The organism is Pseudoalteromonas sp. RWi3 (genome assembly GCF_054960735.1).
The window spans coordinates 1-834,150 of sequence record NZ_JBHNYL010000001.1 but is presented as its reverse complement, the minus strand read 5'-3'; the positions used below and the strand labels follow the sequence as shown (position 1 = coordinate 834,150).

General features: G+C 39.5%; 696 protein-coding genes, 16 tRNA genes, 1 other RNA gene and 13 pseudogenes. 444 read left to right on the top strand and 282 right to left on the bottom strand.

Features of this window, described 5'->3' with window-relative positions:
* Window positions 1–204: 204 nt before the first annotated feature.
* The gene (locus ACFI4Z_RS03630; protein WP_462669347.1) at window positions 205–549 is read left to right on the top strand and encodes a cupin domain-containing protein; all 345 of its coding nucleotides are present in this window, start codon (window positions 205–207) and stop codon (window positions 547–549) included.
* A gap of 89 nt (window positions 550–638) precedes the next feature.
* Here ACFI4Z_RS03630 and ACFI4Z_RS03625 read toward each other — a convergent pair whose 3' ends face one another.
* Window positions 639–2,087, bottom strand: coding sequence for a dihydrolipoyl dehydrogenase (locus ACFI4Z_RS03625; RefSeq protein ID WP_462669364.1), 1,449 nt, complete (start codon window positions 2,085–2,087; stop codon window positions 639–641).
* Window positions 2,088–2,213: 126 nt separating this feature from the next.
* Window positions 2,214–2,942 carry a glutathione peroxidase gene (locus ACFI4Z_RS03620; protein ID WP_462669346.1) on the bottom strand — a complete coding sequence of 243 codons (729 nt, stop codon included), beginning with the start codon at window positions 2,940–2,942 and terminating at the stop codon, window positions 2,214–2,216.
* A gap of 111 nt (window positions 2,943–3,053) precedes the next feature.
* Between ACFI4Z_RS03620 and ACFI4Z_RS03615 the strand changes: the two genes are divergently transcribed.
* Window positions 3,054–3,956, top strand: coding sequence for a LysR substrate-binding domain-containing protein (locus ACFI4Z_RS03615; protein WP_462669345.1), 903 nt, complete (start codon window positions 3,054–3,056; stop codon window positions 3,954–3,956).
* Here ACFI4Z_RS03615 and ACFI4Z_RS03610 read toward each other — a convergent pair.
* A complete protein-coding gene (locus tag ACFI4Z_RS03610; protein WP_099296792.1) occupies window positions 3,940–5,130 on the bottom strand; it encodes a flagellar assembly protein T N-terminal domain-containing protein in 1,191 nt (396 codons plus the stop codon). The two genes, ACFI4Z_RS03615 and ACFI4Z_RS03610, sit on opposite strands and share 17 nt — an antisense overlap.
* A gap of 139 nt (window positions 5,131–5,269) precedes the next feature.
* Between ACFI4Z_RS03610 and ACFI4Z_RS03605 the strand changes: the two genes are divergently transcribed.
* Window positions 5,270–5,722 (top strand): LPP20 family lipoprotein, encoded by a 453-nt coding sequence (locus ACFI4Z_RS03605; RefSeq protein WP_462669344.1) that lies wholly within the window; start codon window positions 5,270–5,272, stop codon window positions 5,720–5,722.
* Window positions 5,723–5,794: 72 nt separating this feature from the next.
* Here ACFI4Z_RS03605 and flgN read toward each other — a convergent pair whose 3' ends face one another.
* The 3 genes from flgN to flgA form a co-directional block, all read right to left on the bottom strand.
* The gene (flgN, locus tag ACFI4Z_RS03600) at window positions 5,795–6,226 is read right to left on the bottom strand and encodes a flagellar export chaperone FlgN (RefSeq protein WP_462669343.1); all 432 of its coding nucleotides are present in this window, start codon (window positions 6,224–6,226) and stop codon (window positions 5,795–5,797) included.
* A complete protein-coding gene (gene flgM, locus ACFI4Z_RS03595) occupies window positions 6,219–6,533 on the bottom strand; it encodes a flagellar biosynthesis anti-sigma factor FlgM (RefSeq protein WP_099296789.1) in 315 nt (104 codons plus the stop codon). Before flgM ends, flgN begins: the two co-directional genes overlap by 8 nt.
* A gap of 78 nt (window positions 6,534–6,611) precedes the next feature.
* Entirely contained in the window at window positions 6,612–7,319 is a 708-nt protein-coding gene (gene flgA, locus ACFI4Z_RS03590) for a flagellar basal body P-ring formation chaperone FlgA (RefSeq protein ID WP_462669342.1), read from the bottom strand.
* Between the two features lie 142 nt (window positions 7,320–7,461).
* On the opposite strand from flgA, the gene ACFI4Z_RS03585 reads away from it, so the two are divergent.
* The 21 genes from ACFI4Z_RS03585 to ACFI4Z_RS03485 all read left to right on the top strand — a co-directional run bounded on the left by ACFI4Z_RS03585 (window position 7,462) and on the right by ACFI4Z_RS03485 (window position 28,873).
* Window positions 7,462–8,394: a chemotaxis protein CheV gene (locus tag ACFI4Z_RS03585; RefSeq protein ID WP_462669341.1), complete on the top strand. Its 933-nt coding sequence runs from the start codon at window positions 7,462–7,464 to the stop codon at window positions 8,392–8,394.
* 20 nt (window positions 8,395–8,414) lie between these two features.
* On the top strand, window positions 8,415–9,245 hold the full coding sequence (locus ACFI4Z_RS03580; protein WP_099296786.1) for a CheR family methyltransferase: 831 nt from the start codon (window positions 8,415–8,417) through the stop codon (window positions 9,243–9,245).
* 155 nt (window positions 9,246–9,400) lie between these two features.
* Window positions 9,401–9,811: a flagellar basal body rod protein FlgB gene (gene flgB / locus ACFI4Z_RS03575; RefSeq protein WP_058559715.1), complete on the top strand. Its 411-nt coding sequence runs from the start codon at window positions 9,401–9,403 to the stop codon at window positions 9,809–9,811.
* A 2-nt stretch (window positions 9,812–9,813) separates the two neighbouring features.
* On the top strand, window positions 9,814–10,245 hold the full coding sequence (gene flgC / locus ACFI4Z_RS03570) for a flagellar basal body rod protein FlgC (protein ID WP_462669340.1): 432 nt from the start codon (window positions 9,814–9,816) through the stop codon (window positions 10,243–10,245).
* Between the two features lie 13 nt (window positions 10,246–10,258).
* A complete protein-coding gene (locus ACFI4Z_RS03565) occupies window positions 10,259–10,939 on the top strand; it encodes a flagellar hook assembly protein FlgD (protein ID WP_462669339.1) in 681 nt (226 codons plus the stop codon).
* 57 nt (window positions 10,940–10,996) lie between these two features.
* On the top strand, window positions 10,997–12,364 hold the full coding sequence (flgE, locus tag ACFI4Z_RS03560; protein WP_099296784.1) for a flagellar hook protein FlgE: 1,368 nt from the start codon (window positions 10,997–10,999) through the stop codon (window positions 12,362–12,364).
* Between the two features lie 157 nt (window positions 12,365–12,521).
* Window positions 12,522–13,286: a flagellar basal body rod protein FlgF gene (locus tag ACFI4Z_RS03555; protein WP_099296783.1), complete on the top strand. Its 765-nt coding sequence runs from the start codon at window positions 12,522–12,524 to the stop codon at window positions 13,284–13,286.
* Between the two features lie 21 nt (window positions 13,287–13,307).
* Window positions 13,308–14,096, top strand: coding sequence for a flagellar basal-body rod protein FlgG (gene flgG, locus ACFI4Z_RS03550; protein ID WP_099296782.1), 789 nt, complete (start codon window positions 13,308–13,310; stop codon window positions 14,094–14,096).
* An 18-nt stretch (window positions 14,097–14,114) separates the two neighbouring features.
* A complete protein-coding gene (gene flgH / locus ACFI4Z_RS03545) occupies window positions 14,115–14,798 on the top strand; it encodes a flagellar basal body L-ring protein FlgH (RefSeq protein WP_099296781.1) in 684 nt (227 codons plus the stop codon).
* 12 nt (window positions 14,799–14,810) lie between these two features.
* Window positions 14,811–15,905 carry a flagellar basal body P-ring protein FlgI gene (locus ACFI4Z_RS03540; protein ID WP_135474804.1) on the top strand — a complete coding sequence of 365 codons (1,095 nt, stop codon included), beginning with the start codon at window positions 14,811–14,813 and terminating at the stop codon, window positions 15,903–15,905.
* A gap of 149 nt (window positions 15,906–16,054) precedes the next feature.
* Window positions 16,055–17,023 carry a flagellar assembly peptidoglycan hydrolase FlgJ gene (flgJ, locus tag ACFI4Z_RS03535; RefSeq protein WP_099296779.1) on the top strand — a complete coding sequence of 323 codons (969 nt, stop codon included), beginning with the start codon at window positions 16,055–16,057 and terminating at the stop codon, window positions 17,021–17,023.
* 1 nt (window position 17,024) lies between these two features.
* Entirely contained in the window at window positions 17,025–19,031 is a 2,007-nt protein-coding gene (gene flgK / locus ACFI4Z_RS03530; protein ID WP_462669338.1) for a flagellar hook-associated protein FlgK, read from the top strand.
* A gap of 2 nt (window positions 19,032–19,033) precedes the next feature.
* Entirely contained in the window at window positions 19,034–20,266 is a 1,233-nt protein-coding gene (gene flgL, locus ACFI4Z_RS03525) for a flagellar hook-associated protein FlgL (protein WP_462669337.1), read from the top strand.
* Between the two features lie 347 nt (window positions 20,267–20,613).
* Window positions 20,614–21,576, top strand: a complete 963-nt coding sequence (locus tag ACFI4Z_RS03520; protein ID WP_462669336.1) for a flagellin N-terminal helical domain-containing protein — start codon at window positions 20,614–20,616, stop codon at window positions 21,574–21,576.
* A 421-nt stretch (window positions 21,577–21,997) separates the two neighbouring features.
* Complete coding sequence (locus tag ACFI4Z_RS03515; RefSeq protein ID WP_462669335.1) at window positions 21,998–22,966, top strand: flagellin N-terminal helical domain-containing protein; 969 nt, start codon at window positions 21,998–22,000, stop codon at window positions 22,964–22,966.
* 163 nt (window positions 22,967–23,129) lie between these two features.
* Complete coding sequence (locus ACFI4Z_RS03510; protein WP_462669334.1) at window positions 23,130–24,092, top strand: flagellin N-terminal helical domain-containing protein; 963 nt, start codon at window positions 23,130–23,132, stop codon at window positions 24,090–24,092.
* Window positions 24,093–24,169: 77 nt separating this feature from the next.
* The gene (locus ACFI4Z_RS03505; protein ID WP_462669333.1) at window positions 24,170–24,604 is read left to right on the top strand and encodes a flagellar protein FlaG; all 435 of its coding nucleotides are present in this window, start codon (window positions 24,170–24,172) and stop codon (window positions 24,602–24,604) included.
* 31 nt (window positions 24,605–24,635) lie between these two features.
* Window positions 24,636–26,042, top strand: coding sequence for a flagellar filament capping protein FliD (gene fliD, locus ACFI4Z_RS03500; RefSeq protein ID WP_462669332.1), 1,407 nt, complete (start codon window positions 24,636–24,638; stop codon window positions 26,040–26,042).
* Between the two features lie 27 nt (window positions 26,043–26,069).
* Window positions 26,070–26,498 carry a flagellar export chaperone FliS gene (fliS, locus tag ACFI4Z_RS03495; RefSeq protein ID WP_462669331.1) on the top strand — a complete coding sequence of 143 codons (429 nt, stop codon included), beginning with the start codon at window positions 26,070–26,072 and terminating at the stop codon, window positions 26,496–26,498.
* Window positions 26,488–26,802 (top strand): hypothetical protein, encoded by a 315-nt coding sequence (locus ACFI4Z_RS03490; RefSeq protein WP_462669330.1) that lies wholly within the window; start codon window positions 26,488–26,490, stop codon window positions 26,800–26,802. The genes fliS and ACFI4Z_RS03490 overlap by 11 nt, the downstream gene beginning before the upstream one ends.
* Window positions 26,795–28,873, top strand: a complete 2,079-nt coding sequence (locus ACFI4Z_RS03485) for a motility associated factor glycosyltransferase family protein (RefSeq protein ID WP_462669329.1) — start codon at window positions 26,795–26,797, stop codon at window positions 28,871–28,873. Before ACFI4Z_RS03490 ends, ACFI4Z_RS03485 begins: the two co-directional genes overlap by 8 nt.
* Window positions 28,874–28,892: 19 nt before the next feature.
* Here ACFI4Z_RS03485 and ACFI4Z_RS03480 read toward each other — a convergent pair whose 3' ends face one another.
* From ACFI4Z_RS03480 to ACFI4Z_RS03445, 8 genes are read right to left on the bottom strand one after another with little or no spacing between them, the layout of a single operon-like run.
* Window positions 28,893–29,969: a DegT/DnrJ/EryC1/StrS family aminotransferase gene (locus ACFI4Z_RS03480; protein ID WP_462669328.1), complete on the bottom strand. Its 1,077-nt coding sequence runs from the start codon at window positions 29,967–29,969 to the stop codon at window positions 28,893–28,895.
* Window positions 29,970–29,978: 9 nt separating this feature from the next.
* A complete protein-coding gene (gene rfbA / locus ACFI4Z_RS03475) occupies window positions 29,979–30,842 on the bottom strand; it encodes a glucose-1-phosphate thymidylyltransferase RfbA (protein ID WP_462669327.1) in 864 nt (287 codons plus the stop codon).
* Between the two features lie 4 nt (window positions 30,843–30,846).
* A complete protein-coding gene (gene rfbB / locus ACFI4Z_RS03470) occupies window positions 30,847–31,923 on the bottom strand; it encodes a dTDP-glucose 4,6-dehydratase (RefSeq protein WP_462669326.1) in 1,077 nt (358 codons plus the stop codon).
* Window positions 31,924–31,977: 54 nt separating this feature from the next.
* On the bottom strand, window positions 31,978–32,940 hold the full coding sequence (locus tag ACFI4Z_RS03465; protein ID WP_462669325.1) for a glycosyltransferase: 963 nt from the start codon (window positions 32,938–32,940) through the stop codon (window positions 31,978–31,980).
* The gene (locus ACFI4Z_RS03460; RefSeq protein WP_462669324.1) at window positions 32,940–33,683 is read right to left on the bottom strand and encodes a phosphocholine cytidylyltransferase family protein; all 744 of its coding nucleotides are present in this window, start codon (window positions 33,681–33,683) and stop codon (window positions 32,940–32,942) included. The genes ACFI4Z_RS03465 and ACFI4Z_RS03460 overlap by 1 nt, the downstream gene beginning before the upstream one ends.
* Entirely contained in the window at window positions 33,683–34,279 is a 597-nt protein-coding gene (locus ACFI4Z_RS03455) for a gamma-glutamyl-gamma-aminobutyrate hydrolase family protein (RefSeq protein ID WP_462669323.1), read from the bottom strand. Before ACFI4Z_RS03455 ends, ACFI4Z_RS03460 begins: the two co-directional genes overlap by 1 nt.
* Entirely contained in the window at window positions 34,276–36,597 is a 2,322-nt protein-coding gene (locus ACFI4Z_RS03450) for a PEP-utilizing enzyme (RefSeq protein WP_462669322.1), read from the bottom strand. Before ACFI4Z_RS03450 ends, ACFI4Z_RS03455 begins: the two co-directional genes overlap by 4 nt.
* On the bottom strand, window positions 36,578–37,102 hold the full coding sequence (locus ACFI4Z_RS03445; protein WP_462669321.1) for an adenylyl-sulfate kinase: 525 nt from the start codon (window positions 37,100–37,102) through the stop codon (window positions 36,578–36,580). The genes ACFI4Z_RS03450 and ACFI4Z_RS03445 overlap by 20 nt, the downstream gene beginning before the upstream one ends.
* Before the next feature lie 241 nt (window positions 37,103–37,343).
* Between ACFI4Z_RS03445 and ACFI4Z_RS03440 the strand changes: the two genes are divergently transcribed.
* Window positions 37,344–38,795 carry a nucleoside-diphosphate sugar epimerase/dehydratase gene (locus ACFI4Z_RS03440; RefSeq protein WP_462669320.1) on the top strand — a complete coding sequence of 484 codons (1,452 nt, stop codon included), beginning with the start codon at window positions 37,344–37,346 and terminating at the stop codon, window positions 38,793–38,795.
* A gap of 102 nt (window positions 38,796–38,897) precedes the next feature.
* Here the strand turns inward: ACFI4Z_RS03440 and ACFI4Z_RS03435 are convergent, their stop codons facing one another.
* Genes ACFI4Z_RS03435 through ACFI4Z_RS03420 form a run of 4 tightly spaced genes read right to left on the bottom strand, consistent with a single transcriptional unit; the run spans window position 38,898 to window position 44,200 of the window.
* Window positions 38,898–39,668, bottom strand: a complete 771-nt coding sequence (locus ACFI4Z_RS03435) for a class I SAM-dependent methyltransferase (protein WP_462669319.1) — start codon at window positions 39,666–39,668, stop codon at window positions 38,898–38,900.
* Window positions 39,655–41,175 carry a hypothetical protein gene (locus ACFI4Z_RS03430; protein WP_462669318.1) on the bottom strand — a complete coding sequence of 507 codons (1,521 nt, stop codon included), beginning with the start codon at window positions 41,173–41,175 and terminating at the stop codon, window positions 39,655–39,657. Before ACFI4Z_RS03430 ends, ACFI4Z_RS03435 begins: the two co-directional genes overlap by 14 nt.
* Window positions 41,172–42,269 (bottom strand): PglD-related sugar-binding protein, encoded by a 1,098-nt coding sequence (locus ACFI4Z_RS03425; RefSeq protein WP_462669317.1) that lies wholly within the window; start codon window positions 42,267–42,269, stop codon window positions 41,172–41,174. The genes ACFI4Z_RS03430 and ACFI4Z_RS03425 overlap by 4 nt, the downstream gene beginning before the upstream one ends.
* Before the next feature lie 2 nt (window positions 42,270–42,271).
* The gene (locus tag ACFI4Z_RS03420) at window positions 42,272–44,200 is read right to left on the bottom strand and encodes a dehydrogenase E1 component subunit alpha/beta (protein WP_462669316.1); all 1,929 of its coding nucleotides are present in this window, start codon (window positions 44,198–44,200) and stop codon (window positions 42,272–42,274) included.
* A 102-nt stretch (window positions 44,201–44,302) separates the two neighbouring features.
* On the opposite strand from ACFI4Z_RS03420, the gene ACFI4Z_RS03415 reads away from it, so the two are divergent.
* From ACFI4Z_RS03415 to ACFI4Z_RS03375, 9 genes are read left to right on the top strand one after another with little or no spacing between them, the layout of a single operon-like run.
* Window positions 44,303–45,298 (top strand): hypothetical protein, encoded by a 996-nt coding sequence (locus ACFI4Z_RS03415; protein WP_462669315.1) that lies wholly within the window; start codon window positions 44,303–44,305, stop codon window positions 45,296–45,298.
* Window positions 45,299–45,357: 59 nt separating this feature from the next.
* Window positions 45,358–46,428: a pseudaminic acid synthase gene (pseI, locus tag ACFI4Z_RS03410; RefSeq protein ID WP_462669314.1), complete on the top strand. Its 1,071-nt coding sequence runs from the start codon at window positions 45,358–45,360 to the stop codon at window positions 46,426–46,428.
* Window positions 46,425–47,165, top strand: a complete 741-nt coding sequence (locus ACFI4Z_RS03405; protein ID WP_462669313.1) for a cytidylyltransferase domain-containing protein — start codon at window positions 46,425–46,427, stop codon at window positions 47,163–47,165. Before pseI ends, ACFI4Z_RS03405 begins: the two co-directional genes overlap by 4 nt.
* A gap of 1 nt (window position 47,166) precedes the next feature.
* Complete coding sequence (locus tag ACFI4Z_RS03400; protein ID WP_462669312.1) at window positions 47,167–47,715, top strand: GNAT family N-acetyltransferase; 549 nt, start codon at window positions 47,167–47,169, stop codon at window positions 47,713–47,715.
* A 1-nt stretch (window position 47,716) separates the two neighbouring features.
* Window positions 47,717–47,956, top strand: a complete 240-nt coding sequence (locus ACFI4Z_RS03395) for an acyl carrier protein (protein ID WP_087530897.1) — start codon at window positions 47,717–47,719, stop codon at window positions 47,954–47,956.
* The gene (locus tag ACFI4Z_RS03390; RefSeq protein ID WP_462669311.1) at window positions 47,949–48,695 is read left to right on the top strand and encodes an SDR family NAD(P)-dependent oxidoreductase; all 747 of its coding nucleotides are present in this window, start codon (window positions 47,949–47,951) and stop codon (window positions 48,693–48,695) included. The genes ACFI4Z_RS03395 and ACFI4Z_RS03390 overlap by 8 nt, the downstream gene beginning before the upstream one ends.
* 1 nt (window position 48,696) lies before the next feature.
* Complete coding sequence (locus tag ACFI4Z_RS03385) at window positions 48,697–50,040, top strand: AMP-binding protein (RefSeq protein ID WP_462669310.1); 1,344 nt, start codon at window positions 48,697–48,699, stop codon at window positions 50,038–50,040.
* Window positions 50,027–51,070, top strand: a complete 1,044-nt coding sequence (locus ACFI4Z_RS03380) for a LuxE/PaaK family acyltransferase (RefSeq protein WP_462669309.1) — start codon at window positions 50,027–50,029, stop codon at window positions 51,068–51,070. Before ACFI4Z_RS03385 ends, ACFI4Z_RS03380 begins: the two co-directional genes overlap by 14 nt.
* Window positions 51,054–52,187: an acyl-CoA reductase gene (locus ACFI4Z_RS03375; protein ID WP_462669308.1), complete on the top strand. Its 1,134-nt coding sequence runs from the start codon at window positions 51,054–51,056 to the stop codon at window positions 52,185–52,187. Before ACFI4Z_RS03380 ends, ACFI4Z_RS03375 begins: the two co-directional genes overlap by 17 nt.
* Here the strand turns inward: ACFI4Z_RS03375 and pseC are convergent.
* Together pseC and pseB are read right to left on the bottom strand one after the other, a co-directional pair.
* A complete protein-coding gene (pseC, locus tag ACFI4Z_RS03370) occupies window positions 52,145–53,335 on the bottom strand; it encodes a UDP-4-amino-4,6-dideoxy-N-acetyl-beta-L-altrosamine transaminase (RefSeq protein WP_462669363.1) in 1,191 nt (396 codons plus the stop codon). The genes ACFI4Z_RS03375 and pseC overlap by 43 nt on opposite strands.
* A gap of 20 nt (window positions 53,336–53,355) precedes the next feature.
* Window positions 53,356–54,357 (bottom strand): UDP-N-acetylglucosamine 4,6-dehydratase (inverting), encoded by a 1,002-nt coding sequence (pseB, locus tag ACFI4Z_RS03365; RefSeq protein WP_462669307.1) that lies wholly within the window; start codon window positions 54,355–54,357, stop codon window positions 53,356–53,358.
* A 196-nt stretch (window positions 54,358–54,553) separates the two neighbouring features.
* Here pseB and ACFI4Z_RS03360 point away from each other — a divergent pair, with 196 nt between their 5' ends.
* Together ACFI4Z_RS03360 and ACFI4Z_RS03355 are read left to right on the top strand one after the other, a co-directional pair.
* On the top strand, window positions 54,554–55,339 hold the full coding sequence (locus ACFI4Z_RS03360) for a flagellin N-terminal helical domain-containing protein (protein ID WP_462669306.1): 786 nt from the start codon (window positions 54,554–54,556) through the stop codon (window positions 55,337–55,339).
* Window positions 55,340–55,502: 163 nt separating this feature from the next.
* Window positions 55,503–56,939, top strand: a complete 1,437-nt coding sequence (locus tag ACFI4Z_RS03355; RefSeq protein ID WP_462669305.1) for a sigma-54 dependent transcriptional regulator — start codon at window positions 55,503–55,505, stop codon at window positions 56,937–56,939.
* A gap of 492 nt (window positions 56,940–57,431) precedes the next feature.
* Here the strand turns inward: ACFI4Z_RS03355 and ACFI4Z_RS03350 are convergent, their stop codons facing one another.
* Window positions 57,432–58,019, bottom strand: coding sequence for a DNA-3-methyladenine glycosylase I (locus ACFI4Z_RS03350; RefSeq protein ID WP_462669304.1), 588 nt, complete (start codon window positions 58,017–58,019; stop codon window positions 57,432–57,434).
* Window positions 58,020–58,145: 126 nt separating this feature from the next.
* Between ACFI4Z_RS03350 and ACFI4Z_RS03345 the strand changes: the two genes are divergently transcribed.
* The 31 genes from ACFI4Z_RS03345 to ACFI4Z_RS03195 all read left to right on the top strand — a co-directional run bounded on the left by ACFI4Z_RS03345 (window position 58,146) and on the right by ACFI4Z_RS03195 (window position 89,040).
* On the top strand, window positions 58,146–59,258 hold the full coding sequence (locus ACFI4Z_RS03345; RefSeq protein WP_462669303.1) for a sensor histidine kinase: 1,113 nt from the start codon (window positions 58,146–58,148) through the stop codon (window positions 59,256–59,258).
* The gene (locus ACFI4Z_RS03340) at window positions 59,255–60,676 is read left to right on the top strand and encodes a sigma-54-dependent transcriptional regulator (protein WP_462669302.1); all 1,422 of its coding nucleotides are present in this window, start codon (window positions 59,255–59,257) and stop codon (window positions 60,674–60,676) included. The genes ACFI4Z_RS03345 and ACFI4Z_RS03340 overlap by 4 nt, the downstream gene beginning before the upstream one ends.
* 168 nt (window positions 60,677–60,844) lie before the next feature.
* Entirely contained in the window at window positions 60,845–61,177 is a 333-nt protein-coding gene (gene fliE, locus ACFI4Z_RS03335) for a flagellar hook-basal body complex protein FliE (RefSeq protein ID WP_462669301.1), read from the top strand.
* 21 nt (window positions 61,178–61,198) lie between these two features.
* The gene (gene fliF / locus ACFI4Z_RS03330; RefSeq protein WP_462669300.1) at window positions 61,199–62,917 is read left to right on the top strand and encodes a flagellar basal-body MS-ring/collar protein FliF; all 1,719 of its coding nucleotides are present in this window, start codon (window positions 61,199–61,201) and stop codon (window positions 62,915–62,917) included.
* Window positions 62,910–63,956 carry a flagellar motor switch protein FliG gene (gene fliG, locus ACFI4Z_RS03325; protein WP_099296732.1) on the top strand — a complete coding sequence of 349 codons (1,047 nt, stop codon included), beginning with the start codon at window positions 62,910–62,912 and terminating at the stop codon, window positions 63,954–63,956. Before fliF ends, fliG begins: the two co-directional genes overlap by 8 nt.
* A gap of 3 nt (window positions 63,957–63,959) precedes the next feature.
* Window positions 63,960–64,772 carry a flagellar assembly protein FliH gene (gene fliH, locus ACFI4Z_RS03320; RefSeq protein ID WP_462669299.1) on the top strand — a complete coding sequence of 271 codons (813 nt, stop codon included), beginning with the start codon at window positions 63,960–63,962 and terminating at the stop codon, window positions 64,770–64,772.
* A gap of 18 nt (window positions 64,773–64,790) precedes the next feature.
* Window positions 64,791–66,125, top strand: a complete 1,335-nt coding sequence (gene fliI / locus ACFI4Z_RS03315; RefSeq protein ID WP_099296730.1) for a flagellar protein export ATPase FliI — start codon at window positions 64,791–64,793, stop codon at window positions 66,123–66,125.
* The gene (fliJ, locus tag ACFI4Z_RS03310; protein WP_462669298.1) at window positions 66,125–66,571 is read left to right on the top strand and encodes a flagellar export protein FliJ; all 447 of its coding nucleotides are present in this window, start codon (window positions 66,125–66,127) and stop codon (window positions 66,569–66,571) included. Before fliI ends, fliJ begins: the two co-directional genes overlap by 1 nt.
* Before the next feature lie 105 nt (window positions 66,572–66,676).
* Complete coding sequence (locus ACFI4Z_RS03305; RefSeq protein ID WP_462669297.1) at window positions 66,677–69,199, top strand: flagellar hook-length control protein FliK; 2,523 nt, start codon at window positions 66,677–66,679, stop codon at window positions 69,197–69,199.
* 276 nt (window positions 69,200–69,475) lie between these two features.
* Complete coding sequence (fliL, locus tag ACFI4Z_RS03300; RefSeq protein ID WP_099296727.1) at window positions 69,476–69,997, top strand: flagellar basal body-associated protein FliL; 522 nt, start codon at window positions 69,476–69,478, stop codon at window positions 69,995–69,997.
* Window positions 69,998–70,006: 9 nt separating this feature from the next.
* On the top strand, window positions 70,007–71,101 hold the full coding sequence (gene fliM, locus ACFI4Z_RS03295; RefSeq protein ID WP_462669296.1) for a flagellar motor switch protein FliM: 1,095 nt from the start codon (window positions 70,007–70,009) through the stop codon (window positions 71,099–71,101).
* 17 nt (window positions 71,102–71,118) lie between these two features.
* Window positions 71,119–71,517 carry a flagellar motor switch protein FliN gene (fliN, locus tag ACFI4Z_RS03290; RefSeq protein ID WP_462669295.1) on the top strand — a complete coding sequence of 133 codons (399 nt, stop codon included), beginning with the start codon at window positions 71,119–71,121 and terminating at the stop codon, window positions 71,515–71,517.
* On the top strand, window positions 71,514–71,894 hold the full coding sequence (gene fliO, locus ACFI4Z_RS03285; protein WP_462669294.1) for a flagellar biosynthetic protein FliO: 381 nt from the start codon (window positions 71,514–71,516) through the stop codon (window positions 71,892–71,894). Before fliN ends, fliO begins: the two co-directional genes overlap by 4 nt.
* A 1-nt stretch (window position 71,895) precedes the next feature.
* On the top strand, window positions 71,896–72,636 hold the full coding sequence (gene fliP, locus ACFI4Z_RS03280; RefSeq protein ID WP_099296723.1) for a flagellar type III secretion system pore protein FliP: 741 nt from the start codon (window positions 71,896–71,898) through the stop codon (window positions 72,634–72,636).
* 44 nt (window positions 72,637–72,680) lie between these two features.
* Window positions 72,681–72,950: a flagellar biosynthesis protein FliQ gene (fliQ, locus tag ACFI4Z_RS03275; protein ID WP_135474877.1), complete on the top strand. Its 270-nt coding sequence runs from the start codon at window positions 72,681–72,683 to the stop codon at window positions 72,948–72,950.
* A gap of 1 nt (window position 72,951) precedes the next feature.
* Entirely contained in the window at window positions 72,952–73,731 is a 780-nt protein-coding gene (fliR, locus tag ACFI4Z_RS03270) for a flagellar biosynthetic protein FliR (protein WP_135474879.1), read from the top strand.
* A gap of 9 nt (window positions 73,732–73,740) precedes the next feature.
* Window positions 73,741–74,871: a flagellar biosynthesis protein FlhB gene (gene flhB / locus ACFI4Z_RS03265; protein ID WP_462669293.1), complete on the top strand. Its 1,131-nt coding sequence runs from the start codon at window positions 73,741–73,743 to the stop codon at window positions 74,869–74,871.
* Window positions 74,872–74,954: 83 nt separating this feature from the next.
* Window positions 74,955–77,063 (top strand): flagellar biosynthesis protein FlhA, encoded by a 2,109-nt coding sequence (gene flhA, locus ACFI4Z_RS03260; RefSeq protein WP_099296720.1) that lies wholly within the window; start codon window positions 74,955–74,957, stop codon window positions 77,061–77,063.
* A 23-nt stretch (window positions 77,064–77,086) separates the two neighbouring features.
* Window positions 77,087–78,592, top strand: coding sequence for a flagellar biosynthesis protein FlhF (gene flhF / locus ACFI4Z_RS03255; protein ID WP_462669292.1), 1,506 nt, complete (start codon window positions 77,087–77,089; stop codon window positions 78,590–78,592).
* On the top strand, window positions 78,585–79,445 hold the full coding sequence (locus ACFI4Z_RS03250) for a MinD/ParA family ATP-binding protein (RefSeq protein WP_099296718.1): 861 nt from the start codon (window positions 78,585–78,587) through the stop codon (window positions 79,443–79,445). Before flhF ends, ACFI4Z_RS03250 begins: the two co-directional genes overlap by 8 nt.
* Before the next feature lie 26 nt (window positions 79,446–79,471).
* Window positions 79,472–80,182, top strand: coding sequence for an RNA polymerase sigma factor FliA (locus tag ACFI4Z_RS03245; RefSeq protein ID WP_099296797.1), 711 nt, complete (start codon window positions 79,472–79,474; stop codon window positions 80,180–80,182).
* Between the two features lie 40 nt (window positions 80,183–80,222).
* Window positions 80,223–80,606 (top strand): chemotaxis response regulator CheY, encoded by a 384-nt coding sequence (gene cheY, locus ACFI4Z_RS03240; RefSeq protein ID WP_099296717.1) that lies wholly within the window; start codon window positions 80,223–80,225, stop codon window positions 80,604–80,606.
* Window positions 80,607–80,623: 17 nt separating this feature from the next.
* The gene (locus tag ACFI4Z_RS03235; RefSeq protein ID WP_099296716.1) at window positions 80,624–81,391 is read left to right on the top strand and encodes a protein phosphatase CheZ; all 768 of its coding nucleotides are present in this window, start codon (window positions 80,624–80,626) and stop codon (window positions 81,389–81,391) included.
* Between the two features lie 14 nt (window positions 81,392–81,405).
* Window positions 81,406–83,613 (top strand): chemotaxis protein CheA, encoded by a 2,208-nt coding sequence (locus tag ACFI4Z_RS03230; protein WP_462669291.1) that lies wholly within the window; start codon window positions 81,406–81,408, stop codon window positions 83,611–83,613.
* Window positions 83,614–83,677: 64 nt separating this feature from the next.
* Window positions 83,678–84,811 carry a protein-glutamate methylesterase/protein-glutamine glutaminase gene (locus ACFI4Z_RS03225; protein WP_462669290.1) on the top strand — a complete coding sequence of 378 codons (1,134 nt, stop codon included), beginning with the start codon at window positions 83,678–83,680 and terminating at the stop codon, window positions 84,809–84,811.
* Window positions 84,804–85,568: a flagellar motor protein gene (locus tag ACFI4Z_RS03220; protein ID WP_462669289.1), complete on the top strand. Its 765-nt coding sequence runs from the start codon at window positions 84,804–84,806 to the stop codon at window positions 85,566–85,568. The genes ACFI4Z_RS03225 and ACFI4Z_RS03220 overlap by 8 nt, the downstream gene beginning before the upstream one ends.
* A 9-nt stretch (window positions 85,569–85,577) precedes the next feature.
* Window positions 85,578–86,543: a flagellar motor protein MotB gene (locus ACFI4Z_RS03215; protein ID WP_462669288.1), complete on the top strand. Its 966-nt coding sequence runs from the start codon at window positions 85,578–85,580 to the stop codon at window positions 86,541–86,543.
* An 8-nt stretch (window positions 86,544–86,551) separates the two neighbouring features.
* Complete coding sequence (locus ACFI4Z_RS03210; protein ID WP_099296711.1) at window positions 86,552–87,322, top strand: ParA family protein; 771 nt, start codon at window positions 86,552–86,554, stop codon at window positions 87,320–87,322.
* Between the two features lie 3 nt (window positions 87,323–87,325).
* Complete coding sequence (locus ACFI4Z_RS03205; protein WP_462669287.1) at window positions 87,326–88,102, top strand: chemotaxis protein CheW; 777 nt, start codon at window positions 87,326–87,328, stop codon at window positions 88,100–88,102.
* 19 nt (window positions 88,103–88,121) lie between these two features.
* The gene (locus tag ACFI4Z_RS03200; RefSeq protein WP_058559788.1) at window positions 88,122–88,619 is read left to right on the top strand and encodes a chemotaxis protein CheW; all 498 of its coding nucleotides are present in this window, start codon (window positions 88,122–88,124) and stop codon (window positions 88,617–88,619) included.
* Window positions 88,620–88,635: 16 nt separating this feature from the next.
* A complete protein-coding gene (locus tag ACFI4Z_RS03195; RefSeq protein ID WP_462669286.1) occupies window positions 88,636–89,040 on the top strand; it encodes a DUF2802 domain-containing protein in 405 nt (134 codons plus the stop codon).
* Between the two features lie 28 nt (window positions 89,041–89,068).
* On the opposite strand, the gene ACFI4Z_RS03190 is transcribed toward ACFI4Z_RS03195, so the two are convergent.
* On the bottom strand, window positions 89,069–89,374 hold the full coding sequence (locus ACFI4Z_RS03190) for an EscU/YscU/HrcU family type III secretion system export apparatus switch protein (RefSeq protein WP_099294380.1): 306 nt from the start codon (window positions 89,372–89,374) through the stop codon (window positions 89,069–89,071).
* 2 nt (window positions 89,375–89,376) lie between these two features.
* Window positions 89,377–92,163 carry a flagellar hook-length control protein FliK gene (gene fliK / locus ACFI4Z_RS03185; RefSeq protein WP_462669285.1) on the bottom strand — a complete coding sequence of 929 codons (2,787 nt, stop codon included), beginning with the start codon at window positions 92,161–92,163 and terminating at the stop codon, window positions 89,377–89,379.
* 103 nt (window positions 92,164–92,266) lie between these two features.
* Here fliK and ccmA point away from each other — a divergent pair, with 103 nt between their 5' ends.
* The 10 genes from ccmA to ACFI4Z_RS03135 are packed head-to-tail and all read left to right on the top strand — an operon-like array spanning window position 92,267 to window position 100,016.
* On the top strand, window positions 92,267–92,887 hold the full coding sequence (gene ccmA, locus ACFI4Z_RS03180; protein ID WP_099294382.1) for a cytochrome c biogenesis heme-transporting ATPase CcmA: 621 nt from the start codon (window positions 92,267–92,269) through the stop codon (window positions 92,885–92,887).
* A complete protein-coding gene (ccmB, locus tag ACFI4Z_RS03175; protein ID WP_099294384.1) occupies window positions 92,887–93,573 on the top strand; it encodes a heme exporter protein CcmB in 687 nt (228 codons plus the stop codon). The genes ccmA and ccmB overlap by 1 nt, the downstream gene beginning before the upstream one ends.
* A gap of 1 nt (window position 93,574) precedes the next feature.
* Complete coding sequence (locus ACFI4Z_RS03170) at window positions 93,575–94,312, top strand: heme ABC transporter permease (protein WP_462669284.1); 738 nt, start codon at window positions 93,575–93,577, stop codon at window positions 94,310–94,312.
* A 2-nt stretch (window positions 94,313–94,314) separates the two neighbouring features.
* Window positions 94,315–94,518 (top strand): heme exporter protein CcmD, encoded by a 204-nt coding sequence (gene ccmD, locus ACFI4Z_RS03165; RefSeq protein WP_099294388.1) that lies wholly within the window; start codon window positions 94,315–94,317, stop codon window positions 94,516–94,518.
* Window positions 94,515–94,994, top strand: coding sequence for a cytochrome c maturation protein CcmE (ccmE, locus tag ACFI4Z_RS03160; protein ID WP_462669283.1), 480 nt, complete (start codon window positions 94,515–94,517; stop codon window positions 94,992–94,994). Before ccmD ends, ccmE begins: the two co-directional genes overlap by 4 nt.
* Window position 94,995: 1 nt before the next feature.
* The gene (locus tag ACFI4Z_RS03155) at window positions 94,996–96,963 is read left to right on the top strand and encodes a heme lyase CcmF/NrfE family subunit (RefSeq protein ID WP_462669282.1); all 1,968 of its coding nucleotides are present in this window, start codon (window positions 94,996–94,998) and stop codon (window positions 96,961–96,963) included.
* On the top strand, window positions 96,960–97,532 hold the full coding sequence (locus ACFI4Z_RS03150) for a redoxin family protein (RefSeq protein WP_462669281.1): 573 nt from the start codon (window positions 96,960–96,962) through the stop codon (window positions 97,530–97,532). The genes ACFI4Z_RS03155 and ACFI4Z_RS03150 overlap by 4 nt, the downstream gene beginning before the upstream one ends.
* Entirely contained in the window at window positions 97,529–97,990 is a 462-nt protein-coding gene (locus ACFI4Z_RS03145) for a cytochrome c-type biogenesis protein (RefSeq protein WP_394192040.1), read from the top strand. Before ACFI4Z_RS03150 ends, ACFI4Z_RS03145 begins: the two co-directional genes overlap by 4 nt.
* Window positions 97,991–99,274, top strand: coding sequence for a c-type cytochrome biogenesis protein CcmI (ccmI, locus tag ACFI4Z_RS03140; protein WP_462669280.1), 1,284 nt, complete (start codon window positions 97,991–97,993; stop codon window positions 99,272–99,274).
* Between the two features lie 10 nt (window positions 99,275–99,284).
* On the top strand, window positions 99,285–100,016 hold the full coding sequence (locus tag ACFI4Z_RS03135; RefSeq protein ID WP_462669279.1) for an MlaA family lipoprotein: 732 nt from the start codon (window positions 99,285–99,287) through the stop codon (window positions 100,014–100,016).
* 50 nt (window positions 100,017–100,066) lie between these two features.
* On the opposite strand, the gene ACFI4Z_RS03130 is transcribed toward ACFI4Z_RS03135, so the two are convergent.
* Window positions 100,067–101,293 (bottom strand): EAL and HDOD domain-containing protein, encoded by a 1,227-nt coding sequence (locus ACFI4Z_RS03130; protein WP_462669278.1) that lies wholly within the window; start codon window positions 101,291–101,293, stop codon window positions 100,067–100,069.
* 365 nt (window positions 101,294–101,658) lie between these two features.
* Between ACFI4Z_RS03130 and putP the strand changes: the two genes are divergently transcribed.
* On the top strand, window positions 101,659–103,137 hold the full coding sequence (putP, locus tag ACFI4Z_RS03125) for a sodium/proline symporter PutP (protein WP_462669277.1): 1,479 nt from the start codon (window positions 101,659–101,661) through the stop codon (window positions 103,135–103,137).
* Between the two features lie 68 nt (window positions 103,138–103,205).
* On the opposite strand, the gene ACFI4Z_RS03120 is transcribed toward putP, so the two are convergent.
* A complete protein-coding gene (locus ACFI4Z_RS03120; RefSeq protein ID WP_462669276.1) occupies window positions 103,206–103,526 on the bottom strand; it encodes a YebG family protein in 321 nt (106 codons plus the stop codon).
* Between the two features lie 264 nt (window positions 103,527–103,790).
* On the opposite strand from ACFI4Z_RS03120, the gene ACFI4Z_RS03115 reads away from it, so the two are divergent.
* Window positions 103,791–104,087 (top strand): ComEA family DNA-binding protein, encoded by a 297-nt coding sequence (locus tag ACFI4Z_RS03115; protein ID WP_462669275.1) that lies wholly within the window; start codon window positions 103,791–103,793, stop codon window positions 104,085–104,087.
* A 55-nt stretch (window positions 104,088–104,142) separates the two neighbouring features.
* Here the strand turns inward: ACFI4Z_RS03115 and ACFI4Z_RS03110 are convergent, their stop codons facing one another.
* From ACFI4Z_RS03110 to ACFI4Z_RS03100, 3 genes are all read right to left on the bottom strand, one after another.
* Complete coding sequence (locus tag ACFI4Z_RS03110) at window positions 104,143–104,454, bottom strand: DUF6170 family protein (protein ID WP_462669274.1); 312 nt, start codon at window positions 104,452–104,454, stop codon at window positions 104,143–104,145.
* On the bottom strand, window positions 104,454–104,966 hold the full coding sequence (dsbB, locus tag ACFI4Z_RS03105; protein WP_462669273.1) for a disulfide bond formation protein DsbB: 513 nt from the start codon (window positions 104,964–104,966) through the stop codon (window positions 104,454–104,456). Before dsbB ends, ACFI4Z_RS03110 begins: the two co-directional genes overlap by 1 nt.
* Window positions 104,967–105,291: 325 nt before the next feature.
* A complete protein-coding gene (locus tag ACFI4Z_RS03100; protein WP_462669272.1) occupies window positions 105,292–107,238 on the bottom strand; it encodes a hypothetical protein in 1,947 nt (648 codons plus the stop codon).
* A gap of 191 nt (window positions 107,239–107,429) precedes the next feature.
* Here ACFI4Z_RS03100 and fadR point away from each other — a divergent pair, with 191 nt between their 5' ends.
* Both fadR and ACFI4Z_RS03090 read left to right on the top strand, forming a co-directional pair.
* Window positions 107,430–108,143, top strand: a complete 714-nt coding sequence (fadR, locus tag ACFI4Z_RS03095) for a fatty acid metabolism transcriptional regulator FadR (RefSeq protein WP_099294414.1) — start codon at window positions 107,430–107,432, stop codon at window positions 108,141–108,143.
* Window positions 108,144–108,384: 241 nt separating this feature from the next.
* Window positions 108,385–108,990 (top strand): peroxiredoxin, encoded by a 606-nt coding sequence (locus ACFI4Z_RS03090; RefSeq protein ID WP_058559809.1) that lies wholly within the window; start codon window positions 108,385–108,387, stop codon window positions 108,988–108,990.
* Between the two features lie 62 nt (window positions 108,991–109,052).
* Here the strand turns inward: ACFI4Z_RS03090 and ACFI4Z_RS03085 are convergent, their stop codons facing one another.
* On the bottom strand, window positions 109,053–111,647 hold the full coding sequence (locus ACFI4Z_RS03085) for a TonB-dependent receptor (RefSeq protein WP_462669271.1): 2,595 nt from the start codon (window positions 111,645–111,647) through the stop codon (window positions 109,053–109,055).
* A gap of 170 nt (window positions 111,648–111,817) precedes the next feature.
* Entirely contained in the window at window positions 111,818–112,297 is a 480-nt protein-coding gene (gene smpB, locus ACFI4Z_RS03080) for an SsrA-binding protein SmpB (protein ID WP_099294418.1), read from the bottom strand.
* A gap of 144 nt (window positions 112,298–112,441) precedes the next feature.
* Between smpB and ACFI4Z_RS03075 the strand changes: the two genes are divergently transcribed.
* On the top strand, window positions 112,442–112,882 hold the full coding sequence (locus tag ACFI4Z_RS03075; RefSeq protein WP_099294420.1) for a type II toxin-antitoxin system RatA family toxin: 441 nt from the start codon (window positions 112,442–112,444) through the stop codon (window positions 112,880–112,882).
* Entirely contained in the window at window positions 112,879–113,205 is a 327-nt protein-coding gene (locus ACFI4Z_RS03070; protein WP_462669270.1) for an RnfH family protein, read from the top strand. The genes ACFI4Z_RS03075 and ACFI4Z_RS03070 overlap by 4 nt, the downstream gene beginning before the upstream one ends.
* A 41-nt stretch (window positions 113,206–113,246) precedes the next feature.
* Here ACFI4Z_RS03070 and ACFI4Z_RS03065 read toward each other — a convergent pair whose 3' ends face one another.
* Window positions 113,247–113,606: an outer membrane protein assembly factor BamE gene (locus ACFI4Z_RS03065; protein WP_462669269.1), complete on the bottom strand. Its 360-nt coding sequence runs from the start codon at window positions 113,604–113,606 to the stop codon at window positions 113,247–113,249.
* Between the two features lie 119 nt (window positions 113,607–113,725).
* Between ACFI4Z_RS03065 and ACFI4Z_RS03060 the strand changes: the two genes are divergently transcribed.
* Entirely contained in the window at window positions 113,726–114,058 is a 333-nt protein-coding gene (locus ACFI4Z_RS03060) for a GIY-YIG nuclease family protein (RefSeq protein ID WP_462669268.1), read from the top strand.
* On the opposite strand, the gene ACFI4Z_RS03055 is transcribed toward ACFI4Z_RS03060, so the two are convergent.
* The 4 genes from ACFI4Z_RS03055 to ilvC all read right to left on the bottom strand — a co-directional run bounded on the left by ACFI4Z_RS03055 (window position 114,038) and on the right by ilvC (window position 119,855).
* Window positions 114,038–114,937, bottom strand: a complete 900-nt coding sequence (locus tag ACFI4Z_RS03055) for a M28 family peptidase (protein ID WP_462669267.1) — start codon at window positions 114,935–114,937, stop codon at window positions 114,038–114,040. The two genes, ACFI4Z_RS03060 and ACFI4Z_RS03055, sit on opposite strands and share 21 nt — an antisense overlap.
* Window positions 114,930–116,123: a tetratricopeptide repeat protein gene (locus ACFI4Z_RS03050; protein WP_462669266.1), complete on the bottom strand. Its 1,194-nt coding sequence runs from the start codon at window positions 116,121–116,123 to the stop codon at window positions 114,930–114,932. The genes ACFI4Z_RS03055 and ACFI4Z_RS03050 overlap by 8 nt, the downstream gene beginning before the upstream one ends.
* A 147-nt stretch (window positions 116,124–116,270) precedes the next feature.
* Complete coding sequence (locus tag ACFI4Z_RS03045) at window positions 116,271–118,184, bottom strand: methyl-accepting chemotaxis protein (RefSeq protein ID WP_462669265.1); 1,914 nt, start codon at window positions 118,182–118,184, stop codon at window positions 116,271–116,273.
* 198 nt (window positions 118,185–118,382) lie between these two features.
* Window positions 118,383–119,855 carry a ketol-acid reductoisomerase gene (ilvC, locus tag ACFI4Z_RS03040; RefSeq protein WP_462669264.1) on the bottom strand — a complete coding sequence of 491 codons (1,473 nt, stop codon included), beginning with the start codon at window positions 119,853–119,855 and terminating at the stop codon, window positions 118,383–118,385.
* 138 nt (window positions 119,856–119,993) lie between these two features.
* Between ilvC and ilvY the strand changes: the two genes are divergently transcribed.
* The 5 genes from ilvY (at window position 119,994) to ACFI4Z_RS03015 (ending at window position 124,235) form a co-directional block, all read left to right on the top strand.
* Entirely contained in the window at window positions 119,994–120,908 is a 915-nt protein-coding gene (gene ilvY / locus ACFI4Z_RS03035; RefSeq protein WP_462669263.1) for an HTH-type transcriptional activator IlvY, read from the top strand.
* A 117-nt stretch (window positions 120,909–121,025) separates the two neighbouring features.
* Window positions 121,026–121,886 (top strand): MipA/OmpV family protein, encoded by an 861-nt coding sequence (locus tag ACFI4Z_RS03030; protein ID WP_462669262.1) that lies wholly within the window; start codon window positions 121,026–121,028, stop codon window positions 121,884–121,886.
* 76 nt (window positions 121,887–121,962) lie between these two features.
* A complete protein-coding gene (locus ACFI4Z_RS03025) occupies window positions 121,963–122,274 on the top strand; it encodes a DUF3019 domain-containing protein (RefSeq protein WP_462669261.1) in 312 nt (103 codons plus the stop codon).
* A gap of 14 nt (window positions 122,275–122,288) precedes the next feature.
* On the top strand, window positions 122,289–122,981 hold the full coding sequence (locus ACFI4Z_RS03020) for a response regulator (RefSeq protein ID WP_462669260.1): 693 nt from the start codon (window positions 122,289–122,291) through the stop codon (window positions 122,979–122,981).
* A gap of 6 nt (window positions 122,982–122,987) precedes the next feature.
* Window positions 122,988–124,235, top strand: a complete 1,248-nt coding sequence (locus ACFI4Z_RS03015) for an ATP-binding protein (protein WP_462669259.1) — start codon at window positions 122,988–122,990, stop codon at window positions 124,233–124,235.
* 188 nt (window positions 124,236–124,423) lie between these two features.
* Here ACFI4Z_RS03015 and ACFI4Z_RS03010 read toward each other — a convergent pair whose 3' ends face one another.
* From ACFI4Z_RS03010 to ACFI4Z_RS03000, 3 genes are all read right to left on the bottom strand, one after another.
* On the bottom strand, window positions 124,424–124,642 hold the full coding sequence (locus ACFI4Z_RS03010) for a DUF3820 family protein (RefSeq protein WP_462669258.1): 219 nt from the start codon (window positions 124,640–124,642) through the stop codon (window positions 124,424–124,426).
* 130 nt (window positions 124,643–124,772) lie between these two features.
* A complete protein-coding gene (locus ACFI4Z_RS03005; protein WP_462669257.1) occupies window positions 124,773–125,054 on the bottom strand; it encodes a hypothetical protein in 282 nt (93 codons plus the stop codon).
* 297 nt (window positions 125,055–125,351) lie between these two features.
* Entirely contained in the window at window positions 125,352–126,923 is a 1,572-nt protein-coding gene (locus tag ACFI4Z_RS03000; RefSeq protein WP_462669256.1) for a cation:proton antiporter domain-containing protein, read from the bottom strand.
* Between the two features lie 257 nt (window positions 126,924–127,180).
* Between ACFI4Z_RS03000 and ACFI4Z_RS02995 the strand changes: the two genes are divergently transcribed.
* The gene (locus tag ACFI4Z_RS02995; protein ID WP_462669255.1) at window positions 127,181–127,924 is read left to right on the top strand and encodes a sporulation protein; all 744 of its coding nucleotides are present in this window, start codon (window positions 127,181–127,183) and stop codon (window positions 127,922–127,924) included.
* Window positions 127,925–127,983: 59 nt separating this feature from the next.
* Window positions 127,984–128,436 (top strand): GNAT family N-acetyltransferase, encoded by a 453-nt coding sequence (locus ACFI4Z_RS02990; protein WP_462669254.1) that lies wholly within the window; start codon window positions 127,984–127,986, stop codon window positions 128,434–128,436.
* A 24-nt stretch (window positions 128,437–128,460) separates the two neighbouring features.
* Here the strand turns inward: ACFI4Z_RS02990 and ACFI4Z_RS02985 are convergent, their stop codons facing one another.
* The 6 genes from ACFI4Z_RS02985 to ACFI4Z_RS02960 all read right to left on the bottom strand — a co-directional run bounded on the left by ACFI4Z_RS02985 (window position 128,461) and on the right by ACFI4Z_RS02960 (window position 134,198).
* On the bottom strand, window positions 128,461–129,813 hold the full coding sequence (locus ACFI4Z_RS02985) for a sodium-dependent transporter (RefSeq protein ID WP_462669253.1): 1,353 nt from the start codon (window positions 129,811–129,813) through the stop codon (window positions 128,461–128,463).
* Window positions 129,814–130,018: 205 nt separating this feature from the next.
* The gene (locus tag ACFI4Z_RS02980) at window positions 130,019–131,311 is read right to left on the bottom strand and encodes a sensor histidine kinase (RefSeq protein WP_462669252.1); all 1,293 of its coding nucleotides are present in this window, start codon (window positions 131,309–131,311) and stop codon (window positions 130,019–130,021) included.
* A gap of 31 nt (window positions 131,312–131,342) precedes the next feature.
* A complete protein-coding gene (locus ACFI4Z_RS02975) occupies window positions 131,343–132,047 on the bottom strand; it encodes a response regulator (protein ID WP_462669251.1) in 705 nt (234 codons plus the stop codon).
* A 12-nt stretch (window positions 132,048–132,059) separates the two neighbouring features.
* Window positions 132,060–132,452: a DUF3019 domain-containing protein gene (locus ACFI4Z_RS02970; RefSeq protein WP_462669250.1), complete on the bottom strand. Its 393-nt coding sequence runs from the start codon at window positions 132,450–132,452 to the stop codon at window positions 132,060–132,062.
* On the bottom strand, window positions 132,442–133,248 hold the full coding sequence (locus tag ACFI4Z_RS02965) for a MipA/OmpV family protein (RefSeq protein ID WP_462669362.1): 807 nt from the start codon (window positions 133,246–133,248) through the stop codon (window positions 132,442–132,444). Before ACFI4Z_RS02965 ends, ACFI4Z_RS02970 begins: the two co-directional genes overlap by 11 nt.
* 143 nt (window positions 133,249–133,391) lie before the next feature.
* Window positions 133,392–134,198, bottom strand: coding sequence for a hypothetical protein (locus tag ACFI4Z_RS02960; protein WP_462669361.1), 807 nt, complete (start codon window positions 134,196–134,198; stop codon window positions 133,392–133,394).
* Between the two features lie 112 nt (window positions 134,199–134,310).
* Here ACFI4Z_RS02960 and ACFI4Z_RS02955 point away from each other — a divergent pair, with 112 nt between their 5' ends.
* A complete protein-coding gene (locus tag ACFI4Z_RS02955) occupies window positions 134,311–135,468 on the top strand; it encodes a serine hydrolase domain-containing protein (protein WP_462669249.1) in 1,158 nt (385 codons plus the stop codon).
* The gene (locus ACFI4Z_RS02950) at window positions 135,465–135,944 is read left to right on the top strand and encodes a histidine phosphatase family protein (protein WP_462669248.1); all 480 of its coding nucleotides are present in this window, start codon (window positions 135,465–135,467) and stop codon (window positions 135,942–135,944) included. Before ACFI4Z_RS02955 ends, ACFI4Z_RS02950 begins: the two co-directional genes overlap by 4 nt.
* 90 nt (window positions 135,945–136,034) lie before the next feature.
* On the opposite strand, the gene yhbY is transcribed toward ACFI4Z_RS02950, so the two are convergent.
* Entirely contained in the window at window positions 136,035–136,331 is a 297-nt protein-coding gene (yhbY, locus tag ACFI4Z_RS02945) for a ribosome assembly RNA-binding protein YhbY (protein WP_058559834.1), read from the bottom strand.
* 88 nt (window positions 136,332–136,419) lie between these two features.
* Between yhbY and rlmE the strand changes: the two genes are divergently transcribed.
* The 8 genes from rlmE to ACFI4Z_RS02905 all read left to right on the top strand — a co-directional run bounded on the left by rlmE (window position 136,420) and on the right by ACFI4Z_RS02905 (window position 144,804).
* Window positions 136,420–137,049, top strand: a complete 630-nt coding sequence (gene rlmE, locus ACFI4Z_RS02940) for a 23S rRNA (uridine(2552)-2'-O)-methyltransferase RlmE (protein ID WP_087530813.1) — start codon at window positions 136,420–136,422, stop codon at window positions 137,047–137,049.
* A gap of 66 nt (window positions 137,050–137,115) precedes the next feature.
* Window positions 137,116–139,056 carry an ATP-dependent zinc metalloprotease FtsH gene (gene ftsH / locus ACFI4Z_RS02935; protein ID WP_462669247.1) on the top strand — a complete coding sequence of 647 codons (1,941 nt, stop codon included), beginning with the start codon at window positions 137,116–137,118 and terminating at the stop codon, window positions 139,054–139,056.
* Window positions 139,057–139,148: 92 nt separating this feature from the next.
* Complete coding sequence (gene folP / locus ACFI4Z_RS02930) at window positions 139,149–140,012, top strand: dihydropteroate synthase (protein WP_462669246.1); 864 nt, start codon at window positions 139,149–139,151, stop codon at window positions 140,010–140,012.
* Window positions 140,005–141,354: a phosphoglucosamine mutase gene (glmM, locus tag ACFI4Z_RS02925; protein ID WP_462669245.1), complete on the top strand. Its 1,350-nt coding sequence runs from the start codon at window positions 140,005–140,007 to the stop codon at window positions 141,352–141,354. The genes folP and glmM overlap by 8 nt, the downstream gene beginning before the upstream one ends.
* 72 nt (window positions 141,355–141,426) lie before the next feature.
* The gene (tpiA, locus tag ACFI4Z_RS02920) at window positions 141,427–142,176 is read left to right on the top strand and encodes a triose-phosphate isomerase (RefSeq protein WP_462669244.1); all 750 of its coding nucleotides are present in this window, start codon (window positions 141,427–141,429) and stop codon (window positions 142,174–142,176) included.
* 1 nt (window position 142,177) lies between these two features.
* Window positions 142,178–142,528 (top strand): preprotein translocase subunit SecG, encoded by a 351-nt coding sequence (gene secG, locus ACFI4Z_RS02915; RefSeq protein ID WP_099294472.1) that lies wholly within the window; start codon window positions 142,178–142,180, stop codon window positions 142,526–142,528.
* An 81-nt stretch (window positions 142,529–142,609) separates the two neighbouring features.
* Window positions 142,610–142,694 (top strand) — tRNA-Leu (locus ACFI4Z_RS02910).
* Window positions 142,695–143,178: 484 nt separating this feature from the next.
* On the top strand, window positions 143,179–144,804 hold the full coding sequence (locus tag ACFI4Z_RS02905) for a methyl-accepting chemotaxis protein (protein WP_462669243.1): 1,626 nt from the start codon (window positions 143,179–143,181) through the stop codon (window positions 144,802–144,804).
* 82 nt (window positions 144,805–144,886) lie between these two features.
* Here the strand turns inward: ACFI4Z_RS02905 and ACFI4Z_RS02900 are convergent, their stop codons facing one another.
* On the bottom strand, window positions 144,887–145,294 hold the full coding sequence (locus ACFI4Z_RS02900; protein ID WP_099294476.1) for a type 2 periplasmic-binding domain-containing protein: 408 nt from the start codon (window positions 145,292–145,294) through the stop codon (window positions 144,887–144,889).
* 12 nt (window positions 145,295–145,306) lie between these two features.
* Window positions 145,307–146,452, bottom strand: a complete 1,146-nt coding sequence (locus ACFI4Z_RS02895; protein ID WP_462669242.1) for a porin — start codon at window positions 146,450–146,452, stop codon at window positions 145,307–145,309.
* Between the two features lie 299 nt (window positions 146,453–146,751).
* On the opposite strand from ACFI4Z_RS02895, the gene ACFI4Z_RS02890 reads away from it, so the two are divergent.
* Window positions 146,752–148,974 carry a TonB-dependent receptor gene (locus tag ACFI4Z_RS02890; RefSeq protein WP_462669241.1) on the top strand — a complete coding sequence of 741 codons (2,223 nt, stop codon included), beginning with the start codon at window positions 146,752–146,754 and terminating at the stop codon, window positions 148,972–148,974.
* An 88-nt stretch (window positions 148,975–149,062) separates the two neighbouring features.
* Here the strand turns inward: ACFI4Z_RS02890 and ACFI4Z_RS02885 are convergent, their stop codons facing one another.
* Window positions 149,063–149,431, bottom strand: a complete 369-nt coding sequence (locus tag ACFI4Z_RS02885; RefSeq protein ID WP_462669240.1) for a hypothetical protein — start codon at window positions 149,429–149,431, stop codon at window positions 149,063–149,065.
* Between the two features lie 108 nt (window positions 149,432–149,539).
* On the opposite strand from ACFI4Z_RS02885, the gene ACFI4Z_RS02880 reads away from it, so the two are divergent.
* Window positions 149,540–150,076, top strand: a complete 537-nt coding sequence (locus tag ACFI4Z_RS02880; RefSeq protein ID WP_462669239.1) for a GNAT family N-acetyltransferase — start codon at window positions 149,540–149,542, stop codon at window positions 150,074–150,076.
* 81 nt (window positions 150,077–150,157) lie between these two features.
* Window positions 150,158–151,825: a gamma-glutamyltransferase gene (ggt, locus tag ACFI4Z_RS02875; RefSeq protein ID WP_462669238.1), complete on the top strand. Its 1,668-nt coding sequence runs from the start codon at window positions 150,158–150,160 to the stop codon at window positions 151,823–151,825.
* A gap of 153 nt (window positions 151,826–151,978) precedes the next feature.
* Here the strand turns inward: ggt and ACFI4Z_RS02870 are convergent, their stop codons facing one another.
* The gene (locus ACFI4Z_RS02870; protein WP_462669237.1) at window positions 151,979–152,575 is read right to left on the bottom strand and encodes a rhomboid family intramembrane serine protease; all 597 of its coding nucleotides are present in this window, start codon (window positions 152,573–152,575) and stop codon (window positions 151,979–151,981) included.
* A 95-nt stretch (window positions 152,576–152,670) separates the two neighbouring features.
* The gene (locus ACFI4Z_RS02865; protein WP_462669236.1) at window positions 152,671–153,354 is read right to left on the bottom strand and encodes a type 1 glutamine amidotransferase domain-containing protein; all 684 of its coding nucleotides are present in this window, start codon (window positions 153,352–153,354) and stop codon (window positions 152,671–152,673) included.
* Window positions 153,355–153,754: 400 nt separating this feature from the next.
* On the opposite strand from ACFI4Z_RS02865, the gene ACFI4Z_RS02860 reads away from it, so the two are divergent.
* The gene (locus ACFI4Z_RS02860) at window positions 153,755–154,678 is read left to right on the top strand and encodes a LysR family transcriptional regulator (RefSeq protein ID WP_462669235.1); all 924 of its coding nucleotides are present in this window, start codon (window positions 153,755–153,757) and stop codon (window positions 154,676–154,678) included.
* 31 nt (window positions 154,679–154,709) lie between these two features.
* Here the strand turns inward: ACFI4Z_RS02860 and ACFI4Z_RS02855 are convergent, their stop codons facing one another.
* The 4 genes from ACFI4Z_RS02855 to ACFI4Z_RS02840 form a co-directional block, all read right to left on the bottom strand.
* The gene (locus ACFI4Z_RS02855) at window positions 154,710–155,444 is read right to left on the bottom strand and encodes a dienelactone hydrolase family protein (protein WP_462669234.1); all 735 of its coding nucleotides are present in this window, start codon (window positions 155,442–155,444) and stop codon (window positions 154,710–154,712) included.
* Between the two features lie 49 nt (window positions 155,445–155,493).
* Complete coding sequence (locus tag ACFI4Z_RS02850) at window positions 155,494–156,720, bottom strand: glycerophosphodiester phosphodiesterase family protein (protein WP_462669233.1); 1,227 nt, start codon at window positions 156,718–156,720, stop codon at window positions 155,494–155,496.
* A gap of 28 nt (window positions 156,721–156,748) precedes the next feature.
* Complete coding sequence (locus ACFI4Z_RS02845; protein ID WP_462669232.1) at window positions 156,749–157,609, bottom strand: carboxylate/amino acid/amine transporter; 861 nt, start codon at window positions 157,607–157,609, stop codon at window positions 156,749–156,751.
* 84 nt (window positions 157,610–157,693) lie between these two features.
* On the bottom strand, window positions 157,694–159,826 hold the full coding sequence (locus ACFI4Z_RS02840) for a M3 family metallopeptidase (RefSeq protein ID WP_462669231.1): 2,133 nt from the start codon (window positions 159,824–159,826) through the stop codon (window positions 157,694–157,696).
* A 631-nt stretch (window positions 159,827–160,457) separates the two neighbouring features.
* On the opposite strand from ACFI4Z_RS02840, the gene ACFI4Z_RS02835 reads away from it, so the two are divergent.
* Complete coding sequence (locus ACFI4Z_RS02835; RefSeq protein ID WP_462669230.1) at window positions 160,458–161,327, top strand: mechanosensitive ion channel family protein; 870 nt, start codon at window positions 160,458–160,460, stop codon at window positions 161,325–161,327.
* Window positions 161,328–161,534: 207 nt separating this feature from the next.
* Complete coding sequence (locus tag ACFI4Z_RS02830; protein ID WP_462669229.1) at window positions 161,535–163,169, top strand: methyl-accepting chemotaxis protein; 1,635 nt, start codon at window positions 161,535–161,537, stop codon at window positions 163,167–163,169.
* 162 nt (window positions 163,170–163,331) lie between these two features.
* Here ACFI4Z_RS02830 and ACFI4Z_RS02825 read toward each other — a convergent pair whose 3' ends face one another.
* Window positions 163,332–163,883 carry an HdeD family acid-resistance protein gene (locus ACFI4Z_RS02825; protein ID WP_462669228.1) on the bottom strand — a complete coding sequence of 184 codons (552 nt, stop codon included), beginning with the start codon at window positions 163,881–163,883 and terminating at the stop codon, window positions 163,332–163,334.
* Between the two features lie 346 nt (window positions 163,884–164,229).
* On the opposite strand from ACFI4Z_RS02825, the gene ACFI4Z_RS02820 reads away from it, so the two are divergent.
* The 6 genes from ACFI4Z_RS02820 to yegD all read left to right on the top strand — a co-directional run bounded on the left by ACFI4Z_RS02820 (window position 164,230) and on the right by yegD (window position 172,010).
* Window positions 164,230–165,918 carry a mechanosensitive ion channel family protein gene (locus tag ACFI4Z_RS02820; RefSeq protein WP_462669227.1) on the top strand — a complete coding sequence of 563 codons (1,689 nt, stop codon included), beginning with the start codon at window positions 164,230–164,232 and terminating at the stop codon, window positions 165,916–165,918.
* Window positions 165,919–166,276: 358 nt separating this feature from the next.
* A complete protein-coding gene (locus ACFI4Z_RS02815) occupies window positions 166,277–168,556 on the top strand; it encodes a TonB-dependent receptor (protein ID WP_462669226.1) in 2,280 nt (759 codons plus the stop codon).
* Between the two features lie 110 nt (window positions 168,557–168,666).
* A complete protein-coding gene (locus ACFI4Z_RS02810; protein ID WP_462669225.1) occupies window positions 168,667–168,966 on the top strand; it encodes a hypothetical protein in 300 nt (99 codons plus the stop codon).
* A gap of 58 nt (window positions 168,967–169,024) precedes the next feature.
* Window positions 169,025–169,681, top strand: a complete 657-nt coding sequence (locus ACFI4Z_RS02805; RefSeq protein WP_462669224.1) for an HAD family hydrolase — start codon at window positions 169,025–169,027, stop codon at window positions 169,679–169,681.
* 30 nt (window positions 169,682–169,711) lie between these two features.
* Window positions 169,712–170,578 (top strand): DNA ligase, encoded by an 867-nt coding sequence (locus tag ACFI4Z_RS02800; RefSeq protein WP_462669223.1) that lies wholly within the window; start codon window positions 169,712–169,714, stop codon window positions 170,576–170,578.
* A gap of 64 nt (window positions 170,579–170,642) precedes the next feature.
* Window positions 170,643–172,010, top strand: a complete 1,368-nt coding sequence (gene yegD / locus ACFI4Z_RS02795) for a molecular chaperone (RefSeq protein WP_462669222.1) — start codon at window positions 170,643–170,645, stop codon at window positions 172,008–172,010.
* 11 nt (window positions 172,011–172,021) lie between these two features.
* Here the strand turns inward: yegD and ACFI4Z_RS02790 are convergent, their stop codons facing one another.
* The 4 genes from ACFI4Z_RS02790 to ACFI4Z_RS02775 form a co-directional block, all read right to left on the bottom strand.
* A complete protein-coding gene (locus tag ACFI4Z_RS02790) occupies window positions 172,022–172,486 on the bottom strand; it encodes a methylglyoxal synthase (RefSeq protein ID WP_394192120.1) in 465 nt (154 codons plus the stop codon).
* Between the two features lie 17 nt (window positions 172,487–172,503).
* Window positions 172,504–173,139, bottom strand: coding sequence for a LysE family translocator (locus tag ACFI4Z_RS02785; protein WP_462669221.1), 636 nt, complete (start codon window positions 173,137–173,139; stop codon window positions 172,504–172,506).
* Window positions 173,140–173,235: 96 nt separating this feature from the next.
* Window positions 173,236–175,065 carry a S8 family serine peptidase gene (locus ACFI4Z_RS02780; RefSeq protein ID WP_462669220.1) on the bottom strand — a complete coding sequence of 610 codons (1,830 nt, stop codon included), beginning with the start codon at window positions 175,063–175,065 and terminating at the stop codon, window positions 173,236–173,238.
* A 215-nt stretch (window positions 175,066–175,280) separates the two neighbouring features.
* Window positions 175,281–176,462, bottom strand: coding sequence for a multidrug effflux MFS transporter (locus ACFI4Z_RS02775; protein WP_462669219.1), 1,182 nt, complete (start codon window positions 176,460–176,462; stop codon window positions 175,281–175,283).
* Window positions 176,463–176,657: 195 nt separating this feature from the next.
* On the opposite strand from ACFI4Z_RS02775, the gene ACFI4Z_RS02770 reads away from it, so the two are divergent.
* On the top strand, window positions 176,658–177,131 hold the full coding sequence (locus ACFI4Z_RS02770; protein ID WP_462669218.1) for a hotdog fold domain-containing protein: 474 nt from the start codon (window positions 176,658–176,660) through the stop codon (window positions 177,129–177,131).
* On the opposite strand, the gene ACFI4Z_RS02765 is transcribed toward ACFI4Z_RS02770, so the two are convergent.
* The 12 genes from ACFI4Z_RS02765 to bcsR all read right to left on the bottom strand — a co-directional run bounded on the left by ACFI4Z_RS02765 (window position 177,132) and on the right by bcsR (window position 197,178).
* Window positions 177,132–177,623, bottom strand: coding sequence for a bactofilin family protein (locus tag ACFI4Z_RS02765; RefSeq protein ID WP_462669217.1), 492 nt, complete (start codon window positions 177,621–177,623; stop codon window positions 177,132–177,134).
* Complete coding sequence (locus ACFI4Z_RS02760; protein ID WP_462669216.1) at window positions 177,613–178,761, bottom strand: M23 family metallopeptidase; 1,149 nt, start codon at window positions 178,759–178,761, stop codon at window positions 177,613–177,615. The genes ACFI4Z_RS02765 and ACFI4Z_RS02760 overlap by 11 nt, the downstream gene beginning before the upstream one ends.
* Before the next feature lie 153 nt (window positions 178,762–178,914).
* Window positions 178,915–180,228, bottom strand: coding sequence for a fumarylacetoacetase (gene fahA, locus ACFI4Z_RS02755; protein WP_462669215.1), 1,314 nt, complete (start codon window positions 180,226–180,228; stop codon window positions 178,915–178,917).
* Between the two features lie 119 nt (window positions 180,229–180,347).
* On the bottom strand, window positions 180,348–181,394 hold the full coding sequence (hppD, locus tag ACFI4Z_RS02750) for a 4-hydroxyphenylpyruvate dioxygenase (RefSeq protein WP_099294524.1): 1,047 nt from the start codon (window positions 181,392–181,394) through the stop codon (window positions 180,348–180,350).
* Between the two features lie 299 nt (window positions 181,395–181,693).
* Complete coding sequence (locus tag ACFI4Z_RS02745; RefSeq protein ID WP_462669214.1) at window positions 181,694–184,426, bottom strand: metallophosphoesterase; 2,733 nt, start codon at window positions 184,424–184,426, stop codon at window positions 181,694–181,696.
* Between the two features lie 207 nt (window positions 184,427–184,633).
* The gene (locus ACFI4Z_RS02740; protein WP_135474017.1) at window positions 184,634–186,127 is read right to left on the bottom strand and encodes a peptide MFS transporter; all 1,494 of its coding nucleotides are present in this window, start codon (window positions 186,125–186,127) and stop codon (window positions 184,634–184,636) included.
* A 256-nt stretch (window positions 186,128–186,383) separates the two neighbouring features.
* Window positions 186,384–190,220 (bottom strand): cellulose synthase subunit BcsC-related outer membrane protein, encoded by a 3,837-nt coding sequence (locus ACFI4Z_RS02735; protein ID WP_462669213.1) that lies wholly within the window; start codon window positions 190,218–190,220, stop codon window positions 186,384–186,386.
* Window positions 190,211–191,344, bottom strand: a complete 1,134-nt coding sequence (bcsZ, locus tag ACFI4Z_RS02730) for a cellulose synthase complex periplasmic endoglucanase BcsZ (protein ID WP_462669212.1) — start codon at window positions 191,342–191,344, stop codon at window positions 190,211–190,213. Before bcsZ ends, ACFI4Z_RS02735 begins: the two co-directional genes overlap by 10 nt.
* A complete protein-coding gene (bcsB, locus tag ACFI4Z_RS02725; RefSeq protein WP_462669211.1) occupies window positions 191,344–193,590 on the bottom strand; it encodes a cellulose biosynthesis cyclic di-GMP-binding regulatory protein BcsB in 2,247 nt (748 codons plus the stop codon). Before bcsB ends, bcsZ begins: the two co-directional genes overlap by 1 nt.
* Window positions 193,583–196,249, bottom strand: coding sequence for a UDP-forming cellulose synthase catalytic subunit (bcsA, locus tag ACFI4Z_RS02720; protein WP_462669360.1), 2,667 nt, complete (start codon window positions 196,247–196,249; stop codon window positions 193,583–193,585). Before bcsA ends, bcsB begins: the two co-directional genes overlap by 8 nt.
* Window positions 196,242–196,961, bottom strand: coding sequence for a cellulose biosynthesis protein BcsQ (bcsQ, locus tag ACFI4Z_RS02715; protein WP_462669210.1), 720 nt, complete (start codon window positions 196,959–196,961; stop codon window positions 196,242–196,244). The genes bcsA and bcsQ overlap by 8 nt, the downstream gene beginning before the upstream one ends.
* Before the next feature lie 13 nt (window positions 196,962–196,974).
* On the bottom strand, window positions 196,975–197,178 hold the full coding sequence (gene bcsR, locus ACFI4Z_RS02710; protein WP_462669209.1) for a BcsR/BcsP family cellulose biosynthesis protein: 204 nt from the start codon (window positions 197,176–197,178) through the stop codon (window positions 196,975–196,977).
* A gap of 116 nt (window positions 197,179–197,294) precedes the next feature.
* Between bcsR and bcsE the strand changes: the two genes are divergently transcribed.
* The 3 genes from bcsE to tyrR all read left to right on the top strand — a co-directional run bounded on the left by bcsE (window position 197,295) and on the right by tyrR (window position 202,438).
* The gene (gene bcsE, locus ACFI4Z_RS02705; protein ID WP_462669208.1) at window positions 197,295–198,914 is read left to right on the top strand and encodes a cellulose biosynthesis protein BcsE; all 1,620 of its coding nucleotides are present in this window, start codon (window positions 197,295–197,297) and stop codon (window positions 198,912–198,914) included.
* A gap of 169 nt (window positions 198,915–199,083) precedes the next feature.
* The gene (gene bcsG, locus ACFI4Z_RS02700; protein WP_462669207.1) at window positions 199,084–200,658 is read left to right on the top strand and encodes a cellulose biosynthesis protein BcsG; all 1,575 of its coding nucleotides are present in this window, start codon (window positions 199,084–199,086) and stop codon (window positions 200,656–200,658) included.
* A 223-nt stretch (window positions 200,659–200,881) separates the two neighbouring features.
* On the top strand, window positions 200,882–202,438 hold the full coding sequence (tyrR, locus tag ACFI4Z_RS02695; protein WP_394192138.1) for a transcriptional regulator TyrR: 1,557 nt from the start codon (window positions 200,882–200,884) through the stop codon (window positions 202,436–202,438).
* Between the two features lie 13 nt (window positions 202,439–202,451).
* Here the strand turns inward: tyrR and ACFI4Z_RS02690 are convergent, their stop codons facing one another.
* Window positions 202,452–202,940 (bottom strand): hypothetical protein, encoded by a 489-nt coding sequence (locus ACFI4Z_RS02690; protein WP_462669206.1) that lies wholly within the window; start codon window positions 202,938–202,940, stop codon window positions 202,452–202,454.
* 108 nt (window positions 202,941–203,048) lie between these two features.
* On the opposite strand from ACFI4Z_RS02690, the gene ACFI4Z_RS02685 reads away from it, so the two are divergent.
* Window positions 203,049–203,585 carry a thioesterase family protein gene (locus ACFI4Z_RS02685; RefSeq protein WP_135473987.1) on the top strand — a complete coding sequence of 179 codons (537 nt, stop codon included), beginning with the start codon at window positions 203,049–203,051 and terminating at the stop codon, window positions 203,583–203,585.
* 58 nt (window positions 203,586–203,643) lie between these two features.
* Here ACFI4Z_RS02685 and ACFI4Z_RS02680 read toward each other — a convergent pair whose 3' ends face one another.
* Entirely contained in the window at window positions 203,644–204,297 is a 654-nt protein-coding gene (locus ACFI4Z_RS02680; RefSeq protein ID WP_099294560.1) for an OmpW/AlkL family protein, read from the bottom strand.
* Between the two features lie 234 nt (window positions 204,298–204,531).
* Here ACFI4Z_RS02680 and ACFI4Z_RS02675 point away from each other — a divergent pair, with 234 nt between their 5' ends.
* From ACFI4Z_RS02675 to ACFI4Z_RS02665, 3 genes are all read left to right on the top strand, one after another.
* Window positions 204,532–205,950: an MATE family efflux transporter gene (locus tag ACFI4Z_RS02675; RefSeq protein WP_462669205.1), complete on the top strand. Its 1,419-nt coding sequence runs from the start codon at window positions 204,532–204,534 to the stop codon at window positions 205,948–205,950.
* A 55-nt stretch (window positions 205,951–206,005) separates the two neighbouring features.
* Window positions 206,006–207,193: a succinyl-diaminopimelate desuccinylase gene (gene dapE, locus ACFI4Z_RS02670; RefSeq protein WP_462669204.1), complete on the top strand. Its 1,188-nt coding sequence runs from the start codon at window positions 206,006–206,008 to the stop codon at window positions 207,191–207,193.
* Between the two features lie 154 nt (window positions 207,194–207,347).
* On the top strand, window positions 207,348–207,788 hold the full coding sequence (locus ACFI4Z_RS02665) for a GNAT family N-acetyltransferase (RefSeq protein ID WP_462669203.1): 441 nt from the start codon (window positions 207,348–207,350) through the stop codon (window positions 207,786–207,788).
* 36 nt (window positions 207,789–207,824) lie between these two features.
* Here the strand turns inward: ACFI4Z_RS02665 and olsF are convergent, their stop codons facing one another.
* Window positions 207,825–209,543 (bottom strand): bifunctional ornithine lipid synthase OlsF, encoded by a 1,719-nt coding sequence (gene olsF / locus ACFI4Z_RS02660; RefSeq protein WP_462669202.1) that lies wholly within the window; start codon window positions 209,541–209,543, stop codon window positions 207,825–207,827.
* Between the two features lie 153 nt (window positions 209,544–209,696).
* Between olsF and ACFI4Z_RS02655 the strand changes: the two genes are divergently transcribed.
* The gene (locus tag ACFI4Z_RS02655) at window positions 209,697–210,617 is read left to right on the top strand and encodes a 2-hydroxyacid dehydrogenase (RefSeq protein ID WP_462669201.1); all 921 of its coding nucleotides are present in this window, start codon (window positions 209,697–209,699) and stop codon (window positions 210,615–210,617) included.
* Between the two features lie 98 nt (window positions 210,618–210,715).
* The gene (locus ACFI4Z_RS02650) at window positions 210,716–210,847 is read left to right on the top strand and encodes a hypothetical protein (RefSeq protein ID WP_256827023.1); all 132 of its coding nucleotides are present in this window, start codon (window positions 210,716–210,718) and stop codon (window positions 210,845–210,847) included.
* Between the two features lie 19 nt (window positions 210,848–210,866).
* Here ACFI4Z_RS02650 and smrA read toward each other — a convergent pair whose 3' ends face one another.
* The 3 genes from smrA to ACFI4Z_RS02635 form a co-directional block, all read right to left on the bottom strand.
* Window positions 210,867–211,445, bottom strand: coding sequence for a DNA endonuclease SmrA (gene smrA, locus ACFI4Z_RS02645; protein WP_462669200.1), 579 nt, complete (start codon window positions 211,443–211,445; stop codon window positions 210,867–210,869).
* 127 nt (window positions 211,446–211,572) lie between these two features.
* Window positions 211,573–211,818, bottom strand: coding sequence for a hypothetical protein (locus tag ACFI4Z_RS02640; protein WP_058559944.1), 246 nt, complete (start codon window positions 211,816–211,818; stop codon window positions 211,573–211,575).
* 99 nt (window positions 211,819–211,917) lie between these two features.
* Window positions 211,918–212,355, bottom strand: a complete 438-nt coding sequence (locus ACFI4Z_RS02635; RefSeq protein ID WP_462669199.1) for a hypothetical protein — start codon at window positions 212,353–212,355, stop codon at window positions 211,918–211,920.
* A 109-nt stretch (window positions 212,356–212,464) separates the two neighbouring features.
* Here ACFI4Z_RS02635 and ACFI4Z_RS02630 point away from each other — a divergent pair, with 109 nt between their 5' ends.
* The gene (locus ACFI4Z_RS02630) at window positions 212,465–212,848 is read left to right on the top strand and encodes a response regulator (protein ID WP_099294576.1); all 384 of its coding nucleotides are present in this window, start codon (window positions 212,465–212,467) and stop codon (window positions 212,846–212,848) included.
* Window positions 212,849–212,902: 54 nt separating this feature from the next.
* Here the strand turns inward: ACFI4Z_RS02630 and rpsT are convergent, their stop codons facing one another.
* Entirely contained in the window at window positions 212,903–213,163 is a 261-nt protein-coding gene (rpsT, locus tag ACFI4Z_RS02625; RefSeq protein ID WP_016708897.1) for a 30S ribosomal protein S20, read from the bottom strand.
* Window positions 213,164–213,416: 253 nt separating this feature from the next.
* Here rpsT and murJ point away from each other — a divergent pair, with 253 nt between their 5' ends.
* The 13 genes from murJ to ACFI4Z_RS02560 all read left to right on the top strand — a co-directional run bounded on the left by murJ (window position 213,417) and on the right by ACFI4Z_RS02560 (window position 228,284).
* A complete protein-coding gene (murJ, locus tag ACFI4Z_RS02620) occupies window positions 213,417–214,997 on the top strand; it encodes a murein biosynthesis integral membrane protein MurJ (RefSeq protein ID WP_462669198.1) in 1,581 nt (526 codons plus the stop codon).
* Between the two features lie 73 nt (window positions 214,998–215,070).
* Window positions 215,071–215,997, top strand: a complete 927-nt coding sequence (gene ribF / locus ACFI4Z_RS02615) for a bifunctional riboflavin kinase/FAD synthetase (protein ID WP_462669197.1) — start codon at window positions 215,071–215,073, stop codon at window positions 215,995–215,997.
* Between the two features lie 25 nt (window positions 215,998–216,022).
* Window positions 216,023–218,851, top strand: a complete 2,829-nt coding sequence (gene ileS, locus ACFI4Z_RS02610) for an isoleucine--tRNA ligase (RefSeq protein WP_462669196.1) — start codon at window positions 216,023–216,025, stop codon at window positions 218,849–218,851.
* Between the two features lie 9 nt (window positions 218,852–218,860).
* Entirely contained in the window at window positions 218,861–219,361 is a 501-nt protein-coding gene (gene lspA, locus ACFI4Z_RS02605; protein WP_462669195.1) for a signal peptidase II, read from the top strand.
* The gene (gene fkpB / locus ACFI4Z_RS02600; protein WP_394192152.1) at window positions 219,358–219,816 is read left to right on the top strand and encodes an FKBP-type peptidyl-prolyl cis-trans isomerase; all 459 of its coding nucleotides are present in this window, start codon (window positions 219,358–219,360) and stop codon (window positions 219,814–219,816) included. The genes lspA and fkpB overlap by 4 nt, the downstream gene beginning before the upstream one ends.
* Entirely contained in the window at window positions 219,816–220,745 is a 930-nt protein-coding gene (gene ispH, locus ACFI4Z_RS02595; protein WP_462669194.1) for a 4-hydroxy-3-methylbut-2-enyl diphosphate reductase, read from the top strand. The genes fkpB and ispH overlap by 1 nt, the downstream gene beginning before the upstream one ends.
* 29 nt (window positions 220,746–220,774) lie before the next feature.
* Window positions 220,775–221,806, top strand: a complete 1,032-nt coding sequence (locus ACFI4Z_RS02590) for a sensor histidine kinase (protein ID WP_462669193.1) — start codon at window positions 220,775–220,777, stop codon at window positions 221,804–221,806.
* A complete protein-coding gene (locus ACFI4Z_RS02585) occupies window positions 221,803–222,525 on the top strand; it encodes a LytR/AlgR family response regulator transcription factor (protein ID WP_462669192.1) in 723 nt (240 codons plus the stop codon). The genes ACFI4Z_RS02590 and ACFI4Z_RS02585 overlap by 4 nt, the downstream gene beginning before the upstream one ends.
* An 80-nt stretch (window positions 222,526–222,605) precedes the next feature.
* Entirely contained in the window at window positions 222,606–223,169 is a 564-nt protein-coding gene (pilV, locus tag ACFI4Z_RS02580; RefSeq protein WP_099297882.1) for a type IV pilus modification protein PilV, read from the top strand.
* Entirely contained in the window at window positions 223,170–224,168 is a 999-nt protein-coding gene (locus tag ACFI4Z_RS02575) for a PilW family protein (RefSeq protein WP_462669191.1), read from the top strand. It begins immediately after the preceding gene.
* Entirely contained in the window at window positions 224,156–224,638 is a 483-nt protein-coding gene (locus tag ACFI4Z_RS02570; protein WP_099297878.1) for a pilus assembly protein PilX, read from the top strand. The genes ACFI4Z_RS02575 and ACFI4Z_RS02570 overlap by 13 nt, the downstream gene beginning before the upstream one ends.
* 12 nt (window positions 224,639–224,650) lie before the next feature.
* Window positions 224,651–227,881, top strand: a complete 3,231-nt coding sequence (locus ACFI4Z_RS02565; RefSeq protein ID WP_462669190.1) for a pilus assembly protein — start codon at window positions 224,651–224,653, stop codon at window positions 227,879–227,881.
* Window positions 227,862–228,284, top strand: a complete 423-nt coding sequence (locus ACFI4Z_RS02560) for a type IV pilin protein (protein ID WP_462669189.1) — start codon at window positions 227,862–227,864, stop codon at window positions 228,282–228,284. Before ACFI4Z_RS02565 ends, ACFI4Z_RS02560 begins: the two co-directional genes overlap by 20 nt.
* 14 nt (window positions 228,285–228,298) lie before the next feature.
* Here ACFI4Z_RS02560 and ACFI4Z_RS02555 read toward each other — a convergent pair whose 3' ends face one another.
* Entirely contained in the window at window positions 228,299–228,829 is a 531-nt protein-coding gene (locus ACFI4Z_RS02555) for a GspH/FimT family pseudopilin (protein WP_462669188.1), read from the bottom strand.
* A 73-nt stretch (window positions 228,830–228,902) separates the two neighbouring features.
* Window positions 228,903–229,448, bottom strand: a complete 546-nt coding sequence (locus tag ACFI4Z_RS02550; RefSeq protein ID WP_462669187.1) for a GspH/FimT family pseudopilin — start codon at window positions 229,446–229,448, stop codon at window positions 228,903–228,905.
* Window positions 229,449–229,642: 194 nt separating this feature from the next.
* Here ACFI4Z_RS02550 and glnB point away from each other — a divergent pair, with 194 nt between their 5' ends.
* Together glnB and ACFI4Z_RS02540 are read left to right on the top strand one after the other, a co-directional pair.
* Window positions 229,643–229,981: a nitrogen regulatory protein P-II gene (glnB, locus tag ACFI4Z_RS02545; protein WP_394192163.1), complete on the top strand. Its 339-nt coding sequence runs from the start codon at window positions 229,643–229,645 to the stop codon at window positions 229,979–229,981.
* A gap of 424 nt (window positions 229,982–230,405) precedes the next feature.
* Complete coding sequence (locus tag ACFI4Z_RS02540; protein ID WP_462669186.1) at window positions 230,406–231,290, top strand: DMT family transporter; 885 nt, start codon at window positions 230,406–230,408, stop codon at window positions 231,288–231,290.
* A 62-nt stretch (window positions 231,291–231,352) separates the two neighbouring features.
* Here the strand turns inward: ACFI4Z_RS02540 and folD are convergent, their stop codons facing one another.
* Window positions 231,353–232,207: a bifunctional methylenetetrahydrofolate dehydrogenase/methenyltetrahydrofolate cyclohydrolase FolD gene (gene folD, locus ACFI4Z_RS02535; RefSeq protein ID WP_462669185.1), complete on the bottom strand. Its 855-nt coding sequence runs from the start codon at window positions 232,205–232,207 to the stop codon at window positions 231,353–231,355.
* A gap of 345 nt (window positions 232,208–232,552) precedes the next feature.
* Between folD and ACFI4Z_RS02530 the strand changes: the two genes are divergently transcribed.
* From ACFI4Z_RS02530 to ppiD, 11 genes are all read left to right on the top strand, one after another.
* Window positions 232,553–232,629 (top strand) — tRNA-Pro (locus ACFI4Z_RS02530).
* 127 nt (window positions 232,630–232,756) lie between these two features.
* Window positions 232,757–232,833: transfer RNA gene (locus tag ACFI4Z_RS02525), tRNA-Arg, on the top strand.
* 24 nt (window positions 232,834–232,857) lie between these two features.
* Window positions 232,858–232,933: transfer RNA gene (locus tag ACFI4Z_RS02520), tRNA-His, on the top strand.
* A 17-nt stretch (window positions 232,934–232,950) separates the two neighbouring features.
* A tRNA-Pro gene (locus ACFI4Z_RS02515) sits at window positions 232,951–233,027 on the top strand.
* 70 nt (window positions 233,028–233,097) lie between these two features.
* A tRNA-Pro gene (locus ACFI4Z_RS02510) sits at window positions 233,098–233,174 on the top strand.
* Window positions 233,175–233,507: 333 nt separating this feature from the next.
* Entirely contained in the window at window positions 233,508–234,812 is a 1,305-nt protein-coding gene (gene tig / locus ACFI4Z_RS02505; protein ID WP_462669184.1) for a trigger factor, read from the top strand.
* Window positions 234,813–234,978: 166 nt separating this feature from the next.
* Window positions 234,979–235,599 (top strand): ATP-dependent Clp endopeptidase proteolytic subunit ClpP, encoded by a 621-nt coding sequence (gene clpP, locus ACFI4Z_RS02500; RefSeq protein WP_087530793.1) that lies wholly within the window; start codon window positions 234,979–234,981, stop codon window positions 235,597–235,599.
* Between the two features lie 134 nt (window positions 235,600–235,733).
* Window positions 235,734–237,017 (top strand): ATP-dependent protease ATP-binding subunit ClpX, encoded by a 1,284-nt coding sequence (clpX, locus tag ACFI4Z_RS02495; protein WP_087530792.1) that lies wholly within the window; start codon window positions 235,734–235,736, stop codon window positions 237,015–237,017.
* 148 nt (window positions 237,018–237,165) lie between these two features.
* A complete protein-coding gene (gene lon / locus ACFI4Z_RS02490) occupies window positions 237,166–239,526 on the top strand; it encodes an endopeptidase La (protein ID WP_462669183.1) in 2,361 nt (786 codons plus the stop codon).
* 184 nt (window positions 239,527–239,710) lie between these two features.
* Entirely contained in the window at window positions 239,711–240,013 is a 303-nt protein-coding gene (locus tag ACFI4Z_RS02485) for an HU family DNA-binding protein (protein ID WP_290209683.1), read from the top strand.
* A 170-nt stretch (window positions 240,014–240,183) separates the two neighbouring features.
* Window positions 240,184–242,088, top strand: a complete 1,905-nt coding sequence (gene ppiD / locus ACFI4Z_RS02480) for a peptidylprolyl isomerase (protein WP_462669182.1) — start codon at window positions 240,184–240,186, stop codon at window positions 242,086–242,088.
* Between the two features lie 588 nt (window positions 242,089–242,676).
* On the opposite strand, the gene ACFI4Z_RS02475 is transcribed toward ppiD, so the two are convergent.
* The 3 genes from ACFI4Z_RS02475 to ACFI4Z_RS02465 form a co-directional block, all read right to left on the bottom strand.
* The gene (locus ACFI4Z_RS02475; RefSeq protein WP_394193052.1) at window positions 242,677–244,506 is read right to left on the bottom strand and encodes a DEAD/DEAH box helicase; all 1,830 of its coding nucleotides are present in this window, start codon (window positions 244,504–244,506) and stop codon (window positions 242,677–242,679) included.
* Window positions 244,507–244,667: 161 nt separating this feature from the next.
* A complete protein-coding gene (locus tag ACFI4Z_RS02470) occupies window positions 244,668–244,931 on the bottom strand; it encodes a GrxA family glutaredoxin (RefSeq protein WP_099296530.1) in 264 nt (87 codons plus the stop codon).
* A gap of 96 nt (window positions 244,932–245,027) precedes the next feature.
* Complete coding sequence (locus ACFI4Z_RS02465; protein ID WP_462669181.1) at window positions 245,028–245,522, bottom strand: TlpA family protein disulfide reductase; 495 nt, start codon at window positions 245,520–245,522, stop codon at window positions 245,028–245,030.
* Between the two features lie 123 nt (window positions 245,523–245,645).
* Here ACFI4Z_RS02465 and ACFI4Z_RS02460 point away from each other — a divergent pair, with 123 nt between their 5' ends.
* Both ACFI4Z_RS02460 and ACFI4Z_RS02455 read left to right on the top strand, forming a co-directional pair.
* Window positions 245,646–246,179: a peroxiredoxin-like family protein gene (locus ACFI4Z_RS02460; RefSeq protein ID WP_462669180.1), complete on the top strand. Its 534-nt coding sequence runs from the start codon at window positions 245,646–245,648 to the stop codon at window positions 246,177–246,179.
* 225 nt (window positions 246,180–246,404) lie between these two features.
* A complete protein-coding gene (locus ACFI4Z_RS02455; protein WP_087530724.1) occupies window positions 246,405–246,851 on the top strand; it encodes an Hsp20 family protein in 447 nt (148 codons plus the stop codon).
* A gap of 99 nt (window positions 246,852–246,950) precedes the next feature.
* Here ACFI4Z_RS02455 and ACFI4Z_RS02450 read toward each other — a convergent pair whose 3' ends face one another.
* Window positions 246,951–248,504, bottom strand: coding sequence for a cryptochrome/photolyase family protein (locus tag ACFI4Z_RS02450; protein WP_462669179.1), 1,554 nt, complete (start codon window positions 248,502–248,504; stop codon window positions 246,951–246,953).
* Window positions 248,505–248,604: 100 nt separating this feature from the next.
* Window positions 248,605–249,078, bottom strand: a complete 474-nt coding sequence (locus tag ACFI4Z_RS02445; protein ID WP_462669178.1) for a globin family protein — start codon at window positions 249,076–249,078, stop codon at window positions 248,605–248,607.
* Between the two features lie 408 nt (window positions 249,079–249,486).
* Here ACFI4Z_RS02445 and ACFI4Z_RS02440 point away from each other — a divergent pair.
* The 18 genes from ACFI4Z_RS02440 (at window position 249,487) to ACFI4Z_RS02355 (ending at window position 269,941) form a co-directional block, all read left to right on the top strand.
* Window positions 249,487–249,563, top strand: a tRNA-Met gene (locus ACFI4Z_RS02440).
* Between the two features lie 328 nt (window positions 249,564–249,891).
* The gene (rimP, locus tag ACFI4Z_RS02435) at window positions 249,892–250,347 is read left to right on the top strand and encodes a ribosome maturation factor RimP (protein ID WP_099296523.1); all 456 of its coding nucleotides are present in this window, start codon (window positions 249,892–249,894) and stop codon (window positions 250,345–250,347) included.
* A 38-nt stretch (window positions 250,348–250,385) separates the two neighbouring features.
* Window positions 250,386–251,885, top strand: coding sequence for a transcription termination factor NusA (gene nusA / locus ACFI4Z_RS02430; protein WP_462669177.1), 1,500 nt, complete (start codon window positions 250,386–250,388; stop codon window positions 251,883–251,885).
* A 25-nt stretch (window positions 251,886–251,910) separates the two neighbouring features.
* Window positions 251,911–254,568: a translation initiation factor IF-2 gene (gene infB, locus ACFI4Z_RS02425; protein WP_099296521.1), complete on the top strand. Its 2,658-nt coding sequence runs from the start codon at window positions 251,911–251,913 to the stop codon at window positions 254,566–254,568.
* A 110-nt stretch (window positions 254,569–254,678) separates the two neighbouring features.
* Window positions 254,679–255,086: a 30S ribosome-binding factor RbfA gene (rbfA, locus tag ACFI4Z_RS02420; protein ID WP_087530718.1), complete on the top strand. Its 408-nt coding sequence runs from the start codon at window positions 254,679–254,681 to the stop codon at window positions 255,084–255,086.
* The gene (gene truB, locus ACFI4Z_RS02415; protein ID WP_462669176.1) at window positions 255,086–256,036 is read left to right on the top strand and encodes a tRNA pseudouridine(55) synthase TruB; all 951 of its coding nucleotides are present in this window, start codon (window positions 255,086–255,088) and stop codon (window positions 256,034–256,036) included. The genes rbfA and truB overlap by 1 nt, the downstream gene beginning before the upstream one ends.
* Before the next feature lie 107 nt (window positions 256,037–256,143).
* Window positions 256,144–256,413 (top strand): 30S ribosomal protein S15, encoded by a 270-nt coding sequence (rpsO, locus tag ACFI4Z_RS02410; RefSeq protein WP_016707659.1) that lies wholly within the window; start codon window positions 256,144–256,146, stop codon window positions 256,411–256,413.
* Between the two features lie 341 nt (window positions 256,414–256,754).
* Entirely contained in the window at window positions 256,755–258,881 is a 2,127-nt protein-coding gene (gene pnp, locus ACFI4Z_RS02405) for a polyribonucleotide nucleotidyltransferase (protein ID WP_462669175.1), read from the top strand.
* A gap of 134 nt (window positions 258,882–259,015) precedes the next feature.
* Window positions 259,016–259,894, top strand: coding sequence for a lipoprotein NlpI (nlpI, locus tag ACFI4Z_RS02400; protein WP_462669174.1), 879 nt, complete (start codon window positions 259,016–259,018; stop codon window positions 259,892–259,894).
* An 88-nt stretch (window positions 259,895–259,982) separates the two neighbouring features.
* On the top strand, window positions 259,983–261,077 hold the full coding sequence (locus ACFI4Z_RS02395) for a hypothetical protein (protein WP_462669173.1): 1,095 nt from the start codon (window positions 259,983–259,985) through the stop codon (window positions 261,075–261,077).
* Between the two features lie 212 nt (window positions 261,078–261,289).
* Window positions 261,290–264,082, top strand: a complete 2,793-nt coding sequence (locus ACFI4Z_RS02390; RefSeq protein ID WP_462669172.1) for a monovalent cation/H+ antiporter subunit A — start codon at window positions 261,290–261,292, stop codon at window positions 264,080–264,082.
* Window positions 264,082–264,429 (top strand): Na+/H+ antiporter subunit C, encoded by a 348-nt coding sequence (locus tag ACFI4Z_RS02385; RefSeq protein ID WP_099296515.1) that lies wholly within the window; start codon window positions 264,082–264,084, stop codon window positions 264,427–264,429. Before ACFI4Z_RS02390 ends, ACFI4Z_RS02385 begins: the two co-directional genes overlap by 1 nt.
* Window positions 264,426–265,943 carry a monovalent cation/H+ antiporter subunit D gene (locus ACFI4Z_RS02380; protein WP_462669171.1) on the top strand — a complete coding sequence of 506 codons (1,518 nt, stop codon included), beginning with the start codon at window positions 264,426–264,428 and terminating at the stop codon, window positions 265,941–265,943. Before ACFI4Z_RS02385 ends, ACFI4Z_RS02380 begins: the two co-directional genes overlap by 4 nt.
* Window positions 265,943–266,479 carry a Na+/H+ antiporter subunit E gene (locus tag ACFI4Z_RS02375; RefSeq protein ID WP_462669170.1) on the top strand — a complete coding sequence of 179 codons (537 nt, stop codon included), beginning with the start codon at window positions 265,943–265,945 and terminating at the stop codon, window positions 266,477–266,479. Before ACFI4Z_RS02380 ends, ACFI4Z_RS02375 begins: the two co-directional genes overlap by 1 nt.
* Complete coding sequence (locus ACFI4Z_RS02370) at window positions 266,473–266,742, top strand: K+/H+ antiporter subunit F (protein WP_099296512.1); 270 nt, start codon at window positions 266,473–266,475, stop codon at window positions 266,740–266,742. The genes ACFI4Z_RS02375 and ACFI4Z_RS02370 overlap by 7 nt, the downstream gene beginning before the upstream one ends.
* Before the next feature lie 9 nt (window positions 266,743–266,751).
* Window positions 266,752–267,084, top strand: a complete 333-nt coding sequence (locus ACFI4Z_RS02365; RefSeq protein ID WP_099296511.1) for a Na+/H+ antiporter subunit G — start codon at window positions 266,752–266,754, stop codon at window positions 267,082–267,084.
* Window positions 267,085–267,327: 243 nt separating this feature from the next.
* Entirely contained in the window at window positions 267,328–267,774 is a 447-nt protein-coding gene (locus tag ACFI4Z_RS02360) for a hypothetical protein (protein WP_462669169.1), read from the top strand.
* 211 nt (window positions 267,775–267,985) lie between these two features.
* Entirely contained in the window at window positions 267,986–269,941 is a 1,956-nt protein-coding gene (locus ACFI4Z_RS02355; RefSeq protein ID WP_462669168.1) for a methyl-accepting chemotaxis protein, read from the top strand.
* 74 nt (window positions 269,942–270,015) lie between these two features.
* On the opposite strand, the gene ACFI4Z_RS02350 is transcribed toward ACFI4Z_RS02355, so the two are convergent.
* From ACFI4Z_RS02350 to ACFI4Z_RS02340, 3 genes and pseudogenes are all read right to left on the bottom strand, one after another.
* Entirely contained in the window at window positions 270,016–271,101 is a 1,086-nt protein-coding gene (locus ACFI4Z_RS02350) for an efflux RND transporter periplasmic adaptor subunit (RefSeq protein ID WP_462669167.1), read from the bottom strand.
* Window positions 271,098–274,208, bottom strand: coding sequence for an efflux RND transporter permease subunit (locus tag ACFI4Z_RS02345; protein WP_462669166.1), 3,111 nt, complete (start codon window positions 274,206–274,208; stop codon window positions 271,098–271,100). Before ACFI4Z_RS02345 ends, ACFI4Z_RS02350 begins: the two co-directional genes overlap by 4 nt.
* 191 nt (window positions 274,209–274,399) lie before the next feature.
* Window positions 274,400–276,431, bottom strand: a pseudogene (locus ACFI4Z_RS02340) (BCCT family transporter).
* Window positions 276,432–276,571: 140 nt separating this feature from the next.
* Here ACFI4Z_RS02340 and ACFI4Z_RS02335 point away from each other — a divergent pair.
* Window positions 276,572–277,594: a DUF2804 domain-containing protein gene (locus ACFI4Z_RS02335; protein ID WP_462669165.1), complete on the top strand. Its 1,023-nt coding sequence runs from the start codon at window positions 276,572–276,574 to the stop codon at window positions 277,592–277,594.
* Window positions 277,595–277,820: 226 nt separating this feature from the next.
* Here ACFI4Z_RS02335 and dapD read toward each other — a convergent pair whose 3' ends face one another.
* The 3 genes from dapD to map are packed head-to-tail and all read right to left on the bottom strand — an operon-like array spanning window position 277,821 to window position 282,098.
* Window positions 277,821–278,648 (bottom strand): 2,3,4,5-tetrahydropyridine-2,6-dicarboxylate N-succinyltransferase, encoded by an 828-nt coding sequence (gene dapD / locus ACFI4Z_RS02330; RefSeq protein WP_462669164.1) that lies wholly within the window; start codon window positions 278,646–278,648, stop codon window positions 277,821–277,823.
* Between the two features lie 9 nt (window positions 278,649–278,657).
* Window positions 278,658–281,273: a [protein-PII] uridylyltransferase gene (glnD, locus tag ACFI4Z_RS02325; protein ID WP_462669163.1), complete on the bottom strand. Its 2,616-nt coding sequence runs from the start codon at window positions 281,271–281,273 to the stop codon at window positions 278,658–278,660.
* A 12-nt stretch (window positions 281,274–281,285) separates the two neighbouring features.
* The gene (map, locus tag ACFI4Z_RS02320) at window positions 281,286–282,098 is read right to left on the bottom strand and encodes a type I methionyl aminopeptidase (protein ID WP_272897226.1); all 813 of its coding nucleotides are present in this window, start codon (window positions 282,096–282,098) and stop codon (window positions 281,286–281,288) included.
* A 245-nt stretch (window positions 282,099–282,343) separates the two neighbouring features.
* Between map and rpsB the strand changes: the two genes are divergently transcribed.
* The 13 genes from rpsB (at window position 282,344) to lpxA (ending at window position 295,190) form a co-directional block, all read left to right on the top strand.
* On the top strand, window positions 282,344–283,072 hold the full coding sequence (gene rpsB / locus ACFI4Z_RS02315; protein WP_058561295.1) for a 30S ribosomal protein S2: 729 nt from the start codon (window positions 282,344–282,346) through the stop codon (window positions 283,070–283,072).
* A gap of 103 nt (window positions 283,073–283,175) precedes the next feature.
* A complete protein-coding gene (gene tsf, locus ACFI4Z_RS02310) occupies window positions 283,176–284,027 on the top strand; it encodes a translation elongation factor Ts (RefSeq protein ID WP_462669162.1) in 852 nt (283 codons plus the stop codon).
* A 158-nt stretch (window positions 284,028–284,185) separates the two neighbouring features.
* Window positions 284,186–284,935, top strand: coding sequence for a UMP kinase (gene pyrH, locus ACFI4Z_RS02305; protein WP_462669161.1), 750 nt, complete (start codon window positions 284,186–284,188; stop codon window positions 284,933–284,935).
* Between the two features lie 50 nt (window positions 284,936–284,985).
* Complete coding sequence (gene frr / locus ACFI4Z_RS02300) at window positions 284,986–285,507, top strand: ribosome recycling factor (RefSeq protein WP_370693511.1); 522 nt, start codon at window positions 284,986–284,988, stop codon at window positions 285,505–285,507.
* A gap of 82 nt (window positions 285,508–285,589) precedes the next feature.
* Window positions 285,590–286,369, top strand: a complete 780-nt coding sequence (locus tag ACFI4Z_RS02295) for an isoprenyl transferase (RefSeq protein ID WP_462669160.1) — start codon at window positions 285,590–285,592, stop codon at window positions 286,367–286,369.
* A gap of 16 nt (window positions 286,370–286,385) precedes the next feature.
* Window positions 286,386–287,252, top strand: coding sequence for a phosphatidate cytidylyltransferase (locus ACFI4Z_RS02290; RefSeq protein ID WP_462669159.1), 867 nt, complete (start codon window positions 286,386–286,388; stop codon window positions 287,250–287,252).
* On the top strand, window positions 287,249–288,454 hold the full coding sequence (gene ispC / locus ACFI4Z_RS02285) for a 1-deoxy-D-xylulose-5-phosphate reductoisomerase (protein WP_462669158.1): 1,206 nt from the start codon (window positions 287,249–287,251) through the stop codon (window positions 288,452–288,454). The genes ACFI4Z_RS02290 and ispC overlap by 4 nt, the downstream gene beginning before the upstream one ends.
* Window position 288,455: 1 nt before the next feature.
* Window positions 288,456–289,808: a sigma E protease regulator RseP gene (rseP, locus tag ACFI4Z_RS02280; RefSeq protein ID WP_462669157.1), complete on the top strand. Its 1,353-nt coding sequence runs from the start codon at window positions 288,456–288,458 to the stop codon at window positions 289,806–289,808.
* A 96-nt stretch (window positions 289,809–289,904) separates the two neighbouring features.
* Window positions 289,905–292,376, top strand: coding sequence for an outer membrane protein assembly factor BamA (gene bamA, locus ACFI4Z_RS02275; RefSeq protein ID WP_462669156.1), 2,472 nt, complete (start codon window positions 289,905–289,907; stop codon window positions 292,374–292,376).
* Window positions 292,377–292,387: 11 nt separating this feature from the next.
* Window positions 292,388–292,906 (top strand): OmpH/Skp family outer membrane protein, encoded by a 519-nt coding sequence (locus tag ACFI4Z_RS02270; RefSeq protein ID WP_058561304.1) that lies wholly within the window; start codon window positions 292,388–292,390, stop codon window positions 292,904–292,906.
* A gap of 7 nt (window positions 292,907–292,913) precedes the next feature.
* Window positions 292,914–293,954 carry a UDP-3-O-(3-hydroxymyristoyl)glucosamine N-acyltransferase gene (gene lpxD, locus ACFI4Z_RS02265; protein WP_462669155.1) on the top strand — a complete coding sequence of 347 codons (1,041 nt, stop codon included), beginning with the start codon at window positions 292,914–292,916 and terminating at the stop codon, window positions 293,952–293,954.
* 10 nt (window positions 293,955–293,964) lie between these two features.
* The gene (gene fabZ / locus ACFI4Z_RS02260) at window positions 293,965–294,417 is read left to right on the top strand and encodes a 3-hydroxyacyl-ACP dehydratase FabZ (protein WP_058561338.1); all 453 of its coding nucleotides are present in this window, start codon (window positions 293,965–293,967) and stop codon (window positions 294,415–294,417) included.
* A gap of 2 nt (window positions 294,418–294,419) precedes the next feature.
* The gene (gene lpxA, locus ACFI4Z_RS02255; protein ID WP_462669154.1) at window positions 294,420–295,190 is read left to right on the top strand and encodes an acyl-ACP--UDP-N-acetylglucosamine O-acyltransferase; all 771 of its coding nucleotides are present in this window, start codon (window positions 294,420–294,422) and stop codon (window positions 295,188–295,190) included.
* A gap of 54 nt (window positions 295,191–295,244) precedes the next feature.
* On the opposite strand, the gene cydC is transcribed toward lpxA, so the two are convergent.
* From cydC to ACFI4Z_RS02230, 5 genes are read right to left on the bottom strand one after another with little or no spacing between them, the layout of a single operon-like run.
* Complete coding sequence (gene cydC / locus ACFI4Z_RS02250; RefSeq protein ID WP_462669153.1) at window positions 295,245–296,978, bottom strand: thiol reductant ABC exporter subunit CydC; 1,734 nt, start codon at window positions 296,976–296,978, stop codon at window positions 295,245–295,247.
* Window positions 296,971–298,731 (bottom strand): thiol reductant ABC exporter subunit CydD, encoded by a 1,761-nt coding sequence (gene cydD, locus ACFI4Z_RS02245; protein WP_462669152.1) that lies wholly within the window; start codon window positions 298,729–298,731, stop codon window positions 296,971–296,973. Before cydD ends, cydC begins: the two co-directional genes overlap by 8 nt.
* The gene (gene cydX, locus ACFI4Z_RS02240; RefSeq protein ID WP_462669151.1) at window positions 298,721–298,873 is read right to left on the bottom strand and encodes a cytochrome bd-I oxidase subunit CydX; all 153 of its coding nucleotides are present in this window, start codon (window positions 298,871–298,873) and stop codon (window positions 298,721–298,723) included. The genes cydD and cydX overlap by 11 nt, the downstream gene beginning before the upstream one ends.
* Window positions 298,874–298,884: 11 nt before the next feature.
* Window positions 298,885–300,024 (bottom strand): cytochrome d ubiquinol oxidase subunit II, encoded by a 1,140-nt coding sequence (gene cydB / locus ACFI4Z_RS02235; protein WP_462669150.1) that lies wholly within the window; start codon window positions 300,022–300,024, stop codon window positions 298,885–298,887.
* Window positions 300,021–301,607 (bottom strand): cytochrome ubiquinol oxidase subunit I, encoded by a 1,587-nt coding sequence (locus ACFI4Z_RS02230; RefSeq protein WP_462669149.1) that lies wholly within the window; start codon window positions 301,605–301,607, stop codon window positions 300,021–300,023. Before ACFI4Z_RS02230 ends, cydB begins: the two co-directional genes overlap by 4 nt.
* Before the next feature lie 369 nt (window positions 301,608–301,976).
* On the opposite strand from ACFI4Z_RS02230, the gene lpxB reads away from it, so the two are divergent.
* The 6 genes from lpxB (at window position 301,977) to ACFI4Z_RS02200 (ending at window position 309,968) form a co-directional block, all read left to right on the top strand.
* The gene (gene lpxB, locus ACFI4Z_RS02225; protein WP_462669148.1) at window positions 301,977–303,134 is read left to right on the top strand and encodes a lipid-A-disaccharide synthase; all 1,158 of its coding nucleotides are present in this window, start codon (window positions 301,977–301,979) and stop codon (window positions 303,132–303,134) included.
* Window positions 303,124–303,720, top strand: a complete 597-nt coding sequence (gene rnhB, locus ACFI4Z_RS02220) for a ribonuclease HII (RefSeq protein WP_462669147.1) — start codon at window positions 303,124–303,126, stop codon at window positions 303,718–303,720. The genes lpxB and rnhB overlap by 11 nt, the downstream gene beginning before the upstream one ends.
* Window positions 303,720–307,211: a DNA polymerase III subunit alpha gene (gene dnaE, locus ACFI4Z_RS02215; RefSeq protein WP_462669146.1), complete on the top strand. Its 3,492-nt coding sequence runs from the start codon at window positions 303,720–303,722 to the stop codon at window positions 307,209–307,211. The genes rnhB and dnaE overlap by 1 nt, the downstream gene beginning before the upstream one ends.
* A gap of 16 nt (window positions 307,212–307,227) precedes the next feature.
* Window positions 307,228–308,184, top strand: coding sequence for an acetyl-CoA carboxylase carboxyl transferase subunit alpha (gene accA / locus ACFI4Z_RS02210; RefSeq protein WP_462669145.1), 957 nt, complete (start codon window positions 307,228–307,230; stop codon window positions 308,182–308,184).
* 120 nt (window positions 308,185–308,304) lie between these two features.
* Window positions 308,305–309,618, top strand: a complete 1,314-nt coding sequence (gene tilS, locus ACFI4Z_RS02205) for a tRNA lysidine(34) synthetase TilS (protein WP_462669144.1) — start codon at window positions 308,305–308,307, stop codon at window positions 309,616–309,618.
* Window positions 309,615–309,968 (top strand): hypothetical protein, encoded by a 354-nt coding sequence (locus ACFI4Z_RS02200; RefSeq protein ID WP_462669143.1) that lies wholly within the window; start codon window positions 309,615–309,617, stop codon window positions 309,966–309,968. The genes tilS and ACFI4Z_RS02200 overlap by 4 nt, the downstream gene beginning before the upstream one ends.
* A gap of 20 nt (window positions 309,969–309,988) precedes the next feature.
* Here the strand turns inward: ACFI4Z_RS02200 and ACFI4Z_RS02195 are convergent, their stop codons facing one another.
* Window positions 309,989–310,885: a GGDEF domain-containing protein gene (locus ACFI4Z_RS02195; protein WP_462669142.1), complete on the bottom strand. Its 897-nt coding sequence runs from the start codon at window positions 310,883–310,885 to the stop codon at window positions 309,989–309,991.
* Window positions 310,886–311,043: 158 nt separating this feature from the next.
* Between ACFI4Z_RS02195 and ACFI4Z_RS02190 the strand changes: the two genes are divergently transcribed.
* Window positions 311,044–313,020, top strand: coding sequence for a monovalent cation:proton antiporter-2 (CPA2) family protein (locus tag ACFI4Z_RS02190; protein WP_462669141.1), 1,977 nt, complete (start codon window positions 311,044–311,046; stop codon window positions 313,018–313,020).
* A 1-nt stretch (window position 313,021) separates the two neighbouring features.
* Here ACFI4Z_RS02190 and ACFI4Z_RS02185 read toward each other — a convergent pair whose 3' ends face one another.
* Window positions 313,022–314,167, bottom strand: coding sequence for a patatin-like phospholipase family protein (locus ACFI4Z_RS02185; RefSeq protein ID WP_099296481.1), 1,146 nt, complete (start codon window positions 314,165–314,167; stop codon window positions 313,022–313,024).
* A gap of 175 nt (window positions 314,168–314,342) precedes the next feature.
* On the opposite strand from ACFI4Z_RS02185, the gene ACFI4Z_RS02180 reads away from it, so the two are divergent.
* From ACFI4Z_RS02180 to ACFI4Z_RS02145, 8 genes are all read left to right on the top strand, one after another.
* Window positions 314,343–315,209, top strand: coding sequence for a DUF3014 domain-containing protein (locus ACFI4Z_RS02180; RefSeq protein ID WP_462669140.1), 867 nt, complete (start codon window positions 314,343–314,345; stop codon window positions 315,207–315,209).
* 131 nt (window positions 315,210–315,340) lie between these two features.
* Window positions 315,341–315,437: signal recognition particle sRNA small type (gene ffs, locus ACFI4Z_RS02175), an RNA gene on the top strand.
* 656 nt (window positions 315,438–316,093) lie between these two features.
* A complete protein-coding gene (locus tag ACFI4Z_RS02170) occupies window positions 316,094–318,199 on the top strand; it encodes a GGDEF/EAL domain-containing response regulator (protein ID WP_462669139.1) in 2,106 nt (701 codons plus the stop codon).
* A complete protein-coding gene (locus ACFI4Z_RS02165; protein WP_462669138.1) occupies window positions 318,199–319,131 on the top strand; it encodes a GGDEF domain-containing response regulator in 933 nt (310 codons plus the stop codon). Before ACFI4Z_RS02170 ends, ACFI4Z_RS02165 begins: the two co-directional genes overlap by 1 nt.
* A 70-nt stretch (window positions 319,132–319,201) precedes the next feature.
* Complete coding sequence (locus ACFI4Z_RS02160; protein ID WP_462669137.1) at window positions 319,202–320,470, top strand: ABC transporter substrate-binding protein; 1,269 nt, start codon at window positions 319,202–319,204, stop codon at window positions 320,468–320,470.
* Window positions 320,471–320,482: 12 nt separating this feature from the next.
* Window positions 320,483–322,750 carry a hybrid sensor histidine kinase/response regulator gene (locus ACFI4Z_RS02155; protein ID WP_462669136.1) on the top strand — a complete coding sequence of 756 codons (2,268 nt, stop codon included), beginning with the start codon at window positions 320,483–320,485 and terminating at the stop codon, window positions 322,748–322,750.
* A gap of 13 nt (window positions 322,751–322,763) precedes the next feature.
* Window positions 322,764–326,219, top strand: coding sequence for a response regulator (locus ACFI4Z_RS02150; protein ID WP_462669135.1), 3,456 nt, complete (start codon window positions 322,764–322,766; stop codon window positions 326,217–326,219).
* Between the two features lie 47 nt (window positions 326,220–326,266).
* A complete protein-coding gene (locus ACFI4Z_RS02145; protein ID WP_462669134.1) occupies window positions 326,267–326,485 on the top strand; it encodes a DUF6500 family protein in 219 nt (72 codons plus the stop codon).
* Between the two features lie 71 nt (window positions 326,486–326,556).
* Here ACFI4Z_RS02145 and ACFI4Z_RS02140 read toward each other — a convergent pair whose 3' ends face one another.
* The 3 genes from ACFI4Z_RS02140 to ACFI4Z_RS02130 form a co-directional block, all read right to left on the bottom strand.
* Window positions 326,557–327,039, bottom strand: coding sequence for a YchJ family protein (locus ACFI4Z_RS02140; RefSeq protein WP_462669133.1), 483 nt, complete (start codon window positions 327,037–327,039; stop codon window positions 326,557–326,559).
* 36 nt (window positions 327,040–327,075) lie between these two features.
* A complete protein-coding gene (locus tag ACFI4Z_RS02135; protein ID WP_462669132.1) occupies window positions 327,076–327,510 on the bottom strand; it encodes a SulA-like leucine-rich domain-containing protein in 435 nt (144 codons plus the stop codon).
* Between the two features lie 192 nt (window positions 327,511–327,702).
* Window positions 327,703–328,158: a tetratricopeptide repeat protein gene (locus tag ACFI4Z_RS02130; RefSeq protein ID WP_462669131.1), complete on the bottom strand. Its 456-nt coding sequence runs from the start codon at window positions 328,156–328,158 to the stop codon at window positions 327,703–327,705.
* A 128-nt stretch (window positions 328,159–328,286) separates the two neighbouring features.
* On the opposite strand from ACFI4Z_RS02130, the gene ACFI4Z_RS02125 reads away from it, so the two are divergent.
* Window positions 328,287–329,579 carry an NCS2 family permease gene (locus tag ACFI4Z_RS02125; RefSeq protein WP_462669130.1) on the top strand — a complete coding sequence of 431 codons (1,293 nt, stop codon included), beginning with the start codon at window positions 328,287–328,289 and terminating at the stop codon, window positions 329,577–329,579.
* 23 nt (window positions 329,580–329,602) lie between these two features.
* Here ACFI4Z_RS02125 and ACFI4Z_RS02120 read toward each other — a convergent pair whose 3' ends face one another.
* Window positions 329,603–330,361 carry a hypothetical protein gene (locus ACFI4Z_RS02120; RefSeq protein ID WP_462669129.1) on the bottom strand — a complete coding sequence of 253 codons (759 nt, stop codon included), beginning with the start codon at window positions 330,359–330,361 and terminating at the stop codon, window positions 329,603–329,605.
* A gap of 311 nt (window positions 330,362–330,672) precedes the next feature.
* On the opposite strand from ACFI4Z_RS02120, the gene cysB reads away from it, so the two are divergent.
* Complete coding sequence (gene cysB, locus ACFI4Z_RS02115) at window positions 330,673–331,650, top strand: HTH-type transcriptional regulator CysB (RefSeq protein WP_099295918.1); 978 nt, start codon at window positions 330,673–330,675, stop codon at window positions 331,648–331,650.
* Window positions 331,651–331,705: 55 nt separating this feature from the next.
* Here the strand turns inward: cysB and ACFI4Z_RS02110 are convergent, their stop codons facing one another.
* From ACFI4Z_RS02110 to pabB, 3 genes are all read right to left on the bottom strand, one after another.
* On the bottom strand, window positions 331,706–333,082 hold the full coding sequence (locus ACFI4Z_RS02110) for an L-serine ammonia-lyase (protein WP_462669128.1): 1,377 nt from the start codon (window positions 333,080–333,082) through the stop codon (window positions 331,706–331,708).
* A gap of 97 nt (window positions 333,083–333,179) precedes the next feature.
* Window positions 333,180–333,761, bottom strand: a complete 582-nt coding sequence (locus ACFI4Z_RS02105) for an NUDIX hydrolase (protein ID WP_462669127.1) — start codon at window positions 333,759–333,761, stop codon at window positions 333,180–333,182.
* Between the two features lie 6 nt (window positions 333,762–333,767).
* Window positions 333,768–335,114 carry an aminodeoxychorismate synthase component I gene (gene pabB, locus ACFI4Z_RS02100; RefSeq protein WP_462669126.1) on the bottom strand — a complete coding sequence of 449 codons (1,347 nt, stop codon included), beginning with the start codon at window positions 335,112–335,114 and terminating at the stop codon, window positions 333,768–333,770.
* Window positions 335,115–335,274: 160 nt separating this feature from the next.
* On the opposite strand from pabB, the gene ACFI4Z_RS02095 reads away from it, so the two are divergent.
* The 6 genes from ACFI4Z_RS02095 to ACFI4Z_RS02070 all read left to right on the top strand — a co-directional run bounded on the left by ACFI4Z_RS02095 (window position 335,275) and on the right by ACFI4Z_RS02070 (window position 346,230).
* Window positions 335,275–336,801 carry a fumarate hydratase gene (locus tag ACFI4Z_RS02095; protein WP_394191617.1) on the top strand — a complete coding sequence of 509 codons (1,527 nt, stop codon included), beginning with the start codon at window positions 335,275–335,277 and terminating at the stop codon, window positions 336,799–336,801.
* A 399-nt stretch (window positions 336,802–337,200) separates the two neighbouring features.
* Window positions 337,201–338,241: a Leu/Phe/Val dehydrogenase gene (locus ACFI4Z_RS02090; protein WP_462669125.1), complete on the top strand. Its 1,041-nt coding sequence runs from the start codon at window positions 337,201–337,203 to the stop codon at window positions 338,239–338,241.
* 92 nt (window positions 338,242–338,333) lie between these two features.
* On the top strand, window positions 338,334–338,984 hold the full coding sequence (locus tag ACFI4Z_RS02085) for a CatA-like O-acetyltransferase (RefSeq protein ID WP_462669124.1): 651 nt from the start codon (window positions 338,334–338,336) through the stop codon (window positions 338,982–338,984).
* A 156-nt stretch (window positions 338,985–339,140) separates the two neighbouring features.
* Window positions 339,141–342,023: a diguanylate cyclase gene (locus tag ACFI4Z_RS02080; protein ID WP_462669123.1), complete on the top strand. Its 2,883-nt coding sequence runs from the start codon at window positions 339,141–339,143 to the stop codon at window positions 342,021–342,023.
* Between the two features lie 100 nt (window positions 342,024–342,123).
* Window positions 342,124–342,948, top strand: a complete 825-nt coding sequence (locus tag ACFI4Z_RS02075) for a M90 family metallopeptidase (protein ID WP_462669359.1) — start codon at window positions 342,124–342,126, stop codon at window positions 342,946–342,948.
* Between the two features lie 96 nt (window positions 342,949–343,044).
* A complete protein-coding gene (locus tag ACFI4Z_RS02070) occupies window positions 343,045–346,230 on the top strand; it encodes an amidohydrolase family protein (RefSeq protein ID WP_462669122.1) in 3,186 nt (1,061 codons plus the stop codon).
* Between the two features lie 130 nt (window positions 346,231–346,360).
* Here ACFI4Z_RS02070 and ACFI4Z_RS02065 read toward each other — a convergent pair whose 3' ends face one another.
* Complete coding sequence (locus ACFI4Z_RS02065; protein ID WP_462669121.1) at window positions 346,361–346,732, bottom strand: hypothetical protein; 372 nt, start codon at window positions 346,730–346,732, stop codon at window positions 346,361–346,363.
* A gap of 150 nt (window positions 346,733–346,882) precedes the next feature.
* Between ACFI4Z_RS02065 and ACFI4Z_RS02060 the strand changes: the two genes are divergently transcribed.
* Complete coding sequence (locus ACFI4Z_RS02060; protein WP_462669120.1) at window positions 346,883–347,635, top strand: Nif3-like dinuclear metal center hexameric protein; 753 nt, start codon at window positions 346,883–346,885, stop codon at window positions 347,633–347,635.
* A gap of 40 nt (window positions 347,636–347,675) precedes the next feature.
* Here ACFI4Z_RS02060 and ACFI4Z_RS02055 read toward each other — a convergent pair whose 3' ends face one another.
* From ACFI4Z_RS02055 to ACFI4Z_RS02040, 4 genes are all read right to left on the bottom strand, one after another.
* On the bottom strand, window positions 347,676–348,440 hold the full coding sequence (locus tag ACFI4Z_RS02055; RefSeq protein ID WP_462669119.1) for a YdcF family protein: 765 nt from the start codon (window positions 348,438–348,440) through the stop codon (window positions 347,676–347,678).
* Between the two features lie 52 nt (window positions 348,441–348,492).
* Entirely contained in the window at window positions 348,493–349,380 is an 888-nt protein-coding gene (locus ACFI4Z_RS02050) for a LysR substrate-binding domain-containing protein (protein WP_058558405.1), read from the bottom strand.
* Window positions 349,381–349,895: 515 nt separating this feature from the next.
* Window positions 349,896–350,045 (bottom strand): DUF2897 family protein, encoded by a 150-nt coding sequence (locus ACFI4Z_RS02045; RefSeq protein WP_462669118.1) that lies wholly within the window; start codon window positions 350,043–350,045, stop codon window positions 349,896–349,898.
* A 54-nt stretch (window positions 350,046–350,099) separates the two neighbouring features.
* Window positions 350,100–350,630, bottom strand: a complete 531-nt coding sequence (locus tag ACFI4Z_RS02040; RefSeq protein ID WP_462669117.1) for an acyloxyacyl hydrolase — start codon at window positions 350,628–350,630, stop codon at window positions 350,100–350,102.
* 237 nt (window positions 350,631–350,867) lie between these two features.
* Here ACFI4Z_RS02040 and ACFI4Z_RS02035 point away from each other — a divergent pair, with 237 nt between their 5' ends.
* A complete protein-coding gene (locus tag ACFI4Z_RS02035; protein ID WP_462669358.1) occupies window positions 350,868–351,461 on the top strand; it encodes an MlaC/ttg2D family ABC transporter substrate-binding protein in 594 nt (197 codons plus the stop codon).
* A gap of 512 nt (window positions 351,462–351,973) precedes the next feature.
* Window positions 351,974–353,311: an ankyrin repeat domain-containing protein gene (locus tag ACFI4Z_RS02030; protein WP_462669116.1), complete on the top strand. Its 1,338-nt coding sequence runs from the start codon at window positions 351,974–351,976 to the stop codon at window positions 353,309–353,311.
* A 56-nt stretch (window positions 353,312–353,367) separates the two neighbouring features.
* On the opposite strand, the gene ACFI4Z_RS02025 is transcribed toward ACFI4Z_RS02030, so the two are convergent.
* The 5 genes from ACFI4Z_RS02025 to ACFI4Z_RS02005 are packed head-to-tail and all read right to left on the bottom strand — an operon-like array spanning window position 353,368 to window position 356,903.
* Window positions 353,368–353,823: a DUF2069 domain-containing protein gene (locus ACFI4Z_RS02025; RefSeq protein WP_135474095.1), complete on the bottom strand. Its 456-nt coding sequence runs from the start codon at window positions 353,821–353,823 to the stop codon at window positions 353,368–353,370.
* Complete coding sequence (gene wrbA / locus ACFI4Z_RS02020; RefSeq protein WP_099295896.1) at window positions 353,820–354,374, bottom strand: NAD(P)H:quinone oxidoreductase; 555 nt, start codon at window positions 354,372–354,374, stop codon at window positions 353,820–353,822. The genes ACFI4Z_RS02025 and wrbA overlap by 4 nt, the downstream gene beginning before the upstream one ends.
* Complete coding sequence (gene arsC / locus ACFI4Z_RS02015; RefSeq protein WP_462669115.1) at window positions 354,374–354,721, bottom strand: arsenate reductase (glutaredoxin); 348 nt, start codon at window positions 354,719–354,721, stop codon at window positions 354,374–354,376. Before arsC ends, wrbA begins: the two co-directional genes overlap by 1 nt.
* 54 nt (window positions 354,722–354,775) lie before the next feature.
* Window positions 354,776–356,236 (bottom strand): beta-barrel assembly-enhancing protease, encoded by a 1,461-nt coding sequence (bepA, locus tag ACFI4Z_RS02010; RefSeq protein WP_462669114.1) that lies wholly within the window; start codon window positions 356,234–356,236, stop codon window positions 354,776–354,778.
* A gap of 1 nt (window position 356,237) precedes the next feature.
* Window positions 356,238–356,903 (bottom strand): hypothetical protein, encoded by a 666-nt coding sequence (locus tag ACFI4Z_RS02005; RefSeq protein WP_462669113.1) that lies wholly within the window; start codon window positions 356,901–356,903, stop codon window positions 356,238–356,240.
* Window positions 356,904–357,046: 143 nt separating this feature from the next.
* On the opposite strand from ACFI4Z_RS02005, the gene ACFI4Z_RS02000 reads away from it, so the two are divergent.
* From ACFI4Z_RS02000 to ACFI4Z_RS01990, 3 genes are all read left to right on the top strand, one after another.
* Entirely contained in the window at window positions 357,047–357,265 is a 219-nt protein-coding gene (locus tag ACFI4Z_RS02000) for a sulfurtransferase TusA family protein (protein WP_462669112.1), read from the top strand.
* The gene (locus tag ACFI4Z_RS01995; protein WP_462669111.1) at window positions 357,258–358,334 is read left to right on the top strand and encodes an AI-2E family transporter; all 1,077 of its coding nucleotides are present in this window, start codon (window positions 357,258–357,260) and stop codon (window positions 358,332–358,334) included. The genes ACFI4Z_RS02000 and ACFI4Z_RS01995 overlap by 8 nt, the downstream gene beginning before the upstream one ends.
* 124 nt (window positions 358,335–358,458) lie before the next feature.
* Window positions 358,459–360,714 carry an aminotransferase class V-fold PLP-dependent enzyme gene (locus ACFI4Z_RS01990; protein WP_462669110.1) on the top strand — a complete coding sequence of 752 codons (2,256 nt, stop codon included), beginning with the start codon at window positions 358,459–358,461 and terminating at the stop codon, window positions 360,712–360,714.
* A 69-nt stretch (window positions 360,715–360,783) separates the two neighbouring features.
* Here ACFI4Z_RS01990 and ACFI4Z_RS01985 read toward each other — a convergent pair whose 3' ends face one another.
* A complete protein-coding gene (locus ACFI4Z_RS01985; RefSeq protein ID WP_462669109.1) occupies window positions 360,784–361,812 on the bottom strand; it encodes a LacI family DNA-binding transcriptional regulator in 1,029 nt (342 codons plus the stop codon).
* A gap of 352 nt (window positions 361,813–362,164) precedes the next feature.
* Here ACFI4Z_RS01985 and pgi point away from each other — a divergent pair, with 352 nt between their 5' ends.
* The 5 genes from pgi (at window position 362,165) to ACFI4Z_RS01960 (ending at window position 371,358) form a co-directional block, all read left to right on the top strand.
* Window positions 362,165–363,808: a glucose-6-phosphate isomerase gene (gene pgi, locus ACFI4Z_RS01980; protein ID WP_462669108.1), complete on the top strand. Its 1,644-nt coding sequence runs from the start codon at window positions 362,165–362,167 to the stop codon at window positions 363,806–363,808.
* Window positions 363,809–364,067: 259 nt separating this feature from the next.
* Complete coding sequence (gene zwf, locus ACFI4Z_RS01975) at window positions 364,068–365,540, top strand: glucose-6-phosphate dehydrogenase (RefSeq protein ID WP_462669107.1); 1,473 nt, start codon at window positions 364,068–364,070, stop codon at window positions 365,538–365,540.
* Window positions 365,541–365,542: 2 nt separating this feature from the next.
* Window positions 365,543–366,253, top strand: a complete 711-nt coding sequence (pgl, locus tag ACFI4Z_RS01970) for a 6-phosphogluconolactonase (protein WP_462669106.1) — start codon at window positions 365,543–365,545, stop codon at window positions 366,251–366,253.
* 911 nt (window positions 366,254–367,164) lie between these two features.
* Window positions 367,165–369,762 (top strand): TonB-dependent receptor, encoded by a 2,598-nt coding sequence (locus tag ACFI4Z_RS01965; protein ID WP_152996154.1) that lies wholly within the window; start codon window positions 367,165–367,167, stop codon window positions 369,760–369,762.
* Between the two features lie 75 nt (window positions 369,763–369,837).
* Window positions 369,838–371,358 (top strand): tryptophan halogenase family protein, encoded by a 1,521-nt coding sequence (locus ACFI4Z_RS01960; RefSeq protein WP_462669105.1) that lies wholly within the window; start codon window positions 369,838–369,840, stop codon window positions 371,356–371,358.
* A gap of 55 nt (window positions 371,359–371,413) precedes the next feature.
* Here ACFI4Z_RS01960 and ACFI4Z_RS01955 read toward each other — a convergent pair whose 3' ends face one another.
* A complete protein-coding gene (locus tag ACFI4Z_RS01955) occupies window positions 371,414–372,124 on the bottom strand; it encodes a DUF6445 family protein (RefSeq protein WP_462669104.1) in 711 nt (236 codons plus the stop codon).
* A gap of 249 nt (window positions 372,125–372,373) precedes the next feature.
* On the opposite strand from ACFI4Z_RS01955, the gene ACFI4Z_RS01950 reads away from it, so the two are divergent.
* Window positions 372,374–373,078: a SapC family protein gene (locus tag ACFI4Z_RS01950; protein WP_135476175.1), complete on the top strand. Its 705-nt coding sequence runs from the start codon at window positions 372,374–372,376 to the stop codon at window positions 373,076–373,078.
* A 124-nt stretch (window positions 373,079–373,202) separates the two neighbouring features.
* Window positions 373,203–374,237 carry an isoaspartyl peptidase/L-asparaginase family protein gene (locus ACFI4Z_RS01945; protein ID WP_462669103.1) on the top strand — a complete coding sequence of 345 codons (1,035 nt, stop codon included), beginning with the start codon at window positions 373,203–373,205 and terminating at the stop codon, window positions 374,235–374,237.
* Between the two features lie 28 nt (window positions 374,238–374,265).
* On the opposite strand, the gene ACFI4Z_RS01940 is transcribed toward ACFI4Z_RS01945, so the two are convergent.
* The 5 genes from ACFI4Z_RS01940 to dinG form a co-directional block, all read right to left on the bottom strand.
* Window positions 374,266–374,424, bottom strand: a complete 159-nt coding sequence (locus tag ACFI4Z_RS01940; protein ID WP_394191557.1) for a DUF2496 domain-containing protein — start codon at window positions 374,422–374,424, stop codon at window positions 374,266–374,268.
* Window positions 374,421–374,687: a late competence development ComFB family protein gene (locus ACFI4Z_RS01935; RefSeq protein WP_099295879.1), complete on the bottom strand. Its 267-nt coding sequence runs from the start codon at window positions 374,685–374,687 to the stop codon at window positions 374,421–374,423. Before ACFI4Z_RS01935 ends, ACFI4Z_RS01940 begins: the two co-directional genes overlap by 4 nt.
* Before the next feature lie 126 nt (window positions 374,688–374,813).
* Entirely contained in the window at window positions 374,814–375,422 is a 609-nt protein-coding gene (locus ACFI4Z_RS01930) for a primosomal replication protein (protein WP_462669102.1), read from the bottom strand.
* 1 nt (window position 375,423) lies between these two features.
* Window positions 375,424–376,200: a sulfite exporter TauE/SafE family protein gene (locus ACFI4Z_RS01925; protein ID WP_462669101.1), complete on the bottom strand. Its 777-nt coding sequence runs from the start codon at window positions 376,198–376,200 to the stop codon at window positions 375,424–375,426.
* Window positions 376,200–378,275 carry an ATP-dependent DNA helicase DinG gene (gene dinG / locus ACFI4Z_RS01920; RefSeq protein WP_462669100.1) on the bottom strand — a complete coding sequence of 692 codons (2,076 nt, stop codon included), beginning with the start codon at window positions 378,273–378,275 and terminating at the stop codon, window positions 376,200–376,202. Before dinG ends, ACFI4Z_RS01925 begins: the two co-directional genes overlap by 1 nt.
* A gap of 60 nt (window positions 378,276–378,335) precedes the next feature.
* Between dinG and ACFI4Z_RS01915 the strand changes: the two genes are divergently transcribed.
* The 9 genes from ACFI4Z_RS01915 to ACFI4Z_RS01875 all read left to right on the top strand — a co-directional run bounded on the left by ACFI4Z_RS01915 (window position 378,336) and on the right by ACFI4Z_RS01875 (window position 396,720).
* Entirely contained in the window at window positions 378,336–380,693 is a 2,358-nt protein-coding gene (locus ACFI4Z_RS01915) for a DNA polymerase II (protein WP_462669099.1), read from the top strand.
* Window positions 380,694–380,969: 276 nt separating this feature from the next.
* Complete coding sequence (locus ACFI4Z_RS01910; protein WP_462669098.1) at window positions 380,970–383,585, top strand: TonB-dependent receptor domain-containing protein; 2,616 nt, start codon at window positions 380,970–380,972, stop codon at window positions 383,583–383,585.
* 69 nt (window positions 383,586–383,654) lie between these two features.
* Entirely contained in the window at window positions 383,655–384,527 is an 873-nt protein-coding gene (locus ACFI4Z_RS01905; RefSeq protein ID WP_462669097.1) for a class I SAM-dependent methyltransferase, read from the top strand.
* A gap of 389 nt (window positions 384,528–384,916) precedes the next feature.
* Window positions 384,917–387,763 (top strand): TonB-dependent receptor domain-containing protein, encoded by a 2,847-nt coding sequence (locus ACFI4Z_RS01900; RefSeq protein ID WP_462669096.1) that lies wholly within the window; start codon window positions 384,917–384,919, stop codon window positions 387,761–387,763.
* An 85-nt stretch (window positions 387,764–387,848) separates the two neighbouring features.
* Window positions 387,849–388,526: a 2OG-Fe(II) oxygenase gene (locus ACFI4Z_RS01895; RefSeq protein ID WP_462669095.1), complete on the top strand. Its 678-nt coding sequence runs from the start codon at window positions 387,849–387,851 to the stop codon at window positions 388,524–388,526.
* 524 nt (window positions 388,527–389,050) lie between these two features.
* On the top strand, window positions 389,051–391,939 hold the full coding sequence (locus tag ACFI4Z_RS01890; RefSeq protein WP_462669094.1) for a TonB-dependent receptor domain-containing protein: 2,889 nt from the start codon (window positions 389,051–389,053) through the stop codon (window positions 391,937–391,939).
* 615 nt (window positions 391,940–392,554) lie between these two features.
* Window positions 392,555–394,510: a response regulator gene (locus tag ACFI4Z_RS01885; protein ID WP_462669093.1), complete on the top strand. Its 1,956-nt coding sequence runs from the start codon at window positions 392,555–392,557 to the stop codon at window positions 394,508–394,510.
* Between the two features lie 88 nt (window positions 394,511–394,598).
* Complete coding sequence (locus ACFI4Z_RS01880; protein ID WP_099295866.1) at window positions 394,599–394,901, top strand: H-NS family nucleoid-associated regulatory protein; 303 nt, start codon at window positions 394,599–394,601, stop codon at window positions 394,899–394,901.
* Between the two features lie 64 nt (window positions 394,902–394,965).
* Window positions 394,966–396,720 carry a DEAD/DEAH box helicase family protein gene (locus tag ACFI4Z_RS01875; protein ID WP_462669092.1) on the top strand — a complete coding sequence of 585 codons (1,755 nt, stop codon included), beginning with the start codon at window positions 394,966–394,968 and terminating at the stop codon, window positions 396,718–396,720.
* Window positions 396,721–396,744: 24 nt separating this feature from the next.
* Here the strand turns inward: ACFI4Z_RS01875 and ACFI4Z_RS01870 are convergent, their stop codons facing one another.
* Window positions 396,745–397,071: a ribonuclease E inhibitor RraB gene (locus ACFI4Z_RS01870; protein WP_462669091.1), complete on the bottom strand. Its 327-nt coding sequence runs from the start codon at window positions 397,069–397,071 to the stop codon at window positions 396,745–396,747.
* Between the two features lie 161 nt (window positions 397,072–397,232).
* Here ACFI4Z_RS01870 and ACFI4Z_RS01865 point away from each other — a divergent pair, with 161 nt between their 5' ends.
* The 4 genes from ACFI4Z_RS01865 to ACFI4Z_RS01850 are packed head-to-tail and all read left to right on the top strand — an operon-like array spanning window position 397,233 to window position 404,390.
* Entirely contained in the window at window positions 397,233–398,957 is a 1,725-nt protein-coding gene (locus tag ACFI4Z_RS01865) for an autotransporter assembly complex protein TamA (RefSeq protein WP_462669090.1), read from the top strand.
* Window positions 398,957–402,655 (top strand): autotransporter assembly complex protein TamB, encoded by a 3,699-nt coding sequence (gene tamB / locus ACFI4Z_RS01860; RefSeq protein ID WP_462669089.1) that lies wholly within the window; start codon window positions 398,957–398,959, stop codon window positions 402,653–402,655. The genes ACFI4Z_RS01865 and tamB overlap by 1 nt, the downstream gene beginning before the upstream one ends.
* Window positions 402,656–402,696: 41 nt before the next feature.
* On the top strand, window positions 402,697–403,491 hold the full coding sequence (locus ACFI4Z_RS01855; protein ID WP_135474980.1) for a type 2 periplasmic-binding domain-containing protein: 795 nt from the start codon (window positions 402,697–402,699) through the stop codon (window positions 403,489–403,491).
* A gap of 29 nt (window positions 403,492–403,520) precedes the next feature.
* A complete protein-coding gene (locus ACFI4Z_RS01850; RefSeq protein ID WP_462669088.1) occupies window positions 403,521–404,390 on the top strand; it encodes a peptidylprolyl isomerase in 870 nt (289 codons plus the stop codon).
* Between the two features lie 33 nt (window positions 404,391–404,423).
* Here the strand turns inward: ACFI4Z_RS01850 and queF are convergent, their stop codons facing one another.
* The gene (gene queF, locus ACFI4Z_RS01845) at window positions 404,424–405,269 is read right to left on the bottom strand and encodes an NADPH-dependent 7-cyano-7-deazaguanine reductase QueF (protein ID WP_099295859.1); all 846 of its coding nucleotides are present in this window, start codon (window positions 405,267–405,269) and stop codon (window positions 404,424–404,426) included.
* A 59-nt stretch (window positions 405,270–405,328) separates the two neighbouring features.
* Here queF and syd point away from each other — a divergent pair, with 59 nt between their 5' ends.
* Window positions 405,329–405,868: a SecY-interacting protein gene (gene syd, locus ACFI4Z_RS01840; RefSeq protein ID WP_462669087.1), complete on the top strand. Its 540-nt coding sequence runs from the start codon at window positions 405,329–405,331 to the stop codon at window positions 405,866–405,868.
* Window positions 405,869–405,906: 38 nt separating this feature from the next.
* On the opposite strand, the pseudogene ACFI4Z_RS01835 reads toward syd, so the two are convergent.
* The 5 genes and pseudogenes from ACFI4Z_RS01835 to ACFI4Z_RS01815 all read right to left on the bottom strand — a co-directional run.
* Window positions 405,907–406,206: pseudogene (locus ACFI4Z_RS01835) on the bottom strand (DUF2310 family Zn-ribbon-containing protein); the annotation flags it as partial.
* Between the two features lie 209 nt (window positions 406,207–406,415).
* On the bottom strand, window positions 406,416–407,288 hold the full coding sequence (locus ACFI4Z_RS01830) for a hypothetical protein (protein WP_462669086.1): 873 nt from the start codon (window positions 407,286–407,288) through the stop codon (window positions 406,416–406,418).
* A gap of 428 nt (window positions 407,289–407,716) precedes the next feature.
* Window positions 407,717–407,845: a hypothetical protein gene (locus ACFI4Z_RS01825; RefSeq protein WP_462669085.1), complete on the bottom strand. Its 129-nt coding sequence runs from the start codon at window positions 407,843–407,845 to the stop codon at window positions 407,717–407,719.
* Window positions 407,846–407,920: 75 nt separating this feature from the next.
* Window positions 407,921–409,345, bottom strand: coding sequence for a DEAD/DEAH box helicase (locus tag ACFI4Z_RS01820; RefSeq protein WP_462669084.1), 1,425 nt, complete (start codon window positions 409,343–409,345; stop codon window positions 407,921–407,923).
* The gene (locus tag ACFI4Z_RS01815; protein ID WP_462669083.1) at window positions 409,345–409,869 is read right to left on the bottom strand and encodes a hypothetical protein; all 525 of its coding nucleotides are present in this window, start codon (window positions 409,867–409,869) and stop codon (window positions 409,345–409,347) included. The genes ACFI4Z_RS01820 and ACFI4Z_RS01815 overlap by 1 nt, the downstream gene beginning before the upstream one ends.
* Before the next feature lie 114 nt (window positions 409,870–409,983).
* Here ACFI4Z_RS01815 and ACFI4Z_RS01810 point away from each other — a divergent pair, with 114 nt between their 5' ends.
* From ACFI4Z_RS01810 to ACFI4Z_RS01780, 7 genes are all read left to right on the top strand, one after another.
* The gene (locus tag ACFI4Z_RS01810) at window positions 409,984–410,223 is read left to right on the top strand and encodes a helix-turn-helix domain-containing protein (protein ID WP_462669082.1); all 240 of its coding nucleotides are present in this window, start codon (window positions 409,984–409,986) and stop codon (window positions 410,221–410,223) included.
* A gap of 221 nt (window positions 410,224–410,444) precedes the next feature.
* Window positions 410,445–411,458 carry an SIR2 family protein gene (locus tag ACFI4Z_RS01805; RefSeq protein ID WP_462669081.1) on the top strand — a complete coding sequence of 338 codons (1,014 nt, stop codon included), beginning with the start codon at window positions 410,445–410,447 and terminating at the stop codon, window positions 411,456–411,458.
* Between the two features lie 10 nt (window positions 411,459–411,468).
* Window positions 411,469–413,199, top strand: a complete 1,731-nt coding sequence (locus tag ACFI4Z_RS01800; protein ID WP_462669080.1) for an ATP-binding protein — start codon at window positions 411,469–411,471, stop codon at window positions 413,197–413,199.
* Between the two features lie 172 nt (window positions 413,200–413,371).
* Window positions 413,372–414,145, top strand: coding sequence for a Zn-ribbon-containing protein (locus tag ACFI4Z_RS01795; RefSeq protein WP_462669079.1), 774 nt, complete (start codon window positions 413,372–413,374; stop codon window positions 414,143–414,145).
* A gap of 797 nt (window positions 414,146–414,942) precedes the next feature.
* Window positions 414,943–415,065, top strand: a complete 123-nt coding sequence (locus ACFI4Z_RS01790; RefSeq protein WP_462669357.1) for an HNH endonuclease — start codon at window positions 414,943–414,945, stop codon at window positions 415,063–415,065.
* 178 nt (window positions 415,066–415,243) lie between these two features.
* A complete protein-coding gene (locus ACFI4Z_RS01785) occupies window positions 415,244–417,994 on the top strand; it encodes a hypothetical protein (protein WP_462669078.1) in 2,751 nt (916 codons plus the stop codon).
* 173 nt (window positions 417,995–418,167) lie between these two features.
* A complete protein-coding gene (locus ACFI4Z_RS01780) occupies window positions 418,168–419,241 on the top strand; it encodes a hypothetical protein (protein WP_462669077.1) in 1,074 nt (357 codons plus the stop codon).
* A 110-nt stretch (window positions 419,242–419,351) separates the two neighbouring features.
* Here the strand turns inward: ACFI4Z_RS01780 and ACFI4Z_RS01775 are convergent, their stop codons facing one another.
* From ACFI4Z_RS01775 to ACFI4Z_RS01755, 5 genes are read right to left on the bottom strand one after another with little or no spacing between them, the layout of a single operon-like run.
* Window positions 419,352–419,870, bottom strand: coding sequence for a hypothetical protein (locus ACFI4Z_RS01775; protein WP_462669076.1), 519 nt, complete (start codon window positions 419,868–419,870; stop codon window positions 419,352–419,354).
* Window positions 419,870–422,095: an integrase gene (locus ACFI4Z_RS01770; protein WP_462669075.1), complete on the bottom strand. Its 2,226-nt coding sequence runs from the start codon at window positions 422,093–422,095 to the stop codon at window positions 419,870–419,872. Before ACFI4Z_RS01770 ends, ACFI4Z_RS01775 begins: the two co-directional genes overlap by 1 nt.
* Window positions 422,085–424,580 carry a hypothetical protein gene (locus tag ACFI4Z_RS01765; protein ID WP_462669074.1) on the bottom strand — a complete coding sequence of 832 codons (2,496 nt, stop codon included), beginning with the start codon at window positions 424,578–424,580 and terminating at the stop codon, window positions 422,085–422,087. Before ACFI4Z_RS01765 ends, ACFI4Z_RS01770 begins: the two co-directional genes overlap by 11 nt.
* Window positions 424,581–424,583: 3 nt before the next feature.
* The gene (locus tag ACFI4Z_RS01760) at window positions 424,584–425,999 is read right to left on the bottom strand and encodes a site-specific integrase (RefSeq protein ID WP_462669073.1); all 1,416 of its coding nucleotides are present in this window, start codon (window positions 425,997–425,999) and stop codon (window positions 424,584–424,586) included.
* 37 nt (window positions 426,000–426,036) lie between these two features.
* Complete coding sequence (locus ACFI4Z_RS01755) at window positions 426,037–426,474, bottom strand: hypothetical protein (protein WP_462669072.1); 438 nt, start codon at window positions 426,472–426,474, stop codon at window positions 426,037–426,039.
* Window positions 426,475–427,485: 1,011 nt separating this feature from the next.
* Here ACFI4Z_RS01755 and ACFI4Z_RS01750 point away from each other — a divergent pair.
* Genes ACFI4Z_RS01750 through ACFI4Z_RS01730 form a run of 5 tightly spaced genes read left to right on the top strand, consistent with a single transcriptional unit; the run spans window position 427,486 to window position 435,973 of the window.
* Window positions 427,486–429,156: a class I SAM-dependent DNA methyltransferase gene (locus ACFI4Z_RS01750; RefSeq protein ID WP_462669071.1), complete on the top strand. Its 1,671-nt coding sequence runs from the start codon at window positions 427,486–427,488 to the stop codon at window positions 429,154–429,156.
* On the top strand, window positions 429,146–430,552 hold the full coding sequence (locus ACFI4Z_RS01745; protein ID WP_462669070.1) for a restriction endonuclease subunit S: 1,407 nt from the start codon (window positions 429,146–429,148) through the stop codon (window positions 430,550–430,552). Before ACFI4Z_RS01750 ends, ACFI4Z_RS01745 begins: the two co-directional genes overlap by 11 nt.
* The gene (locus ACFI4Z_RS01740; RefSeq protein ID WP_462669069.1) at window positions 430,545–431,612 is read left to right on the top strand and encodes a DUF4917 family protein; all 1,068 of its coding nucleotides are present in this window, start codon (window positions 430,545–430,547) and stop codon (window positions 431,610–431,612) included. Before ACFI4Z_RS01745 ends, ACFI4Z_RS01740 begins: the two co-directional genes overlap by 8 nt.
* Before the next feature lie 24 nt (window positions 431,613–431,636).
* The gene (locus ACFI4Z_RS01735; RefSeq protein ID WP_462669068.1) at window positions 431,637–432,779 is read left to right on the top strand and encodes a hypothetical protein; all 1,143 of its coding nucleotides are present in this window, start codon (window positions 431,637–431,639) and stop codon (window positions 432,777–432,779) included.
* Complete coding sequence (locus ACFI4Z_RS01730) at window positions 432,776–435,973, top strand: type I restriction endonuclease subunit R (RefSeq protein ID WP_462669067.1); 3,198 nt, start codon at window positions 432,776–432,778, stop codon at window positions 435,971–435,973. The genes ACFI4Z_RS01735 and ACFI4Z_RS01730 overlap by 4 nt, the downstream gene beginning before the upstream one ends.
* Window positions 435,974–436,447: 474 nt before the next feature.
* Here ACFI4Z_RS01730 and ACFI4Z_RS01725 read toward each other — a convergent pair.
* Together ACFI4Z_RS01725 and ACFI4Z_RS01720 are read right to left on the bottom strand one after the other, a co-directional pair.
* A pseudogene (locus tag ACFI4Z_RS01725) lies at window positions 436,448–436,921 on the bottom strand (DUF2310 family Zn-ribbon-containing protein); the annotation flags it as partial.
* A gap of 12 nt (window positions 436,922–436,933) precedes the next feature.
* A complete protein-coding gene (locus tag ACFI4Z_RS01720; protein ID WP_099295856.1) occupies window positions 436,934–437,200 on the bottom strand; it encodes a hypothetical protein in 267 nt (88 codons plus the stop codon).
* A 367-nt stretch (window positions 437,201–437,567) separates the two neighbouring features.
* Between ACFI4Z_RS01720 and ACFI4Z_RS01715 the strand changes: the two genes are divergently transcribed.
* Both ACFI4Z_RS01715 and ACFI4Z_RS01710 read left to right on the top strand, forming a co-directional pair.
* Window positions 437,568–438,200 carry a GNAT family N-acetyltransferase gene (locus ACFI4Z_RS01715; protein ID WP_462669066.1) on the top strand — a complete coding sequence of 211 codons (633 nt, stop codon included), beginning with the start codon at window positions 437,568–437,570 and terminating at the stop codon, window positions 438,198–438,200.
* 317 nt (window positions 438,201–438,517) lie between these two features.
* A complete protein-coding gene (locus ACFI4Z_RS01710; protein WP_099295854.1) occupies window positions 438,518–438,784 on the top strand; it encodes a DksA/TraR family C4-type zinc finger protein in 267 nt (88 codons plus the stop codon).
* Between the two features lie 89 nt (window positions 438,785–438,873).
* Here ACFI4Z_RS01710 and gloA read toward each other — a convergent pair whose 3' ends face one another.
* The 5 genes from gloA to ACFI4Z_RS01685 all read right to left on the bottom strand — a co-directional run bounded on the left by gloA (window position 438,874) and on the right by ACFI4Z_RS01685 (window position 444,306).
* Window positions 438,874–439,275, bottom strand: coding sequence for a lactoylglutathione lyase (gene gloA, locus ACFI4Z_RS01705; protein WP_462669065.1), 402 nt, complete (start codon window positions 439,273–439,275; stop codon window positions 438,874–438,876).
* 54 nt (window positions 439,276–439,329) lie between these two features.
* Window positions 439,330–440,361 carry a serine hydrolase domain-containing protein gene (locus tag ACFI4Z_RS01700; protein WP_462669064.1) on the bottom strand — a complete coding sequence of 344 codons (1,032 nt, stop codon included), beginning with the start codon at window positions 440,359–440,361 and terminating at the stop codon, window positions 439,330–439,332.
* Between the two features lie 194 nt (window positions 440,362–440,555).
* On the bottom strand, window positions 440,556–441,269 hold the full coding sequence (locus tag ACFI4Z_RS01695; protein WP_462669063.1) for a substrate-binding periplasmic protein: 714 nt from the start codon (window positions 441,267–441,269) through the stop codon (window positions 440,556–440,558).
* Window positions 441,270–441,482: 213 nt separating this feature from the next.
* Window positions 441,483–442,256, bottom strand: coding sequence for a MipA/OmpV family protein (locus tag ACFI4Z_RS01690; RefSeq protein ID WP_099295915.1), 774 nt, complete (start codon window positions 442,254–442,256; stop codon window positions 441,483–441,485).
* A gap of 139 nt (window positions 442,257–442,395) precedes the next feature.
* The gene (locus ACFI4Z_RS01685; protein ID WP_462669062.1) at window positions 442,396–444,306 is read right to left on the bottom strand and encodes an aminotransferase class V-fold PLP-dependent enzyme; all 1,911 of its coding nucleotides are present in this window, start codon (window positions 444,304–444,306) and stop codon (window positions 442,396–442,398) included.
* 580 nt (window positions 444,307–444,886) lie between these two features.
* Here ACFI4Z_RS01685 and ACFI4Z_RS01680 point away from each other — a divergent pair.
* Entirely contained in the window at window positions 444,887–445,423 is a 537-nt protein-coding gene (locus tag ACFI4Z_RS01680) for a MarR family winged helix-turn-helix transcriptional regulator (RefSeq protein ID WP_135474970.1), read from the top strand.
* 1 nt (window position 445,424) lies between these two features.
* Complete coding sequence (locus ACFI4Z_RS01675) at window positions 445,425–446,279, top strand: CPBP family intramembrane glutamic endopeptidase (protein ID WP_135474969.1); 855 nt, start codon at window positions 445,425–445,427, stop codon at window positions 446,277–446,279.
* Between the two features lie 420 nt (window positions 446,280–446,699).
* On the opposite strand, the gene ACFI4Z_RS01670 is transcribed toward ACFI4Z_RS01675, so the two are convergent.
* Genes ACFI4Z_RS01670 through ACFI4Z_RS01660 form a run of 3 tightly spaced genes read right to left on the bottom strand, consistent with a single transcriptional unit; the run spans window position 446,700 to window position 449,381 of the window.
* Window positions 446,700–447,626, bottom strand: coding sequence for an MBL fold metallo-hydrolase (locus ACFI4Z_RS01670; RefSeq protein WP_462669061.1), 927 nt, complete (start codon window positions 447,624–447,626; stop codon window positions 446,700–446,702).
* Entirely contained in the window at window positions 447,623–448,372 is a 750-nt protein-coding gene (locus ACFI4Z_RS01665) for a hypothetical protein (protein WP_462669060.1), read from the bottom strand. Before ACFI4Z_RS01665 ends, ACFI4Z_RS01670 begins: the two co-directional genes overlap by 4 nt.
* Window positions 448,362–449,381, bottom strand: coding sequence for an NADP-dependent oxidoreductase (locus ACFI4Z_RS01660; RefSeq protein ID WP_462669059.1), 1,020 nt, complete (start codon window positions 449,379–449,381; stop codon window positions 448,362–448,364). Before ACFI4Z_RS01660 ends, ACFI4Z_RS01665 begins: the two co-directional genes overlap by 11 nt.
* Before the next feature lie 108 nt (window positions 449,382–449,489).
* On the opposite strand from ACFI4Z_RS01660, the gene ACFI4Z_RS01655 reads away from it, so the two are divergent.
* Window positions 449,490–450,386, top strand: a complete 897-nt coding sequence (locus ACFI4Z_RS01655; protein WP_462669058.1) for a LysR family transcriptional regulator — start codon at window positions 449,490–449,492, stop codon at window positions 450,384–450,386.
* Between the two features lie 270 nt (window positions 450,387–450,656).
* Here ACFI4Z_RS01655 and ACFI4Z_RS01650 read toward each other — a convergent pair whose 3' ends face one another.
* A complete protein-coding gene (locus tag ACFI4Z_RS01650) occupies window positions 450,657–451,706 on the bottom strand; it encodes a helix-turn-helix domain-containing protein (protein WP_462669057.1) in 1,050 nt (349 codons plus the stop codon).
* Between the two features lie 164 nt (window positions 451,707–451,870).
* Here ACFI4Z_RS01650 and ACFI4Z_RS01645 point away from each other — a divergent pair, with 164 nt between their 5' ends.
* The gene (locus tag ACFI4Z_RS01645) at window positions 451,871–452,389 is read left to right on the top strand and encodes a hypothetical protein (protein WP_462669056.1); all 519 of its coding nucleotides are present in this window, start codon (window positions 451,871–451,873) and stop codon (window positions 452,387–452,389) included.
* A gap of 424 nt (window positions 452,390–452,813) precedes the next feature.
* Here the strand turns inward: ACFI4Z_RS01645 and ACFI4Z_RS01640 are convergent.
* A pseudogene (locus ACFI4Z_RS01640) lies at window positions 452,814–453,055 on the bottom strand (endonuclease III); the annotation flags it as partial.
* 236 nt (window positions 453,056–453,291) lie between these two features.
* Here ACFI4Z_RS01640 and ACFI4Z_RS01635 point away from each other — a divergent pair.
* Both ACFI4Z_RS01635 and ACFI4Z_RS01630 read left to right on the top strand, forming a co-directional pair.
* A complete protein-coding gene (locus tag ACFI4Z_RS01635; protein ID WP_462669055.1) occupies window positions 453,292–454,011 on the top strand; it encodes a helix-turn-helix transcriptional regulator in 720 nt (239 codons plus the stop codon).
* Complete coding sequence (locus tag ACFI4Z_RS01630; RefSeq protein ID WP_462669054.1) at window positions 454,008–455,024, top strand: serine hydrolase domain-containing protein; 1,017 nt, start codon at window positions 454,008–454,010, stop codon at window positions 455,022–455,024. The genes ACFI4Z_RS01635 and ACFI4Z_RS01630 overlap by 4 nt, the downstream gene beginning before the upstream one ends.
* Before the next feature lie 183 nt (window positions 455,025–455,207).
* Here the strand turns inward: ACFI4Z_RS01630 and ACFI4Z_RS01625 are convergent.
* Window positions 455,208–455,413: pseudogene (locus ACFI4Z_RS01625) on the bottom strand (endonuclease III); the annotation flags it as partial.
* Window positions 455,414–455,607: 194 nt separating this feature from the next.
* On the opposite strand from ACFI4Z_RS01625, the gene ACFI4Z_RS01620 reads away from it, so the two are divergent.
* The 3 genes from ACFI4Z_RS01620 to ACFI4Z_RS01610 all read left to right on the top strand — a co-directional run bounded on the left by ACFI4Z_RS01620 (window position 455,608) and on the right by ACFI4Z_RS01610 (window position 458,211).
* A complete protein-coding gene (locus ACFI4Z_RS01620; RefSeq protein ID WP_099295841.1) occupies window positions 455,608–456,084 on the top strand; it encodes an RNA polymerase sigma factor in 477 nt (158 codons plus the stop codon).
* A gap of 1 nt (window position 456,085) precedes the next feature.
* Window positions 456,086–456,682, top strand: a complete 597-nt coding sequence (locus ACFI4Z_RS01615; protein WP_462669053.1) for a hypothetical protein — start codon at window positions 456,086–456,088, stop codon at window positions 456,680–456,682.
* A 125-nt stretch (window positions 456,683–456,807) separates the two neighbouring features.
* Window positions 456,808–458,211: a serine hydrolase gene (locus ACFI4Z_RS01610; RefSeq protein WP_462669052.1), complete on the top strand. Its 1,404-nt coding sequence runs from the start codon at window positions 456,808–456,810 to the stop codon at window positions 458,209–458,211.
* A 62-nt stretch (window positions 458,212–458,273) separates the two neighbouring features.
* On the opposite strand, the pseudogene ACFI4Z_RS01605 reads toward ACFI4Z_RS01610, so the two are convergent.
* The 4 genes and pseudogenes from ACFI4Z_RS01605 to ACFI4Z_RS01590 form a co-directional block, all read right to left on the bottom strand.
* Window positions 458,274–458,521 (bottom strand): annotated as a pseudogene (locus ACFI4Z_RS01605) (endonuclease III); the annotation flags it as partial.
* A gap of 79 nt (window positions 458,522–458,600) precedes the next feature.
* Entirely contained in the window at window positions 458,601–459,329 is a 729-nt protein-coding gene (locus tag ACFI4Z_RS01600; protein ID WP_462669051.1) for a hypothetical protein, read from the bottom strand.
* Between the two features lie 212 nt (window positions 459,330–459,541).
* Window positions 459,542–459,734, bottom strand: a pseudogene (locus ACFI4Z_RS01595) (endonuclease III); the annotation flags it as partial.
* Window positions 459,735–459,842: 108 nt separating this feature from the next.
* Window positions 459,843–460,544, bottom strand: coding sequence for a CPBP family intramembrane glutamic endopeptidase (locus ACFI4Z_RS01590; RefSeq protein WP_462669050.1), 702 nt, complete (start codon window positions 460,542–460,544; stop codon window positions 459,843–459,845).
* Between the two features lie 138 nt (window positions 460,545–460,682).
* Here ACFI4Z_RS01590 and ACFI4Z_RS01585 point away from each other — a divergent pair, with 138 nt between their 5' ends.
* Window positions 460,683–461,612 carry a LysR family transcriptional regulator gene (locus tag ACFI4Z_RS01585; RefSeq protein WP_394191477.1) on the top strand — a complete coding sequence of 310 codons (930 nt, stop codon included), beginning with the start codon at window positions 460,683–460,685 and terminating at the stop codon, window positions 461,610–461,612.
* 162 nt (window positions 461,613–461,774) lie between these two features.
* Here ACFI4Z_RS01585 and ACFI4Z_RS01580 read toward each other — a convergent pair.
* A pseudogene (locus ACFI4Z_RS01580) lies at window positions 461,775–462,022 on the bottom strand (endonuclease III); the annotation flags it as partial.
* 254 nt (window positions 462,023–462,276) lie between these two features.
* Entirely contained in the window at window positions 462,277–464,346 is a 2,070-nt protein-coding gene (locus ACFI4Z_RS01575; protein ID WP_180270418.1) for a winged helix-turn-helix domain-containing protein, read from the bottom strand.
* 160 nt (window positions 464,347–464,506) lie between these two features.
* Between ACFI4Z_RS01575 and ACFI4Z_RS01570 the strand changes: the two genes are divergently transcribed.
* The 4 genes from ACFI4Z_RS01570 (at window position 464,507) to ACFI4Z_RS01555 (ending at window position 468,374) form a co-directional block, all read left to right on the top strand.
* Window positions 464,507–466,021, top strand: a complete 1,515-nt coding sequence (locus ACFI4Z_RS01570; RefSeq protein WP_394191473.1) for a serine hydrolase domain-containing protein — start codon at window positions 464,507–464,509, stop codon at window positions 466,019–466,021.
* A 68-nt stretch (window positions 466,022–466,089) separates the two neighbouring features.
* On the top strand, window positions 466,090–466,842 hold the full coding sequence (locus ACFI4Z_RS01565; protein ID WP_462669049.1) for a type 1 glutamine amidotransferase domain-containing protein: 753 nt from the start codon (window positions 466,090–466,092) through the stop codon (window positions 466,840–466,842).
* Between the two features lie 940 nt (window positions 466,843–467,782).
* Window positions 467,783–468,190 carry a hypothetical protein gene (locus ACFI4Z_RS01560; RefSeq protein WP_462669048.1) on the top strand — a complete coding sequence of 136 codons (408 nt, stop codon included), beginning with the start codon at window positions 467,783–467,785 and terminating at the stop codon, window positions 468,188–468,190.
* Window positions 468,180–468,374: a helix-turn-helix transcriptional regulator gene (locus ACFI4Z_RS01555; RefSeq protein WP_099295831.1), complete on the top strand. Its 195-nt coding sequence runs from the start codon at window positions 468,180–468,182 to the stop codon at window positions 468,372–468,374. Before ACFI4Z_RS01560 ends, ACFI4Z_RS01555 begins: the two co-directional genes overlap by 11 nt.
* 134 nt (window positions 468,375–468,508) lie before the next feature.
* On the opposite strand, the gene nth is transcribed toward ACFI4Z_RS01555, so the two are convergent.
* From nth to ACFI4Z_RS01495, 12 genes are all read right to left on the bottom strand, one after another.
* Window positions 468,509–469,141, bottom strand: coding sequence for an endonuclease III (gene nth / locus ACFI4Z_RS01550; RefSeq protein ID WP_099295830.1), 633 nt, complete (start codon window positions 469,139–469,141; stop codon window positions 468,509–468,511).
* A gap of 46 nt (window positions 469,142–469,187) precedes the next feature.
* Entirely contained in the window at window positions 469,188–469,886 is a 699-nt protein-coding gene (locus ACFI4Z_RS01545) for an electron transport complex subunit E (RefSeq protein ID WP_099295829.1), read from the bottom strand.
* Window positions 469,883–470,518 (bottom strand): electron transport complex subunit RsxG, encoded by a 636-nt coding sequence (gene rsxG, locus ACFI4Z_RS01540; RefSeq protein ID WP_462669047.1) that lies wholly within the window; start codon window positions 470,516–470,518, stop codon window positions 469,883–469,885. The genes ACFI4Z_RS01545 and rsxG overlap by 4 nt, the downstream gene beginning before the upstream one ends.
* A complete protein-coding gene (gene rsxD / locus ACFI4Z_RS01535; protein ID WP_462669046.1) occupies window positions 470,518–471,576 on the bottom strand; it encodes an electron transport complex subunit RsxD in 1,059 nt (352 codons plus the stop codon). The genes rsxG and rsxD overlap by 1 nt, the downstream gene beginning before the upstream one ends.
* Window positions 471,573–473,939 carry an electron transport complex subunit RsxC gene (gene rsxC / locus ACFI4Z_RS01530; RefSeq protein ID WP_462669045.1) on the bottom strand — a complete coding sequence of 789 codons (2,367 nt, stop codon included), beginning with the start codon at window positions 473,937–473,939 and terminating at the stop codon, window positions 471,573–471,575. Before rsxC ends, rsxD begins: the two co-directional genes overlap by 4 nt.
* An 8-nt stretch (window positions 473,940–473,947) precedes the next feature.
* Complete coding sequence (rsxB, locus tag ACFI4Z_RS01525; protein WP_087531694.1) at window positions 473,948–474,502, bottom strand: electron transport complex subunit RsxB; 555 nt, start codon at window positions 474,500–474,502, stop codon at window positions 473,948–473,950.
* A 1-nt stretch (window position 474,503) separates the two neighbouring features.
* The gene (gene rsxA / locus ACFI4Z_RS01520) at window positions 474,504–475,085 is read right to left on the bottom strand and encodes an electron transport complex subunit RsxA (protein WP_099295824.1); all 582 of its coding nucleotides are present in this window, start codon (window positions 475,083–475,085) and stop codon (window positions 474,504–474,506) included.
* Between the two features lie 197 nt (window positions 475,086–475,282).
* The gene (locus tag ACFI4Z_RS01515; protein ID WP_462669044.1) at window positions 475,283–477,226 is read right to left on the bottom strand and encodes an EAL domain-containing protein; all 1,944 of its coding nucleotides are present in this window, start codon (window positions 477,224–477,226) and stop codon (window positions 475,283–475,285) included.
* Between the two features lie 150 nt (window positions 477,227–477,376).
* Window positions 477,377–477,453: transfer RNA gene (locus ACFI4Z_RS01510), tRNA-Asn, on the bottom strand.
* 24 nt (window positions 477,454–477,477) lie between these two features.
* Window positions 477,478–477,554 (bottom strand) — tRNA-Asn (locus ACFI4Z_RS01505).
* 24 nt (window positions 477,555–477,578) lie between these two features.
* Window positions 477,579–477,655: transfer RNA gene (locus ACFI4Z_RS01500), tRNA-Asn, on the bottom strand.
* A gap of 21 nt (window positions 477,656–477,676) precedes the next feature.
* Window positions 477,677–477,753 (bottom strand) — tRNA-Asn (locus ACFI4Z_RS01495).
* A gap of 1,094 nt (window positions 477,754–478,847) precedes the next feature.
* On the opposite strand from ACFI4Z_RS01495, the gene ACFI4Z_RS01490 reads away from it, so the two are divergent.
* The 5 genes from ACFI4Z_RS01490 to ACFI4Z_RS01470 all read left to right on the top strand — a co-directional run bounded on the left by ACFI4Z_RS01490 (window position 478,848) and on the right by ACFI4Z_RS01470 (window position 484,933).
* Entirely contained in the window at window positions 478,848–480,227 is a 1,380-nt protein-coding gene (locus tag ACFI4Z_RS01490) for an MATE family efflux transporter (protein ID WP_462669043.1), read from the top strand.
* Window positions 480,224–482,224 carry an excinuclease ABC subunit UvrB gene (gene uvrB / locus ACFI4Z_RS01485; RefSeq protein WP_462669042.1) on the top strand — a complete coding sequence of 667 codons (2,001 nt, stop codon included), beginning with the start codon at window positions 480,224–480,226 and terminating at the stop codon, window positions 482,222–482,224. Before ACFI4Z_RS01490 ends, uvrB begins: the two co-directional genes overlap by 4 nt.
* Window positions 482,217–483,152 carry a class I SAM-dependent methyltransferase gene (locus ACFI4Z_RS01480; protein WP_462669041.1) on the top strand — a complete coding sequence of 312 codons (936 nt, stop codon included), beginning with the start codon at window positions 482,217–482,219 and terminating at the stop codon, window positions 483,150–483,152. Before uvrB ends, ACFI4Z_RS01480 begins: the two co-directional genes overlap by 8 nt.
* Window position 483,153: 1 nt before the next feature.
* Window positions 483,154–483,840 carry a tRNA (adenine(22)-N(1))-methyltransferase gene (locus ACFI4Z_RS01475; protein WP_462669040.1) on the top strand — a complete coding sequence of 229 codons (687 nt, stop codon included), beginning with the start codon at window positions 483,154–483,156 and terminating at the stop codon, window positions 483,838–483,840.
* 64 nt (window positions 483,841–483,904) lie between these two features.
* Window positions 483,905–484,933: a hypothetical protein gene (locus ACFI4Z_RS01470; RefSeq protein ID WP_462669039.1), complete on the top strand. Its 1,029-nt coding sequence runs from the start codon at window positions 483,905–483,907 to the stop codon at window positions 484,931–484,933.
* Between the two features lie 6 nt (window positions 484,934–484,939).
* On the opposite strand, the gene ACFI4Z_RS01465 is transcribed toward ACFI4Z_RS01470, so the two are convergent.
* The gene (locus ACFI4Z_RS01465; protein ID WP_462669038.1) at window positions 484,940–485,182 is read right to left on the bottom strand and encodes a hypothetical protein; all 243 of its coding nucleotides are present in this window, start codon (window positions 485,180–485,182) and stop codon (window positions 484,940–484,942) included.
* 171 nt (window positions 485,183–485,353) lie between these two features.
* On the opposite strand from ACFI4Z_RS01465, the gene ACFI4Z_RS01460 reads away from it, so the two are divergent.
* Window positions 485,354–485,803: a methyltransferase family protein gene (locus ACFI4Z_RS01460; protein WP_462669037.1), complete on the top strand. Its 450-nt coding sequence runs from the start codon at window positions 485,354–485,356 to the stop codon at window positions 485,801–485,803.
* A gap of 40 nt (window positions 485,804–485,843) precedes the next feature.
* On the opposite strand, the gene queC is transcribed toward ACFI4Z_RS01460, so the two are convergent.
* On the bottom strand, window positions 485,844–486,530 hold the full coding sequence (gene queC, locus ACFI4Z_RS01455; protein WP_394191677.1) for a 7-cyano-7-deazaguanine synthase QueC: 687 nt from the start codon (window positions 486,528–486,530) through the stop codon (window positions 485,844–485,846).
* A gap of 130 nt (window positions 486,531–486,660) precedes the next feature.
* Here queC and queE point away from each other — a divergent pair, with 130 nt between their 5' ends.
* Window positions 486,661–487,326: a 7-carboxy-7-deazaguanine synthase QueE gene (gene queE / locus ACFI4Z_RS01450; RefSeq protein WP_462669036.1), complete on the top strand. Its 666-nt coding sequence runs from the start codon at window positions 486,661–486,663 to the stop codon at window positions 487,324–487,326.
* Window positions 487,327–487,714: 388 nt separating this feature from the next.
* Window positions 487,715–489,964 carry a sensor domain-containing phosphodiesterase gene (locus ACFI4Z_RS01445; protein WP_462669035.1) on the top strand — a complete coding sequence of 750 codons (2,250 nt, stop codon included), beginning with the start codon at window positions 487,715–487,717 and terminating at the stop codon, window positions 489,962–489,964.
* Window positions 489,965–490,069: 105 nt separating this feature from the next.
* On the opposite strand, the gene ACFI4Z_RS01440 is transcribed toward ACFI4Z_RS01445, so the two are convergent.
* A complete protein-coding gene (locus ACFI4Z_RS01440; protein ID WP_462669034.1) occupies window positions 490,070–492,037 on the bottom strand; it encodes a TonB-dependent receptor plug domain-containing protein in 1,968 nt (655 codons plus the stop codon).
* Window positions 492,038–492,108: 71 nt separating this feature from the next.
* A complete protein-coding gene (locus ACFI4Z_RS01435; RefSeq protein ID WP_462669033.1) occupies window positions 492,109–492,471 on the bottom strand; it encodes a hypothetical protein in 363 nt (120 codons plus the stop codon).
* 179 nt (window positions 492,472–492,650) lie between these two features.
* On the opposite strand from ACFI4Z_RS01435, the gene ACFI4Z_RS01430 reads away from it, so the two are divergent.
* Entirely contained in the window at window positions 492,651–493,664 is a 1,014-nt protein-coding gene (locus ACFI4Z_RS01430) for a DUF5924 family protein (protein ID WP_462669032.1), read from the top strand.
* Window positions 493,665–493,694: 30 nt separating this feature from the next.
* Here the strand turns inward: ACFI4Z_RS01430 and ACFI4Z_RS01425 are convergent, their stop codons facing one another.
* A complete protein-coding gene (locus ACFI4Z_RS01425; protein WP_462669031.1) occupies window positions 493,695–494,195 on the bottom strand; it encodes a M48 metallopeptidase family protein in 501 nt (166 codons plus the stop codon).
* 4 nt (window positions 494,196–494,199) lie between these two features.
* Entirely contained in the window at window positions 494,200–495,048 is an 849-nt protein-coding gene (locus tag ACFI4Z_RS01420; RefSeq protein ID WP_462669030.1) for a DUF72 domain-containing protein, read from the bottom strand.
* A 202-nt stretch (window positions 495,049–495,250) separates the two neighbouring features.
* On the opposite strand from ACFI4Z_RS01420, the gene aspS reads away from it, so the two are divergent.
* Both aspS and ACFI4Z_RS01410 read left to right on the top strand, forming a co-directional pair.
* Entirely contained in the window at window positions 495,251–497,029 is a 1,779-nt protein-coding gene (gene aspS, locus ACFI4Z_RS01415) for an aspartate--tRNA ligase (RefSeq protein WP_462669029.1), read from the top strand.
* 79 nt (window positions 497,030–497,108) lie between these two features.
* Complete coding sequence (locus tag ACFI4Z_RS01410) at window positions 497,109–497,714, top strand: pentapeptide repeat-containing protein (RefSeq protein WP_462669028.1); 606 nt, start codon at window positions 497,109–497,111, stop codon at window positions 497,712–497,714.
* Between the two features lie 38 nt (window positions 497,715–497,752).
* Here ACFI4Z_RS01410 and ACFI4Z_RS01405 read toward each other — a convergent pair whose 3' ends face one another.
* A complete protein-coding gene (locus ACFI4Z_RS01405) occupies window positions 497,753–498,076 on the bottom strand; it encodes a hypothetical protein (RefSeq protein WP_462669027.1) in 324 nt (107 codons plus the stop codon).
* A gap of 158 nt (window positions 498,077–498,234) precedes the next feature.
* Here ACFI4Z_RS01405 and ACFI4Z_RS01400 point away from each other — a divergent pair, with 158 nt between their 5' ends.
* On the top strand, window positions 498,235–498,960 hold the full coding sequence (locus tag ACFI4Z_RS01400) for an alpha/beta fold hydrolase (protein WP_462669026.1): 726 nt from the start codon (window positions 498,235–498,237) through the stop codon (window positions 498,958–498,960).
* A gap of 49 nt (window positions 498,961–499,009) precedes the next feature.
* Entirely contained in the window at window positions 499,010–500,995 is a 1,986-nt protein-coding gene (locus ACFI4Z_RS01395; RefSeq protein WP_462669025.1) for a DUF2207 domain-containing protein, read from the top strand.
* A gap of 52 nt (window positions 500,996–501,047) precedes the next feature.
* On the opposite strand, the pseudogene ACFI4Z_RS01390 reads toward ACFI4Z_RS01395, so the two are convergent.
* Window positions 501,048–501,794 (bottom strand): annotated as a pseudogene (locus tag ACFI4Z_RS01390) (alpha/beta hydrolase family protein); the annotation flags it as partial.
* A gap of 238 nt (window positions 501,795–502,032) precedes the next feature.
* Here ACFI4Z_RS01390 and ACFI4Z_RS01385 point away from each other — a divergent pair.
* Complete coding sequence (locus ACFI4Z_RS01385) at window positions 502,033–502,872, top strand: isopenicillin N synthase family dioxygenase (protein WP_462669024.1); 840 nt, start codon at window positions 502,033–502,035, stop codon at window positions 502,870–502,872.
* A 90-nt stretch (window positions 502,873–502,962) separates the two neighbouring features.
* On the opposite strand, the gene ACFI4Z_RS01380 is transcribed toward ACFI4Z_RS01385, so the two are convergent.
* Entirely contained in the window at window positions 502,963–503,763 is an 801-nt protein-coding gene (locus tag ACFI4Z_RS01380) for a DUF2989 domain-containing protein (protein ID WP_462669023.1), read from the bottom strand.
* A 177-nt stretch (window positions 503,764–503,940) separates the two neighbouring features.
* Between ACFI4Z_RS01380 and ACFI4Z_RS01375 the strand changes: the two genes are divergently transcribed.
* The 7 genes from ACFI4Z_RS01375 to ACFI4Z_RS01345 all read left to right on the top strand — a co-directional run bounded on the left by ACFI4Z_RS01375 (window position 503,941) and on the right by ACFI4Z_RS01345 (window position 512,530).
* Window positions 503,941–505,383, top strand: coding sequence for a glyceraldehyde-3-phosphate dehydrogenase (locus ACFI4Z_RS01375; protein ID WP_099295797.1), 1,443 nt, complete (start codon window positions 503,941–503,943; stop codon window positions 505,381–505,383).
* Between the two features lie 201 nt (window positions 505,384–505,584).
* Window positions 505,585–506,715 carry a M14 family metallopeptidase gene (locus tag ACFI4Z_RS01370; protein WP_462669022.1) on the top strand — a complete coding sequence of 377 codons (1,131 nt, stop codon included), beginning with the start codon at window positions 505,585–505,587 and terminating at the stop codon, window positions 506,713–506,715.
* Window positions 506,716–506,957: 242 nt separating this feature from the next.
* Window positions 506,958–508,472 carry an alanine/glycine:cation symporter family protein gene (locus tag ACFI4Z_RS01365; RefSeq protein ID WP_462669021.1) on the top strand — a complete coding sequence of 505 codons (1,515 nt, stop codon included), beginning with the start codon at window positions 506,958–506,960 and terminating at the stop codon, window positions 508,470–508,472.
* A gap of 151 nt (window positions 508,473–508,623) precedes the next feature.
* On the top strand, window positions 508,624–508,950 hold the full coding sequence (locus ACFI4Z_RS01360; protein ID WP_394191402.1) for a hypothetical protein: 327 nt from the start codon (window positions 508,624–508,626) through the stop codon (window positions 508,948–508,950).
* A 1-nt stretch (window position 508,951) separates the two neighbouring features.
* Window positions 508,952–509,233, top strand: a complete 282-nt coding sequence (locus ACFI4Z_RS01355) for a YeaC family protein (protein ID WP_099295793.1) — start codon at window positions 508,952–508,954, stop codon at window positions 509,231–509,233.
* Window positions 509,223–511,904 carry a DUF349 domain-containing protein gene (locus ACFI4Z_RS01350; RefSeq protein WP_462669020.1) on the top strand — a complete coding sequence of 894 codons (2,682 nt, stop codon included), beginning with the start codon at window positions 509,223–509,225 and terminating at the stop codon, window positions 511,902–511,904. The genes ACFI4Z_RS01355 and ACFI4Z_RS01350 overlap by 11 nt, the downstream gene beginning before the upstream one ends.
* A gap of 71 nt (window positions 511,905–511,975) precedes the next feature.
* Window positions 511,976–512,530 carry a DUF1439 domain-containing protein gene (locus tag ACFI4Z_RS01345; RefSeq protein ID WP_462669019.1) on the top strand — a complete coding sequence of 185 codons (555 nt, stop codon included), beginning with the start codon at window positions 511,976–511,978 and terminating at the stop codon, window positions 512,528–512,530.
* A gap of 88 nt (window positions 512,531–512,618) precedes the next feature.
* Here ACFI4Z_RS01345 and ACFI4Z_RS01340 read toward each other — a convergent pair whose 3' ends face one another.
* Window positions 512,619–514,247 carry an alpha-glucosidase family protein gene (locus ACFI4Z_RS01340; protein WP_462669018.1) on the bottom strand — a complete coding sequence of 543 codons (1,629 nt, stop codon included), beginning with the start codon at window positions 514,245–514,247 and terminating at the stop codon, window positions 512,619–512,621.
* A 698-nt stretch (window positions 514,248–514,945) separates the two neighbouring features.
* Between ACFI4Z_RS01340 and ACFI4Z_RS01335 the strand changes: the two genes are divergently transcribed.
* From ACFI4Z_RS01335 to ACFI4Z_RS01310, 6 genes are all read left to right on the top strand, one after another.
* Window positions 514,946–517,741: a TonB-dependent receptor gene (locus tag ACFI4Z_RS01335; protein ID WP_462669017.1), complete on the top strand. Its 2,796-nt coding sequence runs from the start codon at window positions 514,946–514,948 to the stop codon at window positions 517,739–517,741.
* A 92-nt stretch (window positions 517,742–517,833) separates the two neighbouring features.
* Window positions 517,834–519,333 carry a tryptophan halogenase family protein gene (locus tag ACFI4Z_RS01330; RefSeq protein ID WP_462669016.1) on the top strand — a complete coding sequence of 500 codons (1,500 nt, stop codon included), beginning with the start codon at window positions 517,834–517,836 and terminating at the stop codon, window positions 519,331–519,333.
* A gap of 297 nt (window positions 519,334–519,630) precedes the next feature.
* Window positions 519,631–521,517, top strand: coding sequence for an alpha-amylase family protein (locus ACFI4Z_RS01325; RefSeq protein WP_462669015.1), 1,887 nt, complete (start codon window positions 519,631–519,633; stop codon window positions 521,515–521,517).
* Complete coding sequence (locus tag ACFI4Z_RS01320; protein ID WP_462669014.1) at window positions 521,507–522,997, top strand: MFS transporter; 1,491 nt, start codon at window positions 521,507–521,509, stop codon at window positions 522,995–522,997. Before ACFI4Z_RS01325 ends, ACFI4Z_RS01320 begins: the two co-directional genes overlap by 11 nt.
* A 44-nt stretch (window positions 522,998–523,041) precedes the next feature.
* Window positions 523,042–525,444, top strand: a complete 2,403-nt coding sequence (locus ACFI4Z_RS01315; protein ID WP_462669013.1) for a glycoside hydrolase family 15 protein — start codon at window positions 523,042–523,044, stop codon at window positions 525,442–525,444.
* A 69-nt stretch (window positions 525,445–525,513) separates the two neighbouring features.
* Window positions 525,514–527,220: an alpha-amylase family glycosyl hydrolase gene (locus ACFI4Z_RS01310; protein WP_462669012.1), complete on the top strand. Its 1,707-nt coding sequence runs from the start codon at window positions 525,514–525,516 to the stop codon at window positions 527,218–527,220.
* A 68-nt stretch (window positions 527,221–527,288) separates the two neighbouring features.
* Here ACFI4Z_RS01310 and ACFI4Z_RS01305 read toward each other — a convergent pair whose 3' ends face one another.
* Window positions 527,289–528,254, bottom strand: a complete 966-nt coding sequence (locus tag ACFI4Z_RS01305; protein ID WP_462669011.1) for an integron integrase — start codon at window positions 528,252–528,254, stop codon at window positions 527,289–527,291.
* 239 nt (window positions 528,255–528,493) lie between these two features.
* Between ACFI4Z_RS01305 and ACFI4Z_RS01300 the strand changes: the two genes are divergently transcribed.
* The 5 genes from ACFI4Z_RS01300 to ACFI4Z_RS01280 all read left to right on the top strand — a co-directional run bounded on the left by ACFI4Z_RS01300 (window position 528,494) and on the right by ACFI4Z_RS01280 (window position 532,196).
* On the top strand, window positions 528,494–528,910 hold the full coding sequence (locus tag ACFI4Z_RS01300) for a hypothetical protein (RefSeq protein ID WP_462669010.1): 417 nt from the start codon (window positions 528,494–528,496) through the stop codon (window positions 528,908–528,910).
* Window positions 528,911–529,026: 116 nt separating this feature from the next.
* Window positions 529,027–529,407 (top strand): RidA family protein, encoded by a 381-nt coding sequence (locus ACFI4Z_RS01295; protein ID WP_462669009.1) that lies wholly within the window; start codon window positions 529,027–529,029, stop codon window positions 529,405–529,407.
* 179 nt (window positions 529,408–529,586) lie between these two features.
* The gene (locus ACFI4Z_RS01290) at window positions 529,587–530,933 is read left to right on the top strand and encodes an amidohydrolase family protein (RefSeq protein ID WP_462669008.1); all 1,347 of its coding nucleotides are present in this window, start codon (window positions 529,587–529,589) and stop codon (window positions 530,931–530,933) included.
* A gap of 169 nt (window positions 530,934–531,102) precedes the next feature.
* Window positions 531,103–531,456 carry a hypothetical protein gene (locus ACFI4Z_RS01285; RefSeq protein ID WP_462669007.1) on the top strand — a complete coding sequence of 118 codons (354 nt, stop codon included), beginning with the start codon at window positions 531,103–531,105 and terminating at the stop codon, window positions 531,454–531,456.
* 122 nt (window positions 531,457–531,578) lie between these two features.
* Window positions 531,579–532,196: a LysE family translocator gene (locus ACFI4Z_RS01280; RefSeq protein ID WP_462669006.1), complete on the top strand. Its 618-nt coding sequence runs from the start codon at window positions 531,579–531,581 to the stop codon at window positions 532,194–532,196.
* An 835-nt stretch (window positions 532,197–533,031) separates the two neighbouring features.
* On the opposite strand, the pseudogene ACFI4Z_RS01275 reads toward ACFI4Z_RS01280, so the two are convergent.
* A pseudogene (locus ACFI4Z_RS01275) lies at window positions 533,032–533,985 on the bottom strand (IS110 family RNA-guided transposase).
* Window positions 533,986–534,423: 438 nt separating this feature from the next.
* Between ACFI4Z_RS01275 and ACFI4Z_RS01270 the strand changes: the two are divergent.
* The 3 genes and pseudogenes from ACFI4Z_RS01270 (at window position 534,424) to ACFI4Z_RS01260 (ending at window position 537,995) form a co-directional block, all read left to right on the top strand.
* Window positions 534,424–535,978, top strand: a pseudogene (locus ACFI4Z_RS01270) (transposase).
* 540 nt (window positions 535,979–536,518) lie between these two features.
* A complete protein-coding gene (locus tag ACFI4Z_RS01265; protein WP_462669005.1) occupies window positions 536,519–537,427 on the top strand; it encodes a hypothetical protein in 909 nt (302 codons plus the stop codon).
* 103 nt (window positions 537,428–537,530) lie between these two features.
* Window positions 537,531–537,995: a hypothetical protein gene (locus ACFI4Z_RS01260; RefSeq protein ID WP_462669004.1), complete on the top strand. Its 465-nt coding sequence runs from the start codon at window positions 537,531–537,533 to the stop codon at window positions 537,993–537,995.
* Window positions 537,996–538,562: 567 nt separating this feature from the next.
* Here the strand turns inward: ACFI4Z_RS01260 and ACFI4Z_RS01255 are convergent.
* On the bottom strand, window positions 538,563–539,606 hold the full coding sequence (locus ACFI4Z_RS01255) for an IS110 family RNA-guided transposase (protein ID WP_462669003.1): 1,044 nt from the start codon (window positions 539,604–539,606) through the stop codon (window positions 538,563–538,565).
* A 159-nt stretch (window positions 539,607–539,765) separates the two neighbouring features.
* On the opposite strand from ACFI4Z_RS01255, the gene ACFI4Z_RS01250 reads away from it, so the two are divergent.
* The 9 genes from ACFI4Z_RS01250 (at window position 539,766) to ACFI4Z_RS01210 (ending at window position 550,663) form a co-directional block, all read left to right on the top strand.
* The gene (locus ACFI4Z_RS01250) at window positions 539,766–540,731 is read left to right on the top strand and encodes an acyl-CoA desaturase (protein ID WP_462669002.1); all 966 of its coding nucleotides are present in this window, start codon (window positions 539,766–539,768) and stop codon (window positions 540,729–540,731) included.
* Window positions 540,732–541,330: 599 nt separating this feature from the next.
* A complete protein-coding gene (locus ACFI4Z_RS01245) occupies window positions 541,331–541,969 on the top strand; it encodes a LysE family translocator (protein WP_462669001.1) in 639 nt (212 codons plus the stop codon).
* A 404-nt stretch (window positions 541,970–542,373) separates the two neighbouring features.
* Window positions 542,374–543,279: a helix-turn-helix domain-containing protein gene (locus ACFI4Z_RS01240; RefSeq protein WP_462669000.1), complete on the top strand. Its 906-nt coding sequence runs from the start codon at window positions 542,374–542,376 to the stop codon at window positions 543,277–543,279.
* Between the two features lie 64 nt (window positions 543,280–543,343).
* Window positions 543,344–545,500 (top strand): TonB-dependent receptor, encoded by a 2,157-nt coding sequence (locus tag ACFI4Z_RS01235; RefSeq protein WP_462668999.1) that lies wholly within the window; start codon window positions 543,344–543,346, stop codon window positions 545,498–545,500.
* Between the two features lie 426 nt (window positions 545,501–545,926).
* Window positions 545,927–546,601, top strand: a complete 675-nt coding sequence (locus ACFI4Z_RS01230; RefSeq protein WP_462668998.1) for a TonB-dependent receptor plug domain-containing protein — start codon at window positions 545,927–545,929, stop codon at window positions 546,599–546,601.
* Window positions 546,602–546,667: 66 nt separating this feature from the next.
* Window positions 546,668–548,224 (top strand): TonB-dependent receptor domain-containing protein, encoded by a 1,557-nt coding sequence (locus tag ACFI4Z_RS01225; RefSeq protein WP_462668997.1) that lies wholly within the window; start codon window positions 546,668–546,670, stop codon window positions 548,222–548,224.
* A gap of 482 nt (window positions 548,225–548,706) precedes the next feature.
* Entirely contained in the window at window positions 548,707–549,000 is a 294-nt protein-coding gene (locus tag ACFI4Z_RS01220) for a hypothetical protein (protein ID WP_462668996.1), read from the top strand.
* 402 nt (window positions 549,001–549,402) lie between these two features.
* Window positions 549,403–549,945: a DUF5655 domain-containing protein gene (locus ACFI4Z_RS01215; RefSeq protein WP_462668995.1), complete on the top strand. Its 543-nt coding sequence runs from the start codon at window positions 549,403–549,405 to the stop codon at window positions 549,943–549,945.
* A gap of 109 nt (window positions 549,946–550,054) precedes the next feature.
* Window positions 550,055–550,663, top strand: a complete 609-nt coding sequence (locus ACFI4Z_RS01210; RefSeq protein WP_462668994.1) for a DUF998 domain-containing protein — start codon at window positions 550,055–550,057, stop codon at window positions 550,661–550,663.
* Window positions 550,664–550,755: 92 nt separating this feature from the next.
* Here ACFI4Z_RS01210 and nhaR read toward each other — a convergent pair whose 3' ends face one another.
* Window positions 550,756–551,655 carry a transcriptional activator NhaR gene (gene nhaR / locus ACFI4Z_RS01205; RefSeq protein WP_462668993.1) on the bottom strand — a complete coding sequence of 300 codons (900 nt, stop codon included), beginning with the start codon at window positions 551,653–551,655 and terminating at the stop codon, window positions 550,756–550,758.
* A 110-nt stretch (window positions 551,656–551,765) separates the two neighbouring features.
* Here nhaR and ACFI4Z_RS01200 point away from each other — a divergent pair, with 110 nt between their 5' ends.
* A complete protein-coding gene (locus ACFI4Z_RS01200; protein WP_058559019.1) occupies window positions 551,766–552,068 on the top strand; it encodes a hypothetical protein in 303 nt (100 codons plus the stop codon).
* Window positions 552,069–552,399: 331 nt separating this feature from the next.
* Window positions 552,400–552,807 carry a VanZ family protein gene (locus ACFI4Z_RS01195; protein ID WP_462668992.1) on the top strand — a complete coding sequence of 136 codons (408 nt, stop codon included), beginning with the start codon at window positions 552,400–552,402 and terminating at the stop codon, window positions 552,805–552,807.
* A 44-nt stretch (window positions 552,808–552,851) separates the two neighbouring features.
* On the opposite strand, the gene ACFI4Z_RS01190 is transcribed toward ACFI4Z_RS01195, so the two are convergent.
* Window positions 552,852–553,871 carry a LacI family DNA-binding transcriptional regulator gene (locus ACFI4Z_RS01190; protein ID WP_462668991.1) on the bottom strand — a complete coding sequence of 340 codons (1,020 nt, stop codon included), beginning with the start codon at window positions 553,869–553,871 and terminating at the stop codon, window positions 552,852–552,854.
* Between the two features lie 333 nt (window positions 553,872–554,204).
* Between ACFI4Z_RS01190 and glk the strand changes: the two genes are divergently transcribed.
* The 6 genes from glk (at window position 554,205) to ACFI4Z_RS01160 (ending at window position 562,533) form a co-directional block, all read left to right on the top strand.
* Window positions 554,205–555,203, top strand: coding sequence for a glucokinase (glk, locus tag ACFI4Z_RS01185; protein ID WP_462668990.1), 999 nt, complete (start codon window positions 554,205–554,207; stop codon window positions 555,201–555,203).
* Window positions 555,204–555,238: 35 nt separating this feature from the next.
* On the top strand, window positions 555,239–556,252 hold the full coding sequence (locus ACFI4Z_RS01180; protein WP_462668989.1) for a LacI family DNA-binding transcriptional regulator: 1,014 nt from the start codon (window positions 555,239–555,241) through the stop codon (window positions 556,250–556,252).
* 540 nt (window positions 556,253–556,792) lie between these two features.
* Window positions 556,793–558,646 carry a phosphogluconate dehydratase gene (edd, locus tag ACFI4Z_RS01175; RefSeq protein WP_462669356.1) on the top strand — a complete coding sequence of 618 codons (1,854 nt, stop codon included), beginning with the start codon at window positions 556,793–556,795 and terminating at the stop codon, window positions 558,644–558,646.
* Between the two features lie 31 nt (window positions 558,647–558,677).
* Window positions 558,678–559,298 carry a bifunctional 4-hydroxy-2-oxoglutarate aldolase/2-dehydro-3-deoxy-phosphogluconate aldolase gene (eda, locus tag ACFI4Z_RS01170; protein ID WP_394191335.1) on the top strand — a complete coding sequence of 207 codons (621 nt, stop codon included), beginning with the start codon at window positions 558,678–558,680 and terminating at the stop codon, window positions 559,296–559,298.
* Window positions 559,299–559,316: 18 nt separating this feature from the next.
* Complete coding sequence (gap, locus tag ACFI4Z_RS01165; RefSeq protein ID WP_462668988.1) at window positions 559,317–560,321, top strand: type I glyceraldehyde-3-phosphate dehydrogenase; 1,005 nt, start codon at window positions 559,317–559,319, stop codon at window positions 560,319–560,321.
* Between the two features lie 457 nt (window positions 560,322–560,778).
* The gene (locus ACFI4Z_RS01160; protein WP_462668987.1) at window positions 560,779–562,533 is read left to right on the top strand and encodes a hypothetical protein; all 1,755 of its coding nucleotides are present in this window, start codon (window positions 560,779–560,781) and stop codon (window positions 562,531–562,533) included.
* Between the two features lie 242 nt (window positions 562,534–562,775).
* On the opposite strand, the gene ACFI4Z_RS01155 is transcribed toward ACFI4Z_RS01160, so the two are convergent.
* The 4 genes from ACFI4Z_RS01155 to ACFI4Z_RS01140 form a co-directional block, all read right to left on the bottom strand.
* Window positions 562,776–564,047: a leucine-rich repeat-containing protein kinase family protein gene (locus tag ACFI4Z_RS01155; protein WP_462668986.1), complete on the bottom strand. Its 1,272-nt coding sequence runs from the start codon at window positions 564,045–564,047 to the stop codon at window positions 562,776–562,778.
* A gap of 88 nt (window positions 564,048–564,135) precedes the next feature.
* Window positions 564,136–564,849 carry a YebC/PmpR family DNA-binding transcriptional regulator gene (locus ACFI4Z_RS01150; protein WP_462668985.1) on the bottom strand — a complete coding sequence of 238 codons (714 nt, stop codon included), beginning with the start codon at window positions 564,847–564,849 and terminating at the stop codon, window positions 564,136–564,138.
* Window positions 564,850–565,024: 175 nt separating this feature from the next.
* Window positions 565,025–567,097, bottom strand: coding sequence for a M13 family metallopeptidase (locus ACFI4Z_RS01145; protein WP_462668984.1), 2,073 nt, complete (start codon window positions 567,095–567,097; stop codon window positions 565,025–565,027).
* A gap of 131 nt (window positions 567,098–567,228) precedes the next feature.
* Window positions 567,229–568,974, bottom strand: coding sequence for an ABCB family ABC transporter ATP-binding protein/permease (locus tag ACFI4Z_RS01140; protein WP_462669355.1), 1,746 nt, complete (start codon window positions 568,972–568,974; stop codon window positions 567,229–567,231).
* Window positions 568,975–569,216: 242 nt separating this feature from the next.
* Between ACFI4Z_RS01140 and ACFI4Z_RS01135 the strand changes: the two genes are divergently transcribed.
* The 4 genes from ACFI4Z_RS01135 to secF all read left to right on the top strand — a co-directional run bounded on the left by ACFI4Z_RS01135 (window position 569,217) and on the right by secF (window position 573,755).
* Window positions 569,217–570,266, top strand: a complete 1,050-nt coding sequence (locus ACFI4Z_RS01135) for an NAD(P)-dependent alcohol dehydrogenase (protein ID WP_462668983.1) — start codon at window positions 569,217–569,219, stop codon at window positions 570,264–570,266.
* Between the two features lie 160 nt (window positions 570,267–570,426).
* The gene (locus tag ACFI4Z_RS01130) at window positions 570,427–570,912 is read left to right on the top strand and encodes a hypothetical protein (RefSeq protein WP_462668982.1); all 486 of its coding nucleotides are present in this window, start codon (window positions 570,427–570,429) and stop codon (window positions 570,910–570,912) included.
* A 93-nt stretch (window positions 570,913–571,005) separates the two neighbouring features.
* Window positions 571,006–572,841, top strand: a complete 1,836-nt coding sequence (gene secD, locus ACFI4Z_RS01125; RefSeq protein WP_462668981.1) for a protein translocase subunit SecD — start codon at window positions 571,006–571,008, stop codon at window positions 572,839–572,841.
* Entirely contained in the window at window positions 572,838–573,755 is a 918-nt protein-coding gene (gene secF / locus ACFI4Z_RS01120; RefSeq protein ID WP_462668980.1) for a protein translocase subunit SecF, read from the top strand. Before secD ends, secF begins: the two co-directional genes overlap by 4 nt.
* A gap of 68 nt (window positions 573,756–573,823) precedes the next feature.
* Here the strand turns inward: secF and ttcA are convergent, their stop codons facing one another.
* The 11 genes from ttcA to ccoN form a co-directional block, all read right to left on the bottom strand.
* On the bottom strand, window positions 573,824–574,732 hold the full coding sequence (gene ttcA, locus ACFI4Z_RS01115; RefSeq protein WP_462668979.1) for a tRNA 2-thiocytidine(32) synthetase TtcA: 909 nt from the start codon (window positions 574,730–574,732) through the stop codon (window positions 573,824–573,826).
* Window positions 574,733–574,827: 95 nt separating this feature from the next.
* Entirely contained in the window at window positions 574,828–575,754 is a 927-nt protein-coding gene (gene uspE, locus ACFI4Z_RS01110) for a universal stress protein UspE (RefSeq protein WP_099294276.1), read from the bottom strand.
* 91 nt (window positions 575,755–575,845) lie between these two features.
* Window positions 575,846–576,577, bottom strand: a complete 732-nt coding sequence (locus ACFI4Z_RS01105) for an FNR family transcription factor (RefSeq protein ID WP_462668978.1) — start codon at window positions 576,575–576,577, stop codon at window positions 575,846–575,848.
* Between the two features lie 34 nt (window positions 576,578–576,611).
* Entirely contained in the window at window positions 576,612–577,283 is a 672-nt protein-coding gene (locus ACFI4Z_RS01100) for a sulfite exporter TauE/SafE family protein (protein ID WP_462668977.1), read from the bottom strand.
* Complete coding sequence (gene ccoS, locus ACFI4Z_RS01095; RefSeq protein WP_058559001.1) at window positions 577,276–577,443, bottom strand: cbb3-type cytochrome oxidase assembly protein CcoS; 168 nt, start codon at window positions 577,441–577,443, stop codon at window positions 577,276–577,278. The genes ACFI4Z_RS01100 and ccoS overlap by 8 nt, the downstream gene beginning before the upstream one ends.
* Entirely contained in the window at window positions 577,440–579,815 is a 2,376-nt protein-coding gene (locus ACFI4Z_RS01090; RefSeq protein WP_462668976.1) for a heavy metal translocating P-type ATPase, read from the bottom strand. The genes ccoS and ACFI4Z_RS01090 overlap by 4 nt, the downstream gene beginning before the upstream one ends.
* A gap of 10 nt (window positions 579,816–579,825) precedes the next feature.
* Complete coding sequence (locus tag ACFI4Z_RS01085) at window positions 579,826–580,317, bottom strand: FixH family protein (protein ID WP_099294268.1); 492 nt, start codon at window positions 580,315–580,317, stop codon at window positions 579,826–579,828.
* Between the two features lie 148 nt (window positions 580,318–580,465).
* Window positions 580,466–581,431: a cytochrome-c oxidase, cbb3-type subunit III gene (gene ccoP, locus ACFI4Z_RS01080; RefSeq protein ID WP_462668975.1), complete on the bottom strand. Its 966-nt coding sequence runs from the start codon at window positions 581,429–581,431 to the stop codon at window positions 580,466–580,468.
* Window positions 581,428–581,613 (bottom strand): cbb3-type cytochrome oxidase subunit 3, encoded by a 186-nt coding sequence (locus ACFI4Z_RS01075; protein ID WP_087534511.1) that lies wholly within the window; start codon window positions 581,611–581,613, stop codon window positions 581,428–581,430. The genes ccoP and ACFI4Z_RS01075 overlap by 4 nt, the downstream gene beginning before the upstream one ends.
* Before the next feature lie 6 nt (window positions 581,614–581,619).
* Entirely contained in the window at window positions 581,620–582,294 is a 675-nt protein-coding gene (gene ccoO, locus ACFI4Z_RS01070) for a cytochrome-c oxidase, cbb3-type subunit II (protein WP_099294264.1), read from the bottom strand.
* 12 nt (window positions 582,295–582,306) lie between these two features.
* Window positions 582,307–583,740 (bottom strand): cytochrome-c oxidase, cbb3-type subunit I, encoded by a 1,434-nt coding sequence (gene ccoN / locus ACFI4Z_RS01065; protein WP_462668974.1) that lies wholly within the window; start codon window positions 583,738–583,740, stop codon window positions 582,307–582,309.
* A 341-nt stretch (window positions 583,741–584,081) separates the two neighbouring features.
* Between ccoN and ACFI4Z_RS01060 the strand changes: the two genes are divergently transcribed.
* The 3 genes from ACFI4Z_RS01060 to ACFI4Z_RS01050 all read left to right on the top strand — a co-directional run bounded on the left by ACFI4Z_RS01060 (window position 584,082) and on the right by ACFI4Z_RS01050 (window position 588,917).
* Window positions 584,082–584,504 carry a hypothetical protein gene (locus tag ACFI4Z_RS01060; RefSeq protein ID WP_462668973.1) on the top strand — a complete coding sequence of 141 codons (423 nt, stop codon included), beginning with the start codon at window positions 584,082–584,084 and terminating at the stop codon, window positions 584,502–584,504.
* 499 nt (window positions 584,505–585,003) lie between these two features.
* A complete protein-coding gene (locus tag ACFI4Z_RS01055; RefSeq protein WP_462668972.1) occupies window positions 585,004–587,445 on the top strand; it encodes a TonB-dependent receptor plug domain-containing protein in 2,442 nt (813 codons plus the stop codon).
* Window positions 587,446–587,561: 116 nt separating this feature from the next.
* Window positions 587,562–588,917 carry a hypothetical protein gene (locus tag ACFI4Z_RS01050; RefSeq protein WP_462668971.1) on the top strand — a complete coding sequence of 452 codons (1,356 nt, stop codon included), beginning with the start codon at window positions 587,562–587,564 and terminating at the stop codon, window positions 588,915–588,917.
* A 74-nt stretch (window positions 588,918–588,991) separates the two neighbouring features.
* On the opposite strand, the gene ACFI4Z_RS01045 is transcribed toward ACFI4Z_RS01050, so the two are convergent.
* From ACFI4Z_RS01045 to ACFI4Z_RS01010, 8 genes are all read right to left on the bottom strand, one after another.
* Entirely contained in the window at window positions 588,992–589,243 is a 252-nt protein-coding gene (locus tag ACFI4Z_RS01045; RefSeq protein WP_462668970.1) for a DUF3862 domain-containing protein, read from the bottom strand.
* A 13-nt stretch (window positions 589,244–589,256) separates the two neighbouring features.
* Window positions 589,257–590,093 (bottom strand): peptidoglycan binding protein CsiV, encoded by an 837-nt coding sequence (locus ACFI4Z_RS01040; RefSeq protein ID WP_462668969.1) that lies wholly within the window; start codon window positions 590,091–590,093, stop codon window positions 589,257–589,259.
* Window positions 590,093–593,566: a transcription-repair coupling factor gene (mfd, locus tag ACFI4Z_RS01035; protein WP_462668968.1), complete on the bottom strand. Its 3,474-nt coding sequence runs from the start codon at window positions 593,564–593,566 to the stop codon at window positions 590,093–590,095. Before mfd ends, ACFI4Z_RS01040 begins: the two co-directional genes overlap by 1 nt.
* Before the next feature lie 37 nt (window positions 593,567–593,603).
* A complete protein-coding gene (locus ACFI4Z_RS01030) occupies window positions 593,604–594,497 on the bottom strand; it encodes a carbon-nitrogen hydrolase (protein ID WP_462668967.1) in 894 nt (297 codons plus the stop codon).
* A complete protein-coding gene (locus ACFI4Z_RS01025; protein WP_462668966.1) occupies window positions 594,494–595,549 on the bottom strand; it encodes an agmatine deiminase family protein in 1,056 nt (351 codons plus the stop codon). The genes ACFI4Z_RS01030 and ACFI4Z_RS01025 overlap by 4 nt, the downstream gene beginning before the upstream one ends.
* 70 nt (window positions 595,550–595,619) lie before the next feature.
* On the bottom strand, window positions 595,620–596,237 hold the full coding sequence (locus tag ACFI4Z_RS01020) for a PilZ domain-containing protein (RefSeq protein WP_462669354.1): 618 nt from the start codon (window positions 596,235–596,237) through the stop codon (window positions 595,620–595,622).
* A gap of 121 nt (window positions 596,238–596,358) precedes the next feature.
* Window positions 596,359–599,532, bottom strand: a complete 3,174-nt coding sequence (locus ACFI4Z_RS01015; protein ID WP_462668965.1) for an efflux RND transporter permease subunit — start codon at window positions 599,530–599,532, stop codon at window positions 596,359–596,361.
* A gap of 14 nt (window positions 599,533–599,546) precedes the next feature.
* The gene (locus tag ACFI4Z_RS01010) at window positions 599,547–600,746 is read right to left on the bottom strand and encodes an efflux RND transporter periplasmic adaptor subunit (protein ID WP_462668964.1); all 1,200 of its coding nucleotides are present in this window, start codon (window positions 600,744–600,746) and stop codon (window positions 599,547–599,549) included.
* A 225-nt stretch (window positions 600,747–600,971) separates the two neighbouring features.
* Here ACFI4Z_RS01010 and ACFI4Z_RS01005 point away from each other — a divergent pair, with 225 nt between their 5' ends.
* Complete coding sequence (locus tag ACFI4Z_RS01005) at window positions 600,972–601,565, top strand: TetR/AcrR family transcriptional regulator (protein ID WP_462668963.1); 594 nt, start codon at window positions 600,972–600,974, stop codon at window positions 601,563–601,565.
* Between the two features lie 45 nt (window positions 601,566–601,610).
* Here ACFI4Z_RS01005 and ACFI4Z_RS01000 read toward each other — a convergent pair whose 3' ends face one another.
* Window positions 601,611–602,300, bottom strand: coding sequence for a haloacid dehalogenase type II (locus ACFI4Z_RS01000; protein WP_462668962.1), 690 nt, complete (start codon window positions 602,298–602,300; stop codon window positions 601,611–601,613).
* A 238-nt stretch (window positions 602,301–602,538) separates the two neighbouring features.
* On the opposite strand from ACFI4Z_RS01000, the gene ACFI4Z_RS00995 reads away from it, so the two are divergent.
* The 4 genes from ACFI4Z_RS00995 (at window position 602,539) to ACFI4Z_RS00980 (ending at window position 608,214) form a co-directional block, all read left to right on the top strand.
* Window positions 602,539–603,429, top strand: a complete 891-nt coding sequence (locus ACFI4Z_RS00995; RefSeq protein WP_462668961.1) for a LysR family transcriptional regulator — start codon at window positions 602,539–602,541, stop codon at window positions 603,427–603,429.
* A 116-nt stretch (window positions 603,430–603,545) separates the two neighbouring features.
* Window positions 603,546–604,100 carry an RNA polymerase sigma factor gene (locus ACFI4Z_RS00990; protein ID WP_394191272.1) on the top strand — a complete coding sequence of 185 codons (555 nt, stop codon included), beginning with the start codon at window positions 603,546–603,548 and terminating at the stop codon, window positions 604,098–604,100.
* Entirely contained in the window at window positions 604,097–605,164 is a 1,068-nt protein-coding gene (locus ACFI4Z_RS00985; protein ID WP_462668960.1) for a FecR family protein, read from the top strand. Before ACFI4Z_RS00990 ends, ACFI4Z_RS00985 begins: the two co-directional genes overlap by 4 nt.
* A gap of 50 nt (window positions 605,165–605,214) precedes the next feature.
* The gene (locus tag ACFI4Z_RS00980) at window positions 605,215–608,214 is read left to right on the top strand and encodes a TonB-dependent receptor plug domain-containing protein (protein WP_462668959.1); all 3,000 of its coding nucleotides are present in this window, start codon (window positions 605,215–605,217) and stop codon (window positions 608,212–608,214) included.
* A 58-nt stretch (window positions 608,215–608,272) separates the two neighbouring features.
* On the opposite strand, the gene ACFI4Z_RS00975 is transcribed toward ACFI4Z_RS00980, so the two are convergent.
* From ACFI4Z_RS00975 to ACFI4Z_RS00945, 7 genes are all read right to left on the bottom strand, one after another.
* The gene (locus ACFI4Z_RS00975; protein WP_462668958.1) at window positions 608,273–608,668 is read right to left on the bottom strand and encodes an ExbD/TolR family protein; all 396 of its coding nucleotides are present in this window, start codon (window positions 608,666–608,668) and stop codon (window positions 608,273–608,275) included.
* A 210-nt stretch (window positions 608,669–608,878) separates the two neighbouring features.
* Window positions 608,879–609,322: a ferritin-like domain-containing protein gene (locus ACFI4Z_RS00970; protein WP_394191669.1), complete on the bottom strand. Its 444-nt coding sequence runs from the start codon at window positions 609,320–609,322 to the stop codon at window positions 608,879–608,881.
* A 171-nt stretch (window positions 609,323–609,493) separates the two neighbouring features.
* Entirely contained in the window at window positions 609,494–610,432 is a 939-nt protein-coding gene (locus tag ACFI4Z_RS00965; protein ID WP_462668957.1) for a LysR family transcriptional regulator, read from the bottom strand.
* A 15-nt stretch (window positions 610,433–610,447) separates the two neighbouring features.
* A complete protein-coding gene (gene aceK, locus ACFI4Z_RS00960; RefSeq protein WP_462668956.1) occupies window positions 610,448–612,172 on the bottom strand; it encodes a bifunctional isocitrate dehydrogenase kinase/phosphatase in 1,725 nt (574 codons plus the stop codon).
* Between the two features lie 85 nt (window positions 612,173–612,257).
* Window positions 612,258–612,746, bottom strand: a complete 489-nt coding sequence (locus ACFI4Z_RS00955) for a DUF4124 domain-containing protein (protein ID WP_462668955.1) — start codon at window positions 612,744–612,746, stop codon at window positions 612,258–612,260.
* Window positions 612,747–612,844: 98 nt separating this feature from the next.
* Entirely contained in the window at window positions 612,845–614,350 is a 1,506-nt protein-coding gene (locus tag ACFI4Z_RS00950; protein ID WP_462668954.1) for a DUF3413 domain-containing protein, read from the bottom strand.
* Between the two features lie 5 nt (window positions 614,351–614,355).
* A complete protein-coding gene (locus ACFI4Z_RS00945; protein WP_099294204.1) occupies window positions 614,356–614,568 on the bottom strand; it encodes a YejL family protein in 213 nt (70 codons plus the stop codon).
* A 62-nt stretch (window positions 614,569–614,630) separates the two neighbouring features.
* On the opposite strand from ACFI4Z_RS00945, the gene yejK reads away from it, so the two are divergent.
* Window positions 614,631–615,644, top strand: a complete 1,014-nt coding sequence (yejK, locus tag ACFI4Z_RS00940; RefSeq protein WP_462668953.1) for a nucleoid-associated protein YejK — start codon at window positions 614,631–614,633, stop codon at window positions 615,642–615,644.
* A 104-nt stretch (window positions 615,645–615,748) separates the two neighbouring features.
* Here yejK and rne read toward each other — a convergent pair whose 3' ends face one another.
* A complete protein-coding gene (gene rne, locus ACFI4Z_RS00935) occupies window positions 615,749–618,943 on the bottom strand; it encodes a ribonuclease E (protein WP_462668952.1) in 3,195 nt (1,064 codons plus the stop codon).
* A 614-nt stretch (window positions 618,944–619,557) separates the two neighbouring features.
* Here rne and rluC point away from each other — a divergent pair.
* Window positions 619,558–620,523, top strand: coding sequence for a 23S rRNA pseudouridine(955/2504/2580) synthase RluC (rluC, locus tag ACFI4Z_RS00930; protein ID WP_462668951.1), 966 nt, complete (start codon window positions 619,558–619,560; stop codon window positions 620,521–620,523).
* Window positions 620,520–621,167, top strand: a complete 648-nt coding sequence (locus ACFI4Z_RS00925) for an HAD-IA family hydrolase (RefSeq protein ID WP_462668950.1) — start codon at window positions 620,520–620,522, stop codon at window positions 621,165–621,167. The genes rluC and ACFI4Z_RS00925 overlap by 4 nt, the downstream gene beginning before the upstream one ends.
* On the opposite strand, the gene ACFI4Z_RS00920 is transcribed toward ACFI4Z_RS00925, so the two are convergent.
* A complete protein-coding gene (locus ACFI4Z_RS00920) occupies window positions 621,164–621,760 on the bottom strand; it encodes a Maf family protein (protein ID WP_462668949.1) in 597 nt (198 codons plus the stop codon). The genes ACFI4Z_RS00925 and ACFI4Z_RS00920 overlap by 4 nt on opposite strands.
* Window positions 621,761–621,902: 142 nt before the next feature.
* Here ACFI4Z_RS00920 and yceD point away from each other — a divergent pair, with 142 nt between their 5' ends.
* From yceD to ACFI4Z_RS00850, 14 genes are all read left to right on the top strand, one after another.
* Complete coding sequence (gene yceD, locus ACFI4Z_RS00915) at window positions 621,903–622,427, top strand: 23S rRNA accumulation protein YceD (protein ID WP_462668948.1); 525 nt, start codon at window positions 621,903–621,905, stop codon at window positions 622,425–622,427.
* Between the two features lie 9 nt (window positions 622,428–622,436).
* Window positions 622,437–622,607 carry a 50S ribosomal protein L32 gene (rpmF, locus tag ACFI4Z_RS00910; protein WP_008109865.1) on the top strand — a complete coding sequence of 57 codons (171 nt, stop codon included), beginning with the start codon at window positions 622,437–622,439 and terminating at the stop codon, window positions 622,605–622,607.
* 12 nt (window positions 622,608–622,619) lie between these two features.
* Window positions 622,620–623,663 (top strand): phosphate acyltransferase PlsX, encoded by a 1,044-nt coding sequence (plsX, locus tag ACFI4Z_RS00905; RefSeq protein WP_462668947.1) that lies wholly within the window; start codon window positions 622,620–622,622, stop codon window positions 623,661–623,663.
* 59 nt (window positions 623,664–623,722) lie between these two features.
* On the top strand, window positions 623,723–624,649 hold the full coding sequence (gene fabD, locus ACFI4Z_RS00900; RefSeq protein ID WP_462668946.1) for an ACP S-malonyltransferase: 927 nt from the start codon (window positions 623,723–623,725) through the stop codon (window positions 624,647–624,649).
* 13 nt (window positions 624,650–624,662) lie between these two features.
* Window positions 624,663–625,409 carry a 3-oxoacyl-ACP reductase FabG gene (gene fabG / locus ACFI4Z_RS00895; protein ID WP_135473712.1) on the top strand — a complete coding sequence of 249 codons (747 nt, stop codon included), beginning with the start codon at window positions 624,663–624,665 and terminating at the stop codon, window positions 625,407–625,409.
* 240 nt (window positions 625,410–625,649) lie between these two features.
* Window positions 625,650–625,886 (top strand): acyl carrier protein, encoded by a 237-nt coding sequence (gene acpP, locus ACFI4Z_RS00890; RefSeq protein ID WP_016707440.1) that lies wholly within the window; start codon window positions 625,650–625,652, stop codon window positions 625,884–625,886.
* Between the two features lie 113 nt (window positions 625,887–625,999).
* Window positions 626,000–627,241: a beta-ketoacyl-ACP synthase II gene (gene fabF, locus ACFI4Z_RS00885; RefSeq protein WP_462668945.1), complete on the top strand. Its 1,242-nt coding sequence runs from the start codon at window positions 626,000–626,002 to the stop codon at window positions 627,239–627,241.
* Window positions 627,242–627,295: 54 nt separating this feature from the next.
* Window positions 627,296–628,123, top strand: a complete 828-nt coding sequence (gene pabC, locus ACFI4Z_RS00880) for an aminodeoxychorismate lyase (protein WP_462668944.1) — start codon at window positions 627,296–627,298, stop codon at window positions 628,121–628,123.
* The gene (gene mltG / locus ACFI4Z_RS00875; protein WP_462668943.1) at window positions 628,111–629,106 is read left to right on the top strand and encodes an endolytic transglycosylase MltG; all 996 of its coding nucleotides are present in this window, start codon (window positions 628,111–628,113) and stop codon (window positions 629,104–629,106) included. Before pabC ends, mltG begins: the two co-directional genes overlap by 13 nt.
* A gap of 33 nt (window positions 629,107–629,139) precedes the next feature.
* The gene (gene tmk / locus ACFI4Z_RS00870; protein WP_462668942.1) at window positions 629,140–629,766 is read left to right on the top strand and encodes a dTMP kinase; all 627 of its coding nucleotides are present in this window, start codon (window positions 629,140–629,142) and stop codon (window positions 629,764–629,766) included.
* Between the two features lies 1 nt (window position 629,767).
* The gene (gene holB / locus ACFI4Z_RS00865; RefSeq protein WP_462668941.1) at window positions 629,768–630,655 is read left to right on the top strand and encodes a DNA polymerase III subunit delta'; all 888 of its coding nucleotides are present in this window, start codon (window positions 629,768–629,770) and stop codon (window positions 630,653–630,655) included.
* Between the two features lie 18 nt (window positions 630,656–630,673).
* Entirely contained in the window at window positions 630,674–631,000 is a 327-nt protein-coding gene (locus ACFI4Z_RS00860) for a PilZ domain-containing protein (protein ID WP_394191228.1), read from the top strand.
* 12 nt (window positions 631,001–631,012) lie between these two features.
* Window positions 631,013–631,792 carry a TatD family hydrolase gene (locus ACFI4Z_RS00855; RefSeq protein ID WP_462668940.1) on the top strand — a complete coding sequence of 260 codons (780 nt, stop codon included), beginning with the start codon at window positions 631,013–631,015 and terminating at the stop codon, window positions 631,790–631,792.
* A 6-nt stretch (window positions 631,793–631,798) separates the two neighbouring features.
* Window positions 631,799–633,649, top strand: coding sequence for an alkaline phosphatase D family protein (locus ACFI4Z_RS00850; RefSeq protein ID WP_462668939.1), 1,851 nt, complete (start codon window positions 631,799–631,801; stop codon window positions 633,647–633,649).
* On the opposite strand, the gene ACFI4Z_RS00845 is transcribed toward ACFI4Z_RS00850, so the two are convergent.
* Together ACFI4Z_RS00845 and rsmF are read right to left on the bottom strand one after the other, a co-directional pair.
* Complete coding sequence (locus tag ACFI4Z_RS00845) at window positions 633,646–634,458, bottom strand: polysaccharide deacetylase family protein (RefSeq protein ID WP_462668938.1); 813 nt, start codon at window positions 634,456–634,458, stop codon at window positions 633,646–633,648. The two genes, ACFI4Z_RS00850 and ACFI4Z_RS00845, sit on opposite strands and share 4 nt — an antisense overlap.
* Before the next feature lie 327 nt (window positions 634,459–634,785).
* Window positions 634,786–636,222 (bottom strand): 16S rRNA (cytosine(1407)-C(5))-methyltransferase RsmF, encoded by a 1,437-nt coding sequence (rsmF, locus tag ACFI4Z_RS00840; protein ID WP_462669353.1) that lies wholly within the window; start codon window positions 636,220–636,222, stop codon window positions 634,786–634,788.
* A gap of 255 nt (window positions 636,223–636,477) precedes the next feature.
* On the opposite strand from rsmF, the gene ACFI4Z_RS00835 reads away from it, so the two are divergent.
* From ACFI4Z_RS00835 to ACFI4Z_RS00800, 8 genes are all read left to right on the top strand, one after another.
* Window positions 636,478–637,164 carry a GntR family transcriptional regulator gene (locus ACFI4Z_RS00835; protein WP_462668937.1) on the top strand — a complete coding sequence of 229 codons (687 nt, stop codon included), beginning with the start codon at window positions 636,478–636,480 and terminating at the stop codon, window positions 637,162–637,164.
* Between the two features lie 115 nt (window positions 637,165–637,279).
* Window positions 637,280–638,158, top strand: a complete 879-nt coding sequence (gene prpB / locus ACFI4Z_RS00830) for a methylisocitrate lyase (protein WP_462668936.1) — start codon at window positions 637,280–637,282, stop codon at window positions 638,156–638,158.
* A 25-nt stretch (window positions 638,159–638,183) separates the two neighbouring features.
* On the top strand, window positions 638,184–639,308 hold the full coding sequence (gene prpC, locus ACFI4Z_RS00825; RefSeq protein ID WP_462668935.1) for a bifunctional 2-methylcitrate synthase/citrate synthase: 1,125 nt from the start codon (window positions 638,184–638,186) through the stop codon (window positions 639,306–639,308).
* 127 nt (window positions 639,309–639,435) lie between these two features.
* Entirely contained in the window at window positions 639,436–642,045 is a 2,610-nt protein-coding gene (gene acnD, locus ACFI4Z_RS00820) for a Fe/S-dependent 2-methylisocitrate dehydratase AcnD (protein ID WP_462668934.1), read from the top strand.
* Window positions 642,046–642,058: 13 nt separating this feature from the next.
* Window positions 642,059–643,228, top strand: coding sequence for a 2-methylaconitate cis-trans isomerase PrpF (gene prpF, locus ACFI4Z_RS00815; protein WP_462668933.1), 1,170 nt, complete (start codon window positions 642,059–642,061; stop codon window positions 643,226–643,228).
* A 398-nt stretch (window positions 643,229–643,626) separates the two neighbouring features.
* Entirely contained in the window at window positions 643,627–646,698 is a 3,072-nt protein-coding gene (locus ACFI4Z_RS00810; protein ID WP_462668932.1) for a hypothetical protein, read from the top strand.
* A 62-nt stretch (window positions 646,699–646,760) separates the two neighbouring features.
* Window positions 646,761–647,852 (top strand): hypothetical protein, encoded by a 1,092-nt coding sequence (locus tag ACFI4Z_RS00805; RefSeq protein WP_462668931.1) that lies wholly within the window; start codon window positions 646,761–646,763, stop codon window positions 647,850–647,852.
* 9 nt (window positions 647,853–647,861) lie between these two features.
* On the top strand, window positions 647,862–649,733 hold the full coding sequence (locus tag ACFI4Z_RS00800) for a hypothetical protein (protein ID WP_462668930.1): 1,872 nt from the start codon (window positions 647,862–647,864) through the stop codon (window positions 649,731–649,733).
* 34 nt (window positions 649,734–649,767) lie between these two features.
* Here the strand turns inward: ACFI4Z_RS00800 and ACFI4Z_RS00795 are convergent, their stop codons facing one another.
* From ACFI4Z_RS00795 to ACFI4Z_RS00770, 6 genes are all read right to left on the bottom strand, one after another.
* Window positions 649,768–650,658 (bottom strand): substrate-binding periplasmic protein, encoded by an 891-nt coding sequence (locus ACFI4Z_RS00795; protein WP_462668929.1) that lies wholly within the window; start codon window positions 650,656–650,658, stop codon window positions 649,768–649,770.
* A 179-nt stretch (window positions 650,659–650,837) separates the two neighbouring features.
* A tRNA-Ser gene (locus ACFI4Z_RS00790) sits at window positions 650,838–650,922 on the bottom strand.
* A gap of 441 nt (window positions 650,923–651,363) precedes the next feature.
* Window positions 651,364–651,440: transfer RNA gene (locus ACFI4Z_RS00785), tRNA-Val, on the bottom strand.
* Between the two features lie 46 nt (window positions 651,441–651,486).
* Window positions 651,487–651,563 (bottom strand) — tRNA-Val (locus tag ACFI4Z_RS00780).
* A 118-nt stretch (window positions 651,564–651,681) separates the two neighbouring features.
* Window positions 651,682–652,656 (bottom strand): DUF3080 family protein, encoded by a 975-nt coding sequence (locus ACFI4Z_RS00775; RefSeq protein WP_462668928.1) that lies wholly within the window; start codon window positions 652,654–652,656, stop codon window positions 651,682–651,684.
* Window positions 652,657–652,726: 70 nt separating this feature from the next.
* Complete coding sequence (locus tag ACFI4Z_RS00770) at window positions 652,727–654,079, bottom strand: MATE family efflux transporter (protein WP_462668927.1); 1,353 nt, start codon at window positions 654,077–654,079, stop codon at window positions 652,727–652,729.
* Between the two features lie 144 nt (window positions 654,080–654,223).
* Between ACFI4Z_RS00770 and ACFI4Z_RS00765 the strand changes: the two genes are divergently transcribed.
* Entirely contained in the window at window positions 654,224–654,850 is a 627-nt protein-coding gene (locus tag ACFI4Z_RS00765) for a riboflavin synthase subunit alpha (protein ID WP_462668926.1), read from the top strand.
* Here ACFI4Z_RS00765 and ACFI4Z_RS00760 read toward each other — a convergent pair.
* Together ACFI4Z_RS00760 and ACFI4Z_RS00755 are read right to left on the bottom strand one after the other, a co-directional pair.
* Complete coding sequence (locus tag ACFI4Z_RS00760; protein ID WP_099294145.1) at window positions 654,847–655,050, bottom strand: CPXCG motif-containing cysteine-rich protein; 204 nt, start codon at window positions 655,048–655,050, stop codon at window positions 654,847–654,849. The genes ACFI4Z_RS00765 and ACFI4Z_RS00760 overlap by 4 nt on opposite strands.
* A 149-nt stretch (window positions 655,051–655,199) precedes the next feature.
* Window positions 655,200–656,060 (bottom strand): fructosamine kinase family protein, encoded by an 861-nt coding sequence (locus tag ACFI4Z_RS00755; protein ID WP_462668925.1) that lies wholly within the window; start codon window positions 656,058–656,060, stop codon window positions 655,200–655,202.
* 123 nt (window positions 656,061–656,183) lie between these two features.
* Between ACFI4Z_RS00755 and ACFI4Z_RS00750 the strand changes: the two genes are divergently transcribed.
* Window positions 656,184–656,879 carry a DUF445 domain-containing protein gene (locus ACFI4Z_RS00750; protein WP_462668924.1) on the top strand — a complete coding sequence of 232 codons (696 nt, stop codon included), beginning with the start codon at window positions 656,184–656,186 and terminating at the stop codon, window positions 656,877–656,879.
* A 62-nt stretch (window positions 656,880–656,941) separates the two neighbouring features.
* Here ACFI4Z_RS00750 and ACFI4Z_RS00745 read toward each other — a convergent pair whose 3' ends face one another.
* Complete coding sequence (locus tag ACFI4Z_RS00745; RefSeq protein WP_462668923.1) at window positions 656,942–657,307, bottom strand: DUF3718 domain-containing protein; 366 nt, start codon at window positions 657,305–657,307, stop codon at window positions 656,942–656,944.
* A gap of 340 nt (window positions 657,308–657,647) precedes the next feature.
* Between ACFI4Z_RS00745 and ACFI4Z_RS00740 the strand changes: the two genes are divergently transcribed.
* The 3 genes from ACFI4Z_RS00740 to ACFI4Z_RS00730 all read left to right on the top strand — a co-directional run bounded on the left by ACFI4Z_RS00740 (window position 657,648) and on the right by ACFI4Z_RS00730 (window position 661,220).
* Window positions 657,648–658,433, top strand: a complete 786-nt coding sequence (locus tag ACFI4Z_RS00740; RefSeq protein WP_462668922.1) for a hypothetical protein — start codon at window positions 657,648–657,650, stop codon at window positions 658,431–658,433.
* A gap of 150 nt (window positions 658,434–658,583) precedes the next feature.
* Window positions 658,584–659,966 carry an amidohydrolase gene (locus ACFI4Z_RS00735; RefSeq protein WP_462669352.1) on the top strand — a complete coding sequence of 461 codons (1,383 nt, stop codon included), beginning with the start codon at window positions 658,584–658,586 and terminating at the stop codon, window positions 659,964–659,966.
* Between the two features lie 12 nt (window positions 659,967–659,978).
* Window positions 659,979–661,220: an amidohydrolase family protein gene (locus ACFI4Z_RS00730; RefSeq protein WP_462668921.1), complete on the top strand. Its 1,242-nt coding sequence runs from the start codon at window positions 659,979–659,981 to the stop codon at window positions 661,218–661,220.
* Between the two features lie 116 nt (window positions 661,221–661,336).
* Here ACFI4Z_RS00730 and ACFI4Z_RS00725 read toward each other — a convergent pair whose 3' ends face one another.
* The gene (locus ACFI4Z_RS00725; protein ID WP_462668920.1) at window positions 661,337–663,559 is read right to left on the bottom strand and encodes an NADP-dependent isocitrate dehydrogenase; all 2,223 of its coding nucleotides are present in this window, start codon (window positions 663,557–663,559) and stop codon (window positions 661,337–661,339) included.
* 501 nt (window positions 663,560–664,060) lie between these two features.
* Complete coding sequence (gene cspD, locus ACFI4Z_RS00720) at window positions 664,061–664,276, bottom strand: cold shock domain-containing protein CspD (protein ID WP_099294119.1); 216 nt, start codon at window positions 664,274–664,276, stop codon at window positions 664,061–664,063.
* Window positions 664,277–664,485: 209 nt separating this feature from the next.
* Between cspD and clpS the strand changes: the two genes are divergently transcribed.
* Window positions 664,486–664,794 (top strand): ATP-dependent Clp protease adapter ClpS, encoded by a 309-nt coding sequence (gene clpS, locus ACFI4Z_RS00715; RefSeq protein ID WP_180270382.1) that lies wholly within the window; start codon window positions 664,486–664,488, stop codon window positions 664,792–664,794.
* A 69-nt stretch (window positions 664,795–664,863) separates the two neighbouring features.
* Window positions 664,864–667,128, top strand: a complete 2,265-nt coding sequence (gene clpA / locus ACFI4Z_RS00710) for an ATP-dependent Clp protease ATP-binding subunit ClpA (protein WP_462668919.1) — start codon at window positions 664,864–664,866, stop codon at window positions 667,126–667,128.
* A gap of 179 nt (window positions 667,129–667,307) precedes the next feature.
* Here clpA and infA read toward each other — a convergent pair whose 3' ends face one another.
* The 5 genes from infA to trxB form a co-directional block, all read right to left on the bottom strand.
* On the bottom strand, window positions 667,308–667,526 hold the full coding sequence (gene infA / locus ACFI4Z_RS00705; protein WP_002962494.1) for a translation initiation factor IF-1: 219 nt from the start codon (window positions 667,524–667,526) through the stop codon (window positions 667,308–667,310).
* Between the two features lie 90 nt (window positions 667,527–667,616).
* Complete coding sequence (locus tag ACFI4Z_RS00700) at window positions 667,617–668,321, bottom strand: arginyltransferase (protein WP_462668918.1); 705 nt, start codon at window positions 668,319–668,321, stop codon at window positions 667,617–667,619.
* Window positions 668,314–669,030, bottom strand: coding sequence for a leucyl/phenylalanyl-tRNA--protein transferase (aat, locus tag ACFI4Z_RS00695; protein ID WP_462668917.1), 717 nt, complete (start codon window positions 669,028–669,030; stop codon window positions 668,314–668,316). Before aat ends, ACFI4Z_RS00700 begins: the two co-directional genes overlap by 8 nt.
* Before the next feature lie 130 nt (window positions 669,031–669,160).
* Window positions 669,161–671,974 (bottom strand): bifunctional aconitate hydratase 2/2-methylisocitrate dehydratase, encoded by a 2,814-nt coding sequence (locus ACFI4Z_RS00690; RefSeq protein WP_462668916.1) that lies wholly within the window; start codon window positions 671,972–671,974, stop codon window positions 669,161–669,163.
* Between the two features lie 354 nt (window positions 671,975–672,328).
* Window positions 672,329–673,279, bottom strand: a complete 951-nt coding sequence (gene trxB / locus ACFI4Z_RS00685; protein WP_087533738.1) for a thioredoxin-disulfide reductase — start codon at window positions 673,277–673,279, stop codon at window positions 672,329–672,331.
* Between the two features lie 288 nt (window positions 673,280–673,567).
* On the opposite strand from trxB, the gene pssA reads away from it, so the two are divergent.
* Window positions 673,568–674,893, top strand: a complete 1,326-nt coding sequence (pssA, locus tag ACFI4Z_RS00680; RefSeq protein WP_462668915.1) for a CDP-diacylglycerol--serine O-phosphatidyltransferase — start codon at window positions 673,568–673,570, stop codon at window positions 674,891–674,893.
* A 99-nt stretch (window positions 674,894–674,992) separates the two neighbouring features.
* On the opposite strand, the gene ald is transcribed toward pssA, so the two are convergent.
* Entirely contained in the window at window positions 674,993–676,114 is a 1,122-nt protein-coding gene (gene ald, locus ACFI4Z_RS00675) for an alanine dehydrogenase (RefSeq protein ID WP_462668914.1), read from the bottom strand.
* 141 nt (window positions 676,115–676,255) lie between these two features.
* Here ald and lrp point away from each other — a divergent pair, with 141 nt between their 5' ends.
* From lrp to serS, 6 genes are all read left to right on the top strand, one after another.
* A complete protein-coding gene (lrp, locus tag ACFI4Z_RS00670; RefSeq protein ID WP_058558927.1) occupies window positions 676,256–676,735 on the top strand; it encodes a leucine-responsive transcriptional regulator Lrp in 480 nt (159 codons plus the stop codon).
* 135 nt (window positions 676,736–676,870) lie between these two features.
* Window positions 676,871–679,351: a DNA translocase FtsK gene (locus tag ACFI4Z_RS00665; RefSeq protein WP_462668913.1), complete on the top strand. Its 2,481-nt coding sequence runs from the start codon at window positions 676,871–676,873 to the stop codon at window positions 679,349–679,351.
* The gene (lolA, locus tag ACFI4Z_RS00660) at window positions 679,352–679,978 is read left to right on the top strand and encodes an outer membrane lipoprotein periplasmic chaperone LolA (RefSeq protein ID WP_462668912.1); all 627 of its coding nucleotides are present in this window, start codon (window positions 679,352–679,354) and stop codon (window positions 679,976–679,978) included.
* A 5-nt stretch (window positions 679,979–679,983) separates the two neighbouring features.
* Complete coding sequence (locus tag ACFI4Z_RS00655) at window positions 679,984–681,327, top strand: replication-associated recombination protein A (RefSeq protein WP_462668911.1); 1,344 nt, start codon at window positions 679,984–679,986, stop codon at window positions 681,325–681,327.
* Entirely contained in the window at window positions 681,314–681,700 is a 387-nt protein-coding gene (gene crcB, locus ACFI4Z_RS00650; RefSeq protein WP_421961532.1) for a fluoride efflux transporter CrcB, read from the top strand. The genes ACFI4Z_RS00655 and crcB overlap by 14 nt, the downstream gene beginning before the upstream one ends.
* Window positions 681,701–681,709: 9 nt before the next feature.
* Entirely contained in the window at window positions 681,710–683,008 is a 1,299-nt protein-coding gene (gene serS, locus ACFI4Z_RS00645) for a serine--tRNA ligase (protein ID WP_462668910.1), read from the top strand.
* A 244-nt stretch (window positions 683,009–683,252) separates the two neighbouring features.
* On the opposite strand, the gene ACFI4Z_RS00640 is transcribed toward serS, so the two are convergent.
* Window positions 683,253–683,501: a site-specific integrase gene (locus tag ACFI4Z_RS00640; RefSeq protein ID WP_462669351.1), complete on the bottom strand. Its 249-nt coding sequence runs from the start codon at window positions 683,499–683,501 to the stop codon at window positions 683,253–683,255.
* 621 nt (window positions 683,502–684,122) lie between these two features.
* On the opposite strand from ACFI4Z_RS00640, the gene kwaA reads away from it, so the two are divergent.
* The 5 genes and pseudogenes from kwaA to ACFI4Z_RS00615 all read left to right on the top strand — a co-directional run.
* Window positions 684,123–684,710 (top strand): anti-phage protein KwaA, encoded by a 588-nt coding sequence (gene kwaA, locus ACFI4Z_RS00635; RefSeq protein WP_462668909.1) that lies wholly within the window; start codon window positions 684,123–684,125, stop codon window positions 684,708–684,710.
* On the top strand, window positions 684,707–685,684 hold the full coding sequence (kwaB, locus tag ACFI4Z_RS00630; protein WP_462668908.1) for an anti-phage protein KwaB: 978 nt from the start codon (window positions 684,707–684,709) through the stop codon (window positions 685,682–685,684). The genes kwaA and kwaB overlap by 4 nt, the downstream gene beginning before the upstream one ends.
* A gap of 126 nt (window positions 685,685–685,810) precedes the next feature.
* On the top strand, window positions 685,811–687,331 hold the full coding sequence (locus ACFI4Z_RS00625; protein ID WP_462668907.1) for an SIR2 family protein: 1,521 nt from the start codon (window positions 685,811–685,813) through the stop codon (window positions 687,329–687,331).
* A gap of 207 nt (window positions 687,332–687,538) precedes the next feature.
* Window positions 687,539–687,817 (top strand): hypothetical protein, encoded by a 279-nt coding sequence (locus tag ACFI4Z_RS00620; protein WP_169328583.1) that lies wholly within the window; start codon window positions 687,539–687,541, stop codon window positions 687,815–687,817.
* Between the two features lie 630 nt (window positions 687,818–688,447).
* Window positions 688,448–689,415, top strand: a pseudogene (locus ACFI4Z_RS00615) (transposase); the annotation flags it as partial.
* A 223-nt stretch (window positions 689,416–689,638) separates the two neighbouring features.
* On the opposite strand, the gene ACFI4Z_RS00610 reads toward ACFI4Z_RS00615, so the two are convergent.
* The 3 genes from ACFI4Z_RS00610 to ACFI4Z_RS00600 are packed head-to-tail and all read right to left on the bottom strand — an operon-like array spanning window position 689,639 to window position 691,766.
* Window positions 689,639–691,213 carry a PepSY-associated TM helix domain-containing protein gene (locus ACFI4Z_RS00610; protein WP_462668906.1) on the bottom strand — a complete coding sequence of 525 codons (1,575 nt, stop codon included), beginning with the start codon at window positions 691,211–691,213 and terminating at the stop codon, window positions 689,639–689,641.
* On the bottom strand, window positions 691,210–691,506 hold the full coding sequence (locus tag ACFI4Z_RS00605; RefSeq protein ID WP_462668905.1) for a hypothetical protein: 297 nt from the start codon (window positions 691,504–691,506) through the stop codon (window positions 691,210–691,212). Before ACFI4Z_RS00605 ends, ACFI4Z_RS00610 begins: the two co-directional genes overlap by 4 nt.
* Entirely contained in the window at window positions 691,503–691,766 is a 264-nt protein-coding gene (locus ACFI4Z_RS00600; protein ID WP_462668904.1) for a hypothetical protein, read from the bottom strand. The genes ACFI4Z_RS00605 and ACFI4Z_RS00600 overlap by 4 nt, the downstream gene beginning before the upstream one ends.
* Window positions 691,767–691,889: 123 nt before the next feature.
* Between ACFI4Z_RS00600 and ACFI4Z_RS00595 the strand changes: the two genes are divergently transcribed.
* Together ACFI4Z_RS00595 and ACFI4Z_RS00590 are read left to right on the top strand one after the other, a co-directional pair.
* Window positions 691,890–693,944, top strand: a complete 2,055-nt coding sequence (locus tag ACFI4Z_RS00595; RefSeq protein WP_462668903.1) for a TonB-dependent receptor — start codon at window positions 691,890–691,892, stop codon at window positions 693,942–693,944.
* A 1,128-nt stretch (window positions 693,945–695,072) separates the two neighbouring features.
* Window positions 695,073–695,465 (top strand): nuclear transport factor 2 family protein, encoded by a 393-nt coding sequence (locus tag ACFI4Z_RS00590; RefSeq protein ID WP_462668902.1) that lies wholly within the window; start codon window positions 695,073–695,075, stop codon window positions 695,463–695,465.
* A 413-nt stretch (window positions 695,466–695,878) separates the two neighbouring features.
* On the opposite strand, the gene ACFI4Z_RS00585 is transcribed toward ACFI4Z_RS00590, so the two are convergent.
* A complete protein-coding gene (locus ACFI4Z_RS00585) occupies window positions 695,879–699,241 on the bottom strand; it encodes a methyl-accepting chemotaxis protein (protein WP_462668901.1) in 3,363 nt (1,120 codons plus the stop codon).
* Window positions 699,242–699,781: 540 nt separating this feature from the next.
* On the opposite strand from ACFI4Z_RS00585, the gene ACFI4Z_RS00580 reads away from it, so the two are divergent.
* The 7 genes and pseudogenes from ACFI4Z_RS00580 (at window position 699,782) to ACFI4Z_RS00550 (ending at window position 707,114) form a co-directional block, all read left to right on the top strand.
* Complete coding sequence (locus ACFI4Z_RS00580; RefSeq protein ID WP_462668900.1) at window positions 699,782–700,309, top strand: outer membrane beta-barrel protein; 528 nt, start codon at window positions 699,782–699,784, stop codon at window positions 700,307–700,309.
* A 340-nt stretch (window positions 700,310–700,649) separates the two neighbouring features.
* Window positions 700,650–701,531: a hypothetical protein gene (locus ACFI4Z_RS00575; protein WP_462668899.1), complete on the top strand. Its 882-nt coding sequence runs from the start codon at window positions 700,650–700,652 to the stop codon at window positions 701,529–701,531.
* 38 nt (window positions 701,532–701,569) lie between these two features.
* Window positions 701,570–703,387, top strand: coding sequence for a GGDEF domain-containing protein (locus ACFI4Z_RS00570; RefSeq protein ID WP_462668898.1), 1,818 nt, complete (start codon window positions 701,570–701,572; stop codon window positions 703,385–703,387).
* A gap of 341 nt (window positions 703,388–703,728) precedes the next feature.
* A pseudogene (locus ACFI4Z_RS00565) lies at window positions 703,729–704,078 on the top strand (VOC family protein).
* A gap of 266 nt (window positions 704,079–704,344) precedes the next feature.
* Window positions 704,345–705,166: a LytTR family DNA-binding domain-containing protein gene (locus ACFI4Z_RS00560; RefSeq protein ID WP_462668897.1), complete on the top strand. Its 822-nt coding sequence runs from the start codon at window positions 704,345–704,347 to the stop codon at window positions 705,164–705,166.
* A 143-nt stretch (window positions 705,167–705,309) separates the two neighbouring features.
* Window positions 705,310–705,852 (top strand): cytochrome b, encoded by a 543-nt coding sequence (locus ACFI4Z_RS00555; RefSeq protein ID WP_462668896.1) that lies wholly within the window; start codon window positions 705,310–705,312, stop codon window positions 705,850–705,852.
* 17 nt (window positions 705,853–705,869) lie between these two features.
* Complete coding sequence (locus ACFI4Z_RS00550) at window positions 705,870–707,114, top strand: erythromycin esterase family protein (RefSeq protein WP_462668895.1); 1,245 nt, start codon at window positions 705,870–705,872, stop codon at window positions 707,112–707,114.
* Between the two features lie 76 nt (window positions 707,115–707,190).
* On the opposite strand, the gene ACFI4Z_RS00545 is transcribed toward ACFI4Z_RS00550, so the two are convergent.
* Together ACFI4Z_RS00545 and ACFI4Z_RS00540 are read right to left on the bottom strand one after the other, a co-directional pair.
* Window positions 707,191–708,219: a methionine synthase gene (locus ACFI4Z_RS00545; protein WP_462668894.1), complete on the bottom strand. Its 1,029-nt coding sequence runs from the start codon at window positions 708,217–708,219 to the stop codon at window positions 707,191–707,193.
* Window positions 708,220–708,261: 42 nt separating this feature from the next.
* Window positions 708,262–709,242 carry a DUF1852 domain-containing protein gene (locus tag ACFI4Z_RS00540; protein ID WP_462668893.1) on the bottom strand — a complete coding sequence of 327 codons (981 nt, stop codon included), beginning with the start codon at window positions 709,240–709,242 and terminating at the stop codon, window positions 708,262–708,264.
* A gap of 430 nt (window positions 709,243–709,672) precedes the next feature.
* On the opposite strand from ACFI4Z_RS00540, the gene ACFI4Z_RS00535 reads away from it, so the two are divergent.
* Window positions 709,673–710,482, top strand: coding sequence for a sulfite exporter TauE/SafE family protein (locus tag ACFI4Z_RS00535; RefSeq protein WP_462668892.1), 810 nt, complete (start codon window positions 709,673–709,675; stop codon window positions 710,480–710,482).
* 96 nt (window positions 710,483–710,578) lie between these two features.
* Here ACFI4Z_RS00535 and ACFI4Z_RS00530 read toward each other — a convergent pair whose 3' ends face one another.
* The gene (locus tag ACFI4Z_RS00530; RefSeq protein ID WP_462668891.1) at window positions 710,579–711,241 is read right to left on the bottom strand and encodes a cupin domain-containing protein; all 663 of its coding nucleotides are present in this window, start codon (window positions 711,239–711,241) and stop codon (window positions 710,579–710,581) included.
* Window positions 711,242–711,434: 193 nt separating this feature from the next.
* Here ACFI4Z_RS00530 and ACFI4Z_RS00525 point away from each other — a divergent pair, with 193 nt between their 5' ends.
* The 5 genes from ACFI4Z_RS00525 (at window position 711,435) to ACFI4Z_RS00505 (ending at window position 714,596) form a co-directional block, all read left to right on the top strand.
* The gene (locus ACFI4Z_RS00525) at window positions 711,435–712,115 is read left to right on the top strand and encodes a Crp/Fnr family transcriptional regulator (protein ID WP_462668890.1); all 681 of its coding nucleotides are present in this window, start codon (window positions 711,435–711,437) and stop codon (window positions 712,113–712,115) included.
* A gap of 64 nt (window positions 712,116–712,179) precedes the next feature.
* Complete coding sequence (locus tag ACFI4Z_RS00520) at window positions 712,180–712,593, top strand: hypothetical protein (RefSeq protein ID WP_462668889.1); 414 nt, start codon at window positions 712,180–712,182, stop codon at window positions 712,591–712,593.
* Between the two features lie 80 nt (window positions 712,594–712,673).
* Window positions 712,674–713,177: an Mpo1 family 2-hydroxy fatty acid dioxygenase gene (locus ACFI4Z_RS00515; RefSeq protein ID WP_462668888.1), complete on the top strand. Its 504-nt coding sequence runs from the start codon at window positions 712,674–712,676 to the stop codon at window positions 713,175–713,177.
* A 25-nt stretch (window positions 713,178–713,202) separates the two neighbouring features.
* A complete protein-coding gene (locus ACFI4Z_RS00510; protein ID WP_462668887.1) occupies window positions 713,203–713,994 on the top strand; it encodes an SDR family oxidoreductase in 792 nt (263 codons plus the stop codon).
* A gap of 140 nt (window positions 713,995–714,134) precedes the next feature.
* Window positions 714,135–714,596, top strand: coding sequence for a DUF4826 family protein (locus ACFI4Z_RS00505; RefSeq protein ID WP_462668886.1), 462 nt, complete (start codon window positions 714,135–714,137; stop codon window positions 714,594–714,596).
* Window positions 714,597–714,644: 48 nt separating this feature from the next.
* Here ACFI4Z_RS00505 and ACFI4Z_RS00500 read toward each other — a convergent pair whose 3' ends face one another.
* The 11 genes from ACFI4Z_RS00500 to ACFI4Z_RS00450 all read right to left on the bottom strand — a co-directional run bounded on the left by ACFI4Z_RS00500 (window position 714,645) and on the right by ACFI4Z_RS00450 (window position 722,395).
* Window positions 714,645–715,103, bottom strand: coding sequence for a GNAT family N-acetyltransferase (locus tag ACFI4Z_RS00500; RefSeq protein WP_462668885.1), 459 nt, complete (start codon window positions 715,101–715,103; stop codon window positions 714,645–714,647).
* 12 nt (window positions 715,104–715,115) lie between these two features.
* Window positions 715,116–716,261 carry a ribosomal protein uL16 3-hydroxylase gene (locus ACFI4Z_RS00495; protein ID WP_462668884.1) on the bottom strand — a complete coding sequence of 382 codons (1,146 nt, stop codon included), beginning with the start codon at window positions 716,259–716,261 and terminating at the stop codon, window positions 715,116–715,118.
* A gap of 81 nt (window positions 716,262–716,342) precedes the next feature.
* Window positions 716,343–717,713, bottom strand: coding sequence for an adenylosuccinate lyase (gene purB, locus ACFI4Z_RS00490; protein WP_462668883.1), 1,371 nt, complete (start codon window positions 717,711–717,713; stop codon window positions 716,343–716,345).
* 32 nt (window positions 717,714–717,745) lie between these two features.
* A complete protein-coding gene (hflD, locus tag ACFI4Z_RS00485; RefSeq protein WP_462668882.1) occupies window positions 717,746–718,348 on the bottom strand; it encodes a high frequency lysogenization protein HflD in 603 nt (200 codons plus the stop codon).
* Window positions 718,348–719,448 carry a tRNA 2-thiouridine(34) synthase MnmA gene (mnmA, locus tag ACFI4Z_RS00480; RefSeq protein WP_462668881.1) on the bottom strand — a complete coding sequence of 367 codons (1,101 nt, stop codon included), beginning with the start codon at window positions 719,446–719,448 and terminating at the stop codon, window positions 718,348–718,350. Before mnmA ends, hflD begins: the two co-directional genes overlap by 1 nt.
* 249 nt (window positions 719,449–719,697) lie before the next feature.
* Window positions 719,698–720,369, bottom strand: a complete 672-nt coding sequence (locus tag ACFI4Z_RS00475; RefSeq protein WP_462668880.1) for a pseudouridine synthase — start codon at window positions 720,367–720,369, stop codon at window positions 719,698–719,700.
* A gap of 2 nt (window positions 720,370–720,371) precedes the next feature.
* On the bottom strand, window positions 720,372–720,701 hold the full coding sequence (locus tag ACFI4Z_RS00470) for a TusE/DsrC/DsvC family sulfur relay protein (protein WP_462668879.1): 330 nt from the start codon (window positions 720,699–720,701) through the stop codon (window positions 720,372–720,374).
* 3 nt (window positions 720,702–720,704) lie between these two features.
* The gene (locus ACFI4Z_RS00465) at window positions 720,705–720,971 is read right to left on the bottom strand and encodes a DsrH/TusB family sulfur metabolism protein (protein ID WP_462668878.1); all 267 of its coding nucleotides are present in this window, start codon (window positions 720,969–720,971) and stop codon (window positions 720,705–720,707) included.
* Entirely contained in the window at window positions 720,968–721,324 is a 357-nt protein-coding gene (tusC, locus tag ACFI4Z_RS00460) for a sulfurtransferase complex subunit TusC (protein WP_462668877.1), read from the bottom strand. The genes ACFI4Z_RS00465 and tusC overlap by 4 nt, the downstream gene beginning before the upstream one ends.
* Window positions 721,321–721,674: a sulfurtransferase complex subunit TusD gene (tusD, locus tag ACFI4Z_RS00455; RefSeq protein ID WP_462668876.1), complete on the bottom strand. Its 354-nt coding sequence runs from the start codon at window positions 721,672–721,674 to the stop codon at window positions 721,321–721,323. Before tusD ends, tusC begins: the two co-directional genes overlap by 4 nt.
* Window positions 721,675–721,729: 55 nt before the next feature.
* Complete coding sequence (locus ACFI4Z_RS00450; protein ID WP_394191101.1) at window positions 721,730–722,395, bottom strand: Bax inhibitor-1/YccA family protein; 666 nt, start codon at window positions 722,393–722,395, stop codon at window positions 721,730–721,732.
* A gap of 252 nt (window positions 722,396–722,647) precedes the next feature.
* Here ACFI4Z_RS00450 and ACFI4Z_RS00445 point away from each other — a divergent pair.
* The 21 genes from ACFI4Z_RS00445 (at window position 722,648) to ACFI4Z_RS00345 (ending at window position 751,614) form a co-directional block, all read left to right on the top strand.
* Window positions 722,648–722,738, top strand: a tRNA-Ser gene (locus tag ACFI4Z_RS00445).
* A 53-nt stretch (window positions 722,739–722,791) separates the two neighbouring features.
* Window positions 722,792–722,882: transfer RNA gene (locus tag ACFI4Z_RS00440), tRNA-Ser, on the top strand.
* A gap of 130 nt (window positions 722,883–723,012) precedes the next feature.
* A complete protein-coding gene (locus ACFI4Z_RS00435) occupies window positions 723,013–723,402 on the top strand; it encodes a hypothetical protein (RefSeq protein WP_462668875.1) in 390 nt (129 codons plus the stop codon).
* Window positions 723,403–723,533: 131 nt separating this feature from the next.
* Entirely contained in the window at window positions 723,534–723,995 is a 462-nt protein-coding gene (locus ACFI4Z_RS00430; RefSeq protein WP_099294014.1) for a GAF domain-containing protein, read from the top strand.
* A complete protein-coding gene (locus ACFI4Z_RS00425) occupies window positions 723,992–724,270 on the top strand; it encodes a hypothetical protein (RefSeq protein ID WP_099294012.1) in 279 nt (92 codons plus the stop codon). The genes ACFI4Z_RS00430 and ACFI4Z_RS00425 overlap by 4 nt, the downstream gene beginning before the upstream one ends.
* 14 nt (window positions 724,271–724,284) lie before the next feature.
* Window positions 724,285–724,935, top strand: coding sequence for an RNA chaperone ProQ (proQ, locus tag ACFI4Z_RS00420; RefSeq protein ID WP_462668874.1), 651 nt, complete (start codon window positions 724,285–724,287; stop codon window positions 724,933–724,935).
* Between the two features lie 26 nt (window positions 724,936–724,961).
* Window positions 724,962–726,995 (top strand): carboxy terminal-processing peptidase, encoded by a 2,034-nt coding sequence (prc, locus tag ACFI4Z_RS00415; protein ID WP_462668873.1) that lies wholly within the window; start codon window positions 724,962–724,964, stop codon window positions 726,993–726,995.
* A 173-nt stretch (window positions 726,996–727,168) separates the two neighbouring features.
* Window positions 727,169–728,632, top strand: a complete 1,464-nt coding sequence (gene nhaC, locus ACFI4Z_RS00410; protein WP_462668872.1) for a Na+/H+ antiporter NhaC — start codon at window positions 727,169–727,171, stop codon at window positions 728,630–728,632.
* Window positions 728,633–728,677: 45 nt separating this feature from the next.
* On the top strand, window positions 728,678–731,272 hold the full coding sequence (pepN, locus tag ACFI4Z_RS00405; RefSeq protein ID WP_462668871.1) for an aminopeptidase N: 2,595 nt from the start codon (window positions 728,678–728,680) through the stop codon (window positions 731,270–731,272).
* 3 nt (window positions 731,273–731,275) lie between these two features.
* Window positions 731,276–731,497: a DUF2835 family protein gene (locus ACFI4Z_RS00400; protein ID WP_462668870.1), complete on the top strand. Its 222-nt coding sequence runs from the start codon at window positions 731,276–731,278 to the stop codon at window positions 731,495–731,497.
* A gap of 243 nt (window positions 731,498–731,740) precedes the next feature.
* Complete coding sequence (locus ACFI4Z_RS00395) at window positions 731,741–733,843, top strand: DUF1302 domain-containing protein (RefSeq protein ID WP_462668869.1); 2,103 nt, start codon at window positions 731,741–731,743, stop codon at window positions 733,841–733,843.
* 10 nt (window positions 733,844–733,853) lie between these two features.
* Window positions 733,854–735,218 (top strand): DUF1329 domain-containing protein, encoded by a 1,365-nt coding sequence (locus ACFI4Z_RS00390; RefSeq protein WP_099293997.1) that lies wholly within the window; start codon window positions 733,854–733,856, stop codon window positions 735,216–735,218.
* 131 nt (window positions 735,219–735,349) lie between these two features.
* The gene (locus ACFI4Z_RS00385) at window positions 735,350–736,351 is read left to right on the top strand and encodes a WD40/YVTN/BNR-like repeat-containing protein (protein ID WP_462668868.1); all 1,002 of its coding nucleotides are present in this window, start codon (window positions 735,350–735,352) and stop codon (window positions 736,349–736,351) included.
* Window positions 736,351–738,672 (top strand): efflux RND transporter permease subunit, encoded by a 2,322-nt coding sequence (locus ACFI4Z_RS00380; RefSeq protein WP_462668867.1) that lies wholly within the window; start codon window positions 736,351–736,353, stop codon window positions 738,670–738,672. Before ACFI4Z_RS00385 ends, ACFI4Z_RS00380 begins: the two co-directional genes overlap by 1 nt.
* Window positions 738,673–738,884: 212 nt before the next feature.
* Complete coding sequence (locus tag ACFI4Z_RS00375; protein WP_462668866.1) at window positions 738,885–743,726, top strand: NAD-glutamate dehydrogenase; 4,842 nt, start codon at window positions 738,885–738,887, stop codon at window positions 743,724–743,726.
* A gap of 103 nt (window positions 743,727–743,829) precedes the next feature.
* Window positions 743,830–744,840, top strand: a complete 1,011-nt coding sequence (gene pyrD / locus ACFI4Z_RS00370) for a quinone-dependent dihydroorotate dehydrogenase (protein WP_462668865.1) — start codon at window positions 743,830–743,832, stop codon at window positions 744,838–744,840.
* A gap of 115 nt (window positions 744,841–744,955) precedes the next feature.
* Window positions 744,956–745,486, top strand: coding sequence for a cell division protein ZapC domain-containing protein (locus ACFI4Z_RS00365; RefSeq protein ID WP_462668864.1), 531 nt, complete (start codon window positions 744,956–744,958; stop codon window positions 745,484–745,486).
* An 89-nt stretch (window positions 745,487–745,575) separates the two neighbouring features.
* Entirely contained in the window at window positions 745,576–747,693 is a 2,118-nt protein-coding gene (gene rlmKL / locus ACFI4Z_RS00360) for a bifunctional 23S rRNA (guanine(2069)-N(7))-methyltransferase RlmK/23S rRNA (guanine(2445)-N(2))-methyltransferase RlmL (RefSeq protein ID WP_462668863.1), read from the top strand.
* Window positions 747,686–747,931 carry a glutaredoxin family protein gene (locus ACFI4Z_RS00355; RefSeq protein ID WP_462668862.1) on the top strand — a complete coding sequence of 82 codons (246 nt, stop codon included), beginning with the start codon at window positions 747,686–747,688 and terminating at the stop codon, window positions 747,929–747,931. The genes rlmKL and ACFI4Z_RS00355 overlap by 8 nt, the downstream gene beginning before the upstream one ends.
* A 9-nt stretch (window positions 747,932–747,940) precedes the next feature.
* On the top strand, window positions 747,941–749,857 hold the full coding sequence (gene uup / locus ACFI4Z_RS00350; protein WP_462668861.1) for an ATP-binding cassette ATPase Uup: 1,917 nt from the start codon (window positions 747,941–747,943) through the stop codon (window positions 749,855–749,857).
* Window positions 749,858–749,868: 11 nt separating this feature from the next.
* A complete protein-coding gene (locus ACFI4Z_RS00345; protein ID WP_462668860.1) occupies window positions 749,869–751,614 on the top strand; it encodes a DUF3466 family protein in 1,746 nt (581 codons plus the stop codon).
* A 72-nt stretch (window positions 751,615–751,686) separates the two neighbouring features.
* Here ACFI4Z_RS00345 and ansA read toward each other — a convergent pair whose 3' ends face one another.
* Together ansA and sppA are read right to left on the bottom strand one after the other, a co-directional pair.
* Complete coding sequence (ansA, locus tag ACFI4Z_RS00340; protein WP_462668859.1) at window positions 751,687–752,697, bottom strand: asparaginase; 1,011 nt, start codon at window positions 752,695–752,697, stop codon at window positions 751,687–751,689.
* 72 nt (window positions 752,698–752,769) lie between these two features.
* Window positions 752,770–754,629 (bottom strand): signal peptide peptidase SppA, encoded by a 1,860-nt coding sequence (gene sppA / locus ACFI4Z_RS00335; protein WP_462668858.1) that lies wholly within the window; start codon window positions 754,627–754,629, stop codon window positions 752,770–752,772.
* 218 nt (window positions 754,630–754,847) lie between these two features.
* On the opposite strand from sppA, the gene ACFI4Z_RS00330 reads away from it, so the two are divergent.
* Window positions 754,848–756,809, top strand: coding sequence for an FAD-dependent oxidoreductase (locus tag ACFI4Z_RS00330; protein WP_462668857.1), 1,962 nt, complete (start codon window positions 754,848–754,850; stop codon window positions 756,807–756,809).
* 62 nt (window positions 756,810–756,871) lie between these two features.
* On the top strand, window positions 756,872–757,555 hold the full coding sequence (locus ACFI4Z_RS00325) for an HvfX family Cu-binding RiPP maturation protein (RefSeq protein ID WP_462668856.1): 684 nt from the start codon (window positions 756,872–756,874) through the stop codon (window positions 757,553–757,555).
* Between the two features lie 75 nt (window positions 757,556–757,630).
* On the opposite strand, the gene ACFI4Z_RS00320 is transcribed toward ACFI4Z_RS00325, so the two are convergent.
* Window positions 757,631–759,478: an ABC transporter ATP-binding protein gene (locus ACFI4Z_RS00320; RefSeq protein WP_462668855.1), complete on the bottom strand. Its 1,848-nt coding sequence runs from the start codon at window positions 759,476–759,478 to the stop codon at window positions 757,631–757,633.
* 65 nt (window positions 759,479–759,543) lie between these two features.
* The gene (locus ACFI4Z_RS00315) at window positions 759,544–759,864 is read right to left on the bottom strand and encodes an Mpo1-like protein (protein ID WP_462668854.1); all 321 of its coding nucleotides are present in this window, start codon (window positions 759,862–759,864) and stop codon (window positions 759,544–759,546) included.
* A gap of 158 nt (window positions 759,865–760,022) precedes the next feature.
* Between ACFI4Z_RS00315 and ACFI4Z_RS00310 the strand changes: the two genes are divergently transcribed.
* Window positions 760,023–762,179 (top strand): prolyl oligopeptidase family serine peptidase, encoded by a 2,157-nt coding sequence (locus ACFI4Z_RS00310; protein ID WP_462668853.1) that lies wholly within the window; start codon window positions 760,023–760,025, stop codon window positions 762,177–762,179.
* Between the two features lie 103 nt (window positions 762,180–762,282).
* Here the strand turns inward: ACFI4Z_RS00310 and ACFI4Z_RS00305 are convergent, their stop codons facing one another.
* Window positions 762,283–763,572 carry an anti-phage deoxyguanosine triphosphatase gene (locus ACFI4Z_RS00305; RefSeq protein WP_462668852.1) on the bottom strand — a complete coding sequence of 430 codons (1,290 nt, stop codon included), beginning with the start codon at window positions 763,570–763,572 and terminating at the stop codon, window positions 762,283–762,285.
* 205 nt (window positions 763,573–763,777) lie between these two features.
* Between ACFI4Z_RS00305 and ACFI4Z_RS00300 the strand changes: the two genes are divergently transcribed.
* The 6 genes from ACFI4Z_RS00300 to ACFI4Z_RS00275 all read left to right on the top strand — a co-directional run bounded on the left by ACFI4Z_RS00300 (window position 763,778) and on the right by ACFI4Z_RS00275 (window position 769,041).
* Complete coding sequence (locus ACFI4Z_RS00300; RefSeq protein WP_462668851.1) at window positions 763,778–764,587, top strand: glucosaminidase domain-containing protein; 810 nt, start codon at window positions 763,778–763,780, stop codon at window positions 764,585–764,587.
* Window positions 764,580–765,242, top strand: a complete 663-nt coding sequence (locus tag ACFI4Z_RS00295) for a DUF2987 domain-containing protein (protein WP_462668850.1) — start codon at window positions 764,580–764,582, stop codon at window positions 765,240–765,242. The genes ACFI4Z_RS00300 and ACFI4Z_RS00295 overlap by 8 nt, the downstream gene beginning before the upstream one ends.
* 114 nt (window positions 765,243–765,356) lie before the next feature.
* The gene (locus ACFI4Z_RS00290) at window positions 765,357–765,833 is read left to right on the top strand and encodes a transcription elongation factor GreAB (RefSeq protein WP_462668849.1); all 477 of its coding nucleotides are present in this window, start codon (window positions 765,357–765,359) and stop codon (window positions 765,831–765,833) included.
* Between the two features lie 193 nt (window positions 765,834–766,026).
* Complete coding sequence (locus tag ACFI4Z_RS00285) at window positions 766,027–767,421, top strand: RimK family protein (RefSeq protein WP_462668848.1); 1,395 nt, start codon at window positions 766,027–766,029, stop codon at window positions 767,419–767,421.
* A complete protein-coding gene (locus ACFI4Z_RS00280) occupies window positions 767,421–768,539 on the top strand; it encodes a GNAT family N-acetyltransferase/peptidase C39 family protein (RefSeq protein ID WP_462668847.1) in 1,119 nt (372 codons plus the stop codon). The genes ACFI4Z_RS00285 and ACFI4Z_RS00280 overlap by 1 nt, the downstream gene beginning before the upstream one ends.
* Window positions 768,526–769,041 (top strand): MgtC/SapB family protein, encoded by a 516-nt coding sequence (locus tag ACFI4Z_RS00275; RefSeq protein WP_462668846.1) that lies wholly within the window; start codon window positions 768,526–768,528, stop codon window positions 769,039–769,041. The genes ACFI4Z_RS00280 and ACFI4Z_RS00275 overlap by 14 nt, the downstream gene beginning before the upstream one ends.
* A 7-nt stretch (window positions 769,042–769,048) precedes the next feature.
* On the opposite strand, the gene ACFI4Z_RS00270 is transcribed toward ACFI4Z_RS00275, so the two are convergent.
* The 3 genes from ACFI4Z_RS00270 to ACFI4Z_RS00260 all read right to left on the bottom strand — a co-directional run bounded on the left by ACFI4Z_RS00270 (window position 769,049) and on the right by ACFI4Z_RS00260 (window position 770,845).
* Entirely contained in the window at window positions 769,049–769,231 is a 183-nt protein-coding gene (locus ACFI4Z_RS00270; protein ID WP_462668845.1) for an alpha/beta fold hydrolase, read from the bottom strand.
* Window positions 769,232–769,292: 61 nt separating this feature from the next.
* Window positions 769,293–769,817 carry an alpha/beta fold hydrolase gene (locus ACFI4Z_RS00265; protein ID WP_462668844.1) on the bottom strand — a complete coding sequence of 175 codons (525 nt, stop codon included), beginning with the start codon at window positions 769,815–769,817 and terminating at the stop codon, window positions 769,293–769,295.
* A 17-nt stretch (window positions 769,818–769,834) separates the two neighbouring features.
* Complete coding sequence (locus ACFI4Z_RS00260) at window positions 769,835–770,845, bottom strand: GlxA family transcriptional regulator (protein WP_462668843.1); 1,011 nt, start codon at window positions 770,843–770,845, stop codon at window positions 769,835–769,837.
* Between the two features lie 127 nt (window positions 770,846–770,972).
* Here ACFI4Z_RS00260 and ACFI4Z_RS00255 point away from each other — a divergent pair, with 127 nt between their 5' ends.
* From ACFI4Z_RS00255 to ACFI4Z_RS00230, 6 genes are all read left to right on the top strand, one after another.
* Window positions 770,973–772,871 carry a beta-ketoacyl synthase gene (locus ACFI4Z_RS00255; RefSeq protein ID WP_462668842.1) on the top strand — a complete coding sequence of 633 codons (1,899 nt, stop codon included), beginning with the start codon at window positions 770,973–770,975 and terminating at the stop codon, window positions 772,869–772,871.
* Between the two features lie 170 nt (window positions 772,872–773,041).
* The gene (locus ACFI4Z_RS00250) at window positions 773,042–774,847 is read left to right on the top strand and encodes a M14 family metallopeptidase (RefSeq protein ID WP_462668841.1); all 1,806 of its coding nucleotides are present in this window, start codon (window positions 773,042–773,044) and stop codon (window positions 774,845–774,847) included.
* Complete coding sequence (locus tag ACFI4Z_RS00245) at window positions 774,847–775,488, top strand: MBL fold metallo-hydrolase (RefSeq protein ID WP_462668840.1); 642 nt, start codon at window positions 774,847–774,849, stop codon at window positions 775,486–775,488. Before ACFI4Z_RS00250 ends, ACFI4Z_RS00245 begins: the two co-directional genes overlap by 1 nt.
* 89 nt (window positions 775,489–775,577) lie before the next feature.
* Window positions 775,578–776,036 (top strand): Lrp/AsnC family transcriptional regulator, encoded by a 459-nt coding sequence (locus ACFI4Z_RS00240; protein ID WP_058558840.1) that lies wholly within the window; start codon window positions 775,578–775,580, stop codon window positions 776,034–776,036.
* Window positions 776,037–776,189: 153 nt separating this feature from the next.
* A complete protein-coding gene (locus tag ACFI4Z_RS00235; RefSeq protein ID WP_462668839.1) occupies window positions 776,190–777,746 on the top strand; it encodes a SulP family inorganic anion transporter in 1,557 nt (518 codons plus the stop codon).
* 284 nt (window positions 777,747–778,030) lie between these two features.
* Complete coding sequence (locus ACFI4Z_RS00230) at window positions 778,031–779,629, top strand: ABC-F family ATPase (protein ID WP_462668838.1); 1,599 nt, start codon at window positions 778,031–778,033, stop codon at window positions 779,627–779,629.
* Between the two features lie 35 nt (window positions 779,630–779,664).
* On the opposite strand, the gene ACFI4Z_RS00225 is transcribed toward ACFI4Z_RS00230, so the two are convergent.
* Window positions 779,665–780,093 carry an MgtC/SapB family protein gene (locus ACFI4Z_RS00225; RefSeq protein ID WP_462669350.1) on the bottom strand — a complete coding sequence of 143 codons (429 nt, stop codon included), beginning with the start codon at window positions 780,091–780,093 and terminating at the stop codon, window positions 779,665–779,667.
* A 249-nt stretch (window positions 780,094–780,342) separates the two neighbouring features.
* Here ACFI4Z_RS00225 and ACFI4Z_RS00220 point away from each other — a divergent pair, with 249 nt between their 5' ends.
* Window positions 780,343–780,723, top strand: a complete 381-nt coding sequence (locus ACFI4Z_RS00220; protein WP_462668837.1) for a hypothetical protein — start codon at window positions 780,343–780,345, stop codon at window positions 780,721–780,723.
* On the opposite strand, the gene fghA is transcribed toward ACFI4Z_RS00220, so the two are convergent.
* Window positions 780,677–781,519 carry an S-formylglutathione hydrolase gene (gene fghA, locus ACFI4Z_RS00215; RefSeq protein ID WP_462668836.1) on the bottom strand — a complete coding sequence of 281 codons (843 nt, stop codon included), beginning with the start codon at window positions 781,517–781,519 and terminating at the stop codon, window positions 780,677–780,679. The genes ACFI4Z_RS00220 and fghA overlap by 47 nt on opposite strands.
* A gap of 55 nt (window positions 781,520–781,574) precedes the next feature.
* Window positions 781,575–782,696, bottom strand: a complete 1,122-nt coding sequence (locus ACFI4Z_RS00210) for an S-(hydroxymethyl)glutathione dehydrogenase/class III alcohol dehydrogenase (RefSeq protein WP_462668835.1) — start codon at window positions 782,694–782,696, stop codon at window positions 781,575–781,577.
* A gap of 117 nt (window positions 782,697–782,813) precedes the next feature.
* Here ACFI4Z_RS00210 and ACFI4Z_RS00205 point away from each other — a divergent pair, with 117 nt between their 5' ends.
* On the top strand, window positions 782,814–783,683 hold the full coding sequence (locus ACFI4Z_RS00205) for a LysR substrate-binding domain-containing protein (protein WP_462668834.1): 870 nt from the start codon (window positions 782,814–782,816) through the stop codon (window positions 783,681–783,683).
* Here the strand turns inward: ACFI4Z_RS00205 and ACFI4Z_RS00200 are convergent.
* Window positions 783,680–785,347 (bottom strand): SulP family inorganic anion transporter, encoded by a 1,668-nt coding sequence (locus ACFI4Z_RS00200; RefSeq protein WP_462669349.1) that lies wholly within the window; start codon window positions 785,345–785,347, stop codon window positions 783,680–783,682. The genes ACFI4Z_RS00205 and ACFI4Z_RS00200 overlap by 4 nt on opposite strands.
* A 155-nt stretch (window positions 785,348–785,502) precedes the next feature.
* Between ACFI4Z_RS00200 and ACFI4Z_RS00195 the strand changes: the two genes are divergently transcribed.
* Genes ACFI4Z_RS00195 through ACFI4Z_RS00185 form a run of 3 tightly spaced genes read left to right on the top strand, consistent with a single transcriptional unit; the run spans window position 785,503 to window position 788,642 of the window.
* The gene (locus ACFI4Z_RS00195; RefSeq protein WP_462668833.1) at window positions 785,503–786,717 is read left to right on the top strand and encodes a lipoprotein-releasing ABC transporter permease subunit; all 1,215 of its coding nucleotides are present in this window, start codon (window positions 785,503–785,505) and stop codon (window positions 786,715–786,717) included.
* A complete protein-coding gene (gene lolD / locus ACFI4Z_RS00190; protein WP_462668832.1) occupies window positions 786,710–787,408 on the top strand; it encodes a lipoprotein-releasing ABC transporter ATP-binding protein LolD in 699 nt (232 codons plus the stop codon). Before ACFI4Z_RS00195 ends, lolD begins: the two co-directional genes overlap by 8 nt.
* Window positions 787,398–788,642 carry a lipoprotein-releasing ABC transporter permease subunit gene (locus ACFI4Z_RS00185; RefSeq protein ID WP_462668831.1) on the top strand — a complete coding sequence of 415 codons (1,245 nt, stop codon included), beginning with the start codon at window positions 787,398–787,400 and terminating at the stop codon, window positions 788,640–788,642. The genes lolD and ACFI4Z_RS00185 overlap by 11 nt, the downstream gene beginning before the upstream one ends.
* A 39-nt stretch (window positions 788,643–788,681) precedes the next feature.
* Here the strand turns inward: ACFI4Z_RS00185 and ACFI4Z_RS00180 are convergent, their stop codons facing one another.
* Both ACFI4Z_RS00180 and ACFI4Z_RS00175 read right to left on the bottom strand, forming a co-directional pair.
* Window positions 788,682–789,854 (bottom strand): putative manganese transporter, encoded by a 1,173-nt coding sequence (locus tag ACFI4Z_RS00180; RefSeq protein WP_462668830.1) that lies wholly within the window; start codon window positions 789,852–789,854, stop codon window positions 788,682–788,684.
* 60 nt (window positions 789,855–789,914) lie between these two features.
* Window positions 789,915–791,543, bottom strand: a complete 1,629-nt coding sequence (locus tag ACFI4Z_RS00175; RefSeq protein ID WP_462668829.1) for a M28 family peptidase — start codon at window positions 791,541–791,543, stop codon at window positions 789,915–789,917.
* Window positions 791,544–791,650: 107 nt separating this feature from the next.
* On the opposite strand from ACFI4Z_RS00175, the gene ACFI4Z_RS00170 reads away from it, so the two are divergent.
* The 3 genes from ACFI4Z_RS00170 to ACFI4Z_RS00160 are packed head-to-tail and all read left to right on the top strand — an operon-like array spanning window position 791,651 to window position 794,449.
* The gene (locus tag ACFI4Z_RS00170; RefSeq protein WP_462668828.1) at window positions 791,651–792,460 is read left to right on the top strand and encodes a DUF3025 domain-containing protein; all 810 of its coding nucleotides are present in this window, start codon (window positions 791,651–791,653) and stop codon (window positions 792,458–792,460) included.
* The gene (locus ACFI4Z_RS00165; protein WP_462668827.1) at window positions 792,460–793,248 is read left to right on the top strand and encodes an ABC transporter ATP-binding protein; all 789 of its coding nucleotides are present in this window, start codon (window positions 792,460–792,462) and stop codon (window positions 793,246–793,248) included. The genes ACFI4Z_RS00170 and ACFI4Z_RS00165 overlap by 1 nt, the downstream gene beginning before the upstream one ends.
* A complete protein-coding gene (locus ACFI4Z_RS00160) occupies window positions 793,241–794,449 on the top strand; it encodes an ABC transporter permease (protein ID WP_462668826.1) in 1,209 nt (402 codons plus the stop codon). Before ACFI4Z_RS00165 ends, ACFI4Z_RS00160 begins: the two co-directional genes overlap by 8 nt.
* 374 nt (window positions 794,450–794,823) lie before the next feature.
* Here the strand turns inward: ACFI4Z_RS00160 and ACFI4Z_RS00155 are convergent, their stop codons facing one another.
* Window positions 794,824–795,639, bottom strand: a complete 816-nt coding sequence (locus tag ACFI4Z_RS00155) for a UDP-2,3-diacylglucosamine diphosphatase (protein WP_462668825.1) — start codon at window positions 795,637–795,639, stop codon at window positions 794,824–794,826.
* 219 nt (window positions 795,640–795,858) lie between these two features.
* On the opposite strand from ACFI4Z_RS00155, the gene ACFI4Z_RS00150 reads away from it, so the two are divergent.
* The 4 genes from ACFI4Z_RS00150 (at window position 795,859) to ACFI4Z_RS00135 (ending at window position 802,901) form a co-directional block, all read left to right on the top strand.
* Entirely contained in the window at window positions 795,859–796,875 is a 1,017-nt protein-coding gene (locus tag ACFI4Z_RS00150) for an efflux RND transporter periplasmic adaptor subunit (RefSeq protein ID WP_462668824.1), read from the top strand.
* Window positions 796,876–796,877: 2 nt separating this feature from the next.
* On the top strand, window positions 796,878–799,955 hold the full coding sequence (locus ACFI4Z_RS00145; RefSeq protein WP_462668823.1) for an efflux RND transporter permease subunit: 3,078 nt from the start codon (window positions 796,878–796,880) through the stop codon (window positions 799,953–799,955).
* 344 nt (window positions 799,956–800,299) lie between these two features.
* Window positions 800,300–802,198, top strand: coding sequence for a DUF294 nucleotidyltransferase-like domain-containing protein (locus ACFI4Z_RS00140; protein ID WP_462668822.1), 1,899 nt, complete (start codon window positions 800,300–800,302; stop codon window positions 802,196–802,198).
* A gap of 13 nt (window positions 802,199–802,211) precedes the next feature.
* Entirely contained in the window at window positions 802,212–802,901 is a 690-nt protein-coding gene (locus ACFI4Z_RS00135) for a 3'-5' exonuclease (protein ID WP_462668821.1), read from the top strand.
* Between the two features lie 43 nt (window positions 802,902–802,944).
* Here the strand turns inward: ACFI4Z_RS00135 and ACFI4Z_RS00130 are convergent, their stop codons facing one another.
* From ACFI4Z_RS00130 to ACFI4Z_RS00110, 5 genes are all read right to left on the bottom strand, one after another.
* Window positions 802,945–804,519, bottom strand: coding sequence for a BCCT family transporter (locus ACFI4Z_RS00130; protein WP_462668820.1), 1,575 nt, complete (start codon window positions 804,517–804,519; stop codon window positions 802,945–802,947).
* A gap of 418 nt (window positions 804,520–804,937) precedes the next feature.
* The gene (gene asnB / locus ACFI4Z_RS00125; RefSeq protein ID WP_462668819.1) at window positions 804,938–806,605 is read right to left on the bottom strand and encodes an asparagine synthase B; all 1,668 of its coding nucleotides are present in this window, start codon (window positions 806,603–806,605) and stop codon (window positions 804,938–804,940) included.
* A gap of 276 nt (window positions 806,606–806,881) precedes the next feature.
* A complete protein-coding gene (locus ACFI4Z_RS00120; protein WP_462668818.1) occupies window positions 806,882–807,811 on the bottom strand; it encodes a 5-oxoprolinase subunit C family protein in 930 nt (309 codons plus the stop codon).
* The gene (gene pxpB, locus ACFI4Z_RS00115) at window positions 807,808–808,497 is read right to left on the bottom strand and encodes a 5-oxoprolinase subunit PxpB (protein WP_462668817.1); all 690 of its coding nucleotides are present in this window, start codon (window positions 808,495–808,497) and stop codon (window positions 807,808–807,810) included. The genes ACFI4Z_RS00120 and pxpB overlap by 4 nt, the downstream gene beginning before the upstream one ends.
* A 140-nt stretch (window positions 808,498–808,637) precedes the next feature.
* On the bottom strand, window positions 808,638–810,155 hold the full coding sequence (locus ACFI4Z_RS00110; RefSeq protein WP_462668816.1) for a leucyl aminopeptidase: 1,518 nt from the start codon (window positions 810,153–810,155) through the stop codon (window positions 808,638–808,640).
* 190 nt (window positions 810,156–810,345) lie between these two features.
* Between ACFI4Z_RS00110 and msrA the strand changes: the two genes are divergently transcribed.
* On the top strand, window positions 810,346–811,620 hold the full coding sequence (gene msrA, locus ACFI4Z_RS00105; protein ID WP_462668815.1) for a peptide-methionine (S)-S-oxide reductase MsrA: 1,275 nt from the start codon (window positions 810,346–810,348) through the stop codon (window positions 811,618–811,620).
* Between the two features lie 20 nt (window positions 811,621–811,640).
* Here msrA and ACFI4Z_RS00100 read toward each other — a convergent pair whose 3' ends face one another.
* The 10 genes from ACFI4Z_RS00100 to ACFI4Z_RS00055 all read right to left on the bottom strand — a co-directional run bounded on the left by ACFI4Z_RS00100 (window position 811,641) and on the right by ACFI4Z_RS00055 (window position 822,508).
* Complete coding sequence (locus ACFI4Z_RS00100) at window positions 811,641–812,711, bottom strand: GGDEF domain-containing protein (RefSeq protein ID WP_462668814.1); 1,071 nt, start codon at window positions 812,709–812,711, stop codon at window positions 811,641–811,643.
* Between the two features lie 186 nt (window positions 812,712–812,897).
* Complete coding sequence (locus ACFI4Z_RS00095; RefSeq protein WP_462668813.1) at window positions 812,898–813,776, bottom strand: LysR family transcriptional regulator; 879 nt, start codon at window positions 813,774–813,776, stop codon at window positions 812,898–812,900.
* Between the two features lie 369 nt (window positions 813,777–814,145).
* Window positions 814,146–814,802 carry a 3-oxoacid CoA-transferase subunit B gene (locus ACFI4Z_RS00090; RefSeq protein WP_099293843.1) on the bottom strand — a complete coding sequence of 219 codons (657 nt, stop codon included), beginning with the start codon at window positions 814,800–814,802 and terminating at the stop codon, window positions 814,146–814,148.
* 11 nt (window positions 814,803–814,813) lie between these two features.
* Window positions 814,814–815,512 carry a CoA transferase subunit A gene (locus ACFI4Z_RS00085; protein WP_462668812.1) on the bottom strand — a complete coding sequence of 233 codons (699 nt, stop codon included), beginning with the start codon at window positions 815,510–815,512 and terminating at the stop codon, window positions 814,814–814,816.
* A 44-nt stretch (window positions 815,513–815,556) separates the two neighbouring features.
* Window positions 815,557–816,468 (bottom strand): hydroxymethylglutaryl-CoA lyase, encoded by a 912-nt coding sequence (locus ACFI4Z_RS00080; protein WP_462668811.1) that lies wholly within the window; start codon window positions 816,466–816,468, stop codon window positions 815,557–815,559.
* Window positions 816,461–818,434, bottom strand: coding sequence for an acetyl/propionyl/methylcrotonyl-CoA carboxylase subunit alpha (locus ACFI4Z_RS00075; RefSeq protein ID WP_462668810.1), 1,974 nt, complete (start codon window positions 818,432–818,434; stop codon window positions 816,461–816,463). The genes ACFI4Z_RS00080 and ACFI4Z_RS00075 overlap by 8 nt, the downstream gene beginning before the upstream one ends.
* Before the next feature lie 8 nt (window positions 818,435–818,442).
* On the bottom strand, window positions 818,443–819,213 hold the full coding sequence (locus tag ACFI4Z_RS00070) for an enoyl-CoA hydratase/isomerase family protein (RefSeq protein WP_462668809.1): 771 nt from the start codon (window positions 819,211–819,213) through the stop codon (window positions 818,443–818,445).
* Between the two features lie 10 nt (window positions 819,214–819,223).
* Window positions 819,224–820,831 (bottom strand): carboxyl transferase domain-containing protein, encoded by a 1,608-nt coding sequence (locus ACFI4Z_RS00065; RefSeq protein WP_462668808.1) that lies wholly within the window; start codon window positions 820,829–820,831, stop codon window positions 819,224–819,226.
* A gap of 11 nt (window positions 820,832–820,842) precedes the next feature.
* Complete coding sequence (locus ACFI4Z_RS00060) at window positions 820,843–822,018, bottom strand: isovaleryl-CoA dehydrogenase (RefSeq protein ID WP_462668807.1); 1,176 nt, start codon at window positions 822,016–822,018, stop codon at window positions 820,843–820,845.
* A gap of 55 nt (window positions 822,019–822,073) precedes the next feature.
* Window positions 822,074–822,508 carry a MerR family transcriptional regulator gene (locus tag ACFI4Z_RS00055; protein ID WP_099293817.1) on the bottom strand — a complete coding sequence of 145 codons (435 nt, stop codon included), beginning with the start codon at window positions 822,506–822,508 and terminating at the stop codon, window positions 822,074–822,076.
* Window positions 822,509–822,837: 329 nt separating this feature from the next.
* Between ACFI4Z_RS00055 and ACFI4Z_RS00050 the strand changes: the two genes are divergently transcribed.
* From ACFI4Z_RS00050 to ACFI4Z_RS00005, 10 genes are all read left to right on the top strand, one after another.
* Window positions 822,838–824,019, top strand: a complete 1,182-nt coding sequence (locus ACFI4Z_RS00050; protein ID WP_462668806.1) for an acetyl-CoA C-acyltransferase — start codon at window positions 822,838–822,840, stop codon at window positions 824,017–824,019.
* An 88-nt stretch (window positions 824,020–824,107) separates the two neighbouring features.
* Window positions 824,108–825,598, top strand: coding sequence for a CoA-acylating methylmalonate-semialdehyde dehydrogenase (locus tag ACFI4Z_RS00045; protein WP_462668805.1), 1,491 nt, complete (start codon window positions 824,108–824,110; stop codon window positions 825,596–825,598).
* A gap of 95 nt (window positions 825,599–825,693) precedes the next feature.
* Window positions 825,694–826,851, top strand: a complete 1,158-nt coding sequence (locus ACFI4Z_RS00040) for an acyl-CoA dehydrogenase family protein (protein ID WP_462668804.1) — start codon at window positions 825,694–825,696, stop codon at window positions 826,849–826,851.
* A 10-nt stretch (window positions 826,852–826,861) separates the two neighbouring features.
* Entirely contained in the window at window positions 826,862–827,641 is a 780-nt protein-coding gene (locus ACFI4Z_RS00035; RefSeq protein WP_462668803.1) for an enoyl-CoA hydratase, read from the top strand.
* Complete coding sequence (locus tag ACFI4Z_RS00030) at window positions 827,641–828,786, top strand: enoyl-CoA hydratase/isomerase family protein (RefSeq protein WP_462668802.1); 1,146 nt, start codon at window positions 827,641–827,643, stop codon at window positions 828,784–828,786. The genes ACFI4Z_RS00035 and ACFI4Z_RS00030 overlap by 1 nt, the downstream gene beginning before the upstream one ends.
* Window positions 828,787–828,790: 4 nt before the next feature.
* Window positions 828,791–829,681: a 3-hydroxyisobutyrate dehydrogenase gene (mmsB, locus tag ACFI4Z_RS00025; protein ID WP_462668801.1), complete on the top strand. Its 891-nt coding sequence runs from the start codon at window positions 828,791–828,793 to the stop codon at window positions 829,679–829,681.
* 3 nt (window positions 829,682–829,684) lie between these two features.
* Window positions 829,685–830,446 (top strand): SDR family oxidoreductase, encoded by a 762-nt coding sequence (locus tag ACFI4Z_RS00020; protein WP_462668800.1) that lies wholly within the window; start codon window positions 829,685–829,687, stop codon window positions 830,444–830,446.
* Window positions 830,447–830,622: 176 nt separating this feature from the next.
* Window positions 830,623–831,477, top strand: a complete 855-nt coding sequence (locus ACFI4Z_RS00015) for an HDOD domain-containing protein (RefSeq protein ID WP_462668799.1) — start codon at window positions 830,623–830,625, stop codon at window positions 831,475–831,477.
* Window positions 831,478–831,626: 149 nt separating this feature from the next.
* A complete protein-coding gene (locus ACFI4Z_RS00010; protein ID WP_462669348.1) occupies window positions 831,627–833,462 on the top strand; it encodes a protein kinase domain-containing protein in 1,836 nt (611 codons plus the stop codon).
* 51 nt (window positions 833,463–833,513) lie between these two features.
* Window positions 833,514–833,945 (top strand): DUF3859 domain-containing protein, encoded by a 432-nt coding sequence (locus ACFI4Z_RS00005; protein ID WP_462668798.1) that lies wholly within the window; start codon window positions 833,514–833,516, stop codon window positions 833,943–833,945.
* Window positions 833,946–834,150 lie beyond the last annotated feature (205 nt).

Genomic DNA, 834,150 nt, shown 5'->3' with positions numbered 1-834,150 from the left:
CATCATAACTTTAGTTGACCTATAATCATTGATTAAACGAAGCTAATTCGTTCAATTTTAGTTTTGTTCTTTATCTTCAATTTCACTGTTTTAGATTTCTATGCGCAATATCTGCGGTTCTGTTGTATGAACTAAATTTACTACCATTTTTAACGGTGATGTTTTACCTTGTTGCGCAGTAGCTTTTTAAGGGATAGCGAAAAAATGACAAGGCCTATTTCAATAGATAACGCGGAGCATTACAAATGGAATAATAACTGCGATGGTTGGCATTTGGTTAAAAGTGAAAAGTTGAGTGTGATTCAGGAGCGTGTACCAAGCGGTGCGTGTGAGCAGTCGCATAAACATGAGTTTGCTGAGCAGTTCTTTTTTGTATTAAGTGGGCAGGCGACTTTAGTAGTCGACTCAGTGACTCATGTATTAAACGCTCAGCAAGGTTTGCATGTGCCCGCGGGAATTGTTCATCAGCTATGTAATTATGGCGATGTTGATCTTGAGTTTATTGTTACCTCAACACCGCCAAGTCATGGTGATAAGGTGCTTGTTTAACATTTTATGGGAAGTCCTGTACTGTTAAATAAAAAAGGAAGCTGAGGCTTCCTTTTTGGTGTGCGTATTCTATTTTAACTATTTAAATCCTAAGCGCCTGGGCCACATTCCATACAGTGGTTGATGATTTCTGGGCCAAATTTAAGTTTGGCGTTTAAATCACGAAGGGCAGTGCGCAGGCCTTCTTCAATCACTGGGTGATAAAATGGCATATCAAGCATTTGCGGTACGGTCATTTTGTTTTGTACTGCCCATGCTAATAGGTGGGCGATGTGCTCTGCTTGTGGGCCTATGAACTCTGCGCCGATAAATAAACCGGTGCCTTGCTCTGCATATACACGCATATGACCTTTGTTTTTTAGCATTACACGGCTGCGGCCTTGGTTTTCAAAGCTAACTTCGCCGACTTCAAAACACCCACAATCACCTAATCGTTGTGTTATTTGTTTATAACTTTCACCTACCATGGCAATTTGTGGGTCGCTAAATACGGCGGAGATAGGCGCGCGGCGCAGGCCCGTTTGAACATGAGGAAAACGCCCCGCATTTTGCCCTGCGATAGTACCTTGGTCGCTTGCCTCGTGTAAAAGTGGGATCATGTTACTGGCGTCCCCGGCAATAAATATGTTTGAATCGCCACATTGCATGGTGTACTTGTGAGCAACAGGCACGCCGCGTTCATCAAGCTCAATCCCAGTGTTTTCAAGTCCGAGCTTGTCAGTGTTTGGTATGCGGCCTGTGGCGGCTAGTACATAATCAAATTGTTCCGTGTGCTTTTGACCGTTTTTATCTTCAAAGGTAAGCTGTGCTTTATCGCCCACTTTTTTCATGTCAGATACGTTTGAGTCGGTATCAACAAAGAACTCTTCAGCAAATACAGTATTAGCATAATCTTTGATAACAGGGTCGGTAATGGGGCCTATAGCGCCGCCTACACCAAATAGTTTTACCTTAACGCCTAAGCGATGTAATGCTTGGCCTATTTCAAGGCCAATAACACCAGGGCCGAACACGGCAACGGATTCTGGTAAGTCTTGCCAATCAAATACGTCGTCGTTGATGATGAGCCTGTCGCCAAAGTTATTAAAGACGCCTGGGTATGCAGGGCGCGAACCTGTAGCAATAACAAAACGCTTAGCGGTGATTATTGTGTGGTCGTCAATTTGAACGCGGTTGGTATCCAAAAACTTTGCGTAGCCACGAATTTTATCTTCACTGGGGATGTCATCGACGGCCTCAACAACAAAGCCAACAAAACGGTCACGTTCATTACGTACGCGTGCCATGACCTCAACGCCGTTGATTGTAGGTTTTGAGCTGTGTACACCAAAAGCGGGTGCGGTTTCGATTGAGTGAGCAGCCTCAGCTGCAGCAATTAATAGTTTACTAGGCATACAACCTACACGGGCACACGTTGTGCCATATTGGCCTGCTTCAATCATTAGTACGTTAGGCGTGTGTTGTTTTGCGTTACGGTATGCGCTTAAGCCTGCTGTACCAGCACCAATTACAACAACATCTGTATTTAGTTCTTTCATGGTGATGTCCTCAATACCAATTTTATTAAAAAACTGGCTTTCAAAATAAGTTAATAAAATAGGTACGTCAAAGGGTGAAAGTAGGGGCATGAATGCCCCTAATTATGTGCTTAAAGGATTACTTAATTAAGCAAAGTATTTTTCTAAATCGTCAGAGCCACCAATGTGTTTTCCGCCGATAAATACTTGTGGTACGGTCTCGCGGCCTGAAATAGCTTTAAGGCTTGTTAGTGATGCACCTGCACCCATAGTGATTTCTTCAAATACTAGGCCTTTTTCTTCAAGTAATGCCTTTGCTTTTGTGCAGAACGGGCAACCTGGTTTAGTAAATATGCTTACCGCTTCTGGTTTTACTTGCTCAGGATTGATGTAATCAAGCATGGTGTCAGCGTCTGATACTTCAAACGGGTCGCCTGGTAAGTCTGGCTCGATGAACATTTTGTCAATCACGCCGTCTTTAACCAGCATCGAATAGCGCCAGCTACGTTTGCCAAAACCTAGGTCATTTTTGTCTACTAACATGCCCATGCCGTCAGTAAATTCACCGTTACCATCTGGTAGTAAGGTAATGTTTTGTGCTTCTTGGTTTTGAGCCCATGCGTTCATTACAAAGGTGTCGTTTACTGATACACATACTATGTCATCAACGCCGTTTTGCTTTAGTACACCCGCAAGCTCGTTATAGCGTGGTAAGTGAGTTGATGAACACGTTGGTGTGAATGCACCTGGTAGTGAAAACACAACGACAGTTTTACCTTTAAAAACGTCGTCTGATGTAACTGATTTCCATTCATCGTTTACGCGAGTTGCGAATGTAACTTGTGGAATTGTTTGACCTTCAATATTGTTTAACATGTTTTTAGTTCCTCTTGATTTGTTGATAGCCATTATGTCGTGAAAGTTACAATAGCTCCAATCGTTTGTTTGTATTAATATGATAGGTATTAACTATCATTAAGGCGTGTTATGAATTTAAAAGATCTTGAATATGTTAAAGCGGTTGCTCACTTTAAACATTTTCGTAAAGCGGCTGATGCATGTTTTGTTAGCCAGCCTACGTTAAGCGGGCAAATCAAAAAACTAGAACAAGAGCTTGGCGTAACCTTATTTGACCGTTCTACCAAGCAAGTTACCCTAACTACTCACGGTGAACGTTTGTTGCCACAAGTTGAGTTAGTGCTAGAGCAGGCTAAAATTTTAAAAGAGCAGGCGGCAACATCTGATACGCCATTACAAGGTAGGGTAAAAATAGGGATAATCCCAACTATTGCCCCTTATTTATTACCCACGTTACTTACCTCAATGAAAGAAGCATTTACCCAGAGCCAGTTTACTTTTGTTGAAATGCAAACTCACACTATCTTAGCCGCGCTTGATAGTGGTGAAGTTGATATTGCGATATTAGCAGATGTGCCTGAACTTAAGCTTTATCATACGGTTAATTTATATAAAGAAGATTTTTTAGTGGCTTTGTCATTGCAAAACAAGTTGGCTAATCGCGGTAAAATAGCATTGGATGAGTTAAAAGCATGTAACTTATTAATGCTTAGTGATGGGCACTGCTTTAAAGATCAGGCGCAACAATTTTGCTTTGCAGCTGGGGTTGATGTTTCTAGTGAGTATCAAGGCAATAGTTTAGAAACATTGCTGGCATTAGTGGCGATGGATGACGGTGTAACGTTTGTGCCAAAGCTTGCATGTGTTGAGCGCACAGGCATTATTTACTTACCCATATTTCCGACTCAACAACGTTCGGTTGTTATGGCATCACGTAAGCACTACCCGCACTTGGCTGGTGTTGAACTATTAGCTAAATGGCTAAGCGAACACCCTGGTTTGTGCCAGCAACTAACTAAAGCGCTAGATTAGCCAATTCTACTACGTCATTTATTTGAATATTAGGCAGTGGTTGTTTATCAATACTTTGTGCAATAGCGCTTTGTTGGTAAACCTGCTGAATTTGAACCTGATTGAGTGTGGTGATCATGTTTGGCATTTTATTACCCGCGGCATCCGTTAAGTAATTGTGGTGCGCAACGTTTAGTATTTGGCCCTTTTCTATTCCGTGTGCTTTGCCTAAATTAATAACCAATTTATCGTTTTCAATATGTAGAATTTTGCCTTGGGTCTCAAGGCAGGCCATGGCAGCTTGTAAATCGTAGCTGAGTGTTTGGTTTATGTCCGTTATGGTTTGTCCGTAGTCAGATCCCCAAAAGTTTTCGCTGTATACATCGATACGGTCTGTTTTTTCAAATGGCCAAATACCTTTTCCGCGATAGCTTTTTTGCCATAGGCGTTCGTATGTGGTGCCATCAAATAATACAAAGTCGATATTGTAAGCGCGTTGGTAACTTTCATCTTGCCAGAAGGCATAATCGTTATTGAGTTTTTCACTATTCGATATATCTACAAGCTGGCTTAGTAATACGTATTGCGAGTTGCTGCGTGTGGCAATCTCTTCAAGTAAAGCATTGCTGTAATCGTATTGTTGTGTAAAAAACTCACCAACGCGAATTGGAAAGTTAAAATACGCAGTTGGGCGTGTACTAATAGGGGAGTTACTCAGTGTTTTATATAAGTTTTCGCTGCTTGCTTTGCTAATGTCAAAAATTTGACCAAGTTTGGCTTGTTCACGATGCTTAAGTTGCGTTTGGGTGATGGCTACAAACTTATTAAAACTGCTTGCTGGGCACTGTTCTTGTTGTGGGAATATGTCTAAGCGAAGGGTGACTGCAAATTGGTCGCCGCGGCGGTCTTCACTGATCATTTCAATTTTTTGAATTTCACCATGGCTGTTTATTTTTAACTGGTCTTGGGTGAGAACGCCATCGACTAAGGTTTGCATAGAGGTTACGCGTGCTCCCGAAAAAACCAACGCTTGGGTTATCGCATCTTTTATTGCAACTGACTTAGCTCGTGAAATGTCATCATTTTGAATGTTTGCATGGCCTGTAGACTCAAACCATTGTGCATAGGACGCTGAGCTTACACATAAGGTAAGCCATGTAGCCGCACTAAGGGCACAGTTTAAAAGTTTGTTCATCGCTAGATTCCACGCTAATGTATTTTTTAATTAACTTACATACGCAAGGAATATACCAATAGTTACAAGGTGTGAATATATCATGGCACTAATCATGCATTGAAAGAAGTCATTATTTTTGTAGTTTAATGTGGGTCTTATGCGTACAACACTCTTTTTTATAGCAACAGTGAGCTTAGCTGGTTGTAGTAGCGTTTTTGATAAACATATTCAGTATAAATACGTTGAGCCTGATAGCTACCCTGTATTAAAGGCTATTGGTTATGCGCCTATAAGTGCTCAACCTGGAGACAATGATACACAGCGCTCATTAATGGCATTAAAAGCATCTAAACTCGAAGCATACCGTGAGCTTGCTGAGCAAGTGTATGGGCAAAAGATTACCGCAGGAACGACTGTAAAGGGTAGCATCGCGCAAAACGATCAATTACAAAGCCAAGTCCAAGGCATTATCAAAGGTGCGCAAGTTATTAAAAGTTACCCAGTTGGCGACAGTTATGCTACTGAGCTGAGACTGGATATGAAACGCGTACACGATTTATATATTGGTGAGATCAAACCACGAGAAGTAAAAAAAGTGACTTACTATTAAGCAAATTAAAAATCCGGTAAATAACTAAAGTGCTAACAGGGGGGTTAACGTGCTCAATGTGAGCGCTGAGGTTTAAGCTTTTAGGTTGTGAACTAACGTACTACTGCCATGAACAACACTACCACCTTGGTCATAAGTCATCGATGTTGGAGCACCAATTAATATATCCTTGAGTTGCTTAACGCTTAGTTGCGCTTGATGAGCTGCATGGGCATTAATGTCATTCTTCTTTTTACAGGTTTCTAGGTGCGAGCGAACAGAACTGATTAGTTCTTCTACCTCATCTGACTTAGTATCATTTGAATTAAGTAGCGTACTGAGTTCTTTATCAAGAGTCTGGATTGTATTTAAAAAGGATAACTTTTGCTTTGCAATGTCTTTAAGGCCATTACCACGACGTGATGCAATTGCCGTAAGTTCATCGTCAAGCACTTCAATGAGTGACACTAAGCAATTTAACTGCATGGTGAGTTTTGATGCAATTAGACTGTTGTGATCAGCCATATACATCAAACTCGAACGCTGCAATATTCTTAGCTAACTTTTCAGCATCAATTTGGTATTTACCTTCACTGATCGCTTTTTTAAGCTCTGCAACTTTATTGCTATCAAAACCAGAAGATTGCTGTGCTTTGTCTTGGAGTGATTTCAATTGTTGAGCTTGTGGCGTTAAGCTAACCGAGTCTGCGGTTGCCTTAGGCGCAGTTGTTTGAGCTGTATTTGCATTATTGTTTTGCAAATCAACCTTTTGCTGTTTAGTGTTAGCCAGCACATTAGCCTGTTGCTGACCTTTATTTACTTGGCTTACCATGATTATAACCTATACAGAATCCAACACATGCCTATTTATCGGCATCTATGTTTAATACTTTAGCATAAATTTGAAAATTTAAATATTAACCTGCACAGACTCAACACCGTCGACACGGGCATTTAAAACTTTCCCTGATTTCGCATTTTTAACTCTTACCTGCTCACCTAATGTACCATCTTCGAGCGCTAAACCGGAAGTTTTTATTTTTAAACCGCGTATTGTCGCAACAATACTGACGTTATCGCCTTTACACACCATGCATAATTGGCTTAAAACAATCGGTAAACCACTGCGAATATTTCTTTTGCTGCGGCTGCCAATAAGGTGCTGTGTGTCTTGTACATGCTGTACTCTGACAAAATGTTTTGGCTTCATCTCTATACTGAGGTGGTGCGCCTGAATGACCTCACCTCGTGATAAGTGCTCTGATGCAACAACCATGGGGGCCAATTCAACTATTCTAACATGTACGTATTGGCTCCAACCTTGTACATCTTCACAGCTAAGCTGCACAGTAACTTGTCTATTAAATGGGGGCTCTGATGGAGTATTTAATTGCAATGCGTTTTCGCAGTACCTATCAGCAATACGGCTGTCTAACTCAAGTGTAGTTATTTGAGTATACTCATCACTTTTTGCAGGAAGCTGCTGCTTAATGTATGAAGCTGCTAACGTTTGTAGTTTTTCTTTGCTATACATTTGCCCATACGCAGGTGAAACCACGCATAAGCTGGCAAGAAAATAAAAAACATTGTATCTTCGGCTTTTATTTAACAAACTCATAATGTTTCGACTATGCTTATTGTTGAAAACAGGGTATAAATATTTAGCGTCAAATTTTAGACGCTCCCGCAATGTTATGTAGCTTTATTAGAAGAAAGCAATTATTGTTCCGCTTATTAAAAGCTTTCTTTAGGAGATTGAAATGGCAGGCATTTTAGACTCAGTAAACCAGCGAACTCAGCTGGTTGGGCAAAACCGTCTTGAATTATTATTATTCAAATTAAAAGGGCGGCAGCGCTTTGGTATTAACGTGTTTAAAGTGAGAGAAGTACTGCAATGCCCTCCTTTAACAAATATGCCTAAATCAAATTCGTATATTCGAGGCGTTGCGCATATTCGTGGACAAACTATTTCGGTAATTGACTTATCAATGGCAGTGGGCGGCCCTGCAATTGAAAATATTAAAGACAGTTTTATTATCATCGCTGAATATAACCGCTCCGTGCAGGGCTTTTTAGTCGGTGGCGTTGAGCGTATTGTGAATATGAATTGGGAAAAAATTATGCCACCGCCATCTGGTGCTGGTCGGTATTCATATTTAACAGCGGTTACTGAAATTGAAAACGAACTTGTTGAAATTCTTGATGTAGAAAAAATCTTAAACGAAATTTGCCCGGTTAACACAGAAGTTAGTGCAGACATTGCTAACGATGGCGAAATTCAAAAAGACTTAGGTGAACGTATTGTGTTTATCGCAGATGATTCTGCGGTGGCGCGTAATCAAGTTAAGCGTGCACTTGAGCCGTTAGGTGTTCAAACAGAGCTAGCTAAAAATGGTAAAGAAGCGCTTATTCGATTAAAAGAAATTGCTAAACTTGATTGCAAAAATGATATTACTGAACGTGTTGGTTTGTTGATTTCTGATGTTGAGATGCCTGAAATGGATGGTTACACCTTAACCGCAGAGATTAAGGCTGATCCAAAGCTTGCGCCTTTACATGTTATTCTTCATACATCTTTGAGTGGTGTTTTTAATCAGGCGATGATTGAAAAAGTAGGTGCCGATGACTTTATTGCTAAGTTCAATCCAGATGAATTAGCAACTGCGGTGAAAAAGTGGGTTCATTGTGACTAATTCGAACAGGTGGTGTTACTTTGGAAAATAAGCATTTACAGCAGGGCGAATATGATCAGTTTCGCACGTTTTTAGAACAGCAGTGCGGTATTGTTTTAGGTGATAATAAGCTTTATTTAGTTAAAAGCAGGCTGGCACCTTTAATGGTGCGCTTTAAGGTTGAGTCTCTTTCTGAGCTTGTGAGTAAAACACTTAGTCCTCATGAGCGTCAGCTTAGAGCTGCCGTGGTTGATGCGATGACCACAAATGAAACGCTGTGGTTTAGAGATCAGTATCCATTTGATTTATTACAAAGCAAATTGTTTCCAGAGCACAAAGAGCTTAGGCGTCCGCTTAAAATATGGTCTGCTGCGAGTTCTTCTGGTCAAGAACCCTATTCTATAGCAATGTCTGTTGCTGAGTTTCAAGCAAAGCAGCCTGGTGTATTGAAAATGGGCGCGCAAATCATTGGTACAGATATATCTAACACTATGCTTGATATGTGCAAGCATGGTGAGTATGACTCGCTTGCGTTGGCACGAGGGCTTTCTGCTGAAAGACGTAAAAAGTTTTTTAAAGACACTGGCAATGGCATGGCTCAAGTTACTGATCCTATAAAAAAGCTAACGAGTTTTAGGCACCTTAACTTGCTTGATTCTTATGCTTTGATGGGCAAGTTCGATATTATATTTTGCCGCAATGTGTTGATTTATTTTTCGCCTGAAGTCAAAGCGAAAATTATTGCGCAATTTGCTCAAGCTCTGAACCCGAAGGGGTACCTTTTCTTAGGTGCCTCAGAATCTATGTCTGGCTTAAGTACTGAGTTTGATATGGTGCGTTGTAACCCCGGTATTATTTATCAAAAAAAGTAAACTGACCTTTTTGACAATGGTTACATTCTAAACAATGGCGCTTTCAGCGCCGTTTTCTTTTTATAAATTAGTAGTTTACTCCTTCCTTTATGTTGTCAATTAAACTGGCTCATCTTTTGCATTAATCAACTCAAGTCAAATTTTTGGAGATGGTTATGGCTATCAGTTTTGATAAAGCATTTGGGGTGCATCCCCATGCAATGTTGATCCGTTCTCAACGTGCCGAATTATTAGCAACCAATATTGCCAATGCTGATACGCCTGGCTACAAAGCAAAAGATGTCGATTTTGCCTCCGCCTTAAAAGCGGCAAAAAGCAACCAGCAGGGCGGCAATAACATGGTAACGACCAATGCAAAGCACATCGCTGGTGGAAGCCGCTATGTAGGTAACGCAGAAATGTTTCGCTCGCCAAATCAAGCAGATACGGGTGATGGTAACTCAGTAGATATACAGGTGGAACGAAACTTGTATACACAGAACTCATTAGAGTATCAGGCAAGCCTACAATTTATGAGTGGTAAAATTAAAGGCCTTAAAAAAGCCCTCGGTAGTCAAGGAGCTTAAGCATGAGTTTATATAACGTTTTTGATATTTCAGGTACCGGTATGAGTGCACAGAATGTGCGCTTAAATACAACAGCCAGTAACATCTCGAATGCTAATACTATTAGCTCAAGCCAAGACAAAACCTACCGGGCACGCCACCCAGTGTTTGCTGCAGAGCTTACAAAAGCTTCAGCATCGCAAATTAATATGCAGGGTTCGTCTGTTGGCGTTAAAGTGTTGGGTGTCGTAGAGAGCGATAAACCATTACAGATTGAATATAACCCTAATCATCCTAGTGCGGATGAGAATGGTTATATCTACAAACCTAACGTAAACGTAGTAGAAGAAATGGCTAATATGATTTCTGCCTCACGCTCTTATCAAACAAATGTGCAAGTTGCAGATGCAGCAAAGCAAATGTTAAGTAAAACACTGTTGCTTGGGCAGCGGTAATTGAGGAAAAGTTATGAGTAACGATATCAGTGCAACGTCGTCGACTTATCTAGATTCGTTAAAGTGGCAAGATAAACAAGTTTCGACTGAAGAAAAGAGTGATGAGTTAACACAAGAAGATTTCTTTTCCTTGTTAACACAGCAGCTGTCATTTCAAGATCCAAGCAAGCCAGCTGACAACGATCAAATGATTGCGCAAATGACTAATTTTACTATGGCAGAAGGTATTTCAAACCTTAATAGTAACTTCCAATCACTTGCAGCATCGATGACATCTAATTCGGCGTTACAGGCTTCAACTTTAGTAGGCAAGCAAGCATTACTTGAATCTGATTCGCTAGATTTAGCAGCTGGTAGAGATGCTAAAGGCACTATCGTTGCCCAAGAGCCGGTAGACAATTTAACGTTACGGATTGAAGATTCCTCAGGTCAATTAGTTCGTACAATTGAATTTGGTTCACAACCTCCTGGTGCCGTGCGCTTTGAATGGGATGGTAAAAACTCTGAGGGTGAAGAATTACCCGATGGTGAATATACCGTAAAAGCAGAGGGCCAAATGGGAGGGGATTTCACGAGTTTACCCATTGCAACTTTCAAAAATATTGAAAGCGTAAATGTTAATGGTGCCAACGGGATCATTATTAATACTAAAGAAGGTGCGGTTAGGCTAACTGACGTAGCAGAAATCGCGTAAAAATTAATTATTAGTTAGCCTTCTTCCGGCTACACATTCATAAATTAGAGGTGAATTATGAGCTTCAATATTGCACTTACAGGCATTGCAGCCGCTCAAAAAGATTTGGACGTAACAGCAAATAATATTGCTAACGTTAACACAACTGGTTTTAAAGAGTCGCGCGCTGAATTTGCAGATGTGTATGCATCATCTGTATTTAGTTCGGGTAAAACAAAAAATGGTGATGGTGTTCAAACCACTATGGTTGCGCAACAATTTCACCAAGGGTCACTTAAGTTTACTCAAAACTCGCTTGATTTAGCGATTACAGGTGAAGGTTACTTTGCCATGAGTGAAGACTTAGGCGCACAGGATTTTACTTACACTCGTGCGGGTGCATTTAAGTTAAACCAAGATAACTTTATCGTTGATGCTAAAGGTAACTTTTTGCAGGGTTTTCCTGTTAATGAATCAACGGGTGACACGACGTCGGTAAGTTTAAGTACGTCTTCTGCACTACAGATCCCAGATTCGTCAGGTTCACCTCGTGCAACAACAAACGTTTACAGCTCATTCAATCTAGATTCGCGTTCAACTGCGCCATCAATTACGACTTTTGACCCTACGGTGAGTGCATCATACAACAGCTCAACATCAACAACAGTATTTGATTCACTAGGTGAGCCGCATGTATTGCAGTTTTTCTTCGTGAAAACCGATGCTGCAGTGACGGGTAACGAGAATGAGTGGCAAGTTCATGCAACACTCGATGAGAAAGTGTTTAACCCAGCGGGTGCTGAAGAAACAGCCCCTCCATATACACCAATTTCTACCTTCCAATTTGATGCCAGCGGTTTACCATTAAACACAGATGGTACACCAAATACAGATACAACTTTCAATCCGATAGCGATCCCTGGCGGCGGTGGCGGTGTAGCGGGTTTATCAGATTTATTGACGAACGGTGCTAGTTTCCCTGATGACGTTGAAGTAAATTGGCGTGATGAAGCGGGTACTGCGAATAAAATCCCTACCCAGTATGCGAGTAACTTTGAAGTGAAAGCGCTTGACCAAGATGGTGCGACAGTTGGCCGCTTGGCAGGTATTGATATTGGTACAGATGGTAAGGTTGTTGCGTCATACAGTAATGGTGACACTTCTTTCTTAGGCCAAGTGGCAATGGTTCGTTTTTCTAACTCACAAGGTTTAGCACAAGTGGGTGACACGGCATGGAAGAAAAGCTTAACGTCAGGTGAGCCAATTGCTGGTGAGCCAGGTTCAGGTACGTTAGGTTCAATTAATTCATCAGCGCTAGAGCAATCAAATGTTAATTTGACTAATGAACTAGTAGACCTAATTAGTGCTCAGCGTAACTTCCAGGCAAACTCACGTGCACTAGAAGTTAATTCTACACTACAACAAAATATCCTGCAGATTCGTTAATAGCTTAGCGCTTTACTGCATTGCAATAATCCGACACCGAGGCTGCCCTTTATGGCAGCCTTTTTTGTATCTTAGATTTAATAAAGGGGGTGTCAAATTATTGTGGCACTTATTTTGCATTTATACTTAATATAGATTTTTATCGCGAGTCGATGTTATGGATAAGATGGTTTACATTGCAGCGTCAGGGGCTAAGCAGAGTATGCGGGGCCTTGCGCTCAAAGCAAATAACTTAGCAAATGCCAACACCACAGGCTTCAAGGCCGACTTTGCACAAGCAAGGTCAATGCAAGCATTTGGTGAAGGCCTCCCTACACGTGTGTTTTCTATGCAAGAACGACCAGGTTCAAACATGACTTCGGGCGGCGTTGTTGAAACTGGCCGAGACCTTGATATTGCGTTTAGTGATAAAGGTTGGTTAACCGTTCAAGATGCTTCAGGCAATGAAGCCTACACTAAAGTGGGGACGTTAAATATCACGCCAGATGGTGCGTTAGTAACGAGCCACGGACGCCAAGTAGTTGGCGCCGGTGGTCCCATTATTTTGCCATTGCCAGTGGAAAAGGTGGAGTTTAGTGATGATGGCTCAATTCAAGTAAGGCCCCAAGGGGCGCCGGCAAACTTTTTAGAGGTGGTTGATCGTCTAAAAGTTATTGAAGCTAATAATAGCCAGCTTGAAAAAGGTAATGACGGTCTATTTAGACCAAAGCAAGATAAATTAGTTGATGACCTATGTGGATTTTGTGAAATATCGCAAAACGTCAAAGTTATGAGTGGCACGTTAGAAATGTCTAATGTGAATCCAGTGCATGAAATGGTCGATATGATAAGCCATCAACGCCAATTTGAATTACAACTTAAGTTAATGAAAACAGCAGAAGAAATTGACGAACGTCATACCCAGTTGCTGCGCATTGTTTAACCTAATTGAGAGGACATTAGTATGAATCCTGCATTGTGGATCAGTAAAACGGGCTTAGATGCCCAACAAACCGATATATCGGTGATCTCAAATAACTTAGCTAATGCCAGTACCATAGGGTACAAAAAAAGCCGCGCAGTATTTGAAGATTTACTTTATCAAAATATAAACCAACCTGGTGGGCGTTCATCGCAAGATACTGAAATGCCATCTGGCTTAATGTTGGGTGCTGGTGCAAAAGTTGTCGCAAACCAAAAGAACTTTTCTCAAGGTAACATGCTTACTACTGAAAACTCATTGGATTGGATGATCTCAGGCCCTGGGTTTTTCGAAGTGCTTCAGCCTGACGGAAATATTGCTTATTCTCGTAATGGCCAATTTACCACCGATGAAGATGGTCGAATTGTTACAGCGGGCGCTGGTTTTCCTGTGCAACCAGAAATGAACGTACCTGACGATGCACAATCAATTACGGTGTCACAAGATGGTGAAGTTTCAGTTAGTATCGCAGGCCAGCCAGATAACGTGGTTATTGGACAATTGACAATCAGTGACTTTATTAATCCATCAGGCCTTGAGCCAGTTGGGCAAAACCTTTACACCGAAACGGCTGTTAGTGGCGCACCAGTTCAAGGTAACCCTGGCATTGATGGCTTAGGTGCGATTGTGCAAGGTTCACTCGAAACATCTAATGTAAACGTGACGGAAGAGCTGGTGAACTTAATTGAAACACAGCGTATTTATGAAATGAATTCAAAAGTGATTTCGGCGGTTGATGAAATGCTTAGCTATGTTAACCAACAGCTTTAAAGTGTAAGGGGTTATGTGATGCGTACTTTTATTATTGCCTTAAGTGGTGCATGTTTATTGAGTGGTTGTGTGACGACACAAAATACCCATGTGGTTCAAGACGATCCTTACTATGCGCCAATGTACCCAGAGCCAGTTACGGAACAAATTGTGCCTACAGGGTCATTATTTGACACCTATTCAGCCAATGATCTCTACTCAGATAAAAAAGCTTTAAGAACAGGCGATATAATCACTGTTAAGCTTCAAGAGTCGACGCAAGCATCAAAAGCGGCGAAAACAGAAACTGATAAAGAAAGTAATGCCAGCTTAGACCCCGTTATTGGTCTTGGTGGCTTACCAGTCAATATTGGCAATGAAAGTATTCAATTTGGTGTTGGTTCGGACTCCTCATTTACAGGGGATTCAAAGTCGAATCAATCTAATAGCTTATTTGGTGATATTTCTGTCAATGTGATGCGTGTCTTACCTAACGGTAATCTAGTTATCCGTGGTGAAAAGTGGCTTACATTAAACACTGGTGAAGAATTTATCCGTTTAGAAGGGCTTGTAAGGCCTCAAGATGTAACTGCCGATAACACGGTGACATCAAATCGAATTGCCAACGCACGTATCCAATACTCTGGTAAAGGGCAAATGCAAGAGACACAAAGCGCCGGCTGGCTAACTCAGTTCTTCAGTAGTGCGTTATTCCCTTTTTAAAGGAAAGTGGTTATGAACGGTTTTAAAGTTTTTTTAAGTATTTGCCTACTCTGTTGGCATTTTGGTGCCGCTGCAGAGCGCATTAAAGACGTTTCAATGGTTGAAGGTGTAAGAGCAAATCAGTTAATAGGCTATGGCTTGGTTGTTGGTTTACCGGGCACAGGCGAGCAAAGCCGCTTTACTGAACAAAGCTTTAAAGCCATGTTAAATAGCTTTGGTATTACTATGGCTAGTAATTTAAAACCAAAGATAAAAAATGTTGCTGCGGTGGCTGTACATGCAGAGCTTCCTCCTTTTAGAAAGCCGGGCCAAATGATTGATATAACTGTGTCGTCAATTGGTAGTGCAGGTAGTTTACGCGGAGGTACATTACTGCAAACATTCCTAAAAGGGGTTGACGGTAATACGTATGCAATTGCACAAGGTAGCTTGATTGTAGGCGGTTTGGGAGCGGAAGGTGCTGATGGTAGCCGAGTTGTAATCAACACGCCAACTGTAGGTCGTATTCCAAATGGCGCAATTATTGAACGGGCAATTAAAAGTCCTTTCATGCAAGGTGATTACATTACGTTTAATTTAAATCGCCCTGATTTTACTACCGCAAAGCGTTTAGAACAGACAATTAATGATTTAGTTGGCCCTGACAGTGCTCAAGCAATTGATGCTGCTTCTATTCGTGTTTTAGCACCTCGTGACGCATCTCAACGTGTGGCGTATTTATCAACACTTGAAAATTTAGAATTCAAGCCTGCTGATACGTCGGCTAAAATTATTGTTAACTCACGAACGGGCACCATTGTTATTGGTAAAAATGTGAAGTTACAACCTGCGGCTATTACCCATGGTGGGCTTACGGTTACGATAGCAGAGCAACAAAATGTATCGCAACCTAATCCATTAAGCGAGGGTGAAACGGTTGTAACCAATCAAACAATTATTGATGTTAATGAAGATGACTCACGTGCATTTGTATTTAACCCAGGTGTAAGCCTTGATGATTTAGTGAGAGCAATTAATGAGGTTGGCGCCGCTCCTGGTGATTTGATGGCAATTCTTGAAGCACTCAAAGAAGCAGGTGCTATTAATGGCCAACTCGTTGTTATTTAGTTTTAAGCACTCCCTTAGTTTTGAAAACTAAGGGAGTGCCGTGCTCTATCAGTCTGAGTTTTTAGACTCCTCAACTTCCCACACTTTCTTAGCTTTGGCGCAAATATTGCATTGTTAATATCATTATTAATTATTGTGTCAAAAAGCTGATGGATACTAATCACCTCGATAAGCAAAACTTTTTTGATTTAGGGAACTTAGACTCATTACGTCAAAGTGCCTTAAAAAGTGATGCCTCTAGTGACACTTCCAAAGATGCGCTAAAACAAGCCGCTGCACAGTTTGAATCTATTTTTACGCAGATGCTGCTTAAAAGTATGCGTAAAGCCAATGATGCGTTCGAGGATAAAAACAGCCCGTTTAATTCAAGTGGCGTAAAGTTTTTTGAAGAAATGCATGATCAACAACTCTCTGTTGAGTTGTCTTCAAATGGTTCTTTAGGTCTTGCTGATTTAATAGTTCAGCAGCTTTCTCCTGATGGGAAAAAGTTCACCCCAGGCTCGGTACTTCGCTCGGTTGATAATTTTACTAGCGATAAACGTGCATCAGGTGTTTCGAATGATTCACTGACAAACAAAAATGATATCGCAACGAATGCATCTGATAAAAACGAAGGGGCGTTTGATGATGCAGAGTCATTTATTAGCACCGTGTGGGAGCATGCAAAATCAGCAGCTGAAAAAATAGGATTAAATCCTGCCGTAATGGTTGCGCAGGCTGCACTTGAGACTGGTTGGGGTAAGCATATTATTAACAAAGCGGATGGCAGTAGCAGTAACAATCTGTTCAATATTAAGTCAGATCGCAGCTGGGATGGTGCCAAAGCTAGCAAAGTCACGCTTGAATTTGAACAAGGTATGCCAGTAAAAAAACAAGCAAGCTTTAGGGCTTACGACTCAATTAAAGACAGTGTGAATGATTTTGTCGATTTTTTAAATGAAAATCCACGCTATCAAGAAGCACTCGACAATACAGCAAAACCTGCTGCCTTTTTAGATTCCTTACAAAAAGCAGGCTATGCAACTGATCCCAATTACGCTGATAAAATTAAGCAGGTTCTCAACAGATCTGATCTTAAATCACTGGCAGCTACATTGGTTCGCCAAGGAGTAAACTAACATGTCGTTTAATTTATTAAACATTGCTAATTCAGGTGTTCGAGCAAATTCTGAATTGCTACAAACGACCAGTAAAAACATTGCTAATGTAAATACCAAAGGCTATGTAAGAGAAAGTACAGAGCATATGACCATGGTCGACAATCAAGTTGGCCGTGGTGAAACATTTAGACTTTTAAATGAGTTTGCCCAAAAACAACTTAACCGTGATACATCAAACAAAGCGTTCTTCGACCAATTTGTCACTGAAGCAAGTCGTGTAGATACGTTATTTTCTGAAGAGTCTAACAGCCTCTCTACAAGTATTAACTCGCTTTTTAATAATGTACAAGAAAGCCTTAATCAGCCTTCCTCTAGCGTTGCCCGGTCATTGGTGATGACGGATGCTGAAAACCTTATCGAGCAGATGGACCGCTTGTCAGGTATTGTTTTTGACCAAAAAAATGTTGTTAATGAACAGCTTGAAATATTCTCAGATGAAGCGAATACATTGATCCAAAATGTAAGTGCATTGAATAAGCAAATTGCAGCAGTACACGGTACACGCAGTGAAAGTAGTTCTAGCACACTTTACAACCAACGCGACTTAGCTATTCGAGAACTATCAGAGCTTGTAGATATTGAAACGCTTGATGGCCAAAATGGTGAAAAGCTTTTATTTATGGGCACAGGCGAATCACTTGTTATGCAAGAGGGTACATTTAACCTGTTTTCTATGACGGGAGACCCTGATCCTGACTTTAAAGAGCTGCGGCTTGATGTGAATGGTGGCAAAGCTGTGCCGCTTGAAATTGATGCGGACGCGATTAAAGGAAAAATTGGTGGTTTATTGGCCTTTCGTGATGACATACTCGTGCCAGCGCAAAACCAACTTGGCCAAATGGGGCTGGCGATTGCTGATGCATTTAATGAGCAAAATAAGTTAGGTATGGATGGAGATGGCGAACTTGGCGGAGACATTTTTACCGTACCTAAAGTTGATGCCTTTGCGTACCAAGCTAATACATCTACATCAACCATGACCGGTACTGTTGAACCTGGCAAAGGGAGTGAATTACCAGCAAGTGACTTCATTATTACTTACACTGCCGCTAACACGGTTGAAATACAAGCTATAGATAATAAAGGTGAGGCTTTAGGCAGTCCATCAACAGCGAATATTGTTGGTGGTGTGGTTGATTCCACAACCAATCCCGGTATTGAATTATATGGTTTACAAATAGAGGTGGCAGGTGGAGCGGCTAATGTGGGGGATCAATTTCAACTGAAGCTTAACTCACAAGCTGCGTCAACATTAGAGCTCGCCACAGATAGACCAAATGCACTGGCACTTGCCTCACCAGTCAGAACTGCAGATGATATCAACAACACAGGCAGTGCCAACATATCACCAGGTACAGTCACCAGTGTTACATCAGGTGGCTTTACGGCAACACCGCCGGCACTTGCAAATGGTGATATTAGCTTGGTGAAAACTGCAAATGCGAATGAATATACTGTAACGGATGGCAATGGTTCTACTACGTTTACAATTACGCCGCCGGCAGAAAATATGCTGGCGCAAGCCGGTGCGCCCTATGATTCATATGGTTTCGATTTTAATATTGACGGTGTGCCTGCGGTAGGGGATACCTTTACACTAGAATTTAACGAAGGTGGCTTTGATGATAACCGTAACGGACTGAAGCTCGCTGGATTACAGGGGGACGAATTAGTTCGTCAAAATGTTGTCACTTCAGCAACCGCTGATAACTTAAAAACGTTTAATGAAGCGTATGCAGGCTTAGTAACAGATATTGGAGTGGTGACTAATCAAGCCATAACAAATGGCGCTGCGTTTGATGCGTTAGCTCAGCAGTCAGAAGCGTGGTACGAATCGTTATCGGGTGTAAACCTAGATGAAGAAGCCGCGAACCTATTACGTTTTCAACAATCTTACGCAGCTTCAGCGCAAGTATTATCAACGGCCCGAACAATTTTTGACACACTACTTAGTGCTGCGAGGTAATTATGCGTTTATCCAATAATTTAATGTTCCAAAATAGTATAAACAATATTTTGGACAACCAACAAAATGTAAACAAAGCACAGCAGCAAGTAAATACACAAAAACGTGTGCTGTCAGCTTCTGATGACCCTGCTGCTACAGCAAGAGCATTACTCTACACTGACCGTATTCAAGCGAATGAGCAATATGGTAAAAATATTACTATGTTAACCAGCCGACTTACTACGCAAGAAAGTGTACTTGATAACATAAAAGGCTCTTTGGAAAAGGCTCACACGCTAACAATTCAAGCGGGTAATGGTGCGTATTCGGATATTGACCGTGAAGGTATTGCAGAGGAGATAAAGGCAATACAAAGTGGCGTGTTGGATTTGATGAATGCAAAAACGGAAGACGGAAAATATATTTTTTCCGGTTATCAAGACAATACACAAACATATTCATTTAATACATCAAACGGAAAGTATGAATATGGTGGTGACCAAGGTCAGCATAAAATTAAGGTTGCCGCAGGGGTTGATATTAAATCCAGCGATAACGGTTTTGATGTGTTTGAAAATGTTGACGCACGATTAAATGTTGCATCAAATGATGGTGTAGTTTCAGGTGGTATAACAAGTGCGAAGGTATATGTGAGTGAACAGGGAGTATTTGATTCATTTCACAAAGCTAATTACAACGCAGACCCAAGTGCGGCAGCAGGTGCTAATACTTTTAATGTTATAACGACTGCTGGTACACCAAATACCTATCAAGTCGAGCAAGGAGGCACTGTAATTGAAACCGGTAATTTTGAAGGTTCTCAAATTAAGTTTGCAGGGATGGAAATTGATATTAGTCCTACCGCTACAGGTCAAGTCGATTTTACCCTTGAAGCACCGCAAAAAGAGAATATATTAAATACCCTAACAGACCTCATTGCAGGTTTAACTGATCCTACACTCAGTCAGCAAGACTATGAACAAGTATTAGCTGATGCCATGACGCAGTTAGACAATGGTAAGAATAAGGTCTCTTTGACACAAGCCGGTTTAGGTGGGCGATTAAATACAGCTGAGAAAATAACACAATCAAATAGTGACCTTGATGTTAATAATAAAGCATCTCGTGCTGATTTAGTTGAGCTGGATATGGCTGAAGCGATAACTGAACTGACAAAACAAGAAACATCTTTGCAAGCATCACAGGCAACCTTTGGCCGACTTGCTAACCTTTCTTTATTTGATTATCTATAATTACCTCAGAGTAAGGCAAAAGCTTGCCTTACTCCGTTTTTTCCTACCATTTAAATTCTTACCCTATTGATTAATAATATTTTAATGCTAAGGCAGATTAAGTTTCTACCTGACAATTTTACTAGGTTAAGATTTTATAGTTCAGGAAAATGACTAAATTAAAAAATAATAAAGTGCACTATATTCAGTTGGTTACATGTTTTAGCAAAAAAAATTAAAAAAAAGCTAAAGGATCTTTCGAGTAGACCGATAACTTAATTAACCAAGCAAAGCGTTGTAAACAACAACCACTGCTTAATTTGAGTAAGTTTGAGAGTAAATGATAAGTTTACTTCGGGAGAGACATCATGGCTTTATATGTAAACACAAATGTTAGCGCGTTAAACGCACAAAGACAATTAAATAACTCTGGCAACGCACTAGATACTTCATTCCAACGTTTATCGTCAGGTTTTCGTATTAACAGTGCTGCTGATGATGCCGCTGGTCTACAAATCTCAGACCGTTTAACATCACAAATTAACGGTTTAAACCAAGGTAACCGTAATGCGAATGACGGTATCTCTTTAGCTCAAACAGCTGAAGGTGCGCTTGATGAAGTAACCTCAATGTTTCAACGTATTCGTACTTTGTCACAACAAGCATCTAACGGTTCAAATACTGATGAAGATCGCTTAGCAATTCAAGAAGAGATTCGTTCTTTATCGTCAGAAGTTAACCGTGTTGCAGAAGATACCACTTTCGGTGGGCAAAATTTATTAGATGGTACTTACTCTGCTAACTTCCAAGTAGGTGCTGATGCAGTTCAGAATATTAGCTTTAGTATGCAAGATGTGGGTGGCACTGCTAACTCTATCGCAGCAAATGGCGGCTTTACCATGTCAGGAATTGCAGGTGTTGCAAGTGCTGTTACAGGTGCAAGTTTAAGTGCAACATCAGGTACAATTAGTACGCAGGTTGGTGCTTCAGCTGACAATACATCTTTCGCAGATGTATTTACAGCTGGTGGTATTAGCGTATCTTCACAAGCGAACGCCCAAGCAGTTATGGCTGGTATGGACTCATTAATCGCTGTTGTAGATAAAAAACGTGCTGAACTAGGTGCTGTACAAAACCGCTTCCAGTCTACAATTCGTAACCAATCGAATATATCTGAAAACTTAAGCGCTGCGAAATCACGTATTAAAGATACTGACTTTGCCCAAGAAACGGCTAACTTAACTAAGATGCAGATTCTACAACAGGCAAGCCAAACAATCCTTAGTCAGGCTAATCAGCGTCCACAGGCTGCATTAAGTCTTCTAGGTTAATAATTAGTTTTAATGAGTAAAGATGAGTCAATTTATTGACTTAAAATAAAAAGCGCCTTTGTCTAATGGGGTATTAACAAAGGCGCTATAGAAGGATTGTAAAGCGGAGGCGCTAAAAATCCATTCGAATCGTTCTAACATTTGTAGAACATGAAATACAAAGCATGAATTATGCCATATTTCTTGCTTTGTTAACCCACTCTCAAACTTATCTTCCAAAGGCCCCTTTCAGGGGCCTTTTCTCTTTTCAGAAAATATTGGCCTGAACTTTGCTGTTACCTTAGTAAGTTTATTAACTAACCTGCAAAGTGGCAGTTTTTTGCCTCGGCAACATTAAGGTTTGCCTCTGTGACGAGTCACTTTGTCAAAAATCACCTAAACCAAGGTGACTTAACTTTGAAAGATAAGAAGAGAGTTTATTATGGCTTTATTTGTAAATACTAATGTAAGTGCTTTAAATGCACAGAGACAGTTAGAAAGAACGGGTAATGATCTTGATACTTCATTTAAAAGGTTGTCATCAGGTCTTCGAATTAATAGTGCTGCTGATGATGCTGCTGGTCTACAAATTTCCGATCGCTTACAGTCACAAATATTAGGTTTGAACCAGGGCAATCGTAACGCTAATGATGGTATTTCATTAGCGCAAACGGCTGAAGGGGCTATGGATGAAATAACCTCGACATTTCAGCGTATTAGAACCCTTGCACAGCAGGCCGCCAATGGTTCAAACACTGATGAAGATAGGTTAGCAATTCAAGAAGAGATTCGTCAGTTATCTGATGAAGTTAATCGTATAGCAACAGATACTACATTTGGTGGCCAGAACTTACTTGACGGTAGTTACTCAGCCAGTTTTCAGGTTGGTGCTGATGCAGTTCAAACGATTGGCTTTAGCATGCAGGATGTAGGTGGAACTGCTAATTCACTGATTGCGAATGGTGGATTTACAATCTCTGGCGTTGCAGGGGTTGCATCTGCTGTAGGCGGCAGCTCAATGTCTACTCTTGCTGCTGGCGTAAGTGCAATAGACGGTACTACAGCTGCGGCGACTCTTGATTTCTCTTCTGTTTTCACTGCGGCGGGAATTAGCGTATCTTCGCAGGTAAATGCACAGGCAGTGTTTGCTGGCATGGACTCGTTAATTGCAGTGGTAGATAAAAAGCGTGCTGAGCTAGGTGCGGTCCAAAACCGTTTTCAGTCAACAATACGAAATCAGGCGAACATTTCTGAAAACTTAGCTTCTGCAAAATCACGAATTAAAGATGCTGATTTTGCGGCTGAAACTGCTAATTTAACAAAAAACCAAATTTTACAACAAGCGAGCCAAACTATATTAGGTCAAGCAAATCAAAGGCCTCAAGCTGCTCTAAGTTTGCTACAAGGTTAAAGTTAAGTAATATTTAAAAACTTTTTACAAATAAAGCTAAAGCTTTCTTTTTATTGGACGATAACAGAATTAGAGAACTATAAATAAGGGCTCTAATTTGGAATAGTAACAGGGTAGGGGTATCCCGTTATTATTTTACTCAAATGATAAAGCGGAGGCTATTATGGCTTTATATGTAAATACTAATGTGAGTTCATTGAACGCACAACGCCAGTTAATGAAATCTGGCAACCAGCTCGATACATCTTTTCAACGCCTATCATCAGGCTTTCGCATTAACAGTGCAAAAGATGATGCTGCAGGTATGCAAATCTCTAACCGTTTAACTAGCCAAATAAATGGTTTGAACCAAGGTAACCGAAATGCTAACGACGGTATTTCACTAGCACAAACTGCGGAAGGCGCATTAGATGAAACAACATCAATGTTTCAACGTGTGCGTACACTTGCGCAACAAGCATCTAATGGCTCAAATACTGATGAAGACCGTTTAGCAATCCAAGAAGAGATTCGCTCGTTATCTGAAGAAGTTAATCGTGTTGCTGCGGATACCACTTTTGGTGGTCAAAACTTACTTGATGGTAGCTTCTCGGCGAACTTTCAAGTTGGTGCTGATGCAGTACAGAATATTAGCTTCAGTATGCAGGATGTTGGTGGCACTGCGAATTCAATTACTGCTGCAGGTGGTTTCACAATGTCTGGTATCGCCAGCGTTGCAAGCGCTGTAACAGGCGCTAGTTTAAGCGCTACTGCGGGAACAATTAGTTCTCAAGTAGGTGCTTCTGCCGATAATACTTCATTTGCTGATGTTTTCACTGCGACAGGTATTAGTGTATCTTCACAAGCAAATGCACAAGCTGTTATGGCTGGTATGGATGCTATGATTGCTGTGGTTGATAAAAAACGAGCGGAATTAGGTGCGGTACAAAATCGTTTTCAATCAACTATACGTAATCAGTCAAATATCTCTGAGAACTTAAGCGCTGCTAAATCGCGAATCAAAGATACTGATTTCGCTTCTGAAACAGCTAATTTGACAAAATCGCAAATATTACAGCAAGCGAGCCAATCTATTCTAAGTCAAGCAAATCAGCGTCCTCAGGTAGCTTTATCGCTACTAGGCTAGTTGGTCATATAAGTCATTATTGAGCATTAAGTTCGATAATGACTTATACTTTGTTTGTAATTTGAAGGAGAGCGGCTATGGCTGATGTAAGTGCAATTATTAAATCTAGTGAGAGTAAACCGTCAAACTCAACTCTGTTAAATCAAAATGCGGAGAACGAAGCTACTAGTAAAGCTAATGCTAGTGAAGCTGGCCCTAAACTTGCTAATAGAGAGCCTGTATTTATTGATGATAGTCAAAAGCTTGATTCTGAAGGTGAAAGAAAAGCACTCATTGATGAAGTAAAAGAAAATTTAGAGAAGTTAAATAAATATATTCCTGTTGCTTCTACAAATTTAAAGTTTGAATTCGATGAAGATGGTGATCCACCAATTATCAAAGTTTTTGATAAAAAAAGTGAAGAGGTCATACGCGAGATTCCAACAGAAGAGTTTCGTGAAGTGGCTAAAGCTTTAGAAGAGTTTGCCGATAAACTAACTAACAAGGGTTTGATACTAAATCAAACTGCTTAACATTTTTGGTACATCGAAGTAGGAGACAATTATGCCACTAATAACATCCGCAGGTATTGGATCCGGATTAGACCTCGAAAGCATCATCCAGGCATCAGTGGATGCTGAAAACGTGCCAAAAATGAATGCCTTTGTAAAAAAAGAAGAGTCTCTAAAAGTTGAGCTTTCAGCTGTTGGAGAAATTAAAGGCGCTCTTTCTAAATTACAAGACACGATTGAAGATCTTGCGGATCCTGATAACTTTAATAAAAGAATCGCTAACATAACCCAACCAACAAGCGATGATGGTGATTTGATTTCCGTATCTCCGACATCAGATATCACTCCAGGTGACTTTAATATAGAAGTTGTCGAGCTTGCACAAGGCAGTCGCGCTGTATCAAATGATGGCTTATTTATTTCGACGGATGATGTTGTTACCGCATCCGGGGGCACTCTTTCGTTTGCTGCCGGTGCAGATAAAAGTTTTGACCTTACCGTTGACGCTGGCGCAACGTTAGCAGAGCTTCGCGATGCTATTAATGACTCAGATGATAACTTTGGCGTCACAGCTAATATAATAAATACGGGTACTGAAGCAAAATTAGTTCTTACATCTTCTGTTAGTGGTACTGGGAATGATCTCGTAATTACTAATGATAATGCCGAACTTGATAATGTATCAACTGTTGCCAATGCTGGTGGTGCTGGAGGTATAGGAATTTCAGCTGAGAACCAAGCGCAAGATGCTGTTATCAAAGTAGATGGTATAGCGATTACTAACGATACGAATACTTTCAAAGATGCAGTTCAAGATATGACTATAACTGCTAAACGTCAAAGCGTTGACGGTGAAACTGCTAAATTAGCGGTAGAATATGACCGAGAAAGTGCAACTAAGCTAATTGATGATTTCATTGCTAATTATAACAATGTGATTGGGCAATTAGGATTTCAGTCTCGGGTTGGTAAGCCTTTAAATAGTGACGCCACAATTCGCTCGCTAAGTGCACAACTTGTAAACACATTGTCTACAAACTTAACTGATGCGGGACCTTTTGAAAGTATATTCGATATAGGTATTGGTGTTAAAAAAGACGGGTATCTTGAAAAATCATCTCTAGTGCGAAGTCTTAATACTGCGATGGATGAGAATTTTGACGATATAGGTAAAGCTTTTGCTGGTGAGGGTGGTTTAGCGAAACAGTTTGAGGCACTTCTAGGCAACTACGTTGACTCTGACGGTATAATGAAGCAGCGTGAGAGTAACCTTAATACTCAAATAAAAGATTTAGAGGATGACGTAATAAATCATGAATTTAGAATGGGCGAACTAGAAGGGCGTCTAAGAAAGCAATATTCTGGATTGGATGTTCTTTTAGCACAAATGCAATCTACTCAAACTTATTTGAGCGCTCAGTTGTCAAGCTTGCCAGGATTTACACGAAACAAGTCATAAATATATTTTGATTTACAAGGGTTTAATATGTATAACGCCAAAGTTAAAAATTATCAAAAAGAAGCACTCAAAACTCGCGTTGCTGGTGCTGATCGTTATGAAATAATTCAGATGTTAATGGCTGGTGCGATTGAAAAAATGGTGATGTCGAAAGTTGCGATCGAAAAAAAACATATGGAAGCAAAAGCCGAGCACTTATCTAAAGCCACTTCGATTATTGAAGCTTTGAGAGGGTGTTTAGATTTTGAGGTGGGTGGTGAAGTCACTGAAAATTTATATGCATTGTATTCCTATATGATTGACCGCTTAGTTGACGCAACCATTAAAAATGATCCGGCAATTGTTGATGAAGTATCCAATCTACTTAAAGAGATAAAGTCTGCGTGGGATGCCATACCACATGATATTCGTGAAAAGACACTTAACGAAAACGGTATAGATGCTAATGTCGGCTAGTAATATTGACAAATTAAACTTAACTTTGTCCAGTATTGAAAAAGAAATTGAACGTGATGAATTAGACGACGCTCAGCATGAGTTGGAATTATTAAACAATCAATTGCAAACACTGTTTAATTCAGGCTTTGAATTTACCTCAATTGAAACTCAATCACTATCAGATTTCAACTCAACTTTCAATGAGTTACTAAAAAAAGTTAATAAGAAAAAATTAGAAGCTGGTAAAAAAATTGGTGTACATTTAAATACCCAGAAGAAGATTAATATATACAAAACATCAAATAGGCTTGTTGATGAATAAAGATGTAGAAATAGTTGAGCAGCTCGATGATTTATCTAAAAAGCTGGATGATTCGGTGCAACAAAATGACCGTGAACAAGTATTTGCTGAAAGTGCCAATCTTCGTTTTGAACTAAACCTCAAGTGCTTTGAAAAGTATTACCCAGAGATCGGTAAAGAAATTAAGAACTACCAAACCAGAGATGACTTTTGTATCCATGTAACAAAGTCAGGCCATGGTAACTTTGTTACCAAAAGTAACAATTCCCCGCTTTACTCAGACGACCCCATAGAACAAGTTACAAAACAAGTAGCTTCGGCAATATCTAAACCAATATTTACACTTACAGAATACGAAAATTATCCTAAAAAAAGTAATGATACCCGTCTTCACATAGAGTATATGATGAAGTTAGGTGAAAAGTTGACTGATATAAAGGAATCTTTAAAACTAGAGCCTATGGGGTCCCTACCTGAGAGGTTCTCTAGTGCAGTAATTTTTGGTATTGGGTTAGGCTACCATCTTCCTTTATTATTCAATAGAACCCAATTTGATTATACCTTCATAATTGAGCCTGATTTTGAACAGTTTTTTGCAAGTTTATTCTGTACTGATTGGTATAAGATTATTGAAAAAATAGATGAACAAGGTGGATGTCTATTTTTGTTTCTGGGGGTGGCGGAGCAAGAATTAGTAACAGATTTAAAAAATATAACTGAAGACATTGGTGCCTTCTCAATTGTTAGAAGTTTCTGTTTTCAGCACTCTCCTATGCCAGAAATAAACTCTTTGATTAATAATTTTTTTACAGAGTATTTTCAGTTTCAATTTGGGCATGGCTTTTACAATGATGCAGTAACGGGACTATCGCATTCATATCATCATTTAAGGAATAATATACCTTTTTATACAGCGAGTAAAAAGCCTGTTAAAGAGCTGAGAGACTTACCTGTATTTGTTATAGGGAATGGTCCTTCACTTGATGAAGCAAAAGAGTTTTTAAAAGAAAACCAAGATAATGCTATTATTTTTGCGTGCGGTACAGCCCTAACATCATTGCTCAAGATGGGAATAACTCCAGATTTTCATATTCTTGTTGAAAGGCCTTACCGAAATTACCAAGCTGTTTTAGATATGGCGAGCAAAGAAGTATATGCAAAACTCAACTTGCTTGCTGTTAATACTGTATACCCAGATACTACAGAACTGTATGCATGGTCAGGGTTAGCAATGAAAGGAAGTGAGGCTGGTACTGATTTTATTAATATTCAACGCTATTTACATCAAAAGCCGAACCTGAAAGCAACCTCTTATTCAAATCCATTAGTAGCAAATACAGGACTCTCATTTGCTTTACACTTAGGCTTTAATGATGTTTATTTGTTTGGGGTTGATAACGGTGCAACTTTAGATGGGAAGCATCATTCGCAGTTTAGTATTTATAATGAAGGCCATAAAAGTAAATACAAATATAAGTCTCGCCGTACTAATGATGGCTATTTAAAAGGCAACCTTGGGAGTAAGGTCGAGACGAATCAACTGTATAGAGTGTCACATCAACAGCTTAAAGATTTAGTGAAATTATTTTCGGCTACGATTTATAATGTAGGGAGTGGTGCTTTTATTGAAGGTTGTATTCCTGTGGAGCCGTCAACGTTATTGTCATTGCCAAGCGTCAAAAAACACTATTTTGTTAACATTATAAAAAGTGAGTTTGATGAAGCCGGACTAGATAGATTGAATGAAAGTGCGCTTAGTATTGATAAGGTAATGTCAGCGTTTGAGCATTTAATTAGTCTTGCGAGTGGACCAGTAGATAATGTTCAAGATGCTGCTGATATATTAAAGCGACAACAACGTTATTTATATGCCTATAGAGGGTCAATATATAGCCATATATTTCATATAATTAAGGGGTCGTTACTTTATTATCATTGTCCGATGATAACTAATTTATTTAAGTACAACAGTACAGAAGACTCTTTGAATGTTTATAGAAGTCTTAATAGTCTATGGGTGTCGTACTTAAAGGATATGAAAAGCCACTGTGAGGCGAATTTATTTGATAAATGTGACTGGGAGTTCTATTAAACATCAAAAAATCTAGGTCTTATTTAGCATTATAAGCGTTAATAGTAAGTTTAATAATTTCGATTATTTTACTTACGTGATTAATGCTTAATGATGGGTATATAGGTAGGCATAATATGCGCTCTGAAATATTATTGGCTATAGGCGTTGTATTGTCATTGTCATTCAAGCAAGGGTGGAAGTATCTGCGAGGGAAAATGCTTTGCTCTTCAAGTGCATTTTTTACTCGCAGTAATAACTTTTCGCTTTTTAATAAAATTGGAGCGTATGAGTAATTATTAGTTGTACATTCTTCTTTTACTTGAAACCTTACAAGCTCTTTTAAGTTGTGATAATACAGCTCCCATATCTTTTTTCTTTTTGAAATTATAGTATTAATATCATCAATAATTGCTAACCCCATGGCAGCTTCAAACTCATTCATTTTAGCATTGGTGCCTGGCCCTTGGATTGTACCGTCAGTCTGAATACCAAAATTAGTTATTTTTCTTATTTTAACTGCTAAGTCATCGTCACTAGTAAAAATTGCCCCGCCTTCAATTGTATGAAATAGTTTAGTTGCATGTAAGCTCGTTACGGAGATGCTACCAAAATTAAATATAGACTGTTCATTTACTTCTATACCAAAGCAGTGTGCGGCATCGTATATAACAGGAATGTTATAACGTTTAGAAAGTTCAGCAAATTCATGTAGATTACATGGATTGCCGTAAACGTGGACAGGTAAGATAGCTGCCGTGTTTGGGGTTATTTTTTCCTCAACTAATGCTGCATTTAAATTCAATGTGCGAGGGCAGATATCTGAAAATACAGGTTGCCTTCCAGTGAATTCAATTGCTTGGGTTGTTGCTGCAAATGAGAAAGGCGAAGTAATTATTTCACCTGTGCCTGCAACAGCGTGAATTGCAACTTCTAGAGCAGAAGTACCACTAGAGACTAATATGACATTTTTGCAGCCTAACAGTGTAGAAATTTTTTGCTCCAACTCTTGTACTAATGGACCATTATTAGTTAACCAATTGGATTCATAAATACGGTCAATATACTTATCTAGAATAGCTCTATCTGGCAAGACAGGTTTTTGGACATGAATCATATTGATACCTTATTTCTTAAAAAGCTCAGAGAGATAATATTTATAACTTTCAGGTAGGTGTAAACTATTTTTGAGTATATCATGCGGTTTTAACCAGTTATTTCGCCAAGAAATCTCCTCTAAACAAGCAACTTTAAAACCTTGCATTTTTTCTACAGTTGCAACAAATTGAGAGGCTTGCAATAAACTGTCATGAGTGCCTGTATCTAGCCATGTAAAACCACGGCCTAAAATTTCAACTGTAAGTTTACCTTTTTCTAGGTAAGCTTGGTTGATTGATGTTATTTCTAACTCTCCACGAGATGAAGGTGTTACACTTTTTGCAATTTCTACAACTGAATTTGGGTAAAAATATAAGCCTGTTACAGCATAGTTTGATAGCGTATTTTTAGGTTTTTCTATAATAGAAATAGCTTTATAGTCCTTATCAAATTCAACTACACCAAATCGAGATGGATCATTAACTTGGTATGCAAACACTGTAGCTTGTTGCTTATTCTCAAGGGCTCTTGCAAGCTTAGGGCTTAATCCTTGCCCCCAAAAAACATTGTCTCCTAAAATAAGGGCTACATTATCATTTCCTATAAAATCAGCTCCTATTATAAAAGCTTCAGCAACACCTGCTGGTTTATTTTGTATTTCGTATTGAATAGAAATACCATACTGGTTGCCATCACCTAATAGTCGCTGAAATAAAGGAAGATCATTCACCGTTGTTATGATGAGAATATCCCTAATCTTTGCAAGCATTAATACTGAAAGGGGGTAATAAATCATAGGCTTATCATATATAGGGATTAGTTGCTTAGATACTGCAAGTGTGCTTGGAAACAACCGCGAACCTGTACCTCCAGCAAGGATTATTCCTTTCATAATATTAATCTTCTTTTTTTAAATGATGATTAAGTAGTTGAGAGTTGTTAGATAGTGAACTTTCAATCCACTTTTGATTCTCTAAATACCATATAACTGTTTTACGCAACCCTGTTTCAAATGTTTCTTTAGGCTGCCATTCTAACTCGTTTTGTAACTTACTAGCATCTACAGCATAGCGCATATCATGTCCTTTACGGTCTTCCACAAAACAAATTTGTTCTTTATATGGTTTTTCTTTTGGCCTTAATTCATCTAGAATGTTGCATATGTTTTTTACCACTTCAATATTTTTCATTTCGTTATGGCCGCTAATATTATATGTACTTCCAACCTTGCCCTTAGTAACTATTAGCATTAGGGCCTCTGCATGATCTTCTACATAGAGCCAATCTCGAATTTGATTACCTTTACCGTATACGGGGATGCTTTTTTCGCTGATTGCATTCAGAATAGTGAGCGGTATTAATTTTTCTGGAAAGTGGAATGGACCATAATTATTTGAGCAATTGGTTACTATGGTTGGTAAACCATATGTCTTCGCCCATGCTCTTACTAAATGGTCTGCACTTGCTTTACTTGCTGAGTAGGGACTGCTTGGTTTGTAAGAAGTTTGTTCTGTGAATAACGGTAATTCTCCTGTGTTTTCATCTGGATGAGGTAAATCCCCATAGACTTCGTCAGTAGAAATATGATGAAACTTGAAAAGTGCTTGTTTTTTTTGTGGAAGCTTTGACCAATATGTTAAGGATTGATCTAACAAGATATATGTCCCAACAATATTAGTATTAATAAAGTTTGCGGGTTCTGATATTGATCTATCTACATGGCTTTCTGCTGCAAGGTGCATAATTATATCAGGCTGATGTTTTTCGAATACAGTCTCAATATCTTGAGCATTGCAAATGTCTACGTGTTCAAATGTATAGCGTTTATTATTCTCGACACTTCTCAATGACGCCAAGTTACCAGCATAAGTTAACTTATCAATATTTACTACAGAGTGGCAGGTGCTATTTATTATAAATCGAATTACGGCAGAGCCAATAAAACCAGCACCACCAGTTACTAAAATTTTCATATAAAATGCCTAAGGTACTTCAACAGTTTAAAAGAGAGTTATAAAGTGCATCTATCATTTAAAGTTAGCTGAGTTAATATATTCAATAGCTTCACTTACAGACTGTTTTGCTAGTAGATATATGCTTTCATGGCGTTCATCAAAAAAGCTATAGCCGCTAGATGATTTATTGATTAAATTTGAGAATAGTTTCTTTTCATTTTTCTTGGCAAAGTAAATTGATGCTGCAAAGTAAAAATGCATTTTTCCTTTTTGAATAACTAACTCAGAACATCCTAAACTTTTCGCGAAATCGCACGCGGATAATATGTCATTTAAACTATCCAAACGTTTTTGATTTGATTTAGCTATTTGCCCTGTGTAACTTTGTTCATGTTGTCTATAAGCGCCTAATGTTTGGTTTACCCTACCGAAGCTTCCTTTAGATGCGGTATGTATGTGGTAATAAAAATCTTGGATGTAGTTTAAGTTTTTTGGTAGCAAGTTTTCTTTGAATGCAGAGGTAATAAACATCTGACTTGAGGCTACTAAGAACGTACCATATTGAACTAGATGTTCCATTCCGGCTTTATCAGGAATATATTGTTGATTGTAAAACCTCTCAAAGTAGCTTTCGCCTAAATTTTTTGAGTCTTTATCAATCATTGCCATATCATGATAGCAACAGCTGCAATCTGGATTGTTTTCAAGATAATCATATTGAATTTGTAATTTATTGGCATATGCAACATCATCGCCATCTAAAAAGGCTATATATTTTCCTTTTGCTAATTTACAAGCCAACTGCTTTGTCGCATCAGATCCTTTGTTTGTCTGTTGTTGTATAAATTTAACCTTCGGGTTGTTGCTTATAAGTGAATGTATGATATTGGCTGAATTATCAGTTGATGCATCATCAACAATGATCACTTCGAAAGTGAAATCAGTGCGCTGAGATAATATACTTGTAATACACTCACGGATATAGTTTTCAAAGTTATAGCAACTTATTGCAACAGAAACAGCAACATCGTCCATTATGATTGCTCCCAATCAAACAATTCAGTTTGTTGGTTTGCAACTTCCAAGTCAGTTAGAGAGTCAATTTCAAACCAATTATGACGGACTTTGTGTGCTATAACAGGAATACCTGTTTCAATTAAAGCTTGAAGTAGACTTGTCATATCAAATTTGGCTATTTCTGATTCATCAAATTTAGCTAAGTATGATGATATGCTTTCCCAACCCTTTGGTGTAATTTTAATTAAACCTAAAAACTGGCCTTCAATATCTAATAATGAGAGTGGTTTTTTTCCAATTTCAGTAATGTGATTCTTCTCAGATAGCTTAAATGTTTCGGCGTCTGTTAGAGGGTTTTCAAAACGTTGCGACCATTGAGACAACCAGTTGCTATCATATGCTACAACAATATCGCCTGATACTTGAGCTAAACTTAGTAGATCGCTTGGGTGATAAACGATATCAGAGTATGAAAGGATAACAGGTTCACTTTGAAAGTAATCATTAGCTTGTAATAATGAGCTGACCATATTTGTACTTTGCCAATTCTTATTGATAAATATCTGCTGAAAAAAATCTGCTATTTTATCGGCATTGTAACCAAGGACTGCTGCTTGAATCGATACACCTGCTAGCTCTTGTGCGTGTTGTTGCCAAAATAGGATTGGCTTATTCTGTACGACAGTCATACATTTGGGCTTTGATTCCGTTTGGTGCTCTAAGCGAGAGCCTCTTCCTGCTGCTAAAGTAAGAATTTTCATTATAGAACCTTAAAAAATAAATTTTTCATTAGGTTTAGATTAAATGTGTGGTCTTTATTAGCTCTTTCGGGGTGCCACATTATCCCAAGCCATTGATGCTGCTTATGTTGCATTGCTTTTACAATACCATCCTTAGCCGAGCTAAGTGTAATATAGTCATTCGCACAATTGTCAAAACCTAAGTTATGGTAACTATTTTGATAGGTCACTTTATTTGCAAACACAATAGGATAATGTTTCGCTACATGGCCATTTATTTGTTTAAGCTTTCCGCCTGCTAACAAGTGCATTGCTTGCATTCCTCTACATACGGCTAATATAGGTAAATGTGTATATTTGGCTAAAATGAATGCTTCTAATTGACTGCGAGGATCAGTGTCAAAATCAAAGGAAAATTCTCCTCCTCCAGATAATATAAATGCATCAGGCTTAACTGTTTCGAGTAATTTTTGTGCACTGGATAAGTGATTTGGCAGAATGTGGATAGAGCAGTCAAGTTCAGCTAATAACTCGAACCACGCATTATCCAAGCTTGTATGTACTTCATCATATTTAGTCTGATTTAGTTGACCAACAACTGCGATTTTTAAACTCATTGTATCGTTCTTAATTGTTCAGTTGAGCAGGATATTTCAATCTTACTGGCCTTGCAAAGCTCCTTAAACCTCTCTTCGCCTATACCAATAACTGCTGGAATGCCCATCTCATTTGCTCTGATAGCCATATGGGAGTTACACCCCCCATATGCAGTGATGAACCCTGCAACACTATGAGAAAAAATCCAGTCATATCCGGGGTCCGCACTTTTTATCATAACTATTTTTCCAGTCAAATCATGCTCAGTCAAATCACCACTGACAACATCTGATAAAATAGTCTTTTGAGTAATATAGTTAGGTTTAAGTTCAGGAGATTTGAAAAAATCAAAGTCACTTAAACTTGTGATTAATGGAGGTAGATGAATTTGCTGAGCAAGTTGGTACTTATTTTTTCCTTCTTTTATTGAGTTGTGTAATAAAGTTGCAAAATCATCAGCGCTAGAATAAGCATTGTAAATAATATTTATATTAGCAAAAGATAATTCTTCTCTAGAATAACCGTATTGGGCACCTAAGCTCGCAAAAATTTCTAAAGCATCACTTAATGATTTTGAAAAGATAAATTTGGCATACTCTCTACCTTCGATCGCTGATCGAATAAAGTGAAATAGAGAATCTACGTTGTGTGATAAGTTATGCTCTTTAATGGCCTCATTTAATAGAACATAGCTTTCTTTATCAATATTAAACTCTTCATGTAGATTTTTGAAGCTACCCGTTGTTGCTGAATTAGAAAAGTACTGCGCATCTTGGCTGTCATAGCGAGGTGATGTAATTTCGTAAGTTCCAGGCCTTAAATGCCCATAATGACTTAAAAAGCTATCTAAAGGCATCCGATTGAAATCATCACTCATCTGGCCGCTTACGGTTGTTAATGAGTTCAAGAATGTATCAACTTGTTTTTGGCTTAAAAGAGACTTATTCACCATAGAATTAAGTAACTGCACAGCAATAAACCCAGCCCTTGCAAGACCTGCAAAAGGTAAGGTACCGTATCGTTTGCAGTCCTCTAAAAGCCAGTATATTTGAGCTTCTTTAGAGCTTATACCGTTTAATATTTTTTTCTGTCTTTCTTTAAGTTTTTCAATTCTGTGTAAATCTTGTATCCAAAGGCCTGATCTTGGATTGATAATTTGATTAGTCAGCGCCAGTAAGTGTTCTTTTAAAGTAGATAATTCTTCATCAGTAAACCCTTTACTCTTCATGTTACTAAGCCTCTCGTGAATATCAAAGGTATAGCAACTTTGGACTATTTCAAACTCGACTTTATCATGGTTATTTGGCTGAGTCTCAAGTTGTTCAATGTAGTGTTCAACTAGTTTATCGCATAAACTAGTTGGCAAGTTTTTAGGTAGAAATGAATTAAAGCTTACTCTAATATCGATGTATGGCAGACCAAAAAAATCAATAAGTAACGGAAAGCTTCGCAGGTTTTTATAACCATAGTTATCTCGTTGATAAGCCCACGTTGAATCTGTAACCAGCTCTTTATAAAGGCTCAGTGAAAGAGGCTTTGGTTTTACGCCAATTATTTCAGCAGGATTCCAATCAGGCATAATACCAAAAATAGATTTTTTCCCATGAATAATTGGAGAGGGGAGTGAAAGGTTAAGAAAATGTTTTTTCGCTTTGTTTAAAACTTCAGAAAACTCATATTTTGGTTCGTAAATAACAGGTGTTAACAACGGCCTCACTTGGAAAAGCCAAACTTGGCCTGTTTTGTCTATAGCATACTCAATATCTAAACTTTCACAGCTGTATTGTTCTTCTAGTTCGCGAGCTAATTTAATAAGGGGATCATAAAAGCACTGCTTATCAAATTTAGAGTTATCTCGCCTGATATAATAAGTGTCTACAGGTTTAGTCCCCGAAGTAACAGCATCGGAATCACCACTTGTATCATCTTCAATTACATAATATGGGGCTCCAGTATCGGCAACTTTTGTAAAAAGGACACCACAGTGTTTAATCTTTGTTAAAGCCGGCTGAATTAACACGACTTCATCATCCATATGCTCAGTAGAGTAGCTAGAGAATACTTGCTTAATTGCTTCAATTAAGTTTTGTTCCTTTTTGACAAATAAGCTTAAAAAGGCACCCGCATTAGATTGATGGTGATTATCTTCTTGAGAACATGAGCTTCTTATTATTAGCTCGTTACCTAAGTGCTCTAGTTTTTTTCGTAGAGCATGTTCTGAAACTCCGTTCAGTTCTTTTGCACTGATGATTTCTAAAGGTAATATTTTTGCATTTAATAGTTTACCTTTTAACTCTTTCAGAGTGTTTGCTTTATTACTAAGTTTTAACTGAGGCATCATCTAATCTAATAAAAATTTCGTGAAGTAATGTTTGAATATTACAATGCAAATCTTGTTCCGTATTGTTATTAATTGCAAGATCAGGCGATTGAGGATATTCAGGGAGCACTTGTTTACCAACGCGCGCTCCTAACGAATCACATTTGTTAGAATATAAACCTTTTTGATCACGATTATGCAATGTATCAAGGCAAGGTTTAATAAATACTTCCAAATAATTAGTGTTGTTGGCTCTATTCCACTGGTGTACTGAATGAAATAATGAAACAGTTGCAACGATTACAGTATGTCCTTGATTATTAAGTAAGCTTGATATTTTAGCATAAGTCATCGCTAATTTTTTTCTCGAAAAAGTATCATATGCTTGATTCCCAAGTGCTTCCCTCAATTCGTCACCATCTAATATGATTGGGTTGATGCCTTGCCTTTGAAGTTGCTGTTGCAATTTGGTGGCAATCGTTGTTTTTCCTGAGCCCGGTAAGCCAGTAATCCAAATCACCATAACGTTTCTTGTCCTAGTAAACATACTTTCATTAAGTCTATTATGAAGTTACCATGTTTGCTGCATTTTAAAAACTATGATTATGTTCTTACTCATGAAATAGAGTATTACTTGAGTAATAAACAAAGTTTTAAGTATTTGTAGTTAAGTGATTTAATTGTACCTTTATTGAGTTGAAGTTATTAATTAATCTAGGTAGATTTAGGCTATTAAATCTAAAACCCTTTAGCTGGGATAAATTATGAAAAAACACACCCTGTACATTCATGCTGGTCGTCAAAAGACTGGTACTACAGAGCTTCAGCGATTTTTTAACGATAATGTTTCTATTCTTCATGATAATGACATTTTGTATCCTCGCATGGGTTTACATAGTACAGAACAATTGAGACTTTCTTGGGAAACAAATAAGTTTATTGAAAGGTACACAAATGAACTCACTGTTAACCATAGTACTGAAAGGTATTGGGAGCTTTTGTCTGAAGATTCTTCTTTGCAAGAAAGTGACTTTTTAGTTAGCTCCGAAGGGTTTTACTGGGACTTTCACCCTAAATTTAAGAATAAGAAAATTAACTTTATAGCTTCTCTTTTCCCAGAACATCAAGTAAAAGTTATTGTTTATGTAAGAGAGCAATATGCTTTTTTAAATTCACTAAGAAATGAATACATTAAAACGGGCTATATTGATCATGATATCTGTAAAATTAGTAAAGTTATGTACTTTGAAAATGCGATTGAGGATGGACTGTGTGATTATACTTCTTGGATAGTAAACATGATCGATGTTCTAGGTAAAGACAACTTAGTTTTTAAAGAGTATGATCGCCAGAAGTTAAAAAACGGCGATATAGTTGAAGATTTCTTATCTGAAATTAATATTGATTATACTGTAGATGAAACAATTCGGCATATCAGAGACGCAAATCCAAAAATCAATGGCGATATGTTTGAATCTTTACTCACTTACATAGGTCGTTACTTTCCCAAGATCCCGCATCGTTCTCGCAACCGTCTGTGCAAAACATTACTTTCAACTTCTTTTAAAGAAATAAGCGGCCCTGTTTCTGAATTAAGTGGTAATGAAATGGTTTCATTCAGTGCCGAAAATAAAGAGCTAGCTAATAAATACTTTGCTGGAGAGGAAATCTTTCCCCATCAGTTTGATGACTTTGAGTCATTACCTGAAGATGATAACTTGAGCAAAGCGGCTCAATTAATTGGCGGTATTTGGCAAAGCAAAGAAGATAGTGAAGTTAAGCTCCTAAAGGAAAATGAAAAGCTTTGGAAATTACTTATAGGCCAACAAAGCATAAATATAGAATGTCAGATCAAAGAGTTTGAGGAATTGAAATTAAGAACCCGAATTGCGCGGATTTTGTATTATCTTCAAACTTATGCGAGTGAGAGAGTCGCAGTATTTGGCTATAATGACATTGGTGTTGGCATTGCTAAAACTTTATTAGATAGTGATATAAAAAGCTTTGAAGTTAAATGTTTCATCGATAGGTTAGGTCAAAGTTCTAGTATTTCTGGAGTTAGTGGGGTATGTGTTTATCCTATTGAAAAGTTGACGGAGCTAGATATTGATACCGTTATTTTAGCGACAGAGTCATCAGTACAAAGTATGAAAAGTGCTTTGGAGAACATAGGGTATAAAGGAAACATAATAGAGTTCGATCAATATGAGAATTGATTCCTTTACGAGTTCTTATCCATCGCTTTTTTCGAATAGTGATTTTTAAAAGAAAGCTGACAGTCATTAAATAATAAATAATAGGTGTCAGCTTAAAAATAGCTATAAAATTTTTTTCCTTGCAACCCATGCTCTTGTTTTATATTCAGCTTCAATAGAATCTATACCAGATAGCCTCTCTTTTAAAAATTCAATAAATTGAGAAAATTTATTTTCACCAAGTTGGACCCTTACATCATTTACAGATTCCCAGACTTCAATATACTCAATCACTGAAAATGTTTTTTTATTTTTACCCTCAATGTATAGAACATCTTCAAAAAGAGGTGAATCATCTAACTTTTCGAATAAGGTTTCAGTTATACCAGAAGAGCCTGAAGACACACGCTTCATTGCCGGTCTTAATGTATTAAGGTAATGTTCTATTTCGACCAATAAAGGAGAGTTATCAATAAAACGAGGATTCCAAAGTGCAACAAATAGTCCATCTGGTTTTAAAATTCGATGAAATTCCGTAGTTCCTTTTTCAAAATTAACCCAATGAAAAGAGGAAGCCATAGTGACTAAATCAACTGATTCTGATTCTAGAGTTGTATCTTCCCCATTCCCTTTTAACCATGTAATATTTTCAGTTTTATGAGCTTCAGCTTGCTGCCTCATTGCATCATTTGGTTCAACACCAAAAATTTTATTAGGCGACTTACTATTAAGCATGCGAGTCCAAATGCCAGTACCCGCTCCAACATCGGCAATGCTAGCTTCAGAGGGAGCTACTTTTAAGAGTCCATACAGAGCATCTAAGACTGAAGTTGCGTATTCAGGTCGTGTTTTATTGTATTTCTCAGCGAGCAGTGTGAAGTCACCGTGTTTCATATGAGTCTCCTAAAATAGGCTCCCAACTATCTTGGGTAGTACTATTCGTTATATTATTGATAAGTTCGATTACTTTATTTTCAGATGTATAGATATTATAAATATTTGACTTTCTTAGAGCTTTAGTACAGGAGCGCTTATTAAAAATTCTACTACTAATTTTTTCAATTACCGTAGTAAATTGCGCGTTATCTGAACAAATATAGCCAACTTGCTCTCGGTCTTTAATGTAAGATAAATGAGACCAGTTTTCGATAATTGCGTGTTCAGACGGTGATAAGAATATGACAGGCTTTAAAGTTGTAAATGCGTAAGTGTAAGCAGTTGATGATGTGTCTGATATTAAAAATTGACTTTGTGCAAAGATTTCTAGTTGCGATAGGTTTGAATCAGCAAGAGAAACCCGTTGATGAGTTTCCACTAGATTTAGCAGTTCTTTTAAAGCGCAACTTGCTTTTGATTCGCCACCTTCTTTAAGTAGCACTAAATCTTCAGGATGGGGTTGCAAAATAATATGATGATTTGGGAGTTTATCTAATAAAATTAGAAGGTATTCATGTGCATGGAATAGGCTAAACCCTTCAGGAGCTTCTGGGTTTGGTGTTAGTGATTGAGTTGGCGCGTAGATAACTCGTTTTTCTTCAGCTGACGTATTTTTAAGTTTTTCGTAGACTGAAATGTTTTGGTCTAATTTAGGATATCCAAACGGGATGAGTGTGACTTTATTACGAAGCTTTCTATTTGCTAATTTGTCTTTGAAAAAACGCATACAAGCTTTAGAAGGGATAGCAATATAATGATGTTCTGCAGCATCAATTTCATCAAAAATAGACTCACGAAACATCATCGAGTCATAAATTGCGTGTAAGAAGGTAAGCTTTTTTGACGTTGCAGGCGCCACATTAAAAAATTGTGTTGTGATAACCAGTTTACTGTCTGTTGCTAGCATTCTTTCTTGACTTGCAAGCTTATGTTGTCCAAGTAATGAGTTAGTTCTGTCTGATACTAGTTCGTAATTTTCATCTTCTTCTAGTGCTTTTAAAACAGGCTGTAAATGAGATAAAAATAGTGAGCCACGGCTCAGTATGCGAACACTAATTGTTTGACTATCCAAAGCAATAGGGCAGGTTAGAGTTTCATACTGCGCGAAATTCCCGTTACAGCTTTTGAGCTTGGCTATATTTTCTGCAAAGTTATTTTGTAATGTCGCTTCTAAGTAAACACTACAAGAATCATAGTAAAGAGGAATAATTTTAGAGCGCGTTACGCCTTTATTGATTAACCGTTCAATGGCATTTTGTGTATATTGAAAATGGGAAATAGCAGTGAAAAAGAGTGCGCTGTGATCAAATATTAACTCGTTTGCTTTAGTTAAAGGGAGTCCCATTAGTGTTTCAGTGCGAAACTCATCAACAAACCCTATTAGGTCTAATGGAAATTTCTTTAGGGTGATTGCAAGTTTTTGGGCAAAACTGCCTGCTCCAACGATATAAACTTTAGTTTTCATGAGAGAGTATAATTCGTTTTCATTTTTAGTTGGCTATTTGCTTTTATCGATTGAGTAATGACACAGCCTGATGCGATAGAACTATTTTGACCGATTTGTACATAAGGCTCAATCACTATACTTGAACCTAAAATACAACCTGATTCAACTTTAACACTGCCTGAGAGTGATACTGAGGGGCCTGTGCTTATACAGTTTTCTATTTCACAATCATGTTCAATAACAGTGTTAGAGCTAATAAAACTGCCAAACCCAATAGTTGTATTCGTGCCAATAAAGCAATTTGGGCCAATATAATTGCCAGTACCAAGATTAACGTTTTCGTCAAAAACTACACTTGGGTGTATGGCGTTAGCAAGTGGAATAGCTAAGTTGCATGCAATTTCAACCACTTTTTTTCGTGCTGCAAGGTTGCCTATGCTGCAAATCATTGAATTTGCACTATTTTTTTTAATTATATCTCCAATGTCTGCTATCTTACCGAGAACAGGGTAACCTAGGTGGAAACTATTTTGTTTCTCATCAGTGTCATCTACAAAGCCAATTATGCTGCAATTGACTTTATTGTGGAACACACTTAATAATTGGCCCGCAGCTTTTCCTGCGCCAACGATAAGTATTTTTTGTTCTTTATTTTTCTTGGTCAAAATGTCTTTTTGACTCGTAATAAGTTCATTTAACATTCTGATCTGAAACGACTGTATTATTTCTGTGGTTACAAGTTCATAATCAGAAAAATCATTGCTGTTTAAATTCAATGACTTTAATAACTCAAACGCTGGTGATGTGAAGTGCTTAGGTTTATCAAATGATTTTGTTGTAGTTGGAGTGTTTTTTGTAAGTTTATAGTTTTCTATATCTTCAGAGACTTCGGCAAAAGTCGTTCCAACTTCTACATAGTCATTTTCAGAAAATAATAAATTAATATACCCATTCCCAGATGAAGTAAGTTCGAATATAGCTTTTGAACCTTCAATTAATGCGATGGGTTGTTGTAAAGAGACAAATTCATCTTGTTTTACAAGTAGCTCTACAACTTTGACGCGTTCATCATTCGCTGCGCTACGCTCTACTTTAATTTCTGAACTTGTCATTATTAATGGTTCCAATTTAGTATAGTAGATATTATTTTATTTGTATCAGGCAACTGAGTTAATTCTATATGCAATGCGCTGGAAATCACACTGTCATCAGCTGAAATAGCTTTGCTTTTAAACTCAACTCCTTTACTGTGCAGCTGCGCAATACACTGTGAAGAAAAGTTAGCAAAATCTGTGCCTTCTTCTACGCAAAGTAGTTTTGATGTTTGGTTTAGTGATTGAATTAATAATACATCATCAAAAGGGTATAATTGACTAGGGCAAATGATTTCAGCAGCAATCTCATGATCAAATAATAACTGGCTTGCAGCTGTTTCAGCATGAGAAAGCATTCCGCCATAACAGAGTAAAGTTATATTTGCTGTACATTTAGGCTTAATTACGATGGTTTTTGAATGCTTGCAGTATAGTCTTTCAAAGCCTAATAAAGGTTCAACAGGCTTTGCATAATCAGATTTATTTTCTAGTATTAACGTAGGTTGGTGTACTGTGTAAATTGCCTTTAGTGCATCTTCATTCAATAGATAATTTATAGCAAATACATTCAGGTTGGGGATACCTAAAAAGTGTTTCTCAGGACTTTGACTATGAGTTGCCCCATAACCTCTTCGACCACCAGTTGGAGTTCTAATTATAAAAGGCAGAGAGTGGTTTAATTTAAAAAGTTTACTGAACTTGCTTGCACTATTTAGTAGTTGATCAAATGTGAGTGTCAAAAAGTCGGCGAACATAATTTCAACTATTGGTGTGAAACCTGACATAGCCATACCTATAGCTTTGCCTGTGATTGCTGATTCACTTATTGGTGTATTCCAAACCTGACCAGGATAACGAGTTGATAAACCCTCTGTTATCTTAAAAGCTCCGCCGTAAGGCGATTCAATATCCTCACCAAAGATTACGTGTTTTTTGTTATTTTTTAAAAGGTTATCTAATGTTCTGTTGATACGGTTTTTGAGTAAAAGTCTGGAAGGTTCAATAGGCTTAATGGATGGCTTTTGAAAAGCAATGTTGTTAGTAAAGTAGTCTATCGATGCAGTAGGCAATTGATTTGCGTGTTCAAAAGCTTTTTTTATTTGATTAGTAACTTTTTCTTCTATCCGTTGTTTAGTATCTGGGTCTATAGAGTTTAACCAGTTATTTAAAGGGTCTTTACGCCAAAGAATAGCTAATTCCTCTTTGCTACGAGTATCGTCACCTTTAGAATGAGAGTGAAGCCTTTGAGTATGAATTAGATGGAAAACAGGGATGTTTTCTCTTACTAAACTTGTTGCTTCTTTGGTTGTTTCTATATGTTTTTCTGGATCATTTGTTGAACTCTCAAATGTTACTAAACCAAAGCCCTCAGCTCTGCGAGTTAGGCTGCCAGTTTGTACTTTAGAAGTAATTGTTGATTGTGAGATCTTGTTTGATTCACATATGATATATATAGGTAACTTGTAAACTTGGGCAAGGTTCATTGCTTCATAAATGACCCCTTCACCGAAAGCCCCGTCACCTAAAAAGAGCGTAACAATATTATTTTGTTTCTTTTGCTTTTTAGCGTAGGCGATCCCGCAAGCTATTGGAGCTGTACTGCCTAATATTCCATTACTAAAAAAACCATCTATATACAGATGTTGACTACCACCGTGACCACCACAAATTGCAGACTGTTTGCTTGTTAATTCAGCAAAAAAGTCACCTAATAGGGTTGGGAAGCAACTTAAAAAATGACCATGACCTCGATGATTTGAAACAAGAAAGTCACCTTTCAAATAAGCATATTCGGCAATAGTAGCACCTACTAACTCTTGTCCAATACATGTATGTATGGTGCCATTTATTTTACCTTGCTCGAATAATTTGAGAAGACGCTGCTCAGAACGTCTGACTAATAAAGCTGTCGACCACAATGTCTCAGGAATTGAAAGTGTGTTTTTCATAATAAAACTTAAGATTATGGTATGCTTATATCATAGTAAAACATTTATGAGTTAGTGCCAAGTTATTGAATATTCTGTGGCGAACTCCCAAGGTTGCTAAATTTGATTTTCTATATTTATGCAAATTCAAGCTCAAAAATAGGTTTAGGACATGTTGTTCGGCAAGGTGTATTAGCCCATGAACTAATAAAAAGAGGGTATATAGTTAATTTTGTCTATTTAGTTAGAGCTGGTGATGGCAATTATTCATTTAAAATACCTAAAGTAAATTATCAAAAAATTGATAGTATTTCATCGCTTCAAAACATGCCTCTGAATAGTGTATTAATAATAGATGACTATGAACTTACCGAGTCGCAATGGCTGCACTGTCATAAAATAGCTCCTTCATTAGTGTTTTTTGATGATGGTGTCGGTCGACCCATTCAACCAGTAGACTTAGTTGTCAATATGAGTGATGGAACTAATATGCGGCCCATTGGTAAAGTTAATCTCAATGGCGCTAAGTTTCGTCTGATAAGGGATGAAATTAAGCAGTACAGTAGCTTACCTTTTTGTCATGATGAGGGTTTGAGTGAGTTAACAGTAACAGTTATGCTTGGAGCAAATGATGTGATGGGTCTTTTACCTTCTGTTTGTAAGCTATTGAACGAGTGTGGTCAAATTAAGAATATTAGAATTCTAACAGTGCTAAGTAAATCAGTAGTACATGAGAGCATTTTACAAAGCAAAGTTAACTTGGATAAAATTCAAGTACTATCAAATTCAAAGTCTTTAGGTAAAGAAATGAAATCATGTCACTTTGCTATTTGTGCAGCGGGCGGCGCTTTATACGAGTATTTATGTTTGGGAGTGCCAACCATCGCGCTAATAGTTGCAGATAATCAAGCTAGTGCTCTAAGTAATAAAAATATAAATGAAAGTTGTATCACGCTTGATGAACGGGGAATACTCGACAAATCAACATTAAAAGCCGCTATTAATAGGTTGGTAAAGAATAAGAGTGAACGTAGAACCTTTTCAAAATCATCACAACGATTGTTTGATGGCTTAGGCGCGAAGCGTATAGTTGATTATATAGAATTAAATATCTCCTAAACAGAATGGTGTTTTGGACGATAACAATAAGTAACAAGCAAACAAAGTGAAGGTGTTAAGTGGCAATAAGTCATAAATTTAAACAAGCAATTGAAATTGATGGTCGCGTAATCGATGCTGACAGTTCTCCTTATATTATTGCTGAGCTTTCAGGAAATCATGGCGGTAGTTTAGCGCATGCACTTAAATTAATCGACGTTGCGGCAAAGACAGGGGTTGATGCACTTAAAATCCAGACTTACAAACCGGATACGATCACTTTAGATCATGATGGCCCTGAGTTCATCGTAAAAGAAAAACTTTGGCGAGGTCGAAAGTTATATGATTTATACCAAGAAGCACACACGCCTTGGGAATGGCATGAAGCTTTATTTAATCGTGCAAAAGAAAACAATATAACGCTATTTTCATCGCCATTTGATAAGACAGCTATCGATTTGTTGGAAGACCTAAATTGTCCAGCATATAAGATAGCATCTTTTGAATTGACAGATATTGGTTTGATACAATATGCAGTGAGTACAGGTAAGCCTATTATAATGTCTACTGGCATGGCGACACTTGAGGAAATTAAAGAGGCTGTTACTGCAGTTGCTGATGCAGGTGGAAAGCAGTTGGTTGTATTACACTGCATAAGTGGTTATCCAACGCCAATCAGTGATTGTAACTTAATGACATTACTAGACTTAAAAACACAGCTTGGTGTGCCTGTGGGGTTGAGCGATCATAGTTTGGCTGATACTGCAGCAATAACCGCAACAGCTTTGGGTGCATGTGTTATTGAAAAGCATTTTAAATTAAAAGGTGATACGACTAGTGTAGATGCTGCCTTTTCTTTGGATGAAGAAGAGTTCTCACAGTTAGTTAATCGTGTTAGAGATACACATGTTTGCTTGGGAAGTCCTAGTTATCGTTTAGCTAAAAGTGAACAAGATAATGTGTCGTTTCGGCGCTCGCTTTATGTTGCAAAAAATATCAAAGCCGGCGAGCTATTTACAGAGCAAAATATTCGCTCTGTGCGGCCTGGACTTGGCCTACATCCGCGTTACTTAGATGAGCTTGTCGGTAAACCTGCTAAGCAGGAGCTATCTAAAGGTACAGCGATGAAGCTGGAGTATTTTCAGAAATGAAAGTGATTGCTTGCTCACAAGCTCGGTATGATTCCAAAAGGCTACCAGGAAAAGTGCTACAAACTGTTAGTAACCAATCGTTGTTGCAATACCATATAACACGTCTTAAATCGGCAAAAAATATTACCGAACATGTAATTGCAACGAGTGATCATAATAATGACGATGATGTTGCTGTGCATTGTTTAAAACTAGGAGTCAGGGTTTTTCGCGGGAGTAAGCTTAATGTGTTGCAACGCTTTACTGATGTTGTGCGGGTGCTTGGTTTGGATGATGATGATCGTATTGTACGTTTGACTGCTGATTGCCCGTTAGTAGATGCTCAACTTGTTGATCAATTAATCGCTTATCATCTTGAGCGAGGCGACGATTATTCGAGCCTGTACATCGGCGAGCATATCCGTGGTTTTGATGCAGAGATAATGTCAGTTAAGGCGTTAAAAATGGCAGCAAAAAATGCTGTGGAAGATTATCAAAAAGAGCATGTAACGCCTTATTTGTATCAGCATCCAAAGCAATTTAAAGTTAGTCAATATAAAGCACCATGTGATCACCAAAGTAATGCGCGATTATGTATTGATGAGCCAAGAGATTTGCAGATGTTTACACAATTAGTGACGGCTTATCCCAGAGATATTAGCGTAGCTAAGTACATTGATATTTTAGATTTTTTAAAACACCACCCTGAAATAGCTTTGCTCAATCAAGATGTTAAACAAAAAAAGTTAGGTGAATAACGTGCGTCTTTCTCGATTAGCAAATTATGCAGTACAGCTAAAGGAAGTTAAAGAAAGTGATTGTGAGCGCGTTTGGCAATGGCGAAACCTTGAGCATGTTCGAACCCAAATGAAGAATAGGGGTGCTATAGAGTGGCAGCATCATCAACAATGGTTTAATTCGATGCTTGTAGATGATAAGCAGCAGCACTTTATTATTCATTATAAAGCCACAGCAATTGGTGTAATTAATATTCACGCAGAGCACAACCTTGAAATTGCCGAGTCGGCGAGTATTGGTATTTATATTTCTGATACACAATACCTAAATAATATACTGGCCTTTGCGCCGTCTTTAGTTATGCTGGATTATGCGTTTAATGATTTGAATATGTTATATTTACACTCAGAAGTAAGGCGGGAAAACCAGGCTGCAATTCGCTATAATCAACAACTTGGCTATCAGCTCAAAGAACACCCAAGTGATAATCATATGCTCAGCATTTCACTCAATCAATCAGAGTTTGAGCAAGCAACAACTAAAATAAAGCACTTTTTAAATCGAGGTTAATGTGTCATTAGAAAAGCTCACCACTGCATTTGTTAACGTATTAGAGATCACACCAGAAGAGGTGTGTAATGAACTTAGTTATTCTGAGCATCCTAAATGGGATTCAATGAGCCATATGATGTTGATTGCAGAGCTCGAAGGCGAATTTGATATTATGCTTGATACGGATGATATTATAGATATGAGCTCATTTTTAAAAGCCCAGCAAATTTTAGCTAAGTACGGAGTGTCATTTGAATAAGAGCGCTACTTATACGTTGATCACAGGTGCTAACAGCGGCATAGGGTTTGCCATTGCAAACAATCTTGTAGCGCAACATAAAGCTGTAATTCTGGTTGCTCGAAATGCTGAAAAGCTAAACATTGCGCGCGAGCAATTACTATTAAGTCATCCCATGGCAAATATACTCACAGAGATTACTGATTTAGGTGATAGTGCAGATATAAAACAACTGTTTAGTTCTATTTCTCAGCAGAAGATTAATCTTGAAGGGGTTGTGCATTGTGCTGGTGATATGCTTGAAGCTCCTTTGCTGATGAGCCGTGATGCGCAGATTGATCAACAATATCAAATACATTTAAAAGCAGCACTATTACTTTGCCAAGGCGCTAGCAAACTGATGCTTCGTAAAAAATGCGGTAGTATCGTGTTAGTTAGTTCTGTTGTTGCAGAGCAAGGTAGTAGCGGTCAAGTTGTCTATGCAAGTATGAAAGCCGCTATTAAAGGGTTGGTGACAAGTTTAGCGCAGGAACTAGGAAGTTATAATATTCGTGTTAATGCTCTTGCCCCTGGAGTGATTGAAACACCGTTAGTCGCTCATTTTGATGATGTAAAGAAACAGCAACTCAGTCAACGAACCGCACTTAAACGTTTAGGGAAAGGTGAAGATATCGCTAATGTAGCGGCATTTTTGTTAAGCAGTCAAGCGGCTTATATTACGGGGCAAACAATTGCGGTTGATGGCGGATTAAGGTTGTAATATGGCTGGAATGTTCTGGCAACTAACAGCAATAAATCCTCAAGGACGACTGTTTTATGGTACTCAGGCAATTGATTATATAGAACTTGAACAGCAAGTAAGCGATGCTCAAAGTGTATTACCAATCGAGCGCGAATTGATTGCACTGGTTGCAAATTCTTCACTTAATTTTATTGTTTATTATCTAGCATTACTACGAACGCATCATGTTGTCCTTTTAATTGATCCGTCATTAAGTGACACAGAAAAACACGCTTTATACGATCATTATCAAGTTAACTTTATAATTATAGATCAAACTATTCAGCCATTTAGCAAGATAAAACATAAGCTTGCAGCTGAACTCAGTGTGCTTTTATCTACCAGCGGTTCAACTGGTTCGCCAAAGCTGGTTAAGTTAAGTAAAGCAAATATTGCGGCCAATTGTGCCTCAATCTGTGAGTTTTTACCGATAAAAAGTAGCGATGTAACAATGACATTTTTGCCGCTTTCATATTCATTCGGGTTGTCTATTTTGCACAGTCACTTGGCGTGTGGCGCCTCGATAGTCATACAAAAGGAGAGCCCAATGTCAGCAGGTTTTTGGCAGCAGTTCCAAAAATTTAAAGTAAATAGCTTTTACGGTGTGCCATTTAGTTTTCAGTTGTTGGTGCGACTGGGTTTAGAAAAACTACCCTTACAGCAAATTCGCTACATGGCGCAAGCTGGTGGAAAGCTGCTTGAGAAACAGTGGCAGGCCCTTGCTAATTTCACAGAGGCTACTGATGTCGAGTTTTATACTATGTATGGACAAACAGAAGCTACTGCACGAATTGCTTATTTGCCCGCTGAGTTTTTTTCTACAAATACAGGGGTAATAGGTCAAGCTATTCCCAATACAAAGTTGTCTCTCATTGATGGAGTCGAGCAAGAAATTACTGCCTGTAATACGCCTGGAGAGTTGTGTGTGGTTGGCGAGAACGTATTTGGTGGTTATGCGAAGTCTGTGGCAGAACTGAATACATTCACGCAAAATTTACCGTTAAAAACAGGCGATATTGCACAACGTCTAGAGAACGGCTTTTATCAAATAGTGGGTCGTTCTAAACGTATTTGTAAACTTGCGGGTAAGCGTATTAATCTTGATGAAGTACAAGCCTGGATCAGCACAGAGCTTGCATCAGAAGTTATTTGTACAGGAAGTGAAGATGCGTTTAATGTATATGTCACTGAACGCACGGATGTTGATGTAAAAAAAATGCTCGCCGACAAGCTCAAATGTCACAGTCGTTTAATTAGTGTCATTTACTTGCAAACTATCCCTAGGCTTAGCAACGGCAAGGTAGACTATCATGCACTTAACTGATGAACAGTTACTAGAATTACCCGTATATGGTTTAGCGAATAATGAAAAGCAAGCTTTTTTACATAGCCAACTTACCTTTTTAGATAGTCACCATAAGAAACATTGTGCGCCTTATCAGCGTTTGCAGCAATCATTTGCAGACACAATGCCATTAGCTGTACCATTATTTAAGCAATTTTTATTATCCAGCATATCAGAAAAGCACCAGCATCGATTATTAACCTCCTCAGGCACCAGTGGGGCTGCATCTAAAATATCTTTAGATGCGCAGACAGCTCAGTTACAAAGTAAAATTTTGACAAAAACTTTACAGCATTGGCTAGGTAAACAACGTTTGCCAATGCTTGTTATTGATGCAAAAGAGACGATACGAAAAAAAACAACAATGTCTGCTCGTGCAGCTGGTATTCAAGGCATGTTATTTTTTGGTCGTGATCCGCATTTTGCTTTAAACGATGACATGACTTTAAACATGCCTGTGATTGATGCTTTTTTTGAAAAGTACAGGGCAACGCCAGTGTTTATGTTTGGTTTTACTTTTATTGTTTGGCAGCAATTTATTCAGGCATTGACTAAATGCGATAAAAACATGAAATTTGAAAATGGGGTCTTATTGCATGGTGGTGGCTGGAAAAAAATGCAACAACACGCAGTGAGCAATAAGGCATTTAAACAAGCCGTAGCTGAGCAACTAGGTGCTATTGATGTGCATGATTACTATGGCATGGTAGAACAGACGGGCACAATTTACATTGAATGTGAGCATGGTTTTTTACATACACCAGCTTGGTCTGATATTAGTATTGTTGATGCTGCCACACAGCAGCCTTTACCTACTAATACGCAAGGGGTGATCCAAGTTGAGTCAGTGCTTGCTAAAAGCTACCCAGGACACCGTTTATTAACCGAGGATTTAGGCACTTTGCATGGTGAAGATAATTGCCAATGCGGCCGACTGGGTAAATACTTTACGGTACAAGGGCGGTTAGCTAAATCACAAGTTAGGGGCTGTAGTGACACCTTTATTTAAACATACCTCATTACAGCAATTGCAGGGGAATTTTACGCAGTTATCACCGCAGGCAGTGCCGTTTCAAGATGATACTGTTGCTGATATTGCTGCTTTCTCACAGTTCTTGTTGAAAAAGCAGCAATCGAATGCAATATCAGCACTGGGGTTTTGGTGTCGAAAGGCAAATATACTTGCTATGAAAAAACACTACGTGGCGCTAAATCATAGTCAGCCAAGAGGATTGGTGTTTCATATTACTCCGGCTAATGTAGATACAGTGTATTTTTATAGTTTACTACTGAGTATGCTCTGTGGTAACTGTAATATTGTGAGGATCAGTGATCGCAGTGGCGAGCAAACTTATCAGTTGATAGCTTTACTGAATGAATTTTTATCCTTGCATCCATACTCGGTATTAAACTCATTGTGTGCCATTGTATCTTATCCAAGTAATGCGCAGGATATCACTGAGCATTTTAGTGAGCATTGCGATATGCGGATCATCTGGGGTGGCGATGATGCAATAGGAAAAATCAATCAACAAGCCAATGTTCAACACCAAGTATGCTTCCCTGATCGATACTCGTTAGCTGTCATTCGTCTTTCGACAAATCTCGATGTTGATCTTGCTGTGACACGTTTTATTCGTGACTTTAACGCTTTCTCTCAACAAGCTTGTTCTTCACCTAAAGCTATCTTGTGGTATCAGACATCCTTAGAGTTACAGCAGTTATTTTGGCAGGCACTTCGCTTAGCTCTTAGTAAAGATGAATCACAGTTTAGCCTAACGGCAAAAGCCAATCGTTTATATCATTTACAGCAGTTAATTTTACTTGCGAATATTAATATACAAGCGATTGATAAATATTCTGAATTTATGCGTTGTGAATTACTGACATTTTTACCAGATATGCTATTACATCACCAAGGTGATGGTTTGATTTTGTCTTATCAACTGCAGCGTTTAGAATTAAATAAAACGGATAAATTACAAACTATTAGTTGTTTTGGATTAAACCCTAGTGAACAAAATCAACTTGCTACAGCTGCAGTCAGAACGATTGCTTTAGGACAAGCGCTCACATTTGATCATTATTGGGATGGTGTGGATTTACTCGAAGAACTAAGTTGTTGATAAAGACTCTTAACTGTACTTTTAACCGTGCTAATTTCTTGCTCTGTAAGTGCAGGGTGTAAAGGTATAGTAATAGCTTGAGAATAGTATTTCATCGCATTTGGGAAGGTTGATTTAGCAAAGCCCAGCTGTTGATAGAAAGGCTGCAAAAAGATTGGAATATAGTGCAAATGAGCTTGTATGCCCTGAGCTCTAAGTTGTTTAATCATCGTAGCCTGCTGCGTTTGATTGCTAAATTCTAAGCGTAAAATATATAAATGGTAACTGCTGTAACACTCTTCAGTGACTAAAAGCGAATGCATGTTTTGCTCAGAAAAAAAACTATCGAATCGTTTGGCAATCAGGTTTCGTTTATTCACAAAGTTGTCGAGTTGCTTTAACTGGCTTAACCCAAGCGCAGCTTGTAAATCAGTCATTCGATAGTTAAAACCAAGCTCAATTTGCTGGTAGTACCAAGGGCCATGACTTGGCTCGGTCATTTCAGTTGGATCAGATATAATGCCGTGACTTCTTAGTCGTTTTAAACTTTTTGCTAAATGATCATCATTGGTAACAGCCATGCCGCCTTCAGCAGATGTAATAATTTTAACGGGGTGAAAGCTAAAAACAGTAATGTCTGAGTAATCGCAACTGCCAACGGGTTTATTTTTATATTTGGCACCAATAGCATGAGATGCATCTTCAATAACCTTAAAACCATACTCTTTGGCAAGTTCATTGATTGCTACCATATCGCATGATTGGCCTGCTAAATGAACAGGGATGATAACCTTTGGTAAGCAATTATTTTTTTTGGCTAGAAGTAATTTTTTTTCTAGTTCCAAAACTGACATATTGCCTGTATTTAAATCAATATCGACAAAATCGACTTGGGCTCCACAATAAAGGGCGCAATTAGCGGATGCAACAAAAGAAATCGGAGAGGTCCAAACAATATCTCCCTTGCCAACGCCTAACGCTAAGCAAGCAATATGTAATGCTGATGTAGCACTATTAACTGCAACACTGTGTTTTGCTTTGCAATAACTGGCAACAGCACCTTCAAATGCCGGTACTTTTGGGCCTTGAGTGAGCCAGTCTGACTTTAATACATCAATAACAGCATCAATATCAGCTTGTGAAATACTTTGCTTACCGTAGGGAATAATTTTATTTCTCATTGTATTATCTACAACAAAGCTTGTACGTTAAAGTTTTTAATCTCTTTTATACTCATGTACTTAGAGTTATCGAGTGAGTTATATTCAAAACCTTGCGCCACTTTTTCACCTTTTTCGCCCAGTGCGTTCACGGTAAAGTCATTACTTCGGCTACTGAACTTGATCCCAGGGGCAATTACAAAGTGATCATTGTATTCATAGGTTTCAAAACATAAATCGGCAGGGCACATTACTTCATGTAATTTTTCACCAGGTCGAATGCCTACTATTTTAATCGGTAGATCAGGTGCCATTGCTTCGGCTAAATCTGTAATTCGGATTGAGGGAATCTTAGGCACAAAAATTTCACCGCCGAGCATACGTTCAAAATTAGTTAATACAAAATCCACGCCTTGTTGCAGGCTTATCCAAAACCGAGTCATTTCATTGTGAGTTATAGGAATATGATCACGGCCCTGGTCAATAAACTTTTGAAAGATAGGTACAACAGATCCGCGTGAACAAACAACATTGCCATAACGCACAACTGAGAAGGTAGTTTGATTTCCACCTGCAATATTATTTGCAGCAACAAAGAGTTTGTCAGAGGCAAGCTTTGTTGCACCGTATAAGTTGATTGGATTAGCGGCTTTATCAGTTGAGAGCGCTATTACTTTTTCCACATCATTATCAAGGGCGGCATCAATAACGTTTTCAGCCCCATTTATATTGGTTTTGATGCATTCCATAGGGTTGTATTCGGCGGCCGGCACTTGTTTAAGGGCTGCGGCATGTATAACGTAATTAACACCCCGCATAGCTCTTCTTAAGCGGTCTTTATCGCGGACATCACCGATAAAATAACGCATGCATGGTTGATCAAACTCTTGTTGCATTTCGAACTGTTTAAGTTCATCACGCGAGAAGATAATGATCTTTTTCGGGTTGTATCGCTCAAGTAGAGTTTTTACGTATTTTTTACCGAATGATCCGGTACCACCGGTAATTAGAATTGTTTTGTTATCGAACATAATGTTATCCAAGTTATTTATCATTGGCGTTTTTATACGCATTGTGAAATTTTGGCACTTTTCTCAGTACTTTACATATTAACTTAGTTTGATAGCAAGCACGATGCCAAGTTAATTTAATTAAACCATGGTACATAGTGCAAAAATTGGCAAATTAAGCTATAATTTAACCAATTCAGTGTGTCGGAGCCCTGTTATGAAAATTCAATCACCCTCAACAAATATTTTAAACCAAACCCAGCAAACGGGTAATAAGCTTTTAGAACAACTTGCTACAGGTAAAAAAGTAAATTCAGCGGCAGATGATGCAGCCGCTTTACAAATTATCGACCGTTTAACATCTCAACAAAACGGTTATAGTCAGGCTGTGAATAATGCATACGATGGCATTTCATATTCACAAGCGACAGAATCAAATTTATCTAATGTTAATGACGCTGTATCTCGAATCAAAGAGTTATCTATTCAGGCAGGTAATGGGGCGCTTAGTGATAGTGACCGCAGTGCTTTGCAAGAAGAAGTTGTGCAGCTACAAAGTCAAATATCTGAAACGTTCGAGAATGCGAGTTTTGCAGGAAAGCCTTTGTTTGATGGTCAAGCGGTCTCGTTTCAAGTTGGCGCTGATGCAAATACCAATCAAACGGTTAATTCAACAGACGGTAGTTTTGCATCTGCGCTATCAACTATTGATATTTCAACCCAAGCAGGGGCTCAAGCTGCACTCGATATAAGCGAGCAAGCGAGTGAAGACATAAATGCCCAGCGCGCAGAGCTAGGGGCTTTTCAGAATACACTGGCCAGCACAATTAAAGGGTTAGGTACTCAACAGGAAAATATTGCTGCAAGTCAAAGTCGTATTCAAGATACTAACTATGCTCAGGCTGTGTCGCAGCAGATATCTAATGATGTTTTATCTCAAGCGTCTATGGCATTACGTGGTCAAGCAAATCAATCCGCTGAGTCTATTTTAGGCTTACTATAGAGTTGATTTTAAAACAGTAATTATTAAGTATTACTTATCGCCATATCAACGGCAGTTTTTTGGCAATGATGTCAAAAAACTGCCGCTCAATGCTTGCATCCCTGTCAAACTCGCTTACAATTTAGATTATTAATAGCTTGTTGTGACTGTGGTTCGCTGACTAATGATCTTAATCTTAGATAATAATAATAATCGTGCGATTGGTTTACATGCTTCACTGACTTTTATCGGTGAAACAGTATTAAACCTTGCTGAAGATAATTTTGAGCAAGAGTGTAGCAGCTACCAAAAACAAGAATGCATGGTTATTTTAGGCGCGTTAAGTAGCTTCAACCATGAAAGTTTGATTAAGCGTTATCCTACTGTCCCATTCCTACTTATAGGTGAAACCTTAAAGCCATTGCTCAGTATCGCAAACGTAGTGGGCTTAATTTCTGAGCCATTTAACCACGACGTAACAACACAGTTACTGCATGACTGTCAGCAATATCAACGAATGCTCCCTAATGATCATAAGTACCACAAACCACACAAATCGTTTGATGGTTTAGTTGGGGAAACTGATGCAGTAAAAGATGTACGATTTTTAATTGAGCAAGTTGCTAAAACAGATGCGAATGTTTTAATTCTTGGAGAGTCCGGTACAGGTAAAGAAGTGGTTGCCCGAAATGTTCACTTACTGTCTAAGCGCAATTCAGGTCCCTTCGTACCAGTAAACTGTGGAGCTATCCCGGGTGAGCTGCTAGAAAGTGAGCTGTTCGGCCACGAAAAAGGCGCATTCACGGGGGCTATATCTGCACGTAAAGGGCGTTTTGAATTGGCTCAAGGTGGTACGTTATTTCTTGATGAAATCGGCGATATGCCACTGCAAATGCAAGTTAAACTATTACGTGTGTTGCAAGAAAGAAGCTATGAACGAGTCGGTGGAACAAAAGCTATTCAGGCCGATGTGCGAGTGATTGCTGCAACGCACCGAAATTTAGAAGAGATGATAGAGCAAGGCTCTTTTCGAGAAGATCTTTATTACCGTTTAAACGTATTTCCCATCGAGAATCCTTCACTTGCCCAACGTGCTGACGACATACCGCTTTTGCTAAAAGAATTAATGCGTCGTGTAAATGAGCAAAGTGGTACGACAGCTAAGTTCACAGAACGTGCTATTGAAAGCCTTAAAGAGCATGCTTGGCCTGGCAATATCCGTGAACTAGCTAACCTCGTAGAACGTATGGTCATAATGTTTCCTGAGAAGGTTGTAGACGTTCCTGACTTACCAGCTAAATATCGTTATATTGAAGTTGATGCCTATGAGCCTCAATACCCTGAGGAGCTAATGGAGCGCGACGCGTTTAATGATATTTTCAGTACAGGGTTTAGTGATTACGACGATGAGCCAGAGATTGAAATAGCTTCGTCTGATTCTGGGTTATTACCCGATGAAGGCATTGAATTAAAAGAGTACTTAGCTGAGCTTGAGGTTAGCTTAATAACTCAAGCCCTTGAGCGCTATGACTATGTCGTTGCCCGTGCTGCTGAAATTCTCGGAGTAAGGCGTACAACCCTTGTTGAAAAAATGAAAAAATATAACCTATCGCGCGATTAACAGCTAAGAGCAGGTTTTAGGTGTCAGGTAGTAGGTTTTAGGCAAAAATTAACTAAGCACGAGGGTGATTGAATGGGTTTCGTCATTACCCGTAGGCGTTAAGCTTGCTGACGCGCACACCGTCTTTTAATTCGGGGTGCTTTGGTGAATATCACTTAAAACCCTTTTGCACAAAGAGAAAACAATGAGTGTAAATGAGAAGAAAAAATGCCACGGGCTTCGAGCGACGAGCTTTGAATTCCTCAAAATTTAATACCTTTATTTTTACCTCATAAGCGCAGCTTACTCTTAGCCTCTTTGAACACGAGGTTTTCTTGGTGGGTCAATCATTTAAAGATCATTTGCACAAAGAAAAGTGAATGTGAGAAAATAAGCAGATAAAAATATATAAATCTTTTGCGGCTGAAGCCATGCATTCTCAGGCGCTAGTTTTAGCACCCTAGCGCCTAGTCTCATTCCTAAAACCTATCACCTAGTCCTAACACCTAGCCTTTAATATTTTTCTATTATCTCAGCTTTTCTAAAACAATTATTACTATGGTCGTTAACCATGCCACATGCCTGCATGTGAGCATACACTGTGGTAGGGCCTAAAAATTTAAAACCGCGCTTTTTTAAATCTTTAGCGAAAGCTGTTGATATTTTAGTGATCGCGGGGTAATCACTCAATTCATTTAAGTTACTGATCAGTGTCTTGTTGTCTACAAATTGCCATTGATAATTACTAAAGCTGCCAAATTCTTGCTGTATTTCAATAAAGCGCTTTGCGTTGTTGATTGTTGCTGCAATCTTCAAGCGGTTTCTCACAATCCCATCAAAAAGCATCAGGCGCTCAACATCGTCATCTGTAAATAACGCTACTTTTTTAACGTCAAAATTTTCAAAGGCATGTCTGTAGCCGCTTCGTTTCTTTAATATGGTGTACCAGCTGAGTCCGGCTTGGGCAGATTCAAGTGTTATAAACTCAAATAATTTTTGGTCGTCATACAGCGGCACTCCCCATTCTTGATCGTGGTAGGCTACATAATCTTGCTTTGAAGTATCAAGCCATGGGCAACGACACTGAGCATTTTTATCCATTATGTGTTTTCCTTGTGTCAGTTTATTGTCACGTAAAATAAGCTCTAAGCTTATGAATTATAGTTAATATATTTTTGGTACGAATTGTGCATTTATCACCGTAGAGAACCTTTATGAGAGTTTACTATGGCACTTGCAAACGTGTTAAAACCACAATTTATCACAGCTAATCAATATAACCCATGCCTTCAACAAGAAGAGTACGTGGGGGAGCTTAGTGAGCTTCGTCAACAAGCGAGTTGGTTGAGCCATTTGGTTGATACCATGCCGGCAGGCGTTATTGTGCTTGACGGTCGTGGCATGATTGCTAAGGCTAATCAAATTGCAATTGATATGCTAGGTGAACCACTTGAAGGTGAGAAATGGTTTAGTATTATCCAACGTTCTTTTCGTCCTCAACAAGACGATGGTCATGAAGTTTCATTAAAAGATGGCCGACTAATAAAGTTAGATATTACGGCATTGGCACCGGAGCCTGGCCAGTTAATACTCATGACTGATTTAACCGAAACGCGACGCTTACAAACGCGTGTGGCACACATGCAGCGCTTAAGTGCGCTGGGTAAAATGGTGGCATCATTAGCTCATCAAGTTCGTACTCCTTTATCGGCAGCTATGTTATATGCAGCTAACTTAGGCTCTAAACGTTTACCAGAGGCTTCCCGTGGTAATTTTCATACAAAATTAATGTCGCGTCTGAAAGATCTTGAAACGCAAGTGAACGACATGCTGTTGTTTGCAAAAAGTGGCGATCAACAAGTTGTAGAGCAGGTTTCTATGCAGCAATTACTTACCGAAGTTAAAGCTGGCTCAGATGCAATGGTTGCTCTTAATAGCAGTGAACTTGATGTAAATTTACCAGAACCCGATATTACTATTACGGGCAATAAAACAGCGTTAGCCAGTGCGATACAAAACTTAATTCATAATAGTATTCAAGTTATTGGCTCTGGCGCTTTAGTTCGTGTAAATGCGATAAGAGATACTCATTCAGATGATCTTGTGCGTATTAGCGTGTGCGATAACGGCCCTGGAATAGATATGGCGCAGGCTGAGAAACTGTTTGAACCATTTTTTACCACGAAAAGCCAAGGCACAGGCCTTGGTTTAGCAGTGGTTAGCTCTGTTGCTAGCGCTCATCAGGGCAGGGTTGAGGTTACCAATAATACACAGGGCGGGGCATGTTTTAGCATATTACTGCCTATTTGTACTGAATCTAAAGCGGTGGAGGCATTATGAGTAATAACACTATTTTAGTTGTTGAAGATGACGCAGGTCTTCGTGAAGCATTAATCGATACTTTAGAAATGTCAGGTATTGCCTGTGTTGCGGCCAATAGTGCAGAGCAGGCCATGCTGCTGTTAAAGAAAGATAGTTTTTCTTTGGTGGTGAGTGATGTACAAATGGGGGCGATGAGTGGGCTTGATTTATTACGTAGCATTAATTTAAATCACCCAGATTTACCAGTGCTTATGATGACAGCATACGCCACTATTGATGATGCCGTTGAGGCAATGCGCCTAGGGGCAATCGATTATATGGCAAAACCATTTGCACCAGAAGTCTTATTAAATATGGTGAGTCGTTACTTACCAGAGCCAGAAAAAGAAACAGATGGCCCTATTGTCGCTGATCCATCTAGTATTCAATTACTTGAACTTGCAGCAAAAGTCGCGAAATCTGATGCTAGCGTGATGGTACTGGGCCCAAGTGGTTCAGGTAAAGAGGTATTGGCTCGTTATATTCATGATAAATCAGAGCGTTCAAACCAGCCATTTGTTGCAATTAATTGTGCTGCTATACCTGAAAACATGCTCGAAGCCACTCTCTTTGGCTATGAAAAGGGTGCCTTTACGGGAGCGATTCAAGCCTGCCCAGGTAAGTTCGAGCAAGCACAGGGTGGTACCATCTTGCTTGATGAAATCACCGAGATGGATTTAAGTTTACAAGCCAAATTACTACGTGTATTGCAAGAACGTGAAGTAGAGCGATTAGGTGGCCGTAAAACAATTAAGCTTAACGTTCGCGTGCTTGCAACCAGCAACCGAGACTTAAAAGATGCCGTTAGTGAGCATAAGTTTAGAGAAGATTTATATTACAGGCTCAATGTGTTTCCACTGATGTGGCGCCCGTTGTGTGAACGCCCGGGTGATATAGTGGTATTAGCTAAGCACTTAATTGAGCGCCACTTGGCGAAAAGTAAAGAATCCATTGCTCAGCTTAGCGATAGCGCACAGCAAAAGCTGCTGTCGCATCAATGGCCAGGGAATGTTCGTGAGCTTGATAATGTTATTCAACGCGCATTAATCTTGAGAAACGGTGACATTATTGATGAGAGTGCTATATTCATCGAGAATTTAGCGCCTAGTGCGTGTGTAAGTGCGAGCTCGGTTGCCCCGCAAGCACCTAATGATATAGCGAATCCAACAATTGCAGCTAAGGTACAGCATAATGAGATGATGGATGAGCTTCCTAGTTTAGATTCAGGTACTTACAAAGATGAACTAAAGGATAAAGAGCATCGCATTATTCTAGAAACGTTAACGCGGTGTCGAGGAAAACGAAAAGATGTGGCTGAAACGTTAGGTATCAGCCCAAGAACATTGCGTTATAAGTTGGCGCAAATGCGAGATTTAGGTATTGCTCTACCAGCTTAAAAGTCTATTCTGACCAATTTCAAAAGACACTCAGCCATGCTGAGTGTCTTCATGTCAAAACTCTGACATTCAAAAAAACCTCTTAAGCCATTGAATTACAAGTGTTATTTTATTGGCATAGTTTGTGCTTTATCTAGTTATTAGTAAAGTGCATCGTCAGAGATAATTATGAAAATTCAAAATAGTGCGTTATTCCAAGAAATGCAGTCTATGGCTCTTGAAGCTGGCCGTAGTAATTCAAGTAATGCTATTCCAACGCAAACACAACCTACTTCGTCTGCACAATTTGGTGATTTGTTAACAAATGCATTAGACACAGTTAGCAATCATCAACGAGAAGCGAAAGAAAAAGTTACAGCCTTAGAGATGGGCGACCGAAGTGTCTCGCTTGCTGAGGTGATGATTGCTTCTCAAAAATCATCCGTCGCGTTTGAGGCTACTGTTCAAGTTCGTAATAAACTTGTTGAGTCTTATAAAGAAATCATGAACATGCCTGTTTAAATTGGGTAGTGGAGAATTATTGTGGCGCAATCTAATCAATCAACCGACCTTGCATTAGCAGGCGGTGGTGCTATCAACCAAACTGATAACGACGATCAGCAAGAGCAAAAGTCTGGCTATTTGAGTGCATTAAATGGTGTTGACGTATTGCGCCAGGTTACATTAATTATCGCATTAGCTATTTGCTTAGCCATTGCCATTTTTGTCATTATCTGGGCACGTCAGCCAGATATGCGTCCGCTGGGTAAGATGCCGACTGAAGAGCTTATTCAAACACTGGACTTTTTAGACGCGCAAAAAATTGAATATGAGCTTGATGGCAACCTAGTTTCAGTCGCAGAGGATGAGTATCAAAATATAAAATTACTCATGACACGTGAAGGATTAGATCAAGCGCCCACATCAGGTACTGATATCATCATGCAAGATATGGGTTTTGGCGTAAGCCAACGTCTAGAGCGTGAGCGTTTAAAGCATGGCCGTGAGCAGCAGTTAGCGCGTACCATTGAAGAGTTAAAGAATGTCACTCGGGCTAAAGTGTTATTAGCCATTCCAAAAGAAAATGTATTTGCTCGTCGTGAAAAAGAGCCCTCGGCAACGGTTGTGTTAACCCTAAAGCGTGGGCGTATGCTTGATAGTGAAGAAGTTGACTCAATTGTTGATATTATTGCTTCAGCTGTTCAAGGGCTATCACCATCTCGTGTTACGGTTACAGACCAAAATGGTCGTTTGTTGAATTCTGGTTCTCAAAGCTCTTTAGCTGCTCGTTCAAGAAAAGAGTACGATATTGAACGCAAGCGTGAACAAGAATACCTACAAAAAATTGACAGTATTTTAATGCCTGTTATCGGTATGGGTAATTACACCGCGCAAGTCGATTTAAGCATGGACTTTAGCGCCGTTGAGGAAACGCAAAAACGTTTCAATCCAGATTTACCAGCTGTAAGAAGTGAAACCACATTTGAAGAGAACAACATTGGGGGTTTAGCTGTTGGCATACCAGGGGCTTTAACAAATCAACCGCCAACCAATTCAAACATCCCAGAAGTTGCAGGTCAGGGTGGTGCAGGCTCTGGTACTACACCAAGCAGTAGCCATAAAGAAGCAACACGTAACTATGAGCTAGACACCACTATTTCACATAAACGTCAGCAAACAGGGGTTATTCGTAGAATTAGTGTATCAGTTGCTGTCGATTACTTACCCACAGTAGGTGAGAACGGCGAAACAACGATGGTGCCGCGCTCTGTTGAAGCATTGTCAAATATTCGTCGTCTATTGCAAGGCGGTGTGGGTTTTGATTTGCAACGTGGTGATGCTCTCGAAGTTGTTACCGTACCATTTGTTCGCGAAGAGTTAGCTGTTGCAGAAGAAATACCGCTTTGGGAGCAAAGCTGGTTTATGAAAGTGGTACGTTTAGCTTTAGGTGCACTGGTTATTATTGTACTGATAATGGCGGTTGTTAAACCTATGCTTAAACGCCTTATTTACCCTGATGATACGCTAGAAGAGTATGATGATGACGCGTTAAGTTCAGGTGTAGACATTGGCGACAATACACTCGATATGCTAAATAAAGACTTTGATTCTGCTTCGGTTGGCTTTGCAAGTGATGGTACACTACAGTTACCAGACCTTCATGGCGATGAAGATTTACTCAAAGCAGTACGAGCTTTAGTTGCCAATGAACCAGAATTATCATCACAAGTAGTGAAAGCGTGGTTAACAGAAGATGACTGATCAAGAGCCGGAACAAAAACAATTACCAGCAGCCTTTGACGTTGATAAACTAGATGGCGTTGATAAAGCCGCCATCTTGCTACTTAGCTTATCAGAGGAAGATGCAGCCCAAATACTTAAGCACTTAGAGCCAAAGCAAGTGCAAAAAGTGGGTATGGCCATGGCTGCAATTGATGATTTATCACAAGCAAAGATAAGTGCAGTTCATAATCTATTTATTGAACAAATTCAAAGCTTCAGTACGATAGGCTTCCAGTCTGAAGACTTTATCAAAAAAGCGCTAACAGCTGCGCTAGGTGAAGACAAAGCGGCTAGTTTGATAGACCAAATTGTTATGGGGTCAGGTGCAAAAGGCCTAGACTCATTGAAATGGATGGACTCTAAACAGGTTGCTAACATTATTCGAAATGAGCACCCTCAGATACAAACGATTGTTTTGTCTTATTTAGAGCCAGAGCAATCAGCGGAAATACTTGCCCAGTTCCCTGAGAAAGTTAGGCTAGACTTGACCATGCGTATAGCCAACCTTGAGGAAGTTCAACCTGCTGCATTACAAGAGTTGAATGAAATCATGGAGAAGCAGTTTGCTGGTCAAGCCGGAGCACAAGCAGCCAAAATGGGTGGCTTAAAAGCGGCTGCAGACATATTGAACTACTTAGATACGAATGTTGAAGGCCAACTTATGGACTCAATTCGTGAGCATGATGAAGAGATGTCACAACAGATTCAAGATTTAATGTTTGTATTTGAAAACTTAATGGATGTAGAAGACAGAGGCATCCAAGCTATTTTACGCGAAGTGCAACAAGATGTATTAATGAAAGCTATTAAAGGGACTGATGAAGGCCTTAAGGATAAAATTCTTGGTAATATGTCTAAACGTGCAGCCGACATGCTAGCAGATGATTTAGAAGCAATGGCACCGGTACGTATTAGTGAAGTTGAAGCTGCGCAAAAAGAAATTTTATCTACGGCACGTCGCTTAGCTGATTCTGGCGAGATCATGCTCGGTGGTGGTGGTGGTGAGGAGTTCTTGTAAACCATGAATAAGCCTCGCTCTACTCAAGGTCAGCCATTAACTGAGAATGAAGCTGATGAGTTATTACAAAACTGGCCTATCCCCGATGTAACGCAAGACACTCGTAAATTCGACGGTCGCTCTACAGCGTTTGGTACACCATTGGCTGAGTTGTACAAAAAAGAAGTTAAAGAACCAATTGAAGAGCCAGAACCTGAAGAAGCTCTGCCGAACCTGACAATGGCTGAGCTTGAACGTATTCGCCAAGATGCTTATGAAGAAGGCTTAAAGCAAGGTCATGAACAAGGTTATATTGATGGTTTTGAAAAAGGGGTTTCTGAAGGCAAAGAAGCAGGTTACAAAGAAGGCGTTGAGCTTGGTAAAACACAAGGTCAAGAGGAAGTAAAACCGCTTATAGAAGAGCAATTAACAGCTTTAAAATCACTTATTGATAGCTTAACCGCACCGCTAAACAAGGTAGACGAAGAGGCTGAAAAGCAATTAATACAACTTGCTGTTATGCTAGCCGAAGCATTGATATATCAAGAAGTAAAATCGTCACCTGAAGTGTTATTACATAGCTTAAAGCATTGCATTGATGCACTTGGTGAACAGCAACAAGCTGTGCGTATACACCTCAATCCAGATGATATTGAATTAGTTAAAAATAGTTATGGTGAGCAGGCTATTGCTGAGAGTCAGTGGCAGCTTATCCCTGAGCCAACGCTTGAGCGCGGAGGTTGCCAAGTTAAAACACCGCAATCCTCGGTAGATATGACGCTTAAAACCCGTGTCAAAGAAACGTTGGATAGCTTTTTGCATAGTAGTGGTATCTAAGCTAATAATTGGTTTGTAATGAACACACAACCTCTCCCATTGAGCGAGCGCTTACAGGGGTATCAAAAGCATATTCATAGCCCAACGCCAGCCGTTGCGGGTATTCTTACCCGAGTAGTCGGTTTAACATTAGAAGCAAAAGGGCTCCGAGCGCCTGTTGGCAGTCAATGCAAAATTGAAACCATGCGTGGTTTTGTAGACGCTGAAATTGTTGGCTTTAATGACCAAACACTTTATCTGATGCCTAACGATCATATTTCAGGCGTGCTGCCAGGTGCGCGTGTGATACCCCAAATCAATGAAACGGGTTTACCTGTTGGTATGTCATTATTAGGCCGTGTTGTCGATGGTCTAGGCCGTCCGCTTGATGGTTTAGGGCCTATCAATGCCGAGCACTATTTAAAATTCGCACAGAACACCATCAATCCACTTTCCCGAAGACCCATTAGTCAACCAATGGATGTGGGGGTTCGTGCTATTAATTCAGTCATTACTGTTGGGCAAGGGCAACGTATGGGACTGTTTGCAGGCTCAGGTGTGGGTAAATCAGTGTTATTAGGTATGATGACTCGAGGCTCTGAGGCGGATGTTATCGTGGTCGGCTTAGTAGGGGAGCGTGGACGAGAAGTTAAGGAGTTTATTGAAGAAATTCTCGGCGTTGAAGGGCGCAAGCGCTCTGTTGTAGTTGCAGCCCCCGCTGATGCATCACCTTTAATGCGTTTAAAAGGCTGTGAAAGTGCAGTAACGATAGCAGAGTATTTTCGCGATCAAGGCCTCAATGTTTTATTGCTCCTAGACTCGGTGACGCGATATGCCATGGCGCAACGTGAAATAGCCTTGGCTGTAGGTGAGCCACCTGCGACAAAAGGTTATCCACCTTCCGTTTTTGCCAAGCTTCCTGCGCTGGTGGAACGAGCAGGTAATGGCGGTGAAGGGCAAGGTTCAATTACTGCATTTTTTACAGTACTCAGTGAAGGGGATGATATGCAAGACCCTATTGCCGATGCAGCTCGTGCAATATTGGATGGTCATATCGTATTGTCACGTGATTTAGCAGATAGTGGGCATTATCCGGCAATAGACATTGAAAAATCGATCTCTCGCGTTATGCCACAAGTTGTTTCAGAGCCGCATATGCAACAAGCAAGAGTGCTAAAACAAGTTTATTCCATGTATCAGCAAAACAAAGATATGATCACTCTGGGCGCTTATCAAAAAGGCACTGATCAAATGCTTGATCAGGCAATTAATATGATGCCACGTGTCAATGCTTTCTTACAGCAAGGAATGAAAGACGTGATCAGTTATGATGAAGGATTGCAAGGGCTTGCACAGTTACTAGGGCAATCATAATGGCAAATAATAAACTTAATTTACTGCTAAAGATGGAAAAAGACAAAGAAGAATCTTTACGCATGCATTACCTTCAAGCGCAACAGCACTTTCAATCTAATCAACAAAAGCTGCAAGGACTCAATAACTTTAGAATGGAGTATACACAACAGCTTCATATTAAAGGTCAATCCGGATTAAGCAGTGCCGGTTTTAGTCAATATCATGCCTTTATTGCGAAGATTGAAGAAGCTATTCGCCAGCAAGCTAGTACGGTGAATACAGCAAGGCAGGTTGTGAGCCAGCGACAAAGTTTGTGGTTAAAGCAACAGGTAAAAGCGAAGGCGATTGAAAAACTAATTGAAAAACAACAGCAAAAAGCAACTGCGATTGAATTAAAAAATGAACAACGAATGCTTGATGAATTTTCATTGAACCAATTCTTTCAAAAGCGTAATGCGCTTTAGTTGTTAAATATTAATAGTAGGCACATATATTGCTTTATTTACATATGACGTCTTTATTTTGGCAAGCTGCGGCGGCAAATTGCCACATTTTAATGTAGGTGAATTATGGCGATTAATGATCTATCAGCACTCATTTCAACAGAGCAAGATATTAAATTTGCTAAAAAGGAGCAATCGCAACACACTGCTCTTGATGAAAAGCCAGGCTCAGAGAGTGATTTTTTCTCTCAATTACAAAGCGCTAATAATGCTGTTGAAGAGCCTAATAAAAAAAATAAAGGCCCAGAGTCATCAGTTTCAAGCGACAGTGATACTAAAGACGCTAAGCAACCAAAGCAGAAAACAGGGCAGGCAGCTGTTATTTCTGGTGATGATATGCTCGCTCAAATTAACGCCGCAAACAATCTTGACACTCGTGTGAGTACATCTGAGTCAGATAAGCCTTTAACTTCAGTAAGTGACTTAATTGATAAGTATGCTCAGGAAAGTCTTGATCCAAAAAGTATTAAACCTAAAGCTCCGCGTCCCATTGACGATGTTACTCCAATCATAAACCAGCCCTTAGAAGACGATAGCAGTGAAGGTTTAACTAATAAGTCAGGTATACCTGGCGATAAATCAGCAGTTGCTGAAGCAATTGATAAAAATCTAAAACAAACAGGGTTTCCCGAAGATGCCGTTACTCCAATTGTTGATGATGTTAAAACTATAAAAGCTCCTGAAACACAGAATGGGGCTAACAAATCAACAAGTAGCGTGGATATGTCTAGTATTAACGCCTCTACAGAAAACACTAAAAATGCCCAGCCACTTGCTTCACTTTTGACGCAAGAGTTAGTAGGTAACACTGCAAAGGGTGAAGCAGCGGTATTAAAGGCACAAACAAATAATAATAAAATAGATGAAGCTAATAAGGCAGTATTAACGAATTCAGATGCAGCAATAAAAGATCCAACAAAACTAATGAGTGAAAAGGGAGAAGTAACTTCCGAAGCGCTGACATCTTCATCAATTACTGCTGTTAAACAAAGCGCAGCTGTAATAGATGAGACGTTAGTAAATAACTCAGCTGCAAATGATAAAACCGATTTTAAGTCAGGCGTTTCGGCTCAGGTGGGTGATGCTAAAAGCAGTGTGGAAATACCTGCACAGCAAATAACAGACTCGCAAGAGGTTGCTAAGTCAGCAGTTAAAAAAGGTGTTGAAGCCGTTATAGCACAAATGCAAGATGCAGCTAAAATAGCAAAAACAGAAGGTGCTGAACCTGTTTTGTCTAAGGATGCTCAAGCATTAAAAGACGCATTTATTGCAGCTCAATCACCTACAACATCGGCTGCAGTTAAAGCTGCTCAGTCTACTCCAGCAATCGCAAACAGCCCTGAAGTAAATCAAACGGTTACCAAGCTCCTCAATGCAGAAACAGACGTTTTAACAGATAGCGATCCAGTTCTTTCTCGTTTGACAACAGAGCAACGCGCCACATTGCAAACGCAAGTAAATGCAGTGCTAAGTCAAGGAGTTGATAAACAAGGCTTGGCGAATCTAAAGCACACTGTTTCACAATTTATTGCGAATAATAATTCAGCTAACACAGCACAAAATGTCGATGCTGCTTCGAGTTTTAATGCGGTAGAGTTTAGTGACGACATTGCTAATTTAACAACAGGGCAGAAGCAAGCTTTATCTGAACAGCTTCAGCAGTTTATTGCGACTGAGAAACCTCAAGGGGCTGTTTTAAATCAAGTGAAAGCGGCTTTAGCTGTGCTTGATGAAGATAAAATGACCACGACTAAAGAGCCAACAACTACCTTAAAAGAGCCATTACAGATTGCACAGCCTATAGCGACTAATCAAGTTGAGACAGCGAAGTCACAATCGGGACAAGCCACATTTGTTAAGATGACTGCGCAAGAGCAAGCTATTAAATCTGATATTCAACAAGATGTAGCAAAAGAAGCATTGGTAGCAGATGATGAAAAAATTGAGCAGATAGCATCTAAAGAGAGTAATGCAGTGCGTGTAAATCAACTATTTACACAAGTGACCAATATAGCAAGCACCTCAATGACCCAATCTATAAATGAAGCGATTGATCAGCGTTACTCTGAAGAGCTTAGCAATATTCAGGTGCTTAATGCGCAACAAACCAGCGCGACGTCACAAACAAAACAAGTAAATGTAGATCCTACTTTATTGCAAGCACTGAACATTGTTAAAAGTGATGCTGCAAAATTATTGCAAGAACGGGTAAGTGCTTTACTTAGTATTAATAATAAAGAAGCTGAAATACGTTTAGATCCACCAGAAATGGGCAGCATGCAAATTCGTATTCGCAGCGATGCAGAGCAAGCACAAATAAACTTTGTTGTACAAAACCAACAAGCCAAAGAAGCACTAGAGCAGTCGATGCCTAAATTACGCGAAATGCTTGCTGAGCAAGGTATTGAGCTTGGAGAGAGCAGCATCCAACAAGGTGATAGCCAAGGTAATGCTGACGAACAAGAGCAGCAACAGGGACGCGGACAGCTTGCATCGAATGGTCAAAGCGATGATGGAGCTGCGGATTCTGAACCAAGTGCGCAAAGTTCAGGCCAACAATCTTCATCTTCAATAGATTACTATGCCTAACACCTGCTATTATGAAGGTATAAAAATAACTAATTAGTTTTTAGTTTAAGATGTTTCTAAAGCACTAAACTATATGAGTAACAAAATAAAGCCTGATTCATTGACTAAACCGCTTTAGATTAAGGTTTTTATTAGACTTGGTATGTATGTTATTTATAACAAAATGTTTAAAAAGAGTTGCTTGAGATATCTTCTTTAATCTAAGCTCTGATGAAATAGCTTGATGGGTTAACGCAGTTGTTTTATTACCCACTTTTAAGGCAGTAAGGAATCATAATGGCTGAAGAAGCAAATTTAGAAATAGAAGAAGGCGGTAAAAGTAAGAAGAAGCTGATTATAATCATTGCTGTCGTTGTTTTATTAATTGCAGGTGGTGTTGGGTTTTTCTTAATGTCAGGTTCAGATGAACCTGCTGAAACATTAGCCGATGAAACAGTTGCTACAGAAGAAGTTGAATCGTCTAATAACGCCAAAATTGGCAGCGCCCTTTATGTGGCAATGCCCAGACCTTTCGTATTTAATGTGCCAGGTGCAAGTAGAGACCGCGTTGTACAAATTAAAGTCCAACTTTTAGTTCGTGGTGATGTGAATGAAGAAGTAGCAAAAAGACATATCCCATTAATTGAAGGTACATTGTTAAGTGTTTTTTCTACCACAACAGCTGACGAGCTAGGCACCAGTGAAGGTAAAGAGACGTTGCGAGTTGCAGCACTTGAAAAAGTACAAACTGCATTAAATGATGTTGAAGGCAGTAAAGTAATTGAGCGGGTTTTATTTACCGGCTTTGTAATGCAATAAGGGGCCTGCGTGAGCGATTTATTATCCCAAGACGAAATTGATGCGCTATTACACGGTGTTGATGAAGTCGAAGAGGAAGATATAGAAGATGGTGAAGAAGGGGGTGGTGGTAACACACTGCAATACGACTTTTCTTCCCAAGACCGTATCGTTCGTGGACGTATGCCAACGCTCGAAATCGTTAACGAGCGTTTTGCCCGACATATGCGAATAAGCTTATTCAATATGATGCGCCGCACGGCTGAAGTGTCGATCAACGGCGTACAAATGATAAAGTTTGGTGAATATATCCATACCTTATTTGTACCTACCAGCCTTAATATGGTTCGCTTTCGGCCTCTAAAAGGGACAGGCTTAATAACCATGGAAGCGCGGTTAGTATTCATCTTAGTGGATAACTTTTTCGGTGGCGATGGCCGTTACCACGCTAAGATTGAAGGCCGTGAGTTCACTCCAACTGAACGTCGTATTGTGCAAATGCTACTAAAAATAATTTTTGAAGATTATAAAGAAGCATGGGCACCTGTTATGGATGTATCCTTTGAGTACCTCGATTCTGAAGTAAACCCAGCAATGGCAAACATTGTTAGCCCAACGGAAGTTGTCGTAATAAGTTCTTTCCATATAGAGCTCGATGGCGGCGGTGGGGATTTCCATATTGCACTGCCATATTCAATGCTTGAACCAATTCGTGAATTACTTGACGCTGGTGTACAGTCTGACACTGAAGATACTGATCTTCGTTGGAGTAAAGCTTTACGTGATGAAATTATGGATGTTGAAGTTGAGCTTTCTACACAACTGCTTGAAGTGGAGCTGAATTTAGAGCAAATAATGGAATTTAAAGCGGGTGATATTATCCCTGTAGAAATGCCAGAACATATCACTGTGTTTGTTGAGGATTTACCAACATTTAGAGCGAAAATGGGCCGCTCTCGTGACAATGTGGCACTACAAATTAGTGAAAAAATTAAACGACCTGAGTCAGTTAAATCAGAATTACACGTCTTTACAAAAGGTGGTAAAAAACTTGATTCAGATGCAGAGTTAGCAGAACTAGAAGACGATTTACACCTATCTGAGGGTGTGGATTTAGACTGGTAAAGAAAAGGTTTAAAAGTATGAGTGATGACCAAGATACTATGGATGAATGGGCAGCAGCCCTAGCAGAAGCAGAAGGTACTGATGACGGTGCGTCTGCACAAGTTGCAGAGCTTGATGAGCTTAGTGACTCTAAGCACGAAATGAGTACGGATGAAAAACGTAAGCTTGATACTATTTTAGACATTCCAGTGACTATTTCTATGGAAGTGGGTCGTTCTAAAATTAATATCCGTAACTTATTGCAATTAAATCAAGGGTCAGTGGTCGAGCTTGATCGTGTTGCGGGTGAACCGCTTGATGTGTTGGTAAATGGCACATTAATAGCACATGGTGAAGTTGTTGTGGTTAATGACAAGTTTGGTATTCGCCTTACTGACGTTATTAGTCAAGTTGAACGGATCAAAAAATTACGATGAGTGGTTGGATTATACTCTCTTCCACAGTGAGTACTGTTACTCCATCGGCAACCCCGATGGGGGACATTGTATCAATGGCTATGTCACTGATCACGGTGTTAGTGTTGATTATTGTATTCGCAATCATGGTAAAAAAGGTAAACCCTAATTTAACCAACAGCGATGAATTTAAAGTTGTTCGCAGTTTGCCACTCAGTACACGAGAACGTTTGATGGTGGTTGAGATTGATAACGCTCAGCATTTATTAGGCGTCACACCTCACAGTATTAATTACCTATTGAAGCTGGAAACACCCTTAACAGAAAAAGAATTACCTGCTTTGGTCAAACGATTTGGTAATTTACTAAACTCTAATCAGAATAAAAAGAACGCATAATATGATGAAGTGGCTGCTAATACTCATTAGTCTCGTATTTATACCAACTGTTAACGCTGAGGGTATTGAAGCCCTAAATATCACCACAAACCCAGATGGCTCGCAAGACTACTCTGTGACACTGCAAGTGCTTGCTATCATGACTGCGCTGAGCTTTATCCCAGCAGCAGTAATAATGATGACGTCATTTACACGTATCATCGTGGTATTAGCAATTTTGCGTCAAGCAATTGGTTTACAGCAAACACCTTCGAATCAAATCCTACTTGGTATGTCCTTATTTTTAAGTATATTCATAATGGCACCTGTATATCAAAAGGTGAATGAGCAAGCCATTGAACCTTATATGAATGAGCAAGTTACATCAATACAAGCATTGGAGCTTGCTAAAGAGCCAATGAAGGCGTTTATGCTGTCGCAAGTTCGTATTAAGGACATCGAAACGTTTGCTAAAATAGCGGGGTATGACAAACTGGACTCTCCAGAAGCTACGCCAATGATTGTGCTAATCCCAGCTTTTGTGACCAGTGAGTTACAAACTGCTTTTATTATTGGTTTTATGTTTTTTATTCCTTTTTTAATTGTGGATTTAGTGGTTGCATCAGTTTTGATGGCCATGGGTATGATGATGCTTTCACCCATGATCGTATCATTACCCTTTAAAATTATGCTGTTTGTTTTAGTTGATGGCTGGAGTCTTGTGATGGGGACGTTAGCAAAAAGTTTCGGCCTTGGGGTCTAACGATGGTTTTTACATTTGCAATAACACAGCGCATGGAGTAACCCATGGAACCGGAAGTTTTTGTTGATATTCTCAGTGACGCACTATTTTTAGTTATTAAACTGGTTTCAGCTATCGTTGTACCAGGGTTGTTAGTGGGTTTAGTTGTTGCGGTATTTCAGGCGGCAACATCAATTAATGAGCAAACATTGAGTTTTTTACCGCGCTTATTAATTACTATAAGTGCCCTCATTGTAGGTGGTCACTGGTTAACTCAAGAGCTCATGGACTTTTTTACCCGTTTAATAATGATTATTCCAGAAATCGCAGGCTGATATGGATTTCCCATTTTCAGTAATAATTCAGTGGCTAAGTGACTTCTTATTACCATTGGTGCGAATTAGTTCGATGATCATGGTAATGGCAGGTATCGGCGCTAAAAATGTACCTACCCGTATAAAAATGGGGCTTGCTGTTGTTATTACTTTTTTAGTTGTGCCTGTTCTACCTCCCGCTAGTTTTAATGATTTGTTTTCATTTCAAATGCTGCTTGTCGTTATTCAACAAATGTTAATCGGTATCGCAATTGGTTTTGCTTCATTATTGATGTTAAATACCTTTGTGCTTGCAGGTCAAATATTGGCAATGCAAACTGGTCTAGGCTTCGCCTCTGTTGTGGACCCTTCTAATGGTATGAGTGTACCTGCGGTCGGCCAATTCTATTTAATCCTAGCTACTTTGTTATTCTTTGTCTTTAACGGTCATTTAATGATGATTCAAATGGTCGTTCATAGCTTTAATGTCCTCCCGATTGATGGCAGTTGGTGGGCGGTTGACCATTATTGGGATATTGTCACTTGGGGCGGATGGATGTTCACGACTGCTTTGGTACTTTCGTTAGCACCATTGACCGCTATGTTAGTTATTAACATGTCTTTTGGCGTAATGACCCGTGCTGCACCCCAATTAAACATTTTTTCTATCGGTTTTCCATTCACCCTTGTTGCTGGTCTTGTGATTATATGGGCAACATTAGGAAACTTTATTACTCAATACGAATTCCAGTGGTTAAAAATGGTTGAGTTAATGTGTACTTTAGTTGGTTGTTCACCCTAGGAGCGCATTATGGCTGAAGATTCAGGTCAAGAAAAAACAGAAGAACCCACGAGTAAGAAAATTTCAGAGTCCAAGAAAAAGGGCCAAATAGCCCGTTCGAAAGAACTCGGGACTATGTTTGTATTGATTTTTTCTGCAATTTCTTTGTTGATGTATGGCCCTGAAATTGGCAAGGGGCTTTATAATATTATGGGCCGTATGCTCAGCTTGAACCGAAATGAAACCTACGATACAACAAAGATGTTTTCCGTATGGGGCTCAGTTGCTGATGCGCTTGTTTTTCCTATGGCCATGTTTGTATTTATTATTGTCCTTGCGGGTATTATCGGAAACACTCTATTGGGCGGCTTTAATTTTAGTTGGCAAGCAGCGGCACCAAAGGCAAGTAAAATGTCACCAGCAAAAGGGATCAAACGGATGTTTGGCCCTCAAGCGGGTGTTGAATTGGTTAAATCAATTTTAAAGTTTGCTGTTGTAGCTGGTTTTGCAGTATTTCTGATCAATACCTTTTTTGATGAGATTTTGCATTTAAGTATCGAAAGTGCACCAGGTAACATTATCCATGCACTTGAGATTTTGGCGTGGATGTTTTTGGGTTTGACATGTACTTTAACTATTATTGCAGCAATTGACGCACCTTATCAAAGCCACACCCACCATAAACAACTCAAAATGACCCTTCAAGAAGTAAAAGATGAATATAAAAATTCAGAGGGTGATCCGCAAATAAAAGCTCGTATAAGGCAAACACAGAGACAAATGTCACAGCGTAGGATGATGCAGGACGTGCCAGATGCCGATGTTGTAGTAACCAACCCAACTCATTATTCTGTTGCATTAAAATACGATACAGAGCGTGCAGGGGCGCCTATCGTCGTTGCCAAGGGAGTAGATGAGCTTGCGATGCAAATACGTAAAATTGCAAAAGGCAATGAAGTACCCGTTGTTGAGTCGCCGATGCTTACTCGCGCTCTATATCATACAGCGGAGGTTGGCGAGCAAATCCCTGATCAATTATTCACAGCTGTCGCACAAGTATTAGCTTACGTATTTCAGTTGAAACGCTTTCGAAAAGGGCGTGGGAAGCGACCTACAGAACTCAATAAAACACTACCTATCCCAGATGCTTATAAATACTAAGGGTGCTTTATTTTAATAATGCAGTAACTTGGAATAGTTATTGCAAAATCCGTACAGTGTCAATTTTTTGAAATTGTAGAGTTATGGAATTTAAAGCTGTATTACAACAACTTAACAAAGATAAGAAAGAGTATGCTAAAGGCGTTGGTACGCCTTTGCTGGTGCTCGCTGCGCTGGGTATGGTTATTTTACCACTCCCTCCATTCTTACTTGATATTCTTTTTTCGTTTAATATAGCCCTCGCTTTAGTGGTTTTATTGGTTACTGTTTACACCATGAAGCCGGTCGACTTTGGTATGTTCCCAGCGGTATTACTTATCGCAACCATTATGCGTTTGGCACTTAACGTTGCCAGTACTCGGGTGGTATTACTTGAAGGTCACAATGGCGGCGATGCTGCTGGTAAAGTAATTGAAGCCTTTGGCTCTGTGGTTATCGGTGGTAACTATGCCGTTGGTCTTGTCGTATTCTTAATTCTCATTATTATAAACTTTGTTGTAATCACCAAAGGTGCTGGACGTATCTCAGAGGTATCAGCGCGATTCACGCTTGACGCTATGCCTGGTAAACAAATGGCAATCGATGCAGACCTAAATGCTGGTTTTATTAGTGCAGAGCAAGCAAGGGATCGCCGTGAGGAAGTAACTCGAGAGGCGGATTTCTACGGCTCAATGGATGGTGCGAGTAAGTTCGTAAAAGGCGATGCAATCGCTGGTATTGTTATTTTAATCATTAACATTATTGGTGGCTTATTTGTTGGCATGATCCAACATGACCTTTCATTTGGTCGCGCAATGGAAGTGTATACATTATTGACTATAGGTGATGGCTTAGTTGCTCAGTTACCTTCATTACTTTTATCAATCGGTACCGCGATAGTTGTTACGCGTCAAAATGAATCGTTGAATATGGGCGATCAGTTCAAAAGTCAGCTTGGCAACGAGAAATCTTTGTTTATTGCATCTGGTATTTTAATCGTAATGGGCTTAGTACCTGGTATGCCACATTTTGCCTTTTTAAGTTTGGGTGCACTACTAGGCTACCTTGCTTATTACACGCAGCAAAACAAGCTTAAAGAAGCGGCTGCAAAAGAGGAAGAAGCTGCAAACGGTGGTCCTGCAGGAACAGGCGTTGCGAATAAACAAGAACAAAAAGAGCTTGGTTGGGATGATGTACAACAAGTAGATGTAATTGGTTTAGAAGTAGGGTATCGCCTTATTCCATTGGTTGATCAATCACAAGGCGGTGAATTGTTAAATCGCATCAAAGGCGTCCGTAAGAAGCTTTCACAAGAACTTGGCTTTTTAGTACCGCCGGTGCATATTCGCGATAATCTTGAGTTAGACCCTAATGCATACAGAATAACAATGATGGGCGTATCAAGTGGAGAAGGTGAACTTAAGCATGGTGATGAGCTTGCTATCAACCCAGGTCAAGTATTTGGTCCAATCAAGGGAATAGAAACAAAAGATCCCGCTTTCGGCTTGGATGCTGTATGGATCAAAGCGAATCAAAAAGATGAAGCGCAGTCATTAGGTTACACGGTTGTTGATGCAGCCACAGTTGTTGCAACACATATTAGCCAGTTATTAACTAACAGTGCTGCACTTTTGCTTGGTCATGAGGAAGTACAAAATTTATTAGATATGCTTGCTAAGAGTCATCCGCGCTTAGTGGAAGGCCTGGTGCCAGATGTGTTACCACTAACTACAGTGGTTAAAGTATTACAAAACTTACTTAACGAAGGCGTTGCAATACGTGATATGCGTTCTATTGTTCAGACACTTGTTGAGTATGGTCCGCGAAGCCAAGACCCAGATGTACTAACGGCTGCAGTGCGTATTTCACTGCGTCGATTAATCGTGCAAGATGCGGTTGGTATGTCTTCAGAAATCCCAGTCATAACTTTGGCGCCTGAGTTGGAACAGATGTTGCATCAGTCACTTCAAAATGCAGGCGACGAAGGTGCCGGAATAGAGCCAGGACTTGCAGAGCGACTTCAACAGTCATTGACTGAAGCGCATCAGAATCAAGAAATGGCCGGTGAACCTTCGATATTGCTAACGTCAGGAATGTTACGCACTGTGTTATCTCGATTTGTTAAGTACACCATCCCAGGTTTACGGGTAATGTCTTATCAAGAGGTACCAGACGAAAGACAGATCAAGATTGTCAGCTCAGTAGGCCAATAATTGATTTAGAAGGGTTGTGAACCATGAAAATAAAACGTTTTTTTGCTAAAGATATGCGTACCGCACTAAAAGAAGTTAAAGATGAACTAGGTGTTGATGCGGTTATTATGTCAAATAAAAAGCTAGCTAATGGCGTTGAGATTGTTGCTGCTGTTGATTACGACAAAGCTGCACCACAAGAGTCAACTCCTCAGCCAGCGGCTCAAGCACAAAGCAACCCTAATAATTTTATAAAGCCAGCGCCTAAACGTGCTCCACAAGAACCACAGGCTGCAGTTGCTGACAGTTTACAAGCATTGCTTGAGCGTCAATCACCTCGCCCTCGTTCTCCAGAGCTTGCGTCAATGTTTAACCAATCGGGTATTGATACCTCGACGCAGTTTCAACCTCAGGAAACGCAACAGCAACCTAGGTACTCAGAGCAACCTAGAAGAGTTAATGAGCCGCAGGCTCACCCAGATTTTGCCCGTAGAGAGCCAGCTCCTCAGGTTCGAACTCAGGCTCATAGCTTAGGTTTTGATGATGAATTAGAAAGTGACTTTGATGATCTAGGCGCTCCTTTGCAATCGCAAGCAAGCGCAGCAAATCCGCAAAGCGATGAAATGACTTCCATGCGTGATGAAATGAATGCAATCCGTCAACTTCTTGAACACCAAGTATCAGGTTTAATGCAACAAGATATGGCGCGTCGTGACCCTACGCGAGCTTGTATGATTGACCGTTTGGTTGGCATGGGAATAGAGCATGATGTTGCAGAGCAAATGGCGTGTTTTATTCCTGATGATGTATCTCGTCAAGAGGCATGGAAAGCGTTATTGCAAATGGTTGAAAACCAAATGCACACGACCAATAATGAAATCTTACGTCAAGGCGGTGTTTATGCTTTAGTTGGGCCTACAGGTGTGGGCAAAACCACAACAGTGGCCAAATTGGCTGCACTAGGCGCACAAAAGTATGGCGCAGATAAAGTAGCGTTAATTACCACAGACACATACCGTATTGGTGCTTATGAACAACTTGCTACTTATGGGCGAATTATTGGTTGTGGCGTAAAACAAGTAAAAGATGCTAATGAATTAGCAGAAGTTTTATACCATTTACGAAATAAGCGACTAGTATTAATAGACACAGCAGGAATGAGCCAAAGAGACTTACGGTTAACTGAGCAGCTAAACACGCTAATGCGTAATCAGCGCGTTGATATTCGTAGTTATTTAGTGTTAAGCGCCACAGCACAAATTAACGTACTGCAAGAAACTGTAAGGCACTTTAAAAAAGTTCAGCTAAATGGCTGTATTTTCACAAAACTGGATGAATCGCTTAGTTTAGGCGAGATTATTAGCATAGCGATTCAAAATCGCCTCCCAATAGGGTATCTTACTAATGGTCAACGAGTTCCTGAGGATATTCGTGTAGCAAATGCTGAAAAATTGGTTAAAAAAGCAGAGCAGCTATACCTAAAAAGAACAAAAGTACAACATTCAAGGCGTCAAGCAGTAGCGTCAAGCACAGTAGGGATGTATGATTAACACAGTATTAGATCAAGCAAGTGGCCTGCGAAAGATGAGTCAAAACAATAATAACAGCGTAAAGGTTATCGCTGTTACTGGTGGTAAGGGTGGTGTAGGTAAAACTAATGTATCACTTAATACTGCAATAGCTTTAGGCCAATTAGGTAATAGGGTTTTAGTACTGGATGCCGATTTAGGCTTAGCTAATTGCGATGTGATGCTTGGTTTACGCGTAGAGCGAAATTTATCTCATGTTCTTTCTGGGGAATGTGAACTTGACGAAATCTTAGTTGAAGGGCCTGCAGGTATAAAAATAGTCCCTGCAACCTCTGGTTCTCAAAGCATGGTCGAGTTGTCACCTTCAGAGCATGCCGGATTAATTCGTGCATTTAGTGAGTTGAGCACTGAGTTTGATATTTTAATTGTTGATACTGCCGCAGGTATTTCTGACATGGTGCTGAGCTTTTCACGCGCAGCGCAAGACGTCATGGTTGTTGTTTGCGATGAACCGACTTCAATAACAGATGCTTACGCACTAATCAAAGTGCTCAGTCGTGAGCATGGTGTGTACAAATTTAAAATAGTTGCCAATATGGTGCGCAGCATGCGCGAAGGCCATGAGCTATTTGCCAAACTTTCCAAAGTAACAGATCGCTTTTTAGATGTTTCAATGGAGCTGGTTGCAACCGTGCCCTATGATGAGAATATGCGTAAATCTACTCGTCGACAAAAGGTCATTGTGGAGTTGTTTCCTAATTCCCCAGCAGCAGTTGCATTTAAAACATTAGCGACAAAAGCAGTAAAATGGCCTATACCTAATCAACCATCTGGCCATTTAGAGTTCTTCATAGAAAAATTAGTAAACGGCTAACTATGACTGCATCGGTGAATAAAGCGATGGGATATCAATCTACAGTAAACTTAAATGCAATTATTGAGAAACATGCTTCATTAGTTAAAAAAGTAGCGTGTCACCTCATTGCGCGTTTACCTCCAAGCGTGCAACTAGATGATTTAATACAAGCTGGTATGATTGGGTTAATTGAAGCGTCAAAAAATTTCGATACCTCAAAAGGTGCCAGCTTTGAAACCTTTGCTGGCATAAGAATTCGTGGTGCGATGCTTGATGAAATGCGCCGTGGTGACTGGGCTCCACGCTCGGTTCATCGCAACAGTCGAATGGTAGCAGAAGCAATTTCAGGGTTAGAAAGCGAATTAAACCGTGAACCTAAAGACTTTGAAGTTGCTGAAAAACTTGATATTACGCTTGATGAGTACCATCATATCCTTAGTGATGTAAATTCGAGTAAAGTACTAGGCATTGAGGATTTAGGAGTTGATGAAGATGTTATAACTCCTGTTGGTCAAGATTTTGCACTGGACAAGCCCTTTAATAACGTTAAGAATGAACGTTTTAATGAATCCTTGTTAGCTGCGATAAAGTCTTTGCCAGAGCGGGATGGGCTTGTGCTCTCGCTATATTACAATGATGAAATGAATTTAAAAGAAATTGGGCACATACTCGATGTTAGTGAATCGCGTGTGAGCCAGATACATGGTCAGGCGATGATTAAGCTAAAAGCAAAAATCAATGACTGGATAAACTAGAAGTAAGTAAATATAGGTTCAGACCTCACCGGAGGATGTTTTGGATAAAAACATGAAAATTCTTGTTGTTGATGATTTTTCGACGATGAGACGTATCATCAAAAATCTTTTAAGAGATTTAGGCTTTACAAATGTACAAGAAGCTGACGATGGTTCAACAGCTTTACCCATGTTACAAAATCAAGAATTTGATTTTGTTGTAACCGATTGGAATATGCCGGGTATGCAAGGTATTGATTTATTACGTGCTATCAGAGCTGATGGAACGCTTAAACATATCCCTGTATTAATGGTGACAGCAGAAGCTAAAAAAGAACAAATTGTTGCTGCTGCTCAAGCCGGCGTTAACGGCTACATTGTAAAACCATTTACTGCCGCAACACTGAAAACCAAATTGGAAAAAGTGTTCGAGCGCCTAGGCTAAATAAATAGGAGAGGCTTATGTCAGCACTTGCTGCGCCTCAGATCAGTTTAGAACAAGCCCGTCAGCTTGTTGTTTACCTTGAAAATGGCGAACAAGAAAAAGCTGACCAGCTAATTATTGATGCGGCTTCTCAAGAGCAATCTGAGTTGTTTGCTGAAGTAGGTAAGTTAACGCGTCAACTGCATGATGCGTTAAAAAACTTCGAACTTGATACGCGCTTATCGGATTTGACGACAGATGCACTTCCAGATGCAAAACAGCGTTTAAACTATGTTATGGAAATGACTGAAAATGCTGCCAACAAAACGATGGACGCGGTTGAAGCAAGTTTACCAATAGCGCAAGAATTAGCAGATGAGATTGCTCATATCAAGCCAACTTGGGATCGTTTGATGAGTCGTGAAATTGAGCTTGGTGAGTTTAAAACACTTTGTCATAGTTTAGATAAATTTATGAGCCATTCTCATACTAAAACAGATGAGTTACAGGGCTTAATGACAAACGTGTTAATGGCACAAGATTTTCAAGATTTAACAGGTCAAGTTATACGAAGGGTCATTGAATTAGTTAGAGAAGTTGAAGATAGCTTAATTCATTTACTTACCGCTTTTGGTAGCCACGAGCTTGGTGGTGAAAAAATAAAAACACCTGCCGAAGCCGTAACACCGCCTGCACAAGATACACTTGCCGGTCCTGAAGGACCAATTATTGACAAAGAATCGCGAGATGACGTAGTCAATGGGCAAGATGATGTTGACGATTTATTGTCAAGTTTGGGCTTCTAAGAGGAGAGCACTGCATGAGCTTTGAAGTCGATGAAGACATTTTACAGGATTTTCTAGTTGAGGCTGGAGAAATCCTTGAGCTTTTATCAGAACAGCTAGTAGAGCTTGAAAATAATCCGGATGATACCGATTTACTGAATGCGATATTCCGCGGCTTTCACACAGTTAAAGGTGGTGCCGGCTTTTTAAGCATGACCGAGTTGGTTGATGCTTGCCATGGCGCTGAAAACGTATTCGATTTGCTGCGCCAAGGTGTACGGACAGTCAACTCAGAGCTCATGGATGTTATACTGCAGGCGCTTGATACTATTAATGAAATGTTCGCGACTATTCAAAATCGTGAACAGCCTGCGCCAGCAGACCCTGAACTGCTAGCGGTTCTACACAAGTTAAGTCAGCCCCCTAGTGATGATGAAAAAGACCCTGTTTTAGGTCCAGATGCAGTTGCAGCCGCACCCGCAGAAGAACCTGCAACGGAAGAGCCCAGTGTTAATGATGAAGATCCGTTTGCCTTTGATGAGCTATTTAATGGTGAAGTAGACAATAGTTCAACAGAAGACAACATTGATGAAATCACTGAAGATGAATTCGAAAGCTTACTTGACGAATTACATGGTAAAGGCCAAAGCCCAATAACTGAAAGTGCCCCAGCACAACCTAGCTCATCTGGTAATGACATAACAGATGATGAATTTGATAATTTATTAGATGAATTACATGGTGTAGGGAGCTTCGGTGAAGTTGCTGTAGATAAGGCCCCGCCAGCTGAACAACAAGTGAAACCAGCTGAGACAAAAAGTTCTGTTAGTGATGAGTCTGGTGACGACATAAGCGATGATGAATTTGAGGCTTTGCTTGATGAACTTCATGGCAAAGGTTCAGCACCTAAAGCAGTTGCAGAGAATGCAGTTGAACAGCCTGTAGCAAAAAAACCAGAACCCCCTAAAGCTGTTCAAAAGCCTGCACCAGTTAGTAAACCTGCCACACCAGCTGCTGAGAAACCAGCTACACCATCAGCTCCGGCAGCAAGTGCTGCTAAAAAGCCACCACCACCACAAGCTGAAACAACCGTTAGGGTGGATACAAAACGCCTAGACGAAATAATGAATATGGTCGGTGAACTTGTATTAGTCAGAAATCGTTTGGTTAGCTTAGCAACAAATACTAATAACGAAGTGATGGGTAAGGCAATTTCTAATTTAGATGTTGTCACTGCTGACTTGCAAGGCGCGGTAATGAAAACCCGCATGCAGCCAATCAAAAAGGTTTTCGGTCGATTTCCTCGAGTTGTTCGTGACTTAGCAAGGAGCTTGAAAAAAGACATTAATCTATTGCTAGTTGGTGAAGACACAGATTTAGATAAAAATTTAGTGGAAGCATTGGCTGATCCATTAGTTCACTTGGTGAGAAACTCAGTTGACCACGGCATCGAGATGCCTGATGTTCGTGAAGCAGCAGGTAAATCAAGAACAGGTAGCGTGACATTATCAGCATCTCAAGAAGGTGATCATATACTGCTTACTATTCGTGATGATGGTGCAGGTATGGATGCTGAAAAACTGAAAAAAATAGCAATTAGTAAAGGCGTGCTTGATCATGAGCAAGCGAGTCGCTTATCGGATACCGAAGCATATAACTTAATTTTTGCACCAGGGTTCTCAACTAAAGAAGAGATTTCTGATATTTCAGGCCGCGGTGTCGGTATGGATGTTGTTAAGACTAAAATTAATCAGCTTAATGGCTCTGTTAATATTCAGTCTGAACTTGGTGTGGGTACTATACTTGAGATAAAAGTACCGCTCACGTTAGCAATTTTACCGACCTTAATGGTTGTTGTTGGTGAGCAAACATTTGCCCTACCGCTTGCAGGTGTAAGTGAAATATTTCATTTAGACTTAACACAAACTAATGTCGTTGATGGGCAGTTAACAATCATAGTCCGTAAGAAGGCAATTCCATTGTTCTACTTAGAGCACTGGTTGATTAAAGGTGCAGATAGATCACAACGAAAAGCGCAAGGGCATGTTGTTATTGTTCAAATAGGTACTCAAAAAGTGGGTTTTGTTGTTGATTCATTAATCGGCCAAGAAGAAGTAGTAATAAAACCATTAGATGCTCTATTACAAGGCACGCCAGGTATGGCGGGGGCTACAATCACCTCTGATGGTGGAATTGCATTGATATTAGATGTGCCAAGTCTACTAAAGTTTTATGCTGGCTAGCCCATACTTATCCTTTTATGAGAGCCTTTGGCTCTCATAGGTAAAATTTAACAAGAGTGTACCAATGGCAGTTAAAGTATTAGTTGTTGATGATTCAAGCTTTTTTCGCCGTAGAGTCAGTGAAATTCTTGAACAAGATAAGGATATCGAAGTAATTGGTTTTGCTGTTAATGGCCGAGAAGCCGTTGATAAAACCAGTCAATTACGTCCAGATGTTATTACCATGGATGTAGAGATGCCCGTTCTTGATGGAATTAGCGCTGTAAAAGAAATAATGGCTGCTAATCCAACACCTATCTTAATGTTTTCGTCATTGACGCGCGATGGTGCAACGGCAACCTTAGATGCACTGGATGCGGGTGCGTTGGATTTCTTACCAAAGAAATTTGAAGACATAGCACGAAATAACGAAGATGCGATAAAGCTATTACAAAATAAAGTCAAAGAAATTGGCCGTAGACGAATATCCAGATTTAACCGCCCAAGTCCTTCTATTACTTCGCGTGCAGTACCAAGCAAAGAGTCGTCTACCCGCAGTTCAGTTATTCAGCCAGATCGTTCTTTTAGCCGTTCAACGCCTTCGCCTAGCCCAAAATCGGAAGTGCGTGCATCGGGTAAAAAATATCAAATAGTCGCAATAGGAACATCTACAGGGGGACCTGTAGCCTTACAAACCATATTAACAAAATTACCCGCTAATTTTCCGCATCCTATTTTGTTAATTCAGCACATGCCAGCTGCATTTACTCCTGCATTTGCAGCAAGGTTAAATGGGTTGTGTAAAATAAAAGTGAAAGAGGCTCAACAAGGCGATAAATTGATGCCTGGTACAGCTTATTTAGCACCCGGCGGTCAACAAATGCTTGTAGAAGGGCGTGGTGGAAATAAGACATTACGCGTATTCGAAGATGACAGTGCGAGAATAACTTATAAACCTAGTGTTGATGTAACATTTGCCAGTACGGCAAAAGCCTACCAAGGTGATGTATTAGCAGTTGTTTTGACAGGTATGGGTGCTGATGGTCGGGATGGTTCTAGAATGCTTAAACAGGCTGGTGCAACTATTTGGGCACAAGATGAAAAAAGTTGCGTGGTTTATGGCATGCCTCAGGCCGTTGCAAATGCAGGCTTAGCAAGTGCAGATATTGCATTAGATGAAGTTGCGAGCCGAATTATCCGTGAGATTGGGTGTGGATAAACTCTCATTTTTAGGTGTAATTGTTGCACTAGGTGCGATTACATTTGGATATGCTTTAGAAGGCGGTATTGTATCTGCCTTATTTAGTGGGCCAGCACTCCTTATTGTTTTAGGTGGAACAATAGGGGCTGTGATGTTGCAGTCTCCTTCAAGTACATTTCTAAAAGCTTTGAAAATTAGCTATTGGGTTTTTTTTCCGCCGCGTCATGATATTGACGGAGCAATTGAGCAAGTAAAACAGTGGTCAATAAAGGCTCGCCAAGAAGGATATCTCGCGCTTGAAGACACAGCACTGAACCATCCAGATCCTTATGCGGCAAAAGGGCTTAGTTTATTAGTTGATGGAGTCAGTGATAAGGCGTTACGTGACACGTTAGAAATAGATCTGTTACTTGAACGTGAACGTTTGCTTGAAGCAAGCCGAGTATACGAAGCTTTTGGAGGTTATAGCCCAACTATTGGTATCTTGGGGGCTGTTTTAGGATTGATTCAAGCAATGTCGTTTATTACCGAGCCAGAAAAATTAGGAGCGGGTGTTGCAACTGCATTTATTGCAACCATTTATGGTGTTGGTTTAGCTAATTTGTTGTTTTTGCCAATGGCTAATAAGTTAAAACAACAAGTGGAACAAAAGATGCTTTATCATGAGTTATTAGCAGAGGGTATCATGGCAATTAGCCAAGGTGATAGCCCAGTCAATATAGAGCTAAGACTAGAAGCATATCGTATTGAAAGACCAACCTTACTACCTGAGTAAAAATTTCTGATGATGCGTCGTAAACTACGTAACAATAATGCCAGTAATCAACATACTGAGAGATGGTTAGTATCTTATGCTGATTACATGACAATTATGTTTGCGTTTTTTGTTGTTATGTATGCGATGGCCATTAATAAAGAAGAAAAATTCCAAGTATTATCTGACTCATTAGAACAAGTATTTGTTAAATCTGCTCGTCAACACAGCCAAGAGGGAACGGGAGTTACTGGCACGGGTTTACTCACAGATAGAGTAAGTCCAGAAAAAGAGCTTTTATTTGGCGAAAGTATTCAAAAGCAAGAAGTAGGGCCAGAGTTACTCGATGGACAAAGTGATACAAGCAATATAAAACAAAAGCACCTAGGTAAACCTCTTGATAGCTTATTGACAAAATTACAATCTGCTTTAATTGATGAAATACGTGATGGTGAAGCAAGTTTAGAGTTACATCAGGATTGGCTAATCATTGAGTTAAGTTCTGGAATGTTATTTTCAAGTGGCAGTGCAGTTGCGCACTCCAGAGCAAAGTCTGTTATTAGCATGGTAAAAGATATCATTTCACCGGTGGATAATTATATTCGAGTGCGCGGTTATACTGATAATGAAACTATTCGCAATGAAATTTTCCGTTCGAATTGGGAGTTATCAGTCGCCAGAGCTACCTCTATTTTGATAGAGTTGGAGAGAATGGGTATAAACCCTGCTAGAATGGCTATAGAGGGATATGGGGAGTATTCTCCTTTTGCCGATAATACGACAGCACAAGGGCGAGCACAAAACCGTAAAGTAGTTGTAGCTTTATCGAAATACGGGTTGCCTGAACAAAAGGCTGTTGACAGTGATGATGCATCGGAAGAAGTTGAAGCTTCGATGCCCGAAGAGGTTGAACTGCCCTCAAATGATAATTCCATTAAAGTAATCCAATTACCCCATGGTGGGATTCGTATTACAACGCGAAATGAAGAACAATAAGGTGTAATGTGAAAGTTTGGACAGTAGCAAATCAAAAGGGCGGTGTTGGCAAGACAACAACAGCAGTTAGCCTTGCAGGTATTTTGGCGTTGCAAGGGAAGCGGGTATTGCTGATTGATACTGACCCTCATGCTTCTTTAACCTATTATTTTGGCATCGATTCTGAAGATCTAGAAGTTAGCGTTTATGATATCTTTGCACGTGGTAATACAATGCAAAGCGAAGAGATCTTACAAGCTTTATGTCCTTCAAATATCGCTAACCTTGATATCTTACCTGCAACTATGGCTATCGCAACACTCGACCGTAGCATGGGTAATAAAACGGGCATGGGGCTTATTCTAAAAAAAGCATTACTTAAAATTAGCGATCATTACGATTACGCTATTTTAGATTGTCCACCAGTGTTAGGCGTGCTAATGGTTAATGCACTGGCTGCCAGTGAGCGAATATTAGTGCCAGTACAAACTGAGTTTCTCGCTCTAAAGGGTTTAGATAGAATGATGCGCACGATGGAATTAATGCAAAGCTCGCAATCAAAGCAGTATCAATATACCATTATCCCTACTATGTATGATAAGCGCACGAATGCATCTTTGGAGGCATATAAAACCCTTCAACAAACATACAAAGATAAAGTATGGCCGGGGGTAATTCCCGTCGATACAAAGTTTCGAGATGCTAGCCTTGCGCAACAAGTGCCTATTCAATTTTGTCCTCGTTCACGGGGTGTTTTTGCTTATCGTGCGTTATTAGATTATTTGATTGAACAAGGTTAATTGATGAGTAAGCAGTTGTTTGCTAATGAAAAAGTAATGACCCAATATTTGGATGCTTTGCTGTGCGATGAAGACTCTTCAGCACTTGAACCAGTGGCTAAATTACTTGAGCAAGTTAAACCATCAGCAACTGAAAAAGAGTTAACACCAAAAAACACTACACAAGCAATAATGCAGCCTGATGCTTTAGAAGAGCCTATTTTGCAGGCTGAGCAAACATCAAAGCTTGAGAAACCAGAAATTCAAGCTAATATCAAAGATATAGCTGAAACAGAACTAACGATAAATGAATCGGTTGAAAAAACGCCTGTTCAACGCCAAGAAGACTATTTTGATGGAGAGTTTCAGGCACTATTTTTTGAGGTGGCAGGACTCACGTTAGCGGTGCCATTAAAAGCACTCGGTGGTATTCATCAGTTAGGTGAAGTTACTCAACTTTTTGGAAAACCTAAGTGGTTTAAAGGTGTAATGCTTAATCGTGATGAAAACTTAAATGTGGTTGATACAGCACGATGGGTAATGCCAGAAAAATATACCCAAGAGCTTGAAGAGAAACTAGACTATCAGTACTTAATTACCTTAGGTGATAGTCAATGGGGATTACTAGCTGAAAAATTAGTAAATAATATTACCTTGCGCTCTGAAGACGTAAAATGGCGGACTAATAGCGGTAAACGTCCATGGTTAGCAGGCGTGATTAAAGAAAAAATGTGTGCCCTAATTGATGTAGAGTATTTAAATCAATTGCTGGAGCAGGGCTTAGATAGCCGTGAGCAGTAACGATAATCGGAGTAATAGCATGAGCGAAGAAAGATTAGTGTCAAGTAGTAAAAATGCCGATAGCAATGACGAGGTATTGCAATGGGTAACGTTTAAACTTGAATCAGAGACCTACGGTGTGAATGTAATGCAAGTACAAGAGATATTGCGTTATACCGAAATAGCCCCAGTTCCAGGTGCACCTAGCTATGTACTTGGTATAATTAACTTACGTGGTAATGTTGTAACAGTTATTGATACGCGTGCTCGTTTTGGCTTAATGTCTGCTGAAGCAACTGATAACTCTCGTGTTCTTATAATTGAGGCTGAAGAGCAAGTAATCGGTATTTTAGCTGATAGTGTGGCTGAAGTTGTATATTTACGTAGCTCAGAAATTGACAGCGCACCAAATATTGGAACAGAAGAGAGTGCTAAGTTTATTCAAGGCGTCAGTAATCGCGATGGCGAGTTATTAATTTTGGTTGATTTGAATAAATTACTAAATGATGAAGAGTGGGATGAGTTAAGCAATATTTAATGCTTACGGACAAACTATGCTGTTACTCTCTTTAGTGTGTAGCGCACTTTTTTTAATACTAGTGTGCTTACTATTTTTATATATTTTAAATAAACGATTAATAGCTTCTGAGCAAGCAAACCAGAAGCAGTTGGCTAACGCATTACAACAAAATAGCATTTTACGTAGTGAAGTAGCTGAAATGCGTGCTGGAATGCTTAGTATTGGTAAGCGTTTGGTCGATGCAGAGCAAAAGAGTCAAGAATTAGCACAACAGCAAGATGCGCAAAAATATGACGACCCAGATGCTAAAATCTACTCACGAGCTGTAAAAATGGTAGAGCTGGGGGCTGATATAGAAGAGATTATCCGTGAGTGTGAACTACCGCGTGCGGAAGCTGAGCTACTTATATCACTGCATCAACAAAAAGGCGCTAGTTAGCGCCTTTTGTTTAAAGTCTCTAATCTGTTCACGCCTTTATATCCAACTTCCCTTGGAAGTCTTGCCAACCAGGTGGAAACTTGCCTCTTAGAACGTATGAAAAAGCAATCAGTTCTGCAATAACATAATAAAGCTCTTTCGGGATCTCCTCACCCAGCTCTAAATGAGAAAGGGTTTTAGCGAGCGATTTGTCCTGATGTATCAAAATCCCTTTTTTTTCAGCGGCGGCAATTATTTCTTCAGCTAGTTCGCCAAACCCTTTACTACTAACGGTCGGCGCTTTACCGGCTTCATATAATAATCCAATTGCTGATTTTTGCTCGATATCACTCATATTCAGACCTTAATATTAATAATGGCATGAGATTGGTAAAATGCTTGGTGTTTTGCAGCACCCTGACTTAAATTAAGTTCTCCTACCTGTAACCCATGTGCAGATAGTTTGTGGCGTAAGCTTTCAAGATGAGGGTGCGCTATCGCTGTTACCTCTTGACTGGATGCAAGCAATTTACAATCCAGTGCTTTATCCATTAACTCGGCAGTTATTTGCAACTGACCAAGCTCTGCATAATCAAAATTTAATCGTACAAACCATACATCTTTACCTTCAGGCTTTTCATTGCTCGGTTTTTTATATTTTCCGAGTGATATTTCAGTTTGTGAGGCCTCAGGTGGCAACCTCATCGGTAAGAAAAATTGTACAAAAGCATTACTATCTGTTTGTTGATTAACGGGCGTGCTGGTTACTTGACTCACTGTTGTTTTTATTTGACTCAATTCACTGGCCAATGCTTGGCTGCTTGCTTGGAGCAGTTGCTCCTGAAGCTTTTCACTATTAACGGCTTTAAAACTAGGTACTAATACTTGCAAAAGAGCATCAAGTGAAGTTTGGCCATTAAAATTACCAATACTTGATGTGTTAAGAATAGGGCCGGCCAAGATAGCAACACTCAAATTTTCAACAGCTTGACTGAAACTATTTTGATAAGCAGGCGCAGAAAGGCTGTTAGGCGATATAATGCTTAATACTTCACGCTGAACGGTCTGAGGTTGAATAGTTTGACTGCTAATCATTCGGTTAAAAGCTTGATTAACTAACCGATTAAGGTCTGCATTTTCAGAAATTTTAGGCTGTGCAAGTTGTTCTATTTTTTGGGTTAAAGATGTCCTGTCTAAAGGTAGTTTACTCTCATTTATTAAAGCATTTTCCGGTTTGTAAACATCTTTTGGAATGTTTAGTAAGGGCGCAAGTAGTTTTGCCTCAATAGGTTGGCTTACTTGACTGCTAACAATCGGTGCACTCAAGGGGGCTTTTATGCTAGCAAAATTAATTGGTTTAGTATCTAACCCCGGTGGATTGGTATTATTAAGCTGTTGAGCTTTGTTATGGCTAGCATCTAATATCGCTTTGGCAGTATCAAAGTTTGCAGGCACTGTAAATGACGCAGCTTTAGATGAAGCGGTGTTCGGGGTAGATTGTTGCTGCATTTTTGTAGCCAGTTGAATGACATCAGGCTTTATTTCTTTTGCACTTTTACTTAAATCAGATGCTAAGTTTTTAGCTTCGGCTGGCAATACAGGAGGTGTTAGATTTTTATTCTTTTCAACTTTCACAGTGGGACTTTTATCTACAAAAGATTGGGAAGAAGCGACTGTGTCGGTATTTTTGCTTATTATTTTTGCTTCTTTTGTTAAACCAGTATCTACCGCTATTTCAGTCTGCTTAGCAATTTTCGCTGGCTGGCCAATTTGCGTTGAAGTGGCCTGTGTTGATGTTGTTTTATTCTGTGTATTCGTTTGATTTTGTTGTTGATTGAGTAAAAGGCCATGCTCTGCTGCGTGGCGGTTCAATGGCAATGTAGTCAGCGCGCTTAAACCTGCTTTTATTTGTTGAAAAAGCTGTACTAAAGGTGGCGAGGTATGAAAATGCTTTGGTAGTGCAGTACCACTACTGATATCAGCTTTAAATGGCGAAGGATGTGAGTTTGCAAGTGCCGCTAAGTTTATACGCGTAAGTGATTGTGGAATTAGACTCTGTATTGGTTGCGTAGCTTGAACAGTATTTACAGTTTTACTTATTGATTTTGTGTTTTGAACTGCGCTATTTATAAGGGGGTCTGATTTGCTAAAAGGTTTTTGTTCAAAATAACGTACAGCATCATATATACGTGTTTTAAAGTCCGAAAAACTACTTTGAATCCAAGATTTTATTGGGCTACTAGCATTAAGTAGAGGACTAACAATTGACAGTTGGGGTGTGTGTGGTTGCGCGCTTAGTTTTGCCGACTGTGCCTTAAGTAAGCTATTAAATGTATTAGTTAATGAGTTTTTTAGAGTTACTATAACTTGTGGGTTATTAGTTTTTAGCTGCAGCTTATCATTTACCGCTGTTATTTTTACAGCCTGTAAAGTTGAATTCAATTGTTGTACTTGTTCAGTTTTAACAGGCACGTTAAATGCGCTTTTTTGCTGCGGTATAATCAATTCCACAGCATTATTAATGGCTTTTATTTGTCCGTTAGGCGTTAACTTTGCAAGCCAAGTCGCTAATTTGTTTTGGCTAATAGATTGTTGATGTAAGTTGTCAGCAAATCTATTTAAAACTGTGAGCTTAGTACCTTTATGGTCGCTATTGATGATTGCTTGAATCGGTTGTTCACTCTGTAAAACGCTTGCTACTTCTTTATTTATTGGCAAACTTGCGTTTAATTGTGGGAGCTGTAATTTTGCAGTTGGATGTGTAACAACGGTAGTGGTTAATGGTTTATTGACTAATTGACTGCCGGAACTAATAAAATTCAGTAAATTCTGTAGTTGCTTAACTTGATTAAGCGCCAAGGATATTTGTGTTGGTAAAATAGTGAGTTGCTTACCATCAGCACTTAATTGAACCTCAGCAGAAGGTATTTTTTGTGCATTTGCTGGAGATTGCGTTGTTACTAGCCGCAAGGTTTGCCAGTGATCATTTACCATTATATCCATTTGCAACGAACCTTTAGCGAACACGATGTTTTTAGCGTTTAATGTTTGCCCATTTAAGTCAATGTTTTGCTGAGCAGCATCGGTTGGTGACTGTTTTACAGTCAATGAGTTAGCTAAAGATATTTGCGTTGGTTCATTCATTATTTTAAATCAATTTTTCACTAATCGGTTTCATTGCGTTATTCGTATTACCCTATCATTATGGTAGACTAACGCCTAATTTTGGGTATAGAGAATCGTCATCTTGCTACACATTAAGTCCGTTACTTGCATCAAACAAGACCGCTGTTTGTTTGAGGATCTTAATTTCAGTTTGAAATCGGGACAAATTATGCAGCTAGCTGGCCCAAATGGGGCTGGTAAAACATCATTATTGCGCATTATTGCGGGTTTTGCTTCCCCAGATGAAGGTGATATTTTTTGGCGAGAAAACTCTATAACAAAAAGCTATGATGAGTTTGCCCGTGAGTTATTATTTATAGGCCACAAAACAGGTGTAAACGCTCAGCTCACGGCTTTAGAAAATGTACGCTTTTGGTTACAGATACAAGGCTATAACAATGAGCAAGACTTGTATCCGTTACTGGCAAATATTGGCTTAGTTGGGCTAGAAGATGTGCCTGTGCGAACATTGTCTGCTGGCCAGCAACGTCGTGTCGCACTGCTTAGACTTTGGCTAAACGATGCGAAATTGTGGATTCTTGATGAACCCTTTACTGCGTTGGATAAATCTGGAGTTGCGTTTTTACAAGATAGGTTTACCAGTCATTTGGAAAATGGCGGGGCTATTTTATTAACCACCCACCAAGATTTAACTACTCACTTTAATGATTTACAAACGGTTACTTTGGAGTACCGTCACTGATGTTACGTAAACATTCTTACTTACAATTATTTACAGCTGTTTGTAAAAAAGATCTACAACTGGCATTCCGTCAGCGTGCAGAAATAGTGAATCCGTTATTATTCTTTTTAATTGTGATCACATTATTTCCATTAGCAATAGGTCCAGAACCAGGACTACTAGCTCGAATGGCGCCGGGTATAATTTGGGTTGCCGCATTATTATCAACCATGCTTGGGTTAGATAAAATTTTCCGTGATGACTTTCATGATGGGAGTTTAGAGCAGTTAATAGCGTCGTCATATCCTTTGCCTTTAACAGTTTTGGCTAAGGTATGCGCGCACTGGGTTATCACTGGCTTACCCTTAGTATTAATGACCCCTTTATTTGCGTTGTTGTTAAATTTAGACAGCCAATCATTGGTTGCAACCGTATTTACTCTTTTATTGGGTACGCCCTTATTAAGTTTTATTGGTGCTATTGGCGCCGGTCTTACTGTGGGCTTACAAAAAGGCGGCATCTTAATGAGCTTACTTGTTTTGCCTTTGTATATCCCAGTTTTAATTTTTGCAACGTCCGCTATTGATACCAGTTCAATGTCACTGGATTATAGCGGGCAGCTTGCCATCCTTGGTGCGATGCTCGTCGTCGCTGTTATGAGCGCACCAATCGCCATATCGTCAGCATTAAAAGTGAGTGTAAGTTAATATGTGGAAGTGGTTACATCCCTACGCTAAAGCAGATCGTGCATATCAATTATGCAATACGTTACTGCCCTATTTTGCCGTTATTACGGTTGTGTGCATGGTTGTTGGTTGGGTTTGGGGGTTGGCATATGCGCCAGCAGACTACCAGCAAAAAGACAGCTATCGCATTATTTTTATTCATGTGCCCTCAGCTATTTTATCTATGGGCGCCTATTCATCAATGGCCATAGCGGCAATTGTTGCTTTGGTTTGGCAGTTAAGAAATGCTGAACTTGCTGTTATTGCGATTGCACCTGTGGGTGCATGTGCCACTGCAATTGCGTTGATCACAGGTGCAGCATGGGGTAAACCTATGTGGGGTGCTTGGTGGGTATGGGACGCTCGTTTAACTTCTGAATTGATTTTACTATTTTTATACCTAGGTGTGTTGTCTTTATATCATGCCTTTGAAGATAAGAAAGCCGCGGGTCGAGCGGCCTCTATTCTTGCTATTGTTGGAGTGATTAATCTACCAATCATTCATTTCTCTGTTGAGTGGTGGAACACCTTGCATCAAGGCGCATCTATCACAAAGTTTAATACCGAAGCGATTGACCCAAGTATGTTTTGGCCATTAATGGTCAATATCGTTGCTTTCGCAGCATTTGTTGGCACAGTGACATTAATTCGCCTTAAAAATGAAATTTTACAACGTGAAAAGCATCGTCCTTGGGTTCGTCAGTTGATTACAAGGGGTTAGTTATGCAGTTTGATTCTTTTTCTGATTTTATAGCCATGGGTGGGTATGGCTTTTACGTTTGGTTATCTTTTGGAACATGCGCACTTATTCTACTCGGTATTTTATTGAGTTCATTAAATGATACCAAACGTATTTTGGCATCTGTTAAGCAACAAGCTGACCGCGAACAGCGAATTAAGCAAGCCAAACAGGAGCAAAAATCATGAACCCAAGACGTAAAAAACGCCTGCTTGCTGTTACCTCCGTCATATTTGGACTAGGTGCAGTAGTGGGCTTAGTTTTGTATGCTCTGCAAGAAAATATCAATTTATTCTACACCCCAAGCGAGCTTATTGAAGGTAAAGGGCCAAACCTTGAAAAGCCTTATATTGGGCAAAAATTGAGAATTGGAGGCATGGTTGTGCCAGGATCTGTTGTGCGTGACGAAAGCAGTTTAGAAGTAAGCTTTAAGCTGACGGACACAGGGCCAATAGTGACTATTCGATACCAAGGTATCTTGCCTGATTTATTTCGTGAGGGGCAGGGTATTGTTGCACAAGGCGTGTTGATAGAGCCTAATGTAATTGAAGCGTTTGAAGTTTTGGCTAAGCATGATGAAGAGTATATGCCAGCAGAAGTTGCTGAGGCTGTAAAAGGAATTAAGCACGAAAAACCTAAATATAACTTAGATAGTGGCAATTAATATGATTCCTGAAATTGGTTATTTTTCTTTAACACTGGCCATGGTGCTGAGTGTTTTATTGTGTATTTTTCCTTTGTGGGGCGCGCATACAGGTAACTTGCGTTTAATGCGCGCTGCACCTTCTTTGGCCGTTGGGCAATTTGCTTTTGTTTTAATTTCGTTTGCTGCACTAATTTATGCCAGTTTAACAGATGACTTTACTGTAGCGTACGTAGCTTATCATTCAAGCAGTACGTTACCTTGGTATTATAAAATTACCTCAACATGGGGTGGGCACGAAGGCGCTATTTTATTATGGCTTGTAATGCAAGCAGGTTGGACTGCCGTTGTAGCAATGCGCTCGCAGTCTTTACCTTGGATATTAAGAGCTCGCGTATTGGGTGTGCTCGGCTTTTTAGGTGTTGGCTTTATGCTCTACACACTGTTGATGTCGAGCCCGTTTGAACTCTTACTACCTTACTACCCTGTTGAAGGGCGGGATTTAAATCCCTTATTGCAAGACCCTGGAATGATTATTCATCCACCACTACTGTACATGGGGTATGTTGGTTTATCTGTTTCTTTTTCATTTGCTATTGCAGCTCTACTTACCGGTAAACTTGATAACACGTGGGCAAAATGGTCACGTCCGTGGACAATGACCGCATGGGGGTTTTTAACCCTTGGTATCACTATTGGTAGTTGGTGGGCATACGCTGAACTAGGTTGGGGCGGTTGGTGGTTTTGGGATCCTGTTGAAAATGCATCCCTTATGCCATGGTTAGTTGCGACTGCTTTATTACATTCATTATCAGTTACAGAAAAACGCGGTGTATTTAAATCATGGACCGTATTATTGGCAATAGCTGCTTTCTCATTTAGTTTGCTTGGAACCTTTATTGTACGTTCTGGCATTATTGTTTCTGTGCATGCATTTGCTACAGACCCTGATCGTGGTTTGTTTATTCTTGCATTCTTAGCGATTGTAGTTGGCGGAGGTTTAGCCCTCTATGCATTACGAGTCTCAGAAGTGAAAAGTGAGGGGCGATATAAACTTGTCTCTCGAGAAGTGGCATTGTGGTTAAACAATATATTTTTAGTTGTTGCAACGCTCATTGTATTACTAGGTACGTTATTACCTATGGTCCACAAAGAAATGGGGCTAGGCAGTATTTCAATAGGCGAGCCGTTCTTCAATAAAATGTTTGCGATTTTACTCGTTCCTTTCGCGATTTTAATGGGGATAGGTCCTTTACTTCGTTGGAAACAAAATAAGTGGGCATTTTTACAAAATAAACTACTACTTTGCGCGCTTGCAAGTATCGCTGTCACGTCTGTTTGGCTGTTTTTAGGGTACGATGTTGTAGCACCCTTAACCTTACTTGCTACTACTTTAGCTGTGTGGATTGTTTTTACAACTGTGCTCGATATTGTTGATAAAACGCGAGTTCATGGCAGCCTACAAAATGGTTTAAAACGTTTAAGTGTAAGTTACTGGGCAATGGTACTGGGCCATATCGGTATTGCTTTTGTAATTGCTGGCGTGACTTTAACCTCGGCGTATTCGGTAGAGCGTGATGTGTCAATGAAGCCTTTAGAGGTTGTATCGCTTAACCAATATGACTATCGCTTTGAGGGTGTTAAGGATATCCGAGGACCTAATTACAGCGGCCATGCAGGTGTTGTAACGGTGCTTAAAGAGGGTGATAAAGTGGCAAGGCTATATGCTGAAAAACGTCAATATGACATTGGTATGCAATTTATGACTGAGGCGGCGATTGATGCTGGCTTTACTCGTGATTTATACCTTGCTTTAGGTGAGCAGTTAAGTAACGGTGGTTGGTCATTACGTATCTATCATAAACCTTATGTTCGATGGATGTGGTTAGGTGGCATACTTATTTCATTAGCAGGCTTTATGATATTAGGTGACAAACGCTATCGTAGCAGCAAAAAACGTGATTCAAAAAGCCAGCCGGAGGCCTTATGAACCGTAAATTTTTAGCATTGTTACCGTTATTAGCTTTTGTACTGATCTGTGTTTTTTTGTATCAAGGGCTCTTTGCAAACCCTCGAGAATTACAAACAGGACGAATTGGCCAGGCAATGCCCAGCTTTAACTTACCTGATCTAATGCAAGACGAGAAGCGTTGGCAGCAAACAGATCTTGAGGGTGAAGTCTACTTACTCAATGTGTGGGGTACCTGGTGCCCAACATGTTTAGCTGAGTTGGGTTATTTAACTCAGCTACGTGAGCAAGGAGTAAAGATCGTTGGTCTTTATTATGTGCAAAGCTACGATTCCGATTTTGATGGTCCATTTGACATGGACTCATTGCGTGATGAAGTGAGTACAATGCTTAGCAGAGCTGGTGACCCTTATCAGTTCAATATACTTGATTTAGAAAGAACATTAGCACTTGATTTAGGAGTGTCAGGGGCACCTGAAACGTTTTTAGTCGATAGTAATGGGACAATTTTGTTACACCATACTGGCGATATTAATCCACGAGTTTGGCGTGCGAAGTTTGCACCTATTATGCAGGAGTTAACGCCATGAAGTATTTATTTATTGGTTTAGTATTACTTTTTAGCTTTGCAGTTTCAGCAGAGCAAGATAGATATGTCTTTGCAAATGACGAACAAGCAAAACGGTTTGGCGAGCTTACTAAAGAGTTGCGTTGCCCAAAGTGCCAGAACCAAAACATAGCAGACTCAGATGCTGTAGTTGCGAAAGATTTACGTGACAAGGTCATTGTGTTGGTAAAAGAAGGCAAGAGCAAAGATGAAGTCATCGAGTATATGATTGATCGATATGGCTACTTTGTGCATTACGAGCCACCTGTTACTCCAGCGACATTAATATTGTGGGTATTACCCATCTTAATCGTCATCATTGGTTTTGGGTTCATTGTTATTCGACAGCGAAAAGCTGCAATAAAACAGAACTGGAACGATCAAGATGAAGAGTTACTGGCAAAACTAATTGCGCAAAACCAACGTCAGGAGCAAAAGTAAATGATTTTAATGTGGGCTTCTTTTGTGTTACTAACTTTAGTAGCTGTTGTATTTGTAGCTTTGCCTTTTTTGACAAAAGAACGTGTAAAAAGTGTCACTCATAATGCAAATTCTGAATTAATTGGCATATACCACCAACGATTAGAAGAGTTAGCGCTTGATTTAAAAGAACAACGTATTGAGCAGCAAGGCTACGATGAGTCAGTGGTTGAGTTGAAACGTCGTTTACTTAATGAGATCTCTCCTGAGAAGTCGTTATTTAGCCGAGGGAATAATGCGATATTGGCATTAACAGGCAGTACATTTTTAATTGTATTGACGGTAATTTTTTATACGGCAACAGGTTCGCAAAAACAGTTACAAGACTGGTATACCGCGATGGATAATTTACCTGAATATGGTGAGCGTGCAGTGATGCAAAAAGGCGAGCCGTTGACGCAAAATGAACTACAGGCTTTTGCTTTAGGTTTGCGAACCAAGCTTGCTCAAAATGGTGACGATCAAGTTGCATGGATGCTACTTGGAAGGGTTGCAATGTCACTGAATGAGTATGATATGGCACAGCAGTCGTTTGATAAAGTGTTACGTCTTAATCCTGATAATTTAGGTGTGATGGTCAGCTATAGCCAGTTGCTTTTAATGCAAGGTAGCGACACTAATATGACTCGTGCAGCAAGCATGCTATCACGTGTTTTAAAAGATGAACCGACTAATGTAGATGCTATATCACTGCTTGCCTTGATTGCGTACGAACGTCAAGATTGGGCACAAGCTAAATCTGCGTTTGAGGTGCTCCTCAGTACAATGGATACTCAAGATAGCCGCTATGCCATGATAGCTCAGCGCATTAGCGATATAGAGCAAAAAATGGCTGAGCAAAATAACCAAATTTACCCAGCGACCTCTTCAGAGAATATTACTAATTCAACCACAAGTGATGAAGGGATTACGGTTGATGTAAACTTAGATTCTGCATTAGTTAATAATCTTCCTGAAAACGGCACTTTATTTGTATTTGCCAAAGCGGCTAAGGGGTCACCGATGCCGCTGGCTGTAGTTAAGCTAACCGATTATAGTTTTCCACTTAAAGTGCAACTTAGTGATCTGAATTCGATGATAGAGGGTCTAACTCTTTCGAGTTCTGAAGAAATTATAATTACAGCGCGTATCTCAAAAGATGCCTCAGTGATGCCTTCAAGTGGTGAGCTTGAAGGAAGTTCCCCCGTATTAGAACGAGCCAAGGTAACGCAACATACATTACTAATAAATGAGTTAATTCCTTAAAGGATAAAAGATGTTAAGACAGAGTTTACTATTGATTGGGTTACTAGTTGTTGCAGGATGTGCGCAAGTACCTAACGAAAAAGTTGATGAACGTGATCCGCTTCAATCTTTTAACCGCCCTGTTTATGATTTTAACATGGATGTGTTAGATGCCTATATTTTGCGCCCAACAGCAGTTGGGTATGTTGCTATTACACCTACTCCGGTAAGGCGCAGTGTAGTTAATTTTACTGACAACATAACTGCGCCAACGGATGCTATAAATGCGACACTACAGGGGAAGCCGGGTAATGCTGGGGTCAGTATTGCACGCTTTTTAGTTAATTCTACTGTGGGTATCTTTGGCCTATTTGATGTAGCGAGTTCATTAGGGCTCAATATCATTGATGAAGATTTTGGTCAAACGCTCGGTGTTTGGGGGATAGGTGATGGTGCATACTTAATGTTGCCAGGTATGGGGCCTTCAACAACACGTAACCTAGCTGGTGATGTTGTTGATAACTTTGTTCTACCTGAGATCACATTAACGACGCCACAAACGGTGTTAGTTTTTGCACTTAAAGCGGTTGAGGCAAGGGCCTCGCTCATGGCTCAAGAGAGTCTACTTAATGAGTCACTAGACCCTTATATTTTTATGAAAGATATTTATTTTCAACGTCAATTGTATGAACTACATGACGGTGATCCGCCAATTGAAAAAGAACCAGAAGACTTTGATGAGGATTTTTTAGAAAGTCTTTAATTATAAAAGTGCTAGCCTAAACAACTAGCACTTTTCAATCTACAGGCTTTTTATTCATCACCCAATACTTTCATTTGCGTGTTTGCCCAAGTAAGAGCTTCATGATATGAGTCTGGTATTTTATCAGATGATAAATCCAATTTATCTATAATAGTGTTTGCGCTTTGCCAATCTGCTTGTTCGTATAACTTTACCAATTCCAAGTATTGTGCGAGCAGACCTTTATTTTCAACAAGTGCGTCCTTAATGTCATTCGACAGGGGCAGCTTTTTCATAACGCTTTGCATACTTTCATCTAGAATAGCATCCATAAGTGACATCATCCCTGTTAGAAAAGCCATTCCAGTATCTTTAACTTTATTGTGCTCAATTGCCAATAACTCCGTGAAACGAGCTCGAGTGAGTGATAATCGTATGAGTTCGGCTGGCTTATTTGCAGCTACTTGAGCTGCAAATAATAACGACAGAAACTTTTTAATTTCCTGCACACCAAGCACGATAAGAGCCTGCTTAATGGTGCTAATTTCAGCACGTCGCTTAAATGCTGCTGAATTACTATAACGTAATAGCTTGTAAGAAAGTGTGACATCCCGCTCAAATACATCGGTTATTTTCTTCAGGTTTATGTCCATTGACGACGTTTCATAAAGCAGTTCAGCTAACGCGATTTGTGAAGGCGGGAGTGACTTACTTTGCACCATTTCTGGTTTTGAAAAAAAGAAGCCTTGAAAATAGCTAAATCCAAGGTCTAAGGCTAGTTGGTATTTTTCATGGGTTTCTACTTTTTCTGCAAGCAGTTTAATTTGTGGGAAAGGTTTAATCTCTTCAATTATTTGCTTTATTTGATCAAGTTTGCAGCTTAAAAAATCAATTTTAATAATATCAATGTATGGGTAAAAGTGGCGCCATACTGGCTGATGGATATAGTCATCTAAAGCAAGTGTGTAGCCTTTCTCTTTTAAATCTTTAACGATTGCTAGTAAGCGTTTACCGGGTTGTATTGTTTCAAGTATTTCTACAACTATTTGATCTTTTCCTAATAAAGTCGGGTAACCTTTTTGCAAGGTATCTAATGTGAAATTAATATAGGCAGGTTTATCGTCTGTTAAATCTTCTAAACCGAAGTTAAATTGACTGCCCTCAATGAGCCTTGAAGTTGCTTCATCGCCATCGATGTTTGGAAAAACATTATCAACGCCATCACGAAAAAGAAGCTCATAACCAATGAGTTCTTTATCGCGATCTAAAATTGGTTGGCGCGCAGCATAAAAGTACATAAACAACTAATCCGATTAATTTAAACAATTACATAGGCAATATAAGATAAATAATGAAAAATAGCATTAATAATATTTTAAATTGTAATCCTAAAGCATTAATTTATTGAAAATATATTTATTTAAGCCTAAGGCATATAATAATTTATTGCCATCTATCTAAACAAAAATTGTTTGTTATATGAAAACAGGTTTTACCTCAGTTACTTATTCGACAAAAGCTGGAGGTAGAGTTATTTACCCTAGCCGTGATATAGTCATCATCTAAATTGGCTTTTAGACCAATAATGTCTTTTTTATACATCTACGCTAGAGTCATTATTAGGATTAAAAACCAGATAAAAACTTCACAAACGGAGGCAAATTTGGAAACAGGAATGATTATTTCTTTAGCTGCATACTTTATTGTTATGCTCGGGATTGGCCTATATGCATATAAACAGTCTACTAGTGATGTGTCAGGGTATATGCTAGGAGGGCGCAGTTTGTCACCTTCTGTTGCTGCATTATCAGCAGGTGCATCCGATATGAGCGGCTGGATTTTAATGGGACTACCTGGTGCTATGTTTGTAACTGGCTTTAGCAGCACGTGGATTGCAATAGGTTTGGTGTTAGGGGCATGGTTAAACTACTTACTAGTTGCACCAAGGTTGCGAGTCTATACAGAAAAAGCAAACGACTCTATAACTATACCTGATTACTTTTCTAACCGCTTTACTGATAAATCTAACTTATTACGCGTCGTATCTGCTGTGGTAATTATTGTGTTTTTCACACTATATACATCGTCAGGTGTTGTTGCAGGGGGTAAGTTATTTGAAAGCTCGTTTGGCTTATCCTATGAAATGGGTTTATATATCACCACAGGTGTAGTGGTACTATATACTTTGTTTGGCGGTTTTTTAGCGGTGAGTCTCACAGATTTCGTGCAAGGCTGTATCATGTTTGTTGCGTTAATACTCGTGCCAACAGTTGCATACTCTTTGCTAGAACAGCCGCTAGAGTCAACGCTTAATAGCGTAAACCCAGAGATGCTTAACTGGATTGGTGCCGGTTCGGCGCTAGGCATTATATCTGCTATGGCGTGGGGTTTAGGTTATTTTGGTCAGCCACATATTATTGTTCGCTTTATGTCTGTTCGCAGTGTTAAAGATATGCCTACTGCACGCCGTATAGGCATGACTTGGATGATTACAGCAGCAATTGGCGCGGTAGGTACTGGTTTGTTTGGGGCTGCTTATACGTATGAAAATAATATAGTTGTTGAAGACCCTGAAACTATATTCTTAATACTCTCAGAGCTTTTATTTCACCCATTAATTGCAGGCTTTTTATTAGCAGCTATTTTGGCGGCCATAATGAGTACTATTTCCTCGCAATTGCTAGTTAGTTCAAGTTCGTTAACAGAAGACTTCTACAAAACGTTTTTAAGAAAAGAAGCGAGTGATACTGAGTTAGTTACCGTTGGGCGTATCAGCGTTGCTGCGGTTGCAATGTGTGCTATATACTTAGCCTATGACCGTGATAGCTCAATTCTAGATCTGGTGAGTAACGCATGGGCTGGTTTCGGTGCTGCTTTTGGTCCTTTGGTTTTATTCAGTCTTTATTGGAAGCGAATGAACTTTGCTGGTGCATTAGCCGGCATGGTTGTTGGTGCGGTAACAGTACTTATTTGGATTTATGCCCCAATAACAATTGAGGGTGAAAAGTTAAGTAGTATTGTTTACGAAATCATCCCGGGCTTTATATTATCAAGTATTGCCATTGTTGCTGTTAGTTTAACAACACGAGCACCAAACAATGAAATTACTGATTTGTTTGATGAGGTTGAACAGTCACTGTAACGAGATGAAATTCAATCAATAAAAAAGGAGCTTATAAGCTCCTTTTTTATTGAATTAATATATCTGCTTTAACTGGCTGCTTTTTCAGATGTACTCTTTAAGTCAGTAACTTTATCTGTGTCTTTCTTTGTTTTAGCCTGAGTAGGCTTACTGACTACATCTTTTGCGCCCTTAAGCACATTAATGAAACCATCTTTGCTTTTGGCCATTTCTAAAGCAAGAGATTCAATTTGTTGTTCACTCAAAGGAACGTCTACCTTTTCTAGCATAACCTCTAATGACTCTGCTATGTCGAGCATTTTGTCATATGCATCAGCTTCTTTTTTAGTAGTAAACGTCATACGCTCAACTCCGCTTCTTTCTACAACATATTTAACAACAACAGCCATGATCTCTCCTGCTAACGTACTTTTGTGTAATATTACACATTGAATTAGGTTACTGTTTTTATGTACAGTAATTGTTTGCGTGCATTTTTGCAAGTTAACATTTTAATTTTTTTATTATCGGTACATTTGACAAATTCATGACAGTTTACTTTATTTAATAGGTCCTACCTTTATCTTACTTAAAGAACTGAGATTAGTTAAAAGGGAGGCCAATTTTGTTCACTATTAATTTAGTCCAAGTATGGACGGCATGGAGGAAAAAACATGAAGTTTTTAAGTTTAATAGTTATTTTACTTGGCTTAGCAATAGCCAACCCAAGTTATGCAGTTGATAATACATCAACAACTGCAAATGAGTTAAGCAAAGCTGCAATGATCAATATAAATAAAGCAAATATTGAACAATTGATTACCTTACCCGGTATTGGTAAATCTAAGGCGCAGGCAATAGTTGAGTATAGAGAGAAACAAGGAGCGTTTAAATCGGTTACTGAATTGACTCAGGTTAAAGGGATTGGAAATAAATTATTGGCAAAATTAGAAGGAAAGATTGTGTTATAGCAGCGAGTTTCATAACAATATATCACCTTGAGTGAAACTCTTGTTAAAAGGCGAGTTAATTCTCGCCTTTTGAACTTTTATGGTGTTTTAAAGCTTCAGGTAAATAAGTTTTTGCAAAAGCAATCTCAACAGGGGTCGTTAGTAAGGGATAGCTAAGCCCTGCTAAAAGCAACCCTAGTAGCATTAGCCAGCCTTCAATATACACAAGAGATGCAAAAACAGGTGTTAAAAGCAGTAGTTTTACAATACGTAAATTGATTTTTTGCATCGGTGAGAGCATAGATAACGCGATTGCTATTACCTCTTGTCGCTCACGTACTTTAAGATGATTAAGCTGCTTAATTTGACTAGAAAAAAATGCAATCATTATAAACTCTTTTTGATCAACAATCGGCTAAATATAACAGCGAAAAACACCACAGTAAATGCAGCGAAAATCACTTCCATCCATGCCGGCATACTTAACCCTAAAAATTGCCAATCAATATTGCCACAATCACCCGTTGCTGCAAAAAAGTGTGGTATCCAGTCATGCAATGGGAGTGGGAAATTAGGTTCAAACTCACAGCTAAATGCAAACGGATCAGTGGTTGTTTGCATATCAATATGTTCACGGGCTAATAAAAATCCCCATATACTCGCAACAGCCCAGGTAGAAAGAGCTGTAACACGTACAATCATATTATTAGGTTTAATAGCCCCAATGACCCCTGCGATTAATAGTCCGAGCATAGCTGTTCGTTGATATATACACATAATGCATGGCTCTAAGCCCATTTGATATTGAAAAAATAAAGCGATAACTTCAAATGAGAATGCTATTAATGCTAATAAAACCCAAGGGGTGCGTTTATGCGCTAAGTTTGCTAACCAATTCATTGTGTTTCCAATTTAAATCTTTGTCGCAGATTATGACCCAGTATTCAATCAAGGTGCAAGTGTAAACCTGAAGGGAGTAATTAAATAACCGAATTTTGGTAAAGGGATGTGCTAAAGAATTTATGTTTTCATAAATTTTATCCATAAAATTAAAGTTAGAGGGAATGGGCTTTATTAAACTGCTTTAGATTAAACAGACAGTTTTCTTAGTGATTACAAAAACTCTAAAGATAAAGAGCATTATTTTAAATTTGATAGGGCAGGGCTTGTTGTATTGGTGGGTAAATAGATTGCGGGCATGACGTCATACCCGCAAAAAGCAAGGTTATAAAACTGGCAAGGTTATTTTTCCAGTTATAACTTCTTCACTGCCTTTGACTTTATATTCATAGCCAAGGGTTACTTGATTGTTGCTCGATGCAGTATTGTCATCTAAGCGCTGAGTCTGATAATCAAAACCAGAAGTGTACCAAGAGCCATCGTCAAGTGAAGTATGTAAATGAATATTATATGATTCGCCTAAAACATTTTCATTTAAAGCTGTGGCAACAGTTTTTCGCTGTTGGGTATTAGTATTACCCTCTAAAACGATAGTTCTCTGTTGATAGTCATTAGTTTTAGTTCCTTCTCTGGTATAGCTAATTAATGCTAATTTAAGACTTTCAAGAGACTCGATTGAACTAGGTAAATATACAGCCCCGTTATTAGGTGCATATGCATTTTCAGGTGCGATCCCTGCAGTATTTGATGCAAAAATAAGCTCACCGTTAGTGAAACCGTTATTATTATCAAATTTGATGTCATCGATATTAAATTCACCTGCTTGGCCAACAGTAAAGCTGCTATCGGCTGAAATATCTTTTTTCGTGTTTGTACTTTTTTCGATAACTTTATCTATTTCATAACGGTAATTGCCCATATCTAGTGTATTGGAAGGTAATACTGTTATAAAGTTATCGCTTAATGATAAAGAAGCGGTTAATGGCATGGCAACATCTTCAAGACTAATACTAGTGACGCCAGGCTCAACAAAATCAGTGTCACTGTCATTACCACGGATCACTTTTAGATGATTTACTTTTGTTAGTGAAATTTCACTTTCAATTAGCTCAACAGGTGTATCTAAAAATACGTAAAATCCTTGTGTTGTTAAATCTATATCTTGGCTCACAACATCAATTTGAGGACTTTGATAGCCTTTTTGAGGTTGAGTTACAATTGATATAGCTCCATTTTTAATCTGATGAAAACCATTAACCGAACTATTGTAACTACCTTGAATATTTGCACCACCGTCTGAAGCCTTTACAGTAATCTTGCTACTTTGAAACAAGGTTCCTTGTGAATCATAGTAGCTAGGCAGCATCAAATTAAGTGTTGAAGTGCCTTTATATTCAAATACGTACTCATTCGTTGTGCTATCAAAATCTGCTGCAGATGTTTTTGAAAGTTGTGTGTATGCGACAATATCTAAATCATTGATTGTGTTACCAAGAGTATCAATCACAGAAAGGCGAACAGAAAACTCTGCGCTTTGGGCTGTTTTTGACACATAAACACTGCTGTTATTATCTAAATCTAGGGTATAAATTGTATTATTTTGATTAGGTTGACGAGTCAGTACATAGTCATCAATAGCATCGTTATCAATATCTAAGTCTACTAAAAGCTGTCTGTTTAAGCCTACCGCGCGCGCAATTGAATAGGTGCCTGTTTGCTCATTAAATGTAGAACTAACATAATGTTCATTACGCTGTTGCCAATTTGATATGTCTTCAAGTCCTTTGGAAGTTGAATACGTAAAATCTAAGTCTGTAACGGGGGCGTTGGTGCCATTTTGTAGCACTTCAAATTCAATAATTTCTTGGTTTGTTACCTCTAAAGCACCTAACTGGCTAATGCCCGTACCTGTATTGCCGTAAAAAGCGCGTTCTTGAAAAGAGTCATCAATGCTTGATACTAATAGAGCGAAATCTGACTCAAGCGCTAAATTGCTTAATTCAAAAATGCCATCGGTAGCAGCTTTAGGTTCACTCCAAGTATTACCTATTTTGATAGAGACTAAGGCGTTATTAACTTTATCATTGCTGATTAAGTGTTCAATTGTTCCTGTTAATGTAGCTGTTTGGGTTGCTTCTACTTCTACTGTTGGTGTGTTTTTTTTTTCTATAGCAGAAATAAGGTCGTCATTATTATTGTCTTCTACTTCAAGGCAGCCAGAGACTAGAAAACTAGCAGAAATTGCAAGTGCGATCGATGTGTGTTTAAACATATAAACTCCGTTTATTATTTTATTTTTCCCAATTCGGGGCGTTGAGTTTACATTCCTCTTAGCACTATTACATCCATAATTTAAAAAAACAGCGCGGGGGAATTACTTTGCTTGTTAGTTTTTAATCATCTGGTACAATCAGTCAGTTAATCTTGAAAGTGAAGTAATGTGATAACTCGAGTGGGAATTGAATGAGAATTTTTAAAGCAAAAAGCCCAGCTGGCTTTGCAGAAGAGTACATTGTTGAATCAATTTGGAATGGCGATTTTCCGCCTGGTTCTATTCTTCCTGCTGAACGCGAATTATCAGAATTAATCGGTGTGACGCGTACGACCTTACGTGAAGTTCTTCAACGCCTAGCCCGTGACGGATGGCTGACAATACAGCACGGTAAACCTACTCGTGTAAATAACTTTTGGGAAACCTCTGGTTTAAATATTCTCGAAACACTTGCGCGTCTAGATGAAGATAAGATGCCAGAGCTTACAGATCAACTGCTTTCGGCACGCACTAATATTAGCGCAATTTATACGCGTGCTGCTATTAAGTTAGCCCCAGAGCGTGTTATAGAGATTCTTTCACAAAGCGATGAACTTGAAGACAGTGCACAAGCGTTTGCTGATTACGATTATAAAGTCCATCACGAACTAGCTGTTGCGGGCAATAATCGTATATACGTACTTATTCTAAATGGGTTTAGGGGTTTTTACTCTAAGATAGGCTGTCATTATTTTTCAGATCCTGGTACCCGCCAATTAGCTCGCCAATTCTATAAAGATCTCACTAAGTTAGCACAAGAAGGTGAGCATGATGGTGCAATCTTTATGATGCGTAAATATGGTCATCAAACGGGTGAAATTTGGCAAAAAATCCGTGGTGATATGCCTGAAGATATCATGGACTAGAGACTTTCTCCTTATTAAAAACCTGCTTTGCAGGTTTTTTTATGCCAATAAATATAAAATTATTGCCTTCTATAAATTCGATTGCATAAATCGAAAAATACGATTATCTATTTGAACTCATTATCTCTAAACTATTTTGATAATTATGCATCCTAGCCCTTGGTATTTATCTTTTAGATCCCATATCAAAGCAAGCGTTGCGTAAGCAATTAGAAATAAACTCAAATATTTGGAGAATAAAATGGGTGTATTAGTAGGCCGCCAGGCACCAGACTTTACCGCTGCAGCAGTACTAGGTAACGGCGAGATCGTAGATAGCTACAATCTTCACGAAACAATCAAAGGTAAAAAAGCAGTTATCTTCTTTTACCCACTAGATTTCACTTTCGTATGTCCTTCTGAACTAATTGCTTTTGACAAGCGTTATGAAGAGTTCCAAAAGCGTGGCGTAGAAGTAATTGGTGTTTCAATCGATTCACAATTCTCGCACAACGCATGGCGTAAAACTGCTGTTGCAGACGGCGGCATCGGTGAAGTTAAATATGCACTAGTTGCAGACGTTAAGCATGAGATCTGTAAAGCATATGACGTTGAGCATCCAGAAGCTGGCGTTGCATTTCGTGGTTCATTCCTAATTGACGAAGAAGGTAACGTACGTCACCAAGTAGTTAACGATTTACCGCTTGGCCGTAACATCGATGAAATGTTACGTATGGTTGATGCATTAGCATTCCACAGCGAGCATGGTGAAGTATGTCCTGCTGGTTGGACTGAAGGTAAAAAAGGTATGGATGCGAGCCCTGCAGGCGTTGCAAAATTCCTTTCTGAAAACGAAGGCGACCTATAATTTAGGCCTTTGTTGTAAGAATTAAAAAACCCGCCAGATGGCGGGTTTTTTGTTTGTTAATGCTAGAAAGAGAATGACACTTTCGTGTAAATATAGCGTCCACGCGGGTTATGAACCCCAGATGCGTAGCCATACAAATCGCTGTCACCATCACCAATTGCAAAAGGTGGCTCTTCATCAAATAAATTATTGATACCAAAAGAGACCTTTGTTGATTCTGTTATACGATAGGCTGTTTGTAAATCGACTAAGACTTGAGAGTCAACCATTCTTGATGTGTTGCTATCAAAATCTAACGTACCATCAAAATCAATATCAGGCGTGTCTTCAAACTCGCCAACATAGCTGATGTTAACATTGGTATTGAATTCACCCATTTCCCAGTTTGTAGAAAAGATCCAGCGATGCTCAGGGTAACCATATTCCCCTGTGTAATCTCGACCGTCTTTTTCAAATTTATCTTGATACGCCCACTCTAAGTTGAATTTAAGTAAACCTAAATCATCTAAAGAGTGGTTATAGTTTGCTGAGAAGTCGATACCAGATACTTCTTGCGATGATACATTCTCAAAAGTACTGTGGATCTTTTGAATAACACCTAGTCGTTGCCCAGCTTGTGGTGATAGGCGAACACAGATAGAACTGTTTTGATTATCACACTCTGCGTCGTAGATAGGACCAAAGGCCTGCTCATCAATTTTGTTGTCTTGCGTGATGCTCCATACATCAATACTTAATCCAATTTCGGCTGTCGGTGCCCAAATAAAACCGACATTCCATGATTCAGACTCCTCAGCTTGTAAATCAGGGTTACCAGCAAACTGAATATTATAATCTAGGACGCCACAGTCTTCTCCAGAATCCGCGCATCGGTACGTATCAACAAAGAACTGGCTTTCTTCTGATGGCCCCAACCCAATTTGGGCTAGTGATGGAGCTCTAAATCCTTGGGCCCATGAACCACGTACTGTGATTTCGTCAGTAGGTGCCCAGCGTAATGCCACTTTAGGATTAGTGGTGGTGCCAAAGTCACTGTAATCATCAAAACGACCAGCAAGTTGAAGTTCTAAGCTATCTGCAAGCGGAATAGAAAATTCAACATAGGCGGCATATTGTTCACGATCAGCCGCTGCTGAGACTGACTCTGTGCCAAAAATAAGCCCGCGTTGGAATTGGTCATCCGGGATATCGCTGACATCTTCCTCTCGGTATTCAATACCGGCAGCCATCATTACAACGCTGTCGCCAAAATCAAAAGCTTCGCCAGTAATGTTCGCATCAAATGAAGTCATGTGAGACTCGCCACGACGAACTAAGCTTGTCGTAATACGGTCTACAACAGCTGGGTCATTATAGGTGCCACCAAATGGATTATAATTACCAGCGTCAATTTCTTGTTGTAAGAAGTCGGTTCTTACCCAACCTTGTGAGCGGTTGCCTGTTTGAAGTGATTTACTACGTCCTTTTTGAACCGCAGCTTCCCAACCCCAGTCGTTTATGTCGCCTTTAAGGCCAGCTACAAAGCGAAGAGTATCAGACTCAATACCCCATTGTCTTGGCCCTGCATCTACTGTTCTGTAACGCCCTATTTTAATATCTTGTCCAAATGGGTTATTAGGGTGACTGCCAGGGACAGTCAGCCCTGCATCTTCATCAAGTGGTGTTGGGGCGCCAGCAGCAATTGAGCTATTATGTTGAACGGCCATTTCCATGAAAGCTGTGATGCCATTGTCAAAATTGTATTCAAATTGAGAAATTGCTCCAACACGTTCCGATGCAGGGGCGATATAGCCAAATGGACCATAGTCAAAAAGACAGCTTCCAGATGATGTTGCGTTTTCAGCGGGGCAGTCAGGGTCAATGGTTTTTACATCGTCGACATAAAAATACCCGGGAAAGCCACGTGATGAACGAAAGTCTTGTCCGCCGTAGGCACTTTGATTTGCAGTGCCTAAGCGACCCATTTCATTTGATGACAATGATGTGTTTTTAAAATAGTCAACAATCACCGAGGCGCTACTTTTGTCATTAGAGGTACCCCACACTAAGCTGGCAGAGGTTTCTTCATAATTAGGGCCATCAGTGCCACCGTAGCCTAAATTAACTTCCAGGCCATCAATGTCTTTTTTGAGAATAACATTTACAACACCTGCAACAGCGTCTGAGCCATAAATAGCAGAGGCGCCATCTTTTAATATGTCGATTCGTTCAATAGCTGAAACAGGTATACTGTTAATATCAACGAATGAGTTTGTAATACTTTCAGCAAATGCACTGATCGCGACTCGGCGGCCATTAATCAGAACGAGTGTTGCATCTGCACCCAATCCTCTTAAGCTAACTGCTGCTGCACCATTGGCGGTTGAGTCTTGGTTGTTTCCGCGGGTTGAAAATGTGCCGTTGCCTGCAACGGGCATTCTTTCAAGCAGTTGTTGCAGGTTATCGTAACCCATATTATCTATATCAGCGCGACTAATTGATTGCACTGGAGAGGGGCCTTCAATATCGGTGCGTTTTATTCGAGAACCCGTTACTTCTATACGTTCTACTTTTTTTGCTTCTTCAGCGGCTGAGGTATTAGCTGTATAGCCACTTGCGGCAAGTGCTAGCGTCATGCTTGCTAAAACTGAGGGTGTAAATGGGAGTGATTGCTTCATCCTTAAGTCCTTGTTGTCATAATAATATTTTAGGCTTTGAGCCTGTAATAGGAATATCATGTAACAAGGGTGTTATAAAATAAGACTAAAGTTTAATAAGGTGTTAGCTTTACATAACAAGGGAAATAATATAAGCAAAAAAACGCCTAATAGAGTTAGGCGTTTATTGGTTAGACTTTGTGCTTCATTAGCCGTTCTTTTTCACGGGACCAGTCTTTATTTTTGCCGTCCTCGCGTTTGTCATGCATTTTTTTACCTTTGCCTAACTGAAATTCAAGTTTCACCCAGCATTTTTTCCAATACATAGCTGTGGCAATTAATGAATATCCATCGCGCTCGGTTGCACCGACTAAACGGTCTAACTCACGCCTGCTTAAAAGCAGTTTCCGATAACGTAGAGGATCACAAATAACATGGGTAGAAGCACTGTTAAGGGGCTGTATTTGACTGCCCAGCAAAAAAGCTTCGCCATTTTTAAGATGAATATAAGTTTCAGAAATATTTACTTTACCTGCTCGGATACTTTTAACTTCCCAGCCTTGTAGTTCAATACCTGCTTCAAACTTGTCGTGTAAAAAATACTCATGGCGCGCTTTTTTATTTAACGCGATGGTATTGTTTGTCGATTTAGATGATTTTTTCTTAGCCATAGTGGCCCATATTATACGTAAAGCTCTGCTTTTTACATCGATTTTTTATATTTACTTATAAAAGCTGATGTAAATAAAGCGCTAGTAATGTTTGGGGAAAAACGCAAAGCTTGCTAAAATTCGCCAACACAGTTGGGAGTGAGTATGCCACAAATAGAAAAAAGTGCGCTAGTTATGTATAGCAGTAAAGAGATGTTTAATTTAGTGAATGATGTAGATGCATACCCTAAATTTTTACCGCATTGTTCTGATGCAAAAATAATAACTCAGCAATCAAATACGATGACGGCAAGTTTAGAAATCTCTAAAGCAGGCATCAAGAAATGGTTTACAACAGAGAATACATTTGTTGATGAGCATACGGTGATGCTGCGTTTAGTGGATGGTCCTTTTAAAGCGTTAAAAGGTCAATGGCACTTTAGGACACTTGATGAAAGTGCATGTAAGGTAGAGTTACGCCTTGAGTTTGAATTTGCGAGTAAACTTATTGAACTGGCTTTTGGGAAAATTTTTAATGATGTTGCAAAAAATATGGTTAACGCATTTACCCAAAGAGCGAAAGATGTGTATGGCCCGCGATTATGATTAGTGTTGAAGTTGTGTTTGCTTTGCCTACGACGGCAACATCTTTAACTGTAGAAGTTCCACAAGGGACTACCGCAGAAGAGGCTGTCATTAAATCAGGTATCTTAGAAAAGTGCCCTGAGATAGATGCTACTTCTTTAACTTTGGGAGTTTGGAATCGAACATGCAAATTAACGCAAATGCTTGCGCAAGGTGATAGAGTTGAAATTTATCGTCCCTTGATTGCAGATCCAAAAGATGCAAGACGCAAGCGAGCTGAAAAAGCAAAAGAAGAAGGCCGCGCGAATAAAGTTACTGGTGGACGAGCATTAGACAAGTCATAAATGAAAAAAGGTTAGCAAGTGCTAACCTTTTGTAATTGTGATTACTGCTCAAGTGGCGTATTAAATTCTTCCGGCTGCTCGTAATCACCAGTTAATGAAACCAATTTTTCATTCTCAAAGTTAATAGTAAGCGATTTACGTTGCTCGTTTTTACGACCTAAGTTAAAAGAATATACGTAGTGCCACGTATTTTTATCGAATGCATCTTCTGCGACGGGTTTACCCAAAACATAAAGAACCTGCTCTCGTGTCATATTAATACGTAATTTATCAACATCTGATTGTTCTAAAAAGTTACCTTGTGGAATATTTATACGGTAAACCCAGCTAGAACATCCAGCAATACTAGTAAGCGTAACTGCAACTATAAACCAAAGAGAAAAAGTTTTTAACGACTGCATTGTTTGTTTGGATCCTTATTTTTTATAAACTGCATGATACCGATTAGTCACTTAAGGTAAAACCTTTTTGCACAATTGTTTGGCACTTAATTTACACTATCGATGTTTGGAGTGATGATTTGACCATAAAGAGCGATAAAAGTTTAGCCTCAGATAAAAATACATCCAAAGAGCCAGAAGCAATTTGGTCTTTGTATATAGTTCAAACCAGGCTTGGACACTGGTATACAGGAATTTCAACTGATGTCGCTAAACGTTTTGCTACGCATCAGGCTGGTAGAGGGGCTAAAAACTTGAAGGGGAAAGGGCCTTTAACGCTTGTTTTTCAGGTTGCTGTTGGTAATAGAAGTGAAGCAACAAAGCTTGAGTACAAAGTAAAGCAATTAACAAAACCCCAAAAGCGAGAGTTTATAAAAACGCAGGAGCTGCCTTTAAAAGTTAGCAGAGTCTAACTTGCGAATAAACTTTTCAATATAGAGAACCGTTTCTAGGTACAGTGTTTGGTCAATACTTGCAAAGTCATCAGACAATTTATGGTGGTGTCTGTCATCACCCATCCCGAAATAGATATAGCCTATACCTGCTTTTGCAAAAGAATAATGATCACTGGCTTTGCGCCAGTCAATGCGATTATTTTTTATTAACCGATTCATATGATAGGTGGAGCTTGTCACTTTTATATTGATACTATTTGTAGCTATTAAGCTTGTTAGGTTTTTTACTACTTGCTTTTGCTGACGGGAAGTAAAAGCGTATAAAGTAGGCTGACGCTTTTTGACGCCCAACATATCAAGGTTAATATTTAATAATGGCAAAGAGGTGTCAAGCGTAGAGACATAAAATTGACTCCCATGTAAGCCATTTTCTTCTGCATCCACTGCGACAAAAACAACATTAAAGTTAGGCGGACGGACTTTTAGTTGCTGTGCAAGATAAAGTAGTGCACTGACACCCGTTGCATTATCGTTTGCACCGGGGAAATACTTTCCACCTTTGCTTCCGAGATGATCGTAATGTGCGGTTACGATCAGTTGCGGTGCGAGCGCATTAGATGTCGTCAATTTGGCAATAACATTATTGCCCATGGATCTTGAGAAAAAACCACTACGGTACTCAAAGGGTTGTAACTGGCTCTTATAGCCAAAGGATTGAAAACGTTTATTTATATATTGTGCTGTATTAAACGCGCCTTGGGAATTTGTTTTTCTTCCATTAAAGGCATCAGAGCTTAGGTGCAATAAATCATCAAACAACTGTTGCTGTGTTATTTGTGTATATGCTGGTGTGCAATAGCATACCGTATAGAGTAACAGTAATGCTTTTTTAATCATTAATTTTGGCCGTCATATTTCTCAATACAGCTAACTTGGACTGATATCGTTGTTTATCGTGTTTAAAATCAGCATGCTTACTTGCTAAGCGAAGCTGCTTATAAGCATGCTTAAAATCACCTAATTGATAGTAAGTTTTCGCTAAGCCAAAATAGCTATCATGGAGTTTTTTATCGAGCTTTTTAGCTTTATGATAATGTTTTATTGCATCGCGATAAGCTTTATTTTTGTAGGCCGTGTTACCTAGAGAAACATGATAGTAAGGGTTACTTTGGCGCTTTTTATCCAGTGAGACCAATATTGCACTCGCTTGTTCATTACGACCTGTTAGCTGATAAAGCAAAGCCAAGTTTCCAAGTGCTGTATGGTTATCTTTGTCGGCCTCTAAGGCATAATTATAGGCAAGCTCTGCGTCTTTAAATTGATCAGTTATTCTAAATAGCACAGCTAAATTACCCCAAGCACTAGAATAGTGGTTATCAGTTTTAGTTGCTGCACCAAAATAACTGTAAGCAAGATCGTATTGCTTATTTAGCATCGCAATTACACCTTTATTGTTATAAAACATGGCGGTAATACGGGCTTTTGAAATATTACTTGTTTGAAACTTTTCGCCTCGAGAGTTGGGGTCAAAATCTATAACTACAGAGTCTAAGCTATTGTAAACATGCTTAATATTACTGCCTTTATTTAAAGGTTGAGATATACGTAAGTTTATGTGGCTTGTTAAAAGGTTATACCCTTTATTTAGTGCCCAGTATTCGGGAATATGTACTTGTTGAAATTGAGTGTCCATTCCTAAATGCTCAGCCATGCTGTATGCCAATATAGATAATGAAAGGCAGTTGGCATTTAGATCTCGATAGGCTTGGCTAGCAACCAGTGTAGCGCCTGATTGATAAGATAATGATGCATCCCCATTTTCAAGTAAAAACCTAAGTAGCTTTCGGGTAGACTGCAAGTTTCGTTTTGTGGGTGGAAATGCACTGTCTAACTGCTGCTTTATATCTTCACTTAATACAAATATTTCAGAGGGGGTCTCGACGGGTAAGGTTTTAAAACTATACATTAAAGCAAATTTTGGCGGAGGAGATAGTTGCGTACTATTTGATGTGGCGTTACAACCGCTTAATAAAATTAGAAATAAAACGATGCCTAAACATGTGTTTGCGTTTGATGTTGTCATTTGACTGCCCCAACTAATCAATTTACACGTTAATTATAGCCTATATTTTAAGCAGGGCATCTCTGATAAAGCTGAAAGTGAAGTAGCGCTGTTAATTCTGAGTCTATTAGAGTTAAAAGCGCACAAGTCATAATTTAGCGATAAGGGTTAATGATTTTCGAAGGTAGCTACTAATTTATCCAAAGCTTGAGCACTGCTGGCAAGATCACTAATTGCTTGCTCAGTGCTCATTTGCTCTTGCATTGCTTTATCGCTTATCTCGCTAATTGATTCAATTGTACGTCCAACGTCTGTAACAACTGTACTTTGTTCTTCAGTTGCTGTTGCAATAAGCGTTGCCATATCATTTATTTCGTTTGCCGTATTGGTAATTGCACTTAATAATTGAACAGAGTTTTGCATGGCTAATACACTCTCTTGAGCCTTATTTTTTGATTGTGTAATATTAGTAACAACTAAGGATGAGGTACCCGTTAACTCTTCAATCATCGTTTGAATTTCAGTGGTTGATTGTGATGTGCGGCTTGCTAGCGCTCTTACTTCATCCGCAACGACAGCGAATCCTCGACCATGCTCGCCTGCACGAGCAGACTCAATTGCAGCATTTAAAGCAAGTAAGTTCGTTTGCTCCGAAATTCCTCGAATAGAATCAACAATAGTCGCAATAGCCGCTGTCTTTTGTGAAAGCTGCTCAACTTGGGTGGTTATATGATCAATATCTCCAGCTAAGGCCGAGATCGTTTCTTGACTCAGACTCACTTGTTGATGGCTCTTGTCGGTATTTGCCTTGCTATCATGTGTTAGCTTTGCAGCCGTTGCTGCGCTGCTTGCGATTTCTTGAACTGTAGCGCCCATTTGATTAATAGCCGCAGCGACAGTAATAGTCTGTTCTTTCTGACTATCAATAGCTTGTGAGTTACGCTGTGCTTGATCAAATACATGCTGAGAGCTTTGGCGTATTTCGTGGCTTTCACTGGCAACTTTTGCAATTGCTGTTTCAATTTTTGTCAGGAATAAGTTAAAGCCGTTGCTTAATTTAGCCAGTTCAGGTTGAGCAGACTCAGGTAAGCGGTAGGCTAAATTAGCATCGCCAGAACCTAAACGAGTGAATAATTCAGCCATTTTTGATAAGGGAGATGACAATGAGCGTGCAAGTAGAAAACTTACTGCGGATGCAATCAATCCAATTAAAACAGCAAAGCTGATTATCTGCCACTGTAAATCACTTATTCCTGAAAAGACCTCATCCTTAGCAACTTGCGCAACAACATATAAATGTGTGCCTTTAATCGGGCTTGCGGCAAGGAAATACGCTTTATCGTCAATGGTGGTTTCTAATAAATTAAAATCATTTGCTTGTAATAACTGGCTTGCGATACCCCGTCCATACAGTGAGTCTAGCTGTGTTTTTGCAACTTTATTCGCGTCTCTATGGAGTTTAACTAAACCAGTATCGTCGGCGATAAATACAAAACCAGACTGCTCGATTTTAAACCTGTTTAATAAAGCCTGCATTGCAGAAATGCTTTTTGCAAGGCCAGCAAGGCCTACACCATTAGTTTGCTGGTGGTTTACAAACATTTTTACGTCGTTGTCACTTTCTTGAAAAATGCTAATTGAAAAAGGCTGCTCACTTTGTTTGAAACCGAAAAACCAAGCATCTTGCTGAGTATTTAACACTCTTAAAAAACCATCTTGATTCCAGTATTGAGCACTTTCTCTGTTAGCCCAAGATGCCGTAGCAAGATTATATTGGCGTTTAACGCGGTTTAACTCGTTGATTAAAATCGTGTCATTTTTATTGTTTTTAGCTGCCCAATCTAAAATAAACGCATTACTAGATAATTGTTGTGCAGCACTTTTGAGTTGGTTTATCTCTAAACTAATGTAGTTATTTATAGCTTGGATTTTACTGGGTAGCTCAGACTCAATCATACGCTGTTCTATAATCTTTTTTGCACTGAATAAAGATGTGATGCCTATTAATGCAGATACCATTAATGCGATACAGATACCTAACAGTGTTATTTTTTGCGTGATTGGAGTGCGTTGTAGGAACATAATTTGTTTGTTAATTTACTGCGTTGACGTTCAGTTTAGCACAATAATAAGCCACTGCGATATGACATGTGTAGAAATTGGGGAAGTTACATCGTTGCTTTTAGAGGATGCTATTTGCGGTTTTAGTTATGAAAAAGCCCACAGCGAATGCTAGTGGGCTTGGTTTCTAACAAGCGAAACTTCTTTTATTGTCCAGGGTTAAACAATTTTTTTCATTGCTGACATATAGCCACGCAATTTGGCGCCTACAATTTCAACAGGGTGCTCACGTAGTGTTTTATTTATTTCGATTAATGTTTTGTTATCAACGTAGTTATTTTGTTCAGCTAAACCTTTACCTATTACATCTGTTGAGATGTCTTTCATAAAGTCTTTTAATAGTGGTAAACAAGCGTGATTATATAAATAACACCCGTATTCTGCAGTGTCAGAGATTGTTCTATTCATTTCATAAAGTTTTTTACGAGCAATCGTATTAGCAATAAGTGGTGTTTCATGTAGTGACTCATAATACGCCGACTCTTCAATGATACCTGCAGCTGTCATCGTTTCAAAAGCAAGCTCTACGCCTGCTTTAACCATAGCAACCATTAAAATGCCATTATCAAAAAACGCTTGCTCTGAAATTTCGACATCACTCGCAGGTGTTTTTTCAAAGTTAGTCTCAGCTGTTTCTGCACGCCACTTTAATAGGTTAGCATCATCATTTGCCCAATCTTCCATCATAACGCGAGAGAACGTACCATCGATGATGTCATCTTGGTGCTTATTATAAAGCGGGCGCATAATCACTTTAAGTTGCTCGCTTAATTCAAACGCTTTTACTTTTGCTGGGTTTGATAAGCGGTCCAGCATATTAGTAACACCACCGTACTTAAGTGCTTCAGTGATTACTTCCCAACCGTATTGAATTAACTTAGAGGCGTAGCCTGGTTCAATATCGTTTTCGACCATTTTGTCGAAACATAAAATTGAACCTGTTTGTAACATACCGCAAAGGATAGTTTGCTCGCCCATCAGGTCAGATTTTACTTCAGCAATGAATGATGACTTCAGCACACCAGCTCTGTGACCACCGGTACCTGCTGCATAGGCTTTTGCTTGTGCTAAACCCTTGCCTTGAGGGTCGTTTTCTGGGTGAACGGCGATAAGTGTCGGAACACCAAATCCACGTTTGTACTCTTCACGAACTTCAGAGCCAGGGCACTTCGGGGCAACCATGATGACGGTGATGTCGTCACGCACTTGCATACCTTCTTCAACAATGTTGAAACCATGCGAGTATGCAAGCGTAGAGCCTTGTTTCATCATTGGCATAATTGTACTGACAACTGCCGTGTGCTGCTTATCTGGTGTTAAATTAAGTACTACATCAGCGCTAGGAATTAATTCCTCATAAGTACCTACTGTAAAGCCATTTTCAGATGCGTTTAAAAATGACTGGCGGCGCTCACTGATTGCTGAGTCTCGTAATGTATAAGAAACATCCAGCCCTGAGTCACGTAGATTAAGACCTTGATTCAAGCCTTGTGCGCCACAACCAACAATAACGAGCTTTTTACCTTTTAGCGCTTCGACTCCATCAGCAAATTCAGCTGGGTCCATAAATTCGCATTGTGCTAATTGAGCTAACTGCTCACGTAAAGGAAGTGTATTAAAATAATTCGCCATTGTTAGTATCCTATTCATATAAATGCTGTTAGATGCAAGTTACTTACTTGCTTAGTGTTACCCTATGCGAATAATGTACTTGCGTAAAATGATATATTTGAATTAAAGTGTTTCATAAAATGAAATGTAGGAGTGGGCGTGGATCATAAGCGATTAAGTTACTTTTTGGTGTTAGCAAAAACGTTGCATTTTGCCCGTGCGAGCGAGCTGTGTCACATAAGTGCACCAACTTTGAGCCGAAATATAATGCAATTGGAAGATGAAGTTGGCGTTGCATTATTTAGCCGAGATAACCGAAGTGTAAAATTAACACGTGAAGGTGAGTCGTTTATTGATTATGCAAATGCTACGCTTACTAATTGGCATCGTTTTCGTGCAAATGTTCAAGACCCTGAGCAGACGATATACGGGAAGGTCGGGATATATTGCTCAGTCACCGCTTCATACAGTTTTTTACATCAAATGTTGGAACAATTAAGATTAGAGCATCAATATATTGAGTTAAAGTTAAATACTGGTGACCCTGCGCTGGCGATCAATAGGGTGCTTGACTCTCATGAAGATATGGCAATAGCCGCTAAGCCTGACAAACTACCGAATCAGATTGCATTTGCAAGTATTGGGTATTCATCTTTGGTGTTCATTGCACCTCGAAATCCTACGTTAATTAGAGAAAAGCTAGCAACTAAAGCAGAATCCATCGATTGGTCTGAATTAGAGTTTATCGTACCTGAACAAGGGTTAACTCGGCAAAGGCTTGAACAGTGGTGGCGTAAGCATAATATTAACGCAAAAATATATGCGCAGGTTGCTGGTCATGAAGCTATGGTATCAATGGTTAGCTTAGGGTTAGGTATTGCAATGGTGCCTAAAATCGTGCTGGATAATAGTCCTCTTAAAGATCGCGTTCATATCATAAGTGACCAACACGATGCTCCCGCCGGTTTTGAAATAGGGTTAGCTGTGCTCAAGAAAAACCTTTGCGATCCTGCTTTGAATGCGCTTTGGAAAATTGCGCAATCTTTAAAAGAAATTAATAGCCTGGCTAATTAGTAAAATGTTAGAGGTGAATGTATCAAAAGTGTGAATGATTGTAATCAACTGGGGATAAGTTTTTAATAGCTTGCTATTATACTCGCACAAACAGCATAAAAACGTATAAAAATAACGATGAAGTTGATAGCGAAAATCTTGATTTTGGTAGGCACAGTGCTTGGCTCTGTGAATATCTCATTTGCTCAACCGTCAGAAGGTGAATCAAATCAGGAAATCGCCATTGAACAATGGCATGTAAGCTTGAATACTGGATTTGGTGTTATGACAAATCCTTTAAAAGGAGGATCAAATTTACCTTTAGTGGTAATACCTGAGATTGCTTATTACGCTGAACATCTTTTTTTTGATAATGGTCGACTAGGTTACACCCTAAACCCTGACTCTTCCCACGTCATTAATTTTGTATCTGAGCTTAATCCTGAAACTCGTTTTTTTGTCGATTGGCATCCAGCTAATATATTTGCTTTATCCTCATCTAACTCATTTATTGCCTCCTCATCCGTTGAATTCAAAGAGCAACAGCCAAAACTAGAGGTTAATGATCTGGATAAGCGTAAATGGGCACTTGATGCAGGTCTAAGTTACCATTACATTTATGAAAAACATGTCTTCTCTGCTCAAGCTCTGTCTGATGTATCTGGTGTTCATAAGGGATGGCGAAGTGCACTACAGTGGCAAATGTCTAATAGAATTGGTGAGGTATATATCAAACCAAGCCTTGGCATTTGGTACAAGTCATCACAATTAAATGATTATTTCTATGGGGTGAGTAAAAAAGAAAACCCAATTGAAGCAATTGCAGTTGGTAGTAGCTTGCAGCCTTATGCTAAAATAGATGCCCGTTGGCCTCTGAGTGAGGTGAATTCTGTGCGTTTTCATCTGGCTTACTATGATTATTCTGTCTCAGCTGACAGCCCGTTGTTCGAAAAATCGTATTCTATGACTGCTTTTTTAGGATTTAATCATATTTTTTAATATGAAGTATCTACAATGTACTCTTTGCGTCTTTGCTTTTGTCGTTTGGCCGTTACAGGCTAAGGTTACAAAAGATATGCTCAATGTATCACCAAAAGTCTGTGTGGTTTCCGAACAACAAGATATCTGTGATCTTAATTTAAAGTTTACATTGTCGTTGCCAAAAAAAATGGATGTTTGTTTATATGAACAAAATCAGCAGTTGCAATGTTGGCAGCAAGTTAAAGTTGCAAGTTTTAATTATAAAGCGCATGTTCATATTAAGACCCTATACTCCCTGCACGACCCTCATACGGATGAACAGATAGCAACGGCAAGTATTGACGTACAAAGTACGCGCGGCAAAACAACACGACGTAGGCTTCGTTCTCCGTGGAGCTTTTTTTAATTCTGGAGCTGCCAATGGCAAAAATATTACTTGTTGAAGATGATTTAGGACTACAGCAATTAACAAGAGATTACTTAGAAAGTAATGGCCTTGAAGTTGCGGTACTTGAGCGCGGCGATGAAGTGTTTGAATATCTTGAGGCAAACCAAGTCGACTTAATGATATTAGATGTAATGCTACCAGGTAAAGATGGTTTTAGTGTTTGCCGTCAAGTTAGAGATAAATTCAGTTTACCCATTTTAATGCTAACCGCCAAAGGTGAAGACTTTGATCAAGTTATCGGGTTAGAGTTAGGTGCCGATGATTATGTCATTAAACCCGCTGAGCCAAGAGTACTTTTAGCAAGAATCAATGCTTTGTTAAGACGCGGACAAGCCACCACCAAGCCTTTGGAAGAACTTCAGTTTGGTGATTTAAGTATTGATAAAACAAGCCGTATTGTGCGATTAAATAATAGCGAAATAACCCTCACGTCACATGAGTTTGAATTACTGTGGTTACTGGCCTCAAATGCAGGTGAGGTTTTGAGTCGAGAACATGTACATCAACATATGATAGGCCGCCAGTACGATGGTCTAGACCGAACAGTTGATGTTCGTGTATCACGCATTCGTAAAAAATTAGGTGACAGTAGTGATAAACCATATCGTATAAAAACGGTTTGGGGTCAAGGTTACTTATTTGTTTCTGATGCATGGGGAATGTAATCGATAATGGGGAAGCTGTTTGCAAGTTTATATTTGTACATAATAGTTTCCCTTTTTTTGGTTAGTGGCGTAATAGAACAACTTTGGCCTTACGAAGAGAGTCAGCAACACCTTTCTCTTGATGATGAGTTTGGGCGTTCTCTTTGGTTGTTAGCACAAACACCAAAAGGTATTGAACAGGTATCACATCATTTTGGGGCGTCTGTGGTGCTATCCAAAGATGTGGCATTACCTATTACGTATCAAAATGAATTGTCGGAAAAACACTTTATTTATCTTTTTGATCAACAGCAACGATTAGTCTGGTATGTCACAATTGATAGTGAGCGCCTACTTCAGATTGGCCCTATTGATGTATCAGAGCCCATATTTCCCTCTGTTTGGCCATACTTCTTATTATTGAGTGTGGTAGGTGTTCCTGTTGGATTATGGAGCTTTTTGTTGTGGCGAGATTTTTCAAAATTGAGACAGGCTTGTGAGGCCGTTGATGGCTCTCAAGATTTCCAATTAACAGAGTCGTCGAAGTCTTTCTTTTTACCTATTACTGACACTTTAAGTGCGATGCAGCTTCGAATTCAGCATTTATTAACTGCTCAGCAAGAACTAACATCATCTGTATCTCATGAATTCAGAACACCGCTAGCACGTTTAAAGTTTGCGTTAGTTATGCTGGAAGATAAAGTTACTGACGAAAAAGCATTTAATTACATTGATACAATGCAAGCAGATATTTCTGAGCTGGAATCACTTGTGAAAGAGATGCTCGATTACGCTCGTCTTGATAGCCAAAGGCCGAATATAAAAGTTGAGCAATGTGATTTAGTCGAGTTGATAAACAACGTGATTAAAAAGCTTGATTATGCGACTGATATAACGCTTACAACGTCCTTACCTGCATATTATACCTACACATGCGATGCTCACCTTATTGCACGTAGTATGCAAAACTTAATAGGTAATGCGCTAAAACATGCAAAAAATCATGTGCATGTGAGCCTCGTAGAAGAGCCAGATACAATATCAATTCATGTTGAAGATGATGGAATAGGTATTGAGTTTGCTCAAAGAGAAGCAGTGTTTAAACCGTTTACCCGACTGGATAAGAGTCGGGATAAAAAAACAGGGGGCTTTGGCTTAGGTCTGGCTATAGTTGCAAAAATAATCTCTTGGCACCAAGGAGATTATTTGGTGTCTGACTCCACTATAGGTGGTGCGAGGGTGACAATTTATTTACCTAATCTGAACTCTGGTTAAGAGATGTACTAATGTATTGATATTAAATCACAAATATATTTATTAGTCTCCAGAGTTCAGGTTATCTAGACTTTAAAATGAGATAAATAAAAAAAGCGCCTTATGGCGCTTTTTACGGTTTAAACCAAAATCAACAAGTAGCAATTTAATAGACCGTCTTTAAATAAATAAGTTCACAATGTTGAGTGTTATTTTTTGCTATTTAAAAGTGGCATTAGCATTTCTTCTAGCCCATTGAGTTTCACTTCATAAATCATAGCAAGTTGAGCACCCAACTGACCTTGGGGAAAGCCTTTTTGTTTGAACCAAACAAGATAGGGTTCGGGTAGTAATAGCAAGGGGCGGCCAGCGTATTTCCCAAAAGGCATTGTTGTATTGATGGCGGTCTTAAGTATTTTAGAGTCCATTTAGGGAGGCCGTAGGATGTAAACAGGTATGTGCTTTAGTTTACTACAAACACAAGAAGAGAGGAAAGAATAGGCTGTGACGGGCAAGAAACAGCCTATAAGGCACGAGGGAGTAGGCCTCGTAGTTTACTTAATGAATCTGGTACGATGATTTCTTTGTAAAACCAAGCTGTTTTAGTTGAATAATGATTGCAGGGTCGTCGATTCGCATTGGAGTTTCACTTTCGCGCAAAAAATGATCGCTAGGAACTTGGTACACATCAAGCATCTTATGGAATAACACATCGCGCATTGTCATCGCTGTCATTCCTTGATTTAAAATTTCGTCTAGACGATTTTGAAGCTCAACTAGTTTTGGGCTTTGTAAATCATCAGCCACAGCTTGATGCTGTATAGTAAACTTATCTTTCATCTAAAACCTTTTATAATCACAAATAAATAGAAGCCTTCCAGCTTGTGCCAAAACACGTACGGGCGAAAATTGTGTGTTAAAAATAGATACTTACAAATATTCAACGAATGCAGTTTACTCTGTTTTAGTTGGCAAATGCCAATTTCGATGTAAAGCTTTGTAAATGTCGTTGACGGTGTTTGAGTTAGAGGAAATTTAATAAATAGGTGTTTATTTATAAGTTTATGAATTAATGATGAAAATGATTATCAGTACCTTTTATGGCACTGATAATCTAATAAGATAAAATATTTTACATTAAGAAAATAATTTTTGTTTTACATGCTCAGCAAAACCACTACCTGCTTCTAGATAGAAGTTATAAGTAGAGTCAACGCCCATATCTTCTAATTCTTTCTGCTGATCAGGATAGTTAGCAATCGCTGTTACTTGCCCTTGATAACCAGATGCTTTTAATTGCTCCAATGCAAAAATATTTTGCATATGTTTGGGCATTGCTAGCATGATCATCTCAACACTTGAATGATTTACTCTTTGCCAAAAGTCAGGATCAGTTGCATCAGCTAGCAATGCTTTTCGGCCTCTTTTTATATGCTTGTCAACAACCTCCGGCTTTATGTCAACACCAGCAACAACGCCTGGGTGCGTCATATTGATGGTTTCGTATGCACCTGTTCCGATACGGCCCATACCAAAAATAACGATTTTAGTATCATTAAGGTTTACGGGCAGTTCTTCCGCTAAGCGTGTTTGGCTTTCGAACTTTAACAACCAAGCCTCAATTTTAACGTAGATTTCGTTAGAACGCTTATTTAGTGGTGATGCAATAATAAAGGTAATTGAAACCGCGATTGCCATAACAGCTAACCATTCAGCGGTGATCAAGCCGCTTGTAGCTGCCACCATACATACGATTAAACCAAATTCGCTATAATTTGAAAGGGTAAAAGCACTGAGCAGTGAGGTGCGAGCACGAAGCTTAAATACATTGGTAAGAACATAGTACAAAGAAACTTTTATTGGCAACACTAAAATAATTAATAGGGCTATAAAGAGGGAGTTTATTGTTAATTCTGCACCCAAGCCTATTGTTAAAAAGAAGCCAACGAGTAAGATTTCTTTTAAATTAAGTAAAGATTTTGCAAGCTCGCCTGCTTTTTTATGTGGCGCGAATATCATACCAATGATTAGCGCACCTAAATCTCCTTTTAATCCCGCAAATTCAAACGCGTGATAGCCAACAACAAGGGCAAAGAAAAAGCCAAACAAAGGTAAAAGCTCGCCATGTTTTGAGCGGTTTAATATCCAAAACATCACAGGGCGCATTAAAGGTAATAACGCAAATAATGCGATAGCCCACGCATTGGGCGATTTACCGGTGCTAATTGCTAGAAATATTACGGCAAATATATCCTGCATAACAAGTATGCCTATCGCAATCTTACCATGGAGACTGGACATTTCGCCTCGCTCCTCAAGCACCTTTACAGCAAAAACAGTACTTGAAAAACTAAAAGCAAAACCAACTAATAAAGCACTTTGCCAACTAAGTTCTTTAAATAAAGGCAGCGCTAGATAACCTAAAAGCAGCATAAAGCCTGCAAAGAGTAAGCTACTTAAAATAATGTGTATAGAAGCGGGTGCCCAAACTTGGGGTTTAATTAAGTTAGCGACACGTAACTTTAATCCAATACTGAATAGCAGTAGAGTTACACCTAAGTTTGCGATTGAATTGAGAAGTTCGGTGGTTTTAAACCCTGAAAGATTAAGGGCAAAACCTGCAATTAGAAAGCCGATCAATGGCGGAAGTTTAAGTTGGTAAACAACAAAACCGCAGACAAACGCTGCTGCAAAATAAATTAGTTCCATAATACTTAATATGACCTCATTTGTTTCTACAGTGTAGCGAAATCTCAGGGTTTTTGAAATAAATAGTATGACTGATGAAGATACACTTGAATTATCCAAAAATCGTTTGAAAAACATGCAATAGTGAATTGTTTAATGTAAAAACTGATTAAATAGCTATTTTTTCGCTGACATCAGCTTTTAAATATGGTTAAGATGCAGTAACAAAGGATTTTAGGTGTGGTTGTATTAAGGCGGCTATGCTTAAGGAGAAACAGATGTTTAAAAAAATTCTTGCATCAGTCGGTATTGGTGCAGCAAAAGTTGATACTATTTTAGAAACCGAACACCTTCAGCCAGGGCAAAAGTTTAATGCTCAAATTGTGATCACAGCGGGTGACGTAAGCCAAGAAATATCTGGGCTCGATTTAGCTTTAATGACGCGGGTAAAAGTAGAAGGCGAAGAGGGCAGTTATTTCACAAATCATGTAATAGATAAATGGCGAATTACTGAAATTGGTACAATAGAGCCAGGCCAAGAAAAACATATTCCTTTTGAAGCTCGCCTACATTCAGAAACGCCAATAACTGAGATTAATGCTGGGTATAACCAATCACACGTTTGGCTCGAAACAGGGTTAGACATTGATTTGGCACTGGATCCAAGTGATAAAGATCACCTGCATATTTACCCTAATGATGCTGTTAATACTTTTATGCAGGCAATGGATAAACTCGGTTTTAGCTTAGTTAAAGCTGATGTAGAAAAAGGCTACTTGCGTGCTACAACATTTAGCTCAGTATCTGGGTGTTATCAAGAGCTTGAATATAAACCAAATAGCCGCAGTTTATTTGGTTTGCAAGAAATTGAGTTATCATTTGTGCCAGAAGCGCATAAAACTCATGTATTGATTGAACTTGATAGAGCGTTTCGTGGTGATGGTTACGTAGATTTAACCATTGAACATGACCATGTTAATTTATCCCAGTTGTGTGATCAGCTTGAACGATTATTTGCATAGACTTACATTTATCTCGTTTAATAGCCCAGCATTGTCTGGGCTTTTTTATTAGGATTTTTATGAATTTAATAACCAAGTCATTTTCAGAATTGACAACAAAAGAATTATTTCTGATTGCAAAGGGGCGTGTCGATGTTTTTGTTGTAGAACAAGCTTGTGCATATCCAGAGCTAGATAACGTAGATTCCAATAACACCACAGAGCATCTTTATTGGCTTACTGACGAACACCTTGGCGCATATGCTCGATGTTACTTAAAAGATGATAAGTACAGTGCAATAGGGCGCGTGCTGATTAGTAAAGAGCATCGTGGCAACGGATTTGCACAAGAGTTGGTAACACAAGCAATCGAAAGGTGCTTTAAATTATGGCCCAGCAGAGAGATATATATTGGTGCCCAAACCTACTTGTTAGATTTTTATCAAGCCCTTGGCTTTACAGCAATAAAACAGCCGTACTTAGAAGATGGTATAGAGCATCAAGATATGATTTTAAAGCGCCCAGTAAGTTAATGGGCGCTTATTAATAGGTGTAAATTAACCAAAAATTGAATTGATGAACACTAATGAAATAGCAAGTGGGCAAATGAACTTAATGTACCAAGGCCATATCTTCCAAAATACACTGTTAGCCACATCGGGACACCCTTGCTTTATCTCCTCAAGTAATGAGTTTCTATACCAAATCCAGCCGACAAATAAGCAACACATAAGTCCTAACAAAGGCTGCCCAAACTTAGTGGTGATGGTGATGACGAAGCCAAATAACGTATCAAAGTAAATGACGATAGTGGAGCTCACCAAAGTTATGATAGCGCCAATCAACCAAGTTGCCTTGATTCTGTCGAGTGAGAACCGCTCTACTGCATATGAAACAGGGGCTTCTAACATAGAAATTGACGATGTTAATGCAGCGATACTCATTAGAGCAAAGAATGCAAAGCCAACAAATAAACCGATAGTACCCATACCATCAAAGAGGGCTGGAAGAACTTGAAAAACTAAAGTGTCTTCGGAGAGCAGCTCGCCTTGTGCACTAAAAATTTCAACACCTTGGGCTTGCGCTACATACATAGCAGGTATGATTAAAAGGCCCGCTACAAAGGCAATAAATACATCAATTAAAGTGACATAAGCACCGAGTGAAACAAGGTTTTCTTTTTTGCTAATGTAAGAGCCATAAATAATCATGACACTGGTGCCCAGCGACAAGGAGAAAAAAGCTTGGCCAAGTGCGTTTACAAGTAATTCGGGGTTTAAAATTGAACTAAAGTCAGGCACTAAATATGCTTTAAGGCCTGTCATTGCGCCTTCTTGCATCATTACGTAAATGATGAGGGCAAATAGAATTGACAGAAGAGCTGGCATTAAACGTTTTGACCATTTCTCAATACCGTTTTCCACACCTCGGCTGATAATCGCCACAGTTAAAATAATAAATCCTGCTGTAAATAATAAGTTTCTTGATAAAGATTGTTCACTTAGCCAATTAGTAATAGGTTGATTCCCGGTTAATGTGGCAATCGGTTCTAAGGTCGCGCTTATCATCCAACCTGCAACTATTGCGTAGAAGCTTAAAATTAAACCGGCACAAATAATGCCACCAAAGCCCACTATAAACGCAAATCGATTTTGTGATTTTGTATTAGATATTTTGCGTAGTGATGTTACCGCATTTGCTTGACCATGACGGCCAATTGTCAATTCAGCCATTAAAGCTGGATAGGCTAGGCAAAAAGCAAGAATCAAGTAGGCAACTAAAAATGCTGCGCCGCCATTGCTGGCTGTTTGAGTGGGAAAGCCCCAAATATTACCTAATCCGACCGCTGAGCCTGCGGCGGCCATAATGAATCCAAAACGGGAGCTGAACTCCCCTCTAACTGCGCTCATAATTATTATTACTTCTCTATTTTTTAACGGCGATGACAATCTACTTTATATGCATATAAATAAAAAGCACTTATTGTTCTATATCAATATAGTGGGATGTTGATTGCCTGTTTTTAATACTAATAAAGTGGCGTTTTATGTTTTTAACCCATTGAATACTAGTATAAAACTAGCTCGCAAGTACATGTGAATCGTAACAAAATAGTTACATTTTATTTGTGTTATGGATTTTCAATGTAAAACAAGCCCCTTTTAGCAGTTTACTGCGACTCACCGTAACAGAACCGTGGTGCCAATCAGCTACTTTTGCAACAATCGCTAAGCCTAAGCCATAACTTTGCGCTTCTCTATTTCGGTGATTTTGTTCCTGAAAAAAAGGAGTGAACACTTTGTGCCAGTTATGCTCTTCTATTCCTGGACCGTCATCTTCAACAGTAATAACCACTGCGTGCGTCTGTTTTTGAGCGCTAATGATTATATGGTCTGTTGCAAAATCACATGCGTTACTCAATAAGTTAGAAATTGCACGGGCGAGCCAATGTAGATCTGCATAAACGCTAATATCATCACAATTTAATTCAACATCAATGTTATGTTTGGCTATTTTAGGCTCTAGCTGAGCAATAACTGTTTTTAAGTAATCGTTTAACTCTGTATGAGCGTAATTAAGTTGCGTGGCTTTTTGTTCTAATGTCGCAAATGCCAAGTAGCTTTTAAGCATAGATTCCATCTGGTCTAAATCAGATTCCATTCGTGTTAGATAGTGCAGCCTTTTTTGTTCGTCATCACAGTCTAACGTAGCATCTAAGCCAAATCGTAAACAGGCAATCGGTGTGCGAATGTCATGAGATAAACTTGATGCCATTAATTTATTCTCATCGAGTAACTTTTCTATTTGACTGGCCATTCTGTTAAAAGTGAGCTCAACATCTTTAATATAAGTAAAATATGAAACCTTGATACGTGCTTGTAAATTGCCACTTGCAAACTGTTTTGCAGCCTCATTTACAACTCCTAAACGTTTGGCAAGTGGGGCAATAATAAAGCCCATAAACACACATAAGCCCGCATAAAATAATAAGGTAAGTAACATATCATTTTGCTGTATTTGCTCGATTGTTTTTTCTAACCGGAGTTTTAAATGAAACGGTGCTAACTGATTGTTGCTATACAACAAGTAAAACCCTTGTTGATCTTCGAGTATTAATCCACCTGTTTTATTCATCTGCTGAAGTAATGAATTCGGTAATGCTAATGTCTCTGTTGCTCGATAAGTAAGGGGTAATTCGAATTGCACAGCTAGTTGCTGCGTATATTGACTGCGTTTAACTGGGGGGATCTGCAATAGTTGTTGACTGAAACCCATTAAGAGTTTGCTTTGCAGAGAAAATTCATCTTGTGGAGAGTGGGTTTGTTGACTAAAAGCATCTATTAACCAACCAAGCACAACGATTGATAAAAGAGCACTACCTAGCAGTGAAATATAAAATTTCTTCATTGGTATCTACTACTATGAAGGTATGACTTGACTACCATGCGCTTGCAACGAGTAAATAACCTTTACCCCAAATCGTTTTAATTTTTTCAGGGTGTTGCGGGTCATCATTAAACTTTTTACGTAATGCTGATATAAGTACATCTACGCTTCGATCAAGGCCATCATATTCTCGCCCTTTAGTGGCTTTAAATACGGCGTCGCGCGACACGACTTGTCCCGCGTTTGATGCTAAATAGCTCAGTAGAAGATATTCAGCACTGGAAATTGATTGCTCTTCACCATTAATAAATACATTGCGAGATTGAGTGTCAATTTTTAATGCGCCAACTTCGATAAGGGTTGAATCATTTTTTTGTTCTATACTGTCATGATTCATGCGCAAAGCAGCTTTAATTCGTGCTAATAGTGCTCTGGGCCTCACGGGTTTTGTTATGTAATCACTGGCACCGACTTCAAGTCCAATCACTTCATCCATTTCCTCATCACGAGCAGTAAGCATAATAATTGGCTTGTTATAAAACTGCCTGAGTTCACGACACACGCTAATGCCGTCTTGTCCTGGCAGCATAATATCAAGCAGAATTAAATCAGGTGAGAATTGTTTAACTTGTTCGACAACAAGATTGCCTCGGGGGCAAATTTGCGTCGTGTAACCTTGTTCAATTAAATACTCTGCGACCCATTGAGCAAGTGAGGTGTCATCTTCAACCAGTAAAATTGTGCCGTAATTATCCATAGTCTTCTCTTTTTAAAACAATCGCCAGCGACGTTTCTTCTGGCGGTTTTGATAAACCCATTGTAATTGAACGTGTGTTTTAGCAATGATTTTTCCGCTATCACTGTTGATTAGCTCAAATGCAATTGTTTCAACTGAATCAAAAGCATAATTAAATTGCCCTGATTTTTGTCTGAGCCAGCATTGCATAATGTGCTTTGAAGTAGCGTCCCTAAGGCAATAATTACCAATCTCAGGGCGTTGCCAATTGATCTTGATATCAGCATAGCAATTTCGCCCTTCACGCAATGCTACACAGGTGTCAGGTATTGCAACAAAATCACTCTGATCGATTTGTTCAGCACTTACCGTTAAAGGTTTGGTGCTTAGTAAACATAAGGCAAGAGTTAATGTTTTAGAATACATATCGCACGCCTACCATGGCTTTGTGTTGATAGCCTTGTGAAACGATAGGACTATCAGATATTTCATTTGTGAACCAAGTTGACAATACGCCTGTTAAAAACACCCAGTGTCTATTTAAGGGGTACTCTGCGTGAAATTCAAAAATTACGCTGCCGGAAGCGCCAGCTTCATAAATAGGTCTTGTTGGTTTTGATTCTTCTGGCGAAATACCAAAATAATAGTTTGTAAAATCATCAGAATACGCACTAAAACCAACACCAGAACGCAACTCCCAATTTTTCCATGGAAGTATATGGCTAAAAAAGGTGTTAATAACCCAGCTATTATGTGAACCGGAAATATCATGAAGATACTCAACAGAGATTTGAGAGTTTTGAAAACGTCGTGTTAAACGCAATCCGGTATTAAAGTCATATCTGCGGCTTAGAATTCCTTCCAACTCGTCAATTGTACCTGTATTGTAAAAGTCTAAACCTGTCTCATCAAATCCAGCTTGAACATTTGTACCAAGAATATCCAGTTCCCAGTCATATCGTTCAATTAAACTATAACCAATGATGACGCCGCCACTGAGTTGGCTGTGGTCAATATCGAGATAGAAGCGATCGTAAGATATGGCTAAGTTAAGATCGAGCTCTAACCCATCATTATAAGAGTCCATTCCAACAAGGTATGAATCTTCAATATAATAACCGGCTCCAGCACTCCAGTCCCAAGCAAACCCGTTCGTGGGTTTTAAGGTGTTATCGGCGTAATATCGATTACTTGCAATGCTTGCATTACTCCAAAAACACATCACTAATAATATGCAAATTAAAGTTTGTGTTTTATTTAAAATTTGCAGCATTGCTTTCCCTGGAACTAAGGTTGAGTAAGTAAGTGTATTATATTGTCAAAGGATGCCTTTTTTCTGTAAAAAAATGTAGCAAAAAATTTTACCTACTGAACTTTAATTTTGTCGATTAAAATACTACTCAAATAAAATTGCATCATTGGGGTTAGCGCGCTTATCTCTGTGCGGTTACATGGGCCTTGCAATTTAGTCAAGCTACTCATTTTGCTCATTACTTTGTAAGGTGGGATACTCACCTCTTGAGTTGCACGCGCACGGCGAGCTTGTTCGGTATTTTGTTGATGAATAAACGATGCGATTTCAAGCTCGTTACTAATGATTTGTTCTTGTTGGTAAGAATACAGAAGAGCTTCACGATGAAAACTTGCACTGTCGATCGCTGATTTACCAAACCAGACTACATCGCCTGATGACCTGTGTGTGAGACGCATGCTTACATCTGCATTTATAGTTGCACATTGTTGTGTTGGGTAAAGTAGTGAAATTTTTTCAAAGGTTGAAAGCGGTGTTTTAGGCGTATCTATCTGATATGTAGTATCTTCAACAAAGTTTAGCTCAAGTTGATGCACTGACAGGGTATAATCGCTTTCGCCATGTGTAACAACATTGAGATTTATTTCCTTGAGCGCATCAGCAATTTGTGAGAACAAGGTATCTGTAACACTCGTTTTATCTGCGACAATCTTAACTGTTTGATTGCGTTTTACTTTGTGTGCAGGTAACTGAACTGATTTTACTTTCGGTGAGTTATGAACAGTTGAATAACTTACTTGATGATGCTGGGTTTTCAACAAAGGTTTTTGTGGCATTTGCAAAGAGTCCGCAACAGGCGGCGGTGCTGTAGTACATGCAGTCGTTGTCAGTAATAAGCAAGCGATAAAAATAAAACGAATAAGCACAATAAACCCTTAAGAACATATTAATGCGAATATTGTACGTTAGTCTTGGTAAAAGTTCATGTTATTATGTGCTAAGAAATTTCTTAATATAGTTAAAATAATAAAAATGAAGTCTTCAACACTATTATTATTTTGTTTTTTTTTATTACTTATTTCATACACTTGTTCAAGTCAGGATGCTCAATGGGATAAGTTGATTGATGATTACAACACACTCTTATCAATCAAGTTAAAAAGCAAAGGCATACCAGGTGCTGCATTATCTATTGTATATGGTCAAGACAGTGAGTTCGTGAAAGGTTACGGCGTTACCAAACTACATAAGGGCCAGCGAGTTGATACAAATACACGTTTTCGCTTAGCATCTGTCTCTAAAACATTTGCAGGGTCTTTAACTGCAAAGCTTGCTCATGAGAAGCGCTTTTCACTAGAAGATCCCGTCAGTAAATATATTCCAGAACTAAGTAATACAAGCTATAAAAACAACTTAAAAGTGTACCACTTACTGAGTCACTCTGGCGGCCTAGTGCCAAATGCGTATGATAATTTAATTGAGTCAAGAATGCGTTATCCTGATATTGTTGAAAAACTATTAAGTGTTAAGCCTATATGTCAGCCAGGTCAATGTTATGGCTATCAAAATGTGATGTTTAGTTTGGTTGATGAAGTGATTAAATCCAGTACTAAGATGGATTATTCTCATTGGTTGAATGAGTTTATATTTGCGCCACTGCAAATGAATAATGCTAGTCTAGGGTATGACAATATGGTGATTGATGGTAATTATGCTCATCCCCATGTAAGAGGACGTAAACGTTGGCATACTGCAAGGCTGAAAAAAAATTACTATAAAGTGCTTCCCGCTGCAGGTGTTAATGCCAGTGCTAGCGATATGGCTATCTGGTTAAAAGCGCAACTTGGTGTTTATCCGACTATTCTTTCTTCTGAAGTATTGGCTAGTCAGGCAAGACCTTATACACAAACAAAAAAAGAATTACGACGCAGGGTGTGGAGAAAGCATCTAAAAGCTGCTTATTATGGTCTCGGCTGGCGTGTTTATAATTATGATAATGAAACACTTTATTATCATAGTGGCTGGGTACAAGGGTATCGCAGCGATCTTGTGGTAATGCCGCATCTTAACGTAGGGTTTAGCCTAGTATTAAACGCAGAGACAGGGCTTATTAATGAGTTAACAACTGAGTTTATCAACCGGGTGTTGGAATATAAAAGACAAAACATGCAACAGGTGGAGCAAGGATGAGATACTTAGTTGGCTTTTTAATGTTATTTTTCATGGGCTTTGCTTATGCAGCCCCTGATAGTATTTATTTATTTCGCCACAGCGAAAAAGAAAAAGGAAACAACCCTCATTTAACAGAGGCTGGTAAACACAGAGCTGATCAACTATCTAGCCTTATTGAAAATAAAAAGCCAGTCACTTTGTTTAGTACCAATTATAAACGCACAATTGAAACGGCCAACGCATTAGCTAAAGATTTACAGGTTAAGGTAAAGTTATATAGTCCCCGTGATTTAGCACAATTTAGTGAGCAAGTATTAACGATGAATGGAACAATCATCATTGTTGGCCACAGTAATACAAGTGTGGAATTAGCAGCGTTATTTTCTGAATTAACAGTCGATAAAATGAATGAATCTGAGTTTTCCCGTTATTTTTTACTGCAGCGAACGGGACAAAATTTTTATTTAAGTGATTTAAAAATGAATTTTGAGTAATGAATGCACATTCATTTACAAATTTTATTTTGAATAAATTATAAGCATAAAAAAACCAGCACAAGCTGGTTTTTTTTCAAAAAGGAAAAATTAATTACGTGGTAATTGAATTTTCTTCTCTTCGCTTTGACGGTATAACACAATAGTATGGCCGATAGTTTGCAGTTTCTCTGCACCGGTTTCACGTACAATTGCTTCAAAAATCAGTGCTTTAGTTTCACGATCATCAGTTGGTACTTTAACTTTGATTAGCTCGTGGATTTCTAAAGCGCTTTGAATTTCAACGACAACACCTTCAGTTAAACCGTTTGAACCAAGAAGTACAACGGGCTTAAGGGAATGTGCTTGACCTTTTAAAAACTGCTTTTGTTTGTTCGATAATTTCATGTTATTACAAATTTTGCTGAATATGGCTTGAATTAAGGGTATTCTAACGCCATCTAGAGAATATTACTAATTAGTTGCGTGTTAATTTATGACAAATAAAAAACATTCAGCCAGTTCACAGCGATGGTTGAAGGAACATTTTGATGATCCTTACGTTCACGAAGCCCAAAAGAAAGGTTGGCGCTCTCGTGCGATTTTCAAACTTGATGAAATTCAAAATAAAGATAAATTACTACGCCCAGCAATGACCGTAGTCGATTTAGGTGCCGCACCAGGTAGTTGGTCACAATATCTAGCAGAAAAAGTTGGTGCCAAAGGCCAAGTCGTTGCTTGTGATATATTACCTATGGATTCTCTTGCTGGCGTCGATTTTTTACAAGGAGATTTTCGAGAGGAAGCAGTCCTTGATGCGTTATTAAACCGTATCGGTGGCAAAAATGTAGATGTAGTACTTTCAGATATGGCACCGAACATGAGCGGTAATAGTTCAGTTGACCAGGCCGGAAGCATGTACCTAGTCGAACTTGCACTGGATATGTGTCATCAAGTACTTAAGAAAAACGGTGCGTTTATTGTTAAAGTTTTCCAAGGTGAAGGGTTTGATCAATATTTGCAAGATGTACGTAATAGTTTTAAAACAGTGAAGATACGCAAACCCGACGCCTCACGTGCTCGATCTCGCGAAGTATATATAGTAGCGACAGGTTACAAACTGTAGTACAGTTGTCTGGCGTTAAGTTGAATTTAAATTAATTGGATACAAGAGGTTAACACCTTGAGCGATATGGCGAAAAATCTAATACTCTGGCTGGTTATAGCGGTTGTGCTAATGTCAGTCTTTCAGAGCTTTAATGGTGGCGATCAAGTTGACCGTCAAACTAGTTACACTCAATTTGTTAAAGATGCTAGAAATGGCTCTTTACAAGAAGTGGCAATCGAAAGTACCAGTGGCACAATCACCGGCACTAAAACTAATGGTGAGCGTTTTCAAACCATTATGCCTATTTACGACAAAGACATTTTAAATGACTTATTAAAAAGTGATGTGAATGTTAAAGGTGTTAAGCCGGAAGAGCAGTCTTTCTTAGCAAGCATCTTAATTTCTTGGTTCCCGATGTTACTGCTAATTGGTGTGTGGATATTCTTCATGCGTCAAATGCAAGGCGGTGGCGGTAAAGGCGCAATGTCGTTTGGCAAGAGCAAAGCACGCTTGATGAGCGAAGATCAAGTTAAAACAACATTTGCTGATGTTGCCGGTTGTGACGAAGCGAAAGATGATGTGACCGAATTGGTGGATTTCTTACGTGATCCGTCTAAATTCCAAAAGTTAGGCGGCAGTATTCCTAAAGGGGTACTTATGGTCGGTCCTCCTGGTACGGGTAAAACATTATTGGCAAAAGCTGTTGCCGGTGAGGCAAAAGTTCCCTTCTTTACAATTTCAGGTTCTGACTTTGTGGAAATGTTTGTGGGTGTTGGTGCATCACGTGTTCGTGATATGTTCGAACAAGCTAAAAAAGCGGCGCCTTGTATCATTTTCATAGACGAGATTGATGCTGTTGGTCGTAAGCGCGGTGCAGGAATGGGCGGCGGTCACGATGAGCGTGAGCAAACTCTAAACCAAATGCTAGTTGAAATGGATGGCTTTGAAGGTAATGAAGGTATTATCGTTATCGCAGCAACTAACCGTCCAGACGTACTTGATCCAGCATTACTTCGTCCTGGTCGTTTTGACCGTCAAGTTGTTGTTGGTTTACCTGATATTCGTGGGCGTGAGCAAATATTAAAAGTTCATATGCGTAAAGTGCCTTTAGGTGACAACGTAGAAGCGGCTGTTATTGCTCGCGGTACGCCAGGTTTCTCTGGTGCTGATTTAGCAAACTTAGTTAATGAAGCTGCTTTATATGCTGCCCGTGGTAACAAACGTGTAGTTAGCATGGCTGAGTTTGATGCTGCTAAAGATAAAATCATGATGGGTGCAGAGCGCAAGACCATGGTGATGAGCGAGCAGGAAAAAGAGATGACAGCTTATCATGAAGCGGGTCACGCGATTGTTGGTCGTTTAGTGCCAGAGCACGATCCTGTTTATAAAGTATCTATTATTCCTCGTGGCCGTGCACTTGGTGTAACTATGTACTTACCAGAGCAAGACCGTGTTAGTCATTCTAAAGAATTGCTCGAGTCAATGATTTCAAGTCTGTATGGCGGACGTATTGCTGAAGCACTTATTTACGGTGAAGATAAAGTAACCACTGGTGCGAGTAACGATATTGAACGGGCAACTGATATTGCGCGTAAAATGGTCACGCAGTGGGGTTTAAGTGAAAAGCTTGGGCCGTTACTTTATTCTGAAGATCAGAATGAAATGTACATGGGTGGCGGCGGCGGCCGTGCTATGAGCATGTCTGATGAAACAGCAAAAGTAATTGATACTGAAGTTCGTTTGTTCTCTGATAGAAACTACCAACGTGCTGAGGATATTCTTAAAGAGAATATCGATATCTTACATTCAATGAAAGATGCATTAATGAAGTATGAAACAATTGATGCAAAACAAATTGATGATCTAATGGCACGCCAACCAGTACGCGAGCCGCGTGATGCGCATGATAGACGTGACACAGACGCTAAAAAGCCAGAGCCAGCTCAAGTAAAAGCTGAACCTGAGAATAAAGATCAAGAATCATCGCAAAAAGATGAAACAAACCTTGATGACAAAGCTGAATAATAGTTAAAATAGCTTAGTTAAAAACCCCGGGCCACCGGGGTTTTTTGTATCAAAAAGAATAATCAATGCAATGGATGTATTGAAGGTGAAAAATGACCACAGTTAATTTACCTCGAGGTCGTAAGTTACACCTCGACACCCCAATAATTATGGGGATATTAAATGTTACACCTGACTCCTTTTCAGATGGCGGTTCATACTACCAAACAGACAGCGCTGTCATTCAGGCTCAAACACTCCTTAATGATGGTGCTACCATAATAGACATTGGTGGTGAGTCGACCCGTCCGGGTGCACCTGATGTCTCGCTTGAAGAAGAGTTAAACCGTGTAATCCCCGCAATAAATGCAATTAGAGACCATTCAGAACCAACGGTTAGTGACTGTATAATTTCAATTGATACCAGTAAAAGTGAAGTTATGCGCCAAGCATTATGTGCTGGGGCTGATATTATAAATGATGTGCGTGCTTTACAAGAGCCTGATGCGCTTAGCATAGCTGCCGAGTTTGCAGATGTAGCGATTTGCTTGATGCATATGCAAGGGCAGCCTCGCACTATGCAAAGTAACCCGCAATACAATGATTTATTTGCAGATATCAATCATTTTTTTAAGCAGCGCATTGATGCATGTAAAACAGCGGGCATCAAGCCACAGCAACTTATCCTAGATCCAGGTTTTGGCTTTGGCAAAAGCCTGGCTCACAACTACGAACTATTAAAACGGTTTGATGAATTTAATCATTTGGGTTTACCTGTATTAGCTGGCCTATCTCGTAAATCAATGATTGGTAATTTGTTGAATAGAAATACTGATGAACGGCTTGCTGGAAGTTTGGCAGGCGCACTGATCGCGGCGCAAAATGGCGCAAAAATTATCCGTGTACATGATGTAAAAGAAACTGCAGATGTGCTTGCTGTATGGCAAGCTTGCGAACAAGGACTATCTAATGAGTAATAGAAAATATTTTGGCACAGACGGTGTAAGAGGAATGGTTGGAGAATATCCGATCACTCCTGAATTCGCATTAAAACTAGGCTGGGCTGCAGGACGTGTACTGTCAGCAAAAGGCACAAAAAAAGTCATTATCGGTAAAGATACGCGGATTTCGGGCTATATGCTTGAGACATCGCTTGAAGCAGGTTTGATTGCCGCTGGTATCGATGTGGTTTTACTAGGACCAATGCCAACACCGGCTGTTGCCTATCTGGCGCAAACATTTCGCGCTGAAGCGGGTATTGTAATTAGTGCTTCTCACAATCCATACCACGATAACGGTATCAAGTTTTTCTGTGGTCGAGGCTTAAAATTAGGCGACGATGTTGAACTTCAAATAGAAGCAATGCTTGATGAGCCTATGACATGTGTTGCATCAGACAAGCTAGGTAAAGCCAAGCGTTTAGAAAGTGCTGATGGACGTTACATTGAGTTTTGCAAAAGTCAGTTCCCACAAGGTTTATCTCTTGAAGGGTTAAAAATTGTTCTAGATTGTGCCAATGGCGCAACATACCATATCGCCCCTTCTGTTATGCGTGAGTTAGGTGCTGATATTATTTGTCATGCGTGTGAACCAAATGGTGTAAATATCAATTTAGAGTGTGGTGCAACACATGTTGATGCGCTTAAACGTAAAGTCCTAGAGCATAATGCGGATGTTGGTATTGCCTACGATGGAGATGGCGACCGTGTCATGATGGTTGACCATAACGGACGCGTTTTTGATGGCGATGACATCGTTTATATTATAGCGTGCCAGGCTGCCCAAGATGATATTTTAGGTGGCGGTGTGGTTGGTACGGTTATGTCAAACATGGGCCTTGAAAATGCATTAAAAGCCAAAGGCATTGATTTTGAAAGAAGTAAAGTGGGCGACCGCTATGTAATGGAATTACTACAGAAAAAGGGTTGGAAAATTGGTGGTGAAAGTTCTGGGCATGTACTTAACCTAGACCTTATTAGTACCGGAGATGGTATTATTTCAAGCCTGCAAGTACTTGCTGCCATGGTTGCGCAAAACCGTACGTTAAAAGATTTAGGTGCAGGTTTTACTAAGTACCCTATGAAAATGATCAATGTACGCTACAAAGCAGGCACTGATCCAACGCAAGCACCAGAAGTTATCGCTGCAGTTACTGAAGTTGAGGGTAAGTTAGCAGACAAAGGTCGTGTATTATTGCGTAAATCAGGTACTGAACCTGTGGTTCGCGTTATGGTTGAAGCCGAAGAAGAGAAAATGGTGCTTGATAGTGCTCGTAAAATAGCGGATGTTGTCGAATCTATGAGCAAACAAACTGATTAAGAACAATAACCTCTTGTAACTTTGGGCGAGTCGAGTTACTATCTCGCCCGCTTTCTAATCTGGAGTGGAAAAATGGCATTACGCAAGCCGATGGTAGCTGGAAACTGGAAAATGAACGGTTCTTTAGAACTTGTTGAACAGTTATCTAGTGCAATCAAAAACGTAGAATCAACCGATTTAGATGTTGTAATATTTCCACCGCACCCGTTGATATCACAGCTAGTAGCAAGTGGTATAGCAACAGGTTCGCAAACAGTTTCTGAGAATCAACCAGGTGCATTTACCGGTGAAGTTGATGCTCAGTTAGTCAAAGATTTAGGTGCTAGTCACACATTGGTTGGTCACTCTGAGCGCCGAAGTATATTTGGTGAAAGCAATAACACTGTTGCTAAAAAGTTTGCTCGTGCACAGCAGGTTGGGTTAACACCTATTCTTTGTGTAGGTGAAAGTGAACAGCAGCGTGAGCAAGGACAAACTGAACAAGTAGTTGCTGCACAAATTGATGCGGTAATTAATGAATTAGGTCTAGCAGCACTGAAAGATTCTGTGGTAGCATACGAGCCCGTTTGGGCCATTGGCACAGGTAAGACTGCATCGCCTGAACAAGCACAGCATGTGCACAAATTTATCCGTGATAAAATTGCTGATTTAAATAGCGATTTAGCACAAGGGCTGACCATCCTTTATGGTGGCAGTGTAAATGAAAAAAATAGCGAATTATTATTTGCACAATCAGATATAGACGGCGGCTTAATAGGCGGTGCTAGTTTAAAAGCAGATTCATTTACTGCGATCTGTGAGAGTGCAAAAAGGACCGTATAAGATGTACGAAATTTTATTAGTAGTGTATTTAGTTATAGCGATAGCGCTTGTTGGTATGGTTTTAATTCAACAAGGCAAAGGCGCAGATATGGGCTCGTCATTTGGTTCAGGCGCATCAGGAACTGTTTTCGGTTCTTCAGGTGCAGGTAACTTTATGACTAAAACAACGACTGCTTTAGCAACAATATTCTTTGTTTTAAGTATTGTCCTAGGTAATCTGACTGCGAATCAAATCAAGAAAAGTGATGAGTGGGAAAACCTAGAAGCAGCTCCTGCAGTTGAGACTGTTACTCCTGCAGAAGATGACGTTCCAGTAACTTCTACTAATGAAAAATCTGACGTACCTAATTAAGTAATATAATTTGAGTTAAACGATTTACAAGCCTCAAGTAAATCAAAGAGTTTAACAAATAAAGTGAAAGCTTTAATAAATGCGGTTGTGGTGGAATTGGTAGACACGCTACCTTGAGGGGGTAGTGCTTTAGGGCGTGGGGGTTCAAGTCCCCCCAACCGCACCATATTATAAAACCAGTAACAGCGATGTTACTGGTTTTTTTGTTTTAAGATTAAGTGTTTAGACATCCGCTTCAATACAGTGTTTTATCTCCTATATATTTATAGCTAAGCTCAACCTCTTGAAAAGTATATTCGACGTGTGCCTCTATTAAACCAAGTTAGTTCATTGACTCGATTTCTACTCAGTAAGTGTTTTAGTCGAAATCGACTTGTTCCATATTTGCCTAAAATGATTAGCAATGAACTCGTAGCAAACAAGTCAATTTTTGCTTAATGTCTAACTATAAGCTAATGTGTTTATTAATAATAAAAACTCTATTCATACTAAATTTAAGCACTCTTACCCTATGTTGGATAGCTTATTATGGATAAGTACTATTTAAAGCAGAAAATACAATTAAAAAGCTATATAAATTAAAAATATAGCTAATGAATTAGGCTCTATAGCCGATATTACTTTTAGTTAAAATAATTAAGGTACTACGAATGGCGTCAAGCATGTCTTTTCAAAATATCAGTATCACAAAAAAAATCCATGCTATCACCAGCATTGCGGTTATAGCATTTATTGTGATTGTATTGATAAATTACGTTGCCATGGATGACAACCGCGGGTCATTAGATGAGTTGGAGAAAACATCTTACCAAGTTGTAAAACTAACCTCTTCAAATGTTGTGCTACTAGAAAAGCTTGATGAGTTATACACACAGGCAGTTACTTTTGGTGAACAAGAATTAGTTGATAAAGCCAGCGACACCTATGAAAAATTAATGAGCAATATCGATAAAATTACGGCGATAAGTAATAACTATATCGATAGTAAGGTGCGTGATCAGTTAGGTAACTATTCAAAAATTTCATCGCAAATAGCCAATGGTATGATCGATGGAACTGCTGACTTTAGTAAAATTCAGCAACAGGCTCAGACTAAAACCCAGATCTACACTTCAGTACTTAAGAGCTTCAAAAACGCCCAAGAGCGTGCAGATGACCGTTTTTTCGAATTAGTGAAAAATACCAAAGCGCGTTCTGATAAAGCTCTCACCTTAATGCTGGTTGTATCGTTAGTATCTTTATCACTGTTATTACTCATGGCAGTTTGGATTGCACGTGGCATTGGCGCAGCTGCCAGTGACGCAGCAGATAACTTAAGACTATTAGGTGAAGGTAAAGGCTCTTTAAGTACACAGTTAACTGTGCGCTCAGAGGATGAGATAGGGCAAGTTGCAATTAATTTCAATTCCTTTATTACCCTTTTAAGAGGTTCAGTGTTAGATGTAATGTCTGTGTGTGAGCCGCTAATGGAAAACTCTACTCGTTTAGTGCAAGGGATGGAGCAAGCCGAAAGAGCTACAAGCAAGCAGGCCTCTGATGCTGAAGTCGTTAAACAATCAATGGAAGAAATGAAACAGAGCGTGGGTGATATTTCTCAATCTGCGGCTAGTGCATCTCGTGCTGCGCAAACAGCAGAGCAAGAAGTCGATCAAAGCCGTAGCCAAATTCAAACGGCGGTTTCAGAATCTCAAACACTTAGTAATGAAATCAATCACGCGGCGACTACCATCAATAAGTTAGCTGATGATACAAAAAATGTGACTCAAATTTTAAATGTTATAACGGCCATTGCAGAGCAAACTAATTTACTCGCTCTAAATGCGGCTATTGAGGCAGCTCGAGCTGGAGAACAAGGTCGTGGTTTTGCGGTTGTAGCAGATGAAGTACGAGAGCTTGCATCACGAACTGCTAAATCTACCAACGAAATACGTGAGCTACTTAATACCTTAACTAGCGCTGCAAACGAGTCGGTCAATGCCATGACCTCAGCGAGAGATATGGCAACAAATAATGCTACCGCAGCTAAAAATACGGGTATATCTATTGAAAAAATAGCAGAACAAATACTTGAAATTAATGGTATGAACTCGCAAATTGCAGCTGCAACAGAGGAGCAAACTTCAGTAGCGGCAATGGTAGTTGATAATGTGTCGAATATGCATATGTCTTTCGAAGACACAATGCAGTCATTAGCAGCAGTGAGAGATGTTGCCAAGAACCTTCATTATTTGTCAGATAACTTACTCGATGCTACAGCGAAGTTTAAGGTGGAATAAACTAAACCTGGCATAAAAATTTATCAGTGTAAAAACAAAAAACCACCTAAGCCTAGGTGGTTTTTTGATAGGGTAACGTTATTTAAAATTTACCGACAACTTTTACGTTATCAGTGATTTTTGCGCTATCAATATAGCCTATGGCATCGGTGTTGCTACTGACAAAATCAATAACAGCTTGATCGTTGCTTAGCTTTTCTGGCGGTGTGCCTTTGCCTGTAAAGACCAACTTTGACCAATACGCATTTAATTGGCTACCGGACTTACCGACCACTTTATCGTTAAATTCATCTGCAACGCTATTGCCATCCTGATTAACTGGGTTCACTTTTACCCCGTCATCGAAAGATTTACTTTTACCTAGGTAGATCTTTTTAATGGCATTTGCATCCAGTTGATTTGAATTTGCAGGGTTTACGATCACTGCAACTTCCGCAAACGTGTTTAATGAGCAAACAGTTAATGCTGTGGCTAAAAATAATTTTCTCATCATAAACTCCAATTAAAATATCAAATCGACAGCAACGGCAACAACATCGGTCTCTGTATCAGTGATATCGTCTTTAAAGCGGCTGAAATCTACTTTAAATGCAGCTGATGGATGGAAGTTATAACGCGTACCAATTGTGTATACGTTACTTTTCGCTTTTGATCCTTCTAGTACTTGGTTAATACCTTGATTCAAAGGAGGAACAGCAGTGAGGGCATTGTAGCGGCTGCTATCATGTTCATCATCGTTATTTTCATAAGTGAAGTGAACAGTCCACTCATCCATGCGATAACCTAAAGAGGTGTAGTATTGAGTTTGTTTAGCTAATGCGCTGTTATCTACTTCAAACTCAGTGTATTCGGCATCAAATAAAATATCGTTATAATCAACAGAGAAACCAATCGCTAAGAATGACCCATTGTCTTCATCAATAGCAATATCATTTGCTTGCTCAGCGAAGCCAGCACCACGCAAGGTTTGCTCTAAATTATTAAGGGCTATGCCAGTATCAGTATCATTTTCAATAGCAATAGATGTATCTGCAACAAAGTATGCTGCGCGTGCACTGAACCAGTCATTGCTTAGGGTCCAGTTGATACCAGCAATGTCGTTAAGTTCAGTATCACCATTAACAGATACAACTGCAATGGTGCCATCATAGCCTCCATAAATAGCTTGTACGGTTGAATCCCAATCACCCAGAGTTGAGGTATGTAACAGACTTAAGCCTTCGTATGTTGAAAAAGGAATGTTATAAACAGACTGCGGTGGCCTTATCCAACGATAGGCGTAACCTACATCTAAGAAATCCGAATAACGATAAAAGGGCACGCGCATTTTACCTGCACTGAGTTGCAGCTCATCGGTAAATTCGTATGTTAAATAAGCCCATTCGAACTCAGCATCAAAGTCATTTTCGCCACGGGCGACAATTTGCGCTGTTGCGCTTAGTTTATCTTGTAAGTCAGCGGATAACTGAAGTGCAAATACGCTCTCATTTTTAAAGGAGATGTCATTATCATACCCATATAGGGTCGTATCATCATCCATTGTTTTACCACCAACAATTGAGGCAAAACCGTTGATGCGCACCTCCGCAAAAGAAGCTGCTGATGTAAGAGCACCACATAGTGCAATAGCAATAGGAAGTTTTTTCATTGTGTATCCTAAGTATTTAAAGATAGGTTGATTTCAAAGACATTTTAGTAGTAAAAGAGCAAGTTAGCGATGAAAAACCAAAAAGAAAGTTAAATGCCTTAAATAGGTAAGATATTTTGCTTATAAGAATTTTTTGATTTAGGTTTTTAAATTAATTCAGCTTAGCTGCGTTAATTATACCATTTTTCACAAAAGTGAAATATAATACCCCTCCAGAGGTAAGATACTTAATTAAGTGTCTTTTTTTATGCCTGAAATTTACTAGGCACTTCCACACACGGTACCCTTTGGAGAATACATTGAAAATACGCCACCTATCTCAGTTAAGTATTGCCATGCTTACGGCTTTTGCTGCACCTAGTTACGCACAAGATGAAAAAACCACTGCAAAGCAGGATGCTTTTGAAAAAATAGAAGTCACAGCTCGTAAGCGCACAGAAAGCATTTTTGAGTCTCCAACAGCCGTTACATCAATCGGTGAAAATTTGATTGATAAAGCTAATATGAGCAACTTAGAAGATATTGGTAAATACGTACCCAATTTAAATATTACGCGCTATGGGGTTGGTAATGCTGCTCATGCATCGGTATTTATTCGCGGTATTGGTTTGCAAGATCACATCATCACTACTGATCCTGGTGTAGGTGTATACCTTGATGGCGTTTACTTAGGCCGTCAAATGGGCTCTAACTTGTCATTGCCAAATATTGAGCGTGTAGAAGTGTTACGTGGACCACAAGGGACATTGTATGGCCGTAATACACTTGGTGGGGCTGTTAACATTATAACTAAACAACCAGGCGATGAAGGCATTGCAACGACGACTGCTAAAGTAGGTTCTCGTGGACGTATAGCTGGCGATGTATATTTTAATAACTCGTTGACAGATGAGCTTAGTATGTCAGCTAGTGCATCTTACAAACAACGTGATGGTGTAGGTAAGGCGATTAACTTAGCCAATCCAGAAAAAGAAATTGGCGAAGAACAGGAAACCAGTGGTCGTGTTGCGATTAAATGGCAACCAAGTACAGATTTTTCAATGGTAGTCTCATTAGATGCCGTTGATAATGAGTCAGGACAATCACCTTATACAATTGAGCTTACAACGCCGTTAGATGCTTCTAACCCTGGTAACGGTGATTTCCCACTTCTTACAGCTGATATGCTGCCAAAAGACCCTGATGACTTAGCTACGACTGTAGCAGGCATTGAATCTACTTCTTATTCTGGTTGGGGAACATCAGTCTCTGCGCAATGGGATATTAATAACGAGTACACAGCTAAATTTATTTCAAGCTACCGCACATCAGAATACGAAGGTGGGCTAGATGATGATGCTGTTGCACTTAATTTATCTGAATTCCCTGAAGAAGGTGGTGCAGATCAATATTCATTTGAAATCCAACTAAATGGCACATTTGCTGATATGGACTTCGTATCGGGTCTTTATTACTTTAATGAGGACGGGTTCACAAGCTCAGGCCCATTTGTATTTAGTCCATGGAACACACCTAATGGTTTGTTAAATGATGGTGTAACCCCTTCATTTGGTGACTATGGTTATTTTGATGTAAACCAAGAAACTAATTCATACGCAGCGTATATTAACGCCAGCTATGACCTTTCTGACGTGCTGAGTGTTGGTGGTGGTTTGCGCTACTCAAAAGATGAAAAAGAAGCCAATGCTTTATTCCCAAGTTTCCCTGAGCGTAAATTTGTCTCAGCTGACTTTGATGCCATAACATGGGATGTAAACGCATCTTACCGTTTATATAATGGTTTGAATGTGTATGGTCAAGTTCAAAAAGGGTATCAAACGGGTGGTTTTCCACCACGCCCATTTGGTGGTCCTGATCAGTTTGTATCGTTTGATGAGACAAAAGCCATTAACTATGAGTTGGGCTTAAAAGGCCAAGTTCATGAAGATGTATCTATGATGCTAGCAGTATTTGTTACTGACTATACTGACTTGGCGTTACCGTTTTCTGACCCTACTGCCGGTGGTGGTTTTGTAACTATTGTTGAGAATGCAGGTCAATCTAAAGCTCAAGGTATAGAGTTAGAGACTACTGTTGCAGTAACAGATGATTTTACAATTCGCAGTGCTGTGGGTTATTTAGACTCTGAAATCACTAAAGTAGATGAAGGTGTACAAGGTATTGGCAAAGGCGATTCGCCTGCACTTACACCGCGTTGGACTGTGATGGTTGCGCCTTCTTACTTTATTGACCTAGACAATGGCGCTACGGTTGCGTTAAACGCCAACTACTCTTATCGCAGTGATATGCAAGGCCAGTCAGTTTATAATCAAAGCGAGCAAATTGACTCGCGTGAACTGGTTGGGTTTAATATTTCATATTTGAATGCCTATGGCGATATGGAAGTAACCTTATACGGCGAAAATGTACTTAATGAAGTTTATGATGTAGGCCGTTTACAGCAATCTGGTTTCGTGGGTGTTATGCGTAGTAACGACCGCAGTGAGTTTGGTATTAAGTTTAAAAAAGATTTTGAGCTTTAATTAAGCGCCTTTAAATAAGAAGGGTAAGGTCTAAAGCCTTACCCTTCTTATTATCAAACAGTGCTTACAAAAAGTTGCTGGCTGGCAGCTAGTCGTTTTTTTCTTGCTCGCGTTTTTCACGCGCTTCTTTTAGTTCATCGGCAAGTTCTTGTGCCTTTTGTTTAGTCTTTTCAGTTAACTCGCCTGCGGCTTCTTTACTTTCTAGCCATGCGTCGAGGGCAATTTCTTTGCCGTCATCAAACATATCTAGGCCAAGCTTTTTACTTTCATCAAGTAACTCATTCAACGAATCCCCTTTAAACTCATTGGTCGACTCTTTAACTTCGTTCCAGGCATCATCAAGTGCTTTTTTCATTTCAGCTTTCGCTTCGGCAGCGTCTTCTTTTACTTCCTTAGCATCTTCACAACCAAACAGTAAAACTGAACTTACTAAAACTAAACTGGCTAATTTTTTCATATTTGTTCTCTATTAAATTATTTTGTTTCTATTAACTACATTGTTAAGTAAAGTCATTATAGTCAAAATAGGTAGTGTTAAAGTCAGTAATAATATACAGGGGATAATATGAATGTACCTCGAACAACAAGGCTAGATTTTAAATTAATGGATGAACATGATGCACCACTATTATTTGAACTAGACAGCGACCCTCATGTGATGAAGTATTTATCGCGTGGTAAAGTCACCTCCATGCAAACGATAAAAGACGTATTTATTCCCCGTATGCAAGCGTATCGTAATGTTGAGATGGGGTGGGGGTTATGGCAGGTTAATATTAAACAACAAAACGAATTCATTGGCTGGGTGCTTGTTAGGCCGATGGATTTTTTTACTGAATCGCCTAATTATAATGACATTGAAATTGGTTGGCGTTTTAAACGCTCGAGCTGGGGTAAGGGATATGCTAGTGAAGCGGCTATTGCAATTGCTGACTTCATTGCCCTACAACCCCAAGTGCATGCTATTAGTGCTACAGCGTTAAAAGACAATCTGGCTTCAATTAAAGTTATGGAAAAACTAGCAATGACATTTATTAAAGATTATACCCATATTGATGAACAAGGTGAGTTACCGGCTGTGCTATATCAAAAAAGGGTTTAATTGTGGTTTGTCTAAAATTAGTGCAGCATGGATAAATGATATAAATTGTCGTTTTAAAAGAGAACAATAAAGGAGTGATCTATGTTTCTAACTGCCAAGTACCTAGTGCTTTTTAGTTTTATCGTTATACAATTTAATTTGACACTTTTCGCAGTAGAAAAAACGAATCAAGCTGCAGTTGCTATGCCTGATAGCTATAGCAGCGATGCTGCTCGAGCAATACTAGAGCAAGGTGGCAATGCCGTTGATGCTGCAATCGCCGCGCAGTTTGTGCTTGCGGTGACCTTACCCGAAGCCGGAAACATAGGTGGGGGTGGTTTTATGCTGATACATAAAGAGGGCTCAAGTGACTTTATAGATTATCGTGAAACAGCTCCAAGCGCAGCATATCGGGATATGTATCTAGATGAGCAAGGCAATGTTATTAAGAATCGTTCTGTGTATGGTATTCATGCCAGCGGTGTGCCTGGAAGTGTTGCAGGTATGTGGCTTGCGCATCAAAAGCACGGCACCCTTGATTGGAAAACCTTAGTTGAACCTGCTGTAAAACTAGCTGAGCATGGCTTTATTGTCCATCCAAAGCTTGCCAGTAGTATTGAGCGCTACATTGATCGTATGACTAATAAAGATGTCTCAATCAATTTTTCTGATTACTTTGCCAGCGCTAAAGCGAACAAAAACTTTAAACAACCAAAGCTCGCGGCTACCTTAAAGCGCATTCGCGATAAGGGGAAAGCCGGGTTTTATGAAGGTGAAACCGCTAAAATCATCGCCGACTTTATGGCGCAACATGGCGGTATAATCACCCAAGCAGATTTAAAAGGCTATCAAGCAAAATCACGTACTCCAATTAAAGCCAGCTGGAATGGCTATGAAGTATTAACGTCTCCGCCGCCAAGCTCTGGTGGTATTGCAATTTTACAGTGGTTAAAAATGTATGAATTAACTAAACCCAGCGTTGGTTTTGAGCATAATTCAACTGCCTATATTCATTTGCTAGCTGAAATAGGTAAACGTGTTTTTGCCGATAGGGCAGAGTACTTAGGTGACCCAGACTTTTTTGATGTGCCAAAAAACGAGCTGATTGCCAGTAAGTACCTTAAAAAACGCAGCAGCACAATTACCCTCGATAAAATATCAACCACTGAGAGCATTAAACCAGGCTTGTATGAAAGCGAACAAACGACCCATTTTTCAATTGTCGATAAATGGGGGAATGCAGTGTCAAACACCACAACGATTAACTTAAGTTTTGGCAGTGGAGTAGTTGTTGCTGGTGCAGGCTTTTTACTTAACGATGAAATGGATGACTTTAGCGCTAAGCCTGGGGTGATGAATGTGTTTGGCGCGCTTGGAGGTAAAGCAAATGAAATCCAGCCCCATAAACGTATGCTTAGCTCGATGACGCCAACAATCTTACTTAAAAACAATAAAGTCAAAATGGTTACAGGCTCACCTGGCGGAACGACGATTATTAGCTCAGTATATGAATCGATTTTAAATATGGTTGAATTTAATATGAGTGCTGAAGAAGTGGTAAACAGCCCTCGATTTCATCATCAGTTATGGCCCAAAAATGTGATCCGCCATCATAGTGGTTTAGCTGAAGATGTTATAAAAGCGCTTGAAAAAATAGGTTACACATTAAATGAGCGCCGCTTTGGTGATATGCATGTTGTGATCGAGAAAGAGGGTAAATTGCAGGCTGCTTCAGAGGCATCAGGGCGTGGCAAAGCCATGGTATTTTAAATCACTAGGGCGTGTGCAATAGTCATTTTTGGTAGCAGTATTGGCTGCTACCATTTTAGTTACTTAACCTGAACTCTGGTTAAGAGATGTACTAATGTATTGATATTAAATCACAAATATATTTATTATCCAGAGTTCAGGTTACTTAGAGCGTTAGCGTTTAAAGGTTGAAGACACTTTATCTTTTTTCGCTAAGTAGTAGCCGATTAACACTCCTGATATGGCACCAAAAAGGTGACTCTCGAACGAAACATGAGGGCGTTGAGGTAAGACGCCCCAAATAAAACCACTATATAAAAACACCACAACAACGCTAATAACAATTGCTTTGAAGGAGCGAAGCATAAGACCATAGCAAATTAAAAAGCCCCACAAGCCATACAATACGCCACTTAGCCCAACATGAATATTGCCACGGCCAAATAACCAAACCAGCAAACCACCGCCTAAGGCTGTAAAAATAAACACCAACCAAAATCGCTTAATACTGTATTGGCAAACTAACCACCCAAGTACTGCAAAAGGAATTAAATTACTTATTAAGTGTGCCCAACCGCCATGTAAAAAGGGGGCGAAAAAGACTCCAGTCAAACCACTAAGGCTGCGTGGGTATATACCTAAACCATTTAGGTTTATACCAGGCAAGCTATTAACAACTTGTAATACAGTACACAGTAAAATGATGCCGATGAGGGTAAAACGCTTACTGTTCAGAGGTGGAATGCGAGATGAGTTGCTATTGCTTGGCATAGATAAACTTAATTAAAATAACATTTACCTGAGTATACCTAGCTTAAGGTTGTATTGAAAAGCCTTGCATTAGGGCAAGGCTTTAAAATCAATAGTTAACCTAATTTGGTTAATAGCTTTTTAGCGGCCAGCTCAGAACTTGCTGGGTTTTGACCTGTGATCACAAGGCCGTCTTCTAGTGCAAGTACACCCCAATCATCGGTTTTTTGATAATCGCCACCTTTTTTAATTAGCTCGTCTTCGACTAGAAATGGCACAATGTCAGTAAGTTGTACTGCGGCTTCTTCTGTATTACTAAAGCCTGTTACTTTTTTACCTGCAACTAATGCATTTCCGTCTACATCTTTGATATTTAAAAATGCAGCGCTCGCATGGCAAACTGCGGCAACGGGTTTTCGCTGCTGAATAAAGTTTTCAATTAAGTTTATTGAGTCAGCATTATCAACTAAATCCCATAGTGGGCCATGGCCGCCTGGGTAAAATACGGCATCAAAATCGCTGGCGTTTACTTCGCTTAAAATTTTGGTATTAGCCATCAATGTTTTTGCTGCACTGTCGTTGTCATAACGTTTAGTGGTATCCGTTTCAAAGTCGGCTAGTGTACTTGTCGGATCAATAGGTGGCTGACCACCTTCAGGTGATGCCAAGGTTACTTCTGCACCCGCATCGATGAAAGCATAATAAGGGGCTGCGAATTCTTCTACCCAAAAACCTGTTTTTTCACCTGTGTTGCCTAAATCAGCATGTGAAGTAAGAACCATAAGTATTTTTTTAGCCATAACGATATTCCTTCTGATGAAATGAATCTTAACCTGTTAATTACTATATGCGCCAAGGTGAGCTTAAACAACGATGATAAATTTAACTTTATTGATTTAAAAATTGATACAGTATACCCAAACCACCTCAAGATGCAGAATTCAGCGTTTCACAGGGGCTTAATATCAAGGCGTTACTTTGCAAGAATGGCAGTCCCTTTTAAGAAGTAACAACGATGAGAGTAAGTCTCTGTGAAACGCCCAAAGGGTTGGTTTAAAAGCGATTTATACTGCGTTATTGATTTTAACAATAGAACCACTATTACTTGCAATCAATGTCTTGCCTAAATCGCTTTTAATTCCAACGACGCTCGCACCTTGAGGTAGTTTGGGTATAAATGAGTTTAAAGTTGGAGTGACCATGAAAGTTTCATTTGAACAATTAAAAAGTATGGTGGTGTTTGCACAAATTGTTGAGCAAGGCAGCTTAACAGCAGCTGCAAAACAGCTTGGTTTAACCCGTGCTGTGGCGAGCTATCACTTAAAAAAACTAGAAACTCAGCTCGAAGTGAGTTTGCTAAATCGCTCTACACGAACCATGGCATTAACTGAAGCGGGTATTGCCTATTATGAGCGTTGCCGGATTATTACTGAGCAAGCAAATGCTGCAAACTTACAGATAGAAAACATTAAAAATGAGCCTCAGGGGTTATTAAAAATAAGCTGCCCCGTAAATGTTGGTATGCAATTGATAGTACCGGCCATTAACGACTTTAAACGCCAATACCCGAAAATCGATATCGACTTACAGTTAAGCGATGAAGTCATTGATATCATAAAAGGTGGGTTTGATTTTGCTATACGAGGCGTGGCTCTTGATGATTCAAACTTACAGGCAACTAAGCTGACTGTAATGAGCACGTGTATTTGTGGCTCGCCAGACTACTTTGCTCACTTTGGTAAGCCTAAAACGCCAGAACAACTTAAAGCGCATAAGTGGGTGGTGTATCAGCTCGGGAGCAAAACACTGATATTACAAAAAGACGGCAAAAAATACAGTGTAATTATGCAAGGCGGATTAAGCACCAATAATGCCGCAGCACGAACCGCGTTTGTTGAAGCTGGGCACGGTATTGGGCGTATTCCTCTTTATGATGCTTGGCCTAAAGTACAAGCTGGTTTATTAGAGATAGTGTTAGATAATTTTAAAAGTAAAGACATTGAGCTTTATGGCGTATTTCCTCCTGGCGGTGCAGGGTCTAAGAAGTTACGCCTCTTTATTGATTATCTTAAAAATTACTTTGTAAAAAAGCACACCGCTTTGGGTATGCTTAAAAGTAACTAACGCAGTAGCCAGCCGATTGCTTAAAATAAGTTTATAAAGTACGACTAAATAATGCCACCGCTTGCTGATACATCGCAATTGCAAGAGCCGGGTCGTAACGATCCCCTTCGTCGCGCATAAAAGCGTGCTGTGCATTCACTTCTTGCCATTGATAGTTGATACCTGTAGCCACTGCTTGTTGGTAGATTTTATTACGACCTTCCTGTGGCACATGCGGGTCTTGCTTGCCCCAAATAAAGTGAATTTCACCTTTGATATCTGCCATACGTTCGAACGAATTATTGCCAGTTCCTGCTGGTAAAGTATCACTGTGAATATCTGTAGCGTAGAGGCAAAATGCCGCTTTAATTGCTGAATTTAGTGCAGCTCTATAAGCTAAATGCCCACCAATACAGACACCCATCGCACCCACTGAGCCAGTACAATAGTGTTGTGTTTGTGCAAAATCGATTAATGCTTGGGTGTCACTATCATGGGATTCAAGTGGCTTTGCCCATTTATCAGCGTTGCCTTTGTCTTTACCTTCATCGTCGTATGCAAGCACAGTTCCTAAAGGGTTTAACTCATGAAACACTTCTGGCACTAATACCACAAAGCCGTGACCTGCTAAAAGTGCAGCGCTGCGTGCAATCGGTGCAGTTTGTTGGAAAATCTCAGAGTAAAAAATGATTGCCGGAAACTTACCATCGGCTTGAGGGCGATAAACGCTGGTACGCATAGTACCCGTTGCTGTTTCGATATCATGGCTTTGGTGCTGAATAATCATAATGCGCCTTTAGAGGGAAAATTAGCTTATCATAGCAAAGCATTACGCATTACTCACTGTTTGCCATATTCATACAACTGGCATAATAACTCACCGTTGCAGGCCAGTCTGAGAATATCGCCAATACACCTACATCTTGAGCTAATACATCAACCACCTTCATCATATCGCCATCGTTATCAACTGCCTGTTTTATTGATTGGTAGTAATAGCCACCACCGTTATCAAGTGGGCCAGAGCGTTCAAGGCTCCATGCTATAAGTTTAAGTCCTGCGGCTTTAGCGGAAGTAGCGTAAAGAGATGGCGCAATCTGCTTGTTGTTATCAACAGTTAATAGCATCCAAATCGGTGGAGCAAGAATACGTATGCCGTCATTATAGAGCTCAGCCATACTTGGTTGCCAAGTAGCAGGGTTGTTTGGGTCAAAATTAGCTGTTTCGTCGCGACCATCCAAGTACACGCTGTTATTTGCAAATTCAGGATTATTGTTTATCCAATACTTTACGTCATCAAGATTAAATGACTGGGGAAAAACATGTTCACTCGGCACATTTTGTTCAGTGTATTCATCCAGCACTTTTTGCGCATACTGGGCCTGCGTAAAGCCATTAAACGGCATTGGTACTTGCGGTGATTTAAGCTCTGGGGTCATTTTTACGCCCAGCTGCTTGAATAGGGTAATGCTTTGCTTGTGGCTCATTAATGTGCCATTACTTGCGTATAAATCAGTGCGCCAACTAGGTGTACCATTTAAATATTCAGTGACTGTGGTGGCTTTGGGGTTCGCGCCGTCCATTTTTCCTTTCAGCGTTAAAAACTCAGCGAGGGTAATATCACTGGTACAGCATTTTGCATTTGCGGGCTGGCCGTCTTTAGCGGGCGTAAAAGGGATACTGCATTTTGCGGCAAGCACCGGCACAGCTAAAATATTGGTGGTGGTATGTAAATCACATTGAGAGTGGCGACACACCAGTTCTTTATCTTTGGTAAAAGCTACATCGCACTCTAAAACACCTGCGCCCATTCGCGCTGCTGCGATGAAAGATTCTTTAGTATGTTCAGGGTATTGCATCGGCGCACCACGGTGACCAATGGAGAAGTCTGTTTTGTAAAAAGGACCTTCGCTGCATGCTTGCAGTTGTGTTTTTAGCTCACTGGTTGGCATCTTGTTAATAAGATAATAGGGCCTAGAGCCCACTTGAACATTTGAGCCTTGCGGTGTTTGACTACAGGCACTCAATAATAGTATCAAAGATGTACAAATCAGTAATTTCATAAAACCCTCACAATTAACTAATGACAGTCTAGGCTTTATTTATGGCATTTCTATTAAGGTACTGATTTAACAACAGTGCTAACACAATAATGGCGCCGCCAATACTGAGCTTTATAAGGTCGGCTTCGCGATTCCAAATAACCACATTAACCAAAATACCGGCGGGAATGAGTAAATTATTCATCACTGCTAGGCCGCCAACGTTAACCTGAGTTGCCCCTTTATTCCATGCAAAGTAACCAAAGCCAGAGGCAATTGTGCCCAAGTAAATAAGAATTCCCCATTGAGTGCTGGTGGTAGGAAGCTTATTGGTATCACCAAATAAAGCAAAACATACGCATGCAACAATTAGTGCGCCCACAAAAAACCAACCAAACACAGTACGTTGTGGTAGCTCACTGCCAGCCATTAAGCGTTTGTAGGTGACTTGCCCGGTGGCAAAGCAAATATTTGCAGCTTGAACCAGTAATAGCCCTGTAACAAAATGCTCATCAATACCTTGATAGCGAATAGCCACCGCTCCGGCAATTGCCAACAGTGCGACAAACAAATATTGGGGGTTAAAGCGCCGTTCAAGTACATCGTTTAACAGTGCGATATATAAAGGTGTCATTACAGTAAAGAGTAATACTTCGGGCACGCTGAGGTATAAAAAAGAGTGGTAATAAAAGCCATACATGGCACCTAGTTGTACTGCGCCAATTAGCATGAGCTTTGTAATGACTACCTTGGGTATGGTTGTAAACTTTAAAAACGGTAAAAATACTAATGTTGCTAAGGCTACACGCATTAACACGCTAAACCATGCATCAACCTGGCCTGCCAAATACACGCCGATTAAACTAAACGAAAAAGCCCAAAGTAGGGTAGTTGTGAAAAGGTAGGTCATGATTTTACATCAGTAATTTTAAAGCCTTACTATAACAAAAAGCCCGCAACAGTGTGCGGGCTTTATTACTAAATTAAGTAGTTATTATTCTACTAAACCACGGCGCTTAAGTAATGCGTCTGTAGTTGGCTTTTGACCACGGAACTCAATGTAGCTTTGCATTAAGTCACGGCTGTTACCTTTTGATAGAATTTCTTTACGGAAGTTATCACCGTTTTCACGAGTCAGGCCGCCTTGCTCTGTCATGTGAGCAAATGCATCGGCTGCAAATACTTCAGTCCAAAGGTAAGCGTAGTAACCGGCTGAGTAACCACCAGCAAAAGTATGGCTAAAGTAGCAAGACTTATAGCGTGGTGGTACTGGGTAATAGGCAATACCGTGTTTTTCTAGCGCTTCGTGTTCAAACTTTTGAACATCAGTGATTTCAGTGTCAGAACCAAATGAGTGCCATTCCATATCAAGTAATGCAGCGGCTAAATACTCAGTTGTACCAAACCCTTGGTTAAAGTTTTGTGACTCTAAAACTTTATCAAGTAGCTCTTTTGGAATTGGCTCACCCGTTTTATAGTGCTTAGCGTAGTTAGCAAGGACTGTTGGTTCAATATTCCAATCTTCATGTGCTTGAGAAGGAAACTCAACAAAGTCACGTGCTGTTGCTGTACCTGCAAGGCTTGGGTATTTAACGTCTGAGAATAAACCGTGCGCTGCATGGCCAAATTCATGGAACATGGTGGTTACTTCAGAGAAGGTCATTAAGGTTGGTTGACCCTCTGCAGGCTTAGGAATATTTTGCGCGTTGTAGATAACAGGTTTTGTGCCTTTTAAGCCACTTTGGCCAACGTATGCACTCATCCATGCACCGCCACGTTTACCTTCACGTGCATATGGGTCCATATAGAACAAGCCAATTGCGCTGCCATCAGCGTCAAATACTTCAAATGCCATTACGTCTTCGTGATAAAGCGGTAAATCTTTACGCTCTTTAAACGTAATACCGTACAGCTTTTCCATTGCAAAGAACATGCCGTCGTGGATAACAGATTGCATTTCAAAGTATGGCTTAACTAACGCTGGATCTAAGTCATATTTAGCTTGGCGAACTTTTTCTGAATAAAATGCCCAGTCCCAAGGTTGTAAAGCAAAAGTTTCACCTGATGCATCAATTACTTTTTGTATTTCAGCCGCTTCAGCTTTCGCTTTGTTAACAGCTTTTGGCGCTAAGTCATCAAGTATGCCGTATACATTCTCGGTCGTTTTAGCCATTCTGGTAGTCATTACATAGGATGCCCAGTCTTTATAACCTAACAACTCCGCTTTTTGTGCACGTAAGTTGGTTTCTTTGATGATGATAGGGCCATTTGTATCTTGTGCACGTGTTGCAGATGCTTTGAAAATGCGCTCACGTAGTTTACGGTTTTCTAGGCTGCTTAAAATTGGCTGCTGAGTGGTGTTCACAAGCGTGATCATGTAACCATCTTTGCCTGCTTTTTTAGCGGCGGCGGCTAAGCTCTCTATATGTCCTTCAGATAGGCCAGCAAGTTCGCTTTTATCTGTTACTAGAATCACATCTTCTTTAAATGACTTTAAAACATTTTGTGAGAAAGCCGTTGATAACTTTGCAAGTTCCGCGTTAATTTCACGCATCTTTGATTTTTGAGTTTCATCAAGTTTTGCGCCAGCATTGACAAACTTAGTGTAATAAAAATCGACAAGTCTTTGATCTTCTTCACTTAATTTAGCTTTGTTGTTGTAAATGCTTTCAACACGTTGAAACAACGCTTTATTAAGGTAAATATCGTCTGAGTGAGCAGAAAGCACAGGAGCCATCTTCGCAGCAATACGTTGGTACTCACTATCAGAGATTAAGCCAGATAAGTTGTAAAATGCTGTCGATACTCTATCGAGTAGCTCACCTGAGAGTTCAAGTTCGACTAAAGTGTTCTTAAAAGTAGCCGGCTTAGGATTATTTGCGATGGCTGCAATTTCAGCTTTTTGCTGTGCAATACCTGCATCGAATACAGGTTCATAGTCTTTAGTGCCAAACTTATCAAATTCTGGCGCCATATACTGTAATGGGCTTGGCTTCATCAAAACGTTATCAACACTAACTGTTTGTACTTGCGTTGCTTGTTCAGTTGAGTCTTCAACTTGTTGTGAACTACAAGCTGATAATAGTAAAGCGCTAGCAATAGTGCTAGCGATGAGAGATTTGCGCATAAAAGCTCCAATATAAGAATAAGCCTTAAAGTGTGATAAAGGCATTAACCAACTAACTTAGCAAATTTTAGATTATATACAATTAAGTTTATCGAATTAATGAGTCAGTTGGGCGCAAAATAGAAGTTTTAGGGATAAAAATAGCGGTCTTGTGTTAAAAACCGCTTAAATTTGATTGTTTGCACGACGTCATTTTTTATCGTAGACCCTAGGGCGTGTTGACCTTTGTGGATTGAAATTTGTTCAATCTAGGGGCGATTTAATCGCGGCGCGAGGTTTGTAACCTAGCGGGCTAAGTAAAAACCGAGCAAAGCTACCGCGTCCTGCTAGCGCCCCTTACCTACATCCATGTAGGTAACAAAGAGTCAATCGCCCCTAGGAAGAACCCTTTGGGCAGCGCATGTTTGGCATTTATACTGCGTTATCGCCTATTTATGGGGAACAACCACACTGCATAGGCGCTGCCTTGCCTAAATACCAAGCACACTGCTGCAAAATTAATCACGAAAGGTCAACACGCCCTAGTGCTTTTACAATAAATAGCATAATGGCCTTAGCAATAACGTATTTTAGACGTACTATGGCTTTATTGAAGTTTTTCTACGCTGACATACGCTCATTTTGGACCACTATGAACTTAGATCAAATCCTTTACTATTTAAATTATGTATTGTTCACTTACGGTGAAGTCAGTATTACCGTGTCTAAAATAATTCAAGTTCCCCTAATATTGTTTGCGATGTGGTTTGTGGTCACGCGAACAGGGCGCCTAATTAAGAAGGCATTACTGGCCCAAAAAATGAGTCCTGATGCGGTACTACTATTTACGCGTATTTATTTAGTACTTTGCATTGCGATACTTGTTTTTACAACTTTAGAAGTACTGAGTATTCCTTTAACTGCATTTGCTTTTGTTTCAGGGGCTATTGCTATTGGTGTTGGTTTTGGCGCACAGAATATTATTAATAACTTTATAAGTGGTTGGATTCTGATGTGGGAACGTCCGATTAGAATTGGAGACTTCTTGGAAGTTGGAACTGCTAAAGGCGTTGTTGAAACAATAAAAACGCGATCAACACGGATCCGTCGAAACGACGGTGTTCATATGCTAGTACCAAACAGCCAGTTATTAGAAAATACAGTAACAAATTGGACTTTGATAGATCGCAATGCACGCTCTTCCGTCAGTGTTGGTGTTGCTTATGGTTCAGACGTGGTACTGGTGGAAAAGTTAATTATGCAGGTGCTTAATGAAAACACATCAATATTACCAGCTCCTGCTGCATCTGTGTTTTTTGATGACTTTGGTGAAAGCTCACTGGTTTTTAATGCTGTTTTTTGGGTGTGCGCTGAATCTGAGACCATGCTCAGAAAAGTTCGTAGTGATATTCGATTTAGTATTTATAAAATATTTGAAGAGCATAATGTGGTCATTTCTTACCCACAACGCGATATTCACATCGATGGTGAAATTGCATTGACGCGCAAAAAGCATCATTAAAGCTCAAATTACATTATGGTACTAACCTCGGTTACAGTTGTTTACATTTATGGTTTGTGTAAAAGGTAATAATTATCAATACATTAAAGCGTAGTAGGTTTTTTTAGGCAGTTGAAAGTCTATACGGCTATTTAAATTGTTGAATATAAAGGTACAATTCAAGTATTAATGAGAGTTCGCTCTATGTTGTCATTACTTGGAAAAACCATGAAATTGTTAACCAACTGTTTGAATAACTTAAAAGTATCAGCAAAATTACGTCTGATAATTGTATTTGCAAGTATTATCATCTTTATCTTACAAATACACAGTGCATATGACCTTAAAGATCGTATGCTTTTAGAGCGAAAAGCCAGCGCAAAACTATTGATTAGTAATTTACAAAGCCAGATTGCTGCACTACAAAATACATATGGCAATTCGCCTAAAAAACTAGAGAGTGAAATTAAACGCATTGTAGAGAGTGCCCGCTATGGTGAAAACGGGTATTTTTTTGTATTTGATCTCAATGGAGACATGGTACTTCACCCCATTAAACCTCAACTTAACTCCCTATCAATGACGCAACATGAAGAGCCATTTATTGCGACTGCGTTTACAGAATTTGTTAATACAGCTAAAGCGTATAACCATGGGTTTGTCTATTACCAATGGCCTAAACCTAGTTCAACAGATCTCGAACAAAAGTCTTCATTTGTACAGCGCTTAAACTATGGGCAATGGGTGGTTGGCACTGGGATATATTTAGATGATATAGAGTCAGAATTTACAGAAATGCTTATAGTTAGCGTAATAAGCACATTGGGTTATGTTTTACTATTGATCATTTTGGCTTCTTTGGTGGCGCGTAATATTACTAAACCTCTGGCAAAGCTAACATTATCCATGAATGACATAGCAGCGACAAAAGATTTAACTATTGTTTTAAAAAGCCATGGTAAAGATGAGCTATCCAGTATGGCGCGTGCTTTTAATGCGATGAATCACGACTTCAAAGGGGTCTTAAATATTATTAGTAATAACACCAGCACGCTCGCATCTCAAGCTGAAGAGTTGGCTTGTGTAACAAGTCAGATACAAGTAGGAATTATCGAACAAAAGCAGCAAACAATGCAGGTTGCAAACAATATTGAAGAGCTTAGCTCACAAGCTCTCTCTGTTACTAACCAGACAGAGCAAAGCTTAAACACCACACAAAAAGTTGAAATGCTCAGCAAGCAAGGTTTAGAGCATGTTGCAGATAACCTCAGTTCAATTACTCAAGTTGCGCACAATGTAGAGCAAGCGCAATCTGTAGTACTAGAATTACAGGCCGCATCAGAACATATTGGTGATATTTTAAATGTGATTAAGCAAGTCGCGGAACAAACCAATCTACTTGCGTTAAATGCGGCAATAGAAGCGGCTAGGGCTGGTGAACAAGGGCGGGGTTTTGCTGTGGTTGCTGATGAAGTACGCACACTGGCTAAACGCACTCAAGACTCAACAGGAAGTATTGAAGCTATGATTGAGCAATTACAGACCCGTGTACAGGTTACTGTTGAACAAATGCTACAAGCACAAAATGCAACGCAGGAAGGTCTAAAAATAAGCCAAAAGTGTACACATACTTTGCAAAGTATCGATGAGGCCGTGCTTGTGCTATTTACTATTAATGAAGAAATAGCACAAGCGACCAGCGAACAGCAAGCCGCTGTAACAAACATCAGTCACAATGTGTCTGAGATCGCAGCCATTGCTGAACAAACACAGTTGGGGGCTAAGCATACTCATCAATCAAGTGAGCAACTGAGTGAAATGTCTCAGCAGTTAAATGGATTAGTTGCTGAATTTAAGTTATAAATAATTGGCTTGGGTATATACCTTAACTACTTCAATCGTTGAGCTTTTCACAGGCGCTTACTCTCATGCTTATTACTTCCTTTAATAGGTGTTAATACAGCTGAAGTTTAAGCCCCTGTGACATACACAATTGAGCACCTTTAGGTGTGTGGATATATAGGATCAATTAACGTGTATTGCTAGCTTTTTTAATTTGAGCGAAAAGCCTATTATCAAAGTACCAAAAACAACAGCATACGTTGCAACTAGCCAAAGCAAAGTATGAATACCTGCGCTGGGGTTAAAAATCAAGTACAAACCAAAAACAACCGAAATGACACCAGTGATAATTAAAAACCACTCCCCAGTCATCTCAGCTCTAAGCTTAATGGCAATGAGTATTTCAACTGCGCCTATTGCAATTGCCCACGCTGCAACATAATAAAGCAACAATACGGCTGTGATATTTGGAGCAAATAAAGTAACTAACCCTGCAATGAAAGATAAAACCCCTGCGATTAATAACCAGCGCCAATATGGATTATGCTGTTTTGAACTCCATGCAACCCACGTTCTTAGTAGGCCATCAAATAAAAAGTAGCCAGCAAAAAATAGCAACAAAATATTAAGTGATGCTTCAGGAGCAAACCAAGTAATAACACCCAGAATAGTCGCAATAAGGCCCCGAATAAAAAGTGTTGACCAGTTTTTTGAAAGTGTATTTGTTAAATTCATTATATACCTCAAAGGTAGGTGGGCGATGTATTCCTTATATTTGAAAAGCTACGTTAGCGTGTACCATCATTTTGGTCAATTAACTTGCGTAAATAAGGATAGTCAATTTGATTAAAACAATGATGAACTTTTAAATAATCGTATTGCCTCTTATAGTTAACCTGAACTTTGGATAATAAATCTATCTCCAGCGGCTACTTTCAACGCTACCTGCGTTGAATTTACTTGCAATAGGCCAGTTATTGATAGGTAAATTCGCCTTGTTAGCGTTAAAAGCCTCAGGCTGGAGACGGATAAATACATTTATTATTTAAAGGCTACTTTTTAAAATACCAAGGATAAATCAATGGCTGAGAACGTGAGATGTGGTTGCTTAAATTGGGTAATGATGATCGTGCTTGCTAGTTTAAGCATTGGTGTTTTTGCAGAGCCTGCAATTACCGTAAAATCAATTATGGATAATGAGGACAAAGAGAAGACGCAAACAACGTCCCCCCCTCAGCCTAAAGACCTATCCGCAACTCATAAAATAAGCACTGAACAAGCCATGGAATCAAGCTCGTTATTCTATGATGAGTTTCATCGATTAACACCACGCTCTGCAATGCAAGCTTACTTTAAAGCAGCACGGGTACGAAACTTTGAATTAGCGGCTAAATATTTAGATGTACGTAATTTGCCCCTAAACGTGCAAAGTATTTCACCTGCACTTTTAGCTGAAGACTTATTATTGGTTTTAGACCGAACTGTATGGGTTGATATAGACACATTAAGCCAAAGCCCAGAAGGAAAACAAAATGAAGGTGTACCCGATTACCGAGATTTGGTCGCACAAATCCCGACTTCAATTGGCCCTATCCAAATTCTTTTACAACGTGTTCCAGGAAATAATGGGAGTCCTCGCATTTGGAAAATCTCAAATGCGACAGTAAGTAAAATCCCATTTTTGATTGAAGAGTTTGGATACAACGCTGTGGGAGAGTGGTTATATAGACACTTGCCTCAAGCTGAATTATTAGGAGTGATGTTGTGGCAGTGGGTATATTTTACAGCAACTTTTTTAGGATTCGTGTTTTTTGCAGTGCTTATAACACGCATTTTTGCTGCAATTATACACCGATTAAGAGTTAATACATCTGCGGATATACTCGCCTTTATCAAAGGACCCATTTGCTTATTAATGGCTGTTATTTTGGCACGTACATTTAATGATAAAGCTAATGTAACACTCGCAGTTGTTGCTATCTCCCAGGGGGCAACCGTTTTAATAATTGCATGGGTTTGGGTGTTTATACGTGTTGTTGACATACTAAAACATCGTTTAGCTGATCGATTTATAATGCAGGACAAGCCTCAGGCAGTCTATTTGTTGCGCCCAATGAGTAATGTTTTCAAAGTTATCATCATGATTATGGCGATTTTAATCTGGTTTGAAAATCTAGGCTTTAATGCAACCACATTGATTGCAGGTCTAGGGATTGGTGGTTTGGCTATTGCGCTGGCCGCACAAAAAACAGTTGAAAACATTATTGGTGCAATTACGCTTTATATTTCAGCCCCAGTAAAAATTGGTAGTTTGTGCAAGTTTGATAATCATATTGGCACTATTGAAGAAATTGGTTTGAGGGCAACGCGGATCCGAACACTCGAACGCTCAGTTGTTTATGTCGCAAACGCTAAATTTGTCGATATGCAACTGGAAAATATTTCTGAGCGAGAGCGTATTTCTTATCGACCAAAATTAATGCTGAGTGCCAAAACGCAGAAGGACGATCTGCATGCCTTCATAACAGCATTCAAACAGTTATTGACTGAACATGAAGAGATATGTAGTGATCCCTGTCGAGTTAAATTTAAGGGATTTACGCCATGGGCATTACAAGTCGATGTATTGAGTTATGTAAATACTACCGATTTTAATAAGTATCTAGACGTCATAGAAGAACTAAACCTAGCCATTATTTGTTTACTTAATAAACATAATTGCGAACTTGCGAGTCCAGAGTTGGTAAACACAAGTGGTGACCTAAAATAAACACTGAAATAATAACCATTACCAACCCGGTGCTTTTGCTACAATTTTTGCAATTATTTAATACAGGACATATGTCCGCTAAAGTGTGAAATATTTGCATAAATGAGTCTAAAAGTCGCCATGTTGTTGCTAAAAGTTGTAAAAAACTTGTTTTTTTATACGTATTAATGCAGTAAAAGTGTCATGAAGTGCTATAATATCGTCCGTTCGATCAGCCTCTTTACTTCGTTTTGCACTCTCGACTAAGAGGTCCGCGCAGATTATTCAAGGCGCGAAAAATTGATTGAGCCCGCCGAGTGAATTTGGCGCAACACCTTAACCGTTGAACAAGAGTGCATTAAAAAGGCTAAACCCCAACATGAAAGCAATGAAAAGATCTACGTTAGCAACCCTTATTAATGCAACGTTGTTCTCTGCAGTAGCAGGTACTTCATTTTCAAGCGCAGCAGAAGACGCCCCCGCTGCAGAAAAAAACAACCAATTAGAAGTTATTCAAATTACCGCACGTAAACGTGTAGAGAATGCGCAAGAAGTTCCAGTTGCAGCATCTGCATTACAGGGTGATGGGTTAGAAGCAGCAAGCTCTGCTGGTATGGATATTCGCTTTTTAAATGCGAAGATCCCAAGTTTAACCGTTGAATCTTCGTTTGGTCGTTCATTCCCACGCTTTTATGTTCGTGGTCTTGGTAACTCAGATTTCGATTTGAACTCATCACAACCAGTCTCTTTAGTGGTAGATGAAATTGTTCAAGAGAGTCCTATTTTAAAAGGTTTCCCTGTATTTGATACGGGGCGAGTTGAAGTTCTTCGTGGACCTCAAGGAACGCTGTTTGGTCGTAATACACCGGCTGGCTTAGTTAAAATTGACTCTGCACGCCCAACACAAGATTTTGAAGGCTATGCTGCTTTATCTTATGGCTCGTTTAATTCAATTGATTTTGAAGGTGCTGTAAGTGGTGGGTTAACTGATAACTTATCTGCCCGTGTTTCTTTATTACGCCAAGAACGTGATGATTATATTGATAACCGTTTAGCTGGTAATGAAATTGATGATGCAACGGGTGGTTATCAAGAAACAGCCGCACGTGTGCAATTCTTATATGAAAAAGATGATTTAAGTGCGTTATTCAATTATCACACGCGTGATTTAAATGGTAAGCCAATTGTATTCCATGCAAACGCGATTGAAACGGGTACGAACAAACCTCGTGCTGGCTTTAACCCCGAAGTTATTTATCAAGATTCAGTACAGTTTGCGACGCAAAATGTTGAATCACAAGGTGCAAGCTTAAAAGTTGAATATGATTTTAATGCTCATACATTAACCTCAATCACCGGCTGGGAAAGTGCTGACATATACTCTCGTGCGGATGTAGATGGTGGCTTTGGCTGTGGTAACACGTTTGTTCCTGGATGCCCAACACCTGAAATGGGACCTGGTTTCATATTCTTAGCATCAGAAACGGCAGATGCATTACCTGAACATAACCAATACACACAAGAGTTACGTTTATCGAGTGACTTTGCAGGTGACTTTAACTATCAAGTTGGTGCTTTTTATTATAATGAAGAGCAAGTTATCGAAACATATGGTTATGATGGTTTAGGTGCCAATTTCTTAACGGGTTACGTACGTCAAGATCAAGAAACGACTGCATGGGCAGTATTTGCCTCAAGTGAATATCAGTTATCTGATAAGCTAGAGATCACTGCTGGTTTACGTTATTCAGATGATAAGCGTGACTTTACTGCATCACGTTATGCATCACCTGAGTCAACTACCGCTAACCTAACTAAGTCTGTTGCACCAGAAGATAGCCATGTATCATGGGATTTAGCAGCTGCTTATAAATACTCAGATGACATAAATTTATTTGTTCGTGCTGCGAATGGTTTCCGTGCACCAAGTGTTCAAGGTCGTATTCTGTTTAGCGATGATGTAACGGTTGCTGACTCTGAAACAATTAACTCTATTGAAGCAGGTATCAAGTCAGATGTACTTGATGGTAGTGGTCGTATTAATGCGACTGTTTTTTACTATCAAATGGATGATCAGCAGTTAACAGCTGTTGGTGGTGATGCCGGTAATACTGCACGCTTATTAAATGCTGACAAAACAGTGGGTTATGGTTTTGAGGTTGATACTCAATGGGTATTATCTGATAACTTCGATGCAACATTCAACTTTAGTTACAATAATACTGAGTTGCAGGATGACGCATTATTTTCGCAAGGTTGTTTTGCATGTACTATAACAGATCCTTCGACTGATCAAGGTTTTAGCCTTGATGGTAACAGCTTACCTCACGCACCAGAGTGGATTGCTAACTTTACTTTACGTTACACACAAGAGCTAGGTGACGGTGAGTTTTATGCTTACACTGATTGGTCTTACCGTAGTGAAATTGACTTTTTCTTATATGAATCTGTTGAATTTACTGGTGAAGCCCTACTTGAAGGTGGCGTGCGCACTGGCTATAAATGGTTCTCGGGCGATTATGAGTATGAAGTGGCAGCCTTTGCTCGTAACATAACTGATGAGCAAGTATTCATTGGTGGTGTTGATTTTAGTAATAACTCAGCAATCGTAAACGAACCGCGCTTTATTGGCGCAGAGTTTAAAGTTAACTTCTTTTAATGTTAATTAATTACAATAAAACCCGCTTTTAAAGCGGGTTTTTTCATTTCTATTGCTAGTTTATACTGCTAAAGTAGCCCTCATTAACTGATAAAGAAAAGAGACAAATAATGGCTGGATTTTGGAACTACCGTGTAATTTTTTGTGAAGCGACCAAAGATGAAGCAGCGCAATATCAAATTCATGAAGTTGAATATAACCTAAATGGTAAAGTAACAAACTGGTCTGAAACCGGTGCGGCACCATTTGGTAATACTGTTGAAGAATTGCAAGCAGACAGTGATCGCCTTAAAACAGCTTTTGAAAAGCCGGTATTAAAAGTGGTTCGTAAAGAACGTGGTTATGAACTTGTTGACGTTGAAACCGGTGAAGAGGCCTTTGCCGAGCCACCTGCAGGCTTAACGCAATAATGTAAAATGAAAAGGTGCCATGTGCGCCTTTTTTTAGCGCTTTAAATAAGGAGTGACGATGACTTTACAGGCAATACTATTTGATATGGACGGCACCTTGGTTGACTCTGAAAGTGTGCACTTTAATTGCTGGAATGACATTTTAGCCGAGTATGGTATTCGTTATGAAGAAGAGGAGTTTTGTCAGCGTTTTTCAGGTAAAGCGACTGTAGAAGCTGCTAAAGAAGTCGTTGCTCTTCATAACTTGGCGATTACACCGCAAGCACTTGCGCAAAGAAAGTATGATTACTTTAGTGAATTTGTCACAACTCACTTGCCACCACTCATGCCATTTGCAAAAGAAACCTTACTCGCCGTGAAACAAAGTGGCCTAAAGATGGCGTTAGTGACAGGCAGTGCAAGAGATGAAGCCTTACCTATCCTTAAAGGGTATGGCTTTTATGAATTATTTGACTGTGTAGTAACAAAAGATGATGTGCTTAAGCCAAAGCCTGCTGGCGATCCGTATTTATTAGCACTGCAAACACTCGCTATTAACCCTATAAATGCCGTCGCGGTTGAAGATACCAATACCGGTGTAACAGCTGCTTTTAATGCAGAACTTACTGTGATAGCAGTACCTAATAAACATACACTAAATCACGATCTAAGCAAAGCAACGGCACAGCTTGCTAATTTGCAGGAGTTTTGGCAATGGGTACAAAATAAACTATAGTTTGAGTATCTATTTTGTAAGGATACGACAATGAACAAAGGACTCTATACTTTATTGTATATTTGGCTAATTTCACTAATCTTACCTTGTTTAGCTCAAAGTACAGATAAGGCAGGCACCACACCTCACGTACAACTTGCAAAAGTGTATGATAAAAGCAACAGTGTTGATGTGTCTGAATACTTAGTGAGTGAAAAGTTTGATGGCGTGAGAGCTATTTGGACTGGTGCTGAGTTTATCACACGAAATGGCAACTCCATTAATCCTCCTCGCTGGTTTAGCAGTGTTTTGCCTAAAGTGTGGCTCGATGGAGAGCTTTGGACAAAACATAATGACTTTGCGGCTTTAAGTGGCATTGTGCGCACAGCTAAGCCGGTAGACAGTGATTGGCAGAAGGTAACTTTTCGTATATTTGATATGCCCGATCAAAAAAATCCATTTAGTATTCGCTATAAGAATTATCAACAGCTGGTTCAAGTCATTAATAAACCACATATCATTGGGGTAGAACAACACCAGTTTTTATCGAACCAAGCGCTCACCGCTTTTTTTGAACGTATAACAAAACGCGGTGGTGAAGGGGTTATACTGCATCTTGCAAGTGCCAAGCATCAAAATGGCCGCTCATCAGCACTGCTAAAACTTAAACCTTACTTTGATGATGAAGCTATTATACTTGGCTATTTACCCGGTAAAGGTAAGTACTCAGGGTTGCTTGGTGCAATCCGAGTTAAAAATGAAGCTGGCATTGAGTTTACTATTGGCACTGGGTTTAGTGACCTCCAAAGACAAAGCCCACCGGCTATTGGTACAAAGATAACGTACCGTTATCATGGCTATACAAAAAATGGATTGCCTCGTTTTGCCAGCTTTTTACGTGAGCGCCCGCAGGAATAACGTTTTAAAGCTGTGTTAAATGTGCTAAATTGCGCGGCCTTTTTGTCGTCAGTGTGGTGAAGTAATGGTAGTTGGTTTTGATTATGGTAGTTCTAACTGTGCAATGGGTGTGATGGGTGAAAACAACCTCGTTGAACTTGTGCCATTAGAGCAAGGTAAACATTACTTACCATCGACACTTTACACTCACCATAGCGCATTGGTCGTTGATTTTGTTGCTAAAAACCTAACTGGCACCCCCTTCGAACACGATTATAAAAGCCAACGCCAAGCCCTGTTAAATACCTTGCCGCGTATAAAGTCAGATCTTGATTTAGCCGTTAATGAGCAAAGTTTATTTATTGGTCGTGAAGCTATTAACGAGTATGTGCAATTTCCTGAAGAAGGTTACTTTGTTAAATCACCGAAATCATTTTTTGGTGCAACTGGCTTAAAGCAAGGACAAATCAATTTTTTTGAAGATATTGCAACAGCAATGATTTTAAAAATAAAACAACGAGCAGAGTTGTCACTTAAGCAGTCATTAACACACACTGTGATAGGCCGCCCAGTTAATTTTCAGGCTGTAGGCGGTGAAGAGTCAAATCAGCAAGCCATTGGTATCTTGGAGCGTGCTGCAAAACGTGCAGGCTTTAAAGACGTTGCATTTTTATATGAGCCTTTAGCCGCAGGGATTGATTACGAAAGTAATTTAACGCAAAACCAAAAAGTACTCGTAGTTGATATTGGGGGGGGGACGAGTGATTGCTCATTTGTGCAAATGGGCCCTGATTTTCGCGGGAACAGCGAGCGCGATAATGACTTTTTAGCCCACAGCGGTAAACGTATTGGTGGAAACGACCTTGATATTGCGCTGAGCTATCACGGTTTAATGCCATTGTTAGGGCTTGGGAGTTCGTTTAAATCGGGCTTACCATTACCCAATCAACCTTTTTGGCAGGCTTGCAAAATTAACGATGTAAATTTACAAAGCCAATTTTACGCACAAGCACATACTCGTGAGCTTATTACTTCGCTTCGTGATGTAAATGAACCTGCTCTTTTCCAGCGCTTAATTAATTTACAGCAAAATAAACAGGGGCATCAGTTAGTGCAACAAGGCGAAGCCGCTAAAATAGCTTTATCGTCTGAGCCAAGCTTTAACTGCAATTTAGACTTTCTAGCGACGGGTTTATCTAAAACATTGAATGTAAGTGACCTAGCTTTAGCCGTAGACGACTCTATAAATCAAATAGTAACACTAGCTAAAGAGGCGATTAAAGAGGCTGGCGTTATACCAGACGTAATTTATTTAACCGGGGGTAGTGCACAGTCACCGTTAATAAAAGCGGCACTCAAACAACACTTAGGTGATATTAACTTAGTGAATGGCGACCACTTTGGTAGTGTTACCGCCGGTCTAACCAAATGGGCAAATATGCTTTATAAGTAGTAGGTACTTACTTATAAATCTACTTGCCGAGTTGCGAGGTATTTTTCGTAATCCGGTAAGGTACGCTCAAGCTCGCTATTCATTAACGTTGAGCTTAATAGCATATCCGCACTGACTTCATTACAAGCAACGGGAATATTCCATACCGCAGCCAGTCTTAGTAACGCTTTAACATCTGGGTCATGTGGCTGTGATGCAAGTGGATCCCAAAAGAATATAAGCATATGCACTTCGTGCTCAGCAATCTTTGCTCCGAGTTGTTGATCGCCACCCATAGGACCACTCAATAGTTTTACAACGTTTAATCCTGTGGTGCGTTCGATTAAATGTCCTGTGGTGCCTGTGCCATACAATGTATGTTGACTAAGGCTATCGTGGTGTTTTTTACACCAAGCTTGAAGGGCCGCTTTTTTACCATCATGGGCAACCAAAGCGATATTTTTATGTGCCGGAAGTGACTGTAATTTTTGTTCCATATTGACTCTTATTGTTACTACATCAGTAGATTGATTGCCAGTGCTATAAATACTACGCCAGTTATACGATCAATCCAAATTTGGCTCTGAGGGTGCGCTCTAAAATAGTCGGCTATTTTATCACCAAAGTAAATATACGTGCAGTCGATAGGAAAAGCAAAAAGAGGGTAGAGCAAACCAAAAAATGCCAGCTGAAATGTGGTTGAACTCGATAACGTCGGATCAACAAATTGCGGTATAAAAGCAATAAAGAACAGCGCCACTTTAGGGTTAAGCACTTCTGTCATCATAGCTTGAAACATGACGTTGGATTTCTTCTTGGTAGTAATATGAGGCTTATCATCACTATTGCATTGTGGCTGCGTAAATGTACTTTTAAGCATGCTGGCACCTAAATAGCAAAGATAGGCAGCGCCTGCATACTGCACCGTCGCATAAGCTGTCTCAGAAGCTTTTAAGATAGCCGTTAAACCAATTACAGCAAATAAAGTGTGTACTACGCCGCCAAGGGCAAAACCAAACGCACTTTGTAAACCCGCCGCGCGACCATTAGCAAATGTTTGTGCCATAAGAAATGCATTAGAAGGGCCTGGAGCAACAGCAATTAAAAAGCTTGCTGCTAGAAAAGACAATAAAAATTCAACGTTTATCATTGTGGAATCGATTGATTTTAATGGGCATCATATTAACAAAATTTCTAAAAAAGAAAAGCGAGCCTTGGCTCGCTTTATGTGCTTGGATTAACCGTATTAGAAATTAACCGTTGTGTTGCTAGAGCATACGCTAGTGCTTTGCGCTTCACAGACTTGATAAGTGTAGCTGCCGCCGCCTTTGCTTGAAATAACATCTGTGTAACTATTTGTGTTGGCAACAGTCGACACTTTTACACCATTTCTGTATACATCAACTTGGCTTGTGGCTGCACCACTCCAGCTAAGGTCAACGTATTTAGTACCTTTAGATTTATACCCTGAAGCTGATAAGCTAATGTCATCATTATCAGGAGGTGTTACACCCCCTCCGTCACCACCCGCACAGCCATTTGCAGTTAAATAAGCATCGGCATCAGCGGCTTTAACAATACCGTGACCAAAGTATACATCGTGACCAGTCGCGCCTTGATCTTCAGCTGTTGCTTTAAGTGCATCACGAATTTCAGTCCCTGTACATTCAGGATGCAAAGACCAAACGAGCGCAGCAATACCTGAAACAGCAGGAGTGGCCATTGATGTACCGCTCATAAATCCATAATCACTCGCACCAATTGTAATGTTAATACTGGCACTGTTAAGTAGAGCATTGCGATCCTCTAATGCAGCACCTACAGCCGGGATCGATGTGTTATTGGTGTCACCCAGCGTGGCATATAACATGCCTGCTTCGTTGTTAATAATAACCGCGCCAGTACCACCTGAGTTTTCACAGTTTGCTACTTTGTCGTAAAAAGAGATATTACCACGGTCAATTAAACATACTTTACCGGCTGCGCCAGTATCAATGCTTTCGCCAGTACCCATGAAATGGGCAGCAGCAGTGACTTGACCTGAGTTTTCCATTGCCGATGAATCAAATGCAACATTATCAGCAGATAAGTTAGCTGCAGTTGCCATCCCTGAAGGGTAGGTTGATAACGTATCTACACCACCTGCAGTGACTTCTACACAGATTGTTTCGTCATTTGTAGCACGTTTCCCTCGGCCAGATGAACAGCTAGGAAACTGAGAGAAGTCAGCAATTTGATTATTGGCGTCATTTGCGCCAATCATCATTACCGAAGGGTATCCAGCTGGGTAGGAGCGTACATTGTTACCGTCATTGCCTGCAGCCGCAACAACTAATCCGCCTGCATTTGTGAAAGCGTCGAATGCATTTGATTCTGTGCTATTTGAACCGCCACCGCCTAAACTCATACTGATGATGTTTGCGCCAGCTTGCGAGCATAAGTTTGCTGCTTGAGCTAAATCAGACGAGTACCCCCATCCTTCAGCATTAAATACTTTGATTATATGCATAGCAACACCAGGTGCCATACCCACAACACCCAAATTGTTATCAGCAGCACCAATTGTACCGGCTACATGAGTACCTCCATTATCAAACCAATTACCAGTACCTGTATCATTATCCCCAGTGATATTACCCCAAATAAAATCAGGGTTTGAGCTATCTAGACCAGAGTCAATAACACATACTTTCATACCTGCATTCGCGTCAAATGTCAGTTGGTCAGCTTGTGATTGATAAACAGCATAAGGTGTTAGCTGTTGTTGCATTGCATTTCCAGCATCGTCGCTGTAAAACGCTGTTGGGAATCGTTTTTGATCTTCTTCGATTAATTTAATATGAGGGTTATTGAGTAATCCTTTAACGCTGGCTAAGTCATGGCCAGAAAATTGCGCTGCGATGAAACCATTGCCATCAACTTTAATATCTCCCCCCAGTTTTTTTGCGAGTGCTTTTACCACTCCTTTTTTATTATTATCAACTTGAATGATATATCGCTCGTTTGCTGCAGATGCATTACCTGCAGCAAAAAGACCACTGATGATTGCGGCTAAGGCTAGTTTATTATTTTTCATATATTGTATCCCAAACGTGTATAATGGTTAATGTAGTGTTAATACTATTTAACCTTAAGTTAATATTAGCGTGGGTACCTGGGTTATTGTGCACAAAAAAGAAATAAAAAAGTCTGTTTTTTTATTTTTTATAATTAATAATCATATCGAGATGTTTAAATGGATAAATAAAACTTAATGATTCTTATTTACAATTTGGATGTTAAAAGTAAGTCTTATGATGAGCGCTGTATAAGCTGTCTAAAAAGAAGATAGTAAAAAGGAATGAGTAATAAAAAATGAACACTAATCAATTGCGGAGTCGATAAATTAAGGTGTTGCGTCAAAAATACCAGTAAACTTGCGCCACTCATTTGCATAAGCCCAATTAAAGCAGACGCAGTTCCCGCTTGCTTTGGAAATATACTGAGTGCTCCTCCGGCTGCTGACCCCAGCGTTAAAGCAAAGCCAAATGCAGCAATAAACATAGGCGCCATTAGTCCTAAAGGCGTTTTTAAATTACTTAACAGTATCATTAAACAGCCAGAACCAATGAGTATCAATAAACCACACTTTAACGCTTTAGTTGCATTTTTCTTTATGAATACAGGCATGGTAAAGCTTGCTAAAATACTCAGTACGGCATTTATTGTGAACCAGAAAGTAAAATCACTAACGCTTCCGCCAAGCTCTGTGATAAGCCAGCCTGGTGCAAGTGTTACAAATACCAAAATTGCAGACATGGCTACCATGCAAATTAGACTATTAAAAAGAAAAATAGGGGTTGTTATTATTGGAATAAAACGTCTCAAGTCGAGAATATGACCATTGTAAACACTATCAGCAGGGCGGGTTTCTTTAAATAGTAGCAAGGTAACAATAAGACCCAGAAGCGCAAAGCCAGCTAAAAATAGAAAATTCATACGCCAGCCAAATTGAATTGTAAGCCAAGCTCCTAAAATAGGGGCTAGTGCAGGAATAAAACACACGATACCATTTAAATAGGTGATCATTTGGCCGCTTCGCTCACTGCCAAACCTATCTCTTACAATTGCAAAGGCTACAACAAAAGTTGCACACGCTCCAAATCCTTGTATGGCACGTGCCACTAACATGGTATTGAAGTTTGGAGCAAAGTAAGCGCCTAAAGAAGCTAAGCCATAAAGGCATACCCCCACGAGTGCAACAGGTTTACGGCCAAATTTATCTGCCAGCGGACCTGCTATTAACTGCCCAAGCCCTACAGTTAGCATGAAAATAGCCACCGTTTGCTGAACTTGTTTTTCACCTACTTGAAACTGCTGTGCAATTATAGGAAATGCAGGTAGATAAATATCAATTGCTAGAGGGCAAAAAATCACAAGAAGCGCGAGGATCAATAGCAAGTTAATAGTATGTTTGGACTGGGGTGGGTACATTCGAACTCCTTTAAAACAACATTTTAAGTTCCTTGTAAGTAAATTGAAAGCACTCAATTTTATTAAAAGAAGAAAACATCTAAATTCATCATAGTGTTAACAGTTTGCTTAATAGAATATGATGTTTTTTAGCTTTTTATAACTGGTCTGATGTGTTAACTTTGTGATTATTAAACCATTCACATGAGAGAAATAATGAGTGAACAATCCTCTGTTTTAAAAACATGGTTAAGATTAAAGAATATGCCATTTGGTAATTGGTTATTTACTAAGGCTGTATGTTTTAAAGCGCCATATTTTGGCTCGATGAAACCCTATATTCTGGACTTGAAAGAAGGCTATTGTAGCGCAGTAGTGAAAAATAGGCGCAGCGTACATAATCATATTGGTACTATTCATGCTATTGCACAGTGTAATTTGGCTGAGCTTTGTGCCGGTGTTATGGTTGACGCAACCGTCCCATATAAAACCCACCGGTGGATCCCCAAAGGAATGACTGTGAGTTACCTAGCTAAAGTAGATACTGACGTTACGGCAATTGCAGAAATACAAATGCCAAGAAAATGGTTAGATAAAGAAGACTTAGTGGTGCCGGTAAGGCTTTATAATACTCGCAACGAGCTAGTTTTCAGCGCAGATATAACAATGTACATTACAAAAAAGAAATAATTATTTTGTTTTTTCTGCGGGTTGTTTATTGAAAAATGACAAGTCACTGTCGCCCGAGTCTAATACGCAAGTGAGTTCAGGTTTGTCATTTTCAGCACTCTTCAGCTCGACAGTTTCTGCTTCATGGCGTTGCTTTAAGTTTCCTTCAATCGTAGCGCCAGCTTCGATACTAAGAGTATCTTGAAATATATCGCCATGTAATTCTGCGGTTTGTTCAATAATAACTTTACCCGCATTGAGTGAACCGATGATCTTTCCTTTGACAACAACACTGTCAGCAATGACGCTACCTTCAACAACGCCAGTAATGCCAATCACTAATAGGCTAACACGTACATCACCATCTACTCGACCATCGAGCTGAACTTCTCCTTGGCTGGTTAAACTGCCAGTGAGACGCATATCTTCAGAAATAATAGAAGGTGTGTGATTAGTTCTTTTTAATTGGTTACCAGTTAAACCAGTATTAGTTTGCTTTTTTTTACCGAACACGAGCGAGCGCCTTAGTAATTTTAACAGGGTTAACATGCTTATCATTGAGTAGCACTTCGTAATGCAAGTGAGTACTTGTGCTTCGGCCAGTACTGCCCATCAAGCCAATTACGTCATTTTTAGTGACTGTTTGTCCCTTCTTAACCTTAATTTTATTAAGATGGCCAAACCGCGTTACAAATCCATTCTTATGTTGTAACTCTATAAAGTTACCATAACCGCCATTACGACCAGCGCGTAAGACTGTACCATCAGCAGGTGCGAAAATTTCGGTTTTATGCCAACCAGCTAAATCAACACCTTTATGAAATGCTCTGCGACCATTTATTGGGTCTTTACGTAAACCGTAGTTGCTTGAAATATAATAATCTGCGGCAGGGAGAGATTGCGGTAACTCATTAAGTAAGCTTTCAAGGCTATTAAGCAGTAATAATTTATCAGCGATGGCTAAAAATTCACTCGGAATTTTTGATTCATCAAATACATTAAGTGGGCCACCTTGTGCTGAGTCATTCGTATTAATGGATAGTCGACTTGCAATGGCATCATCAATACCCGCCACTTTTAGTGTTGCTAAGATACGTTGTTGTCGGTTTTCTATGTGTGCTTCAAGTGCATTAAAATTGTTTTGATACTGCTCACTTAAAAGAGCAAATCGTTGCTCTGCTGAGTAGTTGTTTAGCTGTGCCGTATTTTTACCACTAAGGGGATCATCAACAAGAGGCTCATGAAAATCACCTTGTTGTTTCTCTTCAATTTGCACAGCTTCACTCTCACCTGCTTTGCTAAGAGATTCAGGTAACGATTCAATCATGCTTTGGAGTAAAGCATGCTTTTGCTCAAGAGCTGCTAATTGCTCTAATTGTTTTTCGTGTAATGCTTGTTGAGTTTGCTGTTGTTGTTGCCATTGTTGTTGTTTTGTTATTTGGCTTTTTTCAATGTCAGATATTTTATTCGTTTGAGAGTAAACGTGAGCGGTTGTTGTTACCAGCCACACTGTGGCAGCCAAAATAGTTAAAACAATTGATATTTGTAACCAAGGCGCTAAAACCACATGTTTAACCTCGCCATTTTGACGGATCAATAGCTGTCGGGTAGGAAATAATTTGTGGTAAAAAGACTTAATAAATACTGACATGGCTCATAAATACTGACTATTAACCGGTCCAAGATAGCAATTTGAGATAAAAAAGCCAGAAAAAAATTGTAATTCTTACTCATTTAAATGTAAAAAGCGCCCAGTTGGGCGCTTTGATTTGTTAACTATTTATTAAAAAGATTGGTTAATTAATCACTTAGCTGGCAGGATTGTGCCTTCAACTGAGCCAAAGCCAATTCGTGCAAAACCTTCTTTTTCACACCAACCACGCATGATTACATTATCACCATCTTCTAAGAAGCTTCGTTGCTCACCATTGCTCAGGGTAATCTTTTCTTTACCACCACGTGATAACTCAAGTAATGAACCAGCTTCTTCATGTGTTGGGCCTGATTGTGTACCAGAACCAAGCATATCACCAGGCATGAAGTTACAACCATTTACAGTGTGGTGAGTAACCATTTGCGCTACTGTCCAGTATGAATGCTTGAAGCTAGACTTAGATACTTGCTCAGGTGTGTGCTTTTCATCACGCATTTTTTGCGTTTCGATTTGTACATCCATTTGAATATCAAATGCGCCTAGCTCACGGTTTTGTGAAGACTCAAGGTAATCCATTGGTTGTGGATCATTCTCATCGCGTGTCCATGATGTTCTGTAAGGAGCAAGCGCTTCAGTAGTGACAATCCAAGGCGAGACGGTTGATGCAAAGTTTTTCGCAAGGAAAGGCCCAAGAGGTTGATATTCCCACGCTTGTAAGTCACGTGCAGACCAATCATTGAAGACGCAGAAACCAAATACATGGTTTTCAGCATTTTCGATAGCAATCGCATCGCCAAGTTCATTACCTTTACCTAGGTAGATACCTAGCTCTAGTTCATAATCCAAGCGTTTACACGGACCAAATGATGGCACTTCTGCATCTGGCGCTTTAGTTTGGCCATTAGGGCGATGGAAAGCTTGTCCAGATACATCGATTGATGATGAGCGACCATGGTAACCAATTGGCACCCATTTGTAGTTTGGAAGCAATGGGTTATCTGGGCGGAATAAGCTACCTACGGCTGTAGCATGGTAAATTGATGTATAAAAGTCAGTGTAATCGCCAATACGACAAGGTAATGCGAATTCAATATCTGCTTGGGCAATTAGAGCTTCAGACAATAAAGCTTGCTCCGAAGCACCTTCGCGAAGTGCCTTTGAAAGTGCTAAGCGCAGTGCTGACCAATATTGTTGGCCCAGACCCATAAACTCATTCAGTGTAGGTTGGCTTGCCGCTGCAACAGCAGTCTGCGCATCGCCTGAAAAAATAGCTAATTCGTTTACTTTAGCAAGGTCTATAACTTGATCGCCAATGGCAACAGCACCACGGAAAGCTTCGTTGCTATTTTTGCGGCGAACTTCTGCAAATGGTAAGTTTTGAATCGGGAAGTCACTATTTGCAACGTTGGCTGATGCAACCCAGCTGGTTAAATTAATATCGTGAGTTTCGTTAATGAGGCTCATACTCTTTCCTTATGGTTCGCGCTGATTTGGTGGATACAGTAGTATATGGAGACAATCAGCACAAATTTAAACGACAAAAAGCAGCGAATTCGCTGCTTTTTAATTTTATATTGAACGACTTATAAAACGCCGCGACGTTCTTGATCGCGTTCAATTGATTCAAATAGTGCTTGGAAGTTACCTTCACCAAAGCCACCATCATCAACACGTTGGATCATTTCAATAAAGATTGGACCAAATAGGTTTTTAGAGAAGATCTGTAATAAGTAACAGTCTTCACTTTGGCTATCTACCAAAATTTGATGCTCACGGATTTTTTCTTTGTCTTCTTTAACCCACGGTACACGATCAAAAATTGTTTCGTAGTACTCAGGGATAATATCAAGTGTTGCAATCGTTGATTTATCTAACTTATCAAGCGAGCTTACAAGATCATCAGTCAAAAATGCTAAATGTTGTACACCTGGTCCATTGTATTCACCTAGGTATTCATCAATTTGGTTGTTATCGTTGCCTTTACCTTCATTGATTGGAATTGAGAAGGTGCCACATGGCGATTTAAGAGCATAAGATAACAATGCTGTTTTTTGGCCTTTAATGTCAAAATAACGTACTTCAGTGAAACCAAATACGTCTTTATAAAAGTTAGCCCATGTTTCCATTGTGCCTTTATAAACGTTATTAGTTAAATGGTCGATACGTAAGAAACCTTTATCAGCAACCACATTTTGCTCAGCTAAATCTTCAAAGTCGTTATCGTAGATAGAACCGTCTTTACCAAATTGTTCGATGAAGTAAATTAGGCTATCACCAATACCGTAGATTGCTGGGTATGGTAAGTCTTTATGTGTTGAGTCTGTTGCTGGTTTTGCACCGCGCGCTACAGCAGTTTCGAATGCGTGTTGAGCATTCTCAACGCGCCAGCCCATTGAACAAATTGCTGGGCCGTGACTTTTTGCAAATTCTGCTGAAAAACCACCACGTTCGTTATTTAGTAAAAAGTGAATATCGTTTTGGTTGTAGTAAACGATGTCTTTACCTTTAAATGTTTTTAACTTAGAAAAACCAAAATCGGTAAATACTTTATCCATATAGTCAGCATCTGGTGTTGCGTACTCAGTAAACTCGATACCAACTAAACCTAGAGGGTTCTTTTCATCACTCATTTCAATTCTCCCGCAATTAAGCACTGCGTTTAGTGTTGTTTAATGAGTGGGATGATTAACCATAAATGTGATTAGGGGAAGAGGCTGCATTTATTTAGCTCAGAGCCAAATTGTAAATTAAATGGGACGGAATTTTTAATACCTAACAGCTTTCTACTCACCTACCTCATGTTATGAGCGTGCGTTTCATGGCAATATGTTCTTTTTATGTGTAAGCTTTTAATTTTTAATGCTTTATAAGTGCTGTTAGTTAGGTTAATATGGAAAGTTATTTCCTTATTTACCCAACTTAACTGTAATTAATTGTTTACACTGACTCGGTTTTTGTTAAAAAATTGACTGCGTTGTTGAAGCCATAAGTTAGGTTTAATTTCAGGTGCACTTTGATAATGGCGTTTTACAGCTTCATTTAACTGTCGAGTTGACTGAGTAAATGAAAGCGAGGGTGTTGCTTCGCCAAGGGATGCGATTTCATTGTCAGTCATAGTACGCCCAGCGAACAGCATAGCATTTAAAAAACCGGCTTCAGTCTCATAATCGTTCTCTGTGAATAATAGTGCGGTTTGGTTGATAGCCCAGCGAGCGTCAATTTCACCTTCATCTTTTACCCCAACAAGCTTGCCGTTAATGTATATTTTTAATACGCCATTGGCCGGCGCGGAGTAAAATACAAACGCAATACGGTTCCATTCATTACTGTTTAGCTCACCAAAGTAACCGCTGTCAGTGGTTGTTATGCCGATGCCATTACTTGTATTGTAGTAAAGCTCAGCATCAGTGAGGTTTGTTAAATCTGTTTGTAATAAAGAACGCCAGCTTTTGTCGCTGTCTTCAGGCCATAAAACATCCATTACTAATGTATAATCGGAAATGAGGTTTTGTTCCTTAAAGTCGCCATTAGCAGGTGAATTAGCAGTTAATGTAAAGCCTTCAGTTGGGCTATGACGTGCAAATGCCATCACACCTGAAGGGCCTCCATTTAGATCTGAAATGTTCAATTCGGTGGTTGTTTTAAACTGTGTTTTCTCATCACCCCAATTATCAGATTCAGGGTCGTAATAATTCAGTACAGCTGGGCCGGTGTCTGCTATCAATGGTGTTTCAGGATTATCAAAATTCCAAATGGTAATACTGTCATCGACTTTACATGCACTGAGTAATTCATCAACGTCAATATACATGCACTGACTGGTCCGAAAGCGAGCATAATTATCCAGTATGGCCCAAGCTTCAGCTAATAGGAGCGGATCGGCTAAGTTTACGTTAGTAAAAAATAACTCGCTATTAAGTGCAGGCCCTTTTTGCAAGGCGACAGTATACCTAGTGGTATTTTCAATACTTTCTGGGGCTAGATAAACCCAGTCAGGTTGACTTGTTGCCATTGCTTTGAGCTCTTCACCGGTTACCGATACTTGGTAAATAGCATTAAAGCCTGAGGTATTTGAAGGTTGCCTTTCCACTTGAAAAACATTGTGAAAATCTTCTTGTGTTAAAGTGCCTGGGAACCATCGGTCTTGTACTTGTATTGGATCAAATAATACCGCATCGACGGTAGCGAATTGATGTTGGGTTGCCAACGCCGTTATCGTGCTTACTTGCTTGATAGTTGGATAGTTTTGCGACAGAGCTATCTCTGTTTGGGCATCAGGTGCATATTTACCCATGATCATATCAACTTCACGCTGAGTATTCGCATCAATTGTTGAAATCGATGTTGTAGTAACCGTATTGTAGTCTATATTTTCTACTGTTTTTGTTTGGGAATCAAATGTTAATGTTAAGTCTGTTAACCCTTGCGCAAAAAAGTTGGGCTGTATTACGATAGTTCCATTATCTAGTTGTTGATAACTTTCACCACCGTGAGTATGTCCGCCTAGAACTAAATCAATACCCTGCACATTCTGTGCAAGACGGACATCTGAACCCTCACCTAAATGACTTACCATAACCATATAGTCTACATCTTGGCGGTATTTATTAACCAACTCTTGTGCGATATCCTGCCATAGCCAGTTCATTTTAAAGTTAGCGATAAAATCTGGGATTGGATCGGTTTCAAGAGGTTCATCCAGCTCATTCCAAGGCACTGATGTCATGCCAAAAAAGCCTACTTTTAAACATCCAACTTGGACAACAGAGAAGTCAACTGCGTCAAACGTTGTATCAGGGGCACCTTCGTAAGTCGTGTTACTTGCCAAAACTATTGCGTTTTCGTCACTTGCATAATCAAGCAGCTGTTCTGGTCCCCATGCATAGTCATGATTACCAACAACCCTGACATCAAAAGCCATCGCTTTAATGGCCTCAACAGTTGCTTGTCCCATTGATATTTGCTCTGCAACGGTACCTTTTTCGTAATCATCACCGCCATTGGTAAATAAAGTGAAAGGTTGTTCTGCGATGGCAGCATTGTAATAGCCTTTGATGCGGCTAAAATATTGTTCTTTAAAACCAAAGCGAGCGTGCAAATCTGCAACATGGATGAATCGCAACATTTGCTCGTTTTGATTATCAACACATTGCGGTCCTATTGTTTTTGCAATTTGTGGCAAAGTTCGAGATTGTACGGCAAAAGTCCCAAATGCTGATATTTGTGCACTGATCTGGTTTAAATTAGTCGTTGTGCTCGCCAATGGCTGCCAAGATTCATCTACGAGCTGAACAATAGTATAAGCTTGTTGCTCAGTGGCATCAGGTACCGTAATAGTGACTGTTAGTGGGCTAGTAAATACGATGTCGCTGGGTGTAAAAGTATAAAGGGGTGAGACAATATTAAGTGCCTTATTAGCCTCATCTACATCCATTTTACTAAAGATAAAGCTGGTATCAGATGATACCGCATTGGCTGGTGCACTTAGCTCTATCAGATCATTATCAAAGCTTTTAGAGAGGCCTGAATCAACTGAAATGATTAAGTTTGATTCACCAACTTCAAAGTTAGTCTCTTTTTTAGAACTATCTCCGCCGCACCCACTTACTAACATGAGTAATATGCTTACACTGAGCAACTTACTATTAGAAAAAAAACTCATAATATCCATTTTACCACTAAGTCTAATAACCTCATGATAGCAGTAATAAATGCGTGGTTATAGGTACTTTATACAGAATATATTAACGCGGAAATAACATTGGCTTAAAAGGAGGAGGGAATAAAATAGGCAAGATATTACTATCTTGCCTATTTGGGAAATAAAGTTGATACGGGGTATCAGCTTTTAATAACTAGCGCTTTATTTTCAAACGTTGTTTTCAGTTAGGCCTTGTTTTTCCCAGATTTTAGCTTTGAAGCTCATTAGCACTAAAATAATACCTACGCCTATGCTAAAGAGTGCAATTTGCAAGTAAAGGTAAGGAATTTCTTCCATGTTGTTCGGATCAAAACCACCAGCTAATAAGCCTGCGATGATATTACCGATAGAATAAGTTAAAACGAATACACCCATCATCTGGCCAGAGAAGCGCTTTGGTGACAAACGGCTTACTGCGCTTAATGCAACCGGGCTTAAACATAGTTCACCAACAGTGTGTAAGAAATAGGTAGTAACTAGCCAGTATGGCGCTACTTTTAAACCTTCTGCAGCGTAATGAGCAGCCATAAACATCACTAAGAAACCAGAAGCCATGATGATTAAGCCAATCGCGCATTTTACGCTGTATGAAGGGGAGATCATTTTTTTAGATAAATTAATCCATAGCGCCGCAAAAAACGGTGACAGAACAATAATAAAAATAGCGTTTAGTGATTGGAACCACGCGGTTGGGATTTCAAAAGAACCAATTAAACGGTCGGTGTAATCACGTGCAAATAAGTTTAGCGATGAGCCTGCTTGTTCAAAACCAGACCAAAAACACGCTGAAGCTACACACACTAAAAATAGTGCCCACATACGGCGTTTTTCAGCTTCAGTTAGCTTACCTTTGAAATAAATAATGCCAAAGTAAGCGAAGAAAATAAGTGTGAATGCGATTGCAACGTAGCCAGCTATAACAACAGGATCAATAATTAGGTGGCCAGTCATTGCAGCTGCAACGATTGATGCAACAACGATTATAAAAGTAGCGATACCAAACCAAGCACGTGTAATACCTCTTGCACTTAGCGGGTTAGCTGGCTGAGCACTATTACTCGGCAGGTGTTTGGTTGTTAAATGATATTGAATAAGACCAATACCCATACCCACAGCAGCAGCACCAAAAGCCCAGTGCCAGCCTACATTTTCCATGAAGTAACCACACACATAATAACCGATGATTGAGCCTAAGTTGATGCCCATGTAGTAAATTGCATAACCACTGTCACGGCGCTCATCTTCACTGCTGTATAGCAATCCGACCATAGCACTTATATTTGGCTTTAATAGACCCGTACCCGTGGCAACAAAAACGAGGCCAATGAAAAATGAATACTCATGCGGGATAGCCAAAATAATATGGCCGATCATGATTATGATACCGCCATACCAAACAGCTTTCTGGCCACCAAATAAGCGGTCAGCAAGCCAACCACCAGGTAAACCTAAAAAGTATACTGCACCTGTGTACAAACCATAAATTGCTGCTGCAGAGGCGACTGTAAATCCTAGTCCTTCTTCTTGCAAACTCGCGGTCATGAAAAGTACTAATAAGGCACGCATGCCGTAGTAGCTCATTCGCTCCCACATTTCAGTGAAGAACAGTGTTGAAAGTCCTTTTGGGTGGCCAAAAAAGCCCCCAGTTGAAGATGAACTCATATTTACTTCCTAACTTATATTATTATTGCGGCCTTATATTTATTGCTTTATTCGTTCGTGCTTTGACGCACTTTTTGAACGGGCGGCCATGAATGTTTTCTAATGCAGCTAAGGTAATGGTTTGCTAACTAAGCGATACTTAGTGGTAAGAGTCACACCCTTATCCTAGCTACAATTGCGGGTAAGTATACATAGACCTTATGGTCAGGGGAAGTGATTGCGATAGTTAGTACTGGTTGTACCTCAGCGCTACGTGTTAATAGTTAGCGTAAGGTACAACTGGAGTGCCTGGGAAAACCATTTCAGTGTAAACTGGTTTAAAGTAATACCTGAAATAAAGCTGGCCAAAATTGGGTTCATAAAAGTCAGCACGATCTAGGTTAAAAAAGCCACCAAAGAACCAATGAGGCGTAAATCGATATTCAAAACTTCCCCCTAAGCTATATGAAATACCGGCACTTTTATCTCCTTCAAAGAAAGGATTAACGCCCGTGATTGATTCTCTTTGCATTGCCTGAGCTTGTAAAAGCGGGTCATTGGGAAAGAACTCACTGTCATCGTTTGTTGTGCTTGACCAAGAAACACCAGCACGTAATCTATAGATAAAATCATTACTTAAGCGATGGTCAAAGGTAACTGGAATAGACGCGCCTATATAACTTTGCGGGCTATAATAGCCACCATGGCCATATGTTTCTTCACTTAAATTATGTTTGAATGACCAATGAAGTAGGCTTGCGCCAAGGGTTAATTCTAGATTCTTTTTTTGTATATAACGGTTATATGCACCGCCCATGATACTGTACTGCTGATTATCCCTTACATTTTTGCCTTGTAGTAACTGAAAGTCAGTAGAGCCCCAAAATCCCCATTCAAGGCCGAGGTCGTGCGATACATTGAAGCGTAAGCTTGTTGCTCTTACTCCACCCCAAACTTGGTTGGTAAATACGTCTTCAAGCCCGCCATAGGATAAAACGGAGCTTGTAACAGGGCGTTTATTCAATGTCACACTGTAACCAAAGTCACCAAAGCTGTCGCTATAATCGATACCCCAAACGATATCATCAACTAAAAAGCCAATAGGGGTAGTACCGATGTCAAATCGCCAAGTGTCATTTTTCCAGGCTACACCAATATCGATGCCTTCCTGTTTAGGCTCAGTACTGGTTAATGGGCAGTCCAGAATACACAATGCACCTTGTCCATAACGACTGCCAGAAAATGTTTCGTTAAAACGTGTTTCTTGGCCAGCTATTGTCACAGGATCGAGCTTTATTATTGCTAAGCCATCCCATAAAGGAAAGCCAGCTTCGATTGGAATTGAACCTGCACCAAGAGTCGATTGATTCTGAGTACTTGTTTGACTGCTAAAGTTAATACCTGCTGTAATATAAGCTTGATTTTTCTCTACCATAGAGGCTAATTCACGTTTAGCATTGTTGATATACCATGGTGCCTCGTCGTCTAATCTGTACAGCTTATAATTAAGAGTTGGGTCATTGCTCGCCTTTATGCTGCTGTGTGGCTCAATGGCTTCTTTGTACCAAGTTTCAGCATAAAAAGGCTGATCTTTACTTTGCGCAACTTGGGCTGCTTGATAATACATTTCTTGATTATAATCAGATTTCACTAATAAGCTTTTTGCTAAATCAATTGCATTGGCATCATCATTAAAATCCACTAATGCAGTCATTAAAAGCTGCTGTTGATATAACTGATCTGTTTGAACATTTTCGATTAGTGAGGCAATGATATTATCAGATAATGCATTATCGCCTTGTTCTCGGCTAATTTGCGCCACAGCCAGCTGAGTGTCAGATGATAAAGCGTTTCCACTTTGTTGCTGTTGTAGATATAAATCTATGGCTGTTTTAGGTCGATTTAGTTCTATATTTGTTGCAATAATTGCTTCAATAACTTCAGGGCTATTTGACGAACTCTTGGCAAGTATATTCAGTTTATCAAGACGCTGTTGCGGTTGGTTAAGCTTATTTATATGTGCAACTTGCAATGATAACCAGCGCGCCTGCTCATCGGTTGTAGCTTGTTGAGGTAATTGATAAGTGGCAAACCAGTGTTTTATTTGTTGCTCGTTGCCACTATCTAAAAGCCACTGCCCATAGGTCATATGCCAATAAGGACTTAACGTACTATCACGCTCTAATGCGATTTTTAGCTGCCTAGTGGCATACTGTAACTCGTTAATTTGCTGCCACTGAACGGCAAGTTCAGCTTGCATTAGTGGGGTTAAAGACTGGGCACCTAACTCTGTGAGGTTGTAAATTATTGTGGTTCTATCCACAGGGTTATTATTTTCCAGTTTATCGAGTTTTGCATTCACCGATAGCTGTTGAGCAAATTGTTCAATATCATTTGTACGAGCATTGTTGGGAATATATTGAAGCGTATCTAATGCACCTTGATAATCATTAAGGGAGCTAAGAAATATAGCATGGCTGTATCGTAATTCTGCATTAAGGGGAAATTGCCACAATGTTCTATTATAAAGCGCTTTTGCGTGGGTATTTAAACCTTGTTGTTGATATACGTTCGCTAAATCATAGTACAGCCAGCTTTCCTGAGGGGTTTGCTTAATTGCCACCAAAAGTAATTCAACCGCATCGTCTAGTTGGCCTTGTTCGACTAACGTAGTCGCTCTTTGACGCAACTGTTGGCTTTGTAAAACGGTATAATCTTCAATTATAGCTTGTTGTTGAGCCCGTGAAAGCTGGTAATAAAACTGATTAATCCTATCAAAATTATTATCTACACTTAATATTTCTAACATACCACGTAGTGATGAGCTATTTATTGGGTCATTAGCTAACACTTTGTTGTAATAATTCATCGCTTGCTGGTAGTTGCCTTGTGCTTTAAATACTTCAGCTCTGTAATAATTAACGGTATCAGGACTCTCAGCTAAGGTATCTGCCAAGTTTAGTTTTAGCTGGGCACGTTTAAATTGTTGTGCAGCTATAGCTAGTTGAGTTTGTTCAATGTACTGCCAAAACTTGGCCGTTTTAGCTAAGTTTCGGTATACGGAGACAAGGTCAACCTCAAGCGTACTTCGTTGCGCTTCTTTGAAATATTTATAAGCTTTTTCATTTCTGCCTTGGCGCAAGTTAAGTAGGCCTAGGCTATTTAATACTTCGTGATCATTAGGCCTACCTTCGTATGCGCGAAGCAATAAGTTTTCAGCTTTCACATACTGCTTCCTTTCAAGCGCATTTGCACCTCTCACCCAAAGCTTATAAGCCGGATCCGCTTGCTTTATTAATTCGTTTTTTAAATCAGTTTTAAAGTCAGAAAACTGTAATTTACCTTTGCTACTCGTCGGGTAGTGGCTCAGATAATCACGATAGGCCAGTTCAGTAGCTTTATTTATTGGCAGGTTTCGTAATGCATCAAGCCAAGCAAACTCTGCTGCAACACTGTATTGATTACTGTGTGCATAGTGAGTATATATCTCAAACGCCTTTTTACTTTGTGGCTCACGCTTTAATAGGTGTCTTGCATAAGCAATATCATACCGCCCTATATTAGGGTAGCGTTTACGAAGAGATTGATACCCTTTAAGGGCCTCTTGCCAATTATTTGTATCTACTGCAATCCAGCTAATATGTTCAAATTCATATTCAGAATTAGGATAAACGGGGGAAAACAATACATCATATATTTTTACAGCTTGCTGGTATTGCCCCGCTTTAGCTAATAAACGGGCCTCTTGAACTTGTTGCTTCTCTTTAGTGCTTACTTTAGCAAATACTTTCAACTGTTTAACGCAATGCTGTGAGTTATCCAGTTTACTAAACTGATCTATAACTATTTGTGCTTTAGTTGGGTTGTTTAACGCTAAATATACGCGCGCTTGAGCGCATCTTGCCAGCACGTTATTGGGCGCAATGCTCATTAATTTATCTAAGCTGTCAGTCATGAGTAAGGTGTTTTTTTGAATTTCACCTAACTCAATTTGGCTCACAAGCCAATTAATTGATTGCGTATCTAAATCTTTCGCTGACTGTGCAAGTAACGAGCCTGATGTAAAATAAAAGGTACTTAACAGTGAAACACCTATCAATCCTTTTAGCGACATTCAGTGCTCCAATGAGGTGTCAATCTCCCCATTTCATCGATAGCGAATTGCTTGTTTACTGTACTCGTACCAAATAAATATAAAACACTGTCGTAGTAACGACTTTTTGTAAACGAAGTATCGATCATCAATTTTTGCTGCAATGCAGTCATTGCCTCGTCTTCATTAAATACAGCGAGCAGAGGCAGTAATGCTGCATCAAATCCTCGCGGGCCATATTTTTGTACTTTCCCTGTTTTTGCATAAGTATTTAGAGGGGATCCAGACAATCTAACAACATGGTCTGACATTGGTTTAAATTGTTTTACTAACTTCTCTCTGTAAGGAGCATTTTCTGCCATCATACTGGCCCATAAATAAACACGTATAGCGTTATAGCTCCCAAGATCAGAGGTTGTTTTATCGTAATAAAATCCTTTACTTGGTTGATACAGTACCCAATCAGGGCTAACACCTTCTTTACTCGTTTCGAGTATCATTTGAGCTGAGTTATCATGCAGTTTTTGCCAAGGAGAGTGAGGGTATAATTGACTTAGTTGACGAAGAATAAAAAGAGGAGCATAGCTTGGGTTGAGTTTGTATTGATCATTTTTATATTCAAAGCCACTCGGTGCAGGTAGCAAAGATAACCCTAAGTTTGGAATATATGCGGTTTCTTCACGCATGATTCGTTTGGCCATCACAGCAGCTAGTACACTGTAACGTCTATCTTGCCAAAGTATTCCCGCTTGAGAGAGAGCGTATGCGATCCATAAATCAGAATCCGATGCTGGGTTTGAGTCCAATATTGACTCTTGGCCATCGTCATTAATACCCCATTGCCACGCTGGAAGACGCGTGCTCAAATCACCTTCAGCGAGATTAACCTCTGTCCAATCTAGCACTTTATCAAACGTTACGCGGTCATTTGCTATTAACGCAAAAAATAACGCGTAGGACTGTCCTTCGGATGTGGTGATCGATTGTTTGCTGCCTAAATCGATTACGCGACCTTGCGAGGTGATAAAATGATTTTTGAAGGTTTCCCATTGTGTCCAAGGTTCACACATTGTTTGCGCGAAGCTTGTTGTTGTGAACAATAGAAAAGCCAATAATGAATAAATCTTAATGTACGTTTTTTTCATTATTCGTCCCCTTCAGATAAACGTTTTTGGGTTAATATACCGAGTAATCGCCAAAGTAAAAATGAGATAAGCAATAGTATTAAAATAGATAAAAAGGCCAAAACAAATGGATGATCAGAGAAATGAAACCAAATCAAAGTATGGATAGGGAGCTGACCAACATAATACAGGTCGTCAGTGTTAATTGTTTTAATTCCTTTGTTGCTTATGACTGTTGCATTGCCTTTAATTTGTGCCGTTATACTGTCGTTAATTAACGAGTCACTTAACAGTGTATATGCACTATCTGAAGTCGCGATCATTGATACGACAGAACGATCTGAATTGAACGGCGATTGATACCCCGCAATTATCCCAAGCTTGCCTCTACTATTAATGCTTACATTAATTTTATCAGGCTCATTATCATGATAGGCACCGTTATATATGGCCTGGTTGACGATACGCTGATTGTTTTTTAATAGCGCGCTGATAGCCGTGTCTTTTGGTAATTCAGAATTTAGTGCATCGGGTTTACCAATAATAAGAATATCGTTCTGTGATAAATCTAGATCACTAGTAGGAAATGCGATGCTTAAGCGGTGTGCAGGGTAGCCTGTAATTTGGCCTAAGTGGCCAGTAAAATTAAGCAATAATTCAACTGCTTGCGCTGAACTATCTGGTTCAATAATAAGGGTTGTTTGGTGTAAATCAGCGTACTTTGTAAATGGAAAACCACTGTTTGCAAACATGTTTAGATTGGGTAAGGCAATGTAATGGTGAAAGTCACTCACGTCTATAGTTGAGCTTCCATCGATAACTCCGTATTCACCACCAGCAGGCACTGCGCTACATTTCCCAGCTTTTACAACACCAAATTTAAAGTCATATGTTAGCTGGTTTTTCTTACTAAGATCTAACCCTGTTAGCTCAAAATCACGCTGCGTATGGGCCATATTTTTATTGCTTAGCAACGGCATAAAGCTGTTTGATTCGACAATTTGCGAGCTGTCGGTTGCTAATACAAAACCGTTAATGAACTTTCCGTTGATAAGCATATTTAATCGTGAAAGTAATGCTTCATCGGCAGGTGCATTACGGTAATGTAAGTCAATAGGTATGCCTTCTTTTCGCCAAGTAAATAGATCTGGTGCAAAACGAACATCTAAATTTACTGGCCGTCCTTGAACGCCTTGAGATTGCAACTGATTTGGATACTCGACAAACTCCTCAAAGGCAACTGGTCTATCTGAGCGGACCCAGCGAGGTGCGTCGTAAGCTTTTCTAAAAGGTAAATGGTTAATGCTATTTACGCTTGCAGTACGACCGGTCATAACTTTATGGCCGAATGCTAAACCAAGCGCGGCTTCTTTTAACTGATTAGTATCCTTGCCTAGAATAAGTAACACTTTTGCGTATCGATTAATTGGGCTTGAAATAATCTCAATGGTTGGCTTAGTGACATCTGGGTAATCAAGTAAGAAATCTGGTTTATTGTCATTTGTAGCAAATACAACGCTATGCTGAGTCGGCGTTTTATTAAATGAGACTGGAAAACTTGCTTTGCGCCAATCCGCTTTCGCTCCAAACCAGCTTGATAAAGTTGCCGCAGCTTCGAGCGTGTTCTTATCTGTTTGAGATGTAAAAATGAATGGCAGCGTGAGTTGTGTGTAATCTCGCTCATCAAAAAATGGCGCTGGAAGATATTCAAGTAAGCTCTCTAGAGCAAGTGCTTTTTGGTCTATAGTGATTGAGCTATTTTGGCTGAGCTCTGTCCAAATTGTCTTACTGAAATCATCTTGGCAAATCAAGTCATAATAGCCAACCAACTCAAAGCGAACTTGGTTGAAGTCTTTGATGAATTTAGGGTTTAACTCAAGGCTATGAGTGGCCAATGATTCTATTTTTTTATTATGGTCATTAATTGGCATAACCGTGATTAGGTTGTCATTAAAGTATATTTTTAGATGCGATACTCTGCTAATTAATGCAGGAGAATGGCTATAAGAAAAGTTAAGCGTTAGCTTTTTTCCAATTTTGTCTAATCGGTTTGTAAAATCAACAGCTGTTGTGTTGTTTATACCGTCTAGTTTGTATTTATTAACCCCCAAACGTTTAAAGCTGAGCGTCAAGCTTTGCGTTGGTGCTTGTTCTGGGTATCCCGCATCAAAAATACTTTTATCTGCAAGAGGCTCTGATGCGGCTGCAAACAAAGAACTGCAAAATACTAATATTAGAAAAACAGGTTTAAATATATATTTAGTCATATTGGTTATAATACTTTATTGGTTTTTTCGGTAATAACGACACTACAAAGTTAATTATGTTTGCCATTAAAATTATAAATGGTTTAAATTGACTTGGCGCATGATAAATCAAATTGGTAAAACCTCGTAAGCTGGTAATAAAAACATGTTTAAAGCTGTAAGAGGGTCTATCGTGTTTAAAGTTTTCTTGCCAATCTATCCATGCATCCGCTCTTGAGAAAGTACATTGGATAAACGCTTTTTGTTTAGCTAAATCAAGGTCTCGTAAGGTTAAGCCAATTTGGGTTTTTCGGGTGTTGCAAATATAAGTCGGAAATGAAAATTGTTTTTTGCCGCGACTCATTAACAACTCAACTTTATCATTTTCACGGCAAGGGTGCTCACTGATGGTTTCAATGCCTACGCCACTGTCAGAGTAATCTGTAATTTTAACCTTAATTGTACGACCGTTTTCTAATCTGATAGCAGCAGGAAAATTAGCTTTTATTCGATGAGAACTACGTACTTGTTTTGCTTCAGCAGCAACGGCAACTGCCGCCCCTAAAATGATGATGTTGTAGCTAACCCAAATCATGCTAATAATTAATACGCCTATTTGTGATACATCACCAAAAAGTAAGCGAAAAACAGCGTAACACATACCAACAACATTAATTAATAATAGCACGATATAGGGCTTGGATATCAGCCAGTCATAACGGGCGGTATCGTTTAAGCCGCCTTTTTCAGTCACATTAAACTTTCCTTTATTAGGGTTTATTAACGCCACGGTGGTCGGTTTTAATATATACCATGCTAAAACAGACTCATAAACTTCTCCCCAGAATGAATATCTGTATTTTCCTTGAACTCTGGAGTTGGTTATTTTGACTTGCATTAAAGTGGGTACTATGTATAAAAATATAGCAATAAAAGGCGCATAAATAATATAAGCATTGAAGTATATTAATGCCAGAGGGGCTGTTAAAAATACAATGCGAGGGATACCTGATAAAAAGTGAAGCATCGCATTTATGTAGCATAAACGTTGAACTAAACTGAGCCCTTTTCCGAGTAGTGGGTTATCAAGCCTAAAGATTTGCGCCATGCCTCTGGCCCATCTTATTCGTTGGCCTACATGCGCTGACAAGCTGTCAGTTGCAAGTCCTGCTGCTTGTGGAATGTTAATATAGGCCGTTTTGTAACCTTCACGCTGCATACGCAATGCTGTATGGGCATCCTCGGTGACAGTCTCCACAGCGAAACCACCAATATCGTCAAGCGCTTTACGCTTTAAAACGGCACACGAGCCACAAAAGAAGGTCGCATCCCACATGTCATTGCCGTCTTGAATTAACCCATAAAACAACATGTTTTCATTCGGAATCTTACGGTGGTTATCAAGATTTCTTTCAAATGGGTCTGCGGAAAAAAAGTGATGGGGCGTTTGTACTAAACACACTTTTTCATCATTCATAAATTGACCCATGGTCATTTGTAAAAATGAACGGGCGGGAATATGGTCACAGTCAAAAATAGCAATGTACTCACCATCGGTGTATTTCATTGCGTGATTCATATTGCCTGCTTTGGCGTGGCTGTTATCTGGTCTGTCTAAGTAACCAACGCCTATTTCTTTTGCTAACTCTGCAAATTCAGGGCGTTTACCATCATCTAAAATATAAATGTTTAACTTATCTGCTGGCCAATCAATGCTTTGTGCTGCAATTGCGGTGGGTTTTACCACGCTTAAAGGCTCGTTATAAGTTGGGATATAAACATCCACAGTAGGCCACTTAGACGTGTCACTGTCCATTGGGATTGGCTTGCGGTGTAGTGGGTTTATTGTTTGGAAAAAACCTAAAATGAGTACGAGCCACGCATACGTTTCAGCCAGTAATAGTCCCATACCTAAAGCAAGCGCTACGGGGTCTCCCCAATTAAGTGTATCAGTGAAACGCCACCATAAATAACGCGTTGAGGTAGTAATAGAGAGCGTGATCATAGTGATCGTAGCAATTTGCCCTTCAACGCGCCTTAGAGAATAGGCAACAATTAATATCAAACTAATGTAGATGGCTTGTGCTTCTAGGCTAAAGGGCACCGTAATAAATACAAATACTGCAAAGGCAATCACAAAATACAAGGCGATTTTTAAAAATTTACTATTCCAAATAGTCGCTTTTCTTACGCGTTGATATGATTTGCTCTTACTTCCGACTCTAAGGTGCAGCCATAATCTCTTGCATTTACGTGTGAGCTTTCTATCTGTAAAGCGCAGCAGTGTAACTATTTTACTAATTAGTCTGGTGCTGTTTTTTATCGCTGTTTCAGTAGGTTTATGTTTGGTGGATACTCTAAATATTGCTAAATACAGGCTTTGTAGTAACACTCTAATTATATTTGCTGGCGTTGAAATTGGCTCAGACACATGCGGATATAAATGTCTTAATTTGGTTATTATGCGTTTTTTATTGTTATTGTCTAATTTGATGAATAACGAAATAAACAATAAGCCCAAAGGCATCAAAATAGCACCAAGGGCGCTGACTTTGTGGTTATTAAAATAACTATGAAATTTAAATAAAATAAAGCGGACTATTTTTTTTGTAAAAAATACACTTAAAAACACTATAAATAGTCGTTCGGCCATGCTTGTTTTGCCACTATGCTTAATCATCATCTGTCGCTCTAGTAACTAACCAACTGGCAAGCGTCTCAAAATCATCATAGGCAACACTATAAGGGGCACAATTGACAGCTACATTTCTAAAAGCGGTGGACTCTTTAATTACTTCATCTTTATTAATGTGAACAGGTGCTAGCAAGGGGGTTTCAGATTGCCATATTTGAAGCAAGTCAGATTCGAGCTCACTGGCTGAATTATAGTTATTTATCAAGAAATAATGTTGCCACTTTTTTGCTGATTGGTTTAATTGGAGTAAGCGTCTGTAAATAAGGCTGTGGCAAATTGCATCACAATTAATAACTTCTAAAACAATATCATGGGGTGATAAGTCATAATCTTGTAAATCTTGGTGTGCAGGACAGTCGAACAAAAGCCAAGCGTTGTCATTTACTTGCAGTTGCTGAGCTGATTCAATTGTTTTTTGAGTACGCTGTGTGCTGGCAGATAATGTGCCAAAGGGTAAGAATATAACGCCGTCATCATCTATGTGAAATTCATCCAATGCACTTTCAAACGAAAGGTAGTTACTCCAGCCAGAAGTATGTTCCCAAGATAAACCAAAATGAAGGCCTAAATCACTTTTAGGGTCTAGATCGATTGCAATGACGTCTTCATCAGACTTTCTTAGCGCACAGGCGAGGTTGGCAACAATAGAAGTTGTACCCGTACCGCCTTTGATTCCTTTGAGAAACACTTTTTTCATATTTAGTAAGCGACTATTTCGTATTCGTGTTCATATCAAACATTTCGCAAGAACGAGAAACATCGCCCAGTAATGGATACTTTTCAATTATTTGGTTATTCTTTTGCACATCAACAATTTCAATATAAGATGAAGTCTTACCGCCAAATCGGTTTAATAAATTATCAATATCATATTGTGTGAGGATATTTGACTTTTTTACTGCAAACTCATTCATTAAGACTATCTCTTGTAAATAAAACGCTATTAATTATGTTTCAATGTGGACTTAGTTAACATTATATATAGAATGTTGGACAAAACTAGCTAAAAATATTAATTACAGGATATGACGTGCCTAATTTCGATATAGAGGGGTTGCCGAACTCATTTAGGGAGCTTAAAAACAGTGCAACGTATATATTTATATCACCTCTTGATAATCAAGTAATTGAGTTTGCTTTACAGGCCATTTCAAGTAGTTCATCGGCGCACTTATTTATTTTATCATCGCAAATCGAGTTGTTTTATGAGTCACGTTATGCCGTTAATTTAAACTCTTTACATGAAAAGGGCCAAGTACATTCTTTTTCTTTTGACTATGCTTTGGCACAAAAAAAGAAGCTTAGCTTTACTAACAACCTGCTTAATGAACTTAAAGTTTACGATGAGCTTGCGGGCTCCACCGTTGTGCTCCATATTCATTCCGACCTATTTACGCGTCATTCGCAGACGCAATTAGCTGAACGGCTAAAGCATTACGAAAAGTTTGCAAAAAAATACCAATTGACATTTGTTTTCATTATTACTGGAATTGAAGTTGCCCAAGTGCGCAGAGATGTGCAAGTACTTAATAAGCACTTTGATGGTATTGTTTACATCTCAAATGACGCTGCTGTTCGAACCGTAGAGTATGATTATTGGAGTTACAGTGAAGGGGTCAAGGCGGGTGAGTCTGTTCGACTAGAAACACATGGTAATCGATTTAAAGCGGTCAATCAAAGTGAATTGAGCGAACAAAATCCTCATCAAAACTTTGATGAAGATGATGTATGGTTAGTTAAAACAGCAGTACCAGAAGGCACCAAATTACCGGTGTTTTATAAAACAGTTGCAGATAACGAAACACTTTTTAAGCACGGAAAAAAGGTAAAAGCGGCTACATTAGTATTTGCTGTAACCCGTTACACAGATTTAGCAACCTTAGCAAGCCAATGTTTTTCGTTAAGAAATCACTGTGGTAAGAAGTTGAAATTGGTGGTGCAGAATGTGGATGGTATTATTCGACACCAAGATGAATGTTTATTTTTAACCTTGGGCGTGAACCTTATTCTATATAGTTTCTCAGAGCCTTCACGTTTGCTTTCTCAGATTCAGTCAATACAGGGTTTTCAGTTTTCAAGGCCTTTGCCTAGCAACATTGAAGAGGTTTTAAAATATTCAGAAAGCTCGCTCTCAAAAGGATTTTTACCGCTAAAAGAGTTTGCAAAACAGGTATTAAATTATAGTGACTCCGCTTCAAATATGGGTGTAAGTGGTGTGTTAGTAGTAATGCGATTGTTACCGCGTATTGAAGCGATACACCCTTTGCAGCTGTTTCATGTAAAGCGAGAAGGGGATGTGTTTAGTACTGTTGATGACCAAGTTTACTTATACTTGCATGCTTGTCGTGAACACGATGTTGAGAATGCGATTAAACATTTGTTTAGGTTAAAAGTAGCTGATTTCTTTGATTCAAAAATTGTGATCGCCGACCACTTTTTTATTCAGCAAGAATGTAGGCGTTTGAAAAATAAGTATGAGGGTGTTCAAGTGCCTGATTATACAATGCAATTGCAAGATAATACCCGTCATATATTTGATAAACGACCCGCCGATAATACAAAAGCCAAGGTAGATTCACCTGAATTTAGTAAAGTAACTAGGCCTTTTGCAACGCGTTGTTTAATGAGTTTGAAGGAGTCGATGAAATGAACCTAAATCAGTTTTTTATTACTTTTGTTGTTGCGCTAATCTTTGGGGTCGTTTTAAGTAATATCGCAAAAACATTTTTTGTTTACTTTATGAAATTTTATCGAAAGCTGACATTCAGACATGTATTACTTAAGCCGTATGAGCCGAGTATTAAAAAGAAGGATAAAATGTGAAAATAACAGGTTTAGGTATTTGGAATGTCTATTTCTTAATTAAAATTGCTTTATATGCACGTGGCGAAATTTCATTTCATTTTATAGAGAATTTAGCTTTCTTTGCTTTTTTGGCATTGTCATTTAATCACCCTTTATTGAAACGTGGTAAGCACGTTTTGGCAGGGTTACTTGCGATTATTTTATTTTATTATGATTCATGGTTGCCGCCTATATCACGTTTACTAAAGCAGGTTGGCAATGTACAAGATTTTAGCCTAGATTATTTTATTGAAATAAGCGCGCGCGTGGTTAGCTTAGAATTGTTTTTAAGCCTCTTCATAGTGTGTGTGTTTTACCGATACACTCATCAATGGCTTCGCTATACTACGCTTTCATTGGTTGGGTTTGGGTATGCTTATTGGCTGGCTTCAGCGAGCGTTGATGTTGAGATCGTCCCACCTCAAGTATCACAAAAGCAATCTCGGGTTCCTGCAAAGCAATTAGTCGATGTGGGAGTATCACTTTCTCCACAACAACAGCTTACGCGCTTTTATCAAGAGCAAAGCCAATTAACCAGCGTGTTTCCTGAACAATTACCAGAAAACCCTTTTGATGTATTAATTCTCAATGTGTGTTCTTTATCAACAGCAGATCTAAATGCAATTGATGTAGATCCGCGTGAGCTATTTAGTAATTTTGATGTCTTGTTTAGTGATTTTAATTCAGCCACGTCCTACAGTGGCCCTGCTGCTATTAGGTTATTGCGAGCAAGCTGTGGGCAAACCAGTCAACCACAACTTTTTGAACCAGTGCCAAAACAGTGTTACTTATTTGAAAATTTAGCCGAGCTAGGTTTTGATACCTCTGTTGCCATGAACCACGATGGTCACTTTGATGATTTTAAAGGGTTAATTAACTCATATGGTGGCATAAATATTCCTAAATTAAATTTTACGAATTATTCACCCTTTCAATTCGGGTTTGATGGAAAACCTATTTACTCAGATCAAGAAGTATTAACCAACTGGCTTTCATCACAGCAAAAGAGCAATAAACCACGTGCGCTTTATTACAATACGATCAGCTTACATGATGGTAATCAAATTGCAGGTTATGACCGCATGAGCAGCCCACAAAGTTACCCAATTAGACAAAAACAGCTTTTTAGTGATATTAATCAGTTTATTGATAAGCTTGAGAGTGCAAAGCGTAATACGTTATTAGTGCTCGTGCCTGAACATGGTGCAGCCCTTGAGGGTGATAAGGTTCAATTTTCAGGGTTACGAGAAATACCAAGCCCTAAGATAGTTTCGGTTCCTAGTGCGATTAAGTTTATTGGACCCAACATAACCCACTCGGGGTTAATAGAAGTCAGTGAGTCAACGAGCTATTTTGCCTTATCTGAAATCATCAGCCGCGCACTGAAAACCAATGTTTTTTCAGGTAATACATCAATAGGCTCACTACTTGACGATCTACCACGAGCACCTAAAGTAGCTGAGAATGAAGACACTATAATGATGTATATCAATGAGCGACCGCATATTCAGCTCGATGGTGGAGAGTGGACTGAATATCCTCAAGGTTAACAGCTATACGCTGCTTTGGTGTTCGTTTTATAAAAAGCATTAGCTCATGAGGTGGTCGCTACACTCAGTAGTGGCCACAGATTTTATTTGATTGAGCGATAAAAAGGGTGTTAACGTACGAATACGCAATAAATCGTCCAAAAATCTTTACGATATACTATCCTCATTCGCTTTGTTCGCGTATTATTCGCGGAATATTGGTTTTCTCTTTTTTGAGGGTGAAATGCGTTTAGATATACACTGTGCAGACCGGATTGGTATTGCTCAAGAAATACTTAATATTTTAGTGAACTACCAAGTTGACTTAAAAGGTATTGAGGTTGATTCAGTTAACTGCCGTATGTATGTAAGTTTCCCGCCTATTGAATTTGAACAATTTCAAAAAATCATGCCCTCTATTCGTTTGATTGACGGCGTTATGGATGTTCGAACAACTGCATTCTTACCTTCTGAGCGTGAACATAACGAGCTGAATACGCTTTTAAGAGCCTTACCTGACGGTATAATTTCAATTGACGCCAAAGGTTGGGTTAGACTTTGCAATGACGCTGCATGTAAAGATTTACAATTAACAGAGAAAGAAGTTATTGGCTCAAATATTAATAACTTACTTAAAGGGTTTAATTTTACCCGTTGGCTAGAAAGTAAAGAAGTGCTTGGCCAAACAACGCGCGTTGAAGTTGCAGGTGAAGACTTTATTGCGGATATCTTACCAATTTCAGTTCCGCAAGGTGCTGAAGGCGATGTGCTTGCAGGTGCTGTAATAAACATAAAATCTCAAAGTCGTTTAGGCCAGCAAGTCAGTGCGTTTAGACGTTATGGTCAAGAGAGTTTTGCAACTATCCATAACTTTAGTACTGCAATGCGCAGAGTTGTGCGAGAAGCCCGTAAAATGGCGCAGCTTGAAGCGCCCATATTAATCACAGGTGAAACGGGCACAGGTAAAGAGTTGTTAGCCCGTGCATGTCATTACGCTTCAAACCGTTCAGTAAAACCGTTTATTGCATTGTCGTGTGCGTCTTTGCCTGATGATGTTGCAGAGTCGGAGCTCTTTGGTTATGCAGGCTATGAAGAAAATGCCGCGCCTAAACGTGGAGTATTAGAGCAGGCAGACGGCGGCACTGTGTTTTTAGATGAAGTTGGGGAAATGTCGACTCAGTTGCAGACTAAGCTGTTACGATTTTTACAAGACGGTACGTTTAGAAAAGTAGGTGATGAAAACGAAGTAAAAGTAAATGTGCGCATCATTGCTGCAACGCAAAAAGATTTGCCTGCAATGGTACAAGAAGGTGCCTTTAGGGAAGACTTATATTACCGGATAAACGTATTAACTCTTGAAATAGCCCCACTGCGCGATAGAAAAGCCGATGTTGGCCCACTAGCTGAACATTTTATACAAAAGTATGCGCAGCAAAATGGCCACGCAATACCTGAGTTATCGGCAGAATGTTTAACGTTTTTACAAGATTACCCGTGGCCTGGAAATGTACGTCAACTTGAAAATGCTATTTATAGAGCCGTATCACTTCTAGATGATAATGAACTCAGAGTTGAGCATTTGCAATTACCTACATTTACTCACGATTTAGGGTATTTGGAATCGGATTTCGAAGGGTCGCTTGATCAAGCTGTTAAACGATTTGAGGCTACGTTGCTTCGTAAACTTTACCCGGCTTACCCAAGCTCACGGCAACTCGCAAAACGCTTAGGCTTGAGCCATACCGCCGTTGCAAACAAACTGCGCGACTACGGAATTAACCGTAAAACAGTAAAAGTTTAACTCCTTGTGGGCGCTATTGTTTAGTGCCCATGTCTTTTGTTACACCATCAATAGCAATGCTATCAATGCCATCATTGTTAAACTTAATAGTTATACTGATATTATTACGTGCAAAAAAGTAATCTTTTTTATCAAGGCTAATTACATAATCACCTTTTACAGGATCCTTAAATTTACTTTTTTTAAGTTGTAGTGAGTGCTCACCTATTTGCCAGTTAAATGTTTCTATAAAGCCATTGTTAAACTCTTGAACCCAAATTTGCTCTTCGTCTTTAGATAGGGTTATCGCAATAGAATATGATTCAGGTAACTGCATCGCATAGCTTTTACTACCAATCTTAAATTTACCCTCGGCTTCATTCCAACCAAAGCCAAATGAAAATGGCTTTTCTACACCCGTTGGGTAGCGAACTTGACCTTCACCAGTGTAATCAAAGTCAGCCCAAACAGAACTGCTAAACATTACACAAGCTATCGCGGTCGTGAAAGTTAATTTAGTCATTTTTATGTATACTCTTTCTCATCATATAGTTGAGATTAGAGTAGATTATTCTCCAATGCAACTTACTGTGTTACACTCGAGCTATTCTTGACTGGTAAGACCTTTATTGTGAACCTTTATTTTCGCCTTTTATTGCTGTTTTTTAAGATTAAACGTAACCGACACTACCAATCGTTATTGGATACTGTTGATATCGAGTATAAAGCGCTCCCTACCGACTGTGATATAAACTTACACCTCACTAATTCTCGCTACTTAGCCATGATGGACTTAGCGCGTACATGGATGACAGAGCGAGTCGGTTTATTAGGGCCTATATTGAAAAAGCGCTGGTTTCCAATAGTTAATGCAACTGCCATTACATATATACGTGATATTAAGCCGATGCAGCGTTATACCATTAGCACGCGCTTAGTTGGTTGGGACCACAAATACTTTTATATTGAACAGAAGTTTCATTCTAAAAGTGGGTTACACGCAATTGCTTATGTTCGTGGTGTGTTTAAGCGTAAAAAAGGAGTCGTGAGTGTTGAGGAAATGCTCGAAGTGGCTGGGTTTAATGATGTTGCTCCAATTTTACCTGCTGAGGTAATGCATTGGAAAGAAATGCTAGAACAAAAGAAGGTAACAAATTTGCCTTCTTAATTGCACTAAAAATTGCATAAAAAAAGGCCTTGCGGCCTTTTTTTGTTAGTGCGTAATCTTAAAAGCTGTACTTTACACCTAGCATAGCTACCACAGGGTCAATCTTAACTGTTGAGGTAAGTGCCTTTGCGCCATTTGCATACACAGTAGCATCAGTCTCAATATCCATTACAGATACCATCGCGTGTAGGCCCCAATTTTTATCAAACATGTAATTAAAGCCAGCTTGTGCTGCTAAACCAAATGAGTTATCAAGTTTTACTTCAACATCATCTGTGGCAAGTACTGATTTGAGTGCTGCTGACGGCTCTTCATCAAAAAACACTGTGTAGTTCACACCAACACCTACAAATGGGCGAAATGCTGATTGACTGTCTAAAAAATGATATTGAGCAAACAATGAAGGTGGTAGATGCTTGATTGTTGCAATTTTATTGCCTGCTAAACCGCCTGCGCCATTTACGTCATGAGAGAAAGGTGTTGCAGCAACTAACTCTAACACCCAGTTATCATTTAATGCGTAATCAACAGTAATACCTAACTGGGTATCTGAGTCTGCTTTTAAGCCTAATGCTGTATTTTCATTAATCGCTGAGTTGGTATTGTCAGGGTTTACATTAATAGCACCGACATTAACACTCAGATTTGCACTTGCAAAAGGAGACGCGATTAATAGTGATGTAAATAACGCTGCGCTAAGTTGTTTTTTCATGCTGTTCTCCGAGAACGACTATTTTTGAATTGCGACCATTATCAATCAACTTAAAAATAAAAAGCTGTTCTAGATCAAGGTTTATTAAGCACAATTGCGACGCCATAAGTTTGTTTGATTTAGATTAAGTTTTGGTCCACTTGTTATAGAAATATATTGACGCCGATGGATTTCGTTCTGTTCACCTTGTAGACATCATTTTACGTTATAATAAGCGCCTAAATAAGGCATGCTATGAATCAAACCACTTCACTTTTTCTCAATGGGTCTATCGCCAAAGCACTTTTTAAGCTCGCGATACCGATTATTCTTATCAATATCTTGCAGTCAGCTTATCAATTGACAGATGCGTTTTGGGTTGGCCGATTGGGCGCCGCTCAAGTGGCTGCTGTATCGGTGAGTATGCCAGTTACATTTTTAGTTATTGCGATTGGTTCCGGACTTGCTATGGCGGGTGCTATTTTATCTGCTCAATATATGGGAGCGGGGCAACAAGAAAAAGTAAATCATGTTGCTGCTCAAACTATGCTAATGGTGACAATCACCGCCAGTGTATTGGGTCTGATTGGGTACACTTTATCGCCATATTTTTTAACGTTGTTAGGAGTCGACGAAGTTGTTTACAACGATGCGTTGAAGTTTATGCATGTATCCTTTATTGGTGTAGTTTTTGTTTTTATTTATGCCATGTTCCAAGCGTTAATGCGGGGAATTGGCCAAACGAAGGTGCCATTAATCATTGTTAGTTGTACAGTTTTACTAAACTTTGTGCTTGACCCTTTATTTATTTTTGGTTTTGGTGATTTTAAGGGATATGGCGTAATGGGCGCTGCGTTAGCAACGCTCGTTACGCAAAGCCTTGCTGCATTGACTGGTGTTATTATATTTATGCGTGGTCGCCATGGTATTCAATTAAGCTTATCAAGCTTTATTCCTGATTTAGCCTATATAAAGCAGGCTTTTATTTTAGGTGCGCCAGGCTCTGTTGAGTTATCTACCCGTGCATTTGGTTTAATTATTATGTCATTTTTGGTAGCGAGTTTTGGTACTCAAACCATCGCGGCGTATGGCGTGGGTTCGAATGTGCTACAAATGGTGATGATCCCTGCAATGGGACTGTCGATGGCTGTATCGACCTTGGTTGGACAAAATATGGGCGCTGGCAATGTGAAACGTGCAGCGCAAATAACCAAACTTGCCGTCTTATGGGGGTTAATTGGATTATCAATCATTGGTGGGCTTGCTTACTTTTTTGCTTCAGCGCTGGTGGCATTTTTTATCCCAGATGATCCCGATGTGATAAACAAAGGTGCGCATTTTATAAGAGTAATGAGCTTAACATGGGGTGGGATTGGGGTGCAGTTATGTGTAGTCGCGGCATTTAGAGCATCGGGTAATATGTTAAACGCGATGTTACTGGCCTTATTCTCTCAGTGTGTGGTTCAGTTTCCTGTTGCATATATTTTATCAAAGCACACACTATTAAGTGATCACGGGATTTGGTACTCGTTTGCTGTGACCAATATTGCTGTAGCTTTATTATCTTACCTGTGGTTTTGCAATGGGCGGTGGCAACGAACACGCCTAACCAAAGAAGATAAAAATATTGCTAAAGTTACGCAAGAAGCCTTTATAGAAGAGGGGAGTCATTAAGCGGTCATAAAATCACGGTGTAATAAACACTTCTATGTTACTAGGTGTGATTCTGATGACGTTATCTATTCAACCTACATTATCTGCTAAAGAGAATGAAGCCCAAGCAGTTGTTGATTACTTACAGACGCTGATTAAATTTAATTCTGTGACTCCGTACCAAGCGGGTGCTATTGATTGGTTAGAAAGCCAACTAGATAGACTTGGTTTTGAGTGTGAGCAATTTACGTTTAATAATGTGACTAATTTAATCGCTAAAATACATTTTGGTGACGGGCCTATTTATGCTTTTTCGGGACATATTGATGTTGTTCCAGCCACAGCTGAACATTGGTGTGTGGCCCCTTTCTCTGGCGCTATTTTAAATGATGCTGTTTATGGACGCGGTGCTGCAGACATGAAAGGAGGTGTGGCTGCTATGCTGCGTGCGACTGAGCAGTTAGTTGTTAATAAAGAAGCTAAAAAAGGCACCCTTTATTGGCTAATTACCTCAGATGAAGAGGGGGAGGCCGAATATGGCTCTTTATTAATTGCGGAGCGTCTAGCTCAACAAGGAGTTAAGCTAAATGGTTGTATTGTGGGTGAACCAACGAGCCATTTACATGTTGGTGATACAATAAAAAATGGACGACGTGGTGCGCTGTCAGCACGCTTAAATATAAAAGGGAAGGCAGGTCATGTTGCCTATCCTGAAAACACGATTAATGCAGCTCACTTAAGTGCAGACGTCGTTAAACGTCTAACTAACATTGATTGGTCTTGCGATGAGCCTGGTTCCAATACTAGCCTGCAAATTACCGGGATCAACATAGACGATGTGGTTGATAATATGGTGCCAGCTCAGTGTGAGGTAACGTTTAATGTGCGATACAGCCACGGTTATAAAAGCGCTGATATAAAAACTGAAATTCAATTTGCGCTTGGCGATTTAGTGCAAAACCTCAATATAGAATGGGAGCGTCCGTGTGAATCATTTTATACCAGCCACCAGTCTCAAAATTGTTTATTAGCGCATGTAGAGCAAGCAGTATTGAGTGTGACAGGAAGTTACCCTCTATTAAGCACCAGTGGAGGCACATCTGATGGGCGCTTTTTTGCTAATAATTATACGCAGGTAATTGAATGTGGGGTGCGTAATAATACAATTCACCAAGTGAATGAGCATGTACCAATTAATGATTTATTGAGAATTGAGCAGATCTATATGTGCCTATTAGAAAAACTATTTATTATAAATCCATGAGTGAATTAATTTCGTTTGGTCTACTCTTATATTATTTAGCAAAAATATACTACCTGTGGTATTTTTAAATATTAAAGTATTATTTAAGGTACTAGGTCTTTGTAGAGATTGTGTTATAAATATATCTCTGGGCTAGATAAGGAATCATAAGCTAATGATAAGAGTGGCTGAAAAAGGTGATCTAACGGCAGTGCTAAAATTATATAAAGAGTTGCGCCCAACAGATCCAGAGCTAGAAATAAGCCTAGCAACTAATATATGGACTTCAATGATTGAAGATCCGCACACTTTCGTGATAGTTGCAGATATAGCAGGAGAACTTGCTTCGACATGTGCGTTAACACTCAATAAAAGTATCGCGAATGGTGCAAGACCATTTGCAATAATAGAGCATGTGATCACTGCGAAAAAGTTTCGCAGGCAAGGGCTAAGTCGCCAAGTATTAGATTTCGCAATTAGGACAGCATGGCAACAAAACTGCTATAAAGTTATGTTGTTATCGGGCGAAAACCTCACAGCAGCGCACGCTCTTTACGAATCAGTTGGGTTTCAACCGGGTATTGAAAAAGGTTTCGTCATAAAATCACCAACCTAGCCTGTAATCTAAATGCAATTAACATTGTCTCAATAGCTAATTAGGCTCTTTACCTAAATAGCGCTTTGCTTTACCAGCTTTTACTTTTTCAAGATCAACCAGTACTAGTCCATCAATACAGTTATTGAACTCTGGGTCTACGCTAAAACTTAAAAACTGCACGCCACCAGGCTCACACAATTCTGTGTATTGTTTAAACAAGGTAGGAACTCGTGCCCCCATGTTGGCAAGAATATGTTTAAGCTCAACAAAGTCCTCTTTAATATCATCACCGCAAAAAATGCTTTGGCATTGTTTAAGCTGCTGCTCTGTCGGCTTAAATTCATTGTTTGGCGTGGCAATTATGTCTTTTGTACCATAATAATGCTGGTAGTAATGAACCAACATGGCTTTTGCCTGATCAGGTAGTGCATTAGATACACTGACAGCACCATAGAGATAACGATACTGGGGGTAGTTTTGTACAAATGCCCCGATACCGTACCATAAATAATCTAAGCTTTTGCGTCCCCAATATTTAGGTTGCACGAAACTACGACCAAGCTCAATGCCTGCTGCAAAATAAGGGGTCATCTCATCACTGTAAGAAAATAAGCTATCCGTGTATAACCCTTTTCGTCCTTGTTTATCAATAACTTCCTGTGCACAAGCTAGACGGTATGCTCCTACTAACTCGAGTTGGTTTGGATCCCATAAGACGAGATGCTGATAGTCCATATCATATTTATCGATATCACGGCGCTTTCCACTGCCTTCACCCACTGTGCGAAACGATATTTCGCGCAAACGACCTAACTCTCTAAAAATGGCGGAGCTTCCTTGGTATTGGTACAAATATATTTTCATACCGTCGCTCGTTGTTCCGAGTAACTGACAAGCCTCAATGGCCTTTTTAAGTTCTTTTTTACACTCAGATGATGCTATTGGGGTTTGTGTTTTTAGAGGAAGTGTTTTTTTACTGACTAATCGGTATAGCTGCTTTCTAATAAGGTTAACGACTTCTTTATCTTTAAGGTTTTCAATTAAATACGATTCAGGAGGAATTGATGCGCCTATTTCAAACTCAAGAGATTTTTGTCGTTGTTTAAACATTTCCTTCACTAATAATAAGCTAGCCAATGGCTTGTAAATCATGGATGTGCCATAAAATAATGGACTATTTTTTGCTTTGATAAAAATGGGTAAAATGGCGCAGTTTGCTTTTTTGGCTATGCGAAGAAAGCCGCTATTCCACTTGCAATCTTTGATGCCCGTAGGGCTTAGGCGAGACACTTCTCCCGCGGGGAAAATTAATATAGCGCCCTCATCTTTAAGATGCTTATGAATATTGCTTAGTTCTTTCTTTTTACTGGTGCCAGAGAGGTTATCGACAGGTAATAGTAAAGAATGCATAGGCGTTACTGACATCAACATTCGATTAGCGACTACTTTTAAATCTTTCCGAGCACTGAATAAAACTTTGATCAACGCTAAAGCATCTAATGATCCTATCGGGTGGTTAGCAACAATCACTAGCTTGCCCTCACTGGGAATATTCTCGATTTGCTTAGGCTTATAGCGAGTATCAAAGTCAAGCTCATCTAATACTTGTTCTACAAACTCGATACCTTCTAAATGTGGGTAAGCATCGCCAAATGCAACAAACTCTTGCTCATGGAGTAAGTAACCCAGTCCTTTTTTAACTAACCCTTTTACCTTCGGAGAGTTTTCTAATTGTGGAAGGTTGGCCGCAATGACTTTATCAACACTGATCATAATTACCTCATTGTCTTTGGTGATCAATATACGAACAGATTAAAAGTTTGCTATGACAGTTAGGTTGCAGTTGTATGACTTTTTAAAGAGGGTATTTAACATTGGTGTTTATTGAAGTGTTTAATATAATGAAAAAAAACGGTAGAGAAAAACATGCACTTACTCATCGCGATTAGTAACCGAGACTGCACAAAGTTAGTTAACACACTGCAAACATACTTACCAGATGTGGAAATCTCGCTCTGGCCACATTGTCGTAATTTACATACTGTAGAATTTGTCGTTGCATGGCTTGCGCCTGAGCAAATGTGGCAACAATTACCCAATCTTAAAGCTGTCTCATCATTCGGCGCAGGGGTTGATAGTATAAACCTAGACTTGTTAGCTGATGATGTTGTGGTTACACGAATCGTTGACGACGCATTAGCCGATGATATGGCTGAATATGTGTTAACTCATATTCTAGCGCAAAAACTGAAATTAAAAGAGTATTTTGCTAAGCAACAAGATCAGCTTTGGCAACCAAAACGAGCACATAAATTCAACCATGTAGTATTTTTGGGCTTTGGCCAATTAGGACAGCACTGCGCTAAACGTTTACTTGCCAATAAATTAGTTGTCAGTGCTTTTTCACAAAGTCCGAAACAATTTACTGATGTAACATGCGTTCATAGCCAAGAAGGACTGACAAATATTTTGTCGAAAGCAGATTACCTCGTATGCTTATTACCTTTAACGGCCCAAACTGAAAATATTATTGATAAAGCGCTATTAACTCAGCTTCCTGAGCATGGCGTTGTGATCAATGTGGCTCGTGGTCAGCATGTTGTTGAAGAGGACTTGATTTGGGCACTTGACAATAAAGTAATACGCGCCGCGACCTTAGATGTTTTTAGGCAAGAACCATTGCCGAAAGAGCACCCATTTTGGTCTCATGATGCAATTACAGTTACTCCGCACTGCGCTGCTTTATCGAGTATTGCCAGTGTGGCAAAGCAAATAGCAGACAATGTTAAACTCCTCGATAAAGGGTTAGAACTAAATCATCAGGTTGATAGAACAAAAGGTTATTAAAATTTGAACAATTCATGGTGTGTACATGTTGTTAACATGTGTGATTTTAGTTATTGTAGATGTGTTGCGTAAAAATAATAATAAAAACAAGGTTAACTATGAAACACCAACAAGGCGGCGTTAAATTTAGTCTCATTGTTCTATCAGTCATCCTTATGGGTGTATCAGCATGGTTTAATCAGGCTAATGCCGATGAGCCAAATCAAGCTGAAATCACCCAACAGGATTAATCATACCCGTTGCGAGAGCTCAGCGCTTAGCATGGCGCTCTCGATTCTCATGTTTTTTCTCATCACTCTTTTTCAGTAAAACATAGGTAGCACCTATACCGCCGTGCTGCTTCAATGCTGTGTGAAATGCTAAAATGTAATCTAGCTCTTGTAACCATTTGTTGGTGTAGCTTTTTAATATACCGGGTGTTTTCTTATTTTTAATACCGATACCGTGGCGTATTAGAACTACGCGGATATTTCTTGCTTGGCAGTCAGTAATAAAATCGAATAATGATTCTCTAGCGGACTTTAACGGCTGTCCGTGCAAATCAAGCGTTGCATCAACTTGGTACTTCGCTAAGCGTAAGTTTTTGAACACACCGTCTTGTACGCCTGCATTTTTGTAACTCAGTAACGAATCAGGGGGTAAAAGCTCTACAAGTTCACTACGAAGGTAATTTTCATCAACCGATAAATCTGCTTCAGCTGCTTTTCTCTTTTCTTGCTGTGATAATGAAGGGGCAGTCTTTGACTGTTGTAATTTGACCGTGTCATGATTTAACGGCTTTACATCTTCCATGGATGATAAAAATAAATCAAAATCAGATACTGACATAGGTCACCTTAAATTACCCTTATACGTAGTGGATTTTAGCCTAGTTCACCTTTTTAGTCATTGAGCAGATAAAAAAATACCTCGATGAGTAATCTCAGCGAGGTATAAAATTATCTTGGGAGAGATATTAATTCGTCGTAACATTTAGTTGCCCAAAAGTATAAACTTTGAACAGGTAGAATGTATTGATCAACACTAAGCTCATATTTGAAATAACACTCGAAGACATTAAGTCTAAACTAAACGATAAAAACAGTAATACGCAGGCGCTAACAGCGGCTATACGTAGTAAAGTTAGTTGATTGATAAATAGCGCCCCTAATCCAAGGGCTAGCAGTATAAAATTTAAAAGCCAATCTAGCTCGTTTAACATGGTCGTTTCAGTGTACTTGTGGTTAAAAAGGAGCGCCATTATGGTGATCTTTTACACACCTTTCAACCAAGTAATTTTATAATTTTAAGATTAGTTTTTCTAATCCAAAATTAACTTTTTCATTGCGGCAAAAAAACCGCTTTTTTCAGTGATTCGGTATTTTTGGCATGTAGCTGGTTGCTTTAGATCTTGGCAAAGATAAATCGTATTGCGCTCTAGATCAGCTCTAGGCTGTAAGCTAGAATCAAATAGGTTTGCACCATAGCCAAATAGGCCTGGCCAATATACGCTTTGCGTAACCAATCCTAATTTCTGATAAGTTATCAGCTGTGGTTTTGGCGTAATTAAAAAGCCTAATACTAAAACAATTATACTTATAATTAGTTTACGGCTTTTTGGTTTGTGCTCATCCGTACTCACATTATTCGCTGTGTTTTGCGATGCGGCAGCGGTTGTTTTTTTCGCTGAAGACTTTTGCGTTTTATTTCGCTGTGGGGTTTTCCCTAGCAGAGATTGTTTTTTTATTTTATTTGACATAAAGCAAATCTGGCCTTTTAAGCAGGTGTCTCTATAATGAGATCAGTGTATTAAAAAATTTCTTAAGTATAATAACTTAAACCTAGCGGATAGCCTATGGGGATCAAGTATGAATGCGCAGCTTTCAATTTTAATAGTCGATGATGTAGGTACGGTTCGTAGCTTTTTGCATCAAACACTTATGCATTTAGGGATAGAGAAGGTAAGAGAAGCGTCTACAGCAGCCCAGTGTATCAGTGCTTGCCAGGAGGCCGATTACAATATTATCTTTTTAGATATTGAGTTGCCTGATGGTGATGGCAAAGAAATAATTGCGAAGATAAACGAAATCAACCCCGCTTCGAATGTTGTGATGGTCTCAGCACACTCAACAGTTGAGAACGTTAAAGACGCTATTGATAAGGGAGCAAAAGGGTTTGTAGTCAAGCCTTTTACACCAAAGAAAATAGCAGCCATGCTGAAAAAGTTTTATCCAGACCTTGAAATAGCCTGATTAAGATACAAAAAAACCGGCCAAGGCCGGTTTTTTATATTCTACAAAAACAAATTATAGTGCTTTTATCTTAGCAGCTAAACGGCTCTTATGACGAGCAGCTTTGTTTTTGTGAATTAGACCTTTAGTTGCGTAACGGTCTAAAATTGGTGTAGCAACTGCGAAAGCTTGCTGTGCAGCTTCCTTGTCGCCCGCTTCAATAGCAACAACTACTTTTTTGAAGTATGTACGCATCATTGAACGACGGCTTGCGTTATGCTGACGGTTTTTTTCGCTAGTGATAGCGCGTTTTTTTGCAGACTTGATGTTAGCCAAGGTTTGCTCCTAACAATCTTAAAATAAGCTTAATTTAAAGGCCGTGGAATATGCCTTTTTTAATCATGATTGTCAATAAAAAATTGACAAAACAAGAAAAACTGCTCCTTTGTAACGAACATCAATTTGCCGCTCTAGCAGTTAATATCCCTATTGTAACAAAGCCCATGCACTGAGCCTAGTGCTTTAGAGCGATTTATAAAAAAGACTGTGGCATAATTAACTTTCCTATTGGTTTTAAAGCAGGTTTAGTGTGGCAAAAGGATTATTTCGTTCAGGTATGATTGTAAGTGCAATGACCATGATTTCGCGTGTTTTAGGTCTTGTGCGTGATGCCGTTGTGGCAAATTTACTGGGCGCTAATGCTTCAGCAGATGTATTTTTATTTGCCAATCGGATACCTAACTTTTTACGTCGCTTGTTTGCTGAAGGTGCCTTTGCTCAAGCATTTGTGCCCGTATTATCTGAAATTAAAGAGCAGCAGGGTGACGATAAGGTCAGGCTTTTTGTTGCTCAAGCCGCAGGCACACTCGGAACCATTTTATTAATTGTCACAGTTTTTGGTGTTATCGCTTCACCTGTGATTGCAGGTCTGTTTGGCACAGGTTGGTTTATTGATTGGTATCAAGGTAACCCCGACGGTGAAAAATTTATTCTTGCCAGTGAATTGTTAAAATGGACCTTCCCTTACTTATTTTTTGTAAGTTTAGTGGCATTAAGTGGCGCAGTAATGAATGTATACAACCGTTTTGCCGTGGCTGCTTTTACCCCCGTGTTACTTAATATATCTATCATTAGTTGTGCGATTTTATTGCATGACCAATTTTCAGTAGGGGCATACTCGCTTGCCATAGGCGTGTTTGTGGGAGGTGTTGTGCAACTATTGTTTCAACTGCCGTTTTTGTATCGAGCAAAAATGCTTAGTAAGCCCCGCTGGGCTTGGCAAGATGATAACGTTAAGAAAGTTCGTAAATTGATGATTCCAGCATTGTTTGGTGTTTCTATTAGCCAAATTAATTTACTACTCGATACCTTGATTGCCTCGCTATTGATGACCGGTTCTATCGCATGGTTGTATTACTCTGACAGATTGATTGAGTTCCCGCTGGGGCTGTTTGGCATTGGTATAGCCACAGTCATTTTACCTGCGTTATCTAAGTTACATAGCACCAAAAGTAGTGGGGATTTTCAGCACACGCTGGATTGGGGGGTGCGATTTGTGATTTTTTTAGGCCTACCTGCAATGGTTGGCTTAATGCTTATTAGCCCGTTAATTATTTCTGTGTTGTTCGATCATGGCGCTTTTAAAAATGGTGAGGTTGACCATGTGCACGCGGTAAGTTTAGGCGTTATAGCTTATTCGGTTGGCCTGGTGAGCTTTATGTTGATTAAAGTTCTAGCGCCAGGTTTTTATGCTCGCCAAGATACCAAAACACCCGTACGCATCGGCATTATTACGCTGGTACTTAATATGGTTTTTAATATAATGCTTGCCCCATTTATTGGTTATTTGGGACTAGCTTTGGCCACCTCAATGTCCGCTAGTTGCAATGCTTACTTGCTATATAGACAATTAAAGAAAGAAAACGTATACAGTTTTTCAAGTTTTAGTGGTTGGTTTACTGTTAAGTGCATTATTTCTAGTGCGGTTATGGGGTTGAGTGTTTGGTATATTTCAAACCAGTTTTTATGGCGTGAGTGGCACTTTAGTGAACAAGTTGTTTTACTTTGTAGTCTATTAGCGCTAGCAGGGATTGCATACTTCTTGTCGATGTTTTTGCTAGGTGTAAGACTAAATACGATAAAAAACGTAGCAACTACTGAATCAAATTAAAAAAAAGATTATAATCGGCGATTCTACGGCTGAAATAAATTTTCGGGCGGGTTAGCAAAGGCAATTAGGTGGTATGGAGTTAATTAGAGGTATTCACAACATTCGTACGCAGCACAACGGCTGTGTATTGACCATTGGTAATTTTGATGGTGTTCATTTAGGTCATGCCGAAGTTTTAAAAGGCTTGCTGAAAGACGCTAAAAAGCATAATTTGCCAAGCACAGTGATGTTATTCGAACCCCAGCCGCAAGAATTTTTTGCAAAAAATAACGCACCTGCTCGACTTACACGCTTACGTGATAAACTGAAGCTGCTAGATAATCTGGGTATTGAACGCGTTATTTGTATTAGTTTTAATCAACAATTTGCGAATATGCAAGCAGAGCAGTTTGTTAGTGAAATTTTGATTAATAAGTTAGGTGTAAAAGCGTTAACTGTGGGTGACGACTTTAGGTTTGGTAAACAGCGCAGAGGTAACTTTAAGTTACTTACCCAAATGGGTGAAGCTGCACAAATGGATGTGAAAAGCACTGCGAGTTTTCGTCAATTAAATGCTAGAGTAAGCAGCACATTAATACGTGAAGCATTGGCTAACGGTGAACTTGGGCAAGCAAAGTTGATGCTTGGCCATAACTACGCTATTTCAGGGCGAGTTATTCATGGTTGGAAACGTGGTCGAGAGCTTGGCTTTAGAACAGCCAACATTGCTTTAAAACGCCAAGTGTGCCCAGTAAATGGGGTGTTTGCAGTGCAAATAACACTTGGAGAAAGAACATTGTATGGGGTTGCAAACATTGGTAACAAGCCCACATTTAATGGAACACGTGCATTATTAGAAGTACATTTATTTAATTTTGCGCAAGATATATACGGACAGTTTATGCATGTGGAGTTAATAAAAAAACTTCGCGATGAGCAAAAATTCGAGACATTAACACAATTGACGGCACAAATAGCAACTGACGTTGCTGCCGCTAAACAGTGTTTTGGTTTAAATTAGGTAGCCGATACGGAAAGTAGGATTAATGAGCGACTACAAACATACTTTGAATTTACCGGAAACGATGTTTCCAATGCGCGGCAATTTGGCACAACGTGAACCAAAAATGCTTAAAACATGGTATGAAGACGACCTATACGGTCAAATTCGCAACGCTAAAAAAGGTAAAAAAACTTTTATTTTGCATGACGGTCCTCCGTATGCGAACGGCGATATCCATTTAGGCCATTCAGTTAATAAAATCTTAAAAGACATTATTGTTAAGTCAAAAACATTGTCTGACTTTGATGCCCCTTATGTACCAGGTTGGGATTGTCATGGTCTTCCAATCGAATTAATGGTTGAGAAAAAAGTCGGTAAGCCAGGCGTTAAAGTAACCGCAGCTGAATTTCGTGAAAAATGTCGTGCTTATGCTAAAAAGCAAGTTGAAGGCCAAAAGGTTGACTTTAAACGCTTAGGTGTTTTTGCCGATTGGGATAAACCTTACTTAACAATGAATTTTGATTTTGAGGCTAACGCTATTCGTGTGCTTGGTCGTATTATCGAAAAAGGTCATTTACATAAAGGTGCAAAGCCGGTTCATTGGTGTACAGATTGTGGTTCAGCATTAGCTGAAGCAGAAGTAGAATACCAAGATAAACAATCACCAGCCATTGACGTACGGTTTGAATTTACCGATCAAGCTGCGGTTGTTAACGCATTTGATTTAAAAGCAGGTCATGAAGGCACTGGCACAGTAAGCACAGCTATTTGGACAACAACACCGTGGACGCTACCAGCTAACCGCGCAGTTGCCGTTCATGCTGATTTAGAATATGCCCTTGTTCAAGTTGACGATGAAGGCGCACAGCAGCGTTTGATCTTAGGCTCAGAGCTGGTAAAAGATGCCATGGACCGTTATGGCTTTAACCATTACCATGTTTTAGGTTATGTAAAAGGTGCTGCAATTGAGAATCTACAAGTTGCGCATCCATTTTATGACTTTGATGTGCCTGTTATTGTTGCTGAACACGTAACCACAGATTCTGGTACAGGTATTGTTCATACTGCACCAGGACATGGTCAAGAGGATTTCGTGGCTGGTTTACAGTATGGCCTAGAAGTTGCCAATCCAGTGGGTGCTAATGGCGTATACTTACCTGACACAGAGTTATTTGCAGGTCAGCATGTATTCAAAGCGAATGCGAGCGTAATTGATGTGCTGACCGAGCGAAATGCGCTAATGCATCATCATGCACTAACGCATAGTTACCCGCATTGCTGGCGTCATAAAACGCCAATTATTTTCCGTGCTACGCCACAATGGTTTGTTAGCATGGATCAAGCTAATTTGCGTCAAGACTCGTTATCTGAAATTAAAAACACACAGTGGTTACCTGAGTGGGGCGAAAGCCGCATTGCAAACATGGTAGAAGGGCGTCCTGATTGGTGTATTTCACGCCAACGTACTTGGGGTGTTCCTATCGCGTTATTTGTAGACAAAGACACTGGTGCATTACACCCGAACACGCAATCACTGATTGAAGAAGCGGCTAAGCTGGTAGAAAAATCAGGTATTCAAGCTTGGTATGACTTAGACCCTGCAACACTATTAGGTGAAGCTGATGCTCAGCAATACATGAAAGTGCAAGATACACTTGATGTATGGTTTGACTCAGGCGTGACACATGCTTGTGTTGTTGATGCGCGTGAAGAGTTAACTGGCCCAGCTGATTTATACCTAGAGGGATCGGATCAGCATCGAGGTTGGTTTATGTCATCAATGATGACCTCTGTTGCAATTAATGGTCATGCACCTTATCGCCAAGTACTTACGCACGGTTTCACCGTGGATGAGAATGGTCGTAAGATGTCAAAATCATTAGGCAATGTTATTTCTCCGCAAAATGTGATGAATAAACTAGGCGCTGATATTTTACGCTTGTGGGTTGCTTCAACGGATTACACTGCTGAAATGACCGTATCTGATGAAATTTTCAAACGTTCAGCAGATCGCTACCGTCGCATTCGTAACACCAGCCGTTACTTACTGGCTAACCTAAGTGGTTTTGATCCAAAAACAGATCAAGTTGCTATTGAAGATATGGTTGAGCTTGACCGTTGGATTGTTAGTCGTGCGGCACAGTTACAAGATGAAATTGTAACAGCTTATGATAGCTACCAAATGCTGCAAGTGACGCAAAAGCTGATGAACTTCTGTACAGGCGAACTTGGTTCGTTCTACTTAGACGTAATCAAAGACCGTCAATATACAGCTAAAAGTGACAGCCATGCTCGTCGCTCTTGTCAAACTGCGCTTTATCATATTGCTGAAGCGATGACGCGCTGGATGGCACCAATAATGAGCTTTACCGCTCAAGAAATTTGGGAAGCTTTACCAGGTGAGCGTGGTCAATATGTATTTACGTCGGTTTGGTATGATGGCTTAGAGGCTGTGAGTGAAGGTCAGTTTAGTAATGATGATTGGCTAACTATCCTAACTGTTCGTGATGAAGTAAACCGCGTTCTTGAAGGTGCACGTAAAGAAGAAATCATAGGTGCAACTTTACAAGCTGATGTAAGCATTTATACGACAGCAGAACTTTCACAAAAGCTAGCTGCTTTAGGTGATGAGTTACGCTTCGTATTATTAACATCAAAGGTAACGGTTACAGTAGTCGATGCACAACCTGATGAGACTCATGCAACTGAAATCGAAGGGCTATACATTAGCGTTGCGGCAACGAATGCACAAAAATGTGAACGTTGTTGGCATTACTGCGATGATGTAGGAAGTAACTCTGCTCATCCTGAAATCTGTGGTCGTTGTGTGAGCAACGTAGATGGCGAAGGCGAAACTCGTCAATTCGCATAGGAGTAGTAAGTGAGCAAGCTAGCCAAAAAAAGTGGTTTAGTGTGGCTTTGGTTGAGTCTGCTATTTTTAGTAGCAGACTTCGCCAGTAAAACACTGGTCGTGAATACTATGAATCTTCGTGATTCAATTGATATATTACCGTTTTTTAATCTAACTTATGTACATAACTACGGTGCGGCATTTAGTTTTTTGAGTGACGAAAGCGGTTGGCAACGCTGGTTTTTAAGTGCAATTGCAATCACGATTAGCGCACTATTAATCTGGTGGTTAAAACGCTTGCCTGCATCAAATAAAGTCTTGTGTAGTGCCTATTCTCTAGTATTAGCTGGAGCGATAGGTAATCTTTACGATCGTATGTACTACGGCTACGTTATCGACTTTTTACATTTCTATTATGAAAACTGGCACTTCCCTGCGTTTAATATTGCTGATAGCGCAATTTGTGTCGGTGCTGCGTTGTTATTATTTGATGCCTTTACCGGCGAAAGTCCAAAGGAGCATAAAGCATGAGCCAAACAGTTATTACTGAAAACTCAGAAGTTATTTTTCATTTTTCGATAAAGCTATCTGATGGCTCTGCGGCTGACTCTACTAAGGTTCATAATAAGCCAGCAAAGCTTGTCATGGGTGATGGTAGCTTAACAGCCAATTTTGAAAAGTGTTTGTTCGGTTTAGCACCTGGTGATAGTAAATCATTTGAATTGGAGCCAGAAGACGCGTTTGGTCAGCCAAACCCGGATAACATTTATTATGTTGACCGCAGCAAATTTGGCTCTGAGACTCCCGCGACTGTTGGTTCTATTATTGCGTTTACACAACCTGATGGTACAGAGTTACCTGGACTTGTTCGTGAAGTACAAGGCGAGTCAGTTACTATTGACTTTAATCATCCACTTGCAGGTCAGAAACTGACTTTTGAAGTGGAAATTATAGAAGTTGACAATACGGCTAAGGTAAATGATTAATGGATATTTTATTAGCTAACCCTCGCGGTTTTTGTGCCGGTGTTGACCGTGCTATTAGTATTGTAGAGCGCGCGTTAGATATTTTTGAAAAACCAATTTATGTGCGCCATGAAGTGGTACATAACCGTTATGTTGTTGATGGTTTAAAGCGACGCGGTGCGGTATTTGTTGAAGAGCTTGATCAAGTGCCCGATGACAGTATTGTTATTTTTAGTGCTCACGGTGTATCGCAAGCGGTTCGCAGCGAGGCGAAGCGCCGAGAATTAAAAGTATTTGACGCAACATGCCCACTAGTTACTAAAGTGCATATGGAAGTAACCCGTGCAAGTCGAAAAGGCACAGAATGTGTACTTATTGGTCATCATGGTCACCCAGAAGTTGAAGGCACAATGGGTCAATATAACAACAGTGAGGGCGGTATCTATCTTGTCGAAACTGTTGAGGATGTCGCTAACCTAACAGTTAAAAACCCCGATAATTTATTTTACTGTAGCCAAACAACACTCTCGGTTGATGACACTGCAGATGTTATTGACGCACTGCGTGTTAAGTACCCTGTCATTGATGGTCCACGAAAAGATGACATATGTTATGCCACACAAAATCGTCAAGATGCTGTGCGTGATTTAGCAGATAAAGTAGATGTGCTTTTAGTTGTGGGTGCCAAAAATAGCTCAAACTCTAATCGCTTACGTGAACTTGCTGATAAAATGGGCACAGTGGCTTATTTAATTGACGATGCAAGCAGTGTTGAAGATGCATGGTTTGACGGTACAAATAGCGTTGGTGTTACAGCTGGCGCATCAGCTCCTGAGGTGCTTGTACAACAAGTTATTAGTCGTTTAAAAGAACTCGGTGGCAAACAGGTAATAGAAAATCCAGGCGAAGAGGAAAATATCGTATTCGCTGTACCTGTGGAGTTACGTTAATTACGTAAATATGCAAAGGAGAAGGTCCAATGAGCAAGTCAATGCAACCCAATGCGTTGCTTTTTGGACCTCTTTTTACTGAAAGAGGTGTACTTGCTACGTTAGTGGTTGGCCAAGTTATTGCAACGATACTTGCCTTTGCCCCCACAGCATCACATGGTACATGGGTTCGTCTTGGAATTATCAGCCTTTTTATACAGCTTACCTTTCTACTTAGCCTGAGTGCGCTTTATCTAACACGTAACCTACTGAGTAGGCATTCTCAACTTGTACAAAGCATAAGCTTATTTTTGTCATTAATTATGACTACCATACTAATGAGTATATTAGCTATTACCATGATTGACGGTATCGTCGATATTGCAAAGCCATGGATATTTGTATCTCATAATTTGTTGATTGTATTTTTAGTTGCCTGTTTATTTGTTCAATTTCTGACAATATATTTTGAAAAACACAAGCAAACACAATCACTTGCAAGAGCCGAGCTAGATGCATTACAAGCCCGTATTCGTCCACATTTTTTATATAATAGCCTCAATACCGCTGCAGAGCTAACACAGTGTGATCCAGACGCAGCAGAGAATGCTATTTTAGCATTAGCTGCATTATCACAAGCAGCTCTCAAAGCAGGGGAGGGAGTAACACTACAAGATGAAATAGCCCTGACGAAGCAATATATTAGTCTTGAAAGTTGGCGTTTTGGTGAACGATTAAAAGTGAATTGGGAATTGCCAGGTTCACTTCCTGATATCAGTATTCCTTATTTAACGTTGCAGCCGATAATCGAAAATGCAATTTGTTACGGGGTAGAGCCATTTTCAAAAGGTTCGCAAATAAATGTTCTATCAAATGTGAGTAAGCAGTCCATCACGTTTATAGTTGAAAACCAGATACCAACAACAGAGAATGAGCGTACAGGAAATGGCATGGCACTTGATAATATTCGTCAGCGTTTAAACTTGTATTATAGAGGTAGAGCTACATTGAATATAAGTGCTCGCAATTCGACCTTTAGAGTTAAGCTGGTACTTCCGTTGTTCAGTGAGAGGAATGTATGAAGGCACTGATTGTAGATGACGAACCGTTAGCGAGAATAAGAGTTCAGCGCTTGCTAAGTAATATGAGTGAATATTCAGCTTTTGAACAAGCCTGTAATGGTCAAGAAGCGCTGGAGTTGGCCAACTCTTTTAGTCCTGACATTGTGTTTTTAGATATTGATATGCCCCAAATGAGTGGTTTAGAAGTGGCTGAAAAACTGAATGAGTTTACTCTTCCGCCAGCAGTTGTATTTATTACTGCACACCCTGAACATGCACTAGATGCTCTGCAATTATCAGCAGTTGGGTATTTAGTTAAGCCTGTTACTAAAGAGTCAGTTGAAAAACTAACTGCGCAGTTAGGCCGGTTAAATCGGGCGCATCTTCAAGCCCAAAGATCTAAATCAATCAGCTATCAAAGTGGCGGCACTATTAAAACAGTCCAAATTCAAGATGTATATTTTCTGTCTGCTGAGGATAAATATACCCGTATAGTATTTAGTGGAGGAGAGGCATTAATCGATCAAAGTTTAAAGCAAATAGAACAAGACTATCCCTCCTCCTTCTTGAGGACTCATCGTAAAGTACTGGCGAATAAAGAACGAATTTCGGCATTAAAAACACATAGCGATGGAACACATACAGTACAAATTAATGGTTGTGCACACGAATTGGTAGTGAGTAGGCGTGAATATAAAGTTGTTAAATCTTTTCTATCGAAAGTACCGTTTATCAGGTAATTTTACCGCTCATCTACCTACCACTTGTATTTCAAATAAGGTCAATTAATCTTACTGTAAGTAGTTTTTTTGGCGCTATTATGTCTAATTTATCACCTAAATCGATACGCGGTTTCACTTTAGTGGAAGTGTTAATTGCGTTTATAATTTTAAGCTTTGGACTATTGGGTGCAGTGGCATTGCAGGCAAAAGCAAAGCAAGCAAGCTTTGATGCTATGCAGCGCTCAGCAGCAATAGCACTTGGCAATGATATTATTCAGCGGATGCGTGCAAATGACGATGCAGGATTAACAGCGCGCTATAATGGTAACTTTACAAGTGATGATAAATTAAACAAACAGTTACGCTGCTATTCAAATGTGTGTACGGCCGCTGAAATTGCAGCACTTGATAAGCAACAATGGATTCGCGCAATTCAAGCTCGTGAGAACACAGGTGCGCTTGATGATGCAACAGTGTGTATTAACAACCAAGCTGATGCTGCAAGGGGCAGTAACGCATTCAACCTTGAAGTAATCATTAGTTGGCAAGGGCGTCAAGAATATACTGCTACTGGTGACACCGCAGCGATTAAATGTGGTGCCAACAATAAAAAGCGCAGAGTCGTTGTGCTAACAAGTTTTATGTATTTGAGGGCATCTTAAATGAAGCAAAAAGGGTTTACTCTAGTTGAGATGATGGTTGCTTTATTTGTAGGTGGCTTAGTATTAGGCGGCGTCATGTTTACTTACGTGAGTATGAAAGTAACCACCCGAGACACCATGACCATCGGTGAATTACAGGAAACTGGCCGCTTGGCTTTGAGTATAATGCAGCGCGATATAGAACAAATTGGTTTTTGGGGCACGTTTTATGAAGATTCATTTTCAGCAGACAATACAATTGTTGCAGGCAGTGCCAGTAACCCGGCCGGGGATTGCACTGAAGGGCTGAATAATAAAAGTTTCCCAGATAATAGTGTTAATTCTAATTTTCGACTTATTTATGCTATTGAATCAAGCGGTGGTGCCCAGCTAAATTGTATTTCAAACGCACAAGATAATACTGATGTTCTGCAGCTTAAGTTTTTAGAAGGGTTACAAATAGATACGGCAGATGCTGCACAGAATAACAACGGCAACTATTATTTTATTGCTCAGCAAGAGTGGGGAGAGTTTACTCGCGGCCCTGCTAATCCAGCCAACCCAAATTCAACCGTGTGGCGGTATCGCCATCACGTATATTACATTGATGAACAGACTTATAAGGTAAATAAGCAAGATCTAACAATCCCCGTATTGATGCGTAAAAGGCTAACCCCTAAAGGTGGCATGATCACCGAGACTATTATGGAAGGGATTGAAAATATGCGCTTTTTATTTGGTTTAGATACTAACTTTGACAGCCGAATCGATACATATCGTAGTGTTGAAAATATGACTGCATCAGACTGGGAAAATCGCCGTGGCATTTTAACTGTTCAGGTGTTTCTGTTAGTAAGATCACTCCAGCCAGATGCTGACCTTAATCAAGTGAATCAAACATACACCTTAGGTGAAGATGCAAATCAACGCGTTTTGAAGTTCAATGATCGTTTTCGTCGGGCTTTGTTTACCACCACGATACGCTTAAACAATGTAGGAGCTAGTCAATGGCGAATTTAACCTTAGCAAACAACCAACGCGGTGTTGTTTTAATTGCTGCGCTTATTATGGTCGTTGCTGTGACAGGCATTGCAGTTACGCTGATGAGCAGTGCAAGTGTTGATATAAAAATTACCAACGCCGCATTAGAGCGAGAAGAAGCTGAGAATATTTTAATGGGTAATGTACAAAAGGTAATTGCGACAGAGGCGCAAAAAGGTGGAACAAGTAAGTTATTATTTACACAAGCGCAAATTCCAGACGGTTCAATCCCACTCACACAAATTGACGACACAGCGAGTGAATTAAGTAACCTTAATAATGGCGCGCTTGATCTGCCTTGTCCGCGAGATTATGACTTCACAGCGGGCATTGCATGTAACATGATTCAAATAAATTCAACGATTACTTATGGTTCAAAGAGTAAGCACACCATAACGGTAACCACTGGAATAGCACAGCAAATGGCTAGCCTAAATACTGGCGGTTAAGTGAGATTAAAAATGAAGATAAAACAGTTAATTATTAAGTCGGTATATATTGTTTTTGCGTGCTTTAGTTTTTTTAGTGTAGCTGAAGATATCGAGTTATATGTAAATCATGAGGTTGAGCTCGATGAAAAACCACGGGTGTTACTTGTGTTTGATACATCGGGGAGTATGGCGTGGAGTGTGGTTGATGGCAAAAGCCAAACTTGCTATAGAAGAGTGAAAAAAAATAAGTTTGAACGTGGAGATTGTTTTAAAAGCTTAGATACTTACACTTGGAAGGAGCAGTGTTATATCGTTAGAAGTGGATACTATCGAGCTGAGTGTGATGATACTCGATTAGGTGTTGCGAAAAAAGCGATCACGCGGTTAATTAGTGATAACGATGATATTGAATTTGGTCTTATGCGCTTTAATGGCAGTGCTGGTGGTTATGTCTTAGCAAAGTTAGGGGCAACAAAATCTTTTCTACTTGATAAAGTAGATAATTTGCCTGCAAGCGGAAGTACACCGCTTACCGAGACTTTGTGGGAAGCCTACCTTTATATCACAGGTCAAGGCGTCTATTATGGTGGAAATACTACTGACAGGGATTATACAGCAGAGTCTTCTGGTATTTATAAGTCTCCATTTAAGCCAATTACTGGTGAGCCACTGCGCTGTGATAACAGTATTAACATTATTTTGATGACTGATGGCGACCCAACCAGCGATTCAAACAGAAATAGCGATATTAAGAATTTACACAATTATTATTTTACTGCCAACCCACCTGTAGTGAGTAACAGCTATTTAACTGCACTGTCTAAGGTGATCAATGGAACAAAAGACGTAGAGATTGACTTATATTCACCCACAACGAAAACGCGTGAATTCGGTCGAATTTACCCAATTGGTTTTGGTACCGGGATGAGTAACGCAGGTAAAAACTTATTATCTGAAGCAGCAAAGTATGGTGGTGGGCAATATTTGCACGCAGACACAGCAGAGCAATTATCAGAAGCACTTAAAAATACCATTACGCGTATTCGCGAAGTAAACGACACATTTACCTCACCTTCAATTGCCAGTAATAATGTTGACCAAACACGTAGTCGTGATTCTATTTACTACGCAATGTTTTACCCTGACAGTGGCGCTCGTTGGCGTGGTAATTTAAAAAAGCTTAAAGTTTCAGGCACTCAAATTATTGACTCTGAAAACCTGCAAGCTCTTAACTCGGAAGGTTTAATTGATAAAGGTGCACGCACATTTTGGTTACCTAGTACTGCTGCTGCAGATGGTAATTCAGTTGAAAATGGCGGGGTTAATTTGATGCTTTCAACTACCGCAAATAGTGGTCGCAATTTATACACAGATGCAGGAACCGCAGGGCTTATCGCATTTAATAAGAATGCAGTATCATCAGCTTATGGTGGTGATGCTAAAGCGGCTAAAGCATTTGGTGTTGATCAGGGTGAACTTAAAAACACGATTGATTGGGCCCGAGGCATAGATGTAGATAACGAAGATGGAGACGCTTCAAATAGCGATCAGCGGCAAGATATCTTTGGGGATCCTTTACATTCTAAACCTGTTACAGTTGACTATGGTAATGACGATGTAAGAATTCTTATTGGCACTAACGCTGGGTTTTTACATATGTTCAAAGACAGTGGTAACACAGTCAGTGAAAGTTGGGCGTTCATACCCAGTAGCCTGTATGGCATTATTGACCCCATTCGTAAAAATGCTGCCGATACTAAAAAATATGGTGTTGATGGCCCAATTACGATCTACTTTGATGACTCAAACCGTGATGGAATTGTAAACGGTAGCGATAAAGTATGGGCCTTTTTTGGCATGCGCCGTGGAGGTAGTAACTATTATGGTTTAAATATTACCGATCCAGATAACCCAAGCTTAATGTGGGGTGGGCCAATCCAGGGAGGGACAGGGAGCTTTACTGAGTTAGCGCAAACATGGTCTGCACCGACGGTTTCGTTCATAAAAGCATTTGGCGATGAACCAGTACTGATATTTGGAGCAGGTTACGACATAAATAAAGATACCGTTATACTTGGAGATGATAGCAAAGGTCGCGGTATTTATATCGTAAAAGCCTCTGATGGTAGTTTGTTATGGGAATTGACCCCTCAAAAAGGTTTTAAAGGCAAAAATAGCATTGCAGCGTCAGTAACACCATTGGATTCAGATTATGATGGTTATATTGATCGTATTTATGCAGCAGATACCAGCGGCAGTATTTGGCGAGTTGATATTCCGAGCAATAAAACAAGTGAGTGGAGTCATTTTGAGTTTGCGAAATTAAATGGCTCAACAAATGCGCTGGATAGACGCTTTTTTTACAAACCCATGATTGCTCGTACTATGTATAGCAAGGTGACGAATACAACCTATAATGGAAAAACCATTGTTACTCGAAAAGACACGCCATTTGACGCAGTTTTGGTAGGCAGTGGTAATCGCTCAAACCCAATTGGCACAATAACCAAAGATCAACTTTATATGATTAGAGATGTAAATACGCTAACTAAGTCATTTAAGGGTTTAGATGTCCCAGATACCATCACTGTTTCAGACTTAATGAATGTAAATGACGACCCTTTTGGTAACTCTTTGGACGATATCGACACGTTTGTTAAAAATGAAATAAAGTTAAGTAAGCAATCCGGTTGGTACTATGATTTGCCTGCCAGTGGTGAAAAGTCCCTCGCGGCTGCTACTGTTGTTGGAGGTGTTGCTTATTACACGAGCTACACGCCTGCTTCAGCCACAGAAACCATTAATCAATGTTCATTAACTGGCGGTTCGGGATCACTGTATGCATTTCATTTGCACTACGGCACTAAAGTGTATGATCAGTTGAGCTTCACAACAAGTAATGACGTGCCAGATACGCCCCAACTTTATTTTGGTAGTGCTGATAGTTGTGTAGATAGTAACTCCAATGGATATTGTGACGGCATGGGCGATGACGGAGAAGATGGAGGAAATGATGAGAATAAAAAGGTAGAAACAACAAGCCAATTTTTAATGATTGGGCCAGGTATAAAAGCGAATGACAGCTCTGATTTTAGTGCACAAAATCCATTTATTCCGAAAAAAATAAAAGGACCTGGCATTTCATTCGATGAAGATGGCAATATTGATTTGGTTGACAGTGCCGTTCCTATCGGTTTTGGTTTTAATACCCAGCAGACTTTCATATATAAGCGAGAAGTGAATGATAATAAAGACAAGTAAACAGCAAGGGTTCACGCTCATTGAGCTCATGATAGCGGTTGCGATTGTAGGCATTATTGCTTCTGTTGCCATACCGAGTTATTTTGAACATGTTAAGCGTACGGCACGCACAGAGGCTATAACGACCTTGCTTGATGCAGCAAATAGGCAAGAGCAATTCTTTGTTGATAACCGTGAATATACCAATGATTTAGATAATTTAGGTGTTGTATCGCCTACTGAGCACGGCTTTTATACTATTACTGTTGAAGTAGATAACGATGCAGGTACATTTAGCTTTGAGGCGACACCCGCTGACGGGCCACCTTTAAAAGATGATGAATGCAAAACCTTCGTTATTAATGACGCTGGCCTTAAAACAGCAACTCCCAGTGCAAATAGTGCTAAGTGTTGGGGAAATTAAGAGTGAGATTAGTTTTACTTTAAGCATTTTTCTGTATTTCTTATTTTTGTTCTGCCTGTGTAACTTATCGATATAGCAAGCCCTGCGTGGTTTGCTTTTTCGTATTCGGGGCAGTAAACAAATGTACCATTGTGAAAACCAATAGGTGTTCCATCGTTACGAAATGTTAAATATGTTCTAGGGTAAGTTAATTTATCTTTTAGGTGTATGGCATCAACATGTAAAAGAGCTACATCGTCGTTGTCAAATACGCCTAACTTATTTGAATCTGTGAATACGGTTAGCTCTTGATGCCACTGATTTGCTACGCATTTATTGTGTTTAAGTGCACATAGTGTCACGTTTGAACCGTGCGAAACTGCATTTAATCGTGAAAGTCCAACGGCTCTATTAATTTTTGCTATGTGGTTGTCTAGTCTGTTTTCGATGATTAGTGGATGATAGTTAAACAGCGCTATATGGCACATTATCGCAATGATACTCAATACCACCATGCTCTCGAGTAAAGAGGTACCCTGACTTTGCTTGTTGCGAATGACCTTCATCCATGAAGACCTCAATTGTTACAGTTATATTAAACTTAGCTGACCCTATTTCAGTTGCAAGGTAATCTAGCAATTAATTGCAATTACTGTCGGTATCGCCATTATAAAGCGTGGTGCCAGACTGGGTGATGGTAAGCGCTTTATTGTTTTCATTGTCATTATTAGGGCAGTAAACAAAGGTACCCGCTGCTGTTGTAATGCGGCCACTGGCATCAAATATAATCGATTTATCACCTGAAAAGCTAAGACGACTATTATCAGGGATTTCGTCAAGGACTCTTAATATCACATCTCCTTGTTTTGGGTTTTGTACGCCATTGGTATTACTGTCATAGAACACAAATACAGTCCCAGATGTCCAACTGTTTGTGCAGGGAACGCGCTTATTCTGTGTAATAAGGTTTGTATCGCCACTACATACTACAACGAGGGCGTCAGTACTTGTAGCTTTCGCTCGGGCAAAAGTAAGAGTGCGTTTTAAGTCCAATAAATAATTTTCAGCTTGGTTTTCTTCTAGCATATTGCTGCTGTTCCAAAATGCAATAGCAGCGATGATGCCGACTATTGAAATAGTGACCATTAGCTCTAAAAGTGTAAAGCCGCGTTGTATATTTTTCATTCTACGCCTCTAAGTACAGATCAAATTGTGGTTACCTAACGCCGATAGCGGATGTAATATTTTTGTGATTATTATATTTTAGTTAATGATACCACTGTTGGTGATTAAATCCTCATTATTCAATTGCTTTGTTTGCTATGAACAGCAGTATTGTCTAAAATCGACTCAATAAGAATTTAAAGTAGCAATAAAAAATGAAGAAAATAGAAGCAATTATTAAGCCATTCAAATTGGATGATGTGCGTGAAGCTTTGTCAGAAGTCGGAATTACTGGTATGACAGTAAGCGAAGTAAAAGGCTTTGGTCGTCAAAAAGGACATACTGAGCTGTATCGCGGTGCCGAATACATGGTTGATTTTTTACCGAAGGTAAAATTAGACATCGTACTTGGTGATGAAGATGTTGACCGTGCAATTGACGTTATAGTAAAAACTGCGCAAACCGGTAAGATAGGTGATGGTAAGATTTTTGTAACTGATGTTGAACGCGTTGTGCGTATTCGTACTGCGGAAGAAGATGAAGACGCAATTTAATACCAATCCGCAATAATACTAAACCACTTTTAGGTATTAAACCTGGCGCTAACGGTGTTGAAAATTTCTTATTTAGAACAGCTAAATGACGGACTTTTTGCCTTGTTATCGACAAGGTTTTCTTACCTCAAAATAGATCTCTTAATTAAGTGAATTGATATAATTTCAAGCAACTAATTAAATAATAAAAAAGGCGCTATTTAAAAATAGTGCCTTTTTTATTTTCAGCCCCTATACCACCTACTTGAGTAGCTGGTTATCATTAAATATGCTTTGCCTGTAAAAACTACTCATGGTAATTCCACAGTTGATTTTTAGCCAGACCACAACATGAAAAAACATGAGCAGATACGAGAAAGCACCGGATGTGTGTTCGCTATGCCAATATCATATAGTTTAGATACCTAAATTAAAAAGGAATGAAATGAATATCCTACTCGCCATGATCCCTGCTTTTTTATGGGGCACTACGTATGCGGTAACTAAGTATGCAACGCCCGACTGGCCAGCTATTTTACTTGGCGCTATACGGTCACTGCCTGCCGGTTTACTATTATTGATCATCAAGCCTACTTGGCCGAAATTAAGGCAGTGGCGTGGTTTAATCATATTATCAACGGTCAATATTGCGTTATTTTTTAGTTTTATTTTTGTAATGGCGGTTAATTTACCTGCTGCAATTGCTGGGGTAGGGATGGTCTCTGTGCCTGTTGTAGCTTTGTTGTATGCATGGCTTTTTAAAGGGCAGCGACCTGCGCTATTGCAGTCAGTGTGTGCATTAACTTTAGTTTATTTAGCATGGCTGTTGTTCGACCCACAACACGTTTCGCTTAATCTGTTAGGTATTACAGCACTAATAGGAGCACTATTGACAATCGTTATCGGCAGTACATTAGTGCAGAAGATCACTACGCACATCCATTGGTGGACAGTGCTGACTTGGCAATTGATTTTAGGTGGTTTATCACTGACTGTTGCAGCAATAGTGCAAGCATTTTATATTAAACCAGAGGCTTATCAAATACTGGCTCAGGGGGTTACTCCAAATCAATGGTTTGTACTATTTTGGTTAGTTGTGCCCAATACTGCGCTTGCCTATACACTATATGTTTGGCTTCTTGGGCGGATGAGCGTAGTTGAGTTTACCTTTGGCACGATTGCTAACCCAATTGCAGGTATTATTTGTGCCATCGTATTATTAAATGAGCAATACCAAGCATGGCAATATTTGATTATGGTTTTAATGATATGTTTTTCAGTATTACCGCAAGTCATTAAGTTAATTAAAAACAGAGTAAAAAAGGCTTAAGGTGTTAGTTTATACTTAAAAGGGTTGCTTAAATAGCAACCCTTTTAAAAGATGTTAGCAATTTAACTGTGGTATTTCTCACAGGCCTCTAACGTGTTTTCAATCAGGCTTGCAACCGTCATTGGCCCAACACCACCAGGTACAGGCGTAATGAAGTGCGCTTTTTGTTCAGCTATATCATACTGTACATCACCCACTAGTTTGCCCGTATCTAAGCGGTTAATACCGACATCGATAACCATCGCACCTTCTTTAACCCAATCACCCGGTATAAACTCAGGTTTACCTACCGCAACTACCAGTAAATCAGCACGACGCACATGAGTCTCTAAATCTTGAGTAAATTTATGACACACCGTTGTAGTACAACCTGCAAGTAGTAACTCTAATGCCATCGGGCGGCCAACGATATTTGATGCACCAACAACTACAGCATGCATTCCTTTATATTTAACGCCTGTAGAATCAAGTAGTGTGATAATTCCTTTAGGTGTACAAGGGCGCAATGCAGGCATACGCTGTGCTAAACGGCCGATATTGTAAGGGTGAAAACCATCCACATCTTTTAACGGTGTAATACGCTCAAGAATTTTTTCTGCGTCAAGGCTTTCTGGTAAAGGTAATTGAACTAAAATACCGTCTACTGTTTTATCATTATTTAGTTCATCGACTAGATCTAATAGTGCTTGCTCTGATGTGTCAGCAGGTAAATCAAATGATTTTGATACAAAACCAACTTCTTCACAGGCTTTGCGCTTTGAACCAACATAGACTTGACTCGCAGGGTCTTGTCCTACAAGTACAACCGCAAGTCCCGGAGCACGTAATCCATTTGCTACTCGTTCACTTACTTTCTCTGCTACTGCACTACGTACTTGTTTAGCTATTGCCTTACCATCGATGATGTTTGCCGTCATGGGTGACCTTTAATTAGGGTTAGTTAACTTGAAAGCGATACATAGCAAGAAACAATCGTTTTTTAAGGGGTAAACGAGACTGGCTTTAGCCAGCGCTGTTTGTCTTGCTATTTAGTCTGTCTATTTTCGCAGAAAAGCACCAAAGCGCCAAGTTGCTTTTTTTAGATATGCAGTACAATTAAATAAAACAGTTGAAATTTTAGCTTATTTTTACAATATTTAGGCATTGTGAACTAAAAATGACCGATTGATTTATTTTCTTAAAAAAAGGTTTGACCTAATCCAGTCAAATCACTATTATGCACCCCGTTGTCAACGAGGTCACTCGCAGGCAATATTAAGCATCGGCGATTAGCGCAGTTTGGTAGCGCACTTGGTTTGGGTCCAAGGGGTCGCAGGTTCAAATCCTGCATCGCCGACCACTTTTTTAAATTTTAAAGTGTCGCAAGATTGGCTTAGATACATCTAATTCAGTCGCAGGATAAAATTCTGTATTGCTGATCACTGTTTAAATAAGGTAGCTTATTGGTTTGCTATGAAGTTTTCGATGCGCCCATAGCTCAGCTGGATAGAGCAACGCCCTTCTAAGGCGTCGGTCGAAGGTTCGAATCCTTCTGGGTGCGCCATTTCGAAAACAAGTAAATGCCGTGGTGATTGTAGCTCAGTTGGTAGAGCCCCGGATTGTGATTCCGGTTGTCGTGGGTTCGAGCCCCATCAGTCACCCCAATTTACAAAAAGAATATCGGCGATTAGCGCAGTTTGGTAGCGCACTTGGTTTGGGTCCAAGGGGTCGCAGGTTCAAATCCTGCATCGCCGACCACTTTCTTAAAGTGGTCTTAAACTCACCGTTTAAGTGTTCAATAGGAAATAGAAGTTTCATACTTCAATATCGGCGATTAGCGCAGTTTGGTAGCGCACTTGGTTTGGGTCCAAGGGGTCGCAGGTTCAAATCCTGCATCGCCGACCACTTTCTTTTCCCATTAGTTTTCTCTTCTTGTTTAATTAAATATATTTTTTTATTGTTATCACCCTATGAAAGCGCACTTTTTATCCATTTAGCTTCTATAATTCGCGTTCTAACCAAATAATTGCCCCCATCACTCGACTATCATAAATATTAGGTTATAATGCCGCGTCTATTGTTTAACATAGTGCCCGAAGGGCAGAGCAGCATTGGTATCTTATAGTGAAGATGGAGTTTAAACGTCCTTTTAGTGGCTTTTAACGTATCAAACGCATAGTGATAACCGTGTTTGTAAGGAAGGCGAACAGTCGCCAAAATTGAAGATTGAGGTAAATCATGCAAGTTTCTGTTGAGACGACTCAAGGCCTTGAGCGCCGTCTGACCATCACCGTTCCTGCAGAGAACGTTGAGACCGAAGTAAAAAAACGCTTACAACAACTGTCTAAAACCCAGCGTATTGATGGTTTCCGTCCTGGTAAAGTACCAACGTCTGTAATCAACAAACGTTACGGTGGCGCAGTGCGTCAAGAAGTTGCTGGTGAACTAATGCAGCGTAACTTCTACGAAGCAATCGTAGCTGAAAAAATCAACCCAGCAGGTACACCTACTTTCGCTCCTAAAGCGTTAGAAGCTGGCAAAGATTTAGAATTCTCTGCAACATTTGAAGTTTACCCTGAAGTTGAAGTTCAAGGTTTAAACAAGATTGCTGTAGAAAAACCAGCTGTTACTGTCACTGACGAAGATTTAGCTAACATGCTAGAAACACTTCGTAAGCAACATGCTGAGTGGGCTGATGTTGATGCTGCTGCTGGCGAAAATGACCGTGTAACGGTTGACTTCGAAGGCAAAATCGATGGTGAAGTATTTGAAGGCGGTAAAGCTGAAGACTTCCCACTAGAACTTGGCCAAGGTCGTATGATCCCAGGTTTTGAAGATAACATCGTTGGTAAGAAAGCAGGCGAAGAAGTTGTTGCTGATGTAACATTCCCTGAAGATTACCACGCTGAAAATCTTAAAGGTAAAGCTGCTCAATTCACAATCACTGTAAAAAAAGTAGAAGCTCAAGAGCTTCCTGAACTTAGCGAAGAATTCGCAACTAAGTTCGGTGTGACTGAAGGTGGCGTTGACGCACTTAAAGAAGAAGTTAAAAAGAACATGACACGTGAGCTTGACCAAGCGGTTAAAGCTAACGTTAAAGATCAAGCTATCAAAGGTCTTTTAGCTAACAACGAAATCGACGTGCCAAAAGCGCTAGTAGATCAAGAAATTGATGCACTACGTCAACAAGCAGCACAACGTTTTGGTGGCGACGCTAAAAACATGCCTGAGCTTCCAGCTGAATTGTTCCATGAGCAAGCAGTAACGCGCGTAAAAACTGGCCTTTTATTAGGTGAAGTTATTAAAGCGAACGAGATCAAAGTTGATGACGCTAAAGTTGAAGCGTTAATCGCTAATGTTGCATCAGCATACGAAGATCCAACTGAAGTAGTAGAATACTACAAAGCAAATGATCAACTTATGCAGCAAATGCGTAATGTTGCAATGGAAGAGCAAGCTGTAGAAGCTATTTTAGCTAAAGCAGACGTTTCTGATGTTGAAAAAGCATTTGATGACATCATGAATCCACAGCAAGGTGCTTAATAAGTCATTGACTTAAGCCCTCGCTAACGATTAAATGGCTCGTGTTACTCTGTATTTTGCAGTGTGCCCGAGCCATTTTAGTTTGTGGCCTTCAATTTTGCCTAAAAGATAACTATGCTTTTCTTATATTCAGGATAAGTATAAGCGCATAAGGAATAAAATAAGTATGAACAACACTGGTATGACAGATCCTCTAAATGCATTAGTCCCAATGGTTGTTGAACAAACAGCGAAAGGCGAGCGCTCGTATGATATATATTCGAGACTATTAAAAGAGAGAATCATTTTTTTAACTGGTCAAGTTGAAGACAACATGGCGAACCTAATTTTAGCGCAAATGCTATTTTTAGAATCAGAGAACCCTGAAAAAGATATCTTTTTATATATCAATTCACCGGGTGGTTCTGTGACAGCGGGTATGGCAATTTACGATACCATGAACTTTATTAAACCAGATGTAAGTACTATTTGTGTTGGCCAAGCGGCGAGCATGGGTGCATTCTTACTAACAGCTGGTGCTAAAGGTAAGCGTTACTGTTTGCCTAATTCTCGCGTGATGATTCACCAACCTTTAGGTGGTTTCCAAGGTCAAGCATCTGACTTTGAAATTCATGCTAAAGAAATCCTGTCTATTAAAGACAAGCTTAATCGTTTAATGGCAGAGCATACTGGCCAACCATTAGATGTGATTTCACGCGATACAGACCGCGACAACTTTATGAGCGCAAGCCAAGCCGTTGATTACGGCCTAGTTGACTCGGTATTTACTAATCGCGACAGTAAGTAAAAAGGCTAAGTGAGTACTAACGGTACTCACTTGAATTGTTTACACTGTGAAAGCCAATTATTTTTGGTATAGTTAAGCGTATTGAAATAGCTGCTAAGAAGTTTGGCAGCCAACGTATAAGATGAGGTAGCTGAATGTCTGACACTCCTACAGACGGCGACAAAAGTAATAAATTGTTATACTGCTCTTTTTGTGGCAAAAGCCAGCATGAAGTTCGCAAACTCATTGCAGGGCCTTCAGTATACATTTGTGATGAATGTGTTGAGCTGTGTAACGACATTATCAGGGAAGAGATCAAAGACATTGCGCCAAAGCACAATACGTCTGATAAACTGCCTGCCCCTAAAGAAATTCGTAACCATTTAGATGATTATGTAATTGGCCAAGATCATGCCAAAAAAGTATTGTCGGTAGCGGTTTATAACCACTACAAGCGCCTACGTAATCAAAGCACTAAAGTTGATATTGAACTTGGTAAAAGTAATATCTTGTTAATTGGTCCAACGGGTAGTGGTAAAACATTACTTGCAGAGACGCTTGCACGTTTACTTGATGTACCATTTACAATGGCTGATGCAACCACACTAACCGAAGCCGGTTATGTAGGTGAAGATGTTGAAAACATCATTCAAAAGCTGCTTCAAAAGTGTGACTACGACGTAGAAAAAGCGCAACGTGGTATTGTTTATATTGATGAAATTGATAAAATTTCACGCAAATCTGATAATCCATCAATTACCCGTGACGTATCAGGCGAAGGCGTACAGCAAGCCCTATTGAAACTGATTGAAGGCACCGTTGCATCAGTACCACCACAAGGTGGTCGTAAACACCCACAACAAGAGTTTTTGCAGGTTGATACCTCTAAAATCTTATTTATCTGTGGTGGTGCATTCGCAGGGCTTGATAAAGTGATTGAGCAACGCAGCCATAAAAATACCGGTATTGGTTTTGGTGTTAGCGTTAAAGAATCTGCATCAAGTCGCTCTTTAAGTGAAACATTTAAAGATGTAGAGCCAGAAGATTTAGTAAAATACGGCCTGATCCCTGAGTTTATTGGTCGTTTACCCGTTGTTGCTACGTTAACTGAGCTAGACGAAGCTGCGTTAGTGCAAATCTTAGATGAGCCTAAAAACGCACTGACTAAGCAGTACAGCGCATTATTTGGTATGGAAGACGTTGAGCTTGAATTCCGTGAAGATGCATTACGTGCAATTGCCCACAAAGCAATGGAGCGTAAAACAGGTGCACGTGGCTTACGTTCAATTGTTGAAGCTGTATTACTTGATACCATGTATGAACTTCCATCAATGGAAGAAGTCAGCAAAGTGGTTATCGATGAAACAGTGATCAAAGGTGAATCAGACCCAATTTTGATTTATCAAAGTGCCAGCCAAGATAAAGCTGCATCAGAGTGAAATTTAATCACTGAGAATTGAAAAAGGAGCCTAAGGCTCCTTTTTTTATAATTTTTTCTTACAAATCACATAAATTGTTGAACTTTACTTAGGTTATCCCCATATACTTGAGTAATCATTAAAATAAATGAAGAGCGAAGAGAATATAATGACGCTTGAGAGAACAGATCGAGTCGAAATCCCGGTGCTGGCACTGCGCGATGTTGTGGTTTACCCGCACATGGTGATCCCGCTTTTTGTAGGCCGCGAAAAATCCATTAAATGCCTAGAAGCGGCAATGGATAAAGACAAACAAATTTTCCTTGTTGCGCAAAAAGACGCAACAGTAGATGAGCCTGAGCAAGACGACATATATCGTGTTGGTACAATTGCGACTGTTTTACAGCTGCTTAAACTGCCTGACGGTACTGTAAAAGTACTTGTTGAAGGTATTCAGCGCGCAAAATTAGAAGATTTCGTTGATAACGATGATTTCTTTGTAGCGAATGCTCAGTTTATCAGCTCTGAAGAAATAGAAGAGCAAGAACAAGATATTTTCATTAGCAGCGCAATCAGTCAATTTGAAGGCTATGTAAAGCTCAATAAAAAAATTCCACCAGAAGTATTAACCTCTGTGAGTGGTATTGATGAAGCGCCACGCCTTGCTGATACTATGGCTGCACATATGCCATTAAAAGTACCTGAAAAACAAAAAGTGCTTGAAATCGCCGATGTTACTGAACGCCTAGAGTACCTAATGGCGTTGATGGAAGGCGAAATAGACTTATTGCAAGTTGAGAAAAAAATTCGTACTCGCGTTAAAAAGCAGATGGAAAAATCTCAACGTGAGTATTACCTCAATGAGCAAATGAAGGCTATTCAAAAAGAGTTAGGTGAACTTGATGATGTACCCGATGAATTCGAAGCGTTGAAAAAGCGTATTGAAGACTCAGGTATGAGCAGTGATGCACAAGAAAAAGCCAATTCAGAGTTAGCTAAATTAAAAATGATGTCGCCAATGTCAGCCGAAGCTACTGTTGTGCGTTCATATATTGACACGCTAATTAATGTTCCATGGAAAAAGCGCTCTAAAGTGAAAAAAGATCTTGCCGGCGCTCAAAAGATTTTAGATAGCGATCACCATGGTCTTGATAAAGTAAAAGAACGTATTATTGAGTACCTCGCGGTTCAACAACGTACTAATAAGCTTAAAGGTCCAATTTTGTGTTTAGTGGGTCCCCCTGGTGTTGGTAAAACCTCACTAGGCCAGTCGATTGCTCGCTCAACAGGTCGTAAGTATATTCGTATGGCGCTTGGTGGCGTTCGTGATGAAGCTGAAATCCGTGGCCATCGTCGTACTTACATTGGCTCGATGCCAGGTAAACTGATTCAAAATATGAGTAAAGTGGGCGTTAAAAACCCATTATTCTTGTTAGATGAAATCGACAAAATGTCATCGGATATGCGTGGCGACCCAGCATCAGCATTATTAGAAGTACTTGATCCAGAGCAAAATAGCCATTTTGCGGATCACTACTTAGAAGTTGATTACGACTTATCAGATGTTATGTTTGTTGCCACATCCAACAGCTTTAACATTCCAGGCCCATTACTAGACAGAATGGAAGTAATTCGTTTATCGGGTTACACCGAAGATGAAAAACTTAATATTGCCAAAGAGCATTTAATTCCAAAGCAAATCAAACGCAATGGTCTTAAAAACAACGAAGTTGTAATAGAAGACAGTGCTATCGTGGGTATTATTCGCTATTACACTCGTGAAGCTGGTGTCCGTAACTTGGAACGTGAAGTGTCTAAGTTGTGTCGTAAAGCTGTAAAGAACATCTTGCTTGAGAAAGAAACAAAAGTAGTCACGATTAATGAGCAAAACCTAGAAGAGTTCTTAGGTGTGCAGCGTTTTGATTACGGTAAAGCAGAAGATGGTGACCGTATTGGCCAAGTTACTGGTTTAGCGTGGACAGAAGTAGGCGGCGATTTATTAACAATCGAATGCGCGGCTGTGCCAGGTAAAGGCAAGTTAAGCTACACAGGCTCATTGGGCGATGTGATGCAAGAGTCGATTCAAGCAGCGATGACTGTAGTACGTAATCGTGCTGATACTTTCCGTATTAATGATGATTTTTACGAGAAGCGTGACATCCATGTGCATGTACCAGAGGGCGCTACGCCAAAAGATGGCCCAAGTGCGGGTGCTGCTATGGTAACGGGTTTAGTATCAAGCTTAACCGGTAACCCAGTAAAAGCTGACGTAGCGATGACAGGTGAAATTACACTTCGAGGTGAAGTATTGCCTATTGGTGGCCTTAAAGAAAAATTATTGGCGGCGCATCGTGGTGGAATTAAAACCGTTATTATTCCAAAAATTAACGAACGTGACTTAAAAGAGATCCCTGACAATGTGTTGGCTGGCCTTGATATTCACCCTGTTACATGGATTGATGAGGTTTTAAAATTAGCACTTGTGCACCCAGTTGAAAGTTTTTCAGTCGAAACGGCTAAAAACCAGTAAAAAACCTAAAAAAAGTGCTTTAAAGGGCTTTTCAAATCTAGATGGTATGATAAGTTAAGCACTGGTTTTCAAGCCTAGGCCTTATGTAGCCTAGGCTTAAGAAAAAATACAATCGTATGAGCATGAAATAGTTTGCTCCAAATTTTCAAAACAGTGATGTTAGTTTAAAAAACAATCGCTCTTGATAATAACAATGAAAGAGGATGATATTGTGAATAAATCTCAATTAATCGATCAAATCGCAGCTGACGCTGACATTTCTAAAGCGGCTGCAGGTCGTGCACTAGATTCATTCATCGAGTCTGTATCTGGCGCTCTTAAAGATGGCGATTCAGTAGCACTAGTAGGTTTCGGTACTTTTTCTGTACGTGAACGTGCAGCGCGTTCAGGCCGTAACCCACAAACTGGCGAGACAATTCAAATTGCCGCAGCGACTATCCCAGCTTTCAAAGCGGGTAAAGCGCTAAAAGATGCATGTAACAGCTAATTATTGTTTTCAATGAGTTAGTTTTGGTAGTTAAAGAAGCTAGTCGCTTTTTAGCACAAACAGCTGTCTTTATCGCCAACAGCTTCAAGAAAAAAAGCGTATCTGGTAAGATACGCTTTTTTTACATGAGCTAGGCGATTTCTGCCTCAGAATAGAATAGAGATAAATAAATGCTTGAGAAAATCAGAGAAGGTTCGCAAGGACCGGTAGCCAAAGTTATTTTAGGTGCAGTGATTTTATCTTTTGCTTTAGCAGGGATCGGTGGTTACTTAGGTCAAACCACAGAGCAGCCAGTTGCTGAAGTAAATGGTATTAAAATTAGCCAAACAGAATTTAACCGTGCTTACCAAAATGAGCGTAACCGTTTAGAACAGCAATTTGGTGAGTACTTCGCACAAATTTCTGCTGATCCAAATTACATGGCGCAAATTCGCCAAGGTGTTGTTGATCGCCTAGTACAGCAAGAATTGCAAACACAACTAGCTTACGAGCTAGGCCTTCGTGTTAGCGATGACAGTGTTAAAAAAGCAATTTTAGAATTGCCATACTTTCAAATTGGCGGCCAGTTTAATAACGATCGTTACTTGCAAGTTATTCGTCAAATGAACTTCCAACCGGATGCATTTCGTGAATTCCTTCGTGAAGACATGACACGTAGCCAGCTTATTTCTGCTGTAGCGGGAACGGACTTTGCGCTTGATAACGAGTTAGCGAGTGCTGTAGCACTTCAGCAGCAAACACGTGCGATTGATTACGTTGTAATTAGTAAAGAGTCACTTCAAGAAGGTGTAGATGTTAGCGAGCAAGAAATAGCTGATTACTACGACCTTAACACTTCACAGTTTATGGCTCCAGAACAAGTAGCAGTTAGCTATATTGACTTAAATGCGGCTGAATTAAATTTACAAAGTAATGTCACTGAAGAACAAGTAAAAGCTTACTATGAACAAAATAGTGCACAATACTTAGAGCCTGAAAAACGTCGTGTATCTCATATCTTAATAGATAACAGTGAAGACGATGATGCAGCAAAAAGTAAAGCTGAAGACTTGTTAACACAATTACAGCAAGGCGCAGATTTTTCAGCACTCGCTGAGTCGTCATCAGATGATATCGTCAGCGCTGAAATGGGTGGTGATTTAGACTGGATTGAACGCGACATGATGGATCCTGCATTTGAAGAGGCGGCTTTTGCACTCAATGCAAAAGGTGACTTTTCTGATGTTGTCGAATCTGAATTTGGCTACCATATTATTCAGCTAACAGATATTCAGCGCCAACAAACTAAGGCGTACGATGATGTGAAAGCTGATTTACGTGCAGAGCTTGAGCGCACTGAAAAAGTGAATGCTTTCTATGAAAAGCAAACACAAATGAGTGAAGTTGCATTTGAAATGTCTGATAACTTAGTTGATGCAGCACAAGTTGTTAATGTTGAAGTTACGACAACGCCTCTTTTAGCACGCAACGCTTTACCTGAGCCTCTAAATACACCTGCGGTGATGAGTGCTATTTTCTCACCAGATGTGCTTGAAGACGGTATGAACTCAGAAGTAATAGAAATTGCTGATGAGCGTGTTGTTATTGTTCGTGTTAGCGAGTATGTGCCAGCTTCGACTAAGCCATTGAATGATGTTTCTGAGCAAATAAAAGCTCGTTTAGTCAGTCAAAAAGCATCTGAACTTGCAAAAGAAAAGGCTTCTGAACTATTTGCAGAAATCTCATCAGGCAAGAGCTTAACTGCACTTGCATCTGAACAAGGTTTAGAGGTTCGTAATGAAGCTGCACTTACTCGTCAAGCATTCACAGTGTCACCTGCAATTGTTCAGCAAGTATTTAAAATGGCACGCCCTGAAGGGAACCCTGTTGTTGAGAAAGTAGAGCTTAACAATGGTGATGCTGCAATTGTTGCACTTAAGTCAGTGACGAATGGTACTGTTCAAGGTGAAATTGAAGCACAACAAAAGCAAAATATTACAATGAGCCAAGTAAATAAAAACTACATGGTTTTCATTGATGCCTTAAAAGCCAAAGCAGAATTAAACTTACCACAGGCACAAGTTGCCGCAGAGTAAGATTTAGTTAGTTACTAAAAAGCGCCGCAAGGCGCTTTTTTTATATTTAAAATTCAATATGTTCACCTGATATGAATTTAAGCATGTTCTTATACCAATTCGCTTAATTAAGTGAGCTATTTTGAGGGTTGAAAAACGTGTTGATAGTAAGGCAAAAAGTTCGCTATTTAGTTGTTCTAAATGAGAATTTTTTAACGCAGTTAGCGACACGTTTAGCCCCGCAAAATGATTAAGTATTATTGCGGATTAATATTACGTTTAGGCAAACACATAGTGATGGATTATTACGACTCTGTAAGCTTTTCTAAAGGCATTTTACAATTACTATGAAACTCAATAGCTTCTAGTATCACTGTATGCGAGGGCGCTTTTGAGCGTATTTAATCAATGGCAATAATTGAAGTGTTGATTTTATATTTTAGCGGTGTGTTCTGCTTAGTTAGAAGTACTAAGGGGAGGGTAAGTAATAGCACAATCTGCATAAATACTTGCACAGTTTAACGAATTAAATAAAGTAGGTTGGTATAAACAAAAAAGCCTCATCAAATTAATGAAGAGGCTTTTAGTCGATTCTCTGAACTAAGTAACTTAGTTAGATGTAAAGCTCACTGGACGACGCTCTTTACGAGGACCGCCACGCTTATCACCGCGTTGATTGTCTTTGTTAAAGCTACGCTTCTTGTCACCAGCAGGGCGTTCAGAACGCTCGCCGCGTGGCTCAGCAGGGCCTTGATCTTGTGTTAATGTCATACCCATTGGGCGTTTACAAATAAACACTTTTTGGAAGTGATCAAGTACATCTTTAGGCATGTTTTGCGGTAATTGTACCGTACTGTGACTGTCGTGAAGACGAATGTCACCAATAAACTTGCTTGAAATGTCTGCTTCGTTAGCAATTGCGCCAACAATGTTCTTAACCTGAACACCATGCTCACGACCTACTTCGATACGGTATGTATCCATAGGGCCTGCATCACGGCTATTACGCTCGCGAGGTTTACGCTCAGCGCGCTCACCGCCACGTTCGTTACGACGACCACGGTCACCACGATCATTACGGTCGTTGCGAGGGTTACGTTCGTTACGCTCACGCGGTTGAATCTTAACTTCTTCAACTTTAATTGGCGATTGTTGCTGTGCTAAACACAGTAATGCACCCGCTAAGTCTTCAGGAGCAAGCTCAAGTTTTTGTGCCATGTTGGCAGCCACTTCGTTAAAGAAAGTAATATCTTTATTTTCAAGAGCAAGGGTAAGCTTCTCTTGTAATGCATTGATACGTTTCTCTTCAACAACTTTAGCTGTTGGTAACTCAACTTGTGCAATTTCAGATTTAGTATGACGAATGATATTTTTAAGTAAATAACGTTCGTTATGCTTAACGAATAATATTGCTTTACCAGTACGACCAGCACGACCTGTACGGCCGATACGGTGAACGTAGGCTTCAGAGTCTTGTGGAATATCGTAGTTGATAACTAAGCTTAAGCGGTCAACATCTAGACCACGGGCTGCTACGTCTGTTGCAATAACAATATTTAGCATGCCGCTTTTTAAGCGATCAACAGTACGTTCACGGGCTTGCTGGTTCATATCACCGTTCAGTGGAGCAGCAGAGAAACCTTCGCGCTCTAATAACTCAGCAAGTTGAACTGTGTCGTTACGTGTACGTACGAAAACAATAGCACCTTCGTATTGTTCAGCTTCTAAGAAGCGAACAATGGCTTTGTTCTTATGTACGTGAGCATTCCAAAATACTTGCTCAACTGAAGATACAGTCGAGTTACGCGCAGAAATATGAACCTGTTCAGGGTTATTCATATATTTGCTGCTAATATTTTGAATTTGCTTAGGCATAGTCGCAGAGAAAAGACATGTTTGCTTTTCGCGCGGCGTTTTTTCCATGATGTTTTCAACATCATCGATAAAGCCCATACGTAACATTTCATCGGCTTCATCAAGTACAAGTGCTTGTAAAGCATCAAACTTGATTGTACCGCGGTTAATGTGATCGATTAAGCGACCCGGTGTAGCGACAATAATTTGCGCGCCACGACGAAGTGCACTTAATTGGATGCTGTAGCTCTGGCCACCATAAAGTGCCAATACTTCTACACCACGAGTGTGTTTTGCATATTGTTCAAATGCCTCAGCAACTTGGATCGCAAGCTCACGGGTTGGTGTGAGTACAAGGATCTGTGGCTGTTTCACAGACGGGTCAATATTGTTTAGTAATGGCAGTGCAAATGCTGCTGTTTTACCTGTACCCGTTTGTGCTAGTCCCAGTACGTCCTTTCTTTCTAGCAATAACGGTATACATTGAGCTTGGATTTCAGATGGTGTCTTGTAACCCAACTCTTCAACTGCCTTTAAAATTGCAGGAGAAAGATTTAGAGATTCAAACGTGACTGGTTCTGACATTAATACGCCTCAACGAATTTAAAGAGGCGCGCATTGTATAGGAAATGCGAGGCAATTGCTTGTATAAATTACAACTAATTTGTATGTGCTTGATGTTGATTGAAATTTAACCAGTTCAATATTTACTCAAATTGAACTGGTTAATCATGATGGCGCAATACTTATTTGTATAAGCCAAGATTTTCTTTAGCGTAAGCTTCAAATTCAGTGAATCCACCGATGTGTGCTTGGTCAACAAAAATTTGTGGAACAGTCGGGCATGGCTTACCTGCGGACTGCTCCAGATCTTCTTTGCTGATGCCTTCTTTAATAATATCAATATAACGAAATTTAAAGTCATCACGTTCATCAGCTAGTTTTTGTGCAACGTCTTTTGCACGGACACAAAATGGGCAGCCTTCACGGCCAAAAATTACAGTTAACATATCGCTCTCCTCGATTTGGTTTCGTTTATCTTATCTAACTGGAACAAAATAAACAGTGTAAAAAAACGATTAGTTAATTCTATTTAAATGATTAGATTACAAAGTTCTTAACTTAATCCCTAATTGGCTTGAATAACCCATAGAACGCGCACTGATCTGAAGTTGCCCATTGATAACATAATAGGTAGGAAAAGCGGATACTTTATAGTTAGCTTGAGTTTGGTTATTGCCCAGCAGTATCGGCATTGTCAGCGCTAAATTACTTACAAACTCTTCTACTTGCGCTGCGTTTTTATAATCCAGTGCAATACCAATAGCATTAATCTCACTGCCTTTTATGGCGGCTTCTAAATTTGGCATGCTGTATTTACAAACTGTGCACCAAGGGGCGAAAAAGTAAATAACAGTCGTTTTTCCTTTAAGCTCTGCGATACTCAAACGTTTATCGATATTATTGAGCAATGCCAAGCTAAAGTAGGGAGCTGGGCTATTATCTGTTTTTAGTAGATTACGCTCTTGAAACGCGCTAACCAGAAAAAAGATTATTGCTGCCAAAACTATGTTTATCAGTGTACTGCGAATGAGTTTCAAGCATATCTCCAAACTGAGTGACATTTTCGTGGTTGAATTATGAAGTCTAACCCTAAGTTATTTTAATGGAAACCCAAATAGCAACCATGAAGATGTTTAGGTATATACTTTACAAAGGAGATCATGATTATGAACAAGACTACAGCACCCGCATACATAATGCCTACATTGACGGCAAATGATATTGATGGCAAATCTTTTGACTTAACCGAGCGACAAACGGAGCTACCTTGGAAGATGATAGTTATTTACCGCGGTAAGCATTGCCCGCTATGTACTAAGCAGTTAAACGCGTTGGCGAAGATAAAAGATGACTACACTGAGGCAGGTATCGAAATTGCCGCTGTCAGTGCTGATAGCCAAGAACAGCTGAACGGGCATTTGAAGGATTTAGAGGTTAATTTCCCGCTTTATTCTGGCTTAACACTTGAGCAAATGACAGATTTAGGCGTTTATATTAGTGAGCCGCGCAATGAAAATGAGACCGATCATCCGTTTTCAGAACCCGCAATATTTGTACTTAATGAAAAAAATCAAATCCAGATTTTAGATAAGTCGAATACGCCATTCTCACGTCCTGATTTGAGTGCACTGCTTTCTGGTATTAAATTCATCCGCGAAAACGACTATCCAATTCGTGGCACATTTGCGTCATAACTAGTGCATGAGGCATGTTTAAACATGCCTCATGATTATTTTTTAAATTTTTTAATTTATTTACTTGAAAACATTTTTACCGTCCATATATAGTTTAGTGAGGACGCCTGATGGGTCCCAAATTAAACAGAAGTAATTGAAATTTATATTATTAATTTAACTTTGCCTGCGCTTGTTCAAAAGGAAAGCACTTGCAAAATATCGCTTAAATATGAGGATATTATTATGCGTACAGTAGACTTATCACCACTTTATCGTTCATTCATTGGTTTCGATCATTTAGCATCTTTAATGGATGCTGCGGCTCGCACAGACAAGCAGCCAAGTTTTCCTCCATACAATATCGAAGCGCTCGATAAAGACAAATACCGTATCACTATGGCTGTAGCCGGTTTTAGTGACAATGAGCTGACCATCGAGTCAGAAAATAACACTTTAAAAGTTGCTGGTATAAAAGCCGATAAAGGTGAATCTGATGAGCGTAAATTTATTCATCAAGGTATTGCCGAACGTAACTTTGAGCGGAAATTTCAGCTAGGCGACCATGTTAAAGTACTTGGCGCAGATTTAGCTAACGGCTTACTGAGTATCGACCTTGAACGCGAAATACCAGAAGCATTAAAGCCACGTAAAATTGAAATTGGCAGTGGTAACTTGCTAGAAGGGAAATAACCAACCCTTAAACATTATTTCCCCTAATTGACTTGTTATTTTTAGTAGCCGCCTCATTTGAGGCGGCTTTTTTATTGCGGGTTCAGTAATAAATATTGTCTATAAGCTTTCAATATTATCTAAGCACCACTGTGCTCTGTCTAAGGTGGCTTGACGTTGTTTTGCGTCTTTTTTTTGCCAATTTTTATAAACCATACCAATACGTGGATTGCCAGATAACCGTTCTTCATGCTTATTCATAAAGTGCCAATACAAGCTGTTGAATGGACATGCAGAATCTTCAGTTTTTTCCTTTACGTTATAATGACAGTCCTTGCAGTAATCGCTCATTTTATTTATATAATTTCCACTTGCCGCATACGGCTTAGTTGCAATAAGCCCTCCATCGGCAAACTGACTCATACCTCGTGTGTTAGGCATTTCTACCCATTCAATGGCATCGATATATATACCCAGATACCAGCTATCTACTTGGGCAGGGTCCATCTCAGTTAATAAACAAAAATTACCGGTTATCATTAAGCGTTGAATATGATGCGCGTATGCCGTGTCTAAACTCTGGCTAATTGCATGTTTCATACAATTCATATTGGTTTTTCCATGCCAAAAATACTCAGGCAAAGAACGGCTAGCGTTTAATTCGTTTTTAGCTGCATAGTCGGGCATATTTTGCCAATAAACGCCACGTACATACTCACGCCACCCCAGGATTTGCCGAATAAACCCTTCAACTTGTGCTAGGTTGATATCGTCAGGCCGAGATTCAAACTCTTTAAGCACTTGGTTTATGACTTGCATCGGGTGAATCATTTTAGTGTTCAGCGCAAAAGAAATGCGGCTATGGTATAGGCTCCATTGTTCAGGGCTATTACAGGTCATTGAATCTTGGAATTGGCCAAATAGAGGGAGTAAGTAAGCGCAAAAATAATCTAGTAATTGTTTTGCCTGATTACGACTGGTAGGCCAAAGTAACGTATCAGAGCAGTGGCCAAATTTACTCACATCATGTTTTTCTATGCGCGTCACAATATTCTGGATAGAGTTTTGAAATACCTTCGCTTGGGGGATTTTTTCCAAATCAGCCTTTTTAAGCTTGTTACGATTTGCTTGGTCGTAATTCCATTGACCACCTTTAGGCGAGTCACCCTCCATTAAGATATCAAAACGCTTTCGCATCATCCGGTAAAAGAATTCCATTTTGACATGTTTATCTTTTTTAAAATGATTAGCTATGTCTTTAAATGGTAATAAAAAGTGTTCGGTGTCAGTGCCTTTTACTTTTATTGCACTTGACTGTTTAAGCTCATCCATTTGCTTTTGCAAACGGTACTCATCAGGGTACTGGTATTCGATTTTACTACAATGATAATGCTGTGCTAATCGTTCTAAAAGATTGCAAAGCGATTTGTCATTTTGTGTATCATCTAAGGTTAGGTGAAGTACGTTTAATTTTGCGCTTTTCAACGCATTTGCAAAATTTTCCATGGCACTAAAAAAAGCAACGACTTTCTGAATATGATGTTTAACATAGCCAGTTTCTTGCTTTAATTCGGCAATAACATAAAGGATGTCATCCTGTTGCTGCTCTTTATACCAGCTATGGTTGGGGTTAAGTTGATCGCCAAAAATAAATCGAAGAGTTTTGTATTTCATAAAATATGCCAGACGAGTTTATTGTTCATGCATTTATAATTAATAGCTCTTTTACGAAGACACAGAGTAATGCGATCGTATTTTTATGACGATATATAGACTATGACTCAATATTGACCTGCTGTTTATTAACGAAGTCACTGAGTTTTAATACGTTGCTAGTATTAAATAAATAGCCTGTGACAATACTTTTGAATATATTAATAGCGTGCTGCCAAACGCTTTCCAACTTAGGTGGATAACTGCCTTTTAGATGAATTTTTAAAGTCGCTAAGAATGAGTTGCATAGGATTTGTGTGTCTTGGTAACTCATTCCCATGTTACTTAAATCTTTAGCATAGTGCTCTATAAAAGGGGTTACTGTTCTTAAATTATCCAAATGCATAACGATACGTTCAAGAACACAATAAAGAATATAGGTTTTTTCATTTATTTTACTGTTTGATAAACAAAGCATATCAAGAGGTTCTCTTTTTACATGCATTTGAAACGTATAAGAAAAGCAGTGGAAGTTTGGTTTAACAACGTGAAGACTATCTAGTAATAGTTGTTTTTCGAACGTACTAATTCCCATAAATTCACTCCCGAATTACGCCCAGTTTATTTTTAAGTATAGGCAGTAGAAGTTATTATAGATAAGTAAATGGTAACTTATATTTGCTCATACATAGCGTATCTCAGTCAAATTGAGCTCTAAAGGTGTTTATATCTACTCACCAAAACGCAATAAATTATATAAATTTATTGATTCTAGCAGCCTTTGCTATTAGTCACGTCATAGGTGGTGGTAGGCCACCACTGAAATTTGCTATTAACAACTCAGTGTTTGTTACTAACGCCTACCTTTAAATATTACATATTTACGGTGTAATTCTTTATCTGTTTTTTGGTTGCTAATTATGCCAAGAGCCTTTATAATAGCCGCATTGTTTAGCTTAGAGTGATAAAGTTAAACAGTTGCTTAGTAATAAGTAACAGTTGGCGCGGGATGGAGCAGCCTGGTAGCTCGTCGGGCTCATAACCCGAAGGTCGTCGGTTCAAATCCGGCTCCCGCAACCAATTTATGTTGGATTGAGAAAAGAAGCGACTTGCATTAGCGATTGTTTTATATTCTAAAGCCAATATATAGATGACCGTTAAGTCTATCATCTATATGAAGTCGCGCATTCTATGTAATGCGCGTTTTGCGTTTAAGCTATTGAGTTTATTTAGGTGGCATTGCTACCCGCAGCCAAGCTTGGCCTATGGCCACACAGTTTTATGCTTTAGGTGTGACGCCCCGCTTGGTTCGGGGCGTTGTTGTATCTGCACCACTTGGTTTGTACCAAGGAATAAGCGATGTATTTTAGGGCTATAAGCCCTTTTTTTGTTTGTATGGAGGATTTTCGTGACAAAACTTGAGCAAGATTTACTAACCATGCTTTCACCGTCTGTTGAAATGTTAGGCTTTGAACTACATGGTCTTGAGTTTGTACAAGCAGGTCGCCATTCTACGCTTAGGGTTTATATTGACCATGAAGCGGGGATTTCGGTTGATAACTGTGCTGATGCTAGTCGTCAAATAAGCGCAATCTTAGATGTCGAAGACCCGATTACAAATGAATATGATTTGGAAGTATCGTCTCCTGGTGTTGATCGTCCATTATTCAAACAAGATCACTACGAGAAGGCGCAAGGAGAGGAAGTACGCGTGCGTACTAAGCTTCCACAAGATGGTCGTCGTAACTTTAAAGGCGACTTAGTATCAGTTAGCAGTGATATGATCACACTATCTATTGATGGTGCTGAAAATATGATCATGCTTAGCAACATTGAACGTGCGAACATAATCGCAAAGTTTTAGTTCGAGTGCGAAGGAATAGGGCAAGCGAGGCATTACCCATGGCAAAAGAGATATTATTGGTTGCTGAAGCCGTTTCCAATGAGAAAGCGGTACCAAAAGAAAAGATTTTCGAAGCGCTAGAGTTCGCATTAGCGACTGCGACCAAGAAAAAACACACAGGCGAAATTGAGGTTCGAGTAGCAATTGACCGTAAAACGGGTGATTACGACACATTCCGTCGCTGGCAGATTGCAGAAGTGCTTGAAGATGGTTCATTAGAGAACCCGTACAGCGAGATTACACTTGAAGCTGCGCAAGTTGAAGACGAAAATCTACAACTTGGTGATTTTGTTGAAGAGCAAATCGAGTCAATCAAGTTTGACCGTATTACAACACAAATGGCTAAGCAAGTTATCGTACAAAAAGTGCGTGAAGCTGAGCGTGCTTTAGTTGTAGATGCATACAAAGATCAGCAAGGCGAGCTTGTAACAGGCGTGGTTAAAAAGGCAACGCGTGATGCAATCGTGCTTGACTTAGGTAACAATGCTGAAGCGGTTATTTACCGTGACGACATGTTACCGCGTGAAAACTTCCGTCCAGGTGATCGTATCCGCGGTCTACTTTACGAAGTGAAACCTGAAGCACGTGGCGCGCAGTTATTTGTAACGCGTTCTAAGCCAGAAATGTTAATGGAGTTATTCCGTATTGAGGTGCCAGAGATTGGCGAAGAGATGATTGAATTACGCGCAGCAGCTCGTGATCCAGGTTCTCGTGCTAAAATTGCGGTTAAGTCTAACGACAAACGTATTGATCCAGTAGGTGCATGTGTAGGTATGCGTGGTGCACGTGTACAAGCAGTATCTACCGAATTAGGCGGTGAGCGAGTTGATATCGTACTTTACGATGACAACCCTGCACAATTTGTTATCAATGCAATGTCACCTGCAGAAGTAGCGTCTATCGTAATGGATGAAGACACTCATTCAATGGATATCGCTGTAGAAGCCGATAACCTAGCGCAAGCGATTGGTCGTAATGGTCAAAATGTACGTCTTGCTAGCCAGTTAACTGGTTGGGAATTAAACGTAATGACTGTCGAAGATATGCGTCAAAAGAACGAAGCTGAATCAGATAAGTTAATTAACTTATTCACTGAAAACTTAGATATTGATGATGACTTTGCAACGCTGCTTATCAACGAAGGTTTCTCAACGCTTGAAGAAGTGGCTTATGTGCCAGCGTCAGAGTTTTTAGAAATTGATGGCCTAGATGAAGATACGGTTGACGTGTTACGTTCACGTGCAAAAGATGCACTAACAACAAAAGCATTAAAAACTGAAGAAAGCCTAGAAGGTGCTGAGCCTGCTGAAGACTTATTAGCATTAGAAGGGTTAGAGCGTCACCTTGCATTTGTAATGGCAAGTAAAGGTGTAGTAACGCTTGAAGATTTAGCTGAACAGGGTATCGACGAGTTAGTTGATATTACTGAGCTGTCACCTGAACAAGCAGGTGAGCTAATAATGGCTGCGCGTAACATTTGTTGGTTCGCAGACGAGTAATTTATTAACGGAGGTATTAGAAACTATGGCAGAAGTAAATGTTGAAAAACTAGCCGGGGATATTGGTACAACTGTTGATAAATTGCTACAGCAGTTTTCACAAGCCGGTATAGACAAAAAAGCGGGTGAAAATGTAACTGAAGCAGAAAAAGCAAAGTTACTTGACCACTTGAGTAAGTCACATGGTGGCACGGGTTCTGAAGGCCCGGCTCGCATGACACTGCAACGTAAGAGTAAAAGCACATTAAGTGTTACTGGCTCTACGGGTCAAGCAAAGTCAGTGCAAGTAGAAGTGCGCAAAACACGCACTTATGTTAAGAAAAGCGCTATTGAGCAAGAGCAAGAGCAAGCACGTATAGCCGCTGAAGAAGCTGCACGTCGTGAAGCTGAGCAAAAAGCTGCTCAAGAGGCTGCTGAACTTAAAGCGAAACAAGATGCAGAACGTAAAGCCAAAGAAGAGGCTGATCGTAAAGCAAAAGAGGAAGCTAAACGTAAAGCAGATGCTGAACGTGTAGCAAAACAGAAGCAGATGACCCCTGAGCAAAGTGCTAAGTCTGAGAAAGATCGCATCGAAGCTGAGCGTCTGCAAAAAGAAGCAGAAGAGGCCGCATTGAAGAAAGCTGAAGAAGAAGCGAAACGTCAAGCAGAAGAAGCAAGAAAGCTAGCTGAAGAGAACTCAGCTCGTTGGAAGAAAGAAGAAGAAGAACGTAAGAAACGCGAAGAAACCGCTGATCACCACCTTACGACTTCTACCTACGCACGAGAAGCAGAAGATGTTGCTGATGCGCGTGATGAGCAAGGTTCACGCCGTGCGAAGAAAAAGAAAAAAGCCCCAGCAAAAGATAAGTTTGCAGGCAAAGGCCGAAACAAAGGCAAGCTAAAAGCACCAACGTCATTACAGCATGGTTTCCAAAAACCAACAGCTGACGTTAAAAATGAAGTGCGTATTAGCGAAACAATTACAGTAGCTGAGCTTGCATCACGCATGGCAGTTAAAGGCGCTGAAGTTGTAAAAACAATGATGAAAATGGGTGACATGGTTACTATTAACCAAGTTATTGACCAAGAAACTGCGCAGCTTGTAGCAGAAGAAATGGGCCATAAAGTTATCATCGTTAAAGAAAACGAATTAGAGCAAACAGTATTAAATGACCGTCATGAAGATGGCAAGTCAGAGCCGCGTGCGCCAGTTGTTACTGTAATGGGTCACGTTGACCATGGTAAAACATCAACACTTGATTACATTCGTTCTGCGAAGGTTGCATCAGGCGAAGCCGGTGGTATTACGCAGCATATCGGTGCTTACCATGTTGAAACTAACGGCAACATGATCACTTTCCTAGATACTCCAGGACACGCCGCGTTTACATCAATGCGTGCACGTGGTGCTAAAGCGACTGATATCGTAATTCTAGTGGTTGCAGCAGATGATGGTGTAATGCCACAAACTAAAGAAGCGGTACAGCATGCTCGTGCAGCTGGCGTTCCTTTAATTATCGCTGTAAACAAAATGGATAAAGAAGGCGCGGATCCAGATCGTGTTAAGAACGAGCTAGCACAGCTAGACGTTATCCCAGAAGATTGGGGCGGTGACACGCAGTACGTTCATATCTCAGCTAAAACTGGTTTAGGTATCGATGACTTGTTAGAAGCGGTTCTTATGCAATCTGAACTTCTAGAGTTATCTGCACCAAGCGAAGGCATGGCAGCAGGTGTTGTAATCGAATCACGTCTAGATAAAGGCCGTGGTCCAGTTGCATCTATTCTTGTTCAGTCAGGTACGCTTAACCAAGGTGATATCGTACTATGTGGCCTTGAATACGGCCGTGTTCGTGCAATGAAAGACGAAAATGGTAAAGATATTCGCTCTGCGGGTCCATCAATTCCAGTAGAGATTTTAGGTCTTTCTGGTATCCCAGCGGCAGGTGATGAAGCAACTGTTGTTAAAGATGAGCGTAAAGCGCGTGAAGTAGCTCTTTATCGTCAAGGTAAATTCCGTGATGTTAAATTGGCTCGTCAGCAAAAAGCGAAGCTTGAAAACATGTTTACTAACATGGCTGAAGGCGATGTATCAGAAGTTAACGTGGTACTTAAAGCAGACGTTCAAGGTTCGATTGAAGCAATTTCAGATTCACTAACTAAGCTTTCTACTGATGAAGTAAAAGTGAAGATTGTAGGTTCTGGCGTAGGTGGTATCACTGAAACTGATGCAACGCTTGCTGCTGCATCAAACGCAATCGTAGTTGGCTTTAACGTTCGTGCTGATGCATCAGCGCGTAAAGTAATTGATACTGAAAACTTAGACCTTCGTTATTACAGCGTAATCTATGCCTTAATCGAAGAAGTTAAGCAAGCCATGTCTGGTATGCTTGCGCCTGAGTTTAAGCAAGAGATCATTGGTCTTGCTGAAGTGCGTGATGTATTTAAGTCTCCTAAAATTGGCGCAATCGCTGGTTGTATGGTTACTGAAGGTACTATTAAGCGCAGTGCACCAATCCGTGTATTACGTGAAAACGTGGTTATTTACGAAGGTGAACTTGAGTCACTTCGTCGCTTTAAAGACGACGTTCAAGATGTTCGTAATGGCATGGAATGTGGTATCGGCGTTAAGAACTATAATGACGTTCGCGTTGGTGACCAAATCGAAGTATTCGAAACAGTTGAAGTACAACGTTCACTTTAATTGTTAGCATATTAAGATAATAAATGGGGGCTCAGCCCCCATTTGTGTATCCATTATTAAATTAACTTATTTATATTTCTCAATAAGTTATAAAATTAGAGTAAAGAACAATGAGAGAATTTTCTCGCACTGATCGTGTTGCTCAGCAAATTCAAAAAGAAATTGCTGTTATATTACAACGCGAAATTAAAGATCCACGTTTAGGTATGGTGACTGTATCAGCCGTTGAAGTATCACGTGACTTATCTTACGCCAAAGTATTTATCACGGTATTTAACACTGAAGATGAGAACGCCGCTAAGCAAAGTGCCAAAGTACTTAACGAAGCAACGGGTTATATCCGTTCGCTATTGGGTAAGCGTATACGTGCTCGTATTATGCCTGAGCTTAAATTTGTGGTTGATAACTCGCTAATGGAAGGGATGCGTATCTCTAACTTAGTTGACTCTGTGATCCGTGAAGATAATGCTAAACACGTAGATGATGAAAACGACAGCGAAGAAGGCACTAAAGACTAATGGCAAGACGCAGTAAGGGCCGTCCGATTGATGGCATTTTGTTGTTAAACAAACCACAAGGTATTTCATCGAACAGAGCCTTACAGCAAGCAAAAGGTATTTATTTTGCGCAAAAAGCTGGGCATACCGGGGCACTTGACCCTTTAGCCACAGGTATGTTGCCGATTTGCTTTGGTGAAGCAACTAAGTTTACCCAGTTTTTACTCGATACAGATAAAACCTATGTGGTTCGAGCAAAACTAGGTGAGCGTACCACAACGTCAGACTCTGATGGTGAAGTGGTAGAAACACGTGATGTTAACGTGACAAAAGAAATGCTCGAGCAAGAAATTGCCAAATTCTTAGGTGAGTCAGATCAATACCCATCAATGTACTCAGCGTTAAAATATGAAGGTAAACCTTTATACAAATACGCACGCGAGGGTATTGAAGTACCGCGCAAGTGCAGAAAAATCAATGTATTTAGTTTAACGCTTGATGAGTTTGATGAAGCGAACAACGAAGTACAAATGACTGCTCATGTATCAAAAGGTACCTACATCCGCACAATTGTTGATGACTTAGGTGAAAATCTGGGCTGTGGCGCGCATGTGATTATGTTACATCGCTCAGCAGTTGGGCATTACCCCGCGGATAAGATGGTCTCGCTTGAACAGCTTGAAGTATTACTAGCAAAAGCCAAAGCTGAAGAGCTTGCACCTTCGCAATACCTTGATGAGCTGCTATTACCTATGGATACAGCATTGGTTGATTTACCAGTTGTTGAGATAACTAAAGAGCAAGGCGTGTCATTTAGTCATGGTCAGGCTGTTGTGTTGGGTAAAATCTTACCTGAAGGGCCAATAAAAGTGCTGGCAGATGGCGTGTTTATTGGCACCGGAGAGCGTAACCCCGATGGGCATCTAAAGTCTAAACGCGGTTTATCTAATCAACAAGAGTCGACAGACTAAGTTTATCTTGTAGTTATAACCAAAACTGGTAGAATACGCCCGCTTAATCGTTTTGGCTGAATTAGTGATCGGCTAAAGCACCTTTTACATTTATTTTTGGAGTTACTATGTCACTAAGCAATCAAGAAAAAATCGATATCATCGCAAAATTCGCACGTGCAGAAGGCGACACTGGTTCACCTGAAGTACAAGTTGCACTTTTAACTTTTGATATCAACAAGCTTCAAGGTCACTTTGCTGATCACAAGCATGACTTCCACTCACGTCGTGGTCTGCTTCGTAAAGTAAGCACTCGTCGTAAACTGCTTGATTACCTTAAAGGTAAAGACATTGCACGTTATACTGCGTTAATCCAAGAGCTTGGCCTACGTCGCTAAGATCTAGATTACCTAAAAAGGAGCTTTTTGGCTCCTTTTTTTGTGCCTAAAATTTGTATATACCCACTATCCACATCGATTAATCCCCTTGAAATATCAGCTAAAAACTCCACCATAACTTACAGCGATGTACTCGAGTAACACGCGTACTATAATTTGGTTGCTAGACTCGCATTTTTACGTGGCTTTGGTATATACTATGCGCGTAGATAAAAAGGTTTATCTACGGTTATTTACATCATTGCCAATTGTAGTACTTAATTGATTTCCAACTGAATACAATTATGTACTGTAATTGGTACTTTGATGGAACACTTATTTAGATTTAAAGGATATTTTAAGTGCAAGCAATTATTAAAGAATTTCAACTAGGTCAACACACAGTTACCCTAGAAACAGGTGCAATCGCACGTCAAGCAGACGGCGCAGTATTAGCAAGTATTGGCGACACGTCGGTACTCGTGACTGTTGTTGGTAAGCGTGAAGCACAACCAGGTCAAGACTTTTTTCCACTAACAGTTAACTACCAAGAGCGTATGTACGCTGCAGGTCGTATCCCAGGTGGTTTCTTAAAGCGTGAAGGTCGTCCTAACGATGGCGAAACTCTTATCGCACGTCTTATTGACCGTCCAATTCGTCCACTTTTCCCTAATGGTTTCGTAAACGAAGTACAAGTTATTGCTACAGTTGTTTCTGTTAACCCTGAAATCCAACCTGATATGGTTGCGATGATTGGTACTTCAGCAGCGCTTGCTATCTCTGGTATTCCGTTCAGCGGCCCAATTGGTGCAGCGCGTGTTGGTTATATCAATAACGAATACGTACTTAACCCAACACTAAAAGAGCTTGAAGAAAGCCAACTAGATTTAGTTGTTGCAGGTACTGATAATGCAGTACTTATGGTTGAATCAGAGGCAGATGTTCTTGCAGAAGACGTAATGCTTGGTGCGGTTGTGTATGGTCATGAGCAATCTCAAGCTATTATCAACGCAATCAACGAATTCAAAGCAGAAGCAGGCAAGCCTACATGGGATTGGACTGCACCTGAGAAAAATGTATCGCTTGAAGAGAAAGTAGCCTCTTTAGCTGCAGATAAAGTAGGCGAAGCTTACCGCATCACTGATAAAGTAGCGCGTAAAGAAGCATTAACTGCAGCAAAAGACGCTGTTGTTGAAGCACTTACGAGCGAACTTGCTGAAGATGAAACGCTTGATAAGCAAGAAGTAGGTAAAGTATTCGGTTCTCTTGAGAAGAAAATCGTACGTGGCCGCATCACAGCGGGTGAAAAACGTATCGATGGTCGTGAACCAGATATGATCCGCGCACTTGACGTAATGACTGGCGTATTACCGCGTACTCACGGTTCTGCAATCTTTACCCGTGGTGAAACTCAAGCACTTGTAACTGCTACTCTTGGTACAGAACGTGATTCACAGTTAATTGACGATTTAACTGGCACGCATAAAAACCACTTTATGCTTAACTACAACTTCCCTCCGTTCTGTGTTGGTGAAACTGGTTTTGTAGGTTCTCCTAAGCGTCGTGAAATCGGTCACGGTAACTTAGCTAAGCGTGGTATCCAAGCTGTAATGCCAACACTGACTGAGTTCCCTTACTCAATCCGTGTTGTATCTGAAATCACTGAATCAAATGGTTCATCTTCAATGGCATCAGTATGTGGTACGTCACTAGCACTTATGAATGCAGGTGTACCAATTAAAGCATCTGTTGCTGGTATCGCGATGGGTCTAGTTAAAGAAGACGAGAAATTCGTTGTTCTTTCTGACATCCTAGGTGATGAAGATCACTTAGGTGACATGGACTTTAAAGTAGCCGGTACATCAAACGGTATTACTGCATTGCAAATGGATATCAAGATCGAAGGTATCACGCAAGAGATCATGCAAATTGCACTTAAGCAAGCAAAAGCGGCACGTTTACACATCCTAGGTGTGATGGATGAAGCAATTGCAGCACCATCTGAAGAGCTTTCTCAGTTCGCTCCACGTATCTATACGATGAAAATCCCTGCGAAGAAAATCGCTGAAGTTATCGGTAAAGGTGGCGCTACAATTCGTCAACTTACAGAAGAGACGGGTACAACGATTGAAATCGAAGATGACGGTACAATCAAAATTGCCGCTACAGATGGTGAAAGTGCAGCGAATGCAATTAGCCGTATTGAGCAATTAACAGCAGAACTAGAAGTAGGCACTATCTACCAAGGTAAAGTTGTACGTATCGTAGACTTTGGTGCATTTGTAAATATCTTACCAGGTAAAGATGGTCTTGTGCATATTTCGCAAATTAGCACTGAGCGCGTAAATAACGTTTCAGACCATCTTAGCGAAGGCCAAGAAGTAAAAGTAAAAGTACTAGAAGTAGACCGTCAAGGTCGCGTACGTTTAAGCATCAAAGAAGCAATGGAATCAGCAGCACCTGCAGCTGATGCACCAGCGGGCGCTTAATTGTTGATATTTAGTCCAGTTAATTACTGGATTGCATAAAAAGGGGCTGTTTAGCCCCTTTTTTTATGCTTTAATGAAACCTCTTCTGATGCATCGTGTCTATATTGTTTACTTTTAAGGTATTAAGGATTTTAATGATTTTTAAACATTTAGCGTTTGCTACCGTGGCCATTATGTCTCTAAGCGCGTGCCAAACAACCACGCAACCTAAATTAGATCCCGTTATCAATGTGCCTTTTGCTTCGCCACTAGCTTCCGACTTTAGAAGTGAAATTGCTATTGCACGTTACTCTAAGCTACTTAATCGTGCAGATTTAACAGTTGAACAGCAAGCGATGCTTTATTATGACCGTGGCGTACTATTTGATAGTTTAGGTATGTCGACATTGGCACGAATCGATTTTAATAACGCAGTACAGATGAAGCCTGATCTAGCTGAAGTGTATAATTTTTTAGGTATACACCACACTTTAATGCAGCAATATGAAAAAGCATATGAATTTTTTGACTCAGCTTTGGAGCTTAACGAACAACACCAGTATGCCTACTTAAATCGCGGTATAGCTCTTTATTATGGTGAGCGACCTTATTTAGCTACTCAAGACTTTAAGACATTTGTTGCCAGCTCAACAAAAGAACCTTTTCCAATATTATGGCAGTACTTAGCGCAATCTAATATTGATAAAACACAGGCGCTTGTTGATTTAAAAGCCAATGGGCAAGGGGTAGATGAGGGTGTATGGGGTTACCAAATAATAGCTTTGTTTTTGGGTGAAATTGACGAAACTGAATTTTTAGCGGGTATTGCCCAAGGCGTGCAATCAGAGCCAGAATACACTCGACGTTTATGTGAAGCCTACTTTTACTTGGCTAAGATGTATCAAGCTAAAGGCGAGCTAAATCATGCGGCGGAATATTTTCGTCTTGCTTTAGCAACTAACGTGCATGAGTATATTGAGTATAAGTATGCCCGTTTAGAATTAGAGCTCATGGCTGGTGAAAACGCGAGCTAATCTGAGAGTTTATGGTTTAATAATACTGAGCTTAGTTGTTCTTACAAGCTCAGTAAACCGCCATGCGCGTCTAGGGCATTGGCTCGCTTTGCAAGATAGCGCTTCTACACTTGCTGGTTACTATCAGTTTCCCGATATTTTCGAACAAAACTTAAATACACTGCCTAAATCCAGTATAGAAGACCTTGCATTGAATGGCGCTGAGCATGCAAAATTTAGTCGGGCGATTATATTACTCAAAGAAGGTAATGCGGATAAAGCAAGGCTTTTTTGGCAAAACACGGTCGTGAAACAAAATGCTCAACAAAGACTAGATTTGGCAACGTTACTGGTTGAGCTCAATCGTTGGGAGGAGCTTAACGCTCTAGCAGAGCAAGGTCTAGTACCAAAGTCTGCAATTTTAGAGCAAATAAAACTTCATTTTAGTTATCCACCAGAGTCTATATCTAGTGAATATGCTCATCAAGCTGGTTTTTTACTTTCTCTTCATGGGTTAAGCGCTGATAATCGTTGCGAGTATAATGTACTCATGATGAGTGATCATCGTGCTGGGATTAGCAAACTCAATCGTTTTTCAAACAAACATGCTTTATCACCAGAGCCGAATGATAAGAGTTTTTGTTTTTCTGAACCAGTTTACATTGGTGACAACATAGCATGTCAAACAGACCCATTAAAAGCAGCCTCGTGTAATTGGCGAGCGTTGATTAAAAAATATGTATGGCCGAAAAACTATGATTTTATAGTGATGATGCCACGAGAAGGGCGTGGTAATGTTCGCGCAGGAATAATGCAATTAAACTCGCAAAGCAGTTATCAATTATTCTTACATGAATTGATGCATTTTAGTGGTTTTGAAGATGAATACCCAGTACCCAAAAATAAACAGGTCTGGTTGTGCAAGCAAAAAGGCTATGTTGCACCAAATCTATTTGTTGCAAATAATATAAAACCTCCCACAGGGTGGCAGCCCAGTGAAACGTGTGAAGGCACTGTAAAGTCGTACAAGCCCGATAAAAAATGGTCAATAATGCGTTATCAGGAGCTCCCGTTATCCGCAGAATATAGAGAGTTATGGGTAGAACAAATAGAAAATAATCATTATAAACCCGTGCGCTATCATGACTACTTTACTATGCTAAGCCAGTCGTTAGTTATGCGTGATATGGGGGGGGCTGATTAAACAATGGTTATTATTAGTATCCTTGTTAATTCAGCTTAAAATTCCAGCAGATAGGCGTGCTTCCTATAGACAAAATGTAACTCAGTCAGTATAACTATACCTTTGTATAATATTCATTTAAGCTGAATTAAAAACCATTTCAATGAACAGTACACAACTAAAATTAACTAGCAGCGTATTGATATTCTTATGACTTTAAAAGGTTCCTCATTATGACTTTGCTCTGGATACCCTTGTTATCCTTAATTGGCAGTGTTATTTCTTCATGCACCGGCAAATTATCTCGTAACCAAACAACGGGTTTAACTTTACTTGCACCGTTGAGTGCTCTGGCAATTGCAATTTACCATGCTCCTGCCGTACTCAGTGGTGAAACAATTCGTTATTCCTTGGCTTGGATACCCGCGTTGGGCATGGAAATTTCTCTGCGCTTGGACGGTTTAAGTCTGTTATTTATCTTTATGATTCTAGGGATAGGGTCTCTTGTTATTTTCTATACGCGTTATTACTTGAGCAGTAATGACTCTATGCCCAAATTATACAGCTATTTGATGTTATTTATGACTGCAATGCTCGGCATTGTGATGTCTAATAATGTGATTCAGTTATGGCTTTTCTGGGAACTAACCAGTATTAGTTCATTCTTATTGATTAGCTATTGGTGGCATAAGTCAGAAGCTCGCAAAGGTGCACGAATGGCGCTGGCTGTAACCGGCGCAGGTGGTTTGGCGTTATTAGGTGGTTTGCTGCTGATAGGTGACATAGTCGGTAGTTACAACCTAGATACTATTTTAGCTAGCCGAGCACTTATTCAATCACATGAGTTATTTGAACTCGCGCTAGTACTCGTATTACTTGGGGCGTTTACAAAGTCTGCCCAGTTCCCATTCCACTTTTGGTTGCCTCATGCGATGGCTGCACCGACTCCTGTAAGTGCATACTTACATTCAGCAACGATGGTTAAAGCGGGTATTTTCTTACTTGCGCGTTTTCATCCAGCCTTAGCAGGAAACGACACTTGGTTTATTTTAGTGGCGATGACAGGCTTAGCAACATTGCTAGTAGGCGCTTATATTGCCTTGTTTAAGCACGACCTTAAGGGATTGCTCGCTTATTCTACAATTAGCCACTTAGGTTTAATCACTTTACTTTTAGGTCTAGATACTGAACTTGCGACGGTTGCTGCAATATTTCATATCATTAACCATGCGACTTTTAAAGCGTCGCTATTTATGGCGACAGGTATTATTGACCATGAAACGGGCACGCGTGATATGCGCAAGCTTAATGGGATGTGGCGATTTATGCCATACACGGCCACGCTTGCCATGGTCGCTGCTGCGGCAATGGCTGGTGTGCCACTATTAAATGGTTTCTTATCCAAAGAAATGTTTTTTGCTGAAACTTTGCACCAACAAGTACTTGGTTCTATGTCTTGGTTAATACCGGTTTTGGCAACTTTAGCTGCAGCGTTTTCAGTGGCTTACTCGGCGCGCTTTATTCATGATGTTTTCTTCAATGGCGATCCTATTGATTTACCAAAAACTCCTCATGAGCCACCGCGCTATATGCGAGTACCAATCGAAATATTGGTGGTGTTGTGTTTATTAGTGGGTATGTTTCCGAATTTTGTAGTAGACGGTATTTTATCAGCGGCTTCACTTGCGGTACTAGGTGATGCAACTCCTGAATTTAAACTGTCTATTTGGCATGGGTTTAATTTACCTTTATTAATGAGTTTCATAGCAACTGCATGCGGTGTTTTTATTTACATCCAGCGAAAGCATTTATTTCAATTCCAAGCATCCCTGCCAACGTTAAATGCTAAAAAGACGTTCGAACGAGTGATGTACAGCGTAATAAAATGGAGTCAAAGCAAGATCCAAAGTACAGAGAATGGTTCATTACAACGCTACATAGTTGTAATGCTTGGCGTTGTACTTTTATGTGCTGGCTGGCCATTATTTGAGATGGGGGCTTTAGCAGGCACTGCGCCAAGTACACCCATTGATTTTCATAATGGCATTGGCGCAGGTTTATTAATCATAGGCGCCATTAGCACTGTATTGTGGCATCGCTCACGCATGGTATCGCTGTTAATGATATCAATAGTAGGCTTGATGGTATCTGTAGCCTTCACTCGCTTCTCAGCACCTGATTTGGCATTGACCCAGCTTACAGTGGAAGTAGTCACTGTTATATTGCTTATGTTGGCGTTATTTTTCTTACCGCAAAGAACACCTAAAGAGTCGAGCTCATTACGAATCCTACGTGATTTAGGTATTGCATCAGCTGTGGGTGTTGTAGTGGCTAGTGTGTGTTATGCATTATTAACTCGCCCACTCGAATCTATCTCTGATTTCTTTGTAGCAAACGCGAAAACTGGTGGTGGCGGTACAAATGTAGTCAATGTCATTTTGGTCGACTTTAGGGGCTTTGATACGCTTGGTGAAATTATTGTGCTTGGTATCGCTGCGTTGGGTATTTACAAGTTACTTGCTAACTTACCGCTATTTATGCCAGCTAGTGATAGTGAGGGGCGTCCTTGGGCGCGTGAACGCTACCCTATTTTACTTTCAAGTATCTCACAAAGCTTGTTACCGCTTGCTTTATTAGTTTCGGCATATATTTTCTTGCGTGGGCACAACTTGCCCGGCGGTGGTTTTATTGCAGGGCTTGTAACGTCTATCGCCTTTATATTGCAATATATGGCAAGAGGCTCTGTATGGATAACATCACGCTTTGACGTTAACTACCGAAAAATTATCGCCTCGGGCATTGCAATCGCCATGTTCACCGGCCTTGGTAGTTGGGTATTTGGTCGACCATTTTTAACCACTTGGTTTGATTATTTTGATATTCCATTCGTTGGTAAAACTGAATTGGCAAGCGCTATTATATTTGACTTAGGTGTGTATTTAACCGTCGTTGGGGCAACACTTATGATATTGGCAAGCCTTGGTAAACTGACTGCAGATGCAGCTAAAGAAGAGGTGAATATTTAATGGAACTATTATACGCATCGTGCGTTGGTGTATTAGTGACTTGTGGTATTTATTTACTTCTAAGAGCACGTACTTTTCCAGTTGTATTGGGACTCACTATGCTCTCTTACGCTGTAAACTTATTTTTGTTCTCTGCGGGTCGTCTAACAATTAATAAAGCGGTTGTACTTGGAACTGGTGCTGATTACGCTGATCCATTGCCTCAAGCGCTAGTACTCACAGCAATCGTAATTGGATTTGCAATGACTGCTTTTGTGGTTATTTTGGCAATCAGAGGTCGTGCTGATTTAGGCAATGATCACGTCGATGGTCATCTTGTAAAAAGCAATAACAAGGAGCAAAAATGATTCAGCATATCGCATCATGGCCAGTGCTCATTCCTATGCTCAGTGCAATATTGTTATTGATGCCGCCTTGTGGGAAGAGCATCCCAATACGTCGTGTAGTATCGATGACAATGTCACTTTTGACTTCGATAATCAGCCTTGTATTGCTGGTGTATGTCTATCAAAATGGGCCAATTGTCTATGCAATTGGTGGTTGGCAAGCACCTTTTGGTATTGTATTAGTTGCAGATTTACTTTCAGTATTATTAGTCGCACTGACTTCGTTTTTGGCGCTCAGCGTAGCTTTATACAGCAGCGTTGGCGACGATGAAAAAGGTAGCTTTTTTCACCCGTTATTGCACTTCTTGGTGTTAGGTGTAAACGGCGCTTTTCTAACTGGGGACTTATTTAATCTGTTTGTATTCTTTGAAGTGCTGCTTATCGCCTCTTATTCATTGCTAATGCACGCAGGTGATAAACATAAAACACGAGCAGCATTGCAATACGTTATTCTTAACCTTATAGGGTCAAGCGTGTTCTTGATTGCTTTAGGTATTTTATATGGTGTGCTTGGTACGCTTAATATTGCTGATATGTCGCAAAAAGTATCAATGCTTCAAGGTGATGATGTATTTTTGGCTAAAATCGGTGGTTTGTTGTTACTCGTTGTTTTTGCCTTAAAAGGGGCGTTACTACCGCTTCATTTGTGGTTACCTAATACCTACGCCAGCGCTATGCCAGTGGTTGCTGCGTTGTTTGCTATAATGACCAAGGTAGGTGTTTATGCCATGCTTCGTGTTTACACAGTCATATTTGGCGAAAATGCAGGCTTACTAAACCATATGGCCCAGCCATTTCTATGGGGGTTAGCAATTGCAACTATTGCTATTGGTGCTATTGGCGTATTAGCTGCTCAGGACTTACGTAAGCTTACAGCAAATCTGGTTGTTGTTTCAGTTGGTACACTCGTGGCGCTGGTTGCTATCCAGCATGTTAGTGCAACCGCAGCATTGCTATATTACCTTGTCCATTCAACTTTTATTTGCGCAGCGTTATTTTTAATTGCTGATCTTATTTCACATCAACGCGGTAAAGTTGCAGACCGGCTTGCACCAGGACGTGGTGTTGGACAGCCAATTTTACTTGGTACATGTTTTATTATTGCCGCGCTTGCAGTTGTTGGAATGCCACCATTGTCAGGTTTTATTGGCAAGATATGGATCTTAAAAACAACCCTAGATAGTGAACGAGCGCTGGTTTTTTGGCCTGTCTATTTAATAGCTAGCTTTGCATTACTTGTCGCGTTATCACGGGCAGGAACCAGTTTGTTTTGGGAACGAAAGCACCAAGACCGCGACCACCTCGAAGTAGACAATGCCAAGCCTTTGCAGGTAATTGCAGTTATAGGGCTACTTGCTTGCTCGCCACTGATGGTCATTTTTGCCGGACCAATTACTGAATATATGGTTGCAGCAGCGACTCAATTACATGATATAACCAGTGGTATAAATACTGTACTTAAGGGAGACTTATAATGCGTTTAGAGTCCCGTTACCGTTGGCTACCAACACCGTTTCGTAGCCTGTTGCTCTTTGTTGTTTGGTTATTATTGAACAACAGTGTATCGGCAGGTCATATAGTGTTGGCGAGTATTTTTTCGATATTAATACCTATCGCTACCTTTCCATTTCGTGATCCTCAGCCTCTAATTTTAAAACCAGGGCTGGCAATTAAACAGTTGTTTATTGTGTTGTATGACATTGTCACCGCAAACTTACAAGTGGCATTATTAATTTTGGGGCCAGTTAAAAAACTGCGCCCCGCGTTTGTTAAAGTTCCATTAGATTTAAGTCATGAAATGCCAATAACTATTTTGGCAAGTACCGTGTCATTAACCCCCGGAACAGTAAGCGCAGAAGTGTATCCAATCCCTGAATCTCTTCCTGAAGGAGAGCAGTCAACGCAGCGCTTTTTACTTATCCATGTGCTAGATTTGGCAGATGAAGAGGCGTTAATTAATACAATTAAAACACGCTATGAAGCACCGCTTAAGGAGATATTTCAATGCTAGAAACGGTTTTTTTAATCGTCTTCGCGATGATTGGTTTATCGCTTTTACTTAATTTGTGGCGACTTGTAGTAGGTCCATCGATACCTGACAGGATTTTGGCGCTTGATACTATGTATATCAATACTATTGCGCTTATTATTCTTTACGGTATGAGTATGGGGACAGGTCTTTATTTTGAAGCGGCATTGTTAATTGCGATGCTTGGCTTTGTCAGTACAGTAGCCGTGTGTAAATATTTACTGCGTGGCGATATCATCGAATAAGGTAATAATATGTACAGTGAATGGATAGTTTCTATCTTATTGCTCATTGGTGGCGCATTTATTTTAATTGGCTCGATTGGCTTAATTAAAATGCCAGATTTTTTTATGCGATTACACGGGCCAACTAAAGCAACGACCCTGGGTATGGCGGGTGTGTTAATTGCTGCTATGGTCTTTTTTAGTAGCACGCAAAATGGAATCAGTGTAAAAGAGCTATTGATCACCATTTTCTTATTAATAACAGCGCCTATTAGTGGGTATATGTTAATAAAATCAGCAATACACCATAAGCTAAAAGCTAAAAAAGGCACTAAAGGGCTTGATAATGTTGAAGATGATTAATTACTAATAAGCCTTATTTAGAATACAAGCCCGTTGAGTTTTTAACGGGCTTTTTATTGGTTGTTATTATTTGTATACTAAATACACCGCTAATATTGTTACTTTTATATGCAAAAAAATATTAAACTTATCCTCGCCAGTTTATTTATACTAATACCTTTAATTGATAGTCTTTTTGTAGCTCCTGCTTTTGGCGTTCAGTGGAAAAGCGAGCAAACGATGTACCTTGTAAATGTATATTTAATGCCAATTAAGCTTTTAATGGTCCTAATAGGTGGCTTTTTATTAGTGAGGCAAGCACGTTCTTCGTATCAAATACCGCGAGTACTTTATAAAAAAATAGCTGAGATGACCCTCTTTGTTCTCGCGGGACTACAGTCAATTGTTCTCATCGCTGTATGCGTTCTTTATGCTGTCGTTGGGACAAATGTAGAAAAGTATCAACTAAAAAATAGCATCAGTGTATACACTGCTGATGCAGATACATTAGGCGAAGCGACGCATTACTTTTCGTTTCAGTGCACTGACAAGTCAGGTTTTTATACACTTATGCCAATAGCTACTTTTTACAGGCTTGGGGATTTCTCATTCACTACTAAAAATAATGTATTGCTTATAGAGCACAATGATTACTCATTAAAGGGCAAACAACTTAAGAAAATTGATATCAGTATGTTTAGCTGCGACTGATGAAATATGATTTAAAATCATATTATTAGCTGATCATGTTATAGCTATATCATTCATTAGTGTAGGAATGTTGTAGGAAATTTCATAAATTCACCATGATTTACCTTTAAATCTAGCCATTAACTCATATTTTTCTATACTTACCAGATATCTAAACTAAGGATTTTGTATGCAATGGATGCGCTCATAAACTCAACAGAGATCCTTGCATATGCTGGCTAAATTAAGATTAAATACCCAACTAAACCTTGCATTCGGTGCAATGATATTATTACTTGGTATAGTAAGTATCGTCGCATTATTTGCACTTAATTCTGGGTATAAAAACTTCGTAGAATACAGGACTAACGCCCGTGATAGTAATTTATCGGCACTGATTCAATCAAATGTGCTTATTTTACGGCTCGAAGCCCTCAAGTATCTTAAAGATAAAAATATAAGTAATATTAACGAGTTCAATAATCGTCATTCAGTGTTAACTGATCTAGTTGATACAGGCAAAAATCAATTTACGGATTCTGCAAAGTTAACTGCTATTAATACAATATCAGATGAGATCGATTTATATAAATCGGGTTTTGATAAGATTATTAATTTGGTGAACAAGCGAAATGCCATTGTTTCATCTGTGCTTGACGAAAATGGCGTAGAGATGCGAAAAGCAGTGACACAACTCATTCAAATTAGTAATAAAGATGGTAATTTTGAAGCCCTAGCTCAGGCTGCTGCACTGCAAGAGTCATTACTATTAGGTCGCCTCTATGTCAGCAAGTATTTAATTAATAATACGCAAGCTGAGTTTGAACGTTCCATTGAAGAGTTTGATGTAGTTAATAAGCGCGTTAATGAATTATCGTTATATACGGTCAGCCCCCAAGCAACAGCATTGATAAATGATTTTATAAATCGCACAGCTAAGTATGTTGATGGTATTGACCAAATCCATAAAACAATTGATGAGCGCAATGCGATTATATCAGGTACGCTTGATAAAGTTGGACCTAAGGTGGCATCTGAAATTGAAGAAATAAAGTTAAGCTCTCAACAGCGCCAAGATCAAATAGGGCCTTCTATTCAATCCAGTAACCAAAATGCAATAAATACCATCATCGTTTTTTCAATCATTGTGATTATTTTAGGTATTGTATTGAGCATTTTCATTACTCGTTTAATTAAAAAGCCGATTGGTGGAGAGCCGTTAGAGATTGCAAAAATAGTACAGGCAATTTCAGAAGGTGATTTACGTCACCAATTTGATAATACTGGCAAAGAGTCGGGTATTTACTTGGCAATGAAAGAAATGACCTTAAAGCTGAATCAAATGTTATCTCAAATCCGTGAGTCCACTACACAGGTATCTGAAACCTCGCTTAGCCTTACTTCGATCACCAAAGAGTCGAAAACCGGCGCTGAACAGCAATCTGTACAGTTAACACAAACCGCAACAGCAATGCACGAAATGTCTGCGACGGTTAACGAAATCACTCAAAGTGCACAAATGGCAGCTGACGCTGCATCAACAGCTGATAATGAAGTGCTTAATGGGTCACAGGTTGTTGCACAAACGCATGCTGCTATGGGTGAGCTTGTAGAAACTATGATGGATGTTAGCCACACAATTGCGAATTTAGAAGCAGAGACTGAGTCTGTGGGTTCAATACTCGATGTGATCAGGGGAATTGCAGATCAAACCAATTTACTCGCTTTAAATGCTGCAATTGAAGCTGCTAGAGCGGGCGAGCAAGGGCGTGGTTTTGCGGTTGTTGCAGACGAAGTACGATCTTTAGCGAGTCGAACTCAACAAAGTACAGAAGAGATTCAAGTAATGATTTCGAAGCTTCAAAATGAAGCGAAAAAGTCTGTTGAGTCCATGAAGTCAAGCATGACGAGTGTAGAGCAAACCGCCGAAAAAACAGAGCAAACAGGTGAGGCACTAGACCAAATATCTCAATCAGTGGGTACAATTAAAGACATGAATGTACAAATTGCTAGTGCGTCTGAAGAGCAAAATGTTGTGAGTCAGCAAATTAGTGAAAGTGTGCAGCATGTTAATGAAAAAGCGCATGAGACAATGTCTGGGGCAGAGCAGGCCGCGAGTATTGCGAGTTCTTTATCAGAAACAGCGAATGAGCTAGATCATATAGTTAAACAATTTAAAGTGGCGTAACACATAACAATTTAACAAGCCGGATTTTTTGACATACATGCCACGCTATCCGGCTTTTTTACTGACTAAACAGTTTATTGTACGTCGACTTCTTGGCCCGTTTGGAGCCGTTCTGCACCGCGAATAGCGATTCTATCTCCTGTTACCAAACTCCCAGCTTCAAGTGGTGTCACAGCAATCAGTTGACCTTTTCCTGCACCTACGGTAACAGGAACTTGAATCGCTTTACTTTGTGTATCAATTTTAACGATATGCGTACCTTGCTTACGAATAATCAATGCATCACGGTTAACCAACAGCATCGCATTTTTACTTTTTAAAGGGACGGCGACGTCGACAAGCTGCCCAATCGCCCATGCATGCTTGTTTTTAGGGTTGAGTATTGCGCGAACCTCGATTGTTTGTGAACGTGGGTCAGTTGATGGTATCACGGCAGTAACAATGGCTGCAGCGCGTTGAAGTTGCGATAAATCACCCGCATTTATTGGCAGCTCGATTCCGAGCTCAAGATACTTTAGGTATTTGACAGGCACGTAAAGCCTGACCTCTAAATGATTTATATCTAATAATGTGAGTAACTCTTCTGCACGGTTTATCTCACGGCCAGCGCGTTTAAATCGTTCGCTGATGACGCCTGCGAAAGGGGCCCGGATAGTGGCTCGTTTGAGTTTATCTTCAATAACTTTCAGTTCAAGCTCGGCAAGTGCAATGTCAGAGTGAGCTAGATCGTGCTTATTTTGTACTAGGTCAACTTGGCTAATTGCCGCGCTACTTGATTTTGCTAACTCTTTGAGGCGCGTTAGTTCTTGTTGATATAGGCGTAGATTAATTTTGGCTCGGTTAAGCATCTCTTGCTGGCGTGCTTTGTCTAATTCCAGAGGAAGTGTATCCATACGCACTAAAATATCATCTTGCTTGATACGAGTTCCAGGTTCAGCAACATATAAAAGACGGCCACTAATCCCTGCGGTAAGGGTCACATCGTCTTTACCATAAAGGGTACCATTGACCTCAATTTCACTAGTAAGGGGCGCTTTAGTAACACTATCTACAGTAACCGGAACAACAGCCTTGGCATTGGTCACAAAAAAACTACAACACAGGCTAAAAGTGAGGATTGCTGATTTTATATTATGCATTGATTTACTCTCGAGATTCATTGGTTTGCCTTTAAACTTTGTGGAGCATTTGTTATTGAGCCTTCCACTTTTGAAGGAGGCAGTTTACGGCCAAGCTGTAACAAGCTAGGCATTAAAATGAGGGTGAATAGGGCACTAATTGCCATTCCGCCAACAATAACGGTCGCAAGTCCTCTATAAATTTCTGAGCCAACACCAGGCATAAGCATCAGTGGCAGCATACCAAACAGACTCGTTAGGGTGCTCAAGTAAACGGGGCGCGACCTGAGCAACACGGCTTGTTTTACTGCAGCTTCACGGTTGTGGCCATCCGCCATTGCTACACGCGTCTGATCAACTAATAAAATCGCGTTATTGACTACCAAACCAAGTAAAATAATAAAGCCTATCATGGTCAGCAAATCAAGGGATTGAAAGGTAAAAAAGTTAAGAATAAACAGTGCGAGCACGCCGCCTGCGATAGCGAGTGGCATGACAAGCAGCACTAAAAGGCTGTCTTTTGCTGACTTAAATAGCGCCGTCATCAGTAAAAATAATATGAATAGCGCAAGCATAAAATTGAGTGACATTTCAGTCATCGCAGAATTCATTTTTTGTGCATTACCTGCCAATATAGCTCCAGCATTACTTGGTAAATTAGCTCTAACTTTCGGCATAACTTGTTCAGTTAAAATTGTTTGTGCTTGTTGCAAGCTCATATTTGCTGGTGGCGTTACCACCACACTTACAGTACGACGACCATTAACACGGCGTAATTGGGTTGGTCCGACAGTGCGCTCTATATTCGCCAGCTCCCCCAATGTTTGAATACCCGAATTTGGGGTTACTATAGGCAAGGCTTTGAGTTGTTCTGGTGTTTGCCATGGTACACCACGCAAGATTACATTCATCCGCTCATTACCATCAAAGTACTCATTTACAAATAACCCACCCGTGTAGGCCTGCACAGCCTGCGAAACATCGCGGCGTGTTAGTCCTGCTTGTGTAATACGGCGGTCATTGGGTGTTAGTCTCAGCTCAGGCTCAGCCATGTCGAGGCGAGGCTGTGGTTGAGCAGTTGCATTAGGCAGCACTTCTTTAACGGCTTGCAGAGCAACGTTTGCACCCACTACTAAATCGTCCATGTTGGGCCCCGTTAAATCAATATTAATAGCACGGCCATCGCCGCCATTAGCAACTTGGATCATTGACCCTCTGAAAAAGAATACCTGAGTGTCTGGCAAGTCAATAAATATCTCTTCTCTGGCAACTTGCATCAATTCTTCGACGCGTTGTGGATCAGCAGAATAAATAAAGCCCCCTGCGTTTGAACCAAATGCATAAAAGTTAAAGTCTTTGATCCCGGGCTCTTTCTCACCCGTGTAGTAAGGCATTAAGCGTTTTTTGACCCGCATTAATAACTCTTCTTCCATAAATTGCACGTTGCCGCCTGGTGGAGTTGCTAAGTTAAAGAAAAAGCCATCTGTCGGCGCACGTGGCATAAAGTCAGTTTTAGGTAGCATAGTCAGCGTAGTCACTACTGACCCTCCAAGCAGTATTCCAATCCAGGTTAGTTGTTTAACGCGGTTGTTGGTGAGCTTCATAATGAATGAACTAAGCTTCTGCCAATAAAGGTGATAAGGGTCCGGTTTAAGTTTTGTATCAGGCCATAGATGGTTTGCTAAAGGGATAAGCGTAATTGCGCATATCATTGAAGTGATTACAGCAATGGACAGGGTTAATGCTAAGTCTGAAAACAGCTGCCCCTCAATACCGGCCATAAACAATATAGGTAAAAATATTGCAACGCTTGTCGTGGTTGAGGCAAACAATGCTCCCGTAACTTGAGCTGCGCCTTTTAAAGCGGCTTTTTTATTATCCAGCCCCTCTGAACGCAGTCTGGCTATATTTTCTTGCACTATGATTGCGGCATCTAACACTAACCCCACGGCAAAAGCTAAACCAGCTAGTGAGATAACGTTTAAACTGCGGCCAAAGATATTTAGTGCTAAAAATGCGACCATTAAGGAAATAGGGATTGTCGCCGCAATAATAAAGGTAGCCTTTAGTCCTCTAAAGAACAGCCATAAAATTAGGCATGATAAAACAACACCCAGCCCTAAGTTACCCTTCACTAATGAGAGCGCATTACGAATATGTACAGAAGCATCAAAGCTCAATTCTATAGATAAGCCATTATCAGCAAGAGGGCCTTGGTTTAGCTCTTTGATTGCTAAATTAATATCATCTAATAATGCCACTGTGTTGGCGCTATTGGAGCGCGAAATACGTATGTAATAAGCGGGTTTGCCATTGCGGCCACTCATGCCTAATCTATCTGAATAGGTGCGTTCTACGCTGGCAATATCGCCTAGATAGATTGGGCGATTATTTGAGTAACCCACACGCATTTGTGCCATGCTCGCTAAGTCGTATTGGCCGGTAAACCTAACTGTATATTGGCGTCTTCCTACGTTAGCTAGGCCACCTGATGTATCGCGGGAGCTAGCAAGTACATTACTAATTTGATTTAAGCTAATGCCTAATGCTGCTGCTTTATGAGGATCGAATGTAATTCTTAACTCTTTTGGCCGCTCACTGGCTAAATCTACTCGGGCAACCCCGGGTATACGTGCTAAGCGAGGCTCAATAAACTCATCAATTTGTTTTTGAAATTGCGCCATATCGAAATCTAAATTATCCGATTGATAATCTTTTGGCGTAACCAGAAGTGTCGCAGCTGCCTCGCCATTGTTTCCGCCAGCAAAAACCACAGGGTCAAATGCATCCAGTGGTAGAGGGGGAGCTTGATTTAAACTCGTAAGTACATCGAGCATCGCTTGCTGCATATTTTGCCCTACGGCAAAAGTGAGAGTAATAGAGCCATTTCCGCGGTTAATATTCGTATTCACCTCGAGTGCGCCGGGAGTGTTTTTAACGGCGTTCTCTATTGGTTCTATAATTACAGATTCTATTTCTTCAGGGGCTGCTTGGCGCCAACCAGAAAAAATAGTGATTTGGGGTTGTTCGATGTCTGGGGTTAATTGAATTGGCAATTTAAAAATACTTAAAATGCCAAATAAAATAATTAACACCAAGATGACTATAACGCTCGCGGGATTTTTTAACGAGCTACGCGTCAGATTCATAGTGGTTTTTCCAATATTGCGTTTGCTGCATTGTAGTGGCAGGTAAAAAAATTACCAGTGGTGTAAATGGTGTATGTGTCAGTGGTAGCGCTAGACGGCAAAATAACAGCGATAAAGTGTGTTTATGTAATACTCTGTAACAATTTAATTAAAAGTAAGCCCCTTAATATATAAGAGGCTTGGTGGTTAAGTTAGCTTTTTTCGGAACCTAACATCTCGTCGTGTTTTGTCATGTCCCACGGCAGTTCTCCAGGGCTGTTGTCTAAAAAGTGTAAGTAGTTTTCAAACTGATCGAGTATATCTTTAACAATATCACCTTCATTAAAGCCATAAATATCGTAAGATAAACCGCCTCGGCGTAAAAACACTTCGGCACGATAATAAAGCTGAGGGTCATCCTCAGTCGGTTTTAACTCAGCGTATGCAAAGCTTGGGGTTACGTGTTCTGTTAGCCTAATATCATACACAAAATCTACATGATCATGTCTTAACACGGTTAGAAAAGCACGACCCATTACGTCGTCAAATTCAACTACGGCTTGCCATTGACGAGTTTTTAGTTCGGCTTGTACAGATTCCATCGCGTTAATAACAGTTTGGCTGATAAAAGCATGTACGTCCTTCTTTTTAGGATAGCTGACCATCGCAGCTAAGCGTCGCTTCCAATGTGAAAGTTCTGGACTTTTGTTGGTCAATGTATGTGCTTGTAAGCTGGAGTCTCGGTGTCCTTCGATTCGCAAAGCCCGCCATAATCCAGCAGTTGCAAGTAACATGATCACAGCAAATGGCAATGCACTGGCTATCGTCATTGTTTGTAGCGCACTCAAACCACCGGCAAGCAATAGTACTGATGCAACTGTGCCCTCTAATACAGCCCAAAAAACGCGCTGCCAAGCAGGGGTATCTATGCTGCCGCCCGAGGCAAGTGAATCAATAACCAATGAGCCTGAATCGGACGATGTGACAAAAAATGTAATAATAAGAATTACGGTTACTAACGAGATAAAAAATGACCAAGGTAGCGCTTCAAATAGCTGAAATAATGCAACGGCATGATTAGCTTGAACATCGACAATTAGCGTATTAAAGCCCTCGTTCATTATTAAGTTAAGTGCAGTATCACCAAACACAGAAAACCATAAAAAGGTGAATATCGTTGGCACTAGCATCACGCCTACAACAAACTGCCTAATTGTTCGACCGCGGCTAATTTTGGCGATAAACATGCCAACAAACGGTGCCCAGGCAATTGTCCAGCCAAATATAAACAAGGTCCAATTGCCTATCCAGTCACTGCGGCTATAGGCTTGTAAGTTAAATGTACGTTCAACAATACCGCTTAAGTAACTTCCGGTGTTTTGCAAAAATGATTCTAAAATATGGATACTTGAACCGACAAAAAAGACAAAAGTCATTAACGTGATTGCCAGCACCATATTTAACATAGACAGGCGCTTAACTCCTTTATCCATGCCAGCTACAACTGAGATGGTCGCCGCTCCTGTTATTAAAGCTATGGCTATAATTTGTACCGTGGTATTGACAGGAATATTAGGCCATAAGTAATGTAATCCCGCGTTAATTTGCGTTACTGATAAGCCTAATGTGGTGGCAATACTAAATAGAGTACCTAAAATGGCAAACACATCCACTGTATGACCAATAGGGCCGTGAATTTTATCACCAATCAGAGGGTATAAAGCAGAGCGTATCGATAATGGTAGGCCATGGCGAAAAGCAAAGTAAGCAAGTACTAATCCTACAATGCCGTATATAGCCCAGATATGAAAGCCCCAATGAAAAAAGGCAATCTGCATTGCTTGTTTAGCTGCATCCACAGTTTCTGCTGCGCCACTTGGCGGCGATGCATAATGTAAAACGGGTTCAGCAACACCAAAATAAAGTAAAGCAACACCGTAGCCAGCAGAGAAAAGCATGGCAAACCATTCAGGAAAACTGTACTGAGGTTTTGCATGGTCAGGTCCAAGCTTAATATTGCCCCAACTAGAGGCAGCAACTGAGACAATAAAAAACCAAGAAAATAGCGACAGACAACATGTAAAACCAACCAAAGGTTTCTGTTATCCATGATAAGGTCGCACTGAATGCTTCACCGGCTAGTTCAGGGTTACTGATAGTGCCAAGTACTAAACATAAGATGATGAAAACTGCAGGTAAAAATACAGGCAGCAAAAGAGTTGAGCGGAATGTCTTTTTCGTCATATATTAATCCCTAATATTAAGTGCTAACTTTAAAGCATGCTTGCATACCTTATGACATATATTGGGTACTGGCTAATTTCACCACTTGCTTTCTTTGTAAAAATTAGCCGAATGCTAATAATTAACGGGATCTACTAATCATGAAAAATCTAATCGATCACCGTGGCAACGCGCAGTTTGGCGTGTTTGAGCAAGGAGTTGAACAAATTAACTATATGGATTTTGACTTGCGCAATAGCATGGGCAAGGTAACAAGCTCGTTTGCAAAAAAGCTAAAATTTAATCAGTTTCAGTTTATAAGTTTTACTTGTGAAACACTTATTATTGGCTTGGCGATTGTTGACTTGAAAATTGCCAGTAATTGCTTTGTTTATCTTTACGACCCTAAAAGTAATCACTTTGAAGAATTTAGTTTTACTAATTTACTTGCTTTAAAAACGCAAATAGACCAAAGCCCTAAAAACGGTAATGCATATTTTGCGAAAGGTGGAAATAGTATTGAAATCAGTGTCATTGCTAGCACACAAAAGCGAGTAGTACGCGTTAACTTAAAAAGCGGCCTTCAAATACGTGCAGAAATAAATGAGTCAGTAAATTACCAACCATTAGCTGTTTGCACTCGTGCTGGATTTACGGGGTTCCACTTTACCCAGAAAAGTGCTGCATTATTATGCTCAGGGAGTGTTGAATGGCAGGGCAAACGCATTTTACTTGAAGAAATTAATGCACTGGCAAGTGTTGATTGGAGCGCAGGTTACATGCGCCGAGAAACAAGTTGGAACTGGGGCAGTTTAGCCTGTATTTTGGCAGACGGTCGCAGGTTAGGGTTTAATTTAGCAGCGGGCGTAGTTGAAACGAGTTTTACAGAAAATGCTTTGTGGCTTGATGGAGCCCTACATAAAATCGATATGGTAGACTTTCAATTTCAACGTTATTCAAATGACAAATCAGATAATAAATGGCAATTACGTTCAAACGACGGCAAGATAAATTTAACGTTTGAGCCTGTAGGTAAACGCCAAGATAAAACTAACTTACTTATAATCGCCAGCAACTTCACTCAACACTTCGGTCGTTTTTATGGCCAAATCACCCTCGAAAATGAAGTGATTACACTCAATGGCGAGTGGGGCTTTACCGAAGATCATTATGCGAAATGGTAAAACAGAGCCCTAAGTTTTAAGTAGTAAGTTTTAAGTGGAGTAGATTTTGAAAACGGTGAATAGTAGTGAACATAAATAAAGCCCTAAACAACAATGCTTAGGGCTTCTTATAAATTAAAGTTCAGTTGATATTCTTAACACAGGATAAGCTGTGAGCTCGTGTTATCACACCTACTTACGTTTAACTCAAATCAGCTGATCGCTGACGGCTGAAAGCTTACAGCTCTTATTCGTTTATTGAACGAAGTAGGGCGTTAATACCGACTTTTTCGCGGGTTTGTTGATCGACTTTTTTCACGATAATAGCTGCATATAAACTATGGCTGCCATCTTTTGATGGTAATGCACCTGGCACTACAACTGCACCTGCTGGTACACGGCCGTAATGGATTTCGCCAGTTTCACGGTCGTAAATACGCGTGCTTTGGCTGATGTAAACGCCCATTGAGATCACAGCGCCTTCTTCAACTACTACACCTTCTACAATTTCAGAACGTGCGCCAATAAAGCAGTTATCTTCAATAATTGTAGGATTCGCTTGTAACGGCTCTAAAACACCGCCTATGCCCACACCGCCTGATAGATGAACGTTCTTACCTATTTGTGCGCATGAGCCTACAGTGGCCCATGTATCAACCATGGTGCCTTCGTCAACATAGGCGCCAATGTTTACGTACGATGGCATCAGTACTACGTTTTTACCAACAAAGCTGCCTTTGCGTGCCACAGCGTTTGGCACTACGCGCATACCACCTTGTTGAAATTGCTCTGGTGTGTAGTCACTGAATTTAAGTGGCACTTTATCGTAAAACTGGTTTACACCATCGTTCATTGGTTCGTTATCGCGGATACGAAACGACAGTAACACGGCCTTTTTCAACCACTGATGTACAACCCATTCACCGCTAATTTTTTCAGCAACACGTGCTGCACCACTATCAAGTAACTCTAGCGCATCAATAATGGCTTGCTTTACATCGCTTGATACTGAACTTGGGCTGATGCTATCGCGGTTATCCCAGGCGTTTTCAATCATGGTTTTTAAATCTGACATAATGTCCTCTTATTCGATTTCTGCGTGGAGTTTTTTACGCAGTGCTTGATGAATTTTTGTTTGTTCTTCGTCGGTCAGTGCTTGGTATTCGTTATTTGATACCACGAAGAAATCTTCCGCGCGTTGACCTACGGTGGTTATACGCGCAGCGTGTATATGTAATAAGTGTGCTTGAAAAACTTCAGCTATTTTGGTTAATAAACCAGGAATATCTACCGCTTGAATTTCAATTAAACTGCGGTCTTTACGCGGGTGAGGGCGCAGTATAATTTTTGGTTTTATATTAAAGTCTTTGAAACGTTGTGAGCGATTCTTTTTAAAGCGTATTTTTTTACGTGGATCTGCTAACGCTTGGTCAAGTCCGCGTTTTATAGATTGTGCTCGACCACTGGCAATCGGTTCACCACTGACCTCTAGGACAACAAAGCTAAAAACGACATATCCGTCTCGCGTTGTCAGGACTTGAGCGTGTTGAACTTGAGCTTTTTTCGAGCCAATCACATTTACTAAGCGCGCAAAAATGGCACCAGAATAGGGGCTATACACAAATACTTGTGTTCCACCATGCATCGCTTTATTGGATACGATAACACTTGGCTGTGACAAGTCAGCATTAATTAAGTGCTCGCTATGCCATGAAATTTGCTGTTCGCTAAAGGCAGTGAAGTAGTTAGCTTTAAACCGACTCCAAATTAAATCAATTTTCTCTTCGTCATACCCCAAATTAATCAAGCGTTGCTTAGCTTGACGTTTTTTATCACGAATTTGGTCTCGCTGATCCATTGGGTTTTCAAGTCCCAAGCGAAGAGCGCGTTGCGCGTGTAAATACAATTCACGAAGAAGCGTGTTTTTCCAATCATTCCATAAGTTGTCATTAGTTGCGCGTATATCCGCAACAGTCAAACAATATAAATAATCTAATTGGCGCTCTGTTTTTACTTTTGAGGCAAATTCTTTAATCACATCGGGGTCATTAATGTCTTTACGCTGGGCTGTAACCGACATAAGTAAGTGATTAGCCACTAACCACGAAATAAGCTTACCATCTGAGTTTGTAAACCGATGAAGTTTGGCAAATGCAATAGCATCTACAGAGCCAAGCTCGGAGTGATCCCCGCCACGGCCTTTGGCAATATCATGGAAAATACCCGCTAAGTACAGTAATTCTGGTTTATCCATTCGAGTGACTATTTCACAACATAATGGAAACTGATTGCTGCTTGACTTATCAAAATATTGATAAATATTATTTATTAATTTATGGGTATGCTCATCGACCGTATATGCATGAAATAAGTCAAATTGCATTTGCCCGAATATATTGCGCCATTGTGGTAAATAGGCTGCGAGCATGCCGTGTTTATGCATCAATGTAAAAGCACGTCCCATGCCATTTGGGTGCTTAATGATACGCAAAAATGCTTCCCGACACGCTGCGTAATCTTGCAAATCACCAAGCAAACGTCTGCGTACTTGGCGTATAGTGCGAATTGTACTTGGATAGATATGCGTGATAGCAGGGTTATCAGCAATATGTTCAAACAATACAAAAAGCTGATCACGGCGGAAAAATACGGATGGGTTTTTAACTTTTATTTGGTGACCAACACGTTCGAAGCTGTTGTCGAGTTCTACAATTGGTTGCTCACTGGATTCAGGTAAAATACTTTGCTCAAAATAAGACAATAGCATCTGGTTGAGTTCGCGTACGCGGCTCATAATCCGAAATAACCGTTTCATCATGCGCTCAACAGACGCTTTACCATCACTACCAAAGCCAAGGATTTCAGCAGCAAGGGGCTGGTGGTCAAACAATAAACGGTTTTCAGAGCGCTCAGCAGCGAGGTGCAAGGCAAAGCGAATATTCCAAAGGTTTTCTAAACACTCAGAAAGCTCTTGGTATTCTTCGTGTGTTAAGTAACCATGGCTAATCAGTTCTTGTAAAGTTTCGGCCCTAAAATGCTTTTTTGCAACCCAAATGATGGTTTGTAAATCACGCAAACCACCTGGGTTTTCTTTGATATTGGGTTCTAAGTTGTAGGCAGTGCCATGGCACTTTTTATGTCGTAGGTGTTGCTCTTTTAATTTAGCTAAAAAGAACTCATCAGAGCGCCACACAGGGGTGTCAAGAATATGCTTTTTAAGCTTTTCATACTCGATGTGATTGCCAAACAATAAGCGACTTTCTAGTAAGCTGGTGGCAAACGTCACGTCTTCACGCTTTTGATCTATGGCTTGGTCAATAGTACGTACACTGTGGCCTATCTCTAAACCTAAGTCCCATAACATAGTGACGAATTGACCAATTTTCTCACAAATAGCGTCACTCGGCTGTTCGGTCACTAATAATAGAAAGTCAATATCAGAGTAGGGGTGTAATTCACCTCGTCCATAGCCGCCAACGGCAATAAGCGCTAAATCAGGCTCGTGTGCTAAGTCATAAACATGAAATAGCTTGATCAGCAGGCGGTCTATAAATTCAGCGCGGGCATTAATCAAATTACCAACGGGTTGTTTTGAAAACTCGTTATGCAGCCATTTATAAAAATAAGCGGAGCAATCACGGTAATCGTTTAGTTGCTCGGCATCGCCAAGCAACTTTTTTACTTTATTGGGTAATGCCACGTGGGCTGGCTCCTAATGTTCGATGATCCTGTCTATGGTATCATCTGATCGGAGCGTTAAAATTTCAACACCATTTTCAGTTACTAACAGTGTGTGTTCCCATTGCGCTGACAAAGAGCGGTCTTTTGTAACCACTGTCCAGTCATCTTTTAGCAGTTTACATTGGCGTTTACCGGCATTGACCATAGGTTCAATTGTTAGGCACATGCCCGCTTTTAACGCTTCACCAGTGCCTGCACGGCCATAATGCATGATTTGTGGTTCTTCGTGAAATTCAGCGCCAATACCGTGACCACAATATTCACGCACGATAGAATAGTTAAATCCTTCAGCGTATTTTTGAATCGCTTCGCCAATATCACCAAGGCGCACACCCGGCTTGACCATTTTAATAGCAAGGTACAAGCTTTCTTGGGTAATTTGAGCAAGACGTTTCCCTTGTATATTGGGTGTTCCAACATGAAACATTTTTGATGTGTCGCCGTGGTAGCCATCTTTGATGACAGTGACGTCAATATTTACACTGTCGCCGTCTTTTAATGCTTTGTCATTTGGAATTCCGTGACAAATAACGTGGTTTACTGAAGTGCAAATTGATTTTGGAAAGCCGTGATAATTTAACGGCGCAGGAATGGCTTTTTGTACATCGACAATATAATTATGACAAATTGTGTTTAATTCATCAGTGGTCACACCAGGCACTACATGTGGCTCTATCATTTCTAGCACTTCTGCCGCTAAGCGCCCAGCTACACGCATTTTCTCTATTTCTTCAGGGGTCTTGATAACAGCACTCATAGAGGCTCCATAGTCGAGTTTTAACACATTTACCGTCGCACAATTTTTGCGCGCGACGTTGAATATTTATTTTTAATATGGTATAAAGCGCGCCGTCTTTTTACAAATAAATTCTTAAATGATTTTTTGTATTTAAGGCAAACACAATTTTATTTTAACACACACACGTATCGTCACATACACTTGGGTGCATTTGAAGTTAATTAAACTTCGGTGTTGGTGCTATGGGATATGTGGAGGCCTAACCCTAAACAACATAGAGGATTTACAAAATGGCAAACGTTTCAATGCGCGATATGCTTCAAGCTGGTGTTCACTTCGGTCACCAAGCACGTTACTGGAACCCTAAGATGAAGCCTTTCATCTTCGGCGCTCGTAACCGTGTTCATATCATCAACCTTGAGCAAACTGTACCAATGTTTAACGACGCACTTAAGTTTTTATCTGGTGCTGCAGCAAACAAAGGTAAAGTACTTTTCGTTGGTACAAAACGCGCAGCAAGCGAAGCAGTTAAAGACGCAGCAATCGCAAGCGATCAGTTTTACGTTAACCACCGTTGGTTAGGTGGTATGTTGACTAACTGGAAAACAGTTCGTCAATCAATCAAGCGTCTTAAAGACCTTGAAATCCAAAGCCAAGACGGTACTTTCGAGAAATTAACTAAGAAAGAAACGTTAATGCTTAACCGTGAAATGGAAAAGCTTGAAAAAAGCCTTGGTGGTATCAAAAACATGGGCGGTCTTCCAGACGCACTTTTCGTTATCGATGCTGACCACGAGCACATTGCAATCCGTGAAGCTAACAACCTAGGTATTCCAGTTGTTGCAATCGTTGATACTAATTCTAACCCAGACGGTGTTGATTTCATCGTTCCTGGTAACGATGATGCTATCCGTGCAATCAACCTTTACACTACCTCTGTTGCTGCTGCAATCACTGAAGGTCGTGAAAACAACATCGTTGCTCAAGCTGAGAAAGACGATTTCGTTGAAGCTGAGTAATTAGCTGTCATCAAGTCTTCATCTAAATTAGATGAAGACTTGCTATTCTTGTAGAGCGGTTAACCCGCTTATCTAACCTGAATTCAGATTTGAGGATTTACTAATGGCTGTAACTACTGCCCTAGTTAAAGAATTACGCGAGCGTACTGGCGCTGGCATGATGGATTGTAAAAAAGCGTTAACTGAAACTGATGGTGACATCGAGTTAGCGATTGAAAATATGCGTAAAAGTGGCGCTGCTAAAGCTGCTAAAAAAGCAGGTAACATTGCTGCTGAAGGTACTATCATCATCAAGCAGAATGCCGGTGTTGCAGTACTTGTAGAAGTTAACTGTCAAACTGACTTCGTAGCTAAAGATGTAAGCTTCTTAGCATTTGCTAACAAAGTTGCTGATGCTGCTATTGCTGACACAATTTCTATCGAAGACTTACAAGCTAAGTTCGAAGAAGACCGTGTTGAGCTTGTGACTAAGATTGGTGAAAACATCAATGTGCGTCGTCTTCAGTACATCACTGGTGAACAACTAGTTGAGTACCGTCACGGTGAGCGTATCGGTGTTGTTGTTGCGGGTGTTGCTGATGAAGAAACACTTAAGCACGTTGCAATGCACGTTGCTGCTTCAAACCCAGATTACTTAACGCCTGCAGATGTTCCTGCTGACGTTGTAGAAAAAGAAAAGCAAGTTCAAATCGATATCGCGATGAATGAAGGCAAGCCTGCTGAAATCGCTGAAAAGATGGTTGTAGGCCGTATGAAGAAGTTCACTGGTGAGGTTTCACTTACTGGTCAAGCTTTCATCATGGAACCTAAAAAGTCTGTTGGCGAAATTCTTAAAGAGAAAAACGCGACGGTTACTAGCTTCGTACGTATGGAAGTTGGTGCAGGTATCGAGAAGAAAGAAGAAGATTTTGCTGCTGAAGTTGCTGCACAAATTGCTGCTGCTAAAGGTAAGTAAGATTAACTATTCATGATGTAAAAGGAAAATACATGCAATTAAAGTACTATTTGCTTTTGCGTCATGCTTAGAAATTCTTTAAAATAACCGCGCTTTTATGTTTATCATAAGCGCGGTTATTTTTTATCCATAATTTAATAAAAGTTGGCCCCAATACTATGACTATCAATCGTAAACCTATTTTTAGACGTGTTCTTCTCAAATTAAGTGGTGAAGCTTTAATGGGAGATGAAGGCTTTGGCATCGATCCAAAAGTGCTTGATCGTATGGCGCAAGAAATTAAAGAGCTTGTAGAACTCGACGTAGAAGTGGGTTTAGTTATCGGTGGTGGTAACTTCTTACGTGGTGGTTCTCTTGCAGAAGCAGGTATGAACCGTGTTGTAGGCGATCACATGGGTATGCTAGCAACGGTAATGAATGGACTTGCAATGCGTGATGCTTTGCACCGCGCATTTGTAAACTGTCGTTTGATGTCAGCCATTCCATTAAATGGTGTGTGTGATGCATACAATTGGGCTGAAGCAATTAGTTTATTAAAAACGGGCCGTGTAGTTATTTTTGCAGCAGGTACAGGTAACCCATTCTTCACTACTGATTCAGCGGCGTGTTTACGCGGTATCGAAATTGAAGCAGACACAGTTATCAAAGCGACTAAAGTAGACGGTGTATTTAGTGATGATCCGGTGAAAAACCCAGACGCAACACTTTACCGCCACTTAAGCTACAATGAAATCATTGATAAAGAACTAAAAGTGATGGATCTCGCTGCATTCACATTAGCACGTGATCATAATATGCCATTGAGCGTATTTAATATGAACAAATTAGGCGCGTTAAAGCGTGTTATTATGGGCGAAGAAGAAGGAACACTTATCTCTTCACAAGCCTCAGATGAAGTAACTAACTAGATTAGGATTGAACCGTGATTAACGATATTCAAAAAGATGCTGCAGAACGCATGCAGAAAAGTGTAACGGCACTTGGCAGTCAATTATCTAAAATTCGTACAGGCCGTGCTCACCCAGCACTTTTAGATGGCATTATGGTGTCATACTACGGTGCGCCAACACCGTTGAACCAAGTAGCGAATGTAACAATTGAAGATTCACGTACACTAGCACTGAGTGTATTTGATAAATCACTTGCACAAGCGGTAGAAAAAGCAATTATGGCTTCTGATTTGGGCTTAAACCCAATGTCAGCAGGTGCAGTTATTCGTGTACCACTTCCTCCACTTACTGAAGAACGTCGTAAAGATTTAATTAAAATCGTACGTGGTGAAGTTGAAAGTGGTCGTGTAGCAGTGCGTAATATTCGTCGTGATGCAAACGGTGATGTTAAAAGCTTATTAAAAGATAAAGACATCTCAGAAGATGAAGCGCACCAAGCTGAAGATGCAATCCAAAAGCTAACTGATAAATTCATCAAAGAGATGGATACTCAACTAACAGCGAAAGAAGCTGAGTTGATGGAAATCTAAGCAGCTAAATAAGCTGAACTAGGGTTTAGGAAATATATTAGTTTTGAAACGCCGTCTGGGGTATACTAGGCGGCGTTTTTTTATGGAATACTCGATATTTATGGTTCTTAACGCTGATAAAATTTCCCAGCAATGTTTACCCAAGCATGTCGCTATAATCATGGATGGCAATGGTCGTTGGGCACAGGCTAAAAATAGGCCACGTGTTTACGGGCATAAAAAAGGGGTGGACGCTGTTCGTCAATCGGTACAGTTTTGTACTAAATTGGGGGTAGAGTCATTGACTTTGTTCGCTTTTAGTAGTGAAAACTGGCAACGCCCTGAAGATGAAGTGAGCACGTTAATGGAGCTATTCTTATTCGTGCTAAGCAAGGAAGTAAAAAAACTTCACAAAAACAATGTAAAATTAACTATTATTGGTGACTTATCACGCTTTTCTGACACTTTGCGTAGTAAAGTGGATGCAGCACATGCGTTAACTGCTGATAATACAGGACTGAAATTAAACGTCGCCGCTAATTATGGTGGCCGTTGGGACATTACAAATGCAGCTAAACAACTTGGTAAACGAATAGCTGCTGGGGAATTAGATCCCAATGATATCACTGAGCAAGATATTGCCTCACAAATGAGTATGCAGGATCAGGCAGAACCTGATTTGCTGATTCGAACGGGAGGAGACTTGCGCATTAGTAACTTTTTATTATGGCAAGCAGCTTATGCTGAGCTTTATTTTACCGATACGCTTTGGCCAGACTTCAATGAAGCTGCTTTTGCTGACGCTATCGCCTGCTACGTTGCCAGAGAGCGACGATTTGGTTGTACCGGCGAACAAATAAAACAATTACTCGCCGAAACCTAATTAAAAGGGTAACACTTTGCTAAAACAACGAATTTTAACCTCTTTAGTGTTAGCGCCTTTGGCGCTGTTATTAGTTTTTTATACACCACTAACATTATTTAGTTATATTGCCGGTGCCATTGTTTTAATGGGTGCTTGGGAATGGTCTGCCTTTATGGGCTTATGCGATAAATTGAAGCGTTTTGCGTTTGTTATCTTTATTGCGATTTTACTGGCGCTGTTAAATTGGCATTGGCCGATTGAGTCGCTGTGGCTTGATGGGAAATTGGTAGGGGATGCAAACTATATTTTCACCTTATCATTCTCGTGGTGGATTGTTGCAACTTACCTAGTTTGGCGTTACCCATCAATGGCAAAAGCGTGGAATGAAGGGCTGGTGATGCGTGCCATTGCAGGTATTTTAACGTTAGTGCCGCTATGGCTTGCGCTTAATACTCTGCGCAGTGCTAATTATTTAGAGTCCACCCATTTTGGTTCAATGTTGATCCTTGTAGTCCTTGGTATAGTTTGGAGTGCCGACATTGGTGCTTACTTTACTGGTAAAAACTTTGGTAAACACAAATTAATGCCCAAGGTAAGCCCAAATAAAACCATTGAAGGTTTGGCCGGTGGTGTTGTTGCAGCTGTGATCTTTGTTTTAGCGTTTTGCCACTTTAGTGATGTTGATACGGCTGTTTGGCCAATCTATGGTGTAATGACTATTTTTATTGCTTTGTTTTCTGCCATTGGTGATCTGTTAGAAAGTATGTTTAAACGTGAAGCGGGCCTAAAAGACAGCGGTTCATGTTTACCGGGCCACGGTGGCATATTGGACAGACTAGATAGCTTGACAGCAGCAGCGCCTATTTTTGTTTTATGTTATGCGTGGACACTAAGTCTATGAGTTGTAAACAACAACTAGTTATTCTTGGTGCGACAGGTTCAATTGGTACTAGCACGTTAGATGTTATTGCTAGAAACCCTAGTCAGTTTGAGGTGTTTGCTCTAACTGCAGGTGAGAACGCTAAATCTATGGCCCAGCTGTGCCTTACTCATAATCCAGTTTACGCTGTTATGGCTTCCAAGAGCGCCGCTGAGCAATTAAAACAGCATCTGTCAGGTACTGCGTGTAAAACAATCGTTAGAAGTGGTGTTGATGCAATGAGTGAGCTTGCTGCTCATTCTAGTGTTGATGTTGTGATGTCAGCTATTGTGGGCGCCGCAGGACTTATCCCCACGTTAAGCGCTGTAGAGGCAGGTAAAAAAATATTACTGGCAAATAAAGAATCGCTAGTGATGTCAGGACAGTTGTTTATCGATAAGGTAAAACAGCACAAGGCGACACTTTTACCAATAGATAGTGAGCATAATGCTATTTTTCAGTGCTTACCTGGTGCATTGCAAGGTTCAAAAAATAATGCAAAACTTGCAGAGCATGGCGTCAGTAAAATTTTATTGACAGGTTCTGGTGGCCCTTTTTTAACGCGTGATATCAATACACTATCTACGGTAACAGTTGCTGAGGCAGTCGCACATCCAAACTGGTCAATGGGACAAAAAATATCAGTAGATTCAGCCACCATGATGAATAAAGGCTTAGAGTTTATTGAAGCAAAATGGTTATTTAACTGCGTCGCTAATGATATTGAAGTGGTTATTCATCCACAAAGTATTATTCATTCAATGGTGCAGTATCAAGATGGATCTGTGCTTGCGCAAATGGGAAATCCTGATATGCGCACGCCTATTGCTCACGCACTTGCTTACCCACAACGCATAGATGCAGGTGTAAAGCCGCTCGATTTTTCAGACATAGCTGATTTTACGTTTACTAAACCTGATTTTGCTCGCTATCCAAACTTAAAACTAGCCATCACTGCGTGTGAGGCTGGGCAAGGTGCTACCACAACAGTTAATGCTGCAAATGAAGTGGCTGTGGCTGCTTTTTTAAAAGGTAAAATTAAGTTCACGGATATTTATCGAGTAAATGCGCAAACATTAGATGCCACTGCGGATGTAAACGTTCATACCCTAGATGAAATTTTAGCGTGTGATAAATTAGCCCGAGAGCAAGCAGTACAACAAATACGCAAGGTACAATGTTGATATGTTCGATTTCTTTTGGAATTTAGGTTCATTTATTCTAGCACTGGGTATTTTAGTTACCGTTCATGAATACGGCCACTTTTGGGTTGCACGTAAAGCGGGGGTTAAAGTCCTGCGCTTTTCAATCGGTTTTGGTAAACCGTTGTTAAAGTGGCACGATAAACTAGGTACAGAGTATGTAATAGCAGCAATCCCACTTGGCGGCTATGTGAAAATGCTTGATGAGCGTGTTGATAATGTGCCTGAATCTGAACGTCATCTTTCATTTAATGCAAAGTCTGTACAAGCTCGTATTGCGATTGTTGCAGCAGGGCCAATGGCAAATTTTATTTTCGCCATTTTTGCTTTAGCAGTCATGTATCTAGTCGGTGTGCAATCAATAAAGCCGGTTGTTGGTACAGTACAAGAGGGCAGCAGAGCCGAACTTGCTGGTATTGCGCCGAACCAACAAATTATTAAAATTGGTAATGATGATATAGCCACGTGGCAAGATGCTACATTTGCGTTAATGGCAAGTCTTGGTGATGAACGTGTTGATGTGACTGTTCGCTCTAATGATTACCAAGAGCAAGTTAAAACGATTAACATTGATGGTTGGAAGTTAGACCAACAAGATGTGCCTCCATTAGCTTCGCTGGGGATCGTTCCGTTTAGGCCAGATGCAACGTTAGAAGTTGCAGCAATCACCAAAAATTCAGCTGCATTTATGGCTGATTTAAGAGTTGGTGATGAAATTGTGATGGTAGATGGCGAAACAATAACCAGTTGGCAGCAATTAGTTAATCTTATTCAGCAATCAGCTAACAAATCATTACAATTTAGTGTAAAAAGACAAGATAGTATGGTGTTGCTAGCGGTTACTCCACAAAGCAGAACGGTTGGTAATGGCTTACAACAAGGGTTTTTAGGTGTTGCGCCAGTTGTAGAACAGTGGCCAGAAGGTTACATCGAGACTAGACATTATGGCCCACTGGATAGTATTGTGCTCGGCGTAAAGGAAACGTGGCGTTTAATAAGTTTAAGTTTTGATATGATCGGTAATTTAATTACAGGTCAAGTATCCGTTAAAAATTTAAGTGGTCCTGTGGGGATAGCTGTAGGTGCAGGAACCAGTGTAAGTTATGGTTTTGTAGCCTTTTTAAGCTTTTTAGCATTAATAAGTGTTAACTTGGGTGTATTTAATTTATTACCCTTACCAGTACTTGATGGTGGGCACTTAATGTATTACATAATTGAACTTTTCCGTAAAAAGCCAGTCTCTGAAAAGACACAAGAATTTGGTTTTAAAGTGGGAGCCTTGCTCCTAATTTTTCTAACATGTTTCGCTTTGTTCAATGATGTATCGCGATTATAGAATGGCGACAGTCTCGAATTAAAAAACACGATTGTAAAACATTGCTTTAATGTGGTGTTGAGCGGTAATACAGTTGTAAAGGATAAAGATAATAAAATGGCTATAAAAAAACATTTGGCAGTAACAAGTTTATTAGGGGCAAGCTTTGCAGCCCTTGGCCAAAACTCCTTTATTGTTGACGATTTAAAAGTTGAAGGTTTACAGCGTGTAGCACTCGGTGCTGCCCTAACGCATATTCCAATCAATGTCGGTGACAGTGTAGATGACTATACAATTTCAAAAACAATTAAGTCATTGTATAGCTCAGGTCACTTTGACAACATAAAAGCATTACGTGATGGCAACAATGTTATTTTTAAAGTAACAGAGCGCCCAACGATCAGTTTTATAGAATTTGATGGCAATAAAGATATTAAGGATGAGCAGTTAACTCAGTCTCTTGAGCAGCAAGATATTCGTCAAGGTGAACCGCTAGATAAAACAGTGGTTGATAATATTGAAAAAGGATTAATTGAGTTTTTTCATAGTATTGGTAAGTACAATGCAAAAATCGATATTAGTATCACAAAGTTGCCACGAAACCGCGTTAAATTGAAATTAGAATTTGACGAAGGTGATGCTGCCTCAATCCGTCAAATTAACCTTGTGGGTAATGAGCTTTTCCCTGACGAAGAGCTATTAGCACTCGCTGAGTCACAGCAAGATTTACCTTGGTGGCAGTTTATGGGCAGCGATCGCTACCAAAAGCAAACCATCGAAGGCGACCTTGAGAATATTCGCAGTTATTACTTAGACCGCGGTTATCTTCGTTTTAATATCGATTCAACTCAAGTATCTGTTGGTCCAGAACGTGAATCTGTTTATGTTACGGCTAACATTACAGAAGGCGTGAAATACAAAGTTAAAGGCTTTGATTTCATCGGTGACTTGCTTGGGCGTGAAGAATTAATTAAGAGCGTTATTCCACTGCGTGCCGGTGAGCTTTACAATGGTTCAGTGGTAACATCATCTGAAGAGTTTATTAAAAGCTACTTAGCGCGCTTTGGTTATGCGAATGCTGAAGTACGCACCATTCCTGAAATTGACGATGAGAACAAAGAAGTACAATTAACATTATCGGTCAAACCAGGTAAGCGTGTTTATGTGCGTCGTATCATTGTTGGTGGTAACCAAAACACCTCAGATGAAGTGCTTCGCCGTGAAATGACGCAGTTAGAAGGTGCGTGGCTTTCAAACCAAAACTTAGAGCGTTCAAAATTACAAATTCAACGTTTGCCGTATATGGAAACGGTCGATTTTAACGTAGTGCCAGTGCCAGGTGTTGATGACCAAGTCGATGTTGACTTTAATGTTAAAGAGCAATCAGCAGGTAGTTTTAATGCTGGCCTCGCGTATGGTTCATACCTTGGTCTACAGTTTAACATTGGTGTAACTGAATCCAACTTCTTAGGAACGGGTAACCAAATTGGTTTTAATATCAATACTTCACGTGGTTCTGAGCGCGTAAGCCTCTCATACACAGACCCTTATTTTACGCCTGACGGTGTATCACAAGGTAGCAGCATATTTTACAGTAACTATGATGCAAGTAAGTTTAGCCTTATCGATTATAAATCGAAGAGTTACGGTATCGGAACGAATATTGGTTTTCCAATTGATGCGGTTAACCGTGTAAACTTTGGTATTAAATGGATTCAAGAAGAACTTTCTGAAATTGCTGAGTATGAGCAAACTCGTGTAATGCGCGAGACTTTCTTAGACCCAGAGAACCCAGATGCCGGCTTTGACTTTACCAAATATGAGTTGAGTGTTGGTTGGTCTCGTATAACAGTAAACCGCGGTTTATTTCCAACCGCTGGTTCACGTCAAACACTTAACCTAACAGGTACAACGCCTAACTCTGATTTAACCTACTTTAAGCTAAATTATGATTCGCGTTTTTATTGGCCTATCAGTGATGATCATCGTTGGGTATTTTCAACCCGTGCGGCACTTGGTTACGGAAATGGTTATGGTGAAACCAATGGGTACGATCAAACTTTACCATTCCAAGAGTACTTCCGTATTACAGAGATGGAACTTCGTGGTTTTGACCGAAATACAATTTTACCTCGTGCAGTATCTAGAACGCCAAAATTAATTCCGGGCACACCATTGCCAGATGGTACACCGACTGGCAGTATAGGCGGCGCATCAGAGTTTGATGTTCTAAATACGCAAGGTCGAATTGGCGGTAACGCGAAAGCGGTTGCGGGTATGGAATTAATTGTACCGACGCCATTCTTAGATGAAGAGAACACCAGTTCTGTGCGTACAAGTTTCTTTGTTGATGCTGCGAACGTGTGGGATACAGAGTTTAGCGTTGATCGCTATCAAAACTTAGGGGTAGATCAACGTGCCAAACTTGAGGATTACTCTGATCCATCACGCTTTAGGGTTTCAACAGGTTTATCATTACAATGGGTTTCACCTATGGGCCCAATGCTGATTAGTTTTGCGTATCCATTGCAACAAGAAGAAGATGACGATACGAAGACCATCAGTTTTAATATTAGTAATACATTCTAAAGGAGTTTTTTGTGAAGAAATCATTTAAATCATCGGCAATTGCCTTATTAGCCACACTTATGATGGGTACTTCAGCGAGCGCATTTGCTCATAAAGTAGGTATTGTAGATATGCAAGAAATCTACAAGCAAATTCCTCAAATGGCTAAAGTGGAGCAAACTTTACAAGCTGAATTTGCTGAACGTCGCCAAGAAATTGAGAAGCTTCAAGGTGATATCCGTTTTGAAGCTGAAAAATTTAAACGTGAAAGCACAACAATGAGCCAAGCTCAAAAAGATGCGCTACGCGAAAAAGTTGAAGGTATGCAAAAAAATCTTGCAGAAAAAGGTCGTCCTTTAGAGCAAGAAATTAAAATGCGCCAAAATCAAGAATTAGCTAAAGTACAGAAGCTAATTATCGATGCAATCCAAACAGTTGCTAAAGATGGTAAGTATGATGAAGTTAAAGTAAAAGACACTACTGTTTACTTTAACCCAAAGACAGTTTCTGATTTATCAGAAAAAGTTGTTGAAAAAGTAAGTAAACAATAGAAGAAATATGCAAAATTATACGCTTTCGCAGATTGCGGAACTTCTTGGTGCTGAACTCGATGGGGACGGCGCTATAGAAATCTCAAAAATAGCGACACTTGCAAATGCCCAGTCTGGGCATATTGCATTTTTAGCGAATAAGAAATATCGCCCACAATTGGACAATACACGTGCTAGTGCAGTGATATTATCTGCAGCAGATGCTCCTTATTATCAGGGCAATAAGCTTATTGCTGCTAATCCTTATAACAGCTATGCACAGCTTGCTCAGATAATGGATACAACGCCTACATCAGCAGTCAAAGGCATTCACTCCAGTGCAGTTGTTCATCCGGATGCACAGGTTGCTAGTTCGGCTTCTATTGGCGCCAATGTTGTGATTGAAGCAGGAGCACAGATTGCTGACAATGTGCAAATAGGTGCTAATTGTTTTATCGGTGCGATGGCTAAAATAGGCAGTAACACCAAACTGTGGTCGAATGTATCTATTTATCACGATGTTGAAATTGGCGAAAACTGTCTATTTCAAGCAAACTCAATCATAGGGAGCGATGGTTTTGGTTACGCTAATGATAAAGGCCAGTGGATAAAAATACCGCAAATCGGTGCTGTCATTATTGGTGATAACGTTGAAATTGGTGCCGGAGTTACGATTGACCGTGGTGCGCTTGATAACACCATAATTCATAGTAATGTGATTATCGACAACCAAGTACATTTAGCCCACAACGTAGAGATTGGGTCGGGTACTGCTATTGCAGGTTGCACAGTAATCGCTGGTAGTACTACAGTAGGTAAAAATTGCCAATTTGCTGGGCTTGTAGGTATAAATGGTCACATTGATATATGTGATGGTGTTATACTTACCGGCATGAGTATGGTAACTAAGTCAATTAAAGAGCCTGGTATCTACTCTTCTGGTATGCCGCACTCTACAAATAAAGAGTGGCGTCGTAATATCGCTCATTTGCGTAATTTACCAGAGATGAAAGACCGTCTTAAAGCACTAGAGACTTTGACTCAGTCATTAAATGTTGATAATCAATAAGGATGCTATTTTGGCAAACGAATTAAATAGCTTGGATATACAAGAAATATTGAGCTTACTGCCGCACCGTTACCCTATGTTATTAGTGGACAGAGTGCTTGACCACACGCCAGGCGAGTCACTTCACGCCATTAAAAACGTTAGCGTGAATGAACCTATTTTTACTGGTCATTTTCCAAATCAGCCAATTTTTCCAGGTGTTCTTATTTTAGAGGCTATGGCACAAGCCACAGGCCTACTTGGGTTTAAAACGGTTGAAAATCGCAGTGAAAATGAGCTTTACTTATTTGCTGCAATCGATAATGCGCGATTTAAACAACCGGTTGTTCCTGGCGATACTATGCATTTGCATGTACAGTTTTTAAAAGAGCGCCGCAATATATGGAAATTTGCAGCAGAAGCGAAAGTTGATGGTAAGGTAGTGTGTACTGCTGAAATCATGTGTGCGAGAAGAGAGCTTTAATTGTGATCCATCCTACAGCGATAATCGAATCAGGTGCGAAATTAGGTAATAATGTATCAGTTGGTCCTTATAGCTACATTGGTAACGATGTGGTGATAGGTGATAATTGTATTATTGAATCTCATGTTGTTGTTAAAGGGCCTTCTACTATTGGCTCCGGCAATCATATTTTTCAATTTGCTTCAGTAGGCGAAGCCTGCCAAGACAAAAAATACAACAACGAGCCAACAACACTTATTATCGGTGATAATAATGTTATTCGTGAATGTGCGACAATTCACCGTGGTACTATTCAAGATCAAGGCGTGACTAAAATTGGTAGTAACAACTTATTTATGGCCTATACCCATGTTGCACATGATGCTGTAATTGGGGATAACGTTATCTTTGCAAATAATGCTTCGGTTGCTGGTCATGTTCATGTTGGTGACTGGGTTATCCTTGCTGGTAATTCGGGTGTTCACCAATTCTGTAAAATCGGTGCGCATGCTTTTGTGGGGATGTACTCTGGTATAAATAAAGATGTTCCTCCATTTGTAACCACAATTGGCACGCCTGCTGGTCCTGTGGCTATTAATACTGAAGGTATGAAACGACGTGGATTTGACAGTGATGAAGTGATGGCGACACGCCGTGCTTATAAAACACTGTACCGCAAAGGCTTAGGTGTTGATGAGGCAATTACAGCATTGAGTGAAGATGCTGCTAAGTACCCAGCAGTTCAGCTAATGGTTGAGTTTGTAAAAAATTCTGAGCGTGGAATTATTCGTTAATTACATCGCTTATTAAAAACCACCGCTTAGTAATAACCGGTGGTTTTTTTATGCTTAAAATCGCGTTACCAAAGACATGTAATCCACTTCATTGGCAAGTAAAGTGCAGTGAGTATCAACAGCTCTTATGGCTCCTTCTTCTAACCATATCACTTTATCCATTGAATCTAACAACGCAGGGTCATGTGTAATGGTGATAATTGTTTTATCTGCCATGACATTCATTATTGTATTGATCACTTGGTGTTTAGTATGGTTATCTAAGCTTTCAGTTGGTTCATCTAAAATCATTATAGGACTATTACGAAGTAAGGCTTGTGCAATAGCAATGCGCCTAGCTTGGCCTTGTGATACGGCTCGTCCTGCTGTCCCTAAGCGTGTATTTAAACCAGAAGGTAGCTGTGATAGCCATGGACTTAATAGTGCTTGTTCACAGGCCTTCAAAAGCATTTCATCAGTTGCATTTGGTTGTGCGTAGCGTAAGTTTTCAGCTAAAGAGCCATCAAAGATATAGTGATGTTGTGCAAGGATAGTCAGTAAATCAAAGCGGTTATTTATTGATAAAGTGTCAATATCAATATGGCCTTCACGCGTATGCAGTTTTACCTGCCCATTTTGTGTTGGCCACAGCCCTGTTAACAAATTGATTAATGTAGTCTTTCCACTGCCACTCGGCCCAACTATGGCAACTTTTTGCTTCGCTGAAATAGTTAAATTAACTTTTTTCAGTGCATGAGTTTGGTCATTATAGCAATAATCAATATTAGAAAAAGAAAGACCTAGGGGTTGTTTATTAACAGTTACCGCTGCGGTTAAAGGAGATGATGTCAATTTGTCTTCTAATTCAAAAATACGTGCTGCAGCGCTTAAAGTGTTGGGAAGTTGAATAAACGCATTGGGAAGATTGAGCACGGTTTCAAAACTTGCTAAAACAAATAAGCTCATCATTGCCAATTCTACATTCGCGACTTGATTGCTGCTAATAAGTGGGATCAATATCACAACACTACCTAACATAGTCAATTGTGTGATCAATAAAGTAAGGCCATTACTATTAGCAAGTGCGCAGTGACGTTTATGCAGCTGCTGATTATATAACTCACTTGAGTCATCACATTTTGCCAACAATTTAGCAGAGGCTTGATAGACCATTAATTCTCGCGAGCCTTGCAAGGTCTCAGATAACTGCGCCCTTAAAAGTGCAGACTGTTCTCGCTCGTGTGCGGCTGTTTTGCTAAATTTCGCACCTAAATATGTAGGCACAATAACGCCGACGATCATAAGTGCGCTAAAGCATACCAAGGCTACATTAGGGTTGTATGCACTCATAAATAGCATAATGATAGGTATACCAAACACAGCAACGATAAGGGGCAATAAAACATTCAAGTAAAAAGTGTCTAGTGCGTCAACATCATTTTGCATTCGATTAACTAAATCAGCACTGCGACTCATGGCTAAGTCTACATTGTTTAATCGGCTTAGTGTGTTAAATACCCGCACTCGAATTTCACTCAGTAGCAAAAACGTTGCATTATGCGTGATGAGCCGTTCGCCGTAGCGAGAAGCTGTTCTTACAATCGCTAAAAATCGAATGACACCGGCTGGGGTAAAGTAATTCATATGTACAGATGCAATACCTGCTGCGGCCATCGCTGCCAAAAACCAGCCAGATATCGCAAGCAAACTAATGTTAGCTAAAACGGTTAGGGTTGATAATAGGGTACCAAGTAGCAGCATCGTTGCGTGGGGTCTACAGAGTTTTAATAAACGGATAAAGTTAGTCATGCTGAGCACCTGCATTAACAAGCTGCCAGAATGGACCTTTTTTTTCATTTAGCTGCAGGTAGCTGCCTTGCTCGATAATTTGGCCTTGTTGCATCACATAAATTTTGTCTGCTTTACTAACGGTATTTAACCTATGGGCAATCACAAGAACGAGGTGGTTTTTTGCATAGTCAGTAATTGCCTTATTTATTAACTGCTCAGTTTGGCTATCAAGGTGAGCACTGGGTTCATCTAGTATCAAGATAGGTGCATATTTTAAAAATGCACGTGCCAGTGCAATGCGTTGTTTTTGACCACCAGAGAGGCCTTCCCCTTGTTCACCGAGAAGTGTATCGAACCCCTGGGGCAATGCGAGAATAAACTCAAGGGCGCCTGCTTTGGCAGCTGCTTCTTCTAGTTGTGCTTGTGTTGCTTGAGCATTGGCTATGCGTAAGTTATCAGCAACACTCATGTAAAATAAGGTCGGATTTTGAGGTATCCACGCTATATTTTGTAGCCAGGTTTGGTTTTCATAGTTAGAAAGTGCAGTGCCATTGATGAAAATGTGTGAATTTGCTTGATGATGAAAGCCAAGTAAACAATCAAACAAGGTACTTTTACCTGCGCCACTGTCGCCCACAAATGCAAACAACCCCTGTGCAGGAAGGCTGATATTTATATCGGATATTCCTTCTTTACTATCAGGGTATAAAAAGCTTAACTGCTTAGCACTAATATTATTTATGGGTAATGGTACAGTTTTAGAGTGTTGTGACGGAAGCTGTTCTTCCGCATTGATGATATCAATCATATCTGCTGCGGCGCTAATGCCTTCTAATCGAGCATGATAATGGGTGCCCATTTGACGCAAGGGTAAATAAAATTCTGGGGCTAGAAGTAAAACAACAAAGCCGGTGGCAAAATCTAGTGTGCCAAAAAATAATCTAAAGCCGATGATTACAGCGACTAAGGCGACGCTAATAGTGGCAAAAAACTCTAACGTAAATGCAGATAAAAATGCGACTTTAAGTACACTCATCGTTGAGGATCTAAAGTCATCGGAAATTTTTGCAATGTGAGCCAGCTCAGAGCGAGTTGCATTGAACAATTTTAATTGTGTCAATCCTTGGATCCGATCTAAAAAATAATTCCCTAAAATTGAGAGTTGCTGCCAACGTTGTTGATTTATCTCTTCTGCCTTATGACCTACTAAAATCATAAAAAAGGGGATTAACGGAGCAGTAAATAAAAAGATTAACCCTGCTTTGTAATCTGTTGGAAAAATCACCACGAGAATCGCCAAGGGAATGAGTGCGCTATATGCAATACTGGGCAAATAATTAGCGTAATATTGGTGCAGTGCTTCAACACCGTCATGTAGTGTATTTAACGTTGCACCTTGGCCTTTGCTTTCAATGTATGTAGGCCCTAAGCGGTTTAACTTTGCGAGTAATGTTTTGCGCATGGATGATTTAATCTTTTGCGCAGCATAATGGCTCAGTCTCTCGCTGAGCGCTAAAAATAAAGCTCGTAGTAGTATGAGTCCTGCTAAAGGCCAAAGTAGAAAACTCACTTGGTTGATATTTTTACTTTCAAACATAACAAGGTGTGCTGCATTAGCCAGTAGGTAACAGGACGCTATCATTAGCAACGCGTTGAATGTACCAAGTAAAATGCTCATTTTTAATAAGCGTGCACCACTTTGACTGTGGTGTTTTAAGAATGCGCGCAGTTTGGTCTGCTGCGCGCGATCGGGCCGTGTTTTAGTTGTCATTTTGGCGTTTAAGCCTTTCGTGTAGTTCTAATTCATCTTCAGCAATACTGTCTTTATTTTGCTGAAATTCGTACCACATGACATTAATCACGCCTAAAGTACAAGCTAATAAAACACCGAGTATCCATGCGAAATACCACATAATAAGTCTCCTTAATAGCTGCCGTGAGTGTTGTTCGTAATTTCAGTTTGTGTGACTTTACGCCACATTTTTACGTAGCACCAAGTCGTGTAACATAAAATTAAGGGAACAAAAATGATAGCAGCAATAAACATCACATTTAATGTCATATGACTGGAAACAGCGTCCCACATTGTTAAACTTATATTTGGATTATTACTTGAAGGCATAACAAATGGGAACATCGCACTGCCTGCAGTCATAATAACCCCTATTAACATGGTGCTGGTTGTAGCTAATGCTAATGCAGGTTTGTTCAGCATAGATAATATAATGGCAAAGATTGCTGATACGAAAGCCAGTACAGGAAACAGCATAGTGAGTGGCATCTTACTGTAATTATCGAGCCACGCACCGGGCGCTGTTGTAACTACTTTGCCAAGTGGATTCGCATAACTTTGAGTGTCTGGCATTGAGATAATTTGATAGCCGTCCATTTTTGCCACCCAGAACCCTGCAACAGCAAAAAGAGCGATAAACAGCATTAAAGCATAGCGACCGTATTGGGCTGAGCGAACTGATACTTCAGCGTCAGTTCTCAATTGTAACCACATGCCAGCATGACCAACCAGCATAGTGACGCTTAGCAAACCAGCGATTAATGCAAACGGGTTAAGCAAAGCAAAAAAAGAGCCTTGATAGGTAGTGCGTAATAAATTATCAATATCAAAAGGCACCCCTTGAAGTACATTTCCAAACGCGACACCAAATACCAAAGCGGGCACAAAACTGCCTACAAGCAGCGCCCAGTCCCAGTTATTGCGCCATTTTGCCGATTCGAGTTTTGAGCGATAATCAAAGGCGAGTGGGCGTAAAAACAGAGCAAACAATACCAGCATCATAGCAAAGTAAAAGCCAGAGAATGCAGCGGCGTATACCATTGGCCAAGCAGCAAATAATGCTCCGCCAGCGGTTATAAACCACACTTGGTTGCCATCCCAGTGAGCACCAATGGTATTGATCACAGTACGGCGTTCTATATCTGTTTTACCAACTAGGCGTAATAATATTGCTACCCCCATGTCCATGCCATCAGTAATGGCAAAGCCTATGAGCAGTACGCCAATTAACAGCCACCAAAGGAACTTTAAGGTTTCGTAATCAAAAATCATGATTGTGCTCCTTGGCTTAGTTGCTTATCAGCTTTTTCAAGTTCAAAGTAATATTTACCCGTGTGTAATGAGCTTGGCCCTAATTTAACAAATTTAAGCATCAGCCAACCTTCGATAACCGCCAGAATAATATAAAAAATAACAAATGCAGTAATGGTAAAAATTAAATCGTTTACTGTTAACGACGAGGTAGCTAAAAATGTTGGTAATACTTCCGAAATAGCCCATGGTTGACGGCCATACTCAGCAACAATCCAGCCAAACTCAATAGCAATCCAAGGTAGGGGGATACTCCAAACAGCTGCTTTTAAAAGCCAGCGTTTTTGTTCAATAACACGATGCGCGTTGTAGTAGAACGACAGAGCAAAAACGACGAGCATGATCATGCCACAGCCAACCATAATCCTAAACGACCAAAACATAGGGCCAACCCGTGGGAAAGAGTCTTTCACTGCTTTTTGTATCTGCTCCTCTGTTGCATCAACTACATTTGGGGTGTAGCGTTTTAGTAACAAGCCATAGCCTAAATCATCTTTTAATGTATCAAATTTAGCAATATTGGCTGGAGTGTCTTCGCCATTTCTGAGTTTTTCAAGATACTCATACGCTATCATGCCGTTTCTAATACGCACTTCGTGTTTTTTCTCTAAATCACTGATGCCAGTTACTTGCTCATCCAGTGAACGGGTTGCTATTAAGCCTAATGCGTAAGGAATTTTAACTGCAGCATGCGTAACTTGTTCATCTGAATCAGGAATACCAATTGCTGTGAATGCAGCTGGCGCTTCTTCGGTATGCCACTCTGCTTCAATAGTCGCTAATTTTACTTTTTGCACTTCGCCAACTTCGTAGCCTGATTCATCGCCAAGTAGAATGACACACAGGATAGACGCTAAACCAAAACCGGAGGCAACTGAAAATGAGCGTTTAGCAAAGGCTAAATCACGACCTTTTAAAATGTACCAGCTACTAATACCAAGGACGAACATGGATGCGGCTACATAACCTGCCGACACTGTGTGAATAAACTTAACTTGTGCAACGGGGTTAAATACTAATTCAGCAAAACTGGTCATTTCCATGCGCATTGTCTGGTAATTAAACTCAGCACCCACCGGGTTTTGCATCCAGCCGTTGGCGACTAGGATCCAAAGGGCAGACAAGTTAGTACCAATAGCCATCAAAAAGGTAACACCTAAATGCTGTCGCTTAGTGAGTCGTTGCCAACCGAGGAAGAACATACCGACAAAGGTGGACTCTAAAAAGAATGCCATTAAACCTTCAATAGCCAGTGGAGCACCAAACACATCGCCTACATAGTGTGAATAGTACGACCAATTTGTTCCAAACTCGAACTCCATGGTTAAGCCTGTAGCCACACCAACCGCAAAGTTAATCCCAAATAATTTCCCCCAAAATTTAGTCATGTCACGGTAGATTTCTCTGCCTGTCATAACATAAACAGATTCCATAATAACCAAGATCCATGTCATACCTAATGTTAGCGGGACAAAGAGGAAGTGAAACAGTGCAGTGATAGCAAATTGCAATCGCGATAGATCGACAAACGCTTCATCTATCATAGTGTGCTCCTTTTTAGTTGACGGCGCGGGTGTATTATCTTTCAGAAATTACTGAAACTTCGCTAATGTTATGCCTTTCTTGATTTTAGTCAACCCAAAAGTGTAAAAAATAGCTTATGTACAGAGCATTAATCAATGTGGCAGAAATATAAAATATTGGATAAAGCTAGGCTTATTTTAATCAAGACCCAGTGCAATCAATGATTTTCAGTAGTTGTGGGCCTTAATTTACCTTATTTACAGGGTTGAGTTTATTGTTTATGCGCCAAGGAATAAATTTAAATTAATATTACCTCTCAACATTTATACTGCATTGAAAACACGTTAAACTGCTGCTATTAAATGCAGAGTTAATTGCGAAAAGAATCAATGAATAATCAGAGCAAACCATTACGCATAGCAATTGTAGTGGGTGAACTATCCGGTGATATATTAGGCGAAGGTCTTATAAAAGCACTAATAAAACGTTACCCTAATGCCATTTTTGAAGGCATTGCAGGCCCTAAAATGCAGGCGCAAGGATGTAAAAGTCTATTTGATATGGAAGACCTTGCCGTTATGGGCTTGGTTGAAGTGTTAGGACGTTTACCTCGGTTATTAAAAATTCGTAAGCAACTCATTCAGCACTTTGTTGATAACCCTCCTGACATTTATATTGGTATAGATGCACCGGATTTTAACCTGCGTATTGAAAAACCATTAAAAGATGCGGGTATTAAGACGGTGCAGTATGTTAGCCCGTCTGTGTGGGCATGGCGTGAAAAGCGTATTCATAAAATTAGTTCCGCAACCAATATGGTGCTTGCTCTTTTGCCATTTGAAAAAGCGTTCTATGATAAGCACAACGTACCTTGCACATTTGTAGGTCATACACTTGCTGATGATATTGGCTTGGAACATGATAGCAATGCAGCTCGTCTAAAACTGGGCTTGAATGACAATGACAAAGTATTGGCATTGTTACCCGGCAGCCGTGGTTCAGAAGTCGGTTTATTAAGTGAGACCTATATTCAAACAGCGGCTGAGTTACAAGCTAAAAACCCAGATTTAAAAATTGTAGTCCCCTTAGTTAATGACAAGCGAAAAGCTCAGTTCAGTGAAATTTTAGCCACCACAGCACCGTCATTAAAAATACAATTGCTGAATGGGCAATCTGATATTGCAATGCAAGCAGCAGATGCCATTTTAATCGCCTCTGGTACGGCGACATTAGAAGGCATGTTATATAAAAAACCTATGGTGGTGGGTTATAAAATTAAACCGATGAGTTACTGGATATTTAAAACGTTGTTTACCTTTAATATTAAATATTTCTCATTACCTAATTTATTGGCTGATGAAGAGTTAGTCCCAGAGTTTTTGCAAAAAGACTGTAACGTGGATAACCTTACGAACGCACTTGAACCAATGTTAAATAGCGATAACAGCGAGTTAAAAGCTCGATTTTTAGCAATCCATCAGCAAATACGTTTAAATGCCAGCGAGCAAGCCGCGGCGGCAGTAGCGGAGTTACTAAATGCAAATTGAACGACCAAATCTAACCTTTATCGCCGGTGTTGATGAAGTTGGCCGTGGCCCACTTGTTGGTGACGTAGTTACTGCAGCGGTAATACTTGACCCAACCAACCCGATTACAGGCCTTGCAGATTCAAAAAAATTGACTGATAAAAAACGTCAAGCCTTGGCTATTGAAATTAAAGAAAAAGCACTTTGTTGGTCAATAGGCCGTTGTAGCCCAACAGAAATTGACGAGCTCAATATATTACATGCAACCATGCTGGCGATGAGCCGTGCTGTTGAAGGATTAACGACCACACCTGAGTTTGTATTTGTTGATGGTAATCGTATCCCAAAACTAAACATGCCAGCACAAGCAGTAGTAAAGGGCGATAGCCTAGTGGCTGAAATTTCAGCAGCCTCTATATTAGCCAAAGTAGCGCGTGATGATGAAATGATTGAGCTGGATAAACGTTATCCGCAATATGGTTTTGCCGGGCATAAGGGCTATCCCACCAAAGCGCATTTTGCGGCGCTTGAACAATACGGCGCAATTGATGAACACCGAAAAAGTTTTAAACCAGTACAACGTGTACTGGCTATGCAGGAGCAATAATGGCAGCGCCTGATTTTGTACATTTACGAGTTCACTCTGATTTTTCGATGGTTGATGGTTTGGCTAAAACCAAGCCGATTGTTGCTAAAGCACAAGAGCTACAATTACCTGCCTTAGCAATTACCGATCAAATGAACTTTTGTGGCTTAGTACGGTTTTATGATACGGCCCACAATGCAGGTATAAAGCCAATCGTAGGGGCTGATTTTTGGCTCCACAGCCCTGAATTTCCAGAAGGACCATGTAGACTTGTTATTTTAGCTAAAGATAACATCGGCTATAAAAATATTACTTTATTGATCTCAAAAGCGTATCAGCGCGGGCACTTGTTTCATCGTCCAGTCATTGATAGAGAATGGCTGGTTGAGCACAAAGAAGGGCTGATTTTACTCTCTGGCGCTAAAGACGGTGATTTAGGGAAAGCACTGCTAAAAGGCAATCCAGCAACGGTTGAGTCGGTTGTCAGTTTTTATAAACAGCATTTTAGCGATCATTATTATATCGAGCTTATTCGTACTCTGCGAACTCAAGAAGAAGAATACTTGCACTTAGCGGTAGAGCTTGCCGAAGTTGAGCAGTTACCTGTTGTCGCAACTAATGAAGTGGTTTTTCTAAAACCTGAGAACTTTGAAGCGCATGAAATTCGCGTCGCCATCTTTGATGGTTACACACTGGATGACAAACGTCGGCCCAAACGATTTTCTGAGGAGCAATACCTAAAAACGCCAGAGCAGATGGCTGAGCTGTTTAGTGATATTCCAGAAGCACTACAAAACAGTGTCGAAATAGCTAAGCGCTGTAATGTAACGGTGCAACTGGGTACTTACTTTCTACCTGATTACCCAACTGGCTCATTAAATATTGAAGACTTCTTAGTTAAAGTTTCAGAAGATGGCCTTGAAGAACGCTTACAGTTTTTATTCCCAGATGAAAATGATCGTAAAGAAAAACGAGTCGAATATGACGAGCGACTAAAAATAGAACTCGACGTAATCAATCAGATGGGTTTCCCAGGTTACTTCTTGATCGTAATGGAGTTCATCCAGTGGAGTAAAGATAACAACATTCCAGTTGGGCCGGGACGTGGTTCTGGTGCAGGCTCGTTGGTGGCTTATGCACTTAAGATCACCGATCTTGATCCACTTGAATTTGATTTACTTTTCGAACGTTTCTTAAACCCTGAGCGTATTTCCATGCCGGATTTCGACGTCGATTTCTGTATGGATAGACGTGATGAAGTAATCGACCACGTATCAGCGCTGTATGGACGAGACGCGGTATCGCAGATCATCACTTTTGGTACCATGGCAGCAAAAGCGGTTATTCGTGACGTTGGTCGTGTGCTTGGGCACCCTTATGGTTTTGTTGACCGTATTTCAAAACTAATACCGGGCGATCCCGGTATGACCTTAGCAAAAGCCTTTGACGTTGAGCCGCGCTTGCAAGAGGCTTACGATGGCGACTCTGAGGTTAAAGACTTAATTGATATGTGCCGCATCCTTGAAGGGTGTACACGTAATGCCGGTAAGCATGCAGGTGGTGTGGTTATATCACCCACCACTATTACCGATTTTGCTGCGCTTTATTGTGATGATGAAGGGAAGTTTCCGGTTACTCAGTTTGATAAAAATGATGTAGAAACTGCCGGCTTAGTTAAGTTTGACTTCTTGGGTCTTAGAACGCTGACAATCTTGCAGTGGGCAATTGATATGACCAACGAGCGCCTTGAGCGTGAAGGCAAAAAGCCTGTTGATATCAACGCAATCCCACTGGATGATAAAAAGAGTATAGATCTATTATTACGCGCCGAAACGACCGCGGTATTCCAGCTCGAATCCCGGGGTATGAAAGATCTGATCAGGCGTCTTAAACCTGACTGCTTTGAAGATATGATAGCCTTGGTGGCCTTGTTTAGACCAGGCCCACTGCAATCAGGCATGGTAGATAACTTTATCGACCGTAAATTGGGCCGAGAAGAAATCTCTTACCCCGACGCTCAATATCAGCACGAAAGTTTGCAGCCTATTCTTGAGCCTACTTACGGTATCATCTTGTATCAAGAACAAGTAATGCAAATTGCACAGGTTTTAGCGGGCTATACGCTGGGCGGCGCAGATATGCTTCGTCGTGCAATGGGTAAGAAAAAGCCTGAAGAAATGGCAAAGCAACGTTCGACATTTGAAGATGGTGCTAGAAATAACGGTATTGACGGCGAGCTAGCAATTAAAATCTTCGACTTGGTAGAGAAGTTTGCGGGTTATGGTTTTAACAAATCTCACTCAGCAGCTTACGCGTTAGTCTCTTACCAGACGTTGTGGATGAAAACGCACTATCCAGCCGAGTTCATGGCTGCGGTAATGTCGGCAGATATGGATAATACCGATAAAATCGTAATTTTGGTGGATGAATGTGAAAACATGAAACTCACCTTATTACCGCCGGATGTAAACGCGGGTGAGTTTAAGTTTACTGTAAATCAGCAAGGCGAAATTGTATACGGTATCGGTGCCATCAAAGGAGTGGGTGAAGCACCTGTTGAAGCTATTTTAGAAGCGCGTAGTGAAGGGGGCCCATTTAAAGACTTATTTGATTTTTGCGCTCGAGTTGACTTAAAGCGTTTAAATAAACGTGTTACAGAAAAACTCATTTACGCCGGAGCACTTGATCAACTTGGCCCAGATAAAACTCAACCAGGGCGAGCAACGTTATTAGCGAGCCTTAAAGATGCGATGCGCGCCGCTGATCAGCACAACAAAGCTGAGTCTCTTGGTCAAACGGATTTGTTTGGGCTACTTGCCACAGAGCCAGATGAAGTCGAACAGGCATTTATAAAAGCCACTGCGTTGACTGATAATCAATGGTTAGACGGTGAAAAAGATACTTTAGGCCTTTATTTAACTGGCCACCCGATTAACCAGTACCGCAGAGAGCTTAAGCACTACACCACAGGCCGTTTAGTGGACTTGCAGCCAACTAATCGTGATGTGCAATCAACCGCTGCAGGCCTTGTTATTGCAGCGCGTACACTGATTAATAAAAAGGGAAATCGATGGGGGCTTATAACTTTAGATGACAAGAGTGCCCGTATTGATGTACGCTTATTCCCAGAACAGTTTGAAATGTACCAAGATATGCTGCAAATCAACAATATCTTGGTAATATCTGGACAGGTCAGCTTTGATAACTTCTCCGGTGGCATTACAATGACCGCCAGAGACATATGCACCATAGCTCAAGCGCGCGAAAAACGTATAAAAGCGATTAAAATGACGCTGAACATGGTGCAGATCGAGGCGAACTTCTTCGATAATTTACAAAAAGTACTTGAACCTTATAAGTTTGGTACTTGTCCTATTAGGGTTTTCTATCAACGTCCAGATGCGTTGGCCGAGTTAACCTTAGGTACAGAATGGTGTGTTACGCCTAGTGATGACTTAATTCATAAGCTTTCACTGATGGCGGCGCAAGATGTAGAACTAGAATTTAACTAATTAGGTAGTTTAGAGCATGAGCCTCAATTATCTTGATTTTGAGCTTCCAATCGCAGAATTAGAAGCAAAAATTGAAGAGTTACAAAATATAAGCCGCGCTGGCGAATTAGACCTTGAGTTAGAAGAGGAAGTCAGCCGATTAAAAGAGAAAAGTGCCCAACAAAAAGAGGAGATATTCTCAAAATTAGGTGCTTGGCAGGTTTCTCAGTTAGCCCGTCATCCGTTGCGTCCTTATACTCGAGATTATATCGAGCGCATTTTTACGGAGTTTGACGAGTTAGCGGGTGATCGTACTTTTGCAAATGATCCGGCTATTTTAGGTGGTGTAGCGCGTTTTGAAGGTCAACCAGTAATGGTGATCGGTCAACAAAAAGGACGTGATACAGCTGAAAAAATTAAACGCAACTTTGGTATGCCAAAGCCAGAAGGTTACCGTAAAGCACTTCGCTTAATGGAAATGGCTGAGCGCTTTAAAATGCCAATCATGACCTTTATCGACACACCGGGTGCATACCCAGGCGTTGGTGCTGAAGAGCGTGGTCAATCTGAAGCTATCGCCCGTAACTTAAAAGTAATGGCAGCACTTAAAGTGCCAACTATTTGTACGGTTATTGGTGAAGGTGGTTCGGGTGGTGCATTAGCGATTGGTGTTGGCGACCGCGTTAACATGTTGCAATACAGTACTTACTCTGTGATTTCACCTGAAGGGTGTGCGTCAATTCTTTGGAAAAGTGCTGATAAAGCACCGCTTGCCGCTGAAGCCATGGGCGTAACCGCGGAGCGTGTTAAAGAACTTGATTTGATTAACAGCTTAGTTGAAGAGCCTTTAGGGGGCGCACATCGTAACTACGATGCAATGGCTAGAAACCTTAAAAATCAGCTTAAGCGTGACCTTGCAGACTTACAAGCGTTATCGCTTGATGAAATGCTTGATCAACGTTACAAACGATTAATGTCATTTGGTTATTGCTAAAAAATAACTTGAATGCAGAAAAAAGCCGCTTTAGCGGCTTTTTTGTTTTAAAATGTTTGTAAGCTAGGAGCTAGGAGCTAGGAGCTAGGAGCTAATCATTTATTATTTTCGGTTAAATTCATGCATTCAACACCATTGTATCAACAAGTAAAAAACGCCATTGCACCGTTTGTCGATGTTAATCAAACGTCATTTACAATCGCGCTCTCAGGAGGTGTTGACTCTGTAGTGTTATTGCATGTGATGAATAAAATTAAATGTGAAATACCTACGCTGCAACTCAGTGCGGTTTACGTGAATCATGGCTTGAGTAATTATGCCGAGGACTGGCAACAGTTTTGCGCTGATTTATGCGCGCAATTAAATGTGCCATTTACTGCTGCGCAGGTAATTATTGAGCAGCGTACGCGCACCAGTTTAGAAGAACAAGCTCGTGATGCGCGGTATTTAGCGCTTGATAAATACAGCGCAAAAGGCAGTGTTATTTTATTGGGCCAGCATTTGAACGATCAACTTGAAACTTTTTTACTGCGCCTCAAGCGCGGCTCAGGGTTGAAAGGTTTAGCGTCTATGCGCCAAACTCGCATACTCAAAAGTGGTCGTACTTGCTTTAGGCCGCTTTTAAATATTACACGCTCAGCCATCGAGTCATTCGCAAAAACGTTTTCGCTTGAACATATTACTGATGATTCGAATACTGATGAACGTTTTGATCGTAACTTTATCCGGCAAAAAGTGGTGCCTGTTTTATCGGATAAATTTATAGGTTTTGAAAAAAGCGCTTCACGCAGCATTACGCTACTACAGCAGCAGCAAGATTTACTTAATGAGTATACCCAGCAAGATTTAGCTAAATGCCAAAACGAAACCCAAGGCTTAAGCTGCGCCGAACTTGCGATGTTCAGCGCTGCACGCCAAGCAAATGTACTGCGCTGTTGGCTTGAGCAGTTTACCGCCTTAATGCCATCGCAAAAGCAAACTGAGCAAATTTTAGAGCAAGGTATTAATGCACAAGTTGATGCGCAATTAAAAATACAATTAAAAGAGGGTCAGATCCGCCGCCACCAAGGTTATTTGTATTTTGTAATTAATCAAACACAAGAGCCACTGGTTGTAACTGCGCAATCTGGAAACACGTTTATACTTAATAATGGTACCCGTATTAGCCCAATACACGCAAAGGGGATAAGGCCCCCTCGAGTAGACGAGCACGTAACAATAAGATTTGATTATCTTCAGGCAAAAATAAAACCATTAAATAAACCTGGCCGTAATACATTGAAGCACTGGTTTAAAGATGCAAAAGTAGCCCCTTGGTTACGAGCCAGTGCGCCACTTATTTTTTACAACGACGAGTTAGTCCAAGTTGTCGGTTACTTCATTAGTGCGAATCATGTGAGCGATGAAGGAATTATTTGGGAGTACCATGCATGAACAATCAGCCCCACGTTGGCTTATCACTTGTTAATAAAGCACCACTTGGCCTTTTAATTACGATATTAATAGCAGTGGTTGCGCACTTAGTATTTGAACTAGATGTAATGACTTTACTCTATTCACTTGTGGGTGGTTTGGTCTGCGCAATTGTTTTGATTGCTTACTGGTTAGGAAAGGGCGGAGCCTTTTTTATTGTTGGTGTGAGTATTCCGCTGGTTTTAATTGTGGTCACCCCACTGGCTACCATGGCCGCTTTACTTTATTTGGTTAGTGGCTTTTTCTTTGGTTTTTTTTTATCGCTACTGATTTATAAGTTGCTCAGTAAGCAAAAGCAAGTTGCGCCGTAAGGGGAGGCGCAACACTTGTTTTAGTAGGCTCTAGCGCAGTTACGTCCTGACGCTTTTGCTTTATAAAGCCCTTTATCTGCACGAGAGAAAACTTCATCTTCACAATCATGGCTATTTACTAACGTGTAACCAATACTCGTGGTTACTTGGTATTTAGACATAATATTAGACTCATCTACTAAACGCATAATACGCTGTGCGATGACTTTGTTGGTAATAAATTCAGGGTCATCAATAAGAATTGCAAATTCATCACCACCAAACCTAAAAACACAATCAGTACCACGAATGCTTGATTGTAAAACAGCTGAAAATTCTTTTAATACATCATCACCTACTTTGTGGCCGAAGTTATCATTTACCTGCTTAAAGTTATCTAAATCCAGCAGCATTAAACTGAATGAACGATGTTGGCGGCGGCAGCGTTCGAGTTTTTCAAATAATATATCGTTAAACTGACTGCGATTGTTTAACCCTGTAAGGGTGTCTTTAGTTGCTAATTTCAGTACTCGGCTGTACATAATTGCATTTCTAAGCGGGTATACTAGTGCATTGTGCAACCCAGTGAGCTTAGTACTAATGTTCCCTGTAAGTGGGTACTGGCTAAAGTAAACCAACTGTCCCAAGTGCTCGTTATTGATATCTAAATCAAACGAGTAGGGTGGGGTTGAATTATCACTTTGTGCAACCTGTGTCACCCCTTGAGTGGAATGAAACTGTATGCCGGAAAAGTTAATAATCTGCTTAGCGTAATCAGCATAAATATTGAGTATTTCATCGATATTTAAAGTTGTTTGCAGCTTAGCGACTAAGCTATGAATTGCTGCAGGCTCATTATTACGGTAATGCTCTGCCGAAAACGGCAGAAACTCGCCACGCGCAGAAACCCTTTGTGTCAAAATATGGACGTTTTCCACTAAATCTCCCCCCTCGGAGTGTGTTGTTGGTTGGTTAAAGCGATTTCTATGCCACAATTTCAAAGTGGCTGAAAAACAGATAGTTGCTATAGTTAAAATTATTAGGTGGTAAAACTTTGACGCGGTATTTTCTGGTTACAGAATATCGGGAGGTCTATTTGCAAAGTGTTCTAGCTCAAATATTTGGTTTGCTATTTGCTGCCGTCATTCTAGTGTGGCTCTTTAAACGTGTTGGGTTGCCACCCATATTGGCTTACTTAGCAACCGGTGTGCTTGCAGGTGGGCACGGTGTTGGTTGGATAGCACAAAGCAGCGAGATGCACTTTGTTGCTGAGCTTGGTATTGTTTTTTTGCTATTTAGTTTGGGGTTAGAGTTTTCAATTGGTCGCTTAATGGCAATGCGCAGCATTGTTTTTGGCTTGGGCACGTTGCAAGTAGTGGTGACTAGTCTTGTAATTATGCTAATTCTACAGTTACTGGAATTTACGTTGTTGACCAGCTTTACTATTGCGACCCTAATGGCACTATCGTCGACGGCCGTTGTGGTTAAATTACTTAAAGAGTCTGGAGATTTAAAGCATCGGCGTGGACAGCTTGGTATAGGTATTTTGCTATTCCAAGATATAGCCGTCGTACCATTACTCATTATTTTACCTTTATTGGCGCAAAGCAGTGGATCGGAAGGGATAGCATGGGCTTTGGCATTAGCGTTAACAAAAGGCGCTTTTGTTTGTGTGCTTTTATGGGCAATAGGAAAGTGGGTATTGCCGCCGGTGTTTAGCGAAGTGGCACTGATGCGTACAGAAGAGCTGTTTGTGTTAACCACCTTGCTTGTAGCATTATTTGCTGCAGGACTCACGTATTTATTTGGTTTATCAATGGCCTTAGGGGCCTTTTTAGCTGGCATGATGCTTGGTGAAAGTCAGTACCGTCATCAGTTAGAGGCCGATATACGGCCATTTCGTGACATATTGATGGGCTTGTTTTTTGTTACTGTCGGGATGCAGCTAGATATTCTTTTTGTTGTGGATGTATGGTTTTGGATTTTAGCCGCGCTGACGCTGATGTTTGTGCTCAAAATTGGCGTTATTGCTGTTTTAGCACAGTTCATGGGAGAGCGAAAACAGGATTCTATTGCTGCCGCTATTATGCTTTGGCAAATGGGCGAATTTGGTTTTGTACTCATTGCGTTGGCTACTAAACACCAGTTATTGCTTACTGAGCAAGCATCCTTTTTAATTGCATTAGCTGTGATGTCGATGGCATTAACACCTTATTTAATAGAGCGAACTCCTTGGATGCTGGCCAAGCTCGGCTACTTAAAAAATGCTCAAAGTTACGCATCAAATCAACCTACTAGCAGTACTTTATACACTAATCATGTAGTTATTTGTGGATTCTCTCGTGTAGGGCAGACCATTGCGCGGTTTTTAAAACCAGAAGCCATTGAGTATGTTGCGGTTGAATGTAATCCTGTATTGGTTCAAGAAACTAAAGCGGTAGGCGAGCCAGTTATTTTTGGCCATGTTAAGCAAAAAGACATTTTACGTTCAGCGGGAGTCGAGCGCGCACGACTCGTTATAATCACCTTTACTGATTTTGAGCAAACGCAAATTGTAGTAGATGCAATTAAGCAAATAGCCCCAGAGGTTAAAATCTTGGTGCGCATGCGCGATGACTCAGAACTCGAGCTATTACAAGACTTAGGTGTGACAGAAGTTGTGCCAGAAACACTTGAGGCCAGTTTGATGTTGGTTTCGCATGTTTTGTATATGTCAGGCGTTCCAATGACCCGTATTGTGCGCCGTGTGAGTAAAGAAAGGCGGAACAGATATAAGTTTTTACATGGTTTTTTTGCAGGCGATAAATTTACTAATGATGACACGAATGCAGAGCGATTGGAGTATTTGCATGTAATTGCATTACCACAAGAGGCGTATGCCGTGGCTAAAAGTATCGGGGAGTTAAACCTCGAAAAACGACGCGTATCAGTAAGAGCGTTGCGTCGTCAAGATCGAGAAATTGAAATGCCTTCACAACAAACCACCTTGCTCAGCGGTGATATTCTTGTATTACAAGGCAAACCAAGGCGAGTAGAGCGCGTTGAACGTTACTTAATTGATGGCAGTGAATAATTTAATCTAACTCCAAAAACTCGCGAATTTGAGGTAGCTTTTCAAGGCCATCTTTATAGCCAATACCGATTAAATGTTGGGTATAGCGTTTTTCAAATAATAAGTAGCTGGTTAAGCTTGATTGAGATCGCTTTTTAACACCAATCATACGTAACAGTATTTTAATTGGTAACGGCATATCGTCATAATATTGTGCAGCAATCGCGTTAAAATTTTCAGATGGGTTTATTACACAGGTATCAATTTGCTTGAGTTCTTGGTGTTTTTCTCTCCCAGGCATTAACCCTAGTGTTCTGTTAATCCGCTCAAGGCGTTCTAAATCTGACTGCAAAGTATCCGTGAATACGCTATCAAGTAAATGCCCTGCTATAGATGATAAACCAGGGAAGTGAGGCAAGTATCCAGGTGGATGCGACTCTTTTGGTTGATCCACACCGATTATAAAGATCTTCTTTGCACCAAGATGTACACATGGGCTCAACGGGGATAGTTGGTGAATAGAGCCATCGCCAAAATAATGGTTATGCACGTTCACACTTGGAAAAACCATTGGGATCGCACTTGATGCCATCAAATGATCCACGTTTATGCGCGTAGCTTGTCCAACTCGCTTAGCACGTTGCCATGGTGATTGAGTTTTAGATTGAAAAAATGCGACAGAATCACCTGTGGTATAACTGGATGCTGTAATTGATAGCGCATCTAAATAGTTACGGTGTAAATTACGTTCAATACTTGATAGGTCTAGTACCTCACTTAATAAGTCACGTAAAGGTCGATTATTTAGTAGGCTAGCTGGTGGGTGGTTAATATGCTCAGATTGAAAGCTTGTAAGCATATTACGTGTTATATGGCCAAATACACTTAAAAAGTCACTCTTATAGACTGTTGAAGTTGAAAAGTTTTTCCAGACATACTCTAATTTGCGTACTGCAAGGTGCGCACACGAGGCGTAACATGCTAAAGCAGCTGAATTTATAGCGCCTGCGGAGGTACCATTAATAATAGTAAAAGGCAGGGGAGCTGTTCGAGGCATACTATGAGCAAGTGCTTTTAATACACCAACTTGGTAAGCTGCGCGTGCTCCGCCACCTGTTAAAAGTAAGGCTATTTTGGGTTTATTTTTATCGACTTGTTTTATTCTCATAGTTGCAATTAAACTGTTGACCGTCTTTACTTTATTTATTAACTGTAAGTCTTTAAGCTAGAACAATCAAAGGATACCTGAGTAAGATAACTTTTTTATCGCTTGGTTTGGAATTTCACCCACTTAGCACACACTAAGTGTTTGAATTATGCATTTTAAATTTTATGGAGTTCGTATGTCAGATCAATCATCGCAACCAGATGTCGAAAAACGTCCACCCAATAACAATTTGCTGTTTGCAATTGTAATACTTATTGTTATTGCATGTGCGGCAGCATTTGTATTACTTAGCTCAGAAGAGCAGCCACAGCCTGTGGTTGAGCAAGCTCCTGTAGAGCAACCAATCCAAGAATATAAAGCCCCAGAGCCAGAAGTAATCGAGCCTGAGCCTGAAGTTTTACCACAGCCAGAGGTTGTTAATCGCCCACCAAGCAGAGATTCAGAGCCAGCACCTGAGGTAAAACCCTTACCGAATCTTAATGACAGTGATGAAGTTGTGGTTGCAAATATTGACGAATACCTTAGCGATCAAGTGATGGGTTTAATGATCACTGATGATGTGATTCGCCGAGGTGTTGTATTTATTGATAACTTAGCAAAAGGCAAAGTAGCTGTAAAACATGCTCCTGTTGAACGCCCGCAAGAAAGTTTTAGCGTTATTGAAGGGGATATTCTTATGATTGACCCTAATAGCTATGAACGCTACACCCCTTATGTAAAAATATTCACGAGTATGAGTGCCGCACAAATTGTACGTTTATATGATGAATATAAACCACTGATAAGTGATGCTTATAGTGAAATTGGCTATCAAGGTGAGGAGTTCACACAAACGCTTGATGAAGCGATTGAACTATTACTCGATACACCTGAACCAAAAGGGGACATGCCCTTACTTAGAGATTCAGTTACTTATCAATATGCATATTCAGAATGGGAGCGCCTTCCTGCTGCGCAAAAACAACTGCTGCGTATGGGCCCAGAAAATATGAAAAAGGTAAAAGCTGTATTACGCAACGTTCAGAAAGAGCTAGCTAAGTAATTTTGTATAAAAAACAGTGCGATTGTTTGATTATCATGCAATCGCACCTTCTTTTTTGATTTCCTCTTGAATAAGAGTGCAAAAGTAGAGATAATCTTTTCCGCGCCAACCAAGGCCCTCAATGGTAGTCTTATTGGTCCTCTCGCAACACTAGCAGGCGAACCTGGTCAGGCCCGGAAGGGAGCAGCCACAGTTTGTGACGTGTGTGCCGAGATGTGGCTGGTAAGACTGCCACCCAATATCTACATTGGGTGTTGTTTGAAGTATAAGTTGACATATTTGTACTAAAAGATGGCATAAATTGGAAGTATAAGGTGGCATAGTCTAGTATTTAACCAAATGGTTAGATGGTTGGCTCACATGTTCAGAAGAAAACTCAAACACTCCCGTGTTAAAAACCTCCATAAATTTGCTAGTCAAAAAAATAAATCTACTTGTTTAGTCGAATCCTCTTTAGAGTTTGATGCTTGCTTTCATTTTGAATTTTCACCATCAATAGCTGTATTTGCTGTTATTGACCTAGTTTAATATCAACCCGCAATAATACTTAATCATTTGCGGGGCTAAATGTGTTGCTACTTGTGTTTAAAAAATCTGATTAGAACAAATGAATAGCGATTTTTTTGCCCTGCTACCAACACGCTTTTCCACCCTTAAAATAGAGCACTTAATTAAGCGAATTGGTATAAATCAAGTTTCCGTTCACTTTACTTATTATTACGAATTTATTTGCTATTCATGTTTAAAAGTCGTGTACAAATTTATTGACCTTCTTCAAATATGACCTAAATTTAAAGGGTAATGTGTTTATTAAATAGGTTCGTTTATTCGATTTACTTTGCACAGTAACCTATTGTTTTTGATGATAGTAGATGGAGCTATAAATGGAGCAGCAGTGTAAAATATTAATAGTAGATGATGAACCTATCAACACTGTATTGTTAGAAGAAGCATTAGCTTTAGCGGGTGTAATACACTCCTGCAATAACAGCGAAAAGGCACTCGATCTAATTAGAGATATTGAGCCGGATATTCTTTTACTTGATTTAGAAATGCCTAACGTAAGCGGTTTCGATATATTGCGATTGATTAGAGGGCTCCCTAAATTTTGCGATATCCGTACTATTGTTATTACATCGCATAGCGACCCTGCAATTGAAGAAGAAGCATTGTCACTAGGTGCAATAGACTTTATTTCTAAACCTTTAAATTTGACATTATGTAGAATGAGGGTTGAAAACCACATCAATCTATTAATTCAAAATAAAGCTATTCGGGCGACTAAAGCTGCATTAGCAGCAGAAAAAGAACAACTAAGGATTACAATTGACTCGATTGCTGATGGCGTTATTTCTACTGATGAAAAAGCGTGTATTACTTATTTAAACCCTGTTGCTCAACGTTTGACGGGCTGGTCTCAAATATCAGCAAAAGGTCGCCATATTGAAGATGTGATGATATTACAAGATGCAACCACTCATAATAAATCAATCAATCCTTTAACAGTTGCATTAAAAGAAAATAGAGCCGTGGCGATGGCAATAAATACAAAGCTTATCAGTAAGCAGGGTATAGAACATCGCGTTGAAGACAGTGCAGCCCCAATACTTGATAAAAACAATAAACAGTGTGGTGCAGTAATGGTGTTTCAGGATGTCAGTGAAACTTTAGCAATGTCTGTACAAATGACATATTTATCACATCATGATCAGTTAACTGCACTACCTAATCGAGTATTATTACATGACCGCCTAACGCAAAGCTTGGCAAGAGCGAGCTTTAATAAAAGCAAGGTTAGTTTATTATTATTGGATCTCGATAAATTTAAATACATTAATGATGCGATGGGTCACCATGTAGGTGATGAAATTATTGCTCATATTGGGCACAGCTTAGATAAATTTACCTGTAACGATATCACAGTGGCAAGAGTTGGGGGAGATGAGTTTGCATTGGTCGTACCCCACGGTATGCACATTACCAGCATAGAGACATTGATAAGCCAAGTATTAGAAGTAATAGGTAAACCCTTTAGAGTGGCAGGAGAAGATCACGTTCTTACAGCAAGTTTAGGAATTAGTGTTTTTCCTGATGATGCCCAAAGTGTAGAAGAGATTCTTCGTCACGCTGATTCAGCTATGTATAAAGCTAAGCAAATGGCAGCAAATAGTTACTGCTACTTTAGCCAAGACCTACAAGAAGATATGGATAAACGCTTAGAAGTGGGTAATTATCTACGAAAGGCGCTTGAAACAAATGATTTGCAAGTTCACTACCAACCTAAATATGATTTACAGAGCGGTGATATTATTGGTGCTGAAGCGTTAGTAAGGCTAAAAGGACAAAATGGTGAGTTTATATCTCCAATTCACTTTATTGAGTATGCTGAAGAGTCAGGGCTTATATATTTATTAGGGGAGCAAGTGCTTGAAAAAAGCTGTATTACTGCCAAAAAATGGCTAGACAGCGGTTATCCAAAAAAAATCGCAGTTAATGTTTCTGCTAAACAATTTATAAGTTCTACCTTGGTTGAGACTGTTGCATCTGTGCTAGAGAAAACTCAATTACCCAGCAGATATTTAGAGCTTGAAGTAACAGAGTCAGCTTTGATTGACAGTTACGACCAAACTATTACTCAATTAAAATTAATTGCTGATATGGGCGTGTCATTAGCTTTAGACGATTTTGGAACGGGTTATTCGAGCCTCTCGTATTTACGATTATTTCCGCTTGATGTGCTCAAAATAGACCAATCTTTTGTGCGCGATATGCTCAGTGATTCTCAGTCATTGGATATAGTCACCGCGATTGTGGATTTAGCGAATTCACTCAAGCTTGATATTGTGGCTGAGGGTATAGAGACACCAGAACAAAGAAGTAAACTGAAAGAGCTCGGATGTGCGATAGGGCAAGGTTTTTTAATGGGGAAACCAATGCCCTTTGATAAAATCACTCAACAACTATCGTCTATACATAGCAGCAAAAATTAATGCCTTTAAATTTAAAGCCACTTTCTCAATGTAGGGTACTAATCGTCGATGATGATGAAATTATTCGTGTTACGCTTGAGGCTGTTTTAGAGGAACACTTTAAAGTAGATACATTAACTAATGGGCTAGAAATAGATGACTTTTGTCGATTAAGTAAACCTGATCTTATTATTCTTGATGTAAATTTGCCGCAAATAAATGGCTTAGAAATATGTAAAAAATTAAGACAAAGTGCAGATTATGCGAATATCCCAATTATATTCATAACATCCAGCAGTGATGTTGATTCGCAAAATGCATGCTGGGAAGCGGGGGGGACTGACTTTATTAGCAAACCTGTCATAGCATCAACCCTTATTCATCGTACTAGAAACCATATAGAAAATAAGCTGCGCTTAGAAAAACTGACCGAGCTGACATACAAAGACTCTCTTACCGGGCTCTACAATCGGCATTACCTAGAACAAGAAGTAGCGAATTCACTAAGGTTGTCTGATCGCGACAAAACGCCTTTTAGCCTACTGATGATAGATATTGACTTTTTCAAGCTCTACAACGATAAGTATGGGCACCCTCAAGGTGACAAATGTATTAAGGAAATTGCAACAGTATTATTGAACGTAATAAAACGGCCGCAAGATATGGCCGTGCGCTTTGGTGGAGAAGAGTTTCTTGTGGTTTTGCCCGACACTGATTACGCAGGAATGAAACATATTAGCGATCACATAAGGTCACAACTTTGTAAATTAAATATAGCGCACAGTGAATCAGTGTATGAGCATGTTACATTAAGTATAGGAGGAATAACTCGTTATCCACCATCAGCAATGAACTTAAGGGCATTGATATCAGCAGCAGATGAGTATTTGTATGAGGCAAAGAGGTCCGGTCGTAATCGGTCTATACTTTATAAAAAAGTGTCAGATATGTAGTTATATTTACTAGATTTTTGTTTATTTAGACTACACTTAGTCTCATAAGAAAATTTATGGACGAACGACTATGAGCCACTCTTTTAACCGAAGACAGTTTCTTCGTACTGTAAGTACGGGTGCTGCGGTATCAACTCTTGCTTTTAAAGCGCCATTCGTATTTGCAAAAAAAATGATCACACTGCGCGTTATGGGTACCCACGTTACGTTACAAGAAGAGCTTCGCCAACGAGCAATGCAAGAGCTTGGTATTAATATCGAGTTTATTCCTATGGGCAGTGCGGCTGTTTTACAAAAAGCGGCAGCTGATCCTGATTCGTTTGACCTTTATGAGCAATGGTCTGATTCAATTAATATCCTATGGCAAGCGGGGTCTATTCAACCAATAGAAACTGAGCGGCTTGTTTATTGGGATGAGGTGAATGATTTAACAAAAACAGGAAAAATTAACCCTACGGCTAAGTTAGGTGCAGGAGATGCCCCCAATAAAATTCTTTATGTGCAAAGTGATGGCTCTTTGGGAAGCACGCCTTCAAAACAAATAAGTTTTATGCCGTATGTGCATAATGTGGATTCGTTTGGCTACAACACACGCTTTATTGAGCAGGGAACGCCATACGGTTCAGAGTCATGGGCATGGTTATTAGATGATGAAAACAAAGGCAAAGTTGGATTGATCAATGCACCAACAATCGGCATATTTGATGCTGCACTGGCTGTGCAAGCAAAAGGACTAATGACGTTTAAAGACATTGGTAATATGACCATTGCTGAATTAGATAAGCTGTTTGCAATTTTGTTGTCTAAAAAAAGACAAGGCCATTTTTCAGGCTTTTGGACATCTGTACCCCAATCAGTCGATTTTATGAAAACAGGCCGAGTTAACATTCAAAGTATGTTTTCGCCAGGCGTAAGTGCTTGCAGAGGCCAAGGGATCCCTGTTGTTTTTGCTTCGCCTAAAGAAGGGTATAGAGCTTGGCATGGTGTTATGTGTTTATCGTCTAATGTATCAGAGGAAGTGAAAGAAGCGGCATATAAATATATGAACTGGTGGTTGTCAGGTTACCCAGGCGCATTTATTGCACGCCAAGGCTATTACATATCAAACCCTGAACGGAGTCAGCCCTTGATGTCGAAACCAGAGTGGGATTTTTGGTATGAAGGAAAAGAAGCCACCAGAGATCTTAAAGGAACCGATGGTAAGGTCTCTGTTTTAGCAGGGCAATTTCGTGATGGGGGCAGTTATCAAAAGCGATTTTCAAACGTTGCAGTGTGGAATACTGTGATGCAAAACTACGATTACAGTTTAGACAAATGGTATGAGCTGTTAAATGCTTAGGGAGAACTCGTATTGCATTTAGTTTCACGGTCTATTGCTGCCAAAATGGCGTTTGCATTTGCACTGGTTTTTATTGTGTTGAGTATAAGCTATGTTGTAATGGATAGGCGCTTAAATACAATTCAAAGCTCAATGGATGAGGTTACTAATATAAGTAATCATGCCATAAGTATATTACGACTTAATAAAGATATTGTTGAAATGCAGCGAGATATTTCTGTATATGGTTCATCTGGCAGTAGCACTGTATTTGCTAAAATAGAAGAAAGTTTTCAAAGCATTCAACAACGCTTAAAAATTATAGAAAAAAATGACTATGGGCCGAGCGAGCAACAGTATATTGATAGCTTGTCTGAGCTGGTGGTGAGATACGGCAATAATTTAAATGTTTTAGTAAAACGTTATAACCAAAGAACGTCGTTAATGTCTGTGCAGTTACCACGTATTTACCTTGATGCGATTGCTGATTTAAAAAAACTAGCGGTAAAGACTACAAGCACAAAAGCTAAGATCGTCATATTAAACAGGATAAACACTTGGCATGCTTTACACTATAACGCACAACTTTTTTTAACAAAAAAGGATTACTCAAAACGTCAAAGTGTAATGCGCTCTCTTAAGCAACTCGCTGCTTTTAAAATTTCTTCTATGCCAGCTCAAACTACACTGCTGGAATCAAATATACAATTAGCAAAAAGTTATCAAAAGACATTTAATAAAAGTGTGCAGGCTAATCGCAACTACTTAAGTTTAGTAAATGTGGTAATGGCCGGGGATGCGGTAGAGTTTAGTACGTTAGCAGATACACTTAGAGAACAATTGTTGCAACGCCTAAGTCAAATAAAAGAACTGGGTGAAACAACTATTTCTAGAACTGAGCGTGTTTTGCAGCTGCTTGGTATAGGCATTATTTTTTATGTGATTATTTTGACCATGTTCTTTCATTTCCATATCGGTCATGCCATCAAGCGACTTACAAAAAGCTTCCAATGTTTTCTTAATGGCGATTTATCTGAACCGATTAATGATCTATCCCGTCGTGATGAGCTAGGAGTATTAGCCCAAGCGGCTAATCGTTTCAGAGTACTAAGCAAAGACTTAGCAAGTGCAAAACAAGCTGCAGAGCATACTTCTAAAGTTAAATCAGAATTTTTGGCAAATATGAGCCATGAAATTAGAACCCCGATGAACGGTATTTTGGGGATGGCTAGGCAATTAAGTAATACAACTTTGACGGATAAACAAACCAGAATGCTTGAAATTATTCAATCATCTGGTAGCAGTTTACTGGTTATTATTAATGATATTTTAGACTTGAGTAAAATTGATGCAGAAAAAATTATTTTAGAAAGTAAGCCAATCAATTTAAATAAATTGCTAGATGAGATGGAGCATTTATTTAGTGCTCAAGTGATGACCAAAAATATAAGTCTATTTGTGTCATCTAACACCGAAAAAGAAAATACAATTTTCTTAGGGGATGAAACCCGCATCAAGCAAGTGCTGATTAATTTATTAGGTAACGCGGTTAAGTTTACTGAAAGAGGAAGTGTGGCTCTAAACGTGGCCGTTCAGTTAAGTGATGAAGACAGAGTTAAATTGCTTTTTGATGTGTCAGATACCGGCATTGGGATAGATAAAGAAAATATAGACACCTTGTTTGAGGCATTTTCCCAAGCAGATACATCGATTACACGCAGGTTTGGTGGTACAGGTTTAGGCCTAGCCATTACCAGTAAATTGCTAGGGATCATGCAAGCACCTTTACAAGTGGAAAGTGAGCTTGGTGAAGGCTCTCGGTTTTATTTTGAATTAAATACGTATTCGGGTGTGGAGCAAGTTGAACCTTTAAATACACCCAAGGATGAGGTTATTGGGCAAGATATAGATTTGTCTCATTTACATGTGTTAGTTGTTGAAGATAACGAAATCAATCAAATTGTAATCGAGGCATTGTTGAATGAGTTTGCTATCACTGCCATCACTCTCGCAGGAGACGGCAAGCAGGCAATTGAGCAATGTGAGTTATGTACCTATGACCTTATTTTAATGGACATGCAAATGCCTGTTCTGGATGGGCCTCAGGCTACCAAAGAAATAAGAAAAATACCAAATTATTATGACACACCCATTATAGCTTTGACGGCGAATGTTTTAGCAAAAGACAAACAACAGTGTTTTGATGCTGGAATGAATGACTTTTTAGCTAAGCCAATCGACTACGAATGCTTAAAAGCCATGTTATTGAGATGGTGTACTCATTTTAACAACGAAACGTAAAAAAGGAACAAAGATGGTTTTTCTAGCAAACAGAGAAAGGAGTTCAATAAAGTCAAAGCGTTTTTTTCGTTGGGGAACCGGTTTTGTTGTGGCTTTACTTTTAGTTGCAGTGCTGTTGTTTGAGTCACAAATTGAGAAAGACGTGATTTCTCAGGTGGATTATGAATTTACTGAAACGGGTCAACGTTTAGAGCAAATCGTTAACTCAACAATTTCGAGTGCAAAATCGGATATTCGTTTTCTGCATGCAACTCCTCCCATATCCGGCCTGCCTCGGGCTTTTTATAATGAAGGCATTGATCCATATGATGGAACAACATATAAACAATGGAAAGAGCGCATAGAAACAATTTTTATCGGTTTTATGGAAAACAATCTGGCAATAGAGCAGCTCAGAATTATTGAGGTAACAGCTCAAGGGAATGAATTAGTTCGTGTTCAGCGCAGAGGGGCCGCAGTTGAAGCGGTACCTGACTTTTCTTTGCAACCAAAAGGCGATGCTGCTTACTTTTTGCCAAGCTCACAGCTTGCTGATGGTCAAATATATCTAGCTCCATTGTCGTTAAACAGAGAGTTTGGTGGTGAGCTGACATTTCCATACAGGCCGCAATTACGTTTTGTAGTGCCAATTTATAGTGAGCAAGGCAAGCGTTTTAGCTTTTTAATTATGAATTTAAATGCCAATGCGCTTATTGAAAGTTTGAGGGCAACGCTGTTTAATAACTCACAGTTAATCATTAGTGACTCAAAAGGGAGCTTTATATATCACCCTATTGAAAGCTATCGTTTTTCGAGAGATTTGGCGCCAGATATAACCTGGCAGAATGTCTACTCTCAACCGCCAGAGTATTTGAACTTATATCTATTAAATGAAAAAAATAACGAGAATGAGCAATACTATGTAAAGTCAAAAAAAGTGCAAACTAGAACAAGTACAAAATATAATTATATCGACCTCAGCTTACTTGCTTCGAAGAAACATGTTGATAGCTTAATAAATCAAAAACGACTTTCAACATACAGCTTCCTGCTGATTATTGTTCTTTTCATGTCAATTTTACTTTATATCTTTTACCGCAATGCGATAAGAAGCCAGATGTTAGCAGATGCGAGAAAAGAGTCATCTGCAATTGTGGATGGTTCAATTGATGCCATTATTGGTTTGAACTTATCAGGACAGTTAACCAGTCTGAATTTTACCGCTGAGCGGTTGTTATCTATTTCTAGAAGTGCATCAATAGGCCGAAACAGCTCTGAGGTAGCATTATTAGATAAGCTACCGATTGATAACTACATTGAAGATTTAGAAAATAATAAGCCGCAAATTAAAGATGAGCGAGCGGTCGAAATTTTTGGTAAAGCTTACCATTTCGCTATTGCTGTAAGCCCTGTTTTTGCTGAAGATAACCAGTTAAGTGGCCTTGCTTTAATAGTTAGAGATATCAGCAACGAGAAAGAAGCCGAAATTAAAGTTAAGCGGTTAAACTCTGAATTAGAGGAAAAAGTAAGAAAAAGAACACATGCACTGGCTCACGCTAAAGATCAAGCTGTTAAAAATAGTGATGTTAAAAGCGCTTTTATATCTAATATAAGTAATGAATTAAAAACATCACTACACGATGTCACTAAAACCTTGAATATGTTGCAGCGCGAAGAACTATCAGAAAAATCGCAAAATTTGTTAAGGACTACGGATCAGAGTATTGCAAACTTAAATCTTTTAATTCAGGATATTTTAGATTTATCAAATATTGAATCAGGGCAGCTAGAATTTAATTTGATTGCATTTAACCCACAAACATTGATAGAGCGACTTATTGAAACCTCCGCTGTTAATGCCTTTGACAAAGGCCTGGAAGTTTATTTAGATACCATAAACTTAAGGTGTAAAAGTGCAATTGCCGATACATTAAGGCTAGCGCAAATCATAAATAATTTAATAAGTAATGCAATAAAATTTACAGACCAAGGTTTTGTAAAAGTTAGTGCTAGTTCAGAAGATGTCAATGGTGGGCAAGTAAAGTTAACTGTGTCCATAGAAGATTCAGGGATTGGCCTTGACAGACACAGTCTCAATAGCCTTATAAAGCTTTTTAATCAAGCTGATAGCTCAATTGTATCAGGGAACACAGGTGCTGGGATTGGGTTGTCTATTTGTAAACAACTTTGCCAAATGATGGGGGGAACCATAGAGGTTAGCTCAACCTTGAATAAAGGCAGTGTATTTAGTTTTCATGTGTACATGGAGGGGGAAAGTCAACAATCATCTGAACACAAAAAGGCCTACGAGTCGACAAATACGCTGGTGGTAAATAATTTTAAGCATTCAAGAGAGTTTATTGCTGAACTGATTGAAAGTGAAGGTGGCCATGCAGAGCTTTTACAATGTAACGAACTGGATCAGGTGAAACGTAATGACTACGACCTTGTGTTTTTAGATATGCGAGATGATAGCACGAACCAATTAAGCTCGATTATAGAACAATTAACGCTGAAGATCCCTGACATAAAAATTGCACTATTGTATAAACCAAGTGAACCAATACCTAAAGCGATTAAATCCAAAGTTATCGCAATAAGTAAACCTTTAACTTACAGAAATTTACTCAAAGCGATTGGTTATTCGCAACCGATTGACAAAGAGCCTCACGATGTAGTCATTGCGCCTAGCAAGCTATCACAGAATGTGATTCAACAAATAGACGGTTGTAGCATTTTAATCGTCGACGATAATACTATAAATATAGATGTTGCTTGTGGAGCACTTGAAGGATTACCCCTAATAATACAAACGGCTCATAATGGTGCTGAGGCTCTTGAAGCGCTTAAAGTAAGCGAATCAACAGAACATCCAATCAGTTGTATTTTGATAGATTGCGAAATGCCAATACTTAATGGCTATCAAACATGTCACAAAATTCGTTCTGGTCAAGCAGGCATTTTTTTTAAAGATATACCTATTATAGCAATGACGGCTAATGCAACGATTGATGAAAAGGGAAAGTGCTTATCTGCGGGTATGAATGATTATGTAAGTAAGCCTTTTAATATAGAAGTATTACAAGATACACTTATAAAATGGATTCTATCTAATTATGAAAACGATGCAAAATTAAGTGTTCAAACAAAGCCTGAGGCTAGTGAGTTATGGGATAGAGAAGCGACCCTTGCAAGGCTTCTGAATAAAGAAGTATTGCTAAATAAAATTTGCAATATGTTTATAGTGACAGCGCCTGTAAAGTTCTTAGACCTCAAGAAGTTTATCAGTGATAAAAACTATGAAGAGGTCCGCCAGTGCGCCCATTCTCTTAAAGGGTTATCAGGTGAAGTAGGAGCGAATAGCTTAAGACAACATTTTGCAGAAATAGAAGTACAGGCTAAAAGCCAGCAATTGAATGTTGAGAAACAGTTGGAACTTATTGAAGATCAATTACCAAAACTGATAGCTCAGATGGGTAAATATTTATAAATATTTTAACAGTAATAGTTTAACGTTTGTAAAAGGAGCTTTTAAATATGGATGATGAAATTAGGGAACGTATAATCCGCGTTTGTGACAAAAAAATAGGTGCAAAAGGGCAAGATGTTGGCTTGTCTTTTTATGCTTTTTTTGCCAATAAAAACAATGAACCAGAGTTATTAATGCAAGTTGCTACTTGGTGGATTCAAACGCATCAGTTAGATCACTTTGTTAAAGCGCAGAAAATAAAAGATATGATGATTCAGAGACTATAATCAGTATACATAGATATTTGAGGGGCAGGTGATTGCTCACAGCCCCTTGTAGTACTGCTCAAACCGTTAAGTTAAGTATTCATATGGCATTTTTTATATTTTTTACCGCTACCACATGGGCAAAGGTCGTTCCTGCCAATATTCATTTCAGTAGTTGGAAATATTTCCCCATCTAAATATTTCCAGACATTTTCTTCTTTTATAAATCGCGACTTTTCGTGTAGTTTGCAAAATAAATTTTTATAAAAATAGCTCGCACAAAACTCCACCACGCCGTTATTTTCGTCGTATTCAGACATCAGGATCTCAAGGTTAATAAACCGAGAACTACTTGCAAATTCAGCAATTTCATTTAGTGGATTTTCTACCTGCTTTTCATTCGCATAGGTTTGGTATATATACTCAGTATTTTTAATCGCATAAGCAGTATAGCGAGAGCGCATAAGCTGTTCAGGCGTTGTTGCGTAAGCTGTACCCAAGTGCAATTTTTCACAGCATTGGGCATATTTCTTTTTACTATTACATAAACACGGAAGGTCTGAGAGTGAGGCCATGTTATTTACCCAGTCTAAAACGGGTAGCATAACAGTTTATTGCGCCAATGCTAACTCTTCTGAAGACTCATTGTTTGTAAAGCAATATAGCTTGGCTGAAGCGTGTTCTAAGTTAAGCGATAAATCAGCTAACTGGTTGTTTTTTAAAATATCTGTCCATGTTATCACAGCTGCAAAGTTACCGTTATGAAGAGCAGAATTAAGCACATACTCTAAATTCACCAAGTGCTTTTGTCTGATCACAAGAAGTTTAGATGTGTCAATTGAGCATGAATCTAATAATGCTTTACTAGGCACGTGGTCGGGTGCAATTAATAGTGTCCATGCATTTTGGCTATTGTAATGATGAAGCACTTTCAATAATTCGAAGGTCGCTGAAATTTCGTCTTCAATCTGGATTACATTGACAGATGAACTGAGGTTATCTTGTTGGTAGCTTTTAACAGTTCTTAAGGTAATTGGCTGTAACATAACGGTCACTCACTGGTTGTTTATACAGTATGTGTATACAGTAGTTTATACAGTTGTTGTGTGCAAGCATTATTTGTTATTTTTTGAACGATTGTTGATTTTAAATTACCTACTCTATAAATTTAATATTTTAAATTTTTTTAAAACAGTGGCTTATGTTTTTATTGAAATTACCCCGTTCACTGGAGCAGATTATGAAGTTGAGGGGATCAAATGATTGAACTGTTGTTGATGTATTTGCTCATACAGTGTTGCTGCATAACATTTAGCATCTTGAAAGCGTTTAGTTGATAAATGCTTTCTTAAATCAGCTAATGCGGTTGTAGCGGGTTCATAACCTTGGCTACTTGCAAGACTGAGCCATACAGCGCCATGAAATACGCTTTGAGGAACACCTTGGCCTTTTATGAAGAACAAGCCTAAATAAAACTGCGCACGTTGGTTACCTGCCATAGCGGCCAGTCTCATCCATTTTGATGCAAGCGGAGGTTGATCGTTTTTTAAATAATACAGTGCTTTTGTAACTACATTGTCAGGCGTTTCGGCGTTGCCTTCATTGTGCTCTGTTTTACTCGGTTGAGTAATAAACGCCAATACATTATCTAATTGCTGCTCAAGGTCAAGTCCACTCGGAGATGTATCTGTCATAATACCACGCATATTATTGTTTTCATTCACTGCTTAAGTTTAGTCTAATCAAAGGTAATTTGTCCTGTTATTCCATAAATCTATGGTAAAATTACGCAATTATTCACTCGTTTTATGAAAAAATACTTATGCTTGAGTCCATTTTTAAAATTAGAGCGCAAAATTCGTCCGTTCGTCGCGAATGTATTGCCGGTCTAACCACCTTTATCACTATGGTTTACATTGTTTTTGTGAATCCCGCTATGCTTGCTGAAGCAGGAATGGATCAAGGCGCGGCGTTTGTTGCTACTTGTATCGCCGCAGCGATAGGTTGTTTTATTATGGGTTTTTGGGCAAATTACCCATTAGCATTAGCACCAGGAATGGGATTAAATGCATTTTTTACCTATGGAGTCGTTTTAGGTATGGGGTATACATGGCAAGCTGCGCTTGGTGCGGTGTTTATGTCGGGGTGTATCTTTTTATTATTAAGTTTGTTCAAGGTCAGAGAGTGGATTATTAATGCGATTCCGTTGGTGCTTAAACAAGCTATTGCGACTGGAATTGGTGCATTTTTAGCGCTCATTGCACTTAAAAACGCAGGTATTATTGTTGCAAGCCCGGCGACATTTGTTCAATTAGGTGATATTACCGAAGCAGGACCTTTACTCGCGATTTTTAGTTTTTTCATTATAGCTGCGCTGCTTTATAGAGACTTCAAAAGTGGTGTGCTGATCAGCATCTTAGCAGTTACTTTAATTGCGCTTGGTTTTGGTTTAGTTGAGTATCAAGGTGTTGTATCAATGCCACCTTCAATTGTTCCTACCTTTATGCAATTAGACTTCGCAGCTGCGCTTGAACTGTCGATGTTGAGCGTGATATTTGCATTTTTGTTTGTTGATTTATTTGATACCTCGGGTACGTTAGTTGCAGTCACTCAAAAAGCAGGACTTGCAGATGAGAAAGGAAATATGCCCCGCCTTGGTCGTGCATTAAGTGCTGATAGTACGGCAACGATAGCTGGTTCTATGTTAGGCACCTCAACAACAACGTCTTATATTGAATCTGTGGCAGGTGTATCTGTAGGTGGGCGCACAGGTCTTACAGCAGTTGTAGTTGGTATCTGTTTTTTATTGATGATGTTTTTTGCACCACTTGCGCAAATGGTCCCCGCATATGCTACTGCAGGCGCTATTTTATATGTAGCAGTGTTGATGTTACAAAACCTTAAGCTTGTGAACTGGGATGATATGACAGATGCTATACCTGTCAGTGTGGTTTTATTGATGACGCCGCTTACCTTTTCAATTGCTCATGGTATTGCACTGGGTTTTATTTCTTATACTGCGGTGAAAGTACTATGCGGCAAACGTGATGAAGTAAGTGTAAGCGTTTGGATTTTAACGGGAATGTTTGTAATTAAGTTTGCGTTTTTATCGTAACCTGTAAGCAAAGAAAAAGTGGATTACCACTTTTTCTTTGGTGCAAATAAAACATCTAAATCGTCTTGCTCTTCCTCTGTTTTCTTTTTCAGGGCTGTTGCATTAGAAGCTTTAAGTTCAGTACTTATGGCTTCTAAATATCCCTCAAGTTCTTGCCTTTTACTATTAACATAATCATCGCTGTAAGGAACCGCTGAGATAGTCGCATACGCTTTTTCAAAGTATTGCCTAGCTGAGCCAACCATATTAGCTGAACGGGCAGATAAGCCACGTTTAATTTGACTCTCTATGTTTATTTTTAATTGTAGCTTCTCCATTCGTTTATCTTCAGCAACAAATGTTTGGCTATCCACTTTACCTTTGCCGTGTTCAGAGCGTAAAAGGGCTCTTAACTTTTTTATACCTTGGATAAGTGCAATGAGTTGCTTGTCGTTATCAGGCAATACCAGGTTTTCAGATTCATTTGAGTCAACTTGATTGGACATTCGCGTTTTTGACTCATTCAAACGATTTTTAAGTTCTTTTGAAGAGGGAGATAATTGCACCATTTCTGTAAGCGCATCATAAATACGACGTTGAATTACGCGCAGTACCCCTTCAGACATAGGAATGTTGGCACTATTAAGAAGTACATCTTCAGATTCTTCTATGATCTTTTTTTGTTTTGTGAGCTCTTTGCGACGCTCTGTTTCTTGTTTCTCTTTATGTTGTTGTACAGCACTCACCCATAAGGCAATGACGATCAGTGCAACTATCAACACAATAATAATAGAAACGATCATGGTTCAGGTCTCTGGTTTTATAAGCTAATACTTTTTATCTTACATTAAATATAAGCTAACTGGGTAGTTTTGCGCAGCTTATAATAAAGAAAAAATGGCTTTGCCATCATTTTTAACTAGAAAACAAGGTTTAGGATTTTGATGTTAAAAGATGGCTACCTCATAGCGGGCGTTTGTGCTAGCCTAGTGTGATAAACGTTATAAATAATCTGCAGTTTAGCCTGTTAATTTCAACTTTTAAGAAAAAACACTTGGCTTGGCATGCATCTACATTTATAAATAAGCAGTATAACTACACTAAAAATGCAGCCATGAAACTACAACAACTCAGATACATCGTCGAAGTCCAAAACCATAAACTGAATGTGTCAGCGACAGCTGAAAGCTTATTCACTTCTCAACCTGGTATTTCTAAGCAAGTTCGCATGCTAGAAGATGAGCTGGGCGTACAAATTTTTGGCCGAAGCGGTAAGCATTTAACGCATGTTACCAGTGCAGGTAATGAAATCATTAATATTTCCCGCGAAATCCTTTCTAAAGTAGAAGGTATTAAAGCGGTTGCGAATGAACATACGCTTCCTGACCAAGGTAAATTGAATATTGCAACAACACACACTCAGGCTCGTTATGCGTTGCCCAGTGTTATTCAAGGTTTTATGAAAAAGTACCCTGCGGTTTCATTACATATGCACCAAGGTACGCCGCAACAGATTTCAGATGCTGCAGCCCGTGGCGATGCTGATTTTGCTATCGCAACAGAAGCGCTTCACTTATATTCTGATTTAGTGATGTTACCTTGTTATCACTGGAATCGCAGTATTGTGGTTGCTAAAGATCATCCGCTTGCACAAAAAGCAAATTCGTTGACTGTTGCTGATATTGCACAATTTCCGTTGATTACTTATGTTTTTGGTTTTACAGGCCGTTCAGAACTAGATAAAGCGTTTAACGCTCAAGGGTTAGAGCCGCATATTGTATTTACCGCAACAGATGCTGATGTAATTAAGACGTATGTTCGTTTAGGGCTTGGTGTTGGGGTTGTTGCCTCAATGGCCATAGATGAAATCACTGATACAGATTTAGTTTGTATTGATGCTAGTCATTTGTTTGAAGCAAGCACCACTAAAATAGGCTTTAGAAAAGGCAGTTTCTTACGTAGTTATATGTATGACTTTATTGAGCGTTTTGCCCCGCATTTAACAAAAGAGCGAGTAGAGCGAGCGAGTTTGTTACGCAATCAAGAAGATGTAGATAAACTATTTGCAGATATTGAGTTACCAGTTAAGTAACGTCTTTATTGCCATAAAAAAAGCCGCATTTAGCGGCTTTTTTATGGTTAAAAATTTAACACTCGATTATATTTACTGCTAAACCACCGCGGGCTGTTTCTTTGTATTTGGTTTTCATGTCATTACCGGTATCAAGCATGGTTTTAATGACTTTATCCAAAGACACTTTCTGTTCGCCACTACCACGTATTGCGAGGCGTGAAGCATTAATAGCTTTAATCGCGCCCATAGCATTACGCTCAATACACGGCACTTGCACTAAGCCGCCTACCGGATCACAGGTTAAACCTAGGTTATGCTCCATGCCAATTTCAGCCGCATTTTCAACATGAACTACATTACCGCCAACAATTTCAGTTAATGCACCAGCGGCCATCGAGCAGGCAACGCCTACTTCACCTTGGCAACCCACTTCAGCACCTGAAATTGAGGCGTTCTTTTTATATAAAATACCAATAGCCGCTGCAGTTAGCAGGTAGCGGGTTGCAATATCACGGTCAACTTCTTTAATGAACGTGTGATAATACATTAATACTGCTGGTAATATTCCTGCTGCGCCGTTTGTTGGGGCCGTTACAACGCGCCCGCCAGCTGCGTTTTCTTCGTTCACTGCTAGGGCAAATAAATCAACCCAATCCATGGCTCTTAATGGATCGTTACTTACCTCTACATTCAGTTTTAGGTGAAGACTCGGGGCGCGGCGCTTTACTTTTAAGCCACCGGGTAAAATACCTTCAGTGCGCATACCACGTTCTATGCAGGCTTTCATTACTTGCCAAATATTGAATAACTCGTCTTTTATATCGTCTTCATTGCGAAGCGTCTTTTCATTTTTCATCATTAAAGTTGAAACGCTATAACCCGACTCTTTACACATTTCGAGTAGATCTTTGGCTGTTTCAAACGGATAAGGTGCTGGGTTTTGTTCGCGAATATCTAATGCTGCTTGTTTTTCGTTATCAAACTCTTCGTCAGTGACAATAAAGCCGCCACCAATAGAGTAATAGACTTTGCTCGCTACTTTCTCGTTGCCATTGAATGCGATAATTTCCATTGCATTAGAATGCTTAGGTAGCGTTTTACGGCGGTGAAAGACAATGGCACCTTGTTTAGGAAATGCGGCTTTATGAACTTGGTTTAAGTATATGACTTGCTCATTCTCAATTTTAGCAAGAATGTCGTCGACTTGGTCGGCATCGATAGTCTCAGGATCATAGCCTGCTAACCCTAAAATAACCGCTTTACCAGAGCCATGCCCAATCCCTGTTTGACCCAGTGAGCCGTATAACTCTACTTTGACACTTGTAATATCTGTTAATAGGTTTTGTTCTTGTAATTCATTAACAAATAAACGTGACGCACGCATAGGTCCGACGGTGTGAGACGACGACGGGCCGATGCCAATACTAAACATATCAAATGCACTGATCATATATTTTCTCTACTTTTTACTCAGCACGACTGCTGCCTTTGAACGGGCGGACATAATAACGTGTAATTGTGTGCTTGTAACCATTTGCAGTGCGGTTTTAAACTGGTATGGCTAGTTGTGTGGTAAAGTTTTTAATTATGCTTGCTGTGGCTCCCCATAACAATCCATGCGGTGTTCTAAACCCTTCAAGGGTGAGCGTTTGGCCAAAACGTTGAAAAGGTATAGGTTGCCAGTTGTCAGTGTTAATTAATGCGCTAATTGGAATTAAAAAGCTTGCTGCGACCTCATTAGGATCTTCAAGCCATTGCGTATGTGGGTTTAATATTCCAACAAATGGCGTAATAGTGAACCCGGTTAACGTTGCATACTCAGGAAGTTGCCCAATTACATTAACGTGAGTGCTGTTAATATTAAGCTCTTCATATAATTCACGTAGTGCGGTACCGCGTAAATCTTTGTCGTTCAATTCTCGCTTGCCACCAGGTAAACAGATCTCCCCAGGGTGGTGTTTTAAATAATGAGGGCGTTTACACAGTAAAATATGTGCGCTGTTATTTACGTCGATTAAAGATAACATAACAGCACTGGCACGGCGTGTTTTTTGTGGGTGCGTAATTAAAGGCTGTGAATTGGCAGCAACACTCAGCTGAAAACGGGCCAGTATTTGTTGGCTGTTCACGGTATTTTACTTCAGTAATGGGAGTATTTTATTTACTTTATCGTATGTTTCTTGGTATTCCAAGTCAGCTTGTGAATCGGCTACGATGCCGCCGCCTGCCCAACAGTAAATATGTTGCTTATGGCAGACCAAGGTACGAATAGTAATACTGGTATCCATGTTGCCACAGGCGCTCAAATAGCCAATCGAGCCACAGTAAATACTGCGGCGATGGGGTTCGAGTTCTTCAATTATTTCCATTGCGCGAATTTTAGGTGCGCCGGTAATTGAGCCGCCAGGAAATGCCGCATGAATTTGATCAACGGCGGTTTTACCCTCTGCTAATTGTGCAGTCACAGTGCTGACTAAATGATGCACAGCAGGAAAGCTTTCAATGGCAAACAGCGAGGGGACGCTTACAGTGCCAGGCTTTGCGACTTTACCTAAATCATTACGTAATAAATCAACGATCATTACATTTTCGGCACGGTCTTTATTTGAGCGTTGTAACCGAATTGCTTGTTGTTGATCAGCTGACTCATCGGCGCATCGGGGCAAAGTGCCCTTGATTGGTTTTGTTTGAATTTGTCTGTCATTAATGGCAATAAAGCGCTCTGGCGAGATTGATAAAATAGCGCCATCGGGGTGATTGATAAAACTTGAAAATGGGGCTTTATTCGCTTCTCGTAAAGTACAATATGCTTGCCAAGCGCTCCCTTTATATTGTGCGCTAAAACGCTGAGCGAGGTTTATTTGGTAGCAGTCACCGCTTTTTAAATAGGCTTGGATTTGCGCAAATTTATCGGTGTATTGCGCTTTGCTCATGTTAGATGACCACCCTTGTGTTATTTCAAAAGGGGGGCGCTGTTTAGCTGTATCGTCTAAGGCCGACAAATAAAGCGCTAGTCTATCTGTATTTGGTTGAGCGATATAAAACCATGTGCTTTGTTGTTTGTCGTAGATGAGTGCATCAGGGTATAGACCGACTGCCAGTTGTGGCATATCAATATCATTAATTGCATTTTCAGGCAGTTTTTCAATTACACGGCCAAAATCATAACCAAAATAGCCAAGCCAACCTCCGTTAAATGGCAGCTCAGGGTGGGCTTTAGTGCTGTCTAGCTTATCCAGTTGAGTTTGTAACACGCTAAAGCAATCTTGTTCTGTTAATTCGTTATCAATGAACACCTGATTGTTTTTCACTTCTAAGCGCTGCAAAGGCGCAATGGCGATGATATCAAAGCGGCTATTTTCATGTTCACTATTGGCTGAATCAAGCAAGATGGCATAAGGTAAATCACAGAAATAGCTAAAAACCTCGACACAGTTGAGCGAAATGTCTAATTGAATACAAGTTTTATGTTGTTTTATCATCTATTTTTTACCCTGAAAAACTGGCTCGAAACGGGCTGGGAGGGTATCATAAGTTAAATTTTTTTGGCAGCGTTTAGTTGCCTATTGCGTTACAAACCACCGTCACCGGTTTGATTTATGTTACGTGTATTAATACGTAAAAGTAACTTAAGGAATCCCTATGAGTACTATCCGTCAGCAAGACTTCATTGATAGCATTGAAGATGCTTTACAATATATCTCGTTTTATCACCCACTTGATTTTGTTCAAGCACTCGAAAAAGCGTATAACAAAGAGCAAAGTAAAGCTGCTAAAGATGCCATTGCACAAATTCTAATTAACTCTCGCATGTCAGCTGAAGGTAAGCGCCCGCTTTGCCAAGACACAGGTATCATCACGTGTTTTGTTAAAGTAGGTATGGATGTTAAATGGGATAAAACTGATTTAACTGTGCAGCAAATGGTTGACGAAGGTACTCGTCGTGCTTACTTAAATCCAGATAACCCGTTACGCGCATCAATTGTTGCCGATCCTGCTGGCACACGTAAAAACACCAAAGACAATACCCCGTCTGTTGTACACATTGATTTAGTACCGGGTGGCGAAGTGGAAGTAATGGTTGCTGCAAAAGGCGGTGGCTCTGAAAATAAAACTAAAATGGTTATGCTTAATCCTTCTGATGATGTAGCTGCATGGGTTGAAAAAACCTTACCAACAATGGGTGCTGGCTGGTGTCCGCCGGGCATGTTGGGTATAGGTATTGGTGGTACTGCAGAAAAAGCAGCGGTACTTGCAAAAGAATCACTTATGGACCCTGTTGACATTCATGAGTTGATGGAACGTGGTGCAGAAACGACCGAAGAGAAAATGCGTTTAGACATTTTTGAACGTGCGAATAAATTAGGTATTGGTGCACAAGGCTTAGGCGGTTTAACGACGGTTGTTGACGTAAAAATTAAAACGGCGCCTACTCATGCAGCATCAAAACCTGTGGTTATGATCCCAAACTGTGCTGCTACTCGCCACGTTCATTTTACCCTTGATGGGACAGGTCCTGCGAATTTAAAAGCGCCTAAGCTTGAAGATTGGCCTGAAGTGACATTTGAAGTGGGAGAAGGAACTCGTCGTGTTGATCTCAATACTTTGACTAAAGAAGACACCCAAGAATGGAAAATGGGTGAAACTGTATTGTTATCAGGCACCATCTTAACAGGTCGAGATGCCGCCCATAAGCGCTTGCAAGATATGATTAATTCGGGTGAAGGCTTGCCTGAAGGTGTTGATTTTGATAACAAGTTTATTTACTACGTAGGTCCAGTTGATGCAGTTCGTGATGAAGCCGTAGGCCCTGCAGGCCCAACAACAGCAACGCGCATGGATAAGTTTACCGACATGATGTTAGAGAAAACCGGCATTATCGGCATGATAGGTAAAGCTGAGCGTGGTCCTGCGACAGTAGAGTCTATTAAAAACAATAAATCAGTTTATTTAATGGCTGTTGGTGGCGCTGCTTACCTTGTATCTAAAGCAATCAAAAAAGCCCGTGTGGTAGCATTTGAAGACTTAGGTATGGAAGCTATTTACGAATTTGAAGTAGAAGATATGCCAGTCACAGTTGCTGTCGATAGCGAAGGCGCGAATGCGCATACGCAAGGCCCAGCAATTTGGAAAGCTAAAATTGAAGAACTTGACGGTAAATTAAAATAATTTGCCACTGTGATAGCGGTATTTGTGGGTTACCATAGACTGCTATCACATCTGACCAGTTCACCTACTCGTTTTATAAACTCTCCAACCTCTTATTATTAAAGAAGTATTACACATTACCAAGTTGTAATAATTACTTTACAGTGATTCTGGCTTTTACGTTAACGTAAAGCGAAAAGACTTATATAATATATATTCCGCATAATATATTTTAAAAATTCATTAAGCTTGCATTAACTAGCCTTTTATTATGTTTTGCGAAGCGAGTTTATGATGCTTAGTGATTTTGATTGGTTTTATCATCTCATATAGTGGTCAGGGTCATTGCTAAGTGATAAAGTCTCGACAATTTCAGCGCGCATACCCTCTCACGGGTTATAAATTTCGGAGTAAAATAAAGTGGCTGTGTTTAATCAAGTTGACTTTGATAACCACGAACAAGTGGTTTTTTGTTCAGATAAAGAATCAGGCCTACGTGCCATTATTGCCGTTCACAACACTAATTTAGGTCCTGCTGTTGGTGGCTGTAGGATGTGGGATTATGCCAATGATGACGATGCAGTAATTGATGCGCTTCGTTTATCAAAAGGCATGACATACAAAAATGCAGTAGCTCGCCTGCCATTTGGTGGTGGTAAGTCAGTCATAATTGGTAATGCAAAAGAAATTAAATCAGAGCAACTCTTTCGTGCATTTGGTCGTCAATTAGAGCGTTTAAACGGAAGTTATTACTCTGCAGAAGATGTGAATATTACTTGTGCTGACGTGGCTATCATGAACAAAGAAACAAACTATGTTCTTGGCCTAGAAGGTAAAAGCGGTAATCCATCACCATTTACAGCATACGGTACATTCTTAGGTATTAAAGCAGCTTTACAGCACCAACGCGGGCATCAAGATTTAAGTGGCGTTAAAGTAGCTGTGCAAGGTTTAGGTGCTGTTGCTTACGGTTTGTGTAAACATTTACATGAAGCGGGCGCAAAGCTATTCGTGACTGATATAAATCAAGCTGCAATCGATAGAGTTGTTAATGACTTTGCAGCTACTGCCGTGGGTATTGATGACATCTATGATTTAGATGTTGATGTATATGCGCCGTGTGCATTAGGTGCAACCGTTAATGATATTACTATCCCGCGCCTAAAAGCGACAATAATTGCTGGGTGTGCCAATAATCAACTAGCTGAGTCACGTCACGGGGAGATCATTCGTGCAAAGGGGATTTTATATGCTCCAGATTACGTGATAAATGCAGGTGGTATTATTAATGTGTATTATGAAACTGCGCCAGAAGGCTACTCAGTTGAAGCATCGAATAAGCATGTTGAAGGTATTTTTACTACCTTGACTGAAATTTTTGCTCGCAGTGAAAAAGAACAAAAATCAACGCATATAATTGCAGATGAATTAGCGCAAGAGATCATTACAAACGGTCTTTAATTTATTATTAAAGCAAAGGTGTGCATTTACACCTTTGCTTTGTCTTTTAACTTAGTTACGCTATTGATAATTATCACTATGTGTAACCTATCATGACAGCCATTAATTTAGATACGTGGCCTCGTAGCCAACATTTCTCGCTTTTTAAAGACTTTAGCCAACCTTATTTTAATGTATGCGTGCATATTGACGCAAAGCAGTTATTTAATTTTTGTAAATCTAGCCAACAGTCATTTTTTCAAAGTTATATTTTTTTAGCATTACGTGCCTGCCACCAATACCCACCTATGTTACAGCGAATAATAAATGACGCCCCTTGGCAACTTGACAGTGCACGAGCAAGTGTTGTTGAACTGGCATCTGATGAGACTTTTCGGTTCAGCTATTTTTCACTCAAGCAGAAGTTTGATGATTTTAGTGAGCATATACAAAAAGTTAGTAGTCAGACCAAAGCAGCTCCCTTATTTTCAGATGCATTTGCCCATACTGAAGGCCAAGCTGATTTAATTCATGTTTCAGTATTACCATGGCTCGATTTTACTAGTTTTTCACATGCATATTCTCATGGTAAAAGCATGGGTATACCTAAGTTAGTGTTTGGTAAATACAACAAAGAAACAGGTAAAATGCCGCTATCGATTGATGTTCATCATGCATTGATGGATGGTTTACATGTGGCACGTTTTATTGCGCATTTTCAAAATTGTATTGATCAACACTGCCAAACAATGCATAAAAAATAAACGATACTATTTAGGTAATGAAAATAAAATTATTACTATGCTAGTATGAATGCTAAGTAGACAATAATAATGACAATTTAGTCATGATAAAGAATGAATTGCTGTTCTTGTTACGACTAAATACTTGGCTTGGTGTGCTCAAAAGGCGTTTATAAGATGAAGCGGATCAGTTTATTTTTTTTCTGTATAGTTCAATTTACCTGTATTGCAGCCGAAAATACGCGACTCCCACTCAATGATTATTTTTCAGAGACATGGAATACGCGCACAGGTCTACCTCATAATAGTATTAATAGCGTTGCACAAACATCAGACGGTTATATTTGGATTGCAACATGGGAAGGGCTCGCGCGTTTTAACGGCCGAGATTTTAAGTTGTTTACACGCTCCGAAATTGAAGGGTTACCCGACTCAGGATTACGTAGCCTTTCAGCTGAATCAGATGGTAGTTTGTACATTGTAGGGGCTCGTGGTGGTATAAGCCATTTAAAGGATGGACAATGGCAAACATCACCCAATGCACAGGCGATGGTTAACCATATTTTAACCCCGACTCCTTCAGAAGTATGGCTTGGGCTTGAAGGTAAAGGGTTAGTACTTCGCGACAAAACGACCAATCATGAATCCCACCTATTAATAAATTTAAGTGTTTATCGTTTAATACAAGATAGTAACTCAGTAATTTGGGCTGCTACCAGTGAAGGTTTATACCGAATTAAAGATAAAGAGCCGCAACTTATTACCCCAGATCAAGGTTTACCCATAAGCTCGATTTATACGCTGTTATTAACTCGCGAAGGTCAGCTTATTGTAGGTGGAGAAAAAGGAGCATGGCGTTTAGCAGACAACAAATTTGAGGCAGTTCATGCAGACCTTGATGGCGAGTCAGTTTCAAGCTTGTTAGAAGATAGTAATAATGATCTGTGGTTAGGGACTATTAATAAAGGCTTATTTAGATTGAGCTTTTTAGGACTGGAGCAGCTAGACTCTGAGGCTGGATTACCCGCTAATAGAATTTTGTCTTTGTTGCAAGATAGGGAGGGAAGTATTTGGGTTGGAACAAATGGAGGATTATTCCGTTTACGCGAAGCCCCCTTCTCAGTGTGGACAAAAAAGCGTGGACTAAGTGGTAATTATATTCGGGCGGTGCTTTCACATTCAGATGGCAGTATGTGGGTGGGTAGTAGCTCAGGCTTGAACCGTATAAAAGATGATAAAGTTCAAAGTTATTCAGTCACTAATCAAACTAGGCCATTATCGGTTTTAAGTTTGGTGGAAGATGACTCCGCTGGCGTGTGGATAGGCACTTATACCTCAGGAATATTGCGTGTTGTGGACGACAAGATCCATCCTGTTCTAAACCGAGATGGTGGGCTTGCAAGTAATGAAGTCAGAGCATTACTGTTTGATCATAAACAGCGTTTATGGGCAGGTACTGCTTCGGGATTAACGCGAATAGAAACGGATGGCTCCATCACTCAATTTACTACCGACGAAGGACTCCCAGGCGACTTTATTATGGCATTAGCGCAAGACGCTAATGGCAATATTTGGGTTGGTACAGGAGTAGGGGTTGCTATGTTTAATGACTCTCTTGGTAAATTTAAAGGGCAGCAATTTCCGCGAAAATTTAATGCAGAATACGCTTTCGGTTTTCATAGTCAAAACAATAATATGTGGATGACGACAGATCGCGGGCTGATCCGCTTTAATATTGAAACAGGTCAAATTGATATGCTCGGTAGGGAGCAGGGGCTGCCCGTGGACAAGTTATTTCAACTTGTTGCACAAGGGGACTTATTTTGGCTTTCTAGTAACCGTGGCATCATCCAAATTAAACAACAGCAAGTCAATGACTTTTTAGATAATAAAAATTCGAACCTATTACAATATCAACTCTATGATGAAGGCGATGGGATGCTCAGTGCCCAAGCGAATGGTGGCTCGAGCCCTGCTGCCACATTACATAATGATGGCAGTGTTTGGTTTGCTACTGCAAATGGTGCAGCGAGTGTTATGCCAGAGCGTTTAAAACGTGCTTCTCAGCTTGCATTACCAACAATTATTGAGTTGCTTGTCGTTGATGGCAAAACGATGAATATTAGTAACCAAGATGACTTAATTGAGTTGCCGCCAGGTTCTGATAGGGTCTCATTTCACTATGCGGGTTTGAGCTTTATTATGTCGCAAAGGCTTAAGTTTCAAACTAAACTGCTAGGCTATAACGATAAATGGGTTGATCGTCATAAACTCAATATCACCGAATATACAAACCTTGCGCCGGGTAAGTATACTTTTATGGTGCGCTCAAGTTACCCCAATTCGCCTTGGCAAGATAATCCAAAGGCAATTACTTTTGAGATAAAGCCTTATTTTTGGCAAAAAATGAGCTTTAAATTAGCGGTATTTATAACAGTATTACTAATTTGTTTTGGCCTTTATAAATATAGATTGTACCACTACAAAAAGATTGAAAAACGACTCACCGAAAGGGTTAATGAGCAAACGTTTGCGCTGCAAGCTCAAAATGAGGCGTTCGCTCACCAAGCTACTCATGATCAATTAACAGGTATACCTAATCGACGAGCTTTTGATGATTGGCTTGCAGATAACTTTAATGACTTCAAACACACTGATAAACCTTTAGCGTTAGTGATTGTTGATATTGATTATTTTAAGCGTATAAACGACAACTGGTCTCATATTGTAGGTGATAGAGTGATTTGCGTGGTGGCTAATATTCTTCAGCAGTGCTGTGACGATAATGAATACCAAGTGTCGCGGTGGGGCGGGGAAGAGTTTACGCTACTTATGCCAAACAAATCCATAGAGCAAGCACGAAAGGATTGCGAGCAATTACGAGAAAAGATCGCTACTTATGACTTTTCAAGTATCGCTAAAAATTTAAAAATAACAGCAAGCTTTGGTGTGGCTGATTCACGTTCTGTTGATGAATACGATCGACTTCTTGCAAAGGCTGATAAAGCGTTATACCAAGCAAAAGAAAACGGTAGGAACCGAATTGAAACACTGAATTAAACAGATGAGGTACTAGTTGTTACTTTTTAATTGCAAATAGATTGAATTATGAACCGTGCGGGCATATTAATACGGTAAGAATTCATTTTTGAGCTTTAAAATGGTTAATGCTTTATTACTTTTCGCACTTGTTATGTTTGTTTCTGTTTACTGGTATTGGCCCAAATTGCAACAGCGATTTTGGCTTAATAAATACCATGACAGTTCTTTAAACGAGCAGCAAAAAGCACTATTAATAAAATACATGCCAATTTATCGAAATATGACTGATGCAGACCGCGAAAAGCTTGAGCGTCATATTATTTGGTTTTTAAATGAAAAACGGTTTATTGGTTGTGATGGTTTAAAACTAAATGATGCAATGAAAATGATTGTTGCCGCAGATGCGTGTTTGCTCGTATTAAATAAACCATGGCCGCTTTATAAAAACGTAAAAGAGATATTACTTTACCCCAGTGCATATTATGCGCCTCAAACCTCAACAGATAATGCAGGCCTTGTTAGTTATCATAATACTGTGCGCCAAGGTGAATCTTGGCCAGGCGGCACATTAGTTTTAAGTTGGCACGATGTATTAGAAGGCAACCGATTACCCAGCGACGGCCATAACTTAGTGTTTCATGAGTTTGCACATCAACTTGACCAAGAAACTGGTAAAACAACGGGCACGCCTGTTTTAACAAAAGCCGCTGATTACAAAAACTGGGCAAGGGTATTTAGCCGTGCTTATAATCAACTTAAAACGCATGTTGCTTATGGCATGCCACATGTTATCCATAGTTATGGTGCGACTAACGAAGCCGAATTCTTTGCAGTGATCACTGAAACCTTTTTAGAAAAGCCCGCAGAGCTGCGCCACTACGACCCGGAAATTTACACTATGCTGGTGGATTATTATCAGTTTGATCCAATTAAATGGCATTAACCGCTAAATAAACACGCTTTATCAGATATCGCTGGTAACTTGCTGCGCTTTTTGTTGCAATCGTATTAATAAACAACAAGAACAAGCGAGAATTCGATGAAAAAACTGCTTCAAACAGCACTGGCTGTATCAGTGTCACTAGCACTTAATGCCAATGTACAAGCTGCTGATAAAGCCGATGAGCAAAAATGGCAAGTTGACGCCCCACAAGGCCAATTTATTGATGCTGCGATAAGCGTTGATCAAGGCACTTGGATGAACGTTGATGTGAGCCCAGATGGCGAAACCATTGTATTTGATTTACTGGGCGACATTTATACTATGCCCATCAGCGGTGGAAAAGCGACTCAGCTTACCTCTGATATTGCTTGGCAAATGCAACCTCGCTTTAGCCCTGATGGTAAACACATTGCGTTTACCTCAGATCAAGGCGGCGGCGACAATATCTGGCTGATGGATGTTAATGGTGAAAACCAAACGGCTGTAACCGACGAAACCTTTAGATTGCTCAATAGCCCTGCTTGGAGCCCTGATGGCGATTATATCGTGGCACGCAAGCACTTTACTGCAACACGCTCGTTAGGTGCTGGTGAAGTATGGCTTTACCATAAAGCCGGCGGTAAAGGTGTTCAGCTAACGAAACGTGCTGATGACCAAAAAGATTTAGGTGAACCGATGTTTTCACCTGATGGCCGTTATGTCTACTTTTCCCATGACGCAACGCCGGGTAAGACCTTTCATTACTCAAAAGATTCTGTTGCTGGTATTTATAAAATTAAGCGTTTTGACCGTCAAACGGGTGAAATTGAGACCATTATCAGCGGTATGGGTGGCGCTATTAGGCCAACACCGTCACCAGATGGTAAAAAGCTTGCGTATATCAAGCGTGATGATTTCCAAACCAGCCTATACGTTTATGACTTAACCTCAGGCAAGCACACAAAACTCTACGACAAGCTTGAACGTGATATGCAAGAAACCTGGGCGATACATGGTGTTTACCCAACGATTGCATGGACACCAGATAATGACGAGCTGGTATTTTGGGCCGGTGGCAAAATTAATAAACTCGATGTTGAAGACAAATCAGTCGAGAACATCGCTTTTAATGTAGACACAAATAAAAAAATTCAAACTGCAGTGCGTTTTACACAAGATATTGATAGTGAAGATTTTGATATAAAAATGCTGCGCAATGTGCAAGTGTCTCCCGATGGTGAAACCGCTATTTTTGAAGCGCTTGGGCATATTTATAAGCGCGATTTAGAGTCAGGAAAAATAAAACGCTTAACACGCCAAGATGATCACTTTGAATTATTCCCACAGTATTCTCGTGACGGTAAAAAAATTGTTTATGTTACTTGGGACGATAATGAGCAGGGAAGTGTTCGTGTGGTATCAGCACGAAGCGGTCGCGGTGATAGAATAACAGAACAGCCGGGTAAATATGTTGAACCAACATTTAGCCCTGACGGTAAAACCGTTGTTTATCGTAAAGCATCGGGCGGCGGTATTTTAAACCCAGACTGGTCATTACACCCTGGTATTTACGCGGTGAGTAGCAAAGGCGGTGAGGCCGAATTAATTACTAAAAGTGGTTATCAGCCGCAATTTGGCGCGACCAGTGATCGCATTTTTGTTATGAGTCCGTGGCCAAAACCAAGTTTAAGTGTGGTTGAGCTGGATTCTAAAAAAGCACAAAAGTTATATGAATCAAAACATGCGACAGAATTTAGAGTATCACCAAATGGTAAATACTTAGCGTTTGCAGAGCGCTTTAAAGTGTTTGTAACGCCACTTGTAGAAAATGGTAAGAGTATTAATATTGGCCCGAAAGACAGCCAATTTCCGATTGAGCAATTGTCTGTTCGCGCTGGTGAAAGCATTAGCTGGAGCGCAAACAGTGATAAACTTTATTGGACTTTAGGCCCAGAGCTTTATCATGCAAGTTTGGCGGGTATTTTTGATATAAACCAAGCCGATGATATCGATTTTAAAGTAAAAAGCGGTGATAACATCAGCTTTAGCAAAAAAATGGCTGAGCCAAAAGGCAAGTTTGCACTAACAGGTGCGCGTATCATTACTATGCAAGGTGACAAAGTAATAGAAAACGGCGTACTGATCACTGATGGCAAGCACATCAAAGCACTTGGTAGTGCAGATAGCGTAACGATTCCTAAAGGCGCACAAGTTATTAACGTGGCAGGTAAAACCATTATGCCAGGTATTGTGGATGCCCATGCGCATGGCTCGCAAGGCAGCAATGAAATCATTCCTGAGCAAAATTGGAAAAACCTAGCGGGTTTGTCATTGGGTGTGACCACTATTCATGATCCATCAAACGACACTACCGAAATATTTGCTGCCAGTGAAATGCAAAAAGCAGGCACCATTGTTGGACCACGTATTTTCTCAACGGGGACCATTTTATATGGGGCAAATATGCCAGGTTACACCTCACACATTGACTCGTTAGAGGACGCTAAATTCCATTTAGAGCGCTTAAAGAAAGTGGGTGCGTTTAGTGTTAAATCATACAATCAACCGCGACGTGAGCAACGTCAACAAGTGATTGAAGCTGGCCGTGAACTTGAAATGATGGTGGTGCCAGAAGGTGGCTCATTATTACAGCATAACTTAACTATGGTTGTGGATGGTCACACAGGGATTGAGCATTCAATTCCAGTGGCGAATATTTATGATGACATTAAACAGCTTTGGTCGCAAAGTGACGTTGGTTATACACCGACTCTAGGTGTGGCTTACGGTGGTATTTGGGGTGAAAACTATTGGTATGATAAAACCGATGTGTGGAATCACCCGCGCTTGAGTAAGTTTGTGCCGAAAAACCAATTGTTACCGCGCTCTATGCGCCGCGTTAAAGCGCCCGATCATCACTATAACCACTTTAACAATGCGCGCGTAGCGAAAGAGTTACAAGATTTAGGCGTATTGGTGAATTTAGGTGCCCATGGACAACGTGAAGGTTTGGCGGCTCATTGGGAAATTTGGATGTTTGCACAAGGCGGCATGACGCCACTTGAAGCGCTACGCGCCGCGACACTTGACCCTGCTAAATACATTGGCCTAGATAAAAACATAGGTTCACTTGAGGTAGGAAAACTTGCCGACTTAGTCGTGATTGACGGTAATCCGCTGGAGAACATTCGTGACACCGATAAAATCGACTACACCATGATCAATGGCCGTTTATTCAACGCCGCAACAATGAATGAAGTAGGCCAAAAACAACGTGATAAACTGTACTTTGAACAGAAGTAGTCTCGCTACTGGTCATTATTGGTAATAAGCGACGAGAGTCGCTTTTGCTTACCCGTATGATTGCCATTGTGCCAGATACAAAAAAACCGCTTAACAGCGGTTTTTTTTATTTAAAGTGCAATACTTTAAATTACACAACACCGCGTGGTAGGCGACAGTCATGATCTTTTTCAGCTAGGTAAACAATCCATAACTCTTCGGCTGTGTAGCCGTCTTCGTTAGCTGTTACTACAGCAAATGGTGCTTTTTTATCAGCTGACTTTGCTGGCGCGGCAGTTTTAGTTTTCGTTTTTTTAGCTGGCGCTTTTGCAGCAGGTTGCTCAGCCGTTTTACCAGAAGTAAGCTGCTCAGTTAACTCAGCTACATCAGTAAGGCGTAAATTTTTACCGCCGTCGATGCTGTACCAACCAGGTTTAGTGGTAATTTCAGGTTTCTTGCCATTGGCTGCTTCATATGCTGCTTCAAAGGCATTTAACACTTCTGTTTTGTCTAGTTTGCTCATCAGAGACCCTATACGTTGTAAACACAGATAAAGAATACTCATTTATACCGAGTTTTGGCGAACTTTTCAATTTTTTGCGATTTTCCTTCCATTTTGGCGTTATAAACGCCAAAATTTGCACAAAATATAATGCAGAGGTAGCAAAGTATTATGCAGCGTAGAGAATTCAACCAATTATTAAATGAGATCTTACAACCGGATTCAATTAAAGACTTTTGCCCAAATGGGCTTCAAGTCGAAGGGAAAGAAGAGATTAAAAAGATTGTGACGGGTGTCACTGCAAGCCAAGCACTTATTGATGCGGCGATTGCTCATGGCGCTGATACGATTTTAGTGCATCATGGTTATTTTTGGAAAGGTGAATCACAACCCATCACAGGCATGAAAAAGCGTCGTATCGGTGCGTTATTAGCACATGATATTAACTTGTTTGCTTATCACCTACCACTTGATGTGCATCCCGTGATTGGCAATAACGCGCAGTTAGCAGAGCTTCTCGATATGCAGTGGGAAACAGGCCTTGAGCCGGTTAATAATAGCGTGGCCGTTAAAGGGCGTTTAAAAACACCGATGACGGGTGAGCAATTTGGCCAAAAAATTGCCCAGGTTCTTAATCGTGAGCCGTTAACAAGCCTAGTACGTGATGAACCAATAGAAACGATAGCTTGGTGTACAGGCGGCGGACAAGGCTATATAGATTTAGCCGCAAGCCAAGGTGTTGACGCTTATTTAACGGGCGAAGCATCAGAGCAAACAATTCATAGCTCTCGAGAGCAAGGCATAGACTTTTTTGCAGCAGGGCATCACGCGACAGAGCGTTATGGAGTTAAGGCCCTTGGTGAGTTGTTATCAGACGACCACGGCTTTGACGTGACCTTCATTGATATTGATAACCCAGTATAAATACAGCCAAGGCTACACTTCACTCAGTGTAGCCTCTTAGCTAAAGTGCTTCAGGGTCTATCCACCGACGTAGCTTAATCCAAGTCCGACCTATTATTTCATGCCAAGTAGAAGTTACCGCTTTTAATACTTCAACATTTGGAATGAATAATTTTCGCTTTGGCCAAGCCGAAAAGTCATAAAAATCTGTTGCTGCTGGTATAACGTCTATACCTTGTGCATAAAAAAGGTCTGATGCACGGTTCATATGACTTGCTGACGTAACTAGGGCCACTTTATAGTCAACCAGTGCTGATGCTAGGAATTTAGCTTCGTCAGCAGTATCCATAGCGGCCGGGTTTTGTTGTATACGTTTTGGATTAACACCTAAACTAATTGCAGTTTGTGCCATTAAGGCGCTATTTGTGACATTCCCAACACCACCGCCAGACACAATGAGGCGCGCATTAGGGTAATAATTTGCCAGCCGAAGCCCTTCGACTAATCGACTTTTTGCACAGTTACCTAATTGGCTATTAGCTGTAAGCTTTGGATTTGGGTTTACATCACATCCAAGTACAACAATTTTGTCGAGTTGTTGGTGTTTTTTTACGTTAAAGACATATTTTAGTTGTGAGCTGGGATCAATCAATTTTTGTGCGATAAAAGGAGTGCTTATTAAAAGAAGCGCCGCTACAAAAATAATCCCTACGATAGATGCCAACTTATGGTTTCGCAATGTAAATATAAAGCAAAGTAAGCAAAGAAAACCGAGTAATGGGAGGGGCATCATTATAGAGCCAATGATTTTTTTAAGTTCAAACATCACAGTAACATCATCAAAATAAGAGTCTCTATGCTACTGTGATTAAATGATTTTATCGACCATTATTTAGTTTGCAGGTATTTAAAAAATGTCGATAAACTGGGTTATCTTTCATATTTTTCTTCATTGCTAAGTACATTGGACGTGTTAAACCCAATGCACCAAGCGGAATAGATTTAATTAATCCTTGGCTTTCATAAGGTGTAACAAGCCAATCAGGTAAAGCTGCCACCCCCATTCCTGCACTAACTAGTTGAAAGATAAGTAATCCTTGATCTACATTTTTTAGTGTGCCATCAAAGCGTGCATTTTGGATAAAATGTTTGAAAATATCTTGGCGTTCTCGAGGGATAGGATACGAAATAATCGTTTCATTTTTAAGATCAAGCGCTGTCACATAGGCTTTTTTTGCCAGCTCATGATCTGGAGCCACAATTAATTTTAACTTAAAATCAAACAGGTGCGCGTATTCTAGTTTATCAGGCTCGCGAATATCTGAAGTAAGCACTAAGTCTAACTCTTCATTGAGTAGGTCAGGTATCGCGTCGTAACTAAAGCCACGTTCGTAATCAACTTTTATATCCGGCCAAAAGTTATTGAATTCTTTTATAGTGGGTAATAACCAATGAAAGCAAGCATGGCACTCAACACTCAGGCGTAATTGCGAAATAGGTTGATTCAGGCTTTCTTTTAAACGGCATTTCGTTGCTTCAACACGAGGGAGTACTTCATTTGCAAGCTCTAGTAGTAGCATTCCTTGGGGTGTAAAGCGCACTGGTTGTGTTTTTCTTTCAAACAGTTGGCAATCGAGTTTGTTTTCAAGATCTTTGATCTGATGCGATAAAGCAGATTGAGTTAAAAAGAGTTCACGGGCCGTATTTACCAAAGAGCCAGTCTCTTTTAAGGTTGCAATGGTCTTAAGGTGTTTTACATCAATCATCTTTAAAAATTCTCATGCTAAAAGTGTGGTTTACACAGATATTAGACATATTACGCCTTTAATTGAGATGCTTCAACGTCTAGATGGCTAAAATTAGATGGAAGTTCAATCTATATCTGTATTAATGACTATAGCACTAAAATTGACAGCGCTGTCAAGTTTATTATTAATACAGTGCTTTTCGTAATGATGAATTTACCTCAAGTTTGATTTGAGAGTGATCAGGGGAGGGCTGTGAGAGCCATATTTGAATTTGCAGCAATAAATCATGAGATCTACCTTAAATAATAGCTACTTTTCTATGTGTAGAAGACAAGCTTCTGTTTTAATTGGTATTATTATGTTTAAAAGTAAAAGTGTAATGAAAGCTACTTGGTCATGCACAAGTAGATATCTTGGTTAAATTAAGCGAACGCCGTTGAAACATGCGCTAATTTCAGCTTAATCAATTTTATAAATACCCAATAGTGAATTGCAATGTGAGAAAAGTATTGCATGGGGCAAAATAAGGGGGATTAAAAATCATTATTCGTCTTTTTGTGCTCGTTAATAGTCCTTTTTTTCGGCATTTTAAAGCCTATTTTAGCTGAGTGCTTTAGTAACATTAAGTTGCCGATAATTACAGCTAACACCATCAATATGATAAGGATTTTCCAAAGTTCCATTGCATTAAATTATCTTATCTAACAATGGTGTTAGTCTAACAAAAATTTTAAAAGTTAAAAGCGTTTAGCAAAAGATAGGGATATAAAATCAAGACCAGGGTTAGGACGTTTAAAACCCGCATTAGAGTAATGTAAATAACGCAAACCAATACTGAAATCATTGGCTTTAGCAACTATACCTAGCCTGTCTTCAAACTGATAGTGTGTACTCACGTTTTTACCTGCAAATGAAGTGTCATTGATTAAAGAAAAACCAATTCCAGCCTCTATAAGCAGCGGTACATTTTTAATATACCCGACAGGGTATTGAAGCACAGGCGATAGCGCAAACACAAAGTTTGTCTGATGGTTTTTTTTCGCACCGTATTGCCAAATATTTATGCTCGACTCAAGATAGATGTGCGTGTTTGCAAAAGGAGATTCTGCTGATGGAAGATGAAATTGGTATGCCACTTTTAGCCCCTTTACATCTCCTTCTCCTTGAATATAGTCAACAGCGTATCCATGAGCAGATGATGCGTAACTGGTTGGACTAAACATAATAGATAAAATAAAAAGTTGAACTAGCATAAGTCGATAAAACATGAACAGTATCTCTTTTTGTAAAGGTATTTACAAAGTAGGGGCATGGCTTGATTGAATTCAACCTGCTCAAGGCACGCATATTTTGCGGCTTATCAAAGAGCTATTATAACTAGTTGATTATGAATAATTAATATAATTGGTGCTAAAACGCCATTAATAATGTGCTGTTTTGTTTCTTTTTTAAGGCATGCAAAGAGAGTAAATTACACTCAGTTAATCTTGAGGGTACATACAATGATTTCATTTGGTCGATATTTATTATTAATACTAATCTTATTTAGTGGTTCGCTTTTAGCTAAATCAATGCATTCTCCTGTCCAGTTATTGACTGAGGTAGGTGATCAATTATTTAGTGAAATAAGTAAAGTCAATAACCAAGGCACAGCAAGCCAAGCTGAGATGAAAGCAGTTGTGAATAAGCACTTAATGCCGCACATGGATGTAAAGTTTGTTTCTTATAAATTGTTAGGCAAGCACATAAAAAATATTGACCGCACCCAAGCGATAGCGTTTATAGATTCTGTTGAACATTATTTGAGCACCACATATGCAGGTGCCTTGATGAAGTATACAGGGCAAGAAATTAAATTCGAAGATGACAGTAAATCAACATATGGCGACTTTGCTACCGTAAAAACGCAAATAATTGACCCAAATGCGCCAACAATTGACCTTCATTTTAAATTACGCCATGCCAAAGATGGTAGCTGGAAGGTTTATGACATAGTTGCAGAGGGAATATCGTTGTTAAGTGCTAAGCAAAAAGAAGTTATTCAGCGTATTTCTGAAGTGGGACTTGCACAAGTAACAACAGAGTTAAGTGATAAGTAAATACAACCAGTCTCCAACCTAAAACGACAAGCGACGAAAGTGGCTTGTCGTTATTATACCCAAGCCACCTCAAGGTGCAGAATTCAGCGTTTCACAGGTGCTTAATATCAAGGCGTTGCTTTGCAACAATGGCAGTCCCTTTTAAGAAGGAACAACGATGAGAGTAAGTGCCTGTGAAACGCCCAAAGGGTTGGTTTAAAAACGATTTATACTGCGTTTTTGATTTTAACAATAGAACCACTATTACTTGCAATCAATGCCTTGCCTAAATCGTTTTTAATTCCAACTGAAACTAGCACCTTGAGGTGGTTTGGGTATATTCTTTTAAATTCACACTCTTTAGTCTAGCGCGGTGATCAAGGTATGATAGAATAAGCCTTCGTATTTAAGCTGACTTTTAATAAATGCTTAAGTATAAAATTGATATTAAGCGCAGTGTCAGTTTTCGCTTGTTATAACTATGCACTCGCTTTTTTACCCTGCATTTTAAACACTGGAGTTGTGTTGATTTAATGGAAAATGTACTCATTTGGCCTAAAGAATACCCGTTGTTAGTCAAAGGACTTATTGAGCAAAACGGGGCATTTATTTTGGACGCTCTAGAAGCGTGGCCTACATGTCGCTCAACAGAAGAAAATGATGGCGTTTGCACCACAGTATTACCTCCTATTTATTACCTTACTTGGTTTTCACCACTTGAACCGTTTGAAGAGTGCTTTTTTCAACACATTAGCGAGTACGATGAGCAGGCTCAGGATTACATCACAGCAGCAAAAAACTATTACCTAGAAAATGAATACACCACTGAGAGCCTTGTTTTGCTTATGTGTCAACGCTTAGAGCAATATGCCAGTGTTGCAGTACAAGCACAAGTTGATACGCCTCTGACTTTACTGAGTCATTTATTTTCAAAGCGTTATTTTACGGTTATTGAGCATGTGCTTAATGCGGGTAGCAAAGTTAGTGCAGAGGATGCGTTAGCAATTTGGAAAGAGGTCGACTTTAGAGAACGTTTTAGTCAATTTATTCCAGCTTCAGTCAGTGATAGTGAGTTATTAAGTAAGTTAGCGGCGGAAAAAGTGGCCAGCGGTAAGGATTACTTTACTTTATTAACGCAAGTATCGCCTGATGTTGATTCTGCTTACTTACTCGAGCAAGCATTACTTGCTCATTTGAGTTCTAGCAGCGCAAAACAAACAATGGCGATGCGCTTTATTGAGCAAGGGGCAACGGGAACTTTGAGCGATCAAAGTCAGAAAACGGCTTTCATGTGGGCTGTAGAGAAAGGGTATGTAAATTTAGTTCAACTGTTAATCGATAAACAAGATAAAAAACAGTGTGACGAATTAGGTAACACCGCATTACATTATGCAGTTTTAGCAAAGAATGAACCGTTAATGGTGCTTTTACTAAAATCGGGTTTTGATTTTCGTGTACGTAATAAAGATGGGTTAAGTTGCTACCGTTTGGCCGTAAGCATCAAAGCTACCTCACTGGTTAAATGCCTAGAGCGAGATTTTGGAATTAAAGAACTTTCGCCCGAAGGGCAGTTTGATCGCATTAAAAAAGTACATGGTTTGCATGCGCTCGTGACAATTTTATTGCCACTGCAATTATTTTTCTTTTTTGATGAATCTCTTGCTATTAAAAGTGAACTTACACTGGGCTTAACCATGTTATCTGTGGTGTGCTTTTTCTTTGCGCTGAGCCTTAAGCGATGTGCATTGTACCCAGCAGTCAAGCACCCTTGGGGATTATTTATATTACGGTTTTTCTCATTTATAAGCTTAATAGCACAATTGGGTTTGGCAAGTATTGTCGCCTTAACAACCCTTAGTGACTTAGTTTAACTAACTCATCAAAAAACCCGCTGAATAGCGGGTTTTTATTTAACTCATAAAACACTTTAGCGATTTTGCTCGTGAGATGCTTTCTCGTCAGCTAAATCATCTTTGAGTTTACGTATTTTAAGTCCCAATTCTTGTCCACGATAGCGGGCGTAATAGGTACAACCGACAAACATGGCACTTGCGAATAATAGCTCTAGCAGCACCCATATCATTTGTTCTTGAGCAACCCATATTAAAGTAAAACCATGGATAAAGTAGAACATGACAATAAAGTTGGCCCACGCATAGGTATAAGGCTTATCTTGTAATATACCTTTTAATGGCAATAACAATGGCACTATGTACACAACAAAAATAAACCCATTGCTGTGGCCTTCTCGCGGTGCGATTAGGTAAAGCCAGATAGGCATAAGTATCAAAAGTCCAAAGTAGCCAAATAAAGCGATCCGCTGAAAGCGCAGTGTTATCGCTTTCTTTTCTGGGCTGACAGGGTGTTCGGTTTCTGTTGTCATTTTAGTTTACTCGTAATTTTAACTAATCTATGGCCAACACTTTGGCATATTTTGATTTCGTCTTTACTTAATTGGTTACTATTACTAGCTCCAGCAACATGGGAGGCTCCATAAGGAGTCCCCCCCGATTGTGTTGCTAAAAGCTCAGGCACCTCATATGGAACACCTAAAAGCATCATACCGTGATGCAGCAATGGCAGTGATAAATTTAACAAAGTTGCTTCGTTGCCCCCATGCATACTACTGGATGATGAAAACACACACGCTGGCTTATCTATTAATTGACCCTTTAGCCATATATCACTGGTGGTTTCCCAGAACGCTTTTGCTTGAGAAGCCATCATGCCAAAACGAGTTGGAGTACCAAAAGCTAAACCGTCGCACTGAATCAGTTCATCTTTATCAATGACAATATCTTCAGGGTTTTTAGCTACAAATGTTCTTAATAGGGCTTCACCACCTTGTGATTCTATAGCATCAGCAATTTCATGAGCCATGGCTGCAACAGAGCCATGGCTGGAGTGATAAAGTACAACGATGTTTGGCTGCATTACAGTACACTTAATACGTTTTCAGGTGGGCGACCGATCGCTGCTTTATTTCCATTAATAACTATGGGACGCTCAATAAGCTTAGGGTTATCAGCCATTGCTTTTATTAATTCTTCTTCATTGGTCTGCGCTTTGAGTGCTAAGGTTTTGTAGAGATCTTCTTTAGTACGCATCATGTCGCGTGCAGAATCAAGCTCAAGTAACTTGACTAGTGTGGAAATTTGCTCAGTGTTGAGTGGGTTTTTTAGATATTCAATTATTTCGGGTTCAATAGAATTTTTTTCTAGCAAAGCAAGGGTTTCACGAGATTTAGAGCAGCGTGGGTTATGATAAATAGTAACAGCCATAGTAAAAATCCAAATATTTAAAGTGGTGGTATTTTAAGGTAAGAGGCGCGAGACTTAAAGTCTCGCGAGTTCTTTTTGCATTTGCCTATATTGCGTTAACAAAGCCTTAAGACGTTGTTGTTTTATTACTTCTTGAGGTTCAACAAAGTTTAGTGCCTTTTGTACTTCATCTGCCGCTTTTAGGTAAGCGCCATATTGTGCAAGCACGTCAGCGTTTGCTTCATGGTAGGCAGCAAGGTTTTCTTGCTTTTTATAAACGTCGGTAATTAATTGCTTTGCTAAATTATGCTCTGGTTTTTCAAGTAAAAATGATTTTAGCAAACGCTCAGCTAAAGCATATTGCTTAGCCTCCAGTGCTGCATTAGCATAATTTAAGGTAATAACTTGATTATTAGGTCGGTTGTCATGCAGGCTTTCTAAAAAGTTAACGGCATCTTTAGCTTTCCCCTGACCTATTAATAAGTCAGTGTGGGTATCTATATAAAATAAGTTTTTAGGATCAGCTGCCATTAGTTCATCAAGTATGGTGGCCGCTTCTGCATACTTTTTTTGGTCTAACAAACTAATACCTAAGCCGTATTTAAGTGCGGTGCTATTATAGAAGGTATTTTCTTTAATCAGTTTTCTAAATAGGTTTTCTGCATCAACAGGTTTATGGTGATAGCGTGCTATAACACGGCTTTTAGCGAGGTTAAATTCGAGGCTCTGTGGGTATTGGCGCTTTTCGAATTGTTGCGCACGCAGACGCACATCAGATACTCTTGACTCCGGTAATGGGTGAGTAAGTAAAAATGCCGGTGGTTTATATTTATAACGAATTTGTGCTGCAAGCTTAGTTAAAAACTCACTTGATGCATAAGGGTCAAACCCCGCGTTATTGAGGGTTTGCATACCAATTCTGTCTGCTTCTTGTTCCGCCGAGCGGCTATGGGTTAATTGACTAAATGCAGCTTGAGTTTGGCTAGCCGACAAGATAGCAATACCAGCATCAGGTGCAACAATCGTTGCTAAAATACCTGCAACCATGCCAGCAATAGTCATGGCACTGTTATCTTGTTGCTGCTGAATACGCCGTGCTAAGTGACGCTGCGTGACGTGAGCAATCTCATGGCCTAATACTGAAGCAAATTGGCTTTCGTTATCCGACTGCGCCATTAGGCCTGTATGCACACCGACATGACCGCCATAAAAAGCAAATGCATTTATTTCTGGATTGTTAATCCAAAAAAATGAAAACGGAAATCTAACATCGCTTGCGTTTGCTACTAACTTCCTTCCTAACGTTGATAAATATTCATCAAGCACCGGATCACTAACAACAGGAGATGAACCACGGATTTGCATCATCATTACTTCACCAATTGCTTGCTCTTTTTCAAGTGGTAAAGCTTGTAATGCTGAAGTGCCTAAATCAGGGAGTTTAAAGTTAGTTTGTGCCTTTAATGGCCCACTGTGCAACACACTAAAAGTTATAAGTGCGCTGAATACAGTGATAAAGGCTAATTTTATTCGCATTTTATTCCTTGCTGGTTGTATCGCCGAGCATTATTCTTGCTATGTCAATTTCATCGCTGCAGGCGCGGCTATCTTTTTCACATAATTGGTAGAAATCTTTTATTGTGACTCCATCAAGCTTTACAACGTTCAATTCTCTTTGTAAAAAATTGACAATTTTATGCACCGTCTTGTGTGCATGAAGAATTAAGGCTTTGTCGGCAGTATCTCCGCGCTCAAAGTAGAAGCCAATGAATTTATGTAACTGGTTTATGCGAATTAAGTTACGCATAGTAACAGGGTCCCATACTTTAAATTCCATGAAACGATTATCTTTAATATATTGGTCAATCGTGACATCTTTGGCATAAGGTAACGCCCATAACTCAAACCCTCTGTCTGTAAAGATTTGGTGCAGTGCTATACGGGGTTTATTTTCGCAATGAATTTCACCCAGTGAGTCTTCATGACCGCCGAGTAAATCGAGGTTCCAGTTACGCTTATCAATTAAACGCTTAACGGCGTTATCAAAACCATGTTCTAATATGCCCTCAGACTCACTCACTGAAGAGGCTACTAAATGATAAAAAGGCGGCAGCTCTCCCCAATTTATTTGTTTTTTATACCAATTGATATCTTTTAATGTTGGATTACTTGGTAGTAGCGCTTTATTATTCGTGCCTGACATTGGGCTTTCCTTACTACAATATATTTATTAAGGATAAACCATTGTGCAGAGGGTTTTAAGAAAAAAATGCAGTTGATTTAAAATGTAATTATGTAAGTGAGAGATATTCGCGTTCTGAGCTTATTTTTGTACAGTGAGAAGTTATGTTAGAACAAGATTTGCGCGCATATAAATGCCCACAACAGTTTATTCGTTTCAAGTTGGGTTTAAAACAGGCAAACTTTAATCAACAGCCAATTAAGTTTACGTTAACGCTAGAGCAATCAACATCTGATATTGAACGTTTTTTGCAAAAGCATAAATATCATTACCAATTACAAAAACAGCTCGGGCTGTTAATGGTGGAGCCACATCGTGTTTGAATATGTAAAAGCATGGTACGAAAGAAAGTTTTCAGACCCTCACTCGGTTACCTTGTTATTTTTATTAGTCGCATTAATGGCGCTATTTTATTTCTTTGGTTCATTGATTGTTCCTGTTTTGGTTGCTTTAGTCATTGCTTATCTCCTTGATTGGCCAGTTGCACATTTAGAGCGGCTTGGATTAAGGCGATTCACGGCAACTATTTTTGTTATGTTAGCCTTTACAGGGTTATTGCTTACTTTAATTGTGGGAATGGGCCCAGTGCTTTGGCAGCAAGCCAGTAACTTGCTTCAAGAATCACCTCATATGATTGAAAAAGGAAAGTATTTTTTATTACATTTACCGGATCAATACCCTAGTTTGATAACTGCTGAGCAAGTTCAGTCGGTGGTAATGAGTGTAGAAAGTAAAGTCATTGAATTTGGTCAAATTGCTTTATCTGCATCTTTGACGTCGCTTAAAGATGTCGCAGCGTGGTTGATCTACTTGATCCTTGTGCCTTTATTAGTTTTTTTTATGCTAAAAGACAAGCTTGAACTAACGCAAAGTGTTGCAAAGCTAGTACCCAAACAGCGCCGTTTAATTTTACAAGTTTGGCATGAAATGAATCAGCAAATCATGAACTACATTCGTGGTAAAGTGTTTGAGATTTTGATAGTGGGTTCAGTATCCTTCATTGCTTTTACTATTTTAGACTTACGTTATGCTGCTTTATTAGGGGTATTAGTTGGCTTTTCTGTACTAATTCCATTTGTTGGTGCTGCGTTGGTGACTATTCCGGTTGCTGCCGTTGCACTGTTTCAGTTTGGTGTAGAAACGCAATTTTGGACGATACTAATCGTTTACGGCATTATTCAAGCGCTTGATGGTAATGTTTTAGTACCTTTATTGTTTTCAGAAGCGGTAGATTTAAACCCCGTTTTCATCATTGTTGCTGTGTTGTTTTTTGGTGGGCTTTGGGGGTTTTGGGGAGTGTTTTTCGCCATTCCGCTAGCTTCTTTGGTCAAAGCGCTTATCAATGCGTGGTCCACGAAGCAAGAAGAGCAACTAGTCGAGCCGCAGGGGTGAGCAGCCTTTAGTCTTAAATAGAATAGATAACGCACCATAGAGATGAATTGATTATTACACCAGCCATAAAATTTATGTAGAATGTGTTATAAGATATATCTTTTAGTAATATGGTGCGTTTTTAATGTCCGAACATGTCCCTTGTGCAGATCTAACCGCGCAAATTTATCTCGATGCAAATGCAACTACTCCCGTTTTACCTTGTATTGCTGACGTTGTTTTACACACCATGCAAACTTGCTTTGGTAATCCGTCTTCTTCACATATAACCGGAATTCAGGCAAAACACTTATTAGAGCAAACACGGGCACAAGCAAGAACAGTAATAGGGGCACAATGTGGTGATATATTATTTACATCAGGTGCCACAGAAGGTATTCAAACTGCTGTTGTGTCAACACTAATTGCAGCTAAAGACCACTCAATTAAAAAGCCTGTACTGTTATATGGTGCAACCGAGCACAAAGCAGTGCCCAATACATTAATTCATTGGAACGAAGTTCTGGGGATTCATGCAGATGTGTTAGCGATCCCAGTGTTAAATGACGGAACCCTTGATTTAGACTTTATTACACAGCATGCCAAAAATGCTTTAATGATTTGTACTATGGCGGTTAATAATGAAACCGGTGTTTATCAAGATTTAGCTGCTATTGAAAAGGCTATTCGAGCGCATAATACTGATGTCGCGTGGATGGTTGATTGCGTTCAAGCGCTTGGAAAGACAAATCTTGCTTTGAGCGACACAACGATTGATTATGCGCCATTTTCAGGTCATAAATTGTATGCACCAAAGGGGATTGGCCTACTCTATATTCGTCAAGGACGTGAATACACTCCATTTATTGCTGGAGGTGGACAAGAAAGTGGTATGCGCTCAGGGACAGAAAACTTACCCGGAATAGCGGGATTAAATAAACTGTTTAGTTTATTGCTCGATGAAACGGACACTACATTTAAGCCTATAAGCGTACTGAACGAGTACCGTGATAAATTATATGCTGCTTTGACACATACATTTGGAAAAATTACGTTTAATCATCGGTTTGACAACAGTGTGCCGACAACACTGAACTTTTCTGTGGATGAGTTAAGTAGCAAAGAGGTGATGGATTTATTTGATGCGGCAGGTATACGTATAAGTGGAGGCTCAGCATGTAGTTCTGGCGCGAATAGAAGCTTTGTACTTGATGCTATGGGAGCATCAGATTGGCAAAGCGAAAATGCTTTACGTTTATCATTTGGTCCTGCCATGTCAGCTTTAGAAGTTGATTTGGCATGTGAGCGAATTCGCGCATTAAAGCCTATTTTACAAGCCAACTGTTTAGTTGTATCTGATGCATTGTCGCCTCAACAAGAAACATGTGCTTTAGGGTTAACTCAGTATAGGCATCAAGGTGCCTGTAGTTGGCTTTATGTAAGTGACAGTAAAGAGGCCATTCTTATCGATCCGATTGCTGAAATGCTTCCTCGACTTGAAAAAATAGTTAACACGCAATCATTAAACATAGTGGCTATATTGGATACGCATGATCACCAAGATCGTATTTCAGCAAGATCACTTTATGAAAGTGCTTTCTCCACTGCTTTAAGTGATATTAAAACGGATAAATTGGGTTGGCCTGATGATAAAGAGGTACTTGACTTAACCCATATTAATTTGGAACGCATTAAAACCCCTGGCCATAGTAAAGATAGTATGAGTTATTTAATACGAAGCAAAAAATCAGGCCAAATTTTATATTGTTTCTGTGGCGATTTACTACTGCCAGCCGGGCTTGGTAGTACGTTATTAGCAGGGGGGGATGCAGATGAAATGGCTAACTCGTTGCGTCAGCTAAATCAGATCGTGCAAAATGAAACCGTGATCTGCTCCGGCCATGACTACCAGCAGTGTTTTGCTATTAACTGGCATGCACAAATTCAACAAACTCCATTGTTAAGTGCCTTATTGTCGGGTGCAATGTCTGATGCTGAATTTGTTAAAACCAAACAAGAGAATGACGCTAGCATAATCACTCATTCGGCAAGTTTGTGTGGATTTGCTGCAACGCTTGATGAGCCTGCTTTAATGCAAGTTGATGTAACGAAAGCCAAAGCAATGTTGAGCGAAGAGAATACATTTCTGATAGACACCAGAGAGCCTTACGAGCACGGTGCTAATGATCTACACAATACATTCAATTTGAATAAAGGACAGATTATTAATATACCACTGAGTCGAATGGCGCATGCTTTAGTGGCTGGACAGTTAGAAAAGGCACATCGTTATATTTTATTGTGCCGCAGTGGTAATCGCTCAAAACAAGCTGCGAATAATTTGGCACATATTGGTTTTAAAAATGTGTACAATCTTAAAGGCGGCTTAGCGTTACTTTAGCCGTATATTAACCGAACTATGGAATTGCCCAATAAAAAAGGCGCTAACATGTGCGCCTTCTTGCTTACCTTACAGTTTTGGTCCTGAACTATCTCTTACGACAATTGAGGGAGTGAATGAAGTGATAATATCTTTATCTTGATTTCTAGCCCCTCTTGTTTTGGTAAATAACAAACGTGCAGCATGTTGAGAGATTACATCGTTTTCTTGATGTGCAGTTGTCAGTTTAGGCCATGTTTGGCGTGAGAAAGGAGAATTCTCGAAACCAGTGATTGAGAGCTGTTCGGGTATTTTTATTCCCATTAAACGCGAGGCGAAAAGCGCACCCGCGGCCATTTCATCGTTACCGCCTAAAATAGCTGTGATAGCTAATTTATTGTCATCAGCTAGTAACGCTTGTGCACCTTCAACACCTGATTCGAATGAATATTTACCATCATAAATAAACGCATCGTTCGTTTGAGTATTATGATCTGCCAGCGCGGCTTTATAACCTTCTAATCGTTCACTTGTCGATTTATGTTCTTTATCACCGCAGATAAATCCAATGTTTTTGTGGCCATGCTTTAGCAGGTGCGTTGTTATCTCATAGGCGGCTTTAAAATCGTTAACATAAATACAGGTATCTTGGTCCTCTTCACTTGGGCGACCAGATAAAACACGAACATAATGGATGTTTAATTCATCTAATAAATTAGTAATGCTGCTTTGCTCGGATAGAGGAGGGGTTAACACTAAACCTGCAAGCCTAGAGCGCTTGATCATTGTTTTAAAATCATGCTCCATATTCGCTTCAGAATAACTGCATGGATGAATAACAAGTTCATAGCCTTCATCTTTGCAACGCGAGAGCACACCGTTTTGCATATCGATTACATAATAAGCATTGGGATTATCATAGACTAATCCAATAGTGAATGAAGACGTTCCAGCTAGATTACGAGCAGCAAGGTTCGGTTGATAATTTAATTCGTTTACTGCTTCCATAACCACATCAAAGGTTTTTTTACGTACGGAAGGCTCTTTATTTATCACTCGCGAAACCGTTTTCATTGAAACGCCAGCAAGCTTAGCTACATCATTTATGGTTACTTTCATACAGTTACTTATTAGGTTGTTATTATCGAGTTGTTTATACGTTTATCAAGCGTCGACATTTGTTATAAATCGAACCGATGAATTTTTAAAATCTTCATCAAGCCGACTAGTGTAGCTAATGTAAAGTAAAATTAGCAGTAAAATAATTGATAAAATTTTTATGATACCGGTGTCAAACGAGTAAAATTAAGCTATTATCCCGAATGTAAAATATAAAATTAGAACATTGACAGCGTTGTCATTTTAACTTATCGTTAACTTTGTTTGTATGTTATTAGACTATCGCTTAACTATATTTCTATAAAGATAGTTATAAATCAGTTTGTTGCAAGTTTATTAGGGGATTTTAAAAATGAGTTGTCGTTCACAACTGGCTAGCTGGCAAGCACTGAATATTAGTGCTGATAAGATGAAAGAAGTTCACCTTAAAGATCTATTTGCCAATAATAGCAGTCGATTCGAGCTTTTCTCGACTCAAACCCCTGGCATATTATTTGATTACTCTAAGCAACTTATTGATGAAAAAATACTAAACCAATTACTAAAGCTTGCCGACGATTGTGATGTTGCTGCATGGCGCGATAAAATGTTTTCAGGTGAAAAAATTAATTTCACAGAAAATAGAGCTGTGCTTCATACCGCGCTTCGAAATAGACACGCCAGTGACCTAGTTGTTGATGGTGAAAATGTTAGTAATGTTGTGAACGCCGAGCTTGAAAAGATTAAAGGATTTGTAGCGAAAGTACGTTCAGGTGAATGGCTAGGCTACACAGGTAAACCTGTAAAGTCTGTAGTAAGTATTGGGGTGGGTGGTTCAAACCTAGGGCCACAAATGGCTACGGAAGCGCTTAAAAGTTATGCCGACGATACCCTGAGCGTTCACTATGTATCTAATGCAGACGGTGTACAAATAGCATCGGTTTTAGAACAAATTGATCCTGAAACAACATTGTTTGTTATTTCTTCCAAAACATTTACCACATCAGAAACAATGACGAATGCTAAAACCGCTGTTGATTGGTTTTTAAGTTCAGCTAATGACAAAAAATTTATTGCAAAGCACTTTGTCGCTGTGAGCACAAATTTAGAAAAAACGGCTGCTTTTGGTATTGCAAATGAAAACGTATTCACAATGTGGGATTGGGTAGGCGGTCGTTTTTCATTATGGAGTGCGATAGGATTACCTATAGCGCTTTACCTAGGATTTGAAGCATTTGAAGATATACTTGCAGGTGCGTTTGAAGTAGATGAGCACTTTAAATCAGCGCCCAATGAAAAAAATATTCCGCTATTGATGGCATTGTTGAGCGTGTGGAATACGAGTTTTCTTGGTTATGATGCGCAAGCTATATTGCCATATGATCAAGCATTGCACATGTTACCGGCTTATTTGCAGCAAGGTGAAATGGAAAGTAATGGTAAACACGTCAATTTTGCTGGTGAAACTGTTAATTATACGACGGTTCCTATTATTTGGGGAATGACGGGCATTAACGGCCAACATGCTTTTTACCAATGTTTGCATCAAGGTAACGTGATTGTGCCTGCCGATTTTATAGCCTCAGTTAAGCCGCAGGTAAGTGTTGGACAACACCACGATATATTACTATCCAACTTTTTTGCTCAAACAGAAGCAATGATGATGGGTGTTGATGAAAACCAAGTACGTGCAGATTTAACGGCTAAAGGAAAATCTGAGAGTGAAATTGAAACGCTGTTAAATCATAAAATACACAAAGGTAACAGACCGACTACTTCTATTCTTTTGGATGTAGTTGATGCAAAAGCAGTCGGGCGTTTAATTGCACTGTATGAGCATAAAATATTTTGCCAAGGTATTATTTTAGAAATATGCTCTTTTGACCAATGGGGAGTTGAGTTAGGTAAAGGGTTAGCGTCTAAAATAGAAGCTGAATTACTTGATGAAACAGTTAAACATACCCACGATAGTTCAACTCAAGGCTTAATGAACTACTACAAAGCGCACCGCGCTTAACAAATTTAGCGATTGGCATTAGTTAAATGCTTATTGCGAACCAAATACCTTTGAACGGGTAGCGCTGGAGTTCTTAGGGCCTGTATATTTGTGAGAGGATATGCAGAGCCCCTAAGGCTCATTTAATCAGCCGTATAAATCGAATTCAACAGGCTTTTTCTCGATGCGAAAAGCTGATATCACTTTAAACAACAAACGTATGCCTGAACTGCAATAAAAGCAGTCGACAACTGGGCAATGCTAACGTAGAGAGTTAATTATGCTAAATCCTTTTGATATTGTTATTTTTGGGGGCGGTGGTGATCTTGCTTTACGCAAATTACTTCCAGCAATGTATCGCGCATATCAAGAAGGGAATCTACCAGAAGGTTCGCGTATATTGCCGACCGTTCGCGAAGAAAGTAAACGTGCAGAATACACCGAAACCGCGCATGAAGCGTTAAAACAGTTTCTTAGTAAAGGTGAGTTTAACAGCAAAGATTGGAAAGCATTTTCTGCTTTTTTAGTTCCGGTTGTTACCAATGTAACTGAAGCGGATAGCGACTGGGATAAATTAAAAGATATTCTCGATCGAGATTCTTCAGAAAAATCACGTGTTTTCTACTTGTCATTACCACCTGCTGTTTACGGAAGTTGCTGTGAAATATTGTCTGTCAAAGGTCTTATCACCCCGACATCTCGTGTAGTGGTTGAAAAACCCATTGGCTACTGTGGCCAGTCAGCAGAAGAAATCAATGCAAAAATTGCTGAGTACTTTACAGAAGATCAAATATTCCGTATTGACCATTATTTAGGTAAAGAAACAGTTCAAAACTTAATGGCACTGCGTTTTTCAAACTCATTGTTTGAAAATATGTGGGATGCTAAATCAATTGATAACATTCAAATTAGCTTATCAGAAACGGTTGGTCTTGAGAGCCGTGCAGGGTTTTACGACAAAGCCGGTGCATTACGTGACATGGTACAAAACCATCTATTGCAACTACTTTGCCTTGTTGCAATGGAGTCTCCTAATAAGCTAAATGCCAATAGTATTCGTACTGAGAAGTTAAAAGTATTGGAGTCTTTACGCCCATTGGTCGATGGCGATGTTGATAACAATATTATTCGTGGTCAATATGTACCAGGTGATTTAGACGGTAAAATTGTACCTGGTTACTTAGAAGAGTTGAATGAAGGCGCCAGCAAAACAGAAACATTTGTGGCTATTCGTGCTCATATTGATAATTGGCGCTGGGCGGGTGTTCCATTTTATTTACGTACAGGTAAGCGCATGGCTAAACGATGTGCTGAGATTGTTGTTGAGTACAAAAAAGTATCGCACAATGTTTACGGTGATAATGTAGGTAAAATAGAGCCAAATCGCCTTGTAATAAGGCTTCAACCAGAAGAGACAATACAACTTACTTTAATGTCTAAACGTCTTGATAACTTAGAGATGCAGCTTGAACCTGTCACAATGAATATTGAGTTATCAGAGGCCTATAGTAATGGATTCCATTCTGATGCTTACAAGCGCTTAATGCTTGATGCAGCGGCAAATAATCCATCACTATTTATACATCGTGATGAAGTTCGCCAAGCGTGGAAGTGGATTGATCCAATTATCGAACGCTGGCAAGAGAAAGGTAAGCCTGCATTATACCGCGCTGGCAGTTGGGGCCCGGAAGATGCGGATGATCTTCTTGCTGAAAAAAATCATGTATGGTTTAACACCGGCGAAAAGGGATAAGTATGGCACATATTACTGAGAAATTTTTTGATTCAAAAGAAGCACTAACTGCTGAACTCTCTGCTAGTCTAGAGAAAAATTTAGTTTCTGGCATTGAGCAAGACGGTCGCGCTGTACTGATGGTTTCAGGTGGTTCATCACCGGCACCAGCTTACAAGCACCTTTCAAACCTAGAGCTAGATTGGAAAAATATCGATGTAGCTATGGTTGATGAGCGTTGGGTCGATGCAAGTCACGACAAAAGTAATGAAGCATTTATAAAAAGTACTTTATTGCAACATCACGGCGCAGCCGCTAACTTTATTACCATGAAAAATGACGCAGAAACGGCAGAGCAGGGTAGTGAAGAATGTGAAAAAGCGTATCAACAACTCAAGCAAACTTTTGATGTAACAATTTTAGGTATGGGTCCTGATGGCCACACAGCTTCGCTGTTTCCACATGCCAACGGTCTAGAGTTCGGTTTAACCACATCGCAATTGGTTTGCGCGATTAATGCTATTGAAAGTGATGTAACAGGAAGCATTACGGAACGAATGACTTTAACCTTGTCTGCTATTGCGCAGTCTAAAGTTGTTAAGTTACTTATTAGTGGTGAAGAAAAATTAGCTGTTTACAAATCTGCAAAAGCAGGCGGAGAGGTTAACGATATGCCACTTCGAGCCGTTCTCAATCACCCAACGATAAACATAGAAGTTTATTGGGCTCCTTAACATAACAGTACCTAGTATTAGAAATGCAGACATTTAGTCTGCATTTTAATTTCTACACTGGTTTACTTAATTTATCTGGTTAATAGATCAACTAATTCTTAATATTAAATATAAAAACCATCTTCTCTAAAACGTCAGGCAATTTCTTTACTTTTCATAACCTCCTCTCAATAGCATGTTGAATATTGATGCTGACAGATTTGCATATACCCAAATCATCTCAAGATGTGAGTGTTGTTGGGCGTTTAACTGTTACTTACTATAATGATTGTTACCCGTAAAAAGGGATTGCCACTGTTGCAAAGTAACGTCTTGATATTAAAATCCTTTTAAAATGGTGAACTCTGTATTTTGGGTGGCTGAGGTATATAGTTTTGTTTAGATATTAGGCTTTTAATTAAAGGGTTACTATGAGCATTAAATAAAGGTAGACATGTGGTGATGAGGCCTTTATAATTTTAAATGACAACGCTGTCATTGATATTGATAATTATTTACTACCCCCTTGATTGTTTTATTTGCCCAATAACAAATCATTATCTGTTTTACAGCCAATGTTATTTTATAGAGCTTTTGCTCTTTAAAATGCTTAAGTGGAACGATAAGTTTACAAGTTGTTGTGGTTTTACTGCCTTTTTTACCTTTATTAGGTATGCCTTCTTTCTCTTTTGATATTAAATCATGGTATATTTGCGCCGTTAAAATGTAACAAACTATTCATTTACACTTTTAATTTCACCTTAAATCAATAAGTTGCTTTTTTATGAGTTTTTTTCGTACAGAAATTAGCTAAAAAATGTAGCACAAATGTAATTTAGGGTGTATGGTTTGTTACTAGATGACAACGCTGTCATCATCACTGGGCAGAAGTGATAAATAAAAAACCAACAAAATGATTCAAGGGGAATCCTGTGTTAGCTAAAAATTTTAAAAAAAGCTTATTAGCAGTAAATATCGGTCTTGTAATGAGTGCCGGATTCACTGGTGCTGCATTCGCAGCGCAAGAAACTCAAGTTCAAGAAGATGTTGAAGTAATTGAAGTACGCGGTATCCGCCGTTCTTTAGAAGCGTCTTTGAATACTAAACGTTTTGCAAATTCAGTGGTTGATGCTTTATCTTCGGAAGATGTAGGTAAATTTCCAGACAGTGATGTAGGTGAAGCGTTAGGTCGTATTTCAGGTGTTGCAGTTAATAGAGCGTTTGGCCAAGGCCAACAGGTATCTATCCGTGGTGCATCAGCACAACTAACTCGCACATTACTTAATGGTCACTCAGTTGCTTCAACTGGTTGGTACGACCAACAAAATATCGACCGCAGCTTTAACTATACATTGCTTCCGCCTGAAATGGTTGGCGGTATCGAAGTATACAAATCTTCACAAGCGGATATTGTTGAAGGCGGTATCGGTGGTACAGTAATTGTTAATACTCGTAAAGCATTAGATTTAGATGCAAACACTTTTTTTGGAAGCGTTAAAGCAGATTACGGTTCGATTTCAGAGCAAGCTGACCCAGAAATTTCTGGTTTATACAGCTGGAAGAACGAAGACGAAACGTTCGGTGCGCTAGTTTCTGCAGCCTTCTCAGAAACTAATTACCAACGTAACGGTATTGAATCTTTGGTTGGCTGGGGTGACATTGTTCCTTCAACATTCCAACAACAGCGTGAACGCACAGCAATTAATGCATCATTCCAATATGCACCAACTGATGATTTAGTTCTTGGTCTTAACATCATGAGCTTAGATTTATCAGCTGATAATGCAAACACATCATTATTTGTAATGTTCCCAGATGACAAAGAAGCATCATGTGAGCAAGTAAATGTAGATGGTACATGTACTTTCTACCGCCGCTCGGGTAATGGAGCTAATCCAGGTTGGGCACAAACTTGGGCTCGTGCTGGTTCAATGACATCAGAAACTGTTGATTTTGACTTTAAATATGCTGGTGAAAATTTTGAAGTTGAAGGTCGCTTCGGTAATACACAGTCAGACGGTGGTACGGATTTAACAGCTAACTATGGTTTCTGGCTTGGCACACCAAGTGATTATGCAGGCACATATGACGCAACTGGCGATGTGATCAATATCGACGTTGCAAATAAATCATTCGGTCCTGATGATTTCCAAGGTCAGCTTTCTTCAGCAGGTTGGGCTCTTAAGAAGCAACCAAATACAGATGAAGAATCATACGCACAGGTTGATTTCACTTTCCCTGTCGATTTTGGTGCAATCACCTCAATTAAAACAGGTTTCCGTTGGGCGGATCATGAAGTAACGCAAGAAACATACACAGCTAATGTTGTAGATTCGATTGCTGCTTATGATGCATCTCATTACTATTCAGGTACAGTGTCTTCAGGTGCAGGATATACGTTACCAGAACCTAAACTTGACCAAATGGTAAGTGATGGTTATGCCGCAATTACAAGCTTTGATAATACATCAATTGGTTATAAGTCAGGCTATGGTACAATCCAAGAAGAAAATATCGCTCTATATGCAATGGCAGATTTTTCAGCTGATGGCATCCGTGGTAACTTTGGTATTCGTTATGTATCAACAGATGCAGAGTCTGAATACTATGCTTTAGACGCAAGTGGTAACTACGGTAACAACTTAAGCACTGAAAAAGCAGATTATAGTGAAGTACTTCCTAGCTTAAACGTTGCTTTTGATTTGGCTGAAGATGTAATTTTACGTTTCTCAGCAGCACAAGTTATATCTCGTGCTAACTACAGTGATATGTTCGCAGCTTCTTCACTTTCAGGGTATCAAGACGGTACTATTGGTAACGAAGTCATATCAACAGGTAACATTGGTCTTGAGCCATTTAAAGCAACGCAATCAGATCTAGGTGTGGAATACTACTTTGATGGCGACGGTATGGTTAGTGCTACATATTTCATCAAAGATATTTCATCGTTTACTAAAGTTGACCAAATCTTAAATCAAAGCATTGGTATCGTTGACCCTGATTCGGGTGTTGATAACTGGACTGTAGCAACTAAAGGCACAGGTTCTGGTGGTGAAATCCAAGGTATCGAACTTCAAATCCAAGATGGTTTTGACAGCGGTTTCGGTTACCAAGCCAACTATACTTGGGTTGACTCAGAGGCGCCTGCGGAAAACTTCCCAGACCGTATTGAATTATTCTCAGATTCTTCAGAGCATACTGTAAACCTTGTAGGTTACTATGAAGCAGAAGATTATAGTCTACGTCTAGCATACAACTGGCGTTCAGAGTACATGGTTAGAGAAGCACCTTTCTTCTACGGTAACCGTGAGCACCAAGACTATGGTACGCTTGATTTAACTGCTAACTATTCTGTTACAGACTACTTAGATCTAACATTTGAAGCTGTTAACATCACAGAAGAAGATAGCATCCAAGTTGGTACAGCTACTGGTGATGCAGAAGTTAAGCCTGAGTTACGTAATGGCTACCCTGCATGGAGCTTTGAAGGTGAAGCGCGCTACCGAGTTGGTATTGCTTTACGCTTCTAATTTAGATTAGAAAGTTAACTAAAAGCCCAGTTTAATCTGGGCTTTTTTATGAGTTAGAGAATTAAGGATTTTAATATGATAAAAAAGATAGCGATAGTAGGAGGAGGAACTGCGGGATGGCTTACGGCCAATCATTTAGGCCAATCCTTACTCGGTACTGATATTGAAATTACGCTAGTTGAATCACCAAGTATACCCTCGATAGGTGTTGGTGAGGGAACAGTTCCTTCGATTCGTAATTCATTACAAAAGTTTGGAATTAGTGAAACAGACTTTATACGTGAATGTGATGTTACCTTTAAACAGTCAATTAAATTTGTTAATTGGCTAGACAAACACAAGCACGGTGAAAACTTTTATCACCACTTATTTGATCACCCACATATATTTGGGGAAGAGTTAACAGATCAATGGTTAAGCAGTGATAAGCATCAACAGTATGCCGATAATGTCTCTAAGCAAGCAATATGCTGTGAAAAAATGCGTGCGCCGAAGTCAATTTCAACGCCAGAATTTGTAGGTATTAACGGTTATGCTTATCATTTTGATGCAAAAAAGTTTGCTAGTTTCTTAATGAATCATGCCCAAAAAACGTTTGCTATTCAGCATCTGTATGCAGAAATTATAGATGTTAATTGTGATCAAGATGGTTTTGTCACACACTTGATTGATAATGAAAAAAATGAATTAAGTTTCGATTTTATTATTGACTGTTCAGGCTTTAGTGCTGCTATTTTAGGCGAAAAGCTAAATATTGACTTTATAGATCGTTCAAATGAATTGTTAACAGACACAGCGATAACGTTGCAAGTACCTACATCTGTAGATGATGAGATTCCGCCATATACAATAGCAACGGCCCATCAAGCAGGCTGGATTTGGGATATTGCATTAACAGAGCGCCGAGGTGTTGGTTTTGTTTATTCTTCAAAGCACATGAGTGAAGAGCAAGCGAAAAAGAAATTGCATCATTACCTAGGTAATAAGTTTACGCATTTAAAGCCTCGAAAAATACCAATAAAAGTAGGTCGCAGAGAAAAGTTTTGGCATAAAAACTGTGTCGCTATTGGTTTATCACAAGGGTTTGTGGAGCCATTAGAAGCAACCGCTATTCTAATAACCGATTTCTCAGGGAATCTGTTATCTAAGCGTTTTCCTCGAAATAAAGAGGATATTGATATAATTGCAACCGATTTTAATAAACAAGTAGAGTATGTGTGGGATAGTACATTCGACTTTATTAAGTTGCACTACTTTATATCTGATCGAGATGATTCATTATTCTGGGTGGATAACAAGCAACCTTCAACCTTGTCTGAGAAGTTAAAAAACAACGTGTTAAAATGGCAAAGCTTTTCACCTATAAGAGAGGATTTTGATAGTAAGTTTGATTTGTTTGACTTAGAAAATTACCTTTATGTGCTTTTTGGTATGAATTATTTGCCAAAGAAAGAACAATTATCTGAACAAGCCAGTTTATTGGCTGAGCAGCAAGTTGATTTAAAAAAGCGTCGCGTCGAACAGTTACTAATCGAATTACCTTCTCATCGAGGGCTTATAAACAAAATAGCTAAGTTTGGCTTACAAAAGCTCTGATATAGCGTTGCTTGCTCCTCGTATACTATAGCGATAGATTATGTGGTTTGGTCGTTTACTCAATTAGCCGAAAGAAGCTTGAAATAGATAGGCGACCATGTTTTATATCTGCTGTGTAATCGACATTATTATCTAAACTCGCACAGTGTAATAAATTACTTTTATATAAAACGATTCGATTCTCTTTTGCTTCAATACTAACAACCTGCTCAAATAATGATGTATCACTATTTAAATACCCAGAGTGTTGCGATTCATGCTTTTTCGTCTCTTCAATTAACTCTAGAAAGGCATGCTGATTTTCATCTGTTATTTTAACTAAGTTCTTTGGCTTATAACGATATATAGCAGTGCCGTTAGATTCCTTTCCTTTTATATAATGAACTGCTGCGTAGGTATTATCATCAGTTGAGTCAATGTGGGGGATGCGTTGAAGAATATTTAAATCCCCCGATTTTTGAGTAACCAGTGATAACTTACACCTATGTAAATAGAGATTTTGTTTACCTTTGAACACGCCTTTGTCATTCAACGTGGCAAATAGCTGCTCAAAAACGCGATAATAAGGTTTCGGCATTGTATCTCTTTTACCAGGAAATAAAGTACCGTCGCTTCCGATGGGTTCTAAATAAGCAAAGTGATTAGCAAAATGAATTACAGGGTCAATACTTTTCAAGAAATTATCAATGATAATAATGTCTTCGCCAATGCTTTCAATATGAATGACATCAATTTTATAGTGTGGGTTTAACGCGTAATTTTCCATATTTTCCAAGCTTATTTAATCCTAAAACTACTGAATATATTAACAAAATTTTACTATTATGTAATGGTAAAGGTTTACGCGTAGATTAATTTTTGAACCATCATTTATTTGCATAAAAGACCTTTGCTATTCTTTGATTTAAATTGTACAAATTGCCACAAAATTTTCACTTCCTTTTTGCAACCAAAACCTTTAGCCTTAGGGTACTAACAGCAAAAATCATAACTTATAAATTAATGGAGCAGTAACATGGCGGAGCAACAAGTACAGCCTTTACACAACGAAAAACATGCCAACACTAAAATTCAAAATGGCATCAACGTAGAATTTTTAAAATCACAACATTTAGTGCCTGTTGTTGCACATGAGTTTGCACGTGTAGCAAACGAATTTCCAATGTCTTTCGTAAAAAATAACGAAACGGGTCAGTTTCAAGCCGTTGCTATGTTTGGTTTAGAGCCAGGTGAAAATTTATTTGTTCAAGACGGTAAATGGACAGCAGCTTATGCACCAATGGCTACAACGCGTTACCCACTTGGTTTGGTTAAACACCCGCAAGAAGATCAATACGGTATCGTGATTGATGAAGCAAGCCCGCTAGTTGGTGAAGAGCAAGGTAGTGCTTTATTCGAAAACGGTGAAGAAACTGACTATCTTAAGCGTCGTAAAGAAGCATTAGTATCTTTTATTGAATTTTCTCAAGTAACAGAAGCGTTCACTAAGTTTTTAGCTGATAAAGAACTGTTAGTTGCACAGACACTAACAGTTGATATTAAAGGCGAGAAAAAAGACATCAATGGGATTTACCTTATTGATGAGAAAAAACTTAATGAACTAAGCGATGAAGACTTTTTAGATCTTCGTAAACGTGGTTATTTAGCACCAATGTATTCGTTCTTAACGTCTACTCATCAAGTAGCACGTTTAGCACGCTTAAAAGCTCAACAAGCTTAATTAAGCATGTATGACGAAAAAGCGCCACTAGGCGCTTTTTTTATGCGCTTTATCTGGTAAAGGTTGTAATAGGAGGTGATTTTAAACACAGTAGTATCACATTGAATAAACTAAATAGAAAAACATGAATAAATTAGTTTTAGCTAGTTTAATAAGCGTTACCTCGCTTATTGTTACTCCACAATTGTTTGCCAATACAAAACCATTCGCAATCGCTATCCATGGCGGTGCAGGCACTATCGAAAAGAGCAGGTTTACACCAGAGCAAGAAAAAGCATACAGAGCTAAACTCAAAGAGGCAGTAGAGAAAGGTTATAAAGTGCTTGAACGAGGTGGAGAAAGTCTAGATGCCATTACAGCTGCTATAAATGTTTTAGAAAATTCCCCTTATTTCAATGCTGGTCGTGGCGCTGTTTACACATATGATGGCAACCATGAGTTAGATGCGTCAATTATGGATGGACGTAACCGCCAAGCAGGTGCTATTTCAGGTGTTAAGCACATTGAGAACCCTATTAACTTGGCCCGCTTAGTGATGGAACAATCAGTCCACGTAATGCTTAGCGGTGAAGGTGCTGAGGAATTTGCAAAAAAAAACGGTGTCCCGTTAGTTGAAAACACTCTATTCGATACAGAAAATCGGTATAAATCTTTATTAAAAGCCAAAGAAAAGCTCGATAAAGCAAAGCAAACAAGTAAGGATTACCAAGCAGCTCACTCAGCACTGCCCGTGAATTTTAAAATGGGCACCGTAGGGGCTGTTGCACTTGATAAAAATGGCAATTTAGCGGCGGGTACTTCAACGGGTGGCATGACAGCAAAACGCTTTGGTCGTATTGGTGATGCGCCTATTATTGGTGCCGGTACATTTGCTGAAAACGAGTCTTGTGCGGTGTCAGCAACGGGCCATGGCGAATACTTCATTCGTTATACAGTGGCCGCAGATGTTTGTGCTCGTGTAAAATACCAAGGTAGAACAATTTCACAAGCAGGCGATGAGGTTATCAACGGCGTGCTTAAACCAATAGGTGGTACGGGTGGTGTGATTATTGTTGATAGGGAAGGGAATATGAGTATGCCGTTTAATACCTCAGGTATGTATAGAGCAAGCAAATCAAACACGCAAGCTACTTACGTTGGTATATTTAAAGGGGAGTAATCATTTTAAAAAAATGAAAGCGCCTAATTTATGTGGGTGATGCAGTCAGTTTATTTGTGTAATCACCCTTAATAATCTCTAATGCTTTTAACACATCTTCTGGTTTAACATTGTTTTCTTCTAATAATTGAATGAGATCAACGGCTAGTTTGATATGGGTAGGTGCTTGTTCAAGTGTTTGGCTCATACTTTTCCTTTTTTTGCGATTTGGCTGATGGCAACATCTATTGCAATGTTAACTTGGTTTTCCATGTGAATTCGCTCGTCTTGTGGCAAATAAAAAGCCATATCAACGTCAAAACGAATATATCGCGGTGTTAACTGATTTAACACAGTACAACAGAAATCCGCCATTGTATCATCGTCATATTGCTTATCTAACTTTCGCTTAATTATTTCTTCAACCACTATTTTTTCAAAGTAGTTATGTATATCATCATGGAGTCTCACGGCTTTACTCGCTTAGTTTATATCATTGATTTTAGTTTATACTAAGGTGTTAAATAAATCGAATATCTGCTGCAAAATCGAGCATGAAATTATGGGTTATTCAAATATTAAGTGTTAGAAGGGTAATTAGCGTAGTTGTTTTTTTTCAACAAGTTGGATTTTTTCTTCAGTGGCCGATATTGCCTTTCTACACCGGCCCAAGCGGCCGTGTAAGGTTAATATTTCTAAATTCAATTCAGAAGCTTTTGCGGGTCCGACATTTTGCATTTTTAGCTTACGTTCTTCTATCATTAATAATAGCCTTCGCTCGAACTCATGATTTTGTTTTAATTCATCGTAAAGCTCATGAATTGGTTGCATGATTTTTTTTGCCGTTTGCTGAAAAACTTTTGCTTTATTGCGGGGTTTAAATGTATTTTTATTTTCTTTAGCCCAGATAGGTGTTGATTTAATAACATTAAATACAGCCTCTACTTGGTTGCCAATACGTTCAAGGGCATAATTGTAGGCGTGGCGATGTTCTGCTGGAGGTAGCTTTGCTATTTCATCTTCTATTTCAATCACGTAATCAACCAAATTTAAGCTTTTAGTTGAAAAAACACGACGGTCAAATAAACTTGGTTGAGCTTGCATATAACGGTTTTTAGTAAGTAACTTAGCATTATCAAACTTGATAGCTTGTTGCTTGAGTGTATTTACTTGCTGACAAAGTTTTTCAAACGCGATTGATTGCATATTACAAATATGCCTCATAAATTAATTTAAGCGCTAAAATAATCACAACTGTATTAAAAACGGGCTTGATAAACTTACTACCAAAGCGAATTGCAGAGTGAGCTCCTAACCATGCACCTAACATCAGAAACAGCCCCATTGTGACACCTAATATAAAGTTAACATGACCCAGTGCAACAAAGGTGATTAATGACACAAAGTTTGAAACAAAATTCATGGAACGCGCTAAACCACAGTTTAACAGTAAGCTCATTCTATAAAGTAAGCTGTTTGATGCAGTCCAAAAAGTACCTGCACCTGGTCCTGCTAGTCCGTCAAAAAAACCTAAACTTAAGCCTTGCAGCCATTGCTTAACCTTTGTTGAGCGATTAAGTGGAGGTAATGCATGCTCTTCAGTCGTGCTGAGGTTACCGAACAAGCTGTAACAAGCTACAACAATAATAACAACGGGTAAGAGTTTATTTAAAAATTCGATACTTAGGTAGTCAACAACAAGTGTGCCAATTAATGCACCCAAACCCGTAGCTATGATTGAAGCGGCCCAAAAACGTGGATTAAATAGTTGTTTACGAAAATACGTTACGCTTGCGGTAAGTGAGCCAAAGCTTGCGGCTAATTTATTTGTGCCTAGAGTCAAATGGGGTGGCAATCCGGCTGTTAATAATGCGGGTACGGTTAACATACCGCCGCCGCCAGCTATGGCATCAATGAAACCTGCGGCCAGTGCCACAGCGCAAAGGAGTGCCCATGTTGTTGGGTCTAGTGCAAGTTCAAACATTAATAGTCTATTTGTCTTTTAAAAGGTGGAAGCGTATCAAGCATAGCTTTTCCATATCGCTTGGTAACTAATCGGCGATCAAGAATTGTGATTCGTCCCTGATCGTTTTCTTTTCGTAGCAGTCTACCACAGCTTTGTACTAATTTCTTTGCTGCATCAGGCACAGTGATTGATAAAAATGGGTTTCCACCCTTACTTTGCACAAACTCAGCTTGAGCTTCTTCTATCGGTGAGGTTGGCACGGCGAAGGGAATTTTAGTTATCACGAGGTTTTCAAGATATTTACCGGGTAGATCGAGCCCTTCGGATAAACTTTGTGTGCCAAATAATATGCTACCTTTCCCTTGCTCTATGTTTTTATTATGTTTTTTCAAAAGCGCTTCTCGAGACATTTCCCCTTGTACTAAAATATCTATGTTCTTTAAGCGCAATGCTTTGACTACATGATCCATCTGCCAATACGATGCAAATAGCACTAAATTAGCTTGTTGTTTATTTAAGTGTTTGGGCAGCACAGAGGCTAAATGATCACTAAAATCTTTATCGGTAGGTTCAATAGTCGATTTTGGAATATGTAATGTAGCTTGATTCGGATAATCAAAAGGTGAGGGCACTTTGAGGTATTTAACGCCTTCTTCTTTGGCTAATCCGCTTTCGTATGCAAAATGATCAAATGACCCCAGTGCGGTTAATGTTGCAGAGCATAAAACCGCACCCGCACATTGTCGCCAAAGTTTATCTTTTAAGTAATAACCCACTTCGATGGGACAGTCACTTAATAGATGATCATGATGGTTTTTATACTCTAGCCGTTTTATCCAACGTGCATGGGGAATTGCTTCACCTTTATTAGCATAACTAAACCAAAGCTTATTAAGTTGTTCTAACCGATTTATGTAATGACCACTTTCACCCAGTATAGGATCGGCTACATAGGGTTTTATATCACCATCGCTTACATCTTGCACTAATGTGTCGTGCATTTTATTTAAACAACGAAGAGCATCTAGAGTCGCTTCGCTGATGTCTTTGGCTTTGTTGTATAAAGAATCGGGGATCTCACCATGTTCAAAACGATACGTGTCATCTTTAGAGTAGTTAAAATCGGCTTTGTCTAATATGTCACGAACTATTTTTAAGTCTTTAGTAGCATCGTTCACGCTGTCACATAATTTAAAGTTTTGCCCTATGGCTTTTTGACCTACTAAAACTTTTGCCATTTTCCCACTGAATTTTGTGAGTTTGTCTAACCAGTCAATGGTGCCTTTGATAGTGGCTGCCGCAGAAGAAAAATCTCGTGTTATATGCGCTAAATGATGAGCTTCGTCAATAACATAAATGGTGTTATCCGGCTCGGGTAAAATTTTACCGCCGCCTAAATCAAGATCTGCTAGTAATAAGGAGTGATTAATAACCAAAACATCCATTTGCATTAATCGTTGACGAGCTAGTTGAAATGGACAAGTTTGATGTGCTTTCATTTGTCTTTGACAGGCATGCTTATCACAGGCAATTAGCCCCCATACACGATCAGGAATAGTATCAGCCCAGCTATCTCTATCGCCTTGCCACTTTTTATTAGTATAAGCATCATAAAGTTGTTTTAGGCACTTTGTTTCCATCGGACTCAAAGGAGAGCTCAGTGTAGGCATAAACTCCATTTGTGTTTGGCTATCACCATTTATAGCATTGTGTAGCTTATGTACGCATATATAGCGTTGGCGCCCTTTAACTAAATCAAACTTAAAATCAAGCCCTGAATGGGTTTTAAAAAACGGCAGCTCTTTACTTATAAGCTGCTCTTGCAATGCAACTGTTGCGGTTGAAATAACAAGTTTCTTTTTTTGTGCAAGTGCCAAAGGCAAAGCGCCTAGGCAATAAGCGAGTGATTTACCCGTACCAGTACCTGCTTCAATGACACAAATACGTTGTTGTTTATGGTATTCGCCTGCAAGTGTTTTCGCAATTTCAGCGACTAAGTAGTTTTGGCTGCTACGAGGACGGTAATCACTCAGGTTATCGGCCACATGCTTATGAATTTTTCGTATGGTGGCTTTTAATGGATCAGAAAGCATGGGTGAATAACCTAAAGTATGTATATAATTACAGTGCTATATATTAATTGGGATCGGACATTGACACAAGCAATCTATCAAGGCTTTATACTTTCAAGGCAACAATACTCTTCTAACAAGTATAACCCCCAAGAAGGCATTACTCTGTGTTATTGGCTGTCTAGCGATGTTGGCCCGATAAAAGTGTTAATACCTAATCAATCGGCTTTGTTTTTTATACGCGCCTCAGATTTTGAAAAAGCAAACGCTTTATTAAAATCAGCTGCAATCCCATTCGACATAAAAGAGGTATCAATACACCACTTTGACTCAGAAGAATGCCTCGCCTGTTATTTTTCTTCAACTCAAACATTATATCAAGCACGTACTCTACTTGAGCAGTCAATCTCAATATATGAAGCAGATATTCGTCACTCTGACCGTTTTTTGATGGAGCGCTTTATTCGTGGCAGTGTTTATGTCACTGGAGAGGTCACACAAAAGCAAGGTTACATTCAAATTAATTATGCGCAAATAAAGGCAGGGGATAACTATATACCCTCATTTAAGCGTTTATCGTTAGATATAGAGTGCAGTGGGGAAGGAGTGCTTTTTTCAATCGGCCTGGTGGGTGATGACATAGATTGTGTACTGATGATTGGCGAGCCTATGGCATCGAATCAGCCAATTGTGTGGTGTCATGATGAGCTCGATTTACTTAACCAGCTTCAAGCGATTATCTTAAAAGTGGATCCCGATATCCTGATTGGCTGGAATGTCATCGAATTTGATTTTACTTTACTTTATAAGCGCGCTGAAGAACTTGGAATAAAGCTATTAATAGGAAGAGATCATTCACCTCTTTTTGTAAAGGAAGGTCATTTTACGCGATTAACATTACCGGGTCGTTGCGTCATTGATGGAATCGATACGTTAAAAAATGCAACGTACCACTATGATAGTTTTTCGCTTGCAAACGTGAGTCACAAAGTATTAGGTGAAGAAAAACTGATAAAAAGCAATAACCGTTTAAGTGAAATTATTCGTCAATATAATGAAGATAAGTTAGCACTTGCAGCCTATAACCGACAAGACTGCGTTTTAGTCAATCGAATATTCGATAAGCTTAAACTTATAGAGTTTGCCGTTGTTCGTACTGAATTAACAGGCTTAGAGCTTGAGCGGATGGGTGGCTCCGTGGCTGCGTTTACAAACTTGTACTTACCTTTACTTCACCGGAGTGGATATGTTGCACCTAATTTAGGTGAGCATGGTTTAACGTTTGAAAGCCCTGGTGGTTATGTTATGGAATCAACACCGGGGCTTTACAAAAACGTATTGGTTTTAGATTTTAAAAGTCTATACCCTTCTATTATGCGTACCTTTTGTATTGATCCACTGGGCTTAATTAAAGGGCTTGGTAATGTGAGTGATGCTATCCCTGGGTTTTATGAAGCTTACTTTTCAAAAGAGCAACATCATTTACCAAACTTAATCAAAGAGCTTGCTGCGTCTCGCCAACATGCTAAAGAGACCGACCAACCTATGCTATCTCAGGCGATTAAAATTATAATGAACAGTCTTTATGGTGTGCTCGGTTCAAAAGGCTGTCGATTTTATGATCCGCGTTTATCGAGTTCAATTACCCTTCGCGGCCATGAGATCATGCAAACGACACGTAAATGGCTCGAAGAACTGGGTCACACAGTTATTTATGGCGACACAGACTCGACCTTTGTCTGTCTAGATGAAGCAATGACTGCACAGCAATGTAAGCAGGAAGGGAACCGTCTAGCGCATATCATAAATAAAAAATGGCAAGAAGAAATAAAAAATCGATTTGATTTAGAAAGTTATTTAGAAATAGAATTTGAAACTCACTATAGCCCCTTTTTTATGCCTACTATACGCGGCAAAACAACGGGTTCAAAAAAGCGCTATGTGGGCCAAGTTGATAATGATGGGGATAAAAAGCTGGTATTCAAAGGTATGGAAACCGTACGTAGTGACTGGACACAGCTTGCACAAGAATTTCAGGTAGCGCTTTTTGAATTGTTATTTAAAGATAACTTTGACGCCACAAATTTAACAACGGTTATCGAAAGTTATATCGAACGGTTACATGCTGGCGAGTTCGATAGTAAGTTAATCTACCGTAAACGCCTAGGGCAACATTTATCAGAGTACCAAAAAAACATCCCACCTCACGTACAAGCTTTAAAAAAATATCAAGCTAACAACCCTGAATTTGAAATAGCAATGGGACAGGTTGTTGAATATGTATATACAAATAACGGGGCGCAGTTACACCAAATTGGCAACAAGTTTGATTATGCAGTGTATGTCGAAAAACAAATAAAACCTATCGCTCAAATGATACTTCAACCATTAAAGTTAGACTTTCAAAGTACAAAAAAGAGCCAGTTAGACCTATTCTGATTGTTGCTGAAAAAGAAACTAAGTTCCCGCAAATAAAACAAAGCATAACAATTTAAATAAATTACCAGTTACAATTGTCCCTTAAATAAGTGTATTTGTACCTGTTTGATGCATTTTTTGGATTAATTGCTTAAATTAGTTTAATTATTCGTGAACAGATGTTGGCAGTCGTGTTTTTTTTGTTTAGTATCTTTGTGTGATTGCAACGTTATGTTCGCAATCGTTTACAAAAGCTAAATAAAAATAACCGCAATATAGTGGTCCAGGGAGAATCAAATGTTAAATAATAAAGTTTCAAAAGCTGTTCGCTTAGCGATTGCTTTTGGTGCAGTTTCAACTGCTGCCTTTTCAGCGAATACAATGGCTGCTGAAGAGGGTGCAGAAAAAGTTGAACGTATCCAGGTAACGGGTTCACGTATCAAACGTACCGACCTTGAAGGCGCTTCACCAGTAATTTCAATCACAGCGCAAGACATAAAGATGGAAGGTGACTTCACAGTTGCTGATGCTTTACGTTCTAGTTCATTAAACTCTTTCGGTTCATTCTCTGAGCGTTCTGGTAGCTCAGCGCAGTCACAAGCAACTATCAACCTTCGTGGTGCTGGTTCTCGTCGTACTCTTGTACTTCTTAATGGCCGTCGTTTCCCAGGTTCACCAACTCTTGGTGGTGCATCTGCTAACCTTAATGCTATCCCAATGGCAGCTGTTGAACGTATCGATATCATGACTGAAGGTGCTTCTTCAATCTATGGTTCAGATGCAATGGCAGGTGTTGTTAACGTAATCCTTAAAGACAACTTTGAAGGTTTAACTTTCAACGTTGGCGCTGGTCACCGTGACCAAGATGAAGGCACAACTTCATCTGAGTTCTCAGTAGTGGGTGGTGTTTCTAGCGACAAAGGTAATATTACCTTTTCATTCGATCACCAAAAACGTAAAGGTATTAGTGACGGCGCGCGTGATTATACTAAAGCGCAAATCGGCGATTTAGACGGTGACGGCGATATTGAAGCGTATTCAGGTGATACTGTAGGTTGGTCAATCTATGGTGCTACTATTGCTTCACCTGATTTTGCTACAGCTTCAGCTTCACTAAAATGTGATGACTTAATTGCAGAATATGGTGAAGATACGTTCCGCCGTGTTGATGCAAATGAAGATTGGGGCCCAGGCTCTGAGTACTGTATGTATGCGTTCGGTAACGTATCATACAACACCGCTTCAATCGACCGTAACACATTATATGTTAGCTCTAACTATGAGTTATCTGAAAATGTAGAGTTCTTTGGTCAAGCAATGTTTGTACAAAACTCTTCATTCGGTCGTTATGCACCACCTGCTGCACCTTGGCGTGGAATGGCTGCTGATAATGAGCACAACCCATATGGTGAGGAAACAACTGGTTACTTCCGTTGGGTAGATATCGGTACGCGTGATGGTAACGTTGATGACTACAACCTAGATTTAACAGCAGGTCTTCGTGGTTTCCTTGATTGGAATAATGCTTCTTGGGAAGTATATTATCACCGCAACAAGGCTGATAATAAGTCTGTAGGTCAATACTACCTTTCTTATTCAGGTCTTGCTTACAACCAACAAAATGGTATTGATTTAGGTTCTGAAGAAGGTGTTGCGAACATGAAAGCAACGACTCTTCAAGAGTCTTCTTCTACATTCGACCAAGTATTTGCTGGTATCGGTTTCGATTTAGGTGAATTATCTGGCGGTACAGTATCTCACTATGTGGGTGCAGAGTACTTTGAGCAAACTTATGCTGATATCTATGATGGTCAGTCTGAAGCAGGCCGTATCGGTGGTTCAGCAGGTAACTCTTCTGAAGGTTTACGTGATGTAACAGCTGTATTCTTTGAAACAGTATTACCTGTAACTGAGACTGTAGAGCTTAACGTTAAAGCACGTTACGATGATTATTCAGATTTTGGTGATAACATTGCACCTGCTCTTTCAGCTCGTTGGGAAGCTATGGAAGGTGTAGTGGTTCGTGGTTCTTACTCAGAATCATTCCGTGCGCCAGGTCTTGACTTGCTAAATGCTGCACGTACTTTCTCTGCTGAATCAGCAATCGATTACGCTAATGGTGCAACAACATCACGTCAGTATGATACTTATTACACACAAAACTCTGGTCTAGATGCAGAAACGTCTGATTACACTAACTTAGGTGTAGCATGGGATGTGAATGACAATGTGAGCTTTAAGCTTGATTACTTCCAACTTTCTGTTGAAAACGTAATTCAGTCTAAGTCTTTACAAGGTCTTCTTTCAGACGAAGCTGCTGGTCTAATTTCAGCGGTTTCACCTGATACAGATACTTCAAACGAAACTTTCTACTTGAAGCGTGCTGCATCTGGTACGCTAATTGAAGCGGGTACTTCATACTTTAACGGTGCTGGTTTCGAAATTGAAGGTATCGATTTCACAATCAATGCTAACCTTGAAACAGCATTCGGTGATTTACGTTTCAGCAATGTTAACAGCTTTGTACTTGCGTATGATTCTGAAGTAGGTGGTACGGTTCAAAATACTACAGGTTGGTCAGGTCAACCAGAGCTTAAGTCTGTAGCGACTGTTTCTTGGTCTTATGAAGATCACTCAGTATCTTGGAACTCTACTTACACAGATAGCACAACTGAGACAGAGATCGATAGAGACGGTGATGGTTACTACGAGCAAGAAGGTAAGCTTGACAGCTGGTTGATTCACAACTTAACTTACAGCTATTTTGCAGGTGAATACGGTTCAGTTACTTTCACAATCAATAACTTAACTGATGAAGATCCAGTTCTTTCTTCAGCAGGTACATGGGATAACCAAGACTTGTACAACAACTTTGGTCGTGACTACCGTGTGAACTACACTATTAGTTTCTAAGTTTAAATAAACTTAAAAATACATAAGGGCTGATTATTCAGCCCTTTTTCATGTCAGTAAGAAGGGTTTATGAAAGATTATTGGAGCGAGTATTGGGCACAGGGTTATATAACTTCTTTTGGTGAAGATATAAAAACAAATTACTCAGGCAAACTTAAAGAGTGTTGGGGAAATTTTTCTAATACATTAAATGAAGATGCTAAAATTTTAGACATAGGTACAGGTAATGGAGCATTAATTGATTTAATAAATAATTCTCGTGGGCATAATTTTACATTTTTTGCAGTCGATCAAGCGCAATTAAAAGAAGACATTATAAAAAACTTACCAGGTACATTTATTTCTAACACGAGCGCAGAAAACCTTTCATTCAAAAATGAATTTTTTGATGCAGTAGTATCACAGTTTGCAATTGAATATAGTGAGCTTCATGCCAGTATTAAAGAGTGTGGCAGAGTTTTGAAAAAAGGGGGGAGTTATCAGTTCATTTGTCACGAAAAAGACTCTGATATCGTTGCTCCAAATATAGATATATTAGCTTCAGCAAAACGAGTTCGAAGCACGTTTTTAAATGAGCTTTATCAGCTAATAACATGCATCAAAAAAAATGATGAAATATTAGGTGAAAAAAATGATTCGATAGAACTTTTGATAAAAGAAGAAAACAAAATAAACCCCTACGCATTCAATGCAACATTATTTCCAAGTTTTTACGAGTTTGTTTTAACTAATAGAAAAATCGACTTAGATAAAGCCTACTCTTTATTCAATAAAGAACTTGAAGGGTTAATATATAGACTGACTGATTTAGAACATGCAGCAAAAAATAGTAGTGAAATTTTAGGTTACTTAAATGAATATAATTTATCATCATCTTCTGTAAAGTTAATCGATAAAAACAAACAGTATATTGGAACACTTTATCAAGGTTATAAGCTTTAAAATTACTTTTATATTGCTAGGCTAAAAAATTTAAAGCACGTTGAATAAAGTTGTTAATTGTTTTGATTGTTTGGTTTTAAAATTCCTGGGCTTTTACCCAAATGCTAATAATAACTGTTTCACATGAAATCTGGTTGATTTTTGGTTGCTTTCGCTCTCCCTATGGCTTTCACAAAATTTATATTTATTACGTTTGTTTAACACTGCGCAAGGTTTTTTTTGTAAATGAGTTATCGCTAAAGTTAAAAAAATGTTGACCAAGTGGTGTTCCTGATATTAGTATATTTTCTCGCAATGGGGTACTTAGTTGTTATTATGTTAACTAAGTAGCTCTTTTGGGGTCTAAAACTAATAAAATCATATTTCAAATATGACCAGGGAATAATCAAATGTTAAATAATAAAGTTTCAAAAGCAGTTCGCTTAGCGATTGCTTTCGGTGCAGCATCAACAGCTGCATTTTCAGCGAGCTCAATCGCTGCTGAAGAAGGCGCTGAAAAAGTTGAGAGAATCGAAGTTACAGGCTCACGAATCAAAAGAGCTGATATGGAAGGCGCTTCACCTGTAACGTCAATCGGCAGAGTACAGATTGAATCTTCAGGTGTGCAAAGTGTTGGTGAACTTTTACAAACTGTTGCACAAGCTGATTTATCTGGTTTAACTCAGTTAACAAACAATACAAATGCGAATGATGGATCTCAAACTATTTCGCTACGTAACTTAGGCGATAACCGTACATTAGTTCTGGTTGATGGCCGTCGTTTTCTTGCTCTTGGTGGTGGTCAGGTTGATATTTCACAAATACCTATTGCTATTGTTGAAAGAGTAGACATCCTTGCAGATGGTGCTTCAGCGGTATACGGTTCTGATGCCATTGCTGGTGTTGTAAATATTATTACTAAATCAGGCTTTGAAGGCTTGAGCCTAGATGCAAGCATAGGCGCTAATTTCGAAGGTGATGGAGAATACCAACAAGCAGGTATCTCAATTGGTACTGTTAAAGATAAAACTTCATTATTCTTAAATATTTCAAAGTCTGAAGAAAAAGAAATTGGCGCCGGTGATCGAGAACTTTCAAAATATCCAGTAGCATATATCCCACAGGCTCGCGGTAGTGCTTTCGGTCTTAATGGTATATTTAATACATCTGATGGGTTTAAGTCTTTAGACCCCGAAAAAGAAGGTGCGGGTATGCGCACGGCTGACGACTTTGAGTCGTTTGGTACCAAGCACAGGTACAATTATGCTCCAACAAACTACCTTAAAACACCTTCGGATAGATTGAATATTTTTGCAAAGGCAAACCATGAATTTACTGACGAGTTACGTGCTTTCATTGACTTCACATACAATCAACGCAAATCTGTAACTCAGATTGCTGCGGTACCAATTACAGCTGGTTTCTCTGGACCACAATGGGAAATTCCATATAGCGCTGATAACCACTACAATCCATTTGGCGAAGAGTTATCTGCATTTGGTTTTAGAACTTTACCAATAGGGCCACGTACTAGCAACCAAGATTATGATACTTACTTCATCACAGGGGGATTCGAAGGTGAATTTGAAGCGGCTGACCGTACATTCTTCTGGGATGTTGCTATGTCTCGCGGCGACTCAAGCAGAACAACCCACGGTGAAAACTATGTTAACCTACAAAATCTAAGAAATGCTGTTGGTCCTTCTTTTGTTGAAAGCGGAATTGCTCAGTGTGGCACACCTGATGCTGTAATTGCTGGCTGTGTTCCTCTTAATTTATTCAATGGTGTTACGGGCTTCACTGAAGAGATGGCTAACTACATCGGCTATGAATTAAATGAGCAGGTTAAAACTGGTGTAACTAGTTTCTCTGCAAATATCAGCGGTGAGATATTTGAACTTCCAGCTGGTTGGTTAGGTTTTGCTGCTGGTTATGAAACGAGAACAAATTCTTATGTTGATAATCCTGATGCGCTTATTTCAAGTGGCTTAAGCTCAAGTAACTTTAGAGAGCCAACTAACGGTAGCCAAACAGCAGAAGAGTCGTATTTTGAACTTGCGATTCCACTTCTTGCGGATCTTCCGGGCGTACAAAACCTTGATGTTAGCATTGCTGGCCGCTTTTCAGATTTTACCAATGATGGTTTTGTAGGAATAGATCCAGTAACTTCAAAGTTTGACAATGAGAGCTTTAAGGTAGGATTTACATGGCGTGTATATGATGACTTGATGTTGCGTGGTAATTACTCTGATACTTTCCGAGCGCCATCAGTAAACAACCTGTTCTCAGGTGGTGGTGAAGGTTTCCCTTCAACACAAGATCCATGTAATACAACACAATTTCCACTTCAGTCTGAAGCCACTCAAGCGCGTTGTGTTGCAGATGGTGTACCTGCAGGTGGTTCTGTCCAGCCTACTTCTCAATTAAGAAGCTTAAATGGTGGTAACCCTGGTCTAGTACCTGAAGAAGGTAATACAACTACGTTTGGTATTGTATACAACCCTAGTTGGTTAGATGGTTTTGATATTACAATCGACATGTATAAGATTGAGCTTCAAGATGCATTATCCTCTATCTCTGCTGGTGGCATGTTAAACCGTTGTTATGTTCAAGGTGAAAGCGAGTTCTGTGGTTTTGTCAACCGTCGTGATGATGGTAGAATTGCAACTGTACGTACTTCTCAGTTTAACTTGGCTCAGTTAGAGGTAGAAGGTTATGATTTCAACGCTAACTACAGATTTGATACTCAAGAACTTGGTAGCTTTGCTTTCCGATTAAACGGTTCATATACAGATAAGTATCGCTCAGCTGGTAACGATGAGAATATTAATGATGCAGATAATCAGGTTGCTGCTATTGATAGTGACATTCTTCGCTGGAGAGGAACATTCAATACAACTTGGACATACGATGATTTATCTGTCACTTGGGGTATGCGTTACAGTAGTGACATTACTGAGTCATGTTCAATCCCAGAATCCTTCCTAGAGGATGGTATTGCTACACGCGAACTTTGTAATCAGCGTGATGTTACAAGCGAAGATAATCCTAGTGGCTTAAATCGTGTTGGTAGCGTAACTTACCACGATTTATCAGCAAGTTACTCATTACCTTGGGATGGAAGCATCCGCGTTGGTATGAGAAATGTATTTAGAAAAGAGCCACCAGTTGCTTTAAATCCTTTTGCTAATTCGTTCTATTCTGTACATGATATTCCAGGCGGTACTTGGTTTATGAACTACAAGCAAGACTTTTAACTTTTGATAGTTAAGTTTTAATCGTCTATCAGCCAGTCTATTTTTATAGACTGGCTTTTTACATTAAGTAGAGCTGTATACGACTATGATTTCTTCAAACTCTTTAAGTCAAAAGTATAAAAACAAGTTGATAACTAACGGTATAGTGAGAATTCCAGATTTTCTAACTGCTACCTTTGCTAGTGAATTGAAAACAAATGTACAAGGGTTGAGCTTTAATAAAGCGGTTGTTTTAAATGGTAAGCCTATCGAGTTGACAAAAGATATATTGAAAGGGTTTACTAAAGATGACTATCAATCAATGAATAATCAGATTGCGTTATCTGCTAGTCAGGGGGTTGGGTTCATCTATGGTAGGTGTCATATAAACGATGACAGTCCAAGTGTTTTCGTAAAATTATTGGAATGTTTAAACTCCCAGAGCTTCATTAATTTTTTAGAATCAACTAGCAATGAAAAAATTAAATCTTTAGATTGTCAAGCAACCGAATATAGACACGGAGATTTTTTAACTCGACATAATGACATATCAGTTATTGAAAAACGAATCTATGCTTATGTCATCAGCTTATCAGAATATTGGCATTCTGATTGGGGCGGAGCCCTGCATTTTTTGGATAAAAATGGAAGTATTACCAATTCTCTCTTACCTGAATATAATAGTATTACAATCTTTAACGTAGAAAAAATTCACTCAGTTAGTTACATAACACCTTTTGCTCAGAGGCCAAGATATTCGTTAACGGGTTGGTTTAAAGGTTAGGCTAAATTATTGGAGAACAATTGAATTAAAAATGAGCATCTAACTTAAACTCTGGATAATAACTTTATCTCTAGCGGCTACTTTCAAAGCTAGCTGCGTAGAGCTTTTCACTTGCAATAGACCCGCTAATGGCGCGTAAATACGCTTTGTTATCTCTCAATGTATTAGACAGAAGGTTTATAAAATTCGTACCTAAATTAGTGGTAAATTTAAATAGAACCAGCATGTGAATGGTTATAAACCTTTTATTCTGCTTTGGTTGTTTGCTCCTAATAATTCAAAATATTTTATAAAATAGTTTGTTCATGATTTACATATGGTTACATTCAATGTTAGCTTGGAAATCAATCTATTTTTGTAAACGAAACACCTCGCAAGTTAAAAAACTGTTGACCAAATGATGTCCCTGATATTAATATATTTTATCTCAATGGGGTACTTAGTTTCTAATATGTTAACTAAGCAACACCGTTGGGTCCAAAACTAATAAAATCATATTTCAAATATGACCAGGGAATAATCATATGTTAAATAATAAAGTTTCAAAAGCAGTTCGCTTAGCGATCGCTTTTGGTGCAGCGTCAACAGCTGCATTTTCAGCTAGCTCAATCGCCGCTGAAGAGGGCGTAGATAAAGTTGAGAGAATCGAAGTTACAGGTTCTCGTATTAAGCGTTTTTCTGAAGTTTCTCCAACACCTGTTACAACTATAACAGGCGTTGAATTAACTAACGCAGGTATTACTAACGTAGCGGATTTATTACAAAAACTACCTTCTTCAGGCGTTGGCTCTGCTCCAACAACAACTACGAACACAATCTTTGGTGCAGGTATTAATACAACTGATTTACGTCAGTTAGGTCAAGGTCGTACACTTGTGCTTGTTAATGGACGCCGCTATGTAGGCGCATCTGTTGATAATCCAGCGGTTGATTTAAACGGTATTCCGACAGAAATGATAGAGCGCATGGATATCGTTCACGGTGGTGCATCAGCGGTTTATGGTTCTGATGCTGTAGCTGGTGTTGTAAATATTATCTTGAAAAAGTCTCAAGATACTATGGATTTCAACTACAAAAAATCAATGCCAGAGCAAGACGGTGGGGGTTCTGAATTTTTCTCATTCACTTTTGGTGGTGAAGGCGAACAAACTAGTTTCATCACAAGTTTATCTTATTCAGAGGTAGAGCAGCTGGAGTCAGAGGATCGAGATTTCCTTAGAAATCCAATCAATACGATGCTAAATCCAGATAATGTCGATGATAAGGATGGTATTCCAGCAAGAACCTATGCAACTCATCAAGGGCTACAAACATTAGGTGCATATGATCGTGCAGGCGATGCATATTTACCTGGCGGTCAATATGTTTTTGGTGATAATGGGGAACTAATTCCTTTTGCGATCGGAGGCAAGACTCAACCAGCTCCAAACTCTCAAAGTCGTTACTTTGGCGATGGATTTTCAAATGGTTATAAATTTATAGAACACGGAGATTTGGCAACACCACTTAACCGTTTCAATGTATTCACAAACGTTGTAAATCAGTACCATGACGACCATGCAATGAATTTTGAGGTTTCATTCTCTAAAGCAAGTGCATACGCAGAGAGTAGCCCAATTTTCTTGGCTGAAAGACTACGTGTTGACAATGCTTATTGGCATCCAGATGCAAAAGCGCAGTTCGCCGATGCTGGACTTGCCCCTGACGATACAATAAGAGTTAATAAGTTGGCATCAGGATTTGGTAACCGTACTTATGAAGATGACCGCACTTCATTCAATACAACTCTTTCTTTCCAAGGGTTATTGTTAGAAGAATACGATTATGAAGTTTACTTTAGTTACGGCCGCAACAAAAATGACACAACATGGAATGGTGAGTTTTTTGAAGACAACTTCAATAAAGCCATAGATGCTGTAATGGTTGATGGTGAAATTCGTTGTGCTGACCGTGATGCAGATGGGTCACTTCTGGGCGCATTAAATGGTTGTCAACCACTTAGCTTATTTGGTTTGAATGGTGCATCACAAGAGGCATTAGACTATGTAACAACTTCAGCTTCAATTTCGAAGGTTAAACAGCAGCAAGTAATTGGTGGTGTTATTTCAGGTTATGCTTTTGAAATGCCTGCTGGTGGTGTTTCTTTTGCACTAAGTGCTGAGCACCGTAAAGAAACTGGTTCTAATGAGCCAGGTGCAGCTATGCAAAATAATCTTGTTTTCGGTAACTTTGTTAAATCTTGGGATGGCGAATTTACGGTCGATGAAATCGGTATCGAAACTTCTATTCCTTTATTAGTAGATGCGCCGCTAGTTGAATCTCTAAGCTTAGAGCTTGCTGCACGTTACATGGATTATTCTTCAGTTGGTGACAATGTTGCTTGGAAAGTTGGTTTCAACTATGCAATGAACGATCAACTTCGTTTCCGTGGTACAAAATCTAAATCAGTTCGTGCTCCATCATTATCACAGTTATACGCTGCAGGTACTCAGTCATTCGCTTCTTATGGCGATCCATGTGACCAAACACGCATTGCAACTGCAACTGACTCTAAAAAAGCGAACATAATTGCTAACTGTAAAGCTGCGGGAATTCCTAACCCAGGTATTATAGACGGTGATTGGAGACCTTCAGAGGATTGGCGTCAGGTTACACCACCAAGTGTTAACTCGGGTAACCCTGATTTACAAGAAGAAACATCAGATGATACTTTATTTGGTGTAATTTACACGCCAACAGAAAATATCACTTTAATAGCTGATTATTGGAGTTTTGATGTTCAAGACGCAATTAATTCACTTGGTGCGCAGCGTGTAGTTAATGACTGTTATGAAGCTTCAAGCCTTGATAATAGTGCATGTGCTTTAGTTGACCGAGATCCTACAACTCTAGATATTGCACTTGTGCGTAATGGGCCTTATAACTTAGCATCTTATGCGTTAAAGGGTGTTGATTTAGAAGGTAATTATAAGTACGAAACAGAGTTTGGTTTATTCGATGTTCGCTTACTTGCAAGTTACTTAGAGCACAGAGAGTTCAATACCGACGTTTCAAGTGATAGTTATGAAATGACACCAACTGTTGGTGAAGTTGCATATCCACGCTGGCAAGGTAATTTAACAATTGGCTACACTTATGAAGACTTATATGTTGGTATGGTTGGTAAATACCGCCATGCGACAGTTCTTGATAGAGAGTGGACAATAGAAAATAATGATTATAACGATATACCATCTTATACAGAGTGGAACTTGAATGCTCGTTATAACGTTAACGATATGATTGAGTTACGTGCAGGTGTTGCTAACTTGTTTGACATTACACCTCCAAGAAGACCAGGTACTTATGACGAAGGTGAATACTATGATGTTTACGGTCGTAGAATTAACGTAGGTTTTAATATCCGGTTTTAAATCACAGTAGTTAATAATAGAGCTCACATAGTGAGCTCTATTTGTATTATTTAAGTTCAGTAGCTTAGACCTTAGACATGATTAGAACGTAGCCTATTTATTACGGTGATGTAAGACTCAAAGATAAATCTAATTTCCCCCACAAACAGTTTATCATTCGTTAATGTTTCTAGTACTGTTTCATATATATATTCTCTCCATGTATAGCTCGTTAATTATTACAATAAACTATTTATTTCCCTTACTTTTTGAAACAACCTAACTGTTTGAAATTTAAGTTTTATATAGGTTTTGTTTGATAAAAGCCATTCAGTACCTTTCTAGAGAATATCCACCGAATACTTATGGTTAAGCATAGGTGCCTAATTTTATTAAAGTTACTAAAGCCTCAGTTATACCACTTACATGTAAATGGCTATATATTAAGTTTGAAAAATCCAACCTCTCTGAAATAACCAAGAAGCTTTAGAAGTTTAGATTTTGCAAGTTTTATTATGTGCTTTGTAAGCTTTAGGCTTTTTTCTTGAACTGAAATTTGATTAATCTGAATGTGGACTCTGTTTAAGGTCATGTTATATTGATGTAAGTATCTGATAGTTAATTTGGTTTACCTTTATGTTACGCAGGTTTTTTCCGGTTAAAAAAGTTGATTGTAAATTAAGTGGAAGCTTTAGTATTAACATGGAGCAGTTCGTTAACTCAATCCAATTAGCCATTTTTATTGAAACTCTTGATGGCCGGCTGTTTTTCTCAAATGCAATGTGCAAGAACGAGTTTTCTAATTTGTGGGAACAATCTACTGGGCGGTTAAAACAGGGCATAACTAAACATAGCCATGTAATTAACAATAATAACGAGGTTATTAAAACTCGAAAAACGATAAGTTTCATATTAGATGTCCCCAGTAACGAAGGTATGCTCAAAAAGGTAGAATGTGTTAAGCAGCCTTACTTTAATGAATGTGGTGAGATTATTGGGGTAATAACTTTTTTTCATGATATGAAGCTTGGTAGTAGGTATTTAACAAGTGATAAAAATAAACTTGATGAGAGCAGAGCGTTATTAAATGCTTTTTCAGACGGTAATTGTCAGTTTGAATATTTTCCAAATGGAGAAGGGCGTTTTTTAGAGTTATCAACAGGTGCATTGATAATGCTAGGTTTAACAGAGAGTGCGGTTAATAAAAAAGGAATAGCAGGGTGTATATCACCTGCTATTTGTGATGAAGATAGAGTAAATATAGCCCGTGCTTTTAAAAGTATTGATAGCGATACTAATAAACTGACGTGTTCATTTCGTTACAACTCGAAGGGCAAAATACGCCAATGTAAGTTTGTTGCGATTAGAGATGTTGCATTTAGCGAACCATCACAAAGCAGTTTATGGCATGGGATTTTTATAGACTTAGGCCTTGTAAATACTGTTGCTGAATCGAATGAAAATTTGGCTCCATCGATAGATCGAGATATCAAGACTCAAGAGTCATGGTTGCTATTCAGATATCATCAAGCTTTAGTTGATGGCCTTACTCTTAACTTAATTAACTTTAAAATATGCCAACAATCCTCTATAAATGACGTATTGAACGATGGGGCTAATATCGTGTTTATGTTGGACGATTTAGTTCAGCAATATGGTCAAAAGTGGCTTGACTACATAGCTAATTTTAAAGGAAAAGCAATTGTTGTAGCAGGAAATGGCGAACAGTTTCATTATTATACAGAATCAATAGTTCAAATACCGTTAACGCAATTTAGTAAAGTTAAATTCGCAACCTTGTTCTGTCACTCAGATTCACCTTTGCCAAATAAGGCTCTTTTTCAGCCTTGTAACTTTAAAGTGTTAGTTGCAGAAGATAATCAGGTCAATCAATTTCTAATTAAAAACCAGCTTGAACAATTAGGGTGTGATGCAACGATAGTTTGTAACGGTAAGATTGCACTTGAAAAATTAAATGAACAGAGATTTGATATCCTCATTACTGACTGTCAAATGCCTGTGATTGACGGCTTTGAGCTTACTAAGCAAATTCGTCAGAACGCGCTAACAACGATTAGAGACTTACCCATAATCGGCCTTACAGCAGATAACTCAAAAGATATATCAGTTTTATCTAATAATGTTGGTATTAATCATGTGCTGTTTAAACCGTATGACATTGCTGATTTGTATGAGGTATTAACTGATTTGGTTGAATCATCGGCCCTAGGCTCTCGTGATAGTGAATCGTTAGTTCATGATGAAATAATTGTCCCAGACTTATCTCAATGGGTAGGGGTGTTCGGCTCTGAAGCCGATGCCGTTACGATGGCGCGTATTTTTAATGAGACATTAGAAGCAGATATATTAGCGCTGGAAAAGGCGATTGAAGAAAATAACATTCCAATATGCCAGAAAATATTGCATCGAATTAAAGGGTCAATAGTCATGGTTAAAATGAATGCAATTACACAGCAAATAGAAGAGTGCGAGGCGTTAATTTCATTTGAAAATCGTATAGATGATCGGTTATACCAATTAGTAAATAACCTTGTGCAAATAAATAAGGTTGTTCTGACTTGGTTAGTTTAAAATAGTTTCTGCTTAGATTATTATAAATAATATGCTTATAATGGACTGTAGTTGATACCCTAAACCCTTATTTATTTTTGAGAGTCAAATGAAAGAAATACGTTCATTTATTAAAAATGCTAGTTTATCTGAGTTAGAAAAAGCGCAGTCATTAATTAATAATGCAATTGTTAAGTTCACTGAGCAACAACAGGCTAAGCAAGAAGTGCTCGACTTACTAAAAGAAAAAGGATTAACACTGGAAGATCTTCAAGAAGTTGCTGGTGATAAGCGCACTAAAGTGTTACCTAAATACAGAATTGAACACGAAGGTAAAATCGTTGAGTGGACCGGCCGTGGTAAACGCCCTAAAGCGTTTCAAGGTGTAGAGTTAACAGATCATTTAGCATAAAATTAAATATGCCTATAAATACGCCAATGATTAATTCATTGGCTTTTTTGTTTAAGTAGTATCGATGAGTTATATATTAAGGCCTTATCAACAAGAGGCTGTAGAGCGTACTGTTGCTCACTTTAGAAAAACAGATAATGCAGCAGTCATTGTATTACCAACGGGGGCTGGTAAAAGCCTAGTTATTGCGGAGCTGGCTAGTATTGCCAAACAAAAAATTCTTGTATTAGCACATGTTAAAGAGTTAGTTGAACAAAATGCAGAAAAGTATTCCAGTTATGGACTTCAAGCGAGTATATTTTCAGCAGGGTTAAAGCAAAAGTCACTTTCACATCAAGTCACATTTGCTAGTGTGCAATCATTATCACGTAACCTATCACAATTAAATGAACATTATTCTTTGCTCATTATTGATGAGTGCCACCGTGTGAGTGATGATGAAAGCAGTCAGTATTTAAAAATAATAAAAACACTTAAAGAAAATAATCCAAAGCTTAAAGTATTAGGCCTAACAGCGACGCCTTACAGGTTAGGAATAGGATGGATATACCATAAGCATTATCATGGATTTGTACGTGGCAGTGAGGCAAGTCCGTTTAAACAATGTATATTTGAATTGCCACTGCGTTATATGATCAAAAACCAGTTTTTAACACCACCAAAGGAAGTTGATGCTGCATTAAGTCATTATGATTTTTCATCCCTAAAAAGTGATAGTTTTGGCCGATTTAATCAAGATGACTTAAATACATTATTAAAAGAAAATACACGGGCCACCCAGTCTATTTGTAGCAATGTATTAACGCTCAGTGAAACGCGTAAAGGGGTGATGGTATTTGCCGCAACTGTACGCCATGCGCAGGAGGTATTAAGTTATTTTCCTCAGCAACATAGTGCGTTAATAACAGGTGATACCCCCGCACAAAAACGCGATGAGATAATCCACTCTTTTAAATCCAAACGGATAAAGTATTTAATAAATGTGTCTGTTTTAACAACTGGGTTTGACGCACCTCATGTAGATTTTATAGCGATTCTACGTCCAACAGAGTCAGTGAGTTTGTATCAACAAATCGTAGGTCGTGGGTTAAGGTTAAGTGAAGGAAAGAAAGATTGCCTTGTGGTAGATTATGCCGGAAATGGGTTTGACTTATTTTACCCTGAGGTGGGGAATAAAAAAGTCGACAGTGATAATGAACCCGTGCAAGTACTTTGCCCTGGCTGTGGGTTTGCTAATATCTTTTGGGGTAAAACAGACTCACAAGGAAAAGTCTCCGAGCATTTTGGTAGGCGTTGTCAAGGCTTGCTAGAAGACGAAACAGATTCATCACAATGTGATTATCGCTTTAGATTTAAAGAGTGTGAACAGTGCGGTGCTCAAAATGATATTGCAGCGAGAGTGTGTCAATCGTGCGATGCAACAATTGCTGATCCGGATGATAAATTACGCGCAGCGTTAAATTTAAAAGATGCATTAGTATTGCGATGTAGCGGCTTGAGTGTGCAAGTGCTGAACTCAAATAGCAGTGTTATTAAATTAACCTACTTTGATGAAGATGGTGCAAGCTGCGATGAAATATTTGATTTCTCTAATTCGAAAGCCCGCTATATATTTAATAAACAGTTCGGTGTTCGCTCTTCCCAAGGGCGTTTACCAATTGAGTATAAAACGGCCAGTGAAGTAATTACTGATGAGCTTAACTTAACTGCGCCTGATTTTGTAATCGCCAGGAAAAGTAAAAAGTATGGCTGGAAAGTCGCTGATAAATTATTCGACTATAAAGGTAACTACAGAAAAGCAAACCAGTTAAGTCGTTAACTACTTAACTGGTTCCAACAGGGATTATTCGCTTTCTAGTCCCCAGCCATCGCCATAGCCTTTGTGACCATTAGCGATACTTTCTAAGTACTGTTCTGTTTGGCCGAGTAACGTGTGCTCAGGGACCATTTGAACTTGGGTGATAACTTCCCAGATACCTGTGTCTTTACATTGCACAAGTTGTGTTGTTGGCGCTAATTCATCTTCACTAATCGCTTTTGCAAATTGTTCAGCTTCAGGTTTTTGCTCAAACAAAATATAAAAATCAATTTTGTGCATTTGTGCTAAATCAATACCAGCATCAGCTATCTCAGTAAGTAATTGGCCATTGTCGTCATCAGGAAATTGCATTTAGAAGCTCTATATATTATCTCAAATTCGTTATTGCTATTGTAACCAAAATAAAGCAATTAAGCGTACTAATTTTCACATTTGAGTTGATGTGTCGCGGTACTGGCTTGTGGTATTATTAATCCTCTTAAAGGTTCACTTGTTTTTAGTAAGGAAATTACTTGCCTAGTCGTTTATTTGCGCTCATCGCAGCAGTATTCTTTTTTATATCGTGCAATTTAGTTGCCGCTTCCGAAGTTGTAAAAAGTTACGATATTAATGGTATTAGTGGTGAACTTGAAAAAAATGTAGAGCTGTATTTAAAGCAACTAGAGGGAGAAAAAGCCACCAGTACATTATTGAGCCATGCTAAAAAGCAAGTAGCGAATAGTTTGAAGGCGCTGGGCTACTACAAACCTAACATTAAGCTTAACTATCTTGCGCAGTCTCAAGAGATTGTCGCAACGATTGAACGTGGCCCTGCAACACGAATAGCTGATATTCTTATTACTGTAAACGGTGACGGTAAATCTGATCCGCAACTAATGGATGTAGTAGAATCAATTAAGCTAAAACAAGGTGATATTTTAAACCACAGCCATTACGACTCTGCTCGCAAAAGAATTGAAAGCCAATTGCTCGAATTGGGTTATTTCGATGTTAAGTGGCAAACACATCAACTAGCGATTTCTCTAAAATCGAATAGCGCTGAAGTCATTTTAACTTTCGATACTGGGGTAAGGTATCAGTTTGGTGCGTTAATTTTAGGTAAACAAACCCCTGCGGAAAAGTATATTCGCACACTAGCTGATTTTAATCAGGGGGAGCAATATCAAGCGTCAATTGTTTCAGAGTATAACCTCTCTCTTTCTACAACCCCCTATTTTAATAGTGTTCTAGTCTATGCTGATATAGCAAACCGTTCAAATCAACAAGTACCCATAAATGTAGATGTATTGCATAAGCCTGCAAACAGCTTCGAAGTAGGCGGTGGTTTTGACACTGACTTAGGACCTAAATTAAGGTTTAAATGGTCAAAGCCATGGATCACAGAAAATGGCCATTATCTTGAAAGTAATTTAAACGTAGCTGAAAAACAACAAGATATATCATTCGGTTATACTGTACCTGTTGATGATCCGAATGATGATTTATGGCGTTATTCGGTTGGTTACAAACTGGAGGACGAAATAACGGATGATATTTATAGCGAAATATTTACCGCACAATTACAACGCCAATGGTTGACTGAGAGCGACTGGGTACGCACTGCGTTCATTCGCCGTGATTATGAAACTTATCGATTTGGAGATGATGAACAAAGCTCCAAAATGTTGATGCCAGGTATTAGTTATGCCAAAAAAGAAACTAAAGGTGGAACAACCCCATACTGGGGGGAGCAATGGCTTATTTCAGCAGAGTTTGGTTTAGAAGATGCATTTTCAACAACCAATATTATGCGAGTACAATTTAAAAATGCATGGTTACGCACATATTTGGACAAGCATTTACTGTTTTTAAAAGCAAATTTAGGGGCTATGTATGTTGATGACATTAATAATGTGCCTTTATCTCTTCGCTTTTACGCAGGTGGTGATCAAAGCGTACGAGGTTTTGCTTACGAGTCAATATCGCCAGAGGATGAAGAAGGGCGCTTAATTGGTGGTAAATACTTATTGTCAGGTACTATTGAGTACAATTATCAATTTGCAAAAAGTTGGCGATTAGCGCTATTTATTGATAGTGGTACGGCAACCAATGATTTTTCAGACCGAGTTGAAGTGGGCGCAGGATTTGGCTTTCGCTACCTCACGCCCGTTGGGCCTGTCAGGGTTGATCATGCTTGGGGACTAACAAAAGAAAGTAAAAGCACACGTTTAAGCATTACAATAGGGCCTGAAATTTAATGTCAAAAATGAAAAAAATTACAGCCGCACTGACCATCGTAGTTAGTACACTGATAGTTGTACTATTTTGCTTGCTATTTACAGCATCAGGAAACCAATTAATTGCTTATACAGCAAATAAATTAATTGATGGACTGTCTATAAATATCAAAGATGGTCGCTTTTTATATAATAACGCATTTGACGTTGACTATACGTCACCGAGTTTAAACCTTACAGCAAAGCAATTAAAACTCGATTTATATTGGTGGCACTGCGATGGAATTTGTATTGAAAACTTAAGTGCTCAGGCAATTAATTTAAACCTCGGTAATCCTCAAACTGAGGATGAAAGTGTTGAACCTGTTGACGAAGAATTATCAAATGAAACGCTCGGTGAGCAAGCTGCTGAGATGAGTTTGCCTTTTGCTCTGTCAATCAAACGTGTTGCAATAGCGAATTTTAACTTGTCACATTCTAGTGCTGATGTAACGGTTCATAAATTTCAACTAAGTGCTAAAGCAAAAGACTCTTTAGTAACGCTAAAATCTTTGAATATTCAACAAATTGATGTGTTATTAAAACAAAGCGAACAGTCTCCAGTGGAGCCTTTAACCGCATTGGAGCCACTACCTGATATTGAATTTAGTTCACCTATAGCTGCAAATATTGAACAAGTAGCAGTAAACTTGGTAAACATAACCAAAGGTGAACAACAGCACAAAATTAAACAAATAAATACAGCCCTTTCGCTGCAAAAAGACCAGTTGGTAATGCACACGCTGAGCGCGGATTACTTACAATGGCATCTATCAAGTGAGCTAAAAGCAGAGCTAAAAGGGCGCACGCCTTTAAGCGCTAAAATTGAAGTTGCAAGCACAGAAAATCAATTAACTTTACTCGCCAGTGGTGATCTAACTGACCTTCAACTTGATGCAATTAGCAAAGGGCTTTACCCATTGTCAGCTAAAATAAAAGCTGATTTAAAAACAGTAAACTATCCTTTTACACTAAAAGCGAATATTGCGAAGTGGCAGCTAAACACTCAAAGCAACACGTTAAAGATTGAAAATGTTGATTTAAATGGCAAAGGTAACGCAGATGACTATGTGTTAACACTTACTGGAAAGAGTCAACTAGGTGCCTACCCTGAAGTAAATTTAAATGCGATGCTAAACGGAGGTTTAACACAAGTAAATGTGGAACAACTTGCTTTAGCAGCCAATGAAAGCAGCGCCACGATAAAGGCATCAGCAAGCTGGGATAATGGTTTAACAAGTCAATTTTCTGGGCAATTGGACCAACTTAAAGCGCAATACTTAACTGATGTGGTCACCAGTGATATTTCTGGTCAATTTGCAGGGTCTTTCAAGTTTGCCAATGATAATTGGCAACTAATCATGCAAGATAGTCAATTAACGGGGCTTATTGATGACGTTAACTTTAAGTTTATGTCAGACTTTGATCTAAACAGTAATTTACATGCAAGTATTAAAGTATTTGAGCTTACAAGTGGTGAAAACACATTATCTTTAACAGGCAATATAGATCAGCAATGGAATATAGATGCAAAGCTGCATTTAGATAAACCAGAGCAAAAAAAGCTGCCTTTCACGGGGATAGGAAATGGGAAACTTGCTATACGAGGCGGGCGTTTAGAACCAATAGCTAACTTAGACTTAGCCGTGCAGGATTTAACATACGCTGACATATCGGTTGCAGCGTTATTTATTAAATCTGACTTTAATTATGCTGCTGACTGGCAAACTAATGCCAATATCAAGATAACGGATGCTCAGCTTGGCGGGCAGCATATTAATAGCCTAAGTTTAAATGCGACAGGAGACAAAAAAGACCATAGAGTTCAGTTTGAATTCGACGCGCTTGAGGGCAAAGCTGAATTTGAAGTAGCGGGTGCTGTTGTTAATAAGGTCTGGCAAGGACAGCTAAGCAATGTGTTATTGACTGATAATACAATACAGTTAACAGCAATGCCTGAGGTAGCTGTCACTTTTGATACAAATACGGGCGATTTTTCAGTTGATAAGCATTGTTGGCAAACTAAAAATAGTAAGCTATGCATTGATAAACTTAAGCAGGTTGATAACTCGGGGCATTTAGCCGCTAAATTGGATAATTTAGATTTATCTGAGTTAAAACACTTATTTCCTCATAACATAACAACACAAGGGGGCTTTAGTGGGCTAGTAGAGGCAAAGTGGCAAGCCGCCAGTTTAAGTAAGCTCACAGCTTCATTGCAATCTCATCAGCTCTCAGCAACCTACATTGATGCTGAAAAACGTTATCAGTTACCTATTGAAACTTTAACACTTGAGGCGAGCTCTGACGCCGTGAATGGTCAGCTTCAAGCAAATCTTAGCTCTAGTTTATTAGGTGATATAAGTGCGGATATTTCAGTGCAAGATTTACCTTCAAGTCGGGTATTATCTGGCAACATAGACATAGATCAAATTTTACTGACTGATTTGCAACCTTTCATTGGTACCCTAGAACAACTTAAAGGTGATATTAGCGGTCAAATTGCACTCAGTGGTTCTATCACCGCTCCTTTGTTAAATGGTAACGTCAATATCGCGCAAGTAAATATACAAGGTGAACAGCTCCCAGTCTCAGTGGTTGATTCAAATATTGATATCGGCTTTGATAATACAACCGCTTCATTAGATGGCAAGCTTAACGATAGTGAAGGTGGCAATATAACCCTTACGGGCGATATTGATTGGGGAGAAGAAAAACCAGCGGTAAATTTAGCAGTAGACGGTGAGCAATTTTATGTTAGAGCACAACAAGGTGTGCTTTTTAAAGTATCCCCAGATTTAAAATTAAGCCTTGCAGATAGTGCATTCAAATTAGCAGGGCAAGTTGTAGTCCCTTATGGGCGAATTACTATTGAAGAATTACCTGAAGGGGCTGTGCAAGTAAGTGATGATGAGATTATTATTGATCAGCAAAATGAACAGTCCAAAGCAATGCCATTTGATTATGATATTGATCTAAAATTGATTGTAGAAAATGATGTCCGTATAGATTCGTTTGGGCTCGAATCTAAAGTTGCCGGTGACTTAAGCATAAAAATGGATCAACAAACTCCCATGATTGCTACCGGTGAGCTAAACTTACGTGAGGGTACTTATCGTGCTTTTGGCCAAGATCTAATTATTACTAAAGGTCAAGTTGGTTTTAGCGGACCAATTGATAAACCTTACTTGAATATAAAAGCAATACGTAACCCAGAGAACACCGCTAATGATGTCGTAGCGGGGGTTACACTAACAGGGAATGTTGAACAACCTTCTTTAAAAGTATTTTCAGAGCCAGCCATGGATCAAGGGCAATCATTAGCTTATCTTTTAAATGGCCAGCCGCTTGATGAAGGTGATAGTTCAACAGATGCCATGTTAACTCAACTATTATTAGCACAAGGGGTGAGTCGCAGTGAAGGATTGGTGTCAAAAGTAGGTGAAACCTTTGGTTTATCGGATGTTAGCCTTAGTTCAAAAGGCAGTGGTGATGACACTAAAGTTGAAATTTCAGGTTATGTCGCACCCGGTATCCAAGTTAAATACAGCGTAGGGGTGTTTGAGTCGTTAAGCGAAGTGGCCATTCGCTATCAGCTCCTCTCTCAATTGTATGTCGAGGCGACCAATGGCTTAACTCGAAGTATTGACATATTATATAAATTTGATTGGGATGAATAATTATTAAAGTGAATAGACTCTTAATTATTGGGTGCATATTAATGCCATTTATGACTGCAGCCGAGGCGTTAACAGTTCGCTATACTGCGGGAGGACACCCATATATTACAGAGTTGCTTAAATTAGTACTAAGTAAATCAGACATCACCATCAAACCAATTGAAATTGATAAAATCCCGTCGCAGACTCGTGCGATACGCCTTTTAGGTGAACAAGATGGCATTGATGTTTTTTGGACGGTCACCAGCCCTTCGTCTGAGAAAAGAGCAAAAGCGATATTAATTCCTCTTGTAAAGGGGTTGATGGGGTATCGCATTGCATTAATACAAAATACAAGACAAGATCTTTTTTCAAATGTTACACACTCAGGGCAGCTGAGCCCATTTACATTTGGCTTACGCCAAGATTGGCCTGATACTGCTATTTTTCAAAGTAACGATTTAAAGACTATTACGTATGGGCAAGGAGCAGACCCACTTAATATGCTTACCAGTGGCCGTTTTGACGCTTTACCCTTTGAAATATTCGACCTTGCAAGTTTACACAATGAGCAAGTTGTTGGTGATCAATACATTGCTATTCGATACCCAAGTGCTGTGTACTTTTTTGTTGCTAAAAATGATTTGAAGCTGCATAAGTTAATAGAGTCAGGTTTATTAAAAGCGATTGATGATGGTTCATTTGAAGCGCTATTTAATCAACATTTTTCACAGGTTATTAAGCAAGCAAAATTAGGTAGTCGCCGTATCATTGAGCTTAAAAACCCATTATTGCCCCCCAGTGCGCCTATCCACAAAGCACATTATTGGCTTGATAAAAATAAATTAAAGCAATAACCTATATAAAAACCTAATAAGCTTTTGTCATGCGTAAACACTTTTTTGTTACTATTTTCACCTCTTTATTATTTCATTCGCCTTTAATTAATGCTCAGCAGCCCAGTGCAGCTGCCATTATTGAGCAAGCACAACAATCACAGTGGCGACAAGTTGATCCGAGTAATGTGCTAAAAGTATCGTTACCAATGGGTGACGCTTATATTGAGTTAAACCCGCTTTTAGCACCAAATCACACTCAGAACATTAAACTCTTAGCTAAGGAGGGCTTTTATAAAGGCTTAAACATATACCGTTTTGTTGAAGGCTTTGTGGCGCAAGGTGGTGATGCAAGCGGTAAAAAACTCATAAAAACAGCCAATAAAAAGATACCTGCAGAGTTTTATTTGAAAACCCCAAAACCACTGATGATTACCGAGCTTGATAAAAGTGACGGCTATGCCCCGATTACTGGTTTTTTAAATGGGTTTGCGGTGGCTCAAAATGAGACAAAGACCCAAACGTGGCAAGTTCATTGCCACGGCATTTTTGCGATGGCCAGAGGGAATGAAACTGATAGTGGGGGGACTGAGTTTTACACCACAATAGGCAATAGCCAACGTTATTTGGATCGGAATATTACAGTTTTCGGTCGTGTTTTAGAGGGGATAGAGTACTTTAACCGATTGGACAGGCTGCCAACTAACGGGAAAACATTTAATCCTATTACTGATGTGCAGGTATTAAATGATATCGCCAAAGATGACGACAGTCAGTTTGAAGTAATGCGTACTGAATCCGCTGCGTTTAAAGCACTGATCGAGGCCCGCAAAAATCGCAGTGAAGCGTGGTTTGTTGAATCACCAGGTTACATTGATGTATGTTCAATGCCTATCCCGACACGACGTGTTTCCCGCTAACCCCAAATGCATGGGGTTAGTTTAAGTTAACAGCTATTGGCGGTTTATTTTTACATTAAATGGCACTGTGTTATTACTTGTAGAGCGGTACGGATTAATGTCTAAGCCACCTCTGCGAGTATAACGAGCATAGACTTCTAAATTTGATAGCTTTAGCTGAGTATTTAAGTCGCAGAAAATACGTTCTACGCATTGCTCATGAAATTCATTATGAGTACGAAACGAAATTAAATACCGCAATAACGACTCTTTACAAATTTTTTCACCCGAATAGCGAATAATGATACTTGCCCAATCAGGCTGTGAAGTGATTAAACAATTCGATTTTAGTAGGTGGCTGTGAAGTGTTTCGGTCACACACTCATCAGATGCGCTTTTGAGACTTTGAGCATCTAAGTCATAACTATCGATCTCAATGTCTAAATCGTCAATGCACACACCAGGTAAAGGTGTGCAAGGTAAGCAGTTGTATTCATCTGGGCTATACAAAGTAACCTTTACAGGCATTGCAACAGCTACAGATAAATCATTACTTAATGTGCTTTTAACCTTATCAACTGAATCAAATCGGGTTTGGTTAAAACTATTTAAATACAGTTTAAATGACTTTGATTCGATGATATGGCTAGTTTGACAAGGAAACTCAAATAACGCGACGCCAACCATCGGTTTTCCTTTATTATTTAGCCAAGATACTTCGTAGCCAGTCCATATATCTTGTCCTTTAAAAGGTAACTGTGCTTCGTCGATATTTAAATCATCACGGTTAAGCTTTCGAGCGATAGGAAAAAGTAAGCTAGGTGTATAGGTATCTACATACTCGGTTGATTGGCCAAGTACGCTGCCTTTTAGTTCGGGTGAGTTGCTGTAATCTGTCATGTTGCGTCTTTTGTAGTTACAATGGCTTCATTATACCTAAAGCTAATGAGTTTCGCAGTATGTCTATTGTTACCCAGTTAGAGCAACTTCATCAAGAATTTGCACAACACACCCTAGAGAAAACCAACAAATTACCACTCATAGAGCAGGATGATAGCTGGCCTAGTCCATGTGAAGTGGGTGAAACCAATGAGCATGGGCAGATCCAGTGGCAAGCTGTTCGTCGTAGTGAATCAGGCTCATTGACTGATTTAGCTAGCGCGCTTGATTTTACGTTTCCTGAGGAACTTTCAGACTATTATGGGTCTTTTTTTGGTGGCGGCATTGTTGCGATAATTGAAGACCATAAAGTAGAGTTACTACAAGCTTGGAGTGACGATGACTTTGACTTACTTCAGCAAAATATCACCGGTCATGTATTAATGAAACGCAAGCTAAAGCAACAACCCAGCGTGTTCATAGGCTTAACAGAGCAAGAGGACTTGCTTGTTACAGTATTAGTTGAAAGTGGTGAAGTGTGTTTGGAATACGTGGGTAAAAAACCTCACCACGTACTAGCTCCAAATCTAGAAGCGTTTATAAAAGCACTTAAAGTTTAAAAAATATTAGCGGAGTATCATTCACTCCGCGAAATTTATTATTGAAAGTCCCATGAAATGTTAGATACTAAGCCGCATGGTTCACACCTAAAATCGAATAAACCAAACCACGGCTCAGGTAGCTTCCAATCACTGTCGCAGCTGGGGCACCTTCGCGCTAACTCAGAGGCTTTATCTTTCCCACCTACTCGGTATAAGTAGTAGTAAACTGGTTTTTTAGTTAAAAATTTAATACGTTTAGCGATGTCTTTTCCACGCCGAGATAAATCGCTTTCTATGTTTGATATTTCATCCAGCGCCGGGAACTCGCACCGCGTAGCGCCATTAATTTGAATTTGGATCTCTTAATGTTGGATACTAGTTTCTCAATATAGCTTCAATATTAATTGCAAGCCTATAATTTTTTACAATAAAAGAGGCTAATTTTTTAGCTTTTGTTTGTATTTCGGTGTCAGTCTAAAAAAACTGAAGCTTAAGTTGCCTTTTAATTTCAGTCTAAAAAAACAAACTATTATTTCAAACAAGAATTAATATGCGGAGTCTTCGTTTAATAGTATTTCTCTATTTCGCTCTTCACTTCATCATATATATTGACTTCATTATTGATTATATAAAATACTTTACCGTGTGAGTTTCCATAATCAGTTTTCATCGAGTTAAAGTTATTCTTCCAAATACCCTCAGTTTCACCATAAACATTTGAGCAGTATGTTATTAATTGATCAAAATACACAGCGTTATCTGTTGATTTTAACTCTAAAAAACCTTTTATTAATTGATAGTTCTTTTGCCAAGGCTTTTGAGACCATATCTTTATTCTGTTTAGTTTGTTAAAGCTTTTAGAGCGAGTTACAGTATGATTCTCGATGTCCGAACTCTCATTTCTTGGGGTGATACAAGCCTCACTATTATCTTTTTCAGAATGATCTATACAAAAAAGTATATTGAATAATTCTCTAACGGAATTAATAGACTGGAATAGTCCTTTATTGATTATTTTAATATTTGGTCGTTCATTCTTAATACCATCCTTATTGCCCTTTGTATGACGTGCAGTCTTGAAGTTTTCAATACCAGGTAAAGGTTCACCTGCAACGTCACCATAAAATAAAAAATTCTTAAATTCTAAAGTGTTTTCGTCAAAAATAATCCAAATAACACAGCCTGAAGGTTTATCGGCTAGTTTCATGTGTATGTTTTGCTTTGAAGTAGAAGATGTGATGAAGGAGGCTTTTAACTGAATATGTCTAATCACACCATAACACTCACCAATAACATCATACCCTGAGTTATCTACTTCTGGTTTTGCGATCTCAAGGCTACACTCGTGTTCAAGCCAAGACAGCTTAAGTAATTCGCTTATAAACAAATGTTCAATTAGCTTTTCTCTGTAAGATGAATGTTCGTTATGTTGGTTCATTTACTTATTCTTTAATGTTGTTGCTTACATGTAGTTATATCAATAGAGTAAATGTGAGCTATGGATTTAGCCGTCCTGTTTTTTGGTATAGGACAAACCGTTTTTGAGCTAGAGCCTTATAAAACTTATATTTTTTAAATAGATTTACAACTTCCTCTATGAGAATTGACTCTTTTAATAATTTAGTTTGAATGTACAATTAAGAAATAGGGGACTAGAGCTATATCCCGAACTGTATATTTATAAGATGTTCTTAGTATAGCTAAATCAGCCATGAAATCATTGAAAGAAAATAACCCTCCTTTTCGCCACCTTTCGAACTGAACTGCCCAAGTTTTACTAGACCAGCTTTTAATTCAGAATAATATGCTTTTAAGTTTTTCATCTGGTGATTGAACGGATTTAGATTTATCTATTAACTGGCTCCGTCAGTGATATAACGTTTTGGTACAAATACCTAATCGTTCAGCGACTTCTTCAATTAAAGATCCACGCTCAGTAATTTGTTTAAAAGTACCCAATTTAAGTTTGAGGGTATGACGCTTGCCTTTATCCATAAAACAACTCTTAGTAGAAGTTATAATGTAATTCATTTGGCGTAGTAAACTTTGGGAAGTCCATTACTCAAAATACTAGAAGTCTCTGATTTCTAGTATTTCTTGCTTAAACCGCCCATATATACCTAATTCTTTTTCGTAATTGTCGCTTAGATCACACTGTATTAATTGTTTGTCTGATACTTGTGTTATTTCTGAAGGCTGTAAAAAGGCTTTTGAACAATCAAGATCGATATCAGATGTGAGCAAACTATCCTTAATATCATTTTCTGCTTCAGATATAGGATTATCATCACCTTCTAAGTCAACAGAATTGGTCGTGGTTTCTACTTTTACAATTGGAACTGTACCAGGGATATCTTGAGCTAAATTCTTTGCAAACTCCATCAACATAGCTTCCGCAGGCATAAACATGATTGCCTCTTGGTTTGCTTTATCCGTAATTCTCAATATACGACCTAAGATTTGTCGAAAATATAATTCTGTAGTCACATTTGTCAGCAGGCAACATACTTGCAAGCGAGGGATATTGGTGCCTTCAGAAATCATTCCTACACTGATCACCCATTTATCATTACCTTTTCTGAATTGTCTGATAGTTTCGCTTGGGTTGTCTTCATCACTTGTGACTACAAGCGCATCTTCATCTAATGCTTTTCGTAAAATATCATGGATTTTCCAAGCATGGCTAATGCTTGAAGCAACAATTAAACCTGCTGACTCACCATTAACTACTCTTAATTGGTCTAGTTGAAAGTTAGCTTTTGTAAGCATCTGCTCGATAACAATCTTATTTTGAACAACTTTAGAATAAGGAAGACCAGACTCCATTAATAGACTTGCAAACGACTTAAAATGCTGTGTTTCATCTTTTTCTGTAAGCGTAATATTATCGTTATCAATAGCGATGAGTTGTGGAACTCGGCAAACTTTGTCATGTATAGCTTCTTTTAAACCGTAAACATAATCACATTTAATCTTTCGGGTTGCACCACAGTATTGAGAAAGTGCAACAGGAGAAGCATCAGAGCGCCAAGGTGTGCCAGTAAGAGCAATGGTATATTCAGCGCCATATTTTATTTTTTCAATTATTGGTCTTCCCCATGAGTTAGCGTTATCGATATTTGTTCCGGCACAATGGTGTATCTCATCAAAGATAACAAAAACCCTATGCGACTTAAAAAGATCCCAAAATGACTCATCTAAATATTGCATTCCTTGATATGTTTTTGAGTTACCTTTTGCTCCGATAAGGCCATCGAAGCGAGCTTTAATAGTTTGTTCCAAACTTTGACTAAAATCGTATGCGACAATTCTCGAAGGTGCAAAACAAAAGACTAAATCAATCATGTCTAGCTCAAATAGTTGTTTAGCCAGCTCTGATCCCATTATGGTTTTACCTGCACCAGGTGTTGCAAGTGCTAAAAAATGCTTTATTCCTTCAGAGTAATGTTTAAGTGCTTTTTCAACACATTCACTCTGCCACTTTCTTAATTTCATTAAGGTTTACTCATTGGGTTTAATAGGTTTTCAATTGCTTTGATTTTGCCAAGTAAAGCTGAATTTTGTTCACGGGCTTGATTGTACTTACCTTGAAGTTGTTCATTTAATTCTGGGTGAGCTTTTGAGAGTTGTTCATACTCTTCTAGTTCTCCAAAATTAATTAACAGTTCTTTTTTGTAACGGTTTAACCTGCGTAACAAGGGAGCTTCCACTTTTTCTGAACGATGAATAAGATCCGACTTTTCAGTCATTGAACTTTTCGGCTCAGATAGAATTTTATCTGCATTAAATAACGCTGTTTTCTTGTAGCTTACAGCACCAGTTTTATTGGATTTAATTTTCTTTAACCAATTTCTTCTTACTAGTTTTATCAATTCCGCATAACAGAACCTTCTGGCTTCAATAGGGCATAAACTCTTATCTTCTTGCAATACGAGAAATGCGGCTCTTAGCTCCAATGCTGAAAAGTTATCAAAATTTTTAGCCAAGATAATTTGAGTGATAAGAAAGTTTAACTTCATATGAACCCTCTTAGGATAGTTGCATAGAGTGTGACTATAATCCGTGGGATTATACTCCGTGATAATATAATCCGCAATATGGGAAGATCGGTCTTTTCGTTTGGAGTAAACCGGATGAATGATCGAAACCAAATTTTCAGTAAAAAATTACGTGAAATAAGAACAAGTAAGAAGATTTCTCAAGATAAGTTAGCCGTCGTAACAAAAATTGATAGAAGTTATGTTGGCCGCATCGACAGGGGCGAGGTAAATATCACATTAGACATCCTCTATAAGCTTTCTATTGCACTAGAGTGTGAGCCATCTGATTTTCTACCGACATTAAATCAATTAAAAGATACAGAGGAGAGTTGAATGTGAGGGTATATTACTCAGCAGTATGGTGAAGTTATTATAATTAATCTAAATTTTGATTTACAGCAAACAATGTTGAATTTCAGATAGTTATAAAAGCTAAAAGGTATCATTGAAAAAAGGAGTTTGTTACATTTATATAAAGCTAGAATGATTGAGTTCTGATTTTTTCGATATATCAGAAATTAAATATTGTATTTAAATACACTAAAAGGATTTACATGCCGACATTTGATTTTTACAAACAAGCACAAAGCTATTACGCTCAATCTCCCACTATTATATTAGGTAGTGGAGCCTCAGCAGCGTTTGGAATGTCAGGGATGTGGGGTTTAGCTGAGTATCTCAAACAAAGTATTAATAGAGATGTTTTCGAGGGAGATGATAATACTAAATGGGAGCAGTTTGTTACTTTATTAGACAATCATGTTGATCTGGAAACAGCTTTACACCAAGTTGATATGTCTGGTGGTTTAACAAATCAGATTGTTTCCAATACATGGTTACTGATTAATAATGAAGATTTAGTTGTTTTTAATGCTTCATTACCTGAGCGTAATTATTTCCATTTAGGACGCCTTTTAAGTCATTACTTTAAGAGTACCGCAAGAGCCATTGATATTGTCACTACAAACTATGATCGATTGTGTGAGTATGCATGTGAGCAGGAGGGAGTTCACCATTACACTGGTTTTTCTCACGGGTTTAGGCGTTTGTTAAAAGAGCCTGATTATTTACGATGTGATCGTGTTGTTAATATCTGGAAAGTGCATGGTTCATTAGATTGGTTTAAATCAGAATCAGGTGAGGTGGTGGGTTTTAGTAACTCGGAATCAATCCCAACAAATTTCCAGCCGCAAATTGTAACACCTGGTTCAGAAAAGTACCGAATTACCCACTTAGAACCATTTAGAACTATAATCGCTGAAGCTGATGGCGCGATAGCAAATGCCAATAGTTATTTGGCAGTTGGATTTGGTTTTAATGATCAACATATTCAAGAAAAACTTATCCAAAAGTGTGTGAGAGATAAAGCATCGATCGCTATCATCACTTATCAATTAAGTGATGCCACGAGGATGTTCTTATTTGAAAACGGAGTTGAAAACTATTTAGCAATTGAACGTGGCGACAATGATGATGAATCTATCATCTATTCATCTCAAGTTGATGATCCGATTAAAGTCAGTGCGAATCACTGGTCATTAGAAGGGTATTTAAATTTAATTCTTTAAGGAGCGAAGTATGACTATTTTTAATTATGGTGATGATGACGCACTTGGTAAGGTTGTTTCTGTTGATACAACAACTGTAATTGTTGAAGTAGCAAATGCAGATTTATTAAAACGTCTACAAGTTAATCGATTAGCAGTTCTTCAGAGTAGTAAGCAGGGACAGCATTTGATTGGTTTGATCAGTCAAGTTACGAGAAAAAAAATAGCTGAGCTGTTAGAAGGCAACGACAATAATGAAGTTCATGAGTTGAACCTTTGTAAAGTTGCATTGATAGGGACATTCTTAGATAGAGATGGAGCAGCTGAAAATGTTTTTAGAAGAACTTTAGATAGTGTTCCTGAAATTGATGCTAATTGCTTTGCGTTAGAGGGTATCAAACTTACGGCTTTTATGCGCATATTGTCACGCACTGGTGATGAAGCATCGTCATTAACTTTAGGTAAATACACTCTTGATGAACAAGCTACTGCATATCTGAATGGTAACAAGTTTTTCCAGCGTCATGCATTTATTGGCGGCAGCACAGGTTCCGGTAAATCTTGGACGACAGCTAAGATTATTGAGCAAATGGCAAATTTAGAAACTTCCAATGCTATTGTTTTTGATTTGCATGGAGAGTATGAGCCATTAAACCAATTAGGAATTAAGCATTTCAAGGTAGCTGGCCCTGCTGATATCGATGCTGAAAGGACATTAAACGATGGAGCAATTTACTTACCGTATTGGCTCCTGTCTTATGAAGCCCTAGTTTCTATGTTCGTTGAACGTAGTGACCAAAACGCTCCTAATCAGTCTATGATTATGTCAAGAGAGGTGAATGCTGCAAAGAGGAAGTACCTCACAGGTGGTGAGTTTAATGATGTTTTAGATAACTTTACTGTCGATAGTCCGGTTCCCTTTGACATTCAAGATTTACTTGTAGAATTGAATAATATAAACACTGAACAAGTTCCAGGAGCAAGAGCTGGTTCTACTAAAGCTGGCGAGTTCAATGGGAAATTGAGCAGAATGATCGCTCGTCTTGAAAATAAATTATCGGATAGAAGGCTAGGTTTTTTATTTCAAGGAGGGGCCGATACGCTAAGGTTTGATTGGCTGCAAGAACTAGCTACTGCTCTTTTAGGGAGCACAGAAGAAAATGGTTTAGGAGGTATAAAGATCATAAATTTTTCTGAGGTGCCTTCGGATATACTGCCCCTTATTGTTTCTCTTGTTGCAAGAATGGCTTTCTCTTTGCAACAGTGGACACCTTCACAATTAAGACACCCAATTGCATTAATGTGCGACGAAGCTCACTTGTATATGCCACAAAGAAACGCTTCTGGTGCTTCAGATGATATCTCACTGGACATTTTTGAGAGAATAGCTAAAGAGGGACGAAAGTACGGTGTTAGTTTAGTGGTTATTAGCCAACGTCCTTCGGAAGTTAATAAAACCATGCTTAGCCAGTGCAGTAATTTTGTTTCAATGAGGTTGACCAATTCAGAAGATCAATTAGTGGTCAAGAGACTATTACCTGATAGCTTGGGGGGGTTTAGTGATATATTGCCAACTTTAGATACAGGTGAAGCATTAGTTGTTGGTGATGCGTGTTTGTTACCAAGTCGAATTAGAGTGGATGAACCTCTTAACAAGCCAAATAGTGGTACGGTTGATTTTTGGGATAAGTGGCAGGACGATACTCCAGATAATAGACTTAATACTGCAATCGACAATTGGAGAAAGCAGAACATTCAGTAGTGGTACTGTTATAATTGTTTTAAGAATGATAACTGAATGAAAATTATTATGTTTAACTTGAACTTGCGATAGGATACACATCACACTCCCATCGCAAGTGTTAAGCATCATTTTTTAATTCTGGTACACTTAGTCGTTTTAAATCTTTCTTTAAACTGTGGGTTATTAATATATGTTCGTTGTTGATTTGATTTTTGACTGCTACCAAGATACTTCTTTAGCAGATGCAGAACATGCGATTATTCAACTAGTTAATGCATTTCGATTTAATGGTCAGATTATTGGAGATGAGTTTCCAACAGTTCTGAATGAAGGGTATTTTGTGACTCGTGTTATGTGTCCAGAAAAAGACTCTCTTCATCCTTTGAATCATAGCCCATTTGTTAAGCACAGCCTTAATAAGCTTACAGAAGTTGGACTCCTGCATCCAAAAGTAAAAGTAATTGGGCAAGATATTCACTCTAATGGTTCAGATGAATGTAAAGAGCCAAGCAGCTATATCATTTATACGACTTATGTGCACACATGTAGCCCTATCTATTGCGGTGATGATTTTCTTCCAGTTCCGTTATACAAGTTACCTGCAATCTCAAATGGTGACTATAAGGCATTGATAAAATGGAAAGAGGATTGGCAATCTTGCGATCAAATCCAGATCAACGCAGCTACTAGGTGTGAGTTTGCAGCTATTAAAGAGCTTTCTGATGTTGATAGTGATTTATATAGAAGAGGGCAGTCTTTAAGGAAGCGAATAGCCTATTTAACTAACAAGCCAGTGTATTATTATTTATATCGCGTTGGCGGACAGAATAAAGAATCAGAGCTTGAGCGCAAATGTCCAAGTTGTAATGGTGACTGGCTACAGGATGAAGCGTGGTTTGGACTTTTTGATTTTAAATGTAATACTTGTGGAATAATTTCAAATATTTCGTGGGATCATCAGTAAACGTTTCAGAAATTTATTCTAAGTTTTTTCGTTTGAAAGATATCAACTTTAAAAGAAATTCGTATGAGTTAGCTAACATTGAGACATACTCTACAACATGGAGAAGGTTAGTGTTCGAAAGTATTGCTCATAGTGCATCATCTATTGCAGTTAAAGAAGTTGCAAAAAAGCAGTTGGCTCGTTTTTTGATTCTTAACGTCAAAAATATGAGCTAATTGAGCTAAAAAGTTCAAGAAAAGTTATATAGATTACTGTAATAAAGTTTTGCACATTAAAACAATTGCATCGAAAGATAAGTCTATCTTTGTTGATGATGTATTTGTTCCGATATGTGTCCTAAAAGTGGGTCACAGTGTTTCTTTTGAAATCCCGGATAAGACTACATTATATGAGACTAAAGCTCTTTTGATAAAATGGCTTGCAGGTCAGGGGAAATCTACAATATTGAGAAAACGGCTCTCAAATTATTCAAAGTCACAATCGTTTCCCAATCTTCTATGAGCTAAAAGATAATAAAGGCAGGAGCATAGAAAGCGCAATTGCAAATAATTTAAGCTCAACGGACATTGAACTAAGCGGCAATTCAACTGAAAAATTATTAAATGATAGTATCGTAAAAATATATCTTGATGCTTTTGAAGAAACTATCACTGAGTTTCGATTAGAATTATTGGATGAAATATGGAAACTAATAAACATAGATCAGTTTCATGTTGTGAAATGCGTGAGTTGTCAGCACCTTTTATACGAGCAAAAAATAAAACTCCTTATCTAGAAGTACATCATGTTAAGCCCCCCTGAGTGAAGGTGGGTTAGATACACTAGAGAATATCATAGCATTGTGTCCTAACTGTCATAGAAAGGCACATTTTGGGGTAACAATCGATAAATTCTGTACACTGTTAAAATTTCATAATTAGAGCCTCTTCTTTGACATTAGTCTATGTGTAAATCAATTTTATTAGGGCTAGCAATTAGTTAGAAGCTTTGGTAAAAGTTACTTTTATCAAACTTGGCAAACGCAAACTTAATAAAGATCCATTTGCTCTGTTTAAATAATGTGTGTTATTGGTTGCCCTTTATAGGAATGGAATAATAATGAAACAAGAAGTACGAGACACTTATATTGCTTTATTGAGCAAAGAAATATCTAAGGTCCTTAATGGGAATAATTTTGAACGCTTTGGTTATATTGTTTCGAATCATTATTTTTCAGAATATGAAATGATAAATAAAGGTACTAATGCTGATGGGGCACCCGTTGGATATATAGTAGATAGCGTTTCAGTAATGGCATCTGTTGTAACAGAATACAGTTCTAGCAAAAAATATTTCACCAACTTAGAAAAAATTAAAAACGATACTCGACATGCATTTAGTCATTACAAGAATTCCTTAAATAAATTACTGCTGTTAGGCGGCAGCAATTGTTCACCTAAAATGCAGACTCTTTTGAACAGGAGAGCTGCACGAATTAAGAAGTACCTAAATTTTGAAGTATTAGTGTGGGATTCAAGAATGATAGCTGAATATATTATTGATGAAATGCTATTCGATGAATCTGAAATTGAGCGACTTAGCTACTTTTTACCATATTTAAAGCAAATTCGTAATGAGTCTATATTAAACCTTTCTTTACCTCAAAAATTTGAAAACTATGTATCTAGAGACGGGATTGAAGCTTCATTAATTGAACAGCTATCGAAGAGAGAATCAATAGTAATCTCAGGTCTGGGTGGAATAGGAAAGTCTAGTTTGGCTAACTCGATTGCTCATAAAATTAAAGATGATTATGAAATTGTAATATGGTTGGATGCATCAAATGTCAAGAGATTAGAGGACTTAGGGGCTTGGGATTTATACCGCAATAGTCATACTTTCAACTTACTTGGAATAATTAAAAGCCGTAGATGTTTGTTGATATTGGATAACCTATCAATAAGTTCATCAAATGAAGAGCTTAAAGAGTTATGCGGTAATAATTCTGTGATTATAGCTACACGAAGAGAGGTTTATTTTCCATCTGATTATAACCTCCCATTATTAGATGAAATTTCTACAAAGCAACTACTTGAAAACAATGTTGGCACTTCTTGTCCTGATGATATTTTCACTTACCTTTACAAGTTAATTGGCGGTTATCCGCTTGTGTACTCTCTTATGAATGCAAATTTAATAAGTGGCGAATATGAATGGGAAGATGTCCGACTTGATTGTGATTATATCCATCAATATTCTGATGACAAAAACAAGCTATTAGCTGAACGTCTTCTAGGGCATCTTGGTGAGGCATTTAAAAATGAATTGAGTTTTATTCGGAGTTGTCGGACAAAACATATTGACTCATCTTTTGCAAAGTCTGCAATTAAACCAATTGGAATATCTAAGTTAAAAAGGTCGGCTGCTCTAACTCAAGCCTCTCGTGATGTATTAAAAATACACGATATTGTTTATGAAATTTTAGACCATGTAAGTTTGATTGACTTTGATATTAGAAGTGAGGTCTCAAATTATTTGACAGATGCGAGAGAGAAAGATTGGTCTTGCTTTCTAAAAGTATCATGTAGACATGAGGAATTAATTAGTAATTTATTAAAAGATAATAAAACCGAGATTCTTCAATACTCTCACATTATTTCAAGAAACCCTGTCGATGTAGATAAAAGCTGTCTCCAAAATTTGGATGAACAGTTAGACTCGATAGGTAATGCAGATAAATATCAAAGTGTGAGAGTTTCACTAATTCTTGAAACAATCGAAGTATTATATAGAGTCAAAAGAGATGAAGAAGCAAAAGACTCTTGGGACAAAGCTCAAGCATTTCTGAGAAGGAATCTTTACATTTATGATAATTTGATTGGCCTGAAATTAGTTGATGAAAACCTTAAGATAGTTATTAAGCATCATAAAGCAAAAGCATTACTTTGGATTAAAGATGATGAAAGTAAAAATCAAGCAAAGGAGATCTTCTTTGAACTAAGTGAACAAGAGCCACCTCTTCGAGAAGCGCAACTTCAACTGGCGAGAATACTTATAAAGGAAAAGGATTCAGTTGGCGCAAAAGCATTAATAGAATCGATTTTAGAGTCATCTAAATCGAAAAGTAACAAAGCTTCTATATCCGTTTATTTGGCCGCTTTTGAGCTTACCGCTCGTAAGGAGTTAGTTAAATTTAGGTCTGAATTTAATAACAAATTTCTAGATACTGTTTCTGATTTAATAAAAGAGTCTATGTCATATGGCTATGACCAAGCTTACCGTGCCTTTTCTGTCTTTTCACAGAACTTAGCTTTCCAAAAGCCAAAGGAATTTTTAGATTTATTTAATGCATTATCACTACCCTCAGCAAGAGTTGTGAAAGATAATTATGCGAAAAAATCTATTGCAAATTTATATTTGCAGGCGGGAAAAGTGCATGAGCCTCTTTGTATCGAAAAGGCTAAATCAATGTTTTTCTTGGCGCTCGAATATTACGATGATATCAATAATAAGAACGCTTTTGATAAACGCAGAATTGCAGAAATATATTGTAGAGCTTGTCAGTATGAAAAATCTGAACAAGAAAGTAAGGCTTTACTTAAAGATAATAATAATGAGCCATTTGTTCATTATTGGCTTTCAAAAGCTCAATTTAACTTAGGTAATAATTTAGATTCTAAAACACATATAGAGACTGCAATTAATTTATTAAAACCTAATGAATGCCAATATCTTTCTTCATTTTTAGAACTAAAGAGTGATATTTTAAAAAGAATTGGCGATCCAGGCTACATTGAAATACTAAAGGAAGCTATAGCAGTTTGTGATGATGATAAATATAAAGGTATGCTAAATGCCAAGCTTCCATAACTTGTTTTGATGAATGGGTTGGGTATGTTAAGTAACTCTCATGTGAGAACCTTTTTATCAAACCTCAGAATGTTAGATGAACTGGTTTAGATTGATCTGGCGGGCAGCTAAAGGCTATACGATCAAAAGATGGTCATTTTCTTAGTAAAAAACCATTACATTGAAGGAACAAAATGAGATTAGAACTTACTAAAAAGTGGTATTTTAAGCTTGGACTTAGATACCCTGATATGATGTCATATAGGCAATTAGCGGTAGATTATCTAGTAGGCGTATTAGATGACTACATAAAGTTAGGTTTAGCTGACAGCCATTTTGAAAAATCAATTTTGCTGCAAAGTGGTTATAGCTATGAGCAGCGGCTGTCTGAATTACTTGTTTTTGATTACTTAAGAAACAACGGTTTTACTAGTTTATCAAGCTCGAATAAAGGCCCTGATTTTCGGGCAGAAAAAGATGGACAAGTATATTGGTTTGAAGTAATTACACCTTCACCGTCACCACCAAAGCCCCCAATGCTAGATATGTGGGAACATTTAAATAATAAATCAAGAATGCTTAATCCAAACTCTGATGATAAAAATGCCGAGAGTCAAAGGGCGCTATTAAAAATAACTGGGGCAGTAAAAGAGAAAAACGATAAGTTTAATGGTTACCTAGAAGATGGTTTAGTTAGTGAGACTGATGTATGTGTAATAATTATTAATGACACATTGTTAGCAATGGACGAAGTTCCAATGTATGGCATTACTGCTCAATTAGTCACTGGTCAAAGCGGTTTACCTCTTGTTGTTGAAGCATTACTAGGTCTTGGTCATTGTATATGGAACCCAAAAGAGGAGGGGGCATATGAGTTACTTACAACTAGAAAAAAATCTGTAAATACCGTCACTAGTAGCTCAGTCCAAATAGATTCTTTTGTTTCGGGGGGGTACGAGAAGATTTCCGCTGTTCTAGGGCTTACTTTGAGAGAAGACTATGGGTTTTGTGCTGCTATAAATACTCTAAAAGCGAAAAGAGGTATTCTAGTTAAGAATAGTCGTTCTAAGGTTAGTTTCGACGAAACCAAAATTAATGCGGATGTCATGACTGTTGAAGACGTAGATTATATGTCTACTAAAGGAAATGGGTTGTCACACAGAGTAGTTAATACTGTGCAAGGTCAAAAACTGGGTTTTCTTCGATTGATGCACAATTATTATCCTATGTACAAAGAAAGCAAGTGCTCTTGGTATGATTTCATATAACAAACGGTTCAAAAGTGATTCGCAACACATGACATTTTACTATGGGTTGTGTTTCGTGTTTAAGGTGCTATGCGGCAGCTCTGGCACTATGAATAAAGGCTGGTCTAAAATTATTCTGTTTTATTGTTTTTTGAAATATGAACAACATCGGCTAATTGGTGTGCCGCTCTCATTCTAGCTTGCCTTTCACTTGTCGGAATAGCTTCCCAAAGTGCAGCTAGCATGTTGTTAACTTCAGTAAGGTCTTTTTCAATTACAGTGTCTTTATTGCTAACTTCAGCTAAAAGGCATTTATTTTGTTTTGTCAGAGTTTTGTTTTTCTCTTTGAGAGAATGATTTTTTTCGACTAGTTTAATGTATTCTGGGTGTGAACTTATATCACCGAGGGGGTTTGCCGTAGCAGTAACTATCGCATCGATCTCTCTTTCAATATGCTTATAATATTTTCGAATTAATCCATTTCCTTTTCCGGCTTCAATTTCAACATTTTGTTTATTAAGCTTAACCGTTTTACCTGCTTTTGTTTTTTCAATAAGATCTGGGCTAGTAAGTTTACCATCACGAATATTTTGTATAGCAACACGTAATTTTTGTTCAGTTTGTTTATAGCTTTTATCTCTAGAGTTCATTAGCTTATGCTCCTTGTTACTATTACCATATCCAGAATTTTCTTATTGAATTGGTAAGGTTCATAATCAAAATTTAGGTCTGACATAATTTTTTCTGAAGCTTTAATTTGTGTAAAAAGCCTTGCAGCAGTTCGTGGACTGAGATCATCCAACTCCTCCAATAAAGAAAGGTGTCGCATGGCCTCAAATCTGGTAGATTCAGCAAAAACAACGTCTTCTATATAGTCATATTCACAATCAACACATTCAGTGAGATCAATATTGACTCTCATAGAGCACTGTTTATTTGTGCAATACATGCCAGGAGCGATAGCATGTATATGCTCTTTTTCAGCGCTTAACTGTTTGTACCAAAAGTCAGGGTTCAATAGTGACTTATTTCCACCTTCTTCAAAATAGTTTTTTCCTAACTTTGCAATTTCAAGAGTTTTTTGCTTCCCCTTACCGCCAGCGATACGCTCACGGTTAGCTATTTTATTGAATATACGAGCAAAAATTTTAGCTTTTGATTGTAAGCGCTGATCTTGAATTTCTGAGTAAAACTTTAGAAATGAACTCGCATTCCTTGCATACCACCGAGTCATGTGAAGCGATACATGGCTAAATTGTTGTTTTAAAGCTGGGAATGAACACAACTCAAAGCCGACCAAGTAGTAAGCAAGGCTTCTTCGACACATGTGTGTTGTAATTTGAAATCTCTCTTTAATTTTAAACTGATGTTTTTTTTCTGATTTGTCTAGGTACTCGACGTCTGTTTTATCTAGTTTTAGATTTATTCTTCCAGTGGCATTTAGTGCATTAAAGTTATTGTTTAATAGATAGTCTAATGTTTTTAAATTAAGTGTTTCAGGTACTAATCTGTCTAATGAATAAAATAGCTTTGTACTAGACTTTGCTCTCTTTCTTTGTGGATTCATTAATGCACTTAATACTTTGAAAGATTTGTAACCAACTTCAGTTGTGACATAAACATCATCTTTGGTCTGACTGTTACCAGTGATTTTACTCTGTCTTGTTGTTAGCAAATAAATTTCTTCTTGCTGAAAGGAGTTATAAGCTTTGTATCTTAGTTTTTTTGAAGATTTAGTTAGTGGTTCGTCCTTTGGAGCTTTAGTTTTTTGTGCGCCATGCATATGGTGCATTGAGTGTAGTTCGTTAACTCTCATCCCAGACAAAAATAGACACAGCCAACTAGCTGATATAATTAATTCTTTTCTAAATTCTTTGAATTGAGTAAAGTTAACTGTTTCACCGTTAAGGGTTTGAAATAAAGTTTTCTTCACTCTTTTTGTCGGCATAGTTAATGACACTTGGTTCTTTTTAAATAACTCAATCCACAGTTTATTCTTTTCAAAATCTACTAGCTCGATACCATTTTCTTTCAAATCATGTAAAAAACCCTTTGCTGATTTAGTGGCTTTTTCTCTTTTTGACAGTTTTACAAGCCCATGCCGCAATTTATAGATCCTGTCAGCTTGCTGTTCATCTATAAATTTCTGAAATTTTTCTGCTTGAGTCTTTAAAGTGTGTAATTCAAAGTAGGCTTGTTTAATTAGAGTCGAGTATTGATTTAATATCTCGGTATAAATACGTAGGGGGATAACTGGATATTGTTTTGCTTCTTCAATTGCAACCTTTAAGTCTTTTTGTGAAATAGTGTTATAAAAAGACATATCAAAGTGTAGATGTTGAGCGCTTTTGATCAGGGCATTCAATCCTGACAAGCTATCCTTCTTACTAAATTTGTATCCTAAACTGTTGACTTCAAAAAGAGAGTCTTCTGTAAGTTGCGAAAAACTACTCATATTGTTACTCATAAGAAATGGAATCAGTTTTCTTAGAGAACGAATATGACTCCCGATATTATTGAACGTTACTTTGTCTTTACAGAAGTAGACTTGGGCTAAAGCAAAGCACTTTATCTCATTAATTAAGTTTTCATGTACTTCAGAGTGTATGTGTGTGACATTTCCCGTGTCATTATTAAAAACTAAATTGCTAACTGACTTTGCTTGGAGTTTAGAATCAAGAAACTTCCATGTGTTTTCTTTGAAAAAAATTGTTATGTTTTGATCTTGATAAACAATTAGCTCCTTTAATTTTTTCCAGTTTCCTTCAGCCAGTGCTGGTAAAATTGTCTTGTAAATATATGTAGTATCAAAAGTAGTAATATGCTCATAATTTCTGACATTTTTGGGGCTATTAGAAGTGATATTATCGATCATACTTTGTAGCTCCTATCGCAAAGTTCAGAATCAAGTGCTCGTCAGAAAATAATGGGTAAATTCCATTTTTTAGTCTCTTGTCTAAAGCTTTGTTAAATGTGTTTGACGGTATTTGCTCTAAGAGAAGCTCAAAGCGTTCTATTTTCATTAAAACGCGACTGTTAACGGTTGGTAGAAGCGATAAGCTGCTTCTTAAAGCTTCGATAAAGCTGATTAGCTTATAAATAGAGTGTGGATCATCAACAAGCTTTGCTGAACTACAGAAGATGCACAAGTCTAGCTGGTAGCAAGTGATGTCTTCATTCTCATGTATAATTGAGTTATTTAACGCAAATTTTCTCGCAGCGTAATGATAGTCTTTTTCCCCTTCAATTTCTGGTTTGCCATTACAATGAATCCCATTCGGGTTTGTTGGTGTTTTTAATTCTTTATATTCATCGTAAGCTAACACTTCAATTTTATTTGTGACTTTTACTCTTTGTTTAGACTCTTCTAATGAGTTACCTTTTGCAATATTTTCAATTGTTTGTATGCCTTGGGAGACCATTTTCTTATTTTGAATGGGGTGCCCGTTGATATAGCTTTTTTCAAGCGTTGCTTTTTCATTTTGAAGTATTGATCGAGCTGAACGACCTCGATCTGCCTCACTATACTCTTGATCGCTTGTTGTTAACCTGAGCTTTGATGATGATAAAACTAAGAAGAAGTTGCCTGAGCTGACCCCAAGTCTAGTGACAAGGTTTGGACTGATTATCGACTCGATACTTTGCCATTGATAAGTTTTATCACGCTTGCCGAGAGGAAGTAAAAAAGCAGGCTTATTTTTTCTTTTTGGGTTAGTTTGCTGATACTGAGACGGCAGCCTATTATAGGTTTGCGCGTAGCTTTCTAAGCTTAATAAAAACTTCTTAAACTTTCTTTCAGTTATGAAAGAGCCTGCTTTACCATCTAAATAACTGAAAGAAACATTAATTTTATCAGGGTTATCTTCATTTGCCAGGATTGTCAGAGGCATAATAATGTTGCGAAGCGGTAAATTAGTCATACAAGACAAAGCTGCAAAAGCAAGTTCGATGCTTCTACGTTTAATGCTATTAGCGTGAAGTTCTCTTTGTATTTTGCTGATAATCAGTGAGTTTTTCCCACTTGTTTTAGTAACGATTTCAGTGCATACAGAGTGGTTCTGCACTTGTTTAAACCTGTGAATAAAGTGTTCCGCAAGATAACTTCTTTGATCAGAAAGCAAGCATAAGTTTTGAGAAATTACATTGCTAGCGTATGAGATGTGAAGGGGGACCTCTTCTCCATTAGAGTTAATACTAAAAAACACTTTTCCGTATTCGGAACTTGAATAGAGCTTAGAAACTTCTTCTAATTTATTTATAAAATCCATCCCACTCTCAATAGCGAATTTGTCACTTTTATGAATCGGTGTTTTAATGAATCCAGCTTCATTATCTGGCTCTTCGCCTAAAGTGCCTTTTAACTCAGGGTGAGTTGTAGCAGATGGATCTTCTCTAAAGAGCGCTTCTATAGATTTATACGATCTTCCTTTGTATGCTTTGATCCAGCAGTTACTTGAAGTCTTATCTCTGTAGTTTTCAACGAAAACGGGGTGGTGCAATTCTAATACTGGCGTCTTGTTAAACGCTGTGAAATAGCAAAAGAGTAGATATCCCGCTGTCATGCATTGATGCAATGGGGAACATGGCCCAAATCTCCCTTTGTTTTGTCCAACAGTCACATAAACCTTTTGATTATTTTGTTTATCGACAACAACTTTTAATTGTTCAGGTGGAAGTTCATTACCTGACTTGTGGTAGTGAATTAATTGGGTCGCTAGCGAACCGAAGTAAAAGCTTAAACGGCGTATCATCACTGATAACTCATTATGAGTATATGCTGTTGTGCCAGACTGATTTTTTAATTTAAACACTGTTAATGAGCTTTGAAGCGGTAATATATTAAAATTCAAAGCAACTAAGATTTGATCAATTACGCTCTTGTAACTCGCAGCAGTACGTTCTTTTAAGCCGATTTCCTCATCGTTTTTATACTCAAAGTAATCCTTTTTTCTTGACTCATATAGTGCTACAAGTCTCCATAACTCTCCTCCACTGCCAAGGTATGATAGGTAACCAACTTCAGAAAACGGTGAAATATTTAAATTATCGCAATAACAAATGTACGGACGAAAAACTACATAAAACTGGTAAATTGAATCATCAGAGTATTCATCTTTTCTTTTTCTTTGTAAAAATTTATAAAATAACTTTACTTCAGCTTGTCTATTGTAGGTAGGATATCCAAGCTTTTGATTACATTTATAGTAATTTAACTCTCTGATATTTAATTTTTTTTCACTTTGGCTTTTTAACGTTAAAGAGAATGGCAAATCTCTTTTTGTTCCTAAACTCTCTATTTTATTTTTTGTATCATCGTGAACTGTTTCAAGTTCAATATCACAAATTGGACTTTTAGCCATAGCTCACCTCTGCACATTTCTTATAAAGGAGTTTTTGTTAGCTGAGAAGTCTTTCCAATTCTGCTCATCTTGCATATAGTCCACATATTTTTGAGTGTCAGTCGTGCTTTGATGACCCATAATTTCAGCCAGTTCATCAATTAATATTTCAAATAAAGTTCCTGTTTTGGTGTGTTGCTCGAATAGCCAGTTTGTTGCAAAGGTTGCTCGCATATCATGAGTTGTGTAGTACCAGTCTATGTTTTCTATACGTATTTTATTTCTGATCGTTTCGAAATGTTTTTGAAGTGTGTTCGTAGAGTAGGGTAGGCCATCTAGTGGTTTTACAAATAAACAATTGTGTCTGAACTGTGCTTTTTTAATAGCATCAGCACGCTCTACTGAAAACAGATACGCACGCAATTTACACATTAAATCTTCACTGATAACGATGGTGCGCTCTTTATCATTTTTAGTTAGGCAGCCGTTCAAGTTTTCACTAATTGTGACTTTATAGTTGTCGCTGTGCTTGTGATTTTTGACGACTCCAGAAGCCGGAAAAGTCACAAACTCTTCAAGTCTCAAGCCTGTCTCTGTTGCAAGTTCAAGCATTAAATTTTTAATATTTTCTTCGTCAAAATAGCCGCTTATAGCTGTTTGAATATATTTGTAAAAAATCTGTTTATATTCTTCAAGCATTGGTTTGAGTGTGTGAGAAGAAGACGGAGATTGAACTTTACCGAACGGTGCTGTTAGCCCTGTTGTTTTAATAACAATGGTTCTTTTCTTTGTATTAAGGGTAGCGAGTATATCTGCTCGACTGCTTTGTTCAGTTTTTATAAATTTTATTTCAAACTCGAAAGGCTTAAATGATTCAGAAAGTTCTAAAACTTTTAGATGATTCAACTTAACATAAAACTTAACTATCTTAAGTAGGTAGGTAGCGCATGTACTTGCACTAAGGCTACCTTGGGTTTCATTGACCTTCAGTTCAGGGTTGTAGCTCTCTTTTTTAACATTTTTTAGTAGAAAATCTCTGAACTGATAAACAACTCCTTTTTCTATTTCTGCATTGCAATCGTAAATTGTTTTTCGAGATTTGTATAACCATCTGTAAAACATTAATAATGCCTGGATATGTGTCATTAGGGTGCTTTTATCTTTGTGAAGAGTGACTAATGAACGCATATACAAAAGAACAGGGAATACTAAATTACCTCTTGGGCAGCATAGGTAAGGGGCGCGGATCAAAGAGGGTTTTTGTCGTTGCTTAATTTTACACTCAAATATTTCACCTGTTGTTTGATCTATTGTTTGAAAGTCAATGTGCTGGCTACCCTGGATGAATTCGATTTTCGGATTTATCTCAGTAGTGAGCCAAACGTAACAATAGTCACCGTTTGCATAGCTTGGCGATATAAGTCGTTTATTTCTAGACATGTCTCAATCCCTCTTTATGAATGTTGTCCATCAAGCTTCACTTTTTGATATATAACCTTGTGTGTGATGCATTAGAGTGCCCCATGCAGTGACCCAGGTGTGTTCGCAAATATTCATGCTTAGACTCGAAATATTGTCTTGTAGTATTTTGGCGTGAGCGATATGTATCATCTTTACAATTTTTGACGTCTAGCATGTCAAAATGCGTTTGAAACAACTTGATGGCTTGATAGAGCTTGCGGGAAATAGGAATGTAAAGCTGATTGTTATCAGAACTAAATTTAGACTTACAAGCTAGCACTTGAATAGTTTTATTATCATATCTCATGCGTTTGATTTGCACGCTACCCAAGTTCTGGCAGTTATGCCCTGTCTCGAAAATAATCGCCATTGTTAGACGCGCTGATGCTTCTTTGAGAGACATATCTGTAGAGATAATATGTCGATGAAATATTTCTTTAATTAGTTTATCCATTTTTTTAACCTTATATTTTTGCGGCTATAAAAATAGATAGAGGTTAATGAGTTGGTTGTCAATAAATTCTTTTTTATCAGTTGCTTAGGTGTTTTTCTTTGATGTGGGGTGTAATTTTCTTAGTTTAATTTATAGCTGCTTTTTGCTATTTATCAAATTTGAATGTGTAGAACACACTTTTAAAATGTTTTAGGCATTTTAAAAAGCTTTTAAAGAAGTCTTTTAACACACTGAAAGTTATAACATTAAAATGGTTAATCAGATTTAGTTTTATATTTTAAAAATTCATTGCATTCACTACTCTGAAGAGGAGGACTCCTTCAATAAATAGGTAAAATCTCAGTAGAAGCTAACAATGAAAAAACTTAAAAAGAAAACCATATTACAATTCACTAATTATGTTATGTTCTCGGATGTTGAAGAGTAAGTACCTAATTTTATTTAATATCTTACTGACTGTTTCATATATATTGTGAGTGCTAACAGGTCAAAGTTTCTCTAGATCCATTACGTACATAATTTGAAGAAAAATATTTTTATCAAAGTAGCTTTTGGGTTGGAAAGGTTAATTATTTAGACCCTTAGCTTCTTTTAACTCGCCAACGAATTCAACTTTCAATTGCAACAAACGCGTTATTTCAAGAGCACTTTAATTAGTCTTTTATTTAGCTGTATACGTAATTCAGTATCTAAGCATCAAAATAACATTACGTGTTAATCATATTTTGAAACCGCTTTAAGATTTGTTTACTACTTTTATGCAACTAATCGCATAATTGATGATAATCATATGAAAATTGAATAAGTTAAGGCACAATCAATGTATACAAAAGTAAGTCGGCAGGGAGCAGGGCGTCTTTTATCTTAAACCATGCTCTATTTGCTAAAAAAATTGTAATTTATCGTTTTATAACGGCATGTAAATTATCATTTTTTAGCCATTATCTTATTCTCCTGCCAACACTCGCATTAATACTCTGTGCTCACCAGCACTGGTAAATAGGGTTTGTTATGAAAAATGAAGAACAAAACTTCTTAAACGAATTAGAGAAAAAGCTTTGGACGGCAGCTGATAAGCTTCGTTCTACACTCGATGCAGCACAATACAAACATACTGTATTGGGTTTAGTTTTCCTTAAATATGTGTCTGATGCGTTTGACATTCGCCGTGAAGAATTAAAAAAGCAATTTGCCGATGGGGATAATGAATACTTCATTGACCCGACTGACTTTGACGCTGGTACTGAAGACCCAGAGTATATTGAAGAATTAAACGCAGAGCTTGAAGTCCGTGACTTCTACACTGAGAAAAATGTGTTCTGGGTGCCTAAAGAAGCGCGTTGGTCATATTTACAAGACAATAATAAGGTTGTGATCGGCGGTGAGCTTGAAACCGAAACGGGTAAAAAACTGCGTAGTGTTGGTCAGCTGATTGATAACGCCCTTGAAGCGATTGAAAAAGACAATAGCAAACTAAAAGGTGTGCTAAACAAACAATACACCACACTAAAAATTGACCAAAGCAAACTCGCAGAGCTTATCGACCTTATAGCCACAGTCCCGTTTAACCATGCCACCATGAACTCTAAAGATATTCTTGGGCATGTATACGAATATTTCTTGGGGCAATTTGCGTTAGCAGAGGGTAAAAAAGGCGGTCAATATTACACGCCTAAATCTATTGTAAGTTTGATTGTTGAAATGCTAGAGCCGTTCAAAGGTCGTGTTTACGACCCAGCAATGGGTAGTGGTGGTTTCTTTGTACAATCAGAAAAGTTCATCAGCGAGCATGGTGGTAAAATTGGTGACGTATCTATATACGGTCAAGAATACAACCACACTACTTGGCAGTTAGCCGCTATGAACATGGTCATCCGTGGTATCGACTTTGACTTTGGTAAAGAGCCTGCCAGTACCTATACCCATAACCAGCACCCAGATTTACGTGCCGATTACATCATGGCTAACCCGCCTTTTAACATGAAGGAATGGGATGCAGGGGTAAACGATGATGATCCACGTTGGCAATATGGCACACCACCGAGTGGTAATGCCAACTTTGCATGGCTTCAACATATGCTGTATCACCTAGCACCAAACGGCTCATTAGGCTTATTACTTGCTAATGGCTCTATGTCATCAAATACCAACAATGAAGGCGCAATTCGTAAAGCCCTTATCGAAAACGATTTAGTCGAATGTATGGTGGCGTTACCAGGGCAGCTATTCACCAATACCCAAATCCCTGCCTGTATTTGGTTTTTAACCAAGAATAAAGGCCAGCGTACCACCGACTATGGCCGTAAGCTTCGTAACCGCAAAGGTGAAGTGCTGTTTATCGACGCGCGTAACTTAGGTTATATGAAAGACCGTGTACTTCGAGATTTTAAACCAGAAGACATCAAACAAATAACAGATGCCTTCCATAATTGGCAAACAGGCGAAAACTATGACGATGAGGCTGGTTACTGTAAATCTGTAGAGCTGGCTGAAATCGAAAAGCATGATTTTGTACTCACACCAGGTCGTTATGTGGGTGCAGCAGAACAAGAAGACGATGGTGAACCCTTTGCTGACAAAATGGCTCGACTGACATCTCAACTTAAAACCCAATTTGAGCAAAGCGCAGAGCTAGAAAAGCAGATTAAGGAGAATTTGAAGGGGTTAGGTTATGAGTGCTGATTGGAAAGAGTATAAGTTAACTGACTTGTATGAAATCAGTTCTGGCCTTTCAAAGCCTGCTTCAGCTTTTGGTTCAGGTTTCCCATTTTTGAGTTTCAAAGAAGTTTTTAATAACTACTTTTTGCCAGATGAACTAGATCAACTAGTTGAATCTTCTGAAAAAGAAAGACAGAAAGGAACTATTAAACGTGGTGATGTATTTCTAACTCGCACAAGTGAAACCATGCATGAATTAGGCATGAGCAGTGTTGCACTTAAAGACTATAAGGAAGCTACTTTTAATGGTTTTAGCAAAAAATTGAGACCAAAGCCTGAAACTGCAAGTCTTCTCCATCCAGAGTTCATTGGCTACAGCCTAAGAAGTCCGTCATTCAGAACTTCAATGCTCGCATTTTCTACGATGTCAACGAGAGCTAGTCTAAATAATGAAATGATTGGGCGATTAACTATAACGTTACCTGATATCAATGATCAAATCAGAATAGCTAGAATACTAAAGTCATTAGATGATAAAGCCGCAATTAATAAAGAAATCAACCAAACCCTAGAACAAATTGCACAAGCGATTTTCAAAAGCTGGTTTGTTGATTTTGAACCTGTTAAAGCCAAAATTGCAGCTCGCGAAGCTATAATTGCAGAGTATCAAGAACAATCAGGCAAAGCCCCATCTCCACAGGAAGTAGCAGAAGTGGAAACGCAAGCTGCCATTGTCGCCATCGCAGGTGCTGGCGATATTATCCCAACCGAACAACTCCATACCCTAGCAGACCTATTCCCTAACCAATTTGTTGAAAGTGAGTTGGGTGAAATTCCTGAGGGGTGGGAAGCTTCAAATATCGGTTCGCATTTTGACGTAACTATGGGTCAATCACCAAAGGGTGATACATATAATGAAAATGGAGAAGGCATAGTTTTCTTCCAAGGAAGGCGTGATTTTGGTTTTAGATTTCCTTCACCTAGAATCTATACAACTGACCCTAAAAGGTTTGCTGATGCTGGAGACACTTTAATCAGCGTCAGGGCACCTGTAGGCGATAAAAATATGGCTTCAGTGCGCTGCTGTTTAGGGCGTGGTGTTGCAGCTATTAGTCATAAACTAAAAAAAGTAAGCTTTACTTATGCCTTTATTAGTAACATTGAAGACAAACTCGGCGATTCAGGCTCAGATGGCACAGTTTTTAGTTCTATTAATAAAACTGAATTAAATAATGTTCCCTTTATAGTCCCATCACATGAGCTAATTGATCAATTTGAAAGGCTTGTATCCCCTATGGATAATCAGGTTGAAGTGAACTCTAACCAAATTACAGGGTTAGAGAACTTGCGCGATACCTTATTACCAAAACTTCTCTCTGGTGAAGTCAATTTGAAAGATAAGGAAGTAATTAATGCCTGATATAGTTCAATGGAATGATATTCAAGAAAATTACAATCAAGGTAGCTTGTTATTAGGTAATGGAGCAAGCATTGCGGTTGATGGTTGCTTTAATTATAATTCCTTGTATGAGGAAGCTGTTAGTAGGGGATATGTCACACCACGTGTTCAAGCAGTATTTGAAAAATTTGCAGTGACAGATTTTGAGCTTGTTCTCAGGCGTTTATGGCAAGCTAAGCTTGTTAACGAAGCACTTGAACTTCCTCGCGGTGAGGTGGAAATTGCCTATGAATGTGTTCGGAATGCTCTAATACAAACAGTTCGTGCTACCCATGTCACATATGATAATGCGAGAAATCATTTAGAACCCATCTATCAATTTCTGAAACCATTTGAAACAGTAATATCACTAAATTATGATTTAATAGTTTACTGGGCATCACAATATGGCAATAGGTCTTTAGGTCGTTGGTTTAAAGACTGTTTTCAACCTAATACTTTTCGAAATGATTGGGAAACATTGAGAGAGCCATATGGCGCAGACGGAACCACATTATATTTTTATCCTCATGGCAACTTGGTCTTGCATCGTTATGGTTTTTCTGGTGAACGTAAAATATCAACTGGCGGACAAGATGACAGTTTATTAGAAGCAATTCTTAGAAAATGGCAGGAAGAAAATTTAGCTCCTGCATTTGTATGTGAAGGTACTTTGGAAAATAAACTAGAAGCCATCTCTAGTTGCAGTTATTTTGAGCGTGTATTTTATGAAGTTCTTCCATCTCTTTCTGAAACCTTAGTCATATATGGGTGGGGTTTTGGTGATCAAGACGAGCATATTATCAAGCAACTCAAGAAGTCTAATGTACGTAAAGTGGCCGTTTCCATTTATGGTAATGACCAAGTGTTAATCGGCCAAGTTGAACGGAAACTTGCTGCATTAGGGCTTGAAGAGCTAAGGTTTTTTAATTCATCGAGTTCTGGTTGTTGGAATAACCTTCCGCAAGAAGATGAGTTGCCAGGTGAAAAGTTTTTATTGAACGGCGAGCGTGTAGCTGCCATCCATCGAGTGGAAGGCTAACGTTTTTCAGAGGGATAAATGATTATGGACAGCTTATTAGTTAACCTTCGTAAATACCGACCTCGTGATAATACAGATCCGCTTGAGAACTTTGTCACAGAAGCCTTTGCTTGGTTGCTTAGAAGCAGCGAAGAAGTAAGGAAAGTGATATTTACTAGAATTAATCAGGCTCTGCAATCACCTTGTGATTTAACTCAAGACGAATGTGTTGTTTCAACCCAAGAGAACTTTAACGGTAAATTTCCTGATTTGGTGGTGAGTTGGCCTAGTTGTACTTGGGTGTTTGAGCACAAGGTGTGGTCACATTTACATAGTAATCAACTAAAGAGTTATCGAGATTATATAGAGACACATAGTAATGACTATCGCTTAATTTTAATTACGACTAAAACTTATCAGCACGCTCAGAACCCCGACGCCGCATTATGTTGGGAAGACATTTATCACTGTTTACACAAGCTTGAACAAAATACCAACGACGAACAGTTAAGCTGGGCACTCAATGATTTTTTAACCTTACTAAAAACTGAAGGGTTAGGGCCGAACACACCAATCAATCGTTTTGCAATGAGTCATTACCTTGAAGCGATTAAGTTTGATAGCCAAGTAGATTCGGTTTTTAAACAAGCTGAACAGTTACAATGGCCGCTTTTAAACCTTGATATTAAACCTTTATTCAAACGGCAAAAAACAGAAAGTCGTGTCGGGTTGGAGTTTAGCCCAGAGTTTGGTGAGCACGGCAGGCGTTGGTTACCGAGTATTTTTTGTGGTGTTTTGCTCGATGGTGGTGATCACGGCGTAACTGAGTTTATCAATGACGAACTTAACTTATGTTTTGTTTTCGACTTTAACAAGTTAGGGCAGACTTATATTAGTGGTTCAGATACCTATCAAGATTTTAAATTAGACTTGTCAGAACTGGTTAAAGAGAAGTTTTGCCAATGGCTGTTTATTGATACCGCTTTAGAGCCAAAGGCCAAATATAATCGCTGGCATCCCATTGTTCTTCTTACGCCTATGTTACCTATTTTTAAGGATACGCATACGCATCAAGAGCAAGTTGATGTAGTACATACGCTATTTTCTGAAATACAGACACAGCTACTTTCGCTTAACTCGTTTAGAAATCTTGTAATCGAGTTAGCTTTGCTTAAGGAAAAGATATGATAACGGAAGACCAATTAGAACAAATCACTATAGATTGGTTTAAAGAAACAGGTTATCACTATGCCAATGGCTACGATATTGCACCTGACTCTGATATACCAGAGCGTGAAGACTTTCGACAAGTCATTTTAAAAGCGAGGCTTTTAAGTCAGCTTGAAGTGATTAACCCGCACATTCCGCTCGATGCGTTAGAGCAAGCAATAGCTGTAGTCGCTCACCCCGAAACGCCAATTTTAATAAAGAATAACAAACAGTTTCATCAATATCTGTTAGAGGGTATTAAGGTTGAATACAAAGAAAATGGGGAAGACAAAGCAGATTATGTACGCCTAATCGATTTTAATGATGTTTCTAAGAATCAGTTCTTGGTGGTGAATCAATTTACAATTACAGGTACAAAAGGCAGCCGCCGCCCAGATATTGTTGTTTTCATAAATGGGTTACCCCTTGCTGTTTTAGAGCTTAAAAACCCCGCGGATAATAGTGCTGATATTTGGCACGCATTCAATCAATTAGAAACGTATAAAAACGAAGTTTCTGATTTATTTATATTCAATGAAGCGCTAGTTATCAGCGATGGCGTTGAAGCACGAGTTGGTTCACTGACAGCGAGTAAAGAGCGTTTTTTACCTTGGCGTACCGTTGACAATGAAAACGATAAACCAATTTTAGAATTTCGATTGGAGACATTAGTACGTGGATTTTTCAAACCTGAGTTGTTTTTAGATTACATTCGTCATTTTATTCTCTTTGAGGAATCAGGTGGTGCTTTGATCAAAAAGATTGCGGGCTATCATCAATTTCATGCAGTGAGAGCTGCGGTAGAAGCTACCGTTATGGCAACAATGCAGCCAAGCGAATTGGCAATGGTTGCAGAAGCTAATGCTGACTATGCCTCTAAAGTGACGCCAGGATCTGGTAAAGCTGGGGTGGTTTGGCACACGCAAGGGTCGGGCAAGTCTATCTCAATGGTTTGTTATGCGGGTAAGTTAATGGCGCAGCCACAAATGAATAACCCCACCATAGTTGTTGTAACTGACCGAAATGATTTAGATGGTCAGCTCTATAATACCTTCGGTATGGCCGCAGGCACGTTAAAGCAAACTCCAGTGCAAGCTGAAGACAGAGACTCACTGCGTGAGATTTTAAGTGCAAAGCAATCTGGCGGTATGATTTTTACAACTGTTCAGAAGTTTGCCTTATTAAAAGATGAAACAGCGCACCCTGTACTCAGTGAACGTAGCAATATTGTTGTAGTGAGTGATGAAGCTCATCGCAGTCAATACGGTGATAAGGCTCGCCTTGTTGATATAAAAGATGAAAATGGCTTGGTAATTGGCAATAAATATGTGTACGGCTATTCAAAATATATGCGAGATGCTATGCCAAATGCCTCTTTTATTGGTTTTACGGGTACGCCAATTTCAGCAGAAGACAAAGACACACGCTCTGTGTTTGGTGACTATGTATCGATTTATGATATTCAGGATGCCGTTGAAGATGGGGCAACTGTGCCTATTTACTACGAGTCACGCCTTGCCAAGCTTGATATTCGTCAAGATGAAATAGAGCTTCTAAATGAAGAAGTCGATGAAGTCATAGAAGATGAAGAAGATGTAGCTGCTCGTGAAAGCACAAAGTCAAAGTGGGCTGCACTTGAAAAGCTGGTCGGTGCCGAGCCGAGAATAGCAAAAGTCACTACTGACTTAATACAACATTTTGAAACTCGTACATCTAACTTTCCTGGTAAGGCTATGATTGTGTGTATGAGCCGAGACATTTGTGTTCATATATACAATGCTTTAGTTGCTTTAAAACCAGAGTGGCATGACGATGATCCTGCTAAAGGCGCCATTAAAGTTGTTATGACAGGATCTGCGTCTGATAAAGCATTATTACAACCTCATATTCATAATAAAGAAACAAAGAAACTTTTCGAGAAACGCTATAAGGATGTAACCGATCCGCTTGAAATAGTAATAGTGCGCGATATGTGGTTAACCGGATTTGATGCGCCAAACTGCCACACCATGTATGTTGATAAGCCAATGAAAGGGCATAATTTAATGCAGGCTATCGCCCGTGTTAACCGTGTGTTCAAAGATAAGCCAGGTGGTTTAGTTGTAGATTATATTGGTATTGCTAACGAACTGAAAAGTGCACTTAAAACTTATACAGAATCCAAAGGCAGAGGTCAGCCTACTCATGACAACCATGAAGCATTTTCTATTCTTGTAGAAAAAGTAGAAGTTATTCGTGCACTATTTGATGGTTTTGATTACTCAAGCTTTGAAGATAACGCATTAAAATTGCTACCTGGTGCGATGAATCATATTTTGAGCTTACCAAACCCAGGAAGTGGCAAGCTTGACGGTAAAAAGCGGTTCTTTGATGTGATGGCTGCTTTAACAAAAGCTTATACGCTGTGTAGTACATTGGATGAAACATCTGAGTATAAGAAGGAAATAGCGTTTTATAGTGCGGTTAAGGCGAGTCTTAGTAAGTATACAGGAACAGACAAGCGAAGAACTGACGAAGAAAAACATTCAGCAATGAAGCAGATTATTGATAATGCGATAGTTGCAGACGGGGTTGTTGATGTTTTTGAGCAAGCTGGTTTAGATAAGCCAAATGTTGGCTTACTTTCTGATGAGTTCTTAGACGACGTTCGCAATATGAAAGAACGTAACCTTGCCGTTGAGTTGCTTGAAAAGCTGCTTAAGGATGAAGTTAAAGCACGCATGAAAAATGATGTTGTGTCTGAAAAAGCTTACTCAGATCGCATATTAGAAACACTCAGGAAATACCATAACCGTGCCATTGAAACAGCTCAAGTAATCGAAGAGCTAATAAAAATGGCTAAGGATATGGAAGAAGATCTTGCTGAAGCTGAAAAGCTAGGCATGAATGCTGATGAGATTGCGTTTTATCGTGCACTAATCCAAAATGAAGCCGCAGTAAGGGAATTGGGAGACAATAATCTTAGAGAACTCGCCAAAGAGATAACCACGAAGCTTCGTAAATCGACCACAGTTGATTGGCAAAAACGAGATAGTGTTCGAGCCAGACTTAGAAACTTGGTAAGAAGGGCACTTAGACGTTTCAAGTACCCACCTGATCGTTCAGATGAAGCAATCGAGTTATGTTTGAAGCAAGCTGAAGTTTTAAGCGAAAGTTGGACTACCGCAGCATGATTCAACATAATTATGTTAAGCAACTTTTACTTAAGTAGGTAGAATCCTGCTTAATATTAAAGGGTTTTTATCTTACCCATATAAAAACCATTTAATTTACAGCTAGTTGCAAACCCTGATTTAGAAAAGTTATAAATCGGTATAACGATGCAGATAACATAAGCTTGATAATTTGTAGAGAGAACCCCAAGTGAGAGTATTGAGCACTTAGAAGGTTTCATAATAGTGTTTATTTTCACTATTAGTGACAAATTCCTTACACAATAGTGAAAAAAAGCACTATTAAAGATTACCTAAACTTAGCATTTTCTGTTTCTAGCTGATCGGCATACTTTTCAAAATACTGAAGTATATAACGATAAAAATTAAAGTTGACTGAGGTAAATCTAGAAGGGTAAATTTACAAGTAACTATGGGTCTAAAATTCTGAAAAATAGTTTTCTACATTCAATGTCTAAGTAATGATCCAGCATTATCGCATGCTTGCCAATCTTCTTGCCATTTAATAAGGGTTTTATAATCCCCGTTTGCAATGGCTGGAATATTAAATAACGGAATAGGTAAAAAGTCATCACCACAATAAAGCGGGCTACATGTGTGAACATACGTGGTATATAATATATATGACGAAGGTTCATGACATGCATCAGCGCCGTTAGAGTGAATATCTTGCCCTATTACTTTTACTTTTGGTGCCAATAAGCCAGCATCATGTAACTTATCAATACTGTGTTTGACAAATGGACTGTGATTTAACGGATGCATTGCGTCATCAGTTGGGCACATTACCCGAGTAATAAAATAACCATCTTTTAAAACGGTAGGGAATTCTTCCCCCATTATTTGACCATTAAAGCGCAAAGCATTTACTAAACGAATTATAGCTTGCTCAGCATTTTCAAGGGTCGTATCTTGGTAGCAGTCAAATGTTAAATCAACAACAAACATGGCATAGTCCAATTAATTTTTGTTAAGTAAGGCTAACAATGTATCTAGTTTAGCTTCAATGCGATCAAGTTGTTTTTGGTCTGCACAAGGGTTGTTTTGTTCAGTAGGTTGTTTTGTCAGGCTATGAATTGAATCAGGGTTATTCTTGTATTGACTAACAGCAGCAATTATAACCGGCATCGGAACAGGTTGAGTTAACCTATTTTTAGTCAATGCAACAGTGGGAGTTTTGCCTTCTTCAAGAAGGGCTTTTATAGCATCAAGAACAACTGAATTCATGTAATTAAAAGACTCTTAGGTTTGTATGAGGCGCAGTAGTGCGTGCATGTGCATAGTATCAATTTACTTATGTGTGCTCAATGTTGACAGCATGGCAACACAAGCGTAAACATGGTGCACTTTTGCAGTTTAACTCCCGCTGAATTTGCGTTTTGTTACAGATCGGAATATACCTATAAGTAACAACATAAAAATAATCAATAATGCCAATACCAATTATAGTGAAAGAGTGATCGCGTCCTACGGCAAAAAAGTAACTATTATAAAGCCACTTTATTCGGTGACTTTAAATATATAAATAGCTGTTTGGACATCTCACTCATAAATCGAGTTCGCTTTAACGAAATTGGTACAGTAAGGATAACTTATGACAACTATCACGCCAGACGATGTATATAACGTACAGTATATTGCTGCTGAAGACATTAGCATTGCAGCAAGTTTAATTTATCAAGCGTACCATGATGATCCAATACTGCAGAAAATGCTTAACTACTCAGAAGATGAGTTGGCAGCCTATGAGAAAAAATTACGAGCGTTAATACGTGAAGAGCTAAGTACATTTTGGCAGGAAAAACAACCGCTCATTGGTTTGTACAAGAATAACAGGCTTAAAGCTGTCGCGTGTGTATTTGAATCAAGCAGCCAACTGCAGGCACAGCGGTATTGGCACTGGCGTTTAAAATTGATGTTAAGCGCGGGTTATTTACAGACAAACCAATTGATTGAAAAAGAACAAACCATTCGTGATGCACTCAAACAGCAAGGGAATTACTATTTTTTAGCCTTTATTGCCGTTGACCCTCATTTTCAAGGAGAGGGGCTTGGTCGCTATTTATTACGTGGCCTTGATGATTTAGTAAAAAGTAATGCTCAGGCAACAGGCATGGCTGTATTTGTGACCCAAGAACAGCACATTAATTTTTTCCAAACGGAAGGGTTTGAAATACTAAAAAAACTAACATTTAATAACGTTGAGGGAGAGTTACTGTTTAAGTAACAATTGTTTTTTAGAAAAGCTTATCTGCCACAATTACAGATTTGTTATAAAAGCTAGTAGGCTTTGATTTGTATGATGAGAAAGTTATAACACGATTTCATATTTACCTTGTGATAAGTGAAAATCAAAAAATGAGTAACGTATGGCTTTAAAGGTATAATTCTTTAGCGACTTTCTCATTGCAAGTTGTTTTAATTGTCATACCTTTCTACAAGTCACATTGTTAAGTTTGTTATTTCGGACAATTTATATTCAGTAATTATAAACATTCCATTTGTTAGCCTTAACCCGAATATCCAACTTTATTAGGAGGATTTATGGCAAGTGGATGGGCACGCGATGGTGCAATTCAAGAACAAATTGACGCAAGTGTTAATGACGCTGTGCAGTATGCTAGAAGTAATTTAGTTTCTGGAGCCAGTGCCGAGCTATGTGAAGAATGTGATGAACCAATACCACAGGCGCGAAGAATTGCGTTACCAGGGGTTAAGTATTGTGTAAGCTGCCAAGCTGGTTTAGAGGGTAAAGGCGCGCTTTCTAAAGGGCTTAATCGGCGTGGCAGTAAAGACAGTCAGTTACGATAAAAAGGTGCATACAGCACCTTTTTTAATATCGTATTAGAGTTGAGCTTAGATAATTAAAAAGGGGTTAGTAAACCTATTAAATAAATTTACTAAAATTTATTCATATTCTCTTTTTTCTGAATAAGTTCAATTGAGTAGCCATCTGGATCTTTTACAAACGCAATTTCTGTTGTGCCACCTTTTACTGGGCCTGGTTCACGGCTAACGTTACCACCAGCGCCCTTAATATCTTCACAGGCTTTATAAATATCATCAAACTCAATGGCGATATGACCATAGGCATTACCTAAATCGTAGCTGTCGGTATCCCAGTTATAGGTCAGTTCAAGTACTGTCGTGTCAGTTTCATCACCGTAGCCTAAAAAAGCGAGGGTGTAGCGGTACTCTTCGTTATCAGCACGGCGTAACTCTTTCATACCGAGCACTTGAGTATAAAACGCAATTGATTTATCTAGATCAGCAACCCGTAACATGGTGTGTAGTAAACGCATTTAAACCCTCTTAAAATTCACATAAATTTTGATAACGCAGCTACTTTGTAACGACTACTGCTGCGCTGTTAAAATATCAATAATCCGATTATAAATTATTTCTGTGAGCATCACAGTATCATCGCCATTAGTATTTATAAACTGTACAACGACTGTATCGATATCCTTATAATAACGAGCAATGCTTGAATACCCTAATACCCAACCCGTGTGTTCATACTTATAAAGCGATGTATACAAAGCTTGCTCTTGTTCGTCGAAAAAAGTGCCTTTGTTTAAAGCAATAAGAAAGTCGCCCACATCTTGTGCGGTTGCCACATAGCCTTGATCGAGTGCTTTAAAATCATTCTCATAACCTACGTAGTAACCACTCATTAAATCTACTAAATTAATTTCATGCACTGATGAAAACGTGTTCGTTAGGCCCAGTGGCGTTAAAATCTCATCTTTAATATATTGGTTGTGATCATAACCCAGTACGTTAGACATAATTTTTCGCAGCAACAAATAATTAGTATTAGAATAGCCATAATCAGCATCAGGGCTAAAGTCCGCGGGTTTATCGAGCACTAATGCAAGTGGATCAGGGTAGGTGATTGACCAATCAAAATTATCGGTGTCTGTGTAATTGGGTATGCCACTTCTGTGCTTTACCATCATTCGCAATGTAATTTTATCTGCGTTTTCAATGCGACCAATTAATGATGGAAGATAGTCAGCCAGTGTTTTATCTACATCAATACGTCCAATGGCTGCAAGCTTAGTTAAAGCCGCTGCGTCATAAAGCTTTCGGATACTGCCTATTTTAAATAGTGCAGATGGATAAGCTGGGATGGCAAGTTGCCTATTATGCCAACCTTGGGCATAAAGTTGAGGCTTTTCACCTTGCTTATGAACGTAAACAATGATGCCATCCAAACCTTGCTCTACAGCCTGCGCTGCCTGCTGTTCAATTGAAGTAGGCAATGGGTAGAAGTAATACACAGCAAACTTCCATGGCGCGAAAAAGTAAATACTCATAATAGTAACAACGGCAGCAGCTATACGCATAAGTGTAATTGCTTTTTTACTTTTTAATTTATTCATGGCGATTTTTCACTGAGTTTGGTTAGATTTACATACTTAAAAAAGTGTATGTTGTCTGATTTAAAGCACGTATCTAGGTTGAGTTACCCATTCAACTGCAAATATTAACTTTGAATATATGTATGAAGGTACTCGAACATAAATGAATATTTATAAAATATCAACTCATAGTGAGTACTTTATATATAACGCTTTTAAAGCAACGCTGGTGGGGTTATTTGACGGTCTATATGCTGGTTAATTGTATCCATAATATGTGGAGCATTCTTTACCTGTTTATTTAAATATAAATAGACGGGAAACTCATCAATTTTATAAAATGTCAGCTTTAAATCAGCATGTTTTGCTTGTTCAACGCGAGTAGGTGATTCATAACCCAAAACACAATCAGCTCTTTTGTATTTAAGTGCCTTTACTGCACTATCATGATTTTGCGCGTGAAGCTCTATATTATAGCCGCTTTGCTCATTAATTTGTTTTTGTGTGCCATAGGTATACCCAGACAATAAAATTAACCTGAGTTGCTTTAGATCATTTAATTCTTTTATGTTTAGTGAATCATCTAAACATACAGCTCCTAATACAATCCGGTAGATTGGCAAGTTACTTTTCAAAAAATTATTAGGCGTAGAAATAAAGCTTTCGATTACTGTAGAAAAATCGACTCTACCTTGTGTGATGTATAACTTAGCTCTTTTATTGGGCAGTTCTACGGCGGAATATGTTAACTTTGCATCATTAAATATGTACTTAACTTGTTGCGCAATAACACCTGCTACATTTTCGTTTTCACTGTAATGGTAGGGTGCAAAATTTACATATCCCCACGTTAAAGAGCGTGAATCATTAGTTGCAAAAGCCGCCGGATTAAAGAAGAACAACATTGCAATCAAGTATAAGCGATTCATGATAATTATGAGCACCTTTAAGAGTAATGGAACCGTTGTTCAATAATTACATAAATTCCCAATAACGCAAACATGATGAATAATATAATTAACGGTTAACTTAGTTTGACATTGCCAAAGCTAACACTCTGTTTTAATTACTGCTTAGTGCAAAATCAGGTGAAACCTTAGGGTAACAAGGTTACTCCTAAAGTGAGTTTTTAGCACTCACGCTTAAAAAAAGCGCGAGAACAATAAGCGTAGTGACAAACTATTGTCAGTATCAACCAGTGGGCTGTCAGTTATACTTGAATCACTTAATGTATAATCAACACTTAAACGAGTGAATCCGTCAAAGAATATTGGTGTCGCAACTGAAAAACCGATCGTCGTGTTTAAAGCGCTGTCAGCTTTATAAGCCGGTCTTAACGTTGTTGCCTCATAATCTCTCACGCCATAGTAATAATTCACATGATTAGCATCAAGATAACTAACTGAAATTGTAGGCTCATAAAAAATAGGACCGCTTTTAAATGCACGCCCAAGTGATGCTTTTAGCTCGTAGCCATTGGATTTATTAAGTACGTCAAACATAGACGATAAACCTACATTCCAATCATTACGCTCATACTTAACTCCCAAACCAGCATCAAATGAAAAGTCTCTTTCGTCCATTCCAATAAAAACATCGCTGTCTGAGCTATCAAAACCTTGAAATCGAGGTGACGCCTGAGCTGATAACTTAATCCCATCTTGGTTCAATACATCATAGCTAACAAAAGGGCCCAATACAGAGAGCCTATCACCTCTATACCCTAATATTGGTAAAGGAATAACCCGTCGGTCATATCCTTTATAAAGTTCTTGCTTAACACCTAAGCCAAAGCCATATAAAAAACCTTTTGGTTCTAGACGTTTTCGTACTTCTCCTCGATCATCAGCGAGAACGGGTGTAGTAAGGCACAGGGCTAGAGTCCCAAAAGTAAATAAACTAATATTTTTGTACATTGTAAATTTCATAAAAAATTTTTTATTGTTATACCTACGTACCAAACGATTTTTTAGCTTACTTTTTACTCTAAAAATTAAACTGCTATAGACGCAGCAGCAATGAAACAGACATTGCTGCTGGAATAATTGAGGTGATTTATTTGTTTGACTTGGCCTTTAAAACATAAATCTCGCCGTCGAAACTGCCTTGAATCGTCAACCCTTGCCCAGCTAACTCTTTTAGATATTCTATATGCTCCTCAGTGATATGCTGACCAGGAACTAAAAGCGGAATACCTGGCGGGTAGGGGGTGACTAGCCCTGCACAAATGCGATTGTTGCTTTTGCTAATGGGTACTGACTCACGCTCGCCATAAAAAGCGTCACTTGGAATACACGCCAGATCTATTGCGGGTAAACTCTCTGGTAAGCGAGAGCGCCTGGTCGATGTTGCCAACTTCACTTTACCACTGTCGAGCTTTTTCAATGCATTATATAAACGAATAATCTTCGAACGTGTGCCGCCTAGTGTCAGCAATACCAAAATAGTACTGTGCGTGTACTTTTCTATTTCGAGGCCTATTTCATCCAGCAAAAATTTATGAATATCTTTTAATGAATAAGGCAACTGACTAATATCGATGAGAATTTTCAACGGATCATGACCCATGTTGTCACCACTAAAGTGTGGGAATATGTTCATAAAGTCTTGCTTACCTAACACTTTAATATGCTTGAGTGACGCCATCTGTTGTTTAAATTCTTCTACGTGGTTTAACAAAGCATTAAGTAACTTATAGCCTTCCATCTCCAACTGCTTTTGGCATACATCAAGCGATGCGATTAACTGATACTTAGGCGATGTGCTGGCGTAAATACTGTAAATCTCTCTAAAGAAATCAGCATCAAAATCGGGATCGTTTACATGAATATAAGACGCCTGAGAAAACGCCGACACTACTTTATGTGCAGAGTGAGTGACATAATCTGCACCGGCATGAATAGCGGAGTAATAGCGCAAACTAGGGTGGAATAATGAATAGGCAAACCACGCTTCGTCGATAAACACTTTAATGCCATGCTGGTGGGCAAACTCCACGACTTGTTTTAGATCACTCAATAAACCATCGTATGTGCAGCCCGTGAGTACCAATAGTTTTGCGTCGGTATTTTGTTCAATCGCTTGTTTAATATCGGCCAATGACGGTGGTGCAAAAATGCCATATTTAGGGTTTAACACACTCGATAAATAAATAGGGAAGCTGGCCGATTGCAAAATGCCATAATGCACAGATTTATGACAGTTGCGGTCGATGATCACTTTGTCACCCTTGCGTAGTAATGTCTGCAAGATGATTTTATTTGAAGTTGATGACCCATTGGTAACAAAGTAAGTATGCTTTACTTCAAATGTAGCCGCAGCGGACTCTTGGGCACGGCCAATTGTGTTGGTGCTGTCGGATAATGAACCTAATGAATCAACGGATACAGACAGGTCTCCAACGAAAACATTGCGACCATAAAATTGGTAAAAATCTTTGATGTAAGGTGAGTTTCTAAAGCTAGAACCACCACTGTGACCCGGTGTATGCCACGAGTCGTTTGATTCACCCACATAACGACGATACGCTGTCCAAAATGGCGTTTCCGACCGGTCATCAAAGTCATTGATCATATACCCTAAAATAGCTTCAGGGTCTGAAATCACTTCATCTTTAAAAAAGAAAGACTCGATTTCTTCTGATTCGTTTACAATTTCCAGCCCATTAGTATCGTCGCCGATAACGTATACCGGCAATTCTAAGCGAACAGCCTTCAATTGTTCAATAAATCGACTACAAGTGCGTTCACCGACCTTGTTGTGTACATCCCAACTAAGTACGACAGCCTGAATATCACCATCTTCTTCAACACAACCTAACGCGTGTTTTAGTTCAAGGCTTTCAATGATATCGATTTGAATATCATCTCGCTCAAAATTAGCAATTGTTTTGGAAAGATTCGCAGAAAGCTCTTGCAAAGTGGTTGGCTCTTGCTCTATCAGTAATATTCGAAGTAAAGGTAACATGGGGTGTCGCAATTAAATTTTATAATACTCAGTAGCATAACCAAAGCATTGACACTTGTGAAATTAATAGCTTGAAAATGTTTTAATAATTGCTCTTAAAAAACCTATCAGTATAAAGAACATGTATTTAAATTGATTTTCCAGAGATTGAAAGATGAGTTTACTCTGTTCTATCCTTGAACTCATACAAGTCTTCATTAATACAGCTGCCACATATAGGTATACGGGCGTTATACACACGTAGCGCTTGTTTACTTTTAACCTGTGGTGCGCATCAACGTTAAACTCTTTAGGAAAACTTTTCGAGTTTTAGCACACCCACATTTTTACCAAGGCAAACTTGGTACGGTTTGATACACGGTTAATAAGGTCGTCTTAGGGAATGGTCGATTAGACATAAGATTTTAAAACTAGAAAGTGAAGTTTACCTCAAGTTTGCATATTTGAGGCGCATGGAACTGTGTGAATTTAAATAATGTTACAAATAGTTCCTTGCATGACATGTAATACCTACCTATATTAGCAATAACTTTCGCAAGTGCTTGCGGATATTTATGATTTGAATAAGAGAATTAAATTCATGACTAAAGAATCACATTTTAGTAATCAAATAAGATCGAATTATGCTTTTATGGCAAAGTCTGTTTTTGATTTACATTGCCTTATACAAAGCCAGTCTGAAGAGTTATATACTGAAAAAGAAATGGGTTTTCCTGTTTTTGCTTCATCTACATTGTTGTTTTTATCTAATGTAGAGAGCGCATCTATTATGCAAATCTCCCAAGGACTAAATTTGTCTCATCAGTTGGTTTCTCAGCGGTTAAAAATAATGCTCAAGCTAGAATTAGTTGAAGGCATCAAAGATGGTAATGACAAGCGAAGAACCTTGTATCACTTGACGCCTAAAGGGCAAGAAAAATCTGAGATACTAAATTTGTATTGTTTGGACGCTGAGCAAGCATTTAAAGACTTGTCTAACGAAGTAGGAGTAGATATTCAAAGTGTGCTTAATTCAGCAATAACAGCACTTCAAAACCAATCTTTTGGCAAGCGTTTTCCTGAACACTTACAATCATATAAGCAACGAGTTGCTTTAAAAAAAGATGAGAACGCCTAATATGAACGCGACTAAAAACACCTATATTACACTCGCCACATTTTTGGCCTTCGTTATTGCTTTTTACTTCCTAGGATTTTGGCTGATATTTAGAATGGGGCAAGCAACGCCCCTTATGTTGTCAGTAGGAGCTGCTACGATTTTAACTTGTTTAGTGAGAAAGAAGAGCTTATCTGAGCTGGGTTGGAAATGGGGGAGTTGGAAAGTTCAATGGAAAAGCTACCTAATACCCTTTGCTATTGCGTCAGTGGCTTATTTACTTATTTGGTCTTTGGGGGGCGGTGAATTATACAACAGTGAATTCTTAGCGGACAAAAAGCAAAGCTATAACTTAAGCGAATGGAATGATTTAAGTATATTTCTTTTTCATTTGATTTTAGTCGCATGTATCAGCTTCATAATGTCAATTCCGTCTATTTTAGGTGAAGAAATTGGATGGAGAGGGCTATTAGTTCCTGAGCTTTCTAAAATCACATCATTTACAGGGGTCGCGTTAGTAAGTGGCATACTTTGGTCTGCGTTTCATTGGCCGTTGATTTTTTTAGGGTTGTATGGAAATAGCGATACATCGATTTACTATCAACTATTTTTCTTTACGTTATTCATTATTTCTAGCGGAACTATCATGGCTTATATCCGGTTAAAAACAGACAGTGTCTGGACTGCTGTTATGTATCATGGTGCTTCTAATATATTTATTCAGAAAATTTTTACGCCGATTACCATTACAAACGAGAACTCAAGTTATTACATTGATGAATTTGGGGCTGTATTAGCGTTGGTTGCCTCCGTTGTTGCGTTTGTCTATTGGAGAAAAGGGGTAAAGGAGTTTTCTTCATTAGCTCAAAAAACATAATGCCCTGTTGAGGGATATACTAATCAAAGCATCAATTGAGTAAACATAAAACATTATTCAGTTTTGCCTTTAAACTCACATCACTATTTAACAATACATGAGTCGCTTTTAGGTTTGCGAGCAGTCTTTACAAAGCGGCCATGTATGATTTAAAGGTATTGTACGTCTACTTTAAACTTTGCTGGCACAACGTTAAGAGGCTTTTTTCAACCTGTTAAACATTTTTACCCATTGTAATAGCCCGATTGCTCACACGGAATATACGTGTATCTTCAGCTATTGTCGGGCAGCCAAAAGATAACAACAGTAGATTGTGGAATGCTCGTGCTTGGCGGTTTGAAACGAATTCCAGTTACTCAAATTCACCCAGTCGAATGATTTTAGCAATAGGGCTTGAGCAATCAATAACTTAGCTTGGCATCAATCGATTGGATAAACAATAAAGTGGTCTGTAACCACCCGTGATGGTGAATTTCTGCTCTGCATTATTTCATTTAGCAGGCTAAGATCTTTAACGGACATAGGTAGCGCTGCTTCTTCTGGCTGATAGGTCGTTCCCATTTCATAATCTTGTCCTGGGGTATTCTTCATTTCAATATGCGTACCCATTAATGCCGATATGACATTATTTTGCGAAAAATCAGTTAGCCGGGCTATGCTATTACGAAATGCTTCCCAGTCTTTCACATACAAGCGACCCGGATAAAGACTATCGCCTGTAAGTAGCCACTTGGTTTCACTGTCATATACCGCTATTGCATCTGACTTGTGTCCTGGTAGTGCAATAATAGTGAGGTGACGATTCCCTAATTCAACATTAGCATGAACGTTCGGCCAATTGTTGCCGTGCAATCTGAATGCTTGCTTGACCGACTCCAAGTTCGGCTTGATCAGGGATACATTAGGTTGATTTAGAAACTGACTATCACCTGCAATGTGATCTCCGTGCCCATGTGAATGAGCAACTAACCAAGATAAATTGTCGTAACTCGGCCTTCTTTGTTCAGCTAACTTGTTGATGATGGATTCAATGGTTCGAAACAATGGAAATGTAACTTGATCTGATGTCGCTCCAGTATCGAGTACAAAAACTTTGTTCTTACCGAATAATAAGTAAATAAAGGGGGCTTCGTAGTGGCTACATTTGCTTTGCCTGAGTATATAGGTTGTATCTGAAAACTGATAAACTTCTATGGACGGATCACTATTACCCTCACACATTGGTGAACCGTGAATCCATGTGTGTTTTACAAGTTTAGCCATTCGTTTATCAAAATCGTTTTCTCTTGCTAATGAATTGTTCGCAGAAAATAAAGCAATTGAAAGCAGTACAAATATTAGCTTCATTTGGCAAAATCCCTTATTTCAAAGTACAACACTTCCATCGACTGACATTGCTTTATTTTAGAATACAACGTACCAATATCAGGCATTGATTCGGACTGATTCACTAAGCTATTAGCAAGGCATTGATGACCAAACACGATTGCGTCAAACGATGGCGCAGCTTGAATAGGATGGATAAGCAGTTGCTTGTTATCTGGTCCTGTATCCAAAACATGCCACTCTATTTGACTTGGTTTTCCAGCGGTACGCAAAGTTGTTAGTGGCCGCTTGTATATTTGACGGACAAATGTGAAGTTTTTGTCCTTCAGCCATTTCTCACCACCTCGCTCAAAGTGACCAAGGTAAAACTGAGTGTCTATCTCAAAAGATTGACCGTCGATAAGTGTATTTAAGTCAAACGTTGCTGGCAGCAGCGTTATCATGTTTTCCACATAGTGCGCGTGTGTCGTTTTATTTGTTTGCGTTAAGCGTGCGATCAATTGCTGGCGATGTGTACTTTCTACTTCATAAATAAGTTGGTAATCGTGAGGCGCTTGATATAAAGGTAAGTGACTGGCAAAGAGACGCTTGCCATTAGTAAACAACACCATGCCATGAGAACCTACTCGTGTATGTTTTTCATGTAGGTCATGTTTATTAAGGGAAGTTTGTGCATCTAAAGTCATGCTTGTTAATATTAACAATGTGAAAAGGATGTGCGTTATGTTTTTCATGGCTGGTACACTTAATACGTTATTATACAACATGAACTATTGCCTTTCCGGTGTTTTGCCCTTCAAATAACCCAGCCAATGTATCCGGCAGATATTCAAAACCGCAGACCTCTGTGGACTTGAACTCTATTTCACCCGTTTTGATCCAAGGGGCAACATGCTCGATCATTTCTGCCATACGGTGAGTAAAATCACGTGCCAATATTCCTTGCACAGAAGCTCGTTTATACAAAAGCTGATGTAAAAAACGAGGCCCCACTTCAGGGGTATCCAGACCGCCGTTGTATTGTGAAATTTGGCCGCAAACAACAACACGGGCCCTCAGATTCAGACTGGTCAACGCTGCATCTGTTATCATGCCCCCAACATTATCAAAGTACACGTCAACACCACCCAGCTCCAAAAGTTTAGTTTGCAATTGTTGCGCCGAAGAATACGACTTGTAGTTCAGTGCTTCATCGACCCCCATTGTTTTTAACCATTCACATTTTTCTTCAGAACCCGCAATACCGATCACACGGCATCCAGCTTTAATAGCAAACTGAGTTACGAGCGAGCCAACGGCGCCTGCAGCACCAGATACGAGTACAGTTTCACCGGGTTTGGGTTTGCCAGCTTCCATTAGTCCAAACCACGCAGTTCTGCCTGGCATACCTAAGATCCCCAATGCAGTTTTTACATCGGCTTGTTCAGGATCGATAGTCTGTATTTCATTGCCGTGCACAACAGCATGAGTTTGCCAGCCGATATATCCGCTCACCCAGTCTCCGGGTTGGAAGTTGTCATTGTTTGATTCAAGTACTTTAGCTACAACCGCAGCACCCTGCACAGTGTTTAAAGGGTGAGGTGGTTCCCATGAGTGTGTTGCTGCTTGCTGGATCCGCATGTAAGGGTCAACAGAAATGTATTCAGACTTTATCAGCACCTCATTTTTGGACAATTGGGGGCTAAAATCAGACTCTCTGAGTTCATAGTGCTCTGTGCCTACAAATTCATTAGGTCGTTTTACGTAAAACCATTGCTTCAACTGATAACTGCTCATTTCTATCGCACCTCTTGTATATAATGCGCGAAATTGTTGCATGTAATTTATGTCTCGGTAAGCTATAATTATTTAGTTAATGATTCCAATTTGGAAATGATGAGTTAAATGGATACCGAAGATTTAAACAAATTTCTAATTGTTGCTGAGACATCAAATTTACAAACAGCATCTGAACAGCTCAACATTACAGCAGGAGCGCTTTCAAAAACAATTAAGCGCATTGAAACTAAGCTCAATATACGACTTTTTGACAGGGTTGGCCGAAACATTCGGCTCAATCAACACGGTGAGAAATTTCGTCACTATGCATCACATTTGGTGCATGAAGCAGAGCAAGCAATTAGTGAGTTTAGTGGCGATAGAAATAAAACATTGGTGAAGATGGTCGGGCCTTCATTGTTACTTCAGCACTATATTCCCAAACTTACCTTAGGGTTAAACAAAGAACATTATGATTACAGTGTAGAGTCGGTTTGGGAAGGCCGTGCCATTGCGCAGGTAAATACGGGGCAGGCACATTTAGCTTTGGTAACTCGGTTTGCACTAGAAGAAAGTTCCTACAGAGAGGACCTTGCAAGCATTTACCTTGGTACTTCTGAGTTTAAAGTCGTAGCAGCAGTTCAGCACCCTTTGCTCAAACGCTTTCCAGATGGAGAGGTCACTGTTGAACAGTTGCGTGAATTCGGTTTTGCTTGTCCGAGTGTATCGCCCTTTTGTGGTATCAAAAGAGGCATTGGTTCTGACGGCTGGCGCGACGATAAAGTGCCTCGTACTATCACCTATCGGTGTTCCGAGTTTAGTGTGCTGATGTCCTTGGTTAACAATGGGATTGCACTTGCGTATGTGCCAGACTTTGTTGCCCGTAATGCAGGGTTAGTGATTATCGATGTGGTGGGATGTGAGCACAGTTGCCTAGAGCATATAGAACTTATCTATAAACCGAGCCTAGCGGCTGGTTGGTTACACCGATTTACGGGTTCTATTGCGATTGAAGAGCAATAAGTAGGATTATCCGGTCTTATACTCATAAAAGTATTCAAAAATACAACTGCCGCACTTAGGTTTACGGGGGGGCACTTATAGCGACTGTGCAGAATAAACCAATGGTGCATATCTACTTTAAACTCTTTAGATATCACTTTTCGAACTTTTTTTTACTCCAATATTGTTCTTACCTATGGTAAATCGAGAGCGGTTTGATACGCGGTAAAGTATGGTGATGTTTAAGCGAGATATAAATGTTGAAGAGCGTTTTATTCTAGCAAAAATGACTTATTTGTTTTCTAACTGCTGCTTACGATACTGACCAGGTGTAAAACCAGTAAACTCCTTAAATGCTCGTGTAAATGGAGCGGCGGAAGCAAAACCACTTTCAATTCCAACGACAAGTACAGGCCAGTCACTTTTATCCGGTGCAATCAAAATGGTTTTAGCATATTCAATACGCATTTGATTTACGTAATGGTTAAAGTTTTTAGCATTAAAATGGTTGAGCATTACAGAACGGATACGATATTCGGGCACGTTCAATTCGCGAGCGATGTCAGCAACTCGTAAACTCGATTCCAAATAACGTTTTTCATCAACCAAAATCGCCTGGATTTGTTGGGCTAGTGCGGGTTCCTCCTGAGCAGAGGGCGCTGTGTTCTGTTCTTTTTGATCAAGTTGCTGTTGGCGGAAGAGTATTAATCCATGAGTGCTGATCAGTATGACTAAAAACGCGAAAGTCGAGAGCCAGTCTCGTCCAGTGCCAGCCAATAAATCATTTGGAAGAGTTGCACCTATTAACATGACACTGACAACGCAAAAAATGAATGACGATAGGTAAATAGTTGCCATTTTGCGCTGTAATGCAGTTGAACTACTTAACACCCGATATCCTTCCCAGAAAATAAGAATGAGCATACCCGGGTACAAAATCGAAATTATTTCAGTTAAAACGTTTGTTAATAAGGAAAGCCAAACTGAATGGGCTAGCCACAACTTTTTAGAAAGAAGTAAAAGGTGTTGCAATATTAGACATGCTGAAAGTAACCCAACAAAAATTAGATGGTGACGACTAATAGAGTTATTTTTTCGGAAAAAAGCGCGAGCAAATAGCCAATATGCACTAGAGACGCCAACTCCCAGCATACCGATTAAATGGTGATAAGGTTCCCAAAAGACATTGGTTAACTTGTGTGCGACATACATAGAAGTTGATGCACAGAAAATCGCAAAAACAAAGTGTAAGAGATGCCTTTCTTTTAGGCGAAAATGAAAGATGGCTAATATAAGACTTAGCAAAATTATAATTAATTGGGCTAGATTTAACAGTTCCAACTTTTACTCCCTTTGTTTCTTACGCTATTTTACAGTAACTCAGTTCTTTTTCTATAATCTTCTTGTTTTTGTTCATTTTCGTATATCGATTTTCAAATTTGATGCTCCTCAGGCCTTACGACATGCGAGTATTGAAGCGAAATTTGAACAATAAGGTTATTGCTATGAACAGTAAATCGATCACAAATAACGACAGTGTTATTGCAAGTAGAAGTATTAAAAACGAAGACAATTTAACGCAAAATAACGCGCCATTAGTACCACTATGGCAAACTTGGGGACTTCGAGTATTTTTTGCGGGATTAGTGTTTGTCATTGGTAAATGGCAGTTGATGTCAATTTTACAGGGACCTTTTGAGTGGACATCATGGCGAGGTGTGGGGCATTCGCTTTTATTTACACTTGCTTTATTGGCTATCGGCGGCATGTTTCGCCCAATAGCATTTCTACCGATTATGCTATTTGAAATCGTTTGGAAAGTAGTTTGGTTGGCTGCTGTCGCACTGCCACTATGGATGGCAGGTGAGCCAATTCCGGGCGTTGTAAGTGTAAAAGGATCGCTAATTGGGGTTGGTTTAATCATTATTTGTGTCCCTTGGAAATACGTTTGGTGGAGATATTTTTCACAACCTATTGAGCCATGGAGACGCAAAAAACAGGTGAGTAATAAAAGTAGCAACTAAACAGTGATTAAGGCAGGGGAGGAGATCTATACCCAAGCCTCCTCAAGATGCGAGTTTCAGTTGGAGTTAAAAGCGATTTAGGCAAGGCATTGATTGCAAGTAATAGTGGTTCTATTGTTAAAATCAATAACGCAGTATAAATCGCTTTTAAACCAACCCTCTTGGCGCTTCACAGGAACTTACTTTCATCGTTGTAACTTATTAAAAGGGACTGCCATTCTTGCAAAGTAACGCCTTGATATTAAGCCCCTGTGAAACGCTGAATTCTGCATCTTGAGGTGGTTTGGGTATAATTGTGCTTAAATGAATTACATACTGTGCTCGAACCTACTTATAATTAAGCTCGCTCATCGCTTAAAACAGCATCACGAAAATACAATGCCTTAAATCCGTTTATTGGTTGTTTTAACAACCCTAAGTGGAATTAAGGCTGATCTGTTTTATCCTTGAATTTACACGAATCTTCAATAATACAGTTACCACATTCAGGTTTACGGGTCGAACACATGTAGCAGCGGCCGTGCAAAATCATCTATTCATGTACGCCTACCTTAAATTCAGCGGGCAGGCCTTTTAGTAACTTTTCTTAAAATTTTAAAGCGTTTTGCCCATAGCTAATTTAGTGCGGTTGGAAACGCGGTAAATATCTCTGTCTACGATGGTGGGTCAGTTAGATGGTAAAGAAAGTAGATAAGCACTCTATGTTTAATAAAATCATACCGACTTGTTTAGCGACAAGTCAACGTAATTAGACTCAAGGGAATTTATTTAAAAATAATAAAAGTGTCGTTTAAGCTCACTGTTTCTCTAGTTGGCAGGAAACTGGCGGCTATCTGGCGTGTTGAATATCAATCGAGTTAGTCATACTATCTGCAACTGAAAGACAGGAGTTATAAACAAAGATGAAAGTATGTAAAAATAAAATTGTCACGCTTAGAAAAGAGCATGGATGGTCTCAAAGTACACTTGCAGAAATATCTGGCTTGGGTGAAAGAACCATACAACGAATCGAAAAAGAAGGGGTTTGTTCACTTGAATCTGCTATGGCATTAGCATCTGTATTCGAATTAAGCCCTAAAGAACTACACGTTGACGTTGAGGTAAACCAAATTGATGATGAGGTTGTTCATACTAGAGAAGTAAATTGGGGCGGAGTGATTGGCATGATTGTTTTGTTTCTGTCTGCTTTTTTTATAATTGATTTAACGAGTAAATACCCAAACTGGGAAATGGTAAGCGCTTGCTTAATATTAGGTCTTTCCTTTACTCTTTCTTGTGTCGCACATGGTATTAGAGAAACCTTATCAAGTTTAGCTGCGACGGCGTGGATTATTCGTTTGCCAACGGCCGTACAGGGGGTCAGTAAGAAGATTGCGATAATAAAATCGTTGCGTGATTATGCATACATTGTTGGTATAGTTAGCTCGCTAGTATGTGGATTAACAATAGTTAACCACTCTCAAATTGACCTATTGCACCTTACAAATTACTTCACCTATGCTATTCGACCACTTGTATACGGGATATTGATATCTGAGCTTTGGTTTAGGCCCTTAAAGCACAGACTAGAGCATATACTTAAAGTAAATGCTGTACCTCATAAGGGGGAGAGCAAGTCATGAAAAGAATTTACGTTTTTTGGTTGGTCTTGTTAACTATCACACCTATCACAATAGAGGCAAACACGTTAGAGTCTGAGTTGAATGATAAAGTAGTAAATATTATTGAACAATTTCAAACCCAACATGGGTTTAATGGTTCGATTGCCATAAAACTAAAAGCAAATCCCATTTTTACTTACTCTGTGGGCTACCAAAAGCAAAACACTAAGTTAAACGCAGAGCACTTATTTAGCAGTGGTTCAGTTGGCAAAGAGTTTACAACAGTTGCGCTTTTGAAGTTAATAGATGAAAGCCGTTTGACACTCGATGATCTCATTGGCAAGTATATTCCGACACTTCCACCTTGGGGGCAACAAATCAAAGTTAAGCATTTACTTTCCCATACATCAGGTCTGCCTAAAATTAGCTGGAAAAATAACATCACAACCCAAGATGTCATGGACCAAGTAATGTCTTTGCAAGTTTTAGAATTCCCACCCGGTACTGATTATTTGTATGGCAACATTAATGTGATGTTGCGAGCTAAAATTGTTGAAAACATAACAGGGCAGGAATTCGATAAATATTTAAAAGATCATTTCTTAGACCCGTTAGGAATGACGAATACAATTCAATCAGTAACAATTAATCAATCAAAACAACAGGTTGCTGGTGATTATCCTACGGCCATAAACGGTGTAACAATCTATACTACCGCATCTGATTTATTACTTTGGGAAATGGCACTGCTAGACGGAAAAGCTCTAAATGGGAAGTCGGTTTTGAGGTATATATCCAAACACAAACTGTCGGGAAAACCGAACCACATTGAATATGACTTTGGCCAGTTTTATATGGAAAATGAAAAAATTTCTGCGATTAAACATGATGGCAGTAATCCTTCCCACCATGTGCTGAAGTATACAAATTTGACCTCTCAACTCTCCTTAGTCGTTATGTCCAGTGATGGAAACAAAAACTTACTGTATTTAATAAAAGACGATATAGAGGCACTGTTCCAATCGATTAATTAAGTTTTTAGGTCACTTAACCTGCTTTTGAGCACTTAAATGTTAGCAAGCATTATTAACCTAATTCGGTTTTGATAGCTCTAAATATATAACGTTTATTTCAGATAACAGTGAAACACCTTGCTCAATATAAACGAGATTTAGCTGGTTTGGGTTAGATAGACTGAGTAAATTAGAGTTCCAACTTTACTCAGTCTTATCTTTAAACTCACACAAGTCCTCGATAATACAGCGGCCGTGTACTATCAATCAGTGGTGCACACAACTTTAAACTTTTTAGGTACTCATTTTTCAAGCTTTTTTTCTGCTTCAACAACGTTCTTCCCTATTGCAAACTTTGTACGGTTTAATAAACAAACGATATGAGTGTCGACATCTGCTGTAGGCCAACCAGAAGATAATTAAGGTAGATGAAGTGCTTGGTTTATTTCCTGTATGGTTTTCGACTTAACGTACTTTTGGTGATAACAAGGGACTTTAATAGTGGAGAACGAGTTAATTATAAAAATTTTTATTCACTGTGACACAATCGTGTTTTATCACCGACTAATTAAATATCTAACCAATTGGTAATATGCAAATACAGATGCGAAAACAATTCGAACAAATGATTATCAACAACCAAGGTCGCATACGTTACATTGCTTCCCGATATAGTCATGACGGCGAATTTGACGACATGTATCAGGAAATATTACTGCAGCTTTGGAGAAGTTTCGAGTCGTTTAGCGGCGAGTCGAAACAAGAAACGTGGGTTTTTAAAGTTGCATTGAATACGGCTTGCACATTTGTAAGGGCAGCAGTGAAGCAAAAAGAGATTAAACAGTCTCCATTACACCAATCAATGCAAGCGCTTCAGCCTACGCAGGACAGCTGCCAAGCAGACATCCTTAATCGATTTATGGATGGGCTGAGTGACATAGATGCGAGCTTGCTGATGATGTACTTAGATGGGCTATCTTCGGACGACAGCGCTAAAGTGCTTGGTATTAGTTCCAATGCCGTTAGGTCGCGTATTAAGCGCATTAAAAATGAATTTGAAACCAATTACATAGGAGATTGATATGAAGCTAGATGATTTAAAGCAAGACTGGCAACAAGCCATTGAAACCGAATCAACTCCTGATAATTTAACTGAGGTGATAGACATGATTGAGCAACAAACCACTAAGATTGATAAGGAGATAAAACGTCGCGATTTCCTCGAAATTGGAATTGCAGTATTTCTTATCCCGGTTTGGATATGGGGTCTATTAAATTCGGCAAGTACGATGCAAAGCATTGGTTTAATCATCGCGATTGTCGCTTGCATATACATACCATATCGACTGATATCTGCAAAAAAAGTAAACGCTAAGAAAAGTGACAGCGTTAAGGACTTTTTAGTCCAAGAAAAACAAAAAATTCAGCAACAAAAACAGATGTTGGAGTCGGTTGTATGGTGGTACATAGCACCGCTGACGGTTGCAATTTTACTCATCACATTAGGTGCAAAAGTGAACGAACAAGGTATTCCTCAAATAGCGTCGGGCATGGTTTGGTATTACGCTTGTGTTGGTTTACTGGTTGTGGGTGTGTACTTCTTAAATAAACGCGCAGCCAAAAATAAGTTTGCCCCATTGTTAAAGAACATCGAGCAACGATTGGCAGAAATGAGCTAGCTAACCAAAGCCAGCTCATTCTTTTCTAACTATCTAATTCATAAACCTTTAATGGCGCTTTGAGCGACTTGTTGAGCAAGTCGCTTCGGGCAAATGCGGCCAAAATTGACTAAGGAATTTCGACCATGAACAACAAAGAAACAAACAGCAAACAACAAAGTAATAAGAAAGCTTCTTCTTCGACGATTATTGTCGTCTTGATCACATTAATAATTGCGATAGCCTCTGGTAGCTCATCGGCTGAAAATGCCGAACTAGAAAAGGTGCTTAAACACAAAGTAGAAACTGAAAAACTGAGTGTTGGGATCGCCGTTGCCATCATCGAAAACGGTCAAGTGAGCTTTATTAACGTTGGTGTTGCAAACAAGGAAACGGCTCAAGAAATCGACCAGAACACCTTGTTTGAAATTGGCTCTGTTAGCAAAGTAATGACATCTACGGCACTTGCGACCTTTGTCGACGAAGGGACGTTAAAACTATCCGATCCCGTTCAAAACTATTTGCCTAAGTCAGTCAAGTTACCAATGAAAAATGACAAAGCCATCACGTTTGAGTCTTTGGCAAGTCACCGTTCGGGTTTACCTAGACTTCCAAGCAATATGCAGTTTAGTAACCCGTTAAACCCTTATGTAGATTACACGACAGAAATGATGTACGAGTTTCTTAATCAATACACCTTGCCTCGTGAGGTAGGTGAGTCACCAGAATACTCAAACCTTGCAGTTGGTTTATTAGGACACACGCTTGCTAAAATTGATGATATGAATTACGAGCAAATGTTGATGCAACGTGTTCTAAAGCCATTAAAAATGAAGGATACCTTTGTTGACGTGCCTAAATCTGCGTTGACAAGAAGAAGCAAAGGGCACAACGGAAATCTTGAGACTACCGACTATTGGCAACTACCAGCAATGGCTGGCGCAGGTGCTGTTGTTTCAGATGCTACTGACATGGCACTTTATTTAAAAGCCAATATGCAACAAAACAAGTTAGCATCGGCAATCAAATTGACCCACCAGCCTACGGCCGAATTTGGAAACTCACTTACTAAAGTGGGACTAGGGTGGATCATCCAAGGCACAGCAGACGGTGATGTTTATATGCACAATGGTCAAACTGGCGGATTCGCTTCGTTTATTGGCTTTAATCCTACTTCGCATAAAGGTATCGTCATTTTATCGAACACTTCTATATTAATGGATGAGGTAGGGTACAGATATTTGACAAATTCTTTGGCGTCTTTAAAGCTAACGACGCCTGTAAAAGTGGCTGAAGTAGAGTTAGCAAAACTGATTGGGAGGTATGAACTGGTACCTGGCTTTATATTGTCGATAACTCACGATGGGGATAAGTTATTTGTTCAAGGTACAGGGCAACCAAGACTGCCTCTAACTGCCAACTCAATCAACGAGTTTGTAAATAATGCAGTAAAAGCGAGGATACAATTTGAGCTTGATGCTAATGGCATAGCAACGTCACTTACTATGTATCAAGGTGGTCAAACACTTCCTGGCAAAAAACTAAAATAGAAAGATAGTTAATTGCAGCTCAGAGCTTTTCATTTTGCGCCTTTTTACAAGGCGTCTCTTTCTTACTTGGTTTTATCCTTAAACTCACACAAATCCACAATAATACAAGCGCCACATTTAGGCTTACGAGCAACACAAGTGAAGCGACCGTACAAAATGAGGCAGTGAAGCACATCGACTTTCAATTCTTTCTGTACAACTTTTAGATGTTTCTGTTCAGCCTCTACTACGTTTTACCCATCGCAAATTTAGTGCGATTGGATACGCGGTCGATATGGGTGTCGACAGCTATTGTCGGCCAGCCAAAAGATAATGAAGTAGATAAAATAAGAAAATTAGACTTCACTGATTGAGCCCCTTCATAAAGGAATGTGCTCTGTAGCGTTTAATTAATCTATTATGTTGGAGAGGGAGTATTTGTATTTTTCTTTAAATTTAGGAAGTAAATTCGTTAATTGATTACTTATGTCACTTTCTAAATGGCCAATACTTTTGTGGATTGTATGGTGGATAGTTACCTTACCAAGTTGAACTAAATTAAATTTTTCTTTAAATAGGGGGAGTGTATCTTCATGCTCTAAATAAATTAAATAATCAATTCTGTCTATTTTTAACATTTGTAGCAATGTGGCTGCATTTTCTATCGTAGCGAAATTGAACTTTAGATCTAAGCTTTCAGTCAGATGCTTTGTGCCTTTCGCTGCAAATACGCGATTCTGTTCACTCATTGCCGTGTCGATATCACAAGTTACTTTTTTATTGCAAAGTAAATATAAAATAGCATTACCTAATGGAGGAGTTAATTTTATCAAACTTTCTCTAGTATCTATTGCGTATGATAACCGTGCAACATCAGCTTGAAACATTCCTTTTTCTAATTCCTTCAAACCGCGCCCCGATGGCATAGACACAATCTCTATATCAAAGCCAAGGCTGTTATAAACTTGACTAATTAAAGGCCAATAAAAGTAAGCTTTGGGGTGATTGGGTGATGAAACAGAAAGTTTTTCTTTTTGAGCGGTTACAGTCGGAGTAACTAGAACAGCTATGGGTATTAGCAAATGCGAAAATGATCTAGTTAATTTGCTTGTTAGACTCAACTTTGTGTCACCCCCCATTTTTTTGCCTTTAGAACAATAATCCAACTATTTAAATAATAGGAGACATTCGCTTTTATTGCCAAATTATTTTGTGGCGAGTGTACAAGATTCAAAGCTAGAAAGGGGAGTTAAGTCTTTAGAGTGGAGGCACTTATACAAAACGCTTGAACCAACCATTACTAAATTAAATTAGTCTAATATATCGGTGACGCATTAGACCGATAAAAGCTTTACTCCGTTTTATCCTTAAACTCACATAAGTTTTCGATAATACAGCTGCCACATTTAGGTTTGCGGGCGGTACACATAGCGGCCGTGTAGAATCAACCCGTGGTACACTTCTACTTTAAATTCTTTCTGCACGACTTTTAAAAGTTTCTGTTCAACCTCTACTACGTTTTTACCCATAGCAAACTTGGTCCGGGTGTAACAGATGCAGAAATTGAAAAGATAACCACGGAGATTAAATACTCCATAAAAGCTCCTGTACGGCCTATATTATCAATTAATTATATTTGACGTTAGAAAGGGTTAGGTTATTTTTCCATCACTAAAATAATAAGCGATGAGGCCTAAGGAGTTGATCAACCCATGCGCAATGATCAGTGGGAATAATTTTCGACCGTTATATAAATATACCAAAGCGAAAATGACAGCTACAACACCCGTGCTAATAATTCCTGGTATACCTTGAGATATATGAAGCATACCAAAAATAGTCGCGTGCAAGACAACGGCTGAAAGAATGCCTGCTTTCCTTTCTCCAAATAACGACATTAGGCTGTTCAATAAAAAACCACGCATTAATAGCTCTTCACCTATCGCTGCACCAACCCAAATTACAACTAGTAAATATATAGCTAAATACAAAGGATTACCTAATAAGAATTCAAACCTATCGGTAGAACTTTTGGGTATGGTGACATCAAGGGCACTTGAAATAATTGGAACTACTGCTGCCATAAATGCGAGCACTATCACCACTATTAGAATGGCAATGCCTATAGACTTGAGCAAACTTCTCCCATCAGTAGGTAAGTTAAATCCGCGACTTTTCCATGTGATGTCTTGTTTCTTCATAAAGTATGTTGCGACAAATATTCCACACCACATTGCGATTGAACCCGCACCAATAACACTTAACCTGTCTGCGATGTCTTTAACGAGTAACATTACGCCTAGGACTACAACAACTTCAAAAATTGTTTGTTGTTTCGAAGTTAACTTTATCATTATCAAATTTTTCCTACTATTGCCGAGTTTTAACTTTTCGGTGGTATTGTATTGGCCTATTAAAATAATGGTTTAGTCCTTATTATTTAAATGATAATATTTAATTTATTTATTAGTAAAAGAGATAACTGGTTTCCAATGGCATTACATCCGGCAACGTTAACTTGTCTTCAAGTATTTAGCGCAATAGTTGAAGAGGGTGGTTTTAGTAGGGCATCCGAACGGTTGGGGTTGACGCAAAGCGCGGTAAGCCACCGAATAAAACAATTGGAAGAAATCACAGGTGTAACACTTATTAATAGAACAACGAGATATATGAAGGTGACTGATGTTGGCCAACGTTTATATAATCAGTCTCGACTGAATCTTGTTGAACTAGAACGTACATTATCCAGTTTGAAAAGCATGTCTGAAGCTCCTTTAAGTTTAACCACTATATCGTCATTAGCGACCAAGTGGTTGCTACCTAAACTCAATGAGTACAACCAAGAACACCCTAATCAGCCATTATCGGTGCTAACTGATGATAAAATTATCGACTTAAATTATGAAGGCATCGATGCCGCAATACGCCTAACCGATATTAACGATCCTGCTCTGCATATGACCTTTATTTGTGATGAATGGGTTTTTCCCGTAGCAAGTGGTGCTATAGCTAAAGATGAAAATATTATTGCTCAACCAAACCTGTTATTAGATTTTCCTTGGCTTATAGATGTTATTGCTGAAAAAGGAAGTGATGAAAGCTCTTGGAAAGGTTGGCTCAGCAACCAAGCACTAGGTTTTCCTGACAATCATAAGAAGCAAAGCTTTAACCGAACTGACATTGCACTTCAGGCAGCGGCGGCGGGGCAAGGGGTTGCCATCGCTAGGGCAAGTTTAGTTGAAACAGATATGCTGGAAATGAAACTTTTTAAACAAGTAGGACGTGCAGTAAAGATGAAATATTCATATTATTTTGTATGTCCTCATGAAAAGGCAGATCACCCTGTGATAGCCAACCTTAGAGATTGGATATCCAAAGAACTAAAGGCATCAGTGAGCAGAGTTAAGCAGCATATTTGTTAAATACAATACACGTGAAATAAAGTGTCTAATTAACTAGGGATAGATAATTGGCACGTCTGTAGATGCGTTAGCATTTAATAGTCCAATAAGTCGGTTGCATTAAGCTTTAAGCATAATTCCAGAATACTCATCTTTCAGCTTGTGTAATTAAAGTGAACCTAGTTATTCACTCAGGTCTTTAAATTCACACAAATTTTCAATAATACAAGCGCCGCATTTGGGTTTACGGGCTACGCAAGTATATCGACCTTGAAGAATAAGCCAGTGATGCACATCGACTTTAAATTCTTTCGGTACAACTTTTAGACGTTTCTGTTCAACCTCTACTACGTTTTACCCATCGCAAATTTAGTGCGATTGGATACGCGGCCGATGTGGGTGTGTAAAGCGATAGTAGGCCAGCCAAAAGATAATTAAAGTAGGCATTGTGACTGACTCAATTTTTAGATCTGCTTTTAGCCAAAAGCTGAGCTTAACTCTTGAGTTACTAAAATCAGTTCAGCAGAGCCTAAAATCGACAAAATGCCTTTATGAAATAAACCGCAACCTAATCTAAGACCTGGCCTCTGCTAGTTTATGAGGCTAAACCAATCTGTTAGCTGACTATCAGTTTCAAATACACGAGAAAGTTATATTTAACGAAAAGTAGCAAAACGCGTTTTATTTAATTACTAGAGAATACATCGAAATTTCGATTCTTCGTATAAGCATATACAAGAGACATTTTTGAAATATCAAATCTGGATGGTAATTGGTCTGCCAAAATATCAATTTTCTTCGTTTTTTCTGAATACCTTTTTATTGCGTTTTTTTGTCCTAATGCTAACCAGAACCATTGTTCACCATACTTCTTAATATTTAAAGAACGATGAGTAATTAAGGAAATATCATCAGTCGGAATATTTGTATCTATCGTTCCATTTGGTCCTGATTTCACAATATTGTTTTGGTCTACCCAAATAGTGTTTCCAGAATTACTTGCATGCTGGACATATTTCCAATTAGGGGATTCAATTGATGAAATTTCACTCATTAAGTCATAAATGTGAACTTGCCATTTACCTTGCTTCTTCATACTAAAACTAATTTGTTGATCTGTTTTGAACGATACAGCGCGCAGTTCCTGCTCTGGTAAAGGTAATTTGGTGACTTTAAAATCAGATAAATTAACATAAAATATACTATTGATACCCAGCGCTATTAGCGCTTGGCCATTTGGAGAAAACTTCAAATCGAAGTAGTGATTTTGGTTATCAAAGTTAGTTAGCTTTAAGCGCTTTTCTGTCACAACATCATAAAGCCATATTTGTTCACTGCCTGTAGCTTCACTTATATAAGCTACTGCTTTACCGTTTGGAGAAAATGCTGGTAGCCTGTCACTAACACTAGCATTTGCAATAGTTTTGCTGTTCCCATTAATTAGATCTACAAGTTTAATATCTTTGTTATGCCTACCTGCAACATACAAATAGTCCGTGCCGTTACTATGTCTGTAGGGTCTTACGATTTGTTCACTGGCAGAAAAAATAATTTCTTTTTCCTTACCTGATAAATCATAGCTAGCCAATTGATATGATGGGAAACCATCCATAAGGACAATTTTGTCTCCTTGGTGAGACCATATTCCGCAGCAAATATAAGCATTTTGCTTGAAGAGTAAATTAAGTTTTTCACTATCTAAGTCAAGAGAGTAAAACCCTACCCACTGCTTTTCATCAGGCGATGAAATGAGAAGCTTGTTTTTTGTTGGGTGGAGATCAAATTGACTATTTCCTGCCAGATGAACACTCGGCTGATTTAATCGTGTTTTTATTTTGGTTTTAAGATTTAACTCAAATAATTCATAGGGTGTACCAGCCCCTTTATTTTCTGAAAATACAACTGTATTCTTATCGTGGGTGTACGACATCCCCCCATAACTTCCTTTATTACAAGTATAAATCAATTCTGGCTCTTCTAATTGCAGACCATTGACGGCTCTAGTGTAGTATTGGCAAGTATTGACACTAGTTACCAAGTAAACTATTTCTTTACCGTCTGGACTCCAACTCGCAGGACCAACATCTGCATCATTACTATGTTGCACATATACTTTCTCATGACTTTTTAAACTTTTGATGACAAGGTTAATTTGGTTGTCTGATGTAATCGACATATAGCTAATTCTAGTGCCATCAGGAGAAATCGAAGGTTGAACTTCATTACCGGCATCAGTGGTAAGAACAATTGAACCTGAAATTTTAATGTCTTTATCTATTGTTAGTTCAGAACTAGGTTTATCTTGAACAAGTAGGAACCAAGAACAAAATGCAGCAATTAACAGAAAAGTTGCTAGTAACAAAAGTTTTTGATTACTTTTTCTAATTATTTCGCTGCTTCGATCAGCATGTATTTCGATCAAAGGTTGTTTTTCTTTATAATCAGCTAAAGGTTGAACATTAGCGATAAACTTGTAACCTTTTTTTGGAAAAGTAGCGATAAAGTTAGGCTTTCTTGCATCATCTAGAAATACTTTCCTGAGCTTTGTGATAATCCTAGTCACAGCATTATCGGAAACAATGCGCCCTTGCCATACATATTCAATTAGTCGGTCTTTACTAATGATTTCATTCGGATGCTGACAAAAGTAAACCAAAAGCTCTACCATCATAGGTTCTAACTGGCTCGAACCATCCTCAGATAGCAAAGTCTGCTTTTCGTCACAAAAAATATAATTATTAATTTGCCAACGCATATAAAATATTTTAACAAAGGTAAGTATTTGAAAATTAACATACATCCTCCATTTAGTCACATAAAATCATAACAAATCACAAGATTATCACGACTTATTTTCACCATTCCCTTAACTTCTTTTCGCAATCTAAATTTATTGAACTAAAAAGCAGGTAACTATGAATAAAGCGTCTTATCTATTGGCCATTGCAGCTTCTATTTCTCTAACGTCATGTTCTGTGAGCAGTACAAAAAGTGAAGCGACATTAAGGGCTGCGAGTGTTTGTTTTTCAACTAACTCAAGTGCAGATATTAAAGCCCAATTTGAAAACGGTATCGTGTCGAAAACGATATTCACTAACAAAGAGGAATCTTTATCTAGCATTGAAGAACGGTTAGAAGATCTTAATATTCCTTCCCTTTCATTAGCTGTAATGAACGGTGGTATTATCGAGTGGTCTGCTATTTATAATTCACCATCAAACAAAGCGCTAATAGATTGTAATACACGTTATCAAGTGGCTTCATTATCAAAGCCTGTCACTGTCATGGCTGCGATCCGTATGCAATCAAATGGGTATATCGATCTAAATGAAAATATCGAAAACTATTTAAAGAGCTATAAACTGCCAAAAGGCAAGCAAACGAAGAGTGCGCCTATTACGATTAAAAATACCCTAGATCACTCTTCGGGGATTAATTCTGGAGGTTTTTTAGGGTATCAACAAGGTTCGCCTATACCATCTGATATTGAAATATTAAAAGGTAATAAGCATTCAAATTCAGCACCTTTATCTGTTGTTAGTAAACCAGGAGTGCAACTTGCTTATTCAGGAACAGCATATACGTTAGCTCAAGTTGCATTAAAGGATATATTCAAAAAAGATTTTTCCAGCATTATGGATAAATGGATCTTGTCGCCGTTGGGGATGGAAAACTCCAGTTATCGTTCTCCTGATATATCTTCTATAAATCAACCAAACTCAAAAATACAGGCAATTTCAATTGCTAAAGGCCATGACTCTGATGGTAAAGAAATAGAAGGTGGTTGGAGAGTTCATCCTGAACTAGCCGCCGCTGGAATGTGGAGTAACGCCAATGATATGGCTACTTTTATGCTTGAAATATACAAAGGCTACCAAGGCAAGAGTACTTTGTTTTCTCAATCAGAGATAGAGCAAATGCTTGAAAATGAAAAAGATGGCCACGTTTATGGGTTTATTTTAAACCATGAAGGAGATGACATTACTCTCACCCATTTTGGCGGTAATGTGGGTTACCGAGCTGGCATGACTATTAGCTTAAAAACGGGAGATGGCTTAGTTTATTTACTTAATTCTGACAATGGTGCAGCGTTAGGAAACCAATTAATGATGACCGCATCAAAACTGTACGATTGGTCCAGCTTTAAACAAATCATCAAAACCAAACGTGAAGCCAAGATAGAGATATTGAAGTCTCTAGTAGGTAATTACTTGTGGAACGAGCAACTAGCGTTATCCATTAGTTATGAAGATGAACATCAACAGATTTCACTGCATTTCCCCAATGGTGATCAATACAAACTCACTCCTATAAAAGGAGTTGGTAAATCCTTTATACATCAGGACACTGCCACACTTGTCTCTTTTAACTCATGGGATAAAGAGACTGAATTTACTGTATATGGACAACGAGCTGTAAGAATGAAATAACGCCAACACGCCTCGTTAACAATGAGCGTGAATGACACCCGAAAGCAATTTACTAAAAGGAAAAAAAGATGAAAACACTAACGGCGATAATACTAACATTACTGTTACTCACGACAAATGCGACAGCAGAGCCTAGAAAAAAAATATTAATAGTTGTCTCTAATATGATTGATATGGGCGATCCTGAAAAACACGACGCAAGAAATAATTTATGGGAATTCGCTCCGCCGTATCATATTTTTGTTAGTCATGGATTTGATGTCGACTTTGTATCACCTCAAGGTGGAAAAGTGGATTTTATGATGGATCCATTAGGTATTAGTAGTTACACCATCAAGTATGAAGGTTTTCTAGAAAAAACGAACAGTTCATTATCGCCTGCTCAAACTGATCCAAATGACTACTGGGGAGTATTCATCGGTGGTGGTTACGGGGTTATGTTTGACGTTGCAGAGAATAAGGAAATACATTCGATTATAAGCCGGGTATATGAATCAGGTGGTATTGTTGGTGTCGGCGGTCATGGCTCAGCAGGTATCGTAAACGTAAAATTATCGAACGGTGAGTTTTTGGTGAAAGAAAAAAAAGTGGCCGGTTTTCCTAACTCTACCGAAAAATCTAAATCATGGGCAAAGCAAGGGACACTTTTGCCTTTTCTTATTGAAAGTCAGTTAAATAAAAATGGCGCTATCGCTCAGAATAAGAAAACACTAAAAGATAAACATGCAGTGGTAGTAGACCAACGAATAGTCTCAACAATGTTCTTGCCTCCAGCAGCACTTGTCGCAAAAGAAATGATTTTATTGAAAGAAGCTAAATAAAGCGCGATGACGAAAGTAGCCGATGCTAATTAGCAATGCGCTCGATTTTAGCTTCTTCTAATTAAATACAATAAGGAAAATGTATGGTTAACCTATTAAAAATATTAAACTTTTACAGTATCGTAATTACCAGTTTGATGTTAAACATCGATGCACACGGGTAGGTTGGTGGTAGTGCGGGCTACGACAGTTCTTTACGAGCAATTGAACCTAAAAATATTACCTTTAATGCCGGACTTGCTGGTTCCTCTTCGCCTCAAATAGGTAGACTAATAGTCGCGAAAAGTCACAGGCACGTAATTTACAGTCTAACACCAAATTAAACATCGTTAATTCTTGCAGGTTATTTGCCAGCTCTAACCTTATTCTAATTGACCATATATCTTTGAGTTTTAGAGAAAATTTTAACCAACTAGTTTGCCTTTATTCCAGCAAGATTTTCGTGAAGTTGATTTGCTGTCGACCATGATAGTGCTCTTTTCATGAAGGGACTATAAGTATGACTGGAAGCACTGAATTTATTAATAGCAGGCATTGTGCGTATGTAAGTGAGAAATGCTTCACTTAGCCAATTTCGGACATTAGTTTTTGAGTTAATAACGGCAGCTCAGAGCCTGAAGCGGACATCGATCCTTTGTGATGCCATAATCATACTAAGGGTAATATTAAACCAAAATTCAACTTATTTGTGACGCGGGTTCAAGCTCATTGCAGCCGTAAAAATTTGCGTTTTTAAAACAAAAACAACTATTTTAGTAATTTCGCTTTCCTTGATTCTAATTTTTAAATATTAGGGGCTATGTAAGTAATACCTGTCTTTATGTCAGTGATACTTGACACCTATCAACTTTGATGTAATGCTTACCTTACATTATGTCATGAGCTGGTGACATGATTAGATAGTTGATTAACGATAGCAAGGTAAAGACCGGAGGTTAAAATGAGTAATGAATTAGATAAAAAGGAAAAGAAGTTTCTAGTCAAATTTATGTTGCATATAGCGATGTTTTTAGCGGTTTTAGCGATATCAGTAGTAATGAATGAGACCAATAATTTGTCTATATACAGCACTGGATTCCTCGCAATGTCTCCTGTAATTCCTGTGATATTTTTATTGCGGCTGGTGGTAAATCATTATAGGTCATTAGATGAATACATTCAGAGAGTAATGGGTGAAAGTTTGCTTTGGGCTGTAGGTGTTGTTGGTTGTGCGGCAATGGCTTATGGCTTGCTCTCAGAAATGGTTGTGGTGCCGACTATTAGCCCATCCTTTATGTTGCCAGCAATAGCAGTCATCTTTGGTGTAGCGCAGTTTATTAAACTATCGAGCGATACCCATGAAGAATAGGTTACGGGTACTTCGTGCAGAAAAAGGCTGGTCTCAAGCAGATCTTGCTGAAAAGTTAGGAGTGTCACGTCAAGCCGTGAACGCTATAGAAACAGGGAAACATGATCCTTCTTTAACTCTTGCTTTTGCTCTTGCGGATGCTTTTGGACAACGCATTGAAGATTTGTTTTTGCACAAAGAGTAAATCTTAAACAATATACCTTCTTTAGGCGAACTGTCGTCGTTATTCTGTGCGAATAATGCAGTCTGCTTTGTCGGAGAACTTGTCGTTAGATAAGCCAAGGCTAATGTCAGCAGTTGTATCAAAGTAGACAAAAGTTATTCTGTCTTATCTTTAAACTCACACAAGTCTTCGATAATGCAGCTGCCACATTTAGGTTTGCGGGCGGTACACACATAGCGGCCGTGTAGAATCAACCAGTGGTGCACATCAACTTTAAACTCTTTAGGTACTACTTTTTCGAGCTTTTTCTCAACCTCAACTACATTTTTACCCATCGCAAATTTTGTGCGGTTTGAAACGCGGTCGATATGGGTATCTACGGCGATTGTCGGCCAGCCAAAAGCGGTGTTCAGTACGACATTAGCTGTTTTACGGCCCACGCCAGGCAGGGCTTCTAAGGCTTCTCTGTTCTCTGGTACTTCGCTGTTATGTTGATCCACTAATATTTGGCACATTTTATATACGTTAGCGGCTTTTGAATTAAATAAACCAATGGTTTTAATATAATCACGCAGTGCGTCGTGGCCTATATCTAAAATAGCTTGTGGTGTATTAGCAACTGGAAATAGTTTGCGTGTCGCTTTATTCACACCAACATCAGTGGCTTGTGCTGACAGTGTAACGGCAACGAGTAACTCGAATGGGCTTGAATACTCAAGCTCTGTTTCTGGGTTTGGATTATTATCGCGTAAGCGAGTAAGTATTTGATAACGTTTTTCTTTATTCATGCAACTTAAAACGCATTAGCTTTTATTAAGTTAATGCGCTTTCCCCTTAAGTTAAGCTAGTAACACGCGCCCGAGGGCCTTTTTCAGCTTCTGGCGATGTTATTTGTTTTGATTTTATTTGTGCGTCGATAACGTTTTTAGCTGCAATGAGTAAACCTAAACCCAAAAATGCACCGGGTGGTAAAATAGCGAGTAAAAATTGATTATCAAAACTAAACACTTCTATGCGTAAAACGCTAGCCCAAGGGCCTAGCAATAAATCAGCGCCATCGAATAATGTACCTTGTCCTATGAGTTCGCGCATTGCACCTAAAACCACGAGTACAACCATAAAACCGGCCCCCATCATTAACCCATCAAATGCAGATAAGTGCACGGGGTTTTTAGATGCATATGCTTCAGCACGGCCAATAATGGCGCAGTTAGTAACAATTAGGGGAATAAAAATTCCCAGAGATTGATACAGACCAAAGGTGTATGCATTCATTAATAATTGAATAATCGTTACAAATGCGGCAATAATCATTACAAAAACAGGAATACGGATATCTTTTGGTACCCAATTACGTACTGCAGAAATAGTGACATTTGATCCAATGAGTACCATCATGGTTGCAAGTCCAAGGCCTAGCGCATTAGTGATGGTAGATGTAACAGCTAACAGTGGGCACAACCCGAGTAACTGCACTAATGCAGGGTTGTTTTTCCACATGCCTTCGTTGATTAACTCTTTATACTGACTCATGCGTCACCTGTATTACATGCATTGGGGGCATCAAATATCATATTAAATTGAGATTGCGAAAATAACACCGCGTCTTTTACAGAGCCTACCACTGCACGTGGTGTAATTGTGGCACCTGTAAACTGATCAAAATTACCGCCATCTTTTTTTACAGCCCAGCGATCATCATTTTCACCTAATACGGTTTTTCCTTCAAAGAGCGTGATCCAAGGCGACTTTTTAAGTTCAATTTTATCGCCAAGACCTGGCGTTTCTTCATGCTTGGTTACACGTACGCCACCAATAGTGCCGTCTGCGAATACAGAGGTAATCAAATCAATATCACCACTATAACCTCTTGGTGTTACGTGTCGTATTATTAACGCAACAGGTTTGCCTTTCATGCGGGCTCGGTAAACTATTCGTGGGGACTTACCAAGTTGTGGGTCATCAATAAGCACACAGTCTTGATATAATGAATTATCATAAAACTGTGGTTTGAGAACCTCTTGTAGTTGGGTTGATAATTGATTGCGTTCTTGCAGTGCGATGTTATCAGCAGTTAAGGTATAGACCACAGCAACAGCCCCCGTTGTTGCTAACGCAAAGGCTGTCAAAATGGCACCGTTTTTAGTCATTGAGGGTAAAATCATTATTTTTTCACCCCATGCCCGTAGGTCCTAGGTTGTGTGTAGTAGTCTATTAACGGAACAGCCATATTTAATAATATTACAGCAAAAGCCACTGCATCCGGAAAGCCACCAAAGGTACGAATTAAATAAATTAATAAACCGATAATTGCGCCATATATTAATCGACCTTTATTGGTGGTTGCAGCAGATACGGGATCAGTCGCGATAAAAAATGCAGCAAACATAGTCGCGCCACTAAATAAATGAAAAATAATTCCTGCTTCTGTCCCTGGCGATGCAATGTAACCAATACCACTGCATACAGCAAGTGTTACAATTAAGCTCACAGGAATATGCCAGTTAATGACTTTACTTTTAATAAGGTAAAGACCACCGATTAAAAAACCTAAATTAACCCAACCCCAGCCTTTACCAACCCACTCGTTGAACAAGGGGGATTCCATACTTTCTGACGCGGTTAGACCATGGGCAATATCTGTTTTTACGGTATCAAGCGGGGTAGCCATTGTCATCCCATCGATCCCTACACGCAATTGATCAACACTAAAACCAGTTGCAGTGAAATCAGTGAATATCACCCCCAGTTGCTGACTAAAATCAATTGAATTACCGAGTAAGTCGCTGACCGGTAACCAAGCTGTCATTTGAACAGGAAAGGAAATAAGTAATAATACATAGGCGGCCATTGCGGGATTGAACAAATTAAACCCTAAGCCTCCGTATAGTTGCTTTACTATCACAATCGAAAATAGGCAGCCAATTACAATAATCCACCAAGGCGCAAGTGGTGGAATACTCAATGCAAGTAGGACACCCGTTAACCAAGCACTGCCATCTTTTAAAGTCTGGAAAGTAGGACGCTTTCGCATTTTCATGATTGTAGCTTCTGCCACACTCACTGTAATAAGCGCAAGTACAAGTTGAATGACTACCCCAGTGCCAAAAAATATAACCTGTGCGATAAAGCCGGGAATACAGGCTGCAATCACCGTGAGCATAAGCTTGTTTAAAGACTTATGGCTATGGTTGTGGGGCGAGCTGGCCATGGTTAATTTCATGACTTATCACTTCCTTCTTGTTGGTTCTTTTTAGCTTTTGCTCGTGCAATAGCTTTTGCTACAGCGGCTTTCTTTTTATCTTCAGCACTGAGCGGCGCACTTTCTTTGGCTTGTTCAAGTTCAGAACTGACAGTCACCTCATCTGAGCTTTGGGTTACATCTGCCTTAGCTGCTTTTTTAGCTTTTGCACGGGCAATAGCTGCGGCAACAGCTGCCTTCTTTTTATCTTCATCGCTGTGCAAAGCACTCTCTTGCGGTTGCTCAGGTTCAGAAACCACAGATACCTCATTTAGTTCTTCAACTTTATCTGCCTTAGCGGCTTTTTTAGCTTTAGCCCGCGCAATGGCTGCGGCAACGGCCGCTTTTTTATCATCAACAGGGGGTTGCTCTGTTGGCGATTCTTCGTCAGCTTTAGCGGCTTTTTTGGCTTTAGCACGCGCAATGGCAGCCGCAACGGCCGCTTTTTTATCATCAGCAGGGGATTGCTCTGTTGGCGATTCTTCGTCAGCTTTAGCGGCTTTTTTGGCTTTAGCCCGCGCAATGGCAGCCGCAACGGCCGCTTTTTTATCATCAACAGGGGGTTGCTCTGTTACCGGTTCTTCGTCAGCTTTAGCGGCTTTTTTGGCTTTAGCACGCGCAATAGCAGCCGCGACGGCTGACTTTTTATCGTCAGCGGTTTCATCTGTGCTCGAACCGGCTTCTTTTTGTGCTTTGTAAGCACGCGCTTGTTCTTTTCGCGCAGCACGCTCTTTTGCTACTTCACTGTTATCTGGTTCAAGTTCACCTGAGTTCTTTTTCGCTTTAGCACGAGCTATAGCTGCAGCTACTGCTGATTTATTATCAGATTTTTCATCTGAGCTTTTAACTCGCGCCAGCGCATCGGCTACTTTTTGTTTTTCGTCGGCAGATTTGGCTGCAGGCTTGCGTTTATGACGATTTTGCCTTGCTTCTTGTTCGCGTTCTAAACGCTCTTTTCTTAGCTCAAAGCGCTCTTTAGCTCTTTCGGCTTTAATTTTTTCGGCTTGCTGTTCTTTTATTTCAACTTTCGCGACACGATAATATTGAACCAAAGGTATTTCACTTGGGCACACATAGGCACATGCGCCACATTCAATACAATCGAATAGATTGTATTCTTTTAATTTGTCATATTCTTTAGATTTGGCAAACCATTGTAACTGTTGAGGTAGTAACGAAGCTGGGCATGCATCAGCACACGCACTACAGCGAATACACGCTTGCTCAGGGCCCGGCTCTGCAAGTTCGTCATGATCGGGTGCTAAAATACAGTTGGTTGTCTTAATAACCCCAATGCGCACAGTGGGTAAGGTAAAGCCCATCATGGGGCCGCCCATTACAACGCGCTGTTGTGGTACTGGTGAAAAGCCTTGGCAGTCGAGCAAATGTTTAATCTCTGTGCCAAGTAATGCCCAAACATTACCAGCATTGTGGATAGTATTGCCTGTTACAGTTACCACACGTTCGATTAAAGGTTTACCTTCTAAAACAGCTTGCTCGATTGCGTATAAGGTACCCACATTATGAACAAGCACGCCAATATCAGCAGGGATCCCAGCACTGGGCACTTCTTTATCGGTCAATAATTGGATTAACTGTTTTTCACCGCCTGAGGGATACACAGTCGGCACCGTTTGCACAATAATAGTGTCATCATGCTTGGCGGCTTGTTGCATTGCCTCAATTGCTTCAGGTTTATTATCTTCTATACCGATAATGGTTAAAGTAGGTGATAGCAGTTGTTGCATTATTTTAATGCCGGTTACTATTTTGTCGGCATGTTCACGCATCAGAACATCGTCGGCTGTGATGTAGGGTTCGCATTCAACGGCGTTAACAATCAAAAACTCAATGGGCTTTCGACTATCCGCCTTTATGTAGGTTGGAAAGCCTGCGCCACCCATGCCCGAAATACCACTGTTGTGAATAATATCAATTAATTCGTCATGCGCTAGGTCAGCAAAAGCGATGTGAGGAGTAAGTTCACACCATTTATCTTGTCCATCAGGGGCAATAATAATGCTTAATTCCGGCAGCGCAGAAGGGTGTGCAGATGGCATTTGGCAGATATCGGTGATAACACCGGATGTAGGCGCATGAACCGGTACCGACCAGTTTGCTACAGGCTTGGTAAGTGCTTGCCCTTTTAGTACGGTTTGGCCTTTTTCAACAATAAGTTGGCCATTAGCGCCAATATGTTGTTTAAGTGGAACAACAAGTTTATCTGGCAGTGGTAATCGAGTGATTGGGCTTGCATTAGATAGCCCTTTTTGACCAGGTGGATGAATCCCCCCGGGAAATGGCCACACTTTACCTTGTTTGATCTGTTGAATTAACTTTTCCATGTGCGACCTCAATCTATTTGCGTAACAGGGATTGCATCTAACTGCCATTTCCACGTTTGTTTTGTGGTCTCAACAGGCAGCATATCAATACAATCAACTGGACAAGGTTCAACACATAAGTCACAGCCAGTACATTCATCTATCAGTACGGTGTGCATTTGTCTTGTTGCGCCTACTATGGCGTCAACAGGGCAGGCTTGAATGCACTTGGTACAGCCAATACATTCATCTTCTCGGATATAAGCGACGGTTTTGACAGGATCAGCTTGCTCTCCGCCTGCAAGTGGTTTGGCTTCAACGCCCATTAAATCAGCTAACTTCTTAACGGTGGCTTCACCTCCAGGAGGGCATTTATTTATTTCGTCACCATTAGCGATAGCTTCAGCGTAGGGGCGACAGCCTGGGTAGCCACATTGACCACACTGAGTTTGCGGTAAAATAGTATCGATTTGTTCAACGATAGGGCTACCTTGTACGCGAAAACGCACAGCGGCAAATCCTAAAATTAAACCAAAAATAAGTGCTAGCGAGCCAAGTGCTAGTAATGCATAAAACAAGGTCATGTTAAAACTTCACTAATCCAGTAAAACCCATAAAGGCCATCGACATAAGGCCTGCGGTGATCATCGCTATTGATGCACCTTTGAAAGGAGCGGGGACATCTGCGGCGGCTAGGCGCTCCCTAAGGGCTGCGAATAAAACAAGAACTAAAGAAAAGCCCACGGCAGCACCAAATCCATACACTGCTGATTGAAGAAATGAGTGATCTTCTTTTATATTTAATAGGGCAACGCCAAGCACTGCGCAATTGGTGGTTATTAATGGTAAAAATATACCTAATAATCTATATAAAGTAGGGCTTGTTTTTTTGACAACCATTTCGGTAAATTGCACCACAACAGCAATGACTAAGATAAAGCTCATAGTGCGCAAAAAAGTTATGTCTAGAGGGATCAAAATATATTGATTGACTAAATAACTTGTTACAGAGGCGAGTGTAAGTACAAAGGTTGTAGCCAGCGACATGCCAATAGCAGTATCTAATTTACTAGATACTCCCATAAAAGGGCATAAACCTAAAAACTGTACTAAAACAAAGTTGTTAACCAGCACGGTGCCAATCAACAGCAAGACATATTCTGTCATATTCGCCTCAAGCTATAATAATCGCGGACATTATCCTTTTTTCTCACTGGTTTAACAACACATCACAGGGAAAAAAGCTGCTTTTGTAATACTCAGAGTGATACGTAATGATTAAAATAAATGATTAATTTCGGAAGAGTCTTAGGTGCTGAAAATTAAAAGGCGCTGTGTGCGCCTTTTAATTGATAGTAAGGTGTTTAAATATCTTTGGGCTTTTCGATGTAATAGCCTTGCACACCATCTAAACAAAGTGTTTCGACGATGTGTTTTTCTTCTTGGCTTTCAATGCCTTCAGCAAACACGCTAACGCCAATTCTGTGAGCTAAATCGACCATCAAGCGCATGAAGTATTGGTTATTTTTATCTTCTTCAAGACCGCGAGTATAACTTGCGTCCATTTTAATAAAATCCGGTTTTAAATCACGGAAGAACTTAAATGAGGTTAAGCCTACACCAAAGCGTTCTACGGTGATTCTAGCACCTACGCGGTGTACCATATCAATGAAGCGTTTACTGGCTTTAATATTTTGTTGTAAACCAAATTCACTGACTTCAAAAACCAGCTTAGAAGCGATGTTGCTTTCTTTTAATAATCGTCGCTCAAGCCAAATTACAAATTGGTCATTGTGCGCGCTTGATGCTGTAACATTGATACCAAAATACTTCTCTGAAAAGTTTCGACTTTTAATTTTGTCTAAAGAGGTGTCTATAATTAAACGATCAATTTCTATTGCCATATCAAGCTTTTCGGCCATGGCTAAAAATGAAGCGGTCGGAAGCACTTGGCCTTCTTGCGTTTTAAAGCGCACTTGTATTTCTGCATAGGCTTTTGCACTTTTTCCTATCGGCATAATGTTTTGCATGACTAAGTGTAAGCGTTTTTCTTCTATTACTTCGTTAATAACTTTGCGCCAGTTCTGATTACCAAATCCTGCGCTTACATTATTAATTAAGTCAGTTTCACGTTGAACGTGCCACGCATTGGCTTGTTTTGACTGTGCCATGCTCATTGCGTTATCAACGACTGAGAGCAGCTCACCCAGCGGCTTACCTTTTTCATAACCAACAATACCGGTATTCGCTACTGAACTGAGTTCTTGATTTTGTTGATACTGTGTAAATCGCGACTGCAGATTATCACCGAATCGTTCAGATTCTTTTAACGGTATATTAGGTAATACTACGGCGAAGTCAGAGCTATTAAGGCGAAATACCTTACTGGCTGTGTAAGTGCCGCTAATATGTTTAATAATATCAGCAACCGCCTTTACGTACTCATCACCCTTTTGGTAGCCACGAGTCTGGTTGATAATTTGTAATTCACTACAGCGAACCATTGCTAAAGAGCCAAATGTGCTTTTATCACTACTTTCTATATTTTTTTCGTAATATTCAACGAACATGTTCCTGTTGCCAAGATCAGTTACAGTATCTTTGTACGCTTCTTGTTTTATTGAATGCGCCGCATTTTGAATATCATCATGTTTGCTTTGTAAAAAGTGAGATAATCGATTAAAGCTTGGTACCAGGTCTGAGGCTAACTTTTTAATTTTGCTGCTATCAATGGCGGTATCCAGACCATCGTTTACTTGATTTTGATTTATATATACGTCAACGACATCAGCCACAGTCATGCTTATATTTCTATTAAGCCTTTTTAGCATCGCTTTCATGAAGATGACCGGGATAATTGCCATTACACCTGATATCAAAATCACAATAAAAAAAGCGTGTTGAAGTAAATGCGCTAAATTGCTTGCATTGACAGTAAACTCGACTTTTATGTCAGACGCATTGTTAACTGCAAACTGTGGTCTTACTGAGTTGAACGTAGAATTCACCATAGATGCAAAAGCTGGCAATGGAGTAGGGGACTGAATATTGACTATTTCTTTCCCATCATAGTCACGCAATATAAACGTTGAAAAGACTTCTCCGTCTATTAACGCTTTTTGGATTTTTGATGATGACAAATCATCCATAGTTTGTGCATTTATATAAGTGCTGATTACATTTTGCGCTGCTTTTTGCTTTTCGCTTACTGCATTGTCAAAAGCAGATGCAACTAAGTAACCGCCAATGCTGGCAAATAGTAACCAAGAAATGAGTTGTATAAATATAAGTTTTTTAAAACCAGCCATGATTTAGTCTTTCATTCGTTCAAAAGGGAAGGAATCAAATCCTTGATTTATCAGCGTACTTTTTAAATTACTGCTGTAGTTTAAAATAATTACATTTGATTGGCTTAGAGTAGAGGAAATACTTAGAAAAGTCTAATTGATTCGTTAAGTTGGCTCCCCCTCCCCGACTCGAACGGGGGACCTGCGGATTAACAGTCCGTCGCTCTAACCAACTGAGCTAAGGGGGAACTACAATAACTTATTATATGACTTGGCTCCCCCTCCCCGACTCGAACGGGGGACCTGCGGATTAACAGTCCGTCGCTCTAACCAACTGAGCTAAGGGGGAACTACATATCATATTACATAAACTTGGCTCCCCCTCCCCGACTCGAACGGGGGACCTGCGGATTAACAGTCCGTCGCTCTAACCAACTGAGCTAAGGGGGAATCGTTTATGGCTGAAAAACTTGGCTCCCCCTCCCCGACTCGAACGGGGGACCTGCGGATTAACAGTCCGTCGCTCTAACCAACTGAGCTAAGGGGGAAGCGTCATGCCTTTCAACGGGGCGAAATATTAATGATGGAGCCGCAAAGTGTCAACATAAAAACTTCATAAATTCAAAAAAGTAGTTTATTCGATGTTTTTATGTTCGATCTGCGCGTTTTCTAACTCTAATCGTGCAATTAATAACATCTCAAAAAAGAAAAATATCAGTAGGAGGGTGATTATGTAGCTAGGTTTAAGCGATGCGACACCAACTGAAAATATGAAAAACCATAATTTGGTATCAATTTTATTCTCTAAAATACAAAAAAACAGTTTTTGTACGCCGTTAGATGAGTAAATACTTTAAAAGGGTATATTTTATTAAGCGCTGAAAAGTGGCTTTTGTAATAAATTGCGCAGTATTTTAATGCTAAGAATTTTGTCAGGGCAAATTTTAGAAAATACTATCAGAGCGAATCTCCATAAATTTTTTACTTTAAATTCAGACTAATAAATAAGACTTTCTTAAGTTGAAGGCTTACTTTCAACTGTAGATATGCTCATACATTGCATGTTTAGATGATTTTTTCATCTGAAATGCCAAAATGAATTAAGTTAGTATTTGCCAACATAAGTGGAATTTAGTTTCTATAGATAAGTTAAACCCCTTGATTGGTGCGGGTTTGCATGAGTTATCCACGGAATCTGTGGATAACTCTGTTTATTAAAGTTTAAGAACATCATCTACGCTATATTTTTCGGGCGCTCTAAGGATATCAAGCATTAAAAACATTTTTTTTATCTATATATAAAACAATGCCTTAAAAAAAATGCTTGAATTAGCGGCCTATGATGAGGAAAATTATTCGTGACGATAAGATATAAGCAAGTTTTGTGTAAAAAATCAGCGCCAGCAGAGAGGGTTTTGTTATAAACGTTACATAAGTGTATTTTTATTGTTTTTAACGGGTGTTTTTGAGCTATTGCAATGAAACAGCTTAAAACGTGTACTTTTCTATCAGGTTTTTGACCACTATGTACAATAAATACTTTATCTATTCACATGTAAATGGATTCATTTGATAAATGCGTGGCTTGCAGCGCGTTGATGCTTTAAAATGACAGCTTAATAAAAGAGGCTTATTTATTCACATGCGCGCAAACTTGCAAACAAACACATCCCCTGATTTATTAAATTCCCCAATAGTTCCAACGCTAAAACGCATGACGATCCCAATGATCTTCGGCATGATCACGTTGATGATGTTCAATATTGTTGATACGTTTTTTATTAGTTTGTTAGGTACCGAGCCTTTAGCTGCGGTTAGTTTTACTTTTCCGGTTACTTTTACTGTGATCAGTTTAGCAATAGGTTTGGGTATAGGCACATCAGCAGTAATAGCAAAAGCGTTAGGCAGTAATAATATTGAAGAAGCACGATTCGACGCCAGTATGGCATTGGTGGTTGGTGTTGTAATGGTGCTTATTTTATCTTTATTTGGCTATTTATTTATTGAGCCAATATTTAAGTTACTAGGGGCAGGGCAAAATACGCTGCCATTAATTGATGATTACATGAGTATTTGGTTTGTGGGAAGCGTGTTTTTAATTACGCCAATGATCGGAAACTCAGTATTGCGTGCAAGTGGCGATACAAAAACCCCAAGCATCGTAATGGGAGGAGCCGGGCTAATCAATGCGGTACTTGATCCCATCTTAATTTTTGGCTTTGGCCCAGTCCCAGCGATGGGCATTAAAGGTGCTGCAATTGCCAGTGTTATCGCTTGGTCTGTAGCTGTGGTGATCATTTTATATATCTTAGCCGTAAAAAAGGGCCTGTTGAGTTTACATGCAAAAAACCAAACAGCTTTGGTATCGGTTAAGAAAATTTTAAAAATCGGGTTTCCCGCAGCCGGCGCTAATATGCTGACACCCATTGCTATGGCTGTGATGACAGCACTCGTTGCAAGTTATGGACCTGAGGCGGTTGCAGCGTTTGGTGTGGGTAGCCGAATTGAATCCATAGCAAGCCTTGTTGTGCTAGCACTGTCGATGACATTACCACCATTTATAAGCCAAAATTTTGGTGCTGGTAAATTAAGTCGAGTGAAAGAGGCTTATTGTTCAACGCTTAAATTTGTAATGATCTGGCAATTTATAATTTACTTATTACTCATTGTATTTTCTGGTGTGATCAGTCAATTGTTTGGTAAAGAGCAAATGGTTATCGATGTAATTACCTTGTTCATTTACACGTTACCGCTTAGTTATGGTTTTCAAGGCGTAATAATTTTATCTAACTCATCTTTCAATGCGTTGCACAAGCCTATCAATGCGCTAGTTCTTAGCGTTATTAGGTTATTTGTGTTTTATGTGCCGTTTGCTTATATCGGAAGTTTAATTGCAGATTTACCCGGTTTATTGATAGGTGCGGCAATAGGTAATGTGTTCACTGGCTTAGTTGCCTATAAATGGTTCATAAAAGAACTCAATGCTATTAATAATTCACCCGTCAAGGAGTGCCAAGTATGAGTGATCATTTCCAACTGGTTTCGCAGTTTACCCCAAGTGGCGATCAACCTACCGCAATAGCCCAGTTATGCGAAGGCTTAGAGTCAGGGTTAGCACATCAAACCTTATTAGGTGCCACGGGAACAGGTAAAACATTTACCATGGCAAATATTATTAATGATTTAAACCGCCCGACAATCATTATGGCGCATAATAAAACTCTTGCAGCTCAGCTTTATGGGGAGATGAAAGAGTTTTTCCCTCATAACGCCGTTGAGTATTTTGTGTCTTATTATGATTATTATCAGCCAGAGGCCTATGTTGTAGCCAGCGACACATTTATCGAAAAAGATGCCTCTATTAACGAACATATTGAACAAATGCGCTTAAGTGCAACTAAAGCTTTGTTAGAGCGTCGTGACACGATAATAGTGGCGTCAGTATCAGCTATATATGGTTTGGGCGACCCTGATTCATACATGAAAATGATGTTGTTATTAAAAGTCGGGGAAACAGTCGATCAACGTGATATGCTTCGCCGCCTTGCTGAATTGCAATACACGCGAAACGATATTGACTTTAGCCGAGGTACGTATCGAGTACGTGGCGAAGTTATTGATATCTTTCCTGCTGAGTCAGAGACTTATGCCGTGCGTGTAGAAATGTTCGATGATGAAATTGAACGTCTGAGTATATTTGATCCCCTAACAGGGGCGGTTGAAAAACACATAGTACGCGCCACCATCTATCCTAAAACGCACTATGTGACACCACGGGAGAAGATCCTCGATGCCATAGAGCATATTAAGGCTGAACTGAAAGAACGTCGTGCTCAGTTATTAAGCGCTAATAAGCTTGTTGAAGAGCAACGTGTAGCTCAACGAACTCAGTATGATATTGAAATGATGACCGAGCTTGGTTATTGTTCGGGCATCGAAAACTACAGCCGTTATTTATCAGGTCGCACACCGGGTGATCCACCACCAACATTATTAGATTATTTGCCTGACGACGCGTTGATGATTATTGATGAGTCACACGTTACAGTATCGCAAATAGGCGCTATGTATAAAGGCGATCGCAGCCGCAAAGAGAATCTTGTTGAATATGGTTTCAGAATGCCATCTGCAATGGACAATAGGCCGTTACGATTTGAAGAGTTTGAAGCCATCGCACCGCAAACTATTTATGTCTCTGCAACACCTGGGGACTTTGAACTTGAACGTTGTGGTGAAGATATTGCAGAGCAAGTTATTCGTCCTACAGGCTTACTTGATCCTGTAATAGAAGTGCGTCCTGTTGGCACCCAGGTTGATGATTTACTGTCTGAAATTTATAAACGCGTTGATATTGACGAACGTGTACTCGTGACCACACTCACAAAACGAATGGCCGAAGATTTAACGGATTATTTGAACGAGCATAATGTTAAAGTTAGGTACTTGCATTCAGATATTGATACAGTTGAACGCGTTGAAATAATAAGAGATTTCCGTGCGGGCGTATTTGATGTGTTAGTGGGGATTAATCTTTTACGAGAAGGCTTAGATATGCCAGAAGTGTCTTTAGTGGCGATACTTGATGCCGATAAAGAAGGCTTTTTACGTTCGGCACGTTCGCTTATTCAAACCATAGGGCGGGCAGCTCGTCATCTAAACGGGCGTGCGATTTTATATGCTGACCGTATGACAAAATCTATGACAAAAGCGATAGATGAAACTCAACGTCGTCGTGATATACAGCATGCATATAATATTAAGCACGGTATTGAGCCAAAAGCGCTATTGAAGAAAATTACCGACATCATGGATGTGGGTGAGCAGGCAGGCCCGCAGGATAATTTAAAACTTATTCGTAAAGAAACTAGTAAAGTGCTCAGTGCTAAAGAGATTGCAGTTCAAATGAAAGAACTTGAAACTAAAATGCATGCCTATGCAAGCGATCTTGAATTTGAAAAAGCCGCCTCAGTGCGCGATGAAATACATGAATTACAACAACAGTTGATTAAAAATGCATAATTTTTCTCCTCTAATCACTGCACTTGATAGTGCACCGATTGCAGCTAATGAGCTGTGCCGTATTTTCCATGGTCGTGGTCACAGTGTTGAACATTTAAGCCATTTAAATTTAGACTTTTATCCACCGAGCTTATTTTTAGTATCTTATGATGAAGTAGATCCTGAAACTCTTGAACAGCTGACCGAGCAGGTTTGGAACTGGGTAAAAACAAATGCACCTGAACATATTACGGCACTGGTTTACCAGCAACGTGCAGGGCTAAAAACTCAAAATACATTGTTATACGGTGAGTTACCTGAATCTCACATAGTTAAAGAAGGCGCTGCCAAGTTTAATGTTGATTTAATGAGTCGCCAAAACACCGGTATCTTCCCTGATATGCGAAATGGCCGGGAGTTTGTGAGTAATAACAGTAAAGGCGCCAAGGTCCTTAACTTATTCTCTTATACATGCGGGTTTTCAGTCAGTGCCATGCAAGGTGGTGCTGACTGCGTAATCAACATGGATATGAATAAAGGCGTATTACGCACAGGGAAACAGAACCATCAATTAAATGGGTTTGATCGCGGTGTAAGTTTTTTACCTCATGATATTTTAAAATCATTCGGTAAACTTAAAAAAGCAGCACCTTTTGATTTAATCATTGTTGATCCACCGAGCTTTCAAAAAGGCAGTTTTATACTGACCAAGGATTATCAAAAAGTATTACGTCGCTTACCAGAACTATTAACCTGCGATACTCAGTTATTATTATGCGCAAACAGCCCTGAATTGTCAGAACATGCGTTTAAAGCATTAATCGAAGAACATACGCAAGGTGCTATCACTTTTGTTGAGCGTTTAGCACCTACTTCAGGATTTGTTGAAGTAGATAGTGATCGTAGCTTAAAAGCACTTATTTATAAAACCACTATAACATCTGCATAATATGAAACTCAGCCATCGTTTGAGTGCGATTAATTCATTGGTAGATCAATCCTATGATGTAATTTGGGATTGCTGCTGCGATCATGGTTTATTGGGAATGACACTCCTTAAACGAGAGGTTGCAAATAAAGTAGTTTTTGTAGATATCGTACCTGAGCTGATGGATGCATTAAGTAATACACTCGCGCGCTTTGCAGATTCAAACGCTAACAGTCAGTGGCAGGTTCAATGTAAAGATGTATCAAGTATTGAACTTATCCCTGATGCGAAACAATTGATTATTATCGCAGGTGTAGGGGGGGAGCTACTATTAAGGCTAATGCAAAAAATCATTGAAAATCATGATCAGCAAACGCTTAATCAGCTCAGCTTTATAATATGCCCTGTGCACCATACTTACGCGTTAAGGAAAGGGCTTGCACAATTGGGCCTGGGGTTAAAATCAGAGCAGATAATCATCGAAAATAAACGGTTTTATGAGCTTTTACATGTAAGCTTTAAATCAAACATACCCATTGAGCCTACCGGCTGTTCTATGTGGGACTTTACTGATAAACACCATCAGCAGTATGTTAAAACCTTAATAGCGCATTACACTCGGATGACAAAAAAAGAACCCACATATTATGAGCAGGTCATTGCTGATTATAAGCAATTAAATTTAGTTAAAACTAACAGGGCAGTGTGATCTACTTACTCCATTAAATTCGTACCACTTTTACGCCACTTGTATGAATTAATGTAATTTAAGTATGAATAGTAAAATAAAAGACTTAAAGCCTTCCACTGCGAATAATGCGAAGTGGCCACACAGCTTTGAACAACCAATTTCTTATGCGCCTTTGGTACAACTTTCTAACGGTAACTGGGTAGTCCCGCAACATTTTTTACGTTACAAGCATACTCTGCAATCTGTTAATGACGTACTCAGTCAAATTAGCTTTTCGACTCACTTTCGCGTTATTGCGGCTGAAAAAGACCAGCAAGTTTATTTGCAAGTTGCTATTTTGAATCCCGATAATTACCAATCTAGTGAGCTTAATCAAAATGCGAAAAAATTACTATTTGGCCGGCGTTGGTACGTAGAGGAAAACTTACCTACATCAGAGCTTATTCAAACCGCTTTTTTAGCGCTAAAAGTAGCACGCGAACATGAAGTAAGAGAGCTTATTAAGTTTAAACACCAAAACGGATCAAGTACGCCATTTAATAATCACCATGATTTACCTCTAATGGCACAAAATGCTGAGCTTGTGATGTCAGATGGTAAAGATATAAGTGATGTAAACGAGGTTATAGATAATTGTATTTTTGCAGGAGCGCCAATCAAACTGATTAACGTTAATAAAATTGATAATTCAACGGTTTTATATCAAGTACAGTTAACCTGCCATGATTGCCAGCTTTACGAATTCAATAATGCTCGAGTTTCATTTTTGGTAAATAACACAAGTACCAATCAATTTTTACATGGTTTGATTGATGCATTAATTAAAATCAGTAATGAATTTGTCAGTGAAAACTTTAAATACAATGACCTTGCTCGTTTTAGTAAGCACATATCCGTTGAGAAGATTGGGGAGTTAAGTATCAAACTTCGTTCTCATAATGCATTAAATTTATGCTCATTGGGTAAGCAGCATGCTAATCAGCTCAATTTTGAAATTGATAGTGGGCGTGCGCCGCAAGGGTGTAACAGTGAAATATCCGGTTTTCTAGCCGCTCATGGTGTTGAGCGGCCGCAGAATGCTCACCTGTATACTAACCAATTTATAGATTAATAGGTTTTATAGTTTATTAATTTCTTGGTTAACATTAAAGCTTGAATCAGTAACAATAGCTTCGAGTGTTTGTACGCGGTCTTTTAAAGCGCGCACCTCGGCATTCACTGCATCTAATTGTTTGTTTGCATCATGGTTGTTATTTTGCATTTTGTGCTTAAATTCGAGGTGCTTTTTATACATATCGTAAATGACCCCTGAACCCACAGAGATAAATACAATTAACACGATCATAGTAGTGCCTGACATAGTTTTTATTTCCCTAATACGTCTTATTTAGTATAAAGTATAACCTGCTTTGTTTAGGTATAAAGCTGACAATTGTAACTTTATTTGTATTTTATGCTTATCCTTAAGTGGCCGCAGAGAATGTCATATTAATCAAGGGTATAAAGTGAAGCAATGTTAAGAGAGGGACTTATGTTAAATACTAAAATACCACCCGTTATTGTGGTGTTATTTTTTGCGGGACTCATGGCATTAATTGCACATTACAGTGCGATCGATTTTAATTTATTGGTTACCTATATTGCCGCTATTTTAGTTTGTTTAGGCGTTATATTTTGTATTGCAGGTGTGGTGAGTTTTCGACTAGCAAAAACGACGGTTAATCCAACGAATCCGGAGCAAGCTTCAGAGCTCGTTACAGCAGGCGTGTACAAAATTTCTCGTAATCCAATGTATGTTGGTTTCGCTTTTATTTTACTTGGATGGGGTGTTTGGCTTGCCTCTATTTGGGCTATTTTAAGTATTATAGGCTTTGTGGCTTACTTAACATGGTTTCAAATAATGCCCGAAGAGCGGGCATTAACCGAGATTTTTGGCCAATCATATATCGATTATAAAGCGAAAGTTAGGCGTTGGTTATAAATGGAAAAGGCTATCACTGATAGCCTTTGAACTCGATTATCTAAATTGACTCGTACTCAAGCGGGTCTGTAACATCGTTAAGTTTAAATGCTTCAAGGCGCTCTTGGCACGCACCGCATTTACCACAGGCCTTTTCTCGGCCGTTATAACAGGTCCAGGTTTGGCTGTAGTCTAACCCCATCTTTATGCCATCAGTTAAAATGTCAATTTTGGTGTTGTTTAAATACGGGCTAAAAATCTCGACGGCATCATAATTTGCGATGCGGCACAAATCGTCCATTTTTTTCACAAACTCAGGGCGGCAGTCTGGGTAAATTGCATGATCGCCTGAGTGAGCACCATAATAAACTTGGCTTGCTTTAAGTGATACAGCATACCCTACAGCTAATGAGAGCAAAATCATGTTACGGTTAGGCACAATCGTACTTTTCATGCTTTCTTCTTCGTAATGCCCTTCTGGTACGTCAATGTCATCAGTCAACGATGATCCGCCAATAAGTTGGTTGATAGCAGAAATATCAACAATTTTATGTGGAACGTTAAGCTTTTCACATACCTGTGCGGCTACTTTAAGCTCTTTAACATGACGCTGACCATAATCAAATGATAAGGCGTAAACATCGTGGCCTTCTTGCAGGGCTTTATTTAATACGGTAAATGAATCCATACCGCCGGAATAAATCACAACTACTTTTTGCGTCATATCTGTTTTGCTCTTAGTTTTAATAGAGGTTTATATCAGGGCGCGATATACTACACGGCTGGGGCATAAATAACAATTTTTGCCCCAGCTTTTTGATTTTTGATGTGTCGCTCTAATCGGTCTGACGAGTGCTAAGTAGTAAGTGAGATAACGTTTGTACAAAATTAATGAAATATTTGAAACCATCCAAGGTGAAGCAAGCTTTACTGGTACGCCTTCCGTATTTTTACGTTTGCAAGGGTGCCCTGTAGGCTGTGCTTGGTGTGATACAAAACAAACGTGGGAAGTGGACAATGTATATAAAGTCTCGCTTGATGACACAGTGGAAAAAAAAGCTGATTCAGACCATTGGGCTGATGCATCAGCTGAGCAAATTTTAGCGCTTTTTAAATCGCGAGGATATCGTGCAAAACATGTAGTAATTACCGGTGGTGAGCCGTGCATGTATGACTTAAACCCAGTCTGTGAATTACTCCATGCAAATGGGTTCAGTACTCAAATTGAAACTAGTGGTACATTCGAGATTTTAGCTCCAGCACAAACATGGGTTACTGTTTCGCCAAAAATTAATATGCGTGGTGGCTATGAAGTACTAACTTCAGCTATGAAGCGCGCAGATGAAATAAAACACCCCATAGCTATGCAAAAACACGTAGAAGAGCTTGAAGCGTTGTTCACTAAAACGGGCGTTACCCCCAAATTGGTTTACTTGCAACCTATCAGCCAAAAAGTGTCTGCGACTAAATTGGCTATTGAAACGTGTATAGATAAAAATTGGCGTTTATCAGTTCAAGTCCATAAATATTTGGGAATAAGCTAACCTTAAAAATATCTCAAAGGGTGCTTATATATGTCTTATAAGCACTCTTTCATAAGGCTCTATAATATTTGCCGTTAATTTGTATTGAATACCCGCCTAAATTTTTATTACCACATCCCAAAATATAGAAATAATAACTACCTTGCGATATTGTTACGTTTCTAAAAGCAGACTAAGTGATTTGATAACTCATAAAAATTAATGCTACGGCTGATTAGTTATTGGTTATACTTTACTTTACTTTACTTTACTTTACTTTGTCTTTGTTGTTTCACTCTCAGGTAACATTGCAATAAGTATCAATGAAATCTGAGTGCGGTATAGCTACTTAAACGTCACATCTCTTTTTCGTATTTTACGAGAAAGCAAAAGTCAGGATTTTGTGAAAATGCAGGATAAGCAACTTTTAAAGTTATTAAAGCAACAACAAAAAATACTCTCTAAAATAGCGTTGGGTCAGCCTTTAAAGGAAATTAGTGAAGAGATCTGTTTAGCCATTGAGGAAATGCTAGAAGATGAGTCCGCTAAATGCTCAATTCTATCACTTAAAAGGAAACAACTTTTTCATTGTGCCGCCCCGAGCATCGATCCAACGTATTGCGACATAATTAATGGAATTGAAATAGGCCCTAATGTTGGCTCATGTGGAACGGCTGCATTTTCAGAAACAAGAATTATAGTTGACGATATTTGTTCATCGCCTTTATGGGCTGACTTTAAAGAAACTGCATTGAATGCTGGTTTAGCCTCATGTTGGTCAACACCAATCATTTCTACCAAAGCCGAAGTGTTAGGTACTTTTGCTGTGTATCATACCACTGCTAGAAGCCCAACAAAGCAAGACTTGGAGCTGATTGATCATTTTGTAAACTTTACCAGTATTGCGCTTGAAAATGACGCCAATGCAGCTAAGTTGAATGATGTTATTAGCCAACTTAAGCACAGTAATGACAAATTTGAAGCGTTCACCCAAGTAATGCCTGATTTAGTACTAATTTTAGGAGAACAAGGAGAGTATGTTGATGTGTATGGCTCTGCTGATGATTGTTTACATACGTCTGTATTGCAAAGTAAGGGGAAAAATGTCAATGATGTTTTAGCTCCTAAAGATGCGCTACCAATTATGGCGGTATTAGAGAAAACACTCGCGACAAATAAAGTTCAAGTGTTCGAATATGAGCTAGAAGGACCAAAAGGAAAGGTGGTCTTTGAAGGGCGAGCGGTACCTGTGGAGCATTATCAATCGAAGAGTAGTCAGTCTAGGCATGTTTTATGGGTTGCAAGAGATATCACACAAAGAAAAGAAGCAGAAAAAGCCGTAGAAAAGCTTGCCTATTATGACCCTTTAACAAAACTCCCAAATAGAAGAATGTTAAATGAGCGCCTAAACATAGCGGTTGAAAAAATAAAGCGCTCAGGCGAAACAGGAGCTTTACTATTTCTAGATATAGACGACTTTAAACGCCTTAATGATTCATTAGGACATTCCTCAGGAGATGAACTACTCGTTGAAGTTGCCCAAAGATTAGGTGCGGTTATAAGGAAGTCTGACACGTTAGCGCGGTTGGGAGGCGACGAGTTTGTTGTTTTATTAGAATATCTTGGTGACGATAATGGACAAGCCAATGTAGAGTCAGCCGTTGTGGCGCAAAAGATCCACGAAGTTTTTGAGCAAGAGTTTAAAGTTGGCGCCTTAAAATTTCAGGTTAGTTGTAGTATTGGCATTTGTTTAATTGAAGGCACAGATATAACTGCGAGCAATATTTTAAAGTTTGCTGACACCGCTATGTATCGCTCAAAGGCGAAAGGCGGGAATAGCTATAGTTTTTATGATCCACAACTGCAGACATTATTAGATAGAAAGATAAAGCTCGAAACTGAGATTTTAAAATCGATTGAGAATGATGAGTTTTGTGCTTACTTTCAGCCACAAATTAACAATGAAGGCAAGGTTGTTGGAGCCGAGGCGCTGATTCGATGGATCCACCCCGTTAATGGAATTATTGCGCCAAGTGAATTTATACCTGTTGCTGAGCAGTTTGGTTTAATACAACGTTTGCAAAATATAGTCCTTAGGGATATATGTAAACTACTTAACCGCTTAAACCCATTTGTTATAGATGATGACTTTAAGGTGTCGATTAATATAAGTGCCTCGCAATTCAAGTCTTCATTATTGAAGTCAGAGTTACTTCAAGTGATTAATAATCATAAACTTTCCCCATCAAAAATAACCCTAGAAATTACTGAAAGTATGCTAACTCATGATGTTGAACATACAATACAGCAAATGAAAGAACTCCAGTCAGAGGGGTTTACTTTCTCAATAGATGATTTTGGCACAGGATATTCTTGTTTGGCTTATTTGCACGCTTACCCGGTAAAACAGTTAAAAATAGATAAAAGCTTTATTGATAGAATATCCGATGAAGAGTCAGGATTTAGCATTGTAAAAACAATTATAGATTTAGCAAATAATTTAGGTATTGGCGTGGTTGCAGAAGGCGTTGAAACCAAAGAGCAGCTTACTATCCTAAAAGGCTGTAATATTGACTCCACACAAGGTTTTTACTACGCCAAACCCATGCCAATGAGCGACTATATAAATAGCCATAGTAAGAACTTTAAGCGTGACTGAGCATAAAGTTAACTATGGTTTTAAAATATTCACTTGCTAGGTTTTAGATACTAAAGCATTGTTGTGTATGCTGGTTAGAGCTTAACCAGCATACGAGTTTATGACTTAATCATTAAACTTGATGCGAATGCCAGCATTGACAGTAAAACCATCGTTTCGAGCCCAAATATCTGTCGTCCAACGGCCACTCGGCGCTTGTTGTGGCAACACTAACGAATCTTCTTTCGTTTGTCTTACATTGAGCAGGTTCTCTGCATTAACAAAATAGTTAATTCGCCCAACGGTAATTTGCCCAAGCAAACCTAAGTGCCAGTAAGCATCACTTTTATCTCTGTACGGGTTATTCTCAAGCTGTTGTGTGCCGGTGTAGTAGGCTTCAAAACCCACTAAGTGACTACCATGTTCTTCCCACATGATGACTGCACCCGCTGAGTGTTCTGGGGTGAGAGTAAGCGGTACGCGACCTATTCCTGAGCTGCTTTGTTTACTTGCATCTGTATATAAATAACTCCCCGTTAGCTTGATATTATTCCAGCGGTAACGTAATAGAAATTCGGCACCGCGTATTTCACTTTGGCCAGGTGCGTTGACAATGCGAACATTTTTATCTGATGGTGTGAGCTGTTGATTAATGACCTCCAGCTCTGTCACGTTTTCAACATCGGAGGAGAAAAAGGTAACACTTGTTTCGACGCTATCAAATGTATAGCTGATATCGACAGAGGCGGTGTTTGCATGCTCTTCTTCAATATTTTCGAGCGGTTCTAAATGGGATAAACCAGCATCTTCAATGTCTTCAATAAATGGAGTCGGGGCGAAAAATCCTTTACCGTAAGAGCCTCGTACAGTCCAATTTTCTGGGTTGTATAACATTGAAATACGTGGGCTAAATTGCGTACCGTATTCATTGTGCCAATCGGCACGTGCACTTAATGACAGCGACACATTTTCGCTTGCTTCATAATCAAGTTGTGAAAAAACACCCGGCACTTCGTAGCTGTAGTCAAACGCGGAAAAGTCTTCAGAATGGTATTTTTCAGATTGGTAAGCGGCACCGACTAGCCATGCTATGTTGTCGGTATAACCAGAAATACTTGACTCAAATAAATAACTTTCATGATTGTCATCTTCGTTTACTGTGCCATATACGTGATCATGATCTTGCTGCATTGCAGAACCACGGACATTTAAGGCCAGTACTTCATTTAATGGTTTATCAAATATAAACCCAGTATCGAGCCTTAAGCTGTCTTGTGTTTGTGCAAATGGGTTGCCATCTGGCATGGTTGCGTTTTCAGCGGTGCCGCCATCTCGTTGCTCGGTCATTGCACCTACAGTGACGTATAAATTGGCGCCATTATCACCTTCCCAATAGATACGGGGGCGTACACTTGCTCTGTTATAGCTTGCCATATCAAGCCAGCCATCATCATCTAAGTCTTGCTCCTGTTGATGATGAAGTCCTGCGGTAACAGAGGCGCTGATTGAGTCAGTTAACGGGGCCGAAAAGTAAGAGGTAACATCTTGGCCATTTTTTGAGGTCGCATTAAGGAGAACTTCGCCTTCAAATTCATCGCTCGGCGTACGTGAAATCAAATTGATCACACCACCTAACGCAGAGCCTCCATATAATGAAGAAGCAGAGCCTTTTATGATCTCAACATTGGCAAGATCAGTCGGCGGGATTTGTAATAAGCCTATTGATTGACCGCCATATAACGGCAGTCCGTCGCTAAGTAGCTGGGTATAGCGACCATATAGGCTTTGCAAACGGATATTTGCACTGCCTAAAGCGGGTGAAGTGTTTTGCACGCGTACACCGCCAGTTTCTGCCACTAGCATTGAAATGTTGCCAGGACGCATTAACGCTTTTTCATGAATTTCTTCAGCATTGATAATTTCAGTACGAGTTGCTGACTCGGTAACAATGCGACCAAGACGAGAGGCGGTGACTTGTATTTTCTCTATCGGTTTTTTTTCATGTTCGTCATGGTCATGATGCTGTTCGTGGGCGAACGAATAAGCAGGGAGTAACGCAGCAACAACAGCTAGTTTAGATGTCTTTGTAAACATATTTGTCTCATAATTGTATTAAAGTAGAGCGAATTAGCCCTTAACGTGGCTAAAAAACATGGGAACTGTATTTATGAGATAGCGATAGGAGGGCGGTAAATATAAGTGGCAACGGAGATTATTTTTGCAATATTTTGTTTTATAGCGTGATGATTTTGCATATCAATTAGAGTTGTGGTGATTTCTGACGGCAGGTAAAAGGCTGATACACAAGTATTTGCAGGGCAAAAACAGGTGCTATCACAACACTCTATTTCGCAACAGTCATCGTCACTCTTTGTGGTGTTTTCAATCCCCAGAGGACTGTCAATATTTAACGTTTGATTGTAAAGGTGAGTACTGTTCGAAGGAGATATACTATACGCCATACTTTGTTCAGCAAAGGTGAGCAAAATAAACAAAACAGCCAACATGTTTGAAAATGGCTTAGGCATAGTAATCTCAAAAGCAAAAAGTGTGAACATTATATTGAATTTACAATGTGATGTGAATACTTGTGACTCATAACTAAATAATTTTAGAGCAAAAGTGTAAATCCGTTGTTCATGTATTTAAGGTATATTGTTTAGGTGACTAACTACGATGTTAAGTTGTAAAAGGATCTTATTTTTGCATGGGCTATTTTAAAAATCTAATAACAAAATTTATTTTAATGATGCAGCAGCATCCAGGCTTGCTGGCCGTATTTGCTTTTTGCAGTGGTGTGGCAAGTTATGTGTTAGTTGAGCGAAAGGAGTCGTTTTCGCAAATTATAGCTATACTTTTACTCATCAGTTGGGTGTGGTTGATAGTGGATAATTGGCTGCGCGATAAAGTTGAGCAGCGCTTCGGTGTTGCTGTTTCACCTAATTTTATGCGCTTTGCATTACAAATGGTACAACAAGAAAGCTTGTTTTTTGCATTGCCATTTTTTCTCGCGGTGACTTCGTGGAATCATCCACAGGCTGTTTTTACATCATTGATTATACTTTGCGCATTTATATCGGTTGTCGATCCGCTGTATTATAATAAATTGGCTAAGCACAGTATATTATTTACAGTGTTTCACAACTTCGCACTGTTCGTTGTTATTCTCGTTACTTTGCCTATTTTACTTAATCTCACCACCAGTGAAAGCTTAACAATAGCATTGATCACCTCAGTTATTTGTACACTGCCAAGCTTGGGTAATTTAATGCCAAATGCGCGCTGGTGGCGTTTTCCTTTACTCGTTTTATTATTGAGTGCGCTTAGCGCGGGTTTATGGCAACTTCGCAGCTGGGTACCGCCGGCAGCGCTGCGCTTAACCGATATCACACTATCCCATGAAGTCGATATTGAACAACGCAAGCCCATTGGTAATGTTAAGCAGTTAGATGTAAAAACATTACAGAGCGAAGGTTTGTATAGTTGGACAGCGGTAAAGGCACCAAGAGGGTTAAACGAAAAGATTTTCCATGTTTGGATCCTTAATAACCAAGTCGTGGAACGAATTGCATTAGATATTACAGGTGGGCGTGAGCAAGGTTATAGAGCGTGGACCCATAAAATGAACTTTCCCGCAGACCCGGTTGGGAAATGGCAAGTACACGTTGTTACTGAATCAGGACAATTGATAGGACTAGCTAAATTTAATGTTAGTCTATAATCAGTTGCCCTTATTATGAAGAGGTGCCCATTAGGTTATATATGGGTTGTTATTTTGTTCGACCAAGACACAAAATATTCGTAAATCTAACTCCAGCTGGTGGTACTCTGGCTCCATGTGACAACACAGGGCGTAAAAGCTTTTGTTGTGATCTTTTTCTTTAAAATGGGCGAGTTCATGTACCACTAATGCTTTTAATAATGGCTCTGGTGCGCGTAGTAAATCGTTGTTTATTGCTAAATCATGTTTGCGAGTTTTACCTTGCATACGGTAAGTATGTGTACCCAGTGCATTAGTCACCATATCACCTTGCTTTTTAAATGCGGCGCGGCCAAATGGTGGTGCATTTTTTAAGTAGCGCTTTTTAAGCTCAGTGGCGTAAGCATATAACGACTTATCACTGGTGATGTTATGGGCATTGGGGTATTTTTTAGTTAAGTATGCGCCGTGTTTGTTGTTATTAATGAGCTGCATCACTTGTGTGACAATTTGTTCAGGGTAGCCTGTAAAATAACGAGAGTAGTCTTTCATAAATTTAAAATAAGCTCGATTGAGTAGCTTCTTTTTCACCTACAAAAGGTGATAAAACGCGGTGGTTATAATTTAAGTCTTGGCAAAATTGACGCGCTAACAATGGAGCTTGGCGATTATCGGCGGTATGAAAAAACACATAAGGGGTTTTACCTTCATCGAGCCATTGTTGTACTTTTTTCAGCCAGGGCTGGTAATAATTTTTATAGTTATGCTCTAAACTGGCAATCACAAACCTTGCCATTGGCTGTTCACCGGTTGCGATAGCATGGACAGGTAGATGAGGCTTTTTTTGTTGGGCATCTATCGAGGCTTCGGTATTAGCTTTTACTGCAAATAGGGCACGTGTATCCATGGCAATCCGGTTAATGTTGTTGGCCATTAATAACTGGTTAAACGCAACTTCTGCATCGCCTTTTTTAAAAAATTCAGGGTGGCGTACTTCAACCCCGTAATTTATATCGTGTGGCAGCTTACTAATAAACTGAGCGAGAAGGGGCAATTGTGCTGGGCTAAAGCTATTTGGTAGTTGCAACATGATTTGGCCGATATAGGGTAATAGCGGTTCGAACAAATTAAACCAAGCTGTAAGCTCGTCATCAATATTGGTCAATTGCAATTCGTGACTAAAGCGACGATTAAATTTAAAGGTAAATTTAAAATCGTTATTAACGGCATCACGCCAGCGCTTGAGTGACTCAATACTAGGGTCGGCATAAAAGCTGGTATTACCTTCAACAGAATTAAACACCTGCGCGTATTCATGCAGCATGTCAGCATTTTTACAATGGCTGGATAATAAATTGCCTTTCCACGCAGCGTTTGACCACTGCGGACACCCTAAATACAACATAAAATGGTTAACTGATTGCGTGTTTTGGCTAGTATATCAAATCTATAAATTGAAAGCACAGAGCCCGCTGCCGCGCTCGCATTTTTAAGTAACTTGGGTATAATGCACCCCCTAAAATGATTAATAAATAGTGGCTTTAACTCCCCAAAAACAGCAAATTCTTAGGGAAAGCGGCTATGAGTCTTTAACTGACAGGAATACTATGCGCTCTATATACTGCGGACAGCTAAATAAAACTCACGTAGATCAAGAAGTTGAACTATGTGGTTGGATAAATAAACGACGTGACCTGGGTGGTCTTATTTTTGTTGATTTACGCGACAGAGAAGGCTTAGTGCAAGTTGTATTCGATCCTGAAGTTGAAGGCTTAATGGATACAGCCAATAAACTTCGTCAAGAATTTTGTGTGCAGCTTAAAGGTGTTGTACGTGCACGCCCAGAGAGCCAAGTAAACAAAGATATGGCAACAGGTGAAGTTGAAATTCTAGGCACTAGCTTAACTATTATCAATCGCTCAGAGCCGTTACCGCTTGATTTTAACCAAGTGAACTCAGAAGAGCGCCGCTTAAAGTACCGTTATTTAGATTTACGTCGTTTAGAGATGAGCGACCGTATTAAATTACGTGCTAAAGCAAGCAGCTTTGTGCGTCGCTTTTTAGATGAAAATGCATTTCTAGATATTGAAACGCCTGTATTAACGAAAGCAACACCTGAAGGTGCGCGTGACTATTTAGTACCGAGTCGTGTTCACAAAGGCAGCTTTTACGCATTACCGCAATCACCACAGTTGTTTAAGCAATTATTGATGATGTCTGGTTTTGATCGTTACTACCAAATCGTTAAATGTTTCCGTGATGAAGATTTACGTGCTGACCGTCAACCTGAATTTACTCAAATAGATTTAGAAACGTCGTTCATGAGCTCTGATCAAGTACGCGGTATGACTGAAAAGATGATCCGTGAAATGTGGCAGTCATTGCTTAATGTTGATTTAGGCGAGTTCCCAATCATGCCTTATTCAGAGGCGATGAGCTTGTACGGCTCTGATAAGCCTGACCTACGTAACCCAATGAAGTTGATTGACGTTGCTGATTTGGTAAAAGACGTTGAGTTTAAAGTATTCTCAGGCCCTGCAAATGATGAAAAAGGCCGTGTTGCAGTATTAACAGTACCAGGTGGCGCGAAGCTTTCACGTAAGCAGTTAGATGACTACACCAAGTTTATTGGTATTTACGGTGCGAAAGGCCTAGCTTGGATGAAAGTTAACGACCGTGATGCAGGCGCTGAAGGTGTGCAATCGCCAATCGCTAAGTTCTTAAACGAAGAAGTGATTAACGAACTCCTTGCTCGTACTGATGCACAAACAGGCGACATCATTTTATTCGGTGCAGATAAGCGCAACACAGTAAATGAAGCCATGGGTGCATTACGCTTGAAGATTGGTGTTGATTTAGAAATCACCAACCTTGATAGCTGGGCACCACTTTGGGTTGTTGACTTCCCAATGTTTGAAGAAGATGACGAAGGCACTCTTCATGCTGTACACCACCCATTTACAGCGCCAAAAGACATCAGTGCTGAAGAACTTGAAGCAAATCCAGCAGCGGCTATCTCAGATGCCTACGATATGGTATTAAACGGCTACGAAGTAGGCGGCGGCTCTGTTCGTATTCACAATGCAGATATGCAAGAAGCGGCATTTAGAATCCTAGGTATTGAAGCACAAGAGCAACAAGATAAATTTGGCTTCTTACTTGACGCGCTTAAATACGGCACGCCACCGCATGCAGGTCTTGCGTTTGGTTTAGACCGTTTAGTAATGCTACTGTGTGGTACTGATAACATTCGTGACGTTATTGCTTTCCCTAAGACAACACAAGCTTCATGTTTACTAACTGATGCACCAAGCAAAGCTAATGCAGATTCATTGACTGAGCTTGCTATCAACGTTGTTGAAAAAGCTGAAAAACCAGCTGAATAAGTGACGAAAAAACTAGTTTAATGTTAAAAACCCTAAGCTTACTCTTAGGGTTTTTTTATTGCTGTTTTATGAGGGAGTTATGGCAGAAGGTATGTTATTTACACAAAACGATTACTATGAGCACGAATTCTTAAAGGTTAAAGCAACAGCACAGCGCTTTAGTGACATTGAATTTGAGCAATGCCAGTTTATTGAGTGTGACTTTAGCCGCAGTCAATTTAGTAGCTGTCGTTTTATCGATTGTGAGTTTATCAATTGCAACTTGAGTGATTTAAGTTGGAATTACAGCTCTTTAGAAGAGGTGGATTTTAAAGGCTGTAAGCTCAATAGCATTGTATGGGGGCAAGTAAACTGGCCGCAATTGGCATTGACTGCACCGGTTAGTTTTAAAGACTGCGAGCTTAGCCATAGCTCATTTTTTGAGTCGCAATTAAAAGCATTAACAATGACGGACTGCTTTGCAAAGGATGTCGATTTTAGGCATGCCAATTTAGCGAAAAGCCAGTTTATAGGCACAGATTTTAGAGACAGTGTGTTTCATCAAACCAATTTAAGTAACGCAAATTTTGTCGGTGCTACACAATTTAATATTGATATAAAAAATAACGATCTTAGTGGTGCTAAGTTTGAGCGACTTGAGGCGTTAAATTTATTAGCTGGGCTTGATATCGAGCTAGTGGATTAGCCGTTATTACACGGCTAATTTCATAATAAAGCGTTGTTCTAACAGCTTGGGCCGTTTTTATTGCGAGCGCTGGCAAGAGTGCGAGCAATCTCAAGTAGCGCAGGGTTAATATCATCAGCGCCATCTTTAATTAACTTAGTCACATCGCCAGATGAGTATAAGCTATCACGGGGTGATTTAATGCCAAGCTCTCTGACGAAGTCTTTGGTTTTACCTGTACTACCGGTTTCAATAAACTTAAAAATAATACGTTCGTTATTATTTTTCGGCTCGGCTTGTAGTACTGCGATTTCTTCTTGGTAAGCTTCGATGCGACTTTGTAAAATGTCGATACGTTGTTCGATGCTGCTGTATGATTTCATAGGGCACTTTTAAATAAACATAAATATTAGCGCTATTATCGCATATATTTGCAATAAATAATCGTTTAGCTGCGAGTAACTTGTCTGAGCATATACATAACACAGTAAAAACCTTAAACTTATTGTAATTAAAATAAAAACTATAAGATTCACAACAGATGAACGCTTTAAAGTCTCTCATTATATTAAGCAGCTTTTCTTTCTGCGCGGTTAGTTTTGCCAAAAATGAAGTGATTGTTGATAAAGCCCGCGATCGTGCGATTCCCGTTACTATCTCAGAGCCGAGTAATTCATCCACCTGCAGCGAACATAATAAATGCCCGGTAGCATTTATTAATGCAGGGTATGGTATTGCGCACACTGATTACAAATTTGCGGCTGATATTTTCACGGCCAAAGGGTATTTAACAATCGCCGTTGCCCACGAATTACAGGGCGACCCAGCACTTAACAGGAAGCCACCTTATTTAGCTACTCGTCTAGAGAATTGGTATCGAGGCGTGGTGACCTTAAAGTTTTTAGTCAATGAATTAAGCTCTCGTTATCCATCTTATGATTTTAGCCATTTAACTTTATTTGGTCATTCCAATGGCGGGGATATCTCGGCGCTTTACGCGGCACTTTACCCTAATGAAGTGGAGCGTATTATTACACTTGATCACCGCCGTATGTTATTACCTCGTAATAAAAATATCAGTGTACTTACATTGCGTGGCAGTGATTATCCAGCTGATGAAAATGTGTTACTGAATGACACAGAGCTAAATGAGTTTCCTGTTAGGCAAATCCTGATAGAAAAATCACGTCATAACGATATGTACGATGGTGGCCCTGCTGATTTAATAAAAGAAATGAAAAAAAATATAAAAGAGTTTTTGCCGTAGCAAGCACTCAATGTATATATACGTGTTATTTAAAAGGGACTAATTAATAATGAAATTTATTTTGCAGGGATGTATCGTTTTTTTACTCATCGCTATATTATTGCCCTATGTAGAGGCAAGGGAGCCTGATTCAACAGCGGGATTACACGTTACAATTGATGTGAAACCTAATGGTAATCTTATCATCACTGAGCAGTTCGAAATAACGGCTGGTGGTTATATATTCAAACATGGTATTTTTAGACGGATCCCCCTATTACTTGAGGGCCGTTATGGCGGCGAATACTTAGCGGGCTTCAAGATGCTAAGTGCTCAGTTAAATAATACACCAACACCTTATGAAGCAACCATTTCAAATGGGAGGGCACTCATAAAAGTAGGCGATGCTGAAAAAGAGTTAGAGCATGGGCCTGCTACATTTGTTATTTCTTATCAATTATCAGATGAAATTCGATTTTTTCAAAATTATGATGAGTTATATTTTAATGCCATACCTCATCAATGGGCAACTTCGATAGAAGAGTCAACAGTTGTAGTTAACTTGCCAGAGCAAGCCAATGTACTGAAGTACAAAGCTTATACCGGTCATTATTCGGAAAAAGAAGAAAATTACATTGTTGATAACCAAAAAAAGCATCAATTTAGATTCACGGCTACACAAGAGTTAGGTTTAGGTGAGGGGATGACAATTGTTCTCGCACTCTCTAAAGGTGTAATCGAGCAACCTTCGGTATTTTACTTTATATTTTTACTGGACTTTTTAGAGTGGATTTTATTAATCACGTCTGTGGCTACAGTGGCTGGTTTTGTTTATTGGTCTTGGTGTAAGGTTGGCATTTATCCAGATGAAAATATTGATACTCCGGATAATATGGATGTTCCCAATGTGATTAGTCCTGCAATAATTAATTACATATTAAATCACGCAGTACTTACCAGCAGTACAATGAGAGACTTAACTTCTGCCAGCACCAACTTGGCAATTAAAGGCTACTTAGACTTAAAATATGAACACCTTCCCTCTGAGAATAGTGTTAAAGAGGGCTTGTTTTACACCCATACATTAACACTCTCACTTAAAGCGAACCACCCAAAAACGCCTTTACCACCAAGTGAACAATGTATTCTTGATTGGGTTATTAAGCAGGGGGGGAGCTACCAAGTTAGCCGCAAAAATAGAAAGCAAAATCGAGAGCTCTTTAAACTGTTTTCTCGCGCTATTAGCAAAGAACTAAAGGCGGCAAGTATTTTCACGTGGAATTATAAATACACACTTTTTACTGTTGCCCTGTCATTTTTATTTGTAGGCTTACAGTTGCTACTAGGCGTTTCCGATTGGACAGATATTCTATACGGGCCGGTTATTATTGTTATGACTTTACCCGTGGGTATTATCTGGCTGGCCATATACGAAACTATTTTTGAGGACTCTGATGAAAATGTTGAACCTCAGTGGGAAAAAAAGGGCTTACTTATATGCTTTACATGGCTCCCTTGGATATGGCTGCTTTGTAGTTTTTTACCCTTGTTGTCGATTTCAGTGGCGTTCTTACTGTTAAGTTGTATAACAGCATGGTCTCTAAATCGCGGGCCTACTCAATACGGTAAGCCATTACTGTTCAGTTCAATGCAAATCAAAAAGTATATATCGGCTAAAAAACTGCCTGAAGACGATCATTTACTTACTGATACTGAGTACGAGAAGTTTTTACCCTATGCAATTTCGCTTGATTTACATGACCAATGGTCTGATCGGTTTGATGATGCTTTGAGGTTTAAAAGAGGGCAGTTTAGAAAACAAAAAAGGCGTAAAAAGAAGAAGATTGCTGAATCTCTCAATCCTTATAGATATAAACCGATGTGGTTTTCAGGTGATTTCTCTGACCAAACAGAATTTCTTAATTGTATAGATGGAATGAGCTATTCAGCCCTGGGAAACTCAAGTGTTTCATCCTCTATGTCGAGCTCAGGTTTTTCTGGTGGAGGTGGTTTTTCAGGTGGCGGCGGCGGAGGCGGTGGTGGAGGCGGCTGGTAACGTTATTGCTTAGGTACTTTAAAATACCTAAGCCAGTATTTTAATTTATTTATTCCACGTATCTATTGGCCCATGTAGCAATTATGCTCGCCGCATAATCAGCATCTTGTTTTGTTGTTAGCAAGTGATCGGCTTTATCCAAACTAATAAAGCTTTTAGGGTGTTTTGCTGCTGCGTAAATTTTTTCAGCCTCATTGATACTAACCGTTGCATCAATGGGAGAGTGCATAACCAGTAAAGCGCGTTTTAGTTTACTTATATGGCTGCGATCGTATTTAGCTATATCGTCAACAAACTGCTTTTTAATGGTGAATTCACGCCCAGCTAAACTTACCTTTGCTTCGCCTGCGCTGTTTATTTCATCAAGGTGGGCACTAAAATTATGTGCTACATGTTGTGCATCTGATGGAGCAGCAATGGTAGTTATCGCTTGAACTTCTTTAATATGCTCAGCAGCTGCAAGGACCGCTGCACCACCTAAGCTATGTCCGATTAATAATTGCGGGGCCTTGAAATACTCTCTTAAATGATCAGCGGCGGCTATTAAGTCCTGAATATTGGATGAAAAATTACTATTGGCAAAGTCGCCATCGCTGTTACCTAAACCAGTAAAATCAAACCGTAAAACGGCAATACCTTGTTGTGTTAAGGCACGGCTAATACGAGTGGCTGCTGCAATGTCTTTACCACACGTAAAGCAGTGGGCAAATAAGGCGTAAAATTTGATATCGCCAGCGGGAGACTCTAATTGGCCAGCAAGTTGTAACTTGCCACTTTTAAAGATTATTTTTTGTCGCATTGAATGCACCTTCACTTTGTATATAAAGAGTAGACCAATATAATAACGGTATGATTTCAATTTAATTGTGGTAATTTATAGCGCTTGATCTACATCAACTATGAGTTGAACTAGGGTAGGGGGCGGACATAAGTCCTTATGTTTTTAGGGTTAGTTTATTATCCTCGCGAAGCGCTACAATGGAGCAACTGCTATGATTAGCAAAGGCTTTTGACAACTTAATTCATTGGATACGAACATGCAACTACCTACCGTCGATTATCAAGCGAGCGATGCAGCCGCTCAATTTGTTGAATCTCTTAGAAACACTGGTTTTGGTGTACTGAAAAACCACCCAATCCCGCAATCTTTAGTTGAATCAATTTATGAGAACTGGCAGGCGTTTTTTAATTCTGAGCAAAAGCATGACTTCTTATTTTCAAAAGAAACCCAAGATGGGTATTTCCCACCGTCAGTATCTGAGGTTGCTAAAGGTTTTACAGTAAAAGATATTAAAGAATATTTTCATGTTTATCCAAAAGGCCGTGTGCCTGAACAGCTTGAAGCTGACGTACGTGAATACTACCGTCTAGCCAATGAGTTTGCGGCAACCTTGTTAAGCTGGGTGCAAGCTGAAGCACCGGCTGATGTTCGTGCTAAATTTTCAATTGACTTAAAAGATATGATTGCTGATTCAGAGCAAACATTATTGCGTATATTGCATTATCCACCGATGACAGGTGATGAAGAGCCAGGTGCCATTCGCGCCGCAGCACACGGCGACATCAATCTATTAACTGTTTTACCTGCCTCTAATGAGCCAGGCTTACAGGTGCAAAAAACTGACGGTGGTTGGTTAGACGTGCCGTGTGATTTTGGCAGTTTGATCATTAACATTGGTGACATGCTACAAGAAGCGTCAGGTGGGTATTTTCCATCAACAATTCACCGTGTAATTAATCCAACAGGTAAGGCGTCGACTAAGTCACGTATTTCACTGCCGTTATTCTTGCACCCACGTCCAGATGTTGTGTTGTCTGAGCGTTATACAGCTGATAGCTACTTACAAGAGCGTTTACGTGAATTAGGCGTAAAGTAATTGTAGTAATATCCCAGTGTCGTTTGCTGGGGAGTTTTAAAAGCGGCTTTTTTAGCCGCTTTTTTGTGGAGGCTACTTTATAGTTAAAGATTAAAATCCTCGAGGGGATACAAACTGACCACTTTGAATTTTGTCGTAAGTTTGTTGTGCTAGTGTCTCTAAACTATCTAAGCTTCGCCCTGTTGCTGTGAGTTGGTGCTCAATCGGTAGAATTTCTATATTTGTTACGCCAGATAACTGCGCAACACGAGCAAATGTATAAGCGTGTTTGTATTTTTCGTGTTTATTGAACAAGCTTACCAGAGTCATATAAATTTCTGGATTAGGTTCTTCACCTGCTTTATTTAACTCTAGCGTTTTATAAAGTAAATCTATCGTTTTCTCTTCATCTGATTTTATATAGTACGTCGCTAAAAAAAACTGCATTTGTGCATCATTCGTTACACTGGGGTCATTTTCTAACGCTAATAGTTTGGTTAACGCAGACTGGTCATTATTGCGTGACCAATGATAGTAAAGCAGACCTGGGTGATTAGTGCCTTTAGTATCTTGATATAAACGTGTCATCTCCTTAAGGCTCACTAAATGACCTTCTACCCGAGAGGTGGTTTTTTCTTTTAGCTTGATATGCTCTATCTTTGCTGCAAGAGAGACGCATTGGTTATAGCTTTCAAAGCCTTGTAACAAAGTATATTTGTTTTCTTCAGTGGGTTGCTTATATTCATGATACCGAGCAACAATAACTTCTGCGCGCTCTTTTTTACAATGACTGTCTTTATTCAAATCATTACATAGCCCTGGTGTTTCTTTACAAATTTTTGCCTGTGTCAGTGGCTCTTCACACCCAGTAAGTACCAAAATACTCAATAATACAGTTGTTCTGAGTAACATCCCTAAACCCTACTTTTATAATATATGTTTTATTCTAGCCCAATGAATTGATCTGTAACAGTGGAGAATCGCGCGAGTTTAAATTAGAATACCCCTGACCATAGTGACGAGTTGCTCTCACATGCTAAATTTGCGCTATGGATATCCGTTCAAAAATTGTTTAATTAGGTAAAAAACATGACCTCATCTCACGAGTTAGAATACACTAATAGCTGGCAAGAACGCCAAGATTATGCTGAAAGCATGCAACCGATAATCGGTAAATTATACCGTAGTCGTGGTATTGAAATTGCTGTTTATGGTCGTCCACTTGTTAACGCAAGCCCTATTGATATCATCAAATCTCACAAAACTGTGGCACAATTTGAAGGTACAAAATTACGTTTACGCGAAAGCTTTCCATTTCTAGAAGCAATCAGCAAAATGGATTTAAACTCAGCGCGTATTGATATTGGTAAGCTTGCATATGGTTACCTGTTTAATGATGCAGCTAAAGGTCGTTCAGTTGAAGAATACTTAAATGATGAACTAGCTGAAATCATTAACTCAAAGGCTAAAGAGCCTCGTGATGTTGTTTTATATGGATTTGGACGTATAGGTCGTTTACTTGCGCGCTTATTAATTGAAAAGTCAGGTCCATATGCTGACTTACGTTTACGTGCAATTGTTGTGCGTGGTGGTAAAGATGGTGATCTTGAAAAACGTGCAAGCCTATTACGCCGCGACTCTATCCACGGTCCATTCAATGGTTCTATTACCATCGATAAAGAGCGTAACGCAATAAAAGCAAACGGTAGCTACATTCAAGTTATCTACGCTAATTCGCCAAGTGAAATTGATTACACAGCATACGGCATTGAAGATGCACTTATTGTTGATAATACAGGTATCTGGAAAGACGAAGCAGGCCTAGGCCAACACCTTGAATCAAAAGGCGCTGCAAAAGTATTATTAACAGCACCTGCTAAAGGTAATATTAAAAACATCGTATACGGTGTAAATAACCAAGATATCTTACCTGAAGATAAAATTGTGTGTGCTGCAAGCTGTACTACAAATGCTATTACGCCAACGCTTAAAGCATTAAATGATAAGTTTGGTATTAATAATGGTCACGTAGAAACAGTTCATTCATATACAAATGACCAAAACCTAATTGATAACTACCACAAAGCTGAGCGCCGTGGTCGTGCTGCAGCATTAAATATGGTTATCACAGAAACGGGTGCTGCTAAAGCTGTATCTAAAGCTTTACCTGAACTTGAAGGTAAACTAACAGGTAACGCAATCCGTGTACCAACACCGAATGTTTCATTAGCAATTTTAAACCTAAACCTTGCGACAGATACGTCAGTAGAAGAGCTTAACTCTTTCTTACGTAACGCCGCTTTGCATTCAGATTTACGCGACCAAATCGATTACACCGCGTCAACTGAAATTGTATCTACCGATTTAGTAGGTAGTCGCTACGCCGGCGTTGTAGACTCACAAGCAACGATTGTTGATGGTAACCGTGTTGTGCTTTATGTTTGGTATGATAATGAATTTGGTTACAGCTGTCAGGTAGTTCGCTGTATGCGCGACATGGCTGAAGTTGCATTTCCAAGCTTGCCACGTTAAGCAATAATTTTTAGTTAAATACGAAAGCCAGCAACAGCTGGCTTTTTTAGTCGTGAATTTTTTCAAAATTCCAGGTGTGTGGTAGGCTGTTTCTAGTTTACTACATTTTACTAACAAAACGCTCCATCAAAAGAGTGTTACATAATCTCTGACTAATATTGATTGGTTAGACTTTATTATTCACCTATAGGTTTATTTTACATGAAGATCACCAGTAATTTTGACAGTGGTAATATCAATGTTATTGCAGCCACGGACCCATTAGATATTCAATTAGAGATCAATAAAGATCATCAATCGGATTTTTTTCAATGGTTTCATTTTCGCTTAGAGACAATGCCGTTTCAAAACCATAAATTACACATCAACAATCTTGAAAACTCCGCTTATCCTGACGGCTGGGTAGGGTATCACGCTGTTGCATCGTATGATCGTCAAACATGGTTCCGTGTCCCGTCAAGTTATGCTGATGGTACGCTAAGTTTTGAAATTGAACCTGAGTGCGGCACAATTTACTTTGCTTATTTTGCCCCGTATAGCTACGAGCGTCACTTAGACTTAATCACATGGGCGCAAAGCCAAGAAGCATGTCAGCTAGAAACGCTTGGTGAAACACTCGATGGCAGAGATATGAGCGTATTACGTGTTGGCGGTGAAAGTGATGAGAATAAAAAAATAATCTGGATCACAGCACGTCAACACCCCGGTGAAACAATGGCCGAATGGTATGTGGAAGGTGTATTACATAAGTTACTGGATGATGAAGACCCGCACGCAGCTGCACTTTTATCAAAAGCAGTATTCTATATTGTGCCAAACATGAACCCAGATGGCAGTGCCCGTGGTCACTTACGCACTAACGCTAAAGGTGTAAACTTAAACCGTGAGTGGCAAACACCTAGCATGGAAAATAGCCCTGAAGTGTATTTAGTACTTAATAAAATGCGTGAAACAGGCCTTGATATGCACTTAGATATTCATGGTGATGAAGCCATTCCATATAACTTTGTTGCAGGCAGTGAAGGCATTCCAAGCTACGATGCTCGTATGAAAGAGCTAGAAGATAACTTTAAAGCAGCTTTGCTTGTTGTGACTCCTGAATTCCAAGATGAGCACGGCTATCCGAAAGATGCACCAGGCGAGGCAAACTTAACTGTAGGCTCATCAGCGGTAGCTGAAGAGTTTAAAGCACTTGCTTACACTGTAGAAATGCCATTTAAAGATAACGATGATTTACCTGATCCAGACTACGGCTGGTCAGACCGTCGTTCTTATCAGTTTGGACAAGATACATTAGCGGCCATCGTTAATGTTGTTGATAAGCTAAGATAACTTCATATCATATGGGCGCCTTTGAGCGCCCATTATCCCCACAAAAAATCCCCAGTTGTTATTTCAAATTGATTTTTGGAAATTAAGTGTTAACAAACTTGATGGGTTTAAGTTAACATGAGAGCGTTACCCTTATTAAAGTGTTATTTATTGATTTAATTGGTAAGGGTTGTCACATATTCTGAGTTACTAAAGCAAAGTATCGTAACTAAAAATAAAAAATATAATTGTAGAGGATATCTATGGAAGCTTTTGTAAGCGCTGTTAATGATGTTGTGTGGAGTAGTGCACTCGTTTTCTTATGTCTAGGCGCCGGTCTATTTTATTCTGTTCTAACTCGTTTTGCACAAGTTAGACATTTCAAAGAAATGTGTAAACTGCTACTCACTTCTAACCGTTCAACAACAGGTATTTCGTCTTTTCAAGCACTTGCCGTTTCATTATCAGGGCGTGTAGGTGTTGGTAACATTGCAGGTGTTGCTGCTGCAATTGGTTTTGGTGGCCCTGGAGCCATTTTTTGGATGTGGATTGTTGCTTTTTTAGGCGCAAGCACGGCTTACGCAGAGTCAACATTAGGCCAAATTTATAAAATTGAAGAAGACGGCCAATATCGTGGTGGTCCAGCGTATTATTTTGACCGTTGCTTAGAGCAAAAATGGCTAGGTATTTTATTTGCTGTTTCTGCAATCATTGCTTGTGGTGTATTTTTACCTGGCGTTCAAGCTAATGCCGTTGGTAACGCGTTTACTCAAGTGTTTGGTAATGGTGAAATGGTATCAACGAGTTTTGGTGAAGTTGGTACATTTAAACTAGTGGCACTGGCTATTATTTTAATTGTGTTAGCATTTATCATTTTTGGCGGCATTAAGCGTATTGCAAACTTTACCCAAATAGTCGTGCCGTTTATGGCGCTAGGTTACATTGTACTAGCACTCATTGTGGTATTTTTAAATGTAGATAAAGTACCGGGTATCTTCTCATTAATTATTTCGGATGCATTCACAGCGCAAGCTGGATTGGGTGCAGCGATATTTTGGGGTGTAAAACGCGGTATTTATTCTAACGAAGCGGGTCAAGGCTCAGGCCCTCATGCCGCTGCTGCTGCTGAGGTGGATCACCCAGCACAACAAGGTTTAGTACAAGCTTTTTCAGTGTATGTTGATACAATTTTTGTTTGTACAGCAACGGCATTGATGATTCTAATAACACAGCAATACAACGTTGTTGGTGAGCTGCCAGCAGGTCAATTTATTGTACAAAATGTTGATGCTGCAACTGAGGTAGGTTCTGCTGCGTTCACTCAAATGGCACTATTTAGTGTATTTGGTGGTTTTGGTGAGGCGTTTGTAGGTGTCGCTTTATTCTTCTTCGCGTTTACAACGATACTAGCGTACTACTACATAGCAGAAACCAATGTTGCTTACCTTAACCGCTATTTTAAAGGCAGCATCCCACTATTAATCGTTAAATTAGTGATTATGTTTATGGTGGCATACGGCATGGTTAATAACTCTGGCTATATTTGGAGTATTGGTGATATTGGTGTGGGCTTAATGGCGTGGATTAATATTGTTGGAATATTAGCCATTTTCTTTGTTGCAAAGCCTGCGTTAAATTGTTTGCGTGACTACGAAGAGCAAAAGAAAGCGGGCGGCGAAATTACGTTTGATCCGATTAAGTTAGGTATAAAAAATGCCACTTTTTGGGAAAAACGTTTAGCTGATAAAGCCAAAGAAAAAGGCAAACAGCCAGAATAATGAATGATTGCGATGGTGATTGTGATTTATTCATCGCCTTTGGCAATGTCTTAGCAATTGAGTGAAATTCAAAACAGACATTGCGGCATAAAACAAGTACAATGAAAGGCGCCTACAGGCGCCTTTTTTTATGTGGAGTATGGAGAGTTATATGGCGATTGTCAGTTGTCCTAGTTGTAATAAATCGATATCAGATAAACATAAACAATGCCCTCATTGTGAGAATAACGTGGCAGAGCTTAATGATGAGCAACGCCAGCAACTATTGCGTGAAAAGCGCATCAATAAACAGCAAATGTTTATGAACCACTCCTTTTTTGCACTATTCATTTTCTTAGGTGGCTTTTTTTGTTTGTATTTTTTACAGCCAGAACCTGAAACAGCAAAATGGTATTTATGCTCTGCTGCCATTGGCATCGGGTGTATTTGGTATTTAGTTAATCGCGTAATTTTAGTAGTACTTAAAAAGAAAAATTGATATGAACATCGACAACCTTGTAAATAATATTACCCCAGAATTATTTGAACGTTTACAGTATGGTGCTGCAACAGGCAAGTGGCCTGATGGCACGGCACTCAGTGACGAGCAAAAAGAGCAAACAGTGCAAATTGTTATGCTTTATCAAGCTAAAGTAGCCCAATCAAACGAACAATTTACCATTGGATCTAATGGTGAAATGGTACAAAAGACCAAAGCGCAGTTACAAAAAGAATTTAACTCAGATAATGAAATAGCAAGGTTCAGTGAACATGATCTTTAAACATCTTTTTACCCCGAAGTGGAAACACCCAAAACAGCACGTTCGTTTAGAAGCGATTGAAAGTTTAGATGTAGAACGAGATGCAACTATTCTGAGTACGCTTGCACTTGATGACAATTCAGCAGAAATTAGAAAAAAGGCGCTCAATAAAGTAAACGATTTAGTGCTGTGGTGGAAAGCCTACAAACAAGATAAAAATCTAAAAGACTTAGCTGAGCAGCATATTTCAAATGCGGTATTAAATAACGAGCAAGCGCTTAACAACGATATTAAAAATGAATACATCGAACGTTTTGCACCGATTAAAACGCTTGAAAAGCTGGCTTTCGCTGAAAAAGAACTGCAAGTGCGCGTTAAGCTACTAAAACGTTTATCGAATCCTAAATTAACAGAAAAGGCCTTTAAAGAAGGCTCTGCAGAATTACAGCAACAATTAACTGAGCTTGTAATCAATCAACAATTAGCAAAAGCTTTAGTCAAACATGCGCAAGGTGAAGCCAAAAGTAGTTTGCAAACGCATTTAGATAACGAGCAACGCGCAATTGAAATGCCTATTCAAGTGCAAAATGAAACGCGTATTATTTTAGCTAAACTCAATGCATTGCGTGAAAAGCACGACTATGAGCTTGTTAATGAGCAAAGCCAAGCACTTATTGCACAATGGCAAACACAAGAGCTTAACTGGTTGAGCACAGAACAAGTCGCAAACCTAGAAGAAAAATATAACTCAATCACAACTAAACTGAACACGCATGTGTCTCAGTTAAAAGCACAATTTGACCAACAACAAGCAGAGCTTGCGCAAAAGCAACGTGAAGTGTTGGCAATTGCTAATCTTGAAGCACTGAGTGAAGAGATTGAAAATGCATTGCAATTGGGCTTAGAAACACCAGAGCAAATTCAACAAGATTGGTTAGATGCAAAAGTAACACAAGCACAAGAGGCAATGAACACCAGCGAGTTGGCAGACAGTGCGCAAAAAACCAAAGTCTTTACTAAGTTATCTCAACTTGCAAAGCAGGTTGCTCAGTTACCGCAATTAAGCGCAGCCATTACGCAGTTTAAGCAAGCACTTAATACCCTTACTGAAGTGACAACGGATGTTGATAAAAGTACATTTGATGAAGTAAGTGGCGAGTTTAATGCAGCATATAAAGCAGCAAATGCACCATTAAAACAACTGCCAATAGCCCTGCAGGCTCCTTTTAAATCACAATTAAAAGCGCAAAAGCAATTATGGTCTAATGCTGTTGAGCCATTAACTAAGCAACTAACAAAAAACCAACAGCAAGCAAGTCGTAAAGGCCGCGATGTAAAGCGCTTAATTGAACAAGGTCGTTTTAATGTGGCATTTGGTGTGTTTAAAGGCTTTGTTGAACTTTATGATTCATTAACACCTGCTTTTGCACAGCAACTTGATAAACTTAAAGTTGAATTAGAGACGCAGCTTGAAAACGCACGCGATTGGCAAAAGTATGCGTCAGCACCTAAGCGTGAAGAGCTCTTAGCTGAAGTTACAACGCTATTAGAGCAGCCTTGTACTGATCCAAAAGCACGCGTTGCACAAGTAAAAACGTTACGTCGTCGTTGGAATGAGTTAGGGCGCCTAGACACAGAGCAAGAGCAACAACAAGGTAAAGAGTTCGATGAAAAAATTGAGCTACTATTTGCACCTTGCCGCGATTACTTTGCGCAATTAGAGCAACAACGTGAGCAAATCAAACAATCTAGAGAAGCGGTTATCGCTCAAATGCAGGCTCTGGCACAAACAGATACAACTATTGAAGCATTTGATTGGAAAGAATATGAAAGCCAATACAATCGGATTAATAAAGCATGGCGTAATGCAGGTAATGTTGAGCCTAAAATATACCGCGAACTACAAACGCTTTATAAACCACAGCAACAAAGTGTATTGCAAACGTTAACTGCATTCCATAAAGCTAATAGTGCTGCTAAAAATAGTTTAGTTGAGCTTGCTGAACAATCAGCGCAGTCAGATGATTTAGCTGATGCATGTCAGCAACTCAAAGAGCTGCAACAGCAATGGCAAAAAATTGGCTTTGCTGGCGCAAAAGCAGAAAATGCGTTATGGCAAAAGTTTCGTCAGTTTAATGACTTAACATTTGCAAAGCGCAGTGAAGAGTTTGCTCAGCACAAAGAACAGCAGGTAACGGATAATGCTATTATCGAACAGCAATTATCAGAATTAGAAGAGGCGCTTCCGGCGGTTAATCAAAAAGCGCAATTACTTGATTTACGTACAAAGGTATCAGCTTTAACGCAAGTTAAGTCACTTTCAAAGCGGATTAATGCCCTACACGCTGCGATTGATACAAAGCTAGCAGAGTTGACACAACAGGCAGCTAAAGCTGACTTTAATGCACTCTTTAGCGTACTAGAAAATCAAGATGCTATTCCTGCACAATGGAAAGCTAATACAACAAGCCACCTTTCAGTTGCCCAGTTATTAATACGTATGGAAATTCTTGCGAACGTAAATAGCCCTGCAGGCAGTGAACGTATGGCTGAGCAGGTTGCTATGCTTGATGATAAACATCGTGGTGAGCAAGCTGATTTACAGTTTTACCTTAAACAGCTGCTTGCGCTCAGCGAGGGTTCAGTTGATAGTGACACACTAGCGCGATTAAAAACGGTTTTTAACGCATAATACGACTTTGCGTTCTACGAAACTAAATAAAGCCGCAATCTAGCGGCTTTATTTTTGAATAGGAAAAACATATGAAACTCATTTTATTAATTGGTTGTTTATTTTTATCAGCGTGTAATACCACACAAGGGGTATCAGTTTACTCATTTACTGACACAGAAATCGAAGCGGTATTAAAGCAGCAATTACCCAAACTAAGTGATCAAATTAAACTCGTTGGTTTACCTGTGCAATTTGATGTTAATGATATTAGTGTTAACGTTGGTCCAAACAACCGTGATGTAATCGTTCTTGGTGCAGATTCAAGCGCTGTTATTAACGCATTTGCACTAAAATATCCTGTGCGCCTGAAGTTACAAATTGAAGGAGCGCCTTATTATGACAGTGAAAAAAAAGCGGTATTTCTGCAACGTGTAAAACTTTTAAACTCAACAATTGATGCGGGTAGTTTTAAAGGCAATTTAGGCGTTTTAGATGATGAAGCAATGAAAATCATTAATGGATTCTTAGCTGTCAATCCTGTTTATACTCTTAACATGAATGACCCAAAGTTGGCGCTATTAAGTAAATTGCCATTAGATATGAAAGTAGCGCAAGGTGCGATCAAACTCGTGCCAAGTATGTAATATTTGCAACTTAGCTAACAACGCATATTTACAAAAAAGCCCTGAAGTATCAGGGCTTTTTGATCTAGGGATTCAGCAAAAGGCTAAACTAATTCATATCTGCATAAAAACAACCAAAACCGGGCAGGGTTAATGTGTTATTTGTATCCAAAGTGCCAGTTTGATGAGGGAGCTCATCATGTGTTTTTAAAACAGTTCCTTCTAATGCGAGGCTTGCACTATTAGCTGCTAAGTTAAATACGCAAAGCATCGATTTACCTTCGAAACGTCGGTAAAATGCAAGTAAAGGCTCATCGGTGTCAATAAACTCGATGTCACCTTCAATTAACACGGGTTGTGTTTTACGCCATTGCATAAACTCGCGAAACGCATTTAAAATTGAATCATCTGCTGCATCTTGTACTTTAACAGATTGATACTTATGAGCAGAATCCACTGGTAACCATGGTTTTTCTGGTGAAAAGCCAGCATGTTCGCCACTTTCAGCATCCCATGGCATTGGCGTGCGACAGCCGTCACGACCTTTAAAGTTTGGCCAGAAGGTTATGCCGTAAGGGTCTTGTAAATCTTCAAATGCAACACTTGCTTCACCTAGGCCAAGCTCTTCACCTTGGTACATACACACGCTACCGCGCAATGATGCGAGCAGGGCACTGAGCATTTTACACTGTGCAGGGTTGATGCTGTTGTCACTGCTCCAACGACTTGCTACACGCTCTACATCATGGTTGCTAAATGCCCAGCATGGCCAGCCTTCAGTCATGCGTTCTTCAAGCGTTTGAACTGTGGTGCGAATGTACTCGCTGCTGTAGTCGTTAGTCAGTAGTTCAAAACTGTAACCCATGTGCAGCTTATCGCCGCCGGCTGTATATTGAGCCATAGTAGCGAGTGAATCTTCCGATGATATTTCACCGAGGGATACGGTACCCGGGTATTGGTTCAGTAAGGCACGAATATCTTGCATAAAGCTAATATTCTCAGGCTGGGTATTGTTGTAGTCATGATACTGAAATGCATACGGGTTATCTTCACTAAAGCCACGGCCTTGGCGCTTCTCAGGAGGCTTTGCTGGGTTATCACGAAGCTGTGCATCGTGATAACAAAAGTTAATAGCATCTAAGCGGAAACCATCTACACCTTTTTTAAGCCAAAATTCTACGTTATCCAGTACAGCTTTACGCACATCAGGATTGTGGAAGTTTAAGTCAGGTTGCTCTGTTAAAAAGTTATGTAAATAGTATTGCCCGCGACGTGGTTCCCATTGCCAAGCGGGTCCACCAAAAATGCTTAACCAATTGTTTGGTTGAGTACCGTCTGGCTTTGAATCGGCCCATACGTACCAGTCAGATTTGTCATTGGTTTTATCTTCACGGCTGTCTAAAAACCATTGATGTTGATCTGACGTGTGGCTTAATACTTGGTCAATAATGATTTTGATATCACGCTGGTGGGCTTGAGCAATTAACTCATCAAAGTCATTTAAATCACCAAAAAGAGGGTCAATGTCACGATAATCACTAATATCATAGCCAAAATCTTTCATTGGGGACTTAAAAAATGGTGAGATCCAAATAGCATCAACACCTAAACTTTTAATGTAGTCAATGCGAGAGATGATCCCTTTTAAATCACCAATTCCATCGCCATTGGTATCTTGAAAACTGCGCGGGTAGACTTGATAAATAACCGCACCTTTATACCATTGCTGCTGAGCCATGCTTTTCTCCATCGTGACAATGCTGCTTCACCACATTTGTCGTAGTGATTACGTCAATCTTATATGTGGCTACTACTTCACCACGTTATTTTTAAAAAGCATACGTGAAGGTCACAAGACTGTAAAAAGCCTGCATACGTATGCATGGTAAATAGATTCAAAGTGCGCAAGCAAGCGCACTATAATTTCATCATTAAGAGAGACATATTAATGTTTTGTGAAAACTTACCAATTTGTTAAATGAAACTGTTAACAATATAAGATTTCCAATTTGGTGCGATTTTAAAGGGGTTTGCTAGTTGTTGGTGCATGAATTAATGGTCTTACCAATTAGCTTTGCTCAAAATGTTTGACTTATGTACTTCATCTAATAAGCGACTTTGTTAAAAATGAATACCTTAAGTGTTTTTCTTGTAGGCACAAAGGGTTTAGAACGTGGAAATTAGTTTTTATTTAGGCTGCACCATTATATTTATTTTTTATTCTTATAAAAACAATGTGTTGGCTCAACTTTTGTGAAGTTTTTGTTAAAGTTAATGATTTTGCACTAATCTGAATACGTATGCATAAAGTTGTTAATAAAATAAGGCGGGCGTTAATATTCATCCTGACAACAAAATCAGCCAATGAGTTGCTCGCTTCTATCACAAGCAGTGAATTATGTTGGCAATACAAAATATGGGTAACGGGAAAACATCATGTCTATGTTCAAACCAAGTATATTAACAATTGCACTTGCAACAGCAGGTATTAGCAGTTTCACTTCATACGCACAAGAAGAACAGCCAACAGCTAAGAGCGACGTTGAAGTCATCGAAGTTAAAGGTTTTCGTGGCAGTGTAGTAGAGTCAATCAATACAAAGCGTTTTTCATCAGAAGTGGTTGAATCTATCTCTGCAGAAGATATTGGTAAATTACCAGATTCTTCAATAGCCGAATCAATCGCTCGCTTACCAGGTCTGACTGCACAGCGCCTAGACGGACGAGCGAGTCGTGTAAGTGTTCGTGGTTTTAGCGAAAACGAAAGTGCAACAACCTTTAATGGTCGTGAGCAAGTATCAATTGGTGATAACCGTGGTGTTGAGTTCGACCTTTACCCATCAGAAATAATGAGCGGTGTAACCGTATATAAAACACCAAGTGCTAGCTTAGACGCTGAAGGCATTGCCGGTGTAATCGACATGCAAACCGTAAAACCTTTAAGTAAAGGTGAGCGCGTTATCATGTTTAATGGTCAGCTAGAGCAAACAGGGTTTGATAAACTTAACCCTGATGGCGATGATCAAGGTTTCCGTGGTACGGTTTCATACATCGACCAGTTTGCAGATGACACGATTGGCGTTGCATTTGCTTACAACACCATGAGCTCACCTAACCAAGAAAAACGTTGGAACTCATGGGGCTACCCAGACAAAGATGAAGATGGTCAAAACTATTCAATTTTAGGTGGTGCAAAACCGTTCGTGCGTTCATCAACCCTTGAACGCGATTCAGCCATGTTAGTACTTGAAGCAGCACCAACAGATCGCTTAAACATGACATTTGATGCGTTATATGTTGATTTTAGCGATGAAAAAATTCTCCGTGGTATCGAAGTACCTTTCGCATGGGGCCAAGGATCAATTGAAGCGACATCGATTGACTCTGAAACAGGTTTTATTACCAGTGCAATGACAGAAGGTCAGCGCGTTGTAGTGCGAAATGACTATGAAGAGCGAGATGCAGATTTAACGCAATTTGGTTTTAATACTAAATATGACATTAATGATGACTGGTCTGTAGAGTTTGATGTAAGTCGCTCTGAAGTAGAGCGCAGAATCTGGAGTATCGAAAGCTACTCTGGTACTGGTCGTGGCGATAATCGAGGCGTAGCTGATAATATTGGCTATACCTTTGACGATGGTAATACTGGCGCGCAATTTTCACATGAGCTAGATTACAGTGACTTTGGCTTGATTCAATTAGGTGGTCCATTATCTTGGGGAGCCAGCAAACCTCTGAATCTAAAATATGGTTTAGTTGATGCAGATGGTGAAGATATTTCTGGTTATAAAAACCAGGCACAAGATGGCTTTATTAATGCGCCAGAGATCAATGATGAATTAAGCACATTAAAGCTAGCAGCTAGTAAAGTACTTGATAACGCTTATATTAGCCGTGTTTTATTTGGTATGTCATACCGAGATCGTGAAAAGTCAAAAATGTCTGAAGGTTACTTTATGACACTAAAAGATTTTTCATTGTCAAACCCTGGCATGGTGTCAGTACCTGAGCAGTACCGTTTGGGCTCAGCAAGCCTTGATTTTATCGGTATGGGCGACATGATTGCTTATGATACTAACGCGCTTGTAAATGATGGTTTTTATAGTTTATTTCAAGAAAGCTTAAATGATTCAAAGCATCTAACTCGCTCTTGGACAGTACAAGAAGAAGTAACAGCGTTATTTGCTCAAGCTGATATAAATACCGAGTTTGGCTCAACGCTTGTAACGGGTAATATCGGTGTACGTTACGTTGAGACTAAGCAATCATCTCAAGGTAATGCAGCAAACACCGTAGATGGTAAAGTAGTAGTGTCTCCTACAGATATTAGCCATGACTATAATCACTTTTTACCAAGTATCAACTTATCATTCGCTATTGATGAAGAACAAACAGTGCGTTTTGGCGCAGCTAAAACTATCTCTCGTGCGCGCTTAGATGAGATGAATGCATCTGTCAGTGCTGTATATAATCAGCAAGTAGACGAGAATGGTAATAACTGGGCAATATCTGGCGGTAACCCAAACCTAGAGCCAAAAGAAGCGACAGGCTTAGACTTAAGCTATGAAAATTATTTTCATGAAGAAGGCTACTTCGCAGCTGCATTATTTTATAAAGATATTTCAAAATGGATTTTTGACGGTACTTACGAAACTGATTTAACAGGGGTTCCTGATCCATCTACGGGTGAAGTTCCTGAAAATCCAATTGCGACAGGTTCAGGTAAAGTGAATGGTGGCGGTGGTGACCTGTGGGGTTACGAGCTTTCATTAACCTTACCGTTTACCATGTTTAGCGACTCACTTGATGGCTTTGGTTTAATTGCTAGTCACACAGGTGTAGAGCAAGACTTAAAAGATCAAAGAGGTAACGAATTTGAGCTACCAGGTTTATCAGACCAAATTGATAGCTTAACGGTTTACTTTGAGCGTAATGGATTCCAAGCGCGTACCAGCATGCGTAAACGCAGCGACTTTAAAGGTGATATCTACGGCCCAGGTTTTGAAACAGCACAGGTTGATATTAAAGGCGAAACTATTTGGGATGCGCAAATTGGTTATGACTTTAGTGAAGGCGCTGTAGAAAGCCTTGATGGTTTAAGTGTGACATTCCAAGTGCAAAATATTACTGAAGAACCATTTGTTTCTTTACAAGGTGACAGTGCACTGCAAGTACGTGATTACCAAGACTACGGTCGTACGTTCTTGTTAGGCTTTAGTTACAAGCTATAACAATCTTTAGCGTAGAAAAGCCCTTGTAAATTGTTTTACAAGGGCTTTTTTATATCGACTACACTTAAGCAAAAGCAAGTGGAGCAGGGGCTATGCAAAATAAACAAATTAAAGAAGTGGTAATAGCGGGTGGCGGTACTGCTGGGTGGATAACCGCTGCATTACTTAATAAAGTACTGGGCAAGGTCGTTAATATTACGCTTATTGAATCAGACGAAATTGGCACTGTGGGTGTTGGTGAAGCCAGCATACCACCCATTCTTCATTTAAATGCCGCATTAGGTATTCGAGAAAACGAGTTTATTAAAGCAACTCAAGCAACCATTAAATTGGGGATCGAGTTTGAAAACTGGCGAGCACAAGACCACACATACATGCACGCCTTTGGTGATATTGGTAAAGACTTTCCGTTTTGTGAATTTTATCATTTTTGGTTAAGAGCCAAGCAACAAGGAACTACTGCTGATTTTTGGGATTTTTCGCTTAACTACCAAGCTGCAAAACAGCATAAGTTTACCCACCTTCAACACATACCTAATACACAGCTTACCGGGTTAAATTACGCCTATCACTTTGATGCTACGCTATATGGCGAATATTTAAAGTCGCTTGCAATATCAAGGGGCGTCAACCGAATCGAAGGTAAAATAGCCAACGTAAAACAATGTGAAGAGACTGGGTTTATTACAGCGCTAGCACTTGAAGATGGCCAAACAATATCAGGTGATTTATTTATTGATTGTACTGGGCTGAGCGCTTTGTTGATTGAACAAACCCTCAATACAGGCTTTGAAGATTGGTCGCATTGGTTACCTTGCGATAGTGCTATCGCTGTGCAGACTAAAAGCGAAGCTGAGCCCGTGCCTTATACTCGCTCTATTGCGCATGATGCAGGTTGGCAGTGGCAAATACCACTTCAGCACCGAGTTGGTAATGGCTTAGTTTTCTCGAGCCGTCACATTACAGATGAACAGGCTAAACAACAGTTATTAGCTAATTTACCAGGCGAGCCTATCACTGAGCCAAGAGTTATTCGTTTTAAAACAGGACGTCGTCGTAAACAATGGCATAAAAATGTAGTGTCTGTGGGCTTATCAAGCGGGTTTTTAGAGCCGTTAGAATCAACCAGTATTCATTTAATCCAAACCGCGGCTATTCGTTTAATTAAGCATTTCCCGCATAACGGAATTGATGACAGCCTAGTCGAGACGTTTAATCAACAAAGCCAAACTGAAATTGAACGTATCCGTGATTTCATCATTTTGCATTACAAAATAACTGAGCGCACCGACAGTGCATTTTGGCGTCAATGCAAACAAATGAATATTCCTGACTCATTACAAAAGAAAATCGATTTATTCAAAGCCACAGGCAAAATTATACGCCAAGATGATGAACTGTTTGCCGAAATTGCTTGGCAACAAGTCATGATTGGGCAAGGGCTGAAAGCAGAAGATTTTCATCCTTTAGCCAATGCGCTCAACGACGAGCAATTAGCAGATCTATTCACAAACTTAAAAACGTTAATTGACGGTACAGTAAATCAATTGCCCACTCACAGTGAGTTTTTAGCACGCATGAAAAATAATTAAACTGAAAAAATGTGTTCGTATTTTTAAACAAAAATACGCAAGCCAAAGAGTGGTCACTAAATTAATGAGCGAGGTACTTTCAGGGATTAAAAAGCGCAGACTCTTTTTACAAGCAAGCAGTCACGTTAAATAAACCCATTTTATTACCCGCAATGAGCGCCTTGGTATTAGTTATTGAATAATGTGAATACGTATGCAAATGCTGTCAGTCAGCCGCTGTTCACATTAGTATCATAGGTAAAATAAAATGACGGCTTAATGAGCACTTGTTAAGCCTTCTGACTAAATAAGAAAATTATGACAACACACACAACAAGCACAATTAAGTATGGTTCATGGTTACTTGCCAGTAGTTTGTTTTTAACAGGTTGCTCTGAACAGCCCGACACAAAACAAAATGAAGAAAAGCCAAAGCCACAGGTAAGTGAGCACTCAAAGCCAGTTGTTTACCAAGTATTTACTCGCTTATTTGGTAACACTCAAACAGCCAATGTGCCATGGGGTACAAAAGAGCAAAACGGCGTTGGTACATTCAGTGACTTTAATGATGCCGCCTTAACAGGCATTAAAGAGCTTGGTACTACTCACATTTGGTATACAGGCGTGCTGCACCATGCACTTGTTGGTGATTATAGTCAGTATGGTATTAGTCAGGATGACCCAGATGTAGTTAAAGGTCGTGCTGGTTCGCCGTATGCGATTAAAGATTATTACGATGTAAATCCAGATTTAGCAATTAATCCAGAGCGTCGTTTAGAAGAGTTTTCAGCGTTGATTGAACGCACCCATCAACATGGCATGAAAGTGATTATTGATATCGTGCCAAACCATGTTGCGCGAGATTATCACTCAACAGCAAAGCCTGTTGGTGTAAAAGACTTTGGTGAACACGATAATACAAGTGTCGAATATGCCCGTGATAATAACTTTTATTATGTGACAGGTCAGTCATTTCAAGTCCCTACGAGTGAAGGTTATCAAGTGCTAGGAGGCAAACCACACCCTCTTGCTGATAACTTATTTAATGAGACTCCTGCAAAATGGACAGGCAACGGCGCACGCGCTGCCAAGCCAGATATTAATGACTGGTACGAAACGGTAAAAGTTAACTATGGTGTTAAGCCTGACGGCAGCTACGACTTTCCAACGCTTCCTGCAGATTACAAAAACAAAGATTTACGCGCTCACTTTGAATTTTGGCAAGATAAAGACTTACCAAATAGCTGGTATAAATTCCGCGATATTACCTTGTATTGGCTTGATAAAGGGGTGGATGGTTTTCGCTATGATATGGCTGAAATGGTTCCAGTGGAGTTTTGGAGCTTTTTAAACTCATCAATAAAAATGCATAAACCTGACGCGTTTTTATTAGCTGAAGTATACAACCCAACTCTGTATCGCCCTTATATTCAACAAGGAAAAATGGATTACTTATACGATAAAGTGGGATTTTACGACACCTTAAAAGGCGTTATGCAAGGTAAACAACCAGCAAGTAGCATTTTTGCACCTCAGCAAGAAGTGACTGATATTGAAAAACACATGCTGCATTTTTTAGAAAATCATGACGAACAACGTATTGCCAGCCCTGACTTTGCAGGCAGTGCAGTCAAAGGCAAACCGGCACTGGTGGTATCGCATTTGATCAGTCGTGCACCTACATTGTTGTATTTTGGCCAAGATGTGGGTGAGGATGGTTCTGAAGATGCAGGCTTTGGCAAACCAACACGTACGAGTATTTTTGATTACATTGGCGTACCCGCCCACCAAGCGTGGATGAATAACGGAAAATTTGATGGTGGCTCGTTATCTGAGGAACAGCAAAAGCTGCGTGATTACTACAAATCAGTGATGGCACTAAGTAAACACCCCGCAGTTGTTGCTGGTGATATGCAACCGTTAATCGTCGAGGGCAGCGACCAAGTTGCAGCATTTAGCCGTAGTATTGGTCAGCAGACAATTTGGGTTGTCAGCAACTTTGCTGATACACAAACAACCATCACGATTGAGGTACCATCAAATGCACTCATTAGTGATAAACAAAGCTCATTGAAGCTACTCGATTTACTTGAAGCCAATCAAACCGCAATGATCACGATTACCCCTGAAAAAGCACACATTAGTCTAACGTTAAATGCGCTTAGCAGTGCAGTACTTACCACTGGAGCACATAATGAGAGATAACAAACCCGATTTAAGTTTTTGGCAAATATGGAATATGTGCTTTGGCTTTCTAGGCATTCAATTTGGCTTTGCATTACAAAACGGTAATGTGAGTCGCATATTTCAAACTTTAGGTGCCAATGTTGATGATATTCCTATTTTATGGGTAGCAGCACCACTAACGGGTTTAATTGTGCAGCCAATTATTGGCTACTGGAGTGATAAAACCTGGGGCAAACTAGGCCGCCGTCGTCCGTTCTTTTTATATGGCGCAATACTGACCACGCTTTCTTTATTTATTATGCCAAACTCACCAACGCTTTGGATTGCAGCAGGTATGTTATGGATAATGGATGCCTCCATCAATGTTACGATGGAACCATTTCGTGCTTTAGTAGGTGATAATCTACCGAAAAAACAACGCGCGACTGGCTATGCCATGCAAAGCTTTTTTATTGGAGTGGGTGCCGTAGTGGCATCAGCACTTCCATGGATGATGACTAACTGGTTTGATATAGCCAATACTGCACCTGCAGGACAAATACCTGACTCTGTAAAGTATTCATTTTATTTTGGTGGTGTAATTTTATTTATTGCTGTTGGTTGGACCATCTTAACAACAAAAGAGTATTCACCTGAGCAATTAGCGAAGTTTAATGAGCAAGACAATACTAATGACCCGGCGGCGGTTACCCACAATACGGTTAATTTTAACAAAGGTGGGATTATTTTTACCGTTCTTGGTTTAGCGGTACTGGGCCTAGTGACGGGGCTTAATTTAGAAAAAGAGCTTTATCTTCTTGCTGGTGGGTTAGTGAGCTTTGGTGTTATTCAGTTTATTGCAGGCCTGCTTAGAGCGAAGCAAGCCACATCTGGCGGTTTTTACCAAGTGGTAAATGATGTATTTACAATGCCAGATGCAATGAAACAGCTGGCATGGGTGCAATTTTTTAGTTGGTTTGCGCTGTTTGCTATGTGGATTTATACCACCTCAGCCGTAACAAGCTTTCATTATGGCAGTACAGATACAAGCTCGGCGGCGTTTAATAATGGCGCTGATTGGGTAGGTATTTTGTTTGCAGCATACAATGGTTTTGCCGCAATTGCTGCTTTATGTATTCCGATCATCGTAAAGCGTGTGGGTTTAAAGCTAGCGCACGCAATTAACTTGATATTAGGTGCGTTAGGGTTAGTAAGCTTTATTGTCATTAAAGATCCAACGTTACTCATTTGGCCAATGATAGGTATTGGTTTTGCATGGGCGTCTATTTTATCACTGCCTTACGCCATGCTGAGTACATCTGTGCCAAGCCACAAAATGGGCGTGTATATGGGGATTTTTAACTTCTTTATAGTGATCCCACAATTACTTGCAGCCAGCGTACTAGGCCTCATTTTACGCCACTTCTTTGAGAATCAACCTATCTATGCATTAGTGCTAGGCGCTATGTCATTTGTATTGGCAGCTGTTGCTGTGCTGCGTGTTAAGCACACACAGTAACGTTTGCATGCTCAATCATTAAGAGAAAGAATTAAGGGTTAAAAATGAAAAAATATAACATCATCACCACAAGTTTACTAATGTTGGGTTTAACGGCCTGTAGCACGGAGCAAGCAAACACATCAGCTGTAACACAGCAAGTTTCAGCCCCAGGAGCACCAGGTGCTGAACCATTTTGGGCATACTCTGGCAAAACTGGTATTGGTACGTCCTTTGAGCAATACCAAAATGGTGCTTACAGCGATAATGCGACAACTGGCACAGTTTCAAAAGTATGGTTCTCAATTGCAAAAGGCATGATCACCGAAACCATGTTTGGACTTATTCACCAAGCGCAAATTAAGGACATGCAATTTGTTGTAGTGGGTAAAGACTTTACCGTAACTGAAGCCGACGACCTTGATGTAACCATTGATTATTTATACAAAGACTCACAAGGTCGCCCATTGTCACTGGCTTACAAAGTAACAAGCAGTGACAAGCAAGGTCGCTTTAGCCTAGAAAAACACATATTTACCGACCCAGACGGGCAAACGTTGTTTGTTCGCAGTATTTTTAATACAAAGCTTGAAGGCGTAAAAGCGTATGTAAGTGTTAACCCATATATTGATAACAACGGCCTAGATGACTTTGCCAAAGCCACTGAGCAAGGTTTAGTGGCTTGGCAGGGCGATAATTACTTATCACTGCAAGGCGCAAAGCCGTTTAAACAAACCAGTGTTGGTTTTACCGGCAAGAGCGGTGGCCTAAATGAGCTTAAAACCGCACAGCAACTAAATAATGTATATACCAACACCGGTGAGCAATCAGGTAATGTGAGCTTACTTGCCGAGCTAGGTGAGATTGGCAAAAACAGCCAATTTGATTTAACCCTAAGCTTTGGTAGCAACGAGCAAACAAGCTTTAAAGAAGGTAAAGCCAGCTTAAATCGTGGCTATCAACAAGTACTTGATAACTACAACGGCAAAGGCGAGGTATTGGGCTGGCAAGATTACTTACAAAGCCTTGCACCGCTTAATACCATGACTGCACAAACAGCCGATAACGGAAAGTTACTTTACACCAGTGCACTGGTATTAAAAGCGCAAGAAGATAAAACCCATGCAGGCGCGCTTATTGCGTCGTTATCAAACCCATGGGGCGAAACAGTATCTGCCAAAACAGGGTCAACCGGTTACAAAGCAGTATGGGTGCGTGACTTCTACCAAGTAGCCATGGCCTTTATGGCAATGGGCGACAGTGCCACGGCTAAAACTGCATTCGAATATCTTGAAAAAGTACAAGTAAACGCTAAAACACCGGGTAACAATGGCGACACTGGCTGGTTTTTACAAAAAACCCATGTTGACGGTGAGCTTGAATGGGTAGGCGTGCAGCTTGACCAAACCGCCATGCCTATTATGCTTGCATGGAAACTGCACCAAGTTGATGTATTAACAGATGCAGAGCTAACTGATTGGTACGGGCGCATGTTAAAACCTGCTGCTGATTTTTTAGTTGATGGTGGCCGCGCCAAAATTTTGTGGAACGATATGCAAATTACGCCGCCAGCCACACAACAAGAGCGCTGGGAAGAGCAAGAAGGTTACTCACCTTCGACCACCGCAGCGGTTGTTGCAGGCCTTATCACTGCGGCTGATATTGCAACACTCGCTGGCGATGACCAAAACGCCAAACGTTATCTTGAAACCGCTAAAAGCTACAACAGCGATATTGAAAACATTATGTTTACTACTGCTGGTAATTTAGAATCAAGCAATTCAGACGGTGAGTATTTTATTCGTATCGGCCAAGACAAAGACGCCAATTCAAACACTAAAATTAATGCCAATAATGGCCGCGAAGGCTTTAATAAAAAGCAAATTCTAGACGGTGGTTTTTTAGAGCTAGTACGTTATGGTGTACGTGATGCACTTGCGCCAAGCATTGTAAAAACATTGCCAGAGTATGATGACGAAACGTTAGCAGATAACTTACAAGTTAAGTACAGCTACCAGTTTAGCGACGGCAGCGGCTCATTCCCGGGCTTCCGCCGTTATGGTAACGATGGTTACGGTGAAGACGAAGTAACTGGCACAAACTACGCCGAAGGCGGGCAAAATACCCCAGGGCAACGTGGTCGTGTTTGGCCATTCTTTACTGGCGAGCGTGGTCATTACGAAATCGCTGCTGCCAATGCCACGCAATCGTTAAACGCAGACAAACAACAAGCCATTAAGAACACCTATGTCAAAGGGTTAGAGCAGTTTGCCAACGAGGGCATGATGTTACCTGAGCAAGTATGGGACGGCGTGGGTAACAACAAGGCAGGCTACCAACTTGGCGAGGGCACTAACTCTGCCACACCACTGGCTTGGACACATGCAGAGTACGTTAAGCTAGTTCGCTCATTAAGCGACAAACACGTATGGGATCACTACCCAGTGGTTACCAAAGCACTAAAATAATCGTAAACTAATAAAATAGCCGTAGTGAAATACGGCTATGTTATTTATAAAAATAACAACGAGGCTATAATGAAAACCTTTACATTGAGCGCGTTGGCACTGGCAATGATGCTAACTGGCTGCCAGAGCGCACCATCATCTAATCCAAATAAAACCGCCACATCGCCACTTAATATTGAGCAACAAACAAGCCCGTGGTGGGAAACTGCCATTTTTTATCAAATTTGGCCACGAAGCTTTTACGACAGCGATGCTGACGGCCATGGCGATTTTAACGGGATGACCGAAAAATTACCGTACTTACAAAATCTCGGCGTTAACGCACTGTGGTTAACCCCCATGTTTGAAGCACCGTCCTATCATGGCTATGACTTTACTGAATTTTATAACGTAGAAAACGATTACGGCAGCATGGCAGAATTTGAAGCCTTTATAAAAGCTGCTGACGATAAAGGCATGAAAGTGATACTTGATTTAGTTATAAATCATATATCAAGTAACCATGAATGGTTCCAGCGTTCAGCAAAACAAGAAGCCCCTTATGCAGATTACTTTATTTGGCGCGACGATATGCCAAAAGCCGGAAGCGGCTGGGGACATGCTTGGAGTAATAACGACCAACCCGACGCAGTATGGCATTGGAATGAAACTCGCCAACAGTATTACTATGGTGCGTTTGGAGCAAGCCAACCTGACTTGAATTTACGCCACCCTGATGTTATTGCTGAAATGGAAAAAATGGCTAAGTTTTGGCTTGATAAAGGTGTAGACGGTTTTAGATTGGATGCCGTGCGTTTTGCAATGGAAGGAGGTGCCAATGCTCAAGCCGATACAGACGAAACCATTGCATACTGGCAACGCTTTAACCAATACGTAAAAAGTGTTAACCCACAAGCGTATTTAGTGGGTGAAGCATGGGCTGATATTCCTGTTGCGGCTAAGTATTATGGAGATGGAAAGGGGCTCGACCAAGGTTTTGACTTTGAAGTGGGCTATAAAATACTGGGATTACTAAAGCCTGATGCGAGTGGCGAAGCACAATTTGGCACCATGCAATCGAATAAACAACTCAAGGCAGTTGATGCCAAGGTGCTTAAACAAAATTTACAGCAGCGTATTGATTCAACAGCGCCGCTGGACTTTTTTGCGCCATTTTTAACTAATCATGACCAAGAACGTGTAGCGTATCAGTTAGCAGCGCACGACGATAAAGCAAAACTAGCTGCTGCCATGTTATTTAGCTCCCCAGGGACACCCTATATTTATTACGGTGAGGAAATAGGACTAACCCAAGGACAAACCGGTCATGATGTGTATAAACGCGCGCCAATGCAGTGGGATAACAGCAATCAAGCTGGCTTTACCCAAGCCCAAACTAGCTGGGTTGAACAGGCTGAACTTTTTCACGATAACTATACGCAGTGGTGGCCTGAGTTTTTAGTACAGCAAATTAACGAAGGTGATCGTAATGTTAAAGTGCAGCAAACGCAGCCTAATTCATTGTGGCGTTTATATCAGCACTTAATAGCACAGAAAAAACAGCGGCCAGAACTCGGTATCAAAGGCAGTTATGAATTAACACAACACAACAACGGCCTTGTTGAAATAACCCGCGAGTTAAACGGCAGTAAAAGTATGTTTGTGCTCAACTTAACCGCTAACCCGCAAAGCATTAGCAGCATCAAACGCGAGGGGTTAACCACAAGCTGGCAACATGACCTCAATGACGAGCAACTCGACGCCTATGGTTTAGTATTACTGCATAACGCACTGTAATTAGTATACCTATTAAAGGGGCTAACATACGTTAGCCCCAATTGGCAAAAATGAACTAATTTCATACTTTATAATATTTTACTAAGTGGGCTAATTACCCCGTTCGCGCCTTGTTGCAAAACATGCGTATATATTTGCGTTGTTCTCACGTCAGAATGGCCAAGTTGAGCTTGAACGGTGCGAATATCAGCACCACTTTGCAGTAAATGTGTTGCAAATGAGTGGCGTAGGGTATGCGGTGTAACATGTTTATTAATTTTCGCATCATTTGCAGCCTGCTTTACAGCGCGTTGTAATTGCTTTTCATCAATATGATGACGTCTTAGCAGCTTACTCTCGGGATCGATACTTAATTTATGTGATGAAAACAAATACTGCCAGCCTAGCTGTTTGTTATGCTGTGGGTATTTTTTACGTAATAAATGCGGCATATAAACGCCACTATATAAAGGATTGCTAAGATCCAGTTGTAGGTAACTTTCAACTAATTGTATTTGCGTTCGCAACTGTGGAACAAGCTCTATTGCCAGTGTAACAACACGATTTTTGCCTCCTTTGCCATCCCAAATACGAATACAGTTATATTCAAAATCAATATCTTGCACACGCAAGCGCAATACTTCCATTAGCCGCATTCCACTACCATAAAGTAGTGCGCACGCTAAATAATGTTTTGCCATACAGTATTTAAGTAGCATTGAAACTTCTGTTTGCGTAAGCACAACGGGTAATTTTCTTGGGCGTTCACTTTTTACAAAGTTTAATGATAATGAGAGGGGGCACTTTATTATTTCTTTATATAAGAAACTTAGCGCATTCAATGCCTGTGCTTGTGTGCCTTGCGCTACATTTTGCGAGTTTACTAAATGGTTTAAATATAATTCCACTTGAGTGTCTCCCATAGAGCTTGGGTGCTGCATATTATTAAAACGGATATAGGCAGCTATCCAAAACAGATAAGCTTCAATAGTGCTCTTAGCATACCGCTTGCTATACATATGCTCTTTAATCATGCTTAGAAAAAGAGATTTCATAAATAATATTCAACTTTCAAGTGGTACTGTATGTATAGACAGTTGTTTGTGTTTTGTCCAATAACATTATTAAAAGTTGTTTTGGTGTATTTTAACAAGGGGTGTTTTACAGCCTACGTAATTAGTTGTTTACATTGAAGTTGTTTAGTGGAATTATTAAGCAATGTAATATACGCCGTTTTGGGGTGTTATAAACCCCCAAAGTGGTGTTCAATAAGCTGTTAGGTAACAAGAAAATTATGCGTTTAGACTCAAGTTTGCTCTTATTATCTCTTTTTTCATTTAGTGCTATTTCACAGGAAGTTGCATATACAAAAGATGGTCGCATGGGGACAAAATGTTTCCCTGAGTATCAAGGCTCAAAAATTGGTATTTGTACCGTTAGTATTATCCAATTAGCACTTACTCCAGAAAAATATCATGGGAAAATTGTTAGAGTTAAAGGCACACTTTTAATGCGGCATGAAGTTACCGGGATAAAATCCGGAGAACATAAAATTTGGATTCAGACTGATAATTTAGAAAAGTATTCCAAACTAGATAGTAAACGGGTACAAGTTCAAGGTGTTTTTAACGCTTTAAGTTTTGGTCATGGCGGCATGTGGGATGGTTCAATAGAAAACCCAACAGAAGTAAGGTTCATTGCTTCGTTGTAATTGTTACCTAACAAGCCAATTAAGCGGGACTAAAAACAGTTTGCTGTTTCGTTCCTCAACATTTTAGCAAACAATTTTCAGCCCCTTATTGGGGCGTTATAACTACTTGGAGAAGTATGAGACAACTTGTAACCTCTGGCTCTCATCTCGAAGAGCCCATTGGATTTTCTCGTGCCTGCCGAATTGGAAATATGATTTCTGTATCAGGAACGGCTCCAATCGATAATGGAAAAACAGTATATATCGGCGATGTATATAGCCAAACAAAGTATTGTCTTGAGCTTTCAATTAAAGCAATTGAAGAAGCGGGTGGAAGTATTCAAGATGTTATTAGAACTAGAATCATGCTTACAGATATAACACGCTGGGAAGAAGCTGCGAAAGCTCATGGTGAAATGTTTTTTAAAATAAAACCAGCATGTACTTTTGTAGAGGTAAGTCGATTTATCGATGAGAACTGGCTAGTCGAAACAGAAGTAAATTGCGTTGTAATGTAGTTATAACAAGGCATTTAAACGGAACTAAAACAGTGGGTTATGTTTCGCTTCGCTACTCATTTTAACCCACAATTTTAGTCCGCTTAATGCGGCGTTAAACGGCACGGCGCGTAATTTCTAGCCTTGGTATAAAAAATAATTACAAAAAATTGTGTTTACATGATCATGGAGTTTTAGACATGTTTTTACTAGTTAACTTAAAATATTTCACTGTTATCGTTTTATCATTCCTTTTGTTTAGCTGCTCATCTGGTCAGATTGAAACCAACCAAAATGTTTATTCTGTACATGATACCGCTTTTGTAAATGGAAACTTTTTTGATCCAAAGTATGGTTTTGAAAACAAGGCTATTGTTGTCAGAGATGGGACTGTTTTCACCAAAACAGAGACTTTACCTGACGACTTTCCAGGAAAAAAAATCGATCTGCAGGGAAAGTGGGGCATTCCTGGTCTTATTGACATGCACACTCATTCGTTTGGAAACAATATACCTAATTCTAAGAACGATGCACCAGGCACACAGGCTGTTTCAGAAAGAGTATTGAAAGCTGGAGTCACTGGCTTTGTTGACTTATTCGGCGATGAACAAAATCTTATTGATGTTAGAACTAAGCAACGAAACGGAGAATTTCTGGGGGCAGATATATATGCTAGCCTGACTTGTTTTACAGCACCCAAAGGTCATTGTTCCGAATATGGTATTGCTACAAGAACGGTGGCATCTGTTGCGGATGCAGTAAGAGAGATGACCGAGTTAGCCGCACAGGATCCTGATGTGATAAAAATGGTTTATCAACCTTCTGATGATCAACCTTCAATTTCAAAAGAAGTATTTGCGCAATTAGTTAAAACATCTAAGCAGTTTGGCATCAAATCTATTGTGCATATTAAATCCTGGCAAGATATTAGGGATGCGATAGAAGTTGGTGCTTCAGCTGTCACCCATGTACCACGAGGTGAAATTCCAAAGGACATACCAGCCCTTATGGCGAAAGCAGGAATTGTGATGATACCAACATTAACAGTTCATACAGATTTCGTTAATTTCTTATTTGATCCAACGGTGTTAGATGCACCTTTAACTAAAGAACTTGCTCCAGAAGCCTTAATTTCAGCCTATCGCCACGTTGATCTAATTACTCAATATAAGGATAAGCAAGCTAAATTCAGAGAGCGAAATGCTGTCACTTTTTCTTCAGTTAACGCAATGATTAATGCAGGTGTTAAGATTCTTGTAGGCACTGACTCAGGAAATTGGAACACTATTCAAGGCTATTCTGTTCATAGAGAAATGAAGCTTTTAACGGAAGCGGGTATGACACCAAATCAAGCGATTGCTTCTGCAACAACTTACTCTGCCAACTTTCTGGGTATTAAAAGTGGTTTCAATGAAGGCGATAAGGCCAATTTTGTTATCTTAAATGCCTCTCCGAGCAAGGATATTATGAATACACAACGCATTTCTCTTGTGGTCAAAAATGGAAACATCGTGGTACAAAATAGTTTTAACGATGACAAGTCGTAGTTTTTTTCAGAAACCACGGGTAAGTTAATATTCTCGTGTGCATAGAAATGTGCCGTTTAACAAAGCAATTATAACGGACATATTTTACCGTGCCGCTTTTTGCTTATCCGCTGCGCGGGTAAAAAGCAGCCCAGCAAAATCTTCCGTATATTGCGGCGTTAGAGTACTAATGGAATCAAGTAGAAAACATTTATTCTTCTCATGGTTACCTATCATTGCTTTAATGCTTGTTTTCTTATTAAACATGGCATTTAGGCTATATGATATTAGCTCTGTGTGTGAAATTATAAATCCACCAAATGGAAAAGAGTATGTTTGTGGTAATGGATATGCGTCAAATTATATTGCGTCAGTTTGGTGGTTTAGTCTTTTTGTTTTTGCATATTCGATGATTAAAAGTTTCATTCTAAAGCTTAAATTATCTAAATCTGTAATGGTTGGTTATACACTTTCATCGGTTTTATGTATTTTAAGTTTTTTAGGTGGTTTGTATTTTTGGCTACAAAATTTTGATTATCCGTAGCGTACTCTAACAAACGCATAAATAATGGACGTCTAAAGCTTGGCTGGCGCTCATTCTTCGCTAATTTTAGCCAAGCTTAATCCGCATATTATGCGGGCGTTAGTTTTCATGGAGGAAATATTGTGGAAATCTGGAAGTTATTGTTCTTTATACCAGCGTGCTTTGCGCTCAATATGACCCCTGGTCCAAACAACTTACTGTCTATGAATAATGCTCGTTGTTACGGCTTCAAGTCTGCTTTCATTGCTGGTTTGGGTCGAATAGCTGCATTCTCTGTAATGATTGCTTTGGCAGCTTCAGGCTTAGCTGTCGTTCTCTATGCATCTGAGACTCTATTTCTAAACATTAAAATTGTGGGTGCGGCGTACTTGTTGTGGATTGCCTTTAATCTTTGGCGTTCGGAGTCAAGCCCAGTCGCTGAATTAGAAAGCACTCATAACCGGCTAGGTTTAGCTAGGCAAGAGTTTTTGTTAGCTGCTGGTAATCCAAAGGCAATCTTAATATTTACAGCCTTTCTCCCACAGTTCGTTGATGTTTCGGCTAGTGTAAATGAACAGTTCTTCGTTTTAGGCGCTACGTTCCTAATATTAGAAATGGGTGCAATATCGATTTATTCCATATTCGGAATATATTTAAGGCAGTGGTTCGCGAAACCGAAAATGGCAAAGCGATTCAATAGAGGCTGTGCAACTTTTTTAGCTATGTCTGGAGCAAGCTTATTACTAAGCCGCCAGCAATGAAACTAACAAGCAATTTAAGCAGACTGTCAACGCTTGGCATTTTTAGCTCGGTTTAGCTTCCGTGATTAAGGTGGTAAGTTTGAGTGTATTGGTAGCGTTGTCAGCTACTTAATTGGGCGTTATGTAGTCGCCACAAAGCAATTTCTAATTGTTAAGAAAATTTCCATTTCAATGTGGTTTACCAGCCAATTGAAAAACAACGTTTTCGCTCAAAAAGGTTTAGCAAGGTCGTAAATAGGCATTTCAAGTTCAGTAGGTTTGCTGTTTAATAATGCAAACGCCATTTTCTTGTTTTGTCATTGTGCTGTTTTGGCTCAAGTTCGAAATCTGTGTTTTTGTGGCGGAGTCATTAATTTAGTTGTTGAGGGAATGGTTAAACGTAAGTTAAATCATCTTCAACATAACAAACGCATTAAGTCAGACGGCCTCAACTTCGGCCTCATTTAATGCAAAAAGAAACGACGCATAAATGCGTCCTAAATTGGTCCGCTGCTTATGCGGGCGTTATGTTGCAAAAGGAGTTTTGAGTAAATGGCTGCGTTCGCGTTTCTATATCTAATTTTAATCATTTACTCTGTTGTACTCAGGTTAAGTGTTCGAAGCCACATTAAAGAAAACGGAAGTGTCGGCTTACTTTATAAAATTCAAACTGCTACCGTAATTGTAATCTCACTAGCTTCAGGTACGGCTCTAAATTATCTTTTTGCTCAAACTACTGTAGAGTGGTTATTTCAATATATACCAACAATTATTTGTGTTGCTATTTTGGTTGTATGGCAAAGAACTAAGGTTCACAATGCAACATAACAAGTGACTATGGTGTCAAATCCTAATTTTAAACCATTTTAGGATCCCACATGGCACCATCTCTCACCATAGAATTTATGATCACTACAAGCTTTCGTATACAGGCATTGATGGCTACTTTTTTAGGCTTTCCTGCTGCAATCATTCGTTGATAAATGTCTTTGAATTTTTGGTTGCATTGAATCGCTGACATCATTGCCATATACATTGCGGTTCTAATTTTTGGCCGCCCACCGCGTATCATTCGCTTGCCTTGGTAAGCGCCACTTTCTCGATTGAATGGCGCTACGCCAACTAAAGATGCAGCTTCTTTGTTATTTACATAACCAAGCTCAGGCATGTCGCTAAGCAAGTTAAATGCGACCACATTTCCAACACCTGGTACGCTTTGAATAATGTTATTTTTTGCTTCCTATTCGTCACATTCTTTAATGAGTTTTTGTAGTTTTAAATCTACTTTTACTATCTGATTTTTCAGTGCAGTTAAGATAGGTTTTATGAGTGACGATAGTGTTTTTGGCATTATTTGAGAGCGATTTTTCTCCATTGTTTGCATATCCATTAACTGGCGTCTTCTAGATAGTAAATCACTCATCAAGCGCATTTGCTCTGGCTTTAAAGACGATAGAGGAGGTTTAATTGCTTCACCAAAATAAGCGATGAGTTGCGCGTCAAGTTTATCAGTTTTTGCTTTTTGGCCGATAGCGCCTGCGAAGCGTTTTATGTTCACGGGATTAGCAACCACGAAGGGAATATTCGCCTCAGCGCAAGCTATAATAAAAGGCTGTTCAAGGCGTCCAGTCGCCTCAATAGTGACACGCGTCACTGGATGTTTTTTTAAGATTTGAATGGCGTGTTTAATACCACTTTGATTGTTTTCTACAGTAAAGTAAATGTCTAAAGGCCTGATATGAATATCGAGTTGTGTTTTACCTGTATCGACACCGACGTTAATTTCATTTTGATTAATTTTTGTATTCATAATAAGCTGACTCTGCCTTGCTATTCGGGCTCGAGGCCCCGTTGACTATCCGAGTTTAATGCTTGGAGTTTATACAGCGTTCTTACTTGTTATCGGTCTCTCAATAGAGGAGCCTTCAATCAATCGAACTACTGTATAAAAGGCTTTGGTTGCAGCCAAAGCTTGGGCCTCACATTACCCGAACTAGGTTGGAATAATAATTAATTTATGGGTTTATTATCCATACAAGGGTTTTCAAGTCGGACAAATTACAGTTGGCTCTTTGTTCGTACCTCACTTATTTTAGCCAACAGTAATTTGCCGCTTAAAACGGCGTTGAGGCTGTAGAATTACTCTTTTTAGGAACTTAACTTCCTAATTTTAATTGTTCGTTTTTCAACCTTGAATCCACTGGGTGACTGTGATCTAATAGATATTATTCACCCACGGTAAATTGTTATGGCCAACTACAAGCCTGACTTATCCTGCCAAAACAAATTCATTCCTATCAATTTCGCTGAGCAAATTTTGCCGGGAACATTTGAATATGCCCTTTGTTATATTGTCGAAAATAAACTCGACTTGTCGGGCTTTGACGAGTGGTATAACAACGACAAAACAGGCGCTGCGGCGTATCCACCTACGGTGATGTTAAAAATTATTTTACTTGGTTATGCACATGGTTTGATCAGCAGTCGTCGAATTGCGAAGGCGTGTGAGAATAATATTTTGTTTATGAGTGTGTCGGGGGATATTCAGCCGCATTACACATCAATAGCAGGTTTCGTGGCCAAAATGCATGAACAGATTGAACCACTATTTACGCAAGTATTGATGATATGCGATGAAGAAGATTTGATAGGCCGTAATATGTTTGCCATTGACTGAAAGGTCAGCCCTGGGTTGCAAATTAAAGTCGAATGCGAGCAAAGAATGGAGCGGGACATTCGATGAGCTTGGTCGTAAAAAAGCAAAACTAGAGCGCGCGAGTAAACGTATTATTGAACGCCACCAATCACACGATAGCCTGAGCGAAGAGTTGATAACTCAGGACTTAAAACAAAAAGAAAAGCTCGATAAAAGTGCAGATAAAATCACCGCATTCTTAGCAACCCACGAAGAGAGAACAGGCAGTAAAGGCAAGCCAGTTAAAAGTAATATCACCGACCCAGACAGCGCGAAAATGACCACCTCAAAAGGCACAATCCAAGGCTACAATGGCATTGCAATAAATGACGACAAGCACCAAATTATACTGCAAGCACACGCGTGGGGGTCGGTGGGTGAGCAACAAACACTCCAGCCAGCCGTTGAGCAATTAAAACGACAACTTGATAAATTAAACACCGATAAAATTACAGACGAAAACACAATTAAGTTCACTGCAGACAGTGGGTTTAACAGCGAAGCAAACCTTGAATACATGGCGCAAAGTGGCTTTGATACTTACATTGCGGATAACCAATTTAGAAAACGCAACCCACTGTTTAAAGACAGCGAAACCTACGAAACAGAGCAAGAAAAACGCCGATTAAAACGCAGTAAAGGCAAGCCTCGGTTATTTACCTCAGACGACTTCCATTATGATGAGGCGACACAAACCTGCCGCTGCCCCGCAGGCAATAATATGTGGCGAAGCGGGGTTAATGTAAACAGTCATAACCAAAAATACACGCGATTCTGTGGTTATTTAAAAGACTGTAAGGTATGCCCACTGCAACAGCAATGCATGCGAAAGCCACCGATAAAAACAGGGCGACAAGTACAGTTTAAAAATGATGAATCACGTAAAAAGCTAAGCTACATCGACAAAATGAAGGTCAAAATAGACAGCCCAATGGGGCGACGACAATACAGTAAGCGATTAGGCTGTATAGAGCCCGTGTTCGGGAACATTACAGTAAACAAAGGCATGAATAAATTAACCTTACGGGGACAAACGAAAGTGAATTCCCAATGGCAACTGTATTGCCTAGTTCATAACATAGAAAAGCTGCAAAACAGGCTGCATTAAGAAAGTTAAGTCCTTATCACCTTAAATAAGCCACTCAAACACCTGTGATACCTTCCAAAACGCCAATTAAAGCAAACAGTAAACCCTCTTTTTATATTTATGTAAAATCGAAGTAACCGATTGAATCAAAATAGGAACTCGGCTATGGTTGATTCATCAATTAAAATAAATTTAAAACGAGTTAATCTACAGGCTCGTTAGGCTGCCACATCATCAATCACGCAGTCGCCAACCTACCCAAAAAATCATACTCAGTTTATTTTGCGTTCACGCGCCCTTCAACGAGGCGTGAATGGAAATTAAAAATGAATATGAATAACGGTTCGTGACAGCAAGTTGTCGAGCAGGACACTATATTGACTAAGTTATTGTGAGATCTTGTGTGGAAAACTACAAAACGATGACCTATTATGAAAAATACATCTTCATCACAGAGTTGATGTAAAAATTTGAGAAGGAAGTAGTGTAGGTTTATCAAACATATTGAATCATTTAATGCTAATATTTTTTCTTGAATCATAACTACCAAAGGATTACAAAATGAAATTGAAATTTTTTACTATAGTTATTGCTGCACTATTTTTAACTGCGTGTGATGTAGATGACGGTAAAGTAGGTGCAACTGGTGCAACTGGAGGACAAGGTCCACAAGGTCCACAAGGTCCACAAGGTCCACAAGGTCCACAAGGTCCACAAGGTCCACAAGGTTCAGCTGGTGCAACTGGAGGACAAGGTCCACAAGGTCCACAAGGTCCACAAGGTTCAGCTGGTGCAGTAGGAGAGACTGGTGCAGCAGGGATCAACTGTTGGGATTCGAATATGAATAATATTAATGATATAAGTGAAGATATTAATGGCGATGGCGTATTTAGTACGTTGGACTGTAGAACTACCATTACCGACACCCAAAGTCATGAAGTAGTATTTAATCATCAGCACATGTGCGAAGCATTTGCTAACTTAATGCAATATCCCGAAGGTTGCCCGTCTGCAAGTCATTCGGTTCCAACAGGTACGATTACTCAAATATTTCCAGCACAATTATTTGACGATGGTACGGGGACGGGGGGCTACACCAGCTGTACAGCTACTCCAGGTGATGGTTTACTTACCATTAAAATCAGAGATGTAGTTAATTCAGAAGGCAATCAAAAACATGCATACTATGAACTTGAAGGAGCTTACATAGCTGCCGATATCATAATGTCTAAAAACGCTGTTATTTTAGATGGCGCTTGTAAAGCTCGCTGTGAAAATGATAGTAAGTGTATTGGTTCAAATGCAATACAAAAGACCTCAGAGGCAATGTCTTGCAGAATATTTTATCACTCAGATTCTGTTAGTAAATACGAACGATTTTGTGCTTTAGCACCCACTGCAGCACTCGCCGGTGAAATTTGCCAGTTAGGCTTAGGTAATGCAAATCGCTGGACTGCTAAATGTCCATAGTAATCCAAGGTAAAGAAAGGGTCAGGGACACTCACTTTAAACGTTCCGAAGATTTGGTTTAGTAAGCAGAAATTGTCATTACTTCTGAATGAGCTAAATCTAAGTGCCTAACAAAGCAAGTCAATCTGACAGCTTACACTCCGCTTGTTTTGGTGCGAAAAAAATTCGCACCAAAACAAGCTCCATTACAGCTGCAGTTGCTTGCGGCGTTATAAGCACTATGAATCCTGAGCAATATAAAAGTATTTGCGAACAATCAAACGTATTTCGCTTACAAGATTTAATTGAAACCTTAGGCGTATTACGTAAAGAAAATACGCCTGAAGTTGCTTTGATATCTAAAGCAATATTGAGTCAAAAAGTTGAGAAACCGCCTTTACATAAAGGTAATCATCAAACTGACTTTGTTGCTTTAGAATTGTCGTTTGATAATGTTGATGCTGTAGTCGATACAGTATTTGACGCTGAAGCTAGCTCAATTCAAGGTAATGGGGAGCCAACTTCAAAAACAGAAGTTTATGTTCACTTGGTAAACCTGTGGTCAAATTACCGAGATAGTTTAGAGTAAAGTGCTTATAACACATATGAGCCTTAACTCTGTCAATAGGCATTAGTATTCTTTTTGACCGTTTTTATACAGTGACGGTCAATTCTAAATCAATAAACAAATTCGTTTACTTCGTCTGTCGATGCGGCTATTAAGCAAGTTGCTTACGGCAAACACATTTAGGGTGCGTTACGCAGTAATCTCTTATTGCGATCTCATCGCAGCCAGTTTTTTCCCATATCCTTTTGGGGTTGCTGGGGCACTACGACTAAATGGATTTAGAAGGTAGAGCGAAGCAGGATGCCAGAGCCGAGACATTCATCGGTTAACCTCATCATGGCACTATTCAAGGCGGCTGGCTTCATCATTGTGATCCAGTTAGATTTAGGTGCGTAACGCAGTTATCAAGTCAGGTGTAAGCGACTTTGTTTATTGTATTAATGCACGCGTACTGAGCGTCTAATCAAGGCAAGTGGCTTAGGTCTGTAGGCATATAATCAGGTTAAACCTTGTTGGTTATTAACTCACCCAATTGATTGATGCTCAGCCTTATATCCAGTTAGATGTTCAGCTCACTCAGTACCGTGACTAACTCTTTAAGAATTTTGCTTCATCGAATACCGTCTCTTTTTTAAGCATGTAATAAACACAGCGACCCAGCTTATGTGCAAGCGCTGACAGTGCTTTGGCTTTGCTCATTCGCTTTTGTAATTTTTCAAGGTATTTATTGGCGTTGTGATTGTGGCGCAGCAGTAATACAGCAGCTTCGGAGAAAGCCCATTTGAGATGTGCATTGCCAATTTTATTACCTTGGGTGCCGTAAGTTTTGCCAGCAGACTCCGCTTTGCATTTGACTAACCGACTGTATGAAGCGAATTTTTGTACGCTTGAAAAGCGATTGATGTCACCAATTTCATAAATAATGGTAAGTGCGAGAATGCGGCCTATACCATTAATTGTTTGCAAGATATTAAGGTGGACAGGGTTGTGTTGCTTGGCCATTTGTTCAATATAATGCTCTAAAGGCTTAAGCTCATTGTGATAGCAATCGAGTATGACCATATTTGAATTAATAGAGCGTTGCACAACGGGATCAGGGAAGTAGTAGCGCATCTTTTCTCTGTCGCAAACGTTCTTTAAATTCACGTTGTGGGCAGGTAAATTATACTGACTGGCAGTATTGGCAACATGGGCTTTTAAATCAGCGCCGTGGCGGACGATTTTAGTTCTGCGGCGGAGTAAATCTCGCGTAGCACGCATATATTTGTCATACACATAAGCAAGTGGGAAGTTCCCCCCACGGATGAGTTTGGCAATTTTATATGAATCTATTTTATCGTTTTTGGCTTTACCGCCATGAATCGCTTTCATATACAAAGCATGACCGAGAATAAAGTCGATAGTGTGTTCTTTACAAAAGTCAGCGACCCAATACCAGCAATGCATGCACTCTACGCCAACCACAATGTCACCGATATACGGTTTAAGTAGCTTTAGTAGTGCTTCTGGGTCGTCTTTAATTTTCTTGTGAACAAGGATAAGTCCTGTATTATAAATGATACAGACGTAAAGTAATCGCGCGTGTAAATCGATTCCACAATAATATGGATGCATGTTATTGTAAAAGTTCATCGAGCTTTCTCCTGTAAGGTTGGTTGCCTTTTCAGCGTAGCGAATAATCGCGATGCAGGGGAGGAGGCTCAATGAGTATCAAACGCATGTTGCCGGACTGGTTTTCCGCTGCGCTCCAAACCAGCCGCAAATGCGAACGTTAGCAGCCTCAGGATAGTCATGCTTAATACGGAAAGAGTAAGTTCAAATGATGAAATGAGTGCTTTTAACGGCACAGTAAAATGGAATCCAATTAAATCTATTTGGTTTTTAACCCACCTTTTTTCGGCGATTTTAATCGCTCCGTTTGTAATATCTTTTTCCGCTATTTTTGTATTCCTAATTCTTACAGGGATCACATTGTGTTTTGGGCACTCCCTTGGTATGCATCGTTTACTTATTCATCGTTCATATGAATGTCCAAAATGGATGGAATACTTATTTGTATATCTAGGAGTATTAGTTGGGATGGCTGGCCCAATCGGTATGATGATTCAACATGATCTTCGTGATTGGGCGCAAAGACAAGCTAAATGTCATGACTACTTGTTACATGGTTCTAAAATACTAAAAGACGGTTGGTGGCAATTAAACTGTGATCTCCAACTAATAAATCCACCTGAATTCAATATAGAAAAATCAGTCTCAATAAATAAGTTTTATCTATTCATAGAAAAAACGTGGATGCTACAGCAACTAGTTTTGGCGATTCCTTTATACTTTATTGGTGGAGTCTCTTGGTTAGTTTGGGGAGTTTCTGTCCGAATTGTTATATCTGTAGGTGGCCATTGGATAATTGGTTATTTCGCCCATAATAAAGGTGATAAAACTTGGGAGGTGGAGGGAGCTGCCGTGCAAGGTCACAATATTAGAATTGCTGGTTTCTTATCAATGGGTGAAGCATGGCATAACAATCACCATGCCTATCCTGGTTCTGCCATGTTAGGTTTGTACAATGACGAACCTGATCCTGGTTGGTGGGTATTAAATGCTTTACACAATCTCAGAATAGTAAAAAATATTAAACTACCAAAGCAGCTTCCTGTTAGCTCTGAATTAGTCTCTGTTTCTGATAATATTGATAAACGCGTTGAACGAGTGCCAGAAGACTGCGAAATCGCAAAGTTTATACGAAAAGGCAGCTAACAATCGTTTAAACAAGGACGCAAAACAGCAGGCTTGCGCTCCTTCGTCGCTAATTTTTAGCCTGCTATTTTGCGCTGGTTAGGCAAGCGTTATGTGCCAATGAGATAATTGATGAACTTGCTTATTAAAATAACTTTAGCTATCTTGTTTTTTGTAAATGCTTCTTATTATCTGTATTTCTATATTAGTCCTAGTGTTACTGTAATAAATAAATCAGAGCACTTAATAACAAAGGCGAGTGTTAGTTTACCTAAGAGCAATTTAAATTTTGGTTCCCTTGAGCACAAGCAGGAAAATACACTTTACTATTCACTTGCTCAAGATGATGGCAACTATAATTATTCATTTAAAATCGGTGGTAAAGTCATAACAGGCTCATGTGGCTATTTAACAAATAATGAAATTAATAAACGGTTCGTAATAACAGTTAGTAAAAGTAATCTGGTAGATTGTAGCTAAAGGCACATAACAAGCTGTTAAAGCGGGAAAAATTTCAGTTGGCTGGTTCCGCTTCGCTTCACATTTTAGCCAACTACAATTTTTCCCTTAACAGCGCGTTATAAATACATGCAAAGTTTCGATTAACTGGAGAGTTTAAGTTGGAAATTTATACTGTTTTTACATTTTTTTTGATGGTTTCTTTGATGGTAATGTCTCCAGGACCTAATGGCGCTTTAATTTTGAAAACCGTTCCAATGCTAGGTAAAAAGCATGGATATGTAAATGTGATCGGGATTGTAATAGCATTCTATCTTCATGGTACGTTATCTGTTTTCGGCCTTTCTGCATTAATTGTTTCATCAGCTAGTTTATTCTTTATTGTAAAAGTAATAGGTGCAATGTATTTAGCGTACCTAGGAATAAAGGCGTTAATATCGGTATTTAAACAAACTGCTCCATCTGTAAATATTGAAGAAGATAAATCTAGCGTTTCTCCAACGAAATTATCTACTTGTTTTTGGGAAGGTTTATTAACTAATTTACTAAATCCTAAAGTATCTATCTTTTATTTAGCTGCATTCCCGCAATTTATAAACTTTCAATCAAACGCTGTGATTGCTTCCTACACATTAGTTACTGTACACGCATTGTTTGCTGGAGTTTGGTTCTCATTAATGGTCGTTCTTATTGGTAAATCAACTAAATTCATTAGGTCAAACAAGATACATGCGTTATTGCAATCCGCTACAGGTACGGTTTTACTTTGGTTTAGTTACCGTGTAGCAACCGCAAAATAATGTACTTATAACACATATGAGTCTTAACTCTGTCAATAGGCGCTTGTATTCTTTTTGACCGTTTTTATAGATGGGCGGCCAATTCTAAATCAATAAACAAATTCGTTTACTTCGTCTGTCGATGCGACTGCTAAGCAAGTAGCTTACGGCAAACACATATAGGGCGCGTTTCGCAGTAATCTCTTATTGCGATCTCATCGCAGCCAGGTTTTCCCCATATCCTTTTGGGGTTGCTGGGGCACTAGGACTCAATGGATTTAGATTGTAGAGCGAAGCTGGATACCAGAGCCGAGACATTCATCGGTTAACCTCATCACATCGTTATGTTTTAATCGAAAATAGTTTTTATTCGTATTTGATTTGTTTTAGAATTAATTATGACTTTATTGAGACGCTAATACACCATGGAATCGATTAAAGAAATCAGCGATAAGCTAGCTTGCGACTCCAGTTACTTTAATTTATCACCTACGAAACTAGGCGATTTTTGGGTATCCAAACATACACTAAATCAGAAGACTAATTACACCTCAGTACCGCCTACAGGCGTTCACTTAGGTGCTGGAATCACTGCAATGAGTACTCACTGTGAAACACTCGTTGAATGCAGTTATCAAGGACCAGTTGTTACTTTATTGGTAATACCTGAAGGTCAAAAAAAAGTATTTAACACCACAGTTGAAGCAGGACAGCACTTGTCTTGCGGTTTGCATATTCCGTTTAGCACACTTGCTAAAGAACCCAAGCTCGCCCGCGAGATTTTTGCTAACACAAAGCTGAATGAGGCTTCATTCAATTTGCTGCCTAGTTCTACTCAGTTAGTAAATCAGTTATGTCAAAATGATTCATATCTTCATGGCAGCACTAGTATAAATTATGCTATGGAAGCAAAAGCGCTTAATCTTATCGCTCTTATTTTAAGAGAAGTGAATCACCCTCATTTTAATTACACCCCAAACCATATTGAAATTAAGCTAAATCAAGCAAAGCAATTAATTATTGAGCAATACAATAAGCCGCTTACAACCTCTTATATTGCAACAAAAATAGGAATGAGCCCAAGAGCACTCACCGGTCACTACAAAGCTTACTTTGGAACTACAATTAGCCACTCGCTATGTCAAGTAAGACTTAATCAGGCATCGCGGTTATTACAAAAAGGCTACAGCGTTTCTGAAACCGCCTACATGGTTGGCTATAGCGCAAATCATTTAAGTACTAAGTTTTCTAAAACTTATGGCTACCCTGCTATTGAGCATAGAAACCGCTGTTTACCTAAATTCGTAGCTACTTTGCCGAATAACCAATAACTCTGGAATTGTTGGCTTAACATGAATAGCTGATAATAATTACCATTCAAAAAAAGAGGTAATTATGATTAACTATACTGGATTATTATCCTTTGCTATTTTCAGCTGCGCTGTTCACCCAGAAGTCTCAAGTGATATAGAAAAAATCATTGTACAAGGCTCCAAACAAAACCAAACTCTTATTTCAGTCCCTGCATCAATTTCGGTTATAGATCGTCAAACAATTGAGCAAAGCGGTATATATGCACTTAGAGATCTAGACGATATGCTACCTAATGTTTCTATTTCGCAAATAGGACAAATAGGTGGCAGCTATATTTCTATCCGTGGCGTCGAATCCAATCCATTTATAGTAAATCGTGCTGCCGTTTATGTAGATGGCATCCCATATCGAGAACCTGATAACATCAATATTCGTCAAGCACAACAGGTCGAGGTTTTCAAAGGCCCACAAAGTGCTCTATATGGCGCAAATGCAGATGCTGGGATCATAGTAATCAATACTAAAACTCCTTCGAGCGAAACTAAGCTTAACGTGTTTACAGAGTTAGAGGCTTTTCATAATGGCGAAACAATTAATGCGGGAGTAAATGCATCTGGTGAGCTATTTGACGATTTTTTCACTTCTATCGAAATAGAAAAGCAACTAGGTGATAGCTACATAAAAAATACTGGAACAACAACAAATGAACAAGGATCAATAGATAACCTGAAAATATACAGTAATAGTCGCTATTACTTGCCAGCAGATTACGGTTTATTAAACCTAAACATTAGTGTGCTACAACAAGACTCACCTGGACTATATGAGCAAGAATTTGCCCCATTAGATACTCAATTATATAACGATACTCTTTCTTCAGCATTTAATAATGGAACAGCAATTGATGACTTTGAGCTACTCCATGATGCTCCTAAAGACACAAAGGATGATGAGTGGAGCGTGGGGGTATCTTATCAAAGATTTTTTTCTGATTTAAAACTTGACGCTGCACTTGCGTACCGCGAAAGCGATGAGATTGGATATGGAAATGATCTTGATCTTACTGTGACGCCATTTGTTGCAGGCGGTAATAAAGTTGAAAGAGACTTTACTAACTTTGAAGTTAGAGTTTCAAATGAGCAAGACTTAGGACTAAGTTGGTTTTCCGGCCTTGCTCTTTATGAACAAAATAAAGCGCAGAATCTATTTACACTTGCAGGTCCGGGCTCACTTGATGATTATCAACCTGCACCTACCCAGCGTAACTCTTTAAAAAACTCCGCTATTTTTGGCTCAGTAAAATATAAAACACAAACAAATATCAACCTGCAAGCCGGATTGCGTTATGAAAAGTCGGTAGCTAATGTGTCACAACAAGCCGGAACACTTAATCTGGGTAACTTACAACTAGATTATGTTGAAGCAGAAGCAGAAAAAAAAGGGAATATCTGGTTACCTCAAGTTGCTATTTCATGGCAACCAACAGATCAGCAAAACTTATTCGCTTCAGCAGCTAAAGGTTATTTACCAGGAGGCTATAACTTAGTTGCAGCCGATAAAGGCGACGAAATAGCCCAGCAATATGGCCCTTATAATGAAGAAGAACTCTGGTCATACGAGATCGGATATAAGCTAATAAACAATGAGCAAAACTTATTTTTGACTACCGCATTGTTTTATATCGATGCACCATCATGGCAAGAAATAAGCCTACTTACAGCGCCCGATGGTACGGTACTCTCAACGGTGTTAATCACTTCTAATGCAGCAATAACAAATCAGGGAGCTGAAATGGAGCTGCAATATAACCCCAGTGAACAATTAACTCTTCGCTACAGCTTAGGGTATGTTGATGCAAAGTATGATAACAATGAATATTCAGACTCAATTAACTATCGAGGTAACAAAGTCAAAATGATCCCTGAATGGGACAGCTCACTTACTTCAACGTATGAGTGGGATAATGGTTGGTATATAAAAGGGCAATGGCGATTAATTGGTAAAACGGCTTTAACCTCCGACAATAAAGCATTTAGACCAACCACGACCCTATATAACCTGGCGGCAGGTTATAAGAACGATCATTGGCGAGCCCGCCTTTTCGCCGATAATATAACTAATGAACGCTATGCTGCAGGTCAAGCCTATGAAAACTTTATTATGGGCTCAGATACTAATTACTACGTCCCTATTGCATCACCAAGAGTAATAGGTTTAGAACTAAGTTACACACTTTAAACGAATTTGGAAGTTCTTACCCTGCAACAGATAGTAGGGTAAGAACTGTATGAAAAATGATGACAATTAAAACTAAATTGAATGGTATTCCTAAGACAATGTTATGGACACTTCATAATAGAGCCACCCATCATAAAGTTCTGTTCAATGTAGGTAGAATAGAAGTTATAAATTCAAGGATAAATAATGTTTGAGTCATATCAAGTAGCACAAGTTCAGCATGCTCCACTTTCACATAAAATAAAGTGGTAATTATTAAAGCTCACTTACGTTTTAGTGGGGAGTACATAAATCATACAACTGATTAAGTCTCTAACTTTTTTACCCTTTAAATTATTATTTATTGAAAATATACACTAAACGGACTTGAAACCAAATTGGGTACAAATTATAATTGATACACTATAACATAACCAAAGTATTGTAATGAAATTTCAGCTAGCCCTTATCCCTTTATGTGTATCACTTAATATTCACGCCCAAGAAATTGAACATATCGAAGTTAATAGCTACATAAAAAATTATTCACCTGTAAACACCATCAAAGCTAGTACTTCTGAACTTGCAGGCGACTTATTAGATGAACAAAAAGCCACGACGCTTGGGGATACCCTCTCGCAAATCCCTAGTGTCAGTAGTAGCTTTTTTGGCAGTGCAGCCGGTCGTCCTCAAATACGAGGCCAAGGTGGTCACCGTGTTTTAATCTCTAGCAATGGCATGCCAATTAGAGATATGTCGGCGGTTAGTGACGATCAGTTAGTACCTATTGAACCATTTTTTGCCAACACTATAACGGTTTTAAAGGGAGCTCGCGCTACGATCCCTTATGGTGGGGAAGCAATGGCGGGCTTAGTTGATGTAGATGACGGTCGAATCCCACTACAAAATAACGAACTCTACCAAGATAAAATAGAGCTGCAATCGGGTTATAATGCAGCTTCAAGCATTATGGGACGCTTTCAACATGAGCAAAAAGGTTTTGCTTATAATTTAAATATACTGCATCGCGAACAAGCTGATTATAAAATCCCCAATAGTTCAAAAGCTATGCATTGCAGTGATTGGTCAGAACTAGTGCTAAACAGCTCACTAACCAGTTAGTGCCAAGTAAAATTAGCACAACCAAGCTGGGAGCATAATGGGACTATATGGGTCGATGCGACACCTTTGGAAGACCAAGTAATAACTCATAAATCTGTTAACTCACAAGGGTCAGTACCTAATTCAAGTAATTACCAAACAAATTTTACATTTGGTGGTAGCCAGCGCTTCGATAATGAGCAACTATTTGGTATGTCATTGAACTTTAATCGTGCAAATCGCGGAATTCCAGGGTTTATTCATTTAGAAAGGGGCAACCATGGTCACAGTCACAGTCACAGTCATGGTCATGGTCATGGTACCAACATAAACAATAAGCCTAATAATATTCGTATTTATTCGTCTCAATATAGATTAGATGCACTTTATAAAAAAGAGTTTGATAATAACGAGTATTTAAATCAGTTTGATCTTAAAGCGGTATATTCTAATCAGGTCGATGACGAGAATCTTGCAGGAAAAACAGTTAATGAATTTACTTTAAATAATTGGCAATTAAATAGTAGTCTTTACTATCAATTTGGCAATCAGTTTTCAGGCAGTATTGGCACCCATTTTGAAGAGTCAGAAAGGCATGGTGCTGGAAATAATAACTATTTGCCAAAGGTAAAAAGTAAACGAGAAGCATTATATGTATTACAAGATGCTAATTTAGATCCTCTTTCTTTTCAGTTTGGTGTGCGCTATGAACATGTAGAACATAAACCTAAAGTCGGAAGTGGCTATCAACCAGGTAGAGGGCTTGGCGCAAATGTGCAAAATAACGAATTTGAATTATTTAATTACTCAACGTCTTTAACTTGGGATGTAACATCTTTTTGGTACATCGATGCCAGTTATACTCATGCAGAACGTGCTCCTGGCGTTAACGAGCTCTACGCCAGCAATCCTCATTATGCGTTATTAATTGAAGAGCAAGGTAATTCAAGACTTAAAAAAGAAATTAACAAGGCCAACGAGTTTGGTACTGGCTTTAATTTTGATAAATTTAGCTTAACAGCTAATTGGTATGAGAATAACTACGACAACTATATTTACCTTGGCAGCACAGGTATGCATCGCGGTGGAGTGTATGTTAAAGAATGGCGACAAGCTGATACGATAAATAAAGGGTATGAAATACAATTAAGTTATTCATTGTTAACCAACAAACTCGGAGACTACACTTTTACTGCATATACAGAGCATAAAGAGAATACTCCTGTATATCAATTCGATGGCAGTTACGACCCTTTTACCCCTGAAGCGTTTTTTAATCCAGACGAAGCACGTAGAGCAGAGTATTTCCGCCGTCGACTTGAAGGGGATAGCATGCCTAAAACCCCTGCAAATACTTATGGTGCCGCAGTACACTGGCAGCGAGATACTCTAAAAGCTAGCTTTGATTACAAGCATAGTAAAAAGCAAGACATGCTAGCTAAATACGAAATGACATCACCAAGTTACTATCTACTAGGTGCCAATCTAAGTGTCCAACAGTCACTACTTGGTTTTGAAAGTGAATTCTTTATAAATGTCGATAATTTAACAGACCAAGATGCACGACCTCACCAAAGCTATCTGCGTTATTTAACGCCGTTACCTGGTCGCAGCATTACAATAGGTATTCGGGCTAAGATTTAATAAGTGCCCTAAGGTATATAAATTTCTTAGGTATCTAAACTCAAAAATTATTTGAGTGTATGAAAGGCTTTATATCAGATTATCTAAAATGCAGAGTAGCATTGTATAGAGGCTTAATCTAAAGGCATTGCTTTGAAAATAGCAATGCCTTTTACTAGGATTTTAATAATCTTTGATTATATTTTAAGGGTGATTAAAACCTTATCCAACCACTTTTAACTATGAGTGCGTCAGCCAGTAAAGAAAATAACAAAGACACCCATCATAAAGCTTCTTCAATATAGGCGACTTCATTGAATTCTTTATGTGTATCAAGACCGATAAAAAGTATGCTATGTTTATTCATGTTAGCCTCTGCTGTTTAGTTATTTGACAAACTAATTATGGCTCTGGCTTTGAATTAAGCTAACCCACGAAAAGCGGAGGCTAACACCGTGTGGGAGTCATTATGTCTATAAGTAATCAAAGCATGGGAGTCATGGATGAATTTTAAAGCTTTCTCAATTAAACGTTTTCTGGCTATATCTTTAATATTTAACTTACCTCCAATATTGGCTATAACAAAAATTGGATTACTATTTCTGCCTTTATTATTCTGGATAAATATCCCAGTTTTGTGGACGGGTGTTGCAAAAGCTATGGGTGAGACTCACTTCAAAATTGAAGAGTTTGGCGCGTTACCCCAATCGGTAACGGCGTATGCGGTTGTAGTATTATTTTGGCTTTTGTTGGCAGGCTTGATTACCGTAGTAACAAGTAAAATAAAGTCAGAGTAAATTACTTATAACACATATGAGCCTTAACTCTGTCAATAGGCGCTTATATTCTTTTTGACCGTTTTTTATAAATAGGCGGCCAATTCTAAATCACTAAACAAATTCGTTTACTTCGTCTGTCGATGCAGCTGTTAAGCAAGTTGCTTAGGGCAAACACATATAGGGTGCATTACCAGTAATCTCTTAATACGGTCTTATCGCAGCCTACTTTTTCCCATATCTCTGTGGGGGTGCAAGGGGCAAGAAATTTTGAACTTCCCAACATTTCATTTTTATATTTATGTGTAATTAATGTAACCGATTGAACCAGCGTTGGAACTCAGCTATGGTCTAACTAATAAAAATAAATTAAAACTAATTACTCTACTGGTTCGTTATATTTTGAACCATAAGGCGGGATATATGGATAAAGCACTGCAAACTATGATTGAAAATATACCTGAAAAAACAGGTAAAAAACTAGAACAGTGGTTTGAAATATTAAAACAAGAGAATTTTGAAAAACATTCAGTTGCTGTGAAGTTTTTAAAAACTGAGTATGCGGTAACTCATGGGTTTGCAAATACTATAGTTACTTTATCAAAAGAAAAAGAACAATCCGCTGAAGATTTAGTTTCAAGCCAATATAGTGGCAAAGAGTCACTTATACCAATTTATGAAGTGCTGTTATCAAGCGTTGAAAAGTTCGGTGAAGATATTCTAATTACCCCTAAAAAAGGAAGCGTTAGTCTAATTAGAAAAAATCAATTTGCTTTAATCAAACCAGCCACCAAGAAAAGAATCGATTTAGGTTTGAAACTTAAAGGGATAGACAAGCAAGGGCGCCTTGAGGAATCAGGGCCATTTGGTGCTATGTGTACGCATAGAATACAGTTACACAATGTATCAGATATTGACAGTGAAGTTATTGAATGGTTGTTAAAAGCGTACGAGAAGTCGGTATAAACAAGTGTAAGAGACTATAAACATTTATGGGACTGTTTATAGTTTGTTCGGTTTTTCGATTTATTTTATTTAAAATTATTTGAATGTTAGTTTCAAAAGGATTTTGCTAGTGTTTGAAAGTATAGCTGTTTATTCGGGGCTAATAGCTACAATTTGGCTCTTTATTGGTGTTTATGTAGCAAGCCGATTTTATGATGGCTACAGCCACTCTAAACAATTTTGTAGTGAATTAGGTGCAACGGGTAGCCCAACTGAAAAATTATCTCCTTTAATTAATAACTATCCTCTTGGATTTCTGTTTTGCTTTTTTGGATGGTATGTAACACAACTCTCGGTTGTTTCGAGCTTAGTGAATGTTGTCGGTTGGCTGATAATTGCTCATGGTGTTGGGACTTGGGTCGCTGGTTACTTTCCTATGGATGCGGATCCATTTACTAAGAACCCAACTGTAAATTGTAAGGTACATTCTTGGGCTGGTTTTGTTATGTTGCTTTCATTAGTTGTAGCGCCAGTATTAATTGCTATTAGTCCAACAACTGAAATTATCCCATTGTATTTTCGTGTTTTTTCAGTGTTTACCGTTGTTGCTACTGTATATTTTCTTTTAGCTATGGCTAAAGCGGTAAAGTCTCAAAGTAAACCTGGTATTTATCAACGTACTTCATACGGCTTTCAGTTAATTTGGCTAAGTGTCTTTTCATTAGTATTGGCGTACTAGACTTGTTTGAATGATTGAATTTCGGTTCACCATTTTTCACTAAGGCTATTTCAAAAACCACTGGCAAGAAAATGGTTTTGGTCATTTAAGAATTAAAACGCACTTTGTTGTGCATGCTTAATAAACTCAGAGTAAATCGTATCTTTTATTATTCGCTCTGGGCTAAATGCATAATAATGTTGGAATGCGTTTTCGATTGCCCCTATGTAATGAACATCGAAATGGCGTTCAATTTCGTCTTTAACGAGCATTGGCGCGGGAAATATGCCAAACCCTTGCTCTCCTAATGCTTTCATTAATGCGCTGTCGTCAACGTGACCGACGACGGTGGTTTCTAGCCCTAATTCTTGTAGCCAAAAGTAAATGGCTCGGCTGACGGGGCTCCCTTTTGCCGGTAATACAACAGGTTGGTTATGCAGTGATTGGGGAAAACCGGCTGATAACTTTTTATGCCAGTGTGTATTGCCAAAGAAGGCTAATTGGCTTTTTCCTATTTCATGGCAAAATGCTTTGAGTGGTAATGCGTTGTCTAGCGGTTGATCGGCTAAGACAAGATCAAGTTTATGTGTTGCCATTTGTGCAAGTAAATCATTTTGTTGACCATCTATACATTGCAAATTCGTGATCCGTTCATTATCAATCAGTGGTGCTAACCATTTAGACACTAATGATTTGGGTAATACATCAGAGATACCCACTTTTAATGTTTTTGATAAATGGGTGAGCTCCCCTTGTGTTGTTTCAAGCCATTCTTGGGCTATGGCAAACATGTCGTTGGCATACTGCTGCGTAATTTGGCCAAATTCAGTCAAACTAAGCCCGCGTCCTTTTCTTATAAAGAGTGCTTTACCTAGCCTATGTTCTAGATCACTAATTTGTGAACTGATCGTTTGTGGTGTTAGGTGCAATATTTTACTGGCCGCAGAGATACTGCCGCAGCGGCTAACTTGCCAAAAATAATATAAATGGTTGTAGTTAATGGTGGTAATCATTCGAAAATACCTGTCAATTGGTCAGAAATAATCAGCTTTTATCTTATTTGATACATTAGTAGATTAGAGTCAGCCCTGCAATAAAGGTGCGACTAATAGGAAGTAATACTATGAAGCTTAAACTGACAATCAAAAATAAACTGATTCAATCGGGTATGAAAGTCTCACTTTCAAAATTGGTTAAAAGTAATTTAGGCAAATACGCTTTGCATATTCGGAAAGTTGATATTCGTGTTGATGATATTTCAACACGTCAACATGGTATTTTAAAGGAATGCAGCATCAATATGATGCTACCGGGTTTGCCAAGTGTGATGGTAAAACGCAAAGGAAAAAATATTTTACACGCTATTCAGCGCGCACTCGCTAGTTTACAAGATGTGTTAATACACAAATATAAAGTACAAGGTTAATCGTTTTCAAAGAGTCATTACGCTGGAGGTGAGCACATAAAAACTTTTGCAACACACTTTAAACACAATACGTTCGATAAACTTTAATTGGCTGTATGTTGATCTAATCGCACTTGCATTGATAGTCAGCCAATTATCAAGCCCATTAAAATAGCCCTTTCACAGTGGGCTATTTTTATTTTCCTTCGATTAAACTTGGCCATGTTATTTTTAATTTTGGTGATATAACGTTTGCTAATGTACATTTATGAAGAGTTAACCTACTACTTTTAATGGTATTACATGCTTCTTGTGTTAACTTAGAGCCATAAATAAACACCATTGATAAATTATGTATAAGTTAATTTTAGCTTTAGCTGCGGTCTTTTTTGCCTTTATATTGTGGGTAATATATTTGGCAAATACTGGCGGTCACAGCGTATTTTTTGATTTAGTCAGAGCCATTCCTTATGGTGATAAAGTGGGGCATTTTTGCTTGTTTGGTGCGCTTACCTTTATTGCGACGGTAGGTTTAAAATTTAAAACGTTTCGCTTTCTTAAACTGAATATATATTATGGGGCAGCGTTTGTTTTACTGTTTGTTATTGTGGAAGAGCTAAGCCAGGGGGTTATTCCCTCGCGTACATTAGATGTGATAGATTTACTGGCTGATTTTATTGGTATTGGCTGTGCCGTGCTACTTGCATATACTATTAATCACTTCAGAATAAAGCAACTGTGTGCCTTAGAAAATCTGTAGTGGTTGTGGGGCTTTAGAGAACCCCTTTAATTGATAGGCGATGGCTAAATGCTTGAGCCGCGAATAATTAACTTAGGAGGAAGTAGGGTGTTTTCAACTTCTTCAGAGCGTATCAGTTTTAATAGGTTAAAGACCAACATCTGCCCCGCAAGAGTGGTATCTTGCTGTACGGTGGTCAATGGGGGATTGGTAAAGCTTGCCACCGCAATATTATCAAACCCCACCACATGAACATCTTCAGGTACTTTAATTCCCGCTTCTTTTAATGCTCTGATTGCGCCAATTGCAATTAAATCGCTGGCTGCGAATAGTGAGTTAAAAACAATGTTATTGGCGATTAATGAGCGAGTTGCATGATAGCCTGACTCTTCTGTCGAAATAGCGTTAGCCATTTTTCGTTCACTTAAAGTAACACCATGGCGAGTAAATTCGTTTTTAAACCCTTGGTAACGGGCAAAAAATTCAGGGCTATGCTCTGATGCATCACCAATAAATGCACAATCTTTGCGGTTAACTGTGAGTAAATGCTCTGCGGCTAGTTTACCACCGCCGTAGTTATCGCAACTAACAGTGAGGTCGGGTCTGTTATCGACGCTGGCTCCCCAGCAAACAAATTTTGTATTTTGTTCCAACAGACTTCTAAATTTAGCTTGGTAGTCTACATAATCCCCATAGCCTAGCAGGATTATTCCGTCGGCACGGTGGCTATCTTCATAATCGGCTTGCCAGTCGGCACTGGTTGATTGAAATGAAATAAGTAAATCGTAACCTTCGCTGGCGCACGCGCGGGTGATACTGCCTAGCATGGCTAGGAAAAAGGGGTTGATCTGAGATTCGTCTGCGGTTGGATCTTCAAAAAGTAAAAGCGCTAGCGTACTACTTTGTTGTGCCCGTAAATTACTGGCGTTTTTATCAACTTTGTAATTTAGTTGTTTTGCAACCTCATATACACGACGTCGTGTTTCTTCGTTGACAAGGGGACTGTTTCGTAACGCGCGCGATACGGTAGATTGTGAAACTCCCGCATAATGGGCAATATCAAATGATGTAGCTTTACCTTTCATATACACAACCTAGTTAAAGACAAATGAAGCAGAGCGTTATAAACGCATGTTATTTTCGTTTATTTGTTATTTTTTTCAAGCTATTTATCAAGATTTGAATATTTATATTGATCCCAAGCTGACACCGGTGTCATAATGTCACCGTTTTATCATTTTGTTGTCAAAACGTTTTAACTGCTCAATTTTATTGAGCAGTCTTTTTTATTCAACAGATAATAACTTTAAGGTGATAGCTTAAAGTTTATCTTATCGCGATGGCAAAGCCGTTGAAACTATAATAATAAGCTTGGTTTTAGCTACTAGGCAAACCGCTTAGACAAAAGAGAAAACATTATGAGTTGCAACCCAAATACACAATTTGAACCGATCTTAGTCGCTGATATTGGCGGAACTAATGCGCGCTTTGCTTTAATCACTGATTTTATGCCAGCGCAAAACCAATTTGTTATTGAGCATAATATCACATTTCCTAGTGCTGATTTTGGTTCATTAGAAGCTGCTTTAGCAAACTACCTCTCCCAGATCAAGCCCATTGAGCCTAAACGTGCATGTCTTGCAGTTGCTGGCCCAATTAAAGCAGGGCAAGTACACCTAACAAATTTGGGCTGGCATTTTAGTGTTGATCAGCTCAAAACAGAGTTTGCTTTAACTAAACTTGAAGTAATCAATGATTTTGCAGCGTTTGCTTATGCAGCACCTTATTTAGATCCTCAACAAAACGTCACCATTAAAAGTGGCCAAGCGGATAGCGATGCTAATATTGCTGTATTGGGCCCTGGTACTGGTTTTGGGGCGGCGAGTTTAGTACGTACAAATCAAGGCAGTGCGGTTTTAAGCTGTGAAGCGGGTCATATCACTTTATCATCGGTTAATGAATTAGATACCCAGTTAATTACAGAATTACGTAAACAGTTGCCACATGTTTCGGTTGAAACGGTTTTTTCAGGCCCTGGTATCAGTCATCTGTACCAAGCTATGGCCGCAGTTAAAGGTGTTGAGCCAAAAAATTTAACTGCAGCACAAATTAGTGAACTTGCAAACAGTGGTGAATGTGCTGTTTGCGATGCAACGCTTAATCAGTTTTGTGATTGGATTGGCAGTGTAGCCGGGGATTTAGCGCTAACATTTGGCGGTTTAGGCGGTGTATTTATTGGCGGTGGTATATTACCTCGCATGCAATCTCGTTTATTGGCAAGTCGGTTCGTTGAGCGCTTTACTGCAAAGGGCATAATGTCTCAGTTTGTCAGTCAAATACCTGTCACGTTAGTAGTACAAGACAACATACCGCTTATTGGTGCAGCAGCCTGTTTGCATGCAAATAAGCAGGTATAAAACATCGCTATTAGGGATGTCATTGGGAAGTTTGGATGAAGAAAGTTACTATAAATAGTGTTGCAAGTTATGCGGGGGTGTCTAAAAAGACAGTGTCGCGAGTGCTTAATAACGAGCCTAATGTTAGCGATGCGACCCGTGAAAAAGTACTCAAAGTATTTAAAGAGCTTGATTATACGCCCAATCCAATTGCACGAGGCTTGGCACAAAACCGCAGTTTTATAATCGGTTGTATTTATGATAATCCAAGTAAAAGCTATATCACGCGTGTGCAAACGGGTGCGCTTGCCGCCTGCCAAGAAAATCACTATAACTTATTGATTCACCCGTGTGATATGCGTGGTGACGCGTTGATTAGTAATATTGAGCAGCTACTGCAAAGCTCCCGCTTAGATGGTTTAGTACTTACGCCACCGTTTTCTGATTTTAAAGAGCTTGTTGATTTTCTTAAAACGAAAAAAATTCCTTATGCACGCGTTGCATCCGCCGTACTTGACGATGAGTCAATTTCTGTTCGAAGTAACGATGAACAAGGCGCATTTGAGATCACAGAACACTTAATTAGCTTAGGCCACAAGTCGATCGCATTTATTAAAGGTCACCCAGATCATAGTGCCACAGAGCAACGGTTTAATGGCTATTTAAGAGCCCTTGAAACACATGGTGTCGAATTTAATGAGGGCTTGGTTGAAGAGGGTAACTTTAGTTATCATTCTGGTGTTGATAGTGCGCGAAGTATACTCGATTTAACACCTAGGCCGACGGCTGTATTTGCATCGAATGATTACATGGCTGCGGCTGTGTTAAAGCTTGCCACGCAAAGGCAATTAAAAGTGCCTGATGATATTTCAATTGCAGGGTTTGATAACGCGCCTATTGCTCGGCATATATGGCCTGGGTTAACAACCATTGCACAGCCTGTTGAAGATATGACAAAGCAAGCCGTGACTAAACTGATAGAAAGCATTGCTCAACCAGAAGAAAAACCTTACCAAGTTACCCTTGAAGCACGTTTAATTACCCGCGAATCAACGGCACAAGTTAAATAAGTTTCACAGTTGCCTGAGTTTGAGTGACGCTTGCTCAGGCACTTTTTATTCGTAAATTATCCCTTTATACCAATCCGCAATAATGCTTAATCATTTTGCGAGGCTAGACGTGTCGCTACCGGCGTTAAAAAATTTTCATTTAGAACAATTAAATAGCGATTTTTTTGCCTTGTTATCAACACATTTTTCTATCCTCAAAATAGATCACTTAATGAAGCGAATTGGTATTAGCCTCTTTTAAATTAACCTGCTGCTCCCAATCTGTATGTTATTTCAGCAAAGGGTAGTTTTTTATGTATTTTTACTGTTCATTAATTGGTCATTTAAATAAATTAGACTAAATTTAAATGATAAGGTTGACACCGGTGTCACAGTCGTGCGTTAATACAGTGACACCGGTGTCAGGTTGGTTGTGAGAGACGGCCTGATAACGTATACCTTTGAACGGGTAAATCAAAGATGCTCAGTGCAATTACATTCGTGGAGTGTGTGGTTGCCACTGAGCCTTTATCCTCTAACCATAGAGATGAGTCGAATTTTATGTTGCATCCTCGTATTCAAGAAGTTACCGAACGCGTCATTGAACGCAGTAAACAAACTCGCCAAGCTTATTTAGCACGTATTAATCACGCAAAAAAACAAACAAGAACGCGTGCAGGTTTGGGTTGTGGCAATATTGCTCACGTGATGGCTGCATGCAGCAGCGATGACAAAGCGCGCTTAAAAGCTGATGAACAACCAAATTTAGCGATTATTAATTCATATAACGACATGCTGTCTGCGCATGTGCCTTACAAAGATTTTCCTGATTTAATTAAAGAGCTTGCCACTAAGTATGACGCAACAGCACAAGTTGCTGGTGGTGTACCTGCAATGTGTGATGGTGTAACGCAGGGTCGTGACGGCATGGAATTATCACTGTTTTCGCGTGATGTTATTGCCATGTCTACGGCAGTTTCTCTTTCGCATGACGTATTTGACGGTGTTTTCTGCTTAGGTGTGTGTGACAAGATTGTCCCAGGATTGTTGATTGGTGCGTTGTCATTTGGCCACCTTCCTGTTGCATTTTTACCAGCAGGCCCGATGCAATCAGGTATTCCGAATAAAGAAAAAGCACGTATTCGTCAAAAGTTTGCTCAAGGCTTAGTGAGCCGCGATGAGTTATTAGAAGCTGAAAGCGCGTCTTACCATAGTGCTGGTACATGTACGTTCTATGGGACTGCTAACTCAAATCAAATGTTGATGGAGATAATGGGCTTACATTTACCAGGTAGCTCGTTCATTAACCCGTATACAGAATTACGTGATGGCCTTACTGGTAATGCAGTAGAGACCATGCTTAAGCAGTTAATTGAATCTAAAGATGCGAACTGTCTAGCTGATGTGGTGACTGAGAAAACCATTATCAATGGCCTTGTCGGTCTATTATCGACAGGGGGTTCAACCAACCATGCTATTCACCTAGTGGCAATAGCTAAAGCGGCTGGCGTTCAATTAACGTGGAAAGACATGTCAGATTTATCTGAAGTTGTTCCACTGTTAACACGTATCTACCCGAACGGTTCTGCTGATGTCAATCATTTCCAAGCCGCCGGTGGCATGGGCTTTTTGATGAAGCAACTTGTTGGTGCAGGGTTCTTGCATAATGATGTGAAAACCATTGTTGGTGAAGGCCTTGAAGCTTATACCTGTGAGCCTCGTTTAGACACCGATAATAACGTAATCATGACAAATAGCTCAGGCCCGAGCAAAGTGAAATGGGTTCCATGCCCAGAAAAGTCTCTTGATGAAGAGGTTTTACGTCCAATTGACAATCCGTTTAGTAAACAAGGCGGCTTACAGCTTTTAACCGGCAACCTTGGTAAAGCCGTTATTAAAGTATCGGCTGTTGCCATTGAGCATCAAGTAGTTACTGCTCCGGCAAAAGTTTTCAGCTCTCAAAGTGCACTGCAAGAAGCGTATTCTCGTGGTGAGTTAAACCAAGATTTTATTGCCGTACTGAAAGAGCAGGGCCCTAAAGCCAAAGGGATGCCAGAGCTTCACAAGCTAACGCCAGTCATGGCTACGCTTCAAGACCAAGGTTACAAGGTTGCAATCGTAACGGATGGCCGTATGTCTGGTGCGTCAGGTAAAGTGCCTGCAGCCATTCATTTAGCTCCAGAAGCTGTTGAAGGCGGTATTATCGCTAAAATTCATGAAGGTGATTTAGTTACTCTTGATGCGCCAGCAGGTATTTTGAAGTTACATGTTGAAGACGATGAGTTAGAAAAACGTGAGCTTCAACTTAGCCCTGCAAGCCCAACATTTGGCACAGGTCGAGAGTTGTTTGAAGGATTCAGAAACATTGTAAGCAGCGCTGACCTAGGTGCTAGTGCGTTTGGAATAGAAGAATAATTAGCCATACACAGGGTAATGAGGACATTCAATGAGCATAGAAAAAATATTAGCATCGGCACCGGTTGTGCCAGTGGTTGTAATTGAAAAGCTAGAAGATGCAGCCCCGCTTGCAAGAGCACTTTATAACGGTGGCTTAAAAGCGTTAGAAATTACATTGCGTACACCAATCGCGGCAGAAGCCGTAAAGCTTATGAAAGCAGAAGTGCCAGAAGCCTATGTAGGCACAGGCACAGTGGTTGATAAAGCAAGCTTTGATGCGTCCGTTGCCGCAGGCGCTGACTTTATGGTGAGTCCAGGCGTAAACGATGAGCTTTTAGCGCTTGCTAAAGAAACTGATATTCCATTTTTGCCAGGTGCCGCGACACCGAGCGAAGTGATGAAATTAGCAAGCCACGGGTTTAAGTTCTTAAAGTTCTTTCCAGCTGAAGCAGCGGGTGGTACGGCTATGCTTAAATCAATTGGTGGGCCATTACCACAGGTTACCTTTTGCCCAACTGGCGGTATTAGTTTAGCAACGGCTCCAAATTATTTAGCATTAAGCAATGTGATTTGTGTGGGTGGAACCTGGATGCTCGACAAAAAATTGATTGAAAATAAAGACTGGCAAGCCATTGAAACGCTTGCTCGCCAAGCAAGTGAAGTTAAATAAATTTAGGGGAGTTTGGAAATGATTAATGTAGCAATTAATGGCTATGGCCGAATAGGTCGCAACGTATTACGCGCACTTTATGAATCTGCACAAAATAATGAGATTAAGATTGTTGCGATTAACGATTTAGCACCTGCTAACGTTAATGCACATTTAACTCAATTTGACTCAGTACATGGTCAATTTTCTCAAAAAGTAACACTTGCCGATAATACAATGCTAATCGGTGATGATGTTATTACGCTTACACAAGAGCGCGACCCTGCTAACTTACCTTGGAAAGAGCTGGACGTAGATATTGTTTTAGAATGTACGGGTTTTTTCACTAAGCGTGATGATGCCGCTAAGCACATTACTGCCGGTGCGAAAAAAGTAATCGTTTCTGCGCCAGGCACTGATTTGGATGCAACGGTTGTTCATGGTGTAAACAGTGAAGTACTTAATGCTGACAGTAACATCATTTCAAATGCGTCGTGTACTACAAACTGTTTAGCGCCAATTGCAAAAGCAATTAATGACACTGTTGGTATTGAGCAAGGCAGTATGACCACGATTCATGCCTATACCAATGACCAAAATTTATCAGACGTATATCACCCTGATTTATATCGTGCCCGCAGTGCAACACAGTCTATGATCCCAACAAAAACGGGTGCAGCAAAAGCAGTAGGCTTAGTGTTACCAGAGCTGGCAGGTAAGCTTGATGGTATGTCAGTACGTGTACCGACAATTAACGTATCTTTAGTTGATTTTACGTTTATTACGAAACGTGAAACAACGGCTGCTGAAATCAACGACGTGATGAAAGCCGCTGCGCAAGGGTCAATGAAAGGTATTTTAGAGTACAACGAGCTACCGCTTGTTTCTATTGACTTTAATCATAACCCTGCGTCATCAATTTTTGACTCTACGCAAACTAAAGCTGAAGGTAAATTAGTAAAAGTAATGGCTTGGTATGATAACGAGTGGGGTTTCTCAAACCGCATGTTAGACCAAGTAAAAGCATTGGGTCAGTATTTATAACATTACCAGTAAAAGTTTAGCTTTATCCAACAAAACCGCGATTATCGCGGTTTTTTTCGTTTCATTGATTGGCCACAGAACCCTCAATACTGTGCATCTCACGATTGTCCCAATCCGCAATAATACTCAATCATTTTTAGGTATTAAACCTGACGCTAACGGCGTTAAAAATATTTTATTTAGAACAACTAAATGACGATATTTTTGCCTTGTTTTCGACAAGGTTTTCTTACCTCAAATAGATCTCTTAATTAAGCGAATTGGTATTAGATATTTTGGCTCAATGGGTTGATTGTTAATTCATCATTTTAACAATATTTTGTTTGCGTTTTGGGTTCAAATGATACATCTTAATGGTGCGAGTGATAATACGAATCGATTTAGATAAAACCTTAAAATAGCTGGGTTAAGTAAATCTATCACTTACATTAATAAATCAAATGAAAAGGATTTTATTGTGCAAATAAAGTTATTATTGGCAAGCTTATCTGCTTTCGCTATCAGTGGCTGTGGTGGCTCTTCGAGCGAGAGTAATGAACCTGCAGCGCCCATAAGTGCAGAACAAACATACACACTTAAGGTAATGCCTAGTGACTCTGTTGCCGGGCTTGAATTGTCATGGATGAATAATACGGCAACCCTAGTGGCAGGTAATGAACTTGATTTTACCGCCAAAGGAACATCATTTGTGCAGCCTGTGGTATCGAATATTCCTGATACGATGAATTGTGATTCAACATTAAGTAATACCACGTCTCTTGATTATACGTTATCAATTGAATGCGCTGCAGCAGCGGTGACTTTTGAATTAACAACACCGTACTTATACCCCATTATTATTCGTTATGCACAGAGCGAACTCATCGTCGATAAGCGTACTGTTTCAACGGATGCCAGTATGGCAGGTGAAGTTGAAATAATGCAACTGGGAGGGCCTCAAATATGCGATGTTGAAAAGTTGTCAAATGTTAAATATGAGATTGCTTGCCACCCTTACATTACGGTTTCTGAAAATGAAAAAGTTTATTTACATTTTGGTGGGCAAGATAAACAGCTTTTGTTTGATAACCCAAATAAAGAACGGCTTTTAGCGTCTGAAAACATGTGGTTTGAAGAAAAAGTATGGTTTATTACTCAAAGTGATGCATCGGGCTTTAGCCTGCAGTCAGTTTCATTTGATAATGGTCAGCTTGGCGATAGAGTAGTTTATGATATTACGCCTTCAAGTATCGCGCGCTCGGGTGATACTTTATTCGCTTTATCATCTTCCCCTATTGGTTTATATCGTTGGAAAAGTGGGGCATGGCAAATGGTGTCTAACCTGCTTGAAGAAACCAGCCTACAAAGTGGGTTTGTTACTAATAATAGCAACCTTTATCTTGCGGCTGAGGATAACGATGATCCAGCCTCTAAATCTTATGTACAAATTATAAATGGCCAGGTGCGTGGCAAAAAAGCGATTAGTAATCAGATTAGCCAATTCAGCCATGCCCCATTATTTGATTATGATGATGTAACATTTAGTATCGGCTTTGGCCGTGATGATCAATTGATCATAAATGTGATGGACTCACTCTCAAGTGCGCGTGATGATGCAATATTCTCATTGGTGAACGTGAAAAATGCGACGATCTGGCAAAATAAAAACAACCAATTTTTATTTACTAATAATGACAGTGGCGTTGAGCAGTTTGAGTTTTCTCGTAATGACGTTCAAAGCACGATTGCCTTTGATATAAATCCACTCACTCAACTTTTACCTGATTGGATAGGGGGAGATCTAGATACACTGCTCGCAGGAGATTTTGTTGATACCGAGTCTGCTGAACATGGAGTGCTTAAATATTTAAGACATGGTGACAGTGAATTTTTTGAAGCTCAATTACAAACACGTTTAAATACGACTTACCCTATACGTGTTTATAATGAAACATGGCGAGAAGTGTCACGCTTTGCAAACAGTAACACAACAAAAATCACCCCCATTGTAAGTGAACAAGGGTTTATATTGGTTTACGTCGGTGCGACAGCGTCACCACAATCGCAAGGTCAATTGTGGGCTTTATCCGCTGGGCACGCGCTGTTAATAAAAGAGCAGGTGCTATGGGGGCAATACCTTAGCAAAAACTATCATTTTGAAGCTATATCACAGAGCCACCTGGTCGTTTTTAGTAAAGAAGAAAACGAAGCGTTCACGGTTGCCATTGATTAGCTTAAGGCGCATATCGTAAATTTCACGATAAATTTGAATAGCATTAAACACGGTTTATATACTGTAAACCGTGTTTAAACTTATACCAATCCGCAATAATACTTAATCATTTTGCGGGGCTAAACGTGTCGCTATCTGCGTTATAAAATTCTCATTTAGAACAACTAAATAACAAATTTTTTCCTAGCTATCAACACGTTTCTCTATCCTCAAAGTAGATCACTTAATTAAGCGAATTGGTATTAAAGGGATTCAATAAGGGTCTGGAGCGATGGTCTTAAAGAGAGGTTCTCTGTCATACACTGTTGAGCTAATATATTTAAATGTTCGGTCTCTTCATTTTTGTTACATACACTGAGTAAATCATTAATTAAGCAGCCAATTGCACGAACTTCGATTAACTGCATTTGCTGACGTTGATAAGGCGTTAGGTTTGTTAAATTTGTTGCCGCGCCAAAATCACCAAATAAAATATTTGCCTCTTTATCTACCATAATATTGTGGGCATAAATGTCACCATGTCCTACATTATTAGCATGTAAATGCGCGACGGTGCTGATCATGTGTTTAGCGATATGTCTAATTTTCGCAATGCTGAATTGTGTATGTTGTGCAAAGGTATCGCGTGTGCAAGTATCCAGTGTTGGAGGTAAGCCTAAGTTTTTATATTCTGGGCCAATAAGCTCCATTACAAGCCCTAACTGTTCAGGGTTATCAATATACGCGATCACTTTTATAAGATTGCTATGTTGGCCTGTTTGCAGGCAACAATTAACTTCATCAAGTGGGTAACCATCACTGGTAATGGCGCCTTTAAATAATTTTACCGCTACGTTTTTTTGCTGCCATTTTGCAAGATGAATGATGCCAGAAGCACCTTCTCCAATTTGGCTAATAAGCTCAAATTCATCAATGTTGGCTTTTTGTATTGGCGCATTTTGTAAGCATTGTGATTTATTGAAATCGTTTCCTGCAAATGCTAACCAAGTAAGTTTGGGCAATTCAAAAAGCCAGTCATCAATATGAGTAAGATTATTGGCAGACAAACGAACTAACTCAAGTGCTTGGCAGTTTTGCATGCTAACTGGCAGGTGTTTTAGTTTATTGCCAGCAAGCGCAAGCTTTCGCAGCTGTGTTAGCTCACCAAATGACTCTGGTAATTGGGTTATTTCATTATCAGTTAAAATTAGCCATTGAGTTGTAACCGGTAAACTATTCTCAGCAAATTCGCTAATTTGGTTGCCTTTAAATGCGACCATAATAAGGGCAGGGCACTGTGCTAATATTGGCGGAATATGCTTAAACTGGTTAAACGACAAAAAGACGCGTTTGAGCTTTGTTAGTTGTGCAAACTCATCGGGTAAATCGTTCAAATTGTTATTGGATAAGTCGAGCACTTCAAGGGTGTCTGCAAGCGCGAAGATCTCTTCAGGGAATGAGCTTAACTGCTCTACTAACTGCAAGCGTTTAGCCCCAATTAATTGGCCACTACGAAGCTGTTCAAGGGTATTCAAAATGAAATTCCATTTTAGTATGTTGATGTGGTAATAAAAATAAAAAGGCCAAACTAAGTTGGCCTCTTTGAAGTCTTAATAAATGTAATTAAAACTGTGCGTTATGGTATACGTTTTGTACATCATCACAATCTTCAAGCATTGCTAAAAAGCGCTCCATGACTTCTACATCTTCACCTTCAATAGGGGCTTCAACTTGTGGTACAAACGCAATTAAGTCTTCGTCGAATTCACTAATACCCATTTCTTCAAGGGCAGTACGTGTATTGTTATATTCAGTGTGAGGGGCAAACACAGTTACTTTGCCGTCTTCTACTTCGACGTCTGTTACATCTACGTCAGCCATCATAAGCGCTTCAAGTACTGCTTCGTCATCATCGCCATCAAATACGAAAATCGCAAGATGGTCGAATAAATGAGATACTGAGTTTTGTGCGCCAATTTTAGCGTTTGCTTTGGTAAAACATACACGTACATCGGCAAAGGTACGCTTGTTGTTGTCAGTTAAGCAATCAACAATGATCATACAGTTGCCTGGGCCATAACCTTCATAGCGCGTTGCAGCGTAATCTTCTCCGCCGCCACCTTTTGCTTTGTCGATAGCACGTTCAATAACGTGGGCAGGTACTTGGTCTTTTTTGGCGCGTTCTATTAATCGGCGCAGTGCAAGGTTGCCGTCTGGATCAACGCCGCCATTTTTAGCGCAGATATAAATCTCTTTACCGTACTTTGAGTAAACTTTTGTTTTAGCACCCGCAGTTTTAGCCATTGAATCTTTTTTGTTTTGGTAAGCTCTTCCCATCTGCGTTTCGCCTTAGATATCTTGTTAAAAGTATAAATTTAATAGTGCCGTATTCTATACCCAAGTCGCGTGGAAATACAGAATTCAGTAGGAATTAAAGTTAGGTTGAATAGGGTGTACAAAAAATATAACCCGCAAATGCGGGCTATATTTTCAATCAAAATGTATCTGATTATTACCAAATACGAACACGTTCTTCTTCAGGTAAATAAAGCTCATCACCTGGTTTTACATCAAATGCTTTGTACCATGCATCGTGGTTACGAGGTGCTTGTGCTCTAAAGCGACCTGGAGCATGTGTACCGCCGCGGAGCTGGTTAAGCATGCTTTGTTCTGTACGTTTTTCTTTCCAGACTTGTGCCCATGCTAAGAAGAAGCGTTGATCGCCCGTTACACCATCAATAACAGGGGCTTCTTTACCATTTAAGCTTAACTTATATGCGTGATAAGCCATAGCCAGTCCACCTACGTCACCAATGTTTTCACCTAGACTATTACGGCCATTAACGAAGTTACCTGGAATAGGTTCGTATTTACTATATTGCGCTGCAAGTTGGTCAGCTTTTGCATCAAATGCTGCACGGTCGGCATCGGTCCACCAATTACGTTGCACACCGTTTGCGTCTGACTTTGAACCTTGGTCATCAAAGCCATGGCCCATTTCGTGCCCAATTACCGCGCCAATACCGCCATAGTTAACCGCAGGATCTGCATTTGGATCAAAAAATGGTGGTTGTAGAATTGCTGCTGGGAATACAATTTCGTTAAATGAGCTGTTGTAGTATGCGTTAACACGCTGTGGCGTCATACCCCAGCGGTTACGATCAGTTTTTTCAAGTTCTTTTGCTACACTGTCAGCTCTGAAAAATTCACGGGTATTTTTAATATTACCCATTAAGTCAGTTTTACTGATTGTTAAACCATCAAATGATTGCCAAACATCAGGGTAACCAATTTTTGGTACAAATGCCGCTAGTTTCGCGTGTGCATTTACTTTAGTTTCTTCGCCCATCCAATCTAAATTATCAATACGCTCGCCAAGTGCTGTACGCAGGTTTTCTACTAATTCAGACATTTGCTGTTTAGATGACTCTGGGAAGTAGCGTGCAACGTATACTTTACCTATTGCAAACCCTAACGAGTTAGTGCTCGACATTTGGCTAATAGCACGCTTCCAACGTGGACGAGGCTCTTGTTGGCCATTAAGTTCTTTACCGTAAAAGGCAAAGTTAGTATTGAATACTTCCTCGGACAATAATGACGCGTTACCACTTAGAGCGTGATACGTTAAATAGTCTTTCCATACCGCTAGGTCTTCTTGATTGATTAACTCAATCATGGCTTTAATAGGCTCAGGTTGTGACACATTAAGTTGCGGTACTTTGTAACCTGTTTGGGCAAAATACAGGTCCCAGTTAAAACCTGGATACGCAGCATTTAATTCTTCGCGTTTAATTTGATTTAATGTAAGGTCGCGATTACGACGCTTTTCACGTGGCCAATGACCTTGTGCTATTTTTGTTTCAAGCGCGAGGATTGATTTTGCTCGTTCAGCGCTGTTATCAACACCAGCTAATGTTAGCATTTCGCTAATATGTGCGACATACGCAGCGCGTGTTTTTTCAAAGCGCTCTGAATCTTCAAGATAATAAGAACGATCTGGTAAACCTAGGCCGCCAGCGCCTAAAGACATTTCATATTTATTAGGGTCAAGACGGTTAAACCACATGCCACCGCCAATCGGCGAATTAACACCAGATAACCACGACTGACCAAATAGCTTAGTTAAATCGTCAGTTGATGAAACTGCGCTAATATCATTAAGTAACGGCTTAATAGGGGCTAGGCCTAGTTTATTAAGCGTTTCGGTATCCATGTAGGCGTTGTAAAAATCAGCAATTAGTTGCTCTTCAGCGTTCAAATCGTCACGTGCAGCAATTTCTTCAATAATAGATTTAACACGCTCTTCACTGCGCTCAGCCAATCCTGAAAAAGCGCCATAGCGAGTTTTATCTGCTGGCATTTCATAGTTGTCATACCATGTACCACTGGCATACATGAAGAAGTCATCGCCTGGTTTAACGGCTTCATTACGTGCGGATAAATCAACACCAAATGAACCTAACTCTGCTTTTTGCGTACTTGCTACTGATTCAGCTGTTGTGCTTTGTGTTTCGGTTTGCTCAGGCTTTGAACAACCAGTTAAAAATGTGGCAGCGAGTGTTGCTGCGATAAGCGTTTTTTTCATTTTATTGCCTTGAATATTATTTTTATCGTAATTTACTTGTTCTATCTTTGATTGTTATAGAGAACGTTAAGCTAAACAAACATTTTGAGGTGAATAACCTAATCGCTCGATAGAATAAGCTTAACATACTATCATGTGGGCTCTGTTTGTTGTAATTGCCACATACGTGAATATTCGCCTCCCAAATTTAGTAATGTTTGATGAGTACCTTGTTCTACTAATTGGCCATCTTTAAGCACAATAATATTGTCAGCATCTGTAATGGTCGACAATCTGTGGGCAATCACTAAGCTGGTGTGGTTACTTGCCACTTCTCGCATAGCGTTAAGTATTGCTTGCTCTGAATGAGAGTCGAGAGCTGAAGTAGCTTCGTCAAAAATTAAAATTGGCGATTGCTTCAATATTGCCCGTGCAATTGCGATACGTTGTTTTTCACCACCTGAGACTTTCAAGCCTCGCTCACCAACCAGTGTTTGGTCACCTTTATCAAGGCTTTTGATAAAACCATCTAGGTGAGCAAGCCTAATCGCGGTATCAATTTCGTCATCGCTCGCGGTTGGGCGTCCATACGCTATATTTTCACGAATACTCGAATTAAAAAGAACAGTGTCTTGCGGTACGATGGCTATAGCTTGGCGTAAACTTTCTAAGGTAACGCTGTCAGTGGCTTGATCATCAATTTTAATACTGCCGCTTTGTATATCATAAAAACGATAAAGTAAGCGTGCGAGGGTGCTTTTACCGGCACCGCTAGAGCCAACAACCGCGACTTTACTATTGGCTGCAATGTTAAAGCTCAAGTTATTAATGATGCCGCGATTTTTTTCGTAGCCAAAAGAAACATTTTCAAATGAAATATCACCCTTGACTAAATTTAATGGCTTAGCGTCAGCTGCGTCTTTTATTTTTGCTTTGCGTGTGAGTAATCCGAGCATATTTTCAAGATCGGTTAAAGCGCGGCGAATTTCGCGATACACAAAGCCCAAAAAGTTAAGCGGTAAAAATAGCTGAATCATGTATGCATTAATCATAACCAGCTCACCAATAGTAAGCTCGCCTGTTACAACATCTGCGGCGCCAAGCCACATAAGGGCTGTAATGGCGGCTGCAATGATCAATGCTTGACCTGAGTTTAAAGCAAGCAGAGATAATCGATTTTTCAGCCTCGCTTGCTCCCAGCTCGCTAAAAACGTATCGTAACTTTTAGCTTCATATTCTTCATTGTTAAAATATTTAACGGTTTCATAATTTAATAAACTATCAATTGCACGGCTGTTACTGTTGTTGTCTGCTTGATTCGCTTCACGAATAAAACGATTGCGCCACTGAGTAACAATGACGGTAAATGCAATGTAGGTTATAACGGCAATAAGGGTGACAAGTGCAAACCAAGGTGAAAAAACGGTGGCGAATATGACTGCAACAATCACTATTTCAAATAACGTTGGCACAATATTAAACATCAAAAACCGCATCAAAAAGCTGAGTCCGCGGGTGCCGCGTTCAATATCACGACTTATACCACCGGTTTGTCTATCTAAATGAAAGCTTAGCTCCAGCGCGTGTAGGTGTTTAAATACTTTTAAGCCAATATGGCGCATTGCATGCTCGGTTACTCGGCCAAATAGTGCATCACGAACCTCGCCAAAAAAGACCCCCGCAAAACGCAGTCCACCATACAGTAATAATAATGCCACAGGGACTATAAGTAGGGTTTGTAAGTTTCCATCAACCGCATCAATGATTTCTTTAAGTGCCCAAGGCATTAGCAAAGTAGCGCCTTTGGCTGCGATAAGGGCTAAAAGTGCCAATACAACACGGCCTTTGAATGCCATAAGGTAGGGCCACAAGGTCTTAATACTTTGACTTAAATTCATGGCGTCGTGATGTTTTATTGTTTCTTGTCTACTGGCACCGCGCATACTGTTCCTGTTTTGACTTTAAATAAGATATTAAGGGTGTATTAAACTTTTTATTGTAGGCTAGAGTATATACTTTAATGGTTTTGACCATAATGACTCATTCACAGCCAAGGCAAATTCGATTACGCATAGTACAGTTTAATGTACTGCTTTGGTGTATTAAATCAAACTTAGTTTAAATAAAGAAAGGACAGCACATGAAAACTATTGGATATGCGGCCCATGAGGCCAACACACCACTTGAACCTTATCACTTTGAAATACGTGACTTACGTGATGAAGATGTAGCAATTGAGATAATTTATTGTGGTGTTTGTCACTCAGATCTTCATACAGTGAATAACGATTGGGGTGGCACGCGCTATCCAATATTACCCGGCCATGAAATAGTTGGGCGTGTCACTGAAATTGGTGGCACCGTAAGCCAATATAAAGTTGGCGATACTGTAGCTGTTGGTTGTATGGTCGATAGTTGCTTAGAGTGCGATCAATGTCATAAGGGTGAAGAACAATTCTGTCGTGAAGGCATGGTTGGTACCTATTCAGGAAAAGATCGTGTTACAGGTGAGGCCACTAAAGGCGGCTATGCAAAGCATATCGTGGTGCGTGAAGAGTTTGTTTTAAGTGTGCCCGAGTCATTAGATAAAGCGGCTTGTGCGCCAATCTTATGTGCAGGCATCACAACCTATTCTCCACTGCGTACGTTTAACGTAGGCCCAGGTAGCAGAGTCGGAGTTATTGGGCTGGGTGGTTTAGGCCATATGGCGATTAAAATTGCAGTTGCAATGGGTGCACAGGTTACGGCCATTAGCCGAACAGCTGATAAAAAAGACCAAGCACTTGAATACGGCGCTAAAGACCTGCTTGTTTCTAAAGATGACAAAGCGATGCAAGCGTATAACAACCAATTTGATGTAATTATCAATACGATTCCAGTAAAACATGATTTTACACCTTATCTTCCTTTATTAGACATTGATGGAACTCAGGTGTTGGTAGGTCAGGTTGGTGAGATGGCTGAGTCTAATTCTGTGCCGTTATTATTAGGTCGTCGTCGCGTTGCAGGTTCATTAATCGGGGGGATTGCCCAAACGCAGGAAATCCTTGATTTTTGTGCTCTACACAATATTTTACCAAAAGTTGAAATGATAAAAATGGATGAGATTAATAATGCCTTTGAACGTTTGAAGGAAGGCGATTTATCTCATCGCTTTGTTATTGATATGTCATCTCTTGAAGTGGCTTAACGTTATAGCCAAATCACTAAATAAGCACCGCAGCAGTAAGTGATTTACTATGATTTATAGCCGCAGTTAATACTGCGGTTATAATCTAATATTCAACAAGGTATTGAAAATATCAAATTAACCTCCATATATGCTTATACCTTTATAGATAGAAAGCAATATGACTCACTTACGCTTTGTTTTAAATACATTACTGCTTGTTGTTGCACTGTTAAGTGCACAGGTTGCAAGTGGCGTGAGCGTAAACAAAACGGATTCAATTGTCTCTCTCTCCAGTATTAAATTAGAGCACAGCCAACTTATAGATAAAGCGCGAAGTGTTAGTTTATCTGCTTTAACAACTGCCCCTGTAAAATACGATAAGCATATTGATGAACAACCGAAACAATCGGATTTTGAGTCTGTACAATTTCGTTTAGCTTTAAGTAACTCATCTTTATTTTTACATCAGGTACAAGTTGAGCCTAATTACACCCCTATATTTGAGTTTTTTACGCCAAGCTTGGCTCGTGAACTCTATTTAAAGCCTTTAGCGCCACCCATTACCCGCCCGTGGTATACCGCTTATGACGGTAAGAAAAATCGTTTAAGTGGTTGGAAAGACGCAAACCTCCTCTACCGAGCAGTCACTACCTACCATAGTTAATTTTTCCATTAATTTATTCCGTTACGAAAACTAAAAATTAATGTGCCTATTTGGCATGAAGCCAGTGTACTTCGCTGGCTAAAGGAAACAATTATGTTAAAAAAACCAGTAAAAAAATCGCTTTTGCAGCGTTTTAAACTCAGTTATATGGCAATGTGTATCGCTTTGCTCTTACTTGCAGTGAGTGCTGCGCCTAATTTATACCCTACAACCTCTTGGTTGCACATGCAGGTGAAAAATGATCAAACGATAGCGCATTCAATTACAACAAAGAGCCTCATTGAATACCTCAACCAACATGAGTTTGCAGTTGCTCAAGCAATTGAGCAAACAACAAGTGATGGCTTTGAGCTTGAGTTATTACTTGATAGCCCCGCTAAAAGTGCCAATGCACAGCAATTACTTAAACATCATTTTAGTCATTTAAGCAGTAAAATTGTTAGCCACCAAACCAGCCCTCAGTGGTTACAAAGCCTAGGACTCGCGCCTATAAAATTAGGGTTAGATCTTAATGGTGGCGTACTGTTTGTATTAGATGTTGACCTTACCAAAGCAGAGCAAGAGCAGATTGATAATGCATTTGAACAAACGAAAAAGCTGATCCGTGAGAATAAAGCGCGAGGTATGCGAGTACAAAAGAGCAGTGTAGGTTTTGAGCTTCACTCTCAAGATAAAGCGAATGCGCTAGTAATAGAAAAAGAAGTACTCAGCCATTTTGAGTATTTACAAGCGGTTAGTCACAATCAAGGTCGTTTTATATCGGTATCGTTTAGCTTTAGTGAGCAAGGCTCCAATGAATTTGCAAAGGGTGTAATGAGTCAAACATTGACCACGCTACGAGGCAGAATTGAGGAGTTGGGTATCACTGAGGCAGTTACGCAGCGCCAAGGAAAGCAACGGATCCGCATTGAGTTGCCTGGAGTGCAAGATCCTAGCGAGGCAAAACGGATTATTGGCGCCACAGCGTCACTAGAGTTTTACCAGATCAAAGAAGTGGGAGGTAAAACATTTAATTTGCAAGATGGTGGCAAAATTAACTTAGATCCAGTGGCTATATTTTCAGGTGAGCATATCAATAATGCTCAATCTGGACGTGATGAGTGGGGTAAACCCCTTGTTCAATTAAGCCTAGATAGCCAAGGTGGCGAAGCAATGTCTGCGTTTTCTAAACGTAACATTGGGAAGCCTATGGCAACGGTATATTCTGAATACTATATAAATGAACAAGGTGATACGGTTAAAAAAAGTGAAGTAATAAACGTAGCAAATATTCTTGGGCATTTGAGTAGTCGCTTTAGTATTACCAATATGCAAAGCGCTCAAGCGGCGCAAGATTTAGCGCTATTACTACGTGCTGGCTCGTTGACTGCACCAGTCACTATTGTTCAAGAGCAAACGATAGGCCCAAGTTTAGGGGCTGATAACATAAATAATGGCTTAGCTGCTTTAATGCTAGGTATGGGCGTAACACTGCTGTTTATGGCGTTGTGGTACCGACAATTAGGCATCATTGCCAATATTGCTTTATTACTAAACTTAACAGCACTGGTGGGTTTAATGTCGTTATTACCCGGTGTTGTATTAACGCTTCCAGGTATTGCTGGGCTTGTATTAACCATAGGTATGGCTGTTGATACAAATGTAATTATTTTTGAGCGAATAAAAGAGGAGCGCTTGAAAGGGCGGGCACCTTATCAGGCAATCGAGCAGGGTTATAATCAAGCATTTAGCACTATTTTTGATGCCAACATAACAACCATGATAACAGCCATTATTTTGTACAGCATAGGGTATGGGCCTATTAAAGGTTTTGCGATCACATTGGCGTTAGGTCTTATTACCAGTGTGTTTACCGGTGTATTTGTAGCAAAAGCTTTAAGCCAAACGATCTATTTGAAAATGGCTAACAAACAAGGAGTCAATGTATGACTTTTCGTGATTATTTGTTAAAAAATGGGACACATATCCGTTATGCTGGGCTAATAATTTCAGTTTTATTTGTTTTATTATCAGGTTTTAGTGTGGTGAATAAGGGTCTTAATATTGGCTTTGATTTTACCGGTGGGTATTTGACTGAGTTTACGACCGTAGTTGCAGTGAGTGATTCGCAGATGCAGCAAAGAATTGCAGCAACAGGGACTGAAAACTATGTATTAACTGCGCAGTCTGCGCAACACTTTCAAATAAAAGAAAGTGACGAGCAATCAATATGGTTACAAGTACTTAAGCAAGATCCCACGTTAGGGCTTGAGGTTATTTCGTCATCTTACTTAGGTAGTCAAGTAGGTGATGAGTTACTCGAACAGGGCGTTTTAGCCTTATTTACAGCGATGGTGGCGGTAATGCTTTATCTGGCTGTTCGTTTTGAGTGGCGCTTGGCAATTGGCGCGGTAGCGGCTCTGTTTCACGATATAATAATTGTGCTGGGGTTATTCTCATGGCTGCAGCTGGAATTTAATCTAACAGTATTGGCAAGCTTGCTCGCTATTATTGGCTATTCTCTTAATGACTCGATAATTGTTGGTGATAGAGTACGTGAACTATTACGGCACGAGAACGCGGCGCAGCTAACAGTAAATAATGTTATTAATAATGCCATTAGCAGCACGTTAACGCGTACTTTAATTACCTCAGGCACGACTTTGGCCACCGTAGGCAGTGTTTGGCTTTTTGCCGGTGCGCCTTTGCAAGGGTTTTCAATCGCATTATTTGCAGGAATTGTTTTCGGTACTTTATCGTCAATCTGTATAGCGGTTACATTACCGCAATTGTTGGGGCTAAGTGCAGAAAACTACAAATTAAAGTTAGATGAAAAAAGCCAAGCACTAATGGATATGCCATAAAAGCATCACGTTTAAGCTAAATAAAAATGCCGCTATAAAAGCGGCATTTTTTAAACTTTTAACTTAAACTAGCTTAAGTTAATGGTAACAACCTCAGCAGATTCTTGCTCGGGAGCTGCGGCAGGTTGCTTTGGTATATCGGGTTTATCAAGTGCGATATCACCGCCATCAATCACTTCCCCCGTTTTTAACTGCTTAAAATCAAACAACTCATTATCAGCCAAGTGAGAAGGCACCACGTTTTGCATCGCTGTAAAGATACTTTCAATGCGCCCTGGGTGTTCTTCATTCCACTTTGCAAGCATTGCTTTAGTGTGCTTACGTTGAAGGTTCTCTTGCGAGCCACACAAATTACATGGAATGATAGGGTAAGCCTGATGAATAGCGTATTGTTCAATATCTGCTTCTTTACAGTATGCCAATGGACGAATAACCATGTGTTCGCCATTATCACTCATAAGCTTAGCTGGCATGCTTTTGAGCTTACCACCGTAAAACATGTTTAAGAACAAGGTTTCAATCATATCATCGCGGTGGTGACCAAGCGCAATTTTAGTTGCGCCAAGCTCGTTTGCTGTGCGATATAAAATGCCCCGACGCAGGCGTGAACAAAGAGAGCAGGTTGTTTTACCTTCTGGAATGATATCAGTAACGATACTGTAGGTATCTTCTTCAACAATCTTGTATTCTACGTCTTGTGTATCTAGATACTCAGGCAATACATGTTCTGGGAATCCGGGTTGTTTTTGATCTAGGTTGACGACAAAAAGATCAAACTTGATAGGCGCAACACGCTGTAGATGTTTTAGCATTTCTAGAAGGGTATAGCTGTCTTTGCCCCCTGATAAACAGACCATGATGCGATCGCCTTCTTCAATCATATTGAAGTCCATCACGGCTTGACCAGTTTGGCGACGTAAGCGCTTTTGTAACTTATTGAAGTTAAATTGAGCTTTGGCTTGAACAGAATGCGACATTACGGCCCCTTGAGATACTATGCGTAAAAATAAGGGGCGTATTATATGTTATATGCTCAAGGGGAGCTATAGCAAAATTTACAAAGCAACACTAATTAATTTTTTACTAATGGGCTGACATAACCATCGGGTTTGAGTGCGAGCACATCACAGTTTAGGCTATCAATAACATGTTCAGCGGTGTTTCCTACTAACGCTGCGCTTAAACCAGTTCGACCCACTGTACCAATGACTACTAGCTCACTGTTTAACCGCGCCGCAACATCAGGGATGACGTCTTCGGGTAAGCCTTCTTCAATTGCACAATCTTGATGTGCTATTTGGTGTTTGCTTGCAAGTTCATGGGTGGATTCAACATGGTGTTTTTTCACCGATTCGTTGTAAACACTTGGATTAAACTCTGGTATTTCAATTGCTATATTCACTGGTGTTGCTGGATAGGCATTTACTAAACTTAGTTTTGCATTGGCAAGCTCACATAAAAATTGAGCGTCTTTGATTATACGATTATTAAGTGCAAGGTGTTGCTCGTTTTCACTGACTGAGTTTACAGCAGCAAGAATGTTTCCACGCTCTGGCCATGCGTGCTCTTTAACTAGCAATACGGGCGCTGGGCATTTACGAATTAAATGCCAGTCAGTGGGTGTGAAAATAACGGATTTCAGCGTATCGTGCTGATGGGTGCCTTTTACAACCAAGTCAAAATTTTGCTCAATGACGGCATCTATAATTGCTTCGTAGGTACGATTGTGCCAGACGACTTGGCTTTTTATGTCAACCTCAGGATACTGCGCGAGGATATCATCGAGCCAAGCTTGGCGATCTTTTACAACTGCATTTCTCATTGCTTCACGTTCATCACTTGAAAGCATTGTGGTCATTTCATATGAAAAATCATAAATGCTCATAAAAGCAGTGATGCTTGCCCCCGATTTTTTTGCTAAATCGATTGAACGCGAGAGGCTATGTTGAGAATCAACAGTGGGGTCAATAACGGCAAGAATTTGTTGTATAGTATTCATGAGCTGCTCCTTTAACTACTTTTTATACAGTGTAACGTATAATTTGTGGAGTTAAAGGAGCAGCTGAGTAAGTTTTGTTTTAGATCAAGATTTATTTTGCGGAAATAGCAGCGGTATCGCGTAAACCATCATTATCAAGGATAGTTATAAACTTACCTTCAACTTTTATAACATCTGCTTTTTGGAATCGGCTTAATAAACGACTAATCGTTTCTACTGTTAGTCCTAAATAATTGCCTATTTCGCCTCGTGTCATGGTAAATCTAAACTCTTTACGAGAAAAACCACGCTCACCAAAGCGTTCAGATAAATTGTAGATAAAACTTGCTAAGCGTTCTTCTGCTGATTTTTTATTTAACAGTAACAGCATTTCCTGATCATAATTAATTTCATTACTCATCAAACGCATTATTTGCTGGCGCAGTTTAGGTAACTTACCAGAGAGTTCATCTAAAGTATCAAAAGGAATTTCACATACCATAGATGTTTCAAGCGCTTGAGAAAAACTTTGATGTTGCATTTTATTGATTGCATCAAAACCTACTAGGTCTCCGGCAAGGTGAAAGCCTGTTATTTGCTCATCTCCTTGCTCTGACAAGGTGTAAGATTTAAACGATCCTGAGCGAACAGCAAAAATAGCATTTAAAGGCGCACCTGACTCAAATAAAAAATCACCTTTATGTAAAGGTTTTTTGCGCTCAATGATTTCGTCAAGCTTATCCATTTCTTGGCCGTTGAGGGTAAAAGGCAAGCATAACTGGCTGATACTGCAGTCGTTACAGCTAATTGTACAATTGCTTTTTGCTTTGTTAGAAAAATCCATCAGTTAAATCCATTACAGTGCTTTTTTAGTTAGACTAATGCACTAATTTATCAGTTGCAATAATAAGTAAGTATATACCGTACCAAATAAGAATGCTGCCCATAGCGATTCTGGCCCATGGGTGGTTAAGTATTTTATGTATAAACTGGGCACTCATTCCCATGCTCAACATGGCAGGAAATGTCCCAAATGCAAAAAATAACATAACAAAGGCGCCTTCTAAAGCAGTTTGGCTTGTCATTGCCCATGTTAATGCTGAATAGACTAAACCACAAGGTAGCCATCCCCATAAAGCGCCATAGGCGAGTGCTTTTGGCAGCGAATTAACGGGCATAAGGTAGCGATTTAGTTTAACTAAATGTTGCCATACCAATGTTTTTCCAAGCGATTCAAGCCACTGTAAACTGGCTCCCAAACGCATAATATAGAGGCCAACCAGTAGCATAAATACGCCACTTAAAATGGCTAAAGTGAGCGAAAAAAGATGGTTTTGGCTGGCAAAATGACTACTTATGCCTGCGACCAATGCACCTGCGAGCATATAACTGCTAGCACGCCCCAAATTGTAAGCAACAGTATAAAAAATAGGGCGGCGCTTATCTGTTGCCAATTGTAATGAACTGGCTATGCCTCCACACATTGCAATACAGTGGCCACTGCCGATGAGCCCCATAATAAACGCGCTAATGTAAAGAGGGTCAATCATTGCTTTTATTATGTTGCTCTTTATCGTCTTCAAATAAAATGCTGTGGCCTTGCTTGTTTAGATCTGAAAATTGCTCTCCACGTACAGCCCAAAAGAAAACGCCAATGGCGATAATAACAAACAAAATTGCAATCGGGATCAAAATATAAATTATGCTCATAGCTTTAATAACCTCAATGAATTACTGATCACAATAATTGAACTTGCAGACATTCCTATTACAGCCATCCAAGGAGCAACTAGCCCCAATGCTGCAAGTGGAAGAATAGAGCCGTTATAGATTAACGAAATCGCTAAATTCTGTTTAATTATTCGACGTGTTTTTTTAGAAACAGTCATCAAATGTGAAATTGCAGACAAGTCGCTATTTAGTAATACCACATCAGCTGTGTTTTTAGAAATATCAGCACCTGTTTCCATAGCAATAGATAAATGAGCGCTGTTGAACACTGGGCTATCGTTTATACCATCGCCCACCATCGCGACAACATCACCTTGGGCTGACCATTTTTCTACTTCACTTTGTTTGTCTTGTGGTAAACAGCCAGACTTGTAACTATCAAGATTAAGTTTCTCAGCAATTTTCTTTCCTGCACTCGATGCATCACCCGTTAACATATGACAGGTTAAGTTTTGCTGATGCAAAGAAGCGATTAAACCTTTTGCGTTAGACTTAATTTCGTCAATTAAGTAAAAATGGGCCACTGGTTGATGGTCGACATAAAAGGTGGCTTGAGCATTGCTTTTTTGTGTGTTGAACCAACCACTTTTACCGATGGCATAATGGTGTTGCTCATCCTCACCTGTGATGCCTTCACCGGGAACAATCGTAATATTAGTTAAATGGCGTAAGGTCGGAGTAAATTCATTGAAAGCTGATGCAATAGGGTGTTCAGAGTAGCTCTCTAATTGCGCCGCAAGCGATAAAATGTTCTCTTTTTGATATTGGCTATCAATAATGTCGATTTTTTCGAAGCTAAAACGCCCTTGTGTTAGCGTGCCTGTTTTATCAAACGCAATACGCGTTAGTTGTGGTAATGTTTCAAGCACATGGGATTGTTTGATGAGTACACCTTTACGTGTGAGTGTGGCAACAGCACACGTTAAAGCGGTTGGGATCGCTAGACTTAATGCACACGGACAGGTAGCAACAAGTACAGCAATGGTGATCCAAAAAGCATGTTCAGGGTCGATTTGATACCACCCTATAGCAGTTAAAGAGGCAAAAACTAACAAGCAGGCAACGAACCATTGCGCTACTTTGTCGGTTACTTCAACTAGTTTAGGCCTTGTAGCCAGGGCACTATGCTGTAGTTTTATTATTTGGTTTAAAAGTGTATTTTGGCCTAATTTATTAATGCGTATTTCAATCACGCCATCGTGATTAACGGTGCCTGCGAATACTTGGTGTTCAATATATTTATTAACAGGTAAGTGTTCACCTGTCATCATTGATTCGTCTACCGTTGTAGTACCTGCAGACACAATTCCATCAGCAGGAATTGTTTCACCGGCTTTAACCAAGACACGGTCATCTAATTTTAGTTTTTTCGCTGCAATGATATGTTCTTGCCCGTTCGCATCAAGGGTACGAGCAGTTAGTGGCAGTAACTTTTGCAGATTGGCAGTGAACTCACTCGCTTTAAGGCGCGCCCTAAACTCTAAGTATTTTCCTAACAGCAGTAAAAATGTAAACATACAAATGGATTCAAAGTACACCTCGCCAACATCCATTACTGTGGCATAACTGCTTGCGGCATACGCGCCAAAAATGGCTAAAGAAACAGGTAGATCCATGTTTAATTGCTTGGCTTTTAGCCCATTAATAGCATTTGTTAAAAATGGCAATGCACTGTATAAAATCACGGGAGAAGCTAATATAAGGCTTATCCATCGGAAGTACTGTTCAAAATCATCTTCCATCCCAGAAAACATGCCGAAATACATGGCAAATGCAAACATCATTACTTGCATCGTCATTAAACCAGCAACACCAAGACGGCGAATATATGCTTTTGCGACAAGTTGTTTTTGACTTGCTTCGATATCCGCTTGAAATGGGTAGGCTTTATAGCCTATTTCAAGCAGGGACTTGATGATTTCGCTAAGAGGTAAGGCGTCTTTGTGCCATTGGATCATAGCACGATTGGTCGATGTATTTACATCAACTCGCTTCACGGCTGGCATATTGAGTAGTTGTTTTTCAATTAGCCATGCACAGGCCGCACATGTAATACCTTCAACCGTTAAAAGAACTTCGCTTACGTCGTTGGTTTGCGAAATAAATTCTTCTTGAATATCTGGATTATCATAACTAGTAATAAATGCGAGTTGTTCAGGTACCAGTTGCTCAACTTTTCCTGCACGCACTGTCCGAAATTTATAATAATCAGTCATACCTTGCGCAACAATTGTTTCAGCAACTGTTTGACATCCAATACAACACATAGGCTCAGCGATACCGTCAATCTCGACGGTCGCACTAAATCCAGAGGGAACACTTTCAAGACAGTGAAAGCAATTATTAGCCATGATGATACAACTACTTATATTCAGGATTAATCGCGATACTTTGCTGGTTAGGCAAGGTAATGTTTTCTTTTAGCTTCCAACTTGCATCTGTTGGTTCAATAAATACGGTATAAGTCCCTTCACTATAAGGCTCAACTATCGCAGTAAACTCACCATTAGCATTAGGTGTTAAATGAACATTAAAATCATGCTCTCCAATAGTACGGTGGTAAAAAGAGACTTTTAAAGAGTGAATATTACTGGTGTCGCCTTTAGTGAACTTAAAGCTGATTTTGTCATGTTCAGCAGTTAGGTTACCGTGTAAGTAAAGCGCTTTAGCTTTGTCAAACTTGCTTAGCTCTAAATTAATTGCTTTTCCTTTTTTATAGTAATCGTCAACAACCATGTCAGGTCCATTTCCGATAGCAGTGATAAACAACGATATACAACCAATAATGGCAACAAGAGGGAAAAAAATTAAAAACCAAGGCCAGAAATTTTTATACCAAGGAGTAGGGCTCATAAATACACTTCATTAGTTTGTGATGGGGACATTTTATAGGATTTGTTTTAAAAAGACTAAAAAAAAGCCTCCGAATGGAGGCTTTTTTGATCTCAATTAATGTATTGAAATAAAAGATGAAAGTTACAACATTTTATTAACGTTGTGATTATTTATCTTGCGATAAACTATAAACATACGCTGTTAATAAGTGTACTTTTTCTTCACCTAAAATATCTTTCCATGCTGGCATAACACCTGCGCGGCCATTAAGCAGTGTTTCTTCAACAGCACGTTGAGAACCACCGTACAACCAAATATTGTCGGTTAAGTTAGGTGCACCAAACGGTAGGTTATGAGCAACAGACCCTTTACCATCAGCACCGTGACACGCCGCACACATTGCAAACTTGGCAGCACCCGCTTCAGCATCTTTTTGATTAACTGTACGACCAGATAAACTTAGAACGTGAGCGGTCATTTCTTTAACGCCTTGTTCACCCAAAGCTGCACCCCATGGTGGCATTGCTGCAACGCGACCATACAGAAGTGTTTCTTTGATTTTGTCAGGCGTGCCGCCGTATAACCAATCGTTATCAGTTAGGTTAGGGAAGCCCATACCACCACGTGCATCAGAGCCGTGACATTGTGAACAGTTTTGTGCGTATAAACGCTGACCAATTTCGAGGGCTTTTTCGTCTGTTACAAGTGTTTCAATATCTTGTTTTGCAAAGCCTTCAAATATAGGACCAAAACGCTCATCAGCAGCTTTGTACTCTTGGTCAAGTTTTACATATTCACCATTAGCATGCGCTTCTTCAATTGCTTTTTTAGATTCAGCTAAAGAAGTAACACCTTGGTTTGAACTCGTCCACTTAGCTAAGCCTTCCCAGTTACCTAAACCTGGGTATGCTGCTAAATAATAGACTGACCATCCAAATGTTGCGAAGAACATGTAAGTCCACCATTTAGGTAGTGGATTGTTTAGCTCTTCAATGCCATCAAATTCATGCCCACAACTTTCACCTTCTTTAACACCAGCGTAGTTTGTTAAATTCCACACTAGTAAGCCAAAGATGATAAGTAAGCATGCAAGGGTTAATACAATAACCCAAATACTCCAAAAGCTAGTCATTTCTCAGACCCCTTTTCCTCGTTAGAGAGTGTTTTGTTGTGTTTGCTCTCGTCTTCAAAAATAGCATTAGCGGCGTCTTTAAAACGCGTTTTGCTACGTTTGCTATATGCCCACACAACAATCACAATAAACAATACTAAAATTACCAGAGTTAATATGCCTCTGTATGTTCCGTAATCCATAATCAATTACTTCAAATGCGTGCCAAGCTGTTGCAGGTAGGCGATAAGGGCTTGCATTTCTGTCGCACCTTTACCGTCATTCATTGCATCAACTTTAGCAATATCAGCGATTAGTTCTTCATCACTACCGTAACCTAAACCAGGGTGAGCTGGGTTTTGTGGGTTGATAGCGAATGTATCACGGAAAATCTTTAGCTTTTTCAGAGTCAGGCTAGTATCAACGTGATTCTCAGCTAACCAAGGGTATCCTGGCATATTCGATTCAGGTACTACATCACGAGGATTAACTAAGTGAGCATAGTGCCAATCATCTGAATAACGTTTACCTACACGAGCTAGGTCTGGACCAGTACGCTTAGAACCCCATTGGAATGGGTGATCCCATACTGATTCACCTGCAACAGAGTAGTGACCATAACGCTCAACTTCGTCACGGAATGGGCGAATCATTTGCGAGTGACAGTTGTAACAACCTTCACGAACGTAAATATCACGGCCTTCCATTTCAAGTGCGTTTAGTGGACGTAATCCATCAACAGGCTTCGTTGTATCGTCTTGGAACATTAGCGGAGTGATCTCAACCAATGCACCAAAACTAATAGCAAAAACAGTCAAGATAGCCATCAGGCCGATATTCTTTTCAACTATTTCATGTTTGTTTTGTGAATTATTATTGCTCATCATCTCGCTCCGTTATGCTAACTGTGCTTGCGCGTCTAATTTCAACGAATCGTTTTTCGCTGCAATAGTACGGTAAACGTTATAAGCCATAACCAACATACCCGCTACGATGAATACACCGCCAAGGAAGCGCATAACATAGAAAGGATAAGATGCTTGTAGTGACTGAACAAAGCTGTACATCAATGTACCGTCAGAATTAACTGCACGCCACATTAGACCCTGCATTACACCTGAGATCCACATCGCAACGATGTAAAGTACAACACCAACGGTATGTAACCAGAAGTGTGTATTTACAAGTTTCACACTGTACATACGACCTTGTGAGAACAATGCAGGAATAAGGTGGTAAATAGCACCGATTGAAATCATAGCAACCCAACCTAACGCACCAGAGTGAACGTGACCAACAGTCCAGTCAGTGTAGTGAGATAATGCATTTACAGATTTAATTGCCATCATCGGTCCTTCAAAGGTAGACATACCATAGAAAGAAAGTGAAACAACTAAGAAACGAAGTACTGGATCAGTACGTAGCTTGTGCCATGCACCAGACAGGGTCATGATACCGTTGATCATACCACCCCAAGAAGGGACGAATAAGATAATAGACATCACCATACCTAAGCTTTGCGTCCAATCTGGAAGCGCAGTGTAGTGTAGGTGGTGAGGACCAGCCCAAATATATAAAGAAACAAGTGCCCAAAAGTGAACAACTGATAAACGGTAAGAATAAACCGGACGACCCGCTTGTTTTGGTACAAAGTAATACATCATACCAAGGAAACCAGCAGTCAATAAGAAGCCTACAGCGTTGTGACCATACCACCATTGAACCATTGCATCTACAGCGCCTGCATAGATTGAATATGATTTAGTGAGTGATACTGGTACAGCCATACTATTAACAATGTGCAATACTGCAACAGTAATAATGAAGCCTGCATAGAACCAGTTTGCAACATAGATATGTGATACCTTACGCTTAGCGATAGTACCCATAAATACGATAGCGTAGGTTACCCATACAACCGCAATTAAAATATCGATTGGCCATTCAAGCTCTGCATATTCTTTAGATGAAGTAATACCTAAAGGCAATGTTATAGCTGCAAGGACAATAACTAATTGCCAGCCCCAAAAGGTAAAGGCGGCTAATTTGTCTGAAAGAAGGCGCGTTTGACATGTACGTTGCACAACATAGTAAGATGTTGCGAAAAGTGCACTGGTACCAAATGCGAAAATAACTGCGTTCGTATGTAACGGACGAAGTCGAGAGTATGTTAACCATGGTGTATCAAAGTTAAGTGCTGGCCAAGCTAATTGGGCAGCAATCAGAACCCCAATACCCATGCCAACGATGCCCCAAATCACTGTCATAATAGCGAATTGGCGTACAACTTTATAGTTGTACTCAGTTTGTGATGCTACTGTTTGGCTCATTTTCTGGCTTCCGCTGCAATATATGCGTTTAGAAATGAATTACCCACTTTAAAAAAGTGGGGCCTACTATTACTCCACAAGTGTGTTACCTAAAACCTTCAAAGCGTTGACTGCTTCAGAAAACAAACTCGAGAAACCCTTATTTTTGCGGGGGAAATGATAAAATTTTTGGCCTAAAAAAGATAGGTCAATTGCATAAAATTATGACATCAATCAATTTTTATCATGTTGTTGATTATTTTTTGACATACTTTTTAATCTTATGCGAGTAATTATTCTTCAGTTGTTGTCTTTTATCGCTGTGCTTATTAGTATCTCTTGCCTATACACTAGGAGTTACGATGCAATTTAAAAAAAGATCACTGCTTTTACTTTCAGTTATTAGCCTGACTGCATGCAAGCCTCAAAAGACAAGTATAGAAGAGCAGACAACAGTCGCAAGTTGTCTTTTAAATGAACCATGTGCCTATGACCAACAAGTAAAAGTGTGGTTATCAGAGTTGACAGTCACGCCAGAAACTCCTTTTACTATAAACTTATCAGTACCTGAAGGCTTGCAAGTTAAAGGTTCCAAGCTTGAAGGTGTAACTATGTATATGGGATACATCCCTGTTTTTTTTGAATCAGTAGCAGGTAAACTGCGTGCGACTACTATGGTGGGAGTTTGTTCTGAAAAAAATATGGAATGGAAACTAACCATAGAGTTAAAAGATCAGCAAGGTGATAACTCCCAAATTTCCTATAATTTTATTGTCAAACAGTAGTCATTTATTGTTCCTCCTCTTTATCTTCTGCTTACGTTAACTTATCTAGTTATAAATTTAGTCTATTTTTAACTACTTACTACACTACGGTGCTTATTTACTCACTAATTTTGCATAATTATGGTTAGTAATTAACAGTGAGTTTTACGGTTTCTATAAAACTGTGTGATCAAGATGTGAATTTTCTATATTAGGTATTTATAACGAGTGGTTACATTCGATTACAAACTCCGCTTATTTGATTTCATTCGTTTTTTTACTGTGGTTTGCATCCTATATCCAATTGAATTCAAACTGTTTTATCGTGTTAACAATGAAACATCAATTAACTTATGTACCCCTTAAAGGTCTGTAGAAATTAAGGTGTATAAATGATGCTTTAGCATTCAGTTTTCGTTCAGTTAAATCAGCCTAAGTTGCCCCCCGCTGACTCGTCATTCTAACAATATCGAGCGGCTTTACCTGATAAAGGTACCTTTTCCAACAAGTAGGGTTTAACATGAAAAAATCAATTCTTGGTTTAGCTGTTGTTTCAGCAATTCCTATGTTCTCAACAAGTGTTATTGCTGCAGACGAAGCAGCTCAGTCTATTGAAAAAATCCAAGTAACGGGTTCTCGCATTAATAGAACAGATATGGAAACCTCAAGTCCAGTTACTGTAATTAGTGATGACTTCATAGTACAAAGTGGTTATACATCTGTAGAAGATATTTTATCAAACCAGCCTTCAGCAGCAGGTATGAATATTGGTGGAACGACAAATAACGGTTCTGGTGGTTCTGCTACAGTAAACTTGCGTGGCATGGGCTCTCAGCGTACGTTAGTGCTTTTAAACGGTCGCCGTATGGTCTCTTCAGGAACTGGTGCTGATTCATCAGTTGATTTAAATACTATCCCAGTTGCGATGATTAAATCGATCGAGATCCTTAAAGATGGCGCTTCAGCCGTTTATGGTTCTGATGCGATTGCCGGCGTAGTTAATATTATTACTAAGAAAGACTATGAAGGTTCAGAAGTAAGCTTAGAAGCAAGCCAAACAGGTCATGGCGATGGAAGTAGCTATGGTTTTAGTGCTTTACATGGCATGCAGTTGGGTGATGGCAACTTAGTTGTTGGCGCACAATACACTGACCGTGGTGACATTATTCAGTCTGACCGTGATTTCGTTGAACCAGGTTGTTCTTCATTTGTACCATCAGGTACACTTGGTGGCCAGTTACCTGATGGAAATGGTGGTTTTGAGTCGGGTGAGAAATGCTATGATTATACAACTAGCAGCTATGCTTTAACACCTAATAAACTTTATAGTGTTTTTTCAAGCTTCAATACTGAACTAGACTCAGATACATACTTTAATGTAGATTTGATGTACACACGTCGTGATTCTGAGCAACAGTTAGCACCACAGCCTGCAGATATTGATTTGGATTCATCTAAGCTTGATAGCAGCTACACAGCTGGTTTTGCTGAAGATGGCGTTGTACCAAGCGAATTAAACTACCGTCGTCGCATGGTTGATGCTGGTCCGCGTATGTATGCTCAAAAGACTGATACTTATCGTGCGTCTATTGCATTAGAAGGTACTTTAGACAATGGTTCTGGTTGGGATGTAAGTGCAACTTATGGTCGCAATGATTCAAAAGATAGCGTTGGCAACTCTATCCATGCAGGTAACATGGAGCAAAGTATTTATACTAATCAAGCTACATGGTTCAGTGGTAATGTACTAGATAGAAGCTTCTTAGAATCAAGTGACACTATCTACACAGAGCAAAATGAAGGCGGTAATGAACAATTCATTCTTGCTGCTGGCTATAACGGCTTAACAGATAATGATATTGGCTACGCTGTAGGTATCGAAAATCGTTACGAAAGTGGTTATTACACACCTGACTTGATCACTCAATTAGGTCAAAGTACAGCGGCCCAGCAAGATCCAACAGAGGGTAACTACTCTGTACAGTCTGCTTATTTTGAAGCTTCAATGCCTGTACTTGAATCTGTTACTCTTGAAGGTGCTGTACGCTACGATGATTACTCTACTTTCGGCGGCGCTACAACGTGGAAACTAGGTGCTACATGGCGTGTAACAGACGAGTTCATGGTACGTTCTGTATTAGCAACTGGCTTTAGAGCACCAAACGTTTCAGAATTATATGGTGGTAACACTGGCTCATTTGATTATCTTGCTGATCCGTGGGGTAATGAATTAGATGACCAAATTAAAGTAAATTATACAAGTGACCCAGATTTACAAGCTGAAGAAAGTGACTCATTTACCTTTGGTGTTGTATGGGAAGTAATGGATAACTTATCAACAACAGTTGATTATTGGCAGTTTGATATCTCTAATGCAATTAGTCGTCTAAATGTTCAAAACGAAATGAATAACTGTTTTGCAGGTGATGCTAACTCATGTGCTGCTGTTAATATTACATCAGACGGTGATTTATCTAATCTCAGCTCTGCTCTAACAAATGTTGGTACTCAAGAAACTTCAGGTATTGATTGGAATATCGCATACACTGCAGATAGTTTCCGCGTTAACTTAGATACTACTTTCTTACTTGATTTTACTGAAGATGATATTGAGTATGAAGGTACAATTGATGGAAATATTGGTGGTTACTCTGAAATCAAGTCAAACCTTTCAGTTAACTATACAATCAATGATGATATCAGCCTTCTTTATAATGCCCGCTACCTTAAAGGTATGGGCGGTGAATATTATGGTGATACATTCGAAACTGATGATGTAATTTACCACGATATCTCAATGAACTACCAGATTAATGATGACTTAAGTCTAACTGGTGGTGTTAATAATATCTTTGATAAAGAACCTGAGCCAGTGCTAGGCGGAAATGACATGGGCACAGTGCCAGCTGTCTATGATGTTATTGGTACTCGCTTCTTTGCAAATATGAGCATCAAATTTTAATTATTGATTATAACTAATCTATTCTAAGGCCTAGTTTTTACTAGGCCTTTTTTTATTGAACAATTTTAAATGTGACAGTAAACTAATGTATATAAATAATTCATTAGGAGAATTGATTGTTAAAACAGGATGAAAATTTATCCTTTATTATAGAACCCGAGCTAAGCCCGCGCTCAGAACAACGTATTGACCTGTATTTTTCTATTCCCAACGAAATGGGTATCAACCCGCAAACCCTCAGTGAAGAAGCGTATTTCAATAATCATTTTAAGTCTCATTTAGCTTATAACGCTAAAAATATTCACCTGCCTTTAGTACGAAGCCGTTTTGTGAGTAAAAATAAAGGTGAGCAACAAGATTACCGACAAAATCTCAACTTGTATTGTTATCAGGTTAGGCTCGCCATTGATACCGATGTTAAAGATGCACTTAAAATAACAGACAAAGATGCTTTTTATATCCGCGCGACTGAGTTAGCTGAGCAGAGTAAAGGGTTATTAAAAAAACTGCGCCGTTATACACCTGATAATGAAAAACTGGTGTCATTTTACACCAATGCAGATAATTATTTGAGCTGGCAAATTGAACAATCATTTTTAAAATTACTCGACGAAGGCCCTAGAAGTAGTGATCATGCTAAAGAGCGCAGTGACTTATTGAACTTTTGTAAAGCAGAGCAAGCATACAGGCAAGAACATCAATATAACTCTGAGTCCACTTTACAAGACGCAAACAGAATCACAAACAAGATGCGCTTATTACAGCGACTTATTGAACACGGGGTTGTACTTAATCGTCATACACGACATTTAAATAGCTATTTAAAACGACTCGTAAAAGGCTCTGTTACTGCTGTGATTATGGCGTTTGTAATGGTTGTTGTTCTAAATGCACGAAGTAATTTTACTGAAATAACAGCGACCTTAGTGGTAATTCTTGGTGCGATTTACGGTATGCGTGAAATATTTAAAGAAGACATTACACGTGTTATTTGGCGAACCATTGTCAAAGGGCGGCCAAAGTGGCGCTTTCAGTTTAGAAATAGTGTCACAAAGGATAAAATTGCGACCCAATTTATTTGGCTTGAATATACTCGGTTTAAACGAATTCCAGAAAGTGTGCGTAATATATTTTCAAAGCGTAGGCAACAAAACCGATTGGCTGCTCAGTGGTTTCATTTTGCTAGTGAGACACGTGTTGGAGCAAAAGAATTTTTGCCAGGCTACGATACGTTGCAACAAACACTTCGCTTTAGCCTCGCACCATTTACGCGTTATTTGAAAAAAGGCGAAGGTAAGCTTTATCATTTAGATAGCAGTAAAATTTCAAAGCAAAGTGTTGAACGCCGTTATCAGTTAAATGTAGTTGTGGTGTATCAAAGCCAAGATAAAACGACACACCAACGCTATAAAATAACCTTGAATCGCAGTAAAATCGTAAATATAGAACTTATTTCCAGTAAAAAAGAATAACGTCCAATTTTTAAAATATATGGTAGGGGTTAAACTACCATATATTTAAAATCATCATTAAGTGTTGATTCGTCTTATTTTTCTAAGCCTTTTTTGCTATACAAAGATACTTTATCAGAGACTAACGTAATTTCGATATTTTTTGTTTCATCTCCCCAAACACAATTCGTGTGAAGTGTTTTTTCTACGCAATTATCTGCACTTCCTAAAATAGCTTCCACTTGTGTTTTGTCCATGCCGATAGAGATCTTTTCGTAGTTCTCAAGGCTCACTTTTGAGCAAGCTGCTAGCGATAAAGTTGCAGCAATAATTAGTATTTTTTTCATGGAAACCTTCCTTTTAATGTTTAAATTTTCTTATTTGAACAATCATACCCATTTTCGGGTGGTCAAAATAATGAACTTCACCACTGATCACGCGTTTAAACTGTGCAAAGCGTGCGCTTTGAAGCTCGCCATTTTCTAGCTTTTCAGTAAAATCAAATTCAGTATTAATGTAAAGATAGTGGCGTAAGTAAATATTAAATAAGCCTTCTAATTGCCACTTGTCAGATGTGTCTTGAGCTACGGGCATAAGTTGCTGTGACGAAGGGTTAATAACGCTGATAAAACTATCATTAAAGCGAGTGTCAGCAGCTATAGGCTTTGTTTGAAGGTGTTTGCCACCATACAGTTTGATACTTTGTGAACGAGACTTTCTTACACCTTTAAATCGCCACCCAGTGTGTAAAATGGGTTTAAGCCCCTTACGAACTAGTTCACGCTGTTGATCTAAAAACTGTAATTGCTCAGGGCTGAGCAGGTAGGTCTCGAGCATATCATCTCTTACATCGGCATTAGGAGTTAAAGGCAAAGTATCGTAACTGCTAACGTAATCAATCGTATCATCACATAAATTAGAGCGTCTGGCACCAATAACAGAGTCAGTTAATGATGTTGAGTTAAAGCGCGTGTCGCCATTAATACACTCTGTTTTTGCTTGCGCAACGTACCAAGGCGTCAGTAAGTCAACGGTATTTTTTGCCTTGATGGGCTGTTTTTTTAAGCTAAAGTCCTCTTGTAGAAATGGGGCAGGGCGCTGCTCAAAAATCAGTACCTCTACTTCAAACCATCGCTGTGCGAATGCTGTGCTGCTAAATATACAACATAAAATTAATAATGATTTTTTAAACAACATTAATGGCTAACCTTTTTAGAGAAATCTGCAATCATTGCAGTGACCATCTTTAAGCGCTCACGGGCATTTGCCTCTCTGATCGCAAAGCGCAGTTTATTTGCGCCATCCATTTTGTACACATGGGGTGCACTTTGTATCAAACCAATTATGAAGCTTGGGTTAACCTTTGTATCTTGAGTAAATTCAAAGTAACCACCTTTCGGATTTGCTTCAATCTTTTTAATACCTAATTCACTGGCTTTAAGTTTTAGCTGCTGCAAGCTAAATAGGTTTTTAGTAGCGTCAGGCAGTAAACCAAAGCGGTCAATTAACTCGACTTGAAGTTCGTCCATATCATCTACAGTAGCACAGCTTGCAATACGTTTGTAAATACCCAAACGGGCGTTTACATCATGAATATAGTCATCAGGTAATAATGCGGCGAGTTTTAAATCGACCTCACTTTGCTGTTGTAATAAGTTATCAAGTGTTGGCTCTTTACCTTCGCGCAATGATTGTACGGCTTGTTCAAGCATTTCCATGTATAAATTAAAGCCAATGGTTTGCATTTGTCCTGATTGATCATCACCGAGTAATTCACCCGCACCACGAATTTCTAAATCGTGTGTCGCTAGTGCAAAGCCCGCGCCTAAATCCTCAAGCGATTCGATGGCTTCTAAGCGTTTTACCGCATCTTTAGATAATGACTTAGGGTGACCTGTTAATAAATAAGCGTACGCTTGATGATGGCTACGACCCACACGACCACGCAGCTGATGCAGTTGCGCAAGGCCTAACTTATCTGCTCGGTCCATGATGATGGTATTGGCGGTTGGAATATCTATACCGGTTTCTATAATGGTGGTACACACTAAAACATTATATTTTTGATGATAAAACTCACTCATCAACTGTTCGAGTTCACGCTCGCGCATTTGTCCGTGGGCTGACGCGACACTTGCTTCAGGCACCCATTCGCTGATCTCTTGAGCCACGCGATCAATGGTTTCTACATTGTTATGCAAAAAGTACACTTGGCCGCCGCGTTTGATTTCACGTAATACAGCTTCACGAATAAGCTCTGCATCGCGCTGACGAACAAATGTTTTTACTGCAAGGCGTTTAGCTGGTGGAGTGGCGATAATTGATAAATCACGCATGCCACTCATCGCCATATTCAATGTACGTGGAATTGGTGTTGCGGTAAGCGTTAAAATATCAACATCGGCGCGTAATGATTTTATCTTTTCTTTTTGACGCACTCCAAAGCGGTGTTCTTCATCAACAATAAGTAGGCCTAAATCTCTAAAATTAATATCTTGTTGGATTAACTTGTGCGTACCGATGACAATATCGAGTTTACCTTCGGCCATCTTTTCAAGGGTGTCTTTTTGCTCTTTAGGTGAGTTAAAGCGTGAAAGCACACCGACTTCAATAGGGAAATCAGCAAAACGATCTTTAAAATTTTCAAAGTGTTGTTGGGCAAGTAATGTAGTGGGGACTAACACGGCTACTTGTTTATTGTCGTTTACGGCAATGAAAGCGGCGCGCATAGCGACTTCGGTTTTACCAAAGCCAACATCACCACACACCAATCTATCCATGGCATGTTTGCTTTGCATATCACCAAGCACAGCTTCAATGGCATTGCGTTGGTCGTCGGTTTCTTCAAATGGGAAACCATCACTAAACGCGCGGTATGCACTGCCATCGAGGGCAAACGCGTTGCCTGGTTTTGCTTGGCGCTGGGCATAAATATCAAGCAGTTCTGCTGCGACGTCACGTACTTTTTCAGCGGCACGTTTTTTTGCTTTTTCCCAAGCGTCAGAGCCTAGTTTATGCAGCGGCGCAGTGGCTTCTTCACCACCAGAATAACGGCTTAACATGTGTAAGGCAGATACGGGGACGTAAAGCTTAGCTTCACCGGCATAGGTGATGGTTACGAACTCAGTGACGAGTCCTGCAGCATCAATAGTTTGTAGCCCTTGGTAACGCCCAACACCATGGTCTAAATGCACGATGGGTTGGCCTACTTTAAGCTCAGCTAAGTTACGGATCAGTGCATCTTGGCTTGCTTCGTATTTATGCTTTCGACGACGGCGCTGAGATACTTTAATACCCAGTAATTCTTGTTCGGTAATAATACTAAGCGCAGGCTTTGCACTTAATAATACACTTTGCTCAAGCGGGCTTACGATTAAACCTACATCGCTATTGCTAGCAGTAAAATCATCAAACGAGTCAAACTCTTTGAGTTTTAAGCCAATGGGTTTGAGTAATGTAAGTAAAGACTCACGACGTCCGTCAGATTCTACCGAGATCAGCACGCGGCCTTTTTGTTTCTTTTGCGCCGCTATATATTCAATAAAAGCTTGATACGGTTCATGTTGCTTATGATCAATTCGTACAGCTGGCAGTTCGCCTATTGCTAAATTTTTATTCCCTGCTTTGGTGGGTAATTTAGCTTGGCTTAAGCGTATACGGGCAAAATTGCCTAAGTTTGAAAACAGTTCATTGAGTGGCTGATAAAGCTCGGTTGGTTCGAGTAGGGGCCTAAGCGGATCTACACGGCGGTTTTCATAGCGAACATTTACATCATGCCAAAATTGATCGGCAGCATGCTCTAAATCACCATATTGCATAACCGTTGTGGTATCTGGTAGGTATTCAAATATGGTTGCAAGCTGCTCAAAAAATAGCGGCATATAATACTCAATACCTGCAGGCCAGTTTCCTTTAGTGACTTGCATGTATACGGAGTCTTGCTCTGAGCTGGCGCCAAACTTTTCGCGGTAGTTTATTCTAAAACGCTCAATGTCACTTTCATTAGTCGGAAACTCATGGGCAGGGAGTAACTCTATTTTGTCTACTTTTTCGTCAGAGCGTTGAGTTTCAACATCGAATAGGCGAATTGAGTCGAGCTCGTCGTCAAAAAAATCTAACCTAAATGGGTGCGGGCTCCCCATAGGGTATAAATCTACAATTGAGCCACGAATTGCGTATTCACCGTGCTCCATAACCTGCTGAACATGCAAATAACCTGCTTGCTCAAGATTACTTCGTAAGCTGTGTGTGTCGAGGTTATCGCCAACTTTAAAGTTAAGCGTAGAGCCATAAATAAATGAGGCCGGGGCTGTACGCAGCATTAGCGTAGATACAGGCACAATTAATACACTTTGCTGTTCTTTTTTTAGTGTATTGAGGGTCGCCAAACGTGACGAAATTATATCTTGGTGCGGTGAGAAGTGATCATACGGCAGTGTTTCCCAATCAGGAAACACCATTACCGGGTGATCAGGTAATAAATAATCAAGTTCCGTCTCTAAGCGCAGCGCACTGGGTGTATCTGGGGTAACAATCAGCACTAAGCTGTCTTGTTGTTTTACCCCTTGTGCAATAGCGATACTTAAACCACTACCGCTGAGTTGCCCCCATTGAATTTTATCTTTTTGAGATTTTACCCAAGGCAAGGCTGCCCATTGCGCAAACGCCATTTATTACTCCTTTAGTCAGTCTTTAACTGATTTATTATTAGTCACGGTAAATTTTAGTGAGGTCTTGATAGTGATCAATTCGGCGATCACGTAAGTAAGGCCATATACGTCTTACGTTCTCTGAACGTTTTTGATCAAGTTCTACCACTAAAATTTGCTCGTCAGTATTATTTGCTTCGCTGAGCATTTCACCTTGAGGGCCTGCAATAAATGAATTGCCCCAAAATTGAATACCGTCACTTTGCTCGCTTGGGTCACTTTCATGGCCTACGCGGTTAGCACTGATAACCGGCACGCCATTAGCAACAGCGTGGGCGCGTTGCGAAATAACCCACGCATCTTTTTGTCGTGTTTTTTCGCCGTCATCGTCACGTGGGTCCCAACCAATCGCGGTTGGGTAAATTAATAACTCAGCACCCGCCATCGCCATCAAGCGTGCAGCTTCAGGGAACCATTGATCCCAACACACCAACACGCCTAATTTACCAACTGAGGTTTGAATGGGCTCAAAGCCCAAATCACCTGGGGTAAAGTAAAACTTTTCATAAAATCCAGGATCATCAGGAATGTGCATTTTACGATATTTACCCGCAATCGTGCCGTCTTTTTCCAGCACTACAGCAGTATTGTGATAAAGACCGGTGGCACGTTTTTCAAACAATGAGGCCACGATGACAATATTTAACTCTTTTGCTAATTTGCCTAATGTGTCACTACTTGGCCCCGGGATAGTTTCTGCTAAATCAAAAACATCAACGTCTTCAGTTTGGCAAAAGTACAGGCTGCGGTGTAGCTCTTGCAGCACCACAAGTTGAGCGCCTTGGCTTGCAGCTTCACGTATCCCGGCAATTGATTTGGCCATGTTTTGCTCAGCGTTATCATTATTGCTTTGTTGCACTAAGGCAACGGTTAATTTATTTGACGAAGTCATTGTGTTGCTCCAGCTAAGAATCCGCGAGGTAACTGCATGGTAATGCAATGTAAGCTGCCAAATTGATGAATAATAGGCAAACAATTTACCCCAATGATTGAGTGATCAGGGTAGGCACGCTGAATTTGTTCAAGTGCTTTAGCATCGTTTTCATCATTGTAAGTGGGTACCAATACGGCATCATTGATAATTAAATAATTTGCGTAGGTTGCTGGCAGTCTATCGCCATCAGCGTTAAACACCGCTTTTGGCCAAGGCAAATCAATCAAGGTATAAGGGTGACCTGATGGCGTTTGAAAACCTTTCAATTGTGTTTGCATTTTATCGAGCGCGTCAAAATGCTCATCCGTTGTATCATCACACTTAACATAAACAAGCGTGTTGTTCGGTGCAAAGCGCACAAGGGTATCAATATGGCTGTCTGTATCGTCACCAGCTAAATAACCATGATCAACCCATAAAAATGAACTGACACCTAATTGCTGTTGTAACTGTGCTTCAATTTGTTCAGCGCTAAGTGTTGGGTTACGATTTGGGTTGAGTAAACATTCGCTGGTGGTAAGTAGTACACCATGCTCGTTTATTTCAACTGCGCCACCTTCTAATACTAAATCAATTTTTTGGTATTGATTTGCAGGTGCAGCAAGCTGGTTAACAAGTACTTGGTTAATTTGATTATCAAGCGTGCTCTCAAACTTATTACCCCAGCCGTTGAAGGTGTAATCAAGAATACCTAATTGGCTGGTATCCTGTGTGTTTACACAGGTCAATGGGCCATGATCACGTGCCCAAGTATCATTACAAGGGGTGATCACAAAGTGCACCCGAGTAAGGTCAATCCCATTACTAATTAAAAGTTGGCTTATATGTGTTTTTAAAGCATTGTTCTGTGCAACAATAACAACGTGTTGTCGTTTGCATATATGTTTGCAAAGGGCACTATAAACAGGCTCTACAGCGCTTAGATTGTCACGCCAATCAGTATCTTGGTGTGGCCAAGTAAGCATCACAGCATCTTGCTCAGCCCATTCAGGTAAAAGTCTAAAGTTCATGAAGTTAATAAACAAATAAAGGTGCGCCTAGTTTAGCATTTCAAGCACAGATGTCAGCTTTTTAAAGCGATTAGTCAGGCTTGTTTTCGTGTTCATCACTGGGTTTGTCTGATTGCTGTTGTTGTCGTTTTTTGAGCTGCCTAGTTTGAGCGTGTAAACTGGCTCTTACTACAAGTTCTTGGTCTGAGTCACGAATTGCTATAAAAAGCAGCGTATACTGGTAATGTTCATCATCTAGCTTATCAATAGCAACTACTTCAGTGTAACAATAAACCGCAGATGCTTCGTGTTGCAAAAATAGTTTAGTACGAAATTTTTGGCCTAATGAATAGACTTGGCTTGATGTCAGCTTTACACCACCTCCACCATAGCTATCACAGTATAGGGCATTATCTTCAGGTTGCTCTGAAGCTAAAATATGACTCATGATCAAGTCTATTTTACGCGATTGAGCTTGCAAAAATACGGCGAGTTCTTGTGCTATGTCGCCTAAGTTACGTAAAGGTCTTAAGGAGCTTTGATCAAGTTCACTCACTTCATTAGCAAGTTTGAATAGTGGAGGAATATCAGCTTCCAGCTGAGCAGGGCTTTGTGGCACATTATGTTTATCAACGGCAAAAAGATTGACTCTATTACTCTCAGCAATCTGAAAGTACTGTTCAAACTCAGTTAACTTTTCATTATTCATCATTAGACTCCACAGCGCGCATCTACTTATAGTAGCGCTGCCAAGCGTAAATTACTAGTGATGAAATTTTAATAAAAAAGGGCAAACCTATGTTTGCCCTTAATTTTTTATATTAATAAGGTTACAAATTACCCTCTATCGTATCTACATTTTCGCGTTTGTGGTGCTCAGATATTTCATTCGCCAATTCACTACGAGAGCGTTTTTCGCTGAGCTTTCGCTCTGTGAGCCAATAGAAAAATAAGGGCACAAAGAATACGGCTAAGAATGTGGCAGCCATCATCCCGCCCATAACACCTGTGCCAACGCTGTGTCGCGCACCTGCACCCGCCCCTGAGCTTAGCACTAACGGCACAACGCCTAATATGAACGCCAGCGATGTCATAATGATAGGTCTAAACCTAAGGCGGGCAGCCTCAAGTGCAGCAGCGCTTGCGCTCCAGCCTTGTTGGTGCTTCATTAAGGCATATTCAACGATTAATATGGCATTTTTACTGGCAAGGCCAAGTAAAGTAACCAGACCAATTTGGAAATAGACATCGTTTGTCATACCTACTAACCAAATAGACACAAGCGCGCCAAAGGTACCAAATGGTAGCGCCAGCATCACAGACAGAGGCAATGACCAACGTTCATAAAGTGCTGCAAGAATCAAAAATACCATAATCACGGCAAGCCCAAGTGCGAGTCCGGTTGTGCCTGAGCTGCGCTTTTCTTGATAGGCAGAGCCAGTCCAATCGTATGTCATATCAGGTGGCAACACAGTTTTTGCAATACGTTCAACTTCGGCAATAGCTTGCCCAGAGCTGTAGCCTGGAGCTGCATTGCCCAATAACTTAACCGCAGAAAGGTTGTTATAACGGTTTAAGCTTTCAGGGCCGCGGCTAAACTCTATATTAGTAAACGCAGACATGGGAACCATAGTACCTTGGCTGTTTTTTACATAAATTCGGCCGATGTCGTCGGGTTTCATTCTAAATTCAGCTTCAGCAGACATAAGTACTTGCCATGCTCGTCCAAATTTATTGAAGTCATTAACATAGTAGGTGCCCAATGTACCGGCAAGGGCTGTGAAAGCATCGTCAACTTCAATGCCCATGGCACGGGCTTGTTCGCGATCAACATCTACTTTTAACTGTGGCGCATTAGGGCGCCAAAGTGTCTGTAAGCCACTTAAAATAGGGCTCTTCTGTGCTTCAGCCATCATTAATCCCATGGCTTGTTGCAGTTTTTCGGGACCACCAGCGCCTTTGTTTTGAATGTAAAACTCAAAACCACCGGTGTTGCCTAAGCCAAAAATTGCAGGTGGATTAAATGCCAGTACCAGTGCTTCATTAATATGAGCGGTTTTCATAAATAACTCATTAACCAAGCTTTTAGTATCTATTTCACGCTCATCCCAGTGCTTTTGCGTGACAAACAAGGTTGCGGCGCTATTTTTATAACCACCACCAATAAAATCAAAACCAGTAAAAGCCACTACATTTTCGTTTGCAGGGTTAGACTGCACAGCTGCAACAACTTGCTCTACCACTTTTTCTGTTCGTTCTAGAGAAGAACCATCAGGTAAGAAAATAGCCGAAATATAATAACCTTGGTCCTCATCTGGGACGAGTGAACTTGGTGTGTTTTTCCAAAGACCAATGGTGATAGATACCATACCTATCATAAGCACAAGCCCGAGCGCGCCGCGACGAACCATAAAGCCAACAGTGCCAACATACTTACTGGTTATTTGAGTAAAGACTCGGTTAAACCATAAAAAGAAGCGAGCTGTTTGTTTGTGTTCTTGTTTTAAAATAAGCACACAAAGAGCAGGGGTCATTGTTAGTGCTACGACACCCGATAAACTCACCGCAATTGAAATAGTGATTGCAAATTGCCGGAACAGTTCACCTGTTAGACCACCTAAAAATGCAATGGGCACAAATACGGAGCAAAGCACCAATACAATGGCAACAACAGGGCCTGATACTTCCTTCATCGCTTTAATGGCTGCTTCATGAGCACTGACATGCTCTTCGTGCATTATTCGCTCAACGTTTTCGAGCACAACTATCGCATCATCGACAACAATACCAATAGATAAAACCATGCCAAATAGTGTTAACGAGTTAATTGAGTACCCCAACATGTACATACCAGCAAAGGTACCCAGTAATGACACTGGAACGGCCAAGGTGGGAATAAGCGTTGCTCGCCAATTTTGTAAAAATAAATACACCACTAAAAATACGAGTATCATGGCCTCAATGAGTGTAATGACAACCTCTCGTATAGAAACTTCAACAAAGCGAGTGGTATCGTATGAATTTACGTGTGCAAGTCCAGTTGGAAATTGTTGCTTAATTTCAGCTAGTACACCGTTTACTTCATCAGCTACATCTAATGCATTTGCACCTGGTTGTAAAAATATGCCCAGTAGAACAGCTTCTTTACCGTTGATTGTGCCACTAAAATTATAATCTTTAGAGCCAAGTTCGATGCGAGCTATGTCTTTTAAACGCAAACTACTGCCATCTATGTTTGAGCGAATAATAATTTCTTCAAATTGTTCAGGCTCTGATAAACGACCTTGCGCTGTCACGCTGTAAACAAGTTCTTGTGCAGACTGTGATGTTGGTGTGGCGCCAATTTTACCTGCTGCATACTGGGAGTTTTGGCTACGAATTGCACCTGCGACTTCTTCAACTGTTACACCTAACTGACTCATCACATCTGGACGCAGCCAGATACGCATGGCGTAATCCTTGGCACCAAATATTTGTACGCTGGTGGTGCCAGGAATACGTTTGATTCGATCAAGTATATTTAATGTAACGTAATTCGACGTCCATAAGCTATCACGGCTGCCGTCAGGTGAATAAAAAGCATGAACCTGTAAAAAGCTCGACGAGCCTTTTTGCACAACAACACCTTGGCGGCGGGTTTCTTCAGGTAAGCGTGCTTCAACCTGTTTCACTCGGTTATTCACATTGACTGCGGCTTGATCGATATCAGTGCCTATTTCAAATGTGATCTCAATAGTTGTGGCACCAGAGCTGGTTGAAGTAGATGCCATATACATCATGCCTTCAACTCCAGTAATTGCATTTTCAATTGGTGCAGCCACAGTTTGTTCAAGTACCTCAGCGGAAGCGCCAGGGTAAGCAGCTGTAACTTGTACAACTGGAGGCGCTATTTCTGGGTATTGGGCAATAGGTAAACTGCGCATTGCCGCAAGGCCCGCTAAAACGATAACGATAGATATAACAAACGCAAATATGGGTCTGTCTATAAAATAACGAGAAAACATAAGACTCCCTGTGCTTATTCAGCGTTATCGCTGTGAGGTTTGTTATTAACTGCGACAGGCATTCCTGGGAAGAAAATTTTCGCCATGCCGTCAATGATTACTTCATCACCTTCATTAAGTCCTGACTTTATGAGCCAAAAGTTTTTATCACCTTCGTTTTCTGGCTTTTGGATCCATTCACCGACTTTAACGGGAGCAGGGCGAGCAATTGTGCCGCCTTGTTCATTTTTAGCGACAAGGTAAACAAATTTGCCTGTGCCATTATCAAGTACGGCTCGTTGTGGAATAACAAAAGCACTTTTACGCACAGCGCCTTGTAATGTAACCCGAACAAATTGGCCCGGACGTAATTTAAAATCAGGGTTGGGTATGATGGCTTGCAATTCGCTCGTGCCAGTATTTGGGTTTATGCGTACATCAGAGAAGTTCACTGCGCCGGTTTGCTCATAACGCGAGCCATCTTGTAATGTAATGCTGGTTTGCCAGTGACCATCTTTAGGCAATGTAAGGGAACCTTTTTCAACATCTTGGCGCATTTTTAATTGTTCGCGTTCAGAAATACCAAAACGTAACCGAATGGGATCAAGTTGAGTAATTTGAGTTAACAGCAAATCAGGTCCTGCAACATACGTACCCTCTGAGACAAATTCTCGTCCCATAATGCCTGCAACGGGGGCTTTTACTTGAGCGTATTCAAGGTTTAATTTCGCTTCTTTTAAAGCTACCTTTGCTGCAGCTAGGTTAGTTTTAGCAATATCTTGTGCAGAGCCCGCATTATCAAAGTCACGTTGTGATACTGATTTATCAGCACGAAGTTTACCTAAGCGTTTTACATCTCGCTGCGCTTGGATAAGCGAGGCATTAGCGCCATCAAACGCAGCTTGAGCACTCTCAACGGCTAGTTGATAAGGTTCTAGGTTAATAGTAAACAAAGATTGCTCTTTTTTTACTGTTTGCCCTTCGTCAAAATTGCGTGACTCTAAGATCCCCGTTACACGGGCTCTTACTTCAACTTCTTTAGACCCAGAAAGTGTAGCAGGTAATTCTATTGTAAAAGGGGCATTTTCAGTTGTTGCCTTAATTGTTGAAACAGCAGCCGGAGGCATTGCTTCTTGTTGCTGTGGATTAGGGGCTTCACTGCACCCTTGAATTAAGAATGAAGCGGTAGTGATAAAAAATAATGACAACTTCGATGGTACGAAAGACTGACGCATGGTTACTCCACAGATCCGATTGTAAAAGTATAAAGTTAAAGCAAGTCTGAGTTAATTGAGTATGGCTTAAAGTGAGATATTACCCAATAATAATGATTGATATTTAAACTCAGTAAACGCAAGTGTATACCCAAATTCAAAATAGGTATACACTTGCGTTTACTTTTTTCACTATTCAGTGTGAAATGGTCCAAGAAAATTAAATTGATCAATATTGGGGGCGATATGGAATCAGGTAATAGTAAACAAAATGATGTACTCTGCGCAGCAATTCAAGAGTTTGCACATTACGGCTTGTTAGGTACTACAATGGAAGCGATTGCTAAGCGTGCGAACGTTTCTAAACGCACATTATATAAACATTACCCTAATAAAAATGCTTTGTTTGATGATGTTGTGGCACTCTTATTAGAGCGATTTTCACAATTACACAAGTATCCATATCAACCAAATGTAAGTGTTGATAAGCAATTAAAAGAATTAGCGCGCGTATGCCTGTCGCTCGGGAGTGACGAGAATTATTTAACACTCTCACGAATTGTTATTATCGAATCAATGCGTGATAAAGATCAAGCAGCGCGATTAGAAGAACAATTTTTAGACTGTGAAAAAGGTTTGCTGACTTGGTTTGAGCAAGCTCATCAAGCGGGGATATTGAATGATGTACCAGCAGATATAGCGGCTTCAATTTTCTATGGCGGTTTAAAGGATTTAGGCTATTGGGAGCAGGTAATTATGTGGCGTCCAGCACTTGATGAAGCTCGGTTAGAACAATTAATTGATGTTATGTCGAGATTTTTTATCAGAGGTATTAAATAAGGGGAACCTGTAATAAAGTTCAACCCTTGGTTTGTCACTATATAGTTACTTGAGCAGACCTACTAGCTGCGTTAAATCTTCCACATTGTAATCAGGTTCTTGTGCGAGCGGGTAAAGTGCTTTACCTGGTCGAGCTATAAATGCTGTTTGTAAACCGGCTTCTTTTGCCCCTGCAACATCCCAGCCATGTGCTGCAACCATTAAAGCATCCTCAGCTTTTATATTTAGCTGCTTGAGTGCCCACTCATAAGCACGTAGATCTGGTTTATATATTTTTATATCTTCAATGCTGTATCTGGCTTCAAAGTAATCCGTGAGTCCTGAACTTTCAAATTGGGCTTTTACGCCTTCGTTTGATGAGTTAGTCAGGCTGACCAATTTATAGCCTTTATCTTTTAGTGCTTGCAAACTCGCTTTAACATCAGCATGAGCAGGTAAGCTCAATAGTGGGGTAACAATAGCGGTTTTAGCTTGCTCCGCATTAATTTTAATATCATTGTTTTGAGCAACCATCAGTAATGAAGCAACACCAATCTTACCAAAATCTTGGTAATCACCAATCGCAGTACTGACTAATGAGTGATGCAACATTGTTGAAAACCAAAGTGGCAGTAAATCATCTCGCCCGCCAAGAGCTTTACCAATTGAGTGGCGCATAGAGTCTAAGTCAAGTAATGTTTCATTTACATCAAAAATGATGACTTTTGGTTTGTTCTTTTTTGATTCAGTTGCCATAACATTCCCTACAAATAATTGATTAAATAGCACTACAAATAAGCTTAGTTTTGTAAGCGTTCTAAAGATAGTCATAAAGCTTAATGCCTTTTATTAGTGTAAATGATAAATAGAGAAAAAATTGATTTAACCCTCTATTAAAGTACGTCTGAGCCAGTATAGTGTTTGAATTAGCTAAATAAAGACCGTATTAGTGAAAGCTAAATTCGAAAATATTAAACATAATTGATGGATGTTTATGTATAGCGTAAGTGATCTCGAAACGTTTATAGCGATCGTTGAAAATAAGGGCGTATTAGCAGCTGCCAGTGCGCAAGGGCTCTCAGCTGCCACTGTCAGTCATAGACTGGCAAAACTTGAACGAGAACTAGCAACAGTATTAGTTTTTAGGGATAGTCGGCGTATTAGATTATCGCCCGCAGGTGACATATTCTATCGTAAAGTAGGCAGTATACTTGAGGCTTTGCATGATGCTGAATACAGCATTGGCGCACGAGGTTCATCGGTAAGTGGTCTATTAAGAGTAACAATGCCACCTTGGGTGTTCTCAAAGTTTGTAATGCCTAAGCTGATTGCATTTGAGCAGCAATACCCAGAGTTGCAGTTAGATTTTTCTATTTCTGATAACTTTGTCAATGTGGTAGATGAAGCACAAGATATTGCAATTAGAGTCGGTAAGTTAACAGATTCAGCTTTACTATCGCGTAAAATAGTGAATAACCAACGGATATTATGTGTCGCTCCGAGCTATATTGAAAAATACGGGATGCCAATCTCTTTTGAGCAACTACAAACACATTTTTGGGTATGTTTACCTTGGCAAAGACAACTTAAATTAATAGACGACAATGGAAAGCCTGTTAATTTTAATGCAAAAACGCGTTTTACGATATCTAACTCCGATAATATGACTCAAGCAGCCATTGCGGGACACGGCATTGCTATTAAATCTAAACTTGCTATCGAAGATGAATTGCAAAGGGGTTCACTACTTGAGGTGTTACCGGGAATCTTAGCAGATAATGACTCACCCGTTTGGTTTTTAAGGCCACAAAATAGTTTGACCACTCGTAAAACAGAGGTTTTTTATGACTTTATGAGAGGATTATTTGATGCCTCAGAGACATAAACAGATTTGATGAAGAAAACGTAAGCAAAAATAACGATAATTTAACAATTTGCCTTGTAATTAGCGCTAAAACTCGTAGTCTTAGCGTAACTATAATTATAAAAGGTCTGTTAAGGATGACACAGAGCAAAGTAACCAATACATTTGTGGAACTTTCAGCACAAATAAGACGGTTCGTTTCACGCATTGTATTACCTGATGATGTCGAAGATATTGTTCAAGAAACCTTTGTAAAAAGTTATGAAGCCGATTTAAAGCAAGATATTAAATATACGCATAGTTATATGCTAAAAACAGCGAAAAATTTGGCCCTAAATCACGTTGCAAAGTGGGACAATAAACACAGCGATTCGCTTGATACATCAGATGATTATCAACAAAATTTAAAATCAATGCAGCTTGAAGATGAAGTAACATCGAAAGAGCGATTTTTACTTTTTTGCCGTGCAACAGAACAACTAAGTCAGCCAGTCAGAAAATGTTTTATACTAAAAAAAGTATACGGTATGAGTCAGAAAGAAATAGCTGAACAAATGTGCTTAAGTGAAAGCACCGTTGAAAAGCATATTGCTAAAGGTTTATTAAAATCTATGCAGTATATGCAACAGCAAGAGCACGATTCGAACTCTGTTGAGCCAGACGTGACCGCTACCAGGAGGGTGGGGAAATGAGTAATGTACATCAATTTTCATCTAAAGAGTTGATACAATCACAAGCAAGTCGTTGGATCAGTGCGATGGATCGTGGCTTGACTGATCACGAAAAAGAGCAATTTAATGCGTGGGTAAAACAAAGCAAAGCGCATCAAGACGCTGTTTTTGACCTGGCAAAGTTATGGGATGAGTTAAGTGTCTTAAATGAATTAAGCGCATTGTTTCCAAACAAACAGGTTCCCTCTAAATCTACTTTTGGATCTGCACATTATGCAATGGCAGCAAGTGTTATAGCTGTTTTACTGATAGCTACATTTATGTTTGCTGGTATTAATTACTACCCTGAAGCATCTCAAGATCAAGCAAAATATAGTAAAATTTATCGTACAAAGGTTGGCGAACAAGCAACCTATGTTTTACCTGATAGCACCATAGTCCAGCTCAATACCAATAGTTTGTTAGAGGTTGCGTACACTCAGGGACGCAGACAATTAATTTTAAGCCGAGGTGAAGGGCGCTTTAATGTTGCAAAAGATGCATCAAGGCCGTTTTCTGTAATGGCAGGAGATAAATCGTTTACTGCGCTTGGCACCATTTTTAACGTACAACGTAATGCAGCGTCAGATATAGAACTGGTTGTCACTGAAGGCAAAGTGATGATCACGGATCCCACAGTTGAAGTAAATGCAAAAGACTTTATTGAGTTACAAACTGCAAGTAATGAAACACAACAGGTTAAAAATATTAAGGCGAGTATTGTTATTTCTGGCGAAAAAGCACTTATAAAAGAAAGCATTACTAAACCAATTAAACAATTATCCATAGATGATGTGCAGCGAGATTTAGCATGGCAACAAGGTATGCTTATCTTTAATGGTGAGCCACTAAGTGAAGCATTACAAGAGGTTAGTCGTTACACTGCCACGCGGTTTGAATTAAAAGATCCTGCTTTAGCGTCGCTCAAAGTAGCCGGTGTATTTAAAGCTGGAGATATATTAGGCTTATTAGATAGCCTTCAAGCAAATCTAGCGATAGAACATGAGCGATTAGGTGAGCATATTGTTAGCCTAACACAAGGCTAATATCGTTCTGCAAGCTGCTGAAACTCTGACTTAAAGCATGAAAAGTAACAATGCTGATAAATAAAAGTAAAAAAATAATAAAGAAAAAATCAAATTTTTGTAGGGGATTATTCGTTCTCAACTGTTTGTATAAGTTGCGTAGTAACCAAACGTATCCATTTTGTGGGTTTATAGCATTAGCACCTTTAGTATGTAGCCTGAATGTGCATGCCAATGCTGTTGAATCACAAATGGTGCAATTTGATATTAAAGCGCAACGAGCAGACCTAGCACTGATTGAATTTGCTAAGCAAACTGAACAAACCGTGGTTTTTTCATTTGAATTAGCAAAGCAATATCAAGCTCAATCAGTGTTTGGTTATTACACCCAGTTGGATGCACTTAATACGATGTTGCAAAATACTGAACTCGATGCGGTTGTTGATCAAAATGGTTTACTGAGCGTAAAACTCAATCAAATCAATAGGAATGATAACAACATGAAAAAGCTTTCAGGGGTCAGTGCTGCCGTATTACCACTTTTAATGGCGACCAATAGCCAAGGTGTTAATGCACAAGAACAAGCCGCACAAGAAAAAATTGAAAAAATTGCTATTGTAGGTAGCCGTGTCGCGGGTCGTTCAGTTGAAGATTTACCTGTTCCTGTTGATATTTTAAGTGCAGAAGCACTTGAAAATACAGGTCAAACAGAAGTTGGTAGGATGCTGCAAGCTATTGCACCTTCATTTAACTTTTCTAGTTCATCAATCAGTGACGGTACAGATGCACTGCGCCCAGCAACGCTTCGTGGTTTAGGGCCAGACCAAACGCTGGTGCTTATCAATGGTAAGCGCCGTCATCAAGCAAGTATAATTCATATTAATACATCTGTAGGACGCGGGACTGCCGGAACAGACATGAATGCCATTCCTGCTGCATCAATTAAACGCATTGAAGTATTACGTGACGGCGCAGCAGCACAGTATGGCTCTGATGCCATTGCAGGTGTAATCAATATTGTGCTTAAAGATGCCGAAGAGGGCGGAAAAGCAGCAATTAATTACGGTCAGTACTCAGAAGGCGATGGCGAAACCGTTAATATCGATTTTAATAAAGGCTTTGCGTTAGGTGATGAAGGTTATTTAAACACCACGTTTAATTACCGCGACCGTGCACCAACGAATCGTGCGGGCCTCCATGGCTCTTGTCAGTTTTATGGTTGTACTGAGCTTGATGATGGTACTTTACTCGCTTCAGATCCACGTGAGCTAACAGCACCTCGTGATACCTTTCGAATTGGTGACGCTGACTCACAACAGTTTGCCTTAACTGTAAACTCAGGTTATGAGTTAGCTGGTGGTGAACTTTATGGTTTTGTAACTTATTCAACACGCGATAATGAGTCTGCTGCGTTCTTCCGCCATAATGCCAACGCTGGTGGCAACCCGGTCCTGCAAGATGGCGATGCGGTAATTCCAATGGGTTTTTTACCCAAAATAAACACCACTATAGATGACATTTCATATAACTTTGGTTTTAAGAAAGAGTTTGATAATGACTCAAGTCTTGATTTCTCATATACGTATGGTGAAAACAGTATTGATTACACCACCAGTGATACCATTAATGGCTCATACGCTAATTTACTTCGTTATGAGCAAGGCTTGAGCGCTGATGATATTCGCGCGACTATCCCACGTGAAGCTTACGCTTATGGCATGGAGCTTTCCTTACAAACGTTAAACTTGGATTACACGAAAGATTTTGATGATTATTCATTAGCTATGGGGGCAGAGCTGCGTACTGACGAATACAGGATACTTGAAGGCAGTGAATACGCATACCGTGATTATGACACTAATAACGGCGTTAATATTTACGATGGCATGAGCGCGGGTGTTGGTAGCGAAAATGCATCGGGTGGAACGCAAGGCTTTGGTGGTTCTTCTCCTGATTCGTCTGTGGATGAATCTCGCGATGTTATTTCGTTCTATGTAGATGCAGAAACTTATCTAATTGATGATGTGATTATTTCTGGTGCGCTGCGTTACGATAACTATAAAGGATTTGGTGACACAGTAAACTTTAAACTTGCTGGAAATTGGTCCGTTACGGACGATGTCTCACTTCGTGGTGCTGTTAGCACAGGCTTTAGAGCACCTTCTATGCAGCAGCTGTACTTCAATAATATCAGCACGCAATTTGTTGTGGGCCCTAATGGTGACTTAATTGCAGAGGAAGTAGGTACATTTAGAAATGACAGTACGCTTGCTCAAAGCATCGGAATTCCAAAACTTAAAGAAGAAAAGTCAGAAAACCTTAGCCTAGGTATTGTTTATAACGCAACAGATAATGTTAATGTCACCATCGATTACTACTCGATTGATATCGATAATCGTATTGTGATCAGTAATCGGTTAGGTAAAGGCTTATCATCAACGCTTGATGCTGCTTTAGTTAGCTCAGGAGCGGGAGCAGGTCAGTTTTTCTTAAATGGTGCTGATACTGAAACACAGGGCGTAGACTTTGTTGCAACTTGGAATACAGAAGGCCTTGGTGGCACGCTTGATTTTACGTTAGCAGCTAACTTTACCGAAACAGATGTGGTTGATTTATTCACGCCAGCTGGAAGTGGTCTTGAAACTATACCAGTAGAAGACGTATTTTCAGCGCAAGAAACATCTATTATTGAAGAGTGGCAACCGCAAGACAGGGTTAATTTAAGCGCACTTTACCGCATTGAAGATTGGACAGTGAACTTATCTCTGAACCGCTATGGTGAATACACAGTGCAAGATGGTGGCCGTCAAACTTATGGGGCAGAAGTTCTGACAGATGTAAAAATAAACTATTATGTAACTGATAATCTGTCGTTAAACATTGGTGCAAACAATTTGTTTGATGTCTACCCAGACAAAAATACTATTGGTAACTCACGATCTGGCACAATTGTAGACGCATCAGGTAATACAATTGTTAGTTCTACAGGTGTGTTTGAATACTCAAGACGTTCTGCACCATTTGGCTTTAACGGTGCTTATTACTATTTAGGCGCCGAATACCGTTTCTAAATAACTTCTCCTACGTTATTTAACTTTTGAAGGGCCGTGAGGCCCTTTTTTTGATAGTTTAATTAGAAACCAAACTAATTGGATAGTTATCGTATTCTTTAATATTGTTCATTACAGAGACTAGAGTTTGGTGCTGACTATTTTCGTTAGCAGATATTTGCACTGACTTAATTGAGTATTTAGCTGCAAACATAGCTAAATTAGTTGCAACACTTTCAAGATCAATTTGCCTATTAGAAAAATAAATAGCATTGTTTTGATCAATGCTGAAATATGCATTTTTAGTGGGTTTATTAATGCTTGGTTTATCTAAAGGCCTTAGTAACTCAATTCCTACAGGTTTAATAAATGATGTAGTTACAATAAAAAAGATTAAGAGTATGAATACAATGTCGAGCATTGGTGTCATATCTACATCTGCATTATTTTGTTGTATTTCTTGTTTCTTTTTCATATTAGAACCTCATAAAAATTAAAAAGCTGCGGCGCCACAGCGGTTTATTAGGTACCTAATTACAAGACTAGCAGAGGAAGAAAATTGCATGGTTAAATAAATATATTATTTTCATTAATTTTTTGGTTTTATTTGTTATGAAAATCATAGGCATAAATTTTGTAAACAAAAAAGCCCAGCACGTGGCTGGGCTATGGATTTAAGCTGTGTTTAGTGCTTTTTCATTCTGCTCATTTCAGTATGGCAACTTTGCATTGTGAGTAAAACTTTTGATAGTGCAGCTTCACAATCGTGTGGTTGTGGCTTTTTCATGGCTGCTTTAATTTCTTCCAAGGTTTTATCTTCAACTTCTTCAAGCTCTTTTACATACGTTTCATCGTTGTCAGAACTAAATTTAGTGATTAATGATGTGTACGCACGGCGTGCTTCTACAGCGAATGATGAGCCGTCTTCACGTTCACCTTGTTGGTTAATAGCATAAGGCTGTAAGCTTTCAACACTTACTTTACGGGCATCTATCATGCGTTGAAAAAGTGCACCAACTGCAGGGTTTTGGACTTTATCTTGTGCTTTTTCATAAAAGTCTATCCCGCTGTTCATTACTTGGATAATGTCAGTGATATGATTCGCTTCTTGTCCTTGATGGGTATTCATAATAATGACCTCTTTAAGTTTAATGAATTCACTTATGGTAAAGCAATGCGTATACCAGATTTTTAATTCTATAACGTCATGAATTTAAATGCATTTAACTTTAATTAAGTTCTTTAAAGAAAGCTGTTACCAACATACCCAGAAAATTTTACAAGTTATTATGTAATTGTTTTACTTCAACTCCTGCGCTACTTCAGCCACTTTTTGTCTTAGCCATATATGGCTAGCATCCCGATGAAGTAATGGGCTCCATATCATATCTAGTTCAAAAGGAGGTATTGGAAAAGGGGTTTCAAGGATTGTTAAACCTGGGTCATCTATATATATGTTTGCGGCCTTTGAAGGTAATGTGGCAACTAAGTTTTGCTCTTTGGCTAAGTGGATAGCTACGTGATAGTTACGGGTAAATGTAGCTATATTTCTGTGTTTGCCAAAATGTGCAAGAGCCTCATCAACCCACCCCAGTTTTTGCACATCTTTTGGATCCATACCAACACCCACACCAAACCCGGTTTTACTAACCCAAATGTGGCGTGCTTTTAGATAGCTATCTAGGCTAAAGTTTTCAATTATTGGGTTATCTGCTTTTACTAAACAGCAAAAACTGTCTTTCCATATTCTTTTATGATGAAAAGACTGCGGTAAGTTTTCAAAGCGATTAATAGCCATATCAACTTTACCATTTTCTACATCATGAAAGGTCACATCACTAGGAGTAAGTATATCCAAAGTGGTATCGGGGGCTTCTTCATGTAACTTACTAAGTAGTCTAGGAGCGAGCGTGCTTGCAGCATAGTCACTAGCCATTATTCTAAATACACGGTTACTTTGACTTGCTTCAAACTCTCTATTGGGGGCGAGGGTTTCCTCTAGAGTCATTAAAACTCCGCGAATAACGGGTTGTAGCTCAATAGCTCGCTCTGTAGGTACCATACCATCACTGGTACGCACTAAAATAGGATCGTTGAATAAGTTACGTAAACGTTTAAGGCCGTTACTCATTGCAGGTTGAGTAATACTTAGCTGATTGGCTGCGCGCGTAACGTTACATTCACGTAAAAGAGTGTCTAAATACACGAGTAAATTTAAATCTATCTTGCTGATGTTCATTGTGTGTCCTTGCGTTTACCAATGCTTGATAAAACGTTGAGTGCTCGGATAAGGGTAAATATGACTAACCACACCGTTCTTAATATTCTTCTGTGCTTGTTGCCAATAATTTACGTCTAATAACTCCGGATGTGCCTGGGTAAAAATAGCTTTATAACGAGGGTTTGGCATCACAAAGGTACAAAGCTGTTCAGGAAATACATCTTGTGGTGCAACAGAGTAACTTTGCTCATCTGTTAAATAATCGTCATAACTTTTAGCTTTAGGTAAGGCTCTAAAATTCATATCACTTAAATATTGTACTTCATCATAATCGTAAAAAATAATTCGTTTATGGTTACTGACACCGAAGTTTTTCAGCAGCATATCACCGGGAAAAATGTTAACAGCAATCATTTCTTTGAGCGCTTGGCCATATTCAGTGATAGCCGTTAAGGCCTCATCTTCAGTGGCTGATTCTAAAAATAAGTTTAGCGGCGTCATACGACGTTCTATATATAAGTGCTTAATAACAACCAAATCACCATCAATGACCATTGAACCACCGATGGTTTTCTTAAGCTGTGCGAGTAAGTTATCGTCAAAACGTGATAAAGGAAATACGACGTTCGAATACTCTATGGTATCAGCCATGCGGCCAACCCGATCATGACTTTTAACTAATTGGTAGCGTTTTAAAACAGTGTCTCTACCAAATGGCTTACTTTCACCAAACTTGTCTTTAATTACTTTAAACACATAGCCAAATGAAGGGAGGGTAAATACCATCATTACCATGCCAGGCGTACCAGGGGCGATAATAAAGTTATCATCAGAGCGTTCTAAGTGAGTTAGAAACTCTCGGTAGAACTCTGTTTTACCTTGCTTGTGAAAACCTATCGCGTTGTATAATTCAGCCAGTGTTTTATTTGGCATTAACTGATTTAAAAAGCGTACAAGTGCTGAAGGCGCATGGGTTTCCACCATAAAATAAGCCCGAGCAAAGCCAAAGATAACTCGCATCTGTGAAGAGTTCGTAAGTAGTGCGTCTAAATAGAGGCCGTGCTGTTTATGATGTAAAACTGGAATGATAAAGGGTTGAATGCCACTGCTTGATACAACGCGACCGACAATATAGGCCGCTTTGTTTCGATAAAATGGCGTTTGTAATATATCAAAGCGCATTTGCCATGCGCTGTGATGAGTATCGGGAGCTTGTTTATAAAATGCTTTTACAAGTAGTCGTATATCGCGCTCTAAATTTTCAAAATCCGCTCTAAAATCGAATTGGCTAATAATTTTTTTAATCGTGGGTTTTAGGCCATCAATTACCGGGAAGAAACTTCGGTATTCTGCTTCAATTGGCAAAGCTGGTGCATCAGCTAAAGACGTTTCTACAAATATGAAGTTATTATTGAAATAACGTCGATGAAACAATCGGCAAAAGACTGAGTTATAAAACGTCTCGGCGAGCTCTGCTTGAGGATGGAATTGTAAGAATTGCTGGTAATGTTGTTTGCTAGCAAGCCATAAAGTTTCATCGAGTTGATCACTAAAAGCTAAGCAGGCTTTCTTAAGTTTTATTATGGTTTCATTTACACGGTCATCATAATGACTAATTCTTAAATGACTAATTTTGTGCATTTTCGGCCAATCTTGCTCAGCAAACGCTACAGGTGCTTGCGCTGTAATTTCTTGAAATAACCGATAGTGCTTTTTAAAGCCTTTTAGAATAAATTCAGCAATTGTGTGTGCGTGCATGTGGGAGATACTCCTAAAATACGGCCTTAGAGTTATTGCTCTATACTTGTTAAGAGTATGCTAAATATAAGTAAAACCCAATAGATTATTTATATCGTTTTAGCTTTTTTTCAAGTTTTTCAATCTGCTTCTCTACTTTTTTAACATCTCTTAAGTAACGCTTATTAATTGCCTTAAGTTGTTTTTTTATATCTTTGGTAATTCTTTTTGTTTCACTATCACTTAAAATACGCTTTAAACGCTGTTGCTGATTAAATTCAGCACGATCTCTGTCCCGAGAAAGTATATCAAGTGAATGTTGTTTACTACGTATGGTTGAATTAAGGTTACGAACTATTTGTTGTCGTTCGAGCTCATTAAGTGTTTTTACATGATTGGAATTTGGATCAGAAAAGGCAACGTTAGTTTGCTTAATTTTGTGCTCAGTAGCGTTTGTTCCACAAGGAAACTGACTGAATACCGTACCTCTATCAGTAATACATTTATAATAGTCAGTTTTAGCAGCAACGCTTTGTGAAGAAGTAAAAGCGAACGAGAGTGAACAAAGTAGGTAAAAAGTAATATTTATTTTCATAAGGGCTTCCTTGCACTATGACAGTATAATGAAATATAACTTATTGTAGCCAAATCACAAGTGAATCGGCTTATCATATTAAATTAACTTTAATTAAGCTAATCAGTGAATGCCTTTAATTTTTTGATGCTTTGCACTAAAAACGGTATGTCCAAGCCTTGTTCTATCGAAAATCCTTGGGCTGCAGAGACGTTTTTATAATTCCCGTCAGAATCAATTAAGGTAATACGATCTTTTTTGTAAGCTATCAGTACACCTTGTGAATAGGTGACGCCAATATCATCTTTTTTATCATATAAATTTACACCCAACATGCTCTGCTGTGCGACTTTCGCACAATTTAAGTACTCTCCCACACTAGTTGCAATAATATCACTAGGTTGAATTAACCCTTCTACCTGAGTGATTTTTTTATCCGTACTGTAAAGCCTAGAAGTCGTGACGATGTCATTATTGTGTTTAGCAAGGCTAAACGCATAAATGCGAGTATTTTCAGCTAAGCTTAGCGTACTAGGGTCGGTGACTGTTGTGTCGATAATACGTATAGCATGTGTTGAATTATTTTCTTCATTGATATAATCAAATTCAGCAAACCCACTTACGTTTAAGCTACGCTGTTTGTTTGTCCAAGCTGGCATAATTTTATCTTCAAATAATGCTGGCTTGTAATAGGCAGGTAAGCCATACACTAAGCTAAATAGAGTATCTTGGTGATTAACTGGTTGAAGAAATTGCTCAGTTTGAAAAAGGTCGCCATGTTGCTTAGCAAAAGACTCTAATAAGTCATTTTCACTAAATACTAAAATAGCGATGTTTGCTTGTGTATTTGATTCGCAACGAGGGAGTGGATTTGATAATGCGAATTTAATATTTTGGTTAGTCAGCTTTACATTATGAGCTTGCTTATAGCTTTCTATATCAAGCAGATCATTTTTAGCGAGTAAGCTTTTTGCTGTTGTTGGGTACGACAACGGTAAAACGTTATCTTGCTTTGTAATATCAAATTTTAAGTTTGCGTCAGCCCATATATGAATGCTGTGGCTTAATGCAAAGCAAGTAACCAATACAGATGTTGCATAACGGCCAAATTTATATTGCTTTAATCGTGCTAAATGGTGCCAAGTATAATTACTAGCCAACAATTGAAAAGCAAGAATTAGCATTACGATGCCACCTGCAAGTAGTGTAGTTAGTGCCGGAGAGCTGGTTAACGTGTGCCACAACAGTGAAACAATTTCAGGTAATGCTGAGCTACTTAAATGATAACCTAAATTAAAATATACATAGGCATCTAATGTAAGTAACGATGCTCCAAAAGTGGCCAGTATTGCTGCCATACCGCGTATATGTCGCGGGTAAGGAAAAACTAAACTAAGTGGAAAAATCGTCAGCACAAACGCAATGAAGGTGATAAAGCTAGTATGGCTTAGCCATGTTACCAACATATATACATAGCCCATTGTGGTTGTTGGCGCAGAGTCAGCAAATAAGTAACTTAAGCTAATAAGTAATACTAACCCAATATTAGCAAAGGTAAACCAATGGCCCCAGCTTAATAATTGGCTTGCTTTAGACGAAAACTGATTGTGCTGCGATAAATTCATATATGTTATTTAACCGATTGCGCTAATGCTTTTGCAAAGTTATCCGCAACGGCTTGTCTTTTCCCTTTTGGCACATGCTCTTTTAATATATGCGTGATAGAATTTCCTAAACACATAAGACTTAAATCAACCGGCGCATTGTGCTCAGTTAACACATCAATGAGCTGATCGACGATTTGTTCTACTTCATCATTAGAATATTTTGATAAGATTGGCATCAGTTGGTTCAATAAAAGAGTTATATTCTCGTATTTTAACACCAGAGGCGTGAAAAACAAAGATGACAATAGATGTTAAAAAGTTAGTCGTTCATTATGTAGACAAAAAAGACGACGATACGCAAATCCATTTACGCAACGATGAAATGGCCGTTAATGAAAAAGTAGCTGTATTCATTGAACAATTACACCACGCATACAACGGTAAACCAGGCAAAGGGTTTTGTGCTTTCAGTGGCGATAAAAATAGTGTTGTTGCATCAGCAATGCAAAGCTATCGCAATGACGAGCTTGGCTTTTGGCATATGACTGAGCAAGCAACAACGGTATTAAAAGAAGAGTTAAATAAGTATGCGTTTAACGAAACGGGCTATTTAATCTTTTGTCATTATCAATATGTTGCCACTGACTATATGTTGATCGCTATGATCAACATTAAAGAACATTATTCAATTACCTCTGAGCTTGATTTAGCCTCATCACGCCATTTAGATATTTCTCGCATGCAGTTAGCAGCGCGAATTGATCTAACAGGTTGGGATACTCAAGCCGACGACAACCGTTATATCTCTTTTATAAAAGGGCGTGCTGGGCGGAAAGTTGCAGACTTTTTCTTAGACTTTTTAGGCTGTGAAGAAGGCATTGATCCAAAACAGCAAAGCCAAGTTATGCTAAACGCTGTTGAAGATTACCTATCAGAGCAGCAATTTGAAAAATCAGAGAAGGACGACCTACGCAAACAAGTCTTTGATTACTGTAATGACTGTGTAACCACAGGCGAAGATGCCAATGTCAGTGAACTATCACAAGCGCTCACAAAAGGTGACGACAACCCATTTGACAGTTTTTGCAAAGAGCAAAGCTACGATTTAGAAGAGTCATTTCCGGTAGATAAAAAAACCGTCACTAGCATGGTTAAATTTTCCGGCCTTGGTGGCGGCGTGAGTATCAGCTTTGAGCGTAAGCATTTAGGTGAGCGTGTAACCTACAATGAAGCCACTGATACGCTGGTTATTAAAGGTATACCACCGAATCTTAAAGACCAGTTGCAACGGTTTATGGAAAGCGAAGTGTAGGCACTTCGCTTTTTTATCACTAGTAAATAAAATGAGTATTAAAAAGCCGCGTTAATTTTCATTAACGCGGCTTTTTAGTGTGCTTTTAAGCTAAACCAAAGGTGTTAGTCAACACTCATGGTTTTAGTCATTGCAGCGCTTGCGCGACCAGCAGGCTTGATAGAGCCGGCACGTAAACCGCTATCAGGGATAGCTTCACGTTGGTCGTGTGCCATCGCTTTTGGTGTGTGAGCAACATCACTATCAGCAACTGGAGTAGGCTGCGCCATTGGTGCGCTTGCATGTCCTGCAGTAATCACTGTTTTAGTGTTTACGCTAGCAGAAGCTACTTTCGCTGTATCTTCAACTATAGCCGCTTCTTTAGCTTCTACAGGCGTCTCTACAGTACTAATCGGTGCTGCTTCAGCTTCAACTGGTGCTTCTTCAGTTACAGCAGGTGCTTCTTCAGTTACAGCAGGTGCTTCTTCAGTTGCAGCAGGTGCTTCTTCAGTTGCAGCAGGTGCCTCTTCAGTTGCAGCAGGTGCTTCTTCAGTTACAGCAGGTGCTTCTTCAGTTGCAGTAGGTGCTTCTTCAGTTGCAGTAGGTGCTTCGTCAGTTACAACAGGTGCTTCTTCAGTTACAGCAGGTGCTTCGTCAGTTACAGCAGGTGCTTCGTCAGTTACAGCAGGTGCTTCTTCAGTTGCAGCAGGAGCTTGTTCAGCTGTCTCAACCTTTGCTAAATCTTCAGTTGCAACTGCTTGCTCTACTTTCTCAGATGCATCAGTCGCTGTTTCTTCAGATTTCGCTTTTAGTTCTGCTTCATATTCTGCAGCGGCTTGATCAGCTACCGGGATAAATGCAGGTGGCTGCGTACTTTGTGTTTCGCTGCCTTCTTCACCTTGTTCAGGACGACGACGGCGTTGGCCTGCAGCACGAAGGTGACGAGGTGAACGGCGTGAACGAGTTCGAGTTTGACCTTGCTCTTCATCAGCTGATGCATCTTGCTCAGGGGCAGCGTCTTGCACTGGCTCTGATTTTGCTGCTTCTGGTGCTGTCTCAGTGCTCGTATTAGCTTGTGTTTCAACTTGCTCAGCTTCTACAGCAGGTTTAGCCTCTGGTTTTTCTTCAGCGGCTTTAACAGGCTGTTGTACTGCTGGCTGTTCAGTTGCTGTTGACTCTACAGCTGTATTTTCGTCATTTTGCACACGAACTTTCTTGCGAATGTTACGACGTTGACGACGCGCTTTTGGCTTTTGCTCAGTTTTTTCTACGTTAGTGTCTTTATTCTCTACAGACTCATTAACGTCAGTTGCTGGCTTTTTGTCATCAGTACGGTTTTCATTACGCTTACGAGAATTAGGGTTACGACGGCGCTTGTTGCGGTTTTCGTTTCTATTCTCTTTTTGCTCGGTAGTTTTATTATCAACGCTAGCTGTTTCCTCAGAATTGCGCTCATTTTGAGGTTTGTTGCGAGAGTTGTTATTACGGCGACGCTGGTTATTACGACGACGATTATCACCATCGTTATTACGATCACGGCTATTACGCGTGTTCGGTTTATTAGTTTGCGCTTTTTTCTCTGGCTCTTGCTTTTCACTTGAGTCAGCAAATAAAGATTTAAACCAATTACCAATGCTTGCTAACAGGCCTACTTGCTCAGTGGCATTAGGTACAGCTGTTTGTTGCGTTGGAGCTGGTTTTTCAGCCGCTTGAGGAGCAGGGGTTGAAGGCATAACAACACCTTTCAATCTTGGCTCTTCACGTACTGCAACAGCGGGTGTTTTAGAAGTTTCAAACACTTCTGGCTCAGGCGCTACAACTTGGTCGTAACTTACTGTTTCAAGTGTTTCATCTTTACGCAAGCGCATAACTTCGTAGTGTGGTGTTTCCATGTGTTGGTTTGGAATGATAACTACATCACAGCTATGACGTTTTTCGATACGGTGAACGCTACGGCGTTGTTCGTTTAGTAAGTAAGCAGCAACGGCAACAGGCACTTGTGCGTTTACTTGTGCTGTATTGTCTTTAATGGCTTCTTCTTCGATTAAACGTAGGATTGATAACGCAATTGACTCGTTTGAACGAATAGTACCTTGACCACTACAACGAGGACATGGTCCTTGGCTTGCTTCACCTAATGAAGGACGTAAGCGCTGACGCGACATTTCAAGTAAGCCAAAGCGTGAAATTTTACCAATTTGTACACGGGCACGATCTGGGCGAACAGCGTCTTTTAAACGATTTTCTACTTCACGCTGATGACGCGGTGGTGTCATATCGATAAAGTCGATAACAATCAAGCCACCTAAATCACGTAAGCGTAATTGACGGGCAATTTCGTCTGCAGCTTCTAAGTTTGTGTTAAGTGCTGTTTCTTCAATATCACCGCCTTTAGTGGCTTTTGATGAGTTGATATCGATAGAAGTAAGCGCTTCAGTTGGGTCAATTACAATTGAGCCACCAGAAGGCAGACGTACTTCACGTTGGAACGCAGATTCGATTTGGCTTTCGATTTGATAATGTGTAAACAATGGCACTTCGCCAGAGTAAAGTTTTACACGGCTCATAAAATCAGGGCGAAAACGCTCGATATGTGCTTTTGCTTCTTCAAATACGCGTGGTTTATCAATTAAGATTTCACCAATGTCGCGGCGTAAATAATCACGAATAGCACGGAAAATCACGTTACTTTCTTGGTGGATTAAAAACGGTGCTTTGCCGCTGTTAGATGCTTGTTGAATCGCATCCCAGTGCACAAGGAGTGCTTTTAAATCGTAGTTTAGTTCTTCAAACGATTTACCAACACCCGCAGTACGCACGATTAACCCCATGCCTTTAGGCAATTCTAAACGGCTCAATGCTTCTTTAAGTTCAGTACGCTCATCACCTTCAATACGACGTGAAATACCGCCAGCACGAGGGTTATTAGGCATAAGAACTAAATAGCTACCTGCTACGCTGATAAAGGTAGTCAGTGCTGCGCCTTTTTGGCCGCGTTCTTCTTTATCAACTTGTACGATGACTTCTTGACCTTCTTTGATGACGTCACGAATGTTCGGACGACCTTGGAAGGTGTAACCTTGCGGGAAGTAAGTACGAGCGATTTCTTTTAAAGGAAGGAAACCGTGACGTTCAGCGCCGTAATCAACAAAGGCTGCTTCTAATGACGGTTCAATGCGTGTGATTTTGCCTTTATATATATTGGCTTTTTTTTGTTCGTGACCCGGGCTTTCGATATCTAAATCATACAGGCGCTGGCCATCAACCAGTGCTACGCGCATTTCTTCTTGCTGCGTTGCATTGATTAGCATACGTTTCATATTGTTACTCTACTGTGTTATGTCGCTGACATGACGAAACTTTTCGCCTGTTCAGTTGCTCCTGTCGCTTCTTTTTATGCAGTCTCACGACTGGGTCTGTGGCGGAGCTTGGTGCTATATTGTTTTACAAGTATCTTTATGGTGCTGGCTGACAATAACGTGTTGTCACGTTATTAGATTCGTAATGGCGACAAAACTAGCGGCTGTTTTACAGCATCGTATTCGAGTTCTGTGCAGAGTCGACCATTTATTAAATTAACTTGTATATTTACAGCACATCTGCTGAACGGCGTTTTTACGCCGTCACGGTCAGACAAATTATCTGTTCAAATTGCTTTTATTTCTGCAATTAAGACTGTTCATGTTCAAACTTAACTTACGATATATTACGCGCACCGTAGTTAATTGAACGCACGTGTAAACTAGGTCTGTATAAAAGCTTTGGAAAACTTATCTCGGATCTGTATGATCAATTACCTAGAATGTGCATCACGAATGTCTTAATGTGTTAAAAAGCACCGTTGTTATTGCAAATTAAATTTGCGACGGTGATTATCCCACTATTATAACCGTGTTAGCAACTAAATTATTTTACTTAAATCAGTGATTAGGCAATGTCAGAAAAAACCGGCTTACAAGTATCTTTCGTCACGATTACCGAAGACCACCTAGGTCAACGGATTGATAACTTTCTTATTACCCATTTAAAAGGGGTGCCTAAAAGCGCTGTTTATAAAATTCTCCGTAAAGGTGAGGTGCGCGTAAACAAAAAGCGTATCAAACCCGTGTATAAACTTCAGCTTGATGATGTAGTACGCATTCCGCCAATTAAAATTGCAGAGCGCCAAGACGACTTTGTGCCAAGCAAACTTGATAAAGTTAAACAGCTTGAAGACGCCATTTTATTTGAAGACAAATACCTTATTGTGATAAACAAACCCTCGGGTATGGCTGTGCACGGGGGCAGTGGCTTAAGTTACGGTTTAATTGAGGCGTTACGTTCATTACGCCCTGATGAGCGTAGCCTTGAACTTGTTCACCGACTTGACCGTGACACTTCTGGTTGTTTATTAATTGCGAAACGTCGCTCAGTGTTAACTAGTTTGCACGAGCAACTGCGTGAAAAAACTATGGAAAAAAACTACTGGGCACTTGTAGATGGCCAGTGGGAGTCTAAAACCAAGAATGTGAAAGAGGGCTTACGAAAAAATACCTTACAGTCAGGTGAACGCATTGTTCGCGTAGATAATAGTGATGAAGGAAAGCCATCACATACACGTTTTAAAGTGTTAGAGCGTTTTGATGAATGTTCATTAGTGCAAGCTTCACCTGTTACAGGTCGCACGCATCAAATTCGTGTTCATACCCAGTGCCAAGGTCACCCAATTGCTTGTGATGACAAGTATGGCGATCAGGCATTTGATGCGGGTATGCGTAAAATCGGTTTAAACAGATTATTTTTACATGCCCATGATTTGAGTTTTTATCACCCTAAAAACGAAACAACCATGCGTGTTGAAGCGCCACTTGATAAAACCTTAACTAATTGCATAAAAACATTACGCGCTGCTAAATCGTGAAAAATTATAAGTTAGTGATATTTGATTGGGATGGCACAATCATGGATTCGGTGACTAAAATCGTCAATTGTATGCGCGAATCTGCATTAGAGTGTGGCTTAGTTGCGCCAAGTAATGAGGCAATAAAAAATATTATAGGTTTATCGCTTGAGCAGGCGGTTGCAACTTTATTTCCCAATAACGCCAATTTATACGCTGATTTGATTGCAAAATATAAGCATCAGTATAAAAAGGTTGATGCAACACCCACGCCTTTATTTGCTGATGTAGCAGATACATTGGCAAGATTGAGAGACAAAGGCGTTAATTTAGCGGTAGCAACTGGTAAAAGCCGCGTAGGGCTTGAGCGCTTATTGAATGAAACAAAACTTGGTCATTATTTTGCGGCCACACGCACAAGTGACGATGCACAATCCAAACCTTCACCTGAGATGTTGCTGCAGCTATTGAGTGAGCTGGGTGTAAGTGCCAGTGAAGCGCTGATGATTGGTGACACTAAAATTGATATGGCGATGGCTCAAGCTGCGCATATTGATCGTATAGGCGTCACCATGGGTGTGCATAATGAAGTGCAGCTAAACGAATTTGAGCCAGTAGCTACGGTTGGCTCATATCAGCAATTATCTGCGCTGTTACTCGACTAGCTGGCTTGGTTATCTAGTACATCTAAACCGAACTCAGCCAACATTTGGCTGAGTTTAATTAGTGGTAGTCCAATTAAGCTATTTGGGTCATCGCCACTGAGTTTTTCAAATAAACAAATACCAAGTCCTTCGCTTTTAAAGCTCCCTGCGCAGTTGTACGGTTGTTCGGCATCACAGTAAGCACTTATTTGTGCCAATGTGAGTGTTCTGAATGTGACCTCAAAAGGTTCTACGATGGTTTTCGATGTGTCGGTATTTAAATCGTACACAGTTAAACCGGTTAAAAAAATGACGGTATTTGCACTAAATAAGCTCAGTTGTTTGATAGCGTTTTCTTTATTATGCGGCTTTCCTAATATTTGATCATTAAAAACCGCCACTTGATCTGAGCCAATGACCAGTCCGTTATCAAATTTACTTTTTGCGGCTTGGGCTTTTAATGCACTTAAACGCATAACTAGCTGGCTAGGTGATTCGTTTGCGATAGGTGTTTCGTCAACATCGGGGGAAAAACTGGCAAACGGAAGATTAAATTTTTGCAATAAAGACTGACGAAAGGGTGAACTTGAAGCTAAAATAAGCGAGTGGTGCATGGATTATTTTCCTAATGAAAATCAGATTGAGTTAGGATAAATCAGATCCGTTGGCAAAACAAAGAAATGAATCAGGAAAAACCAGTGTAAAATGGTTTTTTACTTTGACTAACCAAGTAACTATCTATATGATGCAGCCCCTATGCAAAAGGTGAAAATTCCCATCACTCTTCATCCAGGTAAAGCAGCTCAGCACCGTTTAAGTTATGACGGTCTTGTCCAGCTTGAAAAACTGACTCGTTTACGAGAAGTTATCCAGGAAGAAGTAGGTGAAATAGCGGTAAAAATTCATTGCAAGAACGATGAGCAAGGTTTGGTTGTTATCCGCGGCAATTTGTCGACACACGTAACTGTAACTTGTCAACGTTGTAATGGTGATTTAGGGTTGGATTTGGATCAAGACTTTGTGTATTCGCCAGTCGGTTTGGATGCAGAGTCAGATGATCTTCCAGAAGACTACGATGAAGTAGCACTTGATGAAAATGGTGAAATAGACGTTTTTGATTTAATCGAAGACGAACTACTTTTAGCAGTGCCATTAGTGCCTACACACAACGAAGCTTCATGCAGTTATTCAGCAAAGCCTGCCAGCTTTGGTGTATTAAAGGCGGAAGATGATAAACCAAATCCATTTGATATTTTGAAACAACTTAAGAAAGATTCTTAGGAGAAGACTATGGCTGTACAAAAAAGCAAAAAGTCTCGTGCAAGACGCGGCATGCGCCGTTCACACGATGCGATCAGTGGTCCAACTTTAACTGTAGACCAAACATCTGGTGAGACTCATCGTCGTCACCACGTGACTGCAGATGGTTACTACAAAGGCGTTCAAGTAATTTCTAACTAAGAGATTGCTTATATGCTGACCAATCTAACCATTGCGTTAGATATGATGGGGGGCGATTATGGCCCCCGTTCATCTATCCCCGCAGCCGTTAACGCGGTAAATGCCAATGCCAACTTAAGACTCATCTTATGTGGTAACGAGCAAGTAATATCTAATGAACTCGATTCTCTCGATTCTTTATCTCATCCAAGATTAATTATTCGTCACTGTAGTGAAGTGGTCACTAATAGCTGTGAGCCTGCATTAGCAGTACGTTCAAAAAAAGATTCATCAATGCGCGTAGCCCTAGATTTAGTTAAATCTGGTGAGGCTCAAGCGTGCGTAAGCGCTGGTAATACCGGTGCCTTACTTTTTATGGCGCATTACGTGTTAAAAATGCTGCCTGGAGTAAAACGCCCAGCATTGATTTCAGCGGTTCCAACCGAACAGAAACACCCTGTATATTTACTTGATTTAGGGGCAAACGTGCATTGCGATGCGCAAACCTTATACCAGTTTGGCATTATGGGCTCTGTGGTTGCAGGTCAAGCGCTCGGTTGTGATAACCCCAAAGTAAGCTTATTAAATATCGGCTCAGAAGATATTAAAGGGCATGAAGATATTAAACAAGCCGCACAGCTTATGCAGCAATGTGATTACTTAAATTACACCGGTTATAGTGAAGGCAGTGATATATTTACTGGTAAATCTGATGTTATCGTGTGTGAAGGTTTTGTCGGTAATGTTGCCCTTAAAACCTGTGAAGGCATTGCTAAGCTTATTATGTTTAAGCTTACAAAAGCACTTAGAAAGCATTTTTTCTATAAATGCATGGCTTTTATGTTACGCCCTGTCATAAAAAAACTCTATAAAAGGGTGAACCCCGACCAGTATAACGGCGCTTCTCTGGTAGGATTGCGCGGTATTGTTGTAAAAAGCCATGGAAATGCATCAGCTAAAGCATTTCATGCTGCTATCGATGAAGCCGCTAGAGAAGTAGAACGTCAACTTCCAGAAAAAATAGCCGCTATCTTCGAGCAAACACATTCAACTAAAAAAGTAACCGCTGACGAGTAATTTACGATGTCAGGCGTTTACTTAAACATTTTTTATTTGTTTAATTAAAAGAGCAAAGTATGGCACAAAAAATCGCACTTGTTTTTCCAGGTCAAGGCTCACAATCTGTGGGTATGTTAAGTGAATTACTTGCAGAGTCTGACATTGTAAAAGCAACATTTGCTGAGGCATCAGATGCACTTGGCTATGACTTAGCAGCACTCGTACTGAATGGTCCAGAACAAGAATTAAACCAAACCCACCGTACCCAACCTGCTTTATTAACCGCTTCGGTTGCCATTTATCGTCAATGGTTAGCTGCTAACCCAGACGCAGAGGTTACTATGGCTGGTCACAGTTTAGGTGAATACTCTGCACTAGTGTGTGCAGACGTACTTAGCCTTGCTCAGGCTGTTAAGCTTGTAGAAAATCGTGGTTTATACATGCAAGAAGCTGTACCTGCGGGTGTGGGTTCAATGGCTGCGATCATCGGCCTGGGTGATGATGAAATAAAAGCAGCTTGTAGCGCATCAGCGCAAGATGAAGTTGTAGCACCGGTAAATTATAACTCTCCAGGGCAAGTGGTTATTGCAGGCCACAAAGCGGCCGTAGATAGAGCTTCACAAGCGTGTAAAGAAGCGGGTGCTAAACGTGCATTGCCATTATCTGTTAGTGTACCTTCACATTGCGAGCTTATGAAGCCGGCAGCTGATAAGTTAGCAGCTGATCTAGCCGCTTTAACATTTAATACACCTAAGTGTGATGTAATCAATAATGTTGATGTAAGTGCAGAAAATGCAGCTGATGCAATAAAAGATGCATTAGTACGTCAACTTTATAGCCCAGTTCGCTGGACCGAAACAGTTCAAGCATTAGTAGCACGGGGTATTACCCAAAGCTATGAGTTTGGCCCAGGTAAGGTATTAACGGGTCTAGCAAAACGTATTGATAAAGCAATGGTATGTGGCTCGGTTAACAGCCAAGCCGCCATTGATGAAGCTAAATAAGAGTAGGATAGTAATGGCAAATTTATTTTCACTAGAGGGCAAGGTAGTCCTAATTACTGGTGCAAGTCGTGGTATTGGTAAAGCGATTGCAACAACGTTGGTTGCACAAGGTGCGAAGGTAGCAGGAACTGCTACGAGCGAATCGGGTGCTGCTAAAATCAGTGAATATTTAGGTGATAATGGTAAAGGTTATGCGTTAAACGTAACCGATCCTGCATCGATTGAGGCAACACTTGCTGCTATAAAAGCAGATTTAGGCGATATTGATGTTTTAGTTAATAATGCGGGTATAACCCGTGATAACTTATTAATGCGTATGAAAGAGGGTGAGTGGGACGATATCATCGACACCAACTTAAGCTCTATATTCCGCCTATCAAAAGCGGTATTACGTCCAATGATGAAGAAAAAGAATGGCCGCATCATTAACATTGGCTCGGTAGTGGGCACAATGGGTAATGCAGGACAAGCTAACTACGCTGCAGCTAAAGCGGGCGTAATTGGTTTTTCTAAATCATTAGCGCGTGAAGTTGCATCACGTGGTATAACGGTAAATGTTGTTGCGCCTGGGTTTATTCAAACTGACATGACTGACGAGTTGACAGAAGAGCAAAAAGCAGCAACGCTTGCTAATGTACCTGCAGGTCGTTTAGGTCAACCAGACGAAATTGCGGCTGCTGTTTGCTATTTAGCGTCAGACGCTGCTGCATATGTTTCGGGTGAAACGCTGCACGTTAACGGCGCAATGTACATGGTTTAAGGAACTTTGTTCCTAGTATGATTTGAGCAAGTTTAACGAAAAATGTTGAATTTTTTGTGATCTTGCTTTAAACATACTTGAATTCGTTGTTAAAATAAGCGATAAAAGACACAAATAACCCTCAAGAGGTTTGACCAGATAAATAATTATCAGCAAATCCTTGAATCACAGAATTATGCGCCGTAAACTACGCCGCAATCTGAAAATAACGCATTGGCGTTTTTAATAAAGGAAAGAAGAATGAGCGACATCCAAGAACGCGTAAAGAAAATCATCATTGAGCAACTAGGTGTTAAAGAAGAAGAAGTAAAGCACGAAGCTTCTTTCGTAGATGACTTAGGCGCAGATTCACTTGATACTGTTGAATTAGTAATGGCTCTTGAAGAAGAGTTTGACACTGAGATCCCAGACGAAGAAGCTGAAAAGATCACTACAGTACAAGCTGCAATCGATTACGTTACAGCTCACGCTGAGTAATCAATCGCAAATTAAGGGCAGCATTCGCTGCCCTTAATCTATCCGTAATATGATACTAATTAATTTAGTACACACCCCACCTAAAATAATAATTCCCTTATTGGAGGCAACCCGTGGCTAAACGTCGAGTAGTCGTAACTGGCTTAGGAATGTTGACACCGCTAGGTAACGATGTTGAATCAACCTGGCAAGGCTTGTTAAACGGCAAAAGTGGTATTCAAACTATCACGCATTTCGATACTTCAAGTTTTGGTACCAAGTTCGCAGGCTTGCTGAATGATTTTAATGCGTCTGACTTTAATATGTCGCCTAAAGATGCTAAAAAAATGGATTTGTTTATCCAATATGGCATCGCGGCGGGTGTACAAGCACTACAAGATTCTGGCCTTGAAATCACAGAGCAAAACGCACCGCGCGTTGGTGTTGCTGTTGGTTCAGGCATTGGTGGTTTAACGTTAATCGAAGAAAACCACATAAAACTATTAAACAGTGGCCCACGTAAGCTTTCTCCTTTTTATGTGCCGTCGACTATTATCAATATGATCTCGGGTCATTTATCGATAATGCACGGTCTACGTGGTCCAAATATTTCGATTGTCACAGCCTGTACTACAGGTTTACACAACATCGGCCATGCAGCTCGTATGATTGCATACGGTGATGCTGATGCCATGGTAGCAGGGGGCGCTGAAAAAGCCTCGACACCAATTGGTATGGGTGGCTTTAATGCAGCTCGCGCACTTTCAACGCGTAACGATGACCCACAAGCAGCGTCACGCCCTTGGGATAAAGACCGTGACGGTTTTGTGCTTTCAGATGGTGCAGGTGTAATTGTACTTGAAGAATACGAACACGCTAAAGCACGTGGCGCTAAAATTTACTCAGAACTCGTTGGCTTTGGTATGAGCGGTGACGCATATCACATGACATCGCCACCTGAAGATGGGGCAGGTGCAGCCCTTGCGATGGAAAATGCGTTAAATGACGCAGGCGTAAACGCTGATCAGGTAGGTTACATTAACGCTCACGGTACCTCGACTAATGCAGGTGATAAGGCTGAAACCTCCGCGGTTAAATCTATCTTTGGTAATGCTGCAAAAGATGTGATGGTGAGTTCATCTAAATCAATGATGGGTCACTTACTTGGTGCTGCAGGTTCGGTTGAATCAATTATTACTATTTTGTCGTTACAAGATCAAAAAGTAAGCCCAACAATTAACCTTGATAACCCTGACGAAGGCTGTGATTTGGATTATGTTCCTCACACTGCACGTGATGCTAAATTAGACTACGCATTATGTAACTCGTTTGGTTTTGGTGGTACTAATGGCTCGTTGCTATTTAAAAAGGTATAATCTTTTTAAACAACGAGACAGAATAATAGCCCAGTTGTGACTGGGCTTTTTTATATGCAGAATAAACAGCGAATACAACAAAACATAATCACTGAACAGCCTAGCGTTGTTAGCAGTCGTGATCGCGGTATAAACTATGGCGATGGCTTTTTTACTACAGCAAAGATTATTGACGGCAATGTAGAGCATTGGTCATTGCATCGTGCGAGATTAATTGAGTGTGCAAGCCGCTTAGCATTTCCTGAAATAGAGTTTATTGAACTCGAAGCCGTAATCAACCAACTTATTGCAACACAAGAATGTGCTGTTCTTAAAGTGCTCGTTACGCGGGGCGAAGGTGGTCGAGGATACGGTTTACCAGAACAGCCGATATTAAACATTGTGCTCAGTGTTGTTGATTTTCCATCTCATTACGAAGCATTGGGTTCAAAAGGCCTTAGCTTAGCTGTTAGCCCCATTAAATTAGCATCTCAACCACTACTTGCAGGGCTAAAAACATTAAACAGGTTAGAGCAAGTAATGATCAAACAAGCCATGCAAACACAAGATTGTGATGATGTATTGGTTCTTGATTATCAAAACAATGTTATAGAAACCTCAGCAGCCAATGTATTTGCAGTTAAAAGTGGGCGGGTCTTTACCCCTTTACTTAATGAGTGTGGAATTAAAGGAGTTTACCTGCAATCGTTATGTGCTAAATTGCCCCTTGAGTTTGTGGACTTAACATTAGAGCAATTAGCACAAATGGATGCAGTGTTTGTCTGTAATAGTTTAATGGGCGTCATACCAGTAAAAGCGATTAATAATGTTCACTTCGATATTAATAATAGTTTAAGCGTATTAAATGGTTTAATCGCCAAGGAGTTTACGTGTCAAAAGTGATAATAGGTATTATAGCTTTAGCCTTGTTAACAACAGGGATAGGCTATCAACAATTACAAGCAACCATTAATAGTACGCTAGCTGTTCCCGCCAATATCCAATTTGAAGTAAAAAATGGCACTGGGTTTAATAAGCTATGCCAGCAGTGGCAGGCAAAAAAATGGTTAGATAGCTGCTTTAAGTATCAAATAGTGGCAAAATTAGACCCTAGCCTTACTGATTTGAAAGCGGGCCTTTATGAGCTAAACCAAGGTAGCGTAATTGATAATATCAGGCGTATAAATGAGGGTGAACAAGTTAGCTTTAGTTTTACAATTATCGAAGGGCAAACATTACGGGATGTGCTCGCTACAATTGAAAATGCAGCTAATTTAAACCAAGATTTAACTCAGGATAACTTAAGTCAACAAATCTTAGGCTCAGATCAGCATTTAGAAGGCTGGTTATACCCAGATACATACCACTACCATGCTGGCGATAGTGCAAGCTTATTGCTCAAGCGTGCGCACACTTTAATGAAACAGATTTTAGCTGATGCTTGGCAGCAACGTGCCGATAATTTGCCAATTAATTCTGCGTACGAGGCGTTGATCATGGCATCAATTATCGAAAAAGAAACCGGCCTTGCCAGCGAGCGACCTATGATAGCGTCTGTGTTTACTAACCGACTTAATTCAAAAATGCGTCTACAAACCGATCCTACCGTCATTTATGGTCTAGGGACTGATTATGATGGCGATATTAAACGCAAAGACTTAACCAGTTACACACCGTATAATACCTATAAAATAAATGGTTTACCGCCAACGCCAATTGCAATGCCCTCGAAGGCGGCGATTTTAGCAGCGGTCAACCCACCAAAATCTGATTATGTATATTTTGTTGCGAAAGGAGATGGTAGCCATCAATTTTCAAAAACACTTAAAGCACATAACAAAGCTGTGCAAGATTACTTACGTTATCAAAAACAATTAAGTAACTAGCCAGTCGCAATCTGAATTACTAAAAGAGATACCATGACAGCAAAATTTATTGTGATCGAAGGGCTAGAAGGAGCGGGTAAGTCAACTGCTATTTCAATTTGTCAGCAGTTTTTAACCCAGCATAATGTTGATTTTGTCAATGTACGAGAGCCCGGTGGTACACCGCTTGCTGAGCAACTTCGCAGTTTGGTAAAAGCAAACCACCAAGAGACCATAGCCAGCGAAACTGAATTGTTGATCATGTATGCCGCGCGTTCTCAATTAGTCAATAATGTTATTCGCCCTGCGCTTGATAATGACCAGTGGGTACTTGGCGATCGTCATGACTTATCGTCACAAGCGTATCAAGGTGGTGGGCGCGAGATAGCGCATTCAACTTTATCGGCACTTTCAGATATCGTTTTAAAAGGGCTAAAGCCTGATTTAACTATTTACTTAGACATTGAGCCGTCAATTGGTTTGGCGCGAGCGAAAGGTCGTGGCGAATTGGATAGAATTGAGCAAGAAGCGCTGAGTTTTTTTGAGCGCACTCGTGCACGCTATCTAGCGCTTGCTAATAACGATGATTCCATTAAAACGGTCAATGCAAATCAAACGATGGCGCAAGTTCATAACGATATTATTGCGGTATTAGAGCAATTTATGCAAAGTAATAACTAATATGACTTACCCGTGGCTCAACGAAATTGAACAACAACTCAGTACCAGCTTTGCTGCTGGGCGGTTTCATCATGGTCAATTATTTAATGGTCAACAAGGTGTTGGTAAAACAGCTTTAGTTGACCAGCTTGCTAATGCATTATTGTGCCAACAACCAAAAGGTGTTCAGCCGTGTGGACAATGTAAGAGTTGCCAGTTGAATCAGGCAGGCACACACCCCGATAAATTTAATGTAGTAATTGAAGGGCAAAGTATCGGCGTTGATGATATTCGTAATGTGAGCCACTTTATGAGTCACTCAGCTGCGCAAAATGGCAATAAAGTAGTGATAATAAAAGATTGCCACAAAATGACCACAGCGGCTTCAAATGCACTATTAAAAACGCTTGAAGAGCCTAGTTCACAGCGTTTTTTATTATTAACGACTAATGCAGCATCACAATTGCCCGCTACAATATTAAGTCGCTGCACTAAAACAGATGTTGAGGTTGGCGATGTTCAAGAGGCTCAACATTGGCTTGCGTCTTTACAAATTATTGACTATCCATGGCTGCAATTATTTTATCAACAACCTTTGTTAGTGCAAGCGTGGCAGCAAAAGGAGCAATTAGAAACAATTGACCGACTCTATAAATTTGCAACTGAGCTAAAACAAGGTCATAATTTCAGTGCTTTAGTGGATATTCTTAATAAAGATAACGATCTAGTTCGGGTTTTTTGTTTATTTTTGACTGAGCAACTTAAGCAGCAATTAATCGCTGGCATGGAATTTGATGCGTATCAACAAGCGCAAAATGCTTTAAACGATTTTTATCAAAACTGTACTCAAGTGTTAGGACTTAATTTGTCTTTAGCTGTTTCGAAGTTGGCGTATTCACTTCGTAAATAACAATAATTAGGATGTTTTATGCAAGAGTTACTTGTTGACTTAGAAAATTTAGATGAGCTATACCGTTGCTATATGCCTTACCTTAAAACAGGTGGTTTATTTGTACGCACAAATATGCGTTACGAAATGGGACACTCATTGGCATTAAAAGTAACATTACCTGATGCCCTTGAAGACGATGTAGTAACAGGCAAAGTAACATGGATCACGCCTCAAGGGGCACAAAGTTCAAACCCACCGGGTATAGGTATCAGCTTTTTAGATGATAAAACTAACCTTAATGCGAAGATCGAAAAACTACTAGGGACTATGTTAAACTCTGGTAATCCAACTTATACCATGTAGTAAGCATTAACTGTGATTGTAGATTCTCATTGCCATTTAGACCGACTCGATTTTGATAAACTCGATTTAAACCTAGACCAAGTACTTGATAGCGCACGCGCTAAACAAGTAGAGCACTTTTTATGTGTCAGCGTCACGCTAGATCAATTCCCGAGCATGCTTGATAAAATCAAAAATTATAATGATGTATCGGCTTCATGCGGTGTACACCCACTTGATCAAAAAGATGCCCTTGATAAACAACGCTTAATTGATTTAGCAAGTCATAACAAAGTAGTGGCGATTGGCGAAACGGGGCTTGATTATTATTACGCAAAAGACACGCATATTATTCAGCAAGAAAGTTTTGTTGGCCATATTGAAGTGGCAAACCAATTACAAAAACCATTAATTATTCATACTCGCGATGCCCGCGAAGACACCATTAATTTAATGCGCGAGCACAACGCTGAAAAATGCGGTGGTGTTTTACATTGCTTTACTGAAGACTGGGACATGGCCAAAAAAGCCATCGATTTAGGTTTTTATATTTCAATTTCAGGCATTGTCACATTCAAAAATGCTGTTGAACTAAAAAACGTCGTAAAACAAATACCACTCGATAGACTTCTTATCGAAACCGACTCACCTTATTTAGCACCAGTGCCTTATCGTGGTAAAACTAATCAGCCAGCGTATGTGCAAGATGTGGCTTATTATATTAGTGAACTTAAAGGGATTAGTTACAAAGAGCTCGCAACTGCGACCACGGCTAATTTTTATTCTTTATTTAATCTAGCAAAACAGGGCTAACATCATATGAGCCAAGCACCACTTCCTCTACTTTTAATGGGGCCAATGGTGCGCCGCGCTGATATAAACGAGGTTTGCATTCAATTTGCAACCTCAAGCCCAATTAACTGCCGTATCGAACTTGCTCATTATGATACTTATTGTGAACATGAGCCTGTTCGTTTAGGGGAGCAGTTATTCTTACATTTCGTTATTATAAAACCTATTGGTATTGAATTTCCTTTTGATGAGTTAATTAGTTACCGATTGTTTGATAACGACAAAGAAATTGATCTCAGCGCTTTTTGCTACCCCAATAAAGCGACCCCAGAATTTGCAATCCCCAACACGCTAAGCCAAATTTTACACGGCTCGTGTCGAAACCCACATCACCCTGCTAAAGACAGCCTTGTTGCAGCTAATGACTTCGTACAAGCAAAGCGTAGTGATAATGGAATTGGGGTCGATATTTTACTGCTATCGGGGGATCAAGTTTATGCCGATGATGTAGCCGGAGCTATGCTAATAGCGATTTCGCGCTTAATCGATGTACTGGGTATTTATAAAGAGCAACCGCTCGACATAGACTTACCTGAAGGTTTACAACAACAGCTGTATCAGCGCCATTTGTATTTACCCAAAGTACCTTGGCAAAAGCGAAACAAAATTGGGGTAGGGTATTGGCTTAAAAAAGATGTCCCGCATTTTTCAAGTTTAAAAGCTGATAACCATTTAGTATTTTTTGAAGAGTTTATAGCACTTTATTTATTAAACTTGAGTCCAGCAGTTTGGCAGTTAATCGATTTTGAGGGCATTCATTACCAAGCGAGTACTGAGAAATACCAGCAAATATTTGATAATGAAAAAGCGGCCTTATCAGGTTTTAAAGACGGCTTGAAAGACGCACAAGTTTTATTTGCTAACGTACCCAGCTTTATGATGTTTGACGATCACGATGTAACCGATGACTGGAACTTAACCGCAGGGTGGGAGCAAGTTATCTATCAGCATCCTGTGAGTCGGCGTATTGTTAATAATGGTTTAATTAGTTATTGGTTATTTCAAGGGTTTGGCAACGATGCAGGAAGTAAAACCAAGAGCCTTCTAAAACCATTTCAACAAAGTTTTACTAATGACCAGCAATGGCAATTTAAGCCATTTGATAAAACTATTTTAGAGTTTAATCATTGGCATTATGAGCTCAATACCGTACCCAAAGTTGTGGTGCTTGATACGCGTACCCATCGTTGGCGCAACGAGCAAAACTTTAATGAACCATCAGGTTTATTAGATTGGGAGCGCCTAACAGAGCTTGAAGACAGTTTATTAACTCATGAGCAAGTTATTATCGTGTCGCCTGCGCCAGTTTTTGGGGTTAAATCAATAGAAGCCATTCAAGCAATGTTTAATATTTGCGGCCAACCTTTATTGGTTGATGTTGAGAACTGGATGGCGCATGAAGGCTCTGCAAAAAAATTACTCGATACCTTTCGCCGTGAAGACACTCCCAAAGAAACGCTTATTTTATCTGGCGATGTACATTACTCATTTTGTTTTTCCGTGCAAAAACGGTTTGGCAAACACCCTAATCGTATATGGCAACTCACCGCCAGCGGGATTAAAAATGAATTCCCACGTAAGTTAATTAATATTCTCGACAAGCTCGATTCAATTTTATATGCCCCCAAAAGCCCTCTCAACTTTTTTACCAAACGTTGGCAAATGGAAGTTGATAAACACCAAACAGTAGGCGAAGGTCAAAAATACTTAGTAAGCGACTCCGCAATAAGCTTAATTAGCTTAGAACAAGGCAACCTTGATAAATATGAGCTAATTCATGGTGATGGCCATATCACCGAGTTCGATTTAGAGCATTAAATCTCATTTCTGTGCTGTTTAATATAATCCGCAACTTCGCTCACAGTGCCTAACCAGTATCCATTTTTTGGGTCTTTAATATAGCTGATTAGTTGCTCAAGCACTTTTTTATCAGTGGTGTATTGGTCGCCTTCACCTATCTCATGTCCTGCTAAAATCAACCAGCTGTTATTACCTCGAAGTTGCTCTAGCATTGCTATGATTTCATCAAAACGCAGGCCATCAATTTTTAGACTCGTTAATTGAGCAAAGTCGGTGAAATTTGGGTTGTTTGCTGTTTCATCTAGCCAAGTACGGCCGGTATCAAAGTGCTTAGCAATCAACGGCACATAGCTTTGCGTGTTTTTACCACGCCCAACAAAGGTATTACCACACGGGTAGGCAAACGCGCGAGGAGTAACCCCTAAATTCGCTTTTAAGTACACTTGCGCATCTAAAATATCTTTTTCTAGCCATTTTAGTGTGGCTTGTTCAAGGGAAAGATTTTGTTGTCGAAGCCATTCAAAATTACCTGTGCATAAATGTGAACTTGTATGGTTGGCAATTTCGTGACCAGATACCACTGCTTTTTTCCATTTTGTTAGTCGCTCTTTAACATTAAAAGGTGAGACATAAAATGTGGCTTTAACATTATGCTTATCTAAAATTGCTAAACCTGTATCAACTTGACTGTGGCGGGCGTCATCAAAGGTAATGCTGATAGCATTTTGGGCTTGAGCAGGGTAATCAAAGCCAACATAGTTATTTGCAGCGGCTACATTATTAACAAAAAAAAGTGCAGAAGACATTAAGAGTAATTTTTTAAACATATTTGTTTCCTTTTTTCTTTTATGGAAACAAATTTATCAGCTTAAAGAAATACTACTTAAGGATATTTAAGTTAAAAAAATGCCCAGAACGAATCCGCATTGTTCTGGGCTTAGGGGTGGCTCTTAGTGAGCCTGCGCTAACTTTAAAAAACACCTTCTATTCGTTAAGGGAGAAGTAGAAAGTATTAGTAAGTGTAGTTAACAAATGTAAAAACCCCCAATAATTGATGTATTTTTATACTATTTGAAAAACAATAGCTTGGTTGAAAAAACAGTTAATTTAAATTTTAATGCATAATTTATAATCAACTTACTCACAGCTTATGCCTACCAAACGATTAGTTGACTATTTTGTACCAAATCTCGTGGTAGTGAGTTTTTAATTTTGTTTTTTTGCCATTTACCTAAACCAATGGGGCAACCACACAAAGTTAATACCACCTCATCAGTTGCGTTTGTTACCTCAGCTAAGCGAATGTCTTTACCCTGAAAGTAGTCGTTTGCTTGCTGATCTGATAAGGCATAGGTGTTTTTAATACAATGCCCACCGAACACGGTGGCAAATTCGTGTGTCAGCCTTACACCGTTTTTATGAATCATACCTAACTGAATTCCTAAGCGTGAATATTTGATTTTATTTTCAATTTCGTTAAACCCGTCAGGGAATAGCCAAAGCTCTTTATCACGCTGCATTAAGGTCCCAGGTAGTGAAGTTATACCAAACTGCTTTTTTATAGTCGTGGTAAAATTCTGGCTGGCTTTTTTATCAAATGACTGAAAAGGGAAAGCCCCTTTTTTTATTTTTTGATTCGAATTATCAACACTTGCAACCTTTTTAAACTTAGCGATAAAAAAACCTTCGCTGTCGAAAGTTTGCGGCCAAACGTGTAAATAACCTTCTTCAGTGGTTGCTTGCTCTGCGTTTGGAAATAAGTTTGCTAGGCTTTGGACTTCAATAGAGTCAGGAAATTGTTCAAGTAGGTAATCACACACTTGTTGGTTTTCAAGCGGTGTTAAAGTACAGGTTGAATAAACTAATGTGCCGCCAGGTTTAAGGGCGTAAAAAGCACTTTTTATCAACGCTTTTTGCACTTTAGCAATATCAATATTCGACTCGATTGACCAATTCTTTAAGGCATCAGCGTCTTTACGTACCGTGCCTTCACCCGAGCAAGGAGCATCGAGTAATATGCTATCAAAGCACTCGAACATGTAATCACCAAATACAACGCCATCAAAATGTGAGAGGGCACAATTACCTACGCCCATGCGCTTTAACGTAGCACTAAGCACTTTTAAACGAGATGACGATAGCTCATTCGCAACAAGCACACCCTGATTATTCATCAGTGCTGATAATTGCGATGTTTTTGAACCTGGTGCTGAGGCCATGTCGAGTACATGGGTGGCATCAAGGAGTGACTCTTTAAGTGCCATAGGTGGTAGCATTGAACTGGCTTCTTGTACATACATTGCGCCACTTAAATGTAAGTCAGTATTACCAAGTGCAAGGGCATTCTCTTCATCTGCTGGGCGCTCTAGCCAAAAGCCATCTTCACACCAAGGAATTTGAGTTAACTGCCAACCTTTTTGTTTTGCCGCGAGTTTAAACTCTTCAACCGACATTTTTAATGTATTAACACGCACAGACTTACGAAGTGGCTTACGACACGCATTAATAAAGTCGTTTAGTGTTAAGTGCGCAGGTAAGTAACTAGCTACGTCATCTATAAAGTGTTGAGGAATAAACGTGTTGGCGTTCAAGGCTATGCTCGCGAAGAAAAATAATGGCATATTCTATCATTTTCACTGCACACCTATAAACATAAATTTAGCCTCAAGACTTGTCGACACTTAATGGTTAAAATCCAGCCTTTAGATGTTTTAAGTAGTATTTACTTTATTTATGTCGACAATAATTAATTTTTAGCCCTATTTTTGTTAATTTAAGGTTGACACAATTTTATATAAGGACCATAGTGTATCCATAAATTGTCGACAATCTTGAAGAAGTACCCAATGACCCTAGACGCTTTTAGCAACACACTTATTACTACCGCATCTGATCAGGTGTTTGTTGATATGCGCCGAGAGATTGTTGAAGGCAGTATTGAGCAAGGCAGTAAAATTTCAGAGCCAGAGCTTGCCAAGCGTTACGGGGTAAGCCGTGCAACATTGCGTGAAGCTTTAAATCGATTAGAGAGTTGTTACCTTGTTGAGCGTAAAGCCAATGTAGGGTGTCGCGTTGTGGCTTTAACAGCAGAGCGATTAATCGAAGTCTATCAAGTTCGCAGTGCTCTTGAGGGCTTAGCGTGCCGGCTTGCTGCCGACAATATGGCCGCTGATGAAGTGCAAAGCTTAAAACAATTACTCAACCAGCATTTACAAACACAGCGAGTAAAAGAAGGCGAGTCTTATTACCAAGAAGCGGGCGATTTAGATTTTCACTACCGCATTATCAAAGCCAGTAAGAACGAGCACCTTATTCATTTATTAAGTAACGGTTTATACCAACTAATTCGCATGTATCGTGTGCAAATGGGCATGGTTGGGCCACGGGTGTCTAAAGCGTTTGATGAACATTTAGCCATTATTAATGCCATTGAAAACCATGATGGTGAATTGGCTGAGTTATTAATGAAGCGCCATATCAGTGCCTCACAATCCAATATTCAAGCAAAGTTTGATAGATACCAATCAATGTAGGTATTAATAGCAGCACAAAAGAAGGCTGCGCAGTAATTTAAGACAGTCAAACTGTCATAGAAAGTATTTAAAAATAAACGCTGCCTCGAGCAGTTACCGTTCAAAGGAGACAGCAATGTCAGCAGGATCAAAGTTTAAACAGGCGATAGCAAACAACCAGCCACTACAAGTAGTAGGGACTATCAATGCTTATACAGCCATGATGGCTGAAAAAATGGGTCACCAAGCAATTTATTTATCGGGCGCCGGAGTCGCGAATGCCTCTTACGGCATGCCTGATTTAGGCATGACTAGCCTTGATAACGTGCTTGAAGATATTCGCCGTATTACCGGTGCTAGTGATTTACCTTTGTTAGTGGATGCCGATACAGGTTGGGGCGGCGCATTTAATATTGCCCGTACCGTGAAAGAAATGACCAAAGCGGGTGCTGCGGGATTTCATATTGAAGACCAAGTAGCACAAAAGCGTTGTGGTCATCGCCCAAATAAAGAGATCGTAAGCCAAAGCGAAATGGTTGACCGCATAAAAGCAGCGGTTGATGCTAAAACCGATAGCGATTTTTACATTATGGCGCGCACTGATGCGTTTCAAAAAGAAGGCTTAAACGCTGCTATTGACCGTGCTGCGGCCTGTGTTGAAGCGGGCGCTGATGCCATTTTTGCTGAAGCCGTGCATGACCTTGCTGATTACCAAGCATTTAGTAAAGCGATTAATGTGCCGATTTTAGCCAACATTACCGAGTTTGGCCAAACCCCAATTTACACCAAAGAGCAGTTAAGTGATGTTGGCGTGCAAATGGTGCTTTACCCGTTAAGTGCGTTTAGAGCGATGAATAAAGCGGCGTTAAACGTGTATTCAGCTATTTTGAATGAAGGCTCCCAACAAAGCCAAATTGAGAACATGCAAACGCGTGCTGAGCTTTATGACTTTTTAGATTATCACACGTATGAAAACACCCTTGATAACCTTTTTTCAGCAAAATCTGACAAATAATAAAAAATTCAACAGGAGACAAATCATGGTAGATAAAGCATTAGGTGGCGCAGGCTTACGCGGACAAGTAGCAGGACAAACGGCATTATGTACAGTAGGGCAAACAGGCTCAGGTTTAACTTACTGTGGATACGACATTAGCGAACTGGCTGAAAAAGCGCAGTTTGAAGAAGTGTCATTTTTACTTTCACGCGGCGAGCTGCCAACCACAACAGAGCTGGCTGATTATAAAGCTAAACTTAAAAGTTTACGCGGTTTACCTGAAGCACTTAAAACAGTGCTTGAGAACATCCCTAAAGACGCACATCCAATGGATGTAATGCGCACAGGTTGCTCTATGTTAGGTAACCTTGAAATGGAAAACGATTTTAGCGAAGCAAACGATGCAATCGACCGTATGGTCGCTATTTTTCCAAGTGTTATTTGTTATTGGTACCGCTTTACTCATGATGGTGTTCGCATTGAAACACAAACTGATGATGACTCAGTAGGCGCGCATTTCTTAACAATGTTACACGACAAAGCACCATCAGAGCTGTTTGAACAAGTTATGAATGTGTCACTTATTTTATACGCAGAGCATGAATTTAATGCATCAACCTTTACTGGACGTGTATGTGCTTCAACGTTATCTGATATTCATTCGTGTGTTACCGGCGCAATTGGTACTTTACGTGGGCCATTACACGGTGGTGCAAATGAAGCTGCTATGGATTTGATTGAGAGCTTTACTAGTGCTGATCAAGCTGAAGACGCACTGATGGGGATGCTTGAACGTAAAGATAAAATTATGGGGTTTGGTCATGCGATTTACCGCGAGTCAGATCCGCGTAATGTTATTATTAAAAAATGGTCTGAAAAATTAGCGACAGAAGTGGGTGACGATGTACTTTACCCAGTATCAGTTCGCTGTGAAGAAGTAATGTGGCGTGAGAAGAAGTTATTCTGTAATGCTGACTTTTTCCATGCATCGGCGTACCACTTTATGGGTATTCCTACTAAGTTGTTCACGCCTATCTTTGTAATGAGCCGAGTAACCGGTTGGACTGCTCACGTAAAAGAGCAACGTGCGAATAACCGTATTATTCGCCCAAGTGCTGATTACACAGGACCAGATGCGCGCAGCTACACGCCAATTGAATCAAGATAAACATATAGTCCATACAAAGGTGAGTTACCAACTCACCTTTTACGGCTTTAGCAAATTATGCAAACAATACACCTTCAAATCTAAAGCCTGTCTTGATTAACCCCGTCACCAAATTAGCGAATTTATTATGACCATTATTAATAACACCCAATACCGTAAGCCATTACCAGGCTCAAATGTAGATTACTACGATACCCAAGCAGCGGTAGATGCCATTAAGCCAGGCGCATACGCCACACTGCCTTACAGTTCGCGTGTATTTGCCGAAAACTTAGTGCGCCGCTGTGAACCCGATATGCTAACCGATGCGCTTAGCCAAATAATTGAGCGCAAGCAAGATTTAGACTTTCCGTGGTATCCAGCACGCGTTGTATGTCACGACATTCTAGGGCAAACAGCTCTAGTTGATTTAGCGGGTCTGCGCGACGCTATTGCTGCGAAAGGCGGCGATCCTGCAAAAGTAAACCCGGTTGTACCTACTCAACTGATTGTTGACCATTCATTAGCTGTTGAGCACGCAGGCTTTGATCCTGAAGCGTTTGAGAAAAACCGCGCCATTGAAGACAGACGCAACGATGACCGTTTTCATTTTATAAACTGGACTAAAACTGCTTTTAAAAATATTGATGTGATCCCGCCGGGCAATGGCATCATGCATCAAATTAACCTTGAAAAAATGTCGCCGGTTATTCAAAACCGTGATGGTATTGCATTCCCTGACACTTTAGTAGGTACCGACAGCCATACACCGCATGTTGATGCATTAGGTGTTATTGCTGTTGGCGTGGGCGGCCTTGAAGCCGAAAGTGTAATGCTAGGGCGCGCATCATACATTCGTTTACCCGATATTGTGGGTGTAGAACTTACCGGTAAACGCCAACCGGGTATTACTGCAACAGATATTGTATTGGCGATCACCGAGTTTTTGCGTGAGCAACGTGTGGTATCGACTTACCTCGAATTTTACGGTGAAGGGGCTGATGCACTAACCCTAGGTGACAGAGCGACCATTTCTAACATGACCCCTGAATTTGGCGCAACGGCGGCTATGTTCTACATCGACGATAAAACTATTGATTACCTACGTTTAACAGGCCGTGATGAAGAGCAAATTGCACTAGTAGAAAACTACGCTAAAACAGCAGGGCTATGGAGCGACAGCTTAAAAACAGCGCATTACGATCGTGTACTTAAATTTGATTTATCGAACGTAGGGCGCAACATTGCAGGGCCTTCAAATCCGCACCGTCGTGTATCAACCAGCGATTTAGCAGCGCAAGGTATTTCGGGCGTTGTTGAAAATGAAGAAGGCTTAATGCCCGATGGCGCGTGTATTATTGCCGCAATTACTAGTTGTACTAATACCAGTAACCCGCGCAATGTAATTGCTGCAGGTTTATTAGCGCGAAATGCAAACGCCAAAGGTTTAATGCGTAAACCATGGGTTAAAACATCCCTGGCTCCGGGTTCTAAAGCAGTACAATCGTACCTTGAAGACGCAAACTTATTACCAGAGCTCGAACAACTTGGTTTTGGTATTGTTGGTTTTGCTTGTACTACCTGTAATGGCATGAGCGGTGCACTTGATCCTAAAATTCAACAAGAAGTAATTGATCGCGATTTATACGCAACAGCAGTGCTTTCGGGCAATCGTAACTTTGATGGTCGTATTCATCCGTATGCTAAGCAAGCATTTTTAGCGTCTCCACCGCTAGTGGTTGCTTATGCAATTGCCGGAACCATTCGTTTTGATATAGAAAAAGACATCCTTGGTAAAGATCAGCAAGGTAACGATGTAACCTTAAAAGATTTATGGCCATCTGATGAAGAAATAGATGCGGTGATCAAGCAAAGCGTTAAGCCTGAGCAGTTTAGAAAAGTATACGAGCCAATGTTTAACTTAACCGTTGATTACGGCGAAGATAACGACCCACTATACGATTGGCGCCCAGAAAGTACTTACATTCGCCGCCCTCCTTATTGGGAAGGTGCATTAGCAGGTGAGCGCAGTATGAGTGGTATGCGCGCGCTAGCAGTACTTGGCGATAACATTACAACCGATCATTTATCTCCTTCTAATGCGATTATGGCAAGCAGTGCTGCAGGTGAATACTTAACTAAAATGAATGTGCCAGAAGAAGACTTTAACTCATATGCCACTCACCGAGGCGATCACTTAACCGCGCAACGAGCGACGTTTGCAAACCCTAAACTGTTGAACGAAATGGTATTGGATGAAAACGGAGAAGTGAAGCAAGGTTCGTACGCGCGTATTGAGCCAGAAGGTGAAAACACACGTATGTGGGAAGCCATAGAAACTTATATGCAACGTAAGCAACCGCTTATTATTGTAGCTGGGGCTGACTATGGTCAAGGTTCGTCGCGCGATTGGGCAGCAAAAGGCGTAAGGCTTGCTGGTGTTCAGGTTATTGCAGCTGAAGGGTTTGAGCGTATTCACCGTACTAACTTAATTGGTATGGGTGTATTGCCGCTTGAATTTAAACCAGGCACAACGCGTACAACACTTAATCTTGATGGCAGCGAAAGTTATGACGTTAAGGGCGAACCAACACCAGGGGCAACCTTGGAATTAGTAATCACCCGTAAAAATGGTGAAGTGCTAACTGTGCCAATGAAGTGCCGATTAGATACGCAAGAAGAGCTTTCTATTTATGCCGCAGGCGGTGTATTACAACGCTTTGCGCAAGACTTTTTAGAAGCAACACAAGCATCATAAGGACATAAAACAGATGTTTAAACCACAAATTAAAGTGCCAGCGACTTATATGCGCGGCGGCACCAGTAAAGGCGTGTTTTTTAATTTAACTGATTTACCCGAGCCTGCCCAAGTGGCAGGTGAGGCGCGCGATAGCTTGTTATTCCGCGTTATTGGTAGCCCCGATCCTTATGGTAAACAAACTGATGGTATGGGTGGCGCAACATCAAGCACCAGTAAAACCGTTATTTTGAGTAAAAGCACGCAACCCGATCACGACGTTGATTACTTATTTGGCCAAGTCGCGATTGATAAACCTTTTGTTGATTGGAGCGGTAATTGCGGCAATCTCACCTCAGCTGTCGGTGCTTTTGCAATTAGTAACGGGCTAGTTGATGGTGCGCGTATCCCAAAAAATGGGATAGCGATAGTGCGAGTGTGGCAAGCTAATATTAAAAAATCTATTTTAGTGCATGTGCCAATTACTGATGGTGAAGTGCAAGAAACAGGTGATTTTGAGCTCGATGGTGTGACATTTCCAGCAGCCGAAGTAAAGCTTGAGTTTATGGACCCGGCTGACGCTGACGGGGCATTATTCCCAACGGGTAATCTAGTTGATGAGCTTGAAGTGCCCGAGTTTGGAACGCTTAAAGCGACGATGATCAATGCGGGTATTCCGACTGTGTTTGTTAACGCACAAGATATTGGTTACACCGGCACAGAGCTACAAGACGATATAAACAACGATGAGCAAGCATTGGCAAAGCTTGAGTCTATTCGTGCTCATGCTTCCGTTAAAATGGGATTGATCAGCAATTTAAATGAAGCGGTAGGGCGCCAACATACACCAAAAGTGGCCTTTGTTAATAAGCCAATCTCTTATATTGCATCAAGCGCAAAAGAAATATCGGCTTCTAATATTGATCTAGTGGTACGCGCTATGTCGATGGGTAAACTGCATCATGCAATGATGGGTACGGCGGCGGTTGCAATAGGCACTGCTGCTGCTATTGACGGTACTTTAGTTAATTTAGCGGCTGGTGGCGGAGCATTAAACGAAGTTACTTTTGGTCATCCATCGGGTACTTTAAAAGTCGGCGCACAGGCTAAGTTAGTCAATAATAATTGGCAAGTTACCAAAGCTAGTATGAGTCGAAGTGCAAGAATTATCATGCAAGGGGTCGTTCACGTTCCTCACAAATAATCACTAAATGTGCCTAAGAGTCCCTTGGGCACTTGTTACAACTGTTAATGAATGTAAACGAAAAGAGTTAATCTTGACTTACAAGTCTATTATAAGTGACCTCTGTAGAGGTTAGTGACGATTATCTCATCCTCTCAATTTTATATCCCACTGATTAATATGAATTTAATATTTATAAATATGTATTTGAATTTACTTAACCCAAGAGTGTAATAAAAATTACAATTTACAGTAAATTGTCATATATTAATGTTAAGTTTATGAAACTAAAATTTTAAACAGCTCATTACATTAATATGTACAGTTTGATACAAAATATTAACTTAAACGTTGGACTGTATTAATGTATTCTTAGCTTAAGTAATGCTAATTGCTAACAAGCGCTCAAGGAGATTTACATGGCGAATAGAATAATAAAATACACCCCAATTGCGGCTTCTGTTGCATTCACACTTAGCTTGGCAGGTTGTGGTTCGGATAATGATAATAAATACACAAAGCCGGATCCTGTAACTGTATACAATGCTGAAGTGACAACAAGCTTTAATACCCAAGTTTCGGGTAAAGCAGTAAAGGGGTCTCTAAAAAATGCACAGCTAACCGTTACTACGCTTAACGAGGCGGGTGAAACTGTACCCGTTGCTTATCGTTTAGCGGCTGCCGATGAAAGCTTTTCAGCTGAGTCTACAACGTCTCAAGCAGATGCTGATGCGAGTGCATTAGGAAAAATAGTTGCTTCTAACCCAGAACAAGTCATGACCTCTGCAAATGGTGGTTACACACTGTTTATCGAAGATACTTTTACTGGACCTCTGAATATCACCGTAACAACGGCAAAAGAAGGTGATGATAGCTTTATTAAGTGTGATTCATTTACTGGTTGTGGTTCTTATGATACTGCGCCAGATGCTTCTGAAGAAGCTACAATGATGAATAATGGTGATACCGCAATCGATTTTGGTGAGTGGTATAAAGATGACCTAGCTCTTCAAGTAGTTAAGTTTATCAAAGCACCTGAGGCTTCAGCAGAAAGTAAAGCATCAGGCCCTCGTTTTGCTGAAGGTGATGATGCATCTAATGGCACATACTTAGCGAACCTTACTTTGTATACAAGTATTGCAGCGAAGCTACTAGTTGATGATGCTAAAAGCGGTAATGCTGTTTCAGATGAATCGATTGCTGCGGCGAGTTTAAAAACTCTTATTCAAGTAATTGGACCTGATGCAGCAGTTAAAGCAGCAGGGTTACTGGGCGATATTTCATTAGGTGGTGCAGTTGACTTTACTGATATCGGTGAGGGTGATTCGTTAGATGCAGGAACACTTGCATTAATTCAAACAGCGGTTTCACTTCAGTCTGTTGCTGGAGCGGGTGCTAATGGTTCATTAAGTGATATGATTTCAAACCTTTCTTCAGCTGTGCAGGAAGGTAAAGTCGGAAACAGTGATAACGATGCCGTTAAACAAATTGCAGCTGAATTACAAAAAGCAGTCGAAAATACAAGTCTTATTTTTGCAGCCGTTGTGACAGGTGAAGGCGTTGATGAAGCATTTGCGAAAGTTGCAGAGAATTTGGGTATCACAGACCCTGAAGCCATTGCAAAATTAAAAGAAAATGCGACAAAAGCGGTTGAAGAAGTTAAAGCTAAAGCAAAAGAAGCTGGCCTTGATGAAGATTTAGAAGAAACAGCTAAAGAAGTTAAAGATTCTCTTGAAAAAATTGGTTGTGAAGAAAACTGTGATGTGGGTGATGATTTAATTGCTAAAGTTGCTGCGGAATTAGAAGCCTCGCTTACAGAGCAAACAACCTTATTAGAAACTGCTACTTTGGCTGTTGAAGCTGGAGTATCAGAAGTTGCAAAAGTGAAAGAGCTTGGTGATGCAGGGCTTGAAACGACTGATCAAGTGATTACATACAGTGAAAGTGTATTTGCACTTTCTGGTAAAAAAGAGGGTTATATTACACTTCAGACTGAGCTTAACGCGTTAGTGAATACTGCAGTTGGTATTGAGTCTTCAGCTTCAGATCTAGGTGATGAGTACCAGCAGTTAATTGATAATTCAGCTACCCTTGTTGCTTCAGCACGAACTCAATTAGATGTCATTAACGCAGTTATAGTTGGCGTTGAAGCGGAAGTAACACGTTCTAATGAAGCAGTTGAAGCATTAGGTATTGCTATTGAAGTCGCTAAAAATAATGTAACAGCAGCAGATACTGCTTTAAGCCAAGCTAGAACTTCTGTTTTATCATCACAGTCTGCACTACAAACATCACTAATCGCAGTGGAAGCTGCGATGCTAGATACAAAAGAAAATGCTGAGATTGCTATGCAGTCGGCTGAAAGTGCAATTACTGCTGCAAGTGCAGCTACCTTAGCTTCTCAAGGTCTATCTTTAGCATCTACTCAAGCAAATAGTGCTGCAAATGCACTTATAGAAATTGCTACAGAACAGTCTGATAAAGATTTAGCGCAAGCATTAATTGAAGCTGCGAGCGATAGCTCTGATTTAGCGACTTTGGTGTCAAATGAAGCAAGCTCTGGTTTAGCAGCAGCTTCAGAACTTAAAGCAAATGCGCAAATGACAGTTGATAAGTTCAATCTACTTGTTGAAGTTAAACTAGGAACAGACCAAGCTCGTAGTGCAACAATAGTTACTAAAACAGGTGGTCAGGCATTATTCGATATTTCAGAAGTCATCTACGACGTGCTAACAGAAGCATGGGATTACGGCGATGAAGGAACTGACGTTGTTTCTACTCGTTACCCTGATTGGACTTATAGTTTCGATAAAGACGATTTAGAGCTTAATTTAGAAAACACTGTAACAGGTGAGTCAGTAAGTGTTAATGGCTCTATTAATAACAAAGCACTCATTTTTGCTTTTGGCGGTATGATAAAAAGTGAAGATGGTGCGGTTATTGAAATCGAAACCCTACCAAACATGAGTGATGCTTTAGAAGATTGTGTTGATGCTTATTATGGTGCCATTTCTAAAGAGCAATCTGACTCATGTTTAGCAATTGACTTTGAAGAAGAAGTTAACTCGGATACGGCGATTGATGGGACTGTATTGGCTGTAAACGGTTGGAGCCGAGTCGAAATTATTGATGGTGATTCTGGTTTTGTGGGTACACTTTCGTTAGTAGGAGTTGACTCATATAACTTAGCAGCAATCACGGCTTCTGGAATAACTTCAGACCTTGATTTTACCGCAACTATTTCAATTGACGGTAACTATGAAGAAGATTTTTACGGATTAGAAATTCAACTACATACAGGGTTTGGTTACCAGATGTTCATCGGTGCTCCAGATGGTGAAGATTTCTCAGGGTTCGTGAATGCTGATTTTAACGGTATGGCAATGGAATTCGGACAGGTTACAGAAATAACAAATGGTATATCTGTTAAATATTTTGATGGTGAAGTCATCGACTATACAGATATCACTTTCTTAGATTCATCTAAGTAAAAGCAACAATAAGAGGGAGTGATTCGCTCCCTCTGACTAAAATAATAACAAGTGGTAAAAGTATGAAAAAAAAAATTCTCGCGTTAGGATTTTCAACATTATTAACCTCCCCATTTATCCACGCAAATAATGATTTCCAATTTTTCTCAACATTAGATTCAGAAGTTTACACTGAAGCACAACCGGTTAAAGCATTTATTGATGATTTTGATGCGCCACTCACATCTGGCGATAGTGCCTTTACTTACAACGTTTTTGAGTTAGGTGTAGGCTATGGCAATTTTAAAGTAGGTTATCAAAGCCGTTTCGATTATGTATTAAGTTTTGATCCGGATACTGCTCGCTATTTACACACAGAAAAAAATGATTTGCCTTTTGAAGAAAGAGATTACATTTATGATTTGGATGGCAAACAGTCAACAACCAATGGTTTATTTGTGTCTTATGATTTTAAGTTTTTAGAGTCTGATGCACTTAGCATCACTCCTAAGTTAACTGTATTTGCTAGCACGCACTTTCAGGACGCACAAGTACAAGGTACTGTCTACAGTGATGAAATCCAAGGTGCTTTAGAAGTGGATTACTTCTTTTCCAAAGATATTTTATTCAAACGTTTTACGCCAGACGAAAATCCATCAGGCGTAGGTTACAGTTTAGACTTAGCCGCAAGTTGGGACATCAACCAAGATTTATCAGTTAGTTTACTTATCCAAGATTTACTCTATGAAACGGAATATGAAGAAAGTGGATTTGTGAATGGCTATACCACCGAAGTGCCATTTAGTGAAACTGCAGATGGTGGAATCGTATCTCAACCAACTATTCGTTTATCTACTTCTGAGCTTGGACACGAAAAAACACACACTTTTGAAATGGCGACGCGTTTCAAAGCGTATATCGATTACAGACTGAGTGATAAATACTCTACCCAAGTTAGACTTAAACGCTACGACAAAGATACATTTGTTCAATTAAAGGCTGCGGTTCATTTTTGGGATCATTGGTCAGCATACACCGGATATGAAACAAACAGCGAAGCTGTATTGGTCGGAATCGAAAACGACTACTTAGGTTTTACTGTACAAACAGATCAATTAGATATCGACAAAGCATACTATGCGAATGTAAGTTGGTATGTGAAATTTGCATTTTAAGAGGCTAGTATGATAAAAAAAATAATTCCTATGTGCTTGCTTTCAGTGCTTGTAGGGTGTGGTGGTTCATCTAATGATGAAGCTTCAACAGATGCTATTTCATTACCTCAAACAACGTCTAAGGTTAGTTTTTATATTGCTCCTTGGCAGAGTCCTGCTGGTACATTAAAAATAACAAACGAGCAAACAGCACAAGTAACAACGATGCAAGTGGATGATATAAACTCAGTCACCCTAGATTTAACGAGCCTAGAGTTTCATCAGGTGGAGTTTATTTCAGACTCTACATCAATTCCGTGCCCGAGTTTTGATGGGTGTGGCAGAACGCTTCGTGACAATCCAAATGATGAAAATGGTAACCGACGACTTGATTATCAAGAAATGATGGATATACCTTTGGATTATGCCGCTAAATTTTTAGCTGCTCCGGGAAATAACAATGTATACCTTTCACCGGTAAGTGCACTAAGCAAAGCTGAAAACTTAAATCTTACCCTAGCCAGCTTGAGTGCAACTGAGTTCTTTCATCTTACTCATAGCCAATTAAATGATAATTTAGAAGCCGAAATACTGACAAATGCCTTAACATTTGGTGCGGTTCTTCAAAAGGCTAAGCAAGTTGAAGCACAACTTAATTCAGAAACCCCCCAAGTTGAGCAAGTAGCTGGATTCAAAGATAGCATTGAAGCTTACGAGCGTTACGGGCAACAATATCTAGCTGAAAATTTACTGAACGTAAAAGGCAATCAGCTTGTACAAACGGTTGCGGGTCAAGTAAAACAACGTATTTTTTCGCTGGCAAACGCAGATAGCCTAAAAGATACAGAGCAAACAGCACCAGCGCTGGACTCTCGCCAGTTATTAGATGATGTAAGAGATGCGCTTGCTGTAATTAGACTTCAAGAGAAAACGTATAGTGATGAACTAACTCAAAAATTAACGCAGGCTGAGACATTATTAAATGATGATTCGCAGCAAACTGTGTTGGCCTTTACGAATACCATGTTTGATGTTTTATCAAATTTCTCACCCGCCTCTAATACAGAACCTGGCATATACAAAATTGGTAACTTGGATGTTATTTATGCAGAGTCTCCCTTCACATGGCAGATATCGGGAGAATATGATGATCACCAAGTACAAATAGATATCAATGTTCCTAAGTGGCAAATAAGCAGCGTATTAGGCAACCAAATCAATGGCGAAATAAGTGCAAAAGTGACACGGGGCATGACCAAGCTTACCGTTGACGTTTCCGAATTAACTTTAGATTTCGATGGAACTGACGATCCTTTTAATTTTAATCAAGATGAAGTAACTGGCATTGCAAAAGTGACAACTACAATGATGCTTGGGAAAGAGGGGAGTCAAGTACAAGGTAAGATTACAGCTGATATTGATAGGTTTGTCAGTCCATTTGAGGAATTGTTGACTGTCATATCAGGTTTTGATTTTGAAGGTGTAATTTCTTCCGATATTCAAACGACAGGAATTACTTTTCAAGCAATTGAAAAAACACCTTTTATAAACGAAGAGACGGCAAATATAGCATTTTCTTTACTGTTAGATATGCCTTTAAATGGTGCACCTGGATTTAAGATGGCCTATGCTGGAGATATGAATAAGTTGGATGAGCTTAACAATGCAAACATATTTATTACGCTAGACCAACAGCCATTAGATATTGCTATTCGTCAGGTAGGTGAAAATACGAATGCAGTAATAAAGGGGCAATACGGCCGGTGGCTTGATATTAAGCAAAAAGGGCGTAATTTTAGTGGCGGTCTTTACTTTGGTGACACGCAAATTGCTGATGTTACCGCAGTAAGAGGGGCTCCTGGTATTTTATTCCCTGATGGTACTTTTGAATCTTTATTTTAATATAACAAGTAGATCACTTAAGCTATTATGTGATCTACTTACATCGTTCACTTGATTCTTTTATTTGTTTCTCAAATGTTCTGTTTTGCTTCATTGTTTCAATTTTTTTGTTTATAGCTTGTAATACTGATCTCCAGTTTGCTTTTTTCTTACTAACGGAGTAATGCAAATATTTATATTCTAAGCTGGGCATCAAGGCTACTAGCGAGCTGTTAATAATTTGTTTTTGATTGGCGGAGATAGGTGATTTTTCAACACTGGCTAGAAGTGAGTCAAGATCAGCTACAATCAAAGTAACTCGTTTACTTAATAATAATCTAGCGAGTTGAAATTCATTATTTACGACAATCGTTGCAATTTGATTATTATCAATGAATTTATCTAGTTCAATATTGTTTTTATAGGCTCTAACAACGCCTATGACTTCGTTTTTAATCGAATTGAGTGAGCCATCATACTGGATGTTGTTATCTTTTAGCGTAATAAGAGATAGATCCCCACCGGGAATTGGTGCAGATAAAGCCAGTACCTCATTACGTGTTTTATTTGGTACGTTATCAGAAGCAGCTGAGTCATCAATAAAATATTCTGGAAATAAAATATCAGCTTTACCTAACTCTGCTTCTCTTACTGCACGTGCCCAAGGGTAAAACTCAACATCTACGCCATATCCTTGTGATATAAGCATTTCGACAGTAACTTGAAAAACCCAGCCAAAATCACACAGAGATTCGTCAATATAGGGTGGCCAGTTTAAGGTTACTAACCTAAGCACCTCATCGGCATCTAAATTGTATCCATATCCATAATCGGTTTGTTGTCCCTTTACAGTTATGAGCTCATTATCTTGTATGAAACTAATCGCTGGGGGGGATGCATAAGTAAAGCTGGAAAATAAAAGTAAACACCATAAGCTTTTTATCACTTTAACCCTTAATTTTAACTATCAACTCACTATTTAAATTTTAGACTGAAATCGGCTTATAACAAGTTCTCGCGTAAGTTTGCTTTTTTTGTACCAATAAAGTAACGCTCCGACTATTTGAGCTAATATCGTATAATTTAAGGTTCTTAAACTAAATTCTACACAAAGAGTAGTAAATTTGGTACGACCGAGTGGATTCTAACCACCGATGTCGGCGTGGGGCATAGGGAGTAGTAGCGCTCTGACCAACTGAGCTACTGTCGTACAATATGAATACTTAAATAAGATTCATTACAGGGAGCGATAAATTTGGTACGACCGAGTGGATTCGAACCATCGATGTTGGCGCGGGGCACAGGGAGTAGGTAGCGCTCTAACCAACTGAGCTACTGTCGTACAATATGAATACTTAAATTAGACTCATTACAGGGAGCGATACATTTGGTACGACCGAGTGGATTCGAACCACCGATGTTGGCGCGGGGCATAAAGAGTAGGTAGCGCTCTAAGAAACTGGATTACGAGCTTACAATAAGTATATTTAAACTAGAACTATCAATGGGAGTAATTAGTTGGTACGACCGAGTGGATTCGAACCATCGATGTCGGCGTGGGGCATAGGGAGTAGGTAGCGCTCTAACCAACTGAGCTACTGTCGTACAATATGAATACTTAAATTAGACTCATTACAGGGAGCGATACATTTGGTACGACCGAGTGGATTCGAACCACCGACCTCTACCATGTCAAGGTAGCGCTCTAACCAACTGAGCTACGGTCGTACAATATAAATACTTAAATTAGATTCATTACCGGGAGTAATAAATTTGGTACGACCGAGTGGATTCGAACCACCGACCTCTACCATGTCAAGGTAGCGCTCTAACCAACTGAGCTACGGTCGTATTATAAATTTAAGCGTTGTTAAGTACTTAATACTTAACAACGGGAGCTAATATATAGCGTGTTTACAGGTGAATCAAGCTTGATTATTCATTTTTGGTTCGTTTGCCGTTTTTTTATTCATATTGGGCTGATTTCACACTGTTTATAAAAACCTTGCCACCAAACAACATGGTCTTTAGCTGACTTTTTTAATCGATTGAGCAAATTATCGGTACTTGTATCTAAAAGCAAGTTGCTTAAAGTATCCTGATTATCAATGCTATCGCCCCATAAAGTTCGATAGTAAGGCATTAATCGCTCAAGCGCACCTGTAAGTTGAGACTGATAAGGCTGAAGCTGCTCAAGGTAATACTTTTTAAATACATTACTAATTATCTTTGCTTGTTTTTTGTTTTTCAGTGGGTCGCAAAGTGCGTTTAACTTGATGTTTATCTTCAAAAACTCAGTTGCTAATTCGTTTAAATAGGTTTGGTTTCTACTCGCTGTAATTAAAGCCTGATTAAAATTAAAACGGTTTAATTGTTCTAAACTTTTATAAATGTGCTGGGTATTTATGCCCTGATAGTTACTGGCATCTATTTGTTCTTTAATCGTTGCTATACGCTTAAGTGCAACCTCTGTTTCAACTAGACCATTAAAATTGGTGCCTAATTCATAATGAGTAAGCTGCCATGTTTTTTTAAGTTCCACGTCGTTATACAGGAAGTGTTTAAAATGATTAGCTAACAATGCTTTTTTATCAATGAACGACGCATTGATTTGTTGATATGTATTTGAGGTTTCATCAAGTGTTTTTAAACATGCTGGTGCAGCTTTGATAAACTCTATCTGATAAATCAGTTTACTTGCAGGCGTTGCGAGTTTACCAAGTTGAGAATTGTGTTCAGCGATTAGCGTGCTTAAAGCGCACTTGTTAATTTGTGCTAATTGCAAAACACCCACACTGATCTTACTTTCATTCAATAGCGAAAACATAGGCTGGGGAATATTGCTTAGGTTGTCAGCTTTTACTAGCGGCTTTTCTACTGTATTAGACAAGCGCTCTTGATACTCTAGATGAATGTCGCGGGGTTGCTCGCTGCAACCCGCCATTAGAATTAGTAGAATAAATATAAACAGATTATTAGCGCAGAAGGTGTACTTAAATTGTTTATACTTTCTTTTATGAAGTAAATGGTTCACGTTTAAATCGTCTTGTCACTGTTAACATTAAAAGTATAGCGGCTACCGTTAAGCCTACAATAATTCCGATCCAAAAACCATGCGGCCCCATTGCTGGCACTATTAAATCTGTGCGCGCCAAAACATACCCTAAAGCAAACCCAATAAGCCAATAAGAAATAAATGTAATGTACGAAATAGGAGCAGTATGTTTTAAACCTCGTAAAATGCCGTTAGCAGATACTTGTAAAGCGTCTGGAAGCTGATAGATGCATGCTAAAACCATAATCGAGGTTGCTAATGCTATTACCTGTGCATCGTCAGTATAAAGCTGGCTAATAAGGTTACGACCAAAAAATGTGACTGTTGCAAGTAATATAGCAATCATGATAGCCAGTATGTAGCTGGTTGAAACGGCTTCTTTGAGTTGCTTAAGGTGATGTTGACCATATAAATTACCTATGCGAATACTAATGGCAATAGATAAGCTCAGTGGCATCATAAATAGTAGTGTGGTTACACTAGCTGCTATTTGGTGCCCTGCGACAGCCACAGCGCCAAGATGCGCAATAAACAGCGGGATACAAGCAAATAAAGTAACTTCAAAAAAGGTGGCTAGTGAGATAGGAATACCCACTTTAGTGATAACCCACATTGTTGAGAGCTTTGGTGCTTTAAAATTAGCGAGTAAACCTTTAGCATCTATCTTTTTACTTAATTGGCAGTATATAACTTGCACAATTGCCATAGCAGTAAAGACAAGGGCAGTGGCAATTCCGCAACCGGCTCCGCCTAAAGCAGGCATACCTAATTTTCCGTATATAAAAATATAATTAGCAGGTACATTCACCGCAAGGCCGATAAGACTGATGTAAAAAGCAGGCTTAGTCATTCCCATACCTTCAGTGATATTTCTATAAACACTGAAAACTAAAAAGCCGACAATACCCCACTTTACAAAGTGAATATAATCGAAGGCCATTACAGCAATTTCCTGGCTTGTATTGAGTCTAAGAATTATCATATCGGCAAAATAAGCGATTGAAAAACCAACAACACTTAATAAAACAGCGAGATAAAGGCCTTGCTGGAAATAATGGCTGATATTTTTTTTATCATTTGCACCAGAGAATTGCGCTATGATCCCCGTCAAAGCTAATAAAATACCTTGCAGAGCAAGCATTGCAGGGTTCCAAACACCTGTTGCAATTGATAAGGCTGCTAAATCTGTAGGGCTTACTTGACCAGCCATAATGGTGTCAACCACAGACATCAGAACTAAGGTTACTTGTGCTAAAAATACTGGGATCGCAAGAGAAATAAGGCTTTTAGCTTCCCAATTACAAAAAGTCATAGTGCTTGCTAAATAAAAATAATTGGCTGCTAGTGTAATTGATTTATAGCAGAATAAAAGTTAACAGCGATGATTCACTGATCCTAAAGTGATAAACTATTCTATAAACTATAGAAATGTAGGCTCATAAGGTTATTTAAACATATGTTCACGGGAATAGTACAAAGCAAAGCAAGCGTTTTATCTACAGAGCAGCGTGAAGGTGTATTGCGCTTAACGCTCTCGGTAGGCTTACAGTATATTGAAAAGCTAGAAATTGGCGCAAGCATTGCTATAAACGGCTGTTGTTTAACTGTGGTAAAATTTAGTCCGGCTGAAAACCAATTAGCGCATGTTTATTTTGATGTAATTGATGAAACATTAAAGCTAACAAATTTAGGAAGTTTAAAAAACGGTGATGATGTTAATTTTGAACGTTCTATGACTTTTGGTGCAGAACTAGGCGGGCATATTATTTCTGGTCACATACACTGCTGTGCCGTGATTGAGCAAATAATACATACCAAAGACAATTGTAAAATGAAGCTTACATTGCCATCTGAATGGCAAAAGTACGTTCTATATAAAGGGTTCGTAGCAATTAATGGAGCTAGTTTAACTGTTGGAGAAACAGACAACACTGGCTTTTGGCTTCATTTAATTCCAGAAACCCTCGCAATAACTAATCTTGGTAACGTTCAAGCTGAAGATCGCCTAAATATTGAAGTAGACCAACAAACGTACACGATTATTAATACTGTTGAAAATTACTTAGCTAAACAAGCTGTTTAAAATACTTGCTCGTTATCGCTATCAATGTGTAACTCTATTTTGTTGTATGCATGATCTATATGCATATTGAAATGAATAGGGTTACAACAGGCGCTGCAGTCTTCAAAGTAATCTTGGTCCCCTTCACTGGCATCAAGGGTTACGTGGATATGGTGCCCACAATGCGGGCAACAAATCCGTTGTGATAGATGATTTTTCATAAATACTCCAACCTTCAAATCAACAAAAGCAGCTCTTGTCTTTGTAACACGTCTGGAGTGCTTTTGTGGTGGTGTCTTGTTTAAAAACCCTACCTTAAATATAGTCTCAATTAGTCGTTTATGACATTCCCTTTACAAGAAAATGGCTGTTATTTTACAAGCTGTTCTATTTGTTGTTTTGCTTCAGTTAGATAGTGGCCTGCAAAAATATTTGCATTATTAAGTATTGGATACAGTTGATAGATACGTTTACGTTTTTCATAGCCTGTGGCAATGGGATAAAGGTGATTATAAGCTTGATAAAAGTCCTCAGGAAGTGGGGCGAACAATTCACTCATCGCTATATCTACCTCCCGATCACCATAATAACTTGCTGGGTCAAAAATACTGGGTATCGTATTTATGAAACCCATATTGCCGCGCCAAAAGTTACCATGTAATAGTGATGGCTGGACTGTATGGCTATGCAGTAAATCTTTAACTAACCCAATTAAGTTTTCTTTATCAGTTAGGTTGATGCCTTTTTCTTCGAGCAATTGCAGTTGCCAACCAATGCGCTCTTCTGCAAAAAATACATCCCATTTTTTATGCCATCGATTAGGTTGAACAGTAGAGCCTAAAAAATTATCGTGATCAAAGCCAAACATTGCTTGTTGATGCTTGTGATGAAGACTGGCTAAGTGACTGCCCATTGTTTGCCAATCGGTATGTGGTAGTTGATCAAATGTAAGCCATTCAAGTACTAAAAATGAAAACTCTATATTCGCGCCTAACGTGATACAGTCTGGCACCATAAATAGGCTTTCTTGAGTTAGCAATTTTAAGCTATGTGCTTCGCATTCAAAATGTTCTAAATATGAATGATGGCCAACTTTGACTAAATATCGGTGGGTCCCATCGCTAATTTCATACAATTTAATGTCATTCGTATTTTGCAGTTGGCGTTTGTAGGTGTGTTTAAAATCAAAGTGCATTGCTTGGCTGATCTGCTCATTAACGGTATTCCACATAATTTTGCTCAACTTTTATACAGATAAATAAACTATGGCAAAAAGTATTTAAATAAACAAACTCTTGTATGTAAAATTCACAAACCAGTTTTAGGTGATAACTCAATAGCGTCTGGAGAAAATATGAACAAAAGTATGCTTACAAATTTAGCGGCAATGATTTTGGTGTTGACAGGCTATTTTTTAGACCAAGCTATTGTGCTGTCAATTGGCTTATTTGCGCTCTCTGGTGCTTTTACAAATTTGCTTGCTGTGCATATGTTGTTTGAAAAAGTCCCTTTTCTGTATGGCTCAGGGGTTATTCAAGTGAAGTTTGGTCGCTTTAAAGAGGCTATTAAAGATCTTGTTGTAACAGAGTTTTTCTCTAAGGAAAAAATAGCCAAATTATTGCAAAGTAAGCAACCAGAAATAGATTTAAAACCGGTTATTGAAGATATAAATCTAGACCCTGCTTTTGACAGTTTACTTGAAGTAATTGAGCAGTCTCAGTTTGGCAGTATGCTTGCTATGTTGGGTGGCACGCAAGCTGTTGAACCTATGCGCGAATCATTTATAGTTAAAATGAAAGCGTCTTTGATAACTATGAGCGAAACTGCAGAGTTTAAGCAACTTGTTAATGAAAAGCTCACTCAAAAAACGATGTCTTCAGATGCTTTGTACAACACAGTGTTAGGGTTGGTGGATGATAGATTAAATGAATTAACACCTGCTATGGTCAAAGATATTATTCAAACCATGATACGCGAACATTTAGGTTGGCTTGTTGTATGGGGTGGAGTTTTTGGTGGTTTATTTGGTTTGCTTGCAGCTATTATTTAACTGTAAAAATTTTAAGCAGGCCAACGACTCGCCTGCTTAAATATTAATAGCACTATTCATAACTATTTAGAGCCCGAAACAACCAAAATAGTGTCATCATTAACTTTAGCTAGATCTTGAATGCTCGTTTTAGTACTTGAGTCTAAATTTAAAAATTTTGCTGATTTATTAAAACCATATTTACCAGCAAACTGAGACAGTTGCATATCATTACAACGTAATTTATTGACTGCTGTATTTTTACTCATACGTAAGTCACGCATCGTTGTTGAAAGTGTAATCGGTCTATTTGCTACCACAGCCATACAAACTTGAGTACCAGGTGTGTTATCTGCTGCAATAAATTCTGCCGCCTGAGTTGTAGTAGATACAAGTGTTGCCGCGCCGATTAAAAGAGTCGTAGTAAGTGTAGTTGTTAAAGTGTTCATCATCATTCTCCAGGTATTGATGTTAGTTGACGATTTAATTATTGGCTTATTTTTAAAAGAATGCTGTAAATGAAAATCGACAAGATGTAAGTAACTATTTCATACCTAAAAAAATTTAGTAACTCATTGTAATTTATTAGCTTTAAGTGTGTTTTTTGACACATTTTCTAAGTATTTATTTTCAATTTTTATTTGAATTTGTTTGTTTTTCATACTGTTTTCATTGGCTTTACACTTCGTTTACTTTAGAGTAATTACACTTTATTAATTATCATGGCTGACATATATTTTCAGGCTGCTATTATTCGCATTAAATATATAACTCCCCGATGGAGATGATGTGAGTAGTAAGGTTTCTCAATATTACCAGCAAGCTTATGCATGTAATCAAAGCAACTTTAACCAATGTTTTTACTGTGGTTGTGAGGCAACAGAACGCGATCATTGCCCACCACTACATATGCTACAAAGTATTATAGATTTAGGCGAGGATGCTGACTTTATAAGTATTGCAGCGTGTTATGAATGTCATGCGCTATTACATAATGAGCGGTTACTCACTATTGATGAACGTTTTATTAAATTGAAAAAGAAATTATCGAGCAAATACGCAAAACCGCTTCGTGTTTATAACATGTGGCATGAAAATGAGCTTAGCGATATGAGCGATGAATTTGCACACAGTATAAAAGCGGGGATGGCATTGGGCAAAGAAGCCTCTGAACGCATGGCATTTGCGGGTTTTAGTTATGCCACAGAAGAAGCAAAAGTGACTGTGCGAGAAAAAACCCCAGAGTTTGATGTAGAGGGGACAGTATTTAACGATTTCAAACAGGCCTTGAATTATTGTATTGATACTCTAAAAGTACAGCGAAGTGAGTTTTATAAAATTTTAGTTGAAGATTACCAAGGTGATTTTAATAAAGCACTGAGTCAATACCGACACCGTCACGACAAAGTCACAGCGGCAAAAGATGGTAATTGCCTGATTAAAGAGTTTTCAAAACAACACAAACAAAATTCAGATTTTGTTACACGCACAGTAAAGCATTTTATAAATAAAGACCCGAGCCTCTCAACGCAAGCTGCGTTGGATAAGCTCTATACTAACTACGTAAAAAAATAATTTGCGTGTCATTTTAATAAGCAAAGCAATGAATTTATTATGAGTTCATTAGAATGACATTCATCTTAAATAAATGCAGATCCAGCTTATTTCTTAGCTTTATGCTGTTTATTTATATACATTAACAAAAAAACAACAGAGACTAACATGATGCAAAAATTTGCTCCTTCATTGCTGGTCGTTGCACTTGGTGTTGCCTTAGCGGGTTGTCAAGATAACGGTCCTCAAGACGAAAAAGTTACTATAAATAAAAATCCTTACCCGAGTACTTACACAGCTCTCAAATCAACCAGCACTTTAATTACCAATGCGACAGTTCTAACAGGAACTGGTGAGCGTTTAGATGAAGCTGACGTGCTATTGATCGATGGTAAAGTACAACAAGTAGGTAAAGATTTATCTGCTAGCGCTGACGTGACAATTGATGCGCAGGGCAAGTGGGTAACTCCTGGTTTAATCGATGTACATTCTCATTTGGGCGCATATCCAAACCCGTCGGTTGAGTCCCATCAAGATGGTAACGAAATGACCAGCCCTAATACAGCTGAAGTATGGGTTGAGCATTCGGTATGGCCACAAGACCCTGGTTTTAACCGTGCTCGTGAAGGCGGTATCACTTCGTTACAAATTCTACCTGGCTCTGCTAATTTATTTGGTGGTCGTGGGGTTACGTTAAAAAACGTACCAGCGCATACAATGCAAGGAATGAAATTTCCTGATGCGCCTTATGGCTTAAAGATGGCATGTGGTGAAAACCCTAAACGCGTTTATGGTCGTAAAGGTGTATTACCATCAACCCGTATGGGTAATATGGCGGGATATCGTACTGCATGGATTGGCGCAGCAGAGTATAAGCGTGAGTGGGATAAATACGATTCAGACTACGCCGCAGGAAAGAATCCTGAAGTACCGCATCGTGATATAAAATACGACACATTGCGCGGCGTACTAGAAGGCGAAGTGATGATCCATAACCACTGCTATAAAGCAGAAGAAATGGCCATGATGATCGACCTATCAAAAGAGTTTGGTTATCATGCAGGTACATTCCATCATGGTATTGAAGCATATAAAATTGCTGATTTATTAGCCGAAAATGGTTCTTGTGCTGCACTGTGGCCAGACTGGTGGGGTTTTAAAATGGAAGCCTACGATATGGTTCAAGAAAACGTTGCGATTGTAGATGCAGTTAAAAATTCATGTGCGGTTGTTCACTCTGATTCAGATACAACAATTCAACGCTTAAACCAAGAAGCGGGCAAAGTAATGTTTCGCGCAAATGATAATGGTTTTGATATCTCAGAAGCGCATGCAATTAAGTGGATCACTGTAAATGCCGCAAAATCGCTAGGCATTGATGATAAAACAGGCTCGCTTGAAGCAGGTAAACAAGGTGACGTGGTCATCTGGAACCAAAACCCTTTCAGTGTTTACGCAAAGGCTGAACAAGTATTTGTGGATGGTGCTAAAGTATATGACCGTGATGATGCGGCGTTCCAAGCACAAAGTGATTTCATGTTAGGTCAAAAATAAGGAGTAACTAGAATGACAAAATTAACACACTCATTTTCGCTCTCGCTAGTTGCTGCAGGTCTGTTAGCGAGTGCTACTGCGAATGCTGAATCGTTCGCAATTATTAATGCCACGGTGCATACGTCAACAGAGCAGGGCATCCTAACGGGTGCAAGCATTGTATTTGACGAAGGTAAAATTACAGCAATCAACCCAGCTAAGGTTGAAGCGGATAACATTGTTGATGCAAAAGGACAAATCATCACAGCCGGTTTTATTGGCAGCATGAATCAACTAGGTTTGGTTGAAGTTGGCGCTGTTGCGGGCTCTCGTGATGCAGGCGATGATAAAGCAGGCATCGACTTTGATCCAAGCCTTGCGTTTAACCCTCGTTCAAGCTTGATCCCATATGCGCGTAAAGGCGGTATAACGCGTGATGTAGTTACACCTCACGGTGGTGACAGCATTTTTGCAGGTCTTGCTACTGTAGTTGATTTAAGCGGTGAGTTTGACAGCGTTAAACAAACACAGGCTGCTTTAGTTGTTCATTTAGGAGAGCAGCGTAAAGGCTCACGTGCAATGTCACTGAAGTCGTTAATTGATAAGCTGAGTGGACATAAGCAAAAGTCTGAGAAAAAGGACAAAAAAGATGATGCGAAGCCAAGTACAGAAGATAAAGTTTTAACTAAAGTACTTGCTGGTGAAATGCCACTATTAGTGAGTGCATCACGTGCATCAGACATCATCGAGCTTATAAAAGTAAAGGAGCAGTTTTCGCTTAACTTAGTGATTGCAGGAGCCCAAGATGCCGTTGTAGTTAAAGAGCAGCTAGCTAAAGCGCAAGTCCCTGTGATAATGAGTTCAATGGACAACTTACCAGGTAGTTTTGATTCATTAAATGCCCATTTAGCGAATGCAGGTTTACTTGAAAAAGCAGGCGTTAAAGTACTACTTTCGATTGCGGGAGATGGCAGTCACAATGTGTATCAGTTACGCTATGATGCTGGTAATGCCGTATCGTATGGCATGACTCAAGAAGGTGCATTAAAAGCAATTACCGCTAATGTAGCAGACGTATTTGGTATTAATGCAGGTAGCATTGCTGTAGGCAAAGCCGCTGATTTAGTTATGTGGAATGATGACCCGTTTGAGCTTAACAGCCACGTGACTAAAATGTTTATCAATGGCGAAGAAGTATCAACTGAATCACGTCAAGATAAACTACGTGACCGTTATACGACTGACTCAGAAATGCCACGAGCATACACTAAATAGTGTTCGGTTCGTTTAAAAAGCCGCTTTAGCGGCTTTTTTATGCGCACTGCATAGTTCCGGATTTATCCCAGACACAAAAAAGGCGCTCAATGAGCGCCTTCTATACTATTTAACGGTTAAACTAGTTTAGATAGAATATCGTTAAATGTGGCACTTGGACGCATTGCATCAAATGCCGATGAATCGTTAGGTTGGAAATAACCACCTACGTTCATAGATACACCTTGTGCGTCATTAAGTTCAGATACGATTTGCTCTTTTTGTGCTTCTAGGTCACTAGCAATTTGAGTGAACTGAGCTTTAAGCTCTGAATCATCATCTTGTTTAGCAAGCTCTTGAGCCCAGAATAAAGATAAGAAAAAGTGAGAACCACGGTTATCAATTTCTTTTACTTTACGTGAAGGCGATTTGTTTTCAGCAAGGAAAGTACCTGTTGCTTTATCTAACGTATCAGCAAGTACTTGTGCTTTCTTGTTGCCAGCATTCACGGCTAAATGTTCTAGTGAAGCAGACAAGGCTAAGAATTCACCTAAAGAATCCCAACGTAAGTGATTTTCTTTTTCGAACTGTTGAACGTGCTTAGGTGCAGAACCACCAGCGCCTGTTTCAAATAAGCCACCGCCATTCATAAGTGGAACGATTGAAAGCATTTTTGCACTTGTACCAAGCTCAAGAATTGGGAATAAATCAGTAAGGTAGTCACGTAAAACGTTACCCGTTACTGAGATAGTGTCTTTACCTTCTTTAATACGCGCTAGTGAGAACAATGTCGCTTCAAGCGGCGCTAAAATTTGAATATCAAGACCATCAGTGTCGTGGTTTGGTAAATATGCATTTACTTTTTTGATGATTTGCGCATCGTGTGCACGGTTTTCATCAAGCCAGAAAATAGCAGGGTTACCTGTAGCACGAGCACGGTTAACAGCAAGTTTAACCCAATCTTGAATTGGTGCATCTTTAACCTGACACATGCGCCAGATATCACCTTGCTCTACATTGTGCTCAAGTAACGTATTACCGTTAGCATCAACAACACGAATTACACCGTCAGCTTTTGCTTCAAACGTTTTGTCGTGTGAGCCATACTCTTCTGCTTTTTGCGCCATAAGGCCAACATTTGGCACGCTACCCATAGTCGTTGGATCAAATGCGCCGTGCTCTTTACAGAAATCTATAGTTGCTTGGTAAACACTTGAATAACAACGATCAGGAATTACAAAGCTGGTATCTTGTAATTTACCATCGCTATTCCACATTTGACCGCTTGAACGGATTGCCGCTGGCATTGATGCATCAATGATCACATCACTTGGAACGTGTAAGTTAGTAATACCACGGTCTGAATCAACCATTGCGATAGCAGGGCGGTTTGAGTATACAGCTTGAATATCAGCTTCAATTTCAGTGCGCTTTGCTTCATCTAGAGATTGAATTTTAGAGTAAACATCACCTAGGCCATTGTTTACATCAACACCTAGCTCTTCAAATAACTCGCCGTGTTTAGCAAATACGTCTTTATAAAATACTTTAACTGCGTGGCCAAAGATGATTGGGTCAGACACTTTCATCATGGTTGCTTTCATGTGTAATGAAAACAGAACGCCCTTTTCTTTTGCGGCTTGAATTTCTGCTTCTAAGAAAGCATGTAATTTAGTCGCATTGATAGAAGAAGCATCAATGACTTCGCCAGCAAGTAGTGGTGTGCTTGCCTTAAGTACAGACACATCGCCATTTTTTGCAACATGCTCAATACGAACATCTGTCGCTTCATCAACAGTTACTGATTGTTCAGAACCAAAGAAATCGCCTTCGCTCATGCTCGCAACATAAGAAGCAGACTCTTTGCTCCATGCACCCATTGAATGTGGGTTGTTACGTGCATACTCTTTAACAGAGCCAGGTGCACGACGGTCAGAGTTACCTTCACGTAATACAGGATTTACAGCACTGCCTTTGATTTTATCGTAGGTCGCTTGAATTGCTTTTTCTTCGTCAGTTTTAGGCTCTGAAGGATAATCTGGAAGTGCATACCCTTTTTCTTGTAATTCTTTGATCACAGCACGTAATTGTGGAACAGATGCACTGATGTTAGGTAATTTGATGATGTTAGCTTCAGGTGTTTTAGCAAGCTCGCCTAGTTCAGCTAGTGCATCGCCAATGCGCTGCTCTTCAGTTAAGTACTCAGGGAAGTTAGCAATTACGCGACCAGCAAGCGAGATATCACGTGTTTCAACTTCAACACCAGCGGCATTAGTGTATGCTTGAATAATTGGTAGCAAAGAGTATGTTGCGAGTGCCGGAGCTTCGTCTGTTTTAGTATAGATAATTTTTGATGTCATCATCATTCCTAGATAGTAGGCATAAAGCCATATTCAACAATGCAAGAATATCATCACCTATTGGCAATGATCAGTCTGTTAGGTGTTAATACTGTAAATCAATAACCACACCTGACGGACTGTGGATGCGTATTTATATGCAATTATTGGCGATAAAAAAATTAGCCATTAGCATAATGTTATGAGCTTTAATTGCATATAAATGCAAATTTTGAGCAGTGGGATTGTACCAAGATTGGCTTAAAAGGGCTAGGGCACTAGTCTTTAAGGGCGAACCAACACTGCTTAAATTACCATAACAAATACACTATTGGGTCGATTAAGCAATATTTCAAGGTTTTGGGAGAGTTTTAGCTGTTTCGTTGGTTAAAAAGTTAATGATCGAATTAATTAATATTAATTAAAAGTAGTTAATAGCATAATTGAATATCGAAAAAAGAGGGGGGGTTAAGCGAGGAACTTTTCAGAACGCTCGCTTGTAGTGTCGAACTTCTGTAACAACTACGCTAACTCTTCGTTAGGAGCAATATTAGTCGCGTGCAGGCCCTTAGGACCTTGCTGTAATTCGAATGTTACATCTTGACCAGCTTTAAGTGTTTTATATCCGTCCATTACAATCGTTGAGTAATGAGCGAAAATATCGTTCTCGCAGCCGTCTTCTACGATGAAACCAAAACCTTTGGCGTTATTGAACCATTTGACTTTACCACAAGCCATACTTCTACATCCTTCTATAAGTTGACTAATTTAGTTATTCTAAACCGTATTATTTGATAGACTGACTAAGGTTTAATCAATCTATAACTGACTGTAGTTTATTTATACTATCAGTCAAGTGATTTAAACTATTTTTTAACATTTTATTTATTTTTTTATTCAAGTTTGCTTGAGTTCCAAAGACAAGACTATATTTAATTATGAGTGGCATGAAAGATTCAGGTGTTTTAGACACAGTTCGCGATAGTGAAAAGCAAAAGCTACAACCACCGCGAAAATATAAAGTCATTTTAAATAATGATGATTACACGCCAATGGACTTCGTAATCGAAGTACTAGTGACGTTTTTTAATATGGATAGCGATAGAGCAACAGATGTGATGCTTCAAGTTCATCAAAACGGGCGTGCAATTTGTGGTGTTTACACTGCAGATGTAGCACAAACAAAAGTTGAACAAGTAAACCGTTATGCACGTGATAACGAGCATCCACTGCTTTGTAGTTGTGAGCAGGAATAATACCAAGGTAGGGTGAACAAAATACCCATCACAACGGTATATAATTAATATCTCATTAAGGGGTTGCCAATGCTAAACAAAGATTTAGAACTAACTTTAAATGCGGCATTTCGTGAAGCACGCACTCGCCGTCATGAATTTATGACCGTAGAGCACCTTTTACTTGCGCTACTAGATAATCCGTCTGCAAGTGAGGCGCTAAACGCGTGTTCAATTGATATGGCAGCGCTTAAAACAGAGCTATCAGAATTTATTGACGAAACAACACCCGTAATACCCGATTTAGAAGAGGAGCGTGAAACGCAGCCTACTCTTGGTTTTCAGCGAGTGTTACAACGTGCAGTATTCCATGTACAGTCGTCTGGTAAAAACGAAGTCACTGGGGTGAATGTGCTCGTTGCTATTTTTTCTGAGCAAGAAAGTCAGGCTGTGTATTTACTGAAAAAATCAGATGTTTCTCGTTTAGATATTGTGAACTTTATTTCACATGGTATCGGTAAGTCAGACGATGACATTGGTGGCGAAGAGTCGGATGATATTCACGAGGAAGTGCAAGAAGTGCAAGGGGAAGAACCTTCAAAGCTTGATAACTTTACCACCAATTTAAACGCTCAAGCAATTGAAGGTAACATTGACCCCCTTGTTGGACGTGATAACGAAGTCGAGCGTACGGTTCAGGTTTTATGCCGTCGTAAAAAGAATAACCCATTACTGGTGGGTGAAGCAGGGGTGGGTAAAACAGCGATAGCTGAAGGCCTCGCATATCGCATTGTAAATGAACAAGTACCCGATGTAATCGCTGATGCAGTCGTTTATTCGTTAGACATGGGCGCGCTACTTGCTGGTACAAAATACCGTGGTGACTTTGAAAAACGTTTTAAAGCTTTGCTTAAAGAGCTTCAGGCACAACCAGGCGCGATTTTATTTATCGATGAGATTCATACCATAATTGGCGCTGGAGCGGCTTCTGGTGGCGTTATGGACGCCTCTAACCTGCTTAAGCCGCTATTATCAAGTGGTAAACTGCGTTGTATGGGTTCTACAACTTATAATGAGTACAAAAACATCTTTGAAAAAGACCGCGCACTAGTACGTCGCTTTCAAAAAATTGATGTACTTGAGCCAAGTGTCGCTGACACCACAAAAATTCTTAATGGCTTAAAAGAGCGTTACGAAGAACACCACGGCATTCGTTATACGCAAAAAGCATTGAAAGCAGCGGCTGAACTTAGTGCTAAATATATTAATGAGCGTCACTTACCTGATAAAGCCATTGATGTGATAGACGAGGCCGGTGCGAATCAGCGCTTACAGCCTAGCTCTAAACGTAAAAAAACCATTGGTGTAGCGGATATAGAATCCATTGTCGCTAAAATGGCGCGTATTCCGCAGCAAAGTGTGTCATCAAGCGATAAAGAAACGCTTAAAAATCTTGATCGTAACCTCAAAATGTTGGTGTTTGGTCAAGATCAATCAATTGATGCGCTTACTTCTGCTATTCGCTTATCCCGCTCAGGTTTATCAAACGAAGATAAACCAGTTGGTTCGTTCTTGTTTGCAGGGCCAACGGGTGTAGGTAAAACAGAAGTAACGAAGCAGCTTGCTAAATGTATGGGTGTTGAGTTCATACGTTTTGACATGTCTGAATATGTAGAACGTCATGCTGTGAGTCGTTTAATTGGCGCGCCTCCTGGCTATGTTGGTTTTGAGCAGGGGGGATTATTAACTGAGGCGGTCATTAAAAATCCGCATTCTGTTGTACTGCTTGATGAAATAGAGAAAGCCCACTCTGATATCTACAACATTTTATTACAGGTAATGGATCACGGCACTTTAACTGATAATAATGGCCGTAAAGCGGACTTTAGAAACGTGGTGGTGGTCATGACAACGAATGCCGGTGTGCAAGAGACGGTTCGTAAATCAATAGGGTTCACTGAGCAAGATCATTCTCATGATGCAATGAGCGAGATTAACAAAGTGTTCTCACCTGAGTTTAGAAACCGTTTAGATAACATTATTTGGTTTAACCACCTAGAACGCGATGTGATCTTATTGGTAGTCGATAAGTTTATTGTTGAGCTGCAAGCTCAGCTTGATAAAAAATCGGTTAACCTCGAACTGACATCTAAAGCGCGAGAATGGCTGGCGGATCAAGGTTATGATAAAGCAATGGGTGCACGACCAATGGGGCGTGTTATTCAAGAGCAGCTTAAAAAACCACTGGCTAATGAGATTTTGTTTGGTGAGTTAATTGAAGGCGGCACGGTTAAAGTGTCACTGAAAGATAAAAAATTGCGTTTTGATTTTGAAACTGATTTAACACCAGCATAATCACTGCAATTATGCAGACAACAAAAAGCCCAGCATATGCTGGGCTTTTTGTTTATTAAATGTAATAGTCAGCGAGTTGCTTTCTATTACATTTAATAAACGCTTAAAGCTAATGTAGCAAGTAACTAAGTTACTTAATCAACTTAGCTAAAAACTTGATATTTCGTTAACGCACTAACTTAGCGAGCACGGAATACGATGCGACCTTTCGATAAATCGTATGGGGTCATTTCTACGGTAACTTTATCGCCGGTTAAAATACGAATATAATTTTTACGCATTTTACCTGAAATGTGAGCCACTACTACGTGACCATTTTCAAGCTCAACTCGGAACATTGTATTTGGTAAAGTATCAAGGACCGTTCCTTGCATTTCGATTACGTCTTCTTTCGCCATGTTTAGCGTAACACCTCTTTAATAGTTAAACGATGCAGATTTTGCCCAAAATACACCAATAAGTAAAGCTACAGCGGCTATTTTTGTAAATTAAATGGCCAGCCAGATGTCTCCAACTCTATTTTCGGCAGGTAAAAACTGTGTTTTGTATCGCATTTTAGCGCATTCGTCTATTTGATAACCTAAATAGACATATTCTTTATTAAACGTTTGTGCGAACTTTATTTGTTCTAAGATCATTAAAGTGCCTACACTGAAGTGCTCATAGTCTGGATCAAAAAAAGTATAAATTGCAGATATAGCGTTGTTCATACAATCAGTTACAGCAACCGCAACCAGTGTCTTATCATCCCAAAGCTCAATAAAGGTAATTGGCAGCCAATGACAAAATAAAAAGCTTTGATACTGTGATTGTTCAGGTGGAAACATCGAACCATCCTGATGGCGCTCGGTTATGTATTTGCTATAGAGAGGGTAATATTCAGGGCGCTCATGCTCTGAATATTTTATTGTAAAGCGTATTTTTGCTTTATTAAGTTTACGTTTTTGCGATTTTGATGGCGAAAAGTCCTGAGCTAAAACACGCACAGATTTGCAAGCACTACATGCAGGGCAGTGAGGGCGGTATATTTGATCACCACTGCGACGAAAGCCTAAACCAAGTAACGATTCAAACTTACTACTGCTGTAACAACTTGGGTCTAAAATAACCAGTAATTGCTCTTGGCGGTCGCCTAAATAGCTGCAACCAAATTGTTGGCTCAAGCCTAAACGTGCTGGAAGATGTTCAGTCATAAATTGCCGTAAGCTCCTGAGCTTGCCACATAGTGGCTGGGATTTTGTAACTTGCTGCTTGTTCAAGTCTAGTTAAAAAATCAGCTCTAGGTACAACTTTTTCACCTAAAGTAACTAAATAAGGGTTTTCTAGTTGGCAATCAATAAAATGAGCATTGTGGCGTTTAAGCCAATTAACCAACGCCCACATCGCAAGCTTTGAGCAGTTGGCCTGATGATGAAACATAGACTCACCACAAAACACCCCAGCTTGCATTATGCCGTACAAACCGCCTACCAGCATACCGTTATCCCACACTTCGACACTGTGAGCCAGAGAGTCTAAATGAGCTTGTTTATAGGCATTGAGCATTTCTTCTGTGATCCAAGTACCTTCTGCGTCAATACGTTGTTGTTGACATGCTTCAATCACTTCATCAAAAGCGGTATTAATCGTAACCGTCACGGGGTTTTTACGTAAATGCTTACGCAAACTTTTACTGACATGAAAATCAGCAAAATCAATAATGCCACGCTCACTCGGCGACCACCACATAATCGGCTCGTATTCACTAAACCAAGGAAAAATTCCCTGACTGTAAGCGTTTCTTAACCGCGCAACAGATAAACAGCCACCTACAGCAAGCAGCCCATCAGGATCATCGAGAGCATGCTGCGGATCAGGAAAATTAAAATGGTCTTGGGATAATTGATAAAGTTGTTTTGTCATCACACCGTTTCTTGTTACTACGCGAGCAGATAAATTGTAACTTGTTGCTTTAAAATCACAAACAACAAATTCTAGGCAAAAAAAAGCGCGTTATAAAAACGCGCTTATTTGAACCATTAACTCAATCTAGTTAGCTAACAACTTTCACTGGTACTGCTTGCGCAGCATCATATTTAGTTGTCATTGCTTCTTCTACTGGTGTGAATGATGTCAGATCAATGCCTTCAACTGAAGACTTATACTCTTCCATAGTCGGGAAGCGACCAAGTACAGTAGAAAGTACTACCAGTGGTGTAGAACCTAGTAGTGATTCACCTTTTTTCTCAGATGTATCGGCTACTACACGGCCTTGGAAAAGACGTGTTGAAGTAGCAATAACAGTATCGCCTGGTTCAGCTTTCTCTTGGTTACCCATACATAAGTTACAGCCAGGGCGTTCTAGGTATAAGATGTTCTCATACTTAGTACGTGCCGCTGTTTTAGGTTTTGCATCGTCAAACTCAAAACCAGCGTACTTAGCTAGGATATCCCAATCGCCTTCAGCTTTAAGCTCATCAACAATGTTATATGTTGGTGGCGCAACAACCAATGGTGCTTTAAATTCAATTGAACCGTTTTTCTTTTCTAGGTTACGTAGCATGTGAGCAATAATTTTCATATCGCCTTTGTGCACCATACAAGAACCAACAAAGCCTAAATCAACAGGCTTGTCATTGTAGAATGAAACAGGGCGGATCACATCGTGCGTATAACGCTTAGATACATCATCGTTATTTACGTCTGGATCGGCAATCATTGGTTCAACGATTTGGTCTAAATCAACCACAACTTCAGCGTGGTATTTAGCGTTGTCATCTGGAGATAGAGCAGGCTCTTCACCAGATTGGATTCCCGCGATACGCTTGTCAGCTAAGTCAATAAGACCTTGCAGTGTTTGTGCTTCGTTATCCATGCCTTTGTTGATCATGATTTGAATGCGTGTTTTAGCAAGTTCAATTGACTTGATCAGTGTTTCGTCATTTGAAATACAGATTGACGCTTTCGCTTTCATTTCTGCAGTCCAGTCAGTGAAGGTAAACGCTTGGTCAGCCATCAAGGTACCTATGTGTACTTCGATGATACGGCCTTGGAACACGTTCTCGCCACCAAATTGCTTAAGCATTTGCGCTTGCGTTGCATGTACAACGTCGCGAAAATCCATGTGCTTAGCCATTTTGCCTTTAAAGGTTACTTTAACTGAATCAGGAATTGGCATCGCTGATTCACCCGTTGCTAGTGCAACAGCCACAGTTCCAGAGTCGGCACCAAATGCAACACCTTTTGACATACGAGTATGTGAGTCACCACCAATGATGATTGCGCGGTCGTCAATTGTAATGTCGTTCAATACTTTATGGATAACGTCAGTCATTGCATGGTAAACGCCTTTCGGGTCACGTGCTGTAATAAGACCAAACTTATTCATAAACGCCATTAGTTTTGGAATATTTGCTTGCGCTTTGCTATCCCATACTGATGCAGTATGACAACCAGACTGATATGCACCATCAACAAGTGGCGAAATCGTTGAAGCAGCCATCGCCTCAAGCTCTTGAGATGTCATTGGGCCCGTTGTATCTTGCGAACCAACGATGTTTACTTTAACGCGAACATTTGAACCTGCGTGAAGTGGTGTATCAGATAGTACACCTACCGCATTACGGTTAAAGATTTTTTCAACCGCTGTTAAGCCTTGACCTTCATGTGAAATCTCTTTTGAAGGTGCATACACAAGCGGTGTATCAATGCCAAGTGTTTCAGCTGCAAATGTTTGGATTTTCTTACCGAATACAACCGCGTAAGAACCACCCGCTCGCATAAACTCAACTTTTTGTGGTGTAAATGCAGATGACACATCAACAAGTTCTTTATCACCGTTATAAAGCTTTTTCTCTTTAGTATCGATTGTTAAAACAGTACCAGTTGCAACAGAGTATGCTTCTTCAAGAACTGCATCACCATTTGCATCAGTCACTGTATTACCGTCAGCATCGACTTTCTTAACCCAGTTTTTAAGGTCAAGACCAATACCACCTGTAACATCAACCGTGGTTAAAAAGATTGGTGCAATACCATTAGTACCCGCAACAACAGGTGCAATGTTGATGAAAGGAACATAAGGACTTGCTTGTTTACCAGCCCATAATGCTACGTTATTAACACCTGACATACGCGATGAACCAACACCCATTGTGCCTTTTTCAGCAATCAGCATTACTTTAGCATTTGGGTGTTTCTTTTGAAGCTCAACAATTTCTTGTTGTGCTTCAGGTGTAATCATGCATTTACCATGTAATTCACGGTCAGCACGAGAGTGCGCTTGGTTACCAGGAGACAGTAAATCTGTTGAGATGTCACCTTCACCAGCGATGTACGTAACAATTTCAATTTTTTCTTCGATATCAGGTAGTTTTGTAAAGAACTCAGCCTTTGCAAAGCTTTCTAATAACTCTTTAGCAATTGCATTGCCTGCTTCGTATGCCGCTTTAATGCGCGCCATATCTGCATCGTATAAAAATACTTGTGTTTTAAGAACTTCAGCAGCTTGAGCTGCGATTTTAGCGTCATCACCAAATGCTAAATCAAGTAGCATTTCAATTGAAGGGCCGCCTTTCATGTGCGAAAGAAGTTCAAAAGCAAAGTCTGGAGTGATTTCTTTTACTTGCTCTTCACCAAGAATGATTTCTTTTAAAAACTGTGCTTTAACGCCCGCTGCACTTGTTGTTCCTGGTAATGTATTGAAAATAAAGAAATGCAAAGAATCTTTACGGTGCTCATTATTGGTATCTTTTATTTGAGCAATTAATTCAGATACTAAATCTGCGCTGTCGATTGGTTTTGGGTTTAATCCAAGTTCCGTTTTACGGGTTTGGATTTCTTCCATATATTGTGTATACAAACTCATAGAAAACTCTCGGTATATTTACTTGATATGAAGCTGAGCATTTTAACTGATTTTCAGTTACGAGTAATGCTCAAATGAACAAAGCTTTTATGCCCAACTATAATTATAGTTCGTTTTACTTGCATTACTTTGACGGTAATCATTGCACGGCTTTAGATCCTACCGTACTTCCACCATTAATTATATTATATAAAATGAATCTTCACTATAAATCTCGTGAATGCCAAAAGGTTACAATATGTATATTGAACTATATACATAGTGATCAATCGTGAAATTAACGTGGCAATTAAAATTTTTATTTAGAAATAAAAAAGGCTGAAAAATCAGCCTTTAGTAAATTTAGAGTCTAAATTATAGATTATCTAAAAAGCGTTCTGCGTCTAATGCTGCCATGCAGCCGGTACCAGCAGAGGTAATTGCTTGGCGATAAATATGATCAGACACATCACCAGCGGCAAAAACACCCGGTACGCTTGTTTGAGTTGCGTTGCCGTTTAAGCCTGATTCGACAACTAAATAGCCGTCTTTCATTTCCAGTTGGTCAACAAACATGTCAGTATTTGGTTTATGACCGATTGCAATGAATACACCTGCTAAATCAAGTTCTTCAGTGGCATCTGAATTGGCATCTTTAATACGAATACCCGTCACACCCATTTGATCCCCAAGTACTTCGTCTAATGTGCGGTTATAATGCAGAACCACGTTACCGTTTGCTGCTTTTTCTGCTAAACGGTCAGCCAAGATTTTTTCACTACGAAAGCTATCGCGACGGTGGATAACATGTACTTCATCCGCAATGTTTGATAAATAAAGCGCTTCTTCAACGGCTGTATTACCACCGCCAACGACCGCTACTTTTTGGCCTTTATAGAAAAAGCCGTCACAAGTAGCGCAGGCTGAAACACCACGACCTTGGAAGTTTGTTTCAGATTCTAACCCTAGATATTTTGCTGAGGCACCAGTAGCGATGATTAGTGCATCACACGTATACGTACCTTGATCACCTGTTAAGGTAAATGGACGCTTTGACACATCTACTTTATTAATGTGGTCAAAAACAATTTCTGTTTCAAAACGTTCAGCATGCTCTTTCATACGATCCATAAGTGCAGGACCTGTTAAACCATGAGCATCGCCAGGCCAGTTTTCAACTTCAGTTGTTGTTGTAAGTTGTCCACCTTGCTGCATACCGGTAATAAGTACAGGGTTTAAATTAGCACGGGCTGCGTATACCGCTGCAGTGTACCCAGCAGGGCCAGAGCCTAAAATTAATAACTTACAATGTTTTGCTTCACTCATGTTTTATATCCTAAACGTTTTTATAGCGTATTAATGTGCCCGATTTTAAGAGAAACAAGGGGGAAGTAAATAAAAGCGCTGATTATTTTTTTGAGCAAATCACACAGCTGTCAAATATTGTGTACTAGGTGTGTACAAAATGACGGTTTTGTATGAAATGCATACTATTAAACCACTATTAATCTAACTATCATCGTTAATTCATGACCAAATTGATTTTTTTTGGTATGTTTTAGCTAATTTTGATTTGTGGCCCTTAAGTAGGGTGACCTAAATGAATAGGCAACTATGTTATTTTGGCAGGAAAAACCCGCATTTGGGTTGACTTCAAAAGACGTTAACGTCTTAACCAATGCACAGCAGTATCGCACACAATTACTTGCTTTAATCGCGAGCGCACAAACTCGTATTTATATTACTGCGCTTTACTTACAAGACGACGAAGCAGGACGCGAAGTCCTTGAGGCATTGCACCAAGCATCACTAGCAAAACCAGAACTTGAAATAAAAGTATTGGTTGATTTTCATCGTGCCCAACGAGGATTAATTGGTGCTGCGAAATCTGACGGTAATGCGAGTTTATATTGTGATTACCAACAAAAGTATCAATCGAACGTACAAGTCTATGGCGTACCAGTAAAGGCCAAAGAATTATTCGGAGTATTGCACTTAAAAGGCTTTGTTATTGACGACACACTGCTTTACAGCGGCGCAAGCTTAAATAATGTGTACTTACAACATAGCGAGCGATATAGGTTAGACCGTTATTTTTTGGTGAATCAAGCTTCATTGTGTAATGCAGTTGTCGATTTTATTGAACAGGAATTGCTTAGCTCTGAAGCAGTGCCGCGAATTGATACACGGCCACTGACTAAATTTAATGATATTAAACTCGCGCAAAAGCAACTTATGCGCGCCTTAAAGCAAACACATTATGACCATGCTGAAAAAGAAAATGATCAACCACTTGGTGTAAGATTATTTTTGGGGTTAGGGCGTCGTAACAATGAACTTAATAGAGTAATCAAATCAATATTTGATACAGCTGAGCGAGAGCTTGTGCTTTATACGCCATATTTTAACTTTCCGGCACCATTAATGCGCTCCCTAAGGCGTTTACTGAAACAAGGCAAACAAGTCACTATAGTGGTAGGCGATAAAACTGCGAACGATTTTTATCTGCCGCCTAGTGAGCCTTTTAGTAAGATTGGGGCATTACCTTATTTGTATGAGACTATATTACTTAAGTTTTTAAAATCTCAGAAGCGTCATATTACAAATGGTAATTTAAACGTCTATTTGTGGAAGCATGAAAGTAACTCATTTCATTTGAAAGGCATTTGTGCTGATCGTCAATATCATTTGCTAAGTGGGCATAACCTAAACCCGCGTGCTTGGGGCTTAGATATCGAAAATGGGATTTTCTTAGATGATCCACAGCAATCTTTGATGCCGGCGATTGATAATGAAAAAGCAGAAATACTTAAACATTGTAGGCGCCTTAACGGGCCTGAAGATTTAGAGACAATGGATGACTACCCCCAACCAGTTAGAAAGCTGTTAGGGCAAGCTAAGCGGGTAAAAGTTGACTTTATAATTAAGCGCTTTATCTAACCTAGCTTTTCGAGGCATAAATAAAAAAGCAGCTAAATTAGCTGCTTTTTTAATGTTTATACCCAAGCTATTACTCAGGTATAAGCTTTAACATTAAATTTATGCGTTTTCTACTGCAGTACGTGGGTCCACGTATTCCATGTTGAACGCTTCAGCTACTTCTTTATAAGTAACTTGGCCTTTGATTACGTTAAGACCTTCAAGGAAGTTTGCGTCATCTAATAATGCTTTCTTATAACCTTTGTTAGCAAGGTTAATGATGAAAGGTAATGTTGCATTGTTAAGTGCAAATGTAGATGTACGAGGAACAGCACCCGGCATGTTAGCAACACAGTAGTGAACAACTTCATCAACGATGTAAGTAGGATCAGCATGAGTTGTTGCCTTAGATGTTGCGATACAACCACCTTGGTCGATTGCAACGTCAACAATTGCAGCGCCAGGCTTCATTGCTTTGATGTGCTCTGCTGTTACAAGCTTAGGCGCAGCAGCACCTGGGATAAGCACGCCACCGATTACTAAGTCAGCTTCTAACACGTGCTTTTCAAGTGCATCAGCTGTTGAGTAAATAGCTTTAACTTTATTACCAAACTGTGCGTCTAGTGCACGAAGTACATCAATATTACGATCAAGTACTACAACATCAGCACCAAGGCCTACAGCCATTTGTGCTGCGCTACGACCAACCATGCCGCCGCCAATTACAACAACTTTAGCTGGCTCAACACCCGGTACGCCACCTAATAACATGCCACGGCCGTGGTTTGATTTTTCAAGTGCTTGTGCGCCAGCTTGAATAGACATACGACCCGCTACTTCACTCATAGGAGCTAATAGTGGTAAACCGCCGCGTGAATCAGTGACTGTTTCATAAGCGATACAGATTGATTTGCTCTTAACAAGGTCTTCAGTTTGTGGAAGATCCGGTGCAAGGTGAAGGTAAGTGAAAAGAATTTGGTCTTCACGAAGCATCGCACGTTCAACAGCTTGTGGCTCTTTTACTTTTACGATCATTTCTGCTTTTGCGAAAACATCAGCAGCTGTAGGTAAAATTTCAGCACCTGCAAGGGTGTAGTCTTCATTAGTAAAACCAATGCCCATACCTGCATTAGTTTCAACAATCACTTGGTGGCCGTGATTTACTAATTCACGAACACTCGCAGGAACCATACCTACACGGTATTCATGGTTTTTAATTTCTTTAGGTACACCAATAATCATAAAATTCGCCTTTATAGAACGGGATAAAATTTTTCACTATTATATTCATCAAAAGCCAGTGTGTCTCACCTTTTTTAAGCTATAATCTAGTGATATAATCTAAATATAAACTTTAAATAGTGTAAAAAACTAGTTGGCCTTATGCATGAGTTATTAGACCGAATTGACCGTAAAATTTTGATGGAATTACAACACGATGGACGTATTTCAAATGTTGAACTGGCCCGACGAGTTGGCCTCAGTGCCACGCCCTGCCTAGAACGTGTAAAAAAACTTGAACGCGAAGGTTATATTGTAGGTTATAAAGCAGTAGTTGACCCAGCCAAGTTAGGGCAAGGCTTATCGGTGTATGTTGAAGTGACTATTACTAAAACATCGCCAGATGTATTTGATGAGTTTAGCGCGGCGGTTAAAAAGCACGATGAAATTATTGAATGTCATTTGGTGTCAGGTAATTTCGACTTTTTGCTCAAAACACGAGTGAACGATATGTCAGAATACCGTGGAGTGCTTGGTGATATACTTTTGAAGTTACCTAATGTCAGTGAAAGTCGTACATATGTTGTGATGGAAGAAGTAAAAGGTGAGCAAGGCGTAATCATTCGCCCTTATATTGCATAAACTGTAAAATTTTGTTCATAATCGGCTAAGCAGTTAGTGTATATGATAAAGTGCAACAAAAAGTTTTTCCTGCTAAGGTATTCTATTGCTGGGCAATGAAGACACTGAAATAAGAAAAATGAGGAATAGGGAATTATGCGCCTAAACGGTGTGCAAAGGCTATTAGAAACAGGGCTAATTATAAGCAGTTTTGCTGCCATATTCATATTATGTGCGTTAATTAGTTTTGATCCTGCTGATCCTTCGTGGTCTCAAACAGGTGAATTTCATCAAGTAAATAATGTAACAGGCGCCGCAGGTGCTTGGATAGCTGATATTTTATTACTCACCTTTGGTTGGTTGGCTTATTTAGTGCCTGCTGCAATTCAAGTATTTGGTTATTTATTATTTAAACAACCCCACAAAATTTTTCAGCTTGATTACACCACGCTTGCCTTAAGAGTGATTGGTTTTGCACTATTTATTACCTCTGCGACTGCTATTAGCAGCATAAATTTTGACGATATCTATAACTTTTCATCCGGTGGGGTAGTAGGGGATGTGATTGCAGGTGCAATGATGCCAGCGTTTAACTTTACCGGTACATCTATATTGTTACTGTGCTTCTTTTTTGCAGGTTTAACATTGCTTACGGGCGTATCTTGGGTGCAGTTCGTCGACTTTTTAGGCGACTGGGTCGTTCGTTTATATAAGTATATCGTTGCTAAAATCAGTGGTTGGCTAAATCGTGAGCGTGAAGCCATAGAAACAGGCGGCGAAGTAATTACTGATGAATCTCAAGCGCAAACCAACGCAATTACATTCAATGATGCTCCCAAAACAGAACAACCACCAAAGCGTTTTACCGCAGATCAAATGCAGAGCCAACCACAGCATAATGCGTTTGATGAACTTGATGACATTCTTGATCAAGAAATCAACTTTAGTGCCATTGATGATGAGCCAATGGACACCGCTGCTGCATTAAATGCACTGGATCAAAGCCATGTGGCTGAGCCTGAAAAACCAGTAACAACGGTTGTCTCACCAGCGAGACCTATGCCAAAGCCAAAAAGTACCTATCAGCCGCCACCTACAGCGAAAGAAAAGTTTGAGCAGTTACTTGATGAAAAGCCACCAAGTGCACCATTGCCAACCCTTGATTTACTCGACAGGCCAGACAAAGCGAAAAACCCAATTTCGCCTGAAGAGCTTGAAGCTGTATCACGGCTAGTTGAAACCAAATTACTTGATTTTAACGTACAAGCAGCGGTTGTCGGCGTATACCCAGGCCCTGTAGTGACTCGTTTTGAGCTTGATTTAGCGCCAGGCATAAAGGTCTCTAAAATTACCGGTCTTGCTAAAGATTTAGCCCGTTCATTATCAGCTGTGAGCGTGCGTGTTGTTGAAGTTATTCCAGGTAAAACCTACGTGGGGATTGAGCTGCCAAATAAACACCGTGAAATAGTGCGTTTATCTGAAGTGATTGACGCACCAAAGTTTGAGCAAAACCCATCACCGCTAACTATGGTACTTGGTAAAGACATCGCGGGTGAGCCAATGTGTGCCGACTTAGGCAAAATGCCGCATTTACTTGTAGCTGGTACAACGGGGTCAGGAAAGTCAGTGGGCGTTAATGTAATGATATTAAGCTTACTGTATAAATCAGGCCCTGATGATGTACGTATGATCATGATTGACCCAAAGATGTTGGAACTTTCAGTGTACGAAGGTATCCCACATTTATTGTGTGAAGTTGTCACCGACATGAAAGAAGCCGCCAATGCGTTACGTTGGTGTGTAGGCGAGATGGAGCGTCGCTACAAATTAATGTCAGCGTTAGGTGTACGTAATTTAAAAGGTTATAACCAAAAGGTAATGGAAGCCAAAGAAGCGGGTTACCCAATTCTAGACCCATTATTTAAAGACACCGACGGCATGAAAGAAGGCCCAGATGAGCTTGATAAACTGCCAAGCATTGTTGTAGTGATTGATGAATTTGCCGACATGATGATGATTGTTGGTAAAAAAGTGGAAGAGCTGATTGCACGTATTGCACAAAAAGCCCGTGCTGCGGGTATTCACTTAGTACTGGCAACGCAGCGTCCATCAGTTGATGTAATTACCGGTTTAATAAAAGCTAATATACCAACGCGTATGGCGTTTCAGGTATCAAGTAAAATTGACTCGCGTACCATATTAGACCAACAAGGCGCAGAGAACCTACTCGGTATGGGTGACATGCTGTACTTACCGCCAGGGACCAGCGTACCTGTGCGTGTACACGGTGCATTTGTAGATGACCACGAAGTACATGCGGTGGTTGATGATTGGAAGAAACGTGGTAAACCAAACTACGTAGACGAAATACTTAACGGCGATGCCACAGAAGAAATATTACTGCCGGGCGAAGCCAGCGAAAACGCGGATGAAGAATCAGATCCGCTTTATGATGAAGCCGTATCATTTGTGATTGAAACCGGCAAAGTGTCGGTTTCAAGTGTACAACGTAAGTTGCGTGTAGGGTATAACCGCGCAGCGCGTTTAGTCGAGCAAATGGAAACGTCGGGTATTGTGAGCGCACCAGGACATAACGGCGCTCGCGATGTTTTAGTGCCCAATAGTGGAGCAAATTAAATGAAGAAATTTAAATATTTAGTACTGGCAATGAGTTGTGTTTTATCGACAACTGCGATTGCCAGTGACAGCCAAGCACTACAAGACAAACTTGCCGAATTAAAAAGCTTTCAAGCGCAGTTTGTACAGCAGGTAAACGACGAGCAAGGTGAGTCAATCATGCAAGGGAAGGGCAATATTGCCTTACAACAACCTATGATGATCCGCTGGCAACAAGCCAGCCCAGACGATACTTTATTTATATCGAATGGTGATAAAACCTATTACTTCGACAGCTTTGCTGAGCAAGTGACTATCATGAACACAAACAGCTTGATTGATTCAACTCCGTTCGTGTTGTTAACCTCTAAAGACCCAGCACAATGGCAAAAGTACCAAGTCAAAGCAACTGAAGCTGGCTTTAGCGTTACACCAAACAAAGGTGTTGAAAGCCAAGTTGAACAGCTCGATATTGTATTTGCACAAGACCAAACAGGACTTGAAAAACTACTGGTTAAAGACAGCTCAGGGCAATCATCTACCTTTACCTTTAGTGACACCAAAGTAAATGAGAAATTAGCCAACGCAACGTTTGAATTTACCATTCCCGAAAACGTTGAAATAGACGACCAAAGCCAAGGCGAATAATTACAGTGAGTAATTTAGGCTTTAATTTTGCTCCGGATGTGCGCCCGCTTGCGGCGCGTATGCGCCCAACAAATCTTGAGCAATACATAGGGCAGCAGCATCTATTAAGCCAAGACAAACCGCTATATCAAGCTATTTTAGCAGGGCGTTGTCACAGCCTTATTTTATGGGGCCCACCGGGTGTGGGTAAAACCACCCTTGCGCAAATTATAGCGAACCACGCAGATGCCGCCTTGATACAAATGTCGGCTGTAACGGCTGGTATTAAAGATATTCGCGATGCAGTTAGTGAGGCGCGTAATAACCTTGAAGGTCGCGGCCAACGTACTTTATTGTTTGTTGATGAAGTACACCGTTTTAACAAATCTCAGCAAGATGCTTTTTTACCGCATATTGAAGATGGCACCTTTATATTTGTTGGCGCAACCACAGAGAACCCGTCGTTTGCGTTAAATAACGCGATTCTATCTCGTGCCCGAGTGTATGTGCTTAAATCATTACAAGAGGCTGATTTACATTTAGTTATTGAGCGCGCCCTTGAAAGCGATGATGAACTCAGCACAAAAACCATTACCCTTGCCGATAATGCAAAAAAAGCACTGTGCCAAGCAAGCGACGGTGACGCCCGTAAAGTGCTTAATTTACTCGAACAAGCCATTGATTTAACCACAGAGCAACATGGCCAATATTTAGTAGATGAACATGTATTGAGCCAAGTACTGCCCACACATTTAGCCAAATATGATAAAGGTGGCGACGAGTTTTACGATTTGATCTCAGCCTTTCATAAGTCAGTGCGCGGTAGTTCTCCAGATGGTGCCTTGTATTGGTATTGCAGAATATTGGCCGGTGGTGGCGATCCGCTTTATGTGGCAAGGCGCTTATTAGCGATAGCAACAGAAGATATTGGTAACGCCGATCCACGCGCTATGGAAGTGGCCCTTAATGCGTGGGATATTTTTCAGCGTGTAGGGCCAAGTGAAGGCGAACGAGCGATTGCCCAAGCGACGTTATATTTAGCCAGTGCACCAAAAAGTAATGCTGTTTACATGGCGTTTAATAAAGCCAAAGCAGATGCGCAAAATGCCCCGAGTTACCCTGTGCCGGAACATTTACGTAATGCGCCCACTAATTTGATGAAAGACTTAGGTTATGGCGCAGAATATCGTTATGCGCATAATGAAGACGGCGCGTTTGCAGCCGGAGAAAATTACTTTCCTGAGCAAATTGCCGACACCCAATATTATTTTCCAACAGAGCGCGGGCTTGAGCAAAAAATTAAGCAAAAGCTTGATTACCTCAAAGAGCGTGATCAGCAAAGTGATATAAAGCGCTATGACAACACTTAAACTCTATCTCATGATTGCAGCGGGTGGGGCATCTGGAGCTTGTTTACGCTTTTTTATTAGCGAAACCATGCTAAAACTGCTGGGTAGGGGATTCCCTTTTGGCACGTTGACGGTTAATATTCTGGGTTCATTGTTGATGGGTGTATTATACGGTTTGATAGAGCGCGAAATTATCACCGTCAGCCCCGCTAAATCCCTTATCGGAATTGGCTTTTTAGGTGCTTTGACCACCTTTTCGACATTCTCAATGGATTCGTTGTTGCTATTGCAACAAGGCCACTTTTTAAAAATGGCCCTCAATATCGTCTTAAATGTGACGGTGTGTATTTTTATGGCTTGGCTGGGCCTTCAGCTGGTAATGCAAAAAGGTTAAAAAACTAACATGTTAGATTCTAAATTATTACGTCAAGATATCGAACAAACAGCAGCGCGCTTAGCAGCACGTGGCTACGAGCTTGATACAGCGACTGTCAGCGCACTTGAAGAAAAACGCAAAACACTGCAAGTAAAAACACAAGAACTACAAAGTGAGCGTAACAGCCGCTCCAAAGCGATTGGCCAAGCAAAAGCAAAAGGCGAAGACGCACAACCATTACTTGATGCAGTAAGCAGCCTAGGTGCCCAGCTCGATAGCGTTAAAGCTGAGCAAGATGAAATATTAGAGCAGCTTAAGCAAATCTCATTAGCTATCCCTAATTTGCCTGATGAATCAGTACCAGCGGGAAGCGATGAGTCTGAAAATGTTGAAATTTCAACATGGGGCGAACCTAAAAAGTACGATTTTGCAGTTAAAGATCACGTTGATTTAGGCCAAGACCTAAACGGCCTAGATTTTGAAATGGGTGTTAAGATCACCGGTTCTCGCTTTACGGTTATGCGCGGCGCAACTGCTCGCATGCACCGTGCGTTAGTACAATTTATGCTAGACACCCACACGGATAAAAACGGCTACACAGAAATGTACGTGCCGTACTTAGTTAACCGCGACAGCCTTTACGGCACAGGCCAATTACCTAAATTCGCTGCAGACTTATTCCACACTAAAGGTCTTGTAAACGATGATGGCGAAGAGCAAGAAGGCTTTAGCTTAATTCCAACTGCAGAAGTACCGCTGACGAACAGTGCTCGTGATGAAATTTACGACGAAAAAGACTTACCAATTCGTTTAACCGCGCACACGCCATGTTTTAGAAGTGAAGCGGGCAGTTACGGCCGTGATACCCGTGGTCTTATCCGTCAGCATCAGTTTGATAAAGTAGAGCTTGTACAACTAGTAAAACCTGAAGATTCAATGCAAGCACTCGAAGAGTTAACAGGTCACGCTGAGCAAATCTTACAAGCATTAGAATTGCCATACCGTAAAGTGATTTTATGCATGGGCGATATGGGCTTTGGCTCTGCAAAAACCTACGATTTAGAAGTATGGTTACCGGCACAAGATACGTACCGTGAAATCTCATCTTGTTCTAACATGCATGATTTCCAAGCGCGCCGTATGCAGGCACGTTTTCGCCGCGAAGGTGAGAAAAAGCCAGAATTACTGCACACATTAAACGGCTCAGGTTTAGCGGTTGGTCGTACGCTAGTAGCAATACTTGAAAACTACCAACAAGCCGACGGTTCAGTTGTAGTTCCAGAAGTACTTCGCCCTTACATGGGTGGACTTGAAGTGATTAAATAAGTTCATTTAAGCTATAGAGCTGTAAGTTTTAAGCTTTAAGAAGAAAAGCCGCTGTTTGTTACATACAGCGGCTTTTTTTATTTAGGGTTTTTTAGTTAGCAAGTTAGCAAGTTAGCAAGTTAGCGAGAGTAAAGTTAGCGAGCAGTGAGATTAACTCGGTGTGAAGCTCACTGCGTAGGAATAGGCTTTAGCCATGATTTGCCGACGCTGATATGGAGATAATGTTTGCCATGATGGATCAAGCTCATCTGTAGGCGTGCTTTAGTGCGTAAAATTTATATAAGAAACTTAGCGCATTCAATGCCTGTGCTTGTGTGCCTTGCGCTACATTTTGCGAGTTTACTAAATGGTTTAAATATAATTCCACTTGAGTGTCTCCCATAGTGCTTGGATGTTGCATATTATTAAAACGGGTATAGGCAGCTATCCAAAACAGATAAGCTTCAATAGTGCTCTTTGCATACCGCTTGCTATACATATGATCTTTAATCATGCTTAAAAAAAGAGATTTCATAAATAATATTTAATTTTTCAAATTACACTGTGTGTATAGACAGTTGTTTGTGTTTTGTCCAATAACATTATTAAAAGTCGTTTTGGTGTATTTTAGCAGCGGTAATTTTATAACATGCGTAATTGTCTGTTTACATTGGATTAGTTTAGTGGAATTATGGAGCAATGTAATATACGCCGTTTTGGGGTGTTATAAACCACCAAAATGGTGTTCAATAAGTTGTTAGCAGCACAATCAAACGTATAGGATATTTAAATCTACATGGAAAAAAAGCCATCAAAGGGTCGTCATTCTTATGGAGTTATTGACTTATTCACACCACATACCGAATTAGCATTATTAAACTCAATGCGTAAATCTAAAACTTTAACAATAATGGTAACGATTTTTCTCTCAGCGTTTGTAGGTTTTGTATTTTTCTTATATAAAATGGTTAGTTAAGTTACTGCTAGTAATGTACTTGGCATTAATTTGCTGCTAACAAGGCGTTCAAACGGACAAAAAACAGTTGGCTGTTTCACTCCGTTCACAATTTTAGCCAACAACTTTTTGCCGCTTAACGTGTCGTTAGAGCACCAGTAATCAAGCATGGATGAACATATGAAGTTTGGCGAGATTTGGGACAAATTCGAATTATACATAATGTCACTTTGGTTCCTGTTTTTCTTAATCATTGTGATCACTGTAGATATTCCTATGTGCTTTGGTGATAACTGCCAATTCATTGGGTTTTGGGACGTTATTAAAAAGAACATAGTTCCTGCTATTTCTTTGCTGTTGGTTTTATTCGGGGTTATTTTTTATTATCGCTTTGATTACAGAGTTTCAGGTAGTAAGAAATTACCCGTTGAAATTACAGATATTGAAGACCTGAATTACGAGCATCTTACATTCCTAACTACTTATATAATCCCTTTAATTTGTTTTAACCTAACAAGTACAAGGTATTTGATAGCTCTAGCCTTTTTATTAATTGTCATCGGTATTATTTATGTAAAAACAGATAAATTTTATGCCAACCCGACTCTTGCCGTTTTAGGTTTTAGATTATACAAAGTGACAGTTAAGACAAGAACCGGCATAAAAGAAAATATTGTTGTAATTACAAAAGATAGGTTAAGTGAACTTGATCAATTAAAAACATTAGAATTAGATAATAAAGTATATTTTGCGAGGAAAGTCGAATGACTATTGAAAACTTAAAGGAAGAAATTTCATCGGTTATAACAGCGAAAGGATGTTCTGCTGAATTTTTCTTTCTGTTAGATGGCGATGAAGGCATGTGTGTTAAGTCTGTTGATATTAATGAAGAAGATCAGACTAAATTGGCAGAAATGTTTACGGAGTCATTGAGTAATAATATTCTCCTTAATGATGATCTTTCACTGATTCCAATATCAAGTGCAGATGACAGAAAAAATGCTTTATACGAGTATGATTTAGATGATATTCCTGATGAACTGTCGAATTTAAAAAAAATAATTGAAAGTGAGAAATTTGATCCTTTTTCATTTAGTGATGACTCATTAAAACAACTTGAAGGTGTGCTTATTTTAATTGGTAATCAAGACGTTCAACTTGCCATTTATAAACACCACTACCCTATAACATTATTACAAAAAGATAGCGGCTTTAGCCTTACTAAGATGCGAGGTTCAAATAGATTTCAGAAACTAGATCAAGATATTCTTAAAATTGATCCCAAGTTTCAGTTTATCAAATTGAATGGTATATATTACATCCTCGACATTAAGGCATTAGAGAGATTTTTCGGTTTCCATGATGCCATTAAAAACATTGCTACACAGGGTGTAGAGAATATTAAATCATCTGATTTAGTAATGGATTGCGGTGTATTTGAATCTCGTCTTGATGATATAACTTTTTCGCGAAAGCTGGTTAAATCGGCTAGTCAATCACCTGTTTTATCAGTAATACCTAATCGTGAAATATTATCTTTTACCAATACTCACCCTGCGTTAAAAGGTAAGTTTAAATATAGTACCGACGGCTCCCAGTTTGATTTGAAAACTAAAAAATCTCAAAATTTATTTCTTAAACTATTAAACGACGATTTCTTACAATCTGAATTAACTAAGAAATATTATGAGAGTGTAGCAAAGGACAATATTGAAGAAGAAGCGGCTGAAAATGCGGCGTAATGGTGCTCTAACAAGTTGCTTAAACGGACAAAAAACAGCTGGCTTTTGCTCGTTCCTCGCTAATTTTAGCCAGCTATTTTATTGCCGCTTAGCAAAGCGTTAGTTTTCCTAAGGATCTGAGTGAAAATGATAATCGATGACATAATTGCAGGGATAGATGAAGGCGGACCAAAGAGTTATTACTCTTTCGAGACCTTTGTGCAGCATCTATTAAAATACCACATCGAAAATCAAGGTAAGCAATTTCTATTATCGACTGAATTAGCACGATTTGGCGATGCGTTTGCACCTGAGGGCTTTGATCAGTTTGATGGTGCAACATTAATTGAAATAAAATTTAATCTATCAAGGCTTCCAATTCGGCAGTTTGTTGAGAGGTCGTTGTATAGATTTATAAATGAATATACTGAAAATAAATTCGAGTATGTTCTGATAATTTCTGCTAAGCCAATTCCCGATAAATTTTTACATAGATTCTATGAAGAAATAGAACGAAATCAATTTCCTTTTAAAGTTTTAATTTGGGGGCCGTCAGACTTAAATCGGATTGCCTCAAAACATAGAAAATTAGTAAATAAAATAGCGAACAATCTATTCGCCTTAAGGCTTTCTTCAGCAATATCCAAACCAGTAAGAGACTGGAGGCAAGATCGAGAAGAAATAATTGATAACTTAAAATCTTGTTATAAAAAGGGACAATTCTCTTTATTTCTTGGTGCAGGCGTATCAAGTAGTGCAGGAATGCCTGATTGGAATACCCTCCTAAATTCTTTATTCGTCACTTATCTAACACAGGAGTTCGATGGTGATGGTGCAATGGGCGATAAAGATATAAGTGATTTAGTTGCTAGACTTAACAGCATAGATGAGCCTTCGGCCTTAATGGCTGCTAGATATCTTCGGAAAGGGCTGTCAAAAAGTGACGGTGAAGCTAGGGACTTTATAGATGCTGTTACCAAAAACCTATATAAGCTACGTAATACTAAGTTTCCTATAGACTCAGAGCTTATTAAGTCAATTGCGTCAATGTGTTTGCCTCGACGGACAGGGGCCAAAGTAAAATCGGTAGTAACTTATAACTTTGATGATTTACTAGAGAGACAGCTGAGTAATAACTCAATCATGTATAGATGTATATACACCGATAATGAGAGTTATGATCCAGATGAGCTTCCTGTTTATCACGTCCACGGATTCTTACCAGAAGATCGAAAGTCCTATGATGGTTTAGATAATTCAACATTAGTATTTTCCGAAGAGGGTTATCACCAGATTTATTCCGATTCATATCACTGGTCAAATCTTGTGCAGTTGAATTCCTTCAGAGAAAGTAACTGTTTAATGGTAGGCTTGTCGATGACTGACCCTAACCTTAGACGATTGCTAGATATTTCTTCAAAGAATATTGAGCGAAGCAAACACTTCGCTTTTATGAAAAGGCTTTCTTCAAGCGAGTTCTGTTATGAAACTGTGGCAGGTAAAAAGTCTAAAGTTATAGATAACATTGATTCTGCTGAAAAGTTTTTAGAGCGCCACCATACCCTAAACGAAGAGCTAATGAAGGAGTTGGGCGTTACAATTATTTGGTATGAAAATTATGATGACATTCCTGAAATAATTAAAACAGTTGCCAGACATGAAAACTAACAAAGCATTTCAGCGGACAAGCCGCTGAATGCGGCGTTGAGGCTGTAGAATTGCTCTTTTTAAAGAAAATCAGCCTGTTTTATGGGTTCCAAATGCATTACCTAATGCTTTAAAAGCGCTTAGAGTTAATTACAGGAGCTCGTTTTTTAATTGAATTTGGCTGTTGGAGTTATTCTACAGCCTCGTTATAAACCCAAAGGGAATTCGGTGAAACTTAACCATACGTATCAAAATGTCATTGTAAATGAAGTACACGTAAAAAGAGTTGGAAGCGAATTCGAGATTACGTTTTCATTCAATGATGAAGCTGAGAATCTAAATGTTGTACTCAAGGGCATACGTGATACTGATAACATCAGTGACTTGTTAGAAGCGGATAGATTGTGGGTCGAAGAAAATGATACTAATCAAACTGAATTCGGTAACTTCACATTAGGTATTTCAAGTGAGTGCTACTCTGAAATATTCTTTGATTCAATGTGTTAAGGGCTTATAACACATATGAGCCTTAACTCTGTCAATAGGCACTAGTATTCTTTTTGACCGTTTTTATACATTGACGGTCAATTCTAAATCAATAAACAAATTCGTTTACTTCGTTTGTCGATGCGGCTGTTAAGCAAGTAGCTTACGGCAAACACATTTAGGGTGCGTTACGCAGTAATCTCTTATTGCGATCTCATCGCAGCCAGTTTTTTCCCATATCCTTTTGGGGTTGCTGGGCGCTACGACTAAATGGATTTAGAAGGTAGAGCGAAGCAGGATGCCAGAGCCGAGACATTCATCGGTTAACCTAATCATGGCACTATTCAAGGCGGCTGGCTTCATCATTGTGCTCCAGTTAGATTTAGGTGCGTAACGCAGTTATCAAGTCAGGTGTAAGTGACTTTGTTTATTGTATTAATGCACGCGTACTGAGCGTCTAATCAAGGCAAGTGGCTTAGGTCTGTAGGCATATAATCAGGTTAAACCTTGTTGGCTATTAACTCACCCTATTGATTAATGTTCAGCCTTATATCCAGTTAGAGAGAAATAAAGAAGACACTCATCATAAAGTTTGAACTTCCTCAATTTTTTACTAACGTTTTATTAGTATCAACATTAAACAGGTGGAATATGGCTACTGCAAGAAAACGTCAAGTAAGTTTGGCAGATACAAAATACTTTATAAAAACCCTCCTTGGTTTTTAGCCTTCGGCCCAGCATTAGCTGTTCCAAATTTATCCCTAAAATTTGGTCACTGTATTTCACGTTGCGTTCGGCGCGCATTTTTATGTGGCGAAGACCACTATATAGGCCAATCCTACGAGTACTGTAGATCTTGGGTTGAAGATAAAGTGTTAGAGTTAGCCAAGGTATTTTGTATTGAAGTGTGTGCTTATGCTGTAATGAGTAACCAGCAAAATGTTAGGAACATTTAACAACAGCGCAGCTGGCCAGAAGGGCGAAAGGCAGGACGCCTGAAGTACACCCATTTAGTCCTGTATGTAGATGATAAAAAAGCGATTCGGCTAAATGACAAAGCGATGTTATTCGCTGGCATAAACTGTGTAAAGGCACCTTGCTAACGCAAAAATACGTACAAGGTGAAAAGCTAAGTAAATCAGAACTTATCTTTTTTAATCTAACGGTCAAACAGTATCGCGAACGCTTATCAAGTATTAGCTGGTTTATGCGGTTGCTAAATGAAGATATTGCCCGTAAAGCGAATAAAGAAGATAACTGCACAGGCAGGTTTTATTCGCTGCCATCCATGGCGCTCACCCTTCGGGCCGCCTAAGGCGTTCAAAGTTGTTACTTACAATTTTGTGGGAAGGGCGCTTTAAATCACAGGCCTTGCTAGACGAATCCTCACTAGCTGCTTGCATGGCGTATGTAGATTTACATCCGATTAGAGCTAAGGTAGCCAGCACCCTAAAAGTTTATTACGTTTTGCAGGCTTACCACGCCAAATCATGCTAAAAGGGCTGCCGTTTGAGCTCAAGTCCTACCTTGAACTAGTTGAATTAACAGGGCGTTGTTTACGAGAAGGCAAACGCGGGTATAGTGAAAGCACACATTTACCTTTATTAAAATGGCTGTCTTGTTTATTTAGTAATGAAATTTATTTATTTTTAAACATAAGTTAGTTTTACAAAGGGATGAGCGTAAAGATTTAGTTTATAAACTTAATTTTGTAGCGCCATTTATTTAAATTGAAGTGGGTGTCTTGCTAAAATTCTTTTTTATTAGTGTTTGGTAAGACTTAGTTTTAAATTTAGACTACCCAAAGTAGAGTATTTTTATTGAGGTAGTCTAAGTATAAGGCTAATTGATTAATTCTAAATTATTTTTATCAACAATCACTTTGTTTTTTGTGGGCTTATGCTTAAAGTGTTTAGACATTAAAGAAAATACAATCGCAAACACAGCTGCTGTAATATCAACAATATAACCTTCATAGTAAGGTAGTAGCTCTAATTTATTAATACCTTGAATGATACTTGATACAGGTAAACATGCTGTAATAAAGGCCAAGCAAGTCAGAATGCTGTAACTCGCTTTGTTTGTGCCTTGTTTAAAGGTATAAGCAAGCGTGATAAAAAATACCAAGTAATAGCAAAGCATATAATGGTTATTAATATTACCAGTCAATAAGTGTGACCATTTCGCTAATAATAACACCGCAGTAACCGCAAGTATTGAACCTAAACAAACACCGATGGTTAATTTTGCCATAACCAGAGTACTGGTTTTATTTGCATCTTTTTTCATCCGTTTGTCTAGCCATAGTAGGTTACCTGAATAAAAAAGGAATGCACCAAACAAACCCATGATAAAATAGCCCCAACGCCCCCATTCACCGCCATAAGTACCAAAGTGTAGCGAGAAAATACTTGATACAAGGTTGCCATAAAAGCTGTCTTCACCTTGAGGGTAAGTCGAGCCATCAATCTCTAACGTGTATGGATTCATAAATAAATAGTCAGTATCTGGCCCACGAACTACAGCAGAATCGTTACTCATTTTAAAGACCGCTGAAGGTGTTGCTGTGTTTAGTCGGCTGTAGCTAATATGAATTGGTTGATAGCCAGACGCATAATTTTTAGCAGCAATAATTTGTGTATCAATAGTTTTAAGATCACTAATATTATAAGCCTGTGCAGCGGGTGGCGTACGTTCAAACAAGGGTTTATCACCATAAAACTGCGCTAATCCATCGTAAATAAAATCATGAAAAGCAAATACCACAACAGTGAATGCTATAATCAAATGGAACGGCAAACTAGCTATACCAACTAAATTATGGCTGTCTAGCCAAAAGCGGCTGGGCCCTTTTTCTTTACGTAGTGCAAAAAATGTTTTGACCAAGGTAGGCAGTAAAATAATAACGCCTGAAACAAGGGCTAAAAAATAGAGCCCTGCAGCAATACCTAAAATATAGACTCCAGACTGATCATGGCCAATCTCACCTACAAACCCTGCCGTGCGGTGCAAGTAATCAATTAAGTCGGCAAGCTTATGTTCTGTTTGCTCGGTAATTATTAATTTGTTTTGTTCATCTAAATGAACATTTTGTATTTGATTATCTAAATGCATGCCCCTTGCTTGGCCTTGTGTATACCAAGATAAAGGCGAATCATGAGTGAGCAAATCTAGCTCAAATCCAGCACTCATCTGTTCAGGGTATTGTTCAACCGCTTTGTTTACTAGGCTTTGGTAGTTAGCTACAGAGGGGATAGTAACAGGCATCTTTGTTGGTTCAGCCCATTGTTGAATCTCATACTTAAACATTGTTAAGCTACCAGCATAAAAGCCGATGAATAAAACTAAACCAGCGATAATACCGGTCCATGTGTGTACCCCTTGATAGGTGCGTAAAATATCCGATCTTACTTTCATAACCCGCCCCGCAAAAAATAGAATAAGGTGTATAAAACAATATTTAAGCTGCCTAATACAGCCCAAGCTTGTTTACTTGAATTAAATAAGTAGGTAAAACTGAATATTGTTAACCACAGAAGTGGGATCATCCACATGTTAAATTGCACTTTATCTCTAGCATCTATACCGTCAGGCCCATACCAGGCAAATAGCGCCATTAAAATAAATGCGAGTAATAACCCTAGTATTGCGCCAGCTAAACTTTTACCTAACCACGTGGGTTGTTGTTTATTTCTCAAGCTATCAGTCATTTATTATTCTCCTTGGTATTTAATAAACTAATAAATGGAATAATCATTAGCGTGAGCATCAAAATGAAAATACTAAAGAAAATCGCTGCAGTGGTGTCTAAAGCATAAAAAGCAATGATCAATGAAATTAGAATAAGCAGCCAAGCAAAGTGTCTTACTGATGTAGGCGCTTTTTTATTTAATAAACGCTGATGCTTATTACTGCCATAAAGTAAGACTACAGCAATAAGTAAAATAATTATGACGGTAAGTTGAAGCATATCAAATAACTAAAAGGAAATGGTTGTGATATTCTAAATGATAATCAAATGCAATTGCAATAAGTTATTTGCTGTGCTACTTTTTCGCGCAATTTATAACTGTTCAAAAAAAAGGAAATACCTTTGGCGGCATCACTTAGACTCAACAAACTTTCTTTATTTATTGCAACATCGCTTATGTTAACTCACTCGCAAGTATTTGCTGATGATGACGAAAGTAATCGAAAATCCATGGAAACCATTGTTGTTACAGGCGAGAAAGTAGACAAATCACTTAAAGATACACTTACTTCTGTGGCAGTGGTTGACCAGTCCTTATTGGAAAATGGGCAACTTTCTTCTATTTCAGATGCAATAGCAGATATGGCGAATGTAGTCGTATTAACAGGCTCTGTACCTGACATGCGCGGAGTTTCGGGGAACGGTGGTGCGACGGGGTTTAACTCATTCACAGGAGGGGCAAAAGCGCGAGTTTCAACCTTAATTGATGGTGTTAGCCAGCCTTTTGTTGCTGATTTAACTGGCGACTCAGGTTTATGGGATATGGAGCAAATCGCGGTATATCGAGGCCCTCAATCAACAAGTAATGGCCGTAATAGTATAGCCGGTGCAGTATACATGACAACCAAGGCTCCGACCCAAGACTTTGAAGGAGCAGTTCGTGTCGGTTATCGCAACCAGGATAGCTACCTAGATACAGCCGCTGCTGTTTCCGGTGCACTTGTTGAGGACGTGCTGGCATTTCGTTTATCTACCCAGTACATTGATGGTGAGTCGTTCAGTAACCCGAAAGTGCATAACACAAACCCCACAGAAGATGAGTTGAATCAACTAAACACATCGAGTACCAGAGCAAAACTACTTTATACCCCTTTTGAGGACTTGTCAGTAGAGTTAAGTTATTCAAATTATAGTGAGAAAGGTAACTCAGGACGAAAGTATTTTGAAGCTGATGAACCAACAGAATACACCCCAGTATTTCAGCGAATTATGAATACACGCTCTGATACGACGCAAGTAGATTTAGAATATAAAATTAACCCTAATTTCTCGGTTGATTTACTTGTCGCGTATATGGACTATGAGTGGAGTGTTGACGCATACGAACCACTCAAAGCAGATGAATCTGATGTTGATATGAAAGAAAAAAATATCACAATAGACGGGAAATTAAACTTTGGTTTAACGAGTGATTTCTATTCTGGCTTTGTTGGTTTGGCTTATTTTGACCGTGATCAAGATTTTATGAGTGTTGGATCAACAAACTATTTTGGAGATGACAGCAGTGATTCTTCAGCAATATATAGCGAAGTAAACTTTAATTTAACTGACAAATTAACACTAACAGGCGGTCTACGTATTGAGCGCGAGGAACAGATTCGAAACTTTAGCATGGCGTTTCGCGGTGATACGCTCGTTGAGCAATTAGATAACTCAAATACTCTAAGGTTACCCACCTTAGCAGTGCAATATAGAGCAAGTGAACAAACAACATTATCTGCTAGTGTTCGCCGAGGTTATAACGCTGGTGGTGGCGCGCTTGATTTCACTGGACAAGCATATTATTACTATGACGAAGAAACAGTTAATACATATGAAGTTGGCGCGCGAAGTGTATTAGATAATGGTGATATTAATATTAGTGCTAACGTGTTCTATAATAATTTTGATGGCTATCAAGCATTAAGTTCACAGCGTAAAATTACAAATATTGATGATGCACATAGCTATGGTTTAGAGGTTGAAGCTTACAGCATGTTGACAGATCAATGGCAGCTGCATGGTGCTTTGGGTCTTTTGAAAACAAAAATAGATACATCGCAAAATTATGCTGAAGCCGTGGGAAATGAGCTTAACTCTGCGCCTGCATTTACAGCAAGCTTAGGGGTGTCTCATTGGTTCACCGATAACTTTAAAGTGAATATTAGTGCAAACTACGTAGATGAATATTATGGAGACTTAAGCAACACTGAAGAGCGTATTGCTGGCGATTACACCATCACTCGTGCAACTATAAGTTATGACACTGAAAACTGGTTAATCAGTGCATATATTAACAATGCTTTTGACGAAAACGGCTATACAACTGTTGAACCCGCAAGTAATTGGTATCCTACAGGTTATGTAGCCGTTGTAAATCCACAAACGTTTGGTGCTTCAGTCACATATCGTTTCTAGTAAATATACCCAGTTACCTCAAAATGCGAGCGTATTTTAAACCAACCCAGGGCGCTTCACAGGCACTTACACTTGTGAAATGCAGAATTAATGCTCTTGAGGTGGCATGGGTATAATAAATAGGCAAGAAATTTCTTGTCTGCTTGTTATGTTTATCGGTTTATTATCCTTTATTTGACTCACTATTTAATTGCTAATACTTAATAATCGGTCCACTAATATTGCGTCTTTTTAATATATGGTTTCACTTCATTTGTTGGACATACGTTGCTAAGGTCATCAACTTTTTTTAATATTGAATGTTGTGCAATTGCAGTGGGATTTGCTAAATAAAGTTTGAATGCAATATTCATTTAAGAATCGACAAACCAATACTAACAAGGGGTAATTCAACAACAATCTCTTTTAACTTCCCCCTATAAAAGGGTTATTAAAGATAAAATGACAAGTCATTATTTAAATGCTTTGCTACAAGCGTTGAGGCTTATTTATTAATGTTAGCGTAAACACTATTATTTGAATCTAAGTCAATTCCACCCTATAGTTTCATACTAAGCTCCTTATGATACTGTTTATGTTTTGGTCAACACAACTGTATCGAAAAACTCGAGAAGCTTTCTATATAATTACCAGGTCTTGGTATTCAATACTGTGGCTATGGAAAATTTATGAAATTAGGTTTTTTCAGTAAGTTTGTCTGTGAAAAACCCAAAAGCCTTTTACAAAAAATAGGATTTAAAGCATTTTCTGGTAGTTAATTTCATGTTTTTTGATAATTAAATGTGGGGGATACAAATGTTAGTTTGTTCCACGGTATGTTTGAAAAGAACATACTAACATTTAATCCTGGATGTGAGCAGAATGCTGAAGATGTTGCTTCGTATGATGATGTACGCCAGCTAATTGAGTAGTGGGAGCCGCAAGGTATTGAAATAAATAACATATCGCTGGGTAAAAAGGCCTATCTAGCTTTTCGATTACTTACCTAGATGGTAATCCTATTTTATCGGTCGCATATATAGCAATACTAACAAAGCAGGAGTCCCCATGAATACGCTGGCAGGACTTGGAATCGCTCGCATTAGCCGAGACCAATAGCTAGCAGAGGCGATATAGAAAAAGGCGTTGATGCCCATGAAAACACAAACTAAAAAGCTGGCCATAGGTTGGCTCGAAGCGTGGATCAGAATGGATATTCAGTGGCTGAGGGTTAACCTTGCCACTGACTTTGTGCACACGAGCCCCTTTGGCCGTCTTGTGGGACGTGACCATTACCTTGAAATTGTGGAACCTATGGCCCGAAAAAGCGTGCAAAAACTTAAGATTAAAGAGGTTGTTGCAGGTGATACTCAAGCGGCAATCTGGTTTGAAAATCTAACGCCTAAAGGAGTAATCGCTTCCTGTGACTGGATTAGTGTCGAGGATGACAAAATCAAGGAGATTCAGTCTTTCTATGATAGCACAAAAGTACGCGATATTTTGTCATCAGATGAGCAGAGTAATCTTGATGACACTAACTAGTAACGCACGGCTTGTTAAGAGTTTATACAATGATATACCTTTCTTGGCGCGACTTTAGTCAAGCTTTTGCATAAACACGCAAAACGAGGTGCTAGCAAATCTCACTGGTTAGTTAGGCGATGAGACCGTCGAGTTATTCTTTTTAGGTATTGACGTTACACTTTATCTCGCTTTTAACCTATAGTAACTTTTTACTGTTATCAAATTGGCAAGATATCATTTTCAAAAGACGGTTTTGCTGTACCGCCAAGACCTAGATGGCTGGTATAAGGTTGTACGCTAAATATACAGCTAGCCATAAATATGTATGCTTTTACACCTTAGTCTCAAAGAAATAGGCTGCAAATGCAGCCTATTGACTGGGTTAGTATCAAGTCAAGCTGAGCATCCGTTACTAAGCGAGTAGGGTGATGTTATTGATTATGATCAATAGAGGCTGATGATGAGAAAAAATCGACTGTCTGGTTCATCATTTGTGCTTGCTCAGCCATAGCTTCGCCTGCGGCGGCTGCTTCTTCAACCAATGCCGCATTTTGCTGTGTCATCTGATCCATTTGTGTTATTGCAGTGTTAATTTGCATGATGCTTTCTGATTGGTCTCTTGCTGATTGCGCAATTTCAGCCATCATAAGTCGTACTTTACTAGTGGCTTCTATTATTTCACTAAGCGTGTTACCCGAGCGATTCACTAAGTTTGTACCTTCTTCTACTTTAGTTTGACTATCTCTTATAAGGTCTTTAATTTGACGTGCAGCATTGGAGGAGCGCTGGGCTAAATTTCTGACCTCTCCGGCTACAACTGCAAAACCACGGCCTTGCTCACCGGCTCTGGCGGCCTCTACTGCAGCGTTTAATGCTAATAAGTTAGTTTGAAAAGCAATCTCGTCAATCACACTGATGATCTCGGTGACTTGCTTACTAGACTCATTTATTTCACGCATTGCTTCAACAGCCAGCTCGACAACTTCACCACCATGACTTGCTTTATCTTCAGCGGTCATTGATAGTGCATTTGCCTGTTCTGCTTTTGTTGAACTTTGCTTAACAATTTCGGTTACCTCATCCATGCTGGCAGAGGTTTCTTCTAGGCTACTGGCTTGTTCTTCTGTTCGTTGACTCAAATCGGCATTGCCCTGAGCAATTTCATTTGCGCCTTGAGAAATACTTCCAGAAGCATGAGTAATGTTTTTAATTACTTCGGTCAATTTATCGGCGGTGCTGTTGGTGTCTTGCTTGAGCTGACCGAATGAGCCCGCATAATCATTTGTAATACGCTTACTTAAGTCACCTTTAGCTAATGCACTTAAAACTTTAGTTACATCATCAAGGGCAACTTCAACAGTAGAGACTAAGCCATTCAATCCGTGACTTAGTTTTTCAAAGAATCCTGACTTTCCTTGTAGTGATAGCTTTTGGCTCAAGTCGCCTTGTGCTGCTGACTGCACAAGGTTATCGATTTCTTTTTCGATAGTTACTTCAGCAGTCCTATCTACCCATTCTAATACCGTTCCAATTCTTACATCATCAACGAAGATAGGGTTTGAGGTGACCAAGAAGACTCGTTTACCCATAAACTCGGTGCTATTGTCAGCATGAGTTAGGTTATTAAATAAATCTTGTTGTTGCTTTGGTTCAAGGTAAAATTCAACGACAGGAAAACCGATGAGGCTATCAGCAGTAAATTGTTTGGTACGCTCTTGTATATCTTGTTCAGCACTTCGCATGGTATTTTCTAAAGCTTGGTTTGCATAAATGACCTCAAGATTTTTATTTGCAATCATAACGTTGCCAGACACACTATCTAATGCATATCGGACACGGGCATTCTCAGCCGCGATACGTGCTTTATCTCTTTCTTGGGCAAGCCATTGAGTTTTATCTTGCCATTCTAAAACAGTGCCTACACGTTCATTGTCCACACTGACTGGGCTTACGATCACTGCAAAAGTTCTACCTGCAAGTTCAAATTCTGTTTCAACACTGGCGGTTAGAGATTTAAACTTATTTAATTGATTTGTGAAATGTGCAAAAAAAGTATCCACTTTATTATTCACAATTGCATTTGGATTAAATTGAGGGTTTGCCCGTTTGATGTCTTCACTCGCAATTGAAAACATATTGATGAGAGAGTCGTTAAGGTAGATAACATTTAATTGAGTATCAGCAATCATAACCTGACCAGAAGAGCCATCTAATGCATATTTTACTCGCGCATTTTCTGATGCGACGCGTGCTTTTTCTGCCGCTTCAGCGAGCTCTTCTGTCTTATCTTGCCATTCAAACACTGTGCCTACTCGCTGTTGATCAACAATTACAGCACTGGCTACTAAATAGAAGGTTCTATCAGCTACAATAAATTGTTCTTCAATGGTATCTGTTAAGTTTTCAATTTGATTTAATTTTTGCTCAAAGTAGGGCATTAAGGAGGCGATATTTGTGTCAATTATATGCGCGGCACTAAAATTGGGTAGTTCGCTTTGAAGTTGAGACTCAATTTGCATAAACATAGTTTGAATAGCACCATTCAAGTAAATGATTTTATGGCTTTTGTCTGTGATCATGACATTGGAGTTGGCGTTATCAAGAGCGCTTTTTATACGTGCATTAACACGTGCAACACGTCTATCTTGCTGTTCTTTCTCTCTAATTAGTTTAAGATTTTCTCGCATTTCAAGCATAGATTTGAATACACCTTGAGGTGCATGTTCATCATATTCTTGATCCAGATTTCCCTCAGAGATGGCTGTAGCAATATTATCTAATTCGCTGGGGTCTTTACCCAATTGTTTCATCACGATTCTAAGTAAGAAAAAGACAATGGCGAAGCTGATGAGAAGTGCTGTTATAAACATCATAAATATGTTCGAAACAGCTTTCTCATTGGTAGCTTTTAGTTGTGGTCCTAGAATATCTTGGTCAGTTTTTACTGAATTACTTAAATCTCTTACAATGGATGCAAAACGAGGCCCAATGACATCTAACACATTTGTTACTTTATTGTTCCTATCAACGATTATATCTTGCACTTTATTAAAAGTTTGTACGTAATCAGCTTGCAAACTTTTTATATTATCTAGTTGAACTTGATTGGTTTTGCTAATATTGGAGGTGTTTATCGCGACAAGTTTGTCATCAAATAACGAAAACTCTTGAATAACTCTATCAAAGGCAGAAAGATCATTACTTTCTAAATATTTAGTTACATAAAGACGGCCTAATAACAGATTACGCATTGCCTCGCCCGCAAAATAAGCGAGTTGGATATTGTTTGACTTTTCAGCATTTTGCATGATCTGTGTTAACTTTTGTTCCATTTTAGGGCCTGTAATGTTTAGCCTATTTAAGACCAATTCATTACGTTGTACTCGGTATGCTTTTATTGCCTCAAAGGCAGTATTATATTGATCAATCTCTTGAATTAGCAGAGCTATCATTTGCGCGCGTTCAGGTTTGTTTATTTCGCTTTTAGCTTTACTCAGTAATATGTCTACTTTATTGAAATACTGATTATATTCATTAATATCTTTATCACTGCCAGTAAGTAGAAAGTCTTTTACGTTCATACGGACCATCAGCATGTTGGACTGTAACGTGCTTGCAAGGTTAGAATCTCTAGCTAACTCTCGATAGCCTTTAAAACCTTCATCCGCGGATGTTAACGCAAGATAAGCCGTCAATCCTATTCCAGCTAGAATGAGTAAGATAATTGTGAAGGCTGAGGTGAGTTTAGCCTTAAGTGATTTGAAAATATTCATTGAATGAATGTCAGTATCCATGCTGAGCTTCCTGATTGTACCGATAAAGATGCAGTATTAAGAGATAGCCTAGTATTTCGATAAAATCAAAGTGCTTGATTGTTCTTTTATATTCGCAATTGAGTTTTGTATAAAAATATAACTGCACTTTAAGTGAGGCTTGCTCCAGTTTTGTATAACTATTATTAGTGGATGTGTTGCACGATACATTAAGCACACTAATTACCTGACCCAGTTGGAATCTGGCAAAGGGCATTTGTACGTTTAGTTAATAGCTAAGCTGAGTTCGCTATTTCCTTAACAAATAGTGTCGCTAAGAGGTAGTCTCCGGTTTTAAAGGCCTGGATTGTTTTGTTTTTAAATTTATTAGGTGGATGAATGGTGGTCAGTATTTGAACAAAGCTAGTATTAGTTTTAAATATATATAAATTAATAGCTTACAGAGCTAATACAACTATTACTTAGACTGTATTTCATGGTTATAATTATGCGTTTATTTCATTAATTTGTGTAACAGACTTTTTAATGTTTTTTAATTGATTTCAAAAATCAGGGATACGAATGATTGTTCGAACGGGTATAGTTTTAACGAGTGCTTTGCTCATTTCTTGTAATGTTAATGCAACTGATGATAAAACGATTTATGTAGGTGCTTCAAAAAGTATTGTTGGGTATGACGATGCAAACAGCAACACGTATAAAGTTAATTCAGGCTATATAATAAATAGACACTTTTCTTTTGAGCTTAATTACCTTAATTTAGGTGAAAGTTCTCCATTTGATGGCTCTGGCGTGTTACAAGCTGACGCTTTTTCAGCGGAAGTGCTAGCCAAATATCCTGTGAATGATTTTTCAATTTATGCAAAATTAGGCAATATGTGGTGGACTGAAAAAGGAGAGAGAACACACTGGTGGAAAGAAGCAGCGCCTACAGTACAAATCAAAAACACAGTAAGTGATTTAATCTATGGTGTTGGTATGAGTTACAACATTACCCAAAGCTTTAGTATTAAGGTTGAATACCTTGAAAGTAAGGTAAATAGTCAGGCTGCAAACCCTTTATCACTGGGTTTAGATTTTGCTTTTTAATACATCATTTTTAAACTAAGTTACTTGTAGGCTCAAGTTTATGCTTTAGCAACCAGCAATAAAATTAAAGCTTTGTACTCTTATTAGCTTTTACTATATTTTGCAAATGACATAGCACGCTAAAAAGCGAATGAATTTTTAGCGTGCCGTAATTAAGTAAAACCTTTCCAACAAGCCCCCTCAGAGAGTTCAAAATAAGTGTTTAGCCTTATAAAAATTAACAGTATCAATACTTTTTAATTGCAAATTTTAAGCTTCGTTAACATTGCTTGGTTGTTACCGTATAATAAAACTATATTGGGTATTCATCTCTTATAGTTTTTAACTAAGGATTTTGTTAATGAAGCGTTTTCTACTCTTATTTTTGCTTATTAGTAGTGATATGGAGGCACATCAAACACTAATTATTGATATTATCAGCAGTGAAAATTTTAGTGAACGCTATTCAGCTTTTGTTAATGGCCGCGATATTATGGACATCACTGATTTTAGTCCTAGTACTGATGGGTCACACCTTGAAATTATTGAGATGATACTTCTTCAGCAAGCGCTATATTTAGGGGGGGAAACCAAAAAAGTGGAGTTTCGCCCACGGAATTGGATAAATACAACTGAATTTGATTCTTTAATCGACGGGAGCAGCTTAATGCTTGCACGTACTATGTGGCATGAAGACTTGCTGGACTATAGAGGATCTCTTTACGTCAGTGATGCGGTTATAGAGTTTGGCCAGTATGAAGCTGGCTTATATGTGTCAGTTGATAATCAAAAAGCTCAGGTGTTGAAACATTCACAGTTAAATCAATTGACAGTTGTGGTTAACCCTCGTTGGCATGTTGATTGGCGTGCATTGGTTAACACGCCTGTAAGCGTCATTAGCTACATCGGACCTTGGGAAGATATGTTGGCCATGGTTGAGGCCCAAGTTGTTGATGCTATGATGATTAACTTTAGTGTAAGCGATAATTTAGATCTTAATTTTGAAGGTAAACTATTCACACCTCTAAAAAACTTGAAAGTGATCCTACCTGACACACGTCATTTTGCTGTCAGTAAAGCGCACCCTCAAGGTAAGCAAGTTGCTCAAGCATTACAGCGCGGTTTAGCGGTGTTATCTGAGCGAGGGCTAATCAAAAAGGCAATGCAACAATCTGGTTTTATCAACCATAAAACGAGTGATTGGCAGGTAATTAACCAACAAATGGTAGTGTCTGAGCGATGATAAAAACAGTGTATTTTTTTAGTTTTGGCTTGTTTTTTATGTTGCACACAAGCGTGTTGATTGCTGCGGTTGGCTCGGATGAAAAAAAAGAATTAGATTTGTATTTTGCGAAGCTTAAAACGGATGTAAATCTTGGTAATACGCTTCAAACTATGAGTTATTTAACAGAGCTACGAGCACTCGCTAAAAGTCAAAATGCCAAAGAGGTTGAAATAGAAAGCTACTTTATAGAAGCTATGATCAAGCGCCGGTATGGTGCTTACGCAGACGGTGTAAAACTAAACCATTATGCACTTGAATTGGCTAAATCAGTTGGTAATGAGGAATATATTGCAAGGGCATACTACCATTTAGCGCATTTAGAGCTTGAGTTAGAACGTTATACACTGGCACTCGATTATATCCAGCACCCAATTAATTTTTATGTAAATAAAAATGCGGAACGTGCTGCTCTAATGTACCTTTGGCAAAGCAAAATATATTTAACAATGGGGAGTTATTATCAAGCTCTCAAAGCAAATAAAGACGCTCTGCAGATTACAACACCTTCTATGGGTATTCATTTAGATTTAGCTGTAAATCTAGCTCAAATTGAACTTAAGCTTGGTAATACAAAGGCTGCAAAAGCAGCATTAGGTTTGGTTAACTTAAATAAACTAAATGGTTCAAAAGAGCGCCTCAAACTGCAATATTATTTAGCTTTGGCAAATAGTTATTTACAAACAGGTGAATTTAACCAAGCAATAGAAATTGCACTAATACAATTGGAAAAACCAACTAGTCTTCGCTTTTTAGATGAACAAGCGCAATTACAATATTTAATCGCTGTAGGATATAGCCAGCTGGGAGAGCACAAATTAGCCTATAAATATTTAAAACGTTATTCATTAAGTAATGACGCGCTTAGTTTGCAGCGCCGAAACAATAAGGTACTTCAACTTGAATCGCATTATAAGTTTGATTTACAAAACCAGAAGCTTGAACTGCTCGGTAAAGATAATACGTTAAAAGAGCAACGTTTAGTACAACAAGAACAAGCCTTTACTAATCATCGATTGCAACAACAGCGTTGGGTCTTAGGTGCCATATTATTGTTGAGTATAGTTGGTTTCGTATATTGGCGGTGGCAAAACCAGCGTTATTTAGTGGTATTAAAACAGCGTGTTAACGAGCGAACACAGGAATTAGCAAAAAGTAATGAGCGATTAAAGGCAATGAGTTTTACTGATAGTTTAACTGAGTTACACAATCGTCATTACTTTTTTAGTGTTATAGATAAATTGCTAATCGATTTTAATTCTTCACCAATTAACACTAAGCGTCAGCGTTTAGTATTTACCTTAATTGATATTGATAAATTTAAAAACATAAATGATACCTTTGGTCATAATGTTGGTGATCAAGTATTGGAGCAGTTTTCTAATATTTTAAGGCAACAAATTCGCAGCGAAGATCTACTCATTCGCTGGGGAGGAGAAGAGTTTCTACTTGTCATTAAAAATGTCAGTTATAGTGAAGCCGAACAAATAGCAGAAACGCTGCGCTGTGAAGTTGCCAGTCACGTATTTAAGTTAAATAACGACGAAAGCCTAAACGTAACGTGCTCAACAGGGTTTGCTTGTTACCCATTGTTAGCGACACAACCACACTTATACAATTGGGAGCAAATTATCGAATTGGCAGATGGTGGTTTATATTTAGCAAAAGAAAATCAAAGAAATGCCTGGGTGGGTATTAAAGCTGGTAATTCAATTTTGCAACATCAAAGTAAAGATGTAGTAAAAAATTATCGTGCTCACTTAGCGCAACACACACTTCACACGTCAAGTAATATTGAAAAAACATTAAATTATTAATCCTAATGGTTTGACATAATGATACTTTAGCTGTGCTATTGAATTATCGACGTGACCTGGGCTTGTTATATGTTAGAGAGTCCATTATTTAATCGAAATGTATGTAATAAGTTTGCTAACAGTTGTTAGACTACTAATTTATATTGATTTAATGGATAGGTTCAGATGGTATTTATCAAAGGTATTGTTTTTACTGGAGTGCTTGGTTCAATTGGTGTGTTTTTAGAAATATTGATTTTGCTTTTTTTGGTTGTGGATTTTTAAGTGTATATCAAAATCTCAGCGGCTAAATAACCTCTAACAGCTAAGAATTTTTAAACGACAATAACTAGGGAAATGTTATGAATGTAGATGATATACGCGTGTTTATACCCAGTAAGGATTATGGAACTTCGCAGTCTTTTTATCAGGCACTCGGCTTTAAAATGGATTATGTGACAGATGATTTATCGTTGTTTGAAAACGGCGGATGTGCTTTTTTCCTACAGCGATTTTACAATGAACAATTTGCAAAAAACTTAATGCTGCAATTATCAGTTACTGACATCAACGTGGTTTTTGAAGAGATTAAAAAACTACATAAGCTTAATATTAAATTAAATTCGAGCCAATTAAAACAGAGCCCTGGGGAAAAGTAATTTATTTGTGGGGGCCTGCTGGTGAGCTTTGGCACATTACAGAGTTCAGCTAGTGATGGCACTTATTTTCACAAGGATGTAAACCTCGTGCCGCGATTACCCCCCCTAGTTTGAAAGAATATTAAGCCGGAAAGGGCAACAGAGTCCTAGTCAAACAAGTGTTTTTTATAACTAAACTGACTAAGTTCATCCATAATAATTGGTTATAAATTTAGAGTCGGGTTGTGGTTCATTTGTCTTGTCGATATTATTTCAAGGTCATTATACGAAAATAATAAGCGTGGTTTTATTTAAACAGCGCGAAGATAAAGAGTTACACATGGATAGAACTGCACCCATCTTCAATTTTTCAGCTCAGCCAAAGCTCACTAATGGATTAAAATACCTCTGTTTATTTGGTGTTATTTATTTAGCCTTCATTTTTATATATAGCGTATTTTACTGGCAGTTTGTATCTAAACTCAGCACTGATTTTGTAGATCATGTTTTGTGGTGGTTAAAAAGCACCGGAGTATGGTACGTTTTTGCGCCAATATGCTTAGTCTATTTTTCTTATTACTCTGGGCGTCAATCCCTCATCAATTGCTTTTTGACTATAGGTTTTCCTATGGTTTTGATTGCTGTTATTTTGCAAATTAGCTTTGATTATAGCTATTTAAAAGCGGATCTTTTTGGTCATTTTGTGCTGTATTTGCCCAAGCAAATAGGGATTTTTATAATCACCTGTTCGTATTGGTATTTATTTGTAATGGACGATAAAAATGTCGCAATTAATGCCTATGATGAAACTACTACTAAAAGCGACTATATTGACCTAGAGCATAAAGGCCGCCCTTATAAACTAGATATGGAGTCTATCTGGTTTATAAAATCTGCAGGTAATTATATTGAAATAGAAAGTATACATGGGCAGTTTTTAAAAAGAAGCAGCTTGAAAAAAATACAGCTCTATACACCTTCGTACTTTTGCCAATGCCACCGAAGTACCCTTGTAAACTTAAAACATATTACTGCTCTGAGTAATCAAGCCTCTGGACACGCGATAGCTACGTTAAGTAATGGTGCTGAGATTAATATAAGTAAACGCTATAAAAATAGCATTAAAGAGCAGTTAACAGACTACCCAATAAAAGCGAGCTAACCCATCAGCAAGTGGGCATTTATCACTTTGTCTAATAACTCAGTTCATTGGCCCCTTAAAATGTTCATTCGTACCAAAGTCACTGTTTTTGTGGGCTGTAGCGCATACACTGCACTTCGAATTAAAACTTATAGGTACAAATTATGGCATATCAAACTCAGCAGGTTACACGTGTTTTGCATTGGTTAAGTGCATTTTTTATTATTGGTTTACTCGGATCAGGTGTATATATGGCTGATGGTCATGATTATGTATTGTATGACTGGCATAAAGCATTTGGTGTTATTGCATTATTGCTAGTGATCATTCGCCTTTATCACCGTAAAAATCACCCTTGGCAATCCTCAGCAAAGGGGACTCAAAACGAAAAATATGTTCAGCTTATGCATCAGTATCTGTTAACTGCATGTGTTTTAATGCCGGTATCTGGGCTTATTTACTCTGGATTAGGTGGCTTTGGCGTTGATGTTTTTGGTATTGAAGTTATTCCACATCGCTATAACGAAAATGGGCAAGTGCTCGCGTTCAATCAAGCTGGCAGCGATATAGGCAAAACAGTACATTATTACGTAGGGTATCTAATGACAGCGCTAGTCATTATTCATGTGTTAGCTGCTCTTAAGCATCATTTTATTGATAAAGACAATACGCTTAGCGCTATGATAAAAGCAAAAAGCACTCACTAAAATAACAAGGAATTTTTATGATGTACGATAACAGTAAAGTTAGTTGGATTTTTAGAGTATTGCTGTGGTGTGGATTACTTTTCACTTGCACAGTCAATGGGCAAGCGCATGTTAAAATCGATTTAACTGACACTGATGATTTTAGTGATTTGGCACATTTTGGCGATGCAATAGCAGATAAACGCATTGTTTATTTAGATGAACTGACTCATGGCGAACATGAGGTGTTTGCACTGAAGTCTCGCTTAGTAAAGTATTTGCATCAGCACCATGATTTTGATGCATTAATTTTAGAAAGTGGTTTGTTCGATGTAAATGAAATAAACAAGACAGCTCGTCACTCAAAGGATAAACGAACTGCTGATATGGCTGCTGGAAATATATTTTTTTCATACGCAAAGGATCCTGCTTTCTTAGGTTTATTGGGCTACATTGATGCGCAGCGTAAAACGCTAAATCCGTTAGCGTTGTCAGGATTTGATGGGAGGTTGAGCGGTGAATTTTCGCTAACACGTTTTGTAAGACAGCTTGAGAAACAAGTAAAATCGATACCCGTCTCAGCCTCTCTTTTGGCTGAGTGGCCTAAATTTTCAATGCAATTACAGGCAACACTCTCACGTCATTTTGTCGCACTTGATAAAGTTGAAATTAACCAACATATCCAAACTGGGTATCAATACATGGATGCGCTAAATAGGGCAGATAATAATCCCGCATTAGACTCGCCAAGTTATTATGCAAGGTTATTAGAAGGCGTGATCCGTTTGTTTGAAGTTAACTATGATGTACGTCGGTTTGATGAACATGATTTAGTAATGGCAAATAACATACATTGGTTGTTACAAAACATTTATGAAGATAAAAAAGTAATTATATGGGGTCATTATGTGCATGTTAATCGTCAAGGCTATTTAGACTCTCGATCAAATAATGTGACCACTGCTTTGGATAAAGCCTATGGTCAGGAAAGTTATATTGTGAATTTTGCCGCCATGTCAGGGGAGTATCGTGAATTTAGAGATGGCACAATAAAGAAAATACCGCCACTCAATGATCAACATCTGGCTTATACATTTAACGATACATTTTCAGACGCGCCTCAGGCTATTTTTATACAACCCAAACAGTTTACTACCGCAAAGCAACATGGGCTTCTTTTGTCAGGGCACGAATATTTATCGGCGATGTCAATTCCTGTCAATAGGTGGCGTAATCATTTTGATAGTGTATTCCTAATCAACAGAGTGACAGCCAGTAATTAATTTTTACTTGAGACGTTAATTCCCTGAAATTATTTAGCCCTTTACCTTGGGGAGATAAGGTAAAGGGCTATTTAGGCTAGGCTAAAAGCTCTTTTCTTACAATTGCGGCACCTGCGCTGAGCGCATTGAGTTTCGCGTTAGCAATCTGCTGGGGCAGGGGAGTCATGCCACAGTTGGTACAAGGGTAGAGTTTATCTGCATCAACATATTGCAATGCTTTACGAAGGGTATCAGCCACTTCTTCAGGTGTTTCAATGTGGTGCGTTGCAACATCAATGGCACCGACCATTACTTTTTTGCCCCGAATGAGTTCGAGTAACTCCATCGGCACGTGTGAGTTGTGGCACTCAAGCGAAATGATATCAATACTTGACTGTTGTAATTTAGGGAAGGCTTCTTCGTATTGTCGCCATTCAGAGCCCAGTGTTTTTTTCCAATCGGTATTGGCTTTAATGCCATAGCCATAACAAATATGCACTGCGGTTTCGCATTTTAGTCCTTCAATAGCTCTTTCCAAACAAGCAATGCCCCACGCATTTACCTCATCAAAAAATACATTAAATGCGGGTTCATCAAATTGGATGATATCGACACCTGCAGCCTCAAGCTCTTTGGCTTCTTGGTTTAGAATTTTGGCAAATTCCCATGCAAGTTTTTCACGACTTTTATAATGCGCGTCATAGAGAGTATCAATCATGGTCATTGGGCCTGGTAGCGCCCATTTTATTGGTTGATTTGTGTGTTTACGCAAAAATTTGGCGTCTTCAACAAACACCGGTTTTTGCCGGCTAACGGGACCTACAACCGTTGGTACATTGGCATCATAGCGATCACGAATTTTAACGATTTGGCGTTTTTCAAAGTCAACACCATTGAGATGCTCAATAAATGTGGTAACAAAATGCTGTCGTGTTTGTTCCCCATCACTGACAATATCAATGCCAGCTTGCTGCTGATCTAGAAGCGATAAGCGCAATGCATCGAGTTTTCCTTGTGCTAATTCGTCATCATGTAACTTCCATGGTGACCACAGAGTCTCAGGCTCCCCTAGCCACAATGGTTTTGGTAAGCTACCAGCAGTTGAAGTAGGTAATAGTGTATTCATACTTGTTTCTCAAAAATAGATTAACCCGAAGGTATTCGCCAACTATGGCTGTGAAAAATTAGCGGACCACTGCTCAAGCACATTTTGATAGGGCTTAATAAAGTGCTCATGAGCAAACTTACCTTGCTCTGTTGCTAATTGACTGCGCTCTTGTCGGTCATACACTATTTGTGTTAGCGAATGATCTTGGTTTTTTAAACTTGGCCGATACGCTTTACCTGCAGCTGCATTGGCGTTATATATCTCTGGACGATAAATCTTTTGAAATGTCTCCATAGTACTAATCGTGCTTATAAGCTCAAGGCTGGTGTAGTCATTAAGTAAGTCACCAACAAAATAAAATGCCAGCGGTGCGACGGTATTTGGGGGCATGAAATAACGTACATTTAAGCCCATTTTTTTAAAGTATTGTTCAGTTAATGAGGTGTCGTTAGGTTGATACTCAACGCCCAATACAGGGTGCTGATTTTCAGAGCGATGATAGGTTTTATTATCAGACACGCTTAAGCAAATAACTGGCGGCTTAGAGAAGTTTTGCTTATAAACTGATGAATTAACAAATGATTGAAACAGCTTGCCATGCAGTTCACCAAAATTATCCGGGATGCTAAAAGTTGGCTGATTTTTATTATAATCTTGCAATAAAATACTAAAATCATAATCACGTACATAAGACGAAAAGTTATTGCCTACAATGCCTTCGATTCGTTTATTGGTTGTATGATCAATAATATTGGTCTTTAAAACTTCAATTGATGGAAACGTATGACCGCTGCCTGCCACATCAATATTGACCGATATAATTTCAAGCTCAACTGAATAGCGCTCTCCTGTGCTGTTATCCCAATTAGCTAACGCATTAAAACGATTATTTATCATTTTTAAGGCATTGCGTAAATTTGCTTGACGATGGTGTCCTCGGGCTAAGTTAGCAAAGTTGGTGGTAATACGTGTATTGTCTGAGGGTTCATAATGCTCATCGAGATTGATACGCTTTAATGTAAATGAAAAATCTGTACTCATAATGTGTGTATCCAATATTGTGTTTTCTACGAATGTAATGGTTCAATCGTCACTGTGTGGCGTTGAAAGTTGCATTATTTATACGTGGATCGGTACATGAATAAAAACGGTATAATTTCACATCAAACATGAGTCATATTCATAATTTTTTGTTCTGGACTGTGATGTGGTAGGTATTTATCGTTTTTTATAAGGATTATACTTAAGTAAATCACATAGACGGCTAGACGTTTATGTTGGGGATTTTTGATATGCAATAATTTCATTTAAAACATGAGGATTATTCGTCTGTTATCGTCACTATTAATGCCAGTTAAGGCTAGCTGTATTGGTATACTCTTACTTGAGATCATGGGCAGTTACCCAATGATAATTAACTTTATGCTTTGGGTGGTGTGATAGTATCCAATAATAGAAAGAGACGAATGGAATGCATGAATTAGTATCGATAGTAGTTGCTTGTGCTTTATTAGGCAGTTTTGTTGGGTTTTTAGCAGGGTTATTGGGGATTGGCGGGGGGTTAGTTATTGTGCCTATCCTGAGTAGTATTTTGCTTTACTGGCAAGTACTACCTACTGAACAAGTCGTGTTGGTTGCGATTGCGACGTCTCTTGCGTCTATTTTATTTACGTCAACATCTTCAGCTATTGCACATCACAAGAATGGGAATGTGCCATGGGACATAGCACCCTGGATCATGTCAGGAGTTGCGCTTGGTGCACTACTTAGTGGCTTTATGGCTGCACTGTTGCCTGAACAGCTTGTACGCTGGGTATTTGCTGTCAGTGTGGTTTTAATTGGACTGAAAATGTTGTTTGGCGGTAATGCAGATTCATCGAGTTCGCACAGAATACCCAATAAATGGCTTCTTAGCGTTTATACAATGCTTACAGGTGGACTGTCGGCGATGATTGGGATAGGTGGAGGAGCTGTACTTGTTCCCTTACTGACTTTTTTCTCAATCGATATGAAAAAAGCGATCGGTTGCGCTTCTGCATGCGGGATTGTCATCGCCTTATTTGGCTCGGTTGGGTATATCAGTTCAGGGAGTGCGTATTTGTCTTTAAATGATGGCTTTGCAGGCTTTGTATATATACCGGCTTTAATAGGCATTATTAGTACTTCATGGTTTACGGCACCCTTTGGCGCCCGGGTAACACATTATCTTCCAGTCAAAACAATCAAGAAGGTATTTTCACTGCTGTTGTTTGTTATGGCAGCTAATATGCTGATTAATTAGGAGCAGATGCAGCGTACACACGAGCAATGCCTCGTTATATTCGCTGCGAAAAGCTCATCTAATGGGTATTAGCAATGGTTTTCCAAATTATGCGCATCAACTAGCGGTGCCTAAATGACCTACTTTTACTAGAATAACCGTTTCTTGCTCAACAAAAGGGTTGTGCTCGCTCATATGTGGACTTCGTATCCATGTGCCTTTTGGATACTGTCCATGTTCATCGTAAAATATACCAGATAAGACTAAAATCTCTTCACCACCAAAGTGCCTATGGGGGACAAAAACTTCACCTGCGGGCCACTTAACTAACGCCGTGTGCTCAACATCATGTTGATGTAATGGCATAACTTGCAACCCGCCTTGACCTTGTTGCCAAGGTGTCTCAAGAGTATTAATTCTCACAGTAACGCCATCATCAGGTAGAAACTGGTTCAGCTTAACAAATAAGGTACATCCTGATTCACTAAAAGGTTGATGGGCGCTACCAGGGGGGTTACGAATATAGGTTCCTGCAGGGTAGTCACCATGCTCATCGCTAAAAATACCTTCAAGGACGAAAATTTCTTCACCAAGGGGGTGATTGTGGCTTTTAAAGTGAGAACCAGGCTCATATTTTACAATGCTGGTGGCATGGCCGCTTTCAGCTTCCTCACGGGCAAGGATTTTACGTGTGACACCTTGAAGCGGGCTAGGTTGCCATGTTTGGTTTTCGCTGTTTATTACAACCTGTTGGCTGAAATCTAAATTAATATGTTGCATGCATGCCCTTGTTAACAGATTTTAGAGTACCTAAAGAAACATCAGTGTAATACGCATCAAGTATTCATTGTGATTACTCTATTAATAACTAGGTGCTTTTTGTGAAGCAAAAAAATACACTGACATAAATTACTTTGTGTGACATGTGATTCCCTTTTATTATTGATTTATTAAATTCAATGTAGAGTAACTTATGCTGAATGAACAGGATAAGGCGATAATAAACCAAGGAGAATGGTTTAATAACTGCGCTTTAGATTTACAAGCTGGACTCCTAGAAAACGCAAAAATTGTTAATAAAAATGCGGGAGAGGCATTATTTTTACGCGGTGATGCTAACTGCGGTTTATATTGCGTTATACAGGGGGTCGCTCGTGTAAGTGGTATTAATGGTGAAGGAAAAGAGGCTGTATTGAGTTTTATTCCCCAAGGTGTTTGGTTTGGAGAAGTGGCACTTTTTGATGGCGGCACGCGCACGCATGATGTGCATGCACAAACACCGCTTCGACTCGTGCATATTACTGTGCGCTGTGTATCACGGCTTGTAGATCAATCCCCCATTTTTTGGCGAGACTTTGGGGTGCTTTTATCACAAAAAATGCGGTTAGTCTTTTCATCGTTGGAGGATCATGTATTGTTAACTGCGAAACAAAAAATATGTAAACGTTTGTTGTTAGCCGCCTCTTACGATAAATCATCTTATTCCATAGTGATGTCGCAGCAACAACTTGCAGATATGACTTATCTTACGAGGCAAACGGTTAATCAAATATTACAACATTTACGCCAGCGAAAGGTGATTGAGTTACATTATCAACGAATCGACATTATTGATAAATCAGGGTTAGTAGCAATATCAAACCTGAACCAATAAATGACACTTGGTGTAAAATTTGCTTTGTATTTTGTTTTAAAAAATACCACAGGGAAGTTTTGCTATGGTGGGTCATATATTTAATAATCAATACCGAGTAAAGCCTTACACAGCGCCAAATGCTATGGATATTCAAGTACCTCCAAAACCGGTTGCATCTATCAATGAAGCGGCCAAAAATAGCCAACCTGATATTGCCGCACAGTTAAAGTCTCCCGATTATGATAAAAGGTTTTTGGAAGAAGCTAAAGAAGCTTTGGTTTATCAACGTTTAGGCGTTGATAAAGAGAAAATTGATGAGTTAAAAGCGGCAATAGAAGATCTTGCCAAAAAAATGCAATCCAATGATGACAAAGACTTGAGCGCGCAGATGGATGCTTTACAAAACATGTTAGAGCAAGAGTTTCAAAAGGGCAGAGAGCGCATGGATTCATTACCTGAGCATGAAAAGGGGAAAATCATCAGTGCGCTGGTTTAAAGAAGAATGTCATTTACCCGACATTCTTTCGTTATTTAATTTGTTAGAGTGGATTGACGCATAATAAAAAAAGAAAAATCATGAAAACACTTGAACAACAGTTAGGTAATTATGGGCTATATCATAGATCAAAAAGAAATGTGCTAACTCATTTTTTTGGTATTCCACTGATTGTGTTTGCAGTGCTTTGTTTACTTGGGCGAATTGAAATCCCGCTTGCAAGTTATGTAATAACTGGCGCGCACATTGCTGTTCTAGCGAGTGTAATTTATTACCTGATGTTAAGTTTTTCACTTGGAACGTTAATGGCTGTTATTTTAGTCTTGATGGCTTTGCCGGCTTCACTGGTCTCACAATTGAGTGTGTTTGAGTGGCTGTCGATGAGTATTGGAATATTTGTACTCGGGTGGATAATGCAATTCATTGGTCATTATTTTGAGGGGAAAAAACCTGCGTTTGTGGATGATATTGTTGGTTTAATTATTGGTCCTTTGTATGTTCTTGCGGAAGCGTTATTTATGCTTGGTTTATATCGTGATTTAGAACAAAAAATTGAAGTTATCGCGGGCCCAACTAAACCTTAATAACTAAACATTAATAAGAGTTATGATGAATTTTAAAAATAAAACAGTGTGGATCACCGGTGCATCATCAGGTATCGGGCAAGAGTTAGCAGTTCAGTTGGCACATTTAGGTGCAACTATTATTTTATCAGCGAGGAGCACCGGTAAATTAGAACAAATTAAAGCGACTTTAGACGGCGATAATCACTCAGTGATTCCGTTGGATTTAGCAAAGCCTGAGCATGTTTTTGATCACGTTAAATCAAGAATGGATGAAATAGGGCGCGTTGATATTTTAATTAATAATGGCGGTGTATCGCAAAGAAGTTTGTTTTTAGAAAATGACTTTTCGGTTTATCGACAGTTAATGGAAGTAAACTATTTTGGATTAATTGCACTGACTAAAGCGGTCTTACCCTCAATGGTTGAACGCGGTGGTGGCTCTATTGTATCTATAAGTAGTGTTGCAGGGAAAGTTGGATCTAAATTTCGCACCGGGTACTCAGGAAGTAAGTATGCTGTGGTTGGTTTTATGGATTGCCTAAGGGCGGAAGTAGCTGATAAAAATATACATTGTTTAACAATATGTCCGGGCTCCATAAAAACAGCTATTGCGCATAATTCACTTGATGAGCATGGCGTTGCGCAAAATAAGCCAGAGCACTCAATTGAAAATGGCATGGATGTGTCGGTTGCAGTTAAAAAAATGATAAATGCGATCGCTAAACAAAAAGACGAAGTTATCGTAGGAAAAGGTTTAAGCGGGCTTGCACCAACAATTAAACGGTTTTTTCCTGGTCTATTTAATCGCTTAACAGCAAAAACAAATTACAGGTGAGGCTTTTAGATTCTGATCGCTTGTCGTGCGTTTTGTATTGCTGTGTTTACAGTAATGGCGGCCAATAATACTGTATTTGTGCTTGCACGCTGGGGTTATAGCACTTAAAGTGTCTACAAGTTGTAAAAGAGTAATTAAAAATGACACAAGAACAAATTCAACCTGAACAATCTAAAGAATTAACACCTGAAGAGCATGCTCAAGCACAGCAACAAAGTGCAATATGGCAGCGTGAGTGTTTTCAAAGTGCGCAAAAGCATTTAGCTGAGAAAGGTATTCTCCCTAAAACATTAATTGAAAAAGAGAGCCGTTTTATTGCCCCTTTATGCGCACTGTGGAAATTTAAAGCACAAACGGGTAAAAATTACTGGGTGGTAACAGGGCGTTTACCGACAGATCATGCCGATGAAAGTGCAGCTGAAAACCCGCGTGATGCATTGAGATACTTTTCTCTGCAATGGCAATTAAAAGCAGACCAAATCATGCAGTCTGGAAATTTGGATAAAACACAGGTTGATTTTGCAAACTTACTTGTCAATCGTGCTCATGGTCTTTATGAAATGTACGAAAGAGACCACCTATGGGTTAACGAAGCCAGCTAACTCAGTTCACAGTTGTAGAAAAATCAAGCGAGCTCAGTAGCTCGCTTTTTAATGCACTAATGTAAATGGTTTAGTATCAAACTGGCTAATGGGGCACTGCATACGTTGGCGCGCAATACCAGCCTCCATAAATACTATACCTTGTTGAGTAAAACCATTACGTCTAAAACGTTCAACCTCGTTTAAAATGCAATTTATACTTATATTATTAATGCCCTGTTGTTGAGCCAATTTAACCAAATAGTTTAACAATGACTTATAAACCGAGCGATTACGGTGCTCAGGTAAAACCGCAATTCTGCCAATTAAACCGTCATTGCATAATCTAGCTGTGGCAACTGGCGATTGAGTATCATCGGTAACGAGTACATGTAGTGCTTTATCATCTAAATTGTCGAATTCTACATGCTTTGGTATATGTAATTCACATACAAATACACGCTCTCTGATATGTTGTAATAAGTCCTTTCGTGTATTCCACTCTACCTTGTCGATATGATAACTCATTGCATCCTACCTCTAACAAAACCAAATACCTTCATTTAGTAGTGTAGTAAAGGATTGAGTAAATTTTAAACTATTTTTTGAACTTTTAATTTGTTCAGCGGTCACGCTAATGTCATCAGTTAATAACCTAACCACTGCTAGGTCCGTTTTTGGCAGTAAGAAATTTTGCCCGTTTACGCTTAAAATAAGCTCATTATCAGTGTGTTGATATATTGCTCTCGTGCCACCTAAACGTTCAAAAACCTCGTCAGACTCATCTATTAACTGGGCTACTTGATCAGGTGTATACAGATCTTCTGGCGGCATTAAATCCATTTCATGCTTAGGTTCACTAGTTGTTTGGCCCAACCATGATTTAAATAAGCTATCGTCTTGTAATAATGAGCTGAGTAATTGCTTAACCTTATCAGCTTCTGCATTGTTCAGAAGGCCCTTTGAATCCCTGATTTCAAGCAGTGGGTCGGCATAACGGGTGTTACCAACTTCTTTGTCAATCACGTAATCGGCAAAATTCGATAGTAAATCTTGCTGATTTGGGGCTCTAAATCCAACAGAATAGTTAATCGCGTTTTCAACCGCATAGCCTTCATGAGGGCAACCTGGTGGGATATATAAAATATCACCTGGCTCTAAAATGCAATCAATAACGGCTGAGAACTGTTCTACCTGTAATAGCGATTTATTTTGTGCAAACTGTTTTAAATTGCTGTCAGGCATACCTACACGCCAATGTCTTTTGCCTTCACCTTGAATAATGAAAACATCATACTGATCTAAATGTGGACCCACACCACCACCTGGTGTTGAATAGCTGATCATTAAGTCATCAATACGCCAATTAGGAATAAATCTAAAAGGCTCAAGTAGTTGTGCAGCATCAGGATGCCAATGGTCTACTGCTTGAACGAGCAAGGTAGAGTGTTGCTCTGTTAATAACTCGAAATCTTCAAACGGGCCATGGTAAGCTCGCCAGTCGTTATTTTGGTTAGTGATAATACGTGATTCAATACTTTCTTCCATCGCAAGGCCTGCAAGCTCATTGGCATCAAGAGGGTCTTGAAAATCGCGAAAGCCGTGTTTAATTAACAAAGGTTTTTTTTGCCAATATTGATTTAAAAATTCTTGCTCTGATAGAGAGTTAATCGTTAGTTGATACATATTTTTCACCATTTACAAACGAATAGAGATAAAAAAAGCGAAAGGGATGCCTTTCGCTTTTTAAATTTTTTAGCTTTATGCTTACGCTAAATTGTCGATGAACTCTACTGCACGGCCGATATAGTTAGCTGGCGTCAGTTTTTTCATTTCTACTTTAGCTTCTTCTGGTAAATCTAAACCATCTATAAATTCAGCCATAATTTCTTGATTAACACGCTTACCACGAGTTAAATCTTTAAGCTTTTCATAAGGTTTTTCAATGCCGTATTTACGCATAACAGTTTGAATTGGCTCAGCTAGAAGCTCCCAGTTTTGGTCAAGCTCTTCAAGTAAACGCTGCTCGTTCACTTCTAACTTGCTAACACCTTTAAGTGTTGATTGGTATGCGATTAAGGCATAGCCCATGCCCACACCTAAGTTACGAAGTACTGTTGAGTCAGTAAGGTCACGCTGCCAACGTGAAACAGGTAATTTTTGCGCTAAATGGCCAAAAATTGCATTAGCAAGACCTAGGTTACCTTCTGAGTTTTCAAAATCAATAGGATTAACTTTATGTGGCATTGTAGATGAACCAATTTCACCTGCAATGGTTTTTTGTTTAAAGTGATTAAGCGCAATATAGCCCCATGCATCACGGTCAAAATCAAGTAATACAGTATTAAAACGTGCAATCGCATCAAATAGCTCAGCAATGTAATCATGTGGCTCAATCTGAGTCGTGAATGGATTGAATGTTAAGCCAAGACTTGTTACGAATTGCTCTGCATGATTATGCCAATCATAATCAGGGTATGCACTAAGGTGTGCGTTGTAGTTACCAACAGCACCATTAATTTTACCTAGCATTTCAACCTGTGCTATTTGATCACGTTGACGCTTAAGGCGCATATAAACGTTAGCAAATTCTTTACCCATCGTTGAAGGTGTTGCAGGTTGACCATGGGTACGGGTCATCATTGGTACTGCTTTGTACTCAATTGCTTTTTCTTTAATCGCATTAAGTAATTGATCACAGTAGGGAAGTAATACACTGTCACGTGCTTCAGTTAACATTAAACCATGCGACAGGTTGTTAATGTCTTCTGAGGTACATGCAAAGTGAATGAATTCATTGATTGCATGAAGCTCTGCGTTATCAGCTACTTTTTCTTTTAATAAGTACTCAACCGCTTTAACATCATGGTTAGTGGTGCGTTCAATGTCTTTTACACGTTGTGCATCAGCTTCACTGAAGTTATCTACAATCGCGTTTAATAAAGCATTCGCTTCATCACTAAATGCCGGTACTTCTTTGATGGCATCAGCAGCAGCAAGTGCTTGCAACCAACGTACTTCAACGGTAACACGGTATTTGATTAAGCCAAATTCGCTGAAAATACTGCGTAGTTCAGTGGTTTTGCTGCCGTAGCGACCATCCACCGGAGAGATAGCGGTTAACGCTGAAAGCTCCATAATAACTCCTAAATTTTAGTTTTGAACGATAATTAAATATGGTTTTTCGCAATGGCGATAATTTTTCTTTTTGCAAAGAAAAAATGACGGCGTTTACCGCCCATTTGTCGCCAAAGTACCGCACTTCGAATACCTGCTAATAATAATGCGCGTATCTTGTGTTGTACTAACTGCTGTTTTAATAAAACAGGTTTGCCATAAACCTGAATACGGTGCCCTAGGGGGCTAAGCACCTTTGAATATATATCTGCAAGAGCAGCAATTAATGTTGCATCAGTAATCGTAAAATGATCTAAACGTCGTTTTATGTCATCAATGCCTTTTCCAAGTTCGGCTAAGCTACTTGATTTTGCACTAAGCGCGCGCTCAAGTTGCATTAGACCGCCTACATATTTGACGATTTCAACATCTTTCTTTTCGCCAGCACTGAGCTGTTCAAGTAAGCATTGATAGCCTGCTCTAAGATTTTCAGTTCCTTGATACACGTCTTCTGGTGAATCGGGATTGGTGACAACAATACTTGAAAGTAACTTTTCAAGGTCATAATCATTGCTACTGCCATACTGAGCAATTTTTTGGACTTGCTTGGCTATTTGACACATTGCGGCCAACGCCATTACTTGATTTTCTGTCATTATTTGATCACCGAGTCGATGATTCCGCCACCGAGGCATACTTCTTTTGCATAAAATACAGCCGATTGACCTGGTGTGACTGCTTTTTGTGGGTCATCAAATAACACGCGGGCCAAGCCATCATCACCTACAAGTAGTGTACAGCTAATATCTTCTTGTCTGTAACGCGTTTTAACTGTGCAACGTGTTGTGCCTTTAGGCCCAACTCTATCAACCCAGTGTAATTGGTTTGCATTTAAGCCATTGCTATAAAGGCGAGGGTGGTCCTTACCTTGTCCAACCACAAGCACATTGCGTTCAATATCTTTGTCAACAACGTACCAAGGCTCGCCAGAGCCTTCTTTCATGCCACCAATCAGCAAACCTTTGCGTTGACCAAGCGTATGGTACATTAGCCCTTCATGCTCGCCGACATTATTACCCTCGGTGTCTTCAATTACACCCGGCTGTGCTGGTAAGAATTTTTGTAAAAAGTCTTTAAATTTACGTTCACCGATAAAACAGATACCTGTACTGTCTTTTTTATCGTGTGTAATTAGGTCTTGCTCTTCGGCAATACGGCGAACTTCAGGTTTAGCAATATCACCAACAGGGAACAGAGTTTGGCCAATGTGCTCATGGCTTAGGGTATATAGGAAGTAGCTTTGATCTTTATTGTCATCAAGACCACGGCACATCACATATTTATCATCACGTAATTCTCGGCGTACATAGTGACCTGTGGCGATGTAATCAGCACCAAGTGCGCCGGCTGCAAATTCAAGAAATGCTTTGAATTTGATTTCTTTATTACACATGATGTCAGGGTTTGGCGTACGCCCGGCTTTGTATTCGGCTAGAAAATACTCAAAAACATTATCCCAATACTCAGCGGCAAAATTCACTGTGTGCAGTTCTATACCGAGCTTATCGCAGACAGCCTGTGCGTCTTTTAAATCCTCAGCAGCAGCGCAATATTCATCATTATCGTCTTCTTCCCAGTTTTTCATAAACAAGCCTTCAACTTGATAGCCTTGTTGTTTTAATAAATAAGCTGATACAGAAGAATCAACACCGCCGGACATGCCAACAATGACTTTAATGTGACTATTTTCGCTCATGGATATTTTCGCTTATACAGGTTGCTGTCATTTTATACTACTAACCATAAGAGAGAAGAAGAGTGTGAAATTTTAAACACCCACATAGCTTATGGCGTATGAAAGGCCGCGATTATAGCATGTAAAATAGAAGGCAAGCCACCCAAAATATCAGTTTTGTCTTGCCTAAAAAACACTAATTAGTGATAGGCGGAGGGCTTAAAAATGGCGCGGGATTTACCAGAGCGCTTGCGTTCTGCCTAAGGGGAATTACTCACCTTGAAGTAATTTATACTCGCCATTTTTAATATTATCTAAGGTGTATTGGCCAATTTGATAACGAATTAACCTTAATGTTGGGTGTCCAATATGGGCTGTCATGCGTCTAACTTGGCGGTTTCTGCCTTCAGTTAAACTGATACTCAACCAGCTGGTAGGAATATTTTTGCGATCTCTCACGGGGGGATTGCGCGGCCATAAATGCGGTGGCTGGAGACGTTCAACATCTGCAGGGAGTGTCATACCATCTTTTAAATGTACGCCTTTGCGTAGCGCTTCAATTGCCTCGTCTGACGGCTCACCTTCAACTTGTACCCAGTATGTTTTACTGGTTTTTTTATTTGGTGCAGTAAGTGTGTTTTGCAATTTACCGCAATTAGTCAAAAGTAATAACCCTTCGCTGTCTCTATCTAAGCGTCCTGCAGCATAAACGTTTTTAATATCAATAAAGTTAGCGAGTGTTTGACGATTACTGTCATCAGTAAATTGACATAACACATCAAATGGTTTGTTAAACAAAACAATTTTTCGCTCACTTAAAGGAATTTGTTCTTTGACTTCTCTTTTATTGCTTGTGTGTCGCGGCTTTTTATTACGAGACGTTAAATCTCGACTAAAACTTCGCCCGCTGCTGCGCCTGTTTTTGGGTGTATTTGTTGTCATAGTTATATGCACCGTGCTGGTTTTGGCAGTCCTGCAATTTTAGTGGCTTGCTTAGCCGGGCCTTTCGGGAAAAGCTTATAAAGGTAAATGCTGTTGCCTTTGTCTTCACCAAGCGCTTTAGCCATGGCTTTAACTAACATTCTGATGGCTGGGCTGGTATTGTATTCAAGATAAAAATCGCGGACAAAGTTTATAACCTCCCAATGCTGCTTAGTAAGATCAATACTTTCTTGTTCGGCTAATATTGGTGCAAGCTCAGGTGTCCAGAGTTGATGATCAAGGAGGTAGCCTTGTTTATCTGTTTCGATTTGTTGGTTATTAAATTCTAGCATGAGTTACCAAGTTATAGACTGAGAGGAAGATAGGGTTTTTGCTACAAACATTTCATAATCGATCGCGGTATTTTGTAGCATAATTTCAATGTTACGGGCTTTAGCATCATCCGATAAAAGTAAAAGTTTGTCACAGAGCTGGCCATAAAGCTTTTGTGAGTAGCAAGCATCCCCGACCAATAAAACAGTGTCGTTTTGTTGTATTAAGTTAACGAGTCGTTCGTTGTCGTAATAACTAATAGGTTTAGAAAAAATGTGTAATGTGCTCATAAATTAACAACCTGTTGTTGCGCACTAATTAATTGACTTTGAGCTTTAAAGTTTAAAGGTTTTACATTGATTATCAGATCATTTTTACTCAAATTATAGTCAAGTAAAGACTTCTCACATACATAGATGTTTTCAACGTCATAAATTTCTAAAGTCTTTATACTTTTAAAATAATTTTTCAGCCCTAGTGATTCAGGATTTTGATTTTCTTTTAATGCCAGTACAGCTGGGCCAGTAAACAACCAGCTTATATTTTGCTCGATAGCTGCAAATATGAGTGTCATGTCGAGAGCATCTCTAATATGCATATCATCAAAAGGACTATGTTGACTTAAGACAAGGACGTTGATCATTTAAATTGCACCCATTTATCAGCTTCACTGGCGAGCATCGCAAATTCGGCAAGGCCTGCAACGGTAAATAAATTCGTGGCATCAATATTAAGACCACGCTTTTCAGCGGCAGTAATACACAGCATCAGTTTAATACCGCGCTTGTGTAGCGTTTGCCAAAGCGATGCAATAGCAAGCTCATCTGTTGCTAAATTAATGTCTTTGCTGGCATGGTACACGCCTTGTTGATATAAAAAAATAGTATCAACGCTATGCCCTTGTTCTAGACAAGTGGTTGCGAATTTGAATAGTCGTTGAGTGGTGTCGTGATCTGACGGTGCGCAGTGTAATGAAAGTACAAATCGTGCCAAAACATATCCAATAAAAAAGCCCCTAAAGAGGGGCTATTTTAACAGAACTTTTTAATTAGTCATTATTTGCGCCAAGTAGAGCAAGCAATGAAGTAAATAAGTTATATACGCTTAAGTATAAAGAAACAGTTGCGCGGATGTAATTTGTTTCGCCGCCGTTAATAATACGGCTAGTATCAAACAAAATAAGTCCAGACATAATTAATACTACAGCTGCATTAAGCACCATAAACATTAAAGAGCTGCCGATAAAAATATTAACAATACTTGCAACTATAACAACGAGTAAGCCAACAGTTAAAAACCCACCCATAAAAGAAAAATCTTTTTTGGTATTCAGAGCATAAGCTGAAAGGCCAAGGAAAATTAGAGCTGTAGAACCTAGCGCTTGCATAATTAGCATAGGGCCATTAGGCATTGCCGCATAGTGGTTTAAAAGTGGCCCTAAACCGGCACCCATTAAACCCGTAAAAGCAAATACCCAAGCTACACCTGATGCGCTATCCGCTTTTTTGTTGACTACAAATAGTAAGCCAAACGAAATAAGTGTGAATACTAACCCCATAAAATAAGGTAGTTGTAATGCCATTGAGATACCAGCCGTCACTGCACTAAATGCTAATGTCATGGCCAGTAAGAAATAGGTATTTTTAAGTACCTTGTTTGTTTCAATGGTCGACATAACCGGTTTAGCGGTATTGTACGAATGATTAAATGCCATTGTAGAGCTCCTTTAAGTGAAACTTATTGTAGTTCCGATAATTAACTAGAGTTAGATTATCAAGAGTTATATATTTGGGCAAATGATTGTAGTTCAATAGACCATAAAATAAATATAAAAGTTCCCATTTGTTTGATTATTAGACCGGTTTGTGTGAAGAGTGCGCAAATTAATTGTTTTTTAAGCACTTGAAAAGTTTTTTGCAAAAAAAGCTTCACAAAGAGCACGGGTTTATCTATTATGCACGCCGTCGGAGAGATGGCAGAGTGGTCGAATGCACCGGTCTTGAAAACCGGCAGGGGTTTGTAGCCCCTCTAGGGTTCAAATCCCTATCTCTCCACCACCTAATTTAAAATAGTTATGAGTACACTCTTACTTGTAACTTATAGCAGTTTCGGAGAGATGGCAGAGTGGCCGAATGCACCGGTCTTGAAAACCGGCAGGGGTTTGTAGCCCCTCTAGGGTTCAAATCCCTATCTCTCCACCATATAAAAAAACCCGCTTTCAGCGGGTTTTTTTGTGTCTGGTGAATAATAATTACGACCATAGTCTCTGTTTCGAAGTAGCAAAACATCATGCATGATTAAGCTAAATACTTTTTATATCTAGGACGCTTAATGAAACACAGGCTTGCAAAGAGCGTTGCGTTGTCGCTACTTTCTCCCATTATCATTGGTAGTTTGTTAGGTGCTTATTACGCACTAACCTTAAATGGTGATTCGATCACAATCTTTTTTAATTTGCTTATGAGTGCAATTGCCAATGCCCATATCGTCGGCTTAACGATGGCAGCATTTGTTGTACCTGGATATTTATTGATGTTTAAATACGCCAAAGTGAATTATTCGGGTGTGCTAACGCTTGGTTTGCTAGGTGGTGCTATTTTTAGCTATTTGCTTAGTGCAACACAAGGAATGGTGTTTTTAGTTAATACCTCAATGTCTGCTGTTGCCGCTGGTTTATTTTTATATGGATTAAGAAAAGCAAGTTTAAAAAAGACTGAGTAACAATAGTGGAAATAATAACCAAGCCTGCTGAAAATTAGCGTAAATTGTCTTTTTTTGACTTGAAAAGGTTTCAATTATTGGCCACAAAGAGTACCTTTAACTACTGTATGTTTGATAAGAAGTAGTTTGGTATGCAAAAGCAAGAATTTTACCAGTCATTAGTTAAACAAACTGAGTCGCTAATTACTGGTGAGACAAACATTATAGCTAATATGGCTAACATAAGTGCGTTACTTTTTACATCATTAGACGATGTAAATTGGGCGGGCTTTTATCTAATGGATTCTCCATCAGAATTAGTACTCGGTCCGTTCCAAGGCAATCCAGCGTGTATACGTATTCCTGTAGGAAAAGGGGTCTGTGGAACAGCTGCTGCGACTGCAAAAACTCAACTTGTTGAAGATGTGCATGCATTTGCAGGTCATATAGCCTGTGATGCTGCTTCAAACTCTGAAATAGTAATACCGATCCTTAAAAACGGTAAAGTGTTTGCTGTTTTAGATATTGACAGCCCGAGTATTGCTCGCTTCAGTAGCGACGATCAAAAAGGTCTTGAAGCATTAGCTGCCTGTTTTGAGGCAACGCTTGCATGAAAGATTTATTAAATGTACAGGATTATCTGTTTGCCATTGCTGATGTTGGTGATTGGGAAGGGGATGAAGAACACGTAGCGGAAACGCTAAACGATTTGATTCATATTGCTTGGGAACGTCTTCCAGATGACCTTGAGTGTGAATTAATCGATGAAATTATTAATGGTATTTGGGAACACCTTCGTGGCGATATGGCGCTGGTTGAGGCTGAGTTCGAAGAGTTGACCGACTGGGTAACACACTATGTCGATTCGTCAATTGACGAAAAGATGTAACAAAAGGTTCTAAAATGGAAACCACAAACAAGCTAAAAGATATCAATGAAGTACTGGATTTTTTATATCAAGAATTTCCAGAATGTTTTAAACAAAAAGACGGCATCAAACCGCTTAAAGTAGGTATCTTTAAAGATATTGCTGAGCGTATTGAAGGATCTGAGAAAGTAAGTAAAACTCAGGTACGTCAAGCTTTAAGAAAATACACATCGAACTGGCGTTATTTAGAAGCCGTTACTAAGTCTGAATTTCGTATTGATTTAGATGGGAATCAGGGTGAAAAAGTAGAGCAAGAGCATATTGATCATGCTCAAAAAGCGCTTGAAGAAAGCCGTGCAAAAATGGCAAAACGCAAAAAAGCACAGCGTCCTCGTAATGATTCAGACACAAAATCTTACAAAAAGAAACCGGGTCAGTTCGTTAAAAATGGTGATAAAAACGCTAAGGTTAACAATACTAATGCTAAAGCAGCACCTGCTAAGCGTTCAGGTAAAATTGAACCTTTACCATCAAGTGAGGTCAAGGTTAATAACAAGGTTAAAGTTAAACTTGGCCAAGCACTTGTAAATGCGACTATCACTGAAGTGAACAAAGATGATGTTCATGTTGAGTTAGTAACGGGCATGCAAGTTAAAACAAAAGCAGACAGCCTTTACGTAGTTTAAGCTGTATATAAATTAAGGAGTTGTGTATGAGTCAGAAGTTTACGCTCATTCCGTTAGTCGCGGCCCTCTATACTGGGTCTTTATTTGCATCTACAGACGTTACTGATGTTTTGACAGTAAAAGACTTGCCTGTTTTGGAGCAAGAAAGTCAGCATAGTACGGCTAGCAAACGGGTGGCGAACTTATTTACTCGTGCACACTACAAACCAATTCGTTTTAATGACGTGCTTTCTAGTAAAGTATTTGACCGTTATATCGAATCCCTTGATTTTAATAAAAGCGTCTTTTTGGCTGCGGATGTTGCGTCTTTTGAGCAATACCGCAACCAACTTGATAATGCATTAACGACTGGCAAACTTGATTTTACGTTTGATATATTCAATTTGAGTATGAAAAGACGGTTCGAGCGATATGATTACTCATTACAATTGCTTGAAACTGAAATGACATTTGATAAAGACGATGAATATTATTTTGATCGTGAAGATGCACAATGGGCATCATCTCAAGCTGAGCTTGATGAGCTGTGGCGAGAGCGTGTTAAATATGATGCGTTACGATTAAAAATGACCGGTAAAGATTGGCCTGGTATTAAAAAAGTACTTACCAAGCGTTACCAAAACGCACAAAAACGTTTAGTACAAACTAAAAGTGAAGATGCGTTCCAAATTGTAATGAATTCATTCGCTAGAAGTATCGAGGCTCACACTTCTTACCTTTCACCACGCCGAGCCGAACAGTTTAAAATGGACATGGATCTCGAATTAGAAGGGATTGGTGCTGTTTTAGGCTACGATGAAGATTACACTGTAATACGTAGTTTAGTACCTGGTGGTCCAGCGGATAAATCTGAACAAATTAAGTCGGATGATCGTATTATTGGTGTAGCGCAAGATGGTGAAGAGTTTGTTGATATTATTGGTTGGCGTTTAGATGATGTAGTTGACCTAATCAAAGGCCCTAAAGGCACCAAAGTTCGCTTACAATATCTTAAAGGCGCTGATACCCACGGTACTCCTAAGGTCGTTGAGATCGTTCGTGATAAAATTAGGTTAGAAGATCGCGCAGCCAAATCTGAAGTATTCGAGGCTAAATACTCTGATCTAACCAGTAAAATTGGTGTAATTGAAATTCCTGGTTTTTATAATAATCTATCGAAAGATGTCAAAGTTGAGCTTGCGAAATTAAAAGAAGCTAAAGTTGACGGCATTATTATAGACCTTAGACAAAATGGCGGTGGTTCGTTATACGAAGCAACGCAACTTTCAGGGCTATTTTTTGATCAAGGTCCAGTGGTACAAATTCACACACTTAACAACCGAATTGAAGAACAAAAAGACAGAGACGGCATAACGTTTTACGATGGCCCATTAACTGTTTTAGTTGACCGTTACAGTGCGTCAGCCTCTGAAATCTTTGCTGCTGCTATGCAAGATTATGGCCGAGCAATTGTGATAGGAGAGCAAACCTTTGGTAAAGGGACTGTTCAGCAACATAAAGGCCTTGGCCGTGCTTATGATCTTTATGATAATCCTTTAGGTAGCGTACAATATACTATTGCAAAATTTTACCGCATCAATGGAGGAAGCACTCAGCATAAAGGTGTGATCCCGGATATTTCATTCCCGTCAGCGATTGACCCGGCAGAGTGGGGTGAAAGCCAAGAAGATAATGCATTACCATGGGATAGCATTATTAGAGCTAAATATAATTCTGTTGACAATTTAAAATCTGCTATTAACCATATATCGCAACAACACATTGATAGAATTAAGAAAGAGCCTGAATTTGGTTATGTGTTTGAAGATATCGCTAGGTATAACGAAGAAAAAGATCGTAAAACAATTTCTTTAGTTGAAGCTAATCGTATTAAAGAAAAAGAAGAGAATGATGCTCTAGCCCTCAAGCGTACAAATGAGCGCTTAGTTCGTCTTGGTGAACAGCCAGTGAAAGACTTAGAAGATGTTCCTGACGTTCTTGATGATTTAGACCCATTTTTAGAAGAGGCGGCATTAATCACGCAAGATTACATAAAGTTTGGACGTATTGCTAAGAAATAGTAGCGATTTAAAACTACGAAAAAGGCGCTTAAGCGCCTTTTTTGCTGCCTAAAGCATATGAAATTGATATAATCGACGATTAAACCCAGAACGAGATGATGTATTATTGTATCGTTTCTGTGCTAAAAAATAATAATTAAGCGTGTAGACAACAACACGTGGGAGTTTCAATTTTGAATCCAGTAGAAGAAAAACCAATCAACAAAGCGAGTTTCTTTGACGCGCTAATACCTATTTCTGTGCTCATCTGTTTATTAGGTGCTGCTGTATATTTATTCGGTGATAGTTCATCATCAGGCCCAAACCAAATTGCACTATTATTTGCAACGTTTACAGCGGCATTGATCGGGCTAAAAAATGGCTACACATGGAAAAAGTTAGAAGATGCCATGATTGAAGGGATTACTTTGTCGCTAGGTGCGATTTTAATATTACTTATGGTTGGTGCTTTAATTGGTACTTGGTTGCTTTCAGGCACAGTGCCCACCTTGATTTATTACGGATTGCAGGTTATTGATCCTAGTTGGTTTTATGCCGCAAGTTGCTTAATTTGCGGTATTGTAGCTATGAGCATTGGCAGCTCGTGGACAACCGCTGCGACTATTGGTACTGCATTGCTCGGGGTTGCTACTGGTTTAGGCTTAGATCCGGTGGTTACCGCAGGCGCTGTTATTTCAGGTGCTTATTTTGGTGATAAATTAAGTCCACTTTCAGAAACCACTAATCTGGCACCTGCGGTTGTTGGTGCAGATTTATTTGAACATATACACCACATGCTTTGGACAACCGTACCTAGCTTTATCATTGCGTTGATTATTTTTATTGTAATGGGATTTAATGCTAGTGCAGCCAATGAAGCTGGGCGTATTGATGAAATCACACTTATTCTTGAACAAAATTTTAATATTGGTTTAGAAATGTTGGTTCCTTTGATTGTGCTACTTGTTTTAGCTATTAGGAAAATGCCGGCATTCCCTGCAATTTCAATAGGTGCAGTTATTGGTGCTGTTTGGGCAATGTTGTTTCAATCGGATTTAATAGCGAGCCAAATTGACGTTTCTCAAGGACAGTTAGTTGGTTATTTTAAACTTATCTGGGCCACTTTTTTCGACGGGTTTAATATAATCACTGGTGATGAAAAAATGGATTCATTACTAAGCGGTGGTGGCATGGCTGGTATGTTAACTACAACTTGGTTGATCATGACTGCGCTGATGTTTGGCGCAATTATGGAAAAAACGGGTTTATTAGATATATTTGTAAAGAGCATCTTAAAAATAGCAAAGAGCACTGGTTCATTAATTACAGCCACTATTGCAACTTGTATAGGTACCAACGTAATTGCAGCTGATCAGTATATTGCTATTGTTGTGCCTGGTCGCATGTACAAAGACGAATATGAAAAGCGTGGTTTGAAGCCTGTTAACTTATCAAGAACATTGGAAGATGGCGGTACTATTACCAGCCCATTAATCCCTTGGAATACGTGTGGCGCATATATGCAAAGTGTTTTACATGTAAACCCATTAGATTATCTATTCTATGCTTTCTTCAATTTAATAAATCCATTTTTGGCCGTTGTTTATGCTTATTTAGGCATTAAAATTCTACGTATCAAGCCAAAGCAACACGCATAAAATAAATGCTCCTCCTTGAAGGAGGAGCTAATTTGGAGTTACCTTATGACTGCAATTAATAAGCCCAAAGCGCAATATCTTAAAGACTACAAAGCCCCAGAATTCACAATTGAACATGTTGATTTAACTTTTGAGCTAAAACCATTAAATACGCGTGTTAGTGCTGTTTTACAATTAGAAAGAGTAGATAAATCTAATACAGATTTAATTTTGGACGGGGTTGATTTAACACTTATCTCAGTAGAGTTAAACGGCTCAAAGCATGCTGACTACCAAGTAGAAAAAGAACAATTAATTGTAAAGAATTTACCCGATAGCTGCCAGCTAACTATTGTTACTGAGACGTCTCCTGATACCAACTCTTCATTAGAGGGCTTATACCTTTCAGGAGGAGCCTATTGTACGCAGTGCGAAGCACAGGGATTTAGAAAGATTACCTACTTTTTAGATAGACCTGATGTGTTGGCCAGCTTTGATGTGACGATAATAGCTGAACAAAAATTTGAACACTTACTATCAAATGGTAATAAGACTGCAGAAGGTCAATTAGATAATGGGCTTCATTATGCTAAATGGCAGGATCCATTTAAAAAGCCGAGTTATTTATTTGCACTAGTAGCAGGCTCTTTTGATGTACTAACAGATAAGTACATTACTAAAAGTGGTCGCAGTGTGGATCTGGCATTATTTGTTGATAAAGGAAATTTATCTAAAACACCGCATGCTATAGCCTCTTTAAAGAAATCAATGCAATGGGATGAAGAACGCTTCAATCTTGAATATGATCTTGATATATATATGATCGTTGCAGTTGATTTTTTCAATATGGGTGCAATGGAAAATAAAGGGTTAAATATTTTTAACTCTAAATGTGTTTTAGCAAACCAAGAAACTGCAACAGATAAAGACTACCACACGATTGAATCGATTGTAGGACATGAATACTTCCATAATTGGACTGGTAATCGTGTTACTTGCCGTGACTGGTTTCAGCTCTCATTAAAAGAGGGGCTGACTGTGTTTCGTGATCAGGAGTTTAGTAGTGATTTAGGGTCGCGAGCGCTCAACCGTATTGATGCGGTAAAAGTGATGCGTACACATCAATTTAGTGAAGATGCAGGCCCAATGTCACATGCAATTAGGCCAGAAAAAGTCATTGAAATGAATAACTTTTATACTGTGACTGTGTATGACAAAGGTGCAGAAGTTATTCGTATGATGCATACCCTTTTGGGTGAGCAGAAATTTCAACAAGGCATGGCGCTGTATTTTGAACGTCATGATGGTCAAGCCGTTACATGTGATGACTTTGTTTGCGCAATGAGTGATGCATCAGGAATTGATCTTACTCAGTTTAAGTATTGGTATAGCCAACCAGGCACACCAAGGTTAACTGTTAAGCAATCGTTTGATAAAAATACCGGAACATTAAAAATAGCGATTGAGCAGCACCCTCCTAGTAATTACCCCGGGCATAAACCGCTGCATATTCCGTTTGCAATTGAATTGCTTGATGAAAAAGGTGGAAGTCTCGATTTAAAATATCAGAATGTCTGCATTGATTCAGTATTGAATGTGACAGAAACATATCAGGAATTTACCTTTGATGGCTTTACAACTCAGCCCGTTGCTGTGCTACTAGAGGACTTCTCAGCACCATGCATTCTTGATCATGAGATTAACGAAAGCCAACTTTTGCATATTATACGCTACGCACGTAGTGATTTTTCTCGTTGGGATGCTCAGCAAACCTTGTTCATTAATGCTGTGAAAAACGCCATTATTGAATCTGAAAATGCTGTACTAAGTGACGCTGTAATAGATACTCTGTCCGAGCTTGTGACAGATAGAGCTGGCGATTTAGCACTCACTGCTGAATTATTGAAACTTCCAACGTTTGATACACTTGCAGCTGAGTTTGAAATAGTACCTGTTGATGAGATCGTTGATGTTATCGCATGTTTTGAACAACAAATTGCGCAACAACTCTACCAGCCAATTTTGTCATGCTATAACAGCCTTATAGATGATGGCTCGCTTAATGCTAGTGCTGTAGCAATACGTGCTTTAAAAGGACAGTGTTTACATTATTTAGCTAAGTCTGACACTAATGATGCAGCAGATTGCCTAGCCCTTAGTGCAAAATCAACTAACATGACGAATGCTTTGGCGAGTCTTAGCGCCGTTGTAAAAGCTCAACACCCGCTGTGCGATGAGTTACTTGCTCGATTTGACAGCCAATGGCGACATGATGTGCTCGTAATGGATAAATGGTTTGCTTTACAAGCTATGCAATCCAAAGAAGGGGCAATTGAGCATGTAAAACGCTTATATGATCACCCATGTTTTGACTTTTCTAATCCAAATCGAGTTCGTGCACTTGTTGGTAGCTTTAGCCACTTTAATACTGCACAGTTCCACCGTCAAGATGGCGCAGGTTATGCGCTTTTGGGGGATTTACTTATTAAGCTCAATTCAATCAATCCCCAAAATGCATCTCGTATGTTAACACCATTTATGTCGTGGAGGCGCTATGACACTAAACGGGCGCAAGGAATGAAAGCTCAATTAATGCGATTAGCTTCATTAGAAAATTTAAGTGATGACTTATTTGAAAAAGTTGAAAAAGCGTTAAAATGACCTATGCGTGAGTATTACTTTTTTTTAAACCTGACTTACAACCAGTGCTTAGATTACTACGATGGTAAATATAGATCAGTCCAGGTTATTGAAGATGGGGGCAAAAAAGTTCGCTTTGATGCCCACCATTTACGTCCTTTTATTTCTTCTTTAGGAGTAAGAGGGCGCTTTCGTTTATTGTTAACATTAGATAATAAGTTTGTTCGCTTAGAGCGTGTTAGCTAAGTATTTTCTAAAAAATTTCATATTTATATTGTATTTTTGTTAATTCAATTTGTCCTATTGTTAATTTACGTGTATAAATTATCTGGTAGGACGTCTTACCATTACGTAAACGCCAATTAAATTGTAAATTTATAGTCGTTTGAACGCGTTCTGTTTGTAATTTTTATGTTTCGGTTCTATCGTTACTACTACACTAAAAACAACAACTTGATCACAAAATGCCCGCGACAAGGGGAACACACAATGATAAGAAGATCGCTTTTTGTTAAAAACAAAATAGTTTTAGGCCTAGCTGCTGCAACGCTTGGTTTATCTGCCAGTTCAGTTAATGCTGCTAATTTTGACGTTGGTGGCTTTGACGTAACGTTTGATTCAAATTTTTCATATGGGCAAAGTATACGTGTCGAAGACCGTGACTTTTCTCATATAGGTAAAAGTAATAATCCTGCATTTAATTGGACAGGTTATAACTCTGCACTTAATCCAATTTACTCATCAGCAGATGTTTGGGCGCAAGACGGCGCTTATTCGAATAACGGCGATGCTGGAAACCTTAATTTTGATAGCGGTGAGTCGTTCTCTAAATTATTAAAAGGAACACATGATCTATCAATAAGTAAAGATAATTACGGTTTCTTTACCCGCTTCATGTATTTTTATGATTTTGAATTGATGGACGGTGATCGTGCTTACATCAATCCGACTTCTGGTTCTGGTGTTGACCCATGTGATGATGACAATACTAAAGAGCAAGTTTGTTCAGATGTACGTTTACTAGATGCATACGTTTGGGCTAATTTTGACTTGAATGATGGCAATAACCCACTTTCAATTCGTTTAGGCCAACAAGTGGTTAACTGGGGGGAAAGTACACTGATATCTCATGGTATCAATGTAAACCCTGTTGATATTGACCGTTTAAAAGCACCAGGCTCTGAGCTCAAAGAAGCATTTATTCCTGTAGGCATGCTTTGGGCTTCTTTAGGAATTACTGAAAATATAAACCTCGAAGCTTTTTATCAGTATCAGTGGCACGAGACTCGTTTACCTGTAGCCGGCAGTTATTTTTCTACCAATGATTTCGCATCAGAAAATGGTTACCAACAGAATATCCAATTAGGTTTTACTTCTAATCCTGATATTGATCTTGAGTTTTTGACAAACAGTCTTAATTCATTGCAACAAAATTGGGTTGCTGCAGCCACTGCGCAGGGTATTAATCCGCAAAGTGCTGAAGGTCAAGCGCTACTTGCAAACATGTATTTGGCTTACCCTACAAAAGTTGCTCTAAAGGGTAAAGGTAACGCTGGTAAAACTGATCCTGAAAATGGTGGTCAATATGGCTTGCGTCTAGGTATGTTCCTGCCAGAGCTTAACGACACAGAAGTGGCACTATACCACATCAACTATCACAGTCGTCGTCCACTTATTTCGGGTAAAGTTTCAAACTTTACAGGTGAAGCAATTGGCGCTGATTTAGCAATGATTTTGTCTCCTGATGTAACAATTACAGAAGACAATGTGACTGATCTAAACGCGTTTACTCAAGGTCAATTAGTATATCCTGAAGATATTAAGTTATATGGTCTTAGCTTTAACACCTCTTTGGGTGAAACTGCATTTGCTGGTGAGTTTACGTTCCGTGAAGATGAGCCACTACAGATTGATGATGTAGAGTTACTGTATGCGGGTATGCCTGAGCAATTGGCTGTTGCGGGAATTCGTCCAGACCTTGCTGGCATCTCACAAATGAGTCAAGGCGATGCAACAAGCGTTGTAGGCCCTGGTGAAACAGCCCAAGGTTATATTGAGCGTAATACAGCACAAATTCAATTTACCGCAACACATTTGTTTGGCCCGTCACTGGGTGCTGACAGTTGGGCTGTGGTGGGTGAAGTAGGCGGTGTTAGAATTAATGACATGCCAGAATACGATGAGCTACGTCTGAATGTATCAGGTACTGGACGAAGCGGTGTAATTACTGGCCCAGGTTCTGTTGATTATTCTACTTTGCACCTCGGGCTTTCAAATGGGCCTGAAACCAACCCGTTCCCAACAGCCTCTGCTTGGGGTTATCGTTTAATCGCAAAAGGCGATTATTATAACTTTTTCAAAGGTGTGAATTTTTCACCACGTTTTGTATTTTCTCATGACGTAAATGGTATTACCCCTGATCCTATGTTTTTATTTATTGAAGATCGTAAATCATTGGGTATGACTATGAACTTTAACTATCAAAATGCGTGGTCATTTGACTTTAGTTACAATACGTTCTGGGGTGGCGGTCAAACAAATACTTTCTCTGACCGTGATTATGTTTCTTTCAATATTAAATATTCAATATAAGGGTATCATCATGATAAAAAAACCTACCCTCATCGCACTAGCAGTGTGTGGCTTGTTCGCTACAAACGCTTCTTTTGCTAAAATGACAAGTGAAGAAGTTGCTCGTTTAGGCAATGATTTGACGCCAGTTGGCGCAGAAAAGGCAGGTAATGCTGATGGTTCTATTCCAGCATGGACTGGCGGAATAACAAAGGCCCCAGCAGGTTATTCGCCGGGTATGCACCACATTGATCCGTTTGCAGACGATAAAGTATTATTTACAATCGATAAATCAAATCTAGCTAAGTACAAAGAACATCTTAGCCCAGGCCAAGTTGCATTATTCGAAGCGTATCCTGATACCTTCAAAATGAATATATATAAAACGCACCGTAGCGCTTCAAACCCACAATTTGTGTATGATGCTACCAAAGAATATGCACCTACAGCCGAGTTAATTGAAGGCGGTAATGGTATTAAGAATACGGCAATTGGTATTCCGTTTCCAATTCCAAAAGATGGTTTAGAAGCTATTTGGAATCACTTACTTCGTTATCGCGGATTATCGATTGAACGTTTTGGTGGTCAAGCTGCACCGACTGCTTCAGGTTCCTACAACATGGTTGGCTTCGATGAGCAATTGCTTGTTAAGTATTCTGATCCAGAAGCGACCCCAGCAGAATTGCAAGAATCTAATATTTTGTTCAAGTTTAAACAAAAAGTAACGCAACCAGCACGCTTGGCAGGTACTGCATTACTTGTACATGAAACTATGGACCAAATATTAACTCCTCGTCAGGCATGGACATACAATTCAGGACAACGCCGTGTTCGTCGCGCACCTAATGTTGCTTATGATGCACCGGGGACAGCTGCTGATAGCCTTCGTACAACTGATGACTTTGATATGTTTAATGGTTCACCAAACCGTTACACTTGGACGCTAAAAGGTAAGCAAGAACTTTATATTCCGTACAACAGTTATAAGCTGCACAGTGATAAGCTAGAGTACGATGATATTCTGATGGCTGGTCATATTAATCCTGAACACGTTCGTTATGAAAAACACCGTGTTTGGGTTGTTGAAGCAAACTTAAAAGAAGACACTCGACATATTTATAAAAAGCGTGTTTTTTATATTGATGAAGACAGCTGGCAAATACACGTAACCGATATTTATGATAATCGTGATCAAATGTATCGAGTTGGTATGGCACATGGTTTAAATTACTATGATGCGCTTACAAACTGGAGTACGCTAGATGTTTATCACGATCTTAACTCACGTCGTTACCTTGCAATTGGTTTAGACAACCAAGAAAAAATGTATGATTTCTCAAAATCATTCAACGACAACGAGTTTACGTCTAACGCATTACGCCGCGCTGGTCGTTAAATAAAAGACAGGCACCTAATGTTTTTTAGGTGCCTTTTATTATCAATTCACGTTTGTCTTTCTGACACACACTGGTTTTTCCATTTGCACGATTGATGACAAACTTACTCTCCTCAAGGCGATTTTAATATATGAAGTATTTGCTTTATGCGGGGTTAACCACCTTGGCCTTTCTTACATTTATTGTTTCGGCAGCAACGCCACGTCCTGCTATTAGTGCGGAAAAAGCACAAGAAACGCTTTTAACTGATATTGAATTCAATGGCGAAAAAATCGTCGCAGTTGGTAAGCATGGCACAATTGTTACCAGCGCAGATGCAATTAAATGGGACCAAGCTTTTGTACCTACCCAAGTATTACTCACTGCTGTTGATTTTATTGACGCTCAGGTTGGCTGGGCTTGTGGCCATGATGCCACCATTATTCAGTCACTGGATGGAGGGGCTAACTGGCAATTACAACAAGTAAATCAGCAATTAGATAAACCGTGTTTAGATATTATGTTTACTGACAATTTAAATGGTTATGCAGTTGGCGCCTATGGCATGTTTTATGAAACATCAGATGGCGGTAAACAGTGGAACAAACGATTTTTAGCGTCACTATTGTATGAAGATGATAGAGATTATCTTGCTGAGCTTAAAGAAACTGATCCAGAAGGTTATGAGATTGAAACAAGCTCTATTTTGCCGCATTTCAATAGAATAGTAGCTTCTGATGATGAACTTATTATTGTTGGCGAAATGGGCTTGATGGCGCGTAGTTTAGATAATGGAAAAACTTGGCATCGCGACGACGAGATCTACCCAGGTTCATTTTTCGCCTATGAAAAAAATGATAAAGAGCAGGCATTAGTAGCAGGCTTGAGAGGTAATATTTTTACCCGAACATCGACAGAGCCGTGGGTGCATTTAAAAAATAATAAAACAGCTACAGTGAACAGTATTTTAGACATGGGTCAACAAGGTTGGTTACTACTTGCCAATAGTGGTGTTATTTTTCACTATAAAAATAACAAGCTACAAGTTGAACAATTACCAAATGGTAAATCAATACTAGATGCAGTTATCTTTAAAGATCAACTTATTATGGCATCTGAAGATGGGATTAAAGTGAAGGGGATTACTCCGTAATGCAAGGGATATTAGATTTCTTAGAAAAAGCGGTGTTTCGTCATCGATTAATAATGCTCATTAGTTTTGTACTGTTGACATGCATACTTGCCTTTAAAGCAACTCATATTCAACTAGATGCTTCTTTTAATAAAAACATACCATTGAATCATGACTACATGAAAGTGTATTTGAAACATGAGAAGCAATTCGGTGGTGCAAATAGCATTTTAATTTCTGTTTGTGATGATAGTGGCAATATATTTAACCCTGACTTTTTCACGCAGTTGAAAGCAGTCCACGATCAGCTTTATTTTATACCAGGGGTAAATCGTCCTCTTGTGAACTCTATATTCTCGCCAAGTGCGCGTTTTGTTGAAGTTGTTGAAGATGGTTTTGCGGGTGGCCCGATTATTCCCGCTAACTTTAAAGCAGATCAACAAGGCTTAGCTATTGTTAAGCAAAATATTGAGAAAGCAAAAGTCGTTGGTCGAATGATCGCGTCTGATTATTCGTGCGCTATGGTAAGTGCGCAGTTATTAGAAACAGATCCACAGACACAAGAGAAGCTAGATACTTTGGCTTTCGCTCAAAAACTAGAGTCTCAAATTCGTGAACCACTAAGTACTGAGAATGTCAGTATTCATATTATTGGCTTTGCTAAAATGGCTGGTGATATTGCTGAAGGTGCTAAAGGGGTTGTACTGTTTTTTGCAATTGCTATTGCCTTTACTTTCATTATGGTGTGGTTATTTTGTGGCAGTCTCAAACTGACGGTATTACCTATTGCTTGCTCGATCATTGCGGTTGTTTGGCAGTTAGGTTTATTGTCAAGTCTAGGTTTTGGCCTTGATCCAATGTCAATTTTGGTGCCGTTTTTAGTCTTTGCTATTGGTGTAAGCCATGGTGTGCAAATGATTAATGCAATTGGTAAAAAAGTGGCACAGGGTAAAGCAACGCGTGTTTGCTGTCAGTCAAGCTTTAGAGCGTTACTTGTCCCAGGTGGTATTGCATTACTTTCAGATACCGTCGGTTTCTTAACCTTGTTGACGATTGATATTGGTATCATCCGAGAGCTTGCTATTACTGCTAGTTTAGGTGTCGCGGTTATCATTTTTACAAATTTAATACTACTTCCTGTGTGGGCGTCATACATGCGTTTTGAAAACACAGTACACATTCAATCAGGCAGTACTGACAAACCCAATACGTTAGATAAACTACGTGAGTTACTGGTTAAGGCAACTGATCCTAAAATTGCAAAAATCATCATCGCATTAACGTTGGTACTTTTTGCATTAGGTTACTGGCAAGCAGATAAGATGCGCATTGGCGATTTACACGCAGGTGCACCTTCATTACACCAAGATGCTCGCTATAACCAAGATACTTTTTTAATATCGGACAAATACACAATTTCTTCAGATATTCTAAAGGTGTTGGTTGAAGCTTATCCTGCTGCATGTACAGATCATGACGTGATGGAGCGTATTAGTCGTTTTCAATATAAGGTTGAAAATTTAGCAGGCGTGCAATCTGCGGTTAGCTTAAGTTCAGTCGCACAATCCGTTAATGCCGGGTACAACGAGGGCAATTTGAAGTGGCAAACATTGCCGCGTAATACGGCAAGTTTAGTACAAGCAAGTGCACGAGTTGAAACTAGCACTGGCTTGCTCAATGGTGACTGCTCGGTAATGCCTGTGATTATATTCTTAGATGATCATAAAGCTGAAACTATCGATAATGTTATTAGTAGTGTGAAGGATTTTGCTGTGCAAGAGCAAACCGATAAACTACAGTTCAAGTTAGCATCTGGTCCTGTGGGTGTTATGGCTGCAACCAATGAATCAGTCGCAGCTGCGCAATTACCTATGATGATATATGTATATGGGGCTGTAATTATTTTATGCCTGATCAGTTTCAAGAGTGTAAAAGCGACTGTTGCCGTTGTGTTACCGCTTTATATCGTATCAACACTTGCACAGGCCCTGATGGTACAACTGCAAATAGGGTTAACTGTCTCAACATTACCGGTAATAGCATTAGGTGTGGGTATCGGTGTTGATTATGGGATTTATATTTTGTCATCAATGATGGGACAACTTAAGCAGGGTATTTCTCTACCAATAGCTTATCGTAATGCATTGATAGAAAGAGGAAGTGCAGTATTGTTCACTGGTATTACCTTAGCGATTGGTGTAAGTACATGGATTTTCTCTGATCTTAAGTTCCAAGTAGATATGGGTATTCTTCTGACCTTTATGTTCTTGGTGAATATGCTCGGTGCTGTGCTGTTATTACCAGCGATAGGCAGTCTGCTCTGGACCGACCAGAAAAAATAATGTGAATACTTTTGCTCCTAAATGGCCGTTATCGGCCATTTATATCTATAATTTGTGAATAGATGACCAAATAGCTGAAATGCTTAAAATGTTTTCATCGAAAGGGCTGTTTATTAGCTGCAAAAGGGTTAGAATTTACCTGACTCCACACAATTAAATTGCTGTACACATATTCTATCCAGTAAGGATAGTAATAGATTAAGGAACATACAATGACACGAAATGAAGGGCAAGCCTCGGTTATCTTAGATAATGTCTGCAAGCTGATCCAGAAAAAAGTTCACGCTGATAATGTGTTACTCGTTGAGAAATTCGCCAAAGCCTTGTACAGCAATATGTCTAAAGAGGATTTGGCAAATCGCAATGATAGTGACTTATATGGCGCTGCACTAAGCCTATGGAATTCGCTAGAAAAAAATACCTCTGATAATGCGGTCATCCGTGTTTTCAACCCTGAAGTAGCTAAAGATGGTTGGCAGTCATCGCATACAATCGTTGAAATCATTGCTAAAGACATGCCGTTTTTAGTTGATTCTGTTCGTATGGCTATGAGCCGTGCAAATATTGCATCTCACTTACTTCTGCATTCTCCATTAAAAGTTAAACGCAATAATGAAGGTCAAATATCTGCAATCTCAAACCTTAAAGCAGAACAAGAATCAACTTCTACTAAAACTGTTTTCTTTATTGAGATTGACCGTCAAACAGACTCTGGCGTAATTAATTCGTTTAAACAAGAACTAGAATCGGTTTTAGTCGATGTGTCTACTGCCGTTGAAGATTGGCAGCCAATTCGTGAAAAGCTTATTGCGGTAAGCAAAGAATTACCTACCAGAAAGCACGCAACCAATGAACTAGAAGTGGCGGAAACAGTTGAATTTTTAGATTGGCTTGTAAAAGATAACTTTACATTAATGGGTTATCGCCAATATGATTTGCAACCCGTTCAAGGTGATTACCAATTAAAAGGTAAAATGGACACAAGCTTAGGCTTGATGAAAAACGTAACCGATGACCACACTCGTTTATTGTCTGAGTTACCAGAAGTTGCTCGTCAGGAAGCACGTAGCAGTAATTTACTCATTTTAACTAAAACTAATTCACTGTCACGTGTACACCGTCCAGCTTATATAGATTATGTTGGTGTAAAACGCTTTGATGATGAAGGCAATGTGATCGGTGAAGATCGCTTTATTGGTTTATTCTCATCTAGCTTTTATAACAATAGTGCTGCTGATGTTCCTGTATTAAAGAGTAAAATAAACCGCATTATGGAAATGTGTGATTTTGCTAAAGGCACACACGCGTACAAAGCGGTATTGAATATTTTAGAAACATACCCACGTGATGAATTAGTACAAGCACGTGAGAACGAGTTGCTTGAAGTTGCTATGGGTGTTTTACAAGTGCAAGAGCGCGACATGTGTCGCTTGTTTGTTCGTAAAGATGCCTATGGTCGCTTTTTCTCATGCATGGTTTATGTGCCGCGTGAGCGATATAACACCGCACTTCGCCGTGAAACACAAACTATCTTAGCTAATGCATTTAATTCTGATGAAAAAGTTGAATTTACTACTTTCTTCTCGGAGTCTACCTTAGCCCGTACTCATTACACTGTGCGTGTAACCAACAACGATATCGAATTTAAAGTGAAAGACATAGAAAATAATTTAATCGAAGCGGCCCGCACATGGGAAGATAAACTCCAATCTGCACTCCTTGAGTCGGCAGGTGAGTCACGAGGTAATGATCTTAACCGTAAATACAGCAACTCATTTGCCCGTTCATACAAAGATGAAGTGTTGCCTAGTGCAGCGGTTGTTGATATTGAAAAGCTTGAGATGCTCAATGACGAAAACAAGCTTGAAATGTTGTTTTACCGTCCACAAGAAGAAGCTAATACAAATATTGTACGCCTAAGCTTATTCCATAAAGACGAGCCAATCCACTTATCAGATGTTATGCCAATGCTTGAAAACTTTGGCTTACGCGTTATAGGTGAAACTCCTTACTCTGTTAAGACTAATGATGGTCGCATCAATTGGATCATGGACTTTTCAATGTTGCTTGATAATCAAGGTGTCGCTGACTTTGATAAAGTATCTGCGCGTTTTCGTGCCGCATTAACCAATGTTTGGGGCAACCGACTTGAGAACGATGGTTTTAACCGTCTAGTTCTGATGGGTGGGTTAACAGGCCGTGAAGCATCGATTTTACGTGCTTATGCTAAATATATGCGTCAAATAGGTGTTACTTTCTCGCAAACTTATATTGAAAGTACATTCGCAAACTATCCGCATATTGCCACACAGATCGTCAATTTATTTGCGAAAAAATTCTCAGTTAAAAGCCCTGCAAGTAGCAAGACACTGGATAAACTAATCTCACAAATTTATCTTGAACTTGAAAACGTTGCTAATTTGGATGATGACCGTATCATTCGACTATACGTTGACATGATAATTGCAACGCTTCGTACTAACTACTTCCAAAAAGATGATACTGGCACGTTTAAGTCTTACGTATCATTTAAAGTACAGCCAAGCTTAATTCCAGATATGCCTTTACCATTACCGGCATTTGAAATATTTGTTTACTCGCCACGCGTAGAAGGTGTCCATTTACGTGGTGGTAAAGTAGCGCGTGGTGGTTTACGTTGGTCTGACCGTCGTGAAGACTTCCGTACTGAGGTACTGGGTTTAGTTAAAGCACAACAAGTTAAAAATACTGTTATTGTGCCGGTTGGTTCTAAAGGTGGTTTTGTTTGTAAACAACTACCAAGTGAGCGCGATGCGTTCTTTAAAGAAGGCCAAGAGTGTTACAAAATTTTCATTCGCGGTTTATTAGATATTACAGATAACATTATTCAGGGTGAGATTGTTCCTCCTAAAGATGTTACTCGTCATGACGAAGATGATGCCTACCTTGTTGTCGCTGCCGATAAAGGAACTGCAACCTTCTCAGATATTGCCAATGGCATTGCCAATGAGTATAACTTCTGGCTAGGGGATGCGTTTGCATCAGGTGGTTCAGTCGGTTATGACCACAAGAAAATGGGTATAACCGCAAAAGGTGCATGGGAGTCAGTTAAACGTCACTTCCGTGAAATGGATATAGATTGTCAATCAACCGATTTCACAGTGGTTGCTGTAGGTGATATGGCAGGTGATGTATTTGGTAATGGTATGCTTTTATCAAAGCATATTCGTTTACAAGTAGCCTTTAACCACATGCACATTTTTGTTGACCCTACACCAGACTCTGCGACTTCATACCCAGAGCGTGAGCGTTTATTTAATTTACCTCGCTCATCTTGGGAAGACTATAATAAAGACTTAATTTCTGCCGGTGGTGGCATTTTCTCTCGCGCAGCTAAATCAATTAGCTTAAGTCCTGAAATGAAGAAAATGCTTGGTACTAAAAAAGCGAGCATGACGCCTAATGAATTAATCAAAGCATCACTAATGATGGAATTTGATTTACTTTGGAATGGTGGTATCGGCACATACATTAAGAGTAGCGATGAAAGTGATGCTGATGTTGGCGACCGCGCAAATGATGCATTACGCATTAATGGTGCCGATTTAGGCGCTAAAGTATTAGGTGAAGGTGGTAATTTAGGTGCAACTCAATTAGGTCGTATCGAGTTTGCTGCTAAAGGCGGTCGTGTAAATACAGACTTTATCGATAACGTAGGTGGTGTTGCGTGTTCTGATAACGAAGTAAATATCAAGATTCTATTAAATGGCTTAGTAACTGCGGGTGATTTGACGCGCAAACAACGAGATGAGCTATTATATTCAATGACTGATGAAGTATCTGAATTAGTTTTAGATGACTGTTATCGCCAAACACATACACTTTCTATCACTCAGTCTAAAGGTTCTTCAACACTGAAAGAAAAAGTACGTTTTATTCATGCGCTCGAAAAAGAAGGCAAGCTTAATCGTGCTATCGAATTTATCCCAACAGACGAAGAGCTAGCAGAGCGTGCAGCTGCGGGTAAAGATTTGACGCGTCCTGAGCTTTCAGTTTTAGTGTCTTATTCAAAAATGGTTCTTAAGGAATCATTAGTATCTGAAGAAATTACCGAGAACCCTTATTACCGTCAATTGTTAGTTAACTCATTCCCGGTTCCATTACGTGAGAAGTTTAACGATGCAATGGATAATCATCCACTGCGTAAAGAAATTATTGCCACTAAATTAGCAAATAATATTGTTAATGATATGGGCTTGAACTTTATGATTCGTATGCAAGAAGAAACAGGTGCAAATGAAGCAGAAGTTGCACTTTGCTACTCAGTTGCAAACGAAGTGTTTGAAATGGATGAGACGTGGGAATCAATTGTTGCGCTTGATAATAAGATCCCTGCGGCAGTACAAACAGAAATGTTATACCAACTTCGTCGTACTGTTCGTCGTGCAACGCGATGGTTCTTACGTCATCGTAATAAGTCACAGAACATTGAACAAACAATTGCGTTCTTCGCGCCTACATTCAGCGACCTAAGTGCTAATTTAAATAGCTACATGGTCGAGAAAGAAGGCGAGCGCTTAGTTCAAGCGGCAGACAAACTAATTGAAAACGGTGCGCCAGCCGATTTGGCTAAACGAATTGTTGCTCTTTCAAGTCTATTCTCAGTAATGGACTTAGCTGAAGTGGCTAATAATTCTGGCCGTAGTATCGACATGGTATCTAACACATACTTTAAGCTTGGTGCTCGCATGGGTCTTCATTGGTTCCTTGACCAAATTACCAATCAACCTGTTGCTAATCATTGGCAAGCTCTTGCAAGAGCTTCTTATCGCGAAGAGCTTGATTGGCAACAACGTACATTATCGGAAGTTGTGCTGAACTGCTTTGAAGGTGATGATAAAAATGTTGATAGTCAAATTGATCAATGGATGGATAGCCAAGAATTACTACTTCAACGTTGGAAGCAAATGCTTGCAGAGTTTAAAACATCTCAAAGTCATGACTTTGCTAAGTTCTCTGTGGCTTTACGTGAGTTAATGCTACTTAGCCATAACTGTGATACGTCAGCTAAATAACCCTTTTTGCACGCTTAGTAGTTTCTAACGTGAAAATAATAAGTTAATAGCTTACAATACCCCAGCCTAGTCTGGGGTATTTTTTTATATAGAGGATTTTTTAATGTTTTATGATCTTGCTCGCCGTTTTATGTTCACCCGTGATGCGGAATGGGCCCATGAATTTGCATTACATAATTTGCGTCGATTTACAAATACACCATTTAGTGCAGCATGGTCACAATCAGTAGCAGATCACCCTGTAGAGTTCTTAGGTTTAAACTTTAAAAACCCAGTTGGTTTAGCAGCTGGTCTAGATAAAAATGCTGAGTGTATAGACGCCTTTGCTCAAATGGGCTTTGGCTTTATCGAGGTGGGAACTGTAACACCTAGGCCGCAAGCAGGTAACGACAAGCCGCGTATATTTCGTTTACCTGAATCGAATGCAATAATTAATCGCATGGGCTTTAACAACAAAGGCGTAGATAATTTAGTTAATAATGTAAAAGCAGCAAAGTACGATGGTATTTTGGGGATTAATATCGGTAAGAATAAAGATACCCCAAACGAGCAAGGTAAAGACGATTACATTCATTGTATGCGCAAGGTGTTTGAACATGCATCTTACATAACAGTTAATATTTCATCTCCTAATACACCCGGGCTTCGAGATTTACAATACGGCGAAGCATTAGATGATCTTTTGCAAAGTCTTAAAAACGAGCAGCTAGATCTAATTGCTAAACATAGCAAACAAGTCCCAATGCTGGTTAAAATTGCACCAGATTTGGATGAGGTTCAAATTGGTCAGGTGAGTGAGTCTTTAATTAACAATAATATTGATGGTGTTATCGCAACGAACACTACGTTAGAGCGAGGTGCAGTACAAGGCCAGCAATACGCTGATGAAGCGGGCGGGTTATCAGGACTCCCTGTACGAGAACGTTCAACTCATGTTGTTAAAGAGCTCAAACGCCTCACTCAAGGTAAATTACCTATTATTGGTGTAGGTGGTATTGATGATGCAGCTAGCGCCAAAGAAAAGTTGAATAATGGTGCAGATTTAGTTCAAGTTTATACTGGTTTTATATATAAAGGGCCACAATTGGTAAAAACGATCCTTTCAGGCTTATAAGGATCAGTTATGTAAGCTTTTGATCGTTCGATAAATGTTCTAATAGAATTTGTATTTAATGGTCAAAAGCAACTATAATTAAAAACCACAGCATAAAAGGAGTCATTAGGAGCGCATGTTACAAGCATCAAAACAATGGAAATGGATAGCTTGTCCGAAACGAAATCGTTTGTTGGTTGACCTAAACCAAGAGATGCAGTTGTGCACGCCTTATAAACTCCGTCAACTAACAGATTCTGTATTACAGCATTCAGAATTTAGCCTTGAAGACGCTGCTTTTTATCAACAAGTTTATCAATATCTTGACTCTTTTAATCTATGGCATGCCGCAGAAATTTGTCAAATAGCGTTAAATGCAACTGCGGCAAAATACCATTTAAAACCAGTACTAGCCAAAAGTTGGTTTTTTGATATATACGCAGGTACTGAGCCAAGCGTCGAGGCAATAATTAAGTTACAGTCCCGCCAACAGTGTGGTGAATTCTTAATTATTGATCACAACGAAGATGCATCTTTGTGTATTAGTTTATCGGAGCACTTTCAATTAGATGAAAACCTTAGTTTGAATCAATTTGAGGTGATCAAGGTGCTGAACAATCGTGTATATCCAATTTATACACAAGCCCAAAGCAGCATAACTGCTTAAGTAAATTTCATTCCTTCATCCCATAATCACGTGTTTGTCTGCCAACCTATGTTATAATCCCGCGCAATTAGCTACTAAGGGTTTTTACTTTGCAATTTATCGCGCTTACTTCTATCGGAATCGAAAATTTATTGGTTGATGAACTTACTGAAATTGGGGCAACAGTTACCAAACAAACAGTGGGTTCTGTGCGTTTTGACGCGGATACAACACTAGCACAAAAAGTGTGCTTAATGAGTCGTTTTGCGACTCGTGTCATGATGTTGATTGAAGAAAAAGAAGGCGTGAACGACAAAGATAGCCTTTATAAATTTGCCCGCTTTCAACCTTGGCAAGAGTGGTTCGGTCCAACTCAAACCTTTGCTGTGGATTTTAACGGTACTAATGATTCGTTAAAAAACACGCAATTCTCTGGTCTTGTTATCAAAGATGCGATTGTTGATTATTTTAATGATTTATATGAACAGCGCCCTAATGTTGATAAGCAAGATGCTAATGTACGTGTAGTTGCGCGTTTATCTCGCCAAGGTGTGGCAATGTACATCGACTATTCTGGCCCGCGTTTGTCTGAACGTGGTTACCGTGAAGGGCAAGGTAAAGCACCAATTAAAGAGCACTTAGCCGCAGCACTTATTAAGCGCAGTGGTTGGCTTGATAACGTACAACAACCTTTATTTGACCCATGTTGTGGTGCAGGCACCATTTTAATCGAAGCTGCAGGTATGGCACGTAATGAAGCGCCTGGTTTATTTCGTGAAGGGTTTGCCTTTGAAAGATTACCCAGTTTTCGTGTTGCGAAATTTAACGCATTAAGAGAAGAGCTTATTGCTCAAATTACAGATCCTAAATTATGGCTAATCGGTCATGATTACGACGGACAAGTGTTAAGTAAAGCTGTTGATAACGCAAAGCGTGCAGAACTCGGTGACATAATTAAATTTAAGCAAAGTGATGCCACAAAGCTGACATCCGTTGCGAAACTGCCAGGTGTCGTGATTTCGAACCTACCTTACGGTGAACGAATAGGTTCAATGGCAGAGTTGGTTGATTTACATCGTAGTTTAGGCACAGGGTTTAAAAAGCACTTTAATAATTGGAAGCTTGCGCTGTTAGGCATGGATGAAAGCCTATTTAAGTTGTTAAAGCTCGTGAAGCTTAAGCGCTATAAATTTAAAAATGGGCCGCTTGATGTGGTATTAAATTTATACCAGTTAGATGATAAGCAAGTCAGTCAAACAACAGAAGATAAGCCAGCTTTAAATTTTGAAGGTTCAATGTCTTTTGCAAACCGTGTTAAAAAGAACAAACAAGGTTTAAAAAACTGGCTCAAGCAAAATGATGTGCAAGCGTACCGCGTTTACGATGCCGATATCCCAGAATATAACGTGGCTGTTGACGTATACGGTGATTCAGCAGTTATCTTTGAGTATGCAGCGCCAAAAGAAATAGATGATGCTACAGCGCATAAACGCCTACAAGATGTAATTACTTTAACTGCTCAGCAGCTTAATATTGCACCTGAAAATATCGCCGTAAAAGTACGTAAAAAGCAAAAAGGGGAAGAGCAATACACCCCAATGGCTAAGCAAAACCGGACACAAGTGATTGAAGAGTTTGGCGCTAAATTTAAAGTAAATTTATTTGATTATCTAGATACAGGCTTATTTTTAGATCACCGCCTAGCACGTCGCTATATTCAACAAAATGCCAAAGATAAACGCTTTTTAAATTTATTTGCCTATACTGGCACAGCATCCGTGCATGCAGCCCTTGGTGGCGCTAAAGCAATTACGACCGTTGATTTATCTAAAACCTACTTAAAGTGGGGTCAGGATAATTTTGAACTGAACAATATTAGTAATACGCGCTACCGTTTTGAGCAAGCAGATTGTTTGAAATGGTTAGAATATGCAACAAGCCAATATGATTTGATATTTTTAGATCCACCGACTTTTTCAAACTCAAAACGGATGAAAGACGCGTTTGATGTGCAACGTGACCATATTAAATTATTAACGTGGGTTAAAAAGATCTTAAGTCCGTCTGGTACGCTAATCTTTTCTAACAACAAACGTGGTTTTACAATGGATGAAGTTGGTTTAATTGGCCTTGGCTTAAAAGCAGTTAATATATCTGAAAAGACATTATCACCAGATTTCAAACGTAACAAACAAATCCATAATAGTTGGTTAATAACCCATGGTTAATTGGACCCTCTATCATACCGATGGCTGTCACTTGTGCGAAGAAGCGTTTGAACTTATTGAGCCACTGACAACCGATTCAGTCTCATTGCAACGTGTTGACATCATGAGTAGTGAACAGCTTATTGCTGAATTCCAACTAACAATCCCCGTTTTAAAAAGCGAACGCGGTCAACAGTTAAATTGGCCGTTTACTGCGTTACAAGTGCAGCAGTGTTTTACGCAATCAGAATTAGAGTAAAGAGACAACATGGATTTAATTAGAATTTCAAAAGCGCAGTTAGCTTATGGTACACACCCTCTATTAGACGACGCAGATGCAGTCATCGAAACTGGAGAGCGAGTGTGTATTGTTGGTCGAAATGGCGCGGGTAAATCAACACTTTTAAAGGTACTTGATGGTCAGGTCATTTTAGATGATGGCGAAATTAACCAGCTTGGTGGCATCAAGATTTCTCGTTTAGAGCAAGATCCGCCAAAAGGCGCTAGTGGCACTATTTTCGACTATGTTGCCCAAGGTATGCCAGATATCGCAAACTTACTGATTGATTACCACCATGTGAGCACGCAACTTCAAACTGATTGCACTGATAAATTACTTAATCAACTTGAGCGTTTATCAAATCAGTTAGAAGCGGCGGATGGTTGGCGTTTTGATAGCCGGATCCAGCTTGTCCTCACTCGTTTAGAGCTTTCACCTGAGGCAAAACTTGAATCGCTTTCAGGCGGTTGGTTACGCAAAGTTGCATTAGCCCGTGCGCTGGTTAGTGAGCCCGATCTTCTTTTACTTGATGAGCCCACTAACCACTTAGATATGGACAGTGTAATGTGGCTAGAACAATTTTTAAAAGAGTTTAAAGGCGGCATCGTTTTCATTTCTCATGACCGTGCATTTATTCGCGCTGTTGCGACTCGCATCCTAGATTTAGACCGTGGTAAATTAATTTCTTACCCAGGTGACTATGCGACTTATCTTGAGCAAAAAGCCCATGATTTAAAAGTCGAAGAAACACAAAATGCACTTTTTGATAAGCGGTTAGCTGAAGAAGAAGCGTGGATACGCCAAGGGGTAAAAGCACGACGCACACGTAATGAAGGGCGTGTAAGAGAACTTAAACAACTTCGCGTAGAACGTAAACAACGAGTAGAGCAGGTAGGCAAGACTGACTTTAACATCGAAACTGCTGATAGATCAGGCAAGCTTGTATTTGAAGCAAAACATATTCACCATGCCTTTAAAACTAAAGTGATTGCTGATGATTTTTCAACATTAGTAATGCGTGGCGATAGAATTGGACTAGTAGGTCCAAATGGTATTGGTAAAACTACATTGCTCAAATTATTGTTTGGTGATTTAAAAGCGGACAGTGGTGATATTAAACAAGGCGTAAACTTAGAGTTTGCCTATTTTGACCAGTACCGTCAAAAGCTTGATGAAGAAGCAACCGTGCAAGATAACGTTGCTGAAGGTAAGCAAGAAGTGATGATGGGTGGCCGTTCACGTCATGTGCTTGGCTACCTGCAAGACTTTTTATTCCCACCTGCACGTGCTCGTACACCCGTTAAAGCATTGTCAGGTGGTGAAAAAAATCGGTTGTTGCTTGCTAAGTTATTCTTAAAACCATCAAACATTTTAGTACTGGATGAGCCGACTAATGACTTGGATATCGAAACGCTTGAGTTATTGGAAGATATAATTAATCAATACCAGGGAACAGTGTTAATTGTAAGCCATGACCGTGAGTTTATTGATAATACGTGTACGAGTGTTTGGGCATTTGAAGGTAATGGCAAGATCACCGATATAGTAGGGGGTTACAGTGATTATGAAGCTTATATACGCTACCTTGCTGATGAACAAAAAAAACAAACTGCGGCCCCTGTAAAAGCAGTTGAAAAACAAGTTGCAAAATCACAAAGTAAAACAGAGAGCAAAGCGAATAAACTCTCTTACAAATTAAAACTTGAATTAGAGCAATTACCCAGTAAGCTTGAGCAAATTGAAAAAGCAATTGAAGATCAGCAAGTACTTGTAAACGACGCTGATTTTTTCAAACAAGATGCTGCAATCACTTCACAAGCATTGAACCATTTAGCGCAACTAGAGTCAGACCTTGAAGCTGCGTTAGAGCGCTGGGAAGAATTAGAAGATTTAAAGAATCAGTAGTAAGGACTAAAATGAAATATAAATTACTCGCTGCTAGTATATTAGCAACGATGAGTACAACAGCATTAAGTGCTACCTATAAATTGACCGAGCTGGGTTCATTTGACGAAGCTAAACATACTTATGTGACTGACGTTAGTGAAAGTGGTCATGTAATTGGACTTGCAAATGGTTTATACAATCTTCCAATTGATATCAGTTACATAGATTTCAAAGATAGTATAGTCACAGATGCCTATAAGCTGGCTGAAACTAATTTTGAGCTTATCGATAAAGAAATTACATTTACACTAGATGACATTGAGAACAATAACGCAGCTGCGACAAACCCAGATGCGCATGCATTTATGCATTCGCTTTTGAGAAGCGACAGAGCAAATAATAATAGCCAATATCAAAATGTCGGTAATTTAGCAGCTCTTAGGTACCCAGGTAATCAACAACCAGCTCAGGAGCAAACATTTTTTGATGTTGCATCTGTTGATTATGATGGAGTCACTCGTTCTGTAAATGCATTTTATAATGGCATTACTGAAGACGGCACCTCTGTAGGTTGGGGAAGTGCACCCTATGAAAAGCTGCAATTTACACCGGATGGTGAAACTGAAGAGGAAACTCACTTTGTTCGCGATTTTATAAATCGCGCGGCTATTATATCTGACTCAGGTGTAGTCTTTGAAATACTCCCTGAATTTGATGAGTTTGGTGGTATCAGTGCAGCTAATGACATTGTTAAAACCGATGACGGGTACATTGTTGTTGGACAAACTTCAGTTGGTATTCCTAGTGATAGGCAAGAAGATATTGACGATGACTGTGATGGTTTAAATTTACCTGTCAGCGTTTGTATAGAAAATTTATATCGTTCTTCATCTACGCGCCTTTTCGATCTTCGCGCTGTAAAATGGACGTTAGACACAAGCTTTAACATTACAAATACTGAGAAATTAGGTGTTGGTGTTACACCAGAAGATGATGAAAACTTCGCTTTCGTAAGTAATGCATTAGCTATTAATAGTAACGGCATTGCTGCAGGCACATCAGATATCCGTGATAATAGCCGCTCTAGCACAATTCGATCACTTCCGGTGTACTATAAAGACGGTAAAGTTGAAGAAATAGTGGATCAAGATGATGATTGGTTTGATGGTAAGTCAACGGCTATCAATAATAATAACGTAGTCACGGGTTATGCACTTAGACCAATTGAAGGGGCTAATCGCTACAAGTTTTTCTATCACGATATAGCTACTGGTTCTACTGTTTTTCCAACTGATTTTTTTGGAAGCTCAAGTTCATTCGCAAATGATATAAATGATAATGGTATTATTGTTGGTGAAGGTGAAACAGACGTATTTAATGTTGGTTCTCGCCGCCGTGAAGCGTTTATGTACCAAATTGGTGATGATAAGATAACGAATATCAATGATTTACTCCCATGTTATGAGAGTGATGGTGAAACGCGTTACAAATACCTTATGTCTGAAGCCAAAGCCATTAATAACGATAATGAAATATTTGGTGTTGCAACTAAAACGGTTGAAAAAACAGATAGCCTAGGTGGAGTCGTTACAGATATTAATGGCAATATTGAATATGAAAGTGTTGTGGTTGCAGTAAAGCTAACCCCAGTTGAGGGTGAGATTGACAAATGTTCAGACGAAGAGACTGAAACGTATGAGCGTCAATCTGCAAGCTTTCCATGGTACAGCTTATTATTATTACCACTTGTTGGTTTACGCCGCTTATTACGATAATTAATACGTCAAATAAATCAAAGGCACGCATACATGCGTGCCTTTATTATTTCAATTGAACTGTATACCTGTTTACCGACTTAGCTCACCACGCAGGTTGTCTTGCATAAGGTGGCGGATAGTTTCCACTTCAAGGCTCTGACTTAATAAATAATGTAACTTGGTTAGGCAGGCTTCAAGTGTCATATCATAACCACTAATGACACCACTGTTTAATAGTGCATTGCCTGTTGCATACCCACCCATGTTCACATGTCCTTTTAAGCACTGCGTAAGGTTAATAATTACGATACCACGTTTACTCGCGGTTGATAAAATCTCTAAAAAAACAGGATCTTGAGGTGCATTGCCCACCCCAAAGCTTAACAAAACCAATGCTTTAATGTTGTCGTTAACTAAGCTTTTGACAACGTCGTGGCTAATCCCGGGGTATAGATAAAGAACACCGATAGGTTGGGGTGTGATATTGGTAACTTGTAGCTCGTTTTCAACATAAGGGCTAAGCTGTCCTTTCAATAATTGAATATTGATTCCTGAGAGAGCTAGAGGATCTAGGTTTGGTGATGCAAATGCATCAAAACCATCTGCATGAGCTTTTGTCGCTCTATTACCCCTGAACAACTGGTTATTAAAGAATAAACTTACTTCTGCAATTGGGTAGTTAGCAGCGAGATACATTGCATTTAATAAGTTAACTTGGCCATCAGAGCGTAGTTGAGATAAAGGGATTTGTGATCCTGTCACTATTACTGGTTTGGTAAGGTTTTCAAACATAAAAGAGAGTGCAGATGCTGTATAAGCCATGGTATCCGTGCCATGAAGGACAACAAACCCATCGTAATCGTGGTATTTACTTTTAATATCATCTGCGATTAGTTGCCAATGAGTAGGTGACATATCTGATGAATCAATTAATGGAGAATATTCGTGAATATCAAATAGCGGCATTTCATCACGGTTAAATTCTGCGTTGCTGACCACTGTTTGTGTTAAAAAACCTTCCGCCGGGATATAGCCGCGACTTGATTTTTTCATGCCGATGGTACCACCAGTGTATGCGATGTATATGCGTTTACGTTTCATAAAAAAGCCCAGTAAAAAAACTGGGCTTAGTATAACCTGTGAGGTTAAAGAATACAGGTGTAGTTAGCTAAATTACTTGATCACATCACACACAATACAACGAGAATATATATTCTGAGGATCATTGTAATCTTTAAGGTTATTTACCTCAGTGCTAAATTGATTGATAAGTGAGTTAACGCCAACCTTATCAGCAAAAACACTGCCTGTAGTATTTCCGATAAACGATTTAACCATCGCGCTGCCAAAGATGTCTTGCAACATTTGTTCTTGAGGAGAAAGGCTTTGTTTAATTGTTTTAACCTCGTAAAAATCTAATTTAGCTAACGCAGCTGCCGCATCAATTGCATCTTGTTTGTTGCCTAGTTTATCTACTAAACCAAGTTCAAGTGCTTGTGAGGCTATCCATACACGCCCTTGTGCGATTTTGTCTACTTGCTCTGGTGTCATATCACGGGCATCAGCAACAACATCCAAAAAGCGTCTGTATGCATCTTCAACACTCAGTTGGATTACCTGCGCCATCTTTTCATTAAGTGGACGCGTAATTGATAAGCCTGCCATTTCAGTGGTTGCAATGCCATCAGAGTATATACCCAGTTTAGCCATGGTGTTTTCGAAAGTCATAAAGCTACCAAATACACCAATAGAACCAGTAATTGTACTCGGTGCTGCCCAAATCTCATTTGCAGCAGAGGCAATCCAATAACCACCAGATGCTGCAACTGAACTCATTGACGCAATAACCGGTTTACCAGCGGCTTTAATTGCAAGTACTTCGGCACGAATTACTTCTGATGCGAACATACTGCCGCCACCTGAATCAATGCGTAATACAACCGCTTTTACTTTGTCATCTAAACGCGCTTTACGTAATAATGCTGCGGTTGAATCACCACCAATCTCTCCAGCACGTCGTTCGCCATCAACAATCGTGCCTCTTGCCACAACCACAGCCACTTTTTCAGTGATTGGATTATCAAATTGAACAGGGGGCTTAACAAGAGTCAGATAATCGTAAAAAGAAACTTGATTGAATGTTTTCCCAGTTTCTTCAGCGCCAACTAAATCAATCAACTGCTGTCTTATTTGTTGGTTAGATTTGAGTGAATCGACCCATTGATTTTCTAACGAGTATTTACCTGAATCACCATTGACGGCTTGCATTTTAACTAACAACTCATCCATTGTTTCATCAAAGTTTGATTCATCAAATGGGCGAACAGCGGCTACATCTCGTTTATATTCTTGCCATAGTGCACCTAACCATACTCTGTTTGCTTCTTTCGCTGCATCAGACATGTCATTACGAATAAAAGGTTCAACTGCTGACTTGAATGTCCCTACTCTAAAAATATGTTGCGTAACAGCAAGTTTTTCTAAGGCGTCTTTAAAGTACAATGGAAACATTCCATAACCTTCAATAGAAACACCGCCGTATGGGTGCATTGTTACTTCGTCAGCATGGGCGGCAAGGTAGTATTGCGCTTGAGTATAATAGTAGCCTGTAGAGATCACTTTTTTGCCGGTAGCTTTAAAACGCTCAATAGCCTGTGTTATTTGTTTGAGCTTGTTTAGATGCGCATTAGGCATTTTTTGAAGATCGAGTAAGATTATGCTGATACGATCATCATTGGCAGCCTCATCGATAACAGTGATAATATCGTCGAGCAATATTTCAGCTGGGACTTCATTGCCCATCGTTGCATCATTAATGGCCGCTTCAACAGGATCTACGTAGGTTTTTTCCTCAACAATGGGTCCGTTAAGATTAAGCCTAAGCACAGATTTGTCAGCCACTGTTATTTCATCTTCGTCACTGGTTATAGAAACAAAAAATAAAATAACTAGCAGTACGAATAAAAAGTTTAGAACTAAGCGGCGAGAGAAGTTTAACCCTGCCCAAAGACCTTTAAATATCTTTGCTATCAAAATAAATCCTTAATTTGGTACACCTTATTACTCAGCTTATAGTAGCCCAGAACGAAAATAAACTTAACTGTTAAATCGTAACTAAGTGTTTATATTTAAATAAATCCTCACCTTAACTGGCTTATTTTATGTTTTTGTTATTCACTTATTGCTTAATGCTTGCCAATCCAGCAGAATTAGCTAAAGTTAGAGGTTAGACCAGTTGAATGGGGCACAAAATGTTAGAACAACAATTACAACTAAAACACACACATTTACGTAACCGCTTAGTAATGGGATCAATGCATACCGGGCTTGAAGAGGGCTGGCACAATAGAAAGCGCTTAAAAGCATTTTATCAAGCACGTGCAAAAGGTGGCACGGGTATGATTATTACAGGAGGTTACAGCCCAAATATACGTGGTAAGTTAACGCCTATTTCATCATCGTTTAATAATTTTTATGATGTGATAAAACACCGAGCTTACACTGATGTAGTGCATGAAAATGGCGGTAAAATTTGCTTACAATTGTTACATGCTGGCCGCTATGCTTATCATCCATTTAATCAAGCCCCGAGCGCTATTCAAGCACCTATAAATCCTTACAAACCTAAGTCGATGTCAATTAGTTCGATTAAAAAGACCATTAAAGATTTTGCCCATTCAGCTAAGCTTGCGCAAAAAGCAGGCTACGATGGTGTTGAAATCATGGGGTCTGAAGGTTACCTTATTAATGAATTTATGGCTGAGCACACAAATAAACGTGATGATCAGTACGGTGGTAGCACAGAAAATCGAATGCGTTTAGCGATTGAAATTGTTGAAGCTGTGCGTGCGAATGTCAGTGACAGCTTTATCATTATATTTAGGTTGTCTGTGATGGATTTAATTCCAAATGGTTCTACGCCCGATGAAGTGACGATTCAAGCCAAAGCACTTGAAAAAGCGGGAGTGGATATTTTCAATACAGGCATAGGTTGGCACGAAGCAAGAGTGCCTACGATTGCAAGTATGGTCCCACCGGGTGCATTTAAAGAAGCATCAAAACGATTAAAAGATGTAGTATCAGTTCCTGTGATTGCTGTAAACCGTATCAATACACCGCAAATAGCCAACGATATTTTACAGGCCGGTGAAGCTGACCTCATCTCAATGGCTCGACCTTTATTGGCTGACCCTGAGTTATTTAATAAATATCAAGCAGAGCAAAGTAAACATATCAATGTGTGTATTGGCTGTAACCAAGGATGTTTAGATCACGTATTCAAAGGTAAGCGTGCTACATGTTTGGTGAATCCTCAAGCCGGTTTTGAATTAGATTATCCTTTAGTGCAAGCAGAAAAGGCTAAAAATGTATTGGTTGTAGGAGCAGGTCCGGCTGGGCTTTCTGCCAGTTGTTACTTAGCACAAAAAGGCCATAAGGTTACTCTAATTGACAAAAAGCAAGATATGGGCGGGCAATTTAATTTGGCAATGCGTATACCCGGCAAAGAAGATTTTAACTACACACTAACGTACTTTATCAACGAATTAGCTCGTTTAAATGTAAAAATAGAGCTTGGAAAAGACTACGCTGAATCAATGCTTGATAGCTATGATGATATTGTATTTGCTACAGGCGTTAGACCAAGAGAAGCGTCGTTCCAGTGTGAAGATGGTAAACGTGTTTTTGCCTATGATGAAGTTATAAGAGGTGAAGTTGAGCTTGGTAACTCGATTGCAATTTTAGGCGCAGGTGGAATTGGTTTTGATATGGTTGCTTTTTTAAGTGAAAACCCAAAACAATCAATAAATGACTTTAAATCTCAGTGGGGAATTGAGTGTGATGCCACACCACACAAAGATAGTCGTCAGTTATATATGCTTAAGCGAAGTGCAGGACGTTTTGGCAGTGATTTAGGCAAAACTACAGGTTGGATCCATCGTCAAGTAGCAAAACAACATGGCGTAAAACAAGTGGCAGGTTGTGAATATATAAAGTTTGATAATCAAGGCCTAACAATCAATGTGGCTGGAGAGGAGCAAGTTTTACCTGTTGATACGGTAATTGCATGTATCGGGCAAGTGTCAAATAATGAAGTAATTAGTACATTAGAGCAAAACCCTAAAGTGCATGTAATAGGCGGCGCAAAACTAGCTGCAGCAATAGATGCTAAACGTGCTATTTTTGAGGCTCTGCAAGTTGCACGTAAAATTTAACTGAAATAAGTTTCTACCAGTAGCGGTCTTGTAATTTAGAACAGCAAAATTACAGGACTGCTATGATTTCATCTCTTTTTAATACTTACTCTCTCATTATAAAACGCCTATCCATTGCTGATGGCATTCCTGCGCTTATTTTTAGGTTAATGCTTGCCCCAGTTATGATCATTGCAGGATATAACAAGCTAAATATCAGCCAAGATGTGTCAAGTTTCTCCGAATTTTTTTTAGCATCAAGCGATGTTGTTAATTGGTTTGGTAATGAACAGTGGGGTCTAGGCCTACCATTTCCTGATTTACTCGCTTTTTTAGCAGGCTGGACAGAGTTTATTGGTGGTTGGTTATTACTGATTGGTTTATTAACAAGACTGGTGACAATTCCGCTTATGTTTACCATGGTTGTGGCTGCTACAACGGTGCATTGGGATAATGGGTGGTTTGCAATCACACCAACAGATCCCAGCACTAGTGCTGCTAAAGTGTTAGATTGGTTAGCTCTACCGGGTGCAAATGCAAGCTTAGAGAATTCAGTTGAAGCCAAAATGCGTATTGATACAATACGTGAACTGGTAGAAAACCATGGATACCCCGATTACTTATACGAAAAAGGCAAACCGGTTATTTTAAACAATGGTATCGAATTTTCAGCGATATATTTTGCAATGCTACTCAGTTTATTTTTCAGCGGTGGCGGTCGTGTAGTGAGTACAGATTATTGGTTAAAAAAGCGGATAAAGTTATAATAATGTAGGATTAAACTATTTCACATGCTCTTGTAACCAAGCAATAACACTAAGAGCATGTGAGTTTGTTAAACTTTATTCAACACCGATAAAGCCACCCGTCTGATGCGCCCAAAGTGCAGCATAAATACCATTTTGAAATAATAACTCCTGATGACTACCTTGCTCAACAATACCGCCTTCATCTAGAACAATTAGTCTGTCCATTTGAGCAATCGTAGAGAGTCTATGAGCAATGGCGATAACGGTTTTCCCCATCATTAAATCATCTAAACTTGCCTGTATTGCTGCTTCAACTTCTGAGTCAAGTGCACTCGTTGCCTCGTCTAAAATAAGTATAGGGGCATTTTTTAGTAACACACGCGCAATTGCAATGCGTTGTCGTTGACCACCTGAGAGTTTTACACCACGCTCGCCAACTTGTGCGGCAAAGCCTTTGTTGCCTTTACTGTCTTCTAAATCCTCAATGAACTCGAGCGCTTTGGCTTGCTTTGTTACGTTGAGCATTTCTTCTGCGGTTGCATCTGGTCGACCATACAGAATATTTTCTTTAACAGAGCGATGTAACAAAGAGGTGTCTTGCGTAACCATGGCTATATGCTGTCGCAAGCTCTCTTGTGTCACAGTGGAGATATCTTGTCCATCGATATGAATAGTACCTTTATCAACATCATAGAATCGTAATAAAAGATTAACTAATGTTGATTTACCCGCACCAGAACGACCAACTAAACCTATTTTTTCCCCCGGCTTAATTGTCAAATTAAGACCATTGATTACAGGCCCACGGTTGGTCTCGTTAGCTGCTTTACCATAATTAAAATGGACATCCGTAAAACTAATTTGTCCGGTATCTATTTTTAGTGATGTGGCATCAGGTTTATCATCAACATCAATAGGCGTTGAGAGTGTTTTCATGCCATCACTGACAGTACCTATATTTTCAAAAAGGCTGCTTATTTCCCACATGATCCATTGTGCCATACCGTTTAATCGTAAAGATAAACTGACTGCGATTGCTATCGCACCAGCGCTGATTGCGCTCAAAGACCACAAGTACAGTGAAAGCGCAGCCACACTGAAAACTAGAAGATAATTGAGGCTATTGATGCATAAATTTAAACTGGTAACTAATCGCATCTGCTTATAAACAGGCTGTAAGAATACATCCATACTTTCTTTCGCATAGTGTTCTTCGCGCTGCGTGTATGAGAAGAGTTTAATAGTCGAAATATTTGTGTAACTGTCGACTATTCTGCCTGTCATTTCTGAGCGAGCATCAGCTTGAGAGCTGGCAATACGTTTTAATTTAGGAACAAAGTACATCTGAATAGCGCTATAACATGCAAGCCAGGTAAGCAGCGGGATCATCAAGCGCCAGTCAGCTTCCGCTACTAAAAATACCATCGCACCAAAATAAACAACAATATACATAAGCACATCAAGTAGTTTCATTACTGACTCTCGAACAGCAAGAGAGGTTTGCATTACTTTCGTTGCTATTCGTCCAGCGAACTCATTTTGATAAAAACTAACACTTTGACGCAGTAAATATCTATGGGCAAGCCAACGTATTGACATTGGGTAATTCCCCAAAAGTGCTTGGTGTAATATAGCAGAGTGAAAAAATACCACTAAAGGTAGAACCACTAATAGCACCAAAGCCATTTTAATGAGTTCAGACTTTTGTTCTGTAAATAACGTTTCTGGGGTATAGATAGCCAACCAATCAACAAGCTGGCCCATATAGCTAAATAATGAAACTTCTAAAATAGCCAGCATCGCGGCACTGATTGACATGAAGAAAAGGGATATCTCCATCCCTTTAGTGTAATGTCTACAAAACGCAAATAAACTGGCTGGAGGTTGAGTCGGTTTGTGGTCTGGAAACGGCTTGGTCATCCGCTCAAATAATCGATACATTTTAATATCTTAAATAGCAAAAATTACCGCTACTATAGCACTGTGGTCGATTAATTACAGGGACATTACCATGGGATTTTCCTAACAAGTATATCTTTAAACATCACCCAATCTCCCCATAAACTATAAAAAGGGTGTTTGAAAGTTGCAGGGCGATTTTTTTCAAAATAAAAATGGCCAATCCATGCAAAACCATAACCAATAACAGGGATGAACCAGAGTAAATAAAACTGCTTGCTTAAAATTGAATAACTAAGTAAACATAAAACAAGCACACTGCCAATAAAATGAAGTCGTCTACATATTTTATTTGTATGTTCAGACAAGTAATAAGGATAAAACTCTTTAAATGAAGTAAAAGAAGTGGACGTATTGTTGTTATCCATATTTATTCCTTAATATACAAAACAACAGTGTAACGTTTTATTTGTAAAGGTTTACATATTTTTACAGTATAAAGGTGTATTTGTCGCATTAGACTAGACAACGCTTGCGTTACTAAATAACGTACCTGATTAAGTTAATAATCAAAAAAGAAGATATCATGTTAAAAAACGTCTTAGCTTGCGCAGTCATCATAGCGCTTGGAGGGTGTACTGATGCACCTACTACTTCAACTGAAAATAATGCCAAAACTGAAACACCTGCTGAACAGTCATTAATGTACCCTAAAACTAAAAAAGGAAGCGTTGTAGACGTTTATTTTGATGAGAAAGTAGCTGATCCATATCGGTGGTTAGAAGATGATATGAGTGAAGAAACCGCACAATGGGTTAAAACCCAAAACGAGCTGACTTTTTCATATCTTGAAAATATCCCTTATCGTGACAAATTGAAAGCAAGCCTTGAAAAATTAATGAATTATGAAAAGGTCACTGCACCTTTCGTAGAAGGTAAATACACGTACTTTTACAAAAACGATGGTTTGCAAAATCAATATGTGCTTTATCGTAAGTTAGGCGACGCTGAAGCTGAGGTTTTCTTAGACCCAAATACGTTTAGTGAAGATGGTACAACGTCAATGTCAGGTCTTACATTTTCTGAAGATGGCTCGTTAGCTGCGTATCAAATTTCAGAAGGTGGCAGTGATTGGCGAAAAATCATTATTATTGATACTGAAACCAAACAACCAATCGAAAAAAACCTAGTGGATGTTAAATTCAGTGGTATTTCGTGGCTTGCAAATGAAGGGTTTTACTACTCTAGTTATGACAAACCTAAGGGCAGTGAATTATCCGCTAAAACAGATCAACACAAGGTGTACTTCCATAAACTGGGCACAGCGCAGAGTGAGGACGAGTTAGTCTTTGGCGGCTCTGACACTGAGAAACACCGTTACATTGGTGCATCTGTAACTTCTGATAACCGTTATTTAATTATTTCAGCTAGCGTGTCTACTTCAGGCAATAAACTGTTTATAAAAGACCTTACCCAACCTGATAGTGAGCTTAAAACAATTGTAGGGCACACTGAGTCAGATACCTACTTGCTTGATAATGAAGGAAGTAAATTATTCCTTGTTACCAATTTAAACGCACCAAACAAAAAAGTGGTCACTGTTGATGCAGCAAATCCTACACCTGATCAATGGCAAGATTTAATTGCACAAACTGATAATGTGTTAAGCATGTCAAAAGGTGGCAACTATTTCTTTGCTAAATATATGGTTGATGCAATTTCTAAAGTTCAGCAATTTGATAAGTCTGGTAAGTTAGTGCGTGAAATTAGCCTGCCAGGCGTAGGGACTGCACGTGGTTTTAGTGGTAAAAAAGAAAGCGAAACGCTTTATTATTCGTTTGCAAATTATATCACGCCTGGCACCACTTTTGCTTTTGATGTAAACACAGGTGAGTCTGATGTGTATCGCAAATCAGGTGCTAAATTTGATTCTGATGCTTATACATCTGAGCAAGTATTTTATACATCAAAAGACGGTACAAAAGTACCGATGATTATCTCGTATAAAAAAGACACTAAACTTAACGGTAAAAATCCGACAATCTTATATGGCTACGGCGGTTTTAACGCAAGCATGACACCTGGGTTTAGCTCTGCGATTGCCGCATGGCTTGAACAAGGTGGTGTCTATGCAGTGGCAAATATTCGTGGCGGTGGTGAATACGGTAAAGCGTGGCACGATGCGGGTACCCAGCTGAAAAAACAAAACGTGTTTGATGACTTCATCGCTGCAGCTGAATACTTAAATGAGAAAAAATATACATCTAGTGACTATTTAGCAGTGCGTGGTGGCTCAAACGGTGGTTTATTGGTTGGCGCTGTCATGACACAACGCCCAGAGCTATTTAAAGTAGCGCTTCCTGCGGTAGGTGTACTTGATATGCTACGTTATCATACGTTTACTGCTGGTGCAGGCTGGGCGTATGATTATGGTACAAGTGAACAAAGCCAAGAGATGTTCAACTATCTTAAGGGCTATTCGCCAGTACACAACGTAAAAGAAGGTGTGTCTTATCCTGCAACATTAGTTACAACGGGTGATCACGATGACCGAGTTGTTCCTGCGCATTCTTATAAGTTTGCTGCAGAGCTACAAGCCAAAGGAGCGGGTAGTAATCCATACCTTATTCGCATTGAAACAAATGCGGGTCATGGCGCTGGAACACCAACAAGCAAGATCATTGATCAATATGCTGATATTTATGGCTTTACCTTATACAATATGGGAATAAAGTCACTGTAATATTATAAAAAACGCCGAAGTAATACTTCGGCGTTTATTAAGCTATTTTAAGCTCGCTTCAGATTTAATAATTCCGAATTAACATCGCTGACATGTCATTATCTCAGTTACTGCTTGAAAAAAGACGCTGGTGTGTTTTAAACGCATATTCATCTGTCATTCCACTTAGGTAATCACAAATAACACGGTGTGTATTCAATCCATTATCAAGAGCTTGTTGATAAGCATTTGCTGTTGTTTCTGGTAATAACCGAAGAGGATCACATGAGAAGGCTTCAAATAACTCAATAATCAATTTTTGACCTTTAAACTCTATTTGCTGCATGTGTGAGGCGCGTATTAAACGCTGGTATATAAAAGATTTTAATGTGTCTAGCAGGCTTTGATATTCACTTGATAGTTCAACAGTAAAATTTAGAATAGGGCAGTCGAATGTAACCTCTGTTGGGGTAATACATGATTGTGTTATAAATAAATTTACTAACTCACCAATTACATCTTTTCGTTGTGCTTCAGAGTTTAAAAATAATCGCTCGGTTAATTGACTGGTTTCTAGCCATGGGCAATTTACTTTTTTAAGAGCAGGCAATGCATAACTTTCCCATTCCTTTAATGTAATTTGCTCTGTTGTAATCGCATCCTCTAAATCATGTACGGCATAAGCAATATCATCAGCTAATTCCATAATAGCAGCATCAAGTGATTTAAAACGTGTTTTTGACCTAAACGAGTCAAGCTTACTAAATTGGCTTAAGTTGCTTTTATCTTTTGCTGACAATGGGGCAACTATCCAATGAAATGTTTCTTTGTCATCTTGATATAGCCCTTTAGCTGGGCGCCAATCATCCGCTTTTATAAACGCTCTTTTAGGATTGTGCTCAGGTATGGTGTGCCATAAATCGGCGATAAACGCAGGGTATTTAATAAAACCCAATAATGTTCGCCGTGTTAAATTCATGCCATGACCGTCACTATATGGCTCTAAGTGCGATACGATCCGAAGCGTTTGTGCGTTACCTTCAAACCCACCATGCTCTCTCATCATATAATTAAGTGCTATTTCACCGCCATGGCCATAAGGCGGATGGCCAATATCATGTGCCAAACATAATGTTTCGAGTAAGCTTTGATCAGGAAAGTATTTAAAATCAGGATGCTGTTTTTCTAGGTGGCGTAACAAACCACTACCAATTTGCGATACTTCTAGAGAGTGAGTTAAACGTGTACGATGAAAGTCATTTAGTCCTATTCCCATTATTTGGGTTTTAGCTTGTAGGCGTCTAAATGCTGCGGCATGTATTATACGGGAGCGGTCAACTTGCCATGGTGAACGGTTGTCATTTGGTCTTGATTTATTCTGATTAATGATCCTGCTTTGCCACTCTAATTCCATTAATACATCCCACTTACCGCGTTGGTTTTATATATCGATTGTAGCGGATTTATTCAAATTAAAAATCCCCCAATAGGTTATATTTTTCATATAGAAAGAAAACAAAATTTTACAAATTAGCCTTTATTTAGTGCCTTAGGTATAATAGATAGAATGCATGCATGGGGATAAACCATGCATCGGAGTCAGATCTCTTGGAGAATACATGCTAAAGCACATAATTAGTTTTTTACTAAGTTTGTTTTTTATTTGGGCGTTACTTTACCCATTTATTCAGACAACGGGGCCAGTTTCTGAGCCCGAGGTAGAAGCACAAACCGAACCTTCAGTGAAGAAAAAAGAAAAACCTCTGCACAACGTCGATTTACCAATATTTAGTGCTTTTACTGATGTAAAAGAAAAGAAGCAAGCCTTCTTTGATTTCATTCGTCCACATGTAGAAGCGGAAAATAAGAAAATATTACAGCAACGCGCAACGCTGGAAATTGCTTTGATGATGCTACAGTATGATGAACCGATTAATAAAAAGCAGACTAAGCAAGTCAAAGCAATTCTTAATCAATATAAGTTACCCGACCTAATTAATACAATTTCATTAACACAGGCACTAAGACGGGTTGATATCATTCCAAAAGAAATGGCACTAATGCAAGCTGCGAATGAATCTGCCTGGGGAACATCGCGTTTTGCACGTATAGGTTTAAACTTTTTTGGCCAGTGGTGCTATAAAAAAGGTTGTGGCATGGTACCGAGTAGGCGCAACACAGGCGCTGCTCATGAAGTTGCTGCTTTTCAGTCTGTGCGTCAAGGTGTTGCTTCATATTTTAAAAACCTCAATACACATGCAGCCTACAAAGGTCTTCGTACTATACGTGCTGATTTACGTCGCCAGCAAAAACCGCTCGACGCTAATAAACTAACCTATGGTTTGATGTCTTATTCAGAGCGAGGCGAAGAGTATATAAAAGAATTAAACCAAATGATTAAACATAATAAGGCATATTTTAATGAATAATTTTAAGGCAATATTTTTCGCCTTCACTGTTATTTTCACGCTGCTTAGCACTGGCGCTCACTCTAAGGAGTTTGTTGTTTCATACGACGGATTTTATGATCGATTAAAAGTGGTTAACAAAGGGGATTTCCAATTTGCCCAAGTGAATTTTTATATCACTGATATTGCAACTGGCGATGAGTGTTTGATTAAAACAGGGCGAATTATTACGGAGCGACAGGAATTTGCACTTAATTATACAGATCAAGCACAGTTGTTGTTACCTTATGATCAACAATTAGATAAAGATAAAGCTGTTATTGTTATTGAACCAATTAATGAACAACATGATTGTCAATTGAAACTACAAATAGAGGCACGAGAGTTTGCTAATGGCGACTTGAATAAGCACCAAATGTTTCAATTAAATGCAGAGTTTGATGATTTACTATCAGATTTGTCAGGTTTTTTTATTAGTAAATTAATGAGCTTTTTATTACCAGATCAAAAGGGTCTTGTTCTCACTTTTGCACAAACAGTAAACATAGATGACAAAGCATTTAATTGTAAAGACGCTGTTTGCCATGTTGCTATACCAGATGACTGGGAGGATGATAATACTGCCTTTAATACTACATCTCCTTTGTTGAAAGTGACTCCCTGGATCACTAAATAAAAAATGGGCTGATAAGTAATGCATTGATTTTCAATGCATTACTTTTAAAAACAGTCAATTCATTAGCATTGTCTAATTTACTCCTACATTAAACATATCGAATTTCTAATATTAATGAATAAATCACATATTATTGAGCATTTGCGCTTTGCTCTTCAAGCGCAGCTTACAACTGCACAAGTTGCAGCTAAAACGGCCCATGATGCAGCTACTCATGAAGAGAATATTGCTGAGAACAAGTACGATACATTAGGACTTGAAGCCGCTTATTTAGCACAAGGGCAAGCTCAGCGAGTGAATGATTGTCATTTAAGCCTTGTTGAGTTTGAAAAAGTATTCAAAGAGTCTATTAAAGATAAAGTGTCTCTGGGCTCGCTTGTGGCTGTGTGTGATGAAAATGAAGATAGAAAATGGTATTTTTTAGGCCCCATGTCTGGTGGTTTATCGGTTACTGTTAAAGGGGAATTGGTTTACGTATTAACACCGCAATCTCCTTTAGGTAATGACCTGATGAATAGACAAATAAATGATGAGGTTACTTTCACTATAGCCGGTGAGTCCCAGCTATTAGTGATTGATGAAATACTGTAGTCATCGATAAAATTTACTTATCCTAAGGTGAAAAATATCTTGCTGGTCAGTTGATTTAAAACCATTTATAAATAGCCAATAGCAACAGCTAAAGCACCCATCTTGTTAAGTGATAGTGTGATCTAACCTAAACTTAACATGATGGGTGTTTCTATTTATAAATTATTATTTTGACTTACTTTTAGGAAAAGTCGTGTTTAAAACCTTAATTGTGGTTGATAACAATGAGCAATTTTTGGCTCAATCATTCGAAAATGTCATATCTTTTAATACTTATTTACGTGAATACCCAAAACATAACGAACTAAAAACACGCATCATAAATTTGTGTGATTCAAGCCAGTATTTGAGCAAAGGCTATTATTGCTCTTTGCTAGCTGAAGCACGTAAACATCAAGTGCTGCCAAGTGTAAAAACAATAAATGCGTTGCGAAATGGGCACGTTGTACCTGTTGAACATAGAGGTGTAACAGACGTTATATATTTCGGTGAAACGGATAATGAGTTGCAAGCAAAATCGGTAAAAGCACTATTTACTTTGTTTCCTGCACCTATTTTATTTGTAAGCGATTTGGGTGAGCTTAAGCAAGGATCGTTATCATCATTAACGAGTGAACAACAAACTGCATTTGTAAATAAGCTAACTCAATTTACCCAAACTCAATGGCGAATTAGTGGCTCTAAACGTCGTTATAGATGGGATATGGCTATCTTAGTTGATCATGATGAAAAGGTGCCACCAAGTGATAAAGATGCGATTACCCGCTTTATTAAAGCAGCCGCTAAACATGGTATTTATGCACAGGCATTAAGCATTGAAGAAATTAGCAACATCGCGCAATTTGACGCGCTATTTATCCGTCAAACAACAGCGATAGATCACCCTACCTATCGGCTAGCCTTCAAAGCACAAAACTTAGGTTTAGTTGTAATGGATGATGCTGATTCAATTTTACGTTGTTGTAACAAAGTATATTTACATGATGCCTTTAATTATCAAAAAGTACCGAGCTTAAAAACTCTCGTAGTGGCAGAACAAACTAAAGAGACGATTGAACAACTTGAGCAAAATTTTACCTATCCGTTGGTATTAAAAATGCCTGAGGGATCATTTTCAAAGGGTGTTTATAAAGTAAGTAATAGGCTAGAGCTTGAGTCCAAATTGGCTGAGTTATTTGCATTTAGTGCATTAGTTTTAGCACAGGAATACATGTATACCGAATATGATTGGCGAGTAGGCGTGTTAAATGGACGTGCAATTTATGCATGTCGTTACTTAATGGCTCGTAATCATTGGCAGATTTATAACCATGACGCTAAGCGATTTTTCTCTGGTGGTTTTGAAACATTACCGACATTTGAATTACCTAAAGTGGTGTTAGATGCTGCGTTGAAAGCCTGTAAAGTCGTCGGTAAAGGTCTATACGGTGTTGATGTTAAAGAACAACAAGGACGTGCTTATGTTCTTGAGGTAAACGACAACCCAAGCATTGATCATAAAGTAGAAGATGCTTACCTTGGTGATGAGCTTTATATGATCATTATGGATGAATTTAGACAACGCTTAGAGTCACGAGGTCGCGGTTAATGGACGGTATTTCAATGTCAGCGCGAGTAGCAATTGAGAGTGATTTGGCTGAATTAATTAATATAGAGCAACAGTGTTTTAATTTAGATAGGTTGAGTGCGCGAAGCTTAAAACGTTGGATATTGGCAAAGCATGGCATAATGCTGGTGGTTGAGCACAACGAAGAATTACTAGGCTATGGTTTAGTTTGGTGCCATAAAGGCACGCGCTTAGCCCGTTTGTATTCACTGGCGATTAAACCAAGTGCTCGGGGTAAAGGCGTTGCTAAATATCTTTTAACTGAGCTTGAGAAAAGCACAGCTATGCGTGGACGAATATATATGCGCCTAGAAGTTGCTGTAAACAACAAAGCAGCAATTGCTCTGTATGAAAGTGAAGGTTACCGTGTATTTGGTCAATACAGTGATTACTATGATGATCATAGCGATGCATTGCGAATGCAAAAAAATATTAGAGGTACTCAGCCGCAGGTATTGTTAGCGCCTACACCCTGGTATCAGCAAACAACTGAATTTACGTGTGGTCCGGCGGCATTATTAATGGCAATGGCACGCGTTAATCAGGCACAACAGCAATCTCAGCAGTTAGAGTTAGATTTATGGCGAGAGGCGACTACTATTTTTATGACCTCTGGGCATGGTGGATGCCACCCATTGGGGTTGGCATTAGCTGCAAATAAACGCGGATATACTGTATCTGTAATGTTAAATACCCAAAACGCTTTGTTCGTTGATGGAGTACGAAGTGAAAGCAAAAAAGCTATTTTGCACACTGTCCACAATCAATTTTCACAGCAAATAGCACAGCAAAATATTGATATTAGCTATCAAGATGTTGAGCTTACTGATATTGAGTTTTGGCTTAGTCAGGGCAGGGCGGTGTTACTTTTGATCAGTACTTATCGCTTTGACGGCAAAAAGTCACCGCATTGGGTATGTGTAACGCACCTAGATGAACATTGTTTATATGTTCATGACCCATTTTGTGAAACGCAGAAACAACTAGCGATAGATTGTCAGCATGTACCAGTTTCAACAGCCGACTTCAGTAAAATGGCAGCATTTGGTGTAAGTAGATTAAAAACAGCATTGGCAATTAGCTATAATGACAATTTATGAACTTGTAGATATAACTCCTTATTCATGGACTGCAATCGGCACAGCTGCGTTTTGTGGTACTATTATTGGTGCAGAGCGTCAACTGCGGGGAAAGCCTGTTGGTATACGTACCTCAGTACTGATTATTTTAGGCACCTATTTGTTTCTTGCATCTGCATTTATGTTACAGGGTGATGTAATTGATCATTCACGCGTTGTTGGGCAAATAATTACAGGAATTGGCTTTTTAGGTGCGGGTGTTATGTTAGCGAAGGATGGCGCTGTTGTTGGCGTAACCTCGGCTGCAACCATTTGGGTACTTGCTGCTATCGGCGTAATGATAGCAACAAAGCATACTGGTTCTGCTATTAAATTATCTGTGTTCGTTGTTGGTATTTTGTATGGTGTTGATGTGCTTGAGGCTCAGTTTAAAAGCTTGAGTAAAGGCGTTCACCGTCATGTTAAAATTTATACCAAGCGATATTACAGACACGCTGAACCACCGAAGCCGCCGAAAAGCTAACGTATATCTATTTATAATCTCCCATGGCTGAAATAATTTCTTGAGCTACTAGTTCAGGGTCATCAATCATGGGAACATGACCTAAATTTGGCAAAGTGACAAATTTCGCAGTTGGGAACATTTTTTGAGCTGACTTAGCCGTTGTATCAATTGGGAATAATTTATCTTGAGCGGGCCAAAGCAATGTCATAGGGCAACCTAGTTTTGCTGCAGATAAAGCTTTTTGGGAAGTGAGAAAGTCGTGTTTAACGCTACATGCACACATCTTTTACCGCTTGCTTGAACTGTTTTGGTGTAAGCTTTTCATCTTTTACGGCTACTTTCTTTAACGAAAAATGGCGTAATATTGCACTTTTAGACAAAATGGATACAAAAGGCAGGCAAAGAGCAGATAACCTAGATAAGTATTTAATTTGTTTAAGTGCATGTCTTTGCTCACTGCCGTTTACTTGCCATACCCCAGCAGGTGATATGGCACAAACACCGCACGCTCGACCACGTTTAGCAAGTTCAATGGCTACCCAGCCACCCATAGAGTTACCAACAATATAGGGGGATGTTAAATTGTGCTGATCAAGTAATTGTTCTATGTCATCCACAAGATCGTTAATCTCAATTTTACCAGTGGGTTTGTTTCCACCATTGTGGCCTAATGCAGTGAACGCGTATACTTTATAATCAGTACTTAAATAAGGAATAACATCTTGCCAAGCGAAACAAGACGAAGTGACCCCATGAAGTAAAACAATTGGTTTACCTGTTCCTTGAATTATCATATGTATCCTTAATTTATTTAGCCAAATAACTTACGTCTTACTATGGCACGATAGTCAGTAGGGGTTTGCGATAAATATTTCCTAAAAACTCGAGTTAAATGCCCTTGATCGTTATAACCAACCTCTAAAGCAACTTCTTGGATTGTAAGATTAGATGAAGCCAACAGCTCTTTAGCCGTTTGTACTCGTAATTGCTGCCAATACTCAACCGGATTTTGATTAGTTGCATTTCGAAAACGGCGAGTAAATGTACGGTAACTCAAACCAAATAATTCTGCCACTTTTGCTAATGTATGCTCACCAGCCAAATTATTTTTTAGCCAAAATTGTATTTGCGCAATCAATTCATCAGGGTGTTTATCAACAGCCCCTTCAAGGTAACGTTGATCTTCATAAGGCTTCCTAATTTCATGAGAAAAGTTACGCTCCACGTGTTGTGCAGCCTGTTGACCGTAATATTGGTTTATAATATGAACAATAACATCTGCAAGCGCATTTAAGCTCGCTACACTGTATAATCGCTCAGACTGTGTGATGAAGAAATCGGGCTTTAGCAACACTTTAGGGTAGTCTCGTTTGAATTGCTCAGCATAGTGCCAGTGAGTTGTTGCAGGATGACCATCAAGTAATCCTGCCTGTGCTAGCAAGCAGTTACCGGTACCAACCCCGATAACTTGACTGTTGTCTTGCCAGCTTTGATCAAGCCAATTTACTAAACCATTATTTTTTTTGACAACAGGGCGTGGGTTTCGCCAAATTCCCGGAACAATAATGAGATCACTGTTAGGCGCAGTGTCATAAGTACAATCAGGTACGATTGATAAACCGGTGCGATTTGTAATTGGCTGGGGGTCTTCTGCCACCAAGTAAATTTCCAATGGTCGAAATTCACATTTATTTAAATGGCTCTTTGCAAATGCCTCGCCCGCTCTAAGCATTTCAATTGGCAGTGTTAAACTAGTGATTAATAAGTGCTGATAAACCAATAAACTAATTTTTAATGGGGTGGTTGCTATTTTTTTGTCCACTTAATTGCTCCGACCAGTTTGTTTTGGCATTTTAAGCCTGATATTTGGCTATTAAAGCACAATTTAAATGTGGGTATCCAACTAAACTGAAGATATATCCATTAACACGTTTTCTTCAAGGTAAAATATGACAGCATTACCCGTTATTGTCGGTATGGGCGGAATCAATGCCGCAGGCCGCACCTCTTTTCACCAAGGTTATCGCCGTATCGTGTTAGACAGTTTAGATGCAAAAGCACGCCAAGAAACATTTTTAGGCCTTGCCACTATAATGAACCTTGTTAAATTAGAACAAGGGCAATTAGTCGATCAACAGGGGCACATAATTGAAAAGTCTCAGATTGAGTCAACGTTTGGCGAGCAAATAATTGCAGGTACATTGATCAGAAAAATTGAGAAAAATCACTTTGATGTAGATGCCACACCTTGGCAACAAAAAATGACCCTCAGTGTGTCAAATGATGAAAAAATTGTATTTGAAACTCGCGCACGTGATTTACCACAGCCTGTTCCTGCATCTTGGCAGGTAGAGCAGCTTGAAGGTAAAAAAGTAAAAGTAACTATTGCCGCTGATTTAGAAGTTAAACATAACAGTACACGTGACAATCCGATAAAGGCTGCGGGTCAACTACCAACAGGTTTTGATCCTGCGACAATGTACAATAGCCGTTATCAGCCACGAGGTTTACAAGCAACGATCTTTGCCGCTACTGATGCCATTCGTTCAACAGGGCTTGATTGGCAGCATATTATGAATAGTGTGCAACCCGATCAGATTGGTACTTACTCAGCTTCCGTTGCAGGACAAGTAAATGATGAAGGGTTTGGTGGCCTAATTCGATCTCGTCAGCAGGGGGAGCGTGTTAGCACAAAACAGTTGGCATTGGGTTTAAATACTATGTCGACAGATTTCATTAATGCCTATGTCACAGGTAATGTCGGAACGACTTTTACCACGTCTGGTGCGTGTGCCACATTTTTATATAACCTACGTGCTGCCGTTAACGATATTCAAGCAGGGCGCACGCGTGTTGCTGTTGTGGCTTCATCTGAGTGTGCGCTGACCCCTGAGATAATCGAAGGGTTTGGTAATATGAGTGCATTAGCTAATGAAGAAGGTTTAAAGCGCTTAGACAATACTGACGTTGTTGATCATCGCCGCACAAGCCGCCCGTTTGGTGAAAACTGTGGTTTTACAATAGGAGAGGGTGCTCAAGTCGCCATTTTAATGGATGACGAATTAGCATTATCACTTGGCGCAGATATCATGGGTGCAGTGCCAGACGTTTTTGTTAATGCTGACGGTGTTAAAAAGTCAATTACTGCGCCTGGTCCTGGTAATTACATTACGATGGCCAAATCTGTCGCACTTGCATCAAGTATATTAGGACAAGAGTCAGTACAAAAACGCAGTTTTATTTTGGCACATGGTTCAAGTACACCACAAAACCGGGTGACAGAATCTTTAATTTACCATCGTTTAGCGCAAACATTCGCTATTGATAATTGGAAGGTGGCAGCCCCTAAAGCATATGTAGGTCACACTATTGCACCTGCAAGCGGTGATCAACTCGCCATGGCTCTTGGTGTGTTTAGTCACAATATTATGCCGGGTATCACTACAATTGATAAAGTTGCTGATGATGTGCACGCTGAACGACTCGATATTCGTACTGAACATTATAAATGTGATGACATGGATATTGCATTTATAAACTCCAAAGGCTTTGGCGGAAATAATGCAACAGCCACAGTGATTGCGCCCTCAGTCACTATGCAGATGCTCTCAAAACGTCATGGTGAGCAAATTATGAGTGATTATGCCAAAGCGAATAAGTCTGTTCAAAGTGCTCAATCAGAGTACCAGCAGCAAGCTGATTTAGGGAAGTATGAGCTTATCTATCGCTTTGGTGATGGCATGATCGATGAAAACGAAATTGTTATTACCGACGAAGATATGCAAATTCCTGGCTTTGAAAAAGCGATTGCATTCAGTAAATCTAATCCTTATCGAGACATGTTTTAAGCACATTCTTGAGTGGCAAGGCGCTTCTATAGCGCCTTTTTTAATGCCTAAACATAATCGTACTTTGTCGTTGGCTGCATTTTTTTGTTGAATCACCGCACTTTACGCGACCGGTACAATTTCCTTGTTATAATTTCACGCTATTACAAAGGCTAATGTTAGAGAAACCTATGATCGCCAGCTTACTATTGCTCAGTGCCACTGCTACCTTAGATAGTCATCTTCCCCCGCTTTTGCCATGGCAAGGCCAAAGTATACAACTAATGCAATCTAATGGTCCTTTAACAACAGACTTTGAACTCAGTGAAGGGTTAAATTCACCGAATTACGAACAAACAATGGCCTTTGTTGATCGTTTAGTCGCAGCTAACCCTACTCAGTTTCAAGTGCAAACTATTGCTAAAAGTAATGCTGGACGAGAAATAAAAATGCTTGTTGCAAGCGAAGATGGTTCGTTTTCAGCTCAGCAGCTAAACAACAATTCAAAACCGACTATTTTTATACAAGCGGGTATTCATGCCGGTGAAATCGATGGTAAAGATGCAACATTTATGTTGCTCAGAGATATAGCTACAGGAAAGCGCCGTGATATCTTAAGCAAAGTAAATATCTTGTTTATTCCAATATTAAATGTTGATGGTCATGAGCGTCGAAGCCAATTTAATCGCATTAATCAACGTGGACCAGTTGAAATGGGGTTTAGGACTAATGCTAATAACTTAAACCTAAATCGAGATTATACTAAACTCGATACGCCGGAAGTTCGGGGTGTAATGAGGATTATAAATCAATATTCTCCAGACCTTTATGTTGATGTGCATGTTACTGATGGTGCAGATTACCAATATGATGTTACGTATGGCTATAATCCTGTTTTTGCAAGTGAGTCTCCAAGTGTTTCAGAGGCGCTTGATCAATACTTTAAACCAGTTATTGATGAAACATTATCAAAACAGGGCCACATTCCAGGGCCACTTGTATTTGTTATGGATAAACGTGAATTTAAAACAGGGTTAGCTGGTTGGGTTGCAACACCACGTTACTCCAACGGCTGGGGGGACTTACGTTCTTTGCCAACAATCTTAGTTGAAAACCATTCATTAAAACCATACAAACAACGTGTTTTAGGAACGTATGTATTTTTAGATGGAGCAATCAACGCTTTATCAAAGCACAGCGAACAGCTCTCTCAAGCCGTTAATAAAGAGCGCACATTCATTCCGACTGAACTTATTGTTAAACGTGCTTATTCCAAAGAACCAAATACTTTAGAGTTTAAAGGCATAAAATACAGTAAAAATAAGAGCGCGCTGAGTGGTCAAACTGAAGTCAAATACATTGGTGAAAAACAACATTACGATGCATTACCTATATTTTGGCAAAAAGACGTTGAAAAAACAGTAAAGGTTCCTGCCGCATTTTACATACCTCCAGCATATCCGCATATTATCGAAAAGTTGAAATTGCATGGCGTTGAAGTTGAAACAGTGGCTCAGAGTGAAGTAGTGACTGATCTACACGTTGCTAAAGTAACACAACACCAATTTGCTAATGCGCCATTTGAAGGACGGTTTAGAGTGACGGCTAAATTTGATTATCTTGATTTAGATAATCAATTAATGACCGGATGGTCTAAAGTTAAAACAACACAACCGCTGGGTGAACTTGCAACGCATTTACTACATCCTGAAGCGCCAGACTCGTTTTTTGCTTGGGGGGAATTTAATACTATATTTCAGCGAACTGAGTATATGGAAAACTATGCACTAGCCCCGTATGCTAGAAAAATGCTAAAAGATAAACCTGCATTAGCGCTTGAGTTTGATAAGAAAATTAGAGAAGACGCTTCGTTTGCTAATGATGCTCAAGCGCGTCTTGATTGGTTATATCAACGCACTCCATTTTATGATCAAGCCTATTTAAAGTATCCGATTCTAATGTCGTTCAATACTCAGAAAGTCGAAAGTGCACAATAATGGATATCATTACTTTACCTGTTACTGCATTTTCTCAAAATTGTCGTATCATAATCTGCCAGACAACACGCCACGCTGCGATAGTTGACCCAGGTGGAGATGTAGATAAATTAATTGAAGAAATACAAAGCCATAATATAGAACTAAAAGGTGTATTACTTACGCATGGTCATCTTGATCATGTTGGTGCTGCTAAGCAATTAGCACAGCATTTTGAGATTAATATTATAGGCCCTCACGAAGATGAACGCTTTTGGTTTGATGCATTACCTATGCAGGCTCAAATGTTTGGTTTACAGGTTATTGAGCCATTTTATCCTGATGTGTGGCTTAAACATGGGGATGTTTGTAAAGTAGGTAATTTAAATTTTGCAGTCCTTCATTGCCCAGGCCATACCCCCGGTCATATTATTTTTTATGAACAAACACACCAAGTAGTATTAGTCGGGGATGTTATTTTTAAAGGCTCTGTAGGGCGCACAGACTTTCCTAAAGGTGATGCTGCACAATTAATTGATTCCATTAAAAGCCAAGTATTAACTTTACCAGATGAAACACTAATTTTATCTGGGCACGGACCAGACACTAAAGTAGCGCAAGAACGCATATCGAATCCATTTATAAGCGGTAACTTTGGCTAATCACGCATAAAAAATGCATAAAAACACAAGACGCAGCTATAAAAGCGATGTATAATTTAAACAATTTAGTAAAAAAATAAAGAAATAAAATGTCTCTAAATCAAGTTGACCGCCAAATTTTGGCACTATTACAACAAGACGCAAGCCTTTCAACCGCAGATATTGCTGATAAAGTAGGGCTTTCGCAATCGCCGTGCTGGCGTAGAATTGCCAAGTTAGAACAAGATGGTTATATCAAAGGTAAAGTAGCTTTACTCGATGAGAAAAAGCTTGGTTTTGATATGCTAGTGTACGCGCATGTTCGTCTTTCAAATCATGGTAGAACTAACCTTGCTGAGTTTGAGCGTTTAATACTAAGCTATGACGAAGTTACAGAATGCTACAGTATGGCGGGCACTATGGACTTTATGTTACGTATTATCTCAAAAGGCATTGAAGGTTATGAGCAGTTTGTTCGTGACAATCTGTTGAACTTAGAGTTTGTTCAAGAAGTTCATTCAAACGTAACGATGACGTGTGTTAAACGTAGTACTTCTTTACCCTTGTAAGTTAACTCCCTCCAATATTAGATTTTGGCTTTCGCTTCAAACCTATTAAATGCACTATACTCAATAGTGCATTTAGAATAACCAATTGTTAACTTTTGCTTAATTTGTTAGAATTCAGCGCTTTTTTTGATCCCTACATCCATGAGGAACTCAATGTTTAACTTACTCAGCAAAGCGCCAAGCTCTGCTAAAAACGATATATTGTCAGGTTTGACGGTAGCACTAGCTCTCGTACCTGAAGCTGTTGCCTTTGCATTTGTAGCAAACGTAGAGCCTTTAGTTGGTTTATATGCAGCATTTATTGTTGGCTTGATCACCGCTATTTTTGGTGGTCGCCCAGGCATGATCTCAGGCGCAACAGGTGCACTTGCTGTTGTAATGGTAAGTTTAGTACTTGACCATGGTGTTGAATACCTGTTTGCAACAGTATTGCTGATGGGAATACTGCAAATATTGGCAGGGGTTTTCAAGCTTGGTAAGTTTATACGAATGGTACCGCATCCCGTTATGCTAGGCTTTGTAAACGGGTTAGCCATAGTAATCTTTCTCGCGCAGCTTGGTCAGTTTAAGTCACCTGGTGAAGACGGCACAATGCAGTGGATGACAGGTGAGCCAATGATGATCATGCTTGGCTTAGTTGCATTGACTATGGCTATCATTCATTTTTTACCAAAGTTAACCACCGCTGTGCCTTCTACCTTGGTTGCTATTGTTACGGTGACGCTAATTGTCATGGGATTAGATTTAGAAGCACGTACAGTACTTGATTTTCTAAAAGATATGACTGGTGATAGTGCAGCTACCATTGCTGGTGGATTACCAGAGTTTCACGTTCCTATGGTACCGTTTACCCTTGAAACTTTTCAGATTATCTTTCCATATGCCTTAATTCTGGCTGCGATTGGTTTGATTGAATCACTGTTAACACTAAGCTTAATTGATGAAATTACAGAAACACGTGGCCATTCAAACAAAGAGTGTATTGGCCAAGGTGCTGCAAATGTAACGTGTGGCTTTTTTGGTGCTATGGGTGGCTGTGCGATGATTGGTCAATCTATGATCAATATTAATTCAGGTGGTCGTTCTCGTCTATCAGGTATTACCGCTGCGCTTATGTTACTTGGTTTTATTATCTTTGCCGCAGGCTTGATTGAAATGATTCCACTTGCTGCGCTTGTTGGTGTGATGTTTATGGTGGTGTTAGGTACATTTGAATGGGCCTCATTTAAAATGATGAAACGCGTACCAAAGTCTGATGCATTTGTAATTGTATTAGTATCCGGTGTTACTGTAATTACAGATCTGGCAATCGCGGTTTGTGTTGGTGTTATCGTGTCTGCTCTGGTATTTGCATGGCAACATGCTAAGCAGATTTATACTACAAACTACATTGATGAATCCGGTGCTAAAGTGTATGAACTACATGGTCCGTTATTCTTTGGTTCAGTTAAAGGCTTTTCAGAATTGTTTGATGTAAAAAATGATCCCAAAGACGTCATTATTGAATTTAAATACAGCCGCGTAGCTGATCACAGTGCTATAGAAGCAATTGATACACTTGCTGATAAATATACAAAGGCGGGTAAACAGCTGCATTTACGTCATTTGAGTAAGGATTGTACTCAGTTATTGCATAAAGCACGTGATTTAGTTGAAGTGAATGTTATAGAAGATCCAACGTATAAAGTTGCATCTGATAAATTAGCTTAATTTAAACGCTGATTCTAAAAAGCGAAGGTGGCAGCCTTCGCTTTTTTGTTATTTAATTACTCTTACACAATAGTTTAATAACTTTTATTGCTATAAGAATTTATCTGTTGGGCTGAGCATAAAGCGCTATATAAAATCTTAAATGCTTAACTAACTACGACAAAGCTCGACTGTTACTCACCACAGCTGTATAATTCGCGCCCTCTTTATATATTGTATATTGCTTGTATTAACTCTTCTCTTGCCGATGAGTTTACGTGCTCTTAAATGCTTAGGAATTCATCTTGATCTCTACCGCTAACATCACCATGCAGTTTGGTGCAGAACCTTTATTTGAAAACATTTCCGCTAAATTTGGTAACGGAAATCGTTATGGCCTGATAGGGGCAAACGGTTGTGGTAAATCAACGTTTATGAAAATCCTAAGTGGAGCGCTAACGCCGACATCAGGAAATGTATCTATTACCCCTGGGTTAAAAGTGGGTAACTTAAGCCAAGATCAATTTGCTTTTGAGCAATTCACTGTCGTTGATACAGTAATTATGGGTGATGTTGCTCTTTGGGAAATTAAGCAGGAGCGTGATCGTATCTATTCATTGCTCGAGATGAGTGAAGCAGAAGGAATGAAAGTTGCTGAACTTGAAAGTATCTTTGCAGAAATGGATGGCTATAGTGCAGAAAGCCGCGCTGGCGATATTTTGTTAAAAGCGGGAATAGAAGAAGAGTTTCACTTTGGCTTAATGTCTCAGGTTGCACCAGGGTGGAAGCTACGTGTTCTTCTAGCTCAGGCATTATTTGCAAACCCAGATATTCTACTATTGGACGAACCTACCAATAACTTAGATATTCATACGATTAATTGGTTAGAGCATGAGCTTAATCAACGTAAGTGCACCATGATTATCATATCCCATGACCGCTATTTTCTTAACGCGGTATGTACGCATATGGCTGACATTGATTATGGTGAGCTTCGAATCTACCCAGGTAACTATGAGAAATACATTGAAGCTTCATCACTTATTCGTGAACAATTACTTGCTGGAAATGCAAAAAAACAATCAGAGATTGATGAATTACAAGACTTCGTAAATCGCTTTGGTGCAAATGCCTCAAAAGCAAAACAGGCAAGTTCACGGGCTAAACGCATGGATAAAATTAGCTTGGACGAAGTTAAATCTTCTAGCCGTATGGCTCCTTCACTATATTTTGATGAAGGTAAAAGAATGCATCGCCAAGCATTAATTCTAGAGAACTTTGGCCATGGGTTTGACGGTGACGTTTTATTTGAAGGTGGCGAGTTAATTTTAGAAGCCGGATCAAAACTTGCGATAATAGGTGAGAATGGGGTGGGTAAATCTACCTTTATTCGCTGTCTAGTTAATCAACTTGAGCCAAATAATGGTGTTATTAAGTGGTCTGAAAATGCATCAATAGGTTACTGTCCACAAGATAGCAGCAAAGATTTTGACAATGACTTAACCTTGTTTGATTGGATGTCACAATGGCGTACAGCTAAGCATAATGATTTGATGGTACGTGGCATGTTAGGGCGTTTATTATTCACTGCAGATGATGCAAATAAAAAAGCTAAAAATTGCTCAGGTGGTGAGAAGAACCGTCTATTGTTTGGTAAATTAATGATGCAAGATGTCAATGTACTGGTTATGGATGAACCCACAAACCACATGGATATGGAAGCCATTGAAGCACTCAATAATGCATTAAAAGATTTTGAAGGTACACTCATTTTTGTCAGTCATGACCGAGAGTTTGTCTCATCATTGGCGACGCGCATCATTGATATTCGTGATAAAAAAGTAGTTAATTTTCACGGTACATTTAATGAATTTATGGCCAGTCAAGCTGAGTCAATGCAATAAAATTTTAGTTATAGAGCTGGCATTTGCCAGCTCTTTTACTTAGCCGATGATTTAAACCGTTTGACGTATCTTAGGGTGACAAAGTTAATAATTGCCATTAAAAGTGCAATTTCATAACGGCTAAATGCAACGGCAATACCTATTAACCCCATGTTCCATATACTCGCTGCTGTGGCAGTACCATATGTTGAATTTTTATTTTTCAAAATTGCTCCACCCCCGATAAAGCCAATTCCGGTGATAATCCCCTCTAGCACCTTCGATTCAGCTTCGGATGATGTTAATACAGACATGCCTACTAATGCATAACCACACGATGCTACAGCTACTAGCGGAAATGTTCTAAGCCCCGCGCCATGGTTGGAACTTTCACGATCAAAGGCCATCGGGAGCGAGAGAATATAGGCGATCCCCAAGTGCATTAAATTCTTTACTATTTCATTCCACTGTAAGTCCAATTCCATATTAGCAATTCCAATTATTTTACTGTAACTATGAACAGCAAAAATCAAACCAAACATACAAGATTAAATATCATTTACTTTCAATGCATTATAATTATATAAGAGAGTTGTTTTCTAAAAATATGTATATTTTACAAGGAGGGATGTGGCATCTACAGTTTATTACAGTTTTTTTAATTACTATATTTTAGGGGGCGCATATAATCCTTGTTATTGACTTTTAGTGCATTTAAAAAGGAAACACAGGTGATGGTTAAGTCATTTATAATATTATTCATTAGTTTCTCTCTTTCTGGCTGTACTTTTGCTGGTGTAATTCTTGATAGTAGCATTTACAGTAAAGCAGATGAAAACTATGATGCGGATCTAGCATTATCTCACCCAAGTGAAACACCTAAAAGTACACATTTAATAAGAGGGGAAGACACAGTTTCGTTTAGTAATTTAGGCTTTGAAGTCGATAGCTACTTAGTTGGTCTTATACTTGAGCAAAATGAGCCAGATGTCGTGTGTAAGCAAGTATCTAAATCACTGAAAGTCTGCGAGGAGGTTGACCCCAACATCCTCACAAAAGATAAAAAAACTAACGAACAAAAAACTGTTGATGAAATAATAGGTGTTCGTCAATAAAACTACTTATAAAATAATAACTGTGATCATACCCTGGGTGCATGTTGATTTCAGCTGGGTAGTCCGTTTCGTTTACACTTTTGAATAAGGCTTCAATTTTTAGCTGTTCAACTAAAAAGTTGTCTGCTTCACCTTGATCAACGCGCATTGGCACAAAGTTTTCAGGTTTTGCATTATTCATTAGTTCACAAGTGTCGTATTTAGCCCATGTTTTTTTGTCCTCACCGAGGTAGAGACTCAAAGCCTTTTTACCCCAAGGACAATTAATAGGGTTTGTTATAGGGCTAAACGCAGATGCACTGGTGTAACGATCAGGGTTGCGAAGTGCAATCATTAACGCACCATGGCCGCCCATTGAATGACCACTTATTGCTCTTTTATCAGATACAGGGAAGTGCTGTTCAATTAACGTTGGAAGCTCTTCAACAACGTAATCGTACATATTATAGTGAGTATTGTAGGGCGCTTGTGTTGCATTAACATAAAACCCTGCACCCTGACCAAAATCATAGCTGTCTTCATCAGGTACATTATCCCCACGCGGGCTGGTATCAGGGGCAACAATGGCAATGCCTAACTCTGCTGCTTTTTTAAATACGCCCGCTTTTTGCATAAAGTTCTCATCAGTACATGTCAAACCCGATAACCAATAAAGTACAGGCACTTTATTAGTTTGACTGGCACCGGGAGGTAAAAATACTGCAAAACGCATTTTGCAATGGGTACTGGTTGATTCATGGCTGTATTGCTTATGCCAGCCACCACTGACTTTTGCTGTCGTTATATTATCTAGCATGTTGTCCTCACAAAATGCCATGAACTTATGTTCATGGCATTTTATTACAAAGTTATTAGTAGTGAATTACAGTACGAATACTTTTGCCTTCGTGCATTAAATCAAAAGCTTCGTTAATACCGTCAAGTTCCATGGTATGCGTGATGAAGTCATTTAAAGCAAACTCACCGGCCATGTAACGCTCTACAATTTCAGGTAACTCAGAACGACCTTTTACACCACCAAATGCACTACCGCGCCATACTCGACCTGTAACTAATTGGAACGGACGAGTTGCTATTTCTTGACCAGCCCCTGCAACACCGATAATCACAGACTCTCCCCAGCCTTTATGACAACACTCAAGAGCAGAGCGCATAACATCCACATTGCCGATACACTCAAACGAGAAATCAACACCGCCGTCTGTCATCTCTACTATTACTTCTTGAATAGGCTTATCAAAATCTTTTGGATTTATTAAATCAGTAGCGCCTAGTTTAGTGGCTAGATCAAATTTAGAAGTATTAATATCGATACCAATAATTCGACTTGCACCTGCCATTTTTGCGCCAATGATAGCGGACAAGCCAATCCCGCCTAAACCAAAGATAGCTACAGTATCGCCAGCTTGTACTTTTGCTGTTTTTGTCACAGCACCCATACCTGTAGTTACGCCACAGCCTAGCAAGCAGACCTCTTCAAGTGGCGCTTCTTTGTTTACTTTAGCGAGTGAGATTTCAGGTAGTACTGTGTACTCAGAGAAAGTAGATGTGCCCATGTAATGATAAATTGGTTGACCATCTTTATAGAAACGAGTTGTGCCGTCAGGCATAAGGCCTTTGCCTTGGGTTTCGCGTACCGCGGAGCACAAATTTGTTTTTCCTGAGGTACACATTTTACATACGCCACACTCTGCAGTGTAAAGCGGTATAACATGATCGCCAACCGCAACGCTTGTAACGTCATCGCCAACCGCATAAACCACACCAGCACCTTCATGACCCAAAATAGCCGGGAAGATACCTTCTGGATCTTCACCTGATAGGGTAAAAGCATCTGTATGGCAAACACCTGTAGCAGTAATTTTTACCATTACTTCGCCTTTTTTAGGCATCATTACGTCAACTTCTTCAATTGAGAGCGGTTGTTTTGGGCCCCACGCAACCGCGGCTTTTGATTTAATAAATTCTGACATAGTGTGATTCTCTTCTTGTTAGATACAAAATGATATAAAAACAATAGCGCTATTTTATTTGTTTCTCAAACAATGTTAATCTTTAATTTAATAAAACACTTTTACAGTATGGTAATAATGAGTCGTTGGGCAGGAATAGATGAATTTATTGCAGTGGGTGAAGAGGGCAGCTTCACAAAAGCTGCTGTTAGTTTAAATGTATCGGTTGCACATATAAGCCGCCAAGTAACGCAGCTTGAGCATCGGCTTAATTCGCAACTGCTAACGCGGACAACACGCAGTGTGGTTCTAACAAAAGAAGGTGAGGCGTTTTTACATCAAATTAAGCATTTACAACATGCTATGGATGATGCAACTGCCTTACTGGCACAGCAGCAAAGTACGCCAAAGGGTAAAATTAAACTAACTGCTCCGGTGATGTTCGGTGAAACATTTATCATGCCAGCAGTACATACATTTATGCAGCAATATCCCGATGTAGAAGTCGTTATGGCGCTAAGCAATCAACAAGAAAATTTGGTCGAGGGCGGTTTTGATTTAGCGATTCGCCTTGGTCATCTAAAAGATTCAAGCCTAAAAGCACGGCGTTTAAGTGCGCGACATTTTGTTATTTGTTGCTCGCCTGATTACTTAAATAACTTTGGTGAGCCACATACAGTAACTGAGTTACATAATCACCAATGCTTAATAGGCAATAGTAGTTATTGGCGAGTGTGTGAGCAAGGACGAGACAAACATATTAAAATTGCAGGGCGGCTTCAATGCAATAGTGGTTGGGCACTGGTTGATGCTGCAAAAAAGGGGTTAGGTATTGTACAACTACCTAACTATTATATAGAGAAAGATTTAGAGGCGGGTAGTTTAGTGCCCATACTGACTCATTATCAGCCAAAACCCGAGGGGGTATGGGGTGTATACCCACCTCGGCAATTTGTAGCAACGAATGTAAAAGCATTACTTGATCATTTAGCAGATGCACTCAATTAAATCATTTCAGCGGTGTTTTCATCCATTCTTTTAAGTGCTTTATTGAGTGCTTCGATACGGCTTTCACAGAACGAGTCAGTGGGCAATTTATCTTTAATTCTAAGACGTTTTAATTGATCACTTGTTTCACTATTTGGTGAATAGATATACACGTCACAATTAGCTTCAATTGCATCTGTAATTGCATTTTCTATTGCCAAAGAAACAGTTACGTCGAGCATCTGCACCCCAGATAAATCAAGTAACATTGATTGGTATTCACCGATATGGCGATGCTGTCGCGCAATTGCTTTAGAAACACTGAATATCATTGGGCCAGATAAATAAAAGAATAATAACTTGCCTTGTGCTTGGTCTAATAACGCTCTTTCATCATCTGTTAGCGGCACGTCATCGTCATCTGCATCACTGATTGCTTTTACATGCTTTGCTTGTTCTCGGCTTAATCGTTCTATCACAATGATGTTTGATATGAAAACACCCAAACCCACCGCAACAATCAAATCGACGAATACTGTGAGCATCATCACGCCATACATAATCGACATTTGTAAAATACTGAGTTTGTGCGCGCGTTGAATAAAACTCCAATCAAGAATATTTATACCAACATACACCGCAATACCAGCTAATACCGCCATGGGAATGGGCTCTGTTAAGCTACCTGCTACAAATACGACAGCCATTAAAATGACAGCCCGCAAAATGCCAGCAAGTGGCGAACGGGCGCCAACTTGAACATTTACCACAGTACCCATAGTCGCGCCTGCGCCGGGCAGTGCGCCAAACAAACCCGCGACCATATTTGCGATGCCTTGGCCCCGTAGCTCTTTATCTGAGTCATGCTCTGTTCGCGTTAAACTGTCGCCAATAACAGCCGTTAGCAACGTGTCTATGCAGCCTAAAGTACCTAATACTAATGCATCAATAACCATTTCAGTGAACAAATCCGCTGAAAAAGTTGGGAAAATAAAGCTTGGTAAACCGCTAGGTATTTCGCCAATACGGCGAATATCTTCGCTGGTAAAAAATATAATTGAAACTAATGTAACAGCAACAAGTGCTACCAATTGAGCAGGGACATATTGGCGGTATTTTTGTGGCAGGTAAAACAAAATCCCTAACGTACACAAGCCTAAAAATAATTCAGAAAAATGTAACGACGTAATTAATTCGGGTAATGCTGACAATGTACCAATTACGCCCCCCCCTGGAGATGAGTGTCCCAATAATGGCGCAAGTTGTAAAATGATTAAAATAACACCAATACCAGACATAAACCCAGAAATAACACTGTATGGCATGAGTGTTATGTATTTACCGAGCTTTAGCGTACCCAACATTATCTGAAACGCGCCAGCCATCATTACGACGGTAAAGCCCATCGCTAAACCTTGTTCAGGGTAGCTTGCTAACATGGTTGTGAGAATAGCGGTCATGATGACAGTCATAGGCCCGGTGGGCTCAGAAATTAATGAAGTAGAGCCGCCAAACAATGCGGCAAACAAACCAACTAAAATAGCGCCCCACATACCTGCTTCAGCACCCGCACCCGATGCAACCCCAAACGCAAGTGCAAGTGGCAATGATATAATCGCGGTTGTAACACCCCCGAATAAATCACCCTTTAAATTGACATGTTTAAATCGCTGTAAAGACAAAATTGGGCCCTCATCTAGATATTTGGCGCATTTTAACCCAAAATGACTTAATCAAGTATCAGATTTTTAATTATTTTTTACACTTTTGTTCATACCCAAATAAAATTGAATTTGCTAGTATGGCCGCTCTATTAGCATTACGTGTGTCTCTATAACTTATGTTTCAACCTGTTAGCCTATTTATTGGGCTCAGATATAGTCGCTCCTCCAAAGGGAACGCGTTTATCTCATTTATTTCGTTTTTTTCTATTGCCGGCATTGCAATTGGTTTAATGGCTCTTTATACCGTTAGCTCTGTTATGAATGGTTTTGAAAATAATTTAAAATCAAATATGCTGGGCCTAATACCTCATATTGAAGTGTCATCAGATGACAAAACACACGACCAAATACAACGCTTACAGGCTGACATTTTGTCATCCAAATTTGTTAAAAACGTCAGTTTATATCGCCACGGTGAAGCAATATTGCAAACCAACAAAGATTTACATGGTGTTTTATTACAGGGTCTTTACGACGATAATGCCTCGCTCTACAAAATCAGCGACAAAATTGTACAGGGGCAATGGGAACAAGTTTTATCTGTTCGCTATAATATTGCGGTTAGTCGCTATCTAGCACGCAAATTAGGTATTTCTTTGGGTAATAAATTGCGTGTGATCATGCCCAATGCTAGCACATACACACCACTTGGACGTGTACCAAGCCAGCGTTTATTTACAGTGGCCGCCATATACGAGACGGGGTCTGAAATTGATATGGGCCTTGCGTTTACCAGCGGCGAATCTTTACAACGTGTTCTAAAACAAGCAAATTCAGTTGCTCCTAATTTAAGTATTTCATTAAAAGACCCTTTTTTAATTGATGACTTCACTGAAAGTACCAACTTGTTTAAAGACAATAAAATAACCGATTGGCGCCAATCTCAAGGGACATTATTTGCTGCTGTGGCAATGGAAAAGCGCATTATGTCTATGTTGCTGGCGCTAATTGTATTAGTGGCTGTGTTTAATATCGTCTCTGCCTTAACTATGATGGTGAGTGAAAAGCAAAGTGAAGTGGCGATTTTACAGACATTAGGTTTAACACCTAACCAAGTTCAACATGTATTTATGATTCAAGGACTATACAACGGGCTTATAGGTACCAGTATAGGAGCCGTACTGGGAATATTACTCAGTGCAAATATAAACGAGATATTATCTGCTATTGGATTAAATGTACTTACTGGTATTCGATTACCCGTCATCTTTGATGTTTCGAGTTTAATAATGATTGCACTGGGTAGTATTGTTATGAGTTTTTTAGCGACTTTATACCCGGCAATGAAGGCCGCCAAGGTAAGCCCAGCAGAGGTACTACGTTATGAATGATTTTGTGATTGAGTGTGAAAAATTAAGTAAATCTTATCAAGATGGTGAGAGCCAAGTGGAAGTCTTAAAAGGCGTTAACCTAAGGCTTACTCAAGGTGAAATGCTTGCAATAGTAGGCAGCTCAGGCTCTGGGAAGAGCACGTTACTGCATATCCTTGGAACTTTGGATGGCCAAACTGATGGTATTGCAAAAATTAAAGGGCAACGCGTTGCTGATCTTTCAAGAAAAGAGCAGGCTAAGTTTAGGAACGAAAATTTAGGTTTCATTTATCAATTTCATCATTTGTTAATGGAATTTAATGCAGTAGAAAATGTCGCCATGCCACTGTTAATAAAAGGCCACAGTGCAAAAAATGCTAATACGCAAGCACTCGCCATGTTGGAAAAAGTTGGATTATCACATCGTAGCTTGCACAAACCCTCCGCGCTTTCAGGCGGAGAAAGACAGCGGGTTGCAATCGCGCGTGCATTGGTAACTAACCCTGCATTGGTGTTGGCAGATGAGCCTACGGGGAACCTTGATAAACAAAATGCGATTAAGATTTACGATTTAATTAAAGAGCTCAATAGCACGCTCAATACAAGCTTTGTTGTCGTTACACACGATTTAGAACTAGCTGACAAGCTTGGCAAGATTGCCTATTTAGACGAAGGTAAAATAGCGATAAAAGAGAGTAGCCATGTTGCTTAGTGCATACTTAAGTAAACGATTTAGAACGCAAGCAGGTGTCGGTGAACGACAAAATGGCTTTGTCACATTTATTGCTAAAGCTTCTACCATTGGTATTTTACTGGGTGTGGCAGTGTTAATCGTTGCGTTGTCTGTCATAAATGGCTTTGAGCAACAGTTAGTTCACCGCTTATTGAGTGTAGTGCCGCAAGTTGAATATGTTGCGCCGAGTCGACCTATTGAGCAGTGGTCAAGTAAAGTTGAAAACTTACAAAAACAAGCAGGTGTTACCGGTGCCGCTCCTTTCATTAGTGTAAATGGCATGGCGCAGTACAAAAGTGAATTAAAGGCGGTTGAGGTTCGGGGAGTAAGTCCTGAGCTTGAAAAAAACGTTTCTTCAATAAACCAGTTCATCGAAGGTAAACTCATTGATCAAATAAGTACCGAAGAAGTCATTCTTGGCTCACAAATTGTTGAACAACTGGCGTTACAGCGTGGTGACTCTGTCACACTGTTGATCCCACAAGTAAATCAAACAAGTAATGATATTCTAGCTCCTAAGCGTGCAACATTAACACTTGCTGGTATCGTCAAAATGGGTGGTCCAATAGACAGTTCAGCAGCATTTATTCACCTTGAAAAAGCACAGGGCTTATTGGGCTTTGATAAACAACAGGTCACTGGATTGAGACTGCAAGTCAATGATGTGTTTTATGCTCATCAAATTGCCTTACGAGTAGGGCAAACCATTCCGGACTATGTGTATATTTCTAGCTGGTTTAGGACGCAAGGAAGCTTGTATCAAGATATTCAAATGGTGCGTACCATTGTCTACATTGTTGTATTTCTTATTATTGCTGTAGCTAGCTTTAATATTGTCTCTTCATTAGTCATGGAAGTACGCGAAAAACAATCTAACATAGCAATACTTAAAACCATGGGTGCTAAAGACAGCACTATTTTAGCTACCTTTGTAATGCAAGGGCTGACACAAGCTTTTGTAGGTGTTGTTTTGGGCAGTGTTATAGGGATATTTTTAGCACTTAATATTAGCAGTTTGTTTACTTGGCTAAGCCAACTAGCAGGGGCTAATCCTTTACAAGGTGTGTATTTTATAGAGTTTTTACCCAGTAAATTAGTCTGGCAAGATATTATAGTTACAATTATTGTCACTTTTGCACTGGCTGTTTTAGCCACGATTTATCCTGCCTGGCAAGCGACAAGAGTTGACCCTGCAAAAGTGTTGGGTAACTGATATTTCGACACTGAACGCCTATGCTGTTTTGTTTAGGCCTTACATGCCATAAAAGTACAATCCATACCCGATAAATAAAGCGGGTATAGCAGAGTACAGTGTTGCAATAAATGCAGCCTTAGGTGCCATTGCTATTGCTGGAAAAAGCGCATCTCCATCGTTTGATATAGCATTAGCTGCTAGTGCGCTAAATGGAATAATACCTTGTATATACAATGTTGTAACCACTATTTGCGGCCCACAACCAGGTAAAAAACCAATGATTACTGCAATCAAAGGGGCTAAATAGGCAAAGTGTAAAAACCACTCTTTTAATTCAATACCTGTAAACTCTAACAGTATTTCAAATAGCATAAATGAGGCAACAACCCACGCTGTGACAAAGTGAGTATCTTGCAATACTTTGTAGAGCTTAGAAGGAGGCTTTGGAGATTCTTCTTCGCTGGTTATTTGTTGATAACTTTTTCCTTTGGATGACAAAGCCCAAGTGACTACTGCAAATAAAGCCATGCCAGCTCCAAAAGCGGTTATTGCGTCGTTAGCTGTTATACCAAATTGATTCAAATCGATATTGAACGCCATAAGCAGCGCAATAATAATGCTGGGCAGCAAAGTGACTTTCCAGACAGACTTACTAAATACAATTGCCTTGTTGTACTGTAAATTACATGTCTGCTGAGATTGTTTTACTGGCGGCACTAAAAAATCGCGTTTGTGTATAATGTTGACTAAATAGCCACTTAATACACCAACAATCAAGCCGATACACATCATTTTGAGTCCATCCAATGGGTGTGTGGCTATTAATAAAAATGCCGCATCTCCCATAGTAGCAGTCAAAACTGCGACTACGGAGCCAAAACTGGCTTGTCCTTTAGTAAACTGTGTCACCACTATAATTGCACCTCCACACCCAGGTAATGCGCCTAGAAAAGCTGCAAAGCTAAGTTCTAACAAGGGGGATTTTGCGTTTAAGTAAGCAAGTTCCAGTTGTGGTAGTTTTTCGATCGCAAAATAATAAATAAACAAAGTTGCCGCAACAAATACACTTACTTGGAAAAAAGCATCGCTCATTGCTGCCATTGATATGTTGCGAAGAGGAGGGTAAAGCAAACAAATCAATAAAATGATCGGCAGTACAAAACGTTTGTTTGAAAAGATAGGTTGTCTATTAAGAGAAGTAATAATCTTTGGCAGTGTGTGGGTAATCATAAGTGCAACCTAAAAATTCTGTAGGTTGCACTTTATAATTAATCTAAATAAAAATCAATATCATTTAGTTCTTTGGAACTCAGATGTTTCATTCCATTTAGGCCATTGAGGCTGTTCAGAGATATCAAAGCCTACTTGATAGAACAATTGTAAGTCTTGAACTGCACCCGATAAATCCCACTCATCGCGGTACCTATCACAAGGTTGATGGTAACAACCACGTAAAACCAAGCTCATACGTTTACGATAATTTGCTGTTTCTTCGTCAAACGCTTCGCTCCCTCCACCAGCATACATGGCAGGTACACCCATGTTTGCAAAAGCAAAGTGATCAGAGCGGTAATATCCACCCGATGATGGTTTAGGATCGCCCGATACAACACGGCCTTGTTTTTTAGCTGCGTTTTCTAAAAGTACGTCCATTTCAGACTTTCCGATACCAACAACACTGATATCTTTTACTTTTCCTAATAAATTTAAGCTATCCATATTGATATTAGCCACTGTTTTTGTAGCTGGTATTACAGGGTTAGCTGCGTAATACTTCGAGCCTAAAAGACCTTGTTCCTCAGCCGTAACGGCTAAAAAGGTAATTGAACGGCTAGGGTTTTTAGGCAACATTGAAAATGCTTCGGCTACTTCAATCATGCCGCCTGTTCCGGTCGCATTATCGTGAGCGCCGTTATAAATTTGATCCCCTTTACGGTTTTTATCAGTGCCAAGGTGGTCCCAGTGAGCAGAATAGATAATATGCTCATCCGGCTTTTCGCTGCCAGGTAAAGTAGCGATAAAATTATATGAAATCGAGGTTTTAATGGTGTTTTTAACCGCAACAGATGCTGTTAAATCACCCATGTCTACGTGATAAGCCCCTTTAGCTGCATTCGCTTTAGCACTATCAAAATCAAGACCGGCCTTAGCAAACAGCTCTTTTGCTACGTCTGTCGTGACCCAACCTTCAACAGCTACACGGTCCATGTTGTTATTTTCTTTTTGGAATCCAAACTGCTCACCACTCCAAGAATTTTCAACAACAGACCAAGGGTAAGAGGCTGGCGCAGTTTCATGGATTATAATTGCACCAGCAGCACCTTGACGGCTCGCTTCTTCATACTTGTATGTCCAACGACCATAATAGGTCATTGCATCACCGGTGAACAAAGCAGGGTCTTTAGTAGCAAAACCAGGATCATTAACCAGCATTACAACTGTTTTACCTGTTACATCCAGGCCTTCATAATCATTCCAGTCGTATTCTGGTGCATTTACACCATAACCTACGAACACAAGTTCAGAATCTTTGATTCCTTCACTTTCGCTGATACGGCTACTGCCCATTACCATGTCTTTTTTATACTGGTAGTCTTTGCCACCAATGGTTAAAACCATGTCAGAGTCAGCTTCAAGTGAAACTAACGGTACTTCTTGTAAAAAGCTATCGCCGTTACCTGGTTCAAAACCAACTTTTTTAAATTGGTCAGTTAAATAAGCAAGCGTCAGTTCTTCACCTTTAGAAGAAGGGGCTCTGCCACCAAACTCATCTGATGCCAATACTTTAACATGCTCAGCTAATTGTTCCGCATTGATTGATTGATAGCCTTTTTCAACATCTTCAGAAGTGAGACTTGTTGTTGCACACCCTGCAAGCACAGCACTTGCAAGCAATGTAAGAGAAAAATAACGATTCATAGTCACTCTTTTTTTGTTTTAAGTTTCTCCAGTATATGAAGAACTATTAAAGAGAACCAGTTTTTGCGGTAAACTGAATAAACATAGTTGTAAAGCAAAAGGTACTCATGAAGCGGTTTACCCCTTATGAGCAATGGCATTATGAATTAGTCAGCTCAGGTGCGTTTGATCATCTCAATAAGTTGTTTAAATTAAATGAACAATTAGATTGGCCTAGTTGTAGTTGGTTTGATGGTTTTTTGAATGCAACAAATGCCAATAATAGACCGATCGTTTTTAAAGAGGATGATTCCTTTAGTGAAGAAGAGCGGTACTATGAGCAAATAATTTTCGATACGGGTTTAGTCCCTACTAGACAAAAAAATTGGCATGACTTATTCGGTGGTTTTATCTGGTGTTTATTTCCTAAAACTAAGTCATTGTTAAATAAACGTCATGTGCAAGAGATAAAATTGCATGGTACAAAACAAAGAAGTAAGCACCGTAACGCGTTAACGCTTTTTGATGAATGTGGCGTTATTCTGGCAGTCACTGATGATAGTTGGCCAATACGTTTACGTAATCATCAGTGGCAAGAAGCATTCGTTGATTTAAGAGATGAGTGGGGGAAAAGTATTTCTCCATTTATGTTTGGTCACGCTAATTATGAAATGCTTACTAAACCGTATATAGGACTGACAGGAAAGGCCTTATTCGTAAAAGTACCAGATGACACATTTTGTAAAGATTTAGTTGCACAATATGCGTACCTAGATACAGTGCTTTGTGAGATGATTGAAAGTAAAGATTGTCTGCAAGATAACAGCTTGTTATCACCTCTACCATTACTGGGCGTACCAGGTTGGCATGATGATAATAAAAACAGTGAATTCTACAGTAACACTGATTACTTTAGACCTAAACGAAGGACACGCTAATGATTGAAGTCATAGGGCTTAAGAAAAAATTTAAGCTAACCAAGGATCACAAAAAAAATAAGCTCGATAAAGTCGACCCGCGGGAAGATAAAGACTTCTTTCACTCTGTACGTGACGTTAGTTTTAGCTGTTCAAAAGGTGAAGTTCTCGGTCTTTTAGGTCCCAATGGGGCAGGTAAAACGACTACTTTACGAATGATTTCAACTGCACTAAAGCCAGATGAAGGAAGTATTCATATTGCGGATGCAGATATAGTGAAAAAACCTTTACTAGGGCGTAAATCAATAGGTTTTTTGTCAGGTAGTACAGGTCTTTATGGCCGTTTGACTGTTAAAGAAAATATCGAATATTTTGCTAAGTTACATGGCATGAATAAAGCTGATATTAAAGTTCGCTGTGAAGAGCTATTCGATTTACTGGATATGCACAGTTTTATTGATAAACGCGCTGAAAACCTATCAACAGGTATGAAGCAAAAGGCGAATATTGCTCGTGCTGTTGTTCATCACCCTGAGGTTGTAGTACTCGATGAGCCAACAACTGGCCTTGATATTATGACAACCCAAACGGTTATCAAATTTATAAAGGGACTTAAAGAGCAAGGCACGCCAGTTATTTTCTCTACCCACCACTTAGATGAAGTTGCGTTGCTTTGCGATCGTGTCGCGGTAATTAACGAAGGTGTAAGTTGCTTTGATGGTAGTTTGGAAGAATTTAAGCAGGCAGGTAAAAGTGATGAGCTCAATCAAGCATTTATGAATATTTTAATGGAGCAAGCAGATGTTTGAAGTATTTAAAAAGGAACTTAGAGAGCTTTTACGCGATAAAAAAACACTTATATTTATCGTGGCACTCCCGGTGCTTATTTTCCCGCTTTTGTTTGGTGTTATGGCGTTTATGAGCTCACAAGCTGCGCTTGAGGCTGAACAAAAAGTTCACACCTACGCAATTATAAACGGTCATTACGCACAAGAATTCACAGATAAAGTGTTTTACCATAAAAGCTTTGAGCTTTATAAAGGTGAAGAAACCTTTACTAGTGTTGAAGACCTAACAGCAGCTGTAAAAGCGGGTACTATTGACATGGGTATATACCTTCCCACTGATGCTAAAAAAGCCTTAGATGAGTCTAAGCAAAGTAAATGGGAAGTCGTTTACAATGATGCAAAAGCCATCAATTTTTTGTTTGATAGAGTGTCAGAGCTGGCAAATGATTTTGGCAATAAGCTTCAACAGCAAAAGCTTTTATCATTTGGTATTAGTGAAGAACAACAGGCTGCGGTTTTAAACCCCATTGAAGTTGTTAAAGTTGATACCGCAGATAAACGTGAGAATCTAGGTGAAAAGATAGGCGGATTTATACCTTATTTACTCATTCCTTTAGTATTAATGGGTGCGACGTACCCGGCTATTGATTTAGGTGCAGGCGAAAAGGAGCGGGGTACATTAGAAACTCTATTACTTACCCCAATTACACGCACTCAGCTTGTGCTAGGTAAGTTTGTTACTTTATTGGCTGCATCTATAGCGACCACCACAATAACCGTGCTCAGTATGGGAGTTTGGATAAGTATCGCAATTACCTTTATTGATTTGGCTGTCATTAAAACGGCGTTTAGTTCACTCAAAGTGATTGATTTGGCATTAATATTTATACTCCTTTTACCTATCGCAGCTATCTTTTCCTCGCTTGCGTTAGCAATCTCTATTTATGCCAGATCGTTCAAAGAAGCGCAAAACTACATGACACCATTAACAATGGGGGTGATATTCCCAATCATTATTGCTTTATTACCAAATGTAGAACTTACGACAAAAACAGCGTTTGTGCCTGTTACTAATGTTGCGCTAGCTATAAAAGAAATCATTAAAGGAACGATAGATTATACATTATTGGGTTTAATATTCTTAGCCACCGTTATTGTGGCAGGTGCGCTACTTGCTTTTTGTGTTAAGTGGTTTAACAAAGAAGAAGTGCTGTTTAGGTAACCGTGGCTGAACGCGAATATCGCTATGTGCTAACGAAGATGATATTTGAAGTTTAGGGTGTGTTTACTTTTCAAGGTTAAATTTGCAGCAGTCTGTTTAGTGTGGTTATTCCCCCTAAACAGGCGCTGCCCTTCGGGTTCTGCCTAAGGCCGATTTACGCTTTGTCGCCTACATGGATGGTGGTAAGGGGCGTGAGCAGGACGCGCAAGCTTTGCTCGGTTTTGACTTAGTTCACTAGGTTGCAAACCTCGCGCCGCGATTAAACCGTCCCTAGCTTGAACAAATTTTAATCCGCAAAGATAAACAGATCCTATTCTAATTTGATTTTAAGTGGTGGGGTAAGCTCACCACTTAAAATTGAGTAAACAATGAGCCTAAGCCGCTGATTTAGTATCTTGTAGATCAGTAATGTCTGCGGATTCGAGCACAGTTTGTTTTTCTGACCAATGAATTAATTCTATTCGGCCATTATCATTTTCGACTAGGGCGGTGCAGTTCTCTATCCAATCACCATCATTACAGTAGACAATACCATCAACAACTTTCAGCTGTGGGTGATGTATATGACCACAAATTATGCCATCCACTCCTTGGCGCTTAGCTTCATGAACCGCTGCCTTTTCAAAAGCCTCTATTGCTTCTCTAGCTTTATGGACACGTGCCTTTATCCATGAGGCGAGTGACCAATAGTGTCCACCAAATAGCCGACGAGTTCGATTAGTCCAACGGTTTAAAAATAACAGTAAGTCATAGCCTGCATCACCAACTAGGCTAATAAATTTGTTATACCGTGTAGCAGAATCAAAATCATCACCATGGAGCAGTAGAAAGCGTTTGTTTGCCGCTGTGGTGTGAATAAATTGCTGATGAACTTCTACACCAAATAATGTGTTGTTGACATAATAACGAAAAGTTTCATCATGATTACCGGGTATATAAATCACGCGTGTACCCGATTGGGCTTTACGTTGAATGTACGCTAATACTTCATAGTGACTTTGGTGCCAATAAAACTGTCGTTTCATTGACCATAAATCAACAATATCACCGACTAAATAAAGCGTGCCACAATCGATTCGGTTTAAAAAGTCTAATAGGTAATTGGCTTGGCAATCTTTATAACCTAGGTGTACATCCGATATCCATACTGCAGGGTAATACACATTTGACGTATTTTCTTTTTTATCCATTTCAGTTACTCGCGGTGTAATAATTACCACGTTAAATAAATATCATGACGTTAAAACGACACTTTTAATAACTATGCATGACATAAAATAACTAATTTACTCATAATCAGAACACATTCATCTTATTGTTTAGCCAGTTAATCGTACTCGCCTTTTTATTGATCAATTAGCTGTTACACTGCGTACCATAATGAAAATAATTATTAATTAGGTATTACTTTGAAACATCGTGTTCTTTTATTCATTCTTATTGGTATTTTAAGTAGCCTGAGCAAGCACGCTGTAGCTGCCAATGTCATCGTTAAAGCGGTTGAAATGGAACGTGCAAAAGAACAGGTTCAGGCTGTGGGTAATACAGAAGCAATCCGCTCTGTCATTTTATACCCGGCCGTAGGGGACCGTGTGACTGCGGTGCATTTTAAGCCGGGTGATAAAGTAACAGCAGGCCAAGTATTGTTGGAGCTTGATTCTCGCAGACAAAAAGCGGCACTTGAAGAGGCTAAAATCAAATTAGCTGACAGCCAGAGAATTCAAAAGCGCTTAATGCAAAGCCACGCTAAAGGCGCTGTTCCGCAAAGCGATTTAGATGATGCTAAAACTGTGACACAGCTTGCTAAAGTTACCTTAACTCAAGCTGAGACAGAGTACGAAGATAGGCAAGTTAGAGCGCCATTTGACGGTGTGATGGGACTGACTGATATTGAAGTGGGAGATAGAATCACGTCACAAACCGCTATTGCAAGTATTGATGACACACAATCTCTATATATTAATTTTGATGCCCCTGAATCTGCAATTCAAATGTTACGTAATGACGCCAGTGTATCGGTTATCCCGTGGCAAGGTAGTAAAAAGGTCAATGCTGAAATTGCGTACCTAGATTCAAGAATTAACCCGCAATCACGTACCATGCGTGTAAAAGCTAAGTTAAATAACGATAATAATGCTTACATTCCAGGAATGAGTTTTAGAGTTTACATTGAAGTTTTAGGTAATAATTATGCAGCAGTACCTGAAGCTGCATTACTCTGGGGCGCGACCGGTCCTTATGTATGGGTTAGTAAGGACAATAAAGCAACCCGAGTCGATGTTAAAATACAGCAACGCCTTGCAGGTAGGTTGTTAGTGTCAGGTGGCCTGGATGAAAATGACACCTTGGTTGTAGAAGGTGTGCAAAGACTGCGTCCACAGCAAGAGCTCACTTTTTTATCACCTATAGTAAGCGCTAAGGAGTAGGTATGAAACAGCAACCGCTGATGCAAGATTTGCCATCGATGGCAATCCGTAGACCTATCCTTATTGTTGTTCTGAATCTATTAATAATTATCGCGGGTATTGCAGCAATCGCAGGTGTCGAAGTGCGAGAACTACCTGACGTGGATCAACCCCGAATTACTGTTTCAGCGTCTTTCCCAGGAGGTTCACCAGAAACTGTCGACACTGAAGTGACCAGTAAACTAGAAGGTGCTGTTGCTCGCGTAAGTGGCGTTAAAACAATTCGTGCACAAAGTGAAGAGGGCAACGCGCGAATAGTTGTGCAATTTAGACCCGGTATTAATTTAGATGATGCAGCTAACGAAACGCGTGAATCTGTAGCGCGTGTGCAGCGCGAATTACCAGAAGAAGTTGAACGAGTATCAATCATTAAAGCAGATAATGATGCTGAAGCTGTTGTATCGTTAACAGTATCAAGTAATAGCATTGCACTTGAGGAATTAACTGAACTTGTTGAAGTTGATTTAGCGCCGCAATTTTTAACCATTCCAGGTGTTGCTGATGTTCGCCTAAATGGTGATCGTCAACGTGTATTGCGCGTAAGATTAGATCCTCTTAAATTAGCCAGCTTTAACCTAACAGTCCCTGATGTTGCACAAGTACTTCGTCAAGCTCCGTTTGATGTGCCAGCAGGGAGTTTAAAGTCAACCGATCAGCAAGTTATTGTGCGTGCTGATGCAACATCTATTACAGCGGAGCAAGTGAGCGATATGATAATACGTGATAACACACGTATAGGTGATATTGCTGCAGTATACTTCGGTCCTGCAGATCCGCGTTCGATGGTACGCTTAAATGGCCAACCTGTGATTGGTATGGAAGTTATTCGCCAAGCACAATCTAATACTATCGAGATATCAGATGAAGTACTTAACCTACTTGATAAAATGAGAACCCGTTTTCCTGAACTAGAATTTACATTAACCTCTGATGATGCCCAATTTATTCGTAGTTCTGTCGATGAAGTTATTAGCTCTCTTATTTTAACTATTCTATTGGTTATCGTTACGTTGTGGGTGTTTATTGGCTCGTGGCGCGCAACCTTGGTACCTGCATTTGCTATCCCTGTGGCGTTAGTTGGCTCTCTTGCGTTGATATGGGCACTTGGTTTTTCAATTAATATATTAACCTTACTGGCATTGGTATTAGCAACCGGTTTAATCGTTGATGATGCAATTGTAGTGAGTGAGAATATTCAGCGACAACGAGGGCTTGGGTTAGGCAGACGTGCAGCAGCTGTTATAGGTACTCGTGAAGTGTTTTTTGCTGTTATAGCGACCACTGCCGTGTTAGCAGCAGTATTTATACCTATTGCTTTTTTACCTTCAACAGCAGGGCGGTTGTTTAGAGAGTTTGGCGGGGTTTTAGCCGGTGCAGTTATTATCTCTAGTTTCGTGGCGTTATCTTTAGTGCCCGCGCTAACTTCAAAACTAAAATTAAAACAAGGCGGTTGGCATCCTTTTGCAAAACTAGGCCATTGGCTAGCAGGTGTTTATACTAAAACAATCCACTGGGTACTTGATCATGCTTGGGTAACACTCATTACGTGCTTACTGGTGGCAGGTGGTTCTGGTGCGCTGTATTTTAATTTGGAAAATGAACTTCTTCCAACTGAAGACAGAGGTAAAATACGTATATTTTCCCGTGGACCTGATGGTGTCGGGCTTAACTTTATGGATAGGCAAGCCATAAAAATGGAAGATATACTTCTGCCATTTGTTGAAAGTGGTGAAATAGAATCTATTTACACTGTGGTAGGTCAATGGGATCCGAACATTGTTTTTATTACAGTGCCACTCAAGCATTGGGACGAACGCCATTTTACACAACAAGAAATCATCAATAAAATTCGTGGTCCGCTGACGGGTATCCCTGGTGCTCCCGCATACCCTAATGGTTCAAATAGTTTAAACCTTCGTGGTCAAGGTGGCGGTATAGAATTGGCTTTATTAGGCCAAGATTATAAGCAGATATTTTCTGCCGCTCAGGATTTTTCAGCAAAGGTTGAACAGCAAATCCCAGGTGTGGGTTCTGTGCGTGTATCTTATCAGCCATCGCAACCTCAGCTACGTGTAAATATCGACAGACGTCGGGCTGATGAATTAGGTGTTTCGTTAAACGATATAGCGATTACTCTTCGTGCTGCTATCAATGGTGATGATGTGGCAGATTTAAATATTGGCGATCAATCTATCCCAATTATGCTGCAATCACAGAACCAAACAATTCGCGATCCCAGCGATCTTGCTAACCTTTATGTGAGCGCTAATAATGGACAGTTGGTGCCTTTGAGTAGTGTCGCTAAAATAACAGAGGAGGGCGTGGCAGCCGAATTAGAAAGACATGCTCAACGTCGTGCTATTGAACTCAGTATGGAATTACCAGAATCGATGACCATAGCATCACTTGTAACTCAACTTCGTGATATATCCCAACAAACTTTACCTGATGGGATAACGTTAGCTTTTAAAGGTGAAGCACTTACCTTTGAAGAAACGTCTAACGAAGTCTTTATGACCTATATATTGGCATTTTTAATTGTGTTTTTAGTGCTAGCAGCACAGTTTGAAAATGTGAACAGTGCAATTGTTGTTATGATAACAGTCCCATTTGGAATTACTTCCGCCATTTTAGCACTTTATTTAACGGGTACCTCGTTAAATATTTACTCTCAAATTGGACTCGTCATGCTAATTGGATTGATTGCTAAAAACGCGATTTTACTTGTTGAGTTTGCTGACCAATTACGTGATCAAGGCCTTAGCGTACGAAAAGCCGTTGAGCAATCAGCGTTGGTTCGATTACGTCCGATTACGATGACATTGATATCAACCCTATTAGGTGCATTGCCACTTATCTTGTCAACAGGGGCTGGTGCAGAAGCGAGAAACGCCATTGGGTGGGTTGTTTTCGGTGGTCTTGGGTTAGCGGTATTATTCACCCTTTATCTGACTCCTGTTATCTATCTTGGTTTGGCGCGTTTTACTAAACCTCGTGGCGATGAAACTAATCAACTTGCACAAGAGCTAGAGCAAGCTTGATCTATCAGGGTCTGTTGTCCTTTGCGGATTAAAATTTGTTTAAACTAGGGACGGTTTAATCGCGCTGCGAGGTTTGTAACCTAGTGGGCCAAAACCGAGCTACAAAGAGTAAATCGCCCCTAGGCTGAACCCGAAGGGCAGCGCCTTTTTACCATTGATTCTGCGTGATCGCCTATTTATGGGGAATACCACACCACATAGGCGCTGGCTGCCTAAATACCAAACAGACTACTGCAAATTTAACCTTGAAAGGTAAACAGACCCGAAATATTTTTAACGGCTATTTTTGTAAAAATAGTCGTTAAGGCTCACAATAGATGTAAAGCACTCAGTAGGATTAGTTTATGCAAGCCGAACATGTTGATATAGCCACGTTTCTTCGTGAACATGCACCATTTGATGAATTACCTGACGATGCATTAAATCAACTTTCAGGTGAAATAGAAGTTGCTTACTATCGTTCAGGTAGCCCAATTTTAAATTTGGGTGATGACATTAATGATTTATATATAATTCGCAGCGGGTCGGTAGAAATCTATCGCCGTGATGGAGAGTTATATAATCGTTTGACCGTCGGTGGAATCTTCGGCCAAATGGGATTATTAATGAACCGCAAAGTGCGTTACCCTGCAAAGGCTCTTGAAGATACTTTAGTGTATTGTATTGATGTGTCGGTATTTAATAGGTACTGCGATAAATATGAAGTGTTTGCTGACTTCTTTGAAGCAAGTGGCACAGTTAGATTGCACCAAGCCATTGTAGAGCAGGCTGATAGCAATGACTTAACAACAGCTAAAGTTAAATCTCTTCTTCATCGTGAAGCTGTTACCGTTGCAAAAGATGCCAGTATTCAAACAGTAGCGCAAATTATGACAAGTGAGTCAGTGTCATCTGTTCTAGTAACCGACTGTGATAAACTCGTAAGTGATGATCCTGAAGACGATGATGGTCAAGTAGTTGGTATAATTACTGATAGGGACTTAAGGACTAAAGTAATTGCACAAGGCAAAAGCTTTACCCTCACTGCGCAATCAATTATGCAAACTGACTTAATCCTACTTGATAGCAACGCTTATATATTTGAGGCGGTACTAGCCATGCTTAGGGATAATATTCATCATCTTCCCGTTGTGGTAAAGAAAAAGCCCATTGGTGTTATTTCGTTATCTGACGTTCTACGTTATGAATCACAAAGCAGTTTGCTGCTAGTACGTGGCATCCTTGCTCAGCAATCGGTTGAAGACTTAGCTTATTATGCACGCCAGCTGCCTAATGTTTTTGTACGTATGGTAAATGAAGATGCAAATTCACATATGATTGGCACTGCAATGGCGGTAATAGGGCGCACGTTTAAGCAGCGATTATTAGTATTAGCTGAAGAAAAGTTTGGCCCACCTCCTATTCCTTACTGCTTTATAGCATTAGGATCTATGGCTCGCGATGAACAACTCATCGTAACTGATCAAGACAATGCACTCATATTAGATAACAGTTTTGATGAGTCGTTGCATAATGAATACTTTCAAAAACTGGCGGATTTTGTCTGTGACGGATTAGCGCAATGTGGTTATACGTATTGCGACGGTGAGATCATGGCTTCGTTTAAAAAGTGGCGCTTAACAAAATCCCAGTGGCAAGCACAGTTTGCCCAATGGATTGCAGAGCCTAAACCTCAAGCCTTACTAAATAGTTCAATTTTCTTTGACTTAGATGGCGTATATGGGAAGTTAAAATGGGCAGATGAATTAAAACGGTTTATTTCTCAAGAAGGGCGGAAAAATAAACGTTTTCTTGTCAATATGGCGCATAATGCCCGAAATAGAACCCCTCCACTTGGTTTTTTTAAAGACTTTGTACTTGAGCATAACGGCCAACATAAACGTTCTATGAATTTAAAACGACGTGGTACAGCACCGCTATCAGATGTGATACGTGTGCATGCATTGGCTATCGGTTCTAGAAAGCAGAATTCTTTTGAGCGACTTGAAGATATTATTGAGTCTAAATTACTTCCGCAAGGAAAAGCGCAAGACTTAAGAGATGCACTGGAGTACATTGCTATGATCCGTATTAGGCATCAAGCGTGGCAAATTGAGCAGCTCAATGAACAACCTGATAATGACTTGGAACCCCATCTGCTATCACCATTTGAGCAACGAAATTTAAAAGAAGCTTTTGCAATTTTGGATAAAGCACAGAATTTTCTTAAATTTAAGTATTCTTCAAATGTGTCTCTTAAATAGTGAAGGAGGTTAAATGCTAAGTTGGCCAAATCGATATAAGCAGCTACAAACTCAATGCAAAACCAAACCGGTTCATGATTTTTATCAAAGCGCGATAGACAACCCAACAATGCCGATTAGTGAAGTACCTATGGTTGCGCTTGATTTTGAAACGACGGGTTTAGATTATTTAAATAATGATATTGTTAGTGTTGGACTAGTACCATTTAATACACAGCGTATTCGATGCCGTGACAGCCAACAATGGTTAGTAAAACCTCGACAAACTCTGGCTGAGGACTCAATAGTAATCCACGGCATTACACACTCTGAGGTAAATCAAGCCCCTGATTTTACCGAAATTATAACACCCTTACTCACTGCTTTATCAGGCAAGGTAATCGTGGTCCACTTTGCTGCCGTTGAACGGCATTTTCTTTACCATGCATTAAAAGAGCGGTTAAATGAAGGGCTTGAGTTTGCGGTTATTGATACAATGGAATTGGAAAAAAGGGCACTAAAAGCACGACAAGGTCTGCTAGGAAGAGTACTAAATAATAAGCTTGATTCAGTGAGGTTGGCGGATTCGCGTTCACGTTACTCTTTACCCGCTTATAACAACCACAATGCATTAACAGATGCCTTGGCTACAGCAGAGCTACTACAAGCTCAGTTGGCCTATCACTATCGCACTGATACACCACTAAGTGATTTATGGGTATAAAAAACGCCGCAATCAATGCGGCGTTCTTATTTGTAAGTGTTACTTAGCTTCTCGGTTCAGTCTTTAAACCCATCAATAAGCTTACACACATTAATAAAAGTACAACGGTAAAGGGCAGACCGGTCGAAACTGCAGCAGCTTGTAAAGCTTCCATTGCCTGCGTGCCTCCCACCCAAAGTAGAGTAGCCGCAATTGCTCCTTCAACTGATGCCCAGAAAATACGTTGCGGCACAGGCGCATCAACTTTACCACCTGCTGTGATTGAATCTATTACAAGTGAGCCTGAGTCCGAAGAGGTGATAAAAAATACCAACACTAAAACAACCGCAGTAAATGAAAGTAACTTAGCCATAGGTAGTTCATCAAACATTTCAAACATAGCTAGAGGCACTTGCGTTAAACCGTCAGTACCTAGCTTACCAATGCCACTGACAACTTGATCAATGGCAATACCACCATAAATCGACATCCACAATACAGTGACTAAAGTTGGGATCAGTAACACAGCAATTAAAAATTCTCTAATAGTACGTCCTTCAGACACACGAGCGATAAACATACCAACAAACGGTGACCAAGATATCCACCAAGCCCAGTAAAATACAGTCCAACCATGCATCCAGGTTTCATCCTCACGGCCATGAGGATTGCTCAGTGGAATGATATTCTCAACATACCCCATTACGGTGTTGGGTATATTACCAACAGCTGCTGCGAAACCAACAAGGCATACAAAAGTCATTAAGATAAATGCAATCAGCATGTTTACGTTACTTAGGAGTTTCACACCGCCATCAATACCACGGACAACAGAAATGATAGCCAACAATGTAACAACAGCAATAACCAGTATTTGTAAGCCAACACCAGATTCCATACCGAAAACATGATTAATACCAGCTGATGCCTGTTGTGCACCAAGCCCAAGTGATGTAGCTAAACCGAATAAGGTTGCTAATACCGCTAAAATATCAATGATATGGCCTGGCCAACCCCATGTTTTATCGCCAAGTATTGGATAGAAAATAGATCTAATAGAAAGCGGTAAGCCTTTATTATAAGTAAAAAAGGCAAGTGATAATGCTACAACAGCATAAATTGCCCATGGGTGTAAGCCCCAATGGAACATGGTTGCACCCATCGCTAGCTTTGCAGCCTCAGGGGTGTTAGGTGTGACGTTCAAAGGTGTTTCATACCAACCAGTAAAATATGCTACTGGTTCAGCAACGCCCCAAAACATTAAACCTATACCCATACCGGCTGCAAATAGCATTGCCATCCAAGATAAGCGAGAATGAGTTGGGCGTGCATTAATACCGCCTAGTCGAATTTTTCCGTAGGGAGAAAGGATTAGTCCTATACAAAACAATAGAAATATATTGGCAGACCACATTAAAAAACTATCAAAATGATTAATAATATCGAATTTAATACCATCTAAAGTAGATTTAGCAGTTTGAGGATCACTGACTAAAACAGCGATTAAAAAAATTAAAATTAATCCCGCACTTGTTCCAAAAACGGGATTATGAACATCAAAACCCCATTTCTGTACATTATCCTGACCGACAGTGTAATCAGTATTATCAATGCTATATTTGTCATGATTATCGCTCATGAAAAACCCCATTTGTTTATTTTGATTTGTATTAAGTTAAATTAGGTATTAGATTAAAAGTAAAGTTTGTATACAAACCTTTTACTAAAAAGAACGAACTAGGCTAAGTGTAGAAGTTCATCCGTCAATGTAAATAATTTAACCCTAAAATCATAATTTATATTAATTATTACTCTTATAGCTTACAGAAGTAGGTTAAATTTGTCATGGGGAGGGCAAAAATAAACGACAATTAAGATTTTTAGCTGCTTTTAAATGATAATTTGCTTAGTGTTGAGAGTATTCTTATTTTGATTAACTATAATTTATTAACGAAATGTTTAAATTTAATGGATAATATAGGTGAGTGTTATTTTGAATAAAGACTGCACAATGCAAAAGTTTGTGCAGTCTTTATAAAAATTATTGATGAATACAGCTATTTCGCATAAGCATCGTTGTGAATACCTGCGGCTCGGCCTGATGGGTCAGCATTATTTTGAAATGATGCATCCCAAGCAAGCGCCTCAGGTGTAGAACAAGCGACAGACTTACCATGTGGTACACATTTAGCTGCAGCATCTCCCGGAAAATGTGATTCAAAAATGGTGCGGTAAAAATACGCTTCTTTAGAATCAGGAGTATTGATAGGGTATTTGAACTTTGCATTTGCCAAATCTTGGTCGCTCACTTGTTCAGCGACATATTCTTTAAGCGTATCAATCCAGCTATAACCAACACCATCAGAAAATTGCTCTTTTTGACGCCATAAAACATCATCAGGCAAATAGCCGTCAAAACCTTCGCGTAAAATATGTTTTTCTATTTTACCGTCTTTACACATTTTGGCTTCAGGGTTGGTGCGCATTGCCACATCAACAAATTCTTTATCTAAAAATGGCACACGTGCTTCTACCCCCCATGCCGCCATAGATTTGTTTGCTCGTAGGCAATCAAACATATGTAATTTAGACACTTTACGATTAAGTTCTTCATGAAACTCTTGTGCATTTGGCGCTTTGTGAAAGTATAAGTATCCACCGAATAGTTCGTCAGCACCTTCACCTGAAAGTACCATTTTAATTCCCATGGCTTTAATTTGTCGTGCCATTAAATACATCGGTGTTGAGGCTCGAATTGTTGTTACATCATAAGTTTCTATGTGATAAATCACTTCTTTTAGAGCGTCAATGCCTTCTTGTATTGTGAAATGAATAGGGTGATGCACGGTTCCAATCATATCAGCGACTTTTTGGGCGGCGGCTAAGTCAGGCGAGCCTTCAAGACCGACTGAAAATGAGTGTAATTTAGGCCACCATGCGTCACTTTCGTCATTATCTTCAATTCGTTTTGCAGCAAAGCGTTGTGTAATTGCAGAGATTACAGATGAATCAAGACCACCAGAGAGTAAAACACCATAGGGCACATCACACATTAATTGACGTTTAACGGCTGCTTCTAATGCGTCTTTAACATCTTGTGCTTTAGCGTCATTGCTTTTCACGGCATCAAAAGTTTGCCAATCACGCGCATAATATGGGCGTAATTCACCATCTTTACTGTATAAGTAGTGACCTGGCGGAAATTCTTCGATATGTTTACAAATAGGAGATAACGCTTTTAATTCAGAAGCAACATAGAAATTCCCATGTTCATCATGTCCTGTATAAAGCGGTATAATGCCAATATGGTCGCGACCAATAAGGTATGCATCATTTTCTTCATCGTATAAGCAAAAAGCAAAAATGCCATTAAGATTGTCTAAAAAATCAGGGCCTTTCTCTTTGTAAAGCGCCAATATAACTTCGCAATCTGATTGAGTTTGAAAAGTAAAATCAGTCTTTAAGTCAGCAGCCAGTTCTTTGTGGTTATAGATTTCTCCATTAACAGCGAGAATATTTGTTTTTTCTGGATTGTATAATGGCTGTGCGCCACTGCTTACACCAACAATTGCCAAGCGCTCATGCACTAAAATTGCTTTATCAGATGAGTACACGCCAGACCAATCAGGTCCGCGGTGACGTAATAACTTTGACATTTCAATTGCTTGACTACGCAACTGTGTGGCATCAGACTTAATGTCTAATACACCAAAAATTGAACACATAGTAACTCCTCATTCCTATCATGTGTGCGCTTAAAACAGATTTGTTTTATACGCGAACTCTTGTTTTATCAGAAATAAATAACTAAGTCACATAGCTTTTACAATATTATTAGAATAATTTATGCACCACTATATTTGTGAATGCACTAAAGAGGGGAAAAATCTTTACTCTAGCCTGTGATGAGCCCATTTTATGAACGGCAAGCCAACTATAGGGATATTTAATTCACTATTTTGTATAGTAAGCGCACCAAGGTGGTGCGCATTAATAAAAATTTAATAGGCGTTATTTAATGCGATAGCAAGCTGTGCAAAGTGTGCTTCAATTTTTTTTTGTGCTTTAATCGCTGTTTGCATATCTACGTATTCGAAGCGGATAGTGTCACCTGGTTTTAGTTGAGCAAAGTGATACAAATCTGCACTAATGATAGTGCCAAGTAAGGGGTAACCCCCAGTTGTTTGTGCATCGTTCAGCAAAACAATCGGCTCACCATTTGGCGGCAGTTGGATAGAGCCTGGGTTAACTGCAAGTGATGGCAGGGAGTGACTATGTGATAATGTTGAATTTTCATTTGAAAGTCGTACACCCATTCGATTGCTTTGTGGTTTAACACGCCATTTAGTTTCACAAAATGAGCGTAAAGTATGTTCCGTTAGTAAGTCGGCATGAATGCTTGGGTGAACGCGAATCACATGGCGTTTTGGTGGTAATATGGCGCCTCTCTTAGGCCAGTCTTTATGATAAGGCTGGACTGGGATTTTATCGCCTTCTTTGAGTGCTAAGCCTGTCGTGCCACCAAACCCTGCTGCCAAGTCAGTTGAGCGAGAGCCCATTACGGGTTCACATAAGACGCCGCCTTTTACGCCAACATAGGCTCTAAAACCATTTCGAGCAGTCTTAAAGGTTAAAGTTTGTCCTTGCTTAATAGCATACGTCCAGCCAGGGTAGACTGGTTTGTCGTCTAATTGAGCCTGCATATCCGTGCCTATTAAAGCTATTACTGTGTCACATTTAAATAGTAACTTCGCAAGACCGAGTGTAATTTCTATCACTGCATCATCTATGTGGTTTTTCAATAAGGTGTTTGCCATTCTTGCTGCGAATGGGTCGATTGCACCTGACTGTGATACGCCGATATGTCGAAAACCAAATCTACCTTGGTCTTGAATACTCATTAATAAACCAGCTTTTAATACTTCTATCATGACAACGCCTCATCGGATATGAATTGTAATGTATCACCAGGTGCTATCTCACAAGGAGAAGTTTTTTGCCAATCGAATAAACTAAATTCAGTGTGTCCAATGATATGCCAACCACCAGGTGAATCAGCTGGGTAAATTCCTGTTTGATCAGCCCCTATAGCCACGGAGCCTTTTGGTACATGAGTTCTCGGCTCAGAACGTCGAGGTGTTTCAAGCTCAGTAGGTAAGCCGTGTAAATACGTAAACCCAGGCTGAAAACCTAAAAATAAAACGTGGTAAGTAACACTGGTATGTAATTCGATTACTCGCTGGGTTGATATACCGTGATGTTGAGCAATAAACTCAAGATCAGCCCCGACATTACCGCCATACTGAGTGATAATCTTATGATGCGTGCCTTTATTTTCTTCAATGTTTGTTGTTTCCCACCAAAGTAATAACTTTTCTTGCCATTGGTTACTATCATCTGAATTAGCTAAGTATAAAGTTAATGAGTTCATTGTTGGAACAATATCAATGAAAGCAGTTGTTGCTTTGCATCGCTTTGCTAAAGTCCATATCTTATTTTGAACTGATAAAAGGGGATCTTTTAGATGAGTAGCATCTAGAAACAGACTATGGGAACTAGTAGCAGTGATTTTAACATTTTGCTGTAAATTCATTACTTTGATACTGTAATTATTCATACTGCTAAACTAGCACAATAAAGACAATATGTTTACAGGAATAAAAATTGAACAATAGGACGGTCGGTCATACAATCTAACATAGTAAAAGCATGCACCAATATAAGCTACTGGTGCATGTATAAACTACTGATGCATGGTTAGTTATTTAATAACCATTCAGATAATAATCGAACTCCGAAGCCAGTGCCGCCAGGTGAAATTTCTCCTTTACCTTTTGTTGCTAACGCATTGCCGGCAATATCGATATGAACCCAACGCGTTTCACCTGCAAAATGTTCTAAAAAGCTTGCTGCTGTTGTAGCACCAGGACCGCTTGAGCCTATGTTCTTAAGGTCAGCTATGTCTGAACTTAATGCATCTTTATAGCCCAAAGGTAAACGCCATACGTTTTCATTTACCGCTTTGCCAGCAAATGTCAGCTCAGAGATAAGAGAATCATCATCAGAGAATATTGCTGCATAGTCATTGCCAACTGCTCTAATTTTAGAACCTGTAAGTGTTGCTACGTCAATCATGATTTCTGGTCTGAAGTGCTTTCTTGCATACCACATAGCATCACTTAACACTAAACGACCTTCAGCGTCTGTATTTACAATTTCAACGCTTAAACCTTCTGCGGTTCGAACAACATCACCAGGGGCTACAGCAAATTGTGAAACCATGTTAGCAGCCATGCCCATTACAGCAACCACGTTTTTATCGGCTTTCGCCAATGCCATTGCTTTTACTGTACCCAGTACAGCGGCAGCGCCTGCCATGTCAGATTTCATTCTGGCAATAGATGCGCCTGTTTTTATACTGTAACCACCAGAGTCAAACGTAATACCTTTGCCAACCAACGCAATAGGGCTGTCATTTGAACCTTTATAATGGGCAACAACTAAACGGGCACCTTGTTGGCTTCCACGGCCAACAGCTTCAAGCGCGCCCATTCCTAACTTTTTTAATTCTTTAGGTTCTAACACCGAGACAGTCACGCCAAGACTTTGTAGTTCTTTTGCAGCATTGGCAAAATCTACAGGAGTCATTTCAGTGGCTACTTCAGAGGTTAAATCACGCGCTAAAAAAACACCTTCTTGAATACTTTGTAAAATAGAGTATTGTGCACGGGTTTTATCGGTATCAGCAACGTCAAAAGCATAGCTTATAGTGGCACTGTTGGGCTCTTCTTTATATTTTTCAAAACGGTGATCTCTTAAATTAGCACCGTGGGCAAAGTTTGCTGCTAGCTGTGCGTTAATAGAGGTACCTTTTACGTCATCAAATATAACACTGGCAGAATTTATTTTATTTGCTAAAAGTTTAGCGTGAACATCTCCACCTAATTTTGCTATTGCTGCTTTATCAAGTTTCTCAATTTCACCTGTACCAACAACCAAAATACGTTCATGCTGACTACCTTTAGGGGCAATTACTTCTAATACTTCACCTACTTTTCCTTTATAGCCTTTAACGTCAACAGTATGAGCAAGGAGTTCATTTAATTGTTTATCTACCGCTTTGAATTGTACGTTATCGCCATCTTGGCTAAAAAATACAACTACGGTTTGTGCTGAACTATCAATTTCTGTCGAAAACTTAAACTTTGCCGCACTTACTTGCGTACTAGATGCTAGGGCTAGCGTTAAAGCTGAGGTTTTTAATATATTTTTCATGATCACACCAATATAAAATAAAAGTGCTTTTTACCTTATTTCGGTCTTCATATTAAGTTTTTCACGGTGAAGCTTTGATATAAAGCGACGAGTATAGATTTATTGTAAAAAGTATTTAGAAGCTTTAATGAAATTATTTAATTACTTATTTGGTCTATTTGAGTAGTTGTGGTCTAAGGAGCTAAATATTATGGGCAAGATGACAAAGTTAATACTGTGTACATCTTTAATAACAGTGAGCTTAACGGGGTATGCTTTAAACTCAAAAAACGACAGTCCAATGCAAGCAAGCCTGCATGTACAAACGTTGGTTTTGGGCTCGGGCTGTTTTTGGGGTGCTGAAAAACGATACGAAGCTTTACCTGGTGTTGTCAATGCTGTATCTGGTTATGCAGATGGTAGTGGCTTTAAAGCGACCTACAGCAATATAACGGCTCCATCAAGACGTTTTGATGAAAATAACTATGCCGAAGTTGTTCAAGTTACATACAATACAAACCGAATATCTACTGAAACGCTGCTAAAAAAATATTTTGAAAGTCACGATCCAACTCAACTAAATCGTCAAGGTAATGATATTGGTACTCAATATCGTTCAACTATTCTGACGAGCAATGAAGAGCAACTTGAGCTTGCAAATAATTTAAAACAGGAATATCAAACTTACCTATCTAAAGCTGGCTATGGCGATATTAAAACCATAATTAAACCTTTAGGTACTTTCTATAAAGCTGAATCTTACCATCAAGACTATATTGCTAAAAACCCAGATGGATATTGCCCAGATCATTCGACGGGTGTGCTGTTTGACAAAGTAGATAAAGAAAAAATAGATAATAGCTCGCTGTTAATAGGCAAGCAGATAGTTATTATTGATTCAAACGACTACTGTCCTTATTGTGAGAAGCTTAAAAAAGAAGTAACTAATGATTACAAAGGTACTATTGCAATTACATACCGTAAAGCAGACGAACTCGATAAATTAACTATTTCTTCGCCTACTTGGGCTTCGCCAACGTTGATTTTTTTAGAAGATGGTAAAGAGGTTTTTTCACACCAAGGTTTTATTAACAGGCTAGATTTTTATAAAGTATTAGGCGCGTTTAAGCTAGGTGATAGCGAGGCTTACAAAGTTGCTTTTAATTCACGCACAGACAGCCCATTTTGTAAGGAATACGATATTTTTAAAAATACGCCGGATGGACAATTTGTAGATAAGCTCAGCGGTGAACCTTTATTCGATACCCAAGATAGATTCAAATCGGGCACCGGTTGGTTATCTTTTACACACCCGGTAAAAGACTCGGTAACAGAACACGAAGATAATAGTTATGGCATGCAAAGAATAGAAATCAGATCTAAATCCAGTGGTATTCATCTTGGTCATTTATTCCCAAAAGAAGGACCTAATAATCAAGATAGGTACTGCATTAATGCCACTGTTTTAGAATTCATACCTCGCTAAAATTAATAATTTAAGTTGCGTCAATAACAGACAAATGAACCTGGTTCTTCCTTTGCCAGGTACATTTTGTCATCAGCTTGTTTTATGATTGCATCAGTATCTAAGCTTTTACCAGGGGTAACGCCAGAAACCCCCATACTTAATGCATATTTAGGGTAGCTATTAGTAAACTGTTCAATGATACGATTACAAATAATCTCAGTTTGTTCGATGGCACAATCAGGTAAAATAATACAAAATTCATCTCCACCGTACCGACAGGCAAGATCAACCTCTCGAATACAACAGGTTAATACATTAGCAATAAACTTAAGTACCTCGTTGCCTTTTAAGTGACCTTCCTGATCGTTAATTTCTTTAAAGTTATCAACATCTATGTAAATAAAAGATAAGTTACTATCACGCCTTTTAGCGACGGCAAGCTCTCTTCTTAGCACATCTTGCATAGCACGTTGGTTGTAAATGCGGGTAAGCGGGTCAAGGCGTGTTTGTTCTTCTAATTGCAAAGTTCGCTCAGCTACTTTCATCTCAAGACTTTTAGCGTATTGCTCAGTCTTTCTTTTTGCTGACTCAATTTCACCCAGTAGGCTTCCAATATAGGTGTCGAATACCAGCGTTGTATCAAAGTAAAATAAATTTTCTAGTGTTGTTAATGTATCTTCTAACTCACAGGGGTCATCAATGTTATTTTTTAATACAGTAACAATTAGTTCTTTGAGTGTTTTTACTGCTGAGAGATAGAGTTTTGGCTCAACACCTATGCGTTTGTGAACCATGCCTATGCGTAATCGGTTATTTACGTAGTTACTGTCGTAACTCCCAGAAAATAAATCAATAACGTATTTACGTTGTGCATTTCTAAGACGCGTGAGCGTTTCCGCATCACCAATGAGTAAAGATATTTCATCAATTTCAGTTTGTTTTTCATAAAAATCATCAACAATTAAATCGATATTATCTTCAATGAGTTGCTTGTGCTCAGATATTTGCGAAAGGGAAGATTTAGTTAAGCTTAGTAATTCCATTCTATTGGCAATTTCAAGGTCACTAATCTGCATTTGCTCGAGTAACGTGGTATCAGTTCTACTCATGCGTTACTCCGCAGATGTCAAAAGACAATATTTGGGCTGTTTTCAACTTTATTCCCTCAAATTGATTGGTAACACAACAAGTTTAATTATCAATAGATAGCGCTGCTTAATACCTAACTAAATTAAATATTAGGATAAAAGTTAAAGAAGTAAAGTATTCTCTAAGAGTAACTTATTGAACTGGCATTATTTAAGATGTTTAAAGGTATCTAATATCCACTTTATGAATAATTCTAACGAAGCATTTGATTCGCTTGGTTCATGCTGGACTAAATAGTATTTATCTTTTGTTTTTAAGGGTAGGTCCGTAAAACTAAATAACCATTGCTCTTCAAACCACGTCTGGCTTATAGGCAATGGGATTAGAGCAATTCCCATACCTTGCTGAGCTGCGCGAGCAACACCAAACATACTGTCTACTTGAATAATTTGTTTAGGCGCAAAATCTTCTATGCCAGCATGTTCTGCCCATTGGTGCCAAGCCCATGGGCGTGCTTTATGTAATATTAATGGTACTTCATTGAGTGCTTGAAAAGGTGCATCTTTCCAAGCCTCCCAGTTTTGTTTATTACATGCCGGCGAATATGATAATGAAAATAGTTCGTGAACCACACCTTCAATTGGCTTAGAGGATGATAAAACAATTGATAAATCACTTTGTCTAGTCAGCTCTTTACGCGTTTTCATGGTGTTTAATTGTAAGTTAGTATTTGGGTGCTCGGTGGTCCATTCACTAAGTTTTGGCATTAATAGTTCACTGGCAAAAAATTCAGGTAAGGTGATACTAATATTTACATTTTCTTGTAGTTGACTAAATTCCGTTATGGTCTTTTCGAGTGCTTTTATCAAAGGTGAAACAGAATCATAAAAGTTTTTCCCTGCGGATGTTAACCGTATTGAACGCGTTTGACGCTCAAAAAGCTCAATACCTAGCTGCTCTTCCAATTGTTTAATTTGATGGCTCACAGCGGATGGCGTTAGGTAGAGCTGGTTGGCGGCTTCTTTAAAGCTTAACGTTCTTGCCGCAAAACAAAATGAACGTAACCCTCTGATAGGTGTTTGCATAGTCGATGTTAGTAATTCTCAATAAGGTTAGTTAAGCAATAAATAACCCAATTTGCAAAGACTTAGCCTTTTTAGTTAGTTAATAGGTTAATTTTTGCATTTAATAGTAAAAAACGAACATTTTACGGTTATTAAAAATACAATTTCGTGTGTATAAGGTTTTTAATTATTAAAAGATGATTTAATTTCATTATTAGTAACGTAAGTAACATTTAAACGATATAGCTATATTGGGGCAATAAATAATGTGTATGCTATAAATTGGTGCAGTGAATTTTAGACAAAAAAAATCCCTCGTAAGAGGGATTTTGGGTAACTCAGCGCCATTGGCACTGGGAATGAGGTCGGTACAGGGTGAGTCTGTCTGGTTTAAAAAACCATCTCAGGGACTTCACCATCAACAAGTAATTTACCTGCTGTTTTGCTAATTATTTCATCGACTGACACACCTGGGGCGCGTTCTAATAAATGAAATGCGCCGTCTTTAACTTCTAAAACGGCTAAATCGGTTACTATTTTCTTTACACAGTTAACACCGGTTAGTGGTAAAGAGCAACTTTCAAGAAGTTTTGAATCACCATGTTTACTTGCATGGGTCATAGTAACAATAATATTCTTTGCACCAGCAACAAGGTCCATCGCGCCACCCATGCCTTTAATCAGCTTTTTGGGGATCATCCACGACGCGATATTTCCGTTCTGGTCAACTTCAAATGCACCTAATACCGTTAAGTCTACATGACCACCACGGATCATTGCAAAACTATCTGCACTATTAAATATGGCAGCACCTGTTGCTGCTGTCACGGTTTCTTTACCCGCGTTAATCATATCAGCATCAACTTGGTCTTTTGTAGGGTACTGACCCATACCTAGTAAACCATTTTCAGACTGTAGCATAACCTCAATACCATCAGGTACGTAGTTAGCAACAAGGGTAGGGATACCTATGCCTAAATTTACGTAATAACCATCTTGAAGCTCTTGCGCAACCCGCATTGCGACTTGTTCACGTGATAATGCCATGCTCGTTACTCCTAATCGCTGGTGGTGATGCGTTCAATGCGTTTTTCAAAATTACCTTTGATAACACGGTTAACAAAAATGCCAGGGGTGTGAATTTGGCTCGGCTCGAGCTCTCCAGGTTCAACAATTTCTTCAACCTCAGCAATGGTAATTTTACCTGCTGTGGCTGCCATAGGATTGAAATTCATTGCGGTATGACGAAACACTAGATTGCCATAACGATCTGCTTTCCACGCTTTGACAATAGCAAACTCACCCGTAATCGATTCTTCAAGAATATAAGGGCGGCCGTCAAACTCCTTTACTTCTTTACCTTGCGCTACCGGTGTACCGTAACCTGTTGCAGTATAAAATGCTGGTATGCCTGCACCACCGGCACGCATTTTTTCAGCTAAAGTACCTTGAGGGGTAAGAACTACATCAATTTCACCATTTAACAGCTGCTGTTCGAATAATGCGTTTTCACCGACATAAGATGCGATAATTTTTTTAATTTGTTTGTCGTGTAATAAAATTCCAAGACCAAAATCATCAACACCGCAGTTATTTGATACCACGGTTAGATCTTTAGTTTGCTTACGCTTTATTTCGTTAATAAGCCCTTCTGGGATGCCACATAAACCAAAGCCACCGGCTATGATTGTATCGCCATCCTTTAAACCTTCCATTGCAGCTTCATAACTTGAAACTACTTTATCGAAACCGGCCATGGGCCCACTCCTTAATATGATTACGTCGTAAACCAATACATTAATTATTGGTCAGTAGATTGATTTTTTAAAGCTAATGACACTTTGCTCACAGGTTGTTTGTTTAATGCACTACAAATAGCCCAACCAGCGTTAACTAGTCTTTCTAAATCAATTCCATGCTCTATGCCAAGCCCTTGCAGTAAGTAAACAACATCTTCAGTGGCAACATTTCCTGACGCTCCCTTAGCATAGGGACAGCCGCCAAGCCCTGCTACTGCACTGTCAACCGTTGCTATTCCTCGGTTTAAGGCTGTGTAAATATTTGTGAGCGCTTGGCCGTAAGTGTCGTGAAAATGAACAGCTAACAATGATTTATCAATATGCGCTAACAATACATCAAATAAATCATCCACCTTTTTAGCTGTGCCTACACCTATGGTGTCACCGAGGCTTATTTCATAGCAGCCAAGGTCTAATAACATTTGACTCACTTCTAATACGCGTTGCGGGCTTATGTCGCCTTCGTAGGGGCAACCTAGTACACAGCTTACGTAGCCACGTACACGTATATTATGTTGTTTGGCAAATTCCATAACATCAGCAAAGCGGGCAATGCTTTGTTCAATTGAACAGTTGATGTTCTTCTGGCAAAAAGACTCACTGGTTGCTGTGAATATAGCAAACTCTTTTATGCCTACCTCATGCGCTGCTTGTGCCCCTTTTAAATTTGGTGTGAGGGCGGTTAAGTTATTATCTGGCAGATTTAGAGAGTTAATCACGTCACGCGAATCAGCCATTTGCGGCACCCACTTAGGTGATACAAATGCACCGGCTTCGATATCGCGAATACCTGCTGCTGCAAGAGCATTGATAAGTGACACTTTGTCTTGGGTGCTAACAGCGCTTTCATTTTGCAGGCCATCTCGCGCACCCACTTCTACAATTCGTACTTGTGTAGGCAATGTGTTACTCATCTGCGTTACTCTCATCTGTTACGATAGCAAGCAGGGCACCATGACTTACCAATTCACCTTCAGCAAAACAATAACTTTGCAAAATGCCATCGTGCGGTGCGTTGAGGGTATACTCCATCTTCATCGCTTCAATAATAACAACTGCATCACCTTTTTGAATTTCTTTACCGACTTCAACAAGGTGCTTAACCACAGTACCATTTAGAGGAGCTGCAAGCGGCAGAGCTTCACTTTCATGTTCACTTATAAAATGCTTATCGGTTAATTCAAACGTAGTCTGTAGTGCTTTGTACATCACCGTAATGGTGTTTGCTGTATTAACAACATGGCATGTATGCTTATCACCGTTTATAAACACCTGGCACAGGTTATTTTCAATTGTGCCAGTGGTTGTATAGTCAACTGAATCTAAGTGAATTGTGAAACCGTCATTTAACTTAGTCGCCGAGATAGGATTGTCACTAAAAGGTACAGTAATAATTGGGTCGCGGTTTAGCATAAAGCCCGATAGCTGATCCCAAGGGCTTACGCCATTGCTATTTAATTCTGCTAAATAGCAAAATGCAGCGATAACTTTGCTAAAAGTATTTAAATTAGCATCATATGTAATCAATGCATCGCCTTGCTCTTCAATAAAGTGCGTATCTGGTGCACCTTGTTTAAAGGTTTGATGATTGGCTAAGTTATGTAAAAAGCTGACGTTACAGCTAAATCCAGATAAATGAAATTGCTCAAGAGCAGTACTTAAACGCGAAAGCGCAGCAGCACGGCTATCATCATGGACGATGAGTTTTGCGATCATGGGGTCATAAAACGGGCTTATTTCATCCCCTTGTTTTATACCTGTATCTATACGTACAAACTCAGATTCAGCTGGTATATACAAGCCATCGAGCGTGCCAGAACAAGGAATAAAGTCATTGCTTGGATCTTCTGCATAAATACGCGCTTCGAAACTATGGCCTTGCAGTACGATATCAGATTGCTTTAAAGGTAGCGTGTTACCAGCAGCCACATTGATTTGCCAATTGACTAAATCAACTCCCGTGACCATTTCTGTTACTGGGTGTTCTACTTGTAAACGGGTATTCATTTCCATAAAGAAGAATTCATCGCCACACAGTAAAAATTCTACCGTACCAGCACCGCGATAATTGATAGCTAATGCACATCTCACCGCAGCTTCGCCCATCTCTTTTCGAAGTTCATCACTAAGACCCGGAGCAGGGGCTTCTTCTATCACTTTTTGGTGACGACGTTGTAATGAGCAATCGCGATCGCCTAAATACACGCAGTTACCGTGATTATCTGCAAACACTTGTACTTCAACATGGCGAGGCTTATTAACATAGCGCTCCAGTAATACCAGATCGTTACCAAAACCCGCAATGGCCTCACGTTGAGCTCCTTGCAATGCTGTTAAAAAATCTTTGGCGTGTTCAACGATCCGCATGCCCTTACCACCGCCGCCAAAAGCAGCTTTAATAAGCACAGGGTAGCCAATTTTATCGGCTTCAGCTTGAAGGAAATCGGGCTCTTGGTTATCGCCGTAGTATCCCGGAACTAAAGGTACATTTGCCGCAGCCATGATTTCTTTCGCACGCGTTTTAGACCCCATAGCTTCAATACTACTTGCAGGTGGGCCTATAAATGCAATGCTGTTTTGTTCACAGGCTTTTGCAAATTCACTGTTTTCTGATAAAAATCCATAGCCTGGATGAATGCAGTCGACGTTTGCATCAAGGGCAACTTTAAGAATTTTATCAGCTACTAAATATGAGTCTTTACTCGGTGCTGCACCGATATGATAAGCTTCATCTGCTAATTTAACGTGCTGAGCATGTTTATCTGCATCGGAATAAACCGCCACTGTGGCTAAGCCCATCTGTTTTGCCGTACGCATAACGCGACAGGCAATTTCGCCTCGATTAGCAATAAGAATTTTTTGTAATGATTGAGTGCTCATGGTGAATCCTATGCTTGCCAACTAGGTGGACGTTTCTCGAAAAAGGCAGTTAAACCTTCTTGGCCTTCTTCAGATACCCGAATATGTGCAATACGTTCAGCAGTTAGGTTTATTATTTGGCCATTTATCTCATGACCTGCGACATCATTAATTAGCTGTTTAGCAGCACGAACCGCAACAGGGCCATTGTTAATGAGTGTTTCAAGTAGTTGATCAACGGCACAATCAAGTTTGCCTGTAACTTGATGCACTAAACCAAGCTGCTTTGCTGTGTGGGCATCAAAGATTTCGGCAGTTAAAAAGTATCTGCGTGCTGCACGTTCACCTATCGCTTTGATAACGTAAGGACTGATCACCGCAGGTATTAGCCCTAGTTTGACTTCACTTAGGCAAAACTGGGCATTATCTTGGCAAATTGCAATGTCACAACAGGCAATTAAACCCAGTGCGCCGCCAAATGCTGCACCTTGTACAGCGCAAATGGTGACAAGCGGACTAGTTGCTAAAACATGCATTAATTTTGCAAGCTGTTTTGAATCAGCTAGGTTTTCAGCAAAATCGTTGCCAGCCATAGATTTCATCCAGTTGAGATCGGCACCGGCTGAAAAATGTTCCCCTTCAGTTCTAAGTACAAGGGCACGTACATCTAGCGTATTTGCATGTTCAATGCATTGGATAAGCTCATGAATAACATGATCGTTAAAAGCATTACGCTTTTCTGGGCGACTTAAAACGAGTACAGCCACATTTGATTTAGTTATTTGTAGTGTTACTGACATACTCACTTCCTTACATTCTAAAGACGCCAAATTGCGAATCTTGTTTTGGTGCATTAGCCGCTGCAGTTAATGCCAAGCCAAGAACATTACGTGTATCAGCAGGGTCGATTATACCGTCATCCCATAAACGAGCGCTTGCATAATACGGATGGCCTTGCTGCTCGTATTGATCAATGATTGGTTTTTTAAATTCACTAATTTGTTCATCAGTCATACTATGACCTTTTCGCGCTAAACCATCTTGTTTGACTTGCGCCATTACACCCGCAGCTTGTTCGCCACCCATTACTGATATACGGGCATTAGGCCACATCCACATCATGGTTGGTTCAAAGGCACGGCCACACATACCGTAGTTGCCAGCACCGTATGAGCCACCTATTAATACGGTAAACTTTGGTACATCAGCACAAGACACGGCCATCACCATTTTGGCACCATGTTTTGCGATGCCTTCTGCTTCGTACTTTTTACCCACCATGAAACCGGTAATATTTTGTAAAAATACTAAAGGGATATTGCGCTGGGCACAAAGCTGTATAAAGTGCGCACCTTTTTGTGCTGATTCACTAAATAAAATGCCGTTGTTTGCCACAATGCCCACAGGGTGGCCATATATTTTGGCAAAGCCAGTTACCAGAGTGTCACCAAAGTAACGTTTGAATTCATCAAACGATGAATCATCTACTGTTCGTGCGATGACTTCACGCACGTCAAATGGCTTTTTAAGATCAGTACCTACAATGCCATATAGCTCGTTGATGTCGTATCGAGGTGTTTTAACTTCATTCAGTAAAGGTTGAGTAGGGCGCTGATAATTAATGCGCTCAATACATTGACGTGCAATTGATAATGCATGGCTATCATTTTCAGCGTAATGGTCTGCTACACCCGAGGTTTTACAGTGTACATCTGCTCCACCGAGTTCTTCTGCTGTAACTTCTTCACCCGTCGCGGCTTTAACCAAAGGTGGACCTGCTAAAAATATGGTGCCTTGCTCTTTTACAATGATACTTTCATCAGCCATAGCCGGTACATATGCGCCGCCTGCTGTACATAGGCCCATAACCACCGCAATTTGTGGAATACCTTTACCTGACATTCTTGCTTGATTGTAAAATATGCGGCCAAAATGCAGTTTATCTGGAAATACATCGTCTTGCTCAGGCAGATTTGCGCCGCCTGAATCCACTAAATAGATACATGGTAAGTGGCAACGCTCAGCAATGTCTTGCGCCCGTAAATGCTTTTTAACTGTAAGAGGGAAGTAAGTGCCGCCTTTAACTGTCGCGTCATTGGCTATGATCATACACTCAACACCTTTTACGCGGCCAATACCAGCAACAACACCCGCACAAGGTATGGCTTGATCATAAACACCATAAGCTGCAAATTGTGATATCTCTAAAAATGGCGAGCCTTCATCTAGTAAGGTGCTTATACGATCACGAACAAAAAGTTTACCTCGGCCTTCGTGGCGCTCTATTAGTGCTGTGCCACCACCTTGGCTTATTTCTTTTACTTTGGTGCGTAAATCATCAACTAACCCAGCCATGTTTTGCTGATTTTGTAGAAACTGTGGATCATGTGGATTAACGCTAGATTTTAAAATAGTCATCGCGTAGGCCCTTATCTGCTTTCAGTGAAAAGTTCACGGCCAATAAGCATGCGGCGAATTTCTGAGGTCCCGGCACCAATTTCATAAAGTTTTGCATCACGTAGTAGGCGGCCCGTTGCATATTCGTTTATGTAGCCATTGCCACCAAGAATTTGAATTGCGTCCAGTGCCATTTTGGTTGCCAGCTCTGCTGCATATAAAATCGCGCCAGCGGCATCTTTACGGGTTGTTTCACCACGGTCGCACGCTTTAGCAACGGTATATACATATGAACGAGCGGCGTTCATTTGTGTGTACATATCGGCAACTTTACCTTGAATGAGTTGGAACTGACCTATTGGCGTGTCAAATTGCTTACGTTCATGTATGTAAGGAACCACAATGTCCATGCAGGCTTGCATGATTCCAAGAGGGCCTGCTGCAAGTACTACACGCTCATAATCAAGACCGCTCATCAGTACTTTAACGCCTTCGTTTAAATTACCGAGAATATTTTCCTCTGGGACTTCGCAGTTTTCGAATACTAATTCGCAGGTGTTAGACCCGCGCATACCGAGTTTGTCGAGCTTTTGTGCAGTTGAAAAACCTGGGAAGCTACTTTCAACGATAAAAGCAGTAATGCCTTTAGCACCGGCGTTTAAATCTGTTTTAGCGTAGATAACTAAGGTATCTGCATCTGGGCCATTGGTGATCCACATCTTATTACCGTTCAGAATGTATTTATCGCCTTTCTTCTGTGCTTTTAGTTTCATTGATACTACATCAGATCCAGCATTGGGTTCACTCATTGCCAAGGCACCAATGTGTTCACCACTAATTAATTTCGGTAAGTATTTCTCTTTTTGGGCTTGAGACCCATTACGATTTATTTGGTTTACACACAGGTTTGAATGCGCACCGTAACTCAAGCCAATAGATGCACTTGCTCGGCTTATTTCTTCCATCGCGATTACATGCTCTAAGTAACCAAGCCCAGCTCCACCTAACTCTTCTGGTACTGTCATGCCTAATAAACCCATTTCGCCAAGTTGTGGCCAAAGTTGGTTAGGAAACGCATTATCAAGGTCGGTTTTTTCAGCTAATGGGGCGATTTCTTGACTAGAAAAGCTATTAACGTGATCACGGATCATATCTGCTGTTTCGCCAAGGCCAAAGTTCATTTCTTTATATAGTGAAATAGTGCTCATGATTCATTCCTGTGTGAGAGTCTGTTAATGAATTTTTATAATGTAGTAGTGTTAGTTATTCATCTAAATTATTTAAGGTATCGCGACAACGTCGTTCTGCCGTAACAAGTTCCATCAAGACAACTTTAATATCGTCCATTTGTTGGCTTAGGTCGGCTTTTTTGTCTGCAATTAAATCAAGCATAGTAACCAGTTGTTTAGCACTTGATTTGTCAGCGTCATAAAGTTCAAACAAACGTCCGGTTTCAGCAAGTGTAAATCCTAGGCGCTTACCGCGTAGAATTAACTTCAAGCGGACTTTATCGCGCTTAGAATAAATGCGAGTTTGCCCATTGCGTTCAGGAGAAATCAAGCCTTGATCTTCATAAAAGCGGATAGAGCGCGTAGTAATATCAAACTCTTTAGCTAATTCACTGATACTAAATGTTTGTTCATTACTCGCAGGCTCAGTAGCTGAACTTGCAAAGTTTGTTTGATTATCTGGATTCATAGTGTTTTTACCTCATTCGAATAACACCAATATAAGTGAAGTTTACGTAAAGGTAAAGTGGATTGTGGAAGTTATACTTTAGACGTAGGTGTTAAGTGTGTTGGTTTGCAAGAACAGCATTGTTTATAGGTGCTGTAGCCGAGTTGTTTGTTAATTACTACACTAAAATAAAGATAAGTTTACACTTTTGTTGGGCGCAAAAACCTTGATTTTAGATTTACGTTGGCGTAAACGTAAATATTATGTATGCTCATATGCAGATTATAAACGTATTGTATGGCTTATCTTGAAACACAATGAGAGTGCCAATTACTAAATGGAGCCTTTTTATGACTACCGAAGCCGTTGTTATTGTAGCAGCTAAACGCACCCCAATGGGTGGTTTTATGGGAGCCCTTAGCGGTGCAGACGCCACAGAGTTAGGTGCAACTGCTATTGCTAGTGCACTAGCTGAAGCTAGTTTAAACGACAGTGCAATTGATGAAGTTATCATGGGTTGTGTATTGCCTGCAGGTTTAGGACAAGCACCTGCACGCCAAGCAATGCTTAAAGCAGGCTTAGCCCTTACTACCGGCGCAACGACAATTAATAAAGTGTGTGGTTCAGGTTTAAAGGCGGCTATGTTAGCGCATGACCTGATTAAAGCAGGCTCAATAAATAGTGCCATAGCGGGTGGCATGGAAAGCATGACTAATTCGCCATACTTTATTCCAAAAGCGCGCGGCGGTATGCGAATGGGTCATGGCGAAATCAAAGATCATATGATGTCTGATGGATTAGAAGATGCATATGATAACAAAGCTATGGGTTGTTTTGCGCAAGATACAGCGGATGAATACGGTATCGGCCGTGAACAGATGGATGAGTTTGCACTCTCTTCTTTAAGTAAGGCAAATGCTGCGATAGATAACGGCAGTTTTCATGCTGAAATTGCCCCTCATACCATGCAAACTCGTAAGGGAGACTTGAAAATCAGTGTAGACGAACAACCTGGCAATGCTCGTCCTGATAAAATTCCTAGTCTGCGTGCTGCATTTAAAAAAGACGGCACAATTACCGCTGCTAACTCATCATCAATTTCAGATGGTGGAGCTGCATTAATTTTAATGAGCGAATCGCATGCTAAATCCCAAGGTTTAACACCACTTTGTAGAATTGTTGCGCACAGCACGCACTCACAAAAACCCAGCGAATTTACTATGGCACCGGTTGGCGCAATGAATACGTTGTTAAACAAAGCTGGTTGGTCAACTGATGATGTCGATCTTTGGGAAATCAATGAAGCATTTGCGATGGTCACTATGTTGGCCATCAATGAAATGAAGCTCGATGCAAAAAAAGTTAACGTCAACGGTGGTGCTTGTGCACTTGGTCATCCAATTGGTGCAAGTGGTGCACGTATATTGGTTACACTTATCCATGCGCTTAAAAACCGAGGCCTTAAAAAAGGTATCGCTTCATTGTGTATTGGTGGCGGTGAAGCCGTAGCACTCGCAGTTGAAGCAATTTAACAACTCATTTTTATAAACTTATAGCCGCAGGCCATTTTAATAACAATTTACTGCGGTTTAATTATCACCCTCTGGGGAGGAGTGCACTATGCACCAAGTACCATTATTCATTAACGGCGAATTTATTCAATCAACATCAGATCAACTTATTGATGTTATTAACCCTGCAAATCAAGAAGTACTAGCCCATGTTCCATGTGCCACCGATGCTGAAATGGATGCTGCAATTGAGTCAGCAAAAGCAACATTTAAAACATGGAAAGACGTGCCGATAACTGAGCGTGCTCGCATTATGATGAAATATGCAGCATTACTTAAAGAGCATCACGATGAGCTTGCTACCATTATTTGCCATGAGCTCGGTAAAACATTCGAAGATGCTAAAGGTGATGTTTGGCGTGGTATCGAAGTGGTTGAACAAGCAGCAAACGCACCTTCATTAATGATGGGCGAAACCATTGAAAACGTTGCGCGTAAAATTGATACTTACTCATATATGCAGCCATTAGGTGTATGTGCAGGCATTACGCCATTTAACTTTCCGGCGATGATCCCATTATGGATGTTCCCACTAGCAATCGTATGTGGAAACACGTTTATTTTGAAGCCATCAGAGCAAGATCCACTAACGCCAATGCGTTTGGCTGAATTATTTGTTGAAGCAGGAGCTCCAAAAGGTGTTCTTCAAGTTGTTCATGGGACTAAGCCTCAAGTTGATCGCCTACTTGAAGATGATGCGGTACGTGCTATTTCTTTTGTTGGTTCATGTGGTGTTGGTGAATATATCTATTCAAAAGGAACAGCAAATCTTAAACGTGTTCAAGCGTGTGTAGGTGCTAAAAACCATATGGTTATTATGCCTGATGCCAGTCGCTCACATGTTGTTAATAACCTGGTTGGTGCCTCTGTTGGTGCTGCTGGTCAACGTTGTATGGGAATCTCTGTTGCTGTATTTGTTGGTCAGGCCAAAGATTGGGTTGAAGATATTAAAGCAGGCTTTGCCAATGTTCGTCCTGGAGCTTGGGATGACAAAGACGCCGCTTACGGCCCGCAAACATCTGCAGCGGCTAAAGCACGTATTTTATCACTGATCCAAAGTGGTAAAGATCAAGGCGCTACATGCTTAATTGACGGCTCTGATTTTACTGTTGAGGGTTACGAAAAAGGGAACTGGGTTGGTCCAACACTATTTAGTGATGTAACAACAGACATGGATCTTTATAACGAAGAGATTTTTGGCCCAGTACTGGCGTGTATGTTTGTTGACACCCTTGAAGAAGCTATCGAACTTATTAATAACTCTCCATACGGAAACGGTACATCGTTATTTACTTCAAGTGGTGCGGTAGCGCGAAAATTCCAACATGAGATTGAAGTAGGTCAAGTGGGTATTAATGTACCTATTCCTGTTCCACTGCCTTTCTTTTCGTTTACTGGTTGGAAAGGTTCTTTCTATGGTGACACACATACATATGGTAAACAGGGTATTCGTTTTTATACAGAAACAAAAACAATTACATCTCGTTGGTTTGAAGATGATATTGCTTCAGGTCCTAACATGAGTATTAATCTTAAATAATAAAAATAGGGGCGCAAAGGAAACTTCACACACAATGATGCCTTTGTAGCCCTTTTATCTATTTTGACAACATATAAAATATAAAGAGGTCTTCCATGGACTTTAATTTAACAGAAGATCAGCAAGCATTTGCTGAAACAGCCCGCCAATTTGCACAGTCAGAGCTTGCCCCTAATGCTGCTAAGTGGGACCGTGAGCATATATTCCCAAAAGATACTATCAAAGCAGCAGGTGAGCTTGGTTTTTGTGGTCTATATACACCAGAGGAAGCTGGTGGATTAGGTTTATCTCGCCTAGATTCAAGCATTATATTTGAACAACTCGCAATGGGTTGCACTGCAACAACCGCGATGCTGACGATTCATAATATGGCAACTTGGATGATTGCTAGTTTTGGCACAGAGTATATTAAGAATCAATATTGCGAACAGCTCGTTATGGGTGAGTTATTAGCTTCGTATTGTTTAACTGAACCAGGCTCAGGGTCGGATGCAGCCTCATTAAAAACTAAAGCAGTAAAACAAGGCAATGAATACGTTATAAACGGCTCTAAAATGTTTATCTCTGGTGCCGGTGAAACTGAAGTACTTGTCGTTATGGCACGCACAGGGGATGAAGGTGCAGCAGGTATTTCTGCATTCGTAGTACCTGCAGATGCTAAAGGAATTGAATACGGTAAAGCTGAAGAAAAAATGGGCTGGAACGCTCAACCTACACGCTTAATCAGTTTTGAAGATGTACGTATACCCGCTGAAAACTTACTAGGTTCTGAAGGTGAAGGTTTTAAGTTTGCAATGCAGGGTCTTGATGGTGGACGCATTAATATTGCGACATGTTCAATTGGTACAGCTCAAGCTGCACTTGAAACAGCTCGCGAATATTTAAAAGAACGTGAACAGTTTGGGAAACCGTTGGCTGCATTTCAAGCACTGCAATTTAAAATTGCAGACATGAACACTGAACTTGTTGCAGCCCGCCAAATGGTTCGATTAGCGGCTTTTAAGCTTGATACTGGTGATAGTGAAAAAACTACGTATTGCGCAATGGCTAAACGGTTCGCTACAGATGTTGGCTTTACTGTTTGTAATGAAGCGCTGCAAATCCATGGTGGCTATGGTTACATTAAAGAATACCCGCTAGAGCGCCATGTTCGAGATGTTCGCGTTCACCAAATTCTAGAGGGCACAAATGAAATTATGCGGGTGATCATTGCTCGTCGTATTTTAGCACAATCAGCAGCTGATATTTTATAAGGAGCACATCATGTCAAACCCAAGTATTGATTTAACCATTGAAGGTCACGTAGCAATTTTAACCATGTCAAACCCGCCAGCAAATACCTGGACTCAAGACACGTTAATCGCTTTGAAAAATAAAGTAAACGAGCTTAATGATAATAAAAATATCTATTCCTTGGTGATCACAGGGGAAGGTGAGAAATTTTTTAGCGCCGGTGCTGATTTAAATGTATTCGCGGATGGCGATAAAGGTGTTGCTGCAACAATGTCAAAAGTATTTGGTGATGCATTTGAAGCATTATCTGACTTTCGAGGCGTATCTATTGCGGCGATTAATGGTTATGCCATGGGTGGTGGACTTGAGGTAGCTTTAGCATGTGATATTCGTATTGCTGAAGAACAAGCTCAAATGGCGCTACCTGAGGCAAAAGTTGGTTTATTACCTTGTGCAGGTGGAACACAAAATCTATCGTGGCTAGTCGGAGAAGGCTGGGCTAAGCGAATGATTTTATGTGGTGAGCGCCTAAAAGCAGATAAAGCATTACAAATTGGGCTAGTAGAAGAAGTAGTACCACAAGGCGAAAGCTTTGCGAGTGCTTTAAAACTTGCAAACCAAGTTGCTGATCAAAGTCCTGTAGCTGTAAGCGCCTGTAAGTTACTCATTCAAAAAGGCCGTACTCAACCTATGGCTCATGCTCTCCCTTTAGAGCGTGAGTTATTTGTTAGTTTATTTGATACAGAAGATCAGCGCGAAGGGGTTAACGCCTTTTTAGAAAAACGAAAAGCAAATTGGGTGAATGGCTAATGGTTGATTTAGTGCAACTTAATAATCATGACTCGCCAGTGCTGTTTGAAACAGCGACTGCTACGAATGGTTCTTTAATTGGCATCGCTACGCTTAATTCTCCTAAATCATTAAATGCCCTTAATTTTGACATGATCAAACTGTTAGAACCGCAGTTAAAAGCGTGGGCAGATGATGATGATATCGCGATGGTGATGCTAAAAGGTGCAGGTGATAAAGCATTTTGTGCAGGCGGAGATGTAGTGAGTCTTCATACCGCTATGAGTTCAAATGAGCCTAATAGTTTAATTGAAGATTTCTTTACGCAAGAATACCGACTTGATTACCTGATACATTGCTACGAAAAACCTTTTTTAGTGTGGGGTAATGGTATTGTTATGGGTGGTGGCTTAGGTTTGATGGCAGGTGCTAGTCACCGAGTTGTCACTGAGACATCACGAATTGCCATGCCTGAATTAACGATAGGATTATACCCTGATGTTGGCGGCAGTTACTTTTTACATAAAATGCCAGAACATATTGGGTTATTTTTAGGCTTAACAGCGGCTTCCATTAACTGTGAAGATGCGATGTTTGTCTCGTTAGCTGATCATTTCGTTAATAGCGAAAAATACAACTTATTACTTGAACAGTTAGTTACGACTAAGTGGGGCAAAACAGCGTCATTAAATCATGAAAAATTAACAGGCTTATTAAACGAGCTCGACCAATTATCAGGACGTTTACCTAAAGGGAATGTTAAAGCTAATTTATCAGCAATTCAAAAACTTGGCGATTTCACCTTATTAAAAGAGAAAATCGATTATATCTTAAATCTCCAAACTGAGGATAAATGGCTGACCCGTGCGCAAAAATCATTGAAGCATGGTTGTCCTCTAAGCTGTGAATTGGTAGCACGTCAACTTGAAAATTCAAAAGGTAAAAGCCTAGGTGAGTGTTTTCAAATGGAATTAGATATGTCCGTTCGCTGTGGTGAAGTAGGTGAGTTTCAAGAAGGCATTCGCGCGCTATTAATTGACAAGGATGGAAGTCCTAATTGGCAGTATAAAGCAATTGAGCAAATCCCAAGTGATATTATTGATAGCTTTTTTAACTCACGCTGGGATGAGAAATCTCATCCATTAAAACAACTTACACAAGGATAATGTTATGTCTCTTTCAATTGGCTTTATTGGCTTAGGTAATATGGGCGGCCCTATGGCTGCTAACCTTATCAAAGCAGGGCATGCTGTTAAGGTGTTTGATTTGAGTGCGCCAGCAGTAAGTCACCTTGTTGAGCAAGGTGCATCAGCGGCAAAAGATGCAAAACATTGTGCAACAGATGTTGATGTATTGATAAGTATGCTTCCTGCAAGCAAACACGTTAAATCACTTTACCTAGGTGAAACGGGTTTAATTAATATTTTAGCTAAATCAACACTAATCATTGATTGCTCAACAATTGATGCAGCATCAGCTAGAGAGGTCGGTGCTGAGCTTGCAGAGCAAGATATCGCCTTTGTTGATGCCCCGGTCTCTGGTGGTGTTGCTGGCGCCACTGCTGGTACTCTTACCTTTATAGTGGGCGGTGCAGTGTCACACTTTGAAAAAGCGCAGCCAGTCCTTAGTGACATGGGTAAAAATATTTTTCATGCGGGTGATATTGGCGCAGGTCAAGTCGCTAAAATATGTAATAACATGTTATTGAGTATTTTGATGGCAGGCACTAGCGAAGCGATTCAAATGGGTATCAATAATGGTTTAGACGCTAAAGTATTAAGTGACATTATGACAGCAAGTTCGGGACGAAATTGGACACTTGAACTCTACAACCCATGCCCAGGTGTTATGAATACGGCCCCAGCAAGTAATGATTACAAGCCTGGCTTTATGGTCGACTTGATGGCTAAAGATTTGGGTCTTGCTATGGAAGCCGCTCAGCAAAGTAACTCATCAACCCCTATGGGTTCTATGGCTAAAAACTTATATACCATGTTGCAACATCAAGGTGTTGGTAGCGAAGATTTTAGTGCCATTTTTAAACTATTCTCAAAGGAGTAATCGGTGGAAATTAAAAATAATACGGTTGTTATTACAGGCGGTGCTCAAGGCTTAGGCTTTGCTATGGCGCATAAGCTTGCTGGATTAGGTGCTAATATAGCGCTGATTGATATGCAACAAGAACTTTTAGATGCTGCAGTTAAAGAGCTAAGTAACTATGGTGTTACCGTAAAGGGCTATGTTACAAACGTTACTAACGAAGAAGAAGTTGAAACTACCTTTAATAAGATAAATACTGATTTTGGTCAAATTGGTGTACTTATTAATAATGCAGGTATTTTGCGTGATGGTATGTTCATAAAAGCGAAAGAAGGTAAAGTTGTTGCTAAAATGGCGCTTGACCAATTTAAATCAGTGATTGATGTAAATTTAACAGGTGTCTTTTTAGCTGGACGCGAAGCTGCATCACACATGGTTGAGTCTGGTAAAGGTGGAGTCATCATTAATATGTCAAGTGTTGCCCGTGCGGGTAATATTGGTCAAACAAACTACGCAGCATCAAAAGCGGGTGTTGTTGCAATGACAACCGGGTGGGCAAAAGAGCTGGGTCGATTTGGTATTCGAGTAGGTGCTATTGCCCCTGGTGTAATACGCACAAATATGACAGATGCAATGAAGCCAGAAGCTAAACAGCGTATGTTAGCTGTTACACCCGTAGGGCGCTTTGGTGAGGCTGATGAGATTGCTCACACTGCTCAGTATATTATTGAGAACGATTTCTTTACCGGTCGAGTTGTGGAAATTGATGGGGGCATTCGCCTTTAAATAAATATGTTAAACTATGGGTGTTTCATTTTATTTGGAACACCCCAATACATTTTATCTTTTCTAAATTGCATATTTAACATCTCTGTGTATTGCTAACCCCCTAAACACCTTCTATTATTATATTTCTCGTAAAAGTATAGATTACGTATTCTGTATATGGGGATCCAACCTTAATGATAGAAATAACAGAACAAGTGTTATCAGATATAAACAGAAACTTTATCATCCCGCCTAAACCGCAAATTTTAAGTGACTTGCAAGATCTTGCAGCAAAGGAAGATCCTGCCTTATTTGAAGCCGCAGATATTATTGTTAAAGATTTAGCTATATCTGCAGCTATATTAAAAATAATTAATTCTCCTGCTTATGGATTATCTAGAACTGTCTCAGATATAAAACAAGCCATTATGTTCCTTGGTTGGGATGGGGTGAATTCGCTTGTCCAAGGGTTAAAATTGAAGCAAATGTTTTCAACAGACAATAGCTGCATTAGCCTTGAACGATTTTGGGATACTTCAACAGAGATTGCACACGTAAACATGATAATTGGGCAACGGTTTAAAAATAAGGTTTCACTTGAATCGCTATATACTCTTGGGCTTTTTCATGATTGCGGTGTTCCACCAATGGCTATCAAATATGATAATTATGTAAAAGCACTGCATCATGCAGATAGGACAAATAAAGAAACTATTATTGAAATTGAAGAACGTATGTTTAAAACCAATCATGCGGTAATAGGTTATTATTTTGCTAATAGCTGGCATTTACCAAAAGAAATTTGTGATATTATTTTAATTCATCACGATGTAAAAATGCTGGAACATATAACAGACACTGAAGAGCAGTTAAGTTTAGCTATTCTAAAAATGGCTGAAAACATTGTTAATATTGTCAAACGTGGAAGCCCCTTATCTTACTGGCATGTTATTGAAGGCAACGTATTGGATATCCTGCACTTAAGCGAAGATGACAAACTTGATTTACAAGAAGATGTGATCGACTTCTTAAATGAAAACTCATCTTAATGGTGTTTGCATCACCTCTTTGTGAATTTTCTCGCATTTATTAATCTACATAATAACCCTCTAATTCTTTAATTTAACATGACTTCTTGAAAACTATGTTAAATCAAAGAATAATCAATCTTATCTACGTTTCAATCATGAGTTCGGCAGTGAAAGCCAAAGAAATAAAAAATTTTTATATTAACGAAGAGCAATCTGTTTATTTGCTATCGCACCATGACGCGAAAAAGCATCGCCAATGGTTAACAATATGTATAAAAAAGCTTACTAATCTTGGCTATACGAATGTAGAAATGATTGGCTCTGGTGCATTTGGGTTTGTTTTTGCGGGCCTTGATGAAAAACAAGAACCCTGGGTTTTTAAGTTTTCGCGAATAACTTTAGCGCAAAGTGTAAGGGATAGGCTTGAAGATGAAGCATACATGCTTTCTCAAGTTGATAATCCACTTGTACCTAAGTTTTATGGCTTTGAACGCATAAAAAAGCAGGGTATTTTAATGATGTCTCGTGCTTTAGGTGAAGATCTTGAAAAAGTATCATTAAAAAAAGGACGTTTTAATGCTGCTGCGATTACCCGCTTAGCTTTAAAATTACGTAATGTATTAATAGATTTAAGGCGCCAGCAAAATGGTATAAACCCGCAGCCAATTGTTCATGGAGATATCAAACCATCTAACCTTGTTTGGGATGAGTCAACAGATGCTCTATCACTAGTTGATTGGGGCAGCTCAGTATATGCGCAAGTAGATAGTTATGGTGATCCAGTAACAAGTAATTTTATGGACCTTATGTCTGGAGATTTAAGTACTACCAATGCACGCATGGGAGATGTGTACTTTATTGGTGACGAACAAATGTCTGGAGAAAAGTCGTCCCCGAGATTCGATGAACAAGGAGTTGCCTCAACGCTTTATGCATTAGCCTCTGCACAATCATGTCGTTTTGGCGCGCAAGTTATACCTGCAAGCTCTTTAGGCCTACCTAAAGAGTTGGCGAAGGTAATTGATGGCATGCTGTCAAAAGATAAAATTAGCCGTGATAAAGCAGGTGATTACTTCATAAGAAATATGCCCTTAATTGCTAACGCTTTTTTGCCAGATATTAATATTCATGGTGAGCAAAAAACGTCAATTCCCTTTTGGTTTAGCAAAAGTAATGAATCACCAGATACAGTTGTATATAGTTCTCGTAAACAATTTTTGCGTCAAGCTGACCATAAACAACAATTACTAGATATAAATGATGCCCAACTTGACAGATATTATAAAGAGTTTCTATTTGACACCGGAGACACTGAAAAAGCATTCTTAGCTTCCATTAGTCGATTAGCTAAATACCCGGTAGTAGGGGGGTTGAGTTTTCATTGGAAGGAGGAATCTGTATATATAGAATCTTCGCTAATCATGCACGATAAAGCACTGGGAGTTGCATTTACTCAAGCGGTTAATAATACCGTAATGCTTGCTCAAGGCATTAAGCAAAAAGGATTGTTTAAATGTTGCTTATTCGATGCTAGAAAAACGATTCAATTAGAGCGAGATGGCACAGGCGCTTTTAAGTTTGAACATCTACCTGAACTTGATTATGAGGTGATGGACATTAAAAATGTTGAAGTAACTCGGCCCCACTCGTATTTTGAAGACGGAAAAGACCCTGACGAACAATTACAGTTACCAAAGAAAGTTATAAAGTGTGTTTTTGAGCTTAACCAAATTCATCATACCGGTTGTATAATTTTTGAAGCTCTGCCTGATAGAATGAAAATTCACCATTACTATCGTTTGTTAGATGCCAGTAAAGAAATTGAATTTAAACGTTTACTCAATAAACTGATGCAATACGCAGTCAGTATTACTGATGTCGGTGTTGCCGGATTTATGAAACTGCCTTATAAAAATACCCGTGAGTTTAGTTTATGTGAAAAACAAGCAGACTTTTTCTACCCAAAAGATCCAAAACGCTTTGAGTACCAAAGTTCATCTTAAACTACAAATTTAAATTAGTTAAAATTAAACCGTTTATGCAAGGGAGCAATTATGGCAAAAGCGAAACCAATTACTTCAATGCAAAGCTTTGGCATTTACACTCAGTGGGACTCATCTTCAAAAGATTTGCCACAGATACAGTCGTTTACAACGAAAGTGCCAGCTAAGCTTGATATCGAATTTGGCTTTATCGTGAACTTTAAAAAGGCAAAAGGGGAAAAGCTTCGTTATTGTATTTACCATCCAGAAATCCCAGATGCTGAAGGGGTCGTCATGGAGCCATTTGAAGGTGTTGAATACGTCAAAGATAATGATTGGGACTTTTACTTAGGTGATACGCTGTGGGAGCCCATCAGTAATAAAACAGGCGATTGGCGTATGACCATAGAGCTTAACGGTAAAATAATTGCAGATAAAACATTTGCCGTGTTTGAACAAGAAGCCATGTCAGAGATTGAATTTTGGCAAAAGCGTGGTTATTAATAAATTAAAAGTTTCTACCAAAAGGTTAGCTAGGATGGATCAATTGGGTGTGGAGTAGCTTTTAGTAAATAAATAATTTTCTGGCGTGTTAGCACCATTAAATAAAGCTGGCACTGCCAGCTTAATTATTGCAATATTTTGTTAGCACCTAGCACCTAGCACCTAGCACCTAGCACCTAGCACCTAGCACCTAGCACCTAGCACC

Excerpts from the sequence above, each read along its gene's own strand:
- ACFI4Z_RS03630 (WP_462669347.1), top strand. The coding sequence starts at position 205 with ATGACAAGGCCTATTTCAATAGATAACGCGGAGCATTACAAATGGAAT.
- ACFI4Z_RS03625 (WP_462669364.1), bottom strand. The coding sequence starts at position 2,087 with ATGAAAGAACTAAATACAGATGTTGTTGTAATTGGTGCTGGTACAGCA.
- ACFI4Z_RS03620 (WP_462669346.1), bottom strand. The coding sequence starts at position 2,942 with ATGTTAAACAATATTGAAGGTCAAACAATTCCACAAGTTACATTCGCA.
- ACFI4Z_RS03615 (WP_462669345.1), top strand. The coding sequence starts at position 3,054 with ATGAATTTAAAAGATCTTGAATATGTTAAAGCGGTTGCTCACTTTAAA.
- ACFI4Z_RS03610 (WP_099296792.1), bottom strand. The coding sequence starts at position 5,130 with ATGAACAAACTTTTAAACTGTGCCCTTAGTGCGGCTACATGGCTTACC.
- ACFI4Z_RS03605 (WP_462669344.1), top strand. The coding sequence starts at position 5,270 with ATGCGTACAACACTCTTTTTTATAGCAACAGTGAGCTTAGCTGGTTGT.
- flgN (WP_462669343.1), bottom strand. The coding sequence starts at position 6,226 with ATGGCTGATCACAACAGTCTAATTGCATCAAAACTCACCATGCAGTTA.
- flgM (WP_099296789.1), bottom strand. The coding sequence starts at position 6,533 with ATGGTAAGCCAAGTAAATAAAGGTCAGCAACAGGCTAATGTGCTGGCT.
- flgA (WP_462669342.1), bottom strand. The coding sequence starts at position 7,319 with ATGAGTTTGTTAAATAAAAGCCGAAGATACAATGTTTTTTATTTTCTT.
- ACFI4Z_RS03585 (WP_462669341.1), top strand. The coding sequence starts at position 7,462 with ATGGCAGGCATTTTAGACTCAGTAAACCAGCGAACTCAGCTGGTTGGG.
- flgB (WP_058559715.1), top strand. The coding sequence starts at position 9,401 with ATGGCTATCAGTTTTGATAAAGCATTTGGGGTGCATCCCCATGCAATG.
- flgC (WP_462669340.1), top strand. The coding sequence starts at position 9,814 with ATGAGTTTATATAACGTTTTTGATATTTCAGGTACCGGTATGAGTGCA.
- ACFI4Z_RS03565 (WP_462669339.1), top strand. The coding sequence starts at position 10,259 with ATGAGTAACGATATCAGTGCAACGTCGTCGACTTATCTAGATTCGTTA.
- flgE (WP_099296784.1), top strand. The coding sequence starts at position 10,997 with ATGAGCTTCAATATTGCACTTACAGGCATTGCAGCCGCTCAAAAAGAT.
- ACFI4Z_RS03555 (WP_099296783.1), top strand. The coding sequence starts at position 12,522 with ATGGATAAGATGGTTTACATTGCAGCGTCAGGGGCTAAGCAGAGTATG.
- flgG (WP_099296782.1), top strand. The coding sequence starts at position 13,308 with ATGAATCCTGCATTGTGGATCAGTAAAACGGGCTTAGATGCCCAACAA.
- flgH (WP_099296781.1), top strand. The coding sequence starts at position 14,115 with ATGCGTACTTTTATTATTGCCTTAAGTGGTGCATGTTTATTGAGTGGT.
- ACFI4Z_RS03540 (WP_135474804.1), top strand. The coding sequence starts at position 14,811 with ATGAACGGTTTTAAAGTTTTTTTAAGTATTTGCCTACTCTGTTGGCAT.
- flgJ (WP_099296779.1), top strand. The coding sequence starts at position 16,055 with ATGGATACTAATCACCTCGATAAGCAAAACTTTTTTGATTTAGGGAAC.
- flgK (WP_462669338.1), top strand. The coding sequence starts at position 17,025 with ATGTCGTTTAATTTATTAAACATTGCTAATTCAGGTGTTCGAGCAAAT.
- flgL (WP_462669337.1), top strand. The coding sequence starts at position 19,034 with ATGCGTTTATCCAATAATTTAATGTTCCAAAATAGTATAAACAATATT.
- ACFI4Z_RS03520 (WP_462669336.1), top strand. The coding sequence starts at position 20,614 with ATGGCTTTATATGTAAACACAAATGTTAGCGCGTTAAACGCACAAAGA.
- ACFI4Z_RS03515 (WP_462669335.1), top strand. The coding sequence starts at position 21,998 with ATGGCTTTATTTGTAAATACTAATGTAAGTGCTTTAAATGCACAGAGA.
- ACFI4Z_RS03510 (WP_462669334.1), top strand. The coding sequence starts at position 23,130 with ATGGCTTTATATGTAAATACTAATGTGAGTTCATTGAACGCACAACGC.
- ACFI4Z_RS03505 (WP_462669333.1), top strand. The coding sequence starts at position 24,170 with ATGGCTGATGTAAGTGCAATTATTAAATCTAGTGAGAGTAAACCGTCA.
- fliD (WP_462669332.1), top strand. The coding sequence starts at position 24,636 with ATGCCACTAATAACATCCGCAGGTATTGGATCCGGATTAGACCTCGAA.
- fliS (WP_462669331.1), top strand. The coding sequence starts at position 26,070 with ATGTATAACGCCAAAGTTAAAAATTATCAAAAAGAAGCACTCAAAACT.
- ACFI4Z_RS03490 (WP_462669330.1), top strand. The coding sequence starts at position 26,488 with ATGTCGGCTAGTAATATTGACAAATTAAACTTAACTTTGTCCAGTATT.
- ACFI4Z_RS03485 (WP_462669329.1), top strand. The coding sequence starts at position 26,795 with ATGAATAAAGATGTAGAAATAGTTGAGCAGCTCGATGATTTATCTAAA.
- ACFI4Z_RS03480 (WP_462669328.1), bottom strand. The coding sequence starts at position 29,969 with ATGATTCATGTCCAAAAACCTGTCTTGCCAGATAGAGCTATTCTAGAT.
- rfbA (WP_462669327.1), bottom strand. The coding sequence starts at position 30,842 with ATGAAAGGAATAATCCTTGCTGGAGGTACAGGTTCGCGGTTGTTTCCA.
- rfbB (WP_462669326.1), bottom strand. The coding sequence starts at position 31,923 with ATGAAAATTTTAGTAACTGGTGGTGCTGGTTTTATTGGCTCTGCCGTA.
- ACFI4Z_RS03465 (WP_462669325.1), bottom strand. The coding sequence starts at position 32,940 with ATGGACGATGTTGCTGTTTCTGTTGCAATAAGTTGCTATAACTTTGAA.
- ACFI4Z_RS03460 (WP_462669324.1), bottom strand. The coding sequence starts at position 33,683 with ATGAAAATTCTTACTTTAGCAGCAGGAAGAGGCTCTCGCTTAGAGCAC.
- ACFI4Z_RS03455 (WP_462669323.1), bottom strand. The coding sequence starts at position 34,279 with ATGAGTTTAAAAATCGCAGTTGTTGGTCAACTAAATCAGACTAAATAT.
- ACFI4Z_RS03450 (WP_462669322.1), bottom strand. The coding sequence starts at position 36,597 with ATGCCTCAGTTAAAACTTAGTAATAAAGCAAACACTCTGAAAGAGTTA.
- ACFI4Z_RS03445 (WP_462669321.1), bottom strand. The coding sequence starts at position 37,102 with ATGGTGATTTGGATTACTGGCTTACCGGGCTCAGGAAAAACAACGATT.
- ACFI4Z_RS03440 (WP_462669320.1), top strand. The coding sequence starts at position 37,344 with ATGAAAAAACACACCCTGTACATTCATGCTGGTCGTCAAAAGACTGGT.
- ACFI4Z_RS03435 (WP_462669319.1), bottom strand. The coding sequence starts at position 39,668 with ATGAAACACGGTGACTTCACACTGCTCGCTGAGAAATACAATAAAACA.
- ACFI4Z_RS03430 (WP_462669318.1), bottom strand. The coding sequence starts at position 41,175 with ATGAAAACTAAAGTTTATATCGTTGGAGCAGGCAGTTTTGCCCAAAAA.
- ACFI4Z_RS03425 (WP_462669317.1), bottom strand. The coding sequence starts at position 42,269 with ATGACAAGTTCAGAAATTAAAGTAGAGCGTAGCGCAGCGAATGATGAA.
- ACFI4Z_RS03420 (WP_462669316.1), bottom strand. The coding sequence starts at position 44,200 with ATGAAAAACACACTTTCAATTCCTGAGACATTGTGGTCGACAGCTTTA.
- ACFI4Z_RS03405 (WP_462669313.1), top strand. The coding sequence starts at position 46,425 with ATGAAAGTGATTGCTTGCTCACAAGCTCGGTATGATTCCAAAAGGCTA.
- ACFI4Z_RS03385 (WP_462669310.1), top strand. The coding sequence starts at position 48,697 with ATGGCTGGAATGTTCTGGCAACTAACAGCAATAAATCCTCAAGGACGA.
- ACFI4Z_RS03380 (WP_462669309.1), top strand. The coding sequence starts at position 50,027 with ATGCACTTAACTGATGAACAGTTACTAGAATTACCCGTATATGGTTTA.
- pseB (WP_462669307.1), bottom strand. The coding sequence starts at position 54,357 with ATGTTCGATAACAAAACAATTCTAATTACCGGTGGTACCGGATCATTC.
- ACFI4Z_RS03360 (WP_462669306.1), top strand. The coding sequence starts at position 54,554 with ATGAAAATTCAATCACCCTCAACAAATATTTTAAACCAAACCCAGCAA.
- ACFI4Z_RS03355 (WP_462669305.1), top strand. The coding sequence starts at position 55,503 with ATGATCTTAATCTTAGATAATAATAATAATCGTGCGATTGGTTTACAT.
- ACFI4Z_RS03350 (WP_462669304.1), bottom strand. The coding sequence starts at position 58,019 with ATGGATAAAAATGCTCAGTGTCGTTGCCCATGGCTTGATACTTCAAAG.
- ACFI4Z_RS03345 (WP_462669303.1), top strand. The coding sequence starts at position 58,146 with ATGGCACTTGCAAACGTGTTAAAACCACAATTTATCACAGCTAATCAA.
- ACFI4Z_RS03340 (WP_462669302.1), top strand. The coding sequence starts at position 59,255 with ATGAGTAATAACACTATTTTAGTTGTTGAAGATGACGCAGGTCTTCGT.
- fliE (WP_462669301.1), top strand. The coding sequence starts at position 60,845 with ATGAAAATTCAAAATAGTGCGTTATTCCAAGAAATGCAGTCTATGGCT.
- fliG (WP_099296732.1), top strand. The coding sequence starts at position 62,910 with ATGACTGATCAAGAGCCGGAACAAAAACAATTACCAGCAGCCTTTGAC.
- fliH (WP_462669299.1), top strand. The coding sequence starts at position 63,960 with ATGAATAAGCCTCGCTCTACTCAAGGTCAGCCATTAACTGAGAATGAA.
- fliI (WP_099296730.1), top strand. The coding sequence starts at position 64,791 with ATGAACACACAACCTCTCCCATTGAGCGAGCGCTTACAGGGGTATCAA.
- fliJ (WP_462669298.1), top strand. The coding sequence starts at position 66,125 with ATGGCAAATAATAAACTTAATTTACTGCTAAAGATGGAAAAAGACAAA.
- ACFI4Z_RS03305 (WP_462669297.1), top strand. The coding sequence starts at position 66,677 with ATGGCGATTAATGATCTATCAGCACTCATTTCAACAGAGCAAGATATT.
- fliL (WP_099296727.1), top strand. The coding sequence starts at position 69,476 with ATGGCTGAAGAAGCAAATTTAGAAATAGAAGAAGGCGGTAAAAGTAAG.
- fliN (WP_462669295.1), top strand. The coding sequence starts at position 71,119 with ATGAGTGATGACCAAGATACTATGGATGAATGGGCAGCAGCCCTAGCA.
- fliO (WP_462669294.1), top strand. The coding sequence starts at position 71,514 with ATGAGTGGTTGGATTATACTCTCTTCCACAGTGAGTACTGTTACTCCA.
- fliP (WP_099296723.1), top strand. The coding sequence starts at position 71,896 with ATGATGAAGTGGCTGCTAATACTCATTAGTCTCGTATTTATACCAACT.
- fliQ (WP_135474877.1), top strand. The coding sequence starts at position 72,681 with ATGGAACCGGAAGTTTTTGTTGATATTCTCAGTGACGCACTATTTTTA.
- fliR (WP_135474879.1), top strand. The coding sequence starts at position 72,952 with ATGGATTTCCCATTTTCAGTAATAATTCAGTGGCTAAGTGACTTCTTA.
- flhB (WP_462669293.1), top strand. The coding sequence starts at position 73,741 with ATGGCTGAAGATTCAGGTCAAGAAAAAACAGAAGAACCCACGAGTAAG.
- flhA (WP_099296720.1), top strand. The coding sequence starts at position 74,955 with ATGGAATTTAAAGCTGTATTACAACAACTTAACAAAGATAAGAAAGAG.
- flhF (WP_462669292.1), top strand. The coding sequence starts at position 77,087 with ATGAAAATAAAACGTTTTTTTGCTAAAGATATGCGTACCGCACTAAAA.
- ACFI4Z_RS03250 (WP_099296718.1), top strand. The coding sequence starts at position 78,585 with ATGATTAACACAGTATTAGATCAAGCAAGTGGCCTGCGAAAGATGAGT.
- ACFI4Z_RS03245 (WP_099296797.1), top strand. The coding sequence starts at position 79,472 with ATGGGATATCAATCTACAGTAAACTTAAATGCAATTATTGAGAAACAT.
- ACFI4Z_RS03235 (WP_099296716.1), top strand. The coding sequence starts at position 80,624 with ATGTCAGCACTTGCTGCGCCTCAGATCAGTTTAGAACAAGCCCGTCAG.
- ACFI4Z_RS03230 (WP_462669291.1), top strand. The coding sequence starts at position 81,406 with ATGAGCTTTGAAGTCGATGAAGACATTTTACAGGATTTTCTAGTTGAG.
- ACFI4Z_RS03225 (WP_462669290.1), top strand. The coding sequence starts at position 83,678 with ATGGCAGTTAAAGTATTAGTTGTTGATGATTCAAGCTTTTTTCGCCGT.
- ACFI4Z_RS03215 (WP_462669288.1), top strand. The coding sequence starts at position 85,578 with ATGATGCGTCGTAAACTACGTAACAATAATGCCAGTAATCAACATACT.
- ACFI4Z_RS03205 (WP_462669287.1), top strand. The coding sequence starts at position 87,326 with ATGAGTAAGCAGTTGTTTGCTAATGAAAAAGTAATGACCCAATATTTG.
- ACFI4Z_RS03200 (WP_058559788.1), top strand. The coding sequence starts at position 88,122 with ATGAGCGAAGAAAGATTAGTGTCAAGTAGTAAAAATGCCGATAGCAAT.
- ACFI4Z_RS03195 (WP_462669286.1), top strand. The coding sequence starts at position 88,636 with ATGCTGTTACTCTCTTTAGTGTGTAGCGCACTTTTTTTAATACTAGTG.
- ACFI4Z_RS03190 (WP_099294380.1), bottom strand. The coding sequence starts at position 89,374 with ATGAGTGATATCGAGCAAAAATCAGCAATTGGATTATTATATGAAGCC.
- fliK (WP_462669285.1), bottom strand. The coding sequence starts at position 92,163 with ATGAATGAACCAACGCAAATATCTTTAGCTAACTCATTGACTGTAAAA.
- ccmB (WP_099294384.1), top strand. The coding sequence starts at position 92,887 with ATGTTACGTAAACATTCTTACTTACAATTATTTACAGCTGTTTGTAAA.
- ACFI4Z_RS03170 (WP_462669284.1), top strand. The coding sequence starts at position 93,575 with ATGTGGAAGTGGTTACATCCCTACGCTAAAGCAGATCGTGCATATCAA.
- ccmD (WP_099294388.1), top strand. The coding sequence starts at position 94,315 with ATGCAGTTTGATTCTTTTTCTGATTTTATAGCCATGGGTGGGTATGGC.
- ccmE (WP_462669283.1), top strand. The coding sequence starts at position 94,515 with ATGAACCCAAGACGTAAAAAACGCCTGCTTGCTGTTACCTCCGTCATA.
- ACFI4Z_RS03155 (WP_462669282.1), top strand. The coding sequence starts at position 94,996 with ATGATTCCTGAAATTGGTTATTTTTCTTTAACACTGGCCATGGTGCTG.
- ACFI4Z_RS03150 (WP_462669281.1), top strand. The coding sequence starts at position 96,960 with ATGAACCGTAAATTTTTAGCATTGTTACCGTTATTAGCTTTTGTACTG.
- ACFI4Z_RS03145 (WP_394192040.1), top strand. The coding sequence starts at position 97,529 with ATGAAGTATTTATTTATTGGTTTAGTATTACTTTTTAGCTTTGCAGTT.
- ccmI (WP_462669280.1), top strand. The coding sequence starts at position 97,991 with ATGATTTTAATGTGGGCTTCTTTTGTGTTACTAACTTTAGTAGCTGTT.
- ACFI4Z_RS03135 (WP_462669279.1), top strand. The coding sequence starts at position 99,285 with ATGTTAAGACAGAGTTTACTATTGATTGGGTTACTAGTTGTTGCAGGA.
- ACFI4Z_RS03130 (WP_462669278.1), bottom strand. The coding sequence starts at position 101,293 with ATGTACTTTTATGCTGCGCGCCAACCAATTTTAGATCGCGATAAAGAA.
- ACFI4Z_RS03120 (WP_462669276.1), bottom strand. The coding sequence starts at position 103,526 with ATGGCTGTTGTTGTTAAATATGTTGTAGAAAGAAGCGGAGTTGAGCGT.
- ACFI4Z_RS03115 (WP_462669275.1), top strand. The coding sequence starts at position 103,791 with ATGAAGTTTTTAAGTTTAATAGTTATTTTACTTGGCTTAGCAATAGCC.
- ACFI4Z_RS03110 (WP_462669274.1), bottom strand. The coding sequence starts at position 104,454 with ATGATTGCATTTTTTTCTAGTCAAATTAAGCAGCTTAATCATCTTAAA.
- dsbB (WP_462669273.1), bottom strand. The coding sequence starts at position 104,966 with ATGAATTGGTTAGCAAACTTAGCGCATAAACGCACCCCTTGGGTTTTA.
- ACFI4Z_RS03100 (WP_462669272.1), bottom strand. The coding sequence starts at position 107,238 with ATGTTTAAACACACATCGATCGCACTTGCAATTTCTGCTAGTTTTCTA.
- fadR (WP_099294414.1), top strand. The coding sequence starts at position 107,430 with ATGAGAATTTTTAAAGCAAAAAGCCCAGCTGGCTTTGCAGAAGAGTAC.
- ACFI4Z_RS03090 (WP_058559809.1), top strand. The coding sequence starts at position 108,385 with ATGGGTGTATTAGTAGGCCGCCAGGCACCAGACTTTACCGCTGCAGCA.
- ACFI4Z_RS03085 (WP_462669271.1), bottom strand. The coding sequence starts at position 111,647 with ATGAAGCAATCACTCCCATTTACACCCTCAGTTTTAGCAAGCATGACG.
- smpB (WP_099294418.1), bottom strand. The coding sequence starts at position 112,297 with ATGGCTAAGAAAAAATCATCTAAATCGACAAACAATACCATCGCGTTA.
- ACFI4Z_RS03075 (WP_099294420.1), top strand. The coding sequence starts at position 112,442 with ATGCCACAAATAGAAAAAAGTGCGCTAGTTATGTATAGCAGTAAAGAG.
- ACFI4Z_RS03070 (WP_462669270.1), top strand. The coding sequence starts at position 112,879 with ATGATTAGTGTTGAAGTTGTGTTTGCTTTGCCTACGACGGCAACATCT.
- ACFI4Z_RS03065 (WP_462669269.1), bottom strand. The coding sequence starts at position 113,606 with ATGCAGTCGTTAAAAACTTTTTCTCTTTGGTTTATAGTTGCAGTTACG.
- ACFI4Z_RS03055 (WP_462669267.1), bottom strand. The coding sequence starts at position 114,937 with ATGATTAAAAAAGCATTACTGTTACTCTATACGGTATGCTATTGCACA.
- ACFI4Z_RS03050 (WP_462669266.1), bottom strand. The coding sequence starts at position 116,123 with ATGACAACATCAAACGCAAACACATGTTTAGGCATCGTTTTATTTCTA.
- ACFI4Z_RS03045 (WP_462669265.1), bottom strand. The coding sequence starts at position 118,184 with ATGTTCCTACAACGCACTCCAATCACGCAAAAAATAACACTGTTAGGT.
- ilvC (WP_462669264.1), bottom strand. The coding sequence starts at position 119,855 with ATGGCGAATTATTTTAATACACTTCCTTTACGTGAGCAGTTAGCTCAA.
- ACFI4Z_RS03030 (WP_462669262.1), top strand. The coding sequence starts at position 121,026 with ATGAAGTTGATAGCGAAAATCTTGATTTTGGTAGGCACAGTGCTTGGC.
- ACFI4Z_RS03025 (WP_462669261.1), top strand. The coding sequence starts at position 121,963 with ATGCTCAATGTATCACCAAAAGTCTGTGTGGTTTCCGAACAACAAGAT.
- ACFI4Z_RS03020 (WP_462669260.1), top strand. The coding sequence starts at position 122,289 with ATGGCAAAAATATTACTTGTTGAAGATGATTTAGGACTACAGCAATTA.
- ACFI4Z_RS03015 (WP_462669259.1), top strand. The coding sequence starts at position 122,988 with ATGGGGAAGCTGTTTGCAAGTTTATATTTGTACATAATAGTTTCCCTT.
- ACFI4Z_RS03010 (WP_462669258.1), bottom strand. The coding sequence starts at position 124,642 with ATGGACTCTAAAATACTTAAGACCGCCATCAATACAACAATGCCTTTT.
- ACFI4Z_RS03005 (WP_462669257.1), bottom strand. The coding sequence starts at position 125,054 with ATGAAAGATAAGTTTACTATACAGCATCAAGCTGTGGCTGATGATTTA.
- ACFI4Z_RS03000 (WP_462669256.1), bottom strand. The coding sequence starts at position 126,923 with ATGGAACTAATTTATTTTGCAGCAGCGTTTGTCTGCGGTTTTGTTGTT.
- ACFI4Z_RS02995 (WP_462669255.1), top strand. The coding sequence starts at position 127,181 with ATGTTTAAAAAAATTCTTGCATCAGTCGGTATTGGTGCAGCAAAAGTT.
- ACFI4Z_RS02990 (WP_462669254.1), top strand. The coding sequence starts at position 127,984 with ATGAATTTAATAACCAAGTCATTTTCAGAATTGACAACAAAAGAATTA.
- ACFI4Z_RS02985 (WP_462669253.1), bottom strand. The coding sequence starts at position 129,813 with ATGAGCGCAGTTAGAGGGGAGTTCAGCTCCCGTTTTGGATTCATTATG.
- ACFI4Z_RS02980 (WP_462669252.1), bottom strand. The coding sequence starts at position 131,311 with ATGAAGAAATTTTATATTTCACTGCTAGGTAGTGCTCTTTTATCAATC.
- ACFI4Z_RS02975 (WP_462669251.1), bottom strand. The coding sequence starts at position 132,047 with ATGGATAATTACGGCACAATTTTACTGGTTGAAGATGACACCTCACTT.
- ACFI4Z_RS02970 (WP_462669250.1), bottom strand. The coding sequence starts at position 132,452 with ATGTATTCTAAAACATTAACTCTTGCCTTATGTTTACTAAGCACCAAA.
- ACFI4Z_RS02965 (WP_462669362.1), bottom strand. The coding sequence starts at position 133,248 with ATGTGTTTTTGGAGTAATGCAAGCATTGCAAGTAATCGATATTACGCC.
- ACFI4Z_RS02955 (WP_462669249.1), top strand. The coding sequence starts at position 134,311 with ATGAAGTCTTCAACACTATTATTATTTTGTTTTTTTTTATTACTTATT.
- ACFI4Z_RS02950 (WP_462669248.1), top strand. The coding sequence starts at position 135,465 with ATGAGATACTTAGTTGGCTTTTTAATGTTATTTTTCATGGGCTTTGCT.
- yhbY (WP_058559834.1), bottom strand. The coding sequence starts at position 136,331 with ATGAAATTATCGAACAAACAAAAGCAGTTTTTAAAAGGTCAAGCACAT.
- rlmE (WP_087530813.1), top strand. The coding sequence starts at position 136,420 with ATGACAAATAAAAAACATTCAGCCAGTTCACAGCGATGGTTGAAGGAA.
- ftsH (WP_462669247.1), top strand. The coding sequence starts at position 137,116 with ATGGCGAAAAATCTAATACTCTGGCTGGTTATAGCGGTTGTGCTAATG.
- folP (WP_462669246.1), top strand. The coding sequence starts at position 139,149 with ATGACCACAGTTAATTTACCTCGAGGTCGTAAGTTACACCTCGACACC.
- glmM (WP_462669245.1), top strand. The coding sequence starts at position 140,005 with ATGAGTAATAGAAAATATTTTGGCACAGACGGTGTAAGAGGAATGGTT.
- tpiA (WP_462669244.1), top strand. The coding sequence starts at position 141,427 with ATGGCATTACGCAAGCCGATGGTAGCTGGAAACTGGAAAATGAACGGT.
- secG (WP_099294472.1), top strand. The coding sequence starts at position 142,178 with ATGTACGAAATTTTATTAGTAGTGTATTTAGTTATAGCGATAGCGCTT.
- ACFI4Z_RS02905 (WP_462669243.1), top strand. The coding sequence starts at position 143,179 with ATGGCGTCAAGCATGTCTTTTCAAAATATCAGTATCACAAAAAAAATC.
- ACFI4Z_RS02900 (WP_099294476.1), bottom strand. The coding sequence starts at position 145,294 with ATGAGAAAATTATTTTTAGCCACAGCATTAACTGTTTGCTCATTAAAC.
- ACFI4Z_RS02895 (WP_462669242.1), bottom strand. The coding sequence starts at position 146,452 with ATGAAAAAACTTCCTATTGCTATTGCACTATGTGGTGCTCTTACATCA.
- ACFI4Z_RS02885 (WP_462669240.1), bottom strand. The coding sequence starts at position 149,431 with ATGAAAAAATTAGCCAGTTTAGTTTTAGTAAGTTCAGTTTTACTGTTT.
- ACFI4Z_RS02880 (WP_462669239.1), top strand. The coding sequence starts at position 149,540 with ATGAATGTACCTCGAACAACAAGGCTAGATTTTAAATTAATGGATGAA.
- ggt (WP_462669238.1), top strand. The coding sequence starts at position 150,158 with ATGTTTCTAACTGCCAAGTACCTAGTGCTTTTTAGTTTTATCGTTATA.
- ACFI4Z_RS02870 (WP_462669237.1), bottom strand. The coding sequence starts at position 152,575 with ATGCCAAGCAATAGCAACTCATCTCGCATTCCACCTCTGAACAGTAAG.
- ACFI4Z_RS02865 (WP_462669236.1), bottom strand. The coding sequence starts at position 153,354 with ATGGCTAAAAAAATACTTATGGTTCTTACTTCACATGCTGATTTAGGC.
- ACFI4Z_RS02860 (WP_462669235.1), top strand. The coding sequence starts at position 153,755 with ATGAAAGTTTCATTTGAACAATTAAAAAGTATGGTGGTGTTTGCACAA.
- ACFI4Z_RS02855 (WP_462669234.1), bottom strand. The coding sequence starts at position 155,444 with ATGATTATTCAGCACCAAAGCCATGATATCGAAACAGCAACGGGTACT.
- ACFI4Z_RS02850 (WP_462669233.1), bottom strand. The coding sequence starts at position 156,720 with ATGAAATTACTGATTTGTACATCTTTGATACTATTATTGAGTGCCTGT.
- ACFI4Z_RS02845 (WP_462669232.1), bottom strand. The coding sequence starts at position 157,609 with ATGACCTACCTTTTCACAACTACCCTACTTTGGGCTTTTTCGTTTAGT.
- ACFI4Z_RS02840 (WP_462669231.1), bottom strand. The coding sequence starts at position 159,826 with ATGCGCAAATCTCTCATCGCTAGCACTATTGCTAGCGCTTTACTATTA.
- ACFI4Z_RS02835 (WP_462669230.1), top strand. The coding sequence starts at position 160,458 with ATGAACTTAGATCAAATCCTTTACTATTTAAATTATGTATTGTTCACT.
- ACFI4Z_RS02830 (WP_462669229.1), top strand. The coding sequence starts at position 161,535 with ATGAAATTGTTAACCAACTGTTTGAATAACTTAAAAGTATCAGCAAAA.
- ACFI4Z_RS02825 (WP_462669228.1), bottom strand. The coding sequence starts at position 163,883 with ATGAATTTAACAAATACACTTTCAAAAAACTGGTCAACACTTTTTATT.
- ACFI4Z_RS02820 (WP_462669227.1), top strand. The coding sequence starts at position 164,230 with ATGGCTGAGAACGTGAGATGTGGTTGCTTAAATTGGGTAATGATGATC.
- ACFI4Z_RS02815 (WP_462669226.1), top strand. The coding sequence starts at position 166,277 with ATGAAAGCAATGAAAAGATCTACGTTAGCAACCCTTATTAATGCAACG.
- ACFI4Z_RS02810 (WP_462669225.1), top strand. The coding sequence starts at position 168,667 with ATGGCTGGATTTTGGAACTACCGTGTAATTTTTTGTGAAGCGACCAAA.
- ACFI4Z_RS02805 (WP_462669224.1), top strand. The coding sequence starts at position 169,025 with ATGACTTTACAGGCAATACTATTTGATATGGACGGCACCTTGGTTGAC.
- ACFI4Z_RS02800 (WP_462669223.1), top strand. The coding sequence starts at position 169,712 with ATGAACAAAGGACTCTATACTTTATTGTATATTTGGCTAATTTCACTA.
- yegD (WP_462669222.1), top strand. The coding sequence starts at position 170,643 with ATGGTAGTTGGTTTTGATTATGGTAGTTCTAACTGTGCAATGGGTGTG.
- ACFI4Z_RS02790 (WP_394192120.1), bottom strand. The coding sequence starts at position 172,486 with ATGGAACAAAAATTACAGTCACTTCCGGCACATAAAAATATCGCTTTG.
- ACFI4Z_RS02785 (WP_462669221.1), bottom strand. The coding sequence starts at position 173,139 with ATGATAAACGTTGAATTTTTATTGTCTTTTCTAGCAGCAAGCTTTTTA.
- ACFI4Z_RS02780 (WP_462669220.1), bottom strand. The coding sequence starts at position 175,065 with ATGAAAAATAATAAACTAGCCTTAGCCGCAATCATCAGTGGTCTTTTT.
- ACFI4Z_RS02775 (WP_462669219.1), bottom strand. The coding sequence starts at position 176,462 with ATGTACCCACCCCAGTCCAAACATACTATTAACTTGCTATTGATCCTC.
- ACFI4Z_RS02770 (WP_462669218.1), top strand. The coding sequence starts at position 176,658 with ATGAGTGAACAATCCTCTGTTTTAAAAACATGGTTAAGATTAAAGAAT.
- ACFI4Z_RS02760 (WP_462669216.1), bottom strand. The coding sequence starts at position 178,761 with ATGTCAGTATTTATTAAGTCTTTTTACCACAAATTATTTCCTACCCGA.
- fahA (WP_462669215.1), bottom strand. The coding sequence starts at position 180,228 with ATGAGCCTCATTAACGAAACTCACGATATTAATTTAACCAGCTGGGTT.
- hppD (WP_099294524.1), bottom strand. The coding sequence starts at position 181,394 with ATGAGTGATGAAAAGAACCCTCTAGGTTTAGTTGGTATCGAGTTTACT.
- ACFI4Z_RS02745 (WP_462669214.1), bottom strand. The coding sequence starts at position 184,426 with ATGAGTTTTTTTTCTAATAGTAAGTTGCTCAGTGTAAGCATATTACTC.
- ACFI4Z_RS02740 (WP_135474017.1), bottom strand. The coding sequence starts at position 186,127 with ATGAGTTCATCTTCAACTGGGGGCTTTTTTGGCCACCCAAAAGGACTT.
- ACFI4Z_RS02735 (WP_462669213.1), bottom strand. The coding sequence starts at position 190,220 with ATGTCGCTAAAAGGATTGATAGGTGTTTCACTGTTAAGTACCTTTTAT.
- bcsZ (WP_462669212.1), bottom strand. The coding sequence starts at position 191,344 with ATGAAAAAAACGTACATTAAGATTTATTCATTATTGGCTTTTCTATTG.
- bcsB (WP_462669211.1), bottom strand. The coding sequence starts at position 193,590 with ATGACTAAATATATATTTAAACCTGTTTTTCTAATATTAGTATTTTGC.
- bcsA (WP_462669360.1), bottom strand. The coding sequence starts at position 196,249 with ATGATTAAGCATAGTGGCAAAACAAGCATGGCCGAACGACTATTTATA.
- bcsQ (WP_462669210.1), bottom strand. The coding sequence starts at position 196,961 with ATGAAAAAAGTGTTTCTCAAAGGAATCAAAGGCGGTACGGGTACAACT.
- bcsR (WP_462669209.1), bottom strand. The coding sequence starts at position 197,178 with ATGAATGAGTTTGCAGTAAAAAAGTCAAATATCCTCACACAATATGAT.
- tyrR (WP_394192138.1), top strand. The coding sequence starts at position 200,882 with ATGCGTTTAGATATACACTGTGCAGACCGGATTGGTATTGCTCAAGAA.
- ACFI4Z_RS02690 (WP_462669206.1), bottom strand. The coding sequence starts at position 202,940 with ATGACTAAATTAACTTTCACGACCGCGATAGCTTGTGTAATGTTTAGC.
- ACFI4Z_RS02680 (WP_099294560.1), bottom strand. The coding sequence starts at position 204,297 with ATGAAAAAACAACTTAGCGCAGCGTTATTTACATCACTATTAATCGCG.
- ACFI4Z_RS02675 (WP_462669205.1), top strand. The coding sequence starts at position 204,532 with ATGAATCAAACCACTTCACTTTTTCTCAATGGGTCTATCGCCAAAGCA.
- dapE (WP_462669204.1), top strand. The coding sequence starts at position 206,006 with ATGACGTTATCTATTCAACCTACATTATCTGCTAAAGAGAATGAAGCC.
- ACFI4Z_RS02665 (WP_462669203.1), top strand. The coding sequence starts at position 207,348 with ATGATAAGAGTGGCTGAAAAAGGTGATCTAACGGCAGTGCTAAAATTA.
- olsF (WP_462669202.1), bottom strand. The coding sequence starts at position 209,543 with ATGATCAGTGTTGATAAAGTCATTGCGGCCAACCTTCCACAATTAGAA.
- ACFI4Z_RS02655 (WP_462669201.1), top strand. The coding sequence starts at position 209,697 with ATGCACTTACTCATCGCGATTAGTAACCGAGACTGCACAAAGTTAGTT.
- ACFI4Z_RS02650 (WP_256827023.1), top strand. The coding sequence starts at position 210,716 with ATGAAACACCAACAAGGCGGCGTTAAATTTAGTCTCATTGTTCTATCA.
- smrA (WP_462669200.1), bottom strand. The coding sequence starts at position 211,445 with ATGTCAGTATCTGATTTTGATTTATTTTTATCATCCATGGAAGATGTA.
- ACFI4Z_RS02640 (WP_058559944.1), bottom strand. The coding sequence starts at position 211,818 with ATGTTAAACGAGCTAGATTGGCTTTTAAATTTTATACTGCTAGCCCTT.
- ACFI4Z_RS02635 (WP_462669199.1), bottom strand. The coding sequence starts at position 212,355 with ATGTCAAATAAAATAAAAAAACAATCTCTGCTAGGGAAAACCCCACAG.
- ACFI4Z_RS02630 (WP_099294576.1), top strand. The coding sequence starts at position 212,465 with ATGAATGCGCAGCTTTCAATTTTAATAGTCGATGATGTAGGTACGGTT.
- ribF (WP_462669197.1), top strand. The coding sequence starts at position 215,071 with ATGGAGTTAATTAGAGGTATTCACAACATTCGTACGCAGCACAACGGC.
- ileS (WP_462669196.1), top strand. The coding sequence starts at position 216,023 with ATGAGCGACTACAAACATACTTTGAATTTACCGGAAACGATGTTTCCA.
- fkpB (WP_394192152.1), top strand. The coding sequence starts at position 219,358 with ATGAGCCAAACAGTTATTACTGAAAACTCAGAAGTTATTTTTCATTTT.
- ispH (WP_462669194.1), top strand. The coding sequence starts at position 219,816 with ATGGATATTTTATTAGCTAACCCTCGCGGTTTTTGTGCCGGTGTTGAC.
- ACFI4Z_RS02590 (WP_462669193.1), top strand. The coding sequence starts at position 220,775 with ATGAGCAAGTCAATGCAACCCAATGCGTTGCTTTTTGGACCTCTTTTT.
- ACFI4Z_RS02585 (WP_462669192.1), top strand. The coding sequence starts at position 221,803 with ATGAAGGCACTGATTGTAGATGACGAACCGTTAGCGAGAATAAGAGTT.
- pilV (WP_099297882.1), top strand. The coding sequence starts at position 222,606 with ATGTCTAATTTATCACCTAAATCGATACGCGGTTTCACTTTAGTGGAA.
- ACFI4Z_RS02575 (WP_462669191.1), top strand. The coding sequence starts at position 223,170 with ATGAAGCAAAAAGGGTTTACTCTAGTTGAGATGATGGTTGCTTTATTT.
- ACFI4Z_RS02570 (WP_099297878.1), top strand. The coding sequence starts at position 224,156 with ATGGCGAATTTAACCTTAGCAAACAACCAACGCGGTGTTGTTTTAATT.
- ACFI4Z_RS02565 (WP_462669190.1), top strand. The coding sequence starts at position 224,651 with ATGAAGATAAAACAGTTAATTATTAAGTCGGTATATATTGTTTTTGCG.
- ACFI4Z_RS02560 (WP_462669189.1), top strand. The coding sequence starts at position 227,862 with ATGATAATAAAGACAAGTAAACAGCAAGGGTTCACGCTCATTGAGCTC.
- ACFI4Z_RS02555 (WP_462669188.1), bottom strand. The coding sequence starts at position 228,829 with ATGAAGGTCATTCGCAACAAGCAAAGTCAGGGTACCTCTTTACTCGAG.
- ACFI4Z_RS02550 (WP_462669187.1), bottom strand. The coding sequence starts at position 229,448 with ATGAAAAATATACAACGCGGCTTTACACTTTTAGAGCTAATGGTCACT.
- glnB (WP_394192163.1), top strand. The coding sequence starts at position 229,643 with ATGAAGAAAATAGAAGCAATTATTAAGCCATTCAAATTGGATGATGTG.
- ACFI4Z_RS02540 (WP_462669186.1), top strand. The coding sequence starts at position 230,406 with ATGAATATCCTACTCGCCATGATCCCTGCTTTTTTATGGGGCACTACG.
- folD (WP_462669185.1), bottom strand. The coding sequence starts at position 232,207 with ATGACGGCAAACATCATCGATGGTAAGGCAATAGCTAAACAAGTACGT.
- tig (WP_462669184.1), top strand. The coding sequence starts at position 233,508 with ATGCAAGTTTCTGTTGAGACGACTCAAGGCCTTGAGCGCCGTCTGACC.
- clpP (WP_087530793.1), top strand. The coding sequence starts at position 234,979 with ATGAACAACACTGGTATGACAGATCCTCTAAATGCATTAGTCCCAATG.
- clpX (WP_087530792.1), top strand. The coding sequence starts at position 235,734 with ATGTCTGACACTCCTACAGACGGCGACAAAAGTAATAAATTGTTATAC.
- lon (WP_462669183.1), top strand. The coding sequence starts at position 237,166 with ATGACGCTTGAGAGAACAGATCGAGTCGAAATCCCGGTGCTGGCACTG.
- ppiD (WP_462669182.1), top strand. The coding sequence starts at position 240,184 with ATGCTTGAGAAAATCAGAGAAGGTTCGCAAGGACCGGTAGCCAAAGTT.
- ACFI4Z_RS02475 (WP_394193052.1), bottom strand. The coding sequence starts at position 244,506 with ATGTCAGAACCAGTCACGTTTGAATCTCTAAATCTTTCTCCTGCAATT.
- ACFI4Z_RS02470 (WP_099296530.1), bottom strand. The coding sequence starts at position 244,931 with ATGTTAACTGTAATTTTTGGCCGTGAAGGCTGCCCATTTTGTGTCCGT.
- ACFI4Z_RS02460 (WP_462669180.1), top strand. The coding sequence starts at position 245,646 with ATGATTATGAACAAGACTACAGCACCCGCATACATAATGCCTACATTG.
- ACFI4Z_RS02455 (WP_087530724.1), top strand. The coding sequence starts at position 246,405 with ATGCGTACAGTAGACTTATCACCACTTTATCGTTCATTCATTGGTTTC.
- ACFI4Z_RS02450 (WP_462669179.1), bottom strand. The coding sequence starts at position 248,504 with ATGAAATACAAAACTCTTCGATTTATTTTTGGCGATCAACTTAACCCC.
- ACFI4Z_RS02445 (WP_462669178.1), bottom strand. The coding sequence starts at position 249,078 with ATGGGAATTAGTACGTTCGAAAAACAACTATTACTAGATAGTCTTCAC.
- nusA (WP_462669177.1), top strand. The coding sequence starts at position 250,386 with ATGGCAAAAGAGATATTATTGGTTGCTGAAGCCGTTTCCAATGAGAAA.
- infB (WP_099296521.1), top strand. The coding sequence starts at position 251,911 with ATGGCAGAAGTAAATGTTGAAAAACTAGCCGGGGATATTGGTACAACT.
- rbfA (WP_087530718.1), top strand. The coding sequence starts at position 254,679 with ATGAGAGAATTTTCTCGCACTGATCGTGTTGCTCAGCAAATTCAAAAA.
- truB (WP_462669176.1), top strand. The coding sequence starts at position 255,086 with ATGGCAAGACGCAGTAAGGGCCGTCCGATTGATGGCATTTTGTTGTTA.
- rpsO (WP_016707659.1), top strand. The coding sequence starts at position 256,144 with ATGTCACTAAGCAATCAAGAAAAAATCGATATCATCGCAAAATTCGCA.
- nlpI (WP_462669174.1), top strand. The coding sequence starts at position 259,016 with ATGATTTTTAAACATTTAGCGTTTGCTACCGTGGCCATTATGTCTCTA.
- ACFI4Z_RS02390 (WP_462669172.1), top strand. The coding sequence starts at position 261,290 with ATGACTTTGCTCTGGATACCCTTGTTATCCTTAATTGGCAGTGTTATT.
- ACFI4Z_RS02385 (WP_099296515.1), top strand. The coding sequence starts at position 264,082 with ATGGAACTATTATACGCATCGTGCGTTGGTGTATTAGTGACTTGTGGT.
- ACFI4Z_RS02380 (WP_462669171.1), top strand. The coding sequence starts at position 264,426 with ATGATTCAGCATATCGCATCATGGCCAGTGCTCATTCCTATGCTCAGT.
- ACFI4Z_RS02375 (WP_462669170.1), top strand. The coding sequence starts at position 265,943 with ATGCGTTTAGAGTCCCGTTACCGTTGGCTACCAACACCGTTTCGTAGC.
- ACFI4Z_RS02370 (WP_099296512.1), top strand. The coding sequence starts at position 266,473 with ATGCTAGAAACGGTTTTTTTAATCGTCTTCGCGATGATTGGTTTATCG.
- ACFI4Z_RS02365 (WP_099296511.1), top strand. The coding sequence starts at position 266,752 with ATGTACAGTGAATGGATAGTTTCTATCTTATTGCTCATTGGTGGCGCA.
- ACFI4Z_RS02360 (WP_462669169.1), top strand. The coding sequence starts at position 267,328 with ATGCCAATTAAGCTTTTAATGGTCCTAATAGGTGGCTTTTTATTAGTG.
- ACFI4Z_RS02355 (WP_462669168.1), top strand. The coding sequence starts at position 267,986 with ATGCTGGCTAAATTAAGATTAAATACCCAACTAAACCTTGCATTCGGT.
- ACFI4Z_RS02350 (WP_462669167.1), bottom strand. The coding sequence starts at position 271,101 with ATGAATCTCGAGAGTAAATCAATGCATAATATAAAATCAGCAATCCTC.
- ACFI4Z_RS02345 (WP_462669166.1), bottom strand. The coding sequence starts at position 274,208 with ATGAATCTGACGCGTAGCTCGTTAAAAAATCCCGCGAGCGTTATAGTC.
- ACFI4Z_RS02335 (WP_462669165.1), top strand. The coding sequence starts at position 276,572 with ATGAAAAATCTAATCGATCACCGTGGCAACGCGCAGTTTGGCGTGTTT.
- dapD (WP_462669164.1), bottom strand. The coding sequence starts at position 278,648 with ATGTCAGATTTAAAAACCATGATTGAAAACGCCTGGGATAACCGCGAT.
- rpsB (WP_058561295.1), top strand. The coding sequence starts at position 282,344 with ATGGCAAACGTTTCAATGCGCGATATGCTTCAAGCTGGTGTTCACTTC.
- tsf (WP_462669162.1), top strand. The coding sequence starts at position 283,176 with ATGGCTGTAACTACTGCCCTAGTTAAAGAATTACGCGAGCGTACTGGC.
- pyrH (WP_462669161.1), top strand. The coding sequence starts at position 284,186 with ATGACTATCAATCGTAAACCTATTTTTAGACGTGTTCTTCTCAAATTA.
- frr (WP_370693511.1), top strand. The coding sequence starts at position 284,986 with ATGCAGAAAAGTGTAACGGCACTTGGCAGTCAATTATCTAAAATTCGT.
- ACFI4Z_RS02295 (WP_462669160.1), top strand. The coding sequence starts at position 285,590 with ATGGAATACTCGATATTTATGGTTCTTAACGCTGATAAAATTTCCCAG.
- ispC (WP_462669158.1), top strand. The coding sequence starts at position 287,249 with ATGAGTTGTAAACAACAACTAGTTATTCTTGGTGCGACAGGTTCAATT.
- rseP (WP_462669157.1), top strand. The coding sequence starts at position 288,456 with ATGTTCGATTTCTTTTGGAATTTAGGTTCATTTATTCTAGCACTGGGT.
- bamA (WP_462669156.1), top strand. The coding sequence starts at position 289,905 with ATGGCTATAAAAAAACATTTGGCAGTAACAAGTTTATTAGGGGCAAGC.
- lpxD (WP_462669155.1), top strand. The coding sequence starts at position 292,914 with ATGCAAAATTATACGCTTTCGCAGATTGCGGAACTTCTTGGTGCTGAA.
- cydC (WP_462669153.1), bottom strand. The coding sequence starts at position 296,978 with ATGACTAACTTTATCCGTTTATTAAAACTCTGTAGACCCCACGCAACG.
- cydD (WP_462669152.1), bottom strand. The coding sequence starts at position 298,731 with ATGACAACTAAAACACGGCCCGATCGCGCGCAGCAGACCAAACTGCGC.
- cydX (WP_462669151.1), bottom strand. The coding sequence starts at position 298,873 with ATGTGGTATTTCGCATGGATACTCGGTGTTTTATTAGCTTGTACTTTA.
- cydB (WP_462669150.1), bottom strand. The coding sequence starts at position 300,024 with ATGATTTTTGATTACGAAACCTTAAAGTTCCTTTGGTGGCTGTTAATT.
- ACFI4Z_RS02230 (WP_462669149.1), bottom strand. The coding sequence starts at position 301,607 with ATGATAGATGAAGCGTTTGTCGATCTATCGCGATTGCAATTTGCTATC.
- lpxB (WP_462669148.1), top strand. The coding sequence starts at position 301,977 with ATGAATAATCAGAGCAAACCATTACGCATAGCAATTGTAGTGGGTGAA.
- rnhB (WP_462669147.1), top strand. The coding sequence starts at position 303,124 with ATGCAAATTGAACGACCAAATCTAACCTTTATCGCCGGTGTTGATGAA.
- dnaE (WP_462669146.1), top strand. The coding sequence starts at position 303,720 with ATGGCAGCGCCTGATTTTGTACATTTACGAGTTCACTCTGATTTTTCG.
- accA (WP_462669145.1), top strand. The coding sequence starts at position 307,228 with ATGAGCCTCAATTATCTTGATTTTGAGCTTCCAATCGCAGAATTAGAA.
- tilS (WP_462669144.1), top strand. The coding sequence starts at position 308,305 with ATGCATTCAACACCATTGTATCAACAAGTAAAAAACGCCATTGCACCG.
- ACFI4Z_RS02200 (WP_462669143.1), top strand. The coding sequence starts at position 309,615 with ATGAACAATCAGCCCCACGTTGGCTTATCACTTGTTAATAAAGCACCA.
- ACFI4Z_RS02185 (WP_099296481.1), bottom strand. The coding sequence starts at position 314,167 with ATGAGAATAAAACAAGTCGATAAAAATAAACCCAAAATAGCCTTACTT.
- ACFI4Z_RS02180 (WP_462669140.1), top strand. The coding sequence starts at position 314,343 with ATGTCAGATCAATCATCGCAACCAGATGTCGAAAAACGTCCACCCAAT.
- ACFI4Z_RS02170 (WP_462669139.1), top strand. The coding sequence starts at position 316,094 with ATGGAGCAGCAGTGTAAAATATTAATAGTAGATGATGAACCTATCAAC.
- ACFI4Z_RS02165 (WP_462669138.1), top strand. The coding sequence starts at position 318,199 with ATGCCTTTAAATTTAAAGCCACTTTCTCAATGTAGGGTACTAATCGTC.
- ACFI4Z_RS02160 (WP_462669137.1), top strand. The coding sequence starts at position 319,202 with ATGAGCCACTCTTTTAACCGAAGACAGTTTCTTCGTACTGTAAGTACG.
- ACFI4Z_RS02150 (WP_462669135.1), top strand. The coding sequence starts at position 322,764 with ATGGTTTTTCTAGCAAACAGAGAAAGGAGTTCAATAAAGTCAAAGCGT.
- ACFI4Z_RS02145 (WP_462669134.1), top strand. The coding sequence starts at position 326,267 with ATGGATGATGAAATTAGGGAACGTATAATCCGCGTTTGTGACAAAAAA.
- ACFI4Z_RS02140 (WP_462669133.1), bottom strand. The coding sequence starts at position 327,039 with ATGGCCTCACTCTCAGACCTTCCGTGTTTATGTAATAGTAAAAAGAAA.
- ACFI4Z_RS02135 (WP_462669132.1), bottom strand. The coding sequence starts at position 327,510 with ATGTTACAGCCAATTACCTTAAGAACTGTTAAAAGCTACCAACAAGAT.
- ACFI4Z_RS02130 (WP_462669131.1), bottom strand. The coding sequence starts at position 328,158 with ATGACAGATACATCTCCGAGTGGACTTGACCTTGAGCAGCAATTAGAT.
- ACFI4Z_RS02125 (WP_462669130.1), top strand. The coding sequence starts at position 328,287 with ATGCTTGAGTCCATTTTTAAAATTAGAGCGCAAAATTCGTCCGTTCGT.
- ACFI4Z_RS02120 (WP_462669129.1), bottom strand. The coding sequence starts at position 330,361 with ATGATCGTTTCTATTATTATTGTGTTGATAGTTGCACTGATCGTCATT.
- cysB (WP_099295918.1), top strand. The coding sequence starts at position 330,673 with ATGAAACTACAACAACTCAGATACATCGTCGAAGTCCAAAACCATAAA.
- ACFI4Z_RS02110 (WP_462669128.1), bottom strand. The coding sequence starts at position 333,082 with ATGATCAGTGCATTTGATATGTTTAGTATTGGCATCGGCCCGTCGTCG.
- pabB (WP_462669126.1), bottom strand. The coding sequence starts at position 335,114 with ATGATAAAACAACATAAAACTTGTATTCAATTAGACATTTCGCTCAAC.
- ACFI4Z_RS02095 (WP_394191617.1), top strand. The coding sequence starts at position 335,275 with ATGAGTACTATCCGTCAGCAAGACTTCATTGATAGCATTGAAGATGCT.
- ACFI4Z_RS02085 (WP_462669124.1), top strand. The coding sequence starts at position 338,334 with ATGACAGCCATTAATTTAGATACGTGGCCTCGTAGCCAACATTTCTCG.
- ACFI4Z_RS02080 (WP_462669123.1), top strand. The coding sequence starts at position 339,141 with ATGAAGCGGATCAGTTTATTTTTTTTCTGTATAGTTCAATTTACCTGT.
- ACFI4Z_RS02075 (WP_462669359.1), top strand. The coding sequence starts at position 342,124 with ATGGTTAATGCTTTATTACTTTTCGCACTTGTTATGTTTGTTTCTGTT.
- ACFI4Z_RS02070 (WP_462669122.1), top strand. The coding sequence starts at position 343,045 with ATGAAAAAACTGCTTCAAACAGCACTGGCTGTATCAGTGTCACTAGCA.
- ACFI4Z_RS02065 (WP_462669121.1), bottom strand. The coding sequence starts at position 346,732 with ATGAGCAAACTAGACAAAACAGAAGTGTTAAATGCCTTTGAAGCAGCA.
- ACFI4Z_RS02060 (WP_462669120.1), top strand. The coding sequence starts at position 346,883 with ATGCAGCGTAGAGAATTCAACCAATTATTAAATGAGATCTTACAACCG.
- ACFI4Z_RS02055 (WP_462669119.1), bottom strand. The coding sequence starts at position 348,440 with ATGTTTGAACTTAAAAAAATCATTGGCTCTATAATGATGCCCCTCCCA.
- ACFI4Z_RS02050 (WP_058558405.1), bottom strand. The coding sequence starts at position 349,380 with ATGATTGATGTAAAACACCTTAAGACCATTGCAACCTTAAAAGAGACT.
- ACFI4Z_RS02045 (WP_462669118.1), bottom strand. The coding sequence starts at position 350,045 with ATGGAACTTTGGAAAATCCTTATCATATTGATGGTGTTAGCTGTAATT.
- ACFI4Z_RS02040 (WP_462669117.1), bottom strand. The coding sequence starts at position 350,630 with ATGTTTTATCGACTTATGCTAGTTCAACTTTTTATTTTATCTATTATG.
- ACFI4Z_RS02030 (WP_462669116.1), top strand. The coding sequence starts at position 351,974 with ATGGAAAATGTACTCATTTGGCCTAAAGAATACCCGTTGTTAGTCAAA.
- ACFI4Z_RS02025 (WP_135474095.1), bottom strand. The coding sequence starts at position 353,823 with ATGACAACAGAAACCGAACACCCTGTCAGCCCAGAAAAGAAAGCGATA.
- wrbA (WP_099295896.1), bottom strand. The coding sequence starts at position 354,374 with ATGCAGCCAAACATCGTTGTACTTTATCACTCCAGCCATGGCTCTGTT.
- arsC (WP_462669115.1), bottom strand. The coding sequence starts at position 354,721 with ATGGCTGTTACTATTTATCATAACCCACGCTGCTCTAAATCTCGTGAA.
- bepA (WP_462669114.1), bottom strand. The coding sequence starts at position 356,236 with ATGCGAATAAAATTAGCCTTTATCACTGTATTCAGCGCACTTATAACT.
- ACFI4Z_RS02005 (WP_462669113.1), bottom strand. The coding sequence starts at position 356,903 with ATGTCAGGCACGAATAATAAAGCGCTACTACCAAGTAATCCAACATTA.
- ACFI4Z_RS02000 (WP_462669112.1), top strand. The coding sequence starts at position 357,047 with ATGTTAGAACAAGATTTGCGCGCATATAAATGCCCACAACAGTTTATT.
- ACFI4Z_RS01990 (WP_462669110.1), top strand. The coding sequence starts at position 358,459 with ATGTCCGAACATGTCCCTTGTGCAGATCTAACCGCGCAAATTTATCTC.
- ACFI4Z_RS01985 (WP_462669109.1), bottom strand. The coding sequence starts at position 361,812 with ATGAAAGTAACCATAAATGATGTAGCTAAGCTTGCTGGCGTTTCAATG.
- pgi (WP_462669108.1), top strand. The coding sequence starts at position 362,165 with ATGAGTTGTCGTTCACAACTGGCTAGCTGGCAAGCACTGAATATTAGT.
- zwf (WP_462669107.1), top strand. The coding sequence starts at position 364,068 with ATGCTAAATCCTTTTGATATTGTTATTTTTGGGGGCGGTGGTGATCTT.
- pgl (WP_462669106.1), top strand. The coding sequence starts at position 365,543 with ATGGCACATATTACTGAGAAATTTTTTGATTCAAAAGAAGCACTAACT.
- ACFI4Z_RS01960 (WP_462669105.1), top strand. The coding sequence starts at position 369,838 with ATGATAAAAAAGATAGCGATAGTAGGAGGAGGAACTGCGGGATGGCTT.
- ACFI4Z_RS01955 (WP_462669104.1), bottom strand. The coding sequence starts at position 372,124 with ATGGAAAATTACGCGTTAAACCCACACTATAAAATTGATGTCATTCAT.
- ACFI4Z_RS01950 (WP_135476175.1), top strand. The coding sequence starts at position 372,374 with ATGGCGGAGCAACAAGTACAGCCTTTACACAACGAAAAACATGCCAAC.
- ACFI4Z_RS01945 (WP_462669103.1), top strand. The coding sequence starts at position 373,203 with ATGAATAAATTAGTTTTAGCTAGTTTAATAAGCGTTACCTCGCTTATT.
- ACFI4Z_RS01940 (WP_394191557.1), bottom strand. The coding sequence starts at position 374,424 with ATGAGCCAAACACTTGAACAAGCACCTACCCATATCAAACTAGCCGTT.
- ACFI4Z_RS01930 (WP_462669102.1), bottom strand. The coding sequence starts at position 375,422 with ATGCAATCAATCGCGTTTGAAAAACTTTGTCAGCAAGTAAATACACTC.
- ACFI4Z_RS01925 (WP_462669101.1), bottom strand. The coding sequence starts at position 376,200 with ATGTTTGAACTTGCACTAGACCCAACAACATGGGCACTCCTTTGCGCT.
- dinG (WP_462669100.1), bottom strand. The coding sequence starts at position 378,275 with ATGCTTTCTGATCCATTAAAAGCCACCATACGAAAAATTCATAAGCAT.
- ACFI4Z_RS01910 (WP_462669098.1), top strand. The coding sequence starts at position 380,970 with ATGTTAAATAATAAAGTTTCAAAAGCTGTTCGCTTAGCGATTGCTTTT.
- ACFI4Z_RS01905 (WP_462669097.1), top strand. The coding sequence starts at position 383,655 with ATGAAAGATTATTGGAGCGAGTATTGGGCACAGGGTTATATAACTTCT.
- ACFI4Z_RS01900 (WP_462669096.1), top strand. The coding sequence starts at position 384,917 with ATGTTAAATAATAAAGTTTCAAAAGCAGTTCGCTTAGCGATTGCTTTC.
- ACFI4Z_RS01895 (WP_462669095.1), top strand. The coding sequence starts at position 387,849 with ATGATTTCTTCAAACTCTTTAAGTCAAAAGTATAAAAACAAGTTGATA.
- ACFI4Z_RS01890 (WP_462669094.1), top strand. The coding sequence starts at position 389,051 with ATGTTAAATAATAAAGTTTCAAAAGCAGTTCGCTTAGCGATCGCTTTT.
- ACFI4Z_RS01885 (WP_462669093.1), top strand. The coding sequence starts at position 392,555 with ATGTTACGCAGGTTTTTTCCGGTTAAAAAAGTTGATTGTAAATTAAGT.
- ACFI4Z_RS01880 (WP_099295866.1), top strand. The coding sequence starts at position 394,599 with ATGAAAGAAATACGTTCATTTATTAAAAATGCTAGTTTATCTGAGTTA.
- ACFI4Z_RS01875 (WP_462669092.1), top strand. The coding sequence starts at position 394,966 with ATGAGTTATATATTAAGGCCTTATCAACAAGAGGCTGTAGAGCGTACT.
- ACFI4Z_RS01870 (WP_462669091.1), bottom strand. The coding sequence starts at position 397,071 with ATGCAATTTCCTGATGACGACAATGGCCAATTACTTACTGAGATAGCT.
- tamB (WP_462669089.1), top strand. The coding sequence starts at position 398,957 with ATGTCAAAAATGAAAAAAATTACAGCCGCACTGACCATCGTAGTTAGT.
- ACFI4Z_RS01855 (WP_135474980.1), top strand. The coding sequence starts at position 402,697 with ATGCCATTTATGACTGCAGCCGAGGCGTTAACAGTTCGCTATACTGCG.
- ACFI4Z_RS01850 (WP_462669088.1), top strand. The coding sequence starts at position 403,521 with ATGCGTAAACACTTTTTTGTTACTATTTTCACCTCTTTATTATTTCAT.
- queF (WP_099295859.1), bottom strand. The coding sequence starts at position 405,269 with ATGACAGATTACAGCAACTCACCCGAACTAAAAGGCAGCGTACTTGGC.
- syd (WP_462669087.1), top strand. The coding sequence starts at position 405,329 with ATGTCTATTGTTACCCAGTTAGAGCAACTTCATCAAGAATTTGCACAA.
- ACFI4Z_RS01830 (WP_462669086.1), bottom strand. The coding sequence starts at position 407,288 with ATGAACCAACATAACGAACATTCATCTTACAGAGAAAAGCTAATTGAA.
- ACFI4Z_RS01825 (WP_462669085.1), bottom strand. The coding sequence starts at position 407,845 with ATGGATAAAGGCAAGCGTCATACCCTCAAACTTAAATTGGGTACTTTT.
- ACFI4Z_RS01820 (WP_462669084.1), bottom strand. The coding sequence starts at position 409,345 with ATGAAATTAAGAAAGTGGCAGAGTGAATGTGTTGAAAAAGCACTTAAA.
- ACFI4Z_RS01815 (WP_462669083.1), bottom strand. The coding sequence starts at position 409,869 with ATGAAGTTAAACTTTCTTATCACTCAAATTATCTTGGCTAAAAATTTT.
- ACFI4Z_RS01810 (WP_462669082.1), top strand. The coding sequence starts at position 409,984 with ATGAATGATCGAAACCAAATTTTCAGTAAAAAATTACGTGAAATAAGA.
- ACFI4Z_RS01805 (WP_462669081.1), top strand. The coding sequence starts at position 410,445 with ATGCCGACATTTGATTTTTACAAACAAGCACAAAGCTATTACGCTCAA.
- ACFI4Z_RS01800 (WP_462669080.1), top strand. The coding sequence starts at position 411,469 with ATGACTATTTTTAATTATGGTGATGATGACGCACTTGGTAAGGTTGTT.
- ACFI4Z_RS01795 (WP_462669079.1), top strand. The coding sequence starts at position 413,372 with ATGTTCGTTGTTGATTTGATTTTTGACTGCTACCAAGATACTTCTTTA.
- ACFI4Z_RS01785 (WP_462669078.1), top strand. The coding sequence starts at position 415,244 with ATGAAACAAGAAGTACGAGACACTTATATTGCTTTATTGAGCAAAGAA.
- ACFI4Z_RS01780 (WP_462669077.1), top strand. The coding sequence starts at position 418,168 with ATGAGATTAGAACTTACTAAAAAGTGGTATTTTAAGCTTGGACTTAGA.
- ACFI4Z_RS01775 (WP_462669076.1), bottom strand. The coding sequence starts at position 419,870 with ATGAACTCTAGAGATAAAAGCTATAAACAAACTGAACAAAAATTACGT.
- ACFI4Z_RS01770 (WP_462669075.1), bottom strand. The coding sequence starts at position 422,095 with ATGATCGATAATATCACTTCTAATAGCCCCAAAAATGTCAGAAATTAT.
- ACFI4Z_RS01765 (WP_462669074.1), bottom strand. The coding sequence starts at position 424,580 with ATGGCTAAAAGTCCAATTTGTGATATTGAACTTGAAACAGTTCACGAT.
- ACFI4Z_RS01760 (WP_462669073.1), bottom strand. The coding sequence starts at position 425,999 with ATGTCTAGAAATAAACGACTTATATCGCCAAGCTATGCAAACGGTGAC.
- ACFI4Z_RS01755 (WP_462669072.1), bottom strand. The coding sequence starts at position 426,474 with ATGGATAAACTAATTAAAGAAATATTTCATCGACATATTATCTCTACA.
- ACFI4Z_RS01750 (WP_462669071.1), top strand. The coding sequence starts at position 427,486 with ATGAAAAATGAAGAACAAAACTTCTTAAACGAATTAGAGAAAAAGCTT.
- ACFI4Z_RS01745 (WP_462669070.1), top strand. The coding sequence starts at position 429,146 with ATGAGTGCTGATTGGAAAGAGTATAAGTTAACTGACTTGTATGAAATC.
- ACFI4Z_RS01740 (WP_462669069.1), top strand. The coding sequence starts at position 430,545 with ATGCCTGATATAGTTCAATGGAATGATATTCAAGAAAATTACAATCAA.
- ACFI4Z_RS01735 (WP_462669068.1), top strand. The coding sequence starts at position 431,637 with ATGGACAGCTTATTAGTTAACCTTCGTAAATACCGACCTCGTGATAAT.
- ACFI4Z_RS01730 (WP_462669067.1), top strand. The coding sequence starts at position 432,776 with ATGATAACGGAAGACCAATTAGAACAAATCACTATAGATTGGTTTAAA.
- ACFI4Z_RS01720 (WP_099295856.1), bottom strand. The coding sequence starts at position 437,200 with ATGAATTCAGTTGTTCTTGATGCTATAAAAGCCCTTCTTGAAGAAGGC.
- ACFI4Z_RS01715 (WP_462669066.1), top strand. The coding sequence starts at position 437,568 with ATGACAACTATCACGCCAGACGATGTATATAACGTACAGTATATTGCT.
- ACFI4Z_RS01710 (WP_099295854.1), top strand. The coding sequence starts at position 438,518 with ATGGCAAGTGGATGGGCACGCGATGGTGCAATTCAAGAACAAATTGAC.
- gloA (WP_462669065.1), bottom strand. The coding sequence starts at position 439,275 with ATGCGTTTACTACACACCATGTTACGGGTTGCTGATCTAGATAAATCA.
- ACFI4Z_RS01700 (WP_462669064.1), bottom strand. The coding sequence starts at position 440,361 with ATGAATAAATTAAAAAGTAAAAAAGCAATTACACTTATGCGTATAGCT.
- ACFI4Z_RS01695 (WP_462669063.1), bottom strand. The coding sequence starts at position 441,269 with ATGAATCGCTTATACTTGATTGCAATGTTGTTCTTCTTTAATCCGGCG.
- ACFI4Z_RS01690 (WP_099295915.1), bottom strand. The coding sequence starts at position 442,256 with ATGTACAAAAATATTAGTTTATTTACTTTTGGGACTCTAGCCCTGTGC.
- ACFI4Z_RS01685 (WP_462669062.1), bottom strand. The coding sequence starts at position 444,306 with ATGTTACCTTTACTTCGAATATTACTGATAGAGCAAGAGCCAACCACT.
- ACFI4Z_RS01680 (WP_135474970.1), top strand. The coding sequence starts at position 444,887 with ATGACTAAAGAATCACATTTTAGTAATCAAATAAGATCGAATTATGCT.
- ACFI4Z_RS01675 (WP_135474969.1), top strand. The coding sequence starts at position 445,425 with ATGAACGCGACTAAAAACACCTATATTACACTCGCCACATTTTTGGCC.
- ACFI4Z_RS01670 (WP_462669061.1), bottom strand. The coding sequence starts at position 447,626 with ATGAAGCTAATATTTGTACTGCTTTCAATTGCTTTATTTTCTGCGAAC.
- ACFI4Z_RS01665 (WP_462669060.1), bottom strand. The coding sequence starts at position 448,372 with ATGTTGTATAATAACGTATTAAGTGTACCAGCCATGAAAAACATAACG.
- ACFI4Z_RS01660 (WP_462669059.1), bottom strand. The coding sequence starts at position 449,381 with ATGAGCAGTTATCAGTTGAAGCAATGGTTTTACGTAAAACGACCTAAT.
- ACFI4Z_RS01655 (WP_462669058.1), top strand. The coding sequence starts at position 449,490 with ATGGATACCGAAGATTTAAACAAATTTCTAATTGTTGCTGAGACATCA.
- ACFI4Z_RS01645 (WP_462669056.1), top strand. The coding sequence starts at position 451,871 with ATGAACAGTAAATCGATCACAAATAACGACAGTGTTATTGCAAGTAGA.
- ACFI4Z_RS01635 (WP_462669055.1), top strand. The coding sequence starts at position 453,292 with ATGAAAGTATGTAAAAATAAAATTGTCACGCTTAGAAAAGAGCATGGA.
- ACFI4Z_RS01630 (WP_462669054.1), top strand. The coding sequence starts at position 454,008 with ATGAAAAGAATTTACGTTTTTTGGTTGGTCTTGTTAACTATCACACCT.
- ACFI4Z_RS01620 (WP_099295841.1), top strand. The coding sequence starts at position 455,608 with ATGCGAAAACAATTCGAACAAATGATTATCAACAACCAAGGTCGCATA.
- ACFI4Z_RS01615 (WP_462669053.1), top strand. The coding sequence starts at position 456,086 with ATGAAGCTAGATGATTTAAAGCAAGACTGGCAACAAGCCATTGAAACC.
- ACFI4Z_RS01610 (WP_462669052.1), top strand. The coding sequence starts at position 456,808 with ATGAACAACAAAGAAACAAACAGCAAACAACAAAGTAATAAGAAAGCT.
- ACFI4Z_RS01600 (WP_462669051.1), bottom strand. The coding sequence starts at position 459,329 with ATGGGGGGTGACACAAAGTTGAGTCTAACAAGCAAATTAACTAGATCA.
- ACFI4Z_RS01590 (WP_462669050.1), bottom strand. The coding sequence starts at position 460,544 with ATGATAAAGTTAACTTCGAAACAACAAACAATTTTTGAAGTTGTTGTA.
- ACFI4Z_RS01585 (WP_394191477.1), top strand. The coding sequence starts at position 460,683 with ATGGCATTACATCCGGCAACGTTAACTTGTCTTCAAGTATTTAGCGCA.
- ACFI4Z_RS01575 (WP_180270418.1), bottom strand. The coding sequence starts at position 464,346 with ATGCGTTGGCAAATTAATAATTATATTTTTTGTGACGAAAAGCAGACT.
- ACFI4Z_RS01570 (WP_394191473.1), top strand. The coding sequence starts at position 464,507 with ATGAATAAAGCGTCTTATCTATTGGCCATTGCAGCTTCTATTTCTCTA.
- ACFI4Z_RS01565 (WP_462669049.1), top strand. The coding sequence starts at position 466,090 with ATGAAAACACTAACGGCGATAATACTAACATTACTGTTACTCACGACA.
- ACFI4Z_RS01560 (WP_462669048.1), top strand. The coding sequence starts at position 467,783 with ATGAGTAATGAATTAGATAAAAAGGAAAAGAAGTTTCTAGTCAAATTT.
- ACFI4Z_RS01555 (WP_099295831.1), top strand. The coding sequence starts at position 468,180 with ATGAAGAATAGGTTACGGGTACTTCGTGCAGAAAAAGGCTGGTCTCAA.
- nth (WP_099295830.1), bottom strand. The coding sequence starts at position 469,141 with ATGAATAAAGAAAAACGTTATCAAATACTTACTCGCTTACGCGATAAT.
- ACFI4Z_RS01545 (WP_099295829.1), bottom strand. The coding sequence starts at position 469,886 with ATGAGTCAGTATAAAGAGTTAATCAACGAAGGCATGTGGAAAAACAAC.
- rsxG (WP_462669047.1), bottom strand. The coding sequence starts at position 470,518 with ATGATTTTACCCTCAATGACTAAAAACGGTGCCATTTTGACAGCCTTT.
- rsxD (WP_462669046.1), bottom strand. The coding sequence starts at position 471,576 with ATGAAATTAACCATGGCCAGCTCGCCCCACAACCATAGCCATAAGTCT.
- rsxC (WP_462669045.1), bottom strand. The coding sequence starts at position 473,939 with ATGGAAAAGTTAATTCAACAGATCAAACAAGGTAAAGTGTGGCCATTT.
- rsxB (WP_087531694.1), bottom strand. The coding sequence starts at position 474,502 with ATGACCTTGTTTTATGCATTACTAGCACTTGGCTCGCTAGCACTTATT.
- rsxA (WP_099295824.1), bottom strand. The coding sequence starts at position 475,085 with ATGACAGAATATGTCTTGCTGTTGATTGGCACCGTGCTGGTTAACAAC.
- ACFI4Z_RS01515 (WP_462669044.1), bottom strand. The coding sequence starts at position 477,226 with ATGGCTGGTTTTAAAAAACTTATATTTATACAACTCATTTCTTGGTTA.
- ACFI4Z_RS01490 (WP_462669043.1), top strand. The coding sequence starts at position 478,848 with ATGCGCGCAAACTTGCAAACAAACACATCCCCTGATTTATTAAATTCC.
- uvrB (WP_462669042.1), top strand. The coding sequence starts at position 480,224 with ATGAGTGATCATTTCCAACTGGTTTCGCAGTTTACCCCAAGTGGCGAT.
- ACFI4Z_RS01480 (WP_462669041.1), top strand. The coding sequence starts at position 482,217 with ATGCATAATTTTTCTCCTCTAATCACTGCACTTGATAGTGCACCGATT.
- ACFI4Z_RS01475 (WP_462669040.1), top strand. The coding sequence starts at position 483,154 with ATGAAACTCAGCCATCGTTTGAGTGCGATTAATTCATTGGTAGATCAA.
- ACFI4Z_RS01470 (WP_462669039.1), top strand. The coding sequence starts at position 483,905 with ATGAATAGTAAAATAAAAGACTTAAAGCCTTCCACTGCGAATAATGCG.
- ACFI4Z_RS01465 (WP_462669038.1), bottom strand. The coding sequence starts at position 485,182 with ATGTCAGGCACTACTATGATCGTGTTAATTGTATTTATCTCTGTGGGT.
- ACFI4Z_RS01460 (WP_462669037.1), top strand. The coding sequence starts at position 485,354 with ATGTTAAATACTAAAATACCACCCGTTATTGTGGTGTTATTTTTTGCG.
- ACFI4Z_RS01445 (WP_462669035.1), top strand. The coding sequence starts at position 487,715 with ATGCAGGATAAGCAACTTTTAAAGTTATTAAAGCAACAACAAAAAATA.
- ACFI4Z_RS01440 (WP_462669034.1), bottom strand. The coding sequence starts at position 492,037 with ATGTTTACAAAGACATCTAAACTAGCTGTTGTTGCTGCGTTACTCCCT.
- ACFI4Z_RS01435 (WP_462669033.1), bottom strand. The coding sequence starts at position 492,471 with ATGCCTAAGCCATTTTCAAACATGTTGGCTGTTTTGTTTATTTTGCTC.
- ACFI4Z_RS01430 (WP_462669032.1), top strand. The coding sequence starts at position 492,651 with ATGGGCTATTTTAAAAATCTAATAACAAAATTTATTTTAATGATGCAG.
- ACFI4Z_RS01425 (WP_462669031.1), bottom strand. The coding sequence starts at position 494,195 with ATGAAAGACTACTCTCGTTATTTTACAGGCTACCCTGAACAAATTGTC.
- ACFI4Z_RS01420 (WP_462669030.1), bottom strand. The coding sequence starts at position 495,048 with ATGTTGTATTTAGGGTGTCCGCAGTGGTCAAACGCTGCGTGGAAAGGC.
- aspS (WP_462669029.1), top strand. The coding sequence starts at position 495,251 with ATGCGCTCTATATACTGCGGACAGCTAAATAAAACTCACGTAGATCAA.
- ACFI4Z_RS01410 (WP_462669028.1), top strand. The coding sequence starts at position 497,109 with ATGGCAGAAGGTATGTTATTTACACAAAACGATTACTATGAGCACGAA.
- ACFI4Z_RS01405 (WP_462669027.1), bottom strand. The coding sequence starts at position 498,076 with ATGAAATCATACAGCAGCATCGAACAACGTATCGACATTTTACAAAGT.
- ACFI4Z_RS01400 (WP_462669026.1), top strand. The coding sequence starts at position 498,235 with ATGAACGCTTTAAAGTCTCTCATTATATTAAGCAGCTTTTCTTTCTGC.
- ACFI4Z_RS01395 (WP_462669025.1), top strand. The coding sequence starts at position 499,010 with ATGAAATTTATTTTGCAGGGATGTATCGTTTTTTTACTCATCGCTATA.
- ACFI4Z_RS01385 (WP_462669024.1), top strand. The coding sequence starts at position 502,033 with ATGCAACTACCTACCGTCGATTATCAAGCGAGCGATGCAGCCGCTCAA.
- ACFI4Z_RS01380 (WP_462669023.1), bottom strand. The coding sequence starts at position 503,763 with ATGTTACTCAGAACAACTGTATTATTGAGTATTTTGGTACTTACTGGG.
- ACFI4Z_RS01375 (WP_099295797.1), top strand. The coding sequence starts at position 503,941 with ATGACCTCATCTCACGAGTTAGAATACACTAATAGCTGGCAAGAACGC.
- ACFI4Z_RS01370 (WP_462669022.1), top strand. The coding sequence starts at position 505,585 with ATGAAGATCACCAGTAATTTTGACAGTGGTAATATCAATGTTATTGCA.
- ACFI4Z_RS01365 (WP_462669021.1), top strand. The coding sequence starts at position 506,958 with ATGGAAGCTTTTGTAAGCGCTGTTAATGATGTTGTGTGGAGTAGTGCA.
- ACFI4Z_RS01360 (WP_394191402.1), top strand. The coding sequence starts at position 508,624 with ATGGCGATTGTCAGTTGTCCTAGTTGTAATAAATCGATATCAGATAAA.
- ACFI4Z_RS01355 (WP_099295793.1), top strand. The coding sequence starts at position 508,952 with ATGAACATCGACAACCTTGTAAATAATATTACCCCAGAATTATTTGAA.
- ACFI4Z_RS01350 (WP_462669020.1), top strand. The coding sequence starts at position 509,223 with ATGATCTTTAAACATCTTTTTACCCCGAAGTGGAAACACCCAAAACAG.
- ACFI4Z_RS01345 (WP_462669019.1), top strand. The coding sequence starts at position 511,976 with ATGAAACTCATTTTATTAATTGGTTGTTTATTTTTATCAGCGTGTAAT.
- ACFI4Z_RS01340 (WP_462669018.1), bottom strand. The coding sequence starts at position 514,247 with ATGGCTCAGCAGCAATGGTATAAAGGTGCGGTTATTTATCAAGTCTAC.
- ACFI4Z_RS01335 (WP_462669017.1), top strand. The coding sequence starts at position 514,946 with ATGTCTATGTTCAAACCAAGTATATTAACAATTGCACTTGCAACAGCA.
- ACFI4Z_RS01330 (WP_462669016.1), top strand. The coding sequence starts at position 517,834 with ATGCAAAATAAACAAATTAAAGAAGTGGTAATAGCGGGTGGCGGTACT.
- ACFI4Z_RS01325 (WP_462669015.1), top strand. The coding sequence starts at position 519,631 with ATGACAACACACACAACAAGCACAATTAAGTATGGTTCATGGTTACTT.
- ACFI4Z_RS01320 (WP_462669014.1), top strand. The coding sequence starts at position 521,507 with ATGAGAGATAACAAACCCGATTTAAGTTTTTGGCAAATATGGAATATG.
- ACFI4Z_RS01315 (WP_462669013.1), top strand. The coding sequence starts at position 523,042 with ATGAAAAAATATAACATCATCACCACAAGTTTACTAATGTTGGGTTTA.
- ACFI4Z_RS01310 (WP_462669012.1), top strand. The coding sequence starts at position 525,514 with ATGAAAACCTTTACATTGAGCGCGTTGGCACTGGCAATGATGCTAACT.
- ACFI4Z_RS01305 (WP_462669011.1), bottom strand. The coding sequence starts at position 528,254 with ATGAAATCTCTTTTTCTAAGCATGATTAAAGAGCATATGTATAGCAAG.
- ACFI4Z_RS01300 (WP_462669010.1), top strand. The coding sequence starts at position 528,494 with ATGCGTTTAGACTCAAGTTTGCTCTTATTATCTCTTTTTTCATTTAGT.
- ACFI4Z_RS01295 (WP_462669009.1), top strand. The coding sequence starts at position 529,027 with ATGAGACAACTTGTAACCTCTGGCTCTCATCTCGAAGAGCCCATTGGA.
- ACFI4Z_RS01290 (WP_462669008.1), top strand. The coding sequence starts at position 529,587 with ATGTTTTTACTAGTTAACTTAAAATATTTCACTGTTATCGTTTTATCA.
- ACFI4Z_RS01285 (WP_462669007.1), top strand. The coding sequence starts at position 531,103 with ATGGAATCAAGTAGAAAACATTTATTCTTCTCATGGTTACCTATCATT.
- ACFI4Z_RS01265 (WP_462669005.1), top strand. The coding sequence starts at position 536,519 with ATGAAATTGAAATTTTTTACTATAGTTATTGCTGCACTATTTTTAACT.
- ACFI4Z_RS01255 (WP_462669003.1), bottom strand. The coding sequence starts at position 539,606 with ATGAACTTTTACAATAACATGCATCCATATTATTGTGGAATCGATTTA.
- ACFI4Z_RS01250 (WP_462669002.1), top strand. The coding sequence starts at position 539,766 with ATGCTTAATACGGAAAGAGTAAGTTCAAATGATGAAATGAGTGCTTTT.
- ACFI4Z_RS01240 (WP_462669000.1), top strand. The coding sequence starts at position 542,374 with ATGGAATCGATTAAAGAAATCAGCGATAAGCTAGCTTGCGACTCCAGT.
- ACFI4Z_RS01235 (WP_462668999.1), top strand. The coding sequence starts at position 543,344 with ATGATTAACTATACTGGATTATTATCCTTTGCTATTTTCAGCTGCGCT.
- ACFI4Z_RS01230 (WP_462668998.1), top strand. The coding sequence starts at position 545,927 with ATGAAATTTCAGCTAGCCCTTATCCCTTTATGTGTATCACTTAATATT.
- ACFI4Z_RS01220 (WP_462668996.1), top strand. The coding sequence starts at position 548,707 with ATGAATTTTAAAGCTTTCTCAATTAAACGTTTTCTGGCTATATCTTTA.
- ACFI4Z_RS01215 (WP_462668995.1), top strand. The coding sequence starts at position 549,403 with ATGGATAAAGCACTGCAAACTATGATTGAAAATATACCTGAAAAAACA.
- nhaR (WP_462668993.1), bottom strand. The coding sequence starts at position 551,655 with ATGATTACCACCATTAACTACAACCATTTATATTATTTTTGGCAAGTT.
- ACFI4Z_RS01200 (WP_058559019.1), top strand. The coding sequence starts at position 551,766 with ATGAAGCTTAAACTGACAATCAAAAATAAACTGATTCAATCGGGTATG.
- ACFI4Z_RS01195 (WP_462668992.1), top strand. The coding sequence starts at position 552,400 with ATGTATAAGTTAATTTTAGCTTTAGCTGCGGTCTTTTTTGCCTTTATA.
- ACFI4Z_RS01190 (WP_462668991.1), bottom strand. The coding sequence starts at position 553,871 with ATGAAAGGTAAAGCTACATCATTTGATATTGCCCATTATGCGGGAGTT.
- glk (WP_462668990.1), top strand. The coding sequence starts at position 554,205 with ATGAGTTGCAACCCAAATACACAATTTGAACCGATCTTAGTCGCTGAT.
- ACFI4Z_RS01180 (WP_462668989.1), top strand. The coding sequence starts at position 555,239 with ATGAAGAAAGTTACTATAAATAGTGTTGCAAGTTATGCGGGGGTGTCT.
- edd (WP_462669356.1), top strand. The coding sequence starts at position 556,793 with ATGTTGCATCCTCGTATTCAAGAAGTTACCGAACGCGTCATTGAACGC.
- eda (WP_394191335.1), top strand. The coding sequence starts at position 558,678 with ATGAGCATAGAAAAAATATTAGCATCGGCACCGGTTGTGCCAGTGGTT.
- gap (WP_462668988.1), top strand. The coding sequence starts at position 559,317 with ATGATTAATGTAGCAATTAATGGCTATGGCCGAATAGGTCGCAACGTA.
- ACFI4Z_RS01150 (WP_462668985.1), bottom strand. The coding sequence starts at position 564,849 with ATGGGAAGAGCTTACCAAAACAAAAAAGATTCAATGGCTAAAACTGCG.
- ACFI4Z_RS01145 (WP_462668984.1), bottom strand. The coding sequence starts at position 567,097 with ATGAAAAAAACGCTTATCGCAGCAACACTCGCTGCCACATTTTTAACT.
- ACFI4Z_RS01140 (WP_462669355.1), bottom strand. The coding sequence starts at position 568,974 with ATGAATTTAAGTCAAAGTATTAAGACCTTGTGGCCCTACCTTATGGCA.
- ACFI4Z_RS01135 (WP_462668983.1), top strand. The coding sequence starts at position 569,217 with ATGAAAACTATTGGATATGCGGCCCATGAGGCCAACACACCACTTGAA.
- ACFI4Z_RS01130 (WP_462668982.1), top strand. The coding sequence starts at position 570,427 with ATGACTCACTTACGCTTTGTTTTAAATACATTACTGCTTGTTGTTGCA.
- secD (WP_462668981.1), top strand. The coding sequence starts at position 571,006 with ATGTTAAAAAAACCAGTAAAAAAATCGCTTTTGCAGCGTTTTAAACTC.
- secF (WP_462668980.1), top strand. The coding sequence starts at position 572,838 with ATGACTTTTCGTGATTATTTGTTAAAAAATGGGACACATATCCGTTAT.
- ttcA (WP_462668979.1), bottom strand. The coding sequence starts at position 574,732 with ATGTCGCATTCTGTTCAAGCCAAAGCTCAATTTAACTTCAATAAGTTA.
- uspE (WP_099294276.1), bottom strand. The coding sequence starts at position 575,754 with ATGAATACTATACAACAAATTCTTGCCGTTATTGACCCCACTGTTGAT.
- ACFI4Z_RS01105 (WP_462668978.1), bottom strand. The coding sequence starts at position 576,577 with ATGGATTTTTCTAACAAAGCAAAAAGCAATTGTACAATTAGCTGTAAC.
- ACFI4Z_RS01100 (WP_462668977.1), bottom strand. The coding sequence starts at position 577,283 with ATGATTGACCCTCTTTACATTAGCGCGTTTATTATGGGGCTCATCGGC.
- ccoS (WP_058559001.1), bottom strand. The coding sequence starts at position 577,443 with ATGAGCATAATTTATATTTTGATCCCGATTGCAATTTTGTTTGTTATT.
- ACFI4Z_RS01090 (WP_462668976.1), bottom strand. The coding sequence starts at position 579,815 with ATGGCTAATAATTGCTTTCACTGTCTTGAAAGTGTTCCCTCTGGATTT.
- ACFI4Z_RS01085 (WP_099294268.1), bottom strand. The coding sequence starts at position 580,317 with ATGAGCCCTACTCCTTGGTATAAAAATTTCTGGCCTTGGTTTTTAATT.
- ccoP (WP_462668975.1), bottom strand. The coding sequence starts at position 581,431 with ATGACTAGCTTTTGGAGTATTTGGGTTATTGTATTAACCCTTGCATGC.
- ACFI4Z_RS01075 (WP_087534511.1), bottom strand. The coding sequence starts at position 581,613 with ATGGATTACGGAACATACAGAGGCATATTAACTCTGGTAATTTTAGTA.
- ccoO (WP_099294264.1), bottom strand. The coding sequence starts at position 582,294 with ATGAGCAATAATAATTCACAAAACAAACATGAAATAGTTGAAAAGAAT.
- ccoN (WP_462668974.1), bottom strand. The coding sequence starts at position 583,740 with ATGAGCCAAACAGTAGCATCACAAACTGAGTACAACTATAAAGTTGTA.
- ACFI4Z_RS01060 (WP_462668973.1), top strand. The coding sequence starts at position 584,082 with ATGCAATTTAAAAAAAGATCACTGCTTTTACTTTCAGTTATTAGCCTG.
- ACFI4Z_RS01055 (WP_462668972.1), top strand. The coding sequence starts at position 585,004 with ATGAAAAAATCAATTCTTGGTTTAGCTGTTGTTTCAGCAATTCCTATG.
- ACFI4Z_RS01045 (WP_462668970.1), bottom strand. The coding sequence starts at position 589,243 with ATGAAAAAAATACTAATTATTGCTGCAACTTTATCGCTAGCAGCTTGC.
- ACFI4Z_RS01040 (WP_462668969.1), bottom strand. The coding sequence starts at position 590,093 with ATGTTGTTTAAAAAATCATTATTAATTTTATGTTGTATATTTAGCAGC.
- mfd (WP_462668968.1), bottom strand. The coding sequence starts at position 593,566 with ATGGCGTTTGCGCAATGGGCAGCCTTGCCTTGGGTAAAATCTCAAAAA.
- ACFI4Z_RS01030 (WP_462668967.1), bottom strand. The coding sequence starts at position 594,497 with ATGACTTCGTCAAATAAATTAACCGTTGCCTTAGTGCAACAAAGCAAT.
- ACFI4Z_RS01025 (WP_462668966.1), bottom strand. The coding sequence starts at position 595,549 with ATGAACTTTAGACTTTTACCTGAATGGGCTGAGCAAGATGCTGTGATG.
- ACFI4Z_RS01020 (WP_462669354.1), bottom strand. The coding sequence starts at position 596,237 with ATGAATAATGAAAAGTTAACTGAGTTTGAACAGTACTTTCAGATTGCT.
- ACFI4Z_RS01015 (WP_462668965.1), bottom strand. The coding sequence starts at position 599,532 with ATGTTTTCTCGTTATTTTATAGACAGACCCATATTTGCGTTTGTTATA.
- ACFI4Z_RS01010 (WP_462668964.1), bottom strand. The coding sequence starts at position 600,746 with ATGCGTCAGTCTTTCGTACCATCGAAGTTGTCATTATTTTTTATCACT.
- ACFI4Z_RS01005 (WP_462668963.1), top strand. The coding sequence starts at position 600,972 with ATGGAATCAGGTAATAGTAAACAAAATGATGTACTCTGCGCAGCAATT.
- ACFI4Z_RS01000 (WP_462668962.1), bottom strand. The coding sequence starts at position 602,300 with ATGGCAACTGAATCAAAAAAGAACAAACCAAAAGTCATCATTTTTGAT.
- ACFI4Z_RS00995 (WP_462668961.1), top strand. The coding sequence starts at position 602,539 with ATGTATAGCGTAAGTGATCTCGAAACGTTTATAGCGATCGTTGAAAAT.
- ACFI4Z_RS00990 (WP_394191272.1), top strand. The coding sequence starts at position 603,546 with ATGACACAGAGCAAAGTAACCAATACATTTGTGGAACTTTCAGCACAA.
- ACFI4Z_RS00985 (WP_462668960.1), top strand. The coding sequence starts at position 604,097 with ATGAGTAATGTACATCAATTTTCATCTAAAGAGTTGATACAATCACAA.
- ACFI4Z_RS00980 (WP_462668959.1), top strand. The coding sequence starts at position 605,215 with ATGCTGATAAATAAAAGTAAAAAAATAATAAAGAAAAAATCAAATTTT.
- ACFI4Z_RS00975 (WP_462668958.1), bottom strand. The coding sequence starts at position 608,668 with ATGAAAAAGAAACAAGAAATACAACAAAATAATGCAGATGTAGATATG.
- ACFI4Z_RS00970 (WP_394191669.1), bottom strand. The coding sequence starts at position 609,322 with ATGAATACCCATCAAGGACAAGAAGCGAATCATATCACTGACATTATC.
- ACFI4Z_RS00965 (WP_462668957.1), bottom strand. The coding sequence starts at position 610,432 with ATGAACATCAGCAAGATAGATTTAAATTTACTCGTGTATTTAGACACT.
- aceK (WP_462668956.1), bottom strand. The coding sequence starts at position 612,172 with ATGCACGCACACACAATTGCTGAATTTATTCTAAAAGGCTTTAAAAAG.
- ACFI4Z_RS00955 (WP_462668955.1), bottom strand. The coding sequence starts at position 612,746 with ATGAAAATAAATATTACTTTTTACCTACTTTGTTCACTCTCGTTCGCT.
- ACFI4Z_RS00950 (WP_462668954.1), bottom strand. The coding sequence starts at position 614,350 with ATGAATTTATCGCAGCACAATCAGTTTTCGTCTAAAGCAAGCCAATTA.
- ACFI4Z_RS00945 (WP_099294204.1), bottom strand. The coding sequence starts at position 614,568 with ATGCCAATCTTATCAAAATATTCTAATGATGAAGTAGAACAAATCGTC.
- yejK (WP_462668953.1), top strand. The coding sequence starts at position 614,631 with ATGACAATAGATGTTAAAAAGTTAGTCGTTCATTATGTAGACAAAAAA.
- rne (WP_462668952.1), bottom strand. The coding sequence starts at position 618,943 with ATGAAACGTATGCTAATCAATGCAACGCAGCAAGAAGAAATGCGCGTA.
- rluC (WP_462668951.1), top strand. The coding sequence starts at position 619,558 with ATGTCAGAAAAAACCGGCTTACAAGTATCTTTCGTCACGATTACCGAA.
- ACFI4Z_RS00920 (WP_462668949.1), bottom strand. The coding sequence starts at position 621,760 with ATGCACCACTCGCTTATTTTAGCTTCAAGTTCACCCTTTCGTCAGTCT.
- yceD (WP_462668948.1), top strand. The coding sequence starts at position 621,903 with ATGCAAAAGGTGAAAATTCCCATCACTCTTCATCCAGGTAAAGCAGCT.
- rpmF (WP_008109865.1), top strand. The coding sequence starts at position 622,437 with ATGGCTGTACAAAAAAGCAAAAAGTCTCGTGCAAGACGCGGCATGCGC.
- plsX (WP_462668947.1), top strand. The coding sequence starts at position 622,620 with ATGCTGACCAATCTAACCATTGCGTTAGATATGATGGGGGGCGATTAT.
- fabD (WP_462668946.1), top strand. The coding sequence starts at position 623,723 with ATGGCACAAAAAATCGCACTTGTTTTTCCAGGTCAAGGCTCACAATCT.
- fabG (WP_135473712.1), top strand. The coding sequence starts at position 624,663 with ATGGCAAATTTATTTTCACTAGAGGGCAAGGTAGTCCTAATTACTGGT.
- acpP (WP_016707440.1), top strand. The coding sequence starts at position 625,650 with ATGAGCGACATCCAAGAACGCGTAAAGAAAATCATCATTGAGCAACTA.
- pabC (WP_462668944.1), top strand. The coding sequence starts at position 627,296 with ATGCAGAATAAACAGCGAATACAACAAAACATAATCACTGAACAGCCT.
- tmk (WP_462668942.1), top strand. The coding sequence starts at position 629,140 with ATGACAGCAAAATTTATTGTGATCGAAGGGCTAGAAGGAGCGGGTAAG.
- holB (WP_462668941.1), top strand. The coding sequence starts at position 629,768 with ATGACTTACCCGTGGCTCAACGAAATTGAACAACAACTCAGTACCAGC.
- ACFI4Z_RS00860 (WP_394191228.1), top strand. The coding sequence starts at position 630,674 with ATGCAAGAGTTACTTGTTGACTTAGAAAATTTAGATGAGCTATACCGT.
- ACFI4Z_RS00850 (WP_462668939.1), top strand. The coding sequence starts at position 631,799 with ATGAGCCAAGCACCACTTCCTCTACTTTTAATGGGGCCAATGGTGCGC.
- ACFI4Z_RS00845 (WP_462668938.1), bottom strand. The coding sequence starts at position 634,458 with ATGTTTAAAAAATTACTCTTAATGTCTTCTGCACTTTTTTTTGTTAAT.
- ACFI4Z_RS00835 (WP_462668937.1), top strand. The coding sequence starts at position 636,478 with ATGACCCTAGACGCTTTTAGCAACACACTTATTACTACCGCATCTGAT.
- prpB (WP_462668936.1), top strand. The coding sequence starts at position 637,280 with ATGTCAGCAGGATCAAAGTTTAAACAGGCGATAGCAAACAACCAGCCA.
- prpC (WP_462668935.1), top strand. The coding sequence starts at position 638,184 with ATGGTAGATAAAGCATTAGGTGGCGCAGGCTTACGCGGACAAGTAGCA.
- acnD (WP_462668934.1), top strand. The coding sequence starts at position 639,436 with ATGACCATTATTAATAACACCCAATACCGTAAGCCATTACCAGGCTCA.
- prpF (WP_462668933.1), top strand. The coding sequence starts at position 642,059 with ATGTTTAAACCACAAATTAAAGTGCCAGCGACTTATATGCGCGGCGGC.
- ACFI4Z_RS00810 (WP_462668932.1), top strand. The coding sequence starts at position 643,627 with ATGGCGAATAGAATAATAAAATACACCCCAATTGCGGCTTCTGTTGCA.
- ACFI4Z_RS00805 (WP_462668931.1), top strand. The coding sequence starts at position 646,761 with ATGAAAAAAAAAATTCTCGCGTTAGGATTTTCAACATTATTAACCTCC.
- ACFI4Z_RS00800 (WP_462668930.1), top strand. The coding sequence starts at position 647,862 with ATGATAAAAAAAATAATTCCTATGTGCTTGCTTTCAGTGCTTGTAGGG.
- ACFI4Z_RS00775 (WP_462668928.1), bottom strand. The coding sequence starts at position 652,656 with ATGGCGGGTTGCAGCGAGCAACCCCGCGACATTCATCTAGAGTATCAA.
- ACFI4Z_RS00770 (WP_462668927.1), bottom strand. The coding sequence starts at position 654,079 with ATGACTTTTTGTAATTGGGAAGCTAAAAGCCTTATTTCTCTTGCGATC.
- ACFI4Z_RS00765 (WP_462668926.1), top strand. The coding sequence starts at position 654,224 with ATGTTCACGGGAATAGTACAAAGCAAAGCAAGCGTTTTATCTACAGAG.
- ACFI4Z_RS00760 (WP_099294145.1), bottom strand. The coding sequence starts at position 655,050 with ATGAAAAATCATCTATCACAACGGATTTGTTGCCCGCATTGTGGGCAC.
- ACFI4Z_RS00755 (WP_462668925.1), bottom strand. The coding sequence starts at position 656,060 with ATGTGGAATACCGTTAATGAGCAGATCAGCCAAGCAATGCACTTTGAT.
- ACFI4Z_RS00750 (WP_462668924.1), top strand. The coding sequence starts at position 656,184 with ATGAACAAAAGTATGCTTACAAATTTAGCGGCAATGATTTTGGTGTTG.
- ACFI4Z_RS00745 (WP_462668923.1), bottom strand. The coding sequence starts at position 657,307 with ATGAACACTTTAACAACTACACTTACTACGACTCTTTTAATCGGCGCG.
- ACFI4Z_RS00735 (WP_462669352.1), top strand. The coding sequence starts at position 658,584 with ATGCAAAAATTTGCTCCTTCATTGCTGGTCGTTGCACTTGGTGTTGCC.
- ACFI4Z_RS00730 (WP_462668921.1), top strand. The coding sequence starts at position 659,979 with ATGACAAAATTAACACACTCATTTTCGCTCTCGCTAGTTGCTGCAGGT.
- ACFI4Z_RS00725 (WP_462668920.1), bottom strand. The coding sequence starts at position 663,559 with ATGACATCAAAAATTATCTATACTAAAACAGACGAAGCTCCGGCACTC.
- cspD (WP_099294119.1), bottom strand. The coding sequence starts at position 664,276 with ATGGCTTGTGGTAAAGTCAAATGGTTCAATAACGCCAAAGGTTTTGGT.
- clpS (WP_180270382.1), top strand. The coding sequence starts at position 664,486 with ATGAAAGATTCAGGTGTTTTAGACACAGTTCGCGATAGTGAAAAGCAA.
- clpA (WP_462668919.1), top strand. The coding sequence starts at position 664,864 with ATGCTAAACAAAGATTTAGAACTAACTTTAAATGCGGCATTTCGTGAA.
- infA (WP_002962494.1), bottom strand. The coding sequence starts at position 667,526 with ATGGCGAAAGAAGACGTAATCGAAATGCAAGGAACGGTCCTTGATACT.
- ACFI4Z_RS00700 (WP_462668918.1), bottom strand. The coding sequence starts at position 668,321 with ATGACTGAACATCTTCCAGCACGTTTAGGCTTGAGCCAACAATTTGGT.
- aat (WP_462668917.1), bottom strand. The coding sequence starts at position 669,030 with ATGACAAAACAACTTTATCAATTATCCCAAGACCATTTTAATTTTCCT.
- ACFI4Z_RS00690 (WP_462668916.1), bottom strand. The coding sequence starts at position 671,974 with ATGAGTTTGTATACACAATATATGGAAGAAATCCAAACCCGTAAAACG.
- trxB (WP_087533738.1), bottom strand. The coding sequence starts at position 673,279 with ATGAGTGAAGCAAAACATTGTAAGTTATTAATTTTAGGCTCTGGCCCT.
- pssA (WP_462668915.1), top strand. The coding sequence starts at position 673,568 with ATGTTATTTTGGCAGGAAAAACCCGCATTTGGGTTGACTTCAAAAGAC.
- ald (WP_462668914.1), bottom strand. The coding sequence starts at position 676,114 with ATGATTATTGGTGTACCTAAAGAAATTAAAAACCATGAATACCGTGTA.
- lrp (WP_058558927.1), top strand. The coding sequence starts at position 676,256 with ATGCATGAGTTATTAGACCGAATTGACCGTAAAATTTTGATGGAATTA.
- ACFI4Z_RS00665 (WP_462668913.1), top strand. The coding sequence starts at position 676,871 with ATGCGCCTAAACGGTGTGCAAAGGCTATTAGAAACAGGGCTAATTATA.
- lolA (WP_462668912.1), top strand. The coding sequence starts at position 679,352 with ATGAAGAAATTTAAATATTTAGTACTGGCAATGAGTTGTGTTTTATCG.
- crcB (WP_421961532.1), top strand. The coding sequence starts at position 681,314 with ATGACAACACTTAAACTCTATCTCATGATTGCAGCGGGTGGGGCATCT.
- serS (WP_462668910.1), top strand. The coding sequence starts at position 681,710 with ATGTTAGATTCTAAATTATTACGTCAAGATATCGAACAAACAGCAGCG.
- ACFI4Z_RS00640 (WP_462669351.1), bottom strand. The coding sequence starts at position 683,501 with ATGATTAAAGATCATATGTATAGCAAGCGGTATGCAAAGAGCACTATT.
- kwaA (WP_462668909.1), top strand. The coding sequence starts at position 684,123 with ATGAAGTTTGGCGAGATTTGGGACAAATTCGAATTATACATAATGTCA.
- kwaB (WP_462668908.1), top strand. The coding sequence starts at position 684,707 with ATGACTATTGAAAACTTAAAGGAAGAAATTTCATCGGTTATAACAGCG.
- ACFI4Z_RS00625 (WP_462668907.1), top strand. The coding sequence starts at position 685,811 with ATGATAATCGATGACATAATTGCAGGGATAGATGAAGGCGGACCAAAG.
- ACFI4Z_RS00610 (WP_462668906.1), bottom strand. The coding sequence starts at position 691,213 with ATGAAAGTAAGATCGGATATTTTACGCACCTATCAAGGGGTACACACA.
- ACFI4Z_RS00605 (WP_462668905.1), bottom strand. The coding sequence starts at position 691,506 with ATGACTGATAGCTTGAGAAATAAACAACAACCCACGTGGTTAGGTAAA.
- ACFI4Z_RS00600 (WP_462668904.1), bottom strand. The coding sequence starts at position 691,766 with ATGCTTCAACTTACCGTCATAATTATTTTACTTATTGCTGTAGTCTTA.
- ACFI4Z_RS00590 (WP_462668902.1), top strand. The coding sequence starts at position 695,073 with ATGCCCATGAAAACACAAACTAAAAAGCTGGCCATAGGTTGGCTCGAA.
- ACFI4Z_RS00585 (WP_462668901.1), bottom strand. The coding sequence starts at position 699,241 with ATGGATACTGACATTCATTCAATGAATATTTTCAAATCACTTAAGGCT.
- ACFI4Z_RS00580 (WP_462668900.1), top strand. The coding sequence starts at position 699,782 with ATGATTGTTCGAACGGGTATAGTTTTAACGAGTGCTTTGCTCATTTCT.
- ACFI4Z_RS00575 (WP_462668899.1), top strand. The coding sequence starts at position 700,650 with ATGAAGCGTTTTCTACTCTTATTTTTGCTTATTAGTAGTGATATGGAG.
- ACFI4Z_RS00570 (WP_462668898.1), top strand. The coding sequence starts at position 701,570 with ATGTTGCACACAAGCGTGTTGATTGCTGCGGTTGGCTCGGATGAAAAA.
- ACFI4Z_RS00560 (WP_462668897.1), top strand. The coding sequence starts at position 704,345 with ATGGATAGAACTGCACCCATCTTCAATTTTTCAGCTCAGCCAAAGCTC.
- ACFI4Z_RS00555 (WP_462668896.1), top strand. The coding sequence starts at position 705,310 with ATGGCATATCAAACTCAGCAGGTTACACGTGTTTTGCATTGGTTAAGT.
- ACFI4Z_RS00550 (WP_462668895.1), top strand. The coding sequence starts at position 705,870 with ATGATGTACGATAACAGTAAAGTTAGTTGGATTTTTAGAGTATTGCTG.
- ACFI4Z_RS00545 (WP_462668894.1), bottom strand. The coding sequence starts at position 708,219 with ATGAATACACTATTACCTACTTCAACTGCTGGTAGCTTACCAAAACCA.
- ACFI4Z_RS00540 (WP_462668893.1), bottom strand. The coding sequence starts at position 709,242 with ATGAGTACAGATTTTTCATTTACATTAAAGCGTATCAATCTCGATGAG.
- ACFI4Z_RS00535 (WP_462668892.1), top strand. The coding sequence starts at position 709,673 with ATGCATGAATTAGTATCGATAGTAGTTGCTTGTGCTTTATTAGGCAGT.
- ACFI4Z_RS00530 (WP_462668891.1), bottom strand. The coding sequence starts at position 711,241 with ATGCAACATATTAATTTAGATTTCAGCCAACAGGTTGTAATAAACAGC.
- ACFI4Z_RS00525 (WP_462668890.1), top strand. The coding sequence starts at position 711,435 with ATGCTGAATGAACAGGATAAGGCGATAATAAACCAAGGAGAATGGTTT.
- ACFI4Z_RS00520 (WP_462668889.1), top strand. The coding sequence starts at position 712,180 with ATGGTGGGTCATATATTTAATAATCAATACCGAGTAAAGCCTTACACA.
- ACFI4Z_RS00515 (WP_462668888.1), top strand. The coding sequence starts at position 712,674 with ATGAAAACACTTGAACAACAGTTAGGTAATTATGGGCTATATCATAGA.
- ACFI4Z_RS00510 (WP_462668887.1), top strand. The coding sequence starts at position 713,203 with ATGAATTTTAAAAATAAAACAGTGTGGATCACCGGTGCATCATCAGGT.
- ACFI4Z_RS00505 (WP_462668886.1), top strand. The coding sequence starts at position 714,135 with ATGACACAAGAACAAATTCAACCTGAACAATCTAAAGAATTAACACCT.
- ACFI4Z_RS00500 (WP_462668885.1), bottom strand. The coding sequence starts at position 715,103 with ATGAGTTATCATATCGACAAGGTAGAGTGGAATACACGAAAGGACTTA.
- ACFI4Z_RS00495 (WP_462668884.1), bottom strand. The coding sequence starts at position 716,261 with ATGTATCAACTAACGATTAACTCTCTATCAGAGCAAGAATTTTTAAAT.
- purB (WP_462668883.1), bottom strand. The coding sequence starts at position 717,713 with ATGGAGCTTTCAGCGTTAACCGCTATCTCTCCGGTGGATGGTCGCTAC.
- hflD (WP_462668882.1), bottom strand. The coding sequence starts at position 718,348 with ATGACAGAAAATCAAGTAATGGCGTTGGCCGCAATGTGTCAAATAGCC.
- mnmA (WP_462668881.1), bottom strand. The coding sequence starts at position 719,448 with ATGAGCGAAAATAGTCACATTAAAGTCATTGTTGGCATGTCCGGCGGT.
- ACFI4Z_RS00475 (WP_462668880.1), bottom strand. The coding sequence starts at position 720,369 with ATGACAACAAATACACCCAAAAACAGGCGCAGCAGCGGGCGAAGTTTT.
- ACFI4Z_RS00470 (WP_462668879.1), bottom strand. The coding sequence starts at position 720,701 with ATGCTAGAATTTAATAACCAACAAATCGAAACAGATAAACAAGGCTAC.
- ACFI4Z_RS00465 (WP_462668878.1), bottom strand. The coding sequence starts at position 720,971 with ATGAGCACATTACACATTTTTTCTAAACCTATTAGTTATTACGACAAC.
- tusC (WP_462668877.1), bottom strand. The coding sequence starts at position 721,324 with ATGATCAACGTCCTTGTCTTAAGTCAACATAGTCCTTTTGATGATATG.
- ACFI4Z_RS00450 (WP_394191101.1), bottom strand. The coding sequence starts at position 722,395 with ATGGCATTTAATCATTCGTACAATACCGCTAAACCGGTTATGTCGACC.
- ACFI4Z_RS00435 (WP_462668875.1), top strand. The coding sequence starts at position 723,013 with ATGAAACACAGGCTTGCAAAGAGCGTTGCGTTGTCGCTACTTTCTCCC.
- ACFI4Z_RS00430 (WP_099294014.1), top strand. The coding sequence starts at position 723,534 with ATGCAAAAGCAAGAATTTTACCAGTCATTAGTTAAACAAACTGAGTCG.
- ACFI4Z_RS00425 (WP_099294012.1), top strand. The coding sequence starts at position 723,992 with ATGAAAGATTTATTAAATGTACAGGATTATCTGTTTGCCATTGCTGAT.
- proQ (WP_462668874.1), top strand. The coding sequence starts at position 724,285 with ATGGAAACCACAAACAAGCTAAAAGATATCAATGAAGTACTGGATTTT.
- prc (WP_462668873.1), top strand. The coding sequence starts at position 724,962 with ATGAGTCAGAAGTTTACGCTCATTCCGTTAGTCGCGGCCCTCTATACT.
- pepN (WP_462668871.1), top strand. The coding sequence starts at position 728,678 with ATGACTGCAATTAATAAGCCCAAAGCGCAATATCTTAAAGACTACAAA.
- ACFI4Z_RS00400 (WP_462668870.1), top strand. The coding sequence starts at position 731,276 with ATGCGTGAGTATTACTTTTTTTTAAACCTGACTTACAACCAGTGCTTA.
- ACFI4Z_RS00395 (WP_462668869.1), top strand. The coding sequence starts at position 731,741 with ATGATAAGAAGATCGCTTTTTGTTAAAAACAAAATAGTTTTAGGCCTA.
- ACFI4Z_RS00390 (WP_099293997.1), top strand. The coding sequence starts at position 733,854 with ATGATAAAAAAACCTACCCTCATCGCACTAGCAGTGTGTGGCTTGTTC.
- ACFI4Z_RS00385 (WP_462668868.1), top strand. The coding sequence starts at position 735,350 with ATGAAGTATTTGCTTTATGCGGGGTTAACCACCTTGGCCTTTCTTACA.
- ACFI4Z_RS00380 (WP_462668867.1), top strand. The coding sequence starts at position 736,351 with ATGCAAGGGATATTAGATTTCTTAGAAAAAGCGGTGTTTCGTCATCGA.
- ACFI4Z_RS00375 (WP_462668866.1), top strand. The coding sequence starts at position 738,885 with ATGACACGAAATGAAGGGCAAGCCTCGGTTATCTTAGATAATGTCTGC.
- pyrD (WP_462668865.1), top strand. The coding sequence starts at position 743,830 with ATGTTTTATGATCTTGCTCGCCGTTTTATGTTCACCCGTGATGCGGAA.
- ACFI4Z_RS00365 (WP_462668864.1), top strand. The coding sequence starts at position 744,956 with ATGTTACAAGCATCAAAACAATGGAAATGGATAGCTTGTCCGAAACGA.
- ACFI4Z_RS00355 (WP_462668862.1), top strand. The coding sequence starts at position 747,686 with ATGGTTAATTGGACCCTCTATCATACCGATGGCTGTCACTTGTGCGAA.
- uup (WP_462668861.1), top strand. The coding sequence starts at position 747,941 with ATGGATTTAATTAGAATTTCAAAAGCGCAGTTAGCTTATGGTACACAC.
- ACFI4Z_RS00345 (WP_462668860.1), top strand. The coding sequence starts at position 749,869 with ATGAAATATAAATTACTCGCTGCTAGTATATTAGCAACGATGAGTACA.
- ansA (WP_462668859.1), bottom strand. The coding sequence starts at position 752,697 with ATGAAACGTAAACGCATATACATCGCATACACTGGTGGTACCATCGGC.
- ACFI4Z_RS00330 (WP_462668857.1), top strand. The coding sequence starts at position 754,848 with ATGTTAGAACAACAATTACAACTAAAACACACACATTTACGTAACCGC.
- ACFI4Z_RS00325 (WP_462668856.1), top strand. The coding sequence starts at position 756,872 with ATGATTTCATCTCTTTTTAATACTTACTCTCTCATTATAAAACGCCTA.
- ACFI4Z_RS00320 (WP_462668855.1), bottom strand. The coding sequence starts at position 759,478 with ATGTATCGATTATTTGAGCGGATGACCAAGCCGTTTCCAGACCACAAA.
- ACFI4Z_RS00315 (WP_462668854.1), bottom strand. The coding sequence starts at position 759,864 with ATGGATAACAACAATACGTCCACTTCTTTTACTTCATTTAAAGAGTTT.
- ACFI4Z_RS00310 (WP_462668853.1), top strand. The coding sequence starts at position 760,023 with ATGTTAAAAAACGTCTTAGCTTGCGCAGTCATCATAGCGCTTGGAGGG.
- ACFI4Z_RS00305 (WP_462668852.1), bottom strand. The coding sequence starts at position 763,572 with ATGGAATTAGAGTGGCAAAGCAGGATCATTAATCAGAATAAATCAAGA.
- ACFI4Z_RS00300 (WP_462668851.1), top strand. The coding sequence starts at position 763,778 with ATGCTAAAGCACATAATTAGTTTTTTACTAAGTTTGTTTTTTATTTGG.
- ACFI4Z_RS00295 (WP_462668850.1), top strand. The coding sequence starts at position 764,580 with ATGAATAATTTTAAGGCAATATTTTTCGCCTTCACTGTTATTTTCACG.
- ACFI4Z_RS00290 (WP_462668849.1), top strand. The coding sequence starts at position 765,357 with ATGAATAAATCACATATTATTGAGCATTTGCGCTTTGCTCTTCAAGCG.
- ACFI4Z_RS00280 (WP_462668847.1), top strand. The coding sequence starts at position 767,421 with ATGGACGGTATTTCAATGTCAGCGCGAGTAGCAATTGAGAGTGATTTG.
- ACFI4Z_RS00275 (WP_462668846.1), top strand. The coding sequence starts at position 768,526 with ATGACAATTTATGAACTTGTAGATATAACTCCTTATTCATGGACTGCA.
- ACFI4Z_RS00270 (WP_462668845.1), bottom strand. The coding sequence starts at position 769,231 with ATGACATTGCTTTGGCCCGCTCAAGATAAATTATTCCCAATTGATACA.
- ACFI4Z_RS00265 (WP_462668844.1), bottom strand. The coding sequence starts at position 769,817 with ATGATAATTCAAGGAACAGGTAAACCAATTGTTTTACTTCATGGGGTC.
- ACFI4Z_RS00255 (WP_462668842.1), top strand. The coding sequence starts at position 770,973 with ATGACAGCATTACCCGTTATTGTCGGTATGGGCGGAATCAATGCCGCA.
- ACFI4Z_RS00250 (WP_462668841.1), top strand. The coding sequence starts at position 773,042 with ATGATCGCCAGCTTACTATTGCTCAGTGCCACTGCTACCTTAGATAGT.
- ACFI4Z_RS00245 (WP_462668840.1), top strand. The coding sequence starts at position 774,847 with ATGGATATCATTACTTTACCTGTTACTGCATTTTCTCAAAATTGTCGT.
- ACFI4Z_RS00240 (WP_058558840.1), top strand. The coding sequence starts at position 775,578 with ATGTCTCTAAATCAAGTTGACCGCCAAATTTTGGCACTATTACAACAA.
- ACFI4Z_RS00235 (WP_462668839.1), top strand. The coding sequence starts at position 776,190 with ATGTTTAACTTACTCAGCAAAGCGCCAAGCTCTGCTAAAAACGATATA.
- ACFI4Z_RS00225 (WP_462669350.1), bottom strand. The coding sequence starts at position 780,093 with ATGGAATTGGACTTACAGTGGAATGAAATAGTAAAGAATTTAATGCAC.
- ACFI4Z_RS00220 (WP_462668837.1), top strand. The coding sequence starts at position 780,343 with ATGGTTAAGTCATTTATAATATTATTCATTAGTTTCTCTCTTTCTGGC.
- fghA (WP_462668836.1), bottom strand. The coding sequence starts at position 781,519 with ATGCTAGATAATATAACGACAGCAAAAGTCAGTGGTGGCTGGCATAAG.
- ACFI4Z_RS00210 (WP_462668835.1), bottom strand. The coding sequence starts at position 782,696 with ATGTCAGAATTTATTAAATCAAAAGCCGCGGTTGCGTGGGGCCCAAAA.
- ACFI4Z_RS00205 (WP_462668834.1), top strand. The coding sequence starts at position 782,814 with ATGAGTCGTTGGGCAGGAATAGATGAATTTATTGCAGTGGGTGAAGAG.
- ACFI4Z_RS00195 (WP_462668833.1), top strand. The coding sequence starts at position 785,503 with ATGTTTCAACCTGTTAGCCTATTTATTGGGCTCAGATATAGTCGCTCC.
- lolD (WP_462668832.1), top strand. The coding sequence starts at position 786,710 with ATGAATGATTTTGTGATTGAGTGTGAAAAATTAAGTAAATCTTATCAA.
- ACFI4Z_RS00185 (WP_462668831.1), top strand. The coding sequence starts at position 787,398 with ATGTTGCTTAGTGCATACTTAAGTAAACGATTTAGAACGCAAGCAGGT.
- ACFI4Z_RS00180 (WP_462668830.1), bottom strand. The coding sequence starts at position 789,854 with ATGATTACCCACACACTGCCAAAGATTATTACTTCTCTTAATAGACAA.
- ACFI4Z_RS00175 (WP_462668829.1), bottom strand. The coding sequence starts at position 791,543 with ATGAATCGTTATTTTTCTCTTACATTGCTTGCAAGTGCTGTGCTTGCA.
- ACFI4Z_RS00170 (WP_462668828.1), top strand. The coding sequence starts at position 791,651 with ATGAAGCGGTTTACCCCTTATGAGCAATGGCATTATGAATTAGTCAGC.
- ACFI4Z_RS00165 (WP_462668827.1), top strand. The coding sequence starts at position 792,460 with ATGATTGAAGTCATAGGGCTTAAGAAAAAATTTAAGCTAACCAAGGAT.
- ACFI4Z_RS00160 (WP_462668826.1), top strand. The coding sequence starts at position 793,241 with ATGTTTGAAGTATTTAAAAAGGAACTTAGAGAGCTTTTACGCGATAAA.
- ACFI4Z_RS00155 (WP_462668825.1), bottom strand. The coding sequence starts at position 795,639 with ATGGATAAAAAAGAAAATACGTCAAATGTGTATTACCCTGCAGTATGG.
- ACFI4Z_RS00145 (WP_462668823.1), top strand. The coding sequence starts at position 796,878 with ATGAAACAGCAACCGCTGATGCAAGATTTGCCATCGATGGCAATCCGT.
- ACFI4Z_RS00140 (WP_462668822.1), top strand. The coding sequence starts at position 800,300 with ATGCAAGCCGAACATGTTGATATAGCCACGTTTCTTCGTGAACATGCA.
- ACFI4Z_RS00135 (WP_462668821.1), top strand. The coding sequence starts at position 802,212 with ATGCTAAGTTGGCCAAATCGATATAAGCAGCTACAAACTCAATGCAAA.
- ACFI4Z_RS00130 (WP_462668820.1), bottom strand. The coding sequence starts at position 804,519 with ATGAGCGATAATCATGACAAATATAGCATTGATAATACTGATTACACT.
- asnB (WP_462668819.1), bottom strand. The coding sequence starts at position 806,605 with ATGTGTTCAATTTTTGGTGTATTAGACATTAAGTCTGATGCCACACAG.
- ACFI4Z_RS00120 (WP_462668818.1), bottom strand. The coding sequence starts at position 807,811 with ATGATAGAAGTATTAAAAGCTGGTTTATTAATGAGTATTCAAGACCAA.
- pxpB (WP_462668817.1), bottom strand. The coding sequence starts at position 808,497 with ATGAATAATTACAGTATCAAAGTAATGAATTTACAGCAAAATGTTAAA.
- ACFI4Z_RS00110 (WP_462668816.1), bottom strand. The coding sequence starts at position 810,155 with ATGAAAAATATATTAAAAACCTCAGCTTTAACGCTAGCCCTAGCATCT.
- msrA (WP_462668815.1), top strand. The coding sequence starts at position 810,346 with ATGGGCAAGATGACAAAGTTAATACTGTGTACATCTTTAATAACAGTG.
- ACFI4Z_RS00100 (WP_462668814.1), bottom strand. The coding sequence starts at position 812,711 with ATGAGTAGAACTGATACCACGTTACTCGAGCAAATGCAGATTAGTGAC.
- ACFI4Z_RS00095 (WP_462668813.1), bottom strand. The coding sequence starts at position 813,776 with ATGCAAACACCTATCAGAGGGTTACGTTCATTTTGTTTTGCGGCAAGA.
- ACFI4Z_RS00090 (WP_099293843.1), bottom strand. The coding sequence starts at position 814,802 with ATGGCATTATCACGTGAACAAGTCGCAATGCGGGTTGCGCAAGAGCTT.
- ACFI4Z_RS00085 (WP_462668812.1), bottom strand. The coding sequence starts at position 815,512 with ATGGCCGGTTTCGATAAAGTAGTTTCAAGTTATGAAGCTGCAATGGAA.
- ACFI4Z_RS00080 (WP_462668811.1), bottom strand. The coding sequence starts at position 816,468 with ATGAGTAACACATTGCCTACACAAGTACGAATTGTAGAAGTGGGTGCG.
- ACFI4Z_RS00075 (WP_462668810.1), bottom strand. The coding sequence starts at position 818,434 with ATGAGCACTCAATCATTACAAAAAATTCTTATTGCTAATCGAGGCGAA.
- ACFI4Z_RS00070 (WP_462668809.1), bottom strand. The coding sequence starts at position 819,213 with ATGTCAGTAACACTACAAATAACTAAATCAAATGTGGCTGTACTCGTT.
- ACFI4Z_RS00065 (WP_462668808.1), bottom strand. The coding sequence starts at position 820,831 with ATGACTATTTTAAAATCTAGCGTTAATCCACATGATCCACAGTTTCTA.
- ACFI4Z_RS00060 (WP_462668807.1), bottom strand. The coding sequence starts at position 822,018 with ATGAGCACTATTTCACTATATAAAGAAATGAACTTTGGCCTTGGCGAA.
- ACFI4Z_RS00055 (WP_099293817.1), bottom strand. The coding sequence starts at position 822,508 with ATGAATCCAGATAATCAAACAAACTTTGCAAGTTCAGCTACTGAGCCT.
- ACFI4Z_RS00050 (WP_462668806.1), top strand. The coding sequence starts at position 822,838 with ATGACTACCGAAGCCGTTGTTATTGTAGCAGCTAAACGCACCCCAATG.
- ACFI4Z_RS00045 (WP_462668805.1), top strand. The coding sequence starts at position 824,108 with ATGCACCAAGTACCATTATTCATTAACGGCGAATTTATTCAATCAACA.
- ACFI4Z_RS00040 (WP_462668804.1), top strand. The coding sequence starts at position 825,694 with ATGGACTTTAATTTAACAGAAGATCAGCAAGCATTTGCTGAAACAGCC.
- ACFI4Z_RS00035 (WP_462668803.1), top strand. The coding sequence starts at position 826,862 with ATGTCAAACCCAAGTATTGATTTAACCATTGAAGGTCACGTAGCAATT.
- ACFI4Z_RS00030 (WP_462668802.1), top strand. The coding sequence starts at position 827,641 with ATGGTTGATTTAGTGCAACTTAATAATCATGACTCGCCAGTGCTGTTT.
- mmsB (WP_462668801.1), top strand. The coding sequence starts at position 828,791 with ATGTCTCTTTCAATTGGCTTTATTGGCTTAGGTAATATGGGCGGCCCT.
- ACFI4Z_RS00015 (WP_462668799.1), top strand. The coding sequence starts at position 830,623 with ATGATAGAAATAACAGAACAAGTGTTATCAGATATAAACAGAAACTTT.
- ACFI4Z_RS00005 (WP_462668798.1), top strand. The coding sequence starts at position 833,514 with ATGGCAAAAGCGAAACCAATTACTTCAATGCAAAGCTTTGGCATTTAC.